This window comes from Yoonia sp. BS5-3 (genome assembly GCF_038069655.2).
In the GTDB taxonomy this organism is placed as follows: domain Bacteria; phylum Pseudomonadota; class Alphaproteobacteria; order Rhodobacterales; family Rhodobacteraceae; genus Yoonia; species Yoonia phaeophyticola.
In genome coordinates, this window is record NZ_CP150951.2 from 3,146,161 (window position 1) to 3,900,867 (window position 754,707).

Below are 754,707 nucleotides of genomic sequence, written 5' to 3' on the forward strand. Positions count from 1 at the left end.
CAGGCAATACAGGCATCGGTCTTGCGCTCGTAGGCGCCTCAATGGGCTTCAAAACCGTTATCGTCATTCCTGAAACCCAAAGTCAGGAAAAAAAGGATATGCTGCGTGTGGCCGGTGCTGTTCTGGTGGAGGTCCCTGCGGTCCCTTATGCCAACCCGAATAACTATGTGAAATATTCCGCCCGTTTGGCCGAAAAGCTGAATGAGACCGAACCGAACGGTGCTGTTTGGGCCAATCAGTTTGACAATACGGCCAACCGCCAAGCCCATGTTGAAACCACCGCCCCAGAGCTTTGGGCGCAGACAGATGGCAAACTGGACGGCTTTACCTGCGCTTGCGGATCGGGCGGCACGCTTGCTGGTGTGGCCGAGGTATTGCAGCCAAAGGGCGTTAAGGTGGGCCTAAGCGATCCGGATGGATCGGGGCTTTTCAAGCTGTTCACAGACCAGACCCCAGAGCCTGGCAATTCGATCACCGAAGGCATCGGGCAGGGGCGTATTACGGCCAACCTTGAAGGCTTTACCCCTGATTTTGCGTATAAAATCTCCGATGCCGAGGCCTTGCCAATTGTCTTTGATCTTTTGGCGGAAGAAGGGCTTTGCATGGGCGGGTCAACCGGAATTAACATTGCCGGTGCAATTCGCCTTGCCCGCGACATGGGCCCTGGCCACACGATTGCAACCATCCTGTGCGATTACGGTACGCGTTATCAGTCCAAGCTTTATAACCCGGCCTTCCTGCGCGACAAAGGCTTGCCGGTACCGCCTTGGCTTGAGACGACAGTCGATGTGCCAACTGTTTTTGAGGACGCATGATCATCCGGCGCATTGCCGCAGGGCTATTGGCCCTCTTGCTCTGCGTTCTGCCGATTTGGGCCATCGCCCAAGAGGTATCTGACGACGCGGCCAGCAATGCGGCAGCGACCAGTGATGAAGACACTGATGCTGATTGGGAACGGCTTGCCACCCGTGCTGAGCTGATGGTGATCCGCGATGATGTCTCGGAATTTGCGCTGACGCGTATCCGGGCCGAGCTTGTCGAATGGCGTGACGAATTTCTGCTGCGTTCGGATACGAATGCCGGCCGTATCGCAACCGTTGATGCGCAGCTTGAGGCCTTGGGTGCGGCCCCCGAAGATGGGGAGGAGGCGGACGCGATCACTGCGCGCCGCACTGCACTTACGACCCAGCGGCAGGCCCTGGCGGCCCCTGGGTTGCTCGCGCAAGAGGCCTATGCCCGCGCGGATGGATTGATCAGCGAATTTGATGCGCTTGTGCTGCAACGCCAAGCTGCTGCCCTGACCGAACGCGGCCCATCCCCGTTGAACCTGACCCATTTGGGTGATGCCGGCACGGCGGTCTGGTCGACCTTCAGCGAAATTGGTTCAGAGACCGCTGGATTGCTTGATCAACATATCGGGTCAGGCCAATTCATGTCGGTCCTGCCGCGTACGATCCTGTTTTTCCTGATTGCCACACTTTGCCTTGGGCTGGGACGCCGATGGATTACGTCCTGGCGGATGCAAATCCTTGAGCGAGAGCTGCGCTTTGCCCCGTTTTGGCAATTGCTGGTGTCGCTCGCGCAGCTGTTGATTCCGACAATCGGATTGGTCGCCTTGTCCGAAGGGCTGACAACGCTGGATGTCTTTGGCCTGCGCGGAACGAATGTGATTGAAACTGTGCCAGAGGCTGGTTTCGTCGTGATCTTTGCCTGGTGGCTAAGCCGGTTGATTTTCCCGGTAGGCAGCCGTGCAGGCTATCTGGGCTATAGTGCTGATATTCGCACGTCAGGCCGCCGTTATGCTTTGGCGCTGGGGTGGGCCTTGGCGGCGCATCTTTTGTTCACGGCGCTTTTTCAGACGGCAGATATCACGACGGGCGCCCGCGCCGCTTTGGAATGGCCGATTATGGTCATCATGGGTGTCTTGCTATGGCGTTTTGGCCGTGTCGTTGGCACAAAGCCCGAACCGCTTGAGACCGGCACCGTGTCCGAGGGCCGAATGCGCCGGATGGTGGGCCGGTTTTGTACTGCTGTTTCAATTGTTGGCCCCGTCGTCGCGGCCTTGGGGTATGGCGCTGCTGGCTTGGCCTTATTGATACCGGCGATCTACTCGCTGGGACTGGCTGGGGTTGTCTGGCTCGCCCAACGGATTGCGACCGACATAAGCACACCAGCAATTGGCGATGACGATGCAAAAGGCCTGCGCGCGTTGCTACCGGTGCTGCTGAGCCTGATCATATATGTCGCCAGCCTGCCTGTTTTTGCATTGATTTGGGGCGCCCGCGTTGATGACCTACTTGAGCTATGGTCCCGTTTCCGCGAAGGGTTTTCATGGGGCGAGACTCAGATTTCGCCAACAGATTTTCTGACCTTCGCGCTTGTGTTTGCATTTGGATATCTACTGACACGATTTATCCAAGCTACTTTGCGCAAATCGATTTTGCCGCGCACACGCCTTGATCTTGGTGGCCAAAATGCGGTTGTCGCCGGTTGCGGATATATCGGGATTATCCTGGCGGCGATTGTCGCGATTACCAGCGCGGGCATTGATCTTTCGAACCTCGCGATTGTCGCGGGTGCCCTGTCTGTGGGCATTGGTTTTGGGCTGCAAAATATCGTCTCAAACTTTGTCTCGGGGATCATCTTGTTGATTGAGCGTCCGGTCAGCGAAGGTGACTGGATCGAAGTGGGCGGGCAGATGGGTTATGTCCGGTCGATCTCGGTGCGTTCAACCCGGATTGAGACGTTTGACCGGACCGATGTTATTGTTCCCAATGCCGATCTGGTAAGCGGGCAGGTCACCAACTGGACCCGCGGTAATCTGGTCGGCCGCGTCATTGTCCCTGTTGGTGTCGCCTATGGATCGGACGTTGATGAGGTCAAAAAGATCCTGACCCGCATCGCTGAGGCCCATCCTTTGGTCGTGATGACCCCGCCACCTGCGGTGCTGTTCATGGCTTTTGGTGCGGATTCGCTTGATTTTGAAATTCGCGCCATCCTGCGCGATGTGAACTATGTGCTGACCACGAAATCGGAACTGAATTACGAGATCTGCAAAGCCTTTGACGAGGCTGGTATCGAAATTCCGTTTGCCCAGCGTGATATCTGGTTGCGGAATCCTGAAGCTCTGCAAAGATCGGACACATGACAGAGCTTTTATTTCGTGACGATCCCTACTTACGCCAGTCCGTAGCAACCGTAACCGAGGTGACCGCAGAAGGGGGGATCGTGCTGGATCGCAGCCTGTTTTACCCGACATCCGGCGGTCAGCCTGGCGATGCAGGTCACCTGTCTTGGGACGGCGGCCAGATCGATATCGCCACCACGGTCAAAACGGATGGCATCGCAAATCTGCTTTTGCCTGCTGAACCTGTTGCGTTGCCCAGCGTCGGCCAAGAGGTTACCCAAAAGCTGAACTGGGATCGCCGCTATCGTCATATGCGGATGCACACCGCTTTGCATCTTTTGTCTGTTGTTATCCCGCTTCCGGTCTCCGGCGGCGCGATTGCGCCTGACAAAAGCCGTTTGGATTTTGATATGCCCGAAGCACCAGAGGACAAACAGGCGCTTGAGGATGATCTGAACCGTCTGATCGCCTGCGATATGGATGTGACAGCCGAATGGATCACGGATGCGGCGTTAGATGCCCAACCTGATCTGGTGAAAACCATGTCGGTCCAGCCCCCGCGCGGGACAGGGCAGATCCGCCTGATCCGGATTGGCGTTGGCGCCGAGACCGCTGATCTGCAACCTTGTGGCGGCACCCATGTCGCCAATACGTCTGAGATTGGTACCGTTCGTTTGGGTAAGATCCAAAAGAAGGGCCGCCAGAACAGGCGTGTCTATCTGCATTTGGAGTAACGATATGCGCTTGGCCTTGGTTCTTTGTGGAATGTTTACGGGCAGTGCGGCCTCAGCGCAGCAGGCATTTGAGTGCAACAAGGCCGATCAGCTGGTTGCTGTTGAGGCGCTTGAACAAGCCAAAGTGCTGACATTGAGTGCCGCAGCAGCTGTCGGCGATACCCCCGAATATGCGCGCTGGTTTGGCACCTATTCTGAGCGGAACGCAGAACAGGTGCGCGCGACGCTTAAGGCTGTGGTCACTGCCATGCGCAGCGGTGCAGTCACGCTGCATTGCAACACAAACCGCGAGGATGGTTGCAACGAGGGTGAATATGCCTGGGTCTATCCGCATCGCCCCCTAGAGGTGCAGCTTTGCCCGCCATTTTTCGAACTGCCCCCTTTGACCGCCTTGCAGCCTAGTGAACGCCGCAGCAATTACGGCACCCGCGAGGGCACCATGGTTCATGAGATTTCGCATTTTCTGCGTGTGGCTGATACGTGGGATCATTGCTATTCCCGCCGTGAATGCCGCGAGATGGCCACGGACAGCCCCAATCTTGCAGTCGAAAATGCCGATAGTTTTCAGTACTATACGGAAGACGTGACATATTATGCCCGTCAACCGCTGACCGATAAACCGTCAGCGGCGCGGCAGGATTAACCGCCGCGCCTTTGGGCCCATTCAGGTCAAACGCCGCCGCAGGCCGGGCAGGTTCGACAGGATCAACAGATCGAAACTCAGCACGGTCAGAACGGCCAGCCCCGCCATCGGAAAGGCCATGGATACGGCCAACCCGACAAATACGGCGCCTTGCCAAAGCGGCAGTTCTTTCGGCATCGGCGGCGCGGCCAGACGCCCCGCTTTTGCAGGCCGCCGTCTCCACCATAATACGACCGCACTAAGGCAGAGAAACAGAACAGACAGGCAAAAGACCGTATTGGCCAGAACACTCCATAGCCCGAGTGTGCCCATATGCAGCGCGATCCCAACGGCCATGGCCTTGCCCGCGAGCGAATAATCGGCAAAGCGCACATCAGCCAGGATGTTGCCGGTGTACTGGTCGACATGTACGGTGCGGTCTGTGGTGGGCGAGGTGCTGTCTGTGCTCATCGAATCCCGGCTGAGCGTCCAGACGCCCATCTCACCATTGGGTAGGTTCAGCTGATAGCGCCCGTCGAACCCGATCGCGCGGGCCAGCTGATCTACGCGGTCCAATGTAACTGCGCCTGCGGTCCCAGTGATCCCCGCATCACTGCCTGAGGCGGGCAGGGGCGTTTGTTCAAGCGCCCAGGGCACTTCGCGCCGGTCATGGTTCATGCTGGCATGGGTGCTGTCCGAGAGCGGCACATCAGACCATTTTTCAGCGGGAAATTGGCTCCAGGCTTGGACCATTTTGCCGCCCCAGATACCGGCCCAAGCCAGGCCCGAGATCAAAAAGAAGATCAAGATGACAGAAACCCACATCCCGATCACACCGTGCAGCGATTTCCACAAAGCCCGCCCTTTGCCAAAGCTGGGGATGAACGCCTTGCGCCAGCCGCCACCACGTGGCCACCACAGGTAAAGCCCGGTTGCGACCAGCAGCAAGCCCAGCGAAGCCGCCGTTTCAAGTAACCGGTCCCCTACGACGCCCAGCATCAAGCTGCCATGGATCTGATCAAAGAAATCATACCAGCCGCTTTGGCGCGGATAGGTTTCGATAACTTGCGCCGTGTAAGGATCGACCGCGACCATGATCGCGTCACCCCCTGCATCCACCCGGAACAGGGCCGCCAGATCATCACTGCGCGGTGCTACATATTGTTTCAAAACGCCGTCCGGGATGGCCGCCACCGCTGCCTGCGACTGCGCTGAGACGGACATGGCGCTGCCCTGCACCGTCACGGGTGTTTTTTCGCCATCGCGCCCGTCAATCCAGGCAAGCCAGAGCATCATCATCCCTGTCAGTGCAAGAACGGTCAGGAAGGGGATCACAAAAAGCCCCGCGTAGAAATGCCAGCGCCAGGCGGCAAAATAGATTTTATTCACGCCGCCTGTTGGCTGCGCATCGGTATTCGTCATTGTCATTGAATGGCTCCAAGCCTGATGCTCCGCGTACCCCTTTGGGTCACGGATGCATTACGTATCTGAGGTGAAAAACAGAACTCAGGCTTGCGGCGGTGCGCGCACCATGCGCGCGTTGTCGAGCCGGCCGCTTTCGGCCAGCCGTTTGGCGATAAAATCAAACGCGTAGATTTTTGCGATGCGTTGCGATGTTCCAGCACAGCCAGCCTGCGACAGCACAAAGCTGTCCGCGATGCGGCAGGCTTCACAATGGGGGACAGGGGTTTCGCCGGAGCCGCTGGTGGTGCCGCAAAGATCGCTAAGCGATCCACCCCCTGCCACATAAGCGGCCAGTTCAGGCGTCATCTCGGTGGCAATCACTCGGTGCGCAAAGCCAACGGCCGCCAGGGCAACGATGAGCGCCCCAACCAGTACCCATTTGCAATGAATTGCGAAATTCCGAACCATATGAGCCGGTTAGCAGGTCTGATACGGCGCGGGAAGATCACAAGTGTCGCAGCGTCCTGAAATTGTGCGGCGGGGCAATAACGGGCGTCTTTACGGTGCCTTGCTGCGTGCCCGTTCTTCAACCAGTTTGCTGATCGCCTCGGCCTCCGGATCGCCCGCTGCGCTTAGCCCGTCACGCACGCCGGTCCAGTCTTGCAGCGCCTTGTTCTGGCTGACCTTCCACGTGCCTTGCAGGTCAGTCACGCTGATTTCAAAGCCGACAAGATGCCGCAGCTGCCGCGCGATGAAATCATCAGGGGCGTCCGTCACGGCCCATGGCGCCGCGCGGTGGCTTTCATGCTGCGCGGTCAAATCACTGAGGTGCTGCATCAGCCAGGCTGTGTCTTGCGTGAAATTCAGCGTACCACGCGCATGGACAACCACATAGTTCCAGGTCGGTACCACTTTGCCATGCTCTTGTTTGGAGGCGTACCATGATGGCGTCACATAGGTTTGCGGCCCTTGGAAAACGCTGAGCACCTCAATGGGGCCGTCCGTTTGCCGGAAAAGCGCATTATTGGCCGCCAGATGCCCCCGCAGCACCCCGCATTCGCCTTCGCCCACATGAAGAACAAGCGGCACATGGTCCGCAGACAGACCGCCCGTTGCGGCAGAGACCAGCGTGGCAAAGGGATGCGCGACCATAAGCGCGTGCATCACATCGATGCGGGTTTCGGAAAAGAGGGGCTGTTTCAGCATGGCCCGTCAACTGTCGTTTGGTTGCGCGGCTGCCCGTTCCGCAGCCCGGTCAATGGCTGCCACGGTAGCTTCAGGGTTAGCGTGATGCGGCATATGTCCGACCCCTTCAAGTGGGGTCAGCACGGCCGTTGGCGCGATCTTGATCACCTCTTCGGCATGCACCGCGATTGGCACGGTCATGTCCGCTGTCCCATGCAGGATTTCGATGGGCAGGGTCAGTTCAGGGTAGCGCGCGGACATCGTCACCACATGCGGACGCAGTGTATTCACCTGCCGAATATTGGCACGCATCGCAACGGGCCGCAGCGCAAGCCGTCCGCCGATATAGTCGCTATAGCCCGTCGGCACCGGGTCAGGGGCGAAGGTGCCTGTGATGCTTTCCTGCACTTTGCTGTTTGGCACCAACGCGCCGATCAAAGGAATGACAACAGCCCCGCCAATCGGATGGCCATTAACCCGGTAATACCAGCCCAGATCACCAGGCCAGGGCATTGTCACACCCGCCAAAGACACCAGCCCCGCTGCATTGACGGGGTTTTCCGCATCATCTAGCCCGGCGACGGCCCAAGCATAACCAACCGCGCCCCCATAGCTGTGGCCGACGACAATGGGGTCGTTGATTTCAAGCGTTGCTGCGGCTTCGCGCAGCATGGCGGCTTGGGCTTGCGGGCTTTCGCCAGCGCTGCCGATCAGCCCATCCGCCATGCCTGCGATCCGGTCCGTATAGCCCAGCCCGGGTCGGTCAAATGCGGTGACTGTGTAATTTTCGCGGAGCCGTTCCATCAGATCAAAGGTGAATTCGCGCAGATTACCACCCGCACCATGCAGCAAGATCACATGTGGACCGCTGCCTTCTTGGACATAATGGACTTGCCCGACAGAGGTTTCAACAAAGCTGCCGATAGGCGGATAGGTCTTTTCGGCCTGCATGCCGCGATATTTCGCACCAAACACCGCAAGCGCCCCACCGATAAGACCAACAACGGCCAGATTTGCGATATTGTTATACAGTCCCAATTTTCTCTAACTCATATGGCGTGGTTTGATAAATCTCGTTCAGCCAGTTGCCATAAAGAAGATGCGCGTGGCTGCGCCATCTATTCTGGGGTTCTGCGGTTGGATCGTCATCAGGGTAGTAGTTCACAGGTACGTTTATCGGCGTTCCTTCGCCGATATCCCGGTCATATTCCTGTTTCAGCGTGCCGCTATCATATTCAAAATGATTGAAAATATAGAGCGCGCGATGCTGCTGGTCTTCAACCAGTGCCGGGCCGGATTGATCGCTTGTGATCAGCGTTTTCAGACCCGTTGCCGCGTCGATTTCATCCTGGCGCATTTCCGTCCAGCGGCTGACCGGGATCACGCAATCATCCGAGAACCCGCGCAAATAGGGCGAGGCCGGGGCCGTGTTCTGGTGCCGGAAGCAGCCAAAGGCCTTGTGATCAAGGATATGTTTTTGCACCCCGTGGAAATAGTTGATCATCGCCATGCCGCCCCAGCACACACCAAAGGTCGAATGGACATTCGTCTGGGTCCAGTCAAAGACCTGGGTCAGTTCATCCCAATAAGTGACCTCATCAAAGGGCAGATGTTCGATCGGGGCGCCGGTAATGATCAGCCCGTCAAATTTCTGGTCCGTGACCGCGCTAAAAGGTTGATAAAACTCTTCCATATGCGCGGCGGCTGTATTCTTGGTCTGATGCTCGGACATGCGGATCAATGACAGTTCAATCTGCAATGGCGTGGCCCCGATCAGCCGCGCGAACTGGTTCTCGGTCTGGATCTTTTTGGGCATCAGGTTCAGCAGCGCTATCCGCAGCGGGCGGATATCCTGTCTTGCGGCGGTGTCTTCATCTAGCACCATAACACCTTCATCAGAAAGGACGTCATAAGCGGGCAGGGCGGAGGGCAATTTGATTGGCATCGGAATATTCCTGGATAAGGAGGTAAGAGATAGGGCGGTCAGCCGCGCATCTCAAGGGCGTCAGCGATCATGCCAACAAAGCCCTCCGTATCTTTGACCTTTGCCACAGCGTCTTGCGGCACAGTAATCCCCCATTTATCAGCCATTGCCTTATAGCGCGGCTGCCGATGCGCCAGCGCCTTGGCAAAGGCCCAGCGGATGAAATCATCTGGGTCCACCTGATCGGGCGCCACGTCAAATGCGGTCAGATAGGCCTGCCATGTCCCGAGCAGGAATGCCGGATCATAGGACATTGGTTTTGGCTCTTTATCAAAGCGCCGGATCAGCTCGGCAGTATGCGCATCGGTCCCTTCGATCCAAACCATCAGGGTTTTGGCAGACAGATCCCGCAAGATCGGATCATTTGGGTCATCCGCATTGACCCATTCGCAGATTGATCCGCCGGTGTCGCAGATGAAGTTGGGATATTGGTACAGATCCACAGCCCGATCGATGAAAGACCCCGTATCATAAAGCGCCGCGACTTCGGCCGCCTGAAATTGATCCTGCCGCATGGTATATTCATCCCAGGCCAGCCCGCCCTTGGCCGGATCGCCTGGTTTGCCCAGATAGGACGACATCGGCTTAAGATCGTCAAATGAGATATTCGACCCGATATAGATAGAATTTGACCGCAGCAATTCGCGCAGGAACGGGACTTTCATCGCCTCGCGTTTGGCGTTATCGGCGATCTTTTCACCCATATACCGCGTGCCGATCCGGTAATCGATTGAGTAATGAAACCAATCGCCCGTATCGCGCAGCATTTTTGACAGATAGGTCTTACCCAGACCAGACATGGCAAAAAGCAAGACACGTTTCTGCGGCGCATTGCGCCAATCGGAGGCGGATTCATAGATCATGCGCCCGTGGTTACCCGTGTCTGATGCATTCTTCCAGCGATTTATGGCTGTGCGGACGCTCTAGGCTGCAGAGGCCTGCGGTCGTCGTTTTGCAATCGTCTTGGGCAGGCGCTTGCCGGGGATGGCAAGCGCCAAATTGCAGGCCTAGTTGGCGGTCCGCACCGACCAGTTTTGATAGGCGGCCTGGGCATCGCTGCAGCTTTCCAAGGACAGAACCTTGATCTGGTTGGCGTCGCTACGCCCCGTCCGGGTATCTTCGGCCAAAGTCATGCACATATCCGTGGCTGAGGCGGGGGTGATTGTCCCTTCGCCCGAAAAGACAAAGGATTGTGCGCTACTTCCGTCACATGTGGCCAGATCAATTGACGTGCCTGCGGCTGTTGATGAAACCTCTGCGCAGACGTCAAATTCGGTCATGTAAAGCACACCATCCGCAAATTGTGCCGTGTCAAAGGCCTGATCCACGCCCAGCGACCCTGATGGGCTGTAGCATGTGTGCCCTTGCAGCCCATCATCCGGATTGGCGGCGGTTCCTTGCGCGCGGGCGATATCAAGGCAATAGCCGTTTTGGACATTGTCGAGCATGTCGGTCAGGTAGATCTCAACGGCTTCGGCATGCACCGCGCCGGCTGACAACATGGTTCCGATGAGGGCGGTAGCCATTTTCTGTTTCAGCATTGAATATGTCCTTTCAGTCTTGTCTGGCCCCGCCATATTGGGGTTAGGACCTGTTGTATACGGCCCTAGGGCCGCGTGATCAGAACCGGCTGCACCTTGCCGCCAATTCGACGATATCCAAACTCTGCCACACCGCTGACCATGCCTGTCGGGTCTTTCCAATACACCGTCGCACGGTGATTTCGGACCTCATGCATGACCGCATCATAGCTTAGTCGCATCGGAAATAGCGGCATATCGGCAGCAGATGTTCCAGTAAGCTGGATTGTCAGTTCGTTATACGTGCCTACCTCGGCGTTTCCGGCGGTTTTTATCGTCGCCTCAATCAGTTCCAGCGCGATGACCCCATCTTCGGTCTGCAGCTTGAGATGCGCGGCGAAATAAGCGCCGATTTGCGTTTGTTGCGCGGGGGTTATGTCTTGCCCGCCATCGAGGTCTTCCAGCGCCTTTAGGGCAGGGGCTGCGATAACAAGGTCCTCGATCGGCAACAGAATGGTCACGTTCATCTGCCCCTGATCATGTGACAGAAACAGCACGCTGCCGGGCAGCGCATGGGCCAGGGCCGATTGCATCCCGCCAATAAAAAGCAGAAGGGCGAGTGCTAAGACCCGCCCTGATCCACCTAAAATCATCAAAGATTACCACCGTAATCGTCAGTCTGGTCGCGCCAGACCGAGTGGGGATGGTTGCCGTCTTCACCGGTGGATTTGTTTGATTGCAGCGAAAATTCGATCCAGAGCGAGGGCCCATGGATGCGCACATAATCATCTTCGCTGTTCATATCGGGCGTGCCCGAAAACCCGAGCACTGTATCAGGCAGTTCGGCGATGTATTTGGCCATATAGGTGGCCGCATCCTCTGCATTGATATCGCCCACATAGGTTGCAACAGCCGCAAGCAGCAAGGCCTGTTGCGCAGCATCGAGTTCAGAGACCGCAAGCCCTTCTTGCGCATCAGGGATCGCGTCATCGCTTTGCGGACCTGCAATGATGTCCCGATAGGTCCCTTCCAGAGTCGCTGCGGCTTGTTGATCAGCGCTGAGCGCGTTCAAAAGCGCTGCAAATGCGTCGCGCTCTTGGGTCAAAGGTACGTTTTCGCGGTCGTTCATCTCAAAGCTGGGGAAAGGTTCGATCCCGCGGAAAGATGGCGTCGCCCCGGCGATGACCCCATCTGTATACGTATTGGCAAAGGCGAAATGGTGCCCACCATAGTAAAGCTGCCAGGTACCGCTATTGCCGGGCGTTCCAAGAAACGCGAATTTGGAGTTATATGAGGAATAGCCCGCCTTGGTATCATCGCTGACCGTGCCGATGTAATCATCCGCATTGAGGGTCTGCACCATTTCGTCGAAGCCTTCATTGTCAGCCTCGCCTGCGGCCGCAATCAAGATCGCTTTGACGAGGCCAAGCTGATCGCTGCTGAATTCACCAAGATAGACCCCGGGCCGGGCCGGAAAGGCGCCAGCGGGCAGGTTGCTCCAATTTTGGGCCTCGCTTACAGAATAATCCAACTGCAGATTGGCCATGATCTCATCGGATACATCGGCTTTGAGCAGATCGATAAGGCAGAGCATCCGGGCATAGCCTTCATCCCCATCACAGCTATCGGCTGAAGCTGGGATTTCGACCGACCCCATCAGAATGCTTGTGTTGCCAAGCCGTTCATCAACCGGCGGTCCGCCGCCCATGAGCTGACTATATCCAAAATAGGCGCCAGCCCCGACGACAATGACACCAGCCAAGAGTTTCAGTTTCACGATGTTTCCCCCAAGTTTTAGTCGCCATCAATGGCAGTCTGGCCGCATTATCTCATGCCCTTGGGGAAATTTCTACGTCATTGCTTCAAAGCCTGTGCCAAAGTCATGCATCCAACACCGCTGGCCAGTTTGCATCGCCAGCTGCAATATTGCCCGGAATATCCTGTTCCCAGCGCCGTCTGATCCGGCGTGAGTAATTGAGGTAGAGTTTATCATCCACAATCGACCAGGCACGGGGATCGGTTGGTGCGGTGTAACCGCGGCTGATGGCAAATGCGCAATAGCCGCCGTATTGGGGTGCGTATGCAACAGGGTTGGCGGCAAACAGATCGCGGTTGGCGCTGTTTGCAAAATGCCAGGTAGCGCCCAGATACTCATACGTAATCGACGGATCACCCGCGACGGGACCCTGCTGATCAAAATAGGCCACGACGTCGCTGCCATCCACAACAATGCCATTTTCGGCATAGATTTGCGGCGTCGCAGCAAAGGCGGCCGGTGCCAAAAGCCCGGCGGCTGGTGCGGCAATGATCAGGGTGCGGCGTCTAATCGACATCAGAAGCTCCGAACGTTGGTTGTCCGGTTTATGTGATATCTGCCGCCTTTGCGGCTAGGTCTCACACAGAGTTGTGACTGATTCTTTCATGCCCTGCGCCACATGCGGTATCTTGTTCTTCTGATGGCGCATCAGAAGTTTGGCGATCCGCTTGTCCCGTTGAATGGGGCGCGCGGGCAGCGGGGGTGTGTCCCAAAGGTCCGGGAAAATCGCCATAAGCTCTTCTTTTGCGGCATCATCAAGCGCCTCTTTCGCGTGGGGGCCGTTCAACATCGTCTCGCTGGGGGCACCGGCGGCATAGATCACGTCGTGCTGATCGGTCATCAGATGTAGATAGGTGACCTGTTCTTGGCTGTCATCGATAAAGATACCGGGCAGGGCGGTCAGTTTGATGGCAGGCACAAGAATTTCCTTGGCGCCGAACATCCGTTCGCATACCTTTGAGCGTAGCAACATGCGATGTTGCCGCGAGACAAGCAAATCCTCAGACGGGCAACCGGGCCCCAATGCACCGGCCATAATCCGAATGGGGGCCAGTTTGCCGTGTGCCTTGACCCGGCTGCATCCTATCCAGCGGATCGGCTGATACCCGTGATCTTGGGTCGCAACCAGATCACCGATTTGCAGCGTCTCAATCTGTCGCGATCCCCGATCTGTTTCGATCATCGTTCCTGAGACATAGCAGGTTAGAAAATCCCAATTTTCCCGGTCACCTGCCAGCCCTGAAAAAGTATCACCGCTAACGCTGTCCAAAGTAAGCGATTGGATCGGCTTCGCCTCTAGCGCGGCCTGGTCCGCATTGGGTGCGAACTCAGGTGCCCAATATGTATTGCCGTCGACATCCTGAAAGATGACTGCCGTGATCGTGGCCGTTGTTCCGTCAGTATAGGTTATAGTTGCGTTATAGATGGCGGCCGCATCAAAGCGTTGGTTGGGGCCGCCATTGATCCGAAAATTCTCGCCTGGGTTGTTATCCTGATCATAGACGTTGTTCGTTCCACCCGTAAAACCGCCAGACCCAGTTGAAAATGTAACGGCGCTTTCGAAAAGGGGATTGCCCGGCCCACCAAAGCTAAGACCTGTCAGATCATCCGCATTTTCGGCATCATTGTCACCGGAACCTGTTGCTGGATCAGAATCGATATCGGCCTGCACGCCGAGCGAAAAGACGGTAAATGTGGTGGGCACTCGTAAACCTATAAACGCATTAAAATTTCCACTACCCTGGAAAGCAATCACTTTGATCGCGCCGGGGTTGTGTGGTTAATGGTTAGTTCACGTTAGGTAAATAAAGGCTTAATGCCCGCGCCAGATCCAGCCGCCACCAAGGATCCGCGTGCTATCGGGGTCATAAAAGACGCAAGCCTGCCCCGGCGAGACCCCCTGTTCGGCCATCAGTAGCTCCACCTCGGCCTCCGTATCGGAAATTGGCCGCAGCACTGCATCGGTTGGTGGGCGGGTTGATCGGACCCTGACCGCGATTTGTCGTTCGTCCAGATCGGTCAGCTTGCCGCCTCCGATCCAGTTGATCTCGCGGATCGGGACCCTGCGGGTGGCCAGCATTTCTTTCGGACCGACAATCACCTGTTTCGCATCCACATCCAGCCTGACCACATAAAGCGGGTCAGCCAAACCACCAATCCCGAGCCCCCGTCTTTGCCCGATCGTGTAGTGAATGACACCTCTGTGGGTCCCCAGCACGTTGCCGTTTTGATCGACAATATCGCCGGGCTCTGCTGCGCCGGGGCGCAGCTTTTCGATAACTGCAGCATAGTCGCCATTGGGGACAAAGCAGATATCCTGGCTGTCTGGTTTGTCAGCCACGCTGAGCCCGTATTTCGCGGCCAGCGCGCGGGTTTCTTCCTTGGATTTATGGTGCCCAAGCGGAAAGCGCAGGTAATCAAGCTGCTCTTGCGTGGTAGAGAACAGAAAATAGCTTTGATCTTTGCCAGGGTCCGCTGCGGCATGCAATTCAGCCCCTTCGGCCCCCATTTTCCGCTGAATGTAATGTCCTGTTGCCATGCAATCGGCATCGAGATCTTTTGCAGTCTCGAGCAGATCCTTAAATTTCACGCGCTCATTGCATCGAATACAGGGCACAGGTGTAGCCCCGCCCAGATAGCTGTCGGCGAACTCATCCATAACAGCTTCACGAAAGGTGTTTTCGTAATCCAGTACATAATGGGGAAAACCCATTTCTTCGGCGACCCGGCGCGCATCATGAATGTCACGCCCGGCGCAGCACGCCCCCTTTTTGGCCAAAGCCGCCCCGTGATCGTAAAGTTGCAAGGTGACGCCAACGACATCGTAACCTTCTTCGGCCAGCATTGCCGCCACCACAGAGCTATCGACGCCGCCAGACATAGCAACGACAACGCGCGTTTGCGCGGGCGGCTTGGCAAAGCCGAGCGAATTGAGCGGCGAATCAAGGGGCATCGATTTTCCTGATTAACGAGTTTCCAAAGAAATATAGGAAAATGCGAATTACTCTCAACCCCGGTTTATACGACTCATTAAGCCCTGACATGGATAACGGCCCTTGGGTGAAAAATGGAAGAGGGTGCGAGATGTATCTACGTAAGGTTGAAGGGCCGCGGTCTGTCACACTGGCTGACGGTTCAATTATGACACGGGCTGATTTGCCCAGTGAAAAGACGCGCCGCTGGGTGGCTTCACGCAAGGCAGCCGTTGTACGGGCAGTTGGTGCAGGGCTCATTCAGCGCAAAGAAGCGTTGGAACGCTATGGCTTATCGGATGAAGAGTTTAAGGAATGGGAAAACGCCGTGACCAAGTTCGGTGAAGCTGCCTTAAAGGCAACCAGTTTACAACGCTATCGACAACCGTAAGTGGAAATGTAAAGGTTATTGGATATGGTAACGGGTGATTAACCTTTAACGGTTTAGGTTAACGACACAGAAGAAAGAGCGGAGAACTCGGATGCGTGTCTTGCTGGTTGAAGATGACCCAACAACGTCGAAAAGCATTGAATTAATGCTGACCCATGCAAACCTGAACGTCTATGCGACGGATTTGGGGGAGGAGGGGATCGATCTTGCGAAATTGTACGACTACGATCTGATCCTATTGGACTTGAATCTGCCGGATATGAATGGCCATGAGGTACTGCGTCAGCTGCGCCTTAGCCGTATCGATACGCCTATATTGATCCTCTCAGGGGATGATGGGACCGAAAGTAAGCTAAAAGGCTTTGGTTTTGGGGCGGATGATTATCTGACCAAACCCTTCCACCGCGAAGAACTCGTGGCGCGTATTCATGCGATTATCCGGCGCTCAAAAGGGCACGCTCAGTCGATTATCAAAACCGGCCAAATCTCTGTTAATCTTGACGCGAAAACGGTCGATGTTGGTGGCAGCACCGTACATCTGACCGGCAAGGAATATCAAATGCTTGAGCTGTTGAGCCTGCGAAAGGGCACAACACTGACCAAGGAAATGTTCCTGAACCATCTTTACGGCGGTATGGATGAACCTGAGCTGAAGATCATTGACGTGTTCATTTGCAAATTACGCAAAAAGCTGAGCGAAGCCACTTCGGGCGATAATTACATCGAAACGGTTTGGGGACGTGGCTACGTGCTGCGCGATCCCGAGCCTGTTGCCGAGGAAGAAAAACTGGCTGTCAGCGCCTAGGGGGCTGCTAGCAATCACCACTCACGGAACCAATCGCCGATTTTGTTTTTCGCGCGCCATACTCTGGACGCTTGGATGACGACTGTCTAAGAATCCTCGCATGTTCCCGGGCGGGCCGGGTGCGAAAAAGCGAGGGTCGGCGTGACGAATACCAGCCAAACTGGTGGCCCTGATACGGGGGCAAAGATGACAGAAACGGCGCGTGCACTGGAAGAAGAAGCGCCGGTTTTTGACCGGGCTTTGGCCGACATTCCTGTTGATGCGTTGACCGAAGATCAGGCCAGCGCAGAGCTTGCACGCCTGGCCGACATGATCTTGCGCGCGAACACGGCTTATCACCGCGACGATGCCCCTGAGATTGCAGATGCTGACTACGATGCGCTGAAGTCTCGGAACCTAGCGATTGAGGCCGCTTTTCCTGATCTCAAGAGGTCTGATAGCCCCTCAGAGCAAGTTGGCGGCGCAATTGCCGAAGGTTTTGGCAAGGTGACACATGCGGTCCGGATGCTGTCGCTTGGCAATGCGTTCGCAGATGACGACGTTACGGAGTTTGATGACCGAGTTCGCAGATATCTGGGATTGGATGCCAAGGCCCCGCTTGCCTACACGGCAGAGCCGAAGATCGATGGTCTGTCTTTGTCATTGCGATACGAAAACGGCCACCTTGTGCAAGCGGCCACGCGGGGCGATGGCAGTGTCGGGGAAAATGTTACGGCGAACGCCCGCACAATCACCGATATTCCGCAATATATTCCAGATGCGCCAAACGTTTTAGAGATACGCGGCGAGGTATACATGAGCCACGCCGACTTTGCGGCGCTGAATGAACGGCAAGCGGCAAATGGCGGCAAGAAATTTGCCAATCCGCGCAACGCCGCTGCCGGATCATTACGACAACTTGACGCATCGATTACGCAATCGCGGCCGTTAAAATTTTTCGCCTATGCTTGGGGCGCATTATCGGCACCCTTGGCCGATAGGCAATCGCGCGCCATCGAACGGATGGCCAGCTTTGGATTTTCGACAAACCCACTGACGGCGACTTGCGAAGGGCCTAATGCGTTGATCACCCATTACCGCAAGATCGAAGCAAAGCGCGCCACTTTGGGCTACGATATTGATGGGGTGGTCTATAAGGTCGACGATCTTGAAATGCAGCGGCGTCTGGGTTTCCGTTCAACGACGCCGCGTTGGGCGATTGCGCATAAATTCCCCGCCGAACTGGCATGGACAACGCTGGAAGCCATTGACATTCAGGTGGGGCGGACGGGGGCTTTGTCGCCAGTGGCCCGATTGGCGCCCGTGACAGTGGGCGGCGTTGTGGTGTCGAACGCGACCTTACATAATGAGGACTATATCGCTGGATATGGCGGGGATGGGCAGCCCATTCGCGAGGGCCGTGATATTCGGGTTGGTGACTGGGTTCAGATTTACCGGGCGGGTGATGTCATCCCCAAGATCAAAGATGTTGACTTGGCCCGCCGACCCGCTGACGCAATGGCCTTTGTTTTTCCAACCCAATGCCCTGAATGCCAGTCCGATGCGATCCGCGAGGATGGCGATGCTGTCCGGCGTTGCACAGGCGGTATGATTTGCCCCGCGCAAGCGGTTGAAAAGCTAAAGCATTTCGTCTCGCGTGCAGCCTTTGATATCGAAGGCCTTGGCGCCAAACAGGTCGAACAGTTTTACAATGATGGCTGGATCGCGACCCCTGCAGATATCTTTACGCTGCGCGCCCGGTTCGGTGAAGGTATGCAGCAGCTGAAAAACCGCGAAGGCTGGGGTGAGAAAAGCGCAAGTAACCTTTTTGATGCGATTGATGAAAAGCGGACGATTGCGCTGAACCGGCTGATTTACTCGCTCGGGATCCGACATGTGGGCGACAGTTCGGCCACGTTATTGGCCAATCATTACGGCTCATGGGCGGCCTTTGAAGAGGCCATGACCAGCGCCGAAATCGGATCGGGGCCCGCATGGGACGCGTTGATTGGCATTGATGGGGTTGGCGCGGTGATGGCCGCCTCGGTCATCACGACGCTGCAACAAGAGGCTGAGCGTGCCTCGATCGATCGCTTGGTTGCGCATTTGCAGATCGAAGATGCGGTCGCGGCCAGCACCGACAGCCCTGTTGCGGGCAAAACCGTCGTGTTTACCGGCAGTTTAGAGCGGATGACGCGAGCCGAAGCAAAGGCGCGCGCCGAAAGCCTGGGCGCGAAAGTTTCAGGCTCGGTCAGCGCAAAGACAGATATTTTGGTGGCAGGGCCCGGTGCCGGATCAAAGGCGACAAAGGCGGCAGAACTGGGCGTTGCCACCATGGATGAAGATGCCTGGCTTGCTCTGATCGGCGACGCATGACCGGCCGCCCAGAGGTTCTGTTCCCACTTTTTGGCGCGCTGACCAAACTGGATGGGATCGGCCCCAAAACGGCACAAAATCTTGAAACGATGGGCATCGAAAAGCCCCGTGATCTGCTGATGACGTTGCCCTCATCCGGGGTCGATCGTACACGCAAGAAAAGCATCCGCGATATTGTGGCTCCGGCCTTTATCACGGTTGAGGTCACGGTGGGCGCCCATCAGCCGCCACGCAGCCGCGGCCGACCCTATCGGGTCCAGGTCACGGATGCACAAACGACCTTTCAATTGGTGTTTTTTCATGCGCGCGGGGATTATTTGCAAAAATTGCTGCCCACCGGCCAACGTCGCGTTGTTTCCGGCAAGGTCGAGATTTTTGATAGTATTGCCCAGATTGTGCACCCCGACCACGTTCTGCCCGTGTCCGAGGCTGCTGATATTCCCGCGTTTGAGCCGGTCTATCCGTTGACCGCCGGGATCAGTCAAAAATTAATGTGGAAAGCGACGCGGGATGCGCTGGCCCGCATACCTGATTTGCCCGAATGGATCGACCCTGCCTTGCAAAAACGCGAGGGCTGGCCTGATTGGATGGCGGCGATGGCGCGGGTGCATGGTCCGGCTTCTTCAGATGATTTATCGCCAGATCAACCGGCACGGCAAAGGCTGGCCTATGACGAACTGATGGCCCACCAATTGACCCTGGCGCTTGCCCGCGCGACGGCGCGACGGGCCAAGGGGCAGGCCTCATACGGGACGGGCACGCTGACATCGCGCATATTGCAGGCCTTGCCCTATGACCCGACCGCGGCGCAGACCCGCGCAATTGCCGAAATAGGGACAGATCTGGCGTCAGACCTGCGGATGAACCGCTTGTTGCAGGGGGATGTTGGGGCGGGCAAAACCTTGGTCGCGCTAATGGCATTGTTGCATGTGGTCGAGGCGGGCGGGCAGGGGGTCATGATGGCCCCAACTGAAATTTTAGCCCGGCAGCATCTAGAGGGGCTGCGCCCCCTGGCTGAAAGTGCAGGTGTGGTGCTTGATATCCTGACGGGCCGCGACAAAGGGGCAGAGCGTGCCGCCAAACTGGCCGCCTTGGCGCAGGGTGACATCCAGATTTTGGTGGGCACCCATGCTGTTTTCCAAAAAGATGTGGTTTTCGCCGATTTGCGTCTTGCGGTGATCGACGAACAGCACCGGTTTGGCGTCGCGCAGCGGATGGAGCTGGGCGCGAAAGGTGCCGCGACCGATGTGCTGGTGATGACGGCAACGCCGATCCCGCGTTCGCTGGCACTTGCGCAATATGGCGATATGGATGTTTCCATCCTGGATGAAAAACCGCCAGGGCGCTCGCCCGTGCAAACCGCACTTATCGCAGCTGGCCGTATGGATGAAATCGTTGATCGGCTGCGCAAAGCCGTTGCGGAGGGGCGGCAGGCCTATTGGGTTTGTCCTCTGGTAGAAGAAAGCGAAGTGGTCGAAATGACCGCTGCGGAAGAGCGGTTCAAACGGCTGCGGGCGGCCTTGGGCGAGGATGTGGTCGGGCTGGTACATGGGCAGATGCCGGTTGCGGAAAAGGACGCGGCCATGGCCCGGTTTGTGGCCGGGCAGACCAAGGTTCTGGTGGCCACCACAGTGATTGAGGTCGGGGTGAATGTGCCAAATGCCTCGATCATGATGATTGAACAGGCTGAAAGCTTTGGGCTGGCGCAGTTGCACCAGCTGCGCGGCAGGGTAGGGCGCGGATCGGCCGCATCAACCTGCCTTTTGATTTATCAAGCCCCGCTGAGCGAAAGCGGCCGTCGGCGCTTGGAAATCCTGCGCGAAACCGAAGACGGGTTTCGCATTTCAGAAGAGGACCTTGCCATGCGCGGAGCTGGGGATGTGATTGGAACAGCGCAATCTGGCGTGCCGCGTTTCCGGATTGCCGATTTAGAACGGCAAACAGCCCTGATGGCGCTGGCGCAATCGGATGCGCGCAAGCTGCTTGCCGATGATCCCAGCCTTGAAAGCGCGCGCGGGCAGGCGGCCCGGGTGCTTTTGTGGCTGATGGAGCAGGACAAAGCTATCCGTTTAATTTCAGTCGGTTAACCGAATAGTTCCCGAAATGTTCACAAATGTTCCAAAAATGTCTTTACACAGGGTTAATGATATGAGAACAAAGTGGCAACAGAACATTAAAGGAACATCACATGGCCGAAGAGATCAAATCTGTCATTTCCCGTTCGCGCGATACGCTGCTTGCTGACGCGCTGGGTGTTGCTGCTTTAGTGGTCATGCTTTTCGTTGGATTGGCCTTGCCCGGACTAATCTGACTTGCCTGGCGATTGCGGCCGGTCCATCACACATTGCCCTGTCCCAAGAATGCAATGATTTGATGACCTGCCTGTCTTGTCCAACGCGGGGTTTTGCCTCCCCCAATGGAACACCGGACCGGCCTGATCGTTCTTCCTGCCGCCGCCATCCTGTCCCGGATGTGCGGCGGTTTTTTTATGCGCTGGCTTTGTATGTTTGGATCGCCTCAAGCGTGGCATCAAAGGCCAACATGATTGAAGCATGTCTGTTCTTATAATCCTTGGCAGGCTCCAGAACGGCGAGCCCTTCAAATGGTGCCGATGGCACAGGGCCACCATGTTTCAGCATATTAGACAGCTCTTCCCGCCCTTTTTCAATCACGCCGATCGGTTGGCCCACGATCGCTCCGCCCACAACCGCCGCCGCTGCCTGACCCAGCGCACAGGCTTTCACATCCTGCCCGTAATCGGTCACCACCCCATCTGTCAGGGTCAGATCAACTGTCACGGTTGATCCGCAAAGCGGCGCGCGCTTTTTGGCCGTGGCAGTGGGCATATACAGCCGGGCGGTGCGCGGCATATCTGCAGCCAATGCAAGGATCCGCCCTGAATAAAGTTTGATCATGTCGTTTTCGGCTGACATCTTGTTTGCCCTTCATGCTGACCCCCATTAGATAGACCGCGATGAAACCATTGCAAAGGTTTTCGACATGACCTTCGATCCAGCGTCTCTGACTTATAATGAGGCCGGGCTGATCCCCGCTATCGCGCAAGACACCACATCAGGTGAGGTGTTGATGATGGCATGGATGAACGCCGAATCCGTCGCGCGCACATTGCAGACCGGGCAGGTGACCTATTGGTCCCGCTCGCGCCAGGAATTTTGGGTCAAAGGGGCAACCAGCGGCCATACCCAAACCCTTGTCGATTTCCGCATCGATTGTGACCGCGACTGTTTGTTGGTTGAGGTCGAACAGGTTGGTGCCGCCTGCCACACGGGCCGCCGCACCTGTTTTTATACGGCCGTGCAGGACGGGGCCGAAATTGAGGTCGTCAAACTGCCGGAAGACCCACCATCCGTCTGATATCATTGGGGGTTGCGCCCTCATCACGATATTTGCTTATGGCGCGCGCATCGTCGCGTTTGGCCAGCCGTTTGCCTGCGTCATCGCGGATCAGCTTGTGGTGATGATAGATCGGGGTTGGCAGGTTCAGCAGCTTTTGCAGCAGCACATGGATTGGCGTGCTATCGGCCAGATCTGCCCCACGGATCACATGGCTGATCTTTTGTGCCGCGTCATCAAGCACGACTGAAAGATGGTACGACGTTCCCATATTGCGCCGCGCCAAGACAACATCGCCGATGGTCTGAACAAAGGCCTCTGGCCCGAAAACCTGTTTTTTGTCCGGGGTGCTATCTTCGGTCCAAGCAACGGTGGCCGCTGCCCGCCGCATATCCAGCCGTAGGGCCATATCGCCCATCACATCTGGTCGCGGTTTGTCGCGGCATGTCCCCGGATAAATCACCCCATCAGGCCCGTATTGCAGCGCCCCTTCCTGCGGGGCGGCGGCTGCTTGTTGAATATCGCGCCTTGTGCAATTGCACGGATAAAGCAGGCCTTGGTCCCAAAGTGTATGCAAGGCGGTTTGATAGACTGGCAGCCGCTCTGATTGGCGCATGACGGGGGTGGCCCAGGATAGGCCCAACCAATGCAGATCATCGTAAATCTGCGCCTCCCATTCCGGCCTTGCGCGGCTTTGATCGATATCCTCGATCCGCAGCAGAAAAACGCCGCCGGCCGCCTTTGCCATGTCATGCGCAAGTATCGCCGAATAGGCGTGCCCCAAATGCAAAGGCCCCGTGGGCGAGGGGGCAAAGCGGGTGATCAAGCGGCGTTTTGGGCGGTTTGACCCAGCCAGGCCTGCCAGTCGGCCTTGGCGCGGTCTGTATAGGCTTTGTACCGATCCTTGCGGTTACGCCGCCCACCTTTGATCCCGTCGACAGGCGGGAAAAGCCCAAAGTTGACGTTCATTGGTTGGAATGTCTTCGCCTCGGCGCCGCCGGTGATATGGGTCACAAGCGCGCCCATTGCGGTGGTGCCAGGGACGGGCGGCAAGGTTTGCCCCGATAGCTCGGCCACCGCGAGCCGCCCGGCAAGCAAACCCATCGCCGCGCTTTCGACATAGCCTTCGACCCCTGTGATCTGACCAGCAAAGCGCAGATGCGGTTTTGCGCGAAGCCGCATTTGATCATCCAGTAGTGTTGGCGAATTGATGAAAGTGTTACGATGAATGCCGCCAAGACGGGCGAATTCAGCGGCCTCCAACCCGGGAATCATTTTGAAAACAGACTTTTGCGCGCCGTATTTCATCTTGGTCTGGAAGCCGACAATATTAAACAATGTCCCCAGCGCATTGTCCCGGCGCAGCTGCACCACCGCATAGGGCTTGTTGTCCGGATCATGGGCATTGGTCAGCCCAACCGGTTTCATTGGCCCAAAACGCAGGGTTTCGCGGCCACGTTCGGCCATCACCTCAATCGGCAAACAGCCATCAAAATAGCCAGCGGTTTCGCCTTCCTTGAACGTCGTTTTTTCGGCGGCGAGCAGCGCGTCGATAAAGGCCTCGTATTCCGCCTTGGTCATAGGGCAGTTCAAATAGGCTGTCCGTTCAGCCTCAGTCTCGCCTTTGTCGTAGCGCGATTGCATCCAGGCTTTGCCCATGTCGATGCTTTCGGCATAGACAATGGGCGCGATCGCGTCGAAAAAGGCTAGCGCCTCGGCGCCGGTCTCAGCCTGTATCGCCTCGGCCAAACTGCCAGAGGTCAGCGGCCCGGTGGCAATGATCCAGTGTCCGTCATCGGGCAGGGTGGTGATTTCATCATAGGAAATGCGGATATTGGGATGATCTTGCAATGCCTTGGTGACGCTTTGGGCAAAGGGATCACGATCAACGGCCAGCGCGCCGCCCGCAGGCAAGCGGTGCTTATGTGCGGTTTGCATGATCAGCCCACCGGCCTGCATCATTTCCCAATGCAACAGGCCCACTGCGTTTTGTTCATGATCGTCAGAGCGAAATGAGTTTGAACACACCATCTCGCCCAGATTGCCCGTGCGGTGGGCGAAGGTTTCGACCTTTGGGCGCATCTCGTGGATCGTGACCTGAAGGCCTGCATTTGCAGCCTGCCATGCGGCCTCTGACCCGGCCATGCCGCCACCGATAATATTAAGCATCTGTGTCATGACAGACATGTAGAACGACACCCAAAAAATGAAAAGGCCCCGCCGGGATGGCGGGGCCTTTTGCATATAGATCGGTCAAAAGACGTTATACGCCCAAATCGAAGATGAAGAGAGGCGAGACGCCCGACCAGAAATCGTCGCTGGAATCCTGTGCGATCGTTGCGTCCAAACGCGCGCGATCACCTGTTTCATAGGTCAGCAAGACACGGACGAAGTCGACAGTCGCGCCTTCATCCAAGTCTATTTGGCCAACACTGCCATCAATCCAAAGATCGTCAAGGAAGCTATAGCCACCACTGATCTGGATGGTACGGTCATTGAATTCGGCGCCAACAAAGGTTTCAAAAGCACCGCCAGCGCGGAATTCTTCACCAAAGGTATAGTTGCCACGCAGCCCGAACACGTTTCCGTCGATCTCGGTATTACCGGTGACAAATGCGCGCGCGTCTACTGCACCAGCATCAAAATTGGCGTGCAACTGATAGACCGATCCTTCACTGGCGGAATTCGAAACGAAAAGCCCGCCCACTTCAAATCCATCAGAGAGGCCATAGCGCCCAAAAAGTGCCGTTTGCGACTCGTCATCTTCCAACAATGTGTAGTTGATGGCTGCACCATAAGCCGAGGTCACATATTGCCCGAAAAGCTCATAGCTGGTGCTTTCATCGGTATCACCTGAGCGATTAATCAGGCCGGCCCCCGCTAAAATTTCTGGTGTGACAACATAGCCACCCCAAATTCCAAGATCGCTGAAACTGCCATCGCCAACGTCGCTGGATACGGACGTGTTATCGAATATGGCCCCGAAGACATATTGATCGCGTTCGTAATCAATTGCCCCTTGGAAAAACCCCAATGTGGGATCACCGAATTCACCTGTATGCGCCTGGTAGTCATAGCTTAGTCGGGTGTAGCTAATTCCTTCCGAAGACGCCGCACTGGCAAGCACTGCAAATGCTGCGGCCGTCAAAACTATACGTTGCATTTTTAACCTCTATGGTGAAGCCCCCACAGGATGAATGCGCTATATGTTGTTGATTGGCAAAGACTTTTTTACTTTTTCAGAAAATGATGCAGCATAGCTGCATGTTTATCACAAGTCATGAGGTCGACCACTAGTCATGACCGACCCCTCCGCGTAATTACACGATCTTAGAACTCCACATCATCCAATGACGCGAAATCGACGATTTCGTAATATCCCCTGCGATCAAAGGTTGTTCCAGGCTTCGCGCCTAGGTCAATCACCGCAGCAAGAACAAAATACGGCTCCTCAATTTCGATCGTTGCTTCTTCGGCTGTAAACACACCGTAAATCGCCGAAAAACGAGGGCCGGATTGCAAGGTATATTCTGCACCAATTTCAAAAACAGTGGCACTTACATCTTCGACAGTGAACTTATCAAATGACACGATGCCACTGAACCCGCTTCCTACATTATAGCTGGCGGAAGCGCCCAAGAAAGTTCCATCATCTTCGCTATCGCTTTGAGAACCGAAATAGGCCTGGATGTCGCCGATCCCAAAATCATAAGCAGCTTCAATACCAAATAGTTCGGTTGTTACGTCGTCAATTCGGTCCTGTCCAAAAAACAAACCAACGCTAGTAGCTGAATCGACCGCGTAGATTGCATGCCCTGTCAGGTTTGATACGTCTGATTCAGTGAATTCGAAATCGTAAAATGAAAGGTCCAGCGCGGCAGAGAACTGCGAAATTAAGCCGAATTCGGCAGAAGCGAAATAATTCACCCCGCCAAATTCATCGATATCTGGAAAGCTGCTGTATTCCAGTCCAATCGTCGCCCCAGTAAAGCCCTGCGCCATGGCTGTTGTTGCACCTGCGGCGACAAGCACCGTTGAAAGAAGAAGTTTACTGATCATCTGAATCGCCCTTCGTTTTGCATTTGCCTATCTATTACCCATCCCGGCTGATGGGTCTATCGTGCTGCGACGACCTTAGGTTAGGTTGGGCAACATACTGTGACCTCGACGCCACCGAACTGGCCGCTAACGCCTTGTCATTGAGCCGCTTTCCGCCCAATGAGCATATATCCGCCGGTCAGCGCGTCCTGTTGCAAAAATTTGGCGCCAAAAGCGAAACGGGCGCGGAATTGCCCACGCCCGTCCGTCATTCAGTCACAATCGTCAGATGCTAAACGTCATCAGCCGTGTCATCAGCCTCGTCGCCCTGATCGGCGATCCAAGCCACGCTGACGACGGTTTCATCTTTACCGGTGTCAAACACCTTGACCCCGCCAGCGCCGCGTGAGCGGAAGCTGATCCCGTCGATCGGCACGCGGATGGATTGCCCCGTGGAGGTGACCAGCATGATCTGATCGGACAGTTCGACCGGGAAAGAAGTCACAAGGGCCCCGCCGCGCATTGCCTTGTCCATGGCCGCAACGCCCATGCCGCCCCGTCCTCGGACCGGGTAGTCATGACTGGACGATAGCTTGCCTGAACCTTTGGCCGTGATGGTCAGGATCAGGTTTTCAGCGGCCGACATTTCAGCATAGCGTTCCTGGCTGATCTGACCGGGGGCGGCTTCTTCGTCTTCGTTCTCGGCGTCATCTGCCAGCCCGGCCATGGCCCGACGCATTTTCAGGTAGGCGGCGCGTTCATCGGCTTCTGCCTTGAAGTGGCGAATGATCGACATGGAGACGACCGCATCATCGCCCTTGAGGTTGATGCCGCGCACCCCGACAGATGAGCGCGAGTTGAAGACCCGCACATCGGTGGCAGGGAAGCGGATCGCCCGGCCTGAATCGGTGACCAGCATCACGTCATCATCGTTCGACGCGATGCGCGCATTGATCAGCGTCGTGCCTTCATGTTCGCCTTCAAACTTCATGGCGATCTTGCCGTTGCGCATCACATTTGTGAAGTCTGACAGCTTGTTACGCCGCACAGTTCCGGCAGAGGTCGCGAAGACGACTTGCAAATCGTCCCATTCTTCCTCGGGCCGGTCGACGGGCATGATGGCTGCAATCGACACACCCTGCGGGATCGGCAGGATGTTGACGATGGCCTTGCCCTTGGCCGTCCGGTTGCCCAGCGGCAGGCGCCATGTCTTCAGCTTATAGACCATCCCGTCGGTGGTGAAGAACAACAGCTGCGTATGCGTGTTGGCCACAAAGAGGGTGGTGACAACATCCTCTTCTTTTGTGGCCATCGACGACAGGCCCTTGCCGCCGCGCCGCTGCGCGCGGAAATCGGCCAGCGCGGTGCGCTTGATATAACCCCCGGATGTGACGGTGACGACCATGTCTTCTTTTTCGATCAGGTCTTCGTCTTCCATATCGCCGGACCAGTCGACGATTTCGGTGCGACGGGGGACGGCGAAGAGCTTTTTCACTTCGTTCATCTCATCGCGGATGATCTGCATGATCCGTTCGCGCGATCCGAGAATTTCCAGGTATTCCCGTATCTTGGCGGCCAATTCTTGCAACTCGTCGGTGACTTCCTGAACCCCGATTTGGGTCAGGCGTTGCAAGCGCAGCTCAAGGATCGCGCGCGCCTGGGTCTCGGACAGGTTGTAGGTGCCGTCATCGTTGGCGGTATGGGTCGGATCATCAATCAGCTTGATGTATTCTAAGATGCTTTCGGCGGGCCAGCGGCGCGTCATTAGCTTTTCGCGCGCGGTGGCCGCATCCGCGGAGGAGCGGATGGTGTTCACCACCTCGTCGATGTTTGTGACAGCCACGGCCAGACCACAAAGCACATGCGCCCGTTCGCGCGCTTTGCGCAGCTCAAATGCAGTGCGGCGGGCGACGACCTCTTCGCGGAAATCGACGAAAGAGGTCAGGAAGGCGCGCAGGTTCAGTGTTTCAGGCTTGCCGCCATTCAGCGCCAGCATGTTGCAACCAAAGCTGGTTTGCATCGGCGTAAAGCGGAAGAGTTGGTTCAGCACGACCTCGGCCGTCGCATCACGCTTCAGTTCGATGACGACTCGCACGCCGTTCCGGTCGGATTCGTCCTGAACATGGGCAATGCCTTCGATCCGCTTGTCACGTGCAGCCTCGGCGATGCGGTCGATCATCGTGGCCTTGTTCACCTGATAGGGGATTTCTTCGATGATGATGGCGTAGCGATCCTTGCGGATTTCTTCGACCCTGGTTTTGGCCCGGATCACGACGGAGCCGCGCCCTTCGAGATAGGCTTTGCGCGCGCCAGAGCGGCCCAGAATGATCCCGCCGGTGGGGAAGTCTGGAGCAGGGATGTATTCGATCAGCGCCTCCGAAGACATATCCGGATCGTCGATCAGCGCTAGTGTCGCCTCGATCACTTCGCCTAGATTATGGGGCGGGATGTTGGTGGCCATGCCGACAGCGATACCGCCAGCGCCGTTGACCAGCATGTTCGGAAAGCGTGAGGGCAGGACGGTGGGTTCCCGTTCCTTACCATCGTAATTATCCATAAAATCAACGGTTTCCTTAGGCAGGTCTTCCGTCATGTATTGCGCGACTTTGGCAAGCCGGCTTTCGGTGTAGCGCATCGCGGCCGCGCCATCGCCGTCCATAGAGCCAAAGTTGCCCTGACCATCGATCAGCATCAGCGACATCGAGAAATCCTGCGCCATGCGCACGAGCGCGTCATAGATCGCCCCATCCCCATGCGGGTGGTAAGAGCCCATGACATCGCCCACGGATTTCGCTGACTTTCGATAGGGTTTGTCGGCAGTGATGCCTTTCTCATACATCGAATAAATGATGCGCCGGTGCACAGGTTTTAAGCCGTCGCGCAAATCGGGGATCGCGCGGGAGACGATGACGCTCATCGCGTAATCGAGGTAGCTGGTCTTCAGCTCGTGTTCGATTGTGACCGCAGGCCCGTCATAAGCGGATTTCGCAGGCGGATTTTCGTCTTCGTTTTCAGGTGTTTCCGGGGTGTCGTTCACGTAGGCCGCCTGTCGTTACTAGCACTTCTATATTTTGTTTCGGACAATCTATCAGACACTTGATATAGGGCGCAATGGTGTAAAGGAGGCTTTATTAGCAGCCGTGGCACACTGGTGCTAGTGATCTGTTTTCATTGACATAATTAACCCGTTCGTAATGCTGATCCCACAAGATCAAGAAACGAAAGGTAAGATCATGCAGTCAGAGACAGAATTGATGATGAAGGGCTATGGGCTGACCACGGCGGAAATGTTCTATCATATGCCAGACCATCCGCATGTGTTGAACACATTTGTCTGGCAGGATTACGATCTGGCGCCAGATCACGATAAGCTGTTGAAATTTATTAGCTTCTGGCAAGCTGAATTGGATGGCCCGCTACATTCTGTGCGCTTTGTCCATCGCAAAATGATCAGCGCGGGCGCGTGGCGGCATGTCACTGGTGAGTTTCATTATCACTAGTCGGAAGATCGCGTACAGAATGCGTACATATGCTGTACATACACGCGCCCCGGTTCTGGCCGATCAAGCGCGCATGTAACGCGGGTTCACCAGACGCGGACCCGTTGGCGCATGCCGCCGAAAAACTGGCCCAGAAAATCAGTACTGTCCGGCCTGCGGCACCGGGATCACGGGGATATCCGCGCCGCCTGTGTTGCTGCATGCGCCTGCCAGAACAAGTGTCGCCAGGCAGATGGTGTGAAGCAGCGTTTTGGTCATAAGGGCCGTCCTTTTGTCTAATTATCCCACGCCATGCTTAGCCGCCTTGCGCGCAAAGGGAAGGGCGACTTTGGGGCAGGGCTGGGATATTTGATCGACCTTTTGATGGAACGCGGGCTACGGATCTATCCGGCCCGTTTCAGCATACCGAATAAATCACGTGGATCGCTTGGATCGGCAATCATGTCGAGATCGACATAGAAGGGGGTATCTTTGATGCGCCCGTGGACGTAGCGCAGGGCGCTGAAGTCTTCGATGGCGAACCCGACGCCATCAAATAACGTGATCTCGGATGCGGATTGCCGGCCCGTGGCTTGGCCTGTGATCACTTGCCAGAGTTCGATTACCGGATGGTCTGGCGGCATTTGCTGAATCTCGCCTTCGATCCGCGTTTGCGGTGGATATTCAACAAAAACAGACGAGCGGGTGACGATATCGCGGTGCAGCTCGGTCTTGCCGGGGCAATCGCCGCCGATCGCGTTGATATGCACACCGTTCCCAACCATGTTGTCGGTCAGAATAGTCTGCATGTTCTTGTCGGCTGTTGCCGTTGTGATGATGCCCGCGCCCTCAATCGCGTCTTCGGGGCTTTGGCAGGGGATCAGCGTCAGGCCTGCCGCGGCAAGGTTGCCCATGCATTTATCGGTCGCGGCCGGGTCGATATCGTAAAGGCGAATCGTGTCGATGCCGTTGACCGCTTTTTGCGCAATGCATTGAAATTCGGACTGCGCCCCATTGCCGATCATCGCCATGGTTTTCGCATCCGTATTGGCCAGATGTTTGGTCGCCACGGCGGACATCGCCGCCGTGCGCAGCGCCGTTAGCATCGTCATTTCAGACAGCAAGATTGGATAGCCGGTTGAAACCTCGGACAGCACACCGAAAGCGGTGACCGTTTGCAGCCCTTCTTTCATGTTTTTGGGATGCCCGTTCACATATTTGAACCCGTAGAGCGCGCCATCTGATGTGGGCATCAGTTCAATCACGCCGACATCGGAATGGCTGCCGATACGCGGCGTTTTGTCAAAGGCGGGCCAGCGCGCGAAATCGGCCTCAATCGCGTCAGCCAGATCGGCCATGAACTGTTCCAGACCGATATGATGCACGAGCCGCATCATGTTATCGACGCTGACAAAAGGCACCATGGCCAGTTCTGAGGCTTTGAGGGTCATTGCAGGCTCCTGGTGGGGCGGTCGAAAATGCGGCGCCCCAGCAGGGATGCCGTCAGATCAACCATCAGATTTGCGGTGCGCCCCCGTTCATCCAAAAACGGGTTGAGCTCAACCAGATCAAGCGAGGTCACAAGCCCGCTGTCCGAGAGGATTTCCATCACCAGATGCCCTTCGCGGGTGGTTGCCCCGCCGGGCACGGTTGTCCCGACCGCCGGGGCGATGGTTGGATCAAGGAAATCCACATCAAGTGACACATGCAGCATGCCGTTTGCCGCCTTGACCTGCTGCAAGAATGATTGAAGCGGAGCGCTGATCCCTTCTTCATCAATCCGCCGCATATCGACCAGCTGCGCCGCCCCATCGGCCAGCACAGCCCGTTCGGCCCCGTCAACCGAGCGCAACCCGATCATACAGACCTGCGCCGGGTCAACGCGGGCGGGCAGGGGCGGGTAGCCGTCAAACCCGCTGCGCCCCGTGACATAGCCCATCGGCGTGCCGTGCAAATTGCCGCTATCGCTGGTCAGAGGCGTATGGATATCGCTATGCGCATCCAGCCAGAGCACGAAAAACGGCCGGTTTTGCTGTTGCGCATAAGCGGCCATGCCCGCAACCGAGCCTGCCGCCAGCGCGTGATCCCCGCCCATAAAAATGGGCATGCCTTTTGCCGCGGCCTCTGGCCCGGCTTGCATCAGCCGTTTGGTCCAGCCGATATTTTCGGCCAGCGCATAGACATTTGGGTTGGGATGCGGTGCGGTATCGGTGCCATCGGGCACCAGATTGCCGATATCTTCGACGGTGTGCCCTAAGGCGCAGATCGCCTCTGCCAGACCTGCTGTGCGCAGCGCATCGGGCCCCATCACGCAGCCCTTTCGCCGTTTTCCACAATCAACCGGCGCCCCGATCAGGATACAGTGTTTTTGTTTCATGAAATCAGTTTTGCCCAAAAGAGGGGGTGCGTTAAGCAGTCAGATTGTGCAAAATGGCCGCCAATTGCCCGAATTGGAGAAACAAATTGGACGATTTGGATGGCCGTTTGATTGCGGCGCTGAAATCAGATGGCCGCGCCTCATTATCGGCATTAGCCGCCGATTTGGGTGTCACCCGCAGTACCGTGCGCACCCGGATGGAGCGTTTGATCGCGACCGGCGATATTGCGGGCTTTACCGTTCTGACACGCTCGGACGTGCGTCCTGATCCGGTCCGCGGTTTGATGATGTTGGAAATTGCGGGCAGGGGGGCTGAAAAGACCATGCAGCGCCTGCGCCATATCCCGCAGGTCAAGGCCGTTCATTCCACGAATGGCACCTGGGATCTGATTGCAGAAATTGGATCGCCTGACCTGGAGGCCTTTGATCAGGTCCTGTTTGCTATCCGCCGTTTGGACGGTGTGAGCCGGTCAGAGACAAGCCTACTTTTGTCGACCCGCCGCTAGCGCCGCCATGATCCAGATTGCCACCAGTCCAAAAGAGAAGATCCCGTTCCAGGTTGGCATCGACAATGACAGGAATTCCCACGACACCTGGTCGCACATGATCACTTTGGGTCCTTCGACGGCCAAAAGGCTGGCCCCGTCCAGCCCTTGCAGCTGTCCCCCGCCGGTGCAGCTGCTGGGCCCTTCCCACCAGTCACGCTCAACCCCCATATGGTAGAACCCGATGCTGCCTGTGCTTGCTGCTGCTACCGCCCCCAGTATCGGCATGGCCCGTCCGGGGATTTTCAACCCCAAGAGCCCAATAATGATCGCCGCCGCGTGCGGCCATCGTTGCCAAAGGCACATCGCGCAGGGCAGGTAGCCCAGCCATTGAAAGATGAACGCCCCGCCAAGCAGCGCCGCTGATCCGCCAGCTGCCAGAAAAATCAGTTGGTTACGTGTCATAACAGCCCCACCAGTGCAAAGCCCCCGATCAGAAAAACGCAGAACAGGATGAACATCAGCCCAAGCCGCTTTTCGATGAAGTCCCGGATTGGTTCTCCGAATTTCCAAAGCAGTGCTGCCACCAGGAAGAACCGCAGCGCCCGCGCAAAGATGGATGAGACGATAAAGACTGGTAGCGACAGCCCTGTGACCCCGGAGGCGATGGTGATCACTTTGAACGGCAGGAAGGTCACCCCGGCCACGACCACGGCCCAGGCCCCATAATCGTTAAACACAGCCGCCATTTCCGCAAAGCTGTCATCCTTGCCGTAAAACGCCAGGATCGGTTGCCCAATGCTGTCCATCAACACCGCCCCGATGTAATAGCCCAGCAGCGCCCCCGCGACTGATGAGACCGTCGCGATACCCGCGATCAGGAACGCCCGCGACGGCCGCGCGACGATCATCGGGATCATCAGCACATCTGGCGGGATCGGGAAGAAGGATGATTCCACAAAAGAAATGATCGCCAAAGCCCAAAGCGCATGCGGCGATTGCGCAAGCGAGATGGTCCAATTGTAAAGGCTGCGTAGCATCCAGGGCCCCGTTTTCGGTCTGCCCGGGTTAGGCCATGGCTGGCCGGTGGGGTCAAGTCTGCCGCTATGCCCGCCCAAGTCCATCGCCACTGCGAAAACCCGATTGACGACCGGGACGCACCCATTTAGGAGAAGCAAACGGGCCGATGTGGCGGAATGGTAGACGCAGGGGATTCAAAATCCCCCGATGGTAACATCGTGAGAGTTCGAGTCTCTCCATCGGCACCAAAAATACGCGGTGGTGGCCTGAAGGCGCAAAAACAGGACAAGTCTGGCCGCGTAGGTTCCGTTAAAACCTGATCGTTTCTTCAAATTTGCGTCCGGCCATGTCGTGATTATGCAAAGCGCGCACGAATGCTATCGCCGCGCAGCGCAAACGACTGATATTTCGTCAAACGCGAGCGGCATCTTCCAAGATCAGATCCGCCGCCCGCATCGCCAACATCATTGTCGGTGCATTTGTGTTCCCGGACGTGATGTTCGGAAATGCAGAGGCATCAACCACCCGCAGCCCCGGGACGCCATGGACACGCAGCCTGGTATCGAGGACCGAGTCGGCGTCGGTTGCGCCCATGCGGCAGGTGCATGTCGGATGATACACGGTCGAGGCACGATTGCGGAAATCCTCAAGCAGGGTGCTGTCATCCATGGCCAGAAGATCGGGCGCCTTGGCCTTTTTCGTGACCTTTCGCAGGCTTTGTGTTTTTGCATATTTCTGCAACATCTTCGCGGCCGCGACGGCCAGCATTTGGTCCTGCGTGGTCGACAAGGAATTTGGGATAATATGTGGCGCATCTTTCGGGGAGGCCGAGGCAATTTCTATCCTGCCGGTGCTGGTCGGCCGGCAAGGCTGCGCCGAGATCTGATAACCGGATGGTCGATCCACAATCGTTTTGCCTGTCGGCGAGGCCGAATATGAGATTGGGTTGAAGTAAAGCTGGATGTCAGGTGCATCTGCCGCACCGTCCGAGCGCACGAAGCCGCCGACTTGATTGACCGGGACGGCCAGTGCCCCTTTGCGCGTCAGGACATAGGTCAGCCCAGCCCGCATCTTACCCACAAAGCGCCCCAAGAAATGGTTCAGCGTCCGCGCCTCGGCCAGAAATTGATAGGACACCGCAAGATGATCTTGCAGCCCCTGTCCGACCTGGGGCAGGTGCCGGTGCACCTTAATCCCGTTGTTCCGGAGTAATTCCTGGGGCCCGAAGCCCGAAAGTTGCAGCAGCTTTGGTGAGTTGACGGCCCCGGCGCTAAGGATCACCTCTTGGCGCGCCTTTGCGACATAGGCCTTTCCATCGCGGCTGAAATTTACGCCTGACACTTTCGGGCCATCGCATGCCAATTGGGAAACCTCGGCCTTGCACATCAACGTCAGATTGGCACGTTTCAACGCAGGTCTGAGAAAAGCATCAGCCGCAGACCACCGCACACCGCCACGCACGGTGCTGCGGTAATAGCCTATGCCCTCAGCCCCTGGGGTGTTCAAATCGGCAATTGTGCCATGGCCGACCTCATCTGCCGCCCGGAGGAAATTCTTTGAAAACGGTGACATCTGGTTGGACAGCTCAGACACCCAAACAGGCCCATCGCCCCGCATCTGGACGCCATCATCCGTCAGTTCTTGGCATGTTTCCAGGCGTTCATAGACCTTGCGCACATTGTCCCAGCCCCAACCGGTTGCCCCGGCGGCGGCCCAATCATCAAAATCATGCGCCAATCCACGCACATACGCCATTGCATTGATCGAGCTTGACCCCCCAATCAATCGCCCGCGCGGCCAATTTACCCGGCGCGCATTCAAGCCCGGGTCGGGCAGCGTGCGATACCCCCAGTTTACGGCGGGTTTGTTGACATTGATGGCGTAACCTATAGGGACCTTGACCCAAAAACGTGCGTCACTGCCCCCGCTTTCCAAAAGCAAGACCGAGAACTTACCGCAACGCGTGAGCCGGTCCGCAAGCACACAGCCTGCCGATCCAGCACCAACGATGATATAGTCAAATTCCAAAGACTGCATTGCGAAGATCCATCCAAAATCCGTCGCAAAATGCGGCGACGCGTGCGGTCGGATCAAACAATCAAATTTGCCTGTATGGGCTAAAAATATTTAATGCAAAGCCCCGCTGCGTTAAGTATTGATGACCTCATTCTGTGCCAGAAAGCCCCCGATATGAAATCTCTTCCGCATGCAAACTGGCTTCGTACATTTGAAGCGGCCGCGCGCCACAGTTCCTTTGCGGCGGCTGCGGATGAGTTGGGTTTGACACCGGCGGCTGTCAGCCAGCAGATCAAATTGCTGGAACAGACGCTGGAAATGAAACTGTTCACAAGGCTTCCCAAAGGGATCGCGCTTACCGATATTGGTCAGGCCTATGCCCAGCCAGTCCGGTCGTCATTCCAGCAGCTGCGCGCCGCGACGGATGATCTATTTCAACCAAAACAAAAGACGACATTGCGCATACGCGCCTCAATTTCGTTTGGTGTGCTGGTCCTGGCCCCGCGCTTGGCCGCATTCCGTGCGCTGCACCCTGAGATTGAGATTGTGTTGTCGACGACCGTTTGGTCGGATCGCATGTCGGACGCGACGATTGATGTCGATATCCGCTATGGAAACGGCGATTGGGAAGAGCCAGATATTTGGCCATTGGGCGAAGGGCAGGCGGCCCTTGTCTGCCATCCGAACGATGCTTTTGCCCTGAGCCGTGATCCGTCCCTGCTACATACAGCCGATACTGTGCCCATCATCGGGTCTGAAGGGGACTGGCCAAATGTCTTTGCTGTGCTGGGCTTAGAGCAGAAAATGCCAACACCCTGGCTTCGTGTGGATTCGTCTTTGCTCGCGCTTGAAAGCGTCGCCGGAGGGCGCGGTGTGGCGATCGTGAACAGGGTTTTTTCGAAAAGCTATGTGCAGCGCGGCGCCCTAACGGAGCCGTTTGAACAGAACATCAAGACGCCTGGTAACTTTTACGTAGTCGCAAAACCTGGATCGCCCAAACACAGCAAAATTGAATTATTTTACAATTGGTTGTATTCCGATATTAATTCTGTTCGCTCGTGATTGACGCTTTTGCGCGATCCGTGTGACGGCGCCGGAATGTATTTGGTGCACAGCTTGGAAAGATGCCCAGCAGCGGCTTCAATCTTGCTTAACACGCATACTCCAAACTAATGTTGCATCTTGACCCTGCGACGGGATCCAATATGGCGTATTTCATGATGCAAAAGTTGTTAACACTGACATTGCTGGTTGCTTTCAGTCTTAGCGCTTGTGCGCGCCAGCCGCAGGTGGGCAGGGGGCTTGTCTCTGCCGCGAACATCGACTGTATGGCCCGCGCCATGTATTTTGAATCGAACCGGTCCAGCCGCGATGGGATGATCGCCGTGGGCAGCGTGGTGATGAACCGTGCGCAATCTGCCGATTTTCCTAACGCTGTTTGTGCGGTGGTCAGTCAACCGAACCAGTTCGCGCCGGGTGTGATGACCAAGGCAATGGATGGTGCGGGTCGCGCACTGGCCAAGGCGTCGGCCGCCGCCGTGCTTGCCGGTGAAAGACATCCGAATATCGAAGGGGCCCGGTTTTTTCATGCGGCGTGGTATGACGCTGATTTCAACAACATACACTATGTCCTGACTGCCGGCGGAAATGCGTTCTATGAAAAGCGGCGCCCCGAGAATGTGACATCCCCGGATCCGCTTCCGCAAACGGAAGGGATCACGGGATAAGGGCAGCGCCGCTGTTCGGTTGCTCTGGCCTTGCTGTGTGATTTTCCTACTACTGTGACTGAAAGTTCTGATGCCCAGCGGATCACACGCGGCAGTGCAGATCGAGGATCACGGCCAGATAGGACCAACCTTTGCGTGACAAGGCACGGCGTCGATACGGCGGATTCAATTCAATCAAATCAGGGGAGGGGCGATTAAAAATTGAGCAATCCCGAACTGTAGCGATCTCGTTCCTGCCAGGCGCTTGATCGCTGATCCCTTCTTAGCGTGAATGAAAAGGCAGGATGTCTAGGGTTCCGCTTGCGACGCAAGGTCAGGTCCGAGAGATATCGCCGATTGGTCAATCCTAATCGGTACACGGCGGGGCAAAATCCCGGGAGGCTACTGCGCAGGTTTGACCCGCGCTCCGCTATGCCCTCCACGCGGTCATTCCATTTGTGAAACAACGATGGGACCGAAGATGAAAAATCTTTTGACAATGACAGCGATGGCCCTCTGCCTCGCATCCGCCGCAACCGCACAGGAAAAAACCGAATTCCGGGTCGCTTGGTCGATCTATGTGGGCTGGATGCCGTGGGGCTATCTGGAAGAGAGCGGCATCATGGACAAATGGGCCGATCAATATGGCATTGATGTCGAGATCGTGCAGATCAACGACTATGTCGAATCCATCAACCAATATACGGCGGGCGCTTTTGATGGTGTGACGGCTACCAATATGGATACCCTCTCGATCCCCTCTGGTGGCGGCGTTGATACGACGGCCCTGATCGTTGGCGATTATTCCAACGGCAATGATGCGGTGATCATCAAAGGTGATGGTGATCTGGCCAGTCTTGCGGGCAAACCTGTAAACCTGGTCGAACTCTCGGTGTCGCATTACCTGCTGGCTCGCGCCTTGGATAGCGTTGGTTTGGCCGAACGCGATCTGGCCGGTGTCATCAATACCTCTGACGCCGATATGATTGCCGCCTTCGCCGCGGATGATGTTGAGGCGGTGGTAACTTGGAACCCGCTGGTGTCCTCCATTCTGGAAGACCCCGCTGCGACCAAACTGTTCGATAGTGCCGATATCCCCGGTGAGATTGTCGACCTTATGGTGGTCAACACCGAAACCCTGGAAGCGAACCCCGATTTCGGGAAAGCCTTGGCCGGCGCATGGTATGAGGTCATGGGTCTGATGGCTGCCGGTGACGAAGAGGTGCTGACAGCGATGGCCGAAGCCTCGGGCACTGATCTGGCTGGCTATCAGGCGCAGCTGGCGTCGACCGAGATGTTCTTTGATCCTGCGGATGCTGTGGCCTTTACATCGGGGGCGGAATTGCCTGCGACGATGGTCAACGTCGCAGAGTTCTTGTTCGACAAGGGCATCTTGGGCGAGGGCGCCCCATCGGCGGATTTCGTGGGTGTGGAATATCCCGACGGGTCAATCACGGGTGACGAAAGCAACGTCACATTCCGCTTCGATACGACCTACATGCAAATGGCCGCCGACGGCGCGCTGTAAGTGAAAGGCCTGCCGCCGTTGGCGCGGCAGGTGATCCCCCATGCGATTGATCAATATCAAACCGAACCGGCCCCTTGCGGTGTTCCTGACGTTGCTGCCCTTTGCGCTGGTGTTCATTGCCTATGCGATCGGCTCGGACATCCGCCTGACCGCGAACCCGGCTGACAAGCTGTTGCCCGCCCCAAGCACGGTGTGGGACACAGCGGCCCGCCTGACCACAGAAGGGGACCGGCGTAGCGGGCGTATTTTGTTCTGGTATGATACCTGGGCCAGTCTGAAACGCCTTGGTCTGGGCATTGGCATATCGGCCAGCGTCGGGTTGATCATCGGCTTGATGATTGGGCTTTTGCCGCTGGTCCGCAGTTTTTTGGCGCAGTTTGTCGCGGTTCTGTCCATGATCCCGCCGCTGGCTTTGCTGCCCATCCTGTTCATCGTCTTTGGTCTGGGCGAGTTGTCAAAGGTTGTCCTGATCGTCATCGGGACCTTGCCCTTCATTATCCGCGATCTGTCGCAACGTACACTTGAGGTGCCGCAGGAACTACTGGTCAAGGCGCAGACCTTGGGGGCCTCCAGCTGGGTGATCACCTTGCGGGTCGCTTTGCCCTTGGTGATGCCGCGCTTAATCCAAGCTGTGCGGCTCTCCCTTGGCCCCGCATGGCTGTTCCTGATCGCGGCTGAGGCGATCGCCGCTGATCTTGGCCTGGGCTACCGCATCTTTTTGGTCCGGCGTTATCTGGCGATGGATGTGATCCTGACTTACGTCATCTGGATCACTCTCTTGGCATTCGTGATGGATTGGGCCCTGCGCCGTCTGTCGCGCTGGATGTTCCCCTGGGCGGAGGAGGGGCTATGAGTTTTGTGACCGTCAGAGACGTCTTCCAATCCTACGGCGCCCGGCCCATCATTGAGCGGGTCAATGTCAGCGTTGATGAAGGCGAGTTCATTTCGATTGTGGGGGCCTCGGGCTGTGGGAAGTCCACGTTCCTGCGTCTGCTTTTGGCGCAAGAACGGCCCACACGGGGCGAAGTCCGGGTGGCGGATGCCCCGCCTGCAACCGAACCCGGCTTGGACCGCGGTGTTGTTTTTCAACGCTATTCCGTCTTTCCGCATATGACCGTGCGTGAGAACGTTGTGGCAGGTGAAAGCCTGCGGCGCGGCTGGGGGCGGTTTTTCGGCGCTGATCTCAAGGCCGCGCGGGGCAGGGCGGATGAAACGTTGGCCCGCTGCGGGTTGGACCATGTGGCCGATCAATACCCCGCAACCTTGTCGGGCGGGATGCAGCAACGGCTGGCCATTGGACAGGCGTTGGCCGCGAAACCGCGCATCTTGCTGCTGGACGAACCCTTTGGCGCGCTTGACCCCGGCACCCGGCTGGCGATGCATGATTTCCTGCTTGATCTGCGGGCCGAGACGGGCATGACCGTCTTTATGGTCACACATGATCTGGAAGAGGCGTTTAAGCTGGGCGACCGCGTTTTGGTGTTCGACAAACCGCGTTGGGATCCTGTCGACCCCAGTCTGAATGGTGCGACGATTACCTATGATTTCGATGCTCGCGATGGCGGCATCCCTTTCCAAACACTTAAGGAGGAAACCCATGTTTTGCAGGACAACGGATAGATCGCGATCCCATAATCCGGTCGATCACCGGCATGATGAGCGGCGCTATCACCACCCCGACCTGACCAAATTGCGCGGCTGGAAGGCGATGCAGGACGAAGCGGATCTGCCGGGCAGCGGTTGGGCCGAGGAACGCAAATGGGCGCTGCGCATGGGGTTGACCGGCGCTGATAGCATCGAAGATAAGTCCATCCCCACCTTCGCGCGAGGCGAGTTGCCGCATTACGCAGGGATCAATACGTTTCTGAAGGCCCCTTACGCCGAAGACGTGACCGAGGTGGGCGATTACGACGCGACCGTCCTTGGTATACCTTTTGATGGCGGCACAACCTATCGCGCAGGCACCCGTTTTGGCCCGCAGGGGGTACGTAAGATCAGCGCACTCTATACCCCCTATAACTACGAAATGGCCGTCGATCTGCGCGAACAGATGACGCTGTGTGATGCGGGCGATGTGTTCACGATCCCTGCGAATATCGAAAAGACGTTCGATCAAATCAGCCGGGCGGTGAGCCATGTGGCCTCATCCGGGTCACTGCCGATCATGATTGGCGGCGACCACTCGATTGGCTTTCCCTGTGTGCGCGGGATTGCGGAATGCACATCCAAGAAAATCGGGATCATCCATTTCGACCGCCATGCGGATATTCAGGAAAAGGACCTGGATGAGCGGATGCACACAACCCCTTGGTTCCATGCGACAAATATGGAAAACGTCCCGGCAAAGAACCTTGTGCAGGTGGGTATCGGTGGCTGGCAAGTGCCCCGCGACGCGGTGCAGGTGGCGCGGGACCGCGAGACCAACATCATCACCATGGGTGACATGGAAAAGATGGGCATCGATAAAACCGCCGAAATGGCGCTTGAGATGGCCTGGGATGGTGTGGACATGGTCTATCTGTCCTTTGATATCGACAGCATCGACTGTGGCTTTGTGCCGGGCACAGGCTGGCCCGAACCCGGTGGGTTCCTGCCACGTGAAGCGCTTGGGTTGGTGTCGAAAGTTGCCGCCGAAGGCATCTGCGGGATGGAACTGGTTGAGGTGGCCCCACCCTATGACCAATCCGAAATCACGGCCCTGATGGGCACGCGGGTGATTGTCGATGTGCTAGGCTCACTGGTCGCATCCGGCAAGATGGGCGCGCATAAGCGGCATATGGATAGGCCCGTGAAAATCCCCCATGGTGAGTTCGAAGGAAAGCGCTGGTCCAATGCCACATGATATCGTGAACGGTCACATCGGCCATATCGGACATAACCACGACCACCCCGACCATCTGCACAGCCATATGCCCGATGCGGATAAGGCCGAAGAGCTTTTGGTGCTGACGACGCAATTCATCGACGGGTTTGTCGGGGCCAAAGACAAGATGGCCTATCTGCGGATTGCTGGTGTGCCTTTGGAAATCGATTGCCCCAACGGCGGGGCACCGATGAAACTGGTGGATGTGACACTGACCACCGAATGGCAGGTCGGCACGGCCAGCCCATCTTTCGGCTCACGCGAGCTCAGCTATTTGCCTTATCCGGGCGATATGGTGACTGAGCGGACGAATATGGGGTTTGTCTATGTGTCGCTGGACGCCAAACATGTGACAGACCTGCGCAGTTTCTTGCAAAACCATCCGGCTGCGGCGAAAGATCACGCATGAGACGGATCATCATCGCAGCCGCCGTTATCGGTGGCACGCCAGCCTTCGCGCATCACGAAGTCGTTGTCGCCGTCTCTCTCGCGCCTGTGGCCTGGGGGTTGGCGACGATCACAGCGGCGGGTCTGGCAGCCTGGCACAGGCGGATAAAAATGCGGCGCAAATGATCCTGGGCGATGCGCAATGTAGAAGAGCGTGGTTCATGGGTGCGCCTTTTGATTAGCATATCTTATCCGTTGGAATGTTCAGGCGATTGTCTGCGGACATCAAAGATGTGCATTGCTCTTGAAGTTAATTAGGAGCGACCCAGGCAGAAGCGCGGTCAGCCACGCCTCATAATGGGGGCCAAGGGCCGCGAGATGCGATAGTCGTTCAGGTGCATCCGCCATCCAATAGACCGCGTCGCAACTGCCGCATCCCCCAATCTTGGGAAAGAGGTAAGCGCATCCCAAATAGGCCCCGGAGTGATTTCTGATCACCTAAGCGTAGGACCGTTTGGCTGTGAACTCACGGTGATACCACTGTAGCTCAATCAGGTTTCAGCCCCTCAACGCGGGCCATGTTTTTCTAAACCTTCGTACCGTCATAATCTATTTACAAACTGTCATGTCATTCCGAATAGAAATGGAGGACAAAGTTAAACCGATGGAAGATAAGGCGATCTGATCGTCGGGGCCACCAACAGGAACATCGCCATGCTGGTTGAGCGGTACTCGCGTTAACCGGGCTGGAAGTTTGGCAAGAATGCAAATTCCCTATGGGGTTGATGCTAAAGGGGAAGGAGTCTCATTGATTCAGCCCCATCATTAACGAGTTCCGACAACAACTTTCGGAACACTTAGATGCTGAGACCGTAGATGCAACGAAATCAACGGCTTAGCATTTTCAATTAATGAGACGCCGAACTTTGCGAGCTTTCCGTACAGTTCTCGTTAAGCCGACCTTTAAATCGGGGGCAGTTGATGTCCGCTAAGTAGGACAAAACTGCCATTAGGCCTTTGATCCCCGAGGTCGGCTTTGAAATTTCTTCTAGCCCTCAGATCCTCTTGAATCGACTCTCGAGTGATGACGAGAGTCGATGCATTTGTTAAAAGTGTCGCGGTTGCTGCGGGTAGGCACGACCATTGTATCTAGAAACGAGCACCACTATGCGGTTTTTGGCGAACCTCCAGCGGAATGGTATCTGTGTTTGCAGTCTTGAGGAATTCTACATAAAGGCGTTTTTTTGGTTCTTATTGTTGATCATAGCCGCTTGCGGATTCATTGCATCTGCGGTTTCCCCATCACGGATCGAAAGTGGCCATGCTGACCCGGCAATGGGTCCACTTGTAACGGGCTTTGGCTGGATATTGCTGCTCACGGCAGTAGGGATTGGTGCTTTCGTAGTGGTTTTTGTCGTAATCGCATTGATATCGGACAAGTCAAAGCCAAACCCGGATAGCTCAACGGCGACGCCAAGCCAAACGGCCACCATCATAACGCCAAACAAGTATGGAAAGTGGACTGTTGCAGCTGGGTTCTTCTTTATTACATTGACCGCCATCTTTTGGCTTTTTCAGTCTGGCAACGGTGCTGAGGCATCCCTGATTTAGAACCTTCCACGCAATACCATACTAGGTGTCTTGTTGATGATCGCAGGCTGTGTGATTGGACGTGTGTTTCACACGGCTCGCCCAGCGGTTGTCTCAGAACGCAAAGGATCAAAGTTACACAGACCTCCAAACTGATGCGCCGTGTCTTGTCGGACCTTTCAAACGTCAAACTGACGGCGCGACACAAAGACGAGCAATGAAGAGCAGACATTGGACCAACTGGCAGCATCCTACACTTTGGGCCCAAACCAGCCATTAGGCTCAGGACCCATTAATCGGCTTGATGCTGAATCGTTGCTGTGATGCAGCATCCCCAAATATTTGGGGGTATGATGAGCAATCTGTAATGGCTGAGTGCAGCAAATTCATCAAATACGAAAAGCGTCGCTACAAGCACCGCAATCGCATCGAGAGAATGTTCGGTCGCCTCAAAGACTGGCGACGCATTTCAATCCGTTATGACAGCTGCTCCAAGGTTTTCTTGACAGCCATCGCTCTCGCCGCAACCATCATATTCTGGTTATGAATGTGGAGCCTAACAATCAAATTGGACCACTCACGTGGGGCTGATCAACACGTTGTATCCAACTTGTCCGGCGGAAGACTGCCCAAAACACCTTAAACGGGTCTTCGGAATTGACCAGGCGCCTTTCGCTTGTATCGTAGTCCACGGCAGCTAAAGCAAATTAAGCCATTTGTGCTTTACACGTCCTAGCTGTCAGAAAGCCAAATGGCTAGTTCAGAAAAAGGAACGGAAATGAACACTTCAAGCAAGTCGCAGGATCTCGAAATGGCATCTCCTTCTACTGAGAAGCCGTATCCAAGCACATTGGAAATGGCATCTCCTTCTACTGAGAAGCCGTATCCAAGCACATTGGAAATGGCATCTCCTTCTACTGAGAAGCCATATCCAGTTCGCTAACTAATCATTCGAAATAGAAGCAAATAGCGCAGGGGCACATTCCAATGTAGTGCCTGCGTGCTAACATCAGATTCTGGGTGGTAGTCCATCTATGTCGTCGACCAAACATCCAGCAACCACACAAACATGTTATAGTTCTGAAAAGTTAGTCTGCCTTGCCGCTGACGTTCCCGAGGGAATAGGAATATTCAAACAGCACATCAACAATGACGTAACAGATATTGTAGCGGCAGACGAAGTTGCAAAGATTCTAACAAAATGTGGACAATATGCTCAAGCAATAGAATACTATCTATATTCATTGGAGCAGAAACCGGACTGTTCCGTACGGCTTGAACTGCTAGCCGCAGCACATGAGAGAACAGGTGATTACATCGCAGCAGTCATTGCGAGACAGGCGATCATAAGAGTCAACCCACGCTGTCGCGCAGCATACCACAATTTGGCGCGGTTACTAATCCGCCAAGGTCGCAGCGACGACGCTCTGAAGGTATTTCAAGAGCTTCAAGAAGTTTGTAAAGATCTTGTTGGTGCGTTACTTGGACGTGTAGTAGTTCACCGGGCTCTGGGCCAAACCCCAACAGCAACGAGCCTTTTGCGAGATGTTCTCTCAATCGATCCAGAAAATATCGACGCACTAGATGCACTGGCGGAGCTTTCCGGATCACCTTCAGAAAAAAGACGGCTCACTAATAAGATGGAGGAACTTTGGAACGACAAATATACGTCACCTGATGCCAAGATCGTTTTGGGCTACGGTCTGGGACGAATTGCTGAGGAAGAATCCGAGCATAGTTTGGCAATGACCTACTTCAAAAAAACGAACCTATTGCAAATCGCGCAGTGCGGTTTGGACAACCACTCCCACATGGATGACTACGTCAAGGAAACTATTGAAGTATTTGGATCGAAAAAAATGGCTATTTCAGAAATAGCCGACCAAGGTCAAATGACACCAATCTTTATTCTGGGAATGCCACGATCTGGAACTACCCTAGTCGAGCAAATTTTTTCGAAACATTCAGAAGTTTGCGCTGGTGGTGAGCAGACGCATATGTTTGATTTAGTTGAACAAATAATGCGGAGAGCGAAGAGTGAAGAAACTTCCTATCCTAGATGTCTTATGAGTTACGGTAGTGACGAATTTTCGAGTATAGGAAAGACGTTCATAAATAGAGCCGGTAGAACCGCTTCAGCCAGGGCGTTTACCGACAAGCTACCCCATAATTTCCTTAACATTGGCCTTATTGCTCTGACATTGCCGCAAGCACGGATAATTCATGTTCGGCGAAACCCTTTGGATACCTGTCTATCGATATTCAAGAACAATTTTTCTACATTTCATAGCTACGCCCGCGACTTGAGAGCTCTTGGGAAGTACTATAGGGCCTATCAGCAGTTGATGGATTTTTGGACGACACGGTTTCCTGCTCGGTTGCATCTCATTGAATACGAAGAGCTAGTCAAGCGACCAATGGAAGTCGTATCAAACGCTCTCCGGTTTTGCGGCTTGGAATGGGAAGACCAATGCCTACACTACGCAAACAGTCCGCGAATGGCCAGAACTCTGAGTGTAAATCAGGTTCGTCAGCCGTTGAATGGAAATTCAGTTGGCATCTGGCGGAATTACAAACAACAACTCGTTGCGCTGATTGATGAGTTGCCAGACAAATGAAAAATATCGGTTAGACCGGATTCTCGATTGAACTTTAATATGAGGCGAGCAATATGATTGATGATTGGATTTCGTCAGAACATACTGGACTTGAAGAGAGGAATTATTACCGTCAAGTGTTCGCCAATGGGGACCATTTACCCTTGAGAATTCCGAATGTCCTAAGGTCAGATAAGGTGGATATTTTGAACGATTTCTTCGAACATGATGCAATTTGGGCAGAATCCGACTTGGCTCTGAGAGGAAAAGGTTTCGTCTCGAGGCAAGAGTGGGAAGAAGCGTCCGAGAGTGAACGTTTGTCTGCAATCAAGAGCTTGGATTCAGAGCAGATAGAGAACTTCGGCCCCAGCAGAGATATCTTCTTTGAGTTTATCAATGCTATAAAGTTCGACAGATCGATATATGATTGGTTTGTAGATGTGAGCGGGCTCCCTCTCGTTCCGGTGCCTAGTATCTCTGCTAAAGCAATGGGGGCGAACGATTTTCTTGGTCCACATAATGATCGAACCGAAAACCGGAGACTTGCATATATCTTCTACTTTTCGCGTGACTGGCAAGCCAAATTTGGGGGCAGTCTTGAGTTTCGATCAGGAGAAAAAACGTCAAGCTTAGCATGCGAACATAACAGTCTGGTGATATTCGACGTTCTTGCAGATCAGATCCATTGGATAAGCCCAGTCCATGAAATCGCCAAGTCCAGGTTGAGATATACAGTCGGTGGTTGGTTTGACGCTTAGCCCGAGAAAAGTACCGTTGAAACCGGATATAACTGCCTTCTACCAACTACACAGTTCGAAAAAATGCTAGACTTTCTCATGTCTAGCGAAATCATGGCACTCTGATGCAGGCTATAATTGACACCAACTTCGAAATACGGTGGTAAGCGATGACAATGACTATGAGCATTTTTGACGACCCTATGCAATATGTGAGGTCCTTTGATTGGCAAAATCAGAAGGTTGATGTGGTTCCAATGAACCGAGAAAAATACTCAGAATCTACCTTTCTTGACCGTCGAACACTTGGCCTTGACGTTCCGAAAAGCGCATCTCTCGCTAGACTACTACAGGAATACCACCAATTGGACTTGCCGTCGCCAAAGCTTGGCTTTATTTTTCATACCGCATTTTGCGGATCCACATTGTTGAGCCGCTGTTTGGACCTCCCAGGGTATAGTATGGTATACAAGGAGCCGTTGACACTTCATCAGGTTGCCTTCGCTAAGCGGTACGAAGGCCCTTCGGACTTATTTGGAGATACGTCGGAGTGCCTAAGTGTAGCTTTGACGTTGTTAGGCAAAAACTTCACCCAACATGAAACAATCCTTATAAAACCGTCGGACTCTTGTGCAAATATTGCACGGGAAATGCTGTCTGGACATGAGAAATCAGCAGCTATATTTTTGTTTGCCACACTTGACGACTTTTGCGTCTCGATGTTGAAATACAGTTTCCGCCGTGAGTTTCTTCATAAGATGCTTGATCGTTCGAGGTTCGACTTGAATAACTCTGGCCACAAAATAGGCAATGGCAACATAGAGAATGATGCGCAGGCGGCAGCAGTGGTATGGTTGGCGTTGATCATTCAATTTGATGATATTTTGAAGGACAGAAGCTTAAATGCGCGTTCATTGAACAAGAAGGACTTCTTCAGAAACCCCGAAAATGCGCTGGATGCAGCAGCTCAGCTATTTGGAGTAAGTATGTCGCCTGAACAAATTGAAAGAGCTACAACATCAGGGCCCTTTAAGCGGCATTCGAAGAACCCTGGAGCAGCGTTCGATCACGATAGTTACTTCAAAACAGTTGCAAAACAACGGGCATCGCTAGATGATGAAATACAAGAGGCCCGAAACTGGATTCGTGACATCGCACCGCGATACTCAGAAATTGGTAGTTTGGCTAGACCACTGATCTAGAATTGGCATGCGGCGAAGTTACATTATCTAATTCGATAAGTGAGTGCGACCTTAGCATGCATGAACCTTCTGGAAACCTATCTTCTATTTCTTCGAATCGATTGGTCCAAGAAGCTCGGCTAGCGAGTAGGTCAAATTTGGTGATCCAAATTTACATTGTTCTATTCATTTCGGTAGGGCCAGTTGCACAGATTTTCTATTCCGAAGGTTTAGGATTTACAGCTTCTAATTTCATGACGCTATCTGTACTATTGATACTTGGTAGTTTTTCTATTCTGGCTGGTCCAAATCTCATATCAAAATATGGCGCAAGTTCTGTTATAAACAAGGGTTACTTTCTTCGCTTCTTTTTGGTATTTTTGCTTCTTATTTCTCTTACTGTGTTCCAAGGTGAATTTTTAATTTTGAGTACGATTTTTCTCATACTTCTATTGTCCATTTTGCATCATGTTGCCTTTACCATTGGTTGGTTTCCTCTCGTTCGAGTGATAGTTCATAAGTCACAATTGGGCGCCTTTTTTGGGGAAACTCGACGGCTAGCCGGTATGGTTAAGAACACTATCAGCGTCATTATGGTTGTTTTGGCAATCGGTGGTGTTTCAACATTTGATTTTATGACAGTTTTTGCGATTGTTGGACTGCTTCTTTTGTATAGCGCGTTTAAAATGAAGAAGATATTTGCAACTGTGAGTGACGCAGTGATAGCAGAGAAGCTAGGAAGTCCTCCCACCATTAATGACTATCGAAATGTAGTGTCCGCAAAACAGAACCGCTACTTCTTTGGCGTTGTATTTTCTGCGAAGCTCTTTGGAATTGCAATGTTACCTGTATTTCTAGTTGGTCATCTTGACGTAAGCCCAGCCTTTGTGATGTCATGCTTCATTTTGTTCCAGTCGATAGGATCCCTGCTGGCGCCGACGATTGGCAAACTGGTAGACGTGCGGGGTCCAAGAGAAGTTTTTCGCGTTGTTGGCTTGGTCAATTTCGTCCCAGTAACGTTAGTTATTTTAGCGTTGTCAGTTGTGGAGACCGTTGATACCGGGCACTTTGAAGTGTTGCTGATTTCAAGTATCGCAATTGCTCTGCAAGTTTTTCTATTTCAAATGGTAACGATGGCCGTCGCCGTCGTGTCCTTTACATTTGGTGAAGGGACAGAGGCAGTTGCTCGATATTGTATGACTGCATTTGTAACGATGGGCGCCGACTTTCTCAAATTATTCATCGGTGGAGTTGCGTTGATTACATCAGATTACTTCTTCGGTGCAGGGCATGCGATCAGCGGTTTTGGAACCATATCTATTTTGATGGTTTTTGTTACCTATGCCTTGAATCGATATTGTGTTCTGCGATTAGAATGAGTGCGGAAGCCGTTCTGCTTCATTCCATGTCAGTGGGGAAGGTAGCGAAAGCACTTATAGACCTTGGCGCAAGCCATGATCTTCTTAAGAGATCTCAATTTGCTCCTGCGAACTATTTTGTTGTATTGACCTGAATAGCCCCTAGTATTGCAGACGATTTCTTCCCTCGGCTCTAGGCTCATAGCCAGAATATGATGGTTGCGGCGAGAGCGATGGCTGACAAGAAAACCTTGCAGCAGCTGTCATAACGGATTGAAATGCGTCGCCCGTCTTTGAGGCGACAGAACATTCTTTCGATGCGATTGTGGCGTTTGTAGCGACCCTTGTCGTATTTGATGGTCTTGCTGCGTGACGTACGGCCAGGGATGCAGGGCGTGAAACGCGGCAAGCGGCTTGGCCAGCCTCCAGCGCAGACAGCCGCACAAATATAGCACGCGAAGGATGCCATATTGGCAAATCGAGAAACGGTTTCCGGAATGGCGGAGATACTTGGGGCAGGGGGAAGAAGACGATGGTGAACACTGGAGGGCGCTCGAAGAACGGTTCCTACGGAATGTGTGGCCAGTACAAAAGGTCGCACGCACGCCACAAAACTCAGCCCGCTTGATCGAACTTACATTCTCAAACGAAGAAACCTTCATGGCCATTTCGGAAGCGATCCTTCCGCTTCTTAGCCCAATTGAACGTGACCACATAATGTTGCCTGCTATCCGGCGTGGCGAAGGGAGCATTGCCGATAAGCACCCGGAGCGCGTGCTTAATATCCTGTACTTGGCCCTTCCCGAAAATCCGAATTGGTGGCCTTATGAAATAGATGCAGCTTTAGAGCGTATTGCCGATGCAAACCCGTCCCATTGAGTGGATCTTAGATTGGTCGAGTTAACCAGGAAGTGGAATTCAAGGTGATTGCCCGCTGGATGTCCGCATTGGGGACCCACACCGCAGCCTAGTAAATTTCGACGAACCGCGGGATTGGGCCGAGAGGTCAAACCTGGCGCATGGCCCGAGCAGTGGGGTAGGTGCCAACAACTACTTTGGCCTCGCGACAATTGGATACCACTATGGTTATTGGTTTTGAAAAGCCGACTTAGTGTTCTGAACACGCCAGCGCAAATGCTCAGGAAATTACGGCGTGTCCATTCTGCGCTTTCTCTGAGGCGCTAGACTTGCCAGCAGATGCTGTGCAATTAGGTTTTCACCGTATGACGCGTTTAAATCGTTTAAATTGCCGGAAGTCTTATGTGGTTTATACTAAAGGGGAAGGAGTCCCATTAATTCAGTCCTATTATTTAAGGTTTCCGACAACAATAACGAAAGGTAATGTTGCAACCAAGTAGAAATGTCACTCGATCTGCAAGGCAGAAATGTCACCAAGAACGCTGACGGTAGCAAAGCCTGACAGGGCTGACACCTCACATATCGCTGCACTGGCTGGCTTTGCGGGGGCAGGGAGAGCGGACGTTTGCAACCAAAGCAGCGGACGTCTCGAGTGAGCCCTTTTTACCGGATGCTGCGCGCCGTACGAATTTCAACTCTTTAGAAAGACTGCCAAAGACGTGTCAAAATCAAAGGCAGTTTTGCCAAGAGTTTGTGGCTTAAGGTTTTTCACTGTTGCGGGTGACCCTGCCGTGAGTGACAAAAACGAGCACTTGTGGCGCGGCACCTTAAGGTGTGGCATGCGGCACTTTGCCGAATTCCGCAGTAGTTAGATAGGCGTCCGTTTAGCGTAAAATTTGTGCTTCGTTCACCCATAGCAGGGTATCTTTTGCGCGGCTTACAATTTCCAGTTCGATACACCTGTCAAATGATAAGAAGTTATCCAAAAAGGTTAAATTTTGCAGCTCTTTAGATAAAATATGGTACCTCAATTCGCCATCCGAAATCGCATGACCACTGTGTTTTGCATATTCTTCGAAAAACGCAATTGAGCAGTCTTGCTGTTTGTCTTGTCCGTCGTCAGGGATTTTGGGACAGATGGCTGCCTAACCTAAGAGAGGGTCTGGCGCATCTGGCTGTCGTGATTATGCGGCGGATTTGCGGTGAAGCAAGCGTCGCGTTTCGATGGTCTTTCGCTTGATCCTTTCTCGTTGTTTCAAAATAGTCTCCCCGCGCCCGAAGTAGACATCGGCAGGCGTGAGGTTCTGCAGGCCTTCGTGATAACGCCGGTGGTTGTAGTGATCGACAAAGGCATCGATCTGTTGTCTGAGATCACCGGGCAGGTAGTAGTTTTCAAGCAGAATGCGGTTCTTTAGCGTTTGATGCCACCTTTCGATCTTGCCCTGGGTTTGCGGGTGATATGGCGCACCTCGAACATGATCCATCTTCTGATCTTCCAGCCAATCAGCCAGTTCGCCCGAGATGTAGCTCGACCCGTTGTCACTGAGCAGGCGCGGCTTGTGCAGCACCGTCGCCTGATCGCAGCCCGAAGCCTGCAGCGCGAGGTCGAGCGTATCGGTCACATCTTCGGCCTTCATCGTTGTGCAGAGCTTCCAGGCGATGATGTAGCGGCTGTAATCATCGAGGATAGTGCTGAGATAGAACCAGCCCCATCCGATGACCTTCAGATATGTGAAGTCGGTTTGCCATAGCTCGTTGGGACGCGTTGTCTTTTCTTTGAACTCGTCGGCGGCTGACAGAACCACATAGGCCGGGCTGGTGATCAGATCATAAGACTTGAGGATGCGATATACGGAAGCCTCTGACACAAAATACTTTTCTGTATCAGTAAACTGAACGGCCAACTCGCGCGGAGACAGGTCGCTTTCCTGCAAAGCCAGGTCCCTGATCTTCTCTCGAATGGGCTCGGGAATGCGGTTCCAGACCCGTGACGGTATCGGACTACGATCGTCAAGCGCCTCGGGGCCACCTGACATATACCGGTCGTACCAGCGGTAGAAGGTGGTCCTGGGAATCCCCAGCTTGTCCAGGGTTCGCTTGATCGGGAGATGCGAGCCTTCGACCAGGCGAATGATCTCCAGTTTCTCAGATGCGGGGTACCTCATTCGTCGTCCTCCCCATCCCCGAGCATGCTTTTTTTGAGCAGCCGTAGCTCCAGGGCTTGTTCAGCGACGACCTCTTTCAAATCACGGGATTCCCGACGAAGGTCTTTGACTTCGGTCGACGTCGCTGCACGGGCCGTGTCGCCAGCCAGACGCTTCTTGCCCGCTTCAAGGAACTCTTTGGACCAGCTATAATACAGGCTCTGAGCAATGCCCTCTCGACGGCAAAGCTCGGCAATGCTGTCCTCACCCTTAAGGCCGTCCAGCACGATCCTAATCTTCTCTTCGGCGGAATACTGTTTGCGCGTCGCACGGCGGATGTCTTTGACGACCTTATCACCGTGGCTCTTACGTGTTCCGGGTTTCTGTCTCATCTCCACTCCTTGGTGGTTACGATGTGCCAGAAACCCTCCCTTATCAAATCGGCCTAAACTGTCCCATAGGCGCTGACGTCAGACAGAAACAACGAGAAAGGATCAAGCGAAAGACCATCGAAACGCGACGCTTGCTTCACCGCAAATCCGCCGCATAATCACGACAGCCAGATGCGCCAGACCCTCTCTTAGGTTAGGCAGCCATCTGTCCCAAAATCCCTGACGACGGACAGGTGCAGGTTTGTCCTGTTCCTCCTTAATGTAGGCGAGAACTGCACCGAGGCGCTTGTTCTCGGTGATAGCTGCATGCGTGATCCGGAGCTCGGGGTTGAGGATAGAATGGGGCAGGGCGACGCCATTTGCGCGTACCTGAATGCGTTCGTCAGCCAGCTCATATACATCGACATATTTACCCACGAGACCGCGGCTCAGATCGTTCACTTCCAGTTTGATCCGTTTCCGGTCGTACTTGATCGTCAGGTCTTTAGTGACATAGCGTTTGTCACGCAGGCAGAAGATCTCGGCAAGGCGGTCCGGTTCGACGTTTAGTGCGCAATGCAGGTTGTCAGGTCGTGCGGGAGCCTTTGCAAACTTGGCATTGTAGCGCTCAACGAAACCCGCCAGAAACGCGTTTCCGTCATCCATGTTCGAGACGCCAGCGATGCGCAGTTCCTTCACAAGCCGATCCTGAAGTGTCCGGTTTGCGCGTTCGACGCGGCGTTTGGCCTGGGAACTGTTTGCACACAGTATCTCAATGTTCAGCTCAGCCAAAGCGCGCCCAAACTGGGTCATACCCGTCATGTGCTTGCTTGGCTTGGCAACCCGAAAGACGGAGTGTTTGTCGCTATAGAATGCAACGGGCCGACCATGTTTGACCAGGTAGCTTTCCAATGCGTCAACATAGGTAAAGGTGCTCTGCGATACCACGAACCGCAGCTCCATCAAGGCCGAACCGCCCCGAACGTGCGCAGATAGGGGTTATCAGGAACAATAGTAGAACAAGAGAGCGCTTGACGGTCTTCTGTTTCCTCCGAACGCTTGGCCTTTTTGGGGAAGGGACAACTGGATGGATCGTGATGCGCTGAATGTGTGGAGCTTGTCGTTTGGCGAGCTGGATTTTATTCAGGGATACCGGCACGCAATGCGCGCGGGGTTGGCGCTTCAGTTGGTTCATTTCCGCAGCTACGGGTACTTTCCTGAGGCCGTTGAAGACATCACTGACGACCGCATCCAGTATATCGAGGAACAGTTGGGTACCCGTGTCCATCTATACGATCTGCAATCTGATGCTGCCCGCCGTCACCGCCTTGATATCTTGCGGTATCTGAGGTTTCGCAGGGCGAATGATCGGGATCGCGCGGAACTCCACTCTGTCCTTGTTGAGGAAAGTGACAGATCAGGCCCAGCTATCGACCCTCTCGTTGAATTCGGTTTTAATTGGGCGTTGCAGAACGGAATATCCGTGCCCTCACGGAAAATCATGGAACGCGCAACCCGCTCTGCGTTGCATGCATTCCAGGAGCACTTTCTGGCAGAGGTCTCGGGAAAGGTTTCGAAGAAGGCAAGCCCGGCATTGGAAGAATGTCTTGCCGAACCAAGAGGCGTGCATGGTTTTCTGCGGCTGAAAGATGATGTTGGGGCTGCGACGCTTGATAACATATTGGAGGCTGCAGATCGGCTGGCGTTCATAGAAGGTCTTGATCTCCCTTTTGGTGCAACAGATCGCGTCGATCCGTCTTGGTTCAAGCACTTTGCGCGCCGCGCTGAAGGCGAAACGGCCTATGAGATGCGCCGTCATGCTGACAAGAAGCGGATCGGGTTTCTGGCGCTATATGTAATGTCTCGTAAATCGCAGCTGATTGATGGGTTGGTGGACCTATTGATCTATGTGGTTCACCGGATCGGAACCAGATCCAGGCGAAAGGTGATCGGTAGGATCGCCGCCGACATCGAGAAGGTACACGGCAAGGAGCGATTGCTGGTCGATATCGCCACGGCTGCGATGCTGACTCCGAATGGAAAGGTCTCGGATGTGATTTTTCCTGTTGCGGGCGCTGCGAAACTGAAAGCGATTGTCGACGAACATCGCGAAAAGGGCACGCTGGATGCGCGGATCCAGATGGTGATGCGTGGGTCTTGGGCCGGACATTACCGCCGAATGTTGCCGTCGCTACTATCTGTTCTGAAGTTCCATTCAAACAATGAAAGCTGGCGCCCGATCCTTGATGCCCTGTCTTTGATCACGCGCCTGAACGAGGAAGGGCGGCGCGTCGTTCCAACATCAATCGTCCCCGAGGGGTCTATCCCGCGCAGATGGCGTGACACCGTTTTTGATCACCAGGGCCGGTTGAATGTCATTTCCTATGAACTCTGTATCCTGACGCAACTACGAGAGCGTATCCGGGCCAAGGAAATCTGGGTCGAAGGCGCGGATCGCTATCGCAATCCGGATGACGATTTACCGAAAGATTTTTCAGAAATGCGCGCGGCTTACTATGCCGGGCTGAAGCTCACTCAGGATGCGCGGGAATTTTCCAACTTAGTTCGTGAGAAACTGGAATTCGAGCTGCGTGAACTGAATGCAACTTTACGTTCCAATGACCGGGTTCGGCTTCGATGGTCTGGTGAAAACCGGATTCACGTCACGCCTTTTGCGTCAGCGCCTGAACCGCGTGGCCTCCTTTCATTGAAGGCAGAAATCGGAAGACGATGGCCGATGACGGGTTTGCTGGATGCGCTGAAGGAGACCGCGCTGGATACTGGGTTTCTCGACGTCTTTGAAACTTCAGCGAGCCGAGAGGCGCTTGATCGCAAAGTCAGAGACCAGCGTTTGCTTCTGTGTCTCTACGGTCTGGGCACCAATGCCGGTTTGAAGCGGGTGGCCGCCGGGGTGCCCGGAACCAGCTATGATGAATTACTGCATATTCGCCGCCTGTATATCGATCCGGCGTCGCTTCGGGCTGCGGCAGCCAAAGTCGCGGATGCCACTTTGGCAGTTCGGAACCCGGCCGTATGGGGTGAGGCCGGAACCGCATGCGCCGCGGATTCCACCAAATTTGGTGCCTGGGACAGGAACCTGATGACGGAATGGCACGCCCGTTATGGCGGGAGGGGCGTCATGATCTATTGGCATGTCGAGCGGCAGGCGACATGCATTTATTCCCAGCTGAAACGCTGCTCATCTTCTGAAGTGGCGGCCATGATCGAAGGGGTCTTGCGCCATTGTACCGACATGGAAATCCAGCGCCAGTATGTTGACAGTCACGGCCAGAGCGCCATTGGTTTCGCCTTATGTCACCTTCTAGGCTTTGAACTGGCCCCGCGACTTAAGGCCATTGCACGACAAAAGCTGGCTTTAGCGAGTTCTGGGATGCGAGGGCAATTACCCAACTTGCTACCGATCCTGTCTGGTACTGTTGACTGGTCAGAGATCGAAAGACAGTACGATGAAATGGTCAAGTATGCCGCCGCCATGCAGCACGGCACGGCTGACCCGGAAGCCATTCTGCGTCGTTTTGCACGCGCCGGTGTGATGCACCCGACCTATAAAGCGCTCGCTGAGTTGGGGCGGGCGATCAAGACCATCTTTCTGTGCCGCTATCTTCGATCCGAAGATTTCCGACGCGAGATTCATGAAGGGTTGAATGTGGTCGAGAACTGGAACAGCGCCAATGGCTTTGTATTCTTCGGTAAAGGCGGTGAGATTTCCAGCAATCGGATTGCTGATCAGGAAGTCTCAGCTCATGCACTGCACCTGCTTCAAGCCTCACTCGTCTATGTGAACACGCGCATGATGCAATCGGTGCTGGCAGAACCGATATGGGCAACCCGGCTGACTGATCGGGACTATAGCGGGCTTTCCCCGCTGATCTATGCTCATATCAATCCGTATGGCCGGTTCGATGTTGATCTGGAGCGGCGGATTGATTTCGGCACAATGGCAGCGTAATCACTGCGTCACAAAAGGGTACACCTTCAGGAGACATATAGATGTGACAGCATGAAATGTCACAAAAGGGTGGCGCAGCTGGAATTGTGACAGTATCACGGACACAGCCACCCTAATGTGACAGGTTGCACATGCCCCGGATCTGATATGCCCGCGTCAGCATTTCAAGCCAAGATCTCGATATTCAGAAAGCTAAGTTGAAGGCGGCGGGTTGCGAGGTCATCCGCTCCGAAACGGTGTCTGGCGCTTCCAGGGATGACCGTTCTGAACTGGCGACCGTGATGGAATTTTTGCGCGGTGGTGATGAGTTGGTTGTGCATCGACTAGACCGCCTTGGTCGTTCCACTCGTGATGTGTTGAACCTGGTGCATGAGCTGGATGCCAAAGGCGCATCACTCCGCGTGCTTGAACCGGAAGTCACCACCGCCGGTGACATGGGACGCGTGGTCATCACTGTGCTTGGCATGGTGGCAGACATGGAACTAAAGTTCATTCGTGACCGGCAGCGCGCGGGAATTGAGGCAGCGAAGGGCAGGGGCGTTTACAAAGGGCGTCGGAAATCTATTGATAACGCGGAAATCCGGCAATTGGCTGATGTAGGTGTCGCCAAAGCCAAAATCGCCCGTGACCTGGGGGTTTCCAGAATGACCGTCTACCGGGCGCTGGCTGAGCCCGAAACCGAAACGGACGTTGATTGAGCATGTGGCGAATGAATCAAAAGAGCCCAACCTGTGAATTCAAGTATCTCGCTGCGCGCGCTCGCAGCGTAGAGAATGCGGCAGGTGCGCAATCGATGGTGCTGCAATGCGGCATAACAACCGGCCATTCAGCAAAAATATAGCGAGACCATTCTGTTGGACTCACATCCTCCAGACAAACTGCGTGGTATCTTGCCGTATCTGCTCAAGTAGGGAACATGCGCGGTTACGGCACAAGCGTCGCAGTGTTGAGGTGATTTTCTCCAAAGTGGCCGTTCCTTCACTTTAATCGAGACTCGGCGTCGCCGAAGCCGTAGGGTCTTCATCTGAAGCGATGTGATCGTGCGACTATAAAAGTACGTTCATGCATCGCTCAATCCCACAGGGAGCCAATTCATCACAAATCTCATTCAGATCGTTTATGCGTCACAGCCGTTTGGATACGATGAGCCGATACTTGCAGGCATTTTGCTCGATGCCAGACGCTGCAACAAGCGTGATGACGTGACCGGCGCGTTGGTTTGTCGGCATGACATCTACCTCCAACTACTCGAAGGACTGGAAGATGCAGTGCGCGCAGCCTATGTACGAATTCGTGGCGATGATCGTCATGCTGAGATCAAAGAACTCCTGAACCACGAGATACAAAGTCGCTTGTTTGCAGATTGGGCGATGCTTCATGATCCTGCGAAGACTTGGATTTGGACGGAAGAAGAGATCGCAGATGCGGCACTTAATCGCGCAGAACCAGCAGAAATCATAAAAGTATTCAAAGACCTGTCGGATCGATCCGGAAAAGCGGCTGTGCATTGATGCAAACTTTTGGCGCGTGGGCGCATCCGCGATTTACGGTTTGTAGATGGTGGGTGGAATGATGGCTGTGCACTCAGTGCCCAATGCGTTTACTACGGGGGAATGCGATCACATCGTTGCGGCAATTTCTAACATCCCCACCTATGACGCGCTGCTTGCGGGCCGCAATCGGGATCACAATCTGCGTCATGCGGAACTCGTTTGGATGGACGATGTCGGAGACCTAAGCTGGGTGATGACCCGGTTGATTGAGCTTGTCAGTCATTCCAACAAGCACCAGTTTGATTTCGACGTGCGCGAATTTGCGGAAAGCCCGCAAGTAGCCAAATATGATGCTGCCAAAGGGGGGCATTTTGCCTGGCACTCTGACATTGGCCATGGTCTCGCGGCTAGTAAGAGAAAGCTCACGCTTGTGCTGCAATTGAGCAATCCGGACACCTACGACGGGGGTGACTTGGAAATCAGGCCAAGTGCTCAAATCCAAATGGCCAATCGGATGCAGGGATCTGTAAGTGTATTTCCGAGCTTTGCACTGCATCAAGTAACGCCGATCAAGCGGGGCATTCGGCGTTCACTGACGGTCTGGGCACATGGGCCCCCGTTTCGCTGAAGGCGGCGAGAATAGGCCAAAAATGGTAGACCCATCGATGGTGTTGAGAAAATGGTCAGGTTAGCTAGCATTGTAAATTAGGTGCAAAGCGACTACGTACATTATACAAAGTTGTAGTTTTCTTCGGCAAAGGCGCATCGCCTGCCAGAGCCAGTTGCAATTATCTATCATTAAAATTCGACTGTCACATGCCGTAACAGGCATCTGACGCTAGGTAGGGAAGGTTGCCGATGTTGTCGTGCACGAGCATGCGTCGTGTTCTTCCACCTTGGCGGCCAGACTGACCCGCGATTTGCGACCGGGCATAGATTGCGCGTTGTCGATCAAACGATCTCGAAACGGCTCTGACAAAATGTTTTGTCAGAGCAAAAAAAGCGTGGCGGCGCATTCTCCGTCAAAGGATCAAAAATGACTCTTCCTGAATGGACGAAACCCGGCATCTACGGAGCTTTGGGTGGCGCGATTGCGGTTTCTATCTTGGGCTTCTCTTGGGGCGGCTGGACAACAAGCGGCAGTGCCCAAACCATGGCACAGGACTTGGCTGCTGAAGAGGTGACTTTGGCGATGGTGCCGGTCTGCCTCAATATGTCAGCGGCTGATCCAGAACGCATAGAGAAGCTCGCAGCTCTACAAGAAGTTTCTGGCTTTGGTCGTCGCAATGCCCTTATGGAAACAGGCTGGGCGACCCGGCCCGGTACAGATGCGCCAGACCGTGACCTTGCAGATGCTTGCCTCGCGGGGCTTGAGTTGGATGGATCGTAATTCAAGAACACCAATGCCGTCGCCACAAGTAGTTTGCGGGACACCTATATTGCCGGCCCCCCGATTCCTTTGGTTTTTTTTCATGGGGCCGGTATTTGCTCTGCTACTCCTTGCAATGCCCGCCATGGCACAAACCATGCCAGAAAACGCCAGTGCAAAGAACTATGGCGACGGTTGGCAGTGCAATGTTGGGTATCGGCTCACGGACGAGACCTGTGCAGCTATTGTCGTCCCAGACAATGCGTATGAGACGAACCGCACCTATGGATCCGGATGGGAATGTCATCACGGTTTCCGCAAGGTAGATGAGACGGCATGTGTCGCAGTCGTTGTCCCCGATGGTGGGTTTCTAGACCCATCTGGCGAACGCTGGCACTGCTTACGCGGATTTTTTAAAGTCGACGATACGTGCCAAGAGCTCGTCGTGCCAGAAAACGCCTATCTGGTGGAAGGGTCCCGTGGGTCGTCTTGGGAATGTGATCGAGGGTTTGAACAGACAGGTGACCTTTGCGGCGCCATTGCTGTTCCCGCCAACGGCTACTTGAACGGATCTCGTTATGGTCAACCCTGGTCATGTGAACGTGGGTTTTTCGAACAGGATAGTCAGTGCCGGGCCGTCGTCATCCCAGAATTCGCATACTTTGACGATGCATCATACGGCGAGGGATGGAGATGCCAGAGGGGATATGAAGTTTCCGGTGCAGGCTGCGCAGCAATCGATATCCCCGCAAACGCCCATCTTGACAGGTCTGGAAACCGTTGGGAATGCAATCGGATTTTCCAAAAGTCCAAGGGCCAATGCGTTCTCAATAACTAAGCGCGTCGCACCAAAGCGTCCGTTTGAATAGACGGGCTCGCCATCAAAAGGAAAATACGATGAAAACCGAATTCCAGACGGCAGATACCGTTCGCCTTCCCATCAGGAGTACGCAAGCGACTCCCGTGATCGTAGCCGCACCGACAGGATCATCTTCGCGGTCTCAGATCCCGACCGCAGTTGTCTATTGCGAGGGCAACTTTGCCAAAATTGACGGCAAGACGGCCAACGGCCTTGTACGTCATTCACAGGCCTACAGGATCGTCTCGGTCATCGACAGCGCGCACAGCGGCGAGAACAGCGGTCAGGTTCTTGATGAAGCGATCAACGCCATACCAATTCTCGGAAGTCTAGATGCCGCTATCGCCCATGCAACTACTTTGCCTGATACCTTCATCTATGGAATGGCCCCCTCAACAGGGCGGCTTTCGACCGCTGATCGTGGCGTCGTGTTGGACGCAATCGCGCGCGGCATGAACATCGTCAGTGGCCTGCATGAATACCTCAGCAACGATACCGAAATCGCGCAGGCGGCATCGGAACGGCAGGTCACCATTCGCGATATCCGCAAACCCAAGCTCAGCAACGACATGCGCTTATTCGATGGCAGCGTCGCAAGTGTTCATGCACTGCGCATTGCCGTTCTTGGGACCGATTGCGCCATCGGAAAGCGGACCACAGCGACGGTTTTGGCCCGCACGCTGAACGCAAAGGGCATCAAAACCGTGCTCGTTGGAACGGGCCAAACGGGTCTGATGCAGGGGGCAAAATATGGTGTGGCAATGGACGCCGTCCCGCCCCAATTCTGCTGTGGTGAACTTGAGGGCGCAATCGTTGCGGCCTCGGAGGCGGAGCACCCCGATGTCATTTTGATCGAGGGCCAAGGCGCGTTGAGCCATCCCGCGTTCTGTACATCGGCGTTCATCCTGCGCGGCAGCCAACCCGACGCGGTCATCCTTCAGCACGCACCAAAACGCGCACATCGCTGCGATTTTCCCAATATGCCAATGCCCACCCCGGCAAGTGAGATTGCTTTGATCGAGGCGTTTGCCGATACCAAGGTCATCGGCGTCACACTCAATCACGAGGGGATGTCCGACGCTGAGGTCACAAATGCGATCTCTGTGCAAACAGACAAACTCGCTTTGCCTGTAACCGACGCCCTCAGTCGACCAGCGGCCCACTTGCTGACGATGGTTGTCGCAGCCTATCCCGGCCTGCAGCAAGGAACACCCAAGGTCGCGGTTTGAGGTGCCCGCGCATAGAAGTTGATCTGCGCAAGATACGCCACAACACCCATACGATAGCTGAACGGTTGAAGAGACCTGGCATCCGCGTGACCGCAGTGACGAAAGCCATGTGTGGACATCCAGCCATCGCCCGGGCTATGCTCGACGGCGGCGCTGCGGGCCTGGCTGAAGCGCGTTTGAGCAATGTGAAGCGGTTGCGTCAGGCTGGTGTGACTTGTCCGATCACATTGATCCGCACACCAATGCTGAGTCAGGTCGATGACGTCGTGCAATCCTGTGAGGCGAGCTACAACACCGAGATGGCTGTGATCGCAGCATTGGCGGCTGCTGCAAGCCGACAAAATACGGTTCACGGCATTATCCTGATGGTCGAAATGGGCGACCAGCGAGAAGGGATCATGCCACACGACGTTGGCCATATGGGCCAACGAGTCGTCGACATGCCCGGCGTGACGTTGAAGGGCATTGGGGCCAACTTTGCTTGTCTGAATGGCCTTGCCCCGACGGCAGCAAAGATGCGGGCATTGTCTGCGCTAGCGAATGATGTGGAGGGGCGGTGTGGCCCAATTATTGGGACGGTATCGGGCGGCAATTCTGTAAACCTGCCTTGGGCGTTTGGCGCGTGCGCCACAGGCCGGATCAACGATCTGCGCATCGGCGAAGCCATACTGCTTGGCGTCGATCCAATCACAGGGGATCAGATTGGTGGCATGTATCGGGACGCTTTTACGCTTGTCGCCGAAGTGATCGAGACGGATGCCAAGTCTGTGCACCCATCCATAAGCAATGCTGACCATACCTTGGCAAGAATTCGGCTTGTATCCGCCAACTTGGAAACGACGCGGATTATTCTTGCCATCGGGCATCAGGATACGGACGCAGCAGGGCTTTTAATGCCTACCGGAAACACACTTATTGGCGCAACAAGCGATCATCTGGTCATTGGCACGAAAGATGCGGCGCTCTGCGTTGGATCGGAAATGCGGTTTCAGATGAGTTATGGCGCTTTGATGCGCGCCATGGCCGCCCCGGATATTCAGATAAACCTGCGAAATGACAGAACTGCGACAAATGTACACAAGGTCAATGGCCCAAGCAAACACCTGGCATTAACTTGAACAGTCCTGTTCAGACACGGCTGGATGAAATCAAAAAGGAGATTGCCACTTGGCAAAGCTGACAAAAACAAGCGTATTTAAAGCGCAAGGCTCCAAGGCGGAAACACCATTGGACAAGACAACCCGTGTAGTTCGAAAAATGGTCGAAGAAGAGGCCGAGCAGCGACAAACCAAGATGAACCGTCTTCGTAACGCGCGCCTCGAACGAGAGGCCAACACTCCGATAAAGCCGTCGCGCTAGAAGCGCAGGAATGGTTGAACCAAGGCCATTACATCCCAGCAACCCACGTTTCGCCTGCGTCTTTCAATCTGCCTGAGCGACCGGACACACCGTAAGGAATTTGCCAATGACCCACGCAGACGAGAGCACAGAAAAAGTTCACTATATCTGTCAGACATACGTGGAACAAAAGCCAGGGCGCGACGGGCAAGCGAGCCTGAAGATTGGCAAACAGTTTCGATATTCAACGGCAGCAGAGGCTCAGAACAGAGCGGAGCGGGAAGTCCAGTCTGTGGATTGTGCCGGTGCGGATGCCTATATGATTAGCGAAGACCCAGACAGTGGTGAAATCGGATCACCAAGCTTTCTTGTCAGGCTTGGGAGCGTCCCGGAAACTGATGACTTCTAGTGCTACGCCTCTGGCGAAGTGCCTTCTAAAAGGCGTCCCTCCACCATGGGCCGACGTCGTTAGAAAAGTATTTATCGGCGCAGCCATAGAGAACAGTAAAGGTGCCGATCAGCTCAATATCGAAGTTTTGAATGACTGCATCTAGGTACTAATCATGCCGCACCAGCGAAGAAAAGCTGCGTCAGCAATGGCTGCGAATGCACAAGTCTGCTTTGTCCCGCATCTTAACAGTTCGAACAATGCGCAGCGAACGGCCTCTACATCATGTGTTCTCTTTGCGTTCCTCATGAACCCCATCTGTGCACGTTCGGGGCGGTTGGGCCATCAAGGTGCTGGTGGCATCGTCAATGAAGACCAGAAGGGTGCAAGGATCAGCGCGATCTTCAAACCACCGATGATCTGATCCGTCGATTTGGATCAGTTCGCCAAAGCATTCCAGGCGCAAGCGTGGCTGATCGAAAGTGCGGCGCTGCCTGCGGGACAGCCATATCCCATCTTCCTGCATCCAATTGCGCAGTGTCTCACGCGAAACTTTAAGGCTGTGGTGTTCGACCAGCATCTCCGCCGCCAAGGTTGGCCCGAAGTCGGCATAGTTCTCCTTAACCAATGCCAGAGCATAATCTCGCTTGGCATTATGGATGCGATTGTTTGGAGGTTTGCCACGCGCCTTATGCCTGATCGCAGATGCACCGTCCTGGCGATATCGCTTCAAAAGCCTGAAAATCTGTCGTCGTGTCAGGTCTAACATGTTCGCAGCATTATCGACACTCAGCCGACCATCATGCCTGAATTGCAGATGGGTGACATTTTAGCTTTGCTGCTACACATCAAAACACGCATAATCAATATTATGTTATATTATGATATCACCATTTAGACACTTAGGTCCTATGAAATTACTTTTCTCACAGACACTTAATGCTGTTTTTCCAACCAGCTTGGCTTTCGGATGCAAGGCCGGCCTTGGGATCCCCGATTACGGGACACGATCGGCTTTCGACTGTGTCCTGAATCTTTGTAGCCCAATCACACACCTTATTCTGTTCAACGTAGTCGGCACCTAGTCCAGCGTGGTCGATCAGGCCGTCAATGCCGCTACAGACAAGTTTCCGTCCAGATGCGAGCGTTTCGATCGCAACCAGACCGTAGGCTTCCCAGCGTGATGGCATCACAACAGCATCGACTTCGGCATAAGGCGCAACCGGATGAGATGCGAAACCTTCAAAGACGATCCTCGGATCATCCCCAGCCAGTTGCCGCAAGGCTGTCTCTTCCGGCCCTTCACCATAGATCGAGAGTCTGAGTTCTGGGTTTTCAACTGTACGAAACGCCTGAATGATCACATCAAATCCTTTTTGCCGGTCAAGCCGTCCGATCGCTCCGAAATGCCGGATCGGTCCCTTCGGACGCGCGATCTTTTCAAATGGCGAAAGATCAACATAGGAGCGGATGACTGTCAGCTTCGCGGGTTTGACCAGCTGCATCTTTTGAAGCCAGTCGGCTTGTCCTTTGCTCACGGCAATCACTTTGTCAAACAGCCAAAAACCCAGCCGCAAAAGCAGATAAAATCGCCCCGTGGACTGCACATTATGTTCTACAAAGCCGCCGGTATAACTGTGTTCTACATGCACAATCTTTGCAAATGGATGGGCCAGCCTCAGCGCCAAAAGCGCGGGCAATGTGCGCCAACTGATCGACAGATGCGAGACGATCATATTTGCCTTGATCCGGCGCAACATGATCCGGCCGCGTTTGACTTTCAATATCCGATGATCTGCGTCTTCTGCCAGATCTGATGATGTGGTCAGATGATCAAGCACCCGCATAACGCCGCCAGCTGTCGTATCATCGATCAGATGCGCGACTTTGGGCTTTGGTTGCCCAATCATGACTGCACCTGGCGCAAGGCGGACAGACCGCGCAGCGTATTTGGCCCGATGATCCGCATCGCGCCTAAGGCTAGCAGCGTTTCCAACGACTTCCGAGGCTCTTCGATAAATGTCCGTTTCGATGTCTTCAGCCATGCGGCAGCCCAGAATTTTGCCTTGCCCACATCCATATCGCTGATTGCACGCCGGCATAGGTAACGGTGCTGGTAGGCGCGCGCGATCGGTGCGTGTTCTGCGAACAGAGCTGGCGCCAGCGGTGTCAATTTCTTGATCATCCGTTCCCAGGCTGCAAGCTGCTTATCGGTTCCGGCGGATAAGCCGCCCTGGTTAATCCGGTAGCGGGTCAAAAGCCCCCCTACCCCTTCGAACCGCCACCCGGTTGTCAGGGCAATGCGCAACCAGCATTCGATATCTTCCGATTGCCGAAAGGTTTCATCGAAAAACCAATCGCGCATCATTTCGTGTTTTGGCCGGTACGCGATATCGTCAAAGACAGTCCTGCGGATCACCGGCGCAGAGCCATTCCCGATCGGGTTGCGCTTGAGGATATGGGCCGCGCTGATACCCGTCAGGCGCGGCTTTTGCGCCCGCTTCATCGGCGCACCATTATCATGCATCAGTTGTGAGCCCGCATAGCTGACCCCAACTTTTGGGTTTGCGTTTAGATGCGCGACATGAGCGGCCAGCTTTGTCGGCTCCCACAGATCATCGGCGTCGCAAAAACCGATATAGGTGCCCTTTGCCGCTGCGATCCCCGTGTTGCGGGCACCGGCAAGGCCCCGATTAGGCTGCCTGACGATGCGCAGGCGCGGATCATCTGCAAAGCCTTCGGCGATGGAAATCGTATCGTCAGATGATCCGTCATCCACGACGATGATCTCAAAATCAGCGTAAATCTGGGCAAATAGCGCGGTGAGCGTTTCGGCCAGTGTCGCGCTGACGTTGAAGCTGGGTACAATGATTGAGGCGATGGGCATCGGGGATATCCTTTAATGTGAGAAAAACGCGCGTGAAATGTACCGCGGCAAACCAAGATTGAGCAGCGCGGCAGCTAGTGTCAGAACACCGCGCCGGGGCGGCGACATGAAACCTTTGGGGCTTTGCAGAAAACCGGCGCAAGCGATCTTAGCCGCCCAGGTCCGATCATGCCCCAGGCGCAAAGCCCGCCGGACCAGATATCTTTTATGGATCGCTTCGGCCGCGTTTGAAACCGCGACACCAAAGCCTTGCGCCGTCCGAATTGCATGTGCCCGACCGCTTTGCATCGCTGGCAGATCAGCTGACAGGCCGTTAGGGCTGCTGCGATACCAGACTTGCAAGTTTTGGTTTCCTTGGATGATGCCGCCTTGCCCGACAATGCGGATCAGCCATTCCAGATCCTCGTTATGCACCACAGCCGGATCAAAACCGCCAAATGCAGCCCAACTTCTACGCCGGATGGTGATGTTGGACATTGTGCAGACCGGGTTTTCGCCCAGAAGCATCTGAATGCTTAGCGGTATAGTCGGGACCGTTGAGAATACCTGCGCCAGATTGGGATCATCCTGGAAAAATCCAATTTTTCCGAAAGTCGCATCAACCTCCAGAGTGCTGAAAATACTTTGTGTTTCAGCAAGCTTATCAGTTGTCCAAAGATCGTCAGCATCGCAAAAAGCAATGTAAGTGCCGCTAGCAAGATGTGTCGCACCAAAGTTCCGGGCGGCGCTAGGCCCCTTCCCCGGGTTATAGGCCAGCCTGATCCTCCGATCATGCTTGGCGGCATCCGCGATCAAATCGCGCGTCAGATCCGTTGATCCATCATCCACGCAGATCAGTTCCCACTCTTGACAGGTTTGCGCGCGAATGCTCTCCAAAGTCTGAAGAATGGTTTCCGCCGCATTGAAGCACGGCATCACGATAGAAAATACAGGCATGTTCAAGCCCTTTGAAAGCTGTGGCCGCGATTGGCCAGGATGACGGGAAATGATGCGATTGACATCAAGGTGAAGGATGTGATTGCGTAGCCAGTGGCCACGGCCAACAGACCAAACGGGACCAGGCATATCGTGCTAAGCGCCAGGCCAAGGGTGATCCCAACTGTGCCGATAAATTCGACCTGCGGCCGCCCCTCGCTGCGCAGCAAGCCAGACGCTGCTGCCCACAGTGTTGTCGGAATAGCCACAAGGCACAGCACAGAAACGATAGCCGACACGTCGTCCCAACCCGATCCAAAGAGGATCGGGACATAGTGCGGTGCCAAGGCCGATTGCAATAACACCGCGGGGGTGATCAAACCCAAGCCAAGGAACATACTTTGGCGCAACGCAATCGCCTTGTCCTTTGCCCGGCTCAAATGTGGGAACAACACAATTGAGAAAGCCTGTGAGAACGCGTTTGAGAGGCTTAGCCCCGCATTAAAGGCCATAAAATAGAGCCCCAGCGCGTCGGCCCCCATCATCATCCCAATAATGATCTTATCCGATTGCAGGCGAAGCGCCTTGACGATCTCAACACCAAGTACGGCCCACCCGAAGCTGATGAACGGCCCCAATGGCGCAAAACCTGCATGCGCGCTGCGTGTCCAAGGGTGCAGCCGCCGCATGGCGATCAGCCAAATCGGTGCGGCCAGAAGCCGTGGCAAGATCAGCGCAATTGCACTGGGCCACATGAAGACAAGGAGCACCGAAATCAGATTGGCACCGACGATTTGCGCCCCGGCAATCCCAGCTGTCGCCTTCAGCTTTCCGGTCCGCATGGCCAGCGCCGCCTGGACCAGGCCTGCGGGCATAAACAGATACTCAGCGGCAAGAATGGCGATCAATGCAAACAGCATTGCGCTGCCACCGGAGGCAAAGATCACCGCGCCAATGCCAACCTGCAGAGCGCATAGCGCGAGGCACCAAACCCAAAAAATGCGATGGGCCGTGGCACATGTTTTCTCTAAGCTGTCATCTGATGCTGCGATAATTCTTTGGCCAACGCCGTTTTCAGTCACGGCCTTGAGGACATCGCCCGCGGCGAAGGCAGCTGCGGCCAGCCCGATTTCAGTCAGTTCCAATGTCCGCGCCACCGCGATCACAACCAGCAGGCGTGACGCCTTGGCGGCGACTTCAGACGCCCCATAGGCGATCAGGTTTTGCGCAAGTGTTTGAGTGGTCCACGGCATAGGTCAGGCTTTCATTGCTATGCCCTATCCCTAGCAAGCCAAGGCGCCTGTCGTCTCGGTCCTGTCTGGCCAGCAGAGCGGGGTAAAAGCCCGCGTACCTATCCGTTTGGATAGTTTCGCCTTCTAATTGCGTCATAGACGGTTAACCTGTGATCGCTTAACACAGGTAAAGACAGTTCTTAGGTGGGGTGCAGAATGCGCTTGCGTCCATATTTTTCGATTTTCGCCGCCGCAGTGCTGAGCAGTTGTGCAAGCTATGACGTGCCCGATAATTTAGAGCCCGTTGATGCGGGCGATGGATATCAAGCCCAGTACCGCGCCATAGATGTCACGCGCAGCAACGCCCAATTTCTACGATCTGCGACGATCAACGCGCGCAAATGCCTGCCGCTGCGCGGCGGGATTGAGGCCCAACAAAATGGCGGCAAAGGCGGTGGGCTGGCCGCAATCGCGCTGAAAGGCGAGCGGCTGACCCGCAACGATCTGGTTGATATCCGCGTCGGCGATGATGAGACATTCAATGGCGATTATGTCATTTCGCGGGATGGGACTTTAAAGTTGCCATTCCTGCGCCCGATCACGGCCCAAGGGCGCACCACCGATGAAATCGAAGATGAGATCGCCCGGCAATTGCTGGATGATGATTTTTACGCAGATCGTCCGCGTATATCTGTCCGTGTTGCCGATTTTGCATCCGTTACCATCGGCGTGGCTGGCGCGGTGTTTGAACCCCGCTCTGTCGAAATCGGCGGCGTGCCCGGGGATCAAACGGATGGCCGGCGCCAAGATGCGCTTGGCGCATCGACCGAAGGGCGTAATTTGTCGGCCGCCTTACGCGCCGCGGGCGGGGTGCGGCCTGATGCCGATATTTCCGCAGTTGAGGTCCGGCGCGGCGCCACAAAATACACATTGGATATGCGCGGCGTGTTCGAAGGGCAAAATGTTGTCGATATCATGCTGCTGACCGGGGATGAGATTTCGGTCCCCAGCCGTCAGTGTTTCCAAGAAGATCTGATGCGGCCGACCCCAATCAGCCCGCCTGGGATTAGCCTGTTTTTGTCCAATCTGACCCAACCTGCCACCGATAACGCCTCTTCCGCGATTGGGCGCAGCGTGCGCGAGGTGCCTTATGGCACCCGCTATCTGCAGGCTGTAATCGACAGCAATTGCGTTGGCGGGGCACGCGGCTCTAGCGCGGATCGTTCATCGGTACTGTTTTCGCGCAACCCGGTAACAGGCGTTTCTGTGGTGATTGAACGCGATATCGAAGATCTTTTGCGGCGCGCGGACCGTGATGATTTTGACCCCTATCTGCTGCCCGGCGACGCGCTGGCCTGTTATGATAGTGCAATCACCAATGTTACAGAAATCAGCCGCGTTGTCGGCGTGGTCGGGGCGGCGGTTTTGCTTGGCCAATAAGCCTTAGGGTGCGACGCCGACCTCCTGCCAGACCTGTTCAATTGCAGCGATCCCGTCATGCATGGTTGCAAGGTCCACTGCCTTCGCCGCATCTTCGATGGCAAGCAATGCCTTGCGATAGGCATCTACTGAAAAGGTTCCTGCGCTTCCTGCAACCTTGTGACACCGCGCCGCGATCTCGTTTGGTTCTGGAGGTGGATCGCTAAGCAGCCATGTATGCAGTTCATCGACTTCAGCCACAAAACGCGCGACCATGATTTGGTAAGTCTCTTCGCCCAAAATCTCACGCATTTCGTTGCGATGCGCAGCTTCTGGTTCAATAACATCGGCCTTGATCGTATTCACCGCAATATCGTCAATAGCCTGCCGCAAAGCATTTTGCGACAGCGGCTTGATCAGGACGCTATTCATCCCGTCCTCGAGAAATGCCGCTTGCTCCGACGCCATTGCATTCGCCGTTAAAGCGATGATCGGCGTGTCAGCGCAAATGCCACCACCTTGCCGGATTGCCCGTGTGGCCGCGCGCCCATCCATGACAGGCATACTAATATCCATCAAAATCAGATCAAATGGGGTTTCCCCAGCCATCTCAACCGCCGCCATGCCGTCATGGGCTTCTTCAACAGAATGTCCGTCGGCCACAAGCATTTCATGGGCAACCATCCGATTGATTTTATTGTCCTCGACAATCAAAATATGCAGACCGAACAGCGGCTTAGCCGAATGCTCGGTTTGTGGTTGCTCGGGTTCCGCATCCGTAATGGCCAGCGGCAGCCTGACTTCGAATGTACTGCCCATATCAGGGGCACTGTCCACGTCGATCTGCCCGTTCAAAGCAGCAACGGAGCGGCGCACGATACCAAGGCCAAGCCCAGTGCCGCCGACATCGCGGTTATAGGCGACTGTGCCGGTGACGAAATCGTCAAATATCCGTCCCTGTAGGTCGGCATCCATCCCCTGCCCCGTATCCTGGACACGAAAGACAAAATTTGCCAGATCATCGCTAGTCTTTTCAACTTCGACCGTAATGACGACCTTGCCATCACGGGTGAATTTGACGGCATTGCCCACCAGATTGAGCAAAATATGCTGCAGCGCATCTCGATCAGAGCGCACCCAATGCGATGGGGGGCCGACCCAGCCCCATTCAATTGTCGTGTTATTGTTGGCCGCCAAACCCGCCTGGCTATCGACAATCGACTGCACTATTGACGCAATGTTCAGCGGCTCAGACCGCAATTCGGTGTGTCCAACATCGTAGCGAGATAGATCAAGCACATCGCTTATATGTTGCAGCAACAGATCGCCTGAAGTCTCCATATTTCGGGTATAGCGCAACTGATTGGGGTTGAGCCTCGTGTCCAAAAGCAGGCTCAAATTTCCAAGCAAACCGTTCAGTGGCGTGCGAATTTCATGGCTCATCGTGGCGAGAAATTCGGTCTTTAGCCGATCAGCTGCCAAGGCCTGATCACGCGCGGCTGTCAGATCTTTCTCCGCGGCGACCGCCACCGAAATATCACGCAAGAACGCTATAAAGATCGTCCCCTCTGTCGTTTCTGCGGTTTGAATGGCTAATTCGACAGGAAATGTTGTACCCGCCTTGTGCTTGGCCTCAAGCTGCACCCGTCCTTTGCCGACCACCCGTTTTTCACCACCTGCACGCATCCGCGCCATCCCAGCCTCATGCGCGTCCAGCAGGTGACCCGGGACAATCAATGGCCCGAGCTTTTGGCCCAAAACATCATCCGACTTATGGCCAAAAATCGTTTCAGCTGCGGTGTTAAAAGCAAGAACCTGCCCTTTCGCATTGGCCACAATAACCCCATCAAGCGAGGTTTGAATCACCGTGTCCATGCGCGCGGCGGCCTCTTCGGCCTCGCGTTGTTGCGCGGCGCGTTGCAGGTTCAAACGCCGCAGATAGAAGACCGTGATGGCAAGCGCCGCAATCAGAACAGCGACAAAGCTGGCAAGTTTGATCAGCGTTTGTGCAAAATCCCGGCGACGTTGATCCGCCTCGCGCGCAAAAAACTCAAGCGCGGCATTAGCGACCGTTCGTGCGGCAGATCTATTTGATGCCGCGCTGGCTTCAAGCGCGGGCAGCCCTGCCCGCAACACATCATCACCCGCATCAATCAATGGTACCGTTTCATCCAAGAACGCCCGCAAGGCGGTCAATGCCTCAGCATAGATCTCATTTTCCATGAGGGGCCGATAGACAGTTGCAGATTCGAGAATGTTGATCCGACTGTAGAATACATCAAACCGCCGCCGCAGACGTTGCAGGTCAGTGGCGTCGCCGTCGGCCGATAGACTTAATTGCTTCGAAAACTCAAGAAACTCAACCTCTGTCTGTGATAGGGTCCATTGCACGTTGTCCGAATGGGCAGAGCCCAGGTTTTCAAGATCCTGGGCAACTGAAAACGCCAAAAAGAAGACAATCCCAAGAAGAGGGATGCCTGCCAGGGCGACATACCCGATGCTAAGCCATTGCTTTGCGCGTGGGGCCGCCATCAGAGGGCTTTCCTTAAAAACATGTCCCGTTTTTATTCGACGATCTCCATACGGTCGAGTTGCCAGATACTTCGCGCATAAATCACCTCAGACCGGTAATCCGCGTTGCCGTCATAAGGGTAAACCACCCAAAGCGGTCCTTTGTCACGCACTGACATCGTGTCGCCGTTTACCTTATAGGCAACCATCGGCCCGCCTTCGACAGCGTCTGATACAGGGATTTCAACCGTGTAGTCGTTAATTGCTGTCGCCAGAATAGTGCCTTCTGTGACCCCGAGCTGATCCATCAACACATCGAGCGCAACACCTTCAAATACCTGCACCCCATCCGTCCAAATCGTTGTGGTTTCGAAGGCTGTGCCATCCAAATCGGTCAGCATTTGCATATCAAACTGGGCCGTCCCATCGATATTGCTGTGCGATATGGCGCCGCTGACCGTTAAAATGACTTCAGTTTCAGGCATCGCCAGCGTTTCTGCATGGCTTGCTACCGGACTGGCCAATGCAGCGATCAGGCCGAGCATTTTGATGAAAGACGTCATGTTCAAGCTCCGAAGTAAGGGATGTTGCATCCGTCATGCCACAAATTCGTTGTGAACTCATCAAAGCAGACGGATAGCCACCTATCCGTTCGGATAGGTGGCCTGGCATCACGCAACCGCATCCACGGTTGTTTGATGCCCCCTGAGGAAACTTTCATATTCTGCCCGCAACTCGGGCCGATCCAATGCAAAGGATGTTGTTGCTTGCACGAAACCTTGCACTGACCCGCAATCAAAGCGCTGACCGTCGAACCGGAAACCCGTGACACCTGCACGCGCCACGTCGGCGTTGATTGCGTCCGTCAACTGAATTTCGCCGCCTGCACCGGGGCCCTGACAAGCCAAACGATCAAAAATCGAAGGCTCAAGAATATACCGCCCCACAACGGCGAGTGTCGATGGCGCGATATCCGGGCGCGGCTTTTCGACCAAACCGCGTGCTGTGGCGAATTTGCCGGTCTCGGTTTCGACATCCAGCACACCGTAGGACCCGGTATCGGCACGCGGTACATTCATCGTCGCGACCATGTGGCCGCCTGTTTGGGCATGCGCCGCGACCATTTGTGCCAACGCACCTTGCGGCGCGCGGATCACATCATCCGGCAGCAGGACGGCAAAGGGTTCGTCCCCGATAACGCGCTGCGCCAGTTTTACCGCATGACCCAACCCCTTGGGCTGGCTTTGGCGAATGAAGGTCAGCGCGCCTTCGGGCATTCGGGTCGGCGCCAAGGCATCAAGTGCTTTTGTCTTGCCGCTTTTTTTCAGCCTTTCTTCAAGGGTCGCAGCGGTGTCAAAATAGTCTTCAAGTGCGCCCTTCCCTGCGGCGGTCACAAAGAGAAACTCTTCGATGCCAGCCTGCCGCGCTTCATCAATCGCGTATTGGATCAGCGGGCGGTCAACAAGAGGCAGCATTTCTTTCGGGATCGATTTGGTTGCTGGAAGAAAACGTGTGCCCATGCCTGCGACAGGGAAGACGGCTTTGCGAATATGTGTCATTGGGAGTTCCTTTCGTCGAATTGAGTTTCAGTAAGCGCCGCGACCAGAGACAACGGCGCGAAATGTCAGAAGAATGAGAATGAGGTCGAGCATGACAGTCCGCGAACTGGCATAGGCCAAATCCATTTCGACCATTTCGTTAAAGCCCACATCCGCGCGGCCAGAGACCTGCCAGATACCGGTGATACCCGGCTTGACGGCCAGCCGACCAAACGCGCGGGTCGGATATTGGGCCACCTCTTTGGGAAGCGCAGGCCGAGGACCGACAATCGACATCTCGCCGCGCAAGACGTTGATGATTTGCGGCAGTTCATCGATTGATGTGCGGCGAATAAAACGACCCACACGCGTGATCCGTGGATCCTTACGCGCTTTAAAGCAAACACCTTCACGATCAGACGCGGCATTCACCTCGGCCTGGCGCGCTTCGGCATCCTGATACATCGAGCGGAACTTCAGCATGGTGAAACGCGCGCCGTTCTTGCCGATCCGGGTTTGCTGAAACAGCGCCGGACCGTCCGATTCCATCCGGATGGCAATGGCCGTGGCCGCAAAGACCGGGGCAAGGGCAACCAATGCCAGTGACGAGATCGCAACATCCATGATCCGCGTTGCGATATGTTGTTTTGGTGTATGCGCAATGGCCTTCGATGCAGCCCGCGCAAGGAACGTGAAATTGCCAACAAGATAACGTTTGGCCAAGCGCTTTGGTTCTTGCGCAAGGCGCCAGACCCATTCCATGTTTGCGTTTTGTACAACTTTGGGTGCACGCGAAACATTGCCAGCAAGAAAGTCCAGTGCGGCGCCGACGCCTAGGCACAAAGATGCATTAAGCTGGTTGGCATAGCGGTCGATCCACATTTCCTGCATCGGCACGCCCATCGCCACGATAACAATGTCAGCCCCGCTGGCATTGATGTCTGCGATGACCAACTGTGGATCAAGCGCCCCAACAAAGCCGTCGCGTGTCCCAGCAACTTGGAGATGCGGAATCGATGTTGTGAGCGTCGCAGCCGCAACTTTTGCAGTGCCAGGTGTGCCCCCGAACAGATAGACCGACTTGCCCATATCAGCGGCTTGGGCCAACAACGCCGGCACCAGATCAGTGCCGTTGAGGTTCGCAGCCAATGTGTCGCCTGTCATCATGCCTGCCAGCTTTACACCGATCCCATCGGGCAGAAGCACATCGGCCCGGCGAACGGCCTGAGCATATTTGGCGTCTGCAGCCATCAGGTTGCAGCAATGGGCATTCATGAAAAAGGCGGTGCGCCGTCCAGGACCAAGAAGTGCGTCGATAGCGGCGGTCTGCCTCGCATCCACCAATGTCAGGCCCAACGACGGAAGATAAGTTGTTTTCGTACCTGTACGTGTTTCGATCGGTGTGGCCTGGCCAAATTCAATTTTCGAATGTTGCATGTGACTGATCCATAGTTTGATTTGCGGTTGCCCTTAGGTTGCGGAACAACGGATCATCACTCAACGAAGCGAGCGGACAGGTCTGTGGGTCAGAAGAGCATGAATGATAACATGTGAGGCAAATTTCGCTCAAATTTTCCGATAATCTACCCTTACGGATAGGCCGCCTCGCCCAAATGGCAGGGTGACTTCGCACATCTAAAAGATGTATAAAGTAAATTGGTGTGGGCCGTTGTTATAGAAGGACAATTCAGTGCGCGTATTGATTGCTGACGATCACGAGCTTTTGCGGGATACCCTTGTTCTTTATCTGAATAGCGAAAGCGAGATTGAGACGGTCGCTGTTGGCACGCTTGATGAGGCCCATGCGCGTATCTCTGCGGACGATCCCTATGACCTGGTCCTGCTGGATTACAATATGCCGGGGATGGATGGTCTGAGCGGATTGACCCGCACCTTGGAAATGGAAGGTGGACAGCGCGTCGCCTTGATTTCTGGTGAGGCAAAGCGCGACATCGCCGAACAAGCACTGGAAGCGGGCGCCGCAGGTTTTGTGCCCAAAACGCTCTCGGCCAAATCGATGATCAATGCGGTACGCTTTATGGCAATGGGCGAACAATACGCCCCCCTTGATTTCATGACTGCGCCGGATGACAGCCCAAGCAACCCGTTGGCCGATAAACTATCCAGCCGGGAACTCGACGTTTTGAAGGGGCTGACCGAGGGTAAATCGAACAAGGAAATCGCCCGTGATCTTGATGTGACCGAACCGACGGTCAAGCTACACATGAAAACCTTGTTTCGAAAAGTCGACGCAACAAACCGCACGCAGGCTGCGCTGATTGCGCGCGAAGCAGGACTGTTCTAACCTATCCGATCGGATAGCCCGCGCCTCTAATTGCCCCATATTCCAGACTTTCGCGCGCGCGCAATCTTGCCCCATCTTCGGTAATGCTGTTGGCCAAGGAGATGCGACATGACAACAGCGACACATCCACCACTCACGAAGCCAGCAAGCCCGGATATAAAGGGCCGGCTGAAACGCGCCGTCATGGGCGGACGTCTGGGGGATCTGGGGCGATTGCCCCGGTATTTCGCCTTTGCACTCCTCGGCGGGGCGGCGATTTGGGGGCCGATCACCGGCTATTTGAAGACCGCCCCGCTCACCTATAAGTCAAGCACATCCCTGATCCTGCCCGGCTCAGGTGCTTCGGCGTCGATGAACCTTAATGGGATCGGCCAGGCATCGTCTTATGCGAACTCAGCTTTCGCCAGCAACGCCGTCAGCCCCACCGAAACATATAAACGGCTTCTGAGCGCGGATCGTATCTTGGATGCCGCAGCAGGCAGCTTGAACATTACCCGCGCCGAATTAGGCAAACCTCGGGTCAACTTGGTAGATCAAACTAGCCTGATCCATTTCGAAATGAGTGGTGGCGCACCGATTGAGGCGCAAGCACGCGGCGACGCCATTTTGGAAGCGTTCTTTACTGAGCTGGACGCTTTGCGCGCCGATGAGCAGCAGACCCGCGAAGACAGCAGCCTTGACGCGATCAATGACTACCGCGCCTCTGTTGCTGGCACGCGTATCGAGATTGAGAACCTACAATCCACGACCGGCCTGCTTTCGGTGGCGCAATATGATGCGCTCTTGGCGCAGCAAACCGCGCTTGAGGCCGAGATTGGCAATCAGCAAACGATTGTACGGGAAAAGCAGGCGGCGGTTTTGGCCTTGGAAACAAGCTTGGGGATCACAGTCAGTGGTGCAGCGACCACATTGAAGCTGTTTGCCGATGATGAATATCGCCAACTGATCGATCAGGCGGCCATTCAGGCAGCAACGCTGGCCGATGCTTCAGCGCAGTATGGTGGGAACCACCCCAAAGTCCAAGAGGCGCGCAACGCCAAAACCCAAGCTGAAAACGCGGCTGTCATGCGGGCATTGACGCTGACGGGATTATCAATGGCGCAATTGGTAGAATTGGACATCGCACCCAGTGGCGAGCGGGCTTCGCTTTTGGCCGAATTGGTTGAACGGCACGCGATCTATCTGGGCGCCGCCGAACAGCGCGATGCCATGCAGGCACAGTTGGCCACACAATCAGCGCGTCTTGATCAAATGGCCGCAGCAGCGGCACAACTGCAAGATTTACAACGGGACTTTTCGGTCGCTGAGGCCATCTTTGCCTCGGCCATTGCACGGGCGCAGAGCACAAAATCTGATGTTTACGCATCCTATCCACTGGTTCAGGTGCTCGAAAACCCGTCCCTGCCTGACGCGCCATCTTCGCCAAACCGTAAGCTGGCCATCGCTGCAGGGCTTGCGGCGACACTCATGATGCTAATGGGCCTTGTCCTTGGTTGGACCCGCTCAGCCATCATCCAAACGCTGATCAAGAAAACGACACGTGCGTCATGACCAATATGAACCCGGCAGAGCGGCTGATTTACAAGACCCTTGTCCTGACATGGCCCTTCTATGCGGTCGGTGCGCTTTATGTCGTGGGGCCGGTCTTGGCCTGGATCCTTGGGGGGCTTGCTGTTCTGTCGCTTTTCCTTGGGCCCGCCATGCGCCCGGATTTGCGGGCGACCGGGACAATTCCACCGGTTGTCTGGGCGTGGATCATCGGCATGTTTGTGATGCTGGTTGCGCTTTGGGTCGGACATCTTGATTGGTCGCTTGGACTTAAACAAACGATCAAATCGTCCATCGGTTGGGCCAAGGGATGGGCGCTGATGGCGCTGTTTCCGCTTGCTGGCGCTGTTCTGCCCATCCGGCGCGAGGTGTTGATACGCGCGCAATGCGTGATTGGGCTGGGCACACTCATTCTGGCGCCAATCCTGCTTGCCGCCCCCTATATCGGCTTACCTGAACGGATATTCACATCACCCCTCAAGGCGGTTGGCGGACCGGGGCCGGAATATTTCAGCGTCTACTTTTTCACCTATGATCCGGCCAGCTGGACGCCGCGCTGGCAGTTCTACGCGCCTTGGTCGCCTTTTGCCGCACTTCTGGGAGTGGTGATGATCCTCTTCGCGCTTGAAGAGCGGGCAATCAAATGGAAAACCGTCGGGATCGCGGCCGGCGCATTGATGATCTTTGCATCCAAATCGCGTATGGGGTTGGTCGGGCTTGTTGCCTGCACGGTCGGACCCCGGATGATGCCGCTGATCTTGCGGGGGTGGGCGTGGCAAGCGGTTGCTGCGCTGACGGCCTCCTTGGCGATCATCGGACCGGCATTGGCAACCATGGGTCAGGACGCGGTCGCGGCCTTTAAAGGCGCACGCGCCGACAGCACCCGTGTTCGAGAAACACTCCAAAGGATCGCTGGTGAGCGTTGGATCAACGAAGCCTTCTGGTTTGGGCATGGACGGGTGCATCCTGGCTCTCATGCTGTCGAATATATGCCCATAGGCAGTCATCATACGTGGTGGGGGCTTTTGTTCGTCAAAGGCGTCGTGGGTATGCTGGCATTGCTGGTCCCGTTTGTGTGGCAAACGCTGATCGCGTTGATCGACGCGGCCAAGAGCCCCAGAGGTCGGTTGCCTATGGGTATTATGATGACCCTGACCCTTTTGTCCTTTGGCGAGAACATCGAAATCGAAGCCTATATGCTATGGCCTGGTCTGATCGTGCTGGGAATACATGCGCGCGAGGTGGGGCATTGTAGCAAACCAAAGAATGTTAACAGTCAGACGTAATGACTTAGGTCGATCAAAGCGGCACTACATAATCGGTGAAACTGCATCCTCCGTGGGCGCGCGCCGGGTGTCCAGACGAACAGAGCGCCGGGCTTGTTACGCTAAGAAATGTAACTTGCGTCTCACCCAAAGGTCACAAAATCACTTTTCGCGCATGCGCATGATTTGCTTATGCACTCAATGCAAGTCTAGGTGAAGACGATCCAGTTCCGCTGTGGGTGATCTGAAACTGATTGATCAGTTCCTCGAGCCGCTGCGCCTCTGTCACAAGGCGCTGCCCCTGGGCAAAGGACATGTCTACCATGCCCGCATTTTTTTGCGTAACTTCATCGAGCATATTAATGCCAACGTTGATTTCGGTCAGCCCGGTTGCCTGTTCGGCCGATCGTGATGTGATTTCACTGATTAGCTGTGAGACGCTGTCCACGGCGGCGACGATTTTGACCAGGGCATCGCCAGCATGATTGACAAGCTTGGTGCCCTCGGCGACCTCGCTGGTGCTTTTCTCAATAAGGTCAGAGACCTCCCGTGCGGCTTCGGATGATCGTTGTGCAAGCGCGCGCACTTCAGAGGCGACCACGGCAAAGCCGCGTCCCGCTTCACCGGCGCGGGCGGCCTCTACACCAGCATTGAGCGCCAGGAGGTTGGTTTGAAAGGAAATATCCGAAATGACATCGGTGATTTGGGATATCTGGGCGGAGGATTCCTCTATTCTGCCCATAGCCATCACAGCATCGCTGACAACCGCTTCGCTGGCTTTTGCCTCTTGCCTGGCCTGCTGCACGGTGTGATCAACTTCCTTATTTTGTTCGGCCGATGATTTGATGCTGACGGTAAGCTCGTCTAAGGCCGCAGCAGATTGTTCCAGCGTGGCCGCTTGGTTTGCGGTTCGTTCTGACAAGTCTTGAGAAGCATTGTTAATCTTGCCGACGCCACTTTCAACCGCTTTGGCTGCTGATATGACGTGCTGCATTGTCTCTTCGAGACGGTCAAGGGTCGTATTGAAATTCAGACGCAAGGGTTCATAGCTGTCTTTGAATTTCTGGTTCAGACGCTTATCAAGATTTCCATCAGCTAAGGCCTTCAGCGCATTTGATAAGGTTGTAACAACCAGTTCCTGTTCTGCGTTTTCCTGTGCGGTGCGGACCGCGGTCTCATGATCCCTTTCAATCGTATCGCGAAAGACATTGAGCGCACGCGCCATTTGCCCCAATTCATGCTTATGCTCGCGACCTTCGATCATGACGCTCGTGTTTCCATCGGCCAACGCTTGTGTGGTTTTTGCAAGTGTCCGCAAAGGTACCGTGACCCAACGGCCAATCGCAAAGGCAATCAAAATTGCCAGAATAAATGCGGCGCCCCCGATCATTGGTGTCAGGCTAAGAACCCGGTCCACAACTGATTGCCCCGCTGCGCCGAGGTTTTCTTGCGTTGTTACGATGCGGCTCACGGCGGCCTCAAGACTCTGCTTCATTGCCGGACCAACAACATCAAGCACAGCTTCGTTCGCTTCGCCGACCATATTCCAATCGGCTTGGGTCACGTCCAGACTGTCCTTCAAGGCTGTTATAGCAGCTAAGCCCGCTTCAACATGCGTTGCGACCTCAACCATCCACGGCTCTTCCGTCGACCCACCAGAGCTATCCATTTCACGCAGCGATGCGCTTGCCTCGTCAAATGCTATATTGCTGGCTTCAAGTTGGGATGGATCGCCATTGGCAACGTAACGTTCTGCCGCTTCATGCCCCAATTGCAGGTTTGTCAGGATTGTTGTCCGCTGCGTACTTTCCGCCAAAATGTCATTGAAACTTTGCCCCGGTCGGCCCACATTTTCGAGCTCCCACAACGCCGCGATAACGGCGTCGTAATGTGCTTGGACCTGCGTGGCCGTTTGTGTGATCTTGGACCTGAGCCGCACGGTTTCATTAAACGCAGATTGATATTGCACCGCCATAGACGCAACATTCGCGATTTCGGACTGGACTGCTTCAGGTGCGGTCGCGACAAGCGGATCAGTTGCTTTCACCGCTACAGCGTCAAAATTTCGCCGCACCTCCGCATCTAGAGCATCGCTCGGCGTTATGCGGTATTTTAGGGCCGCCGCGCGCCCATCAACGATATCACTTACCAAACCGCTGATGAGCAGTGTCTGTTGGGTTGTCGATCGGTAGTCCTGATAGCTTTTGCCCAGTTGGTTTACCGCGACATAGGCCATCCCGGCGAGGGACAGTATGGCGCAGGTCAATAACGCGTAGCCAATATTTATACGGTTCGTGACGGAAATCGACGACATGTGGGCAGCCTATCAGTGGTGTTCGATAGGTGACCCTAGCCCCATGAGATTGAGATTGGGTGAATGCCTTTGAGGATAAGGCCAAGCACCTGATCTATCAGGCTTCACGAAACGCATTTTGTTGACCGTAATAGGACCGATGCCAATTGACATAAGCGCGGGCTCCGTCGCCGATCTCAGTCTGAGGCGTGTATCCTGTCAATGCATGTAGCAGCCTGTTTTCCGCCCAAGTCGCTTGTACGTCTCCGGGCTGCATCGGGAGCATGTTCTTCTCTGCCGTGATACCACAAGCCTGTTCAATCGCTTCGATAAAGGCCCCAAGCTGTACGGGATGGCCATTCCCGATATTCACGACACGCCACGGCGCAACCGGTGAAAGGCTGTCTTTCTCAGTTGTTGCCCCCTGCCCCGGAATGGCGTCAAACAGCAGAAAGATTGCCCGTACCAAATCGCCCACATATGTAAAATCGCGCATCATATCGCCGTGATTGAACACGTTGATTGGCCGCCCTTCGAGGATGGCCTGCGTGAAAAGGTAAGGCGACATGTCCGGTCGACCCCACGGGCCATAGACTGTAAAGAAGCGAAATATTGTGGTCGGGATATCAAATAGATGCGCGTAGCTATGCGACATCGCTTCGGTCGCTTTCTTGGTCGCCGCATAATAGGACATTGGCAGATCGACCTTGTCCAATTCCCCGTAAGGCATCGCCGTATTCGCCCCGTAAACCGAGCTGGTCGAGGCCATCAGCAAATGTTGCGGCGGATGCGCGCGGGCAGCTTCAAGCAGTTCGAAAGAGCCGATCAGATTAGACTGCGTATAACTACGCGGGTTTTCTATTGAGTGACGGACGCCCGCTTGGGCAGCAAGATGCACGACGATGTCGGGTCTATGTTTGGCAAAAACATCCAAGAGAAACCCAGCATCTTCGACAGAGCCGACGATACCAGTGTAACACGCATCACCCAAAAGCTGCGACTCTCTAGCCGATTTCAAGCCGGGATCGTAATAATCATTGTGATTATCAATACCGATCACCCGGTGCCCCTGCCCCAGTAAAAGCTGGGATAAATGAAAACCGATGAACCCGGCCGCACCTGTTACAAGCACCGTTTGGTCAGACATCAGTCCACCTCAAACAGATCGCGGGTAAAGACCTTATCCGCGACGTCGCGAATATCGTCGGTAACCCGGTTTGCGAGGATCAAATCCGCACCATCCTTAAAACTTTCCAGATCCTTGACCACCTCACTGTGAAAGAAATGATCTGCATCAAGCACGGGCTCGTAAACCGTGCAGGTAATGCCCTTTGCCTTGATCCGCTTCATAATGCCCTGGATCGAGCTGTCGCGGAAATTGTCAGAACCGGCTTTCATAACCAGCCGGTAAACCCCTACTGTCTTTGGGTTTTTCGCGATGATCTGATCGGCGATAAAGTCCTTACGGGTGCGGTTGCTGTCAACAATTGCAGCAATCAAATTCTGGGGTACTTGATCGTAATTGGACAACAACTGCTTGGTGTCTTTGGGTAAGCAATAGCCCCCATAACCAAATGAAGGGTTATTGTAGTGGCCGCCAATACGCGGATCGAGGCTGACCCCCTCAATCACTTCACGCGCATCCAAGTCATGGGCGATGGCATAGCTGTCTAGCTCGTTAAAATAGGCGACGCGCATCGCAAGAAATGTGTTGGCAAACAGCTTGATTGCCTCTGCTTCCGTCGCTTTGGTGAACAGGACGGGCATGTCCTTTCGGATCGCACCGTCGACCAAGAGCTGTGCAAATTGCCGGCCTGCCTCGGTATGCGCGCCAACAACGATCCGTGAGGGGTGCAAATTATCCTCAAGCGCCCGCCCTTCGCGGAGGAATTCTGGGGAAAAGATGATGTGATCATAGTTAAAGTCATCTTTTAGCTTTCGCGTGAAACCCACTGGAACCGTTGACTTAATGACGATGACCGCTTCCGGTGCGACGTCGCGCGCTTGAGCCACCACAGCCTCAACACTTCTGGTGTCAAAAAGGTTGGTCTTGGGATCGTAATTTGTAGGTGTTGCCACAAGAATGAACGCAGCATCCTTCATCGCATCCACAGCATTGGTCGTTGCTGACAGATCCAGATGCGTATCCGCAAGATAGCCATCCGTCAGAGGATCTTCGACTGTTGAGCGGCCCTTATTGATCGCTTCAACCCTGGTCTCGTCAATATCAAAGGCTACGACAGTGTTTTGCTGCGCCAGCAAAATCGCATTGGAAAGCCCGACATACCCCAACCCAGCAACAGCAATTTTCATAGCAGGCGAACCCTTCCACGAGACGATGCGCGCTTGATTACAGGAAGCCGTTCCAATCAACAATCCGTTTGTCAGCCCAGTGGCGTGATATCGTCAGGACTGAAGGGCGGTTCGTCGCCAAAGATATCCACATATCTTTCGAGCCCCTTGGTAAGACGCGATTGGCGTTTGGTAAATGCCTCTGGCGTCTCGGTCAGATCGGCTGGCAACTCGTAGGCGAATGGTAAGGCCGCAAGGACCGGGTCCGCCCGCAAAAGCAGGTCGGTCGTCGGGGCATTGGTTAGGCGGTAGGCCGTGTCCGGCTGCATTGAAATTTGCACCAACCTGCGGCTGTTGAATGGCGATAGAAAGAACGCATGATGCTGCCCAGGGAACAAGGTTCCAAGCACATTTGGAACCCGAGTTTCAAACAACATCATGTCAACTGAACGATTCCGAGCATTTACAGGAAGATCGTCGTAGTACTTCCAGAAGAAGGACTCGAAAGCATGAATGTGCTCTCTTTTGGATACACTGCGACCGGCCAGCCGCATTTGCCTTATCTGCCAGTCTGGTTTCGCCCGCTGTTTCAGGTTGGAGGTGACAATATATTGCCCTCTCAAAATATTTGTATGATGGCCGCGCATGACCACGGAGTCGGCTTTCACATTCAAGAAAAGCCCATTCTCAATTTCCTTCGGAGTAGATGCAAAGACCCCTGAAGCTATTCGAAATTGTCGTCCTGCAAGGCGTCTAATGTATCGCTTTACAGTAATTTTTTTTCTGTCGTGCACCTCATGGCTTACTTTCTTCGCCTGACATAGAGACGCGGCAACCTGCGCGTCGCGTCTATTTGCATAGTTGTTTATGTGGGAGAAAACTTGGTCAATGTTTTCGAGAACACCATCACCAGCCAGCGCCATCAATATGCGACTGTCGTTCCCTCCCGACAAAGGCAGAGATGTGTGGCCCAATGTTGTCATGCGACTCATTATCGCGCGTATCGCTAAAATTATTTCGTCATAGATGGGCTGATTGCTGCTCTCCGGAGCTGAGAATATGTCGCTTTCGCGAGGCCAAAACCGTTTTGTTTCGAGGCTATCTAGCTCTAGACGGTGGTTAGCGTTCATTCGGTGAACGCCGGTATCACACGTATGCGAAAAACCATAGCTTCCGTCGCCTGCTTGAACCCTATCGTGATCATAAAGCGGGTGCCATTCTACCGGGCGGTCAATACATAAGAACGTGCTAGAGGCGACGCGCCCGGTCTCTGGTGCATAAACAGCACCGATCATCCCGACAGGGTCACAATGAAAATAGGTGCGATCAGACAAATGCGTGATCAGGGCGTATCGTCCTGAAAGGATAGGCAGATAGCCTTCAAGCGCATCCAAGGCCTGCGCAGCAGTGCTGTCAAAATTTTCGGCAAAATATTCTTCTGGCAGGCTGCCGTTGTGATCGACCGCGATACCCAGGCAAACCCCAAATCGGACGCCATTTCGGTCCAACAGCGGCACCCGGCGCAATGCTTCGCCCGAGCTGACCCAGAAGCCGCCGCAAGTGCCGGTGATAAAGCCCGGCAGACTTTGCGGGGTCGGACTAATCACATATTGATAGCGGAAGGTTTATGTAAAGCTGATATTATTGTCGCTGCAAAGCTGTCGAGCATATGTGGTCAAACGCTGTGGCCTTTGTCGGTTTCGTCACGCGGTTTTAAGCTGCAAAACGCCTTGATGCCAGTCTTCGCGTGCCATTGACGGAATAATCCATCGAGACTACGCAAACAGCTATCCCCGCAACGGCTAAATTGCGCTATGCGAAGTGGTGTTGATGAGAACCCCTTTCGAACCCGGCAATTTGTTGGACATTATCTCGAGCGGGTCATCCGCTATACACTACTCGAGAAGGTTTGAGCACCGGGCCGTCTATCTGATCTCACGCGGTAGCGGTGATCATAATGCATTGTTCGGTCGCTTCTGCGCGGCGATGCCTCTGCCAACCGCCATCATACATTTGTGTCTGTCTGCCGATCAGAGCTTTGCCCGTGCCCAGGCGCGTCTTCAGGAGCGGGACAAATCGGGTCAATCGCCTGAGTTCATTGCACGCAGGATCACCAAAGCACATGGCGATGTTCAGACATTGGCCCATCGTCAAAACCTTCTCTTGCGCGCCAGAAAAAACATGACGGCGCGCGGTGTACCAGTTATTCAAATCGCAACTGATGGTGATCTTGATACGGCGATCGCCGAGACAGCAGCTGCCTTGCGGCCTGTGTTAATGTCAAAAAGCCTCGCTCAACCGCAGCCAAAATAGGACGCTGATCGCAGGCTGAGCGCTTAGTCCAAACCTGCCAATCCTCGCCGGACCGCCCGGTTTGGGTTTTTCTTGAGGATATGCGCACCCAGCGACCGGGCCAGCGGTAGATGCCCCTTTGCAACCGTGCGATTGAACAATTCACGTTGATACCGGACCGATCCTTTGCGGGCGCGCAGCAATTTGTAGTAATCAAGCGGGCTTAGAGTCCCATCCAACGCCCCAAGGATGATTGGGCTGAGTATCCCCATCTGATTGAGTGAGCTTCCCAACCTATGCCCCAGCAACGGTGCGCGCAGATGTGTGACGTTGTCATTTGTGAAGCGTGCTGCATGTTGGGCATCAAGTGGCTCATACGGATCATAAAGGATCGACACGCGCCGCGCGGCCCGGCTGACGGTGGCTGCATCGCCGTATGGGCCTGTAAAGTCCCGTTTCCAAACGACTTTATAGCGCGTCTCCCAAGGTACGACGGTTTTGTCGACGGTTGATTGGGGGGATATCGCAACCACGTCGCAACCCGGTGCGGAGGGTGAAAACGCGCAGGCTGCATAGCCCCCCATTGACGCACCGTAAAAGACGACGCGTTTGAATTGATCAAAGAAACCATCGGCTTTCAGCTGGTCGAACTGATCATAGACCCAAGGTTCGCGATACCACGTCCAGCCACCGGCCAAGACGCCAAGCATCGACCAGCCCTGATCTTTGATAAAGCTATAGCCCCATGGCCGCCGGTCCGTCCGTTTGGTCATCGCAATATCCAGATTGTCAAATGTGACAACCAGCGTATCCATGCTGCGCCGCGTGTAGAGGAAACTATGACCATTGGTTCCAGGTCGATACCAGCCGTCCTGCCCTGCCAGCTCGGTCGCAATCTGATCCCATCCCGCCTCTGCATCGGCCGGTTCCGGCGGCTTTGGGGTCACACAAACCCGTGTGATCTGGGCAGCACCATCGGTGCGGGTCGAGAGCTGATCGGCCTTCCCCACATTGCGCAAAAACGGAAACGCGCCCGAGCCTTTGCGGATGTCCATGAAAAGCCGGGTATTGGAATGCAAACAGTGATCTACGAATTTCTGCAAAAACCCGGTTTTATATTGATCGCCGAAGCCCGACAGATTGCACAGCACATCAACCGGGCGCAGATCTGCTGCGTCGTTGACAATCTGGATACGGGTTTCGTCAACATCATTTGAGACAAGAAAGGCCGTATAATCGGGGATCCAAGCTGCGGGCTCTTCGCCGATCACGCCGCGCCGGTTGGTGTTTACCAGCTGAATATCGCAGTCAAACTTGTGATGCAGCGCCAGTACAAATGACCGTGCCCCACCTGAGATATCTGCCACAACTGAAACGTCATCAATATCCAGCGCCTCTATCAAGCCCGCATCAAAAGTGGCCGTGCCGCGCCCCTTGATCGGTGCCAAGTGGGGGTTGATCCCATGCTTTTCAATCAGCTTTTCAAGATAGCTGCCCTTGGGCGGAATACCATCATGCAGCCGGCCCAGCTGACGTTTATTCGAGGCCCAAAGATGCAATGCGGTGGTTTCATCCGTCATCAGACCTTCTGCCACAGTGCTTTTACGCAGAAATTTCAGCCGCTCGCGAAACGTGATTGGATAAAATGCGTTGAGCGGCATCACCTTATCCTGCAGCCCTAGCGCATGGACATAGTGGGTAATCATCAGCGGCCCCCAAACACCCCATGGCTGTTCAGAGACATGTTGCGGTTTGCCAGCCGCAGCCAGTTTGCGCATTTTGGCTTGCCGCCCTTTTGGCAAGAAAGGCGCGATTGAGCTGCGATCTTCGGTAAATGCCAGCATCTGGGTCAGCATGTCGCTATCCGCAGGTAGTCCCAGCACCGCATTATTGACCCTATGTTCGCCCGGAAGCTCAAAGCCCATTACATAATCACTGTCGTAATCCATTGGCCGATGACAATAGACGTCGGTGTCGATCCAGATCATCCCCGGGTTTTGATGGATCATATGCAGCCGGAACCAATCCGCGAATAAGGCGTAGCTGTTCTTTTGTTCGTATTTGATGAAATCATCGGTATCGATAATCTCGCGCCCATCGCGGCGGATAACGCCCGCCGGAACGTTGGGGATATCTTCATAGGAAAACAGCGTGATCTTTTGGCCCTTATCAACAAAGGATTTCAGGCAAAGCTGTTCCATCCAACTTAGCGCGCCCCCGATCCAAAGCGTGCCGACCTCGCGTGTGCGTGTCATGTGTTATTCCTTGTTTGCACGGCCAAGATCATTCAAGAACGCAGCAAATGATTGACCAATCAGATCGTAACCTCAAGACCCGGGATCGCTTTGCGTTCATGAAACCACTGTTCCAATTGCTGTGTTGCCTCAATGACGCCTGAGGTCATCACACGCCGCCTTGCCGGTCGCAAGATGGATAATTGCGTCCTGCTTGATGCCGTTGAACGGGTTGAGGGCGATAGCCGTCTTGTCAGTTTGTTTTTTGAAGCAGATGTGCTGGGCACGACCATCACGCCCCCAAAAGGCGCAGAATTGATCCATACGCGCGTGATCGGCGGCGCACCGATACAAACCTACCGCGTGCCCCAAGGCGTCAAACCGGTCTTCGCCTTTGCCGATCAAAGCGTCACGCTGACATTGGCCGAGACGGAAACAGACCTGTTTGAGGGTGAGAATGCCATCCTGGCCACCCGCAATGGCGAAAGCGCCGAGACGGTGCTGGATTGGCTCAGCTATCATCAGCAGCAGCAGGGGCTTCAATCTGCCGTCATCCTTGACCGTGCAAAGCCCGGCAGTGACACAGCATTTGCCAAAAAGTTGCAGGTCGGTCTGCGCAAGCAAAAAATGCCGTGCAAAGTCGTCTTGGTCAGCAGTGACCTACCGCTTGGCAAACGGGATCTTCCCGCAGAAGCCCATCCATTTTGCGTCCCAGAGGCACCTGGCAAAGACAGAATGACAGTGCCCGCCCCGGCCCCGTGGGCCGCACCCTTGGCCGCGTTGACCTGGTTTGAGATTGCGAAAACCCGTTTTTTGGCCGAGGCCCGGGCTGTCGCACATGTTGATGTACATGACCTGATCCCAAAACAGAATGACACCGTTTTTGACGCGGCCATTGCCGCCAAAGAAGGCGTGATCCCATTGACTGGGCAGCATTGCTACCCATGGCGGGTGCGCAGCGGTAAGCGGACGCTTTTTGCCGATCATATCTGCGTGCAATTCGATGCGTCAGGCGGGCGCACGCGTTGGTGTATCGCCCCAGCAAAGGCCCCCACGGATGCGGTTTGGCGAATGCTGCGGATTGGCAATGCAACTGCAGACCCCGAACACCGCCAAGCGTTTTACCGGCATATGGCACTGCGTCATCCGACCGACAGCATTTCAAAGATCGTGCCCAAAACATCATTGATCGAAGATCAGGCCCTACTATCTCAGGCCCGCGATTATTTCGGCCATGACCCAATCCGCGTGCCAAAACTGGCTGCCATCAAACTGCCTGAAGGGCGCGGCCGCCGGGCGATTGTGACGACCATGAAAAATGAAGGGCCGTTCATTCTGGAATGGCTGGCCTACCACCGAGCCATCGGATTTGACGATATTCTTGTCTATACGAATGATTGTGACGATGGCACCGACGTCATGCTTGAGCTGCTGATGCGCAAAGGCTTTGTTCAACATCGGGTGAACCAGTTCCGCAAAATGGACCTGAAGCCACAGCATGCCGCCTTGCAAATGGCAGAGGATGAGCCGCTTATTCAGCAAGCGAAATGGGTCACCTGCATCGATGTTGATGAATATGTGAACATTAAGACGGGTGACGGCACGCTGGATGCTCTCTTTGCGGCCGTTCCCGATGCAAACATGATCGCGATGACCTGGCGACTTTTTGGCAACGCTGATGTGCATGATTTTACCGACGAGCCGATTACGCGCCAGTTCCTGCACTGCGCGCCTGAGCTTGCCCGAAAACCGCATCAGGCCTGGGGTTTTAAGACACTCTTTGCCAATAACGGGATCTTTAAAAAACTCGGCGTACATAGGCCCAAAGGGCTGAACCCGCAGCTATGGGAAGACATCCATTGGGTAAATGGGTCAGGTGTGCCCCTGCCCCGCGACATGTTCCGCAATGGCTGGCGCTCAACAACCGAAACTTACGGCTATGATTTGGTGCAGCTAAATCATTATGCCGTGCGCTCGGCCGAGAGTTTTCTGGTTAAGCGGGATCGGGGCCGGGTCAACCATGTGGATCGTGATCAGGGCCTGTCCTATTGGTTTCGTATGAACCATAATGTCATGCAAGATCGCTCAATCCAGTCGCGATTGCCGATGATGCAGGCCCAGTTGAACAGGCTGATGGATGACCCAGAAATTGCCGCAGCGCATGCACATGCGGTTGCCTGCCATCGCGCCAAAATCACAGCGTTGCGCCAGGCGACGAACTACGCTGCGTTTTTTGAGGTACTCACCAGCCCGCGTATGGAGCAACTATCGCGCTTGCTGCCGCATTTCGGGGCCAACGTGTTTCTTTCCGGTCCAGACGTTATTCCCGATGAAATCCTTGAGCGGGATCCAGATGCCGATTGGTTTTTTACCGTCGAAATGCAAGGTGAGACGACGCATTAAAGCGGCTTATCCTCTTCAGCCCTGGCGCGGCGCTCTGCCTGCAGCTTTCGAACAACACCCAGCTGGCGTAACAATTGGCGCTGCATCTGCATCGGTAAAACCTTGGTCGGTGGCATCTGCTGCAGCCGTGCCATCAGGTAAAAACTGTCGCTCTGGCGCATCAACTCGGCGATTTTCGCCTTGCGCCAGGCAACGCCCGCATCATGAAGACGGGCCGTTTCTGCATCGCTGCGCAGATCCGCGAGGCGCTCTTCAACTGCCGGAAGGTGGCGCAGGATGCGTTTGTCTTCCATGTCGTTGAAATTTCGGTCTGCCCAATAGGCCAGATCAATCGGATCGCTGCTGTGGTTTGGCTTTCCTCGGGCGGATTTAACCAAAAAGCTGTCCATCGCGCCGACGGCATAATGGTTGATCTGGGCCAATGCGTAGCGATCGCCCGTGGTTAGGGCCACCGTACCTGGAACAGCCGGCATTGCAGCGCCGTTGCCATCCACCCAATGCCCGGCTTTTTCCCTTTCCCGGATGCGGGGCTTGTGCACCCCCAACCGGTCATATCGCGGATCGTTTCGATAAAGGGATTTGAACTGCACCGCGCGCCACGGCCACAGCAGCCGCTCTGGAGCCGCTCTGGTGAATTGCCCTAAAATAGGCGCGTCTTCGAAAGCCTGCACGCCGTTATTGCCGAACATGCGCCAAGGAATTGCAAAGCCTTCGGCATCTGGCGCCGCTGCCATCAAATCATGCAAATGGCCGCCACCTGCATGAATACACAAAAATTCATCAACATCCGCGACATAGACCCAATCGGCATTCTGGGCCAATACGTGATTACGGGCTTTGCTGAGCGCCCGCCATTGAACCGTCTTCTTACCGCCCGCATGATTGCGCACATGACTGATGATGCCACGCGCTTCCAGCCGATCAAGCAGCAAATCCGTGCCGTCTGCGCAATCATTGCTGTAGATCAGAAAATCGGTCACCCCAATGTGCTGATGGTAGGCGATCCATTCGAGCACAAACGGGGCCTCATTTCGCATCGTCGTGATGACTAGAACGCGCATGATTTTGGGGCTCCGATCAACAGTTTGCGCTGCTTTGTGGCGATCTAGCCTGCCTGCGCATCAAATCGCAAGGGCTACAGCCAGCCGATGCGGATCGGAAACAGTTCGAAACTCAGGTTTCGGAGCTGAATATTTCTGTTTTGATCAACCGGTCAAAGCTGTTAGATCAGCGCTATGACGCATTCAATCCTCATTCTGAACGGGCCCAACCTAAACCTTCTTGGTACTCGCCAGCCAGAGGTGTACGGCCCCACGACCCTTGCCGATATTGAGGCGCTTTGCGCTGCCAAAGCGGCTGAACTAGGTGTGGAGCTGACATTCATGCAAAGCAATCATGAAGGCGCCATGATAGACGCGCTCCATGCTGCGCGCGGTGTGCATGCTGGTGTCATCTTGAATGCGGGGGCTTACACACATACCTCTGTGGCGCTCATGGATGCGATATCGTCAACCATGTTGCCTGTTGTTGAGCTACATCTGTCTAATATTCATGCACGCGAAGAATTTCGACATAAATCTTTTATCGCCCCGGTTGCAGTCGGCCAAATTTGCGGCTTTGGTGCTGCAGGCTACCCGCTCGCACTTGATGCGCTGGTAAGTTACCTCGGAGACCCCCAATGAGCGAGTTAGTCACACAACTTGATAAGCTGACCAATGCACGTACCGTCGAAGAGCTGTGGGATATCCACACCCGGCAGATGCGGCATTATGGTTTTGATCGCCTGATGTATGGCTTCACGCGTTACAGGACCTCCAGTTCATTGGGAGACCCGCAGGACTGGGTGCTTTTGTCGACGCAAAGTCCTGAATATATGAAAGTTTTCTTCGATGAGGGCCTTTATTATCATGCCCCAATGCTGAACTGGGCGCTTGCCAATAATGGCGCCTGTAGCTGGCGCTGGATGATGGATATGAGCCGGATCGACAATCTAACAGCCAGCGAAAAGCGGGTGATGGAATTCAACCGGCAAATGGATGTGACCGCCGGTTACACGATCAGCTTCCGCTCAATTTCAGAGCGGACAAAGGGCGCCATCGCGCTGACGGCAAAGGCAGGTGTGACACAAGACCAGGTTGAGCAGACGTGGGCGCAATATGGTGATGCAATCATTGTGATGAACAACGTCATGCATCTCAAATTGCTCACGCTTCCCTATTCAGGTGAACGGCAACTTACCAAACGGCAACGCGAGGTGTTGCAATGGGTCGGCGATGGAAAGACGACACAAGACATTGCGCTGCTGCTCGATCTGACGCCAGCGACGGTTGAAAAGCATCTGCGACTTGCGCGCGAGGCGCTGGATGTGGAAACAACCGCCCAAGCTGTTCTGAAGGCTGCGTTTTACAACCAAATGTTTGTGATGGACGCGGATACTTAAGCTTTCGCCGGACCTTTGGCCTTGCGTAAGCGCCACCAAAATCGCAACTGCGCCCAGTGGAAACGCCAAATCCAACGTCGGCGATGGGAATAGTAATGGGAAAGGTGGAAGTCCCATGGCTTAAACCGGCCACTGAAATGGACGATAGCTGGATCGTTGCGCGAAGCCGCGTAGGTGTCTTGCATATCCGCAGTATAGCGACTGGTGCCTGATTTTGGGTTACCCCAGAACGAATTCCATTTTGGATCGATCAGCAGAACCCGCCCCTTGAGAACGGTATTCAGCCAGTCCTGATCCATCAACTCAAACTTGGACGCCGCTTCAACATCACGGATCTGTTTTGCCAATGTAGGATCGTTCGAGATTGCATCGCAATCAAGCAGCAGAACACCCGCATTAAAGTAATCCTCGGTCATCCCCTTGCCGATCCGAGCTTCAGTATCGGCCAGTCGCTTCTTGGCCCGCGCTGCGCGCCGTTTATGTTTCGCGCTTGCATTTTCGGGCGTATGCAGCGCCCATTGGCGCATATCGACAATGCCAAAGTCGCGGACTGCAGCGGCCACGTGCCCCTGCAAATCAATCTGGGCAAGCGCCGCCAAGTCGCCCCGGATGATCGTATCGAAATCTAAATAGATCACGCGGCCATTCAGTATCTCAGGCAGCAATAGCCGGGCCAAGGTCATTGTCGTGATATAAAGATGGTCGATAGCCACATCTTGCATCTTGGTTTTCTGCATTGGGTGCAGGTGAAGTTCGGCCTCTTGATAACTTCCGACAACGTTCTTAATGCCTGTGACGGTCCCCTCATCCAGTTCCGAATGTAACAGATGGACAGCGACCTTCCCGGTCGTTGCACGAAGCGCCGTATCAATGGCCAAGGCGCATGGCCCGATACCGGCTTGATCAGTCGCGAAGGCGATTTGTGTCGTGGGAGGGACAGTCATATCGAGCAGCTTATGGGATATCGCGACATAAATGAAAAGTGCGTTCCAGCAGCCCATCAAGGACAGGCAAAATAGCCACCGTGCGTAATCATATTATTCGTGACGCAAGGTCTAAAGTTCAGAGATTGCGTCCAAGGTCAGGTTTCCCTGACTTTTGTCACGCGCCAAATTTTGCCATATTTACCTTGTTCCGTGAGTGGTGGCCTTAGGCCTGGGAACGGCGGGTAGCATCCCTTGAGATTGCAAGGCTCTGATATCCGTGCCGGTTATCCGGACGCTGACCGCTTTGGGTTTGCCCAGAGGGTCAGCACCTTTGTGATATGTCTGTCCTTCGTCCCGAAATTCGGGCAGACAACACATTTTAGCGGCACCGCCTGTCTTCCGAGCGCGGTGCCGCGCCCTTCCCCATCAGATCGACTGCCCCCATATGAATGCTGCGGAAAATAAAAGGCCGCCTCGCAATCCGCGGGCGGCCTTCTTTTAGTCAAAAGAGCAGGTTTAGCCGCCCAGTTTAGCAACCTCAGCTGCAAAGTCTTCTTCGACCTTCTCGATACCTTCGCCGACAGCGAGACGAATGTAGCCAGTAATCGCAACGCCGGCTTCCTTTGCCGCCTGTGCTACAGTCTTTTTGTTATCAATGACGAACTTTTGGTTCATCAGGGTCGATTCCTTAATGAATTTAGCAACTTGTTTTTCGGACCAGCTTTCAACACCGGCTTCAGATTTACCGGCTTCTTGCGCCTGCCCGACAAACACCGCCTTTTCCCGTGCGCGCACAGCTGGATCTACGTCGTCTTCTGTCATGCCGATTGGCGGCATCGCTGCGATATGCATCGCAACTTGGCGACCGAACGCTTCGTTGTCGCCGGTCATCGCAACCAGAACACCGATATTGCCCATACCGTCAGCGGCAGCATTATGCACATAGTTCACGACTGTACCGCCTTCGATGGCAGCCATGCGGCGAACGGACATATTTTCCCCAATGACAGCAACAGCGTCGGTAACCGTCTGTTCGACGGATTTGCCGCCCATATCGGCCGCTTTCAACGCGTCCACATCAGAAACACCCAAAGCAGTCTGGGCAATGCCAGCAACCATCTTTTGGAAATCTGCGTTTTTGGCCACAAAATCCGTTTCTGAGTTCACCTCAACCGCGACACCTTTGCCGCCGCTGACGGCCACAGCCACCAGACCTTCGGCAGCCGTACGGCCGGATTTCTTGGCGGCCTTGGCCAGACCTTTGGTGCGAAGCCAATCAACGGCGGCTTCGATGTTACCGTCGTTCTCTGTCAGCGCCTTTTTGGCGTCCATCATGCCTGCGCCTGTGCTGTCGCGCAGCTCTTTCACCATTGCAGCGGTGATTGCCATGTTACTTCTCCTAGTGAGAGGAAATTGAATATCTGCGGGCGGGGCTAGCACCCCTACCCGGCTGTTTTGTGACGCTTATTCAGCAGCGGCCTCGGCGGCGGCTTCTTCAGCCACGACTTCTTCTGCCAGCTCTTCCATGGCGCCCATGTCGACACCAGCAGCACCCAGCTGCGCAGTCATACCGTCAAGCGCTGCGCGTGCAGCCAAATCGGTGTAAAGCGCGATGGCGCGGGCCGCGTCGTCATTGCCTGGGATGATGTAATCAACACCTTCGGGCGAGCAGTTTGTATCCACAACAGCCACAACCGGGATACCCAGTTTTTTGGCTTCTGCGATCGCCAGATCTTCTTTGTTCACGTCGATGACGAACAGCAGATCAGGCACACCACCCATTTCACGGATACCGCCAAGCGAGGCTTCCAATTTGCCCTGCTCACGCTCCATGCCAAGACGTTCTTTCTTGGTCAGACCACCAAAGCCTGTCTCGGCGGCTTCATCAATGGCTTTCAGGCGGTTGATGGATTGCGAAACAGTTTGCCAGTTGGTCAGCGTACCGCCCAACCAGCGGTGGTTCATGTAGAACTGCGCGGATTTCTCAGCGGCTTCCATGATCGGCTTGGCGGCCTGGCGCTTGGTGCCGACGAACAGAACGCGGCCACCTTTGGCCACTGTGTCGCGGATAACCTGCAGCGCCTGGTCCAGCAGCGGAACCGTCTGTGTCAGATCCATGATGTGGATGCCGTTGCGCGAGCCGTAGATGTACTGTGACATCTTTGGGTTCCAACGGGCGGTCTGGTGACCGAAGTGTACGCCTGCTTCAAGCAGCTGACGCATGGTGAACTCAGGAAGAGCCATGTCGTTTTCCTTTTCCGGTTTCAAGCCTCAGCGGGGGAAAGATCCCGGATGAATTCCGGGACAACCGTTGGACCCTTTGGGATGTCTCCCCATCGGACCCGCCCCCGCCTGCGGGATTAAGTGAGCGCGCTATACCCAGCGTTTTTGTTTGTTGCAAGCGTTCAGACGCCTCCGGCGGGAGTATTTTGGGCAAAATGATAAAGTATTTTACAAAAGGCCCTGTTACAGCGCCCAATAGGCCGCTGTAACGGCGATAAGGCTGGAACAGGGGATCACGATAAAGCGGCTGTATGCCCGCACCTGATTGCGCATTTGAATCGACACAATGCTGCAGACAGAAGCGAAGGCAATCGCAAGAGCAAGAAGCAGCGCCCCATTGTTCAGAAAAGACACCGGCACCAAAAGATCAGTTGGTTCTGAACTGCGTTGTAGGACCGCCATCAACAGTCCCAGTCCGAGAGTGACCCCATAAACGATGGTGCCACGCATTGGCACATCAGCGCCCGCATGGATGCGTAGGGCCAGCCACAGAAACAGAAAGCTTGCTGAAAGAATTGTAAGCGCCGCAATTTGCGTTCCAAGGAGAAAGCCAATCACAGCTGCGATAAATTGGCCGTCTGGCACGCCAATTTGCGCAAGATCAGCCCCGAGAGCCAGCCCATGCATCAGCCCGAATGCGACGACAAGCGCGGATTGCAAAGCACTGGCGCCTCGGCCCCAGATCGCTTGGATTGCGATGATAATGACAGATGCCGTCATAACAGCTTCAACCAAGCTTTCAGAAAGCGCCAGAAACCCCGAAGCTGCCAGTACAACCGTCACTGCAGTTCCAGACCCAAAAAACGCGATCTGCATCAGAAGCGCCCGGGGCTGCGTTGTTAGAAAGAAGAGGCCTAGCACGAACAGGATATGCTCAAGCCCGAGCGGAATAACTTGATCAAAGCCAACGGTAATATAGGCAATGAATGCTGCCATACCTGTGCCGGGACCGCCGCCAGTTAGACTGATCGGCGCCGACAAGCCACCGCCCACAAGCGTGCCGTCAAAGGGTGTCGGTACGTCTTGTTGACGCAAAACAAGCATCCCAAATGTCGAATCCCAACCGATTTGAACGCTGTTGGCCCCCTCGGGCAGGGCAGCGCTAAACTGAAAGACCGAGTTGCGAACAAGTTCCACGTCACCCACCGGATCAACTGTCACGCTTTCCAAAATGGGGGTTAGCGGCACACCATCGGCAACCACGGTAATACCAGCAGCCATTTCGGGCCAGAAATCGGTAAACGCCTCTTCAAGCGCTTGCGGCTCTAACGCGCGTAATTGATCATAAATCGGGGCCTCAACCGCCTGATCTGTGTGCGCAGTTTGGGCCAGATCTATTCCGGCGACAAAGCTTTCGATATTCCCAGAGATATCAAAAACAACGCGATCATCGACCACGCGCATATCACCAATCGTTGGAAAGACCTCATGCGCTTGCGCCCCAGACAGCATAACCGAACAGAGCAGGATCGTGCTTGACAACAGGCGGTGGACGGCCACCTTTAGCTCAGCAAAAAAGGAAACGGATATGCGCATTCTCGCCCTCATTCTCGGCCTGATCACCGCCCCTGCGGCGGCACATGAGTTCTGGATTGAACCAATTGCCTATCAGATCGCGCCGGACCGTACGCTTGAGGCGCATCTTGTCAATGGGCAGGAATTTGCAGGCACCCGCATTGCATATTTCCCCGGCCGGTTCGTGAATTTCGTGCTATTTTCTGGCGAAGAGGCCGCTCGCGTTCAAGGACGTCCCGGGGACACACCTGCCCTGAACCAAGCCCCACTTAATGAGGGGTTGCATATCGCAGCTTATCAATCACGCAATGAAACGGTTGGCTACGAAACATGGGAGAAATTTCAGACTTTCGTCGATCACAAGGATTTTGGCGATGTTCTTAGCTTGCATCAGGCCCGTGGACTGCCCGAAGCTGATTTTGAAGAGGTCTATGGTCGTTACGTCAAAACACTGATTGGTGTAGGCCACAGCGCTGGCGCAGACCGCAGAGTCGGGCTTGAGACTGAAATTGTCGCGCTAAACAACCCATACACGGACGATCTGTCGGACGGTTTTTCCGTACAGGTCCATTATCGAAACCAATTGCGGGCCGACACACAAGTCGAAGTCTTCAGCAAAGCACCCGATTACAGCGTGACCATCGCATTGTATCGCACCAATGCTGAAGGTATCGCCACATTCCCTGTTGAGCCGGGCCATGAATATATGGTCGACGCGGTTGTCTTGCGGGAACCCAGTGCTGAGCTTGCCAGCGAAACCGGCGCAGTGTGGCAATCGCTTTGGGCGAACCTGACATTTGCTGTGCCCGACCGAGGGAACTGACGACTTATGACTGCGCCACAGATGGTCCAGCCGACCCAATTGACGGTTCATGATTTAGTCAAGGACGAACAACCCTATTTGGGGGTTGGCTTTACGTGCAAATGGGACCGTGAACATGGCTTAGGCGTCTTGATGCATGGTGCCCTCTGCGTCGAAGTTGGCGGCGCTGATACGGCATTTCTAGGGTGGATTGCCCGGCGCCATGCAGAGGCGCGCTAAAGCAGAAGACAAGCACATGTGAAATTCCACGAAAGGGTGCATTATCAGATTGCCCTTCGCCTGCCCCTACGCCAAAACGCGACTATGAAAGACACGGCAGACATTCTTTGTATCGGCTCGGTCCTTTGGGACGTCATTGGACGCACGGCCAGTCACATGCGGGTCGGCTCGGACGTACCCGGGCGCATTACGCGCCTGCCTGGTGGGGTGGCGATGAATATCGCCATGACGCTGCGCCGCTTTGGAATGTCCCCTGCCCTGCTGACAGCTGTGGGCCAGGATGCTGAGGGCAATGAGCTGATCGCTGAAGCTGAACGGATGGGAATGATCTGTGATCACATTTACCGATCCGAGGATTTGCCGACGGATGTTTATATGGCAATCGAAGGTGCCAACGGGCTGATTGCGGCCATTGCAGACGCGCATTCGCTTGAAGCTGCTGGCGCAAAAATCCTGCGCGCGCTTGAAGATGGGGCGCTGGGCACAGCTAAACAACCTTTTGACGGGCCGATTGCATTGGACGGGAACCTCACGGTTGAGCTGTTACAAGATATCGCCAAATCACCGCTGTTTCGGGCGGCTGACCTTCGGGTTGCGCCTGCCTCGCCGGGCAAGGCTGAACGTCTTCTTGCTCTGATCGATCATCCATCTGCAACATTTTATGTAAATATTGAAGAGGCTGGACTGCTTTGCCAGACCCGGTTTGACAGCTCGGCCGCTGGCGCCGCCGGGTTGATCGCGCGCGGGGCGCATCGCGTGCTTGTCACCGATGGCGGAAACGCGGCCTCCGAAGGCACCGCCGGTGACATTATCACGCAAACCCCGCCATCCGTTATGGTGACACGGGTGACCGGCGCGGGCGACACGTTCATGGCAGGGCATATCGCGTCCGAAGCACAAGGTATGGATCGAAGCGCGGCCCTTCACCGCGCATTACAAGCCGCCGCAACTTATGTATCCGGAGAAACACCTTTATGATCCCTATCGCGTATAGCACCGAAGTTGCCGAAGCCCGTAAGAACGGGACCGCAATCGTGGCTTTGGAAAGCACGATCATCACCCATGGGATGCCATTCCCGCAGAATGTTGACACAGCGCGACTGGTAGAAAATGACATTCGTGCTGCTGGCGCGACACCGGCGACCATTGCTGTGCTTGACGGTCAATTGCATGTCGGGCTTGAGGACATTGCGCTGGACGCCTTGGGCCAGGCACAGAATGTATCCAAGCTGTCGCGCGCTGATTTTGCAGCCTGCATTGCGCAAGGTGGCACCGGATCCACGACCGTCGCAGCGACCATGATTGCCGCGCATCTGGCTGGCATTGACGTGTTTGCGACTGGCGGGATCGGCGGCGTGCATAGGGGCGCGGAGCTAAGCTTTGATATCTCTGCCGACCTTCAAGAGCTGGCACAAACGCCCGTCATCGTCGTGGCAGCGGGGGCAAAAGCGATTCTTGACCTGCCAAAAACCTTCGAAGTTCTCGAAACACTTGGCGTTCCGGTGATTGCTTATGGGCAAGATGTCTTGCCTGCCTTTTGGTCCGCCCAAACTGATATGGCCGCGCCGCTGCGCATGGACAGCGCAGATGAGATCGCAACGGCCCAAAAGACACGGACGGCGATGGGGCTTCGGGGTGGGCAATTGGTCACAAACCCGATCCCGCAACAAGATGAAATTCCGGCGGAGACGCTCGCGCCAATTATTGCGCAGGCTTTGAGTGAGGCTGACGCGCGGGGAATCAGCAGCAAAGACGTGACGCCATTCCTGCTGGGGCGCATTTTTGAGCTAACAGAAGGCCGGTCCCTGACCGCGAATATTGCCCTGGTACGCAATAACGCGCGGCTTGCTGCACAAATAGCCATCGCTATGATGAAATAGTGTGCCCATATCTGCACTGCGCCTTGCCGCTAAGGGGGGCAGTACATAGATGATACGCAGCGACATTTCGGACGAATTTGATGATTGATCCACAGCATGAAGACAGCAAGCGGCGCGGCAAGCCCGGCATTATCGCGCGGCTGCGCAGCAATTTTCTGGCAGGGTTGATCATTGTCGCACCGATTGGGCTGACGCTTTGGCTGATCTGGACGGTGGTTGGATGGGTCGATAGCTGGGTCTGGCCCTTTGTGCCTGACGCCTACCAACCAACGGCACTGTTAAACCGGATCTTGAACCGGGAGCCAGGCAATGAAATCACCGTGAACGTCCGTGGCGTGGGCGTGGTGATCTTCTTAGTGTTCACCGTCCTCGTCGGTTGGGTCGGTAAAGGGCTGATCGGCAAGTCATTTTTGGGCATGGGCGAGCGGTTTGTCGATCGGATGCCGATTGTGCGGTCGGTCTATAACGCGGCCAAGCAAATTGCGGAAACGGTGTTTTCGCAGCGCGATACCTCTTTCGACAAGGCCTGTCTTGTCGAATATCCAAGACGCGGCGCCTGGGCCATCGCCTTTATATCAACCAATGCCAAGGCCGAGATTGACGCAAAACTCAACGATGGCGAAACGATCGTGACGGTATTTCTGCCAACAACCCCCAACCCGACCTCAGGTTTCCTGCTCTTCCTCCCAGCAAGCGATGTGAAAGTGCTGGATATGTCGGTTGAGGATGCAGCCAAATTGGTGATTTCGGCAGGGCTTGTTTACCCGAACGGGGCAGAACCGAACGGCACTGATACACAGACTTCGCCTAACTGAACATCTCGGCCAAATCGACAGTACTTTGTTTGCCCAGATCATCCTTGTGATCGTGCAAAAATCGGTCCGCTGCGGCCTGCCCTGCTTCTTTCAGCCGCGCCAGGATAACCGGTGTAGGTATAGATTTAGTGGCAACATTCAACGTATTCATTAGATCATCATCCGCGATCATATGAACAAGCACATCCTTCATCTTACCCTGTTGGATCGTATCATCAGCAATGAGGCGTTTGACAAATGCAATGGCGCGCAGTTCGCGTAGCAATGAGCTGTTAAAGCTGATCTCATTAATGCGGTTCTGGATTGACTGACTGTCCGTCGGCAAGGCTTCGCGATAGAGCGGGTTGATGTTCACGATCAGAACATCATCCGGTAAGTTGCTGGCAAACAAAGGATAAAGCGCCGGGTTACCGGTATAGCCACCATCCCAAAATGCCTCAACCTGTCCCGTTTTCGGGTCCGCGAATTCGACCGCCTGAAACAGGCTTGGTAAACAGGCCGAAGCCATGATCACCTCGGGCATGATCTCATCTTCGGTGAAGACCCGGATTTTGCCGGAACGGACATTGGTTGCGCAGATATGCAGATCGGGCCCTTCGCTTGCGCAGACCGCATCATATTTGAATTCATTCACAATACGTTCCAGCGGATTGCGCATCGTGGGCCCATACACATAGGGCGACATCAGGCGAGTGGTCAGATCAAAGGCAGAGTAAAGCGGCGAATATTCCAGGGCCTTGGCCCAAATTTCGGCCGTTGGGGTCAGCGCACCCATCCATGGCGTAAACATCGGGTCAGTGATGGCGCCAATTTGTGTCCAAAGCCAATCAAGGTTTTCAATCGCCCCGGCACGACCATTGGCCACCCACCCCGATTTTAAGGCCGCTGCGTTCATGGCCCCAGCGGAGGTCCCCGAAATGGCTGCAAAGTTGATATCATCATCCTGCAATAAGCGGCACAAAACGCCCCACGTAAACGCACCGTGGGCGCCGCCGCCTTGCAAAGCCAGATTGATATTGATCAAAGCGCGGTCCACCCCCGTCAACACTGATGGTGGTGCCGGTCACTTGGGCCGCCGCATCCGAGCAAAGATAAACCGCAGTGCCGCCTAATTGCTCGACCGTGGCAAATTCTTTGGATGGCTGACGCTCAAGCATGACGTTTTTGATCACATCCTCGCGGGACATGTCATATTCTTTCATCGTATCAGGGATTTGCGACTCGACCAGCGGTGTCAGCACATAGCCTGGGCAGATCGCATTACATGTGATCGGCTCTTGGGCTGTCTCTAGGCCAAGCGTTTTGGTCAGGCCAACAATCCCATGTTTCGCGGCGACATAAGCCGACTTGTAGGGTGATGCCGTCAAACCATGGGCCGATGCGATATTGATGATCCGGCCCCATCCGCGTTCGCGCATGCCGGTCACCGCCGCCGCTGCCGTATGAAAGGCCGAGGACAGATTGATTGCGATGATGGCATCCCATTTGGCTGCGGGAAATTCTTCAACAGGGGCAACATGTTGAATACCCGCGTTATTCACCAAAATATCGCAACCACCTGCGGCAACGATCAGCCTGCGGCAATCATCTGATTTCGACATATCTGCCTGCACGTATTTGGCATCGACGCCGGTCACATCCGCAATTTCAGCAGCCAATGCGTGGTCCTCGGGGGTATCGGTGTAGGAATTCAGCACCACATTTGCGCCCGCCTTGGCTAGTTCCCGCGCGACACCCAGCCCAATGCCGGAGTTTGATCCGGTAATCACAGCGGTTTTTCCTGTAAGATGCATAATCGCCCTCCGATTCTTTTGCGTTGCGACTCAGTCTATATGCTGCAACTGCAAATGCCACGCTGTGCGTCAAATCGCCCATAAAAAAACGCCCGCACAAGGCGGGCGTGAAGTTATTGAGGCAGGTTTCATACAGGCAAGAAACCTATCGAGCAGTGACCCTTTTATAAGCAATCCGTCGCGCGCGTCCAAGCTAAAAGTTTGAAAAGGTTGAAAACCCTGATTACCATCAGGTTCAAATGAACAAACAATCAGCAGGGGGCACGAAAAAATGACCATCTCTTTTCACAAGATCGCGAGGCCGATGGCACTGGCGTTTGCCATAAACGGGATCGGGGCGGCCTTATTTGCCGAGCCGCAGCATGGCATAGCTATGTATGGGGACCCTGCCCTGCCACCGGATTTTGTGTCCCTCCCCTATGCTAATCCCGATGCGCCCAAGGGCGGACGGGTCGTCACGGCCGAGGTCGGCAGCTATGACAGCCTGAACCCATATATCACCAAAGGCCGGGTGCCGTGGCAGCTTCGCTTTTTGATTGGCGAGAGCCTGATGGGCCGCTCGTTGGACGAACCCTTCTCACTTTACGGCGTTTTAGCCGAATCGGTTGAAACGGGGCCGAACCGCGAATGGGTCGAATTCACGATCAACCCTGCTGCAAAATTCAGTGACGGTAGCCCGGTAACCACCGAAGATGTGATCTGGTCGTTTGAGATTTTGGGCACCGAGGGCCATGGCCGCTATCGCGGTTTTTGGGAAAAGGTCGAAAGCCTGGAAGAAGTGCGACCCGGCACTGTACGCTTCACCTTCAATGTAGAAGATCAAGAACTGGCGCTTCTGGCCGGTTTGCGCCCGATCTTGCAAAAGGCACAATGGGAGAACCTGGATTTCACCGAAAGTGGAACCGACGTGGTCCCTATTACATCGGGGCCAATGGTCATCTCGGATTTCGAACCCGGCCGCTATATCTCGCTGACGCGCAATCCTGATTATTGGGGTGCTGACGTGCCGTTCCGCCGCGGCACATATAATTTTGATGAGATCCGGCTTGAGTTTTTCGGCGATGAAACCCCAGCTTTTGAGGCATTTACGGCAGGCGAAGTGAATTTCACCCGTGAATTCAACATTGCCCGCTGGGAAACGCGCTATGAATTTCCGGCTGTCCAGTCCGGCGACGTGGTCAAATCCGTGCTTCCTCATGGACGCCCGACCGGAATGACAGGCTTTGTGATGAACACTCGCGATCCGCTTTTTGCGGATTGGCGGGTCCGCGATGCGATGCTGCATGCATTTAACTTCCAAGTCATCAACGAAACCGTCACAGGCCGCGCGCAGCCGCGTATCGCATCTTATTGGGGTAATTCCCCACTTGGAATGCAAGAAGGCACAGCAACCGGTAAGGTGGCTGAAATCCTTGCGCCATTTGAGGATGAACTACTGCCCGGAACCTTGGAAGGTTACGCGCTACCTGCTGGTGATGAAAGCCAGCGCAATCGGGCCGATATGCGCGTTGCTATCGACCAGATGGAAGCCGCAGGTTGGACGATCGAAGATGGTGTTATGCAAAATGCCGAAGGCACCCCCTTTGCCTTTGAGCTGCTGCTGGAACAAGGCAGCTCTGAAAACCTTGCAATGGCCGATATCTTTGCCGAAACGCTGGAAAGCATGGGGATCGCGATGGAAATCGGTGTCGCCGATGCTGCTCAGTACAAAGAGCGGACCGATGCTTATAATTTTGACATGACCTATTATCGGCGCGGTGTGTCACTTTCGCCAGGTAATGAGCTTTACTTCTACTATGGCATGGAAAACGCAGACACGCCGGGCGGGCGGAATCTGATGGGCATCAAATCACCCGCAGCGGACGCAATGATCGACCGAATGCTCACTTCGCCCAGTCAGGATGACTTTGTCGCAGCCGTTCAGGGGCTTGATCGGATTCTGACTGCGGGACGTTACGTGATCCCGTTCTATCAATGGAACGTCAGCCGGATCGCCCATGCCAAGGAACTTCACCACCCCGAATACATCCCGGTTTGGGGTGACTGGCCCGGTTGGCAGCCCGATGTCTGGTGGTACGAAGAATAAGCCTATTGGCCCCGCTGTCATGGTTTTGTTACGAAACCAGCCTAGGCGGGGCCAACACGAAAGAAGGCCCATATGACGACCCCCCATAATTTAGGCGCAAACACCGCAGCTTGGACCGGCATGCAGGTGCTATCATGAAACAGAAACTCCTGGCCGAAGGATTGGGCACCGCTTTTTTGCTGATCGGTGTCGTTGGATCGGGGATCATGGGGGCGTCCCTATCAGGGGGAAACATCGCCATCGCGCTTTTGGCGAATGCGATCGCAACCGGATGTATCCTTTACGTCATCATCACGACGCTCGGCCCCATATCGGGGGCGCATTTCAACCCGGCAGTCACGCTCGCCTTCCTGCTACGGCGTGAGATTTCGGGCAAAGACGCGCTGGCTTATGTGATCTTGCAGATCATCGGGGGCATCCTCGGGGTTTGGGCCGCCCACATGATGTTCGATCTTGATATCTTACAGGCCTCAACCACGGACAGAACCGGGATTGCGCAGTGGTTTTCGGAAATACTCGCAACATTCGGATTGCTTTTCGTGATCTTCGGCGGGATCCGGCAAAAGCCAGATGCAGTTCCGACGCTTGTCGCGCTTTACATCACCGGGGCCTATTGGTTCACGTCCTCAACAAGCTTTGCCAATCCGGCGGTGACCATTTCACGGGGCTTTAGCGACACCTTCGCCGGGATCAACCCGGCCCATATCCCCATGTTCATCGTAATGCAAATTATCGGCGTCGGGCTGGCGGCGGTGCTGCTTCCAATGCTTTTTGGCAAGGATTAGACCAGTGACGTCACCCAAAGGATCGTGGCGTCTTCAGCACTGATCGACACGACATTATGGCCCATCGCTGCATCGTAGTAGGCGCAATCCCCGCGTTTGAGATCAACAGCCTCATAGAATTCGGTGAACAGTCGAATTTGGCCCGTTAGCACGTAAAGAAACTCTTCGCCGTCATGGCGAACCCACCCATCAAAATCTTCCATATTGCGGGCACGTACGCGGGTGCGATAGGGCAACATCTTTTTCGTGGTTAGCGCCTCTGCAAGCAGCGCATGTTCGTAGGTCGTCGTGATCTTTTGCGTCGCATCATCGGCCATCGTGACAGCCATGCGGCCATTCACCTGCCCCTTCGAGGGAGGTGTAAACAGTTGCGGCACAGATATTTCCAAACCGACTGCCAGCTTTTTAAGCGCGTCATAAGTTGGCGACATCTGCCCGTTTTCGATCTTGGACAGGGTTGAGCGGGCCAGACCGGCTTGATTTGCGGCCTGCTCAAGCGTCCAGTCGCGCGCTTTGCGCAATTCGCGCACACGGGCACCAAGATCCAACGGCTGGGCCACTGTACTTTCGCCATTTTCATGCGCGACCCGGATCAGGCTTTTGGGATCTATATCAGACATGGCCTCTCTTTACGGCGGGCGCTACAGTCTTGCAACCGGCGCCACTTTGGCAAATCGCCCTTTCGCCCGCCCGTAGACGTGATACAGATGGGCTTCAGCATACAGCATAGCCAACAGGAGGCCGTCATGGTCAAACTTGATATCATTTCAGACCCGATCTGCCCCTGGTGCTATATTGGGAAAACCAATCTGGACAAGGCGCTGGCCGAATATCCCGATCATCCCTTCACCATTGAATGGCATCCGTTTCAGTTGAACCCAGACATGCCGGCGGGCGGCATGGATCGCAAAGCCTATCTCGAAGGCAAATTTGGCGGCAAAGAAGGTGCCGTGCGCGCCTATGCGCCCGTTGTCGAACATGCTGAAAAGACCGGGGCAACGATTAACTTCGATGCCATGAAGGTCACGCCCAACACGGTTGATGCGCACCGGTTGATCCATTGGGCTGGGATTGAACAACGACAGTCTTTGGTCGTTAATTTGCTGTTCAAAGCCTATTTCGTAGATGGGCGCGACATTGGCGATCACGAGGTGCTGGCCGATATCGCCGACACAGCTGAAATGGACGCGGCCATGGTGCGTAAACTATTGGCATCGGACTCAGACACCGCAGATATCCAGGCGCGTGATAAACATAGCCGCGAAATGGGCGTCAATTCTGTCCCAACTTTCATCGTGGCCAACCAACATGCTGTGCCCGGCGCCCAGCCGCCCGAAATGTGGGTACAAGTGATCAAAGACATCATGAGCCAGCTTGAAGCGGCAGAATGAGACACTTCATTCCGCCTTGGCACGTGACAGATTGGCATGGGCTGTCCTGCGCACCCTAGGGGAAGGGCCTGAACGCCTGACCTTTCCCTTTGCGCTTTGGACCTGCCCTTTATGAAACGTCTTTCTCAGACCGAATTTATTGCCTTGATGGCAATGCTTGCTGCAACTGTGGCCTTTTCTATCGATGCGATGCTGCCCGCCCTGCCTCAGATCGGCGCAGAGCTTTCGCCCGATAATCTGAATAACGCGCAGCTGATCATCACCAGTTTTGTGATGGGCATGGGGGTTGGAACCTTATTTACCGGCCCGCTGTCGGACGCGTTTGGGCGCAAACCTGTTATGGTCGGGGGCGCGGCGCTTTATGTGGTGGCCTGCGGGTTGGCGTGGCAAGCGCAATCGCTTGAGGTGATGCTTGCTGCCCGCGTGTTACAGGGGCTTGGGGCGGCTGGACCGCGGGTTGTGGCATTGGCGCTGGTGCGCGATCTTTATTCAGGGCCGAACATGGCCCGGATCATGTCCTTTGTGATGATCGTCTTCTCTTTAGTACCCGCATTGGCGCCAACGATGGGCCATTATGTCATCGCAGCCTTTGGCTGGCGCGCGATTTTTGTAACCTTCATTCTCTTCTCGGCAACAACCGTAATCTGGCTTGTCCTGCGGCAACCCGAAACACTGACCCCTGAAAAAAGACGACCACTGAGCCTTAAAGCGCTTGGGAATGCAGTGGGCGAGATGTTCCGCCACCGCACGGCACGGCTCTCAATCATCATACAAACGCTGACCTTTGGCATGTTGTTCACCGTACTATCTTCAACCCAGCAGGTCTTTGACGTGACTTTCGGACAGGGCGAGGTCTTCCACCTTTGGTTCGGTGGCATTGCAATCGTTGCTGCATCATCCAGCGTCCTGAACGCCCGGATTGTCATGCGGCTGGGGATGCGGGCCATCATCAGGGGCATGTTTATGGCCCAAATCGTCGTTACCATGCTGATGATATTGGTGACACTTGTTGGCGCCCCTTATTGGCTGGCTTTCGGCACTTATGTCTTTTGGATGACGACAAACTTCTTTCAGGCCGGGCTGACGATCGGCAATCTCAATGCGCTTGCCATGGAGGAAATGGGGCATATCGCCGGCATGGCCGCGTCCATCATTGCAGCCGTTTCGACGATGGGCGCGGTCATCATCGCGGCGCCTGTTGCCCTGCTCTTTGATGGCACGCCATTGCCTATGGCACTTGGCAACCTGATCGGCGCTAGCCTCGCGCTTTGGCTGACAACACGGATCAAACGCCCTGGCGAAACCTAAGGCATTCGCGGGCGAGCTCTGCGGGGAAACAATGCATAGTTGTCACCGTTGAGAAAAATAGGCCTATCGCATATCCTGCCCGGCAAGGTTTGGAAGGACGGGCATGGCACGTATCAGCGAAATCCACTATTCCAACGACCACGCAAGCAATACAGGCGTGGGCGAGTTCTTTGAGGTCGCGCTATCCCCGGGCGAGGATCCCGCCGATTTTGTGGTGTCGACCTACAACCAAAACGGCAATGTATTTGTTGAGCTACCGCTGACTGATCCAGGAATTACCAGCACGGTCAACCCCGGCACGGGTGAGACTATTTATGTGATCAATGGCGCAACATATGGCTTTGTCTTGACTGACCCCAACGGCGGCAACAGCAATAACGAAGCTGTCGCACTTACCGATGTCAGCGGCACAAGTAACGTCGTCATCGATTTTTATGACGTTGGAGGCGGGACCACTGCAATCACAGCTAATAATGGTGCGGCCGCTGGGGTAACTTCGACCAACCTCGCGGGTGATTTTGGGTTTTCAATCCAGTTCAACCAACCCAACCCCGACACGCCCATATTCGCTGAAACAAGCCCGGGCATCGCTTGTTTTGTTGCCGGAACACCAATCACAACCTCTAAAGGCGCCATCCCGATTGAGGACCTATCCGTCGGCGATTTGGTTCTAACAATGGATAACGGCTTTAAGCCTATCCGGTGGATCAAGTCTCAAACCGTTTCAGGCATGGGACGTTTCGCGCCTTACAAGATAACAGCAGGCCAATTTCGGGCCTGCGCCGATACCTATCTGTCACCCGCACATCGTGTATTGCTCAAAAACTGGCGGGCCGAGCTTTTCTTCGGCGCGTCCGAGGTTCTTGTACCCGTCAATTCGCTCGCCAATCACATGGGCATCACGCGGGCCCCTCGGGCAGAGGTGATCTATGTCCACATGATGTTCGACCAGCATGAAATCGTCTTTTCCAACGGTGTCGCAAGCGAAAGCTTCCTTCCTGGTGATAGCGGGTTGGACGCTATGGGCGCAGAAACACAAGAAGAGATATTCGCGCTTTTCCCTGAGCTTGCCGATGATCTTGGGCTATATGGCGCCCCTGCCCGCCCGATCCTGCGCGGGTATGAGGCACGAATACTCGGCTAGCCCTTTGCCTTTTTCTGATCTGCCAATTTCTGCGCCAAATCGCGTGCAATATTAAACGCGCCTTGGATTTTATCGCGTTCCTTCGCCCAATCACGCCGCACGACGATCTTGTTGTCCTTGACCTTCGCCAAGCCGCGCTGGGCCTCGATAAATTCGACCAACCCTGCGGGCGAGGCGAATTTGTCGTTATGGAACATGATCGTGGCCCCTTTCGGCCCGGCATCCAGTTTGGCAATACCCGCGCGTTTGCACATGGCCTTAATCCGCACGACCAGCATCAGGGTATTCACCTCACGCGGCAATTTGCCAAAGCGGTCGATCAGTTCGGCGGCGAAGCCCTCTAGCTCGACCTTGGTCGTCAGCTCCGACAGGCGTCGATAAAGCCCCAAGCGTACATCCAGATCGGGAACGTAATCCTCAGGGATCAGCACCGGCACGCCCAGATTGATCTGTGGTGCCCATTGGCCGTCATCCACGATGCCCTCAGCCTTGCCCGACTTGATGGCGCTGATCTGCTCTTCCAGCATTTGCTGATAGAGCTCATAGCCCACCTCGCGCATCTGACCAGACTGTTCCTCGCCCAAAAGGTTCCCTGCCCCTCGGATATCCAGATCCTGGCTGGCCAGCGTGAACCCGGCCCCCAGCGTATCAATAGACCCAAGGACGCGCAGGCGCTTTTGCGCGGTATCAGTCAGCTTTTGACGCGGTTTCGTCGTCAGATAGGCATAGGCCCGGGTTTTGGATCGGCCCACCCGCCCTCTGATCTGATAGAGCTGGCTAAGGCCGAACATGTCCGAACGCCACACGATCATCGTGTTGGCCGTAGGGATATCAAGACCCGATTCCACAATCGTTGTGGCCAGCAGCACATCATATTTGCCGTCATAGAACGCATTCATGCGATCATCCAGCTCGCCTGCCGCCATCTGGCCGGTGGCGGTGATATAGGTCACCTCAGGCACTTGATCCTTCAGGAATTCCTCCATCTCGGCCATATCGCTGATGCGCGGCACCACAAGGAAAGATTGGCCGCCGCGATAATGTTCGCGCAGCAGCGCCTCGCGGATGGTGACGGTGTCAAACTCGCTGACGTAAGTGCGGATCGCCAGGCGGTCGATGGGCGGGGTGCCGATGATCGACAGATCGCGTACGCCCGAAAGAGACAGCTGCAACGTCCGCGGGATCGGCGTTGCCGTCAGGGTCAGCACATGAACATCGGTGCGCAGCTGTTTCAGGCGTTCTTTGTGCTGAACACCAAATTTCTGTTCTTCATCAATGACAAGCAGGCCAAGGTTCTTGAACCGGACGCCCTTGGCCAGCAGCGCATGTGTGCCGACAACGATATCAACGGTGCCGCGCGACAACCCATCGCGCGTTTTGGCCGCATCGCCTGCGCTAACAAACCGCGACAAAGGCGCGACATTCACCGGGAACCCCCGGAACCGTTCGGCAAAGTTCTGATAATGCTGGCGGGCCAGCAAGGTTGTGGGTGCGATGATCGCCACCTGCACGCCGGACAAGGCCGCCACAAAAGCGGCGCGGATCGCCACCTCGGTCTTGCCAAAGCCCACATCGCCGCAGATCAGACGGTCCATCGGCTTACCCGCCTCAAGATCGCCGAGCACATCATCGATGGCGGCCAGCTGATCATCAGTTTCGGCATAAGGAAAACGGGCCAGGAACTGATCCCAAAGCCCATCTGGCGGATCGAGCGCAGGGGCGGTGCGCAATTCGCGCTCTGCCGCGACCCGGATCAGGCGTTCGGCAATCTGGCGAATACGCTCTTTCAGTTTTGCCTTCTTGGCCTGCCAGGCACCGCCGCCCAGCTTGTCCAAAAGGCCGGTATCGTGGCCATACTTGGACAGCAGCTCAATATTCTCGACCGGCAGGTAAAGCTTGGCCTCTTCGGCATATTCCAGCAGCAGGCATTCATGGGCCGCTCCGGCGGCGGTGACAACCTCCATTCCTTTAAAACGACCTACGCCATGGTCCACATGAACCACCATATCGCCGGGGGCCAAGCTATTGGCTTCGCTCAGGAAATTCTCGGCCCTGCGTTTGCGTTTGGTCTGCCGGATCAAACGATCACCCAGCACGTCTTGTTCGGAAATGACCGTCAGGCCCGGCGCCTCAAACCCGTGATCCAGCGGCCAGACGGCCAGATGCAAGCCCCGCTTGCCGACGCGGGTGAAGTCAGTGACGCTGATCGCCTCGGCGACACCTTCATCCTCGATAAGCCCCTCAAGCCGCTCGCGCGCACCCTCGGAGTATGAGGCGATGACGACCGGCCCCTGATCCAGCTTTGACTTCACATGCGCTGCCAAGCTACTGAAAAGACTGATCTGTTCCTGCTGGCGCTCAGGCGCAAAGTCGCGCCCGATCCGCCCCCCCGCATCCGTCACCCCCGGCCCGGTCGCCTGTCTGAGCGGTGAAAACTGCAGCACACGGTGGCCTGCGACGGCGCGATCCCAAGCTCCATCATCCAGGTACAGCAGGCCAGGCGGTGCAGGCTTATAGACACTGTCCATCCGGCCCTTTTGCGACAGCGCATGCATGCGCGTTTCATATTGATCGGTGATACTCTCCCAACGGGCAATACGCGATGGGCCGATCTGATCATCCAGCGTGATCGTGGCGCGGGGCAGATAGTCAAATAGGGTCTCAAGGTCCTCTTGAAAGAACCCTAGCCAATGCTCAATCCCGGCATGTTTGCGGCCCGCGCTGACCGCCTCATAAAGCGGATCATCGGTGCCCGCCGCGCCAAATTCGATCCGGTAATTCTGCCGGAACCGGGTGATGGCGGCCTCATCAAGAATAACTTCGGATACCGGCGCCAGCTCGACCTCGGTCAGTTTTTCTGTGGTCCGCTGCGTCGCCGGGTCAAAGCGGCGGGCACCATCCAGAACATCGCCGAACAAATCCAGCCGGACCGGGCCGGATTGCCCGGGCGGATATATATCAATGATCCCGCCCCGCACAGCATAATCGCCCGGCTCCATCACGGTCGGGCTTTGGGTAAACCCCATACGCACCAGGAAGTTACGCAGCGCACCTTCATCCATTCGGTGACCGACTGTGGCCTTGAATGCAGCCTCGCGCAGCAACGTACGGGCAGGCACCCGCTGGGTCGCAGCAGACAACGAGGTCAGCAGCACAAAGCGCTCCGGCATCCCATGCACCAACGCCGCCAGCGTCGCCATACGCGCAGCCGAAACATCAGCATTCGGCGAGACACGGTCATACGGCAGACAATCCCAGGCCGGAAAGACGAAGACCGGCATATCGGGGGCAAAGAACTGCAACGCCGCCTGCATCGCCACCAACCGCTTATCATCGCGCGCGACATGGACAACAGGCTGGCCCTTATCCAGCTCACGCAGGATCAGCTGGGCGTCAAACCCCTCGGGGGCACCGGAGACGGTGATATGTTGTGGCTGCGACATGCGCGGTGACCTACCCTGCTCTACCCCGGTGTCAACCGATCAATACCCGACGGGTGCTGAGATATTGAAATACATCCCGTAAGAGGCCGTGACGAAAATCGATATCGCAGCGATGCCCTGGATCCATACCCGCAGAAAAAACAAACGGCGCCACAGAGCCTTACCCGTTAGCATTTGCGCCTGAAGCTTCCTTGCGGCGGACAGATTGATCATGCCAACGAATATCAAGGGGAATGACAGCATGAATATACCCTGTGCAAATTCCAAACGATAAAGGAACCCTATCAAGGCAAGCGCGCTGAGGGTAAAAGCCACGGCTGCGACCACCCACATGCCAAACCAATCCATCATGGTCACAATGCGGCGGGTATTAATCTCAACCATTTTTTCAAGATCTTCTGCGGCCTGCGCACCATAGCGGCGACTAAACAGCAAAATATCGTAGGGCACGCCAAGAACCCAATGCGAAGCGGCCGCCCAAGTGACAACCAAGGCAAGCCAGTACCAAATGCTGGAAAACGTCGCTGTATCAAGGGCATAAAAGAAGATATCTCGCCAGGGCAATGGTGTGTCTCGCGCTTTGTGGAGGTTCGTCCATCGGAAACTAGCGCCGCTTGGTCAACTTGCCCAGCCTTGTGAATACGTAAAATCCATGCGACCAACACTGAGGACATCAAAGGCAGCTTTCATGAAACCGACCATCGCCTCTTTTCCTGCAGCCAGACCGCGGCGGATGCGCCAATCTGCGGCGCTCCGGGCATTGGCCCGCCAAAACACATTGACTGTCGATGATCTGATCTGGCCGATCTTTGTGATGGATGGAAAAGATGACGAAACGCCGGTGGCCTCGATGCCCGGTGTCGTTCGGCGTACTGTGGACCGGATCGCGAAAGCAGCCCTTGAGGCGCAGAATTTGGGCATCCCGGCCATCTGCATCTTTCCTTACACGGGCCTCGAAGCACGGACCGAGGACTGCGCCATGGCGTGGGATCCCGATAACCTGACCAACCAAGCGATCCGGGCAATCAAAGACGCAGCCCCAGAAATCGCCGTAATGACGGATATCGCGCTTGATCCTTACAACATCAATGGACATGACGGCTTTGTCGAAAACGGTAAGATCGTCAATGATCGGACGGTCGAGGCTCTGGTCAAAATGGGGCTGGCACAAGCGGCGGCTGGGGCGGATATTCTCGGGCCTTCTGATATGATGGATGGCCGGATCGGCGCGATCCGTAGCGCGCTTGAATCTGAAGGGCATCAAGATGTCACAATACTCAGCTATGCGGCAAAATATGCGTCGTCCTTTTATGGTCCTTTTCGAGATGCGGTTGGGGCTTCAGCTGCGCTGACAGGCGACAAAAAAACCTATCAAATGGACCCTGGCAATGCCGACGAAGCATTACGACTGGTTGAACGGGACCTGCAAGAGGGCGCCGACATGGTCATGGTCAAACCGGGCATGCCTTACTTGGATATCTGCCGGCGGGTCAAAGACAGCTTTGGTGTACCAACCTACGCCTATCAAGTCAGCGGGGAATACGCGATGCTGCAGGCTGCAGCACAAAATGGGTGGCTTGATGGTGAAAAAGTGATGATGGAAAGCCTTCTTGGGTTTAAACGTGCTGGCTGTGATGGAATCCTGACCTATTTTGCGACCACTGTTGCACGTCTTCTGAACACTTGAAAATGCGTTTACGAAAATAAATCAAATTGTAAGAAATTCGGCTTAGCCGTTCTCAAGCCTGTTTGCTGATGAGGAACGCATGCTCTTTCGAACCCAGTCTACTGAGGACCGACGCACTGACGCCAAAAACCAGGCGATCGTCGATATGATCGAACGGACACAGGCTGTGATCCATTTTAAGCCTGACGGAACGATCACCGGAGCAAATCGGAATTTTCTCAACGCCGTTGGCTACAAGCTTGACGAAATCACAGGAAAACACCATTCGATTTTTGTTGCACCGCATCTGATACAATCGGAGGAATATGCCGATTTCTGGCAAAAACTCAGAGATGGACAATCACACACCGCCCAGGTCGAACGATTTACAAAGGACGGCAAATCCGTGTGGTTGCAAGCAACATATGCGCCTGTTTTCGGCCCCGATCGAAAAGTTGCGCAGGTCACCAAAATCGCCACAGATATCACCAAACGACGGGAAAGCCTCGGGGCAATTTCGCAAACATTGGCCCAGGTAAAAGACGGCAATTTGACCTGCCGAGTCCCCAAAGCTGGCATTGATGACCTTGATACGCTTGCTGAAACGCTCAACGACACTTTTTCGCAGCTGGCACAAATGATCGTAGCCGTCCGGGACATATCAGCCGAGGTCACCGGCGTTATCGAACAGGCAAACGTGTCTTCTGACAATTTGTCAGAGCGGACAAACAGCCAAGCCGCGACATTGGAACAAACTGTTGCCGCACTTGAAGAAATCACAACAGCGGCGCAATCCTCGGCGCGGACGCTTCAGGAAGCCGAAACGCTGGCAACAAATGCTGCGGGCATTGCAGCAAACAGTGATGCAGTGGTTGGGCAGTCGATCTCGGCCATGGATCAGATCAAACATTCCTCAGAAGAAATGTCCAAAATCATTTCCGCCATCGAAGACATCGCATTTCAAACAAATCTGCTCGCGCTGAACGCCGGTGTTGAGGCCGCGCGCGCAGGTGAGGCCGGCCGCGGCTTTGCCGTTGTCGCGTCCGAAGTGCGGGCGTTGGCCCACCGATCGCAGGAGGCGGCGGGCGAGATCAAAGGGTTGATCGAGCGCAGTTCGGAGCACGTGTCTCAAGGTGTTAAGCTGGTCAACAGCACCGGTGCTGAACTTCAACAAATCAGCAAAAGCGTAAACGAGATCACAGAAAAGACCAGCAACACAGCAAGTAGCTCCGCTGAACAATCGAACACTTTAAGTGAAATCAATATGCGGATCGGTCAACTCGACAATGTCACACAGCAGAACGCCAGTATGGTTCAGGAAATGGCAGCAACCAACCGACAGCTGATGTCGAACATACGCCGGATGACCGACGAAATTACCCGCTTTCAAACCTCTGGGTCTGGTCAGGGCGCCGGTACATCTAATGCAAACATCCCAACTTATATACGCGCCGTACGTTAGAGCTGGTGTCATCGATCTCAATGCCACTTCGATCAGCTGGTACGTGACAGCGCCCGCGCGACCGATTATAGTGTCTGCATAAGGGATGAAAAACGTCCCCAGTAGAGGCAAGATAGGCGGTATAAAATGAATAGTTTTTCACGGCGCAACTTTGCGCTTGGGGCGTTGGCGAGCACGACACTGGCGGCATGTAGCAACGGGATTGGCGGCTCTGGCGCGGCAACCATCGATGCGCGTGTCGATAGCACACTGAATGCCATGTATGCGGATTTTCCCGGCACCCAGGATTTAGCAAGCCGCGCCGCAGGCGTGCTTGTTATGCCACTTGTGACCGAGGTTGGTCTGGGTCTTGGCGGCTCATATGGGCGCGGTGCCCTGAAGGTTGGCCAATCCACGGTAGATTACTACTCAGCCGCATCCGGCAGTGCCGGTTTGCAGATTGGCGCACAACAATTCAGCCATGTGCTGTTTTTCATGACACCCGAGGCGCTGCTTGAGTTCCGTCAGTCACCCGGCTGGGCAGCGGGCGCGGATGTCGAATATGCAGTCAGCAATAACAGCGAAATGCTGCGGGCAGATTCTGACCACGTCACTGTCGCCGGTTATTGCGGTGGTGTTTGGGCAAACCGGGCTAAGACTGGGCGCAACCCTTGAAGGGACGAAATACACCCGGATTATCCCCTAATCACGCCAAAATGCGTGTGTTTGCGACATGAAATGTCGCGATGTGGCAGGGAATAACGGCATCGCCTGTTCATTCTGGTAATATCAAACCGGAGGGCGCCCATGCAAACAACAACCCGCGTTGCAGTGATCGGTGGCGGCGTTGTCGGCGCCTCCGTTCTTTATCATCTGACGAAGCTGGGCTGGTCTGATGTGTTGTTGCTCGAACGATCAGAACTGACATCAGGTTCAACCTGGCACGCAGCAGGCGGTTTTCATACGCTTAACGGCGATACCAACATGGCCGCGCTGCAGGGCTATACCATCAATCTATATAAAGAGCTGGAAGAGATCACAGGCATGTCTTGCGGCCTGCATCATTCTGGCGGTGTGACGCTGGCCGACAATCAGGATCGGTTTGATATGCTGGTGGCAGAGCGCGCCAAGCATCGATACATGGGGCTTGAGACGGAAATCCTCGGACCTGAGGAAATCGGCAAGCTGGCCCCGATCACCAATCTCGATGGGATCGTGGGTGGGCTCTATGACCCGCTCGATGGGCATCTTGATCCTTCCGGAACAACCCATGCCTATGCCAAGGCCGCGCGGGTGGGCGGGGCCAGCATTCAGACCCATTGCAAAGTGGTCGAAACAAACCCGCGCCCAGATGGGACTTGGGATGTTGTCACCGACCAAGGCACGATCCACGCCGAACACGTGGTGAATGCGGGCGGGTTATGGGCACGCGAAGTAGCGGCCATGGCAGGCATATACGCGCCGCTCCACCCGATGGAGCATCAATATCTGGTCACGGACGATATCCCGGAAATCTACGAACGCAGCAGCGAGCATCCACATGTGATCGATCCGGGGGGCGAAAGCTATCTACGCCAGGAAGGGCGCGGGCTCTGCATCGGTTTCTACGAAAAACCCTGCCGTCCTTGGGCCGTTGATGGCACGCCGTGGGATTTCGGGCATGAATTGCTCCCCGATGATTACGACAAAATCAGCGCGTCGATTGCTTTCGCCTATGGGCGCTTTCCGGTTCTTGAACGGGCGGGCATCAAATCGGTGATCCATGGCCCGTTCACGTTTGCGCCTGATGGTAACCCCCTGGTCGGCCCGGTGCCCGGACACCAGAATTACTGGTCAGCCTGTGGTGTGATGGCCGGGTTTAGCCAGGGCGGCGGCGTTGGGCTGATGCTGGCACAATGGATGGTGCATGGGGAATGCGAACGCGATGTGAGCGCACTTGATGTGGCCCGCTACGGCAAGTGGATCACCCCCGGATACACGCGGCCCAAAGTGGTTGAGAACTATCAAAACCGGTTTTCAGTCAGCTACCCGAATGAGGAACTGCCCGCCGCCCGCCCGCACCGGACAACGATGATGTATGATATCTTCAGTGATCTTGGTGCCGTCTGGGGCCATCAATTTGGGATGGAAGTGGCCAATTACTTCGCCAAAGCGGGCGATCCGACATATGAAACGCCAACCTTCCGGCGCTCCGACGCCTGGAATGCAATCCAACGCGAGGTGCAGGCCGTTCGGGCCAATGTCGGCATCAATGAGCTACAGAATTTCGGCAAATTTAGCGTGACCGGCACCGGTGCGCGCGCCTGGCTTGACCGGATCATGGCTGGGCGTATCCCTCAGGCCGGGCGCATGTCACTGACGCCAATGCTCTCGCCCAAGGGGCGGCTTTGGGGCGATTTCACGGTATCTTGCCTGTCCGAGACCTCATTCCAACTGATCGCCAGCTACGGCGCCCAGGCGATCCATGAAAGATGGTTTGTGCAAAATGCGGGGCCCGATTGCACGGTTGAAAACATCTCGGACAAGCGGACCGGATTTCAGATCGCCGGGCCAAAGGCGCGCGATCTTTTAGGGGCCTGCACACGGGCTAACATCCAGAATATCCGCTTTCTGGATGTCACTACGTTGACCATCGGGCAGGTAGACTGCATCGTGCAGCGCGTCAGTTATACAGGCGATCTGGGCTACGAAATTTACTGCGATCCAACCGATCAGCGGCAATTATGGGGCACGCTTTGGAATGCCGGACAGTCATTGGGGATCACACCCTTTGGTATGCGCGCAATGATGTCGCTGCGGCTTGATCGCTTCTTTGGGGCTTGGCTGCGCGAGTTTTCGCCCGATTACACAGCCGCCGAAACCGGCATGGACCGGTTTATCCACTTTGATAAAGCCGCAAATTTCATCGGACGGGACGCAGCCGAGGCCGAGCGTGCCAGCCCCCCTGCCCGCACGCTTGTGGCCTTTCAGGTCGACGCCGACGATGCCGATGTTGTCGCCTATGAGCCTGTCTTTATCGACGGTAAGGTCCAAGGCTTTTGCACATCTGGCGGCTATGCGCATCACACAAAGACATCCATGGCCTTTGCACTGATCCCGCGTGCGCTGGCACGCGATGACCTGACCGCCGAGATTGAGATTATGGGCCAGCGCCGGACAGCCCGCAGGATCACAACGCCGCTATTTGATCCAGACGGCATGGCGATGCGCGGATGATCCCTATTTTGATCTTGGCCGCCGGATCATCCAGCCGGATGCGGGGTGGTGATAAGTTGTTGGAAACTGTCCACGGCATGCCGTTGCTACGCCTTCAGGCCAAGCGTGCTTTGGCGGTCGGGCATCCGGTTTTTGTCGCGCTACCCGATGCAGATCACCCGAGGTCAGACAGCATCGCCGATCTGAAGGTAACGCGCTTGAATGTTCCACAAGCCGCAGAAGGCATGTCCGGGACCATGCGCGGGGCGGTTGCACAATTGCCGCTCGCGCCTGCTTTCATGATGTTTCTGGCAGATCTTGTGGCGCTCGAAACGGATGATCTGCGGCAGGTTTTAGCAGCGCGCGATGCATATCCTGAGCATCTGATCTGGCGCGGGGCCACAGCAGATGGGAAGCCGGGGCACCCGATCATCTTTGACGGCACGTTGCGAACTGACTTTGCCAGGCTCACCGGTGACACCGGCGGCGAGGCAATTGTACGCCCGCTCAAATCACAAACCCATTTGGTGCCCCTGCAAGGCGACCGGGCCCGGTTGGACCTGGACACGCCCGAAGAATGGGCCACCTGGCGTCAATCAATCCGGCAGAACTAGCTTACTTTCGTTCCTTTTCAAGGATTTACGGGCCGCCCTGTAGTTGCGCAGGCCTTCCTTTGTTGCCAGCTCTGGAAATAGCTTGAACAGTTCTTCGCGCTGATCGGCATCGACACCCTTTAGCGAATAATCCCCAGGCTGAAAACTCTCAGTCCAGGCCCCATTCGACAGGACGACTTCGTGATTATCGCACATGAAATGGACATAGGTTGATTGCCGAACATCAGCCGTTTCAACCCCATCCATCTTGGTCATGTGCTTGGCCGCGACCAGCACTTCGGTTTCGCCAAAGTAAAGCTGTGCCAACTCAGAAACGATCAGCATCCTGTGATTGGGGGACACCATCATATCCCGCTCAGGCAGGCCATTGCCCAAAGCCCCAGCCCGGATCAATACAGGGCGCAGTTTCGGTGAAAGCTCCAGATCAGGCGCTTGCAGCACCTTCGTGCCGACCCAAGTGATATGCCGAATGCCATTGTCGCGGGTGAGAACGCGGTCACCGATCTGCAGGTTCTCGACCAACCGCTCGCCTTTTGGCGTTGCAATACGGGTTCCAGGGGTAAAACAGGGAATGACACGTTCGATTTCAGAGAATGTCATGGTTGAGCCATCGGCGAAGGTCACAACACCCGCCTCAGGATCACCAGACGTATAGGTGATGAAATCAACATCGGCACCGCTCAGGTCCAGCACGTCGATATCATTGCCATCAGCATCTTCGCCACCGACAACAACATCACCCGCAGTGCCGCCGATGATCACATCAGAGCCGGTGCCGCCGTAAATCGTATCTGCACCAGACCCACCATCGATGATATCAGCGCCCGATCCGCCATCAATTGTATCATCGCCGGCATCGCCAAAGATCTCATCATTCCCGGCCTGACCAAAGATCGTATCATCACCGCCATTGCCACGCAGATAGTCATCATTGCCGTCATCATCATTTGTGGCGGTGTAATCGAGATTGGTGACGGCGCCGCCGCCATCTAGCTCAAGCTCCATCCGGGTCACGCCCGGGATATTGATGGCCTGCGTGATCAGCGTGTTATCGGCACCAGCGGGGATATCAATCTCGGCAACCAGATTGCCTTCCTCGTCATAAAGACGAATTTCGCCGGTCGATTGCGCGATCAGGTCGACACTATTGACGGTGGTCGGGCCAGCAAACTCAAACACAAATGTGCCACCATCAGCATCATCATCGGGGTCAGAAGCATCACCATCCTCCGTTAGGATCAGCACATTGCCGACGCTAGGCACCGAAAGATCACCGTCACCGCCGGTTGGATTGGCAGAGTCAAACACCATGACCGGATGATCGGGATCAATACTTGAAACACGCACCCCGTCTTCAATGAACTGGTTTTCGACAAGATCCCCGGCGGACAGACCGCTGAGGTCTAGAACACCATCAAAACTAGGATTGTCGCCGTATATCGTGTCGGCGCCACCACCAGCGCGGATATCATCCTCGCCTGCGCCGCCAAAAACCGTGTCATCACCCGAAGATGGGCGAACGGTATCGTCACCACCGCCCGCGATGACGATATCGTCATTAGCTGCCTCGCCTGGCAGGATCGCGTCGCTATTTTCGATTTGGTCGCCGTCGGGATCGTCATCATAGGCAGTGTTGATCAGATCGTTGCCGGATGTGCCCTCAACATAACCGTCAGGGTCAACGGGGCTGAAGGTAACATCACTTATGCCCACCGCGCCCGAGCTTTCCGGGCCGTCATCATTGTCATAAATGATCTCCAGCGAAACAATCGGGCCAGCGATAGTCACCGTCACAGTGTCTTCGGCGCCCGATGTTTCAATACCGGTCGACGCGTTGTCATCCGTATCAAGTACGTTGCCGTTTACGCTGTGATGGTCGGCCAAATCGGTAAATGTGACGGGCACCTCTTCACCATCGGCATTCAATGCAATGATGGTGATCTTGTCATCCCACCCCGTTGCGGCACCAGACAGGCGGGCATCCACATCAAATAACTCGAACGAGACATTCTCGACCGGGTCATCAAATGACAGCGTCACTGGGGTTGGGTCGTCAACAGTCTGCGCGGCCAGCGCAATTGTTCCATCAGGGAAAGAGGCAAGAAACCAGTTTTCCCCTTCCGTTGTTGTCGGGGTGGCGACCGTCACATCAAGCGACTCGCCCCCGTCCGACACGGTGTTTGAGCCGTCGATATTCGTCGACGACCAATCAAGCGTGAATGTGGTCATGGCAACATGACCTTGATGTTCAGATGTCGTTCTACCATTTACGCTTTGCCGGGCTGGCCCCTTTGGAAACCACACTTTGCAAGTGAGGGGTCAGTCTTTACCTCTAAATCCTTACATCTGGCCTAAGCTGATCAATATACCCACTGATCATCACGTTCAGTGGCCATATCGCGGCGGATAGAGCGACTGCAAGCGGATTTCAGTCCATCCTACCGCATAGGACAGTGCTACCACGTGATCGTGGCATGACTTCGCGGGAACAGAGGCAATATCATGCAATAATTGTTGCGTTTGGGGGAGGCGCGCCTTTTTGACATCAATTCGAAGACTAAGCAGCCAAAAACTGCAAAACCTTATCGCCCCAAACAACAAGCATGAAAATGCCTAATCTGGGACGTTACTCCGAATCTGCAACTTTCAACAAAACCGCTGATGCAGGCGCCAAGGCAATTTGCGCACCATTATTCTCGGCACCCCAGTTTTCCAGTGCGGCCAGTGTCTCAGTCGAACTGCGAGCAAGAAGCACAGCATTTCCAGTCTGCCGCGCGCGGAATGCAGCCTGATCCAATGCGCGCATCACGGCGGCTTCGCCTTCTCCGTTGCCGTCCAGATCACGTAACACAGCAGCGGCAGGTAACCCGGCTTGTTCGGCAATCCGTAGGGCCCCGCCCAAACCACGTTCAACAACAACCAAACCGCGCCCCTCGGAACCCAGAATGTCTACAACTTGCTGCGCAACAGCACGGTTGCTTTGCATCAAACCCGATGCATCCGAAAACAAACCAACGGTTTCTGGCAGGATGGCAAAGGCAGCCTCGAATGCAACTTCAACATCTGTTGGGATCGCCCCAGAGGGCAGTGAGGTTTGTAACATCACTTCGACACCTTCGGCGCGATAAGCCTCCATTTTTTCTGACGCTTCGGGCGCCAGCGCATCGACCACAACCGTCACGGGGACAGGCAGTGCTGCGATTTTTGATGGTGTCGCCTCGACGCCTCCATCATCGATCATCACAACAGACAACAGCGGCAATTCTGTCTCCAGCTCAAACACAGCAGCGAAACGTTCTAATGCTGACGCATCATCTGCGAGCGAGTCCTCTGTGACAATCTCGGCTCCCTGCCCTGCTGTTTCGGACGGCGTAGCGCCGGGCCGGTTCACGCGGATCGTGGGTGTTGGCGACGTCGCGGCAATCTCTGGTTCTGGCGGTTGGGGTTCAGCAGAGATCTCTGGAGTCGCCTCTTCGGGTTGAACCTCGGGTACCGCATCGGCCACAATGGCCGGAGCAGGTGTCTCGGCGTCCGGCACAGCTGGCGCCGGTGCCGGCGCGGGCCGGGCCGCATCTGCGACAACCTCTGCATCATCCGCCGATGGTGCGTCAAGCAAAGGTGCAGGCACTTCTACTAAAGGGGTCTCTGGCTCGGGTGTCAGGTCTAATGCTACCGATGGTAACGGCTCAGCAGTCACTTCGGGCAAATCAGGTGCGTCTGCGATTTGCGGCGGTGTATCGGTGATGACCGGCTCTGCGGGGGCTGCCTCTGCCGCAACCTGAGGTGATTCAGCGGGCGCTTCCGCCGGGGCCGTGATAATTTCGGCAACCAGATCCGGCGATGATACCTCGCCCAAATTGGCGATGACGCGCTGCAACGCAGGTGCTTTTTTGCTTGCGGCCAAATCGACATTCGGGCCAGTCGGAAAGCTGCCGATCTCAGGAGCAGCCAGAGCGATGGGTGCCTCAACCAGCGCAACCGGCGCCACATCTGACAGCGTGTCTGACTGCGGTTTCTCAACAGGCGCAACCGGGTCAGCGACGACTGCTATCTGTTGGTCGTTGCCTACAACATCAGATGGTTGTTCATTCACCAATGACACAATGCCAAGACCTACGCTTCCCAGCACCAGCCCCCAAAGACCGCCTGATACACTGCCGCTCATTGCCTATCACCCTGTTATCCGCGCCTATTCGCGCCGTTCGACCTTGACGTTCATACCCGTCCCGGCCCATGTATTAATTTGCTTATACCGCGAGCCACCATGCGGACGGTAGCCCCTTTTTCGCTTGCGCGGGATTTTACCATGCTGCTTTTGATCGATAACTACGACAGCTTTACCTATAACCTTGTTCACTATCTAGGCGAACTGGGTGCGCAGGTCGTTGTCAAACGCAATGACGCGCTGAATGTGCAAGAGGCAATGGCGATGCGCCCCGAGGCGATCATGCTGTCTCCGGGTCCCTGCGATCCATCACAAGCGGGCATCTGCCTTGCGTTGGTTCACGCGGCAATTGAAACGAAAATGCCCTTGATGGGTGTGTGCTTGGGGCATCAGGCCATTGGCGAGGCAATGGGCGGCAAGGTCGTGCGCTGCCATGAGATCGTGCATGGTAAGATGGGCGTGATGCAACATACGGGCAAAGGGCTGTTTGCGGGCCTGCCAAGCCCCTTTGATGCAACCCGCTACCATTCGCTGGTGCTGGAACGCGAGACGTTGCCCGATGCGCTTGAAATCACAGCCGAGCTGGATGATGGCACGATCATGGGCGTCCAACACCGCGAATTGCCCCTGCATGGCGTGCAATTCCACCCCGAAAGCATTGCATCGGAACATGGCCATAAGCTGCTGCAGAACTTTCTGGACATCACCAAGGTTCCCGCATGAGCGACGCGATCAAACCGCTGATCAACGCGGCAGCCGAAGGCCCGCTAAGCCGGGCACAAGCCGAAGAAGCCTTTGAAATCCTCTTCAATGGCGACGCCACACCGTCGCAAATTGGCGGGCTATTGATGGCACTGCGCACGCGCGGGGAAACAGTGGATGAATATGCAGCTGCGGCTGCTGTCATGCGCGCTAAATGCCTGCCAGTGAAGGCCCCGCCAGGTGCAATGGACATCGTCGGTACGGGCGGCGATGGCAAACATACGCTGAATATTTCAACGGCAACCGCCTTTGTTGTCGCAGGCGCAGGCGTGCCGGTTGCCAAGCATGGCAACAAGAACTCGTCGTCAAAATCGGGCACCGCAGATGTGCAATCCCAAATGGGCATCAACGTCATGGTCGGCCCCGATGTGGTCGAGCATGGGCTGGCCGAGGCTGGCATTGGCTTCATGATGGCCCCCATGCACCATCCAGCGATCAAACATGTGATGCCCACGCGCATGGAACTTGGAACAAGAACGATCTTCAACATATTGGGACCGTTAACAAATCCTGCCGGCGTCACGCGGCAACTCACGGGTGCCTTTAGCCGCGAACTTATCAAGCCTATGGCAGAAACGCTGCGCGCACTTGGGGCCGAAAGGGCTTGGTTGGTACACGGCTCAGATGGAACGGATGAGCTGACGATCACCGGTACATCCTGGGTCGCTGAGTTGAATAATGGCGCCGTGCGTGAATTTGAAGTGACCCCTTCAGATTTCGACCTGCCCGCCCATGATTTTGCGGATATCGTTGGGGGAACACCGGAAGAAAACGCCGCTGCCTTGCGTGCGCTTCTGGACGGCGCGCCTGGCGCGTACAGAGACGCCGTTCTGCTGAATGCAGCGGCCGCTCTTTGTGTCGCGGGCAAAGTCGATGGACTGCCCGATGGTGTAACGCTGGCGCGCGAAAGTATCGATAGCGGGCGGGCCAAGCACTGCGTTGAGACACTGGCCCGCATCACCTCAGCAGCGTGATGTTTGATCTTTCGCGGTTGGGAGATTGGGCGGACTTGCCTTTTTTCAAGGCTGAATTGCAAGAAATCACCCATAAGGTTGGAACAGATTTTCTGCCGCCTGCCCACCTGACCTTTGCTGCGCTTGAAAGATGCCAGCCAACTAAGACCAAAGTGGCCATCTTGGGGCAAGACCCCTATCACACGCCGGGCAAGGCTGATGGACTGGCTTTTTCGATCCCCGATGGCTTTGGTGGGCGGCTTGACAGTCTGGGCAATATTTTTACAGAAATTCAACAGGATACCGGACAAACACGCAGTAAGACCTCATTGTTAGATTGGGCCGACCAAGGTGTTCTTTTGTTGAATACGGCGCTCAGCGTACCGCCGGGCAAGCCCAAAGCGCATGCCAAATTGGGTTGGTCGTCGCTGGTAAAACAGGTCCTAGAGCGGGTTAACAAAACACCCCGTGCCTTTATATTTTGGGGCGGTCCTGCCGCAACCTATGCAAGCGCGCTGGACGCCCATCATCTTGTTTTGAAATCTGCCCATCCCTCACCGCTATCGGCCTATCGCGGCTTTTTCGGCTCTCGCCCATTTTCAAAGGTGAACCAGTGGCTTATTGAACAGGGCCAAGAGCCAATCAACTGGGCGGACCCATGAGCGACATTCTCGAAAAAATCAAAACATATAAACTGGAAGATGTCGCAAAGCGCAAGGCGGCCAAACCCATTGCGAATGTCGAAGCAGAAGCAAATGCAGCCCCACCCACGCGCGGCTTTGCAGAGAGCCTGATCGATGCCGCCCGCGAAGGGTACGGCCTGATTGCTGAAATCAAAAAAGCAAGCCCATCCAAAGGTTTGATCCGTGAAGACTTTCAGCCCGAGAAACTGGCAGAGGCCTATGCAGAAGGTGGCGCGACCTGCCTTTCGGTCCTTACAGACGGCCCGTCTTTTCAAGGCGATGACAGTTATCTTACCGCAGCGCGCAATGCCTGTACCCTGCCCGCCCTGCGCAAGGATTTCATGTATGATACCTACCAGGTGGCCGAGGCTCGCGCGCTACATGCCGATTGCATTTTGATAATTATGGCCAGCGTCAGCGACACTCAGGCGCAAGAGCTTGAAGAAGCGGCCATCGCATGGGGCATGGATGTCCTGCTTGAGGTACATGATGCGGCAGAATTGGAACGGGCCTGCCTGCTGAAATCCCCCTTGATGGGGATCAACAACCGCAACCTGAAAACCTTTGAAACCACACTGGATACCACACGAACGCTGTCAAAGCTGGTCCCCGCAGATCGCACAATTGTATGTGAAAGCGGGCTGAACACCCCTGATGAGCTTGCCGATATGGCCCGCTATGGCGCGCGTACCTTCCTGATCGGCGAAAGCCTGATGCGGAAGGATGATGTAGCCGCCGCGACGCGCACACTTTTGGCCAATCCACCACAAGGGGGGATGTAATGGCCGAGCTGTCGCATTTTGACACAGATGGCAACGCCCATATGGTTGACGTCTCGGACAAACCGGTCACAGCGCGCATTGCGATTGCCGAGGGCTTTGTCAAAATGGATGCCAACACACTTGCCCTTATTGCCGAGGGGCGTGCAAAAAAGGGCGATGTATTGGGCATCGCACGCATCGCCGGGATTACGGGTGCGAAGAAGACCGCTGATCTGATCCCTCTTTGCCATCCGCTTCCAATCACCAAAGTTGCGTTGGATCTGCGTATTGACGACGCCCTACCTGGCATTCGGATCACAGCCACGGTGAAAACAGGCGGCCAAACGGGTGTCGAGATGGAAGCGTTGACAGCCGTCAGCACAGCCGCATTGACGATCTATGACATGGTGAAAGCCGTTCAAAAAAACATGGAAATCGGCGGCATTCGTCTCACCCTCAAAGATGGCGGCAAATCAGGCCGTTTTGAAAACCCATGATCTCTGTCGAAGAGGCACTGACGCATCTCTTCGCCCTTGTTGGGCCGCTTGAATTTGAAACGATTCCCCTCGCCCAAGCGAGCGGCCGCATCTTGGCCCAGACGGTAACGGCGCGCCGGAACCAGCCCCCGTTTGCCGCCTCTGCCATGGATGGCTATGCTATTAGCGGTGCCAGCTACCCCGAACAAACCACATATCGGGTGATTGGCGAGGCCGCCGCAGGCCACCGCTTTCACGGAACAGCCGGACCGAACGAGGCGGTGCGTATTTTTACCGGCGCCCCCATGCCGGCCGGAACCGATCATGTGTTGCTGCAAGAAAATGTAGCAAGGCAAGACAACACGATCGTCGTTACCGATCCGACCAATAAAAAATCACATGTACGTCCGCTTGGCGGTGATTTTCAAAACGGCGATCAGATCACAGCACCGCGGCATCTGCGCCCCTCAGATATCGCGCTTTTGGCTGCGATGAATATCGCCGATGTCCCGGTTCAACGACGACCTGTCGTTGCAATCATAGCCACTGGCGATGAGCTGGTACAACCGGGCGAGACACCGGGCCCCGATCAAATTATCGCCTCTAACAGCTATGGCATTGCGGCATTGCTTGAGGCCAACGACGCGCAAACGCGGCTTCTTCCGATCGCTCGCGACACGGCTCCCGCACTTAAACTGGCATTTGATCTGGCGAAGGACGCCGATTTGATCGTGACCATCGGCGGGGCATCGGTTGGCGATCATGATCTGGTCGGCGATGTCGCGACGAATAGCGGCATGGAACGCGCTTTCTACAAAATAGCAATGCGTCCCGGAAAGCCGTTGATGGCGGGCAGGATGGGCAATGCAACAATGATCGGATTACCCGGAAATCCGGTCTCGGCCATGGTCTGTGCGCATATTTTCCTACTGCCTGTCATACGCAAAATGCTTGGACGCAGCGAAGCGGCTGCGCCGCGCAAAACCGCTCAACTGGCTGCGCCGGTCGGACCCAACGGCCCCCGCGAGCATTACATGCGCGCAAAGGTTGACGAAAACGGTGTCACGGTCTTCGAAAGACAAGACAGCGCGCTGCTGTCGGTACTGGCAGATGCCAATTGTTTGGCGGTACGGCCCATCGCCGATCCAGCCCGGCAAACAGGTGACACGATTGAGATCATTGCGCTCTGATATCTGAAGTGATTGACACAAAACAAGAACATGAATAGAACATAAGCAAAACCTGCAAGGGGAAAGCGTATGTTAACCAAGAAACAGCTCGATCTACTTGAATTCATCCATAAACGGGTGCAGCGCGATGGGGTGCCGCCCAGCTTTGACGAAATGAAAGAAGCGTTAGATCTACGCTCAAAATCCGGCATTCATCGGCTGATCACAGCGCTGGAAGAACGCGGGTTTATTCGGCGATTGGCCCATCGGGCGCGGGCGTTGGAAATCGTAAAGCTTCCGGATTCCATGCAGGACAGCAAAGGTTTCACGCCGCGGGTTATCGACGGTGATAAACCCGATAAAACGCCCGCGCAGGCGCTGCCCCTCGCAACCGGTTCCGTTGAGCTGCCGGTGATGGGCCGGATCGCCGCCGGTGTGCCAATCGCTGCGATTAGCGAAGTGTCACATAATGTGCATGTCCCCCAGGCAATGGTTGGACAGGGGGATCACTATGCCCTTGAAGTCAAAGGGGATTCGATGATCGATGCGGGCATCAATGACGGCGATGTTGTTGTGATCCGCGAAACAGGCGTCGCCGATAATGGCGATATCGTTGTCGCCCTCGTCGAAGGGCATGAAGCAACGTTGAAGCGGTTCCGCCGGAACGGCAATGCCATTGCACTGGAGGCTGCAAACCCGGCCTATGAAACGCGGCTGTTCCGTGATGATCAGGTGAAGGTACAAGGGCGTCTTGTCGGTTTGATCCGCACCTATTGATCGGTGTTATTTTGGCTCAAAAGGGTCGCGTCAGCGGCCCTTTCTTTTTGGACATGCGATATGATGATCGGCGGTGAAACAGGCCCTTGGGCGCTGTTCCACGGGCGGGCGCCCGCGATGGAATGGGCCGTCGTGATCTGAAGATCACCATTTGATAAAACATCCAACGCCAAGGCACCGGTTTGCCGCAGGCGCAGGACGTCAAAAACCATGCATGGTCGTGGCACGTCATCCGTCTGGTTCGTAATCAGGATATCGGCACCATCACAACCGCTCAGCGCCGCTAACGCCGTTTTGCCGGAGGTCTGCACGATATCCCATCCGTTTAGCGATACGCTGACCTTACGACCCTCTCGCACGAGTCCTGGCCGCGATGCGGCGACCTCTTGCGCCACTGGCCCGCCATCATTTTCAAGCCAAATTCCGGCAACGAACCCGCTCCCGCTTGGCTTGGACAGCGCACGCCCCTGGGGTCCTGCGACCCCAAGCAGCGCACCGTTATCTGCGACCAGCAATATGGGTCGCTCGGTTAGGCTCCATAACACAAAGGCGCAACAGACGGGCGCCAGTCCCAGCAGGCGCGTCCGTCCTTGCCATAGGATGATCCACAAAAGCCCCAGCGCCAAAATGGGCAGGACCGTTGCATTTGGGGCCACAACATGTCCAAGCGCGCCCGGTTGCCCCGCAACATTTGCAGCGACAAACAGGATCCAGCGCAGCCCCCATTCCATCAGCCACAGCCCAATCTGCCACAGGCCCAACGGAGCCAAGCAAATCGCCAGAACGGCCGCGGGCATCACCAAGACACCCATAAGGGGAACGGACAATAGATTTGCGACCAGACCGTAATGGGCAACCTGGTTGAAATGCGCCGCTGCAATTGGCGCAGTAGCCAACCCAGCAATGAATGACGACAATGCAACCGAGACAACCGGACGCGTCCATTTTGGCAGCCGGTGCAGATCAAAGCGCCTTAGCGCTGCGAAAACGGCGACCAAGGCCGTGGTGGCCGCAAAGGACATCTGAAAACCGGGGCCTGTCAGGGCCTCAGGCTGCCAAACAAGCACGATGATCGCGGCAATGGCAACCGCCCGCAAGGTCAACGCACGTCTGTCCAATAGAACGGCCACGAACATGACCGCAACCATGATGAACGCCCGCTCCGTCGCAACATTTCCCCCCGAAAGGGCCAAGTAGAAAGCGCCGACGATCAACGCGCAGATCGCGGCCAGTTTTTTCGTTGGAAAGCGCAAGGCGACGGGCGGAAACAAAGCCAACCCATAGCGTATCACGGCAAAAACAAACCCAGTCAGCAGGCCCATATGCAGCCCGGAAATGGCGAGTAGATGTGCCAGATTGGCGGCCCGTAAGTTTTGCAGGGTTTGTTGGTCCATTGCAGAGCGATCACCTGTCATGATCGCTGCGGCAAAGGCCCCAGTTCTGCCAGGCATGGCCTCTTGCACCGCCGTCGATAGCGCCATGCGGGCAGCAAAAATCCGCATGGCCCATGTCGGCCGTTCCGGCGCTGCCATCCGCAACACAGGTGTTCGGGTATAGCCAACAGCGCCCAATTGCAAAAACCATGCATGGCGTTGGAAATCAAAACCGCCCGGCTCGGCCGGACCAGAAGGCGGTGAAAGATGCCCAGTCATGACCAGAACCTCACCGGGTTTGAAGGTTTCAATCACCTGATCGCCATGAACGGACACGCGGACACGGGCTGGGCGACGCTCCGGCGACATTCGGCTCAGCACGACTTGATCAAGCGTCAACCGCACCGCGTCGCTTGCCGAGCGGTCAATATTCACGACCCGGCCTTCAATAGGCCCATAATAGCGGAAATTCAGCACCGGCGCGGCAACGTCATTGGTGCGGTATTTTGCAAGACCAATGCCTGCCAGCACCAACAAGAGGCCCAAAACGATCGGGGCATAAGCGATACGAATGACGCGCGCGAGCACCGCACATCCCAGCGCAGCCAAAACCAAGTAAGCCGAGAGTAGAAATCCAGGCTCCGACGGGAGCGCAAAATAGGTGCCAATGCCGATAGCCAAACAAACCGGGACCCACCCGACAAGTGCCCCACGCTGCGCCAAAAGGATATCTTCGATCACGGCGCGCACTTGTTCTTATCCCCGCAGTCTCGTATCCCCACGCCAAGTTCGAACACTATCCGAAAGCTGGTTAGCGAAAGGTTAATCTTACCATGACAGTCGTGACACGTTTCGCCCCCTCACCGACCGGCGCTTTGCATATTGGCAGCGCACGAACGGCCTTGTTTAACTGGCTTTATGCACGCGGTCGTGGCGGTAAGTTCCTGCTGCGAATTGAAGACACCGATCAGGCGCGATCGACGCCGGAAAATACGCAGATCATTCTTGATGGGATGAACTGGCTCGGGCTTGATTGGGACGGGGATCCGATCAGTCAAAGCGGCAATGCCGCCCGACATGTCGAGGTCGCGCAAACGCTTTTGGCAAACGGTCACGCCTATAAATGCTTTAGCACACAAGACGAGATTGAGGCGTTTCGTGAACAGGCCCGCGCGACAAAGTCATCTACGCTGTTCCGCTCGCCCTGGCGCGACGTCGATAGCGCCGATCATCCAGATGCCCCGTATGTCATTCGGATCAAGGCCCCGCATGAGGGGCAAACCACCCTGCATGATCAGGTACAGGGCGAAGTCACTTGGTCAAATGATCAGCTTGACGATATGATCCTTCTGCGCTCGGACGGGACACCTGTCTATATGCTGGCCGTCGTGGTGGATGACTACGATATGGGGGTCACGCATGTGATCCGGGGGGATGACCACCTTGCCAATGCATTCCGCCAAAACCTGGTCTACGAGGCAATGGGCTGGCCGAAACCGGTTTTGGCGCATATTCCCCTGATATTTGGACCGGATGGTAAGAAACTGTCCAAGCGGCACGGGGCGACGGGCGCAGCCGAATATCAGGGAATGGGATATCCGGCCGCTGGCATGCGCAATTATTTGGCCCGGCTCGGTTGGAGCCATGGGGACGACGAATTCTTTTCGGATGCCCAAGCAAAAGAGTGGTTCGATCTGCCTGGGATCGGCAAGTCACCGGCACGATTTGACACGAAGAAACTTGAAAGCATCTGCGGGCAACACATCGCGGCGTCTGATGATGCTGCACTGCTGCAAGAATTGAAGGCATTTTTGGCGGCCACCGATGCACCTGCCCTGACCGACACACAAATCACCAAATTTTCAGACGGGATGTATTGCCTGAAAGAACGCGCGAAGACATTTCCAGAACTCCTTGATAAAGCGGCCTTTATCATGACAGAGCGACCGATAATTCCGGATGAGAAATCCAGCAAAAACCTTGATGATGTATCCCGTGGTATACTGAAGGATTTGACGCCGCATTTGCAAAATGCTAGCTGGACCCGTGACGCGCTTGAACAGGTCGTCGCGTCTGTTGCCGAAGCTCACGGGATGAAACTAGGCAAGTTGGCAGGACCGCTGCGCGCGGCGCTTGCGGGACGTGCGACGACGCCCAGCGTGTTTGATATGATGTTGGTCCTCGGGCCCGACGAAACCGTCGCCCGCCTGCAGGACGCCAGCGGCTGAAACCTATTCGTTACGAATGGTAGGTAACTGGGCACGGACGAATTGAGACGCGTCGGCGGCGGAAGACGCTTGCGCGCTATAAACAAGGGGAAGCTGAATGGCTGAAAACACTGATACCGCGAAACTCACGATCAAGGGCACGACCTATGATCTGCCGATGCACTCTCCTTCTGATGGTCCAGATGTAATCGACATCCGCAAGCTTTACGGTCAGGCCGACGTTTTCACCTATGATCCGGGTTTCACCTCAACGGCGGCGTGCGACAGCACAATTACCTTCATTGATGGCGAAAAAGGCGTGCTTTTGCACCGTGGCTACCCAATTGACCAACTGGCCAGCAAATCGCATTACCTGGAAGTCTGCTATCTGCTGCTTTATGGTGAGCTGCCATCAGCCGAAAAGCTGGAAAAGTTCGAATCTCTTGTGACCAACCACACGATGATTCACGAACAGATGCATAATTTCTTCCGCGGTTTCCGCCGCGATGCGCACCCGATGGCAACGATGGTGGGCGTTGTTGGGGCGATGTCTGCCTTCTATCACGACAGTACCGATATCACTGATGCGCATCAGCGCGAGGTTGCATCCATCCGCCTGATCGCCAAGATGCCGACAATCGCAGCGATGGCATATAAATATTCGGTCGGGCAGCCCTTCGTCTATCCGCGTAACGATCTGGATTATGCCGCAAACTTCTTGCACATGTGCTTCTCGGTCCCGGCTGAAGAATATCATGTGAACCCGATCCTATCGCGCGCGATGGACCGGATTTTCACGCTGCATGCCGATCACGAACAGAACGCATCGACCTCAACTGTACGTTTGGCCTCCTCGTCGGGCGCAAACCCATTTGCCTGTATCGCGGCTGGGATCGCCTGCCTTTGGGGCCCAGCCCATGGCGGCGCCAACCAGGCATGCCTGGAAATGCTGAAAGAAATCGGCACCGTTGACCGGATCCCCGAATTCATCTCCCGCGCCAAGGACAAGAACGACAGCTACCGTTTGATGGGCTTTGGGCATCGCGTTTACAAAAACTTCGACCCACGTGCGACTGTCATGAAAGAAAGCGCTGACGAAGTGCTGGAACTACTGGGCGTCGAAGATAACCCACTTTTGCAGGTCGCGATGGAGCTTGAAAAACAAGCGCTGGCCGATCCGTATTTTGCGGAAAAGAAATTGTTCCCGAACGTCGATTTCTATTCGGGCATCATCCTCGAGGCGATGGGTTTCCCAACATCCATGTTCACGCCTATCTTCGCGCTGGCGCGGACGGTCGGATGGATCTCGCAATGGAAAGAGCAACTTGCCGATCCACAATTGCGGATCGGGCGACCACGCCAACTTTATCTTGGCGAATTGTCGCGGGACTATGTCGACATCGAAAAACGCTGATTGCAAAAAGGCTACCGTCAGGTAGCCTTTTTTCGTATTAGCACCCTAGGATTTTCGAAATGAAGCATTTGCTGACAATCCTTTTTCTTGGATTGACCCCGACAGTAGCCGCAGCCGGCGATCCCTGCCCGATCCCAATAACGATCCGCGATCTGGGGACCCCTGCTTGGTTGGACCGGGATGAGGTTCTCGGCCAATTGCAGACACAGATGGCATGGATTGGGATCAGACATTATGATGTCGAGGACGGCATCGTCTTAAGCAACGTGCACCCTGCCAGCCCGGCGGCACAAGCGGGGCTCAAAGAAGGGGACGTCATAATCGCCTTGAACGACATCCCCACAATTGATGTCGCCGCGCGCGAGGCATTATTTGATGCCGCGCGACCAGGTGACCGGTTGATATTCACTCGGCTGGAGCAACCGAATGCGACACTGACAGTCGGACATACCGATCCGGTCACACTGGGGATCACACGGGCACTTGAACGACGCGACTGCCGCGCCCCGCGCTATGAGCGCGTGACCGCAGAAGATGCAGCTGATATCCTGCCAATGCTGTTTCATGCAAACCGCAGCTTTCGCTGTGAAGACGCCCATCTAGCGCTGCAAGAGCTGGGCGAACGTTTTGAAATCACAGATATCTATTTCGTACGCGGCAGCCGCCGGGTGTTGATCACGATGCCTTATTGGGGAACAACCTGCATTAGCAATGACGCACTTGATGGTGAGAACTATACAGCAGCGCAGCTATTGGCAGCCGCCGACAGCGTCAGTGCCGCCTATATTCAGGACCGTTTTGATAATCCATGACACTTGTCACTGACCGGTTGATATTAAGGGCCGCACGGCAAAGCGATCTGCAGGACTTATTTGCGATCTATAGCGACCGTCGCGCGATGAAATACTGGTCGACCGCGCCACATGAAAGCCCGGAACGGACCCAGGAAAACCTGGACCGTCTCATGGCGGCGCAGCAAGATCAGTTGCTTTACTTCATCATCGAAAAAGATGGGCGGGCCATCGGTACGGCTGGAATGCATCGCGAAAATGAGATCGGATTTTTGCTGCATCCAGACTACTGGCGGCAAGGGATCGTGACAGAGGCGATGCGCGCCATCATACCGCATATCTTTTCACAAACCGACCTCTCTGTGCTGACCGCCGATGCTGATCCGCGCAACAAAGCCTCGGTTGGCCTTCTGATGTCATTGGGGTTCACCGAGACTGGGCGCGCACAAAATACCTACTGCATTGAAGGTATCTGGTCAGACAGCGCCTACTTTGCCTTGCAGCGCGGGGAATATGTGGGTTAGCCTGTGGCTGGTCATCAGTTCACCAAGGCGTCGCCAGCCCGTCCCGGGGCCCGCTAAACCTGATATTGGCAACATACTCCGCTGACCTTTTCGCAGCCGGATGACAAGGGCGACCATCACCCCCAATTGGAAGGGGCCGGCAGGTACCACGAAAGGCCAGACTATGCCGCGCGCATTGCAACCTATTACAATTGCAGATCTTTCTGCATTCACCAAAAATCTCCGGCAAGATCTGCAAAAACGGGATGATCTCCCCGGCCATGCCGCCATGTTGTCAATGGTCGCAAAGGCGGCGGGGTATCAGAACTACCAGCACTTGCGGGCGGACCAATCACCCGCCACAGCACAGACGCAGACCAAGCAATTGGACCGCGCCCTGCGTGTCTTTGAGGGCGGGATCATGACCCGCTGGCCCAAGCAAACATCCGTACAGGCGCTGTGTATGTGGGCGTTCTGGGCGGCACTTCCTGCCCGCACTGATCTTGGCGAAAAAGACGTCAACGAAATCCTACGCGCAGGGCACAGTTTTGAAGACCACGCCTTGCTGCGCCGCTCGCTCATCGATCATAAATTGGTCACGCGGACCAAGGATGGAAAAACATACCGCCGTATCGAACGCGCACCGCCCTCCGACGCCAAGGCTCTGATCAAGGCAGCTCAACGTCCTTCGTAATTTGCCTTGCGTTTCTCCAGGAAGGCCACAACCCCTTCCTGGAAATCACGGGTCTGCCCACACCGCCCTTGCAACTTCGCCTCAAGGGCCAGTTGCTCATCCAGTGAGTTTTCAAACGATCCGCGAATTGCCTTCTTAAGCTGGCGATAGGCCACCGTCGGGCCTTGCGCCAATTGCGCAGCCCTGCCCTGCACATGCTCAAGGAATGTCGCTGCCGGTGCGGTCTCGTAAATCATGCCCCAGTCAGATGCTTGCTGCGCCGTGATTTTATCCGCAAAAAGGGCCGCGCCCATCGCTTTGGCCGCGCCGACTTGCCGTGGCAACCAATAGGTGCCGCCTGCATCCGGGATCAGGCCAATCCGGGTAAATGCCTGCACGAAATAGGCGTTGTCTGAGGCGATGACAACATCAGCGGCCAGGGCAAGATTGGCACCGGCCCCCGCCGCCGGACCATTGACAGCAGCAATAGTGGGAACGCGGCAATCGAAAATAGCCTTGAGCATTGGAACATATTCGTCGCGCAAAGTGCGTTCCAAATCCAACGATGCGGCAGAGGCCCCATCACCCAAATCCTGGCCCGAACAAAATGACTTGCCCGCTCCGGTCAAGATCAGCACCCGCGCGTCTTTCTCTGCCGCTTTAACAGCATGGGTAATCTCGGCCCGCATCTGCGCATTCAACGCATTCATCACCGATGGGCGGTTGAGCGTAATCACCCCAACCGAATTTCGAATGACGAGTGTAATGGCCTGATAATCCATGCGCTTTGTCCTTATGGCTTCCTTGCGTCTAACCTAGTGAACAGATCAGTTCAGAAAAGCCCTACACTGCGTCACGAACGTAATATTTTTTCCAATTCGGCCTTTTCTGCCTCAGAAAGCGCTGTGACGGTTGCACCTTTGCGTCCGATTGCTGTCCAACCGATGCCAAGCGCGATCAACAACATGATCGGGGCTGCGATCCACAAGATCAGATTTGCGCCTTGTGTATCAGGGCGCAGCAACACGAACTCGCCATATCGTTGGACAATAAAGTCAATCGCCTGCGCATCGGTATCACCGGCGACAAGACGCTCGCGCAGCAAGATACGTAAATCCTTTGCCAAGCTCGCATTGGACTCGTCGATACTTTCATTCTGGCAAACGGGGCAGCGCAAACCTCGCGATATCTCTCGCGCGCGGGCCTCAAGCACCGGATCAGCCAATATTTCGTCGGGTTCTACCGCCCAAAGCGGGATCGCCCATAGACACAAGACAACCGCAAACCATCTCATTCTGCTGGCACCGCCCGGGCTTGTTTAGAGGCGGCAGCACCAACGCGCAAACGCCTGTCAGACAGCGATAAACAGCCGCCCAAAGCCATCAATATGGCGCCACCCCAAATCCAATTCGCAAATGGTTTGATATAAACACGCACGGCCCAGCCGCCATTTTCCTGTGGATCGCCAATCACCACATAAAGATCGCGCAAAATACCGTTACGGATCGCAGCCTCGGTCGTGGGCATCCGGGCCACCGGATAAAACCGTTTTTCCGGGGTCAGCACACTCACCTGCCGATCACCGCGCCAGACCGATATTTCAGCCAGCGTTGTCAGGTAATTTGGTCCCTCCAGTTGCCGGACATCATCCAGCTGAAAGGCAAAGCGGCCTACGTCCCAGCGATCGCCCAAATCAGCAACGCGGATATCTTCACGCTCCCAGGCGAGCATGGCGGCAATACCAAAAATAGTCACGCCCATCCCGATATGAGCCACCGCTTTGCCCCAATCCGCACGCGGAAGGCGCGCGATGCGCCGCAGCCGATCAGACCATCCGGCCCGGCCACTTCGCATCCAAATATCGGCCAATGCTCCACCCACGACCCAAACGCCCAGGGCAACACCAATCGGCCCCAAGGCAGAGTTACCCGATTGCACCGCATAGGTCAGCGCGGCCAGCGCAACCGCCAGCATAAGCCAACCGCCAAGCACCTTGGCCGAACGTCCCAATGTGCCGCGCTTCCACGCCAGGATCGACCCAATAGGCAAAATAATCGCCAGGCCGACCATAAAGGGCGTGAATGCCGCATCAAAAAATGGCGGGCCGACCGACAAAGAACGGTCAAACAACAGCTCCGCCACAAGCGGCCAGATCGTGCCCAGGAACACGACAAAGCAGCTCACCGCGAGCAGAATATTGTTCAGCACCAACGCACTTTCGCGGCTGACTGTGGAAAAGACCCCCTTCGCCTCCAGCGCACCCGCGCGCGCCGCAAAAAGTGTTAGGGCACCGCCTAGGAAGATCGCCAGAATGATCAGGATCAGCATCCCGCGCTCAGGATCGTTCGCAAAGGCGTGGACGGATGTCAGCACGCCCGACCGAACGATGAACGCACCCAACAGCGAAAATCCAAACGCCAGAATTGCCAGCAGGATCGTCCAGCTTTTTAGCGCCTCGCGCTTTTCAACCACAATAGCCGAATGCAACAGCGCTGCCGAAATCAACCAAGGCATGAAAGAAGCGTTCTCAACCGGATCCCAAAACCAAAAGCCACCCCAGCCCAGCTCATAATAGGCCCACCAAGACCCCAGCGCGATGCCGACAGTCAGGAACATCCAGGCTGACAAAGTCCACGGTCGCACCCACCTGCCCCATGCTGCGTCAACGCGGCCCTCGATCAGTGCGGCGACCGCAAAAGAAAACGACATGCTCAGCCCGACATATCCGAGGTAAAGAAACGGCGGGTGAAAGGCCAAACCAGGATCTTGCAACAGCGGGTTCAGATCCCGCCCATTGAGCGGCGGCAGCTCGAGGCGGATGAACGGGTTAGAGGTAAAGATTACAAAAGCGAAGAATGCGACCGCAATCGATGCTTGCACCGCCAGCACACGGGCGCGCAGCTTGGCGGGTAATCCGCCACCAAACCATGCCGCAAAGGCACCAAAAAGGGTGAGGATTACCATCCATAGCAGCATGGAACCCTCATGATTGCCCCACACGCCCGACACTTTGTAAAGCATCGGCTTGTCGGTGTGCGAGTTCAGATAGACCAGCTGCAGCGAAAAATCTGATACAACAAAGGCCCGGGTAAGCACGGCAAAGGCAAAAGCGGTCAACAGGAATTGCATCGTGGCGGCGGGCTCGGCCAAGGCCATCCAGCGCATATTGCCGCGCTGGGCACCGACCAAAGGAACAATCATCTGCACAATTGCAATGCAAAAGGCCAGAATCAGCGCAAAATGCCCAAGTTCGTTCCACATAGCGTGTTGATAGCGCAAAGCGGTGCGGGGTGACATAGGGCCCTGCCCCATTGCGCGATACAATTTGACGCGGGCGCTATCCGTAAAAGCGTGTTTCAGTCAGCCAAAGCGGATGGCAGCGGTGATATACAACCGCATATGACCGCTCAAACAACTGCGCTGGTGTCAGTTGAACCAGCCATGGACCAAATCCGAAATGGCCGTCGCCACGCAGTTTCGTTCCCTCTTCAAAAATCAAATCAGCGCGAGAGTTTTCCGCGCCGCGCCCTAGATACCAACTCAGATGATCAAAAGAACAATGTCGTAATCGGCGCGAACGGCCCCAAATCCTGGTCCAGGTCTCGCCGACGGCTTCATGGGTTTCGATCACGCCAATTTCTGTCACCGGAAAAAAATAACCCTCAATCCGGCCCCCGACCATGCTCAGAAACCACGCGCTCGTCAAAAGCAACGCACCAATAAGTTGCTTTGCCATCATGAAAAGCCCCCTTGGACGGCATAGGTCACCGCGGCCATCAAGAGACCGCCAATGATCAAACGAACCAACCATTTCAGCGTATCCTCAATGGCACTCAGACGATCAGCGACATTTTTGCGATGCACCTCGTCAACGGCGTTCCGGGTCTCTAACGCGATCACCCGCCGCTCTAGCTGATCGGCCCAATCATTATCCATCATCGGCACGCCAGTCAGCCAGCGCCGCATTTGCACCCGCAGGATCTGATGCAGGCTCCGGCGCTTTTGCGGGTCGCGCAGCCTGCGCCATCGCGAGGCTCAGCGCGACAGAGCGTTGAAACTCCTGCCCCTTTGCCTGATGACGGGCCCCAAAGTAAAAACTAACAATAGCGCCCATTAACCACCAAAGCGGCTCGGGCACCAACGCGATCCCCTCCATCCCAGCCACGAAGGTCTCGGGGCTGGTCATGGCCGTGACAAACATCCAGATCGTGCCCAAGGCCAACATTGGGCGGGGCATCCGGTTCAGCCCGTCGATCAAACGATCAAACAACCCGCGCTTCGGCATGGCAAATTCAGCCGCGAACTGCTCCAGACTCTCGGTTTTTGAATCTGCGGCCCGGATTGCACCTTTTTCAGTGTTTTCCCGGAATACTTGGGCCGTTTCCACAACGACATTGCGGCCATCACCAAAAAGAAATGACATCACCCCATCAATCAGTCCCATTTTGCGGTCCTTTCGCGATGCTGCTTGTCTGTAAAGTGGTAACGGGGGTCGATGAACTCCTCGGCCCGGGTGATCCAGCCGCCCTTACCTCCATCACGCCTGCGGGCATATTTGCGGCTATTGGCGCGGCGATCAGCCAGATCGTAATAGTAGTTCCGGCGGGCAATGCCGTAGGCGTCGACGAAATGACGGGGGGCGGCCTCAAGGCCCTGCTTGGTGGCGGCGATGGTCTGCGGACCGATCACACCGTCGACGCTCACAGGAATACGCATATCACCCAAGAGACGCTGCAAGATTTTGACAGCATTGGCGCCCGCATTGACATACATGTCAAAGACTGTCGCATGCAGGACTTCAGGCAGTTGGTCGATCTTTGGACGGCGAAAGTAATGCTCGACAAAAATGGACACAGCATGCGTCCGGGTCAAAACACGGACGTCACGGGCGTCAACTTGGCCGTCGTTATTTAGATCAAGACCTAACCGGCGCATCGTATGAATAGTGACGCCGTGATTGGTCGCGCCGCCGGGATCGTCAGGGTCATTCACATACCCGCCCTCTCGGGCGACGATCTCGGTTGCTATTTCGGTCACATTTTGCATCTGCAGCCCTCATGGTTCAACGACCAGAAGGCTGCAATGGATTGGTTAATTCGTCTCTGCGGTACCGTCCGGTGCCTGATAAACGCCCTGTTCTTTCAAAGCATCTACGACTTCGGAAGGCATGTAAGTCTCATCATGTTTGGCAAGAATTTCAACAGCTTCAAAGCGGCCGTTCACGTAATTACCTTGCGCGACCATGCCCTGACCTTCTTCAAAAAGATCAGGCAGAAGGCCGGTATAGACAACGTGAACCGACGCACCGCCATCAGTCACAAGAAAACTGATCTGCTCACCTTGACCGCGGACAAGCGATCCTTCTTCAACCAGCCCCCCGATACGGAACCGCTCATTGGGCGGCGGCGGGGCTTCGGTCACTTCGCTGGGCGAGCGGAAGAACTGGAAACTGTCATCGGGCAAGAACCACAGCATGACCAAGACCAGCGCGATACTGGTCATGGTCAGCCACATCACCTGAACGCGGCGGCGCTTTTTCAGGGATGTCAGCCCGCTACTCATGGGAAAACAGGTGCTAGCATCAAACCTTCGGTTTCCGGCAAACCAAGCATCAGATTGGCGTTCTGCAAGGCTTGGCCTGACGATCCTTTGGTCAGGTTATCCAGCGCAGCAATCACAATCGCACGGCCCGGGACACGGTCCGCCACAACGCCAATATGGCAGAAATTGCTCGCGCGGATATGTTTGATCGACGGATGCTGTCCCATCGGCAATACCTCTATAAACGGCTCGGCCGCGTAAGCCGCGACCAATGTTTCATATATGGCTTGCGGATCGCCTTGCACATAGGTGGTAGCCAAAATGCCGCGGTTGGCGGGGATCAAATGCGGGGTAAACTGAATATTCACAGGACGGCCCGCGACCAGGGCAAACTCTTGGTCAAACTCGCCCAAATGCCGATGCGTGCCGCCAACGGCATAGCCATGGGCACCCTCTGACAATTCCGCATGCAGCAAGTTTTCCTTCAAAGCCCGACCGGCACCCGACACTGCAGCCTTCAGATCCATGACAATCTGATCCAAATCGATCACACCCGCCGCGATCAGCGGACGAAGGGCATATTGACCAGTGGCCGCATTGCAGCCGGTGCCTGCAACCAAGCGGGCATCTTTAATCTGATCACGGTAAAACTCGGTCAGGCCATAAACGGCGGTTTTCTGCAATTCAGGGGCAGCATGGGCTTTGCCATACCATTTTTCGTAATCAGCTGGGTCACGCAGCCGGAAATCAGCCGACATATCGACGACACGTACATGTTCAGGCAGGCCCGCAATCACCTTTTGCGACGTGGCATGGGGCAACCCGCAAAAGACGATTTCAACATCGTCAAATGACATCTCGTCGATGGTCGTCAGGCGCGGCAAGTCCAAATGGCGTAAATGCGGAAACACATCCGCCATAGCCATACCAGCCTTGGAGTTTCCAGAAAGACCGACGATCGTCAGCTGCGGATGGGTGGCAATCAACCGGACAAGCTCTGCGCCCGTATAGCCAGAAGCGCCAAGAATGGCGACATTATGGGTCATATCTTTATCCCTTTGGGATGGATGTAGAAAAAAGGTTTAAGCGGCTTCAAAGGTGATTTGTCGTCGCAAGAACTGGGTGGCCCGGCTGGACACTTGCGCCGGATCACCTGTTGTCAGAAAATCCGACACAGTACCCGGCCCAATCATTTCGGGGCGGCGGTCCAGATAGTCTGCAAGGCTTTCGGCAACCAGATTGGCTTGTGAAAACACCTTCACATCGGCACCCAATGCAGCCTGGAAGGCCTCATGCATCAGCGGATAGTGGGTGCAGCCCAGAATAGCGGCATCCGGGTCCGGCATTTTGCGTTTCAGCGCATCGACATGGGATTTGACCAAGGCTTCGGCCAGGATCATGTCACCGTCTTCGATGGCATCGACAACACCGCCGCAGGCCTGGGCCTCAACATCAACGCCGATGGCACGAAAAGCCAACTCGCGCTGGAATGCGCGGCTGGACACGGTGGCAGGTGTGGCAAACAAGGCGACATGCTTGGCGTTGACCTCACGCGGCGGAGAATTATCGCCCCATTGGCGTTCCGTCAGCGCCTCGATCAACGGCACGAAGACACCCAGTACACGCTTATCCTGCGGCACCCAGCCTTCCTGCATCCGGCGCAAAGCTGCCGCCGATGCGGTGTTGCATGCCAAGATCACCAAATCACAGCCCGCTTCAAACAGGCGCGAGGTGGCTTTGGTCGTCAGATCATAAATATCATCGGAATCGCGCACGCCATAAGGGGCATGGGCGCTATCCCCCAGATAAACCAGCGGGACATCAGGCAAGCGCTTTGAGACAGCGTCAAGCACCGTCAGCCCCCCTAGCCCGCTATCGAATATCCCGACGGCCATCACGCACCTTGTATTTCTTCTCAAACTCATGACCCAGCATGGACGGATCCAAGGGGCTCGGACTCAACTCATACGTGGCTTTTCGCAGGAAATCCATGCACCCTTTGGGGTCTTTTTTATAGGCATCCAGCACGGCAGACGGGATCGGGTCACCGATCACGACGCGCACCGGTTTGTTGATCTTGGTCTTGAACTCACGAATGAACATGCCAGTGCGCAAAGTGCTGTGAATATGGCTGGCCAGTTGGAACAATCGGCTGTTCCGGCCCTCAAAAAAGACAGGGACCACGGTGGCGTCGGATTTGGCAATCATCTTGGCAGTAAAAGTACGCCAGCTGGGATCCATCGGGTGCGAAAACGGCTTGGCAGCTGTGGAAACGGTACCGCCTGGGAAAATCCCAATCGCACCACCCTCTTTCAAGTAAGACACAGCCTCGGTGCGGGTCTGCAGGTTGAGCTTGGCGGCTTCCTTGGTGTCGTCAAACGAAATGGGCAGGATCACGCGCTCCAGATCAGGGGCACGGCGGAAAATCCGATGGGCCAAAACACGAAACTCACCATCGCGCCGCTCTGACAGGATGCGCCCCATCATCAGCCCATCCAAAATGCCATAGGGATGGTTTGAGACGACAATGACAGGGCCCGTCTTCGGGATACTTTCAAGAGAGCCTGAAACAACTTCCAAACGCACGCCATAGCGCTCTGTCATCACCTGCCAAAAATCCTGGCCTGCAGCGACATCAGCGTCATATCCCTTGGCCTTGCGGATCATCCGCAAACGCCCCGTGGCATTCTCCATCACGCGGATCATAGCGCGGCCTCCACGGCCCTTGGCAGAGGACGCATAAGTGATGTCGCGGGCGACTTGGCGGTCTTTTGAAGGCATAAAAAAATGGCCTCAATCGTTGGTTTGGCGGCTGTTTAACACAATTAACGGACAAGCAAACGACAATCGTCAATCACTCTGCCGCTTGTTGCATGGGTGCGGCGCGTAGTACAGCAAGCAGCTCTTCGCGGCGTTTCGCGGCCCTTTGGGCATTTGCGTCTTTGACAGTGCCAAAGCCAGTGATTTCAACAGGAAGCGCGGCCAACGCGATCGCAGCGTCGCGCGTATCAGGACGCATTATTTTCAAGACCTCAGCCATGTCCGTCTCATACTGTCGGATCAAGGCGCGTTCCATCCTCCGCTCTGCCGTACGCCCAAACGGGTCAAACGGGGTGCCTCTCAACCATTTGAGTTTCGCCAGCTTCGGAAAGGCCCAGGCCATGTTTTTCCCGTACTCCTTTTTCAACGGACGCCCATTTGGACCTGCTTTGCTCAGAAATGGGGGGGCCAAATGGTATGTCAACGACAGATCACCATCAAATTCGGCCTCCGCCTTGGCTTTTGTCTCGGTCAAAAGGCGCGCGACCTCGTATTCATCTTTGTACGCCAATAGCTTATGGTATCCTTTTGCCATAGCGTCTTTCAGGGGCGCATCCTGAATCTGATCGAGCAATTTTTGATACCTGCGGGCCAGCCCCTTACCCTGATAAGCCACCAAATGGTCGGCACGAAAACGGATTTTATCCTCTAAGCTCGCAGGCAAAGCGGCCACATTCGGCGCCAAAAGCCGTGCGGCCTCATCGGGGTATAAATAGGCCCAACGACCAAATTCAAAAGCGCGTATATTGCGGTTCACCGCTGCGCCATTCAGCTCAATCGCACCCAAAATCGCTTCGTAACTGACGGGAATTGCACCCATTTGCCAAACAGCGCCAAAGATCATCATATTCGAATAAATACTATCGCCCAAAAGGGCCTTCGCCAGATCAGAGGCATCAAACATCGCCAACCTGTCACCAAGCCGGGCTTCAAGCGACAGGTGCAATTGCTCCGTGGGCAGCTTAAAGGCAGTATCCCTGGTGAAATCCCCGGTGATGATCTCATGGCTATTCACCACCGCCTGTGTGCGCCCGGATTGCATCAACCCGATGGTCTTGGCCCCAGCGGAAACAACCAGATCACCACCAATCAGGGTATCGCATTCCCCTGTCGCGACCCGAATTGCACTGATATCATTGGGATTTTCGGCAATACGGCAATGAATATGCACAGCGCCGCCCTTTTGGGCGAGGCCCGCCATCTCCATCATCCCAGCGCCCTTGCCGTCCATGTGGGCTGCCATGGCCAGAACTGCGCCGATCGTAACAACACCCGTGCCGCCGACACCGGTAATGACGACGTTATGCGTGCCCGAAATGTCAGGTAGTTTGGGTTCTGGCATATCGGGAATATCGACATCCGCGGTCGCCTCTTTGCGGATTTTCGCGCCCGCGATGGTGACAAATGATGGACAGAAACCAGCGGCGCAGGAAAAGTCTTTATTGCACGATGATTGGTCGATCGCACGTTTACGGCCCAGTTCCGTCTCAACCGGTACAATCGAAACGCAGTTCGACTGAACCCCACAATCACCGCAGCCTTCGCAGATATCCGTGTTAATGAAAATGCGCTTATCGGGATCAGGAAACTGGCCACGCTTCCGGCGGCGACGCTTTTCCGCAGCGCAGGTCTGCACATAAACAATAGCGGACACGCCTTTGTATTTGCTGAATTTCTCTTGAACCGCAGGAAGTTCATCGCGCGGATATATTTCAAGCCCCTTAGGGAACTGCGCCAGATCGATATCTTCTTTCTCATCATAGACCAGGGCCACATTTCGCAAACCCATGGCCAACAGCTCACGGCAAATCTGATCAGCGGTCAGCCCACCATCATTGCCCTGCCCACCCGTCATCGCGACAGCGTCATTGTAAAGGATCTTGTAAGTGATGTTCGTGCCGGCCATCAGCGCAAAGCGAATAGCCTGAACACCTGAATGGTTATAGGTTCCATCGCCAAGGTTCTGGAAAACATGATCCCTGTTTGAAAACGGGGCCTCGCCAACCCAATTAGCGCCCTCGCCACCCATCTGTGTGAAACCGACCGTCTCGCGGTCCATCCATTGGACCATGTAGTGACAGCCAATGCCGGCATAAGCGCGGCTGCCCTCGGGGACTTTGGTCGACGAATTATGCGGGCAGCCTGAGCAAAAATAGGGCAAGCGGGCCGCAATCTCAGGCGCATTGTCAGCGCGGCGCGCCTCAGAAAGGGCGGCAAGCCCAGCCTTAACACCTTCAGAACCGCAGCCCTCCTCCACCAGAATGCCACCGATTTTGTCAGCGATAACAATCGGGTTCAGATCAGCCTTCGTCTGAAAAATCTCTTCACGGCGCCCTTCGGAATGCTCATCGCCCTTGTGCCAGCCATAAACCCGGCGACCACGGCGATCATCAAAGATCGCTTCTTTGACCTGCACTTCAATCAGCTTGCGCTTTTCCTCGACCACGACAATCAGATCAAGACCCTCGGCCCATTCATGAAAACTGGCCATATCCAGCGGCCAAACCTGACCGACCTTATAGGTGGTCAGCCCCAGACGCTCGGCCTCGGCTTCGTCAATATTCAGCAACGAAAACGCATGTTGCAAATCCAGCCAGTTTTTACCGGCAGCGACAAAACCAATCTTGGCACCTGGCCTGCCCCATTTGCGCTGATCCATCTTGTTGGCACGCGAAAACGCTTCTGCGGCAAAGCGTTTATGGTCAATCATCCGCGCTTCTTGCAGCTGCGGCGTATCGACCAGACGAATATTCAGGCCACCTTCGGGCAGCGGTAAATCCGGGCGGGCAAAAGACATCCGATGTGGATCACCATCCACGACCGACGTGACCTCAATCGTGTCCTTCATGGTCTTCAGACCAACCCAGACACCCGCAAAACGGGACAACTCCCAGGCATAAAGCCCGTAATCCATGATCTCTTGCACACCTGCGGGCGAGACGATGGGCATATAGGCATCAATCATGGCCCAGTCAGATTGGTGCAACGTGGTGGAGCTTTCACCAGTGTGATCATCACCCATTGCCATGATCACACCGCCATGCGGACTAGTGCCAGCCATATTCGCGTGGCGCATCACATCACCGGTGCGGTCAACGCCGGGGCCTTTGCCATACCACAGGCCAAAGACACCATCATATTTACCTTCACCGCGCAGTTCCGCCTGTTGCGATCCCCATAATGCAGTGGCCGCCAGATCTTCGTTCAGCCCCAGTTGAAACGTGATCTGTGCAGGTTCAAGCACCCCTCTTGCACGGGTCATCTGCATATCGACGGCACCCAACGGCGATCCACGATATCCAGTGACATACCCGGCGGTATTCAGGCCAGCCCTCTCGTCACGGGCACGCTGCATCAGCATCAGGCGGACCAACGCCTGCGTCCCGTTTAATAGAATAGGCGATTTTTCCAGATCATAACGGTCATTCAATGACACATCTTGAACAGACATCCAGCACCTCCCGCACAGCATACCTCTCTGCATCAGCTTAGGTCAAAAATACTGACCTACAAAGCAAAATTTATGCGTCCTGAGGGTTTGCATCCAAACGCCGCAATGGCGTAATAATCTAACAACAAAGATCAGAAAAAGACAGCAGCGGGGCGTCATGGACTGGGACAAGCTAAGAATATTTCACGCGGTTGCGGATGCCGGTTCACTGACCCATGCGGGCGATACACTGCATCTTTCGCAATCGGCAGTCTCGCGGCAGGTCCGCGCGCTCGAAGAATCGCTCAACACCACCCTCTTTCACCGGCACGCACGCGGGCTGATTCTGACCGAACAGGGTGAGTTGCTCTTTGATGCGACCAAATCAATGAACAAACGGCTCGAAGCGGCCTCCGCGCGGATCAGAGACAGCGAAGAAGAGGTCTTTGGCGAATTGCGGGTGACAACGACGACCGGCTTTGGCACGCTCTGGCTCGCGCCGCGGCTGCCGAAGCTCTATGAACAATACCCCGATCTGAAAATCGACCTTATGCTCGAAGAACGGGTACTTGATCTGCCCATGCGAGAGGCCGACGTCGCAATCCGCATGAAAGAGCCCAGCCAGGCCGATCTGATCCGCAAACGGCTGATGTCCGTGCGTATGCGCCTTTACGCATCGCAGGAATATCTTCAGAAAAACGGCCAGATCAACGATATCGAAGAAATCAGCAATCACCGGCTGATCTGTCAAAGCGTCAACTCCATTCAGGTCTCGGCGGGCTCAACCCTCGTCCAGCATTTGCTGACCTATGACATTCCAAACCTGTTTACGGTGAACAACTATTTCGGTGTTCTGCAAGGGATCCTCAGCCATATCGGGGTTGGGGTCTTGCCTGACTACCTGACCGAGGATTTCCCCGACCTCGTCCGCATCCTGCCTGACCTCGAAAGCGGCGAAGTCCCCGTATTTCTCGCCTATCCAGAAGAGCTGCGGCAATCCAAACGCATCAGCGCTTTCCGGGATTTCGTGCAAGACGAAATTTTCACGCATCGCAAGAAGATACGGCTCGGCGAAGCCGACTAACATGCCCCTGCGTGCGCGACAGCATGGCGCGGCTGCAAAGCGTTAACCGCGTTACCGCCAAACCGCGGCAATATGTTTACCAAAGAATTAATTTTGCCTATGCCAATCAGGTCCGTTCGAATACATCCTGTATTTGCGTAAAATTGGATCTTTCCAATCTCGCCCAAAAGTAACGACAGCCCCTCGGAAGCGCAGTTGCGCATGTCCTTTCCGGGACAGCTGTTTTGTGTGTTCGAAGGATATTAACGATGAAACTGTTCGCCACCATATTCGCCGTTGCCTTAACCTGCGCCGCATCTCTTCACGCAAGCGATCTACGCCCTGACAGCGTCCGTGTGCCGCTGGCCAGCGAGCACGTGAACAGCGACGCTGATTTGAATGAGATCAACCCCGGCCTTGCGCTCACCTGGGAAGGGAATTGGGTGGATGTGACCGCTGGGTTTGTGCGTAACAGCTTCGACAATAACGCGCCCTTCCTGACAATCTCACGCGATATATGGGCGAATGACATCTGCAGCGTCGCGGGTTTTATCGGCTCGGCGCGCTATACCGAATTGATGGATAAGACAGATGTCCACCTCAATGGCTGGATCCCAATTGGCGGGGCACATGCGGAATGCGGGCCCGTCTTTTTGCAGGCAATGCCAGGGCGCGGCATTGTTGGGCAAGCTTCAGGGCCCAAAGCAGCAGACGCAATTCTCGTTGTCGGGATCACCATGGATTTCGAATAAACGCGAAAAGCGCACTCCACCTGCACGCATGGCGTGCGCTTCGCGATTAAGCCATGCACGCAACACATAGCGGCATTGCGTCTAATATTATGCGTTTTTTCTTGAATGGTTAAAAAACGCGCCCTATCTGATCAATCGAAGGGTTTGATGCGTTAACTCTCATCACCTTCACCTCCCTGTTGGACTTCGCCGGGCTTTACGCCCGGCTTTTTTTATCCAAATCTTGGGAACGTTTTCTTTACACCTCGATTGCCCCGCCAGCAAAATAAGCGGATGATCGTCGCGACATCCTTGATGCGTAACATCCAAGCCAAATGTGTGAAGCCAAAGGAGGAAGTGAACAAGGAAATCGATAGCTTCATCGACAGCCTCTAAGTCTCAGATAGCGGGCGGCTTACAGCCCCACCTCACCACTATCGGCGTCACGAAGTTGGCCAGCCCCCTTGGTCCTGCTGTCGCGATAATACAAGCAATTGCGAAACAAAGTCTTACTTTCTAGTGTTCATTCCATGAAGACCCTGCTTCTTTTCGCATGCACCAAGATATTGCTCGGCATTGCTGCCGCGCAGGCGCAAGAACAAGTCGACCTAATCACAGACATTGAAACGCTCTCACGAACCGATTTCGCCCCGCGATTGGCCGATCATGACAGCCCGACACCGCCGCCAGATACGCTGGACTTAGCGGATTGTACGCTCACCTTGAACACGATCGACAGGTCTCCCAATGGCCAATTCAACTATCGGATCGCAGACATCCCACTGGAAACCGCGACAATCCAGATATTTACAGATGATCGTTTGAGACCCTATGAATTTTACAGTGTTAGCCTTGATTACCCAGATGGAACATCGCGCCCAAGCCGGACGGGCGTGATTACGTTTCAGCTACAAGAGCCGATCCCGCACTATGTATTCCTAAATCTGCCAATCGGAACTGAGGCAACTGGCCTAAATCGGCAAGACGCAAACCAATTATTGCATGTCCCGGATCGAACGGTGTCTTACACCAATCAGGCAAACCCGCGCGAAACTGACATCGCGGCATTGGCCAAAGCAATTCTTTCCTACCAATCGACCTACTGCACCGAAAGGCAATGATGGCTCTTTCGATTTGTAAATCATTGCACTAAAAGGCCCTCAATTGCCGAAAGGGGCCCCGATGCAAGACCCAGAAATCACCGAAGACCTGATCGCTGCTCATGGGCTTAGCCCGGATGAATATGCGCGCATTCTCGACATTATCGGGCGCGATCCAACCTTCACTGAACTGGGCATCTTCTCGGCCATGTGGAACGAACATTGCTCGTATAAGTCATCCAAGAAATGGCTGCGCACCCTGCCAACTGAAGGCCCCCAGGTTATTTGCGGGCCGGGCGAAAATGCCGGGGTGGTCGATATCGGTGACGGGCAAGCTGTTGTTTTCAAAATGGAAAGCCACAACCATCCCAGCTATATCGAACCCTATCAAGGGGCCGCAACCGGTGTCGGGGGCATCTTGCGTGACGTGTTCACAATGGGGGCACGGCCAATCGCGGCAATGAACTCGCTCAGCTTCGGCGAGCCAAGCCATCCCAAAACCAAGCAGCTCGTCAATGGGGTGGTCGCTGGCGTCGGCGGTTACGGCAATTGCTTTGGCGTGCCGACTGTGGGCGGCGAAGTGCGCTTTGATCCGGCCTATAACGGCAACTGCCTAGTGAATGCGTTTGCCGCCGGGCTGGCTGATGCGGACAAGATTTTTTATTCAGCGGCCTCCGGTATCGGAATGCCGGTTGTGTATCTGGGGGCGAAAACCGGACGCGACGGTGTCGGCGGGGCCACGATGGCCAGCGCCGAATTTGACGATAGCATCGAAGAAAAACGGCCCACGGTACAGGTTGGTGATCCTTTCACCGAAAAGCGGCTCATGGAAGCGACGCTTGAACTGATGGGGACAGGCGCGGTGATTTCCATCCAGGACATGGGGGCTGCAGGGCTGACCTGCTCAGCCGTGGAAATGGGCGATAAAGGCGGCTTGGGGGTCAAACTGAACCTCAACGCGGTCCCGCAGCGCGAAGAAAACATGACCGCCTATGAGATGATGCTGTCCGAAAGCCAAGAACGGATGCTCATGGTGCTCAAACCCGAGCTTGAAGCAGAAGCGCGCGCCGTCTTCGAAAAATGGGATCTCGACTTTGCCATTGTTGGTGAAACCATCGCAGAGGATCGCTTTATCGTCGAACACGACGGCAAGGTCATGGCCGATCTGCCACTGGCCACCCTGTCAGGCTCGGCCCCCGAATATGACCGGCCATGGGTGCCGACAGCTGCGGCAGAACCGCTTGCCGATGCGCCCGAAATCAACCCGATTGACGGGCTCAAGGCACTGATCGGCAGCCCCAACTACGCAGGCAAGGCCTGGGTCTATGAACAATATGACAGCCAGGTCATGGGCGACACCGCGCAAATTCCCGGTGCAGGCGCAGGGCTGGTGCGGGTGCATGGCACTGATAAACTGCTGGCCTTCACCAGCGATGTGACACCGCGCTACGTCAAGGCAAACCCGGTGATGGGTGGTAAACAGGCCGTGGCCGAGGCTTATCGCAACCTGACTGCTGTCGGCGCAACACCCTTGGCGACAACGGATAACATGAATTTTGGCAATCCCGAAAAGCCAGAAATCATGGGGCAATTTGTCGGCGCGATCCAAGGGATCGGCGAAGCGGTCAAGGCGCTGGACATGCCCATCGTCTCGGGGAATGTATCGCTTTATAATGAAACCGACGGGACGGGCATTTTGCCCACACCGACGATCGGGGCGGTCGGTTTGATTACAAACCCAGACCACATGATCACAGGACAAATTCAGAACGAACAGGTCTTGCTGCTGGTTGGGGAAACCGCCGGGCATTTGGGGCAATCGGCGCTTCTGGCCGAGGCGTTTGACCGGGCAGACGGGGATGCACCTGCCGTCGACCTGGTCACGGAAAAAACAAATGGCGACTTCATCCGGCAGTATTTCGCGTTTATCGGGGCCTGTACCGATCTGGGTGATGGCGGGCTTGCGTTGGCGGCATTTGAATTGGCCGAACAGGCCGGGATCGGTGTCAGCTTGGATGTTGAAGATACGGCAACGCTCTTTGGAGAAGATCAGGCGCGCTATCTGATCGCCTGCAGCTTCGATCAGGCCGAGGCATTGATGGTCGCGGCAGGACGCGCCGGTGTCACACTGACGACGGTCGGCAAGGCGGGCGGAACAGATGTGTCATTTGGCCAACATAGCGCGCCGCTCGACGATCTGGCCGCGATCTACCGCAACAGCTTTGCTCAGGCCGTCGCCTAGCCTTGGGCACCCTACCCGTCCTGACGGATGATTGCAGCCAATGCGCTGGGCTATGCTGTATTGCCTATCCATTTGATGACCCTGACTATTTCGCGACCAGCAAGGCTGCGGATACGGCTTGCAAAAACCTGGGCAGCTGCTTTGAATGCACGATCCACGATGATCTGAACGCCAAAGGCTTTCCCGGTTGCGTCAGTTATAGCTGCGCGGGGGCCGGGCAGCGGGTCATACAAGAATTCTTTGAGGGGGAAACCTGGCAGGATTATCCCGCGTTACGGCCGGAAATGACCCACGGGCTGCGCGTTCTGCGGCCCATCCACGAAGCCTTGATGCTGCTCGACCAGGCGCAAGGCCTGCCGGTTCCGCAGGCGCTGCTGGACGAAGGCAAAATGCTGATGCAAGCGCTCTGCCCGGACGATCCGACCGGCATATGCGATTTCGAAACGCTCGAAGTTCAGGGCGCCTTGGCACAAGTGCCCACTTACTTGCGCGGGCTCGGGACCTATCTGGACATCTGAAATCGGACGCGAAATTGCGCAAAGCCGCTTGCCCCGCCCGTTGGGGCATCCTACATTTCGACTAAGACGCAAAGGATATACCCCATGCCCATGACGACACATGAAATCGAAGAATTGCTGCGGGAAAGCTTCCCCGACGCACAGATCGCTGTGGGCGGTGATGACGGGGTACATATGTCGGCGATGGTGATCGATGAAAGCTTCCGGGGCAAAAATCGGGTGCAGCAACAACGGGCTGTCTATGCCGCGCTCAAAGGGAAGATGGACGGGGCAAATGGCGAATTGCACGCGCTCGCTTTGACCACTAAAGCACCAGAATGACAGATACAGCTATCCTTTTTGTGTTTATCTTAGTCTTTTTGGCCGTTGTCGGCGTGGCGATTTGGCTGGCAGAAAAGAGGCGTCGTTATTCACCGACCCAAAACCGGGGAACCGAGCCCGGACAGGGTCACAGCATCATTCACGCAAATTACGGTTCAGGGCGATCATCGGCCGGGACAATATACACTGTAACGCGTGATCCAATTTCATACGCAAAGACATTTGCGCCAAAACAAACGGACAAAACATCATGAGCGCTCAGGATCAGATCAAAGAAACCGTTAGCAACAATGACGTGGTTCTCTTTATGAAAGGCACAAAAACCATGCCGCAATGCGGGTTCTCTTCCCGCGTGGCCGGTGTGCTGAACTTCATGGGCGTCGACTACAACGACGTTAACGTGCTCGCCGACGAAGAGCTGCGGCAAGGGATCAAGGATTTCTCTGACTGGCCCACAATCCCGCAGCTTTATATCAAGGGTGAATTCGTGGGTGGCTGCGACATCATCACGGAAATGACGCTGTCAGGCGAACTCGACACGCTCTTTGCAGACAATGGCGTGAAATTCGACAAAGACGCCGCTGACAAAATCCGCGAAGCGAACGCCGAATAAAAAACAAAAGGCCCGACAGATTTGTCGGGCCTTTGTATTTCCGAGTGCACAATCAACCAACGATCAAGACGAACGGTTCAACGAAACAACCGTGCTTTGGTTGTTGCGGCAATGTCATCAGGGTCGTCGTCATCTGACGGATCAAGCGTGACATCGTCAGCTGGATCATGATCAACCTCGTCCTCGGTGAGGTGATCGCTATGGGCGGTCTCACCGCCTTGCGAAATACGATCATCATCTGATGTAGACGTTTCGGCGTCCTCAACCGACGCGTCTTCATCTTCAAGAGCGGACATATCAAACTCGACGAAAGACTGGAAAGACGACGTCGTTTGCACGCTATTAGACCGGGAACGAACAGAACTGCTGTCAGCTTCGACAGAAACGGTATCGTCGACAACCAAAGAGTTAAAAGAGGTCTCCGTCTCTGTACTGTCTGATCTGCCACGGGACGCAGCGCTTCGATCCGCTGTGCCTGCGTTGTCGTTTGTTTGGGTCGTCTCATCCCGCGGCCGACGGTTGGTCAAATGGGCTGCAAGGCCGCGGCGCGCGCGGGTCTGTGTGGCTGTGCGTTCTGGCCTCTCGGCGGCAGTTTCCCGTCGCGCATCATCAAAAATCTGCTGCAACCCTCCAGGCTGGGCGGGTTGGCGTCCCATAGCTTGCGGTTGCGGGGGGCGGGGCGCATTTGGCTGACCAGCAAAACCCTGCCCTCCCAAACGCTGGGCCTGTGCAGGGTTGCCAGCGCGGCCGCCGTTCACGGGGATCTCAGAAAAATGCGTCGTTGCTGGTCCTGCACGTCGACCTGACGCTGTTGGTGGGCGGGCCATAGAAGTTCTCCTTTCACAATTTCTAACCTCACGCTAAGCGCAGATCGTGAAAGGCGCTGTGCTGTTTAGGACTAGCGCACAGCATTCATGATTTTTCGGGCGGGGCTACCCCTCAACCTGATCTGCCAGGGCCTCTGCCTGGGCGGCAAGCTCGGCCAGAGTTTCAGTGATTTGGCGTGGGACAACAGGCACTTCAACCCGCTCAGGCGCAGGTGCAGGCCGGGATTGCAAGGTCTCAACATCTGCACGCAGCTTGGCTGTTTCAGCCTCGGCCTCGCGCAATTTATCCTCAAGACCCGCCGTTTTATCGGCCAACATCAGCCCAGCCATCAGCAGCATACGGGATTCCGGCAAACGGCCAATCTGGTCAGCCAGATGCGCGGCCTCTGTATCAAGCATGCGCGCAGCGGAATGCAGAAAATGTTCCTCGCCTTCCTGACAAGCGACCTCAAACGTGCGGCCTCCAATGGCAATCTCAACTTGCGGCATTGGGTTGCTCCTTCAATAGGGGTTTCAGCTCGGCCAGGATGGTTTCAATCTCGGTTGCATCAGCAGCACGTTGCGACACCAGCGCCTCAATCTCGGCTTTGACAGCATCTTCCACCAATTCGGGGCGCAAACCTTCGGTGACAGCATCGCGCAGCTGCGTGCTGACGCTGCGCATCTTTTCGTTTGAGGCACGCAGGCGTTGCAGTTCTGCATCCAGCGCCTTCATCTGCGCAGCCTGTGTTTCAACGCGGGCCGTCAACTTGGCGACTTGGCTGTCCTGACGTTCTTGCAGGCTTTGGACACGGACCACCAGCTCGGCATTTGTGGCGCGCTCAGCCTCCAATGCCTTGCGCAAAGACATCTCAGTCTCGCTGCCCTGCCCTGCAGTCTCAAGCCCGCGCCTGATCCGGTCCAGCGCCGCCGTTATCCGGCTTTCCAACGCACTAATATCACTCATCCGCCCGTCCTTTCAAAGCCGCCCAGCGGGGGCCTGACCCTGACGTCTTCCGTCAGCTTTGTGATCCGTCAGGCGAAGGGATCTGTGTCCCGATAAGGTCTTAGCCTGCGAATCGTACCTCTGTGGCGTTAGCCTATGCCATCCCCGCAGCCCCCGCAAATCAGCCCAAGTGAACAAAATGAACGGTTTAGCCGTCACGCTTGATCTTGGGGGGGACCCTGATATGACGCTGGCGACGATATCGTTGAACTCTTGTAAGTAGGACCAAGCCCTTTGGATATTGCAGAACTCCGCTCCGCCCATCCCGACCATTGGAAAAAGGCCACGGCCATCCGGACATTAACGCTTGATGCTGTTGCGGCGGCAAATTCCGGCCATTCAGGGATGCCAATGGGCATGGCTGATGTGGCAACGGTCCTGTTTGAAAAGCACCTCAAGTTCGACCCAAAGGCGCCCCATTGGCCCGACCGGGACCGGTTTATCCTGTCTGCAGGCCACGGCTCGATGCTGCTTTATGCACTGATGTATCTGACAGGGTACGAGGATATGCCGCTCAGCGAAATCAAGGATTTCCGCCAATGGGGCGCGAAAACCGCAGGACATCCTGAATTCGGGCATGCGCGCGGGATTGAAACAACAACCGGGCCTCTCGGGCAAGGGATTGCGAACTCTGTCGGCTTCGCCATTGCCGAAGAAATCCAGCGGGCGCGCTGGGGCAAAAAGATCATCGACCACCACACCTATGTCATGGCGGGCGACGGCTGCCTGATGGAGGGCGTCAGCCAAGAGGCCATCGGGCTTGCGGGCATGCAAAAGCTCGGACACCTGATCGTCTTCTGGGACAATAACAACATCACCATCGACGGGACGGTCGATATGGCTGACATCACCAACCAGCCGATGCGCTTTGATGCCTCGGGCTGGCATGTGCAGGAAATTGACGGGCACGACCCAGAGGCAATTGATGCCGCGATTGAACTTGCCAAGAACGACCCACGCCCATCGATGATTGCATGCAAAACGCACATTGCCTTGGGACACGCGGCACAAGACACCTCCAAAGGGCACGGGGCGCTGACCGACCCAACACAATTGCAAGCCGCCAAAGAGGCCTATGGCGCTCCAATGGGCGACTTCGAAGTCGCCGCTGACGTGAAAGCGGCATGGGAAGCCATGGGCGCGCGCGGGGCTGCGACCCATCAAGACTGGCAAACCCGGTTTGACGCGCTGTCAGCCAGCAAACAGGCCGAATTCAACCGGCAATATGCTGGCGAAGCGCCCAAGAAACTCAGCGCCACAATCCGCGCGTTGAAAAAGCAAATCAGCGAAGGGGCCCCCAAAGTCGCGACGCGGAAATCTTCGGAAATGACGCTCGAAGTCATCAACCCGATCTGCCCGGAAACCATCGGCGGCTCTGCGGATCTGACCGGATCCAATAACACGCTGACAGCCGACATGGGCACCTTCAACCCCGACAACCGGCAAGGGCGCTACATCTATTATGGTGTGCGCGAACATGGGATGGCTGCGGCAATGAACGGGATGGCGCTGCATGGCGGGGCACGGCCCTACGGGGGCACATTCATGTGCTTTACCGATTATGCGCGCGGGGCCATGCGGCTTTCTGCGCTTATGGGGGTTCCGGCCACTTATGTAATGACCCATGACAGTATCGGGCTTGGCGAAGACGGGCCGACACACCAGCCGGTCGAACATCTGGCCATGCTGCGGGCGACCCCCAATATGCATGTGTTCCGGCCTGCAGACACGGTTGAGACGGCCGAGGCCTGGGAACTGGCGCTGACATCGCAGAAAACGCCCAGCGTGCTGGCGCTGACACGCCAAGGCCTGCCCACCGTACGCACCGAGCATAAGACCAAGAACCTCACCGCTCAGGGGGCCTATGTGCTGGCGGATGCCGAAGGCAAACGGCAGGCCATCTTGATGGCAACAGGATCCGAAGTCTCCATCGCGCTGGCCGCCCGTGACCTGTTGCAGGCCGAAGGGATCGGCACACGGGTCGTCTCCATGCCGTGTTGGGAGCTTTTCGCCGCCCAGGACGAGGCCTACCGCAAACGCGTCCTGCCCGCAGGCCCGGTCCGGGTCGCGGTTGAGGCAGGCGTGCGCTTTGGTTGGGATCAATGGCTCTTTGGTGAGCGCGGCAAGCGGGACAAAGGCGATTTTGTGGGCATGCCCGGCTTTGGTGCCTCGGCGCCTGCGGACAGGCTCTACAAAGAATTCGGGATTACAGCCGAAGACACAGCTGCAAAAGTCAAAGCACTTCTTGGATAATACATTCTGTGCCTGCCGCTTTGGTGGCAGGCACATGACAATGCGATAAAGTGCACCGCGAATAGACACATCTTAGATTGTATCGCCCAGATTAAGGTTCTTGGCCCGCAAATAAGCAACCTTTGTCGGCACATCAAAATGGTCCGAGGTCGCCTGCGACCGCCCAAGGTCCCATAAGTCAATAAACAGATCCACGGGCATCAAAAACGCCAGTGCGAATATGTCAGCCTCGTCCCGGGCGGCCTGCGCCTGCGGTTGATACAACGCCTGCACCCCGCAGCCGGGATGCGCATCACGGGTCACTTCCGCATGTAAAGCCCAATGGCCCAAAGCGGTGGCAACGATGACACGATCATCACGCGGGCGACTAGGACGCGGGAGCCAGACAATCGGGCGTGCATCCAAAGGCATTTCAAGCATGATTTCATTGGGGCGATGGGAATATTCAATATCAACCCCGGCCGCCGTACAAACCTCATCCAGCGTTTGTGCGCCGTGATAGTCCCACTCCTGCGCGACGCGCTCGGCAAGGCGTTCAATATCGGCACGTGTCTGCCCGGCAGCGGTCGGCTCAACATAGGGATAGGATGGACGTTTCGCAGGCATGCAAGAACCCTCAACCAAAATGTGATGGTTCTGATAGCGGCCAAAAATTACGATTTTAAGAATCCCGGCAGGGCCGCAGCCTTATTGGTGAGACCAAGGCCCCGGAACTAAAAACCAGCCAAACATAGGTCCGTTAATGATTGCCTTCTACCATTGGCAGACCTTTGCCAATCAGACTAAGCCGCGCTAGACCCCTGCCATGACCAATAAGATCGCCGTTTTCCTTGGATTACTCATCGCGCTGTTTCTGGCGGTCGATTATCATTCCTATGATTGGGGAATGATGACCTTCCTGCTGCGCAAGCTGCTGGGGCTTATTGAATATCTGGCGTTCTGGCGTTAACCGTGGGCGCGTGATCAGCGGTTGACCTTTGGGGGGAAATCGCAATGTTAGCCCCGAACTATCTTTCAGGAGAAATCGTAATGGCCGTCAAAGTAGCAATCAACGGATTTGGGCGGATTGGCCGCAATATCCTTCGCGCAATTGTCGAAAGCGGACGCACCGATATCGAAGTTGTGGCCATCAACGATCTAGGTCCGGTTGAAACAAACGCGCATCTGCTGCGCTTCGACAGTGTGCATGGGCGTTTCCCAGCGACTGTCACGACAACAGACAGCACCATTGATGTCGGTCGCGGCCCGATGCAGGTCACTGCGATCCGGAACCCAGCAGATCTGCCGTGGTCGGATGTTGATGTGGTTCTGGAATGCACCGGGATTTTCACCAGCAAAGAGGCCTGCCAGGCGCATCTGGATAACGGCTCATCCCGGGTTTTGATCTCTGCACCCGGCAAAGACGCCGACAAAACAATCGTCTACGGTGTGAATGATGGAACATTGACAGCAGACGATATCGTTGTGTCCAACGCGTCTTGCACGACAAACTGCCTGTCACCGGTAGCCAAAGTGCTGAACGATGCGATCGGGATCACCAAAGGGTTCATGACTACGATCCACAGCTACACAGGCGACCAGCCCACGCTCGATACAATGCACAAGGATCTTTACCGGGCGCGTGCAGCAGCGCTATCGATGATCCCGACCTCCACAGGCGCGGCGAAAGCGGTTGGCCTCGTACTGCCCGAACTGAACGGCAAGCTGGACGGCGTTGCAATCCGGGTTCCGACACCAAATGTGTCCGTTGTTGACCTGACATTCGAAGCCGCAAAGGCCACCACGGCCGAAGAAGTAAACAACGCGATCATCGCCGCTGCCGATGGACCGCTGAAGGGCGTCCTAGGCTACACAGACCTGCCGATGGTCAGCTCTGACTTCAATCATGATCCGCATTCTTCGATCTTCCACCTGGATCAAACCAAAGTGCTTGATGGCAATATGGTGCGGATCTTGTCCTGGTATGACAATGAATGGGGCTTCTCAAACCGGATGGCGGATACTGCAGTTGCAATGGGCAAACTGATCTAAGCCAGACCAAAACACCTGAATGATTTGGCCGGCCCGACAGGGTCGGCCTTTTTTATATGCGCTTTACCAAGGGGTATGCACCCAGCGCATAGCGGTTAGGATGAAGTGTCAGTTGTGCTGCAGCGCAGCACAGCTAAATATCAGGGCAAGACAACAACGCGATAGCTGACAAAGGAGCCCGCAAATGACTGTACTGAACACCGTTCGCACCGCCGTTCAAAAACGCGCGGCCTACAAACGCCTCAAGCATGAGCTAAGCTCAATGAGCCGTGAAACCGCGATTGATCTGGGCTTATTCCGCGAAGATGCGGCACAGATCGCCAGCAAAGCCATCTACGGCTAAGCCACTGGCAAAATTGCAAGAAGACGCAGCCGCACCTTCGGGGGCGGCTTTTCTTATTCCAGAACCCGGCCCAGAAAGGCATTGATCTGGCCCTGGTATCTCGGTTGCCGGGCCAAATCATTATGGCCCGCGCCTTCAACGGCATGAAATGTCGCATCAAGCCCCGCATCTTGCATCAAGGCGGCCAAACGAAGCCCATCACGCATCGGGATCAGATCATCGGCGGTGCCATGCTGGACCAAAACCGGGGCCGCGATCCGGGGCACCAGCGCCGCCGAATCCCAACGCTGAACACCGGGCATATAACATGCCGGCAACCAGGCCGCGCGGGTCATCAATTCGCACATCTTCACAAATGGGGCATCCAAGATGATTGCAGCAACATCACGCTCTGCCGCGACATGTTGCGCCAGCCCCGTACCCATCGAATAGCCATGCACGACAATATCACCGGAAAAATCAGCAGCCAGCCAATCATATGCCGCCAAAGCATCCCGTTTCAGCCCCAGCTCTGATGGTTTACCGGGGATGCCACCACCGCCAGGATACGCCATCGCAACAACATGGCGGCCGGCGGCGACATGAGCATTCAGACTGGACCCAAAATAGGCCAGCGCACCACCATTTCCCATGAAATAAAGCACCGCAACATCATCGGTGCCCTCATGCACAGCAAGGACAACGTCGCGGTCAGTGATCGTCAACGGGCGAAAGGCGGGGTTTTCAAACGCATCATCCCCAAAGGGGTAAATGACCTGCGGATGCGCAAAGACCATGATAATGGCGTAGATCAGATAGATCGCCACCAGGCTACCCAGCCATTTCAAGTATCAAAACGGGCGCGTAACGCGGTATTGACCGCTGGCGTGACGAATTTCGACACATCACCGCCCAAACGGGCGATTTCCTTGACCAATTTTGAGGCAATCGCCTGATGCTGCGCCTCAGCCATCAAAAAAACGGTTTCAATACTGTCATCCAATACGCGGTTCATGCCAACCATCTGATATTCATACTCAAAATCAGCCACCGCGCGCAGGCCGCGAATGATCATAGATGCTTTAACGTCGCGGGCACAATCGATCAGCAGGTTCTCAAACGGATGAACGACAATCTCGCAGCCGGTCTCTTGGACCAATGGGGCGCATTCAACCTCAATCATGGCAACGCGCTCTTCAAGAGTGAACAAAGGGCCTTTGTCGCGGTTGATCGCCACACCAATGACCAGACGGTCCACAAGCGATCCGGCGCGTCTGATAATATCAAGATGCCCCATCGTAACCGGGTCAAATGTCCCGGGATACAATCCTATACGCATGGCCACACCTCGTCTTGGCAATTCCTGCGGCACACGCAACATTATCGCGGCCCGGATTGCAAGATCAGCGATGCGTAAATCAGTGGGTCAAGTGGCGCTAATGCCCCATAATCATGCCCTCAAGGGCATCCTTCTCCATCGCCAATTCCGCCAAGCGGCTTTTGACCGCATCACCGATGGAAATCAGACCAACCATCTTGTCACCATCCATGACGGGCAAATGGCGAAACCGGCCATTGGTCATCATCTCAAGCACATCCAGCGCCGTATCGGAGGGGCTGCAAGTGCTCAGCTTAGCGGTCATCATTGTGCTGACCGGTTCCGTAAGACAGCTCGCACCGCGCTTGCCCAGCTCACGGACAATATCACGCTCAGACAGGATCCCATCCAGACTGTTACCATCATCTGAAACGATCACGGTACCGATCCGTTTCTGAGACAACAGCTTGACCGCATCCGCCACCGTATCTGAGGGTTTGACCGACACGACGCCGACATCTTCCTTGGACTTCAGTATCTGGGAAACGATCATGGTTGGTTCCTTAACAATGTTGCGGAATCGTAGCCTGTCAAATCCAAGGGCTTTATGTCAAGCGTGTCCCGCCTCAAGACGCACAACCTCAGCCTGTAGGCCTTTGGTCAATGCAGCAGCAAACCGGGTCAAACGGTCTGATTGGCGATCCGACATATGCCGAACCAGATAAAACGACCGGCGCAGCGAAATCTGATCGGTCAGAACACGGCGCAGCTCGGGGGCAAAGGGCAGGATAAAATCATGCACAAAGCCCACACCCGCATGGCGCAGCATCTGCAACTGCACCGCAACTGAGTTTGAAGCAAGCTGCACCCCACCCGCACCCAGATCCCCCAGATAATCCAATTCCTTGTCGAAAATCATATCGGGAATATAGCCAACAATCGGCCTGCCCTTCAGATCATCACGCAAGCGGATAGGTGACGCATCCGCCCGCGTGGCAAGATGCAGATGATAATCGGTAATCTTCTGCACCATAAGCCGGCCCGCAGCCGGCGGGCTGACGGCAATGGCCATATCCGCCTCCCGGCGGGACAGGTTCACAACACGGGGCAAAGCCAGCACCTGTATCTCAAGCTCAGGGTTCTCGGCCTGAATAGCCGCGCAGACCTGCGGCAACAGATAACTTGCCGCACCATCGGGCGCGCCTATCCGGATTTGGCCCGTCAAGGCGGCGGATGCGCCCTGCCCTTCATCAAAGGCAAATGTCAGGGCGGTCTCGGCTTCGGCCGCGCGGTCTCTGATGCGTTCGCCCAGGTCTGTCAGCGCATAGCCCTGCGGGGATTTGACGAATAACGCCGCACCCATCGCGCGCTCTAGCCGGGCAATTCGGCGGCCCAAAGTGGCCGGGTCCATCTTCAGGATCGGGGCCGCGCCAGACAGGCTTTCGGTCCGGGCCACGGCTAGAAACACACGCATATCATCCCAGTTATCCATCAGCACCCTTGTATTTTTGCAAAATGATTTTGGTGAATTTCTACTTTCACCCCTAAAAACGCAAGACTATCCTGCGTTCAACGAACAGGAGGTTTCCATGCAAGAACTCACCCACTACATCGGCGGCACACATGTCAAAGGCACATCCGGGCGCTTTGCGGATGTCTACAATCCCGCCACTGGCGAAGTGCAGGCAAAGGTCCCGTTGGCAAATGCCGATGAGATGGCCCAAGCTGTTGAAATTGCGGCCAAAGCCCAGCCCGCCTGGGCCGCTGTCAACCCACAACGCCGGGCGCGCGTCATGATGGCGTTTGTCGGCCTTCTGAACCGCGACATGGACAAATTGGCCGAGGCCCTGTCCCGTGAGCACGGCAAAACCCTGCCCGACGCCAAGGGCGACGTCATTCGCGGGCTGGAGGTCGTGGAATACTGCATCGGCGCGCCGCAACTGCTGAAAGGTGAATTCACCGACAGCGCGGGCCCCGGCATCGATATGTATTCGATGAAACAACCGCTTGGCGTCACCGCCGGGATCACGCCCTTCAACTTCCCCGCCATGATCCCCATGTGGATGTTCGCCCCCGCCATCGCCTGCGGCAACGCCTTCATCCTGAAACCGTCCGAACGGGACCCCTCCGTCCCCCTCATGCTGGCCGAACTGATGGAGGAAGCAGGCCTTCCTAAAGGCATCCTGCAAGTCGTGAACGGCGATAAAGAAGCCGTAGACGCGATCCTTTACGATGACACGATCCAATCCGTCGGCTTCGTCGGCTCCACCCCCATCGCCGAATATATCTACGGCACCGGCTGCGCGCAGGGCAAACGGGTGCAATGTTTCGGTGGCGCGAAAAACCACATGATCATCATGCCCGACGCGGATATGGATCAGGCCGCCGATGCGCTTGTCGGCGCAGGCTACGGGGCTGCTGGCGAACGCTGCATGGCGATCTCGGTCGCGGTGGCCGTGGGCGATGACACCGCCGACCGGCTGCTGGACAAACTGGTGCCAAAGGTCGAAGCACTAAAGGTCGGGCCATATACCTCCGGCAATGACGTGGATTACGGGCCGGTCGTCACTGCAGCGGCCAAAGCGAACATCGAACGGTTGGTGCAAACCGGCATCGACCAAGGCGCAAAACTCGCCGTCGACGGGCGAAACTTCAGCCTGCAAGGCTACGAAGACGGGTTCTTCGTCGGCGCGCATCTCTTCGACAATGTCACCAAAGACATGGACATCTACAAAACCGAAATCTTCGGGCCGGTCCTGTCCACCATGCGCGCGCAAACCTACGAAGAGGCGCTCGGGCTCGCCATGGACCACGAATACGGTAACGGCACCGCGATCTTCACCCGTGACGGGGACACCGCACGCGACTTCGCAGCGCGGGTGAATATAGGGATGGTCGGGATCAACGTGCCAATCCCGGTGCCACTGGCCTATCACACCTTCGGGGGTTGGAAGAAATCCATGTTCGGCGATTTGAACCAGCACGGCCCCGACGCTTTCAAATTCTACACACGGACCAAAACGATCACCTCGCGTTGGCCGTCGGGGATCAAAGAAGGCGGCGAATTTTCAATCCCGCTGATGGAGTAATGGCAATGCGGGTTGCCATATTTAACGATACCAGTGTGACAAACCACTTTGGTTGCACCGCCGTCATGAGCGCAATTATCGAAGCTTGCGCACAGAACAATGTCGAAATTGCCTATCGCTGGCCCGTGGGCGAGGACTGGCAACCGTTCAAGGCGATCTTGGATCAATACAAGGTTGATGCGTTCATCGTGAATGGCGAAGGCAGCATCCATCATAGTATTGACCGTCCACGGGCTCGGTCACTCTGTGCCCTTGGCCCTTACGCAGAAAGCAAAGGCATTCCTGCATATCTCATTAACGCCTCTGTCGAGGCGTTGGAAAACGCAGAACTTGAAAACCTCAAGACCTTCACGGCTATCTCAGTACGAGAATCCCTGTCACAACAATACCTTGCGCATCATGGTATCGCCTCAGAGGTTGCAGGGGATTTATCATTTTCAACTGCTATTTCAGACAATGGAAAGCGTTCGGGCATTCTGGTCACAGATAGCGTCTTGCGACCAGTGTCCACCGTGCTTGAAAAAATTGCTCGCCGCTCAAACGCGAAATACATGTCGATGCGTACACGGCATACCGTATTGCAAAGACTAATGAAAAAACTGTCTGCGGATGAAGAACGGCCGATCACGTCCGAGCTTGATCCAAAGCTGCGCGAAAGACTTACTCAATTCACAAACATGCTTAGCAAATCAGAATTTCTGCTTACAGGACGCTTCCACTCGGTTTGCCTTGGCCTGTTGACACATACGCCGATGATCGCAGTCAACTCAAACACCCATAAAATTTCTGGCATCTTGAACGACGCGCTGGGTAATACGCATCGGGTTGTCGACACGCAATCACTTGATGATTTCGATCTCAAGGCACAAATGCAACCATGGACTGACGTCGAACGGTCAGCATCAATGGATTATTTGAAAAAGATGCAGGTGACGCAGGCCGAATTTTTTACCCGGATATTCGCATGAAACAAATCAAACAGTGGTTGAGCCGGCACAACAGAAAGCGGTTGGATCGCCGAAACCGTGCAATGTTCGCACAGCTGACTGCTGATGGAGTTGTTTATCTTAATCCCATCGACCTAAAGGGCATAGATCTAGCAATCGTTGGCCCGGCATCAACGGTGATTGAAGAACTGATATCTTATCCGATCGGACCAGAAACATGGGTTTGTCGGATGAATAATGGCGTAAGACAAGCCGATGAGAATCCCAAGGTTTTCGGAGATCGCACCGACATCTGGATACATAACCTTAAGATGAAGGGAACACGCTCAGTTCAGAACATCTCGGCTGCAACGCTCGCGTCGCATAGGGTGCGTTATGTCGTCTATCCTCACGCCGCCAGCCCGGAACATATCGCACCAAAACTCTTACAGTTACGTAAGGCCACCCATGATACAAAAGGTGTGGTTCCGCCAATTGATTTTTATCAAACACTTGTTGCAGATTTGGGCGGGCACACGCCAACCGCCGGGTGCGTAATGATTATGTTGGCCTTGCAAGCATCTTTGAAAAGTCTGTCCATCTATGGGTTCACTTTTTTTCAGACGTCGTACACGCGTGGATACAATGACACCGTGAAAGATGGTCAGGCGGCCATGAACTGGGCGATGGCGACTGGCATGCACAACCCAGAGGCGGAAGCAAAACTTGTGGCGCAGCGTATCACCAAGCACCGAAAATCAAACGGTTTCCCGATTCACCTTGGCGATGGTGTAAAGACAGCACTAAATTCACACAGCAATGACATATTGGAAGATTGATGGACTTTGCACTGACCGAAGAGCAAACCGCCATTTACGACATGGCCCTCGCATTCGGGCAAGATAACATCGCGCCCTATGCGCGGCAGTGGGAGGACAACGGAACAATCCCGAAAACGCTCTGGCCGGAACTGGCGGCACTCGGGTTTGGCGGGCTTTACGTGGACGAAGCCCGGGGTGGCTCTGGTCTTTCCCGGCTCGACGCCACGCTGGTGTTTGAGGCCCTGTCGCACTCCTGCGCCTCTGTCGCGGCGTTCCTGTCCATCCACAACATGTGTGCCCGGATGATCGACGCCTATGGGTCCGACAGCCTCAAGACCAGGGTGCTGCCCAAAGCGCTGAGCATGGAAACGATCCTGTCCTACTGCCTGACCGAACCCGGCTCCGGCTCGGACGCGGCAGCGCTGAAGTCCAAGGCGACGCGGACCAATGACGGCTACGCGCTGACCGGCACCAAGGCTTTCATCTCGGGCGGCGGCTATTCGGACGCCTATATCGTTATGGTGCGCACCGGCGATGACGGGCCAAAGGGGATCAGCGCGATCCTGGTGGAAGACGGGGCCGACGGCCTCTCCTTCGGCGGGCTTGAGGATAAAATGGGCTGGCGGTCCCAACCCACCCGCGCAGTGCAGATGGACGATTGCAAAGCACCCGCAGACAACCTTCTGGGCCAAGAAGGACACGGATTCAAATACGCCATGGCGGGGCTGGACGGCGGGCGTCTGAACATCGCCGCCTGCTCACTTGGGGCGGCGCAATCGGCGCTGGATCAGACGCTGGCCTATATGAAAGAGCGCAAAGCCTTCGGCAAATCCATCGACCAATTCCAGGGGCTGCAATTTCGGCTGGCGGATATGGAGATCGAAATGCAATCCGCGCGGACCTTCCTGCGACAAGCCGCCTGGAAACTGGACAGCGGCGCGCCCGATGCCAGTAAATTCTGCGCCATGGCCAAGAAAATCTGCACCGAAGTTGGGTCAAAAACCGCCGACCAATGCCTGCAACTGCACGGCGGCTACGGATATCTGGCAGACTACGGGATCGAGAAAATCGTGCGTGACCTGCGGGTGCATCAAATCCTCGAAGGCACCAACGAAATCATGCGGCTGATCACGGCACGCCACCTCATCCAATAGCGCAACACCGTCCCGGACGTCATCCGGGACCTCAACGTCAGGCCCCCAAATGACCGACATCATAATCCGCACATCCGGGCACGCAGGGCACATCACATTAAACCGACCCAAAGCGCTGAACGCGCTCACATGGGACATGTGCCTGGCCATCGAAGCGGCGCTCGATGATTGGAAAGACAACCCCAAGATTGCCCTGGTCATCATCGATGGCGCAGGCGACCGGGCCTTCTGTTCAGGCGGCGACATCGCCGAAATGTACGCCACCGGCAAACGCGGCGATTATGACTACGGGCAACGGTTCTGGCGCGATGAATACCGGCTGAATGCGAAAATATACGACTACCCCAAACCCATCGTGACCTTCCTGCAAGGCTTCACCATGGGCGGCGGTGTCGGCGTGGGCTGCCACGGATCGCACCGGATCGTCTGCGAAAGCAGCCAAATCGCGATGCCCGAATGCTCCATCGGCCTGGTGCCCGACGTGGGCGGATCACTGATCCTCGCAAAAGCCCCCGGCCACTGCGGCGAATTTCTGGGGCTCACCGGACAGCGGATGGACGCCGGCGACGCGATCTATGCAGGCTTTGCGGACCATTTCGTGCCCGAAGGCGATTGGGACGCCCTGAAGGGCCAACTGATCGCAACAGGCCACCCCGACATACCGCAACCTACACGCCCCGACAGCCAGCTACAGGCCTGGCAACACGACATCGACGCCTTCTTCACCCAAGGCACCGACAGCCCCGCCGCCCAACAGGCGCAAAAACTGATGGGGCGGAACGCGCCGCTCGCCATGGCGGTCTGCCGTCAGATCCTCAGCGCCGTACGCGCGAACCCCGACATCAAAACCGCCCTCGACCATGAGTTCCGCTACACCTACCGCTGCGGCGCGCAGGGGGATTTCATCGAAGGGATCAGGGCCGCCATCATCGACCGGGACAAATCCCCAAAATGGCAGCTCGCCACAACAGAACAAATCGCAGCCATGACCGCCCCCTTGGGCAATGACGCGCTGCAATGGGAGGAAACATCATGAAAATCGGCTTTATCGGACTAGGCAACATGGGCGCGCCCATGGCCGCAAATCTGGCAAAGGACCATGACGTCACAGGCTTTGACACGATGGCGAAACCAGACGGGATCAGCATGGCAGTCAGCGCGGCCGAGGCCGCCACAAACGCCGACGTCGTCATCACCATGCTACCAAACGGAGACATCCTGCGCGCCGTCTCCGCCGAAATCCACGCGGCCATGAAGCCGGGTGCCATCCACCTAGATTGCTCGACCGTCGACGTCGAAAGCGCGCGCGCCGTGGCCACACAGGCCGAAATGCAAGGGCTGCACGCCATCGACGCGCCCGTCTCGGGCGGGATCGGCGGAGCAACAAACGGCACACTGACCTTCATGGCCGGCGGGCCCGAGACGGCCTTTGCAACCACCAAACCGCTCTTCGACATCATGGGGCAGAAGGCAGTGCATTGCGGCCCCGCAGGCAACGGGCAAGCGGCCAAAATCTGCAACAACATGATCCTCGGGGTGACGATGATCGGCACCTGCGAAGCCTTCGTGCTGGCCGACAAACTGGGGCTGGACCGGCAGGCAATGTTCGACGTGGTCAGCACTTCATCGGGGTACAGCTGGACGATGAACGCCTACTGCCCCGCACCCGGCGTCGGGCCGCAAAGCCCGGCGGACAACGACTATCAACCGGGGTTCGCGGCCGAGCTGATGCTGAAAGACCTCAACCTCAGCCAAATGGCAGCCCAAGCGGTGGATGCCGATACGCCAATGGGACAAGCTGCAGCGGCGCTCTATCGGCAATTCGTTGAAGTGGAAGGCGGCGCCGGCAAAGATTTCTCAGCTATGCTGCCCCGCTTCGAAACACGGCGGCGCCCCTAAGCTTAGTCAGCCTCCATCGTTACAACGACCTGGTCCCAGGCCTGACGGCGCAAATTCTCGGGGCTGATCCAATATTGCACAACCACGCTGCCCGCCCATTCGCCATTCATCATATGATCCGTTTGCAGTTGTAACAGAAGATGATCATATTGATGCTCTTCTCCCGCCACTTGAACACTGACGCCCATACCAAACATCTGATGCCACTGGCTTGGTCCGGGCAGGCGATGGGTTTGATCCAGCCGGTCTTTGACTGGTTGCGGCAAGCGTTGGTACAGTGCTTCAGGACCACGGGCAACACACCGCAATGTCGCGTCACATTGTGGGGATATCGTCGTCATGTTCGACTTCAAAATCCGAACGGGAAAATACAGATGCAAACCTAGGGCATCAGGGTTGTCCGGTGTCAGGCGGGCCATGAATTCAGACAGGTCCAACCGATCAGAGCCCGTCATGGCGTCCCAGCGATCATGCGGCCGGGCCCATTTGGTCACTTCGTCAATGAAACGGCGTAGCGCATGAGTGTTCTCCTGCAGATAGGCTAACTGCGCCGCGGCCCCCTGATCACCTCGATTCACACGGAATTGCGCGTCTCGGATCGTATCTTCCAGATGGGTTTCGGCCAAGGTGACAATCTTGGCATAGCGTTGAGCGCTGTCCCAGAACAAGGGTTGGGTGATATCGGGATAGACATCGGCCAAAGCCGCCGTGTGCAGGTTAATCCGGGATGCGTCAGGAAAGGCTTGGTTTAGCACATCCCGCGCCGATTTCTCGGAATAACTCTGATCCATGGGCAATTCCATAAAACCGACCTGCCAATGCAGATATTCTTTAGGGGCATCCAGCGCGGTATAGTCTTTGCGCCCAAAGGAAAAAGCACCTTCATAGAAAATATGAGGCAGGTTTTCTGGCGGCAATGTCGGTGTGGTTGCGGCGGGCACATACAGTACTTTGCCTTCATAGGGCTCTTTGTGGAGATATGCGAAGAACGCAAGCTTGCCATGGTTTGGCAGACCTGGGGGCACTGCAAAAGCGCTCACCTCGGCCAGATCAATCGTCGCGCGATGATGCATGGGCTGGCCGTCTGAGGTCAGCGGCCATGGCTGATCGCCCAGCATCGGTCGCCCCCCAAACCAACTATGCCCGCCCTTGGTGACATCCTGGGTCGCACGCGGTGCGCGGATCACAGCAATGGGCGGCACGCAAACATAATCGTTCCGCTTGGCGTTTTCGGTATCAAACCAAGTGGCGATCCGGTCAATTTGCGCAGCAGGCGGCATCGGCAAGCGGGCGGTTGGACAAGCCTTGTCAATGAAGGCACGAAAAGCGTCGCCAGTCTCAACATCAGCCATATGGGCCTCTGCCCAATAGACCTCATCTGGCACCGGCTGTGTCTGCACAGTTTCTGAACGAGACAACCGGTCAATTGGGGTATTTGTCGGGCTGGCTGGCGTGCGGAGGGTGGTCCGGGCGCGCGCGGAAGGTGTCAGGCGACCGAGCAGAAACGCCCCTAAAAACATCGCCGCAAATGGGGCAAGCACCAATCCGAGCGACAACATTTGCAAGCCAATATCGTTGGTACTTTTTGCATAGAAACAAAACGCGATAGCAGCGCAGGTGTAGATCGCCAACAACGCCTTCGACAAAATGATCAACAGTTTCAAGATTTCACCATGTTGCAGCTTCGACGCGCCGTGTTTTGCAAATCATTTATGTCGATCCTATGACCGCTTTTAGACAACCTATTCCGCCGCCACCTTCCGCGCACCCAACATCTCTTTCAGATAGCGCCCTGTATGGCTTTCGGCGACTTCCGCCACCTTCTCAGGCGTGCCCGTCGCCACGATCTTGCCACCGCCATCGCCGCCCTCGGGGCCAATATCGATGATATGATCGGCGGTTTTCACCACATCCAGATTATGCTCAATCACAATGACCGAGTTCCCCTGATCCACCAATTCATGCAACACTTCCAACAACTTACGCACGTCCTCAAAATGCAGACCCGTTGTCGGCTCGTCCAGAATGTAAAGCGTTCGGCCCGTGGATTGCTTGGCCAGTTCTTTTGACAGCTTCACCCGCTGCGCCTCACCGCCCGACAGGGTCGTCGCCTGCTGGCCAACCTTGATATAACCCAGCCCAACACGCATCAGCGCATCCATCTTGGACCGGATCGACGGGACCGCACTAAAGAATTCTTGCGCGTCTTCAATCGTCATATCCAGCACATCAGCGATGGATTTGCCCTTGAACTTGATCTCAAGCGTTTCGCGATTGTAGCGCGCGCCCTTGCAGGTCTCACAGGTCACATAGACATCCGGCAGAAAGTGCATTTCGATCTTGATGACACCATCACCCTGACAGGCCTCACAACGGCCACCCTTCACATTGAACGAAAACCGGCCCGGCTTATACCCGCGCGCCTTCGCCTCGGGCATCCCGGCAAACCATTCGCGGATCGGGGTGAAGGCCCCAGTATAAGTCGCGGGATTTGACCGTGGCGTCCGGCCAATGGGCCGCTGATCGATATCGATCACCTTATCGAGATGCTCAAACCCTTTGATCGTCTCACAAGGCCCCGGCGTCTGCCGCGCGCCATTCAGCTTCATCGAGGCGTTCTTGAACAACGTCTCAATCGTCAGGGTCGATTTACCACCACCCGACACGCCCGTGACGCAGACGAATTTGCCCAAGGGGAAATCCGCAGTGACATTCTGCAAATTATTCCCCGTGGCCTTCACCACGGTCAGCTTTTTGCCCTTGCCCTTGCGGCGCTTCGCAGGCACCGCGATCTCGCGCGTCCCGACCAGATATTCCCCGGTGATCGAACCTTCATGGGCCATGATCTCGGCTGGGGTGCCCTTGGCCACCACCTGCCCGCCATGCACACCGGCACCGGGGCCGATATCAAAGACATAATCCGCCTCGCGGATCGCCTCTTCGTCATGTTCAACAACGATGACGGTATTCCCCTGATCGCGCAGGTTTTTCAGGGTGGTGAGCAGGCGATCATTGTCACGCTGATGCAGGCCAATCGATGGCTCATCAAGCACATACAGCACCCCTTGCAAGCCCGAACCGATTTGGCTGGCCAATCTGATGCGCTGGCTTTCGCCACCAGACAACGTGCCGGAATTGCGGGACAAGGTCAGATACTCAAGGCCCACGTTATTCAAAAAGCCAAGCCGTTCGCGGATTTCTTTCAGGATGGCGGTGGCAATCTCATTCTTCTGCTTGGTCAGCTGGTCCGGCACAGCCTGACACCAATCATAGGCCTCTTTAATGGACATCTGGACGACCTGGCCCACATGCAAACCACCAATTTTCACGGCCAAAGCCTCTTCGCGCAAACGATAGCCGCCACAGTTGCCGCAATCGCGATTATTTTGATAGTTTTCAAACTCTTCGCGGATCCAATTGCTGTCGGTCTCGCGATAGCGCCGCTCCATATTCGGGATCACGCCTTCAAAAGCACGCTCCACCTGATAAACGCGGCCGCCTTCATCATAGCGAAACTTGATCTCTTCCTTGCCGGAACCGCGCAAAAACACCTGCTGGATCTTCGGATCCAGATCCTTCCAACGGGCGTTTTTATTAAACCCGTAATGCTTGGCAATCGCCTCAATGGTCTGCAGGAAATACGGTGATTTACCCTTGCGCCAGGGTGCAATCGCCCCATCAGCCACCTTCAACGTCACATCAGGGACACACAGCGCCTCGTCAAAGAACAGCTCGACCCCCAGACCATCGCATGACGGGCAAGCGCCAAAGGGAGCGTTGAACGAGAAAAGGCGCGGTTCAATCTCAGGGATCGTAAAGCCGGACACCGGGCAGGCGAAATTCTCAGAAAAGGTGATACGCTCAGGCTCACCCTCTTTCGGGGCGGTTTCCAAAACGGCAATGCCGTCGGCTAAATCCAAGGCCGTGCGGAAACTATCCGCCAACCGGGTCTCTAGTCCCTCACGAACAACAATCCGATCCACAACCACATCAATGTCATGGCGAAACTTCTTATCCAGTGTCGGCGGCTCATCCAATTCATAAAATTCGCCATCCACCTTCACCCGCTGAAACCCCTGCTTGCGCAGTTCCAGAAACTCCTTGCGATACTCGCCCTTGCGGTCGCGGATAATCGGGGCCAGCAGATAGCCGCGGGTCCCCTCCTCCAGCGCCATGACACGATCAACCATATCCTGCACTTGCTGGGCCTCAATCGGCAGACCGGTCGCGGGCGAATACGGGATGCCCGCGCGGGCGAACAGCAGGCGCAGATAATCATAAATCTCGGTAATGGTCCCCACAGTAGACCGCGGGTTCTTCGAGGTCGTCTTCTGCTCAATCGAAATCGCCGGGGACAGACCGCTGATATGATCGACGTCAGGCTTCTCCATCATATCGAGGAACTGACGTGCGTAAGCCGACAGGCTTTCCACATAGCGGCGCTGGCCCTCAGCATATATGGTATCAAAAGCCAAAGACGACTTGCCCGAGCCCGACAATCCGGTAATCACGACCAGCTGATCGCGGGGAATATCAACATCAATCCCCTTCAGATTATGCTCGCGCGCGCCGCGCACTTCGATGTTTTTCAACTCGGCCATATGACACCCCAATATCCTGCTAACGGACATATTGCGTCAGCGGGATTTTTCCAACGAAAAAATGTGAACAAACGGTAAACATTTAAATGCAGCACAGTGTGATGGGCCATGCACCGCCTATTTGTTAACGGAACGAGGTCCGGACTTTTTGCTGCCACAATTCGCATGACAATGCAGGTGCAGAACATGCTATGAAAGACTGTCGATTCAAACATGCGACCTTACAACGCCCTCATTTTAATACCTTTTCTAACGGCCGGCGGGGCGTCAGCGCATGAAGCATGGGTGCTTTCACCCAGCGAATATGCTGCACTTGCAGCAGAACCGGTGCCCGAAATTTTCCTGTCCTCCACAACACTGCTGCTGTCTTCGGTGGTCGCCATGATTTTGGTCAGCGCGGCGCTCTGGATGCAAAATCAATTGGCACCGGTCGAAGAAAAGCTTTCAGCCCATCTGCCAGTGTTTGGATTGCGGGTCGGCGGCCCATTGTTGCGGCTGGGCCTTGCCGCCCCGATTGGGCTTGGCGCTTTGGGCGGGCTGCCCCGGCATGGCACACCCATCTGGAAAGAACCAACCTTCCTGGTCCCGGATATGCAGATCTCATACATGCCCGGCTATGAGATGCTGTGTTTCTTTTGCCTGGTGACAGCCGGGCTTCTGGCAATTGGCCTTTGGACCCGGATCGCCGCGCTGATGGTGATCGTCTTGACCCTGGCGGGCGGGCAGCTGTTTGGCGCTGTCTTTATCTATTCCTATGCTGCGCATTTCCTTGCACCCGCGCTGTTACTCCTCTGGATTGGGGCGGGTCCGCTAAGCGTGGATTGGCATTTTGGTAAGAAACAACCGCAGATATGGGGGCGGATCGATTTTATCTGGCCTGTGATCCTGCTGATGACCGGGGCGACCTTTGTCTACCTGTCACTGTCAATAAAGCTGGCCCATCCCACATTGCTGATCGCGATCCTTCAGCATGGAAAGCTCGACCAGCTTGGCATCCCGCTGCCCTGGATGGCGCTTGTAATGACGGGGGTCGAATTGATTGCGGGGCTGCTTTTGATGATGGGGCATCTGGTGCGACCCATCGGCCTGTTCTTAATTGGTGCTTTTACGTTTTTCTCGATCATTTTAGGTGAAACGCCTCTGTTTCACGCAAATCTTTACGCGCTGACATTCATGCTGGTCGTCTTCGGGACCCAGCCTGCAGCCGAGAACTTAAGGAAAATGCAATGGCGTATTTTTCACCCATCCTTGCTGCGCAGCTCGTTGGACTAGCAATCGCCGGGGTCAGCGTCACCCTGCCCACACAGCTGCGTGATGCTGGCCTGCCCAGCTCGCTTTTCGCCGAACTTGATACAACGCAGCCAAAGCCCGCACTCTCGGTCACTGCGACGCCAACGCAGACCGGCTGGCGGCTTGATTTCGAAACGGAGAACTGGATTTTCAGCGATCTCTGCGGACGGACAGATCAGCCCACAGCCGAAGGGCACGCGCATATCTATCTGGGGGATGAAAAGATCGGGATGGCGACACTGCCGTTCTTCTATCTTGATGCTCTGCCATATGGCAGCAACGCCCCGATCACCGTGTCGCTTAGGGGGCCAGATCATCGGGTCGTGGTCTATGATGGTGAAGTGATCTCAGCCGAGATCACGCTGCCCGCTGGACCCGTCTGACATAAAAAAGGGCCCGGCCGCACATGCGCCGCCGGGCCCCAAAATGCGATCAAACCTTACTGGTTTGTGTAATACGCCGAAAAGCCCGTCCGAACAGTCTGGAACCAAACACCAGATTCGCGGATGTTGGCCAGGCCCGTGTTCAACGCTTCAACAATCTCAGGACCGTTGGGATTGTTCTTTGACACAAAGACGTTCAGGACGTTGGATACGGTCATATTCGGGTTGATGGCGATTTGATCCGCCAGACCCAAACGCTGCGCGATATCCTCAGACTGGGTGGTCACAAGCGAAATACCGTCAACCTCACCAGCAACCAAAGCGGTAAAGCAGTCGTCAGGATTGACCGGCGAAACATATTCCATCACGTCACGGCCCAAGCCCATTGAGGTCGGGGCAACATCAGAATAGCCGTCAGGCGAACACATAACTTTGCCGGCAAAATCAGCGGCATCATCAGATGTGGCCAATGGGTCGTCACGGCGGGTCACGATGCCGGTCACGATCTCATAGAACGGGTCAGTGTGCAGGAAGTTGTCACAGCGAAATTGCGAATTCTCGGTCAGGCTCGCCGGGTCTTCACAATTGGGACGCAGCCATGGGAAAGCACCGTCAAAAGCCATTGCGGGGAGCAATGTTTCAAGATGTGAGCCCCAATCGTTCACGAAAATGATCTGGGTTTCGTATTGGGGCTCCATGGTGTCCATAGCAGCGCGGACCAGCTGGGTGTAAATACCGCCGCCTTCCATGCCTTCATCGGTGAAGGGGGGATAATCGCTGCCGGTCACCAGACGAATGGTCACGGGGCCATCACTAGACACACTTGTGACGGGCGTTGCAGGCTGAACAACAGATGCAGAGGCACCGGGCAGGCTACCATCGGCGCATGGCAAACGCAGCTGCATACCAACGCTGATCGTGTTGGGGTTAGCGCCAATCACGCTACGGTTTGCATCCCAAACGCTCTGAAAGCTAATGCTGCCATAGGCTTCACGGGCAATCGCACTCAGCGAGTCGCCAGGTTGAACGGTGTAGATTTCACAAGCCTGCTGCGCCTGCGCGGCTGCTGTGCTTGCCAAAAGCGCGAATACGGTTGCCTTTATTTTCATCAGATGTCTCGTCTCTCCTGTGTCGCACACAAGGCGCGAACGTTTCCTTCTTCAAAATCAGCACCAAGCGTCCAAACACAACACTCCAGCAAATACTGGGAAAACAGACCTTGTGCCGATCTACATAAACTTGGGTAATCATAAAAAATGTCCGGAATGCGTCGCAAAAGGGCCCGGGCAAAGAAAAATCGCGTCTCCGGGACGGTGCCCATGCCGTACAGCCCCGCGGACACATGAACTGCGCTGCATTCTCGGCCAGGATCACCGGGTGATCGGAACTTGCCGATCACGATCACAGAGTAACGGCGGCGGATCAGGCGTTACTTTTTGCTGGATTAACACTTTGGCAAGTGTTGCGCCCGCGCGGCGCGTTAAGCTGCCCTGGGGCCAGATCGCAGCAATACGCATTCTGTACGGCATATGTACGCCATACATAGCGTCAAAAACGCTTCGCTTTCAGTGCGTTAATACTAGAACGGGCGCTTCAATGACGAAGCGCCCGTAGCAAAGACAATGCGTTGCACAGGCCTAGAAATGGATGGCCTGCCCATAGGCATCCAGCACGCTCTCATGCATCATTTCGGACAGTGTCGGATGCGGGAAGACCGTTTGCATCAGATCCTCTTCCGTAGTCTCAAGCTGGCGCCCGACAACATAGCCTTGGATCAATTCCGTCACCTCGGCACCGACCATATGGGCACCCAACAGCTCGCCGGTCTTGGCATCAAAAACCGTCTTCACCATGCCCTCTGGTTCGCCCAAGGCAACGGCTTTCCCATTGCCAATAAAGGGAAAACGGCCAACCTTCACATCATAGCCTAGCTCTTTGGCCTTAGCCTCTGTGTAACCGACCGAGGCGACCTGCGGATGGCAATAGGTACAGCCTGCTATGCTCTCTGGCTTAACAGGATGGGCATGTTTGCCAGCAATCAGCTCAGCGACCATCACACCTTCATGGCTCGCCTTGTGCGCAAGCCACGGGGCGCCCGCGATATCGCCAATCGCATAAAGCCCTTCAACACCGGTGCGGCAGAATTCATCCGTGACAACATGGGTGCGGTCAATCTTGACGCCCAAGGCTTCCAGCCCCAGCCCCTCAACATTACCAACGATGCCTACAGCACTGATAACAGTATCAAATTCCACTTTTTCGGTCTTGCCGCCTGTCTCAATATGCGCGGTCACCTTATCCTTGGCACGGTCCAATTGCTTGACCACAGATTTCTCCATAATCTTCATGCCCTGTTTGACAAATTGCTTCTTGGCAAAGGCGGAAATTTCAGCGTCTTCCACTGGCAGCACCCGGTCCATGACTTCCACCACGGTGGTATCCGCACCCAACGTATTGTAAAAGCTCGCAAATTCGATCCCAATTGCGCCCGATCCAATGACCAGCAACTTCTTGGGCTGATGTGGTGGCACCAGCGCATGACGGTAAGACCAAACGCGTTCACCATCCGCCTCAAGCCCCGGCAGGTTCCGGGCCCGGGCCCCGGTGGCCAGAACGACATTCTTAGCGGTCAAATCTTCGGTGCCTTTGTCCGTTTTCACGGACACCTTGCCCTTCGCCGGAAGCGTGGCTTCGCCCATAATGACAGTGACTTTGTTCTTCTTCAGAAGGTGTTTCACCCCCCTTCCATCTGCTTGGCCACCCCGCGCGAGCGCTTGACCACAGCATCCAGATCATAGCCAATCCCGTCAGCAGACAGACCAAATTCCTTGGCACGGTGCATCAGATGAAACACCTCGGACGAGCGCAACAAAGCTTTCGTCGGGATACAGCCCCAGTTCAGGCAAATACCACCCAAATGCTCACGTTCGACAACGGCGACATTCATGCCCAATTGCGCGCCGCGGATGGCAGCAACATAGCCCCCCGGCCCGGCACCAATTACGATCAGGTCAAAGTTCTGCGCAGCCATGCTTGGTCCTCCAAATCCAAATTTAGTTGAACACTAAACTATTTTTTGAAGGATCACCAGTAACCCAACTGCATAGCAGCTAGTCAAATGTAATCATGCTCATACTGTCAGCGACTTGCGAACAATTCCTTCCTGCATCTTTGGCTGCATAAAGGGCCAAATCCGCTTGCTTTATCAATTCCTTAGGGTCGGTTCCGTGGGTTGGATAAACAGCAATCCCGATAGAGACAGTCACCTTGGGCAGCGGTCCGCCAATATATTTGACGCGCATTTCCTCGATCGACTGCCGCAACTCCTCGGCGCTTTCGGTTGCGCGCGATCGATCCGCGAGGGGCAGCAAAATGCAGAATTCTTCCCCACCAATACGGCAGGCGACCGCCCCTTCGGCATCGAGCGCGCACATCTTTTCCGCAATTGCCTCAAGAACGGCGTCGCCTGCATCGTGGCCATGTTCGTCATTGTAATTCTTGAACTTATCAGCATCGATCGACAGGAGCGCAAAATTGCCTTGGCGGTTCGCCGTTTGGCCGATGATCCGCCGCATCGCATCCAGGAAATAACGCCGATTATAAAGCCCGGTCAGCGGATCGCGCGTGGACTGATCTTGCAACTCATCGCGCAGTTTCACATTCGCAATCGCCATCGAGATATGCTCACCACAACGAATGGTAAATTCGATTGGGTCGATCACATCTTCGCTTTCAGCACCGGGCAAGAATTCGATATGCATCAGGCCAACCGTGTCGCCATGGGCCACAATGGGCACGCAGGTGAATTTTTCCGGCGATGGGCCATCGGTCGTCGCGCTTTTGACGTGATCACAGACAAATCCCAACTGGTCATTCGAATAGCTATAGCTGCGCCCACGCCGCAACGCCCAGCAACTGTCGGGTGTGACATTGTCCTGCTTGGTATCAAACTGCCACGCGCAGGCCTGTTCAAGCACATCGCGCGAATTCGAATAGATGAAAAGTTGCCCACGTGACCCGGGCAGAATCTTTTGCATAAAGGCGGTTACGATTTCATAAAGCTCTTCCAACGACTTACACGATTGCAGCCATTCATCCATTTGCGCAAGCAGCGACACCTCGCGTTTGCGCGCGCGCTCATGTGTCAGGACTTCGTTCGCGGTCTTCTCAGCACGCGCCGCTTCGGCCCGGGCATCTTCAAGCGCGCAAATCGCCTGACGCATATCGGTCACATCCGTAAAGGCGACAATATGGCCCCCATCCCGCACAGGCCTGACCTGAGCCGAGATCATGCCCCCGGCCTTGAGCCGGATTTCGAATTGGAAGGGTCTTTGATCATCAAACCCCGTCTGAATTTCGGCTTGGTTGAGATCAATTTCGTCGCCCCGCGACGTCAGTAAATCCAGCAGATCATCCAGTTTCGTGCCCAGGCTGAGTTGCGCAGGTTTGAGTTCCAGCAGGTGAAGGCTGCGCGCATTATGGGTGATGCAGGTCGCGTCCGCAGACCAAACGATCACGCCCTGTTCAAGCGTATCCAAAATCTGCGAAGCGAGCCCCTGATAGGTCGATCCCTGGGGACCATCATCAGCGGCCTGATCCCGCTTGAATGAACGCTCTTGTAACATGGTCTAACCTCTTCCCGACACGCGGAATGTGGTGCGACAAGTCCCAAAATAGCGTTAATCGGCCTCTACGATATCACTCAAATTTTCCGTATTCTGGATCGATTTGAAAACACCTCCATAGCCGCCGGAGGCCAGGAATTCCTGCTCGGCCTCGGTGCTGCGCCGACCAAGCGCTGCGTTGCGATATGGAAAACGCCCAAAGTCCCGAATGATCTGTCGATGCGCCTGGGCATGCGGCGCGTTGGCGGCCCCGCTTTGCGGCATCCGCGTATGGATCAAACGCACGGCCCGGTCCTGATCACACAGGTTTTCAGCATGCATCAGCGGCAGATAAAAGAACTGGCGTGCAGGTTCATCGATTTTCATATCCCAATGCCGCTCAATGGCCATCTTGGCGGCCGCCCGCGCCAGATCATCGGTTTCAAAGGCGCGCCCTTGATCGCGGAACATATTTCGGGGGAACTGATCGGTCAGGATGATATAGGCCAGCGTGCCTGACGGGTATGTCAGCCAAAGCCCCAAGGCACCTTCCGTGGCCTGTTTCCAGGTTGGTCCAAACTTGTCTTTGATTTTGGCGTCAAAGACCGGATCGGATTTGTACCAATCCGCTGGCGTGCATTCATCCAGCCAAAACGCCAATACCTCATCCGGGGTTCCCATGGCATCGCTCCTCACCTTGCCTTTATGGAAACCGAAACAGAGAAATTCTGACCTGGCAAGAGGCTGTGCGTTTTGTCCGCTCACATCATGTTTCGCTGTGACACAATAGGATCAGGCGGCGCCTGGCTCTGGCTCCTCATTGGCTTCGATGATTTCTTCTTCGGCTTCGATATAGGCTTCTTGTGCCACCTCGGCGACGATGGGGGTTGAGGCCGCAGAGACCGGCGCATATGGCACGATTTCGCTTTCATCGACATCGCGGCTCCGCTGCGTGGTCCGGTACAGCCCGTAGATCGCGACGGCAAACATCAGCGATGCGGTGAACAGCCAATAGCCGTTATCCCCGATGACATCCATCATCACCCCCACAATCAGCGGCCCGGCAATCGCACCCAGCCCATTGATGAACAAAAGCCCGCCAGAGGCTGCCGCCATATCGTCTTTTTCAAGATAGTCATTGGCATAGGCGATGATCAGCGCGTAAAGCGGGTTGGACATCCCCCCGACAATCGCGCCGCTGACAATAATCAGGCCGAAATAGCCGGGCAAAAGGAAGGCGATCATCGAACCGGCCCCGCCAAGCGCGGCGACCCAAATGATCAGGTTCCGCCGGTCCATCCGGTCCGACAGCCAGCCAATCGGATATTGCAGCACCAACGCCGCCACGTAGATCGTTGAGACAAAGAACGAAATCTCCCCAACGCTGAGCCCGATCCGGTTTCCATAGACCGCCGACATCCCAAATTGCGCTGCAAAGATCCCCCCCAGCATGAACATCGAAAAACAAGACAAGGGCGAGGCCGTGACGAGGTCCCGGATTTTCATGGGCTTGGTGGTCTCAAAGGCGGGCATGGGACGGGCCGACAAAAGAACCGGCGCAAAGGCCAAGGACACCAGCACCGAGGGGATGATGAACAGCACATAGCCTGACACATCGCCCCGGCTGACAATCCACTGGGCAAAGACGATCCCCGCCATTTGGACCATCAGATAGACCGATAGCGCCTTGCCCCGGGTTTCATTGGTTGAGGCGTCGTTCAGCCAGCTTTCGGCGGTGATATAGACGCCGCAAAAGCAAAATCCGATGATGACGCGGCCGATGGTCCAGGCCCAGGGCTCGACCAGGACTGGGTAAAGGATCAGCACGGCAGACACCATCGACCCGAGGGCCGCAAAGACCCGCACGTGCCCCACCCGCTGGATCAACCTTGGCGTGTAACGCGAGCTGAACAGAAAGCCCAAAAAATAGGCGGACATGACGATGGACAGGGCGAAGGTACTGAACCCTTCCTGATCGCCGCGCAGCCCAAGCAGCGTCCCTTGCAGGCCGTTCCCGACCATCAATAGGAACATTCCCAAAAACAGGGCCCAAGACCCGGTCAGCACCTGAAACATCGCGCACCCCCACGGAAAAACAGAACCGGCCTATCCCATGATTCTATGTCGATTTCATCACATGAAAACGACAGGGTCGCGTCTGTTCGCGCCCTACCCGCCTGCGGTTGCGGCCCAGGCCCTGTCCCAGCGGCCTTTCGCCAGATCATCCGCATCGATCCAAAAGTCGATAATGCCGCAATCGCAGAACATGAAATCCACGCCGTAGTCGCTATCAAACTGCGCCAGACGTATACCGTGGCCAGCTGTCGGGTTAGAGCCTACACCCTTTGCGCCCATCAGGTAATGCGAGGTCCCCCCTCTGGAGGGCGCAAATTGCGCCGAAACGCTGGCCATCATCTGAGATGGCACTTTGGCGCGCAAATCGGGATCACTGAGTGTGCGTTGAAAGAACATTTGCCACGCTGTGGCGACAACTTGTTCGGCCCTGACCCCTTTCAGGGTATCGCGGGCATAATTGCGGATCAGATCATCGAACCTGCCCAGATCCGCTGCGCTCAGCGCGGCGTCATTAGGCAGGCCCGCAATATCTGCGCGCAGTGCCGCAATCTCTTGCACCGCCTTTTGGAAAATGGGCAGGCGCGCTGTCACCTCGGGATCGACGCCTTTGCCCGATTTCTCACGATAACGCACATGACTTTCGTCTCTTTCAAGCTGGCCACCCACACTGTGATGCAGTGAGGCCAAGACATCATCGGCAAAACGCGCGACATAGGGAAAACGGCCTCCTAAGGCCTCGGGCGTGTAATGCGTGTTGCGTTTGACGACCCGCTGCCCTTCGGCGTTTTCTTCGGTAACGCGCTCAACCGAAACAATCGCACCCTTTACATTGACAGGCTCCGGGGCCTCCCCTTTGAGGCCCTTTTCCACAGCCTCGACGTGTTCATAACGGGCGTTGATGTAATTGTTGCGCCGCGCCAGACCTTCCGGCACGTCGTCTAATGGCCAGGACTGGGTCGGTCGCCCCGTCACGGGCCAGCGCGGGTATACTTTGATCCGTGGTGGACGAAAGGACCATAAAATACTCTCAAGGGCGTCTGCGCAATGATCCACCTGCGGCAGGTTTTCCGGGGCAGGCCGCGGCGGTAATTCCTTGGTGCTGACTGGGGCATAAAGCACGCAGCTTTCAGGTGACCCCGGCCCCTCCTCCCAGTCCATTTCTTCGTTGATATCCGCAAAAAACCACAACATGCCCACCTGCGGTAAATTGGGATCAGCGTCAATTCGCGGCATCTCGGATAGATCGATCTGCGCCAGATGATGCAGAGCAAAGCCCGTCTGCGGATTTTCGGGCCAAGCCATCCCTTCGGGCAACTTGGGCAGACCACCTAGATAGGAATTTGCATCCGACACCGGATCAATGGGCCAATGGCGTTTGAGGAAGATCGCAGGCTGGGCCTCTTGGTCCAGAAGGGCTGCAATCTCGGCCTCCGTCAGCACTGTCTCCTCCGGTGCTGGAATAGGCGACGGCGTTGGCTGGACACCAGCCTTGGAGCCGATCAACTGCGCCAGAAACTGCTGAAACCACGTCTGTCGTCCCAAGACCCCCAGCAAAAGCCCCATTATCGCCAATGCCAAGGCCAATTGCGGCACCCGCAAAACAAGCAGTGCGACAAGGGCAGCAATGATCAACCCCCAACGCAGCCTTTTCAATACCCGTGCGACGTCTTTTGGCATGACCTACTCCTTGCTTGGCAACAGCAGTGAGCTGTCCCCATAACTGAAAAACCGATATTCGTTGGCTATGGCATGGGCATAGATCGCCCGGATCGTGTCCACGCCCATCAAGGCAGAGACCAGCATCATCAGCGTGGACTTGGGCAGATGGAAATTGGTCATCAACCCATCCGCAATCTGGAACTCAAACCCGGGCGTGATGAAAATATCCGTGGGCCCGCGCCAAGGCTGCATCTGACCACCATGTGCTGCGCTCTCGATCAGGCGCAGGGCGGTGGTGCCCACTGGGATCACACGACCACCAGCAGCTTTGGTCGCAGCGATCTCGGCTGCAGCCTCCGGCGTAACCTCACCCCACTCCGCATGCATCTTATGGTCGCTGATATCATCAACCTTAACAGGCAAAAACGTGCCGGCACCCACATGCAAAGTCACATGGGTAAACTGCACCCCCCGGGCGGCCAATGCGTCCAGCAAAGGCCCATCAAAATGCAACGATGCCGTCGGCGCAGCCACTGCCCCGGCATGACGTGCCCAATAGGTCTGATAATCGTCCTTGTCCGCCTCATCCGCCGGCCGTTTCGCGGCAATATAGGGCGGCAGAGGCATCGCCCCCACAGCGGCAAGCGCGGCGTCGAAATCATCGCCCTTAAGGTTGAATCGCAATCGCGCCTGACCGTCCGCCCGGCTGATCATCTGCGCCGAAAGCGTATCCGAAAAGATGATCGTTTCTCCGTCCCGCACCTTTTTCAACGGCTTGACCAGCGCGGTCCAGGCGTCATCGGCCTGGGGCTCTAGCAATGTGACTTCAATCCGCGCGGCGGTGGCGCCGGCATCGGCCGAGACCCGGTGGCGTGTCCCAGAAAGCCGCGCAGGGATCACTTTGGTGTCGTTCAACACCAACCGATCGCCCGGCTGCAATATCTGCGGCAAATCGGCGACGATCCGGTCGCTGATTGTCGCGCCCTCAGCCAAAAGCAGTTTCGCGGATGTGCGCGGGCGCGCGGGCCGTGTTGCGATCAGATGCTCGGGCAGATCGAAATCAAAATCGCTCAGCTTCACTGGCTCAGCTCCGGCGCCGGTCTGCGGAAGATTTCGCGAAACATCCCCGGGGTAAAGGCCGAGAGCGGATTGACGGTGACCTGGGGCGCGCGAGAGGTGCCTGCGATGTTAAAATTAAAGCCGATCAAGCCTTCGCCCTTCCGTGTCAAGAAACTGCCGATCCCGTTGAGCACATAGAAAGGTGAGACCACCCCCTGCAGATCGACGCGCTGATTGCCGAGCGTGTATGTCCCGTCGACAGAAATGCCAAGACCCGGCCCGACCGCGCTGGCCTCAGACACGATGACCTGGTTCGGGGTCAGCCGAAAACGCGCATCAACCTCATCAAAGGCAAGCCCCTGCCCGTCAAGCTGTTGCAAAAGCCCGACAACGCTGATTGCATCGAGTAGCGCCGCCATGGTGGGCGCATCCCGCAGGCGTAGATCACGCACCGCAAGCGTGCCGTCAAAGGTCCCTTCCCCGCCCGTCGGCAGCAGCGTCAGATCAAGCGTGCCGCCATTGGCGTTGCGCAAGAAACCTGCCGCACGCAGCGCACCGCCAGCGTCTTCGCTGACCAGCCTTACCGCCGAGCGCCCATTGCGCGGCGCGACAGTCCCCCGCACGGCAGCACCGCCATTCAGCTGCGCCGTGAACTGCCCGGTAAACCCGCCTGCCCCTGAAAAATCGCCCCGGAAACTGTCCAATGCGATCCCTTCAGTGACCTGCAACCGGTCGAGCGCGATCGACACGGGCCCTGCCTCGCCTTGTGATGACCCAAAGCTGGCGCGGCGCAAATCAAGCGTCCCGCCGCGAATTTCCACCCCAACAGGCCGCCCGGCACCCCGGCCCCGCAACGTGATCGGTGCATTCAGCCAATCGGCGACACGGACCCTGCTGAAAACGGCCGTTTCAAGCCCGCCGCCAGCGGCCAAACTGATCCGCCCCTGCGCGCTCAGCCCGCCGCCGCTGATCTCAAGGTTTGAGATATCGGGCACAGCGCCCAGCGTCCCCTCGATCAGCAAGTTACCCGCCGTGTTGGCCGATTTCGCCCAGCCAATCGCCGGGATCGCAACACGCACACCGCGCAGATCAGAGGTCAAGGTAAAGCGGGGTGGCGCGTTTGGGATCAAATCAACGGTCAGTGCGCCCTGGCCAAGCCCAGACACCGTACCGGGGGGCAGATTGATATCAAGCGCGTTCAGAACATCGGGCGAAATTTCAACCTGCGCCTGGATTTGGCTGCCATTGCGCCCGGCCTCACCAAAGGCGCGGCTCCAACTGGCCTCGGCCGGGGCACCATCCAGACTGACGGGCCCGGTCAGGGTCAGCCCGGCGCGTGTCGCCGCCACAGTCAGGCGCGGCGCAACCAGGTCGCGCCCGGGGATCAACCCGGTACGGACCCGGCGCAGATCCGCGGCCATCTCAAAGCTGACATCATTGGGCGATCCGCCGCGGCGCATTGGCCAACTGACAAGACCCGTCACCTCCGCACGACCATCAGCAAGCGTGACCGGAAGGTTGGCCTTGTCCAAAAACTCAAACGGCGGTTGGTTCAGGATCGAAAGAACCGACGTCACCGATCCATCCGCCCGCAAATCCAAAGTCCCGGTCGCCGGTTTGGGCCGCACATCACCGATTGAGAAAACAGAACCGGCAAGGTTCAATTGCCCGCCTTCCGGGGCGTTGACGACACCGTCATCAACGGCAATGACAAGGCCATTATCGATAAAGCTGGCCGCCCCCCGTCCTCCGGTAATTGGCGGCATTTGCCGCATGAAGCGGACAGTTGCGTCGTCAAATTCAAACCCGGCTGCGAAATGGTTGGGTTGTCCTGGTGTGACCCGTAGCCCAAGCGCGGCCCCAAACAGCCGCCCGCCCAGCAGATTGTTCGAAAACCAATCGCGGGTTTTCGGTTTGAACGGGATCGGCCAGATGGCCATTAATTGATCCGGCGCCATTTCAGAGACATCTGCATTCAGCGCCATCTGCCATCCCGCATCTGTTGCGGCCAGCTCTCCATCGGCGATCAGACGGGTCTGCCCGTCATTGATCACCAGTTGGCCCAACTCGATCCGGAACGGATCAAACCGCAGACGCAGATCAACGGACGCATCCGGGATTGAGGGCGGCGTGTCATAAAACCCCGGCGGGTTTAGCGCGATGTTCTGGAATTGGAACTGCGCCAAAAGGGCCTGGGGCAGCCCATCCTGAAATTCGCGCAGGAAAGACGTGCCACTTGCTTGGAATGCGCCCCATTCCGTTTGCAAACTGACATCCGTGAACGCGATCTGATCGCGCTGCGGATCATAGGTCAGATAGGCCTTGGCCTGATCAAAGCGGAATGGCGCTGTGGCCGCATTGGGTTGCAGCACGCCCTGCCCGATCTCAAGCGATGCGCTGACAGGGCCAAGGGCGCCCGCCTCATCAAGCCCGGTGCGCATGGCTACGTCAATGGGTGCCTCTACCTCGCGCAGCCAGCTCAGCGCTGGTGATTGCGCGGCAATGTCACTGGCCAAAGCATTGTCGATATTCAGCCCGATATCAGCAGCATGGCTGCCGCGCGGGCTGGTATAGGACAGGTTCACATTGGTTACATCGGCCCCGCCAGACAAAAGCGCAAAATTCCCCCGCAGCGCTGTTTGCCCACCAGTCAGATCAAGATCAACCGTCCCGCCATCAACGATCCAGCTGCGCCCGGCCCGCGCATCATCGAAATTCACAATCAGCCCCGCCGCCCGCACGGTCTCAAGCGCTTCAAGGGCGGGGCGTTCAAAGACGTGATCAACCTGATCCAACAGTTCAGGCAAAGTGTTGGCGCGCCCCACCTCATTGCCGCCATTGATCAGCGCCACAGAGACCGAGCCATCCGCCGCCCGGCGCAGATTAACCTGCGCCCCCACCAGCAGCACGTCCTGCAACAGCAAATCCTGTTGGAAAATCAATCCACGCGGCGAGACCAGCCCTTCGACGATCGGCACCCGGGTAATCACCAACCCGCCCGCATCCGTCAATGTCGTGTCACGCAGCCGCACGACCGGGTGCAAATCCCGTCCAATCCGCATGCTGATCGCGCCAAACCGCAGCTGTCCGCCTTCAAGCACCTCGGCGGCGCGTGCCTCAATCCGTTCAGACACCCAACTGGGTGCGGTGATCTCGCGATCGATGATCATCACGGCAGCCGCCAAGGCAAAGACCAGCGGCGCCAAACAGACGATGAACACGGCGCGCATCCAGAACAGCAACCTTCCGAAACGGCGCCCTTTGCGCGGTTTGACCGGTTTGCCGGAAGCGCGTGCAGCGGCTTGCTGCGGATTAGGGGCGTCGGGCTGGGCCGGTTTGGTCACGATATCCTCTATTTGCGCCAGCCCCCCTTTAACTTTTTGAGAGCCGTTCTAAAACACAATGCACAACCCGAGCCAAGGAGCCAAGATGACACATCCTGCCGTCGGCGATATTGCACCAGATATCGCACTACCCCGTGATGGGGGCGATATTGTGAAACTGTCCGATTTTGCCGGAAAAAACGTGGTCTTGTATTTCTACCCCAAGGACGACACCCCCGGCTGCACCAAAGAAGCGATTGGGTTTACCGAAAACCAGGATGCTTTTGCCGCCCTTGATACGGTCGTACTTGGCGTTTCAAAGGACAGTGTCAAAAAACACGACAAATTCGTTGCGAAGCATGAGCTAAAAATCGCGCTTCTGTCTGACGAAGAGGGCGATGTGTGCGAGCGCTACGGCACCTGGGTCGAAAAGAAAATGTATGGCAAAACCTATATGGGGATTGAGCGCGCGACCTATTTGATCGGCGCCGATGGCAAAATCGCACAGGTCTGGCGCAAGGTGCGGGTGCCGGGCCATGTCGATGCAGTACTTGATGCGGTGCGTGCGCTTTGACCCTTTGCGAAATGGCCGTAGCCGTCTTGCAGACAGCAGATGGGCGCGCCAAAACGGCGCTGTCGCGGGAATATGCCGCCAAGTGGCAGGCGGCGCGCGCAGCAGGCGAGACAATCGAAATTGGCACAGCCTGCCCGCCGGATTTCCCTGCGCGCCCCGACAAACCAGAACTTCTCAACCCTCGCGACGTACCCCATCGTAAGCCCGGATCAACCGCTGGCCAGATCGCCCTTTTGCATGCGGTGGCCCATATTGAGCTGAACGCCGTTGATCTGCATTGGGATATCATAGCGCGTTTTTCAGACACGAAACTGCCACTTGGGTTTTACGATGATTGGGTGAAATCAGCCGACGAAGAATCAAAGCACTTCAATCTGATGTGCGACTGTCTTGAAGACATGGGCAGCTTCTACGGCGCATTGCCAGCCCATGCCGGGATGTGGCGCGCTGCCGAAGACACCGCCCATGACCTGATGGGCCGGCTTGCCGTTGTTCCCATGGTGCTTGAGGCGCGCGGCCTTGATGTGACCCCGGGCATGATTGATGTTTTCAAGCGTGCAAAACTATCCGGCGCAGTCGCCGCGCTTGAGGTGATCTACGCAGAAGAGGTTCATCACGTCGCCTACGGATCAAAATGGTTCCACTTTCTATGCGGGCGGCATGACCTGGACCCAACCGGGGTATTCCACGATCTGGTGCGCAAGTATTTCCACGGCGGGCTCAAGCCCCCTTTCAACGAAGAAAAACGCGCAGAGGCCGGTATTCCGCCCGATTTCTACTGGCCGCTGGCCAATGAACACAGCAAAGCCGGGGCGCGCAAATCCTAGGTATCGCTTAGCAAGAGATTGCGCATCCGTTCACAAATGCGTCGTGATCCGCCGGTGGCCCGCAAAATTCTTGCAGCCCGCCAAGCAACCGACTAACACGGTGTGCGACGCTGGTGTGGGGACTGGCAGACAGACCAAAGACGGGACGGAACCTCATCTTGCGATCACGGCTGACACACAGCATCCACAGATTTCTAGAGCGCCGCTTTCCAGAAAAGCGGCTTTTTCTGCGGTCCGACACCGAAACCCGATTCATCCGACTGAAACCGGAAACACAGCTTGTCGCTTGGACCGGTTGTATCTTGGTTGTGGCCTGGACAATCGTGGCGACAGCGATCTTATTGATGGACAGTATCGGCGCCGGAAATTTCCGCGCCCAGGCACAGCGCGATCAATTGACATATGAACAGCGGCTGAACGCCCTATCGGCTGAACGCGATGCACGCGCCGAAGAGGCATTGGCCGCGCAAGAGCGCTTCAACTCAGCCCTGCGGCAAATTTCAATCATGCAGACCGAGCTGCTGGCGACCGAAGAAAAGCGGCGCGAATTAGAAACAGGGCTTGAAACCGTCCAAGCCACCCTGCGCAATGCGATGCGCGCCCGCGAAGAAGCCCGCGCCGAAGTCGCCGCGCTTTCGGCCGGTGAGGATGAAGAGACCGGCGCCGCAATCACCGATGAAGCGGCAGGGACCGTCAATCTGCTTGCGTCTGCTTTGGCTGAAACGGCGGCAGAACGCGATCAGATTGCAGCCGATGCCGAATTCGCCGTTGATCACGCGCAAGAGCTGGAATTGGAACTTCGCCTGCTGCAGGAACGCAATGACCAAATTTTTCGGCAACTTGAAGAAGCGATGCTGGTTTCGGTCGAACCGCTGGATGAGATGTTCCGCGCCGCAGGTATGAACCCGGACAATCTGATTAATCAGGTGCGCCGCGGCTATTCGGGAACCGGCGGGCCGCTGACGCCGCTGCAATTCTCAACCCGCGGCGGGGAACCTGATCCGGACGCGCTGCGCGCAAACAGTATTTTAACGGCCATGGACCGGATCAATCTTTATCGGATTGCCGCGGAAAAGGCGCCATTCTCGATCCCTGTTAAGTCCAATTTCCGTTATACGTCAGGCTTTGGTCCTCGTTGGGGCCGGATGCATAATGGCACAGATTTCGCCGGCCCGATCGGCACACCGATCTACGCAACAGCCGATGGCGTGGTCACGCATGCGGGCTGGTCATCGGGTTATGGAAGGCTGATTAAGATCCAACATGACTTCGGAATTGAGACAAGATACGCACACTTGAACTCTATGGACGTGCAAGTTGGTCAAAGGGTCTCGCGTGGAGAGCGAATTGGTGCTATGGGGAATTCCGGTCGTTCTACCGGCCCACACCTTCACTACGAGGTCCGCGTCGGCGGTACCCCCGTCAACCCTATGATCTATATAAGAGCTGGACAGAATGTTTTCTAAATCCAAAATCAACGAACCCGGGCCCAAAGCGGCAGACAAAGACACCCCAAAAGGCGCCGATACAACCAAATCAGGCGGCGACTACAAAAGCGCGGCGCCCAAGGCCAAGCCTGTCGCATCGCTGATCTCTTCTGATTTGCTGATCACCGGCAACCTTAAGACATCCGGCGACATCAATGTTGAAGGTCAGGTCGACGGTGACATCCGCGCGCATCTGCTGACCGTTGGTGAAGGCGCCACCATCAAGGGCGAAGTTGTTGCAGACGATGTTGTCATCAACGGCCGGATCGTTGGCCGTGTGCGCGGGCTGAAAGTACGCCTGACATCGAACGCACGGGTCGAAGGTGACATCATTCACAAGACAATCGCCATAGAGTCCGGTGCGCATTTCGAAGGCTCTGTCCAGCGTCAAGACGACCCGCTGGCAACCGGCGCCAAGAAGATGCCAACCACATCTGGCGATGCGGCTCCAAAAGCCAAAGCATAACTTACAGCTTGATGATAGGCGCACCAAAGCGGTGCGCCTTTTTAGATCAGCTGCGCGCGCAGTGAAACTGCCGCTATTTCGGCGCGTTAGGTCATTGACGTTGCTTGGGCCGCTTCTCGTTGCCATGTCGTTTCGCACTGGTGAGAGTGAACTCTCATGAACGATCAATACCAACCCCAAGCCTGATCAATAACAGCTTAGCGAAACGGCAAACCTGACGAGGTTTGACACCACAATACAGGAACCAAAACGGCTGGAGCCTCAACGGAGGGATGCGCGTGTCCATTGATCGTACCGACCAAATTGTTCTAGCCACAGCCGTTGAACCGGGGTTCTTCATAGTTTGGGATGGCGAAAAAATCGCCGAAGTGGCACTCCCCGATAAGCGGAATCAAGTAGGGTACAGCAACGTCTCGAAACGGATGTGGTGCCTCTCATCAAGTGAGATTTGCCTGTATGATAGCGACTCGGGTCGTAAACTCGAAACGACCCCGTTTGATTCCATAGCTCCCTTTTGGGAAAGACGTATCCAAGCCACCCACACCCATCTTTTTGCGGTAAGGCAAATCAGCGCCCATGCCTGCGAGATGCTGGTGATCTCGATTGAAAATGGCGAGGTATTGCAGCGTATTGAAGGTCTTCCAAACCTTTGCCATCCCGCCGTCAAGAACGCCCCACTGGCCGTGCCAGTAACACCGAGTGGCAACCACCTTTTCGCAGCTATCGAAAGCGATGACACGCATCGATCCAGCGTTCTGGTCTCGGTTGATCCGACAATGGGCACTTTCAGCGTTGATCGGTTAGATACAAAGGGCCTGCCTGAGCCTGAATATATGTTAGGGTTTTCAACACCAAGCCCCGATGGGCGGTACTGGCTTCGGGCGCATGGCGGCCCCTTGCAAGAAAAACAACCCACACGGCGACAATGGCTGCGCCGTATCCCCGACGGGCCCAAAACATACGAGTTTGAAATCCAGCTTTGGCAGTCAGAACCCCTGCGTTTTCTGCGTACTTTGACTGTTAATCGGCTTCGCATAGATGAAATTACGGGATTGATAGGTAGGATTAGCAACGTGTATCGCGAGGACGCAAATCTTATCGCCTATAAGGCCATGATTGATATGATCGTCGCAAAGTCCCAACGCTACAAGGATCATTTCTCAAGCGGGATGCCGGTGTCTGATCTGCAAGGGACGTTAGACGAAGCCGATTTATCGTCACGGCTAGAGTATGATTGGTCGCAGCTTTCAGATACTGTATGGGATCGTAGTATCACACGTTTAATGTCGACGCTGCTGGCAGTCAGCAGCGAAAATCGATGGACCCAAGATGGTCGCGCAATCTGGATCAGCAACGCCTTACATTTCATCTGCGTCGGCGTCGACGGAAAGACGAGTTACCGTTTTCAACGCCCGAGACGAAGTAGCGATTTAAAACTTTTTCCAGGCAAAGATCGCCAAGCTGAACTCATCGGTTTCAATGTGGCCTGGCCGCTGGATGGTAATCCTGTTGCCGATGGCCTTGATCACCAGTCGTTAGAATTAACAGCCGTAGAACGGCAGGATGAGCGCGCAGCGTACCGGGAGCAATTGAAAAAGCGACGCGCCCATGCCTCGCGCCTGCGTGTTGATTGGGGGGCGCAACAAAAACCAGAAGCAGCACTACGCAACATGGCCCAAGCCTTTCGCGACGGGGCGATGCGCGAGGCTGTCGAGACATTTGACATCGACTATCGTCGCAATGGAAAAGGCGTCGCCGCGGCAAAATTCTGGTCGGACGTTCAGAAAGAAGGTGCGACCATCGTTCCCGCCTTACAAGATGCAATCGCAAGTTTTCTTGATGCGGCCCCTCGGGACAGATTTTACAAGTCTGGAAACGATGATCATGGTGAAAGCACGTTAGACGACGCGGTCGTCTGCCTTGCGTGTCTGGATGTTACGGCCATTGATACGCTTGTTCTACGATATGCCAGTCATTTCGACGGCTCCCATCACCAGTCGTTCTTTGGTAAAATCATGCCCAATGCTCTGAAAACGCATGGCTGGACAAAGGAAATGATGCGCCTGGGTATTTGGGCCGTTTTCGTTGATCGCGGCATTGCCGACGAACCAGAAACCTATTGGAACGAGGGCGGCCTAAAAGCTGCACTTCAAGACCACTATAGCGAAGATGAGACGCTTCGTATTGCCAAAGAGCTTATCCACAGGGACAGATGGCCGAGCGCGTCTGATGAATTGATAAAAAAGCTCAGAGACTGATGATGCAGGGTCAAACACAGGTTTGTATCGGATTCGGATCATTGACCGAACGATCAAACGCCAAAGGGCCTATTTTGGCACAGGCAGTGCCCTACTCCGCATTCGCTGCGTCCCGCCCCTTACCGGACATGTCTTGCGCCAGCGTCGCAGCCATGAACCCATCTAGATCACCGTCAAGCACACCTTTGGTGTCAGACGTTGTGTAGCTGGTCCGCAGGTCTTTGACCTGCTGATAAGGCTGCAACACATAGGACCGGATTTGGTTCCCCCAGCCCGCATCCCCCGCGCTTTCATGCACTTCGTTCACAAGGGCCGAGCGTTTGTCCAACTCCATCTGATAAAGCTGCGATTTCAGGGCCTTCATGGCGATATCCCGGTTCTGGTGCTGGGACTTTTCGGAACTGGTCACAACGATCCCGGTGGGGTGGTGCGTGATCCGCACAGCCGAATCGGTTGTGTTGACGTGCTGGCCGCCTGCCCCCGAGGAACGGTAGGTATCGATACGGATATCGGCAGGGTTCACCTCAATTTCGATATTGTCATCCACCACCGGGTAGACCTTGACCGACGTAAATGAGGTATGCCGCTTGGCCGCGCTATCAAAAGGCGAAATACGCACCAAGCGGTGTACGCCGCTTTCGGATTTCAGCCAACCATAGGCGTTATGGCCGCTGATCTTGTATGATGCCGATTTGATGCCCGCTTCATCCCCGGCCTGTTCGGATTGCAATTCAACTTTGTAGCCCTTGCGCTCAGCCCAGCGGACATACATCCGCGCCAGCATATTCGCCCAATCACAGCTTTCGGTGCCGCCCGCGCCGGCGTTGATATCAAGGAAAGTGTCATTGGCATCCGCCTCGCCGTCCAGCAATGCCTCAAGCTCTTTCTGGGCGGCTTTTTCCTTGAGCGCGGCAAGCGCCTCTTCCGCCTCGGTGACGACTTCGGCATCGTCTTCCATTTCGCCCAGTTCGATCAGATCGGTATTGTCTGTCAGCTCTTGTTGAATGCTGTCGTAATTCGACATCGCATCGACCAAAAGCTGGCGGTCACGCATCAGTTTCTGTGCCGCTTCGGGATCATCCCACAGGGTTGGATCCTCAACCCGCGCATTGAATTCCTCAAGCCGGTGCGGCGCGGTTTCCCGGTCCATCCGCTGTGCAAGCAGGTTCAACGATTTCTCAATCGCATCCACGATATTCTGGGTCTCTGCGCGCATTTGGCACCTATTGGGGTCGCTTGGATTGTCAGGAGGTCTTACAGCGCAGCGCGCATGGCGACAAGCGGTCAGTAAAGACCGCCTGTCGACAGTGTTCCAAAGGTGGCCTTGGGCCCTACTGTGGCTGTTTCACCGGTCGATGTTGTGACCTGCCGACCCGCCTGCTGCGCCTCATCAAAAAGCGGCAGATCAGCCGACATCGCAAAGCCGCCGTCAAACATGATGCCGAAAAGCGGCTCTTCGCCCGGGCGGAAACATTCGGCAATCACGTTGTCGCCCGATGCCTCTGGCGGCAGACGCGCGCCGCTGAAACGGTCGATTTTGATAAACTGGCAGGACTCTGGCACTTCGAAAGGCCCTGCCCCGTAACGGTCAATGGCTTCGGCCATAAACCGGTTAAAGACCGGCCCGCAATTGCCGCCGCCCGATGCACCACGGCCCAGGCTGCGCGGCGTATCATATCCGATATAGCACCCGGCCACGATGTTCGACGAGAAGCCAACAAACCAAACATCTTTCGCGTCATTTGTGGTGCCGGTCTTACCTGCGATCGGCACTGGCAGGTTCACCGTGCTCGCGGCTGTTCCGCGATCAACCACACCTTTCATCATCGATGTCAGCTGATAAGCGGTGATTTCATTCATCACCCGCACGCGGTTAGACACAACGCGCGGCGCTTCGCCCTCAGCCAACACATAGCCTTCGCAATTCACGCAGTTGCGCTGATCATGCCGATACACAGTGTTGCCGTAGCGGTCTTGCACCCGGTCGACCAATGTCGGTTCAACCCGTTCGCCCCCATTGGCGAACATCGCATAGGCCGCCACCATTTTGAAAAGGGTTGTTTCGTCTGATCCAAGCGAGGCCGCCAGAACCCGGTTCATATCCTGATAGACCCCGAACCGTTCCGCATAGAGACCCACCGTATCAATCCCAATTTCCTGCGCCAGACGGATGGTCATCAGGTTCCGCGACCGTTCAATCCCGGTGCGCAATGGGGTCGGCCCATAAAACTGGTTTGAGGCGTTGCGCGGCCGCCAGATCCCATCGCCTGTATTGATCGCAATCGGCGCATCGACAACGATGGTTGCAGGCGAATAGCCGCTATCCAACGCTGCTGCATAAACAAATGGTTTAAAGGATGAGCCAGGCTGCCGCTGCGCTTGCGTCGCCCGATTAAACACGGAATGCTGATAGCTAAAGCCACCCTGCATCGCGATAACGCGGCCTGTATTGACGTCCATCGCCATAAAGCCGCCCTGAACTTCAGGCACCTGGCGCAGCGACCAGCGTTGGAAATTTCCATCGCCATCAGTCAGGCGGCGCACAAAGACCACATCGCCCGGGGTGTAATTGTCGAAGAAGTCACCAATGAGCCACCGGATATCAGCGCGCGGAACCACAAAAGGCTCAGCGTCGCTCTCAACAACGTCCTCAATCCCGATGGTCAACGTGTTTTCGGCAACATCACGAATAACCGCAGGATACCAGCGGCCGCCCAAATCGATGTCGCGCGGAACATTGACCGCAGCCAGGGCCGCGCGCCAGTCGGCTTCATTTGCCAGCGCCTCTTCGGGGATGGTTTGGCCGGTACCGCGCCATTCGCCCTGCTCGCGGTCATAATCCTCTAATGCGGTCTGTAGCGAATGCCGGGCAATGATTTGCAATTCAGGATCAACCGTTGCGCGGATCGAAAGACCACCAGAGAAGAACTCCTCTTCCCCGAAGTTCTGGCTCAGCTGACGGCGGATTTCATCAGTAAAGTAGTCCCGATCCGGCAGGCTGTTGCGGAAACTGTCGTAATCGCCGCCCTGCACGGATAAAAGCGGCGCTTCGCGTTCAGCATCATAGGTGGCCTGGTCGATATAGCCGTTTTCAAACATCTCGCGCAGCGTGTTGTTACGCCAGAAAATCGCGGCATCGCGGTCATCAACAGGGTGACGGTTGCTAGGTGCTTTTGGCAGTGACGCAAGATAGGCCGCTTCACCCGGCGACAAATCGGTCAGCGGTTTGTTAAAATAGGTCAGTGCCGCAGCGGTCACACCATAGCTGTTTTCGCCCAGGAAAATCTCGTTCAGATAAAGCTCAAGGATACGTTCTTTGGGCATCGCCCCTTCGATCCGGGCAGCGAGAATGATCTCTCTGATCTTGCGCTCAGCCGTCCGCGATCCGTCAAGCAGGAAGTTCTTCATCACCTGTTGGGTAATGGTCGACGCACCGCGCAAGTTTTCACCCCGCGACTGCACCGCATCGATGAACGCAGACACCATACCGACCGGGTCATAGCCCGCATGTTCGTAGAAATTCTTGTCCTCTGCCGAGATAAAGGCCTGTTTGACGATGTCCGGGATTTCTTCGGCAGGTGTGAACAGCCGCCGTTCAATCGCAAATTCGTCAATGATCTGCCCCTCGCCAGAATAGATCCGGCTGATCGTCTTGGGGGTATATTGCGACAGGGTCTCATAGCTGGGCAAATCCCGCCCATAGACATACAAAACGCCGCCAATAACGAAGACGCCCATGAACATGCCAAGGGTCACCAGCGTAAAAAGCCCGCCGAAAAACGAAAGAAGAAAGCGCAGCAAGGTATCGATCCATCCTGAAATTGCTAGGCCGGTTATACGCTGTGCCGGGCCAATGGTCAAAAGGCGTCATGGTGTTTTTATCGGCGTTGGGCCGTAAAGCGCTTCACTTTTGAATGATACAGCTAGCCCCGGCCTAACGGGCGTGTGCGATCACGGCGGCCGCAATGGCACGCGCAATCCGTGCCCGCCCTTCGGCACTGGTCAACACGGCGCGATCCTGTGCGCTGGACAGAAACCCCACCTCGATCAAAACGCTGGGAAAATCGGCGGCCGAAAGGACCGCAAACGCCCCTTCCCGGCGCGGACGGGAATTCATACGCACACCCTCAGAGGTCATGGCCCGTACCAGCATATCAGCAAAGCGCTGGCCCGCCGGGCCCGTTTCAGCCCGCGCCAGGTCCATCAATGCGGTCGCCACGCGGTCGCCTTGCGCATCCAAATCGACGCCCGATAGCAAATCGTCCCGTTCATGCCGTTCCACCAATTGCGCCGCCGCCCGATCCTGAGAATCGGTAGCAAGCGTATAGATGGACGCCCCCGTTGCCGCATCCTCTGCCAATGCATCCGCATGAAGCGAAATGAACAGATCGGCCTTCGCCGCGCGGGCGATACTCATCCGGGTGAAAAGCGGCACAAAAACATCGCGGTCCCGTGTCAGAACCACCTTGATCCCCGCAACGCCTTGCAAAAGCTCGGCTACCTCATTGGCAAAGGTCAACATCAGATCGGCTTCATTGATGCCGCTACGCTCGGCCCCCGGATCAATGCCGCCATGGCCAGGATCAAGCACAACGACAAAATCATGCGCAACGTGCCGATCCCGTTCTGGCACTTGCGTAGGTGCAATTGCCCCTGCAGCGTCTGGCGCGCCCGCAGCAGCCGCGAACTCAGCAGGCGACGCGCGTTTCAGTACGATGTTTAGGTCTGCACCTTCAGGGCTGCGCTGCATCCCTGCCTTATCGACCAACAGTGGCTCGGACAGATCGATCACCATCCGGGACCAGCCAGGCTGGAACGGACCAAACCGCAGAGCTGTCGCGCGATCGCCGCTCAGAATATCCGACAGGTCCAGGTTTTCAGCGTCCAGCCCTTCGAAATCGATGACCAACCGACGCGGCGCATCCAGCGTAAAGATGCGGTATGGCACGATATCGGAGAGGCCAAGTTCGATTTCCAGACGCCACCAACCGTCTTGAATGCGACTGCGATCAGGATCGACAAAGGCCTGCGCAACCGCATGTGACCCCAGACAGATCAAAAGGCAAAGCCACCGGATCAAGCGCCCCGCCCTTTCATAAAGCGGGCCAGGCGGTCCAGACCTTCAACGATATCCGCTGTCCCGCGTGCATAGGAAAAACGCAGCCAATGCTGCCCACGTGCAGCATCAAAATCAAGTCCGGGCGTGACGGCCACCCCCGCCTTTTCAAGGATTTCGGCCGAAAAGGCCAAAGCATCATGCGTATGGTCTGAGACATCGACATAAACATAAAACGCCCCATCAGGCGGCGCGAAACGGTCAAAGCCTGCAGCTTTCAGCCCCGCGATCATCAGACCACGATTAGCTGCGTAAACGGCTTTGTTCGCCTCCAGCTCATCGGTGCAATCCATCGCATGCAAGGCCAGACGCTGCGCGGCATGTGGCGCACAAATGAACATGTTTTGCGCCAGACGTTCGACCAGACGCACATGATCATCAGGAATAATCATCCAACCGACACGCCAGCCGGTCATGGAAAAGTACTTTGAGAACGAATTGATGACATAGACATCATCCGTGACCTCAAGCGCTGTCACCGGTTTTATGTCGTAATCAATCCCATGGTATATCTCGTCAGAGATCAACGCGGCATCACCCGCCGCGCACGCATCGCTCAGCGCCTTCAGATCGCCGCGATCCAGCATGGTCCCTGTCGGATTGGCTGGTGATGCAACCAGCAATCCGGCCAAATCGTGATCTGCAACATCACTGGGCAGCGGCTGAAAGCGCTGCGCGTAGGTGGTCGGGATATCGACGGGGGTTAGCCCAACAGCCTTTAAGATTTGGCGGTAAGACGGGTAGCAAGGCGTGCCCATGCCGACACGCGCGCCATTGTCGAACAGCGCAGAGAAGGCCAGCAGAAACGCGCCCGACGCGCCACTGGTGACAACCACACGGGCAGGATCAAGATCAACGCCATACCAATCCGCATAATGGCGTGCGATCCGCGCGCGCAGTGCGGGCAGGCCCAGACCAACCGTATAACCCAGCGGGTCTTGCATATCCGCCACCAGCTTGGCCTTCGCGACTTCGGGCGCGCCGGTGCCGGGCTGTCCGACCTCCATGTGGATGATGTGGCGGCCCTGATCTTCGGCTTTGCGCGCGGCTTCCATCACATCCATGACGATAAAGGGATCGACGTCGCCCCGCTTTGAATGTCGCATTTGCCCGGCCTCGCTGTTTTGGCGACTATGTGCCCTTCACCGCCATGTGACGTCAATGCATCTTGGCAAAACCGCGGTGATATGGTCTGTAGCCCGCGTGCACAGAATATGAGATCCGTCATGACAATTCGCCTTGCCCTGCCCGTTTGCCTTGCCCTTGCAGCACCGGCGCAAGCCTTTGACATGGACGCAATGACCCCAGAAGAAAGGGCCGCTTTCCAGGCTGAGGTGCGGACCTACCTGCTTGAAAACCCTGAGGTTATCCGCGACGCGATCGGTGTTTTGCAGCTGCGTGAACGGCAGGCTGAAATCCTACGCGATCAACAGCTGGCCCGGGCGAATGCCGACGCATTGTTTAACGACGCGCATTCCTTTGTTGGCGGAAACCCTGACGGCGACATCACCATTGTCGAGTTCATGGATTACCGCTGCGGCTATTGTAAACGGGCCTTTCCAGAGGTCGAAGCACTGCTCGGGGAAGATACGAATATCCGCTTTGTCGTCAAAGAGCTCCCAATCTTAGGTGAACCTTCGCTGCTTGCATCGCGTTACGCTGTCGCAACCAAGATTGTTGCGGGCGACGCCGCCTATAAAGACATCCACGACACGCTGATGGAATTTGATGGTGAGATCACACCTGCGGCCCTCACCCGCCTCAGCGAGGCTTTCGTGCTGGATCATGCGGCGATCACCGCGGCCATGGACAGCGATGAAGTCACAGATGTGCTGGTCCAGAACCGTGCATTGGCCGACCAGTTGCAGATCACTGGCACGCCCGCATTCGTTGTGGGTGATCAAATGGTCCGCGGTTTCATCCCCGCAGACCAGATGCTGCTGATCGTCGCCGATTTGCGCGGCCAAAGCGAATAGGCAATCACGGATCTACTCAGCCGCGACAGCCTTTTCAGCATCCAGTTCCGCCGCTTTCTTTTCAACCTGTTCGACGATGTGATCAATCATTTCGTCGTTGTTCTGCTTATGACTTTGCTTGCCCGCCAGATAGACCATGCCAGAACCGGCGCCGCCCCCGGTAAAGCCGACATCGGTCATCAAGGCCTCACCCGGCCCATTGACCACACAGCCAATAATCGACAGGGACATGGGCGTTTTGATATGCTCAAGGCGCTTTTCAAGGGCCTCAACCGTTTTAATGACGTCAAAGCCCTGACGCGCGCATGACGGGCAAGAAATGATGTTCACACCGCGATGGCGCAGGCCCAGAGATTTCAAAATCTCATACCCGACTTTCACCTCTTCGACCGGATCGGCAGACAGCGATACGCGGATCGTATCGCCGATACCCATCCATAGAAGATTACCCAGACCAATCGCGGACTTGATGGTGCCAGACATCAACCCGCCCGCCTCAGTAATCCCAAGATGGATCGGCGCATCTGTGGCTTCGGCAAGTTGCTGATAGGCCGCCGCCGCCATAAACACATCGGACGCTTTGCAAGAGATTTTGAATTCGTGAAAATCGTTGTCCTGCAATATCTTAATATGATCCAGCCCGCTTTCGACCATCGCATCGGGGCAAGGCTCACCATATTTATCAAGCAGGTGTTTTTCGAGCGATCCGGCGTTCACCCCAATCCGAATGGAACAATTGTAATCGCGGGCGGCTTTGATCACCTCTTTGACGCGGGTCTCATCGCCAATATTCCCCGGATTGATCCGCAAACAGGCCGCACCAGCCTCGGCCGCCTCGATCCCGCGCTTATAGTGAAAATGGATATCCGCAACGATGGGGACAGATACCTCGGGGATAATGTCCTTCAATGCAGCGCTGGAGGCCTGATCTGGCACCGAAACGCGGACGATATCGGCGCCGGCATCAGCGGCAGCATTGATCTGTGCGATGGTCGCTTTGACATCTGTGGTCAATGTGTTGGTCATGGTCTGCACCGTAATCGGCGCATCGCCCCCGACTGGCACGGGACCGACCATAATCTGACGGGATTTTCGGCGGTAAATATTCCGCCATGGGCGGATATGGTTCATCGACATGGGATGTGCTTTCGCCAAGATGTGCTTTGCGCGTAACCTATGCAGCAAAGCGGCCTTCGGCAAGACGCACCGCCTGCGGTTATTCGTCCGATACCACTTCTGCGAAATTCACGATTTCGGCAAGATCATCATCACGGGTCAGATCCGCAACGGCATAGGTCTGGGTCAGGCTTTCGCTGCTAAGGGCAACATTTGACGTCACAACGCCGCGTTCGCCCACGGGGCCGTAATGAACGCCGTTTACGGCAAAGTACATGGCGCCGCTTTCACCAACACGCAAGACGGCAGGCTCTTCGGTTTGCGGCACAACGAAATTATCGCCCGGCTCCATGACCGTCTCAAAAATCACAGTGCCATCAGCGGATTGCACGCGCACCCATGATGGGCGGACCGCGACCAGCTGGACCTCGGGCACAGGTTGTTCAACCACCTGTATGGGCGGTAGCGCGGGCAAATCATTGGCCGCTTCGGCCACCGCGACGGGCGGCTCAAAACGATCATCGGGCACCAATGCCCCAATAGAGCTTGGGTTCAGGGTCGAAATCGGCGCATCGCGCGCGACCAGCACAGGCACATCCAAGGCCTGGGGCCGGTAAAGGCGATCCAGCGCTTCGCGTGTCGGCTGATCAGCCACCGCCAATGGATCGCTGGTGCGCAAGGTATTGGATGCACCGGCCAATGGATCAATGTCGGACACGACGACCGGCGTCTGTTCGACGGGTGCGAATTGCACCTTTTGGACTTCTTGCAAGACGGTCCATCCGCCATAGCCCAAACCGCCAACCAAGGCGATCAGAACAACGATAGACCCAATCGCACGCGGCTCAACACCCGAGAAGACAGCTTCATTCGCCGGAATGAATGGGGTTGCCGAGGCTGAGAAGATATCTTTGCCCAAAGGTGTAGAGGCCAGATCAACGCCCGTCGGCCGGATTGAGGATGCCTCAGCTGACATGCCGTGGGCAGTTTCAAAACCGCTCTCCTGACAAAACGCCTCAAACGCGTCGTCAGGGTCCATGTTCAAATAGCGGGCATATGAGCGGACGTAACCGGCAATAAATCCAGGAGTATCAAAAGCAGAAGGGTCAGCGTTTTCGATTGCGGCGATGTAAGCGGCCTTAATCTTAAGCTCGCGTTGAACGTCCAACAGGCTTTTGCCCATCGTCGCACGCTCACCGCGCATCAAATCGCCTAACCGCAACTCGAAATCGTCAAACCCTTTGGCTTGCACGTCCTCCGATGCGTCATCACGCTTGAAGGTCTTCCCGATCATCGACTGTCCCGTCGCCTATCTGCCCCTAAGCGCGCGTCATCGCGAATCGCGAATCTGCTTACGCCTTTGTCAGGAATAGCATATTTTTCCACAGCATGCACATGTGCAAAAAGTGTTAACCGGCGAGCTCAGCACGATTAAGCGCACAATGTGACCACAAACCGTCCAAAGCGCCTACCAAAGCATCCATCTCTTTGGGGCCGTGAACCGGCGACGGGGTAAAGCGCAAACGCTCGGTTCCGCGTGGCACAGTGGGGAAATTGATGGGCTGCACGTAGATCCCAAACTCCGATAGCAGCATATCCGACAGCTTTTGGGTGTGGACCGGATCGCCAACGATCAGCGGCACGATATGGCTTCCGTGATCGATGATCGGCATGCCAAGACCCTTCAGCCGTAATTTCAGGATTTTGGCCTGCGTTTGGTGACGTTCGCGCAACGTTTGATCTTGCTTCAAATGTGCCACAGACGCAGCAGCCCCAGCAGCAACGGCTGGTGGCAGGCTTGTCGTAAAGATGAAACCCGGCGCGTAAGATCTTATTGCATCACACATTTTTGCAGATGCCGCGATATAGCCGCCCATAACGCCATAGGCCTTGGCCAATGTCCCGTTGATGATATCAATACGGCCCATCAGACCGTCACGTTCGGCAACGCCCCCGCCGCGCGGGCCGTACATGCCAACGGCGTGCACTTCATCAATATATGTCAGGGCACCGAATTCATCCGCCAGATCACAGATCGCTTCGACAGGCGCAAAATCGCCATCCATCGAATAAATCGATTCAAACGCAATGATCTTCGGCGCATCAGGATCATCAGCAGCCATCAGCTCGCGCAGATGGTCCAGATCATTATGGCGGAAAATGCGCTTTGCGCCGCCGTTGCGGCGCACACCTTCAATCATTGATGCGTGGTTCAGCTGATCGGAATAGATGATCAAACCAGGAAACAACCTTGGAAGCGTGCTCAGCGTTGCGTCATTGGCGATATAGGCCGATGTGAACAAAAGCGCTGCTTCCTTGCGGTGCAAATCAGCCAGCTCTGCCTCAAGCTGTTTATGATAAATAGTCGTCCCCGAGATATTACGGGTCCCGCCAGAGCCAGCACCAGTCGCATCAATCGCGTCATGCATCGCCTTTAGCACAACGGGATGCTGTCCCATGCCCAAATAATCGTTGCCGCACCAAACTGTAACAGGTGTATCCGTGCCATCGGGCTTGCGCCACGTCGCGTGTGGATATTGACCGCGCGTACGTTCGATATCGATGAAGGTGCGATAGCGCCCTTCTTCGTGCAACCGATCAATCGCGATGTCCAGTTTGGCGTTATAGTCCACGAATACGTCCTTCTCTTCGCGATCCAACGCTGCCTCCAACGACATACTTTGAATCGTTCTAATCCTCATATAGTGCAGCAACCTCTCGGGCAATACGCTACATTGTGTCGCTGCTTCGATAAGAGTTATCCCGCATAACACCGTGGCATGATTTGATTTGGATCAAGCTAATGGCATTTGCAAAAAATCGTTCTTTTACAAGGCATCCCGATCAGTCCTCATCTGCATGGGGGTCTTGGTACAGCGTCAGGCTTTCCAGAAAGGCGATCAGCTCTTGCTGGTGTTCTTTTGACAGCGCAGCATAGGCCTCTTGGCTCAGTTTCGCATCACCGCCATGCAACATCATCGCATCATGCAACGTCGTCGCACGCCCATCATGTAGCCAAGGCCCTGTTGCGCCCACCCCGGCCAAAGGTCTGGTCAGGAACATAGCGGCACCGATGCCAAGCGGATCAGCCGGATCAGCCATCGCGGCCCCAATATCATGGCGCCGAAAATCGGTGTACCATTGGGCAACAGCTTGCCCATCCGCGTTGCGCTGCAGCGCCCCCAGATGCACCTCGCCATCGGTTGTGGCGATCACGTTATTCGGTTGATCACCGGCCAGATCGAAACGAATTGCGGTCTGGGGGGCGAGCCCATGCTCAGCGGGCCAAGAGCCATCGGGAAAGCTGGCGTCATAAAATCCGGGCACAGTGCTGGGCTCAGAAAAGATTGGATCATTCAGCGTCATTTCAGGCGTATGGCAGGTTGCGCAACCGACCTGCACAAAATGCGCCTCGCCAGCAGTGATCCGTGCACGCGCGGCCGGGCTGAGATCAATCAGCCCCAAATCGGCCAATTCGACAGAGCTTACGGGCCGTTCCAGACCCGCCATATAAATTGTCAGGGCTGTCATGTCGCCAACGCTCAACTCATCGATGACACCGTCATAATCGCCATCCTGATCACCAACCAATTCGACGGCCTGTAAGCCAAGCTCATTATGGGCGGCGTTGCGCGTGAATTCGCGGATCGTAGCGTGATTGCCCTTCCATCCAAAGGCACGCACGACAAGATCCTCGTCGACACCTTTCAGCGCGGAATAATCAAAAGCAACCTCGCAGGGGGCCGCGGCGATACGGGTGACAAACAAGGTGCCGTAAGACACGCCTTTTGCAGACAGGCCAACCGCGGCAGAACCGTTCTGGCAGGCTTCGCTACGCGCAGCTTCCCGTTGGGCGAACAGCGCCTCACTGATTTCCTCGGCCAGACGCTGTGTGACGCCCAGTGCAAAAAGCGGCAGCGTATTGCGTTCCAGATACAGTGACGGATCACCGGTATGCGCAGGATCGACAACGACATTCAGCGCGATACCGCCCGCGCCATTGGCAAAGGGCGCATTGTGACAGGCAATACATGAAATAGCATTCGCCCCGCCTTCGCGCTGCGGATAATGATTTGCCCATTCAGTGGGCCCATCCAAATCGGCGCGCGGGAACCGGGTGAAAATGCGACCCTCGCCGATATTGGCGCCAACGCCCTGCTGCTGCGTGAATTGGGTTTCGGTCAGCGCGTCCCCGGCTTCAAATGCATCAAGAAACGCATCCAGCATCTGACCCTCTTGGACCAAGGCATTCAGATCCGCCTGATCAACGGGTTCCAGTAAATCTTCTGCCCATACTGGCATGGCAAATACCAATGACAGTGCGAATATCGGGGTCATCGTCTTAACAGATGTCATGATGTCGTCCTTCCATATGCGTGGCGCACTGTTACGGACAGGACAACGGGTTCCGGCGGCACATAAGCGCGGAAAACACCTATAAATGCGGGTGAATCAGGATAACGTGGCGTCAGTGGCGCAAACGGCTAGTCGGCGCGATCAGTCCCCCAAGCATACTTATTGGCGATAAATTGATCGGCCTGCTGTAGGAATAGATTGGGCGCATCCACAGCATCCAATGCACGCTGCGCGTCGTCATAGCTGGGCAATTCGGGGTGCTGCAGCGCCTCTTCGCGGGGGGCGCCAAGCGCGGCAAGCTCTTGAATGACCTGCTCGCGGTGAAGATAGGTTGCGACGACCTCGCCCACAGGATCCGCCAACGGTTTTGCACCAATTTCCTGCAAAACCTGACGCAGTTCATAATCCTTATGAGGCAAGCCTCTGGTGAAATCGTCCAACATGGCCACGCCCTCGGTCACAAGAAGCCGGTTGAGAAAAGCAAACTCTGCCATCACGGTCCGCTCAATGCGCATGAGCGGCTTGCCTTGGGTCATTTTCATCTGTGCATAGGCCAGCACAGTCTGAAAATAACGGCCATCTTCGGGCGGTGCGACCGCAGGCATATTCGGGTTCGTGATACCCAAGATCGCATCGCTTGGGCCGACACTGATATCGTAATTCACGGCGCTACGCCGCGATAGGGATTGATGCTTGTTGCGACGCAGAAACAAAAACAGCATCCAAACCAGAATGATACCGATGAAATAAAGCCCAATATACGTCAAAACCGGCGGAAAGACGGCATTGGTATAATTGTCAAGTAACTCTCTCACCCGGTCTTCGCTCATGGCCGTCCACTCCTATCATTCCCTGAACCCGAACAAGCTGCAAAATTTCACAAATTTCAAGCCTCCTTGAACCACGTGGCGGCTTGACGCTGGCGTCAATCCTGCCACGCTGTCGCAAAGTGCAAACGAAGGATTGCCCCAAATGTCCCTTACACCTGTCCTCACCCGGATCGACGCCGATTTATCCAAGGCCACGGATCGTCTTCTTGAATTGCTGCGAATTCCATCGATTTCAACAGATCCTACCTACCGGGATGACTGCCAGACTGCGGCCGATTGGCTGGTGGCCGATCTGCAATCCATCGGGTTTGAAGCCTCAAAACGCCAGACGCCCGGCCATCCAATGGTCGTCGCCCATAGCGGCGGCGAAGGCCCGGAAATCCTGTTTTATGGCCATTACGACGTCCAACCCGTTGATCCGCTTGAATTATGGGACCGCGACCCGTTTGATCCGCAAATCGAAGACACCGCAAACGGCAAAGTCATCCGGGGCCGCGGCTCATCCGACGACAAGGGGCAGTTGATGACCTTTGTTGAGGCCTGCCGAGCCTGGAAAGCCGAACATGGGTCCCTGCCCGCCAACATCACGATCTTTTTCGAAGGCGAAGAGGAATCAGGCTCCCCCTCCCTCACACCCTTCATGGAAGAAAACCGGGACGAACTCACCGCCGACATCGCCCTGATCTGTGACACCGGGCTTTACGGCGACAGCACGCCCGCGATCATCACGCAGCTGCGGGGATTGCTCGGCGAAGAACTCACCATCACCGGTCCCAACAAAGACCTGCATTCCGGCATGTACGGCGGCTTGGCCATGAATCCCGCGCGGGTGCTGGCAAAGGTCATCGCGGCCCTGCACGACGACGACGGACGGATCACCGTGCCGGGGTTCTACGACGGGGTGCCCGAGCTTTCCAACGAACTCGCCGCCGCTTGGGACGATCTAAAGTTTGACGAAAAACATTTCTTAGGCGAAGTCGGGCTTTCCGAGCCCGCAGGCGAACGCGGACGGCGCCCGCTGGAAATGATCTGGTCACGGCCCACCTGCGAAGTCAACGGCATATGGTCCGGCTACACCGGCGACGGTTTCAAAACCGTGCTACCGTCCGAGGCGCATGCCAAAATCAGCTTCCGGCTGGTCGGCACACAAGACCCGCTGAAAATCCGAGAGGCGTTCCGCAAAATGGTACAAGACATGTTGCCCGCCGATTGTACCGTCAGCTTCAGCGATCACGGGGCCAGCGCGGCCGGACAAATGACCACCACGCACCCGGCCTTCGACCAAGCACGCAAAGCACTGTCAGACGAATGGCCCAACGCAGCGGCCTATGTAGGCTGCGGCGGATCGATCCCCATCGCCGGGCACTTCAAAGACATTCTGGAAATGGACGCCATGCTGATCGGCTTTGGGAAAGACGACGACCAGATTCACTCGCCCAACGAAAAATATGACCTGTCGTCATTTCATAAAGGGATACGGTCATGGGCGCGGATACTGCATGAAATGACGTCATCCTAGACAGGGGGCGGGCCCCCAAGAAACAGGGTCAACGACGCAGCAATCGAGGCACGGTTCATGTTTTGGACCCCCGACGGATCATAACTTGGTTCGGTCGCGATAATGGCCGTGCCAGCCGTCAAAGACATAAGATGTAAAAGCAATACTTCAGGGTCGTCAGAGCTCCGCCAACCTTCAGCTTGTGCCAGTGCGATCTCATTTCGCTGAAGATCCGCGAATTTCTTAAGCCGGTCATTCAGATCCTCTGACCGATGCCGAAGAACCTCTGGGTTACGCAACACAAGATGAAACGCAGGGTTTTCTTGGGCCCATTCAATATAGGCCACGGCCATCTGAAACAGTCTTTCGCGTGCAAGCACCGCCGTTGCGGCCTGTTGCGCCTTTTGCACCAAAAGCGTCACGCCCTCGTCGGCAAGGGCACGTAATAGATCAATCTTTGTCGCGAAATGGCGCAAAGGCGCCGAATGACTTACCCCGATTTTGCGTGCCAATGCGCGTAGGGATAATGCTTCGACCCCCTCAGAACTCAAGACTTCCACAGCATGTTTCAGCAGTTCTCCGCGAAGATTGCCGTGATGATAACTATCGTCCTGCATGGTTTTCCTCAAATGTTGACATCGACTACATTGAACCCTAAGTGGGCAGTGACAACATTATCTATTGAAAGGAAACACCAATGACCAGCCCATCAATCCTCGATGTTACTCCTGCAAAGCCGGTCTTGATTGTTGGTGCCGGCCCTACAGGATTAACTGCCGCGCTCGAACTGGCGCGTCGGGACGTTCCGACCAAGATCATTGAACGGCGCGACGGCCCTTCGCCATTGTCACGCGCGGTTGGAATTATGCCCTGGGCGATGGATATTCTTGACCTATCAGGCGCTGGTGCATCGATCCGGAAGAAGGCTCAGCCGGTTCATCGGGTGGAAATCTGGAACGGCAGGCAAATCGCGACGCACCTCAATCTGGACGTCGACCCCGATCCGAACCAACGGCTCTTCTGTCTCCCGCAAAACGAGACCGAAGCAATCTTAGCGGCAAAGCTGGCGGAACACGGGGTGGCGGTTCAGTATGAAAACACGCTGGAAACCATGTCCGAAGACAGTTCCGACCGCGTCACGGCCCGTATCAATGGCGAGACAGAACAGTTTGCTTTTGTCCTCGGTGCTGATGGGGTCCGTTCGCGCGTACGTGATTATCTAGGGGAAGAAATGAAGGGTTACGATTTGCCCAGCAAGTGGTCCATCGCCGATATTGATGCCCATGACTGGACAGAGCCTGGGGTGTTTCGCGTTTACCTGAAGGATGATGGCAACGCGGCGTTCATTATTCCCATTGGGCCGACACGGTACCGGATTGTCGCTTCAGAACCAGATGCGATTGCTTCTTTGCCTGTCCCGATCAAGGTCGATCACATCCACCGTGAGGGGGATTTCACTATCGGGATACGGCAGGCGAATAGCTATGGTCGCGGTCGGGTCTGGATTGCTGGCGATGCGGCGCATACCCATTCGCCCGTGGGCGGGCGCGGCATGAACCTTGGCATTCAGGATGCAAACGAATGGGTGGACCGGTTGATGGCGGACCGGTTGGACAAGAAGTTCGATGAAGGCTATGGCCCGGCGCGTCATTTGCGCGGGCGTGACATCATCGCGTTCACCGAAAATGCGCGTCGACGGGCGATGGTGAAGGATGGATTTGCCAAACGTTTGGGTCTAAGCGCGCTCGGGACATTTGGTGGCTTTTTGCCCATCAATCGTATGATTGTCCGCCGTATGCTTCGCACCTAGCTGGCGAATAACAGATTGGACCTTCGCTTGTGCAGCACACCGGAACTTTCCTTGTTTCGGTGTTTCGCTGGTTGGCAAAGCGCGACCGGTACAGATTGTTCATGTCGGTTCGCAGTGATGCGCTATTTTTCATCGTCAGATAAATTTGGACCAAAATCGACGAAGAACCCCTTTACGAGAGCAAGCCTGCCGTTGCATCGGACATCCAAATCTGTCCACGTATTTTTTGCAGACATCAATGAGAAATGAAGTGGCGCGGTTGACGGGGCTCGAACCCGCGACCCCCGGCGTGACAGGCCGGTACTCTAACCAGCTGAGCTACAACCGCGCGTGAGGGGCGGGATAATATGCGCGTGCCGGGCCGTCAACGGCAAATCGGCAGTGATTTGGAACTTTCCTTCCGTTGCCAGGGAATTACCCAACAGCAACGCCCGCCACGTTTATCCGGTTGTGTGCGTCATCGTGTACATACAGCTTCTGTACGCGATATGTACGGGGTCTGTATTGAAAAAGTTGTGCGTTTGAAGACGGTTAACATCATTTCGATGTCAAAACTTGATATCGACGCTTTTTTTGGAAAATGGCGCGGTTGACGGGGCTCGAACCCGCGACCCCCGGCGTGACAGGCCGGTACTCTAACCAGCTGAGCTACAACCGCGCATCATAAGCGTTTCCGCTTCATGTCCGCTGCTTCTAGTTCTGCGATTTGACTGCGTCAAGCGGCATATTTGACAGAATGAAAAAATACAGAAGAAAGAACATCTGATCCCGCTTTTCGCGGCATTTGTAGCTACATTTTAAAGAAGGAGTGGTGGGTGATGAGAGACTCGAACTCCCGACATCTTCGGTGTAAACGAAGCGCTCTACCAACTGAGCTAATCACCCGGTCCGCGCGGTTTAGGACACATCGCGCAGGTATGCAAGCGTCAGGTTAGCTCAATTTGCACGCCATCTCTCAAATGGAACACATTGCCCTGTCCGCCCGGCAATTGGCCCAGCGTATCACGGCCCTGCCCCAGCAGGATGCTGCGCAACATTCTTGAGGTAATTCCATGGGTTACCAGAACAGAAGGCCCTTTCAGATCGCCCAGGAAATCGCGGCAGCGGGCCTCGAGCGCCGCAAATCCTTCGCCGCCTGGGGCATGCTCATACATGGCAATCGGGCCATCGGGGCCATCGCGCACCGGACCATCAACAGATAATTCGGATCGCAAACGCCCCTGCCATTCTCCCACGCCGATCTCGCGCAGACGATCATCTGTGGTGATACGATCCGCGATTCGCGTCAGCGCGATACCCGCAGTTTGAAACGCGCGCCCCTGTGGGCTGCACAGAAACTGAAAACCATCCAGATCAAGCCCTGCTAAAATCTCTCCCTGCCGGCGGGCATCCCCCTCGCCTTTGGCCGTCAGCGGCGAATTGAGCCCCCCTTGCATCCGGTTTTCCGCGTTCCACTCGGTCTCGCCGTGGCGCAGGATATACAGCTCGGGATAGCTCATTCGACAACTCCGATTAAATCGTTGACTTCATTGGAGAATGGTGGGTGATGAGAGACTCGAACTCCCGACATCTTCGGTGTAAACGAAGCGCTCTACCAACTGAGCTAATCACCCGGGTTCTATGCGATTTAACGCGCCCAACGCCCCGCTGCAAGCCCTAAGCTGAGGCCGATTTCATCGTACGCAGTTTCAACGTCAGAACCTTGGCGCCCGCCTCTAGATCCTTCGATTTGATCACGCGTAACTTGCCTAATGGCGGCAGGTTCACATCGTCGCCATTCGACAACGCCTCGGCTATCACAGCCAAAGCCGCCTCAACCGCAGGCTTGGCATCGCGTTTCTTCACATTGGTCCGAGCCACCACCTCATCGAGCAACTGAGGCTTCTTCATCGGCCCTGCTGGATCGGTTTCTGCTGTCTCAGTCATCGCGGCTCTCCTTGTGTTCTGATGTTCGAGCTACCTGAATTGCCGGCGCTTTGCCAGCGCACATGAAAAAGGCGCCCGGATTTCATACCGGACGCCTTAAATTCAAACCTGTTCAGGGATCAATGGGCGCGCGCACCCTCGCCTGCCGTACCAGCAGCCAAGGCCGCGGCTGCGGCTGCCTCTTCCGCCGCCTCGTCCCATTCGATGGGTTCCGGCTGGCTAACCAAGACCTGTTCCAACACTTCCGAGACATGTTTGACGGGGATGATCGTCAGCCCCTCTTTCACATTGTCCGGGATCTCGGGCAGATCCTTGGCGTTGTCCTGCGGGATGAACACCGTGGTGATCCCACCGCGCAGCGCGGCCAGCAGTTTTTCCTTCAGCCCGCCAATCGGCATGGCGTTACCACGCAACGACACTTCACCAGTCATCGCGATATCCTTGCGGATCGGAATGCCTGTCAGGACCGAAACGATAGATGTCACCATCGCCAAGCCAGCCGATGGACCATCCTTGGGCGTTGCCCCATCGGGGACGTGCACGTGGATGTCCAGCGTGTCGAACTTTGGCGGCTTCACCCCAATTTCAGGCGCGATCGAGCGCACATAGGAAGACGCCGCATCGATGGATTCCTTCATCACATCGCCCAGTTTCCCGGTGGTCTTCATCCGGCCCTTGCCCGGCAGGCGCAGCGCCTCGATGTTCAGCAGATCGCCGCCCACGCTGGTCCAGGCCAGCCCGGTGACAACACCCACCTGATCCTCTTCCTCGGCCAGACCAAAGCGGTGCTTTTCAACCCCTAAGAAGTCGTCCAGGTTTTCTGCAGTCACCTCAATGGCTTCGGCCTCTTTCTTGACGATCTTGGTCACTGCCTTACGGGCGACCTTCGCCAGCTCACGCTCCATATTCCGCACGCCCGCCTCGCGGGTGTAGACGCGGATCATGGCGGTCAAAGCATCGTCAGATACGCTGAATTCCTTCTCCTTCAAGCCATGGTTCTTCATGACCTTGGGCAGCAAGTGCTGGCGCGCAATCTCGCGCTTTTCGTCCTCAGTATAGCCAGAAAGGCTGATAATCTCCATCCGGTCCAGCAAGGGGCCCGGCATGTTGTAGCTGTTCGACGTGGTCAGGAACATCACGTTTGAGAGGTCATATTCGACCTCCAGATAGTGATCCACGAATGTGGCGTTCTGTTCGGGGTCCAGTACCTCCAACATGGCGGATGCGGGATCGCCCCGGAAATCCTGGCCCATCTTGTCGATCTCATCCAGCAGGATCAGCGGGTTCGTCGTTTTGGCCTTTTTCAAAGCCTGAATGATCTTACCGGGCATCGATCCGATATAGGTCCGGCGGTGCCCGCGAATTTCGCTTTCATCGCGCACGCCGCCAAGGCTAATGCGGATAAACTCGCGCCCCGTGGCCTTGGCCACCGATTTGCCCAGGCTGGTCTTACCCACGCCCGGAGGGCCAACAAGGCACATGATCGGGCCTTTCAGCTTTTTTGACCGCTGCTGCACCGCAAGATATTCGACGATGCGTTCTTTGACCTTTTCCAATCCATAGTGATCGGCATCCAAGATCGCCTCAGCGCGACCAAGGTCCTTTTTGGTGCGGGATTTGGTGCCCCAAGGGACAGACAAAATCCAGTCAAGGTAATTGCGCACAACAGTCGCCTCAGCGGACATCGGCGACATGTTCTTGAGCTTTTTCAGCTCGGCATCGACCTTTTCCTTAGCCTCTTTTGACAGCTTGGTTTCGGCAATCTTCGCCTCCAGCTCATCAACTTCGTTCTGACCTTCTTCGCCATCACCCAGTTCCTTCTGAATGGCTTTCATCTGCTCATTCAGGTAATATTCGCGTTGGGTCCGCTCCATCTGGGTTTTGACGCGGGTTTTGATCTTTTTTTCGACCTGTAGGACAGACATTTCGCCCTGCATCAAGCCGAACACTTTTTCTAGACGATCGGTGACAGAAAGCGTTTCAAGAAGCGCCTGTTTCTGGTCAACCTCGATCCCCAAATGCCCGGCGACCAGATCGGCCAATTTCTCAGGCTCTGCGGCGTCACCGACGGCGGCCATCGCCTCTTCGGGGATGTTCTTTTTGATTTTTGCATAACGCTCAAATTCAGCGGAGACATTGCGCACCAACGCCTCAACCTCGGCCGGATCGCCTGGTCGTTCGGTCAGATATTCAGCGGAAGCTTCAAAGAAATTGGCGTTTTCGACAAAACCAGTGATGCGCACACGACTGCGCCCCTCAACCAGCACTTTAACCGTGCCATCGGGCAGTTTCAGCAGCTGAAGCACATTTGCCAGCACGCCCGATTTATAGATACCGTCCTGATCCGGGTCATCCTCACCAGGATCTATTTGGCTGGATAGCAGGATTTGCTTGTCATCCTGCATCACCTCTTCCAACGCGTTGACGGACTTTTCCCGACCCACAAAAAGCGGCACGATCATATGTGGGAACACCACAATATCGCGCAGCGGCAGGACGGGGTAACTTGAACTCAATGGTTCTTGCATGCTCTTTTTTCCTTTTTTGGCAAGACGCGCCGGTCCCGCATTGGCGGCAACAAGATGCGTCCCCTTTGGAATGGGTATGTGGGTTCAGGCGTTAAGACTTTCAACCACAAATGACGTGTCTGGGACAAAGTGCCCGTCCCCGCGCACCGCTGCAAGCAGTCCAACACAAATTGTTTAACGTTTCTGCCCAATTCAGAAGGAGCGAGGCTGAAATTCAGCCAACCAACCGTCAACAAGCCATGTTTTCTGCCAATCAGTCATCAACAGCCTACGCCCACTTGCCTGGATCGAATCGCCAGGCCTGATTGTGACCGGCCCTACGTGACAATCGGCTCAATATCGCCAAGTGCACGCGTTTCGTGGAAGTTCTTTTCCCAAACGCCGAACGTACCCGCTGCAATCGCATCTCGCATACCCTGCATGATCTCTTGGAAATAATGCAGGTTGTGCCAGGTCAGCAGCATGCCGCTGATCATCTCATTTGCGCGGAATACGTGATGCAGATAGGCCCGTGAATAGTTCCGGCAGGCAGGGCATGTGCAGTCTTCGTCCAGCGGGCGCGGATCATCTGCATGCCGTGCGTTTTTGATGTTCACCACGCCCCTGCGGGTAAACACCTGCCCCGTCCGGCCTGACCGACTGGGCAGCACGCAATCCATCATATCAATCCCGCGCTTGACCGCGCCGACGATATCATCCGGCTTGCCCACGCCCATCAGATAGCGGGGCTTGTCCACAGGCAGCTGATCCGGGGCAAAGTCCAGCACGGAAAACATCGCCTCCTGCCCTTCGCCCACCGCCAGGCCGCCTACGGCATAGCCATCAAACTCGATCCCGCGCAGGGCCTCAGCGCTGCGGGCGCGCAGGTCTTCCTCCAAACCGCCCTGCTGAATGCCAAACAGGGCATGGCCGGGGCGATCGCCAAAGGCTTCGCGCGAGCGCTGCGCCCAACGCATGGACAGCTCCATACTGCACTCAATCCGGGCGCGATCGGCGGGCAAGGCCGGGCATTCGTCAAAACACATCACAATGTCCGAACCCAGAAGACGCTGGATTTCCATGGAGCGTTCCGGCGTCAGCGCATGTTTCGAACCGTCGATATGCGACTTGAAGGTCACCCCTTCTTCGGTCAGCTTGCGAAGCCCGGCCAGAGACATCACCTGAAAGCCGCCGCTATCGGTCAGAATGGGCTTGTTCCAGTTCATGAACTTATGCAGGCCGCCCAACCGGTCGATCCGTTCGGCCGTGGGGCGCAGCATCAAATGATAGGTATTGCCTAGCAGGATGTCCGCACCGGTCGCCGCAACGCTTTCAGGCATCATCGCCTTGACGGTCGCTGCAGTACCCACGGGCATAAAGGCCGGCGTCCGAATATCGCCGCGCGGCGTCGTGATCACGCCCGTGCGGGCTTTGCCGTCGGTGGCGTTCAGCGCAAATGAAAATCTTTGTGTCATACCCCCTCTTCCTAGATCACGGCAGGTTTGCCAAGAGCCATCGGAAATCTTGATTGTCTAACATCATCTCGCTATGCATGATTCTGCAACTTTATGCAGGATTTTGCATGGACCTCAACAATCCCGATACACGACAGCGCATTCTTGGAATGCGGTTGCAAGATGGTGCGCAGCTTGTCGCGTCACAGATTGCCGATGAATTTGGCGTGTCGCTGGACACCGTGCGCCGCGACATTTTGGCGTTAGAAGCCTCGGGGATGGCGACCCGGATACGCGGCGGTGCAGTGCCGATTGCCACGCCTGCAAAGGCGCTTCACCGCAGACTTTCAAAAAAGACGACGGTCGCAACGGCCCTTATCACGGCAGCTATCAAGATCATTGGTGATGCCAAGACAGTGCTGGTTGACGGCGGCACAACAACACTTGCGCTGATACCGCAGCTGCCGCGCGTTGATGGCAGATTGGTTATCACCCCCTCCCCTTGGGTCGCAATCGCGTGTCAGGAGGCGAATATCGACGTGTTTCTGCTTGGCGGTACGCTGAGCCCGCGTGGGGGCATCACAACAGGAAATGACACGATCCTGCAGGCCGAACGGATTGCAGCAGATATTGCCGTGCTTGGGGCCTGCGGGATCGATCCCGATTGGGGGCTGAGCGCTGACGATTATGCAGAAGCGCAAATGAAGCAGGCGATGCATGCCGCCGCCGCCCAGACCATTATTGTGACGGAAGGGAAAAAAATCGGCAAACGTGCCCGCCATCAAACTTTGCCGCTGCAGGATATTGCGGTCATCATCACCGACGCCCCTAAAGATCAAACTGCCGCCCTGTCAGAGGCCGGCGCCGCGGTCGTCACCGTTTAACCTTTCACACATACGAGCCCGCAAATGACTGATTATGCCGCAACAGCCCCCGCCCGCCTGGCCACCCGGCTTGCCTTTTTCACGGGCGGTTTCGCGTCAGGATGCTGCGCGCCGCTTTTCCCCTTTATCAAAGCCCAAATCGGAGCCGATGAAGGTGCGTTTGGATTGGTTCTGCTTTGCCTGGGCCTTGGTTCGATTGTCGCGATGCCCATCACCGGGATCGTCGCCGCGCGCAAAGGCGCAAGGGCAATGATATTGCTAGGCGGCTTGGGTTTGGTGATCTGTCTGCCGCTTTTGACGATCATGACCGGCCCAATCGGCGCAGGCACCCTGCTGTTTTTGTTCGGTGCATCCTTGGGCACAATTGATGTTGCCATGAATATACATGGGGCAGAGGTGCAGGAACGCGAAGGACGCCCGTTGATGTCGAATTTCCATGCGCAATTCAGCATTGGCGGTTTTTGCGGGGCGGGGCTGACCACACTATTGCTTTCGATGAATGTATCGCCAGCAGCGGCAGCGGCCATCGGCGGGTTAATCGGGCTGGCCACTATGCTGGGTGCACGTCCGCGTCTTTTGCCGGTCAGTGGCGTAGAACCGGTTGCTTTCGTCCGGCCACGCGGAATTGTGCTGCTGCTGGCCGCGCTGGCGGCGATTACGTTTTTGGTCGAGGGCGCAATCCTGGACTGGGGGGCCTTGTTGGTCGTTGACCGTCAATTGATCGCCGTTGAGAATGCAGGCATCGGGTATATCCTCTTCTCAATCGCCATGGTGCTGGCCCGATTGACCGGTGATCAAACCGTCGGGATCATGGGCGAATTCAAGGTCTTGATCATTGGCAGCGTGACCGCGATTGCGGGTCTTGCAGCCGTGCTTGTATTTACCACGCCCATATTTGCCTTTGGCGGTTTCATTCTGATTGGTCTTGGGGCTGCGAACCTTGTCCCGATCGTCTTCAGCGCAGCTGGCCGCCAAAAGATCATGCCGCCCAGCCTTGCTGTCGCATCGGTGACGACCACCGGCTATGCGGGTATTCTGCTTGGTCCTGCGCTTGTCGGATTTGTCGCCGACACGACCAGTCTGACCGCAGCTTTCTGGCTCTTGGCGGTGCTTTTTGCCATCATCCCTCTTACCGCGCGGTTCGTGATCCGCGCATGAGCCTTGCGCCCTTTACGGCCTGCCCGCCAAACCCTATATGAACTCTCAGGAATTCAGGAACGGATGCCATGACAGATAGCGATACACAAATCGAAGGGGTGCCTTTGATTGCGCCCTCCTCTACAGACCATCCGCTCTATGAGGATATCGTGCAGGCCTGCAGATCGGTTTATGATCCGGAAATCCCCGTAAATATCTATGACCTTGGTCTGATCTATACCATTGATGTCAAAGAAGATAATGCCGTGAATATTATCATGACACTCACCGCGCCCGGCTGCCCGGTTGCCGGGGAAATGCCCGGCTGGGTGGCTGACGCGGTCGAACCTTTGCCCGGGGTCAAACAGGTCGATGTGGAAATGACCTTCGAACCCCAATGGGGTATGGAGATGATGTCAGACGAAGCCCGGCTTGAGCTGGGCTTTATGTAAAACCGTCATAAAGTCGAAATTTTTCCGTTACAATTCAGCGTCATCCCAGCTCTGTTAACATCTATGGAGCACGCTATGACGCGCATTTCTCTCACCCTTTTGGCCGCTTTCGCAGGCAGCACGGCCATTGCTGATACGGCCCTCACCTATGGCCCCCGCCCCGCCTACCTGATCAGTCAGATGGCCGACAGCCCCTTGAAAACGCAACTGGAATCATGCGCAGCCCAGACGCCCACGCGGTCCGATTTCTCTATCGGTCACCGCGGTGCCCCGCTGCTATTCCCTGAACATACCGTCGAATCCAACGTCGCTGCGGCCCAGATGGGTGCAGGCATCCTCGAATGTGACGTGACCTTTACAAGCGACCATGAACTTGTCTGCCGTCACGCCCAGAATGACCTGCACACAACGACGAACATCGTGGTCACCGATCTGGCCGATCAATGTACGACGCCGTTTTCAGCCGCCTCGGGCGATACAGAGGCCAGCGCCGAATGCCGCACATCTGATCTGACTTTGGCCGAGTTCCAAACGCTGTCGCCCAAGATGGACGCGTCGAACAGTGCGGCCACGACGGCTGAGGAATATTTAGGCGGAACAGCCACTTGGCGCACCGATCTCTATGTGAACAACGCCACGTTGATGACCCATGCGGAGTCGATCGAGCTGTTCCGCGATCTGGGCGCAAAGTTCACGCCTGAGCTGAAGTCACCCTCTGTCGAGATGCCCCATGATGGCTTTAGTCAAGAGGATTACGCCCAGAAATTGGTGGACGAATACAAAGCCGCTGGCGTGCCTGCATCAGATGTCTGGCTGCAGTCTTTCAACTTGGAAGATGTCCTTTACTGGGTTGAAAACGAACCGGAATTCGGTGCGCAGGCGGTCTACCTTATGGATGAGTACAACATCGAAGGGTACTCACCGCTTGATCCGGCCACATGGCCGAACACCATGGAAGAGCTGAAAGCCATGGGCATCAATTTCATCGCGCCGCCGCTATGGATGCTGATCACGCTCGAAGACGGCGAAATGGTGCCATCGGCCCTGGCTGTTGCCGCGAAAGAGGCCGATCTTGAGATCATCACCTGGACGCTGGAACGCTCTGGCCCGCTCGCCTCGGGCGGCGGTTGGTACTACCAGACCGTGACCGAAGTCGTTGATACGGATGGCGACTATTTCGAAGTGCTGGACGTATTGGCCCAGGATGTGGGCGTTGTCGGTGTCTTCTCTGACTGGCCTGCGACCACGACCTATTACGCCAATTGCATGGGTCTTTAATCACTTCGCCGTGGGCGGTCCCTTGCCGGGCCGCCCCGGTATGCTTATCTTTCCGAACAAAGGAGAACGCTCATGTTCGGTATTCCCGGCAAGCAGGCCGTCACGATCACAGATAAAGCCGCAGCACAGATCGCAAAACTGATGTCCAAGGACGGGCATGAAGGGCTGCGGATTGGCGTCAAGAAAGGCGGCTGCGCGGGGATGGAATATACCATGGACTACGTCGATGAGGTCGACCCTCATGACGAAGTGGTCGAACATCAGGGCGCCCGGGTGATGATTGCCCCTATGGCGCAAATGTTCCTTTTTGGCACCGAAATCGACTATGAGGTCAGCCTGCTTGAGGCTGGCTTCAAGTTCCGCAACCCCAATGTGGTTGATGCCTGCGGCTGCGGCGAGTCGATCAAGTTCGATGAGAACATCGCAAAATAATGGCGCTTGGCGATGGGGATATCGCCTTTGCCGTCGATCTGTTTTCCGACCTTGGATCTGTGACAATCCGTAAAATGTTTGGCGGTATTTGCCTTTATCAAGGTGGCACTGTCTTCGCACTTATGAGCAGCGAAGGTCGGCTATATCTGAAATCGACAGGCGACCTCGCCTTGGAAATGGCAGGGGATGGCGCAGAGCAGTTCCACAACATGCCTTATTGGTCGATGCCCGACGCGGCATTGGATGATCCAAGCGAGGCCTGCCGTCTCGCGCGCCAGACACTCGCCTTGTTGTCTTAGCGAGGCGACTCAAACATCACGTCGGTTCGCAAGACAAATTTCTCGCCAGATGTGATCTGGTCGCCTCTGTGGGACAGCGGGTGATGGAAGAAAAGCGCTTTGCCGGTCCGTGGAGCGATGGTGAAGTCCCAAAAGACATGTGGCGATAGAACATCCGCAAAGCTGGTGCCTCCACCTTCACACGCCTCATTGAGATAAATCATCATCGTAAACTGACTGATGCTGCCATCAGGATGCGTAAAGATGCCGTCTTGATGCCAATCGAAGAAATGCCCAGGGCGATAACGGTAGACACGGAACCGTTCATTCAGGCGGACGGCCCGCTGGCCCTTGAAGGGCGACACAAAATGACATCCGGCCCTATGCCAAAGACTGTTCGCAAGCGCGCGATCATCGAAGATCACGCGGTCATTATTGCGAATGTCTTGCACGACATCGCTACCACGTTCGGTGCTAATTGTGGCCACCGCAAAACCATCTGAGTGGGCCCGACTGATGACATCACGGCAAAACGCGTGGCTTACAAAGTTTGGCACCTCGAACACGAGATGGCCCAAATCGGGGGGAATAGACATCTGCTATCTCCATATAGGTTGTCCAAAAGGAAGGTTGCGCCGATCTTGAGAAGATCAGCGGTGGCACCCTCTTAGAAAAGCGCTGTGGCATCTGCGCCCGCTATGGAAAATTTGCAAAAGCATGCGCTTCGATACACCAAACAACATGTCCTTTTCAACCGTACATCCGGCGCCAATAACATGCTGTCGACGCCACTTGAGTGACAGCAGGGCCAGCTTTGGTCTGTAGGGCGAACCTGTTCAGCAACGCCCCTAGGAATTCGCGCAGCAGCTTGCTACCACTTCGCAAAGCATTCACAGACAGGAGCTCGCATGCCCCGTAAACTCGCCGCTGGAAACTGGAAAATGAACGGGCTGCGCGCCAGTTTGATCGAGCTGAAACATCTCGAGGATAAACATGGCGATGCGGATGTTGATATCCTGATTTGCCCCCCCGCGACACTGATCGGCGCGTGCGAAGATACGCCCTTTGATATTGGCGGTCAGGATTGCCACATGGGCGAATCCGGCGCGCATACAGGCGATCTGAGTGCTGAAATGCTTGCCGACGCGGGCGCTAGTTATGTTTTGACAGGGCATTCCGAACGGCGCACAGATCATCATGAAACCGACGAGATGATCGCAGCGAAATCGCAGGCCAGTTATGACGCCGGGTTGATTGCCGTCATTTGCATTGGCGAGACTTTGGCCGAACGCGAGGCCGAAACGACACTGGCGGTGATAGACCGTCAGCTTGCGGGATCGGTTCCTGACGGTGCAGATCACGAAAACACCGTGATTGCTTATGAACCCGTATGGGCGATTGGGACCGGCAAAGTGCCCACAACCGCCCAGATCGCAGAGGTTCACGCCCATATCCGTTCTCGCCTGACGGCACGCTTTGCCGATGGTGCACATATGCGCATTTTGTACGGTGGCTCGGTCAAAGGAAGCAATGCCGCCGAAATTTTCAGTGTCGCCAATGTGGATGGCGCCTTGGTGGGTGGTGCCAGTTTGAAGGCCGCCGACTTCTCACCCATCATTACGGCATTAGAAAATGCCTGATAATGCAGAGCGACCGCGGGCTCAAATTTCTAGAAATTTGAGCCCGCGCCGAGGTTAGTTCACGATGATCTCAGGCCCCATGAAATAGGTCGGTAAGAACGTCGAGATCGCCGGGATATAAGTGATCATAATCAAGAAGATGAACAGCACAGCCAAGAACGGCAGTGCAGCCCGGACAACCGCCATCATGGGCATCTGTGCGACACCTGATGTAACGAACAGATTCAACCCAACTGGCGGCGTAATCATCCCAATTTCCATATTCACGACCATGATAATCCCGAGGTGAATGGGGTCGATACCCAGCTCAATCGCGATCGGGAACACCAGTGGTGCAACGATCACGATCAGCCCTGATGGCTCCATGAACTGGCCACCGATCAGCAAGATCACGTTGACGATAATCAAGAAGGTCACCGGCCCCAGGCCCGCGTCCAGCATCGCGCCCGCGATATGCTGCGGGATTTGCTCATCCGTCAGCACGTGCTTCAACAAAAGCGCATTGGCAATAATGAACATCAGCGTGATGGTCAATTTGCCGCCTTCGAACAGCGTTTCACGGGTATCTTTGTGAAAGAATGCCGTGATCAATGCCCATGGTTTCTGCAGCAGGCTTGCTTTTTGCGGCACTGCCGCCGCTGACAGGCTGACGGCCTCACCCTGGAACACACTGCCTTCACTGTCGCGCGCAGCCAGTGGCCCCATGTCACGGTAAACAAAGGTCGCGACGACAAAGGCGTAGACAGCGGCAACGGCGGCGGCCTCGGTTGGTGTAAACGCGCCCTTTTTCCAGAAAAGCGAAAAGCCATCGGCAAATGACACCCAAGGGTGACCATAGATACCGCCCATGATGATCAGGATCAGCAAAAGCCCCCAGACCGCATCGCGGAAGCTGGCGAAGACTTCGCCCCAGCCCTGCCATTGTCCTTTTGGCATATTCTTGATCCGGGCGATCACATAGATCGTCACCATTAGCAAAAAGCCCGCCAAAAGTCCTGGGATCACACCAGCAAGGAACATCCGGCCCACAGAGACATCTGTTGCAGACGCATAGACGACCATCACAATTGATGGCGGGATCAAGATGCCCAGCGTGCCTGCGTTACAGATCACACCGGCCGCAAATTCCTTTGTGTATCCAACCTGTCGCATCGCCGCGATCACGATTGTGCCGATGGCGACCACTGTTGCGGGCGATGACCCGGACAAGGCCGCGAACATCATACAAGCAAAGACACCAGCGATGGCCAGACCGCCCTGCAAATGGCCCACGCACGCAATCGAAAAACGAATGATCCGCTTGGCCACACCGCCGGTCGACATGAACGAGGACGCCAAAACGAAGAACGGGATCGCGAGCAACGTGTAGTGCCCGGCCATCGCCAGATAGAGCGATTGGGCCACCGCAGCCAGCGACGTATCTGAAAACGCCAACTGAAAGATGATTGAGCTTACCCCAAGCGATACAGCAATCGGAACGCCCAGCAAAAGCAGGCCAACGATCATGAGAAAAAGAAGAGCAACTTCCATCAGATCAAGCCTCTTTGCTAAGGGTTTGTGCGGCTTCTTCGACCGCATCTTCGGCTTCGTGGCTGACGATCAGGCTATCGGCCTCATCCGTCCAAACGCGCCACACCGCTTGGCACACGCGAAAGAGAATGAGCACGGCAGCAATCGGTAGAATTGTGTAGGGGACCATCCGCGGCATCTTGTCGTAACGCTCGCCGTAATTGATCCAGTCTTCAAGAAAACGCATCCAATCCAGCATCGGGATCTGGTCTGTTTCAAAGAAGCTGCGGCCCCGCGCCCCAGTATCAAAACCGGTCGGGAACCATTTCCCTGTCGTTGGCGGCAGATCGGCAAACGGCGCCCATTGATCCCACGCGCCTTTCAACAGCATCACAGCGTAGAAAATCGTAACAGCGCCAGCAATTAACGCGACAACTTTGCGTGGTTTCGGGGCAAGAAGGTTTGTGATCGCATCAACGCCCAAATGCGCAGTCACCTTAAAGCAATACGACACCCCAAAAAGAACAAGCCAGGCAAAAAGGACCAGCACGACCTCGAGGCTCCAGATAATCGAGCTGTTAAAGCCGTAGCGCAGAACGACATTTGCAAAGGTCAGTAGGGTCATCAGCCCTAGCAACACCGCAATCGCATTTTCTTCGAAACCGTGCACGGCACGGCCAACCGGCCCCTTGGGCGCGTATTTGCTGCTCATTATTCCCCTCCCCCGGGACGGCAAGCAAGGACGGCCCGCAAGAACGGGCCGCCATTGTCAGTTCAGCAACTTAAAGCGAGTCGTTAATCGCCTGCGCCGCGTCGATGTTTTCCTGACCAACATCATCGGCGAACTGATCCCAAACCGGTTTCATGGCTTCGACCCACACCGCACGTTGTTCGGCTGTCAGCTCGCGGACGATACCGCCTGCATCCAGGATCGCCTGACGGTTTTCCGCGTTCACACGGGTGGATTCACCGTTCCGCGTCTGGGTAACTTCGTCGAGGATTGTCAGGAATTGATCGCGTACTTCTGGCTCAAGGCTATCCAGCCAATCAACCGACGCAACAACCAGGTAATCGATAATGCCGTGATTGGTTTCTGTGATACCGTCCTGAACTTCAAAGAACTTCTGACCGTAGATGTTAGACCAGGTGTTTTCCTGACCATCAACAACACCTGTTTGCAGCGCACCATACACCTCGGAGAAGGCCATCGGCTGAGGTGAGGCGCCCAGGGCTTCCATTTGCGCAACCAGCACGTCGGACGGCTGTACCCGGAACTTCAGGCCATCCGCATCAATCGGCGCTTCGAGCGGTACATTCGCACTGATCTGCTTCATCCCGTTATGCCAGAACTGTAGACCCTGCAGCCCGCGGCGCTGCATCGCGTCTTTCATCGCCTGGCCTGCCTCGGATGCCTGGAATGCATCAACGGCTTCAATGTTCTCAAACATGAATGGCAGATCGAACAAGCGGTAAGCTTTTGTGATGGATTCAAACAAGGACAGCGAAGGCGCGGCCAGCTGCACGTCACCGCGTAGCATTGCTTCGATCACCTGCTCATCTGTATAGAGTGTCGAGTTTGGAAACACTTCCATACACATCGCGCCGTTCATCTCGGCGTTCACACGCTCGGCCAGCAATGTTGCCGCGATCCCTTTGGGGTGGCGGTCAGTGTTGGTCACATGGCTAAACTTTACGACGATCTCACCGTCATCACATCCGGTTACGCCTTCGGCTTGTGCAGATGTTGCCAAAACAGAGATAGCAGCCGCTGCGGCTGCTGCTTTCAAAAAGGTCATGATATCCTCCCAAGGAATTCTTCCCACTCGATATAGAGCGGCGCTTTAACAAAACGCCGGAGCACTACCTGCCGCAAGAAAATTACGCACTGGATGGATCGGGCCCTCAAAATAGCTGAAAAATATACCTAATTTCTTATGAATGACCTGAAACGCAATCGGCACATGTGCGGAAAACCACACACATCATGGCCGCGTCATGCGAAATTCGGCACAGTTGATCGTGACTTACCCGCCCCAATAGGGCGCATTGTCATAGCCGCATGTCGTCAGGCAGAAGGCCTGCGAAAATCCTCGGCACGCAGGCCATGTTTCGCCAGTTTGTCGTAAAAAGTCTTTCGCGGCAGCTGCAATTCACGCGCTACATCTGTCGCCCGCCCTTGCTGGCGTTGCAACGCCGAGACGATCAATGACCGCTCAATCTGGGCCATTTGCGCGGCGAGCCCAAGCCCTTCACCCGCATCCATATCGCTTAGCCCCATGGCAAACCGCATCGCGACATTCATTAAGGCCCGGGCGTTGCCAGGCCAATCCTGCGCCATCAATCTGGCCGTCAATTCAGGTGTGACCGGCGGCGGCGTAAGATTGGCCTGTTCGCTGGCCTGAGCCACATAATGCCGAAACAAAACGGGTATATCTTCGGGCCGTTGACGCAAAGACGGGATGCGGACCGCCATCATATCAAGCCGATAGTATAGTTCGGCATGAAAACTGCCCGTGTCCATTGCCGCCTGCATATCGCGGGTTGATGCACCCAGTACACACGGCCCCTGCCCCGCATCAAGCTGATCAAGCAGCTGAAGCTGGACGGCCGCATCAAGCCCGGTGATCTCATCCAGATACAAGGTGCCGCCCGATGCGGCCTCAAACGCCTCGGCCAGCCCCGCCCCCGTTAAGGATGACGCCGCCCGTTTAACAAAAGGATGCGCGGCGCGGCGCGACAATAGATGGATGACCTCGGCAACTTTTGATGTTCCGCATCCTGGCTCACCCGTGATCAGGACCTCAGTGCCTGCCTTTGCCGCAGCGCGCGCCTGATCGCGCAACCCTTCTGCCAAGGCAGAACTGCCAAACAGCATCCGCGACGCCGCATCCCCGCTGGTAAGCGCAGCCTTCAAACGCCGATTTTCCAAAACGAGCGCCCGGGCTTTCAACGCCCTTTTGATCACAGTGACAAAGTCTTGCGGCGCGCAAGGCTTTTCAAGAAAATCATAAGCCCCTGCCGACATCGCGCGCACAGCCATCGGGATATCCGCCTCGCCCGTCAGCAGGATCACAGGCAGCTCTGCATCCACCTCGCGGACATAGTCCAGCAGATGGAAACCATCCCGGCCGGGCATCCGGATGTCTGAGACGACAACCCCATCAAATGTTGGGGTCAAAAGGTCTTTCGCCGCAACAAAGGATCCTGCCAAAGCGGGTATCAAATCGGCCAGTTCAAGCGTCTGCCCTAACGCCTCGCGGATGTCCCGATCATCATCGACCAACAAAACGGTAGAGGTCATGCTGCAGCCTCTTGCTGGATGGAATCAAGTTCAACAGTAAAAACAGCCCCGCCTTCGGGGTGATTGCGTCCACGAATAGCGCCGCCAAAACTTTGCACCAAGCCGTAGGACAAGGACAGCCCCAACCCCATGCCTTCGGCGGCCCCAATCGCTTTGGTCGTATAAAATGGATCAAATATCTTTTCAGGTTCGGCAATACCAGGGCCGGTGTCCCGTACCGACACCGTCGTGCGCCCAGCTTGGACCGATAGCGCGATGGTCAGGGTCTTGGGGTGGCTTTCTTCCATCGCATCCATCGCATTTGTGACAAGGTTCAGGATTACCTGCTGCAAGCGGACCTCGCCGCCGCGCACAATGACAGCTGCGTCGGGGCGTTGCCAGAGCAATTCAACGCCGTCTTGCTGCGCGCGCGGGGCAACAATTTCAAGTACCGCATCGATCACCGCGACCAGTTCAACATTTGTTGGCGGCTCATCCTCTTGGCGGGCAAAAGCGCGCAGATTGCGAATGATCCGCCCCATACGGCGGGCCAATTCAGAGATGCGGCCCAGATTTTGCGCTGCAATGTCAGGCTTTTCGCGGTCCAGAAACCCTTGTGCGTTTTCTGCAAAAGACTGGATCGCCGTCAGCGGTTGATTCAACTCATGTGAAATCCCCGCCGACATTTGACCAAGCGCCGAAAGTTTTCCCGCCTGCACCAAATCATCCTGCGCCTTTTGCAATCGTAGTTCGGCCGCCGCACGCTCGGCCACTTCGCGGCGTAGGTTTTCATTAAGCTTTTCGAGCGCGGCCGTCCGATCAGCGACCCGTCCTTCGAGTTTTAGGTTAAGCGCGGCAAGTGTTCTACGCCGCTGGGTCGTGATCAGCAAGAGCATCCCAAACACCAGACAAACCGCAGCGACAACGGCAGCTTGCAGCGTCGCCAATTGACGGGCGGGTGCAACATCGACAAGCACTTCGCCCACCATATTAATCACGGGCAAAGGCGCGGTCAGATGCAGCGCGCGTTCCGGCAAATATGGCCCGCCATCCAATGTCCAAATCTGATATCTGCCAATTTGCCGTTCGGAATATGCTGTGAACGGGGCGAAATTGACCTGCGGCGCGCTCTGACGCGGATCGGGGCCGTCAGTACGATACCGAAACGCTAGCTCTGATCTGTTCGACAAAAACACGACGCCCGACGCGTCCGTAAAAAATACCGCAGGCGAAGCGCCCCGCCATGAGGCCTCAACCTCATCCACATCGGTGTAAATGAGCAGAGCACCAATCACAGGACCATCTGCCGAAAAAACCGGTGCCGCAAAAACAAAGGCCCGCTGCCCGGGCGTTGTACTATAAAGATGCGAAAGCCCCAGCGCCCCATCCATCGCACGCTCAAAATAGGCGCGCCCTTGATGATCGACCGGACGCGCGTCTTGCGTCGCAACAACGGCCCGGCCTGCGCCATCGACCAGCAAAATATCCAATGCACCTGACTTATCAGCAATTTCCTGCAGAACCGGGCGCAAACTGTCGGGTGTGCCCGCGCCTGACATCACCGGGCGCACCTGCGGGTGATCTGCTGTCAACACGGCCAATTCACGAAACCTGCGCAGCTCGCCCGTCAGACTGTCTGACGCGAGCGCCAAGTCGGATCGGGCGCGCTGTTCAAGCGGGCCCAAAGCCGCCACGTATCCATACCACCAGACCCCCGCAGCAAAGACCGTCACAGCGGCCAAAAAAGCGGCAATCATAAAGATGCGTGGTCTCAAAAAACGGCTCATTCCAACAGCATATCCAGCACGGCTTGCATTGGCTAGCGCAGTACGCCAAAGCTGCCGATATGCAAAAGTTTGACCAATCACCGACCGACCCCGCCTTTGTGCAAAACCCGTATCCATTCTATGATCAGGCGCGTCAGAGCGGTGATTTTTTCTGGTGGTCTGACTATAATATGGCCTGCGCCGTCAGTCACAAAGCCGTGCAAGCGGTTCTGCGTGACAGGCGCATGGGCCGTGAATGCCCCCCCGAACTGGCACCCGATATCCCGCCCGCGCTACGTCCATTTTACGAGATCGAAGCCCATTCAATGCTTGAGCTTGAGCCACCCCGGCACACGCGCCTGCGCGGTCTGGTCCTGCGGGCCTTTACCAGCCGGACCATTGCCGCCCTCGCACCGGATTTGACGCAAATCTGCAACGCGCTGGTCGATGCATTCCCGACCGAGCCGTTTGACCTGCTGACAGTCTATGCCCAACCGGTGCCCGTGATTATCATTTCCCGACTTCTCGGCGTGCCCGAAGAGCGCGCAGATGATCTTCTACGCTGGTCCAATGCGATGGTCGCGATGTACCAGGCCCGCCGCACCCCGCAAATCGAGGCGGATGCGATCGCTGCCACCAATGACTTTACCGCCTTCATGCGCGGCTATATCGACAAGCGCCGCAAAAGCCCGAGCGATGATCTGATCTCAACCTTGATTGCCGCTGAACAAGATGGTGAAAAGCTGACCGAAGATGAGCTGATCACCACATGTATTTTGCTGCTGAACGCCGGGCATGAAGCAACTGTTCATACCCTGGGCAATGGCATCAAGGCCCTGCTGGAAAATGGGTCACCCGACATCACCGATACCTGTGTTGAAGAAATCATCCGCTATGATCCCCCGCTGCACATGTTCACCCGCTGGGTTTATGAAGATGTCACGATCGGGGATCAGTCCTTTCAGCGTGGTGATCAGATCGGCTGTCTTCTAGGGGCGGCAAACCGGGACCCCGCCGCCTATGATCACCCAAATCAGTTTGATCCCAGCCGCAAGGGTGCCCAAAATACCAGTTTTGGCGGGGGTATTCATTTTTGCGTCGGTGCCCCACTGGCCCGTCTGGAGATTCGGATAGCTTTACAAATACTCTTCGCAAGGCACCCAAATCTGCGTTTGGCCGAAGACCCCAGCTATGGCGATGTTTACCATTTTCATGGGCTAGAGCGATTGATGGTCTGCACCCATTAACGACGTCATACATCCCAGATGCTGCTGCACCTTATCGATGCAACAGCATTTCGTGGAACGCGTCGGGCCTTTGGTTAGAACCTTACCAACCGATCCGGTGTGATCCGGTAGGCCAGATCAGTCAGTTCATGACTTTGCATGAAACGCCGTATCGCGCCAAATGTTGCGGTGCTCACTTGCGCGCCATGATCTGCTGTGGTCAATGCCCGAGATGCAGCCGGAGCAAACAATCTCTGTAATCCGTTCAACTGGACCTGCTGGGCTGTAAAATGTGCGGCAATATTCGCCTTGATTTGCGACTGGTCATGCGTGTCATATAGCGCAGCTATCAGCACATCTAACGTATGTTCCGTGCAATTTTGAAACTGCAACGATGTCGGATTGGCCAGAACCGAATATGACGGGTTATGCAGTGCCGCATAGGTGGGGCTGGTAATCACCTGAAGTAGTTTTTGCTGCAAACGGGGGTCTGGAATGATCACCCCCGCATCCAGACTATGGGCACCCGCAAAAAAATCGGCAGGTGTATCCTGCACCAATTCGCTACGCGTCAAATCGCCATTGCGTTGGTATAGATTATAGATCCGATACCCTGTCCCAGTGCTGCCGTCCGCTTTGGTGATCCGGGAATAGACCCAAAACGCAACATGTGTGTAATCGATCCCGTCAGGCAGCACAGATGGATCGCGCCCCACCCGAGACACAATAGCGACGCGCGCACCCCGCGCAGCCAAATCCTGCTGAACACGATTGGAAAACGCGGCAACTTCGGCGGCTGGCAAGATAGGGTTTCCAGCGGCGCTGCTGCCTGCCGCAAGTTGCAACGGCATCAATAAAGAAAGCGTCACTATCAAGATTTTCAGAAAACGTCGCATGATCGCCACCCCTTAATTCAATGCAGGCGGGCCATCCGGCACCACACAAACGACGGCACCTTGCATGGCAGGCTGCGCGGTACATGTGGTCGCTCCGGCTGGCGCGACCCCCGCCTCAATCGCTTCCGTGCCCGCTTGCACCGAAGCTGTTCCCACTTCCTCAAGCGCTGCCCCTGTTACGGCCAGGACCGCGCCAGCCGCAACGACAGGAACAGCGGCGACGGTAGCCGCGCCCGACGCCGCTGCGCTCGCGCCATGGCTGGTTGCCTGGGCGCTATGATCTGCTGATTGGGCCGCATGTTGGGCGCTTGGGCTGGCGCATCCTGCAAGACCCGCAAACACACCCACCAAACAAAGTGATTGAAAACCATTCATTGCTCTGCTCCATTTTTTGAACAATGATCAAGGTGCTACATGCTGCAAAATCACAAATCAACAGAAATATGAACATCGTTCATACTGAGTAAGGTTTTCCATACCTGCTCGCAAAAAAGTCATTGAGCGCCATCTGCCAGTTGCGCCCGGCACGGCGAAATGCTTTTTGTCAGGCGCGAGAAGGATTAAAGACTATGACGTTTCGAAACTACATTCTGATTTTGACAGCTGCGACGGTTGCAGGCTGCGCACCACCCCCTGGCGTTGATGGCAATCCATTTATCGAAGAATTGCCCGCCAATGTCACCGAAATCGTGGGCCCCAACCAGAACCTCGACCAGGTCGTGTTGCTCCCTGAAGACAATTGCTATTGGTACAATCATGCGGGTCCGGTTGAGACAACCCTGATCCCGCTACGCAGCCAAAGGGGCCGCCCCATCTGCGTGAGTGTGCCCGAAGAAAGCGCTGATCAGTAATCTATGAAACCCCCAGCAGACATATGCTGGGGGCACATCCCTTAGGCAGCGTATAGCACCGCGGTCGAGCCGGTATTGACCTGATCATAAAGGTCAATGATATGCGCCATCACCATCCGCACGCAGCCCGAGCTTGCCCGGCCACCGATAGACCGCGGTGACGGCGTGCCATGGATACGCAAATAGGTATCCCGGCGCCCCACAAAGAGATAAAAGGCGCGTGACCCCAATGGGTTACGCGGTCCACCATCCATACCATCCTTGAATTGCTCAAAGCTGCGCGGATCACGTTCGATCATTTCATCTGTCGGGCGCCACGTTGGCCATTTCGCCTTGCGCCGGATCGTGTAAGTACCGGGTTCGTACAGATTGCCGCGTGCAATCGCCACGCCATAGCGCAGGGCCGTCCCATCGGCGCGAATATGATAGAGATACCGTGCAACCGCATCCACATGGATGTCACCGGCTCTCAGATTATCGTTTGCCTGCACAATTGTCGGCAGAAAACGGGGATGCAGGCCCCAAGGATTGGACGTGAACGGATCATAGTCGCGCGGTGTCACCCGCGCATCCCACCCTGCCCAACGTGATGGCGGTGATACCGGGCGGCGCACCGGTTCTTCTTCAACCTCGACAGCTGCATCAGCCGTTTCATCGGCCGTCGGGTAGCCCGCTTCGGTTGCGTCATCAGGGTTCAGAGACTCTGTGGCGTCTTGCGCCCAAGCGACCCCAGCAATTGGGGCCGAAAAAAGAGCGGTGGAGGTCTGGATGAAATGGCGTCTGCTGAGCATGGCGTCACCTATTTGAAATGCATAATTGTTTGATCAACCTGCAAATTACCATGAAATGTTCAAGGTACAACGCCCAAACACTCACTTTCTAGTCAGGTTATGACTTATCGCGGTGCCCGGGTCATTGGCGCGACTATACGCTACAGTGGCAGCGCCACCGTCGATTTGATCTCTTCCATCGACAAAAGCGCGGTCACATTGTGCACCTTCACCTCTGAAATCAGGGCTTGGTAGAAGGTGTCGTAGGCTCGGGCGTTCTGCACCCGGACTTTGAGGATGTAATCAATATCCCCCGCCAGCCGGTGCGCCTCTTGCACCTCGGCGCGCGCGCGCAGGGCGGACAGGAATTTCCCCTGCCATTCCGCGTCATGCTCTGAGGTGCGGATCAACACGAAAAAACAAGCCTCAAACCCCAAGGCTTCAGCGTCCAGCAAAACGGTCTGTTGGCCAATAATGCCTGCCTCTCGCATCTTCTTTATGCGATTCCAGACAGGGGTCTTGGACGAGCCGACAGTCTTGGCAATTTCATCCAATGATTGCGCTGCGTCAGCCTGCAAGGCCGCAAGGATTTTCCGGTCTGTGGCATCGATCCGTACAGACATTCTTATTTCTCCTTATTCGCAGGACAGGCGATCCTAATTCCGCAAGACCCAGAACATATGTCCTTAGTTACACCCGAGGGGGCGCAACACAAAGAACATTATTCTATATTGAAGGCAAGAAATCACAGCCAGCCAGAGAGCCAAATGCAGCATTTTCCCATCTTCCTTGCCGTCGCTGGCCGCCGGATCGTCCTTTCGGGCGGGGGTGATGCGGCCATGGCCAAGCTGCGCCTCTTGATGAAAACCGAAGCGCGGTTGACCGTTATCGCGGCTGAGATCGCCCCAGACATCCGCAAATGGGCCGCCGCAGGCAAGCTGCAGATCATCGAACGGGCCATGGAGCCCGGCGATGCCCTTTGCGCTTCGCTATTCTATGCGGCCAATGAGGATGACGTCGAAGACGCCCGGGTGACCGCGATTGCGCAGGCCGAAGGCGCGCTGACAAATATCGTGGACAATCTGGCCGAAAGCCAGTTCATCACCCCCGCTATCGTCGATCGTGATCCGGTGACCGTGGCCATCGGCACCGAAGGCGCAGCCCCCGTGCTGGCCCGCGCGATCAAGGCGGACTTGGAAGAGCGGCTGCCATCCTCGCTGGGTGTGCTGGCCCGCATCGGTAAAACCTTCCGCCATGCGGTTGATGTGCTGCCCATGGGCCGCAAGCGCCGCGATTTCTGGTCGGCCTTTTATTTCAACAAAGGCCCCAAGGCGGTGGCTGCGTATGGCGAGGCTGGCGTTTTGCCTGCCTTGGAAAACCTGCTGGATGATCATGTGATGACCGGCGCGGTTCAAGGCCATGTGGATCTTGTTGGCGCAGGCCCGGGTGATCCAGAACTGTTGACGCTGAAGGCGCGCAACGCTCTGGATAAGGCGGATGTGGTGATCCACGACCGTCTGGTCACGCCTGAAATTCTGGAACTCGCCCGCCGCGAAGCGATCATCATTGATGCGGGCAAGACCGGCTTTGGCCCTTCGATGAAACAGTCTGATATCGACGCGTTGATCGTGCAGCACGCGCTGGATGGGCATCATGTCGTGCGGCTGAAGGCCGGCGATCCAACTGTATTTGGGCGGCTTGACGAAGAGGTCGAAGCGCTTGAGGCCGAAGGCATCAGCTATCGCATCGTCCCCGGCATCACAGCCGCCTCAGCAGCCGTTGCAAATATCGGGCAAAGCCTGACAAGACGCGGCCGGAACTCGGTCATTCGCCTGATCACCGGGCACGACACCAAAGGCTATGCCGATCACGATTGGACCGCCCTCGCCCGCCCCGGCGAAGTGGCTGCGATCTATATGGGCAAGAAATCCGCCCGGTTCATTCAGGGGCGCCTGCTGATGCATGGCGCCGATCCGGCAACGCCTGTGACCATTATCGAAAACGTCAGCCGCGCCGATCAACAGATCATCGCAACGACGCTGGCCGAACTTGAACCAACGCTGAGCCGCGCCAACCTGCAAGGCCCTGCCATCACATTCTATGGCCTCGCCCCGCGCGCGGCCGTCTCTCAAGCCCAGACCCTGAAGGAGCTTGCCTAATGCCCCGTGCTTTCACACCCAAAGTCGTGACCGCCAACGCCCTTTTAGAGGGCGACGCCGTCTGGCTGACCGAAGACAACCGCTGGACCCGCGACATGCGCGAGGCCGAGCTGATCACAGATGAGGCCCATGCCGACCTGCGCCTGCTGGAAGGTCAAGCCCGGGTTGACGAAATCGCCGGTGCCTATCTGGCAGACGCCAAGGCAGGACCGGAAGGCCCTGAACCCACCCATTTCCGCGAGGATTTCCGCACGCGCGGCCCCTCGAACTACGACCACGGCAAACAAGCAGACCACGCGTCCCGGGCCTGACCCGGGACCTCCACGTTAACCATGAGGTCCCGGATCAAGTCCGGGACGCGAAGGAACACAACATGTATAAGTATAACGACTTTGACGAAGGTTTTGTGCGCAGCCGCGTGGCCCAGTTCCGCGGCCAGGTTGAACGCCGCATCGATGGCTCGCTGACCGAAGATGAATTCAAGCCGCTTCGCCTGATGAATGGCCTTTATCTGCAATTGCACGCCTATATGCTGCGCGTCGCCATTCCCTATGGCACGCTGAACAGCGGCCAAATGCGCCAGCTCGCCTTCATCGCGGACAAGTGGGACAAGGGCTATGGCCATTTCACCACCCGCCAAAATATCCAGTACAACTGGCCCAAACTGCCAGATGTGCCTGATATGCTAGAGGCTCTGGCTGACGTGGAAATGCATGCCATCCAGACCAGCGGCAACACGATCCGCAATGTGACAGCGGACCATTTCGCAGGCGCCGCAGCCGATGAAATCGAAGACCCCCGCCCCTATGCCGAGCTGCTGCGCCAGTGGTCGACCGACCATGCCGAATTCCAGTTCCTGCCGCGCAAATTCAAAATCGCTGTTACCGGGGCTGCCGAAGATCGCGCCGTCGTGCGCGCCCATGACATCGGCCTGCAGATCGTGCGCAATGATGCAGGCGAGGTTGGCTTTCAGGTGATCGTCGGCGGCGGGCTTGGCCGCACGCCCATGGTTGGGAAAGTCATCAAAGACTTTCTGCCCAAAGAAGACCTGCTGCCCTATTGCGAGGCTATCGTCAGCGTCTACAACCTGCTGGGACGCCGCGACAACAAGTATAAGGCACGGATTAAGATCACCGTACACGAAAACGGGCTGGAGAAGATCCAAGAGCTGGTGGAAGAGCGCTTTGCCGCCATCCGCGAGGATTTCATCGGTTACGATCAAGACCTCCTGAAAGACATCAAGAAAGCCTTTGCAGCCCCTGATTTCGCTCAGAAATCCACCGACGGATATGAGGCCGCGCGCGCCGCGAACCCTGCGTTTCGGTCTTGGACAGACACCAATCTGTCCGCGCATCGTGCCGAGGGCTATGCCATCGTATCGGTCAGCATCAAAAAGCACGGGGCCACCCCCGGCGATGCGACCTCTGACCAGATGCGTGTGCTGGCTGATCTGGCCCAACAATACGGCCATGATGAGCTGCGGATCAGCCATGAACAGAATGTGATCTTCCCGCATGTCCATAAATCAGACCTGCCAGCGATCTATGCGGCGCTGCGCGAAGCTGATTTGGCCACAGCCAATATTGGCCTTGTGTCCGACATCATCGCCTGCCCCGGGATGGATTACTGCGCGCTGGCCACCGCCCGTTCGATCCCGATTGCGCAAGAGATCGCAACCCGCTTTGACGAGCTGAAGATCGAACATGATATCGGCGCTTTGAAGATCAAAATCTCGGGCTGCATCAATGCTTGCGGGCACCACCATGTGGGCCATATCGGCATTCTCGGGCTCGACCGTGCGGGCGTGGAAAACTACCAGATCACACTGGGCGGCGACGGCACACAGACGACCACCATCGGCACGCGCGCAGGCCCCGGCTTTAGCGCAGAAGAGATCGTGCCTGCCATCGAACGTCTGGTGACAGGTTATCTGGACCTGCGCGAAAACCCCGAGGAAACTTTCCTTGAGGCCTATCGCCGTCTGGGGATGGAGCCGTTCAAGGCGATCCTCTACCCAGCCGAGGAAAAAGCCGATGCCGCTTAAAGAACTCGCAGAGCGCAGAAATACGCTACACCGGAAATCCGACGCGCAGACGATCCTCAAGCATGCGCTTGAAGATGTGCAGATCGGGCCGATCGCGCTGGTGTCGTCCTTTGGGGCCGAAGCCGTGGTGCTACTTCACATGGTGGCGCAGATCGATAAGGTGACCCCGGTTATCTTTTTGGATACCGAAATGCTTTTCCCCGAAACGCTACAATATCAGCGCGAGGTGGCAGAACTGCTGGGGTTGACGGATCTGCGGATCATCACACCTGACCGGAACGCGGTCTTTACCGAGGACGTCGATGGGCTGCTGCACCAGGCCGATACCGACGCCTGCTGCGATCTGCGCAAGACACGCCCGCTGAACAAGGCGCTGAATGATTTCGGTGGCTGGATCACCGGGCGCAAACGCTATCAAAGCGGTCAGCGTAGCCAGATGCCGTTGTTCGAAAAGGACGGGGCAAAGATCAAGATCAACCCGCTGGCCGATTGGACAGCCAAAGACGTGCAGGACTATATGAAAAAGTATGACCTGCCCCGCCATCCGCTGGTCGCCAAAGGCTACCCGTCAATTGGCTGTATGCCCTGCACTAGCCGGGTAAGCGGCGATGAAGACCCGCGCGCCGGGCGCTGGCGCGACAGCGACAAAACCGAATGCGGAATTCACTTTGTAGACGGCAAGCCCGTCAGATCAGGACAAGCAGCATGAGCGTACTCGTAACCGATTCTGGTTTCAAAACTGATGATTGGACAGGCAGTTTTGTGCCTTTGGATGAAGTGGCAGCCAATGACAGCGATTTTGCCATTGACCTTGCCTCGGATACTGCACCTGATGCCTTGGGCGCACTAACCTCGGCCTCTATGATCCGCATCGACTTTCCGTCGTTTGCGGATGGCCGTGGGTTTACTCTGGCGGCCATGCTGCGGCGGGCTGGCTTTGAAGGACGGCTGCGCGCCAAAGGCCACGTTTTGGCCGACCAATACGCGATGGCGCGCCGGTCGGGCTTTGACGAGGTGGAAATTGACGATGCGCTAGCCTCGCGCCAGCCTGAAGACCAATGGCGTTTCCGCGCTGATTGGCAAGAACACGATTATCAGGCCCGGGTGCGCGGTTAACGTCGCCCCTTTCCCTGATACAGAACAATAACTAAGACGGAGGGCGGTCCTATAGGGGCCGCCAAAATACATGACCGAGCAAAAACCAGTGACTGAAACAACCGCAAAAGCCGTCCCCGCCCTGCCCGATGCGCAGACGGTGACCGACGTGAAACACTACACCGACCGGCTGTTCAGCTTCCGCTGCACCCGGCCTGCATCCTTGCGCTTTCGCTCGGGCGAATTCGTGATGATCGGCCTGATGGGCGACCCGCATCCCGAAACCGGTAAGCAAAAACCATTGCTGCGCGCCTACTCAATCGCCTCTCCGGCTTGGGATGAAGAGATGGAATTCTATTCGATTAAAGTACCTGATGGGCCGCTGACATCGAAGCTGCAGCACATCAAGGTCGGTGACGAGATTATCCTTCGCCCCAAACCCGTTGGCACCCTAGTGCATGACGCGCTGTTGCCCGGCAAACGGCTATGGTTCTTTGCGACAGGTACCGGCTTTGCCCCCTTCGCCTCGCTCCTGCGCGAGCCGCAGACCTATGAGGATTATGATGAGGTTATCATCACGCACACCTGCCGCGAAGTGGGTGAGCTAACTTATGGCCGCGACCTGATCGAAAGCCTGAAAGAAGATGAGCTGCTTAATGAGCTCATCGGCGAAGGGTTTTGGAAAAAGATCAAATACTACCCAACGACAACGCGTGAAGAGAGCCCAAAGATGGGCCGGATCACCGATCTGATGAAATCAGGTGAAGCCTTTGCTGATCTCGGCGTTGCGCCTCTCAACCCTGAAACCGATCGGGCGATGATCTGCGGGAACCTGGCCTTCAACCTCGAACTGAAAGAGATGTTCGAAGACTATGGGCTGGAAGAAGGGGCAAACTCTAAGCCCGCGCATTACGTCGTTGAAAAGGCGTTTTTGGACTAAACGCGAACGTCAGACAAAAAAAGGGGCCGCACCAAAACTGGTGCGGCCCCTTTTTCATTGATGCCGGTGGCTTACAGACCCAGCGCCGCCTTCAACTGCGTCAGCACAGGCTCCAGCAATTCCGGATTGTCCTTTGCCGCGTCAAGTGCTGTGCTCAGCGTTGTCTTCTCCAAAACAGAGACGTCGGAATCGTCCAGCAGTGCCATCACTTGATCGATATCAAAGCCGTCGACAGTCAGCAGCTCTTCAACAGATGCACTTGTCTCCTCAGCAGCGTCCGCAGCGGCGTCGGCGACTTCCTCAGTTGCCTCCTCGACAGCTTCGGCGGCAGCCGCTTCTGCACTGGCGGCTTCTTCGGCAGCTTGCGCTGCAGCAGCTTCAGCTTCGGCGGCGGCTTGCTCAGCTGCCTCTGCAGCAGCTGCTTCGGCCTCTGCAGCGGCTTGTGCGGCAGCCTCGGCTGCAGCGGCCTCCGCCTCTTCAGCAGCTTGTGCAGCGGCTTCGGCAGCAGCGGCTGCCTCGGCCTCAGCAGCAGCGGCGTCTGCGGCGGCCTGCGCTTCGGCCTCTGCTGCGGCTGTAGCGGCGGCTTGGGCTTCGGCCTCGGCAGCTTCGGCGGCGGCTTGGGCTGCCGCCTCTGCCTCTGCAGCGGCTTGGGCTGCTGCCTCTGCTTCCGCTGCAACTCTGGCCGCCTCGGCCTCTGCCTTAGCGGTTGCGCCGGTTAAGACGCCAACAGCTGCCGCTGGACCACGGCCCTCGGCAGCATATTGATATCCAAAAAAACCCAAAACAGCGATAACAACTAAAATCGCGATGGCGCGCATGTGGTTCATCCTTTCTATGAATGACTTTTGGACCCCCACTGGTCCTTGTCGGGGGATATGTCAGACCGACTAGGGAAGGAAAAGGGCAAACCACGGGGAAAAATCGGCAGGAAACCCCATCTTTGCGGGTTGAAGCCAGACAGAGCGACGTTTACTTTGCGCCAGACCCTCAACGGAACAACCGAAGGATAAAGATCATAGGACGCAGACCCCATAACGCGCCTCCACAGCGCGATACCGGCCCCCGGATCAATGACCGCATTCGCGGCAATGAGATTAGACTGATCGGGGCAGAAGGCGAAAATGTTGGTGTCGTGACACCCGAACGCGCATTGGTAATGGCAGAAGATGCTGGGCTGGACCTGGTTGAAATCTCACCCAATGCGAAACCGCCGGTCTGCAAGATCATGGACTACGGTAAGTTCAAATACGAAACCCAGAAGAAAGAAGCTGAAGCGCGTAAGAAGCAAAAGACCATCGAAATCAAGGAGGTTAAGTTCCGACCGAACACGGACAACCACGATTACGATGTAAAAATGCGCAACGTCTTCAAGTTTTTGGAAAATGGCGACAAGGTGAAGATCACGCTCCGCTTCCGCGGCCGCGAGATGGCACACCAGCAATTGGGGCGCGAGTTATTGGAACGTGTTGCCGAGGACACGAAAGAAGCCGGCCGGGTTGAGAACTTCCCAAAGATGGAAGGCCGTCAGATGGTCATGTTGATTGGACCGCTTCCGAAATAGATCAAATTTCTCGAAATTTGATCGCCCAGAATATTTTTCGAGAAAAATATTCGCGACACTCAAAAGGCCCCCGCAACGCGAGGGCCTTATTCACATTCAGCAGGCCGCAACTGCGCGCTTCGTCATCACGCCAACCAGATGGGCTCGATACGCCGCTGATCCGTGCAGATCCGCGATCATACCGTCTGCAGAGATCGTCATACCTTCAAGCGCATTTGCAGAGAAATCGGCAGACAGCGCCGCTTCAGCCTCGGACCACCGGAAAACCCCGTCATCGGATGCCCCTGTTACAGCAACGCGCACACGATCTGCGTATTTCGTCACAAAAACACCAACCAACGCAAAACGGGATGCAGGCTGGACAAATTTTTGATAATTTGCCTTCTGCGGAATGGGGAACCGTACTTCCGTAATGACCTCACCCTCGTCCAGGGCGGTGCCGAACATACCTTCAAAAAAGTCATCGGCCGCAATCTCACGCGTGTTGGTGATAATAGTCGCCCCCGACCCCAACGCAGCCGCAGGATAGCAGGCAGACGGATCGTTATTGGCGATCGAACCACCAATCGTCCCGCGATTGCGCACGGCCGGATCCCCGATATGCGCAGCCAAACCCGCCAGCGCTGGATAGTGGACAGCCGCCTCTTGCGCCACTTTCGCATGGGTCGTCGCCCCACCAATGCAAAGCATCCCGTCATCTGACAGGCAAATGCCTTTCATCTCGGGAATTGCCGACAGACTGACCAAAGCGCTCGGCATTGCCAAACGCGCCTTCAGTGTGGGGATCAGGGTCTGCCCGCCACCAAGCGGCTGTGCATCGTCGGTCTTCAGCGCTGCAACCGCATCTGCGATCGTCGAGGGGCGTTCAATTTCAAAAGCATACATGAGCGTTCTCCCTTACGCGTTGTTCATGGCATCCCAGACGCGGGTTGGCGTCAGAGGCATATCAATATGGGTGACGTCCTTACCGCCCGATTGCAGCGCATCAATGACTGCGTTTACGACCGAGGGGGGATCCGATTGCGCCAGCTTCACCGCAACCTTTGACACCCAGCGGGTTGTGTGTGCAGGGCGTTTGGCACGAATGATCAACGCTATAAAAAGGAAGGTCAGCCGCGCGCGGCATCGCATAATCCATATAGGATGCACTGATCAGCTGACCATTTTCGTCATAGGCGCAGTTTTCCAGCAAGGCCTGCCCAACACCTTGGGCAATCCCCCCATGAACCTGTCCCGAGACGATCATTGGATTAATGACATTACCAAAGTCATCGGCAGCCGCAAAACGCTCGATGGTCACTTGTCCGGTCTCTGGATCGACTTCAACTTCACACGCATAAGCCCCTGCAGGATATGTGAAATTTGCCGGGTCATAGAACGCGGTTTCTTCCAATCCAGGCTCAATATCCTCAAGCGGATAATTATGCGGTACATAGGCCGCCAAAGTCACATCACCCCAAGCGACGGACTTGTCCGTCCCCGCGACACTGAATTGACCATCTTTCAACTCGATATCCGCATCCGACGCCTCAAGCAGATGGGCTGCAATTTTCTTGGCCTTATCAATGACCTTTTCCGCAGCGCGCACCATGGCCGAGCCGCAAACGGCCAAGGAACGGGACCCATACGTGCCCATGCCGAACGGGATCTTCGAGGTGTCGCCATGGACAATATCAATCTGATCCTCCGAAATCCCGATCATCTCAGACAGGACTTGCGGAAAGGATGTTTCATGCCCCTGCCCGTGACTATGGGCACCCACCATAACCGAGATCGAACCGGTGGCATTCACGCGTACGGTCGCTGCATCATACAGCCCGGCACGGGCGCCCAATTGTCCGACAAGGTTGGATGGTGCGATACCGCATGCTTCGATGTAGCAATTTACGCCAAGACCGCGCAGCTTGCCTTTGGCCTCGCTTTCTGCGCGGCGTGCCGCAAAACCGCCAATATCGGCGATTTCCTCAAGCTTATTCATGGTCGCGTCGTAATCGCCAGTGTCGTATTCCACAGCCACAGGCGTGGCATATGGGAATTCGGTGACAAAGTTCTGACGGCGCAAGGCAATCGGGTCTACGTCCAGCTCGCGCGCGGCCTTATCGATCACACGCTCGATCTGGAATGTTGCTTCGGGCCGCCCGGCACCACGATAGGCGTCGACTGGTACGGTATTGGTAAAGATCGCTTTGACATTCACATAGATATGCGGCGTCTTGTAGTTGCCGGCCATCAATGTGCCATGCAGCCATGTGGGCACTGATGAAGCGAAGGTACTCAGATACGCGCCCATATTGGCGTAAGTCTCGGTGCGAATGGCGGTAAAGTTATTATCCGCATCCAAGGCAAGTTCGATCTTGGTCACATGATCACGGCCATGCGCATCAGACATAAACGCCTCTGAGCGGGTCGAAGTCCATTTGACCGGACGGTTTACGGCCTTTGCTGCAAAGGTACAAAATGCCTCTTCGGCGTAATGGAAGATCTTTGTACCAAACCCACCGCCAACATCCGGGGCAACAACGCGCAGTTTGTGTTCAGGGATATTCAGAACAAAGGCACCCATCAGCAAGCGGATAACATGTGGGTTCTGACTGGTTGTGTGCAGTGTATGCATGTCATCGGCACGGGAATATTCACCCACAGCCACACGCGGCTCCATCGGATTGGCAACAAGGCGGTTATTGACCAACTCAAGCGTAGTCACATGGGCCGCATTTTTGATCGCCTCATCCACAGCGCCCTTGTTTTCTTCAACAAAACCCCAGTCATAGCAGATGTTCGAGGTAAGATCGTCATGCACTTTGGTGCCTCCTTCCGCAGCCTGCTTCATGTCGACAACGGCGGGCAGCTCTGTCAAATCCAGCGCGATCTCCTCTGCCGCATCGCGCGCCTCCGAAAGGCTTTCGGCCACGACGGCCGCAACGATTTCGCCGACATGGCGAATTTTGCCATGGGCGATGACGGGATGGCGGGGCTCTTGCATCGGTTCGCCGTGGCGGTCGGTAACCTGCCATCCGCATGGGATGCCGCCCACAGCCTCAAAATCAGCGCCGGTGAAAACGCGCACAACGCCCGGCATGCTTTCTGCCCCGCTGGTGTCAATTGCATTGATCGTTGCATGGGCCACATCAGCGCGTAGGAAATGCACATAGGTCTGGCCGTAAATATTTATGTCGTCTGTATAATTTCCGGCCCCTGTCAGGAACCGCACATCTTCGCGGCGCTTTGAACTGGCACCGATTCCACTATCCTTTGGCATCTATAGTCCTCCCTTTTCAGCTGCCTGCGCCTCCCCGCGCGGTGGCTGAGATGTCTATGAATTACTCGGCGGCGATTGTCTCAACGTCCTGGCCGGACGCAGCCATGATGGCCTTGACGATGTTATGATAGCCGGTGCAACGGCACAGGTTGCCTTCCAGATAGTCGCGCACCTCAGTCTCGGTCGGTGTGGGGTTCTCTTTCAGCAAGGCGGCTGCAGACATCACCATACCCGGCGTACAAAACCCGCATTGCAGACCGTGGTGATCTTGGAAGGCCTGTTGAATGACATTGAGCGAACCATCGGCATTTGCCTGCCCTTCGATCGTGGCAACCTCGGCACCATCGGCTTCGGCGGCAAACATCGTGCAGGCCTTCACCGCATCACCATCAACATGCACAACGCAGGCCCCGCATTGCGACGTATCACAGCCCACATGGGTGCCCGTGAGGCGCAGATCATTGCGCAGGAAATCTACGAGCAACATACGCCCCTCCACCTCTTTGGTGACGGGCTTGCCGTTCACGGTCATGGTTACACTTGTCATTCCAATCCTCCCAAATCGTCATTACTTAAACGCGAGTTAAGCACGGGCCTGCGCAGTTGAGAACCGGAAACTTACGCTGCGTCAGCAACATGATTGGTGCTGATTGCAATCAAGCCAACCTGCGGGCAGTAATTTAGGCCGGTCAGAGCATCATATTCTAAGGACACTTAGACAGCATTGCGTGGACGATGCACATGCAGCATCACAAGTGACACGCGCCCCGTTTTCAGGGCCAGCGCTGTGTTTGCGCGATCGGAAGCCGCTTCGAGATCGCGCAGCTGGCTAAAAAAGTGGCAAACCGGTGTTCTTTACTTCGCCGCCCGGAGCGCTGTGATCACCTCAGCCATCACGCTCACGGCGATCTCAGCCGGTTGGCGCCCACCGATATCCAGCCCCACCGGCGCATGAATGCGCGCGATATCTTCTGTGCCAAATCCAGCGGCTTGCAACCGCGTGATCCTTTTCGCATGGGTACGGGTCGATCCGAGACAGCCGAGATAAAACACATCCGCGCGCAATGCGGTCATTATTGCGGGGTCATCCAATTTCGGGTCATGTGTCAAAGTGACAATTGCCGTCCGCGTATCCGGTTTCAGCGCCAAAATTGCCTCATCCGGCCAATACTCAATGATCGTTTCCCCCGGAAACCGCTGTTCCGCCCCAAAGGCGCTGCGCGGGTCGACCAAAACGGTCTGAAAACCGCAGGAACGGGCCATCGGGGCCAGGAATTGGGCAATATGGACCGCCCCCACGATGATCATTCGCAAAGGGGGATTATGCACGCCGACAAAATAACGGCCGTCAGGTTCGATACCCGAACGATCCAAACGAAAGCGCTCTGGATATGCAGACATCTGCATAATCTGCGGCGCACCGCCCTGTAAATCCGCGACATAGGCGACGGGCTGACCTTGCAGGCGGGCCGCAACCAGCTTTTCCACAACAGGCAGGGGCAAGGCGGTGCCGACAGGCTCAATCAATATCTTGATCTCACCGCCACAAGCCAGGCCAACGGCGAATGCCTCGTCATCGCTCACGCCAAACTCCAGTACACGGGGGGTGCCATCTGACAGTGCCTCCAGCGCCTCGACAATCACCGCCCCCTCAACACAGCCGCCCGAGACCGAGCCCTCCATGCCGCCATCACCATCAATGATCAGCTGACTTCCCACCGGGCGGGGTGCAGAGCCCCAGGTCTGCACAACAGTCGCAATCGCGACAGCGCGGCCATTGCGATGCCAGGCAAGCGCTAGTGCGGGCAGGTCGTGAATATCATCCATCAGGTTTGCATGATCCTTGTCAGAAAACAGTTATTGCGGGCCGAACGCACATCAACATAGGCGACACACGCATCCTCGAAAAGGCGGCTTGCATAGCCAGCGACCTGATCCTGTTCGGTGATCTGTCCAGTGCCATAGATGATACGCTCATCCGCGTCATAGGCTTTCAAAAGATAGGTCGGAGAGGTCTTCAGGATCGCGGGTACCGCACCGCCGTCATGGGGTTCACAATGGTTCGCGCAGAAAAAAACCGGCCCGGTTTCTGCATAAGGATGCAGGCTTGCAAAGGGACGCGCGGCGCAGATCAGCATTTCGTCCCCTTCTGGAACATTGCGCAGGCATGACCGGCACGGCGTACCAACCCCTGATGAAATCGCCCGTTCAGCGGGGGCGCCATAGACATCAGGGCCACCGGCGCGCAATTGGGTCAGCGTATGTTGATCGAAAGGTAGATATGTAAGGGGCATCAACGTCTCCTTGGTTGCGATATGCCCTGATAGAAACAGCCGCATATTCCACGCGACCCGAAACATGCGCAAAGCTCTGGCCGGATCGTCTAACCATCGCCCGACATCATCTGCATCAATCGGGCCTTCTGCCCAGCATCGTCCGGTTGGGCCAAAGCCTGCGCGAGCCCCTCTAGCGACGCGATGTTATGGCCCGCCCGGAAACTGCTGCAATGCGGAAGCATTTGCATGATCCCCCTAGCCTTGGGGGCAAAACCCTCCCATCGCAGCAGCGGGTTCAACCAGATCAATTGGCGGGCCGACAGGCGTAGCCGCTGCATCTGGCGGCCTAAATCGGCATCTCGATCACGATCAAGGCCATCCGTGATCAACAAGACCACCGCGCCCTGCCCCATTACGCGGCGGGACCAATCCTGATTAAAGCGATGCAGGCATTCACCAATACGCGTCCCGCCTTCCCAATCCTGCGCCTCTGCCCCTGCTAGGGCAAGCGCCTCATCCACGTCTTTTCGCCGCAAATGCCGGGTAATGTTGGTCAGCCGCGTGCCAAAGGTAAACGCATGGACCTGCGCCCAACCCTGCCCTTCACGATTTGCGACAGCATGGATGAACTGCAAAACCGAGCGGGAATACTGCGCCATGGATCCCGAGATATCGCACAGCACGACCAGGTTAGGATAGCGGGTCCGGGGGCGTTTGGTGGCGAAATGCGTTACTTCGCCGCCTTTGCGCATCGCCGCTCGCATCGTTCCTGGCCAGTCGGGCAAGCGTCCCGGCAGCGACTGCGTCCGGCGGCTGTTTATTGGCGGGACCGGCAACCGCAATTTTGCCAAAAGACGTTTCGCCGCCGCCATCTCGGCCACGCTCATCTGTTCAAAATCCAATGACCGCAAACGTTCTTCGGCTGAAATCGTGCGGGAGGCGTCCACAACGATCTCAACCTCTTCGCCCCCATCATCGATATCGGGCAAATCACGGTCGTGACCATCCAGTAATGCCTCGGCCGCCCGCTTTTCGGATGCTTGGGCTGGCTTTTCCTCCTGCACGCCCCGGATCATAGGGGACATAAAGGACATCATCTGTTCAAGGTAGCGCGGATCGCGCCAATACAGCCGAAACAGCTGGGAAAAAACCGCCCGCTCTTCGGGTTTGGAGACAAAACAGGCATGCAATGTCCAATAAAAGTCCGCGCGTTCCGTAAACCCAACAGCCTGCACGGCTTGCACAGCATCGAGCACACGCCCCGGCCCAATAGACAGCCCAGCTTTGCGCAAAGCCCGCGCAAAATGGGTGATATTCTGCGCAAGTTTGGGATCGTCAGGCAGTTCCAGATCGGCAAGCGTGGCCATCAGGCGGGCACCAAATCAGCCTTTGCTGCATCCAGGATGCGCTTGGCCTCTGATCCTTCAAGCTTTTGGATATCGTCCTGGTATTTCAATATGGCGCCAAGAGTGTCGGCAATCACCTCCGGGGACAGATTGATGACATCAAGCGCAAGCAGGCATTTGGCCCAATCAATCGTCTCAGCAACGCCGGGTCTCTTGAACAGATCTTCGCTGCGCAGTCTTTGCACAAAGGCAACAATTTCACGGGACAAGGCAGTCGCCGCTTCTGGGGCGCGAGCCTGCAATATCTCTATTTCACGCTCAAAATCCGGGTAATCAACCCAATGATAAAGACACCGGCGCTTCAGTGCGTCATGCACCTCACGGGTCCGGTTCGAGGTCAGGATCACAATGGGTGGCTCTGGCGCGGCCACTGTGCCCAGTTCAGGGATGGTCACTTGAAAATCGCTCAGCGCCTCAAGCAAAAACGCCTCAAATGGCGCATCCGTCCGGTCCAACTCATCGATCAACAACACAGGCGCGCCACCAGCTTGTGGGCGCATGGCTTGCAGTAAGGGGCGTTCAATCAGGTAGTCCTCGGTGAACAGCTCAGTCTTCAAAGCCGATGCATCGGCCCCGCCAGCAGCCTCTGCCGCGCGAATGGCGATCATCTGCTCGGCAAAGTTCCATTCATAAACGGCTGCAGCGGAATCAAGCCCCTCATAGCATTGCAATCGGATCAAACGGCGGCCCAGGCTGGCGGCAATGGCTTTGGCGATTTCGGTCTTGCCGGTACCCGCCTCACCTTCCAAAAACAAAGGGCGGCCAAGCTTAAGCCCCAAAAACACGACCGTCGCCAAGGCCCGTCCGCACACATAGTCCTGTGCAGCCAAACCGGCTTGGACCTCATCAATATTGCCAAATACCATTATGCCCTCCTCTGCCGCTTATAGCTGCATCCTGGCGCGCGCGCGTCAACCCGTCCATTGCCCCAAGGACAACAAGGGCCTAGCGTGCACGCAAGGAAAACGAGGATGCCGCATGAATGATTCCACACCAATCAAGCCAGGTTTTGGGCCGGATTTAGGTGCATTTGACTGGTCCGACCCCCTGCAGCTTGAAGGTCTGCTGACCGAGGACGAACGGATGCTTCGCGATGCCGCGCACAGCTTTGCGCAAGATGTGTTGCAGCCCAAAGTCACTGCCGCTTATCGGGACGAAAGGGTCGACCCGGGTGTTTTCCAAGCAATGGGCGATGCAGGGCTGCTTGGGGTCACCATCCCGGAGGCGTTCGGCGGTCTGGGCGCGGGTTACGTGACATACGGTCTTATCGCCCGCGAAATTGAGCGGGTCGATAGCGGGTACCGGTCTATGATGTCAGTTCAATCATCTCTGGTTATGTACCCAATCCACGCCTACGGCTCAGATGCGCAACGGCAAAAATACCTGCCCGGTCTTGCTGCGGGCAAGCTGATCGGATGCTTCGGTCTGACCGAATCTGATGCCGGTAGTGATCCTGCAGGCATGAAAACGACGGCCAAAAGAACCGACGAGGGATATGTGTTGAACGGGTCCAAAATGTGGATCAGCAACGCACCAATTGCAGATGTCTTCGTCATTTGGGCCAAATCGGAAGCCCATGATGGGAAAATCAGAGGGTTCTTGCTGGACAAAGACACCCCCGGTCTGAGCGCGCCAAAAATTGGTGGCAAGCTGAGCCTGCGCGCCTCGGTCACCGGCGAAATCGTGATGAATAACGCCGCAGTCAGCGCGGATGCCCTGCTGCCCAGCGTGCAAGGCCTTAAAGGCCCTTTCGGCTGCCTGAACCGGGCGCGGTACGGGATCGCATGGGGGGTCATGGGCGCGGCTGAGGCGTGCTGGCATGCGGCGCGCCAATACGGGCTTGATCGCAAGCAATTTGGGCGTCCCTTGGCCCAAACCCAGCTATTTCAGAAAAAACTGGCCGACATGCAGACCGAGATCACACTTGGGACGATGTCAGCCCTACAGCTTGGCCGGCTGATGGAGCAAGGCCAAGCTGCCCCTGAAATGATCAGCCTGATGAAGCGCAACAATTGCGGCAAAGCGCTCGATATCGCGCGGGCAGCACGCGACATGCATGGCGGTAACGGGATCAGTGAGGACTTTCCAGTCATGCGCCATATGGTCAACCTTGAGACCGTCAACACATATGAAGGCACCCATGACGTGCATGCGCTTATTCTTGGGCGGGCCCAAACGGGGCTACAAGCATTCTTCTAGCTCTGCCCCTTTGGAGCGACCGATTTAGATATAGTAGATGTCGCGATAGACATGCCGAAAGATATCATCGCGCGACAGCCCGATCTCGGCCAGTTCTGCATCAGATAACGCTTGCAGCTTCTCTACTGTCTCTGTTCGGTTTTGCGCAATGATAAGACGGTCCATGAAATGGCCAAGCTTATCCATCATCGTGTGAATAAATGACGGGCGGTCAGATGTGTCCGAGAAAAACGCCATGAGTAAGATCCACTTTGGTTATGCTTCGCAGCCAAAATAGACCTCTGCTCACAAAACAGAACAACAAATGCTGCAATGCCGCATTGCAGCTGCCGCATAACCTATTCCGGGTCTTTGCGCGCGTCGATCTGCTTTTTGATCAGTTCGACGATCCGTGTGCCAAAATACCCCAAGATCCCGCCAAAAACGACCCAGAACGCTGTGCCGCTGGTCAGCAAAGCAGCTGCGATACCCGCGAGCAGCATTGCAATCATAAAGGCGATCAGGCGGGTTTCGACCGGATCAATCTTGATATGCGGCTCCAATACCTTGACCAGAGGAACAGCGACTGGCGCCACAAGATGGGGTGTCAAAAATCCTGCAACAATAGCAACGATAAAGCCAAGCATAAGCTCCCTCCCAGGGGCAGTTTCATTCTGTTAACCTTTATAAAGGGGACAACAGCCCGATCTGCAAGGACATTCACAACAGCTCTGGTCTCAGCGGGCACAACGGTGTAACCCGGCAACATGCCTGACAAGAACATGACAAGCCTGACCATACGCCGCCCCGATGACTGGCACTTGCACCTGCGCGACGGCGCGATGCTACGGGCCGTACTTCCAGAAACATCCCGGCATTTTGGCCGGGCGATCATCATGCCCAACCTAGTACCACCGGTTGTCACAACTGCGGACGCAGCCGCCTATCGGGACAGGATCATAGGCGCCCTGCCCGATGGTGCAGATTTCACGCCCTTAATGACACTCTACCTGACCGAAGATACAGATCCCGCGGATGTCAAACGGGCCTATGAAACCGGGGTTGCACAGGCTGTGAAACTCTACCCTGCTGGGGCGACGACAAACTCGGCCTCGGGCGTGCGCGATTTCGAAAAGATCCGCCCCGTTCTTGAACAAATGGCCGAAATCGGGATGCCACTTTGTGTGCATGGCGAGGTGACAGATAACGATATCGACATCTTTGACCGTGAGGCGGTTTTCATTGATCGCATTCTCAAACCGCTGCGCAAGAAGGTGCCTGACCTGAAAGTTGTGATGGAGCATGTCACGACAAAAGATGCCGTGGATTATGTACGTGACAGCCATAAAAACCTGGCCGCAACGATCACGACACACCACCTAATCATCAACCGCAATCATATCCTCGCTGGCGGGATCAAGCCGCATTTTTATTGCCTGCCCGTCGCGAAACGCGAACTGCACCGCGTGGCTTTGGTACAGGCAGCTATTTCAGGCGATAAACGGTTTTTCCTTGGCACAGATAGCGCGCCACATACCGATCCCGCAAAGCTGCAACCATGCGGATGCGCTGGTATCTTTACTGCGCCAAATACGATGTCTTGCCTTGCGGAAGTCTTTGATGTGGCGGGGAAGCTGACAAAGCTGGAGGCATTCACCTCGCTTAACGGCCCCGCCTATTACGGGTTAGCACCAAATGAGACGACGATAACGCTGACCAAAGGTGATCCCATCGCATATCCGGCACAGATTACAACAGCAGACGGACCCGTCACCGTATTTGATCCCGGTTTCGACCTACATTGGCGGGTCGAAACGTGAGTGAGATCAAATTTCTAGAAATTTGATCGCCCCCCATCATCTAATATGACAGAGCACCATCATGATACCTACATCCTTTCCCGCCAAAGAAGAAATTGCCAGGCTATCTGCCGGAATGCTGCTTGAAGCGGGGGCGGTTGACTTCAACGCGGACACGCCCTTTACCTTCTCATCTGGCAGGCAGGCCCCCACCTATGTGGATTGCAGACGGTTAATCAGCTTCCCACGCATCCGTACGACGCTGATGGATTTTTTGGCTGTCACGATCATGCGTGAAGCGGGGTTCGAAGCCTTCGACAATGTCGCGGGCGGTGAAACCGCAGGGATCCCATTCGGGGCATTCATCGCCGAGCGACTTGCGCTGCCGATGACATATGTTCGTAAGAAACCAAAAGGTTACGGGCGCAACGCCCGGATCGAAGGGTTGATGGGCGAAGGTGATCGGGTCCTGCTGGTCGAAGACATGACCACAGATGGCGGCTCTAAACTGTCATTTGTGGACGCAATCCGCGATACTGGCGCCAATTGTAACGCGACCGCATTGATCTTCTTTTATGATATCTACGAGGGCGTTCAGGACCGGCTAGACGCACATGGCGTCCAGCTGATTTATCTATGCACCTGGTGGGATGTGCTTGCCGAAGCCCGGGCGCGCAAAGCTTTTGACGAAAGAACGCTTAATGCGGTCGAAGCTTACTTGCGCGATCCTGCAGGTTGGGCACCCTAGGGGTTACCGATATCAACGGTCGCCGGTTTCTATCCTGCGTCCAAAACCTTGCTCAGCACGAACACACCGCGCATATCGCCCTCGGAAAAGCCGCGCGCCATATCTTCGGGATAGCGATCTGCCAAAATGTCCGCGACCTCTGCGCTAACCTCACTGGCGCCGTGGCAGGTCAGACAAACGCCAGCGGTTGGAATGGCGCGCGTCATCCGAAAGACGCGTTGATCATCCTGTTCGATGATCTCTGCCCGGACCAGCGTTTGTGGATCTTCGCCGGCATCCAAACGGTTCAAAAAATCATCGATCGCCGCCGCCGTGTAAGCATCAGGTGCATTTGCGGGGTTGCGTAGCCGATGGCTAGAGCGGCTGATTTCCCAGCCTTCATTGGCATCTGATATGTCGTAAGTGATGCTTTGCGCCTCAATATTGCACAGGTCCACCGCCGCAACGGGGCCGCCCGCTTGCATGGCGCTTTGCAATTCGGCCTGCAGTGCACCAGCCAATTGGACAATCACCTGTCCGCCCTCTTGGGCAAGATCCTGCACTTCCTCAGCCGTTACAGGTGCAGCCAAGCTCACACAAATTGCGACCGTTGCTTTCAATTTCATATTCAGCCCTCCCATGCTTGCACGAAATACATTTCCAAATTGAAATATATTCAAGCATTACGCAAGGGCTCAGAATAACTGGCACAATATGCGAGGAATGGCGCTTAGACCGCACTCAATTTCTTCAGGCGCGCGTCGCGCAACCGCACAAAGTCATCACCCGCATGATAAGATGAACGGGTCAACGGGCTGGCCGAAACCATCAGGAAACCTTTGCCAAAGGCCGCTTTCTCATAGGAGGCGAACTCCTCCGGGGTTACAAAACGATCCACCTTATGGTGCTTGGGTGTCGGCTGCAGATATTGGCCAATTGTCAGGAAATCGATATCAGCAGCGCGCATATCTTCCATAACCTGTGTCACCGCCTGTTTGTCCTCACCCAAGCCGACCATGATCCCAGATTTGGTGAAAATGGTCGGGTCCAGCTCTTTCACCCGCTGTAGCAAGCGCAATGAATGGAAATAGCGGGCACCCGGACGCACCTGCGGATAAAGGCCGGGCACGGTTTCCAAGTTGTGGTTGAACACATCCGGTTTTGCTTCAACGACGATCTCCAGCACTGCGGGATCGCAACGAATAAAGTCTGGCGTCAGAATTTCGATCGTGGTTTTCGGCGACTGGCGGCGGATGGCGCGGATCGTCTGCGCAAAATGGGCCGCCCCGCCATCTTCAATATCATCGCGATCAACAGACGTGACGACGACGTGGTTCAGCCCCAGCTTTTTGACGGCATCGGCGACACGGCCCGGCTCAAAGACATCCAGATCTTCGGGGGGTTTGCCTGTGGCAATGTTGCAGAACGTACAGGCGCGTGTGCAAACCTCGCCCATGATCATCATCGTCGCGTGACCCTGGGACCAGCATTCGCCAACATTCGGACACCCGGCCTCTTCACAGACGGTCACAAGCTTATGTTCGCGCAGCAAATCACGTGTGGCCTTGTAGCCTTCGGATGTCGGGGCCTTCACGCGAATCCAGTCGGGCTTCGTCGGCTGCGGCGCATCAGGGCGCCGCTGCTTTTCAGGATGGCGCTGCGCAGGAATTTTCAGGTCGCGAGTGGACATACTGGGCTCCGGTCGGTCTTATGCCTACCTAGCGCCCCCAGTTATATTTGTCCAATAAAGACAAAATGCTGCATGGCGGGCCTGCACGCCGCGCATGGACCTTACATACCTGATGCCTTCTTAGCCGATCATCGGCCCAAACTGGCCTTGAGTTTCCTCATAGTGCCGTTTGAGCCGTTGCAGCGCGATCCGCAACACAATCTTCCCGGATCGGGCCGACCAACCCATTGATTTCTCGGTGTGTTCAAGGCCTTCCAAATAGCAGCAGCATCGCAAAACAATATCGCCCAAACCCGGGCCAAGATCACGCAGGGCATCACGCACCCTACTCCGTGCGGCGATTGCCCCATCGGGACCCTCGGGATGCAGTTCTACGACATCACCTGTCACAAACGCTTCCCATTTTTCGACACCGCTCATGCCGACCTGTGCTAATTCGAAATCTTCACGAAGCCGTTCGCCCACAGCGACCAGATCCCGCTTCAAAAACAGCTCACCATCACGGTCGCGCCGGCGGGACAAGCCGACCAAGGGGCTTTCAGTATTGTGATAACGATGCGATTGCGGGGGCTCATCATCAAGGGTGGCGATGTCCCAGCCAGCGTCACCGGGGTCATCCATACGCTTTTCGGCAAAGCCGCTGGCCCGGTTTTCGTCTTCAGCGGTTAGTCGGCGCAACGCGGCACGACCAGTATTGGTAATAAAGTAGCGGGCCAACCGGCCTTCAGGGTTTGGACAGGTAATCCAGTCCTTCAAGGCCATGGCTTGCGCAATTTCACGATCAACAATGGCAGTGCGCAATTGCTCACCATGTTCAGTATCACGGACAACAACCGCCGTTTCCATCTCGCGGGCAACGGCCAGCACCGCACCTTGTTCGCAAAGACGGCGCAAGATACGTTTCGCATCCTGATCTATCTGCTTTTGTGTTAATCCTACGATTTGGCCGGTTGTTGCCTGCAGGCATTCTGTCTGTGTCATTACATCTTCCCTCTCAAGATCATCGTCAGCTTTCGAAACACGGGTCGACAAGGATTTGAGTGCGGCATCAATCAACGGATCATCTCTGCGGCATTCGAAACGGCGGACTTGGCGCAAGACGGTTGACGGATGGCAATCGCTTTGACGCGCCAGCGCGCGAATGGATTGACCTGTTTCCGTATGCACAAGATAGTGTCGGGCTGCATCGGGTACCCAAACAGGTAACGCATCGGACCCAATTGACCCTGTTCGTGCAGTCATGTCACTCGTCCTCTTGCCGAAATTTCCGAGACGCAAAAAATGAGCAGCCGAAGATGCAACTCTATCGGCGCATCAACCTAGGCGTGTATGGTTACTCATTTATTAACGCTACAACTTACCCGTCAACTATTCTTTCCAAAGGATAAACAATCCTGACAGCAGCGTTCTTAACTAATTGGGAATGAGCAACGCCCCAACGGGTTGTGCAATTGTATTGCGACTCATCAATACTTTGAAAGGTTGTATGATGCTTGATATCAAAACGCGCCTAAGATCGCTCAAACGCCCCCAGCTTTTGGTCCGTGCCGTTCGGTTTGGTGCCGACGATTATCGGCGGGATGTTCATCTGAAACGATTGCTGAATTGCGATACGCTTCCCCGCCCCGCCGAAGCCGTCATGCGATTGCTTGAGCTTGAGGCCGAAGCAAATCACTGGCGCGAAATACGGTCCGGCAATTACGTGATTGCGCGGCATATCGAAATTCTGATTGCCCTGTCCGGCGAGGCTGCGCTGATGCAAGCGACCTCCAGCACCTGCTAGGTGAAGGCGTCGGGCATACTGGCTTTCTTTTCAGCAACATAGGCACGCAAACGGGCCTCAACATCGGGATCGATTGAAGGCTGCTGATAGGTATCCAGCAGCTTTTGTACCCGGGCCGCCGCAAGGGCCTGCGTGTCGCGGGCACCTTCCTCATACCAAGTCTCGTAGGTCTTGTAGTCAAGCAGATTTGACCGCCAGAAAGCTGTCTCAAAATTCGCTTGGGTATGCGTGCACCCCAAGTAATGGCCACCGGGACCGACCTCTTCAATGGCATCCAGCGCCAAGCCCGCCTGAGAGGTATCAACACCCCGTGCGAAATGATGCAACGTACCCAATTGGTCGGCATCCATCACGAACTTTTCAAACGACGCGACAAGACCGCCCTCAAGCCAACCGCAGGCATGCAGCATGAAATTGACACCAGCCAACAACCCGGTTTGCAAGCTATTGGCGGTTTCATACGCGGCCTGAGCATCTGGCAGTTTCGATCCGCAGAACGACCCGGCCGATCGGTACGGCAACCCCAAACGGCGGGCCAACTGCCCGGCACCGTAGGTAATGTGACTCGCCTCAGGCGTGCCAAAGGTCGGCGCGCCTGAGTTCATATCGATAGAGCTTACAAACGCGCCAAAGATGACCGGGGCGCCGGGGCGAACCAGCTGCGAATAGGCAACGCCTGCCAGTACTTCGGCCAATACTTGGGTCAGCGTTCCAGCCACCGATACAGGGGCCATCGCGCCGCCGACGATGAACGGGCTAATGATCGATGCCTGGTTGTTCTGGGCAAAAGCCTCAAGCGCTCCCATCATGACATTGTCAAATGTCATGGGCGAATTGATATTGATCAGCGAGGTCATGACCGTGTTGTCCTGCACAAAATCCTTCCCGAAAAGGATCTCGCACATCTCAACGGAATCTTGCGCGCGGCTCGGCTCGGTGACAGCCCCCATGAAGGGCTTGTCGCTGTAAATCATATGGGCAAGCAACATATCCAAGTGGCGCTTGTTCACGGGGACATCCGTTGGTTCGCAGACGGTGCCACCCGAATGGTGCAGCCATTTTGACATGTACCCTAATTTCACGAATTTTTCGAAATCAGCCATGGTGGCATAGCGGCGACCGCCCGCTGCATCACGCACAAATGGCGGCCCATATACCGGGGCAAGCACCAGACTATCGCCGCCAATTTCGACATTCCGATCCGGGTTGCGGGCAACTTGGGTAAATTTGGATGGGGCAGTCGCACATAATTTGCGGGCCATGCCGCGCGGAATGCGCACGCGCTCGCCTTGCACATCGGCACCTGCCGCACGCCAACGATCCAACGCATCCGGGTTATCAACAAAGTTCACACCGATCTCGGCCAGGACAGTTTCGGCATTCGCCTCGATCAAGTCCAACGCCTCTTCGGTCAGAACCTCATAATGGGGAATGTTGCGGGTGATGAATTTCTCTGTCTCGACACTCACAGCCGTTCTTGCCGCACGGCGCGCCGCCCCGCCACCGCCGCGTCTTGCCGCTCTGACCGGTGCATCTGACATGAAAACTCCTCCAACCGCCGATAACTCAATTAGTCTTATAGTCTTACAATTGAGAGACGGTCGGAATTACCGCTTTTGCGGCCTCTGGCAGGCAAAAGCGACATGCGCTGGCATTTTGATCAGAGTTCGTGTTGGCCCCGACCTAATAGGCGCATTCGGTCATCGGATCGAAATCGGGCTGCGGCTCAAAAGCAGTCAAATTGGACCGGGTTGTCAAAGTCAGCAAACTGTTTGCAAAAGCCACAATTTCTTCTTCATTCGCCTCACGCGCCTGCAGATGTGTAACAACAGCCACATGATCATTGATCCAACGCTCACTTGTAAACCGACAACCCGCGTCAGTTTCACATTGCTCTGGCGGATCAAGCATGACGCTTGGCACATTTGATGTCAGCGCCCCCAAAGGCGGGCACGGAAAGGTGCCATCCCTTTCGCAACTATGACCGATTGCTGTTACTTCATCCGCATTTGGTTGCGGTAGATAGTAGAAAACCAGTTGATTACCGCCCACAATGAAGGGACCTTGCGTGGTTTGCGTGAACGATGCTGTATCATAAACGCTTGTGCTGATCTCATTCGTCTGGCGAATATTCCTTGGCTGATCAAACAATGCAAAGCTTGGTGCATCATTCACCGTAATCACATTTTCTGAGTTCGCTTCGATCCAATAGTTCGACAAGGATACGCTAAGCCTGATCATTTCCTGGAAACGATCTGCGGCCGCCATACCGGCCTGCCCGGCACCCAGGCTCGGATCTTCAAGCTGCTGTAAAAGGTGAAAAGTATCGACGTAATGCAAAACCCGATCAAACAAGGCAGCCTCAGTCACATCCGGCCATTTCACATGCGCAAATAAACCCTGCTCATTGCCCACGCTGCCGATCGGATTGGCATTGTACCCAGCATAGCGATAAAGCGCGTCAAAATTTGCCAGATGCTGCTCAAGTCTTTGCTTATTGCTACGTCCAGCCACAGGCGGTCGGTAATGCTCTGGACGCAAATGGGCATCAGCCGCGAAAACGGCGTCAGCCCATTGATCAAACACAACCGGATCAAGCGACAACGCATCACTGATTTGATCAAACGCTGCACTTCTTGCGGCATATATCCGGTCCCAACGATAGATACGCGTGTATTCGCGATCGACATGACGAAACTGCAAAGTCGTTTTGACATCCTGGGACCCAATGCTGCATTGCCATGAAAATGTCTCATCCGTCAGATCATCAACGGTTTTGCGGCATCCCTGCTGCGCGGGGGCTTGCAGCCAGTTGGTCATCTTGGCCCAGACGGCATCGCGATTTTCCTGATATTCTGCAACTGTGGATTGCCATGCGGCCTCCAGACATCTCAGTTCAGTGACCGTATCCGCCTTCGCGCCCAAAGCAGCACAAGCCGTTGAAATTGCCAGAAACCCACGTATTTTCAAATGCCATCCCCCAAATGTTAACCTTGAATTATGAAGCAAGCGGACAGCTTTCAAGTGATCCGCCTTGCAATGTCGAAAAGCATTGGCTACCCGAAGGCCATGTCTGATCATCAACGCCTTCTTATCATCGACTTCGGCAGCCAGGTCACGCAGCTGATCGCCCGTCGCCTGCGCGAGCTGAACGTCTATTGCGAAATTCACCCCTATCAAAACGTCACCGACGCCTTTTTGGCCGACTTCGCGCCCAAGGCCGTGATCTTCTCCGGCGGACCTGACAGCGTCACCCGCGAAGGATCACCCCGCGCGCCTGATAGTGTCTTTGATCTGGGGGTCCCGATCCTTGGCATCTGCTACGGCCAGCAAACCATGATGACCCAACTGGGCGGCAAAGTGGTCAGCGGGCACGGTACCAAAGAATTTGGTCGGGCCTTTGTGACACCGCAGGACGGTCTGGACCTTCTCAACGGCTGGTTTGCCACCGACAAGGAACAAGTCTGGATGAGCCACGGCGACCATGTCTCTGAAATTGCGCCAGGTTTTAAGGTTTACGGCACCTCACCCAACGCGCCTTTTGCGATCACGGCTGATGTGTCGCGGCACTTCTACGCGGTGCAATTCCACCCCGAGGTTCATCACACGCCCAACGGTGGCAAGCTCTATGAAAACTTCGTGCGGCTCGCCGGTTTCTCTGGCGACTGGACCATGGGCGCCTACCGCGAGCAGGCGATTGCCGCGATCAAAGACCAAGTCGGCGACAAACAAGTAATCTGCGCCCTGTCCGGCGGGGTCGATTCGTCCGTGGCCGCAGCACTGCTGCACGAAGCCATTGGCGACCAGCTGACCTGCGTCTTCGTCGACCACGGCCTGCTGCGCCTGAACGAGGCCGAAGAAGTCGTGGGTATGTTCCGCGACCATATGAACTTGAAAGTGATTCACGCCGATGAAACCGAACTGTTCTTGGGTGAACTCGAAGGGCAATCCGACCCCGAAACCAAGCGCAAGATCATCGGCAAACTGTTCATCGACGTCTTCCAGAAATACGCCAATGACATCGAAGGGGCCGAATTCCTGGCCCAAGGCACGCTTTACCCCGATGTGATCGAAAGCGTCAGCTTCTCGGGCGGGCCATCGGTCACGATCAAAAGCCATCATAACGTGGGCGGGCTGCCCGAAAAAATGGGGCTCAAACTGGTCGAACCGCTCCGCGAGCTGTTTAAAGACGAAGTGCGCGCCTTGGGTGTCGAACTTGGGCTGCCAAAAAGCTTCATCGGCAGACATCCGTTCCCTGGCCCTGGCCTCGCGATCCGCTGTCCCGGTGAAATCACCCGCGAGAAACTGGAAATCCTGCGCAAGGCCGACGCGGTCTATATCGACCAAATCCGCAGACACGGGCTCTATGATGACATCTGGCAGGCCTTCGTGGCCATTCTGCCCGTGCGCACGGTCGGGGTCATGGGCGACGGGCGCACCTACGACTTTGCCTGTGCATTGCGGGCCGTGACATCTGTCGACGGGATGACAGCAGACTACTACCCCTTCAGCCATGAATTCCTTGGCGAAACCGCCACGCGGATCATCAATGAGGTGCCGGGGATCAATCGGGTCACCTATGACATCACCAGCAAACCGCCCGGAACCATCGAATGGGAATAACGGCCAAGCCGGGCATGGTCGCCTTGACCGGTACGATCATCATTCCAAAAGACATGCAGGCCGACCTGCTGCCGCTTTTGGAAGAGCACAAAGCCCTGACACGGCAAGAACCCGGCTGTCTGAAATTCGACGTCGCGCCAGATGCAGATGACCCTACGCTTTTTCACGTGGATGAGCTTTTCAAGGATGAAGCCGCTTTTGCACACCACCAATCTGCAGGCGCCGCACGGCCTTGGGGACCGGCCAGCAAAGAACTGATGCGCAACTTCAACAAGCGCCTGCTTTAATGGCCAAAATACTGATCATCCTGGCCCTTTGCGCCATAAAACCAAAACCCGCGCAAAACTGACGAAAAGGGCAACGATGCGTTTCATCATCAAAATCATCCTAGCCGGGGTTCTCACATTCTTTGTCACTTTCGCCGCAATTACCGCCTATACTGCATGGCGGCCCGCGTCAGAACCAACAGCCGATGTCATCGTGGTTCTCGGCGGCGGGATGAGCGCGAATGGGACGCTGGGACAAGACACGGTCGGGCGTGTGATGAAGGGTGTCGCACTCTATAATGCGGGCGCCGCGCCGCGCATCCATTTCACTGGCGGCGTATCGCGACCAAATACACCAGGCGCAGGTGATCGGATGGCCGAACTGGCGCAAGAATCAGGCATCCCAGCCGGGGCCATCACCACAGAAAACCGCTCGCTCTCAACACTGCAAAACGCGCTGTTCTCCAAACCGATGCTGTCCGATGCGCAGTCGGTCATCTTGGTCAGCGAAGCCTTCCACCTGCCCCGCTCCAAAGCCAGCTTTTGGTGGATGGGCTACGACAACATTTCAGTCGCGCATTCTGATCGTTTCCGCCGCACCCGCGAAGGCGATATCAGCCTGCGGATGCTCGGGCGGGAAACGCTCGCAACATGGTTCAATCTGGGGCGGGCCATGCTATGGTCAGCCACCGGGGGGAAACATGATCATTGGCTAAGGTAAGTAAATTCGCGAAGACGGCAGAACCGCATATCTGCCGGGCAAACCCAACATGAGCCCGATCCTCCAAGCCGCGCTATGGATGATCGGTGCGATCGTCTCTTTCACCTCAATGGCCATCGCCGGGCGCACAGTCAGTGTCGAGCTTGATACTTTTGAGATCATGTTGTTTCGCAGCCTAACGGGTATCCTGATCGTCGTCACACTGGCCAAATTCAGTGGAACACTGGGACAAATCCGAACCGACAGGCCCAAACTGCACCTCATCCGCAATGCCTGCCATTTCGCAGGCCAAAACCTATGGTTCTACGCCTTAACGCTGATCCCTCTCGCGCAAGTTTTCGCCCTTGAATTCACGACCCCCATTTGGGTGATCCTGTTGTCACCCCTTCTGTTACAGGAACGTCTGACCGCGGTGGGCCTGTTCAGCGCGGCACTTGGCTTTGTTGGGGTGCTCATCGTGACGCGGCCAGAGTTATCAAATATCAGCCCCGGGCTGATGGCCGGCGCAACCTGTGCGGTATTTTTTGCACTCACAGCGATCTTCACGCGAAAGCTGACACAGACCGAGACGATCACAACGATCCTGTTTTATCTGACCGTCATGCAGGCGGTCTTCGGACTGATCTGTGCGGGCATCGATGGTGACATCCGCCTGCCCTCAGCAGGTATAAGCGTTTGGGTGATCCTGATCGGAATCGCTGGTCTGCTTGCACATTTTTGCCTGACCAAAGCGCTCAGCATCGCCCCCGCGGGAATCGTGATGCCCATTGATTTCATTCGACTTCCTGCGATCGCGGTCGTGGGCATGGCGCTTTATGACGAACCGCTCGATGCATTGGTTTTCGTTGGGGCGGCTTTCATCTTTGCGGCGAATTATCTGAATATCAGCTTCGCGGAACGTGCTAGAGAAAACTAAACAGTACGGTTCAAAAGTTGCGCAAATAACCGATCTAGTGTATTTTTGTGACGCTACGGCCAGCACTACGGGTTGACGCTGCGTCAATAATTGACGCAAACGTCAAGCAATCCTTACGGTTGACCGCACAATTTTTGATCATGACAGGGATGAGGACATGAGAAATACACTGACAGCAGGGGCAGCACTGCTGCTCACGACCACCATTGCCAACGCGGGGGGAATTGATCGCACCGGTAATGCATACTCGGTTTTATTTGAAGATGGTAACCATGCGCAGCTGTCTTTCTCATCCGTATCACCCGACGTGTCAGGTGACTACCCCGCCGTATTGGGTGGCGGCTCAACGGACAACATGGCTGAAAGCTATTTGTCGTTTGGCGCTGCGGTGAAATACGGGGTCACTGACCAGATAGACTTGGCACTGTTCATCAACCAGCCATTTGGTGCGGACGCCAACTACACGTCCGGTGTGTACTCTGGCCTTGCCGCCGAATGGAACAGCACACAGGTTGCAGCTGTTGCAAAGTACCAGGCAACAGATGCGGTTTCTATCTATGGCGGTGCCCGTGTTATTCAGTCGGAAGCTACGATCGATATCCCTGCGACACTGACAATGGCCGTGCCATACACTGCTGAGACTGAAACAAACACACAGGTCGGATATGTGCTGGGCGCCGCCTACGAAATGCCGGAAATCGCGCTACGTGTCTCGCTGACATACGAAAGTGGTGTAACCCATGACTTCGAAACCAGCGAAGCGTTTGTTGGGGTATCAACCTTGGACAGCACAACAGATATCGAGCTGCCCCAGTCGGTTGCACTTGATTTCCAAACGGGTGTTGCTGTGGACACGCTGGTCTTTGGGTCAATCCGTTGGGCAGAATGGTCGGTGTGGGAAGTGCGTCCGGCCCTTTACGAAGGCGCAACAGGCGATCGTGTAACCGGCATCGACGATGATGTATTCACATACCAACTCGGTGTTGGGCGGCGCATCAACGACGATCTATCCGTTTTTGGTCGGGTAACATTCGAAGATGCCACCGGCGGCGAAGCATCCCGCCTCGCACCAACTGATGGTTCCACCAGCTACGGCATCGGTGGCAGCTATACAGTGAACGACGTGAAATTTACCGGCGGGATCGAATATGCAGTGGTCGGCGACGCCACAGATGGGTCAGGCGTTGAATTCGCAGACAACAGCGCAATCGCAGTTGGTCTGAGCATCGGTTATAGCTTCTAAAACGCTCAACCATAGAGAGCCAAAGCCCCGCCCTCACCCGGCGGGGCTTTTTCGTTTCTCCCGCATGATCCGGGTTGCGCCTGCCCCGCCAACCCGATCAAGTCCGCCCATGGCCCCGGTTCAAAAAACCATATCGCCCCGCGCATGGGCAGAACTAATCATCCTCAGCTTAATCTGGGGCGCATCATTCCTGTCGATCCGGATCGCCCTGAACGAAGTCGGCCCGCTAACGGCCGTGGCACACCGCACCGTCTGGGCGATGCTGATCCTCTGGGCCTACGTGTTCATCGTCCGGCTCCCCCTGCCAACCAGCCCCCGCATCTGGGGCGCATTCCTAATCATGGGCCTGCTGAACAACGTGATCCCCTTCAGCCTCATGGCTTGGGGGCAGCTGCACATCGAAACAGGGCTGACCTCAATCCTGAACGCGGCCACGGCCATCTTCGGGGTCATCGCCGCAGCACTCTTTTTCGCAGACGAACGGCTAACCGCGCGCAAAGCCATCGGGGTCACGCTGGGGTTCTTTGGGGTCGCCACGGCCATCGGGCTCTCGGCACTGACGCAATTTGACATCCGGTCACTGGGACAACTGGCCGTCATCGGCGGCACAATCAGCTACGCATTGGCCGGTGTCTGGGCGCGCAAAATGCTAGGCGGGCTGACACCGCAAGTGGCCGCAGCGGGGATGCTGACCGGAGCCAGCCTGATCACCCTTCCCGCCGCCTGGATCATCGAAGGGCCCATCAGCATGGACCTGGCCCCGCAAACTTGGGTGGCCATCGCCTATTACGCGATCATCGCCACCGCCGTCGCCTACCTTCTGTACTACCGCGTGCTGGCCATGGCGGGCAGCGGCAATCTGATGCTCTGCACATTGCTCGTGGCACCGGTCGCGATCATCCTCGGCGCATTGGTCCTGGGCGAGGCCCTGCCCCTGCGCGCCTACACAGGCTTCGGGCTACTGGCCTTAGGGCTAATCATCCTTGACGGTCGCCTGCTCAAACCGATCCAAAACCGCACGCGCCGCACGTAGCCCGGGCGGCTCACCACCCGCGCCAAGACGTTCCATGGTCAACGCCATCGCCTCATTCTGCGCACCGGGATCAGCCAACACCTGCAAGACCGCATCGGCAATCGGCCCGGGCACACAATCCTTGCCAATGAACTCCGGAACCGTGCGGGTTTCACTGACCAGATTGACCAAAGTCACCGTATCCACCAGCAGCATCCGCGAAATGATGATCCGGCTGAGCCACGCCATATCATAGGCAATCACCATCGGCGTGGCGTTCGCGGCCAGTTCCAGCGACACCGTGCCAGAGGCCGCCAAGGCGACATCCGCCCGCCGAAACCACGCCGCCTTATCCGCGGAGGCAGGCGGCAAAACAGTCACGGGGACCGACCAATGGCGCACCTTTTCGCGCACCAGATCATGCACGCCGCCCGTGGTCGGGATGACAAATTGCGCGTCAGGCACTGCCGCCGCAATCTGCGCAACAGCCTGCCCGAAGCGTTCAGCCAAACGGCCCACCTCGCCCTTTCGGCTACCCGGCAGCACCAGGACGACCGTACCAGCGGCCTCAATCGGATCAGCCACAGGCTCGGCCACGACTGGGTGGCCCACAAAGTCACATTCCATTCCTTCAGCCTGCATCAACGGCGGCTCAAACGGAAATAGGGCCAGGACATGATCGATATGCTGCGCCATCTTCGCAGCCCGCCCCGGACGCCAGGCCCAAACGGTTGGGGCGACATAGTGCACCGTGCGAATGTCACTCGCTGCCTTGACGAGCCGAGCCACACGCAAACAAAAGTCCGGGCTGTCAATGGTGATCAGAATATCCGGTTTCGTCTCGAGGATGGCCTCGGCCATTTGCCTGATCCGGGCTTTGAGCGCGCGATATTTTGGCAGGATCTCCGCCAGGCCCATCACGCTCAGCTCATCCATCGGAAAGCGGCTGACCAACCCTTCGGCCTGCATCAGCGGGCCGCCCACACCATCAAACGTGACATCCGGGCGTAATTCTTTCAGCCCCGCCATCAACGCACCGCCCAGCTTATCGCCCGAGGCCTCGCCCGCGATCACAAACACCTTCATGCGTCACCCTTGGGGCGAACCCAAAGAAACAGACCATGCGCATCAAGCGCGGCGAGCACCTCGGCCAAGTCCAAAACCATGACCCCTCCGGCCTCGATGACGATACCCGCCAGGCCAGCCTCAACCGCACGTTTGGCCGTATCCGGGCCGATCAACGGCAAATCAGCACGCAGGTCTTGCTGGGGCTTCGGGGCCTTGAACAGGATTGCATCATGCGCGCCCGACAATGACGACAGCATCGCATCAGTGCCATCTGGCCCTTCTTTCGCCAGCACCTGTCCCGCGCTCATGATACAGGCCTGCCCCACATCGGCAGCCCCCATCGCGGCAATACAATCATCACCAAGCATCGCACTCGTCTTGTGATCAGACCCCGGCACGGCCTGCGTAAGAACACCCGCCTCCGGCAACAGGTCAGGCGCAATCTCATGGGCTGCCACAACGGCAAACCCGGCCTCCTCCAGCAAACTGATAATGACACGCAGCGCACCATCGTCCCCCTTGGCCATTGCCGCCTGCACCTTCGGGATCAATGGCATTGTCGCCGCATCAATCGCCGCAGGATCAATCTGCGGACGGCGGACAGCGCCCGCCATGCAAATTTGGGTGACACCACGCGCCTGCAGGGTCTGCAGAAACGTGCCCAAATGCTCCAAGCGAAAGGTGATATCGGTCTGTAATATGGGTTCAAACCCATCCAACGCGCAGACCAAAGGACGCTCCGGCAACCGGGCAACCAGCGCCATTGGCAGATCACCCATCCCTGCGATCAAAGCCAGCATCAGCCCCCCGGGGTCAGAAAATTGCGGTCCGTGTCGCCCAGGATAAAAGCCACCATCTGCTGAACATAGGCACTGTCGCTTTCATCCGCCAACCGGTGAGCGCGATCCTGAAACGTGCCCTCACCGTCCTTGAGCATCTGAAACGCCGCACGGAGCGCCGTGATATCCGCACGTTCCACGCCCTTGCGTTTCAAACCAACCAGATTCAACCCATCCAGCACACCGCGGGGGCCCTGCACCAAGCCATGCGGGACGACATCCTTAGTGACCATCGTCACGGCGCCAATAATCGCACCTTTACCAATACGCACCCATTGATGCACACCGCAAAGCCCGCCGATGATGACGTCGTCCTCAATGATGCAATGACCCGCCACAGCCGAGGAGTTCACGACAATCACGCGGTCACCGATCTGGGCATCATGGGCGATGTGGCACCCGGCCATGAACAACCCGTCATCGCCGATCCGGGTTTCACCGCCGCCACCAACTGTGCCGGTATTCATCGTGACATGCTCACGAATACGGTTGCGGGCACCAATGCGCAAACGGGTCGGTTCACCGTCAAATTTCAGGTCCTGGGGGATCTCTCCAATGACAGCGAAGGGATAGATTTCCGTGTCATCGCCGATATGGGTGTCGCCCGCGATCACCACATGGCTTTTCAAGGTAACCCGCGCGCCTAATACCACCTCAGCCCCGATGACGCAGAACGGGCCAATCACGCAGTCAGGACCAATCGTTGCGCCCTCTTCAATGACGGCCGAGGGGTGAATGCGCGACATCAGCCCTGCATATCCATCATGGCGGTAAATTCGGCCTCTGCGGCCATTTCACCGTCCACCGTGGCGACACCCTTAAAGCGCCAGACCTTACCACCCGGCTTGCCCCGGGTCGTTTCCACATGCATTTCCAACACATCGCCGGGAACAACCTTACGGCGGAACTTACAGCCGTCGATGGCCATGAAATACACCAGCAGATTACCATCGGTCAGACCAAGCGAGGCACCGACCATAACAGCCGTGGTCTGGGCCATCGCCTCAACAATGGTAACACCGGGCATGATGGGATTGCCGGGGAAATGGCCCTGAAAATGCGGCTCATTCATGGTCACATTCTTGATGCCAACAGCCGATGTTGTGCCATTGATGCTGTGCACCTTGTCGACCAACAAAAACGGATAGCGATGCGGCAGGATCTTTTGGATCAGCTGGATATCAGCTTCGGTCACGGCGTCGGACATTTGGCAGCAATTCCTTGTTGTTCCATGCGGTTTTTAACCGCTTGGACATCACTAGCAAGCGTAGGCCAGCCGGGCAAGCATCTGCTACCGGGTCCCGTCGCCCAAAACGGCGTCAACCCGGGCAATGACATCATCCGTAATGTTGGCAGATTGAACAGAAAGCAGCACGCTACGCTCTTCGACCACCATCGCGGCGCCGCGCGCAAGCATGACATTGCCAATGATACCCTGCACCCGCTCTTCAAAGATGGCGCGGGCTTCTGCGCTGGCAGTCTGCAGCTCTAAATTCTTGGCATCACGGGCACGGCGGACCTCTTGGACCTTGGCATCAAATGCATCCGCCTCGGCGCGAAACTCCTCAGGGGTCATATCCGGGCGGCGCAATGTCAGGCTGCGTTCTTCCTCGGTCAGGGTCTGAACAATGCGATCATTCTCAAGCTGCACTTCGGTCACCTCGGCGGCCAAATCAGCGGCCAGCCTGCGGCCATATAAGGTCTCAAAGTAAAGACGGTCACTATTAATGATCAGAACAGGCGGGCCCGATTGTTCCTGAGCACTGACCGGCATGGCCAGAACCAGCAAAACAACAATCGCGCGCCACATCATCATCAGAAACTGGTCGAGATGGTCACGTCAAAGGATTTGGTGTTGTCGAATTCCTGCACGTCCAATGGTTCGGTAAAGTTAAACCGAAGCGGACCAATCGGAGTTGTCCAGAAGATCGAAAGCCCTGCAACCGCACGCGGCGTGAAATCATTGTACAGCGGGTCGAGCCCGTAGGTCTCACCAACATTCCACACCGAGCCGTAATCGATAAATGCACCGCCCGAGATCCCGTATTCACTTGGCAGGCCCAACGGGAACTCTGCCTCAAGGCGGATCACAGCAAACGAGTCGCCCCCTAGGGCATCATCAGTGATGTTCAAATCACTATCCAGATCGGTCGACCGTGGACCAATCCCGCCAGCTTCAAAGCCGCGCATCAGGCTTGAGTTCAAAAAGAAACGATCCGTTACACGGCTGCTGCCTTCTTGATAGCTCAGATGACCGGCCTCCAAGGTCGCGCGCAGGGTGACTTCTTCATTCCAGATCTTAGTCTCGGCACCCGCAAGCCCTGTTGATTTGATGAATTGCGTATCACCAAAACCAAACTCCTGACCAAAGCGCAGCACAATCCCTGCATTCGGGTTCAACCCTGTACGGCGGTTATCATAGCTATAGTTATAGCCCAAAGAGTTGGTCACAACCCCCTCTTCCAAGGCTTCATTTTGAATGATTTGGCTGGCCGAATCCGACACATCAGTCAGGTCGTTATATTCAAACGCGTAATAAACCGCCAAACGACCATTCTCGCTGACAGGAAAGCTGAGCGAGGGACTCAGGCGCAGCGATTCCGTATCATAAAGGGCGTTTTCATTGTCTGTCGTTGCATAAGACAGATCGAGACCAAAGCGCAGGTCACGTCCCAGCAATTGCGGCTCAGTAAATCCAAAAGCCAGACGGCGGTTTGTCTCGGCCGTTGACAGCTCAAAATTCAACCGCTGGCCGCGCCCTTGAAAGTTGCTTTGGCGATAGGACGACACCAGGCCAAGCCCAGTATCACTGTTAAAGTTCGCACCAAAAGTCAGCGTCCCTGTGGGGCCCTCAACCACATCGACATCCACGATCACCTGACTAGGTGATGAACCTTCGCGGGTATTCACAGCGGCGTTTTCGAAGAAACCCAAAGCACGGATGCGGCGGGCGCTGTCACGTATTTCACGGGGGTTGAACGGATCACCTTCGACAATGTCAAATTGGTTGCGGATCACCCGGTCAAGCGTGGTGCCATTGCCTTCGATATCGATACGCTCAACAAAAACGCGTGGGCCAGACACCAGCACGTATTCCAGATCAAGCGTCAAATCGCGCTCATTGCGGGTGATGCGCGGATCGGCCTGCACAAAGTTCAGACCCTTTTGGAGGGCGAGCCGTTCAAGCCGGACAACATCGCTGTCGATGGGCACCGGTGAATAGGTTGCGCCACGTCTGACGCGAATGGCGTCCTGGAAATCAGAGACATCAATGCCCTCGATCTCACTGCGGACAGTCACATCGGCAAACTCAAACTTCTGGCCTTCGCGCACATTGAACGTGATCAGATATGCGTCGCGTTCGCGGGTCAAAGCCACGTCAACATTCTGGATGACAAAGTCAATGTAACCGCGCGAGCGGTAGAAATCGGTCAGCACTTCACGGTCAGCAGCGACGCGTTCAGGGGAATAGGTGTCGCGGGCAATAATCGGACGCAGAAAGCCGGCCTGCTTGGTTTCAAGAACGCGGCGCAAACGGCCTTCGGAAAATGTGCGGTTTCCAATAAATGAAATCCGCTCAACCTCTGTCACAGCAGATTCGACGACTTCAAACACCAGGTTCACTTGGTTATTTGGCAGCGGAATGATCCGCGGTGTGACAACGGCGTTGATCCGCCCCTGCTGCGCATAAGCCTGGGTAATGGCCGCAGTATCGGCCTCTGCCTGGGCCGGGCTATAGACCCGGCGCGACTGCGATTGCACCACTTGCAAAAGCTGCGCATCGCGCAAGCGGGCATTGCCTTCGATGTTGATGATGTTGATCGTCGGGTATTCGGCGACCTGAATCAGCAGACCATTGCCGCGTGGGATCAGATCGACACTTTCAAAAAGGCCGGACGCGCGCAGGGCTTGGGCTGCATCGTTCAGTTCAGCTGTGCTGAGCGTATCACCAATATCAATACCGCCGATGGTCAGGATCGTCCCATCAGCAACGCGTAAATTGCCTTCAATTGTAACGCTTCGGACGGTGACAGATTGCGCCGATGCGATCGTCGCGCCGACGGCAATCAGCAAAAACGCTAATAACAGGCGGCGCGCCGCATCGACAGTTTGGCTCCAAAGACGCCCCACAACATTCTGCATTTTCATCGCCCGTGTTCACTACCCAATTGGTTCGGGATTATCCGCTCTGCGGGGGGATGTCAAAACGACAAAGGCGTGATCGGCATAGTTTCAGACCGGCCCGCACGGGCGGCAATCGCGGCGGCGATCATCTTATGGGCAAAGCAGCGTATCATTGAGCACCGTAAAGGTCATCAACATCAAAATCAGCGTCAGGCCGATAAGCATGAAAACCTGCAATACACGGTCATTTGGCTTACGGCGGGTCACAGCCTCATAGGCATAAAAGGCCAAATGGCCGCCATCCAGCACGGGCACCGGGAATAAGTTCACCAAACCCACGGCTGCTGACACCAGCCCGATGCTCAGAATAAAGTCATCCCAGCCTTGCTCGGCCATTGAACCAACGGTCTGCGCCATGCCAACCGGACCCGACAGGTTACAGGTCGAAATACGGCCAATAATGATATGTTTAATGGCCGAGATTGACGTGGTCAGCGTATTCCAAAGACCATCAACCGCCATTGGTACCGCCTCAAAAAGGCTGACGCTATCAGTTTGCGGCTCAAAGAACATCTGGCCCGAAATACCGATCCGGTAAACCGTACGGAACGTGCCATCGGGCTGCGGCTCATCGGTGGCACGCGGCTCAAGCGTCACGGTCAGTTCTTCGCCGTCGCGCCATATCAATAGCTCAAGCGCGTCCCCCGCCCTCGCGGGCACAATTTCTTGCAATTGGGTGAATGCAAAAATCGGCTCGCCATCGACGGCCATAATCACATCATCAATCTTCAAATCGGCATCATCCGCAGCCGAACGTGGCACGACCGAGGCAACAGCCGATGGCATCAGGTAAGGGCCATCAACGGTGATCTCCTCGCCATCGCGCAAAACCGAATAGGCAAGGCGTTCCTGCAATGGCAGCGCATCGACAAGGCCAATCTGACGATCAGGATCGTCCACCGGAACACCCTCAATCGCCAATAAAACATCGCCTTCTTGCAATTCGGCGGCAAAGCTCGGGGGCAAGGGGGTAAAGCTGCCCAGCGTCAAAGGCTCGGACACACGGCCCTGATACATGATCGTTCCGGCAAAAACGGCCATCGCCAGGATAAAATTGAACACAGGACCAGCCAGAACAGTCAGCGTACGTGCCCAAAGCGGGGCACCCAGCATCGTGCGGCGGGCGTCGACTTCGGGCACAGTCCCATCAGACCCGACGCTGGCCGCATTGGCGTCGCCTAGAAATTTGACATAGCCGCCCAGGGGTAAAGCTGCGATCTGCCACTGCGTGCCACGGGCATCAGTGCCGGACCAAATGACCGGGCCAAAGCCAAGCGAAAAGACCTCGGCATGAATGCCGCACCAGCGACCAACGATGTAGTGACCATATTCATGGATCGCGACAATGATCGACAGTGCCAGGATGAAAGCGCCCAGCGTGAACGCGAAATTGCCAAACAACGGAACGAACGACGTCAGATCCAAAATACTACCCCAATTCTGCCACTGCTTCAGCCGCGTACCTACGGGCCAAAAGGTCAGTTTCCAAGACGTTATCTAGTGTCATATCCGCATTTTGCATCCCGGCGCCCGATGACATTTTGTCCAGCGTTTTTTCGACGACGCACGCCATATCCAGAAAACCAATATCACGGGCAATAAACCGATCGAGCGCATGCTCTTTTGCGGCGTTAAACACGGCACCAGACAGGCCGCCTTCCTGCATGACCTGTGCGGCGATACCAAGCGCGGGATAGCGGGCTTGGTCCGGTGTTTCAAATGTCAGTTGGCCGATCTGCGCAAGATCAAGCCGGTCGACCGGCAATGTTTTGCGATCCGGCCAATGCAACGCGTACCCAATCGCATGGCGCATGTCAGGCGGACCGATATGGGTCATCAAGGCGCCATCACGAAAGCCAACCAAGGCATGCACCAGGCTTTCGCGGTGCACCAGCACCTCGATGCATTCCGGCGATATTCCGAAAAACTCTTTTGTTTCAATAAGCTCCATGGCTTTATTGAACATTGACGCAGAATCGATCGTGATGCGCTGTCCCATATCCCAATTTGGATGGGACGACGCCTGATCTAACGTGGCAGTCGCCAGTTTCTCGACAGGCCAATCGCGAAATGCACCGCCACTTGCAGTGATAATGACACGCTCAACAGCGGTCATATCTTCACCGACAAGGGCCTGAAAAATTGCCGAATGTTCGCTATCGACCGGTAGGATCGTGGCGCCATGCGTTTTGGCGCGCTCCATCAACAACGGGCCCGCGGTCACGAGCGATTCTTTATTGGCCAGTGCCAAAGTTGTCCCATGCGCCAGCGCCTCGATACCAGGCACCAGCCCGGCAGAGCCAACAATCGCTGACAAAGCCCAATCAACTGGACGGGCCGCGGCTTCGGCAATTGCGCTTGGGCCTGCCGCAACAGCCACATCCGATCCGGCCAGCAACTCTTTCAAATCATTGAAAAGTTCTGGATAGCAGGTTACCGCAATATCGGCACCTAGTGACACCGCGTCTTTAGCCAGTTGCGCAATATTACGCCCTCCCGTCAGGGCCACCACGTCATAGGCAAGCGGGTCGCGCGCGATCAGATCAATGGCGCTTTGGCCAATCGATCCTGTTGCACCAAACAGGGAAATCCGCCTCAAAAGACAACCCCGGGCACATCAAAGACATCCGCCACAAGGATCAGGAATAGCGAGGCGCCAAGCAGCGCATCAAAGCGATCAAAAAGGCCGCCATGCCCCGGGATCAAGGTTGAGCTATCCTTGACGCCCATCCGCCGCTTTAGCGCGCTTTCCGCAATGTCACCCATCTGCCCCGCAAAGCTCAGGATCATCGACATGATGATCACCCAAAGCCCTGCATTCGTGAAAATCGTAAAGATAAACCCAACGATCGCGGCCCCAACCCAACCAGCGGCGGTACCGCTCCAGGTTTTCTTGGGGCTGATTTTGGGCCAAAATTTCGGACCGCCAAAGGCTTTGCCTGCGAAGTAGCCAAAGATGTCGGTAACAATAACGACCAGCATCAACCAAAGCAGCCAGGTAAAGCCATAATCAATGCGGAAATGAACAAGTCCCCAACCCGCCAGTTGAATACCCAGGGCAAAGATGAAGAAGGTCTTGGCTTCCGTGCGCAATTGCGTGGCCCCAACAACCGGAACAATCAGAAAAAGGGCCAGCCCCCAAAGATGCCCATAAGCCAGTTGACCAGACAAAACCGACGCCACAAGGGCCGCCATCAACATGCCTTTGGTCGGCTCTTTGGGGCGGATCATCATCCATAATTCCCAGACCATGACAGCGGTGACAAAAACCACCAGCATCTGGAACCACACGCCGCCAAGAATGACAGCAATCGCGCCGACAAAGGTCATTGCGGCGCTAGATACAAAACGAACAGTCAGATCGTCCCATTTGGCAGGATTGGTTTCGGGAAGGCTCATTTTGATGTCAGAACGGCACCAAACCGGCGCTCGCGGCCTGCGTAATTCGAAAGAATCTTAGCAAACTCGGCCGATGTAAAGTCAGGCCAAAGCGTATCGACAAACTCATATTCCGAATAGGCAGACTGCCATAGCAGAAAGTTCGAAATGCGGGCCTCGCCGCTGGTACGGATCACCAGATCGGGATCGGGCAGCACATGGGTATCCAGAAAACCCGACAGGGTCTCGGCATCGACCTGATCATGGGTCAGACGGCCCTGTTCGATCTCATAAGCAAGGCGTTTCGCAGCCCGGGTAACCTCATCACGGCCGCCATAATTAATCGCGACAGTCAGATGGAACAAATCATTGCCCGAGGTCAGCAACTCAAGCTCATCCATCATGGCAACCAGCTTATCATCAAGGCGGATACGGTCGCCAATAAACCGAACGCGCACGCCGTTTTTCAAAAGGGCTTGCGCCTCGCGTTCGATATATTTGCGAAACAGGCTCATCAACCCAGCCACTTCGGTCTGGGTCCGCTTCCAGTTCTCGGTCGAGAAGGCAAAAATGGTCAGGTATTTGACGCCAAGATCAGGGCAGGCCTCAATAATCTCGCGGACGCGGCGGGCGCCAGCATGGTGGCCAAAAAGGCGTGGCCGGCCCCGTTTCTGGGCCCATCGCCCATTGCCATCCATGATGATGGCCACATGAGCGGGATTGTTTTTGCGGTCTGCATCCTTGGGCATAATCGGCCCCTTTTGTTGTTCCAGACGGCGCTTAGACCTGCATGATCTCGGCTTGTTTGGTTTCCAACGTCTCATCAACAACTTTGATATGTTCGTCGGTCAATTCCTGCACGGCGGCTTCCCAGAACTTTTGGTCATCCTCGGACATGCCGTCCGATTTGGCCTTCTTGATCTGGTCCATCCCGTCCTTGCGCAAATTGCGGATCGACACGCGGGCGCTTTCGGCATAGCCGCCCGCAACTTTGGTCAGATCGCGGCGACGCTCTTCGTTCAATTCAGGGATTGGCAACATGATGATCGTGCCATTCAGCTGAGGATTGATACCCAAACCACTCTCACGGATGGCTTTTTCGACTTTGCCGACAAGCCCTTTATCCCAAACATTGATGGTCACCATACGCGGTTCAGGCACGTTTACCGTGCCCACCTGGTTGATCGGGGTCATTGATCCATAGGCATCAACCATCACCGGCTCCAGCATCGAACCCGAGGCACGACCGGTCCGCAATGAGGCCAGCTCAGTGCGCAAATTAGCGATAGCCCCGTCCATGCGGCGGGCCAAATCGTCGGTATCCAGCATAAATTCGTCTGACATTGATCTGCTCTTTTCGTCTGTTTGCACTTCTATAATGCGAAGTAGCGGTGCTTGTATAGCGCCCCGGTGCAGAAGATGTGCAGGTTATGATCAACCGGTGCGGGCAGCATCCCGATCTGATTTGGCGCTGCCAAACGCAAATCGGCATAGCGGTTAGGCATGTTGCAACACTCATTTGCTAAGCGGGGATCACAAAAGCTGCAAAGGACGACACTAGTGAAAAATTTAACACTGACAGCGGGCCTGTTTCTCGCATTCGGTCAGGCATCCCACGCAAACGAAATCGAAAACGTGTTGCGGGTCTTTCTTGATGATGAGGTGCGGGCATGGGCAACCGACCCTGTATTGATCGACGCGATCCGCGCCCAGAACCTGGTGACGAACAGCTATACGCAAGACCAGATCTACGCGATGGATCAGGAATGGAAGGACGCTGTTGACGTGGCCGGTGCTGATATCATCGAAGGGGTGGTCGAAACCCCCGCTTCAGAATTTCTGCGCACGCAGGTCGCAGCATCTGCCGGATTGGTGACTGAGGCATTCATCATGGACGCGCGCGGGCTGAACGTAGCCGCGAGCGAGGCAACATCAGACTATTGGCAAGGGGATGAGGCAAAATACACGGCCACCTACATCTCTGGCCCTGATGCGGTGCACTTTTCTGATATCGAATATGACGACTCGACCCAAGAATATCAGGCGCAGATGTCATTCACGATTACAGATCCTGATACAGGGGCGGCGATTGGTGCGGCGACAGTTGGTGTGACTGCAAGCGCGTTCTAGGGATCGCGGCGTTACACGGCACGCCGGGCGTGCCGTGTTCGGACAATGGGCATGATCAATCTTCAACGATTGTGTACGTGCCCTCTCCGGCCATGATGCCTTTGAACCCGCCCGGTTCATCCAATGAGAAAACAACAATCGGCAGGTTGTTGTCGCGGGCCAAAGCAATAGCGCTGGCATCCATCACGCCCAAACGTTTTTGCAGCACTTCATCGTATCCGATGCGGTCAAGGCGCTGCGCATCATCATGTTTCTTGGGGTCTTTATCGTAGACACCATCGACATTCTTACCCATCAAAATAGCCTCGCAGGCCATTTCGCTGGCGCGCAGGGCCGCGGCGGTGTCCGTCGTAAAATAGGGGTTCCCGGTGCCGGCCGCGAAAATGCAAACGCGCTTTTTTTCCAAATGGCGGACCGCGCGGCGGCGGATATAAGGCTCGGCGACCTCATTCATGGTGATGGCCGAAATCACGCGGGTATGAATGCCCAGCTCTTCAAGGGCCGATTGCATCGCCAGCGCATTCATCACTGTGGCCAGCATTCCCATATAGTCGGCAGTCGTGCGCTCCATCCCTTGGGCAGAGCCTTGCAATCCGCGAAAGATGTTCCCGCCGCCGATAACCATGCAAATCTCGACGCCAAGATCATGGACTGATTTCACCTCTTTGGCGACCCGCTGCACCGTCGGCGGATGCAGCCCGAAAGAGGTATCACCCATCAGCGCCTCTCCCGAAATTTTGAGCATCACACGTTTAAACGTCGTGTTCTCTATGTCGGTCATGGCAGCCCCCTGATGCGCGTATGTGAATTGCGCGCAAAATGTCGGAAAACCGCGGCAGGTTCAATGGGTGCTTGCCCAGAATGCGGCGGTCTTGCAGTAATGGCCCGATGATCACAATCGCACCGCATAAACCTGTCCTGATCGCCGGGCCAACCGCCTCGGGAAAATCTGCGTTGGCGCTGCATATTGCGGCCCAGCAGGGCGGAATCATCGTGAACGCAGACGCATTGCAGGTCTTTGACCATTGGCGTGTCCTAACAGCACGGCCCGACGACCACGATTTGGGACAAGCCGAACACGCGCTTTATGGGCATGTTCCCTTTGATGCCGATTATTCCACCGGCCATTGGCTGCGCGACCTGCGCCCCTATCTCAGCGGGTCAAAGCGCCCCATCATCGTGGGCGGCACGGGGCTGAACTTCAACGCGCTCACGCAAGGGCTGGCCGAGATCCCGGCCACACCCCCTGCCCTGCGGACGCAGGCAAACGCGCTTTCCCTCGATGATCTGCTTGATGCGATAGATGGCAAAACCAGGGCCCGGATCGACACGCAAAACCGGATGCGTGTGCAGCGCGCATGGGAGGTTCTGGAAAATACAGGACGCGGCCTGGCGGATTGGCAAGACACAACACCGCCACCACTCTTGCCTGCGGAACAGGCGATATGCATCACGCTTGATGCGCCCAAGGACTGGCTAAACGACCGGATCGCAAGGCGATTCGACCTCATGCTCGCGCAAGGCGCGTTGGACGAAGCCCGCGCGATTCTACCACATTGGAACCCGGACAACCTGTCATCTAAAGCCATCGGCGCGCCTGAACTGATTGCCCATCTGCAAGGGACAATCACGCTGGACGCAGCGCGCGAGGCTGCCATCATCGCATCACGGCAATATGCCAAAAGGCAAAGAACATGGTTCCGGGCGCGGCACAAATCCTGGCATCACATCCCCATCGACAGCGCTGACATATCCGCAACACTACAATTTGCACCATCGACAGCGGATTGATTTCAAAAACGTTTCTGCACAAGCTGATCAAAAATCAACATTGAGGCAAGGTTGATGACATTGGCAGAAAACACACAGCCAGCGCTTGCGCTGGCCGGGTTGACCTATGGCGGCCCCGCGGCAAAGTGGCGGACCGAGGCGATGCGCAGCCACCAAACCCCGCGTTTGATCCATATCACCAAAGGCCAGGGACGGATCACCGTTGCAGGGCTGACCAACGGTTACGGGCCGAACAACCTGATCTTTATTCCAGGGCAGACAATGTATGGGATGGAAATCGGGCCCACTGTCTTTGGTCAAATCCTGACATTGCCGGACGGGTCCGACTGGCCTGACACCCCGTTTCACCTGCGCTTGCTTGAAGTGATGCGGCAAAAAGAACTTCAGGGCCATATCGAGGCTATCGAACGGGAACTGCAACCAGACGGGGACATGCGCGCGGCAAACTGTCATCTCGGACTTTTGACGATTTTTGTCGAACGGCAACTCGCCGCCCGCGATCCGGCCAGCATCGATAAACGGCGTATGTCGCCAGCGGGGCAGTTGGTGGCGAAATATACGGCCATGATCGCCCAGCATTTCACCAGTGATCGCAGCGTGGCTGATTATGCGGCCGCCCTTGGGGTGACGCCCACGCATCTGACACGGGTCTGCCGGCAAACCTGCGGACGTAGCGCACTAGAGCTGCGCAATGACCGTATCCATTACGAGGCGTGCCTGCTCCTGCGCGAAACACGCACCCCCGTGCAGGACATCGCGCGGCGTCTGGGATTTCACTCCGCGGCCTATTTCACGCGCAGCTTTCAGGAAAAATCGGGCCAAACGCCATCCGGGTTTCGTATGACAGGCGGCAGCATACAGCGCGCCTAACTTTGTGTCAGCCCGGCCGGGTGCTGATCAGCCAATACACAAATTGTACATTTGCGACATAAAAAATGTCGCAAATCCAACATGCAAGCAAAAGCCTTGGTTGACCTCACAGCATAAATGATGCGCAATGGCGGCGACGGAACAGAGGCATGCGCCCCGCAGCGGCGCATCTCTTCTTTTGCGACAAGAACAAAAACGATGACTCTCAGGGAGAAACGAATGACGCCATCACAGAAATCCATGCACCCGGCCGCGCTGATGTACGCAGAAGAGGTCAAATCCGGCAAACTGAACCGCCGCGAATTTTTGGCCCGCACAACCGCTTTGGGCGTAACATCAACCGCAGCTTACGGGCTGCTGGGCATGACGGCGCCTGCACATGCCGCGGGCCACGCCCAGCAAGGCGGGACGTTGCGGATGCAAATGGAAGTGCGCGCACTCAAGGACCCACGCACCTATGACTGGACGCAGATCGCTTATTTCACCGCAGGTTGGCTGGAATATCTGGTTGAATATAATTCTGACGGCTCTTTCGCCCCGATGCTGCTGGCAAGCTGGGACGTGAATGATGACGCAACGCAATATACATTGAACGTCCGCCAGGGCGTGAAATGGAACGATGGCAGCGATTTCACCGCCGAAGACGTGGCCCGCAATATCGAAATGTGGTGCGATAAAACGGTCGAAGGCAACTCAATGGCCGGTCGCTTTGCCGTGCTGGTTGATGAAACCACCGAAAAGGCCATCGAAGGCGGCATCGTGGTTGTGGACAGCCACACGGTTCAGCTGAACCTGCCCGCCTCCGACATCTCGCTGATTGCCGGCATGTCGGACTATCCTGCGGCGATTACACCTGCCGGTTTCAACGCTGACACAATGCTGGATAATCCTGTCGGCACAGGCCCCTACCTGCCCGAAAGCCTTGAGGTCGGCGTCAAAGGCGTGATCGTTCGGAACGAAGGTTTCGAATGGTGGGGCTATGCCGAAGGCAAAGGCGCCTATCTCGACCGGATCGAATATATCGACTACGGCCAAGATCCATCATCCTGGGTTGCGGCGGCCGCAGCTGACGAAGTTGACATGACCTTCGAAACGGTTGGCGACTTTGTCGAAGTCTTCGAAGGGATCGGCTGGGAACGCTCTGAAATCGCCTCTGCCGCGACCATCGCGATCCGGCCAAACCAGCTGGCCGAAGTTGACGGCATCCAGCCTTATGCGGACAAACGCGTCCGTCAGGCCATCGCCATGGCCGTCGACCCGGCGATCTGTCTTGAGCTTGGCTATTCCAACCTTGGCGCCGTCGCGCGGAACCAGCATGTTGGGCCGATGCACCCTGCTTGGGCAGATGTGCCGGGCCTGCCCTATGATCCCGAACGGGCACTTGAGCTGCTGACCGAAGCAGGCATGGCCGACTTTGAGATGGAGATCACCTCCATCGATGATGACTGGCGCAAGAACACGACCGATGCGGTAGCAGCGCAGCTGCGCGACGCTGGTTTCAACGTCAAGCGGACAACAATTCCCGGCTCAACCTTCTGGAATGATTGGACAAAATATCCATTCTCATCCACGAACTGGAACCACCGGCCGCTAGACACGCAAATCCTGGGGTTGGCTTATCGGTCGGGTGAGGCATGGAACGAATCTGGCTTTGCAAATGCCGAATTTGACGCGCTTCTGGCCGAGGCCAACAGCCTGGCCGATGCCGATGCACGGCGCGACGTGATGGGTAAATTGCAAACCATCATGAGCGACGAAGGCGTGACGCTGCAGCCCTATTGGCGCTCGCTCTACCGCCACGCCAAGCCGGGTTTTGTGGGCTGGGATATGCATATCTCCTATCTACCGCAGATCTACAAATTCGGTCTGGCCGCTTAAGAACCACGCAATTGGGCCGCTCCTGATCGGGGGCGGCCTGTTTTGTCCTGCGCCAGCGATAAACGGTGGGCAGGCAGCGCAGGGCTAAAAACCTGCAATCGACCAACGGGGTGTTGATGGGACTTTTTATTTTGCGCCGCATCGGTGTGATGCTGTTAACGGCTCTTTGCCTGACATTTATCGTGTTTTGGCTAACCAACCTCGCCCCTAATCTTGAAAAACTCGCCAAAACCCAAGGCAACGCCAGGATGAGCGATGACGCAGTCGTCTCATGGCTTGCCAATCGGGGCTATTCGCAGCCGCTGCCCGTGAAATACGGCCAATGGCTGGGGGTTCTGCCCGGCTATGTCATCGAAGGCAGCGACGGGCAGACGCGCGGGCGCTGTATCCCGCCGGGCGAACCTGCCGAAGACGCCCCGCGCTATTGCGGCATCCTGCAAGGGGATTGGGGCTTTTCGACCGTTGCACGCGAAGATGTCAGCGAAGTCCTTCCGACCCGGCTTGCCAATACGGGCAAGCTGATGTTCTGGGTCATGATGGTGATGGTGCCCGGCGCGCTGATCATTGGGGTGCTGGCTGGGATGCGCGAAGGGTCACGGACCGACAGAACGCTATCAACCGCATCAATTATCTCAACGGCGACGCCGGAATATGTATCAGGTGTCGTGCTGATTGCACTTTTCGCGACCAGCACATTCGGGATGCAATGGTTCAAAGGGTCGGCCAGCAGCGCTGTCGAAAACGCGACCTTTGAAAATTTCTTCCTTCCGGTGATGACCATCGCGCTTTACGGGATGGGCTATATCGCGCGAATGACGCGGGCTTCCATGGCCGAGGTCATGACCGCACAATATATCCGAACCGCTCGGCTCAAAGGGGTCAGCTTTCCGAAAATCGTGCTGAAACACGCGCTGCGCAACGCGCTGATCGCGCCCTTCACCGTGATCATGCTGCAAATTCCCTGGCTCTTGAACGGCGTTGTGATCGTTGAGACGCTCTTCACCTATCAAGGCTTCGGCTGGGAATTGGTCCGCGCGGCCTCCAATAACGATATTGAGATGCTGCTGGGGGTCTCAATCATTTCGGTCTTCGTGGTGCTTCTGACACAGCTGATTTCAGATGTTGGCTATGTCTTCCTGAACCCACGTATCCGTATTTCTTAAAGGGGCCCGGACATGGAACCACTTACATGGACAGGTAGCCTGGGCACGATCCTCAACCCGCTCTTCGGCGGGGCCATACTGCTCTTTGTGATCGGCGGCGTTGTGCTGTCAGTGATGCGGTTCTTCGAAGGGCCCGTGACATTGCAAACCAATCCCGACGGCACCTTGCAGTCACGCGGCGGGGCTATCGGCGGGCTGCAAAGCGCGCATAAATATGTCTCGCTCGCGATCATCGGCATCGTTCTGGCCTATATCCTGATCCCCTTTGTGATGGGCTATGGGCAGGCTGGCATTGTGGGTGAATTATCCAAACGGTTCTTGCCCGTCTGGATCGCGCTGGTGGTGACATTCGGGTTGTCGATCAAATTCAAACGACGGCTGGGGCTTTACGGCAAGCTCTTTGACAGCACGGTTGGGATGATCGGGTTCGGGCTGGTCATGTTCTGGGTCTTTACCGCGTTTTTCGTGGGTGTCTTCGACTGGATTGCGACGCATGACTATCTTAGCCAGGTCTCAGGGCTGAAAAACAAAGTGCCCGGTGTTCCGGTCCCCGAAGGTACGACGGGCGCCCTGCCCCATTACCTTCTGGGCGGCGATAACCTGGCAAGGGATGTGTTTAGCCGTGTGGTGGCCGGATCAACCTTTGTGATTGCCATCGCGCCACTGGCGACGCTTTTCGCCTTCATGGTTGGGATCACGCTGGGGCTGCCTGCCGGATATTATTCAGGCCGGCTCGATACGATCCTGTCCTTTGCGGCCAACCTGATCCTAGCTTTCCCGGTGATCTTGTTGTTTTACCTTTTGGTCACGCCGGAAATCGTCCTGACGGGCATCCCATCCTATATGGCCGCCGTGCTGTTCTTTTTCCCTCTGGTCTTCTTCTTCGTATTGTTGAACTCGCGTTACTACACACAGCCCCGGAAACGGACGGCGATCATGGTGCCTGTGCTTGGGGTGCTGATTTGGCTCTATCTGTCGGTGATCAACCAACGTGGGACCAAGATCGATTTCCTACCCGAATGGTTTGACGGGTTCGATATCAGCGTTTTGGTGGTCTTTGTATCAGTCGTCTTCGTGAACGCACCCACCGTTTTCAGAATCGTACGCGGGCTGACGCTGGATCTGCGGACCCGCGACTACGTGGCAGCTGCGCAAACGCGCGGCGAAGGCGCATGGTATATCATGCTGTGGGAAATCCTGCCCAATGCACGCGGGCCGCTGATCGTCGATTTCTGCCTGCGGATCGGATACACGACCATCCTTCTTGGCACGCTCGGCTTCTTCGGGCTGGGGCTGCCACCCGAAAGCCCTGATTGGGGATCGACGATCAACGAAGGGCGCAAGCTGCTGCTCGTTTTCGCGCACCCCGCCCTGCCACCCGCCATCGCATTGATGAGCCTCGTTCTGGGGCTCAATCTGCTGGCGGACGGGCTGCGCGAAGAAAGCCTGCGCGACTGATGACAACCGCGCTTACCCCCCATCATGTACGTACAGCTTCTGTACAGGTTCTGTACGCTATACATACCGCCCATTCGGAGGCATCTCATGGCCATGCTTGATCCCGCAGAACCGATCCTTGAGATCGACAAACTCTCCATTTCCTTCTTCACACGATTGCGCGAAATTCCGGCGGTGATGGATTTCTCGGCCAAGGTGATGCCAGGCGAAGCCCTTGGCTTGGTTGGCGAATCCGGTTGCGGCAAATCCACCGTGGCGCTTGGCGTGATGCAGGATTTGGGGGTCAACGGGCGCATCGTCGGCGGGTCGATCAAATTCAAAGGCCGCGATCTTTGCGAGATGAGCGCAGAAGAACTGCGCGATATCCGCGGTAGCGAAATTGCCATGATATATCAAGAACCTATGGCATCTTTGAACCCGGCCATGAAGATCGGCAAACAGTTGATGGAAGTGCCCATGATCCACGAAGGGATCAGCGCGAATGAGGCGTATAAGCGGGCACTCGAAGTCGTCACCGACGTGAAATTACCCGATCCCGAACGGATGCTGCAAAGCTATCCGCATCAGCTTTCTGGCGGGCAACAACAACGGATCGTCATTGCGATGGCGCTGATGTCCAAGCCGTCGCTTTTGATCTTGGACGAGCCGACAACAGCATTGGACGTCACGGTTGAGGCCGCCGTTGTCGAACTGGTCAAAGACCTCGGTAAAAAATATGGCACCTCCATGCTTTTTATCAGCCATAACTTAGGGTTAGTGCTGGAAACCTGCGACCGGATTTGCGTGATGTATTCTGGTGAGGCGGTCGAACGTGGCAGTATCGAAGACGTCTTTGACGAAATGCAGCACCCCTATACACAGGCACTTTTCCGATCAATCCCGCTGCCGGGTGCGGATAAAAACGCGCGGCCTTTGGTGGCGATCCCCGGCAATTTTCCACTGCCACATGAACGCCCGCAGGGCTGCAATTTCGGGCCGAGATGCGACTATTTCGAAGCGGGACGCTGCGATGCTGGTTTTATCCCGATGGAGCCTGTCTCGGGGAATGACCGTCATCAAACGCGCTGCCTGAAATTCCAGGAAATCGACTGGAACGCCCCCATCCAAGTCGCTGATACCAAAGAGAAACCCGCGCCTGGGCCCGTTGTCTTGAAGATGGACAATCTTAAGAAATATTATGAGGTCGCGGCCAACGCATTATTCGGCGGTGGTGACAAGAAGGTCGTCAAGGCCAATGAAACCCTGTCCTTTGAGGCGCGGGAAAGCGAAACACTGGCCATCGTGGGCGAATCCGGTTGCGGGAAATCGACCTTTGCCAAGGTTCTGATGGGGCTTGAAACCGCAACAGACGGTCAGGTTCTGCTGGATAATCAATCGATTGGCAGCACAGCCATCGAGGATCGCGACACCAAGACCGTGGCCGATATCCAGATGGTATTCCAGAACCCGTTTGATACCCTGAACCCCTCAATGACCGTTGGGCGGCAGATTATCCGGGCGCTTGAAATCTTTGGCGTCGGGGAAAACGATGCTGAGCGGCGCGACGGCATGCTAGAGCTTCTCGACCTCGTCAAACTGCCCCGTGCCTTTGCTGACCGTATGCCGCGGCAGCTCAGTGGCGGTCAAAAACAAAGGGTTGGCATCGCCCGCGCCTTTGCCGGGGACGCGCGGATCGTGGTCGCGGATGAGCCTGTTTCGGCGCTGGATGTGTCCGTTCAGGCGGCAGTGACCGATCTGTTAATGGAAATTCAACGCGAACATAAGACAACGCTGCTGTTCATCAGCCACGATCTATCCATCGTGCGCTATCTGTCGGATCGGGTGATGGTCATGTATCTGGGTCATGTGGTCGAATTGGGCAGCACCGATCAGGTCTTTGCCCCGCCCTACCACCCTTATACAGAGGCGCTTTTGTCTGCGGTGCCCATCGCTGATACCTCGATCGAAAAGAAGCATATCGTGCTTGAAGGCGACATTCCGTCTGCGATGAACCCACCCAGTGGCTGCCCGTTCCAGACGCGCTGCAACTGGAAATCCAAGGTTGCCGGCGGGCTCTGCGAAAAAGAGGTGCCACCGGTGCGCATGCTGGCCGATGAGCATCAAATCAAATGCCACCTCTCTGAAGCGGATCTCGAAGACATGGAACCGGTCATTCAGATCGCGGCTGAATGACTTCGGCACCGCGATCTTTAGCCGCCCCAGATGATTTCGATATATTGCAGTGTTTCGGCATAAGGCGGAATGCCGCCATGTTGCTGCACAGCGCCCGGCCCCGCATTATAGGCGGCCAAGGCCAGTGGCCAGCTGCCAAAGGCATCATATTGCGCCCTTAAGTACCGCGCGCCGCCATCGAGGCTTTGTGCCGGATCGAGCGGATCAACACTCAGATCCAACGCTGTGTCAGGCATCAGCTGCGCCAGTCCCAATGCACCTTTGGTTGAACGAGCGGCCGGGTTCCAGCCGCTTTCCTGCTGGATTAGTCGTAGGAATAAATCCGCGGGCACCCCATGGCGCAAAGCCGCACTGCGCGCGGTTTCAAGCAGCGGTCCACGATAAGCGCCGGTATATTGCAGCGCGGCAGGCACGCCTTCGGCACGGGGCGGCAATAGACGCTCGGACCCGGCATATTGCTCAGACGCTCGCCCATCGAGGATGGCGGTCTGACTTTGCAGCAAAGCTGCGCGGGATTTTGTGGATACCTGCTCTTGCCCAAGAGCTTGGCTTGAGAAAGCCAGCAATAAAGAGCTGAGAACATGAATATAGCGCATTTCTGCGGCCCCGCGTTAACCAATATAGCGCAACCTAGGTGCCCGGCCCCAAAACACCAAGCCCCAACCGTTCTTTTTCGGGCGCCCAGTGGCCACCTTGCACCGCATCCGATATGGGCTCCCTCAACATAGAAACCACCTGTTAACCTTGTTGCGGCAAGCACGGACTGATGTCACAAAAGCGCAAAGCAGAATCGTGGGGGTGCCAGAATGGCCGGATCAGTAAATAAAGTTATTCTTATCGGCAATCTTGGGGCTGACCCCGAAGTGCGCACGTTCCAGAACGGCGGCAAGGTCTGCAATCTGCGCATCGCGACATCAGAGAACTGGAAAGACCGGAACACCGGCGAACGGCGCGAGCGGACAGAATGGCATTCGGTTGCGATCTTTTCCGAGCCTTTGGCCCGCGTTGCAGAACAGTATTTGCGCAAAGGCTCTAAGGTCTATCTTGAAGGCCAGCTTGAGACGCGCAAATGGCAGGACCAGAACGGTCAGGACCGCTATTCAACCGAAGTTGTTTTGCGCCCCTACACCAGCACGCTGACCATGTTGGACGGTCGCAATGACAACGGCGGCGGCGGTAACTACGGCGGTGGCAATAGCGGCGGCTATGGTGGCGGCGGCGGTAACTATGGCGGCGGGAATGATGGCGGCTATGGCGGCGGCAGCTCGGGCGGTGGTGCCCCGTCAGGCGGCGGCGATATGGATGACGAAATCCCGTTCTAAGCCCGATGGATATCGCGCCTGAATTTCAGATAATGATCCTGAATGGTGTGATTCTGGCTGTGACCTATCTGGGTATCTATCCCAGCCTTCAGGAAAAAACGTTGCACCGGATCATGACGGTCGATCTGGTTCTGTCCGCCCTGGCGCTTCTGGCGGCGGGCGGGCTGTTCTGGGGGTCTGGCACGCTCTTCAACATGCTCTTGTTTGACGCCAATTGGGCGGTCTTCACCATCGTGACGCTGCTGGTGATGGAGGTGCCGCTCTTCCTGCGTTTCGCCCGCAAACATGGGATCAGCCTGACGGATGATCCCGATTAAGGCCAAAATCGACGTAGAGGTCCCGGGTCAAGCCCGGGACGGCGTCAGCGCCAGCGCATCCTCAAGCACAGACAAGACCGCGCCGGACGGCACGTCAGAGGTGATGAATGCCGCGCCAATGCCACGGGCGAGAATGAACCGCAAAGTCCCATCCACGACCTTTTTGTCCTGCCCCATCAAGTCGAGCAACCCCTGCGCGTCGGGCAGATCGCCGGGAATGTCGGCGATATCCACCTTCATCCCCATCTCGCGCAGATGGGCGCGCACGCGGCTGGGGTCTTCCTGACTGCACAGGCCCAAACGGGCCGACAGCTCAAACGCCAGCGCACAGCCAATGGCCACCCCTTCCCCATGCAACAGCCGGTCGGAATAGCCGGTCGCCGCCTCCAACGCATGACAGAATGTATGGCCCAGGTTGAGCAGCGCACGATCGCCTTGCTCCGTCTCGTCCCGCTGCACGATATCGGCTTTCATCTGGCATGATCGCGTCACCGCGCGCACACGCGCATCCATATCACCAGCCGCCAGAGCGGGACCCTCGGCCTCAAGCCAATCAAAGAAATCCGCATCACCCAGCAGCCCATATTTGACGACTTCGCCATACCCCGCCAGGAAATCGCGCGCGGTCAGCGTGCCAAGAAGAGCCGTATCAGCCAGCACCAAGCTGGGCTGGTGAAATGCGCCGATCAGGTTTTTTCCGCTGGGCGAATTGATCCCGGTTTTACCGCCGACCGAGCTGTCGACCTGTGCCAGAAGGCTGGTTGGTATCTGCACAAACCGCACGCCGCGCCGCAAGATGGCAGCAGCAAAGCCCGCCAGATCACCGATCACCCCCCCGCCAAAGGCAACAACAATGTCGCCCCGCTCAACCTTTTGGGCCAAAAGCCATTCTGTCGCGCGTTCCAACTGCGCCCAGCATTTTGTCGCCTCGCCCGCAGGCAGCGTCAGCGCCTCTGAGCTCAGCCCGGCCTGTTTCAATGCCTCTTGCAAAGCCGCCAAATGCAACGCTGCCACATTTTCATCGGTCAAGATACTGACATGCTTGCGCCCGCCCATGGGCGCGATCTGCTTGCCTGCCTCAGCCAGCAGATCAGGTCCGATCAAGATATCATAGGCTCGGTCGGGCAGATCAACATGGACTTTGGACGTCATGAAAGGGGCTCCAGAATGTCGGGACGCGTGGCGAGTGTATCGACCACGGTTTGGGTGGTTTCTTCGATACTGGCCTCGGCCGCAATGGGAATACGCAGCCCGGCCTTGGCATAGATTGGTGTGCGTTCGTGGAAAATTGTGGTCAGAGTCGCCTTGGGATCAGCGGTGCGTAGCAAAGGGCGAGTGTCTTTATGCCGGACACGCTCCCACAATGTTTGAAGATCGGCATCGAGCCAGACAGAAATGCCCATCTGATCAATGGCCGTGCGATTGCGTTCTGCCAAAAAGGCGCCGCCACCGGTTGAGACGATCCGCGGCGGCCCTGTGAGCAGGCGGCGGATAACCTCGGACTCGCGTTCGCGAAAAAAAGCCTCGCCATCGCGTTTGAAGATTTCGGCGATGGACAGGGCTGCAGCCTCTTCTATTGCGGCGTCACTATCGACGAATGGCACCTCAAGCGATGCAGCCAATGACCGGCCAATCGCCGTCTTTCCCGATCCCATCATGCCAACCAGCACCACTGTGCTGTGAAGTTGATATTGCTGCCCTTGGGCCAATTTTTCGCCTCCCGAATCCGGCCAACAGGTGCCGAACGCAAAAATTAATGAATGAATGCCGTGATCTTGCGCAAAAGGCCATATATAAAGACTTACATAAGTGGCATTCAGACCACATATTGAGGCAGTTTAGTAAGTGCGAGGCAGATCATGTGGCGACTGATCAAACTGATACTATTCCTGATCGTTCTGGCAGCCGTCGGATTGGTCGCTTATGCGTATATAGGGCCAATCTTTTTCCCGGCTGATTTTGCAGCCCCGTCCCAAGAGGTAAGTACCCCTGTTACGTTGGACACAAATTAACCCACTGATCGCGCTGTTTTGCGTCGCGGGCAACTTGGGCTTTGCGCAGGATGACACGCGGCCATTGTCCGCAATCGATTGGCTGTCCGAAAGCGCCGAACCCTCGCGCATCATCGAGCAGCCCATCACCAACACGGCCACTGCGCCGCAGGTGACGGTCACGCCCTTAGGCCGCCCATCGAAAGATCCCGTGGGCCTGCTGCCCCCTGCTGTAACTGGGCTTCCCCGCAATATCTGGTCGCAAAGCGATGAGCGTGTCTTGGTTGATCTCGTCCGCGCAGAGCGGGTTGAGACCCTGCCAGCCATTCAAGAATTCCTTAAAGTGCTGATGCTGGCCGAGGCCGATCCGCCGCGCGGTGCCGGCATTGATGGCGCGCTGTTTCTGGCCCGTGTCGACAAGCTGCTCGATCTTGGTGCGCTTGAGCCTGCGCAATCGCTGATCGAACAGGCCGAACCGGACACAGTGCCCCTGTTTCGCCGTTGGTTTGATGTGGCCTTGCTGACCGGCACCGAAGATGTCGTCTGCGACGTCATGGGCGACAAGCCCTCGGTGGCACCGACCTATCCGGCTCGCATTTTCTGCATGGCCCGCAACGGTGATTGGGCCGAAGCCGCGCTGACGCTGAATACGCATCGCGCCTTGGGCGATATCACTGCGCAAGAAGACATGCTGCTGGCCCGTTTTCTTGATCCTGAACTATTTGAGGGTGAAGATCCGCTGCCGCATCCTGAACGGGTCAGCCCGCTAAGCTTTCGGATGCATGATGCCGTGGGCGAACCATTGATTACCGGCAATCTGCCACTTGCCTTTTCCCACGCCGATTTGCGCGGCACGACTGCCTGGAAATCACAGATTGAAGCGGCTGAACGTCTGTCCCGCTACGGATCTGTGTCCGAAAACGTGTTGCAGCGCATCTATACCGCCCGTACCCCCGCCGCATCGGGTGGGATTTGGGACCGCGCCGAGGCGTTTCAACGCTTTGACGTGGCAATGCGTACGCGTGATCCCTCTGCTGTGACCCGCACCCTTCCAGGCGTTTGGGCCGCGATGAGCGATGCGCGCACCGAGGTCCAATTCGCAAAACTTTACGGCGCCGCTTTGCAAGACCTGCCGCTGCGCGGCGAGGCTGCTGAAATCGCCTTTCATGTCGGGCTGCTATCGCCAGAATATGAAAGCGTCGCGATTGCAGCCGCCGAAGCCGATCAAGGATTTGATCCGTTTTTGATCGCCTTGGCGCGCGGGGTGCCGCAAGAGGTGCGCGTGACAACGGACCAGCAGATTGCTTTACAAGCCGCCTTTAACGGTGCCCCGCCCCCGGCCGCCCTGCAGACACTGGTCGATGATCGCAAACTTGGCGAAGCTTTGCTGCGGGCCATCGCCCAATTCAACGAAGGGTATCTAGGTGATATCCGGTCCGTCAGGGATGCGCTGGCGTTAATGCGCGCCGTCGGGCTTGAGGACGTCGCCCGCCGCGCGGCTTTGCAGCTGATGATCCTGGACCGGGGCGCGTGACGCCAGCCGATCAATCAATGCCGCGCTGGGTTCAGGTGTTCCTTGAGGCCCAGGCCGCAGAACTGGACGCTGCGGCAAACACCCGGCTGGCTTATGCCCGCGATTTGAATGACTTTGCACAATGGCTGGCTGGCAAGTCGCTGCATTTTTCGTCACTCTATCAGGACCATATCGAAAGCTATCTGATTGATTGTGAAGCCGAGGGGCTGGCCCCATCCACGCGTGCGCGTCGGCTATCGGCCATCAAGCAGCTTTTCCGCTTTGCCTTTGAGGAAGGGTGGCGCGACAGCAACCCGGCTATTCAGATCAAAGGGCCGGGTCAATCCAAGAAACTCCCTAAAACGCTGGACATTGCTGAGGTCGACAGACTGCTAGAGGCGGCGCGCAACAGCCCGAAACAGGCGCGGCGCAACACCTGCTTGATGGAGTTGCTTTACGCCACCGGCATGCGTGTCACAGAACTGGTCAGCCTGCCCGTTTCAGCCGCACGCGGTGATCCCAGAATGCTGTTGGTACGCGGCAAGGGCGGCAAAGAGCGCCTGGTTCCCCTATCGCCCCCGGCACGCGATGCGCTTGCCGCCTATCTGCCCGAACGCGATACGCAAGATGCTGCCGCTGTAAAAGCGGGCAAGGCAGCATCGAAATTTCTGTTCCCCTCGCGGGGCAAACTTGGGCATCTGACACGGCACCGGTTTTTCGGACTGATCAAAGAATTTGCCGTCGCGGGCGGCGTATCACCTGCCAAAGTCACCCCGCACACGCTGCGCCACGCTTTTGCGACCCATCTTTTGGCGGGCGGGGCTGATCTGCGCTCGATCCAGACGATGCTGGGTCATGCCGATGTCGCTACGACCGAAATTTATACGCATGTTCTGGATGAACGTCTGAAAGAGCTGGTCTTGGAACATCATCCGCTTGCCAAACCGGGCAAGTCTTGAAGCGCCCAAGTCAAACCGTCATATTGCCATCGAAATTTCCCTAATAAGTACTCTCCTGAAAGCACCCTATGGAAACCCCCACTCTTGACGCCGCATTTTGGGTCACCTCTGGCGCCATTTTGATCCTGCTTGTGATGTCGGCCTTTTTTTCGGGCTCCGAAACCGCATTGACCGCCGCATCACGCGGCAAGCTACGGTCAACGGCAGATAAAGGATCGCGGGGGGCTGAGCGCGCGTTGAAAGTGACCGAAGATAGCGAAAGGCTGATCGGATCGGTCCTGCTGGGCAATAATGTTGTGAACATCCTGGCCACATCGCTGGCGACTGCTGTGCTGACCAAGCTGTTTGGACAAAACGGGGTTGCTGCTGCGACCCTAATCATGACCCTGCTCGTGTTAATCTTTGCTGAGGTACTGCCCAAGACCCTTGCCATTACATATCCCGAAGCGGTGGCGTCGCGGGTTGCTGCCCCGATTGGCCTGATTGTCTTTATTTTCTCACCGCTTGTCACGGCTGTGCGCTATCTGGTGCGCGGCGTGCTGTTTCTGTTTGGGGTCCGGACCGATCCTGACAGTAACATTCTCGCCGTGCGCGAAGAAATCGCAGGCGCATTGCAGCTGGGCCATTCCGAAGGGATTGTCGAAAAGGAAGATCGCGACCGTATTCTGGGCGCGCTGGACCTGAACGAACGGGCGGTTGAGGAAATCATGCTGCACCGCTCTGGCATTGAAATGGTGGATGCCGCCCTGCCCCCGCAGGATATCCTGTCGCAAATCCTGACCAGCCCTTATACGCGCCTGCCGCTTTTCCAGGACGAGCCGGAAAACATCGTCGGCGTGATCCATGCCAAGGACCTTTTACGCGCCATGCATAAACTGGTTGGCGGTGATACGGAAAATGCCCAAGGCCTTGCCGCTTTTGATGTCACCAAAGTGGCCATGCCCGCCTATTTCGTCCCCGAAACGACGACTTTGGACGACCAGATGCGCAACTTCCTGAAGCGCAAAACGCATTTTGCGCTGGTTGTGGATGAATATGGCGCGTTGCAGGGGTTGATCACCCTTGAGGACATTCTGGAAGAAATCGTCGGCGAGATTGCCGATGAATTTGACGATCATGAAGAAGAGCAGATCGCTGCAACCTCGGACGGTGCCTATATTGTCGACGGCGTGATGACGATCCGTGATCTGAACCGCGCCCATGACTGGAACCTGCCCGATGATGAGGCCAATACCGTTGCAGGGTTGGTCATTCACGAAGCGCAGATGATCCCGGTTGAAGGCCAGGTCTTTTCCTTCCACGGCTTCCGCTTTGAGGTTCTGAGCAAGGAAGAAAACCGGATCGCGACGTTGAAAATTCGCAAACTGTGAGGCGAAGTAACCGGTGTAACGCGTAGATGTTGTGCATCGCCGTGCCTCCGGTTGCCGGACAGGGCTGTCTTAATACCAAACACCAATCCCTTACCCCACCATGGGTTGTGTTCCCCTGACGCAAGGTCAATGGTCAGATCATTCATAGCTGCAACGAGGATGATCATGACCTTTCGCGATCTACTGCCCTATTGTGCCTTAACCCTGTCCCTTGTTTCCCCCGCCATTGCCCAGCAGGCCGCCGACGCTGTCGCCCCTGAAGATGACACCGGCCTGTCCGTATTCGAAAACATCAGTGACGCCGCCCAAGACGCCTTTGCTGCAAAGGCCGCCGGAGAGCCGATCATTGCGGAAGATTGGATGATTGCCGTGGCCAATCCGCTGGCCGCAGAAGCCGGCGCAGCGGTCTTGGCCGATGGCGGCACCGCCGCAGATGCGATGGTTGCTGCGCAAGCCGTTCTGGGGTTGGTTGAACCGCAATCCTCAGGCCTTGGCGGCGGCGCCTTTCTGGTCTGGTATGATGCCGCCTCAGGCGAGCTTACCACGCTTGACGGGCGCGAGACCGCCCCTTTGGCTGCGACGCCCACCTTATTTCAGGATGAGAATGGCGAAAGGCTTGGCTTTTTTGATGCTGTTGTTGGCGGCTTGTCTGTCGGCACCCCGGGCACGCCCAGGTTGATGGAAGACGCCCATCGCCGCTGGGGGCAAGCCAATTGGGCCGATCTATTGACCCCTGCCATCACCTTGGCCGAGGACGGTTTTGCCGTTTCCCCGCGCATGGCAGGTGCAATCGCAAATGATGCGGACAGATTGCAGCGCTTTCCGGCAACGGCCGCCTATTTCTTTCCCGGCGGAAGCCCGTTAGCCGCCGGTGATCTTCTGCAAAATCCCGATTACGCCGATACGCTGCACCAGCTTGCCGCCCATGGCAGCACAGCCTTTTATACTGGGCCCATTGCCGAAGATATCGTCGCGACGGTCCGAACAGCCGAGGGCAATCCCGGCGTTCTTTCAACCTTGGACATGGCCCTTTACGACGTGATTGAACGGCCCGCCGTCTGCGCCGGATTTCGCAGCTATGAGGTTTGCGGGATGGGTCCGCCCTCATCCGGGGCGCTGACTGTGGGCCAAATCCTGGGGATCGTGGACAATTTCGCGCTGGATGACCCGTCCGACCCGGACGTGTGGCGCCTGATCGGTGATGCCTCTCGGCTCGCCTTTGCGGATCGAGGCCGCTACATGGCCGATAGTGATTTCGTGCCCATGCCAACCGAAGGCCTGCTGGATCCAATTTACCTTGAAGAGCGCGCCGGATTGATCGAAGGCGACCGCATTGACGGCTTTGTCGCCCTGCCCGAGGTGGCGCCCGGCAATCCCGAATGGGATCATGCGCAGCTTTGGGGGGATGATGTCAGTCTCGAATTTCCATCCACATCCCATATCTCAATCGTTGATCGCTATGGCAACGCCCTGTCGATGACGACAACAATTGAAAACGGCTTTGGCTCGCGTCTTTTCGTCCGGGGGTTCTTGCTGAATAATGAGCTGACGGATTTCTCTTTTGCGACGCATAATGACGGTTACCCAATCGCAAATAGGGTGGAACCAGGCAAGCGCCCCCGGTCATCCATGTCGCCCACGATTGTCATGGAAGATGGCGCGCCGGTCCTGGTGATCGGCAGTCCAGGCGGCAGCCGCATCATTGGTTATGTGGCCAAGACAATCATCGCCAATCTGGAATGGGGCATGAACATCCAAGAGGCGATCAACATGCCCCATCTGGTTAATCGCTTTGGCACGTATGATGTCGAGGAAGGCACCACAGCCGCTGATTTTGAAGTCCCACTGACAGAGCTGGGCTACGAGGTCAGCGTACGCAGTCTCAATTCAGGCCTGCATGCGATCAAGATCGGTGACACGCTCGCGGGTGGCGCTGACCCGCGCCGTGAAGGCATCGCCCTGGGCGAGTAATCAAGCAGCCAGGCGGTCCATTATGGGCCGCCTGCAGCATCCTGGCCTAATTCCCTTTAAACAAGTTCCCCAATATCCCGCGCACCAACCGGCGGCCGGTTGTGCCCTTTAGCTCTTTGGCCACGACGGATGCCAGTGCGCTGCCAAAGCCCCCACCTGACGACCGGCTCGATTTACGCGATGTGGATTTACTGCTGCCATCATAGCGCCGCGCGGCTTTGAACTCGCGTTCTTTTTCCTCAAGCGCGGCTTCTTCAGCCTCAGCAGCTTCGGCCGCTTTGGCCGCATCCGCTGCACGCTCATTTAGCATTTCATAGGCGCTATCACGGTCAATGGCAGTGTCATATTTACCCGCCATATCCGAGGCCGCCATGATCGCGCGCCGCGTGCCGCTGTCAATCGGCCCCAACTGCGAGGATGGCGGACGGATCAATGTGCGCTGCACAACGGACGGGATGCCCTTGGCATCAAGAAAGGATGTCACCGCTTCGCCCGTGCCCACCTCTTGGATGGCGCTTGCCGTGTCAAAGGCAGGATTGTCCCGGTAGGTCTCGGCGGCCGTTTTCAGTTCTTTGCGATCCTTGGCCGTGAAGGCGCGCAGCGCATGCTGCACCCTGTTACCAAGCTGGCCGAGAACATCATCGGGGATATCACCGGGGTTTTGGGTCACGAAATAAACCCCCACCCCTTTGGAGCGGATCAACCGCGCCACCTGTTCGACCTTATCGACCAGTGCCTTTGGCGCGTCGTCAAACAGCAGATGCGCCTCGTCAAAAAAGAACACCAGCTTGGGCTTGTCGGGGTTACCGACCTCGGGCAACTCTTCGAACAGCTCCGACAAGAGCCACAGAAGGAAGGTCGCATATAGCCGGGGGCTGCCCATAAGCTGATCTGCCGCGAGGATGTTAATCTCGCCCCGCCCGCCGCGTGTCCGCATCATATCAGCCAGCGCAAGCGCCGGTTCGCCAAACAGCGCATCGCCGCCCTGGTTTTCAAGCACCAGCAATTGCCGCTGGATCGCGCCAACTGATGACGAGGCGACATTGCCATATTGCAACGACAGATCCTTGGCATTCTGCCCGACCCAGACCAATACAGCCCGCAGATCCTTAAGGTCAAGCAGCGGCAACCCTTCTTCATCGGCCACGCGGAAGGCCACGTTCAAAACGCCTTCCTGCACGTCGGTCAGTTCCATCAGCCGCGACAATAGCAACGGCCCCATTTCCGCGACTGTAGCCCGAATAGGATGCCCCTGTTCGCCAAAAAGGTCCCAGAATGTAACGGGGAACTGGTCATATTGCAGATCAAGCCCGATGGTGTCTGCCCGCTTGGTAAAGGCTTCATGCAGTTTGAACCCTTCCGAGCCGGATGCGGCAAGACCGGACAGATCGCCCTTCACATCCGACAGGAAAACCGGAACACCTGCAGCAGAAAAGCCTTCGGCCATGATTTGCAGTGTCACAGTTTTACCGGTGCCCGTCGCGCCTGCCACCAGCCCATGCCGATTGGCCTTGTCCAGCAACAGAACCTGCGGATCGGCGTAGCCGTCACCGCCGCCACCAATAAAGATATGATCAGACATAGCGCGTCGTTCCTTCAGAGCGTTTCAAAACAACATACATTTTTAACCATTTCGTGCCAGACTAAAGCCACGTCATTTCGGCGCCCTTGCGCCTGATGGCATACTTCCTCCCTGTTGGACTTGCCGTGCCCTTGGGCACGGCTTTTTTTGTGCATATTCCGTGTTGACGGGCGCTGCGCCATTGCTTAGCATTTCTGTCAATTAGTCGGCCAAGTCCGACAGGGAGAATAACGAAGAAGGGTCCGCGAGGGCCCTTTTTCTATGTCTGGACCCCGCGTATTTGTGAGCAAACAACTGCCAAACCGCATGTATTTGGCGCTGACAGCATCTGGTCTGCGTGCTAAGCCCCTGCGCAAAGAACAAAAGGACATAATAAAATGCGCAGTATCACAACAGCCGTCACGCTGGCCGCATGCCTCGTTTTCACAGGCATGGCATCCGCACAAGAAACGCAAGCCGCCGAAGAAGAAGCCCCCGCAGCGCCGACAGACCTGGATTTGGGCGAACCGGTTGGTCCGCAGATCGGTCAGCCTTATGTTTTGCAGACTTTTGGCGACTGGGAAATGCGCTGCATTAAGCAGCCCGAGGGTGAGGACGAACCCTGCAACCTTTACCAATTGCTGCGTGATGACAGCGGTGCAGCCGTTGCTGAATTCAACATGTTCCGCCTGCCAGAGGGCAATCAGGCCGCCGCCGGCGCAACGATCGTTGTCCCGCTTGAGACATTCCTGCCTGCGCAGCTGACCCTATCTGTGGACGGCCTGAACGCGCGGCGTTATCCGTTTACCTTCTGCAATGCAGCGGGCTGCGTTGTCCGCGCAGGATTTACCGCCGAAGAGGTTGAAGCCTTCAAACGCGGCGCAACAGCCAATGTCCGCCTTGTACCAGCGGCCGATCCCAGCGCTGAGGTCAATTTGGCCGTTTCACTGACAGGCTTTACCGCAGGCTTTGACGGGGTTGTCACGCTCGAAGAATAGTTTTCAGTGCTTGCGCAGCGCCAGCACTGCGTTCAGCCCCCCAAATGCAAACGCATTTGTCAGCGCGACGTCCACCCGGGCGTCGCGCGCTTCGTTTGGCACGACATCAAGCGCGCATTCGGGGTCTGGTTCTTCATAACCGATGGTTGGTGCGATCACACCGTCACGTAGCGCCATGATGCAGGCCAACAGCTCAACCGCGCCAGTGGCCCCAATCAGATGCCCATGCATCGATTTTGTGGACGAGATCATCAACTGATCCGCATGCGCCCCAAACACATCTGCAACAGCCGAACATTCCGTTTTGTCATTTGCCGCCGTACCAGTCCCATGCGCATTGATATAGCCGACCTGATCGGCGTCCAATTTTGCATCCGCCAGCGCCCCCGCAATTGCCCGGGCTGCCCCTTGTTTGGATGGCATGACAATATCGGACGCGTCCGAGGTCATCGCAAAACCTGCCACCTCGCATAAAATCTCGGCACCCCGTGCCTTGGCGTGTTCGTATTCTTCGAACACAAAAACCCCGGCTCCTTCACCCTGAACCATGCCGTTACGGGTGGCCGAGAATGGCCGACACGCATCACGTGACATCACGCGCAGCCCTTCCCATGCTTTGATCCCCCCGAAGCAAAGCATCGCCTCAGAGCCGCCGGTGACGATGACCTCGGTCATACCGCTGCGGATCATGTTAAAGGCCTGCCCCATCGCATGATTGGATGACGCGCACGCCGTCGCCACGGTGAAAGACGGCCCGCGCAAGTTCCATTCCATCGAAACATGGCTGGCAGCCGCATTATTCATCAACTTGGGTACGATGAACGGGTGCACACGGTTCTTGCCGGCCTCATAAACGGCGCGGTAGTTTTCATCTTGGGTGTTCAGCCCGCCCCCCGAAGTGCCGAGCACCACACCCGAGCGGTCCGCCAAACCACCAGAAAAATGCAGCCCCGATTGTGTAATCGCCTGACGTGCGGCAAGCAGGGTGAACTGCGTAAACCGATCATAAAGCGCGATTTGCTGACGGTTGAAATGCGCCGTTTCGTCGTAATCCTTAATCTGGCCGCCAATCTGGATCGAAAGCCGGTCCACATCGGGAATGTCCAAGGCACCAATACCGCAGCGCCCCGCGCGCATCGCGCTAAGCGTCGCAGGCACATCGGCCCCAAGCGGATTGATGGTGCCCGCCCCAGTGATGACGACCCGGCGCATCTTATGCGCTTTGCTCTTCTTTCAACTGGGTCACAGCGGCAATGATCGTGGCCACCGACGATATATCGAACGTGCTTGCTCCCGGATCATTCGCGTTGAAAGGCACAGAAATGTCGAAACGCTCTTCAATTGCAAAGATGCTTTCAACAAGACCCAAGCTATCGATGCCGATATCCTCAAGCGTGCTTTCCATCTGGATATCTGTTGGCTCAAGCATGGCCTGCTCGGCGATAATTGCGATTACCTGATCTTTGATGCTCATCGTCTTTATGGTCCATCATTGCGCGGATCGCGGCTTGCCGAAGATTTAGTCGCTCTGCCCACGGAATGGAACAGTGATTAACGCTTCATGAGGTCGCGCATCATTCGCGGTAAGCGGCGCAGCGCCTTATAGCTTTCGATATGGGTTTGCATCTTGGTTGCAGGATAGCCCATCATCACCCGCCCCGCAGGGACATTGGACAGCACAACCGACCCGCCCCCCAACACAACATCATCCCCGACCGAAAGGTTATCGGCAACGCCAGCTTTGCCGCCAACAACCACCCTGTCGCCGATCACAGTCGATCCGGCCACGCCAGCCTGCGCGCAAAGCAGGCAGTGATCGCCCACAATCACGTTGTGCCCGACCTGCACCAGATTATCGATCTTTGTACCCTGTCCGACGCGGGTTGCGCGGATTGTTCCAGCATCAACCGTGGAATTTGCGCCAATTTCCACATCATCGCCAATCTCAACCCCGCCCAGCGAATGGATCCTGTGCCAAGTTGGATCTTCGGGTGCCTGCATGGGCTTTTCACCCAAAGTCTCGCGCGCAAGTTCCACATTGGAAGGCGCCACACTGACAAAAGAAAAGCCATCGCCGCCAATTGCCACATTCGGCTGCAAGATCACACGGGCACCCAGACGCACATGACGCTGCAATCGTACGCCCGCATGAAGCTGGCACCCAGCGCCGATCTGCACGCCAGCTGCGATGCTCACATGATCAGCGATCCAGCATCCCGGTCCAATGACCACACCCGCGCCAATCACTGAAAACGGCCCAATCGTCGCGTCATCCGCGATTTGCGCTGTTTCATCGATCAAGGCATGCGGGCTAATACCCGTTCTTGGCAAAGGCGGATCAAGCATCTGCGTCAACTGAGCCATCGCTAGCCGGGCGCGCGGCGCGACAATTGCCGCCTCCAGCCCCAAAGCCTGCCAATCGGCCCCCGGCCAAATCACAGCAGCCCGCGCGTTCCCCTGCGCCAATGCATCGCCATAGGCGGGCGACATCGCCAACGCTAAATCATGCGGCCCGGCGCTTGCTGGTTCTGCCGCACCGTTGACCAAAAGCGAAACGGCGCCAAGGGCTTCTGCCCCAAGCGCCGCTGCGATATCTTGAACCGAATAAGGCATCTTTCCCCCGGGATCATCTTCCGGGATCAGACCTAACCGCCTACGGCGCGGATCACCACCCCTTCGCGGGCAAGCGCGTTCCAAATCCGGCCATCCCGGCCATACACATCGCGGCGATACTGCATGGGGCCTTCGGCCTGCGTAAAGGCCGTCCGGTAGACCAGATGCACCGGCACTGGCGATGCCAGATCAACCCGGCGTTCGCGCCCTGTGCGCAGCTCAGCCTGAAAGAACCCTTCAGGGTCCGAGACCTGCGGCGACAGCAGCTCATATGCGAAATCAAAAGGATCCGCGAGACGAATGCAACCATGGCTGTAAGCGCGGGTTTCACGACCAAACAGGCTTTTTGCAGGGGTGTCGTGCAGGTAGATATTGTGACGGTTTGGGAACATGAACTTCACCAACCCCAACGCATTCCCTCGGCTTGGCGGCTGACGCATCGAATACGGGAAATTCGACTGGGTATATTGCGTAAAGTCGACAGCATTACGATCAACCACACGGCCCCTTGCATCAGTGATGATCAACTGATTCACCGAATTCGGATTCTCTTGCAGCTGCGGCAGATATTCTTTGGTGATGATCGAACGTGGTACGTACCAGCTGGGATTGATCACCATAAATTCCATCACGTCAGAGAATTCGGGGCTGACACGGTCATGCTGGTTGGCACCAATCACCGAACGGGTTGAAAACGTTACCGTGTCATTATCGATGATCTTGGCGGTGAAATCGGTCAGGTTGACCCAGACATGGCGCTGACCACGCGGACGGTTGATCCAACGCTCGCGCTCCATCGCGACGGTAATCGAGCGCAAACGCTCAGCCACGGAGCGGTTTACTTCGCGCAAAGTCCCCGGACCTGCCGTTCCGTCTATCGCGAGCCCATGGGCCTGCTGAAAACGCTGAACTGCGCCAAAGATTTCGTCATCATAGGTTTGGGTATTTGTCCGCCCAAGAAAGCCCATTGTGATCAAACGGTTACGCAGCGCCACAACATTCGCGCCACTATTGCCACGCTCAAGCTTGTTGCCGCCAACGGTCGGGCCCCAACCGCCTTCGGCCAATAGACGCTCCATCTCCATCTTTTGACGCATCAGGCGCGTATATTCAGGTGATTGCGGCGGCAAGGAACGCAAGAAAGCTGCAGGGTTTGATTGAACAAAGGCCTGAATCGTGGAAAGCCGCGCACGGTAAGGCACCTGACGGTGAATATTACCGTCAACACGGGACGGAACCAAAATACCCGTCTGAACATCACGTGCATATTGCAGGAACAAACGGCTCAGCTCGACCTCAACCCGGCCCTGCTCAGCCGGTGTATTGGCCGCTTGCATCTGCGCCATCAAAGCATCCGCGTCGTAACGGTCGGCTGGTAAGCCATGATCGCCCGCAGCCGCGAAAGCTGTCATAAGTGCGTTGCGACGCGCCCGGTCACGGTTGCTGCTCCAAATGCCTTCAAAATTCCGGGCCCGGTAGAATGCGACAAGATCATCGTCGCGCGCAGCCGCTTGTGCGACGGCCTGGCGAAACTCGGTCACCTGCGCCTGCGCCACGCGCGGTGCCGACACAGTGAAAGTCAAAACAAAAGTAAGAAAAGCAAGGAAATAACCAAAACTGAATTGGCGTGGCAGACAACGCTGTCCCATGAAGACGAACCTTTACGTAATTGTAAGCTTAAGATACCGCAGCAGACGCGACATTGGGGAGTATGAATATCCATACCCAAAGCGTGTCTATTCATATCGGCGTGATCGTTTACGCTAAGTGAACACTGTTGCGCGAATGCACCCATTAGATCTTAGCAAGGCAGGAATACCTGACCAATTCTGCGCAATAACTCGCCGATTTCCCCCTTGTTAACCTAAAAAGTGTTAATCAGCTCTTGGTCAACGAATCAAAATGTGTCATAGATGAAATACATCTTGGGGGCTTAATAGCAAAAACCTGCCGAAGGCGGGTAAAGATGGGCGACGGGACAGGCGCTACTGACATGACGAAAAAGACATCTGCGGGACTAACCCGTCGTGGTTTAATGAGTGCGTTTGCGGCATCTGCAGTAGCAGCGGCCCCAACTTATTCTAACGCAGCAGGTTTTCTACGTGGCGCCGGTGATGTGCGCCGCATAGCCATGCGCTCGGGCCGGACTGGCGAACAGCTTGATACCATTTATTGGATTGAGGGCGAATACATCGCCGAGGCGGTGCGTGAGATTAACGTGCACATGCGCGACTGGCGCACAGGTGAAGCCGTTCAGATGGATTTGCGCACCATCGATATCATGGCTGCTTCCCTAAATCTGATGGAAACGTCGGAACCCTATCTTCTTCTTTCCGGCTACCGGTCCCCACAAACAAATGCGATGCTCAGCACGCGGTCATCTGGCGTGGCACGGAATTCTTTGCACATGCGCGGTCAGGCTGCTGATCTGCGCCTGCAAAGCCGGACACCAACACAAATGGCAAATGCTGCGCTGGCCTGCCGGGCTGGCGGTGTTGGCCGCTATCCAGGGTCAAATTTCGTGCATATGGATTGCGGCCCAATCCGCAGCTGGCGCGGTTAAGCGGCACGTGACGAAAGCGCCTTATGGCGCTTTTTTCTGTTATAGAAGAACATTCTATACTCAAAAGCTCATGTTCGTCTGGCCGATTGCGCTGGGATAAATGCGGTTTTCGAAAAATCGCGCGGGCCAAGACCGTTTGCAGTTGTTTTCACCAGGCTCGGCCCTATCTGAACGGTGATAAGTAATCGAATTGCGGTCGGGACATTTAAGTGACTGAAACGACAGCCCCGCGCTGGATAACGCTTGCAGGCCTCCTGCCCGTGATTGTGGCAGGGGGGCTTTTTGTCTTTTTTGTCCAGATGGTGCCATCGATTGCCGCTGGGGACAGCCTGCGTTTCGTTTGGTCTTGGGTGCCAAGTCTGGGGGTCAATATCAGTTTTCTGGTTGATGGCCTTTCCCTCACCTTTGCGCTGCTCATCTCGGGGATCGGTGCTTTGGTGATGCTCTATTCGGCCCGCTATCTGGGTGGGCATCATCATCAGGCGCGGTTTTCGCTGTTTCTGACCAGCTTTATGATCGCCATGCTGGGTGTCGTTTTGTCAGACAACCTTTTGGGGTTGTTTGTCTTTTGGGAACTAACCACGATCACCTCTTATCTTTTGATTGGTTTTGGTCATGCGGCACCAAAATCAAGGCGGTCGGCCTTGCAGGCCTTGCTGGTCACCGGCACTGGAGGTTTAGCGCTGCTTGCAGGGATTGTCCTGATCGGCAATGCGGCGGGTACTTTTGAACTTTCAGAAATCCGCGCAATGCCAGGGGTCGTACTGGATAGCGCGCTGTATCTGCCGATACTCGGCTTGGTGTTGCTTGCGACCTTTACCAAATCCGCACAGATCCCTTTTCATTTCTGGCTGCCCAACGCGATGGCCGCCCCGACCCCGGTCAGCGCTTATTTGCACTCGGCAACGATGGTCAAGGCCGGTATCTATCTGCTCGCGCGATTGCATCCGACGCTCAGCGGCACCGAGATTTGGTTATGGACATTGACGATCTTCGGCGCCGTGACGATGGTTTTTGCATCCGTTATGGCCTTGCGGCAAACCGATCTAAAGTTGGCGCTGGCTTACACGACGTTGATGGCGCTTGGGGCGCTGACCCTGTTGTTAAGCAACGATAGCCCTTACACAATCACAGCTGCTGCGACCTTTCTGATCGTGCATTCGCTTTATAAGGCCGCGCTGTTTTTGGTTGTGGGAATTTTGGACAATCAAACAGGCACGCGCGAGGCTAACAAGCTGTTTGGCATGGCCCGCGCCATGCCCGTCACCGCGGGCGCGGCGGCTGTGGCCGCGTTTTCGATGGCCGGTTTTCCACCTTTCCTGGGATTTATCGGCAAAGAATTGAAATATGCAGGCGCGATTGCCGTAGCATCCGAGCCGATCTTTGTTGCAGGCGCAGTCCTGATCGCCAGTGCGTTAATGGTCGCGATCGCAGGTATCGTATCGTTCCGCCCATTTTGGAGCAAATCCGGCGCCCCAATTCCTAATGTGACCGAAGCCCCTTGGCCGATGCTTGTCGGCCCGGTGGTATTAGCGGCGCTTGGGGCTCTTTTTGGGATTTTTCCTGATGTGCTGGCCAATACGCTTGTTAACCCGACCGTAGCGTCCATTCTGGGACCGGCCGAAGAGCCAAAGCCACTGCAACTATGGGCGGGCGTGAACTTGCCTCTCGCGTTGAGCGTGGCGACATTCATCTTGGGCTTTGCGATCTATCGCTACAAATTGGTGCTACGGGCCTGGTTGATCACAGTGACCGATCGCGGGCCCAGCTTTGACAATGGTTGGGATAAATTGCTGGCGGCCGTTCTTGCGGGGGCAAAGTGGCAGACCCGCTTGCTGCAAACAGGCGTGTTGCGCCGCTACATGTTTGTGACCTTCGGCACGGCGTTGGCAGCCCTAGCAGGCACTTTGATCATCAAAGATAGCTTTGCCCCTGACATGAACCTGCCCGACGTATCGGTGACAGATTGGTTGGTTTTCCTGCTGGTGCTTTTAGGCGCCGCACTGACGGTCATGACCCAATCACGGATCACCGCCATCGCAGGGCTCGGGGTGGTGGGGATCGGTATGGCCATGATCTTTATCCTTTACAGCGCACCTGACGTGGCGATCACGCAGCTGCTTGTTGAGACGCTTGTCGTTGTTCTCTTTGCCGCAGCCGCGTTGCGGCTTCCCAAAATGGGCGCCGAACCTTTGCGCCGCCGCCCCTTCGACGCTGTTCTGGCAATTGGCCTTGGCGTGACCACGACGACCATCTTGCTGATGGCCACGGCTGGCCCAATCGATCTGGAGCTGACCGAGTTTTTCCAAACGGCCAGTTGGCCCAAGGCCTATGGGCAGAACATTGTAAACGTCATTCTTGTCGATTTCCGCGCGCTCGATACGTTTGGGGAAATCGCCGTTGTTCTTGTCGCCGCCATCAGCATTTACGCGTTGATCAAAAGTAGCCCTGGAAAGGATCAGCCATGAATTCGGTCATCCTGGTGGCTGCTGCACGGCTGCAAGTGGTGCTGCTGCTGATATTCTCGGCCTACATGATGCTCCGCGGGCACAATGCGCCGGGGGGCGGGTTCATTGGCGGACTGATCGCGGCGACTGGCTTTGTTGTTTACACCATTTCTTGCGGGACAAAAGACGCCCGCGCGGCATTGCGGTTTGATCCCGCCAGTATCGCCGGTGCGGGCCTTGGGATCGCGCTGCTGGCGGGTGTGATAGCCGCGTTTTGGGGCGACGCGTTTTTTACCGGACAATGGCTGTTCATCGGGGCAACCGAGACCGAAAAGGGCCTGCCCCTGTCCACAGTTCTGGTCTTTGATATCGGCGTCTACCTTGTCGTTCTAGGGGCCGTGTTATCAATCGTTTTTGCCTTGGAAGAGAGCGACTGATGGAACAGCTTCTTTCCGTTCTGATCGGTGTTTTGGTGGCCGCATCTGTCTATCTGATGATGGGCCGTAATCTGCTGCGGTTCCTGTTTGGGCTGATCTTGCTTTCAAACGCTGCGAACCTGACGATCTTTGTTGCCGGTCGCCTGACACCCGGGGCGCCGCCGCTGGTCCCCGACGGGCTGGATGCACCTGTTGGCGAAGTGGCCAACGCCCTGCCCCAAGCGTTGGTTCTGACAGCAATTGTCATTGGCTTTGGCCTTTTTGCTTTTGCGCTCATCCTGATGATGCGCGCCTATCGCAGCCTTGGCACGCTCGACACGGATGAAATGCGCGTCGCTGAACCGAAAGACATCGGATGAGCTGGTATCTGACCCTTCCGCTGATCATTCCGTTTGCCACGGCTATCGTCGCATTCCTGATGCGCGGCCATGCCGCTGGAAAATGGGTATCTGTGGCCGGTTCAAGCGCGGCATTGCTGGCTGCTGCTGCATTGATGCAAATCGTGCTCGCGCAAGGTGTTCTTGTCGGCCAGATGGGTCAATGGGCTGCGCCATTTGGGATCACACTGGCCGCTGATCTGCTTTCTGCCGTCATGGTTTTGATCACTGCGATAACCGGGCTGGCTGTGGCAATCTATGCGCTTGGCGATATTGAGGAACGACACGCGAAGCTGGGCTACCATGCGCTTTTCCAAATCCTGCTCGCGGGGGTGACGGGGGCTTTCCTTACAGGCGATCTGTTTAACCTTTATGTCTGGTTTGAAGTGATGCTCATCGCCTCGTTTGGGCTGTTGATCCTGAATGGCGATAAGGCGCAAATCGACGGGGGCGTAAAATATGTTGCGTTGAACCTGATTTCGACAATCCTGTTCCTGACCGGGATCGGCCTGCTTTACGGAATGACCGGAACCTTGAACTTTGCCGATCTGGCCGTGAAGGTTGATCAGGTTGAAAATGAGGCGTTGCTCACCGTCGTGGCCATGATGTTTATGGTCGCCTTTGGCGTGAAAGCGGCTGTCTTTCCGCTGTTTTTCTGGCTACCTGCAGCCTACCACACGCCTAGCTTTTCGGTGTCCGCCGTTTTCGCCGGACTGCTGACCAAGGTGGGGGTCTATGCGCTGATCCGCATGTTCACGATGATCTTCGACCATGATATCGGATACACGCACACGATCCTTTTATGGGTGGCCTGCTTCACAATGGTGACTGGTGTGCTGGGCGCGGCCGCCCAATCTGACTTTCGGAAAATTCTATCATTTCATATCATTAGCCAAATTGGATATATGATCCTTGGCCTTGCTCTTATGACGCCGCTCGCCATTGTTGGCGCAGTCTTCTATCTGGTGCACCATATCATTGTGAAGGCTAACCTGTTCTTGATCGCCGGGATTGCAAAGCGCCTGACAGGATCGACCGAAGTTTTCCAGATTGGCGGTCTCTACAAATCTAGCCCGCTGTTAGCGGTCCTGTTCCTGATCCCTGCATTTTCACTGGCCGGTTTCCCGCCTCTTTCGGGTTTCTGGGCGAAATACATTATCGTAAAGGCGACGCTTGACCTTGAGATGTGGTTAGTCGCCTTTATCGCGCTCGCCGTGGGGCTGATGACGATCTATTCAATGACAAAAATCTGGGCCGAGGCTTTTTGGAAACCCCATCCAGACGGGCGTGATCCAGCATTGCGAACTTTGCAAAACCGCCGCGCGCTCCTGCTACCGGTTGCAGGACTCTCCCTGCTCACAGTGGTTATTGGCCTGATGCCAGAGCCATTCGTCGTCTTCGCCGAACGAAGCGCGGCGCAATTGCTGGACCCCAGCGCCTATATCACAGCAGTTCTGGGGACGACGCCATGAACGTTTTCTTGCTGAACATATTGCTGGCGGTGATCTGGGCGGCGCTTTGGGGCACACTCACGCTCGCGCAGCTAGCCATCGGTTTTCATATCGGTTTCGCCATTCTTTGGCTGACCCAGCCTATGTTCGGCGAACGGAGTGGCTATTTCCTGCGTGCGTGGCGGGTTGTGCGGCTTATTGGCTTTTTCCTGTATGATCTTTGTATTTCCAGCGTTCGGGTCGCCTATGACGTGCTGACACCACAGGATCTGAGCAATCCGGCGATCCTTGAAATGCCTCTCGACGTTGAATCGGACATTGAGATTTTGCTGGTGACAAACTTGATTTCACTGACCCCAGGCACGCTTAGCCTTGATGTCACGCCTGACCGCAAGACGTTGATTGTCCACGCAATGTTCGCCGATGACCCGCAGGCTGTGATCGATAGTCTGAAATCCGGGATGGAGCGGATGGTAAAAGAGGTGTTCCAATCATGACCCCAGCTACATTTCTCGATATGGCCGTTGATATCGCCTTGATCATGGTGGTGCTGTCGCTGGCGATCGCCTTCGTGCGGCTCGCGCGTGGTCCAGGTCTGGCCGACCGGGTTGTAGCGCTGGATATGATGACCGTGACCTTAATTGCCGTATGCGGCGTGACAGCGATCCGCAGCGGCGAATTGGCGCTTTTGGATGTGGCACTGGTGCTGGCACTGGTCGGTTTCTTAGCGACAGTTGCGCTCGCCCGTTACGCTGAAAAGCGGGACGCTCAGCAAGAGGATCGTAGCAATGGTTGAGGTGCTCGTCGCGATCTTTTTGCTTTTAGGGGGCTTTTTCGCCCTTATCGCGGCAATAGGTGTGTTGCGCCTGCCCGACGTTCTAACGCGCATGCATGCCTCCACTAAGGCGGGGACTTTGGGCAGCAGCCTCGCCTTGATTGGATGCGCCATCTATTTTGGCGATACTGCTGTAACAGTGCGGGTGATCGCCATCATCCTGTTCCTGATGCTAACCGCCCCCATCGGCGCACACATGCTCGGGCGGGCTGCAGTGCGCGTGGATGACAATGTAAAGACCTAGCCGAAGCGACGATGCGCTCCGTCCAATCATAAGAAATACCCCAAAACCGACGAATAAACTGCACCCATTAAGAATAGAGAAACTTCTGAAAACTACGGTTAACGCGGAAAGAGCTTGCTAGAAGGTAGCTTTGACGCGCAATGACCGAAAGCCCGGATCGCCTCTATATGTTTGCGGACCCGTTCGCGCGCGCTGATAGCGGTGTTTCAAGCTATATCGATAACGCCGTGCGTGTCTTGGGTGCGGCCAATCTAAGAACTTCTATTGTTTCTAGAATGTCCGGCGAAACACTGTCGCAATATCGCAATCGTTTGGCTGTCACCGTCAAAGACGCGAAGGACAGGCATCGTGAAATCCGTCTCGAAGCGCCAGAAAGCGACGCGGTCACCGCGCATATTCCATCGGGATTGGCCCAGATCCACATTCGTTTGCATCTATCACGACAACTTGGCGCCTATATACAAGGGGCAGACATCTGTTACGAAACGCTCGCGCTGGAACGGCAGGAAGTCGCGCGCGCTGGGTTCGTTTCAGCGCCGTCAAAATCCGCATGCTGCGCCAGCAGTTTGCTTTTTGATCTACCAAGCAAGATCAATTGTTATCCGAACCCTGCCCCCTCATGGACAAAACAAAGCCGACCTCAGGATACGGCTGACCCTATCGACGTTTTGTTCGTAGGACGGTTCCAACATTTGAAGGGCGCGCCTTGGGTATTGGAATTTGCAAAGGTGCTGCCGCAGCTTTCCTTCGCCGTTGCCTGCCCGAAACGTGATCAGAATGCTTATGGCCGTATACCACGCAATTTGCGCTTCATCGACGTTTCAACTTGGTCAAAATATGACACGTACCGCGCGGCACGGCTGGTGATCATACCCAGCATTTACGAAACCGCTTCCATGGTCGGGATCGAGGCGTTGGCCGCTGGTACGCCGATCGTGTCATGGCAGCACCTCGGAATTGCTGAATACGCAGCTGCACCGTTGGTGACCCTTATTGAGCCGTATCAGGTAAAGGCCTTTGCCGCCGCCATTCAAAAAACCGTTGATGCCCAATCCGTCAACACTGCGCCTCTAACAGCTGCTGAGACTTTGGACACCCTATTTTTGAAAGGCACGCAGGCCACCTTCGATGGTCAATCGGGTGCTTTCATGCCGGTCAACCTCAACGAAACAATCGCCCTAGAGATCCCAAAAATAATTTCAAAGCCGAAGGAGTTGAACGCCTTGCTCGCTCAAAACCCCGACAAATTATGGCGCCGTAAAATTCGAAAACTGCAACGCGACCCCATACGTTTCGTCAAGGATGCCCGGATTGCGCAGCTATTCACACGGCCTGGATCACAGATCAGGCCGAACATGATCGCCGATCAGGAAAAAAAGCCGACACCAGCAATCAGACCGACCACAAAACGCACTTCCCCTCAGGAGTTCGTAAATATAAGCGAAACAAATCGGATCGAATTTCAAAAACCACCGGAAAAAACTGTTGGTCTGATCACCGCATTCCTTTTTCCGGAAAGCCAGCCCTATGCGGGGCAGGCCATCATTGACGGGCTAAGCGCGTTTGATGATTTCCGACATGTACGCCCCCCCATGCTACAGGTTGGACGGTTTAAGTCGGATCTCTCTCAAGGCGTAACCGATATTGTCGAACGGATCGATCGGGTGAATAAAGAACGCGTCGCCGGCATCGACCATCTGATCATGCTCAACCCACCACCCGCTCTGGTCTCGGCACTACGAGCATGTGGAACACGACAACGAATGATCGTCATACTGGATCATCAAGATGCGTTACCGCCCGATCCTTGGCATACCGACGTCCTGATTGTCGTGGGCAAGACCCACCCGATGTCCCAAACATTGGGCTGGCGGCGCAAAATTGTCGTACAAGACAGCCCGCATCTTTCATTGGCGATCCGACGTGCTGTTCAAGAAGGTGCTCCAAAATCGCCAGACTTCTTATTGCCCATGATAGGCTTCCAAGGCACTTATCGGGACGCGTTGCTCGCGACCGATCACCGCTTTCATCAGGGCATCATATACACAAAGCCAGGATATAAGCCTCCTGCCGGAAATATGGCGACGCAATGCCAGGCGCTTTCCAACGCTCTGACGGATCTTGCCGTGACCGAAAGCGTATATCTTCGGTATCGAAGCCTTTGCGATCAGATGGATGACAACCAAAGCCGCCTAAAGTTTCTTTCATATAGCCTCTATGACGGAGTGATGTTCGATGTCCGGACTTAATATCGTCCATGTGACACCCACACCTCTGGTCGGGGCACCGGGTAAACTTGCGTCTGCGCAGCGCATGCGCGGGCATGATGCGATCGCTGTGGGCCTCGCCCCCTATCCGCAAGGCGGCCCATTGGGAAAGATGTTTCTGGATAGAACCGTGCTCATCGATGCATTTACCCAGCCACATATCGAGGATCGGATCAAAGCCGCGGATATTGTGCATCTTCACAACAGCCTTCCGGCAGAGCGGCTTGCCTGGCTCAGCGATCTGAACCAAACAGCGGACTATGTCTATCAGGTCCATTCCCCTTTGCGCGAAGGGCCACTTTATATAGATCGCAGCGAAGCATGCGAGGGGCTCGATTTGATCGCCAAGCTGGTCGTCGGGCAATACGCAGGACGCATGTATCCCGATTTTACGCCGGTCCCTAATCTCATTTTGACGCCTCCCAGCATCAAAAAACGCGGACCGGATGATAAGCTTCGGGTGATGTTCAGCCCCTCGCATAGCCGTACCGGCCGGTGGAATGCGAAATACTCGGCGGCATTAGAAGAGACCCTTAAGGCACTCAAAAAAATCAATAAGATTGAGTTGATTTCACCGGATCAACCCGTTGCCCCCGAAGTCTTGATGGAAATACGGCGCGGATGTCATGTCAGCATCGACGAAATTGCGACGGGCGCATTTCACCAGATATCACTCGAAGCGATGTGCGCGGGTAATATCGCGATCAACCGCGCTGATTTCTTTTGCAAGGCAACCTTCGGCGGGTTTTGCGATGGTGAGATGCCCCCGTTTCTTTATGCCGATGATGGCAACATTGCCGAGTTGTTGCTCAGACTGGCGGATGATTGGGAAGAAACCGCACGACGACAGCAGGAAAGCTACGATTATTTCAAACGATATTGCGACCCATTGCGGCTAGTGGAGGTATATGATGCGGCTTATCAACGCGTTAACTAATCGCCCAGGGGCGCTGAGTGATCGGGAACAAGGAAAACGGGTTTTTGTTTTGGCGAATGGTCCGTCGGTCAATGCTGAAAACTTGAGCCTGTTACAGGACGAAACTGTCATCAGTATGAACGCTTCGACCCTCTTAGAGAGTAAATTTGGCTTTCGAAGCAAATACTATGTTCTGTCTGACGCACGCTTTATCAGCGCGCCTGAAAAGCGCGCTTGGGCGACTTCGGACCTGTCCCCCAATACCCACCGCGTGGTACGCTCTGATTTGCGCCCCATCGACGACGAAACACTGGAAACCCGGACGACCTATGTTGCCCCCCTGACGCGTGACGGCTTTTCATTGAACCTGTCGCGGGGTTATTACTTTGGGTGCACAACAACCATGTTGGCCCTACAATTGGCATGGCATCTTGGTGCGAAGGATGTGTATTTGCTCGGCTGTGATCTCCGTTATCCTGAAGAAAACCCGCGTTTTTATGCTGAAACGACGCCGCAGCTTGAGGATGCTTTTACCAGCGTGCAGCTCTCGAACATCGTCAATGCTGCCAAGGTCTTTGAGTCCCAAAACCGACAACTGATAAATTGCAGCGCGCGATCATTTTTGCGCCCTTATCTTCCCTATATGTCTTTTGCAGATGCCGTTTCTGACAAAGTAAAGAAGAGCCCCCGCAAAAGACGTGCAACGGTCCAAAAGAAGATCGCTGTTCACAGTTAAGCACGCAGCGACGTCGTTTTTCGCGTGAATGCATGTGCCCAAAAGGTAGTGTAAGTAACCTGCGGGTGCCAACAGCTGTGTTGGCGCTAACACTTTCTGGCATCGTAATCCAAACTTAAGCAACAAAACGCTTGGAAATCACCAATTAGGCGTTTACTGAAACGATTACGGTGGGGAAATGCGCCATTTGAGCCATCTGACGACATAGCCATTGGGGCCATCTTGCCGGATGAGACCCCAAGAAAATCTAGCAGGTTGCGGCGCGCGATACGTGCCAACTTCGCCCTTCGGAAGGAATAACATGGATTTCAAACGCAGCGACTTTCCCGAAGGATTTCTATTTGGTGCCGCAACGGCGGCCTATCAGATTGAGGGGCATAAATTCGGCGGCGCAGGTCCGACCCATTGGGACACCTTCGCCGCAGGACCCGGGAATGTCATCCGCGCCGAGGATGGCGCTGTCGCTTGCGACCACTACCACCGCTTTGCAGAAGATCTCGATTTGCTGAAGGATGGCGGGTTGGACGCTTACCGTTTCTCGACATCCTGGGCACGCGTCATGCCTGATGGGCGGCATATCAATCCCGAAGGGCTGGATTTTTATGACCGCTTAGTCGATGCCATTCTGGATCGCGGGTTGAAACCATTTCAGACCCTCTATCACTGGGAATTGCCTTCCGCGCTCGCCGATAAAGGCGGATGGATGAACCGGGATACATGTGGCTATTTTGGCGACTTCACCGATGCGATCACTGACCGGATCGGTGATCGGGTCGCCGCGATATCGACGATCAATGAACCTTGGTGTATCGCCTATCTGTCGCATTTTCTTGGGCACCACGCGCCGGGGCTAAAAGACATTCGGGCCACATCTCGCGCCATGCATCACATCATGTTGGCCCACGGCATTGGCCTGTCCCGCTTGCGCGATAAGGGTATGAAAAACTGCGGAATTGTCTTGAACTTCGATCATACCGACCCGGCCGACGAAAGCCCTGCAGCGGCGCTTGCTGCGCGGCGCACCGATGCCATTTTCAACCGTTGGTTCATCGAGGCGATTACCAAAGGAACCTATCCCGAAGAAGCGCTCGAAGGCTTTGGGCCGCACATGCCAGAGGCCTGGCAAGATGATATGGCGCTGATCAACCAGCCCATCGACTATCTGGGCGTCAATTACTACACCCGCCACACCGTCAAAACCGATGCAAGCACCGTCTGGCCACATGTTCACGGAGAAGAAGGCCCGGGCGAAAAGACCCAAATGGGGTGGGAAATTTATCCTGACGGGCTTTACGGTTTCCTGACACGGCTCTCGCGTGACTATGTTGGTGATCTGCCCCTATATGTGACCGAAAATGGCATGGCCTGGGACGATAAGGTCGAGAATGGTTCGATCTATGATCCGGTCAGGCTTAAATTCATTTCGGACCACGTTTTGGCGGCAAAACGCGCCATTGCGGATGGCGCGAATGTGAAAGGCTTTTTCTATTGGTCCCTGCTCGACAATTACGAATGGGCCTTCGGCTATGAAAAACGGTTCGGCATGGTGCATGTGGATTTCGATACCTTGAAGCGCACACCAAAAGCATCCTATCAGGCGTTAAAGACGGCTATCGCGCGCTAAGGAAATCCATGGGACATCCCGACAATACATATGCTCTTGTCGCCGATATCGGCGGTACAAATACACGCGTTGCGCTGGCCCATGGCCGGCAGATCGTTGATGGCACGATAAAACGCTACAGCAACGCAGATTTTCATGGTCTTGAGGCCGTTTTGCAAACCTATATCGCCGATCAGGGCGGGGTTGATCCTATGGCTGCATGTGTTGCCGTTGCAGGGCCTGTTCATGATGGGACTGCCACGATGACCAATCTCGATTGGACTATCGATAAGGATACTTTGTACCGTGCAACCAAGGCCGAAAAAGTCGCTATTTTAAACGATCTTCAGGCGCAGGGTCACGCACTGGGCTATATTGATCCCGGCAATATCCGCAATATTCTGGCTGGCCCGGAGCCCGCCCCCAACGCAGCCCGTCTGGTCGTCGGCGTTGGCACCGGCTTTAACGCCGCGCCAGTATTTGACCTTGCAGCAGGCCGTGTCGTGCCGCCATCAGAATGCGGTCATGCGAACTTGCCTATCCGCAATGAGATGGAATTGCGCCTTTGTCAATTTGTCTCAACCGCACATGGGTTCCCAGCGGTTGAGGATGTTCTATCTGGCCGCGGATTAGAACGCGCATATGCATTTCTAGGCCAGGAAGCGGGCGATCCGCGCGAGCGGTCCAGCCAAGATATTGTCGCCGCATGCAATGACGGATCCGATGAACGCTCAGTTGCCGCCGCCAGATTGTTCACCCGCATTCTTGGCACTGTTTGCGGCAACCTGTCATTGATCCAACTGCCATTTGGCGGCGTGTCACTGGTCGGCGGGATGGCCCGTGCCATGGCACCGCATCTGATTGAGTTCGGCTTTGGCGACGCTTTCCGCGATAAGGGCCGCTTTGCCGGGTTCATGAGCAATTTTTCGGTTGATGTGATAGAGGATGATTACGCCGCGCTGACCGGGTCAGCCGCTCATCTTGCTGCGATGACCGACGGCTGACAGCATCTCAGGCTGACAACGCCTCTTCTTGCAACTGCGCATGCACTGTTTGGGTTAAAGCATTGAGTGAAAAAGGTTTTGGCAAGAAGACAGAGTTCGGTATCGGTGTTTCGGCGTCGCTGAACGCGTCTTCGGCATAGCCGGACACAAAGACCACACGCGTCTCCGGCCGGTCAAGCAACGCCTGCCTGACCCAAGTTGGCCCATCCAGCCCCGGCATGATCACATCGGTGACAAAGATATCCACATGAAGATCGCGGTCTTCCAAAAGATCCAGCGCAGCTTCCGCGCAATCGGCCTCAAGCACGGTGTATCCCCGCAAGCGCAATGCCCGTGACGCAAAGGCGCGCACCGGGGCCTCATCCTCGACAAGCAAAACAACGCCATCGACCGCCACCGGGGCGATTTTCGGGCTTTCAGGCTTGATCGGTACGGCATTCGCGACAGGTAAATCATAGCTGGGGAAAAGAAGGGAAAACTGGGTACCAACGCCAGGATCACTATCAACAAAAATGTAGCCACCGGTTTGTTTGACGATACCGTAAGCCGTTGAAAGGCCAAGGCCGGTGCCTTCGCTGGTCCGTTTGGTTGTCCAGAATGGCTCAAAGATCTTAGTCAGTTTGTCGGGCGGAATGCCATGACCTTCGTCAATTACCTTCACCACGACATAATCCCCTGGCGGCACAACAGCCCGGTCGCGGACCATTTGGCTTTTCAGGGTCAAATTCTCGGTGGTGACTTTGATTTCCCCCGCACCGGACATCGCATCGCGCGCATTCACGACAAGGTTCATCAGGACCTGTTCCAGCTGCCGTTTATCGGCTTTGATTTGCGCAAGTGCCGGATCGTGATGCAGCCGCAACGTGACTTTCTCACCAACCAGACGGTTCAACAGATGGGTCAGATCAGACAACGTATCACGTAGATCAATGACCTCGGGCTGCAGGTTTTGCTTACGCGAAAACGCCAAAAGTTGCCCAACAAGGCTGGCTGCACGATTTGCGTTTTGGTGGATCTGGATCAAGTCACCATAGTTCTGATCGCCTTCATCATGGCGCAGAAGCAAAAGATCACAATGCCCAGAAATCGCCGTCAGCAAGTTATTAAAATCATGCGCCACGCCACCGGCCAGTTGACCAATCGCCTGCATCTTTTGGCTTTGCACAAATTGCGCCTCAAGCGTCTTCAATTCTGTGACATCGTTAAGTACCGCAATCAAATGCCGGTCGTCCGATCCGCCTGCGATATTCAACGTCACCTGCACAAATGTGTCCTGATTATTTCCCCGTCCGCGCAGAAATTGCGAGGCATGGCCCCCGCGCCCTTCGGCAGCTTCGCTTAGCCAATCATTCATTGGACGGCCTAAACCATCCAGAATATCGGCCATGCGCGATCCGTCCGTATCGTCCAAATGCAGCAGCTGACGCGCTTCGCGGTTCGAGGCCAAAACATCCCCGTTCGCCCCGATCTTCAAAAGCGGTACGGGCAAGTCTTCAATCGCATCCCATTCCGCCTCAAGCTGGCGGGGGGCTGCGTCAATCACCGCATCGGGAAGAATGAATACATCACGCCCGCCATGCTTGGCCTCAACGACCACGACAATGGCGCGGGTGCGGCCATTGGCCAGCCTTAATGTATGCGCCTGCCCTGAACGCAAAGGAAGATCCTCGATCACTTCGCCCACTGTCTTGGGCCGGCTGCCAATCAGCGCACGGGCTGCGTCATTCAGATGCGCAATCGTGCCGTTTGCGCTTGTATTGAGCAGCGGTAAGGGAATTTGTTCAGGACTGCGCCCGGCCCCGCCGCCAAGCTCGCCCAGATCATCCAAGCGCCACAGCATCCGATCGCGTGCGATAGACGAGACGCTCAACCGGAAATGCCCAGCACGGGTGACAATGTCTTCCTTGCTGGCACCACCATTGGCAACGCGGCGCACCAATCGCTGTAACACCCCTTCTGGGTTCGCCAGCATATCGGCCAAAATATCACAAAGCGATTGCCCCGCGCATTCGCCAAACCGGGCAATGGCAACGGGGTTTGCATAGGTGATGTTGCAATTGTCGTCGGTCAGAAACGCGTTATCCACATCATGTGACAGCAATTGCTGCGCGGTCATATCAAGCCGTTTTGTCCGCCCACCAAGTAATCTTTGACGCACGGCGACAGCCGCCCCTAAAAGCGCTAGAATGGCCGCACATATGACCAGTGCGAAACGTAAAAAGACCGACGGTACGAAGACTGCAATCAGGCAGCAAAGCCCTGCTGTCAGAAAGATTTTCCAAATCAAAGTCAGTTGAAACGGGCGTATCGCCGCCGGTGTTGGAACAGACTGATCTGTTGGCACGTCTTGACCTCTTAACTTTGATAATTCGGATTACGAAAGAAGAATTAACCAATGATTAAGCAGATTATAGTCAAAGATTGCGGCAAGCATAAGTTGTTTTCCGGGCCGGACATCATGCAGTGGTAGCGAAGCCCGGTTTCGCTCAACGGGATCAATCCTTTGCGAAGACCGCGCAAAAAAATCCATCGCCCCCTGAAAGCGGTGTAAAGTGATGCGCCCCCACTTGCGAAAAATCCGGATGACGCGCCAAAAACGCCGCGGATTGCTGATCATTTTCCACATCCAGCAAGGAACAGGTCGCATAGACAAGATGCCCGCCAGGCCGAACCAAACCAGAAGCGCGGCTGAGAATATTTTGTTGCATTTCCACAAGCTGATCCAACCGGTCCCGCGTCAGCAGCCATTTGCCATGCGGATCGCGGCGCCATGACCCGCTGCCCGAACAGGGCGCATCGACCAAAACCGTATGACACGCAGGCAATGCATCAAGATCTTCAGGTGGAACCAGATTGACCTGCGTTCCGGCGCGTGCGGCCCGCGCTGGCAAGTCGTTCATCCGCCGCAGATCGGCGTCATGCGCATAGAATTCACCGGCAATACGGCCCGCTACGGCCAAAACCTTGCCCCCGCCGCCCGCGCAGAAGTCAAGAAACCGTTCGCCCAGCGTCAACGGAACCAAATCCGCAACCGCCTGCGATGCGGCATCCTGCAACTCGATCATGCCGTTTAGATAGGGCTGCGCGTTCCTGATTTTCCGGGCGCCTTCCGAAATGTGTACAGCAGAGGGCGACAATGCATGGGCGGTCCCGATCACGCCCTCTGCGGCAAGTGCTGCAATCGCCTCTTCGCGGCTGGCCTTCATCAAATTAGCCCGGACATAAATGGGTGCACGTTCGCGCATTGCGCGGGCAATCGGCAAGGCCTGATCACCCTGAGAGCGCACCAAATCAGGCCATAGCCACTCGGGAAAATCCGCGTTTTCAGGGCCCGGTTCAGGTGCGGCGCGTTCGGCCTCAGTCAGCGCCGCAGGCGCATAGCGATCCGCGCCGAAGACCGCATCAGGATCTTGCCCGATATCGCGCAAATAACCGATCAAAAGCGCCCGACCTGTCTTGCCCGCCCCCAAAACCGCCAGGCTTTGTTTCTTCCGCAGGACGGCATAGACGATATCAGCAATCGCGGCACGGTCTTTGGAACCTGCATATCGGTTCTTGCGGCCCCAATGGGCCAAAGAACGGTCGGCCAATTCACCATCCTGGATGCGATCAATCACATCGATCGCCGCGCCAATTCTTGCCGCTGGTGTCATGGTGCACGCCCCTTTTGCTGGCACAAACTGCCGCCAGTCTCTAACAGCGAAGTCGGGACCCCAAAAGCGGTTTCTGATTACGCCTGGGTCGTTGCGCCAGTGATACCGGCGACCTGTGGCAGAAGAAACGGGATCCTGCCGTGGGACGGCGCAAGATTGACGCGCAAGCCGCAACTATAGGCATCTGACAATATCTGATCAGTCATCACAACGTCTGGGGCGGCTTGCAGAACCAGTCGCCCTTCTTTCATCAAAGCCACGCTATCGGCAAACATCGCGGTCAGGTTCAGATCATGCATCACGGCAATAACACAGCCCCCCGCATCTGCGTAAGCACGGGCGATTTGCATCACCTCTAGCTGGTGGCCAATATCCAGTGCAGATACAGGCTCATCAAGAAACAAATATGAAGGGGCCCCATTTCGCAACGGCTCCCATACCTGGACCAACACGCGGGCCAATTGGCAACGCTGCTGTTCTCCGCCAGAAAGTTCATGATAATGTCGCCCGGCAAAACCGGACAATCCAACATGGGCCAAAGCCTTTTCGGGCAAAGTGTCATCCGCCGCATCGATCCCCGCCAACAGACCTAAACGAACGACTTCAAGCACGGTGAAAGGAAACGCCAGACGCACCGATTGCGGCAACACCCCGCGCCGGGTCGCAAGCTGGGTGCCGGGGACATGGGCCTGATCCTCACCTTCGAGCAGAACCACGCCAGTATAGCCCAGCTCACCGGTCAGAGCCTTCAGTAGGGTTGTTTTGCCAGACCCGTTAGGCCCGACAATCGCCGTCAGGTTTCCCGGCGCTGCGCTGAATTTTACATCATGCAGAATTTGGCGCCTGCCAAGATGCACGCAAATATCTGTGGCTGATAACATCAGATTACATGTCCAGAATGCCGCGATTGCGCAGCAGGATATAAAGGAAAAACGGCCCGCCTATCGTGGCGGTCACGATCCCAATCGGCAGCTCAGCCGGGGCAATAATGGTCCGCGAAATCATATCTGCGCCCAAAAGAAGGCTGGCCCCAAGCAAGGCCGCAGCAGGCAACAGATACCGGTGATCGGGTCCAATCGCCAATCGCAGGATATGTGGCACCACAAGTCCGATAAAACCGATCCCGCCAGAGACGGCCACCGCTGCACCGGTCGCACCAGCAACCGTAAGAATAGCGATATTCTTCATGCGCTGCACCGGTATGCCCAAATGCCCAGCCGCAGCCTCGCCCAATGTCAAACCGTTCAATCCGCGTGCCAGAAACGGCGCAACGGCCAAAGCCAGCAAGATCAGCGGCATTGCGACAAGAACCTTGGTCCAGGTCGCCCCGGCCAAAGACCCAAGGCCCCAAAACGTCAGATCCCGTAATTGTTGATCATCAGCCATGTAGACCAGCACGCCAGAAATCGCGCCCGCCAAGGCACCCAAAGCGATCCCTGCCAGCAACATGACGGCAACCGATGTGCGCCCGTTGCGTGTGGCAACCCGGTACAGCAGCAATGTGGTAACCCAGCCGCCCAAAAAGGCCGCCAGCGGGACCGTAAAGGTGCCAGTAATGGCCGCGATCGCCGGTGGTAGAAAACCGCCAAGAACGATGGCCAAAATGGCGCCCAGCCCCGCACCGGTGCCAACGCCAACAAGTCCAGGATCAGCAAGCGGGTTGCGAAACAGCCCCTGCATCACAGCGCCCGAAACGGCCAAGGCCGCACCAACGGCAACCCCCATGACGGCGCGGGGAAGCCGGATGTCAAAAAGGATGACACGCTCGCGCAGTCCAATCTCTTCGCCCGCAGCCCAGTGCATCAAGGCCTCAAACAACGACGTCCCTGATGCACCCACCGTCAGGCTGGCGATAAAGACAAAGGTCAACAGAGCCGCAAGCCCGGCAATTGTCTGACGGGCCCTGATACGGCGGTCACCAGAGCGGACGGCAGGTTTGGCCGATATGACAGCGCTGACCATCGCCATCGGTCACTCGGCCCCGTAAAGGGCGCTATGCAGCGCGGTCACAGCATGCGGCGTACGGGGTCCGAAGCCCAGCAAAAGAAGGCCGTCGATCCGGACAACGCTTTGGCTTTCGGCCGCAGGCGTGGTTGAGATCGCCGGGTTCCCCCAAAGATCACGATCCGCGCTGGCATGATCACCTTCCCGGTCCATCATCAAGATAACATCCGGGGCGGCAGCCGTGACAGCCTCGTCGGTCAGCGGCTTGTAACCCTCGAACGCGGTCACAGCATTGACACCGCCCGCCATGGCGATAATGCCATCGGCAGCCGTATTGGTCCCAGAGGCAAGCACCCGTCCGCCTTGCATCGATAAGATAAACAAGACACGCAACGGGTCATCGACGCTGACCTCGGCGCTAGCCAGCTCTTCGTCGATACGGTTTGCTAAAGCCTCGCCATCCTCAGAGACGCCCAAAGCATCGGCCACAGCGCGAATTTTTACGCCGACGGCCGCGCGGTCGAACCCATCAGGGATCGTGATGAACGGAATATTCGCCTGCTCCATCACGGCAATGGTCTCGGCCGGGCCGCTGCCCTCTTCGGCGATAATCAGATCAGGTTCGACAGACAGGATGCCCTCAGGTGACAGTGCACGCATATAACCGACATCCGGCAATTCTTCGACCGATGCCGGAAAGCTAGAGGTCGTATCGCGGGCAACAAGCCGATCTTGCAGACCCAACGCGTAGACGATTTCGGTGACCGACCCGCCAATGGACAAGACGCGGTCACCCTCCTGCGCAAAGCCCGCGGTCGCGCTCATTGCGCAAGCGGTGACAACACCCAAAAGGGTTCTGGAAAGTGTCGTTTTCATTTTCACGCCTCTTCCGTTTCAAGCGTTGGCAGACCATCGATGATCGCCTTGTAGGCCCCAGTGTAGTCGATCTTGTCGCTTTCCTTGCGACGGCCGAACATCTGCAGGATCAGCGCACCATCCTTGTCGAAAGCTTCGATAGATATGGCGGGCCCGCGCTTCGTCGGCTTTTCAATCGCCCAAACCTCGGCCACGTGGTCATTGCGCAGATGCAGGTTAAAACCCGGATCCATGATATTCTGCCAAGGGCCCATAGGGCGCAGCGTGTTGACCGGGCCACTGTGGATTTGAATGCACCCTTTATTGCCAACAAACAGCATCACCTGGGTGTCTTGGGCGGCCAGCGCCTCAAGCGCATCATTCAAGGCACACGGCGCAAGGGCCGTTGCAAAAGGCGCGCCCGCAATCCGGTAAGCGCCCAAGCGGTTCATCCGCAGCTTAGACGTCAAACGCATGAACTGATGGGTATCGGTCATCGCAGCCCATTCCTTGCGCAGGACATCCGCCTTTTCGGGGTCTGCCTTCGGGGTCTCCGCTGGGACGCGCGGCTCAAGCGCGACATGATCAGCCACCTCGCCCGTTGTCAGCTCGGAAACCAGATGGCGCCATGCGTCCATGTCGGTGCCTTCGCGGGCATAGATTTTGTGAATAGCGTCACCAGCCGCATCAAAGACCTGCAAAGAATGGCGCGGGCCGCGCTCTGTTTCGGTCGTCACCGCAAAACCATGCACCCAATGACGGCTGAAGATGCGCAAATCGATCTCTTCGGTCAGAATCATCGAGGCGTGATCGCCAGAATGATAATTGTCATAAATGCCGGTCTTTTCATGGACCGCGCTGATGTTACGGGTCAGGGCCATCACCTCGCCCACGGGCTTTAGACCCGGCATGATTGCATCCGGCGAGGCATGAATACGCGTCGCCCCTTGGGCAGCAACAAGCGCCGCTTCGCCGACACCAAGCTGATCAGCAAGATCGCGGGCGCGCTTTTTGGGGTTATCTGCGATATGTTGGCGAATTTCGTCGGGTGAAAGCGCGGCGTCGATGGCCATGTATGATGTCCCTTGGCTGTCTGTGTGAAAACCTGGCGGGCGGGCATCGAAGCACGCATAGCTGGGACATGGATGCGCGGAAAACAGATCGGCGCAATAATTACTTGACCATTTTAATAAGAATTAATACGGACTGCAATCAAGAATGCAGCATTGCATATCCACCACTCAAAATAAGCCAGCCCAAGCCAGCTTTTACCTTGAAAACAAACGATCAAAGGGCAAAGCATGGCCAACTCTTGTACCCGGTCTGCGCTGAAAAGCGCGACCATCCTTACCTCTGCACTTCTGCTGTCTTCTGGCGGTGCTTTGGCGCAATCCAATGAAGACCCAACGCTTAATCCAATCACATTGCTGGGACGCATCGTTTTCGGGACCGGCGGCTCTGAAACAGTCGCTATCGACACGCCACAAGCTGTGACCGTGTTGAACCAGGAAGATATCGACCGGGCACAAGCAACAACTGTGGGCGAACTGTTCGAAACGGTCCCGGGCGTTCAGTCTATCGGTTCTGGCCGGGTTGCAGGCGAATCTTTCAATATTCGTGGTATTGGTTCTCTGGCTGCATCAGACGAATCCCGGATCATCATCACCGTCGACGGCGCAACAAAGTTCTACGAACAATACCGCCTCGGTTCATTCTTCTCGGATCCTGAACTCTACAAGCAAGTCGAAATCCTTCGCGGCCCGGCGTCTTCAACGCTTTATGGCTCTGGCGCGTTGGGCGGGGTCATCAACTTTGAAACCAAGGATGCGAGCGATTTTCTGACGGATGGGATAAATGCCCTGCGCACGCGTCTATCCTACTCCAGCAACAGCGAAGAGTTCCTGGGATCGCTCATCTATGCAACGCGCCCATCGGAAAATTTTGATACGCTGGTTGCACTGCAATATCGCGAGGCCGACGACTATACGACCGGTGATGGTTCTGAAATTGGCGGTTCAGCATTTGACTCGGCATCCGGATTGGTCAAATCAAACCTCTATTTTGGCGACAGCCTCGACCAAGTATTGACGTTTTCCTACACGCGCTGGGACAGCGAACTTCAAGACACTGAATATTCACAAACCGGCACACTTGGCTTCGGCACTGTTGATCGGCATATCGTGGATGACACAATCGCGCTGCGATACCAAAACCCTGTCTCTGGCAATCCACTTTTCGACTTTGATGTGGTCCTCGCCTACTCCAACACGCAAAATGAACAGTACGATTCGTCATTCGGTTGCTTTGGCTCGCCCTTATTCTGCGATTCCGAATATGCGTATGAAACTACCAGCCTAAAGGTTGAAAACACCGCGACGTTCGGCGCGGGAATCTGGCAGACTTACCTAACAACCGGTGTACAGCTCTCACATCAGGAACGTCTTGCCACAACAGAAATAGGCGACTTGGGGTTCCATCCAGAGGGTACCGATGATCGGGTCGGCCTTTACGCACAAGCCGAGATGATTTGGAACGAACGCCTCACAATTGTCCCTGGCATTCGGGCCGATTTTGCCGAGCTGACAGCAAATGAAGATAGCGGATTGGATGACGTGTCCGAGGTCGCGATATCACCGAAAATCGCAGCGCTTTACGACATTTCAGAAACAGTCAACATCTTCGGTTCATTGGCGAGAACGCAACGGGTCCCGACGATCGACGAATTTTTTTCAACGGATGCGGATGAACCAAACAGCCCAGATCTGGAAATGGAAACGGCAAATAGCGTTGAGCTTGGGGCATCGTTTTCTCGACAAAGCGTGTTGTCAGACAATGATGCATTCCAGGTAAAGGCGACACTGTTCTACTCCGAAATCGATGACCTCATCGCTCGTGAAGATACCGCTGGCACGCCCTACTATGCGAATGTTGATGCCGCAACGATCCACGGCATTGAGCTTGAGGCGGCATACGAATCTGAAGCTGTCTTTGTTCGTTCTGCATACTCTGATGTACGTGGAACCGATGACGCAACAGGCGAAACTTTAGATTCGATTCCAGCCCGTACTTTGAACCTGACAGTCGGCAAACGGATCGTAGCACTTGACGTAGAATACGGATGGCAAGGCAATTTTGTCGACGATATCGCCTATGGAACCGATGAATATGACAGTTACGAAGTGCATGACCTCTTCGTCGGCTGGAAGCCTCAGCAAGGCGCGTTGCAAGGCGTGCAAGCCAACTTCCGGGTCAGTAATGTCTTGGACAAGCAATATACTAATTCACTCGCTGGCGATGCCGGGGAAGGTCGCTCTTACAATGTCAGCCTAACCAAAACATTCGAGTTTTAAAAACATGCGGCGGTCTTCATCCCAAGGAAGACTGGTTTGGCCGTTGTCGTTGTATCCCTCACGGCGTTCACGGTACAGATATTCGCAAATAGGAAGGGGCCGCAATCGCGTGGCCCCTTCATAATGACACAGGAGAAGTTGATGAAACGCCAGACAACAGCACGGGCCTTTGGCAGTCTTGCACTTGCCGCTATGGCTCTGATTGGACCAGCACATGCCCAAGCAGAAACCGCCGCGCCGGGTATCTCGATTGAGCTGAACAGCACCGTCGAAGGTGATAACGCCTGCCGCCTCGTTTTTATGGTTGAAAACAAACTCTCCGCCGATGTGCAAAGCGCCGTCTTTGAGACTGTTCTGTTCACCACCGATGGCGTGGTCGAACGATTGACGCTTTTTGATTTTCAGACGCTCCCCCAAGGCACCCCGCGCGTCCGCCAATTCGACCTCGGCGGCCTGTCCTGTTCCAATCTGGGCCGCGTGCTGTTTAACGGGGTGCAAACCTGCACCGCTGCGCAGCTCAGCCCCGAGGCATGTGGCACAGATCTAAAGGTGACCAGCCGCACCGATGTTGAGGTTTTGGGATGAATATCTTTGCCACCCTTTCCGAGCGCCTCTCAGCCATTTTGGACATTGGCGGGCCGGTCGTTCTGGTCCTGTTGGCCTTGTCGGTCGTCTCGGTCGGCATGATCATCTTTAAACTGGTCCAGTTCGCGGCCAACGGTGTCGGACGGCGTGCGAAATTCACCCAAGGGCTTGATGCCTGGGACAATCGCGATCTTGCAGGCGCAAAGGCCGCGTTACGGGCCTCAAAGAACGGGCGTGCACATATCATTTCGGCGGCGCTTGACCAAATCGGGTCAAACGCAAACGCCCATGACCGGGTCGAGGCCGAGCTTTCGGCCGAGTTTGACCGGCTCGAACGCGGCTTTCGGGTGCTGGACAGCATCGCGCAGATCGCGCCATTGCTGGGCCTCTTCGGGACCGTGCTGGGGATGATCGATGCGTTCCGGGCCTTGCAGGCCGCTGGCACCGCTGTTGATCCGTCCCTTTTGGCGGGCGGCATTTGGGTGGCACTTTTGACCACAGCCGTTGGGCTTGCCGTGGCGATGCCGACACAGATCATGCTGACATGGCTGGAAAGCCGGGTCGACCGGGAACGCAGCTTGGCCGTGATGGCGCTGGAACGGGCTTTCTGCCCATTGGGCGGTGAAACCGCACAAAGTCGCCCGATCGCACATGCTGTCTAAACCGCGCAAAGCGCGTAATGCACTTTCGATGACATCGCTTATTGATGTCATCTTTTTGCTGCTGCTGTTTTTCATGCTGACATCAACCTTCACGCGTTTTGCCGAAATCCCGCTCTCAAGCGGGGCGGCGGGGCTGAATGCGACCACCCCAGATAGCCCGCCTGCATTGGTTCGGCTGACATCCGAAGGGCTTAGCGTGAACGGCATCGACACGGCACCGGATGGGCTGCTTGCTGCGGTTGATGCGCTTCCACAGGCCCCAAATCTGCTGATCGTCACATTAACCGAAGATGTCACGTCCCAGCAGCTTGTTGATCTTTTAGTTCAGGTCCAGCCGCGGCCCGATCTGGCCATTAAGGTGCTCGAATGACCTTACGCACACGAAAACCGCGCAAAAAAGGCGAACCAACGATTGCGTTGATCAATATCGTTTTTTTGATGCTGGTATTCTTCCTGATTGCAGGCACCGTGGCACCGCCGCTGGATGAGCGGGTCAGCCTGGTCGACACCGCAGATCTGGAAGGCAGCCCGCCACCTGACACCGCCGTTGTGCTACCGGATGGAACCCTGGTGTTGCGGGGCGAGCCGATCACGCCCGAAGACCTGATCACAGCCGAAAGGACCGACCCCGATTTGATGCGACTGGTGCCAGATCGGGACTTACCTGCGCAGATGCTTCTTGAGATCACCGCGACACTGCGCGAAGGCGGTATTGCAGATGTTCGTCTGATCACACAGCGAGGGATGCAATGAGCATGCGGGTACCCCTTGGTCTTGGCGGCGCCTTTATGGCCTCGCTTGCATTACATGCCAGCGGCATTTTGGCATCGGCCCCGCCCAAACCACTTGTGGTGATTGATGGCGCACCGCCAGGCGTGGCCCTTTTGGGCGATAGCTTTGCCGATATGGCAATGGGCGCCCCATCCAGCCCGCCAGTCACCGCCGCAGCCAGCCCTTTCACAGAGGCGGCGACGCAGGCCGAAACACCGCCGCAGACGGCAGAAACAGTTGTTCCTGACATCACGCCGACGGCCACAGGAACGCTCGCTATATCGCCGACACCGCCTGTTGCAGCAACTGCGCCTGTGACACCAACCGCCCCCCCTGCCCCGGCAGAGGCGGCGGAGACAAGTCCGCTTGAAACGGTTACGGCCGTCAACGTCCCCGTCGTGCAAACCCCCGATGCAGATACGATCCGGCCACAACGCCGCCCGGCGGATTTGGGCCAGGAACCACCTGAACCTGCACCCCAGCCGCCACGCCAGCAAACCGCCTCTTCATCTGGCAATGCAGACCAGAACGCAACGCGCGGTTCAACTGAGGGGCAGCAAAACGGGCAGGCGACAGCCGCCTCAAATGGCGCAAATAACGACGCAACGAATGCGGCAACGGCGCGGGCTGCCGCGAATTATCAAGGGCAAGTCCTGCGGCAAATCAACAGCACCCGGATCGAGCGACTCAATGCGCGGGGGACAGCAATCATTGCCTTCTCGATCAGTCCGTCAGGCACATTGGCATCTGTCAGTGTTGCGCGATCATCAGGAAATGCACGCATTGATCAGGCTGGCATGAACCATATCCAACGTGCGGCCCCATTCCCGCCACCACCGCCAGGGGCGCAAACCCGTTTCCAGGTCGAGTTCGAGGGGCGCTAAAGCGGATATGACGGCAGCTGCTGAAACGCGGTTTTCAACGCATCACCCCAGCCATCTGAAATGGTTTGGTAAATGGGATCGTTTTCTTCGATGCGCTTGGTGCGGCTGGCATCAAAACTATCGGCCGGATAGACCTGCAAATCAAAAGGCGGCGCGACTGATAGGTTTGATTTGACGGTGGAATCAAATGACACCAGCAGCAGCTTGACGGTTTCCTCAAAACCCATGGTCTGATCATAGGCACGGACCAAAATCGGCTTGCCGTATTTCGTCTCGCCAATCTGAAAGAACGGGGTGTCGTCCGTCACTTCGATAAAGTTGCCTTGGGGATAGATCAAAAAGATGGTCGGTTGGCCGCCCTTGATCTGTCCGCCTACAATGACCGATGCACCAAACTGATCAGCAGCATCTTGTCCGTTACCGCTGCTATCGGCGATCACCTCTTTCAAAGTGGCGCCAACAAGGCGGGCCACCTGAAACATGGTTTCCTGGCGCAGGATGCTGGGATCACGTTCTTCTGCGGCCTTTGAACGTTCTTCAAGCAAGCTGATCATCGATTGCGTGGTCGCCAGATTGCCTGCGGTCATCACGGTAATCATCCGCTCGCCGGGCACGCTCCAGGTAAACATTTTGCGGCTTGTCGCGAAGTTGTCCACCCCCGCATTCGTGCGGGTGTCCGACATGAATACCAACCCATGATCGAGCCGCAATCCAACGCAATATGTCATCTTTGTCTTACCTGAGCAGTGGTCTTCACTTTGCTTACTGCTGAACCTGCACAGATACAATCATTGCTTCATCACCGGGGCCGATCCGCAGCCCGGCAACGGGGGCTGCATCGCGCGCATCCCGGCCAATGGCAACACGGACATATTTTTCATCCGGGCAAACACCATTTGAGACATCAAAGCCAACCCAGCCCAGATCGGGCACATGGGCCTCTGCCCAGGCATGTGTGGCATCCTGATCGATCTGGCCATTGATCATCAAATAACCGCTGACATAGCGCGCAGGCAGACCGGCGGCGCGGCAAACGGCAATGAATATCTGCGCATGATCCTGGCAAACCCCTGCCCCGGTTTCCAAGGCCTGCTCTGCCGTGATGCCCGCCTCGGTAGCGCCAATCTCGTAAGGGGTTGCGGCCAAAATAGCGGCAGAGACGTGATGCAGCGCAGCTAGCGTGTCGGCCTCATCATGCAGCGGCGCGGCAAGCTTGACGACCAAGGGGCCCGCTTCTGTCGCCTCTGTTGCCTGTTTGAAATGCCACAGCGGGGCAACCCCATATCGCTTGCCGAAAATACCAGCGGATTCGTGGGTTTGCACCGTGCCAGAGGCCGTCAACACCACGGATTGGGCCCCAGGATCGATGCTGACCAAGGCAACATCATTGCCATAGTGATCCACATAATTAGTCTCAACCCGCCCCCCTTGCACATCAAGGGTCCAGTCAATCACATCCTGTAAATGGGTCGGCTGCGGACGCAAGCGGACCTTTTGCAGCGCATAGGTGACAGGCACCTCAAAATCATAAGTCGTGCTATGGCGGATCTGAAGCTTCATTTAGCTATTAAACCTGTAGTCCTGTTCAATCTGCTGTCCCAAATTGGCGTTATCTTCGATCACGCTGCCGATGAACTCATGCAGGCCTTCTTCGAAGATGGCATTGATATCGCGGTCTTTCAGCCGCACAAGCAGCTTCTCTGCCATATCGTGACAAGGCATGCGCGTCCCGTAATCAGCGGCCAGATAACCAAGGTTATCGACGATTTTAGACATCCCAAAGCTGAGCGATCGGGGCATGCGCCCATCAAGGATCAGGAAACTGGCGATGGCAGCGGCGGTATAGTCATCGTCCACGGCCCAGCGAAACGAACGATGTGCCGACACCGAGCGCAGGATCGTTTCCCATTGTACATTATCCATCCGGCTGCCCACAAAAGATGCGGCGGGCAGCAAAGAGTAATATTTGACGTCAATGATCCGCGCGGTGCTGTCGATCCGCTCAATGAACGTGCCCAAGCGGCAGAAATCAAACATGTCATTGCGCAGCATTGTCCCATGCAGCGCGCCGCGCACCAAAGCCGATTGTTGACGAATGCTCGCCAAAATCGCGGGCAGTTCAGTCTGGGTGACCGGCTCTTTCAGAAGGGCGGTCAATGTCATCCAGGTCTCATTGACCGCTGACCAGACCTCGGTTGTCAGGGCGGTGCGCACCAGCCTTGCATTGTCGCGCGCCGATTTGATGACTGACAGGACCGAGCTGGGATTTTCCGTATCGCGCAGCAGAAAATTCACAACCCGCGCACCGTCATATCCATCATAGCGCGCCTCATAGGCCATCTGCGCCGCCGAGGTGACGATGATCGATTTCCATTCAGATTCGGCATCAGAGGACCGGGTCAACGCGATCCGAAACCCTGCCTCAAGCAGACGCGCGGTGTTCTCGGCCCGCTCAAGCGACCGGAACATCCAGTAAAGACCCCCTGCAGTTTTTCCCAGCATCTTAGTCTTCCAATATCCAGGTGTCTTTGGTGCCGCCGCCTTGGCTTGAATTCACCACAAGGCTACCCTCTGTCAGGGCCACACGGGTCAATCCGCCAGGGGTGATATCAATCCGGTCAGGCGACATCAGCGCAAAGGGGCGTAAATCGACATGACGCGGTGCCAGCCCTTTTTCAGTGAAAATGGGCACCGTCGACAATGACAAGGTCGGCTGCGCGATGTAATTGCCCGGATTGGCCTTCAGCTTGTCGGTGAATGCTGCGATTTCCTTTTTACTGGCCGCAGGGCCCACAAGCATCCCATAGCCGCCCGATCCATGAACCTCTTTGACGACCAGATCAGCAAGGTTATCCAGAACGTAGCGCAGCATATCGGGCTCTGAGCAGCGATAGGTCTCAACATTCTTCAATATGGCCTTTTCGCCGGTGTAAAACTGCACAATGTCAGGGACATAGCTATAGATCGCCTTGTCATCAGCAACACCCGTACCCGGCGCATTAGCAATAGTGATATTGCCAGCGCGGTACACATCCATGATCCCCGGAACGCCAAGCATGGATTGCGGATTAAAGGTCAGCGGGTCAAGAAATTCATCATCCACACGCCGATAAAGCACATCGATATTGCGATAACCGCGGGTCGTACGCATCGCGATACGGCCATCGCGCACGCGCAGATCATGGCCTTCGACCAATTCGACCCCCATCTGATCGGCCAGGAAACTATGCTCAAAATAAGCCGAATTATATATCCCCGGGGTCAAAACCCCCACACACGGGCGCCCCTCGCAAGAGGCAGGGGCACAAGCAGCCAGGGATCGGCGCAGGCTTTTGGGATAATCGCTAACGGGCTGCACCTTGATCTGGCTAAACAGCTCAGGGAACATCTGTAGCATGGTCTCGCGATTTTCCAGCATATAGCTGACGCCAGAGGGTGTGCGTGCATTGTCTTCAAGCACGTAAAACTCATCCTCGCCGGTGCGCACGATATCGGTGCCAACGATATGGGTGTAGACATTCCCCGGCGGGGCAAAGCCCATCATCTGCGGCAAGAACGCATCATTTTGTGCGATCAATTCCTTGGGAATGACACCGGCGCGCAGAATCTCCTGGCGGTTATAGATATCATAGAGAAACGCATTGATGGCACGGACGCGCTGCTCGATCCCCTTTGAAAGCTTGGTCCATTCACGAGCCGACAAAATCCGCGGGACCAGATCAAACGGGATCAGCCGCTCTTCGGCGTCCGCCTGGCCGTAGACATTAAACGTAATGCCTGTGCGGCGGAAAAAGGCCTCGGCCTCTTCAGATTTGGTGGATAAGCGCGCGTTATCTTGGTTCGCGAACCAGGTATCATATGCGGCATAAGGGCTGCGGACACCGTCGGTAAGCCGCATTTCGTCAAAATGGCATTTCTTTTCGGTCATTTCGTTAACCTACAGGCTTTCAAGGTGGCTGCAATAGCGGCACCGGGAATGCACCCGGTCTTTCCAAACCGCCGCAGAATTCAGCGCCCCAGAACGATCTCTGCCATCAAGCCGCCCAGCTTTGAACTTTCGCTCAGCCGCAGAACACCGCCATGGGTCCGGGCGACATCAGCAACAATGGACAAGCCCAACCCGACGCCACTGCCCCGGTTCTGGTTCCGGGCGAGATCAAGCCGGACAAAGGGGCTGATCGCATCCTCGCGCTGATCTGCGGGAATACCCGGCCCGTCATCTTCGACCCAAAAACGGATCGCACGATCGGTGACGCTGACACCAATCTCGGCCCGGCTGCCATAGCGCAGCGCATTATTCACCAGATTGTCCAGCGCCCGGCGGATCGCAGTCGGACGCAATTGAACAGGATCACGCGATCCTTTCAGATCAGAAATAACAACGGCCTGCCCAATACGCTTTGCATCCTCAAACACCGCCTGAACGAGATCAGCGGGCACGGTTTCTTCAAGGTCATCAGACGCGTCGCTGCGCGCGAAATCAAGAAAACCGTCCAGCAACCTCTCCATATCCTCGACATCACGGACCAAAGGGGCGACCTCATCTTCATCCAGCATGGAAAGACCCAAACGCAGGCGTGTCAGCGGCGTGCGCAAATCGTGGCTGACGCCCGACAGCATCAAAGTCCGGCTTTGGGTCTGCCGCTCAAGCCGGTTACGCATATCAAGAAAAGCCATGCCCGCCGCCCGCACCTCAACCGCACCTGTGGGGGTAAAGCGGGTAATACGTCCCTTCCCATAGTCAGCAGCCGCCGCCGCCATGCGTTTGATCGGGCGCAGCTGGTTGCGCAAAAAGAAATAGGCGATGGCGGTCATCAACGCGCCCATGACCACCATAATCACCAAAAGCTGATGCGGATTAGAGGCAGAGACCCGGCGCCGGCTGAAATCCAGCTTCAACGGGCCATGCACGGTCTCAATCCAAATCACGACACGGCGCCGATCAGCCAGCGAAACCTGGATGACATTGGCAACGCCTGCGCGCAGCTCAGCGATCACACTATTACCAGTCAGATCGACCCAGGGGACGATATCAGCGGCCACAATATCGGTCGCGGGCAGTTCCGTGAGAATTTCCAGCGGTGCATCAATGCGTGACAGGGCCGCGCGGGCGGCCTCAACGTCAGGGGCACCATTCGCGGTATCGACCAAAAAACGAATTTCGATATTGACCGCACTTGTCATCAGCTCGGTCACGCCTTCAAAGTGACGTTGAATGAATACGACCGAGACCAGCAATTGGAGCATGATCACCGGCAAAATCAGGATCAGCGCCGCGCGGGCATAAATCCCGCGGGGCATGTAATTCTTGATCCAACGAAACACCATGGCGGCAGGCTACAAGCCATGACACAAAACGGAAAGCCAAGAAGATGACCAAGACCGCTTTTCAGCCCGGCAACGCAACCATGCTGGCACCGGATCTATGTTGTGTGCTGGCGCCGAACCCTTCACCAATGACCTATTGGGGAACCAATACTTATCTTTTGGGCCGCGACAGTCTGGCGATCATCGATCCTGGGCCGGATCTGGATGCCCATCGCCGCGCGATTCTGGCGGCCATTGACGGGCGCCCCGTCACCCATATCCTGCTGACACATAGCCATCTTGATCATTCACCGTTGGCAAAGCCGCTTGGCGCAGCGCTGAACGCACCCGTTCTGGCCTTCGGAAACAGCAGCGCCGGACGCAGCGCGGTGATGACACGGCTGGCACAGACGGGGCTGACAGGCGGCGGCGAAGGCATTGACCGCGATTTCAAGCCAGATCAATGCCTTAAAGACAATGAGGTGCTGACCGAAGCTTGGGGACAGATCAAGGCGCTGCACACGCCGGGACATATTGGCAATCACTTGTGTTTCCAATGGAAAGACGCGGTCTTTACCGGCGATCACGTGATGGGCTGGGCCAGCTCGCTTGTCTCGCCGCCTGACGGTGATCTGACGGATTTCATGCGATCCTGCGCACGGCTCAAAGGAATTACGGCAAAAACCCACTACCCGGGGCATGGCGGCCCGATCACTGACCCCCAAGCGCGGCTTGACTGGCTGATCGCACATCGGCGCAGCCGCGAAGCGCAGCTATTGGCGGCGTTACAGCCGGGGCCAGGCGATGTGGAAACGCTCACGCAACAGCTTTACGCAGATGTAACCCCTGCCCTGCACAAAGCCGCGGCGCGGAACGTCTTTGCTCATCTGGTAGACTTGGCTGAAAGGGGCCGGATCAGGGCGACACCACAGCTTGCGCTAGATGCAAAATTCGAATTGGTCACCGGGCGAAACGCCGATCAAACATGAATGTAAAAAACTGTACGAAACCCACTGGACGGCACTGAATCGCATTGCTATACGGCCCGAGTGTTCCGGCGTAGCTCAGCGGTAGAGCAGTTGACTGTTAATCAATTGGTCGTAGGTTCGATCCCTACCGCCGGAGCCAAAAATCACCCGATTTGATATAGCTACGATGGTAAAACAGGATGTTTTGCCCCCTGCCGTGGTGACCACGGCAGAAGACACGGCGTGCAGGTCTATTCAACAACCAACCGGCACAGCACGGTGTTATTGGTTTCAAGATCAGGGCCCCAGATCAGCTCTGCGGCGCTGTCCCAGGTGATTTCATCATAACCACCTTTTGGATCAACAGCACTGGCAGAATGCACCGTTGCAGCAGGCCAGTCAGAGGCATCAAAACCCAACGTATCCCAACCGTCAGGTTCGGCAGCAGTTTCAAATCCGCATGCACCTTGCCCTGCGACAGGGTTGCTTTCGCTTTCACAGGATTTATCCAGCGGCGCCTCATGGATAACGATACATTGCCAGCCATCATCTGTGACAGCCACGCTTTGGCCAGCGGCATCACGCAATTGCAAGATCACGCCGCCATCGCCCATCTGCTGGCGGCGACTGCCAATATATTCAAGGCCGGTATCATTTTCCTTAAAGTCCTTGGCGGTCAGGGCCAGCACAAAGGGACGCGCGACCTCAAAGCCAAAGCTTTCGGCGTTAAAAGAACGCTCGGTGGTGATCGGCACGCTATCCTCGGCAACTTGGGTGCCATTGACGCTTAGCGCGAACCAATTATCCGCCCAGACATCCCCGTAGAATGTCTCAGCCCCAGCGGCACTGGCCAGACAGGTCAAAACAGCAATGGCAGGAAGGGGTGTTTTCATGGCGATACTCCAAAACTCTGATGTCTCAAAGTATAACGGATCAGGGCACAATTTTCGCCGGTATTATTTGATGCGCAAAGCAATCGCGCGATTTCGCCGAACCTCAAGGGTCGGCAGATGCGTCAGGCACTGCGGCACAAGATCAACCTACCGCAAACATTCATTGCAGAAAGCGCGTCTTCAAATATCGAAAACAAAGGCAACACCAATGATGACAGCCGCCACAAGAAGACCGCCCAAGATCAGTTTGCCATAATCGGCAAATGACATTGATCTTAGGTTGCGGTTCAACGCATCGGCATAAACGACGCCATCACAATGAGAGCAGTAAAAATCCCCAAAACAAGGCGCGTGCACGGTCCAGCAGGCTTTGCAAACACCATCATTTGGCTGCGCTGTACGCGCCCTCGTCATACCTGAGACCATAATTGAACTCCCTTATGAAATAAGCTTAGGCCAAAGGTCAGGTTACGATAAGCCGCGACCGCATTTCACAGGTTTTCAGGCGGCTTCCCGCAAAGCCCTTACCCAACTCGATAATTCGGGCTCTCACGGGTAATCTGCACATCATGCACATGGCTTTCTTTCAGCCCAGCCCCGGTAATTTTGACGAAATTGCAGTTTTTGCGCATCTCGTCGATGGTCGCGCAACCGGTATATCCCATCGCCGCGCGCAGACCGCCAACCAGTTGGTGGATCACCGCACTGGCCGACCCCTTGTAAGGCACCTGGCCCTCAATCCCTTCGGGCACCAGTTTATCGCTGGCGGCATCTTTTTGGAAATAGCGATCAGCCGATCCGCGCGCCATGGCGCCAAGGCTCCCCATACCGCGATAGGATTTAAACGATCGGCCCTGATACAGGATCACCTCGCCAGGGCTTTCGTCGGTGCCGGCAATCATCGACCCAACCATGGCGCAAGAGGCCCCAGCGGCGATGGCCTTGGCGAAATCGCCGGAAAACTTGATGCCGCCATCAGCAATTACCGGCACGTCCCCGGCCCCGGACGCGCAATCCATAATAGCCGTTAGCTGCGGCACACCAACACCGGCCACCATACGGGTGGTGCAAATGGACCCAGGACCAATGCCCACCTTCACAGCATCTGCACCTGCGCCAATCAAGGCCTTTGCGGCCTCTGTCGTTGCGATATTCCCGGCGACGATCTGCACCTCGTTGGACAGTTTCTTGGCACGCTCAACAGCCTGGGCCACCCCTTCGGAATGGCCATGGGCGGTATCGACAACGATCATATCAACACCGGCATCCACCAACGCCTCCGAGCGTTCAAACCCAGCGTCGCCAACACCCGAGGCCGCAGCAACGCGCAACCGGCCGAGATCATCTTTGCAGGCAATCGGGTTCAGCACGGCCTGTTCACTGTCTTTGAGCGTCAAAAGACCGGTCAGCTTGCCCTGACCATCGGTGATCAACAGCTTTTCAATCCGGCGGGATTGCATCAGGGACCGGGCTTCATCCAGATCGGCAGGCTCCGTCAAGATCGCCAGATTGTCCGAGGTCATCATGACACTGACAGGCGTCTTATCATCCTGCGCAAAACGCATATCGCGATTGGTGACAATCCCCACAACGCGGCCATCTTCGCCAACGACCGGGAAACCGGTGATGCGATACCGCTCCATCAGCAGCTTGGCATCCGCCAGGGTCTGATCAGGGCGCAGCGTAACGGGGTTATAGACCGTGCCAGAGACAAAACGCTTCACACGGCGGATTTCCTTGGCCTGGGCCTCAATATCCAGGTTTTTATGGACGACACCGATGCCGCCCGCTTGGGCCATGGCAATGGCCATACGGCCTTCGGTCACGGTATCCATGGCGCTGGACAGGAGCGGAATATTCATTGAGATGGTTTTGGTGACCTGCGTGCGGGTATCCGCGGTTGAGGGCAACACGCTTGATGCCCCCGGCACCAGCAAAACATCATCAAAGGTAAGCGCCTCGCGAATCTGCATAATCGGGTCCCCCATGCTGGCATCACTTGGCACGTCCCTATTGCATGGAAAGCCGGGCAGCAAAACCCCGGCACGTGCATATTTTGTAGAATTGGCGGCAAATGGCACCAAACCAGCATGGTGTCAGGCCGCAGGCCTGTCCGCTGGGGTGAATGCCGCTGCGCATAATCATTATGACGGTTACGGGCCTTCCCTTCGCGGGCGCGGGCGATATCTTGCAGGCAAACAAGTCAGGCATGCACGGATATGAGCAACGATCCTCTGGTCATCTTCACCCCGTCGGGGAAACGAGGCAACTTCGCAGTAGGTACGCCGGTGCTGACGGCCGCGCGGCAGCTTGGGGTCGATCTGGATTCGGTTTGTGGCGGACGCGGCATCTGTTCGAAATGCCAGATCACGCCATCTTATGGTGAATTTCCCAAACACGGGGTCACCGTCGCGGAAACAGCGCTTTCGGAATGGAACAGCGTCGAACAACGCTATGACGACAAACGCGGGTTGAAAAAAGGGCGCCGTTTGGGCTGCCAGGCGACGATCCAATCGGATATCGTCATCGACGTCCCCGCCGAAAGCCAGGTGCATAAACAGGTTGTGCGCAAACGGGCCGAGGCGCGCGACATCACCATGAACCCCTCCACCCGGCTGTACTATGTTGAGGTGGCCGAACCCGACATGCATGACCCCTCTGGCGATCTGGAACGGCTGGTGGCGGCGCTGCGCCGGGATTGGGACCTACCCGATCTTGAGGCCGATCTGCGGGTGCTCACCACGCTGCAATCAGCGCTGCGCAAAGGGGACTGGAAAGTCACCGTCACTGTGCATTTGGGGGATGCAGTGTTTTCACCGCGGATCATCGAAATCTGGCCGGGGTTCTATGAAGGAACCATCTACGGGCTGGCCGTCGATCTGGGCTCAACCACCATCGCCGCACATCTTTGCGATCTGCGGACGGGCGAGGTGATAGCTTCGTCCGGGATCATGAATCCGCAAATCCGCTTTGGCGAAGACCTGATGAGCCGGGTCAGCTATGGGATGATGAACCCAACCGGGTCCGACGAAATGACCCGCGCCGTGCGCGAAGGAATGAACGCGCTTTTTGTGCAAATCGCGGCCGAGGCAGAAATTGACCGCGATCTGATCATGGACGCCGTCTTTGTCTGCAACCCGGTCATGCACCACCTGTTCCTGGGGATCGATGCCTATGAACTGGGCCAAGCGCCTTTTGCATTGGCCACGTCAGACGCCATATCCCTCCGCGCGCTTGAGCTGGATTTGAACCTGCACCCGGCGGCCCGGGTCTATCTGCTGCCTTGCATCGCAGGCCATGTCGGCGCGGATGCGGCTGCGGTGGCGCTCTCCGAAGCACCCGACAAATCCGATGACCTTGTTCTGGTGGTCGATGTGGGCACCAATGCCGAAATCATCCTTGGAAACAAGGACAAGGTGCTCGCCTGTTCGTCGCCCACCGGGCCCGCCTTTGAAGGGGCGCAGATCAGCAGCGGGCAGCGGGCGGCACCCGGCGCGATTGAGCATGTGCAAATCGATCCGGTCACCAAACTGCCCCGGTTCCAGGTCATCGGCAGCGATATCTGGTCGGACGAAGACGGCTTTGACGCCGCCATTGCACAAACCGGGATAACGGGGATCTGCGGGTCCGGGATCATCGAAGTGGTTGCCGAAATGCGGCTCGCCGGGATCGTCGATGGGCCTGGACTGATCGGATCAGCCGAACAAACCGGATCGCCCAATTGTTTTGAGGACGGGCGGACCAATTCCTACCTGCTCTATGATGGTACGCCCGATGGGGGGCCAAAAATCACGGTCACCAATACGGACATCCGGCAAATCCAGATGGCCAAAGCGGCGCTTTATTCCGGCGCACGGCTGCTGATGGACAAATTCGGGGTCGATCACGTGGACCGGGTGGTTTTGGCCGGGGCCTTTGGCGCGCATATCAGCCCCAAACATGCGATGGTTCTAGGGATGATCCCTGATGCGCCGCTCGATAAGGTGACAAGCGCTGGAAACGCTGCGGGAACCGGGGCGCGCATTGCGCTCCTGAACACCGGCGCCCGACGCGAGATTGAGCAAGTCGTGCACAACATCCACAAAATCGAAACCGCCATTGAGCCACGCTTTCAAGAACATTTCGTAAATGCCTCCGCGATCCCAAACGCGGTTGAGCCCTTCCCGATCCTCAAAAGCATCGTGACTATTCCGGATGTGACGCATAATACCGGGGGCGGCGAACGCAAGTCGCGCAGACGGCGCGCGCGTTAGCCGCCCCTATGGCGATAGGCGGGCTAGCCGTCGAACCAGCCTGCAACATCCGAGGCGAATGAAACCGTCATCGCAAAGGATTCAGGACCAGCATCAGAATCGTAATAGCGCCAATCCAGCGATACGGCCTCGGTCAGGGTCTTTGACAGGCCAACATCCCAGCTGTCATCGTCACCCTCTTCCGAAAATTCATAAGCGCCGGACAATTCGTAACTGGCGGGCAGCGCATAGGCAAAGCCTTGGGTGATTGTCTCGGTCTCTTCCAGATCACTCGTCAATGCGGTGGACCCAGATAGCCCGCCAAAGACGGGGTAGCCAATAGTCACAATGGCCTCTTGGCCGTCATCACCAGTCTCGTTCAGATAATAGCGGCCATAATATAGGTCATAGGACATCAGGCCGAATTCACCAGCATAGCCGACATAGGTGCTGACCCCATAATCATCGGTTTCACTGTCTTCATTGGACAGATCAGCGCCGATATAGATGCCAATGTCGCTGGTATATTCCAGCGATGGCGTCAGCGTCAGCGTGCTATTGGTGTCATCTACCTCCAGCTCCAGGTCAGTGCCGAAGGTCAGGTTCTCTGCGGCAACAGCGCCCGGGATCAGCCCAGCGGCAGCCATTGTCAGTAACATGTGGCGGTACGTCATCGGTTTTCTCCGTTTTTGGGAATGCGTCGATCAGATCGCAGGCCAGCCCGGTGAACAGGCCGGCCACTCTGCGGTGCTAGTTCACCTCAAAGGCCTTCTCGGCAAGCACCTGACCGTCCACACGAACGACGACAAGCACGTCGCGGCGCACTGGCAAACCGGTCGAGACACGGACATCTGTATTGGCGCCTTCATGGATGTTTTCGGTGCCAAGCAGCGCACCAATCTCGCCTGTATGGAAATCATACACTTCGACCTGACCAGCCCCATCTGACGTGATCAGCCCCAGATCAAGCATATCGCTGGCCTCCAGCGTGTGACCGTTTTCAAAGTAAGTATCCGCCCAAACGGTGGCAGGGGCACAAAGGGCGGCGATAACAGCAATGTTGCGAAGGAACGTTCTGGACATGGTTTCAACCTTTCGTTTTCAGTTGGTGAGTGAAGGCGGCAGACAGCCGCCCGAGCGATGCCAGAACAGCTGGGCAGGCGTGTGAGTGGTCCCGCTCATCTGCTGGTGCCTCTTGAACGCAGGCAAACTGACGTTACGTCGCGCGATACGGCGGCAACGGGTTCAACTGTTTGTGATGGGCGCGGCGAATTAACGGACAAAAGGACCCTGCGTCACACTGGACGCCGCGTCAGTTTTGCCTAGAAAAGGGATATTAACACTTTCTTAACAAATAGGTAGACTCCGCCATGCAAAGCTATGTCATGAACACACTCTTGTTTGGTGTTGTGATGCTGGGGATCCTGTTTTTTGCCAATCGTGAGATCAGCACGATCGTGCCTGAACAGGCTGCGACACAAGAGCTGGTCGTTGATGATTTGCTGATGGGGCATCGCAGCTTTGACGGACGGATGCGCTTTGGGCAGCTGACCTTTCACGGGGCGGCGTTTACATTTGAAGACAAGGACGACCCCAGCACATTTGTGCCCTACAACTTTGCTTATCTGACCGATCGGTTCAGCCAGACCCCGCGTATGGACGGCAATGTGATCGCCCCATTTTATGCACAATATGATGCGGCGTTTTCCATCGACTCCGGGGTTCTGACAGACACTTGCGTCAACCCGCGCCAAGATGAAACCGAAGGGGCTGACAGTATCGCGCTCAAAAATCCCATCCTCTGCCAAATTGCCTCCGCGCTGCCCGATCAGGCCCCGGCCATGATCGGTGTACTCCAATCTGAGGATCCGGCGGCGGCGTTCACCGACGCTGACGCCACATGCCGCGCGGAAATCGCGCTATGGCGCAACCAGCCCGGCTTTGAAGAGATCAAGATCATGTTCTGCGCAATTGTCGATGGCACAGGGATCGAAGACGGGCAGCCCGCAGGGGATTGGATGGATGTGATCGTCTATCAGCAAATCAGCGACGTGACGCTTGCAACGCTGCGCGGCGCAGGGCGCAATATGTAGCGTAATCATCATTGACGCGCCGGAGCCCGCAGCGTATCTCGGGCCCTGCTGCGGGTATGGTGAAAAGGTATCACGAAAGCTTCCCAAGCTTCAGTTACGGGTTCGATTCCCGTTACCCGCTCCATCAAACATTCAAATATAGATGAGAGGCCCCATGCCGCAGATTACCCGCAAGCATACCAGCCCACGGATGAGCCAATTGGTGATCCATAACGACATCGCCTATCTGGCCGGTCAGGTCGGCATTCCCGGCGCGTCAGTCACTGATCAAACCAATGATATCCTTGGGAAAATTGATGCGCTTCTGGCTGAGGCCGGAACCGACAAAACCAATCTTTTGACGGCACAAATCTGGCTGTCAGATATCGATACACAATTTGCAGAAATGAACGCAGCATGGGATGCGTGGGTTCCAGAAGGTCACGCCCCCGCGCGCTGGACCGGAGAGGCCAAACTGGCCACCCCTGATTTTCACGTGGAAATCATCGTAACAGCCGCGATTTAAAGAACGAACATCGCGACCAACCCTGCGATACCAATCGGCAGCGACATGGGAAGAACGGGCGATCCCCAAATTTTCCATGCGCTGTCTTCCGAGGCGTAGGTTTTGCGCAGTTGCTTGATGACCAACGCGCAACCAATCATCGCACCAACAAGGACAAAGAAAGTCACAATCGCCTTGCTGATCGGCACGAATAAGGCAACGCTGGCCAGCATCTTTACGGCACCAGCGCCGATGCCAGCGGTCGCATATAGAAAAATGCCGCCCGCAAAAACGGCGGCAGCAAAGGCAAGCTGCCAAAGCATCGCAACCTTATCGCCAGCAACGATAAACAGCACCGCAAATAGCGCCAAAGGTGCCACTGTCAGCAAATTCGGAATACGCCCGGTCCGCATTTCGATCACCATGGCAGCAATCAACACTGCGGCCATCGCGTAGGTCACCAATACAACAATCATCAAACGCCACTCCTTTGTAAGAAATCCACCAATGCTGCGGTGGACCCGTCTTTATTCGCGGCAGATTGCGCACCTTCGACGATGGGTTGCAAGGCAGTAGCCAGTTCCTTGCCCAATTCGACACCCCATTGATCATAGGAATTGATGCCCAGCACCGCGCCTTCCACAAAGACGCGATGTTCGTAAAGCGCAATGATTTGCCCCAGCACAAAGGGTGTCAGCTGCGGATAGGCAATGGTTACAGATGGCCGGTTGCCCGGAAAAACACGGTGACGGGCCTGACGGTCGAGCTCCGCGCCGCTGAACGTATCGGCCACCTTTGCGCGGGCCTCATCCAGCGTACGGCCACGCATCAAGGCCTCTGATTGGGCCAGACAATTGGCAACAAGCAATTGATGCTGATGATGCAAATCATCCTCATGGCCGCGCGCGGCGACCAGGAATTCGCATGGGATCACACGGGTGCCCTGATGGATCAGCTGATAAAAGGCGTGCTGACCATTCGTGCCCGGCTCGCCCCAGACAACGGGACCACTTGGCACATCAAGATCAGCGCCATCCATGCTGACGCCCTTGCCGTTACTTTCCATCTCAAGCTGTTGAAGATAGGCCGGTAACCGACTGAGAAGATTATCATAAGGCAGAACCGCGCGGGTGGCATGGCCGCAAATTTGGTTGTGCCAGATACCTACCAAAGCCAGCAAAGCGGGCAGGTTTTCCGCCCAATCTGCTGCTTGAAAATGCCGGTCCATGGCCTGCCCGCCGCGCAAAAAAGCGCGAAATGCATCTGGCCCGATGGCGATCATCAGCGATAGGCCAATTGGGCCCCACATCGAATAACGTCCGCCGACCCAATCTTCGAAACCAAAGACACGGGCCCCATCAATGCCAAAGGCGGCTGTCTTATCTTCCGCCGTGGAAAGGGCCGCAAATTGCGCGCCGGTATCAACAACCTTTTCGGCCATCCAGGCCTGCGCCGTCCGGGCATTGGTCATAGTCTCAATCGTGGTGAATGTCTTGGACGCGACAATCACCAGCGTTGTTTCAGGATCACAGCCGCGCAGGACGCCCGCGATATCGGCGGGGTCAACATTGCTGACAAAATGACAGCGCGGCCCGTCATGATAGGGCGCAAGCGCTTTGACGGCCATCGCCGGACCCAGATCAGAACCGCCAATCCCGATATTGACCACATCGGTAATCTGACCGCCCTGCCCTGCAAAACCGCCGCTCCGTACCTCAGCGGCAAAATCAGCCATGCGGTCCAGCGTTTCCAAAACACCTGGCATCACATCGGCGCCGTCCACCAGAACCGGGCCGCCATCAAGATTGCGCAACGCGGTGTGCAACACCGCGCGGCCTTCGGTTTCATTGATCGGCTGGCCGGTGAACATCGCATCGCGCTTAGCCGCGACACCTGCCTTCTCCAGCAGTTCGATCAGCAGCGCCCGGCCTTCGGTATCGATATTTGTCTTGGCATAGTCCAGCACCATATCGCCCGCCTGTGCGGTGAAATCTGCAGCGCGGTCTGCATCAACCAAGGTTTCAAATCGGCGGTCTGCGACCTTTGCATGATGTGCCTGTAGATCATTCCACATGGTCTAACGCTCCGCCCAATGGACTGTTGTGCCGTTCAAAATAGCTGAAACCGGGGCTTCTTGCGCAGGCAGACCCTGCGCCTTTTCAAGCGCCGCGCGCTTTTCCGCACCGATAATCACCAGATGGCGGGACATGGCCGCATTCAGCACCTTGGCTGACAGGGTGATGCGCGGCTCAGGCGCGCCTGGCGCGCGCATCGCGACCAGCAGATCATCACCCGCCAAGGCCAGATCAAGCTGATCGGCGCCAGGAAAAATCGAGGCCGTATGCATATCCGCGCCCATCCCCAAAAGAACAACCGATAGCGGCAGATCATCAGCAAGCGCCGCCGCAAGATCAGGCAGTTTTTCCTCGGGTGTCGGCGCATCAGCATAAAGCGGAACATACTGCGCCGCACTAGCCTTATCCGTCAGCAGGCGTTCGCGCAAAAGCCGTGTGTTTGAGCGGTCGGATGTTTCGGGCACCCAGCGTTCATCCGTCAACATCACATGCACGCGCGCCCAATCCAGGTCAGCCGCGCACAGACTGTCAAAGATGGGGCCCGGCGTTGTCCCCCCCGGTACCGCGAGCGAGGCGGTATCATGGACCAGCAGCGCATTCTTCAGCTCGCCCGCCAATGTGTCGGCCAGCTCCATCATCATGATTTCTGCGTCCGGGTATTCGATCAATTTCATTCGCGAGGCTCCCTTGGGTCGTTATAGCGCGTCAGCGGCATCTGTATGTACAGGATCTGTACGCATTATGTACGCGGAACATATGCTGGCAATCAGGCTTTGATTTCCCGCCATTTGCGATTGTCCCGATGCAGCAACATCATCGCATCCTCGGGCCCGGCAGAGCCTGCATCATACTGCTTTGGCACATCATTGCGCGCTTCCCAGCCCTGGATCAGCGGATCAGTCCAGGCCCAAGCGGCCTCAACCTCATCGCCGCGCATGAACAGGGTCTGGTTGCCCCGGATCACATCCATGATCAGCCGCTCATAAGCATCCGCAACCTCCGCCGCGTCATCGCCCAGCGCCTCGGCAAAGGTCATATCAAGCGGGACATCGATCAGACGCATGCCGCCCGGCCCGGGCTCTTTGATCGTAACTTGCAAATCCATGCCTTCATTCGGCTGCAAACGGATCGCTAGAATATTGCGGTGGCGGGCCTGATCCCCCTCAAAGATCGAATGGCCAAGGTCTTTGAAAACAACGGCAATTTCAGATGACCGGGCCTTCATCCGCTTCCCAGTGCGCATGTAAAACGGCACGCCAGCCCAGCGCCAATTGGCGATATGGCATTTCATCGCGATAAAGCTTTCGGTAAAGCTACGCGGGTTTTCCGCATCTTCGCGGTAGCCCGGCTCATCCTTTGTCGCATCATATTGGCCGCGCACGATATGATGCGGCTCAACCGGCTGTAAGGCCCTGATAACTTTTAACTTTTCGTCTCGCACCTCATCGGCACCAAAGCGGCTCGGCGGCTCCATCGCAATTAGGCACAAAAGCTGCATCAGGTGGTTTTGGACCATATCGCGCATGGCGCCGGACTTGTCGTAATAGGCCCCGCGCCCACCGACGCCCACAGTCTCGGCCACGGTGATCTGGATATGATCGACGTAGTGATTGTTCCAAAGCGGCTCGAACAGCATATTCCCAAAGCGCACGGCCATCAGGTTTTGGACAGTCTCTTTGCCCAGGTAATGGTCAATGCGATAAATCTGGCTTTCATCGAAATGGGTCGCCAATGTCTGGTTCAGTGCGCGGGCACTTTCCAAATCTCGGCCAAAGGGTTTTTCAACGACAATCCGGCTTTTTGCGTTGGCGATCTTGTGGATATGCAACCGCTCGGCCAGGTCACCGAACAAAGAGGGGCCCACCGAAAAATAGAAGGCTTGCACCACATCCTGGCGGACCAAATTCGCCAGTTTGTCCCAGCCGCCTTCGCCCTTGGCATCAATGGCCACATAATCCAAGCGCTCAAGAAAGGCGTCCAAGCCTTTGCTATCTTTTGATTCTTCGCCGCCAAATTCGGCAACGGCTTCAGCAATCATCTGGCGATAACCAGCGGCATCCAGATCAGAACGGGCCGCGCCGATGATCCGCGAATCCTCTGGCATTTGTCCCGCACGGAACCGGCGGAACAGGCCCGGCAAGATTTTCCGACGCGCCAGATCACCCGTCCCCCCAAAGATGACCAGATCAAATGTTTCGACAGGGATGACGCGAGAAACCACAGCAAACTCCGCTTCATGGATAGTGACGTTAGCGCTAACGAAGACTGGCTACTTTATCTTCTACGCCAAGTCTACACCGATTGCGGTGCATCTGTGTATCTTGTTTTGATACTTGGCTGTCTTCCTAGGCTTCCAATTCGGCGTCCCAATAGAGAAAATCGACCCAGCTTTCATGCAGGTGATTGGGCGGAAATTTTCGCCCCACATTGTGCAATTGCGCCGCAACGGGCTGGCGCGGCGTTTTGGCAAGGCTCATCCCGCTTTCGCGCAAAGACCGGGACCCTTTGCGCAAGTTACAGGGCGAACATGCCGCCACGACATTTTCCCAACTGGTCACGCCGCCACTGGCGCGCGGCACGACATGGTCAAAGGTCAGCTCGCCTTTGGCGCCGCAATACTGGCAGCAAAATTCATCCCGCAAGAAAAGGTTAAACCGGGTAAAGGCCACCTGTTTTTGGGGCCTGACATAGTCTTTCAACACAACAACGGATGGAATGCGGATCATGGTTGAGGGGCTGCGCACGACCTCTTCATATTCGCTGACGATATCGACCCGGTCGAGCCAGGCGGCCTTGACCGCATCCTGCCAGGGCCACAGCGATAGTGGATAATAAGACAGCGGACGATAATCAGCATTCAAAACCAAAGCAGGATAATGCTTGAGCGCGCCCGGCTCTCTGACAAAATCCGTCCTAAAGTCACTTTGCGTCATGTCCAGTTCCCCATGCGGCCGGGTGCAGGAACAAGCAGTATACGGCGTTCCCGCAATCCTTATATGGAAGACTATATATCGCGTCAGTTTTGTGACAAGCCCCACAATATGCGGCAAAAGTGACCGCCATTGATGTCTTTCTTAGGCAACAGCCGCCAGATCCGTCAGAATGACGCCACCACGCCCGGACAGTTTGGCCTGTTCAAGCGCGTTTGACGCATCATGGAGCAATTCATCAAGCGGGGTGACCCCATCGGCTGGCACAGCCCCCAGCGATACGGTCACATGTAAAAGCCCCCAGGCGGTTGTCACCTGGATGCCGTCGCGCAACCGTTCGGCAATTGTCCCGGCGATATCCATGGGGGCCCCTGGCATGTAGATGGCAAATGTCGCCCCATCAAGCCGCCCCATAATATCCGTATCCCGTGTAGATTCGCGAAATTTCATCGCCAGCGCCATCAGGCACAGATCGCCCGTATCATGACCCAATTGCCGGTTGATCACCTTTAGCTGATCCACATCCAGCATCAAAAGCGCCCCGCTTTGCGGCAAAACCCGCGTAACACGGCGTGTAAAAGCGGCCCTGTTATAGACAGCCGTCAAAGCATCGCGGTTTTGCACACCATCAAGGCGCAGCTTATACTGACGTATCTGAACCGAACTCACATGAGCAATGGCCACGACGGGGGCCACAACCAAAGGCATTTGCAAAGCATATGACAGGGCCGACCCGCTGAGTTGCCAGTTCCCGATCAGATCAATGCAAAGGACCAAGGCAAGCGCCAACAAAAACAGACAAGCACCTTGTCCGATCTGCCAGCCGCGATGGGATGGCATCATAAGGTTCAAAAGTAACTTTTGTGCCATTTCAAGCGCCCACCAATGATCTGCAAATATGCAGCCATTACGTCCTGAAACTCATGACTAAGTTCTTAAGATTTTCGGAAAAACTTGCCTTAAATACACACCACTGTCTTGAGGCCGTCTAAGCACCTTACAAATCAGCTCATCCCAAGCCGGTCCCGCATGAATGCAAGCGCCACCGAAAGACCATCTGGCGCAATCCCGTGCGCCGTGCCTTTCATGATATGGGCGTAGACCTCTTTCCAGCCGGCCCCCTGCAGTGCCTCAGCCGCTTGCGGCAGGGATTGCGGCGGAACGACATCATCCTGATCCCCATGGATCAGCAGCACAGGTGGGCGGCTGATCGCCTCATCGGCAAGCAGCTCTGGCTCCAGAAGGCGCCCGGAAAACGCGACAATCCCGGCCACTGGGTCTTCGCGCCGCGGCAATACATGCAGCGCCATCATTGTCCCTTGCGAAAAGCCCAGCACGATCACCTGTTCTGGCAATAGATCCTCATCTACCATCACCCCATCCAGAAAGGCATCAAGATCAGCCGCTGCCCGATCAAGCCCAGCCCGGCTTTCTTCCTCGCTTGAGCCATCGATCCAAGGGATTGGGAACCATTGAAACCCCATGGGTGCGCCGATGCAGGCCTCGGGCGCATCCGGCGCGATAAAAAGCGTGTCTGGCAGATGTTCCCCCAGCGGATCCGCCAACCCGATCAAATCGGCAGCATTCGCCCCATATCCGTGCAGGAAGACCACGCAAGACCGTGTCTCGCCCGAAACCGGTTCGCGCCGCTGTGCGTCCAATGCCCGTGTCATCTGATACCTTCCCGTTGTTTGATATGCTTGTAGTAGGCCCACATGATCCGCGCCGCAACCGATCGCCATGGCGACCAGCTTTGCGCCATCGCGCGCAGCGCTTTTTCGCTAGGCCGCGCGGGCAGATCAAAGATCACCCTGGCCGCTTCCTGCAACGCCAAATCGCCCGGCGCAAACACATCGGCCCGCCCCAGCGAGAACATCACATAAATCTCGGCGGTCCAGGCCCCAATGCCGGGCACGCCAACCAATATCTTCATCACCTCATCAGATGGCAGATTGCGCAGCCCTGCATAGTCGATCCGCGCCGCAGCCAGGGCCTGCGCATAGCGCTGTTTCGGCTTGCTCAGCCCCAAAGCCCGCAGCTTGTCATCCCCTGCGCCCTGCACGGCGTCTTCTGTCAGCATATTGGCCGCAACCAGCCGCCCCCAGATCGCATCCGCCGAGGCGACGCTGACCTGTTGACTGACAATCGCATTGAGAAGCGCCGCAAACCCATCCGGCTTCAGCCGTAAGGGCAAGGGCTGCAGATCGGGAAGGATAGCAGCAAAGCGCGGCTCTTGCGCGCAAAGCCAATGCGCGCCTTCTTGCACGCAGCCATCCGCTTGGATCACTCGCTCTTGCACTGCTGCAATGCCCAGTCAACCGCCGCCGCAACCGTGCTCACCTGCGGCCAATCGCCCAAGGGCGGCCGCGCCAACATCAACACCGGAATGCCCAGCTGGTTTGCAGCCGTTAACTTGGTCCGGCTGGCCGCCCCACCCGCATTTTTCACAATCAACCAGTCGATTTTCAATTCCGTGAACAGCGCAACTTCATCCTCAACCGAAAAGGGTGGTCGCCCAACCAGGAAACGCCCCCCTGCAAAGGGGAATGGCCCCTCTGGTGGATCAATCTGCCGACAGATCACGTCGCGCCCCTGCAAATTGGCAAAACCCGCAAGCGATTGTCGCCCCGTACCCAAAAAAACGGTTGCACCCGGCGGGATATGCGCAGCCGCCTCTTGCTCGGCCCGGATATCGGTCCAATTGTCACCAGGCTCTGGCGTCCAGCCAGGCCGGAGGTATTGCAAAAACGGGATGCCCTGGGCCCGACAGATCTGCATAGTACGTGCGGTGATCCCGGATGCATAAGGGTGCGTTGCGTCCAGTACCGCCGTGATGGCGTTTTGCTGCAGAAAGCGCTCAAACTCCGCAGCTCCGCCAAAACCGCCGCGGCGGGTAGTCACAGGCAGCGGCTCAGGTTGGCGCGTTGCACCGGCAAGCGAGGCAATCACGTCTTGGCCCGCCAATTGCCCGGCAATCCGCCGTGCATCCCCGGTTCCTGCCAGTAAAAGCAACGTCATGCGCCTGCCCGTGCCAAGATCACCCCGGCCCTGTCGATCACCACGATATCAAAAACGATCCCGTCATAGGCCGCCTGCAATCGCGCCAAGGCTTGCCCCGCAACCATATCAGCCAAAGGGGCGCCAGCGATATTGTAAGCCTCAAGCGCGGTATTGGCCTGCGCAAGAGCCGGATTGCCCATCATCTTAGCAAGCCCAGCAAAATCCACCTGCGAACGTGAGGAATGCAGGTCCATTGCCCCTTGCGCCAATTTGGTGATCTTGCCGATGCCGCCCCCGATTGTCACCCGCTCAATCGGGTTTTTTGCCAGATATTTCAGCATCCCCCCTGCGAAATCCCCCATATCCAGCATGGCATGATCGGGGAGCTCATAAAGTTCCTGCACGATCCGTTCCGACGTCGCCCCGGTACAGCCCGCCACATGGGTCAGCCCGTCGGCGCGCGCCACATCAATGCCCCGATGGATTGAGGCGATCCAAGCCGCGCAGCTAAAGGGCCGCACGACGCCCGTTGTCCCAAGGATCGATATCCCCCCCACAATACCTAAACGCGGGTTCCAGGTTTTTTGGGCCAAAGCCACCCCGCCGGGCACCGAGATCGTGATGCAGATATCCGGTGCCTGGCCGTATTCTGCGGCCATCTGCACCACGACATCCTGCATCATTTGGCGGGGCACCGGGTTGATCGCAGCTTCACCTACGGCGATCGGCAATCCCGGTTTCGTCACGGTTCCGACCCCCTCACCGGCCTGAAACTGCACACCGCCTGATGATGGGCTGACACGCACGACGATCAAGGCACCATGGGTCACATCAGGGTCATCGCCCGCATCTTTGGTAATCCCGACCTCTGCCCAACCGTTTGCCGCATCTTGATGGGCGAGCGGAAAGCAGGGCGTCTCGCCCTTGGGCAAAGTGATCGTCACAGATGCCGGAAACGCAGGCCCCCAGAGTTTTTCCAACGCCGCCTTGGTGGCCGCTGTGGCGCAAGCCCCCGTCGTCCATCCGCGCCGTAAATCACCTGTGGGCTTCGTTCTCATCAGGCGGACTATAGGCAGGACAGCCGATGCCGCCAACGGCCAATTGCAGGTCGTTTGATGGCTTTTCATTAGGCGCTGGCAGCGGCATAAAGGCAGGCATGAGTAACGCTTTGTCCCTTCCCGGTTTTGACTGGCCGCAATTGGAGCCCGGCTGGGTCTGGCTTTGCGGCGCAGGTCCCGGCGATCCGGGACTACTGACACTGCATGCGCTCAATGCACTCAGCCAAGCCGATGTCGTCATCTATGATGCGCTGGTACAGGAACAGATCCTGAGCTGGGCGCCGCAGGCCGAACATATCTATGCAGGCAAGCGGGGCGGCAAACCATCGGCCAAACAACGTGATATCTCACTGCATCTGATTGAACTGGCGCAGAACGGCAAAAAGGTGTTGCGCCTGAAAGGCGGCGATCCTTTTGTATTCGGGCGCGGCGGAGAAGAGGCGCAGACCCTTGTTCAGCACGGTATTCCCATTCGGATCATCCCCGGGATCAGTGCTGGGATTGGGGGGCTGGCCTATGCCGGGATCCCGGTCACTCACCGCGATGTGAACCAGTCTGTCACCTTTGTCACCGGCCATGACCAATCAGGCAACACGCCTGGATCGCTGGACTGGACCAGCATCTCAAAGGGTAGCCAGGTCATCGTGATCTATATGGGGATGAAACATATCGCTCAAATCACGGCCAAACTACTCGCCGCCGGACGCAGTAATGATGAGCCTGTCGCAGTTGTCACAACCGCCACAACCGCAGAGCAACAGGTGCTTGAAACCACTTTGGGCCGCATAGTTGATGACATCGCCGCCAGTGGAATGGCCCCGCCCGCCGTTATTTGCGTCGGCCAATCAGTGCTGATGCGCCAAGTGCTTGACTGGCAAGGCATGGCTGCGGGCGCGCGCCCGCGCAATCTTGACCCGCTAGGGCGCGGCCGCCCGGCCGAGACGGCCTAGCCGATGGGCTGCACCGCCACATGAGCTTTATCATCGCCGCCCCCGCCTCTGGCAGTGGGAAGACGACGATTACCCTTGGGCTACTGCGCGCCATCAGCCGCAAGCACCCCATTCGCGCCGCAAAATCAGGCCCCGACTATATTGACCCCCGCTTTCATGAGGCCGCCTGCGGACAGCCTTGTCTGAACCTTGATGCTTGGGCCATGACACCAGACCGGATCAAGGGGCTGGCAAGCGGCGATCAGCCTTTGATCATTGAGGGGGCCATGGGTCTTTTTGACGGCGCGCCGCCTGACGGCAAAGGCGCCACGGCCGATCTGGCCCGTATCCTGGGGCTGCCGGTCGTGCTTGTGGTCGATGCGGGCAAAATGGCAGGCTCTGTTGCGCCCTTGGTGCAAGGTTTTGCCGCATATGACAGCCAAGTCCCAATCGCCGGGGTCATTTTGAACAATGTCGGCTCACCACGCCATGAGGCGATGCTGCGCCGCGCGCTGCCCCATTTTCGCATTTTTGGGGCAGTCCTCCGCCGTCCCGATTTGGCCCAACCCTCACGTCATCTGGGATTGGTACAGGCGCAAGAACGACCCGATCTGATGACATATCTCGATCAAGCCGCTGATATTGTGGCCGAAAACATCGATCTGGATCAGCTTTTGGCGCTGCCATCCCCGAACTGGGAAGGCGACCCGGCCAAGTCTATTCCGCCTCCGGCTCAGCACATTGCCGTCGCCCAAGATGCTGCATTTGCGTTCACCTACCCGCATATGCTGGCCGATTGGCATGCCGCCGGGGCGCAGATTTCCTTTTTCTCACCCCTGGCCAACGATCCGGTCCCGGATGCCGACTTCATCTATCTGCCCGGCGGCTACCCAGAGCTGCATGCCGGGCAACTTGCCGCAAACACCGTCTTTCTGGACAGCTTACGCCGCAGTGAGGCGCTGATTTATGGCGAATGCGGGGGGTATATGACATTGGGCGAGAGGCTGACCGATGCTGCGGGCCATGTGCATCATATGGCGGGGCTACTGCCACTGGCCACTTCCTTTGCCGCGCGAAAACTGCATCTGGGATACCGGCAATTGGTCTGTGATTGGGCACCACTGCAAGGCCAATGGGCCGGGCATGAATTTCATTATGCCACGACCCTTTACGCCGAAGGTGAACCGCTCTTTCAGGCCCGCGACGCCGAAGGAACCGCCCTTGCCGCAATGGGCCTGCGCAATGGCCGGGTCTGCGGATCTTTCGCACATCTGATTGATGCGGTTTAAAACTCGTTGCCTTGCCCCAAAAGCAAGCGTACCGATACCGCTATGACAGAAATTAACGACACCCGCGCGAAACGAAACGTGGCCGTGCTTGTGCTGGCGCAGGCGATCCTGGGCGCACAAATGCCAATGATCTTTGTCATTGGCGGACTTGCCGGCGGGCAGCTTGCATCGAATGTCTGCCTTGCGACCTTGCCGATCTCTTTCATCGTCTTTGGATCGATGACAACGGCCCCCTGGCTGAGCCCGCTCATGCAACACCGCGGGCGACGCTTTGGGTTCTTCGTTGGTGCAATCGCGGGGGCTGCCGGGGCGGCGGTGGCCGCATATGGGCTTTATGTCAGCTCATTCGCGATCCTGCTTGCCGGATCATATTTGACCGGTATCTACATGTCAGCGCAGGGTTTTTACCGGTTCGCTGCAACAGATTCTGCATCCGAAGCGTTCCGGCCAAAGGCCGTTTCCTACGTCATGGCGGGCGGGCTGCTGTCGGCCATCATCGGGCCAGAGCTGAACAAACATGTCTCAGACGCATTTGTGATCCCGTTTCTGGGCACGTATCTGACCATTGCCGTACTGAATGTCGTCGGCATGCTGTTATTCTTCTTTCTGGACCTGCCAAAGGGCAGCAAAACCGCCCCCGATCAGCCCTTGGCCGCCCCCCGCAGCCGTAAAGAGCTGCTGCGCGAGCCCCGCATCATCGTCGCGATGATTTGCGGGATGGTATCTTACGCGTTGATGAATCTGGTGATGACATCAACACCGCTGGCAGTGGTTGGCTGTGGGTTCACCACCGACAACGCCAATGACATCGTGCGCGCCCACGTGTTGGCGATGTTCGTCCCCTCATTCTTTACCGGTCATCTGATCGCCCGTTTCGGGGTTGAGCGGATCGTGTCAGCAGGTCTTGTGATCCTTGCGATTGCCGGTGTTGTCGCCTTGTCAGGTGTCGAACTGACACAGTTTTACGGCGCATTGATCCTGTTGGGGCTGGGTTGGAATTTCGGCTTTATCGGCGCCACAACCATGCTGGCCGGCGCCCACCGCCCCGAAGAACGCGGCGTGGTCCAAGGGATGAATGATATGGTCGTCTTTGGCATGGTGACGGTGGCGTCGCTGGCCTCGGGCGGGCTGATGAATTGCTCAGGCGGCACCGCAATTGAGGGCTGGAACGCCGTCAATTTGGCGATGGTCCCGTTCCTTGTGCTGGCGGGTGGCTCACTTATCTGGCTCGTGCGACAACCCAAAATGGCGACGTAGCCGAATGTTTTGGCGACAAAGGGCAAGTATTGGCGATGATCTAAAGGACTGGATTGAAGACAGTTTCGATTGGTGCCGTGATCGGTTTGGCGTTGACTGGCAAACATCAAGACAACTGATCACCGCTGACAAAACATTTTTCACCGCCGGTGCTGGTCACACGCCTGAGGTGGCACAACAAATCGCAGATGACATCGCGAAATTGATCCCTGTCCGCAGCATCGAGGTCCAACCGATCGCAGCGCTCGACCCCGAGTACCGCCATAGCTATCAGGACATATCTAGTGTCGCAGGCGCCTATCTGCATGATGATGAGGTGCCATTGATCAATTACGATCCATCCCTGATGACCAAGCCAATTGCTTTCATCAACACGATGACCCACGAACTAATGCATGATCGGCTTGCATCGTATGTTGACGATATGCCGGGCGGTGAACCGGCGCATGAGCTTTCTACAGATTTGCACTGTACCACCCACGGCTTTGGGCTTTTTGCGCTGGATGGACCCGCACAAGTAGGGTGGTCTGGCTATATGACGCAAGAGTCGCGCGCATATGCCTTGGCCACGTTCTTAGATCGCCATGATGTCGACCCTGAATTCGCAGCATCCCGCATCAGCGGAAGATCGGCAAAGGCATTGCGCCGCGCTGTTGCTGAACGAATGCGCGATTTCGCAACATAAGTTTAACTTCAAACCCACCAGCCACGTAAGGCGACATGTAAGAACCTCAGCTGATCCCGCATGGGATGCGGCACTGTGCGCCCTTCTGACACGATCGCGGGGCGGCGGGCCACCCGCTGCAAGGTCGGGCGCGCGGCATAGCCCGCCAAAAGCGCAGGTGCCGCATCAGCTGGCATACGCCGTCTTGCCGCCGTCGCGGCCTTGAGCCGATCAAGCCCCTGACGCGCAAGCGCCTTTACCCCGTCAGCCGAACCATCAACCAAAGGCTTGCGCCCCCGCTCTTCCAGGTCAGGTATCGCCTGAAACCAATTGGCAATCCCTGACCCCGCTGCAAAATCCCGCACGATCTGTTCTGGCGCCGCACCCAATAGCCGCGCAGCCGTCCACATCAGATGCCCAGCTGTCGCATCGATATAGCTATCGAAATGCGCGGTGTCCTCAAACGGATCTTTGTAGATGTCCCATCGCCGGGCCGCTACCAGCCCGTCCAGCAACTTGGCGCCTTCAGGATCAAGCACTTGTGCCAGCGCATCGACGACCTCATGTTTTCGCGCAGGGCCGCCCGCTGCGATCTCCTCCAGCGCATCACGCCACCATTGCAGGCGCATCTCGGCAATCATCGGCTCTTCGGTCACCCAGGGCGCGCGGGCAACTTCGACGTTGAAGGCATAAATCGGAAACAGGACGCGGCGGGCGGGCACAGGTGCCGTCATCGTGGCCCGGAAACGCGCAGGATCGGCTCGCTGAACGAGCGCGGCACAAGCGTTCAAACTCACTCTGAAACGCCCTCAACCGCATCGCGGTAAACCTGCCGCACGGCCTCTTGGGCGGCGCGCATATCGGTGTTCGGACAGCCATCGGCCATCGTTTGTTGATCATCGGGCGCATCGACAACTGTGATGTAGTCAGTCCCATAATCCACGCAGAGCACCCCATCGGGCTGCTCATATGTGGACATTTGCGCCAGCGCGACGCCGCGCATTTTTTCGTATGTTCCGGCAGGCAGGTCCGTCACGACCGTCTGATCATTGCCATTGGTGGGATCCCAATTGGAAAAGACAACCGTCTCATCTGCATAAATGACCATCCGATTGCTGCCGTGCACCGACCCACCATTGCCTATATCGACATGCGGTTGTTCGCGGTTCACCAGCGACCCAGGATCAACGCATCCAAACAATCCCAACAATGAAGTGATCATCATATGACGCATCACGCGGTCGCCTTGTCACGGATCAGTTTCCAGTTAATCGCATCAACCAGCGCATCGAAAGACGCATCAACTATGTTGGCGCTAACGCCTACAGTGGACCAGCGTCGCCCCTGCCCGTCTTCGCTATCGATGATCACGCGGGTCACCGCCTCGGTGCCGCCATTGGTGATGCGCACCTTGAAATCGACCAGCTGCATATCGTCAATGATCGCCTGATAAGGCCCGAGGTCTTTTGCCAAAGCACGGGACAAAGCGTTCACAGGGCCTTGGTCTGATCCGTCCGGGCCCTGACTTTCGCTGACATTCAAAACCTTCTTGCCACCAACCTTGGTGACAACAACGGCCTCTGAAAGAGATACCATCTCATTGCGCTTGTTGCGCCGCCGTTCGACCGTCACGCGGTAGCGTTTCACCTCAAAGAAACGAGGCAATTTACCCAGCTCTTCGCGGGCCAGCAGCTCAAAGCTGGCCTGCGCCGTGTCATAGGAAAAGCCCTGCGCTTCCTTTTCCTTGATCCGCTCAACAATGCGGGCCAGCGCGGGATCGCCCGCCTGAACGGTCAGCCCGGCTTCGGCCAGGCGCGCACGAAGGTTCGATTGGCCCGCCTGATTGGACATGGGCACGATGCGGCTATTGCCCACAGTTGCCGGGTCCACATGTTCATATGTGCTGGGGTCCTTGGCAATGGCGCTGGCATGCAGGCCCGATTTATGAGCAAAAGCCGAGGCGCCGACATAGGGTGCCTGTTTGGCGGGCACACGATTCAGAATATCATCCAGCATGCGCGAGGCTTTGCGCAGCCCCGTCAAAGCCTCAAGCGTGACCCCGGTTTCAAACTGGCTGGCAAAGGGTTCTTTCAGCAGTAGCGTCGGGATCAAGGTTGTCAGGTTTGCATTGCCGCAGCGTTCGCCTAGCCCGTTCAATGTGCCCTGAATTTGGCGGGCACCGGCCAGAACGGCGGCCAGCGATCCAGCCACGGCATTTTCGGTATCATTGTGGGTATGGATAGCCAGATGATCACCCGGGATGCCGCTGGCGATCACCTCAGTGACGATGCGGCCAATCTCATCCGGCAACGTACCGCCATTGGTATCGCAAAGCACAATCCATCGGGCCCCGGCGCCATGGGCGGCATGGACACATTGCAGCGCATAATCCGGGTTGGCTTTATAGCCGTCAAAAAAATGTTCGGCGTCAAACAACCCCTCGCGGCCCTGCCCGGCGATATGGGCAAAGCTGGCTGACAGATTTTCAAGGTTTTCTTCCAGCGTGATCCCGAGGGCTTTGGTCACATGGAAATCATGCGATTTGCCCACCAGACAAACGGCGGAAGTGCCCGCATTCATCACCGCTGACAGGACATCATCGTTTGCGGCCGAGCGGCCCGCGCGTTTGGTCATGCCAAAGGCTGTGAAGGTGGCACGTGTCTTGGGCGGGGCGGCGAAAAAGGCGGTATCTGTCGGATTGGCCCCCGGCCAGCCGCCTTCGATATAATCCAGACCCAGTTGATCCAGCACAGTGGCGATCTGGCGCTTTTCATCAGCTGAGAATTGGACACCTTGGGTCTGGGCCCCGTCCCGCAGCGTTGTATCAAACAGGTAAAGCCGTTCTTTCATCGCGCGCCCTCCGCAGAATTTTTGCTAAAATTCTGCATCATACATCCTCCAATTTGGTCGCGTCGAATGCGGGTCCGGCTTCCAGCTCAACCCCGGTTTTCGACATGCGCACCTCGACACCCGCGCCCAGCAGCATGGACTTCATGGCATCCACCGCCGCGAAATCCTTGGTTTCCATCGCCTGCGCGCGCAAGGCGCCAAGCTTGTCAGCAAAGGCACTCAGATCAACCGTCGCTGCGTCCCAGCCGCCCAGCTCTTCCGTCAATAGCCCAAGCAGCCGCGCCGACGATAAGAACACGGCTTTTTCGATATGACAGTCTTTCTGAGGGTTCGCCGCTATCTCTTTGGCCATCGCATGCAGACGCATCAACGCCCCAGCCGTATTCAGATCATCGGCAAGAAGGTCAACCACCTCTTGGTCAGGGCCGACCTCTTCGGCACCTTTGATCAGCTTACGCCATGCCTTCAAGGTCTTCGTCGCCTGCGCGGCTTTGGCAGCCGTCCAATCCATCGGCTTGCCGTAATGGGTACCCAGCATGACTATACGGATCACCTCGCCCGGGATGCCCTGATCAAGAAGATCACGGATGGTAAAGAAGTTGCCCAGCGACTTGGACATCTTCTTGCCCTCGACCTGCAGCATCTCATTGTGGATCCAATAACGAGCGAATTCGCCCTCTGGGCAGGCGCAGCTAGACTGCGCAATCTCATTCTCATGATGGGGAAATTGCAGATCATTGCCGCCGCCATGGATATCAAAGGTCGCGCCCAGCAGATCATGCGCCATGGCCGAGCATTCGATATGCCAGCCTGGGCGGCCATAGCCCCATGGGCTGTCCCAGCCCGGCACGCCCTCGCCCGATGGCTTCCACAGCACAAAATCCATCGGATTGCGTTTGTAAGGGGCAACCTCAACCCGTGCGCCCGCAATCATGTCATCAACGGACCGACCCGACAGAGCCCCGTAATCGGCGTAACTGTCCACGGCAAAAAGCGCATGGCCTTCAGCGGCATAGGCATGACCCTTGGCGATCAGATCTTCAATCATCGCGATCATCTGCGGAATATACTGGGTTGCCCGGGGCTCATGGGTTGGGCGCATCGCGCCCAAGGCATCCATATCTGCGTGATACCAGCCAACGGTTTCTTCGGTGATATCTGAAATCGGGCGGCCCGTCTCTGCGGCGCGCGCGTTGATCTTGTCATCCACATCCGTGAAGTTGCGCACATAGGTCACATGATCCGCGCCATAAATATGGCGCAGCAGCCGGAACAGCACGTCAAACAGCAGCACATTGCGCGAATTACCCAGATGCGCTCGATCATAGACCGTCGGCCCGCACAGATACATGCGGACGTTTTGGGGATCGATCGGCACGAAATCCTCGCGTTTGCGGGTTTTCGTATTCTGGAGACGGATCGTAGTCATAGGTCCTCACGCGCAAATGTTGCGCCGCGGGCTTAGCAAGTTCAGGTTAGAAGTGAAACGTGAAAGAACAGCCCGCGACAGATGTCAGCAGGTAATAATGCAGCAGATAATGATGCATGTGTTCTTCATACGACCAGCTTTAGACCGATGCATTCAACATGTCCACCATCTTGATCACGGTGTTCAGGTTGCGCGCTGTCACCTCAACCCCGATAAGCCTTTCAAGCTTAGCCGCCAGCTTTGACCGCCCGATGCCGCCCGGCGCATAAAGCCACACCGTCCGATCCACGACCGCAATCTGTTCGCCATCCGCCTTCAACGCTGCGACAGCGGCCATATCAAGCTGGGGGCTGTCGTAGCATAGATAGGCATGAACCAGTTTGCCCGCATCCATTGGGAACGGGTTGCCAGACAGCACAGCGCGCATCTGCGTCTCTTCCAGAACCAGAACAGGCACCTCAAAGCCAAATCGGTCCTTGATTGCGGCCTGCAAGCCATCTGCAAGATCAGCGCTATTGCCCGTTGCCGTGAAAATCACGTTGCCCGATGCGATATAGGTCTGCACATCCGTGCCAGGACAAATTTCCCGCAAGTCGGCCATTGGCACCTTTCTGTGCCCACCAACATTGATCCCGCGCAGGAATGCCACAAATTTTGTCATCTTGCCTCACCCCCCATCACGGGGCATCCTAGGCGTATGTCACGCGATGTCATCAACGAAATCTGCGCCGCTTTGCCCGGCGCCCGCGCTTCAGACCCGGCGGTTGAGCTGGACAGCTGGAAGGTTGGCGACAAGATGTTTGCCTGTTTCGGCGACCGGATCGATGGCGTCTGTACAAAGACGGACAGTGTAGAGACCGCGCAAATGCTGATCGATGCAGGCGCGGCCACCAAGGCCCCGTATTTCCACAAAAGCTGGGTTCTGGTTCGTTTTGACAGTGACGCAGATGAGCTGCGCCACCGGCTAGAGGCGTCTTATGCGATTGTTTTCAAAAGTCTGCCAAAAAAGCGACAGGCGGAAATCGCTGCGGGGTAAGCCTTTTGAGGTCTGATAGGCATTAGGTGTAGCTGATAACTTCGATCTCAACCCCATCATGATCGTAGAAATAGAACCGGCGCCCTGGTTCATAATCCGCATGACTATGCGGCTCAAAACCCAAAGCACTCACCCTCTGTTCGATCGCATCCAGATCATCAACCACCACCCCAATGTGATTAAGCCCGCCCTTGCGCGCGTAGCTGTCATCATGGGTGGTCTGCTTGGCCGACCCGTTGGGCCCTGCATAAAGCGCCAGATAGCTACGCGCACTTCCGACATGGACGGTAAAGCCGCCATTGATCGCGGCCCCTTCCCAACGGGTTGTCCATCCGAAGACATCTGACAGCATCGCGGCCGTTGCGCGTGGATCTGCGACAGTAATATTTGCATGTTCCAGATAAGCCATTCTTAGCCCCCCATTTTCCATTTATTCCAAATCCGCCCATGGCTGCGCCGTTGGGGCGTGGCGGGCGCCTCAAAACATCCGCATTCAAGGTCATGACCCCAGCCCAAACCATCGCGCTTCATCGCGGCGATAGCTGCCGGATCGGCGCAGTATTTTTGTGTTCTTTTCTGCCGCATATCTTTTCCTTTCCTTTTTGCTCTTATTGCTTTCTAATTTCTCAAGTTAACTTGAGATCAAGAGGTTTTTTATGAGCCAGGGATTATCCATTGGCGATCTTGCCGACAGGACGGGTCTGGCCGTTTCGGCGATCCGGTTTTATGAAACCCATGGGATCGTGAAGCCCCTGCGAAATAAGGGCGGCCATCGCCGCTATGGCCGGGCCGACATTCGCCGCCTGTCTTTTGTCATGGCGGCCCAAACGCTGGGGTTTCCACTGTCGGAAATCGCGGTGCATCTGCACGCGTTGCCCGATCACAAAGCGCCGACCAAGGCCGATTGGACCCGGATCAGCAAATCATTTCGCAACCAGATCGACGCCCGAATCGCAGCGCTCGAGGATCTCAGGGACAAGCTGGATGGCTGCATCGGCTGCGGCTGTCTGAGCCTGAAATCATGTGCGCTTTACAATCCATCCGATATCAAAGGCCGCGAAGGTTCTGGCCCGCGCAATTTGTCCGGGATCGCCGGTTGACTTCCCCCGTGATTGCCCGTTTCCCTCGGGCTTATGGAACTTTCTTCACGTCTTACAAATATCACGGGCGGCGGCTCTGACGGCTGGGCTGTCTTTTATCGCGCGCGGCGGATGATTGATGCCGGCCTCACCGTGACCGAGCTGACAATCGGCGAACATGACATTCGCACGCATGACAGTATTCTAGCCGCCATGAACCTGTCAGCCATGGGCGGACATACAGGCTATGCCGAGGTGCCTGGCACCGCTGATCTGCGCGATCTGGTTGCCGCAAGAGTGGCCAAGCGCACCGGTGTTCCGACCACGGCGGACAATATTCTGATCACCCCGGGCGGTCAGGCTGGCCTTTTTGCGGCGCATCTGGCCGCATGCAATCCCGGCGACCCTGCCCTTTTTATTGATCCTTACTACGCAACCTATCCCGGAACGATCCGCGCCGTAGGCGCAGAGCCGGTCCCTGTGCAGACCCGCCCCGAGAACGGCTTTCAACCGGGCAAAGCCGCTTTGGACGCCGCAGCCGCCGGGGCGGCGTCCCTTTTGATCAACACACCCAATAACCCTACGGGGGCAGTTTACAGCCGGGATACCCTGACAGGTGTCGCTGAAATTTGCCATGCGCATGACCTGTGGCTGATCTCGGACGAAGTGTATGACACCCAAGTGTGGGAAGGGACACATATTAGCCCACGCAGCCTGCCAGGCATGGTCGAACGCACGCTGCTTGTCGGCTCAATGTCGAAAAGTCACGCAATGACGGGCAGCCGGATTGGATGGGTTTGCGCGCCTGAGCCTGTGATCACACATCTGATCAATCTGGCCACGCACACCACCTATGGTGTGCCCGGTTTTGTGCAGGATGCGGCCGCCTTTGCCTTGCAACAGGGCAGCGCCTTTGAAGAGGCTGTCGGCGCCCCATTTGCACGGCGCCGGGCGCTAACCCTTGCAGCCCTGAAGGGCCAAAACATTGTCCAGCCCGTCCCGGTTCAGGGTGCGATGTATGCAATGCTGGATATTCGGGCCACGGGCCTTAGCGGCGAAGCCTTCGCCAACGGCCTTCTGGATGCGGAACATATCGCTGTCATGCCGGGCGAGAGCTTTGGAAAGGCTGCGGCCGGCCATGTGCGCGTGGCCATGACAATCGACGACGATGCCTATGTCGCCGCGTTAAACAGGCTGGTTGCCTTCGCCGCGTCGCAAGTGTCGCAATAGCTGCCCGATTTCAGGCGGCAAGGCGCGGGGGAATCGTCTAGGCTTGGTACATGTTATTTGCCCTTCCCTCTGATGCGGCGCTTTATGAGGCGCTGCTGAACCGCGATACCCGTTTTGACGGGCAGGCTTTTGTTGGTGTCACATCAACGGGCATTTTCTGCCGCCTGTCCTGCCCGGCGCGCAAACCAAAGCGCGAAAACTGCCGGTTTTATGATCGGGTCTCTGCCGCGATCGAGGCCGGGTTTCGCCCCTGCAAGCGTTGCCATCCGCTGGGGCCTGCCGCTGCGGCAGAGCCGCATATCCAAACCCTGCTGAACGCTTTAGATGCACGCCCCCAGCATCGCTGGCGCGAGACGGATATCAGCGCGCTTGGGGTTGACCCTTCGACCGCGCGGCGCAGCTTTAAGCGCCATTTTGGCATGACCTTTCTGGAAATGGCCCGCCAAAGGCGTCTGGCCCATGGCTTTACCGCGCTCGAGGACGGCAAGGTGATCGATGCCCAGCTTGAGGCCGGTTTCGACAGTCCTGCGGCCTTTCGCGCAGCCTTTGCCAAATTGCTGGGGGCCGCGCCGGATCATTTTAAAAAACAGGCTATACTGCGTGCACATCCAATCAATACGCCGCTTGGCACCTTGATCGCCATCTGCGACGATCACGGGCTGCATTTACTGGAATTTGCGGATCGCAAGGCGTTACCTGCCGAACTCAAACGACTCAGCAAAATGACGAAAGGCCATATCGGGGTTGGGCGGACAGACGTGACAGATCACGTATCCGCTGAGCTTGCGCGTTATTTCACAGGCGAAAGCGATGATTTCCAAACGCCGCTGATCCTGCATGGCACGCCGTTCACCCGGCAGGTCTGGACCGCTTTGCGCAAGATACCAGCCGGCGAAACCCGCAGTTACGCAGCGCTTGCCCAAGTTATCAACGCCCCGACAGCCACCCGCGCCGTGGCCCGTGCCAATGGTGCAAACCAGATCGCCATATTAATCCCCTGTCACCGCGTCATCGGCGCAGATGGGGCCTTGACGGGATATGGCGGCGGGCTTTGGCGCAAACAACGCTTGATCGAACTTGAACAGCATTACGCAAAAAGGACCTAATATGACCCATTCGGCAGAAACATTCCGCGCCCTGCACCAAAAGGGCGATCCACTTTTGATGGTCAATGTCTGGGACCGCGGATCGGCCAAGATGATGCAGGCGATGGGGGCAAAGGCGCTGGCCACATCCTCGGCGGCGCATGCGTTTACCATGGGGCGGCCCGATGGCGGTAATGTCACCCGAGACGAAGCTTTGGCACATGCACAAGAGATTTTGTCAGTGGCAACGGTGCCCATGCAGGGCGATTTCGAAAACGGGTTTGGCGACACGCCAGAAACCTGCGCTGAAACCGTCAAACTGGCCGCTGAAATTGGTCTGGCTGGAATATGCATCGAGGATATCGCGCTGCCGACCGAGACCGCCTACGATTTTGATCTGGCTATTGAGCGGATCAAGGCAGCTGCGGCAGCCGCAAAGGATTTGCGGCATGATTTTATCCTGACGGCACGCGCGGACGGTATTCTGCGCGCGCAATATGACACGGATGAAGCGATCCGTCGGTTGCAGGCCTTTGAAGCTGCGGGCGCGGATTGCCTCTTTGCACCGATGCCGCCCGATATGGACGCGCTTGCCCGCATCTGCGCCGCAACAACCGCCCCGGTGAACGCATTGGTGGCAGGTGCCTTTACACAGCAAACCGTCACGGATTTCGCCCAAGCGGGCGCGGCACGCCTGTCTTTGGGGTCTTCGTTGGCCCGGATGACGCACCGGGTCATGCATGATGCGGCGCTTCGGATGTTCTCGGATGGTCAGTTTGACTTTCTCAAAAACGGGATTCGCAGCGATACAATTGACGCGTTGCTGCGCTAAAGCGTTTTGCTTTTTGTCTGAGCAACCCGCATCGCAAATTGCGTTCGACCGCAGGGAGAGGCAGCGAATTGCGATCCCGTTCAAACGCAAAATGCTCTAACAAAAAGGCCCGCAGCATGCTGCGGGCCTTGATGAACATCCGGGGTGACGGAGCTTGAGGGGAAGGGACAGATCACCCCGGACGCCTGTGAGTGGTGTTTAGAACTGGAACGATACGCGCGCTGTGGCTGTTGTCGCATCAATATCAATTCCGGTACCGTCAAAGTCTTCAAACTGATGCTGAAGAACTTCGCCGCCAACGCGCATGCTGTCACTGATGCGATATTCTACGCCAAGGCCTCCAAAGGACCCTGTGTCTTCACCGTCAACTGCGCCTGATGTGCTCGCCTGGGCGATACCACCGGTTACATATGGCAGCCAGTTTCCAGCATCATAGCCAACGCGCAATTTTGCGCGGGCGACTGAATCAAGGGCCACATCGGCAGTCTCATCTTCAATCTCGGTGCCATCGATGTCCAATTCGCCACCGATTATCCAGCTACCCAGATCATAAAGGTAACCACCATGCACACCGTATAGCAGACCGTCGGGATCTTCGGTCAAATCATCTGAATCCAGTTGACCAAACCCAAGCTGGCCACCGGCATAAAAACCCGTCCAATCCGATATCGGAGCTACTGGCACAGGTGCCGGAGCAACCGGTACCGGCGTCGGAGCCGCAACAGGCTCAGACAAGCCACCGGCTGAGGCCATGCCTGCCACTGCGATCAGAGGGGCAGCCATCATGCTCGTGCGGGCCATTTTGAATGTCGATTTCATTTTCTTCTCCGTTCATTCGGGGTTGTCGTACGCATCTACATGGCACCGAAAACGGCAGGGACAACGCCCCTCACGGGCCTGTGAATTCATTCGGCGAATTCGAGCGAAATTGTGAACGAAAACTGAGCCATTTACCGCCCATAAATGAAACAATCAGAAAAAAACTAGAGCATTGTAGCAAATTATCGAGATTTTTCTCTGAAATTGCGACTTTTATTTGTCACTCTATACGCGGGAACGCGACCTGGCCGCCCGTCGCAGGCTGACTGATTCCAGTGCTCGCAGGGGCTGAAATCGGCAATCCGCGTGCAGCGCGCACCGCCAAATATGCAAAGGCCTGCGCCTCCAGCATATCGCCACTTAGCCCCGCCCGTTCCACCACTGAAACGTCGCAATCAAGCGCTTGGGCAAGCCCCCCCATGATGGTCCGGTTGAGCCGTCCGCCCCCGGTCACAAGCACCCGCGACGGCGGCGCCGGGCATTGTGCGATCGCGCGCCAGACGCTGACCACTACCGCCTGGGTCAATGTCGCGACAGCCCGCGCATCGGGCAATTCAGCGACCGCATCGATGAGCCCGGCAAAATCATCCCGGTCCAGCGATTTCGGCGGCGCCTTTTTGAAATAGGGGTGCTGCAGGAAATCCTCAAGAACCTGCAAGTCGGCCTTGCCGATCCCGGCAAGCGCGCCACCTGTATCAAAAGGAACGCCGCGGCGCTGCATCATCAGATCGTTGATCGGGGCATTGGCAGGGCCGGTATCAAAGGCCATCAACGCCCCTTCATCCGCCGGATCATCAAATGACGGATCAACCCAGGTCAGATTGCCCACCCCGCCAAGGTTCAAAAAGACAACAGGCTCTTCTGCCTTGATCCATTTCGCCAAAGCAAAGTGATAAAACGGGGCCAGCGGCGCACCCTGCCCGCCTGCAGCCACATCAGCGCTGCGAAAATCCCAAACAACGGGATAGCCCAGCGCATCAGCCAGATTTTGACCGTTGCCACATTGATGCGTACCGCGCCCACCCGGATCATGGGCCAGCGTCTGCCCGTGAAATCCGCCGATATCCACGCGGCCAAGGCTGTACATCGCCTCCCAATGGGCCCATTCGATAAATCGGGCGGCATTCTCGACGTCATCACCCTGCCAGCACCCCAGATGGGCACGCAAAAAAGCGCGTTCGTCGTCACGATAAGGGCGATACATTGTTGGGCCAAATCCGGCGATCTGCACGCCATCGGTGATCACAACCGCCGCATCCACCCCATCAAGTGAGGTGCCAGACATCGTCCCGAGGGCTGTGACCAAGCCTGCCTGCAACATCCACTTTCCCTTGCTCTTTGACCTCAGTATAGAGTGCACCGTGCGCCCCAGAGGAACCAGCCAATGACTTACCATCCCAAATCCGACTTCATGCAAACGATGATCACGCGCGGCTTTCTGGCCGATTGCACCGATTATCAGGGCCTGGATGAGATGCTCAGCAAAGGCGTTACACCGGCGTATATCGGATTTGACGCCACTGCCAAGTCGTTACATGTCGGATCACTGATTCAGATTATGATGTTGCGCTGGTTGCAAAAAACCGGACACAAGCCGATCACCTTGATGGGCGGCGGCACGACCAAAGTGGGCGATCCGTCGTTTCGCGCGGATGAACGTCCGCTGCTGGGACCGGAGCAAATCGACGCCAATATCGCCGGGATCAAAAAGGTCTTTTCGGCCTACCTGACCTATGATGACAGCCCCACCGGGGCCTTGATGATCAACAATGCCGAATGGCTGGACGGGTTGAACTACCTTGATTTTCTGCGGGATATCGGGCGGCACTTTTCGATCAACCGGATGCTGTCTTTTGAAAGCGTCAAGTCGCGGCTTGACCGGGAACAATCGCTTTCCTTCCTCGAATTCAACTACATGATCTTACAGGCCTATGATTTTCTTGAGCTGAACCGCCGTTACGGCTGCTTGCTACAAATGGGCGGATCGGATCAATGGGGCAATATCGTCAACGGGATCGATCTGACCCGGCGGGTGCTGGACCATGAAATCTATGGGCTGACCTCGCCGCTCTTGACGACCAGCGACGGCAAGAAGATGGGCAAGTCCCAAGCTGGTGCTGTCTGGCTCAATGCCGACATGCTGTCCCCTTATGAATTCTGGCAATTCTGGCGCAATACGACCGATGCAGATACAGGCCGTTTCCTAAAGCTTTACACCGAGCTGCCGCTGGACGAATGCGACCGCCTCGGCGCGTTGGAAGGCTCAGAGATCAATGCGGCCAAGATTATCCTGGCCAATGAGGTCACAACCTTGCTGCATGGCGCTGACGCGGCCAAGACGGCCGAGGCCACGGCCAAGGAAGTCTTTGAAAAGGGCGGCGTTGGTGACGATCTGCCCACCCTGACCTTATCTGCAGACGATGTGCAGGACGGGATCTCGATCGTGCAACTGCTTGTACGCTCAGGCCTTGCCGGCAGCGGGAAAGAGGCAAAACGCCTGATCGCCGAGAATGGCGCGCGCCTCAATGATGCACCGCTGACCGATGCCAGTCTGTTCATGGATGCCGCAGCACTGGCTGAACCAATCAAGCTAAGCGCGGGCAAAAAACGACATGCGCTTGTGCAGGTTGGCTAGAACAACAGCAAATCAATCACCAATAGCGTCACGCCAATGGGAAAGGTGATGGTGGCCGCAACAAGGGCGGCGCCCAGCACGGTTGGGCGTGGCGGTGGCGCGCTGATCCCTGCGACGGTGCGGGCTGTCGTGTTTTTGCGTTTCATGCCGCCATTAACCCCAGCTTAGGTTTCGGGTGGCTTAACAACGCCCATGAAATCAACACCTGCCCTGCCCCTGCAACAGCATCCCAGTTTTGCCGCCGCTCTGGGCCGTTTGGGCCAGCAGGTCGATATCCACCCTCTGCCCCATGCGGCGCCGCTGTTGTCGATCAGGCGGTTCGGGCTGCGCTTTGCCTCGCGTGGTCCGATCTGGATGACAGATGCCCCTATCGATGCGCGTGTGACCAGTTTACGGCAATCGCATTTGCGGCTGGTCAACACCGACTCAAAGGAACCAAAGACACTGCGCCGCGCGGGGTTTCGGCTGATCCATACGGCCGGATCGGTGGCAGAGCTTGATCTGACGGACACCGAAGGCGGCCTGCTGACCCGCGCGCATGGCAAATGGCGTAACATCTGGCGGCGCAGCCAAAGCAGCGCGTTGCGTTATCACCGCGAACGGTTTGCCCCGCATAAGCATGGGTGGCTATTGGATGCAGACACGCAGCAACAAAAGCAAAAAGGGTATCGGGCGCTGCCGCATAGCATTATCCGGGCCTATGCCGCTGAAAATCCCAAAGATGTCGTCGTGTATTCAGCCGGCCGCAAAGGCACGGCCATCGCTGGAATGCTGTTTTTGCTGCATCACCCAGTGGCGACCTATCATATCGGCTGGACCAGTGCCGAGGCCCGGCAGGACGGCGCACATCACCGGATGCTGATGGATGCAGCCAGCCACTTGGCGCAGCGCGGCTTTACGCGTCTGGATCTGGGCCAGGTAGATACCGACACGGCGCCCGGCCTCGCCCGTTTTAAGATCGGCACAGGCGCGGTCATTCGCCCACTCGGGGGGACTTGGTTGAAAATTCCGGGGCTTTAGCTTTGCCCCGCATCAAGCAAATGATAAGCCAAGGGAAATAAACCGGGGCCTTTTCATGACTTTACTGCAAATCACCTCATTATTGATCGTTCTTGCCGGGGCATTTGGCGCAATTAACTACCTGTTCCTGCGCCTACCCTCTGCCATCGGCATTCTTATCGTCGCGCTTTTGGCGTCATTTGTCATTATGTTGCTAGACATGGTGCTGCCCGGCTTGGGCGTCGCGGATGTGGTCCGCACCACCGTATTGGGTATCGATTTTTCCGACGCATTGCTTGAAGGGATGCTGGGCCTGCTTTTGTTCGCTGGCGCTTTGCATGTGAAACTGTCCGATCTGAAACGCGAATGGGTTGTGGTCATGCTGATGGCGACGATGGGCATCGCGCTTTCAACGATTATTGTGGGCTATGGGTTTTCATGGCTCACGGGCATGCCGATCTTGATCGCCTTGGTTTTTGGAGCCTTGATTTCACCCACAGACCCGGTTGCGGTGCTAGGGGTGCTGCGGCAGGCTGACCTTCGCAAATCGCTTGAAACCAAGATCGCGGGAGAAAGCCTGTTTAACGATGGCGTCGGCTATGTGGTATTCTTGGTTCTGGTCGGGCTGGCCTTTCCGCATGGCGACGCACATGGCAGCGGGCTGGCCGATGCGGTGCAGCTATTCTTCCAAGAGGCGCTTGGCGGCGCGATCCTGGGGATCGTACTGGGCTGGCTGACTTTCCGGGTGATGCGGCGGATCGATGACTATTCGCTTGAGGTGCTGATCACATTGGGACTGGCCTTTGGCGGGTATGAGCTTGCGGTGTATCTGCATGTCTCGGCCCCAATTATGGCGGTTTGCGCCGGGCTTTTGATTGGCGATTTTGGCGCGAAACACGGGATGTCAGACGAAACCCGGCATTATGTTGACGCATTCTGGAAACTGATCGATGAAATTCTGAACGCCGTCTTGTTCCTGCTGATCGGGTTTGAGGTATTCGCCATCGCGTTCGAACTGGAATACCTGACAGCCGGTGTCGCCGCCATCGCGCTGGCCTTGATTGCACGCCTGGCGGCGGTCGCGGGCCCGGTGCTCACACTCCGCCCATTCCGCGAATTTTCGTCCGGGGTTATTCCGATTATGACCTGGGGCGGGCTGAAAGGCGGTATCTCGGTTGCGCTGGCCCTATCACTGCCCGATAGCGAATGGAAACCGCTGATCCTGACGGCCACCTATATGGTCGTGATCTTCTCAATCATCGTGCAAGGGCTGACCGTCGCGCGTTTGGCCGAAAAGGTGGGCCGCGAAACACAGGAACCAGCAGCATGACCAAATATGTCGTCTACGACGTCTTCACCGAGAACGCATTTGGCGGAAATCAGTTGGCCGTCATACCCGATGCCACACAGCTGGCCGAGGATGACCTGCAAAAGATCGCGCGTGAATTTAACTTCTCCGAAGTCACCTTTGTCTACCCGCCAACAAATCCGGGGCATACGGCAAAAGTACGCATTTTTACGCCAACAATGGAGGTGCCCTTTGCCGGACATCCCACCATCGGGACCGCTATCGCGCTGCGCGATCTGGGGCACGCCGGGGATATGGTTATGGAACTTGGGGTTGGGCCGATTCCCTGCACCTTCGACGGCGACTTGGCCTCCTTTACGACCAGCAAAGCACTTGAACTCTTGGATCAGCCCGATCCTGCCCTGGTGGCCGAAGCGCTCGGGCTAACACCCGGCGATCTCAAGACAGATGTCCATGTCCCGCAACAAGCCAGCCTCGGCCTGCCGTTCGTCATCTGCCAGCTGCAAAATTCCGATGCGCTGAACCGCTGCAGCCCCTCGCTCGACGCGATCAAACGGGGCGCGGGCCAGCATCCCGTCGGGCATGATTTTTCGCTATACGCCTACGTGTGCGAGGGCGATGAAATCCAATCGCGCATGTTCGCCCCGCTCGACAACATCCCAGAGGACCCGGCCACCGGCAGTGCCGCCGCGACGCTGGCCGCCCTTTTGACCGAAAAATTGGGCACGGCGCAAACGCTGAACATTACCCAAGGCACCGCCATGGGGCGTCCTTCGCAAATCACGGCAACGACAGATCAAAGCACGCCCGTGGCTGTGACGATCCACGGGCAAGCTGTCAAAACGATGCAGGGTGAATTGGTTTTCTAACGCGTTTCAGGTTTAGCTTGAGGCATCTTTGCATGCGACCGTCAGGGAAATGCGATTTGCGTGGGCAACGGAAATGCCCTGGCGGCTCTGGCAACCGGGCGGCAGGCCGGTTATGAACAGGCTGACAAATTCTGGGACCCCAATGACGAACACCATTCTCGCCCGCTGTGAAGCCAACGGCCTGCGTATGACCGAACAGCGCCGCACGATTGCGGGCGTGCTTGAAGAGGCCGACGACCACCCGGATGTCGAAGAGCTTTACAAACGAGCCTCAAGCGCTGATCCGCGGATTTCGCTGGCCACGGTTTATCGGACGGTCAAACTGTTCGAAGAATCCGGAATCCTGGAAAAACACGAATTCGGCGATGGGCGGGCGCGTTATGAAACAGCGGATCGGGATCACCACGATCATTTGATCAATATGCAAACCGGCGAAGTTATCGAATTTGTCGATCCCGAAATCGAAGCGTTGCAGGAACGGATCGCAGCCAAGCTGGGCTATCGGTTGATGGGGCATCGGCTTGAACTTTATGGCGTGCCCCTTTCTGACAAGGACGACTGAGCATTGGAAAACCTGCGCGGTGCGGCCTTCATGGTTTTGGCGATGCTGTCTTTTGCGATCGAAGACGCATTAATCAAGAACCTGTCGGCAACACTGCCTGCCGGGCAAATCCTGCTGGTGATCTGCGTCGGCGGCGCTGTGTCCTTCTGGATATGGTTCGCCGTCCGGGGCATCCCGGTCTGGCAGCCCGAATACCTGAACCCCAAGGTGTTGCTGCGCAGCTTTTGCGATGCGGCCGGGTCTTGCCTATTCATCACCGCGCTCTCGCTGATCCCGCTGACAACCGCCTCGGCGGTGATACAGGCAACCCCGCTGGTCGTGGCGATGGGGGCGGCTTTGTTCCTGGGGCAGCCGGTGGGCTGGCGGCGCTGGCTGGCGATCCTGATCGGCTTTGCTGGCGTCCTGATCATCATCCGCCCCGGCATGGATGGGTTCGTGCCGGCGACGCTTTTGGCGGTGGCCGGCATGCTGGGTCTGGCGGCACGTGATCTTTTGACCCGTAGCCTGTCCGTCGGCCTCTCGGCGCCGCAATTGGCGTTCCATACATTCGTGACGATCATCCCCGCGAGCCTGCTGCTGATGGCCCTACAAGGCCAAAGCTCTGTTGCGCCAAATGGAACCCAGATAGCGCTCCTGCTGGGCTGCATCATCATTGTGATCATCGCCTATCTGGCGCTTGTGGCCGCAACCCGGACCGGCAATGCCGGGATCATTTCATCGTTCCGCTATAGCCGGATGATATTCGCCCTCATACTGGGGTATCTGGTCTTCGCCGAGGTCCCTGATCTGCCCACTTTGATCGGCGCGACAATCATTATTGCATCCGGCATTTTCACCCTTTGGCGCGAAGCCCGGCTGCGCCATACTTCCCCTCAACCCGAACCCGCGTTATAGAGCGCGCGATATCGCTAACACCTCCTAAAAGGAAGCACCTCATGAGCACGATCATCGACATCCACGCCCGCGAAATTCTTGATAGCCGGGGGAACCCAACCGTCGAAGTCGATGTGATCCTGGAAGATGGGACCATGGGGCGGGCGGCCGTTCCGTCTGGCGCGTCAACCGGCGCACATGAGGCTGTTGAAAAGCGTGATGGCGACAAATCGCGTTACATGGGCAAAGGCGTGCTCGAGGCGGTCACCGCTGTGAACAGCGAAATCGCCGAAGCGCTGGTTGGCTTTGACGCCACCGAACAGGTGGCCATCGACGAGGCGATGATCGAACTGGACGGCACACCCAACAAAGGCCGGCTTGGCGCCAATGCGATCTTGGGCGTGTCCATGGCCGTCGCCAAAGCCGCCGCCGACTTCACCGCGCAGCCCCTTTTCCGTTACATCGGCGGCACGTCCGCGCGCACCCTGCCCGTGCCCATGATGAATATCATTAACGGCGGCGAGCATGCAGATAACCCGATCGACATCCAGGAATTCATGATCATGCCAGTCAGCGCCACCTCGATCCGCGAGGCGGTGCGCATGGGGTCGGAAATTTTCCACACGTTGAAAAAAGAGCTGTCCACCGCAGGGCACAACACCGGGATCGGCGACGAAGGTGGCTTTGCGCCCAACCTGGAAAGCACCCGCGTTGCGCTCGACTTCATCATGACCTCGATTGAAAAGGCGGGCTACAAGCCCGGCGAAGACGTCTACCTCGCGCTCGATTGTGCAGCGACAGAATACTACAAGGACGGCAAATATGAGATGGTCGGCGAAGGCATTTCGCTGACTTCCGAAGAAAACGCCGACTATCTGGCCAAACTGACCCAAGACTACCCGATTATCAGCATCGAAGACGGCATGTCAGAAGATGACTGGGACGGCTGGAAAGCCCTGACCGACAAAATCGGGGATAAGGTGCAACTGGTCGGCGACGATCTGTTTGTGACCAACCCGGCGCGTCTGGCGGACGGCATCGCCAAAGGCTCGGCCAACTCCATGCTGGTCAAGGTCAACCAGATCGGCACGCTGACCGAAACGCTCAAAGCAGTCGACATGGCGCACCGGGCGCGCTTCACCAACGTGATGTCGCACCGCTCTGGCGAAACCGAGGACGCGACCATCGCGGATCTGGCCGTCGCCACCAATTGCGGGCAAATCAAAACCGGCTCGCTGTCGCGCTCTGACCGGCTGGCCAAATACAACCAGCTGATCCGGATCGAGGAACTGCTGGGCGAAACCGCCGTCTACGCCGGGCGCAGCATCCTGAAGTAGGAAAAAAGACCGAAGCTCGGTTAAACAGACCGCGACATCGCCCTCATAGAAACCTTCCCCACGGGGAAGGTTTTATAGTGTCCACCGCAGAGTAATTGGCAAAGGTAAGGTTCATGACCCTCGAAAACGGTAAACACCCCCTGCCCCCTGGCAAACTGGCCGCCGTGGTAACCTATCTGCAGATGCACGCCCCGCCCGAACGGGCGCCAGTGCCCGCCCCCGACGGCGCGACACTGACGCATCTGCCAACGCCCGACCCCGACTGGTATCTCGATCTTTTCCGCGAAATCGGCACGCCATGGCTCTGGACCTCGCGGCTGCGGCTGGAGCGTGAGGCGCTGAACGCGATCCTGACCGACGAAAACGTCCTGATCCACGCCGTGCGCCAGGATGGGCAAGACATCGGGTTGGTCGAGCTGGACTTCCGGCGGCCCGAGGTCAATGAAATCGCCTTCTTCGGCCTCATCCCCAGCGCCACGGGCCAAGGGCTGGGGCGCTGGATGATGGACCAAGCAATCCGCAAAGCCTTCGCGACCCGGAACACCCGCCTCTTCCTGCACACCTGCACGCTCGACAGCCCCGCCGCGCTGCCGTTCTACCAAAGCTGCGGGTTCACAGCCTACAAACGCGCTGTAGAGATATTGGACGATCCAAGGTTCGACGAAACGCATTCAATCAGCGCCGCACCGCAAATTCCATTTCTCCAATAAAAGATCATTTGGCTTCCCAAGTACGCCGAACAATTGCGTGGCCCAGACGAAACCACGATAACCGATCAATCACCGCAGCCGCCGCAATCCCCTGAACCACAGTCCCCCGCGTCATCGTCGGCGAACGGATCATCGCACCCAAAGATCAAGGTAAATTCACCTTTCTTTGTGAAACGTTTATACGTGCTTGCTGACATGAACATCGCGGCACCCAGAGCGAAAATTCCATCGGGTTCCCCTCCATGGACAGCCGCCGCACCAGCGACAGCAAAAGTCGCAATAGTTATCAAACCAATATAGTTCTGCAGCCTATTATTCTGCCGCCAGATCCCTTTCGGAGGTGATCCAAAAAGGGGCCTATAGGCGGCGACAGTCGCCTTGTAGTCCTCAAGATGTCCAACGCCGTTCCCACCCGGATTATGATGCACGGGTTTGCCCAATTTCTGGCAAAACACATCCCAGTAATCTCGGCTGTGCTGCATATGCAGATGCCAGACCAGATCCACAGCCTTCGAGGGAACATTCCGTTCCCGCCGCGTGGCGCAGATATACATAAATTTCAGGTATTCAGAGATCGCCACTGTGGCCGTTTCTTGAGAGATGCTGTTTTCATTCATCAGCTGTTCAATGAATGGTGTGCCATCAGCATCATCAGGCATTTTATGCGTCTTAATCAGCTCCCATAGCTGAGTATTGAGAGAGGTCATCGGAGCCTCCTATATTTTCTCTTTTTTGCAGCTTTTAGAAAACACCCAAATGTAAAAGTTATGTGACGCAAGCCGGCATCAGCTTTTACACCGTAGGATCGTATAATTCGTCAGGACCTCGGAGCCGAAATTAAGCAATGTAAGGCAGACGAGGGACGCGACAAAAACCAGCACCAATCAAACGGTAGATTGACCCTAATAAGGGCGCACGGACCCTGCACCTGTCTGCTGCTGAACCCGGTACATCAGGCTTCACGAACGCTTCGGCAAGCGCGTCAGTTTCACCTGCAATGGGCCAATCAATGGGGGAATCGTTTCCACCGCTCGGTGTCGCAGGCAACCACGAATCAGCCCTAAGGGCAGTAACAAAGGCGTTACAAAAACGGCGCAAACGCCTTATTTTATTGTGTTTCGCCAGGTTTCGGTAGAATGCCGACACAAAGATGCCACGAACCCCCGGGCGGAACTGTACTTTAGCATAGTTCTGAAAATTTGCCGCAAAGCTTCATTGACTTTTAATCGATCTGAGACCTAATGAACCCTACGTAAGGCAGATGTTTTCTGCAGTGTTTGTAAGAGTGTCATGGTTATCAAAGTAAATGGTATGATCCGTATGATCGGGATGTCGTTACTCGCGGCATCCACACCGTCAATCGTCAGCGCGAATGATATCGCGCTGACGATACATCAAAACGGCACGACGATTGTTGGCGAATTCGCCGGGTTCGTCGACAACTTCTATATCGTGACAACACAAAACGGCACGGCCTATGTGCCCGCAGCCGTTGTGTCTTGCGAAGGGACGGGATGTGTTGAGATGTCAGTCCCGACAGCCGCGGCGGGCGACGGCAACCTATAGGTTGACCGCCTGCCCTGATTGCGCGCTACGTTGGGCGGCCAGACCAATGGCAATCGCCTTGGCACCGTCCGATAGCGTAACCTCTACCTCACCCTCGCCGCGCAGCACTGCATTAAAGCGCTGGTGCTGATAAAAGGTTGATCCGTTATGATCGCCTGCCTCAAGCAACGTCTGATCGACCGGGATCTCTGACACATAAGGGCCCTTCGGCGCGCGCGGGCTAATGATCATCTGCGGCACAGGTGGATCACCCAACAGCTTTGGCCAGAAACGGCCAGGTCCTGGGACCAGCGCCTCGATCTTGCCCTTGGGGCCAACCGCGCTGATCTCTTCCTGCCATTTTGATCCTTCGGCAAACATGCACAGCTCAAGCATGGCGCGCGCACCTTTGGCAAAATCCAGGATCACATAGCCATTATCCCAAATATCCGGGGCGTGCCCGTCGTAACGCTCATCAATATGGTTCAGCGACTGCCCGGCGCTGGCCATCACACGCACCGGCTCATCCTGCAAAATCAGGCGCATCAGATCAAAGAAGTGGCAGCATTTCTCAACCAATGTCCCGCCTGTCTTGGCATTAAAGCGGTTCCAATCGCCAATCTTCGGCAAGAAGGGAAAACGATGCTCGCGGATGGTCAACATCTTGATACCGCCTGTCGCCTGCTCAGCCTGCGCAATCAAGGCGGCGACGGGGGGCATATAGCGATACTCCATCGCGACCCATACCGGATGGGGGTAGCCTTCAAACAACGCGTCCAGCACCGGGGCGTCGGCCGGGTTTGTATATAGCGGCTTTTCACACAAGATCGGCAGCGGGCGGGTTTCAACAATCTGGCGCAGCTGCGGGACATGCAGGTAGTTCGGACTGACAATGATCACCGCATCAAGCTGTTCAAAGGCCAACAGGTCTTCCAATGTCTCTGCCACATGGGCATCCTGAGCCATTGTGGCAGCCTTTTGGGCCTGCTCGGGCACCGGATCATAGACCACTGATACCCGTCCCTGCGGCAACAGATTGATATTCAGAATGTGTTCGCAGCCCATCATGCCGCAGCCGATCAGGCCATAGTTTACCATTTCCACGTCGCTTTAACCTTTTCCCATACGAGAGATATATGCAGCGCGCCCAGCATCGTACCAGGTGCGCGAAAATTCGGCCGGTTCCTTGGCGGCGGTCCAGCTGACCCGCGCGATATAGCCGGCCATGACACCGGGACGCAGATGGAAGGCCGCAGGCGCCCAATCGGGCACGGCTTCGACACCAATCCGGTCTTCGACACTGGCGATCACCAGCCCCAACTCATGGCGATAAAAATGATAAAGGGACTCCGAAAGGTCCTCGGTCGCGATGACATCGCGCTGTGCGCCGTCCAGCCAGATTTCCTCAAGCGCAATCAGCACATCATCAAGATAACGCAAGCGGCGGATACGGTGGCCTTCGGGATCGCCGCCAAGGCGGGCAAAAGGCGCCGGTTTGGCCAGACGCGCCACATCCAAAACCTCGGCCGTAGGAAGCCCCCCACCTTTCAGCAGCTCCAGCCGGAAAAACGCATAGACCGATTCAACAGCAGGCCGGTGGCGCACATAGTTGCCAGAGCCTTGGATACGCTCCAGCAGCCCCTTTGCCTCAACATCAGCCAGCGCCTTGCGCAGCGTGCCAACAGCCACGCCCAGATCATCCGCCATCTCGCGCTCGGGCGGCAGGCGTGCGCCATCTGCCAAATGCCCCGCCGCTATCTCACGGATCAACATTTCGCTCAGCTGAATAAACTTCGGCAAAGAAGAGGTATTCGCCATGGCGACCCCTCCCCGTGGCCTGCGCATGAAATTGATACACCATTGCTTCACATATTCAGCCATGCTAGGCAAGGGAAAATAATTCCAAACGGGAGGGGAATCGATGACCATCGTACCGGTCACAAGTGCAGACCTGGATGCGGCCGAAGTCAGCTGGTTTTCAGCCCTGTGCTCGGATGATTATCAGTTCCTCGGCGTACCCGATGGCGATCTGCGCAGCAGCTGGGAACATTGCCGCGATATCGCCCTGACGGCCGAGGAACAAGGGTTCCGCAACATCCTCGCCCCCTCCTCTTTTCAGGTCGGGCAAGACACGCTTTCATTCGTCGCCGGCATGGCACCACTCACGGATCGGATGAATTTCCTCGCAGCGATCCGCTGCGGGGAAATGCAACCGATCATGCTGGCACGGACGGTCGCCACGCTTGACCATATGCTCAAAGGGCGGCTGACGCTGAATGTCATCAGCAGCGACTTCCCCGGCGAAGTGGCCGAAAGCAGCTACCGCTACAAACGCAGCCATGAGGTTGTTGAAATCCTGCGCCAAGCGTGGACGCAGGACGAAATCAACCACGATGGGGAAATCTACCAATTCAAAAACGTGCCCACCGATCCGGCACGGCCCTATCAGCAAAACGGCGGGCCACTGCTCTATTTCGGCGGCTACTCGCCTGCGGCGCTGGAACTTTGCGGGGCACAATGCGACGTCTACCTGATGTGGCCCGAACCAGTCGAACAACTCGAACAGCGGATGAAAGACGTGCACGCAAAGGCCGAAGCCCACAACCGCACGCTCGACTACGGGCTGCGGGTGCATATGATCGTGCGCGATACCGAGGCCGAGGCAAAAGAATACGCCGACTACATCGCCTCTAAACTGGATGATGAATACGGCAAACTGATCCGGGACCGGGCGCATGACAGCATCTCGCTTGGGGTCGCGCATCAGGCTAAGGCACGGGAACTGGCCGATAAATTCGGCTATGTCGAACCCGGGCTCTGGACCGGCGTCGGGCGGGCACGCTCTGGCTGTGGGGCGGCGCTGGTTGGGTCGACCGACCAGATCATGACAAAAATCGAGGCCTATCAAAAGATGGGGATCCGTGCTTTCATCTTCTCAGGCTACCCGCATATCGACGAGGCGAAACATTTCGGCAGCCGCGTGATGCCGAACCTGAAAACCTGCTCATTGCCCCATGAATACGGGCGTGTGCCATCTGAAACACCAGCCACGCCGCTCGGCACAGGGATCCGCAAGTGAACCGCATCCAGATTACCAATGACCTTTCCTTCAGCCGCATCGTTTACGGGATGTGGCGGCTTGGGGATGACACAGACACCTCGCCCGCCCACGTGCAGGCCAAGATCGAAGCCTGCCTGGAGCAAGGCATCACGACCATGGATCAGGCCGACATCTATGGCGGCTATGAAGCCGAAGAAGTGCTGGGTAACGCACTCAAGGCCGCCCCTGCCCTGAAAGACAAGATCGAGATCGTCACAAAATGCGATATCGTGGCACCGATGGGCCGTTACAGCGACGCACGGGTGAAATACTACGACACCAGCCGGGATCATATCCTGGCCTCTGTGGATCATTCGCTGCGGCTGATGGATGTGGACAAGATCGACACGCTTCTGGTGCACCGGCCGGATCCGATGATGGATCACAAGGAAACCGGCGCCGCATTGGATGCGGTCGTGGCCTCCGGCAAGGTGCGCAGCGTCGGGGTGTCCAACTTCAAACTGCACGATTGGACATTGCTGCAATCGGCGATGGACACAAAACTGGTCACCAACCAGATCGAACTATCGCTGACCGCGCATCAAGGCTTCACCAATGGCGATGTGGCGTATCTGCAGGAACGGGATGTGCCGATCATGGCATGGTCGCCCTTGGGCGGCGGCAGCCTGATGACCGGTAATGGCGCACCGCAAGATGCGCTGGCCAAGGTGGCAGAGGCCAATAGCGTTGACAGTGGGGCTGTTGCAGTGGCTTGGCTGCTCGCCCACCCAGCCAATATCATGCCGGTGATGGGCACCAACAACCTCAGCCGGATCAAAGGCTTGTCAGACGCTTTAAAAGTGAAAATGGACCGGCAAACCTGGTTCGAACTCTACACCGCCGCGCTCGGCACCGAGGTCCCATAATGGAGGCGGGCACCATCGCCAGCTTTGACCCCAGCGCCGATGCCGATAGCTTTCGGGGCGCCTTGGGCAGCTTTGCGACCGGGATCACCGTGGTGACGACGGACAGCCCCGAAGGGCCGGTCGGGATCGTGGCAAACAGCTTTTCCAGCGTCTCGCTTGATCCGCCATTGGTGCTTTGGTCGCCGGCCAAATCATCCAAACGGTTCGAACATTTCGCAGGCTCGCGGCGCTATGCGATCCATGTGCTAGGGGCAGACCAACGCGATATCTGCGCGGCCGTGGTCAAATCAAAAACAGCGATCAGTGATCTGCCAACACACCCGTCCCATTGCGGCATGCCGCTGATTGACGGGGCCGTGGCAACCTTCGAATGCAATCTCGAAGCCACGCATGATGCGGGCGATCACGTGATCATTGTTGGCCGCGTGACAAAAGCACATTATGCAGGTGGCGAGCCGCTTGTGTTTCACGGGGGAAAATACGGAGCCTTCAAAGAAACCTGATTTCTTTTGGCCCCAAATATCCCGGGGGAATTGCCCGGCACGGGCAAGGGGGCAGCGCCCCCAAAACATGGGCAAAATGCCCAAAAAACAGGGGAGGAGCCGGAATGTCGGTCCTGTTTGGCCTTCTTTGGCCGATAGAGCGGTTCAACACCGCAGTGCTTGCGATAGGCAAAGCCATCGCGGTTGCCGCGCTGACCATTATGGTTTGCCTGATTCTTGGGCAGGTCTTTTTTCGCTATGTGCTGAATGACGCGCCCAACTGGACAGAGGAAGGCGCGCGGTTCGGAATGCTCTGGATGACCGGGCTGATGGCGCCACTGGCCTACCGGATGGGGGGCTTTGTTTCCATCGACATGCTCGAACGGGCCCTGCCCCGAATGGCTTCGGCCATTCTCTCACTGATCCTGATGAGCATTGCCATGTGGGTGCTTGTGATTGCCTGGGACAAGGGTTGGAACAACCATATCACCGGGATTTCCGGGCGCGGCTGTTCGTCATCACTGCGGTGGCCACTAGGGATTGAGATCGGGCGCTGCGGCGATAAATTCGCCAACAGCTACCAATATGCGTCACTCTGGGTTGGGGTGAACCTGTTGATTGTCGTGAACGCCGAATTGATTATCCGGCAAATCATCAAGATCACTGGCGGCGGCGACAGACTTAAACCATTGAACGCAGACGATTTTCAAGGAGCCGACTGATGCTATTATGGTTCCTTCCCGTCTTTCTTGTACTGATCATGGTCGGCTTGCCCGTAGCCTTCGCGCTGCTGGCTGCCCCCTTCGCGCTGCTGACACTGGATGATCAGGCCCGGCAACTCTCAGTGCTTTATCGCAATTTCTACACAGGGATGGACAGTTTCCCCCTGATGGCCCTGCCCTTCTTTATGCTGGCGGGGGAAATCATGAACCGGGGCGGGATCACCACCCGCCTGGTCGAGTTTTCCCAGGCCTTCATGGGGCACCTGCGCGGCGGGCTGGCGCATGTGAATATCCTGTCATCGATCCTCTTTGCCGGGCTTTCAGGCTCCGCCGTGGCGGACACATCGGCGCTCGGTTCGACATTGATCCCCGCCATGGAGAAAAACGGCTATTCCCGCAAATTCGCGGCTGCGATCACGGCTGCCTCTTCGGTGATCGGGCCGATTATCCCGCCATCGGGGATCATGATCATCTATGCCTACGTGATGGGCGAAAGCGTCGCTGCACTGTTCCTGGCGGGGATTGTGCCGGGTGTCATGGTCGGGGTTGGGCTGATGGTCATGGTACGGCTGATGGCCGACCGGTACGACCTGCCCAAGGCGGAACGGATCGTCACCAAAGACCAATCCGTATCGCAAGTGGAATATTGGGTCAGTTTTGCATTGCTGCGGATCAACGTCGCCGGGCTTTTGATGGCCGTCTACAGCGGTCTGGCAACAACGGTTGGGCTGGCTGAGATCAACGAAGCAGGCGATAAAATCCACGCGTTGAACCTGTGGGTGGTATTCGGGGCGCTGCTGGCCATCGCGCATGTCATGCTGATGGGCTACCGCAAAAAGGTCAGCCATGATTTTCGGATGGTCTGCAAAAAGGCGATCGCGCCGCTGCAAACACCGATCATCATCCTCGGCGGGATCCTCGTGGGGGTCTTCACCCCAACCGAAGCCTCAGCCATCGCGGTTGCCTACGCGCTTGTGGTCAGCTTTCTGGTGCTGCGATCCATGACACTGAAGGATCTGGGACAAGTGCTGACCCGCTCGGCGCTTGGAACCTCAGCTGTTTTGCTGCTGGTTGGGGCGGCTGTGGCGTTCAAAACCGTGGTCAGCCTCAGCTATGCACCGCAAATCCTGTCAGACTACATCCTGTCGCTGTCCGACAACCCGCTGATGCTGCTGTTCCTGATCAATATTCTGCTGTTTGTGGTGGGGATGTTCCTGGATGCGGGACCGGCAATCATCATCCTGGGGCCAATCCTGGGACCCATCTTTGTGGACCTGGGCGTGCACCCGGTGCATTTCGCCATCATCATGAGCGTGAACCTGACGGTGGGGCTGGCAACACCGCCCATGGGGCTTGTCTTATTCGTGGCCAGTACAGTGTCCAAGGAAAAGGTCGAAACCATCGCCAAGGCGATCCTGCCTTTCCTGGCGGTCGAGATTTTTGTGATCTTCCTGATCACCTATATCCCGGCGATCTCAATGACGGTGCCCTATGTGACCGGCTTTTTAGGCTGCGGGCCGGAAGTTGGCTTTAGCGCCTGTATCAGCCCGGCACCGGGCGGAAACTAATCAGTATAAAAAGGGAGAACTATCAATGCTGAACAAAATGAAAATCGCGGCCACCGCTGCGCTTTTGGCGACACCATTCGCCGCATGGGCGCAGGCCGAGCCGGAATTCACCATCCGAGCCACTGCAAACTCCAATGAAAACGACGAAGATTATGACGGTCTGGTCGTGTTCAAAAGCTATGTCGAAGCCGCTTCTAACGGGCGCATCGGGGTAGAACTCTTCATCGGCACGCAGCTTTGTGCGACGGGCGCGGAATGCCTCGAAGGCGTGTCCGAAGGGTCCATCGATGTCTATATCTCCACCTCTGGCGGTGCTGCTGGCATCTTCCCTTATGTGCAGGTGCTGGACCTGCCATATCTGATGGCCAATGACCGGGTGGCAGAGCATGTGCTGACCTCCGACTTTGTGCGCACCATGCGGGACATGGCGCTGGAAGACAGCGGTGACACGATCCGTCTGATGACTATCGGCAACACTGGCGGCTGGCGTAACTTCGCGAATACGCAGCGCCGTGTGGCAGAGCCTTCCGACATGGAAGGTCTGAAAATCCGGACCGTTGTGGCCGACCTGCCGCAGGAACTGGTCCGCGCGCTTGGCGCCTCCCCAACGCCGATCCCATGGCCCGAGCTGTTCACCTCATTCCAGACCGGCGTTGTTGAAGGCTCCAAAAACGGGATCACCGACATCATGGGCATGAAATTCCCAGATGCGGGTCTGCAATACATGACACTGGACGGGCACGCCTATATGGGCGCGCTCTGGTGGATGAGCAACGACAACTTCATGGCGATGCCAGAGGATTTGCGCCGCGTCGTTGTCGATGGCTTTGCCGAACTGCAGCAAGCCACATTCGCCTCGCCCAAGCGCAAATCAATCGAAGCCTACCAGGCTTTCGTTGAGGGTGGCGGCGATCTCTATGTGCCAACGCCCGAGCAAAAAGCAGCCTTCGCCGAAGCCGCAGCACCGGTCCAGGATTGGTTCCGCAGCAATGTTGACCGCGGCGACGAAATCCTCGACGCGCTGATCACTGCCGTGGGCGAAGCCGAAGCCGAGCTTGAAGCCGCCTACGCAAGCGACCTGAACTAAGCATCGCGCTAAAGTAACACGAAAGGCCGCCCCTAACCGGGCGGCCTTTTGCTGTTTTACTCATCTGATCGACTTGTACGATCTGAAGGGAATATTCTGGCGGCGGCGGAATGGGCAATGTCATCAGCTTCCAGATTGGACGCGTTGACGGCGTCATTTGAAGCAAACCCGGCAAAGGCCCAACTACGATCTTTCTGGCACGGGCCGAAGCCCGCCAGCCTTTTCCACTTATAATATCTCTTCCGCTGATGATGATCCGAACCAAGCAATCTTTGGGCACGGCACCATAGGGATGCCGCACACAACATCGCACGCTGACATACAACAGGTTTCAATCTGCGCTTTGATCAAAACCCGCGACGCGCCAAAAAGCTCGCGGATCAAGCGGCAATAGCTGTCTGCGCATCTTCATATAGCTGCTGCACAAAATCATACATGCCAGCACCGCCGCTATCCTCTTCTGACAGAGCCTCAAACAGGCTTTGAAACAGCGATTCCGCGTCAATGCCGCTTGGATCACCGCTGGGCGGCGGGCCACCGTTTGGCGGTCCGTTTTTGCCTTCAGGACCACCAGCCTCGCGGGCGGCTTCGGCGCCGACATCAAGCTCGGCAATGCTCAGCAGACCGTCGCCATCTGTATCGATATCACCAAAACCATCGCCAATCCGCTGGCCTAGTTTTGTATCTTCAATCTCGCTCGCCGACAGGCTGCCAGAGCCATCAGCATCCAGCTTTTTCACCAGATCCTCACCCGATGGGGGCGGCGGCGGAGGCGGACGGTTCTGACCCGATTGCGTCGCGAACGACACCATGGACAAGTTATTCACGCGAAGACCTTTCATCCGTAAGTTTCGCACGAAAGTTGACAGACCAATCTTAGCAACGCGTTACCGCATATGCGGCGCGGACCCGAAAATAGATAGCATTTTATTCAACTGCCTTATACCCTGTAGCGCGCGCTTTGCGTCGAGCTTCGTATTTGTCCCAAATATGCATACGCCCCTTCTGCCGGGCATCGGCCAGCCACAGCTTTTTGCGAGCATCCGGCGTTTCGAATTGGGCATAAACACCACCCGAATACTTCGGCCAATCTAAGGCTAAACCCAGTTTAACCATCTCAGATGACAAATCACGCCCGTCTGGCAAGAAACACTTTGCAACCGTCCGACCATGGCTATCCTTCCCGGTCACTTCCGCGCGTATTTTCTGCCCTTTGCAAAGCCTGTGCAACGCCCACTTGGCCTTCTTCCCAAGCGGGTGCCCAAATTCGGGGGCATCAATCCCAAAAAGGCGAATTTCAGTGTTTTTGATCCTGAGACCGTCACCATCGGTGACGAAGGCAAGCCCAGCAATCTCATATCGAACGGTTGCCCGGGGCACAACACCTGATCGCGTATGTTGAACTTTTGGTGGATGCGACGGTGGCGGTTCTTTGGGAGGCGAGCGAGACGTCGATCCTTGCGATAACCGGATCGGCAAAATGAGCATCCCAAACACGACACCAACAGCAATAACAATACCAAAAACTTCCAAGCGCCGCTCCGTAGGTGGTGTATAGAAAAATCAATACACGCATAGAGCGATTCTTGATAGATGATTGTCATCATTATGACCTAGTAGAATTTTACCGAAACGGATACATCCAGCCCTTGTAGTCATCTACAAGGACTTCGGCCCGGGCCCGTTCGGCGGCGGTCAGACGCGGGGTGATCAGCTCAAGCGAATCCAGTGCATCCGGGTCCCCGCCTATTGCCGATAAGGCATACCAAAGATAGGCTCTGACCATATCTGGCGCGGGCAAGCCCCGGCCGACCTCATAGTACCAGCCAAGCCCGGATTGTGCCCCAGGATGCCCTTTCAAAGACGCCCGCAAGTACCAGTCAAACGCGCGCTCATCATCGCGCTCAACCCCCAGGCCAAGGGCGTACATGACGCCGATCAATTCCTCGGCTTCGGCATTGCCAGAGCGGGCATAGACCTCAAACAGCGCGCGGGCTTCGGCGTAGTCCCCCGCCTCCATCAGATCGCGCGCCGTCTCCATATCGGCCTGGGCAGGCGCCGCCCAAAGCAGCGCCAAAGCCAAAGCGTATGTACAGCGTCTGTACGCATTCTGTACCGGGTGCATATGGGTCTCCTTGGGTTGATTTGCGCCGGGCAAATGGCGGCGGCGCAGGCGATCAGCCCGGATGATTACATCCCCATCGACCCGGATCAAGCCCGGATCGGCCAGCTGCTATTTTATGATAAGATACTGTCAGGAAACAGAAATATCTCATGTGGGACCTGTCACCATCATGATCATGCGGGCACAGATGCACTGTCGCTTGGCATTGGCGAAGGGGGTATCGGCGTTGGGCCCAATCGGACAGCCGGCGAAGGGCGCGATGCGATCCGAAAACGGATCCCCCGAAACGCGCCAGCCCTTTGGAATCTTGGGCATAATTCGGTTGAGGTGATGTTCCATGACGGACGACTGACCGCCTCGGATATCTTCGGAAATGGCTTTGATTCCCCCGCCGAAGAATGGCTGCCCGAGGGGCTGGATAACCTCGTGGCGGCCCAGGCCCTTTTCCCGATGACGGCCCAGTTTGAGATGGCTGGAAACCTAGGCGAAAACGATGTGATCGGTGCTGTCAACAACCGGATCGACCGGGGCTGGCCGATCATCGCTAAACGGGTGCGCACGCTCCCGCAATATGGTCAGATGTTCGTACAAGCCTTTGATCACATTGACGAACCCAGCGATGTGACCATTGTTGAGATTGGCAACGCGCTAGGGGCCTTCATCGCCGCCGAATGGCAATCCTATGACAGCCCTTACGACGCTTGGCTGACCGGCACACCCCTGCCCGATGATGCGGAACGGGGCCGTCAGCTTTTCTTTAACAATCGCTGTGCATCCTGCCACGCAGGCCCGCTATTTACTGATCAGAATTTCCACGCGCTTGGCCTGCCCGCCTTTGGCCCGGGCCGCACAAGACAATGGGATCCGATCCCGCGCGATGTGGGCCGCATGGGTGAGACGCATTTGCTTGAAGATGCCTATAAATTTCGCACCCCGTCTTTGCGCAACGTCGCATTGACGGCCCCCTACGGACACAACGGCGCCTACCCGACGCTGACAACCATGATCCGGCATCATGCGAACCCCGCCACGGCGGACTGGACGCCAGAGATGGCCAATCTGCCCGACGTGCCCTGGCTTGAGGCCGTCGATTTCGCGATCCGGGCGGACACGCGCGAAATGGCCCGGCAAGCGGCGATCCGCGATATCAACACAATGACGCTCAGCGATCAGGATATCGCTGATCTGGTTGCCTTTTTGCATGCTCTGACCGGTGAAAGCGCCCTGACCCGCCCCATGGGCCGGCCAGAGACTGTGCCCAGTGGCCTGCCTGTTGATTAAAGCCGGATCATAACGCCCAGATCGGCGACATTGGTGCCGGTCGCCCCGGTTTTCAGCAATGCGCCCGCCTGCTCTAGGGCGTGATAGCTATCATTATTGGCCAGCAGCGCGTCAACATTCGTAATTTTATCAAGCACCTGCCCATCAACCAAACCGCCTGCAGCATCCGTTGGCCCGTCACGCCCGTCACTGCCGCCCTGCAGACAGACCCATTTTGACCAGCCGCGGGCGCGGGCCTCTTGTGCGATACGCAGCGCCAATTCCTGATTGCGCCCGCCGCGCCCATCCCCGCGCAAAACGACAGTCGTCTCGCCGCCCCAAACGGTGATCCCGGGGCCAGCTTGATCGCAGATGATACGGGCGGCCTCAGCCACATCCCCCTCAATCGGCGCAGGCAGGACATGGGCCGCGCCCGCAGCTTTGGCCATGGCAGCAACACTTTTGCGATTAGAGCCAACCAAATGATTGACGGCATGCGGGGGCGGGTCCGCAGGGGACGCAGCGCTAAGATGCTTGCGGACAGGCTCGGGCAACTGCGCCCACAGCCCCGCCCCTTTCAGCACAGTGATCGCGTCGGCCGCAATGCCAATTGGCGGCGCCGTTGGGCCGCTGGCAATCGCTGACAAATCATCCCCGATGACATCCGACAAAATAAGCGCCGTCACCGGCTGAGGCGCCGCATGGCGCAGAAACCCGCCGCCCTTTAAGGTCGAAAGCTGTTGGCGGACCAGGTTCATTGCCCGAATATCCAACCCCGCCCCAAGCAATAGCGCATTCACCGCAGCTTTATCCTGCAAGCTAAGGCCGGGCACAGGCGCAGGCAGCAGCGCCGAGCCGCCGCCCGAAATCAGGGCCAGCACCGGCCCCTCAGCGGCCTGCAGCGCTGCGATGACGGCGTGCGCGGCCTCGGCCCCATTTTCATCGGGCACCGGATGACCAGCAGCAAAGACGGCCGCGCCGTCCAGCGGATCGGCATTTTCGTAATTGGTCACAACCAGACAGGGGATCGCACCAAAATGATCCAGCGCGGCCTTGGCCATCAAGCGGGCAGCCTTGCCCACAGCAATGATCTGGGTGGGACGCACGACGTTACCGAGATGCCCCGCCACCGCCGCATAAGGATCAGCAGCGCGCAGCCCTGCATCAAAAATGCGGCGTGCCTCAGCATGCATATCATCCATCTTGGGTCTCCTCTTTGGCTGCGATCAAGGCCGCCATACGCTGCACCACCTGCAGTTCAAGCTCTGTTGCTGGCGATGCGCTGAGTGACGGCATGGCAAGCGCCACGAGCACCCGGGGCCTGCTGCGCGCCAAGATCACATGGGTGGCCGAATACCGTTCAAACAGATAGGCGATGTGATCCTCGGCCACAGGGCCAAGCTGCGGCGGGTCGAAGCGGCGCAACACCGGGGAGGCCGCGAAAATCTGATCCAACACGGGGTCTTGCAACTCAGACAGGCTGTCTTCGCTGACAATGACCGCCCCATCAACGCGCGGGTGCGTTTGCAAATCGCGCAAGAACCTCATCGGATCTTTCACTTCGGCGGTGGCCAGATGACGCAGCAGGCCCAGGCTTTGTTCTTCGGCACGCAAACTGCGTGCGTCATTCAAAATGGCAACCACAAACAGGGTCGTCATGAAGGCCGCAGCGCAAAGCAGCGCGCCGTTGCGATCAAGACCGGCCAGAAAGCTGATCATCGCGCTGAACACGGCAGAGGCTGCGATCATCACCCCAAGGCTGGCCAAGGTGGCACCATGGCCCAATTGGGCACGTGCCAGACCAATCGCCAGCCAACACAGGATCAAGACGCCAAGCGCGGAAAACTGGATCGGCAGGCCCGTGTAGATCAGCAGGAAATCCCCCGCCGCCAGCGGTATGAACAACAAAAGCGACAGGCCCAAGCGGACCACTGTCGTATTCTCGCCCGCCGAAAGCGACGCCCGGTCGCGGGTGATGATCATCCACCCTGCCATGCAAAACCCGGCAATTTGCACAGCAAGCTGCGCAATCAGCCGCTGCGGATCAATGCTGCCGGAATACCACAAGGCCAGAACGCCAAAGATCACAGCCGCCCCGCCCATACTGGCTTTCACAAAACCAGGCGCATGTCTGCGTAGCAACCCTTCGGTTAACACAATTGCGGCCAGCGGGATCAATGCAGCGGCGAGCAGGACCAGAATGCGAAACGCCTCAACGCCGGTCAGCGTCATCGCAAGGCGGCCGGTAAACAAAAGGATTGAAACCCGGATACAAAACAGAAAACGCCGGTTCAGCGGATCCCACCTGTCGCGGCGGACAATGACCCGGCGCAGGACTAAAAGGCCCAGCAACGCGCCGCCCGAAAGGTAAATCTGGACCATAACGCTGGCCGCTAAAATCATGCGCCCGGCCCTTTGCGCGGGCGCAGGATCGACCAAGGTTTGCTGCCATCTGCCCAGTGGATCGCAGGCAAAACCAAACGGCGCAGCGCCACCAGTCCGCCAGTTAATACGACACCCAGGATGGCCGATTTGGGCACCTCGCGCAGCAGATAGCCGCGCATTGCCGCAATATCCATCCGGCCCAGCTGCAACACATCGTCGCCGCGCCCATAATCCAGCATCTTGGCGCAGAAATCATTAAACTGCACATCACGGTGCTTTGGCGCGTTATCCCAGGTCTTTTTCAAATCATCCGATCCGCCGGTATAGGCGTCTGTGATGACAAAGCGGTCCTCATCAAACCCGGCCTCTGCCCCGACGCCAAAGATATGGCGCTGACTGGCCATGATCCGGCGGGCCAGCAGCAGATGGTTCAGCGTACGCCGCCCGCCCCTTGGGCCGGGCCAGACATCCGAAAACATCTGCGAGACCATGCCAACCACAGCAGGCACCTGCGTGACATTGGACACCCAGATTGGCCGGAACTGGCGCCGGAAGAAGATCAAGAAACAGGTCAGCCCATAAAGCACCCAAGACAGGTTCTTTGACCGCTCTGCGGGATCGACCATCACAAGGCCTAAATGCAGCACCTCAGTGGGGTGTGGGCTATCCTGAAGCGTCATGATCGCAAGGGCATTAAAGGCAATCGGTGTGCCATCACGGCGGGCAACCAGCGTGATAATCACAGCCTCCATCCGCGCTTTGTCACCCGAAAAAACACCATAAGTCAGGCTGCCGGCATCCAGCGTTTTCGCCGCGATCTGACGCAGATTTGCGCTCAGCTCGGCCAGCGCATCCGGCGCCATCCACAGGCCCGGACGTTCAATAATGCGCACCGTGTAGTCGGGACCGGACCGCAAGGTCACGTCCATATATTTGCGCCCAATTGCCTTGAGAATGGTGCCAATCACAGCGTGTTCCCTGTCCCTTGCCCTGCACCCTATGCAGCAGGGGAAACCAGCACAAGGCCGCGGATCAGGCCCGGGTTACAGGTAGCGGTTCACCAGATTTTCCAGCCGTTCCTGCCGCCCCGAGCGTGGCTCTGGTTCAATCGCTTGTTCGGTCACTTTTGCATAACAATCCTCAAGACTGCTGCGATGTAGCAAATCTTGGCCCGCGGCCGTGTTCCAACCGGCATAGCGGGCATCGCGCGCGGCCTCTAGCTTGCCATCCTCAAACATTGCCGCGGCAGCCTTCAGACCGGCGGCGCAAGCATCCATGCCGCCAACATGAGCAATAATTAAATCTTCCGGATCAAGACTTTGTCGGCGTAACTTCGCGTCGAAATTGGTGCCGCCGGTGGTGAAGCCGCCCGCGCGCAGAACCTCGTAATAGGCCAATGCCATCTCGGGCACATTATTAGGAAACTGGTCGGTATCCCAGCCGGATTGATAGTCATTCCGGTTCATATCGATTGAGCCAAAAATGCCCAGCTCGCGGGCCAAGGCCAGTTCATGCTCAAAGGAATGGCCAGCCAAAATGGCATGGCCCTGTTCGATGTTTACCTTGACCTCATCCTCAAGGCCAAAATCCTTCAAGAACCCGTAAACAGTGGCGACGTCATAATCATATTGATGTTTTGTCGGCTCTTGGGGTTTGGGCTCAATCAGGATCGTCCCTTCAAAGCCCATCTTGTGCTTATAATCGACGACCATCTGCAACATACGGCCCGCCTGCTGTCGCTCGCGGCCCATATCGGTGTTCAGCAACGTCTCATACCCTTCGCGCCCGCCCCAAAGCACGTAATTCTCGCCACCCAGCTTGATCGTGGCATCCATGCACGCCTTGATCGTGGCGGCAGCATAGGCAAAGACATCCGGGTCCGGGTTCGTCGCAGCCCCGGCCATATAGCGACGATGGGAAAACAGATTGGCCGTTCCCCAAAGCAGCTTGACGCCGCTCTGATCCATCTTTTCCGCAAAGTAATCAGTGATTTGCGCAAGGTTATCAATGCTCTCTGAAAATGATGCCCCCTCTGGCCGGACATCTGCATCGTGAAAGCAGAAATAGGGCACACCCAGGATCTGGAACATCTCAAGGGCGACATCGGCCTTCATCTTGGCCGCGTCCATTGTGTCATCAAACCAAGGGCGTACGAAGGTTGGACCGCCAAAAGGGTCACCGCCCGGCCAAGCGAAAGAGTGCCAATAGGCGCAGGCAAAGCGCAGATGATCCTTCATGGGCTTGCCCATGATAACAGCATCCGGGTCGTAATGGCGAAAGGCAAAATCATGTGCCGCCTCTGGCCCCTCATAGGCGATCGTTGGGATTCCATTGAAGAAATCAGTCATGACAGTCCTTTCAATGCAGCATAACCGGCGCGGTAGCGCGCGTGCGCATCGGCAAACGCGTCGGTCAGCGCCCGGTCTGGCGTGATCGTTCGGGCAATGGCGGGCGGGCCCGCGATCTCGGGCCCGGCACCGGTTGCGGCCATCAGGCCCAGCCTGGCGGCACCAAACGCACCACCGAAATCACCGGCAACGGGCAGATCAATCGGCATATCCAGCGATGTGGCCAAAGCCTTGAGCCAGTAATCCGATTTCGACCCACCACCGACCGCAATCAGACGGCTGATCTGCGTGCCCGTCGCCGCAAGCGCATCATGGCAATCGCGGATCGCATGGGTCACCCCTTCCAACACGGCGCGGGTCGCTGCGGCCTGATCGGCGGCATGATCCAGATGCAGGAAAGCGCCGCGTATCTGGCTGTCATTATGCGGGGTCCGCTCGCCGCCGAGATAGGGCAAGAACAAAGCCCGTGAAGGGGCCTGCAAATCGCCCAAAGATGCGGTCAGGCTGGCCGCTGGTTGGCCCACAAGACGGGCATACCAGTTCAGCGCATCTGCCGCCGCCAGGATCACACCCATCTGATGCCAAGTCCCCGGCAATGCGTGACAAAATGTATGCACGGCACTAGCCGGGTCAGGTCGGTAGGCATCCGAGGCCGCGAATAAGACGCCCGACGTGCCCAGCGACACAAACGCATCACCCGCAGAGACAACGCCGACCCCAACGGCACTTGCCGCATTGTCACCGCCGCCGCCCGCGACAACCACACCCTTGGGCAGCCCCCAGCGCTGCGCCAATGCATCGCGCAGCTGGCCGGAAACCGCCGTGCCTTCCACCAAACGGGGCATATGATCGCGGGACAGCCCTGTGGCGGCCAGCAAATCATCAGCCCAATTGCGCTTGGCCACATCCAACCAAGATGTTCCAGCGGCATCCGACATCTCGGCCACAGCCTCACCGGTCAGCCATAGGCGCAGATAATCCTTAGGCAAAAGAACCCGCGCCACTTTGGCAAATATCTGCGGCTCATGCTGGGCCACCCAGCTGAGCTTGGGCGCGGTGAAGCCGGGAAAGACGATATTGCCAGTCAGGGCACGAAAACGGGGATCGGCGTCCATTTCAGCCGCCGCATCAGCGGCCCGCGTATCATTCCATAAGATACAGGGGCGCAACACAGCGTCATAAGCGTTCAAAAGCGTCGCGCCATGCATCTGGCCAGACAGGCCAATGGCCCGCACCGCATCAAGCGGCACCTGCCCCGCCAAGTCCCGCAGCACAACATCAGCAGCATCCAGCCAGCTCTGCGGGTCCTGCTCAGACCAGCCGGGTTTGGGACGGCTGACTGTCAACGAAACCGCTGCCTCGGCCCGCAGGGTTTGCGCCTCATCAATCAACACAGCCTTCAGACCAGACGTGCCCAAATCCAGACCGATATACATCAAGGCGCCCCGTCAAAGGGCAACAACCGCCGCAGCATTTTTGATAATCCTCCTCAGCGCGATAGGATCGCACATAGGCATCATCACGCGGCGCTGCGCGGTAATCAAGAGGATAAGGGAAAGCTAAGCTCTGGACCAGAAAACCGGTTTATGATCCTGTAGACAGCGATCTGGAATGTGGGATTTCGCAGATGGCATGTACAGAAAATTTTGCTTACGTTCATTTTTACTTTTGGCCTATGGCGTTTATTCTGGCCTACCTTGTTAGAAAGCATAATAAATTTGGACTGAAAGATACGTTTCTCGTAATGATTGGGGTGAAAACACATCTCAGCACATTACTGATAAAAGTGTTTCACGCTCTAATGATTTTGGGCTCAATCGGCATTATTTTGTGGATTGCGCAAACCTGCCCCACGTGATTGCACTGGCAACACACGGAAAGCTTGGTAGCCCACCGAGACTGTACTAAGGACAGGACGTAAGTCTCGCTGAGATATCTAGAATGGCCTGTACCAGCAGCCAACTATAAATGTGGTATCCATGAATCTTGCACAAAGCATACTCTTCTTCGGACTGCCGGGGTTTGTTATTCTGGTCGCTCTCTATTTCGGGGTACCGATTGCAACAAGTCTCGGCATCCCACTCATTGTCAGTTGGACGGCAGGGTTGTGGCTACCTATTATTCTGCTCCTGTGCTGGGTGCTCGTGCGCCACTTTCGAAACCCAAAGTCAGACGAATTCAAAGAAAGGTTTCGTCTAAAAAAATTGCAGCGAGGCGATTGGATTGCCATTGCCGTTGCTTTCGTCGCAGTGCAGGTGTGCGAAATCTCGCTTTCCAGAACTGGGGCGATTATTTCTGAGATGTGGTTCTTCTCGACACCCAGCGTTATCCCCGAATTGTTTGATCCCGGGCTCGATATTGAAGCCGGGTTGAGCACGTTTTTCGCAGTACCTGTGGAAGGGAACTGGTGGCTGCTTGTATTTTGGCTCGGTTGGCTGGTTATCAATATCGGCGGGGAGGAACTACTATGGAGAGGCTATGCCCTGCCGCTGCAAGAACGTGTATTTGGCGGTTACGCGTGGTTGGTAAACGGTCTATGTTGGAACCTTCTCGTCCACGCATTCATGCGCTGGAATTTCCTCACACTGATGCCCGTCAGCTTGGTAATTCCCTATCTGGTGCAACATCGAAAGAACACCTGGATCGGCATTTACCTTCATGGGCTCGGCAACGCGCTTGTGCTTTTGATCCTGGTTCCCAGTATCGCTGGATGGATCTAGTCCAAGGGCTTCTTAGTGTTGTTCATCAGGCACCATAATGCGTAACCACATAATATGCTTCTCGTGCCCAGACCTTCCGCAGGAAGCCCCATGACATCCCAACCGACCGTGAAAAACTGGCTGTCCATCGGCGCGCGTGGCGTCATATGGGGCGCGACGTTTATGGTCGTCTCTATCGCGCTTACGGGGTACGGCCCGTTGACCGTGGCTTGCGCCCGCACAACGCTGGGCGCGGCGGCACTGCTTGCTTTGATGTGGTTGATGCGGCGCCCGTTGCCCGACTTCACCCCGCGCATGTGCAGATATCTGCTGTTGATCGGCCTTTTGAACACCGCACTGCCCTTTGCGCTGCTCAGTTGGGGGCAGCAATTTGTGCCATCGGCCTTTGCGGGCATTTCCATGGCCGCCTTGCCCCTGTTCGTGTTGCCTTTGGCGCATCTGTTCACAGATGAAAAGCTGACCCAGCGCAATCTGGCTGGCGTTTGCCTTGGCTTTGTTGGTGCGGTCATCCTGATTGGTCCGGGTGTGCTGCGTCTGGGCACGGGGACAGCGCCATGGGGCCAACTGGCCTGCCTGGCCGCTGCGCTGTCTTATGCGGTATCCAGCATCATGACCCGGCGTTGCCCGCCTATCGACCCGATCACCATGTCTGCACTGCTATTGCTCGTGGGGAGCGCCGCCCTGATCCCGGCCATGCTATGGATCGAAGGCATCCCGCATCTGGCGGATACACGCGCAACCACGGCCATCATTGCGCTTGGACTGCTGCCGACGGCGCTTGCCGCGCTGATCCGCGTCGTAACGATCCGCACGGCGGGTTCGGTTTTCATGACATTGGTGAACTACCAGGTGCCGGTCTGGTCGATGCTTTTTGGTGCCTGGATTTTACAAGAAATGCTGCCGCTGCGGTTCTTTGCGGCCCTTGCATTGATCCTTTTGGGTCTTGCGATCAGCCAATGGTCCAGCCTCGTGCGTCTGTTCCGGCCGGAATGACTTTCACCGCCTGAACCACTTCTTAGCATCTTTAACGGCATCCTGTTTTTTAAGCATGATGCTGCAATAATAGCGGTGATTTCCAAGGTTATCCCTATCGTCTCACGAAAAATATTGACTTTTTGGTCAAAAATTACCCTGATCAATGGTAACAAAGCGAGGATACGCCATGCAAAAAGAGCTTTCGACTGAGTTTACCGGTCTTAAATTTGTGAACCCCTTCGTGCTGGCCTCTGCGCCGCCGACGGAAAGCAAACGTAAAATCCTCAAGGCGTTTGAGGCCGGTTGGGGCGGTGTCGTCACCAAGACCATCGGCTTGCACCCGGTCGAAAACGTCGCCGGTCCCAAAACGATCTTTCAGCGCACCAGCGAAGAAAAGCCCTATGTCTCGCGCAATAAACGGGCCGATACGGTATCGCATTCCTCCTGGAATTGGGAGCTGATCTCAGACCAACCGCTCGAACTTTGGTTGCCAGACCTGGAAGAGATCAAAACCACCTACCCGGACCGTATGCTGATCGCCTCGATCATGGCCGGTGCGGGCAGCGAGGAAGAGATGGACAATTGGCGCAAATTGGCCACCGCCTGCGTTGGGGTCGGCTGCGACGCGCTGGAACTGAACCTGTCCTGCCCGCATATGGACCGCAAGGATATGGGCGCGAATGTCGCCAACGATGAGGATATCATCAGATCCATCCTGCAGGCGGTGACATCCGTTGTTGATGTACCGATTTGGGTCAAGCTGACGCCCTCAACCTCAACGCTGGTGAGCGCCGCTGCCGCCGCCTATGAGGCGGGCGCCTCATGTATATCGCTGTGCAACACCTTCCCGTCCCTGCCCCTTATGGACCCCGAAACCATGAAGTTCGAAGTCGAGGTCGACGGGCTCGTCACCTCTGGCGGGCTTGGAGGTTTGGCGATCCTGCATCAGGCCTTGCAACGGGTTTCGGACATCTCGCGGGCCTTCCCGGACAAATCGATCTCGGGCATTGGCGGCATCAAGGGCTTCCGCGAGGCGTTCAACTTCATCGTGCATGGGGCTGGAAACCTGCAAATCTGCACCGCCGCAATGGAGGAAAAAGGCAGCGGCGGCGTTGGTGTCAAGCTGATCCAGGAACTGACAGAAGACCTAAGCGAGTATCTACAGCGCAAGGGCTATGCCTCGATCGAGGAATTCCGCGGCGCGGCGCGCGAACGGATTGTCGAACACTCTCAGGTCCGCCGCAAAAGCGACGATTATAACGGTGGATATGCCAAATCGGCATAAGGCCGCATGTAAGATAGCGGGCCGCATTTGGCGGCCCGCAGAGCGATGCCGCCTATATGGCCGCTTCAACCTCTTGCACGATATCATCAACGACCTGCACCAGCAGATCGCTATCCTCGCACTCGGCCATCACGCGGATCAGCGGCTCGGTCCCTGATTTGCGAATAAGCAAACGCCCCAGGCCCTGCAATTTGCCCTCGGCTGCGGTGATGCATGCTTTGACGCCCTCTGCATTCAAGGGGTCCTGCCCCGCCGCGTAGCGCACATTCTTCAGCAATTGCGGCACGGTTTCAAATGTCTTTGTCAGTGCGCTGGCCGGCTGGCCGGTTTCGATCATTGCAGCAAGAAATTGCAGCCCGGCCAGCAAGCCGTCGCCCGTTGTCGCATAATCAGTCATCACGATATGACCAGATTGCTCTCCGCCCAGATTAAGGCCCTTGGCGCGCATCGCCTCAACCACGTACCGGTCCCCAACGGCTGTGCGTTCCAGCCGCAAACCGCGCCCTTCCAAATAGCGCTCAAGCCCCAGATTTGACATCACGGTGGCGGCCAGGGCGCCGCCTTTCAGCCGATCTTGGTCAGCCCAACGCCCGGCCATCAGTGCCATCAGCTGATCACCATCAGCAACCGTGCCTGTCTCATCCAGGATCATCACCCGGTCCGCATCGCCATCAAGGCAGATGCCAACATCAGCCCCTTCACGCAGGATTGCCGCCGCTGCGGCAGATGTGTCGGTCGAGCCGCAACCATCGTTTATATTCAGACCATCAGGGCTGACGCCCACGGGGATCACGGTTGCACCGAGCTCCCAAAGCACCTCGGGGGCGACACGGTGTGCAGCCCCATTGGCACAATCCACGACAACCTTTAGCCCATTCAGGCGCATGCCCGTAGGAAAGGTTGATTTGACACGTTCTGCATAGCGAAAGCGGCCATCATGGATATGCTTGGCCCGCCCGATATTCTGCGCTTGGGCCGGTTCAATGTCGCTATTGATGAGGGCCTCGATCTCGAACTCGGCCTCATCGGACAGTTTGAAGCCATCGGGACCGAAGAATTTGATCCCATTGTCATGATAAGGATTGTGGCTGGCCGAAATCATGATCCCGACATCGGCGCGCATCGATGTGGTCAGCAAACCAACAGCGGGGGTTGGCACCGGCCCAAGCATCAGCACGTTCATGCCTGTGCTAGTCAACCCGGCGGTCAACGCCCCCTCAAACATATAGCCGGACAGGCGCGTGTCCTTGCCAATCACAACCCGGTGCCCGTTTGATCCGTCATTTCGGAAATAGCGCCCTGCCGCGGCCCCAATTTTCAAGGCCATGTCGGCGGTCATCGGATAGGTATTGGCCTTGCCGCGCACCCCATCGGTACCAAAGAACTTACGTGTCATATTGTTCTGCTGCCCCTATTGCCCATTCCAGGTCCAATGCCTGTTTGGTGGCAAATGTATCGTGCACACGCAGGAATTGCACCCCCTGCCGTGCGGCATGCAGCGCCACAGCAACCGATCCACTGACCCGGTCGGTTGCATCTGTCCCGCCGCCAATCGTGCCGATAAACCGTTTGCGTGATGCGCCCAGCAGGATCGGGCAGCCAAGCGCATGAAAAACCGCGATCCCGCGCAACAGAGCAAGATTATGTGCAATCGTCTTACCAAAACCGATACCAGGATCCACGATGATCTTATCCCGGGCAATCCCCGCAGCCTCGGCCACCGCGATCCGCTCTGCCAGAAAATCATACACATCCAGCACCACATCCGCATATTGCGGATTATCCTGCATGGTTTCGGGATCCCCCTGAGCATGCATCAAACAGACCGGTAATCCCGATTGTGCCGTCAGCGCCGCCAGCCCCGGATCAAAGGTAAACGCCGCCACATCATTGATCAGATCAGCCCCATTTTCGATAGCCGGCGCTGCAACGGCCCCTTTGCGGGTGTCAATTGAGATCGGCACCGGGTTTTGAGCCCGAATGGCCGCGATAACGGGGGCCGTGCGGGCGATTTCATCCTCAACCGGTACAGGAGCGGCGCCGGGCCGGGTGCTTTCCCCGCCGATATCAATCAGATCAGCGCCATCCGCCTGCATCTGCGCGGCGTGCTCCACAGCCGCATCAAGGCGATCAAACTGCCCCCCATCCGAGAAACTATCGGGGGTGACATTCAAAATACCCATAATCAACGGACGACTAAGATCGCAGCCCGCAATAGGTGCGCGCGGGCGGGTCAAACGGTCGAGCGCCTCTGGCGGGATATCCGTTGCGGGCACAATTTGCGGTGCAGCATTGCGGTCAAGCACCTCAACCTGATCAAACCAGCAGGCTTGCGCCCCAATGGTCAGCGCCGCCTTGGGCCGATCACCAAAGCGCAGCAAAGGGCGATAGTAATGCGTCATGGCAATATCGGGTCGGTGATATCGGCGCGGCGCAGGGACAACCCCCCAGGCAGGGCGGCCTGAGATATCTCGGCACCGATCACCAGCATTTCTTTGGCCATCATCTGACCAGCAAACCAAGCGGCCAAAGCAGCACCATCCTGCGGGCCGGCGGCAGGGCCATCGACAGCATCAAGCACGATCTTGGACGGGGCCCAGATGCAAATCTGGTCGTTTTTCATGGCCCAATCCAGCTCGGTCCGGGTGCCAACGACCGTGCAGCGCCTGTCGCGGGCCGCCAGTGTCCAGGCGTTCTGTTCGATGGCTAACAAATCAATGCGCCTTTGGGTCAAGGCGTTCCCGGCTTGCGGCGCGGGCTGATCGGCAGGGCCGACACAAATGATCAGCGGTGCATCGCGGGCGGAAAGCTGATCGATCCAGCCACTTAAGTACGGCGCATCAATTGCCGCATTGGACAAAAACACCAAACGCGGATGCGGTGCGGGCACATGATCTTGGCCTGCCAGATCCACGCCATCACGCGCGCGGACAATTTCCACGCCAAGCGCAAAGGGACCACGATCCAGCTTTTCAATGCGGACAAAGACCCTTTCGGCCTGCGGTTCCAGCAAGATACGCTCGGCGACGCGGGCGGCCAAGGTTTCAAGCAGGTTCAGACGCTCGGCTTCAAGCTCAAACCCGATGGCTTCGGTCACTTTGTCATAAGACAGGATGCGGTCGACATCATCGTCGATCGGGCCGGTCAGCGGCAGCACCTCAACCACGACATTGAACCGGACACGCTGCAATGTGCCGCGCTCTTGTTGGAAAGCGCCGATTTCAACCTCAACCACATAGTCGCGCAGCGAAATGCGGTCGCATGGTGTTGTGCTGCTGGCCTCAGCCCGTTCGCTGGGATGCGCAAAAGCAAGGCGAATGTCGTCTGTCATGGCGGTCAGGTCCCAAGATGACACAGGTTATCCGTGGCATATAAGCAGTGCGACCAAGCAGCAAGCGGCTGGGGCGACAATGCCCCTGCTGCATGCGACGTTACTGCGAAGCTGTGCGGATCGGCTGGCGATAAAAGTAATGCGATCCAATCGACGCCGTGCGCGGGAAACGCTGCGCCCAAGATGGGTTGACAGCCTTGGTATGATAATGGGTCGCGCCTCCGGTCAAAGCACGGGGGGTGCCGTCCATCAGCAGACGGGCAACTTTGCCGACACGCTCCCACGCGCGGGGTTCGTTGATAACCTCGGCTTTGCCATCACATGTATAGGTGAATTGGCAGGCGTAACGGCGCCCCGTACCCTGATTGATCACGGTGCAAAGGGTGTCAGGATAGGCGCTGCTATCCACACGGTTCAAGATCACCTCGCCCACCGCAAACATACCGCGGACGGTCTCGCCCCGTGCCTCGAAATACAGCGCCTGGGTCAGGCATTCCCATTGGTCACCCCCATCAGCAGCTGGCAGGCTGGCAAGATAGTTGCGGTCATAAACCATCCCGGTCTGCGTCTCGATCCCGCGCGATTGCGCGGATGGCAAAGACGTCAGCACGGATAAACGGGCGTCGGGGACAATCGACAGCGCCTCGCGCTCTTGCCCTAATATTGCGGCCAAACGGCTGGCCAGCAATTCATCCGCAACGGATGTTGAGGCCGTAAGCGACAGCAACGCCGCAAATGATGCGGCGAAAAACGCCCGAATAATCGTCATAACATTCCCACCCAGGAAACCACGCGGATAAGCCTCGCGCAGGCGGGGCAGCACATAGGCCATCAAAATCGATCCGTCTACCCCTCGGGTCAGACTGTCGCAGTTCCTGAAACATCCCGGCCACAACAAGGTGACTATTTCGAAATGACGCCGCGTCTTACCGTGGGTCTGTAACAAAAGTCACGAATTGCGGGATGGCCGATCAGGGTCAAGCAAGGTCAGTTGCGCAGCGGTCAGCCGCGCAACCGGTACCCGGAAGGGCGAGCATGAGACATAATCAAACCCATGCGCCCGGCAAAACGCAATGGCAGAGCGGCTGCCCCCATGTTCACCGCAAATAGCCAGAGCCACATCAGGGCGCCCGCGCCTGCCCCGCTCTGCCCCAAGCGCGACAAGCTCGCCCACACCTTCGATATCCATCGTATGGAACGGATCTTCGGCATAAACGCCCTGTTTGACATAGGCCGACATAAAGCGCCCCGCATCATCGCGCGATAGACCATAGGTCATCTGGGTCAGATCATTGGTGCCGAAAGACAGGAATTCAGCATGTCCGGCGATATCTTCGGCGCGCAAGGCCGCACGCGGGGTTTCGACCATGACGCCAAGGCGATAAACAAAATCGACCTTTGATTTGGTCCGCACCGCATTTGCGACGGCATCCAGACGGGCCTTCATCAACTCCACCTCGCGCATGGCACTGACGAGGGGGATCATGATTTCAACATTGATCTTGATGTCTTTTTGACGGACAGCGACCATCGCCTCAAAAATAGCGCGGGCCTGCATGTCGTAGATTTCAGGGATCGCGATACCAAGACGGACGCCGCGCATACCCAGCATCGGGTTATATTCACTCAGCGCCTGCACGCGCTCGGTCACTTCGGGCAGCGGCAGGGCCAGCTGGGTGGCCAAATCGCGCATCCCCGCCTTATCGGCTGGCAGAAATTCATGCAGCGGCGGATCAAACAGGCGGACGCAAACCGTCGTACCCGCCATAATTTCAAAAAGCGCCTGAAAATCAGCGCGTTGCATCGGCAATAGCCGGTCGAGAACCGCGCGCCGGTCAGCGCCCTCTTCGGCAAAAATCATTTCGCGCATCACGCCCAAGCGGTGGCCTTCAAAGAACATATGCTCAGTGCGGCACAATCCGATGCCCTCTGCCGCAAAGTTGCGGGCGGTCTGCGCATCGGCGGGTGTGTCGGCATTGGCACGCACGCCGATATCACGATAATCATCGGCCCAATGCAGTAATGTCTGAAACGTATCATCCAGCGCCGCCTCAAGCGTTGGCGGCTCACCCGCCAGCACCTGGCCCGTTGTCCCGTCCACCGTGATCATGTCACCAACCGCAAAGACACGGCCATCAGCGGCCTTGACCTGATCGGCTTTGCGATCAATCACCAGATCAGAGGCACCCACAACGCAAGGCACACCCAAACCGCGGCCAATCACGGCCGCATGACTGGTCACACCGCCGCGCATGGTCAACACGGCCTGTGCCGCATGCATGCCGCGGATATCCTCTGGTGTGGTTTCGCGGCGGACAAGAACGCAAGGCTCACCCCGGGCGGCACTGGCCTGTGCGGCGGCAGAGGTCAGCACAATACGCCCGCTGGCCGCGCCCGGGCTGGCGGCAATACCGCCCGTGATCACATCACGGTCCGCTTCGGGGTCAACTTGACGGTGCAGCAATTCGGACAAGGCGGCCGGTTCAACCCGCATAACAGCCTCTTCACGGGCGATGATCCCATCTTCGGCAAGGGCCACTGCGATCCGGACCGCCGCACGCGAGGATCGCTGCACCCGAATGGCATCCAGAATGCGCAAACGGCCATCTTGCAGGGTAAAGATCACTTCCATCTCTTCGCGCAAACGCCTGCGGCACAGATCGCCATAGGACAAAAGCTGCGCGAATTGATCAGGGCAGATTTCCTCAAGCGAGGGACCGCGCGGATCGCGGTTCAAAAACAGCGCACCTTCGGATTTGCGGCTCAGCTCTTGGCCCTGATATTGGCTGATATAGCGGCCCACGACGCGCGGCGCGCCCGTGGCCGGATCGACAAACTGGATCACGCCTTGCCCGCATTCGCCTTCGCCCACGCCCAGGGCCATGGCCTGCACGACAAGACCCAACCCCGCATCAACCGGCGCCCCTTTTGCCTGGCGTAGCAGCCGCGCGGTCGTGCCATCCCAGGCCCGCGCCATCGAGCGTAGAACTTCGGACAATTGCGCCGCCACATCCTGCGGAAACGCCTCATCCGTTTCCTGCTCATATGTCTCAAGCATCGCGCGCAGGCTATCCGCATCAGGCGTGTCGGGCAGATAAAACGCGTCCGGGTCCAGTCGGGCCACATGAATGGCGTATGATTGGATAAAGCGCAGATACATATCCGTGGCCTGACGCACGCCAATCGTCTGGGTCAGGGCCGCATGGCGAGCGTCATTCATGCCCACATTCAATATCGCACCCGGCCCGCCCCAATCAGGGTCTTGGCTGGACGGGCGCACCGACAAAAGCGGGTCATCCCCAAACGGGGCAAGCAGCGTTTGCATGTCTGGCAAACGCCCCTTTGCAGCATCATGGACCGCGTCAAAAGACAGGGCCACCGTGACGGGCACAGGCATATCAAGCCGGATCAACCGTTGCAGACATTTCGCCCGCCCGCCATGAACAGCCGCCGACATTTTTGCAGTTGGCGTGATCAGGGTCAAAGGACTATATGTGGTCTGTTGCTGCAACGCGGCACCATTTATTGTGTAGGTGCAGCATAAGGGATAAATCCCTTACTTGTAGCTAAATTTTTACAAAAAATCGATTATCCTTCGATCTTGGTTAAATCGGCGACAGACAGGCATATTTTTCTGATCCGTGACAACAGGTTAAGACGATTGCGCCGCAGAATTTCGCTATCGGCGTTAACCTGCACATCGGTGAAAAATTGATCAATTGGTCCGCGAAGTGCTGCCATAGCGGTCATCGCGGTGCTGAAATCTTCAGCATCCATGGCTGGCGCGATCTTTGCATCTGCAGCATCGAGGGCCGCGAAAAGCGCCTTTTCGGCGTCATCTTCGGCAAATTTGATGTCCGCCCCGTAAGAGTATTCTACCCCATCCTTGTCCTCGGCCTGGGTCAGGATGTTGTTGGCGCGCTTGAACCCCTGGATCAGGTTTTCGCCGTCATCTGTGGCCAGCGTTTCGGCCAGCGCCTCGACCCGCTTGACCAACAAGGTCAGGTCGTCATTACCCGGCATCGCGATGCAGGCGTCGATGATATCGTGGCGGATGCCTTTGTCTTTGAGGAAGACTTTCAGGCGGTCGTGGAAGAAGGAGAGAAGGTCGGGCAGTTTCCAGTCTCGAACGGGGTACCATTCTTCAGCTGCTCTTCTGGAAATGATGAAATCGATTGTATCCCGTAGAATTCTCTTCTGTTATGGGAAGGCTCTCATCAATCTTGGTGTCGGAAAAGAGAGCCTCTATCCATCCCTGCTTCTGCTCAGTCGAGCCAATTGAGGTCTCATTGATAAAGTCGGCCAAATGGTCGTACTTATCTTTGATCGCCAAGTACTCACCTAGCAAGTCTGACTTCTCATGCTCTAAGATCTTATCAATTCTGCCCAAAAATGCAGACTTCAGAGTATCTTGCATAGAGAAACCAAGCTTATTCTCCAAAACCAACCGAATAACCCCCAACGCTGCTCTGCGCAGCGCAAACGGGTCCTTACTCCCGGTCGGCTTTTCATCTATCGCCCAGAACCCGGTCAGCGTGTCGATCTTATCGGCCAGCGCCACGGCTACTGACACAGGCGCGGTTGGCACATCATCTGATGGCCCCAGCGGCGAATAATGCTCTTGCGCGGCGGCGGCAATCGCCGGGTCCAGCCCGGCCTCTGCCGCGTAGTACCGGCCCATCAGCCCCTGCAATTCAGGAAATTCATAGACCATTTCAGAGGACAGATCGGCCTTGGCCACTTGCGCCGCCTTCTCTGCCAGATCCGGATCGGCCCCAACACTTGGCGCAATCTCCTTCACCAGTGCCGCGATCCGTTCGATCCGGTCTTTCTGGCTGCCCAGCTTATTGTGGAAGGTCACATTGGCCAGGCTGTTGAGCCACGGCTGCATCCCGGCCTTGGCAACGCGCAAATCATTTTCCCAAAAGAACTTCGCATCCGCCAGCCGCGCCGATAGCACCTTTTGGTTCCCCGCCAAAATGGTCGCGCCATTGTCGGCCGTTTCCATATTGGCCACGGTCACAAATTGCTCAATCCGGCCTGTCTTGGGGTTCTTGACCGAGAAAAACTTCTGATGCTCTTTCATCGAGGTTTGCAAAACCTCGGGCGGCAGACCCAGAAATTCTTCGTCAATCTTGCCCATCAGAACAACGGGCCATTCGACCAGCCCGGCGATCTCGGCCAATAGCCCGCGATCCTCAACAACCTCCAGCCCTTGGGCAAAGGCCTGATTGGTGGCGTCATTCCAGATCATCTCGGCCCGCTCATCTGGGCGCAGGATGACATTGGCGCGTTTCAGTTTCGCCTCGTAATCGTCAAACCCGGTGACGCTGAAGGGTGTCGGCGCAAGGAAGCGGTGGCCCTGCGTGGTATCGCCCGAGGCGATCCCATCAACATCCAGCGGCACGATCTGCGTGCCCGCTTCATCCGTCAGGAAGCACAGGATCGCATGCAAAGGGCGCACCCATTTCAGCGGGCCAGAGCCCCAGCGCATCGACTTGGGCCATGGGAAATTGCGGATTGTCTTTTCCAGCACCTCGGCGATGATATCCGCCGCCGCGCGCCCCGGCTTTTCGATCACCGCGAAATAGACCTGACCCTTTTTGTCATCGCGAATTTCCAGATCGTCCTTGGCCACCCCTGCCCCGCGCAGGAAGCCTTCAATGGCTTTGTCAGGCGCACCGACCTTGGGGCCTTTACGCTCTTCGCGCACAGGTTTGCTTTCGCCCAGCAGATCGCTGATCGTCAGGGTCAAACGGCGCGGCGTAGCAAAGGCAGCAGCGCCAACATAGGTCAACCCGGCCTCGACCAGACCGTCGGTGACCAGCTTTTGCAGATCCTCGCTGGCGCGCTTTTGCATGCGTGCGGGGATTTCTTCGGAGAAAAGTTCAATCAGAAGATCGGGCATCAGTTGGTGCTTTCGGGTTGGGCTGGGCAGCCTTCGGGGGCGGGATCACCGTCAAAGACGACCTCACCGCATGCGTTAATCTGGTGCCAGGCAAAGGCCCGGCCATCGGGGTAGACGGCGACCAGACGGTCGATCCCATAGTGAATGTTTTCAACGCCGAGGAAGGCGATAGCGTCACCGCTGACAAGATCCTCGCCGATTTGGGCGGCGTCAAAACAGTCAAACCATCCGGGGGCGACAAGTGGTTCAGCATCGTCGCGGATGACATAGGTTTCGGTCAACGTGGCCTGACTGAGCGGCGTGGTGAAACAGGCGCGGTACCGAATGGGCGAGCTGTCTGCATCAATCGCCTCAAACCCGTCAAACAGGATCGGCTCAGCCTGTTCAGTAACCAGATTGGTCAGCCGTACATCCGCATCCTGCGCTTGGACGAGCGTGTAGTAAGCATAGATCTGTTGGTAATAGAGCAGCGCCCCTGCGATCAGTGCCAGCATCAGAAGTCCTACAATTGCAACACGCGCCATCAGGCCGCCTGCCCCCCGGCTTCGGTTTGCACAAAAGCATCGGCGCATTGCTTGGCCAGCGCCCGGACGCGGCCGATATAGGCCTGCCGTTCGGTGACCGAAATCACGCCGCGCGCGTCCAGCAGGTTGAACACATGAGACGCCTTGATGCATTGGTCATAGGCCGGATGGGCCATGATGATGCGCATTCCCGTCTTTGGGTCGTCAGCAGGTTCGGCCAGGATACGTTCGCATTCCGCCTCGGCATCCTTGAAATGCTGTAGCAACGTGTCGGTATCGGCCACGTCGAAGTTCCAGCGCGCATATTCTTGTTCGGTCTGCTTGAACACATCGCCATAAGTCAGCGGGCTAGGCGATTGAGGGTCGTTAAATGGCATGTCCATCACGTGATCGACGCCCAAAACATACATGGCCAGCCGTTCCAGCCCATATGTCAACTCGCCCGAGACAGGTTTGCAATCATGGCCGCCCACCTGTTGGAAATAGGTGAACTGGCTGACCTCCATACCGTCGCACCAGACTTCCCAGCCAAGTCCCCAGGCACCCAGGGTCGGGCTTTCCCAGTCATCTTCGACAAAGCGGATATCGTGAAGGGAGGCATCGATGCCAATCGCGTCAAGTGATCCCAGATACAGCTCTTGCAGATCAGGCGGGCTGGGTTTGATCAGCACCTGATACTGATAGTAATGCTGCAACCGGTTCGGGTTTTCGCCATAGCGCCCATCGGTCGGGCGGCGTGAAGGCTGCACATAGGCAGCGGCCCAGGCATTACTGCCCAGGGCACGCAAGGTTGTAGCTGGGTGAAATGTCCCGGCGCCTACCTCCATATCGTAGGGCTGCAAAATGGCACAGCCGCGCCCGGCCCAGTATGTCTGAAGCCGCAGGATGATCTCCTGAAAACTGCGTGGTTTTTCCGCCATATCTGAACCCTTTTCGCGTTTATGCGATCAATAGGGCGCAGCGGCGGAAGGGTCAATCAGACAACGGGGCGTGACCTAAAGTATGCACTCACGTCAAATTTAGCGCAAAGGTCTTGCGTCTGGCCGCGTGTCAGGCCAGTGAAGGTGTGGGGACGACCGAAGGACAACTGGGGATCAATGTTTAAGGCAATCGCAACGATCATCATGCTGGTGGTGTCGACGCTATCAGCGCATGCGCAAGACAACTTTTGGGTGCAGATCGAAGCCCAGCAAACATTGCGCTCTGCGCAGGATCGGGCGCGTGATTATGCGCGGCGTTTGGACGACATCCACGGATATTACATCGATGATGGGTTTTACGGGATTTTCATTGGCCCATATAACGAGGAAGACGCACAAGCCGCGCTGCAAAGATTGTTGGCCCAAGGCGCGATTCCACGCGACAGTTTTGTCTATAATGGCCGCTGGCTGCGGCAGCAGTTTTGGCCAATCGGCGGAGGTGCGCCGACCCCAGCGACAGTCCCTGATGCGGCCCCCGCCGAGGAACCGGTCGCGCCGCCCCCCGCATCCACGCCCGATATCAGCGCCCTGCCCGCTGATCCGCCACTGATCGCCAGTGATGAAACATTGGATGAGGCCCGCGCCTCAGAAGCGGCGCTTGAACGCGGCGAAAAAGAAGAGCTGCAAAAGGCACTGCAATGGGCCGGCTACTATACAGCGGCCATCGATGGGTCATTTGGCGGCGGCACCCGGCGCGCGATGCAAGCCTGGCAAGACGCCAATAACATGGAACCAACGGGCGTTCTGACCACCAGACAACGCGAATTGCTGATCCGGCAATATAATCAGGTGCTGCGCGGGCTGAACCTGCGGCTTGTCCGCGACAATGCCTCTGGCATCCAAATGGATATTCCAACCGATGTCGTCGCCTTCTCTGAATACCGACCGCCTTTTGTGCGCTTCGAAGCCTCAGGCGATATTGACGACGCGCTGGTCTTGTTCATCTCGCAATTGGGGGATGAGGGGCGGCTGATCGGCCTTTATGAAGTCATGCAAGTGCTTCAGATCATCCCACCGCAAGGCCCGCGCGAGATTAACGCAGATGGCTTCGTGATCGAAGGGATCGGCAATGGCATCCATTCCTACACCAGCGTCACCTTGGTGGACGGCGAAATCAAGGGCTTTACCCTGGTCTGGCCCGAAGGGGATGAAGCACGGCGCAGCCGGATGCTTGCTGTGATGCAGGACAGCTTTGAACGGCTACCCGGCACGCTTGATCCATCCATTGTGCCTGCGACCGAAGATCAGGCCATTGATATGGTCGCAGGGCTTGCCGTGCGCCAGCCGCGCCTGTCGCGCTCGGGCTTTTATGTGGATGACGCAGGCACGGTCGTCACAACGCCGGAAGTGCTGGACAGCTGCACGGATCTCACTTTTGACCGGGAAACCGATGCCGAGGTGGTCGCCAGCGATCCTGATCTGGGTATCGCCGTTCTTCGCCCGGTTGAGGCCCTGGCCCCGATCGGGATCGCCGCTTTCCAGACCGCTTTACCGCGCCTGCAAGACCAGGTTGCCGTCGCAGGCTACCCGTTTAACGGCGTGCTCAGCGCGCCAACGCTGACCTTTGGACAGGTGGTCGATATCCGGGGGCTAACAGGGAATGAGGACATCAAGCGCCTGTCGATCCTGCCCCAGCCCAGCGATGCAGGCGGACCTGTCTTTGACCAAAGCGGCGCTGTGCTGGGCATGCTTTTGCCGCGCCAAGACGGGAATACCCGGGTGCTACCGCCCGAGGTGAACTTCTCGGTGGACGCATCCGAAATCGTGGATTTTCTGGAAGCCCAAGAGATCACAGCGCGCACGGTCGGTGTGTCGCCCGCGATTTCGCCCGTCGCATTGACCCGGCGCGCGGCTGACATCACCGTGTTGGTCAGCTGCTGGTAAGCGCGATATCCGATTTGACGTGAATAAGTGTTGGCCCCTTACGGGCCAGCGCATCTTTGATATCCTGTTGAAATGACAGCAAATCGGCCGGCGCCACAGCGGCCGCGCCATAGGCCTCGGCCAATTTGCAAAAATCAGGATTGCGCTGAATCACGGCATTCGGCGCGATCTGCGCACGAACCATGCTGTCTTCAATCTCGCCCAGCTTACCATTGTCCCAAATGATGATGGGCAGGGTCAGCTCCAACTCAACCGCGACGGCCAGTTCCTGCACGGTATATTGAAAGCCGTAGTCACCCAGGATGGCAATTGTCGGCGCTTGGGTTTCACCCACCCTACCCGCCGCATCCGTAGGGTGGGTGAAACCCACGCACCGCCCAATACAACCACCAATAGCCGCAGGCAGCGCATACCCAAGCGTGCCAAACCCATAAGGATGATGCCAATGACCGGGGCGATCCATCGGATAGACCTCTTTGGCGGCATAGGCGAATTGAGTCATGTCAGAATAGATCATCGTGTCCGCAGGCAGCGCTTCTTTCAAAGCATCTACAACGGGCAAGATACCCGGACGTTCAACTTCGATCTCGGCCCGCCAACGGGAACGAGCCGCAGCTACCTTTTCGTTAGACCACTCCGATTGCAGGTTTTCTGGTAGAATTTCCGACAGCATTTCGAGGGCTGCAAAGCAATCCCCATGTATCATTAACTTGTGAGAGCCTTCTTGTCCGGCAAGCCGCGTTAGCGTCGAGACGTCATTGTTGATTGCAGCAAACTTAGCTGTCGCACCAAGCTGGCTTCTCCATAGATCTGTTTCAGCAAGGTCAGTACCAACAGCGATAACAAGATCAGCAGATTCTAAGATTTCAGCACTGCCAGGACGGGCCAGTAGAGCGCCGAAATGTAGCGGATCTTCAGGAGCCGCAATTCCGCGCCCCGCATAAGTCGTAAAACTGGCTGCGGACCAGCGCCGCAACAACGGGTCCATGAAATCGACCCAACGCGCACCGCCTCCAAACACAAAGAGTGGGCGACGGGCCTCTCGCAGCCAAATAGCAAGGTTGTGCAGACCAGCCCCGTCAGGGACGGCTGCGCCAGCGAGTGGAGGGCCTCCTGCGCTGGCAGGCTCGGCTGGAGCCTCCAGCAAAGCAATGGGCACATGCACAGCCTTGGGACACCGCTCAGAAAACCAAAACTCGTCTAAAGCCCGGTCAATCAACCCATACGCCGCTTCAGCCGACCGTGCCGTCTCGGACCAATCACAAACCGTGCGCGCGGCCCCTTCCTGATCCTTCATCTGATGCAACTGGCCACGCTTGGCCGCTGTTTCATCCAGACAACTTGAGATCACCAGCATCGGCACACTATCCGAATAGGCCTGCCCCATCGGCGTCATGATGTTACACAGCCCCGGCCCGGTGATCACATAGGCCACTCCCGGCTTACCCGTCGCGCGGGCATATCCGTCTGCCATAAACCCCGCGCCCTGCTCATGGCGGGCCAGCACATGGGTAATCCCGGCCTCTTCGATGCCCCGGTACATCTCTTGGTTATGCACGCCCGGAATGCCGAAAATCACATCCACCCCGCGATCTTTCAGCATATGCGAGATTTGGGCACCAAGGGGGCGTTGGGTCATCAGTTTCTCCAGAACTTGATCGATAGAATGGTCAACACAACCATGATCTCAAGCCGGCCAACAAACATGGCGATAGCCAGGATCCATTTGGCAGTGTCATTCAGATTGGCGTAGTTTCCGGCAGGACCAATCTCAAGCCCCAGCCCGGGGCCGATATTGGCCAAAGCCGCCGCCGCACCCGATACGGACGTGATAAAATCAAGGCCCGTCAGACCCAGCAATACCGATGTCACACCCAAAGACAGGATGAAGGCAACCAGAAAGGCCATCACCGAATTAAGCACGTCATCGGCAATGGGGCGCCCGTCGTAGCGCGGGGTGAAGACACCATGGGGCGAATGGATCTGCCTAATCTGGCTTTTGATCGCGGCAAACAGCAACTGATAGCGAAACACCTTGACCGAGCAAGAGGTCGAGCCCGCGCAGCCGCCAATCAGCCCGATCAAAAAGAACATCACGACAGGGAATGTGCCCCACGCCATATAGTCAGCGCTGGCATAGCCAGTCCCGGACATAATCGAAACGACGTTGAACAAAGCTTCGCGAAAGGCCAGCTCAGATAGCTCTCCCTCGCGGCCTGCAACCCATGCGGTAATCAGCAAAACACTTAAGATGATCAGATTGAAAAAACTGCGGGCCTGGGCGTCCTTCCATAGCGGTTTGACGGCCCCGGCAATCAATTGGACATAACGAACAAACGGGAGAGCGGCCATGAACATAAAAAAGACAGCCACATAGTGGATCGGGCCACTATATTGGCTGAAAGACGCATCAGAATTGGCCATACCGCCAGTTGAAACCGTCGTCATAGCATGCACAAACGCATCAAAAGCAGGCATGCCCAGGGCGGCATAGATCATGCCGCAACAGACCGTCAGAACCAGATAAACCTGCGATATGCGGCTTGCGATCGTGCCGGCCCGGGGCAAAATCTTGCCCATTGTGTCAAAGGCCTCAGAGCGAAACATCTGCATACCACCAACTCGCAACTCGGGCAGGAACACCATCGCGACAACAATAATCCCAATGCCGCCAAGCCATTGCAAAATGCCGCGCCAAAGTTTGATCCCGTCAGGAAGCATTTCGATCCCTGTAAATACCGTGGCGCCGGTGGTGGTTAGGCCTGACATCGCCTCGAAAAACGCATCGGTAAAGCTGGCTTGCGGCGCGCCGAAAATAAAGGGCAGCGCACCAAAAATAGGCAGTGTCAGCCACACCAGTGAGGTCAGCAAAAAGGTCTGGCGCAATGTCAGCCCAGCGGTCACACCATTTGCGCAGGCAAGCGCCGTCAGACCGCCGATCAACACCGTAATAACCGCGCTTTCAAAGAACACAGGCCAATGCCCATTGCCCGCCAGAACATCCGCGACAAGCGGGCCCAACATCGTCAACCCGAGCGCGGCGACAAGCAGACCAATCACATATCCAACGGGGCGCAAATCAAGCATGGTGCAGCGTTGGCCTCTGGGATGCTAAGTGTCAAGAACAGGCGACGGAATTCGCGCGTAGATGCGTATAAGCGTTGCAACACCGCAGGAGGCATCCATGTTAAAGCGTATCTTTTTTCTACCCTTGATCCTCGCACTTATCGGGGCAGCTGCTGGCGCGCAAGAACGTCAGGAATTCGCCTACGGGGGCGATCCTTTGCAACGCCTTGACCTTTACCGCGCAGCCCAGAGCACCAACGCCCCGATCATCGTGATGCTGCATGGGGGCGCTTGGCGCGACGGTGACAAACGCGCGCGCGGCGTCTGGCAGAACAAGGCGGCATATTGGACTGCGCGCGGCTATTTGTTTGTGTCCGTGAATACCCGGCTGCTGCCAGATGCACATCCCACCCAGCAGGCCCAGGATTTGGCAGCAGCCATGGCCTTTATCCAGCAAAATGCAGCACGTGTTGGCGGGAACCCCGATCAGATCATCTTGATGGGCCATTCGGCCGGGGCGCATGTTGCCGCGCTTTTGGCGACGCGCAATGACCTGCGCCGGGCTGCGGGGGTGCAGCCCTGGGCCGGGACGATTGTTTTGGATACAGCCGCACTTGATCTTGAGACCGTGATGAACGACGACCCGGCCCGGCTTTACCTGCAAGCCTTTGGGCGCGGGGCCGACTACTGGCGTGCGGCCTCTCCCTTGCGTCACATCAGCCGACAGGAAGGCCCCTTTTTGGTCGTTTGTTCGGCGCTGCGGGACGACGCGTGCCCGGCCGCTGAAAGCTTTGCACAGGCGGCCGCAGCCCAAAGGGTGGATGTGACCATCGCGCCGCAACCCCTGTCACATGCGCAAATTAACCGCAGGCTAGGTCAATCCAGCAGCTACACCGCAACGGTGGACAATTGGATCACATCCGCGCTGCAATAGCTTGAAACTGGACCGAGGCGGGATAACTGGCCTCTCATGTTTGAACCAAGTTACACCGCCGCCCTGCAACGACTGCAAAATTTCCTGCCCCACGCAGGACGTGATTATGCGGCAAGACGCAATTATGATGACATCCGCGGGGTGTCGGGCCTGTCACCCTATCTGCGGCACCGGATCATCACAGAGGCTGATGTGCTCAAGGCCGTTTTAGGGCGTCATTCACCGCATGCGGCAGAAAAGTTCATTCAAGAGGTCTATTGGCGGACCTATTGGAAGGGCTGGCTGGAAATGCGTCCTGGCATTTGGACAGCCTACAAGACCGAACGCGACGCCGCCCTAAACCGGATCCAAACCGAAGCCGGGCTGCGCCAACAATGGGAGGCCGCCTGCACCGGCACCACCGGGATCGCCTGTTTTGATCATTGGGCGCAAGAGCTGGCGGCGACAGGCTATCTGCATAATCACGCGCGGATGTGGTTCGCCTCGATCTGGATATTTACACTGCGACTGCCCTGGACGCTGGGGGCCGATTTCTTTCTGCGGCACCTTTTGGATGGGGATGCGGCCAGCAATACGCTTTCTTGGCGCTGGGTTGGCGGGCTACAGACCGTCGGCAAAACCTATCTCGCGCGCCCGGACAATATCGCGAAATACACCAATGGGCGGTTTCAACCGACAGGGCTGGCCAGTTTTGCCGCCCCGCTCGCTGGTATGCCCCATCCCAAAAAGGGCCCCCTGCCCGTCAGCGACGCGATTGACCCACGTGAACGCATCGGACTTTTGATAACCGAGGACGATCTGAGCCCAGGCTGGCTGCTTGATCAGTTCACGCCTGTTACAACCGCCTTTGTCCAAACCACGGATCGACGTAGCCCATTGCAGGTCGCACCGCAGGTCACCGATTTCGTGGCAAACGCCATGAAAAACACCGGGCGACGCTATGCCAGCAGACTGGGACCAGTCAGCTATATCGCCGCCAATGGCATCGACCAATGGGTGGCCGAAAATGAGATAACGCAGATCGTCTCTGCTTATAGTCCGGTTGGTCCGACCCAAGACGCGCTAGAAAACATCTCGCAAAAACAGCTGATCCGCCCCTATGACAGCCAGGCATGGCCCTATGCAACGCACGGATTTTTCAAGTTCAGAGAACGTATTCCAAAGCTGATCAGCCCGTTTGCCCCCCAAACGACCGCTTGATGCAGATTGCAAAACAGCTGATGACAGCTTAATCTAAACCAATCAGTTCACCTGAACCGGAGAGGTCCGATATGCCCACAACACTCACCATCAACGGCACCGCCCAAACCGTCGATCTGCCCGATGACGTACCCCTGCTTTGGGTTCTACGGGACGCGGTCGGGCTGACAGGCACCAAATTCGGTTGCGGCGTCGCCGCATGTGGGGCCTGCACCGTACATATTGATGGCGAAGCGGTGCGGTCGTGCCAAGTCGCTTTGGCCGATGTCTGGGGCGAGGTGACAACAATTGAAGGCCTCGGTACACCCGACAACATGGCCACGATCCAACAGGCATGGGTGGATCATCAGGTCGCGCAATGCGGCTATTGCCAATCCGGTCAGATCATGAATGCGGCGGCCTTGCTGGCGCAAACGCCGCAGCCCACGGATCAAGACATCGATGACGCGATGCAGGGGAACCTGTGCCGCTGTGGGACTTATCCGCGTATCCGGGCCGCGATCAAAGACGCCGCCCAACGCATTCAGGAGGCGTGATCAATGGCCAGCATCGGTAAAATCGCCCGCCGCACCTTCCTGATCGGGACCGCCGCCATCGCGGGCGGGGTCGCCTTTGGGGTCTATCAAGTGCGCAAAGACCCGCCCAACCCGCTGGTGGCGGGCGACGGCGAGGCGACTTTGAACCCCTATATCCTGGTCAACGCTGATGGGATCACGATCATCGCACCGCGGGCCGAAATGGGCCAAGGGGTGCATACGACACTCGCCGCGCTAGCGGCCGAAGAAATGGATGTAGCCTGGGATGACATCACCGTCCTGCACGGCCCCCCGGCGCAAGCCTACTACAACCAAGCGCTCTTGGGCCTCGCCCTGCCTTTCCACCACTACGCCGACAGCGATTTCCAGCATAACCTGCGCAAAAACGTAGGGATGGTCGGCAAACTTCTGAACCTGCAAGTGACCGGCGGATCCACCTCCACCAAAGACGCATACGATCGAATGCGGCACGCCGGGGCCTCCGCCCGCGAGGCGCTGAAACTGGCCGCCGCCGACCAGCTTGGGCTCGATGCCAGCACGCTGACGACCGCAGATAGCAAAGTCATCGCCCCAGACGGCACCGAAATCGCCTACACGGCGCTGGCAGAGGCCGTCCGCGACATCAGCCCGCCCGATGTGGCACTACGCGCCAAATCCGAATGGAAATACCTCGGTAAATCCATGCCGCGCACCGATATGGTTGGCAAATCCACAGGCACCGCCACCTACGCCACCGACACAAAACTGGACGGCATGAAATTCGCCACCGTGCGGATGAACCCACGGCGCAGCGGGATGGTGTCCTATGACGACAGCACCGCCAAAACCATGGCCGGGGTTGAGGCCATCATCGATCTGGGCGACGGGATTGGGGTCGTGGCCAGCAACACATGGCTCGCGATCCAAGCGGCAAATGCAGTGGACATCGAATGGGAACAGGCAAGTTACCCCGCCGACACCGATGGTTTACTAGCAGCAACAAAAGCCGCTTTCGATCTGGACCCAAACTCCACCGCACGCGACGAAGGCGACGTGAACGACGCGGTCGAAGGTACTGAAGTCACAGCGGAATACGTGGTGCCTTACCTCGCGCACAGCACGATGGAGCCAATGACCGCCACCGCCATCTATCGCGGTGACAGCCTTGAGGTCTGGTCCGGCAACCAAGCCCCCGTCATCGTCCGCGAAAAATGCGCCGAGGCCTGCGGGCTGGACCCCGAACAGGTCACCGTGCACACAACCCTCATGGGCGGCGGCTTCGGGCGACGCTCGGAATCCGATTTCTCTGTCCACGCCGCCAAAATCGCTGCGGCCATGCCAAACACGCCCATCCGCATGACGTGGAGCCGGGAAGAAGACATGCAGCACGACTTCTACCGCCCCGCAGCCATCGGGCAGTTCCGGGGCGTTGTGGCCGACGGCAAAGCCGTGCTGCTTGACGGGAAGATCGCAGCACAGTCGGTCTCACATAGCGCCATGGCGCGCATGACAGGACAAGTGCCCCCCGGCCCCGATCGGGGCCATGTGGAAGGGGCCGCCGACCAACCTTACGGCATCCCGAACTTCCGGATTAGCGGACATCTGGCAGAGCTGACCGTCCCGCTCGGCTTCTGGCGCTCGGTCGGGAATTCGCACAACGGGTTCTTCTTTGACACCTTCATCGATGAAATGGCCCATGCCGCAGGCGCAGACCCGCTGCAATTCCGGCTGGATATGACCAAAGACGAACACGCGCCCTCTGCCGGGGTGATCGCGGCTGTTGGCGAGATGTCGAACTGGGGCAGTGACAAGCCCGCCAACATCGGACGCGGGATCGGGTTCACCTATTCCTTCGGCACACCTGTGGCCGAGGTTGTGGAAGTCGAAGACACCGGCAACGGGATCAAGATTAACAAATGCTGGATCGCCTGTGACATGGGGACGGCGCTGGACCCCAGCATCGTCGAGGCGCAGATGACATCGGGGGCGATCTACGGGTTCTCAGCGGCAATGCAGGGCGAAATCACGTTCTATGACGGGGAAGCCGAACAATATAATTTCTATGATTACGACGCGATGCGGATGCATAACGTGCCGGCATTCGAGGTGCAGATCCTTGAGAACAATAATCACATGGGCGGTGCGGGCGAACCAGGCACACCGCCTTCGATGCCCGCGCTGGGGAATGCGCTGTTCGATCTGACGGGGGTCAGGGCGCGTGAACTGCCACTCATCAACACGTTTGATCTGATCCTTTAGACACGATAGGCGGGGCGCGCACCGGTTCGCCGGGCGCACCTCAAGCGGAGCCCCCATGCCAAAGACCCCAAGCCCCTGTATCGATGTATGCAAGTTCAAACGCGAAGGGCATTGCATCGGCTGCTCGATGACAAAAACGCAGAAATCCTTGTTCAAAACACTGAAAAAAGACAGTCACCGGCAGGCTTTTGTGCAGATGCTGATCGCGCAGCAAGAAGTGATGGGGAAATACAAAGGCTGGCGGCTTGCCTATAGTAAGAAATGCACAAAAAAAGGCGCCGAAGCGCCCTTTTCCTTACTCGATAAAACAAAACCTTAGGCCAAATGCGACCGCAGGAACCAAGCAAACTTTTCATGAGTTTGACCCCGTGCGATACACAAATCTTCGGTCAATGTGTCGCCATGTGATGCGGCCAGCGCGCCGGCACCCGCAAGGGTTTCAGCAAGCGTTTCCTGGGCATCAAGCATCATCTTGATCATCTCTTTATCAGAGGCGTGACCGTCATGTTCTGACACTTTCGAGCGCTTCAGCATCCCGGCCAACTGGCCTTCAGCATGCATGTCGATGGCGCGGATACGCTCGGCCAGATCGTCTTGGGCGACAAAGTGATCTTCATAGATTTTCTGGAACAGGTCATGCAAAGGGCCAAAGGCCATGCCTTTGACATTCCAGTGAAAATTCTGCGCAAGCATCGTCGTAACAGCCGTCTCAGCGACAGACTGATTGAGCGCCTCTGCGATTGCGGTCTTAGCGTCGGTATTTAGGGCTACTGCAGTCTGAGTCATCTCTCGTCTCCACTTGAATTGCGTAGGCTGGCTGGCTTCTCGCTGGCTTGCAAGAAGATACATAACCCAGCTTTCGCAGGTTTCAAGAAGTTTTTAGAATTATTCTAAACTTGAGAGAATTGCTCGGAAATGCCCCTGATTAAGAAGGCGACAAGCCGTTGATGTTGCTTGGGCACGCGGGACCTTAAAAGGAAGGTAAAACTGTCGTCATCACCGGCATTTGCGGCTGTCAAAGCCCGCATCAGCCATGCTTCGTCAAATGAAACTTCACGACTGCCGGGGCGGTAGAAAACAGGTTTATTGCTGATCGCCTCGCGCAGGCATTTGAGCAAAGCACGGGCATGGGCATCTTGCGCAACCTGTTGGCGATTCGACAAAAGCGCGCAAGCCTCGAACAAATCGGTCTGCGCAGCCACACGGCATTCAAGCGCGATCATGCGCAAAGCATTCAGGACATTTGACCAATCATGGTCAAAATCCTCAACCTCTGGCGAGGCAGGTGCAATTGGCTCAAGCAGTGGAAGTGGCGTCATACCGCGACCTTATCTTTCCCAAACAGCACGAGAATCCCCCGCGCGCGTTATCCTGACTATAACTATAGGGATTGAATGGGGCGATTGAAAGGCGTCTTCGTCATGACCTCACGGGAAAGTTGGGGGCCGGTTGGGCACAAAACAACGTCACACTGCAAACCCTAGGTAAGCGGCTCAAGCAAGCATTTACCGTTTTTCTTTATTCTATCTGCCAGTTTGCGAACCATTCTGCCCTGTTTCGGAATTGGGCGCGCCGGATTGGCAGCATATCGTTCCCGGCAAATCTCGGGGAAGAGGCGTTGGATTTCTCTTCGCGCAGACGCGCTAACCGACTTGAGCGCTTCCGGCCCCGTAAACAGGCTTTCGGTCGGAGCCCCATTTGAAAATACGATTTGATGATTTTCGAAAAGGAAATGCGTGTAGATGACAGCGCTGACATGACGCTCAACCCCGATACCATCGAGATCGAGCAATTTTTTCGCAGGCACCAATATCTCGGCTGTTCCAAACATCCTTTCGGCCACAATCGAACGAAGCAACATGCGATGTTGTGGAGAAACCCGCAGGTCACTTTCTGCTAGCCCCGGCCCCAACGCACCTGCCCTAATCCTGATTGGGCGTAACTGGGGATGGTTTGCGAGGTCTGCACCCCCCAAAATGCGTGACCCAATCCACCTGATAGGTTGAAAACCATGGTCCATCGTACGGACCAAATCACCCACGCGAAGTTCTTGAACCGCGACAGCCCTGCCATCCGTCAGAATGAGTGTGTCTTCGGCAAAGCAAACAAAGCTGGGAAGTTCATCATAATCACTTGGCGCAGCTGTAAACGAACCAAGCGTTGGTCCAACAATAGTATCACCAGCAACAACAGTTCCAGACGTCACGAACATGTATTGTGTTCCTGAAAATTGGATCAGCGTAAATGTGACGCTGCTGCCGTTGACGGTTCCGTCATATGTTTCAAACACTTGGAAATTGTCTGAGTTCGCAAGCCCTGGAACACCGCTCACATCAAATTGCGACGTTCCATTGCCATCGGGGTCCTCAAGTAATCCATCATCATCGGTGATCTCAACCGTAAAGCCAGCAACAACGCCGATGTCATTGCCGTTCAGAGGATCGTTATCCAATTCAAAGATGACGATGGTAGCCATGATACGCGCCCACCTCCAATGCGATGCACAAAAGCATCGCAACACAGATGGACCTCTCCCAACATTTACGTGTGGAAAAGTATCGCATAGCAATTATAGATTGTAACCATGTCCCAATTAAGGTGATGGTCTATCGCGTTAGCCATGCCGCGTAATCGCTGACCAGCAAATGTGTCGGCCCGACATCTTCTTCGATGTCAGCAAAGCGGCCAATCGGGTCGCGAAAGATATTGTCCGTCTCATCATCATTGACGGTCGACACCTCGCCGATCAGCACATCGCCCCCCTCGCCCCAGAACGCATGCCAATCGCCCGGCATCAAAGTCACGCTTTCACCGGGCGCCAGCCTTAGCTTATCACCTGGCCCGAAATCGCGCCGAATCCCGTCGCACATGACAGACCCGCCTGCGTCAGGGTCAAATGTGCCATCTGCTGCCGCGCCATAAAGCTCAATCACCAATGTCGCGCCGCCCCGATTGATGATGTCCTCGGCTTTGATCACATGGGTATGCATGGGCGAAAGCTGATCTTGCTTTGAGATCAGCAGCTTTTCGGCATAGCACATGCCCCCACCGCGTTGGAGGTCAGCCAGCCGCCCGTTGCGCAAAGTGAACAGGAACAGCCCCATCTGATCATAACGCCCGGCCCCGTAATCGGTGATATCCCAGCCGCACCGGGCGTCGATGACCGCCTGCGCATCAACGACCCGCGCTTTGAATTCCGCCGGGCTCCAATAGGCCCATGGCGGCAAGGCAAAACCAAAATGGCGGATCATGGCATCCGCCTCGGCCATAATGTCGTTGATCTCTGAGCGTCTCATCTGCCGTGCCTTCCTGCCGCGTCGCTACAGCATCAAAGATCACGCCGAGTTTGCCAAGCCCGTTTCGCGGCAGACCAGCAAAGGCGTACATACGCCTTATGTACAAGTTCTGTACGCAGTATTGCAGGGGAAAACGGCGTTAACCAGCCTTGCTCAGCGCAGCGCCGGACCAGGCGTGGCACGCGGCGCCAAAGGCCTCAAACAGCGGACGGGACACCGGATCTTGGCCCGCCTTCCACTCAGGGTGCCACTGTACCGAAAGGGTAAAGCCCGGGGCATCGGCGATATAAATCGCCTCAGGTGTGCCATCAGGCGCATGGCCGTCGATCACAACACGTGGACCCGGATCTTTGATGCCTTGCCCGTGCAGGGTATTGGTCAGAACCTCTTGTTCGCCAAGCAGCTTGGTGAAGGGCCCGTCTTTTGAAAACGTCACTTTGTGGCGGAGGGCGAATTTTTCTTCCAGCGTGCCATCAGGGGGCATCCGGTGGTTCTCGCGGCCCGGCAAATCGCGGATTTCGGGGTAAAGCGTGCCGCCCATAGCGACGTTAACCTCTTGAAACCCACGGCAAATCCCAAAGATCGGCTGGCCACGCGCCACGCAGGCCCGGATCAAGGGCAATGTGACGCGATCACGTGCGCGGTCAAAGGCACCATGCGCTTCGGTCGGGGGCTCGCCATATTCTTCGGGATGCACATTAGGCCGCCCTCCCGTGAACAAAAAGCCATCGCAGGTGTTCATCAAGGTCTCAATACAGACCATTTCAGGGTCAGCAGGCACAATCAGCGGCAGCGCCTGTGCGACGTCAGCCACAGCCTGCGCGTTCATCTCCCCGGCCCCTTGGGCGGGGTATTCATCATTAATCAAGAAACTGTTGCCAATGATACCTATAACCGCGCGGCGCATGCGTATTCCCTTTCAGCTTGCGCCTTTCTAGCGGTTTCGGCCGTGCTGGAAAAGCATCTACAGGCGCACAAACGGCTGGGCACGAATGCACAGCCCGCAATTAGGCAAAAAGGATTACGATTTAGGCAACAAAAAACCCCCGCACAGCAGCGCAGGGGTCGGTTTCACGTGGGTCAGCTTAGCTTTCGCCGGTCAGCCCTACGGCCTCGATCCCGGCCATACCCGCAATGACATCATTGTCCGACGTATCACCGGTGACACCAACCGCCCCAATGACATTGCCGCGCTTGTCGCGCACCAGAATGCCGCCAGGCACCGGAACAACCTGCCCGCCATAGACGCCATTCACAGCGGCCATGAAATAGGCCTGCTGTTCAGCGCGCGCCATTTGGGCGGTGCCTGCCATACCAAGCATGATCGCGCCATAGGCCTTACCATGAGCGATGCCAAATCGGCCCGGCGCTGCGCCATCGGCCCGTTCAAAGGCTTTCACATGGCCGCCCGCATCCAGCACCACAACCGAGAGGGGCTTGAACCCCATTTCGTCGCCTTTTGCCATTGCCTTGCGGATGATGCTGCGCGCTTTACTTGCGGAAATCTCTGCCATTTTTCTCTCCTCGTATGAGGGGTTTTCCCCCATCTTTGTTAATGGTTACGTTGTGCTTTCAGCTCGAGCCGGCGCTTGTGCAAAACAGGTTCGGTATAACCAGATGGCTGGATACGGCCCTTGAACACCAGATCACACGCAGCCTGGAAAGCGATACCGTCAAAATTCGGGGCCATCGGCAGATAAGACGGATCATCCGCATTCTGCCCATCCACAACCGCCGCCATTTTGCGCATCGCATCCATGACCTGCGCCTCGCCGACAACGTCATGATGCAACCAATTGGCCAAAGCCTGGCTGGAAATCCGGCACGTCGCGCGGTCCTCCATCAGGCCCACATCGTTGATATCAGGCACTTTTGAACACCCAACCCCCTGATCAACCCAGCGGACGACATAGCCCAGGATACCTTGGGCATTGTTTTCAATCTCGCGGGTGATTTGGTCTGCGGGCCAATCGGTTGTGCCCGCAACCGGGATCGTCAACAGATCCTCCAAAGTGCCGCGCGCACCGCCCGCTTTCAACTCATCCTGCCGCGCGATCACATCGATTTTGTGATAATGGGTCGCATGCAAGGTCGCCGCTGTCGGCGATGGCACCCAGGCACAATTGGCCCCGGCCATCGGATGGCCCGTCTTTGCTTCCAGCATATCGGCCATCCGGTCAGGCATGGCCCACATCCCCTTGCCGATCTGCGCTTTGCCCTGCAATCCACAAGCCAGACCAATATCCACATTGCGATCCTCATAGGATGCAATCCAGGCCGCATTCTTCATCTCGCCCTTGGGGATCATCGCACCAGCTTCCATGCTGGTATGAATCTCGTCCCCCGTCCGATCAAGGAAGCCTGTGTTGATAAAGGCCACCCGCGATTTCGCGGCGCGGATACATTCCTTAAGGTTTGCCGAAGTCCGGCGTTCTTCATCCATGATGCCCAGCTTGACCGTATTGGCAGGCAGGCCAAGGATCGCCTCGACCATGTCGAAAATCTCAACCGCAAAGGCGACCTCTTCAGGCCCGTGCATCTTGGGCTTGACCACATAGACCGAGCCATGGAGCGAATTGCCCCCGTCCCGTTGCAGATCATGCATCGCGATCAATGTGGTGCAGATTGCATCCATCAACCCTTCGCCGACCTCATCGCCATCGGCATCCAGGATCGCGGGATTTGTCATCAGGTGCCCGACATTGCGCACCAGCATCAGCGAGCGGCCCTTATGCGTAACGCTCTGCCCGTCGGGAGCCTGATAGATCACATCCGGGTTCAGTTCGCGGGTGAAGGTCTTGCCGCCTTTGGTGACCTCTTCGGTCAGATCGCCCTTCATCAGGCCCAGCCAATTGCGATAGGCGACAACCTTGTCTTCGGCATCAACGGCGGCGACGGAGTCTTCGCAATCCATGATCGTGGATAGTGCCGATTCCAGACGGATATCGCTGATGCCAGCCTTGTCTGTAGCGCCAATTGTGCTGCCCGGGTCGACCACGAGGCTGATCAGCAACCCATTGGCGCGCAACAACATCTCGGCCGGGGCATCACCTGACGCAGCGATATGGCCGGCAAATTGCGCGGGGTCCTTGAGTGCCGGTGAGAACAGACCGTCAGTGACGGACAAATCGGTCACATCCGCCCAAGACCCTGCGGCCAAAGGCACAGCCGCATCCAAATGCGCCCGGCCCCAAGCGATGGCCCGCGCGCCGCGCGCCGCGTCATAGCCTTTGCCTTCGGGCAGATCGCCCAGCGCATCGGTGCCATAGAGTGCATCATAAAGGCTGCCCCAACGTGCATTCGCCGCGTTCAGCGCAAAGCGCGCATTCATGATCGGCACCACCAGCTGCGGCCCCGGAAGGGTCGCAATTTCAGGGTCAACGTTCTGGGTCTCGATCTGAAAATCGGGACCTTCTTCAACCAGATAGCCGCTACCCCGCAGAAAATCCGTGTAGGCGGCCGCATCAAAGGGCTTACCGCGTTGGGCCACATGCCAGCCGTCAATATTGGCCTGAATATCGGCCCGCTTTTGCAGCAGCGCCTTATTGCGCGGGCCCATTTCGGCCACAAGCTTGGCAAATCCGGTCCAGAAAGCGTCAACATCAACGCCGGTTCCGGGCAAGGCCTGATCTTCCAGAAAGCTTGCAAGCGTCTTGGCGACTTGTAGCCCTTGCCTGTTGATCCGGTCTGTCATGATGTCTCCCCCTCTTTTGTTTGGATGTAATGTTGACCCTACGGCCTGCGTTTCGTTCCGATTTAGAACAGAAGTTTCCGATAGGCAACAAACCCTCAGCTATTCTTTTACCGCGTCCTCCGGCACCGCTCTGAGCAGTAGCGCACCTCGTCCCAGACCTTGGCCCATTTCTTGCGCCAAGTGAAAGGCTTTCCACATTCCGCGCAGCGTTTTTGTGGCAGATCAGTTTTGCGGCGCATTTTTGGCATAAGGTGCAAGCTATGGCGCAGCGCTGCGAATTCAAAAATTTTTGTCCGGCGGCCCCACGATCATGGTGGAACATCCCATCCGCTGCCCCTAGATTTCATGCAAGATCCAGCCAAAGGACCGTCCCATGAAAGATGCCGCCCCGCAGACCATTTACCTGAAGGACTACACGCCCCCGGCCTATCTGGTTGATGAGGTGCATCTGACCTTCAAGCTGCATCCGACGAAAACGCTGGTCCAATCGCGCATCGCCTTTCGCCCCAACCCCGAAAACCCCGACGGCAAGTTTGAGCTGCATGGGGAAGACCTGACTTTACACTGGGCCCGGATCAATGGGCAGGATTGGAAACCGGCAACCCGCAGCGGCATCCTGACCGCTAGCGCGCCAAACGCACCCTTCATTTGGGAGGCTCTGGTTGAGATCAACCCGTCCGCCAACACCGCGCTAGAGGGGCTTTATATGTCAAACGGCGTGTATTGCACCCAATGCGAGGCCGAGGGTTTTCGTAAGATCACTTATTACCCCGACCGCCCCGATGTGATGGCCCCGTTCACAGTGCGCATTGAAAGCGACCTGCCTGTGCTGCTGTCCAACGGCAACCCCACGGCCCAAGGCGAGGGCTGGGCGGAATGGCACGATCCATGGCCCAAGCCCGCGTATCTCTTTGCGCTTGTTGCGGGTGATCTGGTCAATGATGCGGACAGTTTCACCACCAAAAGCGGCAACGATATCGCGCTGAATATCTGGGTTCGCCCCGACGATATCGGCAAATGCGCCTTTGGGATGGAGGCGTTGAAAAAGTCCATGAAATGGGATGAGGATGTTTATGGCCGCGAATATGACTTGGATATTTTCAACATCGTGGCCGTCGATGATTTCAATATGGGGGCGATGGAAAACAAAGGGTTGAACATTTTCAACTCTTCTGCGGTTCTGGCGTCGCCCGAGACCTCAACGGATGCGAACTTTGAACGGATCGAAGCGATCATCGCCCATGAGTATTTCCACAATTGGACTGGCAATCGGATCACCTGCCGCGATTGGTTTCAGCTTTGCCTGAAAGAAGGGCTGACCGTCTTTCGCGACCAACAGTTTACCGGGGATATGCGCAGCCATGCGGTCAAACGTATTGACGATGCAATCGTCCTGCGCGCCTATCAATTCCGCGAAGACAACGGCCCCCTGGCCCACCCCGTGCGGCCTGCCAGCTTTGTCGAAATCAACAATTTCTATACTGTCACGGTTTATGAAAAAGGCGCCGAGATTATCGGCATGCTGAAACGCCTTGTTGGCGATGATGCCTATGCCCGGGCACTTGATTTGTATTTTGAACGGCATGACGGCGACGCCGCCACGATAGAGGATTGGCTGAAAGTCTTCGAAGACGCCACAGGCCGTGATCTGAGCCAATTTGCCCTATGGTATCATCAGGCGGGCACACCGCGCGTCACTGTGACCGAAGAATATGCAGACGGTGTGTACACCCTGCACCTAGGCCAACATATACCGGATACGCCCGGCCAAACCGATAAATCCTCTATGGTCATTCCGGTTGCCATCGGTCTACTGGATGAGAAGGGCCACGAGGTGCTGCCCACCACCATGCTTGAACTGACCGAAGCAACGCAGCGCTTTACCTTCCCCGATCTTGCCAGCAAACCTGTTCTGTCGGTACTGCGCGATTTTTCAGCCCCCGTCATCCTTGAGCATGAACAAAACAAAGCGCAGCGTGCTTTCCTGTTGGCCCATGATACGGATCCCTTCAACAAGTGGGACGCCGCCCGAAGCCTGGCGCAGGATGTGCTGACAGATATGGTACTGCATGATGCAGCCCCCGATGCGGCCTATCTGGATGGTCTTACCGCAGTACTGCGTGATGATAGCCTTGAACCTGCCTTCCGCGCCCGGGTTCTCAGCCCGCCGAGCCAGGATGATATCGCGCAGGCCCTTGTCGATGCGGGGCATGTTCCTGATCCGACAGCGATTTACCGGGCGCATGAGGCCCTGACACTGACAATCGCGCAGCATTTGCAGGATATCGCCCCCCGTATCTTTGCCGAAATGGCGGTGCCCGGCCCGTACAGCCCGGCGGCGGATGCGGCAGGCAAGCGGGCGCTTAGCAATACGATGTTATCGCTGATGTCCAAGACAGATGGCGGGCGGTTGGCAGCCCAGCAATACGACGCTGCCGACAATATGACACAGCAGCTTGCCGCGCTGACCGCCCTGCTGAAGATTGGCAAAGGGGCTGCCCAGACCCAGCAATTTGAACAGCAATGGCAGCATGACCGGCTCGTGATGGATAAATGGTTCGGCCTTCAGGTTGGCTGCGCCGCCCCTGAAACGGCCGCAGCTATTGCCGGGGCGCTGACCGATCATCCAGCCTTTACGATGAAAAATCCCAACCGTTTCCGCGCGGTCTTTGGGTCGCTCAAGGCCAATACGGCCGGGTTCCATGATCCTTCTGGCGCGGCCTATGATCTAATGGCCGATTGGCTGATCAAACTGGATGCACTGAACCCGCAAACAACCGCGCGTATGGTCACATCTTTTGATACCTGGCGGAGATACGATGCGGATCGGCAAGCTAAGATGCGCACAGCGCTTGAGCGCATCGCCAACGCCCCAGATCTATCGCGGGACACGACGGAAATGGTCACCCGAATGCTAGGCTAATCCTTGCCGATCTGCGCGCGCGCGGCCGCAATCCTTTGCCATCGAGCGCCGGATCGCATTTTGTCGTGGTATCGTTACAACCTCATGCCCATGTAAGTGTTATGGAACATCGTATCGAACCTTTGATTGCCGAACGTGCGCCTTGGCTTTATCGCAAGCGCCCCGGCACACGTATCGTCAAACGTGGCCTGCATAAAATGCTGGGCTATGATCAAACAGTAACGATCGCCAAATCGCTGGAACATGCGACCTCGGCGCAGATTATGGATGAGATGGCCGCCAAGCTGGCCCAGAGCGTGACAGCCAAAGGCTTGGGCAATATTCCGGCCCATGGCCCTGCCCTGATCGTGGCAAACCATCCAACGGGCATTGCCGATGGGATCATCCTCAACCACCTGATCACCAAAGCCCGGCCAGATGCCTATTTCTTTGCCAACCGCGATATTCTGCGCGTCTTGCCGCAAATGGAAAGCATGATCGCCCCGGTCGAATGGCGCGAAGAGCAGCGCAGCCATGCCAAGACCCGCGAGACGATGGCCTATGTTCGCAGCGCCACAAAAGAAGAGCGTCTTGGCGTGATCTTTCCATCAGGCCGCTTGGCGCAGCGGCGCGGGCTGCGGCTTTTTGAGCGGCCCTGGATGGCGTCGGCGGCGATGCTGGCACGTAGATTCGATCTGCCTGTCATTCCGGTGAATATTCAGGCCCGCAATTCGGCCCTGTTTTATCTGTTTGATCTGATCCATCCGACATTGCGGGATATCACCTTGTTTCATGAGACGTTGAACAAGGCCAAACAGCCCTTCCGCGTCACCGTGGGCGAGCCGATTTCCGCGGCGGCCATTCCCAAAAACTCGGAAGACGGGATCGCAATGCTGCGCAAGGCCACACTGGCCCTTGGCGGTAAGGACGCGCCGGCCGTCAATCTTGTGGCAGCGTCACGGTCGTGGCTGGGGCGTCGGCGAATAAACGAGGCCTGATGATCGGTCTGATACTACCCGGCACGCGGCAATAGCTTTGTGCCCGGGTCCAGGCGGCCATTTCGTTGCGCTTGGCCCGGCTGGTCATCGGCCCCCAATCCGCCGCAACGCCGCGCCAGCGCCCATCATGCAGCGCAACGGCCTGATCACGCGCGACCGTCACCGCCATAATACGGGCCGCACAATTCAGGTTGTTGGCCGCATTCTGCAATGCCGACCCGGTACCGGCGTAACAGCCATAACGCCGCGCTGTATCGGGATAAATTTGCAGCAGCCCATACCATCGATTACCGCCACCAATGGCGCGCGGATTATAGGTGCTTTCATGCTTGGACAGGGCTGACATCATCCCCACCCAAAACGCCTGCCGGTCCCGCGTCGATGCGGTTTCATAGCCTGGGCACCATGTTTCAATATCGCGCGGCACAATGCCGGTCAGCGCCTGCGCATGGGTCGCCACAGCCGACATGGCAGCGCGGGTCCATAAATGGCTGCCCTGTTGGAAATCCCAACGCGCACGTGGCAAAAACGGATCACGGGCAACGGGGCGGATATCGGGCGCTATGTCCGGCGTCACGGATGATTGCGCGAAGGCCGCGCTGGCGGCCAGCAGGCAGGCTGCAATGACGGGCAGAATTTTCATGCCCATCAGCCTGCACATGCGGCGCCAAACACGCAAGCGCTGCAAAAGAAACATGGCAGCTTTCAGCCGGGGTCCAAGTTCACTTGATGCCAGCCGCTCGTTCTTTTAAACCCCCATCAAACGCTGACCAAAGGATGTGCCAGATGCTTGATCTGACCTATGAGACCCCTGCCCCCAAAGTGATCGCCGGTGCAACAAGTGACTGGGAACTGGTCATCGGGCTTGAGGTGCACGCGCAGGTCGCCACAAATGCCAAGCTGTTCTCGGGCGCATCGACCCTTTTCGGGGCGGAACCAAACAGCAATGTGGCCTTTGTGGATGCGGGCATGCCAGGCATGCTGCCGGTGATCAACGAAGGTTGCGTTGCGCAGGCCGTTAAAACCGGTCTGGGGTTGAACGCCCAAATCAACCTGAAATCCGCCTTTGACCGCAAGAACTATTTCTACCCTGACTTGCCGCAGGGCTATCAGATTTCGCAGCTTTATCATCCCATCGTCGGCGAGGGTGAAGTGCTTGTTGAAATGGGTGATGGCAAGGCGCGTAATGTGCGGATTGAACGTATTCACTTGGAACAAGATGCGGGTAAATCGATCCATGACATGGATCCAGCGATGTCTTTCGTGGACCTTAACCGGACCGGTGTCGCCCTGATGGAGATCGTCAGTCGCCCCGATATTCGCGGCCCAGAAGAGGCCGCCGCCTATGTGCTGAAACTGCGCCAGATTCTGCGTTATCTGGGCACTTGTGACGGCAATATGCAAAACGGGAACCTGCGGGCGGATGTCAACGTTTCGGTTTGTCGCCCTGGGGACTATGAAAAATATCAGGAAACGCAGGATTTTTCCCATTTGGGCACGCGTTGCGAGATCAAGAACATGAACTCAACCCGCTTTATCCAGCAGGCGATTATGGTCGAGGCGGATCGCCAAATTGGCATCATCGAAGCTGGCGGATCGGTGGATCAGGAAACGCGTCTCTATGATCCGGACAAAAATGAAACGCGGTCCATGCGCTCAAAAGAAGAAGCGCATGATTACCGCTATTTCCCCGATCCTGACCTGCTGCCGCTTGAAATCGAACAGGCTTGGGTTGACGACATCAAGGCGGCATTGCCCGAGCTTCCCGACCAGAAAAAAGCCCGGTTTATCGGTGATTTCGGCCTGTCGGACTATGATGCCTCGGTTCTGACCGCCGAAGCCGAAAACGCCGCCTTTTTCGAACAAGTGGCCGAGGGCCACGATGGGAAACTCGCCGCGAACTGGGTCATTAACGAACTGTTCGGCCGCCTCAAAAAGGACGACAAGGATATTGAAAGCAGCCCAATCTCGGCCGCGCGTCTGGGACAGATCGTCGGGTTGATCAAGGCCGGTGATATCTCGGGCAAGATCGCCAAGGATGTTTTCGAAATCGCCTATACCCAAGACCGCGACCCGGCTGAGATTGTCGAGACCGAAGGCATGAAGCAAGTCACAGATACCGGCGCCATTGAAACGGCTGTGAATGAGATCATCGCCGCCAATCCAGCGCAGGTCGAAAAGGCCAAGGACAATCCCAAACTCGCGGGCTGGTTTGTTGGTCAGGTGATGAAGGCCACAAGCGGCAAGGCAAACCCTGCTGCGGTCAACCAGATCGTTAAAGAAAAGCTGGGACTTTGACAGCCCGCTGCACTGGCCCAATTTGGCCCATTAACGACGCAGCTTGGCAAATCCTTGGAATCATTCCCCGGGTTTGCTAAAAGCGCTGGGTGCGAATAGGGGTGATGTGATGTCATATGAATATAAAGTTGTGCCAGCGCCGACCCGCGGGTTGAAAGCCAAAGGCATCAAAACGGCCGAAGAACGCTTTGCAAATGCGCTGCAAACCGAAATGAACACACTGGCCGCCGATGGCTGGGACTATCTGCGCACAGACACATTGCCATCCGAACAGCGCGAAGGTCTGATGGGCAAGACAACCGTGTATCAGAACATGTTGGTGTTCCGCCGTCCTCTGAAAGCCAAGCAGGAATCAGCGCCCAAACAGGCCGAAGCCTTGAAACCAATCGCCAGGCCAACCCCGCCCGTTGTGACCGAAAAGACAGGCGACGAGCGTCTTGCCGAAAAGAAAAAGGTCACGCCACCTACCCCAGTGGTCGCACCTAAGCCCCCGTCATCAGACGTGGCTGCTGAATAACTAACGAATATCGATTGCCAGGGCGTGAATACGCCCGATAATCTCAGCCCCCAAGGCGGCATGTATGGCACGATGCCGCGCGAGCCGTGACAGATTATCCAGTTCTGGGGCGCGGATCACGACCCGCCAATGACTTTCACCTGATCCGTCATCGCCCGCGTGACCGGCATGTTGCGCGCTTTCGTTCAGCACTTCTAAATGGGTTGGCGAAAGTTTTTGCAGTGACGTGATAATTTCTGTCTCTAGCGTCATTATTCTGATCCTACCCTCTTCAATCTCTCGGTCAGTGGTTTAAAGTCTAACGTCCGCAACGAAAAGATGAGTCGCGTCATGAAGAAAGATGATCCCTTTGGTTTTGACATGTCCGTGTCGAGTTCAAAGAAGAAAAACCCGCGCGGGCGGCGTGGCATGTCCGGTGCATCCGAGACATCGACCCGGGTCTGCGACCATGAGGGTTGCCAAGAGGCGGGCAAATACCGTGCGCCAAAATCGCCGGACATTCTGGATGACTATTATTGGTTCTGCCAGCAACATGTGCGCGAATATAACCTGAAATGGAATTTCTTTGACACCACATCCGAGGCTGAGTTGGCCGCACAAATGGATCAAGATCGCGTCTGGGAGCGTCCGACAAAACCATTTAAGCGAACCGTCGAAGAACGTGCCTGGGCAAGGCTTGGTGTCGATGATCCCCATCAGGTGTTGGGCGCAAATGCGACGCAAAACCCTGGGCGCGGTACGACGGCTGGCCGCAAGCTCCCGCCGACCGAACGGCGCGCCATTGAGATCCTTGAAGCCAAGGATAGCTGGTCAAAGCCTGAAATTCGCAAGGCCTATAAGGCCCTGATCAAAGTCCTGCACCCAGACATGAATGGTGGTGATCGCAGCCAAGAAGAACAGCTGGCTGAAGTCGTCTGGGCCTGGGATCAGGTAAAGGTCAGCCGCAACTTCCGTGAAAAGGATTGATCCCGCCCGGAGCCGCCGGTTGAAGAAAATAAAATGGCGCGCCGTGATGGCGCGCCTTTTGACTCAAGAACTTATTACCAACAGAAACTTAGCGCCAGGTTTGCCGTCTGGATCGGTAGAGGTTTTCCTGCGACAGGCGGCTCAGCGCCCCCACAGCGCGGCCAGAACCTGACCGAATAAAATCGTCCATCCGCTCGCGGGCTGCGAAAACCAGAAGTACATGTGCGCCTGCGGCCCCGATCATCCAAGCAGCAGCGAGCCATGGCTGATTGATGAACTCTGTCATCAAAAGGATCGGGCCATAAACGCCGCCCAAGAGCGGATCAATCATCAGACCTGCGGCCACCGAGGCGATCAGCGCGATTGCGACACCGCCGACAATGGCCCGCAAGCTGCCAAGGATACCTTCGCCGCCCATCCAGCCCCGCGCCAGAGACATTCCGATGATGCCGCTGATTGCGCCCGCTGAGATGATCCAATAGCTAAACCAGCTTTTGTCACCCCACAACAAGCTATCGCCTTCGATACCGGACATGATCAGGATGGTCATTCCCGCCGTCATTGCCACGATGGCGGCATATGCGGCGATGGTCGCTTTTTCTGGGCGATCCAATGTGAATTTTTCGATCAAACGCGCTGACATTGCGCCTACTCCTATAACAACAATCTAATTTCCAGGACCGTCGCATGAAAGAGGGGACGAAATATGTGTCCAAACTCACATCGCGGTTAAATCTAGGCAATTTTGTGCCACATTTTACGGGTCTCAACAATAAAAAATGGCGGATTTTCGCCTAAATTTGGTTAACGCACGGAATTTCTTGTCAAATTTTCCCGCAACCAAAAGGCGATCCGCACCCCTGATTGTTAAAAATGCGTTAACAATGCTGCTTCGAATCAAAGAACCGTCCCGTGATGGGGTGTGTTTCGGACGGTTTCGGGTCATATTTTGCCAACTTACTTGCGCCCCTCCCCGCCCAGCCAGCGAATTTCAGGGAATCACCTACCCGCCACATGCATCCCGAACCAATTCCATCCGCATTTGCCGCAACAATGTGCGCTGCCACCCCTTCCACTTGCAGCGCAGCCCGTTATGTTGCATCTGCGCAAGAACGCACCTGAGATCCAACAGAAAGCAAGACGCATGGCCGACGGAAGCACCGATATGCAGGCGAAACCCACCGAAGAGATTTCTGTCAGAGATGTCTTTGGCATTGACAGCGATATGAAGATCAAAGGGTTTGCAGATCGGACGGACCGCGTCCCCGAGATCGACAGCACGTATAAATTCGACCCCGACACGACGCTCGCGATCCTGGCTGGTTTTGGCTATAACCGCCGCGTTATGGTCCAAGGCTATCACGGCACGGGGAAGTCGACCCATATCGAACAGGTCGCTGCCCGTCTGAACTGGCCTGCTGTCCGCGTTAATCTTGATAGCCATATCAGCCGGATCGATTTGATCGGGAAAGATGCCATCAAACTGCGCGATGGCGTGCAGGTTACTGAATTTCACGAAGGCATCCTGCCTTGGGCCCTGCGCAACCCTGTGGCAATCGTTTTTGACGAATATGATGCCGGCCGCGCGGATGTGATGTTTGTGATCCAGCGTGTGCTTGAAGCCGACGGCAAGTTGACCTTGATGGATCAGAACGAAATCATCACGCCGAACCCGTATTTCCGGCTATTTGCAACAGCAAACACCGTTGGGCTGGGCGACACGACGGGGCTATATCACGGCACGCAGCAGATTAACCAAGCCCAGATGGACCGTTGGTCACTGGTGGCGACCTTGAACTATCTCAGCCACGATGCAGAGGCCGCGATCATTCTGTCCAAGTCGCCGCATTTCAATACTGAACATGGCCGCAAATCGATCAGCCAGATGGTAACTGTGGCCGACCTTACACGGACCGCGTTCATGAATGGCGATCTGTCCACCGTGATGTCCCCCCGGACCGTCCTGGCCTGGGCCGAGAACGCACGGATTTTCAACGATATTGGCTACGCCTTCCGGCTTTCATTCCTGAATAAATGTGATGAGCTTGAGCGTCAGACAGTTGCTGAATTCTATCAGCGCTGCTTTGATGAAGAACTGCCAGAAAGCGCTGCAAGCCAAAGCCTCGCCTAGCAATCGACTGCGCCATTGATCGCACAAACGCCTCGGCATCGCTGCCGGGGCGTTCTGTTTTGCGCGATCTATAATCGCTAAAGTTTTCATTATGCACACTTGATTGGCGATAAATTTGCATACATGATTACTTTATGGGCGCAATAAGGATTTCCATTCTATCATTCATCCTACTGGCTTTGGTCCAAGCCACTACCGCGCGCGCGGCCCCGTCCCACGAAAATCAGCTTCACTATTTTGCCACCTGTACAGGGCGCTTGTCTGCGCTGATGGAACATCAATGGATGTTCGATGGTGCCGCATCTGAGCAAACCAAGCGGCAGCGGGCGTCAATGATTGATTTGGTCACCGCAATTGCGAAACCGGATGAAGGGCGGCAGGTGCTGCATTGGCGCCTCATGGCCAAGCATGCGCAGTCGGTTTTGTTGACCCGTGCAACCTTCAATGACGATCCTGCCGATGCAGCCTGGGCTGAGGCACGCGCGGTTAGCCTGACCCAAGAATGCGCAGGGTTACTTACGAGCTAACCTCTCGCTATTTCGGGACGCAGAACGTAGCCTGACCCCATCGCCATATTGATGGAGCTGTTTATGCAAAAGCCATTCTTCCTTATTGTTATCCTTGCCACCTACGTGATGGCCCATCCCGCCAAAGCGCAACAGGAGGCGGCTACTCTTGCCCGCTTGATCGACACAATCTGCATTGACCTGACCGAGGATATCGGCTGCGAACAAGTCACGCTTTTGAAAAGCGCCGATGAGCGAGGCAGCGCAGATATTTTTGTGATGCCAAATGTGCAGGACAATTTAGCTGAGCCAATCCTGGTTGTCCGCAATGCGGTTTGGAGCGGCGGGATGTTTGGCGATACGCCCTATCTAGAACGTTCTGAGCAGGGTTCACTGATGATCCATTCAGAACAATCTGGCTCAGGCCGAAATCCGTGGCGTCTTACCCATACGGTCGCGATGCGCGATGGCATCCTGATGCTGGTGGGTTATACGTTCACAACATATGACCGGCTGGATAACAGCATATTCGCTTGCGATATCAACCTTCTGACAGGCGCTTACGAAGTTTCGGGCACGCCGCCGCAAGTAGATCCCGAAACCGGCGATCTGACGGATGATGATCGCCTTTTTGAGCAATCCGGGCGTGATGCCCCCTCGGCCACCCCGTTGGCCGATCTGACATATGACTACCATCTGCCAGCGCGTTGTGCGCAGCTGCGCGATACATGGGAGCTCGACTGACGAACTTGGCTGACTTGGCCTTGCCCCGGTGCCCGACCAATGATCTAACGGCCCTATGAGTAAGCCATCCGACAACCCAGCCGACCCGTTCAAAAAAGCGCTTGCCGAAGCGACCAAGGTCTTGGCCGATGATGCCGAACTTTCGGTCACCTATTCGGTCGATCCTGCGGGTCAAACAGCCGATACGATCCGCCTGCCCCAGGTCAGCCGCCGGATGAACCGTGATGAGGTGCTTTTGGCACGCGGAACCGCTGATGCCTATGCGCTGCGCCATAAGTTTCACGACCCGGGTGTCGCCGCGCGGTATATGCCCCAAGGGCAAATGGCACGTGATCTATATGATGCTATGGAAACGGCCCGCATCGAAGCCGTGGGCGCGCAGCACATGCCCGGCACTGCGGGAAACATCGATGCGAAGATCGAAAATGAGGCGCTGCGCAAAGGGTATGAACAAATCGGCCAAGCCTCTGATGCCCCTCTGGCCGTGGCCGCGGGCTATCTGATCCGGCATCTTGCCACGGGCCGCGATCTGCCCAAGGGGGCGGCCAATGTCATGGAGCTGTGGCGCGGCTTTATCGAAGATCATTGCGGCACTGCGCTGGAAAACCTGTCCGAGACACTGAATGACCAACAGGCCTTTGCCAGATTGGCCCGCCAGCTGATCAGCAACATGGGATATGGCGACCAATTGGGGGATGACCCCGATAGTCTTGATGAGGATCAAGAGGACAACGCCGAAGAAGCCCAAGACGATCAGGAAGACGAAGCTGACACCACTGGCGATGATGAGAGTGATGGCGAAGACGCTGAAGGCAGCCCCGAGCAAAGCCAGGAAGAGCAACAGGATGCCAGCCAAGCCCAGATCAGCATGGATGATCAGGCTGATGCAGAAATGGGCGAAGAAACAGAAATGCCCGAAGGTGAGGCACCACTGGATCCGCCCATGCCGCAGCCTGTCTCGGACGCGGACCCTGATTATAGTGTATCGACCACAGATTTTGACGAAGAAATCGCGGCAGAAGATCTTGCCGAACCGGTCGAGCTGGAACGGCTGCGCGCCTATCTTGACCAGCAACTTGAGCCATTGAAAGGTGCCGTGTCCCGTCTGGCCAATAAGTTGCAGCGCCGGTTGCAGGCCCAGCAGAACAGATCATGGGAATTCGACCGCGAAGAAGGCATTCTGGACGCCGGTAGGCTGGCGCGGATCGTGGCCTCGCCCACGACGCCGCTGTCCTTCAAGGTCGAAAAGGATATGGAATTCCGCGATACGGTTGTGACGCTGCTGCTGGATAACTCGGGCTCTATGCGCGGGCGTCCGATTTCGATTGCCGCCATTTGCGCCGACGTTATGGCGCGTACGCTCGAGCGTTGCGATGTGAAGGTCGAGATTTTGGGTTTCACCACAAAGGCTTGGAAAGGCGGGCAATCGCGCGAGAAATGGCTGGCTGATGGGCGCGGCGCCACCCCTGGCCGGCTGAATGACCTGCGCCATATCATCTATAAGTCGGCTGATGCCCCCTGGCGGCGGACACGTCCCAATTTGGGGCTGATGATGAAAGAAGGACTGCTGAAGGAAAACATCGACGGCGAGGCGCTGGAATGGGCGCATCGGCGTCTGGCGCTGCGCGGCGAGCAGCGCAAGATCCTTATGGTGATTTCGGATGGAGCGCCGGTCGACGATTCAACTTTGTCCGTTAACCCAGCGAATTATCTGGAAAAACACCTGCGTGATGTGATCGAGATGGTCGAAAAACGCAAGGCGGTCGAGCTTGTCGCAATCGGGATCGGTCATGATGTCACCCGTTACTATGAACGTGCGGTGACCATCACGGATGTCGAACAATTGGCTGGTGCGATGACCGAACAATTGGCTAGCTTGTTTGACAGCGACCCACGCAAGCGGGCGCGGGTCATGGGCATGCGAAAAGCGAGCTGAGCGATATCAAATTTCTAGAAATTTGATACGGCACAAATGATTAAGGTTTCACTATATGTTTCAAACATTTGAAAGCCAGTCCTCACCTGATCAAGGACCGCCAAGACTGGTCCGATTGCGCGATCGGATGGCCCAAAACAAAGTTGATTGTTTCCTGGTTCCCCGCGCTGATGCACATCAAGGCGAATATGTCGCTGACAGGGATGCGCGCCTTGAATGGTTGACCGGATTTAGCGGTTCAGCGGGGTTTTGCGCTGTTCTAAATCACATCGCTGGCATCTTTGTAGACGGGCGTTACCGCGTACAAGTCCGCGCCGAAGTTGCGGATGTATTTACACCCATTCCCTGGCCGGAAGAGCAGCTTGCCGATTGGCTCAAAGCAAATCTTCCCGCTGGGCGCACCATCGCCTTTGATCCGTGGCTGCACACTGTACGCGAAGTGAACCAACTGCAAACCGCGCTGACCGACTATACACTTACCCCGATAGAAAATCTCGTGGATGCCATCTGGGATGATCAACCTGCCCCGCCAAGCGCCCCATTCTTTGCGCAACCCTTGGCACAGGCGGGCGAGCCGCATGCCGAAAAGCGCAACCGGCTGGCAACCGACCTTGACGCGCAATCCGCAATTATCACCCTGCCCGACAGTATCGCCTGGCTTTTGAACATCCGGGGCAATGACATTCCACGCAACCCCGTTCCGCAGGCCTTTGCGATCCTGGACCAATCAGGCAAGGTCGCCCTTTTTGCAGGCGACGGCAAAGCACGCGATGTTTTAGACCACCTTGGGGCCGAAGTCGAAATTCGCCCAGTGGCCGCATTTCTTGATGCCGTTGCCGCCCTGCCCGGTCCTGTCAGGATTGATCCACAATCCTGCCCGCAGATCATCCAGACCACCTTGCAGGATGCCGATGTCGCCGTACTCGAAAAACGCGACCCGTGCATTCTGCCAAAGGCGCGCAAGAACCAGACCGAGATTGATGGCGCGCGCGCCGCGCATGAACGCGACGGGATTGCGATGGTGCAATTTCTGGCCTGGCTTGACGTCGAAGCCCCCAAAGGCACCTTGTCCGAAATCGATGTTGTCCGCGCCCTGGAAGGCTTCCGCGCGCAGACAAACGCTTTGCGCGATATCAGTTTTGACACGATCTGCGGCGCGGGCCCGCATGGGGCGATTGTGCATTACCGCGTTAATGAAAAAACCAACCGGACGATTGGCCTGAATGAGCTGCTTTTGGTGGATAGCGGTGGTCAGTATGTCGACGGCACGACCGATATCACCCGCACAGTTGTCATTGGAACGCCCGATGCCGAACAGCGCGCCTGCTACACGCGTGTCCTGCAGGGTATGATTGCAGTCAGCCGCGCACGTTTTCCCAAAGGGGTTGGCGGGCAGCATTTGGATGCGCTGGCCCGCGCCCCGCTCTGGATGGCGGGACTGGATTATGATCACGGCACGGGGCACGGCGTCGGCAGCTATCTGTGCGTGCATGAAGGCCCGCAAGGGATCTCGCGCCGCTCTACTGTAGCTCTCGAACCCGGCATGATCCTATCCAATGAGCCAGGCTATTACCGCGAGGGCGCGTTTGGCATTCGTATTGAAAACCTGATTGTTGTCCGCGACGCCGCCCCAATCGCGGGCGGAGACGATCGCGCGATGCTGGATTTTGAAACGCTTACCTATGTGCCCTTTGACCGACAACTGATCGATACCCAATTGCTCAGCACGCAAGAACGGGACTGGATCGATCGCTACCATGCTGATACATTGCAGCAGCTGGCGCCCCGACTGGATGATGCCCCACTTGCGTGGCTGCGTCGCGCCTGCGCGCCGCTTTGACATCAAAGCGTTACAGCGAACGCCTAGACGACCAAGACCCTAACTGGCGCTTTCAATCGCGCCCATGAAAGGACACGCCTATGGCTGATCATATCAAAATTCGGCCCGCTTCGGGCACTTGGGTTGTCCGGGCCGCAGGCGCCGTTTTAGGCGAAAGCAGTAATGCGCTGGAATTGATCGAAGGGGATTTTCCTCCGGTCACCTATTTTCCCCGCAGCGGCATCGCAATGACCTTTCTGGAACCGAGCGAGACAAGCTCGCATTGCCCGCATAAGGGCGAAGCCAGCTATTTCACAATCGTCGCCAAAAGCGGCCCGATTGCCGATGCCGCTTGGTCTTATGAGGCCCCCAAAACAGAGGTCGCGGCGATCAAGGATCATATCGCCTTTTATACTGCGAAGGTCACCGTAGAAGAGGTTTAGTTTAGTCTGGTCTTGGCGTCAGGGCTTTAGGAATGCTCTTCGGCTGCGGTGTCTGACAGCGCTTTATTCATCGCCCTTAACGCATCGACTTGGAATAATGCGCCCCAAAGCTCGGGCGGGCTATCTTCGCCGCCCAGCGTCACCACCGGGATGTACCGGTAGCCGCCCTGATCAAAAAGTGGCATGGCCTGCTCAAGCGTCGCATTGCCATCAATGTAGACGCCGTCGCGTACCAAATCCCAGCAGGCCTCTTCCTCGGCCCCATTGGCGGCACCTTGCGCGCGCATGACGCTGACGACTTTGAACGTCGCCAGCAGATAGGCTTGTGGCCCGGCTGCAAGATGCACATTGCGCCGCTCAAGCTGGGTCAAAAAGAATGATCGGTCCACCATCCGCGAGGACAGCGCCGAAGACAGCGACACAGCGACCATCACCGCAAGGCCGGTTTGCCAGTCGCCCGTCAGTTCGAACACAATCAAGGTTGTGGAAATCGGCGCGCCCAGCACCCCAGCGGCCACGGCCCCCATTCCGGCCAACGCATAAAGCGTTCCCTCACCCGACACGGTGGGAAAGATCGATGTCGCGATGATGCCAAAGGCCAATCCGGTCAGCGCGCCGACCATCAATGAAGGCGAGAAAACGCCGCCGCCCATCCGCCCCCCCATGGTGATCGCAACCGCGATGATCTTGAGGATCACAAAGATGATTGCTTCGTGCAGCAACAGCTCTCCGGTGAGTGCGGCCGATGTGGTTTCATACCCGACCCCAATGATATGCGGCCACCAAATCGCCAAACCGCCTAGCAAAGCGCCAGCAACGGCCGGGCGTAAGAAACGCGGCAAACCCGTAAGCTCTTGCAGCCGGTTGCCCACGTCATCAACAAAAAAGATCGCTTTCATCAAGACAACGGCGACCAGACCGCAGACCAGCCCCAGGATCAAAAACGCCGGCAATTCGACATAGAAGGCCAACGCGTTTTGCACAGGCAGCACAAATTCCGTCACGTCGCCAAAAACCAGCCTGTTGATGACGGTTCCCACCGCCGATGCGATCACAATTGGCGCAAAGGCATGGACGGCGAAATGCCGTAAGACAACTTCCAATGCGAATAGCGCCCCCGCAATCGGCGCATTGAAACTGGCCGATACTGCGGCAGCGACGGCGCAGCCCAGCAAATCACGCCCCGTGATCCCATTTGCCCTGATCCAACGGCAAACACCGGTGGATACGACCGCCGCTAAATGCACCACCGGTCCCTCGCGCCCGCTTGATCCGCCTGTCGATAAGGTAATCATCGACGCCGCCGCCGAGGCAAGGCCGCGCCGTATTTCCACGCGCCCCTCTGCCAAAGCCGCCCCTTCGATCACGTCAGCAACCGAACGGACCCGTCCGTCATCAGTAAACCGATCCAGAATGAGACCGACGATCAATCCGCCACATATCGGGATCAGCAGGATCTGATACCATGCCAGCCCTGCCACGAAGGAATGCAGAAATCGGACGTCCTGCGTGCCATAGACGGTTGCCTGAATAAACTCGATCCCGAGACGAAAAAGGACAGCAACCACGCCCGCACTGATACCAATGGCCAACGCGATAAACCAAAACTGGATTTGGCTGGGCCCACGGGTTTTCATGACATGGGCAGCGCGCCAACATGCATCAGACAGTTCTGTAATGCCCTTTTGCATCACTGATTTGTCTGGATTACCCATAGCGCCTGCTTTCCAATCGGCTTGCCTCATCAGAAAGCTGGCCGATCATACTCTTCACAACCGTTCTAGAGCGAATTTGGTTTGCTCTGCAACATCAGGACCCGGTTGAGATTTTCAATTTTTCTGGACATGTTGCACAGGGCGCATTTTCCGCCGCCCCGTCTTTGCTTCGCCCACGCGTCCGAAGATGAGAGCCGGGCAAATACCAGCTGTCTGTTGCGCCATCAGATCACGGGAACGTGAGGTCATCACACCCGATTTTCGGCAGACCGATTAACCATTTAAGGTTGCATTTTAGACATTGGGTATAAGGGAATCACTGCGAATCTCATCGCACAACTTCGCGGTAGCGTCGGTGAAATTACGACCGGTCAACCGCACCCAAAGTCAATAAAAAAAGCCATATCATTACGCTTCTTTCCAAAAAATGAGACCGAAACTCACCGAAACCGGGAGCCACCTCATGCAACCTCCAATCGTAGGTCAGCACTACTGACATACTTTGGTACAGGTTGATTGACTTATAGACGAGCCGGTATATTTGTTTTGCAGGTCAGTATGACCTGGTGTCGTTAACAAGTGTCTTTGCTTGTTCCATAGTTGGACCCTCAAGCAAAGTGTTACGGGGAAAAGACGTTTGCGGCTTTTTCTAAGTGTGATTGCTGGACGTGTCGGAGGTGAGTGGCCGATCGTACAGAATTAAAGAGTGGGTTGGGTAACCCGTATGTTAAAAGGGGTGGTGGGGAATTTGCGTCAGCAAGGTGCCTGCCGCCCCTATTTCATTCTCAGCTTCTGATCAGTTCCAACGCTGCCGCTTTTGCCGCATCGGTCACCACGTCGCCTGACAACATCCGTGCGATTTCATCCACCCGTGCATCATCGTCCAAAGGCACGACTGTCGAGGTCGTTTCCGCTGTCGTCTGACGTTTCTCAACCCGCCAATGATGCTGCCCTAGGGCTGCGACCTGCGGTGAGTGGGTCACCACCAGCACCTGGCCATCGCTTGCCAATGCCACCAAACGGCGCCCAACCGCGTCGGCCGTTGCGCCGCCAACGCCCCTGTCAATCTCATCAAAGATCATGGTCAACCCGCCCTTGGTTCCGGTCAGGCAAACCTTAAGCGCAAGTAAAAAGCGGCTCAGCTCCCCACCCGAAGCGATTTTGTTCAGTGGCCCGGCGGGCGCACCAGGGTTGGTGGCAACCTGAAATGCAACCTCATCTACCCCTTCTGGGCCGGGCGTAGATGCTGCGATATCAGTTGCGAACACGGCACGTTCCATCTTGAGCGGGGCAAGCTCTGCGGCCATGGCCGCATCAAGCGCTTTGGCCGCCTTCGCCCGCCCTTTTGACAGGCGCGCGGCCTTATGGTCGTAAGCTTCTTCGGCGGCCACCAAAGCCGCTTTCAGTTTCTGAAGCCCATCTGTGCTGTCATCCAACACGGAAAGCCGGGTGCGCAGGTCATCGGCAAAGGCGCTAAGCTCATCGGCCAGCACATTATGCTTGCGCGCCAATCCGCGAATGGCAAAAAGCCGTTCCTCGACATCTTCCAGCTCGGCCGGGTTAAACGACAACGCATCAAGACAGGCTTCAATGCCCTGCTGAGCCTCATCCAGCGGTGTCATCACCCGCTCAATCGCGTTAAGCGGCGCATCAAGCTGCCCCTCGGCCTGGGCCGCGGCCCCTTGCAGCCAGCGCGAAGCATCACTGATCAGCCCCTCTGCGCCCTGCAACCCCAGCGCCTCACCCGCCTTGGCGATATCGGTGCGGATCTTTTCGGCAGCCTGCATCATGCGGCGTTTGGTGTCCAAAGCCGCCTCTTCGCCCGGTTCAGGTGCAAGCGCGTCCAGCTCGGCCACCGCATGGCGCAAATATTCCTCTTCGGTACGGATTTCGGCGATACGGGTCTCGGCCGCATCAAGGGCCTGGCGGGCAGCGCCCAAAGCCTGCCAAGCCTTGGCCAACTGGGCAACATCGCCCTCTAAGCCGCCATAGGCATCCAGCATCTGACGGTGACCACGCGCATTCAACAGCCCGCGATCATCATGTTGGCCATGCAGCTCAATCAAGCGGTCAGACAAGGCGCGCAGCACCTCGCCGCTGACGCGCCGATCATTGACCCATGCGGTTTTGCGGCCATCGCGGGTATTGACGCGGCGCAAGATCAGCTCATCCTCGGCGGGGATCCCTGCCTCTTCCAAGACAGCCATGACAGGATGGCCAATGGGAATATCAAAACAGGCGGTCACCTCGCCCTGCGCGGCACCTTGGCGAACCAGTTCGGCCCGGCCGCGCCAGCCAAGGACAAAGCCCAACGAATCGAGCAGGATCGATTTCCCGGCACCCGTCTCACCGGTCAACACGTTCAAACCCGGCTGAAACGCCAGTTCCAGCTGGTCGATAATCAACATATCCCGGATATTCAGACTACGGAGCATGTCAGGGCCTGGCTGTCATCCGACGCGCATCATGGTCAGAGCCATTCACCGCGCAGCACCTGACGGTAAATTGACGCAAGCCAATTGTCGCCAGTGGCATTCGGGTTCAGCCCTTCACCGGTCAGCAGGACAAAGCTGGCCTCATACCATTCGGTTGATCGGTAATTATGCCCCAGAATAGCGCCCGCTGTCTGCGCCTCTTCGACCAGGCCCAGTGACAGGTAGGATTCGACCAAACGATGCAAAGCTTCAGGCGTATGGGTTGTGGTCTGGAAATCCTCGACCACAGTACGGAACCGGTTGACCGCAGCCGCATATTGTCCACGTTTAAGATAGTAGCGGCCGATTTCCATTTCCTTGGCGGCCAGGTGATCAAATGCCAGATCAAACTTTAGCACCGATGTACGTGCATATTCGCTATCAGGATAGGTTTCGATCACTCGGCGCAGGGCCTGCAATGCCTGAAAGGTCAGCCCTTGATCACGGCCCACTTCATCAATCTGGTCGTAATAGGACAGTGCAAGAAGATAGGCTGCATAAGCAGCATCTTGTTCGGCTGGATAGAAATCCAGATACCGCTGCGCGGCGGCGCGGCTATTTGGGTAATCCTCGTCCAGGTGATACGCATAAGCCTGCATAATCAAGGCGCGCTGCGCATATTCTGAATAGGGATAAAGGCGCTCAATCTCACCAAAGGTGAAAGCGGCATCATCTGCATTGCCCTGACTGACTTGCCGCTCACCCCGTTCAAAGATTTGTTGGGCCGTCAGCGCATCCAGCGGTTCGCCTGCCCGGTCGCCGCCACCACAAGCGGCCAAAAGCGCCAATGCCAAGAGCGCGCCAAATCTTCGGCGTTTGTGATCACTGCTGCCTGACACGGTTGTCGTCCTTATTGCTCGCTGTACCCAAGAGTGGGCCCACACTGAATTGAGACGGGTCTAGCATAGAAAAATGGGGGGCAAAATGCCTTTTGATCACCCTGTGATCAACTGTTTGCAGAAGGCTTACGCAACAGCGGCAAGATCAGCCGCGCTGACGCCGACACCGGGCAAGCGGGCTGCGATTTTCGCATCGCAATTCACCCAGCGCCAAGCAGAATCATCAGCAAAAAGCGCCTGCAACAATTTGTTGGTCATCGCATGCCCGGCGCGTGTGCCCTGATAGCGGCCCAAGATCGGCGCGCCAGCCGTATAAAGATCACCCAAAGCATCCAGCATCTTATGGCGCACGGCCTCATCTGGGTGCCGTAAGCCGCCCGGGGTCAGGACCTTATCCCCATCAACCACAACCGCATTTTCAACACTGCCGCCAAGCGCCAAGCCATTGGCACGCATCGCATCGACATCGGCAGAGCGACAGAATGTCCGGCTATCGCACAGCTCGCGCACAAAGGACCCATTGGCCATATTCAGCGTCTTATGCTGCTTGCCGATCGCGGCATCTTCGAAATCAATGGCAAAATCGATTTGTAAAGTGGTCGCCGGGGACAGCTGCGCAAAGGCCGGGCCGTCGCTGACGGATACGTCCTTCAAAATTTCAATCGCCCGAAGCGGTGCAGACAGCCGGGTCAAACCGGTCTTCACAATCCCGCGGACAAAGACAGCCGCACTGCCATCAAGGATCGGGACTTCTGGCCCGTCCAGCTCAATCAATGCGTTATGCACGCCGCAGCCAGCCAAAGCCGCCATCAGATGTTCAATGGTCGACACCGTCACACCATCCGCATTGGTCAACCGTGTATTCAAAGGGGAAACGATCACCTGATCCCAGCGGGCAGGAAGTTCTGGCTGACCAGTCACATCCATGCGCCGAAACACAATTCCCGTCCCCGCAGCTGCCGGGTTCAAAACAACACGGACAGGCATACCAGAATGCAATCCAGTGCCTTCAAAGATAACCTGTGATTTAAGTGTTGTTTGCAAGAGCGTCAGGACCTTGAGTGGTTTTGCGTCCTTAAAGGAGTAGCGCCCCGCCCCTGCGGTCTCAACTCACTCTTTACAACCGACTGAAACATGGGCTGTCAGGTTTGCGGCAGCAATGTGACCGATTGTACATACCGTTGTTTTCAAAAGAAAAAGGCCGCATGATTGCGGCCTTCATCATCACTGTGACCTGACGTTATGTGTCAGAATTAATTCGCCTGACGTCGCAGAAACGCGGGAATCTCGATCTTTTCCTGATCTTCCTGCACTGCGGGCTCTTGATGCAACGCGGTCACTTGCGGCTGCGCGCGGGCTGGTTGCTGCGGTGCGCTTCCTTCGGCCTGCGCCCCGGTCATGCGGTTGATCAGCGAGTTGATTCCAAAGCGCGGCTTTTCGGCCTCTGCAGCCTCGTGCGCGGCGTGCTGCTGTGGTTGCTCTACCGGTTTTGGCGCGCGGTTTACAGCGGCTTGCAAGCGCGCAAGTGCCTCAGGCGAAGGTGTGCCGGGGGCTGCTGCACGCGGGGCGACGAATGTCTCCGCCTCAGTCAATGCAGGCTCAGCGCGCGGTGTATAGGCAGGTGCAGGCACTTCATCAGCAGCGGCAACGACCGGCGCGGGCTCCTGTGCATCACGCTGTGGTTGGAACGCTGCAGGCTGCTGCGGCTGCGCGGCTGGCACGTCAAGCTCTTCAAACAAGCTGCGGTTATCGGCTGGTGCTGGCGCCGCCTCTTGCATCACTGGGGCCGCTTCCTGAACAGGCGCAGCAGGCGCTTCGACGGAAACGGTCTGCGTCAAAGGGGCCGCCATGGAACGGCGCGGCAATGGGGTTTCGGCATTGCTGGAAATCGCATCTATCCCGGTTGCAACAACAGAAACGCGCATCTTGCCGCCCATATCAGTGTCGAGCGTCGAACCCACGATGATATTGGCCTCGCCATCGACCTTTTCACGGATCTTGTTGGCGGCTTCATCAAGCTCAAACAATGTCAGATCGTAGCCGCCGGTGATGTTGATCAGAACGCCTTTGGCACCCTCAAGCGAAATCTCATCCAAAAGCGGGTTCGCGATGGCTTTTTCAGCAGCCTGAATAGCGCGATCTTCGCCTTCAGCCTCGCCCGTACCCATCATCGCTTTGCCCATTTCGTCCATCACGGCGCGCACATCGGCAAAATCAAGGTTGATCAGGCCAGGACGCACCATCAGATCAGTCACGCCCTTCACACCTTGGTAAAGCACGTCATCGGCCAGCGCGAAAGCTTCGGTAAAGGTTGTGTTTTCATTGGCCAGACGGAACAGGTTCTGGTTCGGAATGATGATCAGCGTATCCACGACCTTCTGCAGGGCTTCGACACCCTCTTCGGCCTGTTTCATCCGCTTGGCACCTTCAAACTGGAAGGGCTTGGTGACAACACCAACGGTCAGAACACCCAATTCACGGGCGGCCTGCGCAATGATCGGGGCTGCACCAGTGCCGGTGCCGCCGCCCATACCGGCAGTGATAAAGCACATATGCGCCCCTGCCAGATGGTCCACGATCTGTTCAATGCTTTCTTCGGCCGCGGCTGCGCCAACGGTTGCCCGGGCACCAGCGCCCAAGCCTTCGGTGACCTTCAGACCCATTTGGATCTTTGCGCCTGCATGCGATTGCTGGAGCGCCTGCGCGTCCGTGTTCGCCACCACAAATTCGGTCCCATCAAGCTGCTGCTCGATCATGTTGTTGACCGCGTTGCCGCCAGCGCCACCCACACCAAATACGGTGATCCGTGGTTTCAGTTCTTCATGCCCGGGAAGGGATAGGTTCAAAGTCATAACTCGATCCGCCTGTTATTTTAGCCCGTGCCTGCGGGCGCCTGCTGTTTATTGATATCGACAATAACGAAGTGATGCCGAAAGGTCACGGGAAAAACACAAAAATGCCACCAAATATGGACAAAAACCTTGCCCAAACGCGCTGATATCGGCGGCTGGGCAAGATGTTGCGCATTACCAATTGTCCTTAAACCATTTCACTGCGCGTTTGAGCGACCGCGCCGGGTAATTATCGGCCGGAATTTCGAAATCCCACCATTCATCCTGCGGATTCGCGGCAAATAATGTCAGGCCCACGGCGCTTGAAAACGCGGGGCCAATCGCAGCCTGCGGCAGGCCTTGTACCCGCAACGGGCGACCAAGCCGTACCTGCTGACCCAAAATTTTACTGGCGAGCCCATCAAGACCGGGGATCTGGCTACCACCGCCAGTCAGAACAATCTGCTGGCTTGGCAAATGCTCAAACCCGGCTGCATCCAGACGGGATCGAACCTCTTCGAGGATCTCTTCAACGCGGGGGCGCATGATGCCAATCAGCTCGGCCCGGCTAACGGTGCGCCGGTCATGTTCCCAATCACCGGTGTCGCCGCCAACCTCGATCATTTCGCGGTCGTCCATCCCGGTTGCAACAACGCCGCCATAGAATGTCTTGATCCGCTCTGCGACCGATGTGGACACCTGCAAGCCCATCGAAATGTCAGAGGTCACATGCTCACCGCCCATGCGCACGCTATCAGCGTAGATCATGTGTTTTTTCATAAAGACCGAAATGCCTGTCGAACCGCCGCCCAGATCGATGCAGGCCGCACCCAGCTCTTGCTCATCCTCAACAAGTGAAGACATGCCAGACACATAGGCAGACGACGCCAGCCCGGCCAGTTCCAGGTCACAGCGTTTGATGCAGTAAAACAGGTTCTGAATAGCCGTCGCATCAACCGTCAACATATGCATATCTGTCGTCAGTCTATGGCCAATCTGCCCGCGCGGATCGGCCAGACCGGACCGATGATCAAGCGCAAAGTTCACAGGCTGCGCATGCAACACCTCGCGGTCAGCGCCGTAGTCGGGCACATCGCAATTGGCCATAACCTGGCTGATATCCTGCTCGGTGACCATGCCGCCGGCCACATCAAGCACGCCATCAAGTCCGTAAGAGCGCGGGCGCGCGCCGGACAGGCAAGCAATAACGTGATCGACGCGAACATTGGCCATTTTCTGGGCCGCTTGCACAACGGTACGGATCGCCCGCTCGGTTTCTTGCATCGCGTCGACTTCGCCAAAACGCACACCGCGCGACCGTGTCGTGGCGGCGCCGATGACGCGGAATTGCGATTGGCCCGCCATGGACCCGACACCGTCAACGCTACGGAACTGTTCGGGCCCATCAAAACGCAACACAAGGCAGGCTATTTTCGATGTGCCAACATCCAAAATTGCCACAACACCCCGCTGCATGGCCGCTTTGCGCATCTGCCGCATCGCCCGCTGGCTGTCATAAAGATCGCCCATTAGTTGCTCGCCCCATTATTATTATCATTTGTTGTGCTTGCGCGGCGCAACGCCGCCGCGGCCTCTTCGTTCATCCGCAGCGTTGGCCGTTCAGCATTGCGCATATCCACGATGGCGACATCCCGGCTCAGCATGTCTTGCGCGTCGTTTAGGGCGATCACCCGATCAAGCGCTGCAACCGCGCCGTCACCCGGCAGCAAAATGCGTTGCTCACGATCCAGGATAATATCCCAGCGGCGCTCACCCATGCGCACCAGGCCGCGCACCCGCTCGCGCAACGGACCCGCACCGGCATAAAGGGCTAACGCTTCTTGAATATTCTGCTCAGCCCCGTCCCCCGCAATAAGCGGCAAATCAAGCCGGTCGGCACGCGATGATACAGTGCCAGAGCGGACGCCCTCAGCATCGATCAGCCGCAAAACCGGTCCGTCCCGCCAAAGGGCCACAGGCAAACGCGGGGTCAGCACAACCTCAAGCAGGCCTGCCTGCCCCACCCGGACGCTGGCGGTTTGCACAGGTTCAAGCGCTTCAACATCACGGCGGATCGCCTCCAGATCCAGATCGAAAGAGGACATCGGATATTCAGAAGGGACCAAACCGGCGACAGTGGCCATGGTTTGTTCATCCGCGCCAGTGATATTCAGCGCCTGCACCATGAATTGAGGGCGCTCTTGAAAGCTGCGTTTGGTTTCGGCAATCGTGGCCGCAAGCGCGCTGCGGTTTTCCGGCTTGGAGTACCACGAGCCAGCAATTGCTGCGATTAGCAGAATTGGCACGCCAATCCGCACAGTCGCGCGAAAACCAGGTGTCAGCATAAGACGCTGGAACCGATAGCCCAGCTTTGACGGGGCCGGATCACGCGGCGCGGTGGCCGGGGCGCGGCGTTGCATCAACGATCGCATGACGCATCCTCCACCAGCCAACCGCAAAGCGCAGGGAAATCATAGCCCGCAAAGGCGGCCTGTTCGGGCGCCAATGAGGTGGGGGTCATACCGGGCTGCGTATTGGTTTCCAGCAGGATCAAACCCGCAACGCCCTGGGTATCATCCCAGCGGAAATCCGTGCGCGACAAACCACGGCAGCCAATCACCTGATGGGCGCGCAAAGCGTAGTCCATACAGGCCGCAAAGACATCCGCAGGAATATCCGCTGGCACAACATGGGCCGATCCGCCAGGCTTGTATTTCGCATCGTAGTCATACCAGCCATCGGTCACGATATCCGTGACGGTCAAGGCGCGATCACCCATGACAGCAACTGTCAATTCACGGCCGGGCACAAAGGCCTCGGCCATAACCTGTTCGGGCATTTGCGGGGACAGCTGCGGCGGGGAATTCGCACCCTCTTGCACAATGTATATGCCGACGCTGGACCCTTCATTGTAAGGCTTCACCACGTAAGGTGGCCTCATAACATGATTGGCGCGCACATCCTCGGCGCTGGCCAGAACGCTTTGGGCAACAGGCAGTCCATGGGCGCGGTAAATTTCCTTGGTGCGCAATTTGTCCATGGCAAGGGCAGAGGCCAAAACGCCGGAATGCGTGTACGGAATACGAAGCCATTCCAGAATGCCCTGAACGGAACCATCCTCGCCCCAACGGCCATGCAAAGCGTTAAAGACAACGTCAGGGGAAATCTCTTGAAGGCGCGACGCGACATTCAGGTCGGCATCGACCTCAATCGCCTCATATCCTGCTTCCCGTAAAGCCGATGCACATTCGCGGCCCGTACTCAGCGAAACGTCACGTTCCGCTGATGGGCCGCCCATGAGGACAACAACTTTCGGGTTTGCCCTGCTCGACATACCCAACCGCCTTCTTAGCGGGTCTTTTGCGACCCGTCATTTGTAACGATCCAGGACCTATCCCGCCCTTTGGATCACGGCCTTTTGGCCGGTTATTTCGCTGGATTTTCGCCCGTCCGGCGACCAACCCGCATAATTTCCCATTCTAGCGCGATCTGCTGGGAATCGTAAACCTTTTTCCGCACCTCTTCACCCAAATCCTCAAGATCGGCAGCGGTCGCACCGCCCGCATTGGTCAGAAAGTTGGAATGCTTGGTGTTCATTACGGCGCCGCCCAAGGTGGCACCGCGCATCCCGGCATTATCAATGACCTTCCAGGCCTTCAGATCATGCACATCATCCGCCCGTCCGGTTGAGGAAAACCCAGCCGGGTTCCGAAAGGTCGATCCGGCGGTCCGATCCTTTGTGGGCTGGGTCTCATCGCGCTTGGTAAGCTGATCAACCATACGCTGGGCCAGTTGCTCGGGCGCGCCTTTGGGCGGGGCAAAGCAGGCATCCACAATGACAGCGCCATCGGGCAGAACGCTTTGACGATAGGACAACTGCAGGGCCTCCGCCGGAAGCTGGGTGACGGTGCCATCACGCAGCACCACAGTGGCTGATGTCAAAACATCGGCGACATAATGACCATAACATCCTGCATTCATGCGCACGGCACCGCCAATCGATCCAGGAATGGTACGCAAAAAGGTCAGATCAAACCCTGCATCGGCGGCCTTGCGGGCCACATGCGCGTCCAAAGCAGCCGCGCCAGCAGTCACCACATCATCGCCGATATCAATCGCGTTAAAGCCACGCCCCAGCCGGATCACAACACCTGCAATCCCGCCATCGCGGACGATCAAATTGCTACCGACACCCATCGGAAAGACCGGCACCGCAGGATCAAGGCCCGCCAGAAAATCGGATAAATCATCAATATCTGCGGGCTGAAAAAGCATTTCTGCGGGGCCACCAACGCGCATCCATGTCAGCTCGGACAGCGCGCGCTGCGGGGTCAATGTGCCACGCACCTGCGGGAGTTTAAGCATCGATCCTGTCTTCCTTCTTGCGCAGCCCCAAAAGGCCGCCGACCACGGCCCCTACAGCAATCGGCGCGCTGATACCACATAGAGCGGCCAAATCGGCCGGCGTGTCCAGCCACCGCCCGCCCAAAAAACTGACAAACACGAACAATGTAAGGAAAAGCCATGCTGTAAGAGCCACGCCTGCGGTCGGTATCAACAGCAACAACAGAATATCGGCGTCCATAGGTCATCCTTTCACACAGCTAGATAATCAAAAAATGAACATAGTTCAATACACTTTATGATCATCCCTTTTCCGCAGCAACCAGCCCAACAAGGCCCCTGCTGCGGCACCGGAAAAAGCAGGCAAAACCAGCAGTAGCGCCAAAGACATGGCCAGAACCGGATCAATCCCAAATGGACGGCCTGCCGCGTAAAGCAACACCGCAAAACCGGCGCCGAGCAGTGATAAGATCGTCAACGCCAATCCGCCCCGACCTTTGCGCATGATGCGGGCCAGCAAGGCAAATGGCACCAAAGCCGCCGCGCACATGCCCGCAACGATGCCCAACCCGCTCATTCCTTTGCCCCGATCAGCCGACGCAATCGGCGCAGCAGATAATAGACCGGCCAGCGGAACACGGAACAGGCGACGGCGACACCCACAAGGCCCATCCAAACACCGCCCTCCCAAATCAAAAACACCAGCAAAGGCGCACCAAGGGCCATCAGCACGTAGGCGCGGCGCCAATGATTGTCATTTGAAGGGATCGCGGCCATCACAAAGGCCAAAAGCACCCAAAGGCAAAGCAAAAGCACAGAAAGGGTCATCGCAGTCCCCGGGGAAAGCGGCGTAGCCTGCAAGGCGCAGATAATATGATTGTACGGACAAAGCCGATGATCCGAGACGTGTTCATAAAAGGGATGCTACCGCAGGATCATGGCAGGTTTAACGCCAAAAATCGGCAACGCAGCGGCAAGCGCCGGTCTGAGCGACGGCCCGAGGGGTGGCGAGCCACCTGCCCTGCGACTTGATTTATGGTGGCCAAGTGCATCTTCCGCATCATTGGTGTGCAAGGCAGCCAAATCGCCGCCCCGCTGGGTCGGACCGCCGATCTGACCGGCGCCTTCGGCTTGTTCCGGTCTGTGTTTGTGCATCAGTGTATAGCGTCTTTGGCGGACTTGATATTCTTTAAGATGCGTTCACCGCCGAAAAACACGGCTCCCGCAGTCGCTGCAACCGTAGCGCTCACACCAAGGAGGGGCAGAGTAACAGCAGTTGCACCCACCAAGCCAAGGCGGCAGGTATTGTCGACGAGTTCATCCACATTTGCGCGGGGCCATTCCTTGAACTTGCCCAAATAAAGTCTGACCAAACCAACAGCCTGCTCAGCATCTCCCTGCGGCATATGATCTGTTTCAGGTACGAGATCGGCAAGGCCCAGCACAGCTTCGTGCATTGAGGTCAAAACGCCAATCTGTCGCTTTGCCTCGTCCCGCTCATCATCGCTTTGGTAGTTTTTACGTTGAAGGCGTTCGATCTCTAGCGTGATCAATCCAATCACGGCGTCGAAGCTTGCCGGCAACTGTCTACGGTTTTCGATCATTGCGGATCGTGTCGCCAATATCTGCTGTGAAGCAATCGGCTGGCTTGATTTGGGCGCCCCCGTCCTTTTTTGATCTTCTTCCAAATAAAGCGCCAATACTTCATCAAACATCGGGTTGATGTGTTCGGGGCCTTTTTTCCAGTCTTCAGGTGTCATGTTTTGCAGCACGTTCCACATTGCCCGTGGGTGCCAGTCTCGCGCCCCCAAAATGCGATTGTACCAGTTAATCCAAACAGACCAATCAACGGGCCGCTCTCGCATGACCTCTGTCGCATTTTGCCAGGTTTGCTCGAAACCGACCGGCATGCCGTCTGGCCAGATCAGTTCGTTACCGACCAAATCAGCCCTAATCAATTCCCATAAGTCCAAGTGCTCGCTAGCCGCTGTCGCGCAAACAACCGCCGCAATCGCCGATCCCATTCGATCAGTAGTCTTATGAGAGCGCCAAAATGTAGCGGCATTTATTGCTGCAAACATAGCATTGGGCAGCGCGTTGCTTGCAGAGGCCGCATTGCCGTCACGTTGAGGCTTTACCGCCACCTCTGTTTCAAGTTGATTAGCCGCACAAGTCACGCCTCGAATAGCTGCCGAAAAGGAAGCCGAAGCACGTAAACCTCCCGCCTCCGCAGTTGCCAAACAGCCAAAGAAGGGAAGTGGCGACAGATTCAATTGCTGCGCCCATTCCTCTTCGGATAAGTCGAGCGCCAAAATTGGAAAAACCCTAAATGCCGAATTAAATGAAACACGACGCGCAACTTCCATGCGTTCATATTGAGGTAAGTGATCTAAATACCGCCTTAGAGAATCCCTATCCCGAACCTCGTCAACATCCATCCACTCATCCCTTTAACCGCCCAGGCAATGCATTGGCCCAGGCGCTGATCGTCCCGGCCCCAAGGCAGACGACGATGTCGCCCTCTCCGGCTTGTTCGCGCACAATGCGTAGCAGATCATCTTCGCTTTCCACAACCCGCGCGTGCCGGTGGCCGCTGCGGATCAGCCCGGCGACCAGGTCGGTGTGGCTGGCCCCCTCGATGGGCGCCTCTCCGGCGGCGAAAACCTCGGCTATGCCCACCACATCGGCATCGTTAAAGCAGGCGCAAAACTCGTCGAAGTGATGCGACAGACGTGTAAACCGGTGCGGCTGGTGCACGGCGATCACCCGCCCGTTGGTGGATTGCCGGGCGGCTTTCAGGACTGCCGCGATCTCAACCGGGTGGTGCCCGTAGTCGTCGATGATGGTGACCCCATCCACCTCGCCCACTTTGGTAAAGCGCCGGTTGACCCCGCCAAAGCCCTTCAGGGCTGCACGGATTTCATCCTTTTTCATACCCAAATGCCGGGCGACGGCCACGGCCGACAACGCGTTTGAGACGTTGTGATCACCCGGCATCGGCAATTCGCAACCTTCGATCACCGCATCCTCGCCTTGCAGCGCGACATCAAAAAACGCGCTGCCCCCGCTATAGCGCAGGTTCACTGCCCGCACATCGGCCTGCGCGTTAAAGCCAAAGGTGACAACGCGCCGGTCAGTGATTTTGCCCACCAGCGATTGCACATCCGGATCATCGGTGCAGCAAACCGCCAGCCCATAGAACGGGATGTTGGACACGAAGTCATAAAACCCTTTGTGCAAGGCCTCTTCCGTGCCCCAGTGTTCCATATGCTCGGGGTCGATATTGGTGACAATGGCAATGGTCGCGGGCAGCCGGTTAAAGGTGCCGTCGCTTTCATCGGCCTCTACCACCATCCATTCGCCCTGCCCCATTCGGGCGTTTGACCCGTAGGCATGAATAATGCCGCCATTGATGACGGTCGGGTCGATCCCACCTTCATCCAGCAGCGCAGCCACCATAGTGGTGGTCGTCGTTTTCCCGTGAGTACCCGCAACAGCAACATTGGATTTCAGACGCATCAGTTCGGCCAACATCTCGGCACGGCGCACAACGGGCAGGCCCTTGGCCCGGGCCTGATCCAATTCGGGATTGCCCGTTTTGATAGCAGATGAGATCACCACAACCTCGGCCCCTTCCAGGTTCTCAGCCCGCTGGCCCTCATAGATCACAGCCCCCAGCGATTTCAGACGATCGGTAATTTTCGACGCCTTCAGGTCAGAGCCCTGCACCGTATAGCCATGATTCAAAAGCACCTCGGCAATGCCGGACATGCCAATACCGCCAATCCCGACAAAGTGGATCGGACCAATATCAAGCGGAAGTTTTGTTGCTGCGTTCATCACCGGGTTCCCATCCATCATTTCTTGCCCGCCTCTGCCAAACTCTCAACCATTTCGACCAAACGCGCGGTCGCATCAGGCACGCCACAGGCGGTTGCGGCCAGCGACATCTTCAACATGCCCGCCTCATCCGACAGCAGCTCGGTCAGTTTTTCGGTCAGCGGGCCAACCTCAAATGCGTCCTCGGTCATCAGAACAGCCCCCCCGGCCTCAACCAATTGGTGGGCATTTGCGGTCTGCTCATCGCGGATAGCGCTGGCCAGCGGCACCCAGATTGCAGGGCGGCCAATCACGCTGACATCCGCAACGGTCGACGCGCCCGAGCGTGACATGACAAGCTGCGCATCCACCATGCGGCGGGGGACATCGTGAAAGAATGTTTGCACATCCGCAGTGATTAGCTCAGCCGCATAAAATTCCTGCACGCGTTCAAGATCCTCAGGCCGGGCCTGATGGCTGACGCGGATATTGCGGCGGATATGTTCAGGCAAGGCCGCGATCGCGGGCGGGGCGATATCAGACATGATCCGCGCGCCCTGCGATCCACCCAACACCAAAAGCGACATTGGATAATCACCGGGCGGAATATAAGGGGCACTTGCATGTTCCAAAACAGCGGCACGGACCGGATTGCCAGTATGGGTCCCCTCAAGATGGCCCGGCAATTCGGTTGGCCAGGTACCGCAGGCAATCCGGTTTACACGTTTGGCAAATAGCTGATTGACGCGGCCCAGCACGCCATTTTGCTCATGGATCATGCGCGGGACACGCAAGGCCCAGGCAGCGGCCATGGCCGGGATGGCCGGATAGCCGCCAAAGCCGACGACGACAGTTGGCCGCTCACGCAGTATGCGCCATTTGGCCGCCGCAATCCCGCCTAAGATGCGAAACGGCACCAGCAGCTTGTGCAGCACGCCGCCACGGGCAAAGGTCGCGCTGCCGACGATATTGATGTCCACCGCATCGGGAAAGCCGCCCGCATAGCGCGCACCACGCGCATCGGTCGACAGACGCACGCGCCAGCCCTTTTCCAGCATCGCCTCAGCCAGTGCCTGGGCCGGAAACATATGCCCGCCTGTCCCCCCAGCGGCGATAATCAACAGCGGTTTTGTCATCGATTGGCCCTACGCAAAAGAATGTCTTCCATCTCGCCCTGCGGACGGGCGCGGGTAAACGCCAAAAGCATGCCGACCGCAATGCCCCCTGCGATCAATGACGATCCGCCATAGGACACAAATGGCAGTGTCATGCCCTTGGCGGGCAACAAGCGGACCGCCACACCCATATTGATCATGGCCTGCACACCAAAGGCACAGACAAGGCCGGTGCCGGCAAGCCGGATGAACACGTCACGTTCCTTCATCAGGCGCAGCAGCGACCGGACAACGATCACCGCGTAAAGCGCGATGATGACAAGCACACAGATCAGGCCGTATTCCTCGGCCGCAACAGCGATAATGAAATCGGTATGGGCGTCGGGCAGCGACCACTTCACTTGGCCTTCACCGACGCCGACACCAAAGAAACCGCCCTCGCGGATCGCGTTTGTCGCATATCCAAGCTGGGTATTGGGGTCGATATCAGGCGACAGGAAGCCGTCAATGCGGCGGGCGAAGTGCTCCGAATTAGCATAGGCAAAACTGCCCGCAACAACCACCAGCCCAGCCAGCACGATCAGAATAAGCATCGGCGCCCCGGCCACAAAATACATGACCCCCCAGGAAAACAGGATCAGGGCAGCCTGACCAAAATCAGGCTGCAAGGCAAGGATCAGCACGATCATCACGGTCAGCACAAAGGAATAGGTTTTGCCGGGCGGGCCGCCCAATTGCTGCCCCGCGGCCAACAACCACGCGGCCATGACAACAAAACCCGGCTTCAGAAACTCTGACGGCTGGACCGAGGCAAAACCAAGCGAATACCAACGCGTCGCCCCTTTTCCGAAATCCGTACCAAAGACCGGCAGGAACGCCAGCGCCGTAAAGGCGCATAGAAACCCAAGCACGGCCAATCTACGTACCAGTGTTGGTGACATCATCGACACGATCAGCATAACCGTCATAGCCGTGCCGCCGAAAATCGCTTGCCGAATAACATAGTGGAAAGGCTCAAGCCCGTTTTTGGCGGCCAAAGGCGGCGAGGACGCCAAACCCAATAGCAGCCCGATCCCAAAAAGCATCAAGATGCAGGACATTGTCCATTTATCGATTGTCCGCCACCAACGTGGAAGAACCGGGTCACCGGATTGCACCGGGACCGTTCCATAGACCATTTCCGTCATGGATCACCGCCTAACTGCCTCTATTGCCCGTTTTCCGGGTCTGTTGTCAGCATAGCGGGCAATTGCCCGCGATTCTACAGAAAAAACCGCGCTCTACGCATCTTCCGGCAGCGATCAAATTTCGCGAAATTTGATCTCTCCCCAGCACTGCGTCATATGCCGCATTATGAAATACGAAACGCTCATTATTGGCGCCGGAGCTGCGGGTATGATGTGCGCCGCACATGCCGGACCCGGCGTGCTTGTGGTCGATCATGCCAAAACACCGGGCGAGAAAATCCGTATTTCGGGTGGCGGGCGTTGTAACTTTACAAACCTTTATGCCGAACCAAACAATTTCATCAGCCAAAACAAGCATTTCTGCAAATCCGCGCTTGCAGGTTACAGCCAGTGGGACTTCATTGATCTGGTCGGCAAACACCGAATTGAATGGCATGAAAAAACCCTGGGACAACTGTTTTGCGACAATTCCGCTAAAGACATCATCACGATGCTCAGGGCCGAAATGGATCGGGCAGGCGCGCAACTTTGGCTGCGCACGAGCCTCAATAGCCTACACTATGACGGCACGCATTTCACAGCCGAACTGATCAAAGACAGCGAAAACATCGCCATCACCGCCCGCCAGGTGGTGATGGCCGCCGGCGGCAAGTCTATTCCCAAAATGGGCGCCACCGGGCTGGGCTATCAGATTGCAGCGCAGTTTGATCTGCCGGTCATTACACCGCGCCCCGGGCTGGTCCCGCTGACCTTTGCCGATGACAGGTTCAAATCGCTCGCCGGAACAGCAGCGCCCGCCCGTGTCCATGCCGATGGCCCTGATTTTGATGAGGCGATCCTCTTCACCCATCGCGGCCTATCGGGCCCCGCGATCTTGCAAGCCTCATCCTATTGGGATTTGGGCGCACCGATACATGTTAATCTGAATCCGGCGGGCGATCTGTTCGATCAGCTGAAATCTCAGCGCAGCGACAACGGACGTAAGGATCTGACAACAATTCTGGGTCAGTATCTGCCCGCACGATTGGTCGCCCATCTTGGACAGGAATTGGCCTTTTCTGGCAATATCGCTGATCAGAGCGATGATCAGCTACGCCGTATCTGTGCGGCGCTGTCGGACTGGCAACTCACGCCCACCGGCTCGGAAGGGTACCGTACCGCCGAAGTGACATTGGGCGGGGTTGATACGGATACCTTGTCCTCAAAGACCATGGGCGCAAAATCAGTCCCCGGGCTATATTTCATTGGGGAATGCGTTGACGTAACCGGCTGGTTGGGCGGGTATAATTTTCAATGGGCCTGGTCATCGGGCTATGCTGCGGGCCAAGCGATCAAAGCTTCATAGCACCCATTCATGCAATATGGCGCGTGACCTGCGCCATAAAATCCTCGCCCCGTTTTTCAAAGCTATCATACTGATCAAAAGAGGCCGACGCCGGGGCCAAGAGCACTACATCGCCTGGCACGGCATCGGCAATGGCGCATTTCACTGCCTCCTCCATCGTGCCGCAGACCGCGCAATCAGCCCCGGTCAGCTGGCGCGCAAAATCCTCGGCCTCACGTCCGATCACATAGGTTTTTTGCACGCGGTCCAGATGCGGCAACAGCGCCTCAAGACCGCCTTCTTTTTGCAGCCCCCCGCAAATCCAGCGAATATTGTCAAATGCTGTCAATGCCTTAGCCGCGCTGTCAACATTCGTCGCCTTACTGTCGTTTACAAACCGCACCCCATCTTTTTCACCCACCAATTGCGAACGATGCGGCAGGCCGGGATAGCTGCGCATCGCCGCCTCAATCCCCTTTGGCCCCAAACCCAGCGTCCGGCAGGCCGCATAGGCCGCGCAACCATTTTGATGATTATGCGCCCCGGGCAGCCCGTCGATATCGCGCATATCAATAGACCCCACCTGCCGCCCTTTGCGGTATTCAGACAAAAAACCCTTGCGCGCAAAGACAGCCCAACCTGCAGTGATCTTTTGGCCCGATGAGATCCGGATCACCCGGTCATCCTCGGCCCCTTCGCTAAGTTGGTTGCTGATATACCGCCCCTCGGGCTCATCAACACCGATCACGGCGCGATCCGGACCGCCTTCGGCAAAGAGCCTACGCTTGGCCGCAAAATAGCCACCCAGCCCGGCATGCCGGTCCAGGTGATCTGCAGAAAAGTTTGTAAAAACAGCGACATCCGGCGTCAGGCTGCGGGCCAGGTCGGTCTGATAAGATGACAGCTCAAGCACCACAACCTCGCCATCATGGGCGGGGTCGATGTCTAGGACGCCGCGGCCGATATTGCCGGCCAACTGCGCGGGGCGGCCATTTTCGACAAGGATATGGTGGATCAGCGCCGCCGTAGTCGATTTGCCGTTTGATCCGGTGACCGCAATTACCCGTGGGGGCGTGTCAAAGCTGTGCCAATCAGGCGTTGCAAAACTGCGAAAAAACAGACCGATATCATTGTCAACGGGCACGCCTTCATCCCAGGCCGCAGCTATTGCGGGATGGGGGGCTGGATAAAGATGCGGGATACCGGGGCTGACGATAAGGGCCGTAACCCCTTCAAATGACGTGGGTTTTGTTAAATCAAGCAGATCATAGCCATCATTCTCAGCCGCTTCGCGCCCGCCGGGGCCATCATCCCAGACCACGACCTGGGCGCCGCCTGCAGCCAAGGCTTTGGCGGCGGCCCGTCCGGTGCGGCCCATCCCAAGAACGGCCACTTTTTGCCCCGCATATCCCTGCACTGGAATCATAATCTGCCTCTTATCTTATCTGCGGGCAGAGTGCCGATGACGCGACCGGCTTGCAAGAGAGGCAGGCACCATTAGGGCGTATTGCAGCCGTATGTATCGCGTACAGAACCTGTACATACAGCCGCCCGCAATACCTGTAGCAGGCGCCCTGCCCCGATCACATATGAAAGGCGCGTTTCATATCGCTGATCGCATTCACCTGAGACGTGTTCAGCGTGCCGCCCACCAGATCGGTCAGGATATCCTGCAGCACATCCCATGAGGCATCGCCGTCAATTTTATGAAGCCTGCGCGCAAGCCGGGTCACCGCCGCATCAGGTGACTGACACTGCGCCATCAACCAGCGCCCGAGAACTTCCATCTCTTCGGCCTCTTCCGCCGAGCAGCGCAGTTTGGTCCGCAGCAGCGTATTCAAATGGGTGCGCTGTTCCGCCGTGGGCAAATCGTCAAGTTCGAGAAAGGCCTGCGCGAGGCCGCAAACGGCGATCCGCGGATCATCGATCCCTTCAACTGGATGGGCATTGGTCTGTTTGCGAAAAGCAAGTTTGCGCGGGGCGTTACGCACCGTGGTGACCGCATCTTGCGCTGCATAGATCGCTTTGTCCGGGTTCTGCCGGACCCACCACCAAAGTGCGCCGCCAAGTGTCGTCAGGATAAGAATAATGAATGGCATGGAAATATCTCTTGCTGATCTATCTTCTTGATGTGGAACGCCGCGCGCCTTTGACTCGATGTGGCTATTTTTCTGAGTCTCATTGAGAGCCACGTCAAGCAATTCTGACCCAAACGTCAAACATTTCTGATCCAGACCGGCCATGTAGCGCGCCAGCTCGAATGGCTCACAAGCGGGACAAAGTGTGAATTCTCTGCGGATGCACGAAAGTCTGCTTCTGGAATTGGCTACGGCGGCTGACTCTTTAACCAAATGGAGCGCGCACGCCTCAGAGGCCGATCCTCCTTTGCCCAACAACTGGACAAACGGCAAACGCCTCTGTTGGACTTATGCAATGGCATACCTCGGTCCACACAGAGAAGACATTCTGCATCAGGCACAACCGCGGCGCTATTGCAAATCTATCTTGTCGTGCTCAACAACTCACTCGTGAAGCTTCCAGTCGGGGCCTGTGTACGCAAAAACGCGATAAGTTCTGCTTGAGACGGACCTCGTCGAGTCGCCTGAAAATCAAAGGAACCTCTGGCCAAGAGACCTCCGCCTGATACTTCAGAAAGAGTGTATTTTCCCATGAAATATGCCTGTGGGGCAACTACGTTGATCCTTGTAGGTGCTCCGCCCTCAATCCCGAGCCGATACTCGTTGATGGGTCCGCAAACCACAAGACATGTCTGCGTCTGGAAGTTGCTAATTGCGTATTCACCCATACCAACGTCGAAATGCCAAAATACATAACCACCTTGAAACTTTGCGACCTGCATCCCGTCGGCTAAGCCTGTCCCAGTTTCGACGAAATCATCGTATTTGAAAAAGAGGACATCTTGTAACTTTGCGCCTGGTACTTCGGAGACATCAACCCACCCGTAAGCTATTGCACGAGTACCATCAGAGATCGAGGCACAACCGGACAATAGAACCACAAGACAAAACAAATAGACACGTTTTAGTAACATTCAGGTAGAGCCTCCTGCTCCTGCTAGTTCATCGTAAAAAATGCAAGCGTGGAACGTTGATAGTAAATATCCTCCCACAACGCACAATTTGCACTTTCTGCTGTCTTTTCTCGGTCGCATTCGTGCAAAACCCTCCGCTTTTTAAACTAAATTTCGTGGCGGAATAATGGCCCCTTTTTGACCAAAATACGTGTGTCGCGAGTGAACCGTTTCTTTTTCTTTCGGTAAGTATCTTGTCGGTAGTGGGTGAAGATGCCCAAAAAAGATTTGCTTTCTCGTGTATGGGGTTTCCGCTCTTTTGGCAGCTCTGAAAGACAATGCCATTCGCCATCCCGCGGCAATATGGACGGTATGGGCTCTCCGCTAGCTTTCGCCGCGATCTGCTCGAAGGTCCGCTACCGCCGGTTTTTCTGATTTTGGGTCAATGTTCTGACGGAAAAGCCAAAGTCATCTGACGTTCTACACTTGACACAAAACTCCGAAGCGAAATTAGGCGTTTGGTCGAGAAATACCACCGTCATGCGGATTGGCTCGGCAATGAAATCAATCTTGAGGCGTTTTGCGCTTTACCTAAGCTAAAGTATCGCCAATCACGCTGAGCGCTTTTTATCTGCCAAGCCTTCCCCCGGGATGCGCTGCTAATCAGCGCACCTTCAATGTCGCCAATCCGATCATCGCGAGGATCAAGGAGATAATCCAGAACCGGATCACGATTTGCGGCTCGGCCCAGCCCTTTTTCTCATAATGGTGGTGGATCGGCGCCATCAGGAAGACCCGTTTGCCCGTCCGTTTGAAATAGAGCACCTGGATGATCACCGACAGTGCCTCGACCACGAAAAGCCCGCCGACAATGGCCAGCACGATTTCATGCTTTGTGGCCACCGCAATGGCCCCCAATGCCCCGCCAAGCGCCAGTGATCCGGTATCGCCCATAAAGACGGCTGCGGGGGGGGCATTATACCACAAGAAGCCCAAACCGCCGCCGATCAGCCCGGCTGAAAAGACCAAAATCTCGCCAGTTTGCGGCACGTAATGCACGTCCAGATATTCGGTAAAGTCGGTCCGGCCCACCGCATAGGCGATGATCCCAAAGGTCGCCGCAGCAATCATCACTGGCATAATTGCCAGCCCATCCAGGCCATCGGTCAGGTTCACTGCATTGGCCGCCCCCACGATCACGATGATCGCGAAGGGGATGAACATCACGCCCAGATTGATCAACGTGTCCTTGAAAATAGGCAATGCCAGTTGGTTGGTCAGATCCTCGGGGTGATATTGCGCGGCCCAGTAGCCCGCGACCCCTGCAATGATAATACCCAGCAAAATCCGTATCTTACCTGACACGCCCGCGGTGTTCTGTTTAGACACTTTGGCATAGTCATCGGCAAATCCAATTGCCGCAAATGACAGGGTCACAAAAAGAACCATCCACACAAAGGGGTTATCAAGCCGCGCCCAGAGCAGCGTCGATGTGGTCAGCGCCCCGACAATCAAAAGCCCGCCCATGGTTGGCGTGCCGACCTTGCTAAAATGCCCCTCAGGCCCATCATCACGGATCGGTTGCCCTTTGCCTTGTTTGCGCCGCAGCACGTTGATCAGCGGCGGTCCAAAAATAAACCCAAACAGCAGCGCCGTCATAAACGCGCCACCTGCCCGAAAAGTGATGTACCGAAAGAGGTTATAAAAATCGCCGCCATCCGAGAGCGCCGTCAGCCAGTATAACATGTCGTTCCTTTAGTTTTCTTGGGAGCGCCGATGCCCCAGTTTGCGGATGGCGTCAACGACAAGGCTGACATTACTGCCCTTTGAGCCCTTCACCAGCACAACATCGCCTGCATCCACCAGGCGCGGCGTTTGTCCGACCAGCTCTTGCGCGGTTTCGGCCCATTGCCCGCGTTTTTCATCAGGCAGCGCCAGCCACAGGTGATGCATCAGCGGCCCGGCGCAATGCACCAAATCGATATCGTTCAAATAAGGGCTCCCAGCGATGGCCCTGTGCATGCCCACCTCATCATCGCCCAGTTCCAGCATATCGCCCAGGATCGCAATCCGCCGCCCCTTGACCAACCGTCCGACATGGTCTTGCGGGGCAGACGCCGCCAGCACCTCAAGCGATGCGGCCAGTGATGTCGGGTTGGCGTTGAACGCGTCATCCAGCAGCTCAATGCTTTCTTCATTGGCCGGGTCCGTCACGATCATTTCGCGCGTTCCCCGCCCCGCAGGTGGCACCCAGCCTGCAATATCAAGCGACGCCGCCACCGGGTCCGCCCCCAGCGCGTCAGTCACGGCCAGTACCCCAACCGCGTTCATTGCAAAATGCCGCCCCGGCACTGAAAGCTTGAACAGATAGTGTTGATCGGCATGGCGGGCATTGATGATTGTCACATCCCCCGTCAGCCGCACATCCTGCACCATCCAGTCCCCGCCCTGTTCCCCGAACAGGGTCTTTTTGATCCCCATCTCAGCGGCATGATCCTGCAAAATCTGGCTGGTTTCGATATCCCCGTTCAGTACCGCAATCCCCCGCGGCAGCAGCCCATCCATAATGCACGCCTTTTCCACGGCGATCCCCGCAAGGCTGTCAAATGCTGCCAGATGCGCCGCTGCGACGGTTGTCACCATCGCCACATGCGGTTGGGCCATTTGCGACAGCGGTGTGATCTCGCCCGGGTTGCTCATCCCGATTTCGATCACCGCGTAATCGCAATCGGCGGGCATCCGCGCCAAGGTCAGCGGCACCCCCCAATGGTTGTTATATGAGGCCTCCGCCGCGTGGCAGTTGCCTTGCCGCGACAAGACCGTCCGCAGCATTTCCTTTACAGAGGTTTTCCCGACAGAGCCGGTAATGGCCGCAATCCGCGCCCGTGTCCGCGCCCGTGCGGCCCGGCCCAGATCCTCAAGCCCTTTCAGCACGTCTGGCACGATCAAAAGCGGCGCATTGCTGTCCACATTCTCGGGCCGGTGGCTGACCAATGCGGCAGCTGCCCCTTTCTCAAGCGCTTGCGCCACAAAATCATGCCCGTCCCGGATGTCTTTCAGCGCGACAAACAGATCGCCCGGCCGGATCGTTCGCGTGTCAATCGACACCCCTTGCGCGTTCCACACCGTGGTGCTGTGCCCGCCGGTGGCGGCGGCTGCATCCGATGAGGTCCAAAGGCTCATATCCGCCCTTCCAACGCCGCCACGGCCACGCTGGCCTGTTCCACATCATCAAAGGGCAGAACCGTGTCGCCGACGATCTGCCCGGTTTCATGCCCCTTGCCTGCGATCAGCAGCGCGTCACCGGGGGCAAGCATGTCGATGCCCCGCAAGATCGCCTCGGCCCGGTCGCCGACCTCGGTAATGCTGTCTGTGCCCCCCGCGCCTACCGCACCGGCCATAACGGCCGCGCGGATGCTGGCGGGGTCTTCCGAGCGGGGGTTGTCATCGGTGACGATCACGATGTCTGCATTCTGCGCCGCTGCCGCCCCCATCAAAGGCCGCTTGCCCGGGTCCCGATCACCGCCCGCGCCAACAAGCGCGATGGTCCGCCCCATCACATGCGGTTTCATCGCCTGAAGCGCCGATTTCACTGCATCAGGTGTATGCGCATAATCAACAAACACCGCCGCCCCGTTTTCGCGGGTGGCTGCCAGTTGCATCCGGCCACGGACGGTATGCAGATGCGGCAGCGTGTCAAACACGTCTTCCGGCGGCGCGCCCGCTGCGATCACGAGCCCTGCAGCCAGCAGCACGTTTTCGCCCTGGAACCCGCCAATCAGGTTCAGCCGCGCCTGATGCGATTTGCCCTGCCAGGTGAACAGGATGTCTTGCCCCGTGCCATCAAACCGCTGCGCCGTGAGCCGCAAACGCGCATCAGAGTAGTGGCCAACGCTGATCACCTCTTGGCCGCGCGCAGTGCAAATCTCTGCAACCTGCGCCCCATGCGGGTCATCAAGATTGATTACAGCAACCCCATCTTCGGACAAGACCCGGCGAAAAAGGCCCATCTTAGCTTCAAAATAAGCCTCTGAGGTTTCGTGATAGTCGAGATGATCCTGGGTAAAATTCGAAAAGCCAGCAGCCGCCAGAACGACCCCATCCAGACGCCTTTGATCCAGCCCGTGTGATGATGCCTCCATCGCCACATGGGTGACACCGTGATCGCGCGCCTCGGCCAGAACCCGGTGCAGCGTGATCGGCTGCGGCGTTGTCGGTTCCAGCTTTGTATGTTGCAGAGGATCGGTCCACGCCCCTTCAACCCCGGTGGTGCCCAGGTTGATCGCGGCCAGTTCCATTTCTTCCCAGATTTGCCGGCAGAAGGTGGCGACCGAGGTCTTCCCATTGGTCCCGGTGACCGCCACAACAGAAGCCGGGTGCGGTCCGAACCAGAGCGAAGCGGTTTGCGCAAGCGTTTGGCGCGGGTCTTCGGCGATGATCAGGGCGGCATCAGATGCAGCCAGTTCCTGCGCTGCAATCTCGGCGCCCTTGGCGTCGGTCAGAATGGCAGCGGCCTGCATCCGCAAGGCATATTGGATAAATTCACCGCCATGTACCTGCGCACCGGGCAGCGCGGCAAACAGGAAACCTGGCTTGACCTGACGGCTGTCAACGGCCAGGCCGTTGATCTGAGCCTCGGCCCCGCCTTGTGCGCGCAATCCCAATTCCGCCAGCGATTTCATCTGCGCCCCCGCTCAGTTTGACGTGAGTGTTACACCGACTGATTGCGCGCTGTCCATCTGTGGCCGCAACCCAAGCAGCGGCGCAACGCGCCTGATCATCTCGGCGGCGACAGGCACAGCCGTCCAACCGGCAGTGCGGCGATCTTCGCCCAGCGTGTGGATCTCCGGCTCGTCCAGCGTCACGATCAGCACATATTCAGGATCATTGGCAGGGAACACGCTTGCGAATGTCGCGATCACCTTGTCATCATAATAGCCGCCGCCATTTTCGCGCGGCTTATCGGCGGTCCCCGTCTTACCGCCTACCAGATAGCCCTGCACATCCCCAAAAGAGGCGGTCCCGCGCGAGACCACTTGCCGCAACATCTGCACCGAGCGCCGCGCCACGGCTTCGGACATCACCCGCGGTCCAGGCGCGGGGTTTGGGGTGCGCAGCAAAGTCGGTGTCACCTGCGTACCGCCATTGGCGATGGTCGCATAGGCCGCAGCCAAATGCAGCGGCGAGGCCGACAGCCCGTGCCCGTAAGAAATTGTCATTGCCGAGATTTCAGACCAGTTTGGCGGCAAAAGCGGTTTACCCGTAGGCGCTTCGATCATCTCAACCGGGGTTGGCTGGAAAAACCCAAGCGCGCCCAGAAAATCGCGCTGCCGTTCGGCCCCGATTTGCATGGCGATGCGCGCCGTCCCGATATTTGAGGATTCCACGATCACATCAGTGGCCGACAATTCAGGCCCGTAATCATGGAAATCCCGGATGCGGAAACGGCCCCAGGTCAAAGGCCCTTGCGTGTCGATCATGGTGTTGGGGTTGATCAAACCCAGTTCCATCGCTTGGGCGACCGCAAAGATTTTGAAGGTCGAACCCAGCTCATAGACCCCCTGCACCGCGCGGTTAAACAGCGGGCTGTCCGATTGATCACCCTCAAGCAGCACCCGCGGGCGGTTATTGGGGTCAAAATCCGGCAAGGACACCATTGAGATAATCTCGCCAGTATGCGCATCCATCAGGATCGAGGTGGCGCCTTTGGCGTTCATGATGGTCATGCCGCCTGCCAGCACCTGTTCGGCGGCGGCCTGCACGGTCAGATCGATGGACAGCTCAAGCGGCGCGCCCTCATTGGCGGGATCGCGTAAGTAAGCGTCAAACTGGCGTTCGACCCCCGCCACGCCGATCACCTCGGCGCTGGCCACCCCTTCGCGACCGTAAGAGGCCCCGCCCAGGATATGCGCCGCAATCGGACCGTTTGGATAAAGCCGCATCTCACGCGGGCCGAACAGCAAGCCGGGGCTGCCGATATCATGCACGGCCTGCATCTGTTCGGGGCTGATTTGCCGGCGAATCCACAAAAATTTGCGCGAGCCGGTGAAATCGGTCAGCAGCTCATCGGCATCAAGTTCGGGAAAGATCTTGACCAATTCGGTCGCAGCATGGACCGGGTTGATCATGTCCTGGGGATGCGCATAAAGCGAATGCGTCGCCAGGTTCGTCGCCAGAATACGTCCATTTCTGTCAACAATATCAGACCGCTGCCCGATAATCGGATTGCCAACTGCGCTTGCGCGCGGCTCTTCCGGCACGGAGGAGGCCAGCGTGCCCATCCGCATCCCAATGGCCCCGAAGGCCAGGAAAAACGCAAGCCCCAACACCAACAGCCGTCCTTCGGCGCGCTGACGCTGCTTGTCGGCCATTTCCTCATGCCGCTTGCGCCGGTTTTCCGCTTCGATCGCGTCCGGGTTTTCGCCCTTTTCGCGGGCTTTCAGGATGCGGGCCAAAGGCCGCAGCGGCGTGCGCGTCATAGGTCATTCTCCAACGCGGCAAGATCATCGGCGGACAGCTCAATCGGGTTCGTGATCGGCGCAATGGGCGGCAGCGGATAGATTACCTGATCAACGGCGCCAAAGGCCTCGGGCATCAGTGGCAACAGGCCCAGTCGGTCGAAATTCAGGTCCGCCAGATCGGTCAGCCGGTCGGGCCGGTTCAGATAGGCCCATTCTGCCCGCAGCATGCCCAAACGCTCATGCGCGCCGCCGATTTGCACATGCAAATTGCGCACATCCTTGATCGCCGCCTGCGTTTTGTAATTTTCCTGATAGGCCCAAAAGGCCAGCCCGATCACCGCCAAGGCGGCCATCACATAAAACAAACCACGCATTACCTGCCCCCCTTTCGTTTCTTCATTGGCATGCCCAGCGCACCTGGGTCGATATCCTCGGCCGGTGCGTCCGTGCGGATCGCCACCCGCAATTTGGACGAGCGCGCACGCGGATTTTCTGCCAGCTCTTGGTCATCCGGCCCAATCGCCTTGCGCTTTTCAATCCGCCAGGCCGGAGTGATCTGCGCCGTTTCGGGCGCGTAACGATTGGCATTGGCCGTATTGCCGGACCGAGCCTGCAAGAACCTTTTGACCATCCGGTCCTCGACCGAATGAAAGGTCACGACTGCCAATTGCCCGCCCGGCTTTAAGGCCCGCTCAGCAGCCATTAGCCCCTGCGCCAATTCTTCATATTCGTTGTTCACCGCGATCCGCAGCGCCTGAAAGGTCCGCGTGGCCGGGTGCGATTGCCCCGGTTTGGCGCGCGGCAGGCAGCCTTCGACAACCTTTGCCAATTGCAAAGTTGTGGTCAGCGGGCGCGCAGCTACAATTGCCTTGGCGATCCGGCGCGAGGCGCGCTCTTCCCCGAAAAGATAAATGATATCAGCCAGTTCAGCTTCGCTGGCTTCATTGCACAGATCAGCCGCTGAGACCCCCGATTGCGACATCCGCATATCCAGCGGCCCGTCGCGCATGAAGGAAAAGCCGCGTGCGGCGATATCCAGCTGCATCGAACTGACCCCAAGATCCAGCACGACCCCATCCAGATCCGACGCGTATTCATCGAGTTTGGAAAACACACCCGCCACCGTTTCGATCCGGTCGCCGAAGTCACCGATCCATGCCGCCGCCATCTCAAAGGCCAGGGGGTCACGGTCAACGCCGATCACCTTATCCGCGCCAGCGGCCAGCAGTGCGCGCGTATAGCCCCCATTGCCAAAGGTGCCATCAAGCCAGACCCCAGAAACGGGCGAAACCGCTGCGATGAGCGGTCTGATCAGGACGGGAATGTGAGGTGAAGTGGACGCGGCAGCAGTCATTGTCCCTACTCATCCAGCAGGATGAGCGGATCAAAGCCATCCTCCTGCTCTTCAAGCCAATCACTCAGATCTTCGGCTACTTCGGCGGCGAATGTCTCGGCTTTCCAGATTTCAAAGTGGTCGCCCAAACCGCTGAATGTCAGCTCGCCATCTGTCAGCCCCAGCTTTTGGCGCTGCTTGATAGGCATGACGGTGCGCCCATCCTTATCCACCTCAAGCCGGATGGATTGACCAATGATCAAACGGGACAGTTTTTTCTTATTGGCCGAGCCGCGGGGCAATGCGTTGATCTGATCAACGACCTTGTTGAATTCTTCAACTGTATAACCATGCAGCTGGTTTTTCAGGTGATCACCATAAAGAAGATACATGCGCGGGGACAGGCCGGAGGTCCACTCAGGGTCACCAGATTCGAGCACGCGACGAAAATCGGCAGGGATCGACATGCGCCCCTTACCGTCCACCTTTTGGGTGTGTTCGCCTGTAAAACTCAGAACCACTGTCCCTCGGTCCTCGCCCTTCCCCCCGCAACTTTGCTTCAGATGTGAAAACGGCGGATTGATCTGCTGCCACTGATCAACCCGCCGCCTTCGTCCCATTTTCTGGGAAGTCCGACTGCGCGTGCCACCTGGGGGGATGTCTGCTCGCTCACGCGCCGGATCTTTGTTGGGTAAGAGCGAAGCCTGTATGAAACCTGGCTTTGCCGGTTGGGGTTCTTAGCGCCCCGATTTGAAGTCTTGTTCGCCTTACCGTGCAACTGTTGTGACACCACTTCCCTCACCGATCAACAACTTTTTGGGAATTCATGGAACCACATGGTGTTTTGAGGACCCTCAGAGAACAAGATATGGGGTCAAAGATGCCGAATTTGAAATAATTGTGGCGCAACTATGAAATAAGAACACAATATATGGTGTCCAATTGCCGCGAAAAAATAATTCCAGGAAATCCCGCTTTTTTGCAGATAAGGCAGCGGGCAGCATCTAAGCAGCACCGCCAAGACCCGTTCATAACCACAAATTCCCGGGAAAGTGATTCGAAAATGGTTTTGATTCCATGAATTCCCGGAAGCGTGTGCTTCTTGCATCATTTCAGGCGACGTACAGCCAGGGTTGACCGGCCATATGTTCCAAACACCGCCAATTTGATTTCTGAGTAAAAAAGTCAGATTGACTTATCCGATTAAATTACTCAGACTTAGATCAATATCCAGCCACCCCGGTTCGCCCGGGCCAGCCCGACAATCGTCAGATGAAAGAACGCACCCAATGCAAACCCCACAGGACCGACAGAAGGACCGCACTGATATGTGCTGCGCCGGACGGCCGGGCCGATCCGCGATTGCAGATGGTGCGACAACACAGCGGCAGGTACAGTAATGTCATTTCAATCAGCCCCCCAAGCCATGAAGCCCATCGCAGACACGCTGCCGACCTATTTGGCAAACGACCTGACCAAAGAGGGTGATCAGGCCCATATCGTGCTTGGCGATCAGACCTACACATTGCGCATCACCCGCGCGGGCAAACTGATCCTGACCAAATGAACGCACCGCAGATGAAACGTGGCGGCGCCCCGGTCGGGCATGTGGCCGAGCTGGACGGTATCGAAGCCGCATCAGTCATCTATCTGCGCCTGTGGTGCGATGGCCCTGACGGACAGGACAGCGTGTCAGAGGATTTCGCCATGGGGCTTGGGCCGGAAAACGGCGCCAAGGCCCGCGACGCCTTTGCCGAGCTTTGCCGCCTTTGCGCCCATCACGGTCGTCGGCCAATGATGCGGCACGGTGTCAGCTGCAAATGCCTGGGTGCGGATGAGGCGTGTTTTGCCAATTTCATTGGTGCCGCAGCACAAGGCGCATCCGAAGACGCTATGCTGATCGCCACTTTGATGGTCCGTGCTGACTTTGCACCGCTTGTCACTGCGCTTGCGGCAGATGTCGGACAGGCCTTTCGTATGATGAACCTTCGCGCCCCAGAATGCATGGCAGGCAAAGACGCACCGTTTTACCCACCCTCGACCACTCTTCACTAACTAAAACCAAACTCCACAAACAGGAAAAGACAAATGAAACCCACCTATCTTGCGTCAACGGCACTCTGCTTGGCACTCGCGACGCCTGCTCTGGCGGTCGAAACGACTGATGTTCTCGGCACATATGCAGATATCGCCGCAGCAAACTATGCTGACAGCGTGACAACAGCGAAAACGCTGCAAGCCGCCGTCAACGCGCTGGTCGCTGATCCATCTGCCGCCAATCTGCAGGCCGCAAAAGACGCATGGTTGGCCGCGCGTGTCCCCTACCAGCAAACCGAAGTGTTCCGCTTTGGCAATGCCATCGTTGATGATTGGGAAGGCAAAGTGAACGCATGGCCGTTGGACGAAGGTCTGATTGACTATGTCGATGCATCTTACGGTGGGCCAACCGACGAAAACGCCGCGGCTGCGCTGAACGTGATCGCAAACGCGTCGTTTGAGCTGTCCGGCGAAACCATCGACGCCTCTGAAATCACACCTGCCCTGCTGGAAGACACCCTGCAAGAGGCCGACGGTGTCGAGGCCAATGTTGCAACCGGCTATCACGCGGTTGAGTTCCTGCTTTGGGGTCAAGATCTGAACGGTCACGGCACAGGCGCAGGTAACCGCCCTTGGACTGATTACGCCGCAGGTGACGCCTGCACAAACGGCAATTGTGACCGCCGCGGTGAATACCTGGTGGCTGCGACTGATCTGCTGGTCTCTGATCTGGAATGGATGGCCGCACAATGGGTCGAAGGCGGCGATGCGCGCGCTGAGCTGACCGCCGATGCCGATGCCGGTATCGCGGCAATCCTGACCGGTATGGGCTCTCTGTCATACGGTGAAACAGCTGGTGAGCGGATGCGCCTTGGCGTGATGCTGAACGATCCAGAAGAAGAGCATTCCTGCTTTGCCGACAACACCCATAACGACCATTTCTACAATGGCGTTGGCATCCAGTCTGTCTATCTGGGCAGCTATACCGGCATCGATGGCACCGTTGTCAGCGGCCCATCTTTGTCCGAGCTGGTTGCAGAAACGGATGCAGCCCTCGATCTGGAAATGCGCACCAAACTGTCGGACGCTGTTCTGGCCCTGGGCCGGATCAAAACAGCTGCAGAATCCGGCTTTACCTATGACATGATGCTGGAACGCGGCAATGAAGCTGGCGAAGCGCTGATCATGGGCGGTGTGAACGGTCTGATCGACCAAACACGATCAATTGAACGTGTGATCGCTGCTTTGGGTGCGGATGGTATCGAAATCGAAGGCTCTGACAGCCTTGACGATCCAGAAGCCGTCTTCCAGTAAGCATGTATCTGGTCTTGCCGGGCAACCGGCAAGACCTACCTGACATGCGAACGAAGATGGGCGGGGATTGATGCGTCTTAAAAAGGTCAAATCAGCCTATATACTGCCCTTCGCAATTGCGGCGGGCAGTCTTGCTTTGGCGGATAGTCTTGGCGTTCAATGGGATCATCTGGACGATCCGCACCTGAACACCGTTTCCCGCACTGCGGCCGAGGCCACGCGTATTGCAGCAGCCACCGCGATCGCCACTGATTTCACCGCCCCCCAACGGTTTGAGGACAAACCCGCAGGTGCCGCCACCGTCCGCGCAATGCAGACCGCCAACGCCTTTTCCGAAGCCTCTGGCAATATAAGCTTTGAGGATCAGCTGAACTTTAAGGTCGGCAATGGTCTGTTCCGTAAGCTGTGGGTGTCCTCCCCTTCATCCACCTTGGCATCCGATGGGTTGGGCCCGCTTTACAATGCCCGCTCTTGCCAGCGCTGCCATATTAAAGACGGGCGCGGGCACCCGCCTGCCAATGCCGATGACAACGCGATCTCAATCTTTCTGCGCGTCTCCATCCCTGCCCCGCCTGAGGCCGCGCAGGTGGATATTCACGACTATATCGCGACCCTGCCCGATCCGACCTATGGCAGCCAGCTGCAGGACTTTGCCGTGCAGGGGCATCCCTCTGAATACCGGTTTGATGTCACTTACACCGAAGAGCTGATTACCTTGGCAGATGGGGTGCAGGTCCCGCTGCGCCATCCAACCTACCGGGCCGCTGATCTGGGCTATGGGCCATTGCACCCCGACGCGATGCTCAGCCCCCGCGTCGCCCCCCAGATGATCGGGCTTGGCCTGCTTGAGGCGATCCCTGCGGCCGATATTCTGGCGGGCGCTGAGCCGGATGATCTGGATGGGGATGGCATTTCCGGGCGTCCGAATGTCGTCTGGTCTGCCGAATATGATCAGCCCATGCTGGGCCGGTTCGGGCTGAAGGCCGGATCGCCCACGATACGCGAACAATCCGCCAGTGCTTTTGCGGGTGATATCGGCATCTCAACCCCGCTGTTTCCGGCAGGTGCAGGTGAATGCACTGCGGCACAGACCACATGCCTGAACGCTATCCATGGCGATGGCGACGATCGCGGGACAGAGTTGGATGCCGAGGGCCTTGATCTGGTTACCTTCTATAGCCGGAACCTGGGCGTTCCGGCCCGGCGCAATCTGGATGATCCGCAGGTGCTGCTGGGCAAGCAGGTCTTTTATGAAACCGGCTGCATCGCCTGCCACACCCCCAGCTTTGTCACCCACAGGCTGGAGGACCAACCTGCGCAGAGCTTTCAGCTGATCTGGCCCTACACAGATATGCTGCTGCATGATATGGGGCCCGGACTGGCCGATAACCGGCCCGAGGCCCGGGCAACCGGCACCGAATGGCGCACGCCGCCGCTTTGGGGGATCGGCCTGACCGAACAAGTTAGCGGGCACACGTATTTCCTGCATGATGGCCGGGCCCGGTCGCTGCTTGAGGCCGTGCTGTGGCATGGCGGTGAAGCCCAGGCCCAGCGTGATGCCGTGATCGACATGACAACCGAAAACCGCGACGCGTTGATCGCATTCCTGGAGAGCCTATGAAACCTATTGCCCTCGCACTCGCACTGATATGCCCGACGGTTCTAACCGCCCAAAGCGCAAACCCGGTCGTGACGGATATCGTAGAGGGACATATCCTGCCTGGATTTGAAAGCTTGGCAGCAAATGCCCAAACTCTTGCAGATACCGCAGCCGCAGATTGCGCGCCCACATCACCGGATTTGCGCGGTGCCTATGGGGCGGCCTTTGACGCCTGGGTATCGGTCAGCCATCTGCGCTTTGGTCCGACCGAAGTGGACGACCGCGCCTTTGCGCTGGCTTTTTGGCCCGATAGCCGGGGAACGACCCCGCGCAGTTTGGGCAGCCTGATTGCCCAGCAAGACCCGATCGCCAACGACCCGGCCGCCTATGCCGAGGTGTCCATCGCCGCGCGCGGGTTTTACGCGCTGGAATTTCTGCTGTTTGATGAGGCGTTGATGAATGCAGGCGATGCCGCTTATCGCTGCACGCTGATCCAGACCGTCACCGCCGACATTGCGCTGACAACGCAAGATATCGTCGATGCCTGGCAGACCGATTATGCAGAAACGTTGCTGAACCCTGCGCCCGATGGCTATTACCGCAGCGATCTGGACGCGCTTCAAGAGCTGTTCAAAGCCCTTTCAACCGGGCTGCAATTCACCTCAGACACGCGGCTGGGCCGTCCGCTTGGCACATTTGACAGACCCCGCCCCACAAGGGCCGAGGCCCGCCGTTCGGGCCGGTCTGCGGCCCATGTGATGCTCAGCCTGATCGCGCTGCAGGATTTGGCCGGACGGCTGGCAGCGGATGATCCGGCCATGGCCGAGGATCTGGATGCGGCCTTTACCCAGGCGCGCGACCGCCTGGCCGATCTGGATGATCCGGTTTTCGCTGGGGTTGCGCAGCCGCTGACCCGCATCCGTGTGGAAGCCGTCCAGCAAAATGTCGACGCAATCCGTGCGATAGTTGGCAATGATCTGGGGCCAACGCTTGGCGTCGCGGCGGGCTTTAACTCGCTCGACGGGGATTGAGATGTGCGCTGCGGCGACAGGACGGCGGCAATTCCTAGGCGGGCTGCTTGCCGCCGGTCTGGCCCCGCGCCCAACCTGGGCGGATGCGGGATCGCCCACGTTTCTCTCGGCTGCCGCTACGTCTGATGGCCGCTATTTGCTTTGCGGCATTGGCGCGGATTTGACGATCCGCTTTCGGCGCCCCCTGCCCGATCGCGGTCACGCCGCAGCAGCGCATCCGACACGCCCCGAGGCCGTCGCCTTTGCCCGCCGTCCGGGCACATTTGCGATTGTCATCGATTGCATGACCGGCACCGAAAGGGCCATTTTGACCGCCCCCGAAGGGCGACATTTCTATGGGCATGGCGTGTTTTCTGAAGATGGCAGCCTGCTTTTCACCACCGAGAACGATTATGAGGCCGGGCGCGGCCGGATCGGGATCTGGGATGCCAATGCTGGCTATGCCCGGCTGGATGAATGGGACAGCGGCGGGATTGGTCCGCATGATATCAAACGCCTGCCCGGCAGTGACGTCTTGGTCGTCGCAAATGGCGGCATTGATACCCATCCCGAAACCGGGCGGACCAAGCTGAATATCCCCACCATGGCCCCCAACCTTGCATATATCGCAGATGGCGCGCTGCTGGAAACAGCGCAGCTGGCACCTGATTTGCACAAAAACTCAATCCGGCATCTGGCGCTTGATGCCCAGGGCACTGTCGCCTTTGGAATGCAGTGGCAGGGCGATGGCGTCGTGTCCGCCCTTGTTGGAACCCATCGGCAGGGCGCGCCCATGACGCTGATGGAGGCCCCGCAACCCGATATTCGTAATATGGAGGGCTATATTGGCAGTATCGCGATGGGCGCCGATGGCCGCACGATTGCTGTCACGTCGCCTAGGGGCGGGCTGCTGCATCTGTATGACGCCGCCTCAAAGCAACTGATCAAGGCCGAAGCCTTGGCCGATATCTGCGGCGTGGCAACGCTGGGGCCCGCATTTGCAGTCACCTCAGGCACCGGCGCTTTGCGCCAGACCGATGGCCAGCAGACCATCGGCAGCCGCCAGGCCAATCTGCAATGGGATAATCATCTGATCCCAATTGCTACACCGTGATCTGTACACCGCCTTGCCCTAAAGGCACAGCGACCCCCGCTGGGACTGTCAAATGATAGCGCATCCCTTCCGGGGTGAAATCCTGCCGCGCCACGCCCCCCAGCTGTATGGGCAGAAACGACAGCAGCATCTCTGTGCCAAAGCCCTGCCTTTGCGGGGCTTGCACATCTGTCTGTCCCGCTTCTGACCAGGTAAAGCTTTGGCTGCCATCGGCACGGTTTTCCCAACTGATCTGCACCTGTCCGGCCCCGCCCCGCAGCGCCCCAAATGCGCGTGCGTTCAGCAGTAATTCATGGATCCCAATCGCGAAGGCCTGCGCATGAATGACCGAAAGCTGCCAATCGGGGCCGGTCATCGCCAGCGCAGTAGGGTTATCACGCAGCCGCGTTGGCAATTGCTGCTTGATCAGACAACGCAGGTCCATCCCGTACCAGTTTTCCCCCGAAAGGTTCGTGTACACAACGCCCAGCGCCGTAATCCGGTCATCCAGCGCATCAAGGAATGTTTCATGATCACGGGCCGTATGCCCCATCCGGCGCGCCAGAGCCTGCACCACGTTCAGCACATTCCCGACCCGGTGCTGCAATTCCCCCACCGCGATGTCATGCTGCCGCAGCCGCCGCACCGTATTTGAGACATCCGTAATTTGGCACAGCGTGTTACCTGCTTCGAGCGGCGTGCAAGTCAGATCCCACCAGTGATCAGGACTGTTCCCGTCCCCCCTATTGTGAAGCCGCGTCGGCGCGGACTTGCAAGGCTGCGCGAATGTATCGGCATTGGTGGGCAGGTAGTTTCGAATGGGTTCGTAAAGAACGGTCGCCATCGAGAGCCCAAGCAGGTCGCACAATGCCTGATTGGCTGCGATACAACGCAGATCGGGATCAAGCACACAGAACGGTGTCTGTGTGTCTTGAAAAATCTGGTCAAAACCTGAAAACACCAAACACCCTCAAAAGTTGATCTACCCCAGCATGATACACTTTTTTGTTATTGTCTGCCCTTTAACGTCATCCACGTTAAGAAAGTTCCCCTGTTGCGCCCCCAGCGCAGCGGGGTGTAGGCAGGCAAGGTGGTTGTAAGGCAAGGTTATGGCACAGGATCAGCAGTTTAATATCATGATCGTGGGGCAAGCGGGCCGCCTGCAATATGAAGCCCTGCTTTTCATGGCGTCCCTGCGTCAGTATGCACCTGATTTCAAAGGGCAAATCATCATCGCCGAACCCCAGCCCGCCCCCCTATGGGACAAAGACCCCAGGATCGCGCCCGACATCAAAACCGCTTTGACAGAGCTGGGCGCCGATATCCGCCCCTTTGCGTCGGTTCATTTCGGGCAGGCCTATCCTTATGGCAACAAGATCGAAGGATTGGCCGTACTGCCTGCCAGTGAACCCTTTGTTTTCTTTGACACCGATACGCTGATCACAGGCGATATCACGGCGCTGCCCTTTGACTTTGACCGCCCCGCTGCCTCAATGATGCGCGGCCCGACCTGGCCATTAGAAGAGCTTTACTGGCCCGGTTACGCGGCCTCATGGAAGGCGCTTTATGATCGCTTTGGCCTTGATTTTGAAAGCAGTCTGGACCTGCGCCAACCCGATGAATATTGGGAACGTTATCTGTACTTTAACGCCGGTTGGTTCTTTGGCGCGGACCCTGCCGCCTTTGCGGACCGCTTCACCGAATATGCTGTATCGATCCGCGACGATCCACCTGCAGAAATCGTGTTGCAATCCCTGGACCCCTGGCTGGATCAGGTCGCCTTGCCCCTGGTCATCCATAGCTTTGGCGGCGGGCGTCCGAGCAGCGCGTTGGCGGGGCTTGATGGCGAAATTACCTGCCATTACAGAGCGTTACCGCTGCTTTATGCGCGCGGGACGGATCGGCAGATTGGTATTCTTGAAGAGATCGCCGCGCCCAACAAGCTCAAAAAGCTGCTTAAGCAATATGACCCGTTCAAGCGGATGATTTATCAAGGGCGCGGGCACAAGGTGCGGGCGATGTTTGACCAAAATGACCTGCCCCGACGCGAGCAGGCATTGCGCAACAAGATCAAAGCGGCGGGGTTCTGGCTGCGCTGACAAATGCCGAACACGGCCGTTATGTTTGGCGTACAGACCCCGTACATATGCTGTATGTACAAAACCGCCTGCCCAAGCAAAACAGGTTAACGCGCGATGACCTGAATGTTCCAGCCGTCCCGACAGCCGATATCGGCAGGACGATCAAAAACCTCTTCGCTTTGCAGGACAAATGCATCCCCTTCCAAATTCCAGGCCCGCAGAATGCAGGTCGATGAGGATTGCATATGATAGATGTAAAGGAGCGTGCTATCCGTGCTGAAATCCAGCGCCTGTTCGGCGGTCCGTTCGCCGCCAAAAGGCGGATCAAGCTGTTGTCCTGTTTCGACGTCGGTAAAGCTGTGATAGGCGCAACTGCCGCCACAACTATGCATCACAACGGAATAGCGCCCCGCGAAATTCGCCCCCTGCTGCACCCCCCGTGCGATGTCGGGTAAGATGCGGTCCCGCTCCCAATCGCTGAAACCTGTAGGATCGATCTGTGCCGGTACGTAGTCTTCCGGCACGTAGGATTGCGTTGGAAAACGGCTTTGCAGGGGCCCGTTTGACGGAATGAAACGCGGCGCATTTTCGACGCCCCCCGGCTTGGCGCAATCTTGGTTCCAGAACGCCGCTTTTGCATCGACATCCTGCGCGGCAAATCTGGTGGCTTGGACGGCCCAAGCCTGATAACTTTTGCCCGCGCCCCATAGCGCCAAGATGTAATCAAGCGTGACCGGCTGTACCGGATCAGGCACATCGATCCTTTCCTCGGCGGTGATCAGCTCTGGCACGCCCAACATCCGGCCGAGAATGCCGCATGCGTGCTCTTGCTTGATGTTGGGGGCAAGATCCCTGTCCGCCAACGTGTCGGCAATTGTGCCGCGATAGACCACCCCGCGTTCTGCCGCGAAGAGCCGGTCAAAATTTGCCGCAAACAAACCTTCGGCATCTTGCAGGTAAGACGCGCCCTGCGCAGCAACGGTTGGAATAACGTCTTCCCATGGCGCGGCCTGAACGGGCGCGGCGGTCATCAGGCAAAAAGGCAAGATACGAAAGGTCGTCAGCATAATCTGTTCTCCGAAATGAGTTGATCAAAACACGCACCATTGCGGCGCCAAACACAAAAGGGAAATACCGGGGACATGGTGACACAAAACACCGATTGGTCAATGCATCTGCGGCCTCCCCCCGTTGACCTTCAGCTTAAAGTTGGTCTTTGTGTGACCCGCGCCTGACAGGACCGGGCAGGAGATATATGAAACAACTGTTTGGTTTTCTGGCACTTTTTGCCGGTGTCGCGCTTTGCCTGGGATATCTGGGCCATCTGCATCCGATGCTGGATGCGGTGGCGATTGGCCGCTTTGTTGCCCTGTATGCACTGCTGTTCTGCGTGGGCACCGCTGCGCTTTTCGCGCGCCGCTTTGCAATAGCTGGGCTTGCCTTTGCAGCGCTTATTCCGGCGGCTGTGATGCTGCATTGGCCCCAAGGCGAGGCCGGGCCGGTCCGCATCTATACAAAGAACCTGCTGCATTCCAACACCGCCATCAATGCGCTTGTCGCGGATATTGTGGATGCCAATCCCGATGTGGTGTTTTTGCAGGAGGTGTCAGGCGTGAATGGCCCTGTTATGGCGGCTTTGGCGCCATCCCTGCCATATCAGGCCCTGTGTCCCTGGCAGGGCTGGAACGGCGCGGCGGTTTTGTCGCGCTGGCCCCTGACGGACCCGGCCCCCCGCTGCTCGCCACAACGATCGCTGATGGCGGTCCGGCTGGAGCGTCCTGGCGCGCCGTTTTGGGCCGTATCCGTGCATTTGCAGCAGCCATGGCCCGACGTGCAATGGGATCATTTGGACGCGGCTTTGCCCGTCATTGAGGGGCTCGATGCGGGGGCCATTGTCGCAGGTGATTTCAACACCGTCCCCTGGGCTGCTGCCCCGCAGCTGATTGGCCAAATGACCGGAACCGCGCCAGTCCCGCCGCGCAGAACCACATTCTACCTGCATGGTGTGGGCCTGCCGCTGGATCAGGTCTGGGCGCAGGGCGGACATGCAGAGCTGCGCCCGCAGTTGGGTTCGGACCATTATGGGCTGCTCGCTGATGTTTGGCCCTCACGACCCTAGGGTCCTGACCCTAACAGCCCCTATTGCGCGAAAACCCCGCTTTCATCGGCAAAACCCTTTACCTCAATCGGGTTCCCGGATGGATCGCGAAAGAACATGGTCCATTGCTCGCCCGGCGCGCCTTTGAACCGCACGGAAGGTGCGATGATGAAATCGGTTTGCCGCTCTTCCAGACGACCGGCCAGCGCTGTCCAGTCATTCAGGGGCAGCACCACCCCGAAATGCGGCATCGGCACCATGTGGTCGCCGACCTTGCCCGTTGCCGCATTGGCAAAGGGTTCGCCCAGATGCAAGCTTAGCTGATGTCCGAAAAAGTCGAAATCCACCCAGGTTTCGGTCGACCGCCCTTCGGTTGCGCCCAGCGCCTGTGAATAAAATTCCCGCGCGGCGTCTAAATCCGAAACATGAAAAGCCAGGTGGAAGGGTACGGGCATGCGTTTGTCCTTTTGCAGATGCGGGGCCGTTGAGTGTTGACCCGATTGTCCTTACACGTAGCCCCAAGAAGATTGAATGGGAGAGAGAGAATGTCCGACACACCAAGCTACGGTTTTGATACCCTGCAAATTCACGCAGGTGCCCGCCCTGATCCGGCCACCGGCGCCCGTCAGGTCCCGATTTACCAGACAACCGCCTATGTCTTTCGCGATGCCGAACACGCCGCTGCCTTGTTCAATCTGCAAGAGGTCGGTTACATCTATTCCCGCCTGACAAACCCAACCGTTGCCGCGTTGCAGGAACGTATTGCCACGCTTGAGGGCGGTGTTGGCGGGGTGTGCTGCTCATCGGGGCACGCGGCCCAGATCATGGCCCTGTTTCCCCTGATGCAGCCCGGCTTGAATATTGTCGCCTCAAGCCGTCTTTACGGTGGCACCGTCACCCAGTTTTCCCAAACCATCAAACGCTTTGGCTGGTCTGCGAAATTTGTGGATTTTGACGATCTGGATGCTGTCAAAGCGGCGATTGATGATGACACCCGCGCCGTGTTCTGCGAAACCATTGCAAATCCCGGTGGTCATATCTCGGATCTGGATGCCATTGCGGCGGTTGCCGATGAGGCCGGTATCCCGCTGATTGTCGATAATACCTCGGCCACCCCGTATCTTTGCCGCCCGATTGAGCATGGCGCCACATTGGTTGTTCATTCCACCACCAAATACCTGACCGGCAACGGCACCGTCACTGGTGGCTGCGTCGTGGATTCCGGCAAGTTTGACTGGGTCGCCAATGATAAATTCCCATCCTTGTCCCAACCAGAGCCGGCATATCACGGTCTGAAATTTGCCGAGACCTTTGGCCCGCTGGCCTTCACCTTCCACGGCATTGCCATTGGTCTGCGCGATCTTGGCATGACCATGAACCCGCAGGCCGCCCATTACACGCTGATGGGCATTGAGACCCTGTCTTTGCGTATGGAGCGCCATGTCGAGAACGCCAAGAAGATCGCCAAATGGCTCGAGGATGATCCGCGCACTGATTACGTCACCTATGCCGGGCTGGAAAGCTCGCCCTATTACGGGCTGGTCGACAAAATCTGCCCCAAAGGCGCAGGCGCTTTGTTCACCGTCGCCGTCAAGGGCGGCTATGAGGCCTGTGTCAAGCTGGTCGATAATCTGGAAATCTTTAGCCATGTCGCCAATTTGGGAGATGCGCGCAGTCTGATTATCCACTCGGCCAGCACCACCCACCGTCAGCTGACCGCTGAACAGCAGGAGGCCGCGGGCGCCGGTCCGGGCATCGTCCGCCTGTCCATTGGCATCGAGGATGCCGATGATTTGATCGCCGATTTAGATCAAGCACTGGCCAAAGCCACTGCATGATGTAACGATCCCGCCCATGCCCTTGGCGTGGGCGGGTTTCTGCTGTAGGCTTTGCGTGCAGCGGCAAATGCGTTTTGCCATCAACACCAACATGCTAGATGCGTTTGATGACCACAAATTTTGCACTGTCGCTCTCGTTTGAAGGTATCGAAATGCTGCACCGCGTGCGGCATGGCTGGAAACGCATCGGCACCGCAGATGTTGAGGCCAAAGATCTGGATGCTCAGCTGGCCACTTTGCGCGCCCGCGCCGAAGCATTGGCCCCGGAAGGTTTGCGCACCAAGCTGATCATTCCGCTGGATCAAATCAAATATATCGCCATCGACAGCACCCAGACCACACAGGCCGATATTGACGCCGTGCTGGATGGTGCCACCCCTTATGCGCTGCAGGAACTGGTCGTTGATGCCGAGCGTTTTGGCGGCCGCACCCATATCGCCGCTGTCGCCCGCGAGACCCTGACCGAGGCAGAGGCCTTTGCCCATGCCCATGGTTTCCGTCCCGTCTGTTTTGCTGCCATCCCGGAGCCTTTCACGTTCCAAAAGGAAGTGTTCTTTGGCCCCACATCCATGATGGAAGACATCATGGGTCGCGGTGCCACTGTTGAGGGCGATCGCATCCCGGTGATGGTTGTCGGCACACGGATCAAATCCCGCTTGCTGGTCTTCGATCTGCCTGAAGACGAATTGCCCCCATCTGACGATTTCGATCTGGCCTCGGCCCTTGCCCCGCATTTGGCCGCAGAAAGTGCGCCGCTTGATCCCCCGACCCCTGACGCTGCCCCGTCTGAGGTTGCCGATCCATCGCAAGCCCCTTTGCCTGCAGGCGCGCCGCCCCTGCAACTGACCGCGCCCTTGACCGAAGACGCCCCCGCTGTGATCGACGAGAGTGCCGATGATATCGCAGCCCCGCTGCTGGAGGCATCAAGCGAAGCCCCGGAACTTGATTTTACCCCGAGCAGCGACGTTCCCGAAGATATTGCAGACCCTCTTCCCGAGGACATCGCCGCCCCGGCGAATGAAGACGCCCCCGTTGCAGAGGACGCCCCGGTTGAGGTGTCGCAAGACGACGTGGCAGATGCGGAACCGGATGCGCCTGAATTTGATTTGGCCCCTGCAGAGCCGGTTGCAGAAGAGATCGCCGAGGTAGAGGTTGAAGAGCCCGCGCCTGATTTGGTGCCATCCGCGCCTGTTCCAGCACCACGCCCACCTTTGCTGGACGCGGTTATTTCTGAATATCATCCCCCTGCCATTGCCGCAGCGGTTGTTGCGCCCGTCGCCGAAGAAATTGCCGCACAGGGACAGGATGCGCCGGAACCTGATGCAACCAAGACAGATGTTGCAGCTGTCGCCGCGCTGACAGCCCCTGAAATCAAAGCCGATCCGGTTGTCGCGCAAGACCCTGTTTTCTTTGTTCCGCCCTTGCTGGACCGCGTGATCCCGGATGTGCCCAATGGCAAACGTAAGCGCGCGCGCAAACGCCGGCATCTCAGCACCACGGCCCCGACACTGGCTGCGCCGATGCCAACCTTGGGTCCCCCGCAAGCCCCGGTTAATCGCGCCCCTGAACCTGCAAATACGGCCCGCCGCCCCTTCTTTATCGCTGGCGCTGTCGCCGCCAGCCTTGTGCTGGTCGGCGCTGTTGCCTGGTCCGCGTTCCGCGATACTGGCGGGTCCGTTGAGGGCGAGATCACGCAAGGCGCCGCGCCCGCTGAAACCGTTGATGTGACAATCAGCGAAGATATTGCCAGCACCGCGCCGGACGCGGAACCCGCGCCTACCACCCAAGCCGAAGCAGCTGTGCCGCCTGCAACTGTCTCAATCGTTGCGGCCGCACCGGATATTCCGCAGATCGAAATCAACGGCTTTTCGGTTGCGCCGGATGAGGCCTCGGCCACGCTTGGCCTGCCTGTTCCGGCTGAGCCTGCCGCCCCTGCAATCCCCCAGCCTGAAACAGTCGCAGCACCGGTAGACCCTGATGGGTTGCCCTCTGCGATCACCGCGCCGGCAGAGCCGCCCGCAGCTGAAGCGGTCGCCGAAACAGCGCCTGTCGAAGATGTGCTGACCGAGGAAGCCGTCATTCCCGAAGACACAGCTGCCGAGGCAGATACCGCCCCCGAGGAGATCGCGATTGCCGAAGTGGGTGCCCCCGTTCTGCGCGGCACGGTCCTGAGCCCTGCAGACGCCCAAGCCATCTATGATACCACAGGCGTGTGGCAACGCGCGCCGCGCTTTGTGGACGAGCCCGGCGAAACCACAACCGAAGGTTTGATTGTTCCCTTTTCCGAAACCGCTGCCGCCCGTGTGGCCCAGCCGCAAGTCCCCCCGCTGACGGATCTTGAAACCGATCTGAGCTTTCTGCCCCCTGCTGATCCGCCCGCAGCCGAAATCCAATTCCCGGTTGATCAAGACGGCTTTATTCTGGCCACACCCGAGGGCACGGTTACCCCCGAGGGCGCCATTGTCTTTGCCGGATTGCCTGATCTGACAATCCGCGAACGCCCCGAACTAACGGCGGCTGACCTAGAGCGTATGGCGCTGCTCGCCCCTGCCCCCGAAGGTGTTGTGGTCATCGCCGGACGCCCCGATGGTCCGCTGCCATCCTTGCGCCCCGAAGATGCGGCTTTGCCCGAGGTAGAGGTAACAGAGGCGCCGGTGGACGCGGATGACACGGCTCTTGCAACGGCGGAAGACGCTGAAGAGACCCTATCTGCTGGCGGCGTCGCGCTGAGCGCTTTAACCGGTGACCCGTCATCGAGCCTGCTATCCACCGAAGAGCCAGATGTCCGCCCCGCCACGCGGCCAGGCAGCTTGCAGCCCCAGGCCGACCCGGGCACCCCGGATATCACTGCCATTATTGCAGGTCTGGCCGAGGAAGACCCCGATCTGTTGGTTGATCCATCAACCCAAGGCGTCGCATTATCCTTGCGCCCTGAAACACGACCCCAGAATTTCGCGTCTATTGTCGCCTCTGCCCGCGCGGCGGCCCCGCCGCCTGCACCGGCTGCAGCCCCCGTCCAAACCGCCGCGCCTGTCGCCCCGCAAAACTATGCGCCCGTACCCGGCGGCGTCGCCCGGGCCGCCACCCAGGAAGACGTGCTGCCCCTGCGCCAGATCAACCTGATTGGCATCTATGGCAGCCCCAGCGCCCGCCGCGCGCTGGTTCGGCTGAGCAACGGGCGCTATGTACGGGTTGAGGTCGGCAGCGCGCTGGATGGCGGCCAAGTGACCGCCATTGGTGAGAACGCACTGAACTACGTCAAACGCGGACGGACCGTGGCCCTGGAATTGCCCGCAGGGTGAATTAGCTTCGGGGGGGGTAACGCGTTACTCTGCCAGCGGCCCCAGCGCCTTTTGCAACGGCCCGAGATGCGCTGCGTATTTTTCCCATGACCGCATCGACGTTTTGTAGATCGGTTGCCGGACCTGCCAACGTGACGGGGTTTTGACCAGACGCTCGGTCTTTTGGAAGGCCAGGCAGGCCGGATCCCAGTCGAGGCCTACCCAGTCGATCAACCGGCGCGACGCGCTTTCCTGGTCGCTGATCAGATCCTCATAACGGCTGTGCAGGATACGCCCTCGCAGGATCTTGTCCCAATAGGCCATCAGATCGGCATAGGCCCGGTAATATTTCCCCAATGTCTGCAGATCCCCGTTATAGCCATGTGCCGCCGAAAAGTTATGCGTATAGCAAGACACGCATGTATCCATCGCGCTGCGTTGGCAATGGATGATCTTGGCCTTCGGAAAGAGCATCAAGATCAGCCCGATCAGTTCGAAATTATGGGGGAGCTTGTCAACGACCCGCGCCGCACTGCTGGAATGCTGCTTTAAGACGGACAGATATTGGCTGGCCAGTTTGCGGATTTGCCCCTTGCCAAGCGCGCCTATCTCTTGCCCGAATTTTCCCGGGTCCAGATCCCCCCGTCCGAGCGTACGGGCGATCTTGCGAAGGTCAGACAGCTCTCCGGCCCCGGCGATTTGGGGGTGACTGGCCAGGATTTGTTCGGTCAAGGTCGTCCCTGAGCGCGGCATCCCTACGATGAACACAGGTCTCTCGGACAGGTGCCCATGAACGGCTTTCTCGGCGATCTGATCGGCCGTGAAAATCTGCTTGATCCGCCCGTAAGCTTCACGGTGCATTTGCATCGAAAAGCCATCCTTTGCCTCGGTCTTGGCCGCTGTGAACTGCGCAAACGCCGCATCATAGCGTTTTTGATCTGCCAGTGCCTTGCCCGTCGCATAGCGCAGCGCTTTGCGTTCAGCATCCGTTAGCGCCGGTGCATCCAGCGCCGCCAGCATTGCGTCCGGTTCGGGATCATCTGCTTGGAATTTATGGGCAACGCTTAGACCGGCCATGGCCTTGACCGTATTTTGCCCCGCTGCGATCGCCTGCCGGAATACCGCTGCCGCCGCGTCCATTTGGCCCAGATTGACAAGCACATCGGCCCTCTCAACCGCGATGGCCGGATCGTCTGATTGCAGCGCCAAGGCTTTATCGTAAGCTGCAAGCGCCGCGTCATGCTGCCCCAATTGCGCCTGGGCCCGGCCACTGAGCACCCAGAATTTGGCAAATGTCGGATAGAGCCCTGTAGCCTTGCGCAATGTCTCAACCGCGTGCTGCGCTTTGTTAAGGTGCAGCTGCGCGCTGGCCTGATTGTAAAGATAGGCTTTGCCGCGGGGATGCTGTTTCAGCGCTTTGCGGAAATAGCCCAATGCGACATCGTATTTCTTGGCCTCAAGCGCGAGCGTGCCCATCAGGTTCAATGCATCGGCATGTTTGGGATGATCGCGCAGGATCGTCTGATAAAAGAATTCAGCCCGCGGCAAATCCCCCGCCGATTGGGCCGCAGCCCCGTTTTGGAGCGTCTGCGATATCTGAGATACGGGCAGCTTGCGCCGCGCAGCAGCGGTATTTTTCATAAGTGAAAGCCTAACAATCCCTTGCCACGGTGCAACAGGGGATCACCCATCAACAACTAGTAGGCGAAGACGTATGCAACCTGCAGGTTGTGGCTGATGTTCGAGCTGCTGCTGCTGAAGAATTCTGTTCCGTCAATCTTTTCATCATAGCCGGGCAGAGCTTTAAAGCGGTAACCGATATCGATTGCCCCGGCGCCGACGGGCATTTGCACCCCTCCTCCAAGTTGCACAGCAAGTGTTGCGACTGAATCAAGCTGGTACCCAAACAACTCAGTTTCTACAAAAGCGACCCCTAGTCCACCGCCGACATAAGGCATCGCTGATCCAGCGCCAACTGAAGACAGATCATACCAAGCATTGCCCATCAGATAAGTGGCTTTTTGACTAAAACCGTCGCTGAGTGAAACCGACCCGCCATCGAAGGCATACTCGTCAAATTCGTAGTCGCTGTACGAAAGCTCAACCTCGCCACGAACATTTGCCGCAATCGGTAGCCCTGTTGCCACGCCAATCATGTAGCTATCGCCGATGTAATCAAGGTCATCGCCAGAACCAAAATAGTCATCCACGGTGTAGGTATTTGCCGACAGTCCGGCGAATACACTGACATACCAGTCACCCGCACCTTGGGCGTATGAAGCTGACCCTGAAGAGACAATCGCAGCTGTCGCCGTTGTCATAAGAGTGTTTTTCATTTTCAAATCCTTTGTGGAATTTTGTCGAACAGACGCGGCGGAACGAGAACCTATTAACGATTCTGAAGCCTCAACGACGTCCGAAACAAGTTTTGTTGCCACAACATCACAGTGACTGTGACGAACCGTGCACCATTGTCTGAGCTGTCTGACGGTCTGGGATGGCGCGGGCAATCTTCAAGAATGCCTGCGCCACCCTCAACGGTCAAAAACGCATAACGTATCCAACCTGCAGATTGTGGCTGCTGGTCGTTGAGTCTTCGTAGACGACGCTGTCTTCGAATTCGCTATCGAATGGCGCGGTTCCTTTGAAACGATAGCCGATATCAACCATTCCGCTTCCGGCGGGCACTTGTACCCCAGCACCCAGCTGATAAGCCGCTGCAACGGATGTGTCGAGATCGTTACCCAAAGAGGTATAATTGACCAGCCCAAAGCCTAAGCCCCCACCGACATATGGCGTCATGGTGCTCCCCCCTGCCGATGGAATATCATACCAAATATTCCCCATCAGATATGTGGTACTTAGATCGAACCCATCGGGAAGATCACCTGATGCATTGTCGGCATCGTAGCTATCGAGTTCATAATCGGAATAGGACAGCTCGGCCTCAGCCCGGATCCCCGGTGCGATGGTCTGACCAATCGTTCCGCCCAGCAAATAACCGGAATCGGTCGAATAAACGAGGTTATGGCTGAAGTCGAAATTATATGCCCCGGTCGAGACCGCCCCAAAGACGCTACCGTACCAATCCTGCCCCTGCACCATGGAACCGGTTGAAACCGCGGCAATGAATGCGGCCGTTGTGAATAGATTTTTCATCGAAAAATACACCTTTCAAACATATTAGTCCGTGCCGCATCTACGCCCGGAATGGGCCAGATGACCCGTGCATGGGTGCATAGCCGGAATGCAAATTTGCCCTATGGCTTCAGGGACACAGGAGGTTCCGCGCCGTGTCTAGCCATGCAACACGCCCAAAAAGAAAGAGGCCGGAGGATCGATTGATCCCCCGGCCCCGCATAGGTTGTCTCAGACGCTTTAAAACTGCGTCACATATCCAATCTGCAAGTTGTTGGACAGGAATGTACCGTCCTCATAGACACCGGAACCATCGTTATCGTCGATATCAAGACCGCTGGCCGCTTTCAGGCGGTAAGCAACATCGATCATCCCAGCACCAACGGGAAACTGCACGCCAGCGCCGATCTGGTAGGCTAGCCCAGTTACGGTATCGCCATAACCGAATGGAAATCCGCCGAAAGTGGTGTCGGCGTCGAGTTGCACCGCGCCTAAACCTGCACCGATATAAGGCACACCGCCACCAAAGCTGGCTGTCGGCACATCGTACCAAATATTACCCATCAGGAATGTTGTTGAAAGCTCTCCGTTGGTTTCGTCGAAGGACAATGAGCCATCATACGAAACATCGCCACCGTCATACTGCGCATAGGACAGTTCTACCTCGGCCCGCAGACCGGGTTGCAGGGCACGGCCTACGGACACCCCAAAAATGCCGTTATCGTCAAATTCATGTTCAACTTCGAAACCATTAAAATCGGTATCGACGGAACCGATGCTGGAGTAACCAGCGAAGACGCTGACATACCAATCGCCGCTGCCCTGTGCGTGGGTCGCCGAACCAATGGACATGGTCGCTAACGCGGCTGCAGTTGTGAATAGATTTTTCATCGGAAAATAAACCTTTCATAAATATTAGTCCGTGCCGTATCTACGCCCGGAATGGGCCAAATGACCCGTGCATGGGTGCATAGCCGGAATGCAAATTTGCCCTATGGCTTCGAGGACACAGGCCGAAGCAATGTGATGAAAATGGACGGACAAAGGCAGCCAAACCGGCGGATCACCCCGCCGCTTTGGCCGCTACGCCGTCCCCATTGTACTTAAACCGCTGCAGGTTGTCCTGCGTCGCGTTCTGCCGCCTCTTCGACCAAAACCCCGCGCGCGATTTGGTCGGCTTCGATGCTTTCAAAAAGTGCCTTGAAGTTTCCTTCGCCGAAGCCATCGTCCCCTTTGCGCTGGATGAATTCAAAAAAGATCGGTCCGATCACCGTCTTGCTGAATATCTGCAGCAGGATCCGCGTCTCACCCCCGTCAACGACCCCTTCGCCATCAATCAGGATACCGTGCTTTTCCATCCGGTCCCGTGGTTCTTCATGGCCGATGACCCGTTCAGCGCTAAGATCGTAATAGGTGCTGGGCGGCTTGGGCATGAATTTGATCCCGCGCTGCGCAATCTCGTCCGTTGCGTCGTAAAGATCGCGCGCGCCCACGGCGATATGCTGGATCCCTTCGCCATTATACCGCTTGAGATATTCAACGATTTGCCCGGTTTCGCCGCGGTCTTCGTTGATCGGAATGCGGATCCGCCCGCAGGGCGAGGTCAACGCACGCGATAAAAGCCCCGTAAATTTGCCTTCAATATCAAAAAAACGGATTTCGCGGAAATTGAACAAATCACCATAAAAGGCAAACCATTTATCCATGTTCCCCTTATGCACATTATGCGTCAGGTGATCGAGATAGTAGAACCCAACCCCCACCGGATGCGCATCGGCGACCCAGTCAAATTCCGCATTATACGGGTTCGTGTCGTAATACTGATCGATAAAATAGATCAGGCTGCCCCCAATCCCCATGATCGCCGGGACATCCATGGTCTTGCCCGGCCCGTCGTAAGGCGTGGCCCCTTTGCTGACCGCATGCGCAAAGGCCTGATCCGCATCCACAACCCGCCATCCCATCGAAGGGGCACATGGCCCATGTTCTTCGATGAAGGCGGCTGCATGCGTCCCTGCCGCGCAGTTGAGGATGTAGGTGATGTCGCCTTGCTGCCAAAGCTCAATCGCTTTGGTTTTATGCGTGGCCGTGTGGGCGTAGCCCATTTGGGTAAAAAGGTCCCGCAGGGTCTGCGGTTCGGGATGGGCGAATTCGACAAAGGCGAAACCATCCGTCCCTGCAGGGTTTTCGGCGGTGATGGTCGATTTAGGTGCGTCGTGCGGAAAAGGTCCCATGGTTATACTCCTCTTTTTCCCATCATACCGCGATGCACTTGCGTTTTTTGCGCGAAGTACTAGAATTACTGATACAAATTGCGTATTTTGCGCATACATAGCGCTAAAAACACGGGATTTCCGCACATGCTCGACCCGGTTGATCTTCAATTATTGGCTGCGTTGCAGCGCGATTCCACCCTGACGGCGCAGGATCTTGGGGGGATGCTGCATATGTCCGCCTCGCAGGCTGGGCGCCGCCGTCAAAGGCTTGAGGCAGAGGGCTATATCGCTGGCTACCGCGCCCATGTGTCCCCTGAAAAGCTGGGCCTGTCCGTGCAGGCTTTTATTCAGATCGTCATGGCCACCCATACTGCGCAGAACGCTAAGGACTTCATCCGACTGACACATACAAAGGCCGAGATTGTGGGGGCGTGGACCCTGACCGGCGATGCTGACTATCTGCTGCGCGTCTATTGCGCCGATTTGGCCGCGCTGAATGATCTGGTGCAACAGGTTTTGCTGCCCCACCCCGCCGTCAGCCGGGTGCAAAGCCAGATCGTGATGGAGCGCGTCAAACCCGACGCCCCGCTGCCAGTGTGATCACGCGCAGGCCCGCAAGGCCCACGCGCCAATCGCCACGCAGATCATAACAATCCCACCACAGATAAACGCCGCCCCAACTGAGTATACCGATGCAATCCACGCCCCAATGAAGGGGGCTATCAAAAGCGCGCCGGTATTCAACGCTTCGCTGAGTGCAATGACGCGTCCTATCCGCGCTGGCGTGACGGTGTCTTGCAGGATCGTCCGAAACGGCACGACGACCGTGGTGGAGGCAAAACCCAAAACCGCAAAGAACAAAACAAAGATGAAGGCGTTGATCGGCGTGCTGTTCACTTCGACCATCCCCAAGGCAAGCACCATCGCCCCGGAAATGCCCGCCCCGAGACTGATCAAGGCAAAGGGCCTGATGCCGAAATTCCGCGCGCCTAATAACGCTGCACCAAGAACGCCCCCGCCCCCGACAGCAGCCAAAGCCAACCCCAGAAAAGTTTGCGAAAAGCCAAGATCGCGGGTCAGTGGCGCGATCAGCGTGTCGTAAAAGAACATCGCAAAATACCCCGCCCCCATCATCAACAATGCAGCGCGCAATATCCGGTTTTGCCTGACTTCTTGCAGCCCTGCCCAGATGTCGGCGCCTATCCCCGCTGTGCTGGCCTGGGGCGGGCGCGGGATCGGTGACAGCCACATCACCATCAAGACCGCCACGCCTGATGCCGCGGCATTGATCAAAAAGACCGATTGCGGCGCCAGCCATATCAACAATCCACCGCCCAAGGCAGGGGCCACAATTTTCGAGGCCTGGTTGATTGCATGGCTCAATCCATTTGCACGCATCCGCTGCGAGGGCGTGGTCAAGCTTTGCAGCGCAGCCTGTTTGGCCGGGCTATAGAAGGTATCGCAAAGGCTGCGCAGCGCCACGCAGATCATGACCGCGCCCCAATCCGGCGCCCAGAACAGCGCCGCTGTCATCAGCCCCCGTCCCAAATTGCTGAAGATCAGGATGCGATTGATATCCGCCCGATCCACAAGCACCCCCGCCACCGGTCCGATCAGCAGATATGGCAGACCAAGGCTGATCGCGAGCACCGCAAAGACAAAGGATTCCAGCTGCCACACAAAGGCCAGCAAGGCGCCAATCGCAACAAAGTCCAACCAATCGGCAAAATCAGCCGGAACCTGCGCTACCAGCAACTGACGCAATGCGGGCGAAAAAGGCGAATTGGCTTTATTCATCAAAAACTGTCTTTTTTAGGCTACTTCGGTGACCAACCGAATGATATGCAGACCATATCACGCAGCATGGTAAAGAATACGCCCGGCAAAGACCGGTCGCCGGTCCTGTTGGCACAGCCAAGCTGCCCCCCATGATGCAACACAAGAAGGCGAATAAGCGGGCAAATATGGACAGTTTCTTTTTTCAAGCAACGATTTACCTGGGCGCCGCCGTCATAGCAGTGCCGCTTGCAGCGCGCCTGGGCTTTGGGTCTGTGCTGGGGTATTTGCTGGCGGGGATTGTCATTGGTCCGGTCACAGGTCTTGTCGGATCTGAGGCCAAAGAAATCCAGCATTTCGCTGAATTTGGCGTTGTGATGATGCTGTTCCTGATCGGATTAGAGCTGGACCCCCGCGCGCTTTGGGCGATGCGTCAGCGCCTGATTGGCCTGGGCGGTTTGCAGGTTGGTGTGACCATGACTGCCGTGACTGCAGGGGCGATTTTGCTGGGCTATGATTGGGCGACGTCGCTGGCGATTGGCATGATCTTTGCCTTATCGTCCACCGCCATTGTCTTGCAGACCCTGACCGAAAAGGGGCTGATGCAAACCGGCGGGGGCCGGTCGACATTTGCGGTGCTACTGGCGCAGGATATCGCCGTTATTCCGATGCTCGCCCTGCTGCCGTTGCTGGCTGTGCCCGCCATCATGACGATCAACCCCGATGGCTCGGTCGCCCGCACCGCTGATGCCCATCACGATGATCACGGAACCCTTAGCCTGGTCGAAGGGCTGCCTGCCTGGGGTGAGGCCCTGGTGACGATTGGCGCTATCGTTGCAGTGATCCTGGCCGGTGTCTACCTGACCCGCCCTGTCTTTCGCTATATCCACCATGCCCGCCTACGCGAGATGTATACCGCGCTTGCCCTGTTGATGGTCGTTGCCACGGCTGTCTTGATGAGCATGGTTGGCCTGTCCCCGGCGCTTGGCACATTTTTGGCGGGCGTTGTTTTGGCGAACTCGGAATTTCGCCATGAGCTGGAAAGCGATCTGGCCCCGTTCAAGGGCCTTTTGCTGGGTCTGTTCTTTATCACCGTGGGGGCGGGCATTGATTTTGAACTGCTGTTCGCCAACCCGCTGAGCATTCTGTCGGCGACCATCGCCCTGATGCTGATCAAAGGCGCAATCCTTTTTGCCCTGGCCATTATCTTCAAGATCAAAGGCAAGGACCGTTGGCTGTTCACCCTTGGTCTGGCACAGGCGGGTGAGTTTGGCTTTGTGCTGATCTCATTCTCGGTGCAGCAGGGCATGCTGGTTGGCGATTTGTCGGGCAAGCTGCTTTTGATTGTTGCCCTGTCCATGCTAATCACCCCGCTTCTGTTCATCGCCTATGAACTGCTCAGCCGCCGCATGGTAGAAAGCGATGATCAACCCCATGATGAGGTCGATGTCCAAGGCCCCGTCATTATCGCCGGTATTGGCCGCTTTGGTCAGATCGTGAACCGCCTGCTGCAGAGCGCTGGTTTTGAAACGGTGGTGATTGACGCCAATCTGCAAACTGTTCAAACAATGCGTAAATTCGGCTTTCGCGGCTTTTTCGGCGATCCGACCCGCCCGGACCTGTTGAAGGCCGCAGGCCTAGAGGAAGCCCGTGTGCTGGTCGTGGCGATCGATGATAAGAAATCTGCCAATACGCTGGTGGCCTATGCCCGCAAGACCCGCCCTGATCTGCATATCATTGCCCGCGCCCGCGACCGGGTCCATGTCTATGAGCTTTATGCTGCCGGTGCCAATGACATTGTCCGCGAGATGTTTGACAGCTCATTGCGTGCCGGGCGCTATGCCCTTGAGAACCTTGGTCTATCCGAATTTGAAGCCGCCGAGCTTGAGCAGGCCTTTTATCAGCATGACCGTCAGGCCCTGCGCGAATTGGCCGAGCTGTGGCAGCCCGGCGTGCCCGTGGCCGATGTGCCCGCCTATGTCAAACGCGCGACCGAGCTGAATAATGCGCTTGAGACCGCATTGGCGACCCGGCAGCAAGCCATTGACAGTCAACAGGATTAAGGCGCGTCGCTGACCCCGGCCTCGGCAAAGGTGGCCATCCCTGAATGGCAGGCGATTGCCCCTTTCAGCACCCCAATGGCCAGCGCGGCCCCCGACCCTTCGCCAAGCCGCAGCCCAAGTTGCAGCAATGGCGCTTTGCCGATCCTATCAAGAAGCTGCTGATGCGCCCCTTCGGCGCTCAGATGTCCGGCGACCGTATGATCAAGCGCACCTGGCGCGGCCTTTTCCAGCACCGCTGCCGCCGCGCAACAGATAAACCCGTCCAGGATCACCGGGATCTGGTGATGGCGCGCCGCTGCAATCGCCCCGGCCATCCCTGCCAGTTCCCGCCCGCCAAGGCAGCGCAACGCCTCAAGCGGGTCAGCAGATTGATGCAAGGCCAGCCCCTTTGCCACCACATCGGTTTTGCGCTGCAGGCCAGCATCATCTACCCCGGTACCCCGCCCTGTCCAATCAGCTGCCGCACCGCCCAGAACCGCAGCGGCCACGGCAGCTGCAGCGGTCGTATTCCCGATCCCCATCTCACCGGTCACAACCAGATCAGCCTGCAGATCAACCGCGTTCCAACCAGTTTGCAGGGCCTCAATCACCTCTGCTTCGGTCATCGCGGGCGCTGTTGTAAAATCGGCCGTTGGCGTATCGAGCCGCAGCGGATGCACATCCATTTTCGCCCCAAAGGCTTTGGAAAGCTGATTAATCGCAGCCCCGCCATGTTCGAAATTGGCGACCATCTGCACCGTCACTTCGGGCGGAAAAGCCGAGACCCCCTGCGCGCAGACCCCGTGATTGCCCGCAAAAATGATCACCTGCGGCGCATTGATTTGCGGCTGAGCTGTGCCGCGCCAGCCTGCATACCAAATCGCCAGATCCTCAAGCCGTCCCAAAGCCCCGGGCGGTTTCGTCAATTGCCCATTGCGCGCCTGTGCGCCTTCGGTTGCGGCCTTGTCCGGCCCCGGCGCTGCGGCCAGTGTTTCGCGAAAGGCGGACAGGGTCGAAAATGGTGCTTGCATCAGGTCCTCGCAGCGTCGATCTTTGCATCTGTTTAACGCAGACCACGCCGATGGAAAGACCACAAAGGACCCGCTCTTGCACAAAGACGACATCGCTTTGCTTGACATTGTGGACCTGCCCGCAGCTTTGGGTCTGCTGACCCGCCTTCCCGTTGCATTGAACACCGAGCGCGCCACCGCACGGGGTGCCGCGGCCGTTTGGACCTACCCATTGGTCGGTGCCCTGATGGGTGTGATCCTTGCATCTGCGGCCGCCTTGATGAACGCCATTGGGCTGCCCCATGGCATCATCGCAGCCTTGGTGCTGGCCTTGTCGGTGATCCTGACCGGCGCCATGCATGAGGACGGGTTGGCCGATAGCGCCGACGGTCTTTGGGGCGGCTGGGAGCCAGCCCGCCGCCTTGAGATTATGAAAGACAGCCATATCGGGGTTTACGGTGTCTGCGCGATTGCGCTGACATTGCTGTTGCGTTGGATGGCATTGACGCTGATCGTGTCGCTGGGCGCCTATTGGACCGCGTTGATCGTCGTCGGCGCGCTGAGCCGCACCGGCATGGTGGGTTTGATGGCGATCCTGCCCCATGCCCGCAGCAGCGGGCTGAGCCACGCGGTTGGCCGCCCGCCCGAACGTGCGGTGTGGTTGGCTTTGGCCATTGCCGCTGTGATTGCGCTGCTTTGCGGGTTTCTTTGGCTGATCCCTGTCGCGCTGATTGCCGCGTTAAGCTGCGCCGCGATTGCCCGCATGAAAATCGGCGGGCAAACCGGCGATATATTGGGGGCAACCCAGCAAATCACCGAGATTGCGATGCTGTTGGCCCTGACAGTGCTTTTGCCCTAGGGCACAGGCTGGCAGTCAAGCGCTGCAGCGAATGAGCTACGATCCCGATGTGCCCCGATATCGACGGCCTGCAACTGCCCATCCACCAACCGTGTGGCGATGACCCGGGACCAATCGGCGGTGGCGGTGATCATCTCGGGCCCATGCCCACAATCGCGAATGCCGCCGCCAATGTCAGGCTCGCCGATCCGGTGATTGGTCAGGCCTGCGCCTGCGACAACCTCGGTCAAGGCCCCATCCTTGAACCGCCAGACCCGCAAGGTCTTGGCCAGATGCGGCCGGTCAATATAGGCAATTTCAACAAAGCCGTCACCGTCCAGATCAGCGGCCCCGATCGGCGCAAGCCAACGGTTGCGGGTCCCGATATGCGGGGTTGATGCGATCTTGCCGGTCTCATCATAGATCGCCAGCTGCGCGCCGGTATTGGCCTGGCTTTCAACGACGATCACCTCGGGATTGCCATCACCATCGAGATCGGCCAATCGTGGCGCGACATCTTCGAAGACCCGGTCTTGCGGCAAGGTGATTTGATAAACAAGCTGCTGATCCACCAAGAGCTGGATCGGGCTGCTTGCGTCGACCCCATCGGTCGTGATGCGCAATTCGCCCCATTCGATCGCATCGCCCAAGATACCATGGGCATAGCGGTCCGTTGGTCCGGCATATTCCGCGCTAAGAATACGTTCGGCGCTGGCCGCACCAGCCAGCACCGCAAGCAATGATGCAAGGCGCAGGATCAAATCTGTTTTTCCGGCATTTTCACACGCAGCCCGTCCAGATCGTCGGTGACTTTGATCTGGCATGTCAGGCGCGATGTGGTCGGATCAGGCTCATACGCGAAATCGAGCATGTCTTCTTCCATGGCGTCTTTGGCGGGCAGCTTTTCGACCCAAGTCTCATCGATATAGACGTGGCAGGTTGAACAGGCACAGGCACCACCGCAATCAGCCTCGATCCCAGGAATACCATTGTCGCGGGCGCCTTCCATCACGGTCAAACCGTTGGCGACCTCCACCACATGTTCTTTACCGCCAAATTCGACATACGTAATCTTGGCCATTGGGTATTCGTCCTCACTAGATGCTTCGTAGCAATACTTAGTGGTAGCTGTGCAGCCGGACCAGTGGAAATTGAAAAACCGTTGCAGGATATGCAAAAGGCGGCCCGGATGGGGCCGCCTTTGCTATTTTTTGAGCTGCTGAGAAACCTATTCTTCAAGCACCAGCGCCACAAAGCGCGGATCACCGCCCCGGCGAACCAGCAGCAGGATCGATTTGCGCCCTGCATCTGAGGCCGCTGCAATCTGCTCTTCCAGCTCAGCCACTGTATTGATCGCTTGCTGGCCTGCTTCGGTGATCACATCGCCCTCAAGAAGCCCTTTGGAGGCCCCTTCGGAATCAGGATCAATCGCGGTGATGACCAACCCGTCTTCGATGCTGAGCGAGAATTGGTCGGTCAGCTCTGGCGTGATTTCGGACAAGGTCAGGCCCAGAATTTGCGAAGGCTCGGCCTCATCCTCTGGCTCGGTCGAGGCGGGGAAGGCAACGGCTTCGGAGGTTTCACGCCGCCCCAGAACCACAGTCAGCTCTTGCATATCGCCATCGCGCAGGACGGATACGGGCACTTCTTTTCCAACAGGTGAGTTGCCAACGATCCGCACCAATTCGCGTGTATCTTCGATTTCGATCCCATCAAAGATCAGCACGACATCGCCGGATAGCATACCTGCGTCCTCTGCCGGGCCAGCCGGTACGTCTGTCACAAGTGCACCCCGCGCGATTTCCAGCCCTTCGATCGCGTCGACCATATCAGGTGTGACGTCCTGGATGCGTACGCCAAGCCAGCCGCGCCGGGTTTCGCCAAATTCGATCAGCTGGTCGACCACATTGGTCACAACCGCCGAAGACATCGCAAAGCCGATCCCGATAGAACCGCCGTTGGGCGACAGGATCGCGGTGTTCACACCAATCACGTCACCATCAAGGTTAAAAAGCGGCCCGCCCGAGTTCCCCCGGTTAATCGCCGCATCGGTCTGGATGTAGTCGTCATAAGTTCCCGAAAGCGCCCGGTTACGTGCCGAAACAATCCCTGCCGAGACAGAAAAGCCCTGGCCCAATGGGTTACCCATGGCCATTACCCAGTCGCCGACACGGCTGCCGGGTCCGTTGCTGTCGCCGAATTCGACGAAAGGCAGACCATCCAGATCAACCTTCAAAACGGCGATATCTGTGTTGGGGTCTGTGCCGATCAGTTCAGCCGGAACGCCAGGTTCGCCGCCCGGGAAGAATTCGATCAGGATCTCATCGGCCCCTTCGATCACGTGGTTGTTGGTGACGATATAGCCGTCCTCGGAAATGACGAAACCGGAACCAAGCGCAGAAGACCGTTGCGGACCACCGCGACCGTCAGGGTCGAGATCGTTAAAGAAATCCTCAAACGGAGAGCCTTCGGGAACAAGCCCCTGCGGCCCGGTTCGGCCTGCGATGGTTGTACTGGTCGTAATATTCACAACAGCCGGGCTGATTTGTTCGGCCAGATCAGCGAAGGTCGCCGGGCGTTCCTGGGCTGTTGTCATGCTCGCCTGAGCCAGGACGAGCGCGAAGGACAGGGCGAGCAAGCTCAAAAGCCCCATCAGCATCCGCCCTGCCCGGCGTTGATCTTGTTGAATTGCGATTGCCTTAGAAGTCACTGACAGATCTCCTTATTGATGAGCGGTGCGGCGTGAGTGCAGCCGCAATGTCTGAACTGATGATCTATGTAGTGCGGCGAATGTGCAACGCAAAGATGCCTCTCGCCTGCTCAACTGGATGTGATTTGACGACATATCGCCGGTTCGCACCCAAAAAGCCGGTTTACCTGGCCGAAAACCGTGTCGATTTGCCCCGGCCGAGCGAATCCCTGACATTTGTGATTATCCCAGTTCTAACGATGTGACCGCGAAAATATCCCCACATGCTGCGGGGGCCGCGCCCCGATACATTCGCGCGGTCTGAAAACCCGGCGTCAGGCCCAGATCATTGCAAAGCCCCGTCAGCCCGCCCGCCGCATCCGGCACATCGATGATCACATCAGGGCCGAAATAGCCTGCCGCTTGGCCGATCAGATCACGTGCGGTCACCAGATCCGGCGCAATCAATGGCCCGATCTTGGCCCCGCTACGGCATTTGCGGATTGTGCAAATGCCGCCCCCCAACAAAAGTGTTTTCCGGTCCGCCGTATTGGTAAACCATGCCCCCAGATAAGCGGGCTTATGGACGCCAGTTACATCTGCCTCGCGCCCAATCAGATCTGGAATATCCGCCGCTGTCGCAAGCCGGGCAGATACCGGTTGTGCCATCACAGCGCCCGCAAAGCGTGTTGTGCCACCTGCATGGACAAAGCCCGAGGCTGCGTAGTTGGCCTGCTGTTCTTGCACCCCATCAAGCCCAACCGTGCGCGTGCCCGCATGGGCCAATGCATGTTGCCAAAGCGCGTAGCCCACCCCGCGCCCGCGATAGTTTGGTGTGACGATGTAAAGCCCCAGAAACGCAAAATGATCCGTATGGTTCACAACCGAGATTGCGGCGACAGGCCTTACGCCATCAACCGCAACAAAGAACCCGCCCGGGTCTGCCGCCCAAAAGGCCGCCGCATCGTCAAGACCGGGGTTCCAGCCTTCGGCAGCGGCCCAGTCTAAGATGGTGTCCAGCTCATGCGCTTGTGCGTTGCGATATGTGATCATGTGAACGCGTCCCGCAAAGACAGGTTGCCATCAGGCACATCGCGCAGGTTCAGCTGCGAGACAAGATCGACCAGATGGCCTTTCATGATCTCTTCGGCGGATGCCGGATCATTTTGCGCGATCGCATCAATCAGCGCGTGATGGGCGTGGCTTTCGCATAGGGCACTGCGCCGCTGCCAATAAAGGGCAATGACCAAGGATGATTGCGAGACGAGCTGGCGAATGAAGGCTTCAATCGTTTTTTGATCTGCGATGCGGGCAATCTCAACATGGAAATGCCCTGACAGTTTCAGCGCGCGCCCGGCTTCATTGGCATCAATGGCGGCGTGTTCCTGGGTGATATGATCTTTCAGCACGGTGATATCATCGGGCCTCGCCCGTTCAGCGGCGGCGCGGGCGGTCTGAGGTTCCAGCAATGCGCGGGCTTCAAACACCTCGCGCGCTTCTTTGATCGAAGGTTTGGCGACAAAGGCACCCCGGTTGCGTTCGATTGCAACAAGCCCGCCATGCGCCATTGTGCGCAGCGCCTGCCGCACCACCGTGCGGCCCACGCCGAAGATTTCGCCGACCTCATCCTCGCTGAGTTTCATGCCCGGCAGAACCCGGTGTTCATGCACCGCTTCGGTCAGTTGGGTCACGATCTCATCTGCGGTGGCGGCGCTTTTGATTGCTGTCTCGGTCATAGCTTTAGTTGAGTCTTTATTTTGTGGCGGCAAGCAAGGCTGAATGCGAAAGAGACTACAATTGTATACAATCTTCGCCCAATTCTTGAACAAGTTTAACTCATTTCGCCAACGCAATCGACAGCTTGCGGGATCGTTCACGCCTTATTTACGAAAAAACTGTCCCACCGGCGCTGCCTTGCATGACGCTAAGAGCACGAAGACGCGGGGACATCTATGCCATCCAATCTGGACCTTGAACTTGTCAGCCTGACCAAACGCTATGGCAGCGCGCTGGCCGTGGATGCGATCAGCTACCATTTTGCGTCGGGCACCTATGCCTGTCTTTTGGGGCCATCAGGCTGCGGCAAGTCGTCGACCCTGCGCATGGTTGCCGGGCATGAAAGCGTAACGGGCGGATCAGTTTTGCTGGGCGGGCGCGATATTTCCTTTCTGCCCCCCGCAAAACGCGGTACCGCGATGATGTTTCAAAACTATGCACTGTTTCCCCATCTGAGCGTTACGGAAAATGTGGCGTTCAGCCTGAAAATGAAAGGTGTGGATGCTGCAACCCGCGCCAGCCGCGCAGGCGAGATGCTGGAGCTGGTGGATATGAGCGCCTTTGCCGCCCGCCTGCCTGCCCAGCTGTCGGGCGGCCAGCAGCAACGCGTTGCCTTGGCCCGGGCCCTGATCACGAAACCCGATATCCTACTGCTGGATGAACCGCTATCCGCGCTTGATCCGTTCCTGCGCATCCGCATGCGCGCCGAACTTAAACGGCTGCAGCGCGAGCTGGGCATTACGTTTTTACACGTCACCCATGGGCAGGACGAGGCCCTGGCCCTGGCTGACGAAATTGTTGTGATGAATAACGCCAAGATCGAACAGGCCGGCCCGACCCGGTCGGTGTTTGAGGCCCCTAAAACGGCCTTTGTTGCGCGTTTCTTGGGCTCGCATAACGTGATTTCCCTGCCCGGCGGTCCGATTGCTGTGCGGTCCGATGCCATGAAGATCAACGCCCCTGCGGGTGCGAAGATGGAGGGGCAGATCACCAATATCGAATATCAGGGAACCCATGTCGCACTGACCGCTGCCATTGCAGGCAATCAAGAGGTCACTGCGCTTCTTCCCGATCAAGAGTTCTTCGGGGCACCGAAGGAATTGGGCGAGGCTGTTGGCCTCGATTGGGACCCTCAGGCAGCCCATGCGTTAACCGCCTGAGAAAACGTAAAAACAGGGAAGTAAAGATGACAACAATTCCAAAGATACGCTATTCGCGCCGGTCCATGCTGAAGGCAGGTGGCGCGGCGGTGGCGGCCGCCGCGCTTCCGGCTCCTATGGTCTGGGGGCAAGAGATCAAAGATGTGACCTTGCGCCAGTTCGGCACCGGGGTGTCCAACCTCAATGAAGTGGCGACAAAGGTCAAGGAAGACCTCGGGTTTAACCTGGAAATGACCGCGCTTGATTCCGACAGCGTCACCCAGCGTGCCGCCACCCAGCCGGACAGTTTTGATATCGCTGATATCGAATACTGGATCTGCAAAAAGGTCTGGCCAACCGGCAACCTGCAAGCGATGGACACCACGAAAATCGCCAATTACGACAAGATCGTCGGCATCTTCCGGGATGGGAAACTAACCCCGGAAAGCACCATCGCGCAGGGCACTGCGCCGCATAGTGTGGGCTTTACCACCGGGGCAGACGGCACGGAATTTGTAGATGAGGAATCTGGTTGGATGACCTTGATCCCCACCATCTATAACGCCGACACGCTAGGCATCCGCCCTGACCTGATTGGCCGCCCGATCAGCAATTGGTCTGAACTGCTGAACCCCGAATTTGCGGGCAAAGCCTCAATCCTGGATATTTCATCCATCGGCATCATGGATATGGCCATGGTCGTCGAATCCATGGGCGAATACACCTATCCCGACAAGGGCAACATGACCCGTGAAGAGATTGACCTGACCTTGGGCATCTTTACCGAAGCCAAGAAAGCCGGTCAGTTCCGCGCCTTCTGGAAATCCTTCTCGGAATCGGTTGAGCTGATGGCCTCGGGCGAGGTGGTTATCCAATCCATGTGGTCGCCTGCAATCACAGCCGTGCGCAGCCAGGGCATTCCATGTGTCTACCAGCCACTTGAGGAAGGCTACCGGTCATGGGGCGGCGGCATCGGCCTGTCAGCATCCCTGTCCGGGATCGAGCTGGACGCCGCCTATGAATATATCAACTGGTATCTGTCCGGCTGGGTCGGCGGTTTCCTGATGCGCCAGGGCTACTATTCAGCTGTGCCCGAGACCTCAAAAGAGTTCATGAGCGCCGATGAATGGGGCTTCTGGTTCGAAGGCAAAGCCGCCGAGGGTGATATCACCAACCCATTTGGCGATGTGATGGAAAAAGCTGGCGCGGTGCGCGATGGTGGTTCCTTCTATGATCGTATGGGCGCGGTGGCCTGTTGGAACGCTGTCATGGATGAGAACCAGTACATGGTGCGCAAGTGGAACGAGTTTATCGCCGCTTGATGTGTTTCGCGCGCTGACGCGCGCGACAGGCGGGGGAGGCGCTGCCTCCCCCGACCCCCTCCGGGATATTTATGGCCAAAAGAAGAGCAATGCCTTGCAACTGAATAGACATTTGACCGGATGGCTGATGGCCAGTCCGCTGGCCTTGATCCTGACCGCTTTTCTTGTCGCCCCGATCATCATGATTGTGATTGTCAGCTTTTGGGGCGCGACAGAGTTTTCGATCTATCCCGCCTTTCAATTTGACAATTACGCCTTTCTCTTTGGATCGGACGTGACCTATCGCGTCTTTTTCAACACGTTCAAATATGCCGCCATCACATGGGCCTTCACCCTGGTGATCGGCTTTACCGTCGCCTATTTTCTGGCGTTCCATGTGCGGTCATTGAAATGGCAGATCGCCCTGTTTCTTCTGTGTACGATCCCCTTCTGGACCTCGAATATCATTCGCATGATTTCGTGGATCCCGTTTCTGGGCCGCAACGGGCTGGCCAATGCGACCCTGGTGTCCTGGGGCGTGATTGATGAGCCGTTGGATTGGCTTTTATTCAGCGATTTCAGCGTCATTCTGGCCTTTGTCCATCTGTACACGCTGTTTATGGTCGTCCCCATTTTCAACACGATGATGCGTATCGACAAATCCCTGATCGAAGCGGCAGTGGATGCGGGCGCGACTGGTTGGCAGACCCTGCGTTATGTGGTGATCCCGCTGACAAAGCCGGGCATCATGATTGGCACGATCTTTGTCGTGACCTTGGTGATGGGCGATTTCATCACCGTCCGCTTCATGAGCGGGTCCCAATCAGCCAATGTGGGCCGGATGATTCAGAATGATATTGGCCTGCTGCAATACCCTTCAGCGGCGGCAACGGCGGTGATCCTGCTGGCCACTGTGTTGATCGTGATTGGCATCCTTTTGCGCTTTGTCGATATCCGGAAGGAGCTGTGATGGAACCGCGCCCCCGCTCATTTTACGTCTTGGCCACGTTTTTCACGCTGTTTTTGCTGTTTCTATATGGCCCAACCCTGACCATCGCGATCCTGTCATTTCAAGGCCCAAGCGGCGGGCTGACATTTCCGATGAAAGGGGTCTCGCTGCATTGGTTCCATGACCTGTTCCAGCAACAGGCTGTCGGGGACATCTGGGGGTCGTTCCGGCGGTCCTTTGTTCTTGGATTGATGGTCATGATCACGACCGTGATTGTGTCTGTGCTGGGCGGCTTGGCGTTCCGCAAACGTTTTGCCGGATCAGGAATTATCTTTTATCTGATCATCACATCCCTGGTGATCCCCTCAATCCTGGTGTCACTGGGTGTCGGGTTGATCTGGTCCCAATCTGGCCTTCCTGTACACTGGTCCACTTCGGGATTTGGTGCGCAGCTGACCTGGACATTGCCCTTTGGCCTTTTGATCATGTTTGCGGTCTTCAACCGCTTTGACAAAAGCTATGAAGAAGCGGCCCGCGATCTGGGGGCCTCGCCTTGGCAGACCGTCCGTTTTGTCGTTTTGCCCATCATCGCCCCGTCACTGATTGGCGTTGCCCTGTTTGGGTTCACGCTAAGCTATGATGAATTTGCCCGAACCCTGCTGACATCGGGCAGTTACAACACCTTGCCGCTTGAGATTTTTGGGATGACAACCAATGTCACCTCGCCTGTGATTTTCGCGCTTGGCACGTTGACAACCTTATTTTCTTTTGGCGTGATCGGGCTGTTCTTGCTGATCTTTTGGCGGATCGACCGCCGCCGAAAGGCGCAAGGATCAGATGCCGGGAACGGCTTGGCCTGAATTCATGCCGGTTATTATCATCAATCCCAATAGCACGGCGGCGATGACAGAAGCCATGTTGCAAGCCGCCCGCGACGCCGCCCCCGATATCGCATTTGAGGGCTGGACGTCACATCACGGCCCCGCCGCCATCCAAGGGGCAGCGGATGGCGCGCGTGCCGCGCCGCCATTGCTTGAATTGATCAAGGAGGCCGGTGCGCAACGTGCCGATGGTATCATCATTGGCTGCTTTGACGACACCGCCCTGACAGCTGCCGCCCGTCTTTCCAATTGCCCGGTGCTGGGCATTGGTCAGGCCGCTTACCATTTTGCGGCGCTGCGTAACTGGCGCTTTAGCGTTGTCACCACCCTTCCCATTTCTGTCCCGGTTCTTGAGGGAAATATTGTCAGGCTGGGGCTGGATCCTTTTCTGGGCCGGGTCCGCGCATCAGACATACCCGTGTTGGCACTACACGCGGACCCAGAGCAATCGATTGCGCGCATCACAAATGAGGCGCAAACCGCAGCCGCTGAGGATGGGATTGACGCGATTGTGCTGGGCTGTGCAGGAATGGTGCATGTGACCGAGGCAGTCCGCAGCAATCTGCAAATACCGGTCATTGATCCGGTTGTTGCGGCCGCAAAGGCCATGCGTTGGTTGATTTAAGCTGTGCAACAAAAAGGGCCGGCATTGCTGCCAGCCCCCATTATTTCAATTGCGGCCCGCCCCTATTCCTGCGCGGCGCTTCCGGTGTCGGATTTGAGATAGTTGAAGAACTCATTATCCGGGGACAGCACCATGGTGGCATTGCCTGGCGTCAATGATCGCTGGTAGGCGGTCATGGAACGGTAGAATTCAAAGAACTCTGGATCTGCCCCAAATGAGGAAGCGAAAATCTCGTTCCGGCGGGCGTCGGCCTCACCCTGGATGATTTGCGACTGCCGCTCTGCATCCGAGACAAGTTCGATCACGGTCCGGTCGGCCTGCGCCTGGATACGCTGCGCCGCTTCGTTCCCGCGAGCGCGTTCATCTGCCGCTTCCCGGTCGCGTTCGGCCTTCATCCGCTCATAAGTCGCGTTGAGGTTTTCAGGTGGCAGGTCCGTCCGCTTGAGGCGCACGTCAATGACCTGAAGGCCCAGCCCCTGCGCTTCGGAAATCGCGCCATTGCGGATGCGCAGCATCAGCGCCGCACGGTCCGTTGACAGGATATCATTGGAGCTGACCGAACCGAGCACCTCGCGCGTTTTAGCACGCAAGATACTGTCCAACCGGTTTGCTGCAGTCTGTTCGCCGCCCGCGCCGACAGCGCGTCGGAACTGTTCGACATCCGCGATACGGTAGCGCGCAAACGCGTCAACGATCAGGCGACGATCATCCGATGGTGTGACCTCAAGCGGTTCAAGATCGCGGCTGAGGATCCGGTCATCGTAGCGCACGACCTCTTGGATCAGCGGAAGCTTAAAGCCAAGGCCCGGCTCCTCTTGCACGCGGACGATCTGACCAAATTGCAGGACAAGCGCCTTTTCGCGTTCATCCACGATAAAGATCGATGACAGAACGCCAATCACAGCAATTGCAGCGACGGGTAGAAGGAATGCTGATTTCCGCATTAGTTTGATCCTCCGGTTGTCGCGGCCGGTGTGCGGCGCAGATCATTGAGTGGCAGGTAAGGTACGACACCTTGTCCGCCCCCATCGCCCTCATCAAGCAAGATGATGTCGATGCCGCCAAGGACCTCTTCCATCGTTTCCAGATAAAGCCGTTTGCGAGTGACCTCTGGCGCTTTTTCATATTCGGCCAAAACGGCTAGGAAGCGTGAGGCTTCACCTTCGGCTTCGTTCACGACCCGGGCGCGATACCCTTCGGCCTGTTCAAGAATTTGTGCGGCCTGACCACGCGCTTCGGCAACGACCCGATTTGCGTAGGCATCAGCGACGTTTTGCACCCGGTCGCGTTCCTGCTCGGCATCCTGCACCGCACGGAATGATGCGATTACCGGCTCTGGCGGGTCGGCTTTGTCAAAGTTCACACGGATGATGTTCACCCCAGAATCATAGCTATCAAGCGTCGTCTGGATCAGCCCGCTAAGCTGGTCGGCAATGGCCCCACGATCCCGGTTCAGGATCGGTGCCAATTCCGATTGCGAAATAATTTCACGCATCGCGGATTCCGCCACCGCCTCAATTGTCTGTGGCGGATCGGCGAGGTTGAACAGATAGGCCTCTGGGTTATCGATATTCCAAACCACTTGGAAATCGATATCCACGATGTTTTCGTCACCCGTTAGCATCAGCCCGGCATCCATACCGGCCCGGCTGGTCCCGATATCGATGTTCCGTTCAGAGGTAACAGCGATCACTTCGCGCGACACAAACGGCCATGGCGCAAAGTTCAAGCCCGGCTCGCCGACTTCCAGGAAATCACCCAAAAGCAGTTCCACCGAATTTTCCTCGGGACGGACGGTATAAAAGGATGCAGCAAGCCATGCGGCTACTGCAAAGAAGATACCGATCGCCACAGTCCCGCGCGTCAGCTGCGGCCCCGCAGGTGCACCGCCGCCCGAAGAGCCGCGGTTGTTTCCTTGACCGCCTCCGCCCATCAGCACGCGCAATTGTTCGCGCCCTTTGTTCACCAGATCATCGATTTCCGGAATATTCGGACCCTCGTTATCAGGTTTACGCCCACCACTTCCGCGATTGTCGTCCTCCCCGCCTGATCCGTTATTGCCGCCGCCGCCCCATGGGCCCCCAGAATGTCCTGACATCGTATTCCTATGTTTCCCTTCATCGTCATCCGCCGCGCCGCGGATCATTTTGTTCTCATCTGTGCCTTGGCGCCCCGAAATCAAGCGCTGCGGACCGGTTCCTTCATTGTCACCAATTCTTCGGCCATGGTCGGGTGAACGGCCACTGTACGGTCAAAATCCTCTTTTGTCGCCCCCATCTTCACCGCAATCCCGGCAAGCTGGATCATTTCACCCGCGTGATCTGCGACAATATGACAGCCCAGAACGGTCCGCGTCGCCTTGCTGACCACCAGCTTCATCAGCACCCGATCTTCGCGTCCGGCGAAACTGTGGTTCATCGGCTTAAAGGATGTGCTGTAAATCTCAACCGGTTCGATCTTGCCCGCTTCTTCTTCGGTCAGGCCAACTGTGCCCAATTCGGGCTGAGTAAAGACGGCTGACGGGATCAAGGCGTGATCGACCTTGGTCGGGTTCCCCTTGAATACGGTTTCGACAAAGGCCATCCCTTCGCGGATCGCAACAGGCGTCAACTGCACCCGGTCGGTCACATCCCCGATCGCAAAGATCGACGGGGTCTTGGTCTGACTGTAGTCATCCACCAAAATCGCGCCGCCCCGGCCCAGCGTGACCCCGGCCTCTTCCAGCCCAAGCCCGTCTGAATTGGGCGCCCGCCCGGTTGCGAACATCACCTGATCATAGGATTTTTCGACGCCATTTGTGTCTTTGACCCAGATACCATCACCGCGTTTTTCCATCTGAGCGACATTGGTTTGCAATTGCAAATCCACGCCCTTGGCGCGCATCCCGTCGGCCACTACGCTGCGCGCTTCATCATCAAAGCCGCGCAAAATCTGATCGCCCCGGTAAAACTGCGTGACCGCAACCCCAAGCCCATTCAGGATGCCCGCAAATTCCGAAGCGATATAACCGCCGCCGACGATCAGAATCGACTTTGGCATCTCATCCAGCAGAAAGATGTCATTTGAGGTGATCCCATGTTCAGCGCCCGGAATATCGGGCACAACCGGCCGCCCGCCGGTGGCAACAATGATATGCTTGGCCGAAATGGTCTGCCCGGTCGATAGCTGCACGCTATGCGGGTCTTTGATACTGGCGCGGGCGTCAAAAATCGTGACATCCGAATTGCCCAAAAGGCGCCGATAAATCCCTTCAAGGCGGTCCAGCTCAGCATGCAGTTTGGTGCGGAACTGTGTCCAGTCAAACGCGCCTTCCTGCAGCTCCCAGCCGTAGGCGCGGGCATCTTCGAACATTTCCGAATAGCCACTGGCAAAAACCATCAGCTTTTTGGGCACACAGCCCCGGATCACACAGGTCCCGCCCATGCGAAATTCTTCGGCCAGCGCAACCTTGGCCCCGGTTGCGGCCGCAACACGGGCCGCGCGCACGCCGCCAGAGCCGCCACCAATGACAAAAAGGTCATAATCAAAAGGCATCAAAAAGCTCCATCATTGCGCGGTCTTGCAACCGGATTTAGTCTGCCAGATCGGCAAAGATATTTTCGTCATCCTGCACATCAAAGCGGATCACTTCGCTTGTGCCATTGGTAATGTCGCGCACATCCACCTGCCCGCTGGCATGGCCGACAACCACCACGTCGCAGATATCAATGAACAAGCCGTTTTCAACCACACCCGGGATTTGGTTCAGCGCCAGGCTCATCTGGCGTGGATTGCCGATCCGTTTAAGATGCAGATCAAAGATGAAATTTCCCTCATCTGTGATAAAGGGCGCATCCCCCGCCATGCGCAGGCTCACATCTCGGCCGAGCACATCCATATTGCGCAGGGTCTCAACCACCAGCTCTTCTGTGGTGCGCGCACCGAATTGCAATACCTCAATCGGCAGCGGAAACGCCCCCAATGTGTCAACTTTCTTGGACGCATCAGCGATGACAATCATCCGGTCGCTGGCTGTGGCGACGACCTTTTCCTGCAAATGCGCGCCGCCCCCGCCTTTGATCAGGCAGAGCTCGCTGTCATATTCGTCAGCCCCATCTATGGTCACATCCAGCCATTTCGCCTCATCAAGGGTGATGACATCAATCCCCACATCCCGGGCCAGTTTCGCCGTCCGGCTTGAGGTGGGTACACCTTGAATTTTCAGCCCCTCATCACGCACCAGCTCGCCCAGGCATTGGACCAGCCATGCAGCGGTTGAGCCGGTCCCCAGCCCGACTTTCATACCGCTTTCGACATATTCACACGCCTGCTTGGCGGCGACAAATTTGGCGGTATCAATGGGCGACAATTCCGTAGGCATAGACAAACTCCGCAAAATGCTCAGCGCCTTATAGGCAAGATAAGAGCCGGGCGCGAGACCTCAAATCGCGATGACGCAAATGTGGGACAACGTCATCGGTGCAAGCGCAAAGCGCGGCCTACCGCGCCTTTTCCCGCTACCATGTCGTATTTGGGCATTCGGCAGCGTCGCCATCGGGTAATCTGCGCCCATGAGCACGCCCCTTTGCCTACATTATGCCCCTGATAACGCATCACTTTGTGTGCGGCTGGCCCTTGAAGAGCTGGGCCAGCCCTATACCACACAGCTGGTTGGTCGCAGCGCCCGCGCCCAGCGCAGCCCCGCCTATCTGGCGCTAAACCCCAACGGTCTGATCCCGGTGCTGGAAACACCGCAGGGTCCGATGTTTGAAACTGCCGCTATTCTGATCTGGCTGGCCGATACTTATGGCGCGCTGATGCCTCAACCTGCGGACCCCGCCCGTGCCCATGCGCTGCAATGGATGGTCTGGCTGTCCAACACTCTGCACCCGGCTTTGCGGATGATGTTCTGCCCCAAACAATATACCGATGCGGATATCGATACGTTCCGTGATTTCACCCGCCAAACTGTGCGCCAAAAGCTGACGCTGCTCAACGATGCCACCCATGCTGACTGGCTGGATGCCGACAGCCCCAGCATTATGGGCTGCTATCTGGGGCCAATGCTGCGTTGGGCCACGCTATATGGCCAGACCTTAGCGCCAGGCGAGCTGGCAAATTGGCCGCGCCTTTACGATTTCGCCAAGCGGCAAGAGGCACGCCCCGCCGCGTCGCGCGCCGCCAAGGCCGAAGGGTTGGGGCCCACCCCATTTTCTGCGCCTGGACCTTGTCAGCCAACAGAGGGCAGTGCGCTTTAATGTTTCTATCTGTTTTCGATATTTTCAAAGTCGGGATCGGCCCGTCATCTTCCCATACAATGGGGCCGATGGTTGCGGCGGCCCGGTTTTTGGATCACCTGCGCGCCCAACCTTTCCAACTGGCCGGGGTGCAGGCCGCGCTACATGGCAGCCTGGCCTTTACCGGCGTCGGCCATGCCACAGACCGGGCCGTGATCCTGGGCCTCGCAGGTTTTCAACCCGATAGCTTTGACGCCGCCAAGGCCGAAGCTGCGCTGGCGCAAATCGCGCAAGACCATGTTGTGCAGCCCGATGGGCTGGGTCCGCTGCGGTTTCACCCCAAAGAGGATCTGATCTTTGACTACGGCCCCGCCCTGCCCGGCCATGCCAATGGGCTTATCCTGCGCGGCACTGATGCCCAAGGCGATGTGATTACCGAGGTCATCTATTATTCCACTGGCGGCGGTTTCGTTGTCACCGAGGCTGAGCTGGCGAACCCTCCCAAACAGGACAGGGCCACACCCGTTCCTTTCCCGTTTCAAAGCGCTGCCGAGATGCTGACGATGGCCGCAGACTCTGGTCGTAGCATCGCGCAGATGAAGCGCGCCAATGAACTGGCACACCGCACCGCCACGGCGGTCGATGATGGGCTGGCCCGTATTTGGGCGGTCATGCAGGCCTGTATCCAGCGCGGACTGACAACGGAAGGTATATTGCCCGGGGGGTTGCATGTCCGCCGCCGGGCGAAGGCGATCCATGATGCTTTGGCTGCTGAGCGTGGCATGAACATGGTCGCCCCGCATGTGATCAATGATGTGATTTCAACCTTTGCGATGGCCGTGAATGAAGAAAATGCAGCCGGTGGTCAGGTTGTCACCGCCCCGACAAACGGCGCCGCCGGGGTGATCCCCGCAACACTCCGCTATTGGCTTGATTATGTCCCCAGCGCCACGCCCGCACGCGTGCCCGAATTCCTGCTGACAGCCGCAGCTGTGGGCGGGTTGATCAAAGTGAATGCCTCAATCTCGGGGGCGGAATGCGGCTGCCAGGCCGAGGTCGGCAGCGCTGCCGCGATGGCTGCTGCAGGGCTGGCCGCGGTGATGAACGGCACGCCTGAACAGATTGAAAACGCGGCCGAAATCGCATTAGAGCACCATCTGGGCATGACCTGCGATCCGGTCAAGGGCCTGGTCCAGGTGCCCTGCATTGAACGCAATGGGCTGGGCGCGATCAAAGCTGTCTCAGCGGCATCACTGGCCCTGCGCGGTGACGGCGCGCATTTGGTGCCGCTTGATGCAGCCATTGAAACGATGCGCCAAACCGGGGCGGATATGAGCGATAAATACAAGGAAACCGCCCTTGGCGGGCTCGCCGTGAATGTGCCGAATTGCTAGGGTCAGGACCCTTTTCCTTTGCGAACCACGACCATAAGCTGTGCTGATGAATGATGATCGTCCCTTTCTTGGTGTGATGCTGATGCTGGCTTTTTGCGTGCTGGCCCCGCTTGGCGATAGCATGGCAAAACTGCTGGGCGGGGCCGTGGCGCTGGGGGTTTTGATCTTGGCGCGCTTTGCGATCCAAGCCGCTTTATTGGCCCCCTTGGTCTGGTGGTCGGGGAGCGGCTTTGCCCTGCCCAAGGGGCTGCTCTGGTGGACGATCTTGCGCAGTGTTTTGCACATCCTGGGCATCGGGTTGATGTTCAAAGCCCTGCAATATTTGCCGTTGGCAGACACTCTGGCAATCGCGTTTGTGATGCCCTTTATCATGCTGCTGCTGGGGCATTTCGTCATGAATGAGCATGTCGGCCTGCACCGGATGGCCGCCTGTGCTGTCGGCTTTGTTGGCACGCTCTTGGTGATCCAACCCAATTTCGTGCAAGTCGGCTATCCCGCCCTGCTGCCGCTTGGGGTGGCTGTGATCTTTGCACTGTTCATGATGGTTACCCGTAAAATTGCGCGCAACGTAGAACCAATAAAATTACAAACAATCAGCGGCTTACAGGCCACACTTATCATGCTGCCGGTTGCCTTTCTGATGCCCGCCAGCCCTGACGCCACGCTTATGCCGCAGGGCGCAGATGTGTGGGGTATGCTGCTCGCGCTTGGTGCGATCGGGACGGTCGCGCATTTGTTCATGACATGGAGCCTGCGTTTCGCCCCCGCCTCAACCCTTGCGCCAATGCAATATCTGGAAATCCCGTTTGGCACACTGATCGGATGGCTGATTTTTGCAGAACTGCCCAATGGGCTTGCCGCTGTCGGGATCTGCATCACGATCGGGGCCGGGCTTTATATCATCCTGCGCGAAAGACGGCTTGCAAGGCCTCCGGCAGATGCGCCCGCGGCAGGGTGATCAGCAACGGCCCGCCAGTCTGAACATGGATTGGACCGCCCACGGCAGCATTCGATGCGCTGGTCTTTCCCGCCGGGGCAAGCGCCATATCATGCAGCGGCCATTCCAAACCTGTTGCTGTGACTGAAAGGTCGGCCAACGGCATCAGGGAGATACGGCAACCGGCAGGCAGGGTCAGATCCGTGCCATCAGACCTTGCGATAAACGAAACATCGTCTGGGTCGGCCAGCAACACAGCACGTTCTGGATAACGGGCCATCACGTTGAGAACGGCAAGACTGTGATCGATCCGCCCCCCGGTAAAACCGACGGCCAGAACGGCTGGGGCTGCAACGCGGATCAGGGCTTTTTCGAAATCGGTCGTCTCTTGTTCTGAAATATGGCAAAGCTGATCGGCAAAAGTGGCACGCGCCTGATCCGAAATACTGTCCAAATCGCCGATGACTGCGGCAGGTGTGATCCCGGATCGAAGCAAATGATCTGCCCCGCCATCAACAGCTACAAAGCTGTTCACAAAGGGGAAATCCGCCGAAAATGAAGAATTTTCAATCTTTGCTCCGCCGACAAGACAAACTGGTTTATCACTTGAAACAATGATCTCTGCCTTCATCGATTGCACCCCTATTCACAAACATTCCCCAAAAGGGTCACAAAATGATCCCTAACCTTACTTCAATCTGTTCTTGATTACGAATGTACCCGAGTCCACTGGGCAGAAGCCGAAAACAGTAGAAAGCGCGCAAAAACATGGATGACAGCTCCAAAATCCTCTCCGTATCGTACGGCAATTTTTCTTGCCACCTCGAAGGCTTTGACGATTCGGTTGAGGTGATGAAAACCGTGGTGTCATATTTCCATGAACTTGCCGGGCATGAACGGTTTATGGATATGGAACCGCAAGCCCCCGATATGGATACGCTGGCCCGTCTGACCGAAGATCAAACCGGCGGCGTCATCGAAGCCGAAGGCGAAGGCAACAGCGTCAGCATGCGCATGATCCCAGAAGCTGCGGCAGATGCAGTGGACGAGGCCGAAGAGTTTGTTGAAGACGTGATCGCCGAGGATGAGCTGTCCGACGGTGCCGATACAATTGTGCTGAAGAAAGAGGACGATGTCGAAACCGCCGAGACGATCGCGGAAGAGGCACCAACAGCTGACGTCGCTGACTTTCCCATTGATGAAGACAGCGTTGCGGCCAAATTGCAGCGCATCCGCGCCGTTGTTGACCGCCCTGCCGGTGAAGCCGCCCCGGCTGAGACCGCCGAGGATGACGCCAATGCCTTTACCGAGGATCTCGCCGAGGATGACGGCCCGGCGGTAGAAACCGCTGCCCCCGGTAATCCGTTGGCCAAACGTCTGGCCGAGCTTGCAGCGCGCAAGGCCGAGGATGCGGCCCATGAAGCCGGCATCGCTTTGGACGACGAAGATGACTATGATGACGATCTGTCCGAAGAAGAACTGGCCGAGCTTGACGCCGAATTCGCCGCCGAAGAGGCCGAGGATGTACCCGTTTCTGAAGCCCCCGCTGCCGAAGACACAAGCGGACCGCTTGAGCTGACGGAAGAGGATCAGATCGTCGAAGACAGCTTCGCTGACGAGGCCCCGCTTGAGGCCGCCGATCCGGTTGCAGAGCCCGAAGTCATAGAAGATACTGGTCCGCTTGTGCTGACTGGCGCATCCAATAGTGACGATGATGATGATTTTGACCTGCAAGACGACATCGCCGAGGCGCAGCGCGAAATCGCTGAAAAGGACAAGCGCAACGATCTGCGCGACACGGTTGATGCGAATATGACCCGCATCTTGTCTCAAACAGATGAGCATCTGGCCGAGCCTGAGGGCCGCCGCCATCGCGATGCCTTTGCACAGCTGAAAGCCGCCGTTGCAGCGACCGAGGCCGCGCGTCAGTTGGGCGATTCCGGCGCAACCGAGCGTGACAAAAACGAAGTGTTCCGTGATGATTTGGGCGCGCTTGACGCTGAAGAAGCGCAGGAAAAGGCCGAAACACCCGCCGAGGAGCCAATCGTCGAAGATACGGCCGCTGACGACGTAGCCGAAGAACCTGCGGCAGCCGATGAACCCGTCATCGCCGAAGAACCGGCACCCGCAGCGCCGGAAATCGAAGAGCCCGTCGCCGTAGAGAAACCAGCCCCTGCCCCGCTGAAGCTTGTATCATCCCAGGCGGCAAACACGTCTGATGCCGCATCTGACCGGCTGCGCCAGATTGCTGCTGCGAAAGACGCGGGGCCAGTGACCAAGGATGGTTTTGCTGAATTTGCGGCATCTCACAGCGCCACCGAACTGACCGATCTGCTTGAAGCTGCAGCTGCTTATATCTGCATCGTGCAGGGCGAGGATGACTTTTCACGTCCGCAAGTCATGAAAAAGGTACAGTCTGCGTCCGCGAAGGAATTTTCGCGCGAGGACGGCTTGCGTGCGTTCGGGAAACTGTTGCGGTTGAACCGGCTGGCCAAACTGGAAAATGGCCGTTTCCGGGTCGCACCCGACACGCGCTTTGTCCCTGAAGGCAAGGCCGCACAAGGCTAAAGGCTGGCACCATTTACGACAAAACGGCGGGGCATTGCCCCGCCGTTTTTGTTTTTGCCATGGCGCGTGCCCGACGGGCGAAGCCTGCTAAATCTACTGATCGTTTTCGGCGTCCGGATCGACTTGACCGATCCCGATAAAGACCCGCTTCAGTGGGAAGACCCAACCGATGCCCAGTACGATGTAGGTCAGCAGTTCCAGTGCAAGCGGAAAGCGCGAGGCCTGGCTCATAATCGTTGCGGCCACAACGATATAGGCCGGAAGCCCCACCACCAGCACAAACAGTGCCAGACGTTTACGTGCCTTGTACCGCATTATCTTAGTCCGCGAATGGATCCGTCACCAGAATTGTGTCGTCCCGTTCTGGCGAGGTAGAAACTAGGGCGACCGGACAATCGATCAACTCTTCGATGCGGCGCACATATTTGATCGCTTGAGCAGGCAAATCCGCCCAAGAGCGCGCACCTTCCGTGGATTCCGACCAGCCTTCAATTTCTTCATAGATCGGCTTGCACCGCGCCTGTTGATCGGCGGCCGTCGGCAGATAATCCAGCGTTTCGCCATCCAGCTCATACCCGACGCAGATTTTCAGTGTCTCAAACCCATCCAGAACATCCAGCTTGGTCAATGAGATACCAGACACACCTGATGTCGCACAGGTCTGGCGGACCAGACAGGCATCAAACCAGCCGCAACGCCGTTTCCGGCCTGTCGTCGTGCCAAACTCATGCCCCCGTTCGCCAAGACGTTGGCCATCGGCGTCGTCCAATTCGGTCGGGAACGGGCCTTCGCCAACGCGGGTCGTGTAGGCTTTGACGATCCCCAAAACGAAATCAATCGCGCCGGGGCCCATGCCAACGCCTGTTGCCGCCTGGCCTGCAATCACGTTGGATGATGTCACGAAGGGATAAGTGCCGAAATCAATATCAAGCAGCGCGCCCTGCGCCCCTTCAAACAAAATCCGTTTCCCGGCTTTGCGCTTTTCATTCAGCACCTTCCAGACCGGGGCGGCATATTGCAAAATCTCAGGCGCAATCTGGCGCAGTTCGGCAAGGATTGCATCGCGATCAATCGGCTCAAGACCCAACCCGCGGCGCAGCGCATCATGGTGCACCAGGGCACGGTCAACACGCAGCTCAAGCGTGGCGGCATCGGCCAGATCAGCCACACGGATCACGCGGCGGCCAACTTTGTCTTCGTAGCAGGGTCCAATGCCGCGCCCGGTCGTGCCAATCTTCGCAACAGAGTTCTGATTTTCCCGCGCACGGTCCAGCTCACCATGGAAGGGCAGGATTAGAGGGGTGTTTTCCGCGATCATCAGTGTCTGAGGCGTGATCGATACGCCCTGGCCGCGCAGCGTCTCAATTTCCTTGATCAAATGCCACGGGTCCAGGACAACACCATTGCCGATCACGGACAATTTGCCGCCGCGCACGACACCCGACGGCAGCGCGTGCAGTTTGTAGACCGCCGCATCGATGACCAACGTATGACCCGCATTATGCCCGCCCTGGAACCGGGCAATCACATCGGCTCGTTCGGACAGCCAGTCAACGATCTTGCCCTTGCCTTCATCGCCCCATTGCGCACCAACGACCACAACATTTGCCATAAATCTTTGCCCCTTCAGGAATTAGCGTGCCCCCTATATCCTTGCGGGGGGCCGTGGGAAACCGCTAATTTACACATGGCCAGCGCGACCGGCCCTAGACATCAATCCTGTCAGACGGCATTGTCGGGCAAATTCAAAGAAGTGAGAATTATCATGGGTTTCCTGATCCGCTGGGTGTTTGCATTCATTCTGCTCGCCGCCACTTATAATCCAACCCAATGGAATTTCGTGCGCTGGAGCATGGCAAACTACGAAACCAGCCTGTCTGTCACGGTCCTGTTCGCCCTGGTCCTGCTGGTCGGCTATATTATTTACCTGCGCGCCACGCTGCGCTCGATCGGGATCTTTGGGATGGTGCTTGTGCTGGCGGTTGTTGGCACCTTGATATGGGTGCTGTTCGATCAAGGGATGATCAGCCTGGACAATCCGACCATCAACACCTGGATCGCGATTTTTGCGCTATCGATGGTTTTGGCCATCGGGCTGAGCTGGTCGATTGTGCGCCGCAAGCTCTCTGGCCAGGCCGATATGGATGACGTTGACGAATAACCCCGCGTTTGGGGGGTTGCGGGATCAGGCCTCAGCTTTTAGATACCGCTTGTTCGTGACCGCCCCGAAAGGCCTGAAATGGAAAATGTCGTCCTTATCATCCATCTGATCCTGGCGCTCAGCCTGATCGGCACTGTGCTTTTGCAGCGCTCTGAGGGTGGCGGCCTTGGCATGGGCGGCGGCGGTGGCGGGGCCACAGGCGGACGTCCGGCCCCTACAGCGATGAGCAAATTCACCTGGATGCTGGCCATTGCTTTTATCTGTACATCCATCGGGCTGACGCTGATTTCTGCAAGCGAAACAGCAGGGTCTTCGGTTGCGGATCGGGTTGGCGACATCACCGGTGAAGAGGACGTTCCGGATACCGGATTTGGCGACAGTCTGCTGCCCCCAAGCCAAAGTGACGAACCGCTCGTCCCGACCGGCGACTAACCACAACACGTGGCCCGGGGGCGACTTTGGGCAACATCATATTGCGTCGGCGGTTGCGTTTTGCCGCCGAATCCACTACACGTCAAATCCCGTGATGATGCGAATTTTAAGATTCGTTTACCCACTGTTTTGGACAATTTCACGGGAGACCCCAGCCAATGGCGCGATTCATTTTCATTACTGGCGGCGTTGTCTCCTCGCTTGGCAAGGGGCTTGCCTCGGCTGCACTGGGCGCATTGCTGCAGGCGCGCGGCTATTCGGTCCGTCTGCGCAAGCTTGACCCGTATTTGAACGTCGATCCCGGCACGATGTCGCCATTTGAACACGGCGAGGTTTTCGTCACCGATGACGGGGCCGAAACCGATCTGGACCTTGGACATTACGAACGATTCACCGGCGTGCCGGCGCGCAAAACGGATTCGGTCAGTTCGGGGCGCATTTATTCCAACGTGCTCGAAAAGGAACGGCGCGGCGATTATCTGGGCAAGACCATTCAGGTCGTCCCCCATGTAACCAATGAAATCAAAGACTTCATCAGCATCGGCGAAGATGAGGTGGATTTCATGCTGTGCGAGATTGGCGGCACCGTCGGCGATATCGAAGGGCTTCCCTTCTTTGAGGCCATCCGCCAATTCGCCCATGACAAGCCGCGCGGGCAGTGCATCTTCATGCATCTGACCCTGCTGCCCTATCTGGCCGCGAGCGGTGAATTGAAGACGAAGCCGACCCAGCACAGCGTGAAGGAACTGCAATCCATCGGGATCGCCCCAGACATTCTGGTTTGCCGGTCCGAGCAGCCGATCCCTGAAAAAGAGCGCGAAAAGATCGCCCTGTTCTGCAATGTCCGGAAAGAGGCCGTGGTGGCCGCCTATGATCTGAAGTCGATCTACGAGGCCCCGCTGGCCTATCACGATCAGGGCCTTGATCAGGCCGTACTGGATGCCTTTGGCATCTCGCCTGCGCCTGCGCCCAAACTGGACGTCTGGCACGATGTGTCCGACCGCATCCATAACCCCGAAGGCGAGGTGAAAGTCGCCATTGTCGGCAAATACACCCAGCTTGAGGACGCCTATAAATCCATTGCCGAGGCGCTGACCCATGGCGGTTTGCATAACCGCGTCAAGGTACGCATCGAATGGGTCGATGCCGAGCTGTTCGACAAAGGCGATGCCACCCCGCATCTGGAAGGTTATCACGCCATTTTAGTCCCCGGCGGCTTTGGCGAGCGCGGCACCGAGGGCAAGATCAAAGCCGCCCAATTCGCCCGCGAAAAGAAAATCCCCTACTTAGGTATTTGTCTTGGCATGCAAATGGCCGTGATCGAAGCGGCCCGTAACGTGGCCGGTGTCAAAAAGGCCGGATCAGAAGAATTCGATCATGAAGCTGGGAAAAAGCGGTTTGAGCCTGTGGTCTACCACCTCAAAGAATGGGTGCAGGGCAACCACAAGGTGGCCCGCAAAGCTGATGACGACAAAGGCGGCACCATGCGGCTCGGGGCCTATAATGCGACATTGGCCGAAGGATCGAATGTGGCCAAGGTCTATGGGGCAACCGCTATCGAAGAACGGCACCGCCACCGCTATGAGGTGGACGTCAAATATCGCGACGTGCTTGAAAACGCAGGGCTTTCCTTCTCTGGCATGTCCCCTGATGGGAAACTGCCAGAGATCGTGGAATGGAAAGACCACCCGTGGTTCATCGGCGTGCAGTTCCACCCTGAACTGAAATCCAAACCTTTCGCCCCGCATCCGCTATTTGCTGATTTCGTGCGGGCGGCTGTTGAAGTATCGCGTTTGGTCTAAACCTTTGGCGTGAAACGTCAGATATGTTTGACCTTTACGTCACAGCATCGCCCCATACCAGCAAAGCCGACATTGGCCTGGGATGCGGCGAATGACTGGAAAGAGCCCAGACTTACTGATGCTGCGCGTCGACTGAACGACTGGATATGGAATTGCAGGTTGGAATGCCGATCCAGTTCCATCATATTTTGACCATGAAAGTTCAAATTGCTTTGGCCGAAATACACGACTTGCCTGCGTGGAGCACACTTGCTTCAGAGGTCGTGCCGTTGTTCGGCCCAATGCCAGAATTCGAAACTATCCTCGAACGAAAGATCGAAGAGAACCGTGCATACTGCGCCAAAATCAAAGGGAACGGTCTGAAATTCGCTGGAGGCATTTTACTGGGTGGAGCGGGCAAGAAACACTGGATTAGGTGGCTCGCTGTATCCGCCGAATTTCGCCAGTTTGGCATTGGTAGATTGCTTGTTGCAGCGGCGATGGAGAACACTCCGCAAGGGTCTGATCTTCTTGTTGATACATTTGCGGCAGGTAGCTCAGGAGGCGAAGCAGCCCGGCAACTTTACAAAAGCTACGGCTTTGAACCGATTGGTTTTGTGGAAGTCGAAGGCATGCACCGTGAACGTTTCCGGCGATCTGCAACAAGCTGAACAATCCGAAAACAGTCCTTGGCGCAACCGCAGCTAAATGGTGCTTTGTCCCGAATCTCGAAAGTATGAGCCACCACGATGAATGACCGGTCTGGGTCGGTTTTGCATGACGCGCGCCATTGGTCGGTTTCAGGAAAACGACCAATGGCGTCAAAGATACCAAGTGTTCCAGATTTGGCCGCACCGGGTTGAGGATTTCGCGAAAAGGCACCATCTTGATATGGTCGCGGGACAGCCGCCAAGGCGGCAAGCAGCGTAGGAGATCATCATGAAGCTACATCGCGTAACGGAACAATTGGATGCGGACGATGCCAATCTATCCGCCTCGGCGTTTAACAATGTCAATCTTTCGGCAAGCAGCTACAATCAAATCGAATTCTCAGGCGCACGCTTCAATGACAGCAACATGACCGGGTGGCAGGTCAATGATGTGAACCTGTCCGCCGCGCGCATTGAGAATGCGAACTTGTCGGGTGTGGAAATCTCAAACTGCCGATTGACCGGGGCCACGATCGACGGGATCGCCATCGACGCTTTGCTTGAAGCCTACAGAAAACAGGCCTGACGCATATAGCTATGGCGTCTTTGGCGTGTTGATCTCGCTCACGGCCCGATAGGCGGCGGCGCGCACTTCTTCGGCCAGATCAGAGTCCGGGATCGAACGGGCCAGCACCATGCCCCCCACACAAAGCGCAGTCATGGTCAGCGCCCGATGTCGCTGCGCGGCCGGATCACCGTCTTGTGTGGATTCAAATAGCCAGACCATCGCCGTCAGAATTTCCTGATAGGCGCGCTGCACATCCGGCGCTTGCCGCGCCACATCCGATGGCAATGCGATCAACGGGCATTGATCTTCAAGCGCGCCAAGGTGCTTTGTAGACAGGTAACTATCCAGCATCTGCTGCGCCATTTCCGGCGACAGGTTGCGCGTGTCGATCCCCGCATCGCTGCGCCATTCAGCCCCCTTATTCATCAAGAAGCTCTGGACGGCTGCCGCATAAAGCGCCTCTTTATTCTTGAAATGGCGGTAAAACCCGCCCCGGGTCAGGCCCGCCTTTTCCATGACCATATCGATAGTCACCTTTTCAAACCCATGTTTGTTAAACAAAACCCGGGCCGCTTCGGTGATACGGGCCTTTGATTTTATGGCGTGATCTGGGCTGTAGGGCATTGGTCCATCCTGTTCTTTGCTCCCTTATCCCACAAAATCAAAAGATGTTCTTGAACATCTTTTGGCCTGGAAAATACTGGCGCCACATCAACAAACGAAGAAAGTTTCATGCCATGGATTTTACGGTCACCTACACGCTTGCCATTCTGCTTGCCGCGCTCGCTGTGCCGCTCTCAATCAATGTGACGCTGCAACGCATCCGCGTCGGCAAAGAAATGGGTGAGCTGACGGCAGCTGCCTTCGGCCCCCATCCCGACCCCCGTTTAACCGCAGCGATGCGGGCGCATGGCAACCTGATGGAATATGCGCCCTTTGCCCTGGTCCTGATTGGACTTGCCGAGTTTGCGGGCGCGCAAGGAACCTGGATCTGGACCATTGCACTGGCCTTTGCGGGCGGACGCTGGCTGCATGCCTTTGCGATGCTGACAAACCCCTACCCCCCGATGCTGCGCGGGGTCGCGATGTTGACGACCTACCTGTCTATGCTGGCCCCAGCCATTTTTCTGGCTTTTACGCTGACCCGCGCCGGCTAAAAACCAAGGCTGAACCGGCGCGTTACGACAAGGCTGGCGCCGATCTGATCGGCTGATTGCGTGATTGGGCTGTCGGCCGCGTCGTTTTGCAGCTGTTCATAGCTGATTGCACCCTCTAGCCCCCAAACATCGTTGATTTGATAGCGGGCGCCCGCCTCAATACCGGCGCTGACAATGCCTGCGCCTGCCTCAAACGCGTCAAAACTGCTGGCCGCGCTCTCAGCCGCGCTGACCCCGTAATAGGTCTGCGCGTAATCCTCGCTGCCCCAAAGAACCCGGGGGCCGATGCTCAGTTCCCATTGCGCGGCGGGCCGGTACAACAGATCGCCGCCAAATTCGGCGATCTGTGCCTCATGGCCCGTCACGCCATGGCGCAGCTTGGCGAAAACCTCGTAATCGGGTGTTGTAAAGCTGACGCCGCCGCCCAGCTCAAGCGACAGATCGATATCCTCAAGCCCGGACAATTCATCGTGATCATCCGCGCTACGCGCGCCCACGATCCCAAAAGAGGGCCGAAAACGCAGCCCCTGCGGCGTTCCCGGTTGGCGGCTGATGGGTCCAAATTCCAACGCGTGCAGCGAAAAACGGAATTTCGGCGCGCCTTCATAGGTCTCAGATCCGCTATAGGCCGGACGCGATTGCGGCCCGACACCAAAGGTAAAACTGATCCCCGGGGATGTTGGGGCATCTTGCGCCGCAGCGAATGTCGGCAGGCAAAGGCAGGCAAGAATGATCGGGCGCATGGGCAAAGCTTTCTGATGTCCCCAAAGACTTAACATGCAAGCCGCATTTAGCAATGACACCCTTGGCACCATCGCAGCAAGGCGCTACCCCTGCGCAACAGTTTCGAAAGGCTATGGCATGCTGTCCTATCAACACGGCTATCACGCTGGAAATCTGGCAGATGTGCATAAACACAGCCTTCTGGCCTGGGCGATTGCCTATATGACGCGCAAAGACAAACCCCTGAGCTATCTGGAAACCCATGCCGGGCGCGGGCTTTATGATCTGACCGATGCGGCAGCTGTCAAAACCGGTGAGGCCGCCAAAGGCATCGCCGTCGCCGCCGACTGGTTTGCCGCAGATCACCCCTATGCCCAGGCCTTGCAAGCCACGCGCCAGCAGCATGGGGGCGATGCCTATCCCGGCTCACCGCTGGTGGCCGCCGCCCTGTTGCGCCCGATGGATAATATCCACCTCAGCGAGCTGCACCCGCAGGAATTTGCCGCGCTCAAGGCAACTATGGCGCCCCATGGCGGGGTGATGAAACAGCGCGATGGATGGGACATGGCGCTATCCGTCTGCCCGCCTGATCCGCGGCGGGGGCTCATGCTGATGGATCCCTCATTTGAGGTGAAGTCAGATTATCAAACCATTCCCAAAACTATTGCCCAGTTGCACCGCAAATGGGGTGTCGGGGTCTTGATGCTCTGGTATCCGATCCTGACCGATGCGCCCCATAAGCCCATGATCAGGGCCTTAAAGCAGGCCATCCCCGATGGGTTGGTGCATGAGGTATCCTTCCCCCCTGCCCGGCCCGGGCACCGGATGATTGGATCGGGGCTTTTTGTGGTCAATCCGCCCTATGGCTTCGCTGATGAGGCAGCACGGATATCCCGGCTCTTTCAAGACAACCGATCTGCGCTTATGTAGGGCTCATGTTAAGTGATCTGATCCGGCGGTTGACCGCCCCCGAACCCCAAAGACTTCCCGAACCGGATGCGCGCATCGCATTGGCGGCCTTGCTGGTCCGCCTTGCCCGCTCTGACGGGGATTATGCCGATATCGAAATCGACCAAATCGACCAATCGCTGATGGCCCGCTACAATATGGATGCGGATGAGGCCGCTGGTTTGCGCGCGCAAGCCGAGGCGCTTGAGGCCGAAGCCCCTGACACTGTCCGCTTTACGCGGGCGATCAAGGATGCCGTCGACTACGAAGACCGCGTTGCTGTGATTGCAGCCATGTGGCGCGTCGTGCTGGCGGACGGGGTGCGCGATGATGAGGAAAACAGCCTGATGCGGATGACCGCATCGCTTTTGGGCGTTTCAGATCAGGATAGCAACGCAGCCCGGCTGCGTGTCAGTAAGGGATGATCGCCAGCCTGCCCATGTACGCATCGCCCCATACGGCAGATGCGGATGGGCGGCTCTGGGCAGGTATCCGCGATAGGCTGCGCAGCGCCGGTATCGCGGCGCCAGACCATCTGACGCTGCTGCCCGGTGAATTGATCCCCCATTGGTGCGATCCCGCACTTGTCCTGTCGCAAACCTGCGGGCTGCCGCTGCGGGCGGTGCTTTGGGACAAGGTGCAAATCCTTGGCACCCCAGATTACGGGATCGCAGGCTGCCCGCCCGGTCATTATTGCAGCGTCGTCATTGCCCGCGCCGATGACACGCGCACCCGGCTTTCGACCTTTGCCAAAGCGCGCTTTGCCTATAACGAACCGCTTTCACAGTCAGGCTGGGCGGCGCTGGCGCTTGAGGCCCCGCATGTGCTTAGCGGCCCGTTGATCCGCACTGGCAGCCACCGGGCCTCAATGATGGCCGTCCGCGCGGGCGAGGCTGATTTCGCCGCCATTGATGCGGTGACATGGCGTATGATCGAAAACGCAGGCGAGGGTGAAGGGTGCCAGATCGTGCATCGCACCCGGCCCAACCCCGGCCTGCCCTTTATTACCGCAAAGGGGCAGGATGCCGCGGCGATTGCCGGCGCCTTGCGCGCGGCGATTGCAGCCATGCCCGATCCCGACCGGGCCGTGCTGGGGATCAAGGGCATCAGCGACATCCCGCGTGCCGCCTATGATCACCCCATTCCGCCCACGCCGGACAGTTTCAGGCGTTAACGCAGGCCAACAAACACGATCAGCCGTTGCAAATGGCGCCAAACTAGGTCCTATTGGCCTGCAGAACAACAAAAGCGGCCCCAAGACGTGTCAGCCACCCAACCTGTTATTGAAATACGCAATCTGCACAAAGCCTATGGTGATCTTGAAGTTATCAAAGGCGTCGACATCACTGCACCTGCGGGCCATGTGATCTCAATGATCGGCTCATCTGGGTCCGGCAAATCCACCATCCTGCGCTGCGCCAATCTGCTTGAGGACAGCCAGGAAGGTGATGTGCTGTTCTGCGGCGAGGCAGTCACCTGGAAGGGTCACGGCGCCAGCAGGCAACCTGGTGATCATGCGCAAGTCACCCGAATTCGGACAAACCTGTCTATGGTTTTCCAGCAATTCAACCTTTGGGCACATATGACCATCCTGCAAAATGTGATGGAGGCGCCGGTCACCGTGTTGAAACGCGACCGGGACGAGGTTGAAGCAACTGCACGGACATATCTGGCCAAGGTCGGCATTGGCGATAAATGCGATATGTACCCCGCACAACTTTCAGGCGGTCAGCAGCAACGGGCCGCCATTGCGCGCGCGCTTTGCATGGAACCCAAGGCGCTGTTATTTGACGAACCGACCAGCGCGCTCGACCCCGAATTGGAACAAGAGGTGGTCAAAGTGATCAAAGACCTCGCGACCGAGGGGCGCACAATGATCATCGTGACCCATGATATGCGACTGGCAGCTGATGTCAGCGATCATGTTGTCTTTCTGCACCAAGGAAAAATCGCCGAGCAAGGCCCCCCGGCCGAACTGTTCGGCAACCCCAAAACCGAACGCCTGCGCGGTTTTTTGTCCGCGACACAAAGCTAGGATGCGCAATGCCATGCGCCGAGCCCTTCAATTTGCATCATCGGACTGGAGCCGGGCGCCAATTCGCCCTATCTGGCCCATTACCAACGAAAACAAAGTCTCAACATCCGGGAGAATACAAATGAAAAACCTGATCCTCAGCACTGCTGCCCTAGCCCTTCTGGGCAATATGGCGATGGCCGATGCACATGCCACTGTCCGTCTGGGCACCGAAGGCGCTTACCCTCCATATAACTTTATCAACGACGCAGGCGATGTTGATGGGTTCGAACGCGAGCTGGGCGATGAGCTTTGCCTGCGCGCTGAGCTGACCTGTGAATGGGTGACCAATGAATGGGACAGCATCATTCCGAACCTGGTTTCAGGCAATTACGATGCGATCATCGCCGGTATGTCCATCACCGAAGAACGCATGGAAGTCATCGACTTCTCTGAGCAATACACATTGCCTGATCCATCCTCTTATCTGGCAATGACCGAAATCGATCCGGCCTCCAGCGTGATCGCAGCCCAGACCGGCACCATCCAGGCCAGCTATGTTGCGAGCCTTGAAGGCGCAACGCTGCTGGAATTTGCAACACCAGACGAAACTATTGCTGCTGTGAAAAACGGCGAAGCGGATGCGGTTCTGGCCGATAACGCCTTTCTGGTGCCTTTTGCAGATGCAGATCCAGAGCTTAGCTTCGTTGGCGACAATGTCTTGATCGGCGGCGGGATCGGCATGGGCTTCCGCCAGTCAGACACCGAACTGCGCGATAAGTTCTCGGCTGCGATCGCCTCAATGAAAGAAGACGGTACGCTGAATGCTCTGATTACAAAATGGCTGCCTGGCAGCGAAACATTCTGATACAGAACGCGCCCCGGCCAAAGCTGCCGGGGCGCGACCAAACGCCTTTTTCGACCCAGCATAGGCCCGACCATTTTTAACTATTGCTCCGATCCTGCCAGCCTCGAAGGGCTTACCTGGCTCAGTTGCTACCTGACCACCGGCAAGCATATGTCGATCTATTGGGCAGTCGGCACAGTGCTGCTGCTCTTGGCGATCACGGCCCCTGCGGCCCTGGCATTTGGTTTTGGCGGGGCCACCGCGGCCCGTAGCCCGATCGCGCCGCTGCGCTGGATTGGCAAAGCCTATATTGCCATCGTGCGCGGCATTCCCGATATCGCTTTTTTCCTGTTTTTCGTGATCGCACTGGACCAAGTTTTTGAATATCTGCGGCACCAGATCAAATGCCCCGATTGGGACGCCCCTATCCGACAAGGAAACGATTTTGTGGTCTGCGCCGCTGCGAAACTCCCGCTTGGGACGGCCGATCAATGGGTGCATGAAGTCTATGGTTTCCTACTGGCCGTTTTGACTTTTGCCATCGTTTTTGGGGCCTTTGCAGCCAATGTTCTCTTCGGCGCGATGCAGGCCGTCCCACGCGCGCAAATCGAAACAGCCGAAGCCTATGGGATGAACCGGCGCCAGACATTCTGGCGGGTGATTGTCCCACAAATGTGGGTCTTTGCGCTGCCTGGCCTATCAAACCTCTGGATGGTGCTGATCAAGGCAACACCGCTGCTGTTTTTGCTCGGGGTCGAAGACATCGTCTATTGGGCGCGCGAACTGGGCGGGGCGAAAACCCCGCAATTCACGGACTACCCCCATGGCGATTGGCGCATGTGGTATTTCGCAGCGCTTTTGGTGTTTTATCTTGGCCTGACAAAACTGTCCGAAACGATCCTGTCGCGCACCATGTCCCGGCTGACACGTGGCCAGGCGACCGCAGGCGGCGAAGCCCAAAGAAAGGCCGCGTTGTGAGCTGCTGGGAGACGATCCTTGATTACGGTTTGCGCAGCGTCGGGATCGGCGAACGGCTGCTGCCGCGCAGCGATTTTACGCTCTGCCAGCAATTCACCCTGATCGGCTCTGGGATGATCTGGAACATCTATTTCGGCGCCTTTGCGCTATGTGCTGGGTTCTTTTTGGCAACAGCTGTGGCCTTGGGTAAAGCGGCCAAACGACCGCTGATCCGCAAACCCGCGCAATGGTTCATCTTTATCTTTCGGGGCTCGCCGCTCTTCATCCAATTTTTCTTTGCCTATTTTCTGTTTCTCAGCCTCAAATCCGCCTACCCGATATTCAGCCCGCTCACCTCAGCCTGGGCGGGGGCGCTTGTGGTCCTGTTCTTGAACACCTCAGCCTATGCGGGCGAGATTTTTTACGGCGCGTTACAGTCTATCCCAAAGGGCGAAACAGAAGCCGCCGATGCCTACGGGCTTTCTGGCTGGTCGCGATTTCGCCGGATCATCTGGCCGACCATGCTGCGTCTGGCCTGGCCCGCCTATACGAATGAAGCGATCTTCTTGTTTCACGCGACGACGCTGGTTTTCTTTTCCGGCTTTCCTGCCCTGCAACAACGGGGCGACGCGCTTTATTACGCAAGCTATTTTGCCGATAAGACCTTTAACCCTTTTGTACCCTATCCAATCCTTGCCGGATATTTCATCCTTCTGACGCTTGCGGTGATTGGCTTATTTGGGCTCGTGAACAAACGCCTGAACCGGCACCTGCCCCAAGAAAAGCGCAAAACGCTGAAAATCAAACCGCAGATTATCCGCTAGAGGATGCCAAAATTTTCGCGAAAATTTTGGCCAAAGAAGAAATTTTGCAAAATTTCTTCGCCGCTTGCGACCCGATTTATGGCGCGGTAGCCTATGCCCAAACCAACCATATGGTGATCTATGAAAATCGGTATCCTGCAGGCCGGACACGCACCCGATGAATTGCGCGCGGACCGCGGCGATTTCAATGCGCTCTTTGAGACACTTCTGGCTGGGCATGGCTTTGATTTCACCACCTGGGATGTGGTCGACATGTCCTTCCCAGCCAGCGCAACGCTCTGTGATGGCTGGCTCATCACCGGCTCGAAACACGGCGCCTATGAGGATCACCCGTTCATCGCGCCACTCGAAAACATGATCCGCGACATTTATGCCGCCAAGGTTCCGCTTGTCGGCATCTGCTTCGGGCATCAGATCATCGCGCAGGCGCTTGGCGGCAAGGTCGAAAAATTTGCGCAAGGCTGGGCCGTCGGACGCCAAAGCTATGACTGGCAAGGCGAAACCGTCGCCTTGAACGCTTGGCATCAGGATCAGGTCGTAAGCCGCCCTGCGGGTGCAACCGTCATGGCCTCAAACAGATTTTGCGAAAACGCAGCCCTCATCTATGAGGACAGGGCCTTCACCGTGCAGCCACATCCGGAATTCGACGCCGATTTCGTGGATGGGCTCGCCCGATGCCGAGGGCCAGGCAATGTGCCGGTCGCACAATTGGCCGCGGCCAAAGAACGGCTGGCAATTCCGGTCGACAACAGCCGCCTGGCCAACAATATCGCCCAGTTTTTCAAAACGCGGACAGTGTCATGAGCTGGCACGCCCAAATTCCCAAAGCGGCTCAGAAATATCTGCAGCATAACCGGCTGGATGAGGTCGAATGCGTGATCGCCGATCTACCTGGCATCGCCCGCGGCAAGGCCGTACCGGCGGGCAAATGGGAAAAACAAACCCATTTCCACCTGCCCAATTCGATCTTTTTCCAGACTATCACAGGCGACTGGGGTGAGGCTGCGGGCCCTGACGGATTTCTCGAACCTGACATGGTGCTCAAACCAGATCTGTCCACTGTCACAGCCGCGCCCTGGGCCAATGACGGCACGCTTCAAGTGATCCATGACGCTTATGATCAAAAGGGAACACCCGTGCCTTTTGCCCCGCGCAATGTGCTGCGCCGGGTCATCGATCTTTACAAAGCGCGCGGATGGACCCCTGTCATCGCACCCGAGATGGAGTTTTATCTGGTCGCCCGCAATGTCGATCCCGCCAAAGCCATCACCCCCATGATGGGGCGAACCGGGCGCCCAGCGGCGGGACGGCAGGCTTATTCGATGTCAGCGGTCGATGATTACGGCCCCGTTATTGATGACATTTATGAATTTGCGGAAATTCAGGGCTTTGAAATCGACGGCATCGCGCAGGAAGGCGGCGCAGGCCAGCTTGAAATCAACTTACGGCATGGCGATCCCATCAAACTGGCCGATGAGGTGTTTTTCTTCAAACGGCTCATCCGTGAAGCGGCGCTGAAACATGATTGCTTCGCCACGTTCATGGCCAAACCAATCGCGGGCGAGCCAGGCTCGGCCATGCATGTGCATCACTCAATCTTGGACGCGGATGGCAACAACATCTTCACCGGCCCTCAGGGCGGTGAAACGGATGCGTTTTTCCATTTCATTGGCGGGCTGCAAGAACATATGCCCAGCGTGATCGCGGTGATCGCGCCTTATGTGAACAGCTACCGGCGCTATGTGCGGGATCATGCGGCACCTATCAATCTTGAATGGGGGCGGGACAATCGGACCACCGGCATTCGAATCCCCGTCTCAGTGCCCGCCGCACGGCGGGTTGAGAACCGGTTGGCTGGCATGGACTGCAACCCATATCTTTGCATCGCGGCCTCTCTTGCCTGCGGTTATCTGGGGCTCACTCATGAGATCAGGCCTGATAAACGCTGGCATGGGGATGCCTATGAGGCCGAAGATGAAATCCCCCAAGGTCTCTATGCCGCGCTTGAACTTTTCGACGCGGCCACAGAGATGCACAACATACTTGGCCCTGACTTTGCCCGCGTCTATTCTATCGTCAAACGGGCCGAATATGATGAGTTTCTGCAAGTCATCAGCCCGTGGGAGCGCGAACATCTGTTGCTAAACGTATGATCAAACATGGGCTCATCATCATCGCACTGACCGTGCTGACCCAAATCGGGGGCATCGCATGGGCACTTGCACTTGCGCTGCGTATGATCTTTGGCCGGCTCGTGTTGATCTTCGCGATCCTCTATCTTTGCCTGACGGTTATCGCGCATTACACGGCCCCGCTCGCGGGCCGCGTGGCACTACCTTGCCTTGATGCAGGCCCTGCACAAATCGCCGTATTGAACCCGCTTTACTGCGCGCTGAACCGCAACTATGTCAGCCCTGAAATGAAATCCCATGTCGATGCTTTATCGGCGCATATGCATGAGGTTTTTCCGGGCACGCGCACCCGCGCGCTCGATGCCAGTTTCCCGTTTTTGGATGGTTTCGCGATGCTACCGCATCTATCCCATGACAGCGGTGATCAGCTTGATCTGGCCTTTTACTATACCGGGGAGGACGGAGAATATCAGCTTGGCAAGGCAAAGTCGCCCATCGGTTATTGGGGATTTGAACAGCCGCGCCCTGGTGATCCACAGCCATGCGCAGCCAATACCGGTATCTCGATGCGCTGGGATATGGATGCATTGCAACCATATCTGCGCGATTGGCCGCTTGACGAGGCGCGCACAGCCGAGGCGCTCCGTTGGCTTGCAAACAACCCGCAAGGGTCGGATTACAAGATTTTTGTTGAGCCGCATTTGGTCACACGACTTGGGCTCAGTGGTGATGCCTTGCGCTTTCAGGGCTGCCGCGCGGCCCGGCATGATGATCATTTGCATCTTGAATTCGCGCCATAACGGGCGTGACAGATGAATCCCCTTTATCGCAATGACCTGCCCGGGCAACTCCCCCAAAGCTGGTATGTCGCCAGCACCGATATTCCCCCCGAACGCCCCCCGCTTTACGGCGAAACGCGGGCCGATGTCTGTATCATCGGGGCCGGTTTCACAGGGCTTTCAGCGGCACGGCATCTGGCCGAAAAAGGGCTGGATGTGGTTGTACTGGATGCCCATCGGGCTGGTTTTGGGGCGTCCGGGCGCAATGGCGGACAGGTACATAGCGGGTTCAATGCCAGCCAACGCAGCCTGGAAAAAGCCTATGGGCGGGATAGAGCCAAGATGCTCTGGGCGTTCAGTCAAGAAGCCAAATCCGATCTACGTGGCACCTGCCAGGAACATGTCAACGACGCTATGTACCAGCCCGGCGTGGCACATGGGTTCTATACGGCCAAAGAGGCGGAAAAACAGACCGACGAAATCGCACATCTCGCCGCGACCTATGGCTATGATCAAATACGCCCTTTGCAGCCGGACGACCTGCGCGCATTGGTGAAATCGCCCCGCTATCAGGGCGGGTATCTGGATGAAGGCGGCGGGCATATTCACCCATTGCGCTATGCTTTTGGGCTTGCACGTCTTGCCGAGACGGCGGGCGCAAGGCTTTATGATCGCAGCGAGGTGGTTGAGATAAGGCATGGGGATCCAGCCTGTTTGTTGACCGGCGATGGCTGTGTCAAAGCGCGCCACGTGATCCTGGCGGGCAATGGCTATCTGCCAAAAATCGCGCCGCGCGTGGCCGCCAAGGTCATGCCGATCAATAGCTTTATCTGCGCGACCCAACCGCTGGGCGCAAAGGCGGCAGACATCCTAAGCCGCGATATTGCCGTAGCTGACAGCAAATTTGTGGTGAATTACTTTCGGTTGTCTGAAGATAAGCGGCTTTTGTTTGGCGGGCGCGAAAGCTACGGGATCGGTTTTCCCAAGGACATCCGCAGCGCACTTATTGCGCGGATGGTGCATCTGTTTCCGCAACTCAGCGGGACGCAGATCGATTATGTCTGGGGCGGGACTTTGGGGATCACCCTGCCTCGCCTGCCCGCATTGCAACGACTTGCCCCCAATGTCCTGTCTGGGGCAGGGTTTTCGGGGCATGGTGTGGCGCTAGCGGGTTTTACAGGCAAACTGATGGCCGAAGCAGTGGCAGGACAAGCCGGTCGTTTTGATACGCTTTGCGATCTTGATGTCCCCGACTTTCCGGGCGGTGCAGCCTTGCGGGCGCCCCTGCTCACCCTCGCGATGAGCTGGTATGCCTTGCGCGACCGGCTTGGCATTTAGTACTTAACGCAGCTTTAACCATGTTGCGGACATGCTGATGCGATGCAGCAGATACGAATGATCAAACGGGACAGGAATGACTGGCTGAGCCAGGTTTTTCACTGCCGCGCGGCCCAAATTGGTGGTGTGATCCGGCGGCAAATCGTTGATGTTGAGCGGGAGGTCGGTGTGCCGCGTTTTATCGCCGAGGTAAACCGCCGTGGATTTCGCCTGATCCGCACAGAGCACTATTTTGTCGTGGTCTGCAACAATGGCCCCATCGAGCTGCTTTGCTAAAACCAAATTTCTGAAAATTTGGGCCCAGAAGGAATTTCGCGAAATTCCTTCGCCGCTACTTGGTGAGCTTCGACAATTTTTCCTGCAATGCGGCCAGTTGATCCTTGATCTCTCCCAGATCATCACTTTCAGGCTCCGGCGCGCTTGTCCCAGGCATCATCCCGCCGGTCATCGCCTTGAAAAACGCTTCCTGCTGCGCCCGCATCGCCTCAAAGCCAGGCATGTTGGCCATCGGGTTGGCCTTGCCCATATTTTCCATGGCTTTGGATTGACCTTCGCGCAGCATGTCAAAACTAGCCTGCAGGAATTGTGGGACAACCGATGCAGCCTGACTTGTATAACTGCGAACCAAATCGGTCAGTACGCCAACGGGCAACACATTTTCGCCGCGGCTCTCATGCTCTGCAATAATTTGCAACAGATATTGACGGGTCAGGTCATCACCGGATTTCAGATCAACGATCTGCACCTCACGGCCCTCGCGGATAAACACTGCGATATCTTCCAACGTCACATAGTCGCTGGTCTCTGTATTATAGAGACGGCGGCTAGCGTAGCGTTTGATCAAAAGCGGTTTATCGGTGTCGGCCACGTTTTGTCCCTCCCAAGACATGTTGCACTGCAGAGAAGCCTATGCCGCGTCTGCGCAAAAAGAAAGCCTCAGCTGCAAAAGAACGAAAGACGGCCCATTTTCATGGACCGCCTTTCTCAATTTCCGACCCTCAGGGAGGCAAAGGTCATCATCGATTGTCTTACTTTGCAGCAGTTGCTTTCTTTGCAGCAGCCGTCACTTCGTCAGTCGCTTTTTTCGCAGCGGCTGTCATATCCTCGGACAGGTCTTTGCCAGCGGCCAAAACCAATTCCATAGTCTGTGTCTGCACTTTTTTCGCGATCTCGGCGAAAGCAGACATATGTTCAGCAGCGCTCTCGGCAGAGGCCGAAGCGAAATCTGTCATCGCTTTGGCATAATCAGCAGGCTCTGCTTTGGCTTTCGACATCGCTTCGACTTTCGCCAAAGTGTCTTGAGTCCATTTTGCAGAAATTTCAGCTGATTTGCCGGCTGCGTCGATCGCAACGGCAGACATTTTTTCCGCCAGGGCAGTCTGGTTCTTGAACTGCTCTTCCATTGCTTTGGTGTCGACAGGAAAAGCGCCTGTCAGGTCTTTGAAGATTGCTGTGAAGTCTTGTGTCTTAGCAGCCATTGTCGTCGCCTTTCATTCTCAAATGCAGGCTAACAACCTGCGGTTATCTCGTGACACCAATATGCGTGCTGCACCGCAGCATTTCAAGTATTTTTTCTGCATTGCAGCATAAAACTTTCAGAAATCACAAAATATGCGCAATATCAGCTACTTAGAGACAACATAACTCCCAGGCGCGGGCCCCAAAACCGGATGTGTGCCGTCGCCAGGTTGTCTGGCATCCGTCTTTTTACCCGATTTTTTCGACAACCAAGCATCCCAGCGCGGCCACCATGACCCGTCATGTTTGTCGGCCGCATCGTACCAATCATCCGCCGTCAGGCCCATTTCCTCATGGGTGTAATGCCCGTATTTCTTCTTGCTCGGCGGGTTCACGATACCTGCGATATGGCCTGACTCGGACAGGATAAAAGTCTTATCCTTCGATCCCATTTTCCGAACGCCTTCATAGCTGCTTTTCCAGGCCGCGATATGATCGGTCTCGCAGGCAATGGCGCAAAGCGGCACGGTCACATCTTTCAGGTGCACCGTCTCGCCGGCAATTTCAAAGCCACCCTTGGCAAATCGGTCTTCCTGGCAAAGTCCCCGCAGATACTCGACCGCCATCGTCGCGGGCAAGTTCGTGCCATCGCCGTTCCAATAAAGAAGATCAAAGGCGGGCGGCGCTTTGCCCATCATATAGCTTTTGATGGCAGGTCCGTAGATCAGATCATTTGACCGCAAAAAGGAAAACGTGCGCGACATGAAAAAGGAATCCAGAATGCCAGCCTCGGTCACCTCAGCCTCGATCCCATCGACAAAATCATCGTCAAGAAAAACGCCCACCTCACCCCGGTCTGAAAAATCAGTCAGCGTGGTAAAGAATGTCGCCGCATTGACGGATGTATCCTTGCGTTTTTTCATTAAGGCCAGCGTCAGGGACAGGGTCGTTCCTGCAATGCAATACCCAATAGCATTCACCTTTTTGACGCCGCAGATCTGTTTGACCTCATTGATTGCGGTCAGATACCCGTCTTCGACATAATCGGTCATGGATGTATTGCGATAGCCCGCATCGGGGTTCACCCATGAGACGACAAACACAGTATACCCCTGCGCCACGGCCCATTTGATCAGGCTGTTTTGCGGCTTCAGATCCAGAATGTAGAACTTGTTGATCCAAGGCGGGAAGAGGATCAGCGGGGTCTCATATACTTTTTCAGTCGTCGGCGCGTATTGGATCAACTCAAACAGGTGATTGCGGAAGATCACCGAACCGGGGGTCGTGGCCAGGTTCTGGCCCAGCTCAAACGCATCCCGATCTGCCAGCGTGACGACAAGATCGCCGTCATTCGCTTCAAGATCCGCGATCATGTTCTCAAGACCTGCGACAAGGCTTTCGCCCTCAGTCTCGGCGGCCAGGGCCAGCGCCTCGGGGTTGGTGGGCAGAAAATTCGTTGGGCTGATCATATCAACAATTTGCTGACTGAAGTAACGCAACCGCTTCTTTTCCGTCGAATCAAGCGTGTCGATATCCTCAATCGTCTGCTGCACTGCAGCGGCATTCATCAGATATTGTTGCTTGATGAAATTGAAATAGGGGTTGGTATCCCACAGCTCATGGGCAAAGCGTCGGTCCTTGGGGGTTTCGTCGCTGGGGGCCTCCAGCTTGCCTTGGGCAAGAAGATGCTGGGCCTCGACATAGTGTTTGACCGACTTGCTCCAAAACGCCAGCTGATGCTCAATCAGCTTGGCCGGGTTATGCGCCATTTCCGTCATATAGGCGGTTGCGGCCTTTAAATACAGCTCTTGGCTAGGGCCTTGCAGTGCAGGCGGCACCGCCCGTCCCTGCCCCATGACCTTCAACAAACGCTGTGTCAGCTCTTCGACACGGGCCAGGTTCGCCTCAAGTTTTGCGACATTCTGGCCTGCACTTGCGTCAAGCTCTAAATCGTTTGTTGTCATCTTAACCTTCCTATGCCTATGCTGCATGCGCAGCATACCCCACACACGACATCCATCGGAGACCGCTAGATGAAGTATATGATGACCTATGACCTGATGGAAAGCGCGCGCAACACCAATCAGTGGCTTGGGGCGACCGCGCGGGCCTTTGCGGCTTACCCGATGATGTCCTGGGGCGCAAACCCCGCAATGGATTGGCTGAAGGCCTGGGGCGAAGTGACCGAACGGACATTTTCGCGCATGGTGATGAAACCCGATTGGAACATCCCGCCCGTGACGTGCGACAAGGGAAAGGATCACCCGGTTGTTGTCGAAACCGTGCTTGAACGCCCCTTTGGCGATCTGATCCATTTCACCATCCCGGGGCGCGAGCCCAGCAAACGGCGGGTGTTGCTGGTGGCGCCCATGTCAGGGCATTACGCGACCTTGCTGCGCAAAACAGTCATCAGCCTGCTACCCGATGCGGATGTCTACACAACCGATTGGCACAATGCGCGCGACATTCCTGTCAGCGCGGGCAAATTCGATGTGGAAGATTACACATTATACCTGACCGATTTCATGCGCGAACTTGGCGCTGACCTGCATGTGATCGCCGTCTGCCAACCGGTGCCGCTGGCGCTGGCGGCTACGGCCTATCTGGCCGAACAGGACCCCTCGGCACAGCCCAAAACCCTGACCTTGATCGGCGGGCCAGTGGACCCCGAAGCGAACGCAACCGAAGTCACTGATTTTGGGCGCTCGGTGACCATGGGCCAGCTTGAAGAAACCATGATCCAGCGGGTCGGCTTTAAATATGCGGGCGTTGGACGAATGGTCTATCCGGGGCTGTTGCAGCTTGCCTCATTCATTTCGATGAATGCCGAATCCCACGCGACGGCCTTCCGCGATGAAATCATCCGCGTGGCCAAAGGCGAAGCGTCTGAGCATGACCGCCACAATGATTTCTACGATGAATATCTGGCCGTCATGGATATGACGGCTGAGTTCTACCTTTCCACAGTTGAACGCATCTTCAAAGGGCGTGAGATCGCGCAAAACGCCTTTGTGGTCGATGGGCACCAAGTCGACATGGGCAAGATCACCACCGTCGCGGTCAAGATCGTTGAGGGTGAAAACGATGATATCTCTGCGCCGGGACAATGTCTGGCCGCGCTGGATCTGCTGACAGGGCTGCCAGATGACAAAAAGGCGTCACATCTTGAACCCGGCGCCGGGCATTACGGGATTTTTGCGGGCAGCAGCTGGCGAAACAATATCCGGCCATTGGTCTTGGATTTCATCGACGCCAATGCCGGCAAGAAGACCAAGAAATCCGGCAAAGTCGTCGCGATCAAATAGGTCTGTTGGTGCGGGGCGGCGGACCGCCCCGACCTGCCACTATGCCATCACGGATTTTTCCGCAAAGCGCAGGTTCATCGGCGCATCATGCACCGACCGCCCTTCGGTGGTGACGGCAACGCTGTCATCAACCACCTGCAAGTCAAAACCACGGGACCAGCATTGCCCCTGCCCCCGTAGGTAAAACCCGAAATGCAACGTCTCGGCGCCCTCAGGCACATTCAACACAATGCGGCGCGACGTCCAATCTTGCGTGCCCGTCAAAACCCCATCGGTCTTGCGGGTCTCCATGTTGTCGAAACGGATATTCCGGCCCACCGCATCATCAACGCGCATCCAGATCGTCACAGCGCCGGTCACATGGGCACAGGACAGATCGGCAGTCAGCCTTAACCGCTTGCCACGGTAGTTCTCGGCATGGACCATCTGCATCAGCGTGATGAAGCCCAGATGCGGGCCGCGATGGTCCAGCGACTGGATCGTCACAGGCTGGCCGTCCGCATCAGGATCAATCCCGATCCGATAATCGGTCATGTTTGATCCGCCAACCTGCCAACCCAGCGGCAATTGCAAAGGCGCGATGCCAGAGGGATTTCCATCCGCCGCAGCCGTATTCCAATCGGCATAGCCCAACTGATGGGCAACAATTTCAAGACATTCGGCATGGGAAAGCGCCATGTCGCGCGCCGCCAAATCAGCACGCAAAGTCTTGGCCATCTTTTTAGGATCGCGTGAAGCGTTCATTTCGATCTCCTTGATCTGGGGACGAATGCTATCTCAGTACGCACATTGCTGACGGGTTCGCCCCGTAGTACAAGTTAGATCGGTCGTCATCATCAAAGGTCTTCACCAAACCCGATCGGGCGCGCGCGGCAGGTGACCTGAACCTTGGGGTAATCCTACGCCCGGGCAACCGATCCGTCAATTCTATGGGGCGCGCAAAATCAAAGGTGCTTTCATCCAGCGCCGCAGGGCGTCGGATACAGCATCAGGGGATTCCAGCGTGGGCAGATAGCCTGCCCCCTCGATCACCTCAAGCTGCGCATAGGGGATCAATTCCGCCATAAATTCGTGTCGTTTCAGCGGGAACTGCCCGTCATGGCGCCCGCAAACGACGATGGTGGGCTGTTTGATCTTGCGCAATGTGGCCTGCTGATCTTTGCGGCGCTGCAAAGCGCGGGCTTGTTTGACATAAATCGCGGGGCCCATATCGCGGCCCATATCATGCAGCAGCCGCACCAGTTCCACCTTATCAGATGTGGGCGCCATCCAGGTCGAATTGATTTCATGCTGCAAGACATCCGGCATCCGCCCCGCGCGGGCAGCAATGATATGGGGCTCGCGGGCGGCGGCGATCTCGGGGGTGTCGGGCTGCGCACTTGTACTGATCAACGCGATACGGGTGACGCGATCAGCCGCGCGGCGCAGAATTTCCATCGCGACCATCCCGCCCATACCCATACCTGCAAGCGCAAATTTGCTGGGGGCCCAGGTCAGGATCTGGCTGGCCACTTCCTCCATCCGCTCGCCGCGCGTGGTCGGGGCAAACATCACAGCATGGTCCAGCGACAGATCACGGATCTGCGCCTCAAACACCCGCGCATCGCATAAAAGCGGCGGGATCATCACCAGCGTTTCACTTGGCATCCAGGGCCTGCCCGATCTTCATACGCAACCTCTCATATGCGGAGATTTAACGTAACTTTGACGCGGCAGGGCAGGCCGCGCAAGCCCCAAGGCCGAATTATGGCGTGTCGATTTTAACCTGAAACATCACAAATCGTGTGCGACCGAAAGGGCGAGGCAGCGAATTTGTGGTACAGATGTAAACCGAAATGCCCTAGAGCATCGCAACCCAGTCCGAAATACGGCCCGCAAGCGGTGCGGTCTGCTTCGGACTAAAGACATCGCCCGCCATGACATGCCCTGACGCATCATCATCCGGCCCTTGCATCAGCAGATCAACCAAATAAGGGGCGCCCCAACGGGCTATGACCTTGCGGGTTTGCACCGCATCCACGACCTGATCATCCTCATTATAGGCAAAATAGGCGGGGGTTTGGATCACGGACAAATCGGCCTTGCGCACGGCGCGCACTGCCTCCGCCATGGGATGGACAGCCTTGGTCGGATATTGTGTTGTCCAATTGGCCGCATGGGCGTCCGAAATCGGCGCAAAGGATCGGGTGCGCCCCGCCACCAGATGCCCCCAGTAAGGCGCGCCCGGCAGATCAAGCATAAACTGGGCCAACCGGCTGCGCAGTCCAAAATTCGGCGAGATATGGATCATCGCCTTGGCCTGCACCCCGCCCGCCAAGGCCAATGTGGAAAGCGTACACCCGGTTGAACAGCCCATCAGGATCAGCTCTTCGCCCAGCAATTGGCCGATACTGATCGCCTCGGCCATATCGCGTTGCCAATCGGCGAAACGGGCCTCTGCCATAGCAGCCCCATCCTGGCCATGGCCCGTCAGACGGGTGAAAAAGATATTCGCGCCAAGCGACTTGGCAATCAGATCAGGCAATGGCCTGGTCTCGGCGGGGGCGGCTGAAAACCCGTGGACATAGACCAGCGCCACCGGGGTCCGCGCGGCAGGCCGGTTGGCCCAGACGATCTGCTTTTGGCAGCCAGGGCGCAGATTGGGCAGTTGGGCCTCAGCCGCATCAAGTGCGGCAGCGACGGTTGTGATATCATGCATCGCGGCGGACCATTGGACGGTAAATCAACAGCAGGGCCAGCACCGAAAGCGCTAGAATACCAGCCGGTACCAGCGTAATCGCCTGATGCAAAGCGCTCAATGCTTGTTCGGTTTGAGGGGTGACGCCGGCGGTTGTCTCTTGCCAGCCAGCCCGGGCCAGGATGACGCCCAACAAGGCAGGGGCCAGCGCATTTGCCAGCTTTTGGCCAAACAGCCAGATCGCTGAAAACGCGCCCTCAATAGCAGCGCCGGTCTGGGCGCGGGTCTTGTCCATCAAATCAGGATACATCGCCCACGGGATCTGCTGATAAGCGCCATTGGTGGCACCGGCGATAATAAACAGGCCCGCCACGACAGTGACGCTGGTCGCAGGCAATACGATATGCAGGGCATACAATAGCGCGACATAGGCCAAAAGCCCTAGGACAAGCGCCCACATCTTGCCCAGCCGATGCGACAGCAACACCCAGAAGACCTGGCTTAAGATAGCGCCCACGAAAAATGCCCCAAACAGAACGCTCAGAACGGACAAGGCAACAGCCGCGCCAGACAGGGCGTTCTGCCCATCATCGACAACCAAATAGGTGGCAGCAAAAGGCAAACCGGCGGTAATCAGCGCGACAGCCAGGGTCATGATGCCATAGATCAGGGCAAGCACGACAAAGCTGCGATTAGTGAAAACCAGCTTATAAGCCGCTGTAAATCCTGGCTGAACGGGGCTTTCGATCAAAGGCACTTTGCGGATCGACCAAAGCGACAGCCAGATCGCACCGATCATCAAAGGGCTGACATAAAGCGCCGCAAGCGGAAAGCCAAAGGCACCGGCAAGCCCCGGCAAAACGGCCCCGCCGACCAGAATACCAACTGTGGCAAAGCCCATGCGCCAGCCGGTCATGGTTGAGCGTTCACGCGGGTCCGCGGTTAGCTCTCCGGCCAGCGCGCTATAGGGAATGGCGCACATGGTAAAACCAATCGTGGCCAGAACAAAGGCTGCGATGACCCAAATCAACTTGACCGGCATGGCCGCCTCAAGCGGGGCCATGAAAAGACCAACCATACCCAGCGCCATGATCACAACGCCAACAAAAAGCCATGGGGCACGGCGGCCAAAACGGCTGGTCGTCCGGTCGCTTAGATACCCGATCAACGGGTCCGTCACCATGTCAAAGATCAGCACAACCGTCGTGACCAATCCAGCAATCCCAACGGGGACGCCCAGAAAATTTGTCAGGTAGTTCACGATCAGCAGCTGCTTGACGATGACAAAGACAACAATGCCCAAATCCGCCAGTCCCCAGCCCGCCTTTTGGCCGATGGATAATGCCATAGATGCTCCCCTCCCCGGGATTTGGATCACCGTAGGGGCGGGCGGGCGCGATGGGAAAGGATGACGTTGCGTTGCGCGCTGTTAGGCCTGCAAAACCTCTTCGACAGAGCGGGTGATCAGATCAAGGCAGGCCGCATCCGAAAACCGGTGATCGGCGCCGTCCACCAGGGTCAGCCGCATATCGGGGCCCGCCGCATGATCAAGCAGGCGCAGGGCCACGGACATCTTGACATCGACATCGGCGGTGCCTTGCAAAAAACGCGTGCGGAAGGGCAGCGGTAACGGATCGCGCAGCACAAGGCGTCCGCGCCCCTCTTCGATCAGACGCTGCGTGATGATGTAAGGCTCACCATAATCGGATGGCAACGCCACCTGCCCGGCTGTGCGCAATGCATCCTTTTGTGCGTCCGAAAACCCGGCCCACATGCTGTCTTCGGTAAAATCCGGGGCCGCCGCGATTGTAACCAACCCGGCGACACGTTCGGGCATATGACGGGCGACCAAAAGCGATATCCATCCGCCCATGGAAGAGCCAACCAGCACGACCTTGCCCGCCAGCAAGCCCAGCGCGGCGCAGGCATCTTCAAACCAATCGCCGATGCAGCCGTCGGTGAACGCTTCACTGCTTTCACCATGACCGGAATAATCAAACCGCAAAAACGCGCGGCCCGAGGCCTTGGCCCATGCCTCCAGATGCACCGCTTTGGTACCGCCCATATCCGATTTGAACCCGCCCAGAAAAACCACAGCAGGCCCGCTGCCATCGGTCAGATGATAGGCAATCTTGCGGCCTTGGGGTGTCGTCAGGAATGCGGGCATGGCTGTCCTCGGTTTTGCGGCAATTCGAAATGTCACAGCCAAACAATCACACAGGGCGACAAAGGCCAATCGCTGAGGGCTGCAATTCATGCAAAAATCAATACTGCCAGCGGATGATACGCACTATCCTTGACGCTATTGCAGGGTGATCCGTATCAGCCAAAATCGCAGCTTGCACTGCCTTCGTCCCAGCGGCCGCCCGCGTCCAAACAGTGATCACTCGCCAAAAATGGCCCGATATACAAAATCCAAATGGCAGCGATAGCAACAACTAAAAGAAAAACAATAATACGAAAAATCATCCCCAGGCCTCATCGGATCCTTTGCAAAATCAAACACATGGCAAATCGCCGTCTGTCATAAGGGCACCAGTCAGGTCTCAGAAATCGACTCGGCGCCCAGGGCTTTTTGCGTGAATGACCCATCCGAAACCATGTCGCCAAGCGCTGCATGCATATCCACAATCGAAATACTGTCCGATCCGCGCATGATTGCAAACTGCCCCATCCGGCGGGCAATTTCGCGCATAAACGCAGCAGAGCTTCCTTCGCTACGCCGGACACATTCTTCGGTGACGCCGGGTTCGAGCGACATATCAGCCTTATATAGATCAAGAAGCCGCGCACGGCAGGCCGCGTCGGGCAGCGGGATTTCAACAGCTTGGTCGATACGTCCGGGACGATCCCGCACAGCTGCTTCCAGTGTCTCAGGCCGGTTCGTTGTCAGAATAAACATGATCTCGGCATCATCCGTCAGACCATCCATGTGATTAAGAAGGCTATTCAGAAGAAGCTCAGAGCAATCTCCGCGATCTTCGCGGGATCTGGCCAATAGATCGGCATCTTCGATCACGACAACAGCGGGCTGCAAGGCGCGGGCAATCCCCATGATTTCCTCAAAATAGGCTACTTGCTCAGCCGTGACGAGAAGCGAGGTATGCTCTTTCATATGGCTCAGCACATACCGAATGAAATGCGTTTTACCGGTGCCTGGTGGGCCATACAGAAGCAGGCCTCGTTTGGTCGAAAAACCTTTGCTTTTCAACTTATCACGGGTCTCCACAAATTGAAAAACCGTCCGATCAAGGGTCTCAAGGGTGGGCTTGGGAAGAATGATATCATCCAGGGTCAGTGCAGGCAGCTTATGCACACGCAATGCACCCAGCCCGCCCATGTAGCTACGCCGTGTCTCAAATGAGAGCGCCTTGCCCCGATACACAGATTTCGCGCTCAGCGCTTTCGCAATCGCAGCAAGAATGGCCTGTGCCTCATCGCGGCCGCCAGCCCGTTCTGAGGCAATCACTTGCGCACGCACACCAGGAGTGGGGTCCATCCGCCCGACTTGGCTGATCAATAAGGCCACAGGCGCGCCTTCTATCTTGAACAACCACAGACCGTTGACGACACAGCGCGCCGCCTTCTCTTCGCCGATATCGATATCAAGATATTCCGCCGCCGAGATGACCGGGGGCTCGCGCCGCTCGTTCACGAGGGTTGAAAAGGTCAGGGTCTCATAACCACGTCCCGCGGTGATACCGGCAAATGTTGCCCCCGGCAGGACCGTTTCAATTGTGGCTTCCAAATCAGGTTGCACAGTGACGGGGAAAGTGCGTTCGACCGTGGACAGGGTCTCAAGCGCATTGTCGCCGAAATGCCGCATCAACCGCGCAATCGCTGTTTCGGGGCGCGGCACTGGCTTTGTTTTCTTGGGCGTTTTGTCTGTCATGGCATCACATTAATCAATAACGCCATATTTCCACCAATTATTGTCAGGATTGTGTCGTAGGGCGCAAAATCATCCATTGATTGCCGCGCGCATCGGCGGAACGGCATGACATGATCGGCAGTTGGCGCCAAACTGTCTGAGGTCTGTGAAACCATGCAAATGGCATGGGCGTACATACAAGATATGTACGCGATACATACGCATAATTTACACAGGTTTCCGGGCTTTAGCCGCCCACATAAATCGCTTTGCGGGGACGGTAAAAGATCTTTTGGTCATGCAACCGGCCCAGCAGCTCTTCATTGGCGCGCTGGTCCTGTTCGACCACGCGGATCGCGTCCAGATGGGCCGGGTTTTCCTCGGACAGGGCCAAACGGGTGCTCGACAATTCACGCCCGCGCGCGCGCAGCGCTTCCTCAATTAGGTCAACATCCTGAATGGTCAGATCGAATTTACGATTGTAGCTTGGCATGGCAGCACCCCAACATCTAGGTTTCCCATCGGAAACACTGTCGCTTTTAATAGGTTTCGCGTCGCAGTCAACGAAAACTTGGGATGCTGCCAGTCAATTACTGTTCCAGATAAAAGCCGCCGATCAAGACCAATGCATCCTCGCCCTCAGGCGTTGCAGTACCGGTCATGACCCCTGACAGATATTCGGCGTTGGGCCCGGAAAAGTTCCCAGCCACATCCGTTTCGATATCCATTTCGCCCGATGCGAAATCGACGCTGCCGTTCATCTCGCCAGTGACGATACCGATCGTCCGTTCAAAACTGCCATCCTCCAGCGTCAAAGAGCCATCAATCGCGTTGCCGTTCAGGTCATAGAAATTGTCGGCCCCGCCCGTGATCGTGCTCGTCGCAAAACTGGTCACCATCTGGGCCTGCCCAATTGCGCCATCCATGCTGCCGTCTTGCAGGGCGAGCAACATCGTCCCGTCATAGGTGGCGCTGCCAGTCGTCGGGATATCGTCAACCGGGGTCGCGCCAATCGCGACGATTTCATCGATTATCTCGGTATTGAGCGTATTGAGTTCTGCAAAACTTAGCGCCGTTTGGGTGGTTTCGGCCTCATCGCTGGCCATGCAGGCCGACAATGCGGCTGCTCCAACGCATAGGAGGTATTTTTTCAATAGCATTTTGTCTCTCGTGTTTTGAATGAAACATGAAAAAAGGTTCGACTCACACAACGCCTTCGATATACAGCGTTTTTTTCGGCGCTGATCCGTGAACTTGACACAGCGGCCTTTGCAGGCGAAACACCGCCGCACAACATAACCCGCAACCGGGCGTTCCGTGGGCGCCAAACCGACGAGGAGCCAAAACATGGCCCAGATTTCTCTGACTTTTCCCGATGGCAATGCGCGCCAATATGAGGCTGGCATCACAGCCGCTGACGTGGCCGCCGATATCTCTAGCAGCCTGCGCAAAAAGGCCATCAGCGCCACTGTAAATGGCCTGCATTGGGATCTGCAATGGCCTATTGAGGCCGATAGCAGCATCGCGATCAACACCATAAAAGACGAAGAGCCCGCGCTTGAGCTGATCCGCCATGACCTGGCGCATATCATGGCCCGCGCCGTGCAAGAGATCTGGCCAGAAACCCAAGTGACCATCGGCCCCGTCATCAAAGACGGTTGGTATTACGATTTCGACCGCGCTGAACCTTTCGTTCCCGAAGACCTGGCGCTGATCGAAAAGAAGATGAAAGAGATCATCAACAAACGTGACGAGGTCCGCACCGAGGTTTGGGAGCGCGACCGCGCGATCCAATATTACAAGGACCGGGGCGAGCCTTATAAGGTTGAACTGATCGAGAGCATTCCCGGCAATGAGCCGCTGCGCATGTATTGGCATGGCGACTGGCAGGATCTCTGCCGCGGCCCGCATTTGCAGCATACAGGTCAGGTACCAGCCGATGGGTTCAAGCTGATGTCCATCGCGGGCGCCTATTGGCGAGGCGACAGTGATCGGTCCATGTTGCAACGCATCTATGGCTGTGCCTTTACCAACAAGGAAGGTCTGCGCAAGCATATGAACATGCTTGAAGAGGCCGCCAAACGCGATCACCGCAAGCTTGGCCGCGAAATGGACCTGTTCCATATGCAAGAAGAGGCCCCCGGTCAGGTTTTCTGGCACCCCAATGGTTGGACCATATACACCGAACTGCAGGACTATATGCGCCGTAAACAGCGGCAGGGCGGCTATGTCGAAGTCAACACGCCACAAGTTGTTGATCGCAAATTGTGGGAGGCTTCAGGCCACTGGGACAAGTATCAGGAAAACATGTTCATCGTCGAAGTCGATGAGGAGCACGCGCGCGAGAAGGCAATCAATGCCCTCAAACCGATGAACTGTCCTTGCCATGTGCAGATCTTCAATCAAGGGCTGAAATCCTACCGGGATCTGCCTTTGCGTATGGCCGAATTCGGGTCGTGTAACCGATATGAGCCCTCGGGCGCGCTGCATGGGATCATGCGGGTGCGCGGTTTTGTGCAAGATGATGGACATATCTTCTGCACGGAAGAGCAGATCACAGAAGAAACTCGGCGCTTTATCGCGTTTCTGTCCGAAATCTATGCCGATCTTGGCTTTCACGAATGGACCATCAAGCTGTCCACACGCCCCGAAAAACGGATCGGTTCTGACGCGACATGGGACAGGCTTGAGGCATCATTGGGGGATGCCTGCAAAGCGGCGGGCCATTCGTTTGAAATACTGGAGGGCGAAGGCGCATTTTATGGGCCCAAGCTAGAGTTCACATTGACAGACGCTATCGGCCGCGATTGGCAATGCGGAACCTTGCAGGTGGATTCCAACCTGCCCGAACGGCTCGATTCCAACTTTATCGGCACCGATGGGGAAAAGCATCGCCCTGTCATGCTGCACCGCGCGACGCTTGGCTCATTTGAGCGGTTCATCGGTATCCTGATCGAAGAACACGCAGGCAAGCTACCTTTCTGGCTGGCACCCCGTCAGGTTGTTGTCGCCTCAATCGTTTCGGACGCGGATGACTATGTACAAGAGGTTGTCGCTGCGCTCAAAGACTCCGGCGTGCGGGCCGAGGCGGATATCCGCAATGAAAAGATCAACTATAAGGTCCGGGAACATTCTGTCTCGAAGGTTCCCGTCATTTTGGCCATCGGCGCGCGCGAGGTTGAAGAAAAGACCGTGACCGTGCGCCGACTGGGTGAAAACAGGACTTCTGTAACATCTCTGGCCGAAATTGTTTCAACCCTGTCTTCCGAAGCAACGCCGCCGGACCTATTGTAACAATTCAGGCCCAATAGCTGTAACAAACCCGCCGGTTTTCCGGCGGGTTCTTTGTTTTTAAGGGTATTTATAGCCCACACGCGCCGATCACGCCGCGATATTGGCTCACGGAAATGCGATGCACGCGTCTGTGAATGGTATGTTAGGCTTTCCATTGTTTAGGGTTTGCCTATCGCCACTTACGGCGCTCGTTTTTATTGACCCAATCGGAGGAACTCACGATGTCCAACGCAACCAAAACAATCGTTCTTGCCAGCGCCGTTGCTTCTGCTGTTGCAGGCCTGTCCACAACCGCAGCCGCCCAAGCCAACGAAAAGTGCTTTGGCATTTCGCTGGCCGGTGAAAACGACTGCGCCGCTGGCCCAGGCACAACATGTGCCGGCACATCAACCGTCGACTATCAGGGCAACGCCTGGACGCTGGTTCCAGCCGGCACTTGCGACACAATCGAACTGCCCGCCATGGCTGACGGCACCGAGCGTACCGGTTCGCTGGAAGAGCTGGATCGCGACCTGCCTGCATAAGAAAAATTGTGATAGGGTGGGATAACACCCGCCCTATCGCCCCCAAGATCAGGAGCCGCCACCATGCTTGATGCAACACAAAATTCGCAGCTCCCACCACGCCCTGGCGTTGGTTACAAGCCCCAGCATTACAATGATATCATGTCCGATCCCGGCCCCGTGGGCTGGCTTGAGGTCCATGCCGAAAACTATATGGGCGATGGCGGACGCCCCATTGCGCAGCTGCGCCATCTGGCCGAACGTTTTCCGATCTCTGTGCATGGTGTTGGCCTGTCTATTGGCGGCGAAGGCGATCTGGATGCCGATCATCTGGCCCGTCTGAAACATCTGATCGACTGGCTGAACCCCGCTAGCTTTTCCGAACATCTGGCCTGGTCCACCCATGATGCGCATTTCTTCAATGATCTGCTGCCCCTGCCCTATAACAACGCGACGCTGACCCGTGTCGCTGCCCATATCAATCAGGTTCAGGATACGCTGGGCCGCCAAATGCTGCTGGAAAACCCATCCAGCTATCTTGCATTCGCTGAATCGACCCTGTCCGAAACCGATTTCCTGCGCGAAATCGCAAAGCGCACTGGCTGCGGCCTGCTTTTGGACGTCAACAACGTCTTTGTCAGCGCCACGAACCTGAAAACCTCGCCTCAGGCCTATATTGATGATTTCCCCCTGGATGCGGTCGGCGAAATCCATCTGGGCGGTCATGATGAGGATGAAGACGAACATGGCGCGCCCTTGCTGATCGACAGCCACGGCAAAGCCGTTGTCGATCCGGTCTGGGCCCTGCTGGACTATACGCTAGCCAAATCCGGTTCCCGCCCCTTGCTGATTGAATGGGACACAGATGTACCTGAATGGCCTGTGCTTGCGGCCGAAACCACCCGCGCAGATGCGGCATTGGCGCTGGTTGCGTCATGAGCGTCAGCCAAGCCAGTTTCACCGCCACCATCCTCGATCCGGCGGCCATCGTGCCCGAGGGGCTGGTAAACCCTGACGGGACGACTGCCAGCAAACGTTTTGACGTCTATCGCAACAATGTGGCCGTCAGCCTGTCCGATGCGCTTGAGACCGCCTTTCCGGTTGTGCGCCAACTGGTCGGTGATCAGTTCTTCCGCGCCATGGCCGGGGTCTATCTGCGCAAACACCCGCCCAAATCGCCGTTGATGATGTTCTATGGCGATGCGATGCCGCAATTTTTAAGCCGGTTCGAGCCTGCCAAATCCCTGCCCTATCTGCCTGATATCGCAAAGGTCGAACTGGCGATGCGCCACGCCTATCACGCCGGTGATGCAGCGCCGATTGAGGGGCAAGCGCTTAGCGCTTTGGCCCCGGATGATTTGATGTCCGCCAGGCTCAGGCTTGCCCCTGCGATCCGCACCGTGGTCTCAGACTATCCTATCCATGCCATCTACGCGGCCAACACCCAGGCCGACGCACCGAAACCTGTGATGCAGCCCGAAAGTCTGCTGATCACCCGACCCGGCTTTGATCCGCAAATCCATCTGATCAACGCAGCCGGTGCAGGCTGCATTGCAGCCCTGCAAGACGGTCAACCGCTCGGCCATGCCATGGCCACAGCGGATGAAACACTTGATCTCGGCGCCATACTTGGGCTGCTTCTTGCCCAGGGCGCCGTGAGCGAAATTTACTGAAAGGCCCCAATTATGACTGAAGCCCCCAACGCGCTTGGCGCAATCTCTGCAAAACTGAACAAATCCGGCGACGAAGTCCTGCCATTCCTGGCCCGCTTTGTCTTTGCCGCTGTCTTGCTGATCTATTTTTGGAACTCTGGCATGACCAAGCTGGGCGAAGGGGTTTTGGGCATCTTCAGCCCCAGCCTCGGCGCCTATGCGCAGGTCTTTCCCAAGGCGATGGAAGCCGCGGGCTATGACGTGAGCCAATTGGGTCTGTTTCATTGGGCCGTGGTTGTCGCTGGGACAATCGCCGAATTTGTGCTGCCTCTGCTGATCCTTATCGGGCTTTTGACCCGGCTTGCGGCGCTTGGCATGATCGGCTTTGTTGTGGTCCAGTCTTTGACCGACCTTTACGGACATAATGGTTTTGAAAACGGCGTGCTGGGGGCTTGGTTCGACCGGCTGGCCGATGGCGTGATCCTGGACCAAAGGGCGTTCTGGGTTCTGTGCCTGCTGATCCTTATCTTCAAAGGCGCAGGTGCACTTTCGGTCGATCGCCTGTTGTTCAAAAAGGCCGACTAAAACAACGCGCCCTTCTAGGTGCTCACGATATCCGCAATGAAGCCCTGTCTGCCCAGATAGGGCTTTTTGCTAGCCTGCCCCGTCAAGATAGCGGGTTTGCACATCGGCTTTCCAACCAATGGTCCAGCCCTGATCACTTTGGATCACGGGGCGCTTCATCAGGGTCGGATAAGCGGCCAGCAGCGCGGCAGGGTCCATTTCTTTTTCGGCATCGCTCAGGCCCCGCCATGTGGTCGAGGCCCGGTTGATCGCCGCATCGCCGAATTCGGCAATAACCGCAGCCCGATCCGCGTCCGACAGCCCATCTTTGCGGACATCGACGACATCCGGGGCATATCCGGCCTCTGCCAAGGATTTGAGCGCTTTGCGGCAGGTATCGCAGCTTTTTAGGCTAAAGACTCTCATTTTGCCTCCTATTTAAGCGAAACATCACATGTAGGGCGGATGCGACGAACTGTCATTTGCCTTTTGCTTAAAACATATAAGTCTAGGGATACAAGGCGAAGGGAAGACCGCAGTCGCGGGGCCCAAGACTTGCCCTGCCCGCTAAGGGGCGCGACAACAAGGAGAGCGGAGCATGCCGAACGGTACCGTGAAATGGTTTAATACGACAAAAGGTTACGGCTTCATTGCCCCCGAGGAAGGCGGATCGGATATTTTCGTTCATATCTCGGCGGTTGAACAATCGGGGCTGACCGGATTGGCGGATGATCAGAAAATCTCATTCGATTTGATCGAAGGGCGCGATGGGCGCAAAATGGCAGGCAATCTGGCCATTATCGACTGACACAGCGCGCACCGCATCGAACGCAGCCTGCATGGTTTCTGGGCGGGCTATCGATGATGATGGGGCATCCGGCTGCGGATCAGCTCGCGCATATCCGTTTTCGGCATGGGCGGCTCATCCGGCATTTGCTGCGGCTTATTCAGATCTTCATGGGCAATATCATAGGCCTTTTTGTGGCTCATAAACACAAGAACGGCCCCCGCGCATTGTAGGCTGAACAGCCACAGCGTGATCAGGATGACGCAAGAGACCAGCACAATGGCCTCAACCCCAATCAAATCGAACCGCGCGGTTTCGGCAAACTGTTCGATCTGCTCTGCACCCAGGGCGATGCTATCCCCAAAACCAATCAAATGGGCGATAACACCCAGTATCGGGGTCAATAAGAACGTGCTGGCATAGGACAAGATCACAAGGATCAAAAGCGACCAAAACCCGCTGCCAAAGCCGTAGAATGGGGTATGCGCACGGCCATTCGGGTCAAGGCCAACAGAGGCCCCCACGAAAGGCACCAAAAGCGCGGCACGCACGCTTAACGTCCAGAAAATGGCCACAGCAAAGGCGGGCAGCGTGACGGCGGCATTCTCTTCGATCAGCCGCAGGAAAACGGCGTCCGACCCGGATGCGTTTATGCTGAGTATTTCCATCGGCGTCAGCGGCGTCGCCATCACAACAGCGCCGAAGGCAAGGGCGAAGGTGAGGAGGATGCAGAAACCTTCGAAAAGTCCGTACCCGACGGCGGGAAGGATCATGCTGGCGTAGCTATTTCGCGGTTGAACGCCTTTGGCCTGCATCCCGATCCTTGTGCCGATCATGGCGGGCATGACGCTGCAGGCCATCCCCATCGCCGCCGCCATCAGGATCGCAATCGCCGGCGAGATCAGCCCGAAGAGATAGCCGAACATCACCGCCACAATCGCGTAGACGCAAAAGACCAATACCATGATCGGCAAGACCAGCGCGTAACGCCATAGAATCGCAAAAGAAAATGGAAAGGCGCGAAGGATGTACAATCGGAGGCTCCTGACAGATGACGCTAAGTAATGACCGTATCACCGCAAAAAACAAAGAACTTATGTCGCGACGCGGGCAAAGTTCAAACGGACCGTGGCGACAGGGCAACGCCGCATTTGCGGTTCGCCCGGCGTGTGGCACAACATCAGGGATAACCGCCTTTTATATTGAAAAACAAGAGATTTCAGGAATATTCAGCCCGTACAGATCGCGTGCATATACTGTACGTACAGCCGCGCGCCTTTGCGGCGCAACACCCGGGACTTAGCGTAGCGCGAACTTGCGGGGCTGGCGGTCTTGCATGGCGTTCACTTGCGGCTGCCAAAGGCTGTCTGCCTTGCTGTCGCATTCACGGGTCAGCCGTTCAAGCAGATCACGGCGGATCGGCGCGAAGCTGCGGCGTGTGGTGTCGTTATTGGTCGTCGTCTGCGGTGTCGTCTGTGGCATGTCCGCCCCCGGCAAATGATGGCTCGGAACGATCTATACTGGAAATGCACCCTCAACTGTGAGGGGAACCCGACGTTAATCTTCCCCACGTGACGTGAGGTCATGAAGAAGATTGGCACTTTTTCACAACAAAATCGCGGGTATTCGGGCATCAAAGAAGGCCCGCAGAGGAATCTGCCGCCCCCGCAAATTGCCCTGCAAGACTTAACGAATCGTTAAATGCGGCCCTTGACCTATGGTAAGGCGGTCCGGGTTTTCGTGAACCGGCCATGGACATGGTGGAGGCATTGGGCCGTCGTGAGGGTTGTGGTCGGTGCGTCGCGCAACAGACGAGCAGCGCCCGGACCTCGGGATGATCGCTGCTTCGTCTGTGCTTTGCGATGTGGTCACATCAGATGCAGAGGTTGTGCAGGTTGCCGTGTTGCAGAAGCGCCTCCCAGTGGCGGAGGTCGGGGCGCGGCCCGGCGATGCTGGGGGGCTGCTTTACAAGTAGTTTTGTTGCTCAGGAGCGGCGGATACATCTAAAATATCAAGGCGAGTGGTTCGACCTGTCCGGCTGCGCGAGGCAAATGCCTCAATTTCAACGTCCGCGTTGTCGGACATCTTGGCGGTAGCATTTGCTCGCATGCTTCCTATAACCGAAGAAACATTCGTAGCGCTTCTGGCCCTCTCAAGCAACTCAAACGGTATTGGTCGTCTTTCGTCAGGAAGATAAATTCTACCTTTGAAGGTATTAATATTATAGCTTGATACCTTCCCAACAGTTGTGATTGGCGTATCGTCTTTGTCCCTATGGATCAGAAAATCGTACGTGCCGGCGTCGATCCGTGTTTCTTCTATGAACTCTGTCTCTGGTATCAACAAAGCGCTTTCAGCAGTCTTGGACCTAATAATCGGTCGGTGCATGTCGATGACCGATGGCTCGATTTTTTCGAGAAGTGAGTCAAATCGCTTTATGTCAAGTGGCGGGGGTTGGATCCGTTGATCTTGGGGCAGTTTTTTATTGAAATCCTCAAACTGCTCGCCAAGCGACTTCTCAATATCTACATGTTGCCCTGTGATTTTCTTGATCGCCATATCATAGATTGAAAATGCTAGATGCCCGATGGGAGTATCTGGGCGAGCCGTGCCAAAAGAATAAAGGGCGGCACCAACAAAAACCGCTATCTCCCAGCTTCCTTCTCGAGGAACTGACACCAACAGATCAGCTCCCTTAAGCGAGGGCGCTTGTGTTATTACCTCTCCATTGATGGCGTAGTGCGTCGTTATCGCAAGTGATCTCTGAAATCCCACTTGACCCTGTGCGGCGTCGTAGAAATCTAAAACATGATCTTCTGCGAGTTTACCATCGTACTTAAGCGAAATTTTCATATATCAATTGGTCCAATCAATGCCTTCACCCAATCACCTCTTCAAACTCCCGCCATTCCCCCTTGGACATTCCAGAGGTCTCTTGCGTTACCTCTTCACCTTTAAGCATGCGCCGCACGCAGTCAATCGCCTTTGACGAGAGCGTCGCACCGCCCATCCGGTAGTCCTCGAACGCGCCGTAAGCCGCGGGCACCCAGTCGGCGACGACTTTGCAGATCTCATCCGCATAGACCCGGATTTCATATTGCGCGTGGCTGTCCGCCCGCAGCCGCAGGAAGTGGAAGAGGTTATGCAGGTCCACCTTCCAATACCATTGCGTGTAGATATTGGCGGGCAGGTTCATCCGTGCCAGCTCGCGCGCGAGCCCCTGTTGCCCCTCTTGCCCGATCATTTCCTGGTAGTGATCATAGCAGCGGGCCGCGTCGCCTTTGAGATATTCGAGCACCCGCGCGGCCTCATCCCCGGTCAGCGCCTCGCCCCGCCCCTGATTGTTCACCACCGATTGCGCGGCCAGTTTGTCGGCCTCGGGGATATAGAATTCACGGTCCAGGATCGAATAGCGCGCCGAATATTCGTTCACATTCGCCGTCCGGTGCCGGATCCATTGCCGGGCGACGAAGACGGGCAGTTTGACGTGCAGCTTGATCTCGCACATCTCGAACGGGGTCGAGTGCCAGTGCCGCATCAGGTAGCGGATCAGCCCTGCATCGTTGGACACAGATTTGGTCCCCTTCCCGTAAGACACCCGCGCCGCCTGACAGATCGCCGCGTCATCCCCCATATAGTCGATCACCCGGATGAACCCGTGATCCAGCACGTCGTAAGCTTTGTACAGATGCTGCTCCATCCCCGGCGCGACCGCCCGTAATGTAGGCTGCGGATTGCCCCGCAATTCGTCGATTTCGGCCTGTTGTTCGGGGCTGATGGGCATGGTTGTCTCCGCCTGTTTGGATTCGGTTTCGGCAGCATAGATGATCGTGGGCGCGGGCAAAACCTATCTCGGGTCTGCAGGATTTTGCCGAAGCTGTGGCATCATGGTTGGATTATGCTATGCCAGCGTGCAGATGTGCTGGGGACAAGTGACGGAATTTGGAATGAAACTGCGCGTCTTGGCCTTTTTGGCCTGTTTTTGTCCTGTGCCCGTGCTGGCGCAGGATGTGGAATTGTCGCTGAATGATGCCCGTGTACTGGCCACCCGTGCCGCATCGTCCGGCGAATATGCCGTGGCTGTGGAACTTGCCCGCAAGCTACTGGCCGTCGACCCCGACGACCGAACCGCATTGATCGTACTGGCTGTGGCCGCGCCTCAGCTAGGTAATCCCGATGCCGGATGGCGCGCCGGTGCCCGCGCCTGGCGTTTGTCCGACACCGACGCCCAGAAATATGAGGCCGCCCGCGTGACGGCCCTGGCCGCAAACAATGCCGAGGCCTATACCCTCGCGACCATTTGGCTGCGTCTGGCCCTGCTTGACGCCCCCAATGAGGCAGAGCGCGAGCGCACCATCGCAGATGCCCGCATCGTGGACCAACGCAATCCCTGGTCGCCCAGCGTTGGCCTGTCCATTGTCCCCTCAAACAATGTGAATGGCGGCTCTAGCACCGATGAGGGAACCCTGGGCGGTGTCTTGTCCGAGGACGCCCAAGCGCTGCCCGGTATTCGAACCAGTTTGAACTTGGCCACCTCTTATCGGCTGGAACCCTCACCGCAGACCCGGATCACGTTTGGTCTGCGGCATCAGCCGTCATGGGTCCGGCTGGAAGACGAGACACTCTTTAACGGATCGGCCTTCAACAGCGCCTTATCCGAGGCCAATGCCCAGATCCTGCAGGGTGCCGAGAATGGCTTTTGGGTCTTTGGGGTTGCGACGGGTAGTTTCGATTTTGGCGGCTCGCCCTATTATGACTACAAGCGCCTCAACCTGTCTCGGGCGTTGAACCTGAACGACAATACCCTTTTGCAACTGAGCGGGATCCGCGAGTTTCAAGATTATGAATCCACGAATGTTGGCGTCGTACGGCGCGGCACGCTCAGCGCAAATCTGTCATACACATTGCCCAGCGGTGACCGGATTTCAGGCGGGTTGAGCTATCTTAGCAGCGATGGCCGCTTAGAGAATTTCGCATTTCAGCAGGTCTCTCTTCGGGGTCTGTATCAATGGACGGACCCCATCGGCCCCATCACCCTGACTGTGACTGGCGATATCAAATATGCGGATTATCCCGCCTATAATGAGGTGTTTGCTGTCCCCGGTGGCCGCGAAGACACCGTCCTGACACTAGGCGCGATTATCGGTTTTCCTGAAATTGAGATCGCCGGATTTGTTCCGGGCCTTTCGATCACGGCCAGTAAATCGGATAGCAACGTCACACGCTTCCAACGCGAGACGGTTTCAGCAGGTTTTACGCTTAGTTCATCGTTCTAGGCCGTGGATAACGGCGCCAAGCATCTAGCGGCATCGTTATCTCTGGCGCGTTGCTTGGTGGCGGGCTGACCGGCTAGGGCATCGCTTCACGCCATTTCCGCGGGACTTTCCAATAAACACTATGCCTTCAGCCGATAGCCTGTCTTCATCCAGCGCCAGCAAAGGCCCACGACCACAATGCAGGCGCCGCTGACAACCAGCAAACCGATCCAAGGGCTGCTATCACTGACTCCAATCATCCCAAAACGGACCCCGTCAATGATGTAGAAAAACGGGTTCGCATGGCTGAGCGCCTGCATGAAGCCCGGCAGCGCTTCAATTGAATAAAACGTGCCCGACAAAAACGCCAAAGGGGTGATCAGGAAATTCGAAATGGCCGAAAGCTGGTCGAATTTATTGGCAAATATGCCCGCGACCATCCCCAAAGCCCCCATCAGGATTGAACCAAGAAGAACAAAAACAACAACCCAGACAGGGCTTTGCATCCCAATGCCCAGAAACAAGGCCGATCCGGCGGCGATGACCACCGCAACCAAAGCCCCGCGCGCCACAGCGCCGCCCAGATAACCGACAACCAGCTCAGCCGCGGATAGGGGGGCATCAGCGTATCCACGATATTGCCCTGCACCTTGGCCGAGGCAAGGCTGGACGAGGTGTTCGCAAACGCATTCTGGATGACCGTCATGGTCAAGATGCCCGGGGCCAGAAAGGTCATGAATGGAACGCCCATCACCTCGCCGCGCTGCGGGCCAATGGCGATGGTAAAGATCAGCAGGAACAGGCCCGCATTGATCAGCGGCGCCATGACGGTCTGCGACCAGACATTCATAAAGCGGCGGATCTCGCGGCGGATCAATGTCCAGGTGCCCAGCCAGTTCACGCGGCCAAAACGGCGGACGCCCATTGCAGTCTTTGTTGTCATGGTAAACCATTCCTTCGTCTGTAAGACGGTCTTAGCGCATCGGTTGGCAATGACCAGCCCTGCGCGAGCTTGTTTCTTGGGGCCGCTCTGGGCAATATTAAATTTTAGGGGGGGATCATGCCGCTTTTTCGCCTGACATTCGTCTTTTTACTTTGGCCTTTCTGGGTCCAGGCCGACAGCCTACCCCCCAGCCTGCCTGCGCTCTATGCGGTGACTGGGGTTGCTTCTGATGACAGTTTAAACATGCGCGATCAGCCGAACGGGTCTGCACGCATTCTACTGGCCCTGCCCCATGACGCGACGGATTTGCAGGTCACCCAGCTGAGCCGCGAGGGAAATTGGGCCTATATCAGCCGCGGCGAGGTCTCGGGTTGGGTCGCGCAGCGCTATCTGCAGCGGCAGCCCGATAGTGTAGACGCGTACGGGCTACCGCGGGGTCTGCGCTGCTTTGGGACCGAGCCATTTTGGACGGTGCGATTTACGCAAGCTGGATTGGCTGTCATGACGCCCGAGCGTACGGCAACCCATCCAATCACATTCCACGCACCTTCCGCCGAAAATGTGGCGCTTGGCCTAGGTGGGTTTATCTTCGAATGGATTGCCGATGGGCAACCCGTACGGGGTCATATCCTACCGGGGCGCTGTAGCGATGGTATGAGCGACACGATCTACGGGCTGCATTATATCGATACATATTTTGGCAATGCCGGGTGCTGCAGCCTGTAATTTCGCCGCCATGACACGCAAAAGCGCCCAATGCGCCTTCACATCGGCGCGGGCAATGACTAAGATGAAACCTTGATCCCTCAGGGCAGGCTTACCCCCCAGCCCGATCCGCGAAACAAAGGAATACATATGTCCTGGACAGACGAGCGCGTCGAGACGCTCAAAAAGATGTGGGGCGAAGGCCAGTCGGCCAGCCAGATTGCCAAGGAACTGGGCGGTGTGACACGCAATGCGGTCATCGGCAAAGTGCATCGGCTGGGGCTGTCAAACCGGGCAGGCTCTGGCGGGAATGCGGCCAGCAAGGCACCGGCCAAGGAAAAGCCGGCCGCAGCGGCCAAACCCGCAGCCAAGGCCGCCCCCAAGCCAAAGCCCAAGGCAGAGCCGCAGGTCCCCGCGATCAAGGAAGAGCCCGAGCTGGACGAAAACGGCATCCCGATTTCTGCCGCACGCCGTGCGATCATCCCCGCCGGGCAGCCTTTGCCGCCACAGCCATCGGCCAATGAAATCAGCCCCGAGGCGCTAGCCAAAGTGTCTGAGGTCGAAAAGACCGCCAAGAAAATCAGCCTGATGGAGCTGACCGAGAAGACCTGCAAATGGCCTGTCGGCGATCCGGCCACGGAGGATTTCTGGTTCTGCGGTCTGGCCGTGCAACAAGGCAAACCCTATTGCGAGGCCCATGTTGGCGTGGCGTTCCAGCCGATGTCATCACGGCGCGACCGGCGCCGGTAAATACCCCCAATTTCCTGACAAAGGCCGCCCCCACCCGGGCGGCCTTTTGCATTGGCGGCTGGCGATAGTTTTTCAAATTGCGCTTGAGTTATGCAGCAGCACAATTGGCATTTATCCAAGCGCAGCAGCAAGTGACCAGTAGGTCTTGAAACCACTCGTTTGCGGCATCCCCAAAACGAGAATTTTCACGAATACCATAACTTGAGGTCACCCTGCGGATGCAGATAAAGTCTGATTTAAGCTAAAGGCGATCATTTTCGAAGCGGAACTCGTGATGAAAAGACGCTTGTGGAGAATATAAGACTTCACGTATATAAGCCTTTGATCCCAGTACTCCAAAAAGAGAAATTCACTCTTAAACTAGATCTAATACGTTAGAGGTACCCGTGGAGATTCCAGACCAACTATGGCAAATTTTCGCAACGATTGTCGGGGGGGTCATCTCCGCCTTGGTTGGGTTTTCAGCCCAGAGAATTTCGGAAAGGCGATCAAAAAACGAGCTTTTGATGCGCAGACTTGAAGAAGTGTATGCTCATTGTCAGGATTTATACGATGAACATAACACGAGAATTAATTGGCTGCTCGGAGAAGATTCAGTATCAAAAGCAAGTTTTATGGCCGGTCCTAAGCATCCTGGCCATGTTATGAGCCTGGTAAAAATGAAGGTTCGAAGCTATGCGCCAAATCTCACAAGTTCATTGGACGAAATGGATCAGGGACATCAAGCTCTCAAAGCGTACTTTTTGAATCTAGAAGAGGCCGTTCTAAAAGGGCAGACCTTAGTGAAAGAAACCGATTACAAAACCGACGAACTGAAAGCTCATTTGCACACGCTCGGAAAGGGGGCCAATGAAGTCAAACTCGGTTCCGTTGCCAAGCTGCAGCGCTACTTTGGATAAAGAGCGTTAAGGTCGCGGGCCGTTGATTTCGCAGATAAGATCTGACGTTTATCATCCAAGAGCCAGGGTTTGTGGAAGGGACCGAGAAGCTCGGCACATATGCACGCCCGATCAAGGTCTACTACGTATGCCGCAACAGAACTTGATGTCCAATGTGACGAAAGCCCGTCTATCGAGATGGTGATGACGGCCCAATCCTATCAGGAACCCAAAGAGTCGGCCGGGACACGCCCTAGGCATCCGGGCCGTCAAAGCTGATTGCCGCGTTGATCAAATAGCGCAGCTGATCGGCATATTCCGCATCTGGCACCCCCGCCATTCCAGGCAGTTTCAAGGTCTGGCGCACTATCGATGCGCCCAAGACCACAGCTGCAAACATCGCCAGTTGCGATGCGGCCTGCCGCCCGCCCATGCGTTCCTGTAAGGGGTCGATCAGCTTTTCGCGCAGCACCCCGCGCAGAAGATCGCCCACCTCGGGGTCACTGGCGTTCATGACGATCATACGAATGGCCGAGACCTGATGCGCCTCGGTGCCCGCATCGGCATATTTCGCGATAGCCACCTCAATCGGATCGCGGGCGGCGTCTAAAATCTCGTCCCATTCAAAAGCGCTTTCCAAAGCGGCCCGAAACAGGCCCAGCTTACCGCCAAAATAACGCGAAATCAGGGCCACATCGACGTCAGCGGCCTTGGCAATCGCGCGCAGCGATGCATTTGAATAGCCAAGCGTGCAGAATGCGACGCTGGCCGCATCGAGAAGCTTATCACGGGTCAAATCAGCTTTGCGCATAGGGCGGATGTATAGACCCCAAAAAGAATGTCAACACATGTTGACATGCCCGCCGCGCGAACCATATGTATGTCAACAATCGTTGACTTTTAGGAGAAACCCATGTCGAACACTGCACTCATCACCGGCGCATCCTCCGGGATCGGCCGCGAATTTGCACGGTATCACGCGGCCAAAGGCGGCGATCTGATCATCACAGCGCGGCGTGGCGATGCGCTGGACAGTCTGAAGGCCGAAATCGAAGCGGCACATGGGGTCAGTGTAACGACGATTGCGCTCGATCTTGGGACTGCCGATGGGGCGAAGCAGCTTTATGATGCGCTGGCCGGACAGAAAATCGACATCCTGATCAATAATGCAGGCTTCGGCGGGCATGGGGCCTTTATCGACCGGGCGCTGGACAGTGACCTGGGCATGATCGATCTGAACATCAAGTCGCTGGTCAGCCTATGCCATATGATCGGCAAGGATATGGCGGACGCGGGTGGCGGCAAGATCCTGAACGTCAGCTCAACGGCCAGCTACATGCCTGGACCGTTGCAAGCGACCTATTTCGCCACCAAAGCCTTTGTCAGCAGTTTTTCACAAGCGCTGGACGAAGAATTGCGCAGCAAAGGGGTCACCGTCACGGCGCTTGAGCCGGGCTATGTGGCCACCGAATTTGCCGCCGTCGCCGATCTGGATGGAACAGGCCTTGTCAAACAGAAGGGCGCGACGCCAGACACGGTCGCCAAATTCGGGTATGAGGCGATGCTGAAAGGCAAATTGCGTGCCATCAATGACGGGCAATTACGGTTCTTGCTCAATTGGATCATCCCATGGCTGCCACGGCGCCGGGTGCTGAAAATGGTGCGGGGCATGCAGGAAAAGTGACCGCTCGGGGCTATCGGGACCTGTTCATTCGCATTATTTCAGGCGGAACCGGGTCCGAAGCCCAAGCCCCAAGAAGAAAAGCAGTATAAATGCCAAGGCTGTTTGACCGGCGGCAAAAACCTCCATCCAGCCGGTCAACTGCGCCACTTCCTCTTCAAGATAGGTGCGTTGAAAGCCAAAGAACTTGAATATTGCGGCAAAGGAATAGGCCATAGCCTGGCCAATTCCAAACGATACGGACTGCACGTAGAACCATGTTCCCGCAGCCCATAAAAGCGTAATCAGTGATGCCGGGCGCGCAACCGAATAGCCGAAATTCGAAAAGAACTGATAAGCCAATATATGCCAGGCCTGATACCAGGGCATCGCGCGGGCGGCATGATACATCTCTTTACGAAAGAAAAAATGCTCGGCATCTGGTGTCCCCTGCCGACCAGAAAGCTGCCGCATGACCGCCGCGCTTTCGCGGCTTTTTGCGTGATATCGCAGCCGGTCTAGGCCGCGGCGTTGCTTGGAAGCGGCCTCTTTACCAGGCCAAAACCGGATGTCACCATCACAGTCTTGCGCCGTAAACTGGCTGCGATCATGAAGGGTTGCCCCCGCGAAATCAGGATAATGCGATCCAAACTGCGCGCGGCGAAAATCGACTGGCTGTTCAAAGACCGTATTTATGAAGTTCACTGGTTTGCCTTGGCTAGCCTGATCAAAATGGCAATTGCGGAAACTGACGTGATGGGCAAAGCGCGCCTTTGAAAAAATCGCCCGCCCGTCGAAGCGCGCGCCATGAAAATCCACAGGCCCCTGAAATGTCCCTTCGGTGAAAAGCGCCTCGCTTTCAAATTTGGCCCATTTCGCATCGCAAGCCCCCTCGATCAACACGCCCTTTGCGGAAACTTTCTTATCAAAGGTCGTATTCGTCATGTTCAGCGTCCCGCAAATCAGGGCACCAGACAAATCAACCGGGGCTTCGAAATGACATTCATTCAGCAGCAAGCCATTGGGGATCAAGAGGCCTGAAAAATCGCATTTTTCCGGAAAGGCCAACCCATAGAAATCAATGGGTTGATGTGGATCTGGTAACTCGGGGCAGGCGTAGTCTGCGCCGTGCAGGCGTTTCATTTCGGCCTGGAATGCAACCTTTATGTTGTTTTTTCGAAGTCTAAAATTCTCACGCGGCTTCAATCGAAATCCACGCGCCTGTGCCAAACGCCATTGATCATCCGTCAAACCCTGTGCGCAAAGGTCGTTAAAGAACGACAGGCCCGTATCATCGGCTTGCTGCAACTGTGCCAGCACGTACCACGGATTTTCGAGCAAATTGCTCACGACCTCAAATTCACCTTAAAATTGCGTAGCACATTCATAAGACACCGTGCGGCCTGACAACAACCCATTTCCAACCGGGCACCCATTCGATAAACGCAGGGGCATGACCCAGAACCCGCCCAATCTCCGCCCCGACCTGGCCCCTGCGGCCAAGATCACCGAAGCCAGCCGCCCCGGCCAGCCCACCATCGGCATGGTCAGCTTGGGGTGCCCCAAAGCCTTGGTAGACAGCGAGCGGATCCTGACGCGGCTGCGGGCCGAAGGCTACGCAATCTCGCCCGACTACAGCGGGGCTGAGGCGGTGATCGTGAACACCTGCGGGTTCCTCGATAGCGCCAAAGCGGAAAGTCTCGACGCTATTGGCGAAGCGCTGCAGGAAAATGGCAAGGTCATCGTCACGGGATGTCTGGGGGCCGAACCCGACTACATCCGCGAACATCACCCGCAAATCCTGGCCGTCACCGGGCCACACCAATACGAACAGGTGCTGGACGCCGTGCACAGCACCGTGCCGCCCAGCCCCGATCCGTTCATCGACCTGCTGCCCGGCACCGGGGTCTCGCTGACACCGCGCCACTACAGCTATCTGAAAATCTCGGAAGGCTGTAACCACAAATGCAAGTTCTGCATCATCCCCGACATGCGCGGGAAACTGGCGTCACGGCCCGCCCACGCCGTGCTGCGCGAGGCGGAAAAGCTGGTGGATGCCGGGGTCAAAGAACTCCTCGTGATTTCCCAAGATACCTCAGCCTATGGGCTGGACCGTAAATATGACGTAAACCCCTGGAAAGACGGCGAGGTGCGCAGCCATATCCTCGACCTCACCCGCGAGCTGGGCACTTTGGGCGCCTGGGTCCGGCTGCACTACGTCTACCCCTACCCCCATGTACGCGACCTGATCCCGGTGATGGCCGACCCGGCAAACGGAGTCCTCCCCTACCTCGACATCCCCTTCCAACACGGCCACCCCGACGTGCTGCGGCGGATGGCGCGGCCAGCTGCGGGGGCCAAAACGCTGGATGAGATCGCAGCCTGGCGGGCCACCTGCCCCGACATCACCCTACGGTCGACCTTCATCGTCGGCTACCCGGGGGAAACCGAGGCCGAATTCCAACACCTGCTCGACTGGCTGGACGAGGCGCAATTGGATCGGGTCGGCTGCTTCCAATACGAAAACGTGGACGGGGCACGCAGCAACGCCCTGCCCGACCATGTGGCAGCGGAGGTGAAGCAAGACCGGTGGGACCGTTTCATGGCCAAAGCGCAAGCCATCTCCGAGGCGAAGCTGGAAGCGAAAGTCGGCAAGACGCTAGAGGTCATCGTGGACGACATCGACGAAGACGGGATTGCGACCTGCCGAACCTGGGCGGATGCGCCCGAGATCGATGGGAACTTGTTTATCGATGAAGGGGCTGAGGGGTTGGCTGTCGGGGATACTTTACACGTTGAAGTTGAGGAAGCGGGCGAGTATGATTTGTGGGGGCGAAAAAATAGTATTTAAGGAATTCAATGCGAGTATCTCAATTTTTTAAGCTCAAACGGAACCAAGCATCCCTTCCATTTATCGATGTCGATGTAGTTGATGATGTAAGGCTCTTCCTCAACGCTAAAGCCATAAGAGCTTTGGACACTGATTGGGGTGATTGGTGTGAATACCTAATTTCAAATTTCTTTGACCATGTCATTTCTTCGATCAAAGCCGGAAACTCTGACGCCGCATTGCTTTCGCTGGAACAACTCCGAGAACCCCGGGAAACACACCTTGGAATGTCAGCAACTGGCGCGAGTGGACGGGGCTTGGGCAAAGAAAAAGCGCGGTCCCTTTGGGCCAGCCTAAAACAAAGTCAAGCTGTCAAATCAGGACTTTTGACTGATCTTGAAGATACTGCCCTTTTGATAGAGGGGGTATCAGTAGATATTATCTCTGACATTATCACTAACATTATCAGAGAACCGTTGATCGATTTTACCAATCAAGTCTGCGAAGAATATGGGATTCCAATTCAAAAACAGGTTAACTCCGGACCACTTTGGAATCCAGAGGCGAAGGAATGGGTCGTCAAATTCGCTGATTTTCCTATGGCAAACGATGAAAAACTTCTTCTTGTTCCGAAGTCTATAGTTCGTATTCAAGGAGACTATGACGTCTCAAATTACTACCGCCACTACATACTTGAGGATCTTAAGCAAAAAGAACTAGTTGCCGGAAGTGCTTTGGTAAGGACGCTCAAGACTGGGAAAAATAAGGGCACTCGAAAGGTATTTATTAAAGATCTGCAGAAAAAATACGGTAAGGAGAAAAAGGTAGTCTCCATTAGGGAGACACTCAAGAATCCATCGCTGTTGATGAAATATAAAGTTGAAAATAGCGAACCTACGCCGCCTCTTACGCACGCGCAGCTTGCGGATTCCCAAGGAACTGCAAGGCCTGATTGGGACAAGATGTTACATGCGGTCCTTGATCTAGATGTAGGTAAGAAAAAGGCCTATCAGTACGAAGATGCGATCTTTGACCTTACAAATGCATTGTTTTACCCGTCTTTGACTGATCCGGAAAAACAAACGCCTCTTCATGAGGGACTGAAAAGAGTTGATATCACATACTACAACTATGCTAACGAAGGCTTTTTCTCATGGTTGGGGAAACACTACTCGGCTCCGATGATTTTTCTGGAATGTAAAAACTACGGATCAGAAATTGGAAATCCTGAAATTGACCAAATCGCTATGCGATTTTCTGCAAAGCGGGGGCAATTTGGTATAGTATTTTGTAGAAACGTCGAAAAACAAGACCGGCTTCTGGAACGCTGCAAGGCAGCCGCCAACGACGGTCACGGCTACGTGGTGGTGATAGACGATGCACGGCTTGTAGAGTTGGTTGATGAGGTCAAGTCCGAGGGAGCATTGTTTCGTGGGCAGTACACTGTCCTCAAAGACGAGTTCGGCAAACTCATATTATGAGAAATACAAAGGACTGTCTGCTCAATTCTACGGCCTGGCAACGCCCGCACCCTTAACTTGGCACAATCCTGCAAACCAGCAATACGCAAAACATACGCGATACATACGCCGTCCATACCGCCAAAACACCGTAAATACAGCGCATTAACCCATCTGATCTAAATAAATCCGTACGGCGTCTTGGACCCGGCGGAATATGTCGCCGCCCAGCTTCACGCCACCGAACCAGCGGGTCACCACGATGATGTGCCCCTCCAGCCCTTCACGCTCGAGCATCCGCAAAATCACCATCCCCGCGCCGCTTTCCCCGTCATTGTTTTTCAACGGCCCGTCAGGCAGCAGCACGGCCCAAGTGTTATGGGTGGCTTTGGCGAATTTCTTGCGGCGGAGCAGCGTTTTGACAAAGGCCTTCGCCTCATCCGGCGCGCCCACAGACCCACCTGCAACCGCGTATTTTGAGCCGCGGTCGCTCAGTACATTTTCAATAACTTTCAAAGGCTTGTCCTGATATTAGGACATCACCTCACGCGGGGCGCCGTAATCGCAATCATGCTCAATCGACAGATCATTGATCGGCGACGCGCCACCGCTGGCAACCGCACAGGCCGCCGCATTTTGATCCCACACCATCCCGACCGGGCAGCTTTGGCTTTGGGCGGCTGGGCCTTCAGGGCTTGGCAGCGCCGTCTCTTGGGCCTGCGCGGCAAAGGACAGCATGACAAAGGCAAGTACAGTCAAACGCATCGGTCTCTCCTGTCACAAAACGATGATCCAAAGATAACCCCCTGCCCCGGAAAAGCAATGTTGATGCACATCAAGGCCCCGACCACGCCCCCGTGCTAAGCCGCAACCAGCATAGTAAGGAGACCGACATGAAGGACGCCGCCCCCACGATATCAAACGCCAAACTGCCCAAGCTCGCCCGCAAAACTTACGAGGCTGAGAAGGCCGAATTACAGGCTGAATTGCTCAAGGTGCAGCTTTGGGCGCAAGAGACCGGTCAGCGCTTTGTCCTGCTTTTTGAGGGACGCGATGCGGCCGGTAAGGGCGGTACGATCAAACGCTTTACCGAACATCTGAACCCCCGTGCTGCGCGGGTCGTGGCGTTGAACAAACCCACCGATGAAGAGCGCGGCCAATGGTATTTCCAGCGCTACATCAATCATTTGCCGACCTCTGGCGAAATGGTTCTATATGACCGCAGCTGGTATAACCGTGCCGGTGTTGAGCGGGTGATGGGTTTTTGCGAACCGGCGGAATATCTTGAGTTCATGCGCCAAACGCCCGAGCTGGAGCGGATGCTGACCCGCTCAGGCATCCAACTTTACAAATACTGGTTCTCTGTCACGCAGGATGAACAAAAGCGCCGGTTTGATGCGCGGGCAACCGATCCATTGAAACAGTGGAAATTGTCCCCGATTGACAAGGCAAGCCTTGATAAATGGGATGATTACACCGAGGCAAAAGAGGCGATGTTTTTCTACACCGACACGGCAGATGCGCCCTGGACGGTGGTCAAATCCAACGACAAAAAGCGCGCCCGGATCAACTGCATGCGCCATTTTCTGTCGACGCTGGATTATCCCGGCAAGAACCCCGATATCGCCAAACCGCCCCAGCCCGCGATCGTTGGCAGCGCAAATCCCGTGCTGCACCTGGCCGATCACATCTTAGGTACGGCCCTGCATCCGGAAACACGGCGCGCCACATAAACACGTAAAAAGGGACGCCTGACGCGTCCCTTTTCACACTCTCCCCCGTCAGGTCCAACCCTAAGACCCACTAGACCTTGCGTAATCGGTCAAAGACATCCCGGTTCGTGCAGTAGTCAGGCGCTTCATCCAGCACAGGTATTCTGACCAGCGCGCGATCACATGCCCCCACATGTGTACACCCACGGCAATCCGCGACCATCTGCGTGTAATCCTCAAGTTCGATCTGTCCTTCGTCCAGCGCTGTGGACAAATCAACATTGCAGGCCTTGGCCATTTTGATGACGCGCCAAAAGTGGTCGCGTAGATTGCCGAGTGGTTGCATTTTCGATCTCCTCATAGCCTTGTGCTATATCTGACAGCCCAGCGCGGGGCTGTCGTTGATGTAGATCAACCGCCCCCACGACGTTTCACTTCCACCGCAGCTATGCTAATCCATGACCATGCGTCATTTTTTCATAACCGTTTTCCTGATCATCGCCTCCCCTTTGGTTGGTGATGTGCCCCGGCCCGATTCCATCGGCGAAACCCTTGTCCTGTTGCGTGACGCAATACGTGATGCGGGCTTTCCGGATGCGGCAATAAACGAGAAAGAACAATCCGTTGTCTCTGATCCCGTCGATGATGATGCGATGATTGCCTACCCGGACAATCTGCACCGGAGCCTGCAAAACGCCAGCAGCGACGCAGAACGCCAAGCGATTCTGGACAATTTCATCATTCCGTTCACCGGTGACCTGGAAGAGCCGGATGCCTTCCTGCCGCAAAGCGTGATGCCTGTCTTGCGGCACGTGGATTACCTGAACGGCGCTGATATCGACATCGCATTGCAACAACGGCCCTTTGCGGGCGACTTGTTTGTGGCCTATGTTCTCGACTTCCCGACCCATACGGCGGCGATCACCGCCGAGCGTATGGTGGAAGAGGGCTATAACGCCGACACGCTACACAACTTGGCTTTGGACAATTTGGCCGAAAAGGCGCAGGCCCTGACAATTGAGGGCACTGAGTCCGGTATCTATTACCTGGCACTTGATGGCTATTATGAAAACGCCATGCTGCTGGACGACGCTTTGTGGAACAGTATCACATCACAGATCGGCCCCATCGCGGTCAGCGTGCCAACACGCGATTTCGTCATGATTGCGCCGCAAGACAACGCGGATCTGGTCAAACTGATGCAAGATATCCGTGATGACGCGCTTGCCGAGGCCCCTTATGCGCTATCGAGCACCACATTTCTTTGGACTGACGCCGGTTGGAAAGTCATGCCGGAATAGCCTACCAGATCAGCCCCGCGATCACACAAACCCAAGCGACGCCGACGCCGATCGCCGTCACGGCAACAGCCGCCGAACCGCAGTCTTTCGCCTGTTTGGCTGCATCGCGCCGCTTGGGGCTGATATCATCCACCACACGTTCGATCGCGGTATTCATGCATTCGGCCGCCAGGATCAGAATACCGCCCATCAGCAGCATCCCTCGTTCGCCCGCACTAAGTGGCAGTACAAAGGCCAATATCCCAAAACAGATATTGGCAACGATCCATTGCGCCAGCGATCCTTCGGTCCGTGCGACATGGGCAAAGCCATCCCATGACCATATAGCCCGCTGCCGGATCCGCGCGATCTGTTTCCACATTGTTTGCCCCCCTCTGTCAGCCTCACAAGATGTAAGGATGACAAGAGGCTGGTGCAATCAGGCCCTGATTATAGCAATTTGCGATGCGGATGGCTCAGATAATACGCAAAACGCTTTAGTTCAGCAGGTTTGGCACGATGGTCACAACGCCTGGTACAAAGGCCAGCAGCATCAGCCCCAAGACCTGGATGCCGATAAAGGGCATGACGCCTTTATAGATCTGGCCTGTCGTGATGCTTTTGGGGGCCACCCCACGTAGATAGAACAGCGCAAAGCCAAATGGCGGTGTCAGGAAGGATGTCTGCAGGTTCACCGCGATCATGATCGTCACCCATTTGGGATCGAATGTGCCGCCATAGATGACCGGCCCAACGATGGGGATGACGATGTAAATGATCTCAAGGAAATCCAGCACAAAGCCCAGCACGAACAACACCAGCATGACCAGAATGAAGACATAGACCTCATTGTCGAAGGACCGCAGGAATTGCTGGATGTAATGCTCGCCCCCGAAAGAGATCAGCACTAGGTTCAGCAGCTGCGAGCCGATCAGGATGGTGAAGACCATCGATGTCACTTTGGCCGTCTCGCGCACGACCGGGGCCAGTACGCCGCCTGTTGTCAGCACCCAGCACGACCAGAGCAAGCCAAACATCGCAAACAAGAAGCAGGTGAAGGCTGCGAAATAGGCGATACGGTTTTCAAGCAGGACGACTTCCTGCCCGAGCCGCATATCGAAATTCACGCCGATCACCAGCATCAGCACAATCGCGCCCGCAGTCAGCAGCACCATCGCGCCCGACTCGCCCTGATCTTTCAGCTTGCGATAGGTCGCCAGCAGGATCGCGCCCCCTGCCCCCAAGGCCGCAGCCGGGGTTGGGTTGGTGATGCCGCCCAGGATCGAGCCTAGTACCGCAACGATCAGGACCAGCGGCGGGAACACCACGCGCATGATCTCATTCGCGGCCAGATAGGCCGCCGCCCGTTTCAGCCCGATATAGGCCACCGCGAGCGGGATCAGGATGATCAAAGTCGTGAAGCCCGGCGTCGTTAGCGGCGATATGAACAGTATATCGGCCACCAACATCAAAGCGACCCCAAGCGCCCCAATCATCAGCGGACGCTGATCCTGGCTGGGTGCCACACCGCGTGCAATTGACAGCATCAGCCCCATCAAGACAGCCGTGATCGCCAGACCTGTCCCAATCGGTGCTGCGGCATCGACACGTTCCAGCACAAGCGCTGCGCGTTCCTCATCAGACAGGGCGCGGGCCGCGGCCACGCCGCCTGCCTCATCGATTGCCGCTTGTTCGGCGACCGCTTGTTCCCATGCTTCCATACCGTGCAGCTCGATCATCGCCGCCTGACAATCTTCGCTGACGCGGGTGCGCAGTGATGCGGTTTGGCCGGCATCGGTAAAGCTGTCCACGATCACGCTTTGGCTGCCCACCAGATTGGTTTGGTTCAGGCCGATCGCCAGACCGATGATCCCCACAGGTACGGCCAGGAACCAGGTAAAGCTGTCATTGCGGGTGATCACCTCGCCCTTGCCGCTGTTTTCGAAACGGACAGGTGGCGCCTTGCTTGGGTTGATCAGCGCAAAGATGAATGCATAGCCCGCATAAAGCCCGGCCAACAGAATACCCGGCAGCAGCGCCGCCTGGAACAACGTGCCGACCGACACAACTGCTGGCTCACCCAGATAGGTCAACGCGTCCGAGCAGCCCACAAGCTGCGCCCGCTCTTCTTGGGCGGCCGAATAAAGATCACCGGCCAGCGTGCCCAAAAGCACGATCACGATGGATGGCGGGATGATCTGCCCCAACGTGCCCGAGGCGGCAATCACCCCGGTCGACAGTTCAGGCGAGTAGCCGTTTTTCAACATGGTTGGCAGGGCCAACAGGCCCATGGTCACCACCGTCGCACCCACAATCCCGGTTGAAGCCGCAAGAAAAGCGCCCACGATCACGATGGATACGGCCAGACCGCCCGGTAGCGGCCCAAAGACCTTGGCCATTGTCGTCAGCAATTCATCCGCGATCCGGCTGCGTTCCAGCACGATCCCCATCATCACGAACATCACAACAGCCAGCAAAGTCTCAATCGATTGCCCTGCCAGAACGCGTTCGTTCATCCGGTTGACCATAAAGCCGATATTGCGGTCCAACGCCTGTTCCCAGCCATTGGGGAAGAGCACATTTTCATAGCGCGGCAGGTCGGGATATCGGAAGACCGAGATTGCATCCGGCCTGACACCTTCGGCGATCAGGGCTGCATATTCTGCGGAACTGCTATCAACCGCAGCATGGGTCAGCAGCCCCGCGCTGTCCAATGCGGCGATGATCGCAAATGAGATTACAGCCGATCCGCTGATTGCGAACGCAACCGGGAAGCCAGAAAGAATGCCTGCAAATAGCGTCAAAAAGACGATAATGATGCCGACTTCGATGCCATCAAGTCCGAAAAGCATGTCTCTTGCGCCCTATCTTTAGTGAATTTCTGCGACAAGTTCGGCGGTGTCATCGCCAATCCTGTCTTTGTCGAGATGTTTGCCCTCGCTTTCGGGGCCTTCCTTCCACTCCAGATAAGACCGGAAGAAAAAGGCGACCGCCTGCAGCAGAACCATGGCGGTAAAGACCACCAGCAGGATTTTGAACAGGAAATAGGCGTTGAAACCGTTCGGCGAAAAGCCAATCGTTTCGATATTCCAACGCAGCCCCCGGGCGCGTGTCAGCAGCCGCTCAAGCGTGTCCGAGGCCGAGGGGTTCGGCACCACCAAATGCCGCCACAAAAAGAACCAGCCATAAAGCCAGGTGATGATCGCAGCAGGCACCATCAGCACCAGCGAGCCGACCATGTCGATCACCCGCTTGGTCCGGTAAGATACCGCCGAATAGATCAAATCGACCCGCACATGCCCACCTTGGACGAATGTGTACGAGGCGCAGAGGCAAACGATGATTGCGTTATAAAGCTTCAGCTCTTCGGACCACCAGCTGACGTCTTTGGCAAAGCCCACGCCGAAGCCAAGGCTGATTTCCGAGACCGCAAAGATCCGCTGCATGAAGATAATCAGGATTTGCTGCAGAACCATCAAAAGCCCTGCCCAGGCGGCGATGCGCCCCACCACGTTGGCGAAGGTTTCAAGCCCGCGCACGCAGCCCCACATGAAGCGATTATTGATAAAGCCGATGATCGCGACTACGAAAAAGATCGCGAAGACAACAAAGAACAGCTCGACCGAGGCGCCGTAGTAGATAAAGCGCATCAAGGCCTCTTTGACCTCTGTTTCCATTGGTCCATTGATCGTGGGAAGCCATGCCAGCCACTGGGCGGGATGCAAAAGTGCGTAACCAAGATTGTAAAACGCCTCGATCAGGTTTGCGAAAAACCAGCCAAATGCGTTGCCGCCCCAAGCCTCAACCAAGCCCATGGATTACTCCCCCATCGTCATTCGAGAATGGATGCCCACCCGCATCCGATTGCCGAAAAGGGCCCCGCCTGCGCATCGCAGCGGGCCCTTCTCGTGTCTTAAATCATGAAAACATGATGTGCCTGATAGGCTTAGCCCATCACACGGTCACGTTGCGCGCGGTATACACCTTCGGATTGCTGGATCCAGCCAGAAGATGCCGCCATCGACGCGTTATAGCTTGCGCGGATCGCATCATAGATGTCATCGCCAGCATATTGGTCCATGGTTTCAGCCGCAGCCACACCCATCGCATCCCAAACTGAATCTGGGAATTCCAGCACCTGAACGCCGCCAGCTTGCAGACGCTGCAGGGCAGAGCCGTTATTGCTCATGAACTGCGCCAGGTTCCACTGGTGTGCTTCGCCAGAGGCGATTTCGATGATTTTCTGATGCGCAGGGCTTAGGCTTTCCCAGACGTCGAGGTTTGTGGCCAGCGACAGGGCTGCACCTGGCTCATGCATACCAGCGGTGTAGTAGAACTTGGTGATTTCCTGGAAACCAGCCTTTTCATCCGCCCATGGGCCGATCCACTCGGTCCCGTCGATCGCACCAGAGGCCAGCGCTTGATACACTTCTGCACCTGGCAGGTTTTGTACCGAAGCACCCATACGGCCCAGCGCCTGACCACCCAGGCCCGGCATGCGGAATTTCAGGCCTTGGAAATCATCAGGGCTTGCGATTTCCTTCGAGAACCAGCCGCCTGCCTGCGCACCGGTGTTCCCGGCAAGGAATGATTTCAGGCCAAAGATCGAGCCCAGCTCGTCATGCATCGCCTGACCTTCGCCATGGTAGTACCAGTTGGAAAGCTCTTGTGCGGTCATGCCGAATGGCACGGACGTGAAATAGGCATAGCCGGGGTGCTGGTTGACAAAGTAATAGTCTGCACCGTGATACATATCCGCCTGACCCGAGGTCACAGCATCAAAGACTTCGAATGCGCCAACAAGTTCGCCAGCTGCCTTCAGGTCGATGGTCAATGAACCGCCGGACATGGCAGTGATGGTGTCAGCAGCGCGCTGTGCGGCATCATGCACACCAGCCAGGCCGCGGCCCCATGTGGTCACAAGTGTCAGCGTCCGGTTGCCTTGCGCATAAGCCGGTGCTGCCAATGTGGTTGCAGCTGCAGCTGTCCCACCAAGTGCCGAGTTCTTTAAAAACGAACGACGATCCATCAAGTATCCTCCCAATTGTAACTCATCACTGTCCCTCTTACGGGCCAGCGTGTGGATTTCGTTCGCGCAGACTAACGTGCGTCTGCGAAAGGTAAAATACGTAGTACTACGTAGAACAGCGCGAATTGCGCCTAAATTAGACGCATTTTTGAAGGTTTGTGCGTTTCGCGGGCGGTATTTTGGCAGCCGCAGTGCCGTGGGGGCATATGATTCGCAACATTTGATTCGCCAGCGATTCCCGCGTATCGATTCGCCCTATGACCCGCCTGTTGTCACACCTCAAAGATCGTTATGCGATCAGCTATGGCCAAAAGGTCTTTCTTTTGGCGACCTTGCCCCTGATCGTGGCGGTGTCTTTGATCTTTGTGGTCGTCACCAGCCAATCACGACAATTGGCCGAACGGGAAATCCAGGCGCTTGAGACCCAATTGATCGAAACCAAACGGGCGGAGTTGAAAAACTACCTGTCCATCGCCCGCACGGCCTTTATCAACACCTATGGGCGCGCCGCCCCCGATGATGAGGAGGCCAAACTGGCCGTCACACGCGAACTTTCGGCGATGCTTTATGGGCAGGACGGTTATTTCTTTGTCTTCGACTATGATGGGAACAATCTTGTCGCCCCCCGGCAAACCTATCTGATTGGGCGCAATTGGAGCGGATTAACCGACCTGAATGGCACCGCCATCACCGATGAGCTGATCCGCATCGCCCGCACCGGTGGGGGCTACCACAGTTTTGACTGGCCCAAACCCTCAACCGGGGCCACCGAACGGATGATCGTTTATGTCAACGGCTTGCAGGATTGGCGTTGGGCGATCGGCACCGGCGTGTTCATTGATGACATCCTGGAAAATGTGGCTATGGCCCGGGCCGATGTGGAAACCAGGATCAGAACCACCTCTTTTTATGTGCTGGGCATTGCCGTCGTGGCGCTTTTGGGGGTTTTTATGACCGGGATGGTCATCAATATCCGCGAAAGGCGGCTGGCAGATGCCAAATTGAAACAACTGGCCCAGCGCATCATCGATACCCAGGAAGAAGAGCGCGGGCGCGTGGCGCGTGAATTGCATGATGGCATCAGTCAAATGCTGGTTGGCGTGCGCTACGCGCTAGAGCTGACCCGGCGCAAATTGCGCGATGATCCCACCACCAGCGCCAGCCTGGACAAGGGGATCGACGGGCTGGGATCAACCATTCAAGAGGTGCGCAGGATCAGCCGTGATCTGCGCCCCGGTGTGCTGGATGATCTGGGCCTGGGCCCTGCGCTGCAAGCACTAACCGATGATTTCAGCGCGCGTACTGGGATCGAAACCGATTTCGAAACGGTTGTTTTCCGCAACCGGCTGGACCAAGAGGCGCGGATCGCGCTGTACCGCGTGGCCCAAGAGGCGCTGACCAATATCGAACGTCACGCCAAAGCGACCAAGGTGTTTATGTCGCTCAAGGGTAACCGCGCAGGTGCGATTCTGCGGATCAGCGATAACGGGCGCGGCATGACCTGGCCGGCCCCGTCGCGGCGCACGGGCGGCGGGCTTGGGCTGCGCAACATGCAAGAACGGATCGAACAGCTGGATGGCAGTCTGCGCATTTCATCCGCGCCCGGCGGAAAAAGCGGAACAGTGATTGAAGCCCAGGTGCCTTTGACGCATATGCTCAGCCCGCAAAAAAGTGCTAAGGAAAGCGTATGACGACCCGTGTTCTTATTGTTGATGACCACCCGATGGTAACCGAGGGGATACAGGCGATTCTGGAAAGCTATGACGGGATCGCGGTTGTCGGCACGCTGTGCAACGGACAGGACGCGGTTGATCAGGTCAAAACGCTGGCGCCCGACGTCATCTTGCTGGATTTGAACATGCCGGGCCTGTCCGGGCTGGCCGCAACCGAAATGATCCTTGAGATACGCCCGCAGACCCGCATCCTGATCCTGTCGATGCATGACAGCCCTGAATATATCGCAACCGCGCTCAGCCACGGGGCGTGTGGTTACATCCTTAAAGACGTCCCCACGGATGAGATCAAAACCGCCATCGATACCGTCATGGCAGGCGGCGAATATATGTGCACCGGGGCCAAAGGCGCCCTGCAGCCCAAAATCAGCGATGGGCGCGAAACACTAACAAGCCGCGAGCAGACGATCCTGCTGGAACTGGCACAGGGGCATTCGAACAAGGATGTGGCCAATACGCTCAATATCTCGGTCCGCACGGTTGAAACGCACCGCAAGAATATCAAGCGCAAGCTGGGCATCAGCTCAACCGCTGGTTTGACGCGTTATGCGCTGGAACATGGGGTGCTGCAGGGCACGGGGATTTAGGCGACCCGTCCGCCTAATCAAGAAAAGTCCATGTCTCTGCCCCGTCAAAACGGCGCACCGGAACCGATGCGATCACATTCGGGTCGGCCAGCCGCAGATTTACGGCCATATAGGCATCGGGTTTCTCCGGGTGCAGATTTTCCCAATGGGTCACGCAGCCGCAGGTCGGGCAATGATGAATGGCAAGGTTTTTATCCCCATGGGCGTAACCCCTGGTTGGCCCGTCGATCGTGACATCGGCAATTGGCGCGTAAATCCACAAGGTTCCAAGCCTGCGGCAGATTGAGCAATTGCAGGATGTGGTCCGCGACGGGCTATGGCGAAATTCATAACGGACAGCGCCGCAATGGCAGGTTCCTGTGATCATGTCTTACCTCCCTCTTACCTAAGGTAAGGAATGCCTGACCTGACATTCCCCCCGCATTTCCCTATGGTCATCTTAAGGTTCAGCTTAGCGCAATTTCGCATCTGCCGAACCGGGTTTTATTTGTAACAAGTGCTATTTGGACATTTGATGACGTATGTATTTGATACGCTCGACCCTGCGGTTTTTGACGCGGTGGGTATTGGGGGGTTCGGGCTTTATGTCCTGAACTACACGTTACTGACGTTTCGCAAACTGCAGGCCGAGCACATCTTGTATTTTGTCTTGAACGGGATGGCGGCGGCGATGCTGTTGATTGGGCTGAGTACAGCCTTCAACCTTGCTTCGGCTCTGATCCAAATTTTTTGGATTTGTATCTCTTGTTTGGCGGTCATTTTGCGTCTTCGCAGCAAAAAGACCAACATGCAGCTGGTGGGGCTGCGCTGACAAAGATTGTGAGTGGATTGTTCATCAAATAGGGCCGTGATCATATTTTGATCACGGCCCGTTTTGTCACAGACCAGCGGCGACTTCCTGCACCTTCTGAAGCCGCTCTGCATTGGGGGGATGGGTCCCCAAAAAGACATTTCCAGGGTCAGGGATACGGTAAAAAAACTGTGCCCCTTTCAGCGGATCATACCCCGCCTCTGCAGCAATACGGGTTCCCAACGCATCGGCTTCAAGCTCATATGCTTTGGAATAACTGCGTGCCGCGACAGCGCCGCCAACCTGGGCCGCCGCCTCCAGCGCCTCTGGGTCGGTTGTGCCCAAAGAGGCCGCAAGACTGCCCAACAGCGCAGCACCAGCCGCAGCGGTGCGTTCCTGCCGCGCATAATGCCCTTCGATATGATGGGCTGCTTCATGCGCCAACACAAAGGCGATTTCATCCTCATTGCGCACAGCGCGCAACATTGGGACGGTAAAGACAAGAATTGGACGGCGGTTTGCATCCAGCGTCTGATAAGCATTGGCTGGCAGATCCGGGCGCTCATCAATCACTATCCGGAAATTGCAATTCTCTTCGATTGATTCTTCACGGCAAATGCGTTCCGCCACCGGTTCCACCCGGCGTATCGCCGCGCGAAAATTCGCTCTGGCTTGGCTGACAGATAATTGCGGGGCGCTTGCAAGCGGTTCGGCATCAGGTAGCGGCGTGGTATCCTGAACGGGCGTGCAGGCCCCAATTATCAGGACAAATAGAATAGGTGAAAATCGCATTAAGACCTCTCGTTAAAGGGTAACACGTCTAGCGTAACCTTGTGCCGCTGCGGTTGACCAGCGCCGATTGCACCTGCGCTCAGCCACCGTTAGGCTGCCCTTATGTTTACCATCGAACACGATTACGACACGACCGTCGTCACCTTGATTGACGAAGGTAAAGCGCCTCTTAAAGAGGACGTCATTATCAACGCCTTCGACGATTGCATCACATTGACCCAATTCGATCCACGCATCGATGACGTGGTGCGCGTGACCCTTTCAATCAGCCAATTGCGCGACATCGAGGCCGCGCTGGACCTACCCGAGGGTGTCTATCGGCTGCGAAAAACAGACGAAGGCGGCCCATGAAAACCGGTTTCTTTAGCGATGAGCGCTGTTTTTGGCATGCGGGTGGGAATTATGCCGGGATGCTACCTGTGGGCGGGTTGGTCCAGCCGCTGGATGGCGGGCTGCCCGAGAACCCCGAAACAAAACGCCGGCTACGCAATCTGATTGTGGTCACAGGGCTTGCCCGCGATTTGGATATGCGCGGCGCAGATGCCGCAACCCAGGACGACCTTCTGCGCGTTCATCCTGCTCACTATCTGGATCAATTCAAGGCGTTGTCGGATGCTGGCGGAGGTGAGCTGGGCCGCCGGACCCCATTCGGCCCCGGCGGATATGAGATTGCCGCCCTGTCGGCGGGGCTGGCCAAGGCTGCGTTAATGGCCGTTCTGACCGGCGATGTCCAAAACGCCTATAGCCTGTCGCGCCCACCGGGGCATCATTGCTTACCTGACTTTCCCAATGGGTTCTGCCTGCTTAATAATATCGGGATCGCCATTGAGGCGGCCAAAGCCGCAGGGCACGCGCGCCGCTTTGCGGTTCTTGATTGGGACGTGCATCACGGCAACGGAACCGAAGCGGTGTTCTATGACCGCGATGATGTATTGACGGTATCGCTGCATCAGGATCGGAACTATCCGATGGATACGGGCGCCTTTGCCGATCGGGGTAAAGATGCGGGGCTGGGATATAACCTGAATATTCCGCTCCCCCCTGGCACAGGGCATAATGGGTATCTAAGTGCGATGGACCGGCTGGCTCTGCCCGCCATCCGCGACTTTGCCCCTGACGTTCTGATTGTCGCCTGCGGCTTTGATGCCGCCGCCAACGACCCGCTGGGGCGGATGCTGGCAACCGCAGATACTTTTACCCAAATGACCCGTCAGGTCATGGAACTGGCGCAAGAGATCTGTGCTGGACGGCTGGTGGTGGTGCATGAGGGCGGTTATTCAGAAACCTATGTGCCCTTTTGCGGGCACAACGTCTTGCAGACACTCTCAGGCAGCAGCATCAGCGCACCCGACCCGTTTGGCGAAGTCTTCCCCCTGCGCCAACCCGATGCCCGTTTTGATGCTTTTCTAGACGGTCTGATCCAAGAGATGGCAAACCAACTTTAGTCCCGGGCGACATCTCGGGCGATCAAGCTGCAACATAAACATGTTCCAGGTCAGGTGTATTGCAGAGCACGAAATTCGTCACATTCGAATTCCCGTGCGGACGCAGCCGCAAGAGTCGGGGAAACTGTATCTTTTGTCCGAAAACCGACGGTTTTTGATGTTGCATGATTGAGTCTCCGATTGCCGCCAGAATGCGCCATCTGTTCGCGCGATGCCAGCGGCTAACTCGGCGGCGAGAACGCGGGGCGGTTTCCATTTTTGGACTGGGGTCAGGACCCAAAGGACGCGACCTTTGCTCTAACCCGTCACGCGTTCAAACGCGGCCAATGGCCCAACCAATGCCTTATACATCACAAATGCATCCACCATGCCTGCCTGGGGATGAGCAAATGCCTTTGGAATAGTCCCGACAATCGCAAACCCCAGCTTTTGCCACAGTCTGACGGCACCGTCGTTACTTGCCAAAACGAAATTGAATTGCATAGCCTGATAGCCCAGCCCGCGCGCGATATCCTGACTATGCTGGCAAAGCTGCGCCGCGATCCCCTGCCCGCGCGCCTGCGGCGCGACGACATAGCCGCAGTTGCAGATATGCGCCCCGCCGCCGGGTTGGTTTGTCTTGATGTAATAGGTGCCGAGAATTACACCATCCACCTCGGCCACATAGGTAGCCCGCGCTGATCCAATCCAATAGGCAAAGGCCGCTTCCCGACTGATATCAGGTGCGACCGCATAGGTATCGCCCGCCCGGAAGACATCCCGCAGCGCGGGCCAGATCGCATCGAAATCGTCAGGGCTGGCAGGCCTGATGATCACGCCATACCGCCATCAATAAAACGGCGGGCGAGGTTGCGATAGGCTTCGGCCATAGGGCCATCACCGGCAGCAATCGGCGTGCCCGCATCCCCGGCAAGCCGGGTGTCCAGGTCAATCGGCAGCGCGCCAAGCAACGGGGCCCCGATCCGATCAGCCTCAGCCGCGACGCCGCCCTGCCCGAAGATATGGCTCTCATGGCCGCAATTTGGGCAGTGGAAACTTGCCATGTTTTCAATCAGGCCAAGCACCGGCGTTTTGAGGCTGTTAAACATGTCCAGCGCCTTGCGGGCGTCGATCAGGGCGACATCCTGGGGCGTACTGACCACAACAGCACCGGTTAAATGGGTCTTTTGGCAAAGCGTCAGCTGCACATCCCCGGTTCCGGGCGGCAAATCCACGATCAAAACGTCCAATTCCCCCCATTGCACCTGTCCCAGCATCTGCTGCAAAGCGCCCATCAGCATTGGCCCCCGCCAAACCACGGCCTTGTCCGGATCAACCATGAAACCAATCGACATCACGGTCACACCATGTGCAGTCAGCGGGATGATTGTTTTGCCATCCGGGCTGGCGGGGCGTTTATTTACGCCCATCATACGCGGTTGGCTGGGGCCGTAGATATCTGCATCCAGCAGCCCGACCCGGCGCCCTTCGCGGGCCAACGCCACGGCCAGGTTTGATGAGACGGTCGATTTTCCAACGCCGCCCTTGCCTGAACCGATGGCGATAATCCGGTCGACACCGGCAACCTTGGCCGAGCCCGCCTGCGGCGTCGGATGGCGGCCAACCTTCAGCGTTGGCGGCGCGCTGGGTTTTGGGGCCGGGCCATGGGCGGTCAAGATGACCGACACCTGATCAACGCCCGGCATATCCGACACCAGTTGTTCGGCGGCGCGGCGAACACCTTCCATCTTGGCGGCTTCATCCGGGCTGCTGGCCTCAATGACAAAACGCACATCAGCGCCGTCGATATGCAAGGCACGGACCATATCCCGCGAAACGATATCATCACCGTCCGGCAATGTGAGTCGGGACAGCGTGCTTAATATTTCATCACGTTTTACGGACATGTTGGGACCTTATTTACGAAAACGACCAAATTTCACTCAACATCTGGCACGTTTTGGGCAAAGCGCAAGACTTCGCGCATAGACGGGAGCCATTACGGCGGATTGATGACATTAGGTCAACAGTGCTTATGCATATTCTGCATAGCAGCATTGCCCAAAAGCGCATTGTGCATTCGCAGCATAAGCCCCATCTTGAGGTCAACACGGAACAGAAGGTTCCAAACCTTTTGAGAAAGAGACGAGTAAGATGGCTTACAACACTGAAACAACATTCGCCGGCTTTTCTTTTGGCCACCGTTTCGCCGCCCTGCGTACCGAGATCGTAGAGAAGCTGGCAAAACGCAAAGTATACCGCTCAACAGTCGCAGAACTGGAAAGCCTCAGCAACCGTGAGCTGGCCGATCTGGGCCTGAGCCGTTCGATGATCAAATCGATCGCGATCGAGGCAGCCTACGGCAATTGAATTCAAGGATCGGATCTGCCTCCTCCTCCCAGTAGGGCAGATCTGACAGACCCCGCGCTCTATCCTCCTCCCAGAGCAACGGGTCACGCATAAGGTGGCGGCATCCACCTCCTCCCGGATGCCGCCATTTTATCACACGAGTTTCGGGACCACCCACCTCCTCCCGGGTGGAACCGATATACCGCTGGCGGCGCTCACCTCCTCCCGAGCAATGCCAGTGAGGACGCGCTTTGCTCTTCTCCTCCCAGAGCACGGCAAGCGCTGATAATAAAGACGGTCATGTCCACCTCCTCCCGGGCATGACCGTTTTTTTATGTGTGCCGCGTGGCGGCGCGTTCTAAGAGGCGACGCAGTTTGTGGCCCCGCGACGGGTTCACGGTCTCTACCCAACCGATTTGTCCGAGCAGCCGAGACAGAAATGCGGTGTCCTGCAATCGCAAATCATCCGGCTGCCCGCAGGCGTGGATAACCGCCTTGAGTTGGTCGAATACTTTGCGTGGCGTGTTGACGTGTTGATTAACAACGATGCCGGTCACCAATTGCCGTGTGGCTTGTGACATCAGACGCTTTTTTCCGGCCTGCATGACGAAGCCTTCGTCTATTAGGATTTGTGGCACGAGGTGTAGCAACGTGCCCGAAATCCCCCTGCCCCCAGAAAATGTGAGGTCATCCGCGTACCGGCTGTACTGCGCCCCAAGTCCGGACCCGAGAGCTGCGAGCCTCAGATCAAGCCGGTACGCAACCAAATTTGCCAATGCAGGAGATGTTGGCGCGCCTTGTGGCAGATGCGTTTCACAGTAATCGAGACGTTCATTTTGCTCCATACGTCTGACGATCCGGCTTGGCGTACGTGTCGTGCATAGACCCGTCAGCTGCCGCGCCACAGCTTGCGGGTAGCCAAGCGATCGGAATATGCCCAAAATCCGCGCGCCTCGGATCGAGGGAAAGAAGTTCTGCAAATCATAGCAAATCACCATCTCTTCGCCCGCATGGCGTGCGGCGGCATCAAGGCAGTTGCGCCCTCGGACGAACCCAAATGCGGCGTCATGCACTGGAACATGGTCCAGAATACCGCGCAAAATCTGTCGTTGCAGTGTTTTCAATCTTTGCTTGGGCGCTTCGATAAGCCGATGCCCACCGCGCTTTTTTGCAAGTAGATTGTAGTGATAGTGGTTCACAGCCGTTTCGCCATGTTCTTCATGCCGACCAGACGGGTCAGCGTAGTAGTCCAATGCGTCCACGGGAACCGCAAGCCAATCCGCAAGTGCGGCACTTGTCGCAAGCTGTGGGATATTTAGCCCTGTGAAGGGCGGAACCGCTGCCATGCGTGGTGGGCTTAGGTCAGGCGCGGGCCAAACATTATAACGTGCGCAGTAGCGATAAATCCGCGCAAATGTGGGTGCCTGGCCAATGATAACCGCCGCCCGGTCCGCTGGCGGTGAATAACGCATTGTGCAGGCTGAAAGGATATCTTGGCTCAATGCGCCTGCGTGCTTGCGCAATTTTGGCGGCAGGCGCCGTGTGAGAACGTCCGTCAACGCCGCATCAGACCAAGCGCCAGCGGTAAGCGAAGCTGCTAAATTGCGGCATAGCCAGCGCCTATTCATACTGACTTGGGCGTTGCAACGGTCGTCTTGCTTTCCTCGTTTCGCGTGGCCCGCCCTGGGTGCAACCCAGTGACGGCCACGCCGTGTTTTGCCCGGATCATTGTCGCAGACGGGGATACCCCGCCCCACGTCGCATCGATTGATACGCCGTCATCCAAGAACGACCGTTGCGGCTTGAGCATGCGATGCGACCAAACGCTTGCCAAGCCCCGATTTCAACTGCGTGTATCTTCTGCCGGGACCATTACCATGCAACTGGTGACCGGCCGTTCATGTGCCGCCGTTCCCATTATGTTGTTGAGAAACGCGTTATCTCTGGCACCTTCCCCAGGGTATGGCCGTTTTTCGTGGCTGATAACCGCTGATGCCGGTCTTCCCACTTGCCCTAGGCCGTGGTGTCCTCAATAAATATGGTTAGTTGTTGCTTTGTAGATGCATCACGATGGGACGCCGGGGGGATCCTTAAAATGAAATCAATCCAAACCATCTGCGGCATTGCCGCAGTTATGCTAGCGCCTGTTGCCTTGACAGCCCAGGAAACCGTGCCTGATATCAGCGGTGAAATCACCACGACGGCACAGGCCATCCAGTTTGCCTATGAGGTTGTGGGTGTCCCTGATACGCCGACAATGCGGATCGCCGAAATGAAGACGCAGTTTTCTGCCAAAGGAAACCGGTGGGACATCGACTTTCGCGACGGTGAGCTGACCTATGACGTCACGATCAGACAAGATCGTGACTTTGATTTGGACCGCGACATCGAAGAAGAAGGCGACATCCCATCGTTTTGGGAAAACCAACCGCCGATCCCAGATGCACCGATGCCAGAAGCTCTTTTTGAGCAGGCATCCGGGATACTGACGCAATTCAATGCGAACTACAGACCAACCGGACGCGCGCTTATCGAGTTCGAGACATGCGATCTGCCTGCTTTGGATCGGCCAAGTGAATATGAAAACGGGTGCAGACGGGACAGACCATCTTATGAGAATGTCGTGTTTGTCGAGATTGTTGCGACGATACGCGGCGAAGAGCGTACATTCTTTAAGGCTGTGACGATTTCGGACGAAGGGCTCCCGACAGAGCTGACAGACGCGTCGGTGTCGGGGAACTGGTAATCCACTTTCCCGCCTTGGCGGGGCGTAGTTGTGCTATCCGGCGCTGCCGCGCCGCCTCTTACCTGAGACATCACTCTTTGCGTTCGACCGCAGTGAGAGGCCGCGATCAATTGCTGCTGTTTCGGGGCTGATTGCATTAACTCTCTGCGGTCACGCAGTTTTCACCATCAAATTCGACTTCTGCGCCACGGAAAGCCTCCGAGGCGAATTGATTAAGAAGGACACCAAACCCTGTTCTATTTTGAACCAGCGAGATACTACCATCGCATTTTTCGAACTCCTGTGAAAAGGCTGTCGGATTATCGGGATTTGCCCCACTTATGGACACAACGTTGTGGCTCTCTGCGTCCGTTACTGACATTCTCCAGACTTCCCGAAGATCAACAGTAGATGTAACCCGAACGTGCCCTAGATCTGTTCTTTGACAGGCGTCTGTTACCGTCACCTCAACTACCAGAGTGCAATTACTCAGCTCCATTTCCGATATGAAATTCCAAGACTTAACAGAAGTTTGGTGCGCCTCAACGATTTCATCGAGGGAAACAACATTTTCGCTACGTGGTTGCGACAAGGAAATTGTACCTGCGAAAATTGCTGTAGAAAATCCGATCCAAAGATATGACTTCGTCATTAACCTGTCTAAACGACCTATTCTAATCATCTGTACCCACCAAGGTGACGGAAACTCTCATCTTGCCACAGACTACCCCCGCGTATCTTTCGGCGTGCCCATCACCATATAGCTGGTGATCGAGCGCACATGCGGAACCGTCCCCAGAACATCCGTATGAAAGGCCTTGTAGGCCGGCAAATCCGCCGCCTCGACCCGCAGCATGTATTCGAAAGCTCCGGCCACATTATGGCATTCGGTGACTTCTGCGGCCTGCTCCATCGCCTGCTCAAAGCCCAGTTGTGCGGCCTTCGTATGCTCAGCCAGCCCCACCGCGACATAAACCACATAGCCCCGTCCGGTTTGCGCCGGATCAAGCCGGGCGCGATAGCCTTGGATCACGCCGCGCCGCTCCAGCTCCTGCACACGCCGCAGGCAAGCGGAAGGGGATAGCCCCACGGTTTCGGCCAGCATCAAGTTGCTGATCCGCCCATCCCGGGATAGAACGCGCAATATATGTTGGTCAATATGATCCGAAGCAGACATCGATTGCAGAAATACTCCATTTCGCGATCATTTCGCAATTCAATTCGGACAATCATCGCCTAGTATTGCGCCATGACTTACGATCTACTTCTTGGCCTGATCACCTTCGCTTTTGTCAGCTCGATCACACCGGGGCCCAACAATCTGATGCTTATGGCCTCGGGAGCGAATTTCGGATTTCGCCGGACACTGCCGCATATGGTCGGGATATCACTGGGCCATGCCTTTATGGTTGCTCTGGTGGGCTTGGGGCTGGGACAGATATTCACCGCTTTCCCGATGGCGCAATTTATCATGCAGTGGCTGTCTACCCTCTATCTGCTTTATCTGGCCTGGAAAATCGCGACCGCCGCCCCGCCCAGCGAAGGGAACGCGCGCGGCAGGCCCTTTACCTTCCTGCAGGCCGCCGCCTTTCAATGGGTGAACCCCAAGGCGTGGTATATGGCGATTTATGCGGTCACCAATTATACGCCCGAAGGCACTGGGCTTTGGCCCATATTCATTGTGGCCGGTGTCTTTGCTGCGACCAACCAGCCCTCTGTGGCCGTCTGGGCAGGGATCGGAACGCAGATCAAACGGCTCCTGACACGGCCCAAGCTTTTACGCTGGTTCAACGGCACAATGGCAGTACTGCTGGTCCTCACCCTGATCCCCGTCTGGTTCAGCACGTAAGGTGGATCTTGATCCACCCTAGAACGGCACATCATCCGCCTGATCGGCACTCACAACAAAGCGCGCCACCACATGTTTGGCACCCGCCTTGTCAAACTCGATCTCCAGCTTATCGCCCTCGATCCCCATCACTTCGCCATAGCCAAATTTCTGGTGAAACACCCGGTCCCCTTCGGTGAAAGCGGACACCGCATCCAGATCGATAGTCATATTCCGCGCCTCAGCCGGTTGCGAGACACCCCGCTGACCGCTGCGGGCCTGCAGCCGCTTCCAACCGGGCGAATTATACACATCGGCCTTATGCGCCTTGTCATGCAGGTCCGACCCGACCGCACTTGCCGGGGCCGCAGCCGCCCCATATCCGCCGCCATACAGGCCGGGGGGCGTCAGCACCTCGACATGATCAGGCGGTAATTCGTCGATGAACCGCGAAGGCATGGCCGATTGCCATTGCCCATAAACGCGCCGGTTGGCCGCAAAGGAAATCGTGCAAATCTCTTCGGCGCGGGTGATGCCGACATAGGCCAGCCGGCGCTCTTCTTCGAGCCCTTGCAGCCCGCTTTCATCCATCGATCGCTGCGAGGGAAACAGCCCGTCTTCCCATCCCGGCAGGAACACAGCGGGAAACTCAAGCCCCTTGGCCGCGTGCAAGGTCATAATGCTGACCTTCTCGCCCGCCTCTTCGGTTTCATTGTCCATGATCAGGCTGACATGTTCGAGAAACCCTTGCAGGTTGTCGAAGTTTTCAAGCGCTTTGACCAGTTCCTTGAGGTTTTCCAACCGGCCCGGCGCCTCGGGCGTTTTGTCGTTTTGCCAGAAGGTGGTGTAGCCGCTTTCGTCCAGGATCATCTCAGCCAGTTCGACATGGGTATCGGCCTCGGCCCGCACTTGGGCCGTCCAGCGGTCAACCGAATCCACCAGAATTGTCAGCTCTTTCAGCCCCTTGCCGCCAAGCAATTTGCCCTGACAGCACAGGCGCGCGCCTTCAAGCAGGCTGACACCATTGCTGCGCGCCGTGCGCTGAATGGTCTGCTGGGCCTTATCCCCAAGGCCACGTTTGGGGGTGTTCACAATCCGCTCAAACGCCAGATCATCCGTGGGGCTGACGGCCAGCCGGAAATAGGCCATCGCATCGCGGATCTCCATCCTTTCATAAAAGCGCGGGCCGCCGATCACCCGGTACGGCAGGCCGATGGACAGAAACCTGTCTTCAAAGGCGCGCATCTGATGGGAGGCGCGGACGAGAATGGCAATCTCATCCAAGCCAAATTTATTGACTCGATAGTCCTTTACTGCCCCAAGCATGTTCTCGGACGATGGGTCGTTTTTCTTCAACAACGCACGAACAAGGTTAAGGGTCTTTAAATTTCGATAAACCTCACCGGTTTCAAACGCCTGCTTAATGTAATCATGTTCACTAATTGGCCCCAATCCAGCTTTGGCACGCCGGTCTAACTCTTGCCCAAAATTTTTCAGACGAGGGTTGAACCGGTTCTTTGCTTCCTCGGAGCGACCCGCCCAATGATCTTCGATTTTCTCGCCAACCCATCTTGCCTCTGCATCACCGTCCCATTCCCCCATTAAACGGACACGGTATCCTTGGTCCTTCTGAGAGGTCTTGAGCGTCTTCCCCAGCCGATTTTTATTATTTGCGATAAGCCCCGAAGCGGCCGCCAGAATATGCGGCGTTGAGCGATAATTTTCTTCAAGCCGCACCACATGCGCGCCCGGAAAATCCTTTTCAAACCGCAGGATATTGCCCACCTCGGCCCCGCGCCAACCATAGATCGACTGGTCATCATCGCCCACGCAGCAGATATTTTTATGCCCCTGCGCCAGTAGCCGCAGCCACAGATATTGGGAGACATTAGTATCCTGATACTCGTCCACAAGGATATAGCGGAACCAGCGCTGATATTGCTCAAGCACATCGGGGTGCTTTTGAAATATCGTCACTACATGTAGCAGAATATCCCCGAAATCGACGGCATTCAGCTCAAGCAACCGGCGCTGATAGGCGGCGTAAAGGTCGACGCCCTTGCCATCAAAGGCGCTGCTTTCGGCAACGGGCACATTGTCTGGCGTCCACGCCTTGTTTTTCCAACCATCGATAATCCCCGACAGCATCCGCGCGGGCCAGCGTTTTTCGTCAATATTGGACGCTGCCAAAAGCTGCTTGAGCAGACGGATCTGATCATCGGTGTCGAGGATCGTGAAATTGGACTTTAGATGAAGCCCGTTGTTGGCAGCACTCGCCCCCTTAGGCAGGCTTTGATTTGGGGGACGAGGTACCGGACCCTTGTCATAAGGGTCTTCGATGATTTGATCTAGAGCCGATACGTTTTCGCCAATCAACTCCGCATGCCGCCGCAGCAGCTTGACACAAACTGCGTGGAATGTGCCGAGCCATGGCATCCCCTCCACCGCCTCACCCATCAGCCCGCCAATGCGCTGTTTCATCTCGCGCGCGGCTTTGTTGGTAAAGGTAACGGCCAAAATCTCATGCGGACGGGCGGTGCCCGTGGCCAGAAGATGCGCGATGCGCGTGGTCAGCGCCTTTGTCTTGCCGGTGCCCGCGCCAGCCAGCATCAAAACAGGACCCTGTAGCGTCTCAACCGCTTCGCGTTGGGCCGGGTTCAGCCCATCCAGATAGGGCATGTGATGCTGCGCCATCGCGCGCTGACTTAGGGGCACAGCGGCGGCCTCAAAGGCCTCATCTTCGGTGAATCCACTCATATTCCCTGCAATACCTGCATTCCGGTCCCATGAAAAGCCTTGTTCCGTTTTTGTTCACAAGCGGCAAAAGAGGTTATTGTCTTCACCGCCTCCCCCGGCATAGCGTGCGCCCATGGACCTGCATGCCCGCTACCCCGCCCTGTCTGATCTGAAAACCCGCGCCCGCCGCCGGATACCTCATTTCGTGTGGGAATATCTGGACAGCGCCACCGGGGTTGAGGCCACGCAGACCCGCAACCGCGCGGCGCTGGATCAGGTGCTTTTGTCCCCTTCCATCCTGCATGGCGAGTTTGAGCCTGACCTGCGCACCACCCTGCTGGGCCGCGCCTATCCCTTACCGATTGGCATTGCGCCGGTGGGCATGTCCGGCTTGATCTGGCCCGGGGCCGAACAAATACTGGCCCGCTTGGCCGCGCAGGAGGGCATACCCTACACGCTGTCGACCGTCGCGACCCAAACTCCGGAAGATATTGGCGCGCATGTCGGCACCCAAGGCTGGTTTCAGCTCTATCCGCCGCGTGATCCGAAAATTCGCGACGACATTCTCAAACGCGCCAAACAATCGGGGTTCCATACGCTTGTTCTGACCGTCGATGTGCCCGTCGCATCCCGGCGCGAGCGGCAGACGCGCAGCGGGCTGACCAACCCGCCCAGACTGACGCCGCGCTTGGCCTTGCAAGCCGCGCGCTGCCCCACCTGGCTGAACGGGATCCGCAAAACGGGCATGCCCCGGATGAAGCTGATGGACAGCTACTCCAATGACCGCAGCGCCCTGCCCTCAAACCAGCATGTTGGCTATTTGCTGCGCACCTCGCCTGATTGGGATTATTTCAAAGCGCTGCGCGATGTCTGGGAGGGGCCGCTGGTGGTCAAAGGCGTCACCCGGGCCGAGGATGCCGCCCGCCTTGCCGATGAGGGCGCCGATGCCATTTGGGTCAGCAACCATGCCGGGCGTCAGTTCGACGGCGCCCCAGCAACGATTGAGGTCCTGCCCGCTATCCGCGCCGCCACCCGCCTGCCAATCATCTTTGACAGCGGCATTGAAGGCGGCCTGGACGTGATCCGCGCCTTGGCGCTTGGCGCGGATTTTGTCATGCTGGGGCGGGCATTTCACTATGGGCTCGGGGCCTTTGATTCTGCGGGGGCAGCCCATGTTATCGATATTCTGCGGCAAGACATGACCGCCAATATGGGGCAGTTGGGTGCTCAGTCGCTGCGTGAGTTAACGCCTGCCTTGCTAAAAACCTAAATACGAAACGCGCTCCCCAACCTAGCAAAACATGAGACTTTAGGTAACGAAAACCTCATGGTTTTCAAAGTCTTCGCGAGACGACTTCTGCCGCGGACACCATCATCAATTCGAACTTCACCCTTAGAACATCCCGGCAACTCTCGTCCGTTCATGATTGCGCTAACGTGGTAAAGCTTATGGACGCCCCTGCCGATCCGCTTTATGGAATGCCGCAGCTGCGAAGGGGAGAGTAATGGCTGAGTTTCAAAAGATCCTGATTGCCAACCGGGGCGAGATTGCCATCCGTATCATGCGGGCCGCCAATGAAATGGGCAAAAAGACCGTTGCTGTCTTTGCCGAAGAAGACAAATTGGGTCTGCACCGCTTCAAAGCTGATGAGGCCTATCGGATCGGCGAAGGCATGGGCCCGGTCGCCGCCTATCTCAGCATCGAAGAGATCATTCGCGTCGCCAAAATGTCGGGCGCTGATGCGATCCACCCGGGCTATGGTCTTTTGTCCGAAAACCCCGAATTCGTCGATGCCTGCGCCGCCAATGGCATCACCTTCATCGGCCCTAAGGCCCAGACCATGCGCGAACTAGGCGACAAGGCCAGCGCCCGTCAAGTGGCCATCGCTGCAGGTGTCCCGGTCATTCCCGCCACGGATGTGTTGGGCGAAGATATGGCCCTGATCAAGAAACAAGCGGCGGAGGTGGGGTATCCACTGATGCTGAAAGCCTCGTGGGGTGGTGGTGGTCGCGGGATGCGGCCCATCATGTCTGAGGACGAGCTGGAAGAGAAAGTGCTGGAAGGCCGCCGCGAAGCAGAGGCGGCTTTTGGCAATGGCGAAGGTTATCTTGAAAAGATGATCATCCGCGCCCGTCACGTTGAAGTGCAGATCCTCGGCGATACCCATGGTGCGATGTATCATCTGTGGGAGCGTGATTGTTCGGTCCAGCGCCGCAACCAGAAAGTGGTTGAGCGCGCCCCTGCCCCGTACCTGTCCGGCACCCAGCGCGAGCAGCTGTGTAATCTGGGTAAGAAAATTTGCCAGCATGTGAATTATGAATGTGCTGGCACCGTTGAATTCCTGATGGATATGGACAGCGGCGAGTTCTACTTCATCGAGGTGAACCCCCGCGTGCAGGTGGAACACACTGTCACCGAAGAAGTCACCGGCATTGATATTGTCCGCGCCCAAATCCTGATCGCCGAAGGCAAATCCCTGGTCGAGGCGACAGGCTGCGCCAGCCAATATGATGTCAAACTCGACGGCCACGCCCTGCAATGCCGGGTCACGACCGAGGACCCGCAGAACAACTTTATCCCCGATTATGGCCGTATCCAGACGTATCGCTCGGCCACCGGTCCGGGTATTCGCCTTGATGGCGGCACCGCCTATTCCGGCGCGGTCATCACCCGCTATTACGACAGCCTGCTGACCAAGGTCACGGCAAAGGCCCCGACCCCGGAAATGGCCATTGCCCGCATGGACCGCGCCCTGCGCGAATTCCGTATCCGGGGCGTGTCCACCAACATCGCCTTTGTGGAAAACCTGCTGAAGCATGAAACCTTCCTCAGCAACGAATACCACACCAAGTTCATTGACGAGACGCCCGGGCTGTTTGATTTCCAAAAGCGGCGCGACCGGGCGACCAAGATCCTGACTTATATCGCCGATATCACGGTCAACGGGCATCCCGAAACCGCAGGGCGCGTGCGCCCCGGCGCTGATGTCAAACCGCCGAAACCACCGGTAAAGCCAACCACGGACGTCACCCCCGGCACCCGCAATATCCTGGATGAATTCGGCCCCGAAGCCGTGGCCGATTGGATGCGGGATCAAAAGCAGCTGCTGATCACCGATACGACAATGCGGGACGGGCACCAATCGTTGCTCGCCACCCGCATGCGCTCAATCGATATGATCAAAGCGGCCCCCGCCTATGCGACCAAGATGAACCAGCTGTTCAGTGTCGAATGCTGGGGTGGCGCGACCTTTGATGTGGCCTACCGGTTCTTGCAGGAATGCCCATGGCAGCGTCTGCGCGATATTCGGGCCGTGATGCCGAACATCATGACACAGATGCTGCTGCGCGCATCAAACGGGGTGGGCTATACGAACTACCCGGACAATGTGGTGCAAAGCTTTGTCGCCCAAGCGGCCAAATCCGGCGTTGATGTCTTCCGCGTGTTTGACAGCCTCAACTGGGTGGAAAACATGCGCATCGCGATGGATGCCGTCATCGAATCCGGCAAGGTCTGCGAGGGCACGATTTGCTACACCGGCGATATGATGGACCCGGATCGGTCCAAATATGACCTGAAATACTATGTCGGCATGGCCAAAGAGCTGGAGGCCGCAGGCGCCCATGTTCTGGGCCTGAAAGATATGGCAGGTCTGATGAAACCGGCGGCGGCCACAGCGCTGATCAAGGCCTTGAAAGAAGAGACAAAGCTGCCGATCCATTTCCACACGCATGACACCTCTGGCGCGGCCATCGCGACAATCCTTGCAGCCACCGATGCGGGCGTGGATTGTGTGGATGCGGCCATGGACGCCCTGTCTGGGAACACCTCACAGCCGACCCTTGGGTCGATCGTGGAATCGCTGCGCGGCAACGCGCGGGACACCGGGCTCGACATTGGCGCGATCCGTGAGATCAGCAATTACTTCGAACAGGTGCGCGCCCATTACGCGGCGTTTGAGTCCGGGCTGCAGGCCCCCGCCTCTGAGGTTTACCTGCATGAGATGCCCGGCGGGCAGTTCACCAACCTCAAGGCGCAGGCACGTAGCCTCGGGCTAGAAGAGCGCTGGCACGAGGTCGCCCAGACCTATGCGGATGTGAACCAGATGTTCGGCGATATCGTGAAGGTGACCCCATCGTCCAAAGTGGTCGGCGATATGGCCCTGATGATGGTCAGCCAGAACCTGAGCCGCGCCGATGTGGAAGACCCCGCAACGGATGTCGTCTTCCCCGACAGTGTCATCGAGATGATGAAAGGCAGCCTGGGGCAGCCCCCCGGCGGCTGGCCAAAGAAGATCCAGAAAAAGATCCTCAAAGGCGACAAGCCTTTCACCGAACGGCCCGGCAAATCGCTGAAGCCCGTCGATCTTGAGGCCGCCCGCGCCGACCTTTCGGCGCAGCTAGGCGGGCTGGACGTGGATGACGAAGATCTGAACGGCTACCTGATGTATCCCAAGGTCTTCCTCGATTATATGGGCCGCCATAAAACCTATGGCCCCGTCCGCACCCTGCCGACACAGACTTTCTTCTACGGGATGCAGCCAGGCGACGAAATCGTGGCCGAGATCGACCCGGGTAAGACCCTGGAAATCCGTCTGCAAGCCGTGGGCGAGATGAATGAGGACGGCGAGGTCAAAGTCTTCTTCGAGCTCAACGGACAACCCCGGACGATCCGTGTAATGAACCGTCTGGCCGCAGCCGAGAAAATCTCGCGCCCCAAGGCCGAAGACGGCAACCCAAACCATATCGGTGCACCGATGCCCGGTGTTGTGGCCACTATCGCGGCCCAGGCTGGCACGCCGGTCAAAGAAGGTGACCTGCTGCTGACCATCGAAGCGATGAAGATGGAAACCGGCATCCACGCCGAACGTGACGCCGTGGTCAAAGCCGTGCATGTGCAGGCGGGCGGGCAGATCGATGCCAAGGACCTGCTGGTCGAGCTGGAATGATGCGGGTTCTGGTCATGCTCAGCCTTGCGATGGCCACACCGGCCATTGCGCAAAGCGGCGATCCTACCGTTGGATTTACGCTTGATGATCGGGTGATGAACGCCGCGATTGCTGAGGCTCAGCATTCGCTGCCCCTGTTCTTATGTGAAACCGTCGATGACGAAGGCTATGGGCCCGAGGGCGGGTTCGTGAAGGTGCGCGTGCCAGTTAACCCCAGCCGGAATGAGCATGAAATCATTTGGGTCGGCCCCTTTGCGGCTTGGGACAGCCAGAACTTCGCTGGGTTTCTTGCCAATCAACCCAATGCGATTGATGGGATGAACCGTGGTGACCAGCTTGATTTCACCTATGACATGATCGTCGATTGGAGCTGGAACGACCCCAAAGGCAATATCTACGGGCATTACACCACCCGCGTGATCTATGAAATGCAAGGCCAGACGGATGTGTTGGCTGATTTCGCAACGCCCCCTTTTGACGCAACCTGGTCATGTGAATGAAGCTGGCGCTGATTGCGATTGTCGTTCCTGATTACGACGAGGCAATCGGCTTTTTTGTTGATGTGATGGGCTTTGATCTGCTCGAAGACAGTGATCAAGGCAATGGCAAGCGCTGGGTGCGCGTCGCGCCCCCAAACGGCAGCTGCGCATTTCTTCTGGCCCGGGCAGTGAATGACCGCCAGCAGCAGGCGATCGGCAATCAAGGCGGCGGCCGTGTTTGGCTGTTTTTAGAGACCGACGATTTTGACCGGGACTATCAGGCACTGCGTTCCAAGGGGGTTCATTTCGAAGAAACACCCCGGTCCGAGCCCTACGGCACCGTTGCGGTGTTTCAGGACCCGTTTGGAAACCGGTGGGATTTGATCGCGTTCGCCAACTAAGCGGACAATTGTCGCCGCGGAGCAGAAAATTCCAAAGAACTGACATTTTGGCCTTGCAGTATCCCCCATCTGTTTATAAATCACGCCTCACGATAAGGATGCGGGCGTAGCTCAGGGGTAGAGCGAAACCTTGCCAAGGTTTAGGTCGTGAGTTCGAATCTCATCGCCCGCTCCAAATCATAGCTGTAAACCCAACAGCTTAGCATGAGACCGCTTCGGCGGTCTTTTTGCTTTTTGATGCTGAAAAAGCAGCGCAGGAAGCACGGTTTCGCAAAAATTTAGGCCAAATTGGCGACCCCGGCAGGATTCGAACCTGCAACCTGCCCCTTAGGAGGGGGCTATTCAACATTATCTTTTCCTTTCTTTTTCAATTTCTTAGAAGCTTTTGACTTCCGCTTCTGTTTGGGTTTTGTCCGAAATCGACGTCGAATTTCCTCTTCATCGGTCTCAGAATGGGCATAGGTGCTAAGCGGAAGCGTCGGGTCGGACCACCTCCCAGCCTTGGCAGCGGTAACTGGATCAACCTTTTGACGTACCACCAATTCGGTAAAAAAACCGTGGCGCCCTGCTGCGTGCGCTGACAAATACGGAATTCCCGCCTTCTTACAGATTGTTATCCAGCGTTTCCGATATCCTGTGGCGGTTCCATATCCAAAGAGACGTTCCTCTAGCAGGTGGCCAGTTCGAGGATTTCTTGTTCGCTTTGAGGGAAGCGCCTCAATCTCTGCCATCATCTCTTTGGTTATGGCTACCCAAACCTCCTTGTGGCCCTTTTGCGACTTCAGTCGAATCCTTTGTTCTGCAGCATTCACGTCGACGACCGGCCTAATGCAGATTGCTTGGTCGATACGAGCGGCTGTTTCGAACATGAAGCGAGCCAACGCGGCATTGTGTGGATCCGCAGCATCGCAAAACGCTTCTACCCAAGCTTTGTTTGACGGCTTTCTTTCTACCCGGCTGTTCTTTCCACGTTTTTTGTCTTGGTAGTTGCGCTCCTCAGGTGTGTAATGACTTACGCGGATTGATGGTGTCCGCTTCAACTTATGCAGATTGTTGATGACCGCTCGCGCTGGAGTGACAATCTCACGCCACCAAGTATCTGTCGCAGCGTCTGGCTTAAGCTCTGGCCCCAGCTGCTTAAGTTGTTCCTCGGTTATGTCAGCCACAGGTAAGTGCCCGATCCTCTCAGTTATCGGAATGAGCTGTTTTGCGGAGGTTCTAGTTGCTCGATATGCGAGTACCGCGTCAGCAAACGTGAACATCTTTTCTTCGCCGAAAAGATGTCGACGAATCTGAATTTCAGTTTCGCGTGCTATCCAGTCCCGTGCGCCAGCTTCCGTAAGTGAGCCAGTGCTTTTGTAGTATGAGCGGGTGATTGGTCTGCCGTTGTATTCGACTTTACCCTTCGCGTAGAAGTATTTGCTGTCTTTGCGGACGCACGGTTCGAGAGGCATTCTGAACTCTCCGTCAAAATTGTATCCATTTGAGATGATGTAATAATCATCGCGTTACCGAGCTTGAGGCGTGCTCCCAGTCGGTTCGCATATGCTCTTAGCGTGCGCTCGGTAGTTAGTATGCCGCGAGTGGCCAGTTCTTCGACCCACTGAGCAGGTGTCATGGCATTGTCGAGAACTTCTGAGCTGACGCGAACACGCTTCAATTCCGATGGTTTTGGTCGCGCGGAAGTCATTCCGTCACCCCTCCTGTTTCGCGCGCGAGGTAGTGTTCCCATGCGCCAATCGGAATCTTGGGATTTCGTTTTCCCGGTGATGTGTAGACGTGGGCCAGTTGCCCGGTCTTTATCAAATAGCGAACATTGCTCACGGGGATGCCTATGCGTTGCGCCATTTCTTTAGGTGTTTCGACCTTCTCGGTCGCTTTGAGCTGTTCTTGGGCCAAGTTTCTTCCTCCGATGCAAAGGTCATCAGGCCACCAAACTAATGGCAGCAAAGGTTTCCGCTTTGCTCACAGTAGAAAGCAAAGCTACTCTAGAGATGACTGATTCGACGCTCAGAACGCCATATGGCGTCTAAATGTAATAAATGACCACAAAAGAGGTCATGTCAAGGATGGAGAACTCCTTTGGGAGACATTTCTGCACTCGGAGATCGATTATCAACGCTCCGAAAGGCTGCTGGCCTGTCGCAAAGTGAGATCGCTGAAAAGCTGGGCATCAGTCGCAGCAGTTATCAATACTACGAGCGGAACGAGCGTGACCTGCCCGCTTCACTTCTTTTGAAGCTTTGCGAGCTGTTTGATGACGACGCCCATCGCATTTTGACCGGACAACCATCTTCGCTCATCATGAGGCGGATTGAGGAAATTTCTGCCGTGATCGACGAGTATGAAGAAGACGTCGATGCGGAGTTCAAACCTGACGCCCGGCTCCGCGTCATGACCAAAGTGCTACGCGATGATTTCCGTTCGCACCCTTCCTCAACCCGCAGCGAGGTCAAAGATGAAATTGATAGTTTGTATAGGATGCTGAAATGACAGACTTTCTCAAAAAACCATACTTGGCAGTAAAGCGTGCAATCTTCACGGAAACCGGCCCTGACAGCTTCAAGCGCAAGCCAGGAGAGCCAAAGTTCTTGAAGCCGCAGGCCATCAGACTGCAACAGGAACTGAATTCGCGCAGGCTGCGCCACCACTATCTGACTGGACAACTATGTATGCTGGCGACATTTTTGCTTTGGCTGGTCGTCCCGGCATTGCCCTCGACGAGCCGGGTGCTTGATATGCCTACGCTGCAGCTTTGCCTTTATGTCATAGCTTTGATGGCCTTCCTTGTCGGGTTGTTTCAGGCGTGGGCCATGAGCAGAGCCGTCGTCCAAATTGAACAAATCTGAACGCGGGGTTCCACCCGCGCGCCTTAAGAAAGAACTGAGCAGATGCCCACCCTACGCTGGCTAACTAGAGACGACGATGTGCGAGCCGCCGAGAAGGTGCCTTACCGCCTTCTAGAGGAAGTGCCGGAGCTGGGCTATGGCGACCGCGATGCGGGCAATATGCTTATTCAGGGCGACAACCTTGAGGCTCTGAAGGCGTTGCTGCCGTATTATGCCGGTCAAGTGAAGTGCATCTATATCGACCCGCCCTACAACACAGGTGCCGCATTTGAGCACTACGATGACAATCTGGAGCACGCCCAATGGCTGGCCCTCGTTTGGCCAAGACTAGAATTACTGCGCGAGCTATTGGCTGAGGATGGATCGATATGGGTATCTTTGGATGACGCTCAAGCTCACTACTTCAAGGTCATCGGTGACGAGATATTCGGGCGCAAAAATTTCATTCTCGACATTGCTTGGCAAAAGAGAGACGGCCCTCCAAATGACCGCAAGATCGGGATGGTTCACGAGCACATCCTAGTCTGGGCAAAGCACAGAGATGGTGACAGCAAGCAGACAGTGGCTGAGAAGGCCTTCAACCTTCAACCACGATCTGAGAAGGCAAACTCACAGTATGATACCTTTAAGGAACCCGACGGCCCTGACCCGCGTGGTGCTTTCAGAAAAGTAGACTCTACCACAAACGCCAAGGGCGGCAGGAACGTCGATAGTCTGGTTTATCCGCTGAAGAACCGCTTTACCGGGGAAGAGGTCTACCCTCGAACTGGCCGGAACTGGGCACACAACCGTGAAGAGATGGAACGGTTAAATGCGGACAAACGTCTCTATTGGGGCGTCAAGGGCACGGCTGGCACGCCCATGAAAAAGCTGTTCATCACCGAAGCAAAGCAAGGAATGACTTCTCCAAGTGTCTGGTCTGGTTTGGCACTGAATCAACACGCCAGTTCCGAAATGGAAAAGATCTTTGGCCAGAAGGCCGCGTTTGAAACTCCGAAGCCTGAAGGGCTTCTAGAGCGCATTCTGACCATCGCATCCAACCCTGATGATCTTGTGCTAGATTCATTCTTGGGTTCAGGCACTACAGCCGCCGTAGCCCACAAAATGGGACGGAATTACATTGGCATTGAGATGGGTGCCCATGCCGAAACGCACTGTCGCTCCCGCTTGAAGCAAGTCGTGGAAGGAGAGCAGCACGGTGCATCGATCTCTCAAGACTGGAAAGGCGGCGGAGGATTCCGATTTTACCGTCTCGGACCACCAGTTTTCGATGAAGATGGCTCGATTCAATCAGATATCCGTTTCCCTGTTCTGGCTGCTCATATCTGGTTCGCCGAAACGGGCAGCCCTTGGACCGAACCTAAAAGCCTCACACCCTTTCTCGGCCATAACGAAGGCCTTGGATACGCGCTGCTTTACAATGGCATTCTTGGCGACAAATCGGTCAGTGGTGGCAACGTCCTGACCCGCAAGACGCTCGCCACGATACGCGCGGCCCAAGGCGACTTTAAAGGCCAAATGACGGTTTATGGTGAACGCACGGCGCTTTCGGAAGCTACGCTGACGACCGAAAAAATCGAGTTCAAACAGACTCCGTATGATGTGAGGGCACGCAAATGAAGCTGAAGGATTATCAGAAAGCCTCACTGGCCACCCTGCGGGATTTTTTTGAAGAAGCGCGCATCACAGGCCCCAAAACTGCCTATGAGACACTGACCGCCAAGCCAGAACTTGCAGCCCGGTTGCGGGGCTATGCAGCGGGCTACAAGCCCATCAAGGGGCTGAATGATGTGCCCTATGTTTGCCTGCGCCTTCCCACTGGCGGCGGCAAGACGATCCTTGCGTCTTATGCCATCACCATCGCCAAGGACACATGGATCGAAAAGGACTTCCCACTGGTGCTGTGGCTCGTGCCGACAAACACGATCCGCTTGCAAACTGCTGAGGCATTGAAGAATCCGAAGCACCCCTACAGACAAGTTCTGGACGAGGCGTTCGAGGGCCGCGTGCGCGTGTTCGACATCGGTGATTTCACCCAGCTAACCCCGCATGACATGCGGTCGAACCTCTGTGTCATCGTCGGGACAATTCAGGCGCTACGGCAGAGCAAAACTGACAAGTATCACGTCTACCGTCATCACGAGATGCTGGAGCCACATTTCAGTTCTGTCTCGCCAAATGCTCCCGGACTGGAGCGGAATGACGACGAGCCAAACAAGGGCGATATCCGTTTCAGCTTTGCCAACCTGTTGCACCTGCACAGACCGCTGGTCATCATGGATGAGGCGCATAAGGCTGGCTCGGACCTTAGCCAGCTTGTCTATGAGCGGATCAATCCCACGGCTTTGGTCGAGTTCACCGCCACGCCCAAAGGGTTCAATAACATCCTTCATTCCGTCACAGCGCAGGAGCTGAAAGACGAAGAAATGATCAAAATGCCCGTCGTGCTGGACGAGGCAGAGACATGGCAAGGCGCGGTCAATTCCGCCATCCTGAAGCGCGCGGAGTTACAGGAGTGGGCCGACAAGGACCGAGAAGGGTATATCCGGCCCATCGTGCTGTTCCAGGCGCAGAAGAAGAACGAGGAAGTGACAGTTGAAGTGCTGAAGAAGCACCTGATCGAGAACGAGAGCATCGACGAACATAAGATCGCCGTAGCCACGGGGGCGCAACGAGAGCTGGATGGTATCAACCTTTTCGATCCTGCATGTCCCATCGAATATGTCATCACGATCGAAGCACTCAAAGAGGGCTGGGATTGCTCGTTTGCCTATGTGTTCTGTTCGGTCGCCAATATTCGTAGTTCCACCGATGCAGAACAGCTTTTAGGTCGCGTTTTGCGCATGCCCTATGCTACCCGACGCAAGGCCACGGCACTCAACAAATCCTACGCTCGGCTGGTGTCCAAACGCTTTGCCGAGGCTGCGAACAGCTTGCGCGACAAGCTCGTAGACATGGGCTTCGAAGAAAGTGAGGCCGAGGCGAACATCGAGGCCGAACAGCCCGATCTAGCCGAAGGTCTATTCGGGCGGCAAGCGCGCTCCCGCCCAACGCTAACCGTCGAGATCGAAGCGACAGAGGATGAAGCAAAGGGTATTGAAGGTGTCGCCCCAGGCAAAATCACTGTTGCCCCCGATAATTCAGGGAAGGCAACAGTGCAGATCAAAGGCTTTCTCAAACCTCGCGAGAAAGAGGAACTCTTCGCGCAAGCACCGGCGCGATTCCACGGCGCGTTCCGCGACAAGATTAAGGAATGGGAAGAAAAACACGCCCATGAAGTCGCCCCCGCTCATCGCGGCGAAACCTTCATCATACCCCGACTTATGGCCCACGTTCAGAATGAACTGGTGTTTGGCGACACCGACGTCTTGATGGAATACCACGACTGGTCGCTCGCCGATCATCCCGCGCGACTTGAGCCCTCAGAGTTCGACATAGTGGAGACGACCAACACCTTTGAAATCGACCTTGATGGTAGCCGCCTCTTGATCGCTGCTGGGGACAGCTCCGAACAGCTGACAATGGACGTTGAGGTCGAGGACTGGACACCTGCCAGTTTGGTGCATTGGCTGGACCGTAAAGTACGCGACCCTTGGATCAGCCAAACCGAGCTGCTGGCTTGGTTGAACGATGTCGTCACCTATCTGACTCGCGATAGGAAGCTGCCGCTGGCGCAGCTAATGCGCTGTAAGTTCATCTTAGCGCGCAAACTGGGAGATAAGATCAAGGGTTTCCGCCAGATGGAGCGGAACAATGTCTATCAGCTTAACCTTTTCGGACCGGAGGCGCGGTTGGAGGTGTCGTTCGATGAAGGTATCATGTTCTTCGATGAGATGTATGCTGACGTGCCGAAGTATCGCGGCACCAAGTTTAATTTCCGAAATCACTTCATGGGCCCAGATGAAGTCCCGGCCTTTGATGGCGTTGAAGGTGGCGAAGAGGAACAATGTGCGCTGGTGATCGATGGTCTACCAGGTCTTAAATATTGGACCCGCAACGTCAGCCGTCACCGAAATTCGTTCTCGCTTCCAACCTCGACCGACAAGTTTTATCCAGACTTCGTAGCGCTGATGGAGGACGGTCGGCTCCTTGTTGTCGAATACAAGGGTAAGGATCGGACGCCGGAGGAAAGCCGGGATTCCCAGGAGAAAGACATGATCGGCAAGCAATGGGCAAAAGCGTCCAAAGGCAAGGCGATCTTCGTAACTGCCACTATAGAGAATCGTGATCCACTTTCAGTGAGACGAGCAATTCAAGAAACGCTTTGAAACAGCACGAAGAGGCAGGCAATTGTATTCGAAGATAAGCATTGGTGAGAAACGATTGATGGAAAATAACAAGAAAATACGCAAAAATGCGAAAGCTAGAATGATGAACCGATTGGAAACCGCCAAATGAGCGAAGCAATAGTCAATGACGACGTGGACATGGACGGCCTTGACGCCGCTGAAGACGGAAGCGGTGAGTCTCTATTGGTCAAGCCATGGGATCCCAAAAAGATCAGGATCACCACGAAATCTTTCACTCTGCGTGAGATAGTTGACCAGATCAAAGATGGCGATATCGACCTTTCTCCAGATTTTCAGAGAGAATATGTCTGGAAATCGAGACAGCGAACACGTCTTATCGAGTCCGTTTTACTTGGGATTCCACTGCCGGCATTCTATTTCAACCAGAGCGAAACCGGTGTTTATCAGGTTGTCGACGGCGTCCAACGGCTTTCAACGATCAATCTGTATATGAACGATGGTTTTGAATTGTCTGGTTCTGATCTTGAGTATCTGTCAGAACTGAAGGGCCTTTCATTTGGCAAGCTTGATCAAGTGTTGGTTCGTCGTTTCAAGAGCGCGCAGATCGTCGTTCATATCATTGAACCACAGACGCCCGATGAAGTGAAATATGACATATTCAACCGGGTAAACACCCTAGGTAGCCCGCTTTCTGCACAGGAAATACGGCATGCAATGAGTGGCATGAGATCGCGATCTTTCCTAATGGAGCTGGCAGAAGACAACAGTTTTGATCAAGCGACGGAAAATCAATACTGGCGCAGGTCGGATGGTGGCGGGGCAGTTCGCGACAGTCGGCGGATGGCGAACCGTGAACTTGCGCTTCGATTTTGCGCATTCCGATCGTGCTCGATCGACGAATATCGGCAATTTTCAAGCCTAGACTCGTTCTTGATGGATTTCACAAAACGCATCGACGGGACGTCCGAAAGCACCAAGATCTCGGACGATCAGCTAGGTGCGCTTAAGGACGAATTCACCAACGCGATGAAAGCTGCCTTTGAAATTCTTGGAGAATTTGCTTTCCGCAGAATTCAGCCGGACTCTGAACGCAGAGGGCCTATCAATCGCGCAGTTTTCGAGGCTCAAGCAAATGCCCTAGCCGACCACCCTGTCGAACTTTTGCGAAAGCACAAAAAAGTGGTGCAGGAGGCTTTGCGATTGGTGTTTGACGATCCAGAGTATACTAGATCGGTTACCGTCAGCACAGGTTCAGCTAGTCGCGTTGCGTATAGACTTGAACAGACCAAAAGAGCTCTCACGGAGGCCCTTCCATGATTTCCAGCGCACGGATCGAGGGTTTCAAACGCATTACAGATCAACAGTTTGATTTCGCACCTTTGACTGTACTAACCGGCCTGAATGGCTCAGGGAAAACTTCGTTGATCCAAGCTCTGCTCCTGACACATGAAGCTAGCGTTGGCCATGGAGGAACTGTCCGGCTTAATGGACCACATGGGATGGAACTAGGCAGCGCCGAAGACGCTTTAAATTGGGACTGCGGCGATGACGGGATCAAAATTCAACTTCTAGACAGTAGTGAGTCCTCGAAGAACTGGAATTTTGGGGCCTCAGCAGAAGACTCAATGTTCCTGAATGTCATAAATCGGCCAGATGTTGCTCCGGTCGCATTTTCCGGTACTCCGCGGTCCTTCACGTACTTGTCGGCAGAACGCCTAGGACCAAGAACTTCTGCCGAAACATCTTCGCTACCGGACAACGAAATCGAAGTTGGCAGAACCGGGCAGTATTGTGCCCATGTATTGCACGAACTGGGTAACGGCTTACTAGAAAAAAAGGACCGGACCCATCCTTCAAGCGAAGGAGGTACTCGACAGCTCCTCAAGTACGAAGTTGAGCACTGGTTAAGTGAGATTGCTCGACCGATTGAAATTAGTGGCGAACGTTTGCCCAGGTCGACCGTTGCAGAACTTAGGTTCCGCGTACCAGGATATACATGGGTGCGTTCGACAAATATGGGATTTGGGCTGACCTATGCTTTGCCCATAATCCTAGCAGGCCTCATTGCTGAAACGGGGGGAATGCTTATCGTCGAGAATCCGGAAGCACATCTTCATCCCGCAGGGCAATCTAGAATTGGGGTATTTCTTGCCTGGTTGGCTGGCAAAGGTGTTCAGTGCGTCGTCGAAACTCATTCAGATCACGTGCTGAACGGCATTCGAAGAGGCGTAGCAGAGTTTCATCATTTGAAGCACGACTACGTCGTGGTTCATTGGTTTGATGATTCTGGCATGGATGAGGGAAGCTTGAATCTTGAAACGCTGCGTATCGGGGCTGATGGTAGCATATCTGGTTGGCCCAAAGGTTTTTTTGATCAATATCAAATAGATGTCGCTTCCTTAGGCAAGATCAGACGCTCGAGGAAGTAGCCAATGTCATTCGTAGTAAACGGAGCAGAGTGGTGTTTCGATGGGATGGATCCCGCTGATGTAGGTCGGGCTTTCGAGAAGGTCTTGCAGTTCGTTGGAACTTCCGTCGAACGCAGCGAAGCTGTGCAAATTGGTGACGATTTTCAAAGTCGACACATGCTTGGCACGCTATCGTTATGGGAGCTTTGCTCAGCCGAAACCGGCCTTGGCTTGTCAGGCGATCTGCAACAAGAATTGGCTGCTTGGCTTGGACGTGCTGAATATTACGCTGATTCAGACGAATGGCCCGAAGGAGCAGAGGACTCGCAGATTTCTATCGGAACGGACGCACCTTTTGAAAACGCTGATGTCGCATGGGTCCATCACAGCATCCGCGCGGGCATTCCGGCGGCGTGTCTTACGTTGGGCGAAGCTTTCATTGGAAATGTGTCTAGCTCAGAAGGGACTTTAGATGTTCATTTCGTTTGTGATGATAGCAGCCGAAAGAACTTTTGGCGGGATGCGATCGTTCTTAAAGGGGACAGTCACTTGAGTTTGACTGAATTCGCAGCTCGAGCCTATCCCAATCTATACTTTGCTGGAGGAACTCTCCAAGATGTCACTAATTTATCAGGAGGCTACAATGCTGCGAGGGAAAGGGTACAAAACACCTTTCAGATTTTAGACGATTTCGGGCATTGGATTTTCACGTTCCCGCCACCTGCAGTGACCCCAGATGAAAGCGGTACAGTGAGTGTAGGCGAAAACCCGACCAATCAATTGATAGAAAGCCGGTTTGGTGGCTTTGGTCTATCGGCAGCACCTGAAAAACCAAACGTCTATGCTGTTCGCGCATGCCGTGAAGCTAGAGAGACCATACTTAATGGTCGCAGAATTTACTGTGAGTGGCACATCAAACTGGAGGCCCACCGCAATCGTATTCATCTACATCCCCCCATACACGAAAGTGGCGATAAAGTAGTTGTGGGAATGATTCATGAGCACCTCCCTCTGCCCTGACTAAACTGATGCCAGCACAGGTGGTGTTTCTGGCAGCTTCTTCAGATATTCAGAAAGTGGGTCATCAGTTCGTAGGCACCATCAAACTAGCACTCTGGTGCCCTTACTCGATATCTAATCAATGCTCAGCCTCTGGCGTGACCAATTCGACATGACTAACACCAAGCGCCTGTGACAGTTCGTATAGCGTGATCACAGTAGGATTACGCCTACCTTGCTCAAGGCCGCTTAAATACTGCTGACTGAAGCCTGACCGCTCTTCAATCTGCTCCTGCGTGAGGCCTTTTTCCCGCCGCAGCCGACCAAAATTTTTTCCAACCAGTTTGCGCATATCCATGCGTCAGACCATTGGAAATTACATACTATAATGTTATCAACTATAATATGTATTTTGCGAATTGAGGGCCCGATGAAAACCATTGCGATATTCGCCAACAAGGGTGGCTCTGGCAGGACCATTGCCACGATGGCACTTGCCTCTGGCTTTCTAGCGCAGGGCAAGCGGGTCGCCGTGATGGATTGCACCGATCAAGCGGGGACCAACCCCAAAGGCCGCCATCCCTCAACTTTGCAGAACTGGATGATACAAATGGCAGCCTGCAAATTCCGCCCGCCACAACTGGAGCTGATCGAATGTCAGACCCGAGATGAGGTGGAAGATCGTAGTGCCGCCGCCGAAGCACGGGGTTTCGATTTACTATTAATCGACACGTCCGCCCGCCTCTATGAGCCGCAACTTGCAGCACTTGGCCTCGCCAACTTAGTCATCGCGCCCGCCATCAGTCCGTTTGAGGCCAAATGCATTGTCGAAGGTATCAGCGAATACCTCGGCACGCCCGAAGACCTGATGTGCCTGGTCAACGGCTGTCGAAACGGCACGCTCGAAGCGGAAGAGACTCGTAAGGCGTTCGGCTACCATCCCGTATTCCAGTCAGAGCTACCGTGGGCAGAAGCGCTATCGGATCAAATCCTCAACGGCGACATTGACCACTTCGTCTCGTCGCTGGCCTGTAAGCCAGACAAACCCGGTTTCGCCCGTTTTCGCGATGCACAGGCCGCGTGGGTGGCAGTTCAGCGCCTTACATTCGAGGCCGAATGGGCTTTGAGGGGTCAGCGTCTCGAACCCTTCGTCGGCGAACAATCCGTCTACGCATACAAAAGAAAGGCCGTCGCATGATCCGTACATCGCTGACACTCGGTTTCGTTTTAACGTCTCTGGCGATTCCAGCTTTCGCAGAGAATGAACTCACGCCACTCCCTGCACCAGAGGCCCGTCCGTACCCCTATGAAATCCTCGGCCTGCAACCCGGCGACCCACTGGACGACATCCTCGCCGTCTATGCAGAACGCAGCGACGCTGCCCCAACAAGCGAGAGTGAAGTTCTGCGGGTGCAGTCGCCGGATGGGGCGGTCTTTGAGTTCACCTATCAACAATTCAGCCGCATTGGCGATGTCGGCGTCCATGGCCGTCTGGCAAACGCTGAGCAAGATCAGGTGACAGCCACGCTGTCGTCCGATGTCATGGAACAGCGTCCCATGGCGATCCATCGCAGCATGCGTCAGCCAAGTGAGACTTTGCCCGAACCGCTAGAGCTAAAAGCCCAAATCGAAGGGCTTTATGGTCCTCCGTCCCGCGTCGAGATTGACGGGCGGACCATGACGCTGACTTATGCCTGGAGCACTGAGGGCTTCATCCCCGACCTCGACGCCTTCGGCACCCTCAAACACGAGGAAACGGATACCTTCGGTGGGCGAGAACGCACCACCATCAGCGAGTATGAGCTCTGCGGCAATGCACGGCACTACCGCAATGATGTGTCCTATCGCTTCGAATACCCACGCGATGAAGAGATCAAAACGGGCTGCCTTGCAACCTTCACCGTGACCTATCGCGGTGAGCCCGGCAGTACACTGATCGGCTTCTCGTTGGTGGATTACGAGCTCGGCCGTCAGCACATGGCAGAGCTGGATCGCCAGATTGTCGAAGCCCTAGCGGGCGAGGAGGTCGAAGCCTCGGACATGGATCTGTGAACAATGGATAGCCAGACAGCACAGAACCCGCTATGAGGCGCGGATGATCATGAAGCGCGTAGATATCACCCAACCCTAGCGCCCCCATTTACGGCGGGCGGCTTCGCGCTGTTCGCCATGATGATGATCATCATCTCTGCCTGCATCCGTCGCCGTCCGCGCCACTATCGCACGACGGAGACAAGACATGACCAACTGGTACACAGCTGACCCGCATTTCGGGCATGAGAACGTCATCAAGTTCTGCAAGCGCCCCTTCCGGTCGGCCAATCACATGGACGCGGTTCTGATGCAGAACCTCTGGGCTATGGTTGGTTCCAAGGACGCGCTCTGGATCATTGGCGACTTCGCGCATGGGCCGAAAGCCAAGGACACCAACTGGCTGACAAAGCTCTTCGACAAACTCCCCGGTGCAGAGAAGCACCTTATTGTGGGCAACCACGATCTGGAACTGACACAGGCGCTGTCGTGGACCAGTGTCAAGCATTTGGCTGAGGTCCGTGACGGTCCCCAGAAGCAAGCACACACGCTTTGCCACTACCCCATGATCACCTGGAATCACGCACGTCGCGATGCACTCCAGATCTTCGGTCACGTCCACAACAACTGGAAAGGCTCGCGCAACAGCGTCAACGCAGGCGTCGATGTTTGGGACTTCATGCCGGTCCGCTTCGAGGACATCGCACGCCGCGCCAAGACGCTGCCTGTGAACAAGCATTGGACCGACGTTGAGCACAACGCAAAGGAGATTTGAGATGTCACGTTCTACCGCAAAGCACCCATCTGCGGGATGACCACCAAAGGCAGCGATCAGCCGTTCAAGAAAGCGGCAAACAAGCATTCGCGGCGCGCTCTAAGTGTCCATCGTAAGAGAGTATTGTCCGCGTAGAGGAGCGATTTCTACAGCTTAGTGAAACTTTCGAATTTGGGCAGCGCCGGGAACATGGATTTTCGTGAGTCCTTGTTTGCATCCAGCGTAGTTAAGATGAAGTAAGTTTTCGAGGGCTTCGTCAGTCTATTTGTTGAAGACTTGATCCCGTCGCAAGCCGCCGTTGCAATCGAAGGTTTGGTTATTGGTTCGAACCCGCAGAAGATCGAAGTCTTTAGCGAAAGCTAATACAGCACTACGGGCAAACTCCAAGCCGCAAGAAGCTTGAGGCTCTGGTCGTTAGAACTCAACGGACAAGGTTATCGATCAAGTACATTCTTCAACGCCAATTTGGGGTCTTCATTTCATCGAGGCGATCGGCAGGGGTGACGGGTAGCGACTTGATTTCGGTGTCGACAGGTGGGTGCCTTGTAGGTGACCGGCCTAAGGCGTCCACGAGCAAGTGGGTGACTAAGTACAAATATGTTGCTTCTGGTTCACAGGCAGGTATCGTTTCGAACACATCTAGGTTCATCATTTAGCTGTACTTTATCGAATTAGTACCGGCATGGAAGGAAGAAAAATTGACCAAATCCCTAAAGCTAAGCGACCTAGTTTCCAAATACAGCAATGATCCTTTCGATGATGACGATGATCTAGAGGCCTTTGATGCTTTGAAAGGGATTTTGGCAAGTGGAGGAGATGGAAACATACTAGCGGACTCCGAAGGCAGCGAAGACAGTGAGTCAACGGAAGATAGCGAAACTACTGAATCCAGTGAAGACTCCGAGAACAGTGAGAGTACTGAGAGCAGCGAAAATAGCGAAGCAAAAGAAAGCACACTTCTAGATGAGCGATTTGAAATGCCCCCAGATCTCATAATCACTACTCCTGATGATCTACTGAATCTACGCCCATCAGAGTTTATCAAGAAAGTTAAAATTCGGTCCAATGACTAGCGCAGACAACGAGCAGTTTTCGCCGCTTAAATTACGCCCTTCCAAGAACGAAATGGCAAGCGCGAGTGCTACGGAAGACGACATTAAAGAATTTGCCGAACGCCTTGAGGAACTGGTTAAGCATGCCAAGTCAATCAGCCCTTTTTATCGTTAGCCCAAAACGGGAGGAATATCGAACACACCTAGGCGATCAGCTCTATGCGCCAGATATTCTGAAAGATCGAGTGTGCTTGAGCGCTCCACGTTCTAAAACAGACGAAAATCCGCTAGATGGATACACAAGCGTCTTGATGGACCCTTTGCTAAGCGCAGAGGACTTCAATTCCCTGGAGGATGTTGCTTCTTTCCGAGCAATAATCGACACAACATCAGCAGAGTTTCCGATAGAGAGTGACTTGATCCTGAAGAATGCACCGGAAGTTGAAAAGTACATAAGATCTTGGTTTGTGGCTTCTTCCGGCTCATTGATAGCCGGCGAACTAAGCAGGAATAGCTTTACGTCCACGTCAGACTCCAAGTCTGACATCGCTGACGATGAATTGGCTTCACGGCTGTTTTCTTTGCAGTTCAGCTCTCTATCGATAAATGCGGCCAAGACAGCTACAGATATCGCGATCAGTCACTTGTCCACATTTCTTCCGGGCAAAATCGATGGCGGTTAAACCTCGCATTCTCGCTGTAGGTAGCGCACTAGATCCAACATTTGTGCACTTTTGTGTTTCAGCAACATGGTTCGGTGCGGAAATCCAAATTGTTGACGCTGCTTACCGTTCGGTTCTGCACAAGACGGATACTGTTGATGAAACCGTCGAACTAGTAGGGACCACCATGGAGAATGAATATGCGTGTTTTCTCAGACCCAAGACAGTGGGCTCAGACTTTGAAACCACACAAAGCTCGCAGACCATATACAAACAAGTGTCTAGCTTCTTCACTTCAAGCGCTGAACGAACCATCATCAATTCGTTGGAAGCTGGGTCGTCAAATTTCTGCAAGTTACAGCATACTTCAGTTCATCTCGACCTGTGTCACAGTTTCGAAATTCAGTCACCTGAGACGATACTCTCTAACTGCCCTGATCGTGTTCGAGAGTTCAGCGCCCGTCATATACATGGCGTCATTCTGAAAGGAGCTTCCAATCAAAAATCAGAGGCTGTTCTTTTTGATGCTTCAATTGTCCCAAACAATCTGCTTCCCACTCCAATACTCTTGCAAGAATACATCGAAGGTTACGATGTACGCGTCCATCAAGTGGGACATCAATCTATCGGCGAACGCATTAGATCGGACGACGTGGATTACCGTTTCTCAAAGAGAAACTCCTACGAGCTATTCAGCCCACCGCCCAAAATTTGTGAGTTCTGCTTTGATGCGATCGAACAGAACGGACTTCTCTTCGGTGGAATCGACTTCAAAGTAAGGGACGGAAAGTACTACTTTTTGGAGGTAAACTCACTTCCTGACTACCGCGGCTACGATAAACGAAGCAACTTTCTCATCACACGAGAGATAGTGGATCTTTTTGTCCGCAATGCTGCAGCCTAGTTTCTACTGACGCGCCGCTCTGAAAATGGGTGGATTGCCGCCTGCCTAGCATACTTCATGCCTATGAAGATATAATCATAGCTAAGAAAACCTACAAAGTTGGCCGCAGCGCCAGGAACTGGTCGCTTCACTACCATCAAGAAAGCGCAGACGAAGAAGTCTACGCATGTGGTTGAGACGATCAAACGTAAATAATGTCGTGTTGGGCAGTCATCTATTTGACTGCCCGATGCAACCACAGCCTTCAAATTTTCGGTCCCGCCGAATACGATCTATCGATCTTTGATTGGTCACTTTTTCCCTCTATAGCAATGAGCTTCTGTGACTGCTTCCTCAGCCAGCTTTCAAGAGCTGTTGAAGCGCGCTCTGTTGCTTTTCCAAGCTTTGCAAACGCTTTTCCAATACGGTCGCGAACCGTTCGAATTCTCTCTGTAAGTTCGCCAATTCGTTCGGTGAAGCGCCCGCGCTCTTCAAACCAGTCTCGAAGGTCGCGTTCAGATCCTCGACAGCGCGTAACAATGCCGCCTCGAAGGGTGTCAATTGATGATGTGACATAGTTCACCTCGTTGCCGGGGTTTCGATACAGACTTCGCCGCCGCTCAGATTGGGCATGGGACAATCGGCGAGTTCGACGCCGCGCGGCAGGTTCACCACTCGGCCCAAGCCGCCAAGGCCACGCGTAACGCGCGTCCCTTCGAGACCGAATGTCGCCAGCCCCTGTGCTTCTATTGCTGATGGTCTCTCCGGAAAGGTCAGCTGCACGGCCATCAAGAGAACCCAGAAGGTCAGAAAGACCCCGGCTAGATACGTTGGCAGCATCGTCTTCCACGTCACCGTGCGCCATTCCTTCCGGCTCTCCTCCAACGCCGCTGTCGCGTCCCGAATGGTGCTGGCATGAGCTTCGATCTGATGGGACGTCCGGTTGTTTATCGAGCTGCTTAGTTTTTCGAGGTCGCGCATATCGGTCTCGAGTTTTCGAAGCGCGGCGTTCAACGCTTGCGACAAACGCTGTTCGAAGTCGTTCAACATCTGCTGGGTCTGCTCTTCGGTGGCGTGGCTTTGCGTCTCCACCTTCGCTTGCAGGTTTTGCAGCAAAGTATTCATCTGCGTTCCAGGTTTCATGGAAAATTCTATCCTCCAGTCGAAAGGTGTTTTGGCTGTCCGAGGTTCCAGCAATACGCATGGTGATCCGGGTGTCGCGGCGGCGCTGCGTGCCGCCTTCCGCTTCTTCGGCATCGGCCCTACGGCGCTTCTCAAGCTGTTTCTCGGTCAAAGGTTTGAATTCGAGGCCATCCAGTTCGCTCAGAACGGCGCGAATATCTGCGTGATTTCGGACTTCGCCAGCCTCGATCTTCTGGAGCATGAAAGTCTGAATGGTCTCCTTGATGCTCTTCCGGTCGTCTAGATCGAAAACGGGTTTGATCATCCGTTTTCTCTCCGGCTCTTCGGGGCTGACCCAGCCTTCGCGGGCGTTCCAGTAATCACGAAAGATGTTGAAAAACCGTTCCGATCCTGGTGGTGCAGCGTTGAATGAACGGTTGGCATAGAGCTCGACTCGCGGAATCAGGAAATGCAACTCAACGTTGCCCATGTGCTGATGGCGGACCCAGAGGGCATTCACTTGGTCCGCCTCAAGGCCAGCAAAGGCAGCCCGTTCGAAATCTGCTATCACCGCCGCCTGTAGTTCCTCGGAGGGATCGTCATCTGCATGGAACGCCACGACGCCGGATGTGTACCGCCATTTGCGGGTATTGCTGTCGATAAGGTGACAGGTCAGATCGGGATCGCCGGCCAGTATTTCAGGGGGTACATCTCGTCGCACGGTCTCACCAGCGATGCGCTTACGGTCCTTGGTGTATGCCGCGACCTCCTTGGCCAGGAGATACTCGACCGCCGCCCGGCCAGAGCCGTCGCCATGCGTAAAGAAGCGAACCATCATCTGGAATGCCCCGCCACAATCTCGGCAAGTTCGCGGTCCAAGGCCATCAACAATGTGTAGACGGCGATCAAATCGATGCGCCGCCCAGCCTTGCGGTCTGTGTGCATGGCTCGTGCGATTTGGTTGAGATTGTTGCCCGCGCGTCCGACCGCTGCCAGCAACTCAGGATCGACCACCGGTGGTCTCGCCCGACGCTGCATCGGCTCAACGGAAAGAACATGACGGGCATAGTCGGAAAGCGATCGTTCTTGATCGCGAGCTTTGTGCGTCCAGTTGGCGTGTTCTGCCTCTGAGCAGCGCACGCGTAGAACCAGTCTACGAACCAAGCGTGGTTTAGGTTCTCGCTTACTCATGGCAGCCACTTGACGCGCCCCGCGCGTGGGTTTGGGGTGAAGGGGAAAGGGCTTGCCCATTCCCTTCCAAGGTGCGGTTGGCGTAGCCACACGCGTAACCTTGCTCTCTCTCCTCTTGAGACAATCGAAGGCAGTTCATAAATTCCCCCGTGACCGGATCAGGGCGTCCGTCAGTTCACCCATGAGGCTATTGAGAACGGCCAGGTCTCTCTCCACTTTTCGGGTCATCTGCGTGAAAGCCGCGGCTGCGTTATCAACGCCAAACGCGTCATCTCTTTGAGAATTCCGGTCAGCGACGATTAAGCAGAGTGCTGTTTTATTCTCGCCAATGCGGACGCACATTTCTTCCCAGATTCGACGGGAGATACCCAATTTGTAAGCGCGATCATGCGTCGCTCGATTGATCGATTGCCAGTCTGGTGGTCCGTGCAGTGCATACAAGTCGATGTACCCACGCAACTCTGAAGTGGCCAAGAGTCGTGCGTGAGCAGGGCTGGTATTAAACTGTTCGCCACCACGCATCTGCGGTGCCGTACGGGTTTTATTTTTCTTTTCTTTCTTCGTAATGAGTCGGACATTTTCGTCTGACCCGTCGGTCATCTCTGGCTGACTGACCTTCGCAGAAAAATCAGCAAGTACCGCCGCCAGCGCATCCGCAACCAGTCGCATTTCTTTGATGTCATTTAGTTCTCCAGGCCGACGACGTGGCAAAATGCTTGTCGCCGCGTCGTTGGCTTCACCGTTCTCTAGCTCTCTGATCTGGCGAAAGAGATCTTGAATGTGCTCGCGCAGCCGTTTGTGATCTTCGTCAGCTTGCATTTGACGACCCACAAGTGATCGGACGTACTCTGCTTTTTCAATGAGGGGGGCGAGGTTGATTCCGGCCGCTCTCTTGATCACACCATCAACGCGATCACCAGAGCGGTTCTTCCGTTCCGGATAGGTGCGCTTAATCAAACCCGCGTCAACAAGTTCAGCCTCAATCCTATTTATCTGGCGCTTCGATAGTCTGAAGAGCGTTGCGAGCCGTTCCAGTGAATGCCAGATGGCGCATATTCTGCCGTTCTGGAAGTCGGACGGCTGGCAGTTCTCAATCGCAAATACGAGGTATTCGACAGCACCTTTGGAAAGGCCAAGCGCGATCCTTGCTTGCCGCAGAAGCAGTTTCAGTCGGTAGGGTGTGATATCTGAAGGAAGGCCTTCATGAACTAGCCGGACGCTCATAACGCACCACACGGTAGCGTCCTGCCAACTGGATTGTCAGTTGATTTTGCACCGCTCTTTCGAGTAAGGTCTCTAAGAAAGCTGGAGGCTTTTGCTATAGATTTGATCCCGGTTTCGGTTGCCGCCGAGCCGGGATTTTTCTGTTTATGGGAACTCCAAAAAGTCTTGTACGGCTGATCGGGCTGTAGACGTTTTGTAGCGATGTTCTTTGCCTGTTCGCAGACAAAAGCCGCAAAATCCTGCATAATCTTGCACAGAGCACTTTGTGATTGTCCGTAAGTATTTGTATTTATTGGCAGGTTTGGTGACCCCGGCAGGATTCGAACCTGCAACCTGCCCCTTAGGAGGGGGCTGCTCTATCCAGTTGAGCCACGGGGCCAGCTGTTGTTTTATGGGGTATGCGTTGGGTTGGCTACAAGCCCCAACTTCAAAGGCTTTGCGGAGATCGGACGATAGCGATCGTTCAGCGTTTTTAGTCGCGCATTCCCATCTCATCGCCCGCTCCGATCGTCAAACGCCCCGATACAGAACGCGTACATATGCTGTACATTTCCTGTACATACACATCAGCTGGTCACGTGACATTGCCCGCAAAAACCCGCATGCTCTGCCGTAAAGAAAAAACAGGAGCAGACATGTATCATCGCCGATTTGTCATGGCCGGTCTCACCGCCCTGATCGCAGGCTGCGGAGGCCGCAACGAAACCTCCTCCCGCGCCAGCAATGACATCCCGCTTTATCCTAACGAAACGCCCGAGCTGCGCCGCTTGATCAACAAATATGCGGAGGTCCATGATATCCCGGTCACATTGCTGCACCGAGTGATTATCCGCGAAAGCACCCATAACCCGGCAGCGCGTAATGGCCCCTATTACGGCCTGATGCAAATCCTGCCCGAGACCGCGCGCACCATGGGCTATCGCGGATCGCCTGACGGGCTTTTGGATGCAGAAACCAATCTGATCTATGCCGGCCGATATCTGCGGGGCGCTTGGCTTGTCTCGGATGGGGATGAGGCAACTGCCGTCAGCTGGTATGCGCGCGGATATTACTACGAGGCGAAGCGGCGCGGGATGCTGGTTGAGACTGGGCTACGCGCGGGCTAGCCGCAGACCCCATACATTTGCGGAGCAGAGCTGATGCCAGAGACCAAAAGCCACCCGGACAATATGAAAACTGTTGGTGACATCTTTCAGGCCGGACAAAGGCCGTGGCAATGGGGCCTGCGAGGTGATGAGCCGCTCTGGGACGAGCTGGTAAGCAAGCTAAGCGGCGTTCCATGCCCTGCAAAGCTAAGCGCCTTTGTGACGATCATTGAACAAGCCTTCGAAGAATCTGTTGGCCAAACAATTGAGACCTGCGGCAATGTCTATATCGAAAGGTTTAATTTGGGCGGTGTGGTCTGCGGCCCGTTTTGGCGCGAACGCGGCATCCCTGGGTTAGTTCAAAAATTTACATCAACACGGGGCGACAAATATGTCCCCGATGACCGGCACCCGCGCTGGGTATTCAATTTCGATTGGGAACGCGCCGAAAGACTGCATAACCCGCCAGAAGCGCCAGACGCATACATCATCGGTGAGGGGGACACCCAATTGCGTGTGACGATCACGCAAGGCCTGCCGGAAATACGTATTTCGCAGGATGATCAGGAAATCATTCTATCGCAGGATGGCCCGCCCCCAGCACGGCTGGTCGAGGCGCTTTATGCGGCCATCAGACGTGCGACGCCATACTCTCATTTTGGCTATCCGGACATGACGAAATTCGGATGGCAGCCAAAAGAGTAGAAGCTGCACATTGTTGATAGGCGACTGAACGTTGCATGGCCGGACAAACCGGCCTTTCAATCCAAACCAGCGAATGTCGGGTTCGTGTGGCAAGCGACCGAGGCGAGATGTGCCTGTTGGCCGGAGCAGACGTTCGCTGCTTCGGCCAACAGATAGATTAGCTTTAGATATACCCGGCGCTCATGCGTTCTTTGGGCAGGGAAATCCAGTGCGCCGCTCAGATCCGCTGAAATCCCAAAAGGCGTGATGGTATATTTTTACGCCTTTTGCATCATGCCCTAAACAGATGCCGCAGCAACGTAGCTGCGAACAGAACCAAGAAAATCACGAAGAGGATCTGAGCGATCCCTGCGGTCGCTGAAGCGATGCCGCCAAATCCCAAAACACCTGCGATGACTGCGACGATAAAAAATGTAAGAGCCCATCCGAGCATAATTTTTCTCCTTCGATTTCGTTTAGCTTGTTTCGATTTCCGTGCAGGATTTGAGCACCTGTGCGCCGTCATCTTGCTCGATCAAGAAGGCGGGCTGGTCTGAAGATGCGTTTCGTGTAACCTCTGCACCTTGAAGGCTGCGCGTCACATCGTCTGTGAACTTTTCCACAACCTTTCCTTTCGCGGTCCCAGAACCCCAGTTCCAGGTCACCGCATCGCCGACGTGAAACGTCATTCTGACGCCTCAACCGGGTCGGTAACGCTGATCGTGCCGGCGTCTTCGCTGATCTCTTCGGTCGCGGCTGGAACAACGAAAATACCAATGCCGACTGCAACCAGCACAGCTGCAAATCCCCACAACGGCCCGTAGTGGCGCTTTTGTTGTTTGTCGATATTTGTATCTGGTGCGGACATTTTATCTCCTTTCGTTCGGTCAACAGGATGGATTTGATTTGGTTCCGAAAAATCCGCCTTAGTCGGCAATCAGGTCATCGGCCCCATGGCCTGCTGCGCGGCGATGCAACCCGGCTGGTTGGTAAGGGCGCGCCAATCGCGCGTGCGGGCAGGTTGGTCGAGCAATGGGCCCACCCTGGACAAAAATGCTATGTTCGCGGCCATCGCCACTGTCCTTCACGCCGCTATCCGAATGCGTGCGCAGGGCCTTTAAGATCTTGCTCGAATACGGTGCATGCGTTTCGACCGAAAGCTTGTCCATTCCAGAAAGGCGGCAGGACGCGCGGTGAGTATGGCAACTGCTTCGGCATCGCTCATCATTGGGTAAATGGCGATCAGCCCATCAGTTGCAGGGTTGGATATCTTGCTCTCAAACATGGATTTCTCCTGTCTTTTCGGGTGTTAGATGATGGCCGGCGCTGCAAGGTCACGGCGGTTCAGCGCCCATGTGCGGTAGGCAAATGCGATGATCCCAAGCGCTGCGAGCGCAGCAGAAGGCCAATGCGCGGCGCTAAAGTTCGCGGCGATCACGCCGATCAGTGCCCAGACGATGGCAGCCGGATAGGTGTAAAGCGCCGGGCGCAGAGCCTGGATGCCCAGACCAACCATCAGCACCAGTGACAAGGCGATCAGGGCAGCAGTCTGCCCACCAAGGATGCCATATCCGCTCAGATCGACCGCAACCGCGACGCCTGATGCGGCGGTGAGCCAGCCAGCATAAAGACCAATCGGGCCAGACAGCGTCCAGGGATCATGTGTACCCGAGCGCAGCATCGCATAGATGGCCGCGATCGCCATGATCAGGATCATACCGGTCGCGACCAGTGGTGCAGCATTGGCGGCCGCAATCCAAAACACGCCGATACCAAGGCTGAGGGCAAGCGTCGGCCGCGCGACCTGCCAATACTCCCAATTCGCCCGGCGCCAGACGCCAAAGGCTGCGCTGATGATCAGCCAAGCATAAATCACACCCCAGATGGAAAACGCCCACCCTGCGGGCTGTGCAGGCCAGTGGTCAAGTTGGACAGGGAATTGATCTTTGGTGAAGCCACCGAAGCCATCCGTCAGAAATGGCGACGCGGCGAATGCGATGGTGAGGACAAGAATGCCCTGAGCCCAGATTTGTCTATTCACATCAATCTCCTATTCGTTCGAAGGTGTTGAAACAGGAACAGATGGGTCACGATTCCGTTCCCGAAAAAATCGACCTTAGGAAAGCCCGGGGAACACCGCTTTCGCGCCGCTTGCCACCATCTCAACTGCGATGGCCAGCAGGATCATCCCCATCAAACGGGTCATGATCACGCGCATTGTGTCGCTGAGGATTTTGCCGAAGAAGGCGGCGAAATAGAAGACGAGCCCAAGCAACAGAATGATCCCCGCGACAACGCCACCGACCAAAAGCACATCGCTTTGACCCGTGTAAATGATGATCGTCGCAATTGTTCCCGGACCAACGATGATCGGAAAGGCAAGCGGGTAGAAGGCTAGCTGCGTCAGCTCTTGCATGTGGTTCTTTTCATCGTCCGTCCCATGGTGGGACGCGATGGATTGTCCGCTCAACATCTGCCAAGCGATATGGGCCAAAACGATGCCTCCAGCTATCCGGAATTGATCGATGGTGATCCCAAAGAAGCTGATGATCTGCTGCCCCGCAACAAGGATCACGCCGGACATCAATAAGCAGGCCAGCGCCACACGGATGGCCAGCTTGCGTTGTTCGCTGACCTTGAAATCGCTGGTCAGCGCTAGAAAGATCGGTAGGTTCACAAACGGGTTCATGATCGCGAAAAACGCGCCAAAAGCAGAGACAAGCTCAGAATTCATGTTGCACCTATTGATTTGACTGGGATTGGCTTAGCGACTGCAAGCCTTTGGTTAGGAAAGGGAATTTCAATGCCCGTTACGAGTTTCTCGCCGGTGTCTTTGAAGGCTAAGCCAATGGCTACAGCGCCTGGGCCCAGTGTCGTCAGAATGCCGCCAATCCAAACCGCTACGGACGTGATGGGCGACAACGCGTCGATCAGGAAGGCACGCAGCTTAAAACACATAGCAGATCGGGAAATATGCCATGCCGAAGAGCGCGACGCGGCCCAGACAAGAGCCAACATCACCACAGCTGCAATGGCCATTGGCAGCTTGTCCCAGAAGATTTGGCTCAGGGAGACAACTTGGTTTTGATTGTAATCAATCATTGAAAAAAGGGGCTACGGCGGGCCTCAGAAGTCAGCTAAGGACACAGATGCCCGCCGTAGAAATTAGGCGCGATTTACGCGGCCAGCCATTCGTTAATTTCTTCTTTGGCTTGCTCTTTCGATTTGCCGTATTTCTCTTGGATTTTGCCGGCCAGTTTGTCGGCATCACCTTCGATTTCCATCAGATCATCGTCGGTCAGCTCGCCCCATTTGGATTTTGCATCGCCTTTGAGTTGGCTCCACTGGCCTTTGAGTTGCTCGATATTCATTTTCGAACTCCTTTCATCTGGTTGCTTCTGTTTAACCAACAGAGCGCCCCAAGAAAGGTTCCCGGAATTATACCATTTCTTCGGGAATGCCCGGCAAATCGTGGCCCTTATCCTGTCCCGGCACAGGATTATGCGGCACAAGGAAATGGGGCCGCTCGTTCGGTTCAGTCTTAGCATTCTTGCTTGCCAAATCCCGCCATGTCTGTGCCCGTTCAAGACCGTCTGGCGCAGCATCGCTGAGCCAATGCTGGGTGCAGCGCTGAAACAAACGGCGCGCATCCTTGTCCTTCAGGACGACACCGGCCTCTGTATCCCATCGCATAGACCGTCCGTTCAGATTTGCCGAAGAGACAATCGCCCTTTCAGCATCACTGATGATAACCTTCGCATGGACATAGATGATTGGGGCCTGTTCGAGAGTATCACGATCACCATCTTGTGCCTTGGGCTGCACCGGAGACCCCAGAAACATATTGCCACCAAAAGCCCGTTTCAGGCGGCCGATCGCGCGGGCCTGCAAGTGTTCTCCAAATCGCGTGTCCAGCCCGCTCGCGTCGCCAAAGGCTGCCTCCTCGGGGGCGGCAGGAAGGATGACAATGAGGGAAACGCCGCGATGTGCTGCCTTGCAAAGCGCAGTTACGATCCGCGATGATCTAAGAAATTGTGTCTCAATATAAATAAACGTCCGAGCGCTTTCGATGAGATCAAAATGGGCCTGTTCGATGTCGTTCAGGACGGTCTTGGGCGAAAGACGAGGCACGCCGAAAGATCGGCGCTGGCTGAGGGTGCGGATCAAGCCGGGCACAGCCGTGATGTCTTGCCCCTCCGCGCCGGACCGAAACGTGTTGATATGGGTGCGCGCTGCGGATGCGATCGGCCCTTGGCACACGACTTGCACGTCATGCCACGTCTGCGGTGCAGGTCGGTCATGCGTTTTTGTATCAAATCTGCGCGGGTTCAAATCGAGCCCACCGATATAGAGTGTTTCCCCGTCGATTACCGCCATTTTTTGATGATGCGATGCAATATGAAGCGGCGGGAACCGCCAGAAGCGCGGGCTGAGTTGGGGACCTGTGCGAATGAGCTTGGCAAATTCGGGCATCGCCTCAAGCTGCCGTGCGCGGTCGTCTGGGGCAAGAGCGTTTAGCCGCTCACATTCTTTGTGGATGTGGAACAAGGCTGCAGGTGCAAACAGAAGACGCTGCAACATACCGGCCTGAGCTGGATGCAAATGAACCCTGGCCTGCATGCGGGCCGGACAGGCGGACGCTGCCGATTTCAACCTTTCAAAGCACTCCCAAGCGTATCTATGCAGTTCGGGCTTGGCGACAGGGTCGAAATCGGACAGCGTGATATCAAAGCGGACACCTTCGGCCAACTTCGCTGCAATCAGATCCGCCCAGGTTTCACCGTTTCCTGTCGATCCGTAGAGAGGCGTTGCAGCATCGAAGATGCGCATGGAGATTGAAACGTCCGTCTGGGCGCCCGCGACAAGCTCTTCGAACCGTGGATAAGCTTCTTCTGCGGTCAGGAGGATTTCGACCATGTTTCGGTCAGCGCAGTTTCAGCGTCAAACCGGTGTCGGACCATGTCGGCGCTGTGCCCAATTCACGGGCAAAGGCCGCCGTCAAAGCGATGGTGCTTTCATTGAGCGGAATTGGCTCTGCATCGGAGGAAACAACCAGTTCATCATCGCTGAGCGCAATAACGATGTTGCGCGCGGTGCTGCGGTTCAAAACGCGCAGCACCTCAACCAAGACATGCAAGACCGCATAGGTCCGCTGCACACTTAGCGGACTACAGCTTACGTCCTGCACTATTTGCCGACCCAGCAAAAACCCGCCACGCTGGACACCCAAAATGAGGTTGGGTAGCGCCGTCTCAATCGAATGGATTGCCGCACTGTCAAAACAGTTCTGCGCGGTATGCGCGATGCTCAGAAGCTGAATGCGCTGTTCCAGCTCACTGGCTACATCTATGACGGACGGATCGCGGGACACCAGCCGTATCATCGATTGGATGATCTGGAAGTTGTTGCTGACGTGGTGAAAGACTTCCTTTTGAAGCGTCACGAGATCGAGGTGCGGAGCATTCATGCGTCAGGCCACTGTCGCTGCTGAAACAACTGCTGTCGTATGCGCATCCGTGGCGTCGGTCATGCCCTCGTCACCGAGCTTCATAATGACTGCAAGGTCCCGACGTGCGCGGCCGACACGGCTTTTGATGGTGCCAACGGCCACACCGCAGGTCTCGGCCGCTTCCTCATACGACATTCCAAGCGCGCCCACGAGGGTGAGAGCCTCGCGTCGCTCGTCCGACAATTGAGCAAAAGCAGCTTTGAATTCGACATATTGCAAGCGGCCATCATGATCTGGTTTGACAGAGAGCTGAGCAGACAGATCACCTTCGGGATCTTCTGTCTCACGCGACGCCTTTGCACGGTCATTGTAGAAAGTGTTGCGCATGATCGTGAACGTCCACGCGCCCATATTTGTACCTTCGGAAAACTTATCCCTGTAAGAGATGGCTTTCACTAAGGTGTCCTGCACCAAATCATCTGCAGACGTGGCATTGCGCGTCAAACTGCGCGCGAAGGCCCTAAGGTTCGGGACCAACTGCAACAGATCGTCGTTGAACGAACTCATGAATCGCCTCCCTTGGAAGCGACCTCGTCCAGTTGGCTTAGCAGATGCCGGAAACGGTCTGGTATGCCCTCGTTCAAGGTCTCTTCGACACCCTTGCGAAGGTTCTCATCAATGAGAAGCCGAAAGGTCTCGGGCAGTTCTTCTTCCAAGGTATCTGAATAAGCATCTTTCAAATGGGCACTTAGAATACCGGTGTTAGGCTTTTCTTTTTCGTCCATTTGTCGATCCAAACTCGCTTTGCGTGACATTACATCTTGTTACCAACTAACAGTACTCTATTTAGTTAGTTCCCAGAAATTGCAAAAAAAGAACAACCCAATGGATCATATCGCTGGCCACATCCCTTTTCTGCGACGCTACGCGCGCGCTTTGACTGGTAATCAGACGACTGGCGATGCCTATGCCGCAGCGGTCCTTGAGGCCATGATAGCAGATCCAGCAACCATACCGGATCCAAGCGCAGCACGGGTCGAGATGTTCCGCATGTTCCACGGGATCTGGACATCCTCGGGCGCACCGGTCGCGGATGAAGAACGCGGGAGGGCTGCAAAAGTTCAAGAGCACCTCAAATCCCTGACGCCAGGCACCCGCGAGGCGCTGCTGTTACATTCGATGGAAGATTTCGCGCCTGCTCACGTGGCCGAGATCATTGGTGCTTCAGTCGAGGAAGCTGAGAAACTGATCCGGATTGGCCAAGAAGAATTGGCGAGCTCGGCACGGGGCAAGGTGCTCATCATTGAAGATGAGCCCGTTATTTCGCTTGATCTTGAAAACATTGTCACCGAGGCAGGCCATGCAGTGTTTGGCGTGGCTCAAACCCATGAAGAAGCCTTGCAGGTCGGAACCGATGGTCGACCAGACCTCATTTTGGCTGATATCCGCTTGGCAGATGAAAGCTCGGGCATCGATGCGGTGAATGATCTTCTGAAAGCGCATGGCGATCTGCCGGTGATCTTCATCACAGCCTATCCAGAGCGCTTGCTGACGGGCGAAAAACCAGAACCAGCCTTCCTGATCACCAAGCCCTTCCGGACCGAGCAGGTGCTATCGGCGATTTCGCAGGCGATGTTTTTTTCTTCGACGGAAACTCTCGCCTGATCAACTCCAGGGAAGTGTCATTCGAAAGCAGAAGCCTTCGGGCTTCCGCTCAATTTCGTAATCCCCAAAGAGCTGTCTTTTGACCGTCAAATCGATGAGCGTTGAACCGAAGCCTGCTGTCCCGTTGGTTTGGTCGGTTTGAGGTCCGCCGGTTTCAAACCAATTCAAAGACAGCGTGCCCGCATTGACGCGCCATTCGATTTTGACCCTTCCGTCTGTGCCAGTCAGGGCACCGTATTTTGCGGCATTGGTCGCCAGTTCATGAAGGACGAGCGCATAGGACGATGCTTGTTCAGCCCCAAGCGCGATAAAGTCGCCGGTCAACTCCGCTTGGTCTGCTGTCTGAAGGTGCGGCGCAAGAATTGTCTGCATCAGGGTGGCCAGGTCTGTTTCTGCGGCTGCGTTGTGATCTCTGGCAATAGCGGGACGCACCAAATCATGGGCAGACGATAACGATACAATTCGCGACCTCAGCGCATCGGCCATCTCTCGCGTCGTCTTACTTTCGCGGGCCGTGATGCTGATGATCCCATTGGTGATCGCGAACAGGTTTTTGACGCGATGGTTTAGCTCTTGTGACAAAAGGAGAGCGTGCTCCTCGGCTCGCTTGCGGTCCGAGATGTCTTGCACTGTCCCAACCATCCGCGTGGGGGTTTCGCTGTCAAAGGTCACAATTCCGGTGGAAAGCACCCAGATATAATCCTCGGACGGCCCCATTAAAACCCGCATTTCCAGGCGGTAGAGACCGTCGCCCGCAGGATCCATTGCCTTCGCAAAGGCGGCCTCATGCGCGTCCATATCCTCTGGATGGATTTTCGCTACTGCGGCTTCAAACGGATTGGTACTACCAACAGGCAGCCGCCAAATTTCGTAAAGCTGGTCGTCCCACTCAGCCACACCGGTTTCAAGATTCAGGTCGTAGGTTCCCATCGACCCGGATTGTAGGGCCAGATCAAGCCTTTGGCGCATCGCGCGCTGTTCACGAACTTGCGCCGACCGCGTCGCACTTTCGGTACGAAACGCCAATTCGCTTTCAATGCCAGCGGCGATATCATCAAGGATCGCGCGCTCTTCATTCGTCCAATCGCGCGGCTTACCCTCAATCGCGCAAAATGACCCTAACACCTCGCCATCTGTCGCGCGTACCGGAACACCAAGATAGGCGATGACATTTAGGTCGCGGATAGCCAAGTTTGATTGCAGCACCGGATCTTCGCGGGCGTCCCTCACCATCAAGGGTGCGCCACCTCTGACCACATGCTGACAGAATGAGTGCGAAAGCGGCGTCTCGCGAGACTCGGCATATGGTGCTGGCAAGCCAATTTGCGCTTTGAAAAATTGACGCTCCCCATCAACCAAAGATAGCAGGCCAACTTCCACACCAAGCATACGGGTTGCAAGGCGAACAGCGCGGTCAAAAATCTCTTCTGGCGGGCTGTCCATCAGCGAAAGACTGTCCAACGCTGCCAAGCGCTTTTGTGATTTCAGCGCGCATCCGTCACCGTCTGTTGTGTCTTTCATTCCCATCCCCTGCTTTGACTACAAAGTGTTGCAGTAGAAGCAAAAAGCAAGCCTTGGGCTAAAGAAGGCTAAACGCCGCTTTGAATAGCACGGACAGAACGACCAGCACCAAACCCACAGAAATAAGCCCCGCGATCGCAAGAACGCCATCCCGACTGATAAGCGAAAGGCATAGAATAGCAATAGCCCCTGCCATCATTGATGAGGTCGCAGGCAGGACCTCTAGAAATGGCATGACAAGGCCGCACAGCATGCAAAGTACCAACAGGACACGGATTGCCCGGCCTCGCACCAAAAACGGCAATCGCTCTTTTGTATGATCCTGCATCCAACTCAGCGGCGGTCGAATTTGGGCAAGCGCTTTGTTCAGCCTATCTCCGGGGACCTTCCGGCTAAGGATCAAGTCCGGTAGCCACAATTTTTCACGCCCCAAGATCAGTTGGCCAGCAATCAGGGCGATGACGATCCCGGACATTCCGGACAGACCCGGAATACTGCTTAGAGGGGTCACAACAACGAGCGAAACCAATAACAGAATAGGCAGGAAAGACGCTGGACCCAAGGCTTCGATCACGTCTTCGACTGTCGTAACATTCGCCTCCTCAACCTTGTCTAGCGCGTCTTCGATGTCTTCAAACGTTGTGTTGCAGTTGACAGTCTTCATTTTGAAAGCTCCTGCAAAGTAAAGGCAAAGAACACGCCGACCGCAGACATGGCCGCGCAGACCGCAAGCGCAAATGCCGCCCCGAACACCTCTGCGACACCTGCAAGACCAAGGCCCGCCGCAAGGACAGTCCCAATCAAGATGTTGCTGAGCGCTGTGTATTGCAGGCGGTCGCGGTCGTTGGCCATATCTGTCAAGTAGATGGAACGGCCAGACCGCACGCCTTGATAGCCGACTTGCGCAACGAACAGGATTGAAGCCGCAGCGAGCGTCGCGAGCGATCCATCTTCCAGAAGGATCAGAAAGGCGGCGATAGCATAGGCAATCGTGGCGATTCCTCCGCCGATCGCGAGGCTAAGACGGCTGGCCGTGTCGGATAGGTAACCCCAGGCCGCCGAGCTGACGATGGCGGCCAACCCGGACGCAATCACAAGGGGTCCAAGAGTTGTCAGTGAATTACTTTCGCTCTGAGCCGACGCAAGCACGATAAACGGGGGCGCGAGCGCCGTCGCGGTCAGGAATGCACGTGCCAGAACATAACGACGAAAATCTTTATCCTCGCGCAAGGGCTTGATGAAACTTACGATGCTTTTGATCTGCTCGCTTTTGTTCTCACTGGCGTCTTCATTTAATCCAATAAAGACGCAGGACGCGCAGGCGAACATCACTGCAGACACGCCGATTGCGGCGGCCACAACGGGAACAGACACCTGTCCCCAGACCCCCAACGCCATACTTGCGCCGAATGCCAAACCAGCAACGGCAGCGACCGTCCCCGCCCAACCTGTGATATGGCCGCGCTCGCCCTCTTCGACGGTTCGCGCCAAGGCATCTTTGTATGTTGTCGATGCTAGCGACCGACCGGCAACGAAAAGTAGCAATGAAAGAAGAATTAGCCAGCCCGCCAAAGTGCCATCAACCCTTAGCGCTATCATAGCGATTGCAAAAGCCGCCGCGCCTTGAAGCAGCGCACCGAGAGCCCAAAACATTTTTCGCAACTGGTATCGCTGCACAAAGCGCGCGATGAGGGGTTGCGGCAACAATGCGCCAGCCTCCCGGATAGGAACGACAGCGCCGCTCAGATAAGCTGGCGCACCCAAAGCGGTGATTAGCCAAGTCAAAATCAGCTTTGGGTTAATCAACTCATCCGCTGTTTTGCTTAAACTAAGCGATATAACATGCCGGGCTTTATTGCGATCCGCGGGACCTGACGCCTTCAATGCTGCTTTCGAAAGAGAATTGGCCATCGCTGCCTCCAAAGATTGGACCGTTACGCTAGCAACAGATGGCGCAGGAAAATGTTCCAGAAAGTTTTTTGGAACCGAAATCGTCTGCTCTTGTTGGCATAGCATAACTGGTCAACCGCAAAGGATTTATGCAATGACACAGAGCAAAAAAGACGCAACAGTCGCGCAACTTGGCAAAGAGGTAGAAGCCTTGCGCGGGGATTTAGGCGACTTGGTTTCGACGCTAAAACAACTCGGCGTCACTGAAAGCAAAGCTGCGATTAGCAAATCTGCCGAAGCCACCGATGTTTTGAAAGATCATCTGGCGGAGGCCACACAAAATGTTGCAGGTGCAGCTCAGGACGCAGCCGCATCAGCGCAGTCATTCGTAAAAGACAAACCCGCAGCGGCGCTGCTTGCCGCGGCGACGGCCGGTCTTGTCATAGGGATGGCCACATCCAAGCGGTCGTAAATTGATGATTTCAGATGATATTAAAAATCAGGCGCGCAGGCTGGCTCTGCGCGCCGCGCGGATCACCGCTGTTGCCTTCTTGGGCCTTGTCGGCATGGGCTTTCTCGTAGCGACAGCTTGGTTGGCGATTGCTGACAGGCTGTCTCCGATAGCAGCTAATGGTATCGTCGGATCAGCTTTTCTCGCGGTTGCTGCGGTCGTATTTTTCTGGCCGAAAAAGAAGTCTCAGCCCCCACAAGTGGAAGTCGGCGCGCATGACTTGGTTAAAGTCTTTCTGACTGGGTTGAATACGGGGCGGTCGCTTCGGTAGCTGCACCAGCGGCAGCTTTGCTACCAAAGACCGGATAACTCGTGTCCCCTGAAACGGCTAAAGCACACAGTCCAGTCAGTTTGGGCGCGAAAAAGTGTTGCAGGTTCGCTGAGGCGTAGAACGGCACATATCCGCAAACATCACGAAAAAGGGCCACCTCAAACGGCGGCCCTCATTCTTATTTGCTGTCATTGAGTTCAGACAGGACAGACTTGTCGCTTTTTTCCTCCGGATCTTTTGAGGGCTTACGGTCGCTCTGATTCAGTTCAGACAGGACAGATTTACGATCTTTTTTGCTCTTCTTGACGTCACTCATGGTGAAACTCCTTCATGGGTTTTGCGCAGAGACAACAGCCAAGTCGAAAATTTGTTCCAAAGCGTTCCGCTCTGAATTTTCCGCGACAGAACCGAACTTTGACCCAACGCGAAAGCATGCCGCTGCCTGAAATCAACGGCCGGGCAGCGGCATGTATTCCTTGGTTTGTCGGCTATTTCGTCAAACGCTTTATTCCATCGCCTGCAATCGTTTCAGCAGTGATGACGTATCCCACCGTCCACCGCCCAGTTTCTGCACGTCTTTATAGAATTGATCCACCAGCGCGGTCAGTGGCAGGCTAGCGCCGTTTTCATCGGCGGTGTCCAGACAAATGCCCAAATCCTTGCGCATCCAGTCCACTGCAAAGCCGTGATCAAAGTGATCGTCCAGCATCGTCTCATACCGGTTGGCCATCTGCCAGCTGCCCGCCGCGCCCTGGCTGATCACCTCAACCACAGCCCGCCCGTCCAGACCGGCTTTCTGCGCAAAGTGCAGCGCCTCTGCCAGCCCCTGCACCACGCCTGCAATCGCGATCTGGTTACACATTTTGGTCATCTGCCCGGCCCCGGAGCCCCCGATCCGTTTGCAGGTCTTCGCGTAGGCGCTGATCACCAGCGCCGCTGCATCATAGCTGTCCTGCGCCCCGCCGCACATCACTGAAAGCACGCCATTTTCTGCGCCCGCCTGACCGCCCGATACAGGCGCATCAACAAAGGCGATCCCCGCCTCGGCTGCGATATCGTGCAATTCACGCGTCACTGCGGCAGAAACGGTTGTGTGATCGACAAAGGTCGATCCGGGTGTCATCCCCGCAAACGCCCCTTCATCGCCCAGGCAGACCGCGCGCAAGTCGTCATCATTGCCCACGCAGGCCATGACCATGTTGGCACCCTCCGCCGCCGCGCGCGGGGTTTGCCCCATGCGCCCGCCATGCTCAGAGACCCATTTTTCAGCCTTGGCCGTGGTCCGGTTGTACACAGCCACATCGTGGCCCGCCCCTTGCAGATGCCCTGCCATCGGGTAGCCCATGACCCCAAGACCCAAAAACGCCAGCTTTGCCATTTGTCATCATCCTTTGCCTGTTGCGGCGCTGGACGATTATTCAGCCACTTCCCATGGGATCGTGAAGGCGTTCAGCGCTTTGCCGATATCTTCATCTGATACATCGCCGGTTTTTGCAATATGCGCGACCAGCCCACGTTTCTTATCCTCAAGCACCACGCTGACTTCGGCCCCGGTATCGGCCAGTGCCTTGTTATAAATGCGTGTGATCGCGTTTTTGCGCAGGTCAGGCTTGAAGATTTTGCCCACCGCCGTCTTGGGCAGTTCATCCATGATTTCCAAATGCTTAGGATGCGCAGCCCGTTCGTGGATATGTTCCTTGGCATAGGCGATCAGCTCATCGCTTGTGATCGTCGCGCCATCCACCAATTCGACAAAGGCGCAGGGCACTTCGCCGGAATATTCATCCGGTTGCCCGATCGCCCCGGCAAAGGCGACCGCCTCATGCCCGGCGAGCGCCTCTTCGATTTCAGCGGGATCAATATTGTGCCCGCCCCGGATGATCAGGTCCTTGGCCCGCCCGGTGATCCACAGATAGCCGTCCGGGTCTTTGCGCCCCAGATCACCGGTTCGCAGATATTGCGCGTCCGATATCGTGCCCGGATAAAACAGATCAGCGTTCTTATCCGCCTCCGTGTAGGTTTTACCCCCATAGACGCCGGGGCTTGAGATGCAGATTTCCCCGATCTCATCAGGTCCGGCATCCTTGCCCGTCGCAGGCGAGATTATCCGCACATCCGTGTAAGGGAACGGAATTCCGATAGACCCGACCCGTTTATCCCCGTCAGGCGGGTTGATCGACACAAGGCAGGTTGCTTCGGTCAGCCCGTAGCCTTCGCAGATCGTCACGCCTGCGGCCTCTTCGAAACGCCGGTAAAGCTCTAGCGGCAGGGGCGCGGAGCCGCAGAAGGCAAGCCGCAGGCTTGAGATATCCGCATCGACCTTGCGCTGCATCAGCGCGGACATGGCCGTGGGCACAGTGATCATGAAGGTCACCTTGTGCTTCTCAATCAGCTTCCAGAAATTGTCCATCACCCCTTCGCCGCGATAGCCCTGCGGCGTTGGAAAGACGACCTGCGCCCCCGACCCAAGCGATGCCCCAAGCGACACAATCGTCGCGAACACATGGAATAGCGGCAGCGGGCAGATCTGCACATCATTTTCGGTAAAGAGCAGCCGATCCCCCAGCCAGGCATTGTAGATGATCCCCGAATAGCGGTGCTGCACGACCTTGGGCATGCCTGTGGTCCCGCCGGTGTGGAAATAGGCCGCAACCCGGTCCACTTTGCTGTCTTCAAATGTCAGCTCGGTTGGCTGCTTGTCCAGCTCGGCATTGAAATCAAGCACCCGTGCATCATGATCTGCCGGGTTCTTGGGCCGGATCAGCGGGACGATGAATTTCTTCAAACCGCTCAGATGGCGCAGCAAATCCACCTCAAGCACATGTTTGACATTGGGGGCAAAGCGCACGGCCTCAGCCGCCTTTTGCGCCACGTCGGCTTTGGGAAAAGCCTTGAGCGTCACAAGCACTTTGGCCTTGGTTTCACGCAGGATTGCGGCGATTTGTTCGGCGTCCAGAAGTGGGTTGATCGGGTTGACGATCCCCGCAACCTGACCGCCCAGATAGGTCAGGATCGTTTCGGTCGCGTTGGGCAGCAGGTAGGCCACCACATCATTTTCGCCCACGCCCAAAGACCGGAAAAGGTTCGCGGTCTGCCCGGTCTTGTCGCGCAATTCGTTCCAGGTCAGGGTTTCACATTTGGAATTCGGGTCCGACAAAAGGCTGAAACTGACCGCTTTGCGGCTGCCATGCTTTTGCGCCGTCTTGCTGAGCATCGCATAGGTCGTGGTTGGCAAATCGCGCGCATCCCACGGCATTTCATTCTCGATCGCATCACGATCAGCGACATTTGCATAAGCCATGCCTTCTCCTCCCAAATATATCTGCCGTCTTTTGGGCAGTTCTCCCTGATCACCCAAGTTGGGCAAAGAACGGCGAAACCTCAAGTATGACGCTACGAGATTTTCTATTCAGCCGCCACACCTTCTGTGAATTGCAGCCGGGCCAGACGTGCATAAAGCCCGTCTTGAGCCACCAGATCATCATGCGTGCCCTGCGCGATGATCTTGCCGTTTTCAAACACGATGATCCGGTCCGCCTTTTTGACCGTGGCCAGCCGGTGCGCCACGATCAAGGTCGTGCGTGTCTTGGCCAGATCCTCAACCGCCTTTTGCACAGCGTGTTCGCTTTCGGCATCCAGCGCGCTTGTCGCCTCATCCAGCAGCAAAATGGGGGCGTCGCGCAAAATCGCGCGGGCAATGGCGATCCGCTGTTTTTGCCCGCCAGACAGCATCACACCGCGTTCGCCCACATAGCTTTCATAGCCATCGGGCAAGAGCGACAGGAAGTCATGCGCGGCGGCAGCCTTGGCGGCGGCTTCGACTTCAGCATCGGTGGCTTCGGGCCGGCCAAAGCGGATATTCTCGCGCGCGGTTTCGGCAAAAATCACCGGGTCTTGCGGCACCAGTGCGATATGTTTGCGGAACTCGCCACGGGTCAGGTCACGCAGATCCACCCCATCCATCAGCACCGCCCCTTGCTGCGGGTCGTAGAACCGTTGGACCATCTGGATAATCGTGCTTTTACCTGCCCCGGACGGGCCGACCAGCGCCACAGTTTCCCCCGGCGCGATCTTCAGATCAATCCCATCCAGCGCCGAGACATCGGGCCGCGAAGGGTATTGAAAGCTGACATTATCGAAGGTGAGCGCCCCTTTGACCGGCTCAGGCAGCGATTGCGCATCAGGGCTGTCCTGCACACTGTCTTCAATGGTCAAAAGTTCGACCAGCCGTTCGGTGGCCCCTGCGGCGCGCTGCAATTCGCCCCAGACCTCGGACAGGGCCGCAACAGCCCCCCCGACCATGATCGTGTAAATCAGGAACTGGACCAATCCGCCTTCGGTGATCTGGCCCCGGCTGACATCTTCGGACCCCATGCTGAGGAAAAGCACCACGGCGGCAAAGACCATGAAAATCACCACAGCGGTCAAAATGGCGCGGATAAAAATCCGGCGCCGCGCCGACCGATAGCTTTCTTCGGTCACTTCATCGAATTTCGCCCGGCTCAGCGCCTCATGCGTGAAGGCCTGCACGGTTTGCGCCGCCAAGAGCTGTTCGGACGCACCGCCGCTTGATTCTGCGATCAGGTCCTGGTTTTCCTTTGAAATCTTCCGCACCCGGCGCCCCAGGAAAATGATGGGAAATAACACAACCGGAATCGGCCAGAGCACCATCAAGCTCATTGGAACTGAGGTCAGCAGCATCAGAATCACGCCGCCGATGAAAATCAGGATATTGCGCAGCGCGATTGAGGCTGAACTACCGATCACCGATAGGATCAGCGTTGTATCTGTGGTGATCCGGCTGAGCACTTCACCGGTCATGATCCGTTCATAAAAGGCGGGGCTCATGCTGATCATGCGGTTAAAGACGCCCTTGCGGATATCGGCCACAACCCGTTCACCCAGACGCGTCACCAGATAATAACGCAACGCCGTGCCCAGCGCGAGCAGCACAGCCGCCGTCAGCATGGCAACGAAATAATCCCCGATCTGCCCCCCCGCTTCGCCGAAACTATCGACGATCAGCCGGGCCGTCACCGGCAATGAGAGCGACACGCCAGCTGTGAAAACCAAAGCAAAACCTGCCCCGTAGATATTCAGCTTATATGGCCGCATGAACGGCCAAAGCGCACGCAGCGCGCTGACCTTTTCACCAACGGGGCGATCTTCTGGTGTGGTTCTTTGGGGGTCTGCCATCGGACATCCTTTGTCACTTGTCCCCTGACATAATTCTGGCGTGCGCTTTTCACAAGCCATGCTGCGGGTATGTCCGATATTCAAATTTGTATGGAAGTTTTTGGAGCGGGCGACGGGAATCGAACCCGTATCATCAGCTTGGAAGGCTGAGGTCTTACCATTACACAACGCCCGCAACTAACAGGGTGACTAAATCACCTTCGATATGAGGTCAAGAAGTGCCAGCCGAGTTTCGTCTGCAGACCATCGAAAACCGCAATGATCGGTTTCGGATCAAGATCAATTGGACGCCGCCGCCCCTTCCAAAAACTCCCGCGCCCGCGCTGTCCAACCCTGTGGCAGCCCATGACCACCGTCATGTACATCTAGGCGCACTGGCGCGCCGATACATGAGACATCCCACACCCGTGTCCGGTATTGGTCGGAAATTGTGATATCATCCGGGTTTGAACGGCAACCATTGGCGTCGCGTGCCCGGTCGAGAATTTCCCACAGGCTGCCTTGGTGCCAAGCGCCAATGCCGCGCCCCTCAAACGGTACTTGCGCATCGGCGAACCCATGCACCTGCATCACAGGCAGCCCTTGCAGCCCCGCGCAATCCGTCGGGTTTGGTCTACGCAAGGCCCCCGCCACACTGACCATCCCTTTCAAACGATCCCCGGCCTCGCAGGCCAAAAGCCAGGCCATCGACCCGCCTGCCGAAAAGCCCGCCGCATAAACCCGGTCAAGATCAAGATTCGCCCGCAGGCTGGCATCCTCTAAGACCGCAAAGGTAAAAGCCACATCATCGCGCGGCGCGCCCGCGCGGGCGGGGTAGGAACGGGGGCCATCCCCGGATTGGTAGCCATTGGGCGCCAGCAGTGCATAGCCCTGTTCGAGAAAGTCCCTTTGCAGGCCGCCCCCACGGTGGATCGATGCACCATTGCCCCGATGTCCGTGATACCAGATCAACACAGGATGCGGCCCCTCCCCATCGGGCAGACGCAGGTGATAAAGCCCGCCTTCAATCTCGCACGGGGTATCTGGTCCGCAGTCTTGCGCCATGCCTGGCAGGCCAGTGCAAATCAATAGGCTGGTCAATAGGCTGCGGATCACGGGGCATCTCCGATGTTGCACGTTTTCACAGGTGCAACTGTTGCGACCAGAGCCCCGCAAGGTCCAGTCACGATTTCGTTTTGGCGATCCGGCCATGGCCCCAAACGCAAAATGCGCCACGGTTGCCCGCAGCGCATTTTTTCCGAAAGCTGCTGTCAGCTTACTTCATTGTGATACGCCCATCGGTATAGGGCTGATAAGGTGCGTTGGCTGCGATGTATTCAGCTGTCACATCCGCCAGGTCTGGGCCATAGTCATAGGCATTGGCCGCATCGACGAACATGCCGTAGCCGTCGCCGCCATTACGCACGTAGTTGTTGGACACAACGCCGTATGTCGCCGCCAGATCAATCGGCGCACCGCCAACCATGACTTCGGAGACGCGCGAACCGGGTTCGGCTGCGGCATCAACCGTAAAGCTCATGCCCGCAACTTGTGGGAAGCGCCCTGCCCCTTCTTCGATTTCGCTGACGCCGTTTTCGAGCGCGGCGACAATGGCCTCACCGGTCACTTCGAAAGTCGAAAGCGTGTTCTGGAACGGCAGCACCGTCAGGACTTCGCCCATGGTGATTTCACCACCGTCGATCGACGCGCGCAAACCGCCGCCGTTCTGGATGGCGATCTGAACGCCCTGATCCTTGACCCGGTCAAGCATCGCATCGGCCACGAGGTTGCCCATCGGGCATTCCATCGCGCGGCAAACCGAACGGTCGCCTTCGATGGCTTCGGCCGCATCTGCCACGACGCGGGTTTTCATTTCCTCGATTGGGCCTGCCAGTTCGGCCACGCGGGCCACGGCGGCTTCATCTTCGGCTACACTGGCATCCAGCAGGATCGTATCTCCAGTCGCTGAGGTCACATTGCCCGCATCGTCAAATTCCAGCACCAGATGCCCGACATATTTCGAATAGGCATAGGCCTGCACCACCGGCACATCGCCAACCATGGTCGGATAGGCCATTCCATCTTCATCAGTGTTTGAGAACAGCGTGTGCGAGTGTCCGCCCACGACAGCGTCAAGGCCCGCAACCGCTGCGGCGATTTCAAGGTCTTTGGTCACGCCCACGTGGTTCAGCGCGATGATCTTGTTGACGCCTTCCGCTTCCAGCGTGGCCACATCTGCGGTCAGGCTTTCGATTTCATCGGTGAAGATCACCGCATCAGACGGGCTGGAGGTTTCAACCGTATCGACGGCCAGCGCCGAGACGATGCCGATCTTTTCGCCGCCAACTTCAAGCACAACGTGGTTATCCACCTGGCCTGCCAGCACGTTTGAGCTGGAGACATCGATATTGCCCGAGATGATTGGGAAAGACACAGCGTCAGTCAGCTTGCGCAGCCCTTCGTCGCCATCGTCAAATTCGTGGTTGCCCACGGCCATGGCGTCAAAGCCGACGATCTCGGCAAACTCGGCCTCAACATCGCCTTTATAGGTCGTGTACATCAGGCTGCCCTGATATTGGTCGCCCGCGTCCAGAACGATCACGTTTTCACCGGCCAGCTCTTCGCGCAGCTCGTTGATTTTGGTGATCACCCGCGCCACGCCACCAAAACATTCGCCTGCGGCGTTGTCTTCGGCGTTGCAGGTCGAATCGAACCGGTTGATTGGTTCAATCCGGCTGTGCAGATCGTTGATATGGATAACATGCAATGTGAAGTCAGCCGAGGCAGCCCCTGCTGTCAGCGCCAATGCGCATGTTGATGTAAGAATTCGTGAAATCATGTGGATTTCCCCCTGTTTAGATTTGGTAAGATTGGCGCTGGGTCGCGGCAGAGTCAAACGGCTTCCCCGCGCCCGATTAGGCGGACCCTACGTCAGTTTTGTGACATGCCTTATTCTTGACCTTCCGCGCCTATAAGGCCATCAGACCCCTATGCTGATTTACAAAATTTTCCGGGCCGATGAATGGGCCCAGCTGCAGGCCGATGGGGTCACCGACGGTGCGCCCATTGATCTGGAAGATGGGTACATTCATTTTTCGACGGCTGACACTGTGGCCGAAACCGCCGCCAAATATTTCGCCGGGGCCGAAGGCCTTTGGCTTTTGGCTGTTGAAGCAGATGGGCTGGACGCCCTGACATGGGAGCCTGCGCGCAAGGGCGTGCTATTCCCCCATCTTTACCGCCCTTTACACTTGTCCGAGATCGCCTGGAACGTCCCGCTGCCCCTAAAAGGCGGTAAACATCAATTCCCGGAGCTACTATGAAGCTGGCAGAGACAATCGGCCTTGCCGCCCTGCGCCGCATCGATCCTGAGGCCGCCCATGGGCTGGCGATCAAAGCTCTCAATACAGGGCTTGGCCCGCGCGGCGGACCTGTTTCAACCGCGCGCCTACAAACATCAATCGCAGGTCTGGACCTGCCCAACCCGATTGGTCTGGCCGCTGGTTTTGATAAAAACGCCACTGCACTGAATGCGCTGGCCAGGACCGGCTTTGGCTTTCTTGAGGTGGGCGCAGCCACACCGCGCCCGCAGCCCGGAAATCCCAAACCACGCCTCTTTCGCCTGACCGAAGATCAGGCCGCCATCAATCGCTTTGGCTTTAACAATGACGGGATGCAGGCCATCGCCGCTCGTCTGGCCCAGCGCCCCACAAGCCGTGTGACCGGCCTGAACCTGGGGGCCAATAAAGACAGCACCGACAAAGCCGCCGATTTTGCGACCGTCTTAAAGGAATGCGGCCCGCATGTGGATTTCGCGACGGTCAATGTCTCATCCCCCAACACCGAAAAGCTGCGTGATCTGCAAGGCAAAGCCGCGCTTTCGGCGCTGCTGAACGGCGTGCTAGAGGCAAACGCGGCCCTTGCCAAACCGATCCCGATTTTCCTGAAAATCGCCCCCGACCTGAACGCGGATGAGCTGGCCGATGTGGCAGAGGTCGCCAATGGCGCGGGCATTTCGGCGGTGATTGCAAGCAACACCACACTGGACCGCGAAGGCCTGCATGGCCCGCATAAAGCCGAAGCCGGCGGTTTGTCCGGCCAGCCCTTGTTCGAAAAATCCACGCGGGTTCTGGCGCAGCTATCCACTATGACAGAATTGCCCATCATCGGCGTCGGCGGGGTCGGCAGCGCCGCGCAGGCCTATCAAAAAATCCGCGCAGGTGCCTCTGCCGTGCAGCTCTACACGGCGCTGGTCTATGGCGGTCTGTCCCTTGTCGATGAGATCACGCGCGGACTGGACGCGCTTTTGGCGCGTGATGGTTTTGATACGGTGGCGCAGGCCGTGGGATCAGGACGCAGCGATTGGCTTTGAATCGGCGGCCGCCTCAAGCGCGGGATAGCGGATCGCCAACGTTGCCCCGCGCACCACAAAGCTGATCAGCATCCCGATCCACAGTCCGTGGTTTTCTAAGACGGCCATAAGCGGGATGACGCAGGCGAAATAGACGATGGTCGAAACGATCATCATATTGCGCATATCCTTGGTCCGCGTTGCCCCGATAAATATCCCGTCCAGCATCCATGCCGCCCAGCCTAGGATCGGCGCCGCAATCATATAGGGCAGATAGACCCGCGATGCGGCGCGCACATCGGGCGCGGTTGTCAGAATATCAATGACGGTCCCGCCAAATACGGCAAAGCTGCTCGCCAGAACAATGCAAATCACCGCCCCCCAAAGACTGCTGAGCACAGCGCTGCGCCGCACTGCACTGCGGGCCCGCGCCCCTAGCGCCTGGCCCACCAGCGCCTCTGCTGCGAAGGCGAACCCATCCAGCGCATGCCCCGTGACCTGCAGAAACTGCATCAGGATTTGGTTGGCTGCCAATTGCACGTCCCCAAAATCCGATCCGTAGAACAGAAAGCTGATGAAAATCGCCTGCAGCAGCACCGACCGGATCAGGATATCTGAATTGACAAGCGCCATATGTTTCAGTCGCACCGTATCAAAGACGCGCGCCGCTGATCGCCAGGCGGTACGGGTGAACACCCCCCGGCAATACCAAAGGCCCAGCGCCAGCCCGCCCCATTCGGCGATAAATGTCGCCCAGGCCACACCGCTCACGCCCCAGCCCAGCTTGAGCCCCAGAAAATAGCTCAGCCCGATATTGCAGCCATTCATGCCGACCTGAATGATCAATACCGCGCGGGTGCGTTCCTGCGCGATCAGCCAGCCCGTGATCCCATAAAGCGCAATGGTCGCCGGGGCCGACCACACCCGGATGGTCATGTAGTCCCGCGCAAGGCTTTCCACAGCCGCACTGGCCGGTGAGACCCAAAACGCGCCGTGGAAGATCAGCACTTGCGCGGCGATGATTACCAGCCCCGCCCCGATCCCTATCAGCATGGCGCGTGCAAAAAGCGCATCCACCTCATCTGCATCACCGGCCCCCGCCGCCTGAGAGGTCAGGCCCGTTGTGCCCATCCGCAGAAACCCGAAGATCCAATAGATAGCGGACAAGATGATCGCGCCAATCCCGACCGCGCCAATGGGCGCAGCCTCGCCCAATTGGCCGACCACGCCGGTGTCAACGACACCCAGGATCGGCACCGTTGCGTTGGACAGGACAATCGGCAGCGCAATGGTCAGTACCCGCCGATGGGTCAGCGGCGCCGTTTCATTCATCGCGGGCAGGCATCAGGAAATGGCCGGTGCCCTGCGCGAACAGCCGAGTGCGATTATCCTGCCAAGCCTCAACATGCACCGAAGCATAGCGGCGGCCCGAGCGGTTGATCCGCGCCCGCGCATAGGCATCACGCGGCAGCCCGGAGCGCAGGTAATCCACCGTAAAGTCGATGGTCTTGGGCAGCTTGGGGCGCATATCCGCATAGTGATCGAATTTGCCCGCCTCCATGTCCTGCCAGATCATACCCCAGCTGAGCTCAATAATCGCGGTCACTTCGAGAAAGGCGGCCGTCACGCCGCCGTGCAAGGCTGGCAGCATCGGGTTGCCGATCAGCTTGTCATCATAAGGCAGGATGCCCGTCAGCTCATCCCCGCGCCGGTCAAACCGAATGCCCAGGAACTGGATATAAGGGACACCGCTGACCAGTTTTTCCAGTGTCGCATCGCGGCGTTGTTTGACCAGTTGAACAGGTTCAGGGCGCTTCATGCTTTGGCCCTTTCAATCGTGAAGGCCCCGGTGGCCGTTGCAACGGGGCGGTCGACATCTGCATCAACGGCAGTGGCGCGCACGAAGGCGACCGACCGGGTGACGTGGTAACATTCAGCCGTGGCCGTGATACGCTGCCCGGGGCTTGCCGCGCGCATATAGTCGATCCGCAGATCAAGCGTGGCTGTCGCGATGGGGGCCGCCGGATGGGCCATCACAGCGGCACCCGCACATGTATCCATCAGGGCCGACACCGCCCCGCCATGGATCACCCCGGTTTCAGGATCACCCACAAGGCGCGCATCATAATCCATCCCGATAGTCGCCTTACCATCTGCGATCTCGGTCAATTGCATCCCAAGTTCTTTGGCATGGGGTATGGCTTCGATGAACTGGCGCGCGATCTTCTCGCGGCGGGTTTTCTGCAGGTCGGTCATCGGGGCTCCTGGACAGCTGGGTGCGGCCCGCTTTGTGGCCCGCAAGATGATATAGCCACATTCCCCAAAGCCCCGCCATCGCAAACGCACTAAATGGTGTCCGGATGTCAGCGCAATGACCCGATCCGCCAGTTGCCCCGCCAGAAGCTTGACGTTACGATGGCACCAAGAGGGGGAATTCATGTCCGAAAAACGTCTGACTTTCAAAGAAATGTGCGCACAGTTCGATGTGACGCCCAGAACGCTTCGGTACTATGAATATATTGAGCTGCTCACCCCCGAAAAAGAAGGCCGGTCGCGTTTCTACGGGCCAAAAGAGCTGGCCCGGATGACATTGATTCTGCGCGGGCGCCGTTTTGGCTTTGCGCTGGAAGATATTCGCCAATGGCTTTTGATCTACGAAAATGAAGGCACCGAAGCGCAGATGCGCGAATGGATCACGCTGGCCGACAAGCAATTGGTTGAGCTGGCCGATCAGAAAAAGCAGCTGGAAGAGACGATCACCGAGCTGCAAAATCTGCGTGACGGCACGGCAAAGACGCTGGACTAAATTTACGGTGTAAAATCGCCGCAACGTCATCTGTTGATCACCGAACCCATCAGAGCCACAGCGACGCCCTATTTTGGTGTGAATTGCGCCTGAAACCAGCCTTAGAATCATATTTCGGGCCTTCAGGGTGCCATATTCACCCTTAATTTTAAGGCTAGGGGGAAAATCTCGCAAATCTTCCCTCTCACAAAGTTACTTTTTTACGCGCGCAAAGTTTCGTAAAATTTCGTGAGGCGTCAAATGACGCCACGTTACGTTTACGTAAGGGTCAAGAATTCTTGTATGGTGAATTCAAGCTCCGCAAATGCGTGCTCACTTGAAACACGCATAAAGGAAAACACGATGAAGACCGATACGATGAACATAAGGGAGATGTGCGATGCATTTGACGTCACAGCGCGCACCTTGCGCTTTTATGAGGCCAAAGAATTGCTGTTCCCGATCCGCGAAGGCCAGAAGCGCCTTTTCACCAAGCGCGACCGTGCCCGCCTTAAGTTGATCTTGCGCGGTAAGCGTTTTGGTTTCAGCCTTGAGGAAATCCGTCAGCTGCTGGATCTCTACCACATGGATAACGGACCAGAAGCCCAACTAGCCAAAACCTATGAGCTGTCGCAAAACCATCTGGCAAATATGGAAGCCCAAAAAGCCGAGCTTGAAGAAGCCATTTCCGAACTAAAAGAGCAGTTGGCCTGGGGAGAGCAGAAGCTTGCCCAAATGGCCAAAGAAAAACACGTCGCGGCCTAACACGCCGCGACCCGAACATACGACCCTGAGGAGACGTCATATGCCAATTTACAACGCACCCACCAAAGACATCCAGTTTGTGCTGCATGATTTACTGAAAGTCAGTGAACAGGATATCGCCGGTTTCGAAGATCTGGACCGCGCGTTTACAGGTGCTGTTGTTGAAGAAGCAGGCAAAGTCGCCTCCGAAGTACTTCACCCACTGAACGTGGTGGGCGATACAGAGGGCTGTGTCTTTGAAAACGGTGTCGTGCGCACCCCTACAGGCTTCAAGGATGCCTTCGAACAGATGAAACAAGGCGGCTGGACCGCGATGGATTGCGATCCGGATTATGGTGGACAGGGGCTGCCCTACATCATGCACACGGCCGCGCAGGAACCATTTGTGTCCGCCAACATGGCCTTTAACATGTATCAAGGCCTGACCCATGGCGCCTATTCGGCGATCTATGCCCATGGATCGGACGAACAAAAACAGAAATACCTGCCCAAGATGGTCACCTGTGAATGGACCGGCACCATGAACCTGACCGAGCCGCATTGCGGCACCGATCTGGGCCTGATGCGCACCAAGGCGGCCCCGCAGGCCGACGGCAGCTACAAGATTTCTGGCCAGAAAATCTTTATCTCGGCCGGTGATCACGACATGGCCGAGAATATTATCCACCTCGTCCTTGCCAAGATCGAAGGCGGGCCAGAGGGGATCAAAGGTGTCTCCCTCTTCATTGTGCCTAAGATCATGGTCAATGATGATGGCAGCCTTGGCGCCCGCAACGGTGTGTCCGTCGGCAGCATCGAAGAAAAGATGGGCATCCATGGCAACAGCACTTGCGTGATGAATTATGACGAAGCCACCGGCTATCTGATTGGCGAAGAACACAAAGGCATGCGCGCCATGTTCACCATGATGAACGAAGCGCGTCTGGGCGTAGGTCTGCAGGGCTATGCCCAAGCGGAAAGCGCCTATCAGAACGCCGTAGCCTATGCCAATGACCGTCTGCAAGGACGCGATGTGACCGGCGCAAAAAACCCTGACGGCCCCGCCGATCCGCTGATCGTGCACCCAGACATTCGCCGCAACCTGATGGACCAAAAATCCTTCGTTGAGGGGGCGCGTGCCTTTACATATTGGGGCGCGACACTGATCGACCGGGCGCATAAGAATGGCGACAAAGACGCCGATGGGCTGATTTCCCTCATGACCCCTGTTCTAAAGGGCTTTTTGACCGACAAAGGCTTTGAATACGCGACAGCGGCCCAGCAGGTTTATGGCGGGCATGGCTATATCGAAGAATGGGGCATGTCCCAATATGCCCGCGATGCCCGGATCGCGATGATCTATGAAGGCGCCAATGGCGTTCAGGCGCTTGACCTTGTGGGCCGTAAGCTGGCCCAAGATGGCGGCAAACATGTCATGGCCTTCTTTGAAATGATCAAGACCTTCATCAAGGAAAACAGCGACAACGAAGCGCTGAAAACGGATTTCCTTGAGCCTCTCAAAGCCGCGTCAAAGGACCTGCAAGCGGCGGGCATGTATTTCATGCAAAACGGCATGAAGAACCCGAACAATGCGCTGTCTGGCTCTTACGACTTTATGCATATGATGGGTCATGTTTGCCTGGGCCTGATGTGGGCGCGTATGGCAAAGGCCGCGATGGAGGCGCTGGAAGGCGGTGCAACTGATACCGCATTCTATGAGACCAAGATCGCCACAGGCCGCTACTACATGGCCCGCCAGCTGCCAGCGACCGGCATGCATCTGGCCCGGATCAACACCGGTGCCGATACTGTGATGGCGCTGGACGCTGCAAACTTCTAAGCTGATCAGAGGGCGCGGCATTCGCGCCCTCAACCGACGCTGACCCGCGTCCTTGATCAGGTTTGGAGGCCTGTATTTATGTCCATGAAATTGCACTGTTTTGGCGAAAGCGGCCACTCTTACAAAGCCGCGCTGACCCTGACGCTCGCTGAACAGGAATGGGACCCTATTTTCGTTGATTTCTTCAACGGCGGGGCCCGCACGGCCGAATATCTGGAACTGAACATCATGGGCGAGGCCCCTGTTTTGCTCGATGGCGACACGGTGCTGACGCAATCGGGCGTCATTCAGGACTATATCAGTTCTAAATCCGGCAAGCTGGGTGGTAGCTCTGCCGCCGAGCGGCGCGAAGTGCTGCGCTGGATGTTTTATGACAACCACAAAGTGTCCAGCGTCGCTGGCCCTTTGCGGTTCATGATGAACTTCCTGCCCGAAGAGAAACGCAATGCGGATGTGATCGGCTTTCTGACAGGCCGTCTGGCTGGCGCGCTGAAGGTGCTGGACACGCATCTGGACGGACGCGATTGGCTGGCGGCGGATGGGATCACCATCGCCGACATCGCCTGCTGTAGCTATCTGTACTATCCCGAGCCCTTCAGCTTTGACCGCAAAGCCTATCCCAATATCGAACGTTGGCTGGATGCGATTGCAGCGCAGCCGGGTTGGAAACACCCTTATGATCTGATGCAGCGGGGCTTCAACGCTTGACCAGCGCCGTTGACATACCCAGTCTACCGGTCGCAAACGGTTCAAACCGAAAGGCCGCGATACTATGCTTTCAAGGACAGCTCTGGGCGGGATATGGGTCTATCAGCGCTATATCTCGCCACGCAAAGGCTATCGTTGCGCCTATTCCGTTCGCCATGGCGGGACCGGCTGTTCTGGCTATATCAAATTCGCCATCAAAGAGCACGGCATCATCGCGGCCATCCCGCTCATCAAAAAGCGGTTCGCAGATTGCAAACTGGCGAACGCAGAGCTGCGCAAGGCACGCGGTGTCAGTATGTCACGCAACCGGCGCAGCAGCGAGCGGCGCTCGGACAGGATCATGCGAAGGCTTGAAGCGATTGCCTGTTGCGGCACCTGCATGGCCCAATCCGCATGTTCGATGCCTGTCGGGGTTGCAGAGGCGATTGACGGGGATTGTGGGCCAAGCGATTGCAGTTTGGGCGTCGGAAATAGCGCGCCAGGTGATTGCAGCCCCGGGGATTGTGGTCCGGGCGACTGCGGCCCCGGTGATTGCGGAGGCGATTGCGGCTCCTGCTCATAGCCGCACACGCCCGCAGCAAGCACCTTTTAAAAGACTATCGAAAATACAGGTGACAGCGGGTGCATTCGCACTTGCTGTTGTCCCTGCCTGAAGGAGGAAAGAATGACCGAAGCCTATATCTATGACGCCGTGCGCACCCCGCGTGGCAAGGGCCGCAAGGACGGCAGCCTGCATGAGGTGAACTCTGCCCGCCTGTCCTCTGGTGTGCTGAACGCCCTGAAAGAGCGCAACAACCTTGAAGGCCATGTCGTTGAGGATGTGATCTGGGGCAATGTCACCCAAGTGGGCGAACAAGGCGGCTGCCTTGCCCGGACGGCCGTTCTGGCCTCTGACCTTGACGAACGTATCCCCGGTCTTGCCATCAACCGTTTCTGCGCCTCTGGCATGGAAGCGGTGAACCTGGCCGCCAACCAGGTCAAAGGCGGTGCCGGTCAGGCCTATATCGCAGGCGGGGTTGAGATGATGGGCCGGGTGGCCATGGGCAGCGACGGGGCGGCGATTGCGGTTGATCCGTCGATCGCCATGGACACCTATTTTGTTCCCCAAGGGATCAGCGCCGATATCATCGCCACCGAATACGGGTTCAGCCGGGATGATGCCGATGCGCTTGCGGTGGAAAGCCAAAGGCGCGCCAAGGCGGCCTGGGATGACAACCGCTTTGACAAATCCATCGTGCCTGTCAAAGACATCAACGGCCTGACCATTCTGGACAATGACGAATACATGCGCCCCGGCACCGATATGCAGGGGCTTGGCGCGCTGAACGCCTCGTTCCAGCAAATGGGCGAGGTGATGCCGGGCTTTGATAAGGTCGCGCTGATGAAATACCCGCACCTAGAGCGGATCAACCATGTCCACCATGCGGGCAATTCATCGGGTATCGTCGATGGGGCCGCCGGTGTTCTGATCGCCAACAAGGAATGGGGCGAGGCGCATGGGATCAAACCGCGCGCCCGGATCAAGGCAACGGCCAAGATCGGGACCGACCCGACGATTATGCTGACGGGCCCTGTGCCGGTGACCGAAAAGATCATGGCCGATAGCGGGATGGCCATCAGCGATATTGATCTCTTTGAAGTGAACGAAGCCTTCGCTTCGGTCGTGCTGCGCTTTATGCAGCGGTTCGATGTGGATGACAGCGTTGTTAACGTCAATGGCGGCTCAATCGCGATGGGGCACCCACTAGGCGCCACTGGCGCGATCATCATAGGCACCCTGCTGGATGAGCTGGAACGGACCGGTAAAGGGACCGGTCTTGCGACCTTGTGCATCGCTTCTGGGATGGGAGCTGCGACGATTATCGAGCGCATCTAAGCCATGAGCCCCGAAGTCAGAGAAGAAACGGCCAAGCAGATCTACCAGGGCGCCCTGGATCGGATCGGCAAGGCCTATTTCGACAATGACTTCGCCGCATTCCAGGCCGAGGTCTATGTTCCGCATCACTACACCACCCAGGAAGGAACTGAGCATGTCATTGCCAACTACGCACAGCTGCGCGAGGCTTTCGATTGCTTCCGCGACTATTTCATTGGGCTGGGCGTGACAGATTTCGTGCGGACCTGCACCGGCGCGATGTATCTGAGTGAAACCAAGATCATCGGCGGCCATGACACCGAAGTGCTGCAAAGCGGGACCCGCATTCGCGACCCTTACAGCGTCATGTCGATCATGGAACTGATCGACGGTGTTTGGCAGGTTTGCTCATCCGAAAATGCGCTGCCCGATAATTCCTGGCAAGTGATGTCCTTTCGCCATGGGGCCGAAAAACTGAATTGACCGCCCCGCGTGCAGGGCGGCCCGAAAAACCACTCTCTGTTGAGGAGAAAGAGATGACTGATTTTACAATGACCACGGACGCCGATGGCGTCGCAACCATCGTTTGGGATACGGTGGGAAAATCCATGAATGTGATGAACCAGCAGGGGTTTACCGACCTTGATATGCTGGTGGGCCAGGCGCTGGCCGACGATGCCGTCAAAGGCATCATCATCACCTCTGGCAAAAAAGGCAGCTTTGCTGGCGGGATGGATTTGAACATCATCGCCAAGATGAAAGACAGTGCCGGTGACGAACCCGCGCGGGGCCTTTTTGAAGGCGTCATGGAAATGCACGGCGTTCTACGCCGGATCGAACGCGCGGGCATGGACGACAAGACCAACAAGGGCGGCAAGCCCATCGCCGCCGCCCTGCCCGGCACAGCCCTTGGCATTGGTCTGGAAATCCCATTGGCCTGCCACCGCATCTTTGCCGCCGACAATCCCAAGGCCAAAATCGGCTTGCCCGAGATTATGGTCGGCATTTTCCCCGGTGCGGGCGGCACCACCCGTCTGGTTCGCAAAATGGGCGCGATGGCCGCATCCCCCTTGCTGCTGGAAGGCAAGTTGAATGATCCGAAAAAGGCCAAGGCCGCTGGCGTTGTGGATGAGGTTGTGCCTGCGGATGAGTTGCTGGCAAAAGCTAAGGAATGGGTTCTGTCAGAGCCAAAGATCGTCAAATCCTGGGACGAAAAGGGCTATAAAATGCCCGGCGGCGCGCCTTACCACCCCGCTGGTTTCATGACCTTCGTTGGCGCCTCTGCCATGGTCAACAGCAAGACCCAGGGCGTCTACCCTGCTGCCAAGGCGCTGCTGTCAGCGGTCTACGAAGGCGCATTGGTACCCTTCGACACCGCCCTGAAAATCGAGGCGCGCTGGTTCACCAATGTCCTGATGAACCCGTCCTCATCGGCCATGATCCGTAGCCTCTTCATCAACAAAGAGGCCTTGGAAAAAGGCGCGAACCGGCCTGAGGCCCCGGATCAAAGGGTCCAAAAGGTCGGCGTCATCGGCGCAGGGATGATGGGGGCTGGTATCTCGCTCGTGTCTGCTTTGGCTGGTATCGAAGTGGTTCTGATCGACAGCACGCAAGAAGCCGCAGACAAAGGCAAGTCCTACACCACGGCCTATATGGACAAGGGGATCGCCCGCAAAAAGGCGACCGAGGAAAAGAAAGAGGCGGTTCTGGGCCTGATTAACGCCACGACCGATTATGCCGCCCTTGAAGGCTGCGATCTGATCGTCGAGGCGGTGTTCGAAGACCCATCCGTCAAGGCCGAGGTCACAGCCAAAGTGCAAGCCGTCACCGGCCCCGATTGCATCTTTGCCACCAACACCTCGACCCTGCCGATCACTGAGCTGGCCAAAGCGTCGAACGATCCCGAGAAATTCATCGGCATCCACTTCTTCAGCCCGGTTGATAAGATGATGCTGGTTGAGATCATCAAGGGCAAAGAAACCGGTTCGGTGGCCGTGGCCAAGGCGCTAGATTACGTCCGCCAGATCCGCAAGACGCCGATTGTGGTCAATGACGAACGGTTCTTTTACGCGAACCGCTGCATCATTCCGTACATCAACGAAGGCATTCGGATGGTGAAGGAAGGGGTTGAACCGGCCCTGATCGAAAATGCCGCCAAGCTGGTCGGCATGCCGCTCGGGCCGCTGCAGCTGGTTGATGAAACCTCTGTCGATTTGGGCGTGAAAATCGCCAAGGCGACCAAAGCCGCCATGGGCGATGCTTATCCTGACGGCGAAGTGGATGAGGTCCTGTTCTGGATGTTTGATGAGGGCCGCTTGGGCCGGAAGTCAAACGCGGGTTTCTATGCTTATGATGAAAAAGGCAAACGCCAGGGGCTGTGGGAGGGTCTTGCCGGACAATACCCCGTGGCAGACGAACAACCTGACCTGACCACCGTCCAGCACCGCCTGCTGTTCGCGCAGGTGCTCGAGGCGGTCCGCGCACTGGAAGAAAACGTGCTGGAAGACATCCGCGAAGGCGACGTCGGCGCGATCCTCGGCTGGGGCTTTGCCCCATGGTCCGGAGGGCCGTTCAGCTGGCTGGACATCATCGGCACACCTTACGCGGCTGAACGCTGTGATCAACTGACCGAAGCTTTCGGCCCCCGCTTTGCCACGCCAGCACTGCTGCGCGAGATGGCCGACAAAGGGCAAAGCTTCTACGGCCGCTTCGGCCAAGAGGCCGCAGCCGCATAAATCACAAGAAAGGCCCCGGGAATTGCCGGGGCCTTTTTATTGGGCGAATGTCAACTTCGAGCCCAATCCGACCAATGCTGCACTGCCATTGATGGTTTGATGTCAGAGGTATAGTCTGACCGCATGAAGCTCTACTATTCCCAAAATTCTCCTTATGCACGAATTGCGAGAGTGATCGCCCGTGAATTGGATCAGATAGATTCAATCGAGGAAGTGCTCTCGAGAAACCGTAAACCAGACAACCCGGTCTTGCGCTATAGCCCCGTTGGAAGGGTTCCAATGATCGTTGAAGATGACTTGGTCATTACCGAAGTTGGGAACGTCGTGCGTTTTCTGGCTTCTAAGTCTGCGTCGCAGGTTGCGACGTCTGTAACATCGGACGAGTGGACAGAAATAATGCAAGAAGGACAGATACTTGGATTTGTTGAAGGTTTGGCCTTTTGGGTTCGTGAAAACAGAAGAGAACCGGAAGATCGTTCAGTTCATTTGCTGGCTGTGGAGCGCGAAAGGGCTAAACGGTGCCTTACGTACCTTGAAGGAGAAGCGCAAGCTGGTCATCTGGGTGAGTTTCCTTCACTCCGTTTCGTGGCGCTTGCAGTCGGACTTGCGCTGGCAGACCACTACGATCTTCTCACTGGGTGGAAACACGAATTCCCAAATCTCGCTGCATGGTTTCAAGACAAGCCGGAGCGAATTTCCATGAAGCAGACTGAGTCAATTTAGAACGGCAGGTTTGTCCCGCATACGAGACATTAGACATGGGCCCGCAGCGAAACCGACAGAACGGGCCAACACTCTGCCTGTACGCTAAGATCAATGCGGGGCATCTGGTCACTCTGCTTAACGAAAATGCCAACGCAGAGCCCCGGTTCTGGCAGAGGCACCCCACTTTCAAGGGGATGCGCCGCCCGTACAGATGCCGTGCAGACAGCGTACGCACGCCTGCACACATCGATTTCACAAAAACCTTGTCAGCCTGCCCCGTTTTCCGCTCTAGTATCCGTCACATCGACGGGGGAGGAGACCCAGAAATGGATGAAACCGGACTGACGAAATGCGCGGCCAATTACGTGCCGCTGACCCCCTTGTCGCATCTGCAGCGCGCCGCGCGGGTATTCGCGGATCGCGAGGCGTTAGTCTATGGCGACCTGCGCTTGACCTATGCCGCGTACCACCGGCGCGTCACACAGTTAGCCTCTGCGCTAAGTAAAGCAGGCATCACCCGTGGCGATGTGGTCGCCACCATCCTGCCCAATGTCCCTGCCCAGTCCGAGGCCGCCTTTGCCGTGCCCGCCTGCGGCGCGGTGCTGAACACGATCAACACACGCCTTGATGTGGATACGATCGCTTATATCCTTGATCACGGCGAGGCCAAGCTGGCGCTGGTCGACAGCCAATTCTTGCCCGTTGTCATGTCCGCCATCGACCAGATGCAAGGCCCCGCTCCGATCATCATCGAAGTGCCTGACCCTGCGTCTGGCGTGCCCGGCATTGGAGAACAACAGGACTATGAGGACTTTCTGGCCAGCGGCGACCCCGATTTCGAATGGGTCCTGCCGCAGGACGAATGGGATAGCCTCGCGCTGAACTACACCTCTGGCACCACAGGGCGGCCCAAAGGCGTCGTCTATCACCATCGCGGGGCGTATCTGATGACCATGGGCACGCCGATCAGCTGGGAGCTGCCGTTGTTCCTGCGCTATCTGCAGATTGTACCGCTGTTCCATTGCAACGGCTGGAACCACACCTGGATGCTGCCCGCTTTGGGTGGCACGGCCATCTGCTGCCGCGATATCAGCGCGGGTGCGATCTATGATGCTATTGCGGGCGAAGGCGTGACGCATTTCGGCGGCGCACCCATCGTTTTGAACATGATCGTCAACGCCAGCCAGGCAGACCGCAAACCCTTTGATCACACTGTCGAGGTCTTCACCGCAGGCGCGCCCCCTGCCCCGGCGACGCTCGCCGCCATCGGCAAGCTGGGGTTCAACATCAAACAGGTCTACGGGCTGACTGAGACTTACGGCCATGTGACCGAATGCATCTGGGACCCCGCGCTGGACGATCTGCCAGAAGACGCGCAAGCCGCGATCAAGGCCCGTCAAGGCGTGGCCTTCCCGATGATGGAAGAGGTGACCGTGGTGGATGACCAGACGGTTCAGGTCCCGATGGACGGGGCCAGCCAGGGCGAGATCGTGATGCGCGGTAATACGGTGATGAAAGGGTACCTGAAAAACCCGGTCGCCACGCAAAAGGCCTTTGCCGGCGGCTATTTCCATTCCGAGGATCTGGCGATCCAACATCCGAACGGATCGATACAAATCTCGGACCGGGCCAAGGATATCATCATCTCGGGTGGCGAGAATATCAGCTCGGTCGAGGTCGAAGGCGCGCTGATGCACCACCCGGCGGTGAACCTATGTGCAGTGGTGGCCAAACCAGATGACAAATGGGGCGAAGTGCCCTGCGCCTTTGTCGAGCTGAAAGAAGGTGCCACGGCCGATGAAGCCGAAGTGATCGCCTTCGCCCGCGAGCGTCTGGCCGGGTTCAAAACGCCGAAGAAAGTGGTTTTTCAAGAGCTGCCCAAAACCTCAACAGGAAAGATCCAAAAGTTTGAATTGCGCGCACTGGCCAAGAGCCTCTAGGGGCTACAATCTTGATTTTTGAAATGTGTAAATGACAACTTAGCGGACGAAGCGAACTTCTAAACTAGAGTGCTCCACACTCTCTCAGTACGATTTCAGCCCGTTCTTGAACCGATACCTTGGGTAGCTCAATTCTCACATAATCGAGCGCATCCAACGACCGCTTTATGCGGTGATGCTCTTGTACTGCCGCATCGAAACTGTGCCGTCGTTCAACGTCTCCGACGAAGAGCTTGCTCCAAGGTGGTACGACGAAGACGCGTTTCCAATATGCTTGGGTTTCACCGAGTGTTTCCTTGATCGTGGGGCCGCCGGAGTGGGCCAAGGCGACGGCCGCGTCGATCATGCCGCGATCAAAGAACACAATACCCTCTCGTTCTTGCGCAGCGCGTAAATCGCACTTCGCCATCTCGATGGCTCGCAAGGCGAAGGCGTTCATATCCACCCATGGCAAAGCGTCGCCTTTTCTGGCTAATTCATCTGCAACGATGCGGCGGCCAGGTTCTTGAACAGTCGCAAATCCACGTTCTTCCAATGCCTTCAGCAAAGTTGATTTCCCGCCGCCAGAACAACCTGTCAGAAGTACAAGTTTCGGGTTCAAGTCAATTTTCCTTCTGTCGTTCTTTTCCCTTTAATACACCTAATGCCGCCGCGCTGAGAAACGATAAGCAGGACGTCATACCAAGTCATCGATGTCGACCGGGCGTGCATTGTTCTTCCGTTACCCTACCGAGCCAGATTCCGCCTGCCCTAAATCCGACATGACAACTGCCTTCTTGCGCTGTAACCTGCGTCAAAAAAGGGCGGTTTGGGGCGAATGACGGCACTTGATAAATATGTGCGGCTGGAAAGCGGTGGGCTTTGGCGCCCAGAACCGGATGGCCAGCGCCGCGATGTTGTGATCTCATTTGGGGATGCGACCCTTGTGATTTCGGATGGTGCGGGCCGTCCGCTTGCCCATTGGTCATTACCCGCGCTTGAGCGGCAAAACCCTGGAACCCATCCCGCCATCTATGCCCCCGATGAAGATGCCAGCGAAATCATAGAGGTTGCCGACGAAACCATGGTCGCCGCCATTGAAGAGGTGCGCGCCGCCCTTGCAAAGGCCCGCCCGAAACCCGGCAAGCTGCGCCATTGGATTACCGCAGGTGCTGTTGCTCTGGCTCTCGCTCTAGCGGTCTTTTGGCTGCCCGGCGCCTTGACCCGCCAGACCCTCGCCGTAGTCCCCGCCCCCAAACGGGTCGAGATCGGCGCGACCATGCTGGGCTATATGCAGGCTGAGACGGGTGCCGCCTGCCAAGAGCCCCGTGCTAACCTGGCCGCCAGCCATCTGGCCCAGCGCCTTTTTGGCGCAGAGACCGCCATGCAGATTGTCGTTCTCCCCAGCCTGCCTCAAGGCGCGGTTGCCCTACCCGGCGGGCTAATCGTACTGGACTATGGTGTTTTGCGCGGCGCGGATGATCCAGCCGCTGCTGCGGGCTTTGTCCTGGCTGCCCATGCCGCTGTGGCCGGGAATGATCCGCTGGCCCCCATTTTGCATGATGCCGGGCTTGGCGTGACATTTCGTTTACTCACAACAGGTGATATTCCGGCGGACGTGCTGCAAAGCGCGGCCCAAGCCCATGCCACACAAACGGGCATTGCAATTGATCCAGACCGGCTGCGCCCCCTTTTTGCGAATGCTTTCATCCCGCACGCCCCTTTCCTGCGCGTTGCAGATGCCCGGACCGGCAGCATGCCTGAGCTGGGCGATGATGCACTGCCCGAAGCCGATTGGCGCTCGGTGCTCAGCGATAGCGATTGGGTCAGCTTGCAAAATATCTGCGACATCTGACGGATGGGCGCGGCGCTGTATATTCGGACAGCAAAAGCGGATGATCTGCCTGCTTTGACTGCCCTTTATCAGCATCTCAGCCCCGAGGATCCACCCTGCCCGCCCGCCTTGGCTGCTGAGAATTTTGCGCAGTTTCAAACCTATGGGCCGAGCGCAATTTTCGTTGGCTGTGATGACGACAGATTGCTATGCTCGTGCACCCTGGTCGTCATTCCCAATCTGACACGTGGCGGGCGGCCCTATGCGCTGATTGAAAATGTCGTCACCCATAACGGATATCGCAATCAAGGCTTTGGCAAGAAGATACTGGACGCCGCCTGCGTTCATGCCTGGGCGCAAAACTGCTATAAAGTAATGCTCATGACCGGATCAAAACGGCCGTCCACATTGAAGTTTTATGAAAGCGCCGGTTTTGCGCAAAACAAAACCGGCTTTCAAAAACGTGCCCCGGGTTTTTAGGCCCTAAGCTATTTCGTGCCGAACATCCGGTCGCCGGCGTCACCCAGACCGGGCACGATATAGCCGTTTTCGTTGAGGTGACTATCAACAGCCGCTGTGACGATGGGCACGTCTGGGTGCGCCTCTTTCATGCGTGCGATGCCTTCGGGCGCGGCCAAAAGGCATAAGAAGCGGATATTCGTTGCCCCGGCCTCTTTGAGCAAATCGATCGCTGCGACCGAAGAATTGCCGGTAGCCAGCATCGGATCGACGGCGATCACCAGTCGGTCCTCCATCTCGGTGGGCACTTTGAAATAGTATTGCACGGGTTTCAGCGTTTCTTCATCCCGGTAGAGCCCGACAAAGCCCACGCGGGCCGACGGTATCAGTTCCAGAATGCCGTCAAGCAGCCCATTGCCCGCCCGCAGGATTGAGACCAGTGCCAGCTTTTTCCCGTCCAGCGTCGGTGCATCCATCGGCTCAAGCGGCGTATCGATCCGCTTGGTTGTCATGGGCAGTTCGCGCGTGACCTCATAGGCCAGCAGCTGGCTGATTTCCCGCAGAAGCTGCCGGAAAACGGCTGTTGAGGTGTCCTGCTGCCGCATCAGCGTCAGTTTGTGTTGCACCAGCGGGTGCGTGACGTGGGTCAGGTGTTCGGTCATGTCGTTTCCAGTCGTTTGGCCACGCGGGCGCGGGTGTCATCATCGCAGAAAGCCGCCGCAAGTGCGGTTTCGTTGATGGTTTTGAAATCGTCTTCATTCCAGCCGAATGTCTTGTGCAACATGTCATATTCGGCGGTCATGGTGGTGTGAAAGAAGGGTGGATCGTCCGTTGAGACGGTGACTTTGACGCCCCGGTCCCGGAGTTTGACGATGGGGTGGTCGGCCCAGCCCTCCACCGCATTCAGGACCACGTTGGAGCCGGGGCAGACCTCAAGCACGATCCCCTGTTCGGCGATTTGTTCCATCAAGGCAGGGTCTTGCACCGCACTGATCCCATGCCCGATCCGGGCGACGCGCAGGTCCCGGATGGTGTCGGCCACCATATCCGGCCCGCCCCATTCGCCCGCATGGCAGGTCAGCGGCATCCCCGCCTCGCGCGCCATGTCGAAACTGTAGGCGTAATCCCCAGGACGTCCGACCATTTCGCCGCCCGCCATGCCGTAGCCGGTGATGAAATCGCCAAAGGTTTCGACAGCGCATTTGGCGGCCGGTTTGCAGGCCTCTGGCCCGAAATGCCGGATGCCGGTGACGATGCCTTTGAGGGTGATCCCGAATTGTGTCTCCGCCTGATTTGCAGCGTCTTGCATCGCCGCAAGATACTCGCGCCATGCGACAAGATCGCCCCCGCCGCAAAAGTCAGGCGAGACGAAGGTTTCCATGTAGACCACCCCATGCGCCGCCGTTTCTTCCAGCACGGCCAAGGTCAGGCGGCGGAAGTCTTCGGGGGATTGGAGCGTTGTGCAGGCGGCCTCGTAGACCTGCAGGAAATGGTCGAAGTCCCGGAAGGCATAGCCCCCCTCGGGCGTGAATATCTTGGATAGGTCCAGGTTTTTCTCAGCTGCCAAACCTTTGATGAAGCTGGGCGGTGCGCAACCTTCCAAATGCGTGTGCAACTCGATTTTGGGCGTGTTTTTGAAGGTCATATGAAACTGGTTCCTTCCCCTTGATAGGGCACGTTCAAATGCGTTGCGATGCTGGCCGCGACGTCAGCAAAAGCCAATTGCCCCAATGGCTTGGCCCCGATCCCATGCACCAGCACCGGTACCCGTTCTCGGGTGTGGTCGGTGCCCGGCCATGTGGGGTCATTGCCATGATCGGCGGTGACGATCAACAGGTCATCCGCGCGCAACTTCGGCAAGAGCTTCGCCAATGCGCGGTCAAACCATTCCAGATGTCCGGCATAACCCTGTGGATCGCGCCTGTGCCCGAATTCGCTGTCGAATTCAACAAGATTGGCAAAGACAAAGGCGCCGTCCTCCGCCTCATCAGCGAGCCCATGGATATGGTCCATCAATTCCGCATCGCGGCCTTTGCGCAGGTCGTCGATCCCACGCATCGAGAAGATGTCGCCGATTTTGCCAACGGCATGCACGGGGTGTCCGGCCTGTTGAACATAGTCGCAGATCGTGGGCGACGGCGGGGCGATGGCGTAGTCTTTGCGGTTCGCGGTACGGGTGAAATTGCCGGGTTCGCCGACAAAGGGTCGTGCGATGACCCGGCCCACTTTCATCGCATGCAAAATGGGCGCCATATCCTCGCAGAGTTTCAGCAGAGGTTGCAGGCCGAACGTCTCTTCATGCGCCGCGATCTGCAGCACGCTGTCCGCAGAAGTATAGCAGATGGGCCAGCCCGTTTTGAGGTGCGCGGCCCCTTCCTCGGCAATGATCTTAGTGCCGGATGAATGCTTGTTGCCAAGAATACCTGTCGTGCCTGCCGCCGCACAGATTTGCGCGGTCAGGTCGTCGGGAAACGCCGGGTTTTGATCTGGAAAGACGGTCCAATCCCATGGCACGGGCACGCCCGCCAATTCCCAATGGCCTGAGGGCGTGTCTTTCCCGGGCGAGACTTCAGTGGCCGCGCCCCACGCGCCGGTGGGCACAGGTCCAGTTTGGTCAATGCCGTTGGCCAATTGAACAGCCGCACCAAGCCCCAAACCCTGCAGCGTTGGGGCGTCGAGCCCAACAGTCTCGGCGATATGCCCCACCGTATTGGCCCCAGTATCGGGCAAATCCCCGTTAAAGAACTGATCCGCATCCGGCGCGCCGCCGATGCCCACGCTGTCGATCACAATCAGGAATGCGCGCCCCATCAGCTGACCCTTTCAATGATCAGCGGGCCACGGGTGTTGCCCTCGCCGATGGTAATTGCGGCCTGCACCGCGCGCGCGGCCGCTTCGGCGGCATCCTCATCTGCCGCATGGACGGTGCACAACGGCGCGCCCGCCGTGACGTGATCGCCCAGCCCCACCATCTCAGTGAACCCAACCGTCGGATCGATGCGGTCCGTTTCCACCCGGCGTCCGCCGCCCAAGTCTACAACGGTCAGCCCCAGGGCCTCACCATCAATCGCCGTGATTTGCCCGGCCTCAGGGGCGACGACAGCGCCTACGACAGGGGCTTTGGGCAAGTGGGTGTGCCAGTCCTGCGCCATATCGGGTGGGCCGCCAAGGGCTGCGATCATCCGCGCGAAACGCTCCATCGCGGCACCGGACGCCAAGGCGTGGCTGACCCGCCCGATGGCTTTGTCCTCATTTTCACCTTGCATCACAAGTAGTTGGACGCAGAACGCAAAACTGAGGTCATAAAGACGCGGCGCCGCGGTTTTGTTGCCGGACAGGACCTCCATGCAGACCGCCACTTCGACCGCATTGCCCAGCGCAGGGGCGAGCGGTTCGTTCATATCCGTGATCATGGCGGTGGTTTTGCACCCGGCCCCATTGGCCGCATCGACCAGTGCGCGGGCCAGGTCACGGGCCGCGTCATGAGTTTTCATAAACGCGCCGCTGCCGCATTTGACGTCGAGCACAAGCCCCTCCAACCCCGCCGACAGTTTCTTGGACAGGATTGAGGCGGTGATCAGATCGATGCTTTCGACTGTCGATGTCACGTCCCGGATTGCATAGAGCCGCCGGTCCGCAGGCGCGATTTGCCCGGTGGCGCTGACAATCGCACAGCCGACGTCGCGGGTGATCTGGCGCAGTTCATCTTCGGTGACGTTGATATCGACACCGGGAATTGCGCTGAGCTTGTCCAATGTGCCCCCGGTGTGCCCGAGACCCCGACCCGAAATCATCGGCACATAAACCCCGCAAGCGGCCAAAACAGGTGCCAAGATCAAGGAGACGCAATCGCCCACCCCTCCGGTCGAATGTTTGTCCAGCACCGGGCCCGGCAGGTCCCATTCCAATACATCACCACTGTCGCGCATGCCTTGTGTCAAGGCTACACGGCCCGCGTCAGACAGACCGTTCAGACAGACAGCCATGGCAAAGGCCCCGGCTTGGGCATCGCTGACCGTGCCGCCGGCCAAACCACGGGCAAACCATGTGAGCTCTTCCTGGGTGGGCGTTTCCTTGCGCCTGACGGCGGCTATGATCGCACGGGCGTCCATGGGTTACGTACGGCTCATATAATCGGCGTCAAAACTGCCGGGCAGCAGGGCGCCGACGGTCGTTTCATGGGTGATGCCGTCTGTTGTGGCCAAAATAACGGTGACATCTTGTCCGGCAAATTCCGCGATTTTCTGGCGGCAACCGCCGCAAGGGCTAACAGGTTTCGGGCTGTCAGCGATCACCGCGATTTCGGTGATCTGCGTGTCCCCGCCCGCGATCATGGCGGCAATGGCCCCGGCCTCAGCACAGGTACCTTCGGGATAAGCCACATTTTCCACATTGCAACCTGTGTAGATAGCGCCAGAGGCGGCCTTCAGCGCGGCCCCAACCTTGAAATTGGAATAGGGCGCATGGGCGTTTTCACGGACCGCGCGGGCGGCGTCGATAAGGGACATGAAGGTCTCCGGATTGTTTCGGACCAAACTGATCCGTCATGCGCCCGGATGCAAGGCTTACAGGGTGGTGAATTTGCCCGGCAGCGTGACCTCAAGCAGTTCAATGTCATCGGAGGGCTGCGCATAGCGCGTCGCCAGCCCGGGTGGGATGACAAATGCATCGCCGGGCTGCAGCTTCTGCGGCTCTTTGCCTGCGCCCTCCAATGTCATGGTGCCTTCCATGACAAAGGTGAAATGGATGTCCGCGTCATGTTTGACCCAGGTCGGATCACCCGCGCCGCGTTTGATCACGTGCACCCCGGCCATATTCTGCGTATTAGCGGCAATCGTGGTGTCGCGCGATTGGTAACCGGGCAGCCGCGCGAGGAACCATTGGGCCTTGACCCCTTGGTTGAACACAAATCTTTGCCCCTGCCATTCCCGGTCCGGGCGCAGATGTGGTGTGGGGAGGGTCATGTCGTGGTCAATCTCGGTGATATGCTCGGCAGGCACGCCGATCTCAATAACCTCAATCCCGTCAGAGGCTTCCAACACCCGGTGCCGGATTTCGGGCGGCTGGATCACGCAATCGCCCGGCGTCAGGCGGATGGGCGGGCCTTGGTCCTCATAGACCACATCCACCCAGCCCCGGTAGCAAAAGATCAGCTGAAAGCCGACCTTGTGGAAATGCACCATATCGGGGACCGGGCCACCGTCAGGGATACGGATATGGCTGGCAATGATCGACCCGCCCAAACGGCTGGGGATCAGATCGCGGTAGTGCATGCCCGCACGGCCGATAACCCATGGGGCTTGGTCTGCAAGGCGGCGCACAACAAAGGCGTGGTCGGGCTGCGGCAGCTCCAAGGGCGGGTTCAGCGGATGCACGGTAATCTGCGTGCCACCCGGTGAAGTCAGCCGGTTTTGCCCATCCGCAAAATTCGGATCATCGGTCAGTATCCGTAGGTCGGGACCTACCCCGCTGCCCAGTTCCAACCGCACACGCAACCCATGCCCTGAATAAACAGCAACCGATGGATCATCAGCTGGATAGATCATATCAAGACGCATGCCTAAGGTCTTTGCGAAAAATGCCAGATCAGCGCGTAGATCGACGGTTGGCAAGCGAATTTCTGCCTGGATTGTGTAGGTCTTGCTCATGAAAGGTACCCTGTCCGGCACCGGAATTATTTGCAAGACTGATCCTTTCATGTTTAACCGAAACCAGAACAAGCTCTCAGCTGAAAAATAGTTTAACACTAAACCAAATTATGAGGACCTGATGACCGATGACGCAAAAGAGAGCCTGAGACAGGCCGCACTCGATTATCATCAGTTCCCAAAACCCGGCAAATTGGAAATCCGGGCGACCAAGCCCTTGGCCAACGGGCGTGATCTGGCCCGCGCCTATTCGCCTGGCGTGGCCGAGGCCTGTTTGGAAATCAAGGACGATGCCACCACTGCCCGCGATTACACAGCCCGCGGAAATTTGGTTGCAGTTGTCACCAACGGCTCGGCTGTTTTAGGGCTGGGCAATATTGGTGCGCTTGCCTCCAAACCGGTGATGGAAGGCAAGGCTGTTCTGTTCAAGAAATTTGCCAATATCGATTGCTTTGATATCGAGCTGAACGAACCCGATCCCGAAAAACTGGCTGATATCGTTTGCGCCTTAGAGCCCACATTCGGCGCGATCAATCTGGAAGATATCAAGGCGCCCGATTGTTTTATCGTGGAAAAGCTCTGCCGTGAGCGGATGAATATCCCCGTCTTTCATGACGATCAGCATGGCACCGCAATTGTGGTAGGCGCCGCCGCCACAAACGCGCTGCATGTCACCGGCAAGAAATTCGAGGATATCAAGATCGTCAGCACTGGCGGCGGCGCTGCGGGTATTGCCTGCTTGAACATGCTGCTTAAGCTGGGTGTCAAACGCGAAAATGTCTGGCTTTGCGATATCGAAGGGCTTGTATACGCAGGCCGCGAAAAGGACATGACCCCGCAAAAGGCGGCCTATGCCCAAGGCACCACCCCTGCCACGCTCGGTGATGTCATTGATGGTGCTGATCTGTTCCTTGGCCTGTCCGGGCCCGGCGTGCTGAAGCCTGAGATGGTCGCGAAAATGGCAGATCGGCCGATCATCTTTGCATTGGCCAATCCAACCCCCGAAATCAGCCCTGACGATGCCCGCGCTGTGAACCCCGGTGCCATCATCGCCACGGGCCGCAGCGATTTTCCCAATCAGGTCAATAATGTCCTGTGTTTCCCTTTCATCTTCCGTGGCGCGTTGGATGTGGGCGCGACCGAGATCAATGACGCGATGAAAATCGCCTGTGTTGAAGGCATCGCCGCGCTGGCCCGCGAAACCACCAGCGCCGAGGCCGCTGCCGCCTATCGAGGTGAACAGCTGACCTTTGGCCCTGATTATCTGATCCCCAAACCTTTTGACCCGCGCCTGATGGGTGTTGTTGCCAGTGCCGTTGCCGGGGCCGCCTGCGAAACAGGTGTCGCCGCCCGCCCCCTTGCCGATCTGGCCGCCTATAAAGCCAATCTGGATGGCTCGGTCTTCAAATCCGCCATGATCATGCGCCCCGTCTTTGAGGCCGCCCGCACCGCAGAACGCAAAATTGTCTTCGCCGAGGGCGAGGATGAGCGTGTCTTGCGCGCAAGCCAGGCGATCATGGAAGAAACAACCGACACCCCAATTCTGATTGGCCGTCCTGAGGTGATTGAACGCCGCTGCGAACGTGCCGGCTTGAAAATCCGCCCTGGTGTCGATTTCAGCATCGTAAACCCCGAAAATGATCCGCGTTATCGCGACTATTGGGAAACCTATCATAGGCTGATGGCCCGCAAGGGCGTGACCCCTGATCTGGCCAAAGCCATCATGCGCACCAACACCACTGCGATTGCCGCCGTGATGGTCCAGCGTGGCGAGGCCGATAGTATGATTTGCGGGACGTTTGGCCAGTACCTTTGGCACCTGAACTATATTACCCAAATCCTTGGGACAGAAGAGTATCATCCCGTTGCTGGCCTGTCCCTGATGATCCTGGAAGATGGCCCGCTTTTTGTGGCTGACACCCAGGTGCATCCTGAACCAACCCCCGAACAAATCGCAGAAACCGTCATCGGTGCCGCGCGCCATGTGCGCCGTTTCGGGGTTGAACCCAAAGTGGCGCTTTGTTCGCACAGCCAGTTCGGCAATCTTGATAGCGATAGTGGCCGCCGCATGCGTGCCGCGATGGCCATCCTTGATAGTACCCCCCGCGATTTCGCCTATGAGGGCGAGATGCATATCGATGCGGCCCTGGACGTGGAGTTGCGCAACCGCGTTTTCCCCGATGCCCATCTGCCTGGCGCGGCCAATACGTTGATCTTTGCCAATACCGATGCCGCTTCGGGCGTGCGCAACATTCTGAAAATGAAGGGCGGCGGGCTTGAGGTTGGCCCGATCCTGATGGGCATGGGCAACCGCTGCCATATCGTCACCCCATCGATCACGGCACGTGGTTTGCTGAATATGTGCGCCGTCGCTGGCACGCCAGTTGCCCATTACGGCTGATCGGCCTGTCAAACATTTTACAGGCTTGCCACTTTGGACGCGCGTTTCGCTTGCCGCGCCCAAAACCCATGCTAACAATCCACCCAAGACGTTTTGGGAGGAGCGCGATATGGGATACGCCAAGGTCTATGCCGCATGGAAGGATGATCCAGAGACATTCTGGATGGAACAGGCCAAGGCCATTGATTGGACACGCCCGCCGACAAAGGCGCTAGATGACAGCAATGCCCCGCTTTATCGGTGGTTCACGGATGCCGAGGTTAACACCTGCTACAACGCCGTTGACCGCCATGTGGAAAATGGGCGCGGCGAACAAGCCGCCATCATCTATGATAGCCCCGTCACCCAGACCAAACACAGCATTTCATATGCGCAGTTGCAAACGCGGGTTGCCGCGCTTGCAGGGGCTTTGCGTGCCAAGGGGATCACGAAAGGCGACCGCGTGATCATCTATATGCCGATGATCCCCGAAGCGCTTGAGGCCATGCTGGCCTGCGCAAGGCTGGGCGCGATCCATTCGGTTGTCTTTGGCGGGTTTGCCGCGAATGAACTGGCCGTGCGGATCGATGACGCGACCCCAAAGGCGATCATCGCAGGCTCTTGCGGGATCGAGCCGGGCCGGATTGTGGCCTATAAACCGCTGTTGGATGGCGCGATTGAACTTGCCAATCACAAACCCGAATTCTGCGTAATTTTCCAGCGGGAACAAGAGCTTGCTGCGCTCACCCCTGGGCGCGATTTTGATTGGCATGCGTTTCAGGCCGGTGTTGAACCGGCTGAATGTGTACCCGTCAGCGGCGATCATCCGGCCTATATTCTTTACACCTCTGGCACCACCGGTGCCCCCAAGGGCGTCGTTCGCCCAACCGCTGGCCATCTTGTCGCGCTGAATTGGACCATGAAAGCGGTCTATAACGTCAACCCGGGCGAGGTGTTCTGGGCCGCCTCGGATGTCGGCTGGGTCGTGGGCCATTCCTATATCTGCTACGCCCCGCTGATCCATGGCAACACCACCGTCGTATTTGAGGGCAAACCCATCGGCACGCCGGATGCCGGAACCTTTTGGCGTGTTATTGAAGAGCATGACGTGAAGTCCTTTTTCACCGCCCCCACGGCCTTTCGCGCGATCAAACGCGAAGACCCCAAGGGCGCGATGATCAAGGACTACGATATCTCTGGGCTGCGCGCGCTTTATCTGGCGGGCGAACGGGCGGATCCCGACACGATTGAATGGGCGCAGCGCGTTATGGGCGTGCCTGTCTATGATCACTGGTGGCAGACCGAGACGGGGTACACGATTGCAGGCAACCCTGCCGGGATTGAGGCGCTGCCTGTCAAGATCGGCTCGCCCACCGTGGCAATGCCCGGCTACGACGTGCAGATCCTTGATGAAGCCGGGCAGCCGGTACAGCCCGGGGCGCTTGGCGCCATTGCGGTGAAACTGCCGCTGCCCCCCGGCACTTTGCCCACCTTGTGGAACGCAGAAGACCGGTTTGTGCAATCTTATCTGACGACCTTTCCAGGATATTATGAAACTGGCGATGCGGGCATGATCGATGAGGATGGATATCTTTATATCATGGCGCGCACTGATGATGTGATCAATGTGGCCGGACACCGGCTATCGACCGGTGCGATGGAAGAGGTGCTTGCCGCCCATCCCGATGTGGGGGAATGCGCTGTGATCGGGGTATCGGACACGCTGAAGGGGCAATTGCCGCTGGGCTTCATCTGCCTGAATGCAGGCTGCGATCGCTCTCATGCCGATATAGGCGCAGAAGTGATCGCCGCTGTCCGCGAAAAAATCGGCCCCGTGGCCGCGTTCAAGCTGGTGGCGGTGGTTGATCGGCTTCCCAAAACACGCTCGGGCAAAATTCTGCGCGGAACGATGGTGAAAATTGCGGACGGGGCCGCCTATAAAATGCCTGCGACAATAGATGATCCGACCATTTTGGATGAAATCGAAGCAGCACTAAAACCGTTGGGATATGCGGGGGGATGACAGACGCATCGGCGGGTTCTTGCATGCAGGCACTATAAAACAGCAGTGACAATGCCTAAATTACGGACATAGAATATGAATTCTTCGGACGCGCGGACCCAGAACATGTTTAAGTCAATCTCTGACCTTTTCAAAAACGAAGCCTTTGTCCCAAGCGCCAGTGTCTTTCCCGAAATCGACAATGACCGCCTGTCGCGCGAGCTTGATCTGAAGGTCAAAGGCGGCACGCGCGGCCGGAAAGGGTTGCCCCGCAAAGAGGATCAGACGCTTGACCAGATTGAGCTTGAAGCCGTTTCAAAGGTCGAAGCATTGCGTCGGCGGGGCCTTGAGAATTTTGAAACCAACCGGCAGGTCTATTCAGAGCGATTAAACCAGGTTGGCACCGCCAAAATGCAGGTGGAAACCGTCGCTGACGATACCAAATCGCGGTTTCTTGAGGAAACGATCCGCTGGCGCTCGGCCATGGTGGCGCCCCGTGAACGGGTGCAGGAAACCTACAATTGGCGCAACCGTTTTCGCGAAATCCACAAATTAGAACGGCCTGCGAAAAAGGCATCGTCGCTGGTCAGCATCATCGGGCTTGGCTTTGTCATGGTGATGCTGGAATCAGCCGGGAACGCCTACCTGTTCGCACAGAAGAATACACTTGGGCTTTTGGGCGGTTTGATGGCTGCCTTCCTGGTGTCATTCGGCAATGTGGCGATCAGCACGCTTTTGGGTATGGCCACCAGATACATCAATATTCGTGGTATCAGCCGGATTTTCCTGACCCTTTTGGGACTTGGTTTTTTCCTGCTTTGGCTCGTTTTCGCCACCGGGTATAATCTGGGCGTCGCCCATTTCCGCGATGCGGTCGAAACGGTCGGTGAATGGCGCGAGGCAGGCGAAATTGCCATGCAGACACTGGTTGCAAACCCCATCAGCTTGCACACGATGGAATCCTATATCCTGTTCTTGCTAGGTGCATTTATCTCAATCATTTCGCTTCTTAAAGGCTATCATTCGTCTGACCCCTACCCTGGTTATTCCAAGGTACAAGCGGATTTGACCAATGCCCGCGAAAGCTATGTTGATCACCTTGAAGAGGCGCTTGAAACGCTTTCGGACCACCGTGATGAGGCCGTCGAAACACTGCATGAAGCCCTTGAAGAGGTCCAGCGCAACATCCGCGATTCCATCGATGCGCTTTACGGGCAGCGTACGTTGACTTCGGGCGTTTCGGCGTTTTTGGAGCAAACGGATATTGCTGCGAATTTCTTGCTGTCGGTCTACCGCGAAGCCAATCGCGCCGCCCGCCCTGACGGCGACGAAGTGCCCCCCTATTTCCTGGAAAGTTTTCAGTTCAAACCGTTCAACCCACCCGCGTTGGAAAGCGTCGATAGGTCAGAGGCCGAAGGACAGGTACGCGAGATCGAAGCGCTGATCAGCAAAACAATCAAAGAAATGTTCGATGTGTTCGAACAGGCCGTGCAGGACCATTATGAATTGGACGAACTGGAAGGCGTCTTTACCAACAGCGCCCGGGTGATGGCCGGCAGCCGCACAACCCGTTCGGATGCCAGCGCGCTGCAAGTTATCTCTGGCAAGAGCGAGGCGTCTTAATGGCGCGTCGCCGGTCTTCACGTGGGCGCCGTTCCAAAAGAAAACAGCGCGGTGGCGGTAGCGAATGGGGATGGTATCTGGCGATTGGCCTGTGTCTGGCCATCGCCGTGGGCATCGGTATCGCCGCATCGCGTTTGATTTCCGCTAGCCAGATTGATGAGGCGACCCTGTGTCATCTGGGCGTTCAGCATGATACGACGCTGATCTTGCTAGATGTCACTGACCCTGTGAACGCAACACAGCAGGCCCGCCTTGAGGCCTTCATCAATCGCGAAATTGCCGCATCCCCCGTGGATACGATGCTTGCGGTCGGTATTGTCAGCGAATTTGCTGACAACTGGGGCCAGATGTTTGCCAAATGCAAACCAAAATCCGGCGATGAGGCAAATGCAATCTACGAAAACCCAGCCTTCATTATGGCGCGGTATCAAGAAGAATTTATCGATCAGGTCGCGTCTACATTGGCAACAGCCTTTGCCGGTGACACCGAAAACCAATCCCCCATCATGGAAGCCATGCAGGCATTGGTCGCCGATGTGCCAGAATTTGGCACAAGCGGCAGCCAGGCCAAGCTGATCATCGTCTCGGACATGATCCAGCACAGCGATACGCTCAGCTTTTTTCGTGGACAAGACTGGGCCGATTTTGTCGATAGCGGCGGTGACCGGCGGCTCGCCCGTAATCTACAGGGCGTCGACATTGAGATTTTGCGCATCACGCGCGCAGCAGACAACCTGCCAGATCGGGCAACCATCGATGGCTTTTGGAGCCGTTATTTTGATTTACAAGGCAGCAATGCACCGGTGGTGCGTTCGCTTGGGGATTTATGAGCAGAGGCATGGAAAAACCCTATCGAAAGCTGCACGATGTCGAACCCAATACCGTCATCTTGCGTTATGCTTTTATCATCACCTTTGTCGTTGGTGTTACAGGCAGCCTGTTCTTCAAATGGTTGGATGTGCATCCGCTGTTTTCGTCTGGTTATGCCGCGGGTGTATTAATTGCATATGCGCTTATCGGTTGGGGTTCTGGCAGTTTGCGGGTTGAGCCGGAAAATATCGGGGATAATTGCTATTATCTGGGGTTTCTTTTCACCCTGGCCAGTCTTGCATTCACGCTTTACCAAATGGCCGACCCCAATCTGAACGACGGAAGCGCAGTCAGTATTCCATCGGTGATTTCTGGCTTTGGGGTTGCACTATCCTCGACCATCGTCGGTGTCTTCCTGCGGGTTCTTTTGATGCAGATGCGCCCCGATTTCGTAGCCGCCGACCGCGAGATGCGCGCCGATATGAACAAGTCCTTTGGTGAGTTCAAAAAGAACCTGTCACTGACTTTGCGGCAGATGAAAGCCTATTCATCAGAATCCGTGCAAATGGCTGTTGAGCGGGATGAACGCATTCGCGAAGACACAGAATTGTTCCTGACAAAGCATCACAACGCGTTGCTGGCAGCCTCGAAAGAATTTTCGCGAAGTCTCAATCATAATCTGACCGAGATCGCTACGCTAAGCCATCAGGAGACCGCAAAGACATTAGCTGAGTCGAGCAAGAAATCCCTTGCCGCTATTGAAACCACCACCATGAAGTCACTGGCCGCCATCGAAGATGCCCGCCATGAAATCCTGCAGGCAAAATCCGAACTGATCCGGCACGAGGCCGAAACCTTTGACGCCTTCAAACAACGCCGCGAAAGCGCCGATGCGCTGCTGGCGTCTGAACAGAACCAGCTTGCCGCCAAAACCCAAGCGATGGAAGGTTATAAAGATCTGTCGCAACGCACTGCCGATGCCATTGGCAATGACTTGGTTGGCGCCATTGAACACAGGCTGCTGCCCGCGATTGATATGCTGATCAACCGCCTCGATCAGTTGCAAACCGGCGCTGCCCCGGCCGATCCTGTGACCCGCCTAAATCCCGCGCCTGGCCCGGATAGGGATGAGCCATCCCTGCCAGCTGCTAAGCCATAAAGGAAGAGCCCCGAACAGCATGTCCACGCATATCCCAAACACAGATCGCAGTTATCGACGTGGTGCCGTGATGGGGCTGACCATTGCCGAGGCTTTTATTCTGATCGCCTTCGCTTTGCTGCTGCTTTTTGCTTTCTGGCAATGGGAAACCGATCAGGAAAACACTGAAGAAGTCGAAGCCTTCAAAGACCTCTCTCCGACCGATCAACAAACCATTTTGGCCGGCCTTCGCGACGGATCGATGGAGGCATTTATCGGGCTAAGCCAACGCAATGTCGATTTCAGCGCCCCCGCTTCGATCGGTACCCCGCGCGAGCAATGGCGCTTTATCGACCGCGATGATCAACGGCGTCTGATGGATGCGCTGGTCGAACTGCCCGAGGACGTGCAGCGCGATCTGGCTGATCTGGTCGCCGCCGAAAATGCCATTGCGGTGTTGCGCCAGCTTTCCATCCTGGAAGATCTCGTCGCTGCCGGACAGGCGGTTGATGCCAGCAACATAATTGCAGCCGATGCACGGCTCGCCCAGGTTTCGGGCCGCATTCAAACGGCCATCGCCCAGGAAGAGGCGCTTGTTGGGGCATTACGCGCGGATCTAGGCGGGATCGTTGATGGCATCGGCGGTTATATCGACGATCGCGGCGCGATTATTCTGCCCGATGCCGTTCTGTTTGAGCAAGGTCAGGCGCGCATCACCGCACAAATGGAGCGGTTTTTGCGCGATGCCTGCGCCCCCTGGCTAACGACCTTGCGCAATTCCGGCATCGATATTGCAGAGGTCAAAATCGAGGGCCACGCCTCATCCGAATGGCGCATCGGTGCAAGTGCGATGCAGGGCTATCTGGGCAATCTCAATCTTAGCCAACAGCGGTCCCAAACGGTGCTACGTGATTGTCTGGAGAACGTCGGCGACGCGGATGTTCTGGCTTGGGCGCAACAGCATTTGATTGCCGTCGGATACTCTTCGGTACGGCCGGTTTTCCGGGATGGCCAAGAGGATCTATCCGCCTCACGCCGGGTTGTCTTTAGCGTGACACCGGACCGGGATTCGCTGATTACAGCGATCGAAAGTGATGTTGCAATCGCTGCAGAATAAAACGCTTGCGATTCTCTTGTTCGTCGGACCTGAATTCTGTGAACACTGTTTCACGGTTAAGAAGACGTAAACGTTTTCGCCAAAACGCACAATTATAGGTTGTTTTGCAGCAGCATTCCGCCAAGCCAAACCGTCATGCTGCAGCGCTGCTTGCAAGTTGGGCTTTTTTGATTTCGGTATCGTCGCCGAAATAAAGGGACACAAATATCATGAATAATCTTCTCCGGTCGGCGACCATCTTGGGGCTTTGCACCGCTGTTAGCGGCTGTTTGGATGCTGGCGATGAGAGCAGCTCTTCGCGCAGCACATACGCAGAGCAAGATGCTTTGGCCGAACAATTGGCGTCCGAAATCAACCTTCTCAGCCCCACCGATCCGGGCAGCCTGCCAACAACCGGATCGGTCGTTGATTACGCTGGCGTGGTCACGATTACCGCAGATTCGGACTCTATTGTGTTCTTGGGGGACTTGGCTTTGTCAGCAGATTTCGTGAACAGCACTGTCAGCGGTAATCTGACAGATGTGAATGATTCCAATGGTGTAGGCTATACCGGGACCATTCCATTGACCAATGGTGACATCGACCGAAACGCCGACATTTCAGAAACGGTGACAGGTGATCTTATTGGTGATGTGTCTGATGGCAGCGGGAACACGGTCGCCTTCGATACAAGCATTGCTGGTGATTTTTATGACGACGAAGCCTATATTGCGGGCGACGTCACTGGCACTTTGACAATCAACGGCGATGCATTTGAAATAGAAGACGGCGATGGCGCGTTTGCCGTTTCAGATGGTCTGTGAAAAATCGACATAGCAGATTGTTGGGACCAGGCGAGCATTGTTCGTCTGGTCTTTTTTTCGTCCAGATCGGTTTGATTCGCACACAAAATGATGGCGAAGTCACTAAGGCCGAGTTTGCCCCCACAACCTGAGGTTATTCGCCAGTTGGCGAGCCGATCACTTTAAGGCCAAAATATGGCCGATTTAACGGTTAATTCAGGACAATTGGCGACAGTGGGTGCCATTGTTTTTCCTGCATCGGCGCCTTTGCGCCACTAGGTGAACTTTAGTTCATCTTTTCTTGCCATGAACGCAAGCAAACAACAAAACACTGCTCAGCTAGGAATACCCAGAACCAATTTTCTGGATGAAAGGATCACCATGAAGGCAAAATTTTCTTCAGCCCTCGCAATATCCCCGCTGCTGCTTGCTGCGATGGGTTTTGATGCTTCTGCACAAACGCTGACAGCGACAAACCAGGGGAGTGTGTCATCGCTCACATCACAAGAAGAAGCGCTGTCTTCTAAAGCGATTGTGATCAATATCGCAGTAGACGGCACTTATGTGATCACTGTCCCTGAGACGAGCAATTTTGCCCTGAAAGTCGACGGTGTTCGCCTTGTCGAACCTAGCGGCTTGCAACTGACAGCGATTACCAGCCTGGTGGCGGGAACTCATGTGGTTGAGATTGAAGGAAGCGACCTTCCCGAAAACAGCTTTGATCTGATCAGCATTCACCAATCCGGCTTCTTTCAGGAAGTTTCGCTTAGCGCGATCACTGCAAGCGGTGAGGACGAGTCCCTTGAAACCGCGTTGGCCAATGTACGTCCGAACAACTCGGGATCCAATGAAGGGCTGCGTGTTGCTACGAATATCGGCAATATCCTGGCAATCGGTCGCGGTCTCCAAAATCCAGAAGAAGAGCCTGTGAACTTTGGATCTGGTGCCCTGGTTTCACCACTTGCGCCCCCGGTGAATGCGACTGTCACGGAAGCTATCCAAATTGTAAGCGGTGGAACCGAAGACGGGCTGGTTGCTTCGACTGGGCAAACGCTTTTTGGGCGCGTTCAGGACTACCTGACCTACGACATCGTTAATGTGACCATTCAGCCATCTGGCCGCGAGACCACCGTGTCGGTCGGCCCTAACCGGGGCGGCTTTGCAATCAGGTTGTTTGACGAGGATCTCAGCTCTGGCGCGGCGAGCGTCACCATCAGCGCAGGTTCATCAGAGGATGACACGCTATCGACTGAAGCCGTTACCTATGACTACATCGCAGCCGAACTGAGCGATGGGCTGAGCATGACACTGTCGCGGGCCACCTTCGGTGCAACACCTGCACTTTATTCACGTGTCCGTGCGATCGGATACCGTGCCTATCTGGAAGAGCAATTTAACCCCGACAGCATCGACGATAGCCTTTTTGAATCGTTGAATGCTGACATGTTCCTTTGGGACACAAACGGCGCATTGAGCGCCGCATCTGGTTTGCGGAACTATAACCTGGCACGCGCGGTATACTCCGAAAAGCAACTGCAAGAAGTGACCGGCCTGTTCTGGTCGAACCATTTCCATGCAGCCAACAAGATGAGCTACGTTGTCGTACAGGCGTATGACGACCGGCAATTCTACCGTGACAATGCGTTTGGCAACTTCGAAGACATGTTGCTTTACTCCGCGCGCAGCCCGCTGATGTCGCAATTCCTGGACAATGATGAAAGCGTTGTGGGGAATTTGAACGAAAACTATGCCCGCGAAATTCTCGAGTTGCACACAGTTGGCGCCGATGCAGGTTACGGGGATGACGATATTATTGCTGTCGCGCGTGTATTCACAGGTTGGAACTACACGCAAACCAATGTTGGAACCGATGACGCAAGAAAGTATGAATTCACCTTCCACGCTGATCGGCACGATGCCGAAGATAAGTATATCCCCTTCCTGGATGTGACGATTCAGGGCCGCTCTGGTGAAGCTGGTGTTGAAGAAGGCGAAGAGCTGATCGCGTTGCTGGCAGACGATCCGCGGACCCATGCGTATGTTTGCGGTAAGATCGTCCAGTGGTTCGTTGCTGACGAGCCACCGCAGAACTTTATCGACATGTGTACCGAAGCCTGGGCTGACAGCGACGGAAACAGCGAGGCCATGCTGCGCGCTGTTCTATTGTCGCCAGAATTTGTGAGTACCCCGGAAATTCTGCGGGCCAAAGGGAAAAACCCCCTTGAATACGCCGCGTCCTTCCTGCGCGCCACCGGCGCCGAGCTGTATGAAATGGCACCAACAGGTACCGGAAACGGCGACGACTGGGGGACATGGGCAAGATATTCGACGGCCCAACAGAACTCTGGCTATGATCCTGCTGGTTTTGATCTGCCCACGGGTTTGGACGAAGTTGGTGCAAGCTGGGCGAACTCTGCGGTGATGACGGCGATGTACAACGCGCCCGAATTGACGATCGCAAACCGGATCAACAACGCGATCTATATCGAAGATCGGATGGCAGAAAACGGTCTTGAAACACCTGAGGAGTTGGCGGCTTATCTGCTGGCGATTGCGACCACAGACCATTACCGCAGGGATGAATTTGAAGCGGTTCTAAACGTCCTTCAGATTAGCGGTGAACCCTTCGTAACCGACAGTGTGTGGTCATCCCGGGCGATCCATCGCGCGCTTGCCATAACCCACATCATCCCAAGCTTCAGCTTGCAATAAGACGTCCTTTGCGGACCACCACGAGGTATAAATATGAGAACCCGTAGAGAATTTCTTAAATCATCCGCATTCACAACGGCTGCAAGTATTGCCGGTGTGGCAGGCGCGCCCCAATTCGCATTTGGTCAATCATCGAATGGCAAAACACTGATCAAGGTCTTTATGCGCGGCGGTGCAGACGGACTGCATCTATTCCCGCCGACGATCGATCCATTTTACCGCGAATACCGGCCGAATTTGGCGATCGAAGAGCCAAACCAGCAAGACAGCTATACCGCTGTTGATCTGGGGCACAGCTACCGCGCGCTGAACCCAAACCTGGAGCTTTTGAAAGAAATCTGGGATGATGGTCGGCTGATGATTGCGCCCGCCACCGCCCTTCCCGAAGGCAACCGTTCGCATTTCGACAACCAACGCTGGATCGGCACCGGGGCGCAGGACAATTACATCGACGGGTACTTGAACCGCTATATGCAGCTGGTCCCCGGCGTTGAGCACAGCCTGCGTGGTGCGATTTTGGGTAAAACGTCTCGGAGCCGTGAAATCTCGGGTGAAGTGACGATCCCGGCTATTAGCGGGGAAGGTGGTTTTGACGTATCGAACCGATGGTTCTGTACCGACCCCACAAGTGGTGCCTGCGCCGAACACGAACTGACCGAATATATGCGCGGTTTTGGGACCACCGAGGTGAACGGTTCACCAATGGAGCAATATATCCGCGATAACCAATTCAGCACTGTTGAAGCTATCGATGAAGTGGCCGGTGCCGAAAGCAGCTATACGCTATCAGGGGCCGCTGTCGCGCAGGGGCTGGACTATTCTGAAACCCAAACCGGTCGCGGCCTGAAGGTTGCGGCGCAGCTCCTGAAGGGCAATGTCCCACTCGAAGTTGCCTGCATCGACTGGAATGTTGGTTGGGACAGCCATTCGAACCAAATCACCAGCGCAACGGCCAATGATCGTTTTGTCAATGCGGACCTGCAAACAGGCGCACGTGATTTCTTGACCTTCTATAAAGATCTCGGCGAGTTGATCGATGATGTCGTAGTGATCGTCGGCACAGAGTTCGGCCGGACCGTACTTGAAAACGGTAGCCTTGGTACAGACCACGGGCACGGTGGACCATGGTTTGCATTTGGCGGACCAACAAACAAGATCATGGCGGATGATGTGTCGTCACTTGAGATGAACGGTCTTTTACTGAACAGATATATCCCGACTGTGACGAACTATCGCGATATCCTTGGTGAGATTATGATCCGTCACATGGGCATGTCGGACACTTTGGTCGATAGCATCTTCCCAGGTCACGACTTCACTGATCTGGGGCTGTTTGCATAAGCCAAACGCCCACAGGATGAAAAAACGTATTTGGCGCATAGTATTGCGCCAAATACATCTGACGCGGCGACCGCGTTTCTGCATCCGGCATATCAGGCGAGATGCTCTTTCAAGTGCGATTATCCATACAGGTTAACCAGCCGATCCCGATAGTTTTGGCGGCAAGTCTCATGAACGCTACCCGAGGAAAGTAACGCATGCGGTATAATGCAAATAGGCCCTCGCGTTTCCGCGCTACCCTCGCGTGGGTCATACTTTTTCTGCCTGCCGCTGCTTACATGCTAGGTAGTACGATTATGGGCATGCACTTTATGTTTGATGTCGAGTGGTTTGAAAGAAACGGACAGTTGATGCTGTGGGGCGGTGGGGTTCTGGCGCTGTTTGTCTTGACCAGTATCTGGACCTCGGCAAAGCATGCGCCGATTTCAAATGGCTGGCTGCCAAGCGAAATTCAGGCCATTCTTGCCTCTGCCCTCTTTGCGATTTGCCTTCTGATCTATGTTTTACCAATAACGTTTACGCTTTTGGTCGGCGCACAAAATGCAACGCTCAGCTATACCGTCACGAACATGCAGCGCTCATCAAAAGGGTGCCGTTATGTCCTGCATGTCGAAGGTATCCCTTCGGCTCTCCCAGGTATCTGCGTGTCATCTGATCGCTATAGCCGGACGCGCATCGGCAGCTTGATCGTGATCGAAGGGACCGTGTCGCCTATTGGGGTCTATTACCGATCAAAATAGGCGACTGATCGCACATAGCCCCGTTATGCAAACTGTTCTTGGATCAGTCGTTCTTCCAGACCATGCCCCGGATCAAACAATATGCGATGTTGAACCGATGGCTCTGATCTGATCTCAACACTGACCACATCCCGGACCGAGCTACCGTCTGCATCCGCCATCACGGGTCTTTTTTGCGGGTCGATCACGTCAAAACGCACAACAGCGCGCTTGGGCAGCAATGCCCCTCGCCAGCGGCGGGGGCGAAATGCGGACATTGCGGTCAGCGCCAAAACGCCAGACCCGATTGGCAAGATCGGGCCGTGCGCGGAATAGTTATAGGCGGTCGACCCTGCCGGGGTCGCAACCAATGCGCCGTCACAGACAAGTTCGGGCAGCCGTTCTTTTCCATCCACGGTGATCCGCAATTTAGCCGCCTGCGGACCTGCACGCAGCAGGCTGACCTCATTGATAGCCAAGGCATCATGCATCGTCCCATCTGCGGTCAGGGCGGTCATGGCCAGCGGGTTGATCACCTCTTCAACGGCGCTGTCCAGCCGTGCCGGCAGGTCATCGGCGCCAAATTCATTCATCAAAAAGCCAACGGTGCCGCGATTCATCCCGTAAACCGGCGCATCTAGATGTTGGCTGGCATGCAGTGTTTGCAGCATGAACCCATCCCCGCCCAGCGCGACAATAATGTCTGCTTTTTCTTGCGGGGCATCGCCATACGCCTTTATCAGCGTTTTCAAGGCAGATTGCGCAAGCGGCACGGGGCTGGCAACAAAGGCAATTTGGGGGCGCGGCATAGCGAAAAAATCCTTAGGTTCCGATAGTTTCTGCTGTGATCCGTCCCGAAACGCAAGATGCCGATACGAAACGAACCTGCACTGCTCATAAAGATCATGGCTGTTTTGGTGCTTTTGGACATGGGTTTCCTGGGGTATGAGGGCGCAGATTTTCAATTCTGGCACCTGCGAGGGGGACTGCACCCATGAACATCACTGTCCGCGACGATGGCTTTTTTACGGAAACTCTGGAAACCCGGGACCCGGCGTTGCACGCCGCCATCCAGGCCGAGCTGGGCCGCCAACGTAAAGAAATCGAGCTGATCGCCTCTGAGAACATCGTCTCTGCCGCCGTGATGGAGGCGCAGGGCAGCGTGATGACCAACAAATATGCCGAAGGGTACCCCGGACGCCGCTACTACGGCGGTTGTGACCATGTGGACGTCGCCGAGAACCTGGCCATTGACCGCGCGAAGCAGCTGTTTGACTGTGGCTTTGCCAATGTGCAGCCCAATTCCGGCAGCCAGGCCAACCAAGGGGTTTATCAGGCACTGATCAAACCGGGTGATACTATCTTAGGTATGTCGCTTGACGCGGGCGGGCACCTGACCCACGGGGCCAAGCCGAACCAATCCGGCAAGATCTACAACGCGATCCAATACGGCGTGCGCCGTCAGGACAACCTGCTTGATTATGATGAGGTCCAGTCGCTGGCGACCGAACATCAGCCCAAGATCATTGTCGCAGGTGGTTCGGCCATTCCGCGGATCATCGATTTCGCCCGGATGCGCGAGATTGCCGATAGCGTTGGCGCTTACCTGATGGTCGATATGGCCCATTTCGCGGGTCTTGTGGCGGCTGGCATCTACCCATCGCCCTTCCCGCATGCTCATGTGGCTACAACCACCACGCATAAGACCTTGCGCGGCCCACGCGGCGGGATGATCCTGACCAATGACGAAGCTTTGGCCAAGAAATTCAACTCGGCCATTTTCCCTGGCATTCAGGGTGGTCCATTGATGCATGTGATCGCAGGCAAGGCCGTGGCCTTTGGCGAAGCGCTGCGCCCGGAATTCAAAACCTACCAGGAACAGGTGGTCAAAAACGCTCAGGCCTTGGCTGACCAGCTGATGAAAGGTGGTCTGGATATCGTCACGGGCGGCACCGACAGCCATGTGATGCTGGTCGATCTGCGCCCCAAAGGTGTCAAAGGGAATGAGACCGAAAAGGCGCTCGAGCGCGCACATATCACCTGCAACAAAAACGGGATCCCGTTTGATCCTGAAAAACCCATGGTGACATCCGGCATCCGCCTTGGGTCCCCTGTGGGCACCACGCGCGGATTTGGTGAGCCTGAGTTCCGGCAAATTGCGGATTGGATCGTGGAAGTCACCGAAGGGCTGGCCGCAAATGGGGCCGAGGGCAATGGCGCTGTCGAAGCCAAGGTCAAAGCCGAGGTTGAAGCGCTTTGCGACAAGTTCCCGGTCTATCCGAACCTGTAATAGCCATGCGGCCCTGCCAATCATACCGATTGGCAGGGCCAACCCGCTTAGCTGCGGGATACAAATGACACGGCGTTAAAATCGGTGACCGCCGTTTCGGTTACAGGCCCCTCACGGTAGGCACCCAGTTTCGGGTAGATGCCAGCGTCGCTCTGCCCCGCAATGTCCATACCTGCCACCTTGGTCGAGACAATCGTCTCGCCATTGACGGCCCAGCGGATATAGCCGGTTTCGAAATTGACGGTGATGCGCATCCGGTGCGGCTCATTCAATGGCAAAAGCGGGATCCGGGCGATTTCCGCAAATGCGGGCAGATAGGTATTCAATGTGATATGCGCCTCGGCGGGACGGGTCTGCATTTTGACAAGCGGCTGATAGGATAGATCAGGATCGCTATCATCGGTCAAAATTTGCACCAGCGACGACCACGTTGACGCATTGTCATAAGCCCGCACGCAGATGGTGAAATCAAAATCCGTTGTGCCAGCCAGATCGCTTGCAAAACCAGATCCCGATATTTCAGCCCGTTCGCGCAATTTGCTGGCATCAGACCCGGACCGCATATCGCCTTCGCGCAGGATAAAGCGCAGCCCATCCGCACCCAAATCCGCAATCGCGTTTTCATAATCAGACGCGTTACGCTTCCACGTCTGGCCAAATTTTTCAAAGCTGTCTTCAGTCAAAGCCACACCTTCGCGTGCAAAAAGCGATGACGCGGCTGGATAAATTACCTCGCCATCACGCAGGATTGTGACATCATCATCTTTGCTAAATGAAAATACCGAACTCATATTCTGGCCCCTCTCTTGGGTTACACAAATATGCAGCGCGCCTATGCGCCCCGCGTGGGCAATCTGCCCAAAGGCGCTTTTCATTACGTTGCAGCGCCGTGCGATGCTTTGGCGCGGATTGGTCAAACCTGGTTCAGGTCGGACCGGGCAGCTTTTTGCGCTGCAAAACCTCGGCAAGATAGTCATAGACCAACCGGATCCGCTTGGCGCTATGCAGCTCGCGATGCACCGTCAGCCAATAGGGCACATCGATTGGCGGCAAATCTGGCAGAACGATCTCCATTTCAGGAAAAAAGGCTGCGACGTCGCGGGTCATGGGCATGACCCCCAGGCCTTGGCGGGCAAATTCCCAACTGGCCACACCGCTATCGCCAATTACTGTCAGGTTCTTTGCCGTCACCGGCAACCCCCAGTCTTTGAGGAAAAACAACAGCTCATCTGGATCCGACATGCCGATCAACTCGGCCCGGGCGATGTCATCGGGCGTGCGAAACGGCCCATGCCGGGCCAGATAGTCGCGACTGGCAAAAAGATGCGCCGGATTGCTGCGCAATTTGCGGGCAATCAGATCAGGCTGGGTCGGTGCCACATGACGTACGGCGATATCAGCCTCACGGCGCTGCAAGTCCGAAAGGGTATTTGACGCTAGGATTTTCATCTGAATTTGCGGCAAGATCTGGCGTAGTTCGGTCAACAATTGCGGCATCGTGTAGACGGCAAAGATATCCGTGACAGATACGCATACTTCGCCAGTGATTGCCTCGGATCGGCGCGATGCGGTCAAGCTGGCGCCCATCGCGCCCTCGCCCATCGCGCGCAGATGGGTCAGCATGTCTTGTCCGGCGGGTGTCAATTCCAACCGACGGCCGATCCTTTCAAATAGAACGATGTCAAGCGCCTCTTCCAATCCGGCCACTTGCCGGCCCAAGGTGGGCTGCGTCATGTTCAGCGCGCGGGCCGCAGCCGAAAACGATCCGGTCTCTGCCGTGACCAGAAACGCCCTTGCCTGGTTCCAATCAAAATTCAAAGCTGCCCAGTTCATGCAATTCTGTATAAGCAACAGGCAAATTTTGGCAATTCCAACATTATCCATGCACAGATAACCTATACTCAGCAACGATAGGAGCCTTTCATGGACAACACCGTTTTCTGGGATCGCATCGCCCCGAAATATGCCACAGACCCGATCTCTGATCAGGCGGCCTATGAGGCAACGCTGGGCCGGATGCGTCATCACCTGCAGCCTGATCATGCGGTGATCGAAATCGGCTGCGGAACAGGATCAACCGCCTTGTCGCTGGCCCCCGGGGTCAAGCGTTATCTGGGCACCGATGTCTCACCGGGAATGATCGATATCGCACGCGGCAAAGTGCAAGACGACGTAGCGCAAACCCTGGCATTTGAGGTCGCAGCGGCGGCGGACATCCCCGAAGGCCCCGTTGATGCAGTGCTCGCGCTGAACTTGCTGCATTTGCTGCCTGATCTGAGCCAGGTGCTACACAATGTCTGGCTGGCGCTGCCCCCCGGCGGGCTGCTGATGACAAAAACCGGCCTTTTGAAAGACGGGGCATGGTATCTTGGTCTTGCGATCCCGGTCATGCAGGCGCTTGGCAAGGCGCCCTATGTGCGGCGCATGTCAAAGGACGAGCTTTTGACTGCGATTGCAGAAGCCGGATTTGCCGAAGTTGAAACCATCTTGCAGGATGGTATCGCCCCCCGTCTTTTTGCGGTGCATCGCAAGATTTAAAGACGAACCGGGTGTCCCGCCACAGCTCATGAAAAACTGCACGAAACCGGCTTAAATCCTCGGCGAAATGTCGATACGCAGGTGCAATGACGACGACCCAGCTTATCGAACGCCGATTGGGCGACTGGATGCGCGCCCGCCTGCCCGCAGGTTTGGCCGATTTTGTGATGTTTGTGCTCAAGCAAGGATGGGCCTGCCTTTTTGGCGGCTCTTTGCTGTTGGCGATCATCGGGACAAGGCTGATCTGGCAGGATGACTGGGCCCTGAACCGCTATGACGCGCTTTTTGGCATCGCCGTCGGTTTACAGATCAGCTTTCTGGCGCTGAAGCTGGAAACCTGGGCCGAGGCCCGGGTGATCCTGCTTTTTCATATCTCTGGCACGGCGATGGAGCTGTTCAAGACGCATGTAGGCTCATGGTCCTATCCGGAAGAGGCGATCTTCCGGTTGCAGGGCGTCCCGCTCTTTTCGGGGTTCATGTATGCGGCGGTGGGCAGTTACATGGCGCGCGTCACCCGGCTTTTTGATATGCAATTTGCGCCCTTCCCGCCCATGTGGCTGCATTTCGGCCTGGCGGTTCTGGCCTATGTGAATTTCTTCAGCCATCACTTTATCTGGGACATTCGCTATGTGCTGTTTGCAGGAACCGTCCTGATCTATGCGCGGACCCGCATCTGGTTTCGGATTGGCCGCAACTGGTACTGGATGCCGCTGCCGCTTGCGGCATTCTTCAGCAGCATCTTCCTTTGGGTGGCCGAGAATATCGGCACCTTGACCGGTACATGGATCTATAGCGGTCAAAACCCACTTGATCTGGTCAGCATGGACAAAATCGGATCGTGGTATCTGCTGCTATATGTGGCCTTTGCAACGGTCACGCTGGTGCTGCGTGACCCGCTAAAAGGCACAGCGGTCAATCCTAGACAAAGCCCCGTTGGACCAGAACAAACAGCACCAGTATAAATGTCATCAAGATCGCAAAGGCGATTGAGGCGATCAGGTTCAGCAGCGCGGTGCGGCGCTGCGCAGACAGGTCGACCGTTTCAAGATGGCGGACCACATTGGCATGGGCGCGTTTCAGCTTCTTGGTATCCACCATGCGGGCCAGTTTGGGATTATCGGTCAGGTCTGCCGACTGAATGATATAGCGCGCATCCCGGCGCACAGCACGCGGCAAACGCCGGCCAGCCTTGCGCAGCTGCACAGCCAGAGACTTGCCACGAATGCGCAGCTTGTCCTCAAGCAGCGCACTTATCTGGCCCGTCATCTTTTGCATTTGATCATTCATGCCCCCCGATTAGGGATTTAGGGCGCAGGCCTCAATCCCTCTGGTCATTGCCCGGGCCAAAGGGCTAAAAGCGATGCATGTTGAACACGGTTCGTTATGATGGCCCAGAGAGAGGCCCGGATGATGGTCAGGCCCAAACTCCGCTTCTGATCGCGCATGGGCTATTTGGCTCGGCGCGCAACTGGGGCGTGATCGCCAAACGTCTGTCGCAAAGCCGCCCGGTGGTCGCGGTTGATATGCGCAATCATGCGGGCAGCCCTTGGCATGACAGCCACAGTTACACCGACCTGGCCGATGATCTGGCACAGTTGATAACCGAACCCTGCGATGTGCTGGGCCATTCGATGGGCGGCAAAGCAGCGATGGTGCTGGCCCTGCAATGGCCCGAAAAGGTCAACCGGCTTATCGTGGCCGATATTGCCCCTGTCACCTACACGCATACGCAGATGGGCCCGATTGATGCGATGCGTAAAGTCCAGCTTGATCAGATCGAAAACCGGGCCGACGCAAAGGCGCAATTGGGTGATCTGGAACCCGGCGTGCCCGAATTTCTGTTGCAAAGTCTCGATATGAAAGAACGGCGCTGGCGGATGAATATTGACGTTCTGGCCGCCGAGATGGACAAGATCATCGGCTTTCCAAAGATTGACGGAACTTTTGAAGGGGCGAGCTTGTTTTTGTCGGGTGGCCAGTCCGACTACGTCCAAGCGGGCCATCGCCCTGCGATCAAAGCGCTGTTTCCGAATGCAAAATTCGCCAAAATTCCAGGTGCGGGGCACTGGCTTCATGCCGAAAAGCCGCGCGAATTCGAAGCGGCAATATCTGCTTTCCTCACCCTCAGCGGCACATAAGCAGCAATCAGGAACTGCATTTTAGTCGGTAAGGCGCTTTTGCAACGGCGCCAAAACCGATCCGGCAGCGGCGGTCGGGCTAATACGGCCAGCAAGAACATCCTGCTGGGCCTGCGCCATGCGTGCCGTTGCCGCCGGATCGGTTTGCAACAAGGCAAGCACACCTTGGCGCACCTCTTCCGCAAACCAATAGCTGGCCTGGGCCGCACGGCTTTCATCCCAAATGCCGTTATCTTTTCGCCATTCTGCCAGCTGTTCCATCGCGGCCCATGCCGCCTCTAGCCCGGCATGCGCGATGGCAGAAACAAGCATCGCTTGCGGAAAACCAGTCGGATCCTGCGGACGTTTGCGCAGCAGTCGCAACGCCCCCGCGTAATCGGCGCAGGTCCGCGTTGCCTGTGCCTTCAGATCACCATCAGCCTTGTTGATCAGGATCAGATCGGCCATCTCCATGATGCCGCGCTTGACGCCCTGCAGCTCATCCCCGCCCGCAGGGGCTAGAAGCAGCACAAACAGATCAGACATCTGGGCCACAACGGTCTCAGATTGCCCAACGCCCACCGTTTCAATCAGCACAATGTCAAACCCGGCGGCTTCACACAGCGCCACCGCTTCGCGGGAACGACGGGCCACGCCGCCAAGCTGTGTTTGACTGGGTGACGGACGGATAAAGGCCTTGGGATCACGGGCCAATCGCTCCATCCGGGTTTTGTCACCCAAGATCGATCCGCCCGAACGGGCCGATGACGGATCTACGGCCAGAACAGCGACGCGTTTGCCCTGCCCTGTCAGCATCAGACCAAAGCTCTCGATAAAGGTGGATTTACCAACTCCGGGGGTGCCGGACAAACCAATGCGCAAGGCCTGGCGATCTGTACCCAGCGCATCCAGCAAGGCCAAAGCATCCGTCCGGTGATCTGACCTGCCGCTTTCGATCAGCGTGATCGCGCGGGCCAAGGCACGCCGGTCGCCCCCGCGCACACCGCTGGCCAATTGCGTGATATCAATCCGTTGTCCCATGTTCCCTTCATATCCCGGTTGGGCCAAAGGTCCAGCCCTTCGCCAGAACACGCAATCTGTGCTAAGCTCGGGCAACCGGGGCCATATTTCGCCCGGAGGAGAGGAAAGAATATGCCAAAAACACCTATACATTTATGGATCATTGGGATCGTTTCGCTGCTTTGGAATGCGGGCGGAGCCATGGATTACGTGATGACAAAAACCAACGCCGCAGATTATCTGGCCGCCCAACCCGAAGCGCGGCTGCTGCTCCTTGAAGGGGCACCGGGATGGTTCAGCGTGACATGGGCTGTTGGGGTCTGGTTTTCCGTCTTCGGATCGCTGCTGCTGTTGCTGCGATCACGCTATGCAGGATCGGCTTTCGCTTTGTCGCTGCTGGGGCTGATCGGCTCATCGATCTACACATATGGCATGGCTGACGGGGGCAGCATGCTTGCGACCGCGGGTACAATGGCGGTGGTTTTCACATTCGCAATTCCGCTGATCCTGATCGCACTTTGGCTTTATGCTCGGGCCATGACCAAGGCCGGGGTTCTGCGCTGATGAAGATCGTCTTTGTTTGCCTCGGTAATATCTGCCGCTCACCCGCTGCCGAAGGGGTGATGCGCAAACTGGCACCTACGCTGACGCTCGATAGCGCAGGCACGGGCGGCTGGCATTTGGGCGATCCACCATATGGACCCATGCAAACGGCCGCCGCTGCACGCGGCGTCGATCTCAGCGGATTGCGAGCGCGGCAATTCGGCGCCGATGATTTCAGACAATTTGATCTGATTGTCGCAATGGACCGGCAGAACCAGGCAGATATTGAGGCCAAACGCCCGCCCGGAAACACCACACCGGTGCGGCTGATGGCCGATATCGACGTGCCAGACCCTTACTATACGCGCGATTTTGATGGCGCGCTGAATATTATTGAAACGGCAGCTACGCGTCTATTGGCTGACATATCTGGGTCGAAAGTTCGGTAAAGCTCTTGTAGCGCTGCCAAAAGGCCTCATCACTGATGCGATCAGACTGGCGGGTGTCCTGGGCCAGCTGAGGCTCTGCAAAGAAGATAGCCGCGCGGGATTGATCGCGCGATGACAGGCTTTGATTGGCGACCTGTTGGATGCAGGAACACAAGGCAGGCGAGGCCGCAGATCGGCCACCATCGATGCAAGCTTCTGATATTGCACCTGAAACAGAAGGGGCACCGCCCCCACACGCAGCCACTGCAACAATCGCACCAATCCCCAAGAAAACCCGCATCTTTCTCATCCTTATCTGGCCCCTGTCTGCGCAGGTGGTCCGCCGCGATAAACGCCTCGGCGCGATTATGACGGCAGGGTGGGACGGATGCAATTAAGGAATGCAGAGCGCCGGCTTACCGGCGCTCTCTGAAAGTAATAATCCCGGCGGCTGCCGTCGAATTTACCGCTCTTGAGACAGCAGCGTTTGTAGCGCCGGCCAGAACCGCAAGGGCATGGATCATTCCGGCCAAGTTTTTCTTGCAGCTCCACATCGCCCACGCACCATTTGCACGCCTGTCTTGACGCGTGTCTCAGATGGGAACGAATTGCGACGCTTAGAGATGACCTCGAAAGGAGGCGCGGTCTTCGGGTTTGATACGCTTTGCCATGATACCCTCCATCATTTGCGTTTCACGAGGCGGCTAAGAAGCCAACCGAGAAGGGTGAGCAAATACGCGCGCGCAGGCAAATCTACAAGCCTTGTTCAGCAGAGCATTTGACGATGATGCAATTTCCCCCGTAGGGTGGGTGCAACCCACGCGCGCGACTTTGGCGAGAACATAGGCCGTCGAACCTTTACGCCGTTGGATGGCAACCTTCTTTTCTAGCGCATCACCGACCATCGCAATGCGCCCAGGCTTCACGCGAAAGGCCGTAACATCGCCAGGATTGCGGCCCGCCGCCCAAATCCATCTGGTCCTCATGCGTAAAAACCGCACCCAGTTTCTGGGTCGCCGCCTGCGATCGCAAGTTGTCAGGCGCGATGTGGAACCAAGCCTCTGACGCGTGGCTAAAAATATGCCCAAGCATCAGTCGCTTCAGCGCCCGGTTCGTCACCCCGCCCCAGTGGTTACAGGTCAAAAACGTAAACCCAATAGATAGCCGCGAGGGAGCGTTCTTGTCTGTGTAAAAAGCAGAGCACCCAATAACATCCCGCGTTTTCCTGTCTGTGATCAGCAGTGCGCCGCCGATAGCCAGAAGCGTTGGAAAATAGCGCGCGAACACCTCCGCTTCATGCCTGTTCCGCGCCGGATGGCCAGCCCATATGGCAGGATCACCAGCCGCTTGGGTTAAAGCCGCGCAATCCTCTTGACGAAGCGGGCTCAGCACAAGCAAATCACTTTCGAGCGTCGGCTGAGGATCGAACCCATCAGGAAACAGAAAAAGCATGGTCTATTTCGCTCCTTTATGAACGGCCCGGAGACCGCAAATGACACACAGAACTTATCCGGTGGCATGTCTCTAAATACAAGACCTCGGCCATCCCCAGCATATGCCGAAACTCTATCGCGCTCCAGCAGTCCTGCACCGCATGGTTTCCCTTGCAAACCGCCCTATATCGCGCCATTGACAGGCACCATCCTTGCACAGGCCCATAGACCCGCATGACTAAGCTTTCGCAGATCCGCAATTTCTCCATCGTGGCCCATATCGACCACGGGAAATCCACGTTGGCCGACCGGCTGATCCAATCCACCAACACGGTGGCGGATCGGGACATGAAGGCGCAGCTCTTGGACAGTATGGACATCGAACGCGAACGCGGGATCACCATCAAGGCCAACACCGTACGGATCGACTACCGTGCCGACGATGGGCAGGACTATGTGCTCAACCTCATCGACACGCCCGGACACGTCGATTTCGCCTATGAAGTCAGCCGGTCCATGCGCGCGGTCGAGGGCTCGCTTCTGGTGGTCGACAGCACCCAAGGGGTCGAGGCGCAGACGCTCGCCAATGTCTATCAGGCCATCGATGCAGACCACGAAATCGTGCCCGTGCTGAACAAGATCGACCTGCCTGCCTCCGAATGCGAGCGGGTCGCCGAACAGATCGAGGATGTCATCGGGATCGACGCCACCGACGCCATCCAGGTCAGCGCCAAGACCGGGGTCGGGATCAAGGAAACGCTTGAAGCGATCGTCACCAAACTGCCCCCGCCCGAAGGGGACCCCGATGCGCCGCTCAAGGCGATGCTGGTGGACAGCTGGTACGACAGCTACCTCGGGGTCATCGTGCTTGTGCGCATCATCGATGGGCGGATGAAGAAAAACGACAAGGTCAAATTCATGTCCAACGGGACGGTGCATGGGATCGACAAGATCGGGGTGTTCCGGCCACAAATGCAGGATGTGGACAGCCTGGGGCCGGGTGAGATTGGGTTCATCACCGCCTCCATCAAACAGGTGCGCGATACGCGGGTCGGGGACACGATCACCTCAGAACGCAAAGGGACTGACGAGGCGCTTGACGGGTTCAAACCCGCGCAGCCCGTGGTCTTCTGCGGGCTCTTCCCCGTGGACAGCGCCGAATTCGAAGACCTGCGGGATGCCATCGAAAAACTCGCGCTGAATGACGCCTCCTTCAGCTTTGAAATGGAAACCTCCGCCGCCCTCGGCTTTGGCTTCCGCTGCGGGTTCCTGGGGCTGCTGCATCTTGAGGTGATCCGCGACCGGATCGAACGCGAATATGATATTGAGCTGATCACCACCGCCCCTTCGGTGATCTACCACGTCTATATGAAAGACGGCGAGATGATCGAGCTGCACAACCCAGCCGACATGCCCGATCTGACCTATGTGGACCATATCGAGGAACCCCGGATCAAGGCCACGATCCTTGTGCCCGACGAATACCTCGGTGACGTGCTGAAACTCTGCCAGGACCGGCGCGGGGTCCAGCTGGACCTGACCTATGCGGGCACGCGGGCGATGGTGGTCTATGACCTGCCTCTGAACGAGGTGGTGTTTGACTTCTACGACCGGCTGAAATCGGTGACCAAGGGCTATGCGAGTTTCGACTACCAGCTGACCGGCTATCAGACCGACAATCTGGTCAAAATGTCCGTGCTTGTGAACGACGAACCGGTCGATGCGCTCTCGATGATGGTGCACCGGGACCGGGCCGAGCAGCGCGGGCGGGCCATGTGCGAAAAGCTCAAAGAGCTGATCCCCCGCCACATGTTCAAAATCCCGATCCAGGCGGCCATCGGCGGCAAGGTGATCGCGCGCGAGACTCTCTCGGCGCTGCGCAAAGACGTAACGGCGAAGTGTTATGGCGGGGATGCGACGCGGAAACGCAAGCTCTTGGACAAGCAGAAAGCGGGCAAAAAGAAGATGCGGCAGTTTGGGAAGGTGGATATTCCGCAGGAGGCGTTTATTTCCGCTCTTAAAATGGACTCCTAATCCATTTTAAGTGGCAGTGGGCCCGCGTTTGAAATCTAGGGGCCGGAGGACAGATAAGTGGGGCATATTTGTGTCGTGTGCGGTTAAGCGATTGGCGCAGCACTTGTAATCGGTGAACTTCAAGTAATATTTCTATTGTCTCACGACAGAATTCAAAAATTCCGCTTTGGCCTCATCACCTACTGACTGCTCATAAATGGCTTGCCGTAGCCGGTTTTTTTCTTGCTGAATATTAACTATGAACTCGTCGATATAACCGGCAAACGTATCATTTATCCGATCGGACATGTCTGTTTTCGGTCCCGTCAGTATTGCACCCAATTCAAAAGATGATTTTTCAGACACGATAACCCACTCGTTCAGATCAAATGTTCGACGATCAGTGTCAGTGATACCAATGTCAAAATCTACATATGCTGCACATTGATATTCACTAGTAGCATATCCAGTAGCAGACATTCTGACGATTACGCCAAATGGGTATTCTTCCACTATGTTAGTGTAGCCAGCGTCGAGGAACTCTCGTTTGGCCATGCTAAGCGCCCTATCGGCATTCAGCCAACATCCATCGGAAACGCGATCTGAAACAACAAAAAAGAAATTCGTATCGGCACTGATGGAAGCGATGCCGATATCGTGCCCAAAGAGAAAGGTTGGCTCAACTGGCGTACTTTGAGCCCAAACGGTTGTTGAAAGGGTAGTCAGAATTAAAGATGCACCAAAACTTCTCATTAGTTACTCCAATCAACGTTCGCCTCTTGGTAACATCATTATTCAAAAAAACAACCTAAACAGTATGAATATAGCTATGCTTCAGAACGAGCTAAGCTTTGCTACACTACATTATCCGCCCTCTCTTTCCTTAAGTCTAGCAAGCGTAGGGTGGGTGAAACCCACGCGTCTCTAAATCAACCGACCGTGTAATCCATCCTGCCGTGCCCGTGGGTTTCGCGGGGCTCCGCCCGTCGCCATCTCAATTGATCCACCGGATCAATTGCCGGGTTTCACCCGGACCAATGACGGCCCCACCCTACGGAACGACGAGAAAGGCCAATCCTCGGGGCGTTGCACCAACCCGTGTTTCACCGGGTTCCAATGGCAATACTCCAAATGCGCCCGGAAATCGTCTACATTGCGGATCGCATGTTCCCAAAACCGGCGCTGCCAAATGCCCTTTTCACCCCGTGCCGCCTGGCTTCGAGAAGGTGTTCCCATCCCCTTGCAATGCTGTGAAAACCGTCCTTTGATCTTTTTCCAACGGATCGAAAAATCATCATCGCCATTGGGCAGCGTCCACACCGCGTGAATATGGTCAGGCAAAACAACCATCGCATCACATTGGACCGGGTGTTCCCTTATGACTGAGGCATATACCGCGCGAAGCAAGTCAATCTCATCAATGAGAGCCGTGCTGCCCCGCTTCGCCAGATTGACGGTAAAGAAATAGGTGCCACCCGGGACATAGAGCCGACGATATCGAGACATGCCGCATCGTCCGCCAACATGGTTAACAAAACGTAGGGTGGGTGAAACCCACACGGTCGACCTTCGCCCTCACCGAACAACACCACGTCCCGCATAAATTGATAGCTTTCTTCGGCCAAACCGGGTTGACGGGCATTCGGAATCCGCCTATCTCGCGCTGATCTTATATACCACCCTATGACAGGACGTCCCGCCATCTGGCCGGTGATCTCCAAAGGACAAGGAAAACGCTCATGTCGCGCCGTTGCGAACTGACTGGAAAAGGCCCGATGTCTGGCAACAATGTCAGCCACGCCAAAAACCGTACCCGCCGCCGCTTTTTGCCGAACCTGCAGGATGTGACATTGCAGTCCGATGTTTTGGGCCGCTCGTTCAAATTCCGCATTTCCAACGCTGCCCTGCGGACTGTTGACCACCGTGGTGGTCTGGATGCGTTCATGGCCAAGGCGAAAGATGCCGAGCTGTCGGATAACGCACTGAAAGTGAAAAAAGAGATCGCCAAAGCAACTGCTGCTTAAGCGCCTTTTTCACAGCTGGTTGGGCCCGGTTGCTACCGCAGCCGGGCTTTTTGCTATTTTGCGCACAAGATCTGTGCTTTGCAGCAGATTGGAAAATCGCATGTGCTGCTTATCTCGGGGACATGAGAGCGCTCGCCCAAATACAGCGTCACAAAAACCGCAGCCTTTTGGTCTGCGCCCTGCTGGTGGCCCTGTTTTTACCCAACATCACCCCCGCCCACGGCGACGAGACCGATCACTTGACCCGCGCCGTCGACTATATTGCCCAGCATGGCGTCTCGGCTGTGCCATCCAGCGATGGTGGCACATTGCTGGTTCTCCAAACCCAGTTTGATCACGCGGGCGACCCTGATCTGCGCATCCTGTTGGGCAAAGATGGCATCCCCGCGCCCGAGACCGATTTGGGCCCCCTCGCTCAGATCACCGGTTTACAGGTCTTCAAAGCCCCGCCAACAATGGACATCGCGCAATTCGACAGTTTGCATATTTGGGATAGCGCAGCGGGCCGGCATATCGGCGCAGCCCCCCTGCCCAACTGAAACGCATCTGTGGCCCATTTTTGCCTCCCCCCTGATGGTGTCTGGACCCGTCCTGTGCAAAACATATCCGCATGACTGCGCTTCCCATTGATCCCATCCTGCCCGCGCTGACCGCCGCACTTGCTGCACATGGGCGCGCTGTTCTGCAAGCCCCGCCAGGCGCCGGCAAAACGACCCGCGCGCCGCTTGCCATCCTGAATGCCAACCTGACCACCGACCGGATCATTATGCTTGAACCCCGGCGCCTTGCAGCCCGCGCCGCAGCCGAGCGGCTGGCGGACAGTCTTGGGGAAAAGCCCGGCCAAAATATCGGCTACCGCATGCGTGGCGATACCGTCCCAGGCGCCCAGATTGAGGTCGTCACCGAAGGCATTTTGACCCGCATGTTGCAATCAGACCCCGCGCTTTCAGGGATTGGCGCGGTGATCTTTGACGAATTCCACGAACGCTCACTTAATGCTGATCTGGGGCTGGCGCTCAGTTGGGAGGCGCGCAGCGTCCTGCGCCCTGATCTGCTGCTTCTGGTCATGTCTGCCACGCTTGATGCCGCCCCTGTCGCCGCGATGTTAGATGATGCGCCGATCATTACGTCCGAAGGGCGGGCCTTTCCCGTCACCAGGCATTATCTGGACAAAGCCACGCCAAAAGGCACCCGCCTCGAAACCGCGATGGCAGAGCTGATCATCAAAGCCGTCGGTGAAACCCAAGGCGGCGTGCTGGCTTTTCTGCCGGGCGAGGGCGAGATCCGCAGCGTCGCCGCTGCACTCTCGGGCAATCTGCCGACGGATTGCCAGATCAGGCCTCTTTACGGGGCCTTGCCCTTCAAGGACCAACGCGCCGCCATTGCACCGGTCAAATCGGGCCGCAAAATCGTGCTTTCAACATCCATCGCCGAAACCTCATTGACCATCGAAGATATCCGCGTCGTCGTGGATGCAGGGCGCGCCAGACGGGCGCGGTTTGATCCGGGCGCTGGCATGTCGCGTCTGGTGACCGAGCGGGTCAGCCGGGCCGAGGCGACACAGCGGGCAGGCCGCGCTGGCCGGGTCGCCCCCGGTGACGCTTATTGCCTTTGGACAAAGGGCGAAGATGGCGCCCTGCCCGGGTTTGCGCCGGCCGAGATTGAAGCGGCAGACCTGACCGGTCTGGCCTTGGAATTGGCACTCTGGGGCAGTGATGATCTGGCCTTCCTCACACCGCCGCCGGTCAAAGCCCTGGATGAGGCGCGCGGGCTTCTGCAAAGCCTTGGCGCATTGGATGCTGGCGGACGGGTAAGCGATCACGGCCATGCGCTTGCCAAGCACCCGCTGCATCCGCGGCTGGCCCATATGTTGCAAATTGGAGGCCAGCAAGCCGCCCCCTTGGCAGCCCTTCTGGCCGGACGCGATCCTTTGCGCGGCGCCCCGACTGACCTGACGCTTCGGCTTGCTGCGATTAACGGGCAGTATCAAGGGCCGGGCACCGTTCATCATGCGGCCATTTCCCAGATCAAAGGCGAAATACCGCGCCTAAAAAAAGGATTGCCCCCTAGACCGCCGCTGACGACAGGGCAGCTTGCGGCGCTGGCCTATCCTGATCGGGTCGGGCTTCGCCGAAAAGGCGATGATCCGCGCTACATTCTCTCAGGCGGCAAAGGGGCCTATCTGGACGGAGCTGACACACTGGCCGGAGAGCGGTTGATTGTGGCCACAGATCTTGACGGAAACCCGCGCGAAGCAAAAATCCGGCAAGCTGCGACCATAACCGAGGGCGAGCTGCGGGCGATCTATAATGATCAGATTTCCTGGCAAGAGATATGCCTCTGGTCGCGGCGGGACGGACGGGTCTTGGCACGCAAACAAGAACGGTTTGGGGCGCTTGTGCTGGATGATCGGGTCTGGGCCGACGCACCCGATAGCGCTATTGCGCTGGCAATGCTTGACGGTGTGCGGCAACTCGGGCTTCAATTTTCGCCTGCGGCTGCACGGTTCAGGGCACGTGTCGCACTTCTGGATGATATGCCTGCAATGGACGAACAGACATTGCTAGACACAGCAGAAAACTGGCTGTTGCCGCATCTTTCTGGCCTGCGCAGCCGGGACGATTGGAAACGGTTTGATCTGCTGCCTGCGCTGCGGGCCATGCTTGACTGGGGGCAAATGCAGCGGCTTGATCAGCGGGCACCTGCGCATTTTGAAACGCCGCTGGGGCGGAAGGTGCCGATTGACTATGATGGCGCCGCGCCCTGCATCACCCTGCGCCTGCAAGAAATGTTCGGTGTGACCACGCATCCGGTTGTGGGGCATACACCGCTACGTGTGACGCTGTTGTCGCCAGGGCAGAAACCGGTGCAGGTGACGCAGGATATTGTGGGGTTCTGGGCCAGCTCTTATGCGGATGTCCGGCGCGACATGCGCGGACGCTATCCGCGGCACCCCTGGCCCGAAGACCCAACGGTCGCAGCACCAACAACGCGGGCAAAACCGCGCGGAACCTAGGGCAGATTTGCCAAGCGATTCGGGCTGTGTTAACAAAATGCCAATAAAATAAGAATATTGGCAGTATTATGATATCAGTATCGCAGAAACAGCCCGCCTTGGGGGATACCCCATGCGCCGATACGGCCGCACCTTTGACGCAAGTGGCCGCGCTTTGCACACGCGAGGGCAAGAAGGGCACGAAAATTCTGTTGGTCAAATCCTCGCGCGGGCGTTGGATCCTGCCCAAAGGCTGGCCGATGGATGATCGGACTGATGCGCAGGCAGCGAAATGCGAAGCCTGGGAAGAAGCCGGTGTCGCCAAGGGACGGATCGGGAAGACACCTATTGGCACGTATCTTGCCAAGAAACGGTTCGATGACGGGCGCGTTGTGCCCTGTCTGGTGGCGGTTTACCCGCTCGCGGTGAAATCAACGGTTGATCATTATCCAGAATCCGAAACGCGCGAACGCAAGTGGTTTCCGGTCAAAAAAGCCATCAAACGCGTTGATGAGACGGGCTTGAAAGACATCCTGCGCGCATTGCTGTCCTAACCCAATTCAACATCCAACTGTGCAGCCATCTGGGCCGCAACCTTGCCAACATTGCCGTCATTTTCGCTGCCAGCGACAACACAAATTCCCCTGCTTTTCTTAGGTCGCTCGGGGTCAGGTAGAAAAATGATCTCGGCATTTTGATAGCCAGGGTAGGCTATACCCCGCTCGGTAAAAGCGCTAACTTTCATGTGGAAAACGCGAATAATCTGATCCCTTGGTACAACTACACCGCGACCAAGCTCGTTCACCCAAATATAGGCCGCGCCATCCGCTGTCAGACCCTGCCCCATTGGTGGCGTGAATGCCAAATCGTCGAACGCGCGGGTGATTTTGTCAAAATCCGGAGGGTGCGCTTTTGGGATCGGCAGCGCGGGATCAGGCACCCAATTTTGCAAGGCTGACAGTCGCGGAGCATCAAGGGGCGGCCACCAATCAGGGCGTATCGTAATCCTGCATTCAGTCTGGCTGCCCGCAATAGCATCATGGCGCGCATTTTGCAGTTCATGCATGCGTTGCGGTAGGCTGACCGTGGCCGTGATTGAACAAAAACCACTGCCCCAAGTTGCCGTAAGGCCACCACTGTCATTCGTTTCCTCAGGGGCTCCGAAATGGCTGGAAAGTTCGCTTATAGCCAGCCTTTGGTTTTCGGCTGGATCATCATGCACACGCACATATCCCAAAATTCTCGAAGGCGGGTCAGACGCCAGAGCGCGCAGGCGCATACCGCAAACAAGAGGATGCGCGAGCGATGCAATAATCGCTTCGCCACCTGGCAATTCGCAATACTCCAGTGAGGTCGTCCAACCGGTGGGCCGGGTGCCGAACCGGTCAACAAGCGCCCTTTCACTTTCACGAAAAGGCACGCCAGCCTGATCAAGCACCGCCCATAGCTTTTCCTTGCTGAAGCGCGCCAACTTTACCGCCCCAGGCAGTAACGCATAATCGCCTTTTGGGCATGTAGCCGGTTTTCAGCCTCATCAAAGATCACCGAATGGGGGCCATCCATAACGCTGCTGGTGGCCTCGTCATCACGGTGGGCCGGCAAGCAATGCATAAACAGCGCATCATCCTTCGCCTTCCCCATCAGCGCATCATTCACCTGATAACCACGCAGCTGATTGTGGCGCCGTTCGCGGGCTGATTGCGGATCATGCATACTGACCCAAGTGTCAGTGACCACCAGATCTGCACCTTGCACAGCCTCGTCTGGATTGCGGATGGTTGTATAAAGCCCGTCAAGCGCCGGTTCAGGGTCCAATGGCTCTGGCCCGGAAAAGACCAGATCAAATTCAAACTGTTTGGCCGCATGGGCAAAGCTGGCAAAGACGTTGTTGCCATCACCGCACCAGACGACCTTTTTGCCTTTGATCGGGCCGTTATGTTCTTCAAACGTCATCACATCCGCCATGATCTGGCAAGGATGGGTACGGTTGGTCAGCCCGTTGATGACTGGGACGCTGGCATGTTCGGCCATCTCAAGCAGGGTTTGCTCTTCGAAGGTGCGGATCATGATCAGATCAACATAGCGCGATAGAACGCGGGCAGTATCGGCGATGGTTTCACCATGGCCCAGCTGCATATCCGTGCCTGACAAGACCATGGTCTGCCCGCCCATCTGGCGCACGCCGACGTCAAAGGAAACGCGGGTCCGGGTTGACGGCTTTTCAAAGATCAGGGCAACCATATGCCCGGCCAGCGGTTGGTCCGCATCTGGCGTGCCCTTGGGCAAACCGGCCCGGGCCTTTTTCATGTCTTGAGCCTGGGTAATGATCTGCTGCAGATCATCAGTGGCCGTCGCATTGATATCAAGAAAATGGTTCATTCGTGTCGCTTCTTTTTGGGCCGCAGGGGGCCGTGAATTCTAATTATGGGTCATCACTTGGACGAGCTTGCCATCCCGGGTCGAGGCCAATCGTCGTTTATGAAAGCCCGCCTGATTATAGATCGAAATGGTGCGCGTATCGGTGGTATTCGGGGCCACGGCGATCAACGGGAATTTCAGGCGCAGAACGCGAATTCTGGCCTCAATATAGCCCGTTGAATGGCCTGAGGCCATAAAGCTGCTATCGCCCACAAAGGTCGAAATCACGCGGGCGCCCCTGGGCAGATCGGCATATTGCGGCATGCCAAAGGTCGTCGCATCATGATCGTGGATATACGCAAAGGCATGGGCGCTTAGGCTCACGACCTGCATATCAATATTGGGATTATCCATATCTTGTTTCATCAGCGCAACTTGCTTGTCGGCCTCGGGCAACCACGTGCGCACATGTGGCGACTGCACCCAGCGCGCCATCAATGGCAGGTCCTCCCGTGTCAATTTGCGAAAGTTATAGTTACGCATCAACCCCTTGCATCTGTGCTGCAGCCGCATCCAACTTTGCGACCGCAGCACCGATTTCCTCCTCCGAAATGTTCAATGCGGGTAATATCCGCACGACATTATCTGCTGCTGGTACAGTCAGCACCCCCTGCGCATAGCCCGCCTGCACGATATCGGCATTCGGAACCTTGCATTTCAACCCCAGCATCAAACCTGCACCGCGCACCGCCTCAAAAACATCGGGATGGGCGGCAACCAGCGCCTCAAGACGCTGGCGAAACATCCCGGCTTTACGGCTGACATCGGCCAGAAATTCTTCTTCTGCGACGATCTCCATGACCTTCAGTCCGACCGAACAGGCCAGCGGGTTGCCCCCATAGGTGGACCCATGCGTGCCCGCGGTCATTCCTGACGCCGCTTCTTCGGTTGCCAGAACCGCACCTAGCGGAAAGCCGCCGCCAATGCCCTTGGCCACCATCATAATGTCAGGGGTGATCCCGGCCCATTCATGGGCAAACAGCTTGCCCGTACGGCCCATGCCGCATTGCACCTCGTCCAGAACCAGCAAGATACCATGCCGGTCACACAGATCGCGCAGCCCCTTCAGCGCATCATCCGGCAAGGGACGAATACCGCCCTCGCCCTGGATCGGCTCAACCAAAATTGCGGCAGTCTTGTAGCTTGCAGCGGCGGTCACGGCTTCCAGATCGGCAAAGGGCAAATGGGTAAAGCCGGGCAATAATGGACCAAAACCTTTGGTCATCTTTTCCGAGCCCGCAGCGGCAATCCCCGCACTGGAACGGCCATGGAACGAGCCGTCAAAGGCAATGATCTCAGTCCGGTCCTCGCCTTTCTCATACCAATATTTGCGGGCCATTTTCACGGCCAGCTCGCAAGCTTCGGTGCCCGAATTGGTAAAAAAGACGGTGTCGGCAAAACTGTGATCGACCAGCGCATCAGCCAGCTGCTGTTGGGCAGGGATATTGTAAAGGTTCGACACGTGCCACAGCGCAGCGGCCTGATCGGTCAGGGCGGACACCAAAGCAGGATGGGCATGGCCCAGCACATTCACAGCAATACCCGCACCCAAATCCAGAAAACGTCGGCCATCCGCTTCCAACAACCAAGAGCCTTCACCCGACGTAAATGTCAGGGGGGCGCGTGAATAGGTTGGCAGAACAGATGCGATCATGGCGATCATCCTTCAATTAGACCCGATTGGTGCAGGAGCACGGGCAAGGTGTCAATATTTTACGGGAGTAAAGTTAGACGTGGCAAAAGGCGGCGCAAATTAGCGTCGGCGTCGGCTTACATTTGTCAGTCGGTTCTTCATAATGCCGCTTTAGCGCGGTTTCCGCCATTGTGGAAGGGACTATTTGCCAAAATTCCCTCATTTCAGACGAAACGCTGTTTTAGGTGGATTGTCATTCAAACGCATTGCGATCAATTAACGCTTATGCGCCCATATCGATCAAACCCACCCTTGGCCATCGGGCTGATCCTGACGGCAACCGCCTTTATCGCAGGCACAATGCTGATGGCAAAAATGCTGGCGACAGATTTTCTGGGGCCGCCCTTGCATACGTTCCAGATCAGCCATGGGCGCTTCCTGTTTGCTTTCCTGATGATCGCGGCAGCCGCGGCAATGCGGCGCCCAGCGCTGACGCGCCCTGACCTAAGGCTTCATATCGGGCGCACCCTGTTTGGCTGGTGCGGTGTGACGGCAATGTTCGCGGCGGTGGGTTTCATCCCGCTGTCGGATGCAACGGCAATCAGTTTTCTCAATCCGGTCTTCGGCATGCTCCTGGCGATCCCCCTCCTGGGCGAAAGGGTTGGCCCCTGGCGCTGGCTGGCGGCCATACTGGCATTGATCGGCGCGATGATCCTTCTTCGGCCCGGACCAGACAGTTTTCAAATGGCCGGACTGATTGCGCTCGCAGCTGCGGGTTTTCTGGGCATGGAACTCATCTTTATTAAGAAACTTGCGAACAAAGAGGGCGCATTTCAGATATTGTTGATGAACAATGGGTTGGGTTTGGGCATCGCAACACTGGCTGTCATTCCATTCTGGGTTGCGCCAACGGGGGCACAATGGGCGGCTCTGGCCGCCTTGGGCGGGCTGATGGCAGCCGCACAAACCTGCTTTGTGAACGCGATGGCGCGGGCCGATGCCAGCTTTGTGACACCATTTACCTATGTAACACTGATCTTTGCCGCATTTTATGATGCCATGATCTTTGGCGTCATCCCCGACCGGGTCAGCATCCTTGGGGCGGCCACAATTTTGCTGGGCGCAGGGCTTTTGGCCTGGCGAGACAACCGGAAACATACCTGATCACTTTTATCAGAAAATAAGGGTTTTTGGCCCAAAACCCGCCATGTTAAGCCATTAAATCGGCGCCCATGAAAGAGGTTTTTGAGTATCGGCGCACCCGCAGCAAAGGGGCGATCTGGCTCTCTGCGTCGGCCGTTGCAATGCTCATTGCCGCAATCGCGATTACAGGGACAGATGAATTGATAGGCCTGGTCTATGTGGCCGGGCCGGTGACCCTATGCTGGATGCTGATGCCGCAGCAAGTGGCGGGGATCCGGATCGATGACCAGCACCTGGTGCTCTCCGCATGGCGGCAACCTCGGGCGATCCTGCTTGATGATATCGCCTATCTGCGGGTGACCGAGGCCAGCGCTGAAACGAATATCGCTATCGTCTACAAAGACGGACGTGAGGAAGGCACCTATATCGGCGACATGCCCGATCTGGACACGCTGGCCCGGGTCATGGCCGCGCGCGGGATTGCTGTGCGGGACATATATTAGACGCAAGCCTGATTTGAAGTTAGCAAAATCGGGCGGCTTAGCAGCGCGAACAGATGGCAGCCTGCCCCCCGCACACTTGCTTTTGTCAGGCACCAATGCTACTCGGCGGGTATGGCAATGATGATGACAAAGACCATGACGATAAAAACCACCGCTTCGGCGAGGGTTTGTCTGGCATGGGCGCATCGACGCTAAACTAAACCAGACAACGCCCCGCCGGATCGGACGGGGCGCTGGTAAAAAGGTCCCCGTCTTCCGCAAAACCAAGGAAGACAGATATGAATGCCCATACACCGCAACCCGCAAGCGTGATCGCCGCCCCTGTAATCGCCATCGTCGGCGCAACCGGCGTGGTCGGTCAGGCGCTGCGCGACAGTCTTGCGCGCAGACATTTCGCAGTGTCCGAGCTAAGGCTTCTGGCCTCTGCACGCTCAGCCGGACAAGTGCTACGCTTTGATGGCGCCCCGGTCACCGTACAAGAACTGACAGAGGATAGCTTTGCAGGGGTCGACATCGCCTTTTTCGCCGCAGGTGCCACGATTTCACGTAAATTCGCCCCCATCGCCGTCGCGGCCGGGGCCAAGGTGATCGACAATTCCTCAGCCTTTCGGATGCAAGAGGATATCGCGCTTGTGGTCCCCGAGGCGAACGCGCACGCCCTGCCCGCAGATGCCCAGATCGTGGCCAACCCCAATTGCATCGCCGCAATCCTAACCACCGCGTTGGCCCCGCTGCATCAGCGCTGGTCGATCACAAGACTGGCACTCACAACTTATCAGGCAGCATCGGGCGGCGGGGCGGCCATGATGGATGAGCTCCGGGACGGCACCCGCGCCCTGCTTGAGGGCGCAGATTTTACACCGCAGGTTTTGCCCCATTCTTATGCGTTCAATTTCTTCAGCCATAATGCCGATATCGACCCCGAAACCGGTTACAATGGTGAAGAGCTCAAGGTGATCGCCGAAACCCGGCGCATCTTTGATCAGCCAAGCCTGCCGATCAGCGTCACCTGCATTCGGGTGCCGGTGCTGCGGGCACATGGTATCGCGCTGTCGGTGCGATTTGCCGATCACGTCGGCGCCGATAGCATTCGCAGCGCGCTTGACGGTGCACCGGGCCTGCGGCTGGTCGACGATCCCGCAAGCAACCATTTCCCCATGCCAAGCGAGGCTTCGGGCCAAGAGGATGTTCTGGTCGGGCGCATCCGCACCGATCTGGGCGATCCGTCGGGGCGGACCATCACGATGTTTGTCGTGGGCGATCAGCTGCTGAAAGGGGCAGCGCAAAACGCGGTGCAAATCGCCGAAACCCTGCAGGCGGCGGCTAAATCTCGCGCAGCTTAGATGCAACAGGCGCCCGTCCGATCATTGAACGGGCGGGCGCTTTAACGACAATAGGGGCCGCTGCGATAGCGCGCGGTATCAAAATGGAAGTGATCCAGATGAAACCGGTTTGATTCCGGCCCCAGCACGGTGCCAAACGGCCCGCAGGCGGCGCGCCACATCTGGCGCAGCTGCGCACCATGCGCAGCGCCGCTCCAATCAGTCAGCAGGGTCATTTCGCTGCCATCGCGCAATCCGATCCCGGCAATATCAATAGCGCGGCCAAAGGAATGTTCAGACAATCTGGCACCGGGCTGATTATTGCGGCCCCGGCAGGCGTAATGGGCGACAACACGCAGTGATGCAACGCCCCCGCCTTCGCTGCCGACAGCCGGAATCACACCGCGCTCAACCCATGTTTTCAGGGCCGATGCGGTCCGGCAATCAATCGTGGCGGGGGTGCTGAGCGCGACACCCGCGACCGAGCGCACCCGCACCGCCAATCCGATACCGCAGGCGCCCGGGCCTGGCACCGCGCCCACTACGGATCCCTGAATGGCAGGATCACCGCAAACCTGGCCACGCAACAAAGCCAGCCGCCGTTCTTCTGCGGCTGTTTCAATCGATGCGGGGCGCAGACTGGGGCGCGGCGATTGCCAAAGCGCATAGGGGCTGAAAGCAAAAAGGTTCTGCTCTGCGCGAAACAGTGGCCGTGTATGCGCGCCATAGGCCAGATCAGGGCGCTCATAAGGGCGGGCGCTGGGGCGCACCAACGGGGCGGCGGCCAGCGCGCCACGCGCAATCGGTCGCAGCGCCGGTGCGGGTGGTTGTGGTTGCGGCAATACGAAATCTTCGGCCGGTATAGCCCACAGCCCCCTCTCTGCCCGGACCCAGGGGCGCGTCGGCCAGCTGATACTTTGCTCAGGGCGGTCAACACTGCGCGCTATAGGACGCATGGCAGGTGCGGTCTCGCGCGGCTCTGGCCGAATGTCCTGCGCGGCAAGCGGACCGATCCATAGACAGGCCAGAATGGCCGGCCAGCGCATCACTCTTTGCGCGCCTTGCCACGTCCAAAATCAGGCGCATCAGTATCCTGCCCGGCCTCGATAATGCCGCGGCGGATGGCACGGGTGCGGGTAAAGTAGTCATGCAAGTGATCACCATCCCCCTGCCGGATGGCACGCTGCAGGGCGAACAACTCTTCTGTAAAGCGGCCCAGAATTTCCAGCGTGGCTTCTTTATTGTTCAAAAATACATCGCGCCACATCACCGGATCAGAGGCCGCAATCCGCGTAAAATCCCGAAAACCGGCCGCCGAATATTTGATGACCTCGCTATCGGTGACACGGCGCAGATCATCGGCGACACCAACCATCGTATAGGCAATCAAATGCGGGGTATGGCTGGTGACGGCAAGCACCAGATCATGGTGTTCGGGGTCCATCTCTTCGACCAAGGCGCCCATGCCCTGCCACAGGGCAGAAAGGCGGGCCACAGCATCCGTATCGCTGCCCTGAACAGGGACGATAATCGTGTAACGATTATCGAACAGCTCGGCAAAGCCTGCCCGGGGGCCCGAATGCTCGGTCCCGGCCAACGGGTGGGCGGGAATGAAATGCACGCCGTCAGGGATATAGGGGCCAACCGCCTCAATCACCGTGCGTTTGACGGACCCGACATCGCTGACGGTCGCACCGGGTTTGAGAACCGGGGCAATCTCAGCAGCAACGGCGCCCATGGCGCCAACAGGGACACAAAGCACGATCAGATCAGCGCCATCCGCAGCCTCTGCGGCGCTTTCAGCAACATGATCGCAAAGGCCAATCTCGCGGGCGGTCTGCCGGGTCTCGGCCGATTTGGCATAGCCCACGATTTGGCCAGCCAACCCATCACGGCGCATGGCATGGGCCATCGAAGACGCAATCAGCCCCAGGCCAATCAACGCGACACGGTCATATACCTGCGCCATCAAAGCGCGCCCTTAAACTGCGCCACAGCATGGGCGACACGGCGGCAACCGCTTTCATCCCCGACGGTGATACGCAAGCAATGGGGCAGACCGTAACCCGCAACCTTACGCACGATGATCCCTTCGCTGCGCAAATGGGAATCGCAGGCATCCGCCTCGGCCTCATCGGCGAAACGGGCTAGGATGAAATTGGCCGTAGATGTATCGGACGGAACGCCCAGTTCGGCCAAAGCATTGGCCAGCCAATCGCGCCATTTGGCATTCTCAACGCGGCATTTTTCGGTATGGGCCGTATCGCGCAAAGCCGCCTCGGCCGCAGCAAGCGCTGGGGCCGACAGGTTAAACGGGCCGCGAATGCGGTTCAGCACGTCAATGACCGCCTGCGGGCCATAGCCCCAGCCCACACGCATGCCGCCCAGGCCATAAATCTTGGAAAAAGTGCGGGACATGAAAACATTATCCCGGGCCTCAACCAGGGCCTTGCCGGCATCAAAGCCATCCACAAATTCAGCATATGCACCGTCCAAAACCAGCATCGCCTGCGGGGGCAGACCCATCGCCAGGCGCTTGACCTCAGCGCTGCCAATCATCGTCCCGGTCGGGTTGGCCGGATTGGCAATAAAGACCAGCTTTGTCTTTGGGGTGCAGGCTGCCAGAATGTTATCAACATCAACGACACGCTCATTCTCGGGGACAACAACAGGGGTGGCACCGCAAGCGCGGGCATAGATCGGGTACATGGCAAAACCATGTTCGGTAAAGACCACCTCGTCACCGGGGCCCGCATAGGCCTCGGATAAAAGCTTCAGCACGTCACCGGAACCGACACCGCAAAAAACGCGGGCAGGATCGACATGCCAAATCTCGGAAATGGCGCTGCGCAAGGCGGCATGATCGGTCGAAGGATAACGATGCAGATCATGACTGGCGCGCAATGCGGCCTCTTTGGCGGCATCGCTGGGGCCCAGCGGATTTTCGTTCGAGGATAGTTTCAGAACATTATGCTTCCCCTCAAGATGGGACGCGCCGCCTTTATAAAGGGCAATATCCATGATGCCGGGTTGGGGTTGGATACTATCAGCCATTTTCAGATCCGTGCAAAATCGTTTGGCCCGTTCTATCGCCCTGCTCCGGGCATGGCCAGTGGCAACATGGCCTTGGTTGAGCTAGCTTTGCTGATCAAGGAAACGGCGTAGCGCGCCTCCAGTCTCGACCGGCTGATCAAGCATTGGTAAGTGCCCACATCCAGCTGGCGTCACCATGGTACTGTCCGGCAAGGCCTGATGCAGAACATCAGCGCCAGAGATATGAAAAATGCGGTCCTGATCACACCAAACGATCAAGGATGGCTGCGCGATATCCGGCGCTAAATCTTCTAATGGTGGGACATTGCTGCCGTTGACCGCCTCCCAAATGACCGCGTTATAGGCACCATTTTCAAGTTCGGCGGCGGCCCAGCTACGGGCGATTGGGCGTGGCAGGAACGGTTCTTTGGGGAAAAGCCATGCCATGCGTTCATCATATATGGCCTGAGTTGTTGCCACCAATGGCGCCTCTCCGTTCGCCAATGCAAGCTCCATATCGCTGGCAATGGGCGAGCTGACCCCAACCGGACTGCCAATAAAGGCAACCGACAAGACACGACTAGGATCGTCTGTGGCAATCTGTCCTGCGATCTGCGCACCCATCGAGTTTGCGGCAATATGGAAGGTGGAAACATCCATATTATCAAGCGCCTGCATGACGTTTTGAACCTGCCGTTCATATTCATAGGCAGCTGGCTCCAATTGGGGATTATCCCCAAACCCCGGCAAATCCAGCAGGATCACACGATATCCGTCCGAGACCTGCCGGGACATATCAATCCAATGTTCCTTACGGGCGAAAATACCATGGAGAAACACAACAGTGTCGCCTTCTCCCCCTTCCAGATATTGGACAGGTCCAAAAGACGTCTCGACAACACCAGGCTGCAAGCCAGAAAAGGCGTTCAAACCAGAAATCAAAACGCCCGCGGCGCGCTGTGGCCAAATCTCGGATACGGTAAAAAGGGCGGCCAACACGACAGCGCAACCAATCACAAGACGACGCAATCCTCGAAGCATGGGAATTCCTAACCTCCAATAAATAGACCGATTAGTATACCCATTGCCACAGGTAGACGAAACAGTCTACTAAAAACCAAACAACATCAAAAGACACTATGCCAGCGCCCAAACGTGAACATCTTCTGCAAACCGCCGAATCCCTCTTTTCGAAAGAAGGGTTCAAAGGCATCTCAGTCGACCGTCTGATCAACGAAGCAGGCGTCGCGAAAATGACGCTCTATAAAGGGTTTGACAGCAAGGATGCGTTGATCTGCGAAACGCTCCGCAGACGCGCGAACCGGCTTGAGGCACTGGTCGCCCGCGTGATCCAGCATGCCGGTGCGGACCCCCAAACGCGGCTCCTCAGCTGCTTTGATGCCATGGATATCTGGGCGACACGCGATGATTTCAACGGGTGCTATTTTATCAATGCACTCGGCGAATTCGGCGAAGAAGACCATGAGGTTGCCGATATCGTCCGCAGCTACAAAAACAGCTTCCTCAAGCAGCTCCAAGCGCTCTGCGAAGACTGTCACGTCCCAGAGCCGGAAACCACAGCGCAAAACATCCTGATGCTGATCGATGGCGCAACAGTGACGCGCATGACACTGGGCGACACAGCAAGCTATCAACGGGCCAAGACATTGGCAGCAGGCCTTTTACCCCAGGCAGATCAGGCCCAAAAATCCTAATCAGGATACGCCTCATCACGGATATCCAGCGCCAAACCCAACCGCGCAGCCAGATCGCGGGCGGCGTTTTCAAAGGCTTCGGCGTCCTCCGGTCTTTGCCCGACAAGTTCGGTCCAGACCGGCAGATCGTTTTGCCCTAGCGCGGCATGCAGACTGACCATCATCATCCCGGACCTTGCCGAATGCAGCCGGACCAGCTTGATTTGCCTGACATCCGCAACCGGAATAATCTGCACGCGTCCCCCATCCAGCAGAACGGCGATATGGTCAGGCCCTGCAGAACCCAGGCCCAGACCGCCGGGATAAGGCAAATCAGCAGGCCAATAATGGGTTCCTTTTGTGAATTGACGCCGCGCAGCATGGCCTTTGCCAGCCACGATCAGCGGCACATATTGGCGCAAAAGATCACGCATCGGCGACGACAGATCGGGCAGCCAACCGGGCTCAATGAATAAGATGCAGGTGGCCCGCAGCTTTGGATCATCGACATAGGGCGGGCGGGACATCAGCGTTTGGTTGCGCTCGGGCGGGGCGATGCGAATTTCGATGGCGGCGGGGCCTGCCTGCCAGGTCCGGCTGACCAGATTGTCCGTCTCTCCTGACGGTTTTCCGGGGCCCAACTTTTCCTCTAACCAGACCTGCAAATCATGCAGGTTTTGATAGGGATCATCATGCAGGGCGTAATCAGCACGCAAGATTTCAACCTGCGCGTCAGGTTTGACAAACGCCGGATGATAGCCAAAGCGCAAGGGGCTCAGCCCTTCCAAAATAGACGGATCAGGCATTGCCGCACAAACGCACCGCGCACCACCGTCCGCATGGCTGCCAAAATGGGCGATCCACGCGGCGCGGGACCACCAATAGGGAATGCGATGGGCCGCCAGCAGACGCCAAATGGGATTGCCCGGGAAAGAAAGGCTGAGGGGCGGTGTAAAATCGGTCACGTTGCAAATCCTGTACCGGCCACGCAGCAAAACCAAGGCCACTTCTGCGCCCCATAAAACACCAGTGGGCAACCACCAGCAACTACAGGTCTTCAATGGTCAAATGTAACTTTTTAGGTTGCGATAAATCTCGTAACTGATTAAGTTACGATGCCTGCACAGCACAGATCGGAGTTCGCCATGTCAGACACCCGCCTTCCCGTCACAGTCCTTTCCGGTTTTCTTGGCGCCGGAAAAACAACACTTTTGAACCGCGTTTTGAATAACCGCGAAGGGCGCCGCGTCGCCGTCATCGTCAATGATATGTCCGAGGTGAATATCGACGCGGACCTGGTGCGCGCCGATACCGAACTCAGCCGGACCGATGAAACACTGGTCGAAATGTCCAATGGCTGCATCTGCTGCACCTTGCGCGATGATCTGCTGGATGAGGTACGCCGCCTCGCTGCCGAAGGACGCTTTGACTATTTGCTTATTGAATCGACCGGCATTTCAGAACCGCTCCCGGTGGCGGCGACTTTTGATTTTCGCGATGAATATGGGGAAAGCCTGTCCGATGTCGCGCGGCTCGACACGATGGTGACGGTGGTCGATGCGGTGAACCTGCTACAGGATTATGCCAGCCATGACTTCCTCAAAGACCGGGGCGAAACCATGGGCAAGGAAGATGAACGCACGCTGGTGCACCTGCTGACCGACCAGATCGAATTTGCCGATGTGGTGGTCCTGAACAAGGTCAGCGATGCAGGGCCGGAACGGACCGATACGGCGCGCAAAATCATCCGCAGCCTGAATGCGGACACCAAGATCATCGAAACCGATCATTCCTTGGTCCCGGCAGATGCGATCCTGGATACAGGGCTCTTTGATTTTGCGCAGGCGCATGAGCACCCAATGTGGGCGAAAGAGCTTTATGGCTTTGCCGATCACACCCCCGAGACCGAAGAATACGGTGTGACATCCTATGTCTACAGGGCCAGACAACCTTTTATCCCCGAAAAGATCCTCGAGGTGCTCAATGGCGCCATGCCCGGGGTGATCCGCGCCAAAGGGCATTTTTGGATCGCGACACGCCCCGGCTGGGTGGCTGAGTTTTCGCTTGCCGGGACGCTGTCCAGCGTCAAACCGCTGGGCACATGGTGGGCCTCTGTTCCACAAGAACGCTGGCCAGACAATGAAACCGCCCGCAGCTATATGGCCGCACATTGGCAGGAACCTTGGGGCGATCGGCGGCAAGAGCTGGTCTTTATCGGGGCGGGTATCGATTGGCCCGCACTGCGCAGCCGGCTGGACGCATGCCTGGTGCCTGCGGTGGTTGCCGCAGACCCTGAAAGCCTGCCCGCCTACCCCGATCCGTTCCCATCCTGGCGACGGGCCGAGGATGCTGCATGAACGGGGCAAATACTGCCACATATCGCACCAGCGCGGTGACGGTTGTTGATCAGCCGGAGCAACTCCAGGCCTTTCTCCAAGCTGATTGCCCGGCCGCCATTTGGCGCAGACAGGCGCGGCGGGATTTTCAGTGCTGGATCGACATGCTTGATCCAGCACAGCTGCCGCAAGGGCGAATGATCCTGCCCGCGCAGTCTGTCCGAAAAGCCGGGTTTGAGCTTTGCGAGATGGCACAAACGCCGCCCGGACCTGACCGGGACCGGCTGATCGATGACATCGCGGCCCTGTCAGACATTTTCGCAGGCCTCATGCAGGCAGGGCATCTGCGGGTTCGGCTACAGGCAGTGAACTCGAACGCGTGCCGGCGTTTCCATATTGATGCGATCAGCGCGCGGCTGGTGTGCACCTATCGGGGGCCAGGCACGCAATACGGGTTCGCACAGGAAGGGGCGGACCCGGCCCGGGTCTTCAGCGTCCCCACCGGCGCGCCAATCCTGCTGCGGGGGACACAATGGCCAGAGCAGCCGGCAGCCGGGCTCAGGCACCGCTCACCACCGATCGAAGGCACCGGTGAAACACGGCTGGTCCTGGTGCTGGATCCCGTCGTTGATCCAGCGGCCGATACCTGAACGATCTCTGAATAACGGGGAACAGGCCCAACAAAAAAGCCGCGCCCGAAGGTGCGGCTTTTCCAGAGTGTATAAGGTACCGGGCAGCGCCTGCCCAGACAGCCTTAGTTTTTCGCGTAAAATTCGACGACCAGGTTCGGTTCCATCGTCACCGGGTAAGGCACATCGCCCAGACCTGGGGTACGGGTAAATGTGGCGGCCATCTTGGAATGATCGACTTCCATATAGTCAGGCACGTCACGCTCAGGCAGCTGAGCGGCAACCAGAACCATTTCCAACTGCTTGGACTTCTGGCGAACCTCGATGACATCGCCTTCTTTGACACGGTAGGAAGGGATGTTGACCTTCTTGCCGTTCACGGTGACGTGGCCGTGGTTGACGAACTGACGGGCAGCAAAAACGGTTGGAACAAATTTGGCGCGGTAAACAACAGCGTCCAGACGGCGTTCCAGCAGACCGATCAGGTTTTCACCAGTGTCGCCTTTGACACGCTCGGCTTCTGCATAAATGCGGCGGAACTGTTTCTCGGTCAGATCGCCGTAATAGCCCTTCAGCTTCTGCTTGGCGCGCAACTGAATACCAAAGTCAGACAGTTTACCCTTACGGCGCTGACCATGCTGGCCGGGGCCATATTCACGGCGGTTCACAGGGGATTTGGGGCGACCCCAAATGTTTTCGCCCATACGGCGATCGATTTTATACTTGGCAGCTGTACGCTTTGTCATACGCTGATCTCCTTCTACGAGTTGTGAAGGGCGTTGTCCTCCTCCCCGGATTTTGCCGGGGCGACAGGTTTCCCCTTGCGGGGGCCACCAACACCAATGAATGCGGGGCTTATAGACGGGATTCCCAAGGTGTCAACGGGGGATTGAACCGGGGGCAAAATGGAAAAAGCGGCATGTCGCAGGAATGTACATATTCTGTCTCATTGTGACCGCAGGTCAACGATATGTAGCGGTTGGGGCAGCAATTTGGACGGATTTTGGCCTTTGTGATGAACATAATGTTAACGAGTGTGGCCGCCTTGTGGCTCGCTGTACATCTTAGCGTGAAGCGACGCTTCAATGCGCTGGCTGGCAGCCTGCCCGAGGCGTATCAGGCCGCTTTCGCTGTCCCAACCCCGGACAGCGATCACCCACGTCTGATTGCGCTTGCCATCGACCTGCTGCGCAAGAAACATGCCTGCCACCCGTTCGACAGCCTGACCGCACAGGAACGGCGCATCGCGCTTTTTGCCTATGCTGCCGAAAAACTGCCGCTTTGGATGGTCAGATATAATGCCCTGACACTCAGCAGGGCAGACCGGCAACTGGTGCAAAGGCTCTGCGATATTCGGGTATCACGTCCGCAGCACAAACCGCAGCATTTCGGCGCGATCGAGGCTGAAAAGCAGCTGCGCCTCGCAGCCAAGACCTAAGGGAGCAGCAGAATGCCGACCGTGCCAGAATGCCGGCCTGTCCGATGGCGTGCCAAGCCCCCGCAAATCAGCGGCTCTTTGCCAGTCGCAAATGATGGACCCCAAAAACCCGCAAAGTCCCCTCAAAGGCAACAATCCCTCAGCATAAACCCGCCATTGCGCCAGCAATCTGGCAGATTTCCGCCCTCCCCACATTTGGCGGGATGGAAATCTTTTTTCGCTGCGCGAAATGGCAACAGTCCGATACCAAACTAGGAACGATAAAAATGAAAATCCGCGTGAAACTGCCCTTGGCTCTGGCATGTGTCCTGACCACAACAACCCTCCAGGCCGCAGCGCAAGAATGCACCCAGGAAGAAATCTTCGAACGGACAACGGCCATCTCTGAGATCATGCTGGGCCTTGCAGCAAGCGATCCGGACAAGATGACAGAAATGTCGACCGCCTTGACAGTCGCCATGGACGAAGCGACCGCATCGGGCGATGTGACTGCGATCTGCGTGTCGCTGGACGAAATCCTGGCCGATGCGACACCTGAAAGCTAAGGCAGACTTGGCCCATCAAACATTATGCGCGTTGCGATGACGGGCAAAGCAGCCAAGCATGACTGAGTGGATGGCACAATGGGGCGTTGCTGCGCGATATTTGCTGGCGCATCCTGGCGTGCTGGCCATCGCACTGGGCATTGCACTGTTCAAATACTGGGTCATGTCGCGCGGCTTCCGCAGGATCGCACGCAATCAGGCAAAGGCGCAAGCCGCAGGCTGGACGCAAGGTGCCCAGGTCAAGCAGCAGCGGCATGAAACAGGCATCGGCACCGAGCAGACCCTGATCATGAAACCGCCGGGGCGGCTGATCACTGTTGGGCTCTGGACGCTGGTCTTTTTCGGCGGCGGCGCGGCCCTGCTCGGGCATGCCGTGCTGACAGATCCGTCTGCACGCAGCTTTGATAACCTGCTTGGCGCCGCGCTCTGCAGTGGCTTTGCGCTCTTGGCGCTCTTTCTTCTGGGGCAAGGCTTTACGCGGATCGTACTGACACAAGATAGCCTGACGCATCGGCGGCTGTTGCGGAAAACGCAGGTGTACCGATTAGACACGATCAACGGCGCGCGCTTCGCCGGCAAGGATCCATCGCAAGGGATCGTGCTGTCGTTCAATGACGGGCGTACACTGAAACTGCCTGCGATGCTGGCGGGCTATGCAGATGTGATGGCGCAAATCAAAGGCCGGCACCCCGACCTGACGCGCTTGCTGATGATCGGCCAAATGGTACACAACAAACGATCTCGTAGCGCCGCGATGCGATAAGCACAGCAGCACGCGACTAAGGCCGATAAGGCAAGCAACTGTGATCAATGCGCCTATGGCGAAAGCCCGCCACAACATACAGCGCGCATGCAGCCAGTCCCCTGTTGCAGATGCCGTTGCTGCGTGACACACCGGCGCCATGACCAATGACGCGCCCCCTGCCCGCACATATCATTTTGCCGCCGCCTTTGGCGCGGGGGCGCTGCTGACATTGATGGTGCTGTGCAACGGCACATTGGCCCAGTTTGGGTCCCTTTTCTTTGCATCCTGGGTGCCGCATCTGACGGGCACCGTGGCGGCTCTGCTGATTTTGCTGCTGCTCAGACCCAAACGGGCAGCCAAAGCGCGCCCGCCACTTTGGGCCTATCTGGGCGGGGTGTCGGGCGGGGTCACTGTGATGCTGACCTCGGCGACCATGAACACGGTCCTGGCGCTGTCGGGGACAATCGCGCTGGGGCTGGCTGGGCAGGTTGTATTCTCGCTGATCGCCGATATGCGCGGGCTCTTTGGGTTGCCACAGCGCACACCGCTGGGCCGCGATTATATGGCACTTGCGCTGATCCTGGCGGGCAGCCTGATCCTGATCTTTTTTGGGGGGCGGCCATGATCTGGTTTGCAAGCCTGGCCTTTCTGGCGGGCGTGCTTGTCTCGCTCAGCCGACAGATCAATGGACGGCTGGCACTGTCGACTTCGGCGATGGAAAGCGCGTTCTGGAACCATCTGGTGGGCCTTGGCTTTGTGACAGTCGCAGCGTTGCTTTTTGGCGGGCTGTTTGCAGGCACCCCAACCGCCGCACCATGGTGGGCCTATCTGGGTGGGCCGATTGGGGTGATCTTTATTGCGGCAGGCAGTTGGCTGATCGCGCGGATCGGGGCGGCACAAACAGCAATGTTGATCATCGCCGGGCAGATGATCTCAGGCGTGGTGCTGGACATCATCATGGGCGCGCCGGGGAACCCGTGGGCACGTTGTATGGGGGTGGCATTGATCCTGGCGGGCATGTGGGTCGGCCAAGGGCAAAAACGCTAGGCCCTTATGTACAGGTTATGTACGCGTTCTGTACGCGATACATATGGGCATCTAGCTGTCTTCAAACACCCGAACGCGGGCATTCATGACATGAGTGCGCATCGCATCGCGGGCCTTGTCTTCATCTTGCGCCGCGATGGCATCAAACACGGCATAATGTTCGGCCTGGACCTTTTGCATGCGGGCCTGCGTCTTAGAAAGGGACAGGCTGCGCGTCAAATTCATGCCCTTCAAAATATTCGACTTCATCGAATTGCGGGCCGCCGCGAAATACCCGTTATCCGAGGCCTCGCAGACCACAGCATGAAAGGCCTCATCCGCATCCACGCCCAATTCGCCCGATTGAATACATCGGTCCAATTCCTGCAAAATATCTTTCAAACGCGTCAAATGGGTTTCATCCCGGCGGGCAGCGGCAAGATAGGCGGCCTCACCCTCAATCGCGGCGCGAAATTCGAAGACGCGCTGGATATCCGCGATCGATCCAACGGGCGCGAAATCCAGCATCACGCCTTCGGGGCGGCGCTGCACGAATGACCCTGATCCCTGGCGGGACACAACAACCCCGTCGTCACGTAACTGCTTGAGAGCTCTACGTAAAATCGGGCGCGAGACCGACAGCTTTTGGCTGAGGACCTGTTCGGTTGGCAGCTTGGTGCCGACGGGAAAGTCGCCCTCAATGATCATCGACAAAACTTGCTCATAGGCGTGGTCCGAAAGGGACCGATCCTTGGCCGGTTCATCGGCATATGTCGTGACCAGATAGCTGACTTGGTGGGGCATCGATCTGTTGGGCTCTTGGCTTTGGGCTACTGCATTTTGCACCCGCAAACCCGCCCCCAAATGCCCGGATATATCAATCAGGCAGGGACAAGCCGCGCGAAAGCTGAGGATGCGACAGGAAAATGCGATTTGTCAAATTCGAAAATTCATTCATTTAAAACAATACATTAGATCGAAATCACTGTTGGTACACAACGCCAATAGCATACTAGGATACCAAAAATCGTTTACAACTATTTACAAATATTTCCGAATCTGACCAACCTAGCAAACGCTGAATCGCGCCGCCTGACACAACGCGTGGTTCACAATGGGAAGAATTCTGGGAGGAATCTTGTGTTTAGTATGAAAACCGTAACCACCATTGCGTCCGGCGCAATCGCCGCCGCCGTTTTGATGAGCAGCGCTGCCACAGCGCAGACCGCATTGCGCGGCGCCAGCCTTTTTGATGAAGAGCACGCCTATACCAAGACCCTGCGCGAATTTGAGCGTCTGGTGGGCGAAAAATATGATGGCGAGGTCAGCTTTGACATTAGCCTGAACGGCGAGCTGGGCGATGAAAGTGATTTCGTCACTTTCCTGCAGCAGGGTGTGGCGATTGACTATGCGATCATGGCCCCGTCTAACATGGCGACCTTTGCGCCATCGATCCCGCTGATGGATATGCCCTTCCTGTTCCGCGATCTGGAACATTGGGACACCGCCCTGTCCAGCGGCGTGATGGCGCCGCTTGAGGCTGAGCTGCTGGAAAAAGCCAATATCCGTGTCATCGGCTATGCGGGCGGCGGTGTGCGTAACCTCGCCTCGGCTGAACCAATCGGCAACATGGATGAGCTGACCGGCCACAAAATGCGTGTGATGGGCGCCCCTATTCAGGCACAAATCTTTGATGCGATCAACGCGGCCCCTTCTGCGATTGCCTATAACGAGGTTTATAACGCCATCCAGACCGGCGTGATTGCAGGCTTTGAAAACGAAGCGGCCTCGATCCAGAACCTGAAGTTCTACGAAGTGGCCCCAAACATCACGCTGACACGTCACGCGATCACCGTGCGTCCTTTGGTGATGTCCGAAAGCACCTTCAGCGGACTTCCTGAGGATCTGCAAGCGGCGGTGCTTGAAGCGGGCGCAGAAGCAGGCGCATTCGGCCGCGAGCTGGAAAGCCGCCAGGATGGTGAAAAGCTGCAGGAAATGATCGATGCCGGTCAGATCCAGGTACAGGAATTCGACGGGCGCGCCCAGCTGCTTGACCTTGTTGTGCCTGTACAGGATGCCTACGCGGCAGAGCTTGGCGCAACTGATCTGCTCGAAGCGATCCGCGCGCAATAATCCCAGCCCGCGCTCACTCACCTACCGGCGCCGATTACGGTGCCGGTAGCCTTGTTATTTAAGAAGAATCCCCATGATCGGACGTTTTCTGGACACCCTTTGTAACGGGTTGCGGGTCTTGCTTGGCCTGCTGATTGCCGCTTTGGCCATCCCTGTCGGGATGCAGGTTTTGGCGCGTTACACCGGGATCATCCCGGTCTATCTATGGACCGAAGAACTGGCGACATTCATCTTTGTCTGGGCCGTTATGGTCGGCGCGATGATCGCGGTTTGGGACGGGACGCATTTTGACGTCCGTGTGATCCCGGATGCCAAAAGCCCATTGCTGAAACTGCTGCAAGATGGATTCGTTCTAATCATGATCACGGGCTTTGCCCTGATCTTTGCCTGGTATGGGATCGAATATGCCGAGTTCGGGTCGATCCAGAATTCTACCATGATGCGGGCCAATATGCTGGTCACACATATCACCGTGCCGATCGCCGGTGTGATGTGGACCCTTTTCGCCAGTTACCGCCTTTATGAGGCCGTCATGGCCTATCTGAACCGCGCAGGAGCCGCAGAATGATTGTTTCAACCGGCCTTGCCTGCGCCATCCTTGTGGGTGGGTTCATCCTTTTGGTGGCGATGCGCGTACCCGTCGCCTTTGCATTGGCGATCTCCACCATCCCGATTGTGATGCTTGAGCTGCGCCTGACCCCCTTCATCGTCCTAGATCGGATGTTCCAATCCTATAATTCGTTCATCTTGCTGGCGGTGCCGTTCTTTCTGCTTGCCGCCAATCTGATGAATTCGGGCAAGGTCACGGACAAGCTGATTGATCTGGCCCGTGTGCTAACGGGCTGGATGCCCGGCGGGCTGGGCCATGTGAATGTGGCGGTATCGATGCTGTTTGCCGGGATCTCTGGATCGTCTACGGCAGACGCGGCAGGTTGCGGCAAAATCCTGATCCCCGCGATGATCAAGGAAGGCTATGACCGCCGCTTTGCGATTGCAATCACCGCCTGCTCATCAGTGATGGGCGTGATTATCCCGCCATCGATCCTGATGATCGTCTGGGGCGGAGTGATGCAAACATCTGTTGGCGCATTGTTCCTTGCCGGGGCAGTGCCTGGATTAATGATCGGGCTTGCGCTGATGGCCACGGTCTTTGGCTATGCCAAAATCTACAACTACCCGATCATCGGTGTGCCCAGCATGGCTGAGCTGTTTGCTGCATTCAAAGGGGCTTTTCTGGCGATGCTGACCCCGATCCTTGTGATCGGCGGCATTGTGGGCGGCATCGTGACCCCCACCGAAAGCGCCATTATCGCAGCAGGCTATTCGCTGATCCTGGGGATGTTTGTCTACCGGACTGTCACGATCAAAGATCTGGGGCACATCTTTTATGATACCGGGCGGTTTGCATCGATTTCGCTTTTTGCGATCGGGTCGGCCTCGGCCTTTGGGTGGCTGTTGGCTTTCTACAATGTCCCGCAACTGGTTGTGGACACGATGACCAGCCTTGAATTTGGCCCCTTCGGCACCGCGCTGGTCATCGCCGGGCTGTTTTTGTTCTTCGGTCTTTTCATCGACGCGATCCCGACGATCATCATCCTGGGCACGGTTCTGTTGCCCGTGGCAACAGCTGCTGACATCCATCCGGTTGTTTTTGCCATTATCGGGATCGTTTCGCTGGCCTTTGGGCTGGTCACGCCGCCCTATGGGCTTTGTTTGCTGATCTCGGCGGCCATCGGGGGGATGAATGTGGTGCAGGTGATGCGCGAAGTGGCGATCATCCTGCTACCCATGCTGCTGATCCTGCTTTTGATCATCCTGTTTCCAGAGCTGGCGCTCTGGCTTCCCCGGACGATCATGCCGGACACCATAAACTAAAGGGCCGTCGCCGCTAGACGACCTTGACGTGCAGCGCTCCAACGCCGGCGATGGATGCCTCCATCTGGTCGCCGCGCGCCACCGCGTTCACACCGGCCGGCGTGCCCGCCATGATCACGTCCCCGGCTTGCAGCACAAAATACGCGGACAGATAGGCAATCATTTCGGGCACTTTCCAGATCATCTGGTTCAAATCACCCTCTTGGCGCAGCTCACCGTTGACGGTCAGCGCGATACGCCCCTGATCAGGATGCCCGATCTCAGACACCGGGCGCAGCGGACCAACGGGGCCCGAATGCTCAAAGGCTTTGCCGATCTCCCACGGGCGGCCCATCTTCTTGGCCGCACCCTGCAAATCGCGCCGGGTCATATCAAGCGCCACGCCGTAACCCCAGACATGGTCCAACGCATCCGAAAGCGGGATATCACTGCCGCCCTTGCCAAGCGCGACCAAAAGCTCAACCTCATGATGCACATCGGTGCTTCGTGGCGGATAAGGAAAAACGCCCGACGGATCGAGATTATCGGGGTTCTTTTGGAAAAAGAAAGGCGGCTCACGGTCCGGGTCATGGCCCATCTCAACCGCATGGGCGGCAAAATTGCGGCCAATGCAATAGACACGGCGGACCGGAAAATCGGACCCCGTACTTGTTGGGATCACAGGGACAATCGGGGCGGGGATGACATGGTTGGGCATGTGGCTCCTTTCGACCAAATGCTGGCCGGACGATGATAGTTAGTTCTCCAGAAAGCTGGTGGTTTATGTATGCAGAGCAAGCAAGGCTATCTACGAATCCAAGCCAATAAAGCAGGGCTCTATTCGGACACGGGTATAGCTTCACAATAGCCTATGTTTCTGCGTTTCCTATGTGTCCCGAACGTACGCTCTTGCAAAACCCGATGATTGCTTTACGGGATAGCTGTAGATGTCAGGCAAGGTGTTCCGTTTTTCATATGCCTTACAACAAGACGCTTTTGGCGACTACCCGTTGGGATAAATCGTGCAGGCTCCGGGGAATAGTTTAACTCTTCGAGTTCAGGAAATATGGTTAGAATTTCAGCTTTGGAGGCAGTGCTGATTGACTTCAAGGCTTCCGGACCAGTGAAGAGACTTTCAGTTGGGGCACCTTCCGCAAAGACGATCTCATGCCGATCAAATAAAAGATGAAAATACTCGACAAAATCGACCGTTTCGTCAACGAATACACCTGGTAGATCTATTAATCTAATTGCGGCAACCAACACTTCACCCTGACCAAACATCCGTTTGGCAATTTTCGATTTCACTAGCAAACGATGTTGCCGGGACACCAAAAGATCCCTCTCTGGCTGACCTTCACCAAGCGCGCCCGCAACAATTCGAACTGGGTATAGTTTAGCATTGCTGCGCAGCTTTTCCTTTGTGAATTCCCGGCTGTTGATCCAACGAATTCTCTGAAATCCATTATCGGCTGTCCGAACCCATGCGCCTTCAGAAAGGTGTTCGACACACATTCGGCCATTTATTGTGTCGATTTGGCACCCCCTAGTGAAGCATGGCGGTGATGCATGATCGACATAAGGGTTATTCGGCCCTTCAGCATTGGATAGGACAGTCAAAGGCACGCCAATTGGTGGAAACTCGCCAACTCCACCTATGAATGCCAATCCTTCAACTGTCGCGAACGACGTTACACCGGGTTCATTGATGTTGAAGCCAATCAACGTGTAAATGTTACCATCCGGGTCCTGAACAGTTAACGCGTACTCGGCTTCGACACGAAGTCCATCTGCAAATGTGGCGCCATTATATGTTATGGACGGATCTGAACCCGCGTCTAGTGATTGGGAATTGTCAGAATCGCCAAAACTCGTGTCATCGCTATCATCGACTTCGACTGCGACCCAGTCATTGTTATCAAGTGTAATCGTTGCGCCTACCAGATGCGACCCGTCCCCTTGCGTAATACCTGAAAGCTGCTGGCCTCCGGATATTGTAACATTTGACTCTTCCAATGTATAAATCGTCGGCATCTAGGTTTTGTCCCCAACTGGTGATCGACGTGATCAATTTGTGATGACTACCTGCCGTGGTCAAGAGGCGAGGTCATTAGAAATGAAGCCCCTCATGGTGATCAGAGATCAAAGCCGTATTCTGAAAGATGCCCTCCAAACATTGTACCTAAAACGCAGCTATGTAGCGCTTAAGATCTATAAAAACTAAGTTTTTGAAGATCTTCGTCGACGTCAGAGCAACTGACTTGTTGGCAAAAAGCTCCTGATCCTGCCTGTTCGTGACATTCAGAAAGCTCAGCTCTTCGCTTCAATTGCTTACAATCTTCTACAACTTCCCGATCACTTTTGGTCTTATCGGCCCATAAATCAGGCGCTTGCGCTGCAGGCGGCCGGATCACCTGGTTGCCCTTGCAGCTGCTCTGGACATTCTGAAGGGAACATGGTGATGAATCATTATGCGCGACCAAGGATCACGTACGACGATTCCGACGGCAGCGCCTGTGTTTATGAGTATCCTCGTCATCAAATCGTTGTCTACTTATGCGATCGCCGCATTTATGACCTTGCGTCAACATCGCGGCCAGCCCGTTACGGTGCGCATAAGCGATCAGCATTTTGGTGATATTTATGCCGAAAAGTCAATAATATCGATTTTGCCTTTTAATTGATGACTTTTCCGTTATCATTCCGCAAAACAACTGGGAGAACCTCCATGCTCACGTCACTCAAATGCTTTTTTGGCGCGGCTGCTATCGCAACGCTCTCTTCTACGGCCATTGCCGAAGAGCTTCGGATCGGCACAGCTTCGCTGGGCGGTGCCTTTTATCCAATGGGCCAAAGCATCTCAAACGTGGTCAATAGCCATGCTGGAAATGACATTTCCATGGTTCCGGTTGTGACAGGTGGGTCCGTACAGAACCCTAACCTGATCGCAACGGGCGAAGTCGAGATCGCGATCACCAATAACAACCTCGCCGTCCTCGCGATTGGCGGTAAGGGCCCTTACACAGCCGCTGGCCCCATTGATCTGGGCGCTGTCGCAGCGCTGCACCCTTCAGTGCTGCATATGGTCGTGCTGGCCGATAGCGACATCCAGACATTCGAAGATCTCGCTGGCAAGCGCGTGGCCGTAGGCCCTGCGGGCGGCGGCACGTTGGGCTTTGTCAACTTCCTACTGCCATTGCATGACATGAGCATCGACGACATTACCCCAAGCTTTGTCAGCTATTCTGACGGGTTCAGCCAGTTGACCGATGGCACCGTTGACGCAGCTTTGGCACTGTCGGGCTACCCTGCCGGTGCGGTCATGCAGGCCTCTGCCGGTGCGGATCTGCGCTTTATCTCTTTCTCGGACGGGAAATTGGACGAAGCGCTTGAAGCAAACGGCGCCTATGTGGCGGTTGAGATCGACGCAGACGTCTACGACACCCCCGAAAGCGGAATGGTGATCGGTGTGAACAACATGCTTGTTGCGCCCAATTCACTGGATGCCGACACGGTCGAAGCCGTGACACGCGCGATCTTTGATAACCTTGAAGAGCTGCAGGCCGAAAACGCCAATGCGCGCCAGATCGATCCTGCGATGTCGCTGAACCTGGCGATCCCGCTGCATGCAGGCGCACAAGCCTACTTCGACGCACAATAAAACAATCCGCAAAAAGGGGTCCCAACGGGGGCCCCTTCTTCCCAAAGAATTACAGGTATATCCATGGCTGTCTTGCGGGCGATAACGCTGAAAAACGCGATCTTTTTGGCCGGACTGGCCCTGGGGGCCTATCATTTGATGGTGGTCTCTGGCGTGATCACCATGTCAACAATGCCCGTGCGGGTCACCCATGTGATGCTGGCCTTGTCCTTGCTATTTGTCATCAAACCCGCATCCGAAGGGCTGGCAGGCACCAAGCTGAACGCGGCCTTCTCAGCGCTCTTGGTCGCCGCCACAGTGGGCGCCAGCTATTACCTTCTGACCCGTTGGCAGGCAATCGCCTTTAGCGGTGGGATCACCAATGATACCGATTTCATCGCCGGTGTCGTCTTGATCGCCATTGTGTTTGAGGCTGCCCGGCGCGGGATCGGCTGGATCCTGGCGACGATCACTTTCGTCTTCTTCCTCTACCCGTTTGTGGCGCCCTACATGCCTGGGGTGCTTGAAGGGCGCGGATCGACCCTGCAGCGCATCGTTGTCGTGCTGACGATGGACACGCAAGGGATCTACGGCATCCCGGTTGGGGTGGCCGCAAGCTATATCATTGTCTTCACGATCTTTGGGGCGCTGCTTTCCAATTTCGGCGCTGGGGATTTCTTTTTTGAGCTATCAAACCGCTGCACGCGCGGACTGCGCGCGGCCTCGGCAAAATCAGCCGTCCTGTTTTCAACGCTGATCGGCATGGTCAGCGGGTCGGCGGCGGGCAATGTGGCCGTGACCGGCACCGTCACGATCCCGATCATGAAACGTGAAGGCTACCAGCCGCACCAGGCCGCCGCGATTGAAGCTGTCGCCTCAACCGGTGGGCAAATCATGCCGCCTGTCATGGGGGCAGCCGCCTTTATCATGGCCGAGATCGTGGGCGTGCCTTACACATCCGTCATGCTGGCCGCGATCATTCCGGCGCTGCTTTTCTTTAGCTCGGCCTTCATGGTGGTACATCTGCAAGCGGTTAAATCAGGCATCGCGCCCAATACAAGTACCGCAGATGACGACGATATCCCATTGTCCAAAGTCCTGCTAAACGGCGGGCCCTTCATCGGGGCCTTTGGAACGCTGATCGGTGTGATGCTGGCCGGGTTTTCCCCATTCATGGCCTCGCTTTGGGCCATGGCCGTTTTGCTGGTCGGCGATATCATCTGGCAACGCAAAATCGATCTGGCGTTTTTCAAGAAAGTCATGGTGTCCATATCCGAAGGCGCGCGATCGGTTGTCACCATCTCAGCTGCTTGCGCTGCGGCAGGGATCATCGCGGGCGTTTTGGGGGTCACCGGGCTGGGGTCAAAAATCGCAACGCTGATTGATGTGGCCTCGGGCGGGTATCTGTTTCTGGCGCTGTTCTTTACCATGATCACATCAATCATCCTGGGGATGGGGCTGCCGACAACAGCGGCCTATCTGATCTTGGCAACGGTCGTGGCCCCTGCCCTTGTCAAACTAGGCGTGCCCGTGCTGACGGCGCATTTCTTTGTCTTCTACTATGGCTGTATCTCAACCATCACGCCGCCAGTGGCGCTGGCCTCTTATGTGGCGGGCGGGATTGCGCAGGCCAATGTGAATAAGGTCGGCTGGACGGCGGCGTCTTATGCGGCGACATCCTTTGTGCTGCCTTTTGCCTTTGTCTATGGCAGCGGGCTGCTGATGGGCGGCACCGTCTTCGAAAATGCCATGGCCGCAATCACAGCCGCATTTGGCACGTTTGCGATTGCGGTGGCGATCATCGGCTGCCTCGGCGCGCCGCTTGCGCCCCATGCACGGGTCATGGCAGCAATCGGCGGGCTGTGCCTGCTGTTCCAGGGCTTGATCAGCGCCGGGATCGGCCTCGCCCTATTCGCAGCGGTCGTGTTGATGGGCCGCGCATCCAAATCATCCCCCAAAGAGGCTCTTCAATGAAACATAAGGAATACCGCCGCGTTGTCACTGGCCATGATGCCAATGGTGTGGCGATCATCGAAAGCGATCAGATGGCGTCGCAGATGCTTGAGCGTCCCAATCGGCCCGGCGTCCGGCTGACCAATTTCTGGCTGACCGACAAGACACCGGCCGAATATGACGGCCCAACCGAGACCTGCAAAGGTGATTTCATCTTGCACCCGCCCAAGAATGGCACGGTCTTTCGCTGCGTTGAATTCATGCCCGAAGACCCCGAGGTCATGGCCAAACTGTCCAGCGAAGATGGGGCTGCGGCCTTTGCTGAAATGGGCGCCGGAGCCAATATCGTTCAGGGCGGGCGCCACCCGTGGATGCACCGGACTGACAGCGTCGACTACGGCATCGTCATGAATGGCGAAATCTGGATGCTGATGGATAATGAAGAAGACGACGTGCTGCTGAAGGCTGGCGATGTTGTCGTGCAGCGCGGCACGAACCACGCCTGGGCCAATCGCGGCACTGAGCCTTGCACGATCATGTTCGTGCTGGTCGATGGCGTGACAGAAGAAGGCGGCGGCAAAGGTATCCCGCCACGCTAGATTCATAAAATCACAGTGAAAAGGGCGTCCCATTGGGGCGCCCTTTGTTGTTTTTTGCACCCTGCCCAGCGCCATATCGCAAAATTCTGGCGATATACGTTATTCATTTGCAATAATATCGATATTATATCAGACTTATCCCCGGAGGAGCGACGTAATCCGACCCATCTGCTGGGCCGTTATTGCGTCAACAAGACCGGCGCAAAGCCGTAACCATCTGGGAGGATGACATGAAATCAATTACACGCACGGGCATTTTGGGCCTTTTGCTGGCATCAACCGCTGCCTCGGCGCAAACTGTTGAAGGTCCCGAAGTCTATTGGAGCTTTTCAATGTGGGGCAATCCCCGCGCCCTGTCGGCAGGGATGGAAGCCATCGCAGATGAGGTCCGCGCACAAACGGACGGCAATTTCAACATTGAGATTTTCTACGGCGGCCAGCTGTCCAGCGCGCGTGAAAACCTTGATGGGCTACAGCTGAATGCGTTTGAAGGTGCGGCGATCTGCAACTTCTACCACCCGGGCAAGAACCCGGCATGGATGGTGTTCTCGCTGCCTTTCCTGCCGTTGGGCGATCCGGCGGTCGACAAATACGTACGCTCGCGCATGTTCGAACATCCGGCGATCGTTGCGGATATGGAACCCTGGAACGCCATGCCCTATCTGTCGGGCCTCTTGCCGCAATATGAAATCCTGGGCAAAGGCGACGCCCCAACCGAGCTGAGCGGCTGGGACGGCTTGCGTGTCCGCGCGGGCGGCGGTCTTGGCGATGCGATGGAGGCATTGGGCGCCACCAAACAGACCTTGCCCGCAGGCGAGACCTCAACCGCGTTCCAACGCGGCGCGCTTGATGCGGCGGCCTTCCCTTATACTTACGCGCATGTCAGCTTTGGCATCGCTGATGAGGCCGAATGGTTCACGTCGAACCTGGCACCAGGCACTTCGGAATGCGGCTGGGTTCTGAACAAGACCGCCTATGAGGCATTGCCCGCGCAATATCAGACCCTGCTGATGGACCTGCGCGACATGGGTATGGATGCCGAACAGGCTGCCTATGCTGCCCAGGACGAGGTCAACCTGCCCAATTTCCGCGACACCATGCAGGAAATCGTCTACTCGGACGAACAGATCTCTGAATTCCGCGACGTGGCAGGTCAGCCGGTCTGGGATGCGTGGATCGCTGCCAATAGCGACAAATTCGACGCGCAAGGCGTGTTTGACGCAATTTGGAGCTACGCCGAAGAAGCCCAGAACCAATAAACCACAAAGCCCGGCGACAGATCTGTCGCCGGGCCTTGCATCTGTGCAGGCAAGGACAGCCAAATGGCAAAGAACACGCAGGCCGAAACCGGCCTTTTGGCAGGGCTGAACCGGGGGCTGATCCCGGTTGAGGATTTCGCAAATCTGATGGCGGCTTTCGCCATCATGGCGCTGATGATCCTGGGGGTCTTGCAGATCCTCTTGCGGACGGTCTTTAACGCGCCCATCGACGGCTATATCGACCTGGTCGAACTTTCGATGGCCAGCATGGCCTTTCTCGGGGCGGCCTATACGCAGCGGCTGGGCAGTCATATCCGGATGGAATTGCTGGTCGGGCGGCTGAAGGGGCGTTGGCTTTGGGCGGTTGAGGCGGTTGGCGCGGCAGTCGCGCTTTTTATCATTGGCGTGCTGATTTACTACAGTTTCGGACATTTCCAGAGGGCGTATTCGCTGGGCGATACGACCATCGATGCCGAATATCCGACCTGGCCATCCAAATTGCTGGTGCCCATCGCCTTTGGGATCTGGTGGTGCAGGCTGGCGCTGCAATTTCTTGGCGCTTTGCGGCTTTTCATATTTCCAGATGCCCAGCCCGTGGCGGTCATCATCGCGAAGGATGTGGCAGAACAGGCCAAGGATGAGATCGCCGAAGTCATGGGCGATGAGACCGATACCCATACCAAACCCGGAGATGCGGCATGATTATCGGCATCGGAATGTCCGACCCGTTTCTGGTCGGTGTGATCACCATGTGCCTGCTTTTGGGGCTGATCGTGATCGGCGTCCGGGTTGTCTTTGCGGCGGCGATTGTCGGGCTCTTGGGGCTTGTCGAATTGCGCGGCTGGGGGCCTGCGGCGGGAATCGTCGGCACAATCCCGCATTCAAAATCATCCACCTATGCGCTGTCTGTGCTGCCGATGTTCATTTTCATTGGGTTCCTGGCCTTTCATGCGGGTATGACGCAACAGCTGTTTGACGCAGCGCGCAAATGGCTGGGCTGGCTGCCAGGCGGGCTGGCCATTGCAACAGTATTCGCGACCGCTGGGTTTGCGGCCGTTTCGGGGGCATCAACAGCAACGGCGGCTGTGTTTAGCCGGGTGGCGATCCCAGAGATGCTCAAATACGGCTATGACAGGCGAATGGCGGCGGGGGTTGTTGCCTCTGCCGGGACATTGGCCACGCTGATCCCCCCTTCTGCGATCCTCGTGATCTACGCGATCATCGTCGAACAATCGGTGGGCAAACTGCTGCTGGCAGGATTTTTACCAGGTATCTTCTCGGCCATCGTCTATGCGGGGATCATCGTTGTCTGGGCCATGGTCAAACCGGGGGCGGCACCATCGGTGACCGGCTTCACCTGGGGCGAGCGGATGCGCACCCTGCCCGGCATCTCACCGATCATTTTGGTCGTGATCATCATCATGACATCCATCTACAGCGGCTGGGCGACCCCGACTGAGGCAGGCGCATTGGGCGCATTTGTGGTCTTTGTGCTGGCGCTGGCACGCGGGACACCGCTGCGGTCCATCAAGGAATCACTGATGGAATCGGCCAAGCTGACAGTGATGATCTTTTCACTGATCTGGGGCGTGCTGATCTTTGTACGCTTCCTGGGGTTCTCGGGCATTCCAGGCGCTTTCACCGAATGGATCGTCGGGCTTGATATGGAACCGATGACAATTATGATCTGCATCCTTTTGGCCTATGCGGTACTGGGGATGTTCATGGATGCCATCGGGATGTTGCTGCTGACATTGCCTGTGGTCTATCCCGCCGTTGTCGCGCTTGGTTTTGATCCGATCTGGTTCGGGATCATCGCCGTGAAGATGGCCGAGATTTGCCTGATCACACCGCCCATTGGACTCAATTGCTTTGTGGTCAACGGGGTGCGCCCGGATATCCCACTGGGGCAGGTTTTTCGGGGCGTGGCCTTGTTCTTTATCGCCGATGTGATCACCATCGCCGCATTGCTGATGTTCCCCGAAATCGTGACATGGCTGCCAAATTTTGACTTTGCAGCCTGGTGGTCGGGGCTTTGGGCCACAACCAATTAAGGAGCCGCCATGCGCCTGCACACATCCCTTCCGCTGGACAAAGCCAACGCGATCATCACCGAGGCACTGCGCCTTGGGCGTCAGGCCAAACTGCTGCCGCTGACTGTCGTGGTCCTTGATGCGGGGGGCAAGATGGTGGCGATGCAATGCGAAGACGGATCAGGCGTGATCCGGTTTGATGTGGCCTTTGGCAAAGCCTACGGGGCATTGGGCATGGGCATCTCAAGCCGATTGATCCGCGACCGGCTGAAGGAACGCCCGACCTTTCAGGCGGCCCTTGCCACCGCATCCGATGGGCGGCTGATCCCGGTGCCGGGCGGTGTGCTCATCGAAGATGCAGAAGGTGTCACGCTGGGCGCCGTGGGGATCAGTGGCGATACATCCGACAAGGATGAATATTGCGCGATTGAGGCGATCAAAGCCGCAGGCTACGCGCCAGAGCCAGCCGAGCCGGATCCCGATTGGCGCACTTCATCCCTGTCAGACCACTACCCAGCCTCAAGCTAAAGCGGCAGATCCATATGGCGATGCGTCTGCTGCAAACGCGGCAAAGCGGCGTCGGCTGGATCGACCAGCTGAAAGGTTGATTTACCAGCATATGCGGCCGGAATGATCATGGCGCGCAGGAAACTGGTCACGCCCTGACCATGCAAAGCGGTCGCGCGCACGGGGGCATTTTCCGGTTCAAACCAACATGCACCCGGGGTCATCACTTGGGTATGATCTTCGGCTTCGATCTTTAACGCGCCGCGTACCAGATAACGAATACCCGCGCCCGCATGGGTGTGGCGAGCGGCAACCGCACCGACAGGAAAACACACCTCATCAAGGCGCAGCATCACGGGGCCAGAAACAGGTGGGCAGGCATGAGACATCAAAACATGCGGCCCGGTTTGCTTTGCATCTGTCAACGTCGCAAAAAACGCATCGGCATCCGCATCATCCGGGGCAACCACCTGCCCTGCCGGATGGGCTTCGGGCGTGTCCGCATGGGGTTTCCAGGCAATCACGGCAAGCGGCGGCGCGGTTCGCGGCGCTGCGCGCATTAAGCTCAGATACATCGGTGCGTCCTTTTTCGGTCAAGGCAGGCTAAAGCATGAACTTTGCAAGGGCCATGCCCGGCACGCGCTGAATGGTCCGGCAATTTGCCTCATTTTTGTGCGTTTCCTTGCCGATGGCAATACAACCCGCGCGCGGGCTTGTAAGTTAAAGCGCCCCACCCCAGGCTGAAAAGCAGTGGAAAAAGGGGAAATACCATGGGATTTCTGGATACAGTTTTCGGAACCATTAACGACCTAACCTGGGGATGGGCTTTGGTGCCCTTCCTTGTTGTACTGGGGCTGTTTTTTACGGTCGCTAGCGGTTTTATCCAGTTTCGTTTTTTCAAACGTATGTTCAACGTGTTGCGCGGCACGGATGCGGATAATGATCCCAACAAAATCAGCGCGCGCGAAGCGCTGTTCGTCTCGGTCGGCGGGCGTGTCGGCGGCGGGAATATCGCCGGTGTGGCCGTTGCCATCACCGCTGGCGGACCGGGCGCGGTGTTCTGGATGTGGGTCATCGCCCTGATCGGCATGTGTACCGCATTGGTCGAGGCAACGCTGGCCCAACTTTACAAACGGACCGAGCCAAATGGCGATTATCGGGGCGGGCCGGCCCGGGCCATTATCCATGGGCTGGGCGAAAATTACCGCTGGCTTGCGGTGATTTATGCGGTCTGCCTGATTGCCTCTTTTGCGATTGGATTCAACGCCTTCCAGGGCAATACGGTTGCCGGGGCTGCGCTTGATTCCATGTCAATTCCGCGGATCGTCACCGGGCTTGTTCTGTCTGTTCTGACGGGGGTGATCGTCTTTGGCGGCATCCACCGGATCGCCAAGGCCGCAGACGTCATCATCCCGATCATGGCCTTTGGCTATATCGCCATGGCGCTCATTGTGATCCTGCTAAACCTCTTTGCGATCCCGGGCGTGATCTGGGATATCGTGGCGAATGCCTTTGGGTTCCGCGAGGCGGTCTCAGGCGGGATGGGCGCTGCGATTGCGCAGGGTCTGCGCCGGGGGCTATTTTCAAACGAGGCAGGTCTTGGCTCGGCGCCCAATGTGGCCGCGACAGCCTATGTCAAACACCCGGTCAGCCAGGGGATCACCCAAAGCTTTTCGGTCTTTATCGACACCATCCTGATCTGTTCCTGCACGGCCTTTGTCATCTTGCTGGCGGATGTCTATCAGCCGGGGGTCGAAGGGATTGACGGGGTCGTATTGACGCAGCAAAGCCTGGTTGAGCATTTGGGCGGTTGGACACAATATTTCCTGACCTTCGCGATCCTGCTCTTTGCGTTCTCATCGATCATGTACAACTATTATCTGGGTGAGAACGCCCTGACCTTCATGACCCAAAACCCCAACGCGGTGCTTGTGCTGCGGATTGCGATTATCGGGATCGTCTTCCTGGGCGCCGTTGCACCGGGAGCGACGGCTGTGTTCTCATTCTCTGATCCGATGATGGGTATTCTGGCGGTGGTGAACCTGCTGGCGCTGATGATGCTGTTCCCGATTGCAATGCGGATCATTGCGGACTTCCGGGCGCAGCTGGCGGCCGGGGTGGAAAAGCCGGTCTTTGATCCGGCCCAGTTCCCCGATCTGGACACGGACCCAACCGCATGGCCCGACGCCCCGAAATCATAAAGGGCACAAAAAAGGCGGCGCCTCACCGATCGGGGCGCCGCATAATGACCGGGTGTATGTACGCGATCTGTACAGCTTATGTACGGAAAATTGCAGGGGATAAAACACAAGACCGGCTAATCCGGGAACTTGACCAACTTGAGGACAAATACACGTAGGAGTTGTAGCGGCTATGGCGTTTGATCGTTGACCTGAGACATCATCCGTCACCTTCCCCGTCCAGCCGAAGGGAGAGGCGGTGAAATAGTGTTTCAGGTTCAAGATCGCACGCTTGACGCCTGGTTAGATTTTCTTACGATCATCAACCACCCCGAGCGAGGCCACGCCGGAATTGCCTAGCTCTACCGTGGCAAAAGGGCCGCCGATACACAGGTTCGCCAGGTCTTTGTTATCCAGCGGCGGGGTATCCGCAAACACTTGTTTTGCAAAGACTTCCGCGTTGTCCTTGGGGCGATAGCCCAAATGGCCCGCCTTGGAATTATCCACCACAGCGCGGTCATTGTTGGAGATACCCCACACGGTCGTGAAGCCAACCACAGGGCTATCAATGGATCGCTCCACCAAGTGGATCAAATCATCATAGGATAACCAAGTCCCAATACTGCGCGCATTCGTCGCCTGCGCACAGGAAAAGATGCGCAGACACACGGCCTCAACCCCGCGTTTATCCCAATAAAGACTGGCCAGATCTTCGCAGAAACATTTTGCTAACCCATAATAAGTATCAGGACGATGCGGGGCGTCCAAACCGATTGTGTCGGTCTTCAGATGCATCCCAACCGCATGCACTGAACTGGCATAAACCACCCGCTTGACCCCATTGCGATAGGCGGCTTCCCAAACGTTATAGGCACCAATGATGTTGGATTGCAGAATATCATCCCAAGGGGCCTCATCCCCGATGGCCCCAAAATGGACAACCATATCGGCATCTTCCAGAATACCCTCCATCGCCGCCAGATCCGTCAGGTCCGCCTGCACATAGCTTTCATTGGGATAGAGCTTGCCCAGATCATCCACCCGATCCGTCGACACGAAGGTTTCGCATAGTTTTGAAAGCGGTTCGCGCAGGTAAGACCCCAAACGCCCGGCGGCGCCGGTCAGTACTAGTTTCTTCATCATTTTTCCTTTGTCCCCTCGCGGACTTTGGCCAACAACGCGTCAGCCCCCGTCGCCAGAATATGTGTATCCAACCCGCAGGCCACGAAGGTAAAGCCCTCGTCCAGCAGGCGCGCTGCAAAGGCCGGATCAGTCACTAAAGTGCCGACCGGCACGCCCTGCGCGATCAGTTTGCGCGCGCCATCCATGATCACATCCCAGACCGCATCATCCATATGCCGCCCGAGCAATCCCATATCCGCCGCGATATCTGCAGGGCCGAAAAACACCCCGTCAACGCCGCTGACATTTGCGATATCAACGACTTGCGCCACGGCAGCACGTGTTTCGGCCTGCACGATCACGCAGGTTTCGTCATGCACCTTGTCAAAATAATCCGTGATCCGCCCAAACTGGCTCGCGCGGATACTGCCCGCAACACCGCGGATCCCCTGCGGCGGGTAGCGGGTAGCCGCAACGGCTGCCTCGGCCTCATCCACCGATTGCACCATGGGAAACAGAAGGCTTTGCGCTCCGATATCCAGCAGCCGTTTCACCACCACCTTATCATTCCAGGGCGGACGGACGATGGCCTTGCCTCCACGGGCCTCAATCGCCTGGAGTTGGCCTAAAACCATGTTCACATCATTGGGCGAATGTTCCATATCGATAAGCAGCCAATCAAATCCGGTGCCCGCCACAACATCGGCTGCATAATTGCTGGACAGGCTGACCCAGAGGCCAATCTGCTTGCGCCCCTCCCGGATTGCCGCGAGAAATTTGTTTTCTAACACATTCATATAACGGCTTTTTCCACGAATTTCTCGCCACGTTCAATGCGGTCATACCCAAAGGGGCTCAGGTCAAGTGTACGGTACGCACCATAGGTAATCATCTCAGCCGCCCCGCGCCCCATGGCGGGGGATTGCTGGAACCCATGGCCTGAGAAACCATTCACAAAAATGAAGTTCTCAACCACCGTATGCGGTCCCAATATCGCGTTTTGATCCAAGGTATTATAGGCGTAGTGGCCGACCCAGGAATTACGCAGCTTGATCGCCTCAAACTGGGGAATACGCGTGGCTAGCACCGGCCAGACCTTGTCTTCCCAGAGACTATGATCCGCTACAAAATCATCATAATCCACCGCCGGGTCATCATCTGGCGGGCAGCCCGCAAGGTAGAACGTGCCATCCGTCCGCATATGCACGCCGCTGGGGTCAATCGTCAGCGGCAGATCCCGGTCGAGCGGTTTTTCTGCTTCAAAAATAAAGGTATAGCGCTTGCGTGGCTCCACCGGAATATCGATCCCGGCCATCCGGCTGGTCAGCACCGCGCGGGGGCCTGAGGCATTCACGACAGTCCCGCAATGGATCACCTCGCCCGATTTCAAAGTCACGCTTTCGACGCGCGTTCCGCCTTGATTACAGGTCATCGCCACGACTTCATTGGTCACATATTCAACGCCCCGTTCACGGGCAGAGCGTTTCCACCAATCAAACAGCGTATTGCCGTCGAAATACCCCTCATCCACCAGATTGTGGTTCGCAGCGATTATGTCATCGAGGTTGTAAAACGGGTAGTCCCGGGCGATTTCGTCGCGGGTCATGTGCTTAGTCCCGGCCCCGCAAGCGGCTTGGATCTTCTGGCTTTCGCGCAAGGTCGCGGCGAAATCTTCGTTATCTGCCAGATACATATAGCCATAGTTTTGCAAAAGCGGCTGAGGGACGCGCGCATCGCCGCCCATGTACTCGCGGAAGTTTTTCACGAAGTCCGCGGCAAATTGCGACACCCGCACATTGATCGCCGTGCTGAACTGCTGGCGCATGCAGGAATTGGTGTGTGAGGTTGATGTGAACTCATATGTCGGGTCTTTTTCCACGACCAAAACTGAGCCGTCAAAATCTGGGTTGTCGGTCAGAAACCACGCCACCGACGATCCGATCATCGCCCCACCCACGATCACCACATCGTAGCTGGTTCTGGTCGGCGTCATGCGGTTTCTCCTTTACTGACAGCGGCTTGCAACGCAGCCACCTCATCCGCGGTGAGCCCATAGTCCTGCATCGCAGCTTCGGCCGAAATATAGCCGCGCGCAAGATCGCGTTTGACCAGATCCGGGTCTCTTTGCGACGCAGGCCCATAGCCCGCCCCACCCGGCAGCCCCAACATGACCCGCCGCCCCTCAGACACAAATTGCTTGCCCTTGCCTTGCATCGCGCTGCCATCATCCAAAGCAATCGTGGTTGGCGCCCCATCCGCCCCGCCTTGCCGGCCGCGCGCGGGGTGGTCGACGCGGTCGAACATGGCCGAGAAATCAAACTCATGCCCTTGCGTGGCCCCCACTTCCATGAACTGCCCCAAGCCACCGCGATGCTGCCCTGCCCCGCCGCTGTCGGGCCGCAACTCTTTGCGCCAGATGATCACGGGGCCGGTGTGTTCGGTCGCCTCAATCGGCATGGTCATAACACCCGAGGGGAAGGCGGTGGCGTTTAACCCATCCACCGTGGGCCGCGCCCCTGCCCCGCCTGAATTAAAGGTCAGTACCTCTGATCTGCGTCCCTGATGGCCTCGCGCAGGACGCAGGCTGACCTGGAAGTTACACAGGCATCCGGCCCCCTCGGCGGGCACTGTGGCGGGCAGGATTTTGTCAAGCGCGTCATAGACCGTATCGGGGATCATATGCCCAATGATATGCCGCAAGGCGACGGGCGCTGGGTGCACCGCGTTGACAATACTGTCGACCGGGGCTGTCACCGCAAAGGGCGCTAAAGACGCGGCATTATTGGGAATTTCCGGGGCCACAGCGCATTTCAACGCATAACAGGCATAGGCTTTGGTATAGACCAGCGGAACGTTGATCCCCTTTTTATCAAGGCCTGATGTGCCGTTGAAATCGCAGAGTATCTGGTCTTGTGATATGGTCAATTTCACCTTCAGGTCGATAGGCTTGTCGAACCCGTCAATCCGCATGGCGCCCGTGGCCGTTTCACGCGGCAGGGCGGCAATGCGTTCCAACGTCGCCCTGCGTGAATTTTCGAGGATGAAATCGCCGATCCCGGCGATATCCGTCAACGCAAATTCATCCATCATTTCGGCCAGGCGACGTTGCCCAATCTCATTACAGGTCGCCAACGCATAGATGTCACCGACCAACTGATCCGGTTCGCGCACATTGCCGCGGACAATGCGGATCAGCGTGTCGTCGACCGTGCCTCGCGCAGCAAATTTCATGATGGGGATATAGATCCCTTCCTCATAAACGCTGGCCGCATCCGCCCCGAAGCCACGCCCGCCAATGTCAACCACATGGGCCGTACAGGCGAAAAAGCCCACATGATTACCCTTGTGGAACGACGGGGTGACCACGGTGATATCATGCAGATGCCCGGTGCCCTCCCAGGGGTCATTGGTGATGTAGACATCGCCTTCATGGATGTTCTCGGGCCCGATGGCCCGGATGAAATGGGCGACAGCATCGGCCATGGCGTTGACATGGCCAGGCGTGCCGGTGACCGCTTGGGCCAGCATCAGACCCTCTGCATTATAGACCCCGGCGGACAAGTCGCCTGCTTCCCGAACAGATGTTGAAAAGGCTGTGCGTACAAGGGCTTGTGCCTGTTCTTCGACGATGGAGATCAGCCGGTTCCACATGATTTGATAGGCGACGGTGCTCATGGTTTGGCCTCCGTGATGTCGATTGTGCCATCGGGACGCGCGATGGCTTGGCGGCTGGCGGGGATCACGATTGTCGTCTCATCTTCGGTGATGAGCGCCGGGCCATTGACGGTCTGACCGGGGTGCATCTGGTCGCGCAGGATCACTGCGGCTTGGGTCGTTGCGCCGAGCGCGGGGTCGAAAAGCGCGCGCTCGGCGTGCCTGTCGGCACTTTTCGCGGCGGGTGTGGCCCCAAGCGTGTCCGGTTTTGCCGCATCCGTGGTGCTGTTGACCGCCCAGACGGTGATTTCGATGTCCATGCCCGCGACTGTCCGCCCGAACAGCGTTTCATAATCGGCCTCAAACAGTGCTTGGAACGTTGCCGCGTCGGGGTTTTGTGCCTGTGCCGCTGTCAGACTGATCGGGATTTCCCAGCCCTGTCCAGTGTAGCGCATATAGACCTTATAGTCCGAATGGATCACGGCCTGTGCGTCACATGTACGCACGAAACCGGTCGCCTCAGTTTCCAATTCTTGCAGCAACGTTTTGACCATAGCCGTCGCGAAATCGGACAGTTTCATATAGACACTGCGCGTTGCCTCAAAACTGAACGGCGCGCGCAGGAACCCGATGGCAGACCCAACCCCTGCCCCGGTAGGCACCAACAACCGGGTCACGCCCAACTTTTCGCACAAGCGCCCTGCGTGCAGCGGGGCGGCACCACCGAAGGCGATCATTGTGTAATCGGCAAGGTCCTCACCATTCTCAACCGCATGTACGCGGGCGGCGTTGGCCATGTTTTCATCCACGACTTCGGCCAATCCGTAGGCCGCAGTTTGAGCGTCCATATCGAGCGGCTCACCCAGCATCGACAAGGCCTTCGCCGACGCATCCGCCTGCAGCTGAAAAGATCCACCCGCGAAATTATCCGGGTCGAGCTTGCCCAATCTCAGGTCCGCATCCGTGACCGCAGGCCGGGTGCCGCCGCGCCCATAGCACGCTGGTCCAGGCTCTGACCCGGCGCTTTCGGGCCCCACCCGGATCTGGCGCATCGCGTCCACATGGGCGAGACTGCCGCCCCCTGCCCCGATCTCAACCATGTCGATCACGGGGATGGAAATTGGCATGCCTGAGCCTTTTTTGAAACGATAGGTCCGCGCCACCTCAAAGACGCGGGCGGTCTTGGGCGTCTGGTTCTTGATCAGGCAAATCTTGGCAGTAGTGCCGCCCATATCGAAGGAAAGGACCTTGTCCAACCCGTAGCGCGCCGCGATATCGGCGGCGAAAACAGCCCCACCCGCAGGACCGGATTCGACCAGACGCACCGGAAATTCAGCTGCACTTTCAAGGCTGATGATCCCGCCGCCCGAATGCATCAGAAAGATCGGACAGTCCGCGCCTTCGCCCGCCAAACGCCCTTTGAGCCGCCCCAGATAGGATTTCATCAGCGGCTTGATGTAGGCGTTTGCAACGGTCGTGTTAAACCGCTCATATTCCCGCATTTGTGGGGAAACCTCAGACGAGAGCGACACCATCACATCCGGCATTTTTTTAGCCAGAACATCCCGGATCATCCGTTCATGGGTGTCGTTCAGATAGGCGTGGATCAGGCCAATCGCGATGCTTTCAAACCCATAGGATTTGATGTGATCAGCGAGGGCTTCGATGTCGGCGCGCTGTAGTGGGATCAGCACATTGCCTTGCGCATCCACCCTTTCGCGCAGTGTAAACCGGTGTTGGCGTGGCAAGAGGGGTTCGGGCAGTTGCAGGTTCAGGTCATATTGCTCAAACCGGCTTTCTGTCCGCATTTCAATGACATCGCGGAAACCTTCGGTGGTGATGAGGGCCGTTTTGGCCCCGCGCCGCTCAATCAAAGCGTTGGTGGCCAGCGTGGTCCCGTGAATGATCTGACTGATCTGCGCAGGTGCAACATCCGCCTTCGCACAGACCTGATGCATGCCATCGATGATCGCATCTTCCGGCGCGGCATAGGTGGTCAGGACCTTGGTTGAGAACCGCGCTGCACCAACCTCTAGCACTACATCAGTGAAGGTGCCCCCGATGTCGACGCCCATGCGAATGTGATGCTGCATTACCTTGATCCTGAATGTGGTTTCCCCAGCTAGCTTAAGGACAGCGCAACATCACCTCCAATTATTTAATCCGATTTATAGGATCAATAATTTGTATTGTTGGCCCTTGCGATGCCTTCGGCCATTTGCGCCGCTTGACTGACCCTTGCGGCAGACTTTTCCGCATCGTATCGCGCAAAGAAATGCAGCGGTGCAGGCGCCCATTCATAGCTTATCTGATGCAGGGCTGCGCTTGCCAACTCATCTCTTACCATGGCCGCAGGCAGCGTCGCGATCCCCATGCCATCTGCCGCCATATGCAGACAGGCCGCCAAGTTGCTCGATGGCACCAGCCGTGCCTGCAAGCCGCGTTGGTCTGCAAAATGGGCCGAAACCTCTTCAAACAAGCGTGTATTCCGCGCATGGGTCAGGATCGGATGGGCCAGTAAATCTGCAGAGGTGACGACATCGCGCAAGCCCAGCGCAGGTGAGGCGATCCAGATCAGCGGGTAGGTCCCAAGGTCCCGTTGGCCAGACGCCAACCTGCTGAACGGTGCGTTCTGCAGGGCTAAATCGATCCTGCGCTCGGCCAGTTCTTTTTCAAGTTCTGCGGATAGATCGACGGTCACCTCAACCGTGAGATTGGGAAACCGGTTCTTGAGCATCCGCAGATAGTCGCGCAGCCATGTGTGCACGATCATTTCTGTCACCCCAAGCCGCAGTGTGCCGTCGATCAGGGTTTTCTCATCTGCTGCGGTAACGAATGCATCCGTCGCATCGAGCACGTGACGGGCGTGCGCCAGCAGTTCCTGCCCTTTACCCGTCAACCTGACCGAGCCTGCGTCACGCGTCATCAACGTGCTGCCCAAAGCTGTCTCCAACGCCGCAATCCGGGCCGAGATATTAGGTTGCGTGGTGTTCAACCGGTCTGCCGCCCGTCGGAAGCTTTGCAAGTCAGCGACCCAGACAAAGGCTTCGATTTGTTTGAGGTTGAACCGCATTTTGCCTCCTGTGCGCCTGAATGATCCTGACATGTTTGATCCTTGCGCGACAGAGAGCCTAGTGAAAATCGCGCGACTTTGGGATCACCCGCACGTCGCGTGGGTGACGACCCCGAGGATCATGTGGGATGTTGCGTTTGACCTCATCAGCGCGCGCTAGAGGTGGCTCCATTCTGTCATCCGCCAACCGTTCGAGCGCATCACTACGATCCGTCAGATGATGGGCGACTACATGGATCACGTCGTCGCTGCGCTGCACCATTCCGCGCACATCGATCACACGGGCGCGCATGATGACTTTGCGAAAGGTCTCCATCACCTTGGGCCAGACGACCAGATTGGCGATGCCGGTTTCATCCTCAAGCGTGATAAAGCAGACCCCCTTCGCACTACCGGGTCGCTGCCGGATCAGCACGATCCCGGCGAGTTTGATAGATTGCCCGTTGCGTAGTCCATCCAGGCTGGCGCAGGTAGTGTAGCCTTGCCGGGCCATGCTTTTGCGTAGGAATGACATGGGGTGCGCCTTAAGCGACAGGCGGGTCGTTTGATAATCCGCGACCACATGTTCGCAGATCGGCATTTGCGGCAAGTCAAAGCGAACCTCCTCTCCCTCATCCTTCTCGGTGAATAGCGGTAAGTCAGGCGCATCGCGCAAGGCCCGCGCATCCCACAGCGCCTGCCTGCGATCCAAAGTCATCGACCGGAAGGCATCGGCGGCTGCGAGTTTACGCATGATACCCGCATCCAACCGTGCGCGTTTCTTCAGATCGGCCAGATCCGTAAAGGGCTGCCCGCGTTGTTTCATGATCCGCTGGGCCATGTCCTGCCGCACCCCGTCGATCTGGCGCAACCCCAGCCGTACGGCAAAAACGCGCGGGCCGATAGGTTCCAGCGTATTATCCCAATCGCTGTAATTCACATCCGCTGCGCGCACGATTTTCCCATGTTCGCGTGCATCCCGCACGATTTGCGCAGGCGCGTAGAACCCCATGGGCTGGGAATTGAGCAACGCAGCGCAGAATACATCCGGGTAGTGGCATTTGAGCCAGCTGGACACATAGACCAGATGCGCAAAGCTAGCGGCATGGCTTTCGGGGAACCCGTAATCGCCGAACCCCTTGATTTGATTGAAGCAACGCGTTGCGAATTCCGGTTCATACCCGCGTTTGATCATGCGGCTGACCATCTTGTCTTCCAGTTCTCCGATGGTCCCTTTGGACCGGAAAGTCGCCATGGCCTTGCGGAGCTGGTTGGCCTCATCCGGGCTGAACTCGGCCGCGACCATGGCCAGTTTCATCGCCTGTTCCTGAAAGATCGGCACGCCCTTGGTGCGCTCCAAGACGTGGCGCAATTCGTTCGGGTCATGGGGTGGCGCTGGTGAGGGGTATTCCTCGGGCTCCTTGCCCGCCCGCCTGCGCAAGTAAGGATGCACCATATCCCCTTGGATCGGCCCAGGCCGCACGATCGCCACCTGAATGACCAGATCATAAAATTCACGCGGTTTCAGGCGAGGGAGCATGTTCATCTGCGCCCGGCTTTCCACCTGAAACACGCCCAGACTGTCGCCCTGACACAGCATGTCATAGGTGGCTTTGTCGCCCTGAGCGATATTCGCCAAGGTCAGCACCTTGCCGTAATGCGCCTTGACCAAGTCAAAGGCCTTGCGGATACAGGTCAGCATCCCCAGCGCCAGCACATCCACTTTCAGAATGCGCAACTCATCGATATCATCCTTGTCCCATTCGATAAATGTGCGTTCGGGCATGGCCCCATTGCCCACAGGCACCGTCTGGGTCAGCTTCTTTTCGGTCAGGATAAAGCCGCCCACATGCTGGCCCAGATGGCGGGGCATCCCGATCATCTGATCAGCCAGTTTGATGGTGCGCGCAATCAACGGATCGCGCAGATCAAGCCCGGCCTCGGCCGCCTCTTTCGCCCCAATCTCGCGCCCCCAGGACCCCCAGATGGTCTTGGCCAAAGCGCTGGTGATATCCTCGGACAGGCCCATGACCTTGCCCACTTCGCGCACCGCCATGCGGGGACGATAGTGGATCACCGTGGCACAAAGTGCCGCCCGGTCGCGGGTGTATTTGTCATAGATGTGCTGGATCACCTCTTCGCGGCGTTCATGTTCAAAATCGACGTCAATATCGGGGGGTTCTTTGCGTTCTTCGCTAATAAAACGCTCAAACAGCAGGTCGTTTTGCGCTGGATCAACAGCAGTGATCCCCAGCACGTAACAGACGGCTGAATTCGCTGCCGACCCGCGCCCCTGGCACAGGATCGGCGGGTCGCATTGATGCCGTGCGTAATCGACGATTTGTTCGATGGTCAGGAAATATTGCGGGATATCCAGTTTCTTGATCAACGCCAGTTCTTTGTGAATGGTCTCTTTCAGCGGCGCGGGCACGCCTTCAGGGTAGCGCTGTGCGGCCCCTTTCCACGTCAACTCTTCAAGATATTCCTGCGGGGTGCGCCCATCTGGGACGGTTTCCGTAGGGTATTCATAAGCCAGCTCGCGCAGGTCAAAATGGCAGGCATCCGCCACGTCGCGCGTGGCCCTGATCGCGTGCGGCCAGTCGGCGAAAAGCTGCATCATCTGTGCGGGCGACTTCAGGTGGCGTTCGGCATTGGCATCCAGCAGGAACCCGGCCTTGTGGATCGTTGTTTTGTGCAGGATGCAGGTCATGACGTCCTGCAAGGGCCGCCTGTCAGGCGCATGGTAACGCACGTCATTGGTCGCAAGGATCGACAGGCCATGCGCCTTGGCGAGGCTATCCAGCCGATTGATCCGCGCCCGGTCATCTCCCTGATAGAGGTAGCTGGCGGCGATATATTTCAACGTCGGCAGCGCGCGTCTGATGCGGCGGAACCCAGCCTCGAAACGGTCGAGGCCTTCGCCCGGGATGGTAATCAGTTGTACCCCTTCGCTGTGGCGCGCCAGATCATCCAGCGTGATATCGCAAGCGCCTTTAGCCTGCCAATCCCCGTTCACATCCTGCATTTTCCCTTTGGACAACAGCGTACACAGCCGCCCATAGGCTGCCCGGTCGCGGGGGTAGGCGAGGAATTCTTCACCGCTGATCAAACGCAACCGGCAACCGATGACCGGCGTGATCTGTGCCTTAAGCGCTTCGGCATGCAAGCGCACGACCCCCGCCATCGTATTCAAGTCAGCACAGCCCAGCTTGTCATAGCCCAAGGCATTGGCCGTGCTCGCCAGATCAACAGCATCCGAGGCCCCGCGCAGAAAGGAAAAACAGGTACTTAACCCCAATTCGACATAGGCAGCCTTGGGGTTTGACGTGAACCCATCACCTTCAATTGTCCGCCGCGGGCGTTGGTTGTCCATTTCAGGCACAGCCCAACCCTCTTCTTTTTTCCAAAAATACTCCCGCCGGAGGCGTCCCCAGACCCGCCACCAGATACCGCCACCCGATCATGCAAAACACCCATGCACAAACCAGCGCGGATCGCCCCCGCGCCCATCCTCATGCAGGCCTTCGCGGTACAGCCAAATACGCTGGCCCATCTGGTTTTCCACCTTGAAATAGTCGCGCAACCTTGTGCCGGGCCGGTCCTTCCACCACTCAGGCGCAATCCGTTCGGGGCCCGCATAGCAGACCACCCGATGCGTCTGCCATCGCCAGACAAACTGCGCAGGCGGGCCTTCGGGCACGGCATAAAGCACGCGGACCTCTTCGGGGTGATCAAACAGGCGCAAAGGGCGTTCTTTCGTCACCACGTCTCCTGTCTCAGCCAAAGCCGCCAAAGCGGCCACCTGTCCCTCGGCCCGTTCGGGGATATGGCTTTCGCGCAGCACGGGTCGCGTCACAGCGCGGGGCCCAAACTTCGCGCTCAGCCGGTCCACCAAACGGGTCAGATGCAGATCATCATCCGATCCCCCATCAAGCCGGTTCTGCCGCTCCTGCATCTCTTCCACACCGCCTGCCTCCAGCGTGATCAGATCAAAACCAAAACCGGGCTTGATCCGCTCCACCTTATCGCGAAAGAGGCTATGCAAATGCCCCGGATTACGGGTGGTGGCCGAAGTCGCCACATCCACATGGCTCACATCCCCATCCGTCCGGTAAACAGTCAGATGCAGGCGGCGGCACCCTTGGCCTGCTTGCTTCAAAGCCGCGCACAAGTTTTCACACAGCTCCGGCAAGTAAGGCGTGGGGTCAAAGATCGGCTCAGCCAATCGGCTTTGCACCCGGAACCGGGGCTTGGCATCAACACTGGCGACAGGCTCGGCCAGTTTGCCAAAAGCCTGATCCAAACGCATAAGCGGATTAGAATTCAACTCCGCCTTCACAAACCGGCGGGTCAGCGACAGGCGCGGCACATCCATGACCGCCCCGATGGTTTTCAATCCCAAGCGACGCAGCAAAAGCACCGTATCTGCATCCAAGCGCAGCGCTTTGACCGGCAAAGCGCCCAGTTTGATCGCCACATCATCCGGCCCGCTGATCGACCGGACCGGTCCAAAGCGCGCCAAAGCCCAGGCCGCCCCCCATGTGGGGGCCACGGCCAATTGTGCGGTCAGCCCCAGCAGGGACAATTGCGTCTCCATCTCAACCAGCATCGCAGCTTCGCCGCCCAGCAGATGATCCGACCCGGTTGTATCCAGGATCAGCCCATCTGTCCCGTCCCGCACAGTCCAGGGGCACCAACGCCGGGCCCAGAGAACCAGCCGGTCTAAGGCGGCGATATCACCTGCGGGGTCGGCATATTCCACCTGTAATTCAGGGCAGATCGCGCGCATATCCACCACCCGTGCACCCGGATGAATACCATTTTGCCGGGCCATCCGATTGGCTGCATGCACGACAGGGCCATGGTGCCCTTCGCGGGCCAGCACCAGCGGGATATCATCCGGCGGCGCGTTGCCCTGCCGCTCCACCACGCGGCTCCAACGCTCCATCGCGAACTGGGGCAGACAGATCGAGGTGATCCGCCGCCCGGTCATATTGCCCAACCCATTGGCCCGGTTTCGCACGGCGCGACCGGAACAGATCGAGCGACCAACGCGGCTGCCCCGGCGCTTGGGCGTCGTGCGGATGTGCGGCGGATGGCATCGCCGCAATGCGCCACCGGTCGCGCGCCGCGCTGAGATTGGCCGTGCCCGCCCGCCGGATCAGCCAGCAAGGCACATCGGCCGCCTCTGCCCGGATCGCAAGCCGCTTGGTCGCGGTGAAATCCAAAGCCGGTGGATCGCCCCAAATTTCGCCCACAACAGCACCCAATGCGCGACAGCGCAGCCCATCCTCCATGGCCCACAACACATCCGCAGCACGGGACAGATCGACCATGATGAGCGGGCGTTTGGTGCCAATGCCCGCCAAATAGGGGCGCCCGGCCTCTTTGCGCGACAGCCTGTCTTGGACCCACAGGATCGGGGCATCGGTCCGGGGCAAGCGCGACAGAACAAAGCCCATGGCCGCAGCATCGGTGGCAGCGCCCGCAAAGGCCTCGGCCAAAGTGTTGGTGGCCGTATCGGGCGATACCCCCTGCCCGGCCAGACCTTTGTTTACCCGTAACGCACCCATACACGACACATCGAATCCCATTTAATGTTCACTATTTGTTCTAATTCCTGCAGCGCCTTTCGTCAAATCATCCTTTCCATTCCCTGACGGGCCGTCCCATAAGTATCTGGGAATAAAACCATCTGCCCAGACGTAACCCTGACATCGCCCCACCCAACAGGATGCACCCATGAACATTCTTTTCATCATGTATGACCAACTCCGCTTTGATTACCTCAGCTGTGCGGGGCATCCGCATTTGCATACTCCGAATTTTGACCGGGTCGCAGCGCAAGGAGTACGGTTCACCAACGCCTACGTGCAATCGCCGATCTGCGGATCCAGCCGGATGTCGTATTACACCGGACGTTACCCCTCCAGCCATGGTGCCCAGTGGAACAATTATCCACTGCGTGTGGGTGAGCAAACCATGGGCGATCATCTGCGCAAGGCCGGCATGGATTGCTGGCTGATAGGCAAGACCCATATGCATGCGGACAAAGAAGGCATGGAACGCCTCGGGCTCGACCCGGACAGCGTGATCGGCGCGCGGCAGGCGGAATGCGGATTTGACGTCTGGATCCGGGATGATGGACTTTGGGCGCAAGGACCTGCAGGGTTCTACGACGAAAAACGGTCGCCCTATAATGTATATCTGAAGACAAAGGGCTATCCGGCCGAAAACCCATGGGCAGACCACGCCAATGCGGGCGTCAAACCGGTGAACCGGATCGCATCAGGCTGGATGTTTGAAAACGCGGACCGGCCCGCAAATATCCATGAAGAGGACTCTGAGACCGCCTGGCTGACCACCAAGACCATCGAGTTCATGCAGCAGGCCAAAGACCCATGGTGCGCGCATGTCAGCTATATCAAGCCGCATTGGCCCTATATCGTCCCCGCCCCTTATCACAATATGTACGGGCCCGAACATGTCCCGCCCGCGCTGCGCGACAACCGCGAACGCGACAATGCGCATCCGGTTTTTGACGGCTATATGAACAACAAAGTTGGACAAGCCTTTCAGCGAGACGACACGCGGCAAAAGGTGATCCCGGCCTATATGGGGCTGATCAAACAATGCGACGATCATCTGGGGCGAATACTAGACCATCTGGAAGAAACCGGCGCGATGAAAGACACAATGATCGTGCTCACCTCAGATCATGGGGATTATCTGGGCGATCACTGGATGGGTGAGAAATCACTCTTCCACGATCAATCCGCCAAAGTGCCCATGATCATCTATGACCCACGCGACCGGGCCAATAGCACCCGCGGGAAAACCTGCGACGCCTTGGTCGAAAGCCTGGATATAACGGCCACATTTATCGAGGCCGCAGGCGGCGAAGTGCCCGGCCACATCGTCGAAGGACGCTCGCTCCAGCCTTGGCTAGACGGGGACAGCCCGGCATGGCGTGAATTCCTGATCAGCGAGTTTGACTATTCTGCAACACCCCTTGCCGAAGATCTGAGCATCGCCCCACGCGATTGCCGCCTGTTCATGGTGTTTGATGGGCGCTGGAAGATGATGCACGCCGAAGGCGGCTTCCGTCCCATGTTGTTCGATCTACAAACGGACCCGGAAGAATTTATCGATCTGGCCAAGACCCACGGGTTCTCGGATCAGCTTGACCGCCTTTACGGCTATCTGGCCCGCTGGGGACGACGGATGTCACAAAGGGTGACCAAATCCGATCAAGACATCATCGACATGCGCGGGAAAGCCGGATTGAAAGGCGTGCTACCATTTATGTACGACGGCGAAGAAGTGCCCCGCGCCTTAACCCAATACTACCGTGGAGAGGCACCGGAACTGCCCGAGAAATAGTACTATTGACGGCGGCAGAGGGCCCGAACTGCACTTTGCCGCCGCTCAGCCATTCGCCAATATCGCCCCCAAACAAAGCTCGCGCTCAAGCCCGATGTAGCGCGGTTTTCGCGACATCAGGAAACATTTGGACGCATGACGCCCCCCAAAAGCAAACAAACCGGCCTACCCGTCAAATTCCACTTGTGAACGCAGGAATATTCCTGCTAGACGCAGCCTTGGAGACGTGGCCGAGTGGTCGAAGGCGCTCCCCTGCTAAGGGAGTAGGCGGGAAACCGTCTCGAGGGTTCGAATCCCTTCGTCTCCGCCACCCACACTTTTAATCCTTGTTTTTCAGATCGATACTGCAAAACAAGGCTTTGTGCAACTTGCACTGCTACAATAGGCTGCTACAGTAGCCCTCATGAATCCACGTGTATCAGTCCCCAAAATATTCCTGCGTGGCAACAAGTGGTATGTCCGTGTGCAGGTGCCAAAGTCGATGCAGGAACGCCTGCGACGCAAGGAATACTGGGTTTCGTTACGAACATCTGATCGTGCCGAAGCATTGCAACATGCAACCGCCGCCACTCAGAAGAAGCGCCGTGAGATATCTGCGGTGTATCGTAGGCTGAGCGCCATCAAGGAAACACTTCACGAACTAGATACTGATCAGCAGATTGCGTTGGGACGAGAAGCCTATGCTATCCACATTCGTGGTGGCGCTGATCTGGTCGCAGAGTTTGAGAGCAGTGGCTTCGACTGCCTGAAGTCATTTACCGAGGCACGTTCCGAAACCGTAGATGATATGATTGTGAGGTTGCGATTGGCGCGATTTGATACCCCGCACATTCGAACAATGGCGCTCACCTTGATGGAAGAGAACGGTATCAGGTTGCCAGAGGGGTCTTTGGCCTTTCAGCAGCTATTGGAAATCTGCGCTACTACTTTCATTGAGGCCAAGAGAAATGAATTGGCCTTGTTGAAAGGTCGTGCAGTGCATGATGCCCCCAATCCGCACTACGTCGATACGGTTACAGGTGGACCGAAGGAATACATCTCCCTTGGTGACCAGCTTGCCATGCCGCCTGAACCAACGCCGAGCCTAACCGCGTTGATGGAGAAATTCTTGGATAACCCGACTAAGCTGCGGACCGACAAGACGAAGAAGTCCATCAGGGGCTATTTGGGAGTAGTATTTCAAATCCTTGGTGACGACACGCCAGTCGATGAGATTACCGAAGCGGATTGCGAACGGGTGCGTGATCTTATCGCCAGGCTCCCACCAAACTTCATGAAGCTCCCCGACGCTGACAAGCACACCTTGGACGAACTCGCCGATGTTGCAGAACGCAAGAAGATGGCAAAGCTATCACCAACAGGTGTGAACAACTACCTACGCTGGTTGCTGACCTTCCTGGCATATTTCCACCGCAAGGGAATGATGAATCGGATGCCAACGGCCTATGCTGAGATCAAAGTGGCCGACCCTGTGCGAAAACAGGATAAGCGAGAAGCATTCTCCAACGATCAGTTGAACATCATCTTTCGCAGTCGGGTGTATCAGGACCACGAACGTGAAAGCAGCCTGTTCTGGGTGCCTCTGATCGCACTTTGGAATGGTATGCGGTCGAACGAAATCTGCCAGTTGGATGTGGCGGATATCAAACTAGAAGAAAATGTCTGGGGCTTTGATGTCACGCACATTAGCACCACGGGTGATGACGACAAGTCTGTGAAGACTAGCAGTTCGATCCGATTTGTCCCAATGCACCCACGATTGATTGATTTTGGTCTGTTGGATTTCCATGCAGCGCGTCCAAAGGATGCAAAGCTGTTCGGTGACATCACCCGTGGTGTTGATGGTTATTATTCGACCAACTTCAGCAAGAAGGTTAACCGCTACCTCAAAAAGATCGGCGCACACGGGCCGAAGCACAAATTTCATTCCTTCCGTCACAACTTCCGCGATGCGTTGCGAAGAGGCCGTGTGGATCGTGAGATCGGCAAGGCACTCGGTGGTTGGACAGGTGGAAACACCGATGCGTTCGACATCTACGGTAATGGATTCGAGGTGGGTGAACTCTGCAATGAGATCGCTCTAGTGGACTATCCCCAAGTGGATTGGTCGGTCATTAGGAATACTCAGCCAATCTGATCAATCCGTCAGCAACACCTCGACCAACCCATCGAGGTGATGCTTGGCCTTTCGCCAGTCACCAGCATGTGCATCGATCAACCTCCAGAACTCTGTTCCGTGGTCGTGATGTTTGAGGTGGGCAAGTTCATGCACTAGCACATAGTCGATGCAGGCACGGGGGGCTTTGATCAGGTGCGGGTTCAAGATGATCTCACCTGCGGGTTGTCTGACGTCAGCGCCTATGGGACAGTTTAGGCCGATTTGATAAGGGAGGGTTTCTGGCACATCGTAACCACCAAGGAGTGGAGATGAGACAGAAACCCGGAACACGTAAGAGCCACGGTGATAAGGTCGTCAAAGACATCCGCCGTGCGACGCGCAAACAGTATTCCGCCGAAGAGAAGATTAGGATCGTGCTGGACGGCCTTAAGGGTGAGGACAGCATTGCCGAGCTTTGCCGTCGAGAGGGCATTGCTCAGAGCCTGTATTATAGCTGGTCCAAAGAGTTCCTTGAAGCGGGCAAGAAGCGTCTGGCTGGCGACACGGCCCGTGCAGCGACGTCGACCGAAGTCAAAGACCTTCGTCGGGAATCCCGTGATTTGAAAGAGGTCGTCGCTGAACAAGCCCTGGAGCTACGGCTGCTCAAAAAAAGCATGCTCGGGGATGGGGAGGACGACGAATGAGGTACCCCGCATCTGAGAAACTGGAGATCATTCGCCTGGTCGAAGGCTCGCATCTCCCGATCAAGCGAACCCTGGACAAGCTGGGGATTCCCAGGACCACCTTCTACCGCTGGTACGACCGGTATATGTCAGGTGGCCCCGAGGCGCTTGACGATCGTAGTCCGATACCGTCACGGGTCTGGAACCGCATTCCCGAGCCCATTCGAGAGAAGATCAGGGACCTGGCTTTGCAGGAAAGCGACCTGTCTCCGCGCGAGTTGGCCGTTCAGTTTACTGATACAGAAAAGTATTTTGTGTCAGAGGCTTCCGTATATCGCATCCTCAAGTCTTATGATCTGATCACCAGCCCGGCCTATGTGGTTCTGTCAGCCGCCGACGAGTTCAAAGAAAAGACAACGCGTCCCAACGAGCTATGGCAAACCGACTTCACATATCTGAAGGTCATCGGATGGGGCTGGTTCTATCTCAGCACTATCCTCGATGATTACAGCCGCTACATCATCGCCTGGAAGCTCTGCACAACGATGAAGGCCGAAGATGTGACCGATACGCTCGACCTCGCGCTGCAGGCTTCGGGCTGCGATCAGGCGACGGTGCTGCACAAGCCGCGCCTGCTCAGTGACAACGGGTCGAGCTACATCTCGGGCGAACTGGCTGATTGGCTGGAAGATCAGAAGATGGATCATGTTCGAGGTGCGCCATATCACCCGCAAACCCAGGGCAAGATCGAAAGGTGGCATCAAACGCTAAAGAACCGCATTCTGCTTGAAAACTACTACCTGCCCGGTGATCTCAGACAACAGATCGATGCCTTTGTCGATCACTACAACCACCGGCGTTATCACGAAGGCCTGCAGAACCTCACGCCTGCCGATGTCTACTTCGGGCGCGGGGAGACTATTTTGAAACAACGAGAAAGGATCAAGCGAAAGACCATCGAAACGCGACGCTTGCTTCACCGCAAATCCGCCGCATAATCACGACAGCCAGATGCGCCAGACCCTCTCTTAGGTTAGGCAGCCATCTGTCCCAAAATCCCTGACGACGGACAGTTACGGTAGCGATCATCTGATATATGGTTTCCAGGCCAAACCAGATAGGGTGGATCGAATGCCACGATGTCGAACGACATGTCCTGATATGGCAGATCACGAAAGTCGTATGGACGCTCTAGCACTGTTAGCAGATCAGACCCCGTGACGTTCAGATGCGGAGTGCGTTTCCAGAATACTCCACGGCCATAAGTTACATCCGCAATGGTAACATCAGGATCGGCGGCATAAAGCCGTGCTACCTCTCTGATGAGATCAGCGTTACTGCCACGCACCAGTGCCTCAACAGGATCAGTAACGACTTTTCGTCTGCGTCTGTAGTCGGCCTGCTTGCATTTGTTCGAACAGAATTTGCGATCAGCGCGGTTGTCGGCGGATGGGATCGGGGCCTTGCAATGGCGACAAGCAGTAACGGAAAATTGGTCATTCATGCGTTACGGCTACGATCAGTTCACGCAGGTTACAACATCAATCAGTTTCATCTCGTCAAAGAGGGATGTGACGGTCACGAGATGCACCAGGTAGCCATCGATACAAAGTTGGCACAGACACCCCAACCGCAGCCGCTGCGTCCTTCACGGGCGTCCCCGATGCCAGCAACTCACGCACGGCATTGATCTTGTCTTCTGTCATGCGTCGTGGGCGTCCACCGATCCGCCCTTTGGCCCTTGCGGCCTTTAGACCAGCTTGGGTCCTCTCGATCACGAGGTCTCTTTCGAAGGCGGATATTGCACCCATGATATGGAAAAGTAACCGACCGCCAGGCGTCTTCGTGTCGATGGCTTCGGTCAAACTCTGGAACTCGATCCCGTTCTTGTTCAAGCGTTCCATGATCTCGATGAGGTGTGGGAGGCTGCGGGCTACCCTATCAAGCTTATAGACGACCAGCTTGTCGTCCGAGTTCGGGCGAAGGTATGCGAGTGCTTCTGCAAGCACAGGTCTGCCCTTCTTGGCACCTGATGCGGTTTCGGTGAAAATCTTCGCACATCCCGCAGCCTTCAACGCTTCGATTTGGGCGGCGTGGGTCTGTGTGTCCGTACTGATCCGTGCGTAGCCTATGTTCATTGATCCTCCTTCTCGAAACTCATCGACATCATAGCGGGATGAGGCGAAGCTTTCGATAGGGGTAAATGATAAATTCAGCATTAGTGTTCTATGGGCCAGGACTAGCGTCCTGACTGAAGCAAACGAGAACTCGGAATATGACCGTTTGTGAGAAACGAAGCGGTTAGTGTGGCGACCGCCCAGTCGCGATCATGAGATGGTGCTGTTGGTGATGCGCACCGATTGTCATCAATCCAAAGAATCCCAACCCCAGCACCTGGTTTAGCTCTTCATCTGATCCGACCTGGACCAGCATCGATGCGCCATTACCTATTTCCCCAGCGGTGACGGTCCAATCCGACGATCCCTGCAACATCGGGCTATGTGCCAACACCATGCGTCTAATGGACGATGCTACCACATCATCTCCCGTGACCGTGAACGTCACACTCAACTCATCGACCTTTCGCTCAACCGATGCCCTCGTCGTCACGTTGTCCATATCCACGAGGTGATCACGCAGTGCTTTGATATCTACCTGCGCCCAATCCGTGTTTGGATCATCACGCAGCAGGGTGATAATCTCGGCAATCGCTGCGAATTGTGACTGGCCCGTTTCGCTTGGTGACCCAGACGTATGTGCATGTTGTGCCATTGCATTGGATGCAACGAGCATCATGGCTGCTGATAAAAGACCAAGTTTCATTGAACACTCCTATTTCTTGATAACCCTATCCAACTTCACTCTGGCCGCTTATGATCTCAATCATATGATTTCTGATCCTTTCTCCCATCTACCCAGGACTGCGTGTCGCGCAATTGACATGCAAAAAGGTGACGTGCTGTTTCGCGAGGATCAGACAACATCGGGACTTTACCGTGTCGTTTCTGGCTGCGTGACGCTGCAACGCACTGGGCTGGGTGGCGACACCTTGACCCTTCACAGAGCGGTGTCGGGCGGGCTGTTTGCGGAGGCATCAGTCTTCTCAGAGACCTACCATTGCGATGCGATTTGCACTGCGGCTGGCAGCGTCACAAAGATCGCAAAGGCGGATGTCGTTGCAACGATGCAATCCAATCCTGCGTTCTCCGAAGGCTTCACAAGGTTGCTGGCTGTTCAGGTCCAACAGTACCGCGCACATATCGAGTTGCTGGCAATCCCGTCCGCCAAGGACCGCATCTTGGCTGCGGTTCAGGCAGGGTACTTCGATGCTACGGTGATCGAGTTGGCCACCCGAATCAATCTCAGCCATGAAGCCTGTTATCGCGCACTTCGAAGGCTGTGTGATGAGGGGCTTATGGTTCGCGTAGGTCGCGGAAAATATGCGCTGCCATAGCACCCAATGCTTTTCGGGTTGGTGTGCAATCAGTGCGGTGGGTTCCTGCTGGCTTGGACTTCGCGTTCTCGCTCAGACCAAGTTGATCTAATGTAAGCGAGGATATCCCATATCTCGTCATCGGTGAGTGTTTCGCCGAAACCTGGCATCCCGCTATTGAACCCAGTTACCCCCCTGATCTCCAATACAGCAGCGCCACCGAGCTTGGTGTATTCGAACAGCAGTTCATCATCATGGTGCCACGTGTGACCTGTCCCGTCATGCGGCGGGGCTGGAAGCACACCATCGGCGTTCGGGGATTGCCAGTTCGGCTGTCCTTCCAGGTTGGCACCGTGGCACGACGCACATTTATCCGCATACAGGCTTTGCCCGGCAACGATGTCGCGGTGATCCCAGTTGTGATCAGCAGTGGCAGTGGAGGCCAGCGACAGCAAGATTGGGATCACCCACCTCATGCCACATTCACCCATGTGCGCATTCCGCCAACGGCATGGCTGAGCATGTGGCAGTGCAGCAGCCAACGACCAGGGTTGTCGAAGACACAGATGACATCACGGCTTTCACCTGCGTTTACCAAAGTTGTGTCGCGCAGGTCGCCCAAGGTACCATTCTCATCGACTTCATAGAAGTGGTGACCGTGCAGGTGGATGCCATGCGGGAACGAGGTATCGTTTACAAATGTAATCCGTACCGTCTCGCCATTCTGAAATGATCCGAACGGGTCGCCTTGTAGGTCCGAGACGTTGTTGAACGCCCAGATATTGTCGCCATCGTGGCGACCGCCCATTGCACCACCCATCATCGTCAACGTCAAATGTTGCGTGGGATTAGCAGGTGTTGGCAGGTTGGGCGGTGACAGAGCCATGATCTGCCCAACCACCCTATCCGTATTTGTGCCACTCACAGCCAGATCAGCCAATCTATATGGCCCCTGACGGGTCAACATATCAAACCCAACGGGACCAGTGATGTCTACGATCAAGTCGGCCCGTTGTGCGGGTGCGAGGGTAAGCTCGGCCATAGGACGTGGCTCAGATAGAGCCATGCCATCCAAGGCCACGACAGACCCGCTGACGCCGCTGATCGCGACGGGAAAGACTCGGTTAGTGGCGGCGTTGATCAGTCGAAACCTGACCCGATCCCCAGTTTTCACCTGATCTTGGGATAGGAATGCACGGGCGAAATTTCCCATGTAACCGCCATGGGCGACGCTGTGCATGTCAGTGAACTCATCTGATAGGCTGCCATCTTCCTGCATCTGCCAATCTGCCATCAACACAGTGATGTCGTGATCGATATCTGGGGGCGTTTCATCCTCAACAATCAGTGGTCCCATCATGCCACGTGCGACTTGTTCATGAGAAATGTAATGGGAATGATACCAATAAGTGCCTTCGTCTGGCGGTATAAAGCTATAGGTTTTGGTGTCGGAGGGTTCGATCAACTCTTGCGTCAGTATCGGCACACCATCCATCTGGTTTTCCAGCCTGATGCCGTGCCAATGCACTGCGGTGCCTTCTTCAAGATCGTTCTCGACATCGATGTTCACACGCTCACCACGACGCACCCTTAGTTCTGGACCTGGCATTGATCCATTGAAGCCCAGCATGGAAGTCACACCATTTCCATCTGGTAGGATTTGTTGCGTCACCGCTTCGGCCTTCAATCGTAACGTATCTTCGGCTGCGAATGTGGGCATAGGTAAGATCGCGGTGGCTGAAACGGAGGCCAAGAAGTGTCGTCTATTCATGTGGTGCCTCATGTTGGCAGAGTCAGGTGTGTTGTCAAAACAGCGGTCGTGCCAAGCACAGCAAGGATGACCAGCCATTCAACAGATATAGATTTAGAGAGATGGCTTGCAGCGGCTGAATCACCTGCTCGGAGCGCGGGAATGAACCGAAGTTTATTGGCCGCAGCCAACCCCAGCAGAGCACCTATGAGAAGAACCTTGATGATCAATGCTTGCCCGTATCCAGTCCCGATAAGTGCGGTGAACGACCCAACAAGCTGGCAGCCCATGTAACCACCAACCATGATCAGCACGGGGACTGTGACAGTCGCAACAACGCCAAATCGATGCCCCACGTTCGCAGCAATGTTAAAGGTGTCGGGTATCGATGCTAGGCGCTTCAATGGCGTGAGAACGCCGATCCACAGTGCGACGGTCAGCAAATGCAACGTCAAAGCGATGTCGAGCAGCGTCGTGTCTCGGCTAGAGATGTGTCCGACGTGATCGAATGACCAGATCGCCACGACTCCCCCCAGAGCCGAGACCCAAGCTCCAACATGCCCCATGAACAAGCCAGCGATCAACAGACCTAGACCCACCAAACGCAATAGCAATGCCGTACCTACAGGCGTCGTCCATAGCAGGCCCAGCATCTCTGGATCAGTCATACCGCTGAGATCACCCGTCAGGTTGGCTCCGCGTAATGAGAAGGCAAGGATGGTCGCCGCCAACCCAAGAACGGCGAATGCTGCGGCCAAACCACGTGTGCGATCTAGCCGAAACATCAGCGTCGCCATGACAGTGCCAGCCGCAGTCATCACGCCAAGGTAAAGGGCAAATTTCGTGACGATGGCCGCCAGTCCAAGCGTATCAGGCATTGTTATTCGACAGTGAAGCTAAAGCTACCGTTCAGAGCATGGCCATCCACACCAAGCCCACGCCATTCGATCACATAGGTTCCCGCTCCCATGTCGTGCATTGGTAAGGCAAACTCCTGCGTGAAAGCCGTTTGTTCGCCAAGGTCCATGTCCATGCTGTGTGTGTCGGCATGTGTGATCACGACCCGCGTCAGGCGTATGTCACCTTTGAAGCCCATCAAGACTTCGGTCGGCATCTCCGTGACGGTGGCCTCGTTAGCTGGTGTCGTTGCATCGAGGGGCGAGTGCGCCATCGCACCCGTGGCCCAAATCCCGATCATGCCTGCAAGTAGAATAGCTTTCATTGTTGTTTCCAGTCTTGTTGTTTGAGATCAATTGATCCCGTTGGCACGTTGCAGTTCCCGAATGTAGGCGATGATCATCGTGACATCGCCCCTTGTTACCCCCTCAACAGGGGGCATGTCGCCAAACGGCCAATGGTGTCCCCGAACGCCCATAGCGGCGGCCCGTTGGAACGCCTCATCGCCGTGATGGCTTGGTTCATAGATAACGTGGACCAGCGGCGGTGCGACGCCATCTTGGCCCGCAGCGTTCACCCCGTGGCAAGCCGCGCATTTGGCCTCATAAGCGAGTTGCCCGATCTGGGCATTCTGCGACAGCGTGTTAGGCAGCAGGACATTTGCAAGAACTCCGTCTTCCATGGCGATGGCAACGTCGGTTGTTGTGGTGTGGGGTACTGTGGGCCACATCGCGTAGCCCACACCACCTGCAACCAAAATAGCAGCAATAGCGATAGTCGATTTCATTGAAGGCACTGCTCCTCACATCTTTTTGCCATCGCTAAGCCTTCCAGTTGGTGGAGGGTCAAACGCTTTCTTATCACAGCTTTGAGAGCATCCAGATTGCCATACCGATCATCATCAGGTTCTCGGTAAGCGACACGAACCCAAGTGGAACTTTGCTGTCACCGCCGACACAGGCGCACTTGAGTTCGCGTTTGTCGATGTAGACCGCCTTGAACACACTGATCGCGCCGATGCTTGCCACAAACAAAGCGGCTGGTGCAGACAACCAGGTGAGAACGCCCGCCATCATGAGCAGCCCCGCTCCCGTCTCAACGAAAGGATAAACGTAGCCGTAGGGAACCCATCGCTGAGCAAGCAGGTCGTAATTCAGGAACATGGTGGCGAACCGTTCAACATCTTGCAGTTTCTGTAGACCCAACAAGACCATTGAAATCGAGATAAACAACTCAACCGTCCGCCCAGTGAACATGGTGCCAAGGATGAGCCAGGTGACTGCAACAGCCATCAACGCAGCAACCGTGAACAAGGCAACCACGGGCTTATAGGTCGTGGCATCATCAGCCTTGGTGGCTTTCCCAAAGTATGCATTTAGATCGTCGAAGCCACCAATGCGGGTTTCACCAATGAATGTCTGTGGCGTCGTCCTTACATCATGCTTGGCTTTGAACGCATCAACCTCGTCACGGCTGGTGAGGTGGCGATCATCAACTTGATAGCCCTGTCGTTCCAGCAAGTCTTTCGACTTCAATCCGTACGGACACATGTGATCGGTCATCACCATCCGATAGAGGGGCGCAGTTTTGTTGGCGGTATCCTTGGGCATGGTCATTCTTTCCTTACGCAGGTGCGGGCATCCATCCGACTGGACCCTTGAAGCTCATTCAGCATCAACCTAATCTTTCCAGTAACCAGAAGGTCAAGAGGTGAGTTCGGTGAATATTTCTGCTGCATCAAAGGCTGCGGGTCTCCCCGTCAAAACCGTGCGTTACTACGCTGACATTGGCCTCGTTCAGGCTCCGTCGCGTTCTGAAGCAGGGTATCGCACCTATGACGATGCTTCTGTGCGAAAGCTCGTGTTCATCCGAAGATCACGAGAGTTTGGCTTCACCATCGAAGAATGCCGTGAACTTCTCGGACTATACCAGGATCAGGACCGCACCAGTGCAGAAGTGAAACGCATAGCTTCTAAGCGACTGGAAGAGATCGAAGAAAAACAGCGGGAGTTACAGTCTCTGCATGATGAGTTGGCGCATCTGGTGACATCATGCCGTGGTGACCATCGCCCCGATTGTCCGATCATCAATTACCTCGGTTGACCATTGTGATCTCAGCCAAAGCCTTAGGATCTTAGCTGAGATCACAATGGTCAACTAGTCCCTTACGCTTCATAGGAACCTCCTGACCTTGGTAGCGTAATCGGCATATTGCTCACCGTAGGTCCGTCTCAACCAAGGCTCTTCCGCAAATGGTGCTACGATGAGAACCAATACTGACACCAACCCGATCACGAATGCCGAAGGCGATGCTGACATCATGACCCGCCCCAAAACGATCATGATGTCGGATACATATTGCGGGTTACGGGAATACCGATACAGCCCTCCTGTCCGTAGCACGCCAGAAGCACCGCCTGTTTGATCGACGCCAAACTTCATCACTTCCGACCAAACACCCAAATTACCAAGGGCGATCAACGTCCCCCCCAAACCGTATCTGATCGCAGCGGGAATGGCCCAAGAACCCCACTCAATCACACCAACGCCAATCATGGTGCCGAACAGGGTGAACGTTGGCACCCAAACCAAGATCGGTGTCAGTGTTGTATATTGTTTCGGAGGCCAAAGTCGGCGTTCGGGATAAGCGATGGACCAGACAATCGCAGCCAAGGTCCCGAACGCAATAACGATTCCTATGGATGTAAACAGAACGACCATCATGTTGCCCCATGGATGTGCTGCATTGCATCTCGTCGTTCCCGCAAAGCTTGACGCACGATCTGGAATGCCGACGACAGGAACAACGTCGCCATGATCCCCGCAACTGTC

General features: G+C 56.5%; 724 protein-coding genes, 11 tRNA genes, 11 pseudogenes and 1 riboswitch (1 of these 747 only partly in view). Of the genes and pseudogenes, 361 read left to right on the forward strand and 385 right to left on the reverse strand.

Annotation, left to right across the window (positions count from 1 at the left end):
- The 4 genes in view from AABB29_RS15995 to AABB29_RS16010 are tightly spaced (at most 4 nt apart) and all read left to right on the forward strand, a layout consistent with a single transcriptional unit that may run on beyond the window.
- Window positions 1-815, forward strand: the 3' portion of a protein-coding gene (locus tag AABB29_RS15995; RefSeq protein ID WP_373636623.1) for a cysteine synthase A. Its footprint begins 214 nt before the window's first position; the window shows 815 of its 1,029 coding nt (coding positions 215-1,029); its start codon lies beyond the left edge, outside the window; it ends in the stop codon at window positions 813-815.
- On the forward strand, window positions 812-3,148 hold the full coding sequence (locus AABB29_RS16000) for a DUF3772 domain-containing protein (protein ID WP_373636624.1): 2,337 nt from the start codon (window positions 812-814) through the stop codon (window positions 3,146-3,148). The genes AABB29_RS15995 and AABB29_RS16000 overlap by 4 nt, the downstream gene beginning before the upstream one ends.
- A complete protein-coding gene (locus AABB29_RS16005; protein WP_341369072.1) occupies window positions 3,145-3,861 on the forward strand; it encodes an alanyl-tRNA editing protein in 717 nt (238 codons plus the stop codon). The genes AABB29_RS16000 and AABB29_RS16005 overlap by 4 nt, the downstream gene beginning before the upstream one ends.
- Window positions 3,862-3,865: 4 nt before the next feature.
- Window positions 3,866-4,504 (forward strand): M35 family metallo-endopeptidase, encoded by a 639-nt coding sequence (locus AABB29_RS16010; RefSeq protein WP_341365959.1) that lies wholly within the window; start codon window positions 3,866-3,868, stop codon window positions 4,502-4,504.
- Window positions 4,505-4,525: 21 nt separating this feature from the next.
- Here AABB29_RS16010 and AABB29_RS16015 read toward each other — a convergent pair whose 3' ends face one another.
- The 12 genes from AABB29_RS16015 to mnmA form a co-directional block, all read right to left on the reverse strand.
- Complete coding sequence (locus tag AABB29_RS16015) at window positions 4,526-5,911, reverse strand: PepSY domain-containing protein (RefSeq protein ID WP_341365958.1); 1,386 nt, start codon at window positions 5,909-5,911, stop codon at window positions 4,526-4,528.
- Window positions 5,912-5,989: 78 nt separating this feature from the next.
- Window positions 5,990-6,355, reverse strand: coding sequence for a hypothetical protein (locus AABB29_RS16020; protein WP_341365957.1), 366 nt, complete (start codon window positions 6,353-6,355; stop codon window positions 5,990-5,992).
- Between the two features lie 90 nt (window positions 6,356-6,445).
- Window positions 6,446-7,093 carry an FMN-binding negative transcriptional regulator gene (locus AABB29_RS16025; protein WP_341365956.1) on the reverse strand — a complete coding sequence of 216 codons (648 nt, stop codon included), beginning with the start codon at window positions 7,091-7,093 and terminating at the stop codon, window positions 6,446-6,448.
- Window positions 7,094-7,099: 6 nt separating this feature from the next.
- On the reverse strand, window positions 7,100-8,110 hold the full coding sequence (locus AABB29_RS16030) for an alpha/beta hydrolase (RefSeq protein ID WP_341365955.1): 1,011 nt from the start codon (window positions 8,108-8,110) through the stop codon (window positions 7,100-7,102).
- On the reverse strand, window positions 8,097-9,017 hold the full coding sequence (gene metA, locus AABB29_RS16035; RefSeq protein ID WP_341365954.1) for a homoserine O-succinyltransferase: 921 nt from the start codon (window positions 9,015-9,017) through the stop codon (window positions 8,097-8,099). Before metA ends, AABB29_RS16030 begins: the two co-directional genes overlap by 14 nt.
- Window positions 9,018-9,055: 38 nt before the next feature.
- Window positions 9,056-9,919, reverse strand: a complete 864-nt coding sequence (locus tag AABB29_RS16040; RefSeq protein ID WP_341365953.1) for an ATPase — start codon at window positions 9,917-9,919, stop codon at window positions 9,056-9,058.
- A gap of 144 nt (window positions 9,920-10,063) precedes the next feature.
- Window positions 10,064-10,597 (reverse strand): ricin-type beta-trefoil lectin domain protein, encoded by a 534-nt coding sequence (locus AABB29_RS16045; protein ID WP_341365952.1) that lies wholly within the window; start codon window positions 10,595-10,597, stop codon window positions 10,064-10,066.
- Window positions 10,598-10,662: 65 nt separating this feature from the next.
- The gene (locus AABB29_RS16050; protein WP_341365951.1) at window positions 10,663-11,232 is read right to left on the reverse strand and encodes a hypothetical protein; all 570 of its coding nucleotides are present in this window, start codon (window positions 11,230-11,232) and stop codon (window positions 10,663-10,665) included.
- Window positions 11,229-12,353, reverse strand: coding sequence for a DUF3500 domain-containing protein (locus AABB29_RS16055; RefSeq protein WP_341365950.1), 1,125 nt, complete (start codon window positions 12,351-12,353; stop codon window positions 11,229-11,231). The genes AABB29_RS16050 and AABB29_RS16055 overlap by 4 nt, the downstream gene beginning before the upstream one ends.
- Window positions 12,354-12,456: 103 nt before the next feature.
- A complete protein-coding gene (locus AABB29_RS16060) occupies window positions 12,457-12,909 on the reverse strand; it encodes a YHS domain-containing (seleno)protein (RefSeq protein WP_341365949.1) in 453 nt (150 codons plus the stop codon).
- 54 nt (window positions 12,910-12,963) lie between these two features.
- Window positions 12,964-14,097: a Hint domain-containing protein gene (locus tag AABB29_RS16065; RefSeq protein WP_373636625.1), complete on the reverse strand. Its 1,134-nt coding sequence runs from the start codon at window positions 14,095-14,097 to the stop codon at window positions 12,964-12,966.
- Window positions 14,098-14,205: 108 nt separating this feature from the next.
- On the reverse strand, window positions 14,206-15,345 hold the full coding sequence (gene mnmA / locus AABB29_RS16070) for a tRNA 2-thiouridine(34) synthase MnmA (protein ID WP_341365947.1): 1,140 nt from the start codon (window positions 15,343-15,345) through the stop codon (window positions 14,206-14,208).
- 131 nt (window positions 15,346-15,476) lie between these two features.
- Here mnmA and AABB29_RS16075 point away from each other — a divergent pair, with 131 nt between their 5' ends.
- From AABB29_RS16075 to AABB29_RS16095, 5 genes are all read left to right on the forward strand, one after another.
- Window positions 15,477-15,755 (forward strand): DUF1153 domain-containing protein, encoded by a 279-nt coding sequence (locus tag AABB29_RS16075; protein WP_341369070.1) that lies wholly within the window; start codon window positions 15,477-15,479, stop codon window positions 15,753-15,755.
- 91 nt (window positions 15,756-15,846) lie between these two features.
- Window positions 15,847-16,560 (forward strand): response regulator transcription factor CtrA, encoded by a 714-nt coding sequence (gene ctrA, locus AABB29_RS16080; RefSeq protein ID WP_341365946.1) that lies wholly within the window; start codon window positions 15,847-15,849, stop codon window positions 16,558-16,560.
- A 186-nt stretch (window positions 16,561-16,746) separates the two neighbouring features.
- Window positions 16,747-18,915: an NAD-dependent DNA ligase LigA gene (gene ligA / locus AABB29_RS16085; protein ID WP_341365945.1), complete on the forward strand. Its 2,169-nt coding sequence runs from the start codon at window positions 16,747-16,749 to the stop codon at window positions 18,913-18,915.
- Complete coding sequence (gene recG, locus AABB29_RS16090; protein ID WP_373636626.1) at window positions 18,912-21,002, forward strand: ATP-dependent DNA helicase RecG; 2,091 nt, start codon at window positions 18,912-18,914, stop codon at window positions 21,000-21,002. The genes ligA and recG overlap by 4 nt, the downstream gene beginning before the upstream one ends.
- Before the next feature lie 101 nt (window positions 21,003-21,103).
- Entirely contained in the window at window positions 21,104-21,226 is a 123-nt protein-coding gene (locus AABB29_RS16095) for a hypothetical protein (RefSeq protein WP_341365944.1), read from the forward strand.
- Between the two features lie 175 nt (window positions 21,227-21,401).
- On the opposite strand, the gene AABB29_RS16100 is transcribed toward AABB29_RS16095, so the two are convergent.
- On the reverse strand, window positions 21,402-21,848 hold the full coding sequence (locus AABB29_RS16100; protein ID WP_341365943.1) for an iron-sulfur cluster assembly scaffold protein: 447 nt from the start codon (window positions 21,846-21,848) through the stop codon (window positions 21,402-21,404).
- A 67-nt stretch (window positions 21,849-21,915) separates the two neighbouring features.
- On the opposite strand from AABB29_RS16100, the gene hisI reads away from it, so the two are divergent.
- The gene (gene hisI / locus AABB29_RS16105; RefSeq protein ID WP_341365942.1) at window positions 21,916-22,290 is read left to right on the forward strand and encodes a phosphoribosyl-AMP cyclohydrolase; all 375 of its coding nucleotides are present in this window, start codon (window positions 21,916-21,918) and stop codon (window positions 22,288-22,290) included.
- On the opposite strand, the gene gluQRS is transcribed toward hisI, so the two are convergent.
- The 5 genes from gluQRS to gyrA all read right to left on the reverse strand — a co-directional run bounded on the left by gluQRS (window position 22,259) and on the right by gyrA (window position 29,344).
- The gene (gluQRS, locus tag AABB29_RS16110) at window positions 22,259-23,095 is read right to left on the reverse strand and encodes a tRNA glutamyl-Q(34) synthetase GluQRS (protein WP_341365941.1); all 837 of its coding nucleotides are present in this window, start codon (window positions 23,093-23,095) and stop codon (window positions 22,259-22,261) included. The two genes, hisI and gluQRS, sit on opposite strands and share 32 nt — an antisense overlap.
- Window positions 23,092-24,447, reverse strand: a complete 1,356-nt coding sequence (gene trmFO, locus AABB29_RS16115) for a methylenetetrahydrofolate--tRNA-(uracil(54)-C(5))-methyltransferase (FADH(2)-oxidizing) TrmFO (RefSeq protein ID WP_341365940.1) — start codon at window positions 24,445-24,447, stop codon at window positions 23,092-23,094. The genes gluQRS and trmFO overlap by 4 nt, the downstream gene beginning before the upstream one ends.
- Window positions 24,448-24,532: 85 nt before the next feature.
- Window positions 24,533-25,432 carry a hypothetical protein gene (locus AABB29_RS16120; RefSeq protein ID WP_341365939.1) on the reverse strand — a complete coding sequence of 300 codons (900 nt, stop codon included), beginning with the start codon at window positions 25,430-25,432 and terminating at the stop codon, window positions 24,533-24,535.
- Window positions 25,433-25,599: 167 nt separating this feature from the next.
- Window positions 25,600-26,328, reverse strand: a complete 729-nt coding sequence (locus tag AABB29_RS16125) for a hypothetical protein (protein ID WP_341365938.1) — start codon at window positions 26,326-26,328, stop codon at window positions 25,600-25,602.
- Window positions 26,329-26,599: 271 nt separating this feature from the next.
- Window positions 26,600-29,344 (reverse strand): DNA gyrase subunit A, encoded by a 2,745-nt coding sequence (gyrA, locus tag AABB29_RS16130; RefSeq protein WP_341365937.1) that lies wholly within the window; start codon window positions 29,342-29,344, stop codon window positions 26,600-26,602.
- Between the two features lie 196 nt (window positions 29,345-29,540).
- On the opposite strand from gyrA, the gene AABB29_RS16135 reads away from it, so the two are divergent.
- On the forward strand, window positions 29,541-29,807 hold the full coding sequence (locus AABB29_RS16135; protein ID WP_373636627.1) for an usg protein: 267 nt from the start codon (window positions 29,541-29,543) through the stop codon (window positions 29,805-29,807).
- 383 nt (window positions 29,808-30,190) lie between these two features.
- Here the strand turns inward: AABB29_RS16135 and AABB29_RS16140 are convergent, their stop codons facing one another.
- Together AABB29_RS16140 and rocF are read right to left on the reverse strand one after the other, a co-directional pair.
- Window positions 30,191-31,237 carry an ornithine cyclodeaminase gene (locus AABB29_RS16140; RefSeq protein WP_341365936.1) on the reverse strand — a complete coding sequence of 349 codons (1,047 nt, stop codon included), beginning with the start codon at window positions 31,235-31,237 and terminating at the stop codon, window positions 30,191-30,193.
- Entirely contained in the window at window positions 31,234-32,163 is a 930-nt protein-coding gene (gene rocF / locus AABB29_RS16145) for an arginase (RefSeq protein ID WP_341365935.1), read from the reverse strand. The genes AABB29_RS16140 and rocF overlap by 4 nt, the downstream gene beginning before the upstream one ends.
- 86 nt (window positions 32,164-32,249) lie before the next feature.
- Between rocF and AABB29_RS16150 the strand changes: the two genes are divergently transcribed.
- Window positions 32,250-32,669, forward strand: a complete 420-nt coding sequence (locus tag AABB29_RS16150) for an Lrp/AsnC family transcriptional regulator (protein ID WP_341365934.1) — start codon at window positions 32,250-32,252, stop codon at window positions 32,667-32,669.
- On the opposite strand, the gene AABB29_RS16155 is transcribed toward AABB29_RS16150, so the two are convergent.
- A complete protein-coding gene (locus AABB29_RS16155; protein ID WP_341365933.1) occupies window positions 32,646-33,113 on the reverse strand; it encodes a disulfide bond formation protein B in 468 nt (155 codons plus the stop codon). The two genes, AABB29_RS16150 and AABB29_RS16155, sit on opposite strands and share 24 nt — an antisense overlap.
- A complete protein-coding gene (locus tag AABB29_RS16160; protein ID WP_341365932.1) occupies window positions 33,110-33,688 on the reverse strand; it encodes a YqaA family protein in 579 nt (192 codons plus the stop codon). The genes AABB29_RS16155 and AABB29_RS16160 overlap by 4 nt, the downstream gene beginning before the upstream one ends.
- Window positions 33,689-33,830: 142 nt before the next feature.
- Here AABB29_RS16160 and AABB29_RS16165 point away from each other — a divergent pair.
- Window positions 33,831-33,916 (forward strand) — tRNA-Leu (locus tag AABB29_RS16165).
- Window positions 33,917-34,079: 163 nt separating this feature from the next.
- On the opposite strand, the gene AABB29_RS16170 is transcribed toward AABB29_RS16165, so the two are convergent.
- Window positions 34,080-35,705, reverse strand: a complete 1,626-nt coding sequence (locus AABB29_RS16170; RefSeq protein ID WP_341365931.1) for a GMC family oxidoreductase N-terminal domain-containing protein — start codon at window positions 35,703-35,705, stop codon at window positions 34,080-34,082.
- 153 nt (window positions 35,706-35,858) lie between these two features.
- Here AABB29_RS16170 and AABB29_RS16175 point away from each other — a divergent pair, with 153 nt between their 5' ends.
- The 8 genes from AABB29_RS16175 to AABB29_RS16210 all read left to right on the forward strand — a co-directional run bounded on the left by AABB29_RS16175 (window position 35,859) and on the right by AABB29_RS16210 (window position 42,354).
- Window positions 35,859-36,746, forward strand: coding sequence for a LysR substrate-binding domain-containing protein (locus AABB29_RS16175; protein WP_373636628.1), 888 nt, complete (start codon window positions 35,859-35,861; stop codon window positions 36,744-36,746).
- Between the two features lie 155 nt (window positions 36,747-36,901).
- Window positions 36,902-37,411, forward strand: a complete 510-nt coding sequence (locus AABB29_RS16180; RefSeq protein ID WP_341365929.1) for a cell wall hydrolase — start codon at window positions 36,902-36,904, stop codon at window positions 37,409-37,411.
- Window positions 37,412-37,688: 277 nt separating this feature from the next.
- A riboswitch (guanidine-I (ykkC/yxkD leader) is annotated at window positions 37,689-37,793 on the forward strand.
- A gap of 78 nt (window positions 37,794-37,871) precedes the next feature.
- Entirely contained in the window at window positions 37,872-38,918 is a 1,047-nt protein-coding gene (locus tag AABB29_RS16185) for a putative urea ABC transporter substrate-binding protein (RefSeq protein WP_341365928.1), read from the forward strand.
- A 40-nt stretch (window positions 38,919-38,958) separates the two neighbouring features.
- Complete coding sequence (locus tag AABB29_RS16190) at window positions 38,959-39,771, forward strand: ABC transporter permease (protein WP_341365927.1); 813 nt, start codon at window positions 38,959-38,961, stop codon at window positions 39,769-39,771.
- On the forward strand, window positions 39,768-40,538 hold the full coding sequence (locus AABB29_RS16195; protein ID WP_341365926.1) for an ABC transporter ATP-binding protein: 771 nt from the start codon (window positions 39,768-39,770) through the stop codon (window positions 40,536-40,538). Before AABB29_RS16190 ends, AABB29_RS16195 begins: the two co-directional genes overlap by 4 nt.
- Window positions 40,516-41,760 (forward strand): agmatinase family protein, encoded by a 1,245-nt coding sequence (locus AABB29_RS16200; protein WP_341365925.1) that lies wholly within the window; start codon window positions 40,516-40,518, stop codon window positions 41,758-41,760. The genes AABB29_RS16195 and AABB29_RS16200 overlap by 23 nt, the downstream gene beginning before the upstream one ends.
- Window positions 41,750-42,190, forward strand: coding sequence for a hypothetical protein (locus tag AABB29_RS16205; RefSeq protein ID WP_341365924.1), 441 nt, complete (start codon window positions 41,750-41,752; stop codon window positions 42,188-42,190). Before AABB29_RS16200 ends, AABB29_RS16205 begins: the two co-directional genes overlap by 11 nt.
- Window positions 42,187-42,354: a hypothetical protein gene (locus AABB29_RS16210; protein ID WP_341365923.1), complete on the forward strand. Its 168-nt coding sequence runs from the start codon at window positions 42,187-42,189 to the stop codon at window positions 42,352-42,354. The genes AABB29_RS16205 and AABB29_RS16210 overlap by 4 nt, the downstream gene beginning before the upstream one ends.
- 1,040 nt (window positions 42,355-43,394) lie before the next feature.
- On the opposite strand, the gene AABB29_RS16215 is transcribed toward AABB29_RS16210, so the two are convergent.
- The gene (locus AABB29_RS16215) at window positions 43,395-43,730 is read right to left on the reverse strand and encodes a hypothetical protein (protein ID WP_341365922.1); all 336 of its coding nucleotides are present in this window, start codon (window positions 43,728-43,730) and stop codon (window positions 43,395-43,397) included.
- 410 nt (window positions 43,731-44,140) lie between these two features.
- Between AABB29_RS16215 and AABB29_RS16220 the strand changes: the two are divergent.
- The 5 genes and pseudogenes from AABB29_RS16220 to AABB29_RS16240 form a co-directional block, all read left to right on the forward strand.
- A pseudogene (locus AABB29_RS16220) lies at window positions 44,141-44,305 on the forward strand (transposase); the annotation flags it as partial.
- 487 nt (window positions 44,306-44,792) lie between these two features.
- On the forward strand, window positions 44,793-46,376 hold the full coding sequence (locus AABB29_RS16225) for a sulfotransferase (protein WP_341365921.1): 1,584 nt from the start codon (window positions 44,793-44,795) through the stop codon (window positions 46,374-46,376).
- A 53-nt stretch (window positions 46,377-46,429) separates the two neighbouring features.
- The gene (locus tag AABB29_RS16230; RefSeq protein ID WP_341365920.1) at window positions 46,430-47,113 is read left to right on the forward strand and encodes a 2OG-Fe(II) oxygenase family protein; all 684 of its coding nucleotides are present in this window, start codon (window positions 46,430-46,432) and stop codon (window positions 47,111-47,113) included.
- A 161-nt stretch (window positions 47,114-47,274) separates the two neighbouring features.
- The gene (locus tag AABB29_RS16235; protein WP_341365919.1) at window positions 47,275-48,294 is read left to right on the forward strand and encodes a hypothetical protein; all 1,020 of its coding nucleotides are present in this window, start codon (window positions 47,275-47,277) and stop codon (window positions 48,292-48,294) included.
- 140 nt (window positions 48,295-48,434) lie between these two features.
- Window positions 48,435-49,652 (forward strand): hypothetical protein, encoded by a 1,218-nt coding sequence (locus AABB29_RS16240; RefSeq protein WP_341365918.1) that lies wholly within the window; start codon window positions 48,435-48,437, stop codon window positions 49,650-49,652.
- 178 nt (window positions 49,653-49,830) lie between these two features.
- On the opposite strand, the pseudogene AABB29_RS16245 reads toward AABB29_RS16240, so the two are convergent.
- A pseudogene (locus AABB29_RS16245) lies at window positions 49,831-50,025 on the reverse strand (IS5/IS1182 family transposase); the annotation flags it as partial.
- 68 nt (window positions 50,026-50,093) lie between these two features.
- Between AABB29_RS16245 and AABB29_RS16250 the strand changes: the two are divergent.
- Complete coding sequence (locus tag AABB29_RS16250; RefSeq protein ID WP_341365917.1) at window positions 50,094-50,510, forward strand: hypothetical protein; 417 nt, start codon at window positions 50,094-50,096, stop codon at window positions 50,508-50,510.
- 1,163 nt (window positions 50,511-51,673) lie between these two features.
- Here the strand turns inward: AABB29_RS16250 and AABB29_RS16255 are convergent.
- A protein-coding gene (locus AABB29_RS16255; RefSeq protein WP_341365916.1) for an IS3 family transposase occupies window positions 51,674-53,025 on the reverse strand; the annotation gives its coding sequence in 2 pieces (ribosomal slippage) (window positions 51,674-52,689 and window positions 52,689-53,025; 1,353 coding nt in all).
- 240 nt (window positions 53,026-53,265) lie between these two features.
- Window positions 53,266-53,970: pseudogene (locus AABB29_RS16260) on the reverse strand (ISNCY family transposase); the annotation flags it as partial.
- A gap of 121 nt (window positions 53,971-54,091) precedes the next feature.
- On the opposite strand from AABB29_RS16260, the gene AABB29_RS16265 reads away from it, so the two are divergent.
- From AABB29_RS16265 to AABB29_RS16310, 10 genes and pseudogenes are all read left to right on the forward strand, one after another.
- Window positions 54,092-56,974: a Tn3 family transposase gene (locus tag AABB29_RS16265; RefSeq protein ID WP_373636629.1), complete on the forward strand. Its 2,883-nt coding sequence runs from the start codon at window positions 54,092-54,094 to the stop codon at window positions 56,972-56,974.
- A 158-nt stretch (window positions 56,975-57,132) separates the two neighbouring features.
- A pseudogene (locus AABB29_RS16270) lies at window positions 57,133-57,504 on the forward strand (recombinase family protein); the annotation flags it as partial.
- Entirely contained in the window at window positions 57,490-57,672 is a 183-nt protein-coding gene (locus AABB29_RS16275) for a helix-turn-helix domain-containing protein (protein WP_341369068.1), read from the forward strand. The pseudogene AABB29_RS16270 and the gene AABB29_RS16275, both read left to right, overlap by 15 nt.
- A 414-nt stretch (window positions 57,673-58,086) precedes the next feature.
- Window positions 58,087-58,485, forward strand: coding sequence for a BLUF domain-containing protein (locus tag AABB29_RS16280; protein WP_373636921.1), 399 nt, complete (start codon window positions 58,087-58,089; stop codon window positions 58,483-58,485).
- 58 nt (window positions 58,486-58,543) lie between these two features.
- Window positions 58,544-59,095, forward strand: a complete 552-nt coding sequence (locus tag AABB29_RS16285) for a 2OG-Fe(II) oxygenase (protein ID WP_341365913.1) — start codon at window positions 58,544-58,546, stop codon at window positions 59,093-59,095.
- Between the two features lie 408 nt (window positions 59,096-59,503).
- Window positions 59,504-59,857 carry a hypothetical protein gene (locus tag AABB29_RS16290; protein WP_341365912.1) on the forward strand — a complete coding sequence of 118 codons (354 nt, stop codon included), beginning with the start codon at window positions 59,504-59,506 and terminating at the stop codon, window positions 59,855-59,857.
- Between the two features lie 876 nt (window positions 59,858-60,733).
- Complete coding sequence (locus tag AABB29_RS16295) at window positions 60,734-61,924, forward strand: DUF1611 domain-containing protein (RefSeq protein ID WP_341365911.1); 1,191 nt, start codon at window positions 60,734-60,736, stop codon at window positions 61,922-61,924.
- On the forward strand, window positions 61,921-63,042 hold the full coding sequence (locus AABB29_RS16300) for an alanine racemase (protein ID WP_341365910.1): 1,122 nt from the start codon (window positions 61,921-61,923) through the stop codon (window positions 63,040-63,042). The genes AABB29_RS16295 and AABB29_RS16300 overlap by 4 nt, the downstream gene beginning before the upstream one ends.
- 49 nt (window positions 63,043-63,091) lie before the next feature.
- Window positions 63,092-63,283: a hypothetical protein gene (locus AABB29_RS16305; RefSeq protein WP_341365909.1), complete on the forward strand. Its 192-nt coding sequence runs from the start codon at window positions 63,092-63,094 to the stop codon at window positions 63,281-63,283.
- A gap of 106 nt (window positions 63,284-63,389) precedes the next feature.
- Window positions 63,390-63,671, forward strand: coding sequence for a hypothetical protein (locus tag AABB29_RS16310; RefSeq protein WP_341365908.1), 282 nt, complete (start codon window positions 63,390-63,392; stop codon window positions 63,669-63,671).
- 322 nt (window positions 63,672-63,993) lie between these two features.
- Here AABB29_RS16310 and AABB29_RS16315 read toward each other — a convergent pair.
- The 5 genes and pseudogenes from AABB29_RS16315 to AABB29_RS16335 all read right to left on the reverse strand — a co-directional run.
- Window positions 63,994-64,467: pseudogene (locus tag AABB29_RS16315) on the reverse strand (helix-turn-helix domain-containing protein); the annotation flags it as partial.
- Between the two features lie 109 nt (window positions 64,468-64,576).
- Window positions 64,577-65,560 (reverse strand): glycosyltransferase, encoded by a 984-nt coding sequence (locus AABB29_RS16320; RefSeq protein ID WP_341365907.1) that lies wholly within the window; start codon window positions 65,558-65,560, stop codon window positions 64,577-64,579.
- Window positions 65,557-66,537 carry a glycosyltransferase family 2 protein gene (locus tag AABB29_RS16325; protein WP_341365906.1) on the reverse strand — a complete coding sequence of 327 codons (981 nt, stop codon included), beginning with the start codon at window positions 66,535-66,537 and terminating at the stop codon, window positions 65,557-65,559. The genes AABB29_RS16320 and AABB29_RS16325 overlap by 4 nt, the downstream gene beginning before the upstream one ends.
- A 12-nt stretch (window positions 66,538-66,549) precedes the next feature.
- Window positions 66,550-67,473 (reverse strand): glycosyltransferase family 2 protein, encoded by a 924-nt coding sequence (locus tag AABB29_RS16330; protein ID WP_341365905.1) that lies wholly within the window; start codon window positions 67,471-67,473, stop codon window positions 66,550-66,552.
- 2 nt (window positions 67,474-67,475) lie between these two features.
- Complete coding sequence (locus AABB29_RS16335; RefSeq protein WP_341365904.1) at window positions 67,476-68,705, reverse strand: oligosaccharide flippase family protein; 1,230 nt, start codon at window positions 68,703-68,705, stop codon at window positions 67,476-67,478.
- A gap of 195 nt (window positions 68,706-68,900) precedes the next feature.
- Here AABB29_RS16335 and AABB29_RS16340 point away from each other — a divergent pair, with 195 nt between their 5' ends.
- A complete protein-coding gene (locus AABB29_RS16340) occupies window positions 68,901-70,124 on the forward strand; it encodes a polysaccharide biosynthesis/export family protein (RefSeq protein WP_341365903.1) in 1,224 nt (407 codons plus the stop codon).
- A 3-nt stretch (window positions 70,125-70,127) separates the two neighbouring features.
- On the opposite strand, the gene AABB29_RS16345 is transcribed toward AABB29_RS16340, so the two are convergent.
- The 4 genes from AABB29_RS16345 to AABB29_RS16360 all read right to left on the reverse strand — a co-directional run bounded on the left by AABB29_RS16345 (window position 70,128) and on the right by AABB29_RS16360 (window position 75,589).
- Entirely contained in the window at window positions 70,128-72,635 is a 2,508-nt protein-coding gene (locus AABB29_RS16345; RefSeq protein WP_341365902.1) for an ATP-binding protein, read from the reverse strand.
- Between the two features lie 32 nt (window positions 72,636-72,667).
- A complete protein-coding gene (locus AABB29_RS16350; protein WP_341365901.1) occupies window positions 72,668-73,177 on the reverse strand; it encodes a molybdopterin-dependent oxidoreductase in 510 nt (169 codons plus the stop codon).
- A gap of 108 nt (window positions 73,178-73,285) precedes the next feature.
- Window positions 73,286-74,173, reverse strand: coding sequence for a UTP--glucose-1-phosphate uridylyltransferase (locus AABB29_RS16355; protein WP_341365900.1), 888 nt, complete (start codon window positions 74,171-74,173; stop codon window positions 73,286-73,288).
- Window positions 74,174-74,200: 27 nt separating this feature from the next.
- Window positions 74,201-75,589 carry a WecB/TagA/CpsF family glycosyltransferase gene (locus AABB29_RS16360; RefSeq protein ID WP_373636630.1) on the reverse strand — a complete coding sequence of 463 codons (1,389 nt, stop codon included), beginning with the start codon at window positions 75,587-75,589 and terminating at the stop codon, window positions 74,201-74,203.
- Between the two features lie 253 nt (window positions 75,590-75,842).
- Here AABB29_RS16360 and AABB29_RS16365 point away from each other — a divergent pair, with 253 nt between their 5' ends.
- The 3 genes from AABB29_RS16365 (at window position 75,843) to AABB29_RS16375 (ending at window position 79,291) form a co-directional block, all read left to right on the forward strand.
- Entirely contained in the window at window positions 75,843-76,457 is a 615-nt protein-coding gene (locus tag AABB29_RS16365; RefSeq protein WP_341365898.1) for a response regulator transcription factor, read from the forward strand.
- Window positions 76,458-76,565: 108 nt separating this feature from the next.
- On the forward strand, window positions 76,566-78,008 hold the full coding sequence (locus AABB29_RS16370; RefSeq protein WP_341365897.1) for a hypothetical protein: 1,443 nt from the start codon (window positions 76,566-76,568) through the stop codon (window positions 78,006-78,008).
- A complete protein-coding gene (locus AABB29_RS16375) occupies window positions 78,005-79,291 on the forward strand; it encodes an O-antigen ligase domain-containing protein (RefSeq protein ID WP_341365896.1) in 1,287 nt (428 codons plus the stop codon). The genes AABB29_RS16370 and AABB29_RS16375 overlap by 4 nt, the downstream gene beginning before the upstream one ends.
- A 169-nt stretch (window positions 79,292-79,460) precedes the next feature.
- Here AABB29_RS16375 and AABB29_RS16380 read toward each other — a convergent pair whose 3' ends face one another.
- The 5 genes from AABB29_RS16380 to AABB29_RS16400 form a co-directional block, all read right to left on the reverse strand.
- Entirely contained in the window at window positions 79,461-81,584 is a 2,124-nt protein-coding gene (locus AABB29_RS16380) for a HAMP domain-containing methyl-accepting chemotaxis protein (RefSeq protein ID WP_341365895.1), read from the reverse strand.
- Window positions 81,585-81,681: 97 nt separating this feature from the next.
- Window positions 81,682-82,710 carry an NAD-dependent epimerase/dehydratase family protein gene (locus tag AABB29_RS16385; protein ID WP_341365894.1) on the reverse strand — a complete coding sequence of 343 codons (1,029 nt, stop codon included), beginning with the start codon at window positions 82,708-82,710 and terminating at the stop codon, window positions 81,682-81,684.
- Window positions 82,710-83,876 (reverse strand): nucleotide sugar dehydrogenase, encoded by a 1,167-nt coding sequence (locus AABB29_RS16390; RefSeq protein ID WP_341365893.1) that lies wholly within the window; start codon window positions 83,874-83,876, stop codon window positions 82,710-82,712. Before AABB29_RS16390 ends, AABB29_RS16385 begins: the two co-directional genes overlap by 1 nt.
- A gap of 71 nt (window positions 83,877-83,947) precedes the next feature.
- On the reverse strand, window positions 83,948-85,462 hold the full coding sequence (locus AABB29_RS16395; protein WP_341365892.1) for a hypothetical protein: 1,515 nt from the start codon (window positions 85,460-85,462) through the stop codon (window positions 83,948-83,950).
- A 729-nt stretch (window positions 85,463-86,191) separates the two neighbouring features.
- Window positions 86,192-88,402 (reverse strand): hypothetical protein, encoded by a 2,211-nt coding sequence (locus AABB29_RS16400; RefSeq protein ID WP_341365891.1) that lies wholly within the window; start codon window positions 88,400-88,402, stop codon window positions 86,192-86,194.
- A gap of 174 nt (window positions 88,403-88,576) precedes the next feature.
- On the opposite strand from AABB29_RS16400, the gene AABB29_RS16405 reads away from it, so the two are divergent.
- Window positions 88,577-90,784: a glycosyltransferase family 2 protein gene (locus tag AABB29_RS16405; protein ID WP_341365890.1), complete on the forward strand. Its 2,208-nt coding sequence runs from the start codon at window positions 88,577-88,579 to the stop codon at window positions 90,782-90,784.
- Here AABB29_RS16405 and AABB29_RS16410 read toward each other — a convergent pair.
- Window positions 90,781-91,845, reverse strand: coding sequence for a glycosyltransferase family 2 protein (locus tag AABB29_RS16410; protein ID WP_341365889.1), 1,065 nt, complete (start codon window positions 91,843-91,845; stop codon window positions 90,781-90,783). The genes AABB29_RS16405 and AABB29_RS16410 overlap by 4 nt on opposite strands.
- A gap of 174 nt (window positions 91,846-92,019) precedes the next feature.
- On the opposite strand from AABB29_RS16410, the gene aroQ reads away from it, so the two are divergent.
- Complete coding sequence (gene aroQ, locus AABB29_RS16415; protein ID WP_341365888.1) at window positions 92,020-92,466, forward strand: type II 3-dehydroquinate dehydratase; 447 nt, start codon at window positions 92,020-92,022, stop codon at window positions 92,464-92,466.
- Window positions 92,463-93,224 carry a LuxR family transcriptional regulator gene (locus tag AABB29_RS16420; RefSeq protein ID WP_341365887.1) on the forward strand — a complete coding sequence of 254 codons (762 nt, stop codon included), beginning with the start codon at window positions 92,463-92,465 and terminating at the stop codon, window positions 93,222-93,224. The genes aroQ and AABB29_RS16420 overlap by 4 nt, the downstream gene beginning before the upstream one ends.
- On the opposite strand, the gene AABB29_RS16425 is transcribed toward AABB29_RS16420, so the two are convergent.
- From AABB29_RS16425 to AABB29_RS16440, 4 genes are all read right to left on the reverse strand, one after another.
- On the reverse strand, window positions 93,221-94,168 hold the full coding sequence (locus AABB29_RS16425; protein ID WP_341365886.1) for a glycosyltransferase: 948 nt from the start codon (window positions 94,166-94,168) through the stop codon (window positions 93,221-93,223). The two genes, AABB29_RS16420 and AABB29_RS16425, sit on opposite strands and share 4 nt — an antisense overlap.
- 498 nt (window positions 94,169-94,666) lie before the next feature.
- A complete protein-coding gene (gene tsf / locus AABB29_RS16430; protein WP_341365885.1) occupies window positions 94,667-95,539 on the reverse strand; it encodes a translation elongation factor Ts in 873 nt (290 codons plus the stop codon).
- 75 nt (window positions 95,540-95,614) lie between these two features.
- Window positions 95,615-96,394 carry a 30S ribosomal protein S2 gene (gene rpsB / locus AABB29_RS16435; protein ID WP_341365884.1) on the reverse strand — a complete coding sequence of 260 codons (780 nt, stop codon included), beginning with the start codon at window positions 96,392-96,394 and terminating at the stop codon, window positions 95,615-95,617.
- Between the two features lie 222 nt (window positions 96,395-96,616).
- A complete protein-coding gene (locus AABB29_RS16440) occupies window positions 96,617-97,969 on the reverse strand; it encodes a HupE/UreJ family protein (RefSeq protein WP_341365883.1) in 1,353 nt (450 codons plus the stop codon).
- Here AABB29_RS16440 and AABB29_RS16445 point away from each other — a divergent pair.
- The 5 genes from AABB29_RS16445 (at window position 97,962) to AABB29_RS16465 (ending at window position 101,685) form a co-directional block, all read left to right on the forward strand.
- Window positions 97,962-98,771: a DUF4198 domain-containing protein gene (locus AABB29_RS16445; RefSeq protein WP_341365882.1), complete on the forward strand. Its 810-nt coding sequence runs from the start codon at window positions 97,962-97,964 to the stop codon at window positions 98,769-98,771. The two genes, AABB29_RS16440 and AABB29_RS16445, sit on opposite strands and share 8 nt — an antisense overlap.
- 6 nt (window positions 98,772-98,777) lie before the next feature.
- Window positions 98,778-98,990, forward strand: coding sequence for a hypothetical protein (locus AABB29_RS16450; RefSeq protein WP_341365881.1), 213 nt, complete (start codon window positions 98,778-98,780; stop codon window positions 98,988-98,990).
- Between the two features lie 84 nt (window positions 98,991-99,074).
- Entirely contained in the window at window positions 99,075-99,968 is an 894-nt protein-coding gene (locus AABB29_RS16455) for a PfkB family carbohydrate kinase (protein WP_341369066.1), read from the forward strand.
- Window positions 99,965-100,870: a pseudouridine-5'-phosphate glycosidase gene (locus AABB29_RS16460; protein ID WP_341365880.1), complete on the forward strand. Its 906-nt coding sequence runs from the start codon at window positions 99,965-99,967 to the stop codon at window positions 100,868-100,870. The genes AABB29_RS16455 and AABB29_RS16460 overlap by 4 nt, the downstream gene beginning before the upstream one ends.
- Window positions 100,871-100,950: 80 nt before the next feature.
- Complete coding sequence (locus AABB29_RS16465; RefSeq protein WP_341365879.1) at window positions 100,951-101,685, forward strand: DUF502 domain-containing protein; 735 nt, start codon at window positions 100,951-100,953, stop codon at window positions 101,683-101,685.
- Here AABB29_RS16465 and AABB29_RS16470 read toward each other — a convergent pair.
- The gene (locus tag AABB29_RS16470; RefSeq protein ID WP_341369065.1) at window positions 101,678-102,709 is read right to left on the reverse strand and encodes a patatin-like phospholipase family protein; all 1,032 of its coding nucleotides are present in this window, start codon (window positions 102,707-102,709) and stop codon (window positions 101,678-101,680) included. The two genes, AABB29_RS16465 and AABB29_RS16470, sit on opposite strands and share 8 nt — an antisense overlap.
- Complete coding sequence (locus AABB29_RS16475) at window positions 102,624-103,478, reverse strand: 3-hydroxybutyrate dehydrogenase (RefSeq protein ID WP_373636631.1); 855 nt, start codon at window positions 103,476-103,478, stop codon at window positions 102,624-102,626. Before AABB29_RS16475 ends, AABB29_RS16470 begins: the two co-directional genes overlap by 86 nt.
- Before the next feature lie 271 nt (window positions 103,479-103,749).
- On the opposite strand from AABB29_RS16475, the gene AABB29_RS16480 reads away from it, so the two are divergent.
- Window positions 103,750-105,564 carry an extracellular solute-binding protein gene (locus AABB29_RS16480; RefSeq protein WP_373636632.1) on the forward strand — a complete coding sequence of 605 codons (1,815 nt, stop codon included), beginning with the start codon at window positions 103,750-103,752 and terminating at the stop codon, window positions 105,562-105,564.
- A 134-nt stretch (window positions 105,565-105,698) separates the two neighbouring features.
- Window positions 105,699-106,349, forward strand: coding sequence for an aquaporin (locus AABB29_RS16485; RefSeq protein ID WP_373636633.1), 651 nt, complete (start codon window positions 105,699-105,701; stop codon window positions 106,347-106,349).
- On the opposite strand, the gene AABB29_RS16490 is transcribed toward AABB29_RS16485, so the two are convergent.
- Window positions 106,346-106,969: an XRE family transcriptional regulator gene (locus AABB29_RS16490; protein WP_341365878.1), complete on the reverse strand. Its 624-nt coding sequence runs from the start codon at window positions 106,967-106,969 to the stop codon at window positions 106,346-106,348. The two genes, AABB29_RS16485 and AABB29_RS16490, sit on opposite strands and share 4 nt — an antisense overlap.
- Window positions 106,970-107,095: 126 nt before the next feature.
- Here AABB29_RS16490 and AABB29_RS16495 point away from each other — a divergent pair, with 126 nt between their 5' ends.
- From AABB29_RS16495 to AABB29_RS16505, 3 genes are all read left to right on the forward strand, one after another.
- On the forward strand, window positions 107,096-107,740 hold the full coding sequence (locus AABB29_RS16495; protein WP_341365877.1) for a DsbA family oxidoreductase: 645 nt from the start codon (window positions 107,096-107,098) through the stop codon (window positions 107,738-107,740).
- A 111-nt stretch (window positions 107,741-107,851) separates the two neighbouring features.
- Window positions 107,852-109,048 (forward strand): multidrug effflux MFS transporter, encoded by a 1,197-nt coding sequence (locus AABB29_RS16500; protein ID WP_341365876.1) that lies wholly within the window; start codon window positions 107,852-107,854, stop codon window positions 109,046-109,048.
- A gap of 103 nt (window positions 109,049-109,151) precedes the next feature.
- Window positions 109,152-110,192: a Hint domain-containing protein gene (locus AABB29_RS16505; RefSeq protein ID WP_341365875.1), complete on the forward strand. Its 1,041-nt coding sequence runs from the start codon at window positions 109,152-109,154 to the stop codon at window positions 110,190-110,192.
- Here AABB29_RS16505 and mfd read toward each other — a convergent pair.
- Window positions 110,189-113,635: a transcription-repair coupling factor gene (gene mfd / locus AABB29_RS16510; RefSeq protein WP_373636634.1), complete on the reverse strand. Its 3,447-nt coding sequence runs from the start codon at window positions 113,633-113,635 to the stop codon at window positions 110,189-110,191. The two genes, AABB29_RS16505 and mfd, sit on opposite strands and share 4 nt — an antisense overlap.
- 39 nt (window positions 113,636-113,674) lie before the next feature.
- The gene (locus tag AABB29_RS16515; protein ID WP_341365874.1) at window positions 113,675-114,199 is read right to left on the reverse strand and encodes a component of SufBCD complex; all 525 of its coding nucleotides are present in this window, start codon (window positions 114,197-114,199) and stop codon (window positions 113,675-113,677) included.
- Between the two features lie 124 nt (window positions 114,200-114,323).
- Here AABB29_RS16515 and hemB point away from each other — a divergent pair, with 124 nt between their 5' ends.
- The 5 genes and pseudogenes from hemB to AABB29_RS16540 all read left to right on the forward strand — a co-directional run bounded on the left by hemB (window position 114,324) and on the right by AABB29_RS16540 (window position 120,551).
- Window positions 114,324-115,322 (forward strand): porphobilinogen synthase, encoded by a 999-nt coding sequence (gene hemB, locus AABB29_RS16520; RefSeq protein ID WP_341365873.1) that lies wholly within the window; start codon window positions 114,324-114,326, stop codon window positions 115,320-115,322.
- 79 nt (window positions 115,323-115,401) lie between these two features.
- Window positions 115,402-116,763 (forward strand): PAS domain-containing methyl-accepting chemotaxis protein, encoded by a 1,362-nt coding sequence (locus tag AABB29_RS16525; RefSeq protein WP_341365872.1) that lies wholly within the window; start codon window positions 115,402-115,404, stop codon window positions 116,761-116,763.
- Window positions 116,764-116,889: 126 nt separating this feature from the next.
- Window positions 116,890-117,448: pseudogene (locus tag AABB29_RS16530) on the forward strand (YSC84-related protein).
- 101 nt (window positions 117,449-117,549) lie between these two features.
- Window positions 117,550-119,958 carry an FAD-dependent oxidoreductase gene (locus AABB29_RS16535; protein ID WP_373636635.1) on the forward strand — a complete coding sequence of 803 codons (2,409 nt, stop codon included), beginning with the start codon at window positions 117,550-117,552 and terminating at the stop codon, window positions 119,956-119,958.
- Window positions 119,955-120,551, forward strand: coding sequence for a nucleotidyltransferase family protein (locus AABB29_RS16540; RefSeq protein WP_341365870.1), 597 nt, complete (start codon window positions 119,955-119,957; stop codon window positions 120,549-120,551). The genes AABB29_RS16535 and AABB29_RS16540 overlap by 4 nt, the downstream gene beginning before the upstream one ends.
- On the opposite strand, the gene AABB29_RS16545 is transcribed toward AABB29_RS16540, so the two are convergent.
- Complete coding sequence (locus tag AABB29_RS16545) at window positions 120,534-122,780, reverse strand: Hint domain-containing protein (protein ID WP_341365869.1); 2,247 nt, start codon at window positions 122,778-122,780, stop codon at window positions 120,534-120,536. The two genes, AABB29_RS16540 and AABB29_RS16545, sit on opposite strands and share 18 nt — an antisense overlap.
- Window positions 122,781-123,177: 397 nt before the next feature.
- Window positions 123,178-124,716 carry a divergent polysaccharide deacetylase family protein gene (locus AABB29_RS16550; RefSeq protein ID WP_341365868.1) on the reverse strand — a complete coding sequence of 513 codons (1,539 nt, stop codon included), beginning with the start codon at window positions 124,714-124,716 and terminating at the stop codon, window positions 123,178-123,180.
- 141 nt (window positions 124,717-124,857) lie between these two features.
- On the opposite strand from AABB29_RS16550, the gene AABB29_RS16555 reads away from it, so the two are divergent.
- The 7 genes from AABB29_RS16555 (at window position 124,858) to lexA (ending at window position 130,297) form a co-directional block, all read left to right on the forward strand.
- Window positions 124,858-125,439: an aminodeoxychorismate/anthranilate synthase component II gene (locus AABB29_RS16555; RefSeq protein ID WP_341365867.1), complete on the forward strand. Its 582-nt coding sequence runs from the start codon at window positions 124,858-124,860 to the stop codon at window positions 125,437-125,439.
- Window positions 125,436-126,452: an anthranilate phosphoribosyltransferase gene (trpD, locus tag AABB29_RS16560; protein ID WP_341365866.1), complete on the forward strand. Its 1,017-nt coding sequence runs from the start codon at window positions 125,436-125,438 to the stop codon at window positions 126,450-126,452. The genes AABB29_RS16555 and trpD overlap by 4 nt, the downstream gene beginning before the upstream one ends.
- Complete coding sequence (locus AABB29_RS16565) at window positions 126,452-127,093, forward strand: uracil-DNA glycosylase (RefSeq protein ID WP_341365865.1); 642 nt, start codon at window positions 126,452-126,454, stop codon at window positions 127,091-127,093. The genes trpD and AABB29_RS16565 overlap by 1 nt, the downstream gene beginning before the upstream one ends.
- Complete coding sequence (gene trpC, locus AABB29_RS16570; protein ID WP_341365864.1) at window positions 127,090-127,896, forward strand: indole-3-glycerol phosphate synthase TrpC; 807 nt, start codon at window positions 127,090-127,092, stop codon at window positions 127,894-127,896. The genes AABB29_RS16565 and trpC overlap by 4 nt, the downstream gene beginning before the upstream one ends.
- On the forward strand, window positions 127,896-128,372 hold the full coding sequence (moaC, locus tag AABB29_RS16575; RefSeq protein WP_341365863.1) for a cyclic pyranopterin monophosphate synthase MoaC: 477 nt from the start codon (window positions 127,896-127,898) through the stop codon (window positions 128,370-128,372). Before trpC ends, moaC begins: the two co-directional genes overlap by 1 nt.
- Window positions 128,369-129,541 (forward strand): gephyrin-like molybdotransferase Glp, encoded by a 1,173-nt coding sequence (gene glp / locus AABB29_RS16580; protein WP_341365862.1) that lies wholly within the window; start codon window positions 128,369-128,371, stop codon window positions 129,539-129,541. Before moaC ends, glp begins: the two co-directional genes overlap by 4 nt.
- A 69-nt stretch (window positions 129,542-129,610) precedes the next feature.
- Complete coding sequence (gene lexA / locus AABB29_RS16585) at window positions 129,611-130,297, forward strand: transcriptional repressor LexA (protein WP_341365861.1); 687 nt, start codon at window positions 129,611-129,613, stop codon at window positions 130,295-130,297.
- On the opposite strand, the gene AABB29_RS16590 is transcribed toward lexA, so the two are convergent.
- Complete coding sequence (locus tag AABB29_RS16590; RefSeq protein WP_373636636.1) at window positions 130,291-132,411, reverse strand: ComEC/Rec2 family competence protein; 2,121 nt, start codon at window positions 132,409-132,411, stop codon at window positions 130,291-130,293. The genes lexA and AABB29_RS16590 overlap by 7 nt on opposite strands.
- A 92-nt stretch (window positions 132,412-132,503) precedes the next feature.
- Here AABB29_RS16590 and gltX point away from each other — a divergent pair, with 92 nt between their 5' ends.
- The 5 genes from gltX to AABB29_RS16615 all read left to right on the forward strand — a co-directional run bounded on the left by gltX (window position 132,504) and on the right by AABB29_RS16615 (window position 137,279).
- Window positions 132,504-133,898, forward strand: a complete 1,395-nt coding sequence (gene gltX, locus AABB29_RS16595) for a glutamate--tRNA ligase (RefSeq protein ID WP_341365860.1) — start codon at window positions 132,504-132,506, stop codon at window positions 133,896-133,898.
- A gap of 97 nt (window positions 133,899-133,995) precedes the next feature.
- The gene (locus AABB29_RS16600; RefSeq protein WP_341365859.1) at window positions 133,996-135,291 is read left to right on the forward strand and encodes a citrate synthase; all 1,296 of its coding nucleotides are present in this window, start codon (window positions 133,996-133,998) and stop codon (window positions 135,289-135,291) included.
- A gap of 59 nt (window positions 135,292-135,350) precedes the next feature.
- On the forward strand, window positions 135,351-136,103 hold the full coding sequence (locus tag AABB29_RS16605; protein ID WP_341365858.1) for a PDZ domain-containing protein: 753 nt from the start codon (window positions 135,351-135,353) through the stop codon (window positions 136,101-136,103).
- The gene (locus AABB29_RS16610) at window positions 136,100-136,606 is read left to right on the forward strand and encodes a GNAT family N-acetyltransferase (protein WP_341365857.1); all 507 of its coding nucleotides are present in this window, start codon (window positions 136,100-136,102) and stop codon (window positions 136,604-136,606) included. The genes AABB29_RS16605 and AABB29_RS16610 overlap by 4 nt, the downstream gene beginning before the upstream one ends.
- A gap of 163 nt (window positions 136,607-136,769) precedes the next feature.
- Window positions 136,770-137,279: a DUF2087 domain-containing protein gene (locus tag AABB29_RS16615; protein ID WP_341365856.1), complete on the forward strand. Its 510-nt coding sequence runs from the start codon at window positions 136,770-136,772 to the stop codon at window positions 137,277-137,279.
- Here AABB29_RS16615 and AABB29_RS16620 read toward each other — a convergent pair.
- From AABB29_RS16620 to AABB29_RS16675, 12 genes are all read right to left on the reverse strand, one after another.
- Window positions 137,264-138,040, reverse strand: a complete 777-nt coding sequence (locus AABB29_RS16620) for an enoyl-CoA hydratase-related protein (RefSeq protein ID WP_341365855.1) — start codon at window positions 138,038-138,040, stop codon at window positions 137,264-137,266. The two genes, AABB29_RS16615 and AABB29_RS16620, sit on opposite strands and share 16 nt — an antisense overlap.
- 71 nt (window positions 138,041-138,111) lie before the next feature.
- Window positions 138,112-138,552 (reverse strand): cytochrome c-type biogenesis protein, encoded by a 441-nt coding sequence (locus tag AABB29_RS16625; protein WP_341365854.1) that lies wholly within the window; start codon window positions 138,550-138,552, stop codon window positions 138,112-138,114.
- A complete protein-coding gene (locus tag AABB29_RS16630) occupies window positions 138,549-140,519 on the reverse strand; it encodes a heme lyase CcmF/NrfE family subunit (protein WP_341369063.1) in 1,971 nt (656 codons plus the stop codon). The genes AABB29_RS16625 and AABB29_RS16630 overlap by 4 nt, the downstream gene beginning before the upstream one ends.
- 76 nt (window positions 140,520-140,595) lie before the next feature.
- Window positions 140,596-140,997, reverse strand: a complete 402-nt coding sequence (locus AABB29_RS16635) for a hypothetical protein (protein WP_373636637.1) — start codon at window positions 140,995-140,997, stop codon at window positions 140,596-140,598.
- Entirely contained in the window at window positions 140,994-141,197 is a 204-nt protein-coding gene (locus AABB29_RS16640) for a hemolysin XhlA family protein (RefSeq protein ID WP_341365852.1), read from the reverse strand. Before AABB29_RS16640 ends, AABB29_RS16635 begins: the two co-directional genes overlap by 4 nt.
- Window positions 141,187-141,702 (reverse strand): holin family protein, encoded by a 516-nt coding sequence (locus AABB29_RS16645; RefSeq protein WP_341365851.1) that lies wholly within the window; start codon window positions 141,700-141,702, stop codon window positions 141,187-141,189. The genes AABB29_RS16640 and AABB29_RS16645 overlap by 11 nt, the downstream gene beginning before the upstream one ends.
- The gene (locus AABB29_RS16650) at window positions 141,693-142,304 is read right to left on the reverse strand and encodes a holin-associated N-acetylmuramidase (RefSeq protein ID WP_341365850.1); all 612 of its coding nucleotides are present in this window, start codon (window positions 142,302-142,304) and stop codon (window positions 141,693-141,695) included. Before AABB29_RS16650 ends, AABB29_RS16645 begins: the two co-directional genes overlap by 10 nt.
- 45 nt (window positions 142,305-142,349) lie before the next feature.
- On the reverse strand, window positions 142,350-142,820 hold the full coding sequence (ccmE, locus tag AABB29_RS16655) for a cytochrome c maturation protein CcmE (RefSeq protein WP_341365849.1): 471 nt from the start codon (window positions 142,818-142,820) through the stop codon (window positions 142,350-142,352).
- Window positions 142,817-143,845 carry an N-acetyl-gamma-glutamyl-phosphate reductase gene (gene argC / locus AABB29_RS16660; RefSeq protein WP_341365848.1) on the reverse strand — a complete coding sequence of 343 codons (1,029 nt, stop codon included), beginning with the start codon at window positions 143,843-143,845 and terminating at the stop codon, window positions 142,817-142,819. The genes ccmE and argC overlap by 4 nt, the downstream gene beginning before the upstream one ends.
- 36 nt (window positions 143,846-143,881) lie before the next feature.
- On the reverse strand, window positions 143,882-144,694 hold the full coding sequence (locus tag AABB29_RS16665) for an aspartate/glutamate racemase family protein (protein ID WP_341365847.1): 813 nt from the start codon (window positions 144,692-144,694) through the stop codon (window positions 143,882-143,884).
- Window positions 144,672-145,580 carry a lysophospholipid acyltransferase family protein gene (locus AABB29_RS16670; RefSeq protein ID WP_341365846.1) on the reverse strand — a complete coding sequence of 303 codons (909 nt, stop codon included), beginning with the start codon at window positions 145,578-145,580 and terminating at the stop codon, window positions 144,672-144,674. Before AABB29_RS16670 ends, AABB29_RS16665 begins: the two co-directional genes overlap by 23 nt.
- Before the next feature lie 73 nt (window positions 145,581-145,653).
- Window positions 145,654-149,070 (reverse strand): indolepyruvate ferredoxin oxidoreductase family protein, encoded by a 3,417-nt coding sequence (locus AABB29_RS16675; RefSeq protein WP_341365845.1) that lies wholly within the window; start codon window positions 149,068-149,070, stop codon window positions 145,654-145,656.
- Window positions 149,071-149,227: 157 nt separating this feature from the next.
- On the opposite strand from AABB29_RS16675, the gene AABB29_RS16680 reads away from it, so the two are divergent.
- The 7 genes from AABB29_RS16680 (at window position 149,228) to grxD (ending at window position 155,637) form a co-directional block, all read left to right on the forward strand.
- The gene (locus AABB29_RS16680) at window positions 149,228-150,133 is read left to right on the forward strand and encodes a LysR family transcriptional regulator (protein ID WP_341365844.1); all 906 of its coding nucleotides are present in this window, start codon (window positions 149,228-149,230) and stop codon (window positions 150,131-150,133) included.
- Between the two features lie 248 nt (window positions 150,134-150,381).
- On the forward strand, window positions 150,382-150,864 hold the full coding sequence (locus tag AABB29_RS16685; RefSeq protein ID WP_341365843.1) for a hypothetical protein: 483 nt from the start codon (window positions 150,382-150,384) through the stop codon (window positions 150,862-150,864).
- A gap of 509 nt (window positions 150,865-151,373) precedes the next feature.
- Window positions 151,374-151,964: a hypothetical protein gene (locus AABB29_RS16690; protein ID WP_341365842.1), complete on the forward strand. Its 591-nt coding sequence runs from the start codon at window positions 151,374-151,376 to the stop codon at window positions 151,962-151,964.
- Between the two features lie 61 nt (window positions 151,965-152,025).
- Window positions 152,026-154,185, forward strand: coding sequence for a phosphoribosylformylglycinamidine synthase subunit PurL (gene purL, locus AABB29_RS16695; RefSeq protein ID WP_341365841.1), 2,160 nt, complete (start codon window positions 152,026-152,028; stop codon window positions 154,183-154,185).
- 2 nt (window positions 154,186-154,187) lie between these two features.
- The gene (locus AABB29_RS16700) at window positions 154,188-154,703 is read left to right on the forward strand and encodes a hypothetical protein (RefSeq protein ID WP_341365840.1); all 516 of its coding nucleotides are present in this window, start codon (window positions 154,188-154,190) and stop codon (window positions 154,701-154,703) included.
- An 84-nt stretch (window positions 154,704-154,787) separates the two neighbouring features.
- A complete protein-coding gene (locus AABB29_RS16705) occupies window positions 154,788-155,024 on the forward strand; it encodes a BolA/IbaG family iron-sulfur metabolism protein (protein ID WP_341365839.1) in 237 nt (78 codons plus the stop codon).
- A gap of 250 nt (window positions 155,025-155,274) precedes the next feature.
- The gene (grxD, locus tag AABB29_RS16710; protein ID WP_341365838.1) at window positions 155,275-155,637 is read left to right on the forward strand and encodes a Grx4 family monothiol glutaredoxin; all 363 of its coding nucleotides are present in this window, start codon (window positions 155,275-155,277) and stop codon (window positions 155,635-155,637) included.
- Between the two features lie 77 nt (window positions 155,638-155,714).
- Here grxD and AABB29_RS16715 read toward each other — a convergent pair whose 3' ends face one another.
- The 3 genes from AABB29_RS16715 to AABB29_RS16725 form a co-directional block, all read right to left on the reverse strand.
- A complete protein-coding gene (locus AABB29_RS16715) occupies window positions 155,715-156,464 on the reverse strand; it encodes a hypothetical protein (RefSeq protein WP_341365837.1) in 750 nt (249 codons plus the stop codon).
- Window positions 156,465-156,569: 105 nt separating this feature from the next.
- On the reverse strand, window positions 156,570-156,953 hold the full coding sequence (locus AABB29_RS16720) for a cell division protein ZapA (RefSeq protein WP_341365836.1): 384 nt from the start codon (window positions 156,951-156,953) through the stop codon (window positions 156,570-156,572).
- Complete coding sequence (locus AABB29_RS16725; protein WP_341365835.1) at window positions 156,940-157,410, reverse strand: hypothetical protein; 471 nt, start codon at window positions 157,408-157,410, stop codon at window positions 156,940-156,942. Before AABB29_RS16725 ends, AABB29_RS16720 begins: the two co-directional genes overlap by 14 nt.
- A 273-nt stretch (window positions 157,411-157,683) precedes the next feature.
- On the opposite strand from AABB29_RS16725, the gene tkt reads away from it, so the two are divergent.
- Window positions 157,684-159,702, forward strand: coding sequence for a transketolase (tkt, locus tag AABB29_RS16730; RefSeq protein WP_341365834.1), 2,019 nt, complete (start codon window positions 157,684-157,686; stop codon window positions 159,700-159,702).
- Window positions 159,703-159,774: 72 nt separating this feature from the next.
- Here tkt and AABB29_RS16735 read toward each other — a convergent pair whose 3' ends face one another.
- Window positions 159,775-160,308, reverse strand: coding sequence for an ImmA/IrrE family metallo-endopeptidase (locus AABB29_RS16735; protein WP_341365833.1), 534 nt, complete (start codon window positions 160,306-160,308; stop codon window positions 159,775-159,777).
- Window positions 160,309-160,507: 199 nt separating this feature from the next.
- Here AABB29_RS16735 and AABB29_RS16740 point away from each other — a divergent pair, with 199 nt between their 5' ends.
- The 3 genes from AABB29_RS16740 to AABB29_RS16750 all read left to right on the forward strand — a co-directional run bounded on the left by AABB29_RS16740 (window position 160,508) and on the right by AABB29_RS16750 (window position 162,076).
- The gene (locus AABB29_RS16740; RefSeq protein WP_341365832.1) at window positions 160,508-160,651 is read left to right on the forward strand and encodes a hypothetical protein; all 144 of its coding nucleotides are present in this window, start codon (window positions 160,508-160,510) and stop codon (window positions 160,649-160,651) included.
- An 80-nt stretch (window positions 160,652-160,731) separates the two neighbouring features.
- Window positions 160,732-161,733: a type I glyceraldehyde-3-phosphate dehydrogenase gene (gene gap, locus AABB29_RS16745; RefSeq protein WP_341365831.1), complete on the forward strand. Its 1,002-nt coding sequence runs from the start codon at window positions 160,732-160,734 to the stop codon at window positions 161,731-161,733.
- 184 nt (window positions 161,734-161,917) lie between these two features.
- The gene (locus AABB29_RS16750) at window positions 161,918-162,076 is read left to right on the forward strand and encodes a hypothetical protein (RefSeq protein ID WP_341365830.1); all 159 of its coding nucleotides are present in this window, start codon (window positions 161,918-161,920) and stop codon (window positions 162,074-162,076) included.
- Window positions 162,077-162,129: 53 nt separating this feature from the next.
- Here AABB29_RS16750 and AABB29_RS16755 read toward each other — a convergent pair whose 3' ends face one another.
- The 4 genes from AABB29_RS16755 to AABB29_RS16770 all read right to left on the reverse strand — a co-directional run bounded on the left by AABB29_RS16755 (window position 162,130) and on the right by AABB29_RS16770 (window position 164,865).
- Complete coding sequence (locus tag AABB29_RS16755) at window positions 162,130-162,882, reverse strand: alpha/beta hydrolase (RefSeq protein WP_373636638.1); 753 nt, start codon at window positions 162,880-162,882, stop codon at window positions 162,130-162,132.
- A 17-nt stretch (window positions 162,883-162,899) separates the two neighbouring features.
- Window positions 162,900-163,394, reverse strand: a complete 495-nt coding sequence (gene coaD, locus AABB29_RS16760; protein WP_341365827.1) for a pantetheine-phosphate adenylyltransferase — start codon at window positions 163,392-163,394, stop codon at window positions 162,900-162,902.
- A gap of 97 nt (window positions 163,395-163,491) precedes the next feature.
- A complete protein-coding gene (locus AABB29_RS16765; RefSeq protein WP_341365826.1) occupies window positions 163,492-163,926 on the reverse strand; it encodes a CBS domain-containing protein in 435 nt (144 codons plus the stop codon).
- Between the two features lie 57 nt (window positions 163,927-163,983).
- Window positions 163,984-164,865 (reverse strand): LysR family transcriptional regulator, encoded by an 882-nt coding sequence (locus tag AABB29_RS16770; protein ID WP_341365825.1) that lies wholly within the window; start codon window positions 164,863-164,865, stop codon window positions 163,984-163,986.
- A gap of 97 nt (window positions 164,866-164,962) precedes the next feature.
- Between AABB29_RS16770 and AABB29_RS16775 the strand changes: the two genes are divergently transcribed.
- Genes AABB29_RS16775 through mmsB form a run of 6 tightly spaced genes read left to right on the forward strand, consistent with a single transcriptional unit; the run spans window position 164,963 to window position 171,262 of the window.
- Window positions 164,963-166,462 (forward strand): CoA-acylating methylmalonate-semialdehyde dehydrogenase, encoded by a 1,500-nt coding sequence (locus AABB29_RS16775; protein WP_341365824.1) that lies wholly within the window; start codon window positions 164,963-164,965, stop codon window positions 166,460-166,462.
- Window positions 166,408-167,430, forward strand: a complete 1,023-nt coding sequence (locus AABB29_RS16780) for a polysaccharide pyruvyl transferase family protein (protein ID WP_341365823.1) — start codon at window positions 166,408-166,410, stop codon at window positions 167,428-167,430. The genes AABB29_RS16775 and AABB29_RS16780 overlap by 55 nt, the downstream gene beginning before the upstream one ends.
- Window positions 167,427-168,227 (forward strand): hypothetical protein, encoded by an 801-nt coding sequence (locus tag AABB29_RS16785; RefSeq protein ID WP_373636639.1) that lies wholly within the window; start codon window positions 167,427-167,429, stop codon window positions 168,225-168,227. Before AABB29_RS16780 ends, AABB29_RS16785 begins: the two co-directional genes overlap by 4 nt.
- A complete protein-coding gene (locus AABB29_RS16790; RefSeq protein WP_341365820.1) occupies window positions 168,227-169,363 on the forward strand; it encodes an acyl-CoA dehydrogenase family protein in 1,137 nt (378 codons plus the stop codon). The genes AABB29_RS16785 and AABB29_RS16790 overlap by 1 nt, the downstream gene beginning before the upstream one ends.
- A 49-nt stretch (window positions 169,364-169,412) precedes the next feature.
- Window positions 169,413-170,399, forward strand: a complete 987-nt coding sequence (locus AABB29_RS16795) for an enoyl-CoA hydratase/isomerase family protein (RefSeq protein ID WP_341365819.1) — start codon at window positions 169,413-169,415, stop codon at window positions 170,397-170,399.
- The gene (gene mmsB, locus AABB29_RS16800) at window positions 170,396-171,262 is read left to right on the forward strand and encodes a 3-hydroxyisobutyrate dehydrogenase (RefSeq protein WP_341365818.1); all 867 of its coding nucleotides are present in this window, start codon (window positions 170,396-170,398) and stop codon (window positions 171,260-171,262) included. The genes AABB29_RS16795 and mmsB overlap by 4 nt, the downstream gene beginning before the upstream one ends.
- A gap of 2 nt (window positions 171,263-171,264) precedes the next feature.
- Here the strand turns inward: mmsB and AABB29_RS16805 are convergent, their stop codons facing one another.
- A complete protein-coding gene (locus tag AABB29_RS16805) occupies window positions 171,265-172,926 on the reverse strand; it encodes a DUF1963 domain-containing protein (RefSeq protein ID WP_341365817.1) in 1,662 nt (553 codons plus the stop codon).
- Between the two features lie 78 nt (window positions 172,927-173,004).
- Window positions 173,005-175,863 (reverse strand): excinuclease ABC subunit UvrA, encoded by a 2,859-nt coding sequence (uvrA, locus tag AABB29_RS16810; protein WP_373636640.1) that lies wholly within the window; start codon window positions 175,861-175,863, stop codon window positions 173,005-173,007.
- A 285-nt stretch (window positions 175,864-176,148) separates the two neighbouring features.
- Here uvrA and AABB29_RS16815 point away from each other — a divergent pair, with 285 nt between their 5' ends.
- Window positions 176,149-177,135: a hypothetical protein gene (locus tag AABB29_RS16815; RefSeq protein WP_341365816.1), complete on the forward strand. Its 987-nt coding sequence runs from the start codon at window positions 176,149-176,151 to the stop codon at window positions 177,133-177,135.
- Complete coding sequence (locus AABB29_RS16820) at window positions 177,090-177,536, forward strand: hypothetical protein (protein WP_341365815.1); 447 nt, start codon at window positions 177,090-177,092, stop codon at window positions 177,534-177,536. Before AABB29_RS16815 ends, AABB29_RS16820 begins: the two co-directional genes overlap by 46 nt.
- A gap of 56 nt (window positions 177,537-177,592) precedes the next feature.
- Here AABB29_RS16820 and AABB29_RS16825 read toward each other — a convergent pair whose 3' ends face one another.
- The 8 genes and pseudogenes from AABB29_RS16825 to AABB29_RS16860 form a co-directional block, all read right to left on the reverse strand.
- A complete protein-coding gene (locus AABB29_RS16825) occupies window positions 177,593-178,645 on the reverse strand; it encodes a LysM peptidoglycan-binding domain-containing protein (RefSeq protein WP_341365814.1) in 1,053 nt (350 codons plus the stop codon).
- A 528-nt stretch (window positions 178,646-179,173) separates the two neighbouring features.
- A pseudogene (gene lpdA / locus AABB29_RS16830) lies at window positions 179,174-180,567 on the reverse strand (dihydrolipoyl dehydrogenase).
- Window positions 180,568-180,646: 79 nt separating this feature from the next.
- A complete protein-coding gene (locus tag AABB29_RS16835) occupies window positions 180,647-182,161 on the reverse strand; it encodes a diguanylate cyclase (protein WP_341365813.1) in 1,515 nt (504 codons plus the stop codon).
- A gap of 54 nt (window positions 182,162-182,215) precedes the next feature.
- Window positions 182,216-182,821, reverse strand: a complete 606-nt coding sequence (locus tag AABB29_RS16840) for a DUF924 family protein (RefSeq protein ID WP_341365812.1) — start codon at window positions 182,819-182,821, stop codon at window positions 182,216-182,218.
- A 111-nt stretch (window positions 182,822-182,932) separates the two neighbouring features.
- Window positions 182,933-184,216 carry an MFS transporter gene (locus AABB29_RS16845; protein WP_341365811.1) on the reverse strand — a complete coding sequence of 428 codons (1,284 nt, stop codon included), beginning with the start codon at window positions 184,214-184,216 and terminating at the stop codon, window positions 182,933-182,935.
- A gap of 93 nt (window positions 184,217-184,309) precedes the next feature.
- Entirely contained in the window at window positions 184,310-185,893 is a 1,584-nt protein-coding gene (locus tag AABB29_RS16850; protein ID WP_341365810.1) for a DUF1963 domain-containing protein, read from the reverse strand.
- 3 nt (window positions 185,894-185,896) lie between these two features.
- A complete protein-coding gene (gene queA / locus AABB29_RS16855; protein ID WP_341365809.1) occupies window positions 185,897-186,955 on the reverse strand; it encodes a tRNA preQ1(34) S-adenosylmethionine ribosyltransferase-isomerase QueA in 1,059 nt (352 codons plus the stop codon).
- The gene (locus tag AABB29_RS16860) at window positions 186,952-190,278 is read right to left on the reverse strand and encodes an AsmA-like C-terminal region-containing protein (protein WP_341365808.1); all 3,327 of its coding nucleotides are present in this window, start codon (window positions 190,276-190,278) and stop codon (window positions 186,952-186,954) included. The genes queA and AABB29_RS16860 overlap by 4 nt, the downstream gene beginning before the upstream one ends.
- 85 nt (window positions 190,279-190,363) lie before the next feature.
- Here AABB29_RS16860 and bcp point away from each other — a divergent pair, with 85 nt between their 5' ends.
- The 5 genes from bcp to AABB29_RS16885 all read left to right on the forward strand — a co-directional run bounded on the left by bcp (window position 190,364) and on the right by AABB29_RS16885 (window position 195,869).
- Window positions 190,364-190,831: a thioredoxin-dependent thiol peroxidase gene (gene bcp / locus AABB29_RS16865; RefSeq protein WP_341365807.1), complete on the forward strand. Its 468-nt coding sequence runs from the start codon at window positions 190,364-190,366 to the stop codon at window positions 190,829-190,831.
- A gap of 11 nt (window positions 190,832-190,842) precedes the next feature.
- On the forward strand, window positions 190,843-191,658 hold the full coding sequence (locus AABB29_RS16870) for a ferritin-like domain-containing protein (protein WP_341369062.1): 816 nt from the start codon (window positions 190,843-190,845) through the stop codon (window positions 191,656-191,658).
- A gap of 158 nt (window positions 191,659-191,816) precedes the next feature.
- Window positions 191,817-193,124, forward strand: a complete 1,308-nt coding sequence (locus AABB29_RS16875; RefSeq protein ID WP_341365806.1) for a M23 family metallopeptidase — start codon at window positions 191,817-191,819, stop codon at window positions 193,122-193,124.
- Window positions 193,114-193,611 carry a polymer-forming cytoskeletal protein gene (locus AABB29_RS16880; protein WP_341365805.1) on the forward strand — a complete coding sequence of 166 codons (498 nt, stop codon included), beginning with the start codon at window positions 193,114-193,116 and terminating at the stop codon, window positions 193,609-193,611. Before AABB29_RS16875 ends, AABB29_RS16880 begins: the two co-directional genes overlap by 11 nt.
- 278 nt (window positions 193,612-193,889) lie before the next feature.
- On the forward strand, window positions 193,890-195,869 hold the full coding sequence (locus tag AABB29_RS16885) for a hypothetical protein (RefSeq protein ID WP_341365804.1): 1,980 nt from the start codon (window positions 193,890-193,892) through the stop codon (window positions 195,867-195,869).
- Window positions 195,870-195,960: 91 nt separating this feature from the next.
- Here the strand turns inward: AABB29_RS16885 and prfB are convergent, their stop codons facing one another.
- The 4 genes from prfB to AABB29_RS16905 form a co-directional block, all read right to left on the reverse strand.
- On the reverse strand, window positions 195,961-197,085 hold the full coding sequence (prfB, locus tag AABB29_RS16890; RefSeq protein ID WP_341365803.1) for a peptide chain release factor 2: 1,125 nt from the start codon (window positions 197,083-197,085) through the stop codon (window positions 195,961-195,963).
- Between the two features lie 68 nt (window positions 197,086-197,153).
- Window positions 197,154-199,670 (reverse strand): PBP1A family penicillin-binding protein, encoded by a 2,517-nt coding sequence (locus tag AABB29_RS16895; RefSeq protein WP_341365802.1) that lies wholly within the window; start codon window positions 199,668-199,670, stop codon window positions 197,154-197,156.
- A 133-nt stretch (window positions 199,671-199,803) separates the two neighbouring features.
- The gene (locus tag AABB29_RS16900) at window positions 199,804-200,949 is read right to left on the reverse strand and encodes an N-acetylmuramoyl-L-alanine amidase (RefSeq protein ID WP_341365801.1); all 1,146 of its coding nucleotides are present in this window, start codon (window positions 200,947-200,949) and stop codon (window positions 199,804-199,806) included.
- On the reverse strand, window positions 200,946-202,091 hold the full coding sequence (locus AABB29_RS16905) for an aminotransferase class I/II-fold pyridoxal phosphate-dependent enzyme (RefSeq protein ID WP_341365800.1): 1,146 nt from the start codon (window positions 202,089-202,091) through the stop codon (window positions 200,946-200,948). The genes AABB29_RS16900 and AABB29_RS16905 overlap by 4 nt, the downstream gene beginning before the upstream one ends.
- Window positions 202,092-202,211: 120 nt before the next feature.
- Between AABB29_RS16905 and AABB29_RS16910 the strand changes: the two genes are divergently transcribed.
- The gene (locus tag AABB29_RS16910) at window positions 202,212-202,961 is read left to right on the forward strand and encodes a DsbA family protein (RefSeq protein ID WP_341365799.1); all 750 of its coding nucleotides are present in this window, start codon (window positions 202,212-202,214) and stop codon (window positions 202,959-202,961) included.
- A gap of 12 nt (window positions 202,962-202,973) precedes the next feature.
- On the opposite strand, the gene ispG is transcribed toward AABB29_RS16910, so the two are convergent.
- The 5 genes from ispG to AABB29_RS16935 form a co-directional block, all read right to left on the reverse strand.
- Window positions 202,974-204,098: a flavodoxin-dependent (E)-4-hydroxy-3-methylbut-2-enyl-diphosphate synthase gene (ispG, locus tag AABB29_RS16915; protein ID WP_341365798.1), complete on the reverse strand. Its 1,125-nt coding sequence runs from the start codon at window positions 204,096-204,098 to the stop codon at window positions 202,974-202,976.
- 79 nt (window positions 204,099-204,177) lie between these two features.
- Window positions 204,178-205,371, reverse strand: a complete 1,194-nt coding sequence (locus tag AABB29_RS16920; RefSeq protein WP_341365797.1) for a RodZ domain-containing protein — start codon at window positions 205,369-205,371, stop codon at window positions 204,178-204,180.
- Window positions 205,372-205,486: 115 nt separating this feature from the next.
- Window positions 205,487-206,710 (reverse strand): 5-aminolevulinate synthase, encoded by a 1,224-nt coding sequence (gene hemA / locus AABB29_RS16925; RefSeq protein WP_341369061.1) that lies wholly within the window; start codon window positions 206,708-206,710, stop codon window positions 205,487-205,489.
- A gap of 211 nt (window positions 206,711-206,921) precedes the next feature.
- Window positions 206,922-208,433, reverse strand: a complete 1,512-nt coding sequence (locus AABB29_RS16930) for a di-heme oxidoredictase family protein (RefSeq protein WP_373636641.1) — start codon at window positions 208,431-208,433, stop codon at window positions 206,922-206,924.
- A 128-nt stretch (window positions 208,434-208,561) separates the two neighbouring features.
- Window positions 208,562-209,263 carry a hypothetical protein gene (locus tag AABB29_RS16935; RefSeq protein WP_341365794.1) on the reverse strand — a complete coding sequence of 234 codons (702 nt, stop codon included), beginning with the start codon at window positions 209,261-209,263 and terminating at the stop codon, window positions 208,562-208,564.
- Between the two features lie 142 nt (window positions 209,264-209,405).
- On the opposite strand from AABB29_RS16935, the gene AABB29_RS16940 reads away from it, so the two are divergent.
- The gene (locus AABB29_RS16940; protein WP_341365793.1) at window positions 209,406-210,782 is read left to right on the forward strand and encodes a dipeptidase; all 1,377 of its coding nucleotides are present in this window, start codon (window positions 209,406-209,408) and stop codon (window positions 210,780-210,782) included.
- On the opposite strand, the gene AABB29_RS16945 is transcribed toward AABB29_RS16940, so the two are convergent.
- Window positions 210,779-211,378 carry a TetR/AcrR family transcriptional regulator gene (locus AABB29_RS16945; protein WP_373636642.1) on the reverse strand — a complete coding sequence of 200 codons (600 nt, stop codon included), beginning with the start codon at window positions 211,376-211,378 and terminating at the stop codon, window positions 210,779-210,781. The genes AABB29_RS16940 and AABB29_RS16945 overlap by 4 nt on opposite strands.
- Before the next feature lie 80 nt (window positions 211,379-211,458).
- On the opposite strand from AABB29_RS16945, the gene AABB29_RS16950 reads away from it, so the two are divergent.
- Window positions 211,459-212,571 (forward strand): FAD-dependent monooxygenase, encoded by a 1,113-nt coding sequence (locus AABB29_RS16950; protein WP_341365792.1) that lies wholly within the window; start codon window positions 211,459-211,461, stop codon window positions 212,569-212,571.
- A 251-nt stretch (window positions 212,572-212,822) separates the two neighbouring features.
- Here the strand turns inward: AABB29_RS16950 and AABB29_RS16955 are convergent.
- The 8 genes from AABB29_RS16955 to tgt all read right to left on the reverse strand — a co-directional run bounded on the left by AABB29_RS16955 (window position 212,823) and on the right by tgt (window position 218,479).
- Window positions 212,823-212,899 (reverse strand) — tRNA-Asp (locus AABB29_RS16955).
- A 253-nt stretch (window positions 212,900-213,152) separates the two neighbouring features.
- Window positions 213,153-213,229, reverse strand: a tRNA-Asp gene (locus tag AABB29_RS16960).
- A 151-nt stretch (window positions 213,230-213,380) separates the two neighbouring features.
- Window positions 213,381-213,456: transfer RNA gene (locus AABB29_RS16965), tRNA-Val, on the reverse strand.
- Window positions 213,457-213,497: 41 nt separating this feature from the next.
- Window positions 213,498-214,070, reverse strand: coding sequence for a histidine phosphatase family protein (locus AABB29_RS16970; protein ID WP_341365790.1), 573 nt, complete (start codon window positions 214,068-214,070; stop codon window positions 213,498-213,500).
- A 38-nt stretch (window positions 214,071-214,108) separates the two neighbouring features.
- Window positions 214,109-214,184, reverse strand: a tRNA-Val gene (locus AABB29_RS16975).
- Window positions 214,185-214,227: 43 nt separating this feature from the next.
- A complete protein-coding gene (locus tag AABB29_RS16980) occupies window positions 214,228-214,497 on the reverse strand; it encodes an HU family DNA-binding protein (protein ID WP_341365789.1) in 270 nt (89 codons plus the stop codon).
- Window positions 214,498-214,616: 119 nt separating this feature from the next.
- Window positions 214,617-217,025, reverse strand: coding sequence for an endopeptidase La (gene lon, locus AABB29_RS16985; protein WP_341365788.1), 2,409 nt, complete (start codon window positions 217,023-217,025; stop codon window positions 214,617-214,619).
- Between the two features lie 317 nt (window positions 217,026-217,342).
- The gene (gene tgt, locus AABB29_RS16990; protein ID WP_341365787.1) at window positions 217,343-218,479 is read right to left on the reverse strand and encodes a tRNA guanosine(34) transglycosylase Tgt; all 1,137 of its coding nucleotides are present in this window, start codon (window positions 218,477-218,479) and stop codon (window positions 217,343-217,345) included.
- Window positions 218,480-218,586: 107 nt separating this feature from the next.
- On the opposite strand from tgt, the gene AABB29_RS16995 reads away from it, so the two are divergent.
- The 6 genes from AABB29_RS16995 (at window position 218,587) to AABB29_RS17020 (ending at window position 222,940) form a co-directional block, all read left to right on the forward strand.
- On the forward strand, window positions 218,587-219,342 hold the full coding sequence (locus tag AABB29_RS16995; RefSeq protein ID WP_341365786.1) for a DeoR/GlpR family DNA-binding transcription regulator: 756 nt from the start codon (window positions 218,587-218,589) through the stop codon (window positions 219,340-219,342).
- Window positions 219,343-219,366: 24 nt separating this feature from the next.
- Complete coding sequence (locus AABB29_RS17000) at window positions 219,367-220,500, forward strand: MFS transporter (protein ID WP_341365785.1); 1,134 nt, start codon at window positions 219,367-219,369, stop codon at window positions 220,498-220,500.
- Between the two features lie 68 nt (window positions 220,501-220,568).
- On the forward strand, window positions 220,569-220,931 hold the full coding sequence (locus AABB29_RS17005) for an SUF system Fe-S cluster assembly protein (RefSeq protein ID WP_341365784.1): 363 nt from the start codon (window positions 220,569-220,571) through the stop codon (window positions 220,929-220,931).
- A gap of 75 nt (window positions 220,932-221,006) precedes the next feature.
- Complete coding sequence (locus AABB29_RS17010; protein WP_341365783.1) at window positions 221,007-222,209, forward strand: glycerophosphodiester phosphodiesterase family protein; 1,203 nt, start codon at window positions 221,007-221,009, stop codon at window positions 222,207-222,209.
- A 72-nt stretch (window positions 222,210-222,281) separates the two neighbouring features.
- Window positions 222,282-222,641 (forward strand): iron-sulfur cluster assembly accessory protein, encoded by a 360-nt coding sequence (locus AABB29_RS17015; RefSeq protein ID WP_341365782.1) that lies wholly within the window; start codon window positions 222,282-222,284, stop codon window positions 222,639-222,641.
- Entirely contained in the window at window positions 222,641-222,940 is a 300-nt protein-coding gene (locus AABB29_RS17020; RefSeq protein ID WP_341365781.1) for a TfoX/Sxy family protein, read from the forward strand. The genes AABB29_RS17015 and AABB29_RS17020 overlap by 1 nt, the downstream gene beginning before the upstream one ends.
- Here AABB29_RS17020 and AABB29_RS17025 read toward each other — a convergent pair.
- Window positions 222,937-223,515 (reverse strand): 2OG-Fe(II) oxygenase, encoded by a 579-nt coding sequence (locus AABB29_RS17025; protein ID WP_341365780.1) that lies wholly within the window; start codon window positions 223,513-223,515, stop codon window positions 222,937-222,939. The two genes, AABB29_RS17020 and AABB29_RS17025, sit on opposite strands and share 4 nt — an antisense overlap.
- A gap of 312 nt (window positions 223,516-223,827) precedes the next feature.
- Between AABB29_RS17025 and tpiA the strand changes: the two genes are divergently transcribed.
- Window positions 223,828-224,559, forward strand: a complete 732-nt coding sequence (tpiA, locus tag AABB29_RS17030) for a triose-phosphate isomerase (RefSeq protein WP_341365779.1) — start codon at window positions 223,828-223,830, stop codon at window positions 224,557-224,559.
- A gap of 54 nt (window positions 224,560-224,613) precedes the next feature.
- Here the strand turns inward: tpiA and AABB29_RS17035 are convergent, their stop codons facing one another.
- The 5 genes from AABB29_RS17035 to AABB29_RS17055 all read right to left on the reverse strand — a co-directional run bounded on the left by AABB29_RS17035 (window position 224,614) and on the right by AABB29_RS17055 (window position 231,123).
- On the reverse strand, window positions 224,614-226,089 hold the full coding sequence (locus tag AABB29_RS17035; protein WP_341365778.1) for a TRAP transporter large permease: 1,476 nt from the start codon (window positions 226,087-226,089) through the stop codon (window positions 224,614-224,616).
- Window positions 226,090-226,093: 4 nt separating this feature from the next.
- Window positions 226,094-226,780, reverse strand: a complete 687-nt coding sequence (locus tag AABB29_RS17040; protein WP_341365777.1) for a TRAP transporter small permease — start codon at window positions 226,778-226,780, stop codon at window positions 226,094-226,096.
- A 70-nt stretch (window positions 226,781-226,850) separates the two neighbouring features.
- A complete protein-coding gene (locus tag AABB29_RS17045; RefSeq protein WP_341365776.1) occupies window positions 226,851-227,864 on the reverse strand; it encodes a DctP family TRAP transporter solute-binding subunit in 1,014 nt (337 codons plus the stop codon).
- A gap of 269 nt (window positions 227,865-228,133) precedes the next feature.
- Window positions 228,134-229,369 (reverse strand): sigma-54 dependent transcriptional regulator, encoded by a 1,236-nt coding sequence (locus AABB29_RS17050; protein WP_341365775.1) that lies wholly within the window; start codon window positions 229,367-229,369, stop codon window positions 228,134-228,136.
- Window positions 229,366-231,123, reverse strand: a complete 1,758-nt coding sequence (locus tag AABB29_RS17055) for an ATP-binding protein (protein ID WP_341365774.1) — start codon at window positions 231,121-231,123, stop codon at window positions 229,366-229,368. The genes AABB29_RS17050 and AABB29_RS17055 overlap by 4 nt, the downstream gene beginning before the upstream one ends.
- A 71-nt stretch (window positions 231,124-231,194) precedes the next feature.
- On the opposite strand from AABB29_RS17055, the gene AABB29_RS17060 reads away from it, so the two are divergent.
- Window positions 231,195-232,361 (forward strand): cytochrome P450, encoded by a 1,167-nt coding sequence (locus AABB29_RS17060; protein ID WP_373636643.1) that lies wholly within the window; start codon window positions 231,195-231,197, stop codon window positions 232,359-232,361.
- Between the two features lie 74 nt (window positions 232,362-232,435).
- Here the strand turns inward: AABB29_RS17060 and AABB29_RS17065 are convergent, their stop codons facing one another.
- Complete coding sequence (locus AABB29_RS17065) at window positions 232,436-233,236, reverse strand: DUF2145 domain-containing protein (RefSeq protein ID WP_341365773.1); 801 nt, start codon at window positions 233,234-233,236, stop codon at window positions 232,436-232,438.
- Between the two features lie 12 nt (window positions 233,237-233,248).
- Entirely contained in the window at window positions 233,249-233,611 is a 363-nt protein-coding gene (locus AABB29_RS17070; protein WP_341365772.1) for a hypothetical protein, read from the reverse strand.
- 194 nt (window positions 233,612-233,805) lie between these two features.
- On the opposite strand from AABB29_RS17070, the gene AABB29_RS17075 reads away from it, so the two are divergent.
- On the forward strand, window positions 233,806-234,087 hold the full coding sequence (locus tag AABB29_RS17075; RefSeq protein WP_373636644.1) for a hypothetical protein: 282 nt from the start codon (window positions 233,806-233,808) through the stop codon (window positions 234,085-234,087).
- Window positions 234,088-234,128: 41 nt separating this feature from the next.
- Here AABB29_RS17075 and AABB29_RS17080 read toward each other — a convergent pair whose 3' ends face one another.
- Both AABB29_RS17080 and AABB29_RS17085 read right to left on the reverse strand, forming a co-directional pair.
- On the reverse strand, window positions 234,129-234,878 hold the full coding sequence (locus AABB29_RS17080) for a L,D-transpeptidase (protein WP_341365770.1): 750 nt from the start codon (window positions 234,876-234,878) through the stop codon (window positions 234,129-234,131).
- A gap of 140 nt (window positions 234,879-235,018) precedes the next feature.
- Window positions 235,019-235,480 carry an Lrp/AsnC family transcriptional regulator gene (locus tag AABB29_RS17085; RefSeq protein ID WP_341365769.1) on the reverse strand — a complete coding sequence of 154 codons (462 nt, stop codon included), beginning with the start codon at window positions 235,478-235,480 and terminating at the stop codon, window positions 235,019-235,021.
- Window positions 235,481-235,624: 144 nt separating this feature from the next.
- Between AABB29_RS17085 and cysG the strand changes: the two genes are divergently transcribed.
- The 6 genes from cysG to AABB29_RS17115 all read left to right on the forward strand — a co-directional run bounded on the left by cysG (window position 235,625) and on the right by AABB29_RS17115 (window position 241,095).
- Window positions 235,625-237,016 (forward strand): siroheme synthase CysG, encoded by a 1,392-nt coding sequence (cysG, locus tag AABB29_RS17090; RefSeq protein WP_341365768.1) that lies wholly within the window; start codon window positions 235,625-235,627, stop codon window positions 237,014-237,016.
- A complete protein-coding gene (locus tag AABB29_RS17095) occupies window positions 237,016-237,327 on the forward strand; it encodes a DUF2849 domain-containing protein (protein ID WP_341365767.1) in 312 nt (103 codons plus the stop codon). The genes cysG and AABB29_RS17095 overlap by 1 nt, the downstream gene beginning before the upstream one ends.
- Before the next feature lie 62 nt (window positions 237,328-237,389).
- Window positions 237,390-239,060, forward strand: a complete 1,671-nt coding sequence (locus AABB29_RS17100; protein WP_341365766.1) for a nitrite/sulfite reductase — start codon at window positions 237,390-237,392, stop codon at window positions 239,058-239,060.
- The gene (locus tag AABB29_RS17105) at window positions 239,050-239,769 is read left to right on the forward strand and encodes a phosphoadenylyl-sulfate reductase (protein ID WP_341365765.1); all 720 of its coding nucleotides are present in this window, start codon (window positions 239,050-239,052) and stop codon (window positions 239,767-239,769) included. The genes AABB29_RS17100 and AABB29_RS17105 overlap by 11 nt, the downstream gene beginning before the upstream one ends.
- The gene (locus AABB29_RS17110) at window positions 239,766-240,176 is read left to right on the forward strand and encodes a DUF934 domain-containing protein (protein ID WP_341365764.1); all 411 of its coding nucleotides are present in this window, start codon (window positions 239,766-239,768) and stop codon (window positions 240,174-240,176) included. The genes AABB29_RS17105 and AABB29_RS17110 overlap by 4 nt, the downstream gene beginning before the upstream one ends.
- A 70-nt stretch (window positions 240,177-240,246) precedes the next feature.
- Entirely contained in the window at window positions 240,247-241,095 is an 849-nt protein-coding gene (locus tag AABB29_RS17115; RefSeq protein WP_341365763.1) for a ferredoxin--NADP reductase, read from the forward strand.
- Window positions 241,096-241,166: 71 nt separating this feature from the next.
- Here the strand turns inward: AABB29_RS17115 and AABB29_RS17120 are convergent, their stop codons facing one another.
- The gene (locus tag AABB29_RS17120; RefSeq protein ID WP_341365762.1) at window positions 241,167-241,913 is read right to left on the reverse strand and encodes a hypothetical protein; all 747 of its coding nucleotides are present in this window, start codon (window positions 241,911-241,913) and stop codon (window positions 241,167-241,169) included.
- 197 nt (window positions 241,914-242,110) lie between these two features.
- Between AABB29_RS17120 and infC the strand changes: the two genes are divergently transcribed.
- Entirely contained in the window at window positions 242,111-242,656 is a 546-nt protein-coding gene (gene infC, locus AABB29_RS17125) for a translation initiation factor IF-3 (RefSeq protein ID WP_373636922.1), read from the forward strand.
- A 96-nt stretch (window positions 242,657-242,752) separates the two neighbouring features.
- On the opposite strand, the gene AABB29_RS17130 is transcribed toward infC, so the two are convergent.
- The 7 genes and pseudogenes from AABB29_RS17130 to AABB29_RS17160 form a co-directional block, all read right to left on the reverse strand.
- On the reverse strand, window positions 242,753-243,541 hold the full coding sequence (locus AABB29_RS17130) for a xanthine dehydrogenase family protein subunit M (protein ID WP_341365760.1): 789 nt from the start codon (window positions 243,539-243,541) through the stop codon (window positions 242,753-242,755).
- 12 nt (window positions 243,542-243,553) lie between these two features.
- Window positions 243,554-245,915: pseudogene (locus AABB29_RS17135) on the reverse strand (xanthine dehydrogenase family protein molybdopterin-binding subunit).
- Between the two features lie 61 nt (window positions 245,916-245,976).
- Window positions 245,977-246,462, reverse strand: coding sequence for a (2Fe-2S)-binding protein (locus AABB29_RS17140; protein WP_341365759.1), 486 nt, complete (start codon window positions 246,460-246,462; stop codon window positions 245,977-245,979).
- 308 nt (window positions 246,463-246,770) lie between these two features.
- Window positions 246,771-247,742: an XdhC family protein gene (locus tag AABB29_RS17145; protein ID WP_341365758.1), complete on the reverse strand. Its 972-nt coding sequence runs from the start codon at window positions 247,740-247,742 to the stop codon at window positions 246,771-246,773.
- Window positions 247,742-248,209 carry a DUF1203 domain-containing protein gene (locus AABB29_RS17150; RefSeq protein ID WP_341365757.1) on the reverse strand — a complete coding sequence of 156 codons (468 nt, stop codon included), beginning with the start codon at window positions 248,207-248,209 and terminating at the stop codon, window positions 247,742-247,744. Before AABB29_RS17150 ends, AABB29_RS17145 begins: the two co-directional genes overlap by 1 nt.
- Before the next feature lie 89 nt (window positions 248,210-248,298).
- The gene (locus AABB29_RS17155) at window positions 248,299-249,558 is read right to left on the reverse strand and encodes a VWA domain-containing protein (protein WP_341365756.1); all 1,260 of its coding nucleotides are present in this window, start codon (window positions 249,556-249,558) and stop codon (window positions 248,299-248,301) included.
- The gene (locus AABB29_RS17160) at window positions 249,558-250,463 is read right to left on the reverse strand and encodes an AAA family ATPase (RefSeq protein WP_373636645.1); all 906 of its coding nucleotides are present in this window, start codon (window positions 250,461-250,463) and stop codon (window positions 249,558-249,560) included. The genes AABB29_RS17155 and AABB29_RS17160 overlap by 1 nt, the downstream gene beginning before the upstream one ends.
- 112 nt (window positions 250,464-250,575) lie before the next feature.
- Here AABB29_RS17160 and AABB29_RS17165 point away from each other — a divergent pair, with 112 nt between their 5' ends.
- Window positions 250,576-251,796 (forward strand): acyl-CoA dehydrogenase, encoded by a 1,221-nt coding sequence (locus AABB29_RS17165; protein ID WP_341365755.1) that lies wholly within the window; start codon window positions 250,576-250,578, stop codon window positions 251,794-251,796.
- Window positions 251,797-251,820: 24 nt separating this feature from the next.
- On the opposite strand, the gene AABB29_RS17170 is transcribed toward AABB29_RS17165, so the two are convergent.
- Both AABB29_RS17170 and AABB29_RS17175 read right to left on the reverse strand, forming a co-directional pair.
- A complete protein-coding gene (locus AABB29_RS17170) occupies window positions 251,821-252,033 on the reverse strand; it encodes a DUF1127 domain-containing protein (protein WP_341365754.1) in 213 nt (70 codons plus the stop codon).
- A gap of 101 nt (window positions 252,034-252,134) precedes the next feature.
- Complete coding sequence (locus AABB29_RS17175; protein WP_341365753.1) at window positions 252,135-252,422, reverse strand: hypothetical protein; 288 nt, start codon at window positions 252,420-252,422, stop codon at window positions 252,135-252,137.
- Window positions 252,423-252,542: 120 nt separating this feature from the next.
- On the opposite strand from AABB29_RS17175, the gene pyrC reads away from it, so the two are divergent.
- The gene (gene pyrC / locus AABB29_RS17180; RefSeq protein WP_341365752.1) at window positions 252,543-253,595 is read left to right on the forward strand and encodes a dihydroorotase; all 1,053 of its coding nucleotides are present in this window, start codon (window positions 252,543-252,545) and stop codon (window positions 253,593-253,595) included.
- A 61-nt stretch (window positions 253,596-253,656) separates the two neighbouring features.
- Window positions 253,657-254,322, forward strand: a complete 666-nt coding sequence (locus AABB29_RS17185; protein ID WP_341365751.1) for an orotate phosphoribosyltransferase — start codon at window positions 253,657-253,659, stop codon at window positions 254,320-254,322.
- 29 nt (window positions 254,323-254,351) lie between these two features.
- Here AABB29_RS17185 and AABB29_RS17190 read toward each other — a convergent pair whose 3' ends face one another.
- From AABB29_RS17190 to AABB29_RS17200, 3 genes are all read right to left on the reverse strand, one after another.
- Window positions 254,352-254,927, reverse strand: coding sequence for a DUF3365 domain-containing protein (locus AABB29_RS17190; protein WP_341365750.1), 576 nt, complete (start codon window positions 254,925-254,927; stop codon window positions 254,352-254,354).
- Window positions 254,928-255,031: 104 nt separating this feature from the next.
- Window positions 255,032-255,991 (reverse strand): lipoyl synthase, encoded by a 960-nt coding sequence (gene lipA, locus AABB29_RS17195; protein WP_341365749.1) that lies wholly within the window; start codon window positions 255,989-255,991, stop codon window positions 255,032-255,034.
- Between the two features lie 120 nt (window positions 255,992-256,111).
- Entirely contained in the window at window positions 256,112-257,233 is a 1,122-nt protein-coding gene (locus AABB29_RS17200; RefSeq protein WP_341365748.1) for a DUF6456 domain-containing protein, read from the reverse strand.
- Window positions 257,234-257,477: 244 nt separating this feature from the next.
- Here AABB29_RS17200 and AABB29_RS17205 point away from each other — a divergent pair, with 244 nt between their 5' ends.
- Window positions 257,478-257,774: a DUF6477 family protein gene (locus AABB29_RS17205; protein WP_373636646.1), complete on the forward strand. Its 297-nt coding sequence runs from the start codon at window positions 257,478-257,480 to the stop codon at window positions 257,772-257,774.
- On the opposite strand, the gene AABB29_RS17210 is transcribed toward AABB29_RS17205, so the two are convergent.
- Window positions 257,771-259,315: a trimethylamine methyltransferase family protein gene (locus tag AABB29_RS17210; RefSeq protein WP_341365746.1), complete on the reverse strand. Its 1,545-nt coding sequence runs from the start codon at window positions 259,313-259,315 to the stop codon at window positions 257,771-257,773. The two genes, AABB29_RS17205 and AABB29_RS17210, sit on opposite strands and share 4 nt — an antisense overlap.
- A 142-nt stretch (window positions 259,316-259,457) precedes the next feature.
- Window positions 259,458-260,744, reverse strand: a complete 1,287-nt coding sequence (locus tag AABB29_RS17215; protein ID WP_341365745.1) for a hypothetical protein — start codon at window positions 260,742-260,744, stop codon at window positions 259,458-259,460.
- Between the two features lie 99 nt (window positions 260,745-260,843).
- Here AABB29_RS17215 and guaA point away from each other — a divergent pair, with 99 nt between their 5' ends.
- The 6 genes from guaA to AABB29_RS17245 all read left to right on the forward strand — a co-directional run bounded on the left by guaA (window position 260,844) and on the right by AABB29_RS17245 (window position 266,576).
- Complete coding sequence (gene guaA, locus AABB29_RS17220) at window positions 260,844-262,397, forward strand: glutamine-hydrolyzing GMP synthase (protein ID WP_341369060.1); 1,554 nt, start codon at window positions 260,844-260,846, stop codon at window positions 262,395-262,397.
- Window positions 262,388-262,684, forward strand: a complete 297-nt coding sequence (locus AABB29_RS17225) for a putative quinol monooxygenase (RefSeq protein ID WP_341365744.1) — start codon at window positions 262,388-262,390, stop codon at window positions 262,682-262,684. Before guaA ends, AABB29_RS17225 begins: the two co-directional genes overlap by 10 nt.
- A gap of 76 nt (window positions 262,685-262,760) precedes the next feature.
- Window positions 262,761-263,384 (forward strand): YdcF family protein, encoded by a 624-nt coding sequence (locus AABB29_RS17230; protein WP_373636647.1) that lies wholly within the window; start codon window positions 262,761-262,763, stop codon window positions 263,382-263,384.
- Window positions 263,385-263,433: 49 nt separating this feature from the next.
- Window positions 263,434-264,300 carry a DMT family transporter gene (locus tag AABB29_RS17235; protein WP_341365742.1) on the forward strand — a complete coding sequence of 289 codons (867 nt, stop codon included), beginning with the start codon at window positions 263,434-263,436 and terminating at the stop codon, window positions 264,298-264,300.
- Between the two features lie 157 nt (window positions 264,301-264,457).
- Window positions 264,458-265,543 (forward strand): outer membrane beta-barrel protein, encoded by a 1,086-nt coding sequence (locus AABB29_RS17240; protein ID WP_341365741.1) that lies wholly within the window; start codon window positions 264,458-264,460, stop codon window positions 265,541-265,543.
- Window positions 265,544-265,652: 109 nt separating this feature from the next.
- The gene (locus AABB29_RS17245) at window positions 265,653-266,576 is read left to right on the forward strand and encodes a DMT family transporter (protein ID WP_373636648.1); all 924 of its coding nucleotides are present in this window, start codon (window positions 265,653-265,655) and stop codon (window positions 266,574-266,576) included.
- On the opposite strand, the gene lpxB is transcribed toward AABB29_RS17245, so the two are convergent.
- From lpxB to AABB29_RS17305, 12 genes are all read right to left on the reverse strand, one after another.
- Entirely contained in the window at window positions 266,517-267,641 is a 1,125-nt protein-coding gene (lpxB, locus tag AABB29_RS17250; RefSeq protein ID WP_341365739.1) for a lipid-A-disaccharide synthase, read from the reverse strand. The genes AABB29_RS17245 and lpxB overlap by 60 nt on opposite strands.
- Window positions 267,638-268,423, reverse strand: coding sequence for a UDP-2,3-diacylglucosamine diphosphatase LpxI domain-containing protein (locus AABB29_RS17255; RefSeq protein WP_341365738.1), 786 nt, complete (start codon window positions 268,421-268,423; stop codon window positions 267,638-267,640). The genes lpxB and AABB29_RS17255 overlap by 4 nt, the downstream gene beginning before the upstream one ends.
- Complete coding sequence (gene lpxA / locus AABB29_RS17260) at window positions 268,423-269,208, reverse strand: acyl-ACP--UDP-N-acetylglucosamine O-acyltransferase (protein ID WP_341365737.1); 786 nt, start codon at window positions 269,206-269,208, stop codon at window positions 268,423-268,425. Before lpxA ends, AABB29_RS17255 begins: the two co-directional genes overlap by 1 nt.
- Window positions 269,208-269,669: a 3-hydroxyacyl-ACP dehydratase FabZ gene (fabZ, locus tag AABB29_RS17265; RefSeq protein WP_341365736.1), complete on the reverse strand. Its 462-nt coding sequence runs from the start codon at window positions 269,667-269,669 to the stop codon at window positions 269,208-269,210. Before fabZ ends, lpxA begins: the two co-directional genes overlap by 1 nt.
- Before the next feature lie 84 nt (window positions 269,670-269,753).
- Window positions 269,754-270,278 carry an OmpH family outer membrane protein gene (locus tag AABB29_RS17270; protein ID WP_341365735.1) on the reverse strand — a complete coding sequence of 175 codons (525 nt, stop codon included), beginning with the start codon at window positions 270,276-270,278 and terminating at the stop codon, window positions 269,754-269,756.
- A complete protein-coding gene (gene bamA, locus AABB29_RS17275) occupies window positions 270,278-272,605 on the reverse strand; it encodes an outer membrane protein assembly factor BamA (RefSeq protein WP_341369059.1) in 2,328 nt (775 codons plus the stop codon). The genes AABB29_RS17270 and bamA overlap by 1 nt, the downstream gene beginning before the upstream one ends.
- A gap of 132 nt (window positions 272,606-272,737) precedes the next feature.
- Complete coding sequence (gene rseP / locus AABB29_RS17280; protein WP_341365734.1) at window positions 272,738-274,072, reverse strand: RIP metalloprotease RseP; 1,335 nt, start codon at window positions 274,070-274,072, stop codon at window positions 272,738-272,740.
- 4 nt (window positions 274,073-274,076) lie between these two features.
- On the reverse strand, window positions 274,077-275,246 hold the full coding sequence (gene dxr / locus AABB29_RS17285) for a 1-deoxy-D-xylulose-5-phosphate reductoisomerase (protein WP_341365733.1): 1,170 nt from the start codon (window positions 275,244-275,246) through the stop codon (window positions 274,077-274,079).
- The gene (locus tag AABB29_RS17290) at window positions 275,243-276,046 is read right to left on the reverse strand and encodes a phosphatidate cytidylyltransferase (RefSeq protein ID WP_341365732.1); all 804 of its coding nucleotides are present in this window, start codon (window positions 276,044-276,046) and stop codon (window positions 275,243-275,245) included. The genes dxr and AABB29_RS17290 overlap by 4 nt, the downstream gene beginning before the upstream one ends.
- Window positions 276,043-276,774, reverse strand: coding sequence for an isoprenyl transferase (locus tag AABB29_RS17295; RefSeq protein WP_341365731.1), 732 nt, complete (start codon window positions 276,772-276,774; stop codon window positions 276,043-276,045). The genes AABB29_RS17290 and AABB29_RS17295 overlap by 4 nt, the downstream gene beginning before the upstream one ends.
- A gap of 31 nt (window positions 276,775-276,805) precedes the next feature.
- A complete protein-coding gene (frr, locus tag AABB29_RS17300) occupies window positions 276,806-277,369 on the reverse strand; it encodes a ribosome recycling factor (protein ID WP_341365730.1) in 564 nt (187 codons plus the stop codon).
- Window positions 277,370-277,398: 29 nt separating this feature from the next.
- The gene (locus AABB29_RS17305) at window positions 277,399-277,530 is read right to left on the reverse strand and encodes a hypothetical protein (RefSeq protein WP_341365729.1); all 132 of its coding nucleotides are present in this window, start codon (window positions 277,528-277,530) and stop codon (window positions 277,399-277,401) included.
- 55 nt (window positions 277,531-277,585) lie between these two features.
- Here AABB29_RS17305 and AABB29_RS17310 point away from each other — a divergent pair, with 55 nt between their 5' ends.
- Window positions 277,586-278,155, forward strand: coding sequence for a hypothetical protein (locus tag AABB29_RS17310; RefSeq protein WP_341365728.1), 570 nt, complete (start codon window positions 277,586-277,588; stop codon window positions 278,153-278,155).
- Between the two features lie 55 nt (window positions 278,156-278,210).
- On the opposite strand, the gene pyrH is transcribed toward AABB29_RS17310, so the two are convergent.
- The gene (pyrH, locus tag AABB29_RS17315) at window positions 278,211-278,936 is read right to left on the reverse strand and encodes a UMP kinase (protein WP_341365727.1); all 726 of its coding nucleotides are present in this window, start codon (window positions 278,934-278,936) and stop codon (window positions 278,211-278,213) included.
- Window positions 278,937-279,043: 107 nt separating this feature from the next.
- Here pyrH and miaA point away from each other — a divergent pair, with 107 nt between their 5' ends.
- The 6 genes from miaA (at window position 279,044) to AABB29_RS17345 (ending at window position 287,487) form a co-directional block, all read left to right on the forward strand.
- Window positions 279,044-279,946: a tRNA (adenosine(37)-N6)-dimethylallyltransferase MiaA gene (gene miaA, locus AABB29_RS17320; protein ID WP_373636649.1), complete on the forward strand. Its 903-nt coding sequence runs from the start codon at window positions 279,044-279,046 to the stop codon at window positions 279,944-279,946.
- A gap of 54 nt (window positions 279,947-280,000) precedes the next feature.
- Complete coding sequence (locus AABB29_RS17325; RefSeq protein WP_341365726.1) at window positions 280,001-280,816, forward strand: helix-turn-helix transcriptional regulator; 816 nt, start codon at window positions 280,001-280,003, stop codon at window positions 280,814-280,816.
- Between the two features lie 219 nt (window positions 280,817-281,035).
- Window positions 281,036-282,694, forward strand: coding sequence for an ABC transporter substrate-binding protein (locus AABB29_RS17330; protein ID WP_341365725.1), 1,659 nt, complete (start codon window positions 281,036-281,038; stop codon window positions 282,692-282,694).
- A gap of 116 nt (window positions 282,695-282,810) precedes the next feature.
- Complete coding sequence (locus tag AABB29_RS17335; RefSeq protein ID WP_341365724.1) at window positions 282,811-283,857, forward strand: ABC transporter permease; 1,047 nt, start codon at window positions 282,811-282,813, stop codon at window positions 283,855-283,857.
- 12 nt (window positions 283,858-283,869) lie between these two features.
- Window positions 283,870-285,315: an ABC transporter permease gene (locus AABB29_RS17340; protein ID WP_341365723.1), complete on the forward strand. Its 1,446-nt coding sequence runs from the start codon at window positions 283,870-283,872 to the stop codon at window positions 285,313-285,315.
- 87 nt (window positions 285,316-285,402) lie between these two features.
- Entirely contained in the window at window positions 285,403-287,487 is a 2,085-nt protein-coding gene (locus AABB29_RS17345) for an ABC transporter ATP-binding protein (protein ID WP_341365722.1), read from the forward strand.
- 17 nt (window positions 287,488-287,504) lie between these two features.
- On the opposite strand, the gene AABB29_RS17350 is transcribed toward AABB29_RS17345, so the two are convergent.
- A complete protein-coding gene (locus AABB29_RS17350) occupies window positions 287,505-288,083 on the reverse strand; it encodes a lytic transglycosylase domain-containing protein (RefSeq protein WP_341365721.1) in 579 nt (192 codons plus the stop codon).
- 210 nt (window positions 288,084-288,293) lie between these two features.
- On the opposite strand from AABB29_RS17350, the gene ssb reads away from it, so the two are divergent.
- A complete protein-coding gene (gene ssb, locus AABB29_RS17355; protein WP_341365720.1) occupies window positions 288,294-288,809 on the forward strand; it encodes a single-stranded DNA-binding protein in 516 nt (171 codons plus the stop codon).
- A gap of 32 nt (window positions 288,810-288,841) precedes the next feature.
- The gene (locus AABB29_RS17360) at window positions 288,842-289,126 is read left to right on the forward strand and encodes a hypothetical protein (protein WP_341365719.1); all 285 of its coding nucleotides are present in this window, start codon (window positions 288,842-288,844) and stop codon (window positions 289,124-289,126) included.
- Between the two features lie 27 nt (window positions 289,127-289,153).
- On the opposite strand, the gene aroB is transcribed toward AABB29_RS17360, so the two are convergent.
- Together aroB and AABB29_RS17370 are read right to left on the reverse strand one after the other, a co-directional pair.
- Complete coding sequence (gene aroB, locus AABB29_RS17365; protein WP_341365718.1) at window positions 289,154-290,278, reverse strand: 3-dehydroquinate synthase; 1,125 nt, start codon at window positions 290,276-290,278, stop codon at window positions 289,154-289,156.
- Window positions 290,275-290,835, reverse strand: a complete 561-nt coding sequence (locus AABB29_RS17370; RefSeq protein WP_341365717.1) for a shikimate kinase — start codon at window positions 290,833-290,835, stop codon at window positions 290,275-290,277. The genes aroB and AABB29_RS17370 overlap by 4 nt, the downstream gene beginning before the upstream one ends.
- Before the next feature lie 367 nt (window positions 290,836-291,202).
- On the opposite strand from AABB29_RS17370, the gene AABB29_RS17375 reads away from it, so the two are divergent.
- The 4 genes from AABB29_RS17375 to ggt all read left to right on the forward strand — a co-directional run bounded on the left by AABB29_RS17375 (window position 291,203) and on the right by ggt (window position 296,930).
- Window positions 291,203-292,651: a hypothetical protein gene (locus AABB29_RS17375; protein ID WP_341365716.1), complete on the forward strand. Its 1,449-nt coding sequence runs from the start codon at window positions 291,203-291,205 to the stop codon at window positions 292,649-292,651.
- Window positions 292,652-292,668: 17 nt separating this feature from the next.
- Window positions 292,669-293,589, forward strand: a complete 921-nt coding sequence (locus tag AABB29_RS17380; RefSeq protein ID WP_373636923.1) for a tyrosine recombinase — start codon at window positions 292,669-292,671, stop codon at window positions 293,587-293,589.
- Window positions 293,590-293,657: 68 nt separating this feature from the next.
- Window positions 293,658-294,959, forward strand: coding sequence for an HlyC/CorC family transporter (locus tag AABB29_RS17385; protein WP_341365714.1), 1,302 nt, complete (start codon window positions 293,658-293,660; stop codon window positions 294,957-294,959).
- Between the two features lie 165 nt (window positions 294,960-295,124).
- Window positions 295,125-296,930: a gamma-glutamyltransferase gene (ggt, locus tag AABB29_RS17390; protein ID WP_341365713.1), complete on the forward strand. Its 1,806-nt coding sequence runs from the start codon at window positions 295,125-295,127 to the stop codon at window positions 296,928-296,930.
- 46 nt (window positions 296,931-296,976) lie between these two features.
- Here the strand turns inward: ggt and AABB29_RS17395 are convergent, their stop codons facing one another.
- Entirely contained in the window at window positions 296,977-298,512 is a 1,536-nt protein-coding gene (locus AABB29_RS17395; RefSeq protein WP_341365712.1) for a helicase HerA-like domain-containing protein, read from the reverse strand.
- Between the two features lie 377 nt (window positions 298,513-298,889).
- Between AABB29_RS17395 and AABB29_RS17400 the strand changes: the two genes are divergently transcribed.
- Window positions 298,890-299,489, forward strand: a complete 600-nt coding sequence (locus AABB29_RS17400; protein ID WP_341365711.1) for an invasion associated locus B family protein — start codon at window positions 298,890-298,892, stop codon at window positions 299,487-299,489.
- 3 nt (window positions 299,490-299,492) lie between these two features.
- On the opposite strand, the gene AABB29_RS17405 is transcribed toward AABB29_RS17400, so the two are convergent.
- From AABB29_RS17405 to AABB29_RS17420, 4 genes are all read right to left on the reverse strand, one after another.
- Window positions 299,493-300,701: a beta-ketoacyl synthase gene (locus AABB29_RS17405; RefSeq protein ID WP_373636650.1), complete on the reverse strand. Its 1,209-nt coding sequence runs from the start codon at window positions 300,699-300,701 to the stop codon at window positions 299,493-299,495.
- A gap of 1 nt (window position 300,702) precedes the next feature.
- On the reverse strand, window positions 300,703-300,963 hold the full coding sequence (locus AABB29_RS17410; protein ID WP_341365710.1) for a phosphopantetheine-binding protein: 261 nt from the start codon (window positions 300,961-300,963) through the stop codon (window positions 300,703-300,705).
- Between the two features lie 77 nt (window positions 300,964-301,040).
- Complete coding sequence (locus AABB29_RS17415) at window positions 301,041-302,102, reverse strand: UDP-3-O-(3-hydroxymyristoyl)glucosamine N-acyltransferase (protein WP_341365709.1); 1,062 nt, start codon at window positions 302,100-302,102, stop codon at window positions 301,041-301,043.
- Window positions 302,103-302,134: 32 nt separating this feature from the next.
- A complete protein-coding gene (locus AABB29_RS17420) occupies window positions 302,135-303,751 on the reverse strand; it encodes a murein L,D-transpeptidase (RefSeq protein WP_373636651.1) in 1,617 nt (538 codons plus the stop codon).
- Window positions 303,752-304,095: 344 nt separating this feature from the next.
- Between AABB29_RS17420 and AABB29_RS17425 the strand changes: the two genes are divergently transcribed.
- From AABB29_RS17425 to AABB29_RS17485, 13 genes are all read left to right on the forward strand, one after another.
- Window positions 304,096-304,665 carry a DUF882 domain-containing protein gene (locus AABB29_RS17425; RefSeq protein WP_341369058.1) on the forward strand — a complete coding sequence of 190 codons (570 nt, stop codon included), beginning with the start codon at window positions 304,096-304,098 and terminating at the stop codon, window positions 304,663-304,665.
- Between the two features lie 209 nt (window positions 304,666-304,874).
- The gene (gene mbhE / locus AABB29_RS17430) at window positions 304,875-307,133 is read left to right on the forward strand and encodes a hydrogen gas-evolving membrane-bound hydrogenase subunit E (RefSeq protein WP_341365708.1); all 2,259 of its coding nucleotides are present in this window, start codon (window positions 304,875-304,877) and stop codon (window positions 307,131-307,133) included.
- The gene (locus AABB29_RS17435; protein WP_341365707.1) at window positions 307,130-307,549 is read left to right on the forward strand and encodes a Na+/H+ antiporter subunit B; all 420 of its coding nucleotides are present in this window, start codon (window positions 307,130-307,132) and stop codon (window positions 307,547-307,549) included. Before mbhE ends, AABB29_RS17435 begins: the two co-directional genes overlap by 4 nt.
- Window positions 307,549-307,908 carry a Na+/H+ antiporter subunit C gene (locus tag AABB29_RS17440; RefSeq protein WP_341365706.1) on the forward strand — a complete coding sequence of 120 codons (360 nt, stop codon included), beginning with the start codon at window positions 307,549-307,551 and terminating at the stop codon, window positions 307,906-307,908. Before AABB29_RS17435 ends, AABB29_RS17440 begins: the two co-directional genes overlap by 1 nt.
- On the forward strand, window positions 307,905-309,398 hold the full coding sequence (locus AABB29_RS17445; protein WP_373636652.1) for a Na+/H+ antiporter subunit D: 1,494 nt from the start codon (window positions 307,905-307,907) through the stop codon (window positions 309,396-309,398). Before AABB29_RS17440 ends, AABB29_RS17445 begins: the two co-directional genes overlap by 4 nt.
- Complete coding sequence (locus tag AABB29_RS17450; protein WP_341365704.1) at window positions 309,395-309,874, forward strand: Na+/H+ antiporter subunit E; 480 nt, start codon at window positions 309,395-309,397, stop codon at window positions 309,872-309,874. Before AABB29_RS17445 ends, AABB29_RS17450 begins: the two co-directional genes overlap by 4 nt.
- Window positions 309,871-310,173 (forward strand): monovalent cation/H+ antiporter complex subunit F, encoded by a 303-nt coding sequence (locus AABB29_RS17455; protein ID WP_341365703.1) that lies wholly within the window; start codon window positions 309,871-309,873, stop codon window positions 310,171-310,173. The genes AABB29_RS17450 and AABB29_RS17455 overlap by 4 nt, the downstream gene beginning before the upstream one ends.
- Window positions 310,166-310,456, forward strand: coding sequence for a monovalent cation/H(+) antiporter subunit G (mnhG, locus tag AABB29_RS17460; RefSeq protein WP_341365702.1), 291 nt, complete (start codon window positions 310,166-310,168; stop codon window positions 310,454-310,456). The genes AABB29_RS17455 and mnhG overlap by 8 nt, the downstream gene beginning before the upstream one ends.
- Before the next feature lie 236 nt (window positions 310,457-310,692).
- Window positions 310,693-312,705 carry a glycosyltransferase gene (locus AABB29_RS17465; protein ID WP_373636653.1) on the forward strand — a complete coding sequence of 671 codons (2,013 nt, stop codon included), beginning with the start codon at window positions 310,693-310,695 and terminating at the stop codon, window positions 312,703-312,705.
- A complete protein-coding gene (locus AABB29_RS17470; RefSeq protein WP_341365700.1) occupies window positions 312,692-313,660 on the forward strand; it encodes a hypothetical protein in 969 nt (322 codons plus the stop codon). Before AABB29_RS17465 ends, AABB29_RS17470 begins: the two co-directional genes overlap by 14 nt.
- 82 nt (window positions 313,661-313,742) lie before the next feature.
- Window positions 313,743-314,375 carry a hypothetical protein gene (locus tag AABB29_RS17475; RefSeq protein ID WP_341365699.1) on the forward strand — a complete coding sequence of 211 codons (633 nt, stop codon included), beginning with the start codon at window positions 313,743-313,745 and terminating at the stop codon, window positions 314,373-314,375.
- A gap of 301 nt (window positions 314,376-314,676) precedes the next feature.
- The gene (locus AABB29_RS17480) at window positions 314,677-315,999 is read left to right on the forward strand and encodes a GH1 family beta-glucosidase (RefSeq protein WP_373636654.1); all 1,323 of its coding nucleotides are present in this window, start codon (window positions 314,677-314,679) and stop codon (window positions 315,997-315,999) included.
- 8 nt (window positions 316,000-316,007) lie between these two features.
- Window positions 316,008-316,982: a glucokinase gene (locus AABB29_RS17485; protein ID WP_341365698.1), complete on the forward strand. Its 975-nt coding sequence runs from the start codon at window positions 316,008-316,010 to the stop codon at window positions 316,980-316,982.
- A 7-nt stretch (window positions 316,983-316,989) separates the two neighbouring features.
- Here the strand turns inward: AABB29_RS17485 and AABB29_RS17490 are convergent, their stop codons facing one another.
- From AABB29_RS17490 to AABB29_RS17515, 6 genes are all read right to left on the reverse strand, one after another.
- Complete coding sequence (locus AABB29_RS17490) at window positions 316,990-319,326, reverse strand: ATP-binding protein (protein WP_341365697.1); 2,337 nt, start codon at window positions 319,324-319,326, stop codon at window positions 316,990-316,992.
- A 151-nt stretch (window positions 319,327-319,477) separates the two neighbouring features.
- Window positions 319,478-320,635, reverse strand: a complete 1,158-nt coding sequence (locus AABB29_RS17495) for an RsmB/NOP family class I SAM-dependent RNA methyltransferase (RefSeq protein WP_341365696.1) — start codon at window positions 320,633-320,635, stop codon at window positions 319,478-319,480.
- A gap of 77 nt (window positions 320,636-320,712) precedes the next feature.
- Window positions 320,713-321,516 carry a heme ABC transporter ATP-binding protein gene (locus AABB29_RS17500; protein WP_341365695.1) on the reverse strand — a complete coding sequence of 268 codons (804 nt, stop codon included), beginning with the start codon at window positions 321,514-321,516 and terminating at the stop codon, window positions 320,713-320,715.
- Window positions 321,517-321,520: 4 nt separating this feature from the next.
- Entirely contained in the window at window positions 321,521-322,603 is a 1,083-nt protein-coding gene (locus AABB29_RS17505; protein ID WP_341365694.1) for an iron ABC transporter permease, read from the reverse strand.
- Window positions 322,604-322,606: 3 nt separating this feature from the next.
- Complete coding sequence (locus AABB29_RS17510) at window positions 322,607-323,455, reverse strand: hemin ABC transporter substrate-binding protein (RefSeq protein WP_373636655.1); 849 nt, start codon at window positions 323,453-323,455, stop codon at window positions 322,607-322,609.
- 2 nt (window positions 323,456-323,457) lie between these two features.
- Window positions 323,458-324,507, reverse strand: coding sequence for a ChuX/HutX family heme-like substrate-binding protein (locus AABB29_RS17515; protein WP_341365693.1), 1,050 nt, complete (start codon window positions 324,505-324,507; stop codon window positions 323,458-323,460).
- Window positions 324,508-324,735: 228 nt separating this feature from the next.
- Here AABB29_RS17515 and AABB29_RS17520 point away from each other — a divergent pair, with 228 nt between their 5' ends.
- From AABB29_RS17520 to AABB29_RS17545, 6 genes are all read left to right on the forward strand, one after another.
- Window positions 324,736-326,784 (forward strand): TonB-dependent receptor domain-containing protein, encoded by a 2,049-nt coding sequence (locus AABB29_RS17520; protein ID WP_341365692.1) that lies wholly within the window; start codon window positions 324,736-324,738, stop codon window positions 326,782-326,784.
- A gap of 141 nt (window positions 326,785-326,925) precedes the next feature.
- Window positions 326,926-327,369: a hypothetical protein gene (locus AABB29_RS17525; RefSeq protein WP_341365691.1), complete on the forward strand. Its 444-nt coding sequence runs from the start codon at window positions 326,926-326,928 to the stop codon at window positions 327,367-327,369.
- Complete coding sequence (locus AABB29_RS17530; RefSeq protein ID WP_341365690.1) at window positions 327,366-328,031, forward strand: MotA/TolQ/ExbB proton channel family protein; 666 nt, start codon at window positions 327,366-327,368, stop codon at window positions 328,029-328,031. The genes AABB29_RS17525 and AABB29_RS17530 overlap by 4 nt, the downstream gene beginning before the upstream one ends.
- Window positions 328,021-328,401: a biopolymer transporter ExbD gene (locus AABB29_RS17535; RefSeq protein WP_341365689.1), complete on the forward strand. Its 381-nt coding sequence runs from the start codon at window positions 328,021-328,023 to the stop codon at window positions 328,399-328,401. The genes AABB29_RS17530 and AABB29_RS17535 overlap by 11 nt, the downstream gene beginning before the upstream one ends.
- The gene (locus AABB29_RS17540) at window positions 328,398-328,784 is read left to right on the forward strand and encodes a biopolymer transporter ExbD (RefSeq protein ID WP_341365688.1); all 387 of its coding nucleotides are present in this window, start codon (window positions 328,398-328,400) and stop codon (window positions 328,782-328,784) included. Before AABB29_RS17535 ends, AABB29_RS17540 begins: the two co-directional genes overlap by 4 nt.
- Window positions 328,785-328,786: 2 nt before the next feature.
- Complete coding sequence (locus AABB29_RS17545; protein ID WP_373636656.1) at window positions 328,787-329,686, forward strand: energy transducer TonB; 900 nt, start codon at window positions 328,787-328,789, stop codon at window positions 329,684-329,686.
- Here the strand turns inward: AABB29_RS17545 and AABB29_RS17550 are convergent.
- The 5 genes from AABB29_RS17550 to AABB29_RS17570 all read right to left on the reverse strand — a co-directional run bounded on the left by AABB29_RS17550 (window position 329,683) and on the right by AABB29_RS17570 (window position 335,014).
- On the reverse strand, window positions 329,683-330,414 hold the full coding sequence (locus AABB29_RS17550; protein ID WP_341365685.1) for a peptidase: 732 nt from the start codon (window positions 330,412-330,414) through the stop codon (window positions 329,683-329,685). The genes AABB29_RS17545 and AABB29_RS17550 overlap by 4 nt on opposite strands.
- Before the next feature lie 34 nt (window positions 330,415-330,448).
- Window positions 330,449-331,246: a transglutaminase family protein gene (locus tag AABB29_RS17555; RefSeq protein ID WP_341365684.1), complete on the reverse strand. Its 798-nt coding sequence runs from the start codon at window positions 331,244-331,246 to the stop codon at window positions 330,449-330,451.
- Entirely contained in the window at window positions 331,247-332,188 is a 942-nt protein-coding gene (locus AABB29_RS17560) for an alpha-E domain-containing protein (protein ID WP_341365683.1), read from the reverse strand.
- 1 nt (window position 332,189) lies between these two features.
- A complete protein-coding gene (locus tag AABB29_RS17565) occupies window positions 332,190-333,614 on the reverse strand; it encodes a circularly permuted type 2 ATP-grasp protein (protein ID WP_341365682.1) in 1,425 nt (474 codons plus the stop codon).
- Between the two features lie 80 nt (window positions 333,615-333,694).
- A complete protein-coding gene (locus AABB29_RS17570; RefSeq protein WP_341365681.1) occupies window positions 333,695-335,014 on the reverse strand; it encodes an ATP-binding protein in 1,320 nt (439 codons plus the stop codon).
- A 44-nt stretch (window positions 335,015-335,058) separates the two neighbouring features.
- On the opposite strand from AABB29_RS17570, the gene AABB29_RS17575 reads away from it, so the two are divergent.
- Both AABB29_RS17575 and AABB29_RS17580 read left to right on the forward strand, forming a co-directional pair.
- The gene (locus AABB29_RS17575) at window positions 335,059-335,982 is read left to right on the forward strand and encodes an MBL fold metallo-hydrolase (RefSeq protein ID WP_341365680.1); all 924 of its coding nucleotides are present in this window, start codon (window positions 335,059-335,061) and stop codon (window positions 335,980-335,982) included.
- A 64-nt stretch (window positions 335,983-336,046) separates the two neighbouring features.
- A tRNA-Asn gene (locus AABB29_RS17580) sits at window positions 336,047-336,121 on the forward strand.
- A 91-nt stretch (window positions 336,122-336,212) separates the two neighbouring features.
- Here AABB29_RS17580 and AABB29_RS17585 read toward each other — a convergent pair.
- The 3 genes from AABB29_RS17585 to guaB all read right to left on the reverse strand — a co-directional run bounded on the left by AABB29_RS17585 (window position 336,213) and on the right by guaB (window position 338,827).
- Entirely contained in the window at window positions 336,213-336,854 is a 642-nt protein-coding gene (locus tag AABB29_RS17585; RefSeq protein WP_341365679.1) for a PEBP family protein, read from the reverse strand.
- Window positions 336,855-337,034: 180 nt separating this feature from the next.
- On the reverse strand, window positions 337,035-337,268 hold the full coding sequence (locus AABB29_RS17590; protein ID WP_341365678.1) for a hypothetical protein: 234 nt from the start codon (window positions 337,266-337,268) through the stop codon (window positions 337,035-337,037).
- A gap of 110 nt (window positions 337,269-337,378) precedes the next feature.
- Window positions 337,379-338,827, reverse strand: a complete 1,449-nt coding sequence (gene guaB / locus AABB29_RS17595; RefSeq protein WP_341365677.1) for an IMP dehydrogenase — start codon at window positions 338,825-338,827, stop codon at window positions 337,379-337,381.
- 246 nt (window positions 338,828-339,073) lie between these two features.
- Here guaB and AABB29_RS17600 point away from each other — a divergent pair, with 246 nt between their 5' ends.
- Window positions 339,074-341,107 (forward strand): ASKHA domain-containing protein, encoded by a 2,034-nt coding sequence (locus tag AABB29_RS17600; RefSeq protein WP_341365676.1) that lies wholly within the window; start codon window positions 339,074-339,076, stop codon window positions 341,105-341,107.
- A gap of 23 nt (window positions 341,108-341,130) precedes the next feature.
- Here AABB29_RS17600 and AABB29_RS17605 read toward each other — a convergent pair whose 3' ends face one another.
- Window positions 341,131-341,760 (reverse strand): hypothetical protein, encoded by a 630-nt coding sequence (locus AABB29_RS17605; protein ID WP_341365675.1) that lies wholly within the window; start codon window positions 341,758-341,760, stop codon window positions 341,131-341,133.
- Between the two features lie 76 nt (window positions 341,761-341,836).
- Window positions 341,837-342,169: a hypothetical protein gene (locus AABB29_RS17610; protein WP_341365674.1), complete on the reverse strand. Its 333-nt coding sequence runs from the start codon at window positions 342,167-342,169 to the stop codon at window positions 341,837-341,839.
- A 287-nt stretch (window positions 342,170-342,456) separates the two neighbouring features.
- On the opposite strand from AABB29_RS17610, the gene AABB29_RS17615 reads away from it, so the two are divergent.
- From AABB29_RS17615 to AABB29_RS17625, 3 genes are all read left to right on the forward strand, one after another.
- A complete protein-coding gene (locus tag AABB29_RS17615) occupies window positions 342,457-343,179 on the forward strand; it encodes a hypothetical protein (RefSeq protein ID WP_341365673.1) in 723 nt (240 codons plus the stop codon).
- Between the two features lie 50 nt (window positions 343,180-343,229).
- Window positions 343,230-343,303 (forward strand) — tRNA-Gly (locus tag AABB29_RS17620).
- Between the two features lie 30 nt (window positions 343,304-343,333).
- The gene (locus AABB29_RS17625; protein ID WP_341365672.1) at window positions 343,334-343,684 is read left to right on the forward strand and encodes a RidA family protein; all 351 of its coding nucleotides are present in this window, start codon (window positions 343,334-343,336) and stop codon (window positions 343,682-343,684) included.
- On the opposite strand, the gene AABB29_RS17630 is transcribed toward AABB29_RS17625, so the two are convergent.
- The 10 genes from AABB29_RS17630 to AABB29_RS17675 form a co-directional block, all read right to left on the reverse strand.
- Entirely contained in the window at window positions 343,681-344,139 is a 459-nt protein-coding gene (locus tag AABB29_RS17630) for a prepilin peptidase (protein WP_341365671.1), read from the reverse strand. The genes AABB29_RS17625 and AABB29_RS17630 overlap by 4 nt on opposite strands.
- Window positions 344,139-345,737, reverse strand: a complete 1,599-nt coding sequence (gene pgi, locus AABB29_RS17635) for a glucose-6-phosphate isomerase (protein ID WP_341365670.1) — start codon at window positions 345,735-345,737, stop codon at window positions 344,139-344,141. Before pgi ends, AABB29_RS17630 begins: the two co-directional genes overlap by 1 nt.
- 3 nt (window positions 345,738-345,740) lie before the next feature.
- Complete coding sequence (pgl, locus tag AABB29_RS17640; protein WP_341365669.1) at window positions 345,741-346,412, reverse strand: 6-phosphogluconolactonase; 672 nt, start codon at window positions 346,410-346,412, stop codon at window positions 345,741-345,743.
- A gap of 92 nt (window positions 346,413-346,504) precedes the next feature.
- Window positions 346,505-347,959: a glucose-6-phosphate dehydrogenase gene (zwf, locus tag AABB29_RS17645; protein WP_373636657.1), complete on the reverse strand. Its 1,455-nt coding sequence runs from the start codon at window positions 347,957-347,959 to the stop codon at window positions 346,505-346,507.
- Window positions 347,960-348,083: 124 nt separating this feature from the next.
- A complete protein-coding gene (locus AABB29_RS17650; protein WP_341365668.1) occupies window positions 348,084-348,671 on the reverse strand; it encodes an HNH endonuclease in 588 nt (195 codons plus the stop codon).
- Between the two features lie 141 nt (window positions 348,672-348,812).
- Window positions 348,813-349,538 carry a GGDEF domain-containing protein gene (locus AABB29_RS17655; RefSeq protein WP_341365667.1) on the reverse strand — a complete coding sequence of 242 codons (726 nt, stop codon included), beginning with the start codon at window positions 349,536-349,538 and terminating at the stop codon, window positions 348,813-348,815.
- A 134-nt stretch (window positions 349,539-349,672) separates the two neighbouring features.
- Window positions 349,673-350,341, reverse strand: a complete 669-nt coding sequence (locus tag AABB29_RS17660) for an alpha/beta fold hydrolase (RefSeq protein WP_341365666.1) — start codon at window positions 350,339-350,341, stop codon at window positions 349,673-349,675.
- Window positions 350,338-350,955: a DNA-3-methyladenine glycosylase gene (locus AABB29_RS17665; protein ID WP_373636658.1), complete on the reverse strand. Its 618-nt coding sequence runs from the start codon at window positions 350,953-350,955 to the stop codon at window positions 350,338-350,340. The genes AABB29_RS17660 and AABB29_RS17665 overlap by 4 nt, the downstream gene beginning before the upstream one ends.
- A complete protein-coding gene (locus AABB29_RS17670) occupies window positions 350,952-351,686 on the reverse strand; it encodes a cobalt-precorrin-6A reductase (protein WP_341365664.1) in 735 nt (244 codons plus the stop codon). Before AABB29_RS17670 ends, AABB29_RS17665 begins: the two co-directional genes overlap by 4 nt.
- A complete protein-coding gene (locus AABB29_RS17675) occupies window positions 351,683-352,726 on the reverse strand; it encodes a cobalt-precorrin-5B (C(1))-methyltransferase (RefSeq protein WP_341365663.1) in 1,044 nt (347 codons plus the stop codon). The genes AABB29_RS17670 and AABB29_RS17675 overlap by 4 nt, the downstream gene beginning before the upstream one ends.
- Before the next feature lie 98 nt (window positions 352,727-352,824).
- Between AABB29_RS17675 and cobA the strand changes: the two genes are divergently transcribed.
- From cobA to AABB29_RS17695, 4 genes are read left to right on the forward strand one after another with little or no spacing between them, the layout of a single operon-like run.
- Window positions 352,825-353,676 carry a uroporphyrinogen-III C-methyltransferase gene (gene cobA / locus AABB29_RS17680; protein WP_341365662.1) on the forward strand — a complete coding sequence of 284 codons (852 nt, stop codon included), beginning with the start codon at window positions 352,825-352,827 and terminating at the stop codon, window positions 353,674-353,676.
- A 20-nt stretch (window positions 353,677-353,696) separates the two neighbouring features.
- Window positions 353,697-354,944 (forward strand): cobyrinate a,c-diamide synthase, encoded by a 1,248-nt coding sequence (locus AABB29_RS17685; RefSeq protein ID WP_341365661.1) that lies wholly within the window; start codon window positions 353,697-353,699, stop codon window positions 354,942-354,944.
- Between the two features lie 42 nt (window positions 354,945-354,986).
- On the forward strand, window positions 354,987-356,201 hold the full coding sequence (locus tag AABB29_RS17690; RefSeq protein WP_341365660.1) for an MFS transporter: 1,215 nt from the start codon (window positions 354,987-354,989) through the stop codon (window positions 356,199-356,201).
- 4 nt (window positions 356,202-356,205) lie between these two features.
- Window positions 356,206-356,886 carry a hypothetical protein gene (locus AABB29_RS17695; protein WP_341365659.1) on the forward strand — a complete coding sequence of 227 codons (681 nt, stop codon included), beginning with the start codon at window positions 356,206-356,208 and terminating at the stop codon, window positions 356,884-356,886.
- Window positions 356,887-356,894: 8 nt separating this feature from the next.
- Here the strand turns inward: AABB29_RS17695 and AABB29_RS17700 are convergent, their stop codons facing one another.
- From AABB29_RS17700 to AABB29_RS17720, 5 genes are all read right to left on the reverse strand, one after another.
- Window positions 356,895-357,662: a squalene/phytoene synthase family protein gene (locus AABB29_RS17700; protein ID WP_341365658.1), complete on the reverse strand. Its 768-nt coding sequence runs from the start codon at window positions 357,660-357,662 to the stop codon at window positions 356,895-356,897.
- Window positions 357,659-358,099, reverse strand: a complete 441-nt coding sequence (locus AABB29_RS17705) for a hypothetical protein (protein WP_341365657.1) — start codon at window positions 358,097-358,099, stop codon at window positions 357,659-357,661. Before AABB29_RS17705 ends, AABB29_RS17700 begins: the two co-directional genes overlap by 4 nt.
- Window positions 358,099-359,715, reverse strand: a complete 1,617-nt coding sequence (cimA, locus tag AABB29_RS17710) for a citramalate synthase (RefSeq protein WP_341365656.1) — start codon at window positions 359,713-359,715, stop codon at window positions 358,099-358,101. Before cimA ends, AABB29_RS17705 begins: the two co-directional genes overlap by 1 nt.
- A 37-nt stretch (window positions 359,716-359,752) precedes the next feature.
- Window positions 359,753-361,144: a cysteine--tRNA ligase gene (gene cysS / locus AABB29_RS17715; RefSeq protein ID WP_341365655.1), complete on the reverse strand. Its 1,392-nt coding sequence runs from the start codon at window positions 361,142-361,144 to the stop codon at window positions 359,753-359,755.
- Between the two features lie 139 nt (window positions 361,145-361,283).
- Entirely contained in the window at window positions 361,284-361,805 is a 522-nt protein-coding gene (locus AABB29_RS17720) for a DUF1697 domain-containing protein (RefSeq protein ID WP_341365654.1), read from the reverse strand.
- A gap of 36 nt (window positions 361,806-361,841) precedes the next feature.
- Between AABB29_RS17720 and AABB29_RS17725 the strand changes: the two genes are divergently transcribed.
- Window positions 361,842-362,180 carry an MmcQ/YjbR family DNA-binding protein gene (locus AABB29_RS17725; RefSeq protein ID WP_341365653.1) on the forward strand — a complete coding sequence of 113 codons (339 nt, stop codon included), beginning with the start codon at window positions 361,842-361,844 and terminating at the stop codon, window positions 362,178-362,180.
- Window positions 362,181-362,202: 22 nt separating this feature from the next.
- Here the strand turns inward: AABB29_RS17725 and AABB29_RS17730 are convergent, their stop codons facing one another.
- Together AABB29_RS17730 and AABB29_RS17735 are read right to left on the reverse strand one after the other, a co-directional pair.
- Window positions 362,203-362,589, reverse strand: coding sequence for a VOC family protein (locus AABB29_RS17730; RefSeq protein WP_341365652.1), 387 nt, complete (start codon window positions 362,587-362,589; stop codon window positions 362,203-362,205).
- 2 nt (window positions 362,590-362,591) lie between these two features.
- Window positions 362,592-362,765 carry a hypothetical protein gene (locus AABB29_RS17735; protein WP_341365651.1) on the reverse strand — a complete coding sequence of 58 codons (174 nt, stop codon included), beginning with the start codon at window positions 362,763-362,765 and terminating at the stop codon, window positions 362,592-362,594.
- A 71-nt stretch (window positions 362,766-362,836) separates the two neighbouring features.
- Between AABB29_RS17735 and soxR the strand changes: the two genes are divergently transcribed.
- From soxR to AABB29_RS17755, 4 genes are read left to right on the forward strand one after another with little or no spacing between them, the layout of a single operon-like run.
- A complete protein-coding gene (soxR, locus tag AABB29_RS17740) occupies window positions 362,837-363,280 on the forward strand; it encodes a redox-sensitive transcriptional activator SoxR (RefSeq protein ID WP_341365650.1) in 444 nt (147 codons plus the stop codon).
- Between the two features lie 33 nt (window positions 363,281-363,313).
- The gene (locus tag AABB29_RS17745; RefSeq protein ID WP_341365649.1) at window positions 363,314-364,489 is read left to right on the forward strand and encodes a pyridoxal phosphate-dependent aminotransferase; all 1,176 of its coding nucleotides are present in this window, start codon (window positions 363,314-363,316) and stop codon (window positions 364,487-364,489) included.
- Window positions 364,490-364,539: 50 nt separating this feature from the next.
- On the forward strand, window positions 364,540-365,595 hold the full coding sequence (locus AABB29_RS17750; RefSeq protein WP_341365648.1) for a trifunctional transcriptional activator/DNA repair protein Ada/methylated-DNA--[protein]-cysteine S-methyltransferase: 1,056 nt from the start codon (window positions 364,540-364,542) through the stop codon (window positions 365,593-365,595).
- Between the two features lies 1 nt (window position 365,596).
- The gene (locus AABB29_RS17755) at window positions 365,597-366,406 is read left to right on the forward strand and encodes an isocitrate lyase/phosphoenolpyruvate mutase family protein (RefSeq protein WP_341365647.1); all 810 of its coding nucleotides are present in this window, start codon (window positions 365,597-365,599) and stop codon (window positions 366,404-366,406) included.
- Between the two features lie 198 nt (window positions 366,407-366,604).
- Here the strand turns inward: AABB29_RS17755 and AABB29_RS17760 are convergent, their stop codons facing one another.
- Complete coding sequence (locus tag AABB29_RS17760) at window positions 366,605-367,225, reverse strand: porin family protein (protein WP_341365646.1); 621 nt, start codon at window positions 367,223-367,225, stop codon at window positions 366,605-366,607.
- Window positions 367,226-367,445: 220 nt separating this feature from the next.
- Window positions 367,446-368,546 carry an anhydro-N-acetylmuramic acid kinase gene (locus AABB29_RS17765; RefSeq protein WP_341365645.1) on the reverse strand — a complete coding sequence of 367 codons (1,101 nt, stop codon included), beginning with the start codon at window positions 368,544-368,546 and terminating at the stop codon, window positions 367,446-367,448.
- 63 nt (window positions 368,547-368,609) lie between these two features.
- Here AABB29_RS17765 and tyrS point away from each other — a divergent pair, with 63 nt between their 5' ends.
- The gene (tyrS, locus tag AABB29_RS17770; RefSeq protein WP_341365644.1) at window positions 368,610-369,860 is read left to right on the forward strand and encodes a tyrosine--tRNA ligase; all 1,251 of its coding nucleotides are present in this window, start codon (window positions 368,610-368,612) and stop codon (window positions 369,858-369,860) included.
- Here tyrS and AABB29_RS17775 read toward each other — a convergent pair.
- Window positions 369,857-370,006: a hypothetical protein gene (locus tag AABB29_RS17775; RefSeq protein ID WP_341365643.1), complete on the reverse strand. Its 150-nt coding sequence runs from the start codon at window positions 370,004-370,006 to the stop codon at window positions 369,857-369,859. The genes tyrS and AABB29_RS17775 overlap by 4 nt on opposite strands.
- Window positions 370,007-370,052: 46 nt before the next feature.
- Here AABB29_RS17775 and AABB29_RS17780 point away from each other — a divergent pair, with 46 nt between their 5' ends.
- From AABB29_RS17780 to AABB29_RS17810, 7 genes are all read left to right on the forward strand, one after another.
- A complete protein-coding gene (locus tag AABB29_RS17780; RefSeq protein WP_341365642.1) occupies window positions 370,053-370,880 on the forward strand; it encodes a GNAT family N-acetyltransferase in 828 nt (275 codons plus the stop codon).
- A 55-nt stretch (window positions 370,881-370,935) separates the two neighbouring features.
- A complete protein-coding gene (locus AABB29_RS17785) occupies window positions 370,936-372,189 on the forward strand; it encodes a sodium:proton antiporter (protein WP_341365641.1) in 1,254 nt (417 codons plus the stop codon).
- On the forward strand, window positions 372,186-373,037 hold the full coding sequence (locus AABB29_RS17790; RefSeq protein WP_341365640.1) for a PhzF family phenazine biosynthesis protein: 852 nt from the start codon (window positions 372,186-372,188) through the stop codon (window positions 373,035-373,037). Before AABB29_RS17785 ends, AABB29_RS17790 begins: the two co-directional genes overlap by 4 nt.
- A 142-nt stretch (window positions 373,038-373,179) precedes the next feature.
- Window positions 373,180-373,599, forward strand: a complete 420-nt coding sequence (locus tag AABB29_RS17795) for a Fur family transcriptional regulator (protein WP_341365639.1) — start codon at window positions 373,180-373,182, stop codon at window positions 373,597-373,599.
- 3 nt (window positions 373,600-373,602) lie between these two features.
- Window positions 373,603-374,493, forward strand: coding sequence for a DMT family transporter (locus AABB29_RS17800; RefSeq protein WP_341365638.1), 891 nt, complete (start codon window positions 373,603-373,605; stop codon window positions 374,491-374,493).
- Window positions 374,494-374,534: 41 nt separating this feature from the next.
- Window positions 374,535-375,809, forward strand: coding sequence for a phosphopyruvate hydratase (eno, locus tag AABB29_RS17805; protein ID WP_341365637.1), 1,275 nt, complete (start codon window positions 374,535-374,537; stop codon window positions 375,807-375,809).
- Between the two features lie 113 nt (window positions 375,810-375,922).
- Window positions 375,923-376,519 (forward strand): GNAT family N-acetyltransferase, encoded by a 597-nt coding sequence (locus AABB29_RS17810; RefSeq protein ID WP_341365636.1) that lies wholly within the window; start codon window positions 375,923-375,925, stop codon window positions 376,517-376,519.
- Window positions 376,520-376,584: 65 nt separating this feature from the next.
- Here AABB29_RS17810 and AABB29_RS17815 read toward each other — a convergent pair whose 3' ends face one another.
- Window positions 376,585-377,226: a hypothetical protein gene (locus AABB29_RS17815; protein WP_341365635.1), complete on the reverse strand. Its 642-nt coding sequence runs from the start codon at window positions 377,224-377,226 to the stop codon at window positions 376,585-376,587.
- A gap of 583 nt (window positions 377,227-377,809) precedes the next feature.
- On the opposite strand from AABB29_RS17815, the gene AABB29_RS17820 reads away from it, so the two are divergent.
- Window positions 377,810-378,085 carry a hypothetical protein gene (locus AABB29_RS17820; RefSeq protein WP_341365634.1) on the forward strand — a complete coding sequence of 92 codons (276 nt, stop codon included), beginning with the start codon at window positions 377,810-377,812 and terminating at the stop codon, window positions 378,083-378,085.
- On the opposite strand, the gene AABB29_RS17825 is transcribed toward AABB29_RS17820, so the two are convergent.
- Entirely contained in the window at window positions 378,080-379,162 is a 1,083-nt protein-coding gene (locus AABB29_RS17825; protein ID WP_341365633.1) for a Gfo/Idh/MocA family oxidoreductase, read from the reverse strand. The two genes, AABB29_RS17820 and AABB29_RS17825, sit on opposite strands and share 6 nt — an antisense overlap.
- 12 nt (window positions 379,163-379,174) lie before the next feature.
- Window positions 379,175-379,882 (reverse strand): GntR family transcriptional regulator, encoded by a 708-nt coding sequence (locus tag AABB29_RS17830; RefSeq protein ID WP_341365632.1) that lies wholly within the window; start codon window positions 379,880-379,882, stop codon window positions 379,175-379,177.
- Between the two features lie 103 nt (window positions 379,883-379,985).
- Between AABB29_RS17830 and AABB29_RS17835 the strand changes: the two genes are divergently transcribed.
- The 6 genes from AABB29_RS17835 to dctP all read left to right on the forward strand — a co-directional run bounded on the left by AABB29_RS17835 (window position 379,986) and on the right by dctP (window position 385,889).
- Window positions 379,986-381,143, forward strand: coding sequence for an LLM class flavin-dependent oxidoreductase (locus AABB29_RS17835; protein WP_341365631.1), 1,158 nt, complete (start codon window positions 379,986-379,988; stop codon window positions 381,141-381,143).
- On the forward strand, window positions 381,140-382,030 hold the full coding sequence (locus AABB29_RS17840; protein ID WP_373636659.1) for an aldo/keto reductase family oxidoreductase: 891 nt from the start codon (window positions 381,140-381,142) through the stop codon (window positions 382,028-382,030). Before AABB29_RS17835 ends, AABB29_RS17840 begins: the two co-directional genes overlap by 4 nt.
- Complete coding sequence (locus tag AABB29_RS17845) at window positions 382,030-382,533, forward strand: flavin reductase family protein (RefSeq protein WP_341365629.1); 504 nt, start codon at window positions 382,030-382,032, stop codon at window positions 382,531-382,533. The genes AABB29_RS17840 and AABB29_RS17845 overlap by 1 nt, the downstream gene beginning before the upstream one ends.
- Window positions 382,534-382,637: 104 nt before the next feature.
- Window positions 382,638-383,234, forward strand: coding sequence for a TRAP transporter small permease subunit (locus tag AABB29_RS17850; RefSeq protein WP_341365628.1), 597 nt, complete (start codon window positions 382,638-382,640; stop codon window positions 383,232-383,234).
- On the forward strand, window positions 383,234-384,802 hold the full coding sequence (locus AABB29_RS17855) for a TRAP transporter large permease (RefSeq protein WP_341365627.1): 1,569 nt from the start codon (window positions 383,234-383,236) through the stop codon (window positions 384,800-384,802). The genes AABB29_RS17850 and AABB29_RS17855 overlap by 1 nt, the downstream gene beginning before the upstream one ends.
- 25 nt (window positions 384,803-384,827) lie before the next feature.
- Entirely contained in the window at window positions 384,828-385,889 is a 1,062-nt protein-coding gene (gene dctP / locus AABB29_RS17860; RefSeq protein WP_341365626.1) for a TRAP transporter substrate-binding protein DctP, read from the forward strand.
- 380 nt (window positions 385,890-386,269) lie between these two features.
- Here dctP and AABB29_RS17865 read toward each other — a convergent pair whose 3' ends face one another.
- The 3 genes from AABB29_RS17865 to AABB29_RS17875 all read right to left on the reverse strand — a co-directional run bounded on the left by AABB29_RS17865 (window position 386,270) and on the right by AABB29_RS17875 (window position 388,014).
- Window positions 386,270-386,716, reverse strand: coding sequence for a hypothetical protein (locus tag AABB29_RS17865; protein ID WP_341365625.1), 447 nt, complete (start codon window positions 386,714-386,716; stop codon window positions 386,270-386,272).
- A gap of 100 nt (window positions 386,717-386,816) precedes the next feature.
- Window positions 386,817-387,377, reverse strand: a complete 561-nt coding sequence (locus AABB29_RS17870; protein ID WP_341369055.1) for a thermonuclease family protein — start codon at window positions 387,375-387,377, stop codon at window positions 386,817-386,819.
- A 136-nt stretch (window positions 387,378-387,513) separates the two neighbouring features.
- Window positions 387,514-388,014, reverse strand: coding sequence for a tetratricopeptide repeat protein (locus AABB29_RS17875; RefSeq protein WP_341365624.1), 501 nt, complete (start codon window positions 388,012-388,014; stop codon window positions 387,514-387,516).
- Between AABB29_RS17875 and AABB29_RS17880 the strand changes: the two genes are divergently transcribed.
- Window positions 388,015-389,295, forward strand: a complete 1,281-nt coding sequence (locus AABB29_RS17880; protein WP_341365623.1) for a cytochrome c peroxidase — start codon at window positions 388,015-388,017, stop codon at window positions 389,293-389,295. It begins immediately after the preceding gene.
- On the opposite strand, the gene AABB29_RS17885 is transcribed toward AABB29_RS17880, so the two are convergent.
- From AABB29_RS17885 to xylB, 5 genes are all read right to left on the reverse strand, one after another.
- Complete coding sequence (locus AABB29_RS17885; RefSeq protein ID WP_341365622.1) at window positions 389,292-390,476, reverse strand: DUF4147 domain-containing protein; 1,185 nt, start codon at window positions 390,474-390,476, stop codon at window positions 389,292-389,294. The genes AABB29_RS17880 and AABB29_RS17885 overlap by 4 nt on opposite strands.
- Complete coding sequence (locus AABB29_RS17890; RefSeq protein ID WP_341365621.1) at window positions 390,469-391,677, reverse strand: hypothetical protein; 1,209 nt, start codon at window positions 391,675-391,677, stop codon at window positions 390,469-390,471. The genes AABB29_RS17885 and AABB29_RS17890 overlap by 8 nt, the downstream gene beginning before the upstream one ends.
- Window positions 391,674-392,627, reverse strand: coding sequence for a hypothetical protein (locus tag AABB29_RS17895; RefSeq protein ID WP_341365620.1), 954 nt, complete (start codon window positions 392,625-392,627; stop codon window positions 391,674-391,676). Before AABB29_RS17895 ends, AABB29_RS17890 begins: the two co-directional genes overlap by 4 nt.
- A 75-nt stretch (window positions 392,628-392,702) precedes the next feature.
- A complete protein-coding gene (gene xylA, locus AABB29_RS17900) occupies window positions 392,703-394,007 on the reverse strand; it encodes a xylose isomerase (RefSeq protein ID WP_341365619.1) in 1,305 nt (434 codons plus the stop codon).
- Complete coding sequence (gene xylB / locus AABB29_RS17905) at window positions 394,004-395,443, reverse strand: xylulokinase (protein ID WP_341365618.1); 1,440 nt, start codon at window positions 395,441-395,443, stop codon at window positions 394,004-394,006. The genes xylA and xylB overlap by 4 nt, the downstream gene beginning before the upstream one ends.
- A 543-nt stretch (window positions 395,444-395,986) precedes the next feature.
- Between xylB and AABB29_RS17910 the strand changes: the two genes are divergently transcribed.
- The 3 genes from AABB29_RS17910 to AABB29_RS17920 all read left to right on the forward strand — a co-directional run bounded on the left by AABB29_RS17910 (window position 395,987) and on the right by AABB29_RS17920 (window position 398,987).
- A complete protein-coding gene (locus AABB29_RS17910; RefSeq protein ID WP_341365617.1) occupies window positions 395,987-396,727 on the forward strand; it encodes a CPBP family intramembrane glutamic endopeptidase in 741 nt (246 codons plus the stop codon).
- A 90-nt stretch (window positions 396,728-396,817) separates the two neighbouring features.
- On the forward strand, window positions 396,818-397,720 hold the full coding sequence (locus tag AABB29_RS17915; RefSeq protein ID WP_341365616.1) for a DMT family transporter: 903 nt from the start codon (window positions 396,818-396,820) through the stop codon (window positions 397,718-397,720).
- A 169-nt stretch (window positions 397,721-397,889) separates the two neighbouring features.
- Window positions 397,890-398,987 carry a tRNA-dihydrouridine synthase gene (locus tag AABB29_RS17920; protein ID WP_341365615.1) on the forward strand — a complete coding sequence of 366 codons (1,098 nt, stop codon included), beginning with the start codon at window positions 397,890-397,892 and terminating at the stop codon, window positions 398,985-398,987.
- Window positions 398,988-399,039: 52 nt separating this feature from the next.
- Here the strand turns inward: AABB29_RS17920 and glmM are convergent, their stop codons facing one another.
- The 9 genes and pseudogenes from glmM to AABB29_RS17965 all read right to left on the reverse strand — a co-directional run bounded on the left by glmM (window position 399,040) and on the right by AABB29_RS17965 (window position 409,670).
- Window positions 399,040-400,383 (reverse strand): phosphoglucosamine mutase, encoded by a 1,344-nt coding sequence (glmM, locus tag AABB29_RS17925; protein WP_341365614.1) that lies wholly within the window; start codon window positions 400,381-400,383, stop codon window positions 399,040-399,042.
- Window positions 400,373-401,389, reverse strand: a complete 1,017-nt coding sequence (gene folP, locus AABB29_RS17930) for a dihydropteroate synthase (protein ID WP_341365613.1) — start codon at window positions 401,387-401,389, stop codon at window positions 400,373-400,375. Before folP ends, glmM begins: the two co-directional genes overlap by 11 nt.
- The gene (locus AABB29_RS17935; RefSeq protein WP_373636660.1) at window positions 401,386-402,318 is read right to left on the reverse strand and encodes a dihydroneopterin aldolase; all 933 of its coding nucleotides are present in this window, start codon (window positions 402,316-402,318) and stop codon (window positions 401,386-401,388) included. The genes folP and AABB29_RS17935 overlap by 4 nt, the downstream gene beginning before the upstream one ends.
- 100 nt (window positions 402,319-402,418) lie before the next feature.
- Window positions 402,419-403,087 (reverse strand): cell wall hydrolase, encoded by a 669-nt coding sequence (locus AABB29_RS17940; protein WP_341369054.1) that lies wholly within the window; start codon window positions 403,085-403,087, stop codon window positions 402,419-402,421.
- Between the two features lie 180 nt (window positions 403,088-403,267).
- Window positions 403,268-405,829, reverse strand: coding sequence for a putative PEP-binding protein (locus tag AABB29_RS17945; RefSeq protein ID WP_341365611.1), 2,562 nt, complete (start codon window positions 405,827-405,829; stop codon window positions 403,268-403,270).
- A 77-nt stretch (window positions 405,830-405,906) separates the two neighbouring features.
- Window positions 405,907-406,513: pseudogene (locus AABB29_RS17950) on the reverse strand (DALR anticodon-binding domain-containing protein); the annotation flags it as partial.
- Between the two features lie 195 nt (window positions 406,514-406,708).
- Window positions 406,709-408,226, reverse strand: a pseudogene (glyS, locus tag AABB29_RS17955) (glycine--tRNA ligase subunit beta); the annotation flags it as partial.
- A complete protein-coding gene (locus AABB29_RS17960) occupies window positions 408,226-408,750 on the reverse strand; it encodes a DUF6446 family protein (protein ID WP_373636661.1) in 525 nt (174 codons plus the stop codon). The pseudogene glyS and the gene AABB29_RS17960, both read right to left, overlap by 1 nt.
- Window positions 408,750-409,670 carry a glycine--tRNA ligase subunit alpha gene (locus AABB29_RS17965; protein WP_341365608.1) on the reverse strand — a complete coding sequence of 307 codons (921 nt, stop codon included), beginning with the start codon at window positions 409,668-409,670 and terminating at the stop codon, window positions 408,750-408,752. The genes AABB29_RS17960 and AABB29_RS17965 overlap by 1 nt, the downstream gene beginning before the upstream one ends.
- A 177-nt stretch (window positions 409,671-409,847) precedes the next feature.
- Here AABB29_RS17965 and AABB29_RS17970 point away from each other — a divergent pair, with 177 nt between their 5' ends.
- Complete coding sequence (locus AABB29_RS17970) at window positions 409,848-411,614, forward strand: trypsin-like peptidase domain-containing protein (RefSeq protein ID WP_341365607.1); 1,767 nt, start codon at window positions 409,848-409,850, stop codon at window positions 411,612-411,614.
- Here AABB29_RS17970 and AABB29_RS17975 read toward each other — a convergent pair.
- Complete coding sequence (locus tag AABB29_RS17975; RefSeq protein WP_373636924.1) at window positions 411,601-413,217, reverse strand: thiamine pyrophosphate-binding protein; 1,617 nt, start codon at window positions 413,215-413,217, stop codon at window positions 411,601-411,603. The two genes, AABB29_RS17970 and AABB29_RS17975, sit on opposite strands and share 14 nt — an antisense overlap.
- Window positions 413,218-413,252: 35 nt before the next feature.
- Window positions 413,253-414,701, reverse strand: coding sequence for a TrkH family potassium uptake protein (locus AABB29_RS17980; RefSeq protein ID WP_341365605.1), 1,449 nt, complete (start codon window positions 414,699-414,701; stop codon window positions 413,253-413,255).
- A 97-nt stretch (window positions 414,702-414,798) separates the two neighbouring features.
- Here AABB29_RS17980 and AABB29_RS17985 point away from each other — a divergent pair, with 97 nt between their 5' ends.
- From AABB29_RS17985 to AABB29_RS18005, 5 genes are all read left to right on the forward strand, one after another.
- The gene (locus AABB29_RS17985; protein ID WP_341365604.1) at window positions 414,799-415,614 is read left to right on the forward strand and encodes an alpha/beta hydrolase; all 816 of its coding nucleotides are present in this window, start codon (window positions 414,799-414,801) and stop codon (window positions 415,612-415,614) included.
- 36 nt (window positions 415,615-415,650) lie between these two features.
- The gene (locus AABB29_RS17990; protein ID WP_341365603.1) at window positions 415,651-416,814 is read left to right on the forward strand and encodes an FAD-binding domain-containing protein; all 1,164 of its coding nucleotides are present in this window, start codon (window positions 415,651-415,653) and stop codon (window positions 416,812-416,814) included.
- A 71-nt stretch (window positions 416,815-416,885) separates the two neighbouring features.
- Window positions 416,886-417,350, forward strand: a complete 465-nt coding sequence (locus tag AABB29_RS17995; protein WP_341365602.1) for a (2Fe-2S)-binding protein — start codon at window positions 416,886-416,888, stop codon at window positions 417,348-417,350.
- A 3-nt stretch (window positions 417,351-417,353) separates the two neighbouring features.
- The gene (locus AABB29_RS18000; protein ID WP_341365601.1) at window positions 417,354-419,588 is read left to right on the forward strand and encodes a molybdopterin cofactor-binding domain-containing protein; all 2,235 of its coding nucleotides are present in this window, start codon (window positions 417,354-417,356) and stop codon (window positions 419,586-419,588) included.
- 55 nt (window positions 419,589-419,643) lie between these two features.
- Window positions 419,644-419,907, forward strand: a complete 264-nt coding sequence (locus tag AABB29_RS18005) for a DUF1289 domain-containing protein (protein WP_341365600.1) — start codon at window positions 419,644-419,646, stop codon at window positions 419,905-419,907.
- Here AABB29_RS18005 and AABB29_RS18010 read toward each other — a convergent pair.
- The 8 genes from AABB29_RS18010 to AABB29_RS18045 all read right to left on the reverse strand — a co-directional run bounded on the left by AABB29_RS18010 (window position 419,904) and on the right by AABB29_RS18045 (window position 426,826).
- Window positions 419,904-420,374 carry a DNA starvation/stationary phase protection protein gene (locus tag AABB29_RS18010; RefSeq protein ID WP_341365599.1) on the reverse strand — a complete coding sequence of 157 codons (471 nt, stop codon included), beginning with the start codon at window positions 420,372-420,374 and terminating at the stop codon, window positions 419,904-419,906. The genes AABB29_RS18005 and AABB29_RS18010 overlap by 4 nt on opposite strands.
- Window positions 420,375-420,478: 104 nt before the next feature.
- A complete protein-coding gene (locus AABB29_RS18015) occupies window positions 420,479-420,907 on the reverse strand; it encodes a hypothetical protein (protein WP_341365598.1) in 429 nt (142 codons plus the stop codon).
- Window positions 420,908-421,068: 161 nt separating this feature from the next.
- Window positions 421,069-422,064 (reverse strand): Hint domain-containing protein, encoded by a 996-nt coding sequence (locus AABB29_RS18020; protein WP_373636662.1) that lies wholly within the window; start codon window positions 422,062-422,064, stop codon window positions 421,069-421,071.
- 130 nt (window positions 422,065-422,194) lie between these two features.
- Window positions 422,195-422,884, reverse strand: coding sequence for a D-lyxose/D-mannose family sugar isomerase (locus AABB29_RS18025; RefSeq protein ID WP_341365595.1), 690 nt, complete (start codon window positions 422,882-422,884; stop codon window positions 422,195-422,197).
- Window positions 422,885-423,023: 139 nt separating this feature from the next.
- Window positions 423,024-423,791 carry a gamma-glutamyl-gamma-aminobutyrate hydrolase family protein gene (locus AABB29_RS18030; protein WP_341365594.1) on the reverse strand — a complete coding sequence of 256 codons (768 nt, stop codon included), beginning with the start codon at window positions 423,789-423,791 and terminating at the stop codon, window positions 423,024-423,026.
- 178 nt (window positions 423,792-423,969) lie between these two features.
- Complete coding sequence (locus AABB29_RS18035) at window positions 423,970-424,398, reverse strand: heme-binding protein (RefSeq protein WP_341365593.1); 429 nt, start codon at window positions 424,396-424,398, stop codon at window positions 423,970-423,972.
- Window positions 424,399-424,436: 38 nt separating this feature from the next.
- Window positions 424,437-426,578, reverse strand: a complete 2,142-nt coding sequence (locus tag AABB29_RS18040; protein WP_341365592.1) for a malate synthase G — start codon at window positions 426,576-426,578, stop codon at window positions 424,437-424,439.
- A 107-nt stretch (window positions 426,579-426,685) separates the two neighbouring features.
- Complete coding sequence (locus AABB29_RS18045) at window positions 426,686-426,826, reverse strand: DUF2256 domain-containing protein (RefSeq protein WP_373636663.1); 141 nt, start codon at window positions 426,824-426,826, stop codon at window positions 426,686-426,688.
- Window positions 426,827-426,951: 125 nt separating this feature from the next.
- On the opposite strand from AABB29_RS18045, the gene pepN reads away from it, so the two are divergent.
- Both pepN and AABB29_RS18055 read left to right on the forward strand, forming a co-directional pair.
- The gene (pepN, locus tag AABB29_RS18050) at window positions 426,952-429,501 is read left to right on the forward strand and encodes an aminopeptidase N (protein ID WP_341365590.1); all 2,550 of its coding nucleotides are present in this window, start codon (window positions 426,952-426,954) and stop codon (window positions 429,499-429,501) included.
- A gap of 101 nt (window positions 429,502-429,602) precedes the next feature.
- A complete protein-coding gene (locus AABB29_RS18055; RefSeq protein WP_373636664.1) occupies window positions 429,603-430,478 on the forward strand; it encodes a 1-acyl-sn-glycerol-3-phosphate acyltransferase in 876 nt (291 codons plus the stop codon).
- Here AABB29_RS18055 and AABB29_RS18060 read toward each other — a convergent pair.
- Window positions 430,420-431,121 (reverse strand): transglycosylase SLT domain-containing protein, encoded by a 702-nt coding sequence (locus AABB29_RS18060; RefSeq protein ID WP_341365589.1) that lies wholly within the window; start codon window positions 431,119-431,121, stop codon window positions 430,420-430,422. The two genes, AABB29_RS18055 and AABB29_RS18060, sit on opposite strands and share 59 nt — an antisense overlap.
- 143 nt (window positions 431,122-431,264) lie before the next feature.
- Between AABB29_RS18060 and gatB the strand changes: the two genes are divergently transcribed.
- Window positions 431,265-432,776, forward strand: coding sequence for an Asp-tRNA(Asn)/Glu-tRNA(Gln) amidotransferase subunit GatB (gene gatB, locus AABB29_RS18065; RefSeq protein ID WP_341365588.1), 1,512 nt, complete (start codon window positions 431,265-431,267; stop codon window positions 432,774-432,776).
- Between the two features lie 109 nt (window positions 432,777-432,885).
- Entirely contained in the window at window positions 432,886-433,293 is a 408-nt protein-coding gene (locus tag AABB29_RS18070; protein ID WP_341365587.1) for a DUF4177 domain-containing protein, read from the forward strand.
- Here the strand turns inward: AABB29_RS18070 and AABB29_RS18075 are convergent, their stop codons facing one another.
- Window positions 433,294-433,545, reverse strand: coding sequence for a BolA family protein (locus AABB29_RS18075; protein WP_341365586.1), 252 nt, complete (start codon window positions 433,543-433,545; stop codon window positions 433,294-433,296). It abuts the gene before it with no gap.
- Window positions 433,546-433,623: 78 nt separating this feature from the next.
- On the opposite strand from AABB29_RS18075, the gene AABB29_RS18080 reads away from it, so the two are divergent.
- Window positions 433,624-434,259, forward strand: coding sequence for a J domain-containing protein (locus tag AABB29_RS18080; protein WP_341365585.1), 636 nt, complete (start codon window positions 433,624-433,626; stop codon window positions 434,257-434,259).
- An 88-nt stretch (window positions 434,260-434,347) separates the two neighbouring features.
- Here AABB29_RS18080 and AABB29_RS18085 read toward each other — a convergent pair whose 3' ends face one another.
- Window positions 434,348-434,902, reverse strand: a complete 555-nt coding sequence (locus AABB29_RS18085; RefSeq protein WP_373636665.1) for a hypothetical protein — start codon at window positions 434,900-434,902, stop codon at window positions 434,348-434,350.
- A gap of 501 nt (window positions 434,903-435,403) precedes the next feature.
- Between AABB29_RS18085 and cobS (AABB29_RS18090) the strand changes: the two genes are divergently transcribed.
- The 6 genes from cobS (AABB29_RS18090) to AABB29_RS18115 all read left to right on the forward strand — a co-directional run bounded on the left by cobS (AABB29_RS18090) (window position 435,404) and on the right by AABB29_RS18115 (window position 441,838).
- Entirely contained in the window at window positions 435,404-436,390 is a 987-nt protein-coding gene (gene cobS / locus AABB29_RS18090; RefSeq protein WP_341365583.1) for a cobaltochelatase subunit CobS, read from the forward strand.
- A gap of 134 nt (window positions 436,391-436,524) precedes the next feature.
- Complete coding sequence (locus tag AABB29_RS18095; protein ID WP_341365582.1) at window positions 436,525-436,917, forward strand: hypothetical protein; 393 nt, start codon at window positions 436,525-436,527, stop codon at window positions 436,915-436,917.
- A 63-nt stretch (window positions 436,918-436,980) separates the two neighbouring features.
- Complete coding sequence (locus AABB29_RS18100; protein ID WP_341365581.1) at window positions 436,981-437,640, forward strand: hypothetical protein; 660 nt, start codon at window positions 436,981-436,983, stop codon at window positions 437,638-437,640.
- Between the two features lie 55 nt (window positions 437,641-437,695).
- Complete coding sequence (gene cobT, locus AABB29_RS18105) at window positions 437,696-439,576, forward strand: cobaltochelatase subunit CobT (protein ID WP_341365580.1); 1,881 nt, start codon at window positions 437,696-437,698, stop codon at window positions 439,574-439,576.
- A gap of 55 nt (window positions 439,577-439,631) precedes the next feature.
- Window positions 439,632-441,416: an aminopeptidase P family protein gene (locus AABB29_RS18110; protein ID WP_341365579.1), complete on the forward strand. Its 1,785-nt coding sequence runs from the start codon at window positions 439,632-439,634 to the stop codon at window positions 441,414-441,416.
- 80 nt (window positions 441,417-441,496) lie between these two features.
- Complete coding sequence (locus AABB29_RS18115; RefSeq protein ID WP_341365578.1) at window positions 441,497-441,838, forward strand: DUF427 domain-containing protein; 342 nt, start codon at window positions 441,497-441,499, stop codon at window positions 441,836-441,838.
- 26 nt (window positions 441,839-441,864) lie between these two features.
- On the opposite strand, the gene AABB29_RS18120 is transcribed toward AABB29_RS18115, so the two are convergent.
- From AABB29_RS18120 to ftsW, 17 genes are all read right to left on the reverse strand, one after another.
- Window positions 441,865-443,553 (reverse strand): chloride channel protein, encoded by a 1,689-nt coding sequence (locus AABB29_RS18120; RefSeq protein WP_373636666.1) that lies wholly within the window; start codon window positions 443,551-443,553, stop codon window positions 441,865-441,867.
- Between the two features lie 785 nt (window positions 443,554-444,338).
- Window positions 444,339-445,988, reverse strand: coding sequence for a DNA repair protein RecN (gene recN, locus AABB29_RS18125; protein WP_373636667.1), 1,650 nt, complete (start codon window positions 445,986-445,988; stop codon window positions 444,339-444,341).
- 35 nt (window positions 445,989-446,023) lie between these two features.
- Window positions 446,024-446,866 (reverse strand): outer membrane protein assembly factor BamD, encoded by an 843-nt coding sequence (locus AABB29_RS18130; RefSeq protein ID WP_341365577.1) that lies wholly within the window; start codon window positions 446,864-446,866, stop codon window positions 446,024-446,026.
- 126 nt (window positions 446,867-446,992) lie between these two features.
- Complete coding sequence (lpxC, locus tag AABB29_RS18135) at window positions 446,993-447,910, reverse strand: UDP-3-O-acyl-N-acetylglucosamine deacetylase (protein ID WP_341365576.1); 918 nt, start codon at window positions 447,908-447,910, stop codon at window positions 446,993-446,995.
- 209 nt (window positions 447,911-448,119) lie between these two features.
- The gene (gene ftsZ / locus AABB29_RS18140) at window positions 448,120-449,718 is read right to left on the reverse strand and encodes a cell division protein FtsZ (RefSeq protein ID WP_341365575.1); all 1,599 of its coding nucleotides are present in this window, start codon (window positions 449,716-449,718) and stop codon (window positions 448,120-448,122) included.
- A gap of 174 nt (window positions 449,719-449,892) precedes the next feature.
- Complete coding sequence (gene ftsA / locus AABB29_RS18145) at window positions 449,893-451,227, reverse strand: cell division protein FtsA (protein WP_373636668.1); 1,335 nt, start codon at window positions 451,225-451,227, stop codon at window positions 449,893-449,895.
- A complete protein-coding gene (locus AABB29_RS18150) occupies window positions 451,227-452,129 on the reverse strand; it encodes a cell division protein FtsQ/DivIB (RefSeq protein ID WP_341365574.1) in 903 nt (300 codons plus the stop codon). Before AABB29_RS18150 ends, ftsA begins: the two co-directional genes overlap by 1 nt.
- Window positions 452,117-452,995, reverse strand: a complete 879-nt coding sequence (locus AABB29_RS18155; protein WP_341369052.1) for a D-alanine--D-alanine ligase — start codon at window positions 452,993-452,995, stop codon at window positions 452,117-452,119. Before AABB29_RS18155 ends, AABB29_RS18150 begins: the two co-directional genes overlap by 13 nt.
- Before the next feature lie 128 nt (window positions 452,996-453,123).
- A complete protein-coding gene (gene murB / locus AABB29_RS18160) occupies window positions 453,124-454,062 on the reverse strand; it encodes a UDP-N-acetylmuramate dehydrogenase (protein ID WP_341365573.1) in 939 nt (312 codons plus the stop codon).
- On the reverse strand, window positions 454,055-454,282 hold the full coding sequence (locus AABB29_RS18165; protein WP_341365572.1) for a hypothetical protein: 228 nt from the start codon (window positions 454,280-454,282) through the stop codon (window positions 454,055-454,057). The genes murB and AABB29_RS18165 overlap by 8 nt, the downstream gene beginning before the upstream one ends.
- A 45-nt stretch (window positions 454,283-454,327) precedes the next feature.
- Window positions 454,328-454,618: a UDP-N-acetylmuramate--alanine ligase gene (locus tag AABB29_RS18170; protein WP_341365571.1), complete on the reverse strand. Its 291-nt coding sequence runs from the start codon at window positions 454,616-454,618 to the stop codon at window positions 454,328-454,330.
- The gene (locus tag AABB29_RS18175; protein ID WP_341365570.1) at window positions 454,615-454,869 is read right to left on the reverse strand and encodes a DUF2484 family protein; all 255 of its coding nucleotides are present in this window, start codon (window positions 454,867-454,869) and stop codon (window positions 454,615-454,617) included. Before AABB29_RS18175 ends, AABB29_RS18170 begins: the two co-directional genes overlap by 4 nt.
- Window positions 454,870-454,965: 96 nt before the next feature.
- Window positions 454,966-455,196 carry a hypothetical protein gene (locus tag AABB29_RS18180; RefSeq protein WP_341365569.1) on the reverse strand — a complete coding sequence of 77 codons (231 nt, stop codon included), beginning with the start codon at window positions 455,194-455,196 and terminating at the stop codon, window positions 454,966-454,968.
- On the reverse strand, window positions 455,196-456,479 hold the full coding sequence (locus AABB29_RS18185) for a hypothetical protein (RefSeq protein ID WP_341365568.1): 1,284 nt from the start codon (window positions 456,477-456,479) through the stop codon (window positions 455,196-455,198). The genes AABB29_RS18180 and AABB29_RS18185 overlap by 1 nt, the downstream gene beginning before the upstream one ends.
- Before the next feature lie 4 nt (window positions 456,480-456,483).
- Entirely contained in the window at window positions 456,484-457,881 is a 1,398-nt protein-coding gene (gene murC / locus AABB29_RS18190; RefSeq protein ID WP_341365567.1) for a UDP-N-acetylmuramate--L-alanine ligase, read from the reverse strand.
- A 17-nt stretch (window positions 457,882-457,898) separates the two neighbouring features.
- Complete coding sequence (locus AABB29_RS18195) at window positions 457,899-458,996, reverse strand: UDP-N-acetylglucosamine--N-acetylmuramyl-(pentapeptide) pyrophosphoryl-undecaprenol N-acetylglucosamine transferase (protein WP_341365566.1); 1,098 nt, start codon at window positions 458,994-458,996, stop codon at window positions 457,899-457,901.
- Entirely contained in the window at window positions 458,993-460,162 is a 1,170-nt protein-coding gene (gene ftsW, locus AABB29_RS18200; RefSeq protein ID WP_341365565.1) for a putative lipid II flippase FtsW, read from the reverse strand. Before ftsW ends, AABB29_RS18195 begins: the two co-directional genes overlap by 4 nt.
- A gap of 166 nt (window positions 460,163-460,328) precedes the next feature.
- Here ftsW and AABB29_RS18205 point away from each other — a divergent pair, with 166 nt between their 5' ends.
- Window positions 460,329-461,507, forward strand: a complete 1,179-nt coding sequence (locus AABB29_RS18205; protein ID WP_341365564.1) for an NAD(P)/FAD-dependent oxidoreductase — start codon at window positions 460,329-460,331, stop codon at window positions 461,505-461,507.
- Window positions 461,508-461,514: 7 nt separating this feature from the next.
- On the opposite strand, the gene murD is transcribed toward AABB29_RS18205, so the two are convergent.
- The 10 genes from murD to AABB29_RS18255 form a co-directional block, all read right to left on the reverse strand.
- Window positions 461,515-462,912: a UDP-N-acetylmuramoyl-L-alanine--D-glutamate ligase gene (gene murD, locus AABB29_RS18210; RefSeq protein ID WP_341365563.1), complete on the reverse strand. Its 1,398-nt coding sequence runs from the start codon at window positions 462,910-462,912 to the stop codon at window positions 461,515-461,517.
- A 157-nt stretch (window positions 462,913-463,069) separates the two neighbouring features.
- Window positions 463,070-463,585 carry a hypothetical protein gene (locus AABB29_RS18215; RefSeq protein WP_341365562.1) on the reverse strand — a complete coding sequence of 172 codons (516 nt, stop codon included), beginning with the start codon at window positions 463,583-463,585 and terminating at the stop codon, window positions 463,070-463,072.
- A gap of 401 nt (window positions 463,586-463,986) precedes the next feature.
- Window positions 463,987-464,538 (reverse strand): hypothetical protein, encoded by a 552-nt coding sequence (locus AABB29_RS18220; protein ID WP_341365561.1) that lies wholly within the window; start codon window positions 464,536-464,538, stop codon window positions 463,987-463,989.
- A gap of 642 nt (window positions 464,539-465,180) precedes the next feature.
- Window positions 465,181-466,263, reverse strand: coding sequence for a phospho-N-acetylmuramoyl-pentapeptide-transferase (gene mraY, locus AABB29_RS18225; protein ID WP_373636669.1), 1,083 nt, complete (start codon window positions 466,261-466,263; stop codon window positions 465,181-465,183).
- 9 nt (window positions 466,264-466,272) lie between these two features.
- Entirely contained in the window at window positions 466,273-467,700 is a 1,428-nt protein-coding gene (gene murF / locus AABB29_RS18230) for a UDP-N-acetylmuramoyl-tripeptide--D-alanyl-D-alanine ligase (RefSeq protein ID WP_341365560.1), read from the reverse strand.
- Window positions 467,697-469,199: a UDP-N-acetylmuramoyl-L-alanyl-D-glutamate--2,6-diaminopimelate ligase gene (locus AABB29_RS18235; protein ID WP_341365559.1), complete on the reverse strand. Its 1,503-nt coding sequence runs from the start codon at window positions 469,197-469,199 to the stop codon at window positions 467,697-467,699. The genes murF and AABB29_RS18235 overlap by 4 nt, the downstream gene beginning before the upstream one ends.
- A 12-nt stretch (window positions 469,200-469,211) precedes the next feature.
- Window positions 469,212-470,996, reverse strand: a complete 1,785-nt coding sequence (locus AABB29_RS18240; protein WP_341365558.1) for a penicillin-binding protein 2 — start codon at window positions 470,994-470,996, stop codon at window positions 469,212-469,214.
- Window positions 470,993-471,352, reverse strand: a complete 360-nt coding sequence (locus tag AABB29_RS18245) for a cell division protein FtsL (protein ID WP_341365557.1) — start codon at window positions 471,350-471,352, stop codon at window positions 470,993-470,995. Before AABB29_RS18245 ends, AABB29_RS18240 begins: the two co-directional genes overlap by 4 nt.
- Window positions 471,352-472,332, reverse strand: a complete 981-nt coding sequence (rsmH, locus tag AABB29_RS18250) for a 16S rRNA (cytosine(1402)-N(4))-methyltransferase RsmH (RefSeq protein WP_373636670.1) — start codon at window positions 472,330-472,332, stop codon at window positions 471,352-471,354. The genes AABB29_RS18245 and rsmH overlap by 1 nt, the downstream gene beginning before the upstream one ends.
- A gap of 5 nt (window positions 472,333-472,337) precedes the next feature.
- Complete coding sequence (locus tag AABB29_RS18255) at window positions 472,338-472,832, reverse strand: cell division/cell wall cluster transcriptional repressor MraZ (RefSeq protein WP_341369051.1); 495 nt, start codon at window positions 472,830-472,832, stop codon at window positions 472,338-472,340.
- 878 nt (window positions 472,833-473,710) lie between these two features.
- Here AABB29_RS18255 and hemP point away from each other — a divergent pair.
- From hemP to AABB29_RS18285, 6 genes are all read left to right on the forward strand, one after another.
- Entirely contained in the window at window positions 473,711-473,878 is a 168-nt protein-coding gene (gene hemP / locus AABB29_RS18260; RefSeq protein WP_341365556.1) for a hemin uptake protein HemP, read from the forward strand.
- Window positions 473,875-474,366 (forward strand): hypothetical protein, encoded by a 492-nt coding sequence (locus AABB29_RS18265; protein ID WP_341365555.1) that lies wholly within the window; start codon window positions 473,875-473,877, stop codon window positions 474,364-474,366. The genes hemP and AABB29_RS18265 overlap by 4 nt, the downstream gene beginning before the upstream one ends.
- A gap of 33 nt (window positions 474,367-474,399) precedes the next feature.
- Window positions 474,400-475,662, forward strand: a complete 1,263-nt coding sequence (locus AABB29_RS18270; protein WP_341365554.1) for an imelysin family protein — start codon at window positions 474,400-474,402, stop codon at window positions 475,660-475,662.
- A 70-nt stretch (window positions 475,663-475,732) separates the two neighbouring features.
- On the forward strand, window positions 475,733-477,283 hold the full coding sequence (locus AABB29_RS18275; RefSeq protein ID WP_341365553.1) for a di-heme oxidoredictase family protein: 1,551 nt from the start codon (window positions 475,733-475,735) through the stop codon (window positions 477,281-477,283).
- Window positions 477,280-478,293 carry an imelysin family protein gene (locus AABB29_RS18280; RefSeq protein WP_341365552.1) on the forward strand — a complete coding sequence of 338 codons (1,014 nt, stop codon included), beginning with the start codon at window positions 477,280-477,282 and terminating at the stop codon, window positions 478,291-478,293. The genes AABB29_RS18275 and AABB29_RS18280 overlap by 4 nt, the downstream gene beginning before the upstream one ends.
- A gap of 1 nt (window position 478,294) precedes the next feature.
- A complete protein-coding gene (locus AABB29_RS18285; RefSeq protein WP_341365551.1) occupies window positions 478,295-479,386 on the forward strand; it encodes a DUF1513 domain-containing protein in 1,092 nt (363 codons plus the stop codon).
- Here the strand turns inward: AABB29_RS18285 and AABB29_RS18290 are convergent.
- A complete protein-coding gene (locus AABB29_RS18290) occupies window positions 479,376-480,326 on the reverse strand; it encodes an HWE histidine kinase domain-containing protein (protein ID WP_341365550.1) in 951 nt (316 codons plus the stop codon). The genes AABB29_RS18285 and AABB29_RS18290 overlap by 11 nt on opposite strands.
- Before the next feature lie 148 nt (window positions 480,327-480,474).
- Between AABB29_RS18290 and AABB29_RS18295 the strand changes: the two genes are divergently transcribed.
- Window positions 480,475-481,464 (forward strand): hypothetical protein, encoded by a 990-nt coding sequence (locus tag AABB29_RS18295; protein WP_373636671.1) that lies wholly within the window; start codon window positions 480,475-480,477, stop codon window positions 481,462-481,464.
- Between the two features lie 86 nt (window positions 481,465-481,550).
- Here AABB29_RS18295 and AABB29_RS18300 read toward each other — a convergent pair whose 3' ends face one another.
- Window positions 481,551-482,513 (reverse strand): hypothetical protein, encoded by a 963-nt coding sequence (locus AABB29_RS18300; protein ID WP_341365549.1) that lies wholly within the window; start codon window positions 482,511-482,513, stop codon window positions 481,551-481,553.
- Between the two features lie 188 nt (window positions 482,514-482,701).
- On the opposite strand from AABB29_RS18300, the gene AABB29_RS18305 reads away from it, so the two are divergent.
- Window positions 482,702-483,565, forward strand: a complete 864-nt coding sequence (locus AABB29_RS18305) for an endonuclease/exonuclease/phosphatase family protein (protein ID WP_341365548.1) — start codon at window positions 482,702-482,704, stop codon at window positions 483,563-483,565.
- Between the two features lie 20 nt (window positions 483,566-483,585).
- Here the strand turns inward: AABB29_RS18305 and AABB29_RS18310 are convergent, their stop codons facing one another.
- Window positions 483,586-483,999 (reverse strand): VOC family protein, encoded by a 414-nt coding sequence (locus AABB29_RS18310; RefSeq protein ID WP_341365547.1) that lies wholly within the window; start codon window positions 483,997-483,999, stop codon window positions 483,586-483,588.
- A gap of 90 nt (window positions 484,000-484,089) precedes the next feature.
- Here AABB29_RS18310 and AABB29_RS18315 point away from each other — a divergent pair, with 90 nt between their 5' ends.
- The gene (locus AABB29_RS18315) at window positions 484,090-485,382 is read left to right on the forward strand and encodes an O-acetylhomoserine aminocarboxypropyltransferase/cysteine synthase family protein (RefSeq protein ID WP_341365546.1); all 1,293 of its coding nucleotides are present in this window, start codon (window positions 484,090-484,092) and stop codon (window positions 485,380-485,382) included.
- A 107-nt stretch (window positions 485,383-485,489) separates the two neighbouring features.
- The gene (locus tag AABB29_RS18320) at window positions 485,490-488,684 is read left to right on the forward strand and encodes a hypothetical protein (RefSeq protein WP_373636672.1); all 3,195 of its coding nucleotides are present in this window, start codon (window positions 485,490-485,492) and stop codon (window positions 488,682-488,684) included.
- A gap of 24 nt (window positions 488,685-488,708) precedes the next feature.
- Here the strand turns inward: AABB29_RS18320 and AABB29_RS18325 are convergent, their stop codons facing one another.
- The 5 genes from AABB29_RS18325 to hppD form a co-directional block, all read right to left on the reverse strand.
- Window positions 488,709-490,304, reverse strand: coding sequence for a sulfotransferase (locus AABB29_RS18325; RefSeq protein WP_341365543.1), 1,596 nt, complete (start codon window positions 490,302-490,304; stop codon window positions 488,709-488,711).
- Window positions 490,305-490,360: 56 nt separating this feature from the next.
- On the reverse strand, window positions 490,361-490,999 hold the full coding sequence (locus AABB29_RS18330; protein WP_341365542.1) for a hypothetical protein: 639 nt from the start codon (window positions 490,997-490,999) through the stop codon (window positions 490,361-490,363).
- Window positions 491,000-491,204: 205 nt separating this feature from the next.
- Window positions 491,205-491,822: an outer membrane protein gene (locus tag AABB29_RS18335; protein ID WP_373636673.1), complete on the reverse strand. Its 618-nt coding sequence runs from the start codon at window positions 491,820-491,822 to the stop codon at window positions 491,205-491,207.
- Between the two features lie 219 nt (window positions 491,823-492,041).
- Complete coding sequence (locus tag AABB29_RS18340) at window positions 492,042-492,692, reverse strand: acyloxyacyl hydrolase (protein ID WP_341365539.1); 651 nt, start codon at window positions 492,690-492,692, stop codon at window positions 492,042-492,044.
- Window positions 492,693-492,904: 212 nt separating this feature from the next.
- Window positions 492,905-494,035, reverse strand: a complete 1,131-nt coding sequence (gene hppD, locus AABB29_RS18345) for a 4-hydroxyphenylpyruvate dioxygenase (protein WP_341365538.1) — start codon at window positions 494,033-494,035, stop codon at window positions 492,905-492,907.
- A gap of 126 nt (window positions 494,036-494,161) precedes the next feature.
- Here hppD and AABB29_RS18350 point away from each other — a divergent pair, with 126 nt between their 5' ends.
- Window positions 494,162-494,617 (forward strand): Lrp/AsnC family transcriptional regulator, encoded by a 456-nt coding sequence (locus tag AABB29_RS18350; RefSeq protein WP_341365537.1) that lies wholly within the window; start codon window positions 494,162-494,164, stop codon window positions 494,615-494,617.
- On the opposite strand, the gene AABB29_RS18355 is transcribed toward AABB29_RS18350, so the two are convergent.
- Window positions 494,618-495,814: an MFS transporter gene (locus tag AABB29_RS18355; RefSeq protein ID WP_341365536.1), complete on the reverse strand. Its 1,197-nt coding sequence runs from the start codon at window positions 495,812-495,814 to the stop codon at window positions 494,618-494,620.
- A gap of 167 nt (window positions 495,815-495,981) precedes the next feature.
- Here AABB29_RS18355 and AABB29_RS18360 point away from each other — a divergent pair, with 167 nt between their 5' ends.
- The gene (locus AABB29_RS18360) at window positions 495,982-497,856 is read left to right on the forward strand and encodes a monovalent cation:proton antiporter-2 (CPA2) family protein (RefSeq protein ID WP_341369050.1); all 1,875 of its coding nucleotides are present in this window, start codon (window positions 495,982-495,984) and stop codon (window positions 497,854-497,856) included.
- Here the strand turns inward: AABB29_RS18360 and cobT (AABB29_RS18365) are convergent.
- A complete protein-coding gene (gene cobT / locus AABB29_RS18365; protein ID WP_341365535.1) occupies window positions 497,853-498,866 on the reverse strand; it encodes a nicotinate-nucleotide--dimethylbenzimidazole phosphoribosyltransferase in 1,014 nt (337 codons plus the stop codon). The two genes, AABB29_RS18360 and cobT (AABB29_RS18365), sit on opposite strands and share 4 nt — an antisense overlap.
- Window positions 498,867-498,942: 76 nt before the next feature.
- Between cobT (AABB29_RS18365) and cobS (AABB29_RS18370) the strand changes: the two genes are divergently transcribed.
- Entirely contained in the window at window positions 498,943-499,704 is a 762-nt protein-coding gene (gene cobS, locus AABB29_RS18370; protein WP_341365534.1) for an adenosylcobinamide-GDP ribazoletransferase, read from the forward strand.
- Here the strand turns inward: cobS (AABB29_RS18370) and AABB29_RS18375 are convergent.
- The 5 genes from AABB29_RS18375 to AABB29_RS18395 all read right to left on the reverse strand — a co-directional run bounded on the left by AABB29_RS18375 (window position 499,701) and on the right by AABB29_RS18395 (window position 504,108).
- Window positions 499,701-500,444 (reverse strand): VCBS repeat-containing protein, encoded by a 744-nt coding sequence (locus AABB29_RS18375; protein WP_341365533.1) that lies wholly within the window; start codon window positions 500,442-500,444, stop codon window positions 499,701-499,703. The genes cobS (AABB29_RS18370) and AABB29_RS18375 overlap by 4 nt on opposite strands.
- Window positions 500,441-500,764 (reverse strand): 2Fe-2S iron-sulfur cluster-binding protein, encoded by a 324-nt coding sequence (locus AABB29_RS18380; RefSeq protein ID WP_341365532.1) that lies wholly within the window; start codon window positions 500,762-500,764, stop codon window positions 500,441-500,443. Before AABB29_RS18380 ends, AABB29_RS18375 begins: the two co-directional genes overlap by 4 nt.
- 147 nt (window positions 500,765-500,911) lie before the next feature.
- Window positions 500,912-502,342, reverse strand: a complete 1,431-nt coding sequence (locus AABB29_RS18385; protein WP_341369049.1) for a Do family serine endopeptidase — start codon at window positions 502,340-502,342, stop codon at window positions 500,912-500,914.
- A gap of 273 nt (window positions 502,343-502,615) precedes the next feature.
- Window positions 502,616-503,425 carry a GNAT family N-acetyltransferase gene (locus tag AABB29_RS18390; RefSeq protein ID WP_341365531.1) on the reverse strand — a complete coding sequence of 270 codons (810 nt, stop codon included), beginning with the start codon at window positions 503,423-503,425 and terminating at the stop codon, window positions 502,616-502,618.
- Window positions 503,422-504,108 carry a GntR family transcriptional regulator gene (locus AABB29_RS18395; protein ID WP_341365530.1) on the reverse strand — a complete coding sequence of 229 codons (687 nt, stop codon included), beginning with the start codon at window positions 504,106-504,108 and terminating at the stop codon, window positions 503,422-503,424. Before AABB29_RS18395 ends, AABB29_RS18390 begins: the two co-directional genes overlap by 4 nt.
- 216 nt (window positions 504,109-504,324) lie before the next feature.
- Here AABB29_RS18395 and AABB29_RS18400 point away from each other — a divergent pair, with 216 nt between their 5' ends.
- From AABB29_RS18400 to AABB29_RS18420, 5 genes are all read left to right on the forward strand, one after another.
- A complete protein-coding gene (locus tag AABB29_RS18400; RefSeq protein ID WP_341365529.1) occupies window positions 504,325-505,308 on the forward strand; it encodes an ABC transporter ATP-binding protein in 984 nt (327 codons plus the stop codon).
- A 35-nt stretch (window positions 505,309-505,343) separates the two neighbouring features.
- Window positions 505,344-506,609, forward strand: coding sequence for an extracellular solute-binding protein (locus tag AABB29_RS18405; protein WP_341369048.1), 1,266 nt, complete (start codon window positions 505,344-505,346; stop codon window positions 506,607-506,609).
- Between the two features lie 127 nt (window positions 506,610-506,736).
- The gene (locus tag AABB29_RS18410; protein ID WP_341369047.1) at window positions 506,737-507,558 is read left to right on the forward strand and encodes an ABC transporter permease; all 822 of its coding nucleotides are present in this window, start codon (window positions 506,737-506,739) and stop codon (window positions 507,556-507,558) included.
- Complete coding sequence (locus tag AABB29_RS18415) at window positions 507,558-508,397, forward strand: ABC transporter permease (RefSeq protein WP_341365528.1); 840 nt, start codon at window positions 507,558-507,560, stop codon at window positions 508,395-508,397. The genes AABB29_RS18410 and AABB29_RS18415 overlap by 1 nt, the downstream gene beginning before the upstream one ends.
- Before the next feature lie 4 nt (window positions 508,398-508,401).
- The gene (locus AABB29_RS18420; RefSeq protein WP_373636674.1) at window positions 508,402-509,043 is read left to right on the forward strand and encodes an aspartate/glutamate racemase family protein; all 642 of its coding nucleotides are present in this window, start codon (window positions 508,402-508,404) and stop codon (window positions 509,041-509,043) included.
- 62 nt (window positions 509,044-509,105) lie between these two features.
- Here AABB29_RS18420 and AABB29_RS18425 read toward each other — a convergent pair whose 3' ends face one another.
- The 4 genes from AABB29_RS18425 to rpiA all read right to left on the reverse strand — a co-directional run bounded on the left by AABB29_RS18425 (window position 509,106) and on the right by rpiA (window position 513,403).
- Entirely contained in the window at window positions 509,106-509,987 is an 882-nt protein-coding gene (locus AABB29_RS18425) for a protease modulator HflC (RefSeq protein ID WP_341365526.1), read from the reverse strand.
- Window positions 509,987-511,141 carry an FtsH protease activity modulator HflK gene (gene hflK / locus AABB29_RS18430; protein WP_341369046.1) on the reverse strand — a complete coding sequence of 385 codons (1,155 nt, stop codon included), beginning with the start codon at window positions 511,139-511,141 and terminating at the stop codon, window positions 509,987-509,989. The genes AABB29_RS18425 and hflK overlap by 1 nt, the downstream gene beginning before the upstream one ends.
- Before the next feature lie 80 nt (window positions 511,142-511,221).
- Window positions 511,222-512,577: a glutathione-disulfide reductase gene (gene gor / locus AABB29_RS18435; RefSeq protein ID WP_341365525.1), complete on the reverse strand. Its 1,356-nt coding sequence runs from the start codon at window positions 512,575-512,577 to the stop codon at window positions 511,222-511,224.
- 37 nt (window positions 512,578-512,614) lie between these two features.
- Window positions 512,615-513,403 carry a ribose-5-phosphate isomerase RpiA gene (gene rpiA / locus AABB29_RS18440; RefSeq protein ID WP_341365524.1) on the reverse strand — a complete coding sequence of 263 codons (789 nt, stop codon included), beginning with the start codon at window positions 513,401-513,403 and terminating at the stop codon, window positions 512,615-512,617.
- A gap of 190 nt (window positions 513,404-513,593) precedes the next feature.
- Here rpiA and AABB29_RS18445 point away from each other — a divergent pair, with 190 nt between their 5' ends.
- Genes AABB29_RS18445 through AABB29_RS18455 form a run of 3 tightly spaced genes read left to right on the forward strand, consistent with a single transcriptional unit; the run spans window position 513,594 to window position 516,611 of the window.
- Window positions 513,594-514,280: a glutathione S-transferase family protein gene (locus AABB29_RS18445; RefSeq protein WP_341365523.1), complete on the forward strand. Its 687-nt coding sequence runs from the start codon at window positions 513,594-513,596 to the stop codon at window positions 514,278-514,280.
- Window positions 514,280-515,653 (forward strand): L-serine ammonia-lyase, encoded by a 1,374-nt coding sequence (locus tag AABB29_RS18450; protein WP_373636675.1) that lies wholly within the window; start codon window positions 514,280-514,282, stop codon window positions 515,651-515,653. The genes AABB29_RS18445 and AABB29_RS18450 overlap by 1 nt, the downstream gene beginning before the upstream one ends.
- Window positions 515,654-515,699: 46 nt before the next feature.
- On the forward strand, window positions 515,700-516,611 hold the full coding sequence (locus AABB29_RS18455; RefSeq protein ID WP_341365522.1) for a DMT family transporter: 912 nt from the start codon (window positions 515,700-515,702) through the stop codon (window positions 516,609-516,611).
- Here the strand turns inward: AABB29_RS18455 and AABB29_RS18460 are convergent.
- On the reverse strand, window positions 516,553-517,221 hold the full coding sequence (locus AABB29_RS18460) for a thiamine diphosphokinase (protein ID WP_373636676.1): 669 nt from the start codon (window positions 517,219-517,221) through the stop codon (window positions 516,553-516,555). The two genes, AABB29_RS18455 and AABB29_RS18460, sit on opposite strands and share 59 nt — an antisense overlap.
- Before the next feature lie 137 nt (window positions 517,222-517,358).
- Between AABB29_RS18460 and AABB29_RS18465 the strand changes: the two genes are divergently transcribed.
- A complete protein-coding gene (locus AABB29_RS18465) occupies window positions 517,359-519,158 on the forward strand; it encodes a hypothetical protein (protein WP_373636677.1) in 1,800 nt (599 codons plus the stop codon).
- Window positions 519,159-519,251: 93 nt separating this feature from the next.
- On the opposite strand, the gene AABB29_RS18470 is transcribed toward AABB29_RS18465, so the two are convergent.
- Complete coding sequence (locus AABB29_RS18470) at window positions 519,252-519,473, reverse strand: DUF2842 domain-containing protein (RefSeq protein ID WP_341365518.1); 222 nt, start codon at window positions 519,471-519,473, stop codon at window positions 519,252-519,254.
- 4 nt (window positions 519,474-519,477) lie between these two features.
- Entirely contained in the window at window positions 519,478-520,770 is a 1,293-nt protein-coding gene (locus tag AABB29_RS18475; protein ID WP_341365517.1) for an adenylosuccinate synthase, read from the reverse strand.
- A 153-nt stretch (window positions 520,771-520,923) separates the two neighbouring features.
- Here AABB29_RS18475 and AABB29_RS18480 point away from each other — a divergent pair, with 153 nt between their 5' ends.
- From AABB29_RS18480 to AABB29_RS18500, 5 genes are all read left to right on the forward strand, one after another.
- On the forward strand, window positions 520,924-521,319 hold the full coding sequence (locus tag AABB29_RS18480; protein ID WP_341365516.1) for a DUF6524 family protein: 396 nt from the start codon (window positions 520,924-520,926) through the stop codon (window positions 521,317-521,319).
- A gap of 78 nt (window positions 521,320-521,397) precedes the next feature.
- Window positions 521,398-521,751 (forward strand): preprotein translocase subunit SecG, encoded by a 354-nt coding sequence (gene secG, locus AABB29_RS18485; protein WP_341365515.1) that lies wholly within the window; start codon window positions 521,398-521,400, stop codon window positions 521,749-521,751.
- Window positions 521,752-521,909: 158 nt separating this feature from the next.
- Window positions 521,910-523,553 carry a CTP synthase gene (locus tag AABB29_RS18490; RefSeq protein ID WP_341365514.1) on the forward strand — a complete coding sequence of 548 codons (1,644 nt, stop codon included), beginning with the start codon at window positions 521,910-521,912 and terminating at the stop codon, window positions 523,551-523,553.
- Window positions 523,554-523,699: 146 nt separating this feature from the next.
- Window positions 523,700-524,203: a GNAT family N-acetyltransferase gene (locus AABB29_RS18495; protein WP_341365513.1), complete on the forward strand. Its 504-nt coding sequence runs from the start codon at window positions 523,700-523,702 to the stop codon at window positions 524,201-524,203.
- A 268-nt stretch (window positions 524,204-524,471) separates the two neighbouring features.
- Window positions 524,472-524,768, forward strand: coding sequence for a pentapeptide repeat-containing protein (locus AABB29_RS18500; RefSeq protein WP_341365512.1), 297 nt, complete (start codon window positions 524,472-524,474; stop codon window positions 524,766-524,768).
- 9 nt (window positions 524,769-524,777) lie between these two features.
- Here the strand turns inward: AABB29_RS18500 and AABB29_RS18505 are convergent, their stop codons facing one another.
- Window positions 524,778-525,374 (reverse strand): TetR/AcrR family transcriptional regulator, encoded by a 597-nt coding sequence (locus AABB29_RS18505; protein ID WP_341365511.1) that lies wholly within the window; start codon window positions 525,372-525,374, stop codon window positions 524,778-524,780.
- A 113-nt stretch (window positions 525,375-525,487) separates the two neighbouring features.
- Between AABB29_RS18505 and AABB29_RS18510 the strand changes: the two genes are divergently transcribed.
- Window positions 525,488-525,907, forward strand: coding sequence for an MAPEG family protein (locus AABB29_RS18510; protein ID WP_341365510.1), 420 nt, complete (start codon window positions 525,488-525,490; stop codon window positions 525,905-525,907).
- On the opposite strand, the gene AABB29_RS18515 is transcribed toward AABB29_RS18510, so the two are convergent.
- Entirely contained in the window at window positions 525,904-526,650 is a 747-nt protein-coding gene (locus tag AABB29_RS18515; RefSeq protein WP_341365509.1) for a MipA/OmpV family protein, read from the reverse strand. The two genes, AABB29_RS18510 and AABB29_RS18515, sit on opposite strands and share 4 nt — an antisense overlap.
- A 118-nt stretch (window positions 526,651-526,768) precedes the next feature.
- Here AABB29_RS18515 and AABB29_RS18520 point away from each other — a divergent pair, with 118 nt between their 5' ends.
- The 12 genes from AABB29_RS18520 (at window position 526,769) to AABB29_RS18575 (ending at window position 536,745) form a co-directional block, all read left to right on the forward strand.
- A complete protein-coding gene (locus AABB29_RS18520) occupies window positions 526,769-527,560 on the forward strand; it encodes a 23S rRNA (adenine(2030)-N(6))-methyltransferase RlmJ (RefSeq protein WP_373636925.1) in 792 nt (263 codons plus the stop codon).
- 5 nt (window positions 527,561-527,565) lie between these two features.
- A complete protein-coding gene (locus AABB29_RS18525; protein WP_341365508.1) occupies window positions 527,566-528,003 on the forward strand; it encodes a TerB family tellurite resistance protein in 438 nt (145 codons plus the stop codon).
- Window positions 528,000-528,752: a PhnD/SsuA/transferrin family substrate-binding protein gene (locus AABB29_RS18530; protein WP_341365507.1), complete on the forward strand. Its 753-nt coding sequence runs from the start codon at window positions 528,000-528,002 to the stop codon at window positions 528,750-528,752. The genes AABB29_RS18525 and AABB29_RS18530 overlap by 4 nt, the downstream gene beginning before the upstream one ends.
- Before the next feature lie 87 nt (window positions 528,753-528,839).
- Window positions 528,840-529,613, forward strand: a complete 774-nt coding sequence (locus AABB29_RS18535; RefSeq protein WP_341365506.1) for an amino acid ABC transporter ATP-binding protein — start codon at window positions 528,840-528,842, stop codon at window positions 529,611-529,613.
- A gap of 121 nt (window positions 529,614-529,734) precedes the next feature.
- Window positions 529,735-530,460: a transporter substrate-binding domain-containing protein gene (locus AABB29_RS18540; protein ID WP_341365505.1), complete on the forward strand. Its 726-nt coding sequence runs from the start codon at window positions 529,735-529,737 to the stop codon at window positions 530,458-530,460.
- A 72-nt stretch (window positions 530,461-530,532) separates the two neighbouring features.
- Window positions 530,533-531,417 (forward strand): ABC transporter permease subunit, encoded by an 885-nt coding sequence (locus AABB29_RS18545; protein WP_341369045.1) that lies wholly within the window; start codon window positions 530,533-530,535, stop codon window positions 531,415-531,417.
- Window positions 531,414-532,220 (forward strand): ABC transporter permease subunit, encoded by an 807-nt coding sequence (locus AABB29_RS18550; protein WP_341365504.1) that lies wholly within the window; start codon window positions 531,414-531,416, stop codon window positions 532,218-532,220. Before AABB29_RS18545 ends, AABB29_RS18550 begins: the two co-directional genes overlap by 4 nt.
- 120 nt (window positions 532,221-532,340) lie before the next feature.
- On the forward strand, window positions 532,341-533,024 hold the full coding sequence (locus AABB29_RS18555) for a type 1 glutamine amidotransferase (protein WP_341365503.1): 684 nt from the start codon (window positions 532,341-532,343) through the stop codon (window positions 533,022-533,024).
- A complete protein-coding gene (locus AABB29_RS18560; protein ID WP_373636678.1) occupies window positions 533,021-534,373 on the forward strand; it encodes a glutamine synthetase family protein in 1,353 nt (450 codons plus the stop codon). The genes AABB29_RS18555 and AABB29_RS18560 overlap by 4 nt, the downstream gene beginning before the upstream one ends.
- A complete protein-coding gene (locus AABB29_RS18565) occupies window positions 534,370-535,152 on the forward strand; it encodes a hypothetical protein (RefSeq protein WP_341365502.1) in 783 nt (260 codons plus the stop codon). The genes AABB29_RS18560 and AABB29_RS18565 overlap by 4 nt, the downstream gene beginning before the upstream one ends.
- 12 nt (window positions 535,153-535,164) lie before the next feature.
- Window positions 535,165-536,469 (forward strand): FAD-binding oxidoreductase, encoded by a 1,305-nt coding sequence (locus AABB29_RS18570; protein WP_341365501.1) that lies wholly within the window; start codon window positions 535,165-535,167, stop codon window positions 536,467-536,469.
- Between the two features lie 57 nt (window positions 536,470-536,526).
- Window positions 536,527-536,745 (forward strand): N-(5'-phosphoribosyl)anthranilate isomerase, encoded by a 219-nt coding sequence (locus tag AABB29_RS18575; protein ID WP_341365500.1) that lies wholly within the window; start codon window positions 536,527-536,529, stop codon window positions 536,743-536,745.
- Window positions 536,746-536,800: 55 nt separating this feature from the next.
- Here the strand turns inward: AABB29_RS18575 and phaR are convergent, their stop codons facing one another.
- From phaR to AABB29_RS18590, 3 genes are all read right to left on the reverse strand, one after another.
- Complete coding sequence (phaR, locus tag AABB29_RS18580; RefSeq protein ID WP_341365499.1) at window positions 536,801-537,337, reverse strand: polyhydroxyalkanoate synthesis repressor PhaR; 537 nt, start codon at window positions 537,335-537,337, stop codon at window positions 536,801-536,803.
- A gap of 160 nt (window positions 537,338-537,497) precedes the next feature.
- Window positions 537,498-537,947 (reverse strand): phasin family protein, encoded by a 450-nt coding sequence (locus tag AABB29_RS18585; protein ID WP_341365498.1) that lies wholly within the window; start codon window positions 537,945-537,947, stop codon window positions 537,498-537,500.
- 147 nt (window positions 537,948-538,094) lie between these two features.
- Window positions 538,095-539,891, reverse strand: a complete 1,797-nt coding sequence (locus AABB29_RS18590) for a class I poly(R)-hydroxyalkanoic acid synthase (RefSeq protein ID WP_341365497.1) — start codon at window positions 539,889-539,891, stop codon at window positions 538,095-538,097.
- Window positions 539,892-539,960: 69 nt separating this feature from the next.
- On the opposite strand from AABB29_RS18590, the gene phaZ reads away from it, so the two are divergent.
- A complete protein-coding gene (gene phaZ / locus AABB29_RS18595; RefSeq protein WP_341365496.1) occupies window positions 539,961-541,232 on the forward strand; it encodes a polyhydroxyalkanoate depolymerase in 1,272 nt (423 codons plus the stop codon).
- 39 nt (window positions 541,233-541,271) lie between these two features.
- On the opposite strand, the gene AABB29_RS18600 is transcribed toward phaZ, so the two are convergent.
- The 8 genes from AABB29_RS18600 to AABB29_RS18635 form a co-directional block, all read right to left on the reverse strand.
- Window positions 541,272-541,976, reverse strand: coding sequence for a glyoxalase superfamily protein (locus AABB29_RS18600; RefSeq protein ID WP_341365495.1), 705 nt, complete (start codon window positions 541,974-541,976; stop codon window positions 541,272-541,274).
- Between the two features lie 183 nt (window positions 541,977-542,159).
- Window positions 542,160-542,879, reverse strand: a complete 720-nt coding sequence (locus tag AABB29_RS18605; RefSeq protein ID WP_341365494.1) for an alpha/beta hydrolase — start codon at window positions 542,877-542,879, stop codon at window positions 542,160-542,162.
- Between the two features lie 193 nt (window positions 542,880-543,072).
- Window positions 543,073-543,930: a serine aminopeptidase domain-containing protein gene (locus tag AABB29_RS18610; protein WP_341365493.1), complete on the reverse strand. Its 858-nt coding sequence runs from the start codon at window positions 543,928-543,930 to the stop codon at window positions 543,073-543,075.
- Window positions 543,923-545,257 carry an MFS transporter gene (locus AABB29_RS18615; RefSeq protein ID WP_341365492.1) on the reverse strand — a complete coding sequence of 445 codons (1,335 nt, stop codon included), beginning with the start codon at window positions 545,255-545,257 and terminating at the stop codon, window positions 543,923-543,925. Before AABB29_RS18615 ends, AABB29_RS18610 begins: the two co-directional genes overlap by 8 nt.
- An 81-nt stretch (window positions 545,258-545,338) precedes the next feature.
- Window positions 545,339-546,076, reverse strand: a complete 738-nt coding sequence (locus AABB29_RS18620; RefSeq protein WP_341365491.1) for an alpha/beta hydrolase — start codon at window positions 546,074-546,076, stop codon at window positions 545,339-545,341.
- Between the two features lie 372 nt (window positions 546,077-546,448).
- Entirely contained in the window at window positions 546,449-547,801 is a 1,353-nt protein-coding gene (locus AABB29_RS18625; protein ID WP_341365490.1) for an AAA family ATPase, read from the reverse strand.
- A 226-nt stretch (window positions 547,802-548,027) separates the two neighbouring features.
- Complete coding sequence (locus tag AABB29_RS18630) at window positions 548,028-548,273, reverse strand: hypothetical protein (protein WP_341365489.1); 246 nt, start codon at window positions 548,271-548,273, stop codon at window positions 548,028-548,030.
- A 97-nt stretch (window positions 548,274-548,370) separates the two neighbouring features.
- Entirely contained in the window at window positions 548,371-548,940 is a 570-nt protein-coding gene (locus AABB29_RS18635; RefSeq protein WP_341365488.1) for a transferrin-binding protein-like solute binding protein, read from the reverse strand.
- Between the two features lie 187 nt (window positions 548,941-549,127).
- On the opposite strand from AABB29_RS18635, the gene thrS reads away from it, so the two are divergent.
- The 5 genes from thrS (at window position 549,128) to AABB29_RS18660 (ending at window position 553,814) form a co-directional block, all read left to right on the forward strand.
- On the forward strand, window positions 549,128-551,074 hold the full coding sequence (gene thrS, locus AABB29_RS18640) for a threonine--tRNA ligase (protein ID WP_341365487.1): 1,947 nt from the start codon (window positions 549,128-549,130) through the stop codon (window positions 551,072-551,074).
- A gap of 221 nt (window positions 551,075-551,295) precedes the next feature.
- Window positions 551,296-551,598, forward strand: coding sequence for a DUF2282 domain-containing protein (locus AABB29_RS18645; protein ID WP_341365486.1), 303 nt, complete (start codon window positions 551,296-551,298; stop codon window positions 551,596-551,598).
- A gap of 63 nt (window positions 551,599-551,661) precedes the next feature.
- On the forward strand, window positions 551,662-552,516 hold the full coding sequence (locus AABB29_RS18650; RefSeq protein ID WP_341365485.1) for a DUF692 domain-containing protein: 855 nt from the start codon (window positions 551,662-551,664) through the stop codon (window positions 552,514-552,516).
- The gene (locus tag AABB29_RS18655) at window positions 552,513-553,250 is read left to right on the forward strand and encodes a DNA-binding domain-containing protein (RefSeq protein ID WP_341365484.1); all 738 of its coding nucleotides are present in this window, start codon (window positions 552,513-552,515) and stop codon (window positions 553,248-553,250) included. The genes AABB29_RS18650 and AABB29_RS18655 overlap by 4 nt, the downstream gene beginning before the upstream one ends.
- 12 nt (window positions 553,251-553,262) lie before the next feature.
- Window positions 553,263-553,814: a DoxX family membrane protein gene (locus tag AABB29_RS18660; RefSeq protein ID WP_341365483.1), complete on the forward strand. Its 552-nt coding sequence runs from the start codon at window positions 553,263-553,265 to the stop codon at window positions 553,812-553,814.
- Window positions 553,815-553,883: 69 nt separating this feature from the next.
- On the opposite strand, the gene AABB29_RS18665 is transcribed toward AABB29_RS18660, so the two are convergent.
- Window positions 553,884-554,219 carry an ArsC/Spx/MgsR family protein gene (locus AABB29_RS18665; protein WP_341365482.1) on the reverse strand — a complete coding sequence of 112 codons (336 nt, stop codon included), beginning with the start codon at window positions 554,217-554,219 and terminating at the stop codon, window positions 553,884-553,886.
- Between the two features lie 172 nt (window positions 554,220-554,391).
- Here AABB29_RS18665 and AABB29_RS18670 point away from each other — a divergent pair, with 172 nt between their 5' ends.
- The gene (locus tag AABB29_RS18670) at window positions 554,392-554,601 is read left to right on the forward strand and encodes a cold-shock protein (RefSeq protein ID WP_341365481.1); all 210 of its coding nucleotides are present in this window, start codon (window positions 554,392-554,394) and stop codon (window positions 554,599-554,601) included.
- Window positions 554,602-554,648: 47 nt separating this feature from the next.
- Here the strand turns inward: AABB29_RS18670 and AABB29_RS18675 are convergent, their stop codons facing one another.
- Window positions 554,649-555,614 (reverse strand): hypothetical protein, encoded by a 966-nt coding sequence (locus AABB29_RS18675; RefSeq protein ID WP_341365480.1) that lies wholly within the window; start codon window positions 555,612-555,614, stop codon window positions 554,649-554,651.
- 265 nt (window positions 555,615-555,879) lie between these two features.
- Window positions 555,880-556,062 carry a hypothetical protein gene (locus tag AABB29_RS18680; RefSeq protein WP_341365479.1) on the reverse strand — a complete coding sequence of 61 codons (183 nt, stop codon included), beginning with the start codon at window positions 556,060-556,062 and terminating at the stop codon, window positions 555,880-555,882.
- 352 nt (window positions 556,063-556,414) lie between these two features.
- Here AABB29_RS18680 and AABB29_RS18685 point away from each other — a divergent pair, with 352 nt between their 5' ends.
- Complete coding sequence (locus AABB29_RS18685; RefSeq protein WP_341365478.1) at window positions 556,415-556,555, forward strand: hypothetical protein; 141 nt, start codon at window positions 556,415-556,417, stop codon at window positions 556,553-556,555.
- Here the strand turns inward: AABB29_RS18685 and AABB29_RS18690 are convergent.
- Together AABB29_RS18690 and thyX are read right to left on the reverse strand one after the other, a co-directional pair.
- Window positions 556,546-557,433: a hypothetical protein gene (locus AABB29_RS18690; protein WP_341365477.1), complete on the reverse strand. Its 888-nt coding sequence runs from the start codon at window positions 557,431-557,433 to the stop codon at window positions 556,546-556,548. The genes AABB29_RS18685 and AABB29_RS18690 overlap by 10 nt on opposite strands.
- Window positions 557,434-557,458: 25 nt before the next feature.
- Window positions 557,459-558,364 (reverse strand): FAD-dependent thymidylate synthase, encoded by a 906-nt coding sequence (gene thyX / locus AABB29_RS18695; protein ID WP_341365476.1) that lies wholly within the window; start codon window positions 558,362-558,364, stop codon window positions 557,459-557,461.
- A 163-nt stretch (window positions 558,365-558,527) separates the two neighbouring features.
- Here thyX and AABB29_RS18700 point away from each other — a divergent pair, with 163 nt between their 5' ends.
- Window positions 558,528-559,856: a surface lipoprotein assembly modifier gene (locus tag AABB29_RS18700; RefSeq protein ID WP_373636679.1), complete on the forward strand. Its 1,329-nt coding sequence runs from the start codon at window positions 558,528-558,530 to the stop codon at window positions 559,854-559,856.
- 119 nt (window positions 559,857-559,975) lie between these two features.
- Here AABB29_RS18700 and AABB29_RS18705 read toward each other — a convergent pair.
- Window positions 559,976-560,760 (reverse strand): annotated as a pseudogene (locus AABB29_RS18705) (ABC transporter permease).
- A gap of 135 nt (window positions 560,761-560,895) precedes the next feature.
- Here AABB29_RS18705 and AABB29_RS18710 point away from each other — a divergent pair.
- The 3 genes from AABB29_RS18710 (at window position 560,896) to AABB29_RS18720 (ending at window position 563,132) form a co-directional block, all read left to right on the forward strand.
- On the forward strand, window positions 560,896-561,504 hold the full coding sequence (locus AABB29_RS18710; RefSeq protein WP_373636680.1) for a hypothetical protein: 609 nt from the start codon (window positions 560,896-560,898) through the stop codon (window positions 561,502-561,504).
- 129 nt (window positions 561,505-561,633) lie between these two features.
- Complete coding sequence (locus AABB29_RS18715) at window positions 561,634-562,233, forward strand: GcrA family cell cycle regulator (RefSeq protein WP_341365473.1); 600 nt, start codon at window positions 561,634-561,636, stop codon at window positions 562,231-562,233.
- 386 nt (window positions 562,234-562,619) lie between these two features.
- A complete protein-coding gene (locus tag AABB29_RS18720; RefSeq protein ID WP_341365472.1) occupies window positions 562,620-563,132 on the forward strand; it encodes a hypothetical protein in 513 nt (170 codons plus the stop codon).
- A 232-nt stretch (window positions 563,133-563,364) separates the two neighbouring features.
- Here AABB29_RS18720 and AABB29_RS18725 read toward each other — a convergent pair whose 3' ends face one another.
- A complete protein-coding gene (locus tag AABB29_RS18725) occupies window positions 563,365-563,922 on the reverse strand; it encodes a TetR/AcrR family transcriptional regulator (RefSeq protein WP_341365471.1) in 558 nt (185 codons plus the stop codon).
- A 102-nt stretch (window positions 563,923-564,024) separates the two neighbouring features.
- Between AABB29_RS18725 and AABB29_RS18730 the strand changes: the two genes are divergently transcribed.
- A complete protein-coding gene (locus AABB29_RS18730; protein WP_341365470.1) occupies window positions 564,025-564,795 on the forward strand; it encodes an SDR family oxidoreductase in 771 nt (256 codons plus the stop codon).
- Window positions 564,796-564,828: 33 nt separating this feature from the next.
- On the opposite strand, the gene AABB29_RS18735 is transcribed toward AABB29_RS18730, so the two are convergent.
- Entirely contained in the window at window positions 564,829-566,121 is a 1,293-nt protein-coding gene (locus AABB29_RS18735; RefSeq protein WP_341365469.1) for a pentapeptide repeat-containing protein, read from the reverse strand.
- Window positions 566,122-566,224: 103 nt separating this feature from the next.
- Between AABB29_RS18735 and rimO the strand changes: the two genes are divergently transcribed.
- Together rimO and AABB29_RS18745 are read left to right on the forward strand one after the other, a co-directional pair.
- Window positions 566,225-567,622, forward strand: a complete 1,398-nt coding sequence (gene rimO, locus AABB29_RS18740; RefSeq protein ID WP_341365468.1) for a 30S ribosomal protein S12 methylthiotransferase RimO — start codon at window positions 566,225-566,227, stop codon at window positions 567,620-567,622.
- An 8-nt stretch (window positions 567,623-567,630) separates the two neighbouring features.
- On the forward strand, window positions 567,631-569,082 hold the full coding sequence (locus AABB29_RS18745) for a hypothetical protein (RefSeq protein ID WP_341365467.1): 1,452 nt from the start codon (window positions 567,631-567,633) through the stop codon (window positions 569,080-569,082).
- A 144-nt stretch (window positions 569,083-569,226) separates the two neighbouring features.
- Here the strand turns inward: AABB29_RS18745 and AABB29_RS18750 are convergent, their stop codons facing one another.
- Both AABB29_RS18750 and AABB29_RS18755 read right to left on the reverse strand, forming a co-directional pair.
- The gene (locus AABB29_RS18750) at window positions 569,227-569,577 is read right to left on the reverse strand and encodes a YigZ family protein (protein ID WP_341365466.1); all 351 of its coding nucleotides are present in this window, start codon (window positions 569,575-569,577) and stop codon (window positions 569,227-569,229) included.
- A gap of 15 nt (window positions 569,578-569,592) precedes the next feature.
- The gene (locus AABB29_RS18755) at window positions 569,593-569,826 is read right to left on the reverse strand and encodes a hypothetical protein (protein ID WP_341365465.1); all 234 of its coding nucleotides are present in this window, start codon (window positions 569,824-569,826) and stop codon (window positions 569,593-569,595) included.
- A gap of 128 nt (window positions 569,827-569,954) precedes the next feature.
- Here AABB29_RS18755 and ppk2 point away from each other — a divergent pair, with 128 nt between their 5' ends.
- Entirely contained in the window at window positions 569,955-570,794 is an 840-nt protein-coding gene (gene ppk2, locus AABB29_RS18760) for a polyphosphate kinase 2 (RefSeq protein WP_341365464.1), read from the forward strand.
- A 70-nt stretch (window positions 570,795-570,864) separates the two neighbouring features.
- On the opposite strand, the gene AABB29_RS18765 is transcribed toward ppk2, so the two are convergent.
- Complete coding sequence (locus tag AABB29_RS18765; protein WP_341365463.1) at window positions 570,865-571,119, reverse strand: DUF6455 family protein; 255 nt, start codon at window positions 571,117-571,119, stop codon at window positions 570,865-570,867.
- Window positions 571,120-571,231: 112 nt separating this feature from the next.
- Between AABB29_RS18765 and AABB29_RS18770 the strand changes: the two genes are divergently transcribed.
- Window positions 571,232-572,074, forward strand: a complete 843-nt coding sequence (locus tag AABB29_RS18770) for a DUF1444 family protein (protein WP_341365462.1) — start codon at window positions 571,232-571,234, stop codon at window positions 572,072-572,074.
- 1 nt (window position 572,075) lies between these two features.
- On the opposite strand, the gene AABB29_RS18775 is transcribed toward AABB29_RS18770, so the two are convergent.
- The 4 genes from AABB29_RS18775 to AABB29_RS18790 form a co-directional block, all read right to left on the reverse strand.
- The gene (locus AABB29_RS18775) at window positions 572,076-572,435 is read right to left on the reverse strand and encodes a diacylglycerol kinase (protein ID WP_341365461.1); all 360 of its coding nucleotides are present in this window, start codon (window positions 572,433-572,435) and stop codon (window positions 572,076-572,078) included.
- 115 nt (window positions 572,436-572,550) lie between these two features.
- On the reverse strand, window positions 572,551-574,905 hold the full coding sequence (locus tag AABB29_RS18780) for a TRAP transporter large permease subunit (RefSeq protein WP_341365460.1): 2,355 nt from the start codon (window positions 574,903-574,905) through the stop codon (window positions 572,551-572,553).
- Window positions 574,906-574,923: 18 nt separating this feature from the next.
- Complete coding sequence (locus AABB29_RS18785; RefSeq protein ID WP_341365459.1) at window positions 574,924-575,868, reverse strand: TRAP transporter small permease subunit; 945 nt, start codon at window positions 575,866-575,868, stop codon at window positions 574,924-574,926.
- 131 nt (window positions 575,869-575,999) lie between these two features.
- A complete protein-coding gene (locus tag AABB29_RS18790; protein WP_341365458.1) occupies window positions 576,000-577,082 on the reverse strand; it encodes a TRAP transporter substrate-binding protein DctP in 1,083 nt (360 codons plus the stop codon).
- A gap of 257 nt (window positions 577,083-577,339) precedes the next feature.
- Between AABB29_RS18790 and AABB29_RS18795 the strand changes: the two genes are divergently transcribed.
- Together AABB29_RS18795 and AABB29_RS18800 are read left to right on the forward strand one after the other, a co-directional pair.
- The gene (locus AABB29_RS18795) at window positions 577,340-578,773 is read left to right on the forward strand and encodes a cache domain-containing protein (protein WP_373636681.1); all 1,434 of its coding nucleotides are present in this window, start codon (window positions 577,340-577,342) and stop codon (window positions 578,771-578,773) included.
- Entirely contained in the window at window positions 578,770-579,402 is a 633-nt protein-coding gene (locus AABB29_RS18800) for a response regulator transcription factor (RefSeq protein ID WP_341365457.1), read from the forward strand. Before AABB29_RS18795 ends, AABB29_RS18800 begins: the two co-directional genes overlap by 4 nt.
- Window positions 579,403-579,415: 13 nt before the next feature.
- On the opposite strand, the gene AABB29_RS18805 is transcribed toward AABB29_RS18800, so the two are convergent.
- Window positions 579,416-579,769, reverse strand: a complete 354-nt coding sequence (locus tag AABB29_RS18805) for a GFA family protein (protein ID WP_341365456.1) — start codon at window positions 579,767-579,769, stop codon at window positions 579,416-579,418.
- Between the two features lie 147 nt (window positions 579,770-579,916).
- On the opposite strand from AABB29_RS18805, the gene AABB29_RS18810 reads away from it, so the two are divergent.
- Window positions 579,917-580,213, forward strand: coding sequence for a hypothetical protein (locus AABB29_RS18810; RefSeq protein WP_341365455.1), 297 nt, complete (start codon window positions 579,917-579,919; stop codon window positions 580,211-580,213).
- A gap of 66 nt (window positions 580,214-580,279) precedes the next feature.
- Here the strand turns inward: AABB29_RS18810 and AABB29_RS18815 are convergent, their stop codons facing one another.
- Window positions 580,280-580,984: a M48 family metallopeptidase gene (locus AABB29_RS18815; protein WP_341365454.1), complete on the reverse strand. Its 705-nt coding sequence runs from the start codon at window positions 580,982-580,984 to the stop codon at window positions 580,280-580,282.
- A gap of 102 nt (window positions 580,985-581,086) precedes the next feature.
- On the opposite strand from AABB29_RS18815, the gene AABB29_RS18820 reads away from it, so the two are divergent.
- The gene (locus AABB29_RS18820; RefSeq protein ID WP_341365453.1) at window positions 581,087-581,335 is read left to right on the forward strand and encodes a hypothetical protein; all 249 of its coding nucleotides are present in this window, start codon (window positions 581,087-581,089) and stop codon (window positions 581,333-581,335) included.
- Window positions 581,332-582,429, forward strand: a complete 1,098-nt coding sequence (locus tag AABB29_RS18825; RefSeq protein WP_373636682.1) for a class II histone deacetylase — start codon at window positions 581,332-581,334, stop codon at window positions 582,427-582,429. The genes AABB29_RS18820 and AABB29_RS18825 overlap by 4 nt, the downstream gene beginning before the upstream one ends.
- Before the next feature lie 297 nt (window positions 582,430-582,726).
- On the opposite strand, the gene AABB29_RS18830 is transcribed toward AABB29_RS18825, so the two are convergent.
- Window positions 582,727-583,245 carry a GNAT family N-acetyltransferase gene (locus AABB29_RS18830; RefSeq protein ID WP_341365452.1) on the reverse strand — a complete coding sequence of 173 codons (519 nt, stop codon included), beginning with the start codon at window positions 583,243-583,245 and terminating at the stop codon, window positions 582,727-582,729.
- Window positions 583,242-584,315, reverse strand: coding sequence for an Mrp/NBP35 family ATP-binding protein (locus tag AABB29_RS18835; RefSeq protein WP_341365451.1), 1,074 nt, complete (start codon window positions 584,313-584,315; stop codon window positions 583,242-583,244). The genes AABB29_RS18830 and AABB29_RS18835 overlap by 4 nt, the downstream gene beginning before the upstream one ends.
- 247 nt (window positions 584,316-584,562) lie before the next feature.
- Here AABB29_RS18835 and AABB29_RS18840 point away from each other — a divergent pair, with 247 nt between their 5' ends.
- Window positions 584,563-584,778 (forward strand): DUF1127 domain-containing protein, encoded by a 216-nt coding sequence (locus AABB29_RS18840; protein WP_341365450.1) that lies wholly within the window; start codon window positions 584,563-584,565, stop codon window positions 584,776-584,778.
- A gap of 311 nt (window positions 584,779-585,089) precedes the next feature.
- Here the strand turns inward: AABB29_RS18840 and AABB29_RS18845 are convergent, their stop codons facing one another.
- Window positions 585,090-586,103, reverse strand: coding sequence for a reverse transcriptase family protein (locus AABB29_RS18845; RefSeq protein ID WP_341365449.1), 1,014 nt, complete (start codon window positions 586,101-586,103; stop codon window positions 585,090-585,092).
- Window positions 586,104-586,852: 749 nt separating this feature from the next.
- Here AABB29_RS18845 and AABB29_RS18850 point away from each other — a divergent pair.
- Window positions 586,853-587,503 carry a hypothetical protein gene (locus AABB29_RS18850; RefSeq protein WP_341365448.1) on the forward strand — a complete coding sequence of 217 codons (651 nt, stop codon included), beginning with the start codon at window positions 586,853-586,855 and terminating at the stop codon, window positions 587,501-587,503.
- Window positions 587,504-587,639: 136 nt separating this feature from the next.
- Here the strand turns inward: AABB29_RS18850 and AABB29_RS18855 are convergent, their stop codons facing one another.
- Window positions 587,640-588,134, reverse strand: a complete 495-nt coding sequence (locus tag AABB29_RS18855) for a hypothetical protein (RefSeq protein ID WP_341365447.1) — start codon at window positions 588,132-588,134, stop codon at window positions 587,640-587,642.
- A 72-nt stretch (window positions 588,135-588,206) separates the two neighbouring features.
- Window positions 588,207-588,659: an Lrp/AsnC family transcriptional regulator gene (locus tag AABB29_RS18860; protein WP_341365446.1), complete on the reverse strand. Its 453-nt coding sequence runs from the start codon at window positions 588,657-588,659 to the stop codon at window positions 588,207-588,209.
- 72 nt (window positions 588,660-588,731) lie between these two features.
- Between AABB29_RS18860 and AABB29_RS18865 the strand changes: the two genes are divergently transcribed.
- Window positions 588,732-589,331 carry a LysE family translocator gene (locus AABB29_RS18865; protein WP_341365445.1) on the forward strand — a complete coding sequence of 200 codons (600 nt, stop codon included), beginning with the start codon at window positions 588,732-588,734 and terminating at the stop codon, window positions 589,329-589,331.
- A gap of 18 nt (window positions 589,332-589,349) precedes the next feature.
- Here AABB29_RS18865 and AABB29_RS18870 read toward each other — a convergent pair whose 3' ends face one another.
- Window positions 589,350-592,067 (reverse strand): ATP-dependent helicase, encoded by a 2,718-nt coding sequence (locus AABB29_RS18870; RefSeq protein WP_373636683.1) that lies wholly within the window; start codon window positions 592,065-592,067, stop codon window positions 589,350-589,352.
- Between the two features lie 112 nt (window positions 592,068-592,179).
- Between AABB29_RS18870 and AABB29_RS18875 the strand changes: the two genes are divergently transcribed.
- The 5 genes from AABB29_RS18875 (at window position 592,180) to AABB29_RS18895 (ending at window position 598,050) form a co-directional block, all read left to right on the forward strand.
- The gene (locus AABB29_RS18875; RefSeq protein WP_341365444.1) at window positions 592,180-593,316 is read left to right on the forward strand and encodes an alpha-hydroxy acid oxidase; all 1,137 of its coding nucleotides are present in this window, start codon (window positions 592,180-592,182) and stop codon (window positions 593,314-593,316) included.
- Between the two features lie 235 nt (window positions 593,317-593,551).
- The gene (locus AABB29_RS18880) at window positions 593,552-596,995 is read left to right on the forward strand and encodes a pyruvate carboxylase (protein ID WP_373636684.1); all 3,444 of its coding nucleotides are present in this window, start codon (window positions 593,552-593,554) and stop codon (window positions 596,993-596,995) included.
- Entirely contained in the window at window positions 596,992-597,495 is a 504-nt protein-coding gene (locus AABB29_RS18885) for a DUF2314 domain-containing protein (RefSeq protein ID WP_341365443.1), read from the forward strand. Before AABB29_RS18880 ends, AABB29_RS18885 begins: the two co-directional genes overlap by 4 nt.
- Window positions 597,492-597,875 carry a VOC family protein gene (locus AABB29_RS18890; RefSeq protein ID WP_341365442.1) on the forward strand — a complete coding sequence of 128 codons (384 nt, stop codon included), beginning with the start codon at window positions 597,492-597,494 and terminating at the stop codon, window positions 597,873-597,875. The genes AABB29_RS18885 and AABB29_RS18890 overlap by 4 nt, the downstream gene beginning before the upstream one ends.
- Window positions 597,876-597,975: 100 nt before the next feature.
- Window positions 597,976-598,050, forward strand: a tRNA-Gly gene (locus AABB29_RS18895).
- Window positions 598,051-598,213: 163 nt separating this feature from the next.
- On the opposite strand, the gene AABB29_RS18900 is transcribed toward AABB29_RS18895, so the two are convergent.
- Both AABB29_RS18900 and AABB29_RS18905 read right to left on the reverse strand, forming a co-directional pair.
- Entirely contained in the window at window positions 598,214-599,329 is a 1,116-nt protein-coding gene (locus tag AABB29_RS18900; RefSeq protein WP_373636685.1) for a tyrosine-type recombinase/integrase, read from the reverse strand.
- A gap of 232 nt (window positions 599,330-599,561) precedes the next feature.
- Window positions 599,562-599,774 (reverse strand): hypothetical protein, encoded by a 213-nt coding sequence (locus tag AABB29_RS18905; RefSeq protein ID WP_299744889.1) that lies wholly within the window; start codon window positions 599,772-599,774, stop codon window positions 599,562-599,564.
- A 183-nt stretch (window positions 599,775-599,957) separates the two neighbouring features.
- Between AABB29_RS18905 and AABB29_RS18910 the strand changes: the two genes are divergently transcribed.
- The 7 genes from AABB29_RS18910 to AABB29_RS18940 all read left to right on the forward strand — a co-directional run bounded on the left by AABB29_RS18910 (window position 599,958) and on the right by AABB29_RS18940 (window position 608,402).
- Window positions 599,958-600,368, forward strand: a complete 411-nt coding sequence (locus AABB29_RS18910) for a helix-turn-helix transcriptional regulator (protein ID WP_341365440.1) — start codon at window positions 599,958-599,960, stop codon at window positions 600,366-600,368.
- Window positions 600,365-600,724 (forward strand): hypothetical protein, encoded by a 360-nt coding sequence (locus tag AABB29_RS18915; protein WP_341365439.1) that lies wholly within the window; start codon window positions 600,365-600,367, stop codon window positions 600,722-600,724. The genes AABB29_RS18910 and AABB29_RS18915 overlap by 4 nt, the downstream gene beginning before the upstream one ends.
- 42 nt (window positions 600,725-600,766) lie before the next feature.
- Complete coding sequence (locus tag AABB29_RS18920) at window positions 600,767-602,344, forward strand: site-specific DNA-methyltransferase (RefSeq protein ID WP_341365438.1); 1,578 nt, start codon at window positions 600,767-600,769, stop codon at window positions 602,342-602,344.
- On the forward strand, window positions 602,341-604,992 hold the full coding sequence (locus tag AABB29_RS18925) for a DEAD/DEAH box helicase family protein (RefSeq protein ID WP_341365437.1): 2,652 nt from the start codon (window positions 602,341-602,343) through the stop codon (window positions 604,990-604,992). The genes AABB29_RS18920 and AABB29_RS18925 overlap by 4 nt, the downstream gene beginning before the upstream one ends.
- Before the next feature lie 126 nt (window positions 604,993-605,118).
- Window positions 605,119-606,291 (forward strand): DUF262 domain-containing protein, encoded by a 1,173-nt coding sequence (locus AABB29_RS18930; RefSeq protein ID WP_341365436.1) that lies wholly within the window; start codon window positions 605,119-605,121, stop codon window positions 606,289-606,291.
- Window positions 606,288-607,403 carry a DUF3696 domain-containing protein gene (locus AABB29_RS18935; protein ID WP_341365435.1) on the forward strand — a complete coding sequence of 372 codons (1,116 nt, stop codon included), beginning with the start codon at window positions 606,288-606,290 and terminating at the stop codon, window positions 607,401-607,403. Before AABB29_RS18930 ends, AABB29_RS18935 begins: the two co-directional genes overlap by 4 nt.
- Window positions 607,404-607,406: 3 nt before the next feature.
- Window positions 607,407-608,402 carry a hypothetical protein gene (locus AABB29_RS18940; RefSeq protein WP_341365434.1) on the forward strand — a complete coding sequence of 332 codons (996 nt, stop codon included), beginning with the start codon at window positions 607,407-607,409 and terminating at the stop codon, window positions 608,400-608,402.
- Window positions 608,403-608,520: 118 nt separating this feature from the next.
- On the opposite strand, the gene AABB29_RS18945 is transcribed toward AABB29_RS18940, so the two are convergent.
- Window positions 608,521-608,739: a helix-turn-helix transcriptional regulator gene (locus AABB29_RS18945; protein ID WP_341365433.1), complete on the reverse strand. Its 219-nt coding sequence runs from the start codon at window positions 608,737-608,739 to the stop codon at window positions 608,521-608,523.
- Between the two features lie 72 nt (window positions 608,740-608,811).
- Between AABB29_RS18945 and AABB29_RS18950 the strand changes: the two genes are divergently transcribed.
- From AABB29_RS18950 to AABB29_RS18975, 6 genes are all read left to right on the forward strand, one after another.
- Window positions 608,812-609,579, forward strand: a complete 768-nt coding sequence (locus tag AABB29_RS18950) for a ParA family protein (protein ID WP_341365432.1) — start codon at window positions 608,812-608,814, stop codon at window positions 609,577-609,579.
- Entirely contained in the window at window positions 609,576-610,433 is an 858-nt protein-coding gene (locus AABB29_RS18955) for a hypothetical protein (protein WP_341365431.1), read from the forward strand. The genes AABB29_RS18950 and AABB29_RS18955 overlap by 4 nt, the downstream gene beginning before the upstream one ends.
- 187 nt (window positions 610,434-610,620) lie before the next feature.
- Window positions 610,621-611,187 carry a metallophosphoesterase gene (locus AABB29_RS18960; RefSeq protein WP_341365430.1) on the forward strand — a complete coding sequence of 189 codons (567 nt, stop codon included), beginning with the start codon at window positions 610,621-610,623 and terminating at the stop codon, window positions 611,185-611,187.
- Between the two features lie 698 nt (window positions 611,188-611,885).
- Complete coding sequence (locus tag AABB29_RS18965; protein WP_341365429.1) at window positions 611,886-612,260, forward strand: hypothetical protein; 375 nt, start codon at window positions 611,886-611,888, stop codon at window positions 612,258-612,260.
- A 122-nt stretch (window positions 612,261-612,382) separates the two neighbouring features.
- On the forward strand, window positions 612,383-612,922 hold the full coding sequence (locus tag AABB29_RS18970; protein ID WP_341365428.1) for a hypothetical protein: 540 nt from the start codon (window positions 612,383-612,385) through the stop codon (window positions 612,920-612,922).
- A complete protein-coding gene (locus tag AABB29_RS18975; RefSeq protein WP_341365427.1) occupies window positions 612,912-613,805 on the forward strand; it encodes a hypothetical protein in 894 nt (297 codons plus the stop codon). Before AABB29_RS18970 ends, AABB29_RS18975 begins: the two co-directional genes overlap by 11 nt.
- 244 nt (window positions 613,806-614,049) lie before the next feature.
- Here AABB29_RS18975 and AABB29_RS18980 read toward each other — a convergent pair whose 3' ends face one another.
- From AABB29_RS18980 to AABB29_RS18995, 4 genes are all read right to left on the reverse strand, one after another.
- Window positions 614,050-615,744 carry a relaxase/mobilization nuclease domain-containing protein gene (locus tag AABB29_RS18980; RefSeq protein WP_341365426.1) on the reverse strand — a complete coding sequence of 565 codons (1,695 nt, stop codon included), beginning with the start codon at window positions 615,742-615,744 and terminating at the stop codon, window positions 614,050-614,052.
- Window positions 615,741-616,157, reverse strand: a complete 417-nt coding sequence (mobC, locus tag AABB29_RS18985; RefSeq protein ID WP_373636686.1) for a plasmid mobilization relaxosome protein MobC — start codon at window positions 616,155-616,157, stop codon at window positions 615,741-615,743. Before mobC ends, AABB29_RS18980 begins: the two co-directional genes overlap by 4 nt.
- A gap of 75 nt (window positions 616,158-616,232) precedes the next feature.
- Complete coding sequence (locus AABB29_RS18990; RefSeq protein ID WP_341365424.1) at window positions 616,233-617,321, reverse strand: helix-turn-helix domain-containing protein; 1,089 nt, start codon at window positions 617,319-617,321, stop codon at window positions 616,233-616,235.
- Between the two features lie 302 nt (window positions 617,322-617,623).
- Window positions 617,624-617,700 (reverse strand) — tRNA-Arg (locus AABB29_RS18995).
- A 256-nt stretch (window positions 617,701-617,956) separates the two neighbouring features.
- Here AABB29_RS18995 and AABB29_RS19000 point away from each other — a divergent pair.
- A complete protein-coding gene (locus AABB29_RS19000) occupies window positions 617,957-618,427 on the forward strand; it encodes a lytic transglycosylase domain-containing protein (protein ID WP_341365423.1) in 471 nt (156 codons plus the stop codon).
- Window positions 618,428-618,460: 33 nt separating this feature from the next.
- Complete coding sequence (locus tag AABB29_RS19005) at window positions 618,461-619,111, forward strand: hypothetical protein (protein ID WP_341365422.1); 651 nt, start codon at window positions 618,461-618,463, stop codon at window positions 619,109-619,111.
- Window positions 619,112-619,382: 271 nt separating this feature from the next.
- Here AABB29_RS19005 and AABB29_RS19010 read toward each other — a convergent pair whose 3' ends face one another.
- The 12 genes from AABB29_RS19010 to AABB29_RS19065 all read right to left on the reverse strand — a co-directional run bounded on the left by AABB29_RS19010 (window position 619,383) and on the right by AABB29_RS19065 (window position 625,324).
- Window positions 619,383-619,544 (reverse strand): DUF1328 domain-containing protein, encoded by a 162-nt coding sequence (locus tag AABB29_RS19010; RefSeq protein WP_341365421.1) that lies wholly within the window; start codon window positions 619,542-619,544, stop codon window positions 619,383-619,385.
- A 22-nt stretch (window positions 619,545-619,566) separates the two neighbouring features.
- Window positions 619,567-619,779 (reverse strand): DUF2945 domain-containing protein, encoded by a 213-nt coding sequence (locus AABB29_RS19015; RefSeq protein ID WP_341365420.1) that lies wholly within the window; start codon window positions 619,777-619,779, stop codon window positions 619,567-619,569.
- The gene (locus AABB29_RS19020) at window positions 619,776-619,958 is read right to left on the reverse strand and encodes a hypothetical protein (protein ID WP_341365419.1); all 183 of its coding nucleotides are present in this window, start codon (window positions 619,956-619,958) and stop codon (window positions 619,776-619,778) included. The genes AABB29_RS19015 and AABB29_RS19020 overlap by 4 nt, the downstream gene beginning before the upstream one ends.
- A 249-nt stretch (window positions 619,959-620,207) precedes the next feature.
- The gene (locus AABB29_RS19025; protein WP_341365417.1) at window positions 620,208-620,375 is read right to left on the reverse strand and encodes a hypothetical protein; all 168 of its coding nucleotides are present in this window, start codon (window positions 620,373-620,375) and stop codon (window positions 620,208-620,210) included.
- A 24-nt stretch (window positions 620,376-620,399) separates the two neighbouring features.
- Complete coding sequence (locus tag AABB29_RS19030) at window positions 620,400-621,131, reverse strand: hypothetical protein (RefSeq protein WP_341365416.1); 732 nt, start codon at window positions 621,129-621,131, stop codon at window positions 620,400-620,402.
- 75 nt (window positions 621,132-621,206) lie between these two features.
- Window positions 621,207-621,824: a MarC family protein gene (locus AABB29_RS19035; RefSeq protein ID WP_341365415.1), complete on the reverse strand. Its 618-nt coding sequence runs from the start codon at window positions 621,822-621,824 to the stop codon at window positions 621,207-621,209.
- A complete protein-coding gene (locus AABB29_RS19040) occupies window positions 621,821-622,192 on the reverse strand; it encodes a hypothetical protein (RefSeq protein WP_341365414.1) in 372 nt (123 codons plus the stop codon). The genes AABB29_RS19035 and AABB29_RS19040 overlap by 4 nt, the downstream gene beginning before the upstream one ends.
- 74 nt (window positions 622,193-622,266) lie before the next feature.
- Window positions 622,267-622,461, reverse strand: coding sequence for a CsbD family protein (locus tag AABB29_RS19045; RefSeq protein ID WP_341365413.1), 195 nt, complete (start codon window positions 622,459-622,461; stop codon window positions 622,267-622,269).
- 67 nt (window positions 622,462-622,528) lie between these two features.
- On the reverse strand, window positions 622,529-624,007 hold the full coding sequence (locus tag AABB29_RS19050) for a phospholipase D-like domain-containing protein (RefSeq protein ID WP_341365412.1): 1,479 nt from the start codon (window positions 624,005-624,007) through the stop codon (window positions 622,529-622,531).
- Window positions 624,008-624,014: 7 nt separating this feature from the next.
- A complete protein-coding gene (locus AABB29_RS19055; RefSeq protein ID WP_341365411.1) occupies window positions 624,015-624,557 on the reverse strand; it encodes a histidine kinase dimerization/phosphoacceptor domain -containing protein in 543 nt (180 codons plus the stop codon).
- 3 nt (window positions 624,558-624,560) lie between these two features.
- Window positions 624,561-625,106 carry a sigma-70 family RNA polymerase sigma factor gene (locus AABB29_RS19060; protein ID WP_341365410.1) on the reverse strand — a complete coding sequence of 182 codons (546 nt, stop codon included), beginning with the start codon at window positions 625,104-625,106 and terminating at the stop codon, window positions 624,561-624,563.
- Window positions 625,103-625,324 (reverse strand): NepR family anti-sigma factor, encoded by a 222-nt coding sequence (locus AABB29_RS19065; RefSeq protein WP_341365409.1) that lies wholly within the window; start codon window positions 625,322-625,324, stop codon window positions 625,103-625,105. Before AABB29_RS19065 ends, AABB29_RS19060 begins: the two co-directional genes overlap by 4 nt.
- Before the next feature lie 100 nt (window positions 625,325-625,424).
- On the opposite strand from AABB29_RS19065, the gene AABB29_RS19070 reads away from it, so the two are divergent.
- A complete protein-coding gene (locus AABB29_RS19070) occupies window positions 625,425-626,204 on the forward strand; it encodes a response regulator (protein WP_341365408.1) in 780 nt (259 codons plus the stop codon).
- Here AABB29_RS19070 and AABB29_RS19075 read toward each other — a convergent pair whose 3' ends face one another.
- From AABB29_RS19075 to AABB29_RS19085, 3 genes are read right to left on the reverse strand one after another with little or no spacing between them, the layout of a single operon-like run.
- Window positions 626,205-627,725 (reverse strand): GAF domain-containing protein, encoded by a 1,521-nt coding sequence (locus AABB29_RS19075; protein ID WP_341365407.1) that lies wholly within the window; start codon window positions 627,723-627,725, stop codon window positions 626,205-626,207.
- A 58-nt stretch (window positions 627,726-627,783) separates the two neighbouring features.
- Window positions 627,784-628,389, reverse strand: a complete 606-nt coding sequence (locus tag AABB29_RS19080) for an exopolysaccharide biosynthesis protein (protein ID WP_341365406.1) — start codon at window positions 628,387-628,389, stop codon at window positions 627,784-627,786.
- Complete coding sequence (locus AABB29_RS19085) at window positions 628,386-629,741, reverse strand: MFS transporter (RefSeq protein WP_373636687.1); 1,356 nt, start codon at window positions 629,739-629,741, stop codon at window positions 628,386-628,388. Before AABB29_RS19085 ends, AABB29_RS19080 begins: the two co-directional genes overlap by 4 nt.
- Between AABB29_RS19085 and AABB29_RS19090 the strand changes: the two genes are divergently transcribed.
- Entirely contained in the window at window positions 629,629-630,087 is a 459-nt protein-coding gene (locus AABB29_RS19090; RefSeq protein ID WP_341365404.1) for a hypothetical protein, read from the forward strand. The two genes, AABB29_RS19085 and AABB29_RS19090, sit on opposite strands and share 113 nt — an antisense overlap.
- Before the next feature lie 4 nt (window positions 630,088-630,091).
- Entirely contained in the window at window positions 630,092-630,397 is a 306-nt protein-coding gene (locus AABB29_RS19095; RefSeq protein WP_341369044.1) for a phage holin family protein, read from the forward strand.
- Window positions 630,398-630,575: 178 nt separating this feature from the next.
- Here the strand turns inward: AABB29_RS19095 and AABB29_RS19100 are convergent, their stop codons facing one another.
- The 7 genes from AABB29_RS19100 to AABB29_RS19130 form a co-directional block, all read right to left on the reverse strand.
- Window positions 630,576-630,713: a hypothetical protein gene (locus AABB29_RS19100; protein WP_341365403.1), complete on the reverse strand. Its 138-nt coding sequence runs from the start codon at window positions 630,711-630,713 to the stop codon at window positions 630,576-630,578.
- Window positions 630,714-630,902: 189 nt separating this feature from the next.
- Window positions 630,903-631,775: an NAD(P)-dependent oxidoreductase gene (locus AABB29_RS19105; protein WP_341365402.1), complete on the reverse strand. Its 873-nt coding sequence runs from the start codon at window positions 631,773-631,775 to the stop codon at window positions 630,903-630,905.
- A 36-nt stretch (window positions 631,776-631,811) separates the two neighbouring features.
- Complete coding sequence (locus AABB29_RS19110) at window positions 631,812-633,698, reverse strand: acyl-CoA synthetase (RefSeq protein WP_341365401.1); 1,887 nt, start codon at window positions 633,696-633,698, stop codon at window positions 631,812-631,814.
- 104 nt (window positions 633,699-633,802) lie between these two features.
- On the reverse strand, window positions 633,803-635,593 hold the full coding sequence (locus tag AABB29_RS19115) for an ABC transporter transmembrane domain-containing protein (protein WP_373636688.1): 1,791 nt from the start codon (window positions 635,591-635,593) through the stop codon (window positions 633,803-633,805).
- A 101-nt stretch (window positions 635,594-635,694) separates the two neighbouring features.
- A tRNA-Gly gene (locus tag AABB29_RS19120) sits at window positions 635,695-635,768 on the reverse strand.
- Window positions 635,769-635,872: 104 nt separating this feature from the next.
- The gene (locus AABB29_RS19125; RefSeq protein WP_341365400.1) at window positions 635,873-636,688 is read right to left on the reverse strand and encodes an alpha/beta fold hydrolase; all 816 of its coding nucleotides are present in this window, start codon (window positions 636,686-636,688) and stop codon (window positions 635,873-635,875) included.
- Between the two features lie 160 nt (window positions 636,689-636,848).
- Window positions 636,849-638,411 (reverse strand): 5'-nucleotidase C-terminal domain-containing protein, encoded by a 1,563-nt coding sequence (locus tag AABB29_RS19130; protein ID WP_341365399.1) that lies wholly within the window; start codon window positions 638,409-638,411, stop codon window positions 636,849-636,851.
- A gap of 151 nt (window positions 638,412-638,562) precedes the next feature.
- Between AABB29_RS19130 and AABB29_RS19135 the strand changes: the two genes are divergently transcribed.
- Both AABB29_RS19135 and AABB29_RS19140 read left to right on the forward strand, forming a co-directional pair.
- Entirely contained in the window at window positions 638,563-638,895 is a 333-nt protein-coding gene (locus AABB29_RS19135; protein WP_341365398.1) for a DUF952 domain-containing protein, read from the forward strand.
- Window positions 638,892-639,944 carry a quinone-dependent dihydroorotate dehydrogenase gene (locus AABB29_RS19140; RefSeq protein ID WP_341365397.1) on the forward strand — a complete coding sequence of 351 codons (1,053 nt, stop codon included), beginning with the start codon at window positions 638,892-638,894 and terminating at the stop codon, window positions 639,942-639,944. The genes AABB29_RS19135 and AABB29_RS19140 overlap by 4 nt, the downstream gene beginning before the upstream one ends.
- Here the strand turns inward: AABB29_RS19140 and AABB29_RS19145 are convergent.
- The 3 genes from AABB29_RS19145 to AABB29_RS19155 are packed head-to-tail and all read right to left on the reverse strand — an operon-like array spanning window position 639,921 to window position 642,179.
- Window positions 639,921-641,255, reverse strand: a complete 1,335-nt coding sequence (locus AABB29_RS19145; RefSeq protein ID WP_373636689.1) for an MATE family efflux transporter — start codon at window positions 641,253-641,255, stop codon at window positions 639,921-639,923. The genes AABB29_RS19140 and AABB29_RS19145 overlap by 24 nt on opposite strands.
- Window positions 641,248-641,742 carry a PaaI family thioesterase gene (locus tag AABB29_RS19150; protein WP_341365396.1) on the reverse strand — a complete coding sequence of 165 codons (495 nt, stop codon included), beginning with the start codon at window positions 641,740-641,742 and terminating at the stop codon, window positions 641,248-641,250. Before AABB29_RS19150 ends, AABB29_RS19145 begins: the two co-directional genes overlap by 8 nt.
- Window positions 641,739-642,179: a PaaI family thioesterase gene (locus AABB29_RS19155; protein ID WP_341365395.1), complete on the reverse strand. Its 441-nt coding sequence runs from the start codon at window positions 642,177-642,179 to the stop codon at window positions 641,739-641,741. Before AABB29_RS19155 ends, AABB29_RS19150 begins: the two co-directional genes overlap by 4 nt.
- Before the next feature lie 181 nt (window positions 642,180-642,360).
- Between AABB29_RS19155 and AABB29_RS19160 the strand changes: the two genes are divergently transcribed.
- The 10 genes from AABB29_RS19160 to AABB29_RS19205 all read left to right on the forward strand — a co-directional run bounded on the left by AABB29_RS19160 (window position 642,361) and on the right by AABB29_RS19205 (window position 653,235).
- A complete protein-coding gene (locus AABB29_RS19160; protein ID WP_341365394.1) occupies window positions 642,361-642,729 on the forward strand; it encodes a MerR family DNA-binding transcriptional regulator in 369 nt (122 codons plus the stop codon).
- 342 nt (window positions 642,730-643,071) lie between these two features.
- Window positions 643,072-643,473, forward strand: a complete 402-nt coding sequence (locus AABB29_RS19165) for a MerR family DNA-binding transcriptional regulator (RefSeq protein ID WP_341365393.1) — start codon at window positions 643,072-643,074, stop codon at window positions 643,471-643,473.
- A 40-nt stretch (window positions 643,474-643,513) separates the two neighbouring features.
- A complete protein-coding gene (locus tag AABB29_RS19170) occupies window positions 643,514-645,292 on the forward strand; it encodes an acyl-CoA dehydrogenase C-terminal domain-containing protein (protein WP_341365392.1) in 1,779 nt (592 codons plus the stop codon).
- A gap of 78 nt (window positions 645,293-645,370) precedes the next feature.
- Window positions 645,371-646,000 (forward strand): glutathione S-transferase family protein, encoded by a 630-nt coding sequence (locus tag AABB29_RS19175; protein WP_341365391.1) that lies wholly within the window; start codon window positions 645,371-645,373, stop codon window positions 645,998-646,000.
- Window positions 646,001-646,064: 64 nt separating this feature from the next.
- Complete coding sequence (gene yidD / locus AABB29_RS19180) at window positions 646,065-646,562, forward strand: membrane protein insertion efficiency factor YidD (RefSeq protein WP_341365390.1); 498 nt, start codon at window positions 646,065-646,067, stop codon at window positions 646,560-646,562.
- A gap of 102 nt (window positions 646,563-646,664) precedes the next feature.
- Window positions 646,665-647,876 (forward strand): acetyl-CoA C-acetyltransferase, encoded by a 1,212-nt coding sequence (locus AABB29_RS19185; protein WP_341365389.1) that lies wholly within the window; start codon window positions 646,665-646,667, stop codon window positions 647,874-647,876.
- A gap of 3 nt (window positions 647,877-647,879) precedes the next feature.
- The gene (locus AABB29_RS19190; protein WP_341365388.1) at window positions 647,880-648,338 is read left to right on the forward strand and encodes a hypothetical protein; all 459 of its coding nucleotides are present in this window, start codon (window positions 647,880-647,882) and stop codon (window positions 648,336-648,338) included.
- A gap of 53 nt (window positions 648,339-648,391) precedes the next feature.
- Complete coding sequence (locus tag AABB29_RS19195; protein WP_341368993.1) at window positions 648,392-650,590, forward strand: 3-hydroxyacyl-CoA dehydrogenase NAD-binding domain-containing protein; 2,199 nt, start codon at window positions 648,392-648,394, stop codon at window positions 650,588-650,590.
- A 123-nt stretch (window positions 650,591-650,713) separates the two neighbouring features.
- Complete coding sequence (locus AABB29_RS19200; protein ID WP_341368992.1) at window positions 650,714-651,313, forward strand: glutathione S-transferase family protein; 600 nt, start codon at window positions 650,714-650,716, stop codon at window positions 651,311-651,313.
- A gap of 308 nt (window positions 651,314-651,621) precedes the next feature.
- On the forward strand, window positions 651,622-653,235 hold the full coding sequence (locus AABB29_RS19205; RefSeq protein WP_341368991.1) for an AMP-binding protein: 1,614 nt from the start codon (window positions 651,622-651,624) through the stop codon (window positions 653,233-653,235).
- A 64-nt stretch (window positions 653,236-653,299) separates the two neighbouring features.
- Here the strand turns inward: AABB29_RS19205 and AABB29_RS19210 are convergent, their stop codons facing one another.
- On the reverse strand, window positions 653,300-653,836 hold the full coding sequence (locus AABB29_RS19210) for an AAA family ATPase (RefSeq protein WP_341368990.1): 537 nt from the start codon (window positions 653,834-653,836) through the stop codon (window positions 653,300-653,302).
- 216 nt (window positions 653,837-654,052) lie between these two features.
- Between AABB29_RS19210 and AABB29_RS19215 the strand changes: the two genes are divergently transcribed.
- Both AABB29_RS19215 and AABB29_RS19220 read left to right on the forward strand, forming a co-directional pair.
- The gene (locus AABB29_RS19215; RefSeq protein ID WP_341368989.1) at window positions 654,053-655,069 is read left to right on the forward strand and encodes a hypothetical protein; all 1,017 of its coding nucleotides are present in this window, start codon (window positions 654,053-654,055) and stop codon (window positions 655,067-655,069) included.
- Window positions 655,070-655,072: 3 nt separating this feature from the next.
- The gene (locus tag AABB29_RS19220; RefSeq protein ID WP_341368988.1) at window positions 655,073-655,528 is read left to right on the forward strand and encodes a GNAT family N-acetyltransferase; all 456 of its coding nucleotides are present in this window, start codon (window positions 655,073-655,075) and stop codon (window positions 655,526-655,528) included.
- Window positions 655,529-655,536: 8 nt separating this feature from the next.
- On the opposite strand, the gene upp is transcribed toward AABB29_RS19220, so the two are convergent.
- Genes upp through AABB29_RS19250 form a run of 6 tightly spaced genes read right to left on the reverse strand, consistent with a single transcriptional unit; the run spans window position 655,537 to window position 661,155 of the window.
- Window positions 655,537-656,169 carry a uracil phosphoribosyltransferase gene (gene upp / locus AABB29_RS19225; RefSeq protein ID WP_341368987.1) on the reverse strand — a complete coding sequence of 211 codons (633 nt, stop codon included), beginning with the start codon at window positions 656,167-656,169 and terminating at the stop codon, window positions 655,537-655,539.
- A complete protein-coding gene (locus AABB29_RS19230) occupies window positions 656,166-657,152 on the reverse strand; it encodes an adenosine deaminase (protein WP_341368986.1) in 987 nt (328 codons plus the stop codon). Before AABB29_RS19230 ends, upp begins: the two co-directional genes overlap by 4 nt.
- Window positions 657,149-658,318, reverse strand: a complete 1,170-nt coding sequence (locus AABB29_RS19235; protein ID WP_341368985.1) for a phosphopentomutase — start codon at window positions 658,316-658,318, stop codon at window positions 657,149-657,151. The genes AABB29_RS19230 and AABB29_RS19235 overlap by 4 nt, the downstream gene beginning before the upstream one ends.
- Window positions 658,318-659,619: a thymidine phosphorylase gene (locus tag AABB29_RS19240; protein WP_341368984.1), complete on the reverse strand. Its 1,302-nt coding sequence runs from the start codon at window positions 659,617-659,619 to the stop codon at window positions 658,318-658,320. Before AABB29_RS19240 ends, AABB29_RS19235 begins: the two co-directional genes overlap by 1 nt.
- A 3-nt stretch (window positions 659,620-659,622) precedes the next feature.
- Window positions 659,623-660,015, reverse strand: coding sequence for a cytidine deaminase (locus AABB29_RS19245; RefSeq protein WP_341368983.1), 393 nt, complete (start codon window positions 660,013-660,015; stop codon window positions 659,623-659,625).
- Between the two features lie 57 nt (window positions 660,016-660,072).
- Entirely contained in the window at window positions 660,073-661,155 is a 1,083-nt protein-coding gene (locus tag AABB29_RS19250; protein WP_341368982.1) for a cupin domain-containing protein, read from the reverse strand.
- 121 nt (window positions 661,156-661,276) lie between these two features.
- Between AABB29_RS19250 and AABB29_RS19255 the strand changes: the two genes are divergently transcribed.
- The 10 genes from AABB29_RS19255 (at window position 661,277) to AABB29_RS19300 (ending at window position 675,800) form a co-directional block, all read left to right on the forward strand.
- Window positions 661,277-663,556, forward strand: a complete 2,280-nt coding sequence (locus tag AABB29_RS19255) for an NADP-dependent malic enzyme (protein ID WP_341368981.1) — start codon at window positions 661,277-661,279, stop codon at window positions 663,554-663,556.
- Between the two features lie 109 nt (window positions 663,557-663,665).
- The gene (gene prpE / locus AABB29_RS19260; protein WP_341368980.1) at window positions 663,666-665,558 is read left to right on the forward strand and encodes a propionate-CoA ligase PrpE; all 1,893 of its coding nucleotides are present in this window, start codon (window positions 663,666-663,668) and stop codon (window positions 665,556-665,558) included.
- A gap of 75 nt (window positions 665,559-665,633) precedes the next feature.
- Window positions 665,634-667,160: a hypothetical protein gene (locus AABB29_RS19265; RefSeq protein WP_341368979.1), complete on the forward strand. Its 1,527-nt coding sequence runs from the start codon at window positions 665,634-665,636 to the stop codon at window positions 667,158-667,160.
- A complete protein-coding gene (locus AABB29_RS19270; protein ID WP_341368978.1) occupies window positions 667,160-667,990 on the forward strand; it encodes a hypothetical protein in 831 nt (276 codons plus the stop codon). The genes AABB29_RS19265 and AABB29_RS19270 overlap by 1 nt, the downstream gene beginning before the upstream one ends.
- Window positions 667,991-667,998: 8 nt before the next feature.
- The gene (locus tag AABB29_RS19275) at window positions 667,999-669,129 is read left to right on the forward strand and encodes a hypothetical protein (protein ID WP_341368977.1); all 1,131 of its coding nucleotides are present in this window, start codon (window positions 667,999-668,001) and stop codon (window positions 669,127-669,129) included.
- 19 nt (window positions 669,130-669,148) lie between these two features.
- Window positions 669,149-670,225, forward strand: coding sequence for a hypothetical protein (locus AABB29_RS19280; RefSeq protein WP_341368976.1), 1,077 nt, complete (start codon window positions 669,149-669,151; stop codon window positions 670,223-670,225).
- A gap of 209 nt (window positions 670,226-670,434) precedes the next feature.
- A complete protein-coding gene (locus AABB29_RS19285; RefSeq protein WP_341368975.1) occupies window positions 670,435-671,028 on the forward strand; it encodes a hypothetical protein in 594 nt (197 codons plus the stop codon).
- Between the two features lie 360 nt (window positions 671,029-671,388).
- The gene (locus tag AABB29_RS19290) at window positions 671,389-673,719 is read left to right on the forward strand and encodes a DUF1800 domain-containing protein (protein WP_373636690.1); all 2,331 of its coding nucleotides are present in this window, start codon (window positions 671,389-671,391) and stop codon (window positions 673,717-673,719) included.
- Window positions 673,720-673,752: 33 nt separating this feature from the next.
- The gene (locus AABB29_RS19295) at window positions 673,753-675,060 is read left to right on the forward strand and encodes a DUF1501 domain-containing protein (RefSeq protein ID WP_341368972.1); all 1,308 of its coding nucleotides are present in this window, start codon (window positions 673,753-673,755) and stop codon (window positions 675,058-675,060) included.
- A 311-nt stretch (window positions 675,061-675,371) separates the two neighbouring features.
- Complete coding sequence (locus tag AABB29_RS19300; RefSeq protein ID WP_341368971.1) at window positions 675,372-675,800, forward strand: hypothetical protein; 429 nt, start codon at window positions 675,372-675,374, stop codon at window positions 675,798-675,800.
- A 23-nt stretch (window positions 675,801-675,823) separates the two neighbouring features.
- Here AABB29_RS19300 and AABB29_RS19305 read toward each other — a convergent pair whose 3' ends face one another.
- Window positions 675,824-676,588, reverse strand: a complete 765-nt coding sequence (locus AABB29_RS19305) for an NAD kinase (RefSeq protein WP_341368970.1) — start codon at window positions 676,586-676,588, stop codon at window positions 675,824-675,826.
- A gap of 185 nt (window positions 676,589-676,773) precedes the next feature.
- Between AABB29_RS19305 and glyA the strand changes: the two genes are divergently transcribed.
- Window positions 676,774-678,069, forward strand: coding sequence for a serine hydroxymethyltransferase (gene glyA, locus AABB29_RS19310; RefSeq protein WP_341368969.1), 1,296 nt, complete (start codon window positions 676,774-676,776; stop codon window positions 678,067-678,069).
- Between the two features lie 47 nt (window positions 678,070-678,116).
- Here glyA and AABB29_RS19315 read toward each other — a convergent pair whose 3' ends face one another.
- The gene (locus AABB29_RS19315; RefSeq protein WP_341368968.1) at window positions 678,117-678,860 is read right to left on the reverse strand and encodes a hypothetical protein; all 744 of its coding nucleotides are present in this window, start codon (window positions 678,858-678,860) and stop codon (window positions 678,117-678,119) included.
- 133 nt (window positions 678,861-678,993) lie between these two features.
- Entirely contained in the window at window positions 678,994-679,902 is a 909-nt protein-coding gene (locus AABB29_RS19320) for a LysR family transcriptional regulator (RefSeq protein WP_341368967.1), read from the reverse strand.
- Between the two features lie 90 nt (window positions 679,903-679,992).
- On the opposite strand from AABB29_RS19320, the gene AABB29_RS19325 reads away from it, so the two are divergent.
- Both AABB29_RS19325 and AABB29_RS19330 read left to right on the forward strand, forming a co-directional pair.
- Window positions 679,993-680,607 carry a class I SAM-dependent methyltransferase gene (locus AABB29_RS19325; protein ID WP_341368966.1) on the forward strand — a complete coding sequence of 205 codons (615 nt, stop codon included), beginning with the start codon at window positions 679,993-679,995 and terminating at the stop codon, window positions 680,605-680,607.
- Between the two features lie 86 nt (window positions 680,608-680,693).
- Window positions 680,694-681,569, forward strand: coding sequence for a DUF817 domain-containing protein (locus AABB29_RS19330; protein ID WP_341368965.1), 876 nt, complete (start codon window positions 680,694-680,696; stop codon window positions 681,567-681,569).
- Here AABB29_RS19330 and AABB29_RS19335 read toward each other — a convergent pair.
- Entirely contained in the window at window positions 681,526-681,882 is a 357-nt protein-coding gene (locus AABB29_RS19335) for a hypothetical protein (RefSeq protein ID WP_341368964.1), read from the reverse strand. The two genes, AABB29_RS19330 and AABB29_RS19335, sit on opposite strands and share 44 nt — an antisense overlap.
- A gap of 89 nt (window positions 681,883-681,971) precedes the next feature.
- Between AABB29_RS19335 and AABB29_RS19340 the strand changes: the two genes are divergently transcribed.
- A complete protein-coding gene (locus AABB29_RS19340; RefSeq protein ID WP_341368963.1) occupies window positions 681,972-682,745 on the forward strand; it encodes an alpha/beta fold hydrolase in 774 nt (257 codons plus the stop codon).
- Window positions 682,746-682,766: 21 nt separating this feature from the next.
- On the opposite strand, the gene meaB is transcribed toward AABB29_RS19340, so the two are convergent.
- Window positions 682,767-683,765 carry a methylmalonyl Co-A mutase-associated GTPase MeaB gene (gene meaB / locus AABB29_RS19345; RefSeq protein WP_341368962.1) on the reverse strand — a complete coding sequence of 333 codons (999 nt, stop codon included), beginning with the start codon at window positions 683,763-683,765 and terminating at the stop codon, window positions 682,767-682,769.
- 111 nt (window positions 683,766-683,876) lie between these two features.
- Between meaB and AABB29_RS19350 the strand changes: the two genes are divergently transcribed.
- Window positions 683,877-684,308 carry a hypothetical protein gene (locus AABB29_RS19350; protein ID WP_341368961.1) on the forward strand — a complete coding sequence of 144 codons (432 nt, stop codon included), beginning with the start codon at window positions 683,877-683,879 and terminating at the stop codon, window positions 684,306-684,308.
- Window positions 684,308-684,736: a low molecular weight protein-tyrosine-phosphatase gene (locus AABB29_RS19355; protein ID WP_341368960.1), complete on the forward strand. Its 429-nt coding sequence runs from the start codon at window positions 684,308-684,310 to the stop codon at window positions 684,734-684,736. Before AABB29_RS19350 ends, AABB29_RS19355 begins: the two co-directional genes overlap by 1 nt.
- On the opposite strand, the gene AABB29_RS19360 is transcribed toward AABB29_RS19355, so the two are convergent.
- From AABB29_RS19360 to AABB29_RS19370, 3 genes are all read right to left on the reverse strand, one after another.
- Entirely contained in the window at window positions 684,693-685,016 is a 324-nt protein-coding gene (locus AABB29_RS19360) for an arginine transporter (protein WP_341368959.1), read from the reverse strand. The two genes, AABB29_RS19355 and AABB29_RS19360, sit on opposite strands and share 44 nt — an antisense overlap.
- A 65-nt stretch (window positions 685,017-685,081) precedes the next feature.
- Complete coding sequence (locus tag AABB29_RS19365) at window positions 685,082-685,276, reverse strand: SEC-C metal-binding domain-containing protein (RefSeq protein WP_373636691.1); 195 nt, start codon at window positions 685,274-685,276, stop codon at window positions 685,082-685,084.
- A 333-nt stretch (window positions 685,277-685,609) separates the two neighbouring features.
- Complete coding sequence (locus AABB29_RS19370) at window positions 685,610-686,167, reverse strand: GNAT family N-acetyltransferase (RefSeq protein WP_341368958.1); 558 nt, start codon at window positions 686,165-686,167, stop codon at window positions 685,610-685,612.
- Window positions 686,168-686,382: 215 nt separating this feature from the next.
- Between AABB29_RS19370 and lepA the strand changes: the two genes are divergently transcribed.
- A complete protein-coding gene (gene lepA / locus AABB29_RS19375) occupies window positions 686,383-688,182 on the forward strand; it encodes a translation elongation factor 4 (RefSeq protein ID WP_341368957.1) in 1,800 nt (599 codons plus the stop codon).
- Between the two features lie 132 nt (window positions 688,183-688,314).
- On the opposite strand, the gene AABB29_RS19380 is transcribed toward lepA, so the two are convergent.
- The gene (locus AABB29_RS19380; RefSeq protein ID WP_341368956.1) at window positions 688,315-688,914 is read right to left on the reverse strand and encodes a hypothetical protein; all 600 of its coding nucleotides are present in this window, start codon (window positions 688,912-688,914) and stop codon (window positions 688,315-688,317) included.
- Window positions 688,915-689,172: 258 nt separating this feature from the next.
- Window positions 689,173-689,667: a transposase gene (locus AABB29_RS19385; protein ID WP_341368955.1), complete on the reverse strand. Its 495-nt coding sequence runs from the start codon at window positions 689,665-689,667 to the stop codon at window positions 689,173-689,175.
- Between the two features lie 233 nt (window positions 689,668-689,900).
- Here AABB29_RS19385 and rpmB point away from each other — a divergent pair, with 233 nt between their 5' ends.
- The 4 genes from rpmB (at window position 689,901) to AABB29_RS19405 (ending at window position 693,734) form a co-directional block, all read left to right on the forward strand.
- Entirely contained in the window at window positions 689,901-690,185 is a 285-nt protein-coding gene (rpmB, locus tag AABB29_RS19390) for a 50S ribosomal protein L28 (RefSeq protein ID WP_341368954.1), read from the forward strand.
- 122 nt (window positions 690,186-690,307) lie between these two features.
- Window positions 690,308-690,724, forward strand: coding sequence for a DM13 domain-containing protein (locus tag AABB29_RS19395; protein WP_341368953.1), 417 nt, complete (start codon window positions 690,308-690,310; stop codon window positions 690,722-690,724).
- A gap of 71 nt (window positions 690,725-690,795) precedes the next feature.
- Window positions 690,796-693,201 (forward strand): ATP-dependent helicase HrpB, encoded by a 2,406-nt coding sequence (hrpB, locus tag AABB29_RS19400; RefSeq protein ID WP_341368952.1) that lies wholly within the window; start codon window positions 690,796-690,798, stop codon window positions 693,199-693,201.
- A 68-nt stretch (window positions 693,202-693,269) separates the two neighbouring features.
- On the forward strand, window positions 693,270-693,734 hold the full coding sequence (locus tag AABB29_RS19405; RefSeq protein ID WP_341368951.1) for an NUDIX hydrolase: 465 nt from the start codon (window positions 693,270-693,272) through the stop codon (window positions 693,732-693,734).
- Here the strand turns inward: AABB29_RS19405 and AABB29_RS19410 are convergent.
- From AABB29_RS19410 to AABB29_RS19425, 4 genes are read right to left on the reverse strand one after another with little or no spacing between them, the layout of a single operon-like run.
- Complete coding sequence (locus AABB29_RS19410; RefSeq protein ID WP_341368950.1) at window positions 693,731-694,651, reverse strand: hypothetical protein; 921 nt, start codon at window positions 694,649-694,651, stop codon at window positions 693,731-693,733. The genes AABB29_RS19405 and AABB29_RS19410 overlap by 4 nt on opposite strands.
- 2 nt (window positions 694,652-694,653) lie before the next feature.
- Complete coding sequence (gene argF / locus AABB29_RS19415; RefSeq protein ID WP_341368949.1) at window positions 694,654-695,559, reverse strand: ornithine carbamoyltransferase; 906 nt, start codon at window positions 695,557-695,559, stop codon at window positions 694,654-694,656.
- A 39-nt stretch (window positions 695,560-695,598) separates the two neighbouring features.
- Window positions 695,599-696,081 (reverse strand): GNAT family N-acetyltransferase, encoded by a 483-nt coding sequence (locus AABB29_RS19420; RefSeq protein WP_373636692.1) that lies wholly within the window; start codon window positions 696,079-696,081, stop codon window positions 695,599-695,601.
- On the reverse strand, window positions 696,074-697,252 hold the full coding sequence (locus AABB29_RS19425) for an aspartate aminotransferase family protein (protein ID WP_373636693.1): 1,179 nt from the start codon (window positions 697,250-697,252) through the stop codon (window positions 696,074-696,076). Before AABB29_RS19425 ends, AABB29_RS19420 begins: the two co-directional genes overlap by 8 nt.
- Window positions 697,253-697,516: 264 nt before the next feature.
- Between AABB29_RS19425 and AABB29_RS19430 the strand changes: the two genes are divergently transcribed.
- The 3 genes from AABB29_RS19430 (at window position 697,517) to AABB29_RS19440 (ending at window position 700,220) form a co-directional block, all read left to right on the forward strand.
- Window positions 697,517-698,395, forward strand: coding sequence for a DMT family transporter (locus tag AABB29_RS19430; RefSeq protein ID WP_341368947.1), 879 nt, complete (start codon window positions 697,517-697,519; stop codon window positions 698,393-698,395).
- 68 nt (window positions 698,396-698,463) lie between these two features.
- Window positions 698,464-698,877, forward strand: coding sequence for a hypothetical protein (locus tag AABB29_RS19435; RefSeq protein WP_341368946.1), 414 nt, complete (start codon window positions 698,464-698,466; stop codon window positions 698,875-698,877).
- Between the two features lie 278 nt (window positions 698,878-699,155).
- Entirely contained in the window at window positions 699,156-700,220 is a 1,065-nt protein-coding gene (locus AABB29_RS19440; protein ID WP_341368945.1) for an aspartate-semialdehyde dehydrogenase, read from the forward strand.
- A gap of 41 nt (window positions 700,221-700,261) precedes the next feature.
- On the opposite strand, the gene AABB29_RS19445 is transcribed toward AABB29_RS19440, so the two are convergent.
- The 4 genes from AABB29_RS19445 to AABB29_RS19460 form a co-directional block, all read right to left on the reverse strand.
- Window positions 700,262-701,245 carry an extensin family protein gene (locus AABB29_RS19445; RefSeq protein WP_341369043.1) on the reverse strand — a complete coding sequence of 328 codons (984 nt, stop codon included), beginning with the start codon at window positions 701,243-701,245 and terminating at the stop codon, window positions 700,262-700,264.
- Entirely contained in the window at window positions 701,245-702,168 is a 924-nt protein-coding gene (locus AABB29_RS19450; protein ID WP_341368944.1) for a prephenate/arogenate dehydrogenase family protein, read from the reverse strand. Before AABB29_RS19450 ends, AABB29_RS19445 begins: the two co-directional genes overlap by 1 nt.
- On the reverse strand, window positions 702,168-703,253 hold the full coding sequence (gene hisC / locus AABB29_RS19455) for a histidinol-phosphate transaminase (protein ID WP_373636694.1): 1,086 nt from the start codon (window positions 703,251-703,253) through the stop codon (window positions 702,168-702,170). The genes AABB29_RS19450 and hisC overlap by 1 nt, the downstream gene beginning before the upstream one ends.
- An 81-nt stretch (window positions 703,254-703,334) precedes the next feature.
- Window positions 703,335-704,273 (reverse strand): alpha/beta hydrolase, encoded by a 939-nt coding sequence (locus AABB29_RS19460; RefSeq protein ID WP_341368943.1) that lies wholly within the window; start codon window positions 704,271-704,273, stop codon window positions 703,335-703,337.
- A gap of 98 nt (window positions 704,274-704,371) precedes the next feature.
- Between AABB29_RS19460 and AABB29_RS19465 the strand changes: the two genes are divergently transcribed.
- Window positions 704,372-704,947: a TetR/AcrR family transcriptional regulator gene (locus AABB29_RS19465; RefSeq protein ID WP_341368942.1), complete on the forward strand. Its 576-nt coding sequence runs from the start codon at window positions 704,372-704,374 to the stop codon at window positions 704,945-704,947.
- Here AABB29_RS19465 and AABB29_RS19470 read toward each other — a convergent pair.
- A complete protein-coding gene (locus tag AABB29_RS19470; protein ID WP_341368941.1) occupies window positions 704,944-705,891 on the reverse strand; it encodes a hypothetical protein in 948 nt (315 codons plus the stop codon). The genes AABB29_RS19465 and AABB29_RS19470 overlap by 4 nt on opposite strands.
- A 180-nt stretch (window positions 705,892-706,071) precedes the next feature.
- On the opposite strand from AABB29_RS19470, the gene AABB29_RS19475 reads away from it, so the two are divergent.
- Window positions 706,072-707,283: a GTP-binding protein gene (locus AABB29_RS19475; RefSeq protein ID WP_341368940.1), complete on the forward strand. Its 1,212-nt coding sequence runs from the start codon at window positions 706,072-706,074 to the stop codon at window positions 707,281-707,283.
- Window positions 707,280-707,912 (forward strand): DUF1826 domain-containing protein, encoded by a 633-nt coding sequence (locus tag AABB29_RS19480; RefSeq protein WP_341368939.1) that lies wholly within the window; start codon window positions 707,280-707,282, stop codon window positions 707,910-707,912. The genes AABB29_RS19475 and AABB29_RS19480 overlap by 4 nt, the downstream gene beginning before the upstream one ends.
- A gap of 104 nt (window positions 707,913-708,016) precedes the next feature.
- Here the strand turns inward: AABB29_RS19480 and rpsD are convergent, their stop codons facing one another.
- On the reverse strand, window positions 708,017-708,637 hold the full coding sequence (rpsD, locus tag AABB29_RS19485; RefSeq protein ID WP_341368938.1) for a 30S ribosomal protein S4: 621 nt from the start codon (window positions 708,635-708,637) through the stop codon (window positions 708,017-708,019).
- A gap of 278 nt (window positions 708,638-708,915) precedes the next feature.
- Here rpsD and AABB29_RS19490 point away from each other — a divergent pair, with 278 nt between their 5' ends.
- The 5 genes from AABB29_RS19490 to AABB29_RS19510 all read left to right on the forward strand — a co-directional run bounded on the left by AABB29_RS19490 (window position 708,916) and on the right by AABB29_RS19510 (window position 711,666).
- On the forward strand, window positions 708,916-709,329 hold the full coding sequence (locus AABB29_RS19490) for a hypothetical protein (protein WP_341368937.1): 414 nt from the start codon (window positions 708,916-708,918) through the stop codon (window positions 709,327-709,329).
- A gap of 266 nt (window positions 709,330-709,595) precedes the next feature.
- Window positions 709,596-709,874, forward strand: coding sequence for a hypothetical protein (locus tag AABB29_RS19495; protein ID WP_341368936.1), 279 nt, complete (start codon window positions 709,596-709,598; stop codon window positions 709,872-709,874).
- 58 nt (window positions 709,875-709,932) lie between these two features.
- Window positions 709,933-710,637: a hypothetical protein gene (locus tag AABB29_RS19500; RefSeq protein ID WP_341368935.1), complete on the forward strand. Its 705-nt coding sequence runs from the start codon at window positions 709,933-709,935 to the stop codon at window positions 710,635-710,637.
- A 139-nt stretch (window positions 710,638-710,776) separates the two neighbouring features.
- Window positions 710,777-711,244 (forward strand): DMT family transporter, encoded by a 468-nt coding sequence (locus AABB29_RS19505; protein ID WP_341368934.1) that lies wholly within the window; start codon window positions 710,777-710,779, stop codon window positions 711,242-711,244.
- Window positions 711,241-711,666 (forward strand): DMT family transporter, encoded by a 426-nt coding sequence (locus AABB29_RS19510; RefSeq protein ID WP_341368933.1) that lies wholly within the window; start codon window positions 711,241-711,243, stop codon window positions 711,664-711,666. The genes AABB29_RS19505 and AABB29_RS19510 overlap by 4 nt, the downstream gene beginning before the upstream one ends.
- A gap of 51 nt (window positions 711,667-711,717) precedes the next feature.
- Here AABB29_RS19510 and AABB29_RS19515 read toward each other — a convergent pair whose 3' ends face one another.
- Window positions 711,718-712,449: a FadR/GntR family transcriptional regulator gene (locus tag AABB29_RS19515; protein ID WP_341368932.1), complete on the reverse strand. Its 732-nt coding sequence runs from the start codon at window positions 712,447-712,449 to the stop codon at window positions 711,718-711,720.
- Window positions 712,450-712,794: 345 nt separating this feature from the next.
- Between AABB29_RS19515 and AABB29_RS19520 the strand changes: the two genes are divergently transcribed.
- The 3 genes from AABB29_RS19520 to AABB29_RS19530 all read left to right on the forward strand — a co-directional run bounded on the left by AABB29_RS19520 (window position 712,795) and on the right by AABB29_RS19530 (window position 715,653).
- The gene (locus AABB29_RS19520; RefSeq protein ID WP_341368931.1) at window positions 712,795-713,778 is read left to right on the forward strand and encodes a TRAP transporter substrate-binding protein; all 984 of its coding nucleotides are present in this window, start codon (window positions 712,795-712,797) and stop codon (window positions 713,776-713,778) included.
- Between the two features lie 73 nt (window positions 713,779-713,851).
- A complete protein-coding gene (locus AABB29_RS19525) occupies window positions 713,852-714,346 on the forward strand; it encodes a TRAP transporter small permease (RefSeq protein ID WP_341368930.1) in 495 nt (164 codons plus the stop codon).
- Entirely contained in the window at window positions 714,343-715,653 is a 1,311-nt protein-coding gene (locus tag AABB29_RS19530) for a TRAP transporter large permease (protein WP_341368929.1), read from the forward strand. Before AABB29_RS19525 ends, AABB29_RS19530 begins: the two co-directional genes overlap by 4 nt.
- Window positions 715,654-715,666: 13 nt before the next feature.
- Here AABB29_RS19530 and AABB29_RS19535 read toward each other — a convergent pair whose 3' ends face one another.
- Window positions 715,667-716,350 carry a fumarylacetoacetate hydrolase family protein gene (locus AABB29_RS19535; protein ID WP_341368928.1) on the reverse strand — a complete coding sequence of 228 codons (684 nt, stop codon included), beginning with the start codon at window positions 716,348-716,350 and terminating at the stop codon, window positions 715,667-715,669.
- Window positions 716,351-716,562: 212 nt separating this feature from the next.
- Window positions 716,563-717,666: a Hint domain-containing protein gene (locus AABB29_RS19540; RefSeq protein WP_341368927.1), complete on the reverse strand. Its 1,104-nt coding sequence runs from the start codon at window positions 717,664-717,666 to the stop codon at window positions 716,563-716,565.
- 437 nt (window positions 717,667-718,103) lie between these two features.
- Here AABB29_RS19540 and AABB29_RS19545 point away from each other — a divergent pair, with 437 nt between their 5' ends.
- The 8 genes from AABB29_RS19545 (at window position 718,104) to AABB29_RS19580 (ending at window position 725,644) form a co-directional block, all read left to right on the forward strand.
- Complete coding sequence (locus tag AABB29_RS19545) at window positions 718,104-718,316, forward strand: hypothetical protein (protein ID WP_341368926.1); 213 nt, start codon at window positions 718,104-718,106, stop codon at window positions 718,314-718,316.
- 44 nt (window positions 718,317-718,360) lie between these two features.
- Complete coding sequence (locus AABB29_RS19550; protein WP_341368925.1) at window positions 718,361-719,293, forward strand: TAXI family TRAP transporter solute-binding subunit; 933 nt, start codon at window positions 718,361-718,363, stop codon at window positions 719,291-719,293.
- Window positions 719,294-719,356: 63 nt separating this feature from the next.
- Window positions 719,357-721,246, forward strand: coding sequence for a TRAP transporter fused permease subunit (locus AABB29_RS19555; protein ID WP_341368924.1), 1,890 nt, complete (start codon window positions 719,357-719,359; stop codon window positions 721,244-721,246).
- A complete protein-coding gene (locus AABB29_RS19560) occupies window positions 721,243-721,824 on the forward strand; it encodes a cupin domain-containing protein (protein ID WP_341368923.1) in 582 nt (193 codons plus the stop codon). Before AABB29_RS19555 ends, AABB29_RS19560 begins: the two co-directional genes overlap by 4 nt.
- A gap of 230 nt (window positions 721,825-722,054) precedes the next feature.
- Window positions 722,055-723,083: a C4-dicarboxylate ABC transporter substrate-binding protein gene (locus tag AABB29_RS19565; RefSeq protein WP_341368922.1), complete on the forward strand. Its 1,029-nt coding sequence runs from the start codon at window positions 722,055-722,057 to the stop codon at window positions 723,081-723,083.
- Window positions 723,084-723,146: 63 nt separating this feature from the next.
- Window positions 723,147-723,785 (forward strand): TRAP transporter small permease, encoded by a 639-nt coding sequence (locus tag AABB29_RS19570; RefSeq protein WP_341368921.1) that lies wholly within the window; start codon window positions 723,147-723,149, stop codon window positions 723,783-723,785.
- Window positions 723,782-725,137 carry a TRAP transporter large permease gene (locus AABB29_RS19575; RefSeq protein WP_341368920.1) on the forward strand — a complete coding sequence of 452 codons (1,356 nt, stop codon included), beginning with the start codon at window positions 723,782-723,784 and terminating at the stop codon, window positions 725,135-725,137. The genes AABB29_RS19570 and AABB29_RS19575 overlap by 4 nt, the downstream gene beginning before the upstream one ends.
- 9 nt (window positions 725,138-725,146) lie before the next feature.
- On the forward strand, window positions 725,147-725,644 hold the full coding sequence (locus tag AABB29_RS19580) for a heme-binding protein (protein WP_341368919.1): 498 nt from the start codon (window positions 725,147-725,149) through the stop codon (window positions 725,642-725,644).
- On the opposite strand, the gene AABB29_RS19585 is transcribed toward AABB29_RS19580, so the two are convergent.
- On the reverse strand, window positions 725,641-726,198 hold the full coding sequence (locus AABB29_RS19585) for a cupin domain-containing protein (RefSeq protein ID WP_341368918.1): 558 nt from the start codon (window positions 726,196-726,198) through the stop codon (window positions 725,641-725,643). The genes AABB29_RS19580 and AABB29_RS19585 overlap by 4 nt on opposite strands.
- 195 nt (window positions 726,199-726,393) lie before the next feature.
- Between AABB29_RS19585 and AABB29_RS19590 the strand changes: the two genes are divergently transcribed.
- On the forward strand, window positions 726,394-727,824 hold the full coding sequence (locus AABB29_RS19590; RefSeq protein WP_341368917.1) for an alanine/glycine:cation symporter family protein: 1,431 nt from the start codon (window positions 726,394-726,396) through the stop codon (window positions 727,822-727,824).
- Between the two features lie 282 nt (window positions 727,825-728,106).
- Here AABB29_RS19590 and AABB29_RS19595 read toward each other — a convergent pair whose 3' ends face one another.
- From AABB29_RS19595 to AABB29_RS19635, 9 genes are all read right to left on the reverse strand, one after another.
- On the reverse strand, window positions 728,107-728,943 hold the full coding sequence (locus AABB29_RS19595) for an NAD(P)-dependent oxidoreductase (RefSeq protein WP_341369042.1): 837 nt from the start codon (window positions 728,941-728,943) through the stop codon (window positions 728,107-728,109).
- On the reverse strand, window positions 728,943-729,722 hold the full coding sequence (locus AABB29_RS19600) for an aldolase/citrate lyase family protein (RefSeq protein WP_341368916.1): 780 nt from the start codon (window positions 729,720-729,722) through the stop codon (window positions 728,943-728,945). Before AABB29_RS19600 ends, AABB29_RS19595 begins: the two co-directional genes overlap by 1 nt.
- Entirely contained in the window at window positions 729,719-730,918 is a 1,200-nt protein-coding gene (locus AABB29_RS19605; RefSeq protein ID WP_341368915.1) for an FAD-binding oxidoreductase, read from the reverse strand. Before AABB29_RS19605 ends, AABB29_RS19600 begins: the two co-directional genes overlap by 4 nt.
- Entirely contained in the window at window positions 730,915-732,600 is a 1,686-nt protein-coding gene (locus AABB29_RS19610; protein ID WP_341368914.1) for a hydantoinase B/oxoprolinase family protein, read from the reverse strand. Before AABB29_RS19610 ends, AABB29_RS19605 begins: the two co-directional genes overlap by 4 nt.
- Entirely contained in the window at window positions 732,597-734,672 is a 2,076-nt protein-coding gene (locus tag AABB29_RS19615) for a hydantoinase/oxoprolinase family protein (RefSeq protein ID WP_341368913.1), read from the reverse strand. The genes AABB29_RS19610 and AABB29_RS19615 overlap by 4 nt, the downstream gene beginning before the upstream one ends.
- 83 nt (window positions 734,673-734,755) lie before the next feature.
- Window positions 734,756-735,652 carry a LysR family transcriptional regulator gene (locus AABB29_RS19620; protein ID WP_341368912.1) on the reverse strand — a complete coding sequence of 299 codons (897 nt, stop codon included), beginning with the start codon at window positions 735,650-735,652 and terminating at the stop codon, window positions 734,756-734,758.
- A 58-nt stretch (window positions 735,653-735,710) separates the two neighbouring features.
- Complete coding sequence (locus AABB29_RS19625) at window positions 735,711-739,013, reverse strand: error-prone DNA polymerase (protein WP_341369041.1); 3,303 nt, start codon at window positions 739,011-739,013, stop codon at window positions 735,711-735,713.
- Between the two features lie 78 nt (window positions 739,014-739,091).
- Window positions 739,092-740,579 (reverse strand): DNA polymerase Y family protein, encoded by a 1,488-nt coding sequence (locus tag AABB29_RS19630; protein ID WP_341369040.1) that lies wholly within the window; start codon window positions 740,577-740,579, stop codon window positions 739,092-739,094.
- Window positions 740,527-741,225: a hypothetical protein gene (locus tag AABB29_RS19635; RefSeq protein WP_341368911.1), complete on the reverse strand. Its 699-nt coding sequence runs from the start codon at window positions 741,223-741,225 to the stop codon at window positions 740,527-740,529. The genes AABB29_RS19630 and AABB29_RS19635 overlap by 53 nt, the downstream gene beginning before the upstream one ends.
- 148 nt (window positions 741,226-741,373) lie before the next feature.
- Between AABB29_RS19635 and AABB29_RS19640 the strand changes: the two genes are divergently transcribed.
- The 3 genes from AABB29_RS19640 to AABB29_RS19650 all read left to right on the forward strand — a co-directional run bounded on the left by AABB29_RS19640 (window position 741,374) and on the right by AABB29_RS19650 (window position 745,151).
- Window positions 741,374-743,014 (forward strand): sulfatase-like hydrolase/transferase, encoded by a 1,641-nt coding sequence (locus tag AABB29_RS19640; protein ID WP_341368910.1) that lies wholly within the window; start codon window positions 741,374-741,376, stop codon window positions 743,012-743,014.
- Between the two features lie 220 nt (window positions 743,015-743,234).
- Window positions 743,235-743,324, forward strand: a tRNA-Ser gene (locus AABB29_RS19645).
- Between the two features lie 93 nt (window positions 743,325-743,417).
- Window positions 743,418-745,151: a site-specific integrase gene (locus AABB29_RS19650; RefSeq protein WP_341368909.1), complete on the forward strand. Its 1,734-nt coding sequence runs from the start codon at window positions 743,418-743,420 to the stop codon at window positions 745,149-745,151.
- Here the strand turns inward: AABB29_RS19650 and AABB29_RS19655 are convergent, their stop codons facing one another.
- Window positions 745,152-745,463 (reverse strand): M48 family metallopeptidase, encoded by a 312-nt coding sequence (locus tag AABB29_RS19655; RefSeq protein WP_373636695.1) that lies wholly within the window; start codon window positions 745,461-745,463, stop codon window positions 745,152-745,154.
- On the opposite strand from AABB29_RS19655, the gene AABB29_RS19660 reads away from it, so the two are divergent.
- Window positions 745,442-746,793, forward strand: a protein-coding gene (locus AABB29_RS19660; RefSeq protein WP_341365916.1) for an IS3 family transposase whose coding sequence is annotated in 2 segments (ribosomal slippage) — window positions 745,442-745,778 and window positions 745,778-746,793 — 1,353 coding nt in all. Because the reading frame shifts where the segments join, the coding sequence is not laid out codon by codon here. The genes AABB29_RS19655 and AABB29_RS19660 overlap by 22 nt on opposite strands.
- A 35-nt stretch (window positions 746,794-746,828) precedes the next feature.
- On the opposite strand, the gene AABB29_RS19665 is transcribed toward AABB29_RS19660, so the two are convergent.
- The 3 genes from AABB29_RS19665 to AABB29_RS19675 form a co-directional block, all read right to left on the reverse strand.
- Entirely contained in the window at window positions 746,829-747,299 is a 471-nt protein-coding gene (locus AABB29_RS19665) for a hypothetical protein (protein ID WP_341368907.1), read from the reverse strand.
- Between the two features lie 55 nt (window positions 747,300-747,354).
- The gene (locus AABB29_RS19670; RefSeq protein ID WP_341368906.1) at window positions 747,355-747,933 is read right to left on the reverse strand and encodes a recombinase family protein; all 579 of its coding nucleotides are present in this window, start codon (window positions 747,931-747,933) and stop codon (window positions 747,355-747,357) included.
- A 163-nt stretch (window positions 747,934-748,096) separates the two neighbouring features.
- Window positions 748,097-748,618 (reverse strand): hypothetical protein, encoded by a 522-nt coding sequence (locus tag AABB29_RS19675; RefSeq protein ID WP_341368905.1) that lies wholly within the window; start codon window positions 748,616-748,618, stop codon window positions 748,097-748,099.
- Here AABB29_RS19675 and AABB29_RS19680 point away from each other — a divergent pair.
- Entirely contained in the window at window positions 748,590-749,249 is a 660-nt protein-coding gene (locus tag AABB29_RS19680) for a Crp/Fnr family transcriptional regulator (RefSeq protein ID WP_373636696.1), read from the forward strand. The two genes, AABB29_RS19675 and AABB29_RS19680, sit on opposite strands and share 29 nt — an antisense overlap.
- A gap of 29 nt (window positions 749,250-749,278) precedes the next feature.
- Here AABB29_RS19680 and AABB29_RS19685 read toward each other — a convergent pair whose 3' ends face one another.
- The 6 genes from AABB29_RS19685 to AABB29_RS19710 form a co-directional block, all read right to left on the reverse strand.
- Window positions 749,279-749,704, reverse strand: coding sequence for a cytochrome c (locus AABB29_RS19685; RefSeq protein WP_341368903.1), 426 nt, complete (start codon window positions 749,702-749,704; stop codon window positions 749,279-749,281).
- Window positions 749,701-750,999, reverse strand: a complete 1,299-nt coding sequence (locus tag AABB29_RS19690) for a multicopper oxidase family protein (RefSeq protein ID WP_341368902.1) — start codon at window positions 750,997-750,999, stop codon at window positions 749,701-749,703. Before AABB29_RS19690 ends, AABB29_RS19685 begins: the two co-directional genes overlap by 4 nt.
- 8 nt (window positions 751,000-751,007) lie before the next feature.
- Window positions 751,008-751,856 (reverse strand): copper resistance D family protein, encoded by an 849-nt coding sequence (locus AABB29_RS19695; RefSeq protein ID WP_373636697.1) that lies wholly within the window; start codon window positions 751,854-751,856, stop codon window positions 751,008-751,010.
- 2 nt (window positions 751,857-751,858) lie between these two features.
- Complete coding sequence (locus AABB29_RS19700; protein WP_014874026.1) at window positions 751,859-752,200, reverse strand: copper resistance CopC family protein; 342 nt, start codon at window positions 752,198-752,200, stop codon at window positions 751,859-751,861.
- Between the two features lie 27 nt (window positions 752,201-752,227).
- On the reverse strand, window positions 752,228-752,662 hold the full coding sequence (locus tag AABB29_RS19705) for a cytochrome c (RefSeq protein WP_044040526.1): 435 nt from the start codon (window positions 752,660-752,662) through the stop codon (window positions 752,228-752,230).
- Window positions 752,663-752,735: 73 nt separating this feature from the next.
- Window positions 752,736-753,485, reverse strand: a complete 750-nt coding sequence (locus AABB29_RS19710; RefSeq protein ID WP_341369039.1) for a glutaredoxin — start codon at window positions 753,483-753,485, stop codon at window positions 752,736-752,738.
- A 109-nt stretch (window positions 753,486-753,594) separates the two neighbouring features.
- On the opposite strand from AABB29_RS19710, the gene cueR reads away from it, so the two are divergent.
- Window positions 753,595-753,978 (forward strand): Cu(I)-responsive transcriptional regulator, encoded by a 384-nt coding sequence (gene cueR / locus AABB29_RS19715; protein ID WP_341368899.1) that lies wholly within the window; start codon window positions 753,595-753,597, stop codon window positions 753,976-753,978.
- A 69-nt stretch (window positions 753,979-754,047) separates the two neighbouring features.
- Here cueR and AABB29_RS19720 read toward each other — a convergent pair whose 3' ends face one another.
- Window positions 754,048-754,599, reverse strand: a complete 552-nt coding sequence (locus AABB29_RS19720) for a PEMT/PEM2 methyltransferase family protein (protein ID WP_341368898.1) — start codon at window positions 754,597-754,599, stop codon at window positions 754,048-754,050.
- Window positions 754,600-754,707: the final 108 nt, after the last annotated feature.

What these genes read in the sequence shown, in the direction of transcription:
- AABB29_RS16000 (WP_373636624.1), top strand. Translation starts at nt 812, where the DNA reads ATGATCATCCGGCGCATTGCCGCAGGGCTATTGGCCCTCTTGCTCTGC.
- AABB29_RS16005 (WP_341369072.1), top strand. Translation starts at nt 3,145, where the DNA reads ATGACAGAGCTTTTATTTCGTGACGATCCCTACTTACGCCAGTCCGTA.
- AABB29_RS16010 (WP_341365959.1), top strand. Translation starts at nt 3,866, where the DNA reads ATGCGCTTGGCCTTGGTTCTTTGTGGAATGTTTACGGGCAGTGCGGCC.
- AABB29_RS16015 (WP_341365958.1), bottom strand. Translation starts at nt 5,911, where the DNA reads ATGACAATGACGAATACCGATGCGCAGCCAACAGGCGGCGTGAATAAA.
- AABB29_RS16020 (WP_341365957.1), bottom strand. Translation starts at nt 6,355, where the DNA reads ATGGTTCGGAATTTCGCAATTCATTGCAAATGGGTACTGGTTGGGGCG.
- AABB29_RS16025 (WP_341365956.1), bottom strand. Translation starts at nt 7,093, where the DNA reads ATGCTGAAACAGCCCCTCTTTTCCGAAACCCGCATCGATGTGATGCAC.
- metA (WP_341365954.1), bottom strand. Translation starts at nt 9,017, where the DNA reads ATGCCAATCAAATTGCCCTCCGCCCTGCCCGCTTATGACGTCCTTTCT.
- AABB29_RS16040 (WP_341365953.1), bottom strand. Translation starts at nt 9,919, where the DNA reads ATGATCTATGAATCCGCCTCCGATTGGCGCAATGCGCCGCAGAAACGT.
- AABB29_RS16045 (WP_341365952.1), bottom strand. Translation starts at nt 10,597, where the DNA reads ATGCTGAAACAGAAAATGGCTACCGCCCTCATCGGAACCATGTTGTCA.
- AABB29_RS16060 (WP_341365949.1), bottom strand. Translation starts at nt 12,909, where the DNA reads ATGTCGATTAGACGCCGCACCCTGATCATTGCCGCACCAGCCGCCGGG.
- mnmA (WP_341365947.1), bottom strand. Translation starts at nt 15,345, where the DNA reads ATGCCCCTTGATTCGCCGCTCAATTCGCTCGGCTTTGCCAAGCCGCCC.
- AABB29_RS16075 (WP_341369070.1), top strand. Translation starts at nt 15,477, where the DNA reads ATGTATCTACGTAAGGTTGAAGGGCCGCGGTCTGTCACACTGGCTGAC.
- ctrA (WP_341365946.1), top strand. Translation starts at nt 15,847, where the DNA reads ATGCGTGTCTTGCTGGTTGAAGATGACCCAACAACGTCGAAAAGCATT.
- ligA (WP_341365945.1), top strand. Translation starts at nt 16,747, where the DNA reads ATGACAGAAACGGCGCGTGCACTGGAAGAAGAAGCGCCGGTTTTTGAC.
- recG (WP_373636626.1), top strand. Translation starts at nt 18,912, where the DNA reads ATGACCGGCCGCCCAGAGGTTCTGTTCCCACTTTTTGGCGCGCTGACC.
- AABB29_RS16095 (WP_341365944.1), top strand. Translation starts at nt 21,104, where the DNA reads ATGGCCGAAGAGATCAAATCTGTCATTTCCCGTTCGCGCGATACGCTG.
- AABB29_RS16100 (WP_341365943.1), bottom strand. Translation starts at nt 21,848, where the DNA reads ATGTCAGCCGAAAACGACATGATCAAACTTTATTCAGGGCGGATCCTT.
- hisI (WP_341365942.1), top strand. Translation starts at nt 21,916, where the DNA reads ATGACCTTCGATCCAGCGTCTCTGACTTATAATGAGGCCGGGCTGATC.
- trmFO (WP_341365940.1), bottom strand. Translation starts at nt 24,447, where the DNA reads ATGACACAGATGCTTAATATTATCGGTGGCGGCATGGCCGGGTCAGAG.
- AABB29_RS16120 (WP_341365939.1), bottom strand. Translation starts at nt 25,432, where the DNA reads ATGCAACGTATAGTTTTGACGGCCGCAGCATTTGCAGTGCTTGCCAGT.
- AABB29_RS16125 (WP_341365938.1), bottom strand. Translation starts at nt 26,328, where the DNA reads ATGATCAGTAAACTTCTTCTTTCAACGGTGCTTGTCGCCGCAGGTGCA.
- AABB29_RS16135 (WP_373636627.1), top strand. Translation starts at nt 29,541, where the DNA reads ATGCAGTCAGAGACAGAATTGATGATGAAGGGCTATGGGCTGACCACG.
- AABB29_RS16140 (WP_341365936.1), bottom strand. Translation starts at nt 31,237, where the DNA reads ATGACCCTCAAAGCCTCAGAACTGGCCATGGTGCCTTTTGTCAGCGTC.
- rocF (WP_341365935.1), bottom strand. Translation starts at nt 32,163, where the DNA reads ATGAAACAAAAACACTGTATCCTGATCGGGGCGCCGGTTGATTGTGGA.
- AABB29_RS16155 (WP_341365933.1), bottom strand. Translation starts at nt 33,113, where the DNA reads ATGACACGTAACCAACTGATTTTTCTGGCAGCTGGCGGATCAGCGGCG.
- AABB29_RS16160 (WP_341365932.1), bottom strand. Translation starts at nt 33,688, where the DNA reads ATGCTACGCAGCCTTTACAATTGGACCATCTCGCTTGCGCAATCGCCG.
- AABB29_RS16170 (WP_341365931.1), bottom strand. Translation starts at nt 35,705, where the DNA reads ATGCAGTCTTTGGAATTTGACTATATCATCGTTGGTGCTGGATCGGCA.
- AABB29_RS16175 (WP_373636628.1), top strand. Translation starts at nt 35,859, where the DNA reads ATGAAATCTCTTCCGCATGCAAACTGGCTTCGTACATTTGAAGCGGCC.
- AABB29_RS16180 (WP_341365929.1), top strand. Translation starts at nt 36,902, where the DNA reads ATGATGCAAAAGTTGTTAACACTGACATTGCTGGTTGCTTTCAGTCTT.
- AABB29_RS16185 (WP_341365928.1), top strand. Translation starts at nt 37,872, where the DNA reads ATGAAAAATCTTTTGACAATGACAGCGATGGCCCTCTGCCTCGCATCC.
- AABB29_RS16190 (WP_341365927.1), top strand. Translation starts at nt 38,959, where the DNA reads ATGCGATTGATCAATATCAAACCGAACCGGCCCCTTGCGGTGTTCCTG.
- AABB29_RS16195 (WP_341365926.1), top strand. Translation starts at nt 39,768, where the DNA reads ATGAGTTTTGTGACCGTCAGAGACGTCTTCCAATCCTACGGCGCCCGG.
- AABB29_RS16200 (WP_341365925.1), top strand. Translation starts at nt 40,516, where the DNA reads ATGTTTTGCAGGACAACGGATAGATCGCGATCCCATAATCCGGTCGAT.
- AABB29_RS16205 (WP_341365924.1), top strand. Translation starts at nt 41,750, where the DNA reads ATGCCACATGATATCGTGAACGGTCACATCGGCCATATCGGACATAAC.
- AABB29_RS16210 (WP_341365923.1), top strand. Translation starts at nt 42,187, where the DNA reads ATGAGACGGATCATCATCGCAGCCGCCGTTATCGGTGGCACGCCAGCC.
- AABB29_RS16215 (WP_341365922.1), bottom strand. Translation starts at nt 43,730, where the DNA reads ATGGCGGTCAATGTAATAAAGAAGAACCCAGCTGCAACAGTCCACTTT.
- AABB29_RS16225 (WP_341365921.1), top strand. Translation starts at nt 44,793, where the DNA reads ATGTCGTCGACCAAACATCCAGCAACCACACAAACATGTTATAGTTCT.
- AABB29_RS16230 (WP_341365920.1), top strand. Translation starts at nt 46,430, where the DNA reads ATGATTGATGATTGGATTTCGTCAGAACATACTGGACTTGAAGAGAGG.
- AABB29_RS16235 (WP_341365919.1), top strand. Translation starts at nt 47,275, where the DNA reads ATGAGCATTTTTGACGACCCTATGCAATATGTGAGGTCCTTTGATTGG.
- AABB29_RS16250 (WP_341365917.1), top strand. Translation starts at nt 50,094, where the DNA reads ATGCCATATTGGCAAATCGAGAAACGGTTTCCGGAATGGCGGAGATAC.
- AABB29_RS16265 (WP_373636629.1), top strand. Translation starts at nt 54,092, where the DNA reads ATGGATCGTGATGCGCTGAATGTGTGGAGCTTGTCGTTTGGCGAGCTG.
- AABB29_RS16285 (WP_341365913.1), top strand. Translation starts at nt 58,544, where the DNA reads ATGATGGCTGTGCACTCAGTGCCCAATGCGTTTACTACGGGGGAATGC.
- AABB29_RS16290 (WP_341365912.1), top strand. Translation starts at nt 59,504, where the DNA reads ATGACTCTTCCTGAATGGACGAAACCCGGCATCTACGGAGCTTTGGGT.
- AABB29_RS16295 (WP_341365911.1), top strand. Translation starts at nt 60,734, where the DNA reads ATGAAAACCGAATTCCAGACGGCAGATACCGTTCGCCTTCCCATCAGG.
- AABB29_RS16310 (WP_341365908.1), top strand. Translation starts at nt 63,390, where the DNA reads ATGACCCACGCAGACGAGAGCACAGAAAAAGTTCACTATATCTGTCAG.
- AABB29_RS16320 (WP_341365907.1), bottom strand. Translation starts at nt 65,560, where the DNA reads ATGATTGGGCAACCAAAGCCCAAAGTCGCGCATCTGATCGATGATACG.
- AABB29_RS16325 (WP_341365906.1), bottom strand. Translation starts at nt 66,537, where the DNA reads ATGCCCATCGCCTCAATCATTGTACCCAGCTTCAACGTCAGCGCGACA.
- AABB29_RS16330 (WP_341365905.1), bottom strand. Translation starts at nt 67,473, where the DNA reads ATGCCTGTATTTTCTATCGTGATGCCGTGCTTCAATGCGGCGGAAACC.
- AABB29_RS16335 (WP_341365904.1), bottom strand. Translation starts at nt 68,705, where the DNA reads ATGCCGTGGACCACTCAAACACTTGCGCAAAACCTGATCGCCTATGGG.
- AABB29_RS16340 (WP_341365903.1), top strand. Translation starts at nt 68,901, where the DNA reads ATGCGCTTGCGTCCATATTTTTCGATTTTCGCCGCCGCAGTGCTGAGC.
- AABB29_RS16345 (WP_341365902.1), bottom strand. Translation starts at nt 72,635, where the DNA reads ATGGCGGCCCCACGCGCAAAGCAATGGCTTAGCATCGGGTATGTCGCC.
- AABB29_RS16350 (WP_341365901.1), bottom strand. Translation starts at nt 73,177, where the DNA reads ATGACGTCTTTCATCAAAATGCTCGGCCTGATCGCTGCATTGGCCAGT.
- AABB29_RS16355 (WP_341365900.1), bottom strand. Translation starts at nt 74,173, where the DNA reads ATGACACATATTCGCAAAGCCGTCTTCCCTGTCGCAGGCATGGGCACA.
- AABB29_RS16360 (WP_373636630.1), bottom strand. Translation starts at nt 75,589, where the DNA reads ATGCAACATTCGAAAATTGAATTTGGCCAGGCCACACCGATCGAAACA.
- AABB29_RS16370 (WP_341365897.1), top strand. Translation starts at nt 76,566, where the DNA reads ATGACAACAGCGACACATCCACCACTCACGAAGCCAGCAAGCCCGGAT.
- AABB29_RS16375 (WP_341365896.1), top strand. Translation starts at nt 78,005, where the DNA reads ATGACCAATATGAACCCGGCAGAGCGGCTGATTTACAAGACCCTTGTC.
- AABB29_RS16380 (WP_341365895.1), bottom strand. Translation starts at nt 81,584, where the DNA reads ATGTCGTCGATTTCCGTCACGAACCGTATAAATATTGGCTACGCGTTA.
- AABB29_RS16385 (WP_341365894.1), bottom strand. Translation starts at nt 82,710, where the DNA reads ATGTCTGACCAAACGGTGCTTGTAACAGGTGCGGCCGGGTTCATCGGT.
- AABB29_RS16390 (WP_341365893.1), bottom strand. Translation starts at nt 83,876, where the DNA reads ATGAAAATTGCTGTTGCTGGGTTGGGGTATGTCGGGCTTTCCAATGCG.
- AABB29_RS16400 (WP_341365891.1), bottom strand. Translation starts at nt 88,402, where the DNA reads ATGACACGCACACGCGAGGTCGGCACGCTTTGGATCGGGGGCGCGCTA.
- AABB29_RS16405 (WP_341365890.1), top strand. Translation starts at nt 88,577, where the DNA reads ATGGATAATTGCGTCCTGCTTGATGCCGTTGAACGGGTTGAGGGCGAT.
- AABB29_RS16410 (WP_341365889.1), bottom strand. Translation starts at nt 91,845, where the DNA reads ATGCGCGTTCTAGTCATCACGACGATGCGAAATGAGGCCCCGTTTGTG.
- aroQ (WP_341365888.1), top strand. Translation starts at nt 92,020, where the DNA reads ATGACGCATTCAATCCTCATTCTGAACGGGCCCAACCTAAACCTTCTT.
- AABB29_RS16420 (WP_341365887.1), top strand. Translation starts at nt 92,463, where the DNA reads ATGAGCGAGTTAGTCACACAACTTGATAAGCTGACCAATGCACGTACC.
- AABB29_RS16425 (WP_341365886.1), bottom strand. Translation starts at nt 94,168, where the DNA reads ATGACTGTCCCTCCCACGACACAAATCGCCTTCGCGACTGATCAAGCC.
- tsf (WP_341365885.1), bottom strand. Translation starts at nt 95,539, where the DNA reads ATGGCAATCACCGCTGCAATGGTGAAAGAGCTGCGCGACAGCACAGGC.
- rpsB (WP_341365884.1), bottom strand. Translation starts at nt 96,394, where the DNA reads ATGGCTCTTCCTGAGTTCACCATGCGTCAGCTGCTTGAAGCAGGCGTA.
- AABB29_RS16445 (WP_341365882.1), top strand. Translation starts at nt 97,962, where the DNA reads ATGCGCATTCTCGCCCTCATTCTCGGCCTGATCACCGCCCCTGCGGCG.
- AABB29_RS16440 (WP_341365883.1), bottom strand. Translation starts at nt 97,969, where the DNA reads ATGCGCATATCCGTTTCCTTTTTTGCTGAGCTAAAGGTGGCCGTCCAC.
- AABB29_RS16450 (WP_341365881.1), top strand. Translation starts at nt 98,778, where the DNA reads ATGACTGCGCCACAGATGGTCCAGCCGACCCAATTGACGGTTCATGAT.
- AABB29_RS16455 (WP_341369066.1), top strand. Translation starts at nt 99,075, where the DNA reads ATGAAAGACACGGCAGACATTCTTTGTATCGGCTCGGTCCTTTGGGAC.
- AABB29_RS16460 (WP_341365880.1), top strand. Translation starts at nt 99,965, where the DNA reads ATGATCCCTATCGCGTATAGCACCGAAGTTGCCGAAGCCCGTAAGAAC.
- AABB29_RS16465 (WP_341365879.1), top strand. Translation starts at nt 100,951, where the DNA reads ATGATTGATCCACAGCATGAAGACAGCAAGCGGCGCGGCAAGCCCGGC.
- AABB29_RS16475 (WP_373636631.1), bottom strand. Translation starts at nt 103,478, where the DNA reads ATGCATCTTACAGGAAAAACCGCTGTGATTACCGGATCAAACTCCGGC.
- AABB29_RS16480 (WP_373636632.1), top strand. Translation starts at nt 103,750, where the DNA reads ATGACCATCTCTTTTCACAAGATCGCGAGGCCGATGGCACTGGCGTTT.
- AABB29_RS16485 (WP_373636633.1), top strand. Translation starts at nt 105,699, where the DNA reads ATGAAACAGAAACTCCTGGCCGAAGGATTGGGCACCGCTTTTTTGCTG.
- AABB29_RS16490 (WP_341365878.1), bottom strand. Translation starts at nt 106,969, where the DNA reads ATGTCTGATATAGATCCCAAAAGCCTGATCCGGGTCGCGCATGAAAAT.
- AABB29_RS16495 (WP_341365877.1), top strand. Translation starts at nt 107,096, where the DNA reads ATGGTCAAACTTGATATCATTTCAGACCCGATCTGCCCCTGGTGCTAT.
- AABB29_RS16500 (WP_341365876.1), top strand. Translation starts at nt 107,852, where the DNA reads ATGAAACGTCTTTCTCAGACCGAATTTATTGCCTTGATGGCAATGCTT.
- AABB29_RS16505 (WP_341365875.1), top strand. Translation starts at nt 109,152, where the DNA reads ATGGCACGTATCAGCGAAATCCACTATTCCAACGACCACGCAAGCAAT.
- mfd (WP_373636634.1), bottom strand. Translation starts at nt 113,635, where the DNA reads ATGTCGCAGCCACAACATATCACCGTCTCCGGTGCCCCCGAGGGGTTT.
- hemB (WP_341365873.1), top strand. Translation starts at nt 114,324, where the DNA reads ATGAAACCGACCATCGCCTCTTTTCCTGCAGCCAGACCGCGGCGGATG.
- AABB29_RS16525 (WP_341365872.1), top strand. Translation starts at nt 115,402, where the DNA reads ATGCTCTTTCGAACCCAGTCTACTGAGGACCGACGCACTGACGCCAAA.
- AABB29_RS16535 (WP_373636635.1), top strand. Translation starts at nt 117,550, where the DNA reads ATGCAAACAACAACCCGCGTTGCAGTGATCGGTGGCGGCGTTGTCGGC.
- AABB29_RS16540 (WP_341365870.1), top strand. Translation starts at nt 119,955, where the DNA reads ATGATCCCTATTTTGATCTTGGCCGCCGGATCATCCAGCCGGATGCGG.
- AABB29_RS16545 (WP_341365869.1), bottom strand. Translation starts at nt 122,780, where the DNA reads ATGACCACATTCACGCTTGATTGGTCGTCGACGAATATCGACGGCTCA.
- AABB29_RS16550 (WP_341365868.1), bottom strand. Translation starts at nt 124,716, where the DNA reads ATGAGCGGCAGTGTATCAGGCGGTCTTTGGGGGCTGGTGCTGGGAAGC.
- AABB29_RS16555 (WP_341365867.1), top strand. Translation starts at nt 124,858, where the DNA reads ATGCTGCTTTTGATCGATAACTACGACAGCTTTACCTATAACCTTGTT.
- trpD (WP_341365866.1), top strand. Translation starts at nt 125,436, where the DNA reads ATGAGCGACGCGATCAAACCGCTGATCAACGCGGCAGCCGAAGGCCCG.
- AABB29_RS16565 (WP_341365865.1), top strand. Translation starts at nt 126,452, where the DNA reads ATGTTTGATCTTTCGCGGTTGGGAGATTGGGCGGACTTGCCTTTTTTC.
- trpC (WP_341365864.1), top strand. Translation starts at nt 127,090, where the DNA reads ATGAGCGACATTCTCGAAAAAATCAAAACATATAAACTGGAAGATGTC.
- moaC (WP_341365863.1), top strand. Translation starts at nt 127,896, where the DNA reads ATGGCCGAGCTGTCGCATTTTGACACAGATGGCAACGCCCATATGGTT.
- glp (WP_341365862.1), top strand. Translation starts at nt 128,369, where the DNA reads ATGATCTCTGTCGAAGAGGCACTGACGCATCTCTTCGCCCTTGTTGGG.
- lexA (WP_341365861.1), top strand. Translation starts at nt 129,611, where the DNA reads ATGTTAACCAAGAAACAGCTCGATCTACTTGAATTCATCCATAAACGG.
- gltX (WP_341365860.1), top strand. Translation starts at nt 132,504, where the DNA reads ATGACAGTCGTGACACGTTTCGCCCCCTCACCGACCGGCGCTTTGCAT.
- AABB29_RS16600 (WP_341365859.1), top strand. Translation starts at nt 133,996, where the DNA reads ATGGCTGAAAACACTGATACCGCGAAACTCACGATCAAGGGCACGACC.
- AABB29_RS16605 (WP_341365858.1), top strand. Translation starts at nt 135,351, where the DNA reads ATGAAGCATTTGCTGACAATCCTTTTTCTTGGATTGACCCCGACAGTA.
- AABB29_RS16610 (WP_341365857.1), top strand. Translation starts at nt 136,100, where the DNA reads ATGACACTTGTCACTGACCGGTTGATATTAAGGGCCGCACGGCAAAGC.
- AABB29_RS16615 (WP_341365856.1), top strand. Translation starts at nt 136,770, where the DNA reads ATGCCGCGCGCATTGCAACCTATTACAATTGCAGATCTTTCTGCATTC.
- AABB29_RS16620 (WP_341365855.1), bottom strand. Translation starts at nt 138,040, where the DNA reads ATGGATTATCAGGCCATTACACTCGTCATTCGAAATTCGGTTGGGGTG.
- AABB29_RS16625 (WP_341365854.1), bottom strand. Translation starts at nt 138,552, where the DNA reads ATGAGATGGTTTGCGGTTGTCTTGTGTCTATGGGCGATCCCGCTTTGG.
- AABB29_RS16630 (WP_341369063.1), bottom strand. Translation starts at nt 140,519, where the DNA reads ATGTGGAACGAACTTGGGCATTTTGCGCTGATTCTGGCCTTTTGCATT.
- AABB29_RS16635 (WP_373636637.1), bottom strand. Translation starts at nt 140,997, where the DNA reads ATGATGGCAAAGCAACTTATTGGTGCGTTGCTTTTGACGAGCGCGTGG.
- AABB29_RS16640 (WP_341365852.1), bottom strand. Translation starts at nt 141,197, where the DNA reads ATGATGGATAATGATTGGGCCGATCAGCTAGAGCGGCGGGTGATCGCG.
- AABB29_RS16645 (WP_341365851.1), bottom strand. Translation starts at nt 141,702, where the DNA reads ATGGGACTGATTGATGGGGTGATGTCATTTCTTTTTGGTGATGGCCGC.
- AABB29_RS16650 (WP_341365850.1), bottom strand. Translation starts at nt 142,304, where the DNA reads ATGCAAAATGTGACCGAAATAGCAACCGAGATCGTCGCCCGAGAGGGC.
- ccmE (WP_341365849.1), bottom strand. Translation starts at nt 142,820, where the DNA reads ATGAGTAGCGGGCTGACATCCCTGAAAAAGCGCCGCCGCGTTCAGGTG.
- argC (WP_341365848.1), bottom strand. Translation starts at nt 143,845, where the DNA reads ATGACCCATAATGTCGCCATTCTTGGCGCTTCTGGCTATACGGGCGCA.
- AABB29_RS16665 (WP_341365847.1), bottom strand. Translation starts at nt 144,694, where the DNA reads ATGGCCGTCGGGATATTCGATAGCGGGCTAGGGGGGCTGACGGTGCTT.
- AABB29_RS16670 (WP_341365846.1), bottom strand. Translation starts at nt 145,580, where the DNA reads ATGCCTTCAAAAGACCGCCAAGTCGCCCGCGACATCACTTATGCGTCC.
- AABB29_RS16675 (WP_341365845.1), bottom strand. Translation starts at nt 149,070, where the DNA reads ATGTCTGTTCAAGATGTGTCATTGAATGACCGTTATGATCTGGAAAAA.
- AABB29_RS16680 (WP_341365844.1), top strand. Translation starts at nt 149,228, where the DNA reads ATGGACTGGGACAAGCTAAGAATATTTCACGCGGTTGCGGATGCCGGT.
- AABB29_RS16685 (WP_341365843.1), top strand. Translation starts at nt 150,382, where the DNA reads ATGAAACTGTTCGCCACCATATTCGCCGTTGCCTTAACCTGCGCCGCA.
- AABB29_RS16690 (WP_341365842.1), top strand. Translation starts at nt 151,374, where the DNA reads ATGAAGACCCTGCTTCTTTTCGCATGCACCAAGATATTGCTCGGCATT.
- purL (WP_341365841.1), top strand. Translation starts at nt 152,026, where the DNA reads ATGCAAGACCCAGAAATCACCGAAGACCTGATCGCTGCTCATGGGCTT.
- AABB29_RS16705 (WP_341365839.1), top strand. Translation starts at nt 154,788, where the DNA reads ATGCCCATGACGACACATGAAATCGAAGAATTGCTGCGGGAAAGCTTC.
- grxD (WP_341365838.1), top strand. Translation starts at nt 155,275, where the DNA reads ATGAGCGCTCAGGATCAGATCAAAGAAACCGTTAGCAACAATGACGTG.
- AABB29_RS16715 (WP_341365837.1), bottom strand. Translation starts at nt 156,464, where the DNA reads ATGGCCCGCCCACCAACAGCGTCAGGTCGACGTGCAGGACCAGCAACG.
- AABB29_RS16720 (WP_341365836.1), bottom strand. Translation starts at nt 156,953, where the DNA reads ATGCCGCAAGTTGAGATTGCCATTGGAGGCCGCACGTTTGAGGTCGCT.
- AABB29_RS16725 (WP_341365835.1), bottom strand. Translation starts at nt 157,410, where the DNA reads ATGAGTGATATTAGTGCGTTGGAAAGCCGGATAACGGCGGCGCTGGAC.
- AABB29_RS16735 (WP_341365833.1), bottom strand. Translation starts at nt 160,308, where the DNA reads ATGCCTGCGAAACGTCCATCCTATCCCTATGTTGAGCCGACCGCTGCC.
- AABB29_RS16740 (WP_341365832.1), top strand. Translation starts at nt 160,508, where the DNA reads ATGACCAATAAGATCGCCGTTTTCCTTGGATTACTCATCGCGCTGTTT.
- gap (WP_341365831.1), top strand. Translation starts at nt 160,732, where the DNA reads ATGGCCGTCAAAGTAGCAATCAACGGATTTGGGCGGATTGGCCGCAAT.
- AABB29_RS16750 (WP_341365830.1), top strand. Translation starts at nt 161,918, where the DNA reads ATGACTGTACTGAACACCGTTCGCACCGCCGTTCAAAAACGCGCGGCC.
- coaD (WP_341365827.1), bottom strand. Translation starts at nt 163,394, where the DNA reads ATGCGTATAGGATTGTATCCCGGGACATTTGACCCGGTTACGATGGGG.
- AABB29_RS16765 (WP_341365826.1), bottom strand. Translation starts at nt 163,926, where the DNA reads ATGATCGTTTCCCAGATACTGAAGTCCAAGGAAGATGTCGGCGTCGTG.
- AABB29_RS16770 (WP_341365825.1), bottom strand. Translation starts at nt 164,865, where the DNA reads ATGGATAACTGGGATGATATGCGTGTGTTTCTAGCCGTGGCCCGGACC.
- AABB29_RS16775 (WP_341365824.1), top strand. Translation starts at nt 164,963, where the DNA reads ATGCAAGAACTCACCCACTACATCGGCGGCACACATGTCAAAGGCACA.
- AABB29_RS16785 (WP_373636639.1), top strand. Translation starts at nt 167,427, where the DNA reads ATGAAACAAATCAAACAGTGGTTGAGCCGGCACAACAGAAAGCGGTTG.
- AABB29_RS16790 (WP_341365820.1), top strand. Translation starts at nt 168,227, where the DNA reads ATGGACTTTGCACTGACCGAAGAGCAAACCGCCATTTACGACATGGCC.
- AABB29_RS16795 (WP_341365819.1), top strand. Translation starts at nt 169,413, where the DNA reads ATGACCGACATCATAATCCGCACATCCGGGCACGCAGGGCACATCACA.
- mmsB (WP_341365818.1), top strand. Translation starts at nt 170,396, where the DNA reads ATGAAAATCGGCTTTATCGGACTAGGCAACATGGGCGCGCCCATGGCC.
- uvrA (WP_373636640.1), bottom strand. Translation starts at nt 175,863, where the DNA reads ATGGCCGAGTTGAAAAACATCGAAGTGCGCGGCGCGCGCGAGCATAAT.
- AABB29_RS16820 (WP_341365815.1), top strand. Translation starts at nt 177,090, where the DNA reads ATGGCGTATTTTTCACCCATCCTTGCTGCGCAGCTCGTTGGACTAGCA.
- AABB29_RS16825 (WP_341365814.1), bottom strand. Translation starts at nt 178,645, where the DNA reads ATGAAAATAAAGGCAACCGTATTCGCGCTTTTGGCAAGCACAGCAGCC.
- AABB29_RS16835 (WP_341365813.1), bottom strand. Translation starts at nt 182,161, where the DNA reads ATGTTACAAGAGCGTTCATTCAAGCGGGATCAGGCCGCTGATGATGGT.
- AABB29_RS16840 (WP_341365812.1), bottom strand. Translation starts at nt 182,821, where the DNA reads ATGGGAACCCCGGATGAGGTATTGGCGTTTTGGCTGGATGAATGCACG.
- AABB29_RS16845 (WP_341365811.1), bottom strand. Translation starts at nt 184,216, where the DNA reads ATGTTTCAGGTGCTGACCGGGTCTTGGGCCCTGTTTTTGGGAATGTTC.
- AABB29_RS16850 (WP_341365810.1), bottom strand. Translation starts at nt 185,893, where the DNA reads ATGCCAAAAGACGTCGCACGGGTATTGAAAAGGCTGCGTTGGGGGTTG.
- bcp (WP_341365807.1), top strand. Translation starts at nt 190,364, where the DNA reads ATGACACATCCTGCCGTCGGCGATATTGCACCAGATATCGCACTACCC.
- AABB29_RS16870 (WP_341369062.1), top strand. Translation starts at nt 190,843, where the DNA reads ATGGCCGTAGCCGTCTTGCAGACAGCAGATGGGCGCGCCAAAACGGCG.
- AABB29_RS16880 (WP_341365805.1), top strand. Translation starts at nt 193,114, where the DNA reads ATGTTTTCTAAATCCAAAATCAACGAACCCGGGCCCAAAGCGGCAGAC.
- prfB (WP_341365803.1), bottom strand. Translation starts at nt 197,085, where the DNA reads ATGCGCGCAGAGACCCAGAATATCGTGGATGCGATTGAGAAATCGTTG.
- AABB29_RS16905 (WP_341365800.1), bottom strand. Translation starts at nt 202,091, where the DNA reads ATGCGACATTCAAAGCGGGGCGACGTCGATCCCTTTATCGTCATGGAT.
- AABB29_RS16910 (WP_341365799.1), top strand. Translation starts at nt 202,212, where the DNA reads ATGACAATTCGCCTTGCCCTGCCCGTTTGCCTTGCCCTTGCAGCACCG.
- ispG (WP_341365798.1), bottom strand. Translation starts at nt 204,098, where the DNA reads ATGTCGATGAACCATATCCGCCCATGGCGGAATATTTACCGCCGAAAA.
- AABB29_RS16920 (WP_341365797.1), bottom strand. Translation starts at nt 205,371, where the DNA reads ATGATCGGGAAGACCTTCAAGCGTGATGACGCATCGGAGGACGTGCAA.
- AABB29_RS16930 (WP_373636641.1), bottom strand. Translation starts at nt 208,433, where the DNA reads ATGACATCTGTTAAGACGATGACCCCGATATTCGCACTGTCATTGGTA.
- AABB29_RS16935 (WP_341365794.1), bottom strand. Translation starts at nt 209,263, where the DNA reads ATGAGCGAAGACCGGGTGAGAGAGTTACTTGACAATTATACCAATGCC.
- AABB29_RS16940 (WP_341365793.1), top strand. Translation starts at nt 209,406, where the DNA reads ATGTCCCTTACACCTGTCCTCACCCGGATCGACGCCGATTTATCCAAG.
- AABB29_RS16945 (WP_373636642.1), bottom strand. Translation starts at nt 211,378, where the DNA reads ATGCAGGACGATAGTTATCATCACGGCAATCTTCGCGGAGAACTGCTG.
- AABB29_RS16950 (WP_341365792.1), top strand. Translation starts at nt 211,459, where the DNA reads ATGACCAGCCCATCAATCCTCGATGTTACTCCTGCAAAGCCGGTCTTG.
- AABB29_RS16970 (WP_341365790.1), bottom strand. Translation starts at nt 214,070, where the DNA reads ATGAGCTATCCCGAGCTGTATATCCTGCGCCACGGCGAGACCGAGTGG.
- AABB29_RS16980 (WP_341365789.1), bottom strand. Translation starts at nt 214,497, where the DNA reads ATGACTGAGACAGCAGAAACCGATCCAGCAGGGCCGATGAAGAAGCCT.
- lon (WP_341365788.1), bottom strand. Translation starts at nt 217,025, where the DNA reads ATGCAAGAACCATTGAGTTCAAGTTACCCCGTCCTGCCGCTGCGCGAT.
- tgt (WP_341365787.1), bottom strand. Translation starts at nt 218,479, where the DNA reads ATGACACAAAGATTTTCATTTGCGCTGAACGCCACCGACGGCAAAGCC.
- AABB29_RS16995 (WP_341365786.1), top strand. Translation starts at nt 218,587, where the DNA reads ATGGACCTCAACAATCCCGATACACGACAGCGCATTCTTGGAATGCGG.
- AABB29_RS17000 (WP_341365785.1), top strand. Translation starts at nt 219,367, where the DNA reads ATGACTGATTATGCCGCAACAGCCCCCGCCCGCCTGGCCACCCGGCTT.
- AABB29_RS17005 (WP_341365784.1), top strand. Translation starts at nt 220,569, where the DNA reads ATGACAGATAGCGATACACAAATCGAAGGGGTGCCTTTGATTGCGCCC.
- AABB29_RS17010 (WP_341365783.1), top strand. Translation starts at nt 221,007, where the DNA reads ATGACGCGCATTTCTCTCACCCTTTTGGCCGCTTTCGCAGGCAGCACG.
- AABB29_RS17015 (WP_341365782.1), top strand. Translation starts at nt 222,282, where the DNA reads ATGTTCGGTATTCCCGGCAAGCAGGCCGTCACGATCACAGATAAAGCC.
- AABB29_RS17020 (WP_341365781.1), top strand. Translation starts at nt 222,641, where the DNA reads ATGGCGCTTGGCGATGGGGATATCGCCTTTGCCGTCGATCTGTTTTCC.
- AABB29_RS17025 (WP_341365780.1), bottom strand. Translation starts at nt 223,515, where the DNA reads ATGTCTATTCCCCCCGATTTGGGCCATCTCGTGTTCGAGGTGCCAAAC.
- tpiA (WP_341365779.1), top strand. Translation starts at nt 223,828, where the DNA reads ATGCCCCGTAAACTCGCCGCTGGAAACTGGAAAATGAACGGGCTGCGC.
- AABB29_RS17035 (WP_341365778.1), bottom strand. Translation starts at nt 226,089, where the DNA reads ATGGAAGTTGCTCTTCTTTTTCTCATGATCGTTGGCCTGCTTTTGCTG.
- AABB29_RS17040 (WP_341365777.1), bottom strand. Translation starts at nt 226,780, where the DNA reads ATGAGCAGCAAATACGCGCCCAAGGGGCCGGTTGGCCGTGCCGTGCAC.
- AABB29_RS17045 (WP_341365776.1), bottom strand. Translation starts at nt 227,864, where the DNA reads ATGACCTTTTTGAAAGCAGCAGCCGCAGCGGCTGCTATCTCTGTTTTG.
- AABB29_RS17050 (WP_341365775.1), bottom strand. Translation starts at nt 229,369, where the DNA reads ATGACCTCTACCGTTTTGTTGGTCGATGATGATCGGGACATCCGCGAG.
- AABB29_RS17060 (WP_373636643.1), top strand. Translation starts at nt 231,195, where the DNA reads ATGCAAAAGTTTGACCAATCACCGACCGACCCCGCCTTTGTGCAAAAC.
- AABB29_RS17065 (WP_341365773.1), bottom strand. Translation starts at nt 233,236, where the DNA reads ATGCGACGTTTTCTGAAAATCTTGATAGTGACGCTTTCTTTATTGATG.
- AABB29_RS17070 (WP_341365772.1), bottom strand. Translation starts at nt 233,611, where the DNA reads ATGAATGGTTTTCAATCACTTTGTTTGGTGGGTGTGTTTGCGGGTCTT.
- AABB29_RS17075 (WP_373636644.1), top strand. Translation starts at nt 233,806, where the DNA reads ATGACGTTTCGAAACTACATTCTGATTTTGACAGCTGCGACGGTTGCA.
- AABB29_RS17080 (WP_341365770.1), bottom strand. Translation starts at nt 234,878, where the DNA reads ATGCTCAGCAGACGCCATTTCATCCAGACCTCCACCGCTCTTTTTTCG.
- AABB29_RS17085 (WP_341365769.1), bottom strand. Translation starts at nt 235,480, where the DNA reads ATGTCTGTACGGATCGATGCCACAGACCGGAAAATCCTTGCGGCCTTG.
- cysG (WP_341365768.1), top strand. Translation starts at nt 235,625, where the DNA reads ATGCAGCATTTTCCCATCTTCCTTGCCGTCGCTGGCCGCCGGATCGTC.
- AABB29_RS17095 (WP_341365767.1), top strand. Translation starts at nt 237,016, where the DNA reads ATGCCCCGTGCTTTCACACCCAAAGTCGTGACCGCCAACGCCCTTTTA.
- AABB29_RS17100 (WP_341365766.1), top strand. Translation starts at nt 237,390, where the DNA reads ATGTATAAGTATAACGACTTTGACGAAGGTTTTGTGCGCAGCCGCGTG.
- AABB29_RS17105 (WP_341365765.1), top strand. Translation starts at nt 239,050, where the DNA reads ATGCCGCTTAAAGAACTCGCAGAGCGCAGAAATACGCTACACCGGAAA.
- AABB29_RS17110 (WP_341365764.1), top strand. Translation starts at nt 239,766, where the DNA reads ATGAGCGTACTCGTAACCGATTCTGGTTTCAAAACTGATGATTGGACA.
- AABB29_RS17115 (WP_341365763.1), top strand. Translation starts at nt 240,247, where the DNA reads ATGACCGAGCAAAAACCAGTGACTGAAACAACCGCAAAAGCCGTCCCC.
- AABB29_RS17120 (WP_341365762.1), bottom strand. Translation starts at nt 241,913, where the DNA reads ATGCGCGCCATCGCGATTTTAGTTGTTATCGCTGTTTTGGGTTTTTTT.
- AABB29_RS17130 (WP_341365760.1), bottom strand. Translation starts at nt 243,541, where the DNA reads ATGTATGCTTTTGAAATTGAACGCCCCTCGACGATCGCAGATGCGGTT.
- AABB29_RS17140 (WP_341365759.1), bottom strand. Translation starts at nt 246,462, where the DNA reads ATGACAAGTGTAACCATGACCGTGAACGGCAAGCCCGTCACCAAAGAG.
- AABB29_RS17145 (WP_341365758.1), bottom strand. Translation starts at nt 247,742, where the DNA reads ATGGATGATATTCACGACCTGCCCGCACTAGCGCTTGCCTGGCATCGC.
- AABB29_RS17150 (WP_341365757.1), bottom strand. Translation starts at nt 248,209, where the DNA reads ATGCCCCTTACATATCTACCTTTCGATCAACATACGCTGACCCAATTG.
- AABB29_RS17155 (WP_341365756.1), bottom strand. Translation starts at nt 249,558, where the DNA reads ATGGCCACGCTTGCCGATCTGGAACTGCCTGACGATCCCAAACTTGCG.
- AABB29_RS17160 (WP_373636645.1), bottom strand. Translation starts at nt 250,463, where the DNA reads ATGGTATTTGGCAATATTGATGAGGTCCAAGCCGGTTTGGCTGCACAG.
- AABB29_RS17165 (WP_341365755.1), top strand. Translation starts at nt 250,576, where the DNA reads ATGAATGATTCCACACCAATCAAGCCAGGTTTTGGGCCGGATTTAGGT.
- AABB29_RS17170 (WP_341365754.1), bottom strand. Translation starts at nt 252,033, where the DNA reads ATGGCGTTTTTCTCGGACACATCTGACCGCCCGTCATTTATTCACACG.
- AABB29_RS17175 (WP_341365753.1), bottom strand. Translation starts at nt 252,422, where the DNA reads ATGCTTGGCTTTATCGTTGCTATTGTTGCAGGATTTTTGACACCCCAT.
- pyrC (WP_341365752.1), top strand. Translation starts at nt 252,543, where the DNA reads ATGCCTGACAAGAACATGACAAGCCTGACCATACGCCGCCCCGATGAC.
- AABB29_RS17185 (WP_341365751.1), top strand. Translation starts at nt 253,657, where the DNA reads ATGATACCTACATCCTTTCCCGCCAAAGAAGAAATTGCCAGGCTATCT.
- AABB29_RS17190 (WP_341365750.1), bottom strand. Translation starts at nt 254,927, where the DNA reads ATGAAATTGAAAGCAACGGTCGCAATTTGTGTGAGCTTGGCTGCACCT.
- lipA (WP_341365749.1), bottom strand. Translation starts at nt 255,991, where the DNA reads ATGTCCACTCGCGACCTGAAAATTCCTGCGCAGCGCCATCCTGAAAAG.
- AABB29_RS17200 (WP_341365748.1), bottom strand. Translation starts at nt 257,233, where the DNA reads ATGACTGCACGAACAGGGTCAATTGGGTCCGATGCGTTACCTGTTTGG.
- AABB29_RS17205 (WP_373636646.1), top strand. Translation starts at nt 257,478, where the DNA reads ATGATGCTTGATATCAAAACGCGCCTAAGATCGCTCAAACGCCCCCAG.
- AABB29_RS17210 (WP_341365746.1), bottom strand. Translation starts at nt 259,315, where the DNA reads ATGTCAGATGCACCGGTCAGAGCGGCAAGACGCGGCGGTGGCGGGGCG.
- guaA (WP_341369060.1), top strand. Translation starts at nt 260,844, where the DNA reads ATGTCTGATCATCAACGCCTTCTTATCATCGACTTCGGCAGCCAGGTC.
- AABB29_RS17225 (WP_341365744.1), top strand. Translation starts at nt 262,388, where the DNA reads ATGGGAATAACGGCCAAGCCGGGCATGGTCGCCTTGACCGGTACGATC.
- AABB29_RS17230 (WP_373636647.1), top strand. Translation starts at nt 262,761, where the DNA reads ATGCGTTTCATCATCAAAATCATCCTAGCCGGGGTTCTCACATTCTTT.
- AABB29_RS17235 (WP_341365742.1), top strand. Translation starts at nt 263,434, where the DNA reads ATGAGCCCGATCCTCCAAGCCGCGCTATGGATGATCGGTGCGATCGTC.
- AABB29_RS17240 (WP_341365741.1), top strand. Translation starts at nt 264,458, where the DNA reads ATGAGAAATACACTGACAGCAGGGGCAGCACTGCTGCTCACGACCACC.
- AABB29_RS17245 (WP_373636648.1), top strand. Translation starts at nt 265,653, where the DNA reads ATGGCCCCGGTTCAAAAAACCATATCGCCCCGCGCATGGGCAGAACTA.
- lpxB (WP_341365739.1), bottom strand. Translation starts at nt 267,641, where the DNA reads ATGAAGGTGTTTGTGATCGCGGGCGAGGCCTCGGGCGATAAGCTGGGC.
- AABB29_RS17255 (WP_341365738.1), bottom strand. Translation starts at nt 268,423, where the DNA reads ATGCTGGCTTTGATCGCAGGGATGGGTGATCTGCCAATGGCGCTGGTT.
- lpxA (WP_341365737.1), bottom strand. Translation starts at nt 269,208, where the DNA reads ATGTCGCGCATTCACCCCTCGGCCGTCATTGAAGAGGGCGCAACGATT.
- fabZ (WP_341365736.1), bottom strand. Translation starts at nt 269,669, where the DNA reads ATGTCCGACGCCGTGACCGAAGCTGATATCCAGCTGATCCAAAAGATC.
- AABB29_RS17270 (WP_341365735.1), bottom strand. Translation starts at nt 270,278, where the DNA reads ATGATGATGTGGCGCGCGATTGTTGTTTTGCTGGTTCTGGCCATGCCG.
- bamA (WP_341369059.1), bottom strand. Translation starts at nt 272,605, where the DNA reads ATGCAGAATGTTGTGGGGCGTCTTTGGAGCCAAACTGTCGATGCGGCG.
- AABB29_RS17290 (WP_341365732.1), bottom strand. Translation starts at nt 276,046, where the DNA reads ATGAGCCTTCCCGAAACCAATCCTGCCAAATGGGACGATCTGACTGTT.
- AABB29_RS17295 (WP_341365731.1), bottom strand. Translation starts at nt 276,774, where the DNA reads ATGCCCAAGGATGCAGACCGCAAAAACAATCCCGCTCATGTGGCCATC.
- frr (WP_341365730.1), bottom strand. Translation starts at nt 277,369, where the DNA reads ATGTCAGACGAATTTATGCTGGATACCGACGATTTGGCCCGCCGCATG.
- AABB29_RS17305 (WP_341365729.1), bottom strand. Translation starts at nt 277,530, where the DNA reads ATGCCTAACCGCTATGCCGATTTGCGTTTGGCAGCGCCAAATCAGATC.
- pyrH (WP_341365727.1), bottom strand. Translation starts at nt 278,936, where the DNA reads ATGACCGACATAGAGAACACGACGTTTAAACGTGTGATGCTCAAAATT.
- miaA (WP_373636649.1), top strand. Translation starts at nt 279,044, where the DNA reads ATGATCACAATCGCACCGCATAAACCTGTCCTGATCGCCGGGCCAACC.
- AABB29_RS17325 (WP_341365726.1), top strand. Translation starts at nt 280,001, where the DNA reads ATGACATTGGCAGAAAACACACAGCCAGCGCTTGCGCTGGCCGGGTTG.
- AABB29_RS17330 (WP_341365725.1), top strand. Translation starts at nt 281,036, where the DNA reads ATGACGCCATCACAGAAATCCATGCACCCGGCCGCGCTGATGTACGCA.
- AABB29_RS17335 (WP_341365724.1), top strand. Translation starts at nt 282,811, where the DNA reads ATGGGACTTTTTATTTTGCGCCGCATCGGTGTGATGCTGTTAACGGCT.
- AABB29_RS17340 (WP_341365723.1), top strand. Translation starts at nt 283,870, where the DNA reads ATGGAACCACTTACATGGACAGGTAGCCTGGGCACGATCCTCAACCCG.
- AABB29_RS17345 (WP_341365722.1), top strand. Translation starts at nt 285,403, where the DNA reads ATGGCCATGCTTGATCCCGCAGAACCGATCCTTGAGATCGACAAACTC.
- AABB29_RS17350 (WP_341365721.1), bottom strand. Translation starts at nt 288,083, where the DNA reads ATGCGCTATATTCATGTTCTCAGCTCTTTATTGCTGGCTTTCTCAAGC.
- ssb (WP_341365720.1), top strand. Translation starts at nt 288,294, where the DNA reads ATGGCCGGATCAGTAAATAAAGTTATTCTTATCGGCAATCTTGGGGCT.
- AABB29_RS17360 (WP_341365719.1), top strand. Translation starts at nt 288,842, where the DNA reads ATGATCCTGAATGGTGTGATTCTGGCTGTGACCTATCTGGGTATCTAT.
- aroB (WP_341365718.1), bottom strand. Translation starts at nt 290,278, where the DNA reads ATGACGTCCAAAGTCCATGTTGATCTGCCCGACCGAGCCTATGATATC.
- AABB29_RS17380 (WP_373636923.1), top strand. Translation starts at nt 292,669, where the DNA reads ATGCCGCGCTGGGTTCAGGTGTTCCTTGAGGCCCAGGCCGCAGAACTG.
- AABB29_RS17385 (WP_341365714.1), top strand. Translation starts at nt 293,658, where the DNA reads ATGGAAACCCCCACTCTTGACGCCGCATTTTGGGTCACCTCTGGCGCC.
- ggt (WP_341365713.1), top strand. Translation starts at nt 295,125, where the DNA reads ATGACCTTTCGCGATCTACTGCCCTATTGTGCCTTAACCCTGTCCCTT.
- AABB29_RS17395 (WP_341365712.1), bottom strand. Translation starts at nt 298,512, where the DNA reads ATGTCTGATCATATCTTTATTGGTGGCGGCGGTGACGGCTACGCCGAT.
- AABB29_RS17400 (WP_341365711.1), top strand. Translation starts at nt 298,890, where the DNA reads ATGCGCAGTATCACAACAGCCGTCACGCTGGCCGCATGCCTCGTTTTC.
- AABB29_RS17405 (WP_373636650.1), bottom strand. Translation starts at nt 300,701, where the DNA reads ATGCGCCGGGTCGTCATCACTGGGGCGGGCACCATCAATCCGCTTGGG.
- AABB29_RS17410 (WP_341365710.1), bottom strand. Translation starts at nt 300,963, where the DNA reads ATGAGCATCAAAGATCAGGTAATCGCAATTATCGCCGAGCAGGCCATG.
- AABB29_RS17415 (WP_341365709.1), bottom strand. Translation starts at nt 302,102, where the DNA reads ATGCCTTATTCGGTTCAAGATATCGCAGCGGCGCTTGGGGCAGAAGCC.
- AABB29_RS17420 (WP_373636651.1), bottom strand. Translation starts at nt 303,751, where the DNA reads ATGGGACAGCGTTGTCTGCCACGCCAATTCAGTTTTGGTTATTTCCTT.
- AABB29_RS17425 (WP_341369058.1), top strand. Translation starts at nt 304,096, where the DNA reads ATGACGAAAAAGACATCTGCGGGACTAACCCGTCGTGGTTTAATGAGT.
- AABB29_RS17435 (WP_341365707.1), top strand. Translation starts at nt 307,130, where the DNA reads ATGAATTCGGTCATCCTGGTGGCTGCTGCACGGCTGCAAGTGGTGCTG.
- AABB29_RS17440 (WP_341365706.1), top strand. Translation starts at nt 307,549, where the DNA reads ATGGAACAGCTTCTTTCCGTTCTGATCGGTGTTTTGGTGGCCGCATCT.
- AABB29_RS17445 (WP_373636652.1), top strand. Translation starts at nt 307,905, where the DNA reads ATGAGCTGGTATCTGACCCTTCCGCTGATCATTCCGTTTGCCACGGCT.
- AABB29_RS17450 (WP_341365704.1), top strand. Translation starts at nt 309,395, where the DNA reads ATGAACGTTTTCTTGCTGAACATATTGCTGGCGGTGATCTGGGCGGCG.
- AABB29_RS17455 (WP_341365703.1), top strand. Translation starts at nt 309,871, where the DNA reads ATGACCCCAGCTACATTTCTCGATATGGCCGTTGATATCGCCTTGATC.
- mnhG (WP_341365702.1), top strand. Translation starts at nt 310,166, where the DNA reads ATGGTTGAGGTGCTCGTCGCGATCTTTTTGCTTTTAGGGGGCTTTTTC.
- AABB29_RS17470 (WP_341365700.1), top strand. Translation starts at nt 312,692, where the DNA reads ATGTCCGGACTTAATATCGTCCATGTGACACCCACACCTCTGGTCGGG.
- AABB29_RS17480 (WP_373636654.1), top strand. Translation starts at nt 314,677, where the DNA reads ATGGATTTCAAACGCAGCGACTTTCCCGAAGGATTTCTATTTGGTGCC.
- AABB29_RS17485 (WP_341365698.1), top strand. Translation starts at nt 316,008, where the DNA reads ATGGGACATCCCGACAATACATATGCTCTTGTCGCCGATATCGGCGGT.
- AABB29_RS17495 (WP_341365696.1), bottom strand. Translation starts at nt 320,635, where the DNA reads ATGACACCAGCGGCAAGAATTGGCGCGGCGATCGATGTGATTGATCGC.
- AABB29_RS17500 (WP_341365695.1), bottom strand. Translation starts at nt 321,516, where the DNA reads ATGTTATCAGCCACAGATATTTGCGTGCATCTTGGCAGGCGCCAAATT.
- AABB29_RS17505 (WP_341365694.1), bottom strand. Translation starts at nt 322,603, where the DNA reads ATGGCGATGGTCAGCGCTGTCATATCGGCCAAACCTGCCGTCCGCTCT.
- AABB29_RS17510 (WP_373636655.1), bottom strand. Translation starts at nt 323,455, where the DNA reads ATGAAAACGACACTTTCCAGAACCCTTTTGGGTGTTGTCACCGCTTGC.
- AABB29_RS17515 (WP_341365693.1), bottom strand. Translation starts at nt 324,507, where the DNA reads ATGGCCATCGACGCCGCGCTTTCACCCGACGAAATTCGCCAACATATC.
- AABB29_RS17520 (WP_341365692.1), top strand. Translation starts at nt 324,736, where the DNA reads ATGGCCAACTCTTGTACCCGGTCTGCGCTGAAAAGCGCGACCATCCTT.
- AABB29_RS17525 (WP_341365691.1), top strand. Translation starts at nt 326,926, where the DNA reads ATGAAACGCCAGACAACAGCACGGGCCTTTGGCAGTCTTGCACTTGCC.
- AABB29_RS17530 (WP_341365690.1), top strand. Translation starts at nt 327,366, where the DNA reads ATGAATATCTTTGCCACCCTTTCCGAGCGCCTCTCAGCCATTTTGGAC.
- AABB29_RS17535 (WP_341365689.1), top strand. Translation starts at nt 328,021, where the DNA reads ATGCTGTCTAAACCGCGCAAAGCGCGTAATGCACTTTCGATGACATCG.
- AABB29_RS17540 (WP_341365688.1), top strand. Translation starts at nt 328,398, where the DNA reads ATGACCTTACGCACACGAAAACCGCGCAAAAAAGGCGAACCAACGATT.
- AABB29_RS17545 (WP_373636656.1), top strand. Translation starts at nt 328,787, where the DNA reads ATGCGGGTACCCCTTGGTCTTGGCGGCGCCTTTATGGCCTCGCTTGCA.
- AABB29_RS17550 (WP_341365685.1), bottom strand. Translation starts at nt 330,414, where the DNA reads ATGACATATTGCGTTGGATTGCGGCTCGATCATGGGTTGGTATTCATG.
- AABB29_RS17555 (WP_341365684.1), bottom strand. Translation starts at nt 331,246, where the DNA reads ATGAAGCTTCAGATCCGCCATAGCACGACTTATGATTTTGAGGTGCCT.
- AABB29_RS17560 (WP_341365683.1), bottom strand. Translation starts at nt 332,188, where the DNA reads ATGCTGGGAAAAACTGCAGGGGGTCTTTACTGGATGTTCCGGTCGCTT.
- AABB29_RS17565 (WP_341365682.1), bottom strand. Translation starts at nt 333,614, where the DNA reads ATGACCGAAAAGAAATGCCATTTTGACGAAATGCGGCTTACCGACGGT.
- AABB29_RS17570 (WP_341365681.1), bottom strand. Translation starts at nt 335,014, where the DNA reads ATGGTGTTTCGTTGGATCAAGAATTACATGCCCCGCGGGATTTATGCC.
- AABB29_RS17575 (WP_341365680.1), top strand. Translation starts at nt 335,059, where the DNA reads ATGACCAAGACCGCTTTTCAGCCCGGCAACGCAACCATGCTGGCACCG.
- AABB29_RS17585 (WP_341365679.1), bottom strand. Translation starts at nt 336,854, where the DNA reads ATGAAAACACCCCTTCCTGCCATTGCTGTTTTGACCTGTCTGGCCAGT.
- AABB29_RS17590 (WP_341365678.1), bottom strand. Translation starts at nt 337,268, where the DNA reads ATGACGAGGGCGCGTACAGCGCAGCCAAATGATGGTGTTTGCAAAGCC.
- guaB (WP_341365677.1), bottom strand. Translation starts at nt 338,827, where the DNA reads ATGCAGATTCGCGAGGCGCTTACCTTTGATGATGTTTTGCTGGTGCCG.
- AABB29_RS17600 (WP_341365676.1), top strand. Translation starts at nt 339,074, where the DNA reads ATGAGCAACGATCCTCTGGTCATCTTCACCCCGTCGGGGAAACGAGGC.
- AABB29_RS17605 (WP_341365675.1), bottom strand. Translation starts at nt 341,760, where the DNA reads ATGACGTACCGCCACATGTTACTGACAATGGCTGCCGCTGGGCTGATC.
- AABB29_RS17610 (WP_341365674.1), bottom strand. Translation starts at nt 342,169, where the DNA reads ATGTCCAGAACGTTCCTTCGCAACATTGCTGTTATCGCCGCCCTTTGT.
- AABB29_RS17615 (WP_341365673.1), top strand. Translation starts at nt 342,457, where the DNA reads ATGCAAAGCTATGTCATGAACACACTCTTGTTTGGTGTTGTGATGCTG.
- AABB29_RS17625 (WP_341365672.1), top strand. Translation starts at nt 343,334, where the DNA reads ATGCCGCAGATTACCCGCAAGCATACCAGCCCACGGATGAGCCAATTG.
- AABB29_RS17630 (WP_341365671.1), bottom strand. Translation starts at nt 344,139, where the DNA reads ATGATTGTTGTATTGGTGACCTACGCGATGGCCGCAGTGTTGATTGCT.
- pgi (WP_341365670.1), bottom strand. Translation starts at nt 345,737, where the DNA reads ATGTGGAATGATCTACAGGCACATCATGCAAAGGTCGCAGACCGCCGA.
- pgl (WP_341365669.1), bottom strand. Translation starts at nt 346,412, where the DNA reads ATGAAATTGATCGAATACCCGGACGCAGAAATCATGATGATGGAGCTG.
- AABB29_RS17650 (WP_341365668.1), bottom strand. Translation starts at nt 348,671, where the DNA reads ATGACGCAAAGTGACTTTAGGACGGATTTTGTCAGAGAGCCGGGCGCG.
- AABB29_RS17655 (WP_341365667.1), bottom strand. Translation starts at nt 349,538, where the DNA reads ATGGCACAAAAGTTACTTTTGAACCTTATGATGCCATCCCATCGCGGC.
- AABB29_RS17660 (WP_341365666.1), bottom strand. Translation starts at nt 350,341, where the DNA reads ATGACACGGGCATTGGACGCACAGCGGCGCGAACCGGTTTCGGGCGAG.
- AABB29_RS17670 (WP_341365664.1), bottom strand. Translation starts at nt 351,686, where the DNA reads ATGACGTTGCTTTTACTGGCAGGAACCGGGGATGCACGGCGGATTGCC.
- AABB29_RS17675 (WP_341365663.1), bottom strand. Translation starts at nt 352,726, where the DNA reads ATGAGAACGAAGCCCACAGGTGATTTACGGCGCGGATGGACGACGGGG.
- cobA (WP_341365662.1), top strand. Translation starts at nt 352,825, where the DNA reads ATGAGTAACGCTTTGTCCCTTCCCGGTTTTGACTGGCCGCAATTGGAG.
- AABB29_RS17685 (WP_341365661.1), top strand. Translation starts at nt 353,697, where the DNA reads ATGAGCTTTATCATCGCCGCCCCCGCCTCTGGCAGTGGGAAGACGACG.
- AABB29_RS17690 (WP_341365660.1), top strand. Translation starts at nt 354,987, where the DNA reads ATGACAGAAATTAACGACACCCGCGCGAAACGAAACGTGGCCGTGCTT.
- AABB29_RS17695 (WP_341365659.1), top strand. Translation starts at nt 356,206, where the DNA reads ATGTTTTGGCGACAAAGGGCAAGTATTGGCGATGATCTAAAGGACTGG.
- AABB29_RS17705 (WP_341365657.1), bottom strand. Translation starts at nt 358,099, where the DNA reads ATGCGTCATATGATGATCACTTCATTGTTGGGATTGTTTGGATGCGTT.
- cimA (WP_341365656.1), bottom strand. Translation starts at nt 359,715, where the DNA reads ATGAAAGAACGGCTTTACCTGTTTGATACAACGCTGCGGGACGGGGCC.
- cysS (WP_341365655.1), bottom strand. Translation starts at nt 361,144, where the DNA reads ATGACTACGATCCGTCTCCAGAATACGAAAACCCGCAAACGCGAGGAT.
- AABB29_RS17720 (WP_341365654.1), bottom strand. Translation starts at nt 361,805, where the DNA reads ATGACAAAATTTGTGGCATTCCTGCGCGGGATCAATGTTGGTGGGCAC.
- AABB29_RS17725 (WP_341365653.1), top strand. Translation starts at nt 361,842, where the DNA reads ATGTCACGCGATGTCATCAACGAAATCTGCGCCGCTTTGCCCGGCGCC.
- AABB29_RS17730 (WP_341365652.1), bottom strand. Translation starts at nt 362,589, where the DNA reads ATGGCTTATCTGGAACATGCAAATATTACTGTCGCAGATCCACGCGCA.
- AABB29_RS17735 (WP_341365651.1), bottom strand. Translation starts at nt 362,765, where the DNA reads ATGCGGCAGAAAAGAACACAAAAATACTGCGCCGATCCGGCAGCTATC.
- soxR (WP_341365650.1), top strand. Translation starts at nt 362,837, where the DNA reads ATGAGCCAGGGATTATCCATTGGCGATCTTGCCGACAGGACGGGTCTG.
- AABB29_RS17745 (WP_341365649.1), top strand. Translation starts at nt 363,314, where the DNA reads ATGGAACTTTCTTCACGTCTTACAAATATCACGGGCGGCGGCTCTGAC.
- AABB29_RS17750 (WP_341365648.1), top strand. Translation starts at nt 364,540, where the DNA reads ATGTTATTTGCCCTTCCCTCTGATGCGGCGCTTTATGAGGCGCTGCTG.
- AABB29_RS17755 (WP_341365647.1), top strand. Translation starts at nt 365,597, where the DNA reads ATGACCCATTCGGCAGAAACATTCCGCGCCCTGCACCAAAAGGGCGAT.
- AABB29_RS17760 (WP_341365646.1), bottom strand. Translation starts at nt 367,225, where the DNA reads ATGAAATCGACATTCAAAATGGCCCGCACGAGCATGATGGCTGCCCCT.
- AABB29_RS17765 (WP_341365645.1), bottom strand. Translation starts at nt 368,546, where the DNA reads ATGTTGCAGGCAGGCTTGGTCACAGCCCTCGGGACGATGTCTGGCACC.
- tyrS (WP_341365644.1), top strand. Translation starts at nt 368,610, where the DNA reads ATGACTTACCATCCCAAATCCGACTTCATGCAAACGATGATCACGCGC.
- AABB29_RS17775 (WP_341365643.1), bottom strand. Translation starts at nt 370,006, where the DNA reads ATGAAACGCAAAAACACGACAGCCCGCACCGTCGCAGGGATCAGCGCG.
- AABB29_RS17780 (WP_341365642.1), top strand. Translation starts at nt 370,053, where the DNA reads ATGAAATCAACACCTGCCCTGCCCCTGCAACAGCATCCCAGTTTTGCC.
- AABB29_RS17785 (WP_341365641.1), top strand. Translation starts at nt 370,936, where the DNA reads ATGACTTTACTGCAAATCACCTCATTATTGATCGTTCTTGCCGGGGCA.
- AABB29_RS17790 (WP_341365640.1), top strand. Translation starts at nt 372,186, where the DNA reads ATGACCAAATATGTCGTCTACGACGTCTTCACCGAGAACGCATTTGGC.
- AABB29_RS17795 (WP_341365639.1), top strand. Translation starts at nt 373,180, where the DNA reads ATGACGAACACCATTCTCGCCCGCTGTGAAGCCAACGGCCTGCGTATG.
- eno (WP_341365637.1), top strand. Translation starts at nt 374,535, where the DNA reads ATGAGCACGATCATCGACATCCACGCCCGCGAAATTCTTGATAGCCGG.
- AABB29_RS17810 (WP_341365636.1), top strand. Translation starts at nt 375,923, where the DNA reads ATGACCCTCGAAAACGGTAAACACCCCCTGCCCCCTGGCAAACTGGCC.
- AABB29_RS17815 (WP_341365635.1), bottom strand. Translation starts at nt 377,226, where the DNA reads ATGACCTCTCTCAATACTCAGCTATGGGAGCTGATTAAGACGCATAAA.
- AABB29_RS17820 (WP_341365634.1), top strand. Translation starts at nt 377,810, where the DNA reads ATGGTTATCAAAGTAAATGGTATGATCCGTATGATCGGGATGTCGTTA.
- AABB29_RS17825 (WP_341365633.1), bottom strand. Translation starts at nt 379,162, where the DNA reads ATGGTAAACTATGGCCTGATCGGCTGCGGCATGATGGGCTGCGAACAC.
- AABB29_RS17830 (WP_341365632.1), bottom strand. Translation starts at nt 379,882, where the DNA reads ATGGCGAATACCTCTTCTTTGCCGAAGTTTATTCAGCTGAGCGAAATG.
- AABB29_RS17835 (WP_341365631.1), top strand. Translation starts at nt 379,986, where the DNA reads ATGACCATCGTACCGGTCACAAGTGCAGACCTGGATGCGGCCGAAGTC.
- AABB29_RS17845 (WP_341365629.1), top strand. Translation starts at nt 382,030, where the DNA reads ATGGAGGCGGGCACCATCGCCAGCTTTGACCCCAGCGCCGATGCCGAT.
- AABB29_RS17850 (WP_341365628.1), top strand. Translation starts at nt 382,638, where the DNA reads ATGTCGGTCCTGTTTGGCCTTCTTTGGCCGATAGAGCGGTTCAACACC.
- AABB29_RS17855 (WP_341365627.1), top strand. Translation starts at nt 383,234, where the DNA reads ATGCTATTATGGTTCCTTCCCGTCTTTCTTGTACTGATCATGGTCGGC.
- dctP (WP_341365626.1), top strand. Translation starts at nt 384,828, where the DNA reads ATGCTGAACAAAATGAAAATCGCGGCCACCGCTGCGCTTTTGGCGACA.
- AABB29_RS17870 (WP_341369055.1), bottom strand. Translation starts at nt 387,377, where the DNA reads ATGCTCATTTTGCCGATCCGGTTATCGCAAGGATCGACGTCTCGCTCG.
- AABB29_RS17875 (WP_341365624.1), bottom strand. Translation starts at nt 388,014, where the DNA reads ATGCACCCGGTACAGAATGCGTACAGACGCTGTACATACGCTTTGGCT.
- AABB29_RS17880 (WP_341365623.1), top strand. Translation starts at nt 388,015, where the DNA reads ATGGGTCTCCTTGGGTTGATTTGCGCCGGGCAAATGGCGGCGGCGCAG.
- AABB29_RS17885 (WP_341365622.1), bottom strand. Translation starts at nt 390,476, where the DNA reads ATGGATGATATGCATGCTGAGGCACGCCGCATTTTTGATGCAGGGCTG.
- AABB29_RS17890 (WP_341365621.1), bottom strand. Translation starts at nt 391,677, where the DNA reads ATGATTTTAGCGGCCAGCGTTATGGTCCAGATTTACCTTTCGGGCGGC.
- xylA (WP_341365619.1), bottom strand. Translation starts at nt 394,007, where the DNA reads ATGACTGATTTCTTCAATGGAATCCCAACGATCGCCTATGAGGGGCCA.
- xylB (WP_341365618.1), bottom strand. Translation starts at nt 395,443, where the DNA reads ATGTATATCGGTCTGGATTTGGGCACGTCTGGTCTGAAGGCTGTGTTG.
- AABB29_RS17910 (WP_341365617.1), top strand. Translation starts at nt 395,987, where the DNA reads ATGAATCTTGCACAAAGCATACTCTTCTTCGGACTGCCGGGGTTTGTT.
- AABB29_RS17915 (WP_341365616.1), top strand. Translation starts at nt 396,818, where the DNA reads ATGACATCCCAACCGACCGTGAAAAACTGGCTGTCCATCGGCGCGCGT.
- AABB29_RS17920 (WP_341365615.1), top strand. Translation starts at nt 397,890, where the DNA reads ATGCAAAAAGAGCTTTCGACTGAGTTTACCGGTCTTAAATTTGTGAAC.
- glmM (WP_341365614.1), bottom strand. Translation starts at nt 400,383, where the DNA reads ATGACACGTAAGTTCTTTGGTACCGATGGGGTGCGCGGCAAGGCCAAT.
- folP (WP_341365613.1), bottom strand. Translation starts at nt 401,389, where the DNA reads ATGACGCATTACTATCGCCCTTTGCTGCGCTTTGGTGATCGGCCCAAG.
- AABB29_RS17935 (WP_373636660.1), bottom strand. Translation starts at nt 402,318, where the DNA reads ATGACAGACGACATTCGCCTTGCTTTTGCGCATCCCAGCGAACGGGCT.
- AABB29_RS17940 (WP_341369054.1), bottom strand. Translation starts at nt 403,087, where the DNA reads ATGACGATTATTCGGGCGTTTTTCGCCGCATCATTTGCGGCGTTGCTG.
- AABB29_RS17960 (WP_373636661.1), bottom strand. Translation starts at nt 408,750, where the DNA reads ATGGCGCGTGTTGCAATTGTAGGACTTCTGATGCTGGCACTGATCGCA.
- AABB29_RS17965 (WP_341365608.1), bottom strand. Translation starts at nt 409,670, where the DNA reads ATGGCGGAAAAACCACGCAGTTTTCAGGAGATCATCCTGCGGCTTCAG.
- AABB29_RS17970 (WP_341365607.1), top strand. Translation starts at nt 409,848, where the DNA reads ATGTTTAAGGCAATCGCAACGATCATCATGCTGGTGGTGTCGACGCTA.
- AABB29_RS17975 (WP_373636924.1), bottom strand. Translation starts at nt 413,217, where the DNA reads ATGCTGAAAGATCGCGGGGTGGATGTGATTTTCGGCATTCCGGGCGTG.
- AABB29_RS17980 (WP_341365605.1), bottom strand. Translation starts at nt 414,701, where the DNA reads ATGCTTGATTTGCGCCCCGTTGGATATGTGATTGGTCTGCTTGTCGCC.
- AABB29_RS17985 (WP_341365604.1), top strand. Translation starts at nt 414,799, where the DNA reads ATGTTAAAGCGTATCTTTTTTCTACCCTTGATCCTCGCACTTATCGGG.
- AABB29_RS17990 (WP_341365603.1), top strand. Translation starts at nt 415,651, where the DNA reads ATGTTTGAACCAAGTTACACCGCCGCCCTGCAACGACTGCAAAATTTC.
- AABB29_RS17995 (WP_341365602.1), top strand. Translation starts at nt 416,886, where the DNA reads ATGCCCACAACACTCACCATCAACGGCACCGCCCAAACCGTCGATCTG.
- AABB29_RS18000 (WP_341365601.1), top strand. Translation starts at nt 417,354, where the DNA reads ATGGCCAGCATCGGTAAAATCGCCCGCCGCACCTTCCTGATCGGGACC.
- AABB29_RS18005 (WP_341365600.1), top strand. Translation starts at nt 419,644, where the DNA reads ATGCCAAAGACCCCAAGCCCCTGTATCGATGTATGCAAGTTCAAACGC.
- AABB29_RS18010 (WP_341365599.1), bottom strand. Translation starts at nt 420,374, where the DNA reads ATGACTCAGACTGCAGTAGCCCTAAATACCGACGCTAAGACCGCAATC.
- AABB29_RS18015 (WP_341365598.1), bottom strand. Translation starts at nt 420,907, where the DNA reads ATGACGCCACTTCCACTGCTTGAGCCAATTGCACCTGCCTCGCCAGAG.
- AABB29_RS18020 (WP_373636662.1), bottom strand. Translation starts at nt 422,064, where the DNA reads ATGGCTACCATCGTCATCTTTGAATTGGATAACGATCCTCTGAACGGC.
- AABB29_RS18025 (WP_341365595.1), bottom strand. Translation starts at nt 422,884, where the DNA reads ATGAGACGCTCAGAGATCAACGACATTATGGCCGAGGCGGATGCCATG.
- AABB29_RS18030 (WP_341365594.1), bottom strand. Translation starts at nt 423,791, where the DNA reads ATGCGCCGCGCGGTTATAGGTATCATTGGCAACAGTTTCTTGATTAAT.
- AABB29_RS18035 (WP_341365593.1), bottom strand. Translation starts at nt 424,398, where the DNA reads ATGGCAGAGATTTCCGCAAGTAAAGCGCGCAGCATCATCCGCAAGGCA.
- AABB29_RS18040 (WP_341365592.1), bottom strand. Translation starts at nt 426,578, where the DNA reads ATGACAGACCGGATCAACAGGCAAGGGCTACAAGTCGCCAAGACGCTT.
- AABB29_RS18045 (WP_373636663.1), bottom strand. Translation starts at nt 426,826, where the DNA reads ATGCCAAAAATGCGCCGCAAAACTGATCTGCCACAAAAACGCTGCGCG.
- pepN (WP_341365590.1), top strand. Translation starts at nt 426,952, where the DNA reads ATGAAAGATGCCGCCCCGCAGACCATTTACCTGAAGGACTACACGCCC.
- AABB29_RS18055 (WP_373636664.1), top strand. Translation starts at nt 429,603, where the DNA reads ATGGAACATCGTATCGAACCTTTGATTGCCGAACGTGCGCCTTGGCTT.
- AABB29_RS18060 (WP_341365589.1), bottom strand. Translation starts at nt 431,121, where the DNA reads ATGAAAATTCTGCCCGTCATTGCAGCCTGCCTGCTGGCCGCCAGCGCG.
- gatB (WP_341365588.1), top strand. Translation starts at nt 431,265, where the DNA reads ATGCTTGATCTGACCTATGAGACCCCTGCCCCCAAAGTGATCGCCGGT.
- AABB29_RS18070 (WP_341365587.1), top strand. Translation starts at nt 432,886, where the DNA reads ATGTCATATGAATATAAAGTTGTGCCAGCGCCGACCCGCGGGTTGAAA.
- AABB29_RS18075 (WP_341365586.1), bottom strand. Translation starts at nt 433,545, where the DNA reads ATGACGCTAGAGACAGAAATTATCACGTCACTGCAAAAACTTTCGCCA.
- AABB29_RS18080 (WP_341365585.1), top strand. Translation starts at nt 433,624, where the DNA reads ATGAAGAAAGATGATCCCTTTGGTTTTGACATGTCCGTGTCGAGTTCA.
- AABB29_RS18085 (WP_373636665.1), bottom strand. Translation starts at nt 434,902, where the DNA reads ATGTCAGCGCGTTTGATCGAAAAATTCACATTGGATCGCCCAGAAAAA.
- cobS (WP_341365583.1), top strand. Translation starts at nt 435,404, where the DNA reads ATGGCCGACGGAAGCACCGATATGCAGGCGAAACCCACCGAAGAGATT.
- AABB29_RS18095 (WP_341365582.1), top strand. Translation starts at nt 436,525, where the DNA reads ATGGGCGCAATAAGGATTTCCATTCTATCATTCATCCTACTGGCTTTG.
- AABB29_RS18100 (WP_341365581.1), top strand. Translation starts at nt 436,981, where the DNA reads ATGCAAAAGCCATTCTTCCTTATTGTTATCCTTGCCACCTACGTGATG.
- cobT (WP_341365580.1), top strand. Translation starts at nt 437,696, where the DNA reads ATGAGTAAGCCATCCGACAACCCAGCCGACCCGTTCAAAAAAGCGCTT.
- AABB29_RS18110 (WP_341365579.1), top strand. Translation starts at nt 439,632, where the DNA reads ATGTTTCAAACATTTGAAAGCCAGTCCTCACCTGATCAAGGACCGCCA.
- AABB29_RS18115 (WP_341365578.1), top strand. Translation starts at nt 441,497, where the DNA reads ATGGCTGATCATATCAAAATTCGGCCCGCTTCGGGCACTTGGGTTGTC.
- AABB29_RS18120 (WP_373636666.1), bottom strand. Translation starts at nt 443,553, where the DNA reads ATGGGTAATCCAGACAAATCAGTGATGCAAAAGGGCATTACAGAACTG.
- recN (WP_373636667.1), bottom strand. Translation starts at nt 445,988, where the DNA reads ATGCTCCGTAGTCTGAATATCCGGGATATGTTGATTATCGACCAGCTG.
- ftsZ (WP_341365575.1), bottom strand. Translation starts at nt 449,718, where the DNA reads ATGACTTTGAACCTATCCCTTCCCGGGCATGAAGAACTGAAACCACGG.
- ftsA (WP_373636668.1), bottom strand. Translation starts at nt 451,227, where the DNA reads ATGGGCGATCTTTATGACAGCCAGCGGGCGATGCGGCAGATGCGCAAA.
- AABB29_RS18150 (WP_341365574.1), bottom strand. Translation starts at nt 452,129, where the DNA reads ATGCGATCGTTGATGCAACGCCGCGCCCCGGCCACCGCGCCGCGTGAT.
- AABB29_RS18155 (WP_341369052.1), bottom strand. Translation starts at nt 452,995, where the DNA reads ATGGGCGGCCCATCAGCGGAACGTGACGTTTCGCTGAGTACGGGCCGC.
- murB (WP_341365573.1), bottom strand. Translation starts at nt 454,062, where the DNA reads ATGCTTAAACTCCCGCAGGTGCGTGGCACATTGACCCCGCAGCGCGCG.
- AABB29_RS18165 (WP_341365572.1), bottom strand. Translation starts at nt 454,282, where the DNA reads ATGGACGCCGATATTCTGTTGTTGCTGTTGATACCGACCGCAGGCGTG.
- AABB29_RS18170 (WP_341365571.1), bottom strand. Translation starts at nt 454,618, where the DNA reads ATGAGCGGGTTGGGCATCGTTGCGGGCATGTGCGCGGCGGCTTTGGTG.
- AABB29_RS18175 (WP_341365570.1), bottom strand. Translation starts at nt 454,869, where the DNA reads ATGACCCTTTCTGTGCTTTTGCTTTGCCTTTGGGTGCTTTTGGCCTTT.
- AABB29_RS18180 (WP_341365569.1), bottom strand. Translation starts at nt 455,196, where the DNA reads ATGCACAAACACAGACCGGAACAAGCCGAAGGCGCCGGTCAGATCGGC.
- AABB29_RS18185 (WP_341365568.1), bottom strand. Translation starts at nt 456,479, where the DNA reads ATGGATGTTGACGAGGTTCGGGATAGGGATTCTCTAAGGCGGTATTTA.
- murC (WP_341365567.1), bottom strand. Translation starts at nt 457,881, where the DNA reads ATGAACGCAGCAACAAAACTTCCGCTTGATATTGGTCCGATCCACTTT.
- AABB29_RS18195 (WP_341365566.1), bottom strand. Translation starts at nt 458,996, where the DNA reads ATGACAAAACCGCTGTTGATTATCGCCGCTGGGGGGACAGGCGGGCAT.
- ftsW (WP_341365565.1), bottom strand. Translation starts at nt 460,162, where the DNA reads ATGACGGAAATGGTCTATGGAACGGTCCCGGTGCAATCCGGTGACCCG.
- AABB29_RS18205 (WP_341365564.1), top strand. Translation starts at nt 460,329, where the DNA reads ATGAAATACGAAACGCTCATTATTGGCGCCGGAGCTGCGGGTATGATG.
- murD (WP_341365563.1), bottom strand. Translation starts at nt 462,912, where the DNA reads ATGATTCCAGTGCAGGGATATGCGGGGCAAAAAGTGGCCGTTCTTGGG.
- AABB29_RS18215 (WP_341365562.1), bottom strand. Translation starts at nt 463,585, where the DNA reads ATGCCATTCATTATTCTTATCCTGACGACACTTGGCGGCGCACTTTGG.
- AABB29_RS18220 (WP_341365561.1), bottom strand. Translation starts at nt 464,538, where the DNA reads ATGTTACTAAAACGTGTCTATTTGTTTTGTCTTGTGGTTCTATTGTCC.
- mraY (WP_373636669.1), bottom strand. Translation starts at nt 466,263, where the DNA reads ATGTTATACTGGCTGACGGCGCTCTCGGATGGCGGCGATTTTTATAAC.
- murF (WP_341365560.1), bottom strand. Translation starts at nt 467,700, where the DNA reads ATGAGCCTTTGGACCTCATCGGATGCAGCCGCCGCCACCGGCGGGCAC.
- AABB29_RS18235 (WP_341365559.1), bottom strand. Translation starts at nt 469,199, where the DNA reads ATGAAATCGCTGGCGGAATTGGGATTGCGCGCACAAGGCGGGGCCGAG.
- AABB29_RS18240 (WP_341365558.1), bottom strand. Translation starts at nt 470,996, where the DNA reads ATGACGCGCACGCCGCTGCGGCCTTTGGCCCGCATCCTGAAAGCCCGC.
- AABB29_RS18245 (WP_341365557.1), bottom strand. Translation starts at nt 471,352, where the DNA reads ATGCGTGGTTTGTTTTATGTGATGGCCGCCTTGGCGGTGATCGGGCTG.
- rsmH (WP_373636670.1), bottom strand. Translation starts at nt 472,332, where the DNA reads ATGACTGCTGCCGCGTCCACTTCACCTCACATTCCCGTCCTGATCAGA.
- hemP (WP_341365556.1), top strand. Translation starts at nt 473,711, where the DNA reads ATGTCATTTCAATCAGCCCCCCAAGCCATGAAGCCCATCGCAGACACG.
- AABB29_RS18265 (WP_341365555.1), top strand. Translation starts at nt 473,875, where the DNA reads ATGAACGCACCGCAGATGAAACGTGGCGGCGCCCCGGTCGGGCATGTG.
- AABB29_RS18270 (WP_341365554.1), top strand. Translation starts at nt 474,400, where the DNA reads ATGAAACCCACCTATCTTGCGTCAACGGCACTCTGCTTGGCACTCGCG.
- AABB29_RS18275 (WP_341365553.1), top strand. Translation starts at nt 475,733, where the DNA reads ATGCGTCTTAAAAAGGTCAAATCAGCCTATATACTGCCCTTCGCAATT.
- AABB29_RS18280 (WP_341365552.1), top strand. Translation starts at nt 477,280, where the DNA reads ATGAAACCTATTGCCCTCGCACTCGCACTGATATGCCCGACGGTTCTA.
- AABB29_RS18285 (WP_341365551.1), top strand. Translation starts at nt 478,295, where the DNA reads ATGTGCGCTGCGGCGACAGGACGGCGGCAATTCCTAGGCGGGCTGCTT.
- AABB29_RS18295 (WP_373636671.1), top strand. Translation starts at nt 480,475, where the DNA reads ATGGCACAGGATCAGCAGTTTAATATCATGATCGTGGGGCAAGCGGGC.
- AABB29_RS18300 (WP_341365549.1), bottom strand. Translation starts at nt 482,513, where the DNA reads ATGCTGACGACCTTTCGTATCTTGCCTTTTTGCCTGATGACCGCCGCG.
- AABB29_RS18305 (WP_341365548.1), top strand. Translation starts at nt 482,702, where the DNA reads ATGAAACAACTGTTTGGTTTTCTGGCACTTTTTGCCGGTGTCGCGCTT.
- AABB29_RS18310 (WP_341365547.1), bottom strand. Translation starts at nt 483,999, where the DNA reads ATGCCCGTACCCTTCCACCTGGCTTTTCATGTTTCGGATTTAGACGCC.
- AABB29_RS18315 (WP_341365546.1), top strand. Translation starts at nt 484,090, where the DNA reads ATGTCCGACACACCAAGCTACGGTTTTGATACCCTGCAAATTCACGCA.
- AABB29_RS18320 (WP_373636672.1), top strand. Translation starts at nt 485,490, where the DNA reads ATGACCACAAATTTTGCACTGTCGCTCTCGTTTGAAGGTATCGAAATG.
- AABB29_RS18325 (WP_341365543.1), bottom strand. Translation starts at nt 490,304, where the DNA reads ATGAAAAATACCGCTGCTGCGCGGCGCAAGCTGCCCGTATCTCAGATA.
- AABB29_RS18330 (WP_341365542.1), bottom strand. Translation starts at nt 490,999, where the DNA reads ATGAAAAACACTCTTATGACAACGGCGACAGCTGCGATTGTCTCTTCA.
- AABB29_RS18335 (WP_373636673.1), bottom strand. Translation starts at nt 491,822, where the DNA reads ATGAAAAATCTATTCACAACGGCCGCATTCATTGCCGCGGTTTCAACC.
- AABB29_RS18340 (WP_341365539.1), bottom strand. Translation starts at nt 492,692, where the DNA reads ATGAAAAATCTATTCACAACTGCAGCCGCGTTAGCGACCATGTCCATT.
- hppD (WP_341365538.1), bottom strand. Translation starts at nt 494,035, where the DNA reads ATGGGACCTTTTCCGCACGACGCACCTAAATCGACCATCACCGCCGAA.
- AABB29_RS18350 (WP_341365537.1), top strand. Translation starts at nt 494,162, where the DNA reads ATGCTCGACCCGGTTGATCTTCAATTATTGGCTGCGTTGCAGCGCGAT.
- AABB29_RS18355 (WP_341365536.1), bottom strand. Translation starts at nt 495,814, where the DNA reads ATGAATAAAGCCAATTCGCCTTTTTCGCCCGCATTGCGTCAGTTGCTG.
- AABB29_RS18360 (WP_341369050.1), top strand. Translation starts at nt 495,982, where the DNA reads ATGGACAGTTTCTTTTTTCAAGCAACGATTTACCTGGGCGCCGCCGTC.
- cobT (WP_341365535.1), bottom strand. Translation starts at nt 498,866, where the DNA reads ATGCAAGCACCATTTTCGACCCTGTCCGCCTTTCGCGAAACACTGGCC.
- AABB29_RS18380 (WP_341365532.1), bottom strand. Translation starts at nt 500,764, where the DNA reads ATGGCCAAGATTACGTATGTCGAATTTGGCGGTAAAGAACATGTGGTG.
- AABB29_RS18385 (WP_341369049.1), bottom strand. Translation starts at nt 502,342, where the DNA reads ATGCTGATGGGGCTTTTGAGCTTGCTCGCCCTGTCCTTCGCGCTCGTC.
- AABB29_RS18390 (WP_341365531.1), bottom strand. Translation starts at nt 503,425, where the DNA reads ATGATCACATATCGCAACGCACAAGCGCATGAGCTGGACACCATCTTA.
- AABB29_RS18395 (WP_341365530.1), bottom strand. Translation starts at nt 504,108, where the DNA reads ATGACCGAGACAGCAATCAAAAGCGCCGCCACCGCAGATGAGATCGTG.
- AABB29_RS18400 (WP_341365529.1), top strand. Translation starts at nt 504,325, where the DNA reads ATGCCATCCAATCTGGACCTTGAACTTGTCAGCCTGACCAAACGCTAT.
- AABB29_RS18410 (WP_341369047.1), top strand. Translation starts at nt 506,737, where the DNA reads ATGGCCAGTCCGCTGGCCTTGATCCTGACCGCTTTTCTTGTCGCCCCG.
- AABB29_RS18415 (WP_341365528.1), top strand. Translation starts at nt 507,558, where the DNA reads ATGGAACCGCGCCCCCGCTCATTTTACGTCTTGGCCACGTTTTTCACG.
- AABB29_RS18420 (WP_373636674.1), top strand. Translation starts at nt 508,402, where the DNA reads ATGCCGGTTATTATCATCAATCCCAATAGCACGGCGGCGATGACAGAA.
- AABB29_RS18425 (WP_341365526.1), bottom strand. Translation starts at nt 509,987, where the DNA reads ATGCGGAAATCAGCATTCCTTCTACCCGTCGCTGCAATTGCTGTGATT.
- hflK (WP_341369046.1), bottom strand. Translation starts at nt 511,141, where the DNA reads ATGTCAGGACATTCTGGGGGCCCATGGGGCGGCGGCGGCAATAACGGA.
- gor (WP_341365525.1), bottom strand. Translation starts at nt 512,577, where the DNA reads ATGCCTTTTGATTATGACCTTTTTGTCATTGGTGGCGGCTCTGGCGGC.
- rpiA (WP_341365524.1), bottom strand. Translation starts at nt 513,403, where the DNA reads ATGCCTACGGAATTGTCGCCCATTGATACCGCCAAATTTGTCGCCGCC.
- AABB29_RS18445 (WP_341365523.1), top strand. Translation starts at nt 513,594, where the DNA reads ATGAGCACGCCCCTTTGCCTACATTATGCCCCTGATAACGCATCACTT.
- AABB29_RS18450 (WP_373636675.1), top strand. Translation starts at nt 514,280, where the DNA reads ATGTTTCTATCTGTTTTCGATATTTTCAAAGTCGGGATCGGCCCGTCA.
- AABB29_RS18455 (WP_341365522.1), top strand. Translation starts at nt 515,700, where the DNA reads ATGAATGATGATCGTCCCTTTCTTGGTGTGATGCTGATGCTGGCTTTT.
- AABB29_RS18460 (WP_373636676.1), bottom strand. Translation starts at nt 517,221, where the DNA reads ATGAAGGCAGAGATCATTGTTTCAAGTGATAAACCAGTTTGTCTTGTC.
- AABB29_RS18465 (WP_373636677.1), top strand. Translation starts at nt 517,359, where the DNA reads ATGGATGACAGCTCCAAAATCCTCTCCGTATCGTACGGCAATTTTTCT.
- AABB29_RS18470 (WP_341365518.1), bottom strand. Translation starts at nt 519,473, where the DNA reads ATGCGGTACAAGGCACGTAAACGTCTGGCACTGTTTGTGCTGGTGGTG.
- AABB29_RS18475 (WP_341365517.1), bottom strand. Translation starts at nt 520,770, where the DNA reads ATGGCAAATGTTGTGGTCGTTGGTGCGCAATGGGGCGATGAAGGCAAG.
- AABB29_RS18480 (WP_341365516.1), top strand. Translation starts at nt 520,924, where the DNA reads ATGGGTTTCCTGATCCGCTGGGTGTTTGCATTCATTCTGCTCGCCGCC.
- secG (WP_341365515.1), top strand. Translation starts at nt 521,398, where the DNA reads ATGGAAAATGTCGTCCTTATCATCCATCTGATCCTGGCGCTCAGCCTG.
- AABB29_RS18490 (WP_341365514.1), top strand. Translation starts at nt 521,910, where the DNA reads ATGGCGCGATTCATTTTCATTACTGGCGGCGTTGTCTCCTCGCTTGGC.
- AABB29_RS18495 (WP_341365513.1), top strand. Translation starts at nt 523,700, where the DNA reads ATGGAATTGCAGGTTGGAATGCCGATCCAGTTCCATCATATTTTGACC.
- AABB29_RS18500 (WP_341365512.1), top strand. Translation starts at nt 524,472, where the DNA reads ATGAAGCTACATCGCGTAACGGAACAATTGGATGCGGACGATGCCAAT.
- AABB29_RS18505 (WP_341365511.1), bottom strand. Translation starts at nt 525,374, where the DNA reads ATGCCCTACAGCCCAGATCACGCCATAAAATCAAAGGCCCGTATCACC.
- AABB29_RS18510 (WP_341365510.1), top strand. Translation starts at nt 525,488, where the DNA reads ATGGATTTTACGGTCACCTACACGCTTGCCATTCTGCTTGCCGCGCTC.
- AABB29_RS18515 (WP_341365509.1), bottom strand. Translation starts at nt 526,650, where the DNA reads ATGCGCCCGATCATTCTTGCCTGCCTTTGCCTGCCGACATTCGCTGCG.
- AABB29_RS18520 (WP_373636925.1), top strand. Translation starts at nt 526,769, where the DNA reads ATGCTGTCCTATCAACACGGCTATCACGCTGGAAATCTGGCAGATGTG.
- AABB29_RS18525 (WP_341365508.1), top strand. Translation starts at nt 527,566, where the DNA reads ATGTTAAGTGATCTGATCCGGCGGTTGACCGCCCCCGAACCCCAAAGA.
- AABB29_RS18530 (WP_341365507.1), top strand. Translation starts at nt 528,000, where the DNA reads ATGATCGCCAGCCTGCCCATGTACGCATCGCCCCATACGGCAGATGCG.
- AABB29_RS18540 (WP_341365505.1), top strand. Translation starts at nt 529,735, where the DNA reads ATGAAAAACCTGATCCTCAGCACTGCTGCCCTAGCCCTTCTGGGCAAT.
- AABB29_RS18555 (WP_341365503.1), top strand. Translation starts at nt 532,341, where the DNA reads ATGAAAATCGGTATCCTGCAGGCCGGACACGCACCCGATGAATTGCGC.
- AABB29_RS18560 (WP_373636678.1), top strand. Translation starts at nt 533,021, where the DNA reads ATGAGCTGGCACGCCCAAATTCCCAAAGCGGCTCAGAAATATCTGCAG.
- AABB29_RS18565 (WP_341365502.1), top strand. Translation starts at nt 534,370, where the DNA reads ATGATCAAACATGGGCTCATCATCATCGCACTGACCGTGCTGACCCAA.
- AABB29_RS18570 (WP_341365501.1), top strand. Translation starts at nt 535,165, where the DNA reads ATGAATCCCCTTTATCGCAATGACCTGCCCGGGCAACTCCCCCAAAGC.
- AABB29_RS18575 (WP_341365500.1), top strand. Translation starts at nt 536,527, where the DNA reads ATGATCAAACGGGACAGGAATGACTGGCTGAGCCAGGTTTTTCACTGC.
- AABB29_RS18585 (WP_341365498.1), bottom strand. Translation starts at nt 537,947, where the DNA reads ATGGCTGCTAAGACACAAGACTTCACAGCAATCTTCAAAGACCTGACA.
- AABB29_RS18590 (WP_341365497.1), bottom strand. Translation starts at nt 539,891, where the DNA reads ATGACAACAAACGATTTAGAGCTTGACGCAAGTGCAGGCCAGAATGTC.
- phaZ (WP_341365496.1), top strand. Translation starts at nt 539,961, where the DNA reads ATGAAGTATATGATGACCTATGACCTGATGGAAAGCGCGCGCAACACC.
- AABB29_RS18600 (WP_341365495.1), bottom strand. Translation starts at nt 541,976, where the DNA reads ATGAACGCTTCACGCGATCCTAAAAAGATGGCCAAGACTTTGCGTGCT.
- AABB29_RS18605 (WP_341365494.1), bottom strand. Translation starts at nt 542,879, where the DNA reads ATGCCAAGTGAAACGCTGGTGATGATCCCGCCGCTTTTATGCGATGCG.
- AABB29_RS18610 (WP_341365493.1), bottom strand. Translation starts at nt 543,930, where the DNA reads ATGCATGATATCACAACCGTCGCTGCCGCACTTGATGCGGCTGAGGCC.
- AABB29_RS18615 (WP_341365492.1), bottom strand. Translation starts at nt 545,257, where the DNA reads ATGGCATTATCCATCGGCCAAAAGGCGGGCTGGGGACTGGCGGATTTG.
- AABB29_RS18620 (WP_341365491.1), bottom strand. Translation starts at nt 546,076, where the DNA reads ATGCCCGCATTCCTGACGACACCCCAAGGCCGCAAGATTGCCTATCAT.
- AABB29_RS18625 (WP_341365490.1), bottom strand. Translation starts at nt 547,801, where the DNA reads ATGACAGACAAAACGCCCAAGAAAACAAAGCCAGTGCCGCGCCCCGAA.
- AABB29_RS18630 (WP_341365489.1), bottom strand. Translation starts at nt 548,273, where the DNA reads ATGCCAAGCTACAATCGTAAATTCGATCTGACCATTCAGGATGTTGAC.
- AABB29_RS18635 (WP_341365488.1), bottom strand. Translation starts at nt 548,940, where the DNA reads ATGCTATTGAAAAAATACCTCCTATGCGTTGGAGCAGCCGCATTGTCG.
- thrS (WP_341365487.1), top strand. Translation starts at nt 549,128, where the DNA reads ATGGCCCAGATTTCTCTGACTTTTCCCGATGGCAATGCGCGCCAATAT.
- AABB29_RS18645 (WP_341365486.1), top strand. Translation starts at nt 551,296, where the DNA reads ATGTCCAACGCAACCAAAACAATCGTTCTTGCCAGCGCCGTTGCTTCT.
- AABB29_RS18650 (WP_341365485.1), top strand. Translation starts at nt 551,662, where the DNA reads ATGCTTGATGCAACACAAAATTCGCAGCTCCCACCACGCCCTGGCGTT.
- AABB29_RS18655 (WP_341365484.1), top strand. Translation starts at nt 552,513, where the DNA reads ATGAGCGTCAGCCAAGCCAGTTTCACCGCCACCATCCTCGATCCGGCG.
- AABB29_RS18660 (WP_341365483.1), top strand. Translation starts at nt 553,263, where the DNA reads ATGACTGAAGCCCCCAACGCGCTTGGCGCAATCTCTGCAAAACTGAAC.
- AABB29_RS18665 (WP_341365482.1), bottom strand. Translation starts at nt 554,219, where the DNA reads ATGAGAGTCTTTAGCCTAAAAAGCTGCGATACCTGCCGCAAAGCGCTC.
- AABB29_RS18670 (WP_341365481.1), top strand. Translation starts at nt 554,392, where the DNA reads ATGCCGAACGGTACCGTGAAATGGTTTAATACGACAAAAGGTTACGGC.
- AABB29_RS18680 (WP_341365479.1), bottom strand. Translation starts at nt 556,062, where the DNA reads ATGCCACAGACGACACCGCAGACGACGACCAATAACGACACCACACGC.
- AABB29_RS18685 (WP_341365478.1), top strand. Translation starts at nt 556,415, where the DNA reads ATGATCGCTGCTTCGTCTGTGCTTTGCGATGTGGTCACATCAGATGCA.
- AABB29_RS18690 (WP_341365477.1), bottom strand. Translation starts at nt 557,433, where the DNA reads ATGAAAATTTCGCTTAAGTACGATGGTAAACTCGCAGAAGATCATGTT.
- thyX (WP_341365476.1), bottom strand. Translation starts at nt 558,364, where the DNA reads ATGCCCATCAGCCCCGAACAACAGGCCGAAATCGACGAATTGCGGGGC.
- AABB29_RS18700 (WP_373636679.1), top strand. Translation starts at nt 558,528, where the DNA reads ATGAAACTGCGCGTCTTGGCCTTTTTGGCCTGTTTTTGTCCTGTGCCC.
- AABB29_RS18710 (WP_373636680.1), top strand. Translation starts at nt 560,896, where the DNA reads ATGCCGCTTTTTCGCCTGACATTCGTCTTTTTACTTTGGCCTTTCTGG.
- AABB29_RS18715 (WP_341365473.1), top strand. Translation starts at nt 561,634, where the DNA reads ATGTCCTGGACAGACGAGCGCGTCGAGACGCTCAAAAAGATGTGGGGC.
- AABB29_RS18725 (WP_341365471.1), bottom strand. Translation starts at nt 563,922, where the DNA reads ATGCGCAAAGCTGATTTGACCCGTGATAAGCTTCTCGATGCGGCCAGC.
- AABB29_RS18730 (WP_341365470.1), top strand. Translation starts at nt 564,025, where the DNA reads ATGTCGAACACTGCACTCATCACCGGCGCATCCTCCGGGATCGGCCGC.
- rimO (WP_341365468.1), top strand. Translation starts at nt 566,225, where the DNA reads ATGACCCAGAACCCGCCCAATCTCCGCCCCGACCTGGCCCCTGCGGCC.
- AABB29_RS18745 (WP_341365467.1), top strand. Translation starts at nt 567,631, where the DNA reads ATGCGAGTATCTCAATTTTTTAAGCTCAAACGGAACCAAGCATCCCTT.
- AABB29_RS18755 (WP_341365465.1), bottom strand. Translation starts at nt 569,826, where the DNA reads ATGCGTTTGACTGTACTTGCCTTTGTCATGCTGTCCTTTGCCGCGCAG.
- ppk2 (WP_341365464.1), top strand. Translation starts at nt 569,955, where the DNA reads ATGAAGGACGCCGCCCCCACGATATCAAACGCCAAACTGCCCAAGCTC.
- AABB29_RS18765 (WP_341365463.1), bottom strand. Translation starts at nt 571,119, where the DNA reads ATGCAACCACTCGGCAATCTACGCGACCACTTTTGGCGCGTCATCAAA.
- AABB29_RS18770 (WP_341365462.1), top strand. Translation starts at nt 571,232, where the DNA reads ATGACCATGCGTCATTTTTTCATAACCGTTTTCCTGATCATCGCCTCC.
- AABB29_RS18775 (WP_341365461.1), bottom strand. Translation starts at nt 572,435, where the DNA reads ATGTGGAAACAGATCGCGCGGATCCGGCAGCGGGCTATATGGTCATGG.
- AABB29_RS18780 (WP_341365460.1), bottom strand. Translation starts at nt 574,905, where the DNA reads ATGCTTTTCGGACTTGATGGCATCGAAGTCGGCATCATTATCGTCTTT.
- AABB29_RS18785 (WP_341365459.1), bottom strand. Translation starts at nt 575,868, where the DNA reads ATGGGCTTGGTTGAGGCTTGGGGCGGCAACGCATTTGGCTGGTTTTTC.
- AABB29_RS18790 (WP_341365458.1), bottom strand. Translation starts at nt 577,082, where the DNA reads ATGGATCGTCGTTCGTTTTTAAAGAACTCGGCACTTGGTGGGACAGCT.
- AABB29_RS18795 (WP_373636681.1), top strand. Translation starts at nt 577,340, where the DNA reads ATGACCCGCCTGTTGTCACACCTCAAAGATCGTTATGCGATCAGCTAT.
- AABB29_RS18800 (WP_341365457.1), top strand. Translation starts at nt 578,770, where the DNA reads ATGACGACCCGTGTTCTTATTGTTGATGACCACCCGATGGTAACCGAG.
- AABB29_RS18805 (WP_341365456.1), bottom strand. Translation starts at nt 579,769, where the DNA reads ATGATCACAGGAACCTGCCATTGCGGCGCTGTCCGTTATGAATTTCGC.
- AABB29_RS18810 (WP_341365455.1), top strand. Translation starts at nt 579,917, where the DNA reads ATGACGTATGTATTTGATACGCTCGACCCTGCGGTTTTTGACGCGGTG.
- AABB29_RS18815 (WP_341365454.1), bottom strand. Translation starts at nt 580,984, where the DNA reads ATGCGATTTTCACCTATTCTATTTGTCCTGATAATTGGGGCCTGCACG.
- AABB29_RS18820 (WP_341365453.1), top strand. Translation starts at nt 581,087, where the DNA reads ATGTTTACCATCGAACACGATTACGACACGACCGTCGTCACCTTGATT.
- AABB29_RS18825 (WP_373636682.1), top strand. Translation starts at nt 581,332, where the DNA reads ATGAAAACCGGTTTCTTTAGCGATGAGCGCTGTTTTTGGCATGCGGGT.
- AABB29_RS18835 (WP_341365451.1), bottom strand. Translation starts at nt 584,315, where the DNA reads ATGTCCGTAAAACGTGATGAAATATTAAGCACGCTGTCCCGACTCACA.
- AABB29_RS18840 (WP_341365450.1), top strand. Translation starts at nt 584,563, where the DNA reads ATGGCTTACAACACTGAAACAACATTCGCCGGCTTTTCTTTTGGCCAC.
- AABB29_RS18845 (WP_341365449.1), bottom strand. Translation starts at nt 586,103, where the DNA reads ATGGCAGCGGTTCCGCCCTTCACAGGGCTAAATATCCCACAGCTTGCG.
- AABB29_RS18850 (WP_341365448.1), top strand. Translation starts at nt 586,853, where the DNA reads ATGAAATCAATCCAAACCATCTGCGGCATTGCCGCAGTTATGCTAGCG.
- AABB29_RS18855 (WP_341365447.1), bottom strand. Translation starts at nt 588,134, where the DNA reads ATGACGAAGTCATATCTTTGGATCGGATTTTCTACAGCAATTTTCGCA.
- AABB29_RS18860 (WP_341365446.1), bottom strand. Translation starts at nt 588,659, where the DNA reads ATGTCTGCTTCGGATCATATTGACCAACATATATTGCGCGTTCTATCC.
- AABB29_RS18865 (WP_341365445.1), top strand. Translation starts at nt 588,732, where the DNA reads ATGACTTACGATCTACTTCTTGGCCTGATCACCTTCGCTTTTGTCAGC.
- AABB29_RS18870 (WP_373636683.1), bottom strand. Translation starts at nt 592,067, where the DNA reads ATGAGTGGATTCACCGAAGATGAGGCCTTTGAGGCCGCCGCTGTGCCC.
- AABB29_RS18875 (WP_341365444.1), top strand. Translation starts at nt 592,180, where the DNA reads ATGGACCTGCATGCCCGCTACCCCGCCCTGTCTGATCTGAAAACCCGC.
- AABB29_RS18880 (WP_373636684.1), top strand. Translation starts at nt 593,552, where the DNA reads ATGGCTGAGTTTCAAAAGATCCTGATTGCCAACCGGGGCGAGATTGCC.
- AABB29_RS18885 (WP_341365443.1), top strand. Translation starts at nt 596,992, where the DNA reads ATGATGCGGGTTCTGGTCATGCTCAGCCTTGCGATGGCCACACCGGCC.
- AABB29_RS18890 (WP_341365442.1), top strand. Translation starts at nt 597,492, where the DNA reads ATGAAGCTGGCGCTGATTGCGATTGTCGTTCCTGATTACGACGAGGCA.
- AABB29_RS18900 (WP_373636685.1), bottom strand. Translation starts at nt 599,329, where the DNA reads ATGCCTCTCGAACCGTGCGTCCGCAAAGACAGCAAATACTTCTACGCG.
- AABB29_RS18915 (WP_341365439.1), top strand. Translation starts at nt 600,365, where the DNA reads ATGACAGACTTTCTCAAAAAACCATACTTGGCAGTAAAGCGTGCAATC.
- AABB29_RS18920 (WP_341365438.1), top strand. Translation starts at nt 600,767, where the DNA reads ATGCCCACCCTACGCTGGCTAACTAGAGACGACGATGTGCGAGCCGCC.
- AABB29_RS18925 (WP_341365437.1), top strand. Translation starts at nt 602,341, where the DNA reads ATGAAGCTGAAGGATTATCAGAAAGCCTCACTGGCCACCCTGCGGGAT.
- AABB29_RS18930 (WP_341365436.1), top strand. Translation starts at nt 605,119, where the DNA reads ATGAGCGAAGCAATAGTCAATGACGACGTGGACATGGACGGCCTTGAC.
- AABB29_RS18935 (WP_341365435.1), top strand. Translation starts at nt 606,288, where the DNA reads ATGATTTCCAGCGCACGGATCGAGGGTTTCAAACGCATTACAGATCAA.
- AABB29_RS18940 (WP_341365434.1), top strand. Translation starts at nt 607,407, where the DNA reads ATGTCATTCGTAGTAAACGGAGCAGAGTGGTGTTTCGATGGGATGGAT.
- AABB29_RS18945 (WP_341365433.1), bottom strand. Translation starts at nt 608,739, where the DNA reads ATGGATATGCGCAAACTGGTTGGAAAAAATTTTGGTCGGCTGCGGCGG.
- AABB29_RS18950 (WP_341365432.1), top strand. Translation starts at nt 608,812, where the DNA reads ATGAAAACCATTGCGATATTCGCCAACAAGGGTGGCTCTGGCAGGACC.
- AABB29_RS18955 (WP_341365431.1), top strand. Translation starts at nt 609,576, where the DNA reads ATGATCCGTACATCGCTGACACTCGGTTTCGTTTTAACGTCTCTGGCG.
- AABB29_RS18960 (WP_341365430.1), top strand. Translation starts at nt 610,621, where the DNA reads ATGACCAACTGGTACACAGCTGACCCGCATTTCGGGCATGAGAACGTC.
- AABB29_RS18970 (WP_341365428.1), top strand. Translation starts at nt 612,383, where the DNA reads ATGCCAAGTCAATCAGCCCTTTTTATCGTTAGCCCAAAACGGGAGGAA.
- AABB29_RS18975 (WP_341365427.1), top strand. Translation starts at nt 612,912, where the DNA reads ATGGCGGTTAAACCTCGCATTCTCGCTGTAGGTAGCGCACTAGATCCA.
- AABB29_RS18980 (WP_341365426.1), bottom strand. Translation starts at nt 615,744, where the DNA reads ATGATGGTTCGCTTCTTTACGCATGGCGACGGCTCTGGCCGGGCGGCG.
- mobC (WP_373636686.1), bottom strand. Translation starts at nt 616,157, where the DNA reads ATGGGCAAGCCCTTTCCCCTTCACCCCAAACCCACGCGCGGGGCGCGT.
- AABB29_RS18990 (WP_341365424.1), bottom strand. Translation starts at nt 617,321, where the DNA reads ATGAGCGTCCGGCTAGTTCATGAAGGCCTTCCTTCAGATATCACACCC.
- AABB29_RS19000 (WP_341365423.1), top strand. Translation starts at nt 617,957, where the DNA reads ATGTATCATCGCCGATTTGTCATGGCCGGTCTCACCGCCCTGATCGCA.
- AABB29_RS19005 (WP_341365422.1), top strand. Translation starts at nt 618,461, where the DNA reads ATGCCAGAGACCAAAAGCCACCCGGACAATATGAAAACTGTTGGTGAC.
- AABB29_RS19010 (WP_341365421.1), bottom strand. Translation starts at nt 619,544, where the DNA reads ATGCTCGGATGGGCTCTTACATTTTTTATCGTCGCAGTCATCGCAGGT.
- AABB29_RS19015 (WP_341365420.1), bottom strand. Translation starts at nt 619,779, where the DNA reads ATGACGTTTCACGTCGGCGATGCGGTGACCTGGAACTGGGGTTCTGGG.
- AABB29_RS19020 (WP_341365419.1), bottom strand. Translation starts at nt 619,958, where the DNA reads ATGTCCGCACCAGATACAAATATCGACAAACAACAAAAGCGCCACTAC.
- AABB29_RS19025 (WP_341365417.1), bottom strand. Translation starts at nt 620,375, where the DNA reads ATGTTTGAGAGCAAGATATCCAACCCTGCAACTGATGGGCTGATCGCC.
- AABB29_RS19035 (WP_341365415.1), bottom strand. Translation starts at nt 621,824, where the DNA reads ATGAATTCTGAGCTTGTCTCTGCTTTTGGCGCGTTTTTCGCGATCATG.
- AABB29_RS19040 (WP_341365414.1), bottom strand. Translation starts at nt 622,192, where the DNA reads ATGATTGATTACAATCAAAACCAAGTTGTCTCCCTGAGCCAAATCTTC.
- AABB29_RS19045 (WP_341365413.1), bottom strand. Translation starts at nt 622,461, where the DNA reads ATGAATATCGAGCAACTCAAAGGCCAGTGGAGCCAACTCAAAGGCGAT.
- AABB29_RS19050 (WP_341365412.1), bottom strand. Translation starts at nt 624,007, where the DNA reads ATGGTCGAAATCCTCCTGACCGCAGAAGAAGCTTATCCACGGTTCGAA.
- AABB29_RS19055 (WP_341365411.1), bottom strand. Translation starts at nt 624,557, where the DNA reads ATGAATGCTCCGCACCTCGATCTCGTGACGCTTCAAAAGGAAGTCTTT.
- AABB29_RS19060 (WP_341365410.1), bottom strand. Translation starts at nt 625,106, where the DNA reads ATGAGTTCGTTCAACGACGATCTGTTGCAGTTGGTCCCGAACCTTAGG.
- AABB29_RS19065 (WP_341365409.1), bottom strand. Translation starts at nt 625,324, where the DNA reads ATGGACGAAAAAGAAAAGCCTAACACCGGTATTCTAAGTGCCCATTTG.
- AABB29_RS19070 (WP_341365408.1), top strand. Translation starts at nt 625,425, where the DNA reads ATGGATCATATCGCTGGCCACATCCCTTTTCTGCGACGCTACGCGCGC.
- AABB29_RS19075 (WP_341365407.1), bottom strand. Translation starts at nt 627,725, where the DNA reads ATGAAAGACACAACAGACGGTGACGGATGCGCGCTGAAATCACAAAAG.
- AABB29_RS19080 (WP_341365406.1), bottom strand. Translation starts at nt 628,389, where the DNA reads ATGAAGACTGTCAACTGCAACACAACGTTTGAAGACATCGAAGACGCG.
- AABB29_RS19085 (WP_373636687.1), bottom strand. Translation starts at nt 629,741, where the DNA reads ATGCTATGCCAACAAGAGCAGACGATTTCGGTTCCAAAAAACTTTCTG.
- AABB29_RS19095 (WP_341369044.1), top strand. Translation starts at nt 630,092, where the DNA reads ATGATTTCAGATGATATTAAAAATCAGGCGCGCAGGCTGGCTCTGCGC.
- AABB29_RS19100 (WP_341365403.1), bottom strand. Translation starts at nt 630,713, where the DNA reads ATGAGTGACGTCAAGAAGAGCAAAAAAGATCGTAAATCTGTCCTGTCT.
- AABB29_RS19105 (WP_341365402.1), bottom strand. Translation starts at nt 631,775, where the DNA reads ATGGCAAAGCTGGCGTTTTTGGGTCTTGGGGTCATGGGCTACCCGATG.
- AABB29_RS19110 (WP_341365401.1), bottom strand. Translation starts at nt 633,698, where the DNA reads ATGGCTTATGCAAATGTCGCTGATCGTGATGCGATCGAGAATGAAATG.
- AABB29_RS19115 (WP_373636688.1), bottom strand. Translation starts at nt 635,593, where the DNA reads ATGGCAGACCCCCAAAGAACCACACCAGAAGATCGCCCCGTTGGTGAA.
- AABB29_RS19130 (WP_341365399.1), bottom strand. Translation starts at nt 638,411, where the DNA reads ATGATTTCACGAATTCTTACATCAACATGCGCATTGGCGCTGACAGCA.
- AABB29_RS19135 (WP_341365398.1), top strand. Translation starts at nt 638,563, where the DNA reads ATGCTGATTTACAAAATTTTCCGGGCCGATGAATGGGCCCAGCTGCAG.
- AABB29_RS19140 (WP_341365397.1), top strand. Translation starts at nt 638,892, where the DNA reads ATGAAGCTGGCAGAGACAATCGGCCTTGCCGCCCTGCGCCGCATCGAT.
- AABB29_RS19145 (WP_373636689.1), bottom strand. Translation starts at nt 641,255, where the DNA reads ATGAATGAAACGGCGCCGCTGACCCATCGGCGGGTACTGACCATTGCG.
- AABB29_RS19150 (WP_341365396.1), bottom strand. Translation starts at nt 641,742, where the DNA reads ATGAAGCGCCCTGAACCTGTTCAACTGGTCAAACAACGCCGCGATGCG.
- AABB29_RS19155 (WP_341365395.1), bottom strand. Translation starts at nt 642,179, where the DNA reads ATGACCGACCTGCAGAAAACCCGCCGCGAGAAGATCGCGCGCCAGTTC.
- AABB29_RS19160 (WP_341365394.1), top strand. Translation starts at nt 642,361, where the DNA reads ATGTCCGAAAAACGTCTGACTTTCAAAGAAATGTGCGCACAGTTCGAT.
- AABB29_RS19165 (WP_341365393.1), top strand. Translation starts at nt 643,072, where the DNA reads ATGAAGACCGATACGATGAACATAAGGGAGATGTGCGATGCATTTGAC.
- AABB29_RS19170 (WP_341365392.1), top strand. Translation starts at nt 643,514, where the DNA reads ATGCCAATTTACAACGCACCCACCAAAGACATCCAGTTTGTGCTGCAT.
- AABB29_RS19175 (WP_341365391.1), top strand. Translation starts at nt 645,371, where the DNA reads ATGTCCATGAAATTGCACTGTTTTGGCGAAAGCGGCCACTCTTACAAA.
- yidD (WP_341365390.1), top strand. Translation starts at nt 646,065, where the DNA reads ATGCTTTCAAGGACAGCTCTGGGCGGGATATGGGTCTATCAGCGCTAT.
- AABB29_RS19185 (WP_341365389.1), top strand. Translation starts at nt 646,665, where the DNA reads ATGACCGAAGCCTATATCTATGACGCCGTGCGCACCCCGCGTGGCAAG.
- AABB29_RS19190 (WP_341365388.1), top strand. Translation starts at nt 647,880, where the DNA reads ATGAGCCCCGAAGTCAGAGAAGAAACGGCCAAGCAGATCTACCAGGGC.
- AABB29_RS19195 (WP_341368993.1), top strand. Translation starts at nt 648,392, where the DNA reads ATGACTGATTTTACAATGACCACGGACGCCGATGGCGTCGCAACCATC.
- AABB29_RS19200 (WP_341368992.1), top strand. Translation starts at nt 650,714, where the DNA reads ATGAAGCTCTACTATTCCCAAAATTCTCCTTATGCACGAATTGCGAGA.
- AABB29_RS19205 (WP_341368991.1), top strand. Translation starts at nt 651,622, where the DNA reads ATGGATGAAACCGGACTGACGAAATGCGCGGCCAATTACGTGCCGCTG.
- AABB29_RS19215 (WP_341368989.1), top strand. Translation starts at nt 654,053, where the DNA reads ATGACGGCACTTGATAAATATGTGCGGCTGGAAAGCGGTGGGCTTTGG.
- AABB29_RS19220 (WP_341368988.1), top strand. Translation starts at nt 655,073, where the DNA reads ATGGGCGCGGCGCTGTATATTCGGACAGCAAAAGCGGATGATCTGCCT.
- upp (WP_341368987.1), bottom strand. Translation starts at nt 656,169, where the DNA reads ATGACCGAACACCTGACCCACGTCACGCACCCGCTGGTGCAACACAAA.
- AABB29_RS19230 (WP_341368986.1), bottom strand. Translation starts at nt 657,152, where the DNA reads ATGACCTTCAAAAACACGCCCAAAATCGAGTTGCACACGCATTTGGAA.
- AABB29_RS19235 (WP_341368985.1), bottom strand. Translation starts at nt 658,318, where the DNA reads ATGGGGCGCGCATTCCTGATTGTGATCGACAGCGTGGGCATCGGCGGC.
- AABB29_RS19240 (WP_341368984.1), bottom strand. Translation starts at nt 659,619, where the DNA reads ATGGACGCCCGTGCGATCATAGCCGCCGTCAGGCGCAAGGAAACGCCC.
- AABB29_RS19245 (WP_341368983.1), bottom strand. Translation starts at nt 660,015, where the DNA reads ATGTCCCTTATCGACGCCGCCCGCGCGGTCCGTGAAAACGCCCATGCG.
- AABB29_RS19250 (WP_341368982.1), bottom strand. Translation starts at nt 661,155, where the DNA reads ATGAGCAAGACCTACACAATCCAGGCAGAAATTCGCTTGCCAACCGTC.
- AABB29_RS19255 (WP_341368981.1), top strand. Translation starts at nt 661,277, where the DNA reads ATGACCGATGACGCAAAAGAGAGCCTGAGACAGGCCGCACTCGATTAT.
- prpE (WP_341368980.1), top strand. Translation starts at nt 663,666, where the DNA reads ATGGGATACGCCAAGGTCTATGCCGCATGGAAGGATGATCCAGAGACA.
- AABB29_RS19265 (WP_341368979.1), top strand. Translation starts at nt 665,634, where the DNA reads ATGAATTCTTCGGACGCGCGGACCCAGAACATGTTTAAGTCAATCTCT.
- AABB29_RS19270 (WP_341368978.1), top strand. Translation starts at nt 667,160, where the DNA reads ATGGCGCGTCGCCGGTCTTCACGTGGGCGCCGTTCCAAAAGAAAACAG.
- AABB29_RS19275 (WP_341368977.1), top strand. Translation starts at nt 667,999, where the DNA reads ATGGAAAAACCCTATCGAAAGCTGCACGATGTCGAACCCAATACCGTC.
- AABB29_RS19280 (WP_341368976.1), top strand. Translation starts at nt 669,149, where the DNA reads ATGTCCACGCATATCCCAAACACAGATCGCAGTTATCGACGTGGTGCC.
- AABB29_RS19285 (WP_341368975.1), top strand. Translation starts at nt 670,435, where the DNA reads ATGAATAATCTTCTCCGGTCGGCGACCATCTTGGGGCTTTGCACCGCT.
- AABB29_RS19290 (WP_373636690.1), top strand. Translation starts at nt 671,389, where the DNA reads ATGAAGGCAAAATTTTCTTCAGCCCTCGCAATATCCCCGCTGCTGCTT.
- AABB29_RS19295 (WP_341368972.1), top strand. Translation starts at nt 673,753, where the DNA reads ATGAGAACCCGTAGAGAATTTCTTAAATCATCCGCATTCACAACGGCT.
- AABB29_RS19300 (WP_341368971.1), top strand. Translation starts at nt 675,372, where the DNA reads ATGTTTGATGTCGAGTGGTTTGAAAGAAACGGACAGTTGATGCTGTGG.
- AABB29_RS19305 (WP_341368970.1), bottom strand. Translation starts at nt 676,588, where the DNA reads ATGCCGCGCCCCCAAATTGCCTTTGTTGCCAGCCCCGTGCCGCTTGCG.
- glyA (WP_341368969.1), top strand. Translation starts at nt 676,774, where the DNA reads ATGAACATCACTGTCCGCGACGATGGCTTTTTTACGGAAACTCTGGAA.
- AABB29_RS19315 (WP_341368968.1), bottom strand. Translation starts at nt 678,860, where the DNA reads ATGAGTTCGGTATTTTCATTTAGCAAAGATGATGATGTCACAATCCTG.
- AABB29_RS19320 (WP_341368967.1), bottom strand. Translation starts at nt 679,902, where the DNA reads ATGAACTGGGCAGCTTTGAATTTTGATTGGAACCAGGCAAGGGCGTTT.
- AABB29_RS19325 (WP_341368966.1), top strand. Translation starts at nt 679,993, where the DNA reads ATGGACAACACCGTTTTCTGGGATCGCATCGCCCCGAAATATGCCACA.
- AABB29_RS19330 (WP_341368965.1), top strand. Translation starts at nt 680,694, where the DNA reads ATGACGACGACCCAGCTTATCGAACGCCGATTGGGCGACTGGATGCGC.
- AABB29_RS19335 (WP_341368964.1), bottom strand. Translation starts at nt 681,882, where the DNA reads ATGCAAAAGATGACGGGCCAGATAAGTGCGCTGCTTGAGGACAAGCTG.
- AABB29_RS19340 (WP_341368963.1), top strand. Translation starts at nt 681,972, where the DNA reads ATGTTGAACACGGTTCGTTATGATGGCCCAGAGAGAGGCCCGGATGAT.
- meaB (WP_341368962.1), bottom strand. Translation starts at nt 683,765, where the DNA reads ATGGGACAACGGATTGATATCACGCAATTGGCCAGCGGTGTGCGCGGG.
- AABB29_RS19350 (WP_341368961.1), top strand. Translation starts at nt 683,877, where the DNA reads ATGCCAAAAACACCTATACATTTATGGATCATTGGGATCGTTTCGCTG.
- AABB29_RS19355 (WP_341368960.1), top strand. Translation starts at nt 684,308, where the DNA reads ATGAAGATCGTCTTTGTTTGCCTCGGTAATATCTGCCGCTCACCCGCT.
- AABB29_RS19360 (WP_341368959.1), bottom strand. Translation starts at nt 685,016, where the DNA reads ATGCGGGTTTTCTTGGGGATTGGTGCGATTGTTGCAGTGGCTGCGTGT.
- AABB29_RS19370 (WP_341368958.1), bottom strand. Translation starts at nt 686,167, where the DNA reads ATGCTTTTTCTGTTTCCTGATGGGTTCGATCCTCAGCCGACGCTCGAA.
- lepA (WP_341368957.1), top strand. Translation starts at nt 686,383, where the DNA reads ATGACTAAGCTTTCGCAGATCCGCAATTTCTCCATCGTGGCCCATATC.
- AABB29_RS19380 (WP_341368956.1), bottom strand. Translation starts at nt 688,914, where the DNA reads ATGAGAAGTTTTGGTGCATCTTTAATTCTGACTACCCTTTCAACAACC.
- AABB29_RS19385 (WP_341368955.1), bottom strand. Translation starts at nt 689,667, where the DNA reads ATGTCTCGATATCGTCGGCTCTATGTCCCGGGTGGCACCTATTTCTTT.
- rpmB (WP_341368954.1), top strand. Translation starts at nt 689,901, where the DNA reads ATGTCGCGCCGTTGCGAACTGACTGGAAAAGGCCCGATGTCTGGCAAC.
- AABB29_RS19395 (WP_341368953.1), top strand. Translation starts at nt 690,308, where the DNA reads ATGAGAGCGCTCGCCCAAATACAGCGTCACAAAAACCGCAGCCTTTTG.
- hrpB (WP_341368952.1), top strand. Translation starts at nt 690,796, where the DNA reads ATGACTGCGCTTCCCATTGATCCCATCCTGCCCGCGCTGACCGCCGCA.
- AABB29_RS19405 (WP_341368951.1), top strand. Translation starts at nt 693,270, where the DNA reads ATGATATCAGTATCGCAGAAACAGCCCGCCTTGGGGGATACCCCATGC.
- argF (WP_341368949.1), bottom strand. Translation starts at nt 695,559, where the DNA reads ATGAACCATTTTCTTGATATCAATGCGACGGCCACTGATGATCTGCAG.
- AABB29_RS19420 (WP_373636692.1), bottom strand. Translation starts at nt 696,081, where the DNA reads ATGCGTAACTATAACTTTCGCAAATTGACACGGGAGGACCTGCCATTG.
- AABB29_RS19425 (WP_373636693.1), bottom strand. Translation starts at nt 697,252, where the DNA reads ATGATCGCATCTGTTCTGCCAACCTATTCACGCGCCCCCCTGACATTT.
- AABB29_RS19430 (WP_341368947.1), top strand. Translation starts at nt 697,517, where the DNA reads ATGCGCCCATATCGATCAAACCCACCCTTGGCCATCGGGCTGATCCTG.
- AABB29_RS19435 (WP_341368946.1), top strand. Translation starts at nt 698,464, where the DNA reads ATGAAAGAGGTTTTTGAGTATCGGCGCACCCGCAGCAAAGGGGCGATC.
- AABB29_RS19440 (WP_341368945.1), top strand. Translation starts at nt 699,156, where the DNA reads ATGAATGCCCATACACCGCAACCCGCAAGCGTGATCGCCGCCCCTGTA.
- AABB29_RS19445 (WP_341369043.1), bottom strand. Translation starts at nt 701,245, where the DNA reads ATGCGCTGGCCGGCCATTCTGGCCTGTCTATGGATCGGTCCGCTTGCC.
- AABB29_RS19450 (WP_341368944.1), bottom strand. Translation starts at nt 702,168, where the DNA reads ATGGCGCAGGTATATGACCGTGTCGCGTTGATTGGCCTGGGGCTGATT.
- hisC (WP_373636694.1), bottom strand. Translation starts at nt 703,253, where the DNA reads ATGGCTGATAGTATCCAACCCCAACCCGGCATCATGGATATTGCCCTT.
- AABB29_RS19460 (WP_341368943.1), bottom strand. Translation starts at nt 704,273, where the DNA reads ATGCTTCGAGGATTGCGTCGTCTTGTGATTGGTTGCGCTGTCGTGTTG.
- AABB29_RS19465 (WP_341368942.1), top strand. Translation starts at nt 704,372, where the DNA reads ATGCCAGCGCCCAAACGTGAACATCTTCTGCAAACCGCCGAATCCCTC.
- AABB29_RS19475 (WP_341368940.1), top strand. Translation starts at nt 706,072, where the DNA reads ATGTCAGACACCCGCCTTCCCGTCACAGTCCTTTCCGGTTTTCTTGGC.
- AABB29_RS19480 (WP_341368939.1), top strand. Translation starts at nt 707,280, where the DNA reads ATGAACGGGGCAAATACTGCCACATATCGCACCAGCGCGGTGACGGTT.
- rpsD (WP_341368938.1), bottom strand. Translation starts at nt 708,637, where the DNA reads ATGACAAAGCGTACAGCTGCCAAGTATAAAATCGATCGCCGTATGGGC.
- AABB29_RS19490 (WP_341368937.1), top strand. Translation starts at nt 708,916, where the DNA reads ATGTTAACGAGTGTGGCCGCCTTGTGGCTCGCTGTACATCTTAGCGTG.
- AABB29_RS19495 (WP_341368936.1), top strand. Translation starts at nt 709,596, where the DNA reads ATGAAAATCCGCGTGAAACTGCCCTTGGCTCTGGCATGTGTCCTGACC.
- AABB29_RS19500 (WP_341368935.1), top strand. Translation starts at nt 709,933, where the DNA reads ATGACTGAGTGGATGGCACAATGGGGCGTTGCTGCGCGATATTTGCTG.
- AABB29_RS19505 (WP_341368934.1), top strand. Translation starts at nt 710,777, where the DNA reads ATGACCAATGACGCGCCCCCTGCCCGCACATATCATTTTGCCGCCGCC.
- AABB29_RS19510 (WP_341368933.1), top strand. Translation starts at nt 711,241, where the DNA reads ATGATCTGGTTTGCAAGCCTGGCCTTTCTGGCGGGCGTGCTTGTCTCG.
- AABB29_RS19515 (WP_341368932.1), bottom strand. Translation starts at nt 712,449, where the DNA reads ATGCCCCACCAAGTCAGCTATCTGGTCACGACATATGCCGATGAACCG.
- AABB29_RS19520 (WP_341368931.1), top strand. Translation starts at nt 712,795, where the DNA reads ATGAAAACCGTAACCACCATTGCGTCCGGCGCAATCGCCGCCGCCGTT.
- AABB29_RS19525 (WP_341368930.1), top strand. Translation starts at nt 713,852, where the DNA reads ATGATCGGACGTTTTCTGGACACCCTTTGTAACGGGTTGCGGGTCTTG.
- AABB29_RS19530 (WP_341368929.1), top strand. Translation starts at nt 714,343, where the DNA reads ATGATTGTTTCAACCGGCCTTGCCTGCGCCATCCTTGTGGGTGGGTTC.
- AABB29_RS19535 (WP_341368928.1), bottom strand. Translation starts at nt 716,350, where the DNA reads ATGCCCAACCATGTCATCCCCGCCCCGATTGTCCCTGTGATCCCAACA.
- AABB29_RS19540 (WP_341368927.1), bottom strand. Translation starts at nt 717,666, where the DNA reads ATGCCGACGATTTATACATTGGAAGAGTCAAATGTTACAATATCCGGA.
- AABB29_RS19545 (WP_341368926.1), top strand. Translation starts at nt 718,104, where the DNA reads ATGCGCGACCAAGGATCACGTACGACGATTCCGACGGCAGCGCCTGTG.
- AABB29_RS19550 (WP_341368925.1), top strand. Translation starts at nt 718,361, where the DNA reads ATGCTCACGTCACTCAAATGCTTTTTTGGCGCGGCTGCTATCGCAACG.
- AABB29_RS19555 (WP_341368924.1), top strand. Translation starts at nt 719,357, where the DNA reads ATGGCTGTCTTGCGGGCGATAACGCTGAAAAACGCGATCTTTTTGGCC.
- AABB29_RS19560 (WP_341368923.1), top strand. Translation starts at nt 721,243, where the DNA reads ATGAAACATAAGGAATACCGCCGCGTTGTCACTGGCCATGATGCCAAT.
- AABB29_RS19565 (WP_341368922.1), top strand. Translation starts at nt 722,055, where the DNA reads ATGAAATCAATTACACGCACGGGCATTTTGGGCCTTTTGCTGGCATCA.
- AABB29_RS19570 (WP_341368921.1), top strand. Translation starts at nt 723,147, where the DNA reads ATGGCAAAGAACACGCAGGCCGAAACCGGCCTTTTGGCAGGGCTGAAC.
- AABB29_RS19575 (WP_341368920.1), top strand. Translation starts at nt 723,782, where the DNA reads ATGATTATCGGCATCGGAATGTCCGACCCGTTTCTGGTCGGTGTGATC.
- AABB29_RS19580 (WP_341368919.1), top strand. Translation starts at nt 725,147, where the DNA reads ATGCGCCTGCACACATCCCTTCCGCTGGACAAAGCCAACGCGATCATC.
- AABB29_RS19585 (WP_341368918.1), bottom strand. Translation starts at nt 726,198, where the DNA reads ATGTATCTGAGCTTAATGCGCGCAGCGCCGCGAACCGCGCCGCCGCTT.
- AABB29_RS19590 (WP_341368917.1), top strand. Translation starts at nt 726,394, where the DNA reads ATGGGATTTCTGGATACAGTTTTCGGAACCATTAACGACCTAACCTGG.
- AABB29_RS19595 (WP_341369042.1), bottom strand. Translation starts at nt 728,943, where the DNA reads ATGAAGAAACTAGTACTGACCGGCGCCGCCGGGCGTTTGGGGTCTTAC.
- AABB29_RS19600 (WP_341368916.1), bottom strand. Translation starts at nt 729,722, where the DNA reads ATGAATGTGTTAGAAAACAAATTTCTCGCGGCAATCCGGGAGGGGCGC.
- AABB29_RS19605 (WP_341368915.1), bottom strand. Translation starts at nt 730,918, where the DNA reads ATGACGCCGACCAGAACCAGCTACGATGTGGTGATCGTGGGTGGGGCG.
- AABB29_RS19610 (WP_341368914.1), bottom strand. Translation starts at nt 732,600, where the DNA reads ATGAGCACCGTCGCCTATCAAATCATGTGGAACCGGCTGATCTCCATC.
- AABB29_RS19615 (WP_341368913.1), bottom strand. Translation starts at nt 734,672, where the DNA reads ATGCAGCATCACATTCGCATGGGCGTCGACATCGGGGGCACCTTCACT.
- AABB29_RS19620 (WP_341368912.1), bottom strand. Translation starts at nt 735,652, where the DNA reads ATGCGGTTCAACCTCAAACAAATCGAAGCCTTTGTCTGGGTCGCTGAC.
- AABB29_RS19630 (WP_341369040.1), bottom strand. Translation starts at nt 740,579, where the DNA reads ATGGAGCGTTGGAGCCGCGTGGTGGAGCGGCAGGGCAACGCGCCGCCG.
- AABB29_RS19635 (WP_341368911.1), bottom strand. Translation starts at nt 741,225, where the DNA reads ATGGGATTCGATGTGTCGTGTATGGGTGCGTTACGGGTAAACAAAGGT.
- AABB29_RS19640 (WP_341368910.1), top strand. Translation starts at nt 741,374, where the DNA reads ATGAACATTCTTTTCATCATGTATGACCAACTCCGCTTTGATTACCTC.
- AABB29_RS19650 (WP_341368909.1), top strand. Translation starts at nt 743,418, where the DNA reads ATGAATCCACGTGTATCAGTCCCCAAAATATTCCTGCGTGGCAACAAG.
- AABB29_RS19665 (WP_341368907.1), bottom strand. Translation starts at nt 747,299, where the DNA reads ATGAATGACCAATTTTCCGTTACTGCTTGTCGCCATTGCAAGGCCCCG.
- AABB29_RS19670 (WP_341368906.1), bottom strand. Translation starts at nt 747,933, where the DNA reads ATGAACATAGGCTACGCACGGATCAGTACGGACACACAGACCCACGCC.
- AABB29_RS19680 (WP_373636696.1), top strand. Translation starts at nt 748,590, where the DNA reads ATGGCTGCTGATAAAAGACCAAGTTTCATTGAACACTCCTATTTCTTG.
- AABB29_RS19675 (WP_341368905.1), bottom strand. Translation starts at nt 748,618, where the DNA reads ATGAAACTTGGTCTTTTATCAGCAGCCATGATGCTCGTTGCATCCAAT.
- AABB29_RS19685 (WP_341368903.1), bottom strand. Translation starts at nt 749,704, where the DNA reads ATGAGGTGGGTGATCCCAATCTTGCTGTCGCTGGCCTCCACTGCCACT.
- AABB29_RS19690 (WP_341368902.1), bottom strand. Translation starts at nt 750,999, where the DNA reads ATGAATAGACGACACTTCTTGGCCTCCGTTTCAGCCACCGCGATCTTA.
- AABB29_RS19695 (WP_373636697.1), bottom strand. Translation starts at nt 751,856, where the DNA reads ATGCCTGATACGCTTGGACTGGCGGCCATCGTCACGAAATTTGCCCTT.
- AABB29_RS19700 (WP_014874026.1), bottom strand. Translation starts at nt 752,200, where the DNA reads ATGAAAGCTATTCTACTTGCAGGCATGATCGGGATTTGGGCCACGGGT.
- AABB29_RS19705 (WP_044040526.1), bottom strand. Translation starts at nt 752,662, where the DNA reads ATGAAATCGACTATCGCTATTGCTGCTATTTTGGTTGCAGGTGGTGTG.
- AABB29_RS19710 (WP_341369039.1), bottom strand. Translation starts at nt 753,485, where the DNA reads ATGCCCAAGGATACCGCCAACAAAACTGCGCCCCTCTATCGGATGGTG.
- AABB29_RS19720 (WP_341368898.1), bottom strand. Translation starts at nt 754,599, where the DNA reads ATGATGGTCGTTCTGTTTACATCCATAGGAATCGTTATTGCGTTCGGG.